This is a genomic window from Demequina litorisediminis (assembly GCF_030161615.1).
Taxonomy (GTDB): Bacteria; Actinomycetota; Actinomycetes; order Actinomycetales; family Demequinaceae; genus Demequina; species Demequina litorisediminis.
Genome location: NZ_BSUN01000001.1, coordinates 1,492,603 through 2,388,145 on the forward strand (window position 1 = coordinate 1,492,603; position 895,543 = coordinate 2,388,145).

General features: G+C 69.2%; 836 protein-coding genes, 14 tRNA genes, 1 other RNA gene, 330 pseudogenes and 2 riboswitches (2 of these 1183 running past the window's edge). Of the genes and pseudogenes, 732 read left to right on the top strand and 449 right to left on the bottom strand.

From position 1 onward, the window contains the following. From QQK48_RS09170 to QQK48_RS09190, 7 genes are all read left to right on the top strand, one after another. Window positions 1-110 carry the final stretch of an SRPBCC domain-containing protein gene (locus tag QQK48_RS09170; protein WP_284328258.1) on the top strand. 553 nt of this gene lie to the left of the window's left edge, so only the last 110 of its 663 coding nucleotides appear in the window; its start codon lies beyond the left edge, outside the window; it ends in the stop codon at window positions 108-110. Between the two features lie 129 nt (window positions 111-239). Beyond that, window positions 240-551 carry an ArsR/SmtB family transcription factor gene (locus QQK48_RS09175; protein WP_284328259.1) on the top strand — a complete coding sequence of 104 codons (312 nt, stop codon included), beginning with the start codon at window positions 240-242 and terminating at the stop codon, window positions 549-551. Between the two features lie 20 nt (window positions 552-571). Then, on the top strand, window positions 572-769 hold the full coding sequence (locus tag QQK48_RS19750; RefSeq protein ID WP_348523564.1) for an SRPBCC family protein: 198 nt from the start codon (window positions 572-574) through the stop codon (window positions 767-769). Then, the gene (locus tag QQK48_RS19755) at window positions 766-1,242 is read left to right on the top strand and encodes an SRPBCC family protein (RefSeq protein WP_348523565.1); all 477 of its coding nucleotides are present in this window, start codon (window positions 766-768) and stop codon (window positions 1,240-1,242) included. Before QQK48_RS19750 ends, QQK48_RS19755 begins: the two co-directional genes overlap by 4 nt. Then, window positions 1,181-1,531 (top strand): hypothetical protein, encoded by a 351-nt coding sequence (locus QQK48_RS19760; protein ID WP_348523566.1) that lies wholly within the window; start codon window positions 1,181-1,183, stop codon window positions 1,529-1,531. The genes QQK48_RS19755 and QQK48_RS19760 overlap by 62 nt, the downstream gene beginning before the upstream one ends. A 15-nt stretch (window positions 1,532-1,546) precedes the next feature. Then, window positions 1,547-1,669 carry a hypothetical protein gene (locus QQK48_RS09185; RefSeq protein WP_284328260.1) on the top strand — a complete coding sequence of 41 codons (123 nt, stop codon included), beginning with the start codon at window positions 1,547-1,549 and terminating at the stop codon, window positions 1,667-1,669. Next, entirely contained in the window at window positions 1,653-1,799 is a 147-nt protein-coding gene (locus tag QQK48_RS09190; RefSeq protein WP_431308322.1) for a DUF4287 domain-containing protein, read from the top strand. Before QQK48_RS09185 ends, QQK48_RS09190 begins: the two co-directional genes overlap by 17 nt. On the opposite strand, the gene QQK48_RS09195 is transcribed toward QQK48_RS09190, so the two are convergent. Next, window positions 1,796-2,011: a hypothetical protein gene (locus QQK48_RS09195; RefSeq protein ID WP_284328261.1), complete on the bottom strand. Its 216-nt coding sequence runs from the start codon at window positions 2,009-2,011 to the stop codon at window positions 1,796-1,798. The two genes, QQK48_RS09190 and QQK48_RS09195, sit on opposite strands and share 4 nt — an antisense overlap. Window positions 2,012-2,024: 13 nt before the next feature. Between QQK48_RS09195 and QQK48_RS09200 the strand changes: the two genes are divergently transcribed. The 5 genes and pseudogenes from QQK48_RS09200 (at window position 2,025) to QQK48_RS09215 (ending at window position 5,403) form a co-directional block, all read left to right on the top strand. Continuing rightward, window positions 2,025-2,261, top strand: coding sequence for a cupin domain-containing protein (locus tag QQK48_RS09200; protein WP_284328262.1), 237 nt, complete (start codon window positions 2,025-2,027; stop codon window positions 2,259-2,261). Between the two features lie 27 nt (window positions 2,262-2,288). Continuing rightward, window positions 2,289-2,615, top strand: a complete 327-nt coding sequence (locus tag QQK48_RS09205; protein ID WP_284328263.1) for a YciI family protein — start codon at window positions 2,289-2,291, stop codon at window positions 2,613-2,615. Between the two features lie 112 nt (window positions 2,616-2,727). After that, window positions 2,728-4,026 (top strand): annotated as a pseudogene (locus QQK48_RS09210) (ATP-binding cassette domain-containing protein); the annotation flags it as partial. Between the two features lie 7 nt (window positions 4,027-4,033). Beyond that, window positions 4,034-4,330 carry an AAA family ATPase gene (locus QQK48_RS21675; RefSeq protein ID WP_431308323.1) on the top strand — a complete coding sequence of 99 codons (297 nt, stop codon included), beginning with the start codon at window positions 4,034-4,036 and terminating at the stop codon, window positions 4,328-4,330. Between the two features lie 215 nt (window positions 4,331-4,545). Beyond that, on the top strand, window positions 4,546-5,403 hold the full coding sequence (locus tag QQK48_RS09215; protein ID WP_284328265.1) for a MerR family transcriptional regulator: 858 nt from the start codon (window positions 4,546-4,548) through the stop codon (window positions 5,401-5,403). Between the two features lie 3 nt (window positions 5,404-5,406). Here QQK48_RS09215 and QQK48_RS09220 read toward each other — a convergent pair whose 3' ends face one another. The 5 genes from QQK48_RS09220 to QQK48_RS09240 form a co-directional block, all read right to left on the bottom strand. Then, on the bottom strand, window positions 5,407-5,616 hold the full coding sequence (locus QQK48_RS09220) for an OST-HTH/LOTUS domain-containing protein (protein ID WP_284328266.1): 210 nt from the start codon (window positions 5,614-5,616) through the stop codon (window positions 5,407-5,409). Then, a complete protein-coding gene (locus QQK48_RS09225; protein WP_284328267.1) occupies window positions 5,591-6,136 on the bottom strand; it encodes an NYN domain-containing protein in 546 nt (181 codons plus the stop codon). Before QQK48_RS09225 ends, QQK48_RS09220 begins: the two co-directional genes overlap by 26 nt. A gap of 70 nt (window positions 6,137-6,206) precedes the next feature. Further along, a complete protein-coding gene (locus tag QQK48_RS09230) occupies window positions 6,207-6,683 on the bottom strand; it encodes a sensor histidine kinase (protein WP_284328268.1) in 477 nt (158 codons plus the stop codon). Next, on the bottom strand, window positions 6,598-6,879 hold the full coding sequence (locus tag QQK48_RS09235) for a histidine kinase dimerization/phospho-acceptor domain-containing protein (RefSeq protein ID WP_284328269.1): 282 nt from the start codon (window positions 6,877-6,879) through the stop codon (window positions 6,598-6,600). The genes QQK48_RS09230 and QQK48_RS09235 overlap by 86 nt, the downstream gene beginning before the upstream one ends. After that, window positions 6,791-7,243, bottom strand: coding sequence for a HAMP domain-containing protein (locus tag QQK48_RS09240; protein ID WP_284328270.1), 453 nt, complete (start codon window positions 7,241-7,243; stop codon window positions 6,791-6,793). Before QQK48_RS09240 ends, QQK48_RS09235 begins: the two co-directional genes overlap by 89 nt. Before the next feature lie 56 nt (window positions 7,244-7,299). Here QQK48_RS09240 and QQK48_RS09245 point away from each other — a divergent pair, with 56 nt between their 5' ends. Further along, window positions 7,300-7,488, top strand: coding sequence for a hypothetical protein (locus QQK48_RS09245; RefSeq protein ID WP_284328271.1), 189 nt, complete (start codon window positions 7,300-7,302; stop codon window positions 7,486-7,488). A 252-nt stretch (window positions 7,489-7,740) separates the two neighbouring features. On the opposite strand, the pseudogene QQK48_RS19765 reads toward QQK48_RS09245, so the two are convergent. After that, window positions 7,741-7,818: pseudogene (locus QQK48_RS19765) on the bottom strand (winged helix-turn-helix domain-containing protein); the annotation flags it as partial. 211 nt (window positions 7,819-8,029) lie between these two features. Beyond that, a pseudogene (locus QQK48_RS19770) lies at window positions 8,030-8,317 on the bottom strand (response regulator); the annotation flags it as partial. Between the two features lie 172 nt (window positions 8,318-8,489). On the opposite strand from QQK48_RS19770, the gene QQK48_RS09255 reads away from it, so the two are divergent. The 6 genes and pseudogenes from QQK48_RS09255 to QQK48_RS09280 all read left to right on the top strand — a co-directional run bounded on the left by QQK48_RS09255 (window position 8,490) and on the right by QQK48_RS09280 (window position 13,858). Beyond that, window positions 8,490-9,905, top strand: coding sequence for a DUF4956 domain-containing protein (locus tag QQK48_RS09255; RefSeq protein ID WP_284328272.1), 1,416 nt, complete (start codon window positions 8,490-8,492; stop codon window positions 9,903-9,905). Between the two features lie 14 nt (window positions 9,906-9,919). After that, window positions 9,920-10,861, top strand: coding sequence for a carbohydrate-binding domain-containing protein (locus QQK48_RS09260; RefSeq protein WP_284328273.1), 942 nt, complete (start codon window positions 9,920-9,922; stop codon window positions 10,859-10,861). An 88-nt stretch (window positions 10,862-10,949) separates the two neighbouring features. Next, window positions 10,950-11,294: a hypothetical protein gene (locus QQK48_RS09265; RefSeq protein WP_488798420.1), complete on the top strand. Its 345-nt coding sequence runs from the start codon at window positions 10,950-10,952 to the stop codon at window positions 11,292-11,294. Further along, the gene (locus QQK48_RS09270; protein ID WP_284328274.1) at window positions 11,291-11,716 is read left to right on the top strand and encodes a hypothetical protein; all 426 of its coding nucleotides are present in this window, start codon (window positions 11,291-11,293) and stop codon (window positions 11,714-11,716) included. The genes QQK48_RS09265 and QQK48_RS09270 overlap by 4 nt, the downstream gene beginning before the upstream one ends. Window positions 11,717-11,875: 159 nt before the next feature. Next, window positions 11,876-13,386, top strand: a pseudogene (locus tag QQK48_RS09275) (AlkA N-terminal domain-containing protein). Further along, a complete protein-coding gene (locus QQK48_RS09280; protein ID WP_284328275.1) occupies window positions 13,373-13,858 on the top strand; it encodes a methylated-DNA--[protein]-cysteine S-methyltransferase in 486 nt (161 codons plus the stop codon). The pseudogene QQK48_RS09275 and the gene QQK48_RS09280 overlap by 14 nt, the downstream one beginning before the upstream one ends. 3 nt (window positions 13,859-13,861) lie before the next feature. On the opposite strand, the gene QQK48_RS09285 is transcribed toward QQK48_RS09280, so the two are convergent. After that, on the bottom strand, window positions 13,862-14,734 hold the full coding sequence (locus QQK48_RS09285) for a LysR substrate-binding domain-containing protein (protein WP_284328276.1): 873 nt from the start codon (window positions 14,732-14,734) through the stop codon (window positions 13,862-13,864). 78 nt (window positions 14,735-14,812) lie between these two features. Between QQK48_RS09285 and QQK48_RS09290 the strand changes: the two genes are divergently transcribed. The 6 genes from QQK48_RS09290 (at window position 14,813) to QQK48_RS09315 (ending at window position 18,468) form a co-directional block, all read left to right on the top strand. Beyond that, on the top strand, window positions 14,813-14,959 hold the full coding sequence (locus QQK48_RS09290; RefSeq protein WP_284328277.1) for a hypothetical protein: 147 nt from the start codon (window positions 14,813-14,815) through the stop codon (window positions 14,957-14,959). Beyond that, window positions 14,928-15,827 (top strand): aminotransferase class V-fold PLP-dependent enzyme, encoded by a 900-nt coding sequence (locus QQK48_RS09295; protein WP_284328278.1) that lies wholly within the window; start codon window positions 14,928-14,930, stop codon window positions 15,825-15,827. The genes QQK48_RS09290 and QQK48_RS09295 overlap by 32 nt, the downstream gene beginning before the upstream one ends. 70 nt (window positions 15,828-15,897) lie before the next feature. Beyond that, complete coding sequence (locus QQK48_RS09300) at window positions 15,898-16,176, top strand: hypothetical protein (protein ID WP_284328279.1); 279 nt, start codon at window positions 15,898-15,900, stop codon at window positions 16,174-16,176. After that, window positions 16,122-16,472: a dienelactone hydrolase family protein gene (locus QQK48_RS09305; protein ID WP_284328280.1), complete on the top strand. Its 351-nt coding sequence runs from the start codon at window positions 16,122-16,124 to the stop codon at window positions 16,470-16,472. The genes QQK48_RS09300 and QQK48_RS09305 overlap by 55 nt, the downstream gene beginning before the upstream one ends. A 66-nt stretch (window positions 16,473-16,538) precedes the next feature. Further along, window positions 16,539-17,984, top strand: a complete 1,446-nt coding sequence (locus tag QQK48_RS09310) for a glycoside hydrolase family 6 protein (protein ID WP_284328281.1) — start codon at window positions 16,539-16,541, stop codon at window positions 17,982-17,984. Then, window positions 17,977-18,468 carry a cellulose binding domain-containing protein gene (locus QQK48_RS09315; protein WP_284328282.1) on the top strand — a complete coding sequence of 164 codons (492 nt, stop codon included), beginning with the start codon at window positions 17,977-17,979 and terminating at the stop codon, window positions 18,466-18,468. The genes QQK48_RS09310 and QQK48_RS09315 overlap by 8 nt, the downstream gene beginning before the upstream one ends. Window positions 18,469-18,535: 67 nt before the next feature. On the opposite strand, the gene QQK48_RS09320 is transcribed toward QQK48_RS09315, so the two are convergent. The 3 genes and pseudogenes from QQK48_RS09320 to QQK48_RS19780 form a co-directional block, all read right to left on the bottom strand. Further along, the gene (locus tag QQK48_RS09320; RefSeq protein ID WP_284328283.1) at window positions 18,536-19,471 is read right to left on the bottom strand and encodes an MFS transporter; all 936 of its coding nucleotides are present in this window, start codon (window positions 19,469-19,471) and stop codon (window positions 18,536-18,538) included. Window positions 19,472-19,571: 100 nt separating this feature from the next. After that, window positions 19,572-19,784 (bottom strand): annotated as a pseudogene (locus tag QQK48_RS09325) (MFS transporter); the annotation flags it as partial. Further along, window positions 19,765-20,013 (bottom strand): annotated as a pseudogene (locus tag QQK48_RS19780) (MFS transporter); the annotation flags it as partial. The pseudogenes QQK48_RS19780 and QQK48_RS09325, both read right to left, overlap by 20 nt. A gap of 61 nt (window positions 20,014-20,074) precedes the next feature. Here QQK48_RS19780 and QQK48_RS09335 point away from each other — a divergent pair. From QQK48_RS09335 to QQK48_RS09360, 6 genes and pseudogenes are all read left to right on the top strand, one after another. Next, window positions 20,075-20,383 carry a helix-turn-helix domain-containing protein gene (locus QQK48_RS09335; protein ID WP_284328284.1) on the top strand — a complete coding sequence of 103 codons (309 nt, stop codon included), beginning with the start codon at window positions 20,075-20,077 and terminating at the stop codon, window positions 20,381-20,383. Window positions 20,384-20,797: 414 nt separating this feature from the next. After that, window positions 20,798-21,178: pseudogene (locus QQK48_RS09340) on the top strand (IspD/TarI family cytidylyltransferase); the annotation flags it as partial. Next, window positions 21,135-21,455, top strand: a complete 321-nt coding sequence (locus QQK48_RS09345) for an IspD/TarI family cytidylyltransferase (RefSeq protein ID WP_284329357.1) — start codon at window positions 21,135-21,137, stop codon at window positions 21,453-21,455. The pseudogene QQK48_RS09340 and the gene QQK48_RS09345, both read left to right, overlap by 44 nt. Then, a pseudogene (locus tag QQK48_RS09350) lies at window positions 21,448-21,765 on the top strand (SDR family NAD(P)-dependent oxidoreductase); the annotation flags it as partial. The gene QQK48_RS09345 and the pseudogene QQK48_RS09350, both read left to right, overlap by 8 nt. Before the next feature lie 118 nt (window positions 21,766-21,883). Further along, window positions 21,884-22,156: an SDR family oxidoreductase gene (locus tag QQK48_RS09355; RefSeq protein WP_284329358.1), complete on the top strand. Its 273-nt coding sequence runs from the start codon at window positions 21,884-21,886 to the stop codon at window positions 22,154-22,156. Between the two features lie 7 nt (window positions 22,157-22,163). Continuing rightward, window positions 22,164-23,885 carry a hypothetical protein gene (locus QQK48_RS09360; protein WP_284328285.1) on the top strand — a complete coding sequence of 574 codons (1,722 nt, stop codon included), beginning with the start codon at window positions 22,164-22,166 and terminating at the stop codon, window positions 23,883-23,885. A 44-nt stretch (window positions 23,886-23,929) separates the two neighbouring features. On the opposite strand, the gene proC is transcribed toward QQK48_RS09360, so the two are convergent. From proC to QQK48_RS09375, 3 genes are all read right to left on the bottom strand, one after another. After that, window positions 23,930-24,769: a pyrroline-5-carboxylate reductase gene (gene proC / locus QQK48_RS09365; RefSeq protein ID WP_284328286.1), complete on the bottom strand. Its 840-nt coding sequence runs from the start codon at window positions 24,767-24,769 to the stop codon at window positions 23,930-23,932. Window positions 24,770-24,815: 46 nt separating this feature from the next. Further along, window positions 24,816-25,349 carry a hypothetical protein gene (locus QQK48_RS09370; protein WP_284328287.1) on the bottom strand — a complete coding sequence of 178 codons (534 nt, stop codon included), beginning with the start codon at window positions 25,347-25,349 and terminating at the stop codon, window positions 24,816-24,818. 126 nt (window positions 25,350-25,475) lie between these two features. Then, complete coding sequence (locus QQK48_RS09375) at window positions 25,476-26,051, bottom strand: hypothetical protein (protein WP_284328288.1); 576 nt, start codon at window positions 26,049-26,051, stop codon at window positions 25,476-25,478. 81 nt (window positions 26,052-26,132) lie between these two features. Between QQK48_RS09375 and radA the strand changes: the two are divergent. Next, window positions 26,133-27,504 (top strand): annotated as a pseudogene (gene radA, locus QQK48_RS09380) (DNA repair protein RadA). Window positions 27,505-27,516: 12 nt separating this feature from the next. On the opposite strand, the gene QQK48_RS09385 reads toward radA, so the two are convergent. Then, a complete protein-coding gene (locus QQK48_RS09385) occupies window positions 27,517-28,164 on the bottom strand; it encodes a hypothetical protein (protein WP_284328289.1) in 648 nt (215 codons plus the stop codon). 168 nt (window positions 28,165-28,332) lie between these two features. Between QQK48_RS09385 and QQK48_RS09390 the strand changes: the two genes are divergently transcribed. Further along, on the top strand, window positions 28,333-29,163 hold the full coding sequence (locus QQK48_RS09390; RefSeq protein WP_431308324.1) for an HhH-GPD family protein: 831 nt from the start codon (window positions 28,333-28,335) through the stop codon (window positions 29,161-29,163). Here the strand turns inward: QQK48_RS09390 and QQK48_RS09395 are convergent. Then, window positions 29,154-30,171 (bottom strand): annotated as a pseudogene (locus QQK48_RS09395) (aldo/keto reductase). The gene QQK48_RS09390 and the pseudogene QQK48_RS09395 overlap by 10 nt on opposite strands. Before the next feature lie 111 nt (window positions 30,172-30,282). Here QQK48_RS09395 and QQK48_RS09400 point away from each other — a divergent pair. After that, window positions 30,283-30,804 (top strand): DoxX family protein, encoded by a 522-nt coding sequence (locus QQK48_RS09400; RefSeq protein ID WP_284328290.1) that lies wholly within the window; start codon window positions 30,283-30,285, stop codon window positions 30,802-30,804. Beyond that, window positions 30,759-31,868: an acyltransferase family protein gene (locus QQK48_RS09405; protein ID WP_284328291.1), complete on the top strand. Its 1,110-nt coding sequence runs from the start codon at window positions 30,759-30,761 to the stop codon at window positions 31,866-31,868. The genes QQK48_RS09400 and QQK48_RS09405 overlap by 46 nt, the downstream gene beginning before the upstream one ends. 239 nt (window positions 31,869-32,107) lie before the next feature. On the opposite strand, the pseudogene QQK48_RS19785 reads toward QQK48_RS09405, so the two are convergent. Continuing rightward, a pseudogene (locus tag QQK48_RS19785) lies at window positions 32,108-34,564 on the bottom strand (ATP-dependent Clp protease ATP-binding subunit); the annotation flags it as partial. A 227-nt stretch (window positions 34,565-34,791) separates the two neighbouring features. On the opposite strand from QQK48_RS19785, the gene QQK48_RS09445 reads away from it, so the two are divergent. Together QQK48_RS09445 and QQK48_RS09450 are read left to right on the top strand one after the other, a co-directional pair. Further along, on the top strand, window positions 34,792-35,400 hold the full coding sequence (locus QQK48_RS09445) for a hypothetical protein (protein ID WP_284328293.1): 609 nt from the start codon (window positions 34,792-34,794) through the stop codon (window positions 35,398-35,400). Next, window positions 35,397-35,635, top strand: a pseudogene (locus tag QQK48_RS09450) (helix-turn-helix domain-containing protein). The gene QQK48_RS09445 and the pseudogene QQK48_RS09450 overlap by 4 nt, the downstream one beginning before the upstream one ends. 64 nt (window positions 35,636-35,699) lie before the next feature. On the opposite strand, the gene QQK48_RS09455 reads toward QQK48_RS09450, so the two are convergent. The 3 genes from QQK48_RS09455 to QQK48_RS09465 are packed head-to-tail and all read right to left on the bottom strand — an operon-like array spanning window position 35,700 to window position 37,566. Continuing rightward, window positions 35,700-36,380 carry a response regulator gene (locus QQK48_RS09455; protein ID WP_284328294.1) on the bottom strand — a complete coding sequence of 227 codons (681 nt, stop codon included), beginning with the start codon at window positions 36,378-36,380 and terminating at the stop codon, window positions 35,700-35,702. Further along, window positions 36,377-36,529, bottom strand: coding sequence for a hypothetical protein (locus tag QQK48_RS09460; protein WP_284328295.1), 153 nt, complete (start codon window positions 36,527-36,529; stop codon window positions 36,377-36,379). Before QQK48_RS09460 ends, QQK48_RS09455 begins: the two co-directional genes overlap by 4 nt. A gap of 38 nt (window positions 36,530-36,567) precedes the next feature. Next, a complete protein-coding gene (locus QQK48_RS09465) occupies window positions 36,568-37,566 on the bottom strand; it encodes a sensor histidine kinase (RefSeq protein WP_284328296.1) in 999 nt (332 codons plus the stop codon). 319 nt (window positions 37,567-37,885) lie between these two features. On the opposite strand from QQK48_RS09465, the gene QQK48_RS09470 reads away from it, so the two are divergent. Further along, complete coding sequence (locus tag QQK48_RS09470; protein WP_284328297.1) at window positions 37,886-38,827, top strand: hypothetical protein; 942 nt, start codon at window positions 37,886-37,888, stop codon at window positions 38,825-38,827. Window positions 38,828-38,875: 48 nt separating this feature from the next. On the opposite strand, the pseudogene dtd reads toward QQK48_RS09470, so the two are convergent. The 10 genes and pseudogenes from dtd to QQK48_RS09515 all read right to left on the bottom strand — a co-directional run bounded on the left by dtd (window position 38,876) and on the right by QQK48_RS09515 (window position 43,988). Further along, window positions 38,876-39,302 (bottom strand): annotated as a pseudogene (gene dtd / locus QQK48_RS09475) (D-aminoacyl-tRNA deacylase). 66 nt (window positions 39,303-39,368) lie between these two features. Next, window positions 39,369-39,635: pseudogene (locus QQK48_RS09480) on the bottom strand (DUF2516 family protein); the annotation flags it as partial. Window positions 39,636-39,666: 31 nt separating this feature from the next. Further along, complete coding sequence (locus QQK48_RS09485; RefSeq protein WP_284328298.1) at window positions 39,667-39,864, bottom strand: PIN domain-containing protein; 198 nt, start codon at window positions 39,862-39,864, stop codon at window positions 39,667-39,669. Window positions 39,865-40,110: 246 nt separating this feature from the next. After that, the gene (locus QQK48_RS09490) at window positions 40,111-40,341 is read right to left on the bottom strand and encodes a type II toxin-antitoxin system Phd/YefM family antitoxin (RefSeq protein WP_348523779.1); all 231 of its coding nucleotides are present in this window, start codon (window positions 40,339-40,341) and stop codon (window positions 40,111-40,113) included. A gap of 73 nt (window positions 40,342-40,414) precedes the next feature. After that, window positions 40,415-41,362 (bottom strand): CAF17-like 4Fe-4S cluster assembly/insertion protein YgfZ, encoded by a 948-nt coding sequence (gene ygfZ, locus QQK48_RS09495; RefSeq protein ID WP_348523569.1) that lies wholly within the window; start codon window positions 41,360-41,362, stop codon window positions 40,415-40,417. After that, window positions 41,310-41,627, bottom strand: a complete 318-nt coding sequence (locus tag QQK48_RS19790; protein ID WP_348523570.1) for an aminomethyltransferase family protein — start codon at window positions 41,625-41,627, stop codon at window positions 41,310-41,312. The genes ygfZ and QQK48_RS19790 overlap by 53 nt, the downstream gene beginning before the upstream one ends. A gap of 12 nt (window positions 41,628-41,639) precedes the next feature. After that, the gene (locus QQK48_RS09500; RefSeq protein WP_284328299.1) at window positions 41,640-42,167 is read right to left on the bottom strand and encodes a heme-binding beta-barrel domain-containing protein; all 528 of its coding nucleotides are present in this window, start codon (window positions 42,165-42,167) and stop codon (window positions 41,640-41,642) included. 103 nt (window positions 42,168-42,270) lie between these two features. Then, window positions 42,271-42,780 (bottom strand): DUF4395 domain-containing protein, encoded by a 510-nt coding sequence (locus QQK48_RS09505; RefSeq protein ID WP_284328300.1) that lies wholly within the window; start codon window positions 42,778-42,780, stop codon window positions 42,271-42,273. Window positions 42,781-42,799: 19 nt separating this feature from the next. After that, a complete protein-coding gene (locus QQK48_RS09510; RefSeq protein WP_284328301.1) occupies window positions 42,800-43,234 on the bottom strand; it encodes a thioredoxin family protein in 435 nt (144 codons plus the stop codon). Between the two features lie 121 nt (window positions 43,235-43,355). After that, entirely contained in the window at window positions 43,356-43,988 is a 633-nt protein-coding gene (locus tag QQK48_RS09515; RefSeq protein ID WP_284328302.1) for a hypothetical protein, read from the bottom strand. Between the two features lie 57 nt (window positions 43,989-44,045). Between QQK48_RS09515 and QQK48_RS09520 the strand changes: the two genes are divergently transcribed. The 3 genes from QQK48_RS09520 to nhaA all read left to right on the top strand — a co-directional run bounded on the left by QQK48_RS09520 (window position 44,046) and on the right by nhaA (window position 46,278). Further along, the gene (locus tag QQK48_RS09520) at window positions 44,046-44,564 is read left to right on the top strand and encodes a response regulator transcription factor family protein (RefSeq protein WP_431308325.1); all 519 of its coding nucleotides are present in this window, start codon (window positions 44,046-44,048) and stop codon (window positions 44,562-44,564) included. Then, complete coding sequence (locus tag QQK48_RS21680) at window positions 44,561-44,758, top strand: winged helix-turn-helix domain-containing protein (protein WP_431308326.1); 198 nt, start codon at window positions 44,561-44,563, stop codon at window positions 44,756-44,758. The genes QQK48_RS09520 and QQK48_RS21680 overlap by 4 nt, the downstream gene beginning before the upstream one ends. Before the next feature lie 128 nt (window positions 44,759-44,886). Next, entirely contained in the window at window positions 44,887-46,278 is a 1,392-nt protein-coding gene (gene nhaA, locus QQK48_RS09525) for a Na+/H+ antiporter NhaA (protein WP_284328303.1), read from the top strand. Between the two features lie 11 nt (window positions 46,279-46,289). Here the strand turns inward: nhaA and nth are convergent, their stop codons facing one another. Then, window positions 46,290-46,958, bottom strand: a complete 669-nt coding sequence (nth, locus tag QQK48_RS09530; RefSeq protein ID WP_284328304.1) for an endonuclease III — start codon at window positions 46,956-46,958, stop codon at window positions 46,290-46,292. Window positions 46,959-47,556: 598 nt separating this feature from the next. Here nth and QQK48_RS09535 point away from each other — a divergent pair. Beyond that, window positions 47,557-48,193: pseudogene (locus QQK48_RS09535) on the top strand (Crp/Fnr family transcriptional regulator). Window positions 48,194-48,254: 61 nt separating this feature from the next. On the opposite strand, the pseudogene QQK48_RS09540 reads toward QQK48_RS09535, so the two are convergent. Together QQK48_RS09540 and sp36 are read right to left on the bottom strand one after the other, a co-directional pair. Next, a pseudogene (locus QQK48_RS09540) lies at window positions 48,255-48,687 on the bottom strand (RidA family protein). Between the two features lie 30 nt (window positions 48,688-48,717). Continuing rightward, entirely contained in the window at window positions 48,718-48,870 is a 153-nt protein-coding gene (gene sp36, locus QQK48_RS09545) for a Sp36 family protein (RefSeq protein ID WP_143340453.1), read from the bottom strand. 77 nt (window positions 48,871-48,947) lie between these two features. Here sp36 and QQK48_RS09550 point away from each other — a divergent pair, with 77 nt between their 5' ends. From QQK48_RS09550 to QQK48_RS09595, 12 genes and pseudogenes are all read left to right on the top strand, one after another. Next, window positions 48,948-49,223 (top strand): hypothetical protein, encoded by a 276-nt coding sequence (locus QQK48_RS09550; protein ID WP_284328306.1) that lies wholly within the window; start codon window positions 48,948-48,950, stop codon window positions 49,221-49,223. Continuing rightward, window positions 49,156-49,563, top strand: coding sequence for a transglycosylase domain-containing protein (locus QQK48_RS09555; protein ID WP_284328307.1), 408 nt, complete (start codon window positions 49,156-49,158; stop codon window positions 49,561-49,563). The genes QQK48_RS09550 and QQK48_RS09555 overlap by 68 nt, the downstream gene beginning before the upstream one ends. 16 nt (window positions 49,564-49,579) lie before the next feature. Next, window positions 49,580-49,639, top strand: a pseudogene (locus QQK48_RS21685) (hypothetical protein); the annotation flags it as partial. Window positions 49,640-49,652: 13 nt separating this feature from the next. After that, on the top strand, window positions 49,653-50,231 hold the full coding sequence (locus tag QQK48_RS09560; RefSeq protein ID WP_284328308.1) for a transglycosylase domain-containing protein: 579 nt from the start codon (window positions 49,653-49,655) through the stop codon (window positions 50,229-50,231). Beyond that, window positions 50,191-50,487 (top strand): annotated as a pseudogene (locus QQK48_RS21690) (hypothetical protein); the annotation flags it as partial. The gene QQK48_RS09560 and the pseudogene QQK48_RS21690, both read left to right, overlap by 41 nt. A 79-nt stretch (window positions 50,488-50,566) precedes the next feature. Then, a complete protein-coding gene (locus QQK48_RS09565; protein WP_284328309.1) occupies window positions 50,567-50,974 on the top strand; it encodes a penicillin-binding transpeptidase domain-containing protein in 408 nt (135 codons plus the stop codon). After that, complete coding sequence (locus tag QQK48_RS09570; protein ID WP_284328310.1) at window positions 50,958-51,131, top strand: hypothetical protein; 174 nt, start codon at window positions 50,958-50,960, stop codon at window positions 51,129-51,131. Before QQK48_RS09565 ends, QQK48_RS09570 begins: the two co-directional genes overlap by 17 nt. Then, window positions 51,094-51,309 carry a hypothetical protein gene (locus QQK48_RS09575; protein WP_284328312.1) on the top strand — a complete coding sequence of 72 codons (216 nt, stop codon included), beginning with the start codon at window positions 51,094-51,096 and terminating at the stop codon, window positions 51,307-51,309. Before QQK48_RS09570 ends, QQK48_RS09575 begins: the two co-directional genes overlap by 38 nt. A 39-nt stretch (window positions 51,310-51,348) precedes the next feature. Beyond that, window positions 51,349-51,642: a hypothetical protein gene (locus QQK48_RS09580; RefSeq protein WP_284328313.1), complete on the top strand. Its 294-nt coding sequence runs from the start codon at window positions 51,349-51,351 to the stop codon at window positions 51,640-51,642. A 334-nt stretch (window positions 51,643-51,976) separates the two neighbouring features. Then, the gene (locus tag QQK48_RS09585) at window positions 51,977-52,624 is read left to right on the top strand and encodes a metallophosphoesterase (RefSeq protein ID WP_348523571.1); all 648 of its coding nucleotides are present in this window, start codon (window positions 51,977-51,979) and stop codon (window positions 52,622-52,624) included. Between the two features lie 54 nt (window positions 52,625-52,678). Next, window positions 52,679-52,753, top strand: a tRNA-Pro gene (locus QQK48_RS09590). A gap of 167 nt (window positions 52,754-52,920) precedes the next feature. Then, entirely contained in the window at window positions 52,921-53,283 is a 363-nt protein-coding gene (locus tag QQK48_RS09595) for a hypothetical protein (protein ID WP_284328314.1), read from the top strand. Window positions 53,284-53,287: 4 nt separating this feature from the next. Here the strand turns inward: QQK48_RS09595 and QQK48_RS09600 are convergent, their stop codons facing one another. From QQK48_RS09600 to xylA, 3 genes and pseudogenes are all read right to left on the bottom strand, one after another. Next, entirely contained in the window at window positions 53,288-53,839 is a 552-nt protein-coding gene (locus QQK48_RS09600) for a GNAT family N-acetyltransferase (RefSeq protein ID WP_284328315.1), read from the bottom strand. A gap of 62 nt (window positions 53,840-53,901) precedes the next feature. Continuing rightward, window positions 53,902-55,330: pseudogene (gene xylB / locus QQK48_RS09605) on the bottom strand (xylulokinase). Window positions 55,331-55,495: 165 nt separating this feature from the next. After that, a pseudogene (xylA, locus tag QQK48_RS09610) lies at window positions 55,496-56,691 on the bottom strand (xylose isomerase). Window positions 56,692-56,782: 91 nt separating this feature from the next. On the opposite strand from xylA, the gene QQK48_RS09615 reads away from it, so the two are divergent. Together QQK48_RS09615 and QQK48_RS09620 are read left to right on the top strand one after the other, a co-directional pair. Continuing rightward, entirely contained in the window at window positions 56,783-57,400 is a 618-nt protein-coding gene (locus QQK48_RS09615; RefSeq protein ID WP_284328316.1) for a MarR family transcriptional regulator, read from the top strand. Continuing rightward, a complete protein-coding gene (locus tag QQK48_RS09620; RefSeq protein WP_284328317.1) occupies window positions 57,312-57,968 on the top strand; it encodes an ROK family protein in 657 nt (218 codons plus the stop codon). Before QQK48_RS09615 ends, QQK48_RS09620 begins: the two co-directional genes overlap by 89 nt. Window positions 57,969-58,208: 240 nt before the next feature. Here the strand turns inward: QQK48_RS09620 and QQK48_RS09625 are convergent. The 3 genes and pseudogenes from QQK48_RS09625 to QQK48_RS09635 form a co-directional block, all read right to left on the bottom strand. After that, window positions 58,209-59,247, bottom strand: a pseudogene (locus QQK48_RS09625) (aspartate-semialdehyde dehydrogenase). After that, window positions 59,244-60,517: pseudogene (locus QQK48_RS09630) on the bottom strand (aspartate kinase). The pseudogenes QQK48_RS09625 and QQK48_RS09630 overlap by 4 nt, the downstream one beginning before the upstream one ends. A 190-nt stretch (window positions 60,518-60,707) precedes the next feature. Next, window positions 60,708-61,244 (bottom strand): TetR/AcrR family transcriptional regulator, encoded by a 537-nt coding sequence (locus tag QQK48_RS09635; RefSeq protein WP_284328318.1) that lies wholly within the window; start codon window positions 61,242-61,244, stop codon window positions 60,708-60,710. Between the two features lie 199 nt (window positions 61,245-61,443). Here QQK48_RS09635 and QQK48_RS19795 point away from each other — a divergent pair, with 199 nt between their 5' ends. From QQK48_RS19795 to QQK48_RS09645, 4 genes and pseudogenes are all read left to right on the top strand, one after another. Continuing rightward, window positions 61,444-61,812, top strand: coding sequence for an ATP-binding cassette domain-containing protein (locus QQK48_RS19795; protein WP_348523572.1), 369 nt, complete (start codon window positions 61,444-61,446; stop codon window positions 61,810-61,812). Next, window positions 61,781-61,981 (top strand): annotated as a pseudogene (locus QQK48_RS19800) (ATP-binding cassette domain-containing protein); the annotation flags it as partial. The gene QQK48_RS19795 and the pseudogene QQK48_RS19800, both read left to right, overlap by 32 nt. An 82-nt stretch (window positions 61,982-62,063) precedes the next feature. Beyond that, complete coding sequence (locus tag QQK48_RS19805) at window positions 62,064-62,375, top strand: hypothetical protein (RefSeq protein ID WP_348523821.1); 312 nt, start codon at window positions 62,064-62,066, stop codon at window positions 62,373-62,375. Next, the gene (locus QQK48_RS09645) at window positions 62,372-63,760 is read left to right on the top strand and encodes an ABC transporter permease (RefSeq protein ID WP_284328319.1); all 1,389 of its coding nucleotides are present in this window, start codon (window positions 62,372-62,374) and stop codon (window positions 63,758-63,760) included. The genes QQK48_RS19805 and QQK48_RS09645 overlap by 4 nt, the downstream gene beginning before the upstream one ends. On the opposite strand, the pseudogene recR reads toward QQK48_RS09645, so the two are convergent. The 5 genes and pseudogenes from recR to ffs all read right to left on the bottom strand — a co-directional run bounded on the left by recR (window position 63,717) and on the right by ffs (window position 68,053). Then, window positions 63,717-64,314 (bottom strand): annotated as a pseudogene (gene recR / locus QQK48_RS09650) (recombination mediator RecR). The gene QQK48_RS09645 and the pseudogene recR overlap by 44 nt on opposite strands. A gap of 69 nt (window positions 64,315-64,383) precedes the next feature. Continuing rightward, window positions 64,384-64,758 carry a hypothetical protein gene (locus QQK48_RS09655; protein ID WP_284328320.1) on the bottom strand — a complete coding sequence of 125 codons (375 nt, stop codon included), beginning with the start codon at window positions 64,756-64,758 and terminating at the stop codon, window positions 64,384-64,386. Between the two features lie 720 nt (window positions 64,759-65,478). Next, window positions 65,479-66,489 (bottom strand): annotated as a pseudogene (locus tag QQK48_RS09660) (DNA polymerase III subunit gamma and tau); the annotation flags it as partial. Between the two features lie 171 nt (window positions 66,490-66,660). After that, on the bottom strand, window positions 66,661-67,701 hold the full coding sequence (adhP, locus tag QQK48_RS09665) for an alcohol dehydrogenase AdhP (protein ID WP_284329362.1): 1,041 nt from the start codon (window positions 67,699-67,701) through the stop codon (window positions 66,661-66,663). 256 nt (window positions 67,702-67,957) lie between these two features. Then, an RNA gene (ffs, locus tag QQK48_RS09670) (signal recognition particle sRNA small type) lies at window positions 67,958-68,053 on the bottom strand. A 121-nt stretch (window positions 68,054-68,174) separates the two neighbouring features. On the opposite strand from ffs, the gene QQK48_RS09675 reads away from it, so the two are divergent. Continuing rightward, window positions 68,175-68,262 (top strand) — tRNA-Ser (locus QQK48_RS09675). Window positions 68,263-68,327: 65 nt separating this feature from the next. Here the strand turns inward: QQK48_RS09675 and QQK48_RS21695 are convergent. Beyond that, entirely contained in the window at window positions 68,328-68,531 is a 204-nt protein-coding gene (locus QQK48_RS21695) for a hypothetical protein (RefSeq protein WP_431308327.1), read from the bottom strand. 2 nt (window positions 68,532-68,533) lie between these two features. On the opposite strand from QQK48_RS21695, the pseudogene QQK48_RS21700 reads away from it, so the two are divergent. Beyond that, window positions 68,534-68,725: pseudogene (locus tag QQK48_RS21700) on the top strand (hypothetical protein); the annotation flags it as partial. Window positions 68,726-68,731: 6 nt separating this feature from the next. Continuing rightward, window positions 68,732-68,980, top strand: a complete 249-nt coding sequence (locus QQK48_RS09685) for a hypothetical protein (RefSeq protein ID WP_284328322.1) — start codon at window positions 68,732-68,734, stop codon at window positions 68,978-68,980. A gap of 96 nt (window positions 68,981-69,076) precedes the next feature. Here the strand turns inward: QQK48_RS09685 and arfA are convergent. The 3 genes and pseudogenes from arfA to QQK48_RS09700 all read right to left on the bottom strand — a co-directional run bounded on the left by arfA (window position 69,077) and on the right by QQK48_RS09700 (window position 72,799). Then, window positions 69,077-70,580 (bottom strand): annotated as a pseudogene (arfA, locus tag QQK48_RS09690) (arabinosylfuranosidase ArfA). Then, window positions 70,507-71,757 carry an arabinan endo-1,5-alpha-L-arabinosidase gene (locus QQK48_RS09695; RefSeq protein ID WP_284328323.1) on the bottom strand — a complete coding sequence of 417 codons (1,251 nt, stop codon included), beginning with the start codon at window positions 71,755-71,757 and terminating at the stop codon, window positions 70,507-70,509. The pseudogene arfA and the gene QQK48_RS09695 overlap by 74 nt, the downstream one beginning before the upstream one ends. Next, window positions 71,708-72,799: an alpha-galactosidase gene (locus tag QQK48_RS09700; RefSeq protein ID WP_348523573.1), complete on the bottom strand. Its 1,092-nt coding sequence runs from the start codon at window positions 72,797-72,799 to the stop codon at window positions 71,708-71,710. Before QQK48_RS09700 ends, QQK48_RS09695 begins: the two co-directional genes overlap by 50 nt. Before the next feature lie 610 nt (window positions 72,800-73,409). On the opposite strand from QQK48_RS09700, the gene QQK48_RS09705 reads away from it, so the two are divergent. The 8 genes and pseudogenes from QQK48_RS09705 to QQK48_RS09740 all read left to right on the top strand — a co-directional run bounded on the left by QQK48_RS09705 (window position 73,410) and on the right by QQK48_RS09740 (window position 78,917). Continuing rightward, window positions 73,410-73,631 carry a hypothetical protein gene (locus QQK48_RS09705; protein WP_284328324.1) on the top strand — a complete coding sequence of 74 codons (222 nt, stop codon included), beginning with the start codon at window positions 73,410-73,412 and terminating at the stop codon, window positions 73,629-73,631. An 80-nt stretch (window positions 73,632-73,711) separates the two neighbouring features. After that, window positions 73,712-73,972, top strand: a pseudogene (locus tag QQK48_RS09710) (extracellular solute-binding protein); the annotation flags it as partial. Window positions 73,973-74,072: 100 nt separating this feature from the next. Beyond that, window positions 74,073-74,525: a type 2 periplasmic-binding domain-containing protein gene (locus QQK48_RS09715; protein WP_284328325.1), complete on the top strand. Its 453-nt coding sequence runs from the start codon at window positions 74,073-74,075 to the stop codon at window positions 74,523-74,525. Then, entirely contained in the window at window positions 74,522-74,827 is a 306-nt protein-coding gene (locus QQK48_RS09720) for a hypothetical protein (RefSeq protein ID WP_284328326.1), read from the top strand. The genes QQK48_RS09715 and QQK48_RS09720 overlap by 4 nt, the downstream gene beginning before the upstream one ends. A gap of 186 nt (window positions 74,828-75,013) precedes the next feature. Then, the gene (locus tag QQK48_RS09725; protein WP_284328327.1) at window positions 75,014-75,850 is read left to right on the top strand and encodes a carbohydrate ABC transporter permease; all 837 of its coding nucleotides are present in this window, start codon (window positions 75,014-75,016) and stop codon (window positions 75,848-75,850) included. Window positions 75,851-76,338: 488 nt separating this feature from the next. Further along, window positions 76,339-76,809, top strand: coding sequence for a carbohydrate ABC transporter permease (locus QQK48_RS09730; protein WP_284328328.1), 471 nt, complete (start codon window positions 76,339-76,341; stop codon window positions 76,807-76,809). Window position 76,810: 1 nt separating this feature from the next. After that, on the top strand, window positions 76,811-77,605 hold the full coding sequence (locus QQK48_RS09735; RefSeq protein ID WP_284328329.1) for a family 43 glycosylhydrolase: 795 nt from the start codon (window positions 76,811-76,813) through the stop codon (window positions 77,603-77,605). Continuing rightward, the gene (locus tag QQK48_RS09740; protein ID WP_284328330.1) at window positions 77,547-78,917 is read left to right on the top strand and encodes a DUF624 domain-containing protein; all 1,371 of its coding nucleotides are present in this window, start codon (window positions 77,547-77,549) and stop codon (window positions 78,915-78,917) included. Before QQK48_RS09735 ends, QQK48_RS09740 begins: the two co-directional genes overlap by 59 nt. 121 nt (window positions 78,918-79,038) lie before the next feature. Here the strand turns inward: QQK48_RS09740 and QQK48_RS21705 are convergent. The 4 genes and pseudogenes from QQK48_RS21705 to QQK48_RS09760 all read right to left on the bottom strand — a co-directional run. Beyond that, a pseudogene (locus tag QQK48_RS21705) lies at window positions 79,039-80,067 on the bottom strand (LacI family DNA-binding transcriptional regulator). Window positions 80,068-80,072: 5 nt separating this feature from the next. Further along, the gene (locus QQK48_RS19820) at window positions 80,073-80,465 is read right to left on the bottom strand and encodes a hypothetical protein (RefSeq protein ID WP_348523780.1); all 393 of its coding nucleotides are present in this window, start codon (window positions 80,463-80,465) and stop codon (window positions 80,073-80,075) included. Between the two features lie 57 nt (window positions 80,466-80,522). After that, window positions 80,523-81,333 (bottom strand): annotated as a pseudogene (locus QQK48_RS19825) (beta-L-arabinofuranosidase domain-containing protein); the annotation flags it as partial. Window positions 81,334-81,442: 109 nt separating this feature from the next. Further along, a pseudogene (locus tag QQK48_RS09760) lies at window positions 81,443-82,066 on the bottom strand (beta-L-arabinofuranosidase domain-containing protein); the annotation flags it as partial. A 209-nt stretch (window positions 82,067-82,275) separates the two neighbouring features. On the opposite strand from QQK48_RS09760, the gene QQK48_RS09765 reads away from it, so the two are divergent. Next, window positions 82,276-82,587, top strand: coding sequence for a DUF4190 domain-containing protein (locus QQK48_RS09765; RefSeq protein WP_284328331.1), 312 nt, complete (start codon window positions 82,276-82,278; stop codon window positions 82,585-82,587). A 53-nt stretch (window positions 82,588-82,640) separates the two neighbouring features. On the opposite strand, the gene QQK48_RS09770 is transcribed toward QQK48_RS09765, so the two are convergent. The 9 genes and pseudogenes from QQK48_RS09770 to QQK48_RS09815 all read right to left on the bottom strand — a co-directional run bounded on the left by QQK48_RS09770 (window position 82,641) and on the right by QQK48_RS09815 (window position 88,346). Beyond that, window positions 82,641-82,781 carry a hypothetical protein gene (locus QQK48_RS09770; RefSeq protein WP_284328332.1) on the bottom strand — a complete coding sequence of 47 codons (141 nt, stop codon included), beginning with the start codon at window positions 82,779-82,781 and terminating at the stop codon, window positions 82,641-82,643. Between the two features lie 171 nt (window positions 82,782-82,952). After that, a pseudogene (locus tag QQK48_RS19830) lies at window positions 82,953-83,144 on the bottom strand (hypothetical protein); the annotation flags it as partial. Further along, window positions 83,128-83,445: pseudogene (locus QQK48_RS19835) on the bottom strand (ATP-binding cassette domain-containing protein); the annotation flags it as partial. The pseudogenes QQK48_RS19830 and QQK48_RS19835, both read right to left, overlap by 17 nt. Next, window positions 83,442-83,810 carry an iron chelate uptake ABC transporter family permease subunit gene (locus tag QQK48_RS09780; RefSeq protein ID WP_284329364.1) on the bottom strand — a complete coding sequence of 123 codons (369 nt, stop codon included), beginning with the start codon at window positions 83,808-83,810 and terminating at the stop codon, window positions 83,442-83,444. The pseudogene QQK48_RS19835 and the gene QQK48_RS09780, both read right to left, overlap by 4 nt. A 106-nt stretch (window positions 83,811-83,916) precedes the next feature. Continuing rightward, window positions 83,917-86,040, bottom strand: a pseudogene (locus tag QQK48_RS19840) (iron chelate uptake ABC transporter family permease subunit); the annotation flags it as partial. Continuing rightward, window positions 85,943-86,455, bottom strand: coding sequence for a siderophore-interacting protein (locus QQK48_RS09800; RefSeq protein ID WP_284328333.1), 513 nt, complete (start codon window positions 86,453-86,455; stop codon window positions 85,943-85,945). The gene QQK48_RS09800 and the pseudogene QQK48_RS19840, both read right to left, overlap by 98 nt. Further along, window positions 86,452-86,880, bottom strand: coding sequence for a TroA family protein (locus QQK48_RS09805; RefSeq protein WP_284328334.1), 429 nt, complete (start codon window positions 86,878-86,880; stop codon window positions 86,452-86,454). The genes QQK48_RS09800 and QQK48_RS09805 overlap by 4 nt, the downstream gene beginning before the upstream one ends. Next, window positions 86,799-87,452 carry a hypothetical protein gene (locus QQK48_RS09810; RefSeq protein WP_284328335.1) on the bottom strand — a complete coding sequence of 218 codons (654 nt, stop codon included), beginning with the start codon at window positions 87,450-87,452 and terminating at the stop codon, window positions 86,799-86,801. The genes QQK48_RS09805 and QQK48_RS09810 overlap by 82 nt, the downstream gene beginning before the upstream one ends. A 93-nt stretch (window positions 87,453-87,545) precedes the next feature. Next, a complete protein-coding gene (locus tag QQK48_RS09815) occupies window positions 87,546-88,346 on the bottom strand; it encodes a helix-turn-helix domain-containing protein (RefSeq protein WP_284328336.1) in 801 nt (266 codons plus the stop codon). A 122-nt stretch (window positions 88,347-88,468) separates the two neighbouring features. Between QQK48_RS09815 and QQK48_RS09820 the strand changes: the two genes are divergently transcribed. Continuing rightward, window positions 88,469-91,741 carry an ABC transporter transmembrane domain-containing protein gene (locus QQK48_RS09820; RefSeq protein WP_284328337.1) on the top strand — a complete coding sequence of 1,091 codons (3,273 nt, stop codon included), beginning with the start codon at window positions 88,469-88,471 and terminating at the stop codon, window positions 91,739-91,741. Between the two features lie 33 nt (window positions 91,742-91,774). On the opposite strand, the gene QQK48_RS09825 is transcribed toward QQK48_RS09820, so the two are convergent. The 3 genes and pseudogenes from QQK48_RS09825 to QQK48_RS09830 form a co-directional block, all read right to left on the bottom strand. Next, window positions 91,775-91,954 carry an FUSC family protein gene (locus QQK48_RS09825; protein WP_284328338.1) on the bottom strand — a complete coding sequence of 60 codons (180 nt, stop codon included), beginning with the start codon at window positions 91,952-91,954 and terminating at the stop codon, window positions 91,775-91,777. Between the two features lie 49 nt (window positions 91,955-92,003). Further along, a pseudogene (locus tag QQK48_RS21710) lies at window positions 92,004-92,147 on the bottom strand (hypothetical protein); the annotation flags it as partial. Next, window positions 92,083-92,850, bottom strand: coding sequence for a hypothetical protein (locus tag QQK48_RS09830; RefSeq protein ID WP_284328339.1), 768 nt, complete (start codon window positions 92,848-92,850; stop codon window positions 92,083-92,085). The gene QQK48_RS09830 and the pseudogene QQK48_RS21710, both read right to left, overlap by 65 nt. 159 nt (window positions 92,851-93,009) lie before the next feature. On the opposite strand from QQK48_RS09830, the gene QQK48_RS09835 reads away from it, so the two are divergent. Then, a complete protein-coding gene (locus QQK48_RS09835) occupies window positions 93,010-94,119 on the top strand; it encodes a hypothetical protein (protein WP_284328341.1) in 1,110 nt (369 codons plus the stop codon). A gap of 137 nt (window positions 94,120-94,256) precedes the next feature. Here QQK48_RS09835 and QQK48_RS09840 read toward each other — a convergent pair whose 3' ends face one another. The 5 genes from QQK48_RS09840 to tadA all read right to left on the bottom strand — a co-directional run bounded on the left by QQK48_RS09840 (window position 94,257) and on the right by tadA (window position 96,928). Next, a complete protein-coding gene (locus tag QQK48_RS09840) occupies window positions 94,257-94,775 on the bottom strand; it encodes a GNAT family N-acetyltransferase (RefSeq protein WP_284328342.1) in 519 nt (172 codons plus the stop codon). A gap of 9 nt (window positions 94,776-94,784) precedes the next feature. Beyond that, window positions 94,785-95,063, bottom strand: a complete 279-nt coding sequence (locus QQK48_RS09845) for a type II toxin-antitoxin system TacA family antitoxin (protein WP_284328343.1) — start codon at window positions 95,061-95,063, stop codon at window positions 94,785-94,787. 195 nt (window positions 95,064-95,258) lie between these two features. Then, window positions 95,259-95,349: transfer RNA gene (locus tag QQK48_RS09850), tRNA-Ser, on the bottom strand. A 33-nt stretch (window positions 95,350-95,382) separates the two neighbouring features. After that, window positions 95,383-95,829 carry an FUSC family protein gene (locus QQK48_RS09855; protein WP_284328344.1) on the bottom strand — a complete coding sequence of 149 codons (447 nt, stop codon included), beginning with the start codon at window positions 95,827-95,829 and terminating at the stop codon, window positions 95,383-95,385. A 667-nt stretch (window positions 95,830-96,496) separates the two neighbouring features. Beyond that, window positions 96,497-96,928 carry a tRNA adenosine(34) deaminase TadA gene (tadA, locus tag QQK48_RS09860; RefSeq protein ID WP_348523575.1) on the bottom strand — a complete coding sequence of 144 codons (432 nt, stop codon included), beginning with the start codon at window positions 96,926-96,928 and terminating at the stop codon, window positions 96,497-96,499. Between the two features lie 93 nt (window positions 96,929-97,021). Between tadA and upp the strand changes: the two are divergent. From upp to QQK48_RS09915, 12 genes and pseudogenes are all read left to right on the top strand, one after another. Beyond that, window positions 97,022-97,658: pseudogene (gene upp / locus QQK48_RS09865) on the top strand (uracil phosphoribosyltransferase). A gap of 61 nt (window positions 97,659-97,719) precedes the next feature. Then, a pseudogene (locus tag QQK48_RS09870) lies at window positions 97,720-98,733 on the top strand (LacI family DNA-binding transcriptional regulator). Between the two features lie 227 nt (window positions 98,734-98,960). Further along, window positions 98,961-100,610: pseudogene (locus tag QQK48_RS09875) on the top strand (glycoside hydrolase family 13 protein). Between the two features lie 30 nt (window positions 100,611-100,640). Further along, window positions 100,641-100,988 (top strand): hypothetical protein, encoded by a 348-nt coding sequence (locus tag QQK48_RS09880; RefSeq protein ID WP_284328346.1) that lies wholly within the window; start codon window positions 100,641-100,643, stop codon window positions 100,986-100,988. A gap of 26 nt (window positions 100,989-101,014) precedes the next feature. Beyond that, entirely contained in the window at window positions 101,015-101,404 is a 390-nt protein-coding gene (locus QQK48_RS09885; RefSeq protein WP_284328347.1) for an extracellular solute-binding protein, read from the top strand. Next, window positions 101,316-101,912 carry a type 2 periplasmic-binding domain-containing protein gene (locus QQK48_RS09890; RefSeq protein ID WP_284328348.1) on the top strand — a complete coding sequence of 199 codons (597 nt, stop codon included), beginning with the start codon at window positions 101,316-101,318 and terminating at the stop codon, window positions 101,910-101,912. The genes QQK48_RS09885 and QQK48_RS09890 overlap by 89 nt, the downstream gene beginning before the upstream one ends. Further along, window positions 101,866-102,048, top strand: a complete 183-nt coding sequence (locus tag QQK48_RS09895; protein WP_284328349.1) for a hypothetical protein — start codon at window positions 101,866-101,868, stop codon at window positions 102,046-102,048. Before QQK48_RS09890 ends, QQK48_RS09895 begins: the two co-directional genes overlap by 47 nt. A gap of 64 nt (window positions 102,049-102,112) precedes the next feature. Further along, window positions 102,113-103,047: pseudogene (locus QQK48_RS09900) on the top strand (carbohydrate ABC transporter permease). Then, a pseudogene (locus QQK48_RS09905) lies at window positions 103,044-104,049 on the top strand (carbohydrate ABC transporter permease). The pseudogenes QQK48_RS09900 and QQK48_RS09905 overlap by 4 nt, the downstream one beginning before the upstream one ends. Before the next feature lie 218 nt (window positions 104,050-104,267). Beyond that, window positions 104,268-104,450, top strand: coding sequence for a hypothetical protein (locus tag QQK48_RS19845; RefSeq protein ID WP_348523576.1), 183 nt, complete (start codon window positions 104,268-104,270; stop codon window positions 104,448-104,450). A gap of 86 nt (window positions 104,451-104,536) precedes the next feature. Beyond that, window positions 104,537-105,550, top strand: coding sequence for a Bcr/CflA family efflux MFS transporter (locus tag QQK48_RS09910; RefSeq protein WP_348523577.1), 1,014 nt, complete (start codon window positions 104,537-104,539; stop codon window positions 105,548-105,550). 31 nt (window positions 105,551-105,581) lie between these two features. After that, entirely contained in the window at window positions 105,582-106,268 is a 687-nt protein-coding gene (locus QQK48_RS09915) for a type 1 glutamine amidotransferase family protein (RefSeq protein WP_284328350.1), read from the top strand. A gap of 757 nt (window positions 106,269-107,025) precedes the next feature. Here QQK48_RS09915 and QQK48_RS09920 read toward each other — a convergent pair. Together QQK48_RS09920 and QQK48_RS09925 are read right to left on the bottom strand one after the other, a co-directional pair. Next, window positions 107,026-107,298 carry a hypothetical protein gene (locus QQK48_RS09920; RefSeq protein WP_284328351.1) on the bottom strand — a complete coding sequence of 91 codons (273 nt, stop codon included), beginning with the start codon at window positions 107,296-107,298 and terminating at the stop codon, window positions 107,026-107,028. Between the two features lie 68 nt (window positions 107,299-107,366). After that, on the bottom strand, window positions 107,367-109,133 hold the full coding sequence (locus tag QQK48_RS09925; RefSeq protein WP_284328353.1) for a sigma-70 family RNA polymerase sigma factor: 1,767 nt from the start codon (window positions 109,131-109,133) through the stop codon (window positions 107,367-107,369). 266 nt (window positions 109,134-109,399) lie between these two features. On the opposite strand from QQK48_RS09925, the gene QQK48_RS09930 reads away from it, so the two are divergent. Beyond that, entirely contained in the window at window positions 109,400-110,167 is a 768-nt protein-coding gene (locus QQK48_RS09930; protein ID WP_284328354.1) for a hypothetical protein, read from the top strand. 101 nt (window positions 110,168-110,268) lie between these two features. Here QQK48_RS09930 and QQK48_RS09935 read toward each other — a convergent pair whose 3' ends face one another. From QQK48_RS09935 to dnaK, 4 genes and pseudogenes are all read right to left on the bottom strand, one after another. After that, the gene (locus tag QQK48_RS09935; RefSeq protein WP_284328355.1) at window positions 110,269-110,682 is read right to left on the bottom strand and encodes a heat shock protein transcriptional repressor HspR; all 414 of its coding nucleotides are present in this window, start codon (window positions 110,680-110,682) and stop codon (window positions 110,269-110,271) included. A 47-nt stretch (window positions 110,683-110,729) separates the two neighbouring features. Beyond that, a complete protein-coding gene (locus QQK48_RS09940) occupies window positions 110,730-111,689 on the bottom strand; it encodes a DnaJ C-terminal domain-containing protein (RefSeq protein ID WP_284328356.1) in 960 nt (319 codons plus the stop codon). A 31-nt stretch (window positions 111,690-111,720) separates the two neighbouring features. Beyond that, entirely contained in the window at window positions 111,721-111,957 is a 237-nt protein-coding gene (locus QQK48_RS09945; RefSeq protein ID WP_284328357.1) for a nucleotide exchange factor GrpE, read from the bottom strand. 397 nt (window positions 111,958-112,354) lie between these two features. Further along, window positions 112,355-114,217, bottom strand: a pseudogene (gene dnaK / locus QQK48_RS09950) (molecular chaperone DnaK). 428 nt (window positions 114,218-114,645) lie between these two features. On the opposite strand from dnaK, the gene QQK48_RS09955 reads away from it, so the two are divergent. Then, window positions 114,646-114,876, top strand: a complete 231-nt coding sequence (locus tag QQK48_RS09955) for a rhodanese-like domain-containing protein (protein ID WP_284328358.1) — start codon at window positions 114,646-114,648, stop codon at window positions 114,874-114,876. Window position 114,877: 1 nt separating this feature from the next. Next, window positions 114,878-115,048: a hypothetical protein gene (locus QQK48_RS09960; protein ID WP_284328359.1), complete on the top strand. Its 171-nt coding sequence runs from the start codon at window positions 114,878-114,880 to the stop codon at window positions 115,046-115,048. 177 nt (window positions 115,049-115,225) lie between these two features. On the opposite strand, the gene QQK48_RS09965 is transcribed toward QQK48_RS09960, so the two are convergent. The 8 genes and pseudogenes from QQK48_RS09965 to dcd form a co-directional block, all read right to left on the bottom strand. Continuing rightward, window positions 115,226-116,020 (bottom strand): isocitrate lyase/PEP mutase family protein, encoded by a 795-nt coding sequence (locus QQK48_RS09965; protein ID WP_284328360.1) that lies wholly within the window; start codon window positions 116,018-116,020, stop codon window positions 115,226-115,228. A gap of 145 nt (window positions 116,021-116,165) precedes the next feature. Further along, complete coding sequence (locus QQK48_RS09970; RefSeq protein WP_348523781.1) at window positions 116,166-116,612, bottom strand: ATP-binding cassette domain-containing protein; 447 nt, start codon at window positions 116,610-116,612, stop codon at window positions 116,166-116,168. Further along, a pseudogene (locus QQK48_RS19850) lies at window positions 116,515-116,817 on the bottom strand (ATP-binding cassette domain-containing protein); the annotation flags it as partial. The pseudogene QQK48_RS19850 and the gene QQK48_RS09970, both read right to left, overlap by 98 nt. Before the next feature lie 58 nt (window positions 116,818-116,875). Beyond that, complete coding sequence (locus tag QQK48_RS09975) at window positions 116,876-118,450, bottom strand: ABC transporter permease (protein WP_284328361.1); 1,575 nt, start codon at window positions 118,448-118,450, stop codon at window positions 116,876-116,878. 31 nt (window positions 118,451-118,481) lie between these two features. Continuing rightward, a complete protein-coding gene (locus tag QQK48_RS09980; protein WP_284329365.1) occupies window positions 118,482-118,976 on the bottom strand; it encodes a thiamine ABC transporter substrate-binding protein in 495 nt (164 codons plus the stop codon). After that, window positions 118,898-119,218, bottom strand: a complete 321-nt coding sequence (locus QQK48_RS09985) for a hypothetical protein (protein WP_431308416.1) — start codon at window positions 119,216-119,218, stop codon at window positions 118,898-118,900. The genes QQK48_RS09980 and QQK48_RS09985 overlap by 79 nt, the downstream gene beginning before the upstream one ends. Before the next feature lie 4 nt (window positions 119,219-119,222). Further along, window positions 119,223-119,600, bottom strand: a complete 378-nt coding sequence (locus tag QQK48_RS09990; RefSeq protein WP_284328363.1) for a hypothetical protein — start codon at window positions 119,598-119,600, stop codon at window positions 119,223-119,225. 23 nt (window positions 119,601-119,623) lie between these two features. Then, a riboswitch (TPP riboswitch) is annotated at window positions 119,624-119,742 on the bottom strand. 40 nt (window positions 119,743-119,782) lie between these two features. Beyond that, a pseudogene (dcd, locus tag QQK48_RS09995) lies at window positions 119,783-120,357 on the bottom strand (dCTP deaminase). Between the two features lie 299 nt (window positions 120,358-120,656). On the opposite strand from dcd, the gene QQK48_RS10000 reads away from it, so the two are divergent. From QQK48_RS10000 to QQK48_RS10010, 3 genes are read left to right on the top strand one after another with little or no spacing between them, the layout of a single operon-like run. Continuing rightward, entirely contained in the window at window positions 120,657-121,622 is a 966-nt protein-coding gene (locus QQK48_RS10000; RefSeq protein WP_284328364.1) for a hypothetical protein, read from the top strand. Then, window positions 121,549-122,634: a GH36-type glycosyl hydrolase domain-containing protein gene (locus QQK48_RS10005; RefSeq protein ID WP_284328365.1), complete on the top strand. Its 1,086-nt coding sequence runs from the start codon at window positions 121,549-121,551 to the stop codon at window positions 122,632-122,634. Before QQK48_RS10000 ends, QQK48_RS10005 begins: the two co-directional genes overlap by 74 nt. After that, window positions 122,631-123,083 (top strand): GH36-type glycosyl hydrolase domain-containing protein, encoded by a 453-nt coding sequence (locus QQK48_RS10010; protein ID WP_284328366.1) that lies wholly within the window; start codon window positions 122,631-122,633, stop codon window positions 123,081-123,083. The genes QQK48_RS10005 and QQK48_RS10010 overlap by 4 nt, the downstream gene beginning before the upstream one ends. Before the next feature lie 73 nt (window positions 123,084-123,156). Here QQK48_RS10010 and QQK48_RS10015 read toward each other — a convergent pair whose 3' ends face one another. The 4 genes and pseudogenes from QQK48_RS10015 to QQK48_RS10030 form a co-directional block, all read right to left on the bottom strand. Beyond that, window positions 123,157-123,435, bottom strand: coding sequence for a DUF4349 domain-containing protein (locus QQK48_RS10015; RefSeq protein ID WP_348523578.1), 279 nt, complete (start codon window positions 123,433-123,435; stop codon window positions 123,157-123,159). 119 nt (window positions 123,436-123,554) lie between these two features. Then, window positions 123,555-124,166: pseudogene (locus tag QQK48_RS10020) on the bottom strand (DUF4349 domain-containing protein); the annotation flags it as partial. A 227-nt stretch (window positions 124,167-124,393) separates the two neighbouring features. Further along, window positions 124,394-125,060: pseudogene (locus tag QQK48_RS10025) on the bottom strand (potassium channel family protein). Next, on the bottom strand, window positions 125,053-126,426 hold the full coding sequence (locus tag QQK48_RS10030; protein ID WP_284328369.1) for a TrkH family potassium uptake protein: 1,374 nt from the start codon (window positions 126,424-126,426) through the stop codon (window positions 125,053-125,055). Before QQK48_RS10030 ends, QQK48_RS10025 begins: the two are co-directional and overlap by 8 nt. 183 nt (window positions 126,427-126,609) lie before the next feature. Between QQK48_RS10030 and QQK48_RS10035 the strand changes: the two are divergent. Both QQK48_RS10035 and QQK48_RS10040 read left to right on the top strand, forming a co-directional pair. Then, a pseudogene (locus QQK48_RS10035) lies at window positions 126,610-126,847 on the top strand (helix-turn-helix domain-containing protein). A 67-nt stretch (window positions 126,848-126,914) separates the two neighbouring features. Next, the gene (locus tag QQK48_RS10040; RefSeq protein WP_005504750.1) at window positions 126,915-127,013 is read left to right on the top strand and encodes a 30S ribosomal protein bS22; all 99 of its coding nucleotides are present in this window, start codon (window positions 126,915-126,917) and stop codon (window positions 127,011-127,013) included. Between the two features lie 42 nt (window positions 127,014-127,055). Here the strand turns inward: QQK48_RS10040 and QQK48_RS10045 are convergent. Beyond that, window positions 127,056-127,983: pseudogene (locus QQK48_RS10045) on the bottom strand (HAD family hydrolase). A gap of 52 nt (window positions 127,984-128,035) precedes the next feature. On the opposite strand from QQK48_RS10045, the gene QQK48_RS10050 reads away from it, so the two are divergent. The 10 genes and pseudogenes from QQK48_RS10050 (at window position 128,036) to QQK48_RS10090 (ending at window position 134,842) form a co-directional block, all read left to right on the top strand. Continuing rightward, entirely contained in the window at window positions 128,036-128,275 is a 240-nt protein-coding gene (locus QQK48_RS10050) for a glutaredoxin family protein (RefSeq protein ID WP_284328370.1), read from the top strand. Between the two features lie 44 nt (window positions 128,276-128,319). Beyond that, window positions 128,320-128,939 (top strand): annotated as a pseudogene (locus QQK48_RS10055) (histidine phosphatase family protein). Next, entirely contained in the window at window positions 128,936-129,817 is an 882-nt protein-coding gene (locus QQK48_RS19855) for a redoxin family protein (RefSeq protein WP_348523580.1), read from the top strand. The pseudogene QQK48_RS10055 and the gene QQK48_RS19855 overlap by 4 nt, the downstream one beginning before the upstream one ends. 347 nt (window positions 129,818-130,164) lie before the next feature. Next, window positions 130,165-131,037, top strand: coding sequence for a cytochrome c biogenesis ResB family protein (locus QQK48_RS10070; protein ID WP_348523581.1), 873 nt, complete (start codon window positions 130,165-130,167; stop codon window positions 131,035-131,037). A gap of 42 nt (window positions 131,038-131,079) precedes the next feature. Then, a pseudogene (locus tag QQK48_RS10075) lies at window positions 131,080-131,790 on the top strand (cytochrome c biogenesis ResB family protein); the annotation flags it as partial. Between the two features lie 170 nt (window positions 131,791-131,960). After that, entirely contained in the window at window positions 131,961-132,914 is a 954-nt protein-coding gene (gene ccsB / locus QQK48_RS10080) for a c-type cytochrome biogenesis protein CcsB (protein WP_284328371.1), read from the top strand. A gap of 5 nt (window positions 132,915-132,919) precedes the next feature. Then, a complete protein-coding gene (locus tag QQK48_RS10085) occupies window positions 132,920-134,089 on the top strand; it encodes a glycosyltransferase family 4 protein (protein WP_284328372.1) in 1,170 nt (389 codons plus the stop codon). Between the two features lie 10 nt (window positions 134,090-134,099). Next, a pseudogene (locus tag QQK48_RS21715) lies at window positions 134,100-134,357 on the top strand (SIS domain-containing protein); the annotation flags it as partial. Next, window positions 134,278-134,505 (top strand): annotated as a pseudogene (locus QQK48_RS21720) (hypothetical protein); the annotation flags it as partial. The pseudogenes QQK48_RS21715 and QQK48_RS21720, both read left to right, overlap by 80 nt. 118 nt (window positions 134,506-134,623) lie before the next feature. Next, window positions 134,624-134,842, top strand: coding sequence for a phosphoheptose isomerase family protein (locus QQK48_RS10090; RefSeq protein ID WP_284328373.1), 219 nt, complete (start codon window positions 134,624-134,626; stop codon window positions 134,840-134,842). A gap of 5 nt (window positions 134,843-134,847) precedes the next feature. Here the strand turns inward: QQK48_RS10090 and QQK48_RS10095 are convergent, their stop codons facing one another. After that, entirely contained in the window at window positions 134,848-135,123 is a 276-nt protein-coding gene (locus QQK48_RS10095; protein ID WP_284328374.1) for a PLDc N-terminal domain-containing protein, read from the bottom strand. A 96-nt stretch (window positions 135,124-135,219) separates the two neighbouring features. On the opposite strand from QQK48_RS10095, the gene QQK48_RS10100 reads away from it, so the two are divergent. Further along, window positions 135,220-135,531, top strand: a complete 312-nt coding sequence (locus tag QQK48_RS10100; RefSeq protein ID WP_284328375.1) for a DUF4229 domain-containing protein — start codon at window positions 135,220-135,222, stop codon at window positions 135,529-135,531. Here the strand turns inward: QQK48_RS10100 and QQK48_RS10105 are convergent. The 4 genes and pseudogenes from QQK48_RS10105 to QQK48_RS21725 form a co-directional block, all read right to left on the bottom strand. After that, window positions 135,522-135,797 carry a hypothetical protein gene (locus QQK48_RS10105; RefSeq protein ID WP_284328376.1) on the bottom strand — a complete coding sequence of 92 codons (276 nt, stop codon included), beginning with the start codon at window positions 135,795-135,797 and terminating at the stop codon, window positions 135,522-135,524. The genes QQK48_RS10100 and QQK48_RS10105 overlap by 10 nt on opposite strands. 5 nt (window positions 135,798-135,802) lie before the next feature. Then, the gene (locus QQK48_RS10110) at window positions 135,803-136,672 is read right to left on the bottom strand and encodes a 1,4-dihydroxy-2-naphthoate polyprenyltransferase (protein ID WP_284328377.1); all 870 of its coding nucleotides are present in this window, start codon (window positions 136,670-136,672) and stop codon (window positions 135,803-135,805) included. Next, window positions 136,669-137,106, bottom strand: a complete 438-nt coding sequence (locus QQK48_RS10115; protein WP_284328378.1) for an AMP-binding enzyme — start codon at window positions 137,104-137,106, stop codon at window positions 136,669-136,671. Before QQK48_RS10115 ends, QQK48_RS10110 begins: the two co-directional genes overlap by 4 nt. A 97-nt stretch (window positions 137,107-137,203) precedes the next feature. Continuing rightward, window positions 137,204-137,554 (bottom strand): annotated as a pseudogene (locus tag QQK48_RS21725) (AMP-dependent synthetase); the annotation flags it as partial. On the opposite strand from QQK48_RS21725, the gene QQK48_RS10120 reads away from it, so the two are divergent. Further along, window positions 137,463-137,702 (top strand): hypothetical protein, encoded by a 240-nt coding sequence (locus tag QQK48_RS10120; protein WP_284328379.1) that lies wholly within the window; start codon window positions 137,463-137,465, stop codon window positions 137,700-137,702. The pseudogene QQK48_RS21725 and the gene QQK48_RS10120 sit on opposite strands and share 92 nt — an antisense overlap. A 22-nt stretch (window positions 137,703-137,724) precedes the next feature. Further along, complete coding sequence (locus tag QQK48_RS10125) at window positions 137,725-138,813, top strand: DUF3048 domain-containing protein (RefSeq protein WP_284328380.1); 1,089 nt, start codon at window positions 137,725-137,727, stop codon at window positions 138,811-138,813. Between the two features lie 124 nt (window positions 138,814-138,937). Here the strand turns inward: QQK48_RS10125 and QQK48_RS10130 are convergent. Next, window positions 138,938-139,871 (bottom strand): annotated as a pseudogene (locus QQK48_RS10130) (1,4-dihydroxy-2-naphthoyl-CoA synthase). Window positions 139,872-140,076: 205 nt separating this feature from the next. On the opposite strand from QQK48_RS10130, the gene QQK48_RS10135 reads away from it, so the two are divergent. The 3 genes and pseudogenes from QQK48_RS10135 (at window position 140,077) to QQK48_RS19865 (ending at window position 142,628) form a co-directional block, all read left to right on the top strand. Continuing rightward, window positions 140,077-140,967, top strand: coding sequence for an o-succinylbenzoate synthase (locus QQK48_RS10135; protein ID WP_284328381.1), 891 nt, complete (start codon window positions 140,077-140,079; stop codon window positions 140,965-140,967). A 55-nt stretch (window positions 140,968-141,022) separates the two neighbouring features. Then, window positions 141,023-141,214, top strand: a pseudogene (locus QQK48_RS21730) (hypothetical protein); the annotation flags it as partial. A gap of 76 nt (window positions 141,215-141,290) precedes the next feature. Then, a complete protein-coding gene (locus tag QQK48_RS19865; protein ID WP_348523582.1) occupies window positions 141,291-142,628 on the top strand; it encodes a thiamine pyrophosphate-dependent enzyme in 1,338 nt (445 codons plus the stop codon). A 117-nt stretch (window positions 142,629-142,745) separates the two neighbouring features. Here the strand turns inward: QQK48_RS19865 and QQK48_RS10150 are convergent, their stop codons facing one another. The 7 genes and pseudogenes from QQK48_RS10150 to QQK48_RS10180 form a co-directional block, all read right to left on the bottom strand. Beyond that, complete coding sequence (locus QQK48_RS10150; RefSeq protein ID WP_284328382.1) at window positions 142,746-143,708, bottom strand: zinc-binding dehydrogenase; 963 nt, start codon at window positions 143,706-143,708, stop codon at window positions 142,746-142,748. Between the two features lie 65 nt (window positions 143,709-143,773). Then, entirely contained in the window at window positions 143,774-144,427 is a 654-nt protein-coding gene (locus QQK48_RS10155; protein WP_284328383.1) for a class I SAM-dependent methyltransferase, read from the bottom strand. A gap of 166 nt (window positions 144,428-144,593) precedes the next feature. Further along, on the bottom strand, window positions 144,594-145,745 hold the full coding sequence (locus QQK48_RS10160) for a chorismate-binding protein (RefSeq protein ID WP_431308417.1): 1,152 nt from the start codon (window positions 145,743-145,745) through the stop codon (window positions 144,594-144,596). After that, a complete protein-coding gene (locus QQK48_RS10165) occupies window positions 145,648-146,259 on the bottom strand; it encodes a chorismate-binding protein (RefSeq protein WP_431308418.1) in 612 nt (203 codons plus the stop codon). Before QQK48_RS10165 ends, QQK48_RS10160 begins: the two co-directional genes overlap by 98 nt. Beyond that, window positions 146,148-146,981 (bottom strand): annotated as a pseudogene (locus tag QQK48_RS22465) (D-arabinono-1,4-lactone oxidase); the annotation flags it as partial. The pseudogene QQK48_RS22465 and the gene QQK48_RS10165, both read right to left, overlap by 112 nt. Further along, window positions 146,950-147,642: an FAD-binding protein gene (locus tag QQK48_RS10175; RefSeq protein ID WP_284328384.1), complete on the bottom strand. Its 693-nt coding sequence runs from the start codon at window positions 147,640-147,642 to the stop codon at window positions 146,950-146,952. The pseudogene QQK48_RS22465 and the gene QQK48_RS10175, both read right to left, overlap by 32 nt. Continuing rightward, on the bottom strand, window positions 147,611-147,757 hold the full coding sequence (locus QQK48_RS10180) for a hypothetical protein (RefSeq protein ID WP_284328385.1): 147 nt from the start codon (window positions 147,755-147,757) through the stop codon (window positions 147,611-147,613). The genes QQK48_RS10175 and QQK48_RS10180 overlap by 32 nt, the downstream gene beginning before the upstream one ends. A 297-nt stretch (window positions 147,758-148,054) precedes the next feature. Between QQK48_RS10180 and QQK48_RS10185 the strand changes: the two genes are divergently transcribed. The 20 genes and pseudogenes from QQK48_RS10185 to QQK48_RS10270 form a co-directional block, all read left to right on the top strand. Then, window positions 148,055-149,338, top strand: coding sequence for a geranylgeranyl reductase family protein (locus QQK48_RS10185; protein WP_284328386.1), 1,284 nt, complete (start codon window positions 148,055-148,057; stop codon window positions 149,336-149,338). A 58-nt stretch (window positions 149,339-149,396) separates the two neighbouring features. Beyond that, window positions 149,397-149,744 (top strand): NADH-quinone oxidoreductase subunit A, encoded by a 348-nt coding sequence (gene ndhC, locus QQK48_RS10190; protein WP_284328387.1) that lies wholly within the window; start codon window positions 149,397-149,399, stop codon window positions 149,742-149,744. A gap of 6 nt (window positions 149,745-149,750) precedes the next feature. Further along, window positions 149,751-150,303, top strand: a pseudogene (locus QQK48_RS10195) (NADH-quinone oxidoreductase subunit B). 23 nt (window positions 150,304-150,326) lie between these two features. After that, a pseudogene (locus QQK48_RS10200) lies at window positions 150,327-150,997 on the top strand (NADH-quinone oxidoreductase subunit C). Then, window positions 150,994-152,338: pseudogene (locus tag QQK48_RS10205) on the top strand (NADH-quinone oxidoreductase subunit D). Before QQK48_RS10200 ends, QQK48_RS10205 begins: the two co-directional pseudogenes overlap by 4 nt. Beyond that, window positions 152,335-152,974 (top strand): annotated as a pseudogene (nuoE, locus tag QQK48_RS10210) (NADH-quinone oxidoreductase subunit NuoE); the annotation flags it as partial. The pseudogenes QQK48_RS10205 and nuoE, both read left to right, overlap by 4 nt. Before the next feature lie 11 nt (window positions 152,975-152,985). Beyond that, a pseudogene (gene nuoF, locus QQK48_RS10215) lies at window positions 152,986-154,314 on the top strand (NADH-quinone oxidoreductase subunit NuoF). Then, window positions 154,311-156,782: pseudogene (locus tag QQK48_RS10220) on the top strand (NADH-quinone oxidoreductase subunit G); the annotation flags it as partial. The pseudogenes nuoF and QQK48_RS10220, both read left to right, overlap by 4 nt. Window positions 156,783-156,828: 46 nt before the next feature. Next, window positions 156,829-158,150, top strand: a pseudogene (gene nuoH, locus QQK48_RS21735) (NADH-quinone oxidoreductase subunit NuoH). Between the two features lies 1 nt (window position 158,151). Then, window positions 158,152-158,415, top strand: a complete 264-nt coding sequence (locus QQK48_RS21740; protein ID WP_431308328.1) for a hypothetical protein — start codon at window positions 158,152-158,154, stop codon at window positions 158,413-158,415. Beyond that, entirely contained in the window at window positions 158,405-158,719 is a 315-nt protein-coding gene (locus tag QQK48_RS21745) for a 4Fe-4S binding protein (protein WP_431308419.1), read from the top strand. Before QQK48_RS21740 ends, QQK48_RS21745 begins: the two co-directional genes overlap by 11 nt. Then, entirely contained in the window at window positions 158,664-158,930 is a 267-nt protein-coding gene (locus QQK48_RS21750) for a hypothetical protein (RefSeq protein ID WP_431308329.1), read from the top strand. Before QQK48_RS21745 ends, QQK48_RS21750 begins: the two co-directional genes overlap by 56 nt. A 3-nt stretch (window positions 158,931-158,933) precedes the next feature. After that, window positions 158,934-159,428, top strand: a pseudogene (locus QQK48_RS10235) (NADH-quinone oxidoreductase subunit J); the annotation flags it as partial. A 306-nt stretch (window positions 159,429-159,734) separates the two neighbouring features. Further along, window positions 159,735-160,013, top strand: a pseudogene (gene nuoK, locus QQK48_RS10240) (NADH-quinone oxidoreductase subunit NuoK); the annotation flags it as partial. Window positions 160,014-160,042: 29 nt separating this feature from the next. Further along, window positions 160,043-161,925: pseudogene (nuoL, locus tag QQK48_RS10245) on the top strand (NADH-quinone oxidoreductase subunit L). Between the two features lie 3 nt (window positions 161,926-161,928). Further along, window positions 161,929-163,428, top strand: a complete 1,500-nt coding sequence (locus QQK48_RS10250; RefSeq protein WP_284328388.1) for an NADH-quinone oxidoreductase subunit M — start codon at window positions 161,929-161,931, stop codon at window positions 163,426-163,428. Continuing rightward, entirely contained in the window at window positions 163,425-163,664 is a 240-nt protein-coding gene (locus QQK48_RS10255) for a hypothetical protein (RefSeq protein WP_284328389.1), read from the top strand. The genes QQK48_RS10250 and QQK48_RS10255 overlap by 4 nt, the downstream gene beginning before the upstream one ends. Then, on the top strand, window positions 163,612-163,869 hold the full coding sequence (locus QQK48_RS10260) for a hypothetical protein (protein ID WP_284328390.1): 258 nt from the start codon (window positions 163,612-163,614) through the stop codon (window positions 163,867-163,869). Before QQK48_RS10255 ends, QQK48_RS10260 begins: the two co-directional genes overlap by 53 nt. Continuing rightward, a complete protein-coding gene (gene nuoN / locus QQK48_RS10265; protein WP_284328391.1) occupies window positions 163,833-165,002 on the top strand; it encodes an NADH-quinone oxidoreductase subunit NuoN in 1,170 nt (389 codons plus the stop codon). Before QQK48_RS10260 ends, nuoN begins: the two co-directional genes overlap by 37 nt. Window positions 165,003-165,050: 48 nt before the next feature. Further along, a pseudogene (locus tag QQK48_RS10270) lies at window positions 165,051-166,003 on the top strand (polyprenyl synthetase family protein); the annotation flags it as partial. 184 nt (window positions 166,004-166,187) lie between these two features. Here the strand turns inward: QQK48_RS10270 and rarD are convergent. From rarD to QQK48_RS21755, 3 genes and pseudogenes are all read right to left on the bottom strand, one after another. Continuing rightward, the gene (gene rarD / locus QQK48_RS10275) at window positions 166,188-167,120 is read right to left on the bottom strand and encodes an EamA family transporter RarD (RefSeq protein WP_284328392.1); all 933 of its coding nucleotides are present in this window, start codon (window positions 167,118-167,120) and stop codon (window positions 166,188-166,190) included. 94 nt (window positions 167,121-167,214) lie between these two features. Next, a complete protein-coding gene (locus QQK48_RS10280) occupies window positions 167,215-167,682 on the bottom strand; it encodes a hypothetical protein (RefSeq protein ID WP_284328393.1) in 468 nt (155 codons plus the stop codon). A 58-nt stretch (window positions 167,683-167,740) separates the two neighbouring features. Continuing rightward, window positions 167,741-168,136: pseudogene (locus QQK48_RS21755) on the bottom strand (glycosyl hydrolase); the annotation flags it as partial. Here QQK48_RS21755 and QQK48_RS10285 point away from each other — a divergent pair. Further along, window positions 168,072-168,590 carry a hypothetical protein gene (locus QQK48_RS10285; RefSeq protein WP_284328394.1) on the top strand — a complete coding sequence of 173 codons (519 nt, stop codon included), beginning with the start codon at window positions 168,072-168,074 and terminating at the stop codon, window positions 168,588-168,590. The pseudogene QQK48_RS21755 and the gene QQK48_RS10285 sit on opposite strands and share 65 nt — an antisense overlap. Here QQK48_RS10285 and QQK48_RS10290 read toward each other — a convergent pair. The 6 genes and pseudogenes from QQK48_RS10290 to QQK48_RS10315 form a co-directional block, all read right to left on the bottom strand. Beyond that, complete coding sequence (locus tag QQK48_RS10290) at window positions 168,541-169,266, bottom strand: hypothetical protein (protein ID WP_284328395.1); 726 nt, start codon at window positions 169,264-169,266, stop codon at window positions 168,541-168,543. The two genes, QQK48_RS10285 and QQK48_RS10290, sit on opposite strands and share 50 nt — an antisense overlap. A 146-nt stretch (window positions 169,267-169,412) precedes the next feature. Next, window positions 169,413-170,699, bottom strand: a complete 1,287-nt coding sequence (locus tag QQK48_RS10295; protein ID WP_284328396.1) for an efflux RND transporter periplasmic adaptor subunit — start codon at window positions 170,697-170,699, stop codon at window positions 169,413-169,415. A gap of 190 nt (window positions 170,700-170,889) precedes the next feature. Then, window positions 170,890-171,303, bottom strand: a pseudogene (locus tag QQK48_RS10300) (glycosyltransferase family 2 protein); the annotation flags it as partial. Continuing rightward, the gene (locus tag QQK48_RS10305; protein ID WP_284328397.1) at window positions 171,284-171,859 is read right to left on the bottom strand and encodes a glycosyltransferase family protein; all 576 of its coding nucleotides are present in this window, start codon (window positions 171,857-171,859) and stop codon (window positions 171,284-171,286) included. The pseudogene QQK48_RS10300 and the gene QQK48_RS10305, both read right to left, overlap by 20 nt. Window positions 171,860-172,059: 200 nt before the next feature. Then, window positions 172,060-172,821, bottom strand: a complete 762-nt coding sequence (locus tag QQK48_RS21760) for a phosphoadenosine phosphosulfate reductase domain-containing protein (RefSeq protein WP_431308420.1) — start codon at window positions 172,819-172,821, stop codon at window positions 172,060-172,062. Between the two features lie 9 nt (window positions 172,822-172,830). Next, a pseudogene (locus tag QQK48_RS10315) lies at window positions 172,831-174,421 on the bottom strand (nitrite/sulfite reductase); the annotation flags it as partial. A 444-nt stretch (window positions 174,422-174,865) separates the two neighbouring features. Here QQK48_RS10315 and QQK48_RS10320 point away from each other — a divergent pair. The 7 genes and pseudogenes from QQK48_RS10320 (at window position 174,866) to htpX (ending at window position 180,490) form a co-directional block, all read left to right on the top strand. After that, a complete protein-coding gene (locus tag QQK48_RS10320) occupies window positions 174,866-176,263 on the top strand; it encodes a tetratricopeptide repeat protein (RefSeq protein WP_284328398.1) in 1,398 nt (465 codons plus the stop codon). Further along, window positions 176,256-176,768, top strand: coding sequence for a DUF4037 domain-containing protein (locus QQK48_RS10325; protein WP_284328399.1), 513 nt, complete (start codon window positions 176,256-176,258; stop codon window positions 176,766-176,768). Before QQK48_RS10320 ends, QQK48_RS10325 begins: the two co-directional genes overlap by 8 nt. A gap of 15 nt (window positions 176,769-176,783) precedes the next feature. Next, window positions 176,784-176,939, top strand: coding sequence for a hypothetical protein (locus tag QQK48_RS10330; protein WP_284328400.1), 156 nt, complete (start codon window positions 176,784-176,786; stop codon window positions 176,937-176,939). Continuing rightward, window positions 176,924-177,526: pseudogene (locus QQK48_RS10335) on the top strand (DUF4125 family protein); the annotation flags it as partial. The gene QQK48_RS10330 and the pseudogene QQK48_RS10335, both read left to right, overlap by 16 nt. Beyond that, window positions 177,523-178,905: pseudogene (locus tag QQK48_RS10340) on the top strand (FAD-dependent oxidoreductase). The pseudogenes QQK48_RS10335 and QQK48_RS10340, both read left to right, overlap by 4 nt. A 75-nt stretch (window positions 178,906-178,980) precedes the next feature. After that, the gene (locus tag QQK48_RS10345; protein WP_284329369.1) at window positions 178,981-179,490 is read left to right on the top strand and encodes a GNAT family N-acetyltransferase; all 510 of its coding nucleotides are present in this window, start codon (window positions 178,981-178,983) and stop codon (window positions 179,488-179,490) included. 157 nt (window positions 179,491-179,647) lie between these two features. Further along, window positions 179,648-180,490, top strand: a pseudogene (gene htpX, locus QQK48_RS10350) (zinc metalloprotease HtpX). Here the strand turns inward: htpX and QQK48_RS10355 are convergent. Then, window positions 180,487-181,200: a YwiC-like family protein gene (locus tag QQK48_RS10355; RefSeq protein WP_284329370.1), complete on the bottom strand. Its 714-nt coding sequence runs from the start codon at window positions 181,198-181,200 to the stop codon at window positions 180,487-180,489. The pseudogene htpX and the gene QQK48_RS10355 sit on opposite strands and share 4 nt — an antisense overlap. 85 nt (window positions 181,201-181,285) lie before the next feature. Next, window positions 181,286-181,780, bottom strand: a pseudogene (locus tag QQK48_RS10360) (YajQ family cyclic di-GMP-binding protein). Between the two features lie 134 nt (window positions 181,781-181,914). On the opposite strand from QQK48_RS10360, the gene QQK48_RS10365 reads away from it, so the two are divergent. The 3 genes from QQK48_RS10365 to QQK48_RS10375 all read left to right on the top strand — a co-directional run bounded on the left by QQK48_RS10365 (window position 181,915) and on the right by QQK48_RS10375 (window position 183,356). After that, window positions 181,915-181,999 (top strand) — tRNA-Tyr (locus tag QQK48_RS10365). A 143-nt stretch (window positions 182,000-182,142) separates the two neighbouring features. Next, window positions 182,143-182,445 carry a hypothetical protein gene (locus QQK48_RS10370; protein ID WP_284328401.1) on the top strand — a complete coding sequence of 101 codons (303 nt, stop codon included), beginning with the start codon at window positions 182,143-182,145 and terminating at the stop codon, window positions 182,443-182,445. Between the two features lie 107 nt (window positions 182,446-182,552). Then, complete coding sequence (locus QQK48_RS10375) at window positions 182,553-183,356, top strand: GmrSD restriction endonuclease domain-containing protein (RefSeq protein WP_284328402.1); 804 nt, start codon at window positions 182,553-182,555, stop codon at window positions 183,354-183,356. A gap of 169 nt (window positions 183,357-183,525) precedes the next feature. Here the strand turns inward: QQK48_RS10375 and nrdG are convergent, their stop codons facing one another. From nrdG to QQK48_RS10405, 6 genes are all read right to left on the bottom strand, one after another. Further along, on the bottom strand, window positions 183,526-184,083 hold the full coding sequence (nrdG, locus tag QQK48_RS10380; RefSeq protein WP_284328403.1) for an anaerobic ribonucleoside-triphosphate reductase activating protein: 558 nt from the start codon (window positions 184,081-184,083) through the stop codon (window positions 183,526-183,528). A gap of 11 nt (window positions 184,084-184,094) precedes the next feature. After that, window positions 184,095-184,976, bottom strand: a complete 882-nt coding sequence (gene nrdD, locus QQK48_RS10385; RefSeq protein WP_284328404.1) for an anaerobic ribonucleoside-triphosphate reductase — start codon at window positions 184,974-184,976, stop codon at window positions 184,095-184,097. After that, a complete protein-coding gene (gene nrdD / locus QQK48_RS10390; protein WP_284328405.1) occupies window positions 184,879-186,387 on the bottom strand; it encodes an anaerobic ribonucleoside-triphosphate reductase in 1,509 nt (502 codons plus the stop codon). Before nrdD (QQK48_RS10390) ends, nrdD (QQK48_RS10385) begins: the two co-directional genes overlap by 98 nt. A 79-nt stretch (window positions 186,388-186,466) precedes the next feature. Further along, window positions 186,467-187,474, bottom strand: coding sequence for a tRNA-dihydrouridine synthase (locus QQK48_RS10395; RefSeq protein WP_284328406.1), 1,008 nt, complete (start codon window positions 187,472-187,474; stop codon window positions 186,467-186,469). Window positions 187,475-187,689: 215 nt separating this feature from the next. Then, entirely contained in the window at window positions 187,690-189,150 is a 1,461-nt protein-coding gene (locus QQK48_RS10400; RefSeq protein WP_284329371.1) for a sugar porter family MFS transporter, read from the bottom strand. Window positions 189,151-189,224: 74 nt separating this feature from the next. Next, entirely contained in the window at window positions 189,225-190,382 is a 1,158-nt protein-coding gene (locus tag QQK48_RS10405) for a winged helix-turn-helix domain-containing protein (protein WP_284328407.1), read from the bottom strand. A gap of 280 nt (window positions 190,383-190,662) precedes the next feature. Here QQK48_RS10405 and QQK48_RS10410 point away from each other — a divergent pair. From QQK48_RS10410 to QQK48_RS10435, 6 genes and pseudogenes are all read left to right on the top strand, one after another. Next, window positions 190,663-190,739, top strand: a tRNA-Thr gene (locus QQK48_RS10410). Between the two features lie 53 nt (window positions 190,740-190,792). Beyond that, window positions 190,793-190,867, top strand: a tRNA-Met gene (locus QQK48_RS10415). Window positions 190,868-190,935: 68 nt separating this feature from the next. Continuing rightward, window positions 190,936-191,101 (top strand): annotated as a pseudogene (rpmG, locus tag QQK48_RS10420) (50S ribosomal protein L33). Between the two features lie 217 nt (window positions 191,102-191,318). Continuing rightward, complete coding sequence (locus QQK48_RS10425; RefSeq protein WP_284328408.1) at window positions 191,319-192,779, top strand: NCS2 family permease; 1,461 nt, start codon at window positions 191,319-191,321, stop codon at window positions 192,777-192,779. Between the two features lie 220 nt (window positions 192,780-192,999). After that, window positions 193,000-193,446 (top strand): FAS1-like dehydratase domain-containing protein, encoded by a 447-nt coding sequence (locus tag QQK48_RS10430; protein WP_284328409.1) that lies wholly within the window; start codon window positions 193,000-193,002, stop codon window positions 193,444-193,446. Continuing rightward, window positions 193,443-193,874: a MaoC/PaaZ C-terminal domain-containing protein gene (locus QQK48_RS10435; protein WP_284328410.1), complete on the top strand. Its 432-nt coding sequence runs from the start codon at window positions 193,443-193,445 to the stop codon at window positions 193,872-193,874. The genes QQK48_RS10430 and QQK48_RS10435 overlap by 4 nt, the downstream gene beginning before the upstream one ends. A 21-nt stretch (window positions 193,875-193,895) precedes the next feature. Here QQK48_RS10435 and QQK48_RS10440 read toward each other — a convergent pair whose 3' ends face one another. Then, the gene (locus QQK48_RS10440; RefSeq protein WP_284328411.1) at window positions 193,896-194,987 is read right to left on the bottom strand and encodes a LacI family DNA-binding transcriptional regulator; all 1,092 of its coding nucleotides are present in this window, start codon (window positions 194,985-194,987) and stop codon (window positions 193,896-193,898) included. A 98-nt stretch (window positions 194,988-195,085) separates the two neighbouring features. Here QQK48_RS10440 and QQK48_RS10445 point away from each other — a divergent pair, with 98 nt between their 5' ends. The 7 genes from QQK48_RS10445 to QQK48_RS10475 all read left to right on the top strand — a co-directional run bounded on the left by QQK48_RS10445 (window position 195,086) and on the right by QQK48_RS10475 (window position 199,749). Continuing rightward, on the top strand, window positions 195,086-195,289 hold the full coding sequence (locus QQK48_RS10445; RefSeq protein ID WP_284328412.1) for a hypothetical protein: 204 nt from the start codon (window positions 195,086-195,088) through the stop codon (window positions 195,287-195,289). Further along, window positions 195,250-196,440: an MFS transporter gene (locus QQK48_RS10450; protein ID WP_284328413.1), complete on the top strand. Its 1,191-nt coding sequence runs from the start codon at window positions 195,250-195,252 to the stop codon at window positions 196,438-196,440. Before QQK48_RS10445 ends, QQK48_RS10450 begins: the two co-directional genes overlap by 40 nt. Window positions 196,441-196,450: 10 nt before the next feature. Further along, window positions 196,451-197,563: a UDP-N-acetylmuramate dehydrogenase gene (locus QQK48_RS10455; RefSeq protein WP_284328414.1), complete on the top strand. Its 1,113-nt coding sequence runs from the start codon at window positions 196,451-196,453 to the stop codon at window positions 197,561-197,563. A gap of 19 nt (window positions 197,564-197,582) precedes the next feature. Continuing rightward, complete coding sequence (locus QQK48_RS10460) at window positions 197,583-197,864, top strand: hypothetical protein (protein WP_284328415.1); 282 nt, start codon at window positions 197,583-197,585, stop codon at window positions 197,862-197,864. A 152-nt stretch (window positions 197,865-198,016) separates the two neighbouring features. Further along, window positions 198,017-198,358: a hypothetical protein gene (locus QQK48_RS10465; RefSeq protein ID WP_284328416.1), complete on the top strand. Its 342-nt coding sequence runs from the start codon at window positions 198,017-198,019 to the stop codon at window positions 198,356-198,358. A 126-nt stretch (window positions 198,359-198,484) separates the two neighbouring features. Beyond that, window positions 198,485-198,904, top strand: coding sequence for a hypothetical protein (locus tag QQK48_RS10470; protein WP_284328417.1), 420 nt, complete (start codon window positions 198,485-198,487; stop codon window positions 198,902-198,904). 365 nt (window positions 198,905-199,269) lie between these two features. After that, complete coding sequence (locus QQK48_RS10475; RefSeq protein WP_284328418.1) at window positions 199,270-199,749, top strand: hypothetical protein; 480 nt, start codon at window positions 199,270-199,272, stop codon at window positions 199,747-199,749. Window positions 199,750-199,847: 98 nt separating this feature from the next. Here QQK48_RS10475 and QQK48_RS10480 read toward each other — a convergent pair whose 3' ends face one another. From QQK48_RS10480 to QQK48_RS10550, 19 genes and pseudogenes are all read right to left on the bottom strand, one after another. After that, window positions 199,848-200,285, bottom strand: coding sequence for an ABC transporter permease (locus tag QQK48_RS10480; RefSeq protein ID WP_284328419.1), 438 nt, complete (start codon window positions 200,283-200,285; stop codon window positions 199,848-199,850). Window positions 200,286-200,386: 101 nt separating this feature from the next. Continuing rightward, entirely contained in the window at window positions 200,387-200,569 is a 183-nt protein-coding gene (locus QQK48_RS10485) for a hypothetical protein (protein ID WP_284328420.1), read from the bottom strand. Window positions 200,570-200,709: 140 nt separating this feature from the next. Beyond that, entirely contained in the window at window positions 200,710-200,916 is a 207-nt protein-coding gene (locus tag QQK48_RS10490) for a hypothetical protein (protein WP_284328421.1), read from the bottom strand. Beyond that, window positions 200,916-202,439 (bottom strand): FtsX-like permease family protein, encoded by a 1,524-nt coding sequence (locus QQK48_RS10495; RefSeq protein ID WP_284328422.1) that lies wholly within the window; start codon window positions 202,437-202,439, stop codon window positions 200,916-200,918. Before QQK48_RS10495 ends, QQK48_RS10490 begins: the two co-directional genes overlap by 1 nt. Continuing rightward, window positions 202,439-203,184: pseudogene (locus QQK48_RS21765) on the bottom strand (ABC transporter ATP-binding protein). The gene QQK48_RS10495 and the pseudogene QQK48_RS21765 overlap by 1 nt, the downstream one beginning before the upstream one ends. Window positions 203,185-203,359: 175 nt before the next feature. Then, a pseudogene (locus QQK48_RS10505) lies at window positions 203,360-204,026 on the bottom strand (response regulator). Then, window positions 204,023-204,532: a sensor histidine kinase gene (locus QQK48_RS10510; RefSeq protein WP_284328423.1), complete on the bottom strand. Its 510-nt coding sequence runs from the start codon at window positions 204,530-204,532 to the stop codon at window positions 204,023-204,025. Before QQK48_RS10510 ends, QQK48_RS10505 begins: the two are co-directional and overlap by 4 nt. 79 nt (window positions 204,533-204,611) lie before the next feature. Then, a pseudogene (locus tag QQK48_RS21770) lies at window positions 204,612-204,764 on the bottom strand (histidine kinase); the annotation flags it as partial. Further along, a complete protein-coding gene (locus QQK48_RS10515; RefSeq protein WP_284328424.1) occupies window positions 204,703-205,299 on the bottom strand; it encodes a hypothetical protein in 597 nt (198 codons plus the stop codon). The pseudogene QQK48_RS21770 and the gene QQK48_RS10515, both read right to left, overlap by 62 nt. 62 nt (window positions 205,300-205,361) lie before the next feature. After that, complete coding sequence (locus QQK48_RS19905; protein WP_348523586.1) at window positions 205,362-205,556, bottom strand: winged helix-turn-helix domain-containing protein; 195 nt, start codon at window positions 205,554-205,556, stop codon at window positions 205,362-205,364. A 60-nt stretch (window positions 205,557-205,616) separates the two neighbouring features. Next, a complete protein-coding gene (locus QQK48_RS19910; RefSeq protein WP_348523587.1) occupies window positions 205,617-206,003 on the bottom strand; it encodes a response regulator transcription factor in 387 nt (128 codons plus the stop codon). 21 nt (window positions 206,004-206,024) lie between these two features. Next, on the bottom strand, window positions 206,025-206,393 hold the full coding sequence (locus tag QQK48_RS10525) for a sensor histidine kinase (protein WP_284328425.1): 369 nt from the start codon (window positions 206,391-206,393) through the stop codon (window positions 206,025-206,027). A gap of 361 nt (window positions 206,394-206,754) precedes the next feature. After that, window positions 206,755-206,802: pseudogene (locus QQK48_RS21775) on the bottom strand (hypothetical protein); the annotation flags it as partial. Beyond that, a complete protein-coding gene (locus QQK48_RS10530; protein WP_284328426.1) occupies window positions 206,780-208,474 on the bottom strand; it encodes an MHYT domain-containing protein in 1,695 nt (564 codons plus the stop codon). The pseudogene QQK48_RS21775 and the gene QQK48_RS10530, both read right to left, overlap by 23 nt. Window positions 208,475-208,523: 49 nt before the next feature. Further along, window positions 208,524-209,339 (bottom strand): ABC transporter permease, encoded by an 816-nt coding sequence (locus QQK48_RS10535; RefSeq protein WP_284328427.1) that lies wholly within the window; start codon window positions 209,337-209,339, stop codon window positions 208,524-208,526. Further along, a complete protein-coding gene (locus tag QQK48_RS19915; RefSeq protein WP_348523783.1) occupies window positions 209,336-209,800 on the bottom strand; it encodes an AAA family ATPase in 465 nt (154 codons plus the stop codon). Before QQK48_RS19915 ends, QQK48_RS10535 begins: the two co-directional genes overlap by 4 nt. A 3-nt stretch (window positions 209,801-209,803) precedes the next feature. Then, a pseudogene (locus QQK48_RS19920) lies at window positions 209,804-210,224 on the bottom strand (ATP-binding cassette domain-containing protein); the annotation flags it as partial. A gap of 42 nt (window positions 210,225-210,266) precedes the next feature. Beyond that, on the bottom strand, window positions 210,267-211,718 hold the full coding sequence (locus QQK48_RS10545) for a dihydrolipoyl dehydrogenase family protein (protein ID WP_284328428.1): 1,452 nt from the start codon (window positions 211,716-211,718) through the stop codon (window positions 210,267-210,269). A 162-nt stretch (window positions 211,719-211,880) separates the two neighbouring features. After that, window positions 211,881-213,084, bottom strand: a pseudogene (locus QQK48_RS10550) (pyridoxal phosphate-dependent aminotransferase). Between the two features lie 325 nt (window positions 213,085-213,409). On the opposite strand from QQK48_RS10550, the pseudogene QQK48_RS21780 reads away from it, so the two are divergent. The 9 genes and pseudogenes from QQK48_RS21780 to rplL form a co-directional block, all read left to right on the top strand. Further along, window positions 213,410-213,544: pseudogene (locus QQK48_RS21780) on the top strand (type IV toxin-antitoxin system AbiEi family antitoxin domain-containing protein); the annotation flags it as partial. Window positions 213,545-213,964: 420 nt separating this feature from the next. Then, the gene (locus QQK48_RS10555; protein WP_284328429.1) at window positions 213,965-214,267 is read left to right on the top strand and encodes an endonuclease domain-containing protein; all 303 of its coding nucleotides are present in this window, start codon (window positions 213,965-213,967) and stop codon (window positions 214,265-214,267) included. A 294-nt stretch (window positions 214,268-214,561) separates the two neighbouring features. Next, window positions 214,562-214,634 (top strand) — tRNA-Trp (locus QQK48_RS10560). 61 nt (window positions 214,635-214,695) lie between these two features. Further along, complete coding sequence (secE, locus tag QQK48_RS10565; RefSeq protein WP_431308330.1) at window positions 214,696-214,953, top strand: preprotein translocase subunit SecE; 258 nt, start codon at window positions 214,696-214,698, stop codon at window positions 214,951-214,953. A 340-nt stretch (window positions 214,954-215,293) separates the two neighbouring features. Continuing rightward, window positions 215,294-215,950: a transcription termination/antitermination protein NusG gene (nusG, locus tag QQK48_RS10570; protein WP_348523588.1), complete on the top strand. Its 657-nt coding sequence runs from the start codon at window positions 215,294-215,296 to the stop codon at window positions 215,948-215,950. Then, window positions 215,917-216,348: pseudogene (rplK, locus tag QQK48_RS10575) on the top strand (50S ribosomal protein L11). Before nusG ends, rplK begins: the two are co-directional and overlap by 34 nt. Window positions 216,349-216,417: 69 nt before the next feature. Continuing rightward, window positions 216,418-217,119 (top strand): annotated as a pseudogene (gene rplA, locus QQK48_RS10580) (50S ribosomal protein L1). Between the two features lie 348 nt (window positions 217,120-217,467). Continuing rightward, window positions 217,468-217,993: pseudogene (gene rplJ / locus QQK48_RS10585) on the top strand (50S ribosomal protein L10). Window positions 217,994-218,053: 60 nt separating this feature from the next. Beyond that, window positions 218,054-218,437 (top strand): annotated as a pseudogene (rplL, locus tag QQK48_RS10590) (50S ribosomal protein L7/L12); the annotation flags it as partial. Between the two features lie 60 nt (window positions 218,438-218,497). Here rplL and QQK48_RS10595 read toward each other — a convergent pair. The 6 genes from QQK48_RS10595 to QQK48_RS10620 form a co-directional block, all read right to left on the bottom strand. Beyond that, window positions 218,498-218,872, bottom strand: a complete 375-nt coding sequence (locus QQK48_RS10595; protein ID WP_284328430.1) for a WXG100 family type VII secretion target — start codon at window positions 218,870-218,872, stop codon at window positions 218,498-218,500. Between the two features lie 11 nt (window positions 218,873-218,883). Next, window positions 218,884-219,282 (bottom strand): YbaB/EbfC family nucleoid-associated protein, encoded by a 399-nt coding sequence (locus QQK48_RS10600; protein WP_284328431.1) that lies wholly within the window; start codon window positions 219,280-219,282, stop codon window positions 218,884-218,886. Between the two features lie 31 nt (window positions 219,283-219,313). Continuing rightward, window positions 219,314-219,745, bottom strand: coding sequence for a hypothetical protein (locus tag QQK48_RS10605; protein WP_284328432.1), 432 nt, complete (start codon window positions 219,743-219,745; stop codon window positions 219,314-219,316). Between the two features lies 1 nt (window position 219,746). Beyond that, window positions 219,747-220,790: an alpha/beta hydrolase gene (locus tag QQK48_RS10610; RefSeq protein ID WP_284328433.1), complete on the bottom strand. Its 1,044-nt coding sequence runs from the start codon at window positions 220,788-220,790 to the stop codon at window positions 219,747-219,749. After that, complete coding sequence (locus tag QQK48_RS10615; RefSeq protein WP_284328434.1) at window positions 220,754-221,272, bottom strand: hypothetical protein; 519 nt, start codon at window positions 221,270-221,272, stop codon at window positions 220,754-220,756. The genes QQK48_RS10610 and QQK48_RS10615 overlap by 37 nt, the downstream gene beginning before the upstream one ends. Before the next feature lie 244 nt (window positions 221,273-221,516). Next, on the bottom strand, window positions 221,517-221,876 hold the full coding sequence (locus QQK48_RS10620; RefSeq protein ID WP_284328435.1) for a type VII secretion target: 360 nt from the start codon (window positions 221,874-221,876) through the stop codon (window positions 221,517-221,519). Between the two features lie 405 nt (window positions 221,877-222,281). Here QQK48_RS10620 and rpoB point away from each other — a divergent pair. Then, window positions 222,282-225,768: pseudogene (gene rpoB / locus QQK48_RS10625) on the top strand (DNA-directed RNA polymerase subunit beta). 14 nt (window positions 225,769-225,782) lie between these two features. Continuing rightward, window positions 225,783-229,667 (top strand): annotated as a pseudogene (locus QQK48_RS10630) (DNA-directed RNA polymerase subunit beta'). Between the two features lie 22 nt (window positions 229,668-229,689). On the opposite strand, the gene QQK48_RS10635 reads toward QQK48_RS10630, so the two are convergent. The 13 genes from QQK48_RS10635 to QQK48_RS10700 all read right to left on the bottom strand — a co-directional run bounded on the left by QQK48_RS10635 (window position 229,690) and on the right by QQK48_RS10700 (window position 240,943). Then, the gene (locus QQK48_RS10635; protein ID WP_284328436.1) at window positions 229,690-230,301 is read right to left on the bottom strand and encodes a hypothetical protein; all 612 of its coding nucleotides are present in this window, start codon (window positions 230,299-230,301) and stop codon (window positions 229,690-229,692) included. Between the two features lie 4 nt (window positions 230,302-230,305). Further along, a complete protein-coding gene (gene eccCb / locus QQK48_RS10640; RefSeq protein WP_284328437.1) occupies window positions 230,306-231,577 on the bottom strand; it encodes a type VII secretion protein EccCb in 1,272 nt (423 codons plus the stop codon). Between the two features lie 63 nt (window positions 231,578-231,640). Next, window positions 231,641-232,639 carry an FtsK/SpoIIIE domain-containing protein gene (locus QQK48_RS21785; RefSeq protein ID WP_431308331.1) on the bottom strand — a complete coding sequence of 333 codons (999 nt, stop codon included), beginning with the start codon at window positions 232,637-232,639 and terminating at the stop codon, window positions 231,641-231,643. Continuing rightward, window positions 232,632-233,018: a hypothetical protein gene (locus QQK48_RS10655; protein WP_284328438.1), complete on the bottom strand. Its 387-nt coding sequence runs from the start codon at window positions 233,016-233,018 to the stop codon at window positions 232,632-232,634. The genes QQK48_RS21785 and QQK48_RS10655 overlap by 8 nt, the downstream gene beginning before the upstream one ends. Beyond that, window positions 232,948-235,326: an RDD family protein gene (locus QQK48_RS10660; protein WP_284328439.1), complete on the bottom strand. Its 2,379-nt coding sequence runs from the start codon at window positions 235,324-235,326 to the stop codon at window positions 232,948-232,950. Before QQK48_RS10660 ends, QQK48_RS10655 begins: the two co-directional genes overlap by 71 nt. 93 nt (window positions 235,327-235,419) lie before the next feature. Further along, window positions 235,420-236,652: a hypothetical protein gene (locus tag QQK48_RS10665; RefSeq protein WP_284328440.1), complete on the bottom strand. Its 1,233-nt coding sequence runs from the start codon at window positions 236,650-236,652 to the stop codon at window positions 235,420-235,422. A gap of 279 nt (window positions 236,653-236,931) precedes the next feature. Next, complete coding sequence (locus QQK48_RS10670) at window positions 236,932-237,663, bottom strand: hypothetical protein (RefSeq protein WP_284328441.1); 732 nt, start codon at window positions 237,661-237,663, stop codon at window positions 236,932-236,934. After that, window positions 237,617-238,216 carry a hypothetical protein gene (locus QQK48_RS10675; RefSeq protein ID WP_284328442.1) on the bottom strand — a complete coding sequence of 200 codons (600 nt, stop codon included), beginning with the start codon at window positions 238,214-238,216 and terminating at the stop codon, window positions 237,617-237,619. Before QQK48_RS10675 ends, QQK48_RS10670 begins: the two co-directional genes overlap by 47 nt. 1 nt (window position 238,217) lies before the next feature. Then, complete coding sequence (locus QQK48_RS10680) at window positions 238,218-238,790, bottom strand: hypothetical protein (RefSeq protein ID WP_284328443.1); 573 nt, start codon at window positions 238,788-238,790, stop codon at window positions 238,218-238,220. A 22-nt stretch (window positions 238,791-238,812) separates the two neighbouring features. Further along, window positions 238,813-239,787 (bottom strand): S8 family peptidase, encoded by a 975-nt coding sequence (locus QQK48_RS10685; protein WP_284328444.1) that lies wholly within the window; start codon window positions 239,785-239,787, stop codon window positions 238,813-238,815. Then, complete coding sequence (locus QQK48_RS10690; protein WP_284328445.1) at window positions 239,784-240,257, bottom strand: hypothetical protein; 474 nt, start codon at window positions 240,255-240,257, stop codon at window positions 239,784-239,786. Before QQK48_RS10690 ends, QQK48_RS10685 begins: the two co-directional genes overlap by 4 nt. A 57-nt stretch (window positions 240,258-240,314) precedes the next feature. After that, window positions 240,315-240,779, bottom strand: a complete 465-nt coding sequence (locus tag QQK48_RS10695) for a WXG100 family type VII secretion target (protein ID WP_284328446.1) — start codon at window positions 240,777-240,779, stop codon at window positions 240,315-240,317. Then, on the bottom strand, window positions 240,773-240,943 hold the full coding sequence (locus tag QQK48_RS10700; RefSeq protein WP_284328447.1) for a hypothetical protein: 171 nt from the start codon (window positions 240,941-240,943) through the stop codon (window positions 240,773-240,775). The genes QQK48_RS10695 and QQK48_RS10700 overlap by 7 nt, the downstream gene beginning before the upstream one ends. A gap of 275 nt (window positions 240,944-241,218) precedes the next feature. On the opposite strand from QQK48_RS10700, the gene QQK48_RS10705 reads away from it, so the two are divergent. The 35 genes and pseudogenes from QQK48_RS10705 (at window position 241,219) to map (ending at window position 262,551) form a co-directional block, all read left to right on the top strand. Further along, complete coding sequence (locus QQK48_RS10705) at window positions 241,219-241,935, top strand: EsaB/YukD family protein (protein ID WP_284328448.1); 717 nt, start codon at window positions 241,219-241,221, stop codon at window positions 241,933-241,935. 132 nt (window positions 241,936-242,067) lie between these two features. After that, window positions 242,068-242,556 carry a hypothetical protein gene (locus tag QQK48_RS10710; protein ID WP_284328449.1) on the top strand — a complete coding sequence of 163 codons (489 nt, stop codon included), beginning with the start codon at window positions 242,068-242,070 and terminating at the stop codon, window positions 242,554-242,556. Window positions 242,557-242,678: 122 nt separating this feature from the next. After that, the gene (locus QQK48_RS10715; RefSeq protein ID WP_284328450.1) at window positions 242,679-243,437 is read left to right on the top strand and encodes a type VII secretion protein EccB; all 759 of its coding nucleotides are present in this window, start codon (window positions 242,679-242,681) and stop codon (window positions 243,435-243,437) included. After that, complete coding sequence (locus QQK48_RS10720) at window positions 243,382-245,451, top strand: S8 family serine peptidase (RefSeq protein WP_284328451.1); 2,070 nt, start codon at window positions 243,382-243,384, stop codon at window positions 245,449-245,451. Before QQK48_RS10715 ends, QQK48_RS10720 begins: the two co-directional genes overlap by 56 nt. Beyond that, window positions 245,451-245,826 (top strand): annotated as a pseudogene (gene rpsL / locus QQK48_RS10725) (30S ribosomal protein S12). Before QQK48_RS10720 ends, rpsL begins: the two are co-directional and overlap by 1 nt. Beyond that, window positions 245,826-246,297, top strand: a pseudogene (gene rpsG / locus QQK48_RS10730) (30S ribosomal protein S7). Before rpsL ends, rpsG begins: the two co-directional pseudogenes overlap by 1 nt. A 41-nt stretch (window positions 246,298-246,338) precedes the next feature. Continuing rightward, a pseudogene (gene fusA, locus QQK48_RS19930) lies at window positions 246,339-248,462 on the top strand (elongation factor G). Window positions 248,463-248,581: 119 nt separating this feature from the next. Beyond that, window positions 248,582-249,774: pseudogene (tuf, locus tag QQK48_RS10770) on the top strand (elongation factor Tu). Between the two features lie 321 nt (window positions 249,775-250,095). After that, the gene (rpsJ, locus tag QQK48_RS10775) at window positions 250,096-250,416 is read left to right on the top strand and encodes a 30S ribosomal protein S10 (protein WP_284328457.1); all 321 of its coding nucleotides are present in this window, start codon (window positions 250,096-250,098) and stop codon (window positions 250,414-250,416) included. Between the two features lie 14 nt (window positions 250,417-250,430). Then, a pseudogene (gene rplC / locus QQK48_RS10780) lies at window positions 250,431-251,095 on the top strand (50S ribosomal protein L3). A 4-nt stretch (window positions 251,096-251,099) separates the two neighbouring features. Then, window positions 251,100-251,789, top strand: coding sequence for a 50S ribosomal protein L4 (gene rplD, locus QQK48_RS10785; RefSeq protein WP_284328458.1), 690 nt, complete (start codon window positions 251,100-251,102; stop codon window positions 251,787-251,789). Beyond that, window positions 251,786-252,092, top strand: a pseudogene (gene rplW, locus QQK48_RS10790) (50S ribosomal protein L23). Before rplD ends, rplW begins: the two are co-directional and overlap by 4 nt. Window positions 252,093-252,111: 19 nt before the next feature. Then, window positions 252,112-252,516 carry a hypothetical protein gene (locus tag QQK48_RS22470; protein ID WP_488798421.1) on the top strand — a complete coding sequence of 135 codons (405 nt, stop codon included), beginning with the start codon at window positions 252,112-252,114 and terminating at the stop codon, window positions 252,514-252,516. Between the two features lie 83 nt (window positions 252,517-252,599). After that, on the top strand, window positions 252,600-253,076 hold the full coding sequence (locus tag QQK48_RS22475; protein WP_488798422.1) for a hypothetical protein: 477 nt from the start codon (window positions 252,600-252,602) through the stop codon (window positions 253,074-253,076). Next, complete coding sequence (gene rpsS, locus QQK48_RS10800; RefSeq protein WP_062293970.1) at window positions 252,964-253,242, top strand: 30S ribosomal protein S19; 279 nt, start codon at window positions 252,964-252,966, stop codon at window positions 253,240-253,242. The genes QQK48_RS22475 and rpsS overlap by 113 nt, the downstream gene beginning before the upstream one ends. 31 nt (window positions 253,243-253,273) lie before the next feature. Then, window positions 253,274-253,646 (top strand): annotated as a pseudogene (gene rplV, locus QQK48_RS10805) (50S ribosomal protein L22). Then, the gene (locus QQK48_RS21790; protein ID WP_431308332.1) at window positions 253,646-253,942 is read left to right on the top strand and encodes a KH domain-containing protein; all 297 of its coding nucleotides are present in this window, start codon (window positions 253,646-253,648) and stop codon (window positions 253,940-253,942) included. The pseudogene rplV and the gene QQK48_RS21790 overlap by 1 nt, the downstream one beginning before the upstream one ends. A 72-nt stretch (window positions 253,943-254,014) precedes the next feature. Further along, window positions 254,015-254,227, top strand: a pseudogene (locus QQK48_RS21795) (30S ribosomal protein S3); the annotation flags it as partial. 235 nt (window positions 254,228-254,462) lie between these two features. Continuing rightward, entirely contained in the window at window positions 254,463-254,882 is a 420-nt protein-coding gene (gene rplP, locus QQK48_RS10815; protein WP_284328459.1) for a 50S ribosomal protein L16, read from the top strand. 23 nt (window positions 254,883-254,905) lie between these two features. After that, window positions 254,906-255,073, top strand: a pseudogene (rpmC, locus tag QQK48_RS10820) (50S ribosomal protein L29); the annotation flags it as partial. A gap of 69 nt (window positions 255,074-255,142) precedes the next feature. Then, window positions 255,143-255,431 (top strand): annotated as a pseudogene (rpsQ, locus tag QQK48_RS10825) (30S ribosomal protein S17). Window positions 255,432-255,492: 61 nt separating this feature from the next. Beyond that, window positions 255,493-255,868 (top strand): annotated as a pseudogene (rplN, locus tag QQK48_RS10830) (50S ribosomal protein L14). Next, window positions 255,868-256,209, top strand: coding sequence for a 50S ribosomal protein L24 (gene rplX, locus QQK48_RS10835; protein WP_284328460.1), 342 nt, complete (start codon window positions 255,868-255,870; stop codon window positions 256,207-256,209). Before rplN ends, rplX begins: the two are co-directional and overlap by 1 nt. Beyond that, on the top strand, window positions 256,206-256,766 hold the full coding sequence (rplE, locus tag QQK48_RS10840; protein WP_431308333.1) for a 50S ribosomal protein L5: 561 nt from the start codon (window positions 256,206-256,208) through the stop codon (window positions 256,764-256,766). The genes rplX and rplE overlap by 4 nt, the downstream gene beginning before the upstream one ends. A 1-nt stretch (window position 256,767) precedes the next feature. Beyond that, a pseudogene (locus tag QQK48_RS10845) lies at window positions 256,768-256,954 on the top strand (type Z 30S ribosomal protein S14). A gap of 63 nt (window positions 256,955-257,017) precedes the next feature. Next, window positions 257,018-257,413 (top strand): 30S ribosomal protein S8, encoded by a 396-nt coding sequence (rpsH, locus tag QQK48_RS10850; protein WP_284328462.1) that lies wholly within the window; start codon window positions 257,018-257,020, stop codon window positions 257,411-257,413. Window positions 257,414-257,431: 18 nt separating this feature from the next. After that, window positions 257,432-257,968 (top strand): 50S ribosomal protein L6, encoded by a 537-nt coding sequence (gene rplF / locus QQK48_RS10855; RefSeq protein ID WP_284328463.1) that lies wholly within the window; start codon window positions 257,432-257,434, stop codon window positions 257,966-257,968. Window positions 257,969-257,970: 2 nt separating this feature from the next. Further along, on the top strand, window positions 257,971-258,342 hold the full coding sequence (rplR, locus tag QQK48_RS10860) for a 50S ribosomal protein L18 (protein ID WP_284328464.1): 372 nt from the start codon (window positions 257,971-257,973) through the stop codon (window positions 258,340-258,342). 23 nt (window positions 258,343-258,365) lie between these two features. Next, complete coding sequence (gene rpsE / locus QQK48_RS10865) at window positions 258,366-258,929, top strand: 30S ribosomal protein S5 (RefSeq protein ID WP_284328465.1); 564 nt, start codon at window positions 258,366-258,368, stop codon at window positions 258,927-258,929. Continuing rightward, complete coding sequence (gene rpmD, locus QQK48_RS10870) at window positions 258,929-259,111, top strand: 50S ribosomal protein L30 (RefSeq protein ID WP_084077270.1); 183 nt, start codon at window positions 258,929-258,931, stop codon at window positions 259,109-259,111. The genes rpsE and rpmD overlap by 1 nt, the downstream gene beginning before the upstream one ends. Then, window positions 259,111-259,795: pseudogene (gene rplO, locus QQK48_RS10875) on the top strand (50S ribosomal protein L15). Before rpmD ends, rplO begins: the two are co-directional and overlap by 1 nt. An 82-nt stretch (window positions 259,796-259,877) precedes the next feature. Further along, window positions 259,878-261,176, top strand: a pseudogene (secY, locus tag QQK48_RS10880) (preprotein translocase subunit SecY). Continuing rightward, complete coding sequence (locus QQK48_RS19935; protein ID WP_348523589.1) at window positions 261,176-261,481, top strand: nucleoside monophosphate kinase; 306 nt, start codon at window positions 261,176-261,178, stop codon at window positions 261,479-261,481. Before secY ends, QQK48_RS19935 begins: the two are co-directional and overlap by 1 nt. Further along, window positions 261,471-261,743: a nucleoside monophosphate kinase gene (locus QQK48_RS19940; RefSeq protein WP_348523590.1), complete on the top strand. Its 273-nt coding sequence runs from the start codon at window positions 261,471-261,473 to the stop codon at window positions 261,741-261,743. Before QQK48_RS19935 ends, QQK48_RS19940 begins: the two co-directional genes overlap by 11 nt. 1 nt (window position 261,744) lies before the next feature. Further along, on the top strand, window positions 261,745-262,551 hold the full coding sequence (gene map / locus QQK48_RS10890; protein WP_284328466.1) for a type I methionyl aminopeptidase: 807 nt from the start codon (window positions 261,745-261,747) through the stop codon (window positions 262,549-262,551). A gap of 133 nt (window positions 262,552-262,684) precedes the next feature. Here the strand turns inward: map and QQK48_RS10895 are convergent, their stop codons facing one another. Then, window positions 262,685-263,035: a hypothetical protein gene (locus tag QQK48_RS10895; protein ID WP_284328467.1), complete on the bottom strand. Its 351-nt coding sequence runs from the start codon at window positions 263,033-263,035 to the stop codon at window positions 262,685-262,687. 413 nt (window positions 263,036-263,448) lie between these two features. On the opposite strand from QQK48_RS10895, the gene QQK48_RS10900 reads away from it, so the two are divergent. The 10 genes and pseudogenes from QQK48_RS10900 (at window position 263,449) to QQK48_RS10945 (ending at window position 268,489) form a co-directional block, all read left to right on the top strand. Next, on the top strand, window positions 263,449-264,015 hold the full coding sequence (locus QQK48_RS10900; protein ID WP_284328469.1) for a hypothetical protein: 567 nt from the start codon (window positions 263,449-263,451) through the stop codon (window positions 264,013-264,015). A 199-nt stretch (window positions 264,016-264,214) separates the two neighbouring features. After that, on the top strand, window positions 264,215-264,445 hold the full coding sequence (locus QQK48_RS10905; RefSeq protein ID WP_284328470.1) for a hypothetical protein: 231 nt from the start codon (window positions 264,215-264,217) through the stop codon (window positions 264,443-264,445). Window positions 264,446-264,546: 101 nt separating this feature from the next. Beyond that, a complete protein-coding gene (gene infA, locus QQK48_RS10910; RefSeq protein WP_061960952.1) occupies window positions 264,547-264,768 on the top strand; it encodes a translation initiation factor IF-1 in 222 nt (73 codons plus the stop codon). 51 nt (window positions 264,769-264,819) lie between these two features. Further along, entirely contained in the window at window positions 264,820-264,933 is a 114-nt protein-coding gene (rpmJ, locus tag QQK48_RS10915; RefSeq protein ID WP_062069916.1) for a 50S ribosomal protein L36, read from the top strand. Between the two features lie 133 nt (window positions 264,934-265,066). Then, window positions 265,067-265,436 (top strand): annotated as a pseudogene (gene rpsM / locus QQK48_RS10920) (30S ribosomal protein S13). A 3-nt stretch (window positions 265,437-265,439) separates the two neighbouring features. Further along, entirely contained in the window at window positions 265,440-265,829 is a 390-nt protein-coding gene (gene rpsK, locus QQK48_RS10925; RefSeq protein ID WP_061963598.1) for a 30S ribosomal protein S11, read from the top strand. Between the two features lie 178 nt (window positions 265,830-266,007). Continuing rightward, window positions 266,008-266,604: pseudogene (locus tag QQK48_RS10930) on the top strand (DNA-directed RNA polymerase subunit alpha); the annotation flags it as partial. A 220-nt stretch (window positions 266,605-266,824) separates the two neighbouring features. Beyond that, on the top strand, window positions 266,825-267,037 hold the full coding sequence (locus QQK48_RS10935; RefSeq protein ID WP_284328471.1) for a DNA-directed RNA polymerase subunit alpha C-terminal domain-containing protein: 213 nt from the start codon (window positions 266,825-266,827) through the stop codon (window positions 267,035-267,037). Further along, window positions 267,021-267,540: pseudogene (rplQ, locus tag QQK48_RS10940) on the top strand (50S ribosomal protein L17). Before QQK48_RS10935 ends, rplQ begins: the two are co-directional and overlap by 17 nt. Window positions 267,541-267,625: 85 nt before the next feature. Then, a complete protein-coding gene (locus tag QQK48_RS10945; RefSeq protein ID WP_284328472.1) occupies window positions 267,626-268,489 on the top strand; it encodes a tRNA pseudouridine synthase A in 864 nt (287 codons plus the stop codon). On the opposite strand, the gene QQK48_RS10950 is transcribed toward QQK48_RS10945, so the two are convergent. After that, the gene (locus QQK48_RS10950; protein WP_284328474.1) at window positions 268,486-269,178 is read right to left on the bottom strand and encodes a gamma-glutamyl-gamma-aminobutyrate hydrolase family protein; all 693 of its coding nucleotides are present in this window, start codon (window positions 269,176-269,178) and stop codon (window positions 268,486-268,488) included. The genes QQK48_RS10945 and QQK48_RS10950 overlap by 4 nt on opposite strands. A gap of 213 nt (window positions 269,179-269,391) precedes the next feature. Here QQK48_RS10950 and rplM point away from each other — a divergent pair. From rplM to QQK48_RS10975, 5 genes and pseudogenes are all read left to right on the top strand, one after another. Continuing rightward, window positions 269,392-269,838: pseudogene (gene rplM, locus QQK48_RS10955) on the top strand (50S ribosomal protein L13). A 29-nt stretch (window positions 269,839-269,867) separates the two neighbouring features. Further along, window positions 269,868-270,348 (top strand): annotated as a pseudogene (gene rpsI, locus QQK48_RS10960) (30S ribosomal protein S9). Between the two features lie 12 nt (window positions 270,349-270,360). Beyond that, a pseudogene (gene glmM / locus QQK48_RS10965) lies at window positions 270,361-271,726 on the top strand (phosphoglucosamine mutase). Window positions 271,727-272,031: 305 nt separating this feature from the next. Continuing rightward, window positions 272,032-272,652: a DedA family protein gene (locus tag QQK48_RS10970; RefSeq protein WP_284328475.1), complete on the top strand. Its 621-nt coding sequence runs from the start codon at window positions 272,032-272,034 to the stop codon at window positions 272,650-272,652. A gap of 60 nt (window positions 272,653-272,712) precedes the next feature. Next, window positions 272,713-273,663 carry a class I SAM-dependent methyltransferase gene (locus QQK48_RS10975; RefSeq protein ID WP_284329376.1) on the top strand — a complete coding sequence of 317 codons (951 nt, stop codon included), beginning with the start codon at window positions 272,713-272,715 and terminating at the stop codon, window positions 273,661-273,663. Here QQK48_RS10975 and coaA read toward each other — a convergent pair. Further along, a pseudogene (coaA, locus tag QQK48_RS10980) lies at window positions 273,611-274,579 on the bottom strand (type I pantothenate kinase); the annotation flags it as partial. The gene QQK48_RS10975 and the pseudogene coaA sit on opposite strands and share 53 nt — an antisense overlap. A 70-nt stretch (window positions 274,580-274,649) precedes the next feature. On the opposite strand from coaA, the pseudogene glmS reads away from it, so the two are divergent. From glmS to QQK48_RS11015, 8 genes and pseudogenes are all read left to right on the top strand, one after another. Beyond that, window positions 274,650-276,519: pseudogene (glmS, locus tag QQK48_RS10985) on the top strand (glutamine--fructose-6-phosphate transaminase (isomerizing)). Further along, window positions 276,519-276,878 carry a holo-ACP synthase gene (locus QQK48_RS10990; protein WP_284328476.1) on the top strand — a complete coding sequence of 120 codons (360 nt, stop codon included), beginning with the start codon at window positions 276,519-276,521 and terminating at the stop codon, window positions 276,876-276,878. Before glmS ends, QQK48_RS10990 begins: the two are co-directional and overlap by 1 nt. Then, on the top strand, window positions 276,875-277,984 hold the full coding sequence (gene alr, locus QQK48_RS10995; RefSeq protein WP_284328477.1) for an alanine racemase: 1,110 nt from the start codon (window positions 276,875-276,877) through the stop codon (window positions 277,982-277,984). Before QQK48_RS10990 ends, alr begins: the two co-directional genes overlap by 4 nt. After that, entirely contained in the window at window positions 277,981-278,331 is a 351-nt protein-coding gene (gene tsaE / locus QQK48_RS11000) for a tRNA (adenosine(37)-N6)-threonylcarbamoyltransferase complex ATPase subunit type 1 TsaE (RefSeq protein ID WP_431308334.1), read from the top strand. Before alr ends, tsaE begins: the two co-directional genes overlap by 4 nt. Next, on the top strand, window positions 278,303-278,479 hold the full coding sequence (locus tag QQK48_RS21800) for a hypothetical protein (protein WP_431308335.1): 177 nt from the start codon (window positions 278,303-278,305) through the stop codon (window positions 278,477-278,479). Before tsaE ends, QQK48_RS21800 begins: the two co-directional genes overlap by 29 nt. A gap of 9 nt (window positions 278,480-278,488) precedes the next feature. After that, a complete protein-coding gene (locus tag QQK48_RS11005) occupies window positions 278,489-278,656 on the top strand; it encodes a hypothetical protein (protein WP_284328478.1) in 168 nt (55 codons plus the stop codon). Then, window positions 278,628-279,104 (top strand): tRNA (adenosine(37)-N6)-threonylcarbamoyltransferase complex dimerization subunit type 1 TsaB, encoded by a 477-nt coding sequence (gene tsaB, locus QQK48_RS11010; protein ID WP_284328479.1) that lies wholly within the window; start codon window positions 278,628-278,630, stop codon window positions 279,102-279,104. Before QQK48_RS11005 ends, tsaB begins: the two co-directional genes overlap by 29 nt. Before the next feature lie 5 nt (window positions 279,105-279,109). Further along, window positions 279,110-279,592, top strand: coding sequence for a GNAT family N-acetyltransferase (locus QQK48_RS11015; RefSeq protein WP_284328480.1), 483 nt, complete (start codon window positions 279,110-279,112; stop codon window positions 279,590-279,592). A 28-nt stretch (window positions 279,593-279,620) separates the two neighbouring features. Here QQK48_RS11015 and QQK48_RS11020 read toward each other — a convergent pair whose 3' ends face one another. Then, a complete protein-coding gene (locus QQK48_RS11020) occupies window positions 279,621-280,574 on the bottom strand; it encodes a malonic semialdehyde reductase (protein ID WP_284328481.1) in 954 nt (317 codons plus the stop codon). Between the two features lie 103 nt (window positions 280,575-280,677). Between QQK48_RS11020 and tsaD the strand changes: the two are divergent. The 3 genes and pseudogenes from tsaD to QQK48_RS11035 all read left to right on the top strand — a co-directional run bounded on the left by tsaD (window position 280,678) and on the right by QQK48_RS11035 (window position 283,405). After that, window positions 280,678-281,719 (top strand): annotated as a pseudogene (tsaD, locus tag QQK48_RS11025) (tRNA (adenosine(37)-N6)-threonylcarbamoyltransferase complex transferase subunit TsaD). Window positions 281,720-281,724: 5 nt separating this feature from the next. Beyond that, entirely contained in the window at window positions 281,725-282,474 is a 750-nt protein-coding gene (locus tag QQK48_RS11030; protein ID WP_284328482.1) for a glycoside hydrolase family 3 N-terminal domain-containing protein, read from the top strand. Further along, entirely contained in the window at window positions 282,401-283,405 is a 1,005-nt protein-coding gene (locus tag QQK48_RS11035; protein ID WP_284328483.1) for a glycoside hydrolase family 3 N-terminal domain-containing protein, read from the top strand. Before QQK48_RS11030 ends, QQK48_RS11035 begins: the two co-directional genes overlap by 74 nt. A 188-nt stretch (window positions 283,406-283,593) precedes the next feature. Here QQK48_RS11035 and QQK48_RS11040 read toward each other — a convergent pair whose 3' ends face one another. Beyond that, window positions 283,594-284,469: an ArgP/LysG family DNA-binding transcriptional regulator gene (locus tag QQK48_RS11040; protein WP_284328484.1), complete on the bottom strand. Its 876-nt coding sequence runs from the start codon at window positions 284,467-284,469 to the stop codon at window positions 283,594-283,596. Window positions 284,470-284,539: 70 nt separating this feature from the next. Here QQK48_RS11040 and QQK48_RS11045 point away from each other — a divergent pair. Both QQK48_RS11045 and QQK48_RS11050 read left to right on the top strand, forming a co-directional pair. Further along, a pseudogene (locus QQK48_RS11045) lies at window positions 284,540-285,146 on the top strand (LysE/ArgO family amino acid transporter). A gap of 39 nt (window positions 285,147-285,185) precedes the next feature. Next, window positions 285,186-285,689: a hypothetical protein gene (locus tag QQK48_RS11050; RefSeq protein ID WP_284328485.1), complete on the top strand. Its 504-nt coding sequence runs from the start codon at window positions 285,186-285,188 to the stop codon at window positions 285,687-285,689. 6 nt (window positions 285,690-285,695) lie between these two features. Here QQK48_RS11050 and QQK48_RS11055 read toward each other — a convergent pair whose 3' ends face one another. Further along, entirely contained in the window at window positions 285,696-286,865 is a 1,170-nt protein-coding gene (locus QQK48_RS11055) for a THUMP-like domain-containing protein (RefSeq protein ID WP_348523591.1), read from the bottom strand. Between the two features lie 202 nt (window positions 286,866-287,067). Between QQK48_RS11055 and groES the strand changes: the two are divergent. After that, window positions 287,068-287,362 (top strand): annotated as a pseudogene (gene groES / locus QQK48_RS11060) (co-chaperone GroES). Window positions 287,363-287,442: 80 nt separating this feature from the next. Here groES and QQK48_RS11065 read toward each other — a convergent pair. Continuing rightward, window positions 287,443-287,715: pseudogene (locus QQK48_RS11065) on the bottom strand (WhiB family transcriptional regulator); the annotation flags it as partial. A 296-nt stretch (window positions 287,716-288,011) separates the two neighbouring features. Here QQK48_RS11065 and guaB point away from each other — a divergent pair. The 3 genes and pseudogenes from guaB to QQK48_RS11075 all read left to right on the top strand — a co-directional run bounded on the left by guaB (window position 288,012) and on the right by QQK48_RS11075 (window position 290,351). Continuing rightward, window positions 288,012-289,531, top strand: a pseudogene (guaB, locus tag QQK48_RS11070) (IMP dehydrogenase). Window positions 289,532-289,537: 6 nt separating this feature from the next. Then, a pseudogene (locus tag QQK48_RS21805) lies at window positions 289,538-289,666 on the top strand (sulfite exporter TauE/SafE family protein); the annotation flags it as partial. Next, window positions 289,620-290,351: a TSUP family transporter gene (locus QQK48_RS11075; protein ID WP_284329377.1), complete on the top strand. Its 732-nt coding sequence runs from the start codon at window positions 289,620-289,622 to the stop codon at window positions 290,349-290,351. The pseudogene QQK48_RS21805 and the gene QQK48_RS11075, both read left to right, overlap by 47 nt. Before the next feature lie 118 nt (window positions 290,352-290,469). Here QQK48_RS11075 and QQK48_RS11080 read toward each other — a convergent pair whose 3' ends face one another. The 4 genes and pseudogenes from QQK48_RS11080 to QQK48_RS11095 form a co-directional block, all read right to left on the bottom strand. Beyond that, the gene (locus tag QQK48_RS11080; protein ID WP_284329378.1) at window positions 290,470-290,904 is read right to left on the bottom strand and encodes a Glu/Leu/Phe/Val family dehydrogenase; all 435 of its coding nucleotides are present in this window, start codon (window positions 290,902-290,904) and stop codon (window positions 290,470-290,472) included. Beyond that, window positions 290,819-291,256: a hypothetical protein gene (locus QQK48_RS19945; RefSeq protein WP_348523784.1), complete on the bottom strand. Its 438-nt coding sequence runs from the start codon at window positions 291,254-291,256 to the stop codon at window positions 290,819-290,821. The genes QQK48_RS11080 and QQK48_RS19945 overlap by 86 nt, the downstream gene beginning before the upstream one ends. Window positions 291,257-291,294: 38 nt before the next feature. Further along, window positions 291,295-291,630: pseudogene (locus QQK48_RS11090) on the bottom strand (Glu/Leu/Phe/Val dehydrogenase dimerization domain-containing protein); the annotation flags it as partial. Between the two features lie 174 nt (window positions 291,631-291,804). Beyond that, the gene (locus QQK48_RS11095) at window positions 291,805-292,506 is read right to left on the bottom strand and encodes an exonuclease domain-containing protein (protein WP_284328486.1); all 702 of its coding nucleotides are present in this window, start codon (window positions 292,504-292,506) and stop codon (window positions 291,805-291,807) included. 127 nt (window positions 292,507-292,633) lie between these two features. Between QQK48_RS11095 and QQK48_RS11100 the strand changes: the two are divergent. From QQK48_RS11100 to QQK48_RS11115, 4 genes and pseudogenes are all read left to right on the top strand, one after another. After that, window positions 292,634-293,740: pseudogene (locus QQK48_RS11100) on the top strand (GuaB3 family IMP dehydrogenase-related protein). Window positions 293,741-294,094: 354 nt separating this feature from the next. Beyond that, window positions 294,095-294,634 (top strand): hypothetical protein, encoded by a 540-nt coding sequence (locus QQK48_RS11105; protein ID WP_284328487.1) that lies wholly within the window; start codon window positions 294,095-294,097, stop codon window positions 294,632-294,634. A 49-nt stretch (window positions 294,635-294,683) separates the two neighbouring features. Then, window positions 294,684-295,590 (top strand): annotated as a pseudogene (locus QQK48_RS11110) (ABC transporter ATP-binding protein). 570 nt (window positions 295,591-296,160) lie between these two features. Continuing rightward, window positions 296,161-296,808, top strand: coding sequence for an ABC transporter permease (locus tag QQK48_RS11115; RefSeq protein ID WP_284329380.1), 648 nt, complete (start codon window positions 296,161-296,163; stop codon window positions 296,806-296,808). A gap of 19 nt (window positions 296,809-296,827) precedes the next feature. Here the strand turns inward: QQK48_RS11115 and QQK48_RS11120 are convergent, their stop codons facing one another. From QQK48_RS11120 to QQK48_RS11145, 6 genes and pseudogenes are all read right to left on the bottom strand, one after another. Then, window positions 296,828-298,570: a methyl-accepting chemotaxis protein gene (locus QQK48_RS11120; protein WP_284328488.1), complete on the bottom strand. Its 1,743-nt coding sequence runs from the start codon at window positions 298,568-298,570 to the stop codon at window positions 296,828-296,830. Then, entirely contained in the window at window positions 298,488-298,973 is a 486-nt protein-coding gene (locus tag QQK48_RS11125; protein ID WP_284328489.1) for a hypothetical protein, read from the bottom strand. The genes QQK48_RS11120 and QQK48_RS11125 overlap by 83 nt, the downstream gene beginning before the upstream one ends. A 101-nt stretch (window positions 298,974-299,074) precedes the next feature. Further along, window positions 299,075-301,535 (bottom strand): annotated as a pseudogene (locus QQK48_RS11130) (phosphoketolase family protein). A 123-nt stretch (window positions 301,536-301,658) separates the two neighbouring features. Continuing rightward, window positions 301,659-302,247: pseudogene (locus QQK48_RS11135) on the bottom strand (flavin reductase family protein). Next, window positions 302,240-303,309, bottom strand: a pseudogene (locus QQK48_RS11140) (methionine synthase). Before QQK48_RS11140 ends, QQK48_RS11135 begins: the two co-directional pseudogenes overlap by 8 nt. A gap of 33 nt (window positions 303,310-303,342) precedes the next feature. Continuing rightward, window positions 303,343-304,329: pseudogene (locus QQK48_RS11145) on the bottom strand (putative oxygenase MesX); the annotation flags it as partial. 116 nt (window positions 304,330-304,445) lie between these two features. On the opposite strand from QQK48_RS11145, the pseudogene QQK48_RS11150 reads away from it, so the two are divergent. After that, window positions 304,446-305,388: pseudogene (locus QQK48_RS11150) on the top strand (LysR family transcriptional regulator). A gap of 367 nt (window positions 305,389-305,755) precedes the next feature. On the opposite strand, the gene QQK48_RS11155 reads toward QQK48_RS11150, so the two are convergent. From QQK48_RS11155 to QQK48_RS11165, 3 genes and pseudogenes are all read right to left on the bottom strand, one after another. Continuing rightward, window positions 305,756-306,397 (bottom strand): hypothetical protein, encoded by a 642-nt coding sequence (locus tag QQK48_RS11155; RefSeq protein WP_284328490.1) that lies wholly within the window; start codon window positions 306,395-306,397, stop codon window positions 305,756-305,758. Further along, window positions 306,394-307,179, bottom strand: coding sequence for a hypothetical protein (locus QQK48_RS11160; RefSeq protein WP_284328491.1), 786 nt, complete (start codon window positions 307,177-307,179; stop codon window positions 306,394-306,396). Before QQK48_RS11160 ends, QQK48_RS11155 begins: the two co-directional genes overlap by 4 nt. Window positions 307,180-307,313: 134 nt before the next feature. Further along, window positions 307,314-309,143: pseudogene (locus QQK48_RS11165) on the bottom strand (ABC-F family ATP-binding cassette domain-containing protein). Window positions 309,144-309,194: 51 nt separating this feature from the next. Here QQK48_RS11165 and QQK48_RS11170 point away from each other — a divergent pair. After that, entirely contained in the window at window positions 309,195-309,581 is a 387-nt protein-coding gene (locus tag QQK48_RS11170) for a DUF3054 domain-containing protein (protein WP_284328492.1), read from the top strand. Window positions 309,582-309,615: 34 nt separating this feature from the next. Here QQK48_RS11170 and QQK48_RS11175 read toward each other — a convergent pair whose 3' ends face one another. From QQK48_RS11175 to QQK48_RS11190, 4 genes and pseudogenes are all read right to left on the bottom strand, one after another. Continuing rightward, entirely contained in the window at window positions 309,616-310,398 is a 783-nt protein-coding gene (locus tag QQK48_RS11175; RefSeq protein WP_284329469.1) for an MFS transporter, read from the bottom strand. A gap of 8 nt (window positions 310,399-310,406) precedes the next feature. After that, complete coding sequence (locus QQK48_RS11180; RefSeq protein ID WP_284328493.1) at window positions 310,407-310,808, bottom strand: MFS transporter; 402 nt, start codon at window positions 310,806-310,808, stop codon at window positions 310,407-310,409. A gap of 24 nt (window positions 310,809-310,832) precedes the next feature. Then, window positions 310,833-311,231, bottom strand: coding sequence for an FCD domain-containing protein (locus QQK48_RS11185; protein ID WP_284328494.1), 399 nt, complete (start codon window positions 311,229-311,231; stop codon window positions 310,833-310,835). A gap of 52 nt (window positions 311,232-311,283) precedes the next feature. Continuing rightward, window positions 311,284-311,547, bottom strand: a pseudogene (locus QQK48_RS11190) (GntR family transcriptional regulator); the annotation flags it as partial. Window positions 311,548-311,598: 51 nt separating this feature from the next. Between QQK48_RS11190 and QQK48_RS11195 the strand changes: the two are divergent. Then, window positions 311,599-312,264: a glutamine amidotransferase gene (locus QQK48_RS11195; protein ID WP_284328495.1), complete on the top strand. Its 666-nt coding sequence runs from the start codon at window positions 311,599-311,601 to the stop codon at window positions 312,262-312,264. On the opposite strand, the gene QQK48_RS11200 is transcribed toward QQK48_RS11195, so the two are convergent. The 7 genes and pseudogenes from QQK48_RS11200 to pta all read right to left on the bottom strand — a co-directional run bounded on the left by QQK48_RS11200 (window position 312,261) and on the right by pta (window position 316,962). Further along, window positions 312,261-312,773, bottom strand: coding sequence for a hypothetical protein (locus QQK48_RS11200; RefSeq protein ID WP_284328496.1), 513 nt, complete (start codon window positions 312,771-312,773; stop codon window positions 312,261-312,263). The two genes, QQK48_RS11195 and QQK48_RS11200, sit on opposite strands and share 4 nt — an antisense overlap. Further along, window positions 312,770-313,273 (bottom strand): phosphoketolase family protein, encoded by a 504-nt coding sequence (locus tag QQK48_RS11205; RefSeq protein WP_284328497.1) that lies wholly within the window; start codon window positions 313,271-313,273, stop codon window positions 312,770-312,772. The genes QQK48_RS11200 and QQK48_RS11205 overlap by 4 nt, the downstream gene beginning before the upstream one ends. A 17-nt stretch (window positions 313,274-313,290) precedes the next feature. Beyond that, a complete protein-coding gene (locus tag QQK48_RS11210) occupies window positions 313,291-313,581 on the bottom strand; it encodes a hypothetical protein (RefSeq protein WP_284328498.1) in 291 nt (96 codons plus the stop codon). A gap of 164 nt (window positions 313,582-313,745) precedes the next feature. Further along, the gene (locus QQK48_RS19950) at window positions 313,746-313,889 is read right to left on the bottom strand and encodes a hypothetical protein (RefSeq protein WP_348523785.1); all 144 of its coding nucleotides are present in this window, start codon (window positions 313,887-313,889) and stop codon (window positions 313,746-313,748) included. A 158-nt stretch (window positions 313,890-314,047) separates the two neighbouring features. Then, window positions 314,048-314,692 (bottom strand): annotated as a pseudogene (locus tag QQK48_RS11215) (acetate/propionate family kinase); the annotation flags it as partial. Window positions 314,693-314,747: 55 nt separating this feature from the next. Next, window positions 314,748-314,885, bottom strand: a pseudogene (locus QQK48_RS19955) (hypothetical protein); the annotation flags it as partial. Further along, window positions 314,882-316,962, bottom strand: a pseudogene (pta, locus tag QQK48_RS11220) (phosphate acetyltransferase). The pseudogenes QQK48_RS19955 and pta, both read right to left, overlap by 4 nt. 192 nt (window positions 316,963-317,154) lie before the next feature. Here pta and QQK48_RS11225 point away from each other — a divergent pair. From QQK48_RS11225 to guaA, 4 genes and pseudogenes are all read left to right on the top strand, one after another. Continuing rightward, complete coding sequence (locus QQK48_RS11225) at window positions 317,155-318,339, top strand: GGDEF domain-containing protein (protein WP_284328499.1); 1,185 nt, start codon at window positions 317,155-317,157, stop codon at window positions 318,337-318,339. Then, window positions 318,336-318,929, top strand: a pseudogene (locus QQK48_RS11230) (SURF1 family cytochrome oxidase biogenesis protein); the annotation flags it as partial. The gene QQK48_RS11225 and the pseudogene QQK48_RS11230, both read left to right, overlap by 4 nt. A gap of 385 nt (window positions 318,930-319,314) precedes the next feature. Then, window positions 319,315-319,377: pseudogene (locus tag QQK48_RS11235) on the top strand (DUF3817 domain-containing protein); the annotation flags it as partial. 96 nt (window positions 319,378-319,473) lie between these two features. Further along, window positions 319,474-321,067 (top strand): annotated as a pseudogene (gene guaA / locus QQK48_RS11240) (glutamine-hydrolyzing GMP synthase). Window positions 321,068-321,199: 132 nt separating this feature from the next. Here the strand turns inward: guaA and QQK48_RS11245 are convergent. Together QQK48_RS11245 and QQK48_RS11250 are read right to left on the bottom strand one after the other, a co-directional pair. Next, window positions 321,200-321,625: a hypothetical protein gene (locus QQK48_RS11245; RefSeq protein ID WP_284329470.1), complete on the bottom strand. Its 426-nt coding sequence runs from the start codon at window positions 321,623-321,625 to the stop codon at window positions 321,200-321,202. Further along, window positions 321,561-323,543, bottom strand: coding sequence for a PspC domain-containing protein (locus QQK48_RS11250; RefSeq protein ID WP_284328500.1), 1,983 nt, complete (start codon window positions 323,541-323,543; stop codon window positions 321,561-321,563). The genes QQK48_RS11245 and QQK48_RS11250 overlap by 65 nt, the downstream gene beginning before the upstream one ends. A gap of 242 nt (window positions 323,544-323,785) precedes the next feature. Between QQK48_RS11250 and QQK48_RS11255 the strand changes: the two genes are divergently transcribed. Next, complete coding sequence (locus QQK48_RS11255) at window positions 323,786-324,745, top strand: sensor histidine kinase (RefSeq protein WP_284328501.1); 960 nt, start codon at window positions 323,786-323,788, stop codon at window positions 324,743-324,745. Further along, window positions 324,745-325,395, top strand: a pseudogene (locus tag QQK48_RS11260) (response regulator). The gene QQK48_RS11255 and the pseudogene QQK48_RS11260 overlap by 1 nt, the downstream one beginning before the upstream one ends. 1 nt (window position 325,396) lies before the next feature. Here the strand turns inward: QQK48_RS11260 and QQK48_RS11265 are convergent. Beyond that, window positions 325,397-325,930: a hypothetical protein gene (locus QQK48_RS11265; RefSeq protein WP_284328502.1), complete on the bottom strand. Its 534-nt coding sequence runs from the start codon at window positions 325,928-325,930 to the stop codon at window positions 325,397-325,399. A 70-nt stretch (window positions 325,931-326,000) separates the two neighbouring features. Here QQK48_RS11265 and QQK48_RS11270 point away from each other — a divergent pair, with 70 nt between their 5' ends. The 6 genes and pseudogenes from QQK48_RS11270 (at window position 326,001) to QQK48_RS11280 (ending at window position 330,888) form a co-directional block, all read left to right on the top strand. Beyond that, window positions 326,001-327,104: a GGDEF domain-containing protein gene (locus QQK48_RS11270; protein WP_284328503.1), complete on the top strand. Its 1,104-nt coding sequence runs from the start codon at window positions 326,001-326,003 to the stop codon at window positions 327,102-327,104. A 45-nt stretch (window positions 327,105-327,149) separates the two neighbouring features. Continuing rightward, window positions 327,150-328,241, top strand: a complete 1,092-nt coding sequence (locus QQK48_RS19960) for an ATP-dependent helicase (RefSeq protein WP_348523593.1) — start codon at window positions 327,150-327,152, stop codon at window positions 328,239-328,241. Next, a pseudogene (locus tag QQK48_RS19965) lies at window positions 328,234-328,719 on the top strand (3'-5' exonuclease); the annotation flags it as partial. The gene QQK48_RS19960 and the pseudogene QQK48_RS19965, both read left to right, overlap by 8 nt. Before the next feature lie 463 nt (window positions 328,720-329,182). After that, window positions 329,183-329,677, top strand: a complete 495-nt coding sequence (locus QQK48_RS19970; protein ID WP_348523786.1) for a 3'-5' exonuclease — start codon at window positions 329,183-329,185, stop codon at window positions 329,675-329,677. A 41-nt stretch (window positions 329,678-329,718) separates the two neighbouring features. After that, window positions 329,719-329,808 (top strand): annotated as a pseudogene (locus QQK48_RS19975) (hypothetical protein); the annotation flags it as partial. A 126-nt stretch (window positions 329,809-329,934) separates the two neighbouring features. Further along, window positions 329,935-330,888 carry an L-lactate dehydrogenase gene (locus QQK48_RS11280; RefSeq protein WP_284328504.1) on the top strand — a complete coding sequence of 318 codons (954 nt, stop codon included), beginning with the start codon at window positions 329,935-329,937 and terminating at the stop codon, window positions 330,886-330,888. Between the two features lie 84 nt (window positions 330,889-330,972). Here QQK48_RS11280 and QQK48_RS21810 read toward each other — a convergent pair whose 3' ends face one another. Next, window positions 330,973-331,599: an MMPL family transporter gene (locus tag QQK48_RS21810; RefSeq protein WP_431308336.1), complete on the bottom strand. Its 627-nt coding sequence runs from the start codon at window positions 331,597-331,599 to the stop codon at window positions 330,973-330,975. 512 nt (window positions 331,600-332,111) lie between these two features. After that, window positions 332,112-333,369 (bottom strand): annotated as a pseudogene (locus tag QQK48_RS21815) (MMPL family transporter); the annotation flags it as partial. Between QQK48_RS21815 and QQK48_RS11295 the strand changes: the two are divergent. From QQK48_RS11295 to QQK48_RS21820, 6 genes and pseudogenes are all read left to right on the top strand, one after another. Next, window positions 333,368-334,483, top strand: coding sequence for a sensor domain-containing protein (locus QQK48_RS11295; RefSeq protein ID WP_284328505.1), 1,116 nt, complete (start codon window positions 333,368-333,370; stop codon window positions 334,481-334,483). The pseudogene QQK48_RS21815 and the gene QQK48_RS11295 overlap by 2 nt on opposite strands. After that, window positions 334,420-334,743, top strand: a complete 324-nt coding sequence (locus tag QQK48_RS11300) for an ATP-binding protein (RefSeq protein ID WP_284328506.1) — start codon at window positions 334,420-334,422, stop codon at window positions 334,741-334,743. The genes QQK48_RS11295 and QQK48_RS11300 overlap by 64 nt, the downstream gene beginning before the upstream one ends. Further along, window positions 334,740-335,387, top strand: coding sequence for a response regulator transcription factor (locus tag QQK48_RS11305; RefSeq protein ID WP_284328507.1), 648 nt, complete (start codon window positions 334,740-334,742; stop codon window positions 335,385-335,387). Before QQK48_RS11300 ends, QQK48_RS11305 begins: the two co-directional genes overlap by 4 nt. A 162-nt stretch (window positions 335,388-335,549) precedes the next feature. Then, window positions 335,550-336,719, top strand: a pseudogene (sucC, locus tag QQK48_RS11310) (ADP-forming succinate--CoA ligase subunit beta). A gap of 11 nt (window positions 336,720-336,730) precedes the next feature. After that, a pseudogene (gene sucD / locus QQK48_RS11315) lies at window positions 336,731-337,610 on the top strand (succinate--CoA ligase subunit alpha). Window positions 337,611-337,884: 274 nt separating this feature from the next. Further along, window positions 337,885-338,826, top strand: a pseudogene (locus QQK48_RS21820) (cell division protein PerM); the annotation flags it as partial. Between the two features lie 177 nt (window positions 338,827-339,003). Here QQK48_RS21820 and QQK48_RS11325 read toward each other — a convergent pair. Continuing rightward, window positions 339,004-339,432 carry a hypothetical protein gene (locus QQK48_RS11325; protein ID WP_284328509.1) on the bottom strand — a complete coding sequence of 143 codons (429 nt, stop codon included), beginning with the start codon at window positions 339,430-339,432 and terminating at the stop codon, window positions 339,004-339,006. Window positions 339,433-339,481: 49 nt separating this feature from the next. Between QQK48_RS11325 and purN the strand changes: the two genes are divergently transcribed. The 4 genes and pseudogenes from purN (at window position 339,482) to QQK48_RS11345 (ending at window position 342,022) form a co-directional block, all read left to right on the top strand. Continuing rightward, window positions 339,482-340,105 carry a phosphoribosylglycinamide formyltransferase gene (gene purN / locus QQK48_RS11330; protein WP_284328510.1) on the top strand — a complete coding sequence of 208 codons (624 nt, stop codon included), beginning with the start codon at window positions 339,482-339,484 and terminating at the stop codon, window positions 340,103-340,105. Window positions 340,106-340,129: 24 nt separating this feature from the next. Beyond that, window positions 340,130-340,711, top strand: a complete 582-nt coding sequence (locus QQK48_RS11335) for a hypothetical protein (protein ID WP_284328511.1) — start codon at window positions 340,130-340,132, stop codon at window positions 340,709-340,711. Beyond that, window positions 340,603-341,690: pseudogene (purH, locus tag QQK48_RS11340) on the top strand (bifunctional phosphoribosylaminoimidazolecarboxamide formyltransferase/IMP cyclohydrolase); the annotation flags it as partial. The gene QQK48_RS11335 and the pseudogene purH, both read left to right, overlap by 109 nt. A gap of 5 nt (window positions 341,691-341,695) precedes the next feature. Continuing rightward, window positions 341,696-342,022: a DUF3017 domain-containing protein gene (locus tag QQK48_RS11345; protein ID WP_284328512.1), complete on the top strand. Its 327-nt coding sequence runs from the start codon at window positions 341,696-341,698 to the stop codon at window positions 342,020-342,022. Between the two features lie 322 nt (window positions 342,023-342,344). Here the strand turns inward: QQK48_RS11345 and QQK48_RS21825 are convergent. The 3 genes and pseudogenes from QQK48_RS21825 to QQK48_RS11355 form a co-directional block, all read right to left on the bottom strand. Further along, a pseudogene (locus tag QQK48_RS21825) lies at window positions 342,345-342,590 on the bottom strand (aquaporin); the annotation flags it as partial. A gap of 10 nt (window positions 342,591-342,600) precedes the next feature. Continuing rightward, window positions 342,601-342,885: pseudogene (locus QQK48_RS21830) on the bottom strand (aquaporin); the annotation flags it as partial. A gap of 226 nt (window positions 342,886-343,111) precedes the next feature. Beyond that, complete coding sequence (locus QQK48_RS11355) at window positions 343,112-344,203, bottom strand: acyltransferase family protein (RefSeq protein WP_348523788.1); 1,092 nt, start codon at window positions 344,201-344,203, stop codon at window positions 343,112-343,114. Between the two features lie 99 nt (window positions 344,204-344,302). Between QQK48_RS11355 and QQK48_RS11360 the strand changes: the two are divergent. Continuing rightward, a pseudogene (locus QQK48_RS11360) lies at window positions 344,303-345,523 on the top strand (NADP-dependent isocitrate dehydrogenase). Window positions 345,524-345,563: 40 nt separating this feature from the next. Next, window positions 345,564-346,599 (top strand): annotated as a pseudogene (locus tag QQK48_RS11365) (malate dehydrogenase). Between the two features lie 140 nt (window positions 346,600-346,739). Here the strand turns inward: QQK48_RS11365 and QQK48_RS11370 are convergent. Then, window positions 346,740-347,657, bottom strand: a complete 918-nt coding sequence (locus QQK48_RS11370) for a sulfotransferase family 2 domain-containing protein (protein WP_284328514.1) — start codon at window positions 347,655-347,657, stop codon at window positions 346,740-346,742. 240 nt (window positions 347,658-347,897) lie between these two features. Between QQK48_RS11370 and QQK48_RS11375 the strand changes: the two genes are divergently transcribed. Both QQK48_RS11375 and QQK48_RS11380 read left to right on the top strand, forming a co-directional pair. Further along, window positions 347,898-348,776 (top strand): hypothetical protein, encoded by an 879-nt coding sequence (locus QQK48_RS11375; protein ID WP_284328515.1) that lies wholly within the window; start codon window positions 347,898-347,900, stop codon window positions 348,774-348,776. Continuing rightward, on the top strand, window positions 348,766-348,939 hold the full coding sequence (locus QQK48_RS11380; RefSeq protein ID WP_284328516.1) for a hypothetical protein: 174 nt from the start codon (window positions 348,766-348,768) through the stop codon (window positions 348,937-348,939). The genes QQK48_RS11375 and QQK48_RS11380 overlap by 11 nt, the downstream gene beginning before the upstream one ends. Window positions 348,940-348,976: 37 nt before the next feature. On the opposite strand, the gene QQK48_RS21835 is transcribed toward QQK48_RS11380, so the two are convergent. From QQK48_RS21835 to QQK48_RS11390, 4 genes and pseudogenes are all read right to left on the bottom strand, one after another. Continuing rightward, a complete protein-coding gene (locus QQK48_RS21835; protein ID WP_431308421.1) occupies window positions 348,977-349,828 on the bottom strand; it encodes an acyltransferase in 852 nt (283 codons plus the stop codon). Continuing rightward, window positions 349,825-350,256: a CDP-glycerol glycerophosphotransferase family protein gene (locus tag QQK48_RS21840; RefSeq protein WP_431308422.1), complete on the bottom strand. Its 432-nt coding sequence runs from the start codon at window positions 350,254-350,256 to the stop codon at window positions 349,825-349,827. The genes QQK48_RS21835 and QQK48_RS21840 overlap by 4 nt, the downstream gene beginning before the upstream one ends. Before the next feature lie 202 nt (window positions 350,257-350,458). Further along, window positions 350,459-351,592: pseudogene (locus QQK48_RS21845) on the bottom strand (CDP-glycerol glycerophosphotransferase family protein); the annotation flags it as partial. Window positions 351,593-351,667: 75 nt separating this feature from the next. Next, on the bottom strand, window positions 351,668-352,459 hold the full coding sequence (locus tag QQK48_RS11390; protein ID WP_284328518.1) for a glycosyltransferase family 2 protein: 792 nt from the start codon (window positions 352,457-352,459) through the stop codon (window positions 351,668-351,670). 259 nt (window positions 352,460-352,718) lie between these two features. Here QQK48_RS11390 and QQK48_RS21850 point away from each other — a divergent pair. From QQK48_RS21850 to QQK48_RS21855, 10 genes and pseudogenes are all read left to right on the top strand, one after another. After that, a pseudogene (locus QQK48_RS21850) lies at window positions 352,719-352,964 on the top strand (glycosyltransferase); the annotation flags it as partial. A 214-nt stretch (window positions 352,965-353,178) separates the two neighbouring features. Beyond that, window positions 353,179-353,544: a hypothetical protein gene (locus QQK48_RS11400; RefSeq protein ID WP_284328520.1), complete on the top strand. Its 366-nt coding sequence runs from the start codon at window positions 353,179-353,181 to the stop codon at window positions 353,542-353,544. Window positions 353,545-353,555: 11 nt separating this feature from the next. After that, window positions 353,556-354,005, top strand: coding sequence for a hypothetical protein (locus QQK48_RS11405; RefSeq protein WP_284328521.1), 450 nt, complete (start codon window positions 353,556-353,558; stop codon window positions 354,003-354,005). Between the two features lie 64 nt (window positions 354,006-354,069). Further along, window positions 354,070-354,426, top strand: coding sequence for a hypothetical protein (locus QQK48_RS11410; RefSeq protein WP_284328522.1), 357 nt, complete (start codon window positions 354,070-354,072; stop codon window positions 354,424-354,426). After that, on the top strand, window positions 354,407-354,817 hold the full coding sequence (locus tag QQK48_RS11415) for a hypothetical protein (protein WP_284328523.1): 411 nt from the start codon (window positions 354,407-354,409) through the stop codon (window positions 354,815-354,817). Before QQK48_RS11410 ends, QQK48_RS11415 begins: the two co-directional genes overlap by 20 nt. Next, on the top strand, window positions 354,765-355,262 hold the full coding sequence (locus tag QQK48_RS11420) for a CDP-glycerol glycerophosphotransferase family protein (RefSeq protein ID WP_284329383.1): 498 nt from the start codon (window positions 354,765-354,767) through the stop codon (window positions 355,260-355,262). The genes QQK48_RS11415 and QQK48_RS11420 overlap by 53 nt, the downstream gene beginning before the upstream one ends. A gap of 14 nt (window positions 355,263-355,276) precedes the next feature. After that, the gene (locus tag QQK48_RS11425) at window positions 355,277-355,540 is read left to right on the top strand and encodes a glycosyltransferase (RefSeq protein ID WP_284328524.1); all 264 of its coding nucleotides are present in this window, start codon (window positions 355,277-355,279) and stop codon (window positions 355,538-355,540) included. Further along, window positions 355,455-356,618: pseudogene (locus QQK48_RS11430) on the top strand (glycosyltransferase); the annotation flags it as partial. The gene QQK48_RS11425 and the pseudogene QQK48_RS11430, both read left to right, overlap by 86 nt. Before the next feature lie 40 nt (window positions 356,619-356,658). Further along, window positions 356,659-357,135 (top strand): annotated as a pseudogene (locus QQK48_RS11435) (CDP-glycerol glycerophosphotransferase family protein); the annotation flags it as partial. A 118-nt stretch (window positions 357,136-357,253) separates the two neighbouring features. Then, window positions 357,254-357,343 (top strand): annotated as a pseudogene (locus QQK48_RS21855) (hypothetical protein); the annotation flags it as partial. Window positions 357,344-357,499: 156 nt separating this feature from the next. On the opposite strand, the gene QQK48_RS11440 reads toward QQK48_RS21855, so the two are convergent. Genes QQK48_RS11440 through QQK48_RS11450 form a run of 3 tightly spaced genes read right to left on the bottom strand, consistent with a single transcriptional unit; the run spans window position 357,500 to window position 359,652 of the window. Beyond that, on the bottom strand, window positions 357,500-357,697 hold the full coding sequence (locus tag QQK48_RS11440) for a hypothetical protein (protein ID WP_284328527.1): 198 nt from the start codon (window positions 357,695-357,697) through the stop codon (window positions 357,500-357,502). Further along, window positions 357,670-358,953, bottom strand: a complete 1,284-nt coding sequence (locus QQK48_RS11445; RefSeq protein WP_284328528.1) for a polysaccharide pyruvyl transferase family protein — start codon at window positions 358,951-358,953, stop codon at window positions 357,670-357,672. The genes QQK48_RS11440 and QQK48_RS11445 overlap by 28 nt, the downstream gene beginning before the upstream one ends. A gap of 51 nt (window positions 358,954-359,004) precedes the next feature. Continuing rightward, window positions 359,005-359,652 carry a sulfotransferase family 2 domain-containing protein gene (locus QQK48_RS11450; protein WP_284328529.1) on the bottom strand — a complete coding sequence of 216 codons (648 nt, stop codon included), beginning with the start codon at window positions 359,650-359,652 and terminating at the stop codon, window positions 359,005-359,007. Window positions 359,653-359,804: 152 nt separating this feature from the next. Between QQK48_RS11450 and QQK48_RS11455 the strand changes: the two genes are divergently transcribed. The 14 genes and pseudogenes from QQK48_RS11455 (at window position 359,805) to QQK48_RS11525 (ending at window position 370,957) form a co-directional block, all read left to right on the top strand. Beyond that, window positions 359,805-360,221 carry a MarR family transcriptional regulator gene (locus QQK48_RS11455; protein ID WP_284328530.1) on the top strand — a complete coding sequence of 139 codons (417 nt, stop codon included), beginning with the start codon at window positions 359,805-359,807 and terminating at the stop codon, window positions 360,219-360,221. Window positions 360,222-360,237: 16 nt separating this feature from the next. After that, window positions 360,238-361,023: an ROK family protein gene (locus QQK48_RS11460; RefSeq protein ID WP_284328531.1), complete on the top strand. Its 786-nt coding sequence runs from the start codon at window positions 360,238-360,240 to the stop codon at window positions 361,021-361,023. Between the two features lie 68 nt (window positions 361,024-361,091). Next, on the top strand, window positions 361,092-361,532 hold the full coding sequence (locus QQK48_RS11465; protein WP_284328532.1) for a type 2 periplasmic-binding domain-containing protein: 441 nt from the start codon (window positions 361,092-361,094) through the stop codon (window positions 361,530-361,532). A gap of 10 nt (window positions 361,533-361,542) precedes the next feature. Further along, a complete protein-coding gene (locus tag QQK48_RS11470) occupies window positions 361,543-361,983 on the top strand; it encodes a type 2 periplasmic-binding domain-containing protein (RefSeq protein WP_284328533.1) in 441 nt (146 codons plus the stop codon). A 552-nt stretch (window positions 361,984-362,535) separates the two neighbouring features. Further along, complete coding sequence (locus QQK48_RS11475) at window positions 362,536-363,483, top strand: carbohydrate ABC transporter permease (protein ID WP_284328534.1); 948 nt, start codon at window positions 362,536-362,538, stop codon at window positions 363,481-363,483. A gap of 21 nt (window positions 363,484-363,504) precedes the next feature. Next, entirely contained in the window at window positions 363,505-365,790 is a 2,286-nt protein-coding gene (locus QQK48_RS19980; protein WP_348523594.1) for a glycoside hydrolase family 3 N-terminal domain-containing protein, read from the top strand. Beyond that, window positions 365,787-366,632, top strand: coding sequence for an ROK family protein (locus QQK48_RS11490; RefSeq protein ID WP_284328535.1), 846 nt, complete (start codon window positions 365,787-365,789; stop codon window positions 366,630-366,632). Before QQK48_RS19980 ends, QQK48_RS11490 begins: the two co-directional genes overlap by 4 nt. A gap of 50 nt (window positions 366,633-366,682) precedes the next feature. Further along, window positions 366,683-367,468, top strand: a pseudogene (gene nagB, locus QQK48_RS11495) (glucosamine-6-phosphate deaminase). Window positions 367,469-367,478: 10 nt separating this feature from the next. Then, window positions 367,479-367,859 carry an amidohydrolase family protein gene (locus tag QQK48_RS11500; RefSeq protein ID WP_284328536.1) on the top strand — a complete coding sequence of 127 codons (381 nt, stop codon included), beginning with the start codon at window positions 367,479-367,481 and terminating at the stop codon, window positions 367,857-367,859. A 152-nt stretch (window positions 367,860-368,011) separates the two neighbouring features. Then, window positions 368,012-368,356: a hypothetical protein gene (locus tag QQK48_RS11505; protein WP_284328537.1), complete on the top strand. Its 345-nt coding sequence runs from the start codon at window positions 368,012-368,014 to the stop codon at window positions 368,354-368,356. Between the two features lie 36 nt (window positions 368,357-368,392). Further along, window positions 368,393-369,280 carry a glycosyltransferase family 2 protein gene (locus QQK48_RS11510; protein ID WP_284328538.1) on the top strand — a complete coding sequence of 296 codons (888 nt, stop codon included), beginning with the start codon at window positions 368,393-368,395 and terminating at the stop codon, window positions 369,278-369,280. Between the two features lie 520 nt (window positions 369,281-369,800). Further along, window positions 369,801-370,172, top strand: a complete 372-nt coding sequence (locus tag QQK48_RS11515) for a hypothetical protein (RefSeq protein WP_284328539.1) — start codon at window positions 369,801-369,803, stop codon at window positions 370,170-370,172. Between the two features lie 76 nt (window positions 370,173-370,248). Further along, window positions 370,249-370,764, top strand: a complete 516-nt coding sequence (locus tag QQK48_RS11520) for a hypothetical protein (RefSeq protein WP_284328540.1) — start codon at window positions 370,249-370,251, stop codon at window positions 370,762-370,764. Between the two features lie 34 nt (window positions 370,765-370,798). After that, window positions 370,799-370,957, top strand: coding sequence for a SpoIID/LytB domain-containing protein (locus tag QQK48_RS11525; protein WP_284328541.1), 159 nt, complete (start codon window positions 370,799-370,801; stop codon window positions 370,955-370,957). A gap of 96 nt (window positions 370,958-371,053) precedes the next feature. On the opposite strand, the gene QQK48_RS11530 is transcribed toward QQK48_RS11525, so the two are convergent. Beyond that, window positions 371,054-371,353 (bottom strand): hypothetical protein, encoded by a 300-nt coding sequence (locus QQK48_RS11530; RefSeq protein ID WP_284328542.1) that lies wholly within the window; start codon window positions 371,351-371,353, stop codon window positions 371,054-371,056. Between the two features lie 67 nt (window positions 371,354-371,420). After that, window positions 371,421-372,278 (bottom strand): annotated as a pseudogene (gene purU, locus QQK48_RS11535) (formyltetrahydrofolate deformylase). Between the two features lie 159 nt (window positions 372,279-372,437). Here purU and QQK48_RS11540 point away from each other — a divergent pair. Further along, window positions 372,438-372,995 (top strand): annotated as a pseudogene (locus QQK48_RS11540) (S-layer homology domain-containing protein); the annotation flags it as partial. Window positions 372,996-373,689: 694 nt separating this feature from the next. Beyond that, window positions 373,690-374,307, top strand: a complete 618-nt coding sequence (locus QQK48_RS11545; protein WP_284328543.1) for a SpoIID/LytB domain-containing protein — start codon at window positions 373,690-373,692, stop codon at window positions 374,305-374,307. A 51-nt stretch (window positions 374,308-374,358) separates the two neighbouring features. Here QQK48_RS11545 and QQK48_RS11550 read toward each other — a convergent pair whose 3' ends face one another. Next, on the bottom strand, window positions 374,359-375,177 hold the full coding sequence (locus tag QQK48_RS11550; protein WP_284328544.1) for a CDP-alcohol phosphatidyltransferase family protein: 819 nt from the start codon (window positions 375,175-375,177) through the stop codon (window positions 374,359-374,361). 23 nt (window positions 375,178-375,200) lie between these two features. Continuing rightward, window positions 375,201-376,208, bottom strand: coding sequence for a CDP-glycerol glycerophosphotransferase family protein (locus QQK48_RS11555; protein ID WP_284328545.1), 1,008 nt, complete (start codon window positions 376,206-376,208; stop codon window positions 375,201-375,203). Window positions 376,209-376,516: 308 nt separating this feature from the next. Here QQK48_RS11555 and QQK48_RS11560 point away from each other — a divergent pair. From QQK48_RS11560 to QQK48_RS11570, 3 pseudogenes are all read left to right on the top strand, one after another. Continuing rightward, window positions 376,517-377,053, top strand: a pseudogene (locus tag QQK48_RS11560) (GNAT family N-acetyltransferase). Window positions 377,054-377,105: 52 nt separating this feature from the next. After that, window positions 377,106-377,591 (top strand): annotated as a pseudogene (locus QQK48_RS21860) (acyltransferase family protein); the annotation flags it as partial. Between the two features lie 82 nt (window positions 377,592-377,673). Then, window positions 377,674-378,159, top strand: a pseudogene (locus QQK48_RS11570) (hypothetical protein); the annotation flags it as partial. Here the strand turns inward: QQK48_RS11570 and QQK48_RS11575 are convergent. Both QQK48_RS11575 and QQK48_RS11580 read right to left on the bottom strand, forming a co-directional pair. Continuing rightward, window positions 378,156-378,839, bottom strand: coding sequence for a CDP-glycerol glycerophosphotransferase family protein (locus QQK48_RS11575; RefSeq protein WP_284329385.1), 684 nt, complete (start codon window positions 378,837-378,839; stop codon window positions 378,156-378,158). The pseudogene QQK48_RS11570 and the gene QQK48_RS11575 overlap by 4 nt on opposite strands. Next, window positions 378,800-379,816 carry a CDP-glycerol glycerophosphotransferase family protein gene (locus tag QQK48_RS11580; RefSeq protein WP_284328548.1) on the bottom strand — a complete coding sequence of 339 codons (1,017 nt, stop codon included), beginning with the start codon at window positions 379,814-379,816 and terminating at the stop codon, window positions 378,800-378,802. The genes QQK48_RS11575 and QQK48_RS11580 overlap by 40 nt, the downstream gene beginning before the upstream one ends. A 124-nt stretch (window positions 379,817-379,940) precedes the next feature. Then, window positions 379,941-380,026: riboswitch (ZMP/ZTP riboswitch) on the top strand. A gap of 45 nt (window positions 380,027-380,071) precedes the next feature. On the opposite strand from QQK48_RS11580, the pseudogene glyA reads away from it, so the two are divergent. The 3 pseudogenes from glyA to QQK48_RS11595 all read left to right on the top strand — a co-directional run bounded on the left by glyA (window position 380,072) and on the right by QQK48_RS11595 (window position 383,062). Beyond that, window positions 380,072-381,371, top strand: a pseudogene (glyA, locus tag QQK48_RS11585) (serine hydroxymethyltransferase). Further along, window positions 381,371-382,258, top strand: a pseudogene (locus QQK48_RS11590) (bifunctional methylenetetrahydrofolate dehydrogenase/methenyltetrahydrofolate cyclohydrolase). Before glyA ends, QQK48_RS11590 begins: the two co-directional pseudogenes overlap by 1 nt. After that, window positions 382,258-383,062 (top strand): annotated as a pseudogene (locus tag QQK48_RS11595) (exodeoxyribonuclease III). The pseudogenes QQK48_RS11590 and QQK48_RS11595 overlap by 1 nt, the downstream one beginning before the upstream one ends. On the opposite strand, the gene QQK48_RS11600 reads toward QQK48_RS11595, so the two are convergent. The 3 genes and pseudogenes from QQK48_RS11600 to QQK48_RS21865 all read right to left on the bottom strand — a co-directional run. Further along, entirely contained in the window at window positions 383,063-383,311 is a 249-nt protein-coding gene (locus QQK48_RS11600; RefSeq protein WP_431308337.1) for a hypothetical protein, read from the bottom strand. Window positions 383,312-383,527: 216 nt separating this feature from the next. Then, complete coding sequence (locus tag QQK48_RS11605) at window positions 383,528-383,893, bottom strand: GHMP family kinase ATP-binding protein (protein ID WP_284328550.1); 366 nt, start codon at window positions 383,891-383,893, stop codon at window positions 383,528-383,530. Window positions 383,894-384,099: 206 nt separating this feature from the next. Continuing rightward, window positions 384,100-384,327 (bottom strand): annotated as a pseudogene (locus QQK48_RS21865) (galactokinase family protein); the annotation flags it as partial. A 74-nt stretch (window positions 384,328-384,401) separates the two neighbouring features. Between QQK48_RS21865 and QQK48_RS11610 the strand changes: the two are divergent. Continuing rightward, on the top strand, window positions 384,402-384,896 hold the full coding sequence (locus QQK48_RS11610; RefSeq protein ID WP_284328551.1) for a hypothetical protein: 495 nt from the start codon (window positions 384,402-384,404) through the stop codon (window positions 384,894-384,896). A 40-nt stretch (window positions 384,897-384,936) separates the two neighbouring features. On the opposite strand, the pseudogene QQK48_RS11615 reads toward QQK48_RS11610, so the two are convergent. Further along, window positions 384,937-386,071 (bottom strand): annotated as a pseudogene (locus QQK48_RS11615) (Mrp/NBP35 family ATP-binding protein). A gap of 224 nt (window positions 386,072-386,295) precedes the next feature. On the opposite strand from QQK48_RS11615, the gene QQK48_RS11620 reads away from it, so the two are divergent. Beyond that, the gene (locus QQK48_RS11620) at window positions 386,296-386,877 is read left to right on the top strand and encodes a hypothetical protein (protein WP_284328552.1); all 582 of its coding nucleotides are present in this window, start codon (window positions 386,296-386,298) and stop codon (window positions 386,875-386,877) included. Window positions 386,878-386,880: 3 nt separating this feature from the next. Here QQK48_RS11620 and QQK48_RS11625 read toward each other — a convergent pair whose 3' ends face one another. The 4 genes from QQK48_RS11625 to QQK48_RS11635 all read right to left on the bottom strand — a co-directional run bounded on the left by QQK48_RS11625 (window position 386,881) and on the right by QQK48_RS11635 (window position 389,924). Then, window positions 386,881-387,333, bottom strand: coding sequence for a DUF1003 domain-containing protein (locus QQK48_RS11625; protein ID WP_431308338.1), 453 nt, complete (start codon window positions 387,331-387,333; stop codon window positions 386,881-386,883). A gap of 81 nt (window positions 387,334-387,414) precedes the next feature. Continuing rightward, the gene (locus QQK48_RS19985) at window positions 387,415-388,170 is read right to left on the bottom strand and encodes a magnesium transporter MgtE N-terminal domain-containing protein (protein WP_348523595.1); all 756 of its coding nucleotides are present in this window, start codon (window positions 388,168-388,170) and stop codon (window positions 387,415-387,417) included. Window positions 388,171-388,241: 71 nt separating this feature from the next. Continuing rightward, entirely contained in the window at window positions 388,242-388,688 is a 447-nt protein-coding gene (locus QQK48_RS19990; RefSeq protein WP_348523596.1) for a hypothetical protein, read from the bottom strand. Between the two features lie 81 nt (window positions 388,689-388,769). Continuing rightward, window positions 388,770-389,924, bottom strand: coding sequence for a pyridoxal phosphate-dependent decarboxylase family protein (locus tag QQK48_RS11635; protein ID WP_284328553.1), 1,155 nt, complete (start codon window positions 389,922-389,924; stop codon window positions 388,770-388,772). 352 nt (window positions 389,925-390,276) lie between these two features. On the opposite strand from QQK48_RS11635, the pseudogene QQK48_RS21870 reads away from it, so the two are divergent. Continuing rightward, window positions 390,277-390,510 (top strand): annotated as a pseudogene (locus QQK48_RS21870) (GntR family transcriptional regulator); the annotation flags it as partial. Window positions 390,511-390,994: 484 nt separating this feature from the next. After that, window positions 390,995-391,681, top strand: a complete 687-nt coding sequence (locus tag QQK48_RS11640) for an aminotransferase class I/II-fold pyridoxal phosphate-dependent enzyme (RefSeq protein WP_284328554.1) — start codon at window positions 390,995-390,997, stop codon at window positions 391,679-391,681. 53 nt (window positions 391,682-391,734) lie between these two features. On the opposite strand, the pseudogene QQK48_RS11645 reads toward QQK48_RS11640, so the two are convergent. The 5 genes and pseudogenes from QQK48_RS11645 to QQK48_RS11665 all read right to left on the bottom strand — a co-directional run bounded on the left by QQK48_RS11645 (window position 391,735) and on the right by QQK48_RS11665 (window position 395,744). Continuing rightward, a pseudogene (locus QQK48_RS11645) lies at window positions 391,735-392,715 on the bottom strand (LLM class flavin-dependent oxidoreductase). A gap of 66 nt (window positions 392,716-392,781) precedes the next feature. Beyond that, window positions 392,782-392,943, bottom strand: coding sequence for a hypothetical protein (locus QQK48_RS11650; protein WP_284328555.1), 162 nt, complete (start codon window positions 392,941-392,943; stop codon window positions 392,782-392,784). Beyond that, a complete protein-coding gene (locus QQK48_RS11655; protein WP_284328556.1) occupies window positions 392,922-393,788 on the bottom strand; it encodes a hypothetical protein in 867 nt (288 codons plus the stop codon). The genes QQK48_RS11650 and QQK48_RS11655 overlap by 22 nt, the downstream gene beginning before the upstream one ends. 58 nt (window positions 393,789-393,846) lie before the next feature. Next, window positions 393,847-394,224: a thioredoxin domain-containing protein gene (locus QQK48_RS11660; RefSeq protein WP_284328557.1), complete on the bottom strand. Its 378-nt coding sequence runs from the start codon at window positions 394,222-394,224 to the stop codon at window positions 393,847-393,849. A 144-nt stretch (window positions 394,225-394,368) separates the two neighbouring features. Continuing rightward, window positions 394,369-395,744, bottom strand: a pseudogene (locus tag QQK48_RS11665) (aminopeptidase P family protein). 169 nt (window positions 395,745-395,913) lie between these two features. Here QQK48_RS11665 and QQK48_RS11670 point away from each other — a divergent pair. The 4 genes and pseudogenes from QQK48_RS11670 to QQK48_RS11680 all read left to right on the top strand — a co-directional run bounded on the left by QQK48_RS11670 (window position 395,914) and on the right by QQK48_RS11680 (window position 398,288). Continuing rightward, on the top strand, window positions 395,914-396,927 hold the full coding sequence (locus QQK48_RS11670) for a hypothetical protein (protein WP_284328558.1): 1,014 nt from the start codon (window positions 395,914-395,916) through the stop codon (window positions 396,925-396,927). Further along, window positions 396,848-397,147 (top strand): DUF7507 domain-containing protein, encoded by a 300-nt coding sequence (locus QQK48_RS21875; RefSeq protein ID WP_431308339.1) that lies wholly within the window; start codon window positions 396,848-396,850, stop codon window positions 397,145-397,147. Before QQK48_RS11670 ends, QQK48_RS21875 begins: the two co-directional genes overlap by 80 nt. Next, window positions 397,083-397,394, top strand: a complete 312-nt coding sequence (locus QQK48_RS11675) for a hypothetical protein (RefSeq protein WP_284328559.1) — start codon at window positions 397,083-397,085, stop codon at window positions 397,392-397,394. Before QQK48_RS21875 ends, QQK48_RS11675 begins: the two co-directional genes overlap by 65 nt. A 67-nt stretch (window positions 397,395-397,461) precedes the next feature. Further along, window positions 397,462-398,288 (top strand): annotated as a pseudogene (locus tag QQK48_RS11680) (PHP domain-containing protein). 30 nt (window positions 398,289-398,318) lie between these two features. On the opposite strand, the gene QQK48_RS11685 reads toward QQK48_RS11680, so the two are convergent. Beyond that, window positions 398,319-398,738, bottom strand: a complete 420-nt coding sequence (locus tag QQK48_RS11685; protein WP_284328560.1) for a GNAT family N-acetyltransferase — start codon at window positions 398,736-398,738, stop codon at window positions 398,319-398,321. Between the two features lie 178 nt (window positions 398,739-398,916). On the opposite strand from QQK48_RS11685, the gene QQK48_RS11690 reads away from it, so the two are divergent. The 8 genes and pseudogenes from QQK48_RS11690 (at window position 398,917) to QQK48_RS11720 (ending at window position 404,712) form a co-directional block, all read left to right on the top strand. Further along, window positions 398,917-399,723 (top strand): glycoside hydrolase, encoded by an 807-nt coding sequence (locus QQK48_RS11690; protein ID WP_284328561.1) that lies wholly within the window; start codon window positions 398,917-398,919, stop codon window positions 399,721-399,723. A 1,103-nt stretch (window positions 399,724-400,826) separates the two neighbouring features. Further along, on the top strand, window positions 400,827-401,291 hold the full coding sequence (locus QQK48_RS19995; RefSeq protein WP_348523789.1) for an RICIN domain-containing protein: 465 nt from the start codon (window positions 400,827-400,829) through the stop codon (window positions 401,289-401,291). Continuing rightward, window positions 401,209-401,709 carry a glycoside hydrolase family protein gene (locus QQK48_RS11700; RefSeq protein ID WP_284328562.1) on the top strand — a complete coding sequence of 167 codons (501 nt, stop codon included), beginning with the start codon at window positions 401,209-401,211 and terminating at the stop codon, window positions 401,707-401,709. Before QQK48_RS19995 ends, QQK48_RS11700 begins: the two co-directional genes overlap by 83 nt. Beyond that, the gene (locus QQK48_RS11705) at window positions 401,706-401,876 is read left to right on the top strand and encodes a hypothetical protein (RefSeq protein ID WP_284328563.1); all 171 of its coding nucleotides are present in this window, start codon (window positions 401,706-401,708) and stop codon (window positions 401,874-401,876) included. Before QQK48_RS11700 ends, QQK48_RS11705 begins: the two co-directional genes overlap by 4 nt. A 40-nt stretch (window positions 401,877-401,916) precedes the next feature. Next, a complete protein-coding gene (locus QQK48_RS11710; protein WP_284328565.1) occupies window positions 401,917-403,452 on the top strand; it encodes an Ig-like domain-containing protein in 1,536 nt (511 codons plus the stop codon). Beyond that, on the top strand, window positions 403,421-403,753 hold the full coding sequence (locus QQK48_RS21880; protein WP_431308340.1) for a hypothetical protein: 333 nt from the start codon (window positions 403,421-403,423) through the stop codon (window positions 403,751-403,753). The genes QQK48_RS11710 and QQK48_RS21880 overlap by 32 nt, the downstream gene beginning before the upstream one ends. Then, window positions 403,750-404,130, top strand: a pseudogene (locus tag QQK48_RS21885) (Ig-like domain-containing protein); the annotation flags it as partial. The gene QQK48_RS21880 and the pseudogene QQK48_RS21885, both read left to right, overlap by 4 nt. Before the next feature lie 144 nt (window positions 404,131-404,274). Beyond that, a complete protein-coding gene (locus QQK48_RS11720) occupies window positions 404,275-404,712 on the top strand; it encodes a carbohydrate-binding protein (RefSeq protein WP_284328567.1) in 438 nt (145 codons plus the stop codon). Between the two features lie 142 nt (window positions 404,713-404,854). Here the strand turns inward: QQK48_RS11720 and QQK48_RS11725 are convergent. Next, window positions 404,855-406,464, bottom strand: a pseudogene (locus QQK48_RS11725) (DEAD/DEAH box helicase). Window positions 406,465-406,665: 201 nt separating this feature from the next. Beyond that, a complete protein-coding gene (locus tag QQK48_RS11730) occupies window positions 406,666-407,406 on the bottom strand; it encodes a TetR/AcrR family transcriptional regulator (RefSeq protein ID WP_284328568.1) in 741 nt (246 codons plus the stop codon). A 166-nt stretch (window positions 407,407-407,572) separates the two neighbouring features. Between QQK48_RS11730 and QQK48_RS11735 the strand changes: the two genes are divergently transcribed. The 12 genes and pseudogenes from QQK48_RS11735 to QQK48_RS11790 all read left to right on the top strand — a co-directional run bounded on the left by QQK48_RS11735 (window position 407,573) and on the right by QQK48_RS11790 (window position 416,696). Continuing rightward, a complete protein-coding gene (locus QQK48_RS11735; RefSeq protein WP_284328569.1) occupies window positions 407,573-409,363 on the top strand; it encodes a glycoside hydrolase family 3 protein in 1,791 nt (596 codons plus the stop codon). Beyond that, a complete protein-coding gene (locus tag QQK48_RS11740) occupies window positions 409,293-409,979 on the top strand; it encodes a glycoside hydrolase family 3 C-terminal domain-containing protein (protein ID WP_284328570.1) in 687 nt (228 codons plus the stop codon). The genes QQK48_RS11735 and QQK48_RS11740 overlap by 71 nt, the downstream gene beginning before the upstream one ends. Before the next feature lie 94 nt (window positions 409,980-410,073). Further along, window positions 410,074-410,421: a hypothetical protein gene (locus QQK48_RS11745; RefSeq protein WP_284328571.1), complete on the top strand. Its 348-nt coding sequence runs from the start codon at window positions 410,074-410,076 to the stop codon at window positions 410,419-410,421. Beyond that, window positions 410,343-410,756 (top strand): ABC transporter substrate-binding protein, encoded by a 414-nt coding sequence (locus QQK48_RS11750; RefSeq protein ID WP_284328572.1) that lies wholly within the window; start codon window positions 410,343-410,345, stop codon window positions 410,754-410,756. The genes QQK48_RS11745 and QQK48_RS11750 overlap by 79 nt, the downstream gene beginning before the upstream one ends. A 16-nt stretch (window positions 410,757-410,772) precedes the next feature. Next, window positions 410,773-411,078, top strand: coding sequence for an ABC transporter substrate-binding protein (locus tag QQK48_RS11755; RefSeq protein ID WP_284328573.1), 306 nt, complete (start codon window positions 410,773-410,775; stop codon window positions 411,076-411,078). Then, window positions 411,075-411,377 (top strand): annotated as a pseudogene (locus QQK48_RS11760) (ABC transporter substrate-binding protein); the annotation flags it as partial. The gene QQK48_RS11755 and the pseudogene QQK48_RS11760, both read left to right, overlap by 4 nt. Window positions 411,378-411,833: 456 nt before the next feature. Continuing rightward, window positions 411,834-412,734, top strand: a pseudogene (locus QQK48_RS11765) (ABC transporter ATP-binding protein). Next, window positions 412,731-413,550, top strand: a pseudogene (locus QQK48_RS11770) (ABC transporter ATP-binding protein). Before QQK48_RS11765 ends, QQK48_RS11770 begins: the two co-directional pseudogenes overlap by 4 nt. Continuing rightward, a pseudogene (locus QQK48_RS11775) lies at window positions 413,547-414,533 on the top strand (ABC transporter permease). Before QQK48_RS11770 ends, QQK48_RS11775 begins: the two co-directional pseudogenes overlap by 4 nt. Before the next feature lies 1 nt (window position 414,534). Then, window positions 414,535-415,533: an ABC transporter permease gene (locus QQK48_RS11780; RefSeq protein ID WP_431308341.1), complete on the top strand. Its 999-nt coding sequence runs from the start codon at window positions 414,535-414,537 to the stop codon at window positions 415,531-415,533. 20 nt (window positions 415,534-415,553) lie between these two features. Continuing rightward, complete coding sequence (locus QQK48_RS11785) at window positions 415,554-416,060, top strand: gluconokinase (RefSeq protein WP_284328575.1); 507 nt, start codon at window positions 415,554-415,556, stop codon at window positions 416,058-416,060. A gap of 180 nt (window positions 416,061-416,240) precedes the next feature. Then, window positions 416,241-416,696, top strand: a complete 456-nt coding sequence (locus QQK48_RS11790; protein ID WP_284328576.1) for a hypothetical protein — start codon at window positions 416,241-416,243, stop codon at window positions 416,694-416,696. A gap of 6 nt (window positions 416,697-416,702) precedes the next feature. Here QQK48_RS11790 and QQK48_RS11795 read toward each other — a convergent pair. Further along, window positions 416,703-416,922, bottom strand: a pseudogene (locus QQK48_RS11795) (DUF3107 domain-containing protein). Window positions 416,923-417,028: 106 nt separating this feature from the next. Further along, entirely contained in the window at window positions 417,029-417,190 is a 162-nt protein-coding gene (locus tag QQK48_RS11800; protein ID WP_284328577.1) for a hypothetical protein, read from the bottom strand. A gap of 257 nt (window positions 417,191-417,447) precedes the next feature. Between QQK48_RS11800 and QQK48_RS11805 the strand changes: the two genes are divergently transcribed. After that, on the top strand, window positions 417,448-417,897 hold the full coding sequence (locus QQK48_RS11805) for a DUF3152 domain-containing protein (RefSeq protein WP_284328578.1): 450 nt from the start codon (window positions 417,448-417,450) through the stop codon (window positions 417,895-417,897). 49 nt (window positions 417,898-417,946) lie between these two features. Next, complete coding sequence (locus tag QQK48_RS11810; protein ID WP_284328579.1) at window positions 417,947-419,317, top strand: UvrD-helicase domain-containing protein; 1,371 nt, start codon at window positions 417,947-417,949, stop codon at window positions 419,315-419,317. A gap of 64 nt (window positions 419,318-419,381) precedes the next feature. Here the strand turns inward: QQK48_RS11810 and QQK48_RS11815 are convergent, their stop codons facing one another. Next, the gene (locus QQK48_RS11815) at window positions 419,382-419,768 is read right to left on the bottom strand and encodes a hypothetical protein (RefSeq protein WP_284328580.1); all 387 of its coding nucleotides are present in this window, start codon (window positions 419,766-419,768) and stop codon (window positions 419,382-419,384) included. Here QQK48_RS11815 and QQK48_RS11820 point away from each other — a divergent pair. The 4 genes and pseudogenes from QQK48_RS11820 to QQK48_RS11835 form a co-directional block, all read left to right on the top strand. Beyond that, window positions 419,755-420,708, top strand: a complete 954-nt coding sequence (locus QQK48_RS11820) for a PD-(D/E)XK nuclease family protein (RefSeq protein WP_284328581.1) — start codon at window positions 419,755-419,757, stop codon at window positions 420,706-420,708. The genes QQK48_RS11815 and QQK48_RS11820 overlap by 14 nt on opposite strands. 14 nt (window positions 420,709-420,722) lie before the next feature. After that, window positions 420,723-421,106: a PD-(D/E)XK nuclease family protein gene (locus tag QQK48_RS21890; RefSeq protein WP_431308423.1), complete on the top strand. Its 384-nt coding sequence runs from the start codon at window positions 420,723-420,725 to the stop codon at window positions 421,104-421,106. An 80-nt stretch (window positions 421,107-421,186) separates the two neighbouring features. Then, a pseudogene (locus QQK48_RS20000) lies at window positions 421,187-421,582 on the top strand (UvrD-helicase domain-containing protein); the annotation flags it as partial. 268 nt (window positions 421,583-421,850) lie between these two features. Further along, window positions 421,851-422,081 (top strand): annotated as a pseudogene (locus tag QQK48_RS11835) (UvrD-helicase domain-containing protein); the annotation flags it as partial. Between the two features lie 301 nt (window positions 422,082-422,382). Here QQK48_RS11835 and QQK48_RS11840 read toward each other — a convergent pair. Then, window positions 422,383-422,562, bottom strand: coding sequence for a hypothetical protein (locus tag QQK48_RS11840; protein ID WP_284329472.1), 180 nt, complete (start codon window positions 422,560-422,562; stop codon window positions 422,383-422,385). A gap of 4 nt (window positions 422,563-422,566) precedes the next feature. Here QQK48_RS11840 and QQK48_RS11845 point away from each other — a divergent pair, with 4 nt between their 5' ends. Next, window positions 422,567-424,330: a 3'-5' exonuclease gene (locus tag QQK48_RS11845; RefSeq protein ID WP_284328584.1), complete on the top strand. Its 1,764-nt coding sequence runs from the start codon at window positions 422,567-422,569 to the stop codon at window positions 424,328-424,330. 81 nt (window positions 424,331-424,411) lie between these two features. On the opposite strand, the gene QQK48_RS11850 is transcribed toward QQK48_RS11845, so the two are convergent. Together QQK48_RS11850 and QQK48_RS11855 are read right to left on the bottom strand one after the other, a co-directional pair. After that, entirely contained in the window at window positions 424,412-424,870 is a 459-nt protein-coding gene (locus QQK48_RS11850; protein ID WP_284328585.1) for a phosphotransferase, read from the bottom strand. A gap of 130 nt (window positions 424,871-425,000) precedes the next feature. Then, the gene (locus tag QQK48_RS11855) at window positions 425,001-425,369 is read right to left on the bottom strand and encodes a protein kinase family protein (protein ID WP_284328586.1); all 369 of its coding nucleotides are present in this window, start codon (window positions 425,367-425,369) and stop codon (window positions 425,001-425,003) included. A gap of 96 nt (window positions 425,370-425,465) precedes the next feature. Here QQK48_RS11855 and nudC point away from each other — a divergent pair, with 96 nt between their 5' ends. Continuing rightward, on the top strand, window positions 425,466-426,359 hold the full coding sequence (gene nudC, locus QQK48_RS11860) for an NAD(+) diphosphatase (protein ID WP_284328587.1): 894 nt from the start codon (window positions 425,466-425,468) through the stop codon (window positions 426,357-426,359). Next, window positions 426,343-428,352 (top strand): annotated as a pseudogene (locus QQK48_RS11865) (ATP-dependent helicase). Before nudC ends, QQK48_RS11865 begins: the two are co-directional and overlap by 17 nt. 25 nt (window positions 428,353-428,377) lie before the next feature. Here the strand turns inward: QQK48_RS11865 and QQK48_RS11870 are convergent. The 4 genes and pseudogenes from QQK48_RS11870 to QQK48_RS11880 all read right to left on the bottom strand — a co-directional run. After that, window positions 428,378-428,989, bottom strand: a complete 612-nt coding sequence (locus QQK48_RS11870) for a hypothetical protein (protein ID WP_284328588.1) — start codon at window positions 428,987-428,989, stop codon at window positions 428,378-428,380. Between the two features lie 2 nt (window positions 428,990-428,991). Then, window positions 428,992-429,519 (bottom strand): DUF5679 domain-containing protein, encoded by a 528-nt coding sequence (locus tag QQK48_RS21895; RefSeq protein WP_431308424.1) that lies wholly within the window; start codon window positions 429,517-429,519, stop codon window positions 428,992-428,994. 339 nt (window positions 429,520-429,858) lie between these two features. Next, window positions 429,859-430,206, bottom strand: a pseudogene (locus tag QQK48_RS11875) (zinc-dependent metalloprotease); the annotation flags it as partial. Window positions 430,207-430,216: 10 nt separating this feature from the next. Continuing rightward, window positions 430,217-431,056, bottom strand: a pseudogene (locus QQK48_RS11880) (zinc-dependent metalloprotease); the annotation flags it as partial. A 132-nt stretch (window positions 431,057-431,188) separates the two neighbouring features. Between QQK48_RS11880 and QQK48_RS11885 the strand changes: the two are divergent. The 6 genes and pseudogenes from QQK48_RS11885 to QQK48_RS21900 all read left to right on the top strand — a co-directional run. Continuing rightward, the gene (locus tag QQK48_RS11885) at window positions 431,189-432,103 is read left to right on the top strand and encodes a PDZ domain-containing protein (RefSeq protein ID WP_284328589.1); all 915 of its coding nucleotides are present in this window, start codon (window positions 431,189-431,191) and stop codon (window positions 432,101-432,103) included. Beyond that, on the top strand, window positions 432,094-432,294 hold the full coding sequence (locus QQK48_RS11890; protein ID WP_284329388.1) for a hypothetical protein: 201 nt from the start codon (window positions 432,094-432,096) through the stop codon (window positions 432,292-432,294). The genes QQK48_RS11885 and QQK48_RS11890 overlap by 10 nt, the downstream gene beginning before the upstream one ends. A 46-nt stretch (window positions 432,295-432,340) precedes the next feature. Beyond that, window positions 432,341-432,529, top strand: a pseudogene (locus QQK48_RS11895) (hypothetical protein); the annotation flags it as partial. A gap of 19 nt (window positions 432,530-432,548) precedes the next feature. After that, window positions 432,549-433,043, top strand: coding sequence for a UPF0182 family protein (locus QQK48_RS11900; RefSeq protein ID WP_284328590.1), 495 nt, complete (start codon window positions 432,549-432,551; stop codon window positions 433,041-433,043). Beyond that, window positions 433,012-433,992: pseudogene (locus tag QQK48_RS11905) on the top strand (UPF0182 family protein); the annotation flags it as partial. The gene QQK48_RS11900 and the pseudogene QQK48_RS11905, both read left to right, overlap by 32 nt. A 115-nt stretch (window positions 433,993-434,107) precedes the next feature. Continuing rightward, window positions 434,108-434,731 (top strand): annotated as a pseudogene (locus tag QQK48_RS21900) (UPF0182 family protein); the annotation flags it as partial. A gap of 143 nt (window positions 434,732-434,874) precedes the next feature. On the opposite strand, the gene QQK48_RS11910 reads toward QQK48_RS21900, so the two are convergent. Next, window positions 434,875-435,180: a hypothetical protein gene (locus QQK48_RS11910; protein WP_284328592.1), complete on the bottom strand. Its 306-nt coding sequence runs from the start codon at window positions 435,178-435,180 to the stop codon at window positions 434,875-434,877. Between the two features lie 250 nt (window positions 435,181-435,430). On the opposite strand from QQK48_RS11910, the gene QQK48_RS11915 reads away from it, so the two are divergent. Both QQK48_RS11915 and QQK48_RS11920 read left to right on the top strand, forming a co-directional pair. Beyond that, window positions 435,431-435,505: transfer RNA gene (locus QQK48_RS11915), tRNA-Met, on the top strand. 144 nt (window positions 435,506-435,649) lie between these two features. Next, a complete protein-coding gene (locus QQK48_RS11920; protein WP_284328593.1) occupies window positions 435,650-436,951 on the top strand; it encodes an amino acid permease in 1,302 nt (433 codons plus the stop codon). Here QQK48_RS11920 and QQK48_RS11925 read toward each other — a convergent pair. Together QQK48_RS11925 and QQK48_RS11930 are read right to left on the bottom strand one after the other, a co-directional pair. Beyond that, window positions 436,941-437,294: a CrcB family protein gene (locus QQK48_RS11925; RefSeq protein ID WP_284328594.1), complete on the bottom strand. Its 354-nt coding sequence runs from the start codon at window positions 437,292-437,294 to the stop codon at window positions 436,941-436,943. The two genes, QQK48_RS11920 and QQK48_RS11925, sit on opposite strands and share 11 nt — an antisense overlap. A gap of 114 nt (window positions 437,295-437,408) precedes the next feature. Then, window positions 437,409-438,158, bottom strand: a complete 750-nt coding sequence (locus QQK48_RS11930) for a DUF2505 family protein (protein ID WP_284328595.1) — start codon at window positions 438,156-438,158, stop codon at window positions 437,409-437,411. Between the two features lie 61 nt (window positions 438,159-438,219). Here QQK48_RS11930 and QQK48_RS20005 point away from each other — a divergent pair, with 61 nt between their 5' ends. The 3 genes from QQK48_RS20005 to QQK48_RS20015 are packed head-to-tail and all read left to right on the top strand — an operon-like array spanning window position 438,220 to window position 439,667. Beyond that, window positions 438,220-439,095 (top strand): histidine kinase N-terminal domain-containing protein, encoded by an 876-nt coding sequence (locus QQK48_RS20005; RefSeq protein ID WP_348523598.1) that lies wholly within the window; start codon window positions 438,220-438,222, stop codon window positions 439,093-439,095. 34 nt (window positions 439,096-439,129) lie between these two features. Next, complete coding sequence (locus QQK48_RS20010) at window positions 439,130-439,453, top strand: histidine kinase dimerization/phosphoacceptor domain -containing protein (protein ID WP_348523599.1); 324 nt, start codon at window positions 439,130-439,132, stop codon at window positions 439,451-439,453. A 1-nt stretch (window position 439,454) separates the two neighbouring features. Further along, window positions 439,455-439,667, top strand: a complete 213-nt coding sequence (locus QQK48_RS20015; RefSeq protein WP_348523600.1) for an ATP-binding protein — start codon at window positions 439,455-439,457, stop codon at window positions 439,665-439,667. Between the two features lie 101 nt (window positions 439,668-439,768). Here QQK48_RS20015 and QQK48_RS11940 read toward each other — a convergent pair. Continuing rightward, window positions 439,769-440,024, bottom strand: a pseudogene (locus QQK48_RS11940) (WhiB family transcriptional regulator). A gap of 145 nt (window positions 440,025-440,169) precedes the next feature. Between QQK48_RS11940 and QQK48_RS11945 the strand changes: the two are divergent. Then, entirely contained in the window at window positions 440,170-440,574 is a 405-nt protein-coding gene (locus QQK48_RS11945; RefSeq protein ID WP_284328596.1) for a hypothetical protein, read from the top strand. Here the strand turns inward: QQK48_RS11945 and QQK48_RS11950 are convergent. The 3 genes from QQK48_RS11950 to QQK48_RS11960 all read right to left on the bottom strand — a co-directional run bounded on the left by QQK48_RS11950 (window position 440,494) and on the right by QQK48_RS11960 (window position 445,588). Then, entirely contained in the window at window positions 440,494-442,863 is a 2,370-nt protein-coding gene (locus QQK48_RS11950) for an FtsK/SpoIIIE domain-containing protein (RefSeq protein WP_284328597.1), read from the bottom strand. The two genes, QQK48_RS11945 and QQK48_RS11950, sit on opposite strands and share 81 nt — an antisense overlap. Before the next feature lie 73 nt (window positions 442,864-442,936). Beyond that, window positions 442,937-443,401, bottom strand: coding sequence for an FHA domain-containing protein (locus QQK48_RS11955; protein ID WP_284328598.1), 465 nt, complete (start codon window positions 443,399-443,401; stop codon window positions 442,937-442,939). A gap of 147 nt (window positions 443,402-443,548) precedes the next feature. Next, window positions 443,549-445,588, bottom strand: coding sequence for a hypothetical protein (locus tag QQK48_RS11960; RefSeq protein ID WP_284328599.1), 2,040 nt, complete (start codon window positions 445,586-445,588; stop codon window positions 443,549-443,551). A gap of 106 nt (window positions 445,589-445,694) precedes the next feature. Between QQK48_RS11960 and QQK48_RS11965 the strand changes: the two are divergent. The 3 genes and pseudogenes from QQK48_RS11965 to QQK48_RS20025 form a co-directional block, all read left to right on the top strand. Continuing rightward, window positions 445,695-446,373 (top strand): annotated as a pseudogene (locus tag QQK48_RS11965) (response regulator transcription factor). Between the two features lie 6 nt (window positions 446,374-446,379). Next, entirely contained in the window at window positions 446,380-446,721 is a 342-nt protein-coding gene (locus tag QQK48_RS20020; RefSeq protein ID WP_348523601.1) for a hypothetical protein, read from the top strand. A 336-nt stretch (window positions 446,722-447,057) separates the two neighbouring features. Further along, a pseudogene (locus QQK48_RS20025) lies at window positions 447,058-447,123 on the top strand (hypothetical protein); the annotation flags it as partial. A 226-nt stretch (window positions 447,124-447,349) separates the two neighbouring features. Here QQK48_RS20025 and QQK48_RS20030 read toward each other — a convergent pair. Beyond that, a complete protein-coding gene (locus QQK48_RS20030; protein ID WP_348523602.1) occupies window positions 447,350-448,201 on the bottom strand; it encodes a GtrA family protein in 852 nt (283 codons plus the stop codon). 56 nt (window positions 448,202-448,257) lie between these two features. On the opposite strand from QQK48_RS20030, the pseudogene QQK48_RS11980 reads away from it, so the two are divergent. Together QQK48_RS11980 and purE are read left to right on the top strand one after the other, a co-directional pair. Then, window positions 448,258-449,405 (top strand): annotated as a pseudogene (locus QQK48_RS11980) (5-(carboxyamino)imidazole ribonucleotide synthase). Next, on the top strand, window positions 449,402-449,905 hold the full coding sequence (gene purE / locus QQK48_RS11985; protein ID WP_284328600.1) for a 5-(carboxyamino)imidazole ribonucleotide mutase: 504 nt from the start codon (window positions 449,402-449,404) through the stop codon (window positions 449,903-449,905). The pseudogene QQK48_RS11980 and the gene purE overlap by 4 nt, the downstream one beginning before the upstream one ends. Before the next feature lie 87 nt (window positions 449,906-449,992). Here the strand turns inward: purE and QQK48_RS11990 are convergent, their stop codons facing one another. The 3 genes from QQK48_RS11990 to QQK48_RS12000 form a co-directional block, all read right to left on the bottom strand. After that, the gene (locus tag QQK48_RS11990; RefSeq protein WP_284328601.1) at window positions 449,993-450,289 is read right to left on the bottom strand and encodes a hypothetical protein; all 297 of its coding nucleotides are present in this window, start codon (window positions 450,287-450,289) and stop codon (window positions 449,993-449,995) included. Beyond that, window positions 450,286-451,293 carry an LCP family protein gene (locus tag QQK48_RS11995; RefSeq protein WP_284328602.1) on the bottom strand — a complete coding sequence of 336 codons (1,008 nt, stop codon included), beginning with the start codon at window positions 451,291-451,293 and terminating at the stop codon, window positions 450,286-450,288. The genes QQK48_RS11990 and QQK48_RS11995 overlap by 4 nt, the downstream gene beginning before the upstream one ends. A gap of 124 nt (window positions 451,294-451,417) precedes the next feature. Then, on the bottom strand, window positions 451,418-452,674 hold the full coding sequence (locus tag QQK48_RS12000) for an LCP family protein (RefSeq protein WP_284328603.1): 1,257 nt from the start codon (window positions 452,672-452,674) through the stop codon (window positions 451,418-451,420). Window positions 452,675-452,695: 21 nt separating this feature from the next. On the opposite strand from QQK48_RS12000, the pseudogene QQK48_RS20035 reads away from it, so the two are divergent. The 8 genes and pseudogenes from QQK48_RS20035 to QQK48_RS12035 form a co-directional block, all read left to right on the top strand. Then, window positions 452,696-453,106 (top strand): annotated as a pseudogene (locus QQK48_RS20035) (glycosyltransferase family 2 protein); the annotation flags it as partial. 70 nt (window positions 453,107-453,176) lie between these two features. Next, entirely contained in the window at window positions 453,177-453,830 is a 654-nt protein-coding gene (locus QQK48_RS12005) for a glycosyltransferase family protein (protein WP_348523603.1), read from the top strand. Between the two features lie 83 nt (window positions 453,831-453,913). Beyond that, window positions 453,914-454,234, top strand: coding sequence for a WhiB family transcriptional regulator (locus QQK48_RS12010; protein WP_284328604.1), 321 nt, complete (start codon window positions 453,914-453,916; stop codon window positions 454,232-454,234). Between the two features lie 281 nt (window positions 454,235-454,515). Then, entirely contained in the window at window positions 454,516-455,385 is an 870-nt protein-coding gene (locus QQK48_RS12015; RefSeq protein ID WP_284328605.1) for a glycosyltransferase family 2 protein, read from the top strand. Then, window positions 455,385-456,887 carry a hypothetical protein gene (locus QQK48_RS12020; RefSeq protein WP_284328606.1) on the top strand — a complete coding sequence of 501 codons (1,503 nt, stop codon included), beginning with the start codon at window positions 455,385-455,387 and terminating at the stop codon, window positions 456,885-456,887. Before QQK48_RS12015 ends, QQK48_RS12020 begins: the two co-directional genes overlap by 1 nt. Continuing rightward, window positions 456,820-457,377: a hypothetical protein gene (locus QQK48_RS12025; RefSeq protein ID WP_284328607.1), complete on the top strand. Its 558-nt coding sequence runs from the start codon at window positions 456,820-456,822 to the stop codon at window positions 457,375-457,377. The genes QQK48_RS12020 and QQK48_RS12025 overlap by 68 nt, the downstream gene beginning before the upstream one ends. Continuing rightward, window positions 457,374-458,033, top strand: a complete 660-nt coding sequence (locus tag QQK48_RS12030) for a DUF5719 family protein (RefSeq protein ID WP_284328608.1) — start codon at window positions 457,374-457,376, stop codon at window positions 458,031-458,033. Before QQK48_RS12025 ends, QQK48_RS12030 begins: the two co-directional genes overlap by 4 nt. Further along, on the top strand, window positions 458,034-458,699 hold the full coding sequence (locus tag QQK48_RS12035; protein WP_284328609.1) for a DUF5719 family protein: 666 nt from the start codon (window positions 458,034-458,036) through the stop codon (window positions 458,697-458,699). On the opposite strand, the gene QQK48_RS12040 is transcribed toward QQK48_RS12035, so the two are convergent. Further along, window positions 458,681-459,085 (bottom strand): metallopeptidase family protein, encoded by a 405-nt coding sequence (locus QQK48_RS12040; RefSeq protein ID WP_284328610.1) that lies wholly within the window; start codon window positions 459,083-459,085, stop codon window positions 458,681-458,683. The genes QQK48_RS12035 and QQK48_RS12040 overlap by 19 nt on opposite strands. Before the next feature lie 71 nt (window positions 459,086-459,156). On the opposite strand from QQK48_RS12040, the gene QQK48_RS20040 reads away from it, so the two are divergent. From QQK48_RS20040 to ahcY, 5 genes and pseudogenes are all read left to right on the top strand, one after another. Then, a complete protein-coding gene (locus QQK48_RS20040) occupies window positions 459,157-459,288 on the top strand; it encodes a DUF3499 family protein (RefSeq protein ID WP_348523604.1) in 132 nt (43 codons plus the stop codon). Between the two features lie 49 nt (window positions 459,289-459,337). Next, window positions 459,338-459,517: a DUF3499 family protein gene (locus tag QQK48_RS20045; protein WP_348523605.1), complete on the top strand. Its 180-nt coding sequence runs from the start codon at window positions 459,338-459,340 to the stop codon at window positions 459,515-459,517. Between the two features lie 17 nt (window positions 459,518-459,534). Beyond that, window positions 459,535-460,955: pseudogene (locus tag QQK48_RS12050) on the top strand (phosphomannomutase/phosphoglucomutase). Continuing rightward, window positions 460,956-461,903 (top strand): cation diffusion facilitator family transporter, encoded by a 948-nt coding sequence (locus QQK48_RS12055; protein WP_284328611.1) that lies wholly within the window; start codon window positions 460,956-460,958, stop codon window positions 461,901-461,903. Beyond that, window positions 461,900-463,344, top strand: a pseudogene (ahcY, locus tag QQK48_RS12060) (adenosylhomocysteinase). Before QQK48_RS12055 ends, ahcY begins: the two are co-directional and overlap by 4 nt. Here ahcY and QQK48_RS12065 read toward each other — a convergent pair. After that, window positions 463,338-464,231: an RDD family protein gene (locus tag QQK48_RS12065; protein WP_284328612.1), complete on the bottom strand. Its 894-nt coding sequence runs from the start codon at window positions 464,229-464,231 to the stop codon at window positions 463,338-463,340. The pseudogene ahcY and the gene QQK48_RS12065 overlap by 7 nt on opposite strands. A gap of 25 nt (window positions 464,232-464,256) precedes the next feature. On the opposite strand from QQK48_RS12065, the pseudogene QQK48_RS12070 reads away from it, so the two are divergent. The 3 genes and pseudogenes from QQK48_RS12070 to QQK48_RS12080 form a co-directional block, all read left to right on the top strand. Beyond that, window positions 464,257-464,841, top strand: a pseudogene (locus QQK48_RS12070) (stage II sporulation protein M); the annotation flags it as partial. A 77-nt stretch (window positions 464,842-464,918) separates the two neighbouring features. Further along, window positions 464,919-465,050, top strand: a pseudogene (locus tag QQK48_RS12075) (stage II sporulation protein M); the annotation flags it as partial. After that, window positions 465,051-465,272, top strand: coding sequence for a hypothetical protein (locus QQK48_RS12080; RefSeq protein ID WP_284329473.1), 222 nt, complete (start codon window positions 465,051-465,053; stop codon window positions 465,270-465,272). It abuts the pseudogene before it with no gap. A 37-nt stretch (window positions 465,273-465,309) separates the two neighbouring features. Here QQK48_RS12080 and QQK48_RS20050 read toward each other — a convergent pair whose 3' ends face one another. Continuing rightward, window positions 465,310-466,080 (bottom strand): DUF58 domain-containing protein, encoded by a 771-nt coding sequence (locus QQK48_RS20050; RefSeq protein ID WP_348523606.1) that lies wholly within the window; start codon window positions 466,078-466,080, stop codon window positions 465,310-465,312. On the opposite strand from QQK48_RS20050, the gene QQK48_RS20055 reads away from it, so the two are divergent. Next, on the top strand, window positions 466,055-466,609 hold the full coding sequence (locus tag QQK48_RS20055) for a hypothetical protein (RefSeq protein WP_348523607.1): 555 nt from the start codon (window positions 466,055-466,057) through the stop codon (window positions 466,607-466,609). The two genes, QQK48_RS20050 and QQK48_RS20055, sit on opposite strands and share 26 nt — an antisense overlap. On the opposite strand, the pseudogene QQK48_RS12090 reads toward QQK48_RS20055, so the two are convergent. The 6 genes and pseudogenes from QQK48_RS12090 to QQK48_RS12115 form a co-directional block, all read right to left on the bottom strand. Continuing rightward, window positions 466,606-467,559 (bottom strand): annotated as a pseudogene (locus QQK48_RS12090) (AAA family ATPase). The gene QQK48_RS20055 and the pseudogene QQK48_RS12090 sit on opposite strands and share 4 nt — an antisense overlap. Before the next feature lie 672 nt (window positions 467,560-468,231). After that, a pseudogene (locus QQK48_RS20060) lies at window positions 468,232-468,894 on the bottom strand (DUF4350 domain-containing protein); the annotation flags it as partial. After that, on the bottom strand, window positions 468,891-469,115 hold the full coding sequence (locus tag QQK48_RS12100) for a DUF4129 domain-containing protein (protein ID WP_284328613.1): 225 nt from the start codon (window positions 469,113-469,115) through the stop codon (window positions 468,891-468,893). The gene QQK48_RS12100 and the pseudogene QQK48_RS20060, both read right to left, overlap by 4 nt. Window positions 469,116-469,122: 7 nt before the next feature. Beyond that, complete coding sequence (locus QQK48_RS12105; protein WP_284328614.1) at window positions 469,123-469,371, bottom strand: hypothetical protein; 249 nt, start codon at window positions 469,369-469,371, stop codon at window positions 469,123-469,125. A 7-nt stretch (window positions 469,372-469,378) separates the two neighbouring features. Then, window positions 469,379-469,531, bottom strand: a complete 153-nt coding sequence (locus tag QQK48_RS12110) for a hypothetical protein (protein WP_284328615.1) — start codon at window positions 469,529-469,531, stop codon at window positions 469,379-469,381. 3 nt (window positions 469,532-469,534) lie between these two features. Continuing rightward, window positions 469,535-470,713: a hypothetical protein gene (locus QQK48_RS12115; protein ID WP_284328616.1), complete on the bottom strand. Its 1,179-nt coding sequence runs from the start codon at window positions 470,711-470,713 to the stop codon at window positions 469,535-469,537. 94 nt (window positions 470,714-470,807) lie between these two features. Here QQK48_RS12115 and mtrA point away from each other — a divergent pair. The 11 genes and pseudogenes from mtrA to QQK48_RS20065 all read left to right on the top strand — a co-directional run bounded on the left by mtrA (window position 470,808) and on the right by QQK48_RS20065 (window position 480,378). Beyond that, window positions 470,808-471,492: pseudogene (mtrA, locus tag QQK48_RS12120) on the top strand (MtrAB system response regulator MtrA). Beyond that, complete coding sequence (locus QQK48_RS12125) at window positions 471,489-471,848, top strand: hypothetical protein (RefSeq protein ID WP_284328617.1); 360 nt, start codon at window positions 471,489-471,491, stop codon at window positions 471,846-471,848. The pseudogene mtrA and the gene QQK48_RS12125 overlap by 4 nt, the downstream one beginning before the upstream one ends. A gap of 212 nt (window positions 471,849-472,060) precedes the next feature. Then, window positions 472,061-472,600 (top strand): HAMP domain-containing protein, encoded by a 540-nt coding sequence (locus QQK48_RS12130; protein WP_284328618.1) that lies wholly within the window; start codon window positions 472,061-472,063, stop codon window positions 472,598-472,600. Further along, window positions 472,590-473,291: an ATP-binding protein gene (locus QQK48_RS12135; protein ID WP_284328619.1), complete on the top strand. Its 702-nt coding sequence runs from the start codon at window positions 472,590-472,592 to the stop codon at window positions 473,289-473,291. Before QQK48_RS12130 ends, QQK48_RS12135 begins: the two co-directional genes overlap by 11 nt. Then, on the top strand, window positions 473,179-474,903 hold the full coding sequence (locus QQK48_RS12140) for an LpqB family beta-propeller domain-containing protein (protein WP_284328620.1): 1,725 nt from the start codon (window positions 473,179-473,181) through the stop codon (window positions 474,901-474,903). Before QQK48_RS12135 ends, QQK48_RS12140 begins: the two co-directional genes overlap by 113 nt. A 121-nt stretch (window positions 474,904-475,024) precedes the next feature. Next, on the top strand, window positions 475,025-475,741 hold the full coding sequence (locus QQK48_RS12145; RefSeq protein ID WP_284328621.1) for a ComF family protein: 717 nt from the start codon (window positions 475,025-475,027) through the stop codon (window positions 475,739-475,741). A 129-nt stretch (window positions 475,742-475,870) separates the two neighbouring features. Continuing rightward, window positions 475,871-476,041: an HPF/RaiA family ribosome-associated protein gene (locus QQK48_RS12150; RefSeq protein ID WP_284328622.1), complete on the top strand. Its 171-nt coding sequence runs from the start codon at window positions 475,871-475,873 to the stop codon at window positions 476,039-476,041. Window positions 476,042-476,069: 28 nt separating this feature from the next. Continuing rightward, entirely contained in the window at window positions 476,070-476,540 is a 471-nt protein-coding gene (locus QQK48_RS12155) for a sigma 54 modulation/S30EA ribosomal C-terminal domain-containing protein (RefSeq protein ID WP_284328623.1), read from the top strand. A gap of 40 nt (window positions 476,541-476,580) precedes the next feature. Next, window positions 476,581-477,513 carry a DMT family transporter gene (locus QQK48_RS12160; RefSeq protein ID WP_284328624.1) on the top strand — a complete coding sequence of 311 codons (933 nt, stop codon included), beginning with the start codon at window positions 476,581-476,583 and terminating at the stop codon, window positions 477,511-477,513. Between the two features lie 32 nt (window positions 477,514-477,545). Beyond that, window positions 477,546-479,994, top strand: a pseudogene (gene secA, locus QQK48_RS12165) (preprotein translocase subunit SecA); the annotation flags it as partial. A gap of 153 nt (window positions 479,995-480,147) precedes the next feature. Beyond that, complete coding sequence (locus QQK48_RS20065; RefSeq protein WP_348523790.1) at window positions 480,148-480,378, top strand: SEC-C metal-binding domain-containing protein; 231 nt, start codon at window positions 480,148-480,150, stop codon at window positions 480,376-480,378. Here the strand turns inward: QQK48_RS20065 and QQK48_RS12170 are convergent. Next, on the bottom strand, window positions 480,362-480,790 hold the full coding sequence (locus QQK48_RS12170; RefSeq protein ID WP_284328625.1) for an Rv3235 family protein: 429 nt from the start codon (window positions 480,788-480,790) through the stop codon (window positions 480,362-480,364). The two genes, QQK48_RS20065 and QQK48_RS12170, sit on opposite strands and share 17 nt — an antisense overlap. After that, window positions 480,787-481,608, bottom strand: coding sequence for a LysM peptidoglycan-binding domain-containing protein (locus QQK48_RS12175; protein WP_284328626.1), 822 nt, complete (start codon window positions 481,606-481,608; stop codon window positions 480,787-480,789). The genes QQK48_RS12170 and QQK48_RS12175 overlap by 4 nt, the downstream gene beginning before the upstream one ends. Window positions 481,609-481,722: 114 nt before the next feature. On the opposite strand from QQK48_RS12175, the gene QQK48_RS12180 reads away from it, so the two are divergent. Further along, on the top strand, window positions 481,723-482,235 hold the full coding sequence (locus QQK48_RS12180; RefSeq protein ID WP_284328627.1) for a hypothetical protein: 513 nt from the start codon (window positions 481,723-481,725) through the stop codon (window positions 482,233-482,235). 5 nt (window positions 482,236-482,240) lie between these two features. Here QQK48_RS12180 and QQK48_RS12185 read toward each other — a convergent pair. Then, window positions 482,241-482,448, bottom strand: a pseudogene (locus QQK48_RS12185) (helix-turn-helix domain-containing protein). A 118-nt stretch (window positions 482,449-482,566) separates the two neighbouring features. On the opposite strand from QQK48_RS12185, the gene QQK48_RS12190 reads away from it, so the two are divergent. The 4 genes from QQK48_RS12190 (at window position 482,567) to QQK48_RS12205 (ending at window position 484,899) form a co-directional block, all read left to right on the top strand. Continuing rightward, window positions 482,567-483,193, top strand: a complete 627-nt coding sequence (locus QQK48_RS12190; protein ID WP_284328628.1) for an SAF domain-containing protein — start codon at window positions 482,567-482,569, stop codon at window positions 483,191-483,193. Next, complete coding sequence (locus tag QQK48_RS12195) at window positions 483,190-483,678, top strand: hypothetical protein (RefSeq protein WP_284328629.1); 489 nt, start codon at window positions 483,190-483,192, stop codon at window positions 483,676-483,678. Before QQK48_RS12190 ends, QQK48_RS12195 begins: the two co-directional genes overlap by 4 nt. Window positions 483,679-483,911: 233 nt before the next feature. Beyond that, window positions 483,912-484,433: a MinD/ParA family ATP-binding protein gene (locus tag QQK48_RS12200; protein ID WP_284328630.1), complete on the top strand. Its 522-nt coding sequence runs from the start codon at window positions 483,912-483,914 to the stop codon at window positions 484,431-484,433. 4 nt (window positions 484,434-484,437) lie between these two features. Then, on the top strand, window positions 484,438-484,899 hold the full coding sequence (locus tag QQK48_RS12205; protein ID WP_284328631.1) for a DUF6912 family protein: 462 nt from the start codon (window positions 484,438-484,440) through the stop codon (window positions 484,897-484,899). On the opposite strand, the pseudogene QQK48_RS12210 reads toward QQK48_RS12205, so the two are convergent. After that, window positions 484,888-485,680 (bottom strand): annotated as a pseudogene (locus tag QQK48_RS12210) (inositol monophosphatase family protein). The gene QQK48_RS12205 and the pseudogene QQK48_RS12210 sit on opposite strands and share 12 nt — an antisense overlap. A 242-nt stretch (window positions 485,681-485,922) precedes the next feature. On the opposite strand from QQK48_RS12210, the gene QQK48_RS12215 reads away from it, so the two are divergent. From QQK48_RS12215 to QQK48_RS22480, 3 genes and pseudogenes are all read left to right on the top strand, one after another. Continuing rightward, complete coding sequence (locus tag QQK48_RS12215) at window positions 485,923-486,609, top strand: hypothetical protein (protein ID WP_284328632.1); 687 nt, start codon at window positions 485,923-485,925, stop codon at window positions 486,607-486,609. A 543-nt stretch (window positions 486,610-487,152) separates the two neighbouring features. Beyond that, a pseudogene (locus QQK48_RS12220) lies at window positions 487,153-488,622 on the top strand (right-handed parallel beta-helix repeat-containing protein); the annotation flags it as partial. A 37-nt stretch (window positions 488,623-488,659) separates the two neighbouring features. Next, window positions 488,660-489,628: a right-handed parallel beta-helix repeat-containing protein gene (locus tag QQK48_RS22480; RefSeq protein ID WP_488798423.1), complete on the top strand. Its 969-nt coding sequence runs from the start codon at window positions 488,660-488,662 to the stop codon at window positions 489,626-489,628. A gap of 62 nt (window positions 489,629-489,690) precedes the next feature. Here the strand turns inward: QQK48_RS22480 and QQK48_RS12230 are convergent, their stop codons facing one another. Both QQK48_RS12230 and QQK48_RS12235 read right to left on the bottom strand, forming a co-directional pair. Next, window positions 489,691-490,248 carry a substrate-binding domain-containing protein gene (locus QQK48_RS12230; RefSeq protein ID WP_284328634.1) on the bottom strand — a complete coding sequence of 186 codons (558 nt, stop codon included), beginning with the start codon at window positions 490,246-490,248 and terminating at the stop codon, window positions 489,691-489,693. Continuing rightward, a complete protein-coding gene (locus tag QQK48_RS12235; protein WP_284328635.1) occupies window positions 490,176-490,712 on the bottom strand; it encodes a LacI family DNA-binding transcriptional regulator in 537 nt (178 codons plus the stop codon). Before QQK48_RS12235 ends, QQK48_RS12230 begins: the two co-directional genes overlap by 73 nt. Window positions 490,713-490,865: 153 nt before the next feature. Here QQK48_RS12235 and QQK48_RS12240 point away from each other — a divergent pair, with 153 nt between their 5' ends. The 4 genes from QQK48_RS12240 (at window position 490,866) to QQK48_RS12255 (ending at window position 494,849) form a co-directional block, all read left to right on the top strand. After that, window positions 490,866-492,074: an ABC transporter substrate-binding protein gene (locus QQK48_RS12240; RefSeq protein WP_284328636.1), complete on the top strand. Its 1,209-nt coding sequence runs from the start codon at window positions 490,866-490,868 to the stop codon at window positions 492,072-492,074. A gap of 107 nt (window positions 492,075-492,181) precedes the next feature. Continuing rightward, window positions 492,182-493,105, top strand: coding sequence for a carbohydrate ABC transporter permease (locus QQK48_RS12245; RefSeq protein WP_284328637.1), 924 nt, complete (start codon window positions 492,182-492,184; stop codon window positions 493,103-493,105). Further along, window positions 493,102-493,932, top strand: a complete 831-nt coding sequence (locus tag QQK48_RS12250; RefSeq protein WP_284328638.1) for a carbohydrate ABC transporter permease — start codon at window positions 493,102-493,104, stop codon at window positions 493,930-493,932. Before QQK48_RS12245 ends, QQK48_RS12250 begins: the two co-directional genes overlap by 4 nt. Then, a complete protein-coding gene (locus tag QQK48_RS12255; protein ID WP_284328639.1) occupies window positions 493,929-494,849 on the top strand; it encodes a family 43 glycosylhydrolase in 921 nt (306 codons plus the stop codon). The genes QQK48_RS12250 and QQK48_RS12255 overlap by 4 nt, the downstream gene beginning before the upstream one ends. Before the next feature lie 150 nt (window positions 494,850-494,999). Here the strand turns inward: QQK48_RS12255 and aroA are convergent. The 3 genes and pseudogenes from aroA to QQK48_RS12275 form a co-directional block, all read right to left on the bottom strand. Beyond that, window positions 495,000-497,182, bottom strand: a pseudogene (aroA, locus tag QQK48_RS21905) (3-phosphoshikimate 1-carboxyvinyltransferase); the annotation flags it as partial. Then, on the bottom strand, window positions 497,179-497,448 hold the full coding sequence (locus QQK48_RS12270) for a hypothetical protein (protein ID WP_284328640.1): 270 nt from the start codon (window positions 497,446-497,448) through the stop codon (window positions 497,179-497,181). The gene QQK48_RS12270 and the pseudogene aroA, both read right to left, overlap by 4 nt. Continuing rightward, the gene (locus tag QQK48_RS12275; protein ID WP_284328641.1) at window positions 497,433-497,684 is read right to left on the bottom strand and encodes a hypothetical protein; all 252 of its coding nucleotides are present in this window, start codon (window positions 497,682-497,684) and stop codon (window positions 497,433-497,435) included. The genes QQK48_RS12270 and QQK48_RS12275 overlap by 16 nt, the downstream gene beginning before the upstream one ends. 174 nt (window positions 497,685-497,858) lie before the next feature. Between QQK48_RS12275 and QQK48_RS12280 the strand changes: the two are divergent. Beyond that, a pseudogene (locus QQK48_RS12280) lies at window positions 497,859-498,465 on the top strand (sigma-70 family RNA polymerase sigma factor). Window positions 498,466-498,850: 385 nt separating this feature from the next. On the opposite strand, the gene QQK48_RS21910 reads toward QQK48_RS12280, so the two are convergent. Further along, on the bottom strand, window positions 498,851-498,925 hold the full coding sequence (locus QQK48_RS21910; RefSeq protein ID WP_416812274.1) for a 50S ribosomal protein bL37: 75 nt from the start codon (window positions 498,923-498,925) through the stop codon (window positions 498,851-498,853). A gap of 228 nt (window positions 498,926-499,153) precedes the next feature. Here QQK48_RS21910 and QQK48_RS12285 point away from each other — a divergent pair, with 228 nt between their 5' ends. Further along, the gene (locus QQK48_RS12285; protein ID WP_284328642.1) at window positions 499,154-500,143 is read left to right on the top strand and encodes a type IV pilus twitching motility protein PilT; all 990 of its coding nucleotides are present in this window, start codon (window positions 499,154-499,156) and stop codon (window positions 500,141-500,143) included. Between the two features lie 66 nt (window positions 500,144-500,209). On the opposite strand, the gene QQK48_RS12290 is transcribed toward QQK48_RS12285, so the two are convergent. From QQK48_RS12290 to QQK48_RS22490, 6 genes and pseudogenes are all read right to left on the bottom strand, one after another. Next, window positions 500,210-500,800 carry a GDSL-type esterase/lipase family protein gene (locus QQK48_RS12290; RefSeq protein ID WP_284328643.1) on the bottom strand — a complete coding sequence of 197 codons (591 nt, stop codon included), beginning with the start codon at window positions 500,798-500,800 and terminating at the stop codon, window positions 500,210-500,212. Between the two features lie 14 nt (window positions 500,801-500,814). Then, a pseudogene (locus tag QQK48_RS12295) lies at window positions 500,815-504,546 on the bottom strand (multifunctional oxoglutarate decarboxylase/oxoglutarate dehydrogenase thiamine pyrophosphate-binding subunit/dihydrolipoyllysine-residue succinyltransferase subunit). Between the two features lie 233 nt (window positions 504,547-504,779). Continuing rightward, complete coding sequence (locus QQK48_RS12300; protein WP_284328644.1) at window positions 504,780-504,983, bottom strand: hypothetical protein; 204 nt, start codon at window positions 504,981-504,983, stop codon at window positions 504,780-504,782. A 161-nt stretch (window positions 504,984-505,144) separates the two neighbouring features. Further along, window positions 505,145-505,588, bottom strand: coding sequence for a hypothetical protein (locus tag QQK48_RS12305; protein WP_284328645.1), 444 nt, complete (start codon window positions 505,586-505,588; stop codon window positions 505,145-505,147). Next, entirely contained in the window at window positions 505,585-505,833 is a 249-nt protein-coding gene (locus QQK48_RS22485; RefSeq protein WP_488798424.1) for a DUF8746 domain-containing protein, read from the bottom strand. The genes QQK48_RS12305 and QQK48_RS22485 overlap by 4 nt, the downstream gene beginning before the upstream one ends. 148 nt (window positions 505,834-505,981) lie before the next feature. Then, window positions 505,982-506,491 (bottom strand): annotated as a pseudogene (locus tag QQK48_RS22490) (ATP-binding cassette domain-containing protein); the annotation flags it as partial. Between the two features lie 95 nt (window positions 506,492-506,586). On the opposite strand from QQK48_RS22490, the pseudogene QQK48_RS20070 reads away from it, so the two are divergent. The 5 genes and pseudogenes from QQK48_RS20070 to QQK48_RS12330 form a co-directional block, all read left to right on the top strand. Then, window positions 506,587-506,874, top strand: a pseudogene (locus QQK48_RS20070) (CNNM domain-containing protein); the annotation flags it as partial. A 55-nt stretch (window positions 506,875-506,929) separates the two neighbouring features. After that, on the top strand, window positions 506,930-507,877 hold the full coding sequence (locus tag QQK48_RS12315) for a hemolysin family protein (protein WP_348523610.1): 948 nt from the start codon (window positions 506,930-506,932) through the stop codon (window positions 507,875-507,877). Continuing rightward, the gene (locus QQK48_RS12320; protein WP_284328646.1) at window positions 507,874-508,905 is read left to right on the top strand and encodes a hemolysin family protein; all 1,032 of its coding nucleotides are present in this window, start codon (window positions 507,874-507,876) and stop codon (window positions 508,903-508,905) included. Before QQK48_RS12315 ends, QQK48_RS12320 begins: the two co-directional genes overlap by 4 nt. A gap of 164 nt (window positions 508,906-509,069) precedes the next feature. Beyond that, window positions 509,070-509,537 (top strand): hypothetical protein, encoded by a 468-nt coding sequence (locus QQK48_RS12325; protein WP_284328647.1) that lies wholly within the window; start codon window positions 509,070-509,072, stop codon window positions 509,535-509,537. 14 nt (window positions 509,538-509,551) lie between these two features. Then, window positions 509,552-510,043 (top strand): M15 family metallopeptidase, encoded by a 492-nt coding sequence (locus QQK48_RS12330; RefSeq protein WP_284328648.1) that lies wholly within the window; start codon window positions 509,552-509,554, stop codon window positions 510,041-510,043. Here the strand turns inward: QQK48_RS12330 and QQK48_RS12335 are convergent. Then, window positions 509,973-510,806, bottom strand: a complete 834-nt coding sequence (locus QQK48_RS12335; protein ID WP_284328649.1) for a class II aldolase/adducin family protein — start codon at window positions 510,804-510,806, stop codon at window positions 509,973-509,975. The genes QQK48_RS12330 and QQK48_RS12335 overlap by 71 nt on opposite strands. Before the next feature lie 314 nt (window positions 510,807-511,120). On the opposite strand from QQK48_RS12335, the gene ald reads away from it, so the two are divergent. Continuing rightward, window positions 511,121-512,233 carry an alanine dehydrogenase gene (gene ald / locus QQK48_RS12340; protein ID WP_284328650.1) on the top strand — a complete coding sequence of 371 codons (1,113 nt, stop codon included), beginning with the start codon at window positions 511,121-511,123 and terminating at the stop codon, window positions 512,231-512,233. Here the strand turns inward: ald and QQK48_RS12345 are convergent. Both QQK48_RS12345 and QQK48_RS12350 read right to left on the bottom strand, forming a co-directional pair. Then, complete coding sequence (locus QQK48_RS12345; RefSeq protein WP_284328651.1) at window positions 512,176-512,481, bottom strand: hypothetical protein; 306 nt, start codon at window positions 512,479-512,481, stop codon at window positions 512,176-512,178. The genes ald and QQK48_RS12345 overlap by 58 nt on opposite strands. Window positions 512,482-512,486: 5 nt before the next feature. Then, a complete protein-coding gene (locus QQK48_RS12350; protein ID WP_284328652.1) occupies window positions 512,487-513,095 on the bottom strand; it encodes a patatin-like phospholipase family protein in 609 nt (202 codons plus the stop codon). Here QQK48_RS12350 and QQK48_RS12355 point away from each other — a divergent pair. The 4 genes and pseudogenes from QQK48_RS12355 to QQK48_RS12370 all read left to right on the top strand — a co-directional run bounded on the left by QQK48_RS12355 (window position 513,094) and on the right by QQK48_RS12370 (window position 515,754). After that, window positions 513,094-513,456, top strand: coding sequence for a hypothetical protein (locus tag QQK48_RS12355; RefSeq protein ID WP_284328653.1), 363 nt, complete (start codon window positions 513,094-513,096; stop codon window positions 513,454-513,456). The two genes, QQK48_RS12350 and QQK48_RS12355, sit on opposite strands and share 2 nt — an antisense overlap. 72 nt (window positions 513,457-513,528) lie before the next feature. Beyond that, a pseudogene (locus tag QQK48_RS12360) lies at window positions 513,529-514,352 on the top strand (aldo/keto reductase); the annotation flags it as partial. A 53-nt stretch (window positions 514,353-514,405) separates the two neighbouring features. After that, window positions 514,406-514,654: a hypothetical protein gene (locus QQK48_RS12365; protein ID WP_284328654.1), complete on the top strand. Its 249-nt coding sequence runs from the start codon at window positions 514,406-514,408 to the stop codon at window positions 514,652-514,654. 28 nt (window positions 514,655-514,682) lie between these two features. Next, a pseudogene (locus tag QQK48_RS12370) lies at window positions 514,683-515,754 on the top strand (NAD(P)-dependent alcohol dehydrogenase). On the opposite strand, the gene QQK48_RS12375 reads toward QQK48_RS12370, so the two are convergent. From QQK48_RS12375 to QQK48_RS12385, 3 genes are all read right to left on the bottom strand, one after another. Beyond that, window positions 515,741-516,058, bottom strand: coding sequence for a DUF4190 domain-containing protein (locus QQK48_RS12375; protein ID WP_284328655.1), 318 nt, complete (start codon window positions 516,056-516,058; stop codon window positions 515,741-515,743). The pseudogene QQK48_RS12370 and the gene QQK48_RS12375 sit on opposite strands and share 14 nt — an antisense overlap. Before the next feature lie 100 nt (window positions 516,059-516,158). Continuing rightward, window positions 516,159-516,232, bottom strand: a tRNA-Arg gene (locus QQK48_RS12380). A gap of 27 nt (window positions 516,233-516,259) precedes the next feature. Continuing rightward, a complete protein-coding gene (locus tag QQK48_RS12385) occupies window positions 516,260-517,258 on the bottom strand; it encodes a LacI family DNA-binding transcriptional regulator (protein WP_284328656.1) in 999 nt (332 codons plus the stop codon). A gap of 103 nt (window positions 517,259-517,361) precedes the next feature. Here QQK48_RS12385 and QQK48_RS12390 point away from each other — a divergent pair, with 103 nt between their 5' ends. The 5 genes and pseudogenes from QQK48_RS12390 to QQK48_RS12405 form a co-directional block, all read left to right on the top strand. Continuing rightward, entirely contained in the window at window positions 517,362-518,966 is a 1,605-nt protein-coding gene (locus QQK48_RS12390) for an HAD-IA family hydrolase (RefSeq protein WP_284328657.1), read from the top strand. 38 nt (window positions 518,967-519,004) lie between these two features. Continuing rightward, window positions 519,005-520,066, top strand: a complete 1,062-nt coding sequence (locus QQK48_RS12395; protein WP_284328658.1) for a DUF8171 family membrane protein — start codon at window positions 519,005-519,007, stop codon at window positions 520,064-520,066. Next, window positions 519,969-520,844 carry an energy-coupling factor ABC transporter ATP-binding protein gene (locus QQK48_RS21915; protein ID WP_431308342.1) on the top strand — a complete coding sequence of 292 codons (876 nt, stop codon included), beginning with the start codon at window positions 519,969-519,971 and terminating at the stop codon, window positions 520,842-520,844. Before QQK48_RS12395 ends, QQK48_RS21915 begins: the two co-directional genes overlap by 98 nt. Continuing rightward, the gene (locus QQK48_RS21920) at window positions 520,771-521,685 is read left to right on the top strand and encodes an ABC transporter ATP-binding protein (protein ID WP_431308343.1); all 915 of its coding nucleotides are present in this window, start codon (window positions 520,771-520,773) and stop codon (window positions 521,683-521,685) included. The genes QQK48_RS21915 and QQK48_RS21920 overlap by 74 nt, the downstream gene beginning before the upstream one ends. Window positions 521,686-522,560: 875 nt before the next feature. Continuing rightward, window positions 522,561-523,019: pseudogene (locus QQK48_RS12405) on the top strand (asparaginase domain-containing protein); the annotation flags it as partial. 116 nt (window positions 523,020-523,135) lie between these two features. Here the strand turns inward: QQK48_RS12405 and QQK48_RS12410 are convergent. Then, the gene (locus QQK48_RS12410) at window positions 523,136-523,471 is read right to left on the bottom strand and encodes a hypothetical protein (protein ID WP_431308425.1); all 336 of its coding nucleotides are present in this window, start codon (window positions 523,469-523,471) and stop codon (window positions 523,136-523,138) included. 118 nt (window positions 523,472-523,589) lie between these two features. Further along, window positions 523,590-527,243: pseudogene (locus QQK48_RS20075) on the bottom strand (UxaA family hydrolase); the annotation flags it as partial. A gap of 488 nt (window positions 527,244-527,731) precedes the next feature. Between QQK48_RS20075 and QQK48_RS20080 the strand changes: the two are divergent. The 9 genes and pseudogenes from QQK48_RS20080 to QQK48_RS12460 all read left to right on the top strand — a co-directional run. Beyond that, window positions 527,732-528,409, top strand: a pseudogene (locus QQK48_RS20080) (glucuronate isomerase); the annotation flags it as partial. A 152-nt stretch (window positions 528,410-528,561) separates the two neighbouring features. After that, window positions 528,562-528,804 (top strand): hypothetical protein, encoded by a 243-nt coding sequence (locus QQK48_RS20085; RefSeq protein WP_348523791.1) that lies wholly within the window; start codon window positions 528,562-528,564, stop codon window positions 528,802-528,804. 96 nt (window positions 528,805-528,900) lie between these two features. Next, window positions 528,901-530,278, top strand: a pseudogene (locus QQK48_RS12435) (Gfo/Idh/MocA family protein). After that, window positions 530,275-530,913 carry a bifunctional 4-hydroxy-2-oxoglutarate aldolase/2-dehydro-3-deoxy-phosphogluconate aldolase gene (gene eda, locus QQK48_RS12440; RefSeq protein WP_284328659.1) on the top strand — a complete coding sequence of 213 codons (639 nt, stop codon included), beginning with the start codon at window positions 530,275-530,277 and terminating at the stop codon, window positions 530,911-530,913. Before QQK48_RS12435 ends, eda begins: the two are co-directional and overlap by 4 nt. Beyond that, entirely contained in the window at window positions 530,910-531,818 is a 909-nt protein-coding gene (locus QQK48_RS12445; protein ID WP_348523611.1) for a sugar kinase, read from the top strand. Before eda ends, QQK48_RS12445 begins: the two co-directional genes overlap by 4 nt. Continuing rightward, the gene (locus QQK48_RS20090) at window positions 531,712-532,179 is read left to right on the top strand and encodes a PfkB family carbohydrate kinase (RefSeq protein WP_348523612.1); all 468 of its coding nucleotides are present in this window, start codon (window positions 531,712-531,714) and stop codon (window positions 532,177-532,179) included. Before QQK48_RS12445 ends, QQK48_RS20090 begins: the two co-directional genes overlap by 107 nt. A gap of 18 nt (window positions 532,180-532,197) precedes the next feature. Further along, a pseudogene (locus tag QQK48_RS12450) lies at window positions 532,198-533,001 on the top strand (MFS transporter); the annotation flags it as partial. 124 nt (window positions 533,002-533,125) lie between these two features. Continuing rightward, complete coding sequence (locus tag QQK48_RS12455) at window positions 533,126-533,485, top strand: hypothetical protein (protein ID WP_284329391.1); 360 nt, start codon at window positions 533,126-533,128, stop codon at window positions 533,483-533,485. Window positions 533,486-533,879: 394 nt separating this feature from the next. Then, entirely contained in the window at window positions 533,880-534,257 is a 378-nt protein-coding gene (locus tag QQK48_RS12460; protein WP_284328660.1) for a hypothetical protein, read from the top strand. 9 nt (window positions 534,258-534,266) lie between these two features. Here QQK48_RS12460 and QQK48_RS12465 read toward each other — a convergent pair. From QQK48_RS12465 to rhaI, 9 genes and pseudogenes are all read right to left on the bottom strand, one after another. Then, a pseudogene (locus QQK48_RS12465) lies at window positions 534,267-535,506 on the bottom strand (alpha-hydroxy acid oxidase). Between the two features lie 2 nt (window positions 535,507-535,508). Further along, complete coding sequence (locus tag QQK48_RS12470; protein ID WP_348523613.1) at window positions 535,509-536,507, bottom strand: rhamnulokinase; 999 nt, start codon at window positions 536,505-536,507, stop codon at window positions 535,509-535,511. Window positions 536,508-536,948: 441 nt separating this feature from the next. Beyond that, the gene (locus QQK48_RS21925; RefSeq protein ID WP_488798431.1) at window positions 536,949-537,794 is read right to left on the bottom strand and encodes an SDR family oxidoreductase; all 846 of its coding nucleotides are present in this window, start codon (window positions 537,792-537,794) and stop codon (window positions 536,949-536,951) included. Then, window positions 537,774-538,025 (bottom strand): annotated as a pseudogene (locus tag QQK48_RS22495) (bifunctional rhamnulose-1-phosphate aldolase/short-chain dehydrogenase); the annotation flags it as partial. The pseudogene QQK48_RS22495 and the gene QQK48_RS21925, both read right to left, overlap by 21 nt. Then, entirely contained in the window at window positions 538,024-538,101 is a 78-nt protein-coding gene (locus QQK48_RS22500) for a hypothetical protein (protein ID WP_488798432.1), read from the bottom strand. The gene QQK48_RS22500 and the pseudogene QQK48_RS22495, both read right to left, overlap by 2 nt. 467 nt (window positions 538,102-538,568) lie before the next feature. Next, window positions 538,569-538,988 (bottom strand): annotated as a pseudogene (locus tag QQK48_RS22505) (class II aldolase/adducin family protein); the annotation flags it as partial. Between the two features lie 15 nt (window positions 538,989-539,003). After that, a complete protein-coding gene (locus tag QQK48_RS12480; protein ID WP_284328661.1) occupies window positions 539,004-539,819 on the bottom strand; it encodes an alpha/beta hydrolase in 816 nt (271 codons plus the stop codon). Further along, the gene (locus tag QQK48_RS12485) at window positions 539,816-540,163 is read right to left on the bottom strand and encodes an L-rhamnose mutarotase (protein WP_284328662.1); all 348 of its coding nucleotides are present in this window, start codon (window positions 540,161-540,163) and stop codon (window positions 539,816-539,818) included. The genes QQK48_RS12480 and QQK48_RS12485 overlap by 4 nt, the downstream gene beginning before the upstream one ends. 3 nt (window positions 540,164-540,166) lie before the next feature. After that, window positions 540,167-541,335: pseudogene (gene rhaI / locus QQK48_RS12490) on the bottom strand (L-rhamnose isomerase). 275 nt (window positions 541,336-541,610) lie between these two features. Here rhaI and QQK48_RS12495 point away from each other — a divergent pair. The 4 genes from QQK48_RS12495 (at window position 541,611) to QQK48_RS12510 (ending at window position 543,832) form a co-directional block, all read left to right on the top strand. Beyond that, window positions 541,611-541,847: a LacI family DNA-binding transcriptional regulator gene (locus QQK48_RS12495; protein WP_284328663.1), complete on the top strand. Its 237-nt coding sequence runs from the start codon at window positions 541,611-541,613 to the stop codon at window positions 541,845-541,847. Window positions 541,848-541,955: 108 nt separating this feature from the next. Then, complete coding sequence (locus QQK48_RS12500) at window positions 541,956-542,408, top strand: type 1 periplasmic-binding domain-containing protein (protein ID WP_284328664.1); 453 nt, start codon at window positions 541,956-541,958, stop codon at window positions 542,406-542,408. Next, window positions 542,317-543,069 carry a substrate-binding domain-containing protein gene (locus QQK48_RS12505; RefSeq protein ID WP_284328665.1) on the top strand — a complete coding sequence of 251 codons (753 nt, stop codon included), beginning with the start codon at window positions 542,317-542,319 and terminating at the stop codon, window positions 543,067-543,069. Before QQK48_RS12500 ends, QQK48_RS12505 begins: the two co-directional genes overlap by 92 nt. A 4-nt stretch (window positions 543,070-543,073) precedes the next feature. Next, window positions 543,074-543,832: an MBL fold metallo-hydrolase gene (locus tag QQK48_RS12510; protein ID WP_284328666.1), complete on the top strand. Its 759-nt coding sequence runs from the start codon at window positions 543,074-543,076 to the stop codon at window positions 543,830-543,832. Window positions 543,833-543,842: 10 nt separating this feature from the next. On the opposite strand, the gene QQK48_RS12515 is transcribed toward QQK48_RS12510, so the two are convergent. After that, a complete protein-coding gene (locus QQK48_RS12515; RefSeq protein ID WP_284328667.1) occupies window positions 543,843-544,802 on the bottom strand; it encodes a serine hydrolase domain-containing protein in 960 nt (319 codons plus the stop codon). A gap of 104 nt (window positions 544,803-544,906) precedes the next feature. Between QQK48_RS12515 and argS the strand changes: the two are divergent. The 4 genes and pseudogenes from argS (at window position 544,907) to QQK48_RS20105 (ending at window position 548,307) form a co-directional block, all read left to right on the top strand. Then, window positions 544,907-546,587: pseudogene (gene argS / locus QQK48_RS12520) on the top strand (arginine--tRNA ligase). A 236-nt stretch (window positions 546,588-546,823) separates the two neighbouring features. Continuing rightward, window positions 546,824-547,231 (top strand): annotated as a pseudogene (locus QQK48_RS20095) (diaminopimelate decarboxylase family protein); the annotation flags it as partial. A 22-nt stretch (window positions 547,232-547,253) separates the two neighbouring features. After that, window positions 547,254-547,697, top strand: a complete 444-nt coding sequence (locus QQK48_RS20100; RefSeq protein WP_348523792.1) for a hypothetical protein — start codon at window positions 547,254-547,256, stop codon at window positions 547,695-547,697. Then, complete coding sequence (locus QQK48_RS20105; protein ID WP_348523614.1) at window positions 547,594-548,307, top strand: hypothetical protein; 714 nt, start codon at window positions 547,594-547,596, stop codon at window positions 548,305-548,307. Before QQK48_RS20100 ends, QQK48_RS20105 begins: the two co-directional genes overlap by 104 nt. A gap of 154 nt (window positions 548,308-548,461) precedes the next feature. On the opposite strand, the pseudogene QQK48_RS12530 reads toward QQK48_RS20105, so the two are convergent. Next, a pseudogene (locus tag QQK48_RS12530) lies at window positions 548,462-548,863 on the bottom strand (NAD(P)H-binding protein); the annotation flags it as partial. Between the two features lie 191 nt (window positions 548,864-549,054). On the opposite strand from QQK48_RS12530, the gene QQK48_RS12535 reads away from it, so the two are divergent. The 3 genes from QQK48_RS12535 to QQK48_RS12545 all read left to right on the top strand — a co-directional run bounded on the left by QQK48_RS12535 (window position 549,055) and on the right by QQK48_RS12545 (window position 549,939). After that, window positions 549,055-549,339: a winged helix-turn-helix transcriptional regulator gene (locus QQK48_RS12535; RefSeq protein WP_284328669.1), complete on the top strand. Its 285-nt coding sequence runs from the start codon at window positions 549,055-549,057 to the stop codon at window positions 549,337-549,339. Between the two features lie 87 nt (window positions 549,340-549,426). Beyond that, on the top strand, window positions 549,427-549,645 hold the full coding sequence (locus QQK48_RS12540) for a hypothetical protein (RefSeq protein ID WP_284328670.1): 219 nt from the start codon (window positions 549,427-549,429) through the stop codon (window positions 549,643-549,645). Window positions 549,646-549,720: 75 nt separating this feature from the next. Continuing rightward, on the top strand, window positions 549,721-549,939 hold the full coding sequence (locus tag QQK48_RS12545; protein ID WP_284328671.1) for a hypothetical protein: 219 nt from the start codon (window positions 549,721-549,723) through the stop codon (window positions 549,937-549,939). A gap of 68 nt (window positions 549,940-550,007) precedes the next feature. On the opposite strand, the gene QQK48_RS12550 is transcribed toward QQK48_RS12545, so the two are convergent. Genes QQK48_RS12550 through QQK48_RS12560 form a run of 3 tightly spaced genes read right to left on the bottom strand, consistent with a single transcriptional unit; the run spans window position 550,008 to window position 551,431 of the window. Beyond that, on the bottom strand, window positions 550,008-550,559 hold the full coding sequence (locus tag QQK48_RS12550) for an arsenate-mycothiol transferase ArsC (protein WP_284328672.1): 552 nt from the start codon (window positions 550,557-550,559) through the stop codon (window positions 550,008-550,010). A gap of 10 nt (window positions 550,560-550,569) precedes the next feature. Then, the gene (locus QQK48_RS12555) at window positions 550,570-551,100 is read right to left on the bottom strand and encodes a DUF817 family protein (RefSeq protein ID WP_284328673.1); all 531 of its coding nucleotides are present in this window, start codon (window positions 551,098-551,100) and stop codon (window positions 550,570-550,572) included. Further along, a complete protein-coding gene (locus QQK48_RS12560; protein ID WP_284328674.1) occupies window positions 551,018-551,431 on the bottom strand; it encodes a DUF817 family protein in 414 nt (137 codons plus the stop codon). Before QQK48_RS12560 ends, QQK48_RS12555 begins: the two co-directional genes overlap by 83 nt. A gap of 85 nt (window positions 551,432-551,516) precedes the next feature. On the opposite strand from QQK48_RS12560, the pseudogene QQK48_RS12565 reads away from it, so the two are divergent. From QQK48_RS12565 to QQK48_RS12590, 6 genes and pseudogenes are all read left to right on the top strand, one after another. Next, window positions 551,517-552,803, top strand: a pseudogene (locus QQK48_RS12565) (homoserine dehydrogenase). After that, window positions 552,804-553,863, top strand: a pseudogene (gene thrC / locus QQK48_RS12570) (threonine synthase). It abuts the pseudogene before it with no gap. Window positions 553,864-553,865: 2 nt separating this feature from the next. Further along, entirely contained in the window at window positions 553,866-554,792 is a 927-nt protein-coding gene (thrB, locus tag QQK48_RS12575) for a homoserine kinase (protein WP_284328675.1), read from the top strand. Between the two features lie 83 nt (window positions 554,793-554,875). Beyond that, window positions 554,876-555,565, top strand: a complete 690-nt coding sequence (locus QQK48_RS12580; RefSeq protein ID WP_284328676.1) for a ThuA domain-containing protein — start codon at window positions 554,876-554,878, stop codon at window positions 555,563-555,565. Between the two features lie 33 nt (window positions 555,566-555,598). After that, window positions 555,599-556,180, top strand: a complete 582-nt coding sequence (locus QQK48_RS12585) for a GNAT family N-acetyltransferase (protein ID WP_284328677.1) — start codon at window positions 555,599-555,601, stop codon at window positions 556,178-556,180. Window positions 556,181-556,369: 189 nt separating this feature from the next. Beyond that, window positions 556,370-559,971: pseudogene (locus tag QQK48_RS12590) on the top strand (ABC transporter ATP-binding protein); the annotation flags it as partial. A gap of 275 nt (window positions 559,972-560,246) precedes the next feature. Here QQK48_RS12590 and QQK48_RS12595 read toward each other — a convergent pair. Both QQK48_RS12595 and QQK48_RS12605 read right to left on the bottom strand, forming a co-directional pair. Next, window positions 560,247-561,319, bottom strand: a pseudogene (locus QQK48_RS12595) (ABC transporter permease). Next, window positions 561,316-562,927: pseudogene (locus QQK48_RS12605) on the bottom strand (sugar ABC transporter ATP-binding protein). The pseudogenes QQK48_RS12595 and QQK48_RS12605 overlap by 4 nt, the downstream one beginning before the upstream one ends. Before the next feature lie 125 nt (window positions 562,928-563,052). Here QQK48_RS12605 and QQK48_RS12610 point away from each other — a divergent pair. The 4 pseudogenes from QQK48_RS12610 to QQK48_RS12625 form a co-directional block, all read left to right on the top strand. Next, window positions 563,053-563,547: pseudogene (locus QQK48_RS12610) on the top strand (substrate-binding domain-containing protein); the annotation flags it as partial. A gap of 121 nt (window positions 563,548-563,668) precedes the next feature. Next, window positions 563,669-564,217, top strand: a pseudogene (locus tag QQK48_RS12615) (substrate-binding domain-containing protein); the annotation flags it as partial. Between the two features lie 111 nt (window positions 564,218-564,328). Further along, window positions 564,329-565,476 (top strand): annotated as a pseudogene (locus QQK48_RS12620) (Gfo/Idh/MocA family protein). Between the two features lie 35 nt (window positions 565,477-565,511). Further along, window positions 565,512-566,502 (top strand): annotated as a pseudogene (locus tag QQK48_RS12625) (sugar phosphate isomerase/epimerase family protein); the annotation flags it as partial. Between the two features lie 93 nt (window positions 566,503-566,595). Here QQK48_RS12625 and QQK48_RS12630 read toward each other — a convergent pair. The 3 genes from QQK48_RS12630 to QQK48_RS12645 all read right to left on the bottom strand — a co-directional run bounded on the left by QQK48_RS12630 (window position 566,596) and on the right by QQK48_RS12645 (window position 569,520). Then, a complete protein-coding gene (locus QQK48_RS12630; RefSeq protein WP_348523793.1) occupies window positions 566,596-567,753 on the bottom strand; it encodes an ROK family transcriptional regulator in 1,158 nt (385 codons plus the stop codon). A 100-nt stretch (window positions 567,754-567,853) separates the two neighbouring features. After that, complete coding sequence (locus QQK48_RS12635) at window positions 567,854-568,828, bottom strand: TIGR00341 family protein (RefSeq protein ID WP_284328679.1); 975 nt, start codon at window positions 568,826-568,828, stop codon at window positions 567,854-567,856. Between the two features lie 392 nt (window positions 568,829-569,220). Beyond that, window positions 569,221-569,520 carry a DUF6325 family protein gene (locus QQK48_RS12645; protein WP_284328680.1) on the bottom strand — a complete coding sequence of 100 codons (300 nt, stop codon included), beginning with the start codon at window positions 569,518-569,520 and terminating at the stop codon, window positions 569,221-569,223. A gap of 580 nt (window positions 569,521-570,100) precedes the next feature. On the opposite strand from QQK48_RS12645, the pseudogene rho reads away from it, so the two are divergent. Continuing rightward, window positions 570,101-571,817 (top strand): annotated as a pseudogene (gene rho, locus QQK48_RS12650) (transcription termination factor Rho). A gap of 107 nt (window positions 571,818-571,924) precedes the next feature. On the opposite strand, the gene QQK48_RS12655 reads toward rho, so the two are convergent. Together QQK48_RS12655 and QQK48_RS12660 are read right to left on the bottom strand one after the other, a co-directional pair. Then, on the bottom strand, window positions 571,925-572,857 hold the full coding sequence (locus tag QQK48_RS12655; protein WP_284328681.1) for a type IV toxin-antitoxin system AbiEi family antitoxin domain-containing protein: 933 nt from the start codon (window positions 572,855-572,857) through the stop codon (window positions 571,925-571,927). A gap of 209 nt (window positions 572,858-573,066) precedes the next feature. After that, window positions 573,067-573,519, bottom strand: coding sequence for a hypothetical protein (locus QQK48_RS12660; RefSeq protein ID WP_284328682.1), 453 nt, complete (start codon window positions 573,517-573,519; stop codon window positions 573,067-573,069). Between the two features lie 58 nt (window positions 573,520-573,577). On the opposite strand from QQK48_RS12660, the gene QQK48_RS12665 reads away from it, so the two are divergent. The 22 genes and pseudogenes from QQK48_RS12665 to nucS all read left to right on the top strand — a co-directional run bounded on the left by QQK48_RS12665 (window position 573,578) and on the right by nucS (window position 588,451). Next, window positions 573,578-574,090, top strand: a complete 513-nt coding sequence (locus QQK48_RS12665; protein ID WP_431308345.1) for an immune inhibitor A domain-containing protein — start codon at window positions 573,578-573,580, stop codon at window positions 574,088-574,090. After that, on the top strand, window positions 573,972-575,438 hold the full coding sequence (locus QQK48_RS12670; RefSeq protein ID WP_284329392.1) for an immune inhibitor A domain-containing protein: 1,467 nt from the start codon (window positions 573,972-573,974) through the stop codon (window positions 575,436-575,438). The genes QQK48_RS12665 and QQK48_RS12670 overlap by 119 nt, the downstream gene beginning before the upstream one ends. 176 nt (window positions 575,439-575,614) lie before the next feature. Further along, window positions 575,615-576,031 carry a RodZ family helix-turn-helix domain-containing protein gene (locus QQK48_RS12675; RefSeq protein WP_284328684.1) on the top strand — a complete coding sequence of 139 codons (417 nt, stop codon included), beginning with the start codon at window positions 575,615-575,617 and terminating at the stop codon, window positions 576,029-576,031. 86 nt (window positions 576,032-576,117) lie between these two features. Continuing rightward, window positions 576,118-576,327, top strand: a complete 210-nt coding sequence (gene rpmE / locus QQK48_RS12680; RefSeq protein ID WP_084077040.1) for a 50S ribosomal protein L31 — start codon at window positions 576,118-576,120, stop codon at window positions 576,325-576,327. A gap of 23 nt (window positions 576,328-576,350) precedes the next feature. Further along, window positions 576,351-577,438: pseudogene (gene prfA / locus QQK48_RS12685) on the top strand (peptide chain release factor 1). Next, window positions 577,439-578,335, top strand: a complete 897-nt coding sequence (gene prmC, locus QQK48_RS12690; RefSeq protein ID WP_284328685.1) for a peptide chain release factor N(5)-glutamine methyltransferase — start codon at window positions 577,439-577,441, stop codon at window positions 578,333-578,335. Window positions 578,336-578,351: 16 nt separating this feature from the next. After that, window positions 578,352-579,020 (top strand): L-threonylcarbamoyladenylate synthase, encoded by a 669-nt coding sequence (locus QQK48_RS12695; protein WP_284329393.1) that lies wholly within the window; start codon window positions 578,352-578,354, stop codon window positions 579,018-579,020. Continuing rightward, window positions 579,017-579,310: an MraY family glycosyltransferase gene (locus QQK48_RS20115; protein ID WP_348523616.1), complete on the top strand. Its 294-nt coding sequence runs from the start codon at window positions 579,017-579,019 to the stop codon at window positions 579,308-579,310. The genes QQK48_RS12695 and QQK48_RS20115 overlap by 4 nt, the downstream gene beginning before the upstream one ends. A gap of 90 nt (window positions 579,311-579,400) precedes the next feature. Next, window positions 579,401-580,339: an MraY family glycosyltransferase gene (locus tag QQK48_RS20120; protein ID WP_348523617.1), complete on the top strand. Its 939-nt coding sequence runs from the start codon at window positions 579,401-579,403 to the stop codon at window positions 580,337-580,339. Further along, window positions 580,336-580,743, top strand: a complete 408-nt coding sequence (locus tag QQK48_RS12705; protein ID WP_284328686.1) for a Cg1360 family ATP-synthase-associated protein — start codon at window positions 580,336-580,338, stop codon at window positions 580,741-580,743. Before QQK48_RS20120 ends, QQK48_RS12705 begins: the two co-directional genes overlap by 4 nt. A 307-nt stretch (window positions 580,744-581,050) precedes the next feature. Then, window positions 581,051-581,707, top strand: coding sequence for a F0F1 ATP synthase subunit A (gene atpB, locus QQK48_RS12710; protein WP_284328687.1), 657 nt, complete (start codon window positions 581,051-581,053; stop codon window positions 581,705-581,707). Window positions 581,708-581,769: 62 nt separating this feature from the next. Then, window positions 581,770-581,998 (top strand): annotated as a pseudogene (locus QQK48_RS12715) (ATP synthase F0 subunit C). After that, entirely contained in the window at window positions 581,998-582,570 is a 573-nt protein-coding gene (locus QQK48_RS12720) for a F0F1 ATP synthase subunit B (RefSeq protein WP_284328688.1), read from the top strand. Before QQK48_RS12715 ends, QQK48_RS12720 begins: the two are co-directional and overlap by 1 nt. A gap of 5 nt (window positions 582,571-582,575) precedes the next feature. Beyond that, entirely contained in the window at window positions 582,576-582,794 is a 219-nt protein-coding gene (locus QQK48_RS12725; protein WP_284328689.1) for a F0F1 ATP synthase subunit delta, read from the top strand. Between the two features lie 10 nt (window positions 582,795-582,804). Further along, window positions 582,805-583,095, top strand: coding sequence for a F0F1 ATP synthase subunit delta (locus QQK48_RS12730; protein WP_284328690.1), 291 nt, complete (start codon window positions 582,805-582,807; stop codon window positions 583,093-583,095). Further along, window positions 583,092-583,292 carry a hypothetical protein gene (locus QQK48_RS12735; protein WP_284328691.1) on the top strand — a complete coding sequence of 67 codons (201 nt, stop codon included), beginning with the start codon at window positions 583,092-583,094 and terminating at the stop codon, window positions 583,290-583,292. Before QQK48_RS12730 ends, QQK48_RS12735 begins: the two co-directional genes overlap by 4 nt. Next, entirely contained in the window at window positions 583,237-583,443 is a 207-nt protein-coding gene (locus tag QQK48_RS12740; RefSeq protein ID WP_284329394.1) for a F0F1 ATP synthase subunit delta, read from the top strand. The genes QQK48_RS12735 and QQK48_RS12740 overlap by 56 nt, the downstream gene beginning before the upstream one ends. Then, a pseudogene (gene atpA, locus QQK48_RS12745) lies at window positions 583,431-584,882 on the top strand (F0F1 ATP synthase subunit alpha); the annotation flags it as partial. The gene QQK48_RS12740 and the pseudogene atpA, both read left to right, overlap by 13 nt. A 195-nt stretch (window positions 584,883-585,077) precedes the next feature. Continuing rightward, window positions 585,078-585,974: pseudogene (locus QQK48_RS12750) on the top strand (F0F1 ATP synthase subunit gamma). Between the two features lie 15 nt (window positions 585,975-585,989). Then, window positions 585,990-587,481: pseudogene (gene atpD, locus QQK48_RS12755) on the top strand (F0F1 ATP synthase subunit beta). A gap of 2 nt (window positions 587,482-587,483) precedes the next feature. Next, entirely contained in the window at window positions 587,484-587,750 is a 267-nt protein-coding gene (locus QQK48_RS12760; protein WP_284328692.1) for a F0F1 ATP synthase subunit epsilon, read from the top strand. A gap of 3 nt (window positions 587,751-587,753) precedes the next feature. Then, window positions 587,754-588,451 (top strand): annotated as a pseudogene (nucS, locus tag QQK48_RS12765) (endonuclease NucS). Window positions 588,452-588,606: 155 nt separating this feature from the next. On the opposite strand, the gene QQK48_RS12770 reads toward nucS, so the two are convergent. Next, window positions 588,607-589,062, bottom strand: a complete 456-nt coding sequence (locus tag QQK48_RS12770; RefSeq protein ID WP_284328693.1) for an alpha/beta hydrolase — start codon at window positions 589,060-589,062, stop codon at window positions 588,607-588,609. Window positions 589,063-589,607: 545 nt separating this feature from the next. Between QQK48_RS12770 and QQK48_RS12775 the strand changes: the two genes are divergently transcribed. The 7 genes and pseudogenes from QQK48_RS12775 to QQK48_RS12800 all read left to right on the top strand — a co-directional run bounded on the left by QQK48_RS12775 (window position 589,608) and on the right by QQK48_RS12800 (window position 593,012). Continuing rightward, window positions 589,608-590,174 carry a glycoside hydrolase family 1 protein gene (locus QQK48_RS12775; RefSeq protein WP_284328694.1) on the top strand — a complete coding sequence of 189 codons (567 nt, stop codon included), beginning with the start codon at window positions 589,608-589,610 and terminating at the stop codon, window positions 590,172-590,174. Further along, window positions 590,131-590,427, top strand: a complete 297-nt coding sequence (locus QQK48_RS22510; RefSeq protein WP_488798425.1) for a family 1 glycosylhydrolase — start codon at window positions 590,131-590,133, stop codon at window positions 590,425-590,427. The genes QQK48_RS12775 and QQK48_RS22510 overlap by 44 nt, the downstream gene beginning before the upstream one ends. After that, a complete protein-coding gene (locus tag QQK48_RS22515) occupies window positions 590,322-590,672 on the top strand; it encodes a family 1 glycosylhydrolase (protein ID WP_488798426.1) in 351 nt (116 codons plus the stop codon). The genes QQK48_RS22510 and QQK48_RS22515 overlap by 106 nt, the downstream gene beginning before the upstream one ends. Further along, a complete protein-coding gene (locus QQK48_RS12785; protein WP_284328695.1) occupies window positions 590,656-591,075 on the top strand; it encodes a family 1 glycosylhydrolase in 420 nt (139 codons plus the stop codon). Before QQK48_RS22515 ends, QQK48_RS12785 begins: the two co-directional genes overlap by 17 nt. 137 nt (window positions 591,076-591,212) lie before the next feature. Beyond that, window positions 591,213-591,524, top strand: coding sequence for a hypothetical protein (locus tag QQK48_RS12790; protein ID WP_284328696.1), 312 nt, complete (start codon window positions 591,213-591,215; stop codon window positions 591,522-591,524). A gap of 22 nt (window positions 591,525-591,546) precedes the next feature. Further along, window positions 591,547-592,275: pseudogene (locus QQK48_RS12795) on the top strand (alpha/beta hydrolase). Continuing rightward, window positions 592,272-593,012, top strand: coding sequence for an alpha/beta fold hydrolase (locus QQK48_RS12800; RefSeq protein ID WP_284328697.1), 741 nt, complete (start codon window positions 592,272-592,274; stop codon window positions 593,010-593,012). Before QQK48_RS12795 ends, QQK48_RS12800 begins: the two are co-directional and overlap by 4 nt. 22 nt (window positions 593,013-593,034) lie before the next feature. Here QQK48_RS12800 and QQK48_RS12805 read toward each other — a convergent pair whose 3' ends face one another. From QQK48_RS12805 to QQK48_RS12815, 3 genes are read right to left on the bottom strand one after another with little or no spacing between them, the layout of a single operon-like run. Next, window positions 593,035-593,454, bottom strand: coding sequence for a hypothetical protein (locus QQK48_RS12805; protein ID WP_284328698.1), 420 nt, complete (start codon window positions 593,452-593,454; stop codon window positions 593,035-593,037). After that, complete coding sequence (locus QQK48_RS12810) at window positions 593,373-594,287, bottom strand: ATP synthase subunit B family protein (protein ID WP_284328699.1); 915 nt, start codon at window positions 594,285-594,287, stop codon at window positions 593,373-593,375. Before QQK48_RS12810 ends, QQK48_RS12805 begins: the two co-directional genes overlap by 82 nt. Before the next feature lie 10 nt (window positions 594,288-594,297). Next, window positions 594,298-596,013, bottom strand: a complete 1,716-nt coding sequence (locus QQK48_RS12815) for a coiled-coil domain-containing protein (RefSeq protein ID WP_284328700.1) — start codon at window positions 596,011-596,013, stop codon at window positions 594,298-594,300. Window positions 596,014-596,367: 354 nt separating this feature from the next. Here QQK48_RS12815 and QQK48_RS12820 point away from each other — a divergent pair, with 354 nt between their 5' ends. From QQK48_RS12820 to QQK48_RS12835, 4 genes are read left to right on the top strand one after another with little or no spacing between them, the layout of a single operon-like run. Continuing rightward, complete coding sequence (locus QQK48_RS12820; protein WP_284328701.1) at window positions 596,368-597,042, top strand: hypothetical protein; 675 nt, start codon at window positions 596,368-596,370, stop codon at window positions 597,040-597,042. Next, complete coding sequence (locus QQK48_RS12825; protein ID WP_284328702.1) at window positions 597,033-597,371, top strand: hypothetical protein; 339 nt, start codon at window positions 597,033-597,035, stop codon at window positions 597,369-597,371. The genes QQK48_RS12820 and QQK48_RS12825 overlap by 10 nt, the downstream gene beginning before the upstream one ends. Continuing rightward, the gene (locus QQK48_RS12830; RefSeq protein ID WP_284328703.1) at window positions 597,368-598,345 is read left to right on the top strand and encodes a DUF8094 domain-containing protein; all 978 of its coding nucleotides are present in this window, start codon (window positions 597,368-597,370) and stop codon (window positions 598,343-598,345) included. Before QQK48_RS12825 ends, QQK48_RS12830 begins: the two co-directional genes overlap by 4 nt. A 6-nt stretch (window positions 598,346-598,351) precedes the next feature. Then, window positions 598,352-599,269, top strand: a complete 918-nt coding sequence (locus QQK48_RS12835; protein WP_284328704.1) for a tetratricopeptide repeat protein — start codon at window positions 598,352-598,354, stop codon at window positions 599,267-599,269. Window positions 599,270-599,383: 114 nt separating this feature from the next. Here the strand turns inward: QQK48_RS12835 and glgB are convergent. From glgB to QQK48_RS12850, 4 genes and pseudogenes are all read right to left on the bottom strand, one after another. Further along, window positions 599,384-601,533 (bottom strand): annotated as a pseudogene (glgB, locus tag QQK48_RS12840) (1,4-alpha-glucan branching protein GlgB). A 30-nt stretch (window positions 601,534-601,563) separates the two neighbouring features. Next, window positions 601,564-601,851 carry a hypothetical protein gene (locus tag QQK48_RS20125; RefSeq protein WP_348523618.1) on the bottom strand — a complete coding sequence of 96 codons (288 nt, stop codon included), beginning with the start codon at window positions 601,849-601,851 and terminating at the stop codon, window positions 601,564-601,566. Between the two features lie 766 nt (window positions 601,852-602,617). Continuing rightward, window positions 602,618-603,607: pseudogene (locus QQK48_RS20130) on the bottom strand (maltotransferase domain-containing protein); the annotation flags it as partial. A 77-nt stretch (window positions 603,608-603,684) separates the two neighbouring features. Then, window positions 603,685-604,716: a LacI family DNA-binding transcriptional regulator gene (locus QQK48_RS12850; RefSeq protein WP_431308346.1), complete on the bottom strand. Its 1,032-nt coding sequence runs from the start codon at window positions 604,714-604,716 to the stop codon at window positions 603,685-603,687. A gap of 329 nt (window positions 604,717-605,045) precedes the next feature. Here QQK48_RS12850 and QQK48_RS21935 point away from each other — a divergent pair. The 14 genes and pseudogenes from QQK48_RS21935 to QQK48_RS12885 all read left to right on the top strand — a co-directional run. Continuing rightward, window positions 605,046-605,198, top strand: a pseudogene (locus tag QQK48_RS21935) (beta-galactosidase); the annotation flags it as partial. A gap of 70 nt (window positions 605,199-605,268) precedes the next feature. After that, window positions 605,269-605,334, top strand: a pseudogene (locus QQK48_RS20135) (hypothetical protein); the annotation flags it as partial. A 118-nt stretch (window positions 605,335-605,452) separates the two neighbouring features. Then, window positions 605,453-605,641: pseudogene (locus QQK48_RS20140) on the top strand (beta-galactosidase); the annotation flags it as partial. A 131-nt stretch (window positions 605,642-605,772) separates the two neighbouring features. After that, window positions 605,773-605,883 (top strand): annotated as a pseudogene (locus tag QQK48_RS20145) (hypothetical protein); the annotation flags it as partial. Then, a complete protein-coding gene (locus QQK48_RS20150; protein WP_348523795.1) occupies window positions 605,867-607,039 on the top strand; it encodes a beta-galactosidase in 1,173 nt (390 codons plus the stop codon). The pseudogene QQK48_RS20145 and the gene QQK48_RS20150, both read left to right, overlap by 17 nt. Before the next feature lie 399 nt (window positions 607,040-607,438). After that, entirely contained in the window at window positions 607,439-607,693 is a 255-nt protein-coding gene (locus QQK48_RS20155) for an extracellular solute-binding protein (protein ID WP_348523796.1), read from the top strand. Further along, window positions 607,671-608,015, top strand: coding sequence for an extracellular solute-binding protein (locus QQK48_RS20160; RefSeq protein ID WP_348523797.1), 345 nt, complete (start codon window positions 607,671-607,673; stop codon window positions 608,013-608,015). Before QQK48_RS20155 ends, QQK48_RS20160 begins: the two co-directional genes overlap by 23 nt. A 1-nt stretch (window position 608,016) precedes the next feature. After that, complete coding sequence (locus QQK48_RS20165; RefSeq protein WP_348523619.1) at window positions 608,017-608,472, top strand: sugar ABC transporter substrate-binding protein; 456 nt, start codon at window positions 608,017-608,019, stop codon at window positions 608,470-608,472. A gap of 202 nt (window positions 608,473-608,674) precedes the next feature. Next, a complete protein-coding gene (locus QQK48_RS20170) occupies window positions 608,675-609,406 on the top strand; it encodes a hypothetical protein (RefSeq protein WP_348523620.1) in 732 nt (243 codons plus the stop codon). Then, entirely contained in the window at window positions 609,396-610,181 is a 786-nt protein-coding gene (locus QQK48_RS20175) for an ABC transporter permease subunit (protein WP_348523621.1), read from the top strand. Before QQK48_RS20170 ends, QQK48_RS20175 begins: the two co-directional genes overlap by 11 nt. Continuing rightward, a pseudogene (locus tag QQK48_RS12870) lies at window positions 610,174-611,065 on the top strand (sugar ABC transporter permease). Before QQK48_RS20175 ends, QQK48_RS12870 begins: the two are co-directional and overlap by 8 nt. 414 nt (window positions 611,066-611,479) lie before the next feature. After that, a pseudogene (locus QQK48_RS12875) lies at window positions 611,480-612,535 on the top strand (glycosyl hydrolase 53 family protein); the annotation flags it as partial. Between the two features lie 304 nt (window positions 612,536-612,839). Beyond that, a complete protein-coding gene (locus QQK48_RS12880; RefSeq protein WP_284328707.1) occupies window positions 612,840-614,177 on the top strand; it encodes an Ig-like domain-containing protein in 1,338 nt (445 codons plus the stop codon). Next, window positions 614,108-615,175 carry a hypothetical protein gene (locus tag QQK48_RS12885; protein WP_284329396.1) on the top strand — a complete coding sequence of 356 codons (1,068 nt, stop codon included), beginning with the start codon at window positions 614,108-614,110 and terminating at the stop codon, window positions 615,173-615,175. The genes QQK48_RS12880 and QQK48_RS12885 overlap by 70 nt, the downstream gene beginning before the upstream one ends. Window positions 615,176-615,237: 62 nt before the next feature. On the opposite strand, the gene QQK48_RS12890 is transcribed toward QQK48_RS12885, so the two are convergent. The 4 genes and pseudogenes from QQK48_RS12890 to QQK48_RS12900 all read right to left on the bottom strand — a co-directional run. Next, a complete protein-coding gene (locus QQK48_RS12890; protein WP_284328708.1) occupies window positions 615,238-616,692 on the bottom strand; it encodes an alpha-amylase family glycosyl hydrolase in 1,455 nt (484 codons plus the stop codon). 396 nt (window positions 616,693-617,088) lie between these two features. Continuing rightward, window positions 617,089-617,379 carry a hypothetical protein gene (locus QQK48_RS12895; protein WP_284329397.1) on the bottom strand — a complete coding sequence of 97 codons (291 nt, stop codon included), beginning with the start codon at window positions 617,377-617,379 and terminating at the stop codon, window positions 617,089-617,091. 111 nt (window positions 617,380-617,490) lie between these two features. Continuing rightward, window positions 617,491-617,613, bottom strand: a pseudogene (locus QQK48_RS20180) (hypothetical protein); the annotation flags it as partial. Continuing rightward, a pseudogene (locus tag QQK48_RS12900) lies at window positions 617,600-618,135 on the bottom strand (DUF5701 family protein); the annotation flags it as partial. The pseudogenes QQK48_RS20180 and QQK48_RS12900, both read right to left, overlap by 14 nt. A gap of 175 nt (window positions 618,136-618,310) precedes the next feature. On the opposite strand from QQK48_RS12900, the gene QQK48_RS12905 reads away from it, so the two are divergent. From QQK48_RS12905 to QQK48_RS12970, 12 genes and pseudogenes are all read left to right on the top strand, one after another. Then, on the top strand, window positions 618,311-619,765 hold the full coding sequence (locus QQK48_RS12905) for a proton-conducting transporter transmembrane domain-containing protein (protein WP_284328709.1): 1,455 nt from the start codon (window positions 618,311-618,313) through the stop codon (window positions 619,763-619,765). A gap of 385 nt (window positions 619,766-620,150) precedes the next feature. After that, window positions 620,151-620,252, top strand: a pseudogene (locus tag QQK48_RS20185) (hydrogenase subunit MbhD domain-containing protein); the annotation flags it as partial. 205 nt (window positions 620,253-620,457) lie between these two features. After that, window positions 620,458-621,289 (top strand): annotated as a pseudogene (gene mbhE, locus QQK48_RS22520) (hydrogen gas-evolving membrane-bound hydrogenase subunit E). Next, window positions 621,286-621,765 (top strand): Na(+)/H(+) antiporter subunit C, encoded by a 480-nt coding sequence (locus QQK48_RS12925; RefSeq protein ID WP_284328711.1) that lies wholly within the window; start codon window positions 621,286-621,288, stop codon window positions 621,763-621,765. The pseudogene mbhE and the gene QQK48_RS12925 overlap by 4 nt, the downstream one beginning before the upstream one ends. Further along, window positions 621,762-623,353: pseudogene (locus QQK48_RS12930) on the top strand (Na+/H+ antiporter subunit D). The gene QQK48_RS12925 and the pseudogene QQK48_RS12930 overlap by 4 nt, the downstream one beginning before the upstream one ends. Next, window positions 623,340-623,924, top strand: a complete 585-nt coding sequence (locus QQK48_RS12935; RefSeq protein WP_284328712.1) for a Na+/H+ antiporter subunit E — start codon at window positions 623,340-623,342, stop codon at window positions 623,922-623,924. Before QQK48_RS12930 ends, QQK48_RS12935 begins: the two are co-directional and overlap by 14 nt. After that, on the top strand, window positions 623,921-624,184 hold the full coding sequence (locus tag QQK48_RS12940) for an MrpF/PhaF family protein (RefSeq protein ID WP_284328713.1): 264 nt from the start codon (window positions 623,921-623,923) through the stop codon (window positions 624,182-624,184). The genes QQK48_RS12935 and QQK48_RS12940 overlap by 4 nt, the downstream gene beginning before the upstream one ends. 74 nt (window positions 624,185-624,258) lie before the next feature. After that, window positions 624,259-624,727, top strand: a pseudogene (gene mnhG / locus QQK48_RS20195) (monovalent cation/H(+) antiporter subunit G). Continuing rightward, window positions 624,655-624,912: a hypothetical protein gene (locus tag QQK48_RS12955; RefSeq protein ID WP_284329474.1), complete on the top strand. Its 258-nt coding sequence runs from the start codon at window positions 624,655-624,657 to the stop codon at window positions 624,910-624,912. Before mnhG ends, QQK48_RS12955 begins: the two are co-directional and overlap by 73 nt. Continuing rightward, window positions 624,821-625,123, top strand: coding sequence for a hypothetical protein (locus QQK48_RS12960; RefSeq protein ID WP_284328715.1), 303 nt, complete (start codon window positions 624,821-624,823; stop codon window positions 625,121-625,123). The genes QQK48_RS12955 and QQK48_RS12960 overlap by 92 nt, the downstream gene beginning before the upstream one ends. Further along, window positions 625,110-625,187: pseudogene (locus QQK48_RS12965) on the top strand (hypothetical protein); the annotation flags it as partial. The gene QQK48_RS12960 and the pseudogene QQK48_RS12965, both read left to right, overlap by 14 nt. Window positions 625,188-625,242: 55 nt before the next feature. Continuing rightward, window positions 625,243-626,394 carry an FAD-binding protein gene (locus tag QQK48_RS12970; protein ID WP_284328716.1) on the top strand — a complete coding sequence of 384 codons (1,152 nt, stop codon included), beginning with the start codon at window positions 625,243-625,245 and terminating at the stop codon, window positions 626,392-626,394. A gap of 99 nt (window positions 626,395-626,493) precedes the next feature. Here QQK48_RS12970 and QQK48_RS12975 read toward each other — a convergent pair whose 3' ends face one another. Then, a complete protein-coding gene (locus tag QQK48_RS12975; protein WP_284328717.1) occupies window positions 626,494-627,318 on the bottom strand; it encodes an SDR family NAD(P)-dependent oxidoreductase in 825 nt (274 codons plus the stop codon). A gap of 47 nt (window positions 627,319-627,365) precedes the next feature. Between QQK48_RS12975 and QQK48_RS12980 the strand changes: the two genes are divergently transcribed. The 9 genes and pseudogenes from QQK48_RS12980 (at window position 627,366) to QQK48_RS13020 (ending at window position 632,138) form a co-directional block, all read left to right on the top strand. Beyond that, window positions 627,366-628,661, top strand: a complete 1,296-nt coding sequence (locus QQK48_RS12980) for a lamin tail domain-containing protein (RefSeq protein ID WP_284328718.1) — start codon at window positions 627,366-627,368, stop codon at window positions 628,659-628,661. After that, a complete protein-coding gene (locus tag QQK48_RS12985; protein WP_284328719.1) occupies window positions 628,591-629,070 on the top strand; it encodes a hypothetical protein in 480 nt (159 codons plus the stop codon). Before QQK48_RS12980 ends, QQK48_RS12985 begins: the two co-directional genes overlap by 71 nt. A gap of 38 nt (window positions 629,071-629,108) precedes the next feature. Then, window positions 629,109-629,519, top strand: a complete 411-nt coding sequence (locus tag QQK48_RS12990; RefSeq protein ID WP_284328720.1) for a hypothetical protein — start codon at window positions 629,109-629,111, stop codon at window positions 629,517-629,519. 74 nt (window positions 629,520-629,593) lie between these two features. Next, window positions 629,594-630,115 (top strand): hypothetical protein, encoded by a 522-nt coding sequence (locus tag QQK48_RS12995; protein ID WP_284329475.1) that lies wholly within the window; start codon window positions 629,594-629,596, stop codon window positions 630,113-630,115. After that, on the top strand, window positions 630,021-630,704 hold the full coding sequence (locus tag QQK48_RS13000) for a metallophosphoesterase (RefSeq protein WP_284329399.1): 684 nt from the start codon (window positions 630,021-630,023) through the stop codon (window positions 630,702-630,704). The genes QQK48_RS12995 and QQK48_RS13000 overlap by 95 nt, the downstream gene beginning before the upstream one ends. A gap of 22 nt (window positions 630,705-630,726) precedes the next feature. Next, the gene (locus QQK48_RS13005; protein ID WP_284328721.1) at window positions 630,727-631,035 is read left to right on the top strand and encodes a hypothetical protein; all 309 of its coding nucleotides are present in this window, start codon (window positions 630,727-630,729) and stop codon (window positions 631,033-631,035) included. Then, window positions 631,032-631,683 (top strand): annotated as a pseudogene (locus tag QQK48_RS13010) (5'-nucleotidase C-terminal domain-containing protein). The gene QQK48_RS13005 and the pseudogene QQK48_RS13010 overlap by 4 nt, the downstream one beginning before the upstream one ends. Further along, the gene (locus QQK48_RS13015) at window positions 631,649-631,900 is read left to right on the top strand and encodes a hypothetical protein (RefSeq protein ID WP_284328722.1); all 252 of its coding nucleotides are present in this window, start codon (window positions 631,649-631,651) and stop codon (window positions 631,898-631,900) included. Before QQK48_RS13010 ends, QQK48_RS13015 begins: the two are co-directional and overlap by 35 nt. Then, window positions 631,836-632,138, top strand: coding sequence for a cellulose binding domain-containing protein (locus QQK48_RS13020; RefSeq protein ID WP_284328723.1), 303 nt, complete (start codon window positions 631,836-631,838; stop codon window positions 632,136-632,138). Before QQK48_RS13015 ends, QQK48_RS13020 begins: the two co-directional genes overlap by 65 nt. Window positions 632,139-632,193: 55 nt before the next feature. On the opposite strand, the gene QQK48_RS13025 is transcribed toward QQK48_RS13020, so the two are convergent. Beyond that, entirely contained in the window at window positions 632,194-632,604 is a 411-nt protein-coding gene (locus QQK48_RS13025) for a hypothetical protein (RefSeq protein ID WP_284328724.1), read from the bottom strand. 38 nt (window positions 632,605-632,642) lie between these two features. Between QQK48_RS13025 and QQK48_RS13030 the strand changes: the two genes are divergently transcribed. Then, window positions 632,643-633,806 carry a cysteine desulfurase family protein gene (locus QQK48_RS13030; protein ID WP_284328725.1) on the top strand — a complete coding sequence of 388 codons (1,164 nt, stop codon included), beginning with the start codon at window positions 632,643-632,645 and terminating at the stop codon, window positions 633,804-633,806. Window positions 633,807-633,915: 109 nt separating this feature from the next. Then, a pseudogene (locus tag QQK48_RS21940) lies at window positions 633,916-634,134 on the top strand (NAD-dependent epimerase/dehydratase family protein); the annotation flags it as partial. Between the two features lie 435 nt (window positions 634,135-634,569). On the opposite strand, the gene QQK48_RS13035 reads toward QQK48_RS21940, so the two are convergent. Further along, window positions 634,570-635,424 carry a S8 family serine peptidase gene (locus QQK48_RS13035; RefSeq protein WP_284328726.1) on the bottom strand — a complete coding sequence of 285 codons (855 nt, stop codon included), beginning with the start codon at window positions 635,422-635,424 and terminating at the stop codon, window positions 634,570-634,572. Window positions 635,425-635,569: 145 nt separating this feature from the next. Here QQK48_RS13035 and QQK48_RS21945 point away from each other — a divergent pair. Then, window positions 635,570-636,091: pseudogene (locus tag QQK48_RS21945) on the top strand (tyrosine-protein phosphatase); the annotation flags it as partial. A gap of 47 nt (window positions 636,092-636,138) precedes the next feature. Then, a complete protein-coding gene (locus QQK48_RS13040) occupies window positions 636,139-636,291 on the top strand; it encodes a hypothetical protein (RefSeq protein WP_284328727.1) in 153 nt (50 codons plus the stop codon). Window positions 636,292-636,362: 71 nt separating this feature from the next. Here QQK48_RS13040 and QQK48_RS13045 read toward each other — a convergent pair. After that, window positions 636,363-636,837, bottom strand: a pseudogene (locus tag QQK48_RS13045) (peroxiredoxin). 99 nt (window positions 636,838-636,936) lie between these two features. On the opposite strand from QQK48_RS13045, the gene QQK48_RS13050 reads away from it, so the two are divergent. The 4 genes from QQK48_RS13050 (at window position 636,937) to QQK48_RS13065 (ending at window position 638,115) form a co-directional block, all read left to right on the top strand. Beyond that, window positions 636,937-637,010, top strand: a tRNA-Lys gene (locus tag QQK48_RS13050). 215 nt (window positions 637,011-637,225) lie between these two features. Next, on the top strand, window positions 637,226-637,750 hold the full coding sequence (locus tag QQK48_RS13055; protein ID WP_284328728.1) for a hypothetical protein: 525 nt from the start codon (window positions 637,226-637,228) through the stop codon (window positions 637,748-637,750). Next, entirely contained in the window at window positions 637,737-637,901 is a 165-nt protein-coding gene (locus tag QQK48_RS13060; protein WP_284328729.1) for a hypothetical protein, read from the top strand. The genes QQK48_RS13055 and QQK48_RS13060 overlap by 14 nt, the downstream gene beginning before the upstream one ends. Next, entirely contained in the window at window positions 637,858-638,115 is a 258-nt protein-coding gene (locus QQK48_RS13065) for a hypothetical protein (protein ID WP_284328730.1), read from the top strand. Before QQK48_RS13060 ends, QQK48_RS13065 begins: the two co-directional genes overlap by 44 nt. 8 nt (window positions 638,116-638,123) lie before the next feature. On the opposite strand, the gene QQK48_RS13070 is transcribed toward QQK48_RS13065, so the two are convergent. The 4 genes and pseudogenes from QQK48_RS13070 to QQK48_RS13085 form a co-directional block, all read right to left on the bottom strand. After that, a complete protein-coding gene (locus QQK48_RS13070) occupies window positions 638,124-638,606 on the bottom strand; it encodes an RDD family protein (protein WP_284328731.1) in 483 nt (160 codons plus the stop codon). Window positions 638,607-638,773: 167 nt separating this feature from the next. Next, window positions 638,774-639,508 (bottom strand): phosphotransferase, encoded by a 735-nt coding sequence (locus QQK48_RS13075; RefSeq protein ID WP_284328732.1) that lies wholly within the window; start codon window positions 639,506-639,508, stop codon window positions 638,774-638,776. 87 nt (window positions 639,509-639,595) lie between these two features. Continuing rightward, a pseudogene (locus QQK48_RS13080) lies at window positions 639,596-640,309 on the bottom strand (alpha/beta hydrolase); the annotation flags it as partial. Next, window positions 640,296-640,460 carry a hypothetical protein gene (locus tag QQK48_RS13085; protein ID WP_284328733.1) on the bottom strand — a complete coding sequence of 55 codons (165 nt, stop codon included), beginning with the start codon at window positions 640,458-640,460 and terminating at the stop codon, window positions 640,296-640,298. The pseudogene QQK48_RS13080 and the gene QQK48_RS13085, both read right to left, overlap by 14 nt. Window positions 640,461-640,687: 227 nt before the next feature. Here QQK48_RS13085 and QQK48_RS13090 point away from each other — a divergent pair, with 227 nt between their 5' ends. Continuing rightward, window positions 640,688-641,278: a TetR/AcrR family transcriptional regulator gene (locus tag QQK48_RS13090; RefSeq protein ID WP_284328734.1), complete on the top strand. Its 591-nt coding sequence runs from the start codon at window positions 640,688-640,690 to the stop codon at window positions 641,276-641,278. A 241-nt stretch (window positions 641,279-641,519) separates the two neighbouring features. Here the strand turns inward: QQK48_RS13090 and QQK48_RS13095 are convergent, their stop codons facing one another. From QQK48_RS13095 to QQK48_RS13110, 4 genes are all read right to left on the bottom strand, one after another. Beyond that, a complete protein-coding gene (locus QQK48_RS13095; RefSeq protein WP_284328735.1) occupies window positions 641,520-642,062 on the bottom strand; it encodes a glycine betaine ABC transporter substrate-binding protein in 543 nt (180 codons plus the stop codon). A 23-nt stretch (window positions 642,063-642,085) separates the two neighbouring features. Then, window positions 642,086-642,391, bottom strand: coding sequence for a hypothetical protein (locus QQK48_RS13100; RefSeq protein WP_284328736.1), 306 nt, complete (start codon window positions 642,389-642,391; stop codon window positions 642,086-642,088). Between the two features lie 124 nt (window positions 642,392-642,515). Beyond that, window positions 642,516-643,247 (bottom strand): ABC transporter permease, encoded by a 732-nt coding sequence (locus QQK48_RS13105; protein WP_284328737.1) that lies wholly within the window; start codon window positions 643,245-643,247, stop codon window positions 642,516-642,518. Then, on the bottom strand, window positions 643,244-643,921 hold the full coding sequence (locus tag QQK48_RS13110; protein WP_284328738.1) for an ABC transporter permease: 678 nt from the start codon (window positions 643,919-643,921) through the stop codon (window positions 643,244-643,246). The genes QQK48_RS13105 and QQK48_RS13110 overlap by 4 nt, the downstream gene beginning before the upstream one ends. Before the next feature lie 56 nt (window positions 643,922-643,977). Here QQK48_RS13110 and QQK48_RS21950 point away from each other — a divergent pair. The 3 genes and pseudogenes from QQK48_RS21950 to QQK48_RS21960 form a co-directional block, all read left to right on the top strand. Then, window positions 643,978-644,310, top strand: a pseudogene (locus tag QQK48_RS21950) (ATP-binding cassette domain-containing protein); the annotation flags it as partial. A 55-nt stretch (window positions 644,311-644,365) separates the two neighbouring features. Continuing rightward, window positions 644,366-644,587 carry an ATP-binding cassette domain-containing protein gene (locus tag QQK48_RS21955; protein ID WP_431308347.1) on the top strand — a complete coding sequence of 74 codons (222 nt, stop codon included), beginning with the start codon at window positions 644,366-644,368 and terminating at the stop codon, window positions 644,585-644,587. Next, window positions 644,529-644,732, top strand: coding sequence for a hypothetical protein (locus QQK48_RS21960; RefSeq protein WP_431308446.1), 204 nt, complete (start codon window positions 644,529-644,531; stop codon window positions 644,730-644,732). Before QQK48_RS21955 ends, QQK48_RS21960 begins: the two co-directional genes overlap by 59 nt. A gap of 56 nt (window positions 644,733-644,788) precedes the next feature. On the opposite strand, the gene QQK48_RS13120 is transcribed toward QQK48_RS21960, so the two are convergent. Further along, the gene (locus tag QQK48_RS13120; protein ID WP_284328739.1) at window positions 644,789-645,574 is read right to left on the bottom strand and encodes a DUF4126 domain-containing protein; all 786 of its coding nucleotides are present in this window, start codon (window positions 645,572-645,574) and stop codon (window positions 644,789-644,791) included. A gap of 198 nt (window positions 645,575-645,772) precedes the next feature. On the opposite strand from QQK48_RS13120, the gene QQK48_RS13125 reads away from it, so the two are divergent. The 5 genes and pseudogenes from QQK48_RS13125 to QQK48_RS21970 all read left to right on the top strand — a co-directional run bounded on the left by QQK48_RS13125 (window position 645,773) and on the right by QQK48_RS21970 (window position 649,156). Then, a complete protein-coding gene (locus QQK48_RS13125; protein ID WP_284328740.1) occupies window positions 645,773-646,291 on the top strand; it encodes a PadR family transcriptional regulator in 519 nt (172 codons plus the stop codon). Window positions 646,292-646,391: 100 nt separating this feature from the next. Next, window positions 646,392-646,490, top strand: a pseudogene (locus tag QQK48_RS20200) (ATP-binding cassette domain-containing protein); the annotation flags it as partial. A gap of 16 nt (window positions 646,491-646,506) precedes the next feature. After that, on the top strand, window positions 646,507-646,968 hold the full coding sequence (locus QQK48_RS13130; RefSeq protein ID WP_348523798.1) for an ABC transporter ATP-binding protein: 462 nt from the start codon (window positions 646,507-646,509) through the stop codon (window positions 646,966-646,968). Between the two features lie 690 nt (window positions 646,969-647,658). Further along, window positions 647,659-647,850, top strand: a pseudogene (locus tag QQK48_RS21965) (hypothetical protein); the annotation flags it as partial. A gap of 940 nt (window positions 647,851-648,790) precedes the next feature. Further along, on the top strand, window positions 648,791-649,156 hold the full coding sequence (locus tag QQK48_RS21970) for an FtsX-like permease family protein (protein WP_431308427.1): 366 nt from the start codon (window positions 648,791-648,793) through the stop codon (window positions 649,154-649,156). A gap of 47 nt (window positions 649,157-649,203) precedes the next feature. On the opposite strand, the gene QQK48_RS13140 is transcribed toward QQK48_RS21970, so the two are convergent. The 3 genes and pseudogenes from QQK48_RS13140 to QQK48_RS20205 form a co-directional block, all read right to left on the bottom strand. Then, window positions 649,204-649,277: transfer RNA gene (locus QQK48_RS13140), tRNA-His, on the bottom strand. Window positions 649,278-649,307: 30 nt separating this feature from the next. Then, window positions 649,308-649,868, bottom strand: coding sequence for an oligoribonuclease (gene orn / locus QQK48_RS13145; protein WP_348523625.1), 561 nt, complete (start codon window positions 649,866-649,868; stop codon window positions 649,308-649,310). A gap of 61 nt (window positions 649,869-649,929) precedes the next feature. Continuing rightward, window positions 649,930-649,992 (bottom strand): annotated as a pseudogene (locus tag QQK48_RS20205) (oligoribonuclease); the annotation flags it as partial. Window positions 649,993-650,159: 167 nt separating this feature from the next. Here QQK48_RS20205 and QQK48_RS13150 point away from each other — a divergent pair. From QQK48_RS13150 to QQK48_RS13160, 3 genes and pseudogenes are all read left to right on the top strand, one after another. Then, complete coding sequence (locus tag QQK48_RS13150; protein ID WP_284328743.1) at window positions 650,160-650,516, top strand: GntR family transcriptional regulator; 357 nt, start codon at window positions 650,160-650,162, stop codon at window positions 650,514-650,516. Further along, a pseudogene (locus tag QQK48_RS13155) lies at window positions 650,513-651,401 on the top strand (ABC transporter ATP-binding protein). The gene QQK48_RS13150 and the pseudogene QQK48_RS13155 overlap by 4 nt, the downstream one beginning before the upstream one ends. Continuing rightward, window positions 651,398-652,159 (top strand): ABC transporter permease, encoded by a 762-nt coding sequence (locus QQK48_RS13160; protein ID WP_284328744.1) that lies wholly within the window; start codon window positions 651,398-651,400, stop codon window positions 652,157-652,159. The pseudogene QQK48_RS13155 and the gene QQK48_RS13160 overlap by 4 nt, the downstream one beginning before the upstream one ends. A 167-nt stretch (window positions 652,160-652,326) precedes the next feature. Here the strand turns inward: QQK48_RS13160 and QQK48_RS13165 are convergent, their stop codons facing one another. Together QQK48_RS13165 and QQK48_RS13170 are read right to left on the bottom strand one after the other, a co-directional pair. Beyond that, window positions 652,327-652,701, bottom strand: a complete 375-nt coding sequence (locus tag QQK48_RS13165) for a hypothetical protein (RefSeq protein WP_284328745.1) — start codon at window positions 652,699-652,701, stop codon at window positions 652,327-652,329. 105 nt (window positions 652,702-652,806) lie between these two features. Further along, window positions 652,807-653,907 (bottom strand): NADH:flavin oxidoreductase/NADH oxidase, encoded by a 1,101-nt coding sequence (locus QQK48_RS13170; protein ID WP_284328746.1) that lies wholly within the window; start codon window positions 653,905-653,907, stop codon window positions 652,807-652,809. Window positions 653,908-654,052: 145 nt separating this feature from the next. Between QQK48_RS13170 and QQK48_RS13175 the strand changes: the two genes are divergently transcribed. Then, window positions 654,053-656,338, top strand: a complete 2,286-nt coding sequence (locus QQK48_RS13175; RefSeq protein ID WP_284328747.1) for an ABC transporter ATP-binding protein — start codon at window positions 654,053-654,055, stop codon at window positions 656,336-656,338. Here the strand turns inward: QQK48_RS13175 and QQK48_RS20215 are convergent. Then, the gene (locus QQK48_RS20215) at window positions 656,335-656,688 is read right to left on the bottom strand and encodes a hypothetical protein (RefSeq protein ID WP_348523626.1); all 354 of its coding nucleotides are present in this window, start codon (window positions 656,686-656,688) and stop codon (window positions 656,335-656,337) included. The genes QQK48_RS13175 and QQK48_RS20215 overlap by 4 nt on opposite strands. A 233-nt stretch (window positions 656,689-656,921) precedes the next feature. Then, window positions 656,922-657,038 (bottom strand): annotated as a pseudogene (locus tag QQK48_RS20220) (TetR/AcrR family transcriptional regulator); the annotation flags it as partial. Between the two features lie 102 nt (window positions 657,039-657,140). Here QQK48_RS20220 and QQK48_RS13185 point away from each other — a divergent pair. The 8 genes and pseudogenes from QQK48_RS13185 to QQK48_RS13220 form a co-directional block, all read left to right on the top strand. After that, window positions 657,141-657,827, top strand: a complete 687-nt coding sequence (locus QQK48_RS13185) for a DUF4386 domain-containing protein (protein WP_284328748.1) — start codon at window positions 657,141-657,143, stop codon at window positions 657,825-657,827. Window positions 657,828-658,035: 208 nt separating this feature from the next. Next, the gene (locus tag QQK48_RS13190) at window positions 658,036-658,440 is read left to right on the top strand and encodes a hypothetical protein (protein ID WP_284328749.1); all 405 of its coding nucleotides are present in this window, start codon (window positions 658,036-658,038) and stop codon (window positions 658,438-658,440) included. Further along, on the top strand, window positions 658,337-659,047 hold the full coding sequence (locus QQK48_RS13195; RefSeq protein ID WP_284329400.1) for a substrate-binding domain-containing protein: 711 nt from the start codon (window positions 658,337-658,339) through the stop codon (window positions 659,045-659,047). Before QQK48_RS13190 ends, QQK48_RS13195 begins: the two co-directional genes overlap by 104 nt. 98 nt (window positions 659,048-659,145) lie before the next feature. Further along, a pseudogene (locus QQK48_RS13200) lies at window positions 659,146-660,694 on the top strand (sugar ABC transporter ATP-binding protein). Window positions 660,695-660,876: 182 nt separating this feature from the next. Beyond that, window positions 660,877-661,767, top strand: a pseudogene (locus tag QQK48_RS13205) (ABC transporter permease); the annotation flags it as partial. 215 nt (window positions 661,768-661,982) lie between these two features. Beyond that, window positions 661,983-662,483, top strand: a pseudogene (locus QQK48_RS13210) (ABC transporter permease subunit); the annotation flags it as partial. 367 nt (window positions 662,484-662,850) lie between these two features. Then, window positions 662,851-664,378: pseudogene (locus QQK48_RS13215) on the top strand (sugar ABC transporter ATP-binding protein). Window positions 664,379-664,645: 267 nt separating this feature from the next. Beyond that, window positions 664,646-665,284 (top strand): annotated as a pseudogene (locus tag QQK48_RS13220) (substrate-binding domain-containing protein); the annotation flags it as partial. 184 nt (window positions 665,285-665,468) lie between these two features. On the opposite strand, the gene QQK48_RS13225 reads toward QQK48_RS13220, so the two are convergent. Then, window positions 665,469-665,542 (bottom strand) — tRNA-Arg (locus QQK48_RS13225). Between the two features lie 181 nt (window positions 665,543-665,723). Between QQK48_RS13225 and QQK48_RS13230 the strand changes: the two genes are divergently transcribed. From QQK48_RS13230 to QQK48_RS13285, 12 genes and pseudogenes are all read left to right on the top strand, one after another. After that, on the top strand, window positions 665,724-665,873 hold the full coding sequence (locus tag QQK48_RS13230) for a hypothetical protein (protein ID WP_284328751.1): 150 nt from the start codon (window positions 665,724-665,726) through the stop codon (window positions 665,871-665,873). Further along, window positions 665,870-666,202, top strand: a complete 333-nt coding sequence (locus QQK48_RS13235) for a dynamin family protein (RefSeq protein WP_284328752.1) — start codon at window positions 665,870-665,872, stop codon at window positions 666,200-666,202. The genes QQK48_RS13230 and QQK48_RS13235 overlap by 4 nt, the downstream gene beginning before the upstream one ends. Before the next feature lie 12 nt (window positions 666,203-666,214). Further along, entirely contained in the window at window positions 666,215-666,409 is a 195-nt protein-coding gene (locus QQK48_RS13240; RefSeq protein ID WP_284328753.1) for a hypothetical protein, read from the top strand. Further along, window positions 666,406-667,317: a hypothetical protein gene (locus tag QQK48_RS13245; protein ID WP_284328754.1), complete on the top strand. Its 912-nt coding sequence runs from the start codon at window positions 666,406-666,408 to the stop codon at window positions 667,315-667,317. Before QQK48_RS13240 ends, QQK48_RS13245 begins: the two co-directional genes overlap by 4 nt. Beyond that, window positions 667,314-668,186 carry a GTPase gene (locus tag QQK48_RS13250; protein ID WP_284328755.1) on the top strand — a complete coding sequence of 291 codons (873 nt, stop codon included), beginning with the start codon at window positions 667,314-667,316 and terminating at the stop codon, window positions 668,184-668,186. The genes QQK48_RS13245 and QQK48_RS13250 overlap by 4 nt, the downstream gene beginning before the upstream one ends. Before the next feature lie 107 nt (window positions 668,187-668,293). Then, window positions 668,294-668,842 carry a hypothetical protein gene (locus QQK48_RS13255; protein ID WP_284328756.1) on the top strand — a complete coding sequence of 183 codons (549 nt, stop codon included), beginning with the start codon at window positions 668,294-668,296 and terminating at the stop codon, window positions 668,840-668,842. Further along, window positions 668,724-669,479 carry a pyrroline-5-carboxylate reductase family protein gene (locus QQK48_RS13260; RefSeq protein ID WP_284329401.1) on the top strand — a complete coding sequence of 252 codons (756 nt, stop codon included), beginning with the start codon at window positions 668,724-668,726 and terminating at the stop codon, window positions 669,477-669,479. Before QQK48_RS13255 ends, QQK48_RS13260 begins: the two co-directional genes overlap by 119 nt. 128 nt (window positions 669,480-669,607) lie before the next feature. Next, the gene (locus tag QQK48_RS13265; protein WP_284328757.1) at window positions 669,608-670,096 is read left to right on the top strand and encodes a single-stranded DNA-binding protein; all 489 of its coding nucleotides are present in this window, start codon (window positions 669,608-669,610) and stop codon (window positions 670,094-670,096) included. A 222-nt stretch (window positions 670,097-670,318) separates the two neighbouring features. Beyond that, window positions 670,319-670,496 (top strand): annotated as a pseudogene (locus tag QQK48_RS21975) (ATP-binding cassette domain-containing protein); the annotation flags it as partial. Between the two features lie 108 nt (window positions 670,497-670,604). Next, window positions 670,605-671,327 (top strand): annotated as a pseudogene (locus QQK48_RS13275) (ATP-binding cassette domain-containing protein); the annotation flags it as partial. Between the two features lie 91 nt (window positions 671,328-671,418). After that, window positions 671,419-672,003, top strand: coding sequence for an ATP-binding cassette domain-containing protein (locus QQK48_RS13280; RefSeq protein WP_348523627.1), 585 nt, complete (start codon window positions 671,419-671,421; stop codon window positions 672,001-672,003). Window positions 672,004-672,007: 4 nt separating this feature from the next. After that, the gene (locus QQK48_RS13285) at window positions 672,008-672,508 is read left to right on the top strand and encodes an acyl-CoA thioesterase (RefSeq protein WP_284328759.1); all 501 of its coding nucleotides are present in this window, start codon (window positions 672,008-672,010) and stop codon (window positions 672,506-672,508) included. Between the two features lie 208 nt (window positions 672,509-672,716). Here QQK48_RS13285 and QQK48_RS13290 read toward each other — a convergent pair whose 3' ends face one another. The 7 genes and pseudogenes from QQK48_RS13290 to QQK48_RS13315 form a co-directional block, all read right to left on the bottom strand. Beyond that, window positions 672,717-673,574, bottom strand: a complete 858-nt coding sequence (locus QQK48_RS13290; RefSeq protein WP_348523628.1) for a glycine betaine ABC transporter substrate-binding protein — start codon at window positions 673,572-673,574, stop codon at window positions 672,717-672,719. A 131-nt stretch (window positions 673,575-673,705) separates the two neighbouring features. Further along, window positions 673,706-674,649 (bottom strand): annotated as a pseudogene (locus QQK48_RS21980) (ABC transporter permease). Next, a pseudogene (locus tag QQK48_RS13300) lies at window positions 674,649-675,923 on the bottom strand (quaternary amine ABC transporter ATP-binding protein). The pseudogenes QQK48_RS21980 and QQK48_RS13300 overlap by 1 nt, the downstream one beginning before the upstream one ends. A gap of 375 nt (window positions 675,924-676,298) precedes the next feature. Next, the gene (locus QQK48_RS20240; protein ID WP_348523631.1) at window positions 676,299-676,799 is read right to left on the bottom strand and encodes an acyl-CoA thioesterase; all 501 of its coding nucleotides are present in this window, start codon (window positions 676,797-676,799) and stop codon (window positions 676,299-676,301) included. After that, entirely contained in the window at window positions 676,693-677,184 is a 492-nt protein-coding gene (locus QQK48_RS20245; protein ID WP_348523632.1) for an acyl-CoA thioesterase, read from the bottom strand. Before QQK48_RS20245 ends, QQK48_RS20240 begins: the two co-directional genes overlap by 107 nt. Continuing rightward, window positions 677,185-677,622, bottom strand: coding sequence for a globin (locus QQK48_RS13310; protein WP_284329402.1), 438 nt, complete (start codon window positions 677,620-677,622; stop codon window positions 677,185-677,187). A gap of 38 nt (window positions 677,623-677,660) precedes the next feature. Next, window positions 677,661-678,770, bottom strand: coding sequence for a mechanosensitive ion channel family protein (locus tag QQK48_RS13315; protein ID WP_284328760.1), 1,110 nt, complete (start codon window positions 678,768-678,770; stop codon window positions 677,661-677,663). Between the two features lie 238 nt (window positions 678,771-679,008). Between QQK48_RS13315 and malQ the strand changes: the two genes are divergently transcribed. From malQ to QQK48_RS13350, 8 genes are all read left to right on the top strand, one after another. Then, the gene (malQ, locus tag QQK48_RS13320; RefSeq protein ID WP_284328761.1) at window positions 679,009-680,841 is read left to right on the top strand and encodes a 4-alpha-glucanotransferase; all 1,833 of its coding nucleotides are present in this window, start codon (window positions 679,009-679,011) and stop codon (window positions 680,839-680,841) included. Further along, entirely contained in the window at window positions 680,735-681,001 is a 267-nt protein-coding gene (locus QQK48_RS13325) for a 4-alpha-glucanotransferase (RefSeq protein WP_284328762.1), read from the top strand. The genes malQ and QQK48_RS13325 overlap by 107 nt, the downstream gene beginning before the upstream one ends. After that, a complete protein-coding gene (locus QQK48_RS13330) occupies window positions 681,001-681,783 on the top strand; it encodes a helix-turn-helix transcriptional regulator (RefSeq protein ID WP_284329403.1) in 783 nt (260 codons plus the stop codon). The genes QQK48_RS13325 and QQK48_RS13330 overlap by 1 nt, the downstream gene beginning before the upstream one ends. 213 nt (window positions 681,784-681,996) lie before the next feature. Further along, entirely contained in the window at window positions 681,997-682,752 is a 756-nt protein-coding gene (locus tag QQK48_RS13335) for an ABC transporter substrate-binding protein (protein WP_348523633.1), read from the top strand. Window positions 682,753-682,808: 56 nt separating this feature from the next. Continuing rightward, window positions 682,809-683,036: a hypothetical protein gene (locus QQK48_RS20250; RefSeq protein WP_348523634.1), complete on the top strand. Its 228-nt coding sequence runs from the start codon at window positions 682,809-682,811 to the stop codon at window positions 683,034-683,036. After that, the gene (locus QQK48_RS13340) at window positions 683,036-684,079 is read left to right on the top strand and encodes a FecCD family ABC transporter permease (RefSeq protein WP_284328763.1); all 1,044 of its coding nucleotides are present in this window, start codon (window positions 683,036-683,038) and stop codon (window positions 684,077-684,079) included. Before QQK48_RS20250 ends, QQK48_RS13340 begins: the two co-directional genes overlap by 1 nt. Then, window positions 684,076-685,125 carry a FecCD family ABC transporter permease gene (locus QQK48_RS13345; protein ID WP_284328764.1) on the top strand — a complete coding sequence of 350 codons (1,050 nt, stop codon included), beginning with the start codon at window positions 684,076-684,078 and terminating at the stop codon, window positions 685,123-685,125. Before QQK48_RS13340 ends, QQK48_RS13345 begins: the two co-directional genes overlap by 4 nt. Next, a complete protein-coding gene (locus QQK48_RS13350; RefSeq protein WP_284328765.1) occupies window positions 685,122-685,934 on the top strand; it encodes an ABC transporter ATP-binding protein in 813 nt (270 codons plus the stop codon). Before QQK48_RS13345 ends, QQK48_RS13350 begins: the two co-directional genes overlap by 4 nt. Before the next feature lies 1 nt (window position 685,935). On the opposite strand, the gene QQK48_RS13355 is transcribed toward QQK48_RS13350, so the two are convergent. From QQK48_RS13355 to QQK48_RS13370, 9 genes and pseudogenes are all read right to left on the bottom strand, one after another. Continuing rightward, entirely contained in the window at window positions 685,936-686,481 is a 546-nt protein-coding gene (locus QQK48_RS13355; RefSeq protein ID WP_348523801.1) for an ERAP1-like C-terminal domain-containing protein, read from the bottom strand. Further along, window positions 686,387-688,483 carry a M1 family aminopeptidase gene (locus QQK48_RS13360; RefSeq protein ID WP_284328766.1) on the bottom strand — a complete coding sequence of 699 codons (2,097 nt, stop codon included), beginning with the start codon at window positions 688,481-688,483 and terminating at the stop codon, window positions 686,387-686,389. The genes QQK48_RS13355 and QQK48_RS13360 overlap by 95 nt, the downstream gene beginning before the upstream one ends. A gap of 125 nt (window positions 688,484-688,608) precedes the next feature. After that, window positions 688,609-689,076 (bottom strand): ERAP1-like C-terminal domain-containing protein, encoded by a 468-nt coding sequence (locus QQK48_RS21985; protein WP_431308348.1) that lies wholly within the window; start codon window positions 689,074-689,076, stop codon window positions 688,609-688,611. 55 nt (window positions 689,077-689,131) lie between these two features. Beyond that, a pseudogene (locus tag QQK48_RS21990) lies at window positions 689,132-689,632 on the bottom strand (ERAP1-like C-terminal domain-containing protein); the annotation flags it as partial. Then, window positions 689,598-690,077: a M1 family aminopeptidase gene (locus QQK48_RS21995; protein ID WP_431308349.1), complete on the bottom strand. Its 480-nt coding sequence runs from the start codon at window positions 690,075-690,077 to the stop codon at window positions 689,598-689,600. The pseudogene QQK48_RS21990 and the gene QQK48_RS21995, both read right to left, overlap by 35 nt. After that, window positions 689,974-690,534 (bottom strand): M1 family aminopeptidase, encoded by a 561-nt coding sequence (locus tag QQK48_RS22000; RefSeq protein ID WP_431308350.1) that lies wholly within the window; start codon window positions 690,532-690,534, stop codon window positions 689,974-689,976. The genes QQK48_RS21995 and QQK48_RS22000 overlap by 104 nt, the downstream gene beginning before the upstream one ends. A 62-nt stretch (window positions 690,535-690,596) precedes the next feature. Next, entirely contained in the window at window positions 690,597-690,896 is a 300-nt protein-coding gene (locus QQK48_RS22005) for a hypothetical protein (protein ID WP_431308351.1), read from the bottom strand. Beyond that, window positions 690,883-691,200, bottom strand: coding sequence for a hypothetical protein (locus tag QQK48_RS22010; protein WP_431308352.1), 318 nt, complete (start codon window positions 691,198-691,200; stop codon window positions 690,883-690,885). The genes QQK48_RS22005 and QQK48_RS22010 overlap by 14 nt, the downstream gene beginning before the upstream one ends. 71 nt (window positions 691,201-691,271) lie before the next feature. Next, the gene (locus QQK48_RS13370) at window positions 691,272-691,892 is read right to left on the bottom strand and encodes a hypothetical protein (protein ID WP_284328767.1); all 621 of its coding nucleotides are present in this window, start codon (window positions 691,890-691,892) and stop codon (window positions 691,272-691,274) included. A 164-nt stretch (window positions 691,893-692,056) separates the two neighbouring features. Here QQK48_RS13370 and QQK48_RS13375 point away from each other — a divergent pair, with 164 nt between their 5' ends. Then, complete coding sequence (locus QQK48_RS13375) at window positions 692,057-693,376, top strand: MFS transporter (protein WP_284328768.1); 1,320 nt, start codon at window positions 692,057-692,059, stop codon at window positions 693,374-693,376. A 21-nt stretch (window positions 693,377-693,397) separates the two neighbouring features. On the opposite strand, the gene QQK48_RS13380 is transcribed toward QQK48_RS13375, so the two are convergent. The 4 genes from QQK48_RS13380 to QQK48_RS13395 form a co-directional block, all read right to left on the bottom strand. Further along, complete coding sequence (locus QQK48_RS13380; protein ID WP_284328769.1) at window positions 693,398-693,883, bottom strand: MarR family transcriptional regulator; 486 nt, start codon at window positions 693,881-693,883, stop codon at window positions 693,398-693,400. A 97-nt stretch (window positions 693,884-693,980) separates the two neighbouring features. Next, window positions 693,981-694,424: a hypothetical protein gene (locus QQK48_RS13385; protein ID WP_284328770.1), complete on the bottom strand. Its 444-nt coding sequence runs from the start codon at window positions 694,422-694,424 to the stop codon at window positions 693,981-693,983. A 168-nt stretch (window positions 694,425-694,592) separates the two neighbouring features. Next, window positions 694,593-695,063, bottom strand: coding sequence for a tRNA (cytidine(34)-2'-O)-methyltransferase (locus QQK48_RS13390; RefSeq protein ID WP_284328771.1), 471 nt, complete (start codon window positions 695,061-695,063; stop codon window positions 694,593-694,595). A 4-nt stretch (window positions 695,064-695,067) separates the two neighbouring features. Next, window positions 695,068-695,985 (bottom strand): hypothetical protein, encoded by a 918-nt coding sequence (locus QQK48_RS13395; protein WP_284328772.1) that lies wholly within the window; start codon window positions 695,983-695,985, stop codon window positions 695,068-695,070. A 72-nt stretch (window positions 695,986-696,057) separates the two neighbouring features. On the opposite strand from QQK48_RS13395, the gene QQK48_RS13400 reads away from it, so the two are divergent. The 3 genes and pseudogenes from QQK48_RS13400 to QQK48_RS13410 all read left to right on the top strand — a co-directional run bounded on the left by QQK48_RS13400 (window position 696,058) and on the right by QQK48_RS13410 (window position 697,960). Continuing rightward, on the top strand, window positions 696,058-696,348 hold the full coding sequence (locus QQK48_RS13400) for a hypothetical protein (RefSeq protein WP_284328773.1): 291 nt from the start codon (window positions 696,058-696,060) through the stop codon (window positions 696,346-696,348). Window positions 696,349-696,425: 77 nt separating this feature from the next. Then, window positions 696,426-697,529: pseudogene (locus QQK48_RS13405) on the top strand (ABC transporter ATP-binding protein); the annotation flags it as partial. Between the two features lie 305 nt (window positions 697,530-697,834). Next, window positions 697,835-697,960 carry a hypothetical protein gene (locus tag QQK48_RS13410; protein WP_284328774.1) on the top strand — a complete coding sequence of 42 codons (126 nt, stop codon included), beginning with the start codon at window positions 697,835-697,837 and terminating at the stop codon, window positions 697,958-697,960. A 276-nt stretch (window positions 697,961-698,236) separates the two neighbouring features. On the opposite strand, the gene QQK48_RS20255 is transcribed toward QQK48_RS13410, so the two are convergent. From QQK48_RS20255 to QQK48_RS20265, 3 genes and pseudogenes are all read right to left on the bottom strand, one after another. Then, on the bottom strand, window positions 698,237-699,091 hold the full coding sequence (locus tag QQK48_RS20255) for a M13-type metalloendopeptidase (protein ID WP_431308428.1): 855 nt from the start codon (window positions 699,089-699,091) through the stop codon (window positions 698,237-698,239). Then, a pseudogene (locus tag QQK48_RS20260) lies at window positions 699,083-699,513 on the bottom strand (peptidase M13); the annotation flags it as partial. The gene QQK48_RS20255 and the pseudogene QQK48_RS20260, both read right to left, overlap by 9 nt. Beyond that, window positions 699,476-700,174: pseudogene (locus tag QQK48_RS20265) on the bottom strand (peptidase M13); the annotation flags it as partial. The pseudogenes QQK48_RS20265 and QQK48_RS20260, both read right to left, overlap by 38 nt. Before the next feature lie 78 nt (window positions 700,175-700,252). Here QQK48_RS20265 and QQK48_RS13420 point away from each other — a divergent pair. Continuing rightward, a pseudogene (locus tag QQK48_RS13420) lies at window positions 700,253-700,703 on the top strand (ribose-5-phosphate isomerase). Window positions 700,704-700,838: 135 nt separating this feature from the next. Here QQK48_RS13420 and QQK48_RS13425 read toward each other — a convergent pair. The 6 genes from QQK48_RS13425 to QQK48_RS13450 form a co-directional block, all read right to left on the bottom strand. Further along, window positions 700,839-701,357, bottom strand: a complete 519-nt coding sequence (locus tag QQK48_RS13425) for a GNAT family N-acetyltransferase (protein WP_284328775.1) — start codon at window positions 701,355-701,357, stop codon at window positions 700,839-700,841. Beyond that, a complete protein-coding gene (locus QQK48_RS13430) occupies window positions 701,336-701,887 on the bottom strand; it encodes a GNAT family N-acetyltransferase (RefSeq protein ID WP_284328776.1) in 552 nt (183 codons plus the stop codon). The genes QQK48_RS13425 and QQK48_RS13430 overlap by 22 nt, the downstream gene beginning before the upstream one ends. A 316-nt stretch (window positions 701,888-702,203) precedes the next feature. Then, entirely contained in the window at window positions 702,204-702,608 is a 405-nt protein-coding gene (locus QQK48_RS13435) for a GNAT family N-acetyltransferase (protein ID WP_284328777.1), read from the bottom strand. Next, on the bottom strand, window positions 702,577-702,837 hold the full coding sequence (locus QQK48_RS13440) for a hypothetical protein (protein ID WP_284328778.1): 261 nt from the start codon (window positions 702,835-702,837) through the stop codon (window positions 702,577-702,579). Before QQK48_RS13440 ends, QQK48_RS13435 begins: the two co-directional genes overlap by 32 nt. Window positions 702,838-702,995: 158 nt before the next feature. Continuing rightward, window positions 702,996-703,466 (bottom strand): GNAT family N-acetyltransferase, encoded by a 471-nt coding sequence (locus QQK48_RS13445; RefSeq protein ID WP_284328779.1) that lies wholly within the window; start codon window positions 703,464-703,466, stop codon window positions 702,996-702,998. A gap of 37 nt (window positions 703,467-703,503) precedes the next feature. Then, on the bottom strand, window positions 703,504-704,037 hold the full coding sequence (locus tag QQK48_RS13450; protein WP_284328780.1) for a CoA-binding protein: 534 nt from the start codon (window positions 704,035-704,037) through the stop codon (window positions 703,504-703,506). Between the two features lie 99 nt (window positions 704,038-704,136). On the opposite strand from QQK48_RS13450, the gene QQK48_RS13455 reads away from it, so the two are divergent. After that, window positions 704,137-704,619: a Dps family protein gene (locus QQK48_RS13455; protein ID WP_284328781.1), complete on the top strand. Its 483-nt coding sequence runs from the start codon at window positions 704,137-704,139 to the stop codon at window positions 704,617-704,619. Between the two features lie 188 nt (window positions 704,620-704,807). Here QQK48_RS13455 and epsC read toward each other — a convergent pair whose 3' ends face one another. Together epsC and cysK are read right to left on the bottom strand one after the other, a co-directional pair. After that, on the bottom strand, window positions 704,808-705,461 hold the full coding sequence (epsC, locus tag QQK48_RS13460; protein ID WP_284328782.1) for a serine O-acetyltransferase EpsC: 654 nt from the start codon (window positions 705,459-705,461) through the stop codon (window positions 704,808-704,810). Window positions 705,462-705,479: 18 nt separating this feature from the next. Next, window positions 705,480-706,416 (bottom strand): annotated as a pseudogene (gene cysK / locus QQK48_RS13465) (cysteine synthase A). Window positions 706,417-706,873: 457 nt separating this feature from the next. Between cysK and QQK48_RS13470 the strand changes: the two are divergent. From QQK48_RS13470 to QQK48_RS13480, 3 genes are read left to right on the top strand one after another with little or no spacing between them, the layout of a single operon-like run. Further along, window positions 706,874-707,338 carry an SRPBCC family protein gene (locus tag QQK48_RS13470; protein ID WP_284328783.1) on the top strand — a complete coding sequence of 155 codons (465 nt, stop codon included), beginning with the start codon at window positions 706,874-706,876 and terminating at the stop codon, window positions 707,336-707,338. A gap of 2 nt (window positions 707,339-707,340) precedes the next feature. Continuing rightward, window positions 707,341-707,760 carry a DUF1761 domain-containing protein gene (locus QQK48_RS13475; protein ID WP_284328784.1) on the top strand — a complete coding sequence of 140 codons (420 nt, stop codon included), beginning with the start codon at window positions 707,341-707,343 and terminating at the stop codon, window positions 707,758-707,760. Between the two features lie 60 nt (window positions 707,761-707,820). Beyond that, window positions 707,821-708,798 (top strand): aldo/keto reductase, encoded by a 978-nt coding sequence (locus QQK48_RS13480; RefSeq protein WP_348523635.1) that lies wholly within the window; start codon window positions 707,821-707,823, stop codon window positions 708,796-708,798. 105 nt (window positions 708,799-708,903) lie between these two features. On the opposite strand, the gene QQK48_RS13485 is transcribed toward QQK48_RS13480, so the two are convergent. Further along, window positions 708,904-708,978 (bottom strand) — tRNA-Gly (locus QQK48_RS13485). Between the two features lie 67 nt (window positions 708,979-709,045). Beyond that, entirely contained in the window at window positions 709,046-709,429 is a 384-nt protein-coding gene (locus tag QQK48_RS13490; protein WP_284328785.1) for a DUF1304 domain-containing protein, read from the bottom strand. A 56-nt stretch (window positions 709,430-709,485) separates the two neighbouring features. Here QQK48_RS13490 and QQK48_RS13495 point away from each other — a divergent pair. The 6 genes from QQK48_RS13495 (at window position 709,486) to QQK48_RS13520 (ending at window position 712,675) form a co-directional block, all read left to right on the top strand. Next, window positions 709,486-709,560: transfer RNA gene (locus tag QQK48_RS13495), tRNA-Pro, on the top strand. A 116-nt stretch (window positions 709,561-709,676) separates the two neighbouring features. Next, window positions 709,677-709,901, top strand: a complete 225-nt coding sequence (locus QQK48_RS13500) for a hypothetical protein (RefSeq protein ID WP_284328786.1) — start codon at window positions 709,677-709,679, stop codon at window positions 709,899-709,901. Between the two features lie 107 nt (window positions 709,902-710,008). Further along, window positions 710,009-710,230: a hypothetical protein gene (locus QQK48_RS13505; RefSeq protein WP_284328787.1), complete on the top strand. Its 222-nt coding sequence runs from the start codon at window positions 710,009-710,011 to the stop codon at window positions 710,228-710,230. Continuing rightward, window positions 710,208-710,669, top strand: coding sequence for a tyrosine-type recombinase/integrase (locus QQK48_RS13510; protein WP_284328788.1), 462 nt, complete (start codon window positions 710,208-710,210; stop codon window positions 710,667-710,669). Before QQK48_RS13505 ends, QQK48_RS13510 begins: the two co-directional genes overlap by 23 nt. 270 nt (window positions 710,670-710,939) lie before the next feature. After that, the gene (locus QQK48_RS22015) at window positions 710,940-711,635 is read left to right on the top strand and encodes a DUF7380 domain-containing protein (RefSeq protein ID WP_431308429.1); all 696 of its coding nucleotides are present in this window, start codon (window positions 710,940-710,942) and stop codon (window positions 711,633-711,635) included. A 164-nt stretch (window positions 711,636-711,799) separates the two neighbouring features. Further along, complete coding sequence (locus QQK48_RS13520; RefSeq protein WP_284328790.1) at window positions 711,800-712,675, top strand: DUF4209 domain-containing protein; 876 nt, start codon at window positions 711,800-711,802, stop codon at window positions 712,673-712,675. A 600-nt stretch (window positions 712,676-713,275) separates the two neighbouring features. Here QQK48_RS13520 and QQK48_RS22020 read toward each other — a convergent pair. From QQK48_RS22020 to QQK48_RS13545, 6 genes and pseudogenes are all read right to left on the bottom strand, one after another. Next, the gene (locus QQK48_RS22020) at window positions 713,276-713,704 is read right to left on the bottom strand and encodes an ImmA/IrrE family metallo-endopeptidase (protein ID WP_431308353.1); all 429 of its coding nucleotides are present in this window, start codon (window positions 713,702-713,704) and stop codon (window positions 713,276-713,278) included. Between the two features lie 463 nt (window positions 713,705-714,167). After that, a pseudogene (locus tag QQK48_RS22025) lies at window positions 714,168-714,356 on the bottom strand (helix-turn-helix domain-containing protein); the annotation flags it as partial. Window positions 714,357-714,374: 18 nt separating this feature from the next. After that, window positions 714,375-714,911 (bottom strand): hypothetical protein, encoded by a 537-nt coding sequence (locus QQK48_RS13530; protein ID WP_284328792.1) that lies wholly within the window; start codon window positions 714,909-714,911, stop codon window positions 714,375-714,377. 164 nt (window positions 714,912-715,075) lie between these two features. Continuing rightward, window positions 715,076-715,648: a DUF3800 domain-containing protein gene (locus tag QQK48_RS13535; protein ID WP_284328793.1), complete on the bottom strand. Its 573-nt coding sequence runs from the start codon at window positions 715,646-715,648 to the stop codon at window positions 715,076-715,078. Further along, a complete protein-coding gene (locus QQK48_RS13540) occupies window positions 715,645-715,767 on the bottom strand; it encodes a hypothetical protein (RefSeq protein WP_284328794.1) in 123 nt (40 codons plus the stop codon). Before QQK48_RS13540 ends, QQK48_RS13535 begins: the two co-directional genes overlap by 4 nt. A 184-nt stretch (window positions 715,768-715,951) precedes the next feature. Further along, the gene (locus tag QQK48_RS13545) at window positions 715,952-716,458 is read right to left on the bottom strand and encodes a hypothetical protein (protein WP_284328795.1); all 507 of its coding nucleotides are present in this window, start codon (window positions 716,456-716,458) and stop codon (window positions 715,952-715,954) included. A 1,052-nt stretch (window positions 716,459-717,510) separates the two neighbouring features. Between QQK48_RS13545 and QQK48_RS13550 the strand changes: the two genes are divergently transcribed. Next, entirely contained in the window at window positions 717,511-717,813 is a 303-nt protein-coding gene (locus QQK48_RS13550; protein ID WP_284328796.1) for a hypothetical protein, read from the top strand. A gap of 33 nt (window positions 717,814-717,846) precedes the next feature. Then, window positions 717,847-718,425 (top strand): nucleotidyl transferase AbiEii/AbiGii toxin family protein, encoded by a 579-nt coding sequence (locus tag QQK48_RS13555; protein WP_284328797.1) that lies wholly within the window; start codon window positions 717,847-717,849, stop codon window positions 718,423-718,425. Between the two features lie 570 nt (window positions 718,426-718,995). Here the strand turns inward: QQK48_RS13555 and QQK48_RS13560 are convergent. Then, a pseudogene (locus tag QQK48_RS13560) lies at window positions 718,996-719,929 on the bottom strand (aldo/keto reductase). A gap of 143 nt (window positions 719,930-720,072) precedes the next feature. Beyond that, window positions 720,073-720,291, bottom strand: coding sequence for a hypothetical protein (locus QQK48_RS13565; protein ID WP_284328798.1), 219 nt, complete (start codon window positions 720,289-720,291; stop codon window positions 720,073-720,075). A gap of 147 nt (window positions 720,292-720,438) precedes the next feature. Between QQK48_RS13565 and QQK48_RS13570 the strand changes: the two genes are divergently transcribed. From QQK48_RS13570 to QQK48_RS22035, 4 genes are all read left to right on the top strand, one after another. Beyond that, entirely contained in the window at window positions 720,439-720,606 is a 168-nt protein-coding gene (locus tag QQK48_RS13570) for an adenine nucleotide alpha hydrolase family protein (RefSeq protein WP_284328799.1), read from the top strand. Between the two features lie 132 nt (window positions 720,607-720,738). Next, on the top strand, window positions 720,739-721,563 hold the full coding sequence (locus QQK48_RS13575; protein WP_284328800.1) for a hypothetical protein: 825 nt from the start codon (window positions 720,739-720,741) through the stop codon (window positions 721,561-721,563). Continuing rightward, on the top strand, window positions 721,547-722,668 hold the full coding sequence (locus QQK48_RS22030; protein ID WP_431308430.1) for a beta propeller repeat protein: 1,122 nt from the start codon (window positions 721,547-721,549) through the stop codon (window positions 722,666-722,668). Before QQK48_RS13575 ends, QQK48_RS22030 begins: the two co-directional genes overlap by 17 nt. A gap of 418 nt (window positions 722,669-723,086) precedes the next feature. After that, window positions 723,087-723,746, top strand: a complete 660-nt coding sequence (locus QQK48_RS22035; RefSeq protein WP_431308431.1) for a carbohydrate-binding protein — start codon at window positions 723,087-723,089, stop codon at window positions 723,744-723,746. 194 nt (window positions 723,747-723,940) lie between these two features. On the opposite strand, the gene QQK48_RS13585 is transcribed toward QQK48_RS22035, so the two are convergent. From QQK48_RS13585 to QQK48_RS13595, 3 genes and pseudogenes are all read right to left on the bottom strand, one after another. Beyond that, window positions 723,941-725,005, bottom strand: coding sequence for a flavin monoamine oxidase family protein (locus tag QQK48_RS13585; RefSeq protein ID WP_348523636.1), 1,065 nt, complete (start codon window positions 725,003-725,005; stop codon window positions 723,941-723,943). A 28-nt stretch (window positions 725,006-725,033) separates the two neighbouring features. Further along, a pseudogene (locus QQK48_RS20270) lies at window positions 725,034-725,360 on the bottom strand (flavin monoamine oxidase family protein); the annotation flags it as partial. After that, window positions 725,353-726,285, bottom strand: coding sequence for an MFS transporter (locus tag QQK48_RS13595; RefSeq protein ID WP_284328803.1), 933 nt, complete (start codon window positions 726,283-726,285; stop codon window positions 725,353-725,355). The gene QQK48_RS13595 and the pseudogene QQK48_RS20270, both read right to left, overlap by 8 nt. Window positions 726,286-726,692: 407 nt before the next feature. Here QQK48_RS13595 and QQK48_RS13600 point away from each other — a divergent pair, with 407 nt between their 5' ends. Together QQK48_RS13600 and QQK48_RS13605 are read left to right on the top strand one after the other, a co-directional pair. After that, the gene (locus QQK48_RS13600) at window positions 726,693-726,878 is read left to right on the top strand and encodes a TetR family transcriptional regulator (protein ID WP_284328804.1); all 186 of its coding nucleotides are present in this window, start codon (window positions 726,693-726,695) and stop codon (window positions 726,876-726,878) included. Between the two features lie 186 nt (window positions 726,879-727,064). Next, a complete protein-coding gene (locus tag QQK48_RS13605) occupies window positions 727,065-727,292 on the top strand; it encodes a hypothetical protein (protein ID WP_284328805.1) in 228 nt (75 codons plus the stop codon). A 55-nt stretch (window positions 727,293-727,347) separates the two neighbouring features. Here QQK48_RS13605 and QQK48_RS13610 read toward each other — a convergent pair. Then, window positions 727,348-728,952, bottom strand: a pseudogene (locus QQK48_RS13610) (xylulokinase). A gap of 241 nt (window positions 728,953-729,193) precedes the next feature. On the opposite strand from QQK48_RS13610, the gene QQK48_RS20275 reads away from it, so the two are divergent. The 3 genes and pseudogenes from QQK48_RS20275 to QQK48_RS20285 form a co-directional block, all read left to right on the top strand. After that, window positions 729,194-729,586, top strand: coding sequence for a trigger factor (locus QQK48_RS20275; RefSeq protein WP_348523637.1), 393 nt, complete (start codon window positions 729,194-729,196; stop codon window positions 729,584-729,586). A 197-nt stretch (window positions 729,587-729,783) separates the two neighbouring features. After that, window positions 729,784-730,167: pseudogene (locus QQK48_RS20280) on the top strand (trigger factor); the annotation flags it as partial. 4 nt (window positions 730,168-730,171) lie between these two features. Continuing rightward, window positions 730,172-730,345, top strand: a pseudogene (locus tag QQK48_RS20285) (hypothetical protein); the annotation flags it as partial. A gap of 306 nt (window positions 730,346-730,651) precedes the next feature. Here the strand turns inward: QQK48_RS20285 and QQK48_RS13620 are convergent. The 3 genes from QQK48_RS13620 to QQK48_RS13630 form a co-directional block, all read right to left on the bottom strand. Further along, window positions 730,652-731,134, bottom strand: coding sequence for a DUF4190 domain-containing protein (locus QQK48_RS13620; RefSeq protein ID WP_284328806.1), 483 nt, complete (start codon window positions 731,132-731,134; stop codon window positions 730,652-730,654). Between the two features lie 114 nt (window positions 731,135-731,248). Next, the gene (locus tag QQK48_RS13625; protein WP_284328807.1) at window positions 731,249-731,539 is read right to left on the bottom strand and encodes a hypothetical protein; all 291 of its coding nucleotides are present in this window, start codon (window positions 731,537-731,539) and stop codon (window positions 731,249-731,251) included. A gap of 56 nt (window positions 731,540-731,595) precedes the next feature. Continuing rightward, window positions 731,596-731,859 (bottom strand): hypothetical protein, encoded by a 264-nt coding sequence (locus QQK48_RS13630; RefSeq protein WP_284328808.1) that lies wholly within the window; start codon window positions 731,857-731,859, stop codon window positions 731,596-731,598. 149 nt (window positions 731,860-732,008) lie between these two features. On the opposite strand from QQK48_RS13630, the pseudogene QQK48_RS13635 reads away from it, so the two are divergent. From QQK48_RS13635 to clpX, 3 pseudogenes are all read left to right on the top strand, one after another. After that, window positions 732,009-732,588: pseudogene (locus QQK48_RS13635) on the top strand (ATP-dependent Clp protease proteolytic subunit). Continuing rightward, window positions 732,585-733,309: pseudogene (locus QQK48_RS13640) on the top strand (ATP-dependent Clp protease proteolytic subunit). Before QQK48_RS13635 ends, QQK48_RS13640 begins: the two co-directional pseudogenes overlap by 4 nt. 209 nt (window positions 733,310-733,518) lie before the next feature. Next, window positions 733,519-734,781 (top strand): annotated as a pseudogene (gene clpX / locus QQK48_RS13645) (ATP-dependent Clp protease ATP-binding subunit ClpX). 55 nt (window positions 734,782-734,836) lie between these two features. On the opposite strand, the gene QQK48_RS13650 reads toward clpX, so the two are convergent. Both QQK48_RS13650 and valS read right to left on the bottom strand, forming a co-directional pair. Beyond that, a complete protein-coding gene (locus QQK48_RS13650) occupies window positions 734,837-735,715 on the bottom strand; it encodes a PDDEXK family nuclease (RefSeq protein WP_284328809.1) in 879 nt (292 codons plus the stop codon). A 284-nt stretch (window positions 735,716-735,999) separates the two neighbouring features. Continuing rightward, window positions 736,000-738,824, bottom strand: a pseudogene (gene valS, locus QQK48_RS13655) (valine--tRNA ligase). A 138-nt stretch (window positions 738,825-738,962) separates the two neighbouring features. Here valS and QQK48_RS22040 point away from each other — a divergent pair. Beyond that, window positions 738,963-739,142, top strand: a pseudogene (locus QQK48_RS22040) (carboxymuconolactone decarboxylase family protein); the annotation flags it as partial. A gap of 210 nt (window positions 739,143-739,352) precedes the next feature. On the opposite strand, the gene QQK48_RS13660 reads toward QQK48_RS22040, so the two are convergent. The 3 genes from QQK48_RS13660 to QQK48_RS20295 are packed head-to-tail and all read right to left on the bottom strand — an operon-like array spanning window position 739,353 to window position 740,639. Next, entirely contained in the window at window positions 739,353-739,565 is a 213-nt protein-coding gene (locus tag QQK48_RS13660) for a hypothetical protein (protein WP_284328810.1), read from the bottom strand. 2 nt (window positions 739,566-739,567) lie between these two features. Further along, window positions 739,568-740,542 carry a helix-turn-helix transcriptional regulator gene (locus tag QQK48_RS20290; RefSeq protein ID WP_348523638.1) on the bottom strand — a complete coding sequence of 325 codons (975 nt, stop codon included), beginning with the start codon at window positions 740,540-740,542 and terminating at the stop codon, window positions 739,568-739,570. Further along, on the bottom strand, window positions 740,493-740,639 hold the full coding sequence (locus QQK48_RS20295; protein WP_348523639.1) for a hypothetical protein: 147 nt from the start codon (window positions 740,637-740,639) through the stop codon (window positions 740,493-740,495). Before QQK48_RS20295 ends, QQK48_RS20290 begins: the two co-directional genes overlap by 50 nt. A 159-nt stretch (window positions 740,640-740,798) precedes the next feature. Here QQK48_RS20295 and QQK48_RS13670 point away from each other — a divergent pair, with 159 nt between their 5' ends. Further along, the gene (locus QQK48_RS13670; RefSeq protein ID WP_284328811.1) at window positions 740,799-741,179 is read left to right on the top strand and encodes a phage holin family protein; all 381 of its coding nucleotides are present in this window, start codon (window positions 740,799-740,801) and stop codon (window positions 741,177-741,179) included. 97 nt (window positions 741,180-741,276) lie between these two features. On the opposite strand, the gene QQK48_RS13675 is transcribed toward QQK48_RS13670, so the two are convergent. From QQK48_RS13675 to QQK48_RS13685, 3 genes are read right to left on the bottom strand one after another with little or no spacing between them, the layout of a single operon-like run. Continuing rightward, window positions 741,277-741,690 carry a hypothetical protein gene (locus tag QQK48_RS13675; RefSeq protein WP_284328812.1) on the bottom strand — a complete coding sequence of 138 codons (414 nt, stop codon included), beginning with the start codon at window positions 741,688-741,690 and terminating at the stop codon, window positions 741,277-741,279. A 40-nt stretch (window positions 741,691-741,730) separates the two neighbouring features. After that, window positions 741,731-742,891: a cation:proton antiporter domain-containing protein gene (locus tag QQK48_RS13680; protein WP_431308354.1), complete on the bottom strand. Its 1,161-nt coding sequence runs from the start codon at window positions 742,889-742,891 to the stop codon at window positions 741,731-741,733. Window positions 742,892-742,901: 10 nt separating this feature from the next. Continuing rightward, entirely contained in the window at window positions 742,902-743,222 is a 321-nt protein-coding gene (locus QQK48_RS13685; RefSeq protein ID WP_284328814.1) for a cation:proton antiporter domain-containing protein, read from the bottom strand. A 265-nt stretch (window positions 743,223-743,487) separates the two neighbouring features. Here QQK48_RS13685 and QQK48_RS22045 point away from each other — a divergent pair, with 265 nt between their 5' ends. The 3 genes from QQK48_RS22045 to QQK48_RS13700 all read left to right on the top strand — a co-directional run bounded on the left by QQK48_RS22045 (window position 743,488) and on the right by QQK48_RS13700 (window position 747,151). Further along, complete coding sequence (locus tag QQK48_RS22045; RefSeq protein WP_431308355.1) at window positions 743,488-746,010, top strand: iron chelate uptake ABC transporter family permease subunit; 2,523 nt, start codon at window positions 743,488-743,490, stop codon at window positions 746,008-746,010. Continuing rightward, window positions 745,943-746,374: a FecCD family ABC transporter permease gene (locus QQK48_RS22050; RefSeq protein WP_431308356.1), complete on the top strand. Its 432-nt coding sequence runs from the start codon at window positions 745,943-745,945 to the stop codon at window positions 746,372-746,374. The genes QQK48_RS22045 and QQK48_RS22050 overlap by 68 nt, the downstream gene beginning before the upstream one ends. Window positions 746,375-746,446: 72 nt before the next feature. After that, window positions 746,447-747,151 (top strand): heme ABC transporter ATP-binding protein, encoded by a 705-nt coding sequence (locus QQK48_RS13700; RefSeq protein WP_284328815.1) that lies wholly within the window; start codon window positions 746,447-746,449, stop codon window positions 747,149-747,151. Here the strand turns inward: QQK48_RS13700 and QQK48_RS13705 are convergent. Further along, window positions 747,148-747,588, bottom strand: coding sequence for a MarR family winged helix-turn-helix transcriptional regulator (locus QQK48_RS13705; RefSeq protein WP_284328816.1), 441 nt, complete (start codon window positions 747,586-747,588; stop codon window positions 747,148-747,150). The genes QQK48_RS13700 and QQK48_RS13705 overlap by 4 nt on opposite strands. 62 nt (window positions 747,589-747,650) lie before the next feature. On the opposite strand from QQK48_RS13705, the gene QQK48_RS13710 reads away from it, so the two are divergent. Continuing rightward, the gene (locus tag QQK48_RS13710) at window positions 747,651-748,019 is read left to right on the top strand and encodes a VOC family protein (RefSeq protein ID WP_284328817.1); all 369 of its coding nucleotides are present in this window, start codon (window positions 747,651-747,653) and stop codon (window positions 748,017-748,019) included. 67 nt (window positions 748,020-748,086) lie between these two features. Here the strand turns inward: QQK48_RS13710 and QQK48_RS13715 are convergent, their stop codons facing one another. The 8 genes and pseudogenes from QQK48_RS13715 to QQK48_RS13755 all read right to left on the bottom strand — a co-directional run. Next, window positions 748,087-748,251, bottom strand: coding sequence for a hypothetical protein (locus QQK48_RS13715; protein ID WP_284328818.1), 165 nt, complete (start codon window positions 748,249-748,251; stop codon window positions 748,087-748,089). A gap of 205 nt (window positions 748,252-748,456) precedes the next feature. Beyond that, window positions 748,457-749,458 (bottom strand): annotated as a pseudogene (locus tag QQK48_RS20300) (HtaA domain-containing protein); the annotation flags it as partial. Between the two features lie 76 nt (window positions 749,459-749,534). Beyond that, window positions 749,535-750,995, bottom strand: a pseudogene (locus tag QQK48_RS13730) (HtaA domain-containing protein); the annotation flags it as partial. Further along, window positions 750,992-751,447 (bottom strand): hypothetical protein, encoded by a 456-nt coding sequence (locus QQK48_RS13735; RefSeq protein WP_284328819.1) that lies wholly within the window; start codon window positions 751,445-751,447, stop codon window positions 750,992-750,994. The gene QQK48_RS13735 and the pseudogene QQK48_RS13730, both read right to left, overlap by 4 nt. Continuing rightward, the gene (locus QQK48_RS13740; protein ID WP_284328820.1) at window positions 751,444-752,739 is read right to left on the bottom strand and encodes an HtaA domain-containing protein; all 1,296 of its coding nucleotides are present in this window, start codon (window positions 752,737-752,739) and stop codon (window positions 751,444-751,446) included. The genes QQK48_RS13735 and QQK48_RS13740 overlap by 4 nt, the downstream gene beginning before the upstream one ends. A gap of 625 nt (window positions 752,740-753,364) precedes the next feature. After that, complete coding sequence (locus QQK48_RS13745; protein ID WP_284328821.1) at window positions 753,365-753,982, bottom strand: alpha/beta-hydrolase family protein; 618 nt, start codon at window positions 753,980-753,982, stop codon at window positions 753,365-753,367. Beyond that, window positions 753,982-754,383: an alpha/beta-hydrolase family protein gene (locus QQK48_RS13750; protein WP_284329407.1), complete on the bottom strand. Its 402-nt coding sequence runs from the start codon at window positions 754,381-754,383 to the stop codon at window positions 753,982-753,984. The genes QQK48_RS13745 and QQK48_RS13750 overlap by 1 nt, the downstream gene beginning before the upstream one ends. Beyond that, a pseudogene (locus QQK48_RS13755) lies at window positions 754,357-755,106 on the bottom strand (alpha/beta-hydrolase N-terminal domain-containing protein); the annotation flags it as partial. The gene QQK48_RS13750 and the pseudogene QQK48_RS13755, both read right to left, overlap by 27 nt. A 182-nt stretch (window positions 755,107-755,288) precedes the next feature. Here QQK48_RS13755 and QQK48_RS13760 point away from each other — a divergent pair. From QQK48_RS13760 to QQK48_RS13795, 8 genes and pseudogenes are all read left to right on the top strand, one after another. After that, on the top strand, window positions 755,289-755,516 hold the full coding sequence (locus QQK48_RS13760; RefSeq protein WP_284328822.1) for a hypothetical protein: 228 nt from the start codon (window positions 755,289-755,291) through the stop codon (window positions 755,514-755,516). Between the two features lie 4 nt (window positions 755,517-755,520). Continuing rightward, on the top strand, window positions 755,521-756,261 hold the full coding sequence (locus QQK48_RS13765) for an extracellular solute-binding protein (protein ID WP_284328823.1): 741 nt from the start codon (window positions 755,521-755,523) through the stop codon (window positions 756,259-756,261). Continuing rightward, window positions 756,197-756,358 carry a hypothetical protein gene (locus QQK48_RS13770; protein ID WP_284328824.1) on the top strand — a complete coding sequence of 54 codons (162 nt, stop codon included), beginning with the start codon at window positions 756,197-756,199 and terminating at the stop codon, window positions 756,356-756,358. Before QQK48_RS13765 ends, QQK48_RS13770 begins: the two co-directional genes overlap by 65 nt. Before the next feature lie 357 nt (window positions 756,359-756,715). Then, window positions 756,716-757,453 (top strand): ABC transporter permease subunit, encoded by a 738-nt coding sequence (locus tag QQK48_RS22055; protein WP_431308357.1) that lies wholly within the window; start codon window positions 756,716-756,718, stop codon window positions 757,451-757,453. After that, entirely contained in the window at window positions 757,342-758,106 is a 765-nt protein-coding gene (locus QQK48_RS13780) for a sulfate ABC transporter permease (protein ID WP_431308432.1), read from the top strand. The genes QQK48_RS22055 and QQK48_RS13780 overlap by 112 nt, the downstream gene beginning before the upstream one ends. 94 nt (window positions 758,107-758,200) lie before the next feature. Beyond that, window positions 758,201-758,431: pseudogene (locus tag QQK48_RS22060) on the top strand (ATP-binding cassette domain-containing protein); the annotation flags it as partial. Window positions 758,432-758,790: 359 nt separating this feature from the next. Next, window positions 758,791-758,937 (top strand): annotated as a pseudogene (locus QQK48_RS20310) (sulfate/molybdate ABC transporter ATP-binding protein); the annotation flags it as partial. 192 nt (window positions 758,938-759,129) lie between these two features. Further along, window positions 759,130-759,612 carry an RrF2 family transcriptional regulator gene (locus tag QQK48_RS13795; RefSeq protein WP_284328828.1) on the top strand — a complete coding sequence of 161 codons (483 nt, stop codon included), beginning with the start codon at window positions 759,130-759,132 and terminating at the stop codon, window positions 759,610-759,612. Window positions 759,613-759,641: 29 nt separating this feature from the next. Here the strand turns inward: QQK48_RS13795 and QQK48_RS13800 are convergent, their stop codons facing one another. Both QQK48_RS13800 and QQK48_RS22065 read right to left on the bottom strand, forming a co-directional pair. Further along, window positions 759,642-760,022, bottom strand: coding sequence for a VOC family protein (locus QQK48_RS13800; protein ID WP_284328829.1), 381 nt, complete (start codon window positions 760,020-760,022; stop codon window positions 759,642-759,644). 56 nt (window positions 760,023-760,078) lie between these two features. After that, window positions 760,079-761,325: pseudogene (locus QQK48_RS22065) on the bottom strand (arginine deiminase). 189 nt (window positions 761,326-761,514) lie between these two features. On the opposite strand from QQK48_RS22065, the gene QQK48_RS13810 reads away from it, so the two are divergent. The 7 genes from QQK48_RS13810 to QQK48_RS13840 all read left to right on the top strand — a co-directional run bounded on the left by QQK48_RS13810 (window position 761,515) and on the right by QQK48_RS13840 (window position 766,283). Continuing rightward, window positions 761,515-761,715, top strand: a complete 201-nt coding sequence (locus QQK48_RS13810; protein WP_284328830.1) for a hypothetical protein — start codon at window positions 761,515-761,517, stop codon at window positions 761,713-761,715. Further along, on the top strand, window positions 761,663-762,331 hold the full coding sequence (locus QQK48_RS13815) for a pyridoxal-phosphate dependent enzyme (protein ID WP_284328831.1): 669 nt from the start codon (window positions 761,663-761,665) through the stop codon (window positions 762,329-762,331). Before QQK48_RS13810 ends, QQK48_RS13815 begins: the two co-directional genes overlap by 53 nt. 87 nt (window positions 762,332-762,418) lie before the next feature. Beyond that, window positions 762,419-764,167, top strand: coding sequence for an FAD/NAD(P)-binding protein (locus tag QQK48_RS13820; protein ID WP_284328832.1), 1,749 nt, complete (start codon window positions 762,419-762,421; stop codon window positions 764,165-764,167). Then, entirely contained in the window at window positions 764,160-764,579 is a 420-nt protein-coding gene (locus QQK48_RS13825) for a hypothetical protein (protein ID WP_284328833.1), read from the top strand. The genes QQK48_RS13820 and QQK48_RS13825 overlap by 8 nt, the downstream gene beginning before the upstream one ends. Beyond that, window positions 764,476-765,585 carry a type III PLP-dependent enzyme domain-containing protein gene (locus QQK48_RS13830; protein WP_284328834.1) on the top strand — a complete coding sequence of 370 codons (1,110 nt, stop codon included), beginning with the start codon at window positions 764,476-764,478 and terminating at the stop codon, window positions 765,583-765,585. The genes QQK48_RS13825 and QQK48_RS13830 overlap by 104 nt, the downstream gene beginning before the upstream one ends. 251 nt (window positions 765,586-765,836) lie before the next feature. Further along, complete coding sequence (locus QQK48_RS13835) at window positions 765,837-765,989, top strand: hypothetical protein (protein WP_284328835.1); 153 nt, start codon at window positions 765,837-765,839, stop codon at window positions 765,987-765,989. Between the two features lie 84 nt (window positions 765,990-766,073). Continuing rightward, on the top strand, window positions 766,074-766,283 hold the full coding sequence (locus QQK48_RS13840) for a hypothetical protein (RefSeq protein ID WP_284328836.1): 210 nt from the start codon (window positions 766,074-766,076) through the stop codon (window positions 766,281-766,283). Window positions 766,284-766,384: 101 nt separating this feature from the next. On the opposite strand, the gene QQK48_RS22525 is transcribed toward QQK48_RS13840, so the two are convergent. The 9 genes and pseudogenes from QQK48_RS22525 to QQK48_RS20330 all read right to left on the bottom strand — a co-directional run bounded on the left by QQK48_RS22525 (window position 766,385) and on the right by QQK48_RS20330 (window position 771,896). After that, window positions 766,385-766,504, bottom strand: a complete 120-nt coding sequence (locus tag QQK48_RS22525) for a hypothetical protein (RefSeq protein ID WP_488798427.1) — start codon at window positions 766,502-766,504, stop codon at window positions 766,385-766,387. A 19-nt stretch (window positions 766,505-766,523) separates the two neighbouring features. Beyond that, window positions 766,524-766,757, bottom strand: a complete 234-nt coding sequence (locus QQK48_RS13845) for a TM2 domain-containing protein (RefSeq protein WP_284328837.1) — start codon at window positions 766,755-766,757, stop codon at window positions 766,524-766,526. Between the two features lie 41 nt (window positions 766,758-766,798). Continuing rightward, window positions 766,799-768,178, bottom strand: a pseudogene (locus QQK48_RS13850) (MFS transporter). 93 nt (window positions 768,179-768,271) lie between these two features. After that, window positions 768,272-768,784, bottom strand: a complete 513-nt coding sequence (locus tag QQK48_RS13855; RefSeq protein ID WP_284328838.1) for a short chain dehydrogenase — start codon at window positions 768,782-768,784, stop codon at window positions 768,272-768,274. 64 nt (window positions 768,785-768,848) lie between these two features. Beyond that, window positions 768,849-769,478 (bottom strand): hypothetical protein, encoded by a 630-nt coding sequence (locus tag QQK48_RS13860; protein ID WP_284328839.1) that lies wholly within the window; start codon window positions 769,476-769,478, stop codon window positions 768,849-768,851. A gap of 4 nt (window positions 769,479-769,482) precedes the next feature. After that, complete coding sequence (locus tag QQK48_RS13865; RefSeq protein ID WP_284328840.1) at window positions 769,483-770,121, bottom strand: hypothetical protein; 639 nt, start codon at window positions 770,119-770,121, stop codon at window positions 769,483-769,485. A 58-nt stretch (window positions 770,122-770,179) separates the two neighbouring features. Then, window positions 770,180-770,473, bottom strand: a complete 294-nt coding sequence (locus tag QQK48_RS13870; protein ID WP_284328841.1) for a hypothetical protein — start codon at window positions 770,471-770,473, stop codon at window positions 770,180-770,182. Next, window positions 770,466-770,717, bottom strand: coding sequence for a hypothetical protein (locus QQK48_RS13875; RefSeq protein WP_284328842.1), 252 nt, complete (start codon window positions 770,715-770,717; stop codon window positions 770,466-770,468). The genes QQK48_RS13870 and QQK48_RS13875 overlap by 8 nt, the downstream gene beginning before the upstream one ends. A gap of 597 nt (window positions 770,718-771,314) precedes the next feature. After that, a complete protein-coding gene (locus QQK48_RS20330; protein WP_348523641.1) occupies window positions 771,315-771,896 on the bottom strand; it encodes a hypothetical protein in 582 nt (193 codons plus the stop codon). A 90-nt stretch (window positions 771,897-771,986) separates the two neighbouring features. Here QQK48_RS20330 and QQK48_RS13885 point away from each other — a divergent pair, with 90 nt between their 5' ends. Beyond that, on the top strand, window positions 771,987-772,595 hold the full coding sequence (locus tag QQK48_RS13885) for a hypothetical protein (RefSeq protein WP_284328843.1): 609 nt from the start codon (window positions 771,987-771,989) through the stop codon (window positions 772,593-772,595). Here the strand turns inward: QQK48_RS13885 and QQK48_RS13890 are convergent. Beyond that, the gene (locus tag QQK48_RS13890; protein WP_284328844.1) at window positions 772,592-773,065 is read right to left on the bottom strand and encodes a MarR family winged helix-turn-helix transcriptional regulator; all 474 of its coding nucleotides are present in this window, start codon (window positions 773,063-773,065) and stop codon (window positions 772,592-772,594) included. The two genes, QQK48_RS13885 and QQK48_RS13890, sit on opposite strands and share 4 nt — an antisense overlap. 231 nt (window positions 773,066-773,296) lie before the next feature. On the opposite strand from QQK48_RS13890, the gene QQK48_RS13895 reads away from it, so the two are divergent. Then, on the top strand, window positions 773,297-774,391 hold the full coding sequence (locus QQK48_RS13895) for a Bcr/CflA family efflux MFS transporter (protein ID WP_284328845.1): 1,095 nt from the start codon (window positions 773,297-773,299) through the stop codon (window positions 774,389-774,391). An 83-nt stretch (window positions 774,392-774,474) separates the two neighbouring features. On the opposite strand, the gene QQK48_RS13900 is transcribed toward QQK48_RS13895, so the two are convergent. Then, window positions 774,475-775,347 carry a zinc-binding dehydrogenase gene (locus QQK48_RS13900; RefSeq protein WP_348523642.1) on the bottom strand — a complete coding sequence of 291 codons (873 nt, stop codon included), beginning with the start codon at window positions 775,345-775,347 and terminating at the stop codon, window positions 774,475-774,477. 296 nt (window positions 775,348-775,643) lie between these two features. On the opposite strand from QQK48_RS13900, the gene QQK48_RS13905 reads away from it, so the two are divergent. Together QQK48_RS13905 and QQK48_RS13910 are read left to right on the top strand one after the other, a co-directional pair. Next, a complete protein-coding gene (locus QQK48_RS13905; protein ID WP_284328846.1) occupies window positions 775,644-775,838 on the top strand; it encodes a hypothetical protein in 195 nt (64 codons plus the stop codon). Between the two features lie 101 nt (window positions 775,839-775,939). Beyond that, on the top strand, window positions 775,940-776,770 hold the full coding sequence (locus QQK48_RS13910; RefSeq protein ID WP_284328847.1) for an endo alpha-1,4 polygalactosaminidase: 831 nt from the start codon (window positions 775,940-775,942) through the stop codon (window positions 776,768-776,770). A 3-nt stretch (window positions 776,771-776,773) separates the two neighbouring features. Here the strand turns inward: QQK48_RS13910 and QQK48_RS13915 are convergent, their stop codons facing one another. After that, complete coding sequence (locus QQK48_RS13915) at window positions 776,774-777,301, bottom strand: SDR family NAD(P)-dependent oxidoreductase (protein ID WP_284328848.1); 528 nt, start codon at window positions 777,299-777,301, stop codon at window positions 776,774-776,776. Between the two features lie 73 nt (window positions 777,302-777,374). After that, a pseudogene (locus QQK48_RS13920) lies at window positions 777,375-777,668 on the bottom strand (SDR family NAD(P)-dependent oxidoreductase); the annotation flags it as partial. 87 nt (window positions 777,669-777,755) lie between these two features. On the opposite strand from QQK48_RS13920, the gene QQK48_RS13925 reads away from it, so the two are divergent. From QQK48_RS13925 to QQK48_RS13960, 8 genes and pseudogenes are all read left to right on the top strand, one after another. Then, window positions 777,756-779,003 (top strand): ATP-dependent helicase, encoded by a 1,248-nt coding sequence (locus tag QQK48_RS13925; protein WP_284328849.1) that lies wholly within the window; start codon window positions 777,756-777,758, stop codon window positions 779,001-779,003. Further along, complete coding sequence (locus QQK48_RS13930) at window positions 778,964-779,359, top strand: hypothetical protein (protein WP_284328850.1); 396 nt, start codon at window positions 778,964-778,966, stop codon at window positions 779,357-779,359. The genes QQK48_RS13925 and QQK48_RS13930 overlap by 40 nt, the downstream gene beginning before the upstream one ends. After that, entirely contained in the window at window positions 779,356-779,589 is a 234-nt protein-coding gene (locus QQK48_RS13935; RefSeq protein ID WP_284328851.1) for a 3'-5' exonuclease, read from the top strand. Before QQK48_RS13930 ends, QQK48_RS13935 begins: the two co-directional genes overlap by 4 nt. Beyond that, a complete protein-coding gene (locus tag QQK48_RS13940; protein WP_284328852.1) occupies window positions 779,577-779,744 on the top strand; it encodes a hypothetical protein in 168 nt (55 codons plus the stop codon). Before QQK48_RS13935 ends, QQK48_RS13940 begins: the two co-directional genes overlap by 13 nt. 37 nt (window positions 779,745-779,781) lie before the next feature. Further along, entirely contained in the window at window positions 779,782-780,381 is a 600-nt protein-coding gene (locus QQK48_RS13945) for a hypothetical protein (RefSeq protein WP_348523643.1), read from the top strand. A 72-nt stretch (window positions 780,382-780,453) separates the two neighbouring features. Beyond that, window positions 780,454-781,257: pseudogene (locus QQK48_RS13950) on the top strand (beta-galactosidase); the annotation flags it as partial. Window positions 781,258-781,448: 191 nt separating this feature from the next. Next, window positions 781,449-781,550 (top strand): annotated as a pseudogene (locus QQK48_RS13955) (hypothetical protein); the annotation flags it as partial. 196 nt (window positions 781,551-781,746) lie between these two features. Continuing rightward, window positions 781,747-782,565 carry a beta-galactosidase trimerization domain-containing protein gene (locus tag QQK48_RS13960; RefSeq protein ID WP_284329408.1) on the top strand — a complete coding sequence of 273 codons (819 nt, stop codon included), beginning with the start codon at window positions 781,747-781,749 and terminating at the stop codon, window positions 782,563-782,565. Between the two features lie 94 nt (window positions 782,566-782,659). On the opposite strand, the gene QQK48_RS13965 is transcribed toward QQK48_RS13960, so the two are convergent. From QQK48_RS13965 to QQK48_RS13995, 7 genes and pseudogenes are all read right to left on the bottom strand, one after another. Then, the gene (locus QQK48_RS13965) at window positions 782,660-783,397 is read right to left on the bottom strand and encodes a hypothetical protein (protein ID WP_284328853.1); all 738 of its coding nucleotides are present in this window, start codon (window positions 783,395-783,397) and stop codon (window positions 782,660-782,662) included. Window positions 783,398-783,408: 11 nt separating this feature from the next. Then, the gene (locus tag QQK48_RS13970) at window positions 783,409-784,533 is read right to left on the bottom strand and encodes a hypothetical protein (RefSeq protein WP_284328854.1); all 1,125 of its coding nucleotides are present in this window, start codon (window positions 784,531-784,533) and stop codon (window positions 783,409-783,411) included. Between the two features lie 10 nt (window positions 784,534-784,543). Further along, a complete protein-coding gene (locus QQK48_RS13975; protein WP_284328855.1) occupies window positions 784,544-785,098 on the bottom strand; it encodes a hypothetical protein in 555 nt (184 codons plus the stop codon). Between the two features lie 416 nt (window positions 785,099-785,514). Continuing rightward, window positions 785,515-785,682, bottom strand: a complete 168-nt coding sequence (locus tag QQK48_RS13980) for a hypothetical protein (protein WP_284328856.1) — start codon at window positions 785,680-785,682, stop codon at window positions 785,515-785,517. Window positions 785,683-785,697: 15 nt separating this feature from the next. Next, entirely contained in the window at window positions 785,698-786,177 is a 480-nt protein-coding gene (locus QQK48_RS13985) for an NAD(P)/FAD-dependent oxidoreductase (protein ID WP_284328857.1), read from the bottom strand. 6 nt (window positions 786,178-786,183) lie between these two features. Beyond that, a pseudogene (locus QQK48_RS13990) lies at window positions 786,184-786,288 on the bottom strand (hypothetical protein); the annotation flags it as partial. 13 nt (window positions 786,289-786,301) lie between these two features. After that, window positions 786,302-787,093, bottom strand: a complete 792-nt coding sequence (locus QQK48_RS13995) for a flavin-containing monooxygenase (RefSeq protein ID WP_284328858.1) — start codon at window positions 787,091-787,093, stop codon at window positions 786,302-786,304. A gap of 204 nt (window positions 787,094-787,297) precedes the next feature. Between QQK48_RS13995 and QQK48_RS14000 the strand changes: the two genes are divergently transcribed. From QQK48_RS14000 to QQK48_RS14015, 5 genes and pseudogenes are all read left to right on the top strand, one after another. Continuing rightward, a complete protein-coding gene (locus QQK48_RS14000) occupies window positions 787,298-788,482 on the top strand; it encodes an N-acetyltransferase DgcN family protein (protein ID WP_284328859.1) in 1,185 nt (394 codons plus the stop codon). Further along, complete coding sequence (locus tag QQK48_RS14005) at window positions 788,479-789,564, top strand: alanine/ornithine racemase family PLP-dependent enzyme (RefSeq protein WP_284328860.1); 1,086 nt, start codon at window positions 788,479-788,481, stop codon at window positions 789,562-789,564. The genes QQK48_RS14000 and QQK48_RS14005 overlap by 4 nt, the downstream gene beginning before the upstream one ends. A gap of 137 nt (window positions 789,565-789,701) precedes the next feature. Then, window positions 789,702-790,397, top strand: a complete 696-nt coding sequence (locus QQK48_RS14010) for a DUF2252 family protein (protein ID WP_284328861.1) — start codon at window positions 789,702-789,704, stop codon at window positions 790,395-790,397. Then, window positions 790,339-790,626: pseudogene (locus tag QQK48_RS22070) on the top strand (DUF2252 family protein); the annotation flags it as partial. The gene QQK48_RS14010 and the pseudogene QQK48_RS22070, both read left to right, overlap by 59 nt. An 82-nt stretch (window positions 790,627-790,708) precedes the next feature. Continuing rightward, window positions 790,709-791,125, top strand: a complete 417-nt coding sequence (locus QQK48_RS14015) for a DUF2252 family protein (RefSeq protein WP_284328862.1) — start codon at window positions 790,709-790,711, stop codon at window positions 791,123-791,125. A 347-nt stretch (window positions 791,126-791,472) separates the two neighbouring features. Here QQK48_RS14015 and QQK48_RS14020 read toward each other — a convergent pair whose 3' ends face one another. The 5 genes from QQK48_RS14020 to QQK48_RS14040 form a co-directional block, all read right to left on the bottom strand. Then, window positions 791,473-791,727, bottom strand: coding sequence for a hypothetical protein (locus QQK48_RS14020; protein ID WP_284328863.1), 255 nt, complete (start codon window positions 791,725-791,727; stop codon window positions 791,473-791,475). Window positions 791,728-792,559: 832 nt separating this feature from the next. Further along, window positions 792,560-793,081, bottom strand: a complete 522-nt coding sequence (locus QQK48_RS14025) for a DDE-type integrase/transposase/recombinase (protein WP_284328864.1) — start codon at window positions 793,079-793,081, stop codon at window positions 792,560-792,562. Then, window positions 793,069-793,374 carry an IS3 family transposase gene (locus tag QQK48_RS14030; protein ID WP_284328865.1) on the bottom strand — a complete coding sequence of 102 codons (306 nt, stop codon included), beginning with the start codon at window positions 793,372-793,374 and terminating at the stop codon, window positions 793,069-793,071. Before QQK48_RS14030 ends, QQK48_RS14025 begins: the two co-directional genes overlap by 13 nt. Window positions 793,375-793,401: 27 nt before the next feature. After that, window positions 793,402-793,677, bottom strand: coding sequence for a transposase (locus QQK48_RS14035; RefSeq protein WP_284328866.1), 276 nt, complete (start codon window positions 793,675-793,677; stop codon window positions 793,402-793,404). Between the two features lie 194 nt (window positions 793,678-793,871). Further along, entirely contained in the window at window positions 793,872-794,105 is a 234-nt protein-coding gene (locus QQK48_RS14040; RefSeq protein ID WP_284328867.1) for a MazG-like family protein, read from the bottom strand. A gap of 254 nt (window positions 794,106-794,359) precedes the next feature. Here QQK48_RS14040 and QQK48_RS14045 point away from each other — a divergent pair, with 254 nt between their 5' ends. The 4 genes from QQK48_RS14045 (at window position 794,360) to QQK48_RS14060 (ending at window position 797,310) form a co-directional block, all read left to right on the top strand. Beyond that, window positions 794,360-795,082, top strand: a complete 723-nt coding sequence (locus tag QQK48_RS14045) for a hypothetical protein (RefSeq protein ID WP_284328868.1) — start codon at window positions 794,360-794,362, stop codon at window positions 795,080-795,082. Then, window positions 794,970-796,241, top strand: a complete 1,272-nt coding sequence (locus QQK48_RS14050; protein ID WP_284328869.1) for a DUF2075 domain-containing protein — start codon at window positions 794,970-794,972, stop codon at window positions 796,239-796,241. Before QQK48_RS14045 ends, QQK48_RS14050 begins: the two co-directional genes overlap by 113 nt. Window positions 796,242-796,316: 75 nt before the next feature. Next, a complete protein-coding gene (locus tag QQK48_RS14055; protein WP_284328870.1) occupies window positions 796,317-796,826 on the top strand; it encodes a heme-degrading domain-containing protein in 510 nt (169 codons plus the stop codon). A 4-nt stretch (window positions 796,827-796,830) separates the two neighbouring features. Then, window positions 796,831-797,310 carry a GNAT family N-acetyltransferase gene (locus QQK48_RS14060; protein ID WP_284328871.1) on the top strand — a complete coding sequence of 160 codons (480 nt, stop codon included), beginning with the start codon at window positions 796,831-796,833 and terminating at the stop codon, window positions 797,308-797,310. 79 nt (window positions 797,311-797,389) lie between these two features. Here QQK48_RS14060 and QQK48_RS14065 read toward each other — a convergent pair whose 3' ends face one another. Then, window positions 797,390-797,575 carry a hypothetical protein gene (locus QQK48_RS14065; RefSeq protein WP_284328872.1) on the bottom strand — a complete coding sequence of 62 codons (186 nt, stop codon included), beginning with the start codon at window positions 797,573-797,575 and terminating at the stop codon, window positions 797,390-797,392. A gap of 202 nt (window positions 797,576-797,777) precedes the next feature. Then, on the bottom strand, window positions 797,778-798,161 hold the full coding sequence (locus QQK48_RS14070) for a hypothetical protein (protein WP_284328873.1): 384 nt from the start codon (window positions 798,159-798,161) through the stop codon (window positions 797,778-797,780). Between the two features lie 4 nt (window positions 798,162-798,165). Between QQK48_RS14070 and QQK48_RS14075 the strand changes: the two genes are divergently transcribed. The 6 genes and pseudogenes from QQK48_RS14075 (at window position 798,166) to QQK48_RS14100 (ending at window position 801,954) form a co-directional block, all read left to right on the top strand. Continuing rightward, window positions 798,166-799,500 (top strand): HNH endonuclease signature motif containing protein, encoded by a 1,335-nt coding sequence (locus QQK48_RS14075; protein WP_284328874.1) that lies wholly within the window; start codon window positions 798,166-798,168, stop codon window positions 799,498-799,500. 64 nt (window positions 799,501-799,564) lie between these two features. Beyond that, on the top strand, window positions 799,565-800,140 hold the full coding sequence (locus tag QQK48_RS14080) for a hypothetical protein (protein WP_284328875.1): 576 nt from the start codon (window positions 799,565-799,567) through the stop codon (window positions 800,138-800,140). After that, a pseudogene (locus QQK48_RS14085) lies at window positions 800,137-800,409 on the top strand (DUF2130 domain-containing protein); the annotation flags it as partial. The gene QQK48_RS14080 and the pseudogene QQK48_RS14085, both read left to right, overlap by 4 nt. Before the next feature lie 49 nt (window positions 800,410-800,458). Continuing rightward, window positions 800,459-800,908 (top strand): DUF2130 domain-containing protein, encoded by a 450-nt coding sequence (locus QQK48_RS14090; RefSeq protein ID WP_284329409.1) that lies wholly within the window; start codon window positions 800,459-800,461, stop codon window positions 800,906-800,908. A gap of 129 nt (window positions 800,909-801,037) precedes the next feature. Continuing rightward, entirely contained in the window at window positions 801,038-801,472 is a 435-nt protein-coding gene (locus tag QQK48_RS14095; RefSeq protein WP_284328876.1) for a hypothetical protein, read from the top strand. Then, complete coding sequence (locus QQK48_RS14100; RefSeq protein WP_284328877.1) at window positions 801,469-801,954, top strand: aminoacyl-tRNA deacylase; 486 nt, start codon at window positions 801,469-801,471, stop codon at window positions 801,952-801,954. The genes QQK48_RS14095 and QQK48_RS14100 overlap by 4 nt, the downstream gene beginning before the upstream one ends. Window positions 801,955-802,042: 88 nt before the next feature. Here QQK48_RS14100 and QQK48_RS14105 read toward each other — a convergent pair whose 3' ends face one another. The 8 genes and pseudogenes from QQK48_RS14105 to QQK48_RS14140 form a co-directional block, all read right to left on the bottom strand. Continuing rightward, a complete protein-coding gene (locus QQK48_RS14105; protein WP_284328878.1) occupies window positions 802,043-802,762 on the bottom strand; it encodes a Kelch repeat-containing protein in 720 nt (239 codons plus the stop codon). Between the two features lie 70 nt (window positions 802,763-802,832). Then, window positions 802,833-803,072, bottom strand: a pseudogene (locus tag QQK48_RS22080) (hypothetical protein); the annotation flags it as partial. A gap of 1,077 nt (window positions 803,073-804,149) precedes the next feature. Further along, window positions 804,150-804,374: a hypothetical protein gene (locus QQK48_RS14115; protein WP_284328880.1), complete on the bottom strand. Its 225-nt coding sequence runs from the start codon at window positions 804,372-804,374 to the stop codon at window positions 804,150-804,152. After that, a complete protein-coding gene (locus QQK48_RS14120) occupies window positions 804,364-804,756 on the bottom strand; it encodes a hypothetical protein (protein WP_284328881.1) in 393 nt (130 codons plus the stop codon). Before QQK48_RS14120 ends, QQK48_RS14115 begins: the two co-directional genes overlap by 11 nt. Next, on the bottom strand, window positions 804,668-806,683 hold the full coding sequence (locus QQK48_RS14125; RefSeq protein WP_284328882.1) for a BACON domain-containing protein: 2,016 nt from the start codon (window positions 806,681-806,683) through the stop codon (window positions 804,668-804,670). The genes QQK48_RS14120 and QQK48_RS14125 overlap by 89 nt, the downstream gene beginning before the upstream one ends. Beyond that, window positions 806,619-807,347 (bottom strand): hypothetical protein, encoded by a 729-nt coding sequence (locus QQK48_RS14130; RefSeq protein ID WP_284328883.1) that lies wholly within the window; start codon window positions 807,345-807,347, stop codon window positions 806,619-806,621. Before QQK48_RS14130 ends, QQK48_RS14125 begins: the two co-directional genes overlap by 65 nt. A gap of 68 nt (window positions 807,348-807,415) precedes the next feature. Then, on the bottom strand, window positions 807,416-808,618 hold the full coding sequence (locus tag QQK48_RS14135; RefSeq protein ID WP_284328884.1) for an ASH domain-containing protein: 1,203 nt from the start codon (window positions 808,616-808,618) through the stop codon (window positions 807,416-807,418). A gap of 266 nt (window positions 808,619-808,884) precedes the next feature. Next, window positions 808,885-809,478 carry a dienelactone hydrolase family protein gene (locus tag QQK48_RS14140; RefSeq protein WP_284328885.1) on the bottom strand — a complete coding sequence of 198 codons (594 nt, stop codon included), beginning with the start codon at window positions 809,476-809,478 and terminating at the stop codon, window positions 808,885-808,887. 205 nt (window positions 809,479-809,683) lie between these two features. Between QQK48_RS14140 and QQK48_RS14145 the strand changes: the two genes are divergently transcribed. Then, the gene (locus QQK48_RS14145) at window positions 809,684-810,175 is read left to right on the top strand and encodes a hypothetical protein (protein WP_284328886.1); all 492 of its coding nucleotides are present in this window, start codon (window positions 809,684-809,686) and stop codon (window positions 810,173-810,175) included. 255 nt (window positions 810,176-810,430) lie between these two features. Here QQK48_RS14145 and QQK48_RS14150 read toward each other — a convergent pair whose 3' ends face one another. Continuing rightward, the gene (locus tag QQK48_RS14150; RefSeq protein WP_284328887.1) at window positions 810,431-810,586 is read right to left on the bottom strand and encodes a hypothetical protein; all 156 of its coding nucleotides are present in this window, start codon (window positions 810,584-810,586) and stop codon (window positions 810,431-810,433) included. Between the two features lie 7 nt (window positions 810,587-810,593). Between QQK48_RS14150 and QQK48_RS14155 the strand changes: the two genes are divergently transcribed. After that, entirely contained in the window at window positions 810,594-811,736 is a 1,143-nt protein-coding gene (locus QQK48_RS14155; RefSeq protein ID WP_284328888.1) for a hypothetical protein, read from the top strand. Between the two features lie 135 nt (window positions 811,737-811,871). Here the strand turns inward: QQK48_RS14155 and QQK48_RS14160 are convergent, their stop codons facing one another. From QQK48_RS14160 to QQK48_RS14170, 3 genes are read right to left on the bottom strand one after another with little or no spacing between them, the layout of a single operon-like run. Next, a complete protein-coding gene (locus QQK48_RS14160) occupies window positions 811,872-812,258 on the bottom strand; it encodes an anti-sigma factor (RefSeq protein WP_284328889.1) in 387 nt (128 codons plus the stop codon). 39 nt (window positions 812,259-812,297) lie between these two features. After that, window positions 812,298-812,717 carry a zf-HC2 domain-containing protein gene (locus tag QQK48_RS14165; protein WP_284328890.1) on the bottom strand — a complete coding sequence of 140 codons (420 nt, stop codon included), beginning with the start codon at window positions 812,715-812,717 and terminating at the stop codon, window positions 812,298-812,300. Further along, window positions 812,714-813,349 (bottom strand): sigma-70 family RNA polymerase sigma factor, encoded by a 636-nt coding sequence (locus tag QQK48_RS14170; protein ID WP_284328891.1) that lies wholly within the window; start codon window positions 813,347-813,349, stop codon window positions 812,714-812,716. The genes QQK48_RS14165 and QQK48_RS14170 overlap by 4 nt, the downstream gene beginning before the upstream one ends. 185 nt (window positions 813,350-813,534) lie before the next feature. On the opposite strand from QQK48_RS14170, the gene QQK48_RS14175 reads away from it, so the two are divergent. From QQK48_RS14175 to QQK48_RS14190, 5 genes and pseudogenes are all read left to right on the top strand, one after another. Continuing rightward, on the top strand, window positions 813,535-814,365 hold the full coding sequence (locus QQK48_RS14175; protein ID WP_284328892.1) for a patatin-like phospholipase family protein: 831 nt from the start codon (window positions 813,535-813,537) through the stop codon (window positions 814,363-814,365). Then, complete coding sequence (locus QQK48_RS14180) at window positions 814,365-815,438, top strand: 1-acyl-sn-glycerol-3-phosphate acyltransferase (RefSeq protein WP_284328893.1); 1,074 nt, start codon at window positions 814,365-814,367, stop codon at window positions 815,436-815,438. The genes QQK48_RS14175 and QQK48_RS14180 overlap by 1 nt, the downstream gene beginning before the upstream one ends. Before the next feature lie 56 nt (window positions 815,439-815,494). After that, window positions 815,495-815,950: a methyltransferase family protein gene (locus tag QQK48_RS14185; RefSeq protein WP_284328894.1), complete on the top strand. Its 456-nt coding sequence runs from the start codon at window positions 815,495-815,497 to the stop codon at window positions 815,948-815,950. A gap of 52 nt (window positions 815,951-816,002) precedes the next feature. Continuing rightward, a pseudogene (locus QQK48_RS22085) lies at window positions 816,003-816,167 on the top strand (helix-turn-helix domain-containing protein); the annotation flags it as partial. 34 nt (window positions 816,168-816,201) lie between these two features. Beyond that, window positions 816,202-816,483, top strand: a complete 282-nt coding sequence (locus QQK48_RS14190; protein WP_284328895.1) for a hypothetical protein — start codon at window positions 816,202-816,204, stop codon at window positions 816,481-816,483. 131 nt (window positions 816,484-816,614) lie between these two features. Here QQK48_RS14190 and QQK48_RS14195 read toward each other — a convergent pair whose 3' ends face one another. Together QQK48_RS14195 and QQK48_RS14200 are read right to left on the bottom strand one after the other, a co-directional pair. Next, window positions 816,615-818,447 (bottom strand): MFS transporter, encoded by a 1,833-nt coding sequence (locus QQK48_RS14195; protein WP_284328896.1) that lies wholly within the window; start codon window positions 818,445-818,447, stop codon window positions 816,615-816,617. Window positions 818,448-818,626: 179 nt separating this feature from the next. Further along, a complete protein-coding gene (locus QQK48_RS14200; protein WP_284328897.1) occupies window positions 818,627-819,004 on the bottom strand; it encodes a VOC family protein in 378 nt (125 codons plus the stop codon). A gap of 98 nt (window positions 819,005-819,102) precedes the next feature. Here QQK48_RS14200 and QQK48_RS14205 point away from each other — a divergent pair, with 98 nt between their 5' ends. The 4 genes and pseudogenes from QQK48_RS14205 (at window position 819,103) to QQK48_RS14240 (ending at window position 825,430) form a co-directional block, all read left to right on the top strand. Beyond that, complete coding sequence (locus QQK48_RS14205) at window positions 819,103-820,269, top strand: SLC13 family permease (RefSeq protein ID WP_284328898.1); 1,167 nt, start codon at window positions 819,103-819,105, stop codon at window positions 820,267-820,269. Between the two features lie 265 nt (window positions 820,270-820,534). Beyond that, window positions 820,535-823,737: pseudogene (gene ileS / locus QQK48_RS20335) on the top strand (isoleucine--tRNA ligase). Then, window positions 823,737-824,565 (top strand): annotated as a pseudogene (locus QQK48_RS14235) (sulfurtransferase). Before ileS ends, QQK48_RS14235 begins: the two co-directional pseudogenes overlap by 1 nt. Window positions 824,566-824,590: 25 nt before the next feature. Continuing rightward, window positions 824,591-825,430, top strand: coding sequence for an alpha/beta hydrolase family protein (locus QQK48_RS14240; protein ID WP_284328900.1), 840 nt, complete (start codon window positions 824,591-824,593; stop codon window positions 825,428-825,430). Here the strand turns inward: QQK48_RS14240 and QQK48_RS14245 are convergent. Next, window positions 825,417-825,599, bottom strand: coding sequence for a hypothetical protein (locus QQK48_RS14245; RefSeq protein ID WP_284328901.1), 183 nt, complete (start codon window positions 825,597-825,599; stop codon window positions 825,417-825,419). The genes QQK48_RS14240 and QQK48_RS14245 overlap by 14 nt on opposite strands. A gap of 280 nt (window positions 825,600-825,879) precedes the next feature. Here QQK48_RS14245 and QQK48_RS14250 point away from each other — a divergent pair, with 280 nt between their 5' ends. From QQK48_RS14250 to QQK48_RS14270, 7 genes and pseudogenes are all read left to right on the top strand, one after another. Next, complete coding sequence (locus QQK48_RS14250) at window positions 825,880-826,608, top strand: bifunctional folylpolyglutamate synthase/dihydrofolate synthase (protein ID WP_284328902.1); 729 nt, start codon at window positions 825,880-825,882, stop codon at window positions 826,606-826,608. Next, entirely contained in the window at window positions 826,583-827,329 is a 747-nt protein-coding gene (locus QQK48_RS14255; RefSeq protein ID WP_284328903.1) for a glutamate ligase domain-containing protein, read from the top strand. Before QQK48_RS14250 ends, QQK48_RS14255 begins: the two co-directional genes overlap by 26 nt. Window positions 827,330-827,499: 170 nt before the next feature. Continuing rightward, the gene (locus QQK48_RS20340) at window positions 827,500-827,670 is read left to right on the top strand and encodes a hypothetical protein (protein WP_348523644.1); all 171 of its coding nucleotides are present in this window, start codon (window positions 827,500-827,502) and stop codon (window positions 827,668-827,670) included. Continuing rightward, window positions 827,667-828,179 (top strand): annotated as a pseudogene (locus QQK48_RS20345) (bifunctional folylpolyglutamate synthase/dihydrofolate synthase); the annotation flags it as partial. The gene QQK48_RS20340 and the pseudogene QQK48_RS20345, both read left to right, overlap by 4 nt. Window positions 828,180-828,484: 305 nt before the next feature. Further along, window positions 828,485-828,904 carry a glutamate ligase domain-containing protein gene (locus tag QQK48_RS20350; RefSeq protein WP_348523645.1) on the top strand — a complete coding sequence of 140 codons (420 nt, stop codon included), beginning with the start codon at window positions 828,485-828,487 and terminating at the stop codon, window positions 828,902-828,904. After that, the gene (locus tag QQK48_RS14265; protein ID WP_284328904.1) at window positions 828,901-829,374 is read left to right on the top strand and encodes a DUF4233 domain-containing protein; all 474 of its coding nucleotides are present in this window, start codon (window positions 828,901-828,903) and stop codon (window positions 829,372-829,374) included. The genes QQK48_RS20350 and QQK48_RS14265 overlap by 4 nt, the downstream gene beginning before the upstream one ends. Then, the gene (locus QQK48_RS14270) at window positions 829,371-829,844 is read left to right on the top strand and encodes a hypothetical protein (protein WP_284328905.1); all 474 of its coding nucleotides are present in this window, start codon (window positions 829,371-829,373) and stop codon (window positions 829,842-829,844) included. The genes QQK48_RS14265 and QQK48_RS14270 overlap by 4 nt, the downstream gene beginning before the upstream one ends. On the opposite strand, the gene QQK48_RS14275 is transcribed toward QQK48_RS14270, so the two are convergent. Continuing rightward, window positions 829,820-830,362, bottom strand: a complete 543-nt coding sequence (locus tag QQK48_RS14275) for a type I phosphoribosyltransferase (RefSeq protein ID WP_284328906.1) — start codon at window positions 830,360-830,362, stop codon at window positions 829,820-829,822. The two genes, QQK48_RS14270 and QQK48_RS14275, sit on opposite strands and share 25 nt — an antisense overlap. A gap of 84 nt (window positions 830,363-830,446) precedes the next feature. Here QQK48_RS14275 and ndk point away from each other — a divergent pair. The 18 genes and pseudogenes from ndk to QQK48_RS14360 all read left to right on the top strand — a co-directional run bounded on the left by ndk (window position 830,447) and on the right by QQK48_RS14360 (window position 847,739). Continuing rightward, window positions 830,447-830,877, top strand: a pseudogene (gene ndk / locus QQK48_RS14280) (nucleoside-diphosphate kinase). Window positions 830,878-831,003: 126 nt separating this feature from the next. After that, window positions 831,004-831,492, top strand: coding sequence for a YqhA family protein (locus tag QQK48_RS14285; RefSeq protein WP_284329411.1), 489 nt, complete (start codon window positions 831,004-831,006; stop codon window positions 831,490-831,492). Window positions 831,493-831,552: 60 nt separating this feature from the next. Continuing rightward, window positions 831,553-835,133: pseudogene (smc, locus tag QQK48_RS22090) on the top strand (chromosome segregation protein SMC). 244 nt (window positions 835,134-835,377) lie between these two features. Beyond that, entirely contained in the window at window positions 835,378-835,749 is a 372-nt protein-coding gene (locus tag QQK48_RS14295) for a hypothetical protein (protein ID WP_284328907.1), read from the top strand. 103 nt (window positions 835,750-835,852) lie between these two features. Then, window positions 835,853-837,006 (top strand): annotated as a pseudogene (gene ftsY, locus QQK48_RS14300) (signal recognition particle-docking protein FtsY). A gap of 250 nt (window positions 837,007-837,256) precedes the next feature. Then, window positions 837,257-838,486 carry an ammonium transporter gene (locus QQK48_RS14305; protein ID WP_284328908.1) on the top strand — a complete coding sequence of 410 codons (1,230 nt, stop codon included), beginning with the start codon at window positions 837,257-837,259 and terminating at the stop codon, window positions 838,484-838,486. Between the two features lie 9 nt (window positions 838,487-838,495). Further along, the gene (locus tag QQK48_RS14310) at window positions 838,496-838,828 is read left to right on the top strand and encodes a P-II family nitrogen regulator (protein ID WP_284329412.1); all 333 of its coding nucleotides are present in this window, start codon (window positions 838,496-838,498) and stop codon (window positions 838,826-838,828) included. 342 nt (window positions 838,829-839,170) lie between these two features. Further along, the gene (locus tag QQK48_RS20380) at window positions 839,171-840,037 is read left to right on the top strand and encodes a [protein-PII] uridylyltransferase family protein (RefSeq protein ID WP_348523651.1); all 867 of its coding nucleotides are present in this window, start codon (window positions 839,171-839,173) and stop codon (window positions 840,035-840,037) included. Next, window positions 840,030-840,611, top strand: a complete 582-nt coding sequence (locus QQK48_RS20385; protein WP_348523652.1) for an HD domain-containing protein — start codon at window positions 840,030-840,032, stop codon at window positions 840,609-840,611. Before QQK48_RS20380 ends, QQK48_RS20385 begins: the two co-directional genes overlap by 8 nt. A gap of 106 nt (window positions 840,612-840,717) precedes the next feature. Then, window positions 840,718-842,323: pseudogene (ffh, locus tag QQK48_RS14320) on the top strand (signal recognition particle protein). 5 nt (window positions 842,324-842,328) lie between these two features. Continuing rightward, on the top strand, window positions 842,329-843,426 hold the full coding sequence (locus QQK48_RS14325) for an amidohydrolase family protein (RefSeq protein ID WP_284328909.1): 1,098 nt from the start codon (window positions 842,329-842,331) through the stop codon (window positions 843,424-843,426). Between the two features lie 84 nt (window positions 843,427-843,510). Continuing rightward, window positions 843,511-844,737: a ferredoxin reductase family protein gene (locus QQK48_RS14330; protein WP_284328910.1), complete on the top strand. Its 1,227-nt coding sequence runs from the start codon at window positions 843,511-843,513 to the stop codon at window positions 844,735-844,737. Further along, window positions 844,724-844,870 (top strand): hypothetical protein, encoded by a 147-nt coding sequence (locus tag QQK48_RS14335; protein ID WP_284328911.1) that lies wholly within the window; start codon window positions 844,724-844,726, stop codon window positions 844,868-844,870. Before QQK48_RS14330 ends, QQK48_RS14335 begins: the two co-directional genes overlap by 14 nt. Before the next feature lie 638 nt (window positions 844,871-845,508). Next, window positions 845,509-846,162 carry an FAD:protein FMN transferase gene (locus tag QQK48_RS14340; RefSeq protein WP_284328912.1) on the top strand — a complete coding sequence of 218 codons (654 nt, stop codon included), beginning with the start codon at window positions 845,509-845,511 and terminating at the stop codon, window positions 846,160-846,162. A 57-nt stretch (window positions 846,163-846,219) separates the two neighbouring features. Then, the gene (locus QQK48_RS14345; RefSeq protein ID WP_284328913.1) at window positions 846,220-846,405 is read left to right on the top strand and encodes a hypothetical protein; all 186 of its coding nucleotides are present in this window, start codon (window positions 846,220-846,222) and stop codon (window positions 846,403-846,405) included. Further along, window positions 846,402-846,866 (top strand): hypothetical protein, encoded by a 465-nt coding sequence (locus QQK48_RS14350; RefSeq protein ID WP_284328914.1) that lies wholly within the window; start codon window positions 846,402-846,404, stop codon window positions 846,864-846,866. The genes QQK48_RS14345 and QQK48_RS14350 overlap by 4 nt, the downstream gene beginning before the upstream one ends. 148 nt (window positions 846,867-847,014) lie before the next feature. After that, window positions 847,015-847,506: a 30S ribosomal protein S16 gene (gene rpsP, locus QQK48_RS14355; RefSeq protein ID WP_284328915.1), complete on the top strand. Its 492-nt coding sequence runs from the start codon at window positions 847,015-847,017 to the stop codon at window positions 847,504-847,506. Between the two features lie 2 nt (window positions 847,507-847,508). Next, window positions 847,509-847,739, top strand: coding sequence for a KH domain-containing protein (locus QQK48_RS14360; protein WP_284328916.1), 231 nt, complete (start codon window positions 847,509-847,511; stop codon window positions 847,737-847,739). Between the two features lie 73 nt (window positions 847,740-847,812). Here the strand turns inward: QQK48_RS14360 and QQK48_RS14365 are convergent, their stop codons facing one another. Beyond that, a complete protein-coding gene (locus tag QQK48_RS14365; protein ID WP_284328917.1) occupies window positions 847,813-849,015 on the bottom strand; it encodes a carbohydrate-binding domain-containing protein in 1,203 nt (400 codons plus the stop codon). A 184-nt stretch (window positions 849,016-849,199) separates the two neighbouring features. On the opposite strand from QQK48_RS14365, the pseudogene QQK48_RS20390 reads away from it, so the two are divergent. From QQK48_RS20390 to QQK48_RS14450, 19 genes and pseudogenes are all read left to right on the top strand, one after another. Then, window positions 849,200-849,331 (top strand): annotated as a pseudogene (locus QQK48_RS20390) (ribosome maturation factor RimM); the annotation flags it as partial. Between the two features lie 13 nt (window positions 849,332-849,344). Further along, complete coding sequence (locus tag QQK48_RS20395) at window positions 849,345-849,671, top strand: ribosome maturation factor RimM (RefSeq protein WP_348523653.1); 327 nt, start codon at window positions 849,345-849,347, stop codon at window positions 849,669-849,671. Further along, window positions 849,668-850,373: pseudogene (trmD, locus tag QQK48_RS14375) on the top strand (tRNA (guanosine(37)-N1)-methyltransferase TrmD). Before QQK48_RS20395 ends, trmD begins: the two are co-directional and overlap by 4 nt. A gap of 129 nt (window positions 850,374-850,502) precedes the next feature. Then, window positions 850,503-850,852 (top strand): annotated as a pseudogene (gene rplS, locus QQK48_RS14380) (50S ribosomal protein L19). A 1-nt stretch (window position 850,853) separates the two neighbouring features. Then, window positions 850,854-851,570 carry a signal peptidase I gene (gene lepB, locus QQK48_RS14385; protein ID WP_348523804.1) on the top strand — a complete coding sequence of 239 codons (717 nt, stop codon included), beginning with the start codon at window positions 850,854-850,856 and terminating at the stop codon, window positions 851,568-851,570. 28 nt (window positions 851,571-851,598) lie between these two features. Continuing rightward, a complete protein-coding gene (locus tag QQK48_RS14390; protein WP_284328918.1) occupies window positions 851,599-852,021 on the top strand; it encodes a ribonuclease HII in 423 nt (140 codons plus the stop codon). Beyond that, window positions 852,021-852,251 carry a ribonuclease HII gene (locus QQK48_RS14395; protein WP_284328919.1) on the top strand — a complete coding sequence of 77 codons (231 nt, stop codon included), beginning with the start codon at window positions 852,021-852,023 and terminating at the stop codon, window positions 852,249-852,251. The genes QQK48_RS14390 and QQK48_RS14395 overlap by 1 nt, the downstream gene beginning before the upstream one ends. 51 nt (window positions 852,252-852,302) lie before the next feature. Further along, the gene (locus tag QQK48_RS14400; RefSeq protein ID WP_284328920.1) at window positions 852,303-852,629 is read left to right on the top strand and encodes a DUF2469 domain-containing protein; all 327 of its coding nucleotides are present in this window, start codon (window positions 852,303-852,305) and stop codon (window positions 852,627-852,629) included. Window positions 852,630-852,738: 109 nt separating this feature from the next. Then, a complete protein-coding gene (locus QQK48_RS14405) occupies window positions 852,739-853,398 on the top strand; it encodes a TetR/AcrR family transcriptional regulator (RefSeq protein ID WP_284328921.1) in 660 nt (219 codons plus the stop codon). A 322-nt stretch (window positions 853,399-853,720) separates the two neighbouring features. Further along, a pseudogene (locus QQK48_RS14410) lies at window positions 853,721-853,999 on the top strand (MFS transporter); the annotation flags it as partial. Further along, on the top strand, window positions 853,987-854,193 hold the full coding sequence (locus QQK48_RS14415) for a hypothetical protein (RefSeq protein WP_284329476.1): 207 nt from the start codon (window positions 853,987-853,989) through the stop codon (window positions 854,191-854,193). The pseudogene QQK48_RS14410 and the gene QQK48_RS14415, both read left to right, overlap by 13 nt. Further along, window positions 854,190-855,041 carry an MFS transporter gene (locus QQK48_RS14420; protein ID WP_284329414.1) on the top strand — a complete coding sequence of 284 codons (852 nt, stop codon included), beginning with the start codon at window positions 854,190-854,192 and terminating at the stop codon, window positions 855,039-855,041. Before QQK48_RS14415 ends, QQK48_RS14420 begins: the two co-directional genes overlap by 4 nt. A 233-nt stretch (window positions 855,042-855,274) precedes the next feature. Beyond that, complete coding sequence (locus QQK48_RS14425) at window positions 855,275-855,631, top strand: YraN family protein (protein ID WP_284328922.1); 357 nt, start codon at window positions 855,275-855,277, stop codon at window positions 855,629-855,631. Continuing rightward, a complete protein-coding gene (locus QQK48_RS14430) occupies window positions 855,628-857,157 on the top strand; it encodes a YifB family Mg chelatase-like AAA ATPase (RefSeq protein ID WP_284328923.1) in 1,530 nt (509 codons plus the stop codon). The genes QQK48_RS14425 and QQK48_RS14430 overlap by 4 nt, the downstream gene beginning before the upstream one ends. Continuing rightward, on the top strand, window positions 857,154-858,401 hold the full coding sequence (locus tag QQK48_RS14435; protein ID WP_284328924.1) for a DNA-processing protein DprA: 1,248 nt from the start codon (window positions 857,154-857,156) through the stop codon (window positions 858,399-858,401). The genes QQK48_RS14430 and QQK48_RS14435 overlap by 4 nt, the downstream gene beginning before the upstream one ends. Window positions 858,402-858,497: 96 nt before the next feature. Further along, window positions 858,498-858,749: pseudogene (locus QQK48_RS20400) on the top strand (site-specific integrase); the annotation flags it as partial. A gap of 245 nt (window positions 858,750-858,994) precedes the next feature. After that, complete coding sequence (locus QQK48_RS20405) at window positions 858,995-859,474, top strand: tyrosine-type recombinase/integrase (RefSeq protein WP_348523805.1); 480 nt, start codon at window positions 858,995-858,997, stop codon at window positions 859,472-859,474. 1 nt (window position 859,475) lies between these two features. Next, a complete protein-coding gene (locus tag QQK48_RS14445) occupies window positions 859,476-859,763 on the top strand; it encodes a hypothetical protein (protein WP_284328925.1) in 288 nt (95 codons plus the stop codon). Continuing rightward, on the top strand, window positions 859,714-860,274 hold the full coding sequence (locus QQK48_RS14450; protein ID WP_284328926.1) for a sigma-70 family RNA polymerase sigma factor: 561 nt from the start codon (window positions 859,714-859,716) through the stop codon (window positions 860,272-860,274). Before QQK48_RS14445 ends, QQK48_RS14450 begins: the two co-directional genes overlap by 50 nt. A 28-nt stretch (window positions 860,275-860,302) precedes the next feature. Here QQK48_RS14450 and QQK48_RS14455 read toward each other — a convergent pair whose 3' ends face one another. Next, window positions 860,303-860,860, bottom strand: coding sequence for a peptidoglycan DD-metalloendopeptidase family protein (locus QQK48_RS14455; protein ID WP_284328927.1), 558 nt, complete (start codon window positions 860,858-860,860; stop codon window positions 860,303-860,305). Between the two features lie 366 nt (window positions 860,861-861,226). Between QQK48_RS14455 and rpsB the strand changes: the two are divergent. From rpsB to QQK48_RS14525, 16 genes and pseudogenes are all read left to right on the top strand, one after another. Further along, window positions 861,227-862,103: pseudogene (gene rpsB / locus QQK48_RS14460) on the top strand (30S ribosomal protein S2). Between the two features lie 13 nt (window positions 862,104-862,116). Then, window positions 862,117-862,957, top strand: a pseudogene (tsf, locus tag QQK48_RS14465) (translation elongation factor Ts). A gap of 71 nt (window positions 862,958-863,028) precedes the next feature. Next, window positions 863,029-863,762: pseudogene (gene pyrH, locus QQK48_RS14470) on the top strand (UMP kinase). A 34-nt stretch (window positions 863,763-863,796) separates the two neighbouring features. Next, a pseudogene (frr, locus tag QQK48_RS14475) lies at window positions 863,797-864,340 on the top strand (ribosome recycling factor); the annotation flags it as partial. A 39-nt stretch (window positions 864,341-864,379) separates the two neighbouring features. Continuing rightward, the gene (locus QQK48_RS22095) at window positions 864,380-865,111 is read left to right on the top strand and encodes a phosphatidate cytidylyltransferase (RefSeq protein ID WP_431308433.1); all 732 of its coding nucleotides are present in this window, start codon (window positions 864,380-864,382) and stop codon (window positions 865,109-865,111) included. Continuing rightward, window positions 865,089-865,328, top strand: a complete 240-nt coding sequence (locus QQK48_RS22100; protein WP_431308359.1) for a phosphatidate cytidylyltransferase — start codon at window positions 865,089-865,091, stop codon at window positions 865,326-865,328. The genes QQK48_RS22095 and QQK48_RS22100 overlap by 23 nt, the downstream gene beginning before the upstream one ends. Next, a pseudogene (gene rlmN / locus QQK48_RS14485) lies at window positions 865,325-866,440 on the top strand (dual-specificity RNA methyltransferase RlmN). Before QQK48_RS22100 ends, rlmN begins: the two are co-directional and overlap by 4 nt. Before the next feature lie 34 nt (window positions 866,441-866,474). Next, on the top strand, window positions 866,475-866,999 hold the full coding sequence (locus QQK48_RS14490; protein WP_284328928.1) for a DivIVA domain-containing protein: 525 nt from the start codon (window positions 866,475-866,477) through the stop codon (window positions 866,997-866,999). After that, a pseudogene (gene dxr, locus QQK48_RS14495) lies at window positions 866,996-868,148 on the top strand (1-deoxy-D-xylulose-5-phosphate reductoisomerase). Before QQK48_RS14490 ends, dxr begins: the two are co-directional and overlap by 4 nt. A 15-nt stretch (window positions 868,149-868,163) precedes the next feature. After that, window positions 868,164-869,474 carry a M50 family metallopeptidase gene (locus QQK48_RS14500; protein ID WP_284328929.1) on the top strand — a complete coding sequence of 437 codons (1,311 nt, stop codon included), beginning with the start codon at window positions 868,164-868,166 and terminating at the stop codon, window positions 869,472-869,474. 55 nt (window positions 869,475-869,529) lie between these two features. Continuing rightward, window positions 869,530-870,661 (top strand): annotated as a pseudogene (gene ispG / locus QQK48_RS14505) (flavodoxin-dependent (E)-4-hydroxy-3-methylbut-2-enyl-diphosphate synthase). 113 nt (window positions 870,662-870,774) lie between these two features. Next, window positions 870,775-871,125 (top strand): annotated as a pseudogene (locus tag QQK48_RS22105) (DUF4081 domain-containing protein); the annotation flags it as partial. Between the two features lie 172 nt (window positions 871,126-871,297). Beyond that, window positions 871,298-871,582 carry a GNAT family N-acetyltransferase gene (locus QQK48_RS22110; protein WP_431308434.1) on the top strand — a complete coding sequence of 95 codons (285 nt, stop codon included), beginning with the start codon at window positions 871,298-871,300 and terminating at the stop codon, window positions 871,580-871,582. 48 nt (window positions 871,583-871,630) lie between these two features. Then, window positions 871,631-872,848, top strand: a pseudogene (gene proS, locus QQK48_RS14515) (proline--tRNA ligase); the annotation flags it as partial. A gap of 43 nt (window positions 872,849-872,891) precedes the next feature. Further along, window positions 872,892-873,017: pseudogene (locus tag QQK48_RS14520) on the top strand (hypothetical protein); the annotation flags it as partial. A 117-nt stretch (window positions 873,018-873,134) separates the two neighbouring features. Next, entirely contained in the window at window positions 873,135-873,425 is a 291-nt protein-coding gene (locus QQK48_RS14525; RefSeq protein WP_284329415.1) for a His/Gly/Thr/Pro-type tRNA ligase C-terminal domain-containing protein, read from the top strand. Window positions 873,426-873,474: 49 nt separating this feature from the next. On the opposite strand, the gene QQK48_RS14530 is transcribed toward QQK48_RS14525, so the two are convergent. After that, window positions 873,475-874,431 carry a hypothetical protein gene (locus tag QQK48_RS14530; protein ID WP_284328931.1) on the bottom strand — a complete coding sequence of 319 codons (957 nt, stop codon included), beginning with the start codon at window positions 874,429-874,431 and terminating at the stop codon, window positions 873,475-873,477. A 127-nt stretch (window positions 874,432-874,558) separates the two neighbouring features. On the opposite strand from QQK48_RS14530, the gene rimP reads away from it, so the two are divergent. From rimP to QQK48_RS14655, 28 genes and pseudogenes are all read left to right on the top strand, one after another. Beyond that, the gene (gene rimP / locus QQK48_RS14535) at window positions 874,559-875,020 is read left to right on the top strand and encodes a ribosome maturation factor RimP (RefSeq protein ID WP_284328932.1); all 462 of its coding nucleotides are present in this window, start codon (window positions 874,559-874,561) and stop codon (window positions 875,018-875,020) included. Between the two features lie 20 nt (window positions 875,021-875,040). Beyond that, a pseudogene (gene nusA, locus QQK48_RS14540) lies at window positions 875,041-876,082 on the top strand (transcription termination factor NusA). A 113-nt stretch (window positions 876,083-876,195) separates the two neighbouring features. Next, complete coding sequence (locus QQK48_RS14545; protein WP_284328933.1) at window positions 876,196-876,393, top strand: YlxR family protein; 198 nt, start codon at window positions 876,196-876,198, stop codon at window positions 876,391-876,393. 116 nt (window positions 876,394-876,509) lie between these two features. Then, window positions 876,510-879,218 (top strand): annotated as a pseudogene (gene infB, locus QQK48_RS14550) (translation initiation factor IF-2). Beyond that, a pseudogene (gene rbfA, locus QQK48_RS14555) lies at window positions 879,218-879,656 on the top strand (30S ribosome-binding factor RbfA). Before infB ends, rbfA begins: the two co-directional pseudogenes overlap by 1 nt. Beyond that, window positions 879,640-880,573, top strand: a pseudogene (gene truB / locus QQK48_RS14560) (tRNA pseudouridine(55) synthase TruB). The pseudogenes rbfA and truB overlap by 17 nt, the downstream one beginning before the upstream one ends. Window positions 880,574-880,581: 8 nt before the next feature. Beyond that, window positions 880,582-880,686 (top strand): annotated as a pseudogene (locus tag QQK48_RS20410) (bifunctional riboflavin kinase/FAD synthetase); the annotation flags it as partial. A 106-nt stretch (window positions 880,687-880,792) separates the two neighbouring features. Further along, window positions 880,793-881,245, top strand: coding sequence for a hypothetical protein (locus QQK48_RS20415; RefSeq protein WP_348523806.1), 453 nt, complete (start codon window positions 880,793-880,795; stop codon window positions 881,243-881,245). Then, the gene (locus QQK48_RS20420) at window positions 881,242-881,559 is read left to right on the top strand and encodes a riboflavin kinase (RefSeq protein ID WP_348523654.1); all 318 of its coding nucleotides are present in this window, start codon (window positions 881,242-881,244) and stop codon (window positions 881,557-881,559) included. The genes QQK48_RS20415 and QQK48_RS20420 overlap by 4 nt, the downstream gene beginning before the upstream one ends. A 39-nt stretch (window positions 881,560-881,598) precedes the next feature. Next, window positions 881,599-882,363, top strand: a pseudogene (locus tag QQK48_RS14570) (amino acid ABC transporter ATP-binding protein). 49 nt (window positions 882,364-882,412) lie between these two features. Next, window positions 882,413-883,408 (top strand): glutamate ABC transporter substrate-binding protein, encoded by a 996-nt coding sequence (locus QQK48_RS14575; protein ID WP_284328934.1) that lies wholly within the window; start codon window positions 882,413-882,415, stop codon window positions 883,406-883,408. Continuing rightward, window positions 883,372-884,025 carry an amino acid ABC transporter permease gene (locus QQK48_RS14580; protein ID WP_284328935.1) on the top strand — a complete coding sequence of 218 codons (654 nt, stop codon included), beginning with the start codon at window positions 883,372-883,374 and terminating at the stop codon, window positions 884,023-884,025. The genes QQK48_RS14575 and QQK48_RS14580 overlap by 37 nt, the downstream gene beginning before the upstream one ends. Continuing rightward, on the top strand, window positions 884,022-884,732 hold the full coding sequence (locus tag QQK48_RS14585) for an amino acid ABC transporter permease (protein WP_284328936.1): 711 nt from the start codon (window positions 884,022-884,024) through the stop codon (window positions 884,730-884,732). The genes QQK48_RS14580 and QQK48_RS14585 overlap by 4 nt, the downstream gene beginning before the upstream one ends. 20 nt (window positions 884,733-884,752) lie before the next feature. Then, window positions 884,753-885,007: a hypothetical protein gene (locus tag QQK48_RS14590; protein WP_284328937.1), complete on the top strand. Its 255-nt coding sequence runs from the start codon at window positions 884,753-884,755 to the stop codon at window positions 885,005-885,007. Window positions 885,008-885,029: 22 nt separating this feature from the next. Continuing rightward, window positions 885,030-885,884 (top strand): glutamate ABC transporter substrate-binding protein, encoded by an 855-nt coding sequence (locus QQK48_RS14595; RefSeq protein WP_284328938.1) that lies wholly within the window; start codon window positions 885,030-885,032, stop codon window positions 885,882-885,884. Window positions 885,885-886,119: 235 nt separating this feature from the next. Beyond that, window positions 886,120-886,386: pseudogene (locus QQK48_RS22115) on the top strand (alcohol dehydrogenase catalytic domain-containing protein); the annotation flags it as partial. A 13-nt stretch (window positions 886,387-886,399) separates the two neighbouring features. Then, on the top strand, window positions 886,400-887,125 hold the full coding sequence (locus tag QQK48_RS14600) for a zinc-binding dehydrogenase (RefSeq protein WP_284328939.1): 726 nt from the start codon (window positions 886,400-886,402) through the stop codon (window positions 887,123-887,125). Window positions 887,126-887,252: 127 nt separating this feature from the next. After that, window positions 887,253-887,522, top strand: coding sequence for a 30S ribosomal protein S15 (gene rpsO, locus QQK48_RS14605; RefSeq protein WP_084076792.1), 270 nt, complete (start codon window positions 887,253-887,255; stop codon window positions 887,520-887,522). 309 nt (window positions 887,523-887,831) lie between these two features. Then, window positions 887,832-890,045 (top strand): annotated as a pseudogene (locus QQK48_RS14610) (polyribonucleotide nucleotidyltransferase). A 277-nt stretch (window positions 890,046-890,322) separates the two neighbouring features. Further along, window positions 890,323-891,644: pseudogene (locus tag QQK48_RS14615) on the top strand (M16 family metallopeptidase). 107 nt (window positions 891,645-891,751) lie between these two features. Further along, window positions 891,752-892,174, top strand: coding sequence for a biotin/lipoyl-containing protein (locus QQK48_RS14620; RefSeq protein ID WP_284328940.1), 423 nt, complete (start codon window positions 891,752-891,754; stop codon window positions 892,172-892,174). Continuing rightward, complete coding sequence (locus QQK48_RS14625) at window positions 892,092-893,024, top strand: efflux RND transporter periplasmic adaptor subunit (protein WP_284328941.1); 933 nt, start codon at window positions 892,092-892,094, stop codon at window positions 893,022-893,024. The genes QQK48_RS14620 and QQK48_RS14625 overlap by 83 nt, the downstream gene beginning before the upstream one ends. Before the next feature lie 32 nt (window positions 893,025-893,056). After that, window positions 893,057-893,546: pseudogene (locus QQK48_RS14630) on the top strand (ABC transporter ATP-binding protein); the annotation flags it as partial. 39 nt (window positions 893,547-893,585) lie between these two features. Beyond that, window positions 893,586-893,783 carry a P-loop NTPase family protein gene (locus QQK48_RS14635; protein WP_284329477.1) on the top strand — a complete coding sequence of 66 codons (198 nt, stop codon included), beginning with the start codon at window positions 893,586-893,588 and terminating at the stop codon, window positions 893,781-893,783. 51 nt (window positions 893,784-893,834) lie between these two features. Then, the gene (locus QQK48_RS14640; protein WP_284328942.1) at window positions 893,835-894,227 is read left to right on the top strand and encodes an ABC transporter permease; all 393 of its coding nucleotides are present in this window, start codon (window positions 893,835-893,837) and stop codon (window positions 894,225-894,227) included. Next, a pseudogene (locus QQK48_RS14645) lies at window positions 894,127-894,468 on the top strand (ABC transporter permease); the annotation flags it as partial. The gene QQK48_RS14640 and the pseudogene QQK48_RS14645, both read left to right, overlap by 101 nt. Window positions 894,469-894,622: 154 nt before the next feature. After that, on the top strand, window positions 894,623-895,015 hold the full coding sequence (locus QQK48_RS14650; protein WP_284329416.1) for an ABC transporter permease: 393 nt from the start codon (window positions 894,623-894,625) through the stop codon (window positions 895,013-895,015). A gap of 26 nt (window positions 895,016-895,041) precedes the next feature. Next, on the top strand, window positions 895,042-895,543 hold the 5' end (the start) of the coding sequence (locus QQK48_RS14655; RefSeq protein ID WP_284329417.1) for an efflux RND transporter periplasmic adaptor subunit. Its footprint extends 1,781 nt past the window's final position; the window shows 502 of its 2,283 coding nt (coding positions 1-502); the start codon lies at window positions 895,042-895,044; the stop codon falls past the right edge of the window.

Here is an 895,543-nt window from a genome sequence, read left to right on the forward strand (position 1 = left end):
GGCGGCGAGGGTTAGCGGCCCGGACTCGCCCGCAGTCGCCCCCGCCTCCTGCCCGACTGCCTCCGGCGCGCCTCCGCCCCCTGCCCGACTGGTTGATTCTGGTCGAATAAGGGCCCTTCACTGACCAAAATCCACCAGTCGGGAAGGGGGCGGATGTATCTGTTGACGAACCCCACCCGGGCGCGTAACGTACAACCACATGGTTGTAAATACGCCAGTCGAGCCTAACCGACGACGAGGTGGACCGCATCTTCCGGGCCCTCGCCGACGCCACACGCCGCGACATCGTCCGCCGCACCCTCGCCACCGAGGCATCGGTCTCCGACCTCGCCGGTGCGTACGACATGTCCTTCGCGGCGGTGCAAAAGCACGTCGCAGTCCTGGAGGGAGCCGGTCTGGTGACCAAGCGACCCCACGGCCGTGAACGCATCGTTCGCGGCAACCCCGACGCCATCCGTCGCGCCCAGCGCCTGCTGGACGCCTACGAGCAGATCTGGCGCGACCGCATCGGCCGCCTGGACGCCCTGCTCAACGAACCCCCGCAGAAGTAACCGCGCAGAGAGGCAACACCATGCCCATCACCGAAGTGCTCAAGGACCCCGAGGCCCTCACGATGACCGTGATCGCCGACTTCACCGCCACCCGCCAGCGTCTCTGGGAGGCCTACACCGACCCCCGCCAGATCGAAAAGTTCTGGGGCCCCGAAGGCTGGCCCGCCACCTTCACCAGGCACGATGTGTTCCCCGGCGGCCGCTCCATTACTTCATGAGCGGCCCTGACGGCGAGCACTCCGGAGGCTTCTGGGAGTTCCTCGCCGTTGACCCCGGCCGCTCCTTCGAGGTCCGCGACGGCTTCGCCACCGAGGACGGCAACGAGAACGCCGAGATGCCCAGCATGCGCATGACGTTCCAGTTCGAGGAGACCGAGAACGGCTCCCGGCTCGTCACCACCACCCACTTCAACTCCGCGGAAGAACTCGAGCAGGCTGCTCGGCATGGGCATGGAGGAAGGCATGACGTCTGCCATGGGCCAGATCGACGCCGTGCTCGCCGACCTCACCTCCTTCGCCGCAGGCCAGGGCACGGAATTGCAGATCCTGTCGGACACGCAGATTCGTGTGTCGCGCGTGATCCGGGGCTCCGTGGAGCAGGTGTGGCGGGCCCACCACGAGCCCGAGCTCATGAAGCGCTGGCTGCTGGGCCCCGACGGGTGGACCATGACCGTGGCCGAGCCCGCGCTTGAGGTGGGCGACACCTTCCGTCAGGAGTGGGCACCCAACGAGGGCACCCCGGGCGAGCCGTTCGGCTTCACGGGCGAGCCTGCTGGAGTCCGACTCCCCGTTCCGAGAGGTCACGACCGAGTCGATGGTCGGCGTGCCCGGGGAGCCCAACGTCAACGAACTCACGCTCACCCCCCACGAGGACGGCACCCTGCTGACCCTCGTGATCACGTACGCGAACGCGGAGATGCGCGACATGATCATCGGCACCGGCATGGTGGACGGCATGGAAGCCTCCTACGCGCGCCTTGAGGCGGAGGTGCTCTCGTGACCGCCGCGCACCCCGTGCCCGCCCCGGTCCTCGAGCCCGGCCAGAAGGCTCGCGGGCCCCGTCTCCTACTTCCCGTCTATCGAAAAGAAGTACGGCAGGCCGATGCAGGAGTGGCTTGACCTCGCGGCCGCCGGGTTGCAGGAGGGCAAGGCTCACATGGAGGTGGTGTCCGTGCTGAAGGACGAGCACGGCATCGGCCACGGGCACGCGAACGCCATCGTCGCCTATGTGAAGCAGAAACTCGCCTAGCGACGGTCGCCGGCATCGGCAACACTGGCGGCATGAGCGATTACCAGCGCATCGAGATCGGCAGCGTCGACGAGTGGCGAGACTTCCACGGCGGCTTCGCCGAGAACACGATGCGGGATGGGCGCCGTGTTCTCGATCACGAGTTGCCCATGCAATTTGTGGGGGTCACGGCGAATGCCCTGGTCCCAGGCGAGGAGGCCGGCTACTGGCACGCACACTCGTCGGATGAGGAGCCTATACCTCTTTTTGGCGGGCAAGGGTCAGATGGGGCTCGATGACGATGTGGTGGACGTCGCCGCTGGCACCACCATTCGGGTGGGCCAGGGCGTGATGCGGACCTGGCGCTGCGTGCCCGAGTCGCCCGAGCCGCTGCGGTGGCTGTGCATTCGCGGCGACGGTGGGCCGCTGCCGCACCATCCCGATGACGCCCACCGCATCACCGATATCCCGATGCCGTGGTGACAGGAGCGTGACGCAATGAAATACCTGATGCTGGTCCTCACCGAGCCCGTGGACGATCCCGCCGGGGGCCCGGACGACATCGACCGTTGGGTGTCGACCCACGACGCCTCGGGTGCGAGGGTGTTTGGCGACCGGCTTGCCGATGCCGCCGAGGCCAGGATCGTCCGCGTGCGCGGGGCGGGCCTGACGGTCTCGCCGGGACCGTTCCACCCGTCGCATGGCGACATCGCGGGCATCGACCTGTTGGAATGCGATTCGCTTGACGAGGCGGTGGCCATCGCGGCCGACCACCCGATGGCCCGCCTCGGCGCCATCGAGGTGCGCCCCTTTTACGACTGGGACTCGGAGGGTTAAGGTAGGTCCCGTCGCATTCCCGACCCCAAGGACGCTCCGTTGAAGATCTAGGTTCGCCAGACGCTCAGTCTGGCTACGCGCATCCCTGCCACCAGACGCATTGCGAGAACCTATGCCTTCCCTGTCCTTCTCCCACCTTTCCTTTTCCTGGTCCGACGGCACCCGCGTCCTCGAGGACGTGACCGGCGCGGTCGACTCCGGCCTGTCCGCGCTCGTGGGCACCAACGGCGTCGGCAAGTCCACGCTGCTACGCCTCCTTTCCGGCTCCCTCACGCCCCAGGCGGGGGCCGTGCAGCGTCCGCCACGCCTCGCGTACGTCCCTCAGGACGTGGCCCTCGACCCGGCTCAGGCGGCCGATGCCGTGATGGGCTTGGCGCAGGTGCGCGCCGCCATCCGCGCCGTCGAGTCGGGTGACGTGGACCCCGCCCACTTCGATGTCATCGGCGATGATTGGGACGCCGAGGAACGCGCTGCGGCCACGCTGGCGTCCCTCGGCCTGCCCTCTGACACGCTCGACCGTGCCGTCGGAGCGCTCTCCGGTGGCGAGATCACGCGGCTCGCGCTCGCGGCCGCGCTGCACGAACGGCCGGACGTCCTGCTGCTCGACGAGCCCACCAACAACCTTGATTCCGAGGCGACAGCCCAGGTCATCGATGCGCTCGTGGCCCGTCGTGGGGCGACGCTTGTGGTGTCACACGACCGGCGGGTGTTGGAGCGCGTCGAGGCGATCGGCGAACTGCGCAGGCGGTCGTTGCGCTGGTTCGGCGGTTCCATCGATGCCTACGAGGAGGCGCTCGCCGTCGAGCGTGCGGCGGCCGAGCAGGAGGTGCGGTCGGCCAAGGCCGATGCGTCCCGCCAGCATCGTGAACTGCGCTCGTATGTCGAGGGAGCGGCCAGGCGCGCCAAGGTGGGCGCCGTGAAGGCCGAGAACATGCCCAAGATCCTCGCGAGTGCCAAGAAGCGGCAGGCGCAGGCCACGCTCGCGCGCGTCACCGGGATCCACGAGGACCGGTTGGCCGATGCGAAGGACCGGCTCCAGCGAGCGGAGGATGCCGCCGACAGGGATCGCGAGATCAAGGTCGAACTCCCCGGCACCGACGTGCCTGCCAGGCGTGACGTCCTGATGCTCGAGGCATGCCAACTGGCGACCGGCGCCGAGGTGAGCGCGCGGGTCCAGGGCCCCGAGCGCATCGTCCTCGCGGGCCGCAACGGGGCGGGCAAGACCACGCTGCTGCGGACCCTGCTCGGCGAGGTGGAGTCGCGCGGCGGCACGGTCGACGTGCGCGTTCCGGTCGGCTACCTTCCGCAACGTCTTGACGTGCTTGACCCGTCGCTATCCGTGGTGGAGAACGTGCGGCGACGCGCCCCTGGCGCGAGTCCGCACGAGGTGCGCGAGGCGCTCGCACGGTTCCTGTTCCGTGGGGCGGCCGGGGACGCGCTGGCCGCGCAGGCTGTCGGGAGGGGAACGACTGCGCGCGGCGCTCGCGGCGGTCCTGCTCGCGAGGCCCGCGCCTCAACTCCTGCTGCTCGACGAGCCCACCAACAACCTCGACTTCGCGTCGCGCGCACACCTCTTGGAGGCGCTGACCGGGTACCGCGGGGCGCTCATCGTGGTGAGCCACGACGAGGGCTTCGTGGACGAGCCTCGGCGTGACGCGGCGCTGGGAGGTCTCGCGCGAGGGGATGGGCGACCAGGCGCTGTGACTCGCGGCTGAGATGGGGGATCGAGTGGCATGTGCGGTGCGCGATGCCACTCGATCCCCCACTTCGATGACGTCCCCACCGCCCCCACCCCAGCCCCCGCCTCGCGCCGCAAATGGCCGCATTTGCGGCGTGAAGGGTGCGTGGGTGCCGCATTCTGGGCCACCAGGGGCGTGCTGGCGAGAGAATGGCGGCGAGGGCTTGACCCTCCTCCAGGGGAGGTCCCACGATGGCGAGCATGAACGGAAGCCAGTACGGCATCGGCGAATTCGCGGAGGCGACGCGCCTGTCTATCAAGGCGTTACGGCACTACGACGAGCACGGCCTCCTGGCGCCCGCTCATGTCGACCCGGCCACGAGCCTACCGGCGGTACTCGCCGGACCAGATCGCCCGGGCGACTCTCATCGGCGACCTGCGGCGCATGAACGTGCCGCTCGCGGTGGTGGCGGAAATTCTTCGCGCCGCCCCGGAGGACGCGCTCGCGATCTACCAGGAATGGTGGGTGCGCGAGGAGCGTCATCACTCCGGCCGCCGCGGCATCGGCCGCTACGTCACCGCGCGCCTGCGCAGAGAGGGGCAACCACCCATGGAGATCACCACCCGCACCGTGCCACGCCGCAAGGCTCGCGGTCATCGGCCGAGAGCCTGTTCCAACCCGAACTCGAGCAGTTCATCATGTCCGGATTCCACTCACTCTTCGGCTGGGCCGAGCGGCACCCCGGCCTCCGTGACGTGACGACCACCGAGCAGTGGCCCACATACGTCGTGTTCCACGGCCCGGTCACGCCCGACCACAGTGCCTACGTCGAGGTGTGCATCGTCATCGACGGGCCCGCCGAACCCGAGGGGGCCATCGTGCTGAAGGTCGAGGAAGAGCACGAGGAGGCGTACACCGACGTCACCCGTGCGGGACTGGAGTTCCCCGACATTCTCGCCGCCTACGATGCCGTCGCCATGTGGGTCACGCAGCATGGTGCGCCCCACCCGGACATGCCATCCCGCGAGGTCTATGTGGCCGATGTCATCCAGGCAGGCATGGACGAGATCGTCGCGTCGGTGGCGTTTCCGTACGTCGCGCGGACGTAGGGGTCACGCACCCTTGCGTCGCGTGAGCACGACCTTCTGCTTGCCGTCGCCGGGTGACTCGTACTTGATGTCGAAGGCGGGGTGCGCGATCAGAAGGTCCTTGAGCTTGCTATAGCCCCAGGTTCGCGAGTCGAAGTCGGACGCCAGCCGAGCGAGGTTGCTGCCGACGGCGCCCAGGTGGGCCCAGTCATCGTCGCGGGCGGCGGTGGACACGGCTTCGTTCAGTAAGGCGTTGAGCCTTCTGGTCCTGATGCCATGCGGCCGATGTCGTGGTTGCCTTGCGTGTGGTGGGTACCAGATTCTCGACATAGATGAAGGTGTCGCACGCCGCGACGAAGGGCTGCGGTGTCTTCTTTTCGCCGAAGCCATAAGCGCGTAGCCCCTGTTCGCGAATGCGGGCAGCGAGCCGCGTGAAGTCACTGTCACTCGACACGATGCAGAAGCCGTCGACGTTGCCGGCGTGAAGGATGTCCATCGCGTCGATGATCAGCGCGCTGTCGGTGGCGTTCTTGCCTTTCGTGTAGCCGAATTGCTGAATGGGTTGAATCGAGTGCTGGAGGAGTGGCTCGCGCCACGGACCCAGTTGTGGGGTGGCCCAGTCTCCGTAGGCGCGACGCACGCTGGCGGCACCATACTTCGCGATCTCCTTGAAGAGCGCCTCGAGGTGCTTCGCTTGCGCGTTGTCGGCATCGATCAGAACGGCGAGTCTTGCCTGGTCGTCGTCGCGAGTCATGGCTAGACCTTGCCACATGGGTGCCACCGCCGTATGAGCGCTGACGTTCCTACACCACGGAGGTGGGTGCTTACGGGGAGGTTGGCGCTGAGGGGGCGCTGGCGGCTGGGGAGGAATTGGGCGCGGGCAGTGCGATCGTGATGGTGGTGCCGTCGCCTGGGGCGGATGCGACGTCCAGCGAGCCGTGGTGGGCGTCGACGATGGCCGCCGTGATGGCCAGCCCAAGGCCGGCGCCGCCGGTGGCGCGCTGACGCGACGTGTCTCCGCGCACGAAGCGCTCGGTGGCGCGAGCCGCGACCTCCGGCGCCATGCCAGGGCCGTCGTCGTGCACCGTGAGCAGGGCGCCGTCCGGCGCGGCCACGACCGTGACGGTCACGTGCGGGCCGCCGTGCACCGCCGCGTTGGCCACCACATTGAGGAGCGCCTGACGCATGCGGTCGCCGTCCACGTGGGCCACCGCGTCACCCCCGCCAAACGTGAACTCCGTCGCCGGGTACGCGACCGTGGCGTTCGCGACGATCTCGGTGGCGAGGGTCGCGAGGGACACGTCGCGCAGGCTCGAGGTCGGGCTCCGCGTCGTACTTCGCGAGAGTCAGCATGTCCTCGACGAGCCTGCGCATGCGCGCCGCCTCGGCCTCGGTGCGGCTCCAGGCGTCATCCTGGGCGTCCGTGCCCGCGAGGGCGCCGCGGCGGTGGAGCTCGGCGTAGCCGAGAACCGTCGTGAGCGGCGTGCGGAGGCTCATGCGAGGCATCGGCGACGAACTCACGCAGCCTCGCCTCGGACCGCTCGCGCTCGGCGAGGGACGCGGTCAACGTCCCGATCATCGTATTAAGTGAGTGGGCTAACTCATCGGTCTCGGTGGAGCCGGCGCCCGTGTCGAGGCGGACATCGAGGTCACCCTCGGCCACCTGAGCCGATGCGGACACCATGCGTCGCATCGGCGCGATGCCCAGGCGGTTCACCCACCACGCGGCGGCCGCGAGGCCTGCGCCCATGAGCGCGATACCGATGCCTTCGATGAGGACAAGACGGGCGGTCGCGGAGTCGACATCGTCCATAGGCAGGGCGGTGATGTCCCAACCGTTGCCGAAGGGACGCACCAGCACGCGGAAGTCGCCCGAGCCGTCGGACGAGGCCGTCGTGAGGTAGGCTGCTCGAGTCGGTGAGGTCGTCGTACGTCAGCACGGGTGTCGCATCGGTGGCACCCTCGACGGTGGGCGAGGACACCTGGTGCAGCATGCCGTCGGAGTCGACCCAGCCCCGCCAGGCCTCCGAGCGGCGTGAGTCGTCGCTGTCCTCGGTCTCGAACAGGGGCCGGATCTGCTGCTCGATGATGGCGGGACCCGCATAGGAGTCCAGTCGTCCGTCGAGCCTGCGACACCAGGTACGAGCGCGTCGTCAACGTGACGATGACCGCGACCGCAACCGCGACGAGTCCCACCACGGCGAGACCGGCAAAGAGCCGGTCGCGCAGCGACAGGGTACGGCGAGAGGTCACGGCGCCCTCAGCGTGTAGCCGGCACCGCGGATGGTGTGGATCAGGCTTGGGCTCGATCGCGTCGACCTTGCGGCGCACGTACCCGATGTACGTCTCCACCACCGAGGGGTCGTCGTCGGGCGAATAGCCCCAGACGGCCTCGAGGAGTTGGCCGCGCGAGAGGACCCTGCCCACGTTGCGCATGAGGTGCTGCAGGAGGCGGTACTCGGTGGGCGAGAGCCTGGATCTCCTCGCCTGCGCGGGTGACGCGATGCGAAATGTCGTCGAGCACGAGGTCCGCCACCGTGTAGGTCGCCGAGGCGCTGGGGGCGTGCTCGAACCGGCGCGAGACGGCCTCGACACGGGCCACCAACTCGTCAAGGTTGAAGGGCTTGTCGAGGTAGTCGTCGCCGCCGATGCCGAGGCCCTCGACCTTGTCGGTCGACGAGTCGCGCGCGGTGAGGAAGATGACGGGGGTGCGGTCGCCGGATTCACGCATGCGCCGGCACATCTGGAAGCCGTCGACGTGCGGCATCATCACGTCGAGCACCACCAGGTCGGGACGGTGCTCGCGCACGGCCTTGAGTCCCTCGGCGCCGTCGGCGGATTGGATCACGTCGTAACCCTCGTAGCGCAGGGCAGCGACGAGCATGGTGCGGAGGTTCTCCTCGTCGTCAACCACGAGGATGCGTCGTTCAGGCATGACCCCAGTCAAGCACTCGTGCCTGGGAGATCGCTGGGAGCACGCTGGTAGATGCTGCCAGGAACGTCCCAGGCGGTTGTGTCGCGGTTCCCAGCCGGCTCTGAGGTTGCGGCGGTGTGATGGAGGACATCAACCGCTCCCCGGAGCCCCGACCCGACCCCGAGGTGACCCCGTGTCCGTCTTCCTTCTCATCGCCGCCGACCTTGTCGCCATCTGTGTGCTCGTGTTCGGCCTGTACTTCCCCCGTCATCGCCGCCGCGACATGATCGTCGCCTTCCTCGCGATCAACGTGGGCGTCATGGGCGTCACCTACGCGATGGCGACGGCGGACGTGTCGCTCGGGTTCGGCCTGGGCATCTTTGCGGTGCTCTCGATCATCCGCCTACGCTCCACCGAGATGGGCCACGAGGAGATCGCCTACTACTTCACGTCGATTGCCCTGGGTCTCCTCGGCGGCTTCCCCGGCATTCACGCGGGTGTGGGCCTGGCGCTCATGGGTGTGATGCTCGTGATGATGACGCTCGGCGACTCGCCCCGCATCCTTGGCCGCTACCGCACCCAGCAGATCATGTTGGATCGCGCGATCACGTCCGAGGTCGAGGCGGCCCACGAGCTCGAGGACCTGCTTGGGGCGCGCGTGCACCGCGTCCGTCTCATCAAGACGGACCTGGTGCAGCAGACCACCCTGTGCGACGTCCGCTACGCCATGGACCCCGCGGCGCCTCGCCGCACGGCCAGCGGCGCCTCAGTGCCGTCAGTGGAGCAGGCTGCAGGTGCCGGCGGGAGCGGCCCGATGACCGCCGCGGCGTGGGAGGACATCGCGTCTGGCCTCGAGCCGGTGAGCCTCACGGCCCTGGATGCCGCGGCATCGCTCCAGCGTCGCGTGGACCGCAAGTACCTCGTGACGCCGGAGGTGTGGGCGGCTGTCCTGCGGGACCTGCCCGAGAGCCCACGCATCCTCGAGATGGATGGCCTGCGTCGCTTCCGCTACTCGTCGGTGTATTACGACACCCCTGACCTGGCGGCGTACCGCGCCGCCGCGCATCGCAGGCCGCGCCGCTTCAAGGTGCGCACGCGTCGCTACGTGGATACGGGCGGAGCCGCCGTCGAGGTGAAGCTGCGCTCCCGCACGGGTGACACGGTGAAGCATCGGCTGTGGTTGCCCGAGGACGAGGTGCTCGACCCCGCTCCCCGTGCCGCCCTGCCGGCCCGCGCACGCCAGTTCGTGTCCGCCTTCCCCGACGTGTCCGATGCGCTTCCCACTCTCGGCGCGACGCTCACCACGACCTACGACCGCACCACCTTGTTGACGGCCGATGCCCGGGTCACCGTGGATTCCCACGTCACCGGGATGGATCAGTACGGCGCGGCGGTGGGCTTCACCAGGACCCTCATCGTCGAAACCAAGTCCCCGTCCCGCGCGGGCGATGTGGACCGGGCACTGTGGCGCCACGGTGCCCGCCCTCAGAAGGTGTCGAAGTACTGCACGTCGCTCGCGGCGCTCGAACCCACGCTGCCCTCCAACCGATGGTCGCGCACCCTGCGCGGCCACGTCTCCCTCGTCCAGCCGGCCCTCGCCGGCGCTTGAGAAAGGTCCCCGCCATGCGACGCTCCACCGCGAATGCCCTGGCCGGCATCGGCCTCGGCGCGCTCCTCCTCACCGGCTGCTCGGTGACAGACGGCGACGCCGATGCCACCGGCACCGTCACCGACCAGACCACCGAATCCTCCGACACCGCGACCGACGCGACCACCACGGAGGAGACCCAGATCGACGTCACCGCGATCACCGAGGCCACGTCCATCGACGACTTCGGCATCGAGGAGGTGGACCTTTCCTATGACACGGCCGATGCCACCACCATCACCCTCGCGGACGGCGCCTCCAGCGTGGACGGCGCCGGCGCGAGCGTCGATGGCGACACCGTCACCATCACCGAGTCGGGCACCTACGTGCTGAGCGGTTCGCTCAGTGCCGGACAGGTGGTCGTCGACGGCGACAAGGCGGATGTCACGCTTGTCTTGGACGGCGTGGACATCACGGCGGCCGATGTCGCAGGCATCAACGTGGTGGACGCCGACTGGGTGGTTCTCGCCCTCGCGGACGGCTCCACCAACGCCGTGTCTGACGCCGCCGGCGCCACGGAGTCCGACGAGGAGGACGCGCCCAACGCCGCGATCTACTCGACCGCGGACCTGTGGATCACGGGAGGCGGCTCGCTCAGCGTCACCGGGGTGGCGGCCGACGGCATCACGTCCAAGGACTCGCTCGTGGTCGACTCCGGCACCGTCACGGTGACCGCGACGGACGACGGCATCCGGGGCAAGGACCACCTGGTGATTCAGGGCGGCGACCTTGCGGTCGACTCGGGCGGCGACTCCCTGAAGTCGGACAACGAGGCCGATGCCGATGACGCATCGGCCCTGGTGGGTCGCCTGTGGATCGCGGGCGGCACGCTCACGCTCACGTCTGAGGCCGACGCGATGGACGCCTACAACCAGGCTCACCATCTCGGGTGGCGACATCTCGATTTCTGCGGGTGACGATGCGGTCCACGCGGACGGCATCCTGCGCATCACCGACGGCACCATCGATGTCAGCACCTCGAACGAGGGCCTCGAAGGTGGCCTCATGTACCTCGACGGCGGCACGGGCACCATCGTCTCGACCGACGACGGCCTGAACGCGTCGGACGGCTCCGGTTCCTCCAGTGGCATGGGCGGCGGCATGGGTGGCGAGATGCCGTCCGACGGCCAGCAGCCCTCAGGTGCGGACGACGCCCAGAGTTCCGCCACCACCGACTCCTCCTCCGACGCGGCGTCGACCACCGCGTCGGCCACCGTGCAGGGCGCTACCGTCCAGACCGCGGCCATGCCGGGCGAGGAGGCGACCGACGCCTACCTCGAGATCACCGGGGGTCATGGTTCATCAACGCGGGAGGCGACGGCGTCGACTCGAACGGTTCCGTGCTCATGACGGGTGGCACCGTGGTGGTGGCTGGCCCCACCAACTCGGGTAACGGCGCCGTGGACTACGCGGGAACCTTCGAGATCGACGGAGGCACGTTCGTCGCGACCGGTGCCTCCGGCATGGCGCAGGAACCCGATGAGGGGTCGCAGGCGGTCATCGGCATCTCGCTCGGTGACACCATCTCCGCGGGCACCGCGATCACCGTGACGGACGCCGCCGGCACCGTTGTCGCCTCGATCGACCCCGCCAAGGAGACGCAGACCCTGGTGGTCTCCACCCCCGACCTCGTCGAGGGCGACACCTACACCGTCACCTTCGGTGGTGAGGTGACCGGAACGGACACGTTCGGCCTCATCACCGAGGGCACGCTGACCGGCGGCGAGTCCGCCGGCACCATCGAGGCGAGCCTAAGCCCGCTCGCCCCGTGACACGGGGGCAGAGCCCGCCCCCACATCCCCGACGCCGCCACCGGCTATCCCCCTTGCCCGGTGGCGGCGTCGTCACGTCTGCGTGAGTGCGCCGCACCCACCCACAGCCGTGTCTGAAAACCGCCAGCGCAGGGTCCCAGGGCGAGGCATTCTTGAGCCATGGACGCCCCAACTGACTTCGCCGCACGCTATGCGGCTGTCCACGGCAGGGACGCTCGCTTCGACGGCCAGTTCTTCACCGCGGTCCGCTCCACGGGTATTTACTGCCGGCCCTCCTGCCCGGCCCGCACGCCTAAGGCCGAGAACTGCACGTTCTATCTGACGGCCGCCGCGGCTCACCAGGCCGGCTACCGCGCCTGCCGCCGATGCCTGCCCGAAGCCACGCCGGGCTCCCCGGCATGGAATCTGCGTCAGGATGTCGCCGCCCGCGCCATGCGCCTCATCTCCGACGGCGTCGTGGACCGCGAGGGCGTCCCGGGGCTGGCTTCCCGGCTCGGCTACTCCGAGCGCCACCTCGGCCGCGTGCTCCATGAAGAGCCGGGGGCGGGCCCGCTGGCGCTCGCGCGGGCTCAGCGCGCGCAGACCGCGCGGCAGGCTCCTGGTGGCCACGGCGCTTCCCGTCGCGGAGGTGGCGCACGCGGCAGGCTTCGCGTCGCTGCGACAGTTCAACGACACGGTGCGTGAGGTCTTCGCGATGACGCCGAGTGAGGTGCGGGCGCGCGCCAGGTCCGGCGAGCGGTCGCTCACCGAGCGGGCCGATGCGGTCGCGCCAGGGGCGCTGAGTCTTCGCCTCGCCGTGCGGCCGCCCTTCGACGGCGCGGGGGTGATCGACTGGCTCGCCAGGCGCGCCGTCCCCGGGGTGGAACACGTCGCCGACGGCGCGTACACGCGCAGCCTCCGCCTGGCCCATGGCCCCGCCGTCGTGACGCTGCGGCCCGCCGCTGCGGACGTGATGCTGACCGCCAGGCTCACCGATCTGGCCGACCTACCCGAGGCGCTCGCGAGGGTGCGCCGCCTGCTGGACCTCGATGCCGACCCCGAGGCGATCGACGCCGCCCTGGCGGCGGACGCGCGGCTCGCGCACTCCGTGTCCGCGACCCCGGGGATCCGCCTGCCGGGCTCGGTGGACGCCGCGGAGATGGTGACCCGGGCCATCGTGGGTCAACAGGTGACCGTGGCCGCCGCGACTACGGCGGTCGGGCGCCTCGCGGGCCAGGCTCGGCGAGCCGTTGCCCCCGGCCCTCGCCACGCCCAAGGTGTCGTCGATGTTCCCCGATGCGGCGGCCCTTGCCGCTGGCGTCGAGGAGGCCCTGGGCGGCCCGCGGGCGAGGCGACGCGCGCTTGCGAACGCGATGGCGGCGATTGCCGATGGCTCGCTCGTCCTGGATGCGGGCAGGACCGTCGCCCAGGCGACGGCGGACCTGGAAGCGCTGCCCGGCATCGGCCCCTGGACGTCGCACTACGTGGCGCTACGGGTGCTGGGAGCCACCGACATCCTGCTGACAGGCGATGTCGCCGTGCGCGCGGGCGCACGCGCCCTCGGCATCCCCGACGCCCCCCGCGACCTCGTCGCCGCCACCGTCGCTGCCGCGCCATGGCGCAGCTACCTGATGATGCACCTGTGGCGCGCCGCGTCACCGAATCGAGGAGGCGCTGATGCGCATTCATGAGTCCCTCACCACGCCTGACGGCCCCTTCGTCGTGATCGAGGAGGACGGCGAGGTGATCGCCGCGGGCTGGACCGGCGATCCGGCCGCCCTTGCGGCCCGCTCGCGGCTGACGGGTGGTCCGGGAGCGCAAGGCTCCGTGGCATCGGCCGATGCGGTGGCGGCGTACTACGCCGGTGACCCGACCGCGGTGACGCGGGTGGCGGTCGCGGCACCCGGCACGGCGTTCCGGGCGCGGGTCTGGGAGGCGCTCCGCGCCATCTCCGCGGGCCAGGTGCGCACCTACGGAGCGGTCGCCGCCGAGGTCGGCTCTCCTGGCGCGAGCCGTGCGGTGGGCGCCGCCTGTGGGGCCAACCCCGTCGCGCTGTTCGTGCCGTGCCACCGCGTCACCGGCGCCTCGGGCGCCCTCACCGGATTCGCGTGGGGTGTCGACGTCAAGCGCGCGCTGCTGGAGCGCGAGGCCGTGGCCGCCTGAGTCCTACGGGGCGAGCAGCGCCGCGAATGCCGTGGCCGCCGCAGAGGCGTCGCGAGGCAGTGCGAGGAACACCTCGCGATACGAGGTGGGCGACGTGGGCGCCGTGACGATTCCCGCGACGTCAGGGCTGGCGGCGAGCGCCATGCGCGGCAGCAGCGCCACCCCGAGCCCCTCCGCGACCAGGCGCTGGACCGTGACGTAGTCCTCGGTCTGGAAGGCGATCTGGGGGACGAAGTCGCCCGCGTGGGCGAGCGCGTGGAGGTGCGCGCGGCAGCGCTGACATCCCGAGATCCACGTGTCCTCGGCGAGCGCGCCAATCTCGACGGTGCGTCCGCGGGCCGCGGCGTGACCCGCCGGAAGGACGGCGAGGTACTCGTCGGACTCGAGCATGCGCACGGGGAGGTCCGCTGGCGCGGGCGTGGCGTCGTCCGCGAAGCCGATGACGAGGTCCACCTCGCCGGCGTCGAGCAGCGCGAGGGCGTCGTCCGTCTCGGTTTCGACGAGCCCCACGTCCACGCCGGGATAGCGGCGCGCGAACTGTGCGAGCGGGCTGGGCAGCGCGACCGCGCAGAACGACGTGAACGCCGCGATCCTGAGGCGGCCTCCGGAGAGGTCCGCGTGCTGGGCCAGGGCGCGTTCGGCGCTCGCGAGCGATGCCGCGATGGCGTCGGCGTGTTCGAGGAGCGCCTCCCCTGCGGGGGTAAGGCGAGTCACGCGGCCGATGCGCGTCGTCAGCGGCACTCCTGCCCGCCGCTCGAGCGCCTTGAGGTGATGCGCGACGGTGGGCTCGGCGAGGCTCAGGGCGCGCGCGGCCGCGGCCTTGGAGCCGTGGCGCGCGACCTCGCGTAGCAAGAGGAGGCGGTCGACGTCGATCATGAGACCTCAGTTTTCTTGAGGGGATGACAACAAATATGCCCTCTTGTTGTGGTCCGCGCGGGCCCGGACCATGGAGGCATGCTTTCCGAGACCCTCACGCGCGCCTTCGGCGCAGGCCGCGGCTACCTCGACACCGCGAGCCTACGGCCTGCCCGCGCAGGCGACGGCGCGCGCCCTACGCGCCGCGACGCGGGTGTGGGAGAGCGCCGACCTCGACCCGCGTGACGCGGACGCCGCCGTGGAGCGATGCCGCCGCGCGTTCGGGGTGCTCGTGGGTTCGCCCGCCGCGGATGTCACCCTGGCCGGCTCAACGTCCCAGGTGGTAGGCATGGTGGCCGCGTCCCTGCCGCGCGGCGCGCGCGTGCTGGTAGCCGAAGGCGACTTCGGATCGGTGCTTCGCCCCTTCGCGAGCGATCCGGATCTGAGCGTCGAAAGCGTCCCGCTCGAGGCACTGGTGGACCGCGTGCGGCCGGGCATCGACCTGGTGGCAGTCTCCGCGGTGCAGTCGCGCGACGGACGCATCCTCGATCTCGATGCGCTCGCGGCCGCCGCCGACGCGGCGGGGGCGCGCACTCTCATCGACGTCACTCAGGCGTGCCCGTGGCTGCGCATCGATGCTGCGCGCTTCGACGTGGTGGTCGCGTCCGCTTACAAGTGGCTCAATGCCCCGCGCGGCATCACCTTGGCCGCGGTGCGCCCGGCCGCGCTGGCGTGGGTAAGGCCCGTCGCGGCATCCTGGTACGGCTCCGACGACCCCTGGGCGAGCCTGTATGCGGTCGAGGGGCTTTCGGCATCGGCCCGCAGGCTGGATACCTCGCCGCCGTGGCAACTGTGCGAGGCCGCCGCAGTCGCGCTGGAACTGCACGCCGCCGAGGACCTCGCGGCGCTCCACCAGCACGGGCCTTCGCTCGCGGACGCGTTCCGCGCCGAGGTGGGCATGGCGCCCACGGGCAGCGCCATCGTGTCGCTGATCGCGGAGCCATGTGACCTCGCCGCGGCGGGGATTCGGGCCGCCTCGCGTGCCGGGCGCGTGCGCCTCGGCTTCCACGTGCACAACGATGCGATCGATGTGCAGCGGGCGCTGCGGTCCTGAGGCCGATGCTGATGGCGGCGTAGGCGCTTTCGCCCTGCGGGTGTCGGTGGCTCGTGTGACCATGAATCACATGGCAACCGTCATCCTTCTGCATTCCGCCCTCGGCCTCACGTCGCAGGTGCGTGACTGGGCCGAGTCCCTCGAGACCGAGGGGCACACCGTGCACACGCCCGATCTTTTCGCGGGCCGCACCTTCACCGATGTGGACTCCGCCGTTGACTTCGCCGATGGCGAGGGGGAGCCGCCGCGTTCGTTCCTGCGGCTCTCGCGGCACTCAACCAGGTGCGAGGCCCCGTGGTGCTTGCGGGATTCTCGCTTGGCGCGGCCGTGGCCCAGTTGGTCGCGGTGAAGGAGGAGCGGGTGCGAGCCCTAGTGCTGATGCATTCCGTCCTCGCGCCCGCCCGGCTGGAGGTGGATTCGTGGCCCGAGCGACTCTTTGCGCAGGCGCACTTCTCCGAGGGTGATGAATGGGTAGAGGCCGATGAGGTCGCCGCCCTCGTCGAGTTCGCCGGTGACGCCCTGGAGGTGTTCACCTATCCCGGCGACGGCCACCTGTTCGCCTTCGACGGCTGGCACGAATACGACGAGGACTCCTCGCACCGCATGTACGAACGGGTGTCCGACTTCCTCGGCTCGCTCGACTGAAAACACCGGGCTCAATCCGGTCCGCTCGCTCGTTGAGCCTGACTGTAGGGCGACGAAAGGGATCACATGACGCACCAGGACGACGCACCGGCTCGCACCGCTGGCCCCGAACGGGCAACGTGGTGGCGCGTGGGCATGGGCGCCGTCGCACTACTGGTGGTGCTGGTGCTGATCCTCTCCTCGTGCGGCGGTGACAACGACGATGCGCCGTCCGCCACCGCCTCGCCAAGCACCTCCGGCAGTGACGACGGCGGCTCGGATGGCTCGGGCGAGACCGCCTCACCCGGCGTGGACGACGGCGAGCACGTCGACAACGCGTACGCCGACGCCAAGATGTACGTGGACGGCGTGTGGGCGCAGCAGGTGCGTGACACGGCAGACGCCACCACGGACACCGCCCTGGCCTCCAAGATGCGGGACGTCGCCAACCAGCCCACCGGCGTGTGGATGGACGCCATCAGTGCCATCGCGGGCAACGCCGACGGCCCCGGCCTGCGTCATCACCTCGACGCCGCCCTGGAGCAGTCGGAGTCCGCCAGCAAGCCCGTGGTCGTCACCGTCGTGATCTACGACCTGCCCGGCCGCGATTGCTATGCGCTCGCCTCCAACGGCGAACTGCCTGCCACCGACGCGGGCCTCGCCGCCTACAAGAGCGACTACATCGACGTGATCGCGTCGATGCTCGGCGAGGACCAGTACCGCGACCTCAGGATCGTCACCATCATCGAGCCGGACTCGCTGCCCAACCTCGTGACCAACACCAGCGAGCCCGCGTGCCAGGAAGCAGACCCGTACTACCGCGAGGGCGTCGCGTACGCGCTCGACGCCTTCGCCCCGATGTCCCACGTGTACTCCTACCTCGATGCGGCTCACGCGGGCTGGCTGGGGTGGGAGAACAACGCCAGCGCGGCCGCGACGCTCTTTGCCGAGGTGGTGGAGTCCACCGATGCGGGCTTCGACGGCGTGGATGGATTCATCACCAATACCGCGAACTACACGCCGCTCGAGGAGCCGTACCTGACGGACCCCGACCTCGACGTCGACGGCCAGCCGGTGAAGGCGGCCGCGTTCTACGACAACAACGCCGATTTCGACGAGGCGGACTGGACGGCGGACCTGTACTCGCGCCTCATCGACGAGGGCTTCCCCGAGTCCATCGGGATGCTGATCGACACGTCCCGCAACGGTTGGGGTGGCACGTCGCGCCCCATCTCCGCCGCGGGCACGCACGCGCTCGACTCCTACGTGGAGGCCTCCAAGGTTGACCGCCGCGGTCACCGTGGTGCCTGGTGCAACCAGAAGGGCGCCGGCCTCGGCCGCCTCCCGCAGGCGTGGCCAGCCGGCTATCCCGAGTCGCACCTCGACGCGCTGATCTGGGCCAAGCCGCCGGGCCAGTCCGACGGCTCGAGCCTCAGAGATCGAGAACGATCAGGGCAAGAGCTTCGACCGCATGTGCGACCCGCGCTATGTCTCGGATCGCCTGGCGAACGGTCCCACCAACGCCATGGGTGACGCGCCCCTGTCCGGCCAGTGGTTCGCGGCGCAGTTCACGGAACTCGTGCAGAACGCGTACCCGGCCATCGGCTCGGCACAGCCCAAGCCGCGTGACCCGAGCGAGGACGGCGCGACGCCGAGCCCCGATCCCACCGCCTCCACCGTCCCGGCGGCGGGGGAGTGCAGCGCCAACCTGGTGCTGCGCGACGAGTGGTCCACTGGCTTTGTGGCCGATGTGACGGTCACCGCTGGCGGTTCGATCGCCGGATGGTCGGTGGTGGTGCCGCTTCCCGATGGCACCAGCATCGTGGACCAGTGGACGGGCGAGTTCTCCGGCACCTCTGGCACCGTGTCGGTGGGCGACGCCGGCTGGAACGGCCCGCTCGAAGGCTGGGGCGACCGCCACCTTCGGGTTCACCGGGTCGGGAGACGCGATCCCGGCCGGGGCGCTCGCCTGCACGGCCCGCTAACACCCACGCACCCGTCACTCACGCACCAGTGACCCACGCACCCGTCACCCCCACGCGCCGGCGCGTGGGGGTGACGGGTGTCAGGTGCGCGTGCCCGCGCTAGGCGCCAGCGGGAATCGACGCCGGCGCGGCTACGGCATCGGCCGCCGGTGCAGTAGCCGTGTCACGACCGCTACCCCTAGCGCGTGAGTGGCGTGGCAGTGCGAGCCCCACGACCGTGGCGAGCGCCAGGAATCCGGCCCCCACGCTGACGGCGGTGACCGCCGCGTCGGTGTAGCCGGTGGGTGTGAACTCGCCTCCGGCTCCCGTGAACACGGCCGTCAGCACGGCAATGCCGAGCGCCACACCGATCTCACGGAGCGTGGAGTTGGTGCCGGACGCCTTCGCGTGATCCTCCTCGCGCATGTGCGCGAGGACGGCCGTCGCCGAGGGGGCGAACACAAGCGCCATGCCCACGCCGCTGAGGACAAACGCGGGCACGAACGTCGCGTACGCGGTGGTGGGCGTCATGACGAGCGCGATCCAGGCGAGGCCAACGGCCTGCGCCGCGAGGCCCCACACGATGAGGACGCGGGTGCCAAGGCGGGGCATCAGCATGCCGGTGATGGGGGCGACCACGAGCGGCGCCATGGTCCACGGCATCGTCATCACTCCCGCGCGCAACGGCGAGTAGCCCTGCACCACCTGGAGGTACTGAATGAGGATGAAGATGGAGCCGAACATCCCGAGGCTGAAGATGAGGCCCACCGCGTTCGCGACCGTGAAGGAGCGGTCCCGGAACAGGCCCAGCGGTAGCAGCGGCGCGCTGACGCGGCGCTCCCACGCGAGGAACGCTGCCATGAGGACCGTGCCGCCCACCAAGCCGGTCAGCACCTGCGGCGACGTCCAGCCGGCCTCGTTGCCTCGCACAATGCCGAAGACGAGGCCGAACACGCCAGCCATGCCCAGCGCGAGCCCGAGCAGGTCGAGCCGGACGCGGTCGCCGCGCGACTCGTGCAGAACGCCAAGGATGAGCGGGATGGCGATGAGGCCCACGGGAACGTTGAGCCAGAAGATGCCGTGCCAGGCTCATGCCGTCCACGACCGCGCCGCCGATGACGGGTCCGAGTGCCACGCCGAGGCCGCTGATGCCGCCCCAGATGCCGATGGCGAGCGGGCGTTGCTTGGGGCTGACATTCGCGGCGAGGATCGCGAGGGACAGGGGCAGGAGCGCGGCGGCTCCGATGCCTTGGACGGCGCGCGCTGCGATGAGCCTGGGTGGGGGTGTCTGCCAGCGCGCACAACACCGAGGCCACCGTGAAGAGCACCACGCCCGAGGTGAAGATGCGCCTGCGGCCAAACCGGTCACCGAGTGCGACGGCCATCAGGATGAAGGACGCGAAGGCCAGCGAGTAGGCGTTGACGAACCACTGGAGTTCCTCCAGCGACGCGTTGAGGTCCGTGGCGAGCGCCGGCAGGGCGTTGGTGACGACGAGGTTGTCGAGCATGCCCATGAACATGGGCAGCGAGGCTGCGGCGACCACGAGCCCGAGGGGGCGGTTGCGTGAAGAGGGTGGCATCGGGGACTCCTTTGACATGTAGTAATCAGTTGATTACCACTGGTAGCCACGCTAGTTATCGGTTGATAACCTTGTCAACATGGGCACCGAAGATTCACGTCGCCTCAGCGCCGACGACCGCCGCGAGCAGATCCTCGCCGCGGCCTCCGTCGTGTTCGGCGAACGCGGCTACGCCGGCGGGACCACCGACGCGATCGCCCGCGAGGCGGGGATCTCGCAGGCGTACGTGGTGAGGATGTTCGGCTCCAAGGAGCGGCTCTTCCGTGCGACGGCCGAGCGCGCTGCGCTCAAGGTCCGCGAGGCGTTCATCAGGAGCTCGACGCCCTGGGTGACGGCGCAAGCCTCGAGGACACCCAGCGGGCGCTCGGAGGCGCGTATGCAGGGCTGATGGCCGACCGTGGCCTCCTCCTGAGCCTTCTTCACCTGTTCTCCCAGGGCCACGACGAGACCCTGGCGCCTGTCGCGCGAGGCTGTTTCCTCGACATCTACCGGCTGGTGCGGGAACGCGGCGGCATGAGCGGTGAACAGGCGACAGCATTCTTTGCGCAGGGCATGCTCATGACCGTGCTGTTCGCCATGCGGATGCCCGATGCCGCCGCGGACGCAGACGCCCAGGAACTGATGGCGTGCGCCTTCGGCGACAAGCGCGACGAACTCATCCAGGCCTGGGTCTCCTCCACGAGCCCCTGGACCGCGCTTCCCGCTCCTGACCCGCCTGGGGCGCCCGGCCAACTAGACTGTGGGCGACCTGTCCCGATATTTCGGAGTGAACGTGATCTCCCTACTTCTGCTGAATGGCGGCGTGGGTGCCCGGGCGAAGACGGCCGGACCCAAGCAGTTCGTCAAGATCAATGGTGTGCCGATCCTGGTGTACTCGCTCAAAGAGGCCGACGAGGTGGAGGCGATCACCCAGATCGTCGTCAACTACCCCGCCGGGCACCGCGACACCGTCGAGCAGATCGTCAAGGACTACGCGATCGCGACTCCCGTGGTGTACGCCGAGGCCGGCACCACCCGCCAGGAGTCGGTGGCGCGTCTGCTCGACGAGGCCACCAACGACGTGGTGATGATCCACGAGTCCGCCCGCCCGCTCGTGCGTGCCGCCGACTTCCGTGCGCTCGCCGAGTCGGCCCACGCCAATGTGGGCTTCATGCGCGAGATCTCCTTCACGGTCGCCCCCGTGGACCCCGAGACGCAGCGCGTCACGGGCTCGCTTGAGCGCGCCCGCCTGCGCAACGTCCAGGCTTCCTCAGAAGTTCTCGAAGGCGGACCTGCGCGCCGGCCACGAGTTCGCCATCTCGAGCGGCCTCACCTTCACCGAGGACGCCACCATGTGTGCCGACGCCGGCATCGACGTGTTCTTCGTCGAGGGCGACGAGCGCAACCTCAAGGTGACGACCCCTGGTGACGTGAACCTCGCCACCCACCTCCTGCGTCACGAGGGGGAAGAGGATGTCTAAGACCGCTCTCGTCACCGGGGCGTCGAAGGGCATCGGCCTGGAGACCGTGCGTCGCCTGGCGGCGTCCGACCTCGGCATCACCACCATCGTCCTCATGGCCCGTGCCTCGCAGGCGTACGACGACAACGTCGCCGCGCTGCAGGCGGACGTCCCCGAGGGCGTCGCGCTGGTCAAGGAAACCGTCGACGTCGGCGACCGCGAGGCGCTCATCGGCGCCATCGCCCGCGTGCACGCTCAGGTGGGCAACATCGACTTCCTGGTCAACAACGCCGGGTACACCAACCCCGTGCCGATCCACCAGGTCGACTTCGCGGACTTCGAGCGCACCATCGCGGTCAACGTCTACGGCCCGTTCACCCTGGTCCAGGAGCCTGCTACACCTGGGCAACCGCTTCGAGGTCATCGTCAACATCGCGTCGACGGCTGGCATGAACGGTCGCTCCGGCTGGCTCACCTACTCGGCCTCCAAGGCCGCGGTCATCAACATGTCCGAGGTGATGCGCGAGGAGCTCAAGATCTACGGCACCCGCGTGGTGTGCCTGTCGCCCGGCCGCACGGCGACCGATCTGCGCAAGGTCCTGGCCCCCGACGAGGACCCGACCACCATCATGCAGCCGCAGCACGTGGCTCAGGTGATCGAGACGATGCTCGGCCCCACCGGCCAGTACGTCGACCAGCAGAACGTCATCGTCCGCCAGTAAGGCCTCCATGCTGTCCACGTTGAAGGGGCTGATCAAGCCCCGTCGTCTTGTCGCGCTCGCGCTTGCCGGGCTCGTCGCCGTCGCGGTGGCCCTCGAGGCCTCCTGGCTCGTGCCCGTCGTGATCGCGCTCGTGGTCGCCCTCATCGTGGTGCCCCTGAACCAGCGGGTGGGGCCCACGATGAAGGCGCGGCTGCCGTCCGCCGGCTACCTTGCGCGCTTCGTGGCGGGCGCGGGGCGTTCGGCCGCCGCCATCTGGCTCTCGCTGGGGGCGCTCGGCACCTACGCAGCGCTGCGCGAAGACGGCCGCGACTGGGCCGTGGGCCTCGTATTCCTCATCGGCGCAGGCTCGACCGCCATGTCGACCCTCGCCTCGCGGCCCGCGCTGCGCGGTGACCTGCGGCTGTCCACCATCGCTCAGGCGCAGGCCCGCACCATCCCGTGGGCGATCGCCTCGGTGTACCTGGCGGCGATCCTGACGCTGCCGGCGCTGGCCCTGTGGCCAGGCGTGGTGGCGACCACTCTGTCCATCCTCGCCGCGATCCTCGCCTTCGCGGGCATCGTCATGGTGTTGCGCAGGATCACGATGCGTGGACGCATCCGCGAGCAGGTACTGGGTCAGATCTCCGGCTCGAGCCCGCGTTCGTGGTCTACCAGTCCGGCCCGTACGGCTCCGCGTACCAGGCTCAAGATGTGGCTCCCGTTCCTCGAAGAGGCGGGGCTTCCCTACGTGGTGGTGGCGCGCCAGGAGGCGCTGTTCACCGAGCCTGCGCTCCATCACGGACCGCCCCGTCATCTACGCGGGCTCGCTGCGTGCCGTGGACGAGGTGCTGGCGCACTGCGGTGGCACCGTGATCTACGTCAACAACGCCGCGGCGAACACCCACGCGGTGCGCCGCTACCAGCCTGCACCACGTGCAGATTCTTCACGGCGACTCCGACAAGGCGTCGAGCCGCAACCCCATCAGCGCCATGTATGACGAGCCTGTGGGTCGCCGGCCAGGCAGCCATCGACCGCTACTGGGATCACGGCATCGGCATCCCCGCCGAGCGCTTCCGCATCGTGGGCCGCCCCCAGGTCTCGGGCATCGAAGGGCCGCGCGAGGCCGTCGAGGGTGGCAAGGTCGCCCTCTACGCCCCCACGTGGAACGGCTTCTTCGGGGACGCGAACTACTCGTCGCTGCCGCACGGCGTCGAGATCGTCCAAGCCCTGCTCGACCTGGGACTCACCGTCATCTTCCGCGAGCACCCGTACTCGTCGAAGTCGGCGGCGCTACGTGCCGCCATCGCGGACATTCACGCCCTGCTCGCCGAGGACGCCCGTGCCACGGGCCGCCAGCACCGCTTTGGACCGACGCTGTTCGAGGAACTGGACCTCATCGGCTGCTTCAACGCGTGCGACATGGCCGTGACCGACATCTCGGCCGTGACCAACGACTTCCTCTTCAGCGGCAAGCCGTTCGCCATCATGGAGATGCAGCCCGACACGCTGGTGCGTGCGGAGGGTCGCCCCACGCTCGCGTCGGCGGCCTACACCGCCGTTCCGGGCGACGACGTGGCCGCGTGGATCGGCGAACTCGTCCACGACCACGGCAAGGCCGATGCCCGTGAGGCCGCCCGCGAGCACTACCTGGGCGCCTTCGACCGCGAGGGCTATACCGACGTATTCGTCAACGCAGTGCGTGACACCGTCGCGACCCACCGGCTCGAAGGCGAACTCGACACCGAGTAGGACGGACGCGGGGCGTGCATCCGCGCCGCGACCGCCTCGGTCGGTTAGCCGAGCTCCTCGGCGAGCCGACGCGACCGCCTGGCGGCCGCATCGGCCCCCGCGGCGACCACGCCGTCAAGGCCCGCATCGGACAGCGCCTTGAGCGCCTCGATGGTGGTGCCGCCCGGCGAGGAGACACGCTTGCGTAGGACGTCAGGGGTGTCGCCGGAGTCGACGAGCAGTCGGGCGGCTCCCAGGAACGTCTGCGCGGCCAGCGAGGTGGCGAGGTCGCGGTCAAGGCCCTGGCCCACGCCGGCCTCCGTCAGCGCCTCCACGAAGGCGTAGAAGTAGGCGGGGCCGGAGCCCGCGATCGCGGTGACGGCATCCATCTGGCTTTCGTCCACCGTCACCACCAGGCCGGTGGCCTTCAGCATGTCGATGGTGAGGGCCATGTGCTGCTCGTCGGCGTAGGCGCCGCTCGCGATAGCGGTGGCGCCGTGGCCGATGATCGACGGCGTGTTGGGCATGGAACGCACCACGGGCGCTCCCTGGGGAAGCCGCTCCTCGTAGTACGCGGTGGTGAGCCCCGCCACCACGGTCAGGACCAGGGCGCCCGGCTTGTAGACGGGGGCGATCTGCGCGAGCGCATCGGACGTGTCGTAGACCTTGACCGCGATGACGATGACGTCCGCATCCATGACGGCGGCGGGGATGTCGGACCCCACCTCGATGCCGTGGCCCTCGCGCAGCCCGCTCGCGCGAGCCACGTCCCGTTCCACCACCGCAATCCGATCGGTGGGCCACCCCGCCACGCGCAGCGCGGTGACGAGCGTGCCGCCCATCACCCCTCCTCCGACGATGGCGACGCGAGGGGCAGTGGACGGTGACACGGTCGGCTCGGTCATGGCGCCAGGGTAGTACGGTCCTGGCGCCGGAAGCAGGAATAAAGGTCTACAGCGGGAACTGAATCCAGAACCCCTCGAGCGCCTCCGCGGGTCCGCGCAGCACGAACACCGCGGTGCCGTTGCGCCACACGTACTTGGTGGGGTCGCCCTCGATGGTGACGCGCTGACCCACCTTCTTGTCTCCCACCGTCACCGGCTGTGGGTCCGTGCCGTCCTTGGCGAGCCTTCTTGTACTGAGCCTTGGCATCGGCCACGTCATAGTGCTGGATGGCACGCAGGCGAGGGTGGTGGTGCCGTCCGAGTACGTGAGGTCGTCCACCTCCGCCGCGCGGGTGGTGAGCGTGGTCTTCTCCGGATCGAGCGTGGCGGCCTTGGTCATCGAGTACGGGCCCACCGTGGGCGGCATGGCGGCCAGGAACGCGGACGGGTCCTTGAGGGTGACGGGCTCGAGCGTCGGCTCCGCCTGCACCTCCACCACCTCGGGCGCGGCGACGGCGACGTTCTCGGGCTTGTCCAGCGCGCGGACAACCCCGTACGCGATGCCTCCGAGCACCAGGAGGCCCACGATGGTGAGGAACACGGCGCCGCGGTACCAGGGGTGCCGGCGGCCGACGACTCGTCGCGTGACGCGGGCGGCTCGTCGCCGCCACCGTCCGACTCGGTGTCGGGGGCCTCGGGAGCAGGGGTGGAGGCCTCGAGCGGGGCGTCAGTATCCGTGGCCGATGCCTCGGTTGCCGTCGCGTCCTCGGCGCCGTCGGCGTCGGGCTTGGGGTCCGCACCTTCGCCCGCGGCGGTGCCGGGGGCGGCCGCGGCGGATCCTGCGGCGACGGCCGGAACGTAGTCGGGAATGGATGCGGCCCACTGGGCGGTGTCCTGTGGCGCGTCGGCGCGCGGGTCGCCCGCGATCCAGGCCGGCCGCACGCTGGTGTCCTCCTCGGGAAGGAACGACTGCGGCGACGGCGCCGTCACCACGGGGGTGGCGCCGGAAGCCGCGAGCGACGCCTGGCGCACGGCGGATGCACCCAGGCTCGTGTACCGGGTCGTCCAGGGCGGCGGGCGCGGTGTCATCGGCGGTGAGGACCGGAGCCGCGGTGGGCAGAATCTCCTCGCTGTCGGGCTGAGCGACGGGCGCAATGATGTCACCGTCCTCACCCGCGAGTGCATGCGGCACCGTGGGAAGCGACCCGGTGGTCGGGAAGGCAGGCTTGGAGGGAGCAACGGGCTCGCGCGTCAGCGCTGAGGTGGCCGCCTGGTCATCACCGGTCAATCTGTCCTGTGCCATGGCCACAGACTACGGCCGCCAATCTGAGCGCGGCGGGTCAGACGGACGAGGCGTGTCGGACCCAGCGGCTAGCGTGGCCCCATGCCCGCGACCCGCACCAGCCGCCCCGCCTATCGCTGCACCGAGTGCGGCTGGACCGCCGCGAAGTGGGTGGGCCGGTGCGGCGAGTGCCAGTCATGGGGAACCGTTGAGGAGGCGGGTGCCGCGCCAGCGGGTCCCGCCACCAAGGCGACGGCCGCCACCCAGGCCGCCACCCCCATCTCGGAGGTCTCCGCCACGGCGTCGGCCCGCCGTGGCACTGGTGTGCCGGAGTTCGACCGCGTGCTCGGCGGCGGAGTGGTCCCCGGAGCGGTGATCCTCCTGGCGGGCGAGCCGGGGGTGGGAAAGTCGACCCTCCTGCTCGACGTGGCGGCCCGCGCCGCGCGCGAGGGCCAGCGCGTGCTCTACGTCACCGGTGAGGAGTCCGCGGGACAGGTGCGGCTGCGCGCCGAGCGCATCGACGCGCTCGAGCCGGGGCTGCTCCTCGCCGCGGAGACCGATCTGGGAGCGGTCCTCGCGCAGATCGAGGACACGCAGCCGCAACTCCTGATGGTCGATTCCATTCAGACCATCGCATCGGCCTCGGTCGACGGTGCTCCCGGCGGCGTGAGCCAGGTCCGCGAGGTGTCCTCCGCGCTGATCCAGGCCGCCAAGACCAAGGGCTTCCCCATGGTCATCGTGGGGCACGTCACCAAGGACGGGTCCATCGCCGGTCCCCGCATCGTCGAACATCTGGTGGACGTTGTGTGTCAGTTCGAGGGCGAGCAACACTCCCAGGCTCCGCCTGCTGCGCGCCATCAAGAACCGATTCGGGTCGGTGGACGAGGTGGGGTGCTTCCAACTTCACGACACCGGCATCGAGGGCGTCGCCGACCCCTCGGGCCTGTTCCTCTCGCGCGAGGGGACGCCCGTGCCGGGAACCTGCGCGACCATCACCATCGACGGCAAGCGACCGCTCCCCGCGGAGATCCAGGCCCTCGTGGCTCCCAGTGCGCTGTCCAATCCACGCCGTGCCACCAGCGGCATCGATTCCGCGCGCGTCTCGATGATCCTCGCGGTGCTCCACCGACGCGTGGGCCTCGCCGTCGCGGCCGATGACGTCTACGTGTCCACCATCGGCGGCGCGCGCGTCACCGAACCGGGCGCCGACGTGGCCCTCGCCCTCGCCCTCGCGTCCGCACGGGCGGACCTGCCGGTGCGTGAGGGCTTCGCGGCCATCGGCGAGGTAGCGCTCTCCGGAGCGGTGCGGCCCGTCAACGCGATGGCACATCGGGTGGCGGAGGCCGCGCGGCTGGGCTTCACCGATGTGGTGGTCCCGGAGGCGGGCGGAGCGGTCAAGGACCCCGCCGGAATCCGGGTCCATCGCGTGGCGACCCTGAGAGACGCCGTGCGGGTCGCGCTGCCGCGCGACTGAGTGCGGAGTTCGTCAGGAAGACTCGCGGTCACAGATAGCCGCGCCCGCGCCGCGGCTCAGGCGGTGAGCCTGGAACTGCACCTCGTCGGCGGCGACTCCGCCGATCGCGACGGCCACCCAGTAGGTTCCCGCGTCCCAATCGCTGATGACCTCGCACGACTTGTCGAAGCGCTCGCCCGACCACGTCAACTGCAGCGACTTGCGGTCGCCCGGCTGGAGAATCCACTCGGTCTCCCCGAACCCGGGGTCCTCCTCGCACCACGTCGAGGAGTAGTACTGCTCGTTGCCGGAGCGGATCACGAGCTCGGTTCCCTCGCCTGTCGTCGACAGGGTGCAGGCCGATGAGCCCACGTCCTCGATGCTGACCTCAAAGCCGGGCGTGCTGCCCGCGGCCACCGACGTAGGTGTCGCCGCCACGGCGAGCGTCACGTCATCGGCCACACAGGCGCGGCTCGGGTCAGGGGCCGCATCGGTGGTGGCGTCGGGGGAGGTGCTCGTGCCGGTCTCCGGCGCCTCGGCCTCGTCTCCGGCGCCCAGGAGCGAACTCACGATGAACCACAGCGCCACCACCACGACGGCGATGACGACGAGCGCCAGGATGCGGCGCACCCAGTAGACCCCCGCCGGCTGGTCGCCGACCGGCTTGCGCAGCCCGTCCATGGGTTCTCCTCACTCCCTCACCGTCACGGTAGACCCCACGAGCGCTGGAATGATGGAGGGCATGCCGCCCGCCGCCCCCATCGACCCCCGTGTGGAGCACGTGATCGAGTGGTTTGGCGAGCAGGCGCGTGATCTTCCCTGGCGACACGCCGACTGCAGCGCCTGGGGGTGCTGGTCTCGGAGGTCATGCTCCAGCAGACGCCCGTGGTGCGCGTCGAACCCGTCTGGCGCGAATGGTTGGCGCGATGGCCCACGCCCGCTGACCTTGCCGCCGCCACCCAGGCGGACGCCGTGCGCGCGTGGGGGCGCCTCGGCTACCCCCGCCGCGCCAAGCGGCTGTGGGAGTGTGCGGCCGCCCTCGTCGAACGGCACGGTGGCGACATCCCTCGCGGTGAGGACGACCTGCTTGCCTTGCCCGGCATCGGCTCCTACACGGCGGCCGCCGTGCGAGCCTTCGCCTTCGGCGAGCGCGACGTGGTGCTCGATACGAATGTTCGCCGGGTCATCGGCCGCGCGTGGCAAGCCCAGCCGCTGCCGCCCGCGCACCTGACCAGGGGTGAGCGTGAGCATGCGGCGACCCTCGTGCCCCGTGACGCCGCCGCGTCGGTGGCATGGAACGCGGGCTCCATGGAGCTCGGCGCACTCGTGTGCACCGCGCGGGCGCCCCGGTGCGACGCGTGCGTCATCGCGGGTGACTGCGCGTGGCTCGCCGCGGGTTCGCCTGGCCTCGATGCCGCGCCACGCAGGACCCAGGCATGGCACGGCACCGACCGGCAGGTGCGAGGCCGCATCATGGCGCTGCTGCGCGCGGCCCACGCACCCCTTCATGTCACCGGTCAGGCCGCGCTCGAGGACATCGAGCCCGGTCAGGCTCGATGCGTGCCTCGCCTCGCTCGTCACCGACGGCCTGGTCACTGTCGCCGACGAGTCACGCGGCCTGTACTCCCTCTAGCCCCCGTAGGAACATCAGCGCTTATTGCTGACGGGCATCATCCCTGACGGTGCGTGCCGTCCACCGCGTGAGGTTCGATGGCAGCGATCTCGTCGGCGGTGAGGGCAGGGAAATCAAGCGACGCCACGGTGGTGCGCAACTGGGCGGCGGACGACGCCCCCACCAGCGCCGAGGTCACGTGATCGCCGCGCAACACCCACTGGACCGCGAGCCTGCGCGAGGCTCTGCCCACGCCCGGCGGCGATGTCGTTGAGCGCCCGCGTCCGCTCGAGGTACGTGTCGGTGATCTGGTTCTCCGACAGGAACCGGGAGTGCGTCGCACGCGAACCCTCGGGCACGCCGTTGAGGTAGCGGTCCGTCAACATGCCCTGCGCGAGCGGGGAGAACACGATCGAGCCGACGCCCTCGTCCTCCAGCGTGGGGATGAGGGCCTCCTCCGGCCCGCGCTGGTACATCGAGTACGCGAACTGGTGAATCAGCAGGGGGTGCCGAGTTCGCGGAGGATGCGCGCGGCTTCGCGCGTGGCCTCGGGACCGTAGTTCGAGATGCCTGCGTACAGCGCCTTGCCCGAGCGAACCGCCTGATCGAGCGCCATCATCGACTCCTCGATGGGCGTCTCGGGGTCCGGACGGTGGTGGTAGAAGATGTCGACGTAGTCGAGACCCATGCGCGCAAGGGACTGGTCCAGCGACGAGAGCAGGTACTTGCGCGAGCCGAAGTCGCCGTACGGGCCGGGCCACATGTCGTAGCCGGCCTTGGTGGAGACCAGGATCTCGTCGCGGTACGGCTTCAGGTCCTGTGCGAAGATGCGGCCAAAGTTCGCCTCCGCCGACCCGGGCGGCGGGCCGTAGTTGTTGGCCAGGTCGTAGTGCGTCACGCCCAGGTCGAACGCGGTGCGGATGATGTCCCGCATGGTGTCGTCATCGTTGGCGCCACCAAAGTTGTGCCACAGGCCAAGGCTCACGCCGGGGAGCCTTCAGCCCCGAGCGGCCGGAGCGGCGGTACTGCATGGTGTCGTAGCGGGCATCGTTGGCCACAAAGGGGTCGTGAGTCATGGGTCCAGCGTAGGGCCGATGCGGCGGCACCCTCTCGGTGCGACGCACCGCCTGTCCTAGGGTGGAGTCACGGGTCGCGTGGGGCGGCCCGCCGTCAGCAGGAGGTTCGGCATGGATGCAGCGCTCTGGGTCGCCGTGATTGCGCTTGCCGCGGTCTTCATCCCGTCAGGGTTGGTGCACGCCGTGAAGGGCAAGAAGGGTGCCCTGGCCGTGGGCCAGGAGTGGGCGAACGACTTCGAGGACAAGCACATTCGCCTCATCGGAGCCGCCGAGATCGTCGGCTCGCTCGCCGTTCTCGTGTTCCCCATGGTCGGCTTCATCCCGTGGGTGGTGCCCGTGGCGGCCCTTGGCCTCATGGTGATCGGCTTCGGCGCCGCCTTTGTGCACATCCGCCGCGGTGACGAGCCTCGCCAATATCACCGTGCCCGCGCTGCTGGCCGTCATCGCGCTGATCGTCTTCGTGGGTCGCATCGGGGAGTTCAAGGCTGGGCGGCTGAGCGCCTGGCCCTCGAATTCATCCAACGTTCATCCCGTGCGGTTGCTCTCGGCGGTTGTCTGAGAGCCCGCGTCACTAGCGTGGTCTCACCATGCCAGCGCAGCACTCCGGGCGGCTCGTCGCGCCCGACTATCTGAAGTCGTTTCTTCTCGCACTCGTCATCTTTGGCCATACGTACAGCGATGGAGTGACGGACGATGCGGTGAAGTACGCCGTCTACGGCGTCCACATGCCCGCGTTCCTTTTCCTGTCCGGCTACCTGCTTCCGGTGGAACGCCTCGCGGGCGAAAGCATCGGCGCCGTGTTCCAGAAGTACTGGCGCCGCATGCTGTGGCAGTGGGCGGTCGTCACGGTCCTGTACACCGCGTGGGTAACGGGGCCGCGGGGCTCGTCGCCCGCCGAGTCGCTGGTCCTCGACATCACGAATCCGCGCTTCCACCTCTGGTACGTCCCCGTACTGCTGTGGGCCATCGTGCTGCTGTGGGCGGTGGCGCCCTTCCGCCGCGCGCGCCTTGCCGCGGGAGCGGTGGCGTTGGCCGCGACGGTGATCTACACGTCGCCGCTTGCGGGGATGTGGGGCATCGTTCCCGCCTTCGACGAGCGTTACCTCACCTGCGTGTTGTACGTCTGGCTGGGAGTGGCGCTGCGCCAGGGATGGCTGCCTGCGCCGCGCGGGCTCGTCCTGCCTTCGGTGGCCGTGGTCGCCGGTGCGGCCGTGTACCTGTACGGCTTCCTTGCGGGCAGTTGGTGGACGGCGGGCGGACGCCTGGTGCTGACGGTGGGGCTGTGTCTGGCGCTGCCGGCGGTCCTGCGGTTGATGGAACGCCCCGTGCGCGGGCTGGTGCCGGTCACGAACATCATCGGCACGTATTCGCTGTGGATCTACCTGCTCCATCCGTTCATCACGAACGGCTGGGTCGGCGCCGGAAGTCGCGCACATGAGGTGCTCGGCGGGGCGGCCCTGACCGTAGGGGTGCTCGCCGCATCGGTGGTCCTCGGCTGGGGCTGGCAGTCGCTCACTTCGCGCAGCGCGGCGCGCGCCGCGCTGTCCGGCGGGCCGATGCCCGTTGCGGCAGGAGCGCCGGCCGTCACGTCCCCCGCGGGTCCGGCGGCCGTGCCACCGGCGGCCACGGTAGCAGCGCCCACGGCACCGGCGGCCGCGACGTCCCCGGCTCCGGCATCGACCCTCGCGCCCCGATGACGCACGAGGGCCCGGTCACCGTGCGGTGACCGGGCCCTCGTGAAGGACGTGCGGTGGCTTACTGGCCGGCGGCCTGGGCGTCGCCACCCTGGCCATCCGTGCCGGTGGCACGCGGGACGTCGGCGCCCTCGGCGAGCCTCCGAGTCGGGACGGCCGCCCACGCGGACCTCATCCGAGTCGGAGCCGGCCGGACGCTCGGCGGGCTCCACGGCCTCGCCCAGGAGCGAGTCGCGGTCCACGCCCTCGAACGTGAACTCGCCGAGGATGCCCTCGCCGTGCGCGTCCACGCGGACAATCTGGCCCGAGGTGACCTCGCCGAAGAGGATCTTCTCCGACAGCGGGTCCTCGATCTCGCGCTGGAGTGCGCGGCGCAGCGGTCGCGCACCGAGCACGGGGTCGTAACCCTTCTCGGCGAGCAGGCTTCTTGGCCGCATCCGACAGGCTCGATCGCCATGTCCTTGTCGCGCATGCGCTCGTCAAGGCGGGCCACCATGAGGTCGACGATCTGGATGATCTCGTCCTGGGTGAGCCTGCGGGAACACCACCACGTTGTCGACGCGGTTGAGGAACTCCGGCTTGAAGTGCTCCTTGAGCCTTGCCGTTGACCAACTTGACCATCTCGTCGTAGGTGTGGCCGGTCTCGGACTGGACCGAGAAGCCGGTGGCCTGACGACGCGAGATGGTGTCAGCACCGAGGTTGGTGGTCATGATGATGATGGTGTTCTTGAAGTTCACCTCACGGCCCTGGGCATCGGTCAGGCTTGCCGTCTTCCAGGATCTGGAGCAGCGAGTTGAAGATGTCCGGGTGGGCCTTCTCGACCTCGTCGAACAGCACCACGGAGAACGGCTTGCGGCGCACCTTCTCGGTGAGTGGCCGCCCTCCTCGAAGCCCACGTAGCCGGGGGCGCTCCGAAGAGGCGGGCGACGGTGTGCTTCTCGCCGTACTCGGACATGTCGAGCGAGATCAGCGAGTCCTCGTCGCCGAACAGGAACTCGGCGAGGGCCTTGGCCGGCTCGGTCTTTCCGACACCCGTGGGGCCGGCGAAGATGAACGAACCACCGGGGCGCTTGGGGTCCTTCAGGCCGGCACGGGTACGGCGCATCGACTGGGAGAGGACCTTGATGGCCTGCTCCTGACCGATGACGCGCTTGTGCAGGCTCGGACTCCATGGACAGCAGTCGCGAGGACTCGTCGGAGGAGACGCGGGTGACGGGCACGCCGGTCGACATCGCGAGGACTTCAGCGATCAGGTCCTCGTCCACCACGGCGGCGACGTCGAGGTCGCCCGACTTCCAGGCTTCCTCCTTCGACGCACGCTCCTCGGAGAGGCGGCGCTCGACGTCGCGAAGGTTGGCGGCCTTCTCGAAGTCCTGCTCGTCGATGGCCGACTCCTTGTCGCGGCGCACCTCGGCGATCTTGTCGTCGAGGTCACGCAGGCTCGGGCGGCGAGGTCATGCGGCGGATGCGCAGGCGCGCGCCCGCCTCGTCGATGAGGTCGATGGCCTTGTCCGGCAGGAAGCGGTCCGAGATGTAGCGGTCCGCCATCTGCGCGGCGGCCACGATTGCGTCGTCCGTGATGGTGACGCGGTGGAACGCCTCGTAGCGGTCGCGCAGGCCCTTGAGGATCTCGATGGCGTGGGCGAGCTCCGGCTCCGGCACCTGGATGGGCTGGAAGCGACGCTCCAGCGCGGGGTCCTTCTCGACGTGCTTGCGGTACTCGTCGAGCGTGGTGGCGCCGATGGTCTGCAGGCTCGCCTCGCGCCAGCATGGGCTTGAGGATCGACGCGGCGTCGATGGCGCCCTCGGCGGCACCCGCACCCACGAGGGTGTGGATCTCGTCGATGAACAGGATGATGTCGCCGCGGGTGCGGATCTCCTTGAGGACCTTCTTCAGGCGCTCCTCGAAGTCACCGCGGTAGCGCGAGCCGGCGACGAGTGAGCCCAGGTCAAGCGTGTAGAGGTGCTTGTCCTTGAGGGTCTCGGGCACGTCGCCGCGCACGATCGCCTGGGCGAGGCCTTCGACGACGGCAGTCTTGCCGACGCCGGGCTCGCCGATCAGCACGGGGTTGTTCTTGGTGCGGCGGCTCAGCACCTGCATCACGCGCTCCATGATGAGCTCGCGGCCCACGACGGGGTCGAGTTTGCCCTCGCGCGCGGCCTGCGTGTAGTTGCGGCCGAACTGGTCGAGGACGGTGGAGCCGGCGGGCGTGCCCTCCTGGGGGCCGCCGCCACCAGCGGTCGCGGGCTCCTTGCCCTCGTAGCCGCTGAGGAGCCTGGATGACCTGCTGGCGCACGCCGCCGAGGTCGGCGCCAAGGCTTGCCGAGCACCTGGGCGGCAACGCCTTCACCCTCGCGGATGAGGCCCAGCAGGATGTGCTCGGTGCCGATGTAGTTGTGGCCCAGGCTGGAGCGCCTCGCGCAGCGACAGTTCGAGGACCTTCTTGGCGCGCGGGGTGAAGGGAATGTGGCCGGACGGGGCGTGCGAGCCCTCGCCGATGATCTCCTGGACCTGCTCGCGCACGCCGTTGAGGGAGATGTCCATGGCCTCGAGTGCCTTCGCGGCGACACCCTCGCCCTCCCGGACAAGGCCGAGGAGGATGTGCTCCGTCCCGATGTAGTTGTGGTTGAGCATGCGCGCTTCTTCCTGCGCGAGCACGACCACTCGACGGGCCCGATCGGTGAACCGTTCGAACATGGTTTCCTCCTCACTTCGTCCGGCGTGGTGCCGGGGTCGCCGCAGTCTCCTGTGGCATTGCACCCAGGCTAACGAGCGGGAGGGGGTCGATATTGCCGTGTTCGCTAGGGGCATGAACGGGTGGCCGATGCGGTGGCGGGCTCGGCATCGGTCCTTCCTGGGGTTGCGCGCCATCGGACTGTTGCATATCGTTTTTCGATAACAACGAAAAACGATATGGGGCCATCATGAACGACACTCGCCAACTCGACCGATCCGACCGCATCGGCATGTACCTGTCCACGGCCATGCTGGTCCTGGTGGGCGCCACCTTCATCTGGCTGTCGATCCAGCGCGTCATTGAGGTCGCGCGTGGCGGCGGCATCCCGGTGGACGTCCCGCTCGACTCCGAGCCTGTCACCGTGCCGCTGGGTCCCGGCGGCGCGGCCGTCGACGCCGTGGCGACGACCGCCACGGTGGAGGTCACCGACCCCGCCGCCGCGACCTTGTTCGCGCTGTACGCCCAGCCGATCTGGCTGGCCCTCACCGTGTGCGCTGGCCTTGCCGTGACCGGCGCATTCTTCCTGCGGCTCGCCCGCGGCCGTGCCTTCGAGAAGGGCACCGCGGGCCTGGCCTACGCCGGCGCGTCGATCCTGCTGGCCGGATGGCTCGGCGGCTCCATCCTCACCAACATGACCACCAACGGGGCCCTGTCCGCCATCAGCGACTACACCTACGAGGCCGTCACGTTCGAAACGAACCTCTTCCCCGTGGTGGCGACCCTTGTCATCGGCGGTGTCGCGGCCGCGCTGCAGATCGGAGAGAAGGCGCAGCGCGAGACGGACGGCCTCGTATGAGCCCCGCCGACACGCACGAGGACTCCGGCATCCACTGCCGCCTCGACGAACTCCTGGCGGCCAGGGGATGACCCTCACCGCGCTTAGCGAGGCGGTGGGGGTGTCGGTGGTGAACCTCAGCGTGCTGAAGAATGACCGCGCGAAGGCCATCCGCTACTCGACGCTCGCCGCGATCTGCGACGTACTCGACTGCGAGGTGGGCGACCTCCTCACCCGCCAGCGACTCCCAAGGTAGTCCGTGACGGACGGGACTCATGAGGCCCCGGCTGGACGTCAGCGCGTCCCACGAGTCCCATGGGTCACGTCATACCTTGGGAATCGTCGCGGGCACGCTCCACGAGCACCGCGATCTCCTCGCGACTCGAGACGTCGAGCTTGGCGCGAATCGACTCCAACTGCGTCTTGACGGTCGATTCGGACACGTGCAGGGCACGCGCGATGTCGACGGTTCTCGCACCCGTGGCGACAAGATCCGCGACCGCGCGCTCGCGGGGAGACAACCCGCCAAGGCGCCGCACCGCCTCGTCCTTCGCGGCGCCACCCCGCGGCATCGTGAGAAGCCGGAACAGCGCGGGCTGGCAGTACGGCGACACGTAGCCCTCGCCCCGAGCGACGCGCACCACCGCCGTGGCGAGGTCCTCGCCCGCATACTCCTTGGGGACGAAGCCCAATGCCCCGGCCTCCAGCATGGCGACCACCACGTCATCGGCGTCCATCGCGGTGAGGGCGATGACGGCAGTGCGGCTCGAACGGGCCCTGAGCGCCTTGGCGGCGTCGATGCCTGACATCACGGGCATCGATACGTCCATGAGGGTGACGTCGGGGTCCAGGAGCGCCACCTGCTCGAGGGCCGCCTGGCCGGTAGACGCCTCGCCGATCACCTCGATGCCGTCCTCGAGGCTGAGCACCAGGCGCACCTGTTGCCGCACCAGCGGGTCGTCGTCGACCAGGAGCACGGTCACGGGTGGTGGGGCGGTCATGGGGTCACCGTAGTGGCGGAGGCCGCGGACTCGTCGCCAGCCACCACCCACGGCAACGTGACGTCCACGATGAACTCGCCGCCGTGCGCCCCTGTCCATGCGGTCCCTCCAAGGGCGGACGCGCGTTCGCCGATGCCGACGAGGCCCATGCCGCCACCGCCCAGGTCGTGAGCTTTCGCCCTGACCGCTAGGGGTTCGTGACGCGCAGGCGCACGCCGGAGGACGGCGCGGCCTCGAGATAGAAGGAGACGGGCGCGCCATGCGCGTGCTTCATCGCGTTGGTCAGGCTCTCCTGAGCCATGCGATGAACGGCCGAGTCCAGTGCGGCGTTGGCTGTCGAGATGCCGTCGAGGACCACGGTGGCGGAGACCGAGGTGCCCGCCGCGCGCGCATCGGCAATCAGGGCGGGCACCGCGCGCATGGTGCCGCGTGGCGCCTGCTGCGCCGAGGGGCCCTCGCGAAGGTCATGCACCAGGCCGCGCAGGTCGCCCAGCGCCTCACGCGATTGCGCCTGTAACGAGCGGGCGAGATCCGCGGCGGAGGGGTCTCCCCGCTCTACGGCCTTGGTGACATTGCCGCCCATCATCGACAACAGCGCCAGCCGATTGGTCAGGCCATCGTGGATCTCCCGCGCGAGGTCCTGTCTCTCCGCCTGGCGGGCAAGCTCGTCGCCAAGGGTGGTCGCACGCGTGTGTTCCACCTCCGCCCTGCGGCGTTCCTCGGCGGTGGTGCGCAGGCTCACGCTCAGGGCGACGGAGCCCGCAGTGATGACCAGGCTCGTGGCGGCGATCGCGACGGTGGCCATGGTGGGAGAGACGCCGCTGCCGTCATCCAACGTGAACACGTCCGCGCCCCATGGTGTCGTGAGATCGCGCACCACCCACAGCGCGACCACGGCGAAGGTGCCGCATCCGAAGAGCACCCTGCGCCGCGCATCGGCCCTCACCAGCACGTGAAAGGCGCCCAAGAGAAAGAGTAGGTAATCGACGCCAATGAGGGCGACCACTAGGCCGGCGATGAGGGTGACCCAGGGGAATCGGCGACGGAGGAAGACCGTGCCCCAGGCGACGAGGGCTATCAGCCACACGCCTAGCCCGAGGTCCGTCATCCCCGTCGCGGTCTCGGCCCCCGGCACGTTGGCAAGGCCCAACACCGTCACAAAGAGGCTGAAGACGAACAGCACCACATCCCACACGTAGCGAAGCCACCGCGGTGGGGCCGCTCGTGGTGTGGGGGAGGCGTCATGACGGTCACCCTAGGGCCAGCCGCCCACACCCGTCATCGTCGGCCCGCCGGAGTGTTCTGGCCGATCGGCCATCGGTCCTGGCGCATCGGCCGATGCGTCCGCGGCGCCCGGAGCGGGAGCGTGGTGCCAGCCGCCGAAGCACCGGCGCCCGCGGCAATCGCCGCGACCGAAGAGACGAGGACACCATGACGCACGACCTTCCGCCCGAGGCCCCCGTGGGCGCTCCCCCACCCCCGCAGCCGTCGCGACCACCAACACCGTGGGCCGCATCGCCCTCGGCGTCGCCATCGCAGGCTTCATCTTCGCGTGCATCCCCGGCGCCCTCATCATCGGCTGGGTGTTGCTCCCGGTCGCCTTCATCCTGGGCATCGTGGGAGCCACCCGCACCGGTCAGCGCAAGGGAGGCTCCATCGCCGCCATCATCATCTCGATCGTCGGCGTCATCGTGGGAGTGGTCGTGTTCCTCGCGGTGGTCGCGGGCGCCGTGGACGAGGCCTTCGACGCGGCGACCGGCGGGGAGACGACGGCCATCGACGGCGACGAGGCTGCTCCCGATGCCGCCGCCGACGAAGACGGCGCCACTGACGATGCGGCCAACGCCGCCGACGAGGCCGCAGACGACGAGACGGCCGACGACGCCGCGGCCGGACCGGCCGGCACCCGCGAGGATCCCTTCCCGTTCGACTCGGTGATCGCCAACAACGAGTGGTCCGTGGAGCTCAGCGGCTTCGATGCCGATGCCGACGAGGAGATCGCCGCCGCGAGCCAGGTCAACGACGCGCCGGGCGAGGGCTACCGCTGGGTCACGGTCGATGCGGCGGCCACCTACGTGGGCGCGGCATCGGGCAACGTGCTCGAGGTGTCCGTCGACTACGTGGCGGCGGACGGCACCGTCATCAGCGCTCACGACGAGTTCGTGATGGGCCTCGAGCCCGAGTTCGACTCCCTCGCGGAGCCTCTACGAAGGCGCCACCGAGGATGGCAAGGCTCGCCTTCCTCGTGCCCGATGCCGTGGACGGCGAGTTCCGCGTCACGCTCGGCATCCTCGCCGACGAGGTGTTCGTCGCGCTTCCCGCGCAGTAGCGGCCAGGCGCCCGACGGACACGGGGCTGGGAGGTGCGCTGAGGGCGCCTCCCAGCCCCATCGCGTACCTAGGGTTGGGAGTCGCCTTCCTTGCGAGCGCGGCGTCTGTCACTACTGAACATGCCGAGCACGGTGTCGACAAGGCTGGCGAGCCACTCGAAGATCATCAGGCCTCCACGAGGATGGTCATGGGCCCGTCGTTGACGAGTTCAACATCCATCATGGCGCCGAAGACGCCGGTGCCGACGGTCAGGCCGCGCGCTCGCAGTGCCTGCACCACAGCGTCGACGAGGGGCTCCGCCACCGGACCAGGGGCGGCACCGTTCCACGACGGCCTCCTGCCCTTGCGCACGTCGGCATACAGCGTGAACTGGGAGACCACGATCACCGGTGCGTCCGCATCGGCCACCGACGTCTCGTCATCGAGGATGCGCAGGCTCGGCGATCTTGCGTGCGATGGTCTCGGCCTCGGTGGGGCCGTCGTCGTGGGTCACGCCCACGAGCGCCACGATGCCCTGGCGGTCAAACGAGGAGACCACCGTCCCGTCCACGGTGACCGAGGCGCGCGACGCGCGCTGGAGAACGGCCCTCATCGGACGGCGGTCACCAGCCGCCGGACTGCTGGCGGGGGCGCGCCGCCCACGGCCGCCGGACTGCTCCAGCCTGGGCTTCACGTCCACGAAGTACAGCAGCACCACCACCACCGAAGCGATGCCGAAGAGGCTCATGATGCCGCCGCCGAGCAGGAGGAACGAGACGAGCGTGGCGGCGCCGAGCAGGGCCGCCCACAGTATCCGCGACTGCTTTCCTGCGGCCCGGTACGAGTCATCGGGGTAGCGCAGAGCATCGACGAGCCCCCACACCGCCGCCACGAACAGCAGGAACGACAGGGTGACGAGGATGAGGTACTGAAGGTTGTCGAGCACGGTGGCCTCCGCGAGCGGGCTGGGGTCGGGCTCAGGCCAGTGTAGGGGGCAAGACCGTCAGCCCCTCGGCACGGGCAGCGGCGGCCAGACGCCGATCCCACACCCCCATCACGGGGTTGGCGGGGGCCAGCAGCAGCGCGCTGGCGAGGTGGGTGGCATCGCCGGCGCGCAGCGGTCGCCTGTCCGCCAGGGCCGCCGCGTGATCCATGAGCGTGGCCGTGATCTCCACCTTGGCCAGCGATGGCCACAGGCTCGTCCCAGCGCTCGCGGGCCCACGCCGCGGGAGCGGCGTCAATCCGGCCGATGCGCTCGGCGGCCGCCAGGATCGACCTCACCTCGGCATCGGCGATGCGGGAGGTGACGACGGCATCGGCCCCGCTCCACAGGGCCACCGCCAGCGGAGACCCCGTCTCCAGGGCGCACAGTTTCACGAGGGCGGAGGTGTCGAGGTAGACAAGCGACACGGGTCACCTCCTCAGGCGACCGAGCAGGCTCGACAGCGCGTCCTTCGCGGCCTCCGCCTGCGGCAGACGCGGGACCGCGCGGGCTTGGGCGGGGGCTCCAGGAGGCCATCGGCCTCGAGTCGCTCGAGCAGCGATGTCGCCTCAACGCCGCCCAGGCGGGCCACCGGCACGCCCCGCTCGGTGATGATTACGTCCTCGCCCGCCTTGGCGGCCGCGAGCGCCTCGCTCAGCCGCTTGCGCAGGCTCCGTCACTGTCGGCTCCACGCTGTCACGGTAGCGCGCGCGGCACTTCTTGGCCCGGAGGGCGGGGCCGCGTCACCTGTAGCCCGGCGCGCGGCGCCGATGCGTGACGAGGGTCAGGCGGGCATGTCGCCGCCGTCCGCGGCGCATCCCTTGCCCATGAGCAGGCCCTTCATGGTGGGCCCTGGCTTGGGTGGGCGGTCCGCCGAGAAGCCGTCGGCGTTCACGATGAGGCTCCTGGCTGGCGGCGAGCACGCCACCGTCGGACGGGACGGCAAGCGTGGCGGCGGGGTCGGTCGATCGCTTGAGGACGGCCAGCGCGATGGGGCCGTACTCGTGGTGGCGTGCCACGGACGTGATGTGGCCCACCTCCTTGGCGTCGTCGCCCTCGCCGAGCGTGACGGTGGCGCCGCGCTCGGGCAACGTGTGGGCGGATCCGTCGAGGTGCAGCAGCGTGAGGCGGCGCGGAGGCCGTCCCACGTTGTGGACCTTGGCGACGGTCTCCTGGCCGCGATAGCAGCCCTTGTGCAGGTGCACGGCGGTGCGGAGCCAGTCGAGTTCGTGAGGAAGCGTGGTCGCGTCGACCTCGTAGACGGCGCGGGGACGGTATGCCGCGATGCGCTCCGCCTCGGCTGCCCACGTGCCTGCCAGCGTCCAGCCGGCCTCCAGGCGCTCGTCGATCTGTGCGTCCAGCGTGGAGCGCGGCACGATCACCAGGCGCCAGGCCCGTTCGACGCCGGGGTGCGCGGAGGGGTCGGCTGCATAGGTGGTGCCGCCCTCGACGATGCCGGGCCACGGGTCTACCCATGTGACGGGCTCGCCCTCGGCGGCCGGCGCGCGGACGGCCTCGCCCAGCGCCGCCCACTCGGCCGTGACATCGGCCACCTCGACCCGCAGCATGAACCGCATGCGGTCAAGGAAGGTGGCCAGGCCCTCGGCGGTCTCGGTGATGAGCCACACGGTCTCGCCGTCATCGACGGCGCCTGCCACGTGCTCGATGCGCCCCTGCGGAGAGAGGATCATCAGGCTCGCTCGACTGGCCCGGAGCCAGTCGCCCCACCGCCTGCGTGGACAGCGAATCGAGCCACGACAACCGGTCGGGGCCGGTGACGGTCACGATGCCAAGGTGCGATTGGTCCACCACCGCGCGGCCCGCCTGCAGCGCGCGCTGCTCGGCCGTGGGATCGCCGTAGTGCCACGCCACCGCAGCATCCGCAGCGGCATCGGGCACCGCGCCGTGGCGCGCAAGAACAGGGGAGGTCATGACCTCGGAACGCGCGGACTCCACCGGAGATTCCTCCTAGGCGCGCGTGAGGCGGGCGCTGAGGTACGACTGCAGGTCGTGACCGAAGGCCGCGAGATCCCACGCCCACATCAGTTCGCCCTCGACGAGGCCGTACATGCGGGTACCTCCCCGCACCTCGGGGCCCGTCTCGGTGGCCGCTGCGAAGCGGGTCGCGAGGTCGATGCGTCCGTTACCGACGGCGCCCATGTAGCAGGTCAGCACGCCGGAAGCCTCGGTCATGACGATCTCGAGCGGGTGCTGGAAGTCCTGCAGCGTGACGCCCTCGGGGGCGGACGGCGCGACGCGCCAGAATCCCGACTCCACCGACCACACCTGGCCCGGCTCGTCGTCGGTGCCACGCAGGCGAGTGGTGCACGTATACGTCAGGTACGGGCCGCCGTCGTGATCGAAGACGATGTCCTGGACGATCTCCGCCTTGGGGATGCCGGGGTACTCGATCTCGCCGTGGCCGGACCAGCGGCCCACGAGCCACGCGAGCGGATATGCCTCGGGAGCGAGGTCATCGGGAATGACGAAACTCAACGCTGCGGGCTCTTCAGGAGACGCCAGCCCACGACGCCGCACGTCCATGCGGCTCCGCCGAAGGCCAGCACGGCCAGTGCCGTGAAGACGGCTTCCAGTGCGGTCATGCCGCCCATAGTAATACGGGCGGTGCGGCGCTCGGGCCGAGGGTCCCGAGCCTTCGCCGGGCCGTCAGGCCGCGCGCGAGGTGAGCCTTCTTGAATCCCAGGTAGATCTCGCAACCCAGGCAGAAACCGAACACCGCGTTGAGGAACGAGGCGATGAGCACGAGGACGCCGAAGACGTAGAAGCCAGCCGCGACGTCGAGCAGCCCGAACACGAGCGCGAGGGCCGCCATGGCGAGTCCCATCTGCTGGGCGAAACGCGGGGCGCGGAACGACTCGGTCTCCGCGGGGGCGCCGAGGCGCGGGCGGATGAGGCGCTTGAACAGCCATGACTGGACGGAGGCCTGCGGCCCGATGAACCCGGCGGGGATGAACAGGACCACCAGGATCGCCATCGGCACCAGCCCGGCATCGGAGCCGAGCAACACCGCCGCCACGGCGAAGGCGAGCGTGATGGCCGCGCCGAAGCGGTAGCCGCGCGGGTCAATCTGAATGTCGGTGCTGGTCATGTGTCCTCCTGGCCGGAGTCTAGATCGTGTATTCGGTGCCGCTGGTGTGCACTTTTGCTAGGGCCTCGCGTGCCTGCTGTGCCGTGGGGGCGCCGTCCATGCGCGCCACGATGGTGCCGTCGCCGTCGAGCACCAGGGTGGTGGGCGTGCGCATGATCGAGAGGTCGCGGGCAAGATCAAGCCGCACCGAGGCGTCGACTTCGACATGCGTGACGTGGTCCTGCTCCGAGGCCACCGTCTGCAGCAGCCGCGCGGTGCCGGGGCACTTGGCACACATGGGAGTCGAGAACTGCACAAAGGTCGCGTAGTAGCCGCGCTGAGCGCCGATCTGTTCGCTGGTCAGAGCGCCCGCACGCTCAACCTCCCGCACCGCGCCCTGGCGACGCTGCCACCACAGATACGCCACGCTTACGAGCGCGAGCAGGCTCACCAGAGCCACGATCTTGAGGAGCACGACCAGTCCTAGGGAAGTCAGCCGACGAGGAGCCTTGCCGCCCAGGTACACCAGGGCGCCAATGGCAAGAACAGGCGTGATGCCGGAGGCTATTCCCGCCCACGCGGAGGTGGCGGGCGGCTCACGGCGCGCGAGGCTCGTTCATGAGGACCACCGATGCGGCGCCGATGCCACCGACCACGGCCCCGCCGTACCAGGGCAGCGTCTCGAACACGGCGCCCAGCGCCGCTCCCGTGCCGATGCCGAGCGCAAAGGCGATGATCGCGTTGATGGTGCCGTTACGTGTGAGGACGGAACCCACGGCGCCCAGGGCCACGGCGGCGGCCGATGCGACCACGAGGTCCTCGGCGCCCACGGTGCGTCCGGCGGCGAGCCAGGCGGCGCCCGTCGCGGCGATGGTGCCTCCCGCTGCGGTCGCGGCCACCGCGCCGGCGGCGCGGCCGGGCGGGCTCGGGACGAAGATCTCGGTGGCGAGCGAGGCGATGACAATCGCGGCGATGGCGATCACCATGTAGCGCAGATAGGGCTCGGAGCGGCCGATGACGACGGTGCCGAGGGCCAGCAGACCGCCGAGCCCGACCACCGCGGCACTCACCTTGCGGTGCGGAACCCTGAGCAGTTCGGGCCACCCCGCGGCAAACAACACCATGCACAACGCGAGCCCAAGACCGAGCCAGCGCACCCCTAGAAAACCGGTAGCAGCGATGACCGCTGCACAGACAGCGGTGATCGACGCACGGGTCGTGGGATTCATGGGGGTTAGTGTCTCAGAGAATGCGCCGCTAGAGTGATGGCCGAACGGAGGTGGCGTGTGGCAGACCTGCTGGTGCTTACCCCGTCTCCGGACGGGGCTACCGAGGTGTTGCCTGCGCTCGGGCTCCTGTCGCATCGGACGCGTGCTTTGCCGCCCGACCCGCAGGCCATGCTCGACGCTTTCGACGCGGACGTCATCATCATCGATGGCCGCCACGACCTGGCGGAGGCGCGCAACAACTGCAAGTTGGTCCAGGTCACGGGCGTGTCCGTGCCGCTACTGCTCGTGCTGCGCGAGGGCGGACTGTCGATCGTCAACGCCGACTGGGGTGCCGACGATGTGGTGCTCGCCGATGCCGTGCCCGCCGAGGTCGAGGCCCGCATCCGCCTCCTCGTGGGCCGTGCCAACCAGCAGGACCCGCTCGAGAAGGCGGCCGAGTTCTCCTCCGGCGACCTCACGGTCGACGTGGGCGGCTACACCGCCCGTCTCAAGGGCGTTCCGCTCGATCTCACGTACAAGGAGTTCGAGGCTCCTCAAGTACCTGATGCAGCACCCCGGCCGCGTCTACACGCGTGACCAGGCTGCTGCAGGAGGTGTGGGGCTTCGACTACTACGGCGGCACCCGCACCGTCGACGTGCACGTGCGACGCCTGCGCGCAAAGCTCGGCGCGGAGCACGAACAGCTCATCGGCACCGTCCGCAACGTGGGCTACCGATTCGACCCGCCGTCGCCCAAGCAGGCCGCAGCGGCCGAGGCCGCCGGAGCGTAAGCCGCCCGGCATCGGCCGGATGCCATCACTCCGTCGCGGGGACTACTCCCCGCGGGCGATCTCATCGACGCATGCCGCTCGGTAACCTAGACAGAGCACTGTGACCGTGACCCGAACGGACTGACTCGATGGCCAAAGACCCCGCGGCCCGCCTTTTCTCTCGCCTGACCCCTTCGACCGAGCGCACGCTCGCCGACGTCCTGCGCACCGAACGCGCGGGCGGGCTCCTGCTGCTGCTCGGGACCGTGGTGGCCCTCGTGTGGGCGAACTCCGCGTGGTCGGGAGGCTACGAGGCGCTGCGTGACTTCCACTTTGGCCCCGAGTCGCTGCACCTGAACCTCTCGGTGGGCGACTGGGCCAAGGACGGCCTGCTGGCGATCTTCTTCTTCGTGGTCGGTCTCGAACTTAAGCGCGAGATCGTCGCAGGCGAGTTGCGGCGCCCGGCGACGGCCATCGTCCCGATCGTCGCGGCCGTGGGCGGCATGGCCGTTCCTGCCGTCATCTACGTGGCCACCAACGTCCTGCAGGATGGCGGCTCCACCTCTGGGTGGGCGGTCCCGACGGCCACCGACATCGCGTTCGCCGTGGCGGTGCTCGCGGTGGTGGGCCGCTGGCTCCCCAACGCCCTGCGCGCCTTCCTCTTGACGCTCGCGGTGGTCGATGACCTGCTCGCGATCATCATCATCGCGGTGTTCTTCACGGAGGAGGTCCACTTCCAGTGGCTCATCGCCTCTGCGCTGTGCATCGCGCTGTTCGGATACCTGGCCCGCAAGCGCATCACGTTCTGGTGGATCCTCATTCCGCTCGGCGTCGCGTCGTGGGCGTTCATGCATGCCTCGGGCGTGCACGCCACCATCGCGGGTGTCGCGCTCGGCATGGTGGTCCCCGCGTTGGCCGCCAAGGGTGAAAAGCACGCGCTCGCGGAGCACTGGGAGCACAAGTGGCGTCCCATCTCGGCGGGCATCGCCGTGCCCGTGTTCGCGCTGTTCGCGGCGGGCATCACCATCTCCACCGAGTCGTTGGCAACCGCCGCAGGCGACCCCGTGGCCCAGGGCGTGTTCCTTGGCCTCGTGCTCGGCAAGCCGCTGGGCATCGTGCTGGCGACCGTCATCGTGGCGTCGATCTCGCGTTCGGGTCTTGACCGAGGGCTGTCCTGGTGGGACGTCATCGGGGTCGGATTCCTCGCCGGCATCGGCTTCACGGTGTCGCTACTGATTGGCGAGTTGTCCTTCGCGGGCGAACGGGTTGCCGAGGTCAAGATGGCCGTCCTGCTGGCATCCGTGGCCGCGGCGGCGATCGGGTCGTCGATCCTCATGTGGCGCGATCGGCACTATCAGCGCCTGTACGAGCAGCGCTCCACCTCGACGGAGATCAATCAACAGGTCGCCAAGGCTCACGGCGCGCGTGCCGAGCACGTCCACCCCGACGAGCCTGCCTCACCCCGACGAGGAGTCGCGGCAGTCGTCCTGACCCGCCCCCGCTCCGTCAAATGGATCCATTTGACTCGTCTAAGGCCGTAAAAGCACCAAAATCAACCGCTAGCGGGGCGGGAGCGGGCCCCGGGGGCGCTGGGGCACAGGTCCGCGATCTCGCAAGCGCCGCACTCGGGCTTGCGGGCCTTGCAGCGCCGCCGGCCGTGGAAGATCACCCGGTGCGACCACAACGTCCACTCCTTGCGCTCGATGAGCGCCATGAGTTCGCGCTCCACGACCACCGGGTCCTCGTTCACGGTCAGCCCCAGGCGCCTCGCGAGCCTGCCCATGTGGGTGTCCACCGTGATCCCCGGCACCCCAAACGCGTTGCCGAGGACCACGTTGGCCGTCTTGCGGCCCACCCCGCGCAGCGTCACCAGATCCTTCAGCCGTCCGGGCACCTCGCCCTCGTAGCGTTCGACGATGTCGCGGCTGAGCCCCAGCAGTGACTCGGCCTTCGCCCGGTAGAACCCCGTGGGCTTGATGAGCGCCTCGAGGCGGTCGCGGTCGGCGCCGGCAAGGGCCTGTGCGTCCGGGTAGACGGCGAAGAGGCCCGGCGTCACCTGGTTGACGCGGACATCCGTGCATTGGGCGCTGAGCACCGTCGCGACGAGCAACTGGAACGGCGTCGTGTAGTCGAGTTCGCAGTGCGCGTCCGGGTACACCTCCGCGAGGGCGCGGTTCACGGCCCTGGCGCGGCGCGTCAGCGACACGGGTGGGGCCTGCATCGCGGCATCGGCCACGGTGAGGGGGTGCGACTGCTCATGACGTCACCATAAGCGATCCTTAAGCACCGCCTTGAGCCCGCCGATAAGCCGAATGTCAGGCGTGCCAACCGCGCCTGCGCGACGGCACGGGATGGAGGTGACATGCGAGCAACAGAGGACGCGGCCTTGATCGCGGACCTGCGGCACCGGCGGCGTGAGATGCGTCGCGAACTGGCCCGCGTGCGCTGGTGGCGTCGCCTCGTCACCGCTCGTCGCGACCTGGCCATCGCGCAACTGATGGACGGCGAAGAGCCTCGGCCGTCTGGGCCTGTCCGATGCCTGGGAGGCGCTCGCTGCCGACGCCCCGACCGTCTCGGAGTTGTCCGATGCGGTGTGGCCGGAGGAGCTCAAGTCGTCACCCACCAGCGTGGAAGCCCTTGCGGCGCTCGATGCCCGGCTAGAGTCTTACGAGACACGCGTCGCAGACAACCTCGAGTCGGTGACCGCACAGATGGTGAGAGCGTTGGGACAGGCGCATCGCGGACAGTAAGAAGGAGGTGGCGATGCCACAGTCGCCCCGAGAGGTGCGCCTGCTGCGATCGTCCCCCTGTTCGGCGGGATGGATGCCGACAGCGCTCGGTCGCTCATTGAGCAGATGACGCGCATCGAGTTGGCGCGCGGCGAGGTGCTGTTCAACGAAGGCGATGAGGGTCAGGCGATGTTCATCATCGTCAAGGGCAAGATCGGCTCGCCCGTACCGCGCGTGATGGCCGCGAAAACCTCCTGGGCCTTCTGGGCGTGGGAGACATGACGGGCGAGCCTGTCCGTGTTCGACCCCGGCCCGCGCGTGTCGCGTGCCCACGCCGTCGAGGACTCCGTGGTCTACGAGCCTTCCCAAGGATGTGCTCGACCGCTGGCTTGACGACCACCTCGAGATGTCGCGCCACCTGTTGCGCGCGCTGGCGCAGCGCATTCGGCGCCTGTCGAACTCGATGGCGGACCTGGTCTTCTCGGACGTGCCCGGCCGTGTGGCGAAGGCGATCCTTGACCTTGGACACCGCTTTGGGCGCATGGAGCGCGGCCACATCACGGTGCGCCACGGGCTGACGCAGGAGGAACTTGCTCAGTTGGTGGGGGCGTCGCGCGAGACCGTCAACAAGGCGCTCGCGGAGTTTGCCTCACGCGGCTGGATCGACGTGCACATCGGCGCGGTCGACGTGTACGAGCCCGAGCGTCTGCGCGCTCGCTCGCGCTGATTTTCGGCCGATGCGGTGGCGCCCCTGGCGAGGGGCGTCGCCACCGCATCGGCGACAGTGACTAGCGGGTCGCGACGATCAGTTCGATCTCGACCGGCGCACCGAGCGGCAGCGCCGCGACACCCACCGCAGACCTGGCGTGACGGCCGGGCTCGCCGAAGACATCCGCCAGGATGCCGGAGGCGCCGTTGATGACGGCCGGCTGGGCCGTGAAGCCGGGGGCCGAGGCCACGAAGCCCGTGAGCCGACGATCCCGGCGATCGAGTCGATGCCTCCCGCGACGGCAGCGGCCGCCGCGATCGCGTTGAGCACCGCGGCCCGCGCGCACTCGTTGGCGCGCTCGGGCGTCACGTCGCCCTCGCGCTGACCCACCACGCCGGTGGCCAGCAGTGCACCCTCGACGAGGGAAGGCGGCCGGACGTGTAGATCAGGTCGCCGTGACGCAGCGCGGGCACGTAGGTGCCGACGGGCGTCGCAACCTCGGGAAGCGCCAGGCCGAGCCTCGGCGAGGCGAGCGGACGCGCTCACGCCTTCTCGCGCTTCATGTAGGCGACAAGGCCGCCGGTGGGGCCGGTCACGACCTGGACGAGTTCCCAGCCGTCGTCGCCCCACTGGTCGAGGATCTGCTTGGTGACATGGTCGATGAGCGGCACGGTCGAGTATTCCCACTTGGTCATGCCCCCGAGCGTAGCCCTCGCCCTCGGGAAACTCTCAGGGTTCGTGGCGCGTTGTGTCAGCAACGTAAGGTTGGTGTATGGCTTCAAGGTCCTCTGGTTCCGCGCGCCCTGGTGGGCGGGTGACCGCCGTTCAGTTGGTGAGCGCCCTGTTCACGTTCGTGGCGTTCTCCGTCATCGGCGGATTCCTGCTCGCAGGCATCGCCCTGCCCGCGGCAACGGTGGGTGCGTCGGCAGCATCGGGCACCTCCGATCTGTTTGAGGACCTTCCCGACGAGCCTCCAGGACGTGTCCCTGTCGCAGCAGTCGAACATTTACGCGCGCGACGGCAAGACGCTGCTCGCCACCTTCTATAGCCAGAACCGCGTGGTGGTGCCCCTCGAGGAAATCTCCCCGTGGATGCAGAAGGCCATCGTGGCCGTCGAGGACCGCCGCTTCTGGGACCACCACGGCGTGGATGGTGAGGGACTCCTCAGCGCGGCGTACACCAACCTCACTTCCGACTCGTCGCCGGGTGCGTCGACCCTGACGCAGCAGCTCGTGAAGAACACCCTGCTCCAGGCGGCCGAGAACGAAGGCGACGACGAGGCGATCGAGGACGCGACCGAGGTGTCGCTGCCGCGCAAGATCCGTGAGTGGCGCCTCGCGCTCGCCCTTGAGCAGAACCTTGACGAGCAGGCTCGGCGACACGTGTGACGCGAGCGACCCGGCCGTGGACTGCGGCAAGGAAGAGATTCTCCAGCAGTACCTGAACATCGCTCAGTTCGGCGGCAACAGCCTCTACGGTGTCGAGGCTGCCGCCCAGTACTACTTCTCGAAGCCGGCCGCGGAGGCTCACCGCCGTCGAGGCCGCGACCATCGCAGGCATCACGCAGAACCCCACCAAGTGGGACCCCACCCGCACCTTCGAGGACGGCGAAACCAACTACGAGGCTGCGGAGAAGCGTCGCGACACGGTCCTGGGCACCATGTACGAAGAGGGCATGATCACCAAGGCGGAGTTCGACGAGTGGGAGAAGATTCCCGTCGAGGACACCCTCAACGTGTCGAAGCCCCTCGTGTCCTGCGCCGCATCGGACATCGCTCCGTTCTTCTGTGACTACGTCACCAAGGTGATCGCGAAGGACGAGGTCTTCAACTCGGACGGCCTCAACGGCACCGACCTGCTGTACAAGGGTGGCCTCGACATCGTCACCACCCTCGACGTCGACAAGCAGAAGATCGCCACCGAAGAGCCTGTACGAGACCGTTCCCGCGGACGACGCCAACGGCTTCGCGATGGCGATGGTGGCGCTCGACCCCGCGACGGGCGAGATTCTGTCGATGACGCAGAACCGTACGTACGATCCGGCGGCCGAGGCTGAGAACTCGACGTCGGTCAACTACTCCGTGGACCAGGAATGGGGCGGCTCGAAGGGCTTCTCCGTCGGCTCGACGTTCAAGACCATCGTGCTGGCCGACTGGCTCCAGGAAGGCCACTCCCTCAAGGAGTATGTCTCTGGCCGCCAGGTCGAGTGGACCAGTGAGAACTGGCAGGAGACCTGTGAGGGCCCCGTCCTCACCAGCGGCTCCTGGGAGCCCGGCAACGTGGGTGAGGACAACCAGGGCTACATGACGGTGCTCGACGCGACCGCGCACTCGATCAACACCGCGTTCGCCGACATGGCGAGCCAGCCTGGACCTGTGCGACATCCGCGACGTGGGCGAGGCGATGGGCTATCAGAACGCCGATGGCTCCGACTTCCTCCTGTACCCCTCGTCGATCATCGGCTCGCAGAACGGCTCGCCGCTGACCATGGCGAGCGTCTACCAGACCTACGCGAACGGCGGCGTGCACTGCGAGCCGCTCGCGATCCTCTCGATCACCGATGCCGATGGCAACGACATCGCGGTGCCGCAGAAGGACTGCCGCCAGGCGATCTCGAAGGAGGTCGCGGACGGTGTGACCTACGCCATGGAGGGCGTACTGGAGACCACCTCTGGGTCGCGGTCGGCGCTCGATGACGGCCGTCCCGCCGCGGGCAAGACCGGTACGTCGCAGAACAACAAGCACACGTGGTTCGCGGGCTTCACGCCGCAGGCTGGTGTCCGTGTTCTGGCTGGGTAACCCCGACACCGACACCGAGCAGCAGAACGTCACCATCAATGGCCAGTGGTACGACTACGTCTACGGCTCCACCATCGCCGGCCCCACCTGGTCCGACTTCATGAGCCGCGCCCTTGAAGATGAGGAGCAGGCTCGACTTCGACGAGCCCACCGATGAGATCCTCAACGGCGTGCCCGTGCGGGTACCGAACGTGATCGGTATGGACCAGTGGCAGGCGCGTGACGAGCTCGCGGAGCCTGGGCTTCCGGGTCTACTTCTCCGACTCCCCGGTCTACTCGGACACGGTGGGCTCGGGCGATGTGGCCGCGCAGAGCCTGGGGCTCCGGTGCGATGATCACGCCGGGAACCTCGATCACGCTGACGCTCGCCACCGATGAGCCTTCCCGACTGGTGGTACAACTGGCCGCAGGGTTGGGACCAGGAGACGGCACCCGAGGACTACTGGGGTTCGTCCTGGCCGCCGGCCGAGTTCGAGACCAACCCGCCCAACGGCTGGGTCACGGACGAGCCAGCGCAGTGCGAGGACCCCAACGACTGGTGGAACGAGGACGAGAACCAGGCGTGCCCCGGCTTCTCTGACGACGGCACCGCCAATGGTGGCAACGGAAATGGGAATGGCAACGGGAACGGGAACGGGAACGGCAGGGGAGACGAAGACGATGACTGACACGTCGCAGCCTCGCCTGACCGGAGCATCGGCCGGCGCTTCGGTCATCGCCGCTGCGCGCGGGACCGCCGCGTGAAGCGCGTTCTCGGGGCGGCCGTGGCCGCCGGTGCCGGAGTGCTCGCGTGGAGCCTCATCGAGGCGCAGTCGTTCACGGTGCGCCAGATCTCCGCGCCGGTCCTGGCGCCCGGGTCCAAGCCCCTGCGCATCCTGCACCTGTCCGACCTCCACCTCACGCCGTCGCAGCGCCGCAAGGTGGCCTGGATCCGGCACCTCGCGAGCCTTCCGGCCCGACCTCGTGGTCGACACGGGCGACAACCTCGCCCACGTGGACGCCGTGCCCACCGCGCTCGAGGCGCTCGAACCCCTGATGGCGTTCCCCGGCGTCTTCGTGCACGGGTCGAACGACTACTACGCGCCCACGCCGCGCAACCCGTTGAAGTACCTCAAGGAGCCCACGCAGGCGCGTGAAGGCAAGACATCGCTCGACACGGAGGCGCTCACCGCTGGCCTCGAGGCGGGCGGCTGGGTGAATCTCAACAACGTCCGCGCCTCGCTCGAGATCGCGGGCACCGAGATCGCCTTCGTGGGCCTCGACGACCCGCACATCGGCCGCGACAGGCTTCCCGCCCAGGACGGCGGTGCGGCCGATGCTGCGCTGCGCATCGGCGTGGTGCACGCCCCGTATCTGCGGGCGCTTGGGCAGTTGCGCGAGGACGGCGCTCAGGTGATTCTCGCGGGTCACACGCACGGCGGACAGGTGAACGTCCCCGGCAAGGGTGCGCTCGTCACTAACTGCGATCTCGACACTTCGCGGGCCAGCGGCCTGCACGGCTGGCCTGGGCCGCGTCCGGACGAACAGGGCGGCTCGGAGAGCGCCTGGCTGCACGTCTCCGCGGGCCTCGGAACGTCGCCGTATACGCCGGTAAGGCTGGCCTGTAGGCCCGAGGCGACGATGCTCACCTTGCTGCCGCGTCGCGCGTAGGGGCCGGTTAGGTTCCCAGGCCCTTCATCGGGTATCCTGACACGGCTGTTTTCACGGGGTGTGGCGCAGGCTTGGTAGCGCGCGTCGTTCGGGACGACGAGGTCGCAGGTTCAAATCCTGTCACCCCGACTGCAGTGAAGGGCCGGTCCGCAAGGACCGGCCCTTGTCACGTTTCTGAGTCCCTCGCGCGCCCCAGTGGACACCCACGGCGCGCTCTGGCACCGTCGTGTCTCACAGTGGACCGTGAGGGCGGTTCCGGAGGAGGCCAAGATGCAACCTGCGGCAAGGAAGTGCCTGTGGTGGGCCGGGGTGAGCGCAGTTGCCGCCGTGGGGCTCCACTGGTGATGACGTACGTGCCGTGGTTGTGGAGCGGAAGTTTCGACTCGTACCTCCTCCCCACGTGGTACACGGTCGTGAACTTGCTGGCCGCCCTTGTCAGTGGAGTGCTGTTCCCGCTCGCCGCCGTCTTGATCGGTGCCGCGATCCTGATCAACGTCCTCGTGCCGCGCATCGATGCGCGGCACGCGTCCACGTCCGCGCCGGCGTCGGCCTCCGCCCCGGTGTTGGCCTCCGCCCCTGTATCTGCGCCCGCGGATGGCGCGCGCCGCGACGCGGTCGGGCTGGCCGACACTTCGCGCTACGAACCGCCGGCAGGCTAGCGGCCTACTTCACGACCTCCGCCAGCGTGTAGCGGTCGAGGTTGCGATCGGCGAAGACCAGCCGGACGGCGGCCGGATCGGGGTTGCCGGCATCGGCTGCACGATGCACCTCGACGAGTCCTGCGCGCCGCGCCACCGCCGCGGACGCGGTGTTGTGCTCGAGGAGATACGCGACGACCGGGACGCCTGGCCGCAGGCGCCGTGCGGACGCGATGCCCGCCCGTGCTACCTCGGTCGCGTAACCGCGCCCCTGAGCCTCGGGTCGCAGCCGATAGCCCACGTTCCAAAACGTGTCCCGGCGCAGGTCACATCCTCCGTATCCAAGGAAGGCGCCGTCGTGATCGCGCACCACCCACACCCCCAGGCCGTGCTCGCGCCACGACTCCTCCCAGCGCTCGATCACGGCCTCCGTGGTCGCACCATCGCGATGAACGAGGCTCGGATAGTGCGTCCAGACTGCGGGATCGGACAGCAGTGCGTGCAACTCGTCGAGATCCGAGGCGGCGGGTCGGTGAAGGGCGAGACGGTCGGTAGCGGAGACGGTGTCGATCACCACGCCACCATAGGGCGACCCTCTGACATCACGTCCGGGACCTCACGGGCGGGGGAGACTTCTCCTCAGGCTCCGTACGCCGATGCCGCCGCCCGGTACGCCGCACGGATCTCCGGCCGTGTGTCCACCGCCGGCGCGGCCACCATCGCGACGTCCCAGGTGGGCCGCGACCCGGTCAGCGCCCACGCCGCCTGGACAGCGCCGCCGAAGGCCACATACTCGGCGGGCTCGGGAACCTCGACGGGCGCATCGAACACCTGGGCGGCGATGGTTTGCACGGCGGGGTTCTGCGCCGCCCCACCGACCAGGAGCAGGCGCCGCGGCACGATGCCCTGAGCGCGCACGGCGTCCAGGCCATCAGCGAGCGCGCACAGCATGCCCTCGATCGCAACCCGCGCGAGGTTCTCACGCGTCGTCGACGCGAGGGTCAGCCCCGTCAGCGACGCGGTTGCCTCGGGAAGGTTCGGCGTCCGTTCCCCCTCGAAGTACGGCACCAGCACCGCGCCGCCGGCGCCAGGCTCGGCGTCGAGTGCCAGGCGACCCAATTCGTCGTGCGTGACTCCAAGGACGCGAGCGAAGGAGTCGAGCACCCGCGCGGCGTTGAGGGTCGCGACGAGCGGCAGAAACTCGCCCGAGGCATCGGCGAAACCGGCGACGGCCCCGGACACGTCACGTGCCGCCACCGGTGACACCCCAAACACCGTGCCCGACGTCCCGATGGAAATCACCACGTCGCCCTCGCCGGCGCCAAGGCCGAGCGCCGCACCGGCGTTGTCGCCGGCGCCGGGGCCCACCACCACATCGGCCCACCGGGCATCGACACCAAGGGCGCCGCGCCCCGCCACCTCGCCCGGCCCCAGGACGCGCGGAAGGATCGCGTCGTGGCCGAGCGAGGCGACAAGTAGTTCGCGGTCGTACTCGCCGGTGGCGGGGTTCCAGTAGCCCGTCCCCGACGCGTCCGAGCGGTCCGTGACCAGGCTCGTCGAGCACGGCGCCCAGCGGCGAGCCGTCCGGGCCGTAGCCGCGCAGGCGCCAGGTCAGCCAGTCGTGTGGCAGCGCCACGGCTGCCACCCGTGCGGCGTTGTCCGGCTCGGCGTCGCGCAGCCAGCGGACCTTGGTGCTGGTGAAGGAGGGCACCGGCACCAAGCCCGTGCGATCGGCGAGGGCGGCGGCCCCGAACTCGTCGATGAGGTCGTTGGCGGCGCCCGCCGAGCGCGTGTCATTCCACAGCAAGGCGTCGCGGATGACACGACCGGCCGAGTCCAGCACCACCATGCCGTGCTGTTGGCCGCCGATGGAGATCGCCGCCACGTCTGCGAGGCCCCCGCGGCGTCGACGGCCGCGAGCAGCGCCTCCCACCACGCGGCAGGGTCCACGGACGTGCCCTCCGGGTGAGGGGCCTTGCCCGCACGCACCACCGCGCCTGTCTCGAGGTCGCGCACGACCACCTTGCAGGCTCTGAGTCGAGGAGTCGACTCCGGCGACGAGCGTCATCGCGCGTCCTTTCTGATGTCTCCCACTGGTGGATTTTGGTCGATAAAGGGCCGCTAACTGACCAAAATCCACCAGTGCGGGGTACGGCTGGCGGGGTATGGGGGTGGGCCGATGCTGGGGCCGGCTCCCGTACGGAAGCCGGCCCCAGCATCGGCTGAGTGAAAACTAGCCGCGGGCACCCATCAGGTGCTCCGAGGCGAGCCTGCTGGAGCCGGACGAAGCCGAAGCCCTTGCCGCCAAAGTACGCGGAGGCGTCGAAGTCCTCGAACGCCGAGCGGTCGGCGAGGAGGTCGTCGTAGGACTCGCCCTCGCCCAGCGTGGGCTGGCCGAGCTCGAACACGCGCGCCGCCTCAAGCGCCTCCTGGACCTCGGGGTCCGCGCGGAACGCCTGCGCGCGCTCCTTCAGCAGCAGGTACATCGCCATGTTGGCGCGCACGGACTCCCAGACGCCGTTGATGTCCTCGGTGCGCGACGGCTTGTAGTCGAAGTGGCGCGGACCGTCGTACGTGGGACCGCCGTTGGGGCCGCCGTGCTCGAGCAGGTCCACCAGCGAGAACGCGTTGTGCAGGTCGCCGTGGCCGAACACCAGGTCCTGGTCGTACTTGATGCCGCGCTGGCCGTTGAGGTCGATGTGGAAGAGCCTTGCCGTGGAACAGCGCCTGCGCGATGCCTGCGGTGAAGTTGAGGCCCGCCATCTGCTCGTGGCCCGTCTCCGGGTTGAGGCCCACCAACTCGGGGCGTTCGAGCGAGTTGATGAAGGCAAGGGCGTGGCCGACGGTGGGCAGCAGGATGTCGCCGCGGGGCTCGTTGGGCTTGGGCTCGATGGCGAACTTGATGTCGTAACCCTTGTCGGTGACGTAGTCGCCCAGCAGGTTCACGGCCTCGCGGTAGCGCTCGAGGGCTGCACCCACGTCCTTGGCGGAGTCGTACTCGGCGCCCTCACGCCCACCCCACATGACGAACGTGGTGGCGCCCAGTTCCGCGGCGAGGTCGATGTTGCGCAGCACCTTGCGCAGGGCGAACCGGCGCACGGAGCGATCGTTGGAGGTGAAGCCGCCGTCCTTGAAGACGGGGTGGCTGAAGAGGTTGGTGGTGACCATCTCGACCACGATGCCCGTGTCGTCGCACGCACCCTTGAGGGCGTCGATGGCGCGCTGGCGCTCGGCGTCGGTGGCGTCGAAGTCGAACACGTCGTTGTCGTGGAACGTGATGCCCCACGCGCCTGCGTCGGCGAGGCCGTGGATGGCCTCCACAGTGTCGAGTCGGGGGCGGGTGGCGGAGCCGAACGGGTCCTGCGCCTCCCATCCCAGGGTCCACAGTCCGAACGAGAACTTGTCCTCGCGGGTGGGCGTCGGTGCCATACGGGTCTCCTTTGTCGTCAGCATTGACGGATTAGGTTGTAGGTAACAACATAATTGGAGCGAGCGGTAGTGTCAACGCAAGGAGGCGCACATGACAGCACCGGTGGGAACGGCACGTGCAGGCACCGCGCTGGGGAGCCGCAACGAAGCCACGCGCCGGCACAATCTCGCCGCCCTCATGACCCTCGTCCACCGCGCCGACGGCCTCTCCCGCTCCGAACTCACCCGCGCCACCGGCCTCAACCGCTCGACCATCGGCGCCCTCGTCGGCGACCTCGTGGACGCGGGCCTCGTCACCGAGGAACACCCCGAGACGACCACTGTGGGCCGTCCCAGCCCCATGGTCCGCCCCCACCGCGACGTGGTCGCGCTCGCCATCAACCCCGACGTCGACGCCGTCTCCCTCGCCCTCGTGGGACTCGGGCACCGCGTCCTCGAGCGCCGCCGCATCCCCGTGGCACAGGCGCCGTCACCCGAAGACGTCGCGCGCCTCGCGGCCGAGGCCTGGGGCGCCTGGTCCGCGGACTTGGGCGTGCGCTGCGTCGGCGCAGGCATCGCCGTGCCCGGACTCGTCCGGATGGCCGACGCCGTGGTCGCCAGGGCGCCCCACCTGCTGTGGCGTGACGCGCCCGTGGGCGAGCCTCGTGGAGCGGGCGGTTGCATTGCCGACGGCAGTCGACAACGACGCCAACGCAGGCCTACTCGCTGAACAACTCTTCGGCGCCGCCGCTGGAGAGACCGACGTCATCTACCTCAACGGTTCCACCTCGGGCATCGGCGGCGCGGTGGGCGTGGGTGGCATGGTGCTGCGCGGTGCCGATGGCTTCGCCGCAGAACTGGGCCACACCTTGGCCGACCGCGATGGTCCCCCGTGCCACTGCGGGCGCCGCGGCTGCCTCGAGACGGAAGTCAACCTGCAGCGCCTCGAGGCCGCCGCGGGAGGCCCGCTCGAGCATGCGGACCTCGCCGGATCCCTGCGGTCCCTGGCCTCACCAGCGCTGGAGGCGGAGATCGATCGCCAGGCGGACGTCCTCGCTCGAGGCATCGCCAACCTGGTGTCCGCCTTCAATCCGCGCGCGGTCATCCTGGGCGGTTTCCTCAGCGCGCTCCTGAGCCTGCGCGAGGGAGCGATTCGCGAGCGAGTCGCTGCTCACACCTTCGCGCCGCTGGCCGATGCGCTGAGGATCGAGAGCGCCGCGCTGGTCGACGATCAGGTCCTCGTCGGCGCGGCCGAACTGGCCTTCGCCGGGCTGCTCGCCGATCCGCTCGGGGTGTAGGTCAGTCCCTCGCTGGGTTCTGGCTCGCGCCGCCCGCCCGCTGCCGTCCGCCGTCCGCACCACAATTCTGTGCGGCACACCCTCCGCTGAGCGTGCACGCGGCACTGTGAGGGCGGGAGGGGGCGAGATTGTGGTGCGCACGGCGGCCATCCGCGCGAGCCGCGACGGGAACATGCCCCACACGCGACAGCGGCCGCCCTCCCGAAGGGGAGAGCGGCCGCTGGTGAGGCGTCTAGGGGATCAGTCGGTGATCTTCGCGGCGACCAGTTCCGCGACCTGGATCGCGTTGAGCGCGGCGCCCTTGCGCAGGTTGTCACCCACGATGAACAGGGCGAGGCCACGTCCGTCGTCCACGCCCGTGTCCTGACGGATGCGGCCCACGTAGGTGGGATCCTGGCCGGCGCCCTTGAGCGGCGTGGGGATCTCGTCCACCACGACGCCCTCGGCTTCGGCGAGGATCTCGTAGGCGCGCTGCGGCGACAGAGGACGCTCGAACTCCGCGTTGACGGACAACGAGTGGCCCGAGAAGACGGGCACGCGCACGCACGTGCCAGAGACGCGCAGGTCGGGAAGGCCGAGGATCTTGCGCGACTCATCGATGAGCCTTGCGCTCCTCGACGGTCTCGTTGGAGTCATCGCCCACCAGGTCGCCCGCGAAGGGCAACACGTTGAAGGCGATGGGCTCGACGTACACGCCGGGCTCGGGGTAGGTGGCGGCGCCACCGTTCAGGGCGAGGCCCTCGGCATCGTCGATGACCGCGCGGGCCTGCGAGGCGAGTTCCGCGACGCCCGCGACGCCCGAGCCGGAGACGGCCTGGTAGGTCGAGACGATGACGCGCTTCAGGCCCGCCTCGGCGTGGAGCGCCTTGAGGGTCGGCATGGCGGCCATGGTGGTGCAGTTGGGGTTCGCGACGATGCCCTTGGGGATGTCGTTCAGCGCGTCCGGGTTGACCTCGCTCACCACGAGCGGGACCTCGGGGTCCATGCGCCACGCGCTCGAGTTGTCGACCACCACGGCGCCCGCCGCGGCGAACTTCGGCGCGAACTCCTTGGAGGGGCCACCGCCGGCGGAGAAGATGGCGATGTCGATGCCGGCATAGTCACCGGAGGCGATGTCCTCGACCGTGATGTCGCGGGCCAGGTGCGGCAGCACCTTGCCTGCGGAACGGGCTGAGGCGAAGAAGCGCACCTCGGCCTCGGGGAAGCGCTGGCCCACGAGCTCGCGCATGACGGTGCCGACCTGTCCGGTCGCACCCACGACGGCGATGGTCAGTGTCATCGTCCGGTTCCTCCGTACACGACGGCCTCGCCGCCCTCAATGTCTAGGTCGAACGCGGTGTGCACGGCGCGTACCGCATCGTCCAGGCTTGTCCGCCCGGGTCACGCAGGAGATGCGGATGTCCGAGGTGGAGATCATCTCGATGTTGACGCCCGCGTCGCGCAGCGCGGAGAAGAACCGAGCCGAGACGCCGGAGTTGGCGCGCATGCCGGCGCCGACCAGGGAGATCTTGCCGATCGCCTCGTCGGTACGCAGTTCCTTGTAGCCGATGCCCTCGTGGTCGGCCTCGATCGACTCGATGGCGCGCGGCACGGAGTCCGAGGGGAGCGTGAAGGAGATGTCCGTGTAGCCCGTGACCACCGCGGAGACGTTCTGCACGATCATGTCGATGTTGACGTCAGACTTCGCGACGGCCTCGAACAGGCGAGCGGCGGAGCCGGGCACGTCAGGAACGCCGATGACCGTGATCTTGGCCTCGGAGCGGTCGTGCGCGACGCCGGCGATGATCGGGTCTTCCATGTCTTCTCCTTCTTGAGTGTCGCCCGTGACCCAGGTTCCTTCAAGACCTGAGAAAGACGAGCGCACGTGGATCGGCACGTCGAAGCGGCGCGCGTACTCGACGCAGCGCGGCATCAGGACCTTGGCGCCGGAGGCGGCCAGGTCGAGCATCTCCTCGTAGGAGACGCGGTCGAGCTTGCGGGCGGTGGGGACGATGCGCGGGTCGGCCGTGAAGACGCCGTCCACGTCGGTGTAGATCTCGCACACGTCGGCCTGCAGTGCGGCGGCGAGCGCGACGGCCGTGGTGTCGGATCCGCCGCGGCCGAGCGTCGTGACGTCCTGAGTCTCGGGGTGGAGCCCCTGGAAGCCAGCGACGATGGCGACGTCACCGTCCGCGACGGCCTTCTGGAGGCGGCCGGGCGCGACGTCGATGATGCGGGCGCGGCCGTGGTGCTCGGTGGTGATGACGCCTGCCTGCGGGCCGGTGAAGGCCTGGGCGCCCACGCCGAGTTCGCGGATGGCCATCGCGAGCAGGGCCATCGAGATGCGCTCGCCCGCGGTGAGGAGGATGTCCATCTCGCGCGGTGCGGGATCGCTGGTCACCGCGTTGGCGAGGTCGATGAGGCTCGTCCGTCGTGTCACCCATGGCGGACACGGCGACGACGACATCGTTGCCGGCGCGCTTCGTCTCGACGATCCTGCGCGCGACGCGCTGGATCGCCTCGGCATCGGAGACTGACGAGCCTCCGTATTTCTGCACCACGAGTGGCATGCGGGTACTCCCGAGAAAGCGGCGGATGGGGCGCCCTGCGGCGGACGCGTGCCCATTCTAGTGGTGTCGCGCCCGTTCACCTATTCACACCTTGGACACTTGTGTCCACATAGTGGACCTCCTTTCCGTCGAATGGATCCATTTGGTTCTTCTACGGGCTTAGGCGAACCAAATGGATCCATTTGACGGATTAGGTGCCGGCGTTGGCGACCCAGCGCTCGAGGTGTGCCACCTCGCGCTCCAGCGGCTCGGCCTCGCCAAGGGCCCGGGCGAGTGCCGCGCCTCCCTCGACTCCCGCGAGCAGGTGAAGCGCGCGCGCCCGCGCCGCCGCAGCGGTGAAGCCCAGGTCTTCGAACCTCTCCTGGAGCCATGCCAGTGCCGCGCGGTGCGCGTCGCCACTTCCCACGGCCGATGCCGTGGCGAGCAGGGTGCCGTCGGTCACCGTCGCCTCAATCTCCGTGAGGTAGGAGCGCAGGAAGCCCGTGAGCGCCTCGCGGGCGTCGCCAGGCAGATCGGCGCGCGACTCGGCGAGGCGATGGCCGATGCCCGTGGCGACTGCCGCGGCCACGTCGTCCTTGGTTTTGAAGTAGTAGTAGACGCTGCCGGACGGCACTTGGGCGGCGTCGGCGATGCGGGCGATGGTGGCGGCGTCGAAGCCGCCCGTGCGGGTGAGGTCGATCGCCGCTGCCGTGAGCCGTGCGCGCTTGTCTGAGGCCGGACGGGGCATGTGTGCTCCTCGGAGATCGTGAAGGCGTATAACAGTTGGTTGACTCACTATGCCTTGGTGATACCAGGGCATGACAGCGACACGCCCCAAGATCAGGGGATTACCTCATGGGCAGGGAGCGACGCCAATGCCAGGGTGGGGGTGCCGGGGGCGCTCACGTCCTCCCCGCCCACACGAGGGAGTGACATGACGACCACCATTGAGCCCGAGGCACCGCCGCGGGCCGCCATCGTTGCGCAGGGGGTGGCGCGGAGCCTTCGGCGATGTGCGCGCCGTCGATAACGCGACCCTGACCGTGCAGGCGGGCAGCGTGACCGCGCTCATCGGCCCCAACGGCTGTGGCAAGACCACACTCATGCTGATGCTTGCGGGTCTCCTGCGCCCCAACGAGGGAACCATCTCCGTGGGAGGCAACGACCCGCGCACCGATGCGGCCGCCGTGCGCGGCTCCATCGGCTGGATGCCCGACCAGGCTGGGCTCGTGGGACAACCTCACCTGCCTGCAGACGCTGACCCTGATCGGCCAGGCGTACCGCATCCCCAAGGCCGAGTCCCGCGCCCGGGGTGAGGCGCTGCTCGCCAGGGTCCACCTCGAGGAGTTCGCGCAGCGGCCGGCCCGAGTGCTGTCGCGCGGCCAGAAGCAGCGTCTCTCGCTCGCTCGCGCGCTCATGCACGACCCGGAGGTGCTGCTGCTCGACGAGCCCGCCAACGGGCTCGACCCTCGCTCGCGCATCGAACTGCGCGACCTGGTGCGCGAACTCGCGGCCGAGGGCCGTGCCGTCCTCATCTCCAGTCACGTCCTCGCCGAGGCTCGACGAGATGGTCGACGACGCGATCTTCATGTCGAAGGGCCGCACGCTCGGCGACGAGGCCAGCGCCATGGTGGCCGAGGCCAAGACCAAGTACCGCATCGACGCGCTGGACCGCGACCTCCTCATCAGCACTCTGCGCGGATCCTCCGTGCCCGTCGAGGAGACCCCCACGGGCGTGGTGGTCCGCATCGACGGGGACACCAACGCGGCCGAGGCACTCGCCTGGCTCGTGAGCAAGGGCGTGCGCGTGCACCGGTTCGGCCCCGTGGGTTCGGCCCTCGAGCAGACGTACATGGCGATGAACGAGGAGCGACGATGAGCACCGACACCACTGAGGGACGCGTCACCACCGGCGCGGCCCACCACCCGCCCGCGCGCCGCGGTAACCCGTGGGCCCCCACGTTCCACGGCGTCGGGCTCGTCACCTCCATCGAACTGCGCCGCCGACGCCCCACCACCAAGGGCTACATCTTCTACGGGCTCTTGTTCGCGTTCGTGGCGACCATCTGCGTCCTCGCGGCAGTCTTCACGGAGGCGGACAGGTCATCGTCCAACTTCGAACTCGTGCTCATCATGGTGTTGGGCGTGGGCATGCTGATCGCCCCGTCCCTCTCCGCCACCTCGATCAACGGCGACTCCGGCGAGGGTGTCCTCGCGCCACTCCAGATGTCTCACCTCACCGCAGGGGACATTGCGTTTGGCAAGGTCATCGCGTCGTGGCTGGTCTCGGTCATCGCGCTCGTGGCGCTCTCGCCGTTCCTGATCTACACGTACCTGTCCTCGGGCTGGACTCTCGTGGAGGTACTCGCCACCGTCGCGGCCATCCTCTTCGTGGTGCTGGCGTTCACCGCGGTGGGCCTCGCCTGGTCCTCGCTTGCGGCACGCGCCGTGGGGTCCGTGTCGCTGGCGCACCTCACCACCGGCTTCTTCCTCATCGGCACCCTGGTGGCCTTCGCCATCGGCGGTGTTTTGGTCACCGAGGACACGGGGGTGCGGGACCGCTACATCGACTACGAGAACCTGAGCGCCGACGCCCAGTCGGCCCTCGAGGACGCCTGGGAGACCGGCGACTACTCCGCTCTCGACCCCGCCGACTACCCCTGCGTCGACGCCGAGTGGGGCTACTCGGTGACGCACACCGACAAGATCGCGTGGATTCTGCTGCTCAACCCCGCCGTCATGGTCATTGAGACGGCCCCTATCGTCGATCCCGAGACGTGGGAGAAGGACGGCCGCGCCGCACCCGGAACCTTCGCCCTGCTGCACCAGCAGATCTCGAGCGCACGCCTCGGACCCCAGGAGGGTGAGGCCACGCAATGGGTGTACGACGAGTGTGCCGAGACCTTCGGTACCACGGCCCAGGAAGAGATGACCGACGAGGAGATGGAGGCGCAGTGGGCCGCCGAGGAGGCCGCGGCTGCCGAGCGTGAGCAGGAGTTCGCGAACCTTCCGCGCGCCCCCTGGCCCGCGCTTGCCCTCCTCGCGGTGTTGTTCGTTGGCTCCATGACCATCGTGGTCCGCCGCCTCCGCGTGCCCTACAAGAAGCCTGCGCACCGGCACGCGCGTGGCGTAACGCCGGCATCGGCCTCCTGCTCGCCGTCCGCCGCCTCACGGCAGCTGGACCCACGGCGGACAGGGGGCCGATGCTGCGTGTGGGGCCTTAGGAGACCTTGCGGCGTCCCTCGAAGGCGCGGCCGAGCGTGACCTCATCGGCGTATTCCAGGTCGCCTCCCACGGGCAGGCCGGATGCCAGCCGCGACACGGTCACGCCCATGGGCGCGAGCATGCGGGTGAGGTAGGTCGCGGTGGCCTCGCCCTCGATGTTGGGGTCGGTCGCGATGATGACCTCTTCGATCTTCCCGTCGCCGAGCCGCGTGAGGAGCTCGCGGATGCGCAGGTCATCGGGCCCCACGCCGTTCATGGGGTCGATGGCGCCGCCCAGCACGTGATACCTGCCCCGATACTCGCGGGTGCGCTCAATCACCACCACGTCCTTGGGCTCTTCCACGACGCACAGCACGTCCTCGAGCCTGCGCGGGTCCGCGCAGATGCGGCACTGGGCGGACTCGGCGACGTTGCCGCACGTATCGCAGAAGCGGACCTTCTCCTTCACGGTGGTGATCGCGTCCGCGAGGCGGCGCACGTCCGTGGGGTCTGCTGCCAACAGGTGGAAGGCGATGCGCTGGGCGCTCTTGGGGCCCACGCCGGGAAGGTGTCCCAGGCTCGTCGATCAGATCCTGCACCGCGCCGTCATACATGGGGCTAAGCGTAGGCGGGCGCACCCACATCGCCGCACCGGGCGCGCGACGGCACCCCGTGCGAGGACGCTAGTTGTCGATGATGGTGCCGCCAAGCATCTTCGCGACCACGTCGGCGCCGCTCAACTGGGCGTCGGGTGCGCGCTCGTCATCGTCGGAGATGACCTCGTCGTCGTACTCGGGCGGCGGGGGAGCGTCGTCGTAGGGGGCGGACACCGTGGCCGATGCCGCCGCGGCGGGCGTGGCGCCGCGGACGGCCGATGCCGGCGCGGTGCCCACCGTCGCCTCCACCCGTACCTGGAGACCCAGCGTCTCGCGCACGGCGAGAGCGACGTTCTCGGCATGCGAGGAACCTGTGAAGCGTCCCGCGAGTGCCGAGTTGTCGAAGGCAAGGGTGAGGACGCCGCCCTCGACGGACGCCACCTGCGCGCTCTGGCTCACCATGGACCACGTCACGCGACGCCGTTCCAACGTGCCGAGCACCTCGGGCCAGCGACGGCGGAGGAGTTCCGCATCCGCGGCTCCCCCGCTTGGCTACCGGCCGGTGCCTCGGCGGGCGCGGCTGCGGGCGCGGTGGAGGGTGTCGTTGCGGTTGCCGAGGGCTGCTGCACCACGGGTGTCGCCTGGGTGGGGGGACCCCAGTCCGGCTCCGGTTCCGGCTCGGGGGCAGGCACTCGCTCAGGCGCAGGCGCGCGCTCGGGTGCGGGCGCGGCTGGGGCCGCGGGTGCCTGGGGCTGCTCGGGCTCGGGGCGGACCTGAGGCTCGGGATGGGCCTCGGGAAGCGGCGGCTCGATCTCCTCGGGCTCCTCCCACGGCGCGGGACCTCCCTGCGAAGGCGCGGACGCGGAAGTAGAGGGCGCGGCGGAGGCCGGAGCAGGCGCAGACGAGGACGGGCGGGACGCGGAGGGAGCGGAAGGTGCGGGCCCGCCCGCGGCCGGGGCACCGCCGCGCGAGGCGGCCAGTGCGGCGCGTGCTGCCTCGATCGCTCCGCGGGCATCGGACGCACCGGATCCGGACTGAGGCTCCGCCCACGGCGGCCGTGGAGGGGCTGCCCACGCCGACCGAACCGGCGCTCGGCGCGTTGCCGCCGGAGCCGCCTCCAGCACCGCCAGCCGCACCAGCACCGGCCTGTGGTGCAGCGGCCACGACAGGGACCTCCGCAGCAAGCAGCCGGGCGCACAGCAGTTCGAGGTGGAGGCGCGGCGACGTGGCGCCCACCATGGACGTCAGGGCGTCGTTGATGAGGTCGCCGGCACGCGAAGCGCGCGGCAGCGTCATGCGTCGAGCCTGATCGGTCATGCGCTCCAACTGGTCCTGCGGCACCTCGCCGAGCGCCTTGGCGCCCGCGCCTCCCGAGGCGGCGATGACGAGAAGGTCGCGCACACGCTCAAGGAGGTCCTCGACGAAGCGTCGCGGCTCGTGGCCCGTCTGGATGACACGGCCCACGACGTCGAACAGGGAAGCGCCGTCCGAGGCGGCGATGGCGTCCACGGCGTCATCCAGCAGGGTCGCATCGGTGAAGCCCAGGAGCGCGATGGCGCGGTCATACGTCACGCCGCCCGCATCGGACCCGGCGATGAGCCTGGTCGAGGACGGACAGCGAGTCACGGACGGAACCGCCACCTGCGCGCACCACAAGAGGCAGCACGCCCGACTCGACTTGCACGGACTCGGCCTCACACAGGTGGCCCAGGTAGTCGCCCAGCACGGGCGGGGGCACCAGCCGGAACGGATAGTGGTGGGTGCGCGAACGGATGGTGCCGATGACCTTGTCAGGCTCGGTCGTGGCGAAGATGAAGCGAATGTGGGGCGGCGGCTCCTCGACGAGCTTCAGCAGCGCGTTGAAGCCCTGCGGCGTCACCATGTGCGCCTCGTCGAGGATGAAGATCTTGTACCGGTCGCGCGCGGGGGCAAAGGCGGCGCGCTCGCGTAGGCTCGCGGGCATCGTCCACACCGTTGTGCGAGGCCGCGTCGATCTCCACGACGTCGACGGACCCGGAGCCGCCACGGGCGAGGCTCCACGCACGATTCGCACACGCCGCACGGGGTGTCGGTGGGCCCCTCGGCGCAGTTGAGGCAGCGGGCGAGAATGCGGGCGGACGTGGTCTTGCCGCAGCCGCGCGGTCCGGAGAACAGGTACGCGTGGTTGACCTTGTCGGCACGCAGGGCCTGCATGAGCGGCGTCGTCACATGCTCCTGACCCACGACATCGGCAAACGAGTCGGGGCGGTAGCGGCGGTACAAGGCTTGGCTCACGGGAGTGAGCCTAACCGCCACCGCCGACACGTGCATCGGCCCTCCTCAGCGGGTGCCGAGGAGGGCCGATGCGTGTGCCGTGGGACGGTGTCAGGCGGTGTGGCCGAGGTCCATCACGATGCGGCCGTCGATCTTGCCCGCGTGCATGCGAGCGAAGATGTCGTTGATGTTGTCGAGCGGCTCGACGGCGTAGGTCGGAGTGATCTTGCCGCGCGCGAAGAAGTCGATGGCCTCCTCCATGTCACGACGCGTGCCGACGATCGAACCACGCACGGTCCAGCCGTTCAGCACCACCGAGAAGATGTCGAGCGGGAACTGCTCCGGGGGCAGGCCCACGAGCGACACGGTGCCGCCGCGACGCAGCGAGCCCACAGCCTGCGGGAACGCCTTGCCGTTGACGGCGGTCACGAGCGCACCCTGCACGCCTCCGCCGGTCGCGGCCTGGATGGCTGCGAGCGCATCGGTCTCGGTGGCGGCATTGATGGTGACCTCGGCGCCGTGCTTGGTGGCCAGCGCGAGCCTGGAGTCGTCCACGTCCACCGCGACCACGCGGCGACCCATGGCGACCGCGTACTGGACGGCGATGTGGCCCAGGCCGCCGATGCCGGAGATGAGGACCCAGTCGCCGGGCTTGGTTTCGGTCTGCTTGAGGCCCTTGTAGACGGTCACGCCTGCGCACAGGATGGGGGCGGCGGCCGCGAGGTCAACGCCCTCGGGCAGCACGGGGCAGTAGCGGGAGTCGACCAGCATGTACTGACCGAAGGAGCCGTCGACGGAGTAGCCGCCGTTCTCCTGGGCCAGGCACAGGGTTTCCCAGCCGGCCTCGCAGAACTCGCACTCGCCACAGGCGTTCCAGAGCCAGGCGTTGCCGACGGTGTCGCCGACCTTGACGCGCTTCACGGAGTCGCCGACGGCGACGACGGTGCCGACGCCCTCGTGGCCGGGGATGAAAGGCGGGTTGGGCTTGACGGGCCAGTCGCCCTCAGCCGCGTGGAGATCGGTGTGGCACACGCCCGAGTACAGCACCTTGACGAGCGCCTCGAACGGTCCAGGGGTGGGCAACTCGACCTCGGAGACATCAAGCGGTTCGCCGAAAGTACGCACTACTGCTGCGCGGAAAGTGTCGGCCATGATGGTTCCCTTCTGTAGAGCCTTGCAGTCGTCGGGGGGCGTCTGCATTACCTTCACTTTACGTTCGGTTCGCGGCGTTTGCCGGGGATGAAGGTCCTCGCTCGTCTAGGGCCATATGCCCAGGTATGAGAACGGTTATCGTGGCCTCGGAGGGGGTCGCGCGCCCGCGCACGCGTAAGAGATCTGGGTGGCGGCGTGGGGGTTCCGGGGGCCGCTGCGGAGGGCTCCGGGGGCCGATGCGGCACGCACCCGGGCATGAAAGGACCCCCACGCACCCGAAAGAGCCCGCTTACCCTTGCTGCATTCCTGCCCTGGGGGAGTTGGGCGAGATATCGCCACGTGAGGGGTCGCCGTCCAGTGTAGCCGCACCCGGCCGATGCAGGGGTCGCCGGCTGCCGTCCCCGCGCCTGGCGAGGCCGTGGCCGTGCGGCGGTTAGGAGTTCGGGCCGCGCTCAGGTAGCATCTACGCGCCTGGAGGATTCGCCTAGTGGCCTATGGCGCACGCTTGGAAAGCGTGTTGGGTGCAAGCCCTCAGGGGTTCGAATCCCCTATCCTCCGCCAGAGAAGTCCGTGACCCCCGTGCGAGGTGACTGCGTGAGTGTGACGCGACGACGGCGCCGCGAGCGTCAGATCATCGTCTTCGGCGTGATCGCCATCATCCTCGCCGCGATCGCCGTGGCGTCCGCCGCCGTGTTCCGCGGCGACGCCGATGGCCCCTTCAGCGCGGCGTTTACGACGCCCGCCGGTGAATTCGAATCCGACGTCACCCTGGTGTGCCCGCCCGCCGACGCTATGCCGCTCGAATACGACCAGGTGGTGGTGCGCGTCAACAATGGCACCGACACCTCTGGCCTCGCGAGCACCGCGGCCAACCAGGCTCGGATCGCGCGGCTTCTTGGTGACCGGGTCCACCAACTGGGCGCGCGGCTACGGCGACTACGTGCAGATCCTGTTCGGCGCCGAAGGCGTGCAGCAGGCGTACACGCTCGCCACCCAGTTCGACGCGACCTCCGAGCAGAAGGTTGATCTGGTGCTCGACAATCGCGAGGGCACCACGGTGGACCTTGTCCTCGGCACCCAGTACGCGGAGAACCCGAAGGCTCCGCGACGCCCTCGCGCCGGAGCTCGACATGGACCTGGTGCTCACGGCCCAGGCCGAATGCCTGCCCGCCAACCTGGTGAACGCGCGCCCTGCACCCAAGACGCTCCCGGACAACCCGTTGGCCACCGCGAGCCCCGAGCCGTCGGCCTCCCCGAAGGCGAGACGGACGGCGAGTAGCGCGCCGCGCAGACGCGAACGCGGGGACCTGCCCGTCGGCTGATCCCCGCGTCCTTGTGCCGCCCACGGTGGCGATGGAGCCCCTGGAGGAGAGGTTCAGAGCTCCATTGCTCCGTGGAACGCTGTCCACGACTCCGGTGCGAGGCGGAGCGTGATGGTTCCCTCACCCTGTTCGACCGGCAGGGCGTCCACGGGGGCGTAGGCCTCCGCGTGTTCCTGAGTCTCGCGGGCTCCTTCGTGATCGGCAAGTACCGCGGTGCCGCCGTCGATGCGTGCCGTCACTCCGGGGTGGCGCAGCGTGACCGTGCGCTCCTGGTCGGAGCGGTTGGTGACGAACAGCGCGAGCGCGCCCGTGTCAGGATCAACGGTCGCGGCAGCGGTGATGGCGGGAACGTCGCCGTGCTTCGCGGTAGCGATCGTGTCGGTGTCGACCTTGACCTGCAACGCTTCACCGGTGGCCAGGCGGGCGGCCGTAGCGAAGGGGTGGAACGTGGTCTGACGCCAGGCAGCACCCTCGGGGTCGGTCATGATGGGTGCGATCACGTTCACCAGTTGTGCCAGGCAGCCAATCGCGACGCGGTCCGCATGGCGCAGCAGGGTCACGATGAGGTCACCGACCACGACGGCATCGAGGCCCGAGTAGCGGTCCTCGATGATGCGTGGAGCGTCACGCTGAATAGGCAGGTTCTGTTCACCCCCGAAGCGGCTCTGCTGATACCAGACGTTCCACTCATCGAACGAGATGGTGATGCGCTTGTCCGAGCGCTTCTGGGCTCCGATCGCGTCGGCCGAGGCGACCACACGCTCCACGAAACGCTCCATCGCCGTTCCCGAACCCAGGAACGAGGCACGGTCGCCATCCAGTTCCTCGTAGTAGGCGTGCATCGAGATGTGATCGACGATGTCGTACGTGTACGACAACACGGTGCGTTCCCACAACCCGAACGTGTCCATCTGCATCGACGAGGAGCCACAGGCCACCAGTTCAATGCTGGGGTCGGTCGCCTTCATCGCCTTGCCGGCCTCGGCCGCGAGCCTTGCCGTACTCGTGGGCGTCCTTGTGGCCAATCTGCCACGGCCCATCCATCTCGTTACCCAGGCACCACAATTTCACGCCGTAGGGTTCCTCGCGGCCGTTGGCGATACGCATATCCGCCCACTTGGTGCCTGCCTCACCGTTGCAATACTCCAACAGCGCGACCGCCTCGGCCACACCACGCGTACCAAGGTTCACGGCCATCATCGGCTCGAGTCCCTCACGCTCGCAGTACTGCAAGAACTCGTCAGTGCCCACCACGTTGGGCTCCACGGTGCGCCACGCCAAATCAAGGAACGGCTTGCGGTCCTCCACGGGACCCACGCCGTCTTCCCACACGTAGTTGGAGACGAAGTTGCCGCCCGGGTAGCGCACCAGCGTGACCCCGAGCTCCTTCGTCAACTCCGCGACATCGCCACGGAAGCCGTGCTCGTCCGCCGTGGCATGCCCTGGCTCGTACACGCCCGTATACACACACCTACCCAGGTGCTCAACGAACGACCCAAACACCCGCCGGTCCACAGGACCGACACGGAAATCGGGATGCAGGGTAATGATGGTCATGATGCTCCTTTGCGTATGGCCTGCTGTGGTCGGGACTAGTCGCTGAGCCTCGTCCTGGGTCCAGGCGACGGGCCAGCCGTCGTCCGTCCAGCCCAGGCTCACGAATGTCGAGGCGGAAGGCGCCGCCGTTGGCTCCGTCATAGAAGTGCGTGGCGAGGTAGCCGTGCGAGACGGACTGGCCGCCGGGGCCGATCATGTCGCCGCGGGTCGAGAGGAGTTCGTCGCCGCCGTTGTAGCGCATGTCGTTGCCCCACGAGTCGAGGTACGGGCCGGTCACGGACTGCGAGCGGCCCACCGCCACGGAGTAGGTCGAGTCGACGCCGGAGCAGCACTTGTCGCGGGACACGAACAGGTAGTACCAGCCGTCGCGTTCCACGACGTAGGGCGCCTCGATGGCGTTGGTGGGGGTGTTGCGGCTGGCCAGCAGCGTGGGTTCCGTGCCGTCCGCGGCGAGCCCCGACGGCCACTCGAGTTCGATCATCTGGATGCCGCCCCAAAATGAGCCGAACGCCATCCAGGGCGTGCCGTCGGCGTCCTCGACGATGCCGGGGTCGATGGCGTTGTAGGTCGAGGTGGCGGGGTCGGACGCCCACACCTGGCCCTGGTCTGTCCACCCGTAGTCCGCCGCGTCCATGTCGAGCGTGGGCGAGGTCATCAGTCCGATGACGGAGCGATTGGAGCCAAAGGTGGATGCCGCGTAGTACAGGTACCAGGTGCCATCGTGTTCATAGAGTTCCGGCGCCCAGAAGTTCTCGACCCCTGGAACCGCCTCGTAGACCCACTCGGGACGGGTCTGGGCGTCCCAGGCGGTGCCGACCATCTCCCAGGTCTCGCCGCCATCGGCAGAGCGACGAATCTGAGGCGCACCGAGACCCACGCGCACGTCGCCCGTCGAGTAGACGTACCAGTCCTCGCCCTCGTCGCCCACCACGAGCGCGGGGTCGTGAGTCGCGATCTCCCCTGCGATGTCGAGCCGCGTCGCGGCGGGTTCGCCCGCTCCCCATGGCGCCCACACCAGGAGGCCCGCTGCGACAAGCGCCAGGCCCACCACCCCCACGCCGCCGATGACCCAGCCGCGCCTGCGCGGCGGGGCCCTGCATCGGCCGCCTTCACATCGGTCTCGGTACTCATGCCGCCACCTCGTCCAGCGCGACCCACACCACGCCGTGCGCGGCAACGGTGGCCACCAGGTCGGTGCCGTCGACGCTCACCGTCGCGTCAGGCCACAGGCTGGTCACGGCGTGTGGCCGATGCGGCAGCCCGGTAAGGCTCGCCAGCGGCACCCTGGCGGCGTGGTCGCTCTCGCCGGTCCAGAACAGTGCCGCGTAGCGACGCCCGGAGTCCGCGGCTCGCGCGCTCCAGCCGATGAGTTCGCCGCCGTCGAGCGGCTCGCGGATCACCTCGCGCCCGTCCGTGGAGCCCTGGATGACCTCGGGGATCGCGGGGTTGGCGATCAGCGCGAGAGTGTCCTTGCGGGAGGTGGGAAGGTCGCCGCCGAGCATCAGCGGCGAGCGGGCCATCGACCACAGGGTGAGCAACGTGCGCTGCTCGTCGAGCGTGAGGCGGCTATCGCGCGGCTCGCCGCGCTCCGCGCGCAGGCCGATGCGTCCCAGGGGAATCATGTCGGCATCGGCCCAGGCTCCCGGCCGCTGGAACGGTGCCCAGCGGGCGAGGCGCGCGAACTGAGCGTGGATGTCCTCCCAGCGGTCCCACAGGTCGTCCGAGATGCGCCACATCTGGGCGTGCTCGCCGAGGTGCGGCACGTGCTGCGTCGACAGATGCGTGCCGGGCGACAGGGAGACGACAATCTCGCGGCCCGAGCGTGCGATGGCGATGGCGAGGGCCTCGATCGCGTCGTCGTGATACGGCGCGAGCATGTCGTCGACCTTGATGAAGTCGAGGCCCCAGGAGGCAAACAGGGCGATCTGTCCGTCCATGTACGCCTGCGCGGCGGGGTGAGTGAAGTCGAGGCCGTAGTTGTCGGGGTTCCACGCGCAGGTGTCGGTGGTGTCGGCGGCGTCGCGGGCGGTCCACGAGGTGCCCTCGATGGGGAGGTCTCGTTCCACCGCGAGGCGCGGAATGCCGCGCATGAGGTGGAGGCCGAACTTCAAGCCGAGTGCGTGCACCTGCGCCGCGAGCGGAGCAAAGCCTGTGCCGCCAGCAGCCGAGGGGAAGCGGTTCGTGGCGGGCTGTTGGCGGCCGTAGGCGTCGAGCCTCATGCGGGGCGTCCGCGTTGTACCCGTGAGCCTTGGCGGTGGGGTCGTACCAGGCGATATCCACCACGACGGTGTCCCAGCCGTGGGGGAGGAGGTGGTGGGCGAGGTGGCGCGCGTTCGCGAGCACCTCATCCTCGGTGACCGTGGTGCCGTAGCAGTCCCAGCCTATTCCACCCCATGGGTGGTGTGGTCGCGCGCATCGTTGAGCATCCTCGTCTGCGTTCAGTGTCTACATCGTTGTAAGCAAAATGGTGCCAATCGGTCACCGCTTTCGTCAAGGTTAGCGGGGTTCTGAGGGTCGATGCGACAGGCTACGGGTGCGCGTCGCGACGGCTTCCGGAGCGGACTCGCGGCCAGTCATGGCACTATCCTCCCTGGTAAACCACGTAAGCGGCGGCCCTTGTCCGAATCGTGACCAAGCCCGGCTTGACCCTGAGGGCGGCGCTGTGTCAAAGTTCCATCGTTGTAAAGGAGCCGGCGCGGTGCCGGATCCGAGCCTGGGGTCAAGGAGGACCGGGCGGTGCGACGGGTAGCGGATTCGTAGAATTGACGACCCGGAGGACCGGCGGGCGGGACCTCACTCATCAACGATGATCAGAGAGAGGCAGGCATCATGCGAAGGAAGGGACTCACGGCGGCGGCCGTGACCGTGGCGGGCGCTTTGCTGCTCGCCGCGTGCTCGTCGGACGGCTCCGGCGGTAACGCGAGCGAGGACCCCGATACCTCGGGCGGCGACTCCCCCAACGAGCCTCACGTTCATGTACCGCGGCTCGGACGCGGACAAGGCGGCCTACGAGACCGCGATCGCGGCGTTCGAGGAGGAGACCGGCGCTGAGGTGACGATGATCATCACCGACGCCGACCAGTACGCCACCAAGCCTTCAGGCAGCCATCGCGGGCAACAAGGTTCCGGACGTGTTCTACGTCGAGCCCGGCCGCATCCAGGGCTACGTCTACGCCAACGTCATCGCCGACCTCACCGAGTACGTGGACCAGGCCGTGGTCGACAACCTGTGGGACTTCGGTGTCGACGCGTACCGCTTCGACAAGGAGTCGGGCGCTCGCGGCCAGGACGGCGACCCGTTCTACGCACTGCCCAAGGACGTGGGTCCCTTCGGCTTCGGCTACAACAAGGCGCTGTTCGACAAGTACGACCTTGAGTACCCCTCGGCCGATGAGCCGCTGACCTTCGACGAGTTCCTCGAGGCTCGCCAAGGCACTCACCCAGGACAGCGACGGCGACGGCGAACTCGACACGTGGGGCACCGGCCTGAACGTGACCTGGAACTCGCAGGCCTTCATCTGGGGCAACGGCGCCGACTGGATCTCCGAGGACCAGAAGACGGTCACCGTGGACGACCCGGCCTTCGCCGAGGCGCTGCAGTGGTTCGCCGACCTTGGCCTCGTCGAGGGCGTGACCCCCTCCGCGGAGCAGGCGCAGACCCTCGACACCTACCAGCGGTGGATGGCCGGCGAGATCGGCTTCTTCCCCGTCGCCCCGTGGGACATCGCGACCTACTCGGCGCTCGCCGAAGAGGACCCCGAGACCTTCGACTACGACGTGATCCCCTACCCCGTGGCCGAGGAGGGTGACGACTGGTCCACCTGGATCGGTTCGCTCGGCATCGCGGTGTCGGAGAACTCCGCCAACAAGGAGGCTCGCGGCCCAGGCTCGCGACCTACCTGTCTACCGACCTCGAGGCCCAGAAGACCCTCGCGGCAGGCATGATCCAGATCCCGACCCTCAAGGACTACGCCCTTGGCGAGTGGATCGAGACCGACGCCGCCGCGGCCGGGTGGCCCGAGAACACCAAGGTGTTCCTCGAGATCGCTGAGGAGAAGGGCCGCCCGCTGCCGGGCACCTGGACCTACACCCCGGAGTGGTACGACAACTTCTGGATCGGCATCGAGAACGTGGTCGACAACGGCTCGCAGACCGCGGCCGACTACCTCGCAGCCAAGCAGCCCGAGATGCAGTCTCTGCTCGACCAGTCCTGGGTCTCCGCTGACCAGGCCAAGGCCGCAGGCTGACAGACGGACGGAATGGGGGCCGGCGCCTGAGCGCCGGCCCCCGGACCGCCCTCGAGGAAGGATCGAGGATGAGCATCACGGCACCACCCACGTCGCAGACGACGTGGACCAAGGAGGACGCCAAGGCTTCCCGCAAGGCCAATCGCAAGGCTCCATCGCAAGGAGTACATCTGGGCGGGCGCCTTCATGGCAGCCCCCGTCATTGGTTGGCTCGCGTTCCTGTTGTTCCCGCTCGCGTTCTCCGTGTACGCGTCGCTGACCAACTGGAACGGCCTGGGGAACATGACGTTCATCGGGTTCGACAACTACGTGATGCTGGTCCAGGATCCGTATTTCTGGAAGGCGCTGGGCAACACCGTCTTCTACATGATCGGCATCCCGATCGGGCTCGCGCTGTCGCTGGGACTGGCGTTGGCGCTGAGCCGCCGGATTCCCGGTCGCACCTTCTTCCGCACCGTCTACTACATCCCGGTGATCTCGTCCCTCGCGGCGATCGCGATCCTGTGGCAGTGGGCGTACAACGGTGACTTCGGCCTCGTCAACCAGTTCCTGTCGATCTTCGGCATCGAGGGCCCCAACTGGCTGATGGACCCGGCCTGGGCCAAGCCCGCGCTCATCATCATGGCGATCTGGAAGGGCCTGGGCTACTCCACGATCCTGTACTTGGCCGCCGTTCAGGCCGTGCCCCGCTCGCTGTACGAGGCGGCCGCACTCGACGGCGCTGGCGGCTGGCGCCGCTTCCGCACCATCACCCTTCCCATGGTGCGCCCGGTGACGTTCTTCCTGGTGGTGACCAACATCATCGGCGGCTCCATGATCTTCACCGAGATCAACATCATGACCCCCACCGGCGGCCCCTCGTGGTCCACCGCGTCCCTCGTTTGGTACATCTGGAACAAGGCGTTCAAGAACCTCCAGATGGGCTACGCGACCTCGATGGCGCTCGTGCTCGGAATCCTGGTCCTCATCGTCACGGTGATCCAGTTCCGCATGAACAAGCGCAACGACTTCTCGATCGAGTAAGGCGGAGATACCCATGAGCCTCACTACCAACACCGCCGCTGCGGCCGTCACGGCCGCTCAGGCCAACGAGACCGAGAAGCGCGCCCCCAAGATCTCGCGCAACCCGTTCGCGGGCCGCTCGGGCACCGAGGAGAACAAGGCCGTCAACTGGACCCTGTTCGGCATCCTGTCGCTCGGCGCCGTGTTCATGGCGGCCCCGCTGCTATGGATGCTGTCGACGTCGCTGAAGACCAAGGAAGCCGTCTACTCGCTTCCCCCGCAGTGGATCCCCGACCCGTTCGTGTGGGACAACTACGTGCGCGTCTTCGACGACACCTACGTCCTGTCCGGCATCAAGAACTCGCTTATCGTGGCGGGAACCGTCACGATCATCGGCACCGTCTTCTCTGCGCTCGCGGCCTTCGCGCTCGCCAAGCCTGCGCCTGCCGGGAAAGAACGCCATCTTCATCGCGCTGCTCAGCGGCATGATGGTGCCGTTCCCCACGCTGATGATTCCCCAGTTCGTGCTGTTCTCGAACCTGGGCTGGGTGGACACGCTGCTGCCCCTGATCGTCCCCGTGATCCTGGGCAACGTCATCATGATCTTCTTCCTGCGCCAGTACCTGCACAACGTGCCTGACGGACTGGTGGAGGCCGCGAAGATCGACGGCGCCTCGTACCTGAGGATCTTCTGGACCATCATCGTCCCGCTGATCCGCCCCGCCATCGCGGCGCAGTTCATCTTGTGGTTCATGGCGGTCTGGAACGACTACCTCGCGCCCATCATCTACTTGAACTCGCCCGAGAAGCAGACCCTTCAGGTGGTCATCGCGAACATGAACGTCCAGTACGCGACGCAGCGGGATTACCCGCTGATCATGACTGCGTCGGTCATCTCGGTGCTGCCCATCCTGATCGTGTTCCTCATCTTCCAGCGACAGATCATCGAGTCCGTCGCCCTGACGGGATCCAAGGTCTGACATGACTGACCTCGACGAGGCCCCGCGCGCCGCGCGCGGGGCCGGGGCAGAGCCACGCCTCCACACGGACGCCTCGGGCGTCACGGCCGGCTGGGGAGCGCGCCACGCGCACGACCCGACCGCCGTGCGCGACGACGACGGCACCTACTGGCTGTTCTCGACGGACGCGCATGCCGACGGCCCGCTGCCCGGCGCCGGCGCGCAGGTGCGCCGCTCCCACGACCTGGTGACGTGGGAGTTCGCAGGGTGGGCGCTCGACGGCGTCCCCGGACCCGCACGCGAATGGTCCGGCGCCGACGGGCTGTGGGCCCCCGACGTGGTCCGCGTCGCCCCTGACGAGTGGCGCATGTACTACTCGGCGTCGACCTTCGGCTCGCGCACGTCGGCCATCGGCCTCGCCGTCGCGCCGCATCCCGCCGGGCCATGGGAGGACCGCGGCATCGTGGTCGCCACCCAGCACGCGCGTGACGGTCACAACGCCATCGACGCCCAGCCTGGTCATCGATGGCGATCGCCAGCACCTGGTCTACGGCTCCTTCTTTGGCGGGCTGCATGTGCTGGAGATCGACCCCGTCACGGGCTTTTCCCTCGATGCGCCCGCGCCCGGCGCTCCGGCAGCGGACCTTGGCACCCTCATCGCGCGGCGCAACACCACGGTGGACACCGCCATCGAGGGCCCCTATGTGATCCCTCGCCCCGGCGGTGGATGGGCGCTCATCGTGTCCTACGACTCCCTGGTGAGCACCTATCACGTGCGGGTCGCGGTGGCCGATGCCATCGACGGCCCCTACGTTGACGCCGCCGGCCGCTCGATGACGGACCTCGAGGGTGACGCCGAGGGCATCGGCCTCACGGTGCTCGCGAGCCACCGGCTCGAGGGCGCCCCAGGCCTGCTCGCTCCCGGCCACGCGGCCGTGCTGACCGAGCCGGGACGCCAACTCCTTGTCCACCACACTCGCCTGCCCGACGAGCCGCGCCAGCACGAGGTTCAGGTGCGTCGACTCGTGTGGACCCAGCAGGGCTGGCCCTTGATCGCCATCCAGCCCTGGGCGGGCGCACGGGAGCGCGACGACGAGTCGTCGTGGCCGGCCGACGCGTCGGAGCCTGGTGGGCGAGTGGGAAATTATCGACTACTCGCAGCCCACCCAGGAGGTCCAGGCCTCGCGGCGCTTCACGGTGACGGCCGATGCCGTGGCCGGGCTCACGCCCCACGGCCGCGGGCGCTTCACTCGCGGCGGCGACGAACCCGTGGACGCGGTGGTGTTCCCCGCCTGGGACACCGTGCGTGGTGCCCTCACACTGAGTTTTGCCGCCCGCGCGCCTCACGGGGCCGTGGTGGTGGGCACCAAGGTCCCCGAAGGCCCGGTGGGATGATGGCAGTCATGGCTGCACAGGATCGAGACGAGCGCCGCGACCAGCGGCGCAGGCGCGTGGCGCCCGTCGAGGGCTCGCCGGCAGACCTCCAGGAGGTTCCCGGCTGGTCGGGGCGCATCATGGTGTGGCTGCGATGGATCGCGCAGATCATCGGCATCCAGATCTTCATGGTGCTGGGCACCCTCGCAGGGTTGGTGATCGCCGGGCTGGGCCCCGCCCTCACCTCCGGCGGCGCCTTGCTTGCGCGCCTCGTCGAGGGGGACGCCTCGGATCAGTTGTGGAAGGACTTCTGGGCCGGCTACCGCGCGCAGTTCCGGCGAGCGGCCCTCGTGACCGCACCGGCCCTGCTGGTGGTGGCCCTCGCCTGGTACGAGATGCTGGTGCTCCAGGCGCACGGCACCGGCGCAGTCAGCGCCATCCTCACCGGCACCACCGCGGCGCTTGCGCTTGCCGCCACCGCCTACCTGGGCTACGCGCCCGCGGTGTTGCGCCGCTACACCGACGGCCCGGCCCGCACCTCGCGCTTCCTCCTGGTGGCCCCGCTCGTCTCGCCGCTGACGGCGCTCGGCTGCATGGTCACCGTCGTCGCGTTCGTCGTGATCGGGCTGCGCTGGCCGTACCTGCTGGTGCTCGGCGGCGTCTCCGTGCCCCTGCTGCTCACGGGAACCCTGGTCGACCGCTTCCTCGACAAGGTGGACGCGCGCGACGAGGAAACCCCGGCATCGGCCACCTGACCGCCTACCCTCGCGCCACCACGTCCCGTCCCGTCTCGTCCCGCGCTGGTTGATTGTGGTCAATCAAGGGCCCTTAGTCGACCAAAACCAACCAGGCTGGGGCTGGGGCTGAGGGTGAGGGTCAGGCGGCGGTCGACTCCCGCTCCACGAGGGAGAAGTCCGCGATGACCCTGCGGTACGGATCCTGGGAGCCGCCGATGCGCTCCATCAGCACATCGATCGCGGTGGCGGCAATCTGCTCGCGACCCGGCGCGATCGAGGTCAGTGTGGGGGCCGCGTAGGCGGCGTCCTCAATGTTGTCGAAGCCCGCCACGGCGATCGTGCCCGGCACGTCGATGCGACGCGCATGGAGGGCGTGCAGCGCTCCGAGCGCGAGCGCGTCGTTCAGCCCGAACACCGCGTCGACCTCGATCCCCGCATCGAGGAGGCCGTTCACACAGGCCGCACCGGTAGCGCGATGCCAGAGGCCACCTTCGACCACCAGGTCGGGGTCGAACGGAATGCCGTTCGCCGCCAGCGCGGTCTGGTAGCCCAGGACGCGCAGGGCCGCGGAGCCCATCGTCTCCCCGGCGTGCGCGCCGATGACCGCGATGCGCCGCCTGCCGCGATCGATCAGGTGCTGCGTGGCCGCCCGAGCGCCATCCACGTTGTTCATGGTGACGTGGTCCCAGTCGCCGCCGAAGATGCGCTCACCCAGCACCACCAGGGGGTACGAGACGTCGAGGGCAGCGGCGTCATCGGGGCCAAGCGCGAGCGGCGAGAAGATGAGGCCGTCGGTCACCTGCCGACGCTCGGAGGTGAGGACGTCGAGCCTCGTGCTGCCGGTCCGCGCCGGTCTGCTCGATGAGCACCGTCAGGCCGCGCTCCTCGGCGGCCCTGATGACGGAGTCGGCAAGGCTCGGCGAAGTACGGCAGGGACAACTCGGGCAGCGCGAGGCCGATGATCCCCGTACGGCCCTGACGCAGATTGCGCGCCGAGAGGTTCAGCCGGTAGCCCAGGCTCGTCGATGGCACGCTGCACTTTCTCGCGGGTCGCCGGCCGAATGTGGGGATAGTCGTTGACCACGTTGGAGACGGTCTTGACGGACACGCCAGCCTTGGCCGCGACGTCATGCATCGTCACGGCCCCTCGCGTTCCGGTGCCCGCCATCCGCGTCACTCCTGTCCGGTCAGGGGAATCCAGACCCTCATCGCCCCTGACGCACGGTTCGCCCAGCGGGCGTACGGGATCGCGCGCAGGGGGATCCTGCCCGGAAGCATGCCAGATCGCTCGTCGTGGTGCGAGGACCGGGGGTGTGCCGTGCCGAGCGGCAGGCCCTCGCTGGGACGCACCACCGCCTCGGCCAGGATGGTCGCGCCCACGCGCAGCGATGACACGGCGGGGCCGATGCGTGGGCTGGCGGAGAGGTCGATCGACACGTCCTCGAGGGTCACGCCGGGCGGAAGGTCGGCCTGCTCGATGCAGTGGACCACCGGGCCGCGACGCAGTGCCACACAGCCGCGCACGGCGTCGACGCGAGGATCGGGGTCGAGGACGTCGACCGGCATCGGCAGGTCGAGCACCACCGTGACGCCGTCGGCGACCTGGACGCGGGCGTAGCCGTCGGCATCGGCGCTCGCGGCCGTGACCTCGCCATCGACCGTGATGGTGGCGTCACGCGACCAGGCCGGGATGCGCAGCGCGAGGGTTTCGAGCGGGCCATCGACCGTGACCGTCACGCGGCCGTCCCACGGGTAGTCGGTGGCGACGGTCAGCGTGGTGGCGCCCAGGCGCACCCGGCCCTCGCCGTAGAGATGCAGACGCGCGGACGTCTCCGTGCCGGTGGCGACGTACGCGCCGAGCGACGCGACCAGGCGCGCCAGGTTGGGCGGGCAGCAGGCGCAGGCGAACCAGTCGAGGCGCTCCGAGGGCTGATACTCGCTGGTGCCGTCGTGGCCCGTGCGCAGTTGCAGGGGGTTCGAGTAGAAGAAGCGCACTCCATCCACGCCCGTGGAGGACGCGATGCCGTTGTAGAGGGCGCGCTCCATGGCGTCGGCGTGCCGCGCGTCCCCGCTCGCGAGCAGCGCGCGCCAGTTCCACTGGAATGCCGCGATGGCGGCGCAGGTCTCGGCGTAGGACCGGTCCGGCGGCAGTTCATACGGGTCGCCGAAGGACTCGTCCTTGTGCCGCGATCCCATGCCGCCGGTGACGTACTCCTTGGTGCCGTGGGCCGAGCGCCACTGGGCGTCGAGCGCCTGGGTGAGGGCGCCATCGGCCGTCTCCGCCGCGAGGTCCGCGAGGCCCGCGTTGAGGTAGAGCCTGGCGGACGGCGTGGCCGGTGGCCTCGGTCGCCTGACGGACGGGCAGGTGGTCCTGGTGGTACGCGGACTCGAACGGGCCGATGCCCAGGGCGCCGGTGCCGCGACGCTCCACCATCGCGGTGACGGTGTCGAGGTAGGCCTGCTCGCCCGTGTGCCGGTACAGGCTCGACGAGGGCGGTCTCGATCTCGGGGTGGCCGCAGTAGCCGTCGGTGCGCGTGGAGTCGGGGCCGAACTCCTTCACGGCGAGGTCGGCGAAGCGGCGGGCGACGGCCAGGAGGTCGTCTGTGCCGGCGGCGCGGGAGCGGGCGACCGCGGCCTGGACCAGGTGGCCCAGCACGTACAGTTCGTGGCCCCAGCGCATGTCCCGCCACGGCTCCTGATCGTTGTGGCCCTGCACGTGCGAGTACAGGTAGCCGTCCTCGCGCTGCACGCGGGCGAGCAGCGCGGTGGCGTCGGCGGCGAACGATTCCCAGCGCTGGTCCTCGGGCACGCGCGCTGCCTCCCACGCGATGGCCTCGAGGGTCTTGTGGAGGTCGGAATCGGCGAAGTTGAAGCCCCGGTAGGGCGCTTCGGAGTCGCCAGTGAGGCGGCGCAGGTTGTCCATGACGCCGCTGGACTCGAGCCGCGCGACCACATGGGGGATGGTGCGCTCGCGGTTGAGGCGCTGCCATGCGCCCAGTTCTCCGGTGCCGTCGAGCGTGACTGCGGTGAGGGGCAGGGGCGTGAGGTCGGGGGTGGACGCGGTGCGCGCCGCGGGCGTGCAGGTGGTCCTTGCTGAGCGGGTCATGTGTCCTCGTCGTCGAGTGCTCGTCACGGTCGCTGCCGCATTTCTAACGTTGTAAATCATAGGGGAGGACCGGGGTGTGCCACCACCCCCGCATCGGGCGACTCCCAAGGTATGGCGTGACTGGTGGGAGCCATGTGACGAGGTGAGGGCGGCATCGGCCCCCACCCGTCACCTCCGTCACGTCTTACCTTGGGAATCGATGACAGCCGGCCGATGCTGGGGTTGGGGCCCGCGCCTCGGCGCGCCCCGGGCGCGGCTACGCTCGTGTCATGAGCAGCGAGCCCGACGAGTACCGCCCCGCCCAGCCCGCCTCGGACTTCGTGGCCCCGCGGATGAACCCGCTCGCGGTGGTGGCGATCGTGTTCGCAGCCATCGGCCTCGTGGGCCTTCCGCCCGTGATCTCGTCGGTGGTCGGCATCATCTGTGGGTCGATCGCGAAGAAGCAGATCGCGGCCAGCGGTGACGACGGCATCGGCATGGCGAAGGCCGCCGTGCTCGTGGGGTGGATCGGCCTCGCGCTTGTGCTGCTCGTGTTCCTCTTTGTCTTCGTGCTGATCGCCACCTCGGCGGCGCCGCAGTAGTCACGCCGTAGCAGCGCGGCCGCCGCTACCGCCGCGGGTACATGCGCCTGCGACTACAGCGGCAGGACCAGCGGCGAGCCGGCGTGCGGGTCAACGCCCACGGTGCACGGGAGGCCGAAGACCTCCTCCACGCGCTCGGCGGTCACCACGTCATGCGGATCGCCCGCCGCCACCACCTCGCCGTCGCGCATCATCACGATGGTGTCGGCGAAACGGGTGGCCTGATTCAGATCGTGCAGCACGGCCACCACGGTGCGGCCCTCGCGGTGAAGCGTCCCAAAGAGCCGCAGAAGGTCGTACTGGTGGGCGATGTCGAGGAACGTGGTCGGCTCGTCGAGGAGCATCGTGGGGCTTTCCTGCGCCAGGAGCATCGCGACCCACACGCGCTGACGCTGCCCTCCCGACAACTCGTCGACCAGCCGGCCCGCGAGGCTCCGTGGTCCCGGTGGCCTCGAGGGCGGCGGCGACGGCTTCCCTGTCCGCCGCCGACCACTGGCGCAACAGGGTCTGGTGGGGATGCCTGCCGCGGGCGACAAGGTCCACCACGCGGATCCCATCGGGGGCGATGGAGGTCTGCGGCAGGAGCCCCATGCGCCTCGCGACCTCGCGTGTGGGCACCGTCGAGATGTCCTTACCGTCGAGCGTCACGATGCCCTCCGCCGGCTTCAAGAGCCGCGCGAGAGCACGCAGAAGGGTGGACTTGCCGCACGCGTTGGGGCCCACGATGACCGTGAACGAGCCGGGCTCGATGGCCACCGAAAGCCCTTGAGCCACGGTCACCCCCTCGTAGCCGAGGGTGGCGTCGATGGTGGCGAGCCGGGGGTGGTCCACGGCGATCCTCTCGTCGAGATCGGTCATGACTTCCGTGCCTCCCTGATGAGCAGCCAGATGAGATAGGCGCCACCGACGGCCACCGTCACGATGCCGACGGGCAACTGGGTGGGCGCGAACAGGCGCTGGGCGACGATGTCGCTTGCCAGCAGCAGCACCGCGCCCACGGCCGCGGACGTGGAGATGGCGACGCCGGGGCTGGCGGACAGGCGGCGTGCGATCTGAGGCGCGGCCAGGGCGATGAACGCGATGGGACCGCAGATCGAGGTGACGACGGCGGTGAAGCCGACGCCCACCACCACCATGACGACCCGCACGCGATTGCGCCGCACTCCCAGCGCCGCGGCGGCATCGTCCCCCATCTCGAGCAGGTGGAGGCGGTCCGCGAACATCGCGCACAGCACCGCAAGCGGGGCAAGGATCGCGAGCCCCGGGCCCAGCCTGTTCCCAGCCCACCGCGTTGAGCGAGCCCATGCCCCAGGCGGCCGCGATCATCGCCACCGCGAGGTCGGCGTTGAGGATGAGCCACGTGTTGAAGGACGCGAGCATGGCGCCCACGCCGATGCCCACGATGATGAGGCGGAAGCCCTGGAAGCCGCGGCGGTATGCCAGCAGGTACACCACCGCGGCGGCGGCAAGGCCGCCAAGGTAGGCGCCTCCGGCGACGCCCGCGAAGCCGAACGAGCCGGCCAGCATCACCACCAGGGCGCCGGTGTACGCGCCCATGTCGAAGCCGACGATGTCGGGGCTTCCCAGCGGGTTACGGGTGAGGGACTGGAAGATGGCACCTCCCGCGCCGAGCGCCGCTCCCAAGAGGAGCGCGGCGGTGACGCGCGGCAGACGCCATTCGAGAACCACGAGGCGCGAGCGATCCTCGCCGCCTCCCGTCAAAGCGGCCAGCACCTCGCCGGGAGAGACTACGAAGTCGCCGAGCGACAGGGCGAGCACGGCCAGCGCGAGGGCGACCACCAGGGCGCCGACGGTGACCGTGAAACCTCGAACACTGACGCGCCTGGTGAGGGGGCCGCGGGCCAGCGTGAGCATCGGCCGCCCGGAATCGAGGACGGTATCGGTCGTGGCGCGTGTCATAGCCCGCTCGCATTCTTGCGCCGCACCAGCGCGATCAGGACCGGGGCGCCCACGAACGCGGTGACCACGCCCACGGGCAGGCTCGCCGGAGGACAGGACAAGGCGCGAGACCACGTCGGCGCTGAGCAGCAGCAGGGGCGCGGCGAACGCGGTGCCCAGCAGGATCCAGCCCTGGTGGGGCCCGACCAGCCAGCGCACCGCATGCGGCACCATGAGGCCCACGAAGCCGATGGGCCCGGCGGCCGCCGTGGCCGCGCCGCATAGGAGGGTGACGGAGACGACCGCGAGGATGCGGGTGCGCAGGACGTGCGAACCCAGCGCCGTGGCGAGGTCGTCGCCAAGGGCCAGCGCGTTCATGCCCGGTGCGAGCGTGAACGCCAACACGGCGCCGATGCCGATGAACGGCAGGACCGCCATCACATCGGGCGAGAGCGACTGGAGCGAGCCGGCGCTCCACTGGCGCACGGAGTCGAACACCTCGGAGCGCAGCAGCGTGATGCCGGAGGTGATGCCGCCGAGCACCGCGCCGATGGCCACGCCGGTCAGGGTCATGCGGATGGGGTCGGCGCCCCCGCGGCCCAGCGAGCCGATCACGAGCACCATCACCGTCGCGACCACGGCGCCTGCGAACGCAAACCACATGTAGCCGGACGTGCTCGACACCCCAAAGAAGGCGACGGCGCAGACGATGCCGGTGGAGGCGCCCGCGTTGACGCCGAGGATGCCCGGGTCGGCCAGCGGGTTGCGGCTGAAGCCCTGGATGAGGGCGCCGGCGAGGCCGAGTGCCAGGCCTACGCAGACGCCGACGATGGTGCGAGGGATCCTGAGGTCCCGCACCACGGTGGCGGCCTTCGCGTCGGTGCCCTGGAGGCCGGCCCAGACCTCCCCGAGCGACAGGTCTTGTGAGCCCAGCACGATCGAGGCAACGCACGCGAGGACGAGGCCCACGGCGAGGGCCGTGATGGCAAGCCCTCGCCGTGGCGGCGCTTCGTCGTGACGACGCCCGCGCATCGGCGCGGTATCGGTGCGCGCCTCGATCGTGCCGGTCATGCGGTCACAGCCCCGGCCTTCTCCAGGCTCGGCGTGATACTCGTCTTGGATCTCTTCCTCGTCGCGGCCCGAGTCGTCCCACATGGCCGCGAGACGGGCGTGGACGTCCTCGGGGAGGCTGTCGTAGCGCTCGCGCCACGCCTCCGCGTTCTCGGTCCAGTAGCCCACCACCTTGTAGGCGGTGGCGGGGAGGCCGAGCTCGTGACGCAGGTACTTGCGCACGCCGCGGGTCGCCTTGGTCTCGCCTGCGACCCACACGTATCCGGCCGATGCCGGGAAGTCGGCCGAGCGCACGATCTCCTCGATGCGGGTGGGGCCTTGGCCATTGCCGCCGTGGATCCAGTGCAGGTCCACACCGGCGGGAGCGTCGATGCGCTGCTCGTCCTCACCGTCCGCGACCTCGAGGACCACGCGAGTGCGCACGCCGGGGCGCGCGTTCTCGGCAAGCCTCAGCGCGGCCGGGAGGCCGGTCGCATCGGCCACCAGGAGCCTGCCACTCGATGTCCTCGGGGGCGGCGTACAGCGCGGTGGGGGTGTTCACTCCCACCACGTCGCCGGGACGGGCGGCAAGCGCCCACGCGGCCGCGACGCCGCCCTGGTGCACCACGAAGTCGACGGTCAAGATGCCGGAGGCCTCGTCCCATGCACGCACCGTGTAGGTGCGCAGCGGCGCGGGGTCGACGTCCTCGGGGTACTCCCAGTAGCCGTCGTCGGTGGGGGTGGGCAGCGCGGGCTCGGTCTCGCCCTCGTGCGGGAAGAACAGGCGGAAGTACTCGTCGCCCACGCCCGATGAGGTGAAGTCGGCGAGGCCTTCGCCGCCGAAGGCGACCCGCATCATGCCGGGGGTGAGGCGCTCGACGCCGGTGACGACGGCGCGGTGGATGCGGTTGACCCTCATCCGAGCAGCGCCTTCTCAACGACCTCGAGGAATGCCATCTGACCGCTGGGCGAGCCGTAGGCCATCTCGTAGTTGTAGCCGTAGATCTCGCCGTCCTTGACGAAGCCGAGGTCCTTCCACAGGGCGTTCGCGGACAGCGTCTCGTCGTCGGCCATGTTGCCGGAGCCGTCCTCGTTCACGCCGGTGAACACCACGTCGATCGAGTCGAGGTCGCCCAGTTGCTCGTTGGAGAACACCGTGGAGTCGCCGGCCGGGAGGCCGGCCTCATCCGCGTTCATCAGGGGGGACAGGGTGAGGCCAAGGTCGGCGAGCACCAGGCACGGGACGCCGTAGCATCCGGCGCTCACCTCGCCGTTCCAGTAGGCGACGTCCGCGACCACGGGGTCGATGCCCGCCTCGTCGATGCCGGCGCGCACCTCGGCCACCTTGGCCTCGTAGGCGTCGTTCCAGGCCTGCCACTGCTCGGTGCGGCCGAGGTCGGCCGCGAGCCTTCTCGAAACTGTCGCGCCAGTCGGCGCCGTCGAAGGCGTTGTACGTGTACGTGGGGGCGATCGCCTGGAGGTCGCCGTCGAGCGTCTCCTCGTAGCCAAGGCCGTTGAGGATGAAGTCCGGACCCACCTGGAGGATCTTCTCCAGGTTGTACTCGGGGAAGTTCGCGAAGCCGGTGATGCCCTCCAGGCTCCTCCTGGGGGAAGAACGAGGGGAAGGTCGTGAAGTCTTCGCGGATGGGCTGCTCGTCGGCAAGCGAGAAGCCGAGCGTGATGAGCATGTCGATGTCGGTGGTGTAGAAGCCGAGCGCAGACTCGGGCTCGGTGGGCATCTCGATGGTGGAGCCCGCGGGGCTCGTGACGGTCAGCGTGGTGGGTTCCACGGCGGCGGTGGCAGCAGAGGCGCTACCGGAGGCTTCCGGCGCAGAGGCGTCGTCCGAGGAGCAGGCGGTCAGGACGATGCCGGAGGCGGCGACGAGCGCGGCGATGGCGAGGGGCTGGGTGCGCATGGCGAACCTTCACTGTCGAGGGCAGGGGGAATTACGTAAGGCAAGCGTTGCCTAACTCCCGACAGTATGGTGCCCCGGCGTATAGGGCAGCCGTCAAGCGATGTCGCGTGCAGGCCGAGTATCCCGGTCCCCCGCACGAGGCCGGGCCGCCACGTACTCTCCCGGCGTGCGCCCCAACTCCCGGCGGAACGCCTGGACGAAGGCGCTGGGCGAGGCGTAGCCCACGCGTGCCGCCACGGACGTCACGGAGTGGTCGGCCGCCAGGAGCTCGACGGCGCGTCGCATCCGCGCCCGCGTGCGCCACTGGGCGAAACTCAGCCCCGTATCCGCGACGAAGAGCCGCGAGAGGTTGCGGGCGCTCGATCCCACGGCGTAGCCCCAGTCCTCGATGGACTGGTCGTCCGCGGGGTTGGCGAGGATGCGTTCGGCGACGGCCTTGGTGCGCACGTCGCGCGGCATGCGGAGGTCAACGGAGGCGACCTCCGCGGGCTCCAGCAGCGAGGTCACGAGGTTCTCCGCGTGCGTGCGTGGCGTGGGGGCGAGGTACGGCGGGTCCGCCAGGCGCTCCAGCAGCGACTGGACCAGTTCGGGCATCGCGATGGCGGTGGCGTGCGGCGAGGGGCCGGGCAGGGCCGAGTCGATGTACGTGCAGCGAAAGCGGGTGCCGGAGGCGGCCGTGACCTGGTGATGGACGCCCGCGGGGATCCACAGCGCGAGCGCATGAGGCACCGCGAAGAAACCGTCGTCCGTCGCGGCGGTCAGCGTGCCGCGGCAACCCCAGAGGATCTCGTGTGCGTGTTCATGGGCGTGGCGCTCCCATTCCACGGTCTGTGCGACCGCGAAGTCGGTGGTGTCGATGCGCCACTTCTCGTCGTCGCCATCCTGTCCGATCATGGACACATCCTGTCCGACTATCGCGTTGTCGCCAAGGGGTGCGAAACCTAGACTCGCCAACCATGCCCCGATCTCGCCCGCGTTCCTCCGCCTCGCCATGGCAGCCCGGCAGGCGTCTACGCATGGTGGCCGCCGCCTGCGGATTCTCCATTCATCAGGCCTGTGAGGCGCTGGTGCCCATCGTGGTGGGCATCGCCATCGACCACGCTCTTGGCGACTCGTCGCCGTGGCGACTCCTGGGTTCGCTCGGCCTGCTGGCCGCGGTCTTTATGGTCCTGATCCTCGGCTGGCGGTGGGGTGAACTCACCGCGATCGGCCTGTACGTCGACACCGGCTACGACGTGCGCCGTGACCTCGTGGCCCGCCTCATCACGCCAGGTGCTCGCTTCCGCGGCAGACCGGCGGAGGCCATCTCGATCATCGATGCCGACGTCGACGAGGCCGCTGGGGCGCCGTGGCCGCTCGGCTCGGGCGTCGCCTACCTGGTCGCCATCCTCACCGCCGCGGTCGCGCTGGTGCAGATTTCGTGGCCCGTGGCGCTCGCGGTCCTTGTCGGCACGCCCCTCCTGGTGCTGGTGATGCAGGCAGTCTCGCGGCCTTTGCAGCGGCGCAGCGCGTCCGAGCAGGAAGCGCTCGCCCAGTCATCGGCCATGATCGGCGACCTCCTCGGAGGCATGCGTACCCTGACCGGCCTGCGCGCGCAGGGCGAGGGAGTCGCGCGCTTCGAGCGCGTCAACCGCACCTCGCTCACCGCGGCCTTGAGGGCGGCCGATGCCGAGGGCGTCCACGCGGGTCTGTCGACGCTGCTGTCGGGTGCCTTCATCATCGCCCTCGCCGCGCTCGGCGCCCACTTTGTGTTGACCGGCGACATCACCGTGGGTGGCCTGGTAACGATGCTGGGGCTCGCCCAGGTGCTGCAGTGGCCCATCACGGGGCTCGGTTTCGTGGTGGCAGGCATGGCCCGCCTCAGGGCATCGGCCGACCGTGTCGCCACGCTCGAGGTGGACCCGGAGCGTTCCGGCCCGGCGGCTTCCGCCCGGCTGGGTGAACTCTCTCTGCGCTCGGGCGCGATCGCCTTCCGGGCCGAGGCGGGCGAGGTCCTTGGCGTGCGTGCGGGGCCCGCGGAGCGCGCGGCGATCATGGCCGCCCTCGCCGGGCCCGCCTCAGACGGCGCTGCGGCAGCGGCGGTGAGCGTCGACGGTCATGCCTACGTGCCCATCGCGCCCGATGGCGTCGTGCCCACGGTGGTGGCGCCCCCGCACGAGGACCTGCTGCTGCGCGGGTCAGTCGCCTCCAACGTTGACCTCGCCGGGCGCGGCCTCGACGACGGCGACCGCGAACGCCTCGCCGCGGCTGCAGCACTCGGTGACGTCCTCGCCGATGGCGGCTGGGAACGCGAGGTTGGCGAACGTGGCCGCCTGCTGTCCGGCGGCCAGCGTCAGCGTGTGGCGTTGGCCAGGGCCTATGCCGCCCGCGCGCCCGTCGTGGTGCTCGACGACCCGACCTCAGCGCTCGACGCCGTGACCGAGGCGCGCGTGGCCGCGGAGCCTTCCGCGCGCACGACGCGGGCAGACCACCGTGGTGCTCACCGAGAGCCCCGTGATGCTTGCGGCGTGCGACAGGACCGTCACGGTCGCTGCCGTGCCCGCCGATGCTGCCGTGAAGGATGTTCCTGTGGAGGTGGCGCCGTGAGTGCTGGATTCGCAACCGCCGCGCCCCGCGACACGTGGCGCGCTCTGGGCCGACTGGTGCGCCGCCACGCGGTGCGGTTCACCGTCGCGGTGGCCGCGCTCGCGGCGGTGGCCGCCCTCGCGGTCCTCACCCCAATGTTGCTGGGCGATGTGGTGGACGCGGTGATCGCCTCCGACGCCGCACAGTTGCGGACGCTGTTCATGGCGCTCGCGGTCGTGGTGATCGCTCATGCCGCCGCGACCGCGTGGTCGCGGGTGGCGGTGGCGCGCGTGGGCGAGCGGCTCCTCGCCGGCCTGCGCGCCGATGTGGTGAGCCATGTCCTGCGCCTGCCGAGCCGCCGCGTCGAGGCCGCCGGCCGCGGCGAGGTGGTCTCACGCGTCACGAGCGACGTGGCCATCGTGGGCGAGACCCTGTCGAACGTGTTGCCGGGGTCGGCGGCATCGCTGCTGACGATTGGTGCCACCGCGGTGGGTCTCGCGTCCATCGACTGGCGTCTCATGGTCGGCGCGGCCGTCACCGTGCCCATTCAACTCGTGGCATTGCGCCTCTACATCCGTGTCTCCCAGCCGCTCTACCGCGCGTCGCGCGCCGCCGCTGGCGAGCGCACGCAGCGCATCCTCGAGGCGCTTGACGCGCGTGAGTCGTTGGCGGCCGCCGGGGCATCGGCCACCGCCCGAGCCCACATCGATGGGTCCGCTCGCGAGGCCGCCGATCTCACTCGCCAGGCGGCGCGCGTGGGTGCGCGCTTCTGGGGGCGGCTGAACCTCGCCGAGCCTCGCGGGCCTATCCGCGATCCTGGTGGTCACTGGCTCCTGGTGTCGTCCGGCAGCGCCACGGTGGGTCAGGCCACCGCCGCTGCGCTGCTGTTCATGAGGCTATTTGGTCCCATGGGCGCGCTCGTGGCAGGGATGGATGACCTGCAGCGGGCCGCTGCGAGCCTCGCGCGCATCGTGGGCATGCTCGACGAGCCCGGGGAGCGGTCGTTGCCCACCGGCGCCTCGCGCAGGCATCGGGACGCGACGGTGACGGTGCGCGACCTCTCGTTCGCGTACGGGGAGCGCCTGGTGCTGGAAGGCGTCTCGCTGGCCGTCGCTCCGGGCACCACGGTCGCGGTCGTCGGTGCCAGCGGCGCCGGCAAGACCACCCTTGGCGCACTCCTCAGCGGCGACCTCGACGCGCCCCTCGCCGCCCTCGCCTTTTCTCCGGCCGATGCCGTGGTGGGCTTGGTCACGCAGGAGCCCTGGGTGTTCTCCGGCACGGTGCGCGAGGACTTGCGCATTGCCCGCCCCGACGCGTCCGATGATGACGTGCACCAGGCGCTGATGGACGTGGGGGCGTGGGAGTGGGTCGATGCCCTGCCCGAAGGCTGGGACACGGTGGTGGGAGCCGGGGGTCACGTCCTTGGCGATCGCGAGCGGCAACATCTCGCGCTCGCGCGGATGGGGCTGTTGGACCCGGACGTGCTGGTGCTCGACGAGGCAACGTCAGGCGACGGGCGTGACGCGGGCGCGCTCGATGCCGCGGCGGCCAGGCTCGCGAACGGCCGCACCACCATCGTGATCGCGCATCGGCTGAGCCAGGCGGTGACGGCAGATCAGGTGGTGGTGATGGACGCGGGCCGTGTGGTGGAGCAGGGCAGGCATGAGGACCTCGCGCACGCGCAGGGTCCGTACTCGCGGCTGTGGGCGGCGTGGTCGGCCTGAGACCGCGTGGGCGGGACGCGGAGTGATGCCGGTCTACGAGGAAGGACGCCTGGTGTGCAGAAGTCCGGTAAGGCCTGCGATGCTCGCGCCCACCACGGTGTCGATGACGCGTTCCGCGACCGTGGTCAGTGAGTCGGCCGTGCCGGTCGCCGCCGAGGTGAGGATGAGGACGAGCGGCGTGATGAGGGTCAGTGCCAACGCGTAGTGGCGCACGACGATGAGCCTCGACCGTGAACTGGAGTGCGCCGAGGACCAGTGCGACGGCGGCGGCGGGAAGCGGAATCCAGGCGATGCCCAGGTAGATGAAGGCACCGGCGATGGTGCCGACGATGCGGTGGAGGCTACGCGACGCGGCGACGCCACGGCCGGGCCGCGCGCCGATGACCGCGATGCCCGCGCCCACCACCCAGTAGGCACGGGTGGGGTCGACCGCGAGCATGGCGACCGCGGTGCCCGCAAGCGACACGATCGCGATGCGCGCCAGCATCTCGCGGGCGGTGCGGTCGAGGCTCGGGCCGGGGAGGATCTCGCCGAGCGGGCGGGCTCCGCCGCGGTTCGCTCGCCTCAGCAGCGGTGTGAGGGCCACCAGGTAAGCAAACGTGCACCCGCACGCCATGGCCGCCACCATGGTCGCGGGGCTCACGTGCGCGACGCCGTCGACCGGTGCCGTCACGTGCGCCGCGAGCCCGTAGACGAGGGTGACGAAGAGTGATCCGGGTGGGCCCACACGAAAGGCCAGGTAGGCGGCGGCGGTCACGATGCTGACGACCGCGAGGCCGATGCCCGTGGCCACCGGCGAGCCTTGACAGCGAGGAGCCGAGAGCCGCGGCAAGCACCAGTGCCAGCCCGAACATCGGCAGCACCTTGGCGCGTTCTGCGACCGGCAGCATTCCCACGTGGAGCACCGTGAAGGCGCCCGATGATGCGAGGAGGCCGAGGCTTTCGTTACCGGTCAGGACGCCCACGAGCACCGGGGTTGAGATGGCGATGCCCGCCTGGAGCGCGAGTGGCCAGCGCTTGCCCGGCGGCGGCTGGACCGTGCGGAGCGAACCGACGGCGCGGCGTGCGCCTCCCGACCAGCCTGCGACGGGCTGACGGCGAGCACTCACGGGGCCTCCGGGGATGGGGTGAATTCTCCCAATCTACGCCGCCGCGAGGATTGCGGGGGCCGAGCGGAAGCCGCGGGTACATTTGTGGCGATCTGTCCGTATTGTGATGCGGGGCGAGACGTGTCGGGGCATGGCCCGTGACGCGAGGGGAGGGTTGAATTGCGGCTGTACAAGGACGGCTCCGCTCTGGATCTTGTGCTTCGGGGCTTCCATGGGATCGCGCTTGCGGCGCGGACCGCCGGATCGGGGGCCTGGGCTCTTTCGGCGAGCGAGGATGAGGCGCTCGAGTATCAGCGGGCCCACGTCGCCCGACGTCTTGATCCTTTACGGGTGCGAGGAGCGCAGAGTGCGTTGGAGGACGGCGCCCGCGGCGCGAGCGTGTTGACGGTCCTGGGTCTGGGAGATCGCTACGGATTTCGTGCTCGGGACGTGCTCCGTGGCGTGCTGCCCCGAGGGGGCGCGAGCATGGCGGGCCGGATGGACGGGGGTCACGTGGACGCCGGCGCTGCCCTTCAGGGGCGCAGGAGCCACGCGACCGGTCTGTTCTCCCAAGGCTCTGCACTCGACCTCGCCGCACGCGGGTTTGGCCGGTCCGGGATCCGCCTGTGCGTGGGAGTCGACATCGGCGAGAACGGCGCGTTGTCGCGCGGCGCCCTGAGGGGCATCGACCTCATGAAGTACAAGGCTCTCCACGTGTCGCGACGGGTCGCTCCACGCATGTACTCGTTCGCGCTGGAGGAGTTCGCGCGGGGGCGGTGGGAGCGCGGCGACCTGTTGGAGGCGTTGGGCCTCAACCCGCATCTGACGGAGAACGGATGTAGGTTCGATGTGCTGTTCGGGGAACTCGGCTTGCGGGGAGACCTTGCGCGCGCCGTGCGTGCGCGGCGAGATCTGGCGGCCGCCTGCCAGGAGCGTGACGTTTCTCAGGACGGACCAGCGCGTCGGGACGCTGACAAGAGGAGGCTACTGAACGTGATCACCACTATTCTCGCGGCCTGTGCCTTGGGCCTGGCGGGGTTGGCGCTCTCGCTCGTCGAGGGCACCGACAGGCGGGGATCGCGCTCGCGCGCCGCGCCTGTGGTGGCGGCGCGTGTGGCACAGAGTGCACTGCCACTCGCCTTGCTCGCCGCCGCTATCTGGGGCGACCACCAGGACTTTGCCTTCGCACTCGCGGTGGGATGGGTCGTTGGCGCGCTGATCGGGACCCTCTGGGCCGTAGTGAGATCGGGTAGCGAGTTGCCTGCGACCGGTGCAGCCGGGGCCGAGTAGCGTTCCTGGCCGTCACGAGGCGTTCGAGTTTGAGTCGTCGCGCGCGCAGAGGCGCGTAGGGCCGCCGCCAACCGACGAATGTGTCAGTGTCAGCGGCGCTGGGTGAAGCGACGAGCGCCGTGCTTCGTGGTGTCCGGTCAGGCGCCCGTGAGATGCCTCTTGATGTCCTTCATCAGGAGAGTCAGGGTCATGGGTTCGCTGGGCATCTCGCGGAACCCCGGGATCATGCTCCGGTAAAACGCCTTGGCGCCGGCGTCTTTGCAGTGGACGACGACGGCTCGGGCGCCGACTTGGTCGGAGGCCGCGAGGGCCCTGTGAAGTGCGTCGAGCAGCAGTGCGCCGCCCAGGCCCCGTCCGCTGTGGCGTTCATCGACGGCGAGGCGTGCCAGGACGACGACTGGCACAGGGTGTGAGCCACCGCCTTGCTTGAGGCGAGCATCTGCGTCCGAAGCTCGCACGCTCCCGACGGCGATGGCGTAATACGCGACGACGGTGTCGCTATTGATGGGTGTGGTGACGGCGACGCGGGTGTGGCGCCCGTTGTGGGATCCAAGGGCGTGCGTCTTGAGCCACGTCGTGAGTTCGCCGCTGGAACAACGGAAACTCTCGACGTCGTGGTTCGGGGTGATGTGGACAGGGGTGGTGTAGTCGCTCAAGAGCGGGGGTCACCGGTCTGAGAACGGCGACGGACGCTCGAGCAGGGCGTCGAGGCCGGGGATCTTCTGCGCGGGTGCGTCAAGGCTCGCCATGAACTCGGCATAGTCCTCGTCCGACAGCGTGAAGGTCCAGCGCTCGGCGAGTACCTCCTCGGCCGCCTCCTTGGCGTGCTGGAGCACGAAGGTTGATAGGTCCTGACCAGAGGCTTCCGCGGCGCGACGGATGAACTCCTTGTCGGCGCTGGAAACGCGCACCTGGATCTGGGTGTCTCGGGAAATGGTGGCCATCGTCTCCTCCAAGAGGCGGAGTTCAAGCGTACGTCCGCCGTCATGACAACGTCAATACATCACTCCGTGACGCTCATGACGCGGCACACTCCGTGGGCGAGTTCTGCCGCTGGTCAGGCGCTGTGCGGCCTTCGCTCAACAATGGAAAAAGGGCCCGTTCCCCTGGATCTACCAGGAGGAACAGGCCCTCTTCAGTGGCGGTGACGGTGGGATTTGAACCCACGGTACGGGGTTACCGTACACAGCATTTCGAGTGCTGCACCTTCGGCCGCTCGGACACGTCACCGCGGAAAAGATTACAGGTTGGTGGCCGCAGAACCTAATCGGCCTCGTGCGGGGGAGCGTGCCGGTGCGAGGGGTCCGCAGGCGCGGGCGGGTGGAGGAGCGCGGTGGCCACCGCGATGCCCGCGCCCACCAGCGTGTCGGTGATCCGCTCACCCGTGATCGCCGTCTGCCCGAAGGTGCCCGAGGCGACGGTCACGATGACGAGCGCCATAGGTGTCACCGCCGCCACCGCGATCGCGTAGTGCCTCGTAATGGTGAACTCGGTGATGAACTGCAGTGCACCGAGGGTGAGGGCAAGCACCACCTCGGGCATGCCCGCGTGCGCGATCGCCAGGTAGATCCCCACACCCGCCACGGTGCCGACGGCGCGGTGAAGGCCGCGCGTCACCGCGGGACCTCGACCGGGCACCACGCCGATGACCACCACGCCGGCGGCAACCGCCCAGTACGCACGGTCCGCGTCGAAGAACACCAGGCTCACCGTGGTGGCAAGGATGGCAACCAGCGCAGTCCTCGCGACGAGGCTCCTTGGCGCCGTGATCCCATACCGGTCGCGCCAGCAGCACCTTGAGGGGGCGCGGAGTGATCTGCCAATGCTTGCGGCGGATGAGCGGCGCGATGGAGGCCACCACCGCCCAGGTACACCCCGCTGCGACGGTCGCAACGACAGCGACCGGGCTCATCCCGCCGTTCACTGCATGGCCGGACAGTCCGTAGATGAGGATGGGAAACAGCGGGCCTGGCGGGCCGAGCCGAAGGCCGTGGACCGCGACGCCCAGCACGCTGGTGACGACCATGAGGCCGATGGCCGTGAGCACGGGAGACGGGGCGAGGGTGGCACCCACGATGCTCGTGGCAACCATGACCAATCCCGCGAGGGGACGCAGCCGCAGCCGCTCGAGGCGTGGCAGGGCCGCGAAGTAGGGCACGGTGAACGCGCCGGTTCCGGCGATGAGGCCAAGGTCGATGCGGCCGAAAGCGATGCCGACCAGCACCGGCACCGTGAGCACGATGGCGGCCTGCAGGGCGATGGGCCAGCGCGGCTGCCCCTTGGGAGCGACCGTGCCGAGGCTCACCACGGCACGCTTCACGCCGCCCAGCCACGCTTCGCGATTCCACGCGTCGCGGCGGCGGAGTTCCTCCGCCATCTAGCGCCTCGCCTCGAAGAACTCCGTCAGCACGGCGGCGCAGGCGTCCGCTCGCACGCCGGCGATGACCTCAACCTTGGAGCCGATGCGGGCATCGCGCACCACGTCCCACTGCGAACCGGTCGCGCCCGCCTTCTCGTCCCAGGCGCCGATCACGAGGCGCGGGATGCGCGCCGCGAGTAGCGCGCCGGCACACATGACGCACGGCTCCAGCGTGACCACGAGCGTGCAGTCGTCGAGCCGCCACCTTCCCAGGGCCGATGCCGCGGCACGCAGCGCGAGCACCTCGGCGTGGGCGGTGGGGTCGCCGTCGGCCTCGCGGCGGTTGCGTCCCGAGCCGACGATGCGGCCATCGGGACCGACCACGACGGCTCCCACGGGGACGTCATGGTGTGCGGCCGCCTCGCGCGCGAGCGCGAGCGCGTCATCCATCGCCTGGTCCCACATGCCCACCCCACAAGGCTACCGGCGGCCGGAGGTCCCCTCCCGGGACGGGCGCAAGCCCGTAGAGTTGAGGCATGGAGCCTGCACGTCGCCGATCACCCGCTCATCCGCCACAAGGTCACCGTCCTGCGTAACAAGGAGACCCCGTCGCCGACGTTCCGTCGGCTCGTCGACGAGCTCGTCACCCTGCTCGCCTACGAGGCGACGCGTGAGGTGCGGGTCGAGCCTCACGTGGTCGAGACGCCGCTGACGTCCGCCACCGGCACCCGTATTGCCGACCCGGCCCCGATCATCGTCCCGATTCTGCGCGCCGGACTCGGCATGCTCGATGGCATGACGCGCCTCATTCCGAGCGCAGAGGTCGGCTTCCTCGGTCTCAAGCGCGACGAGGAGACGCTCGAGGCCGTCACCTACGCGAACCGTCTTCCCGAGGACCTCACCGGCCGCCAGGTCTTCCTCATCGACCCGATGCTCGCCACCGGCGGGTCGCTCATCATGGCTATCGACTACGTGCTCCAGCGCGGCGCCACCGACGTCACGTGTGTGTGCCTGCTGGCTGCGCCCGAAGGCATCGAGAACGTCCAGAACGCGGTGGGGGAGCGCGCCGACGTCAAGGTGGTCGTAGCCCAGGTCGACGAGAAGCCTCAACGAGCAGGGCTACATCGTTCCCGGCCTCGGCGACGCCGGAGACCGTCTGTACGGTGTGATCGGCGACTAGCACTTTCGTCGGCTGTCGCAAGGCTTGCAGAATCCTGCAAGTTCTTGCATAGTCTTGTCGCATGTCGAAGCGTCTGGCCGAGGTGGCCCGCAAGGTCGGTGTGTCCGAGGCGACCGTGTCGCGCGTCCTCAACGAAAAGCCGGGTGTCTCCGACTCCACCCGTGAGGCGGTGCTGACCGCGCTCGACGTGCTTGGCTACGAACGCCCCACCAGCCTGCGCGGCGAACGCGCGCGGCTCGTGGGCCTGGTGCTGCCCGAGCCTGCAGAACCCCATCTTCCCTGCGCTCGCCGAGATCATCGGGGGCACGCTCGCGCAGAATGGCTACACGCCGCTGCTGTGCACCCAGAACGCCGGCGGTATCACGGAGTCCGACTATGTGGACCTGCTGCTCGCTCAGCAGGTCAGCGGCGTCATCTTCCTCGGCGGTCACTACACGGAGGCCGATGCTCCTCACGGCCACTATGAGCGCCTGCGACGGGTGAAGCCTGCCCACCGTCCTGGTGAGCGCGCCGGTCGATTCCGTGGGCTTCGCGACCGTCTCCACCGACGACGGATCGGCCGCTGAACAGGCCATTCAGCACCTCCATCAGTTGGGGCACCGTAAGATCGGCCTGCTCCTGGGGCCCGCTGGACACCAGCCCTCCGTGCGCAAACTGGCCTCGGCGCAGCGCGTCTTCGCGCGGCTCGGCCTCGACCTTGATCCCGCGTTGGTGGTCAACGGCCTGTACTCGATCGAGTCGGGCCAGGCGGGGGCAACGCGATTGCTGCAGGCGGGCGCCACAGGCATCGTGTGCGCGTCCGACCCGCTGGCGCTGGGAGCCATTCGTGCGGCCAAGCGAGCGGGCCTCGTGGTCCCCGCCGACGTCTCGGTGGTGGGCTTCGACGACTCCGCGCTCATGAGCCTTCACGGAGCCCCCGCTCACCACCGTGCGTCAGCCCATCGATGCGATGGGGCGCGCGGTGATCGACATGCTGCTGGGCCAGATCGCGGGCACCATGGGCGCGGGTGACGAGCTGCTGTTCGAACCCGAACTGGTGCTGAGGGCCTCCACGGGCCCCGTCGCCGCGCGCTGAGCGCGACCCTCTCCTTCCGCTAGCCCTGGAACTCCCTTGCGGAGTCCCGGGGCTGTGTCGCGCCCGCCGACGTCCGTGATGAAATCGTGATCTTCCTATGTAGTGTCAAATTCTTGCGTAAGACAATGAAGAAAGTTACTGTCGCTCGTATTCAATCGTGACAACGAAGGAGCGACGTGGACAGCGACGTCCTGATCTCAACGACGCAGGGGAGTACCCCGACGGTCGTGGCGATCGACCCCGTGCTCGACGGTGACTGGTGGCGTACCGCCGTCATCTACCAGGTGTACGTGCGGTCGTTCGCGGACGGCTCCGGCGACGGCACCGGCGACCTGGCCGGAGTGCGATCCCGGCTGCCGTACCTCGCGCAGGCGGGGGTCGATGCGCTCTGGTTCAACCCGTGGTACCCCAGCCCGCTCGCCGACGGCGGCTACGACGTGGAGGACTACCGCGCCATCCACCCCATGTTCGGCTCGCTTGCCGAGGCGGAGGCGCTCATCGGTGAGGCCCGCGCCCTCGGGATCAGGACCATCATCGACGTGGTTCCCAACCACATCAGCCACCAGCACCCCTGGTTCCAGGAGGCGTTGGCCGCCGGCCCCGGCAGCCCCGAGCGTGAGCGCTTCTGGTTCCACGACGGCAGGGGCGCCCACGGCGAGACGATGCCCACCGACTGGGTCTCGAGCTTCCAAGGCCCCACCTGGACCCGGGTCACCGAACCCGACGGCACCCCCGGCCAGTGGTACCTCCACCTGTTCACCCCCGAACAGCCCGACCTCAACTGGAACCACCCCGACGTGCGCTCCGAGCACGAGGACGTCTTGCGTTTCTGGTTCGACCGCGGCGTCGCGGGCGTCCGCATCGACTCGGCCGCGCTCCCCATCAAGGACCCCACCCTCCCGCAGGCTCCCGCTCGATCCAGGCCCGGGCGAACACCCGCACGTGGACCGCGACGAGATCCACGACATCTACCGCTCGTGGCGGGCCGTCGCGGACTCGTACGAGGAGCCGCGCGTCCTGGTGGGTGAGGTCTGGCTCGAGGACTCCGCGCGCTTCGCGCGCTACCTCCGGCCCGATGAGATGCACACCGCCTTCAACTTCGCGCTCATGACCCAGCCATGGAACGCCGCGGCCATGAAGGCCTCCATCACCCGCACGCTCGCCGAACACGCGCCGGTCGGAGCACCCGCCACCTGGGTGCTGTCCAACCACGACATCACGCGCCCGGTGACCAGGTACGGCCGCGAGGACACCGGCTTCGCCTTTGAGCGCAAGCGCTTCGGCACCCCCACCGACCTCGACCTCGGCACGCGCCGTGCCCGCGCAGCCGCGCTGCTCACCGCGGCGCTGCCCGGCTCGCTCTACGTCTACCAGGGAGATGAGCTCGGGCTGCCGGAGGTCGAGCTTCCCTCGACGCGATCGAGGACCCGATGCACTTCCGTTCGGGTGGAGTTGACCCCGGGCGTGATGGCTGTCGCGTGCCGCTGCCGTGGACTAAGGACGGCGCGTCCCACGGCTTCGGCGACGGGGACGCGCTGCCATGGCTGCCCCAACCCCATGGGTGGGGCGACCTCGCGGTGAGCGAGCAGGCCGACCGGCCGGACTCCATGCTCACGCTGTACCGCGCCGCCCTGGCGCGGCGCCGCACCGACCCCGACCTGCGCATCGGCCGCCTGCAGTGGGTCGAGGCGGGCGAGCACGTCATCGCCTTCAGGCGAGGCGACCGGCTCTTGTCCCTGACCAACCTCGGCAGCGAGCCCATGGCGCTGCCCGACCACCACGGCATCGTCCTCTCCAGCACCCCGCTGGTGCACGGGGCGTTGCCATCCGATTGCACCGTCTGGCTCGACGTTGAGCCCGGCGCCCACAGCGCCTGAGGGCGCACACCAACCCCAAGGAGAATGACAATGATGTCGATCGGCCGCAGGACCGCCGCGGTGGGTGCCACACTCGCCGCGAGCGCCATGCTCGTCACCGCCTGCTCTTCGGACGGCGACCCAGACGCCACGCCCACCTCGGGAGGCTCCGCTGAAGCCGCCTCGGGCACCATCGAACTGCGCGTGGCGACCTTCCCACCCGGCGCGGACGAGGCGGCCTACGAGGCCTTCGCCACGCAGGAGGCGCAATTCGAGGAGGCGAACCCGGACATCGACGTCATTGGCGTCGAATACGAATGGACTGGCCCCACCTTCGCCGTGCAGGCTCGCGGGAGGAAGCCTCCCCGACGTCTTCACCGTCCCCTTCACCGACTCTAAGACGCTGCTGGAGAACGGCCAGGCTCATGGACGTGACCGCAGAGGTGGACGCGCTGGGCTACTCCGACAAGTTCAACCCGATCATCCTCGACGGCGTCACCGACGCCGAAGGCAACATCTTCGGCTTCCCGCGCCAGGCCTACGCCATGGGCCTTCACTACAACCGGGACCTGTTCGAAGAGGCCGGATTGGACCCCGACAACCCGCCCGCCACCTGGGATGAGGTCCGCGAGGCCGCCAAGGCCATCTCGGATAAGACCGGCAAGGCCGGCTACTCCCAGATGGCGATCAACAACACGGGTGGCTGGCAGGCTCACCGCACAGACCGTGTCGCGTGGCGGCCGCACCCAGGTCGACAACGGCGACGGCACCTACACGTCGAGCATCAGCAACGCCGGCACCAAGGCCACCCTTGAGTTCCTCCACGACGTCAAGTGGGAGGACAACGCGTTCGGCGCCAAGGTGGACCTCGACTGGGGCACCATCAACCAGGAGTTCGCCGCGGGCAACCTCGGCATGTTCACGTCCGGCTCCGACGTCTACACCGCTCTGGTGCGTGACTTCGGCATGGACCCCGACCAGTACGGACTGACCGTCATGCCCCTGGAGGGCGAGGACCCCGGCACGCTCGGCGGCGGCGACATCGCCGTGGTCAGCCCCACCGTCGACGAGACCACCAAGGCTGCCGCCGTGAAGTGGATCGACTGGTACTACATGCAGAAGGCTCATGAACGAGGACGCCGCCAAGGCCGATGCGCAGGCGCTCGCGGACTCCGGGCAGGCCGTGGGCACCCCCGTCCTTCCGGTCCTGTCCCGCGATCTCTACGACGAGTCGCAGCAGTGGATCGCCGAGTTCGTCAACGTGCCCCAGGACCAGATGACCCCGTTCACCGAGAACATCTGGGACCAGACCCCCGCGGGTGAGCCCAAGGGCAAGACCCAGGAGATCTACGCGCTGCTCGACCCCGTGGTGCAGGCGGTCCTGACCGACGAGTCGGCGGACATCGACGCCCTCCTGACCCAGGCCGACCAGGACGCCCAGGCACTGCTCGACCAGTAACGCCGCACGGACGGCCGGGGCGCACCCTCGCCCCGGCCGTCCGAGCCTCACCTCAAGGAGTGGCATGACCACCACGCAGGCACCCGCCGCGACGGCGCGACGGCGCCGCACCCCGCGCACCTGGGTCAAGGGCGGAGGGCTGACGGCCCTCGCCTTCGCGCTGCCGATGATCCTCATCTTCACCGTGTTCAGCCTGGGGGCCCATCGTGCGGTCCGTCGTCATGAGCCTTCCAGAAGACCAACCTTCTCCAGCCCGCGGAGTTCGTGGGCTTCGACAACTTCATCGCCGTCCTGAACGACCCCCTGCTCGGCACCGCGGTACTCAACACGATCTACTTCGCGGTGCTCGCGCTCGTCATGGGCTTCCCGATCCCGATCCTCATGGCCGTCCTCATGAGCGAGGTGCGGCGCGGCAAGGGGATCTACTCCGCCCTCGCCTACCTGCCCGTGGTGGTGCCGCCCGTCGTCGCGGTGCTGCTGTGGAAGGTGTTCTACGACGCCTCGCCCAACGGTGTGTTCAACACCGTGCTGGGGTGGGTGGGCATCGGCCCTCAGCCGTGGCTCCAGAGCCAGGCCCAGGCCATGCCGTCACTCGTCATCGAGGCCACCTGGGCCGCCGCGGGCGGCTCGATCATCATCTATCTCGCGGCGCTCCTCGCCGTCCCCCGGAGCTCTACGACGCGGCGGAGGTCGACGGCGCCAGCATCTGGCGCAAGGCCTGGCACGTGACGCTGCCGCAGGCGCGGAGTGATCTTCGTGATGCTGATCCTGCAGATTCTCGCCACCGCGCAGATCTTCCTTGAGCCCTTCCTCTTCACCGGCGGTGGACCCGTCAACTCCACCACCACGGTGCTGCTGCTCATCTACCGCTATGCCTTCCAGAACTCGCTCGGCGGCAACTACGGCATGGCCACGGCGCTGTCCGTGATGCTCGCCATCTTCCTTGCGCTGCTGTCCTGGATCTACTTCCGCCTCACCGCCCGTTGGAGCACCTCATGACCACCGAAACGACTACCCCTGCGGCGCAGCGCGCCGCCACGGCGGCACTCGCAGGAGGCGTCGACACGCGGCGCTCGCGGCCACTGCGGTGGCGCAAGCGTCGCGGCCCGATGATCGAGGACTCGCGCGGCATCGTGTCCGATGCGGACCTCCGCCAGCCGCGCGTGCGTCGCGGGATGCGAGTGGTGCACGTGTTCCTGTCCGTGACGCTGGTGCTCGCGGGGCTCGGACCCCTGCTCTGGCTCGCCAAGGCGGCCGTGACCCCCACCCAGGACACGCTGCGGGAGCCGTTCGCGCTGTGGCCGAACGGCATCGACTGGGCGAACCTCTCGACCGCGTGGAATGACATCCACATCGACCAGTACTTCTTCAACACGGTCGTCATCGCGTTGGGCGCGTGGGTGTTCCAGATGCTGGTGGCCACCACCGGTGCCTACACGCTGTCCATCCTCAAGCCTCGCTACCACCGCGTGCTGGGTTCGCTGGTGCTCGCGACCCTGTTCATCCCGTCGGTCGTGCTGCTGGTGCCGCTCTACCTCACCGTGGTGAGCCCACCGTTCCTGGGGCGCGACTACTCGCTCTTGAACAACTATCTTGCGGTGTGGCTGCCGATGGCGGCGAACGCCTTCAACATCCTGTTGGTCAAGCGATTCTTCGACAATCTGCCGCGCGAGGTGATCGAGGCCGCGCAGACCGATGGCGCGGGCCCCTTCCGCTTGTTCTGGTCGATCGTGTTGCCGATGTCGAAGCCGATCCTCGGCGTGGTGTCCGTCTTCGCGGTCATCGCGGCGTGGAGGGACTTCCTCTGGCCGCTCCTGGTCCTGCCCGATCCGGCGGTCCAGCCGTTGTCTGTCCGCCTGCCGGCCGTGCAGTCCCAGACGGAGGCTCGATGTGTTCTTGGCGGCGCTCGCGATCGCGACCATCATCCCCGTGGTCATGTTCCTGGCGTTCCAGCGGGTGTTCCTGCGCTCGGCGGGCCTGGGAGGTGCCGTCAAGGGGTGACGAGGCTGCCGTCCCATGGCGCGGGTCCCGCCCATGGTGCGGCTCCCGTCCCAACGGGAGGCAAAGCCCAGCCCAGGGTGTTTTTTACCGGCTGGTAGGGAATAGACTGCTGGTGTCGGAGTTGCATACGAGTGGCGCCCAATCCGGAGCCTGCCTTCGCAGACTGCCCCGACGCCGCCACCGCAGAAACCCTCCTAGCCTGGAAAGTACCTCCCGCTGTGTCTTCCGACATCCACGCCAGCAACGCTGTCCCTCCCACGATTCCCGTCGACGCCACCGTCGCGCAGAGCCTCGGCCAGACGCTCACGCGCCGCGAGAAGCCTGAAGTACATCCTCATCCTCGGTGCCCTGGTGGCGCTCGGCCCGTTCACGGTGGACCTGTACCTGCCCGCCTTCCCTGAGGTCGCGGCCGAGCTCCAGGCGAACGACTCGGCGATCCAGTTGACCCTGACGGCGACGATGGTGGGATTCGCGCTCGGTCAGGCTCGTGGTGGGCCCCCTGTCCGACGCACTCGGCCGTCGCAAGCCTCTGCTGATCGCCACGGCGATCCACATCGGCGCGTCCATCGCCGTCGCGTTCGCCCCCACGGTCGAACTCGTGATGGCCGGTCGCGTGCTGCAGGGCATCGGCGCCGCGGGTGCCGGAGTGGTGGCCATGGCCATGGTGCGTGACCTGTTCGCCGGCCAGCGTCTCATCCGCATGCTCGCGCATATGGCGCTGGTGAGCGGACTCGCGCCCGTTGTCGCTCCCGTGATCGGCTCGCGGCTCCTTGCCATCATGCCGTGGCGAGGCATCTTCTACGTGCTCGCCGCCTACGGACTCGCGATGATCATCGTCGCCGCGTTCCTGATGGTGGAGACGATGCCCGCGCAGAAGCGCGGAAAGTTCGAGGCCGCCACTGTGGCGCGCCGCTACGGTCACCTGTTCCGCGACCGCGCCTTCGTGGGCATCGCGCTCGTCGGTGCGATGTCCTTCACCGCGCTGTTCTCCTACCTCTCCGCGTCGTCGTTCGTCCTCCAGGACATCTTCGGCCTGAGCGCGCAGCAGTACGGACTCGTGTTCGCCATGAACTCCATCGGCCTCGTGCTGTGCAACCAGACCTCGGCACGCCTCATGCGGGTGCTGCCTCCCCGCACGGTCACTACCGCTGGACTGGCGGTGCAGACGCTTGGCGCGTTCGCACTGCTCGCCTCCGGAATGGCCGATGCCGGCATCGGCTGGGTCCTCGTATCCCTGTTCTTCGTGGTGGCACCGCTCGGCCTCATCATGCCGACGGTGCAGGTGACGGCTCTCGCCGGTCACCCCGAGGAGGCGGGCACTGCCGCGTCGCTCATCGGTGCCCTCAACATGGGCGTCGCCGGTTTGGCCACGCCGTTGATCGGCTTGGGCGGCATCTCGGTGACGTCGATGGCGGTCGTGGCCGTGGGTGCGATGCTCCTCGCGCAGGCGGCCTTCTGGCTGATCGTGTTCCCCCGCGCGTCGACCGAGGTCGTCAAGTAATTCGCTGCCGCCTGCCCCTAGGGTGGGCGGCATGACGAGCATCGGCATCCTGGTCTACGACGGCTTCGACCTCATCGACGCCGGCGGACCCTACGAGGTCTTCCTGACGGCCGCACGCCTCCAGCGGCGTGCCGGCGAGGCGCCGGGCTTCGACGTCACGATGGTGAGCCCCGGCGGGGCCGACGTGGTGGCATTCGGCGGCATGACGCTCACCTCGCTTGTGTCCCCCGAGGATGCGGGCCCGTTTGATGTGGTGGTGGTGCCGGGCACGGTCGACGTAGGCTGCCGCGACTGCCGACACCGGCCTTGCGTCTGCGGTGGAGGCGCTCGTCGAGGGAGCGGGCGTCACGACGGCGGTCTGCACCGGCTCGTTCCTGTTGGCGAGGGCGGGCGTGCTCGACGGCCTACCCGCCACGACGCATTGGGAGGACGTGGCGGACCTCGCCCGCGAGCGGGTGGCCGATGCGGTGGCAGGCGTGCGCTGGGTGGACACCGGGTCGGTGGTCACCAGCGGTGGCCTCACCTCAGGGATCCACATGGCGCTGCATGTGGTGGCGCGTGTGGCGGGCGAGGACCTCGCGCACGCGACCGCGCGTCGCCTCGACATGGACTGGAGCGCCACGCCCGAGCGGTGAGCGCTCGAGCCTACCGCGTAATAGTGACGGCGATGGTACCGATGAGGAAGTCGTCGCCCGCTGAGGTGACCTTCAACTGGTGAATTCCACTGGTCGCGATGGTTTGGTCTCGAACGGCTTCGCATCGGTCCCGAAAGTGTTGGCATATGCCGAACCGAACGCGTGTGAGTCGCCCGCATTCTCTGACGCACCTTGTCCGGACTGCCGCTTGGGCGTAAAGGCGTCTCCATCGAAACTGATGCGGTCGCCAGCGAGACTCCTGTCGGTCTCGAATGCGGTCCACTCAGAACGACGTCGGATTGCTCCGGGAGCGCCACCTGACGAGTCACCGGTGCGTCGGAGGACACCCAGTGCGGGCCTTCGAGGAGCGTGACCATTGACTCGCCGGAGAGAGACGGGTTCTCGTAGACGATGGTCAAGGTGAACCCTGCGTAGAGGTTGCGTCCCCAGCCCAACAGCGGGTCGGCGTAGGCGATGTCCGCGAGGGAATACTGTCCTGCACCGGCGGCTGCTACGACGTGCGTGACGTCGGCGCGCGCAAGGTAATAGGTCCACACTCCGTCGGTGACCGAATCAACGGAGTCCGCCTCGACGGTGATGTCGTCACCGTCCGGCGTGCCGAGTGTCGCACCATCGCGGTCGGCGGTCCACTTGTCGAGCAGGCCCCGATTCGCTGACCACTCAAGAGTGGCGCTCTTGACCACCACGCCCTCGGGGAGGCTCACGGTGGTCGAACCGGAAATCGAGGTGCCACCGGCTTCGTTGAGCGGGACCATCGAGTAGTCATTGTTGTTGGAATCGAACTGGCCCGTGCCGGTGGTGAATCCTGATTGGCGCGCCTCAGTGCAGCCGCTGCTTCGCGTGTCGCAACTCATGAGCGGCGCGCCGAACTGCGCTGCGGCGAGCCTTTCCATAGCCCGAATAGCCATACTCCACGTCGTCCGTGGTCTCCGCCGCGAGGCCGGTCGCCACGCTGTAGGTCACGTGCTGGTCGCCTGCGTCGACGGTGAACGTGGTGGTGGCGCCGTCGTTGAGCGTCCCTGACGTCACTGTCACGTCGAGGTCCAGCCCGGCACCGGCTCCGGCGCCCACGCTGGCGGTGTCGCAGGTCAAGACCCGTGCATCGGTGGACAGAGCGCAGAGCCAGCCATCGAGCGCGAAGGGTTCCGCGCTGCTCGGTGCTAGGCGAATCGCGAGGGCGTCCGCGGCTGGTGAGGCGAAGCGCGCTGCGGAGCCCGCTGAGGTAAACGCGAGGCCCTCGGGAAGGGCGATCGTCGCGGTGACGTCCTCGGCATCCGCATCGCCCGCGTTGAGGATGTCCATCGCGACAGTGGGGTTGGTGCGCGCCACGGTGAGGTAGTTGAGCGGCGACCTCGCGATGGACAATGCGACGTGCGAGTGCCGCCGGTCGAACCGCCATCGTCGGTCGAGCCACCGTCGTCCGTGGAGCCACCACCGTCAGTGGAGCCACCGTCGTCCGTGGAGCCACCGTCGGTCGAGCCACCGTCGTCCGTCGAGCCACCATCGTCCGTGGAGCCGCCATCGTCGGTCGAGCCACCGTCGTCGGTCGAACCACCATCGTCCGTCGAACCACCACCGTCCGTGGAGCCGCCATCGGTCGAGCCACCGTCGTCGGTCGAGCCACCATCGTCCGTCGAACCACCACCGTCAGTGGAGCCACCGTCGTCCGTGGAGCCACCGTCGTCCGTGGAGCCGCCATCGTCGGTCGAACCGGAGCCTTCGCCGTCATTGACCTGTGCACGCGGCGGAACATTGACGGACCCGGGTGAGCCGAACGGCACGCTCCCGCCGAACGCCCCAGCCGTGGCATCGTCCGCAGCGCCACTCAACGACGGGGCAGAGTCATCGGCGGCATCGTCCGGCGCGGCCGAAGGCTCCACGCCGGAACCGACGGCACCAGACTCGTCTCCAGGGGTCACCCCGGCCGAGCGGTCCGTGCCGCCATGCGAGGCATCATCGTCGCCACCGGGCAGCAGCGCCCCCAGGAAGCCGGCGCCATTGATCGCCAGCGCGAGGGCGCCTACGGCTGCCGCGGCGGGAAGCGCCACCTTCGTCAGGGCACCCACCACACCGAGAGTGCCAAGGCCGCCGAGGAAGCCCGAGCTCGCCGCACCGCCGGCCGCTCCGCCACCGGCGCCGGCAGCGCCGCCCGCGGCGCTACCGCCGGCCGAGGTCGCACCGGCGCCACCGGGGCCGTAGTAGCCGCCAATCGGAAGGCCGCCCTCGAGAGCGCCCACCCCAAGAATGCCCATGAACAGCGGCGCCACCACCGCACGCAGGCCCCGGTTGACGTCCTCAAGTTCCGCCACGAGGGCGCTACAGCGCTGGCACTCGCGTACATGGCCGTCGATGCGCCCGTGCTCGCGCTTGGACAGGCCGCCACGCACATACGCACCGAGTTGGGTGTTGGCCTCGAGGCAACTGACCTCTACCGAGGTGCTGAGGTGCTGCTGGAGGTACGCCTGGCGCAGGGCCTCGCGGGCCCTGTAGGCCAAGGCCGCCACGCCGTTCGCGCTGAGGCCCAGGAGCGGAGCAATCTCCTTGGGGCTCTTCTTCTCGACCTCGGTGTACCAGAGCACCGCCTGCCAACGCTCGGGGAGGGAACGGTAGGCATCGGCCACCATGGACTGCTCGAACCCGGCGAGAGCGGGCTCGTCCGAGGCGGCCTCATAGCCAAGCGCCGCCTCGTAGTGGCCCATGTCATCGCGGGGGCGCGTGCGCTTGCCCTTCTCGATGAGGTCCATGCCCGTGCGGCGCACAATCGTGAAGAGATATGCGCGAAAGGCCAGGTCAGGGCCGTCGCCGCGCTGCAACGCGCGCAGCACGCGGGAGAAGGCCTCGGAGACCACGTCATCCACGTCAGAAGGGGAGTTGGTGTACTGCGCCGCGACCCTGCGCGCCGCGTCATGGTGGCGCTCGTAGAGCACCCCAAAGGCCGCCGCATCCCCAGCGCGAACGCCGGCGATGAGCCTCAGGATCGCTGGACGTCTCCGTCCACAGCGCGATCGCCTCGGCGCTCATGTTCCCTCAGGTCTCCCCACCCATGGTGACAATCGCCACCTATCGTGTCGTTGACCACTGGTCAAAATCAAGACTCAAGGTGACGGATTCGTCACATTCTGCCCGAAGCGCGTGCAAAAAACTTCCTCGAAAACTCGCGTCATAGGTCCGGAGGCCATCCCTCTCATGGGGTATGACGGACATCGGAACCCACAGGGCACCCACCGCGGCCCTGCTGCGCTCGTGGCACTCCACGAGCGTGCAGAGCGTGTGGCGCCGCCCGGGGGACTGGTACACGCCCGCCGCCGAGGCCCTCGCCGAGGCACTCGAAGCCCGTCTCGACACCGCCCCCGCCGCCTACCGGCTGGGCCAGGCTCGCTCGTCGGCCGGCGTCGGTATCACCGAGGCGATCGACGATATGGCGGTGTTGTTCAAGGCGGCAGGCTTCGCGTCGGCGCCGATCCGTTCCGTCCGCGCACTGTGCGAAGGATGGACCGAGGGCGCGACCGTGGTCGCCGCTCAGCCTCCCGTCGTCGACGCCGAATCGGGCCTGGGAACGGTCGACTATCTCAAGCAGCGCCTGGCGGAGGTGTACGGCACCGCACAACGTCGCGGCGAGCGGGTCCCTGCCACGCATGCGCTCGTGATGGTCGACGTCTCCGTCGACAGCGCGGACCCGTGGCAGCGGATGGCGCGCAACGCGACCATCGGCGAGGCACTGCGCACCGCCTACGGCGACGGGCACCCCATCGCCCGCCTGGGCGACGGCCTCTACGGCGTGCTCATTGTCCGCGACGAGTCGCTGGGCGAGTCGCTCGCCATGCTGCGCGACCACATCGTCCTACGGTCGGCATCGGCCCAGGTAGGAAACCTCACCCGTCAGCCCGCCCGCCTCTGGGTCGAGCCGCTGCCGGAGACCCACGCGTACGCCAGCCAGTTGGTGGATTCCCTTCAGCGCTAGGCGAGTTGGGGGCAGTGGCCCGGTACCGAGCCGAGGGCGGTACCGGGCCATCGCTCTGTCTGGGCCGGGTGCGTCTCTTTTCGTGAGGCCGATGCGCCGGCTTAGGCGTCGTAGCCGCGCCACACCACGAGCGAGCGGCCCTCGTCGCGGTCCGCGCGGCGTCCGCGCTCGACGATGACCACGCGTCCCGTGGGGCCGGTGGTGAAGATGCGCGAGCCCACATCGGCCCGCGGGCGCAACTTCTCGACCTCCGCCTCGAGGCGGTCGACCTGATGCTGCAGGGTGAGGATGCGCTTGATGCCCGCGAGGTTGATGCCCTCGTCCTGGCTCATGCGCTGAATCTCGCGCAGGGTGGCGACGTCGCGAAGCGAATAGCGGCGGCCGCCGCCGGGACGGCGGCGTGGCACCACCAGGCCAAGGCGGTCGTACTGGCGCAGCGTCTGGGCATGCATGCCCGCCAGTTCCGCTGCGGCAGAGATGAGGAAGACGGGTTCATCCACATCGGGGCGTTCCATGTCTTCTCCTTCCCTGGGGCGTGACGCGCGTTGCGGTCAGCGTGTCACTACTTGGCGGCGTCCTCGTAGAGGTGCTCGCGCGGGTCGTGCTTCGCGTCGGCAAGGGCGTAGGCCTGGAGGGCCTCCTTGGCCTGACGGCTCGCCTTGTTCGGCACCGCAATCTGCACCGTGACCAGGAGATCGCCGGTGCCCTGCTTGGTGGTGAGACCCCTGCCCTTGACGCGCAGCGTGGTGCCGAGCCTGGTGCCCGAGGGCACCTTGACCTTCACGCGGTCGCCCTCGAGCGTGGGGACCTCGACGGTGGCGCCAAGCGCGGCCTCGTCAAAGGCGACGGGGAGGGACATGCGGAGGTTCTTGCCGTCGACGGTGAACACCGGGTGCTTGCTCACCCGCACGGTGAGGATGAGGTCGCCGGGCGGGCCGCCGTGGGTGCCCGGCCTGCCCTTGCCCGCGATGCGGATCTTCTGACCGTCGGTGACGCCCACGGGCAGTCGTGTCTTGACCGTGCCGGTCGAGGTGCGCAGCGTGACCGTCTCGCCCACCGCGGCCTGACGGAACGACACCTCGGTGGCCGCCGCCACATCGGACCCCTTCTGGGGGCCACGCTGGCCGCCGCCGAACATGTTGGACAGCACGTCCTCGAAGCCCTGCGCGCGGTACTGCTGCTGGCCGCCGCCGCCGCGACCGCCGCCGCCGAACATCGACGAGAAGACGTCTTCGAAGCCGCCGTTGCCGGTGCCACCGGAGCCCGCCTGAAAGCGCGGGCCGCCTCCGCCCATCGCCCGAATCGCGTCGTACTGCTGGCGCTGCTCCTTGTCGGACAGCACGCCGTAGGCCTCGCCCACGTCCTTGAACCGTTGCTCGGAACTCGCGTCACCGGGGTTGCGGTCGGGGTGGAGGTCGCGGGCGAGGCGACGGTACGCCTTCTTGACGTCCTCCTGCGAGGCGTCCTTGGAGACGCCCAGCGTCGCGTAGAAGTCCTTCGTGAACCAATCCTGGCTAGACATGGGCGTCTCCTTTCTGGGTGACGGCGGTGGGTTACTCGGGCTGCGCGACGATCACGCGGGCGGGACGTACCACGCGATCTCCGACGCGGTGGCCCGGCTGGGCGACCAGGCGAACCGTGGGAACGGTGACCTCGGTCGAGGCCTGCGAGGTGAGGGCCTCATGGATCTGCGGATCGAACTCGTCGCCCACGGCGCCGTAGGACGACCAGCCGAGACGGCCGAGCGTGTCCTCCAGGCTTGGTGGCGATGGAGGCGAACGGGCCGCCATCGAGTTCGCCGTGCTCGCGTGCCGCGGCGATGTCGTCGAGCACAGGGATGAGCCTGCTCGACGACCTTGGCGGTGGTGGCGCCTGCGGCGGCCTCACGGTCGCGCTCCACGCGCTTGCGGTAGTTCACGAACTCCGCCTGGAGACGCTGCAGGTCGGCGAAGTGCTCTGCGGCCTTCGCCTCGGCAGCCGAGAGATCCGAGTCGAGCGCGTCGCCCTCGGTGTCGCCCGCCTCGGCCTGCGCGCGCGCCGCCTCGTCGTTGATGATCGACTCGGCCTCGGCGAGCGGGTCGCGGTCGTCGGGCTCGGGGGTAGGGGTGGTGTCAGTCATGTCACGCCTTCCGTGAGCGGCCGAGGCGGGCGACCGGCATTGATGCCGGTCGCCCGCCCGCGGGTGCGCTACTTCTTGTCGTTCTCGTCGTCGACGATCTCGGCGTCCACCACGTCGTCGTCAGACGATGCGGTGTCCTCGGCAGGGGCGTCGCCAGCGGCGGCATCGGCCTGCTGGGCCGCGTAGACGGCCTCGCCGATCTTCTGCGCCTTCTCGACCAGCACGTCGTGCTTGGCCTTGATGTCGTCGACGTCCTCGCCCTCGAGCGCGGTCTTGACGTCCGCGATCGCGGCCTTCACGTCGTCGGCCACCTCGGCGGGAACCTTGTCCTCGTTCTCCGAGAGGATCTTCTCGGTCGAGTAGGCGAAGGTCTCCGCGTTGTTGCGGGTGTCCTGGTCGTCGCGACGCTTCTTGTCCTCGGCCTCGTGCTCCTCGGCGTCCTTGACCATGCGCTCGATGTCCTCCTTGGACAGTGCCGAGCCGCCGGTCACGGTGATGGACTGCTCCTTGCCGGTGCCGCGGTCCTTGGCGTTCACGTGGACGATGCCGTTGGCGTCGATGTCGAACGTGACCTCGATCTGCGGCACGCCGCGCGGGGCGGGCGCGATGCCGCCCAGGCTCGAAGGTGCCAAGCAGGCTTGTTGTCGCGGGCGAACTGGCGCTCACCCTGGTAGACCTGCACCAGCACGGAGGGCTGGTTGTCGTCGGCGGTCGAGAAGACCTCCGAGGACTTGGTCGGGATCGCGGTGTTGCGCTCGATCAGGGTGGTCATGACGCCGCCCTTGGTCTCGATGCCGAGGCTCAGCGGGGTGACGTCGATGAGCAGCACGTCCTTGCGCTCACCGGAGATGACGCCGGCCTGGAGGGCGGCGCCCACGGCGACGACCTCATCCGGGTTCACACCCTTGTTGGGCTCGCGGCCGCCGGTGAGGCTCCTTGACGACGTCCGTCACCGCGGGCATGCGGGTCGAACCGCCGACGAGGACCACGTGGTCGATCTCGGACAGGCTGGATGCCGGCGTCCTTGATGACCTGGTGGAACGGCGCCTTGGTGCGCTCGATGAGGTCCGACGTCGCCTGCTGGAACTGGGCGCGCGTGAGGCGGGTGTCCAGGTGGACGGGGCCGTTCTCGCCGATCGACAGGTACTGGAGCGAGATGTTGGTGCTGGTCGCGCTCGAGAGTTCCTTCTTGGCCTGCTCGGAAGCCTCACGCAGACGCTGGACGGCGGCCTTGTCCTTGGACAGGTCCACGCCCTCCGTGTTCTTGACCTCCTTGATGAGGTGGTCGACGATGCGCTGGTCCCAGTCGTCGCCGCCCAGGCGGTTGTCACCGGCGGTGGCGCGCACCTGGATGGTGGAGAAGTCGTCCTCGTCCTTGCCGACCTCGAGGAGCGAGACGTCGAACGTGCCGCCACCCAGGTCGAACACCAGGATGAGGCTCGTCTTCCTTGCCCTTGTCGAGGCCGTAGGCGAGGGCCGCGGCGGTGGGCTCGTTGACGATGCGCTGCACCTTGAGGCCAGCGATCTCACCGGCGTCCTTGGTGGCCTGACGCTCGGCGTCGTTGAAGTACGCGGGGACCGTGATGACGGCCTCGGTGACCTTCTCGCCCAGGTACTCCTCGGCGTCGCGCTTGAGCCTTGCCGAGCACGCGGGCGGAGATCTCCTGCGCCGTGTACTTCTTGTCGTCAATCTCGGTGGTCCAGTCCGTGCCCATGTGGCGCTTCACCGAGGTGATGGTGCGGTCCACGTTGGTGACGGCCTGACGCTTGGCGATCTCGCCGACCAGCACCTCGCCGGTCTTGGAGAACGCGACCACCGACGGGGTGGTGCGGGCGCCCTCGGCGTTCGCGATGACGGTGGGCTCGCCGCCCTCCAGGACGGTCACCACCGAGTTGGTGGTACCGAGGTCGATTCCGACTGCTCGTGCCATGAGATGTCCTCCTTGAGATGCGGCCGGGACCGGGGCCCTGGCCTGAGTTGTCGCCGGCTCCGATGAAGTTGAGCCGCCTACGCTCAAGTATGCGCGCTGTCTCGGCGATGTCGTTTGAAACGACAAAAGTTGAGCGAACTCTGCTCAACTTCTGCACATCGACTCCCAAGGTGCGATGTGACTGGAGTGACACGTGAGGCGGACTACGGCCCGGCTGCCGTCACATCGGCCCCATGCATCCCTCCGTACCTTGGGAGTCGTCGGTGCTTGGGGAGTCGTCCGCGTGGCAGGGCCGATGCCGGAGCCGGTTTCTCGCTGACAGGCACCGTGCGGCGGGGCTAGGTTGGCGCCATGACCGATGCGCCCGATATTGCCGCTGCCGCCGCGCACTTCCGCGCCAGCTCGCGTTCGAGACGGATCCGTCCGATGTGGCGGCTGCGCTCGCCGACGGTGGCGCGGACTTCGTCCTGATCGATACGCGCGACGAGCGTGCCTGGCGCCAGGGCCACGCCCGAGGCGCGGTACACATTCCCAAGCCAGACATGCCAGCGCGCATCCCCGAGTACCCCGCGGGCACACGGTTTGTCGTCTACTGCTGGGGTCCGGGCTGCAACGGCGCCACCCGAGCGGGCCTGATCGTCTCCGAGCCTGGGCTATGAGGTGAAGGAGATGATCGGCGGCTTCGAGTACTGGGCGCGCGAGGGCCTCCCGGTCGCCGCCCTCACCGTCGACGTCGACGGTCGCGAGGTAACGGTCGACGCGACCAGGGCGCCGGACCCGCTGACCGCACCGCTCGCATCGGCCGGCGGGGCCATCGCCTGCGTCTGCTGACGGCCCCCACCCAAGGCCCAGTCCCACGCCCCAGTCCCACCTCCCACTGGTTGATTTTGGTCAACGAACGGGCCTTATCTGACCAAAATCAACCAGTCGAGATGTGGGGGAGGAGGTCCGATGCGGGGGACGGTCGCCGGGCGACGGCGATCTACCGAGCGGCGCTCATGAGGTCGTTCAGCCAGGTGTAGTCGGCGCGGTCCCTGACTGAGGCGTAGGTGCCCTGCTCGACCAGGCTCGGTGGCGGCCCGACGGGCAACCTCGTACGCGGCCTGAGCCACCGAGGAGCCCAGGCTGACGCGCGCGACCCCCGCGGCGCCAAGGCTCAGCGATGGTGGGCGAGCCGTCGGCGACCATGATGTTCAGCGGTAGCGGCACCGCCGGCGCCGGCTCGGTGATGAGGCCCATGTCCGCGAGGCCGGGCACAAAGACCCCATCCGCCCCGGCATCGGCGTAGCGCTCGGCGCGTGCCACGGTCTCGGCGAGCAACCCATCCTCAGGCACGAGGCCGCGGAGGAACACGTCCGTGCGGGCATTCACGAAGAGCCCGATGCCCGCAGCGTCGGCAGCCTTGCGTGCCTGGGCGATGCGCGCGGCCGTCTCGACGGGATCGCGGTCGCCGTCTTCGATGTTGATGCCCACGGCACCCGCGTCGATCACCGCGGCAACAGTGTCGTACACGCCCGCGCCGTCGCGCGCGTGGCCACCCTCAATGTCCGCCGTGACCGGGACGGACACCGCGGCCGCAATGGCGCGAATGGCGTCGATGAGGCCGTCGCGATCCAGGCCCTCTCCGTCGCTGCGGCCGCGAGACCACGCGATGCCCGCACTCGTGGTGGCGATGGCCGATGCGCCACAGTGCTCCGCAATGATGGCGCTGCCCACGTCCCAGGCATTGGGGAGCGCGAGCGGTCGGGTCTGGTGGTGAAGGGCGCGGAAGTCTGCGGCGTTGGCCGTGCTGTTCGAGGTCATGGGGCCATCGTGTCGGACGGTGCTCCGGCGTGCTGGCGGGAATCGGACGATGCGGTGACTCCGTTGCGCTGGAGGGACATGGTGGTCACTTCTTGGCCCTTTCTGGCACTCATGTCCCGCCAGGGCGCGTGCTCGGGCACCAGGGCTACTGCAGGACTCCGGCGCTCATCCTCAGCACGCGGGAGGCCATCACCTCGGCCTCGCGGGCATCGTGCGTCACCACGATCGCCGCCGTGCCTGCCGCTGCAAGGATTTCCCTTACCTCGACGGCCAGCCTCGCCCTCAGGTCCGCGTCGAGCGACGAGAGAGGCTCGTCGAGCGCCAGCAGCCGTGGCCGCGGCGCGAGCGACCTCGCAAGCGCCACGCGCTGGCGCTGACCGCCCGAGAGTTCGGTCACGGCACGCTCGCCGTAGCCGGTGAGCCCCACCACCTCGAGGAGCCTCGTCCACGCGTTCGCGGCGCGCATCCCGTGCCATCCCCGACATTTCCAGGCCGAAAGCAATGTTGCGAGCCACGGTGCGGTGCGGGAACAGGCGGCCGTCCTGGAACACCAGGCCAAAGCCGCGCCGATGCACCGGCGACTCGGTGACATCCTCGTCGTCCCAGCGCACGGTCCCCGCCGCGGGCTCCACGATTCCCACGATGGCGCCCAGCAGTGAGGACTTGCCGCAGCCCGAGGGGCCCAGCAGGGCCACCGTCTCGCCCGGTGCCACCGTCAGCGACGCATTGTCGACGGCCAGCACCGGGGGACGGCCGGGGTACTCGACACGCAGTCCTTCGACCGTCAGCCCGCTCACAGATCGCCTCCCACCGTGGTGCGCATGCGCTCCGCCACCATCATGACGGCGGCCGTCATCACCGCGAGCACCACCGCGGCGGCGAAGGCCATGCCGATGCTCTCGATTCCTGGCCGCCCGAGCAGCCGGTAGATCGCCGTGGGCAACGTGGGACGGTCCGGCCTCGCCACGAAGGACGTCGCCCCAAACTCACCCAGCGCGATCGCGAAGGCGAAACCCACCGCCAGTCCGAAGGCTCGTCGCAGCAGCGGCCAGTCGACCGCCACCCACACGCGCCACGGCGCGGCGCCAAGCGTCGCGGCCGCGGACCGCAGACGCGGGTCGATGGCGCGTGCGGGGGCACGAGCGTGCGCACCACGAGCGGCAACGCGACAACGGCCTGCGCCACCGCCACCAGCCACCACGACCCTCGCAGATCGATGCCCAGCAGGGGGCGGTTCAGGGTGAGCAACATCCCGAGACCCACCACCACGGCGGACACCCCGAGCGGCAGCATCACCACCGCGTCCAGCGCGCCCGCGCGTCGCGACCGGCGCGTCAGAAGCGTGGCGACCAGTTGGCCGATGACACACGCGAGGGCCGCGGCGATCGCCGCCGTCACCAGCGAGTTCACGGCCGCCTGTGCGACCGACACGGGCAGCACGGTGCGTCCCGGTGTACTGAACAGGGCCGCGTAGTTGTCGAGGCCGATGCCGTCCGCGGTGCGGAGCGAGCGCCCCACCAGCGAAGACAGCGGGAGGGCGAGCAACACGCCAAGGGTGAGAAGCGTCGGCACCGCCACCCACGCATCGGCCCTGCGGAAGGGGCGTGTACCGTCCAGGCTGCGGCCGCCACTCACGCGCTCGCGGCGGCGCCGTGCGACCGCCGACAGCCACAGCACCAGGGCGACCACCAGCATCTGAAGGATGGACAGCACCGCCGCCGCACGCAGGTCCAGGAACTGGTTGACCTGCAGGTAGATCTCCGTCTCGAGGGTCCGCACCCTGGTGCCTCCCAGCACCAGCACCACCCCGAACGACGTGGCACAGAACAGGAACACCACAGATGCCGCCGACGCGATCGACGGCATCAGCGCGGGCACCGTGACGTGCGCGAACACGCGCCGCCTGTCCGCCCCGAGCGTGCGCGCGGCCGCGGCGGTGGCGGGGTCGAGCCCCGCCCACGTGCCGCCGACCATGCGGACCACCACGGAGACGTTGTAGAACACCAGCGCCGCAGCAATCGCGATGACCGACTGATCGAGGCCGAGGAAACCCAGGAGCCCCGAGCGGCCCAGCAGGGCCGAGAACGCGGAGGCGACCACGATCGTCGGCAGCACGAACGGCACCCCCACGATGGCGCGCACCGTGCGCTGGCCGCGCCACCGCAGCCGGTACAGCACGTACGCGCCCGGAATGCCCAGCACCAGCGACCCCACCGTGCCCGCGGCGGCGAGGCCAAGGGTGGTGACCACGGCATCGGCCGACCGGGAATCCGCGAGCACCGCCCAGGTTCCCGCCGCGTCGAAGCCGCCATCCAGGAGACCGTGCGCGATGACCGAGGCGAGCGGCCACAAGAAGAACAGGCCGAGGAACGCGAGGGGCACGGAGGCCAGCAGCCACCAGGCGAGGGTCCGGTGCGCGGCCCTGCTCATCACGTTCCTCGGCCTGAGTCGTCGCGGACGGTCAGTCGATGACGACCGACGTCCACTCGTCGATCCACGCGTCACGGTTCGCCGAGATCTCGGACGGGTCCAGCGTGTGGGGGGCGTCGGACAGGGGTGCGTACTCGGCCCAGGCCTCGGGAACGTCCACCGACGTCGACACGGGGTACACGTACATGTTGTCCGGGACCGATGCCTGGAACTCGTCCGAGAGCAGCCAGTCGATCACTGCCTGGCCGGCGGTGGGGTTCGCGGCGCCCTCGAGGACGCCGGCGTACTCCACCTGGCGGAAGCACGTGTCGAGCAGGGCCGCGGACGTGGGCTCGCCGTCGATGACCTCCGAGGGAGGCGAGGATGCGTACGAGAGCACCAGCGGATAATCGCCGCCATAGTTGGGCACCGAGAAGTCGGTGAAGTACGTGTCCGACCACGAGGCCGTCACGCGAACATCGTTCTCGCGCAGCACTTGCCAGTAGTGCTGCCAGCCGTCGGCGCCCCACTCGTCGACCGTCGCCAGGAGGAAGGCGAGGCCGGGGAGGAGGTGGCGGGGTTCGTGATGGACAGCAGGCCCGCGTACTGGGGGTCCGTGAGGTCGCCGATCTCCTGCGGGACCTCCAGGCCGTTGTCCTCGAAGTACGCGATGTCGTAGTTCAGACACACGTCCGAGTAGTCGATCGCGGTCAAGGCGGCGGAGCCGTCGATCGCGTACTGCGCGGCGTCGCCCGCAGCCGGGGCGGTGGACTCGTAGTCCGCGAACACGCCCTCATCGATGGCGCGCGATGCGAACGTGTTGTCGACACCGAACACGACGTCGCCGAGCGGCGCGTCCTTGGTGAGGATGAGCCTGGTTGACCAGCGCGCCGGCGTCTCCGGGCGCCGTGAACTCGACGGTCAGTCCCGTCGACTCCTCGAACGCCGCGAGCACGTCGTCCGGCACCGCGAACGAGTCATGGGTGACGACCGTGACGGTCTGGCCGGTGAAGTCGGTGGTGGACTCAGTGCTTGCGCCGGTGCTGGCCGATGCCGACGGTGCCGCTGCACTGGCGCTCGCCTCGGCATCGGCGTCCTCTGCGGAGCAGGCGGCGAGGGTCAACGTGGTCAGGGCGATGGCCCCGAAGGTGGTGGCGTGCGCGATGCGCATGCGTGTGCCTCCCATTGCTAGGAGGGGATCGAGTCTCGACTCCCTACGCCGGTATCACCCGGATCAGGTTCGAGGGTCTGCGGCGGTTCCGCACTCTCAGCGCTCTGATTCCCTTGCGGGAAGCGCTCCCCTGTCGTGTCCGGCCAGCATAGCGCCGGGCGCTCCAGCCAGGAAACTCCCTGCTAGACGTCGATGCGGTGGAAGTTCTGGAAGCCTGCGCGATGCCGTGGGGCCACGCTGGCCGCGGTAGCGCGAGCCGTACTTCTCCGAGCCGTAGGGGTGCTCGGCGGGGGAGGACAGGCGGAAGAAGCACAGTTGGCCGATCTTCATGCCGGGCCACAGGTTGATGGGCAGCGTCGCGGTGTTGGACAGGCTCGAGGGTGACATTTCCCTCGAAGCCCGGGTCGATGAAGCCCGCGGTCGAGTGCGTCAGCAGGCCGAGGCGGCCCAGCGAGGACTTGCCCTCCAGGCGCGCTGCGACGTCGTCGGGGAGCGTGACGGACTCGTACGTGGAGCCGAGCACGAACTCGCCGGGGTGGAGGACGAAGGGGCCCTCGGTGATGTCCACCAGGCGGGTGAGCTCGGGCTGGTCGATCGAGGGGTCGATCGACGCGTACTTGTGGTTGTCGAAGACGCGGAAGTACCGGTCCAGCCGCACATCGATCGACGACGGCTGAATCATCTCGGGGTCCCACGGGTCGAGGGCCACGCGGCCAGCCTCGATCTCGGCGCGGATGTCTCGGTCGCTGAGCAGCATGGCGCCCAATGTACTGGGCTGCGCTCGGTGCCGGTACTGGGTGATCGCTGCCGCTGCGGATCGAGGCCGCCGTGCGCACCACATTTCCCGTGCGTCCGCGTTGGCAATGGCCGGCTCGGCGCGGCCAGAACCCCGAGTCAGGGGGTGTGCGAGGAAAACTGTGGTGCGCACGGCGGCAACCCGGCCAGTCGCCCGCCGTTGGTCACAAAATCGAAACGTTTCGTCGCCGGGGTCGCAACGTTTCGATTCCCGCACTACGATGGGCGCGGATCACCCTGCTTATCGGAAGGCCTGCCCCCATGCAGTTCGGACACTTCGACGACGAGGCGCGCGAGTACGTCATCACGACTCCGCACACCCCGTACCCCTGGATCAACTACCTCGGCGCGCAGGACTTCTTTGGTCTCGTCTCGCACACCGGCGGCGGCTACTCCTTCTACCGCGACGCGAAGCTTCGCCGCCTCACGCGCTACCGGTACAACAACGTGCCGGTGGACGACGGCGGCCGCTACTTCACCATCAACGACGGTGGCGACGTGTGGAGCCCCGGCTTCCGTCCGTACAAGACGGAGCTCGACCGCTTCGAGACCCGCCATGGCATGGGCTACACGCGCATCACCGGCGAGCGCGGCGGCCTCGAGGCCTCGGTGCTGTTCTTCGTGCCCGTGGACACCAACGCGGAGATCCACCAGGTCACGCTGACGAACACCTCGGACGCCGACAAGTCCGTCTCGCTGTTCGCCTTCCTCGAGTTCTGCCTCTGGAACGCCGAGGACGATCAGACCAACTACCAGCGCAATCTCTCCATCGGCGAGGTTGAGGTGGTCGACGGCGCGATCTACCACAAGACCGAGTACCGCGAGCGTCGTGACCACTACGCCGTCTACGGCGTGAACGCCCCCATCGAGGGCTTCGACACCGACCGCGACACCTTCCTTGGCTTCGGCAATGGCTTCGACGAGGCCGCCGTGCCGCACGCCGCCAAGTCCGGCGACTCGATCGTCTCCGGCTGGTACCCGATCGCCTCGCACCACCTCAAGGCCGACCTTGAGCCCGGCGAGTCCCGCACCTTCACGTTCGTCCTCGGCTACCTCGAGAACGACCGCGACAACAAGTGGGAGGCGCCCGGCATCATCAACAAGTCGGGTGCGCGCGAACTGCTCGCCCGCTTCGCGACCAACGAGGCGGCCGATGCCGCGTTCGCCCAGGCTCAACGACTACTGGGACGGCCTGCTCGGCTCGTACACCGTCACCTCGGGCGATGACCGCCTGGACCGCTCGGTGAACATCTGGAACCAGTACCAGTGCATGGTGACCTACAACATGTCCCGCTCGGCTTCGTACTTCGAGACCGGCATGGGCCGTGGCATGGGCTTCCGCGACTCGTCGCAGGACCTGCTGGGCTTTGTCCACCTGGTGCCCGAGCGCGCTCGCGAGCGCATCATCGACATCGCCTCGACCCAGTTCGAGGACGGCTCGGCCTACCACCAGTACCAGCCGCTCACCAAGCGCGGTAACCACACGCTGGGCTCTGGCTTCAACGACGACCCGCTGTGGCTCATCCTCGGTGTGGCCGCCTACGTCAAGGAGACCGGCGACTTCGGCATCCTTGACGAGCAGGTCCCGTTCGACAACGACGAGTCGAAGGCAGCCTCCCTCATGGAGCACCTGCGCCGCTCGTTCAACCACCCGCTCGACAAGGCCGGCCCGCACGGCCTGCCCCTCATCGGCCGCGCGGACTGGAACGACTGCCTCAACCTCAACTGCTTCTCGACGGAGCCCGGCGAGTCCTTCCAGACCACCGGCAACAAGTCCGGCGGCGTCGCGGAGTCGATCTTCATCGCAGGCATGTTCTGCGCGATCGGCCCGGAGTATGCCGCGCTGGCGCGCCGCCGCGGCGACGTGGCCGAGGCCGAGCGTGCCGAGAAGGCCGTGGCGGATATGCGCGCCGCGGTCACCGAGCATGGCTGGGACGGCGAGTGGTTCCTGCGCGCCTACGACTACTACGGCAACAAGGTCGGCACCCACGAGACCCAGGACGGCCAGATCTGGATCGAGCCCCAGGGCTACTGCATCATGGGTGGCGTGGGCGTCGAGGACGGCAAGGCCGTCCAGGCCCTTGACTCGGTGCGCGAGCGCCTCAACACCCCGCATGGCATCGTGCTGCTGAACCCCGCCTACACGGAGTACCACGTGGAGCCTGGGCGAGGTCACGAGCCTACCCGCCGGGCTACAAGGAGAACGCGGGCATCTTCTGCCACAACAACCCCTGGGTGATCATCGCCGAGACCGTCGTGGGTCGCGCCGAGTACGCCTGGGAGTACTGGAAGCAGATTGCCCCCGCCTACCGCGAGGAGCAGTCCGAGGTACACCGCCTCGAGCCGTACGTGTACGCGCAGATGATCGCCGGTAAGGACGCTGCCCGTCACGGCGAAGCCAAGAACTCGTGGCTGACCGGCACGGCCTCGTGGAACTTCGTGGCCGTGTCCCAGCACCTGCTGGGCGTGCGCCCTGGCTACGACGGCCTGATCGTCGACCCGTGCATCGGCGCCGAGATCTCCGAGTACACGGTGCGCCGTGTCATCCGTGGCGCGACCTACGTCATCACGGTGACCAACTCGGGCGGCAAGGGCGCGACCCTCACGGTCGACGGTCAGCCGATCGAGGGCAACGAGGTCCCGTACGCCGAGCCCGGCGCGACCGTCGAGGTCACCGCGACCGTCTAGGCTCCATCCGTCATTTGGATCCATTTGGTTCGTCTAAGCCCTGAGGTGAACCAAATGGATCCATTTGACGTTTCTAGGGGCGGGTTTCGTCGTCGTCGGCCGATGCTGGCGTAGGCACCATCGGCTGCGGCGTCTGCGCGGCACTGGCGACGCCGCCGGGGCGGCGCGGGTGACGCTTGCGACGTGCCCGGACGGCGAGGGCCACCACGACGGCGACAACGCCCGCGACGACCGCCCACGGCAGCAGGACTCCGACCACGACCAGCGCGCCCGCAAGGAAGTTCACGAGCCCATTCCAGCCCGACTCGAGGCCGTCGAGGAACGACGCAGGTGAGTCGTCCACCTCGACCACGGGTTCCGTGGTGAGCGACAGGCTCGATGGTGGACATCGCCACTTGGTCGTTCAGGCCACGTTGGCGAGCCTCGAGGCTCTCGAGCTCGGCCTGACGGCCGTCGAGCCTCGTTCTCCAACGTGATGATGTCCTTGATGGCTTCCGCCTCGAGCAGCAATGCCTCGATGCGCTCGGTGGAGTTCTTGAGCGTCGAGATCTGCGCCTCGAGGTCGGTGACCTCGTTGGTGACGTCGGCGGAGTCGGTCGAGTACTCGTCGACCGTGCCGAGCCCGCGCAGGTTGGTGACGACGCCGTCCAGGTCTCCCGCGGGGATGCGCAGGGTCATCCATGCGGAGCCGCCGTCGTACTCACTCGGGGCAATCTCGTTGCGCGCATCGACGCGCCCGCCGGCGGCTCTCACGATCGTCTCGGCCTTGGTGGCGGCCGCGACCGGGTCGTCCACGGTCATGAACATGGACCCGGTGATGATCACGGCGCGGTCCGTGTCTGCGGCGTAACCCTCGGCGGCATCGGCATCCTGTGCGGATCCGCTCATGACGTCCTCGGACTCGCCCCCGCCATCCGCCATGTCTGCCTCGGAGTACGACATGGCGGACGCGCTGTCCCCGGCGCCGCCGTCGCTCGAGGAGCAGCCTGCGAGGAGCCAGGCGAGGGCGGCAAGGGCGACGACCGCGACCCCCGTGCGAAGGGGTCGCGACCCCGCGTCAGTGCGAGTGATCATGGCGCTCATGCTAGGGAGACGCCTGGGCGCGCGGAAGCGTTGGGGGGTTGCGGTTGAGTCACGGTTGGGTCACGGCATCGTCGCAGGTCAGCGCCCGTCCGGTACCGGGAATCCACCCCCTCCACGATCTGTTTGGCCCCCGCTGGGGACGGATGCGGACAGATGAGGCACATGAGGCCTACCCAAGGGCCACACCTGCATCACGCGTCACATGTGGGGGCCAAACGGAAGCGACGTTAGGGGCGCTGCGCGAACCGCTCGACGAGGTCGCCGTCTCCGCCGACCACCAGCAGGTCGTCGGCGTGGATCACGGTGGTCTTGGAGCCGTATTCGAACTCGCCTCCGGGGGACATGACGCCGATGACCTGGATGCCGTACTTGCCGCGCAGGTTGAGGTCCGCGAGCGAGAAGTTGTGCGTCTCCTGCGGCGGCGTCATCTTGACGATGGTGAAGCCCTCGTCGATCTCGATGTAGTCGAGCATCTTGCCGCCCACGGAGTGGGCCACGCGAACGCCGGACTGCGACTCGGGAAGCACCACGTGGTGCGCGCCGATGCGCCTCAGGATGCGTGCGTGCTCCTCGGAGATGGCCTTCGCCCAGATCTCCTGCATGCCCATGTCCACGAGGTTGCCGGTGATGAGGACCGAGGCCTCCAGCGACGTGCCCACGCCCACCACGGCTGCGGAGAAGTCCTTGGCTCCCAGCCTGCTCGAGCGCGCGGGGGTCGGCGGCATCGGCCTGCACCACGGGAAGGCGCTTGGAGACGCGCTCCACGAGCGCGGCGTCGCGCTCGACGGCGAGCACCTCGACGTCCATCGAGTCGAGGGTGTCGGCCAGCGCCGTCCCGAACCGGCCAAGGCCGATGACGAGCACGCCCGATGCGGTGGACAGGTTGCTAGCCAATGAGGGGCCTTTCTGACGGGTAGCGGATCACACGCCGCTGCTTGTTCAACGCTAGCGCCGCGGCGATCGTCATGGATCCCACACGCCCGACGTACATCATGACGATGAGCGTGATCTTCGCGTCGTCGGGCAGGTCGCTCGTAATGCCGGTGGTGAGCCCGCAGGTGGCGTAGGCGGAGATGACCTCGTACAGCGAGCGGTCAAGGGGGATGTCGGTCTGCGCCATAAACACGGTGGTGCCGACCACGATGATGGCGATACCGATCATCGTGACCGCGACCGCTCCGCGCAGCACCTCGGTGCCCACACGCTTGCCGAAGGCCTCCATGTCGCGGCGGCCGCGCGCCTCCGCCATGATCGCGAGCAGCAACACCGCGACGGTGGTGACGCGGATGCCGCCCGCTGTCGACCCCGAGCCGCCACCGATGAACATCAGCACGTCTTCGAGGAGCCAGGTCTGCTCGCGCGCGTCGCCAATGTCGAAGGACGCGAAGCCGCCCGAGCGTTGGTTGATGGACTGGAAGAAGATGTTGCCGATGGTGTCGGCCGTGGAGTGCGCGCCGAGCGTCGCCGGGTTGGACCACTCAAAGATGGCCAGCAGCACGGCGGAGATCACCATGAGTGCGCCGACCATGACGAGGGTGAGCCTGGTGTGCAGCGACCAGGTGCGGGGCCGGCGCCAGTTGCGGACCAGGTTGAGGTAGACGGGGTAGCCGAGCGCGCCGACGAGGACGCCGAGACCCAGCGGGACCAGGATCCAGAAGTCGTGGGAGTACGGGTAGAGGCCCACGGGGTCTGGCGAGAAGCCCGCGTTGTTGAAGGCGGAGACGCCGTAGAACACCGAGTAGCCGATGGAGCGTCCCCACCCGTAGTCGAGGGTGAGGAAGCGGGGGATCAGGATGAGCGCGATCGCGATCTCGACGGAGAAGGAGACCACGAGCACCGTGCGCAGCAGCGAGCGCAGGTCGCCAAGGCCGCTCGCACGGGCCTCGCCGGCTGCGAGGAGGCGCTGGGTGAGGCCCAGGCGCCTGGACACGGCGAGGCCGATGAGTGACGCGAGGGTCATGATGCCGAGGCCGCCGACCTTGATGCCGGTGGCGATGATCGCGAGGCCCCATCCCGACCAGTACGTGCCGGTGTCGACGGTGGTGAGGCCCGTCACGCAGACGGCGGAGGTGGCGGTGAAGAGGGCGTCGATGAAGGGTGCCCTGTGGCCGTCTGCGGTGGCGAACGGCAGTGACAGGAGGCCCGCGAACAGGAGGATGACCAGGGCAAACGATCCCAGCGCGAGCCGGGCGGGGGAGCGAAGCGCGCTACGGGAGAAGATCTCTCCCAGGGCGGCCTTGACTCCGCGCAGCCTCTCCATGGATCCCCTTCGTCGCGGCCGTCCCTGCGGGGCGGCGTCACGCGGGCGCGAGCGTGCTCGCGGCCCTCACCCCTCATCATCGGCCGTTTTCACTTACTTCACAACTGTCACTTCAGCCCCTACAGTAGAGCCAGGGTTCGGCCGATATAGCAGCCGGAGATCCTTCGAGGGGAGCAAGACTGCATGGCTGACAATGGCGCCGCACGGACCACCTTCCTCACTGTGGCCGAGGTGGCTGAGCCTGCTGCGCGTTTCGCGCATGACGGTCTACCGCTGGGTTCACGCCGGCGAGATCCCTGCCGTGCAGTTCGGACGTTCGTACCGCGTGCCCCGCGCAGCCGTCGAGCAGTTCATGGAGCAGGCCGGCTACGAGGGCTTTTCACACCAGAGTGACGACCGCCGCTCCGGCACGGTAGGCTAAGTCCTCGTCTGTCGCGTCCAGCGCGCACTGGACGCCGTAGCACTGTCAACGATTCGAGGTAGGTTCCGTGGGATCCGTCATCAAGAAGCGTCGCAAGCGCATGTCGAAGAAGAAGCACCGCAAGCTGCTTCGTAAGACGCGCCACCAGCGCCGCAACAAGAAGTAACGTCCCGCCGGGTCACGCCCGGCCGCACGTCACGCGCCCGTGTCACCTTCGGTGACGCGGGCGTTTGTGCATCCGGCCGATGCCGCCGTGGCGCCAGCGCGCCCCACCCTTAGAGCCTTGTGCGCCCGATCGTCGGCGACCACCTCGGGGTCGCGCCTGGACAGCCCGATCGCGGCCCTGCCCGCCGCGCGCGCGCCGCGTCCCACGGCCATGGTCGTCCACACCGCCCCGGCACCGGTGGCGCGCACGATGCCGCGCCTGCCGTCGCCTCTCCTGCCGCGGAAGTCCTCGGTGGCCCAGCCGCGTTCCTTCGCGAGGCGGCGCAGGCTTCGCATCGGGGTTGATGGCACACGGGTGACCGACGGCGGCGAGCATCGGCCCGTCGTGGATCGAGTCGCCATAGGCGGCGCTCGCGGACAGGTCGAGCCCGCGCTCCTCGGCCAGGACCTGGATGGCATCGGCCTTCGCCTGATCGTGGAGCATCGAGCCCACGAGCCTTGCCGGTGTAGAACCCGTCGACGTTCTCCGCGACGGTGCCCAGCGCGCCGGTGACGCCCAGGCGGGAGGCAATGATCGAGCCCACCTCCTGTGGGGTGGCGGTGACGAACCAGACCTCGTGGCCCTGCTCCAGGTGCGAGTCGATCAGCGCGCGCGTCCCGGGGAAGATTCTGAGGGCGAGGATCTCGTCGTAGACCTCCTCGCCGATGGCGATCATCTCCGCCACCGACCAGCCCTTGATGATCCCGAGCGCCTCATCGCGCACGTCGTCAATCTGCTGCTTGGACTCGCCGAGCATCGTGTACTTGGCCTGTTCCCACGCGAAGTGCAGGACGTCGCGCTTGCGGAAGAAGCCGTGCCGTTTGAGGCCGCGGGCGATGTGATAGGCGGAGGCGCCTCTGATCACGGTGTTATCGACGTCGAAGAATGCGGCCGCCGTGGCGGCGCGCGGAGTCGGCGTCTGTGGGGCCATCACCGTCCCACTCTAGCGAGGCCCCGCTTCGGCGCACCCGTATCCTGGCCAGATGCCCGCGCGCGTCGTCCTCTACACCCGCCCCGGCTGCCACCTGTGTGACGAGGCCCGGCCCGTGGTGGCGTCCGTGTGCGGCCGCTCCGTGGCCTGGGAGGAGGTCGATATTTCGGCCGATGCCGCCCTCACCGAGCGCTACGGAGAACAGATCCCGGTGGTCACCGTCGATGAGGCGGTGGTGGGGTTCTGGCGTATCGACCCCGCGCGGGTCAAGGCGGCGCTGAAGCGCCGCTGATGGGGGTTTTCGCGCACGCGTGCGGGTAAGCGACAATAGGCCCCATGCCCGTCGTTCATCTTCTGCGCCACGGCCATGTCCACAACCCGGACAAGGTGCTCTACGGGCGCCTGCCCGACTTCCGGCTGTCCGATGCCGGTCAGGCCATGGCACGGGCCGTCGCCGATGACCTGACGGCCCGTAGTGTGCCGGTGACGCGCGTGGTCGCTTCGCCCCTCCTGCGCGCCCAGCAGACGGCGCAGCCCATCGCCGACGCGTACGGGCTGGAGATCGCCACGGATGAGCGCCTCATCGAGGCACTCAACGCCTACGAGGGCACGGTGCTGCAGTCCGGCGCGAAGGACTTCCTGCACCCCCGCAACTGGTGGCTGCTGCGCAACCCTGGAAGCCGTCGTGGGGTGAGCCGTATACCGAGCAGCGGGACCGCATGTGGGCCGCGATCCGCGATGCGGCCGCCGCCAACCCCGACGGCGACACCGTCATGGTCAGCCACCAGCTGCCCATCTGGGTGGCGCGCATGGAGTTCGAGAAGCGCCGCTTCCTGCACGACCCGCGCTCGCGCCAGTGTGGCCTTGCCTCCCTGACGAGCTTCGATTTCCGTGACGGCGAGCCCGTCGCCATGTCCTACGCGGAACCGGCCGCGCACATCGAGGTGCCCAAGTGAAGCGGTCCGCGCGCTACGTGGTGATCGCCGCCATCCTCATCGCCGTGGTCCTGTGGCTCGCGGGCTGCGCCCCCGGTGACGCGACCGAGTCGCCCGGTTACGTCTCCGGCGACGGCACCGTCACCGAGTGGGCCGCTGGAGAGCGTGGCGAGCCCATGGCGCTGACCGGCACGTCGTTTGAGGGCGACGCCGTGGACCTCGAGGACTTCCGCGGCCAGGTGGTCCTCATCAACACCTGGTACGCCTCGTGCCCGCCGTGCCGCGCGGAGGCGCCCGAACTCGTGACCCTCGACGAGCGCGATGACGTGCAACTCATCGGCGTGAACTCCAGGGACGATGCCGCCACCGCCGAGGCCTTCCAGCGCACCTTCTCGGTGGCGTACCCCAGCATCGACGACTCCGACGGCAAGGCCACCGCCCAGGCTCCAGGGCCTTGTGGCCATCAATGCCGTCCCCACCACCCTGGTGGTCGACACCGAGGGTCGCGTCGCCGCGCGCGTGGTGGGCCGCGTCGAGCCCTCGACCTTGGAGTCGCTCGTGGATGCGGCGGCAGCCGAGGCCGCTTCGTGATCGTCGCCTCGAGCCTTGCGGGCCAGGTCCTGACCGGTTCGCTGCTGGCGGCGATCCCCATCGCCATCCTCGCGGGACTCGTGAGTTTCGCGTCCCCCTGTGTGGTCCCTCTCGTGCCCGGTTACCTGGGCTACGTCTCGGGCATGGCGGGAACCGGCGGCACGGGGAAGGCGAACAAGCCCAAGGCTCATCCTTGGCGTGCTGCTCTTCATCGCCGGGTTCACGGCGGTGTTCGTCCTGTTCGGCATCGTGTTCTCCGCGGCCGGAGCCCAGTTCAAGGAACAGGCTCGACATCATCACGCGCGTGATGGGAGTGCTCGTCATCCTGCTGGGACTCGCATTCATGGGCGCCGTCCCTTTCCTGCAAAACGAGCGTCGCCTCCACGTCAGCCCCCGCGCTGGCCTCGCCGGCGCCCCCTGCTCGGTTTCGCGTTCGGCCTGGGCTGGACCCCGTGCATCGGCCCCACGCTGTCCACGGTGCTCGCCCTCAGCCTCAACGAGGGCACCGCCGCCAGGGGCGCCCTGCTCGCCGTCGCCTACTGCATCGGGTTGGGGCTGCCGTTCCTTGCGCTCGCCATCTGGTTTGAGCGCTCTGGGAAGATCCTGGGTTGGCTGCGGCGCCACCGCCGCGCGCTGCAGGCTCATCGGCGGCTCCATGCTTGTGATTCTCGGCGTCATGCTCGTCACGGGCCTGTGGGCCAACCTCACTTCCCAGGCTCCAGGGCTGGATCGACGGATTCTGGGTGGCGATCTGATGGCCCGCGTGAAGCTCGACAACTACGCGTACCGCGACGTGCCGCGCCTGGGATTCACCGGGTGGTTGCGGTGGATCTGGCGTCAGGTGACGTCGATGCGGGTGGCGTTGATCCTGCTGCTTCTGCTGGCGATCGCCGCGATCCCCGGATCCGTGCTGCCGCAGTGGCCGCAGAGCGCGACTGACACCCAGGCGTTCATCAACGACAACTCGTTCTGGGGCCCGCTGCTCGACAGCCTCGGCTTTCTCGACGTGTTCGGGTCCGCCTGGTTCACGGCCATTTACCTGCTGCTGTTCGCGTCGCTGATCGGCTGCATCATCCCGCGCGTCGCCGTCTACTGGCGTGAGCCTGCGCGCCGAGGTGCCGCCCACCCCCAGCCGTCTCGACCGCTACGCGCCCGTGAGCGAGTCCAGCCCCTGAGCCCGGCCGATGCCGTCGCCGCCGCCCGTACCGAACTCACCGGCCGTGGTCCCGCGCCGTGGCGGTGGCTGGTGGGGCATCGGGTGCGCGTCGACGAGCGCACGGAGGCAGATGGCACCGCCGTCCTGGCGCTGTCCGCGCACCGCGGTCACCTTCGCGAGCCTCGGCAACCTCATTTTTCACCTGTCGCTCGTGGGCATCCTGCTGTCCGTCGCGGCCGGTTCGCTCCTCACGTATCGCGGCCAGGCCCTCATCGTCGAGGGTGGCGAGCTTCACCAACGCGGTCGTGGCGTATGACACGTACTCGGCGGGGCCGCTGTTCAGCGAGGATGACCTCGAGCCGTGGATTCTGACGCTCGACGAGTTGGACGCGCAGTTCGACGAGGCGACGGGGCGCCCCACGAGCCTTCACGGCGTTCGCGACGCTCACCGAGCCGGGTCGGGAACCCCGTCAGGTTGAGGCGCAGGTGAACCGGCCCATCCAGGTCGAGGGAGCCAAGATCTACCTGCAGGGCAACGGTTACGCGCCGTCGTTCACCATCACCGACTCGGCGGGCAACGTGGCCTTCGAGGGTGCGGTCCCATTTATCCCGCAGGACGACGTGTACACCTCGACCGGTGTGATCAAGGTTCCCGACGTCACCGACGGCGAGCAATTCGGCTTCAAGGGCACGTTGCTGCCCAGCGCGGTGGGCGAGGGGGCGGACGCCGTCTCGGTGTTCCCCGATGCCACGAACCCCGTGCTGCTGCTGCAGATGTACACCGGCGACCTTGGCCTCGACGACGGCGTGCCGCAGAACGTCTACACGCTCGATGAAAGCCAGGCTCAGCCCGGTGCGTGACGACAACGGCGACGTGGCGCTGATCGAGATCACCCCCGGTCAGACGGTCGAGCACCGAACGACCTGGGCACGCTGACGTGGAACGACCTTCCGCGCTACGCGGCGTTCGACCTTCGCCGCGACCCGTCGCTGCCGTGGCTGTTCGCGTTCGCGGTCGCATCGCTGATCGGGCTGGGCACCAGCCTCTTCGCCCCGCGCAGGCGCGTGTGGGTCACGGTTCCCGTGGCCGATGCCGCGGGCGGCGCGGCTACAGTGGTGACGGCGGCCGTGTGGTCGCCCCCGCACGACACGGGGGCGCGTTTCGAGCGAGCGCGCGCTCGCCGCAGCGACGGGGAGGCCCCGTCCCGCCTCGATCCCCCCGGAGGACGACGAATGAACGCCCAGTCACTGAGTGGCTCGCGCTGTGGGGCGCTACCGCGCTCTACGCGATCGCCATGGTTGCCTCGTCGATGCATCTGGCGAAGGTGGCCGACGCGAAACTGGCCGCGAAGAAGCAGCGCGCGCTGGTGGCTGCGGGAGCCGGCTCGGATGGCGCCGACGCGGCGCCCGCGCCTGCCTTCCGGCGAGCGGACGTGCATTCGAAGGCGCGCGGCATTGCCCGCGCCACGATGATCATGGGTGCGCTTTTCCAGGGCGTCGGCGTCGTGGCCCGTGGCATCGAGGCCGGGCACGTGCCGTGGTCCACGATGTACGAGTACACGATCACCGGTACCTGGGTGGCCGTCATGGTCTTCCTCATCGTCCAGTCGCGTCGCGACGTGTCGTATCTCGCGCCGGGTGTGACGGGCTTCGCCACGCTCGGTCTCGGCCTCGCGATGACGGTCCTGTACAACCAGTCCACCGGGCTGATGCCCGCCCTCCAGTCGTTCTGGCTGGTCATCCACGTGTCCATCGCGATCATCGCCACCGGCATCCTGACGGTCGGCGCGATCGCGACCGCGCTCCAACTGATGCGCGACTACCGTGACGAAAACATCGCAGCGGTACCCCCTCGCGGCATGCGCCGGGCCACCGTGCGCTGGCGCAACGCGAACGTGCGCATGCTCAAGCGTTGGACGTGGCTCGAGGCCGTGCCCGCGCCCGCGCGCCTGGAGGCCCTCGCGTTCCGCCTTCACGCCGTCGGCTTCGTGCTGTGGACCTTTACCGTGATGGCGGGCGCCGTGTGGGCCGAGCACGCGTGGGGCCGCTACTGGGGTTGGGACCCCAAGGAGGTCTGGTCGTTCGTCATCTGGGTGATCTACGCCGCCTACCTTCACGCCCGCACCACGCAGGGGTGGGCCGGACGCCGCAGCGCGGTGGTCGCCCTCATCGGCTTCGTGGCGCTGATCATGAACTTCACGGTGGTGAACCTGGTCTTCCAGGGCCTGCACACCTACTCGGGGACGTGACCTGAGTGAAGGTTGCGCTGGTCCTCGATGACTCGATCGACCGCCCGGACGGTGTGCAGCAGTACGTGCTGACGCTGGGCGCGTTCCTGGAGCGTGCCGGTCACGAGGTGCACTACGTGTGCTCGGACGCGACGCGCACCGACGTGACGGTGCACTCGCTGGCCCGCAACGTCGGCGTCACCTTCAACGGCAATGGGCTGCGCATCCCGTTGCCCACCTCGCGCGCCATGCTGCGGGAGTTTCTTGAGCGCGAACGCTACGACGTCATCCACGTCCAGATCCCGCATTCGCCGCTGTTCGCTGCGCGTGTGGTAGACGAGGCGCGGCGCGTGCAGGCACGCACGGTGCGCATTGTGGGGACGTTCCACATCCTCCCCGACGGTGCGGTGAGCGAGCACGGCACGCGTCTGCTCGGCCGATGGCTGCGCCGCAACCTGGCGAAGTTCGACGCGTTCTGCGCAGTCTCGCCGCCCGCGCGCGAGTTCGCCGGCCGCGCCTTCAGCATCGACCCGCGGGTCATTCCGTGCCCCGTGGATGTCACCCGCTTCGCACGCGAGGCGGCCGCTGCGACGCGCGCCCCGGGCGCCGATGGCCGCCTGGTGGTGGCCTTCCTTGGCCGCCTGGTGGAGCGCAAGGGGGCGGTCGAACTGATTGCCGCGCTCGCCGCGCTCGACCCGGTGGTGCTCGCGCGCATCGAGGTGCGCATCGGCGGCAAGGGACCGCTCATGGGGTCGCTCACCGAGACCGTCGCCCGCCACGGCCTGGATGACACGGTCACCTTCGCGGGCTTTGTGGCGGAGGAGGACAAGGCCGGCTTCTATGCCGACGCCGACATTGCCGTGTTCCCCGCCACGGGAGGCGAGAGCCTTCGGCATCGTCCTGGTGGAGGCGATGGCCTCCGGAGCAGGCGTGGTGCTCGCCGGCGCGAATCCCGGCTACCTGTCCGTCATCGGCGACCAGCCCCAGGTGAGCGTGGACGCCCGCAACGTGCGTGCATTCGCCGAGGCGCTCACGCTGCTCATCCAGTCGCCCGGGCTGCGAGCCTGATCTGCACGCTGAACAGGCGCAGCGGGTGCAGCGCTTCGACGTGGAGACCGTCGGCGCGCAGATTCTGGACCTGTACGGGATGTAGCGCGCCGTCGTCTGACGCGCGCGCTCGCGGCGCCCGCCGCTAGGGTCGAAGGCATGGACGCCTCCGACGCCGCTGCTGCCGCCTCACTCTCCGCCGATGGGGCGGGAGGACGGTATCTCTCGACCGTGGTGCGCACCCTGGAGGACGCGATCCGTGAGGAATCCGTGCGCCTGTCGCTGGCAGCCGAGGCCATCGCGGAGGCACTAGTCGCGGGCCGCACGCTGCACACGTTTGGCTCGGGGCACTCCAACCTGCTCAGCGAGGAGTTGTTCTACCGCGCGGGCGGCCTCAAGTCCGTGCGGCCCTTGTTCTTCGAGGGCCTCATGCTGCACGGCTCGAATCGCCTGGCCACGCAGGCGGAGCGGCTGCCAGGGCTCGCGGAGCAGCCTGCTCGACGACCACGGGCTGGAGGCGGGGGACGTCCTCATCGTCGGCTCGAACTCGGGCGGCAACGCCGTCTCGGTGGAGGCGGTACAAGTGGCGCGCGCCCGCGGCGTCCTCACCATCGCGGTCACGTCGGTGGCACACGCCACGTCGCCCGATGCCCGGCCCACACCCCATCCCAAGGCTTCACGAGGTGGCGGACATCGTGCTCGACAACCACGGGACCGTGGGCGACGCAGCCGTGCCCGTGGAGGCCGCGGGGACGCGCCTGGGCCCCACCTCGACCGTGGTGGGAACGGCGCTGCTCAACGCCGTGGTGGCCGAGGCGATCGAGAGGGCCGCACAGCGTGGCTGGACGCCCGACCTGTGGGTCTCGAGCGGCCTCGCCATCGGTGACGCCGCGAACGGGTAGGTCGCCTACCGCTGATCGCGACGGCGTCCCTGGTCACGCAGCCAGCGCAGGTAGTCGGGATCGTCGTCCGGGGCCCGCTGCGCCGGGGGAGCCGACGTGCCGTTGCCGCGCATCTGCAGCCCGATCCAGATCAGGGCGCCGATGTACGGGGCGAGGATGATGATCGCGATCCAGGCCGCGCGGTGCAGGCCCGCGTACGACTCCTGGCCCTTGTTGAGCACGTCGGTGACCGCGTAGGCGGTGAGGCCGACGTACAGGGCTGCCAGGACGAGGTACTTCATGTCTCTACTGTAGGCACGCGCGGCCCTGCCGTGGCATCGGCCGCAAGCACGATCGCGCGGCGCGAGGCGCCGCGAGGCCCGCGTACCCTAGTCCGCATGAAGATCCTTGCCTATTGGGGCGCCCGCACGGGCATTTTTCTCGCCGTGCTCGGAGTGCTGTACCTGGTGGGCTGGTTCGACGTGATCGCCTTCATCGCCGCCTTCATCGTGGCGTGGCTCATCTCCTACCTGGTGCTGCCGGGCATGCGCTACGAGGCGGGCAAGCAGATGGAGGGCGTGATCGACCGCTCCCAGAAGGGTCTGCGCAGCCTCGACGCGGAGGAGGACGCCGAGGCGGACACCGCCGCGACCACGAAGGAGGGCAAGGGCAACTGGCCCTACCCCGACAGCACCATCCGTCAGGACTGACGGGGCCGCTTCGCCTGCTCGCGCGCGACACGGCGCGCGAAGTGCGCGTCGGTGAACTGGTGCCACGCGCACGCCGTGAGTGCCAGCGTGAAGGCGCCGTAGAGCCACGGGTTGCCCTGGCCCGTCTGAATCGCCGCCAGCGTGAACAGCGCCTCGAAGGCCGTGAGCAGGACAAACACCGCGCCGAACACCACGTGACGTACGGGCTTGCCGTCGCGACCCCACCGCAGCCGGGCCCACACGATGCCCTCGTAGCGGACGGGCATCCCGCTCACAGCGCCAGCCCCAGACCGAGCAGGAGGCCGTAGGCCAGGCCGATGCCCGAGATGCCCTTGAAGATCAGCGGCATCGAGATCTTCTCCGCGCCCACGCGCATCGCAAACGCGATGAGGAGGCTGGGCAGCGCCACCACCGTGGCGATCAGCGCCCACGGGTGGACGAAGGCGACCACGACGGCGCAGACGACGGGCAGCAGGACCACGGACATGAACATGCGCCGCGCGCGCGCCTCGCCCACCCGCACCGGCAGCGTGCGCTTGCCCGCCACCGTGTCGGTCTCGATGTCTCGGATGTTGTTCACGAGCATGAGGGCCACGGAGTACAGGCCCACGCCCACGGAGGCCACCACGGCCCACCAGGTGATGCGCCCGGTCTGCGTGTACAGCGTGCCGAGCGTGGCGACGGGGCCGAAGAACACAAACGCGACCACCTCTCCCCATCCGGAGTAGCCGTATGGACGTGACGTCCCCGTGTAGCCCCACGCCGCGACGATGGCGATGGCGCCGACGATGAGTAGCCACCACGTGTCGGTCACCGCGACCAGGGCGAGGCCCGCGATCGCGGCCACGCCGAAGGCGAGGAACGCGGCGTTGCGCACCGCCGTGGGGGTGGCCTTGCCGGTCGCCACGAGGCGGTCGGGGCCCACGCGGTCCATATCGGTGCCGCGCACCCCGTCCGAATAGTCGTTCGCGTAGTTCACGGCGATCTGGATGGCGAGGCCGACGGCGAGGGCGAGCAGCGCGGGCAGGAAGCGGAAGCCGTCGAGCAGGACCGCCGCTCCCGTGCCGACCGCGACCGGGGAGATGGCGGTCCACAGGGTCCGCGGCCGGGCGCCTGCGACCCAATCCTGGGCGGTGGTCATGCGTGCTCCTCGAGGTCCGATGCCGCGGCGAGGTCTCGCGCGGCGCTCCGATCGATTTTGCCAGCCTCGGTGCGGGGCAGGGTGCGTACGCGCGCGAGGGCGCGCGGCAAGGCGTAGCGGGGAAGGGCGAGGCGGCCGCGCAGGGTGTCCAGCGCATCGGCGCCCTCGGGCACGAGCGCGACCAGCCGCTGTCCCCACTCGGGGTCGGGCAGCCCCACCACGATGGACTCGGCCACCCCCGCATCGGCCAAGGCGCGCTCGACGGCGGCCGGGTGGACGTTGTGGCCGCCGGTGATGATGACGTGGTCGGCGCGCCCGTGCACCGTGAGCCGCGCTCCGTCCCACTCGCCCAGGTCCGAGGTGCGGAACCAGCGGCCGGTGGCGTCCGTCACAAAGGCGGAGTTGTCGCCGTCGCGGTAGCCGTCCGCGAGCATCGGCCCCGCCAGGCTCGATGCGCCCGTCCTGGCCGATGCGCACCGCGACGCCGCTGAGCGGCATACCGTCGTAGACGCAGCCCCCGGACGTCTCCGTCATCCCGTACGTCTCCACCGCGTTGGCGGGCAGCACCATCCCCGGGGGTGCACCACCCACGAGGACCGCGTCGAACGACGCGAGGGCGTCCGCGGCCCGCGGATCGGCGAGGACCCGACGCACCTGCGTGGGTACCAGGGACACATAGCGGCGCCCCGGCGGGAGGGCCGACACGGCCGCGGCAAAGCCTGCCGCCGCGAAGGCGCCTGGTGGCATCGAGGCGACCTCGGCATCGGCCACCCGTGCCCTCGCCAGCACCATGGCGCCCGCGATCCTGTCGGCGGGCACCGCGAGCAGCCAGTGCCCACCACCGCCAAGGCGATCGAGGGTGGCGACGGCCGAGGCGCGCATCGCCGCCCCGCTGACCAACACCTCGCGGGGCTCGCCCGTGGAACCCGAGGTGCGCGCCGCGATGCCGGGCGCGGCGCCGTCGAGGGCATCGGCCACCGCCCGCCACGGGTCGTCGACGAGCCGCGCGAAGTTCATGCCCTCAGCCTAGGTGCCCCCCTACACTGGGCCGCATGAGGACCAGCCGCGCCCTGTCGCTTTCCGCCCTCGCCGTCGTCACCTCCCTGGTGGCGGCCGCGTGCTCCTCGCCCGATGTCGAGGAAGCGCCCGCCGTCACCGCGACGGCATCCCCCACACCCGTGGAGCGCACCGCAGTCCCCGCCGCCCCCGACGACGGCATCCCGGACGTGGTGTGGCCGCTCACCGGCGCGGACGCGACCAAGGCCGACGAGGCGGACCTCGCCCGCGCCGCGCTGTCCATCAAGATCGAGAACTCCGCCGACGCTCGCCCGCAGCAGAACGTCCAGAACGCGGACATCGTGTTCGAGGAGTACGTCGAGGCAGGCATCTCGCGCCTCATCGCGGTGTACCAGTCCGACGTCCCCGAGACGCTGGGCCCGGTCCGCTCCATGCGCCCGATGGACAAGAACATCATGGGCTCGATGGGTGGACCGCTGATCTTCTCCGGCGCTCAGGGCCGGTTCATCAACGCCACGCGCGACACCGGTCAGGAGATGATCGCGCAGGACACCGGCGGCTACGGCTTCTTCCGCACCTCGGACCGCAGCGCGCCGCACAACCTGTACGGGACGCCCGCCGACTTCTACGAGCAGACCGACGCGACCGCCCCCGACCAGCAGTTCGCCTACGCCTACGAGGGACAGACCTCCAACGTGGTGGACGAAGGCAAGAAGGTCTCCGCGATCGACATCTCGATGTCGCAGTACTCGCACCCGGGCTGGCGCTGGGACGCGGATGAGGCCTCGTGGATGCGTATCGAGGGTGGCGAGCCCCACACCCAGGACGACGGCACCCAGGTGAACGCCGAGAACGTGGTCATGCTGTGGGTCACCGTGAAGTACACCTCGTCGAGCGGCGGCTCGTCCGTTCCCGAGACGCTGGTCGCGGGCGAGTCCGGCACGGGCTATGTGGCCGCCGGTGACTCGATGGTCGAGGTCGAGTGGTCCAAGGCCGGACAGTTCGACCCGTTCGTCATCACCACGCCCGCTGGCGAGGATGTGGAACTGGTCCCCGGCAACACCTGGGTCGAGCTCATCCCCAACAAGGGCATCAGCAACGACACCTCAATCGACATCTCCTAATCCGTCAAATGGATCCATTTGGTGCGCCTAAGGCCCCAGATGAGACAAAATCCACCGCGGGGAGCGTGACGAGGGCCGATGCCCGGGGCGAGCGCCGTACGCGGCGCCGCCACGGCATCGGCCGTCAGAAGGCGTAGGGGAACCGCGTCCAGTCCGGGTCGCGGCGCTCCAGGAACGCGTCGCGACCCTCCTGGGCCTCGTCCGTCATGTACGCCATGCGGGTCGCCTCGCCAGCGAACACCTGCTGCCCGGCGAGGCCGTCGTCCGCGAGGTTAAACGCGAACTTCAACATCCGAATCGCCTGCGGTGACTTGGTCGCGATGACCTTGGCGTACTCCAGCGCAGTGGACTCGAGGTCCGCGTGCGGGACGGCCTCGTTGACGGCGCCCCAGCGCTCCGCATCCGCGGCCGAGTACTCGCGCGCCAGGAAGAAGATCTCGCGCGCTCGCTTGTCGCCCACCTGGCGCGCCAACAGCGCCGAGCCGTAGCCCGCGTCGAACGAGCCCACGTTCGCGTCCGTCTGCTTGAACCGGGCGTGCTCGAGCGACGCGATCGACAGGTCCGCGACCACGTGCAGCGAGTGCCCGCCGCCCGCCGCCCAGCCGTTCACGGCGGCGATGGTGACCTTAGGCATCGTCCGCATGAGGCGCTGCACCTCGAGGATGTGGAGGCGGCCGCCATGGGCGGGGGCGTCTGCTGCGGAGCCCTCGTACAGGTAGCCGTCACGGCCGCGAATGCGCTGGTCGCCGCCCGAGCAGAACGCCCACACGTCGTCCTTGGGGGCCGGGCCGTTGCCCGTGAGGATGACGGCGGCGACGTCGGCGGTCATGCGTGCATGGTCGAGAGCGCGGTACAGGCTCGTCGACGGTCTGCGGGCGGAAGGCGTTGCGCACCTCGGGGCGGTTGAACGCGATGCGCACCGCGGGCAGGTCGCGCTCCGTGTCGCCGTCGCGCGCCACCCAGCGGTGATACGTGATGTCGCCGTCGGGGAAACCGTCGATGGCCCGCCACTGCTGGGCGTCGAAGGTCGTGGAGACGGAGGCGGGAACGGAACTCATACGGTCAGCGTATCCGTGCGCCCCTCCGCATTTTGAACCGATCTGGGACCCGACACGCCGGCTGTGACGGGTGACAAGGGCCGATGCCCCGGCGCGTCGAGCGCGGAGTGGTTCAAACTGCGGGGGTGGCGGGGGCTGCGGGGCTGCGGGGGCTGGGGCGGTTGCAGCGGGAGAGAGCGGGGCGGACCGGCCGTAGGCTGAGCCCATGGAGTTCCGACCCTTCGCCGTCGAACTCTCCACCCGTTTCCGCTCCACCTCGCGCCGCAGCGGCGTGCTGATCCGCACCCGCGACGAGGCCGGCCGCGACCACTGGGGTGAGTACTCGCCGTTTCCCGATTACGACGCCGAGCGCTCCTCGCGCTGGTGGCGCGCCTCGCTCGAGGCGGCCCGAGGCGAGTGGCCTGCACTCCTCCGTGACAGCGTGGCGGTCAACGCCATCGTCCCGCTGGTGGACCCCGAGGCCGCGCGCGACTACGCCACCCGCAACGGCTGCACCACGGCCAAGATCAAGGTGGGCGGCGGCTCGGATCTTGCCGCGGACATCGCCCGTGTCGAGGCGGTGGCCGATGCCCTGGGACCCGTCGGTGCTCTGCGCGTCGACGTCAACGGCGGTTGGGATCTCGACGAGGCCGCACGGTGCCTGCCGCTGCTAGACCGCGCCGCACGCACGGGCGGCGCGGCGGGGCTTCAGTATGCGGAGCAGCCCGTCGCGTCGGTCGCCGACATGGCGGCGCTGCGCAGGCGAGTGGACGTGCCGATCGCCGCGGACGAGTCCATCCGCATCCCCGGCAGCGCCGACGCCGTGATCGCGGCCGATGCCGCCGACGTCATCATCCTGAAGGCGCAACCGCTGGGCGGGGTGCGTCGTGCCCTCGAGATCGCCGACAGCGTGGGTGAACTGCCGTTGGTCGTCTCCAGCGCGATGGAGTCGTCGGTGGGCCTCGCCGCAGGGGTCGCGCTGGCGCTGGCACTCCCGCGTGAGCCGCTCGCCTGCGGCCTGGGCACCGGTGCGTTGCTCGCCACCGACACCGTGGCGAAGACCTGGCTTCCCGTCGACGGACGCATGGGCGTCCAGGACCTTGAGGTGATCGTGTGAGCCATCCGTCCGCCGAGTTTGCCCGCGAGTAGTGGCATCCCTGGTGCACAGCGGGGTGCGAGAGTTCGTCTTGTGCCCCGGCTCGCGGTCGGGTCCGCTCGCGCATGCGCTCGCGGAGGCCGGCGCCGACAATCCGCCGCTGGGAGCACCAGGCGTCGACCTGCACGTGCGGATCGACGAGCGTTCCGCCGCGTTCTTGGCGCTGGGACTCGCCCGCGGAGCCGCCGCATCTGGCCAGCCGCGCGCCGTCGCCATCGTCACCACGTCGGGCACCGCCGTGGGCAATCTGCTGCCTGCGGTGATGGAAGGCTCACCATGCGGGTGTGCCGCTGGTGCTTCTCACCGCGGACAGGCCGGGCGAGTTGCGCGGTGTGGGCGCGAACCAGACCACGGACCAGGTGGGCATCTTCGGCACGTTTGTCAGGTGGAGCGCCGATGCGGCCGCCCCCGCCGCGGGGGACGAGCCCGGGCGTGCGGCCAGGTTGGCGATGCGGGCCGTCGCCGTCGCGCTCGGCGACCCCGCGCGCGACGACATGACGGGGACGCCTGGCCCCGTGCACCTGAACCTCGAGTTCCGTGACCCCCTCGGCCCCGACAACGGCGTGTGGGACGACGTCCCGCTGGTGGAGCCGCACCCGTCGAGCGGCGCATACGGTATCCCGGTGGCGGACTCGCCCGCGCCGCTGCCCGAGGTCGAGCGCGGCATCGTGATCGCGGGCGATGGTGCGGGAGACGTGGCGCGTCGCGTCGCGGAAGCTCACGGGTGGCCGCTCCTGGCTGAACCCACGTCAGGCGCGCGGTCGGGCGACGCATGCGTACCCGGCTACCTTGACCTTCTGGCGTCCGATGCAGGCGCCGCGTTGGCGCGCCAGGTTCACCAGGTGGTGGTCATCGGCCGCCCCACCCTGACCCGTCAGGTGCAGCGCCTCATCGCCGATGCCCCGGCGCTCATGGTCGCAGGCCACGGTGCCCGCTGGCGCGAGGCGCCGCGCCATGCGGAGCGCGTGCTGCGGACGGTGCCCGCGGTGTGGACGAGCCGTGCGGACGGCACTTTGTCGCTGGGGGATTCGCAGTGGCTCGGAAGGTGGCATGCCGCGGCGGCGCAGGTGGCTCCGCGTGAGCGCGGGTGGGATCGCGACGCGATTGCGGAGGCGTTCCTCGCGGCGCTCGCTCCCGGCGACCTCGCGTTCGTGGGCTCATCGGGAGCCGTCCGCGCCGTGGATCGGGTGGCGCCCGCCTGGCGGCCTGGCGACGCGCCGGTGCTGGTGGCGAACCGCGGCCTCGCGGGGATTGACGGCACCGTATCGACGGCGGCGGGCATGGCGCTCGCGGCCGGGCGGCCCGTCCTGGCGCTCATGGGAGACGTGACGTTCCTGCATGACGTGGGAGGGCTGCTGGTGGGTCCGCGTGAGCGCAGGCCGCGCCTGAGGGTCATCGTGATCGACGACGGGGGCGGCAGCATCTTTGGTGGTCTCGAGCACGCGGCTGCGCCCGCCGCCAATGTGGAGCGCGTGTTCACGACCCCGCATGGCGCGGATCTGGGTGCGCTGTGTGCGGGTTACGGCGTGAAGCACACCCGCGTCACCAACGCCGATGCCCTGGCGAAGGCGCTGACGGCGCCGCCGACGGGCATCGAGGTGGTCCAGGCGAAGCTGCGCTGAGCGCTCCGCGCACCCCTCTCGGCTGCCGCACATGGCCCCATTTGCGGCACTTTAGGCCCGAACGTGCCGCAAATGAGGCCATGTGCGGCACGGGGAGGACGGGGTGGAGCCCAGGCGTCAGTCGACGCTGAGGACCACCTTGCGCTGGCCAGGACGAGGCTGGCATGCGGCCGCGAAGGCGTCCTGCACCCGGTCGATGGGCACCACGTCGGTGACGATCCGCGGCGCAAACTCCGGGTTGGCGATGAGGTAGTCCTGGGCGCGTTCGAGCATGGCGCGGTGATGGGTCGTGACGCCCGTGACGAGCGTCCCGCCGCGGCGGAAGAACGCTCGCATCGGCAGCGCGTACCAGTCGTCGTCAGGCACCCCGAATGCCACCACGGTGCCGCCGGGCGCGACGGCGTTCATGGCATCGGCCACGGTCGCGGACTGGTGGCCCACCATCTCGATGATGATGTCGGGCCGGTCGGCATCGGCGATGCCCGCGGCCCAGACGCGGGAGTTTTGCTGCACCAGGGCGTCGAACGGGAGTCCCTCGGCGTCTGCCCGGCGGTCAAGGGGGTCGATGCCGGTGATGCGGCCCGCGCCCAAGTCATGCGCCAGCACGGACGTCATCAGGCCGAACGGCCCCACGCCCACAATGCCCACCGAGCGGCCGTCGAGCGGCCCCAGGCGGTCAAAGACCGTGAAGAGGCAGGCGACGGACTGCGCGACGGTGGCGAGCGCATCGGACGTCTCCATCCGCACCTTCGAGACCTGATCGCCGCGGGTGACGAACACCCCGCGCAACGCGTCCCAGTTGGACGCCCAGCCCACCACGCGGTCGCCCGGCGCGAAGTCCATATGCGCGCTGGCGAGGACCACGCCCACGACCTCGTGCATCGGCCTTCCGGGCTGACCGGGACCGCCAGCAGGGACGAGAGCCCCGCGGGCAAACGGCAGGTCGGAACCGCACACCGCCCCCGCGGTCAATCGCACGATCAACTCGCCGGGCTCGGGCGACGTGGGCACGGGCACCTCGACTCGCTCAAAGCGGTACGGCGCGGTCAGACGGTAGGCCCAGGTGGTGTCGACGCTCATGCTCGGACGGTAATCGTCGCTCCCCGCGTGCGCATGGGACCGAAGGCCGGGGTCGAGGGCGCGCCTCAGCCGTGGCGCCTGGCCACCAACACGGAGTCCCGCCACAGCCGCTCGTGGCCACCCTCGCCCCACGTGACGCGCTCGCGCACGGACGCGGAGACCTCCCACAGATCGCGGTCGAGGACATCGGCCACGTCCTCCGCGGCGAAGGCGGCGTCGGCGAGGTCGGGGTGATCGACGGCGTGCGGATCGGTCGGATGGTGGCCCACCACCAGCAACCTGCCGCCTGGCGCGACCGCGGCAGCAAGGGTCTCCACCAGCCACCGCCCGCCCTGAGCGGGGTGGGTGTACATCGAGGACACGAGCTCCCACGGGCCGTGGTGGCCGATGACCTCGTCGAGCGGGGCATCGGTGAACGTCACATGCGCCGCGACGCCCGACGACTCCGCATGCACCTGTGCGCGCGCCAGCGCCGTCGCGGACAGGTCCACCCCGGTGACGTGCCATCCCTGGGTGGCGAGCCACACGGCATCGGCGCCCTCGCCGCACCCCACCTCCAGGGCCGATGCCGGGGCCAGGTTTTCCGCCTCGTCCACCAGGGGGGCGTTGGGCTGGCCCGACCACAGCGCCTCGCGCTCGCGGTACTTCTTCTCCCACGACGCGCGGGAGAAATCCGCCATGGGTTCGGCGTGCGTGTGTGCGTGCTCCGTGTGGGTCATGGTGCCTCCCGTGCGCATGCGCCGTCGCGGCGTTCCCCTCATTGTGCCCATCGGGCGCCCGCCTCGCGAGAGAGAGACAGGCTTGGGTACGTTCGATGACATGAGAATCTCGGGGGCTCGTGGAGTCGTGTTGGCGGTCGTGGCGGGCCTGGTGCTCGCCGGATGTTCAGGGGACGGCGGCGATGAGGTGGACGCCACCGGCGCGCCGACGTCGAGTGCCGCGGCGACCGCCGCGCCGTCCCAGGAGGAGCAGGAGCCCGATGCGGGGGAGTCGTCCACCGACGCGGACGCGGGTGACGACGGCGCCTCCGGCACTGATGGAGGCTCCGGTGCCGACGCGGGCGACTTCTGTGCGCAGTACAACGAGGTCAGGGACTTCGGGATGTCCGCGGACAGCATGGATACGAGCGACATCGACGGTGCGCTCGCGTCGCTCGATGAGGCGCGCGCGACGCTGACTGGCCTCGACGTCGACGGCGAGGTGGCCGATGCTCGCGACACGATCGTCGCATCGCTGGACTCCGTGGCCGGAGCCATGGAGGACCTCCAGGAAGCGATCCCGGAGGGTGTCGACATCACCGACCCCGACTACACGGACCTCACCGAGGAGGAGATCGAGGCGCTCGCGAGCTTCGACTTCACCGGCTACATGGAGGCGATTACCCAAGCCACGGGCGAGGACTTCATTGCCGCGGCAGGAGTGCTCGAGCAGTACGCCTCCGAGGAGTGCGCGTAGCGCCGGTTCCAGTGACGGGCCGGCTGGCGTTACATCTGGCCGAGCGCGCGGCGCATGGGCTCGAGCGGCCTCCGACTCGGCCCACTCGGCGCCCGCCTCGCTCGCTGCGACGATCCCGCAACCAGCAAAGAGCCGTAGGCGGGTGGGGTCGTCGGCGGAGATCTCCGCCGAGCGCAGCCCGATGCACCACTCGCCGTCCCCGGCGGCGTTGATCCAGCCCACGGGGCCCGCGTAGCGCGCCCGGTCCAGGCCCTCGAGTTCGTCGATGACTCGCGCCGCCGTCAGCGTCGGCGTCCCACACACGGCGGCCGAGGGGTGCAGTTCACGAATGAGTTCCAGCGCGGACGCGTTGTGGCTGAGCACGCCGGTGACGTCGGTGGCGAGGTGCATGACGTTGGGAAGGTGCAGGACCGAGGGCTCCTCGGGCACGTTGACCGAACCGCAGTGCGCCTCGAGGACGTCGCGCACGGAGCGCACCGCGTACTCATGTTCCTCGCGGTCCTTGGACGAGCGTGCGAGCGCGGCGGCATGCGCGAGGTCGGCGGTCTCGTCGCCCGTGGGGCGAATCGTGCCCGCCAGCACACGCGACGTGACGAGACCATGGTCCACGCGAGCCAGCAGGCTCGGGCGTCGCGCCCACCAGTCCGTCGACGGCGAACGTCCAGCAACTCGGATAGTCCTCGGCGAGGCGCGCCAGGATGGCACGCGTATCGAGCGGGGCCGATGCCGTGGCCTCCACGGCCCGCGCCAGCACCACCTTGTCGAGTTCACCCGCGCCGATGCGCGCGACAGCCTGGGTGACGGCGGCCTCCCAGGCCGAGCGGTCGCCAAGGTCGACGGTGACCGCGGGCAAGGGGTGACGGGCAGCGGGTCCGCGGTGGCGTCCTCGAGGTCGGGCATCGCGGTCGCGCCGTCCTCCGAGATGACGGTGAGCCAGGCACTGTCGCCGCGCAGCCCCAGCACGTAGCGCGGGACGATCAGCACGCCGCCCGCCGCCGAGGAGTCGGCGAAGGCGAACGATCCGAAGGCGATCAGGCCGGTGCCGGGCTGGTGGACGTCGTCGCGCACCACCGCGTGCCGGGTGACGCGACGCCACCAGGCATCGGCCTCATCGATGCGATGCGTGCCGGCGGTGTCGAGGCGCGCGACCTCGCCCCAGGCCACCATGCCCTCGCCGCGACGCACCCATGAAATACCTGGTTGTGGCAGGCGAGAGAGGAGGTCGCCGGGGTGCTCGATCTCGACCGTGCGGACCGTCAGCGGACCGGGGGTTCCTGCTTGGACACTCACCCGACGAGGGTACGCCGCGTCGTGGCCTGTGCCCGACCCGGGGGCTACGAGCGGATCCCGAGCCGCCTGAGGTGCGCGTTCGCGAACCTGCCGTCGACGTCGAGGGCGTCGAACAGCAGCCGCGCCTGGGCGAGCCTGCGGGTGAGCGGCTGCCACGGCATCGGCCGTCATGGTGTGCACCTTGCCCCAGTGCGGCCGCGCGCCAAACGGCGCGAGCGCCTCCTCGATGCGGGGCGTGAGCGCCGCCACCTCGGCGGGACGGTTCCGCCACGTGAAGTGGATGGCAAGCGTGTCGCGTCCGAACGCCCCCGACAGCCACAGACGGTCCGCGGCCAGCGTGCGCAGGTCGGTCACGAGCAGGTGCGGCGCGATGTCGCCGGCCATCGCGCGGACGGCGAGAAGCGCATCGGCGCCATCCTCGAGCGCCACGAAGTACTCGGTCTGAATCTCATCGCCATTGGACGGCGTGTGGTCCAGGCGGAAGTGGGGCAGTCGCTCAAGCCAGGGGCCCTCGACTCCGCCGCGCACGGTGAGCCTGGGCAGGGTCGGCGCCCACGAGTCCTGACTCCTCGGGGTGCTCGAGCCGCGAGCCGAGCCACTGCGGCCCCGGCGCGTCCCCGGCACCGATCCTGGTCTTGCGCCATACCTGCTGGACGGTGTCCTCGTCCCACGTCGTGAACGCGCTCACGGAGTAGCCGGCACCCATCACGCCAGGAAGGTCATCGAGGAGCGCCTTCCACGGCAGGCCGCGGTAAACGTCCTGACGCACCGCGTACGTCGGCTGGATGTCGAGCGTCACACGCACCACGACGCCGTACGCGCCGAGCCCCACCGGCAACGCGTCGAAGCCGTCCTGGCCCCGCTCCATCGTGCGTAGCGCGCCCCGTGAGCCGACGTACGTGAGACCCGCGACGGCATCGGACAGGCAGCCGTGGGTGACGCCGGAACCGTGCGTGCCGGTCGCGATGGCGCCGCCGACCGAGATGTGGGGCAGTGACCCCATGTTGTGGAGCGCCCAGCCTCGTTCGTGGAGCCATGCGGCAAGCACGCCGTAGCGCACCCCCGCGCCCACGGTGACGGTGCGTGCGTGCTCATCGATGACAGGGTCGGCGGGGATGCCCGTGACGGTGATGAGGGTGCCGGGGGTGTCCGCGAGGTCATTGAAGGCTGTGCCGGGTGCCGAGCGCACGGACGGGGCCGGTGGTGCTACCCAGCACGTCCTCGACCTGGGCGATGCTCGTCGCCTCGATGATGTCCTTCGCGCCGAAGGTGTGCGTGCCAGCCCATGTCGCGCCGATGCTCATGCGGCCAGCCTAGGCGGCACCCGGCATCGGCTGGCCATGCCTGCGCCCCGCTGCACCCCAGGCGACATGCGACGACGGCATGAGCGCTGACGTTCCTACGGGGAGGAGCGGAACCGGGCGAGGGAACAGCGGCGAGGGCCGAGGCGTTGGCTCGGAAACGGTGCGGCACGAAGGGCCTGGGACCAGGGTCCTTGGGACGAAGGTCCCGATTTACGCAACGCGTCAGTTGCGTTTTATGTGCGGGAACCAGGGCATTTATGTGCACGGGCACCCCTTGACACCGCGTAGGCTGTGTGCGTGAAATCCACAGCCGATGTCATCGTGGTGGGCGCTGGGCCCGGAGGCTCCGCCGCCGCGTACTACCTGGCATCCGAGGGATTCAACGTCATCGCCCTGGAGAAGTCCCGCTTCCCCCGCGAGAAGGTCTGCGGCGACGGCCTCACGCCACGCGCCGTGCGCGAGATTGATCTGATCGGCCTGCCCACGCCACGCGAGGAAGGCTGGATCCCCAACTGGGGTCTGCGCATGGTCGGCGGCGGCCACCGCCTCGAGTTCCCCTGGCACGAGCAGGACTCCTTCCCGAACTACGGGCTCTCGCTCGCCCGTGCGAGCCTTGACCACCGCCTCGCCGAGCACGCCCGCTCCGCCGGAGCCGATGTCCGCGAGGGCTGGTTCGTCACCGGCGCCGTGCGTGACGAGCGCACCGGGCGCGTCATTGGCGTCACGGCCAAGGAGACCGACGAGAAGGGCCGCAAGATCGGCGACGAGGTGACCTTCACGGCCCCCGTCGTCATCGCTGCGGACGGCGTCAGCGCGCGCATCGCGCTCGGCCTTGGCATGGAGCGCAAGGACGACCGCCCCATGGGCGTCGCCGTGCGCACCTACTTCGAGACCCCCCGCCACGACGAGGAGTGGATGGAGGGTCACCTCACCATCTGGGATGGCGAGCCCGGCAAGTCCAACCTCCTCCCCGGCTATGGCTGGATCTTCCCGCTGGGCGATGGCACCGCGAACATCGGTCTCGGCACGCTCAGCCCCCACGGTCAGCCCTCGGGCCTCGACCACCGTGCGCTGTTCGATGGCTGGATCCGCAACGGCATCACCGACTGGGAGATCGACCCCGACGCCCCCACCGCCAAGGTGCAGGGCGCGGCCATCCCCATGGCGTTCAACCGTCAGCCCCACTACGTCCCCGGACTCCTCCTGGTGGGCGACTCGGGCGGCATGGTGAACCCGTTCAACGGTGAGGGCATCGCCTACGCCATGCAGGCGGCACGCCGCGCGACCGAGGCCATCGTGGGCTGGCGGGACGCCACCGATGACGTCGCAGCGGAGGCGGCACTTGCCGGCTATGCGCGCCAGATGAAGGACGACCTCGGCGGGTACTACTCGCTGGGCCGGGTCTTCGCCGAACTCGTCTCTCACCCGCAGGTGATGAAGGTGTGCACCCGCTACGGATTGCCCCAGCCGGTGATCATGCGCTTTACGCATAAACTGCTCGCGGACGTCTACGAACCGCGCGGAGGGGACTGGGCCGACAGGCTCCTGTCCACCCTGACCAAGATCGCGCCGGCCGCATGAGGCACGCGCAACCACCCATGGACCTGACAAGCGAGGGAGTCGACCAGTGAATCCGTACGTGCCGATCGTGGTGATGATCGTCATCGCGGGACTCATGGCAGCGGCCGGCCTCATGGCCAGCAACCTGATCGGTCCCAAGCGTTACAACGCGGCGAAGGTCGACCAGTATGAGTCTGGCCTGCAGCCCACCCCGGGAGCCGCCGGCGGCGGACGCATCCCGATTAAGTACTACCTCGTCGCGATGAGCTTCATCGTCTTCGACATCGAGGTGGTGTTCCTCTACCCCTGGGCCATCGCGCACGATGCCCTGGGCTGGTTTGGGCTCATCGCCACTATGACGTTCCTCGCCCTCATCACGATTCCTTTCGTGTACGAGTGGCGACGCGGCGGATTCGACTGGGAGTGATCTGACATGGCACACGACGACAGCGCACCTCCGTTCCTGCTGGGGACGGTCGAGAACTTTGTGGGCTGGGCGCGTTCCGGCTCGCTGTGGCCGGCCACCTTCGGCCTCGCCTGCTGCGCGATCGAGATGATGGGCACGGGAACGTCCCGCTTCGACATCGCACGCTTTGGCGCCGAGGTGTTCCGTGCCTCGCCGCGCCAGGCCGACATGATGATCGTCGCCGGCCGCGTGTCGCAGAAGATGGCCCCCATCGTGCGTCAGGTCTACGACCAGATGCCCGAACCCAAGTGGGTCATCTCGATGGGCGTGTGTGCGTCGTCGGGCGGCATGTTCAACAACTACGCGATCGTGCCTGGCGTGGACCACGTGATCCCCGTGGACATCTACCTGCCCGGCTGTCCCCCGCGCCCCGAGATGCTGCTGAACGCCCTCATCGAGGCTCCAGGAGCAGGTCAAGAAGTACCCGATGCTGTCCCACCGCAAGGAGATCGCGCGCAAGGCCGAGGCGGCCGCGCTCGCCGCGACCCCCACCTCCGAGATGAAGGGGCTGCTGCGGTGACCGACGACAAGAACCTCGAGACCGTGGCTCCTGCGGGCCGCGAGCCGCTCACTCTCATCAACGTCCGCGAGGGCCTGTTCGGCGCCAAGGGCGACACCTCGGGCTTCGACGGCCTGATCAAGGCCGTCCAGATGCCGGGCGCCTCCGAGCGCCCCTACGGCGAGTGGTTCGACGGCGTCGTCGACATCCTCACGGAGCCTGCTGGGTGACGATGCCGATGCGGCCATCGAGTACGTCGTGGTCGACCGCGGCGAGCTCACGCTGTACATCGCCCGCGAGCACCTGCTGGCCGTGGCGCAGCACCTGCGCGACGACCAGGACCTGCGTTTCGAGATGTGCCTCGGCGTGTCCGGCGTGCACTACCCGGCGGACACGGGCCGCGAGCCTTCACGCCGTGTACCCGATGCAGTCGATCACGCACAACCGTCGCCTGCGCCTCGAGGTTGCCGTTCCCGACGGCGACTCGCATATCCCGTCCATCACGTCGGTCTACCCGATGAACAACTGGCACGAGCGCGAGACCTGGGACTTCTTCGGCATCATCTTCGACGGCCACCCCTCGCTCGCTCGCATCGAGATGCCGGACGACTGGGTAGGCCACCCGCAGCGCAAGGACTACCCGCTCGGCGGCATCCCCGTCGAGTACAAGGGCGCCGAGGTTCCGTCGCCCGACGAGCGGAGGCAGTACCGATGAGCACCGACACGAAGGCCACCGGGCCTATCGTCGAGGACCCCGACGTCCCCGAGTACACCGTCTACGGTTCCGACTGGTCCGAGGTGGCCGACGAGGCTGTTCGCCTTGGCCAGCAGCGCATCGTGATGAACATGGGTCCTCAGCACCCGTCGACCCACGGCGTGCTGCGCGTCATGCTCGAGATCGAGGGCGAGACCGTCACGGAGGCCCGCGCCGGCATCGGCTACCTCCACACCGGCATCGAGAAGAACATGGAGTTCCGCACCTGGACCCAGGGCGTGACGTTCTGCACGCGCATGGACTACGTGGCCTCGATGACCCAGGAGCTCGCGTACTGCCTTGGCGTCGAGAAGTTGCTGGGCATCACCGATGACGTTCCGGAGCGCGCCTCCGTGCTGCGCGTCCTCATGGCGGAGCTCACCCGCATCGGCTCGCACCTCGTCGCGGTCGGCACCGGCGGTAACGAGCCTGGGCGCGACCACGATCATGACCACGGCCTTCGTGGCGCGCGAGGAGACCTTCCGCGTCATCGAGGCCATCTCGGGTCTGCGCACCAACAACGCGTACATCCGTCCCGGTGGCGTGGCCCAGGGCCTGCCCGAGGGTGGCGTCGAGATGATCCGCGCGATGATCCCCAAGGTGAAGGAGGGCCTCGACGAGCCTGGCCCTGCTCCAGATGGAGAACCCGATCCTCAAGGGCCGCCTCAAGAACGTCGCGACCATGAACCTTTCGGCGTGCATGTCGCTGGGCATCACCGGCCCCATCCTGCGCTCGACGGGTCTGCCGTACGACCTGCGCAAGGCCGAGCCGTACTGCGGCTATGAGACTTACGACTTCCAGGTCCCCACCGCCACCACGGACGATGCCTGGGCTCGCATGGTGATTCGCATGGAGGAGTGCTACGAGTCGCTCAAGATCGTCGCGCAGTGCGCCGACCGTCTGGAGAAGGCTCGGCGACGGGCCCGTCATGGTCGAGGACAAGAAGATCGCCTGGCCTGCTCGGCTCTCGATCGGCTCCGATGGCCAGGGCAACTCGCCCGAGCACATCAAGCACATCATGGGCGAGTCCATGGAGGCGCTGATCCACCACTTCAAGCCTGGTCACCGAGGGCTTCGACGTCCCGGCTGGCCAGGTTTACCAGGCCATCGAGGGACCCAAGGGCGTGCTCGGCGTGCACCTGGTGTCCGATGGCGGCACCAAGCCGTGGCGCGCGCACTTCCGCGACCCGGGATTCAACAACCTGCAGGCGCTGTCGATCATGGCGCAGGGCGGTCAGGTGGCCGATGTCGTGGTCGCCATCGCGTCGATCGACATGGTGCTGGGAGGCGTGGACCGATGACCTACGACGCAGACACCCTCGCGCAGGCTCGAGAAGGATGCCGCCGACATCATCGGCCGCTACCCCGTCAAGCGTTCGGCGCTGCTGCCGCTGCTGCACCTGGTGCAGTCGGTGGACGGCTACGTGAGCCCCGATGGCATCGCGTTCTGCGCGAAGACCGTTGACCTGACCTCCGCCGAGGTCAGCGCGGTCGCGACGTTCTACACGCAGTACAAGCGCCGTCCCAACGGCGAGTATCAGGTGGGCGTGTGCACCACCGCGCTGTGCGCTGTTATGGGCGGCGACGAGATCTGGCGACAGGTTTCCGAGAAGTGCGGCGTGGGCCACGACGAGACCACCGGCGACGGCAAGATCACGCTCGAGCGCATCGAGTGCAACGCGGCTTGCGACTACGCGCCCGTGATGATGGTCAACTGGGAGTTCTTCGACAACATGACGCCCGATCGTGCGCTGCGCGTGGTGGACGACATCCTCGAGGGACGCGACGTGAAGCCCACCCGAGGCTCGTCGAAGGTCGGCACGTTCAAGGAGACCGAGCGCGTGCTCGCGGGCTTCGAGGATGGCCGCGCCAACGAGGATCAGGGCCTGGGCGACCCCACTCTCGCGGGATTGAAGATCGCGCGCGAGCAGGGCTGGGAGGAGAAGCGATGACCGACCTGACCCCCGTCCTCACCGCCACCTGGGACGCCGAAGACTCGTGGAAGGCTCAGCACCTATGAGCAGCACGGCGGCTACGGAGCGCTGAAGAAGGCGCTCGGCATGGAGCCCGGCGACATCATCCAGATGGTCAAGGACTCCGGCCTGCGCGGCCGTGGCGGCGCTGGCTTCCCGACCGGCATGAAGTGGGGCTTCCTGCCCCCGGACGATGGCGGCCCCCGCTACCTCGTTGTCAACGCCGATGAGTCGGAGCCCGGCACCTGCAAGGACATCCCGACCATGCTGTCGGCTCCGCAGATCCTGGTCGAGGGCGTGGCGATCACGTCCTACGCCATCGGCTGCAACCACGCCTTCATCTACGTGCGCGGCGAGGTCACCCACGTGTACCGCCGCCTGCTGCAGGCCGTGCGCGAGGCCTACGAGGCCGGCCACCTTGGCAAGAACATCCACGGCTCGGGCTTCGACCTCGACGTGACCGTTCACGCGGGCGCAGGCGCCTACATCTGCGGTGAGGAGACCGCGCTCCTCGACTCGCTCGAGGGCCGCCGCGGTCAGCCGCGCCTGAAGCCTCCGTTCCCGGCCGTCGCGGGCCTATACGCCCGCCCCACGGTCGTTAACAACGTCGAGTCGGTCTCGTCCGTCCCCGCGATCATCGACCGTGGTGTCGAGTGGTTCACGGCGATGGGCACGGAGCGCTCGAAGGGCATGGGCATCTTCTCGCTGTCCGGCCACGTCAACCGCCCCGGACAGTACGAGGCGCCGCTCGGCATCACGCTGCGCGAGCCTGATCGACATGGCCGGCGGCATGCGTGACGGCAAGAAGGCGAAGTTCTGGACCCCCGGCGGCTCGTCGACCCCGATCTTCACCGATGAGCACCTCGACACCCCGCTCGATTACGAGTCGGTGGGTGCGGCGGGCTCCATGCTCGGCACGCGCGCGCTGCAGATTTTCGACGAAACCACCTGCGTGGTGCGCGTCGTCACCCGCTGGACGGAGTTCTACAAGCACGAGTCGTGCGGCAAGTGCACGCCGTGCCGTGAGGGCACCTACTGGCTCACGCAGATCCTGAAGCGTGTGGAGGGTGGCCGCGGCACCGACGCGGACATCCAGCAGCCTGCTGGACACCTGCGAGTCGATCCTTGGCCGCGCGTTCTGTGCGCTGGGCGACGGCGCCACCAGGCTCCATCTCGAGGCTCGGTGAAGGCTGTTCCGCGACGAGTATGAGCGTCACGTGACCGAGGGCTGCTGCCCGTTCGACCACGCCGCATCGGCGCTGTTCGACTACGAGACGAAGGCCATCGAGGAGGCCCACGCATGACCGCCACCCCCGAGAAGGCCGCGGCCGTCGACACCGTCTCGCTGACGATCGACGGCAAGGAGGTGAGCGTCGCCAAGGGCACGCTCATCATCCGTGCCGCCGAGCAGGTGGGCATCGACATCCCGCGCTTCTGCGACCACCCGGCGCTGAAGCCCGCCGGTGCGTGCCGTCAGTGTCTCGTGGACGTGGCGAGCCCCGGCCCCGACGGCAACCTGCGCGCGTTCCCCAAGCCGCAGCCGTCGTGCGCCATGACCGTGTCCGAGGGCATGGTCGTCAACACGCAGCACACCTCCGAGGCCGCGGACAAGGCGCAGAAGGGTGTGATGGAGCTCCTGCTCATCAACCACCCGCTCGACTGCCCCGTGTGCGACAAGGGTGGCGAGTGCCCCCTGCAGAACCAGGCGCTGAGCAACGGCCGCGTCGAGTCGCGCTTCATCGACGTGAAGCGCGTCTTCGAGAAGCCGCTCGCGCTGAGCTCGAGATCCTCCTCGACCGTGAGCGCTGCATCCTGTGCCAGCGCTGCACGCGTTTCTCGAAGGAGATCGCGGGCGACGCCTTCATCGACTTGCAGAACCGCGGTGCGATGCAGCAGATCGGTACCTTCAACGAGGAGGTGCTGGAGTTCGACGGCTACGAGCCCATCGGCGTCGCGGCCGAGGACGAGTCCGGCAAGGCGTTCTCCTCATACTTCTCCGGCAACACGGTGCAGATCTGCCCCGTGGGCGCGCTGACCAGCGCCGCCTATCGCTTCCGCTCGCGCCCGTTCGACCTCATCTCGAGCCCCGGCATCGGTGAGCACGATTCGTCGGGCGCCGCGATCCGCGTGGACCACCGCCGCGGCAAGATCCTGCGCCGCCTGGCCGACCAGGACATGGTCGTCAACGAGGACTGGGTTACGGACAAGGACCGCTTCGCGTTCGCCTGGCAGAACCTTGCAGACCGCATCACGCGCCCGCTGCTGCGCGGCGAAGACGGCGAACTGCACGAGGCCTCGTGGCCCGATGCGCTTGCCGCTGCCGCCGCAGGCCTCAAGGCCGCCATCACCGGTGACGAGGCTCTCGGAGCCGCCGTCCTGCCGGGTGGCCGCGTCACCCTTGAGGACGCCTACGCGTACGGCAAGTTTGCCCGCGTGGCGCTCGGCACCAACGACGTCGACGCGCGCACGCGCATTGCGTCGGACGAGGAGCAGGCGTTCCTCGGCTCGACCGTCGCCGGTACCGGGATGGGCGTGACCTTCGGTGACCTCGAGAAGGCCCCCGCGGTCCTTCTCGCCGGTTTCGAGGCCGAGGACGAGGGCGGCGTGGTGTTCCTGCGCCTGCGCAAGTCGCTGGGCCGCCAGCAGGTCTTCACCATCGCACCGTTCCGCACCCGTGGCGCCGAGAAGTTGAACGCGACGCTGATCCCCACCGCCCCTGGCGGCGAGGGCAAGGCGCTGGCAGCGATCAAGGCCTCGACGGACGCCGCCGAGGCCCTCAAGGCCGAGGGTTCCGTCATTGTGGTCGGCGAGCGACTCGCCGGATCGCCGGGTGCCTTCACGCAGGCTCTCGCGCTCGCCAAGCGCACCGGTGCCCGCCTGGCGTGGATCCCGCGCCGTGCGGGTGAGCGCGGTGCGCTCGAGGCGGGCGCTCTGCCCGGCCTGCTGCCCGGCGGCCGCGACGTCACCAGTGCATCGGCCCGCCAGACGGTGGCCGAGGCATGGGGCGTTGACTCGCTTCCCGAGGCCGCGGGCCGCGATGCGGCGGCGATCATCGCCGACGCCGCGGCAGGCAAGGTGGGTGCGCTCGTGCTGGGTGGTGTCACGCCGTCCGACCTCACTGGTCCGATGTCCGAGGCGCTCTCGCGCACGCCGTTCGTGATCTCGCTCGAGGTCCGTCGCGGCGAGGTCGCCGAGTTCGCCGATGTGGTGTTCCCCGTGGCGCCCCCGTCGGAGAAGTCCGGCACCTTCGTGAACTGGGAAGGCCGCCTGCGCGGCTTCGCGACGGCCATCAAGACCGACGCGATGGGCGACCACCGTGTGCTCGACCTGCTCGCCCGCGAGGCTCGGCGTCGACCTGCGCACGGCCACGATCGCCGATGCGAACGAGCAGGCGGCCGCGCTGGGTGCACCCGCCAAGGGTGAGCGCCTGGCCGCCCCCAAGGTTGATGCCGCCAAGGTGGACGCGAAGGCGGGTGCCTCCGTGGTGCTCGCCTCGTGGCACCAGTTGGTGGACGAGGGTGCTCTCCAGGACGGTGAGCCTTACCTCGCCGGCACCGGTCGCACCGCGGTGGCGCGCCTTTCGGCCGCGACTGCCGCGGCGGCGGGAGCCACCGACGGCGTCATCACGGTTGCCTCGGATAACGGTTCCCTTGAGTTGCCTGTCGCGGTCACCGATGACATGGCCGATGGTGTGGTCTGGGTTCCCACCAAGTCGCCCGGCTCGTGGGTGGCACAGGAGCTCGGCGTGGAGCCGGGCGCGCTCGTCACCGTGAAGGGGGAGTGGCGTGATCGCTCTCGAGACTGTCGACCCGGCGACGCTGTCCAACGCCGAGGCGTTGGCCAACGACCCGCTGTGGCTCGTCATCGTCAAGGCCGTCATCATCCTCGTGTTCCTCCTCACGAGCGTGCTGTTCGCCGTGTGGTTCGAGCGCCGAGTGATCGGTCGCCTGCAGCGCCGTCCCGGCCCCAACCGCAAGGGCCCGTTCGGCCTTCTGCAGTCGGTCGCGGACGCGGTGAAGGCTCCTCACCAAGGAGGACATCACCGTGCGCGCCTCCGACAAGGTGCTCTACATCGTCGCCCCGGCGATCTCGGTGTTCTGCGCGTTCCTCATCTTCGCGGTGATCCCGTTCGGCCCGGTGACGCACATCCCCGGCACGGACATCTACACGCCGCTGCAGGCTCACCGACTTCCCGGTCGCCGTGCTGTTCATCCTCGCGTGCGCCGCGCTCGGCGTGTACGGCATCGTGCTCGGTGGCTGGGCCTCTGGCTCGGTCTACCCGCTCATGGGTGCCGTCCGCTCGACCGCCCAGGTGATCTCCTACGAGGCTCGCCATGGGTCTGTCGCTCGTGACGGTGTTCCTGCTCTCGGGCACGATGTCCACCTCGGGGATCGTCGAGGCGCAGGCCGACCGCTGGTGGGCCTGGCCGCTGTTCCCCGCCTTCATCCTGTACGTCATCTCCATGGTCGGTGAGACCAACCGTCTGCCGTTCGACCTCCCCGAGGCCGAGGGTGAGCCTGGTCGCGGGCTTCATGACCGAGTACTCGTCGATGAAGTTCGCCTGGTACTTTCTCGCGGAGTACATGAACATGGTGAACGTCTCCGCCGTGGCCGCGACCCTCTTCCTGGGTGGCTGGCACGCGCCGTGGCCCGCATCGTGGGCCGGAGCCGACTTCCTCAACTCCGGGATCTTCCCGCCCATCTGGCTGATCATCAAGATCTGGCTGCTGATGTTCGTGTTCGTGTGGATCCGTGGCTCGCTGCTGCGCTTCCGCTACGACCAGTTCATGCGCTTCGGCTGGAAGGTCCTCATCCCCGTCGGCCTCGCCTGGGTGGTGTTCTTCTCCGTGGGCCGCGAGGCGTTTGACGCGTGGGGTCGTGACCTCAACGTGTACGACGCCGTCGCGGGCCTTGTCGGCATCCTGCTCACCATCTCGGTGATCAGTTTCCTCACCGACTCGAAGGAAGGCTCGAGCCGCGCGAGAGGCTGCCACAGAGGAGCCCGAGCCCGAGGTGCTCGACGCCTTCGCGGGCGGCTACCCGGTGCCGCCGCTGCCCCATCAGACCCTGCCCCCGTCGCCCCGGTCCGGACGGACCGTCGAGGCGAGCGCCACCCGAACCCCGGAAGGAGGCGAGTGACATGACCGAATCGGATGACGTCTGGAAGGTCAACCGCGAGCGCGACGGTAAGTCCGAGCCCTTCGTGTCGAACCTGCCCCAGGCTGGCCCCGTCGGCAAGGTTTTTGCCCCCGTCGCCGGCTTCGGCGTGACGCTGCGCAACTTCTTCAAGCCCACCGTGACGGAGCAGTACCCGGAGAAGAAGGTCGCGCCGATGCCGCGCTACCACGGCCGGCACCAGGCTCAACCGCTACGCGGATGGTCTCGAGAAGTGCATCGGCTGTGAACTGTGCGCGTGGGCCTGCCCCGCGGACGCGATCTACGTCGAGGCTGACTCCAACACGCCCGATGCGCAGTTCTCGCCCGGCGAGCGCTACGGCCGCGTCTACCAGATCAACTACCTGCGCTGCATCTTCTGCGGCCTGTGCATCGAGGCATGCCCCACGCGCGCGCTCACGATGACCAACGAGTACGAGCCTGGCGGGCCCCACCCGCGAGGGCCTCATCTACGAGAAGCAGGACCTGCTGGCGCCCATGGGCGAGGCGATGCTCGCGGCCCCGCACCCGATGGTGCCCGGCACCGTGGATGACGACTACTACCGCGGTGACGTCCTCAAGGTCGTCGAGGAGCAGACGGACTGGGTGCGCGAGAACCGCCCCGAGGACCCCACGCTCCCCGAGAACCGCGGCATGCGCGAGGAGAACCCCGAGCACCGCAAGACCGAGCACTCGGACGCCCGCCTGAACGTGGCGCGTCACCAAACGGCGGCGACTTCCTCCTGGCGCGGCGGGAGCATCTGACCCATGGTGAATGAAGCCCTCTTCTGGATCGTCGCCATCATCACGGTGACCGGATCGTTGTCGCTGCTGTTCGCCCGCAAGGGCGCGCACATCGCGATGAGCATCGTCACGGTGATGTGTGGCCTCGCCGCCGCCTACGTGGGACTCGGTGCCCCGTTCCTCGGCGTGGTGCAGATCGTCGTCTACACGGGCGCGGTCATGATGCTGTTCCTGTTCGTCCTCATGCTGGTCGGCGTCGACCAGCGCGAGTCGCTCAAGGAGACCATCAAGGGCCAGCGCTGGATCGCGCTCGCCGGCGCCGGTGGCATGGCGCTGCTGCTGATCTCGGTCATCGGCCGGGTCGAGCCGACGTCCTCCGACCAGTTCACCGACGGCAACCCCGAGGAGATCGCACTGGTGCTGTTCTCCCAGTACGTCCTCGTCATGGAGGTGCTGGGCGCGCTGCTCATCACCGCCGCGGTGGGCGCCCTGGTCCTGACGCACACGCCTCGCTTGAAGCCGCGCCACAGCCAGGTGGAGCGCAGGCGGCGCGCATCCTCGCCGGTGCCGACCCCGTCAACAAGCCGATGCCCGGTGTGTACGCGCGCCACAACGCGCTCGACGTGCCTGCGCTCGACCCCGAGGGCAAGCCCATCGACCACTCGATCTCGCGTGTGCTCAAGGCGCGTCACCAGACGCAGGAGGGCGCCGAGTTCCGCCACCAGTTGGCGGACCCGGACAACCCTGACCACGAGGCGCAGCCGGCCGATGCGCCGCCGCGCGACTCGCACGACCGCAACCCGCGCCAGGGTGAGGGGAGTCCCGATGAACCCCATGAACTACGTGATCCTCGCGGCCATCCTGTTCTCGATCGGTGCCGCGGCGGTGCTACTGCGCCGCAACGCCATCGTCGCGTTCATGGGCGTCGAGTGATGCTGAACGCCGCCAACCTCGCGCTCGTCGCCTTCTCCCGCATTCACGGAGAGGCTCGACGGCCAGGTCATGGCGTTCTTCGTCATGGTCGTCGCCGCTGCTGAGGTCGTGGTGGGCCTCGCGATCATCGTCGCGGTGTTCCGCGCCCGCCAGACCATCTCGCTTGACGAGCCGGCAGAGCCTGAAGGGATAAGCAACCAATGCAGTCACTCATCTGGCTCGCCATCGCCCTGCCGCTGGCCAGCGCAGCCGTGCTCCTGTGCCTCGGGCGCAGGGCCGATGCGTGGGGTCACTGGCTGGGGGTCGCCGCCTCGGGCGGTGCCTTCCTCGTGGGCCTCGGCGCTCTCATCGAGATGCTCGGCAAGCCCGCCGAGGAACGTGCGCTCGACACGACGCTCTACACGTTCATCCCCGGCGGAGACCTGCACGTGGACGTCGGCCTGCTCGCCGACCCGTTGTCGATCACGTTCGTGCTGCTCATCACGTTCGTCGGCACGCTGATCCACGTCTACTCCGTGGCGTACATGGAGCACGACAAGGACCGCCGCAGGTTCTTCGCGTACCTCAACCTCTTCGTCGCCGCCATGCTGCTGCTGGTGCTCGCGGACTCCTACCTCCTGCTGTTCGTCGGCTGGGAGGGCGTGGGTGTCGCGTCGTACCTGCTCATCGGCTTCTGGAACTACAAGCCCGAGTACGCCACCGCCGCGAACAAGGCGTTCGTCGTGAACCGCATCGGTGACATCGGCCTCATCATCGCGATGGGCATCATGTTCACCACCTTCGGTGCGCTCGACTTCGCGACCATCGGCGAACTCGCGGGCAACGCCTCGACCGCCACGCTGACCGCCGCGGGCCTCGCCCTGCTGCTGGCCGCGTGCGGTAAGTCGGCGCAGTTCCCGCTGCAGTCCTGGCTGGGTGACGCGATGGCGGGCCCCACCCCCGTATCCGCGCTCATCCACGCCGCGACCATGGTCACGGCGGGCGTCTACCTCATCGTGCGCTCCGCGCCCATCTTCGAGGGGGCGCCCAACGCCCAGGCTCGTCGTCGCGGTCGTGGGTGCCATCACCCTGACGCTCGGCGCACTGATCGGCATGGCGAAGGACGACATCAAGAAGGCGCTCGCCGCCTCGACGATGTCGCAGATCGGCTACATGATGCTCGCCGCGGGTCTCGGCCCCGTCGGGTACGCCTTCGCGATCTTCCACCTCGTCACGCACGGCTTCTTCAAGGCGGGCATGTTCCTGGGCGCTGGCTCGGTCATGCACGCCATGAACGACCAGGTCGATATGCGCCGCTTCGGTGCCCTCAAGGGCGCGATGGTCGTCACCTGGGTGACGTTCGGCCTCGGCTGGCTCGCCATCCTCGGTGTCCCGCCGTTCTCGGGCTACTGGTCCAAGGACAAGATCATCGAGTCCGCCTTCGTGGGCGAGGGATGGCAGCCGTGGGTCTTCGGCCTCACCGCGCTCATCGGCGCGGGCCTCACGGCCTTCTACATGTCGCGTCTGTTCTTCATGACCTTCCACGGCAAGGCCCGCTGGACCGACGAGGTTCACCCGCACGAGAGCCCCGCGCTCATGACCGTGCCGATGATCATCCTCGCGGTCGGCTCGGCCTTCCTCGGCCTCATCCTCGCCACCGGCGACCGCTTCTCGCACTGGCTCGAGCCGGTGACAGGTCATGTCGAGCACCACGAGCCCGTGCTGCCCGTCCCCGTCATCGTCGCGGCCACGCTCATCCTGGTGGCGCTCGGCGCCATCGGAGCCTGGCTGAAGTACGGCCGCGCCGAGGTCCCGCAGGAGGCGCCGTCGGCGTCGCTCGCGACCATCACTGCGCGCAACGACTTCTTCCAGGACTCGGTTAACCGCGCCGTGTTCCAGCGTCCCGGCCAGCACGTCACGCGCACCCTCGTCTACGCCGATGCGGCGATTGTCGACGGTGCCGTGAACAAGCAGGCGCGCGGCTGGAACAACCTCGGCGAGGCCTCTCGCAAGGCTCCAGACCGGTCAGGTCCGCTCCTACGCGGCGACGATGCTCATCGGTCTCGTTATCGTCGTCGCCGTCATCGTGGTGGGGGGTCTGTAAACCGTGTTCCCATTCCTGACCGTTCTCGTGGCGCTTCCCGCGCTCGGTGCAGCGCTGCTGTGGGCCCTGCCCGCATCGGCCCTGAGCCGGGTGAGGGAGATCGCCCTCGGCATCACCGTCGTCGAGGCCGTGCTGTTCGTCATCATGGCGCTGCAGTTCGACAAGTGCGACGCCGGTGCGTTCCAGTTCTCCGAGACCTACGCGTGGATCCCGCAGATCGGTACCAGGCGGGCGCTCGGCGTCAACGGCATCGGCCTGCTGATGATCGCCCTTGCCGTCATCCTGGTGCCGTTGGCGATCCTCGCCGCCTGGCGTGAGGACAAGGTCCCCGCGCGCCGCCGCCACTACCTCGCACTCGTGCTGCTCAGCCAGGCGTTCATGGTCGGCATCTTCGCCGCCCGCGACGTCTTCCTGTTCTACGTGATGTTCGAGGCGATGCTGATCCCGCTGTACTTCCTGATTGGCTCGTTCGGTGGCGCCCAGCGCCGCTACGCCGCAGTGAAGTTCCTGCTGTACTCGCTGGTCGGTGGCCTCATCATGCTGGTCGCCGTGGTGGCGCTGTACTTCGTGGGCCCCGGTGGCGAGCAGGCGTTCCTCACCGACAACCTCACGGGCACGCTCGACCTCACGACCACGCAGGAACGCCTCATGTTCCTCGCGTTCTTCCTGGCGTTCGCTATCAAGGCGCCCATGGTGCCCGTGCACACATGGCTGCCCGATGTCGCGGAGAATGCCCGTCCCGGCACCACCGCGCTGCTGGTCGCCGTGCTCGACAAGATCGGCACGTTCGGCATGCTGACGCTGTGCATCACGCTGTTCCCCGCGGCGGCCGACTGGGCCGCACCGGTGATCATCGTGTTCGCCGTCATCTCGGTCATCTACGGTGCGCTGCTCGCGATCGGCCAGAAGGACATGATGCGCCTGGTGGCGTTCACCTCGGTGAGCCACTTCGGCATCATGGTGCTCGGCATCTTCGCGTTCCAGCAGACCTCCGTCGAGGGCGCCGCGCTGTACATGTTCAACCACGGCCTCTCGACCGGCGCGCTGTTCCTGCTGGTGGGCTTCCTCATTGCCCGCACGGGCACCGCGGACGTCAACGCGTACGGCGGGCTCCAGCGGATCATCCCGGTGTTCGCTGGCACGTTCCTGGTGGTGGGTCTCTCGGCGCTGTCGCTGCCGGGCCTGTCGCCGTTCGTCTCGGAGATCATGGTCCTCGTGGGCGCCTACCCGGTCGCCTCCGTGGCGGTCATCATCTCCGCGGTGTCGGTGGTGCTGGCCGCCCTGTACATCCTGCTGACCTACAAGAAGGTCTTCACCGGTCCCGCCCCCGAGGCGGAGCCGGCGACGGCCCGCGACCTCACCCTGCGCGAGCGCCTGGTGGCATGGCCCCTCGTGGGCCTCATGCTGCTGCTGGGCTTCGTGCCGGCGATCGCGATCGACTACCTGCGCGAGCCGTCGGCTGACATCGTCGCGCACGTCACTGCCGAGGAGGCGAACGCGTGAGCTTCACCACCCCCACGATCGACTGGGCGGCGTTCGCCCCCATCATCATCGTGCTCGGTGCGGGTGCCGCAGGCATCCTGATCGAGGCGTTCATCAAGACCCCGGCGACGCGCCGCACCGTGCAGGCTCGCGCTGTCGCTGGTCGCCCTGGCCTCCGCGCTCGGCGTCATCATCGCCCAGTGGGTGGCGCTCGACGGCGCCGGCACCGTGGTGATGAGCGGCATGGTGACCGTTGACCGTCAGGCGCTCGCCTGGATGGCGATCCTGCTCGTCTTCGGCCTGCTGTCGATGCTGCTGTTCGCCTCCCGCGACGGTGGCGGCCCGTTCACCGAGATCGGTGCCACCGCGCCGGGCTCCATCGAGGAGAAGGCTCGCGCGCCGGGCCGGCCTCCAGGCTCACCGAGGTGTACCCCCTCGCGCTGTTCGCCGTCGGCGGCATGATGCTGTTCACCTGCGTCACGGACCTGGTGTTCCTGTTCGTCGCCCTCGAGGTGTTCTCGCTGCCGCTGTACCTGCTGGTCGCGATCGCTCGCCGCCGCCGCTACCTGTCGCACGAGGCCGCGCTGAAGTACTTCATTCTTGGCGCCTTCTCGTCGGCTATCTACCTGTTCGGCGTGGCGCTCATCTACGGCGCCACCACCGTGACCGACGTCAACATGATCGCCACGGCCATCGTCAACATCTCCGACGCCGACCCGCTCCTGCTGGCCGGCGCCGTGATGATCGTCGTGGGCCTGATGTTCAAGATCGGCGCCGTGCCGTTCCACTCGTGGGTGCCCGATGCCTACCAGGGTGCTCCCACGGCCGTCACCGCCTTCATGGGTGCCGCCACCAAGGCCGCCGCGACCGCGGCGCTGGTGCGCGTCATGTTCGTCGCGTTCGCGCCGCTCGAGTGGGAGCTCTCGTGGCTGATCTGGGCCGTCGCCATCGCATCGATGGTCTACGGCACCGTGGTCGCGCTCGTCCAGACCGACGTGAAGCGCATGCTCGCCTACTCCGGTGTGGCACACGCGGGCTTCATCCTCGTCGCCTTCGCGGGCCTCGAGGGCGAGGCTCTCGCCGCCCTGCCGTTCTACCTGCTCGCCTACGGCCTCGCGACGATCGGCGCCTTCGCCGTGGTGTCGCAGGTGCGTGAGCGTGCCGAGGACGGCGGCGTGGGCGCCGAGGCCGTGCGCCTGGGCCAGTGGGCCGGACTCGGTAAGCGTTCCCCGCTGCTCGCCGGATCGATGGCGCTGTTCCTGCTGTCGTTCGCCGGTATCCCGCTGACGGCTGGCTTCATCGGAAAGTTCGAGGCGTTCTCCGCCGCCGTCGCCGGTGGCGCGTGGCCGCTGGTGCTGATTGCCGTCCTGGCATCGGCCGTGGCGGCGTTCTTCTACGTGCGCCTCATTGTGTTGATGTTCTTCACCGACGCCCCCGAGGGCTCGGAGGAGACGATCGCGATCGAGGATTCCGCTCTCACCCGCGTGGTCATCTACGTGACCGCCGCGGCGGTGCTGGTGCTTGGCATCCTGCCGTCCGGCGTGCTCAACGTCTTCGCTGACGCATCGGTGCTGCTGGTGGGCGTGGGAGGCTAATCCCCATGACGCAGGCTTCCCTTCGGCAGTGCCGAGCTCGAGGAGCGGCTGCTGCCGCGCCTGGCCGTGGTGGAGGAGCGCCTGCGCGACGCTGTCGCGCAGTCCGACTCCCTTGCGGATGCGACCTCGAAGCACCTGGTGAACGCCGGAGGGAAGAGGCTGCGGCCGATGCTGACGCTGCTGGCAGCGCAGGCCGGTGACGGCAACCGGCCCGAGGTGGTCGAGGCTGCCGTGGTGGTGGAGCTCACGCACCTCGCCACGCTGTATCACGACGACGTCATGGACTCCGCGCCCACCAGGCGTGGAGCGCCCTCCGCCCACTCGGTGTGGGGCAACTCGGTCGCGATCCTGACGGGTGATCTGCTGTTCGCCCGTGCGTCACGGGTGGTCGCGGGCCTGGGCCCGGAGGCCGTGCGCCTGCAGGCTCAGACCTTCGAGCGGCTCTGCCTTGGCCAGGCTCCACGAGACCGTGGGGCCCGAGGACAGCGAGGACCCCGTCGCGCACTACATCCAGGTGCTCGCCGATAAGACGGGCTCGCTCATCGCGACCTCCGCGCGCTTCGGTGCGCTCATGGCCGGGTGCGACCCGGCCACCGTCGAGCGAGTCACGCGCTACGGCGAGGCTCGCCGGTGTCGCGTTCCAGTTGGCCGATGACGTCATCGACCTCCGCTCCGACGCCGCGACCACCGGCAAGACGCCTGGCACGGACCTGCGCGAGGGCGTTCCCACCATGCCCGTGCTGCTGTTGCGCGCCCGCGTTGCCGCCGGCGGCTCCGATGATGAGCGCCAGTTGTTGGCCGACATCGACGGAGACCTGTCGGACGACGCCGTGCTCGCCGACGTGGTCGCGCGGCTCGCGGCACACTCGGTGGTCGACGAGACCAGCGCGAAGGCCCGTGAATGGGCGGTCCGTGCCGAGGAGTCGGTGGCGGGCCTGCCCGACGGTGTCGTCAAGGACGCGTTCCGCGCCTTCTCCGACGCCCTCGTCGCCCGCGCCAGCCTAAGACACAGACCGCCCTCCCGGCCCGCGTCGCCGAAAACGCCCGCGCCCCGCCCCGCGTCCGTTTGGCCCACGGATGTGACCCGTGTGGCGCGTGTGACGCATGCACTTGTCACACGGGCACCTCTCATCACATCCGTCACAGGTGGGGGCCAAACGGATGCTGGAGGCGGGGCCCGGCGCGCTAGACAGGCTCTGCGGCCTCCACCTGCGCCACCCCGCGCCGCGGGCGTGCGCGCCAGGCGTCCCACGAGATGACGCCGAGCGCCAACCACACCAGCACGAATCCCGCCCACCGTGACGCGGGCATCGGCTCACCGAAGTGCCACACCGCGAGGGCGAACATGAGCGTGGGCGCGATGTACTGCAGCATCCCCATGACGAACAACGGCAGGCGGCGCGCACCGGCGGCGAACAGTAGCAGCGCACCGGCGGTAAAGATCCCGGTGGACATCATGAGGAGGTCATGACTGAGACCAAGGCCGTCCTCGCCCCGTGCTCCAAACGTCCCCGAGCCCCCGATGACCATGATCGCGATCAGGCCCAGCGGTGCGAGCACCATCGTCTCGACGGTGAGCCCTGTGATCGCGTCCACCGCGGCGCCAGCGCGCTTCTTCACGAGCCCGTACAGGCCGAACGTGCACGCCAGCGCCAGCGAGATCCACGGGAACTCGCCCATGCCGACGCCAATGACCAGTACGGCCGCCGCCGCGATGCCCAACGCGACCACCTGGAGGCGGCGTAGCCGTTCGCCCAACACCAGCACACCGAGCAACACGGTGAACAGCGGGTTGATGTAGTAGCCGAGCGACGCGGAGTTCACATGCCCCGAGCCGACCGCGTAGACGTAGATCAGCCAGTTGGCGCCCACGAGGAGCGCTGCCAGCGCGAACGCCGCCAGCAGGCGAGGATCGCGCAGCACCGCGCCGAGCGCTCGCCAGCCCCGCACCACCACCACCAGTGCCACGCACACCACCAGCGACCACACGGCACGGTGCGCCGTGATCTCGACGGCGCCCGCAGGCGCGAGCGCAGCCATGAGGAGGGGAAAAAGCCCCCACATCAGGTACGCGCCGCCGCCGTAGGCGAGACCGGGACGGGACGCGGAGGGTGGCATACGGGTCAGTCAACCACCGGCCTATGCCCCCGAGGCGCCATCACGCCCGGCACCGGGATTCAGGTGCCAGCGAGCCACGCGCTGGCACCGGGCGTCACCCCATTTGGGCCGCGATAAACGCCAGCATCGCCGCCCGGGTGTTGCCGTTGTCGATGGCGGCGTCGTCGAGCGCGACCGCTTGTTCCCAGGCATCGGCGGCGTCCTCGGGACCCGCCAGCGCCAGGTACATCAGGAGGTAGTCGCCGAACCCTGCCTCGCCGGCATCGGCCAGCGCCCCGGCGACGGTGTCGCGGATGATCTGCGCATCCTCGTCGGAGCGCGAGGCCAGAGAGACTCCTGAATGGGTGCCATGGGGATGAGTTCGATGCCCAGGCTTCGCCGCCTCAGCGTCGGAGAACCAGGTCGCGTGCTCGCGCTTTCCGCCCCATTCCAGCGAGATGAACTGGTGTGCATAGTCGGGGAACTCGGACAGGTCGGGGCGTACCCACCTGGTGAGAGCGGCGTGGGATTCGGCGGACAGGAGCCAGGTGGCGGTGTCCACCATGGCCTGGTCGCCGCGCACGGTGGCCCAGGCGGCGAGGCCGTTCCACGCGATGACGGCCTCCGAGGCTCGACTCCTGGTTGTTGCCGTCGCCGAACGGCGCCATGCCGGACGCCCAGGCGTGACCGTCGACGGGGTCGAACGACCTGAGTTGGGGGAACCGTTCCGTGGCCGCGGGGCTGGCGATGTCCGCGGCGAGGAGGTCGATCACGGGGCCGATGTCCTCCGCGAGAGAGGGGTCGTGTTCCACGGCGATGGCTGCCGCGGAAAGGAAATAGCCGTAGTGGAAGTGGTGGTCGTTGAACTCCTCGGACCCGAACGAAGGCTCGAGGCCTGTGACACCCCTGAACCCCGGGTCGTAGATGAAGCAGCGAGTGTCGCGTGCCTCGCAGCCGTCTGTCTCGGTCCAGGTGCGCAGGGCGTCGGCGAGGGGCTTCGCGAGCCTGCTCGGCCAGCGTGGTCTCGCCCAGTGCATCGGCCGTGGAGACGAGCATGGCCTGCCGATGCAGTGCCTTACCGCCGAAGTAGGTGTCGGCCGGGAGGTCTGGCTCGACGGCGGCCGCCGCCTGGAGCGCCTCGACGATGGCGGCGCGCTGGGTGGCGCCGATCCCGCTGAGGTCCAGCGTGGTGGTCGCCTGAGTGCGTGGCACCTCCCAGGTGACGGTCTCGGCGGTGCAGGCCAGCAGGGTGCCGTTGATGGTGGCGTAGGTTCCCAGCGTGCAGTCCAGGCCCGCGGCGCGGTCCTCGGGCACCGCCACGATGGTGCCGCCCGCGGCGTACGTGATCGAGGTGCTCGCGGAGTCGCCGTCGACGTTCATCGCGAGGGTGGTGGCCGTCACGGGCTCGCCCAGCGCGGCGGCAAACGCGACCGGGTCGCCGTCATCGGGCACCACCGCCAGGCTGTGCCGTCGCCCCCTCGGGAAGAGTGAGGGTGGTGCCGTCGACCGTGCCTCCGTCGGTGACGAGGACGTAGGTGGTGGCGCCGATGACGAGGGTGGCGGTGCCGTCGGAGGCGACGGTCGCGGGGGAGGACAGCGTCACACTCGCGTCCGCAGGGGCCGTGAGCGTGATCGCGGGCCAGCCCTTCGCGATGCTTGCCTGGAGCACCGTGGAGCCCTCGCCGCCGCGGAAGTCGAGGGTGGCACCCACGGGGTCCGCGGCCGATGCCGCGGGCAGCCCGACCGCGCCGTCCACCTGGAGTGTGATGTCCCGCGCGGCGGCGCCCGCGATGAGGTCCGCCGTCACCTGGACGCGTGGCAGGCCCAGCGCGATTCCGCCTTCGACGGCCGTCAACGACAGAGGGTCGGCGAAGGCAGAGTACGGCCCGGGCCCGAACACGAGGCCCGAGTACCACCGGTTGGTCGGAGCCGGCAGGTCTCCCACCACGCGCGCGAGGTCGGCGGGGGCGAGCGAGCGCTCGGGGAGGTCCGCGACGGACGATGCCGAGGACGCGGCCACGGCGTCGCTCGATGGTGTGGTGGCCGCGGCATCCCCGTCACAGGCGGCGAGCGTGACCATACCGGCGACCGCCGCCGCGGCGAGGAGCACGTGGGGGCGGCGCCTTCTCGCGGCTGAGGGCAGGAGGCGGGGGGACGATGCTGGCATGGGGCTCTCCTTGATCACGTGAGGCCGGAGGCCTGGGTGGCGGGATGGGCCGCGGACGTCGCCACGGTAGGCGGGTCACGCTCACAGAATCGCGGGTGTGGCTCTCAGAGTCCGGGGTGGCGGGAGGGCCCCGCCACCCCGGCGGCTCACGAGAGGCCGATGCGCTCGGACAGGTCTCGCAACGCATCTTCGACGCCCGCGAGGGGGCCGTCGTCACGCAGGTGCAGGGTCGCGTTCAGGGGAGTGCCCGCCTGGATGAGGCCGCCGTCCTCCGCCACCAGAGCATCCGAGTCGACCCGCATGGTCACGTGCGCGGTGCCGTCGATGGTCTCGACGGACATGTCGCTGACGGTTCCCGTCAACGTGCGCTCGTCCGGCAGCCTGAGGTCCACGGTCGCGCCCTGTTCCACGAGTCCAAAGTCGCGGGGCGTCAGCACGAACTCGAGGTCCGCGTACAGGGTGTTGGCCTGGTCGATGGTGGCGATGACGGTACCCGGCGCGGCGTAGGAGCCCTTGCCGACCGCCACCTCGGCGACCGTGCCCTCGGCACCCGCACGCACCAGCAGGCTGCCGTCCGACTGAATCGAGGCATCGGCCGCAGAGACCGCACCGGTGGAGACATCCTGTTCGAGCCTCAGGCTGGAGACGAGGAACAACTCGTCGCCCGGTGCGACGGTGTCGCCCTTGCTGACGTAGGCCTCCGTGACGAGGCCGCCGTAGTCGGTGCCCACCGCGAGTTCGGCAGCGCTGATCTCTCCCGAGGTACTGGCGACCTCGGTACGCCGTTGGTTGAACAGGAGGGTCGCCGCGGCGGCAATGACGAGCACCGCGATGATCCCGACGAGCAACTTGAAGCGATTGGCCCAGGTCATGGCACCAGGCTCCTTTCTTCTGGCGGCGCGGCGGCGTGGAAGCGCCACCTCGTCGTCATCGATGGGGTCAGGGGTGGGCGCCCCGGGCCGCGCCACGATGGTGCGTGGTGCCACCTTCACCGGCGCCTCGGGCAGCGGGGAGGGGCTGAGCGGCTTGCCGCGGCGAAGGGCGCGCGCCTCGCGGGACGCGGTCCAGACGAAGGCGCCAAGGATGAGCGTGTTCGTGATGTTCCACGCCGTGGCGAGAGTCAACACGCCGTTATCCATGTCCCGCCAGATCGCCACGGCGGAGGTGAGCGACAGGAACAGGAAGAAAAGGATCTGCGGAATGATGAAGTTGTACGGCGAATGGCCCTTCGCGGTGCCCGTCGACTGCCAGCCGACGTCGCGCCCGGTGAAGGCGTTGACGAACGCCTTCGTGTAGATGGGGAACGACACGGTGGCCAGGGTCAACGTCTCCCACCGGAAGGATCCGAGGGTGTACCAGGCCAGCAGCACCTGCATGAGGTAGAAGCCCGCGTAGTACAGGAACCACGTCATGACCGTGATGGACAGGTTCATGGGGCGCAGGTCGAAGTAGATCTCGAGGGGCGGCACCAGGATCAGCAGCAGCGGGCAGATGCCCGTGAGGTAGAACGATGCCGTGACGAAGTACTGCACGCGCTGATCCACCGTGAGCCTTGCGACTGAGCAGCGGCATGTGGGTCATGAGGATTTCGAAGCCGCCCGTGGCCCACCGCAGTTGCTGCTTCGAGTAGGCCTCGATGGTCTCGGGCGCCTCGCCCACGGCCAACACCTCGGGGATGAACACCGAACGCCAGCCGCGCTCATGAAGGTTGAGGCTGGTCCACACGTCTTCCGACTTCGAGTCGGTGCAGATGCCGCCCACGTCGTCGATGGCCGCGCGACGGAACAGCACATTGGTGCCCACGCAGAATGCCGCGTTGAAGCGGTTGCGGCCCGGCTGAATGAACCGGTAGAAGACGGCCTGCATGTAGGCCGCCCCGCGGGCCACGGTGGTGTGCAGGTTGCCGTACGCCTGGGGCGTCTGCACAAAGGCCACCTGCTCGTCGACCATGAAGGGCACGGTCTCCTCGAGGAAACTGGGGTCCGGCACGAAGTCGGCGTCGAAGATCGCGAAGCAGTCACCCTTGGCGATCGTCAGCGCGTGGTTGACGTTGCCCGCCTTCGCGCCGCCTGAGGCTCAGCCTGCGCACGTAGCGCGCGCCGATCTGAGCCGCCATGTCGCGGACTTCATCGGAGCGGCCGTCGTCGAGGATCCACGTGCGGTGCTCGCCCCGCAGAGCGAGCGCCGCCTCTGCTGTGCGCCGGATCACGGCGAGGTCCTCGCCGTAGACGGTGATGAAGACGTCGATGGTGAGGCGCTTGCCCGCGATCGTCACGGGCCACGTGCGCGGATCGCCATGAGGATCGGGGCCAAACATCGCGTCGCGCGCCTGGTGATAGGCGAACGAGCGGGGGTCTTGGCCGCCGGAGAGGATGGTCCACATGGCGAGGAGCGCGTGAAACACGAGCACCGACTCGGCCGCGATCACCATGAGCCACGGGATCATGTCGCCGCGGTTGTCTGGGTCGAGGAGGAACAGGGAATAGACGAGGATGCCGAACGTGCTGACGAGCACGATCAGGATCATCACGGGGGACTGACCAGCGAGGCGTTGACGGGTCGCCGCGTCGCGGCTGGTGGTGGACGAGGTCATGCGAGCCTCCGGACGCGGCGGCGTCCAGTGGGGGCAAAGGATTCCGGCAGGAGCCGGATTCGACCTCGTTGGCGGTGACGCGCCGGCCGCCTGCCGATGCATCCTGACGTGCGCCGGGGGTAGCCACCTCTCCCCGGTGCTGGTCAGGCTACGACATACAGGTGTGATGCACCAGACATCAACCGTGAATTTCGTGTGACCTACGCCTCACGCCGGCGTGTCATGCGCCTCACGTGTGAATGCCGCACTCCGTCTTGCCCTGGCCGGTCCAGCGGCCGGAGCGCGGGTCCTCGCCGGGAGCAACCTTGTTGGTGCACGGCAGGCAGCCGATGGACGGATAGCCCTGGGCCACGAGCGGGTTGCGGGGAAGGTCGTGGCGCACCTGGTAGTCCTCCACGGCGTCGTCGTCCCACAGCGCGATCGGATTGATCTTCACGAGGCCGTGCTTGGCGTCCCAGGCTCACCACGGGCATCTCGGAGCGCGTCAGGGCGTCCACCCGGCGTGCGCCGGTCACCCAGGCGCGATAGTTGCCGAGAGCGCGCTTCAGGGGCTCGACCTTGCGCATCTGGCAGCACAGGTTCGGGTCGCGCGCAAACAGGTCCTTGCCGTACTGCTCGTCTTGCTGCGCGACCGTGAGCTCGGGCTCCACGTTGATGATGGTGACGGGGAAGGCGGCGGCCGCGGCGTCGCGCGTCGCGATGGTCTCCGCGAAGTGATAGCCCGTCTCGAGGAACAGGATGTCGACGCCCTCGAGGCGGGTGCCGAAGAGGTGGGGCAGGATCGTGTCCTGCATCGACCCCGCGACCACCAAGTCGTGACCGAAGGTCGCGACCGCCCAGTCGGCGATGTGGCTGGCGGAGGCGTGCTCGAGGCGTGCGTTGACTTCCGCGCACGTCTCGGCGTTCCACTCCTTGGGGTTGAGCAGGGTCAGCGTGGCCGCGCCCGGCAGGATTGCTGTCATTTGATCAGGCTCCTCCTCCGCCCGGAAGGCCCAGTCCGCGAAGGACTCGGCCGGGCTGGTGCGGTGCGCCAGGTAGTTGGTGGTGACGCGCTCCACGTATTCGGGCATGCCCTTCTCGGTGACCTTGTGGGCGCGGATCTTGCGACCGAAGTCGTTGTCCTCGCCGCGGCCAAGCCTGCCGCCAAGGTGCACCTGGAAGCCCGGCACCTGCTCGCCCGACTCCTCGTCCAGCACCAGGCGGCCCTTGAAGCCGATGTCCGCGATCTGCACGCGGGCACACGAGTTGGGGCAACCGTTGACATGCACGGTGATGGGGTTGTCGAGCGTGGGGAACTTCTCGTCGAGAACCTTGACCACCTCGCGCGCCGTGGCCTTGGTCTCCACGATGGCGAGCCTTGCAGTACTCGATGCCGGTGCAGGCAATGACGTTGCGGTGGAACTCGCCGGGGTCCGACTCGAGCTCCAGGGCACGCAGCCCGTTGACGACGTCGTTGACCTTGTCCTCGGGCACGTCGAGCACGAGGATTTTCTGCAGCGGCGTGAGGCGAATGCGGTCGGAGCCCGCGGCCTCCGCGATGTCCGCGATACGGCTGAGGCTTCTCGCCGGAGACGCGGCCCGCCACGGGGGCGACGCCCACGTAGAACTTGCCGTCCTTCTGCGGGTGGATTCCCACGTGGTCGCCACGGTCGCCGGGCTTGGCGAGCCTGCGGGCCGGGGCCCTTCGGCAGGCTCGTAGCCCAGGTAGTCGTCCTGAAGCACCTGCAGGAACTTCTCGGGTCCCCAGGCCTTGAGGACGAACTTGAGGCGGGCGCGCGTGCGCAGGCGGCGGTAGCCGTGGTCGCGGAAGATCGACGCCACGCCCTTCCACACCTCGTGCACAATCTCCGGCTTCACGAACACGCCGAGACGGTGGCCCAGCATCGGGTTCACCGAGAGGCCTCCGCCCACCCACAGGTCATAGCCGATGCCCAGGCTCGGGATGCTCGACCGCGCAGAAGGCGATGTCCTGGACCTCGTGCAGGATGTCCGGCACGGGCATGCCGGTGAAGGCCGTCTTGAACTTGCGCGGCAGGTTCGAGAACTCGGGGTTGCCGATGTAGCGATCCATGATGTCGCGGATCTGCGGCGTGGGGTCGATTAGGCTCGTCCTGGGACACGCCCGCGACGGGAGAGCCAAGGATGACGCGGGGCACGTCACCGCACGCCTCGGTGCACAGCAGGCCCACCTCTTCGACGCGACGGAAGATTTCCGGGACGTCCTCGATGCGGATCCAGTGGAGCCTGGATGTTCTGACGGTCCGACACGTCGGCGGTGTCGCGGGCCATGGTGGTGGAGATGTCCGCGATGGTGCGAGTCTGCGCCACGTTGAGTGGCCGCCGTCGGAACGCACGCGCAGCATGAAGAACTCGTCGTCGAGCCTCGTGCGGCTCAAGGATGGCGGTCTTGCCGCCGTCGATGCCCTGGCGGCGCTGCGTGTACAGGCCCCACCAGCGGAAGCGGCCGCGCAGGTCGCCCGGAGGAATGGACCAGAAGCCCCACTTGGAGTAGAGGTTCTCGATGCGGCCGCGCACCTCGAGCGGGTCGCCTGCGGCCTTCATCTCCTCGTTCGGGTTCAGGGGCGTGCGGTCTCCTGCCGCCCATTGGCCGTCCTTCGACGCGGTGTTCTTGCGTGCGGCGGCCTCGCGGGTGCGAATGAGGCGCGCCTCTTCGCGGTGGCGGCGGCGCTCCTCCGCCTCAGCGGCGGCGGCATCGGGTGCAGGCTGGGTGGTGTCGGTGTCGGTCACCGAGACTCCTCGACTCGTTCATTTCTGGGAGCGAGGCCTTCGTCAGCGCGTCTGGTTCACGCTCGGAAGGCCGAGCGCCCAGGGCTACAGGGACTGTATCCGCGGGCGGTCAGGCCGACAGACACATGGCACAGCAGCAGCGGCACATCATGGATGCGCGAACGATCTGCTTCTGGGACATGAGGCCAAGTGTGCCATACGGCCCAGGTGATGTGAAGAGGCGGTCCTACGCTGGAAGTGACGTCAAGGAGGGGCCGTATGAGTGACACCGGACGGGTCGATGTGGCGAGTGTTCTGGCCGACCTCGACCGGGTCCACGCCTTGGGCGGCGGCCCCGACGAGGCCCGGTTGATCCTGTCGGAGGCACTCGGCCGGGCCGAGGCGGCCGGTGATGCCCATGCGCTCCTGACCCTGAGTAACGAGGCTGCGGGATTCCATCGGTCGGTGTCGGAGCATGACGCGGCCCTCGAGGCGGCGCAACGTGCCCTCGACCTCGTCGATCGGCTGGGTCTCCACGGCAGCGAGGCGGAAGCGACGACCTTGATCAACGCCGCGACCGCGTTGCGGGCTGCGGGACGGACGGACGATGCCCGTGACACGTATGCGCAGGCCCTCGCCGTAGGCGAGCGGCTCTGGAGGGATGACGATCGTCGCCGCGCGGCACTGCACAACAATCTTTCGCTCGCGCTGGTAGACGCGGGCGAGTACTCCTCTGCACTGACTGAGCAGTCGAAGGCGCTCGCGGTGCTCGAGCGTGGGTCAGTAGACCCAGGGCGTGACATCGACATCGCGATGACTCACGTCAATCTCGCGACCACGGCGTCGATGGCTGGCGACCTGGGCGCGCAGGAGACGCACGCGGCGCGGGCCATCGAGATTCTGTCGGCAGCGGGTGCGGACGAGGACCCGCATGCGGCCGCGGCCCACGCGGCGTACGCCGAGGTCCTTCTCCGGCAGGGGCGGGCCCACGAGGCCGCCGCGTCGCTCGACCATGCGCTGAGCGTGGTGGCCAGGGCATATGGCACCTCGTCAGACGCCTATCGGATCACCGCCGAGAATCTGGCGGCGGCCCGTGCGGAAGCGGAATCAGAGCCCGTGCCAGGCGAGCCAACCGAGCCCATCGAGGTCAGCGCGCACGACGCGGCGGGTGCAGCGCGCGAACCGCATGTGCCGGGCCTCATCCTCGCCCGCCAACTCTGGGTGGACCGCGTGCGGCCGATGTTGGCGGAGCGCTACCCCGATCATGTGGGCCGGATCGCCGCAGGGCTCGTGGGGCACGGCTCGGAGGCGTATGGCTTCGATGACGCGGTCAGTGTCGACCATGATTTCGGAGCGAGCCTGTGCTTATGGCTGACGCAGGAGGACGAGCAAGAGATCGGCGAGGCATTGCGGCGTGACTACGACGCGCTGCTGGCCATCGACGGTGCTGCGCGTTCCGCGATCTCGGCCGGTGGCCAGCGTCGTCATGGGGTGTTCTCGGTCGCCGAGTTCTTCACATCGTTGACGGGCATGGCGCAGGCGCCCGCGGCCGGCGAACCGCACCTCTGGCTCAGCCTGGACGAGCCAACGCTGGCCGCCGCAACCAACGGCGAGGTCTTCGCGGACCCGGTCGGAGCCTTCGGAGCCTGCGAGGGGATCGTTTCTGCGCATGCCTGAGGACGTGCGACTGGCCCACCTGTCGCGGCGCCTGGGGATGATGGCGCAAGCCGGCCAGTACAACGTCCCTCGGATGCTCGGGCGCGGGGATGGGGAAGCCGCGTTCCTGAGCATCGGTGAGTTTGTGCGCGCGTCCGCGTCCGCTGTCTTTCTCCTCAACAGGCCCACGGTGGTCGGATACCTGCCCTACTACAAGTGGCAGTTTGCGGCGCTGCGCCGGCTGGCTGAGCGGCCGCTCTCGCGTCTACCCGAAGTCCATGGCGACCTCACCGGTGTGATGCGGGTGGCCTCTGCTGCCTGCTGGGGTGGCGAGGGTTTTGGCGAGGGAGGAAAGGGTGCGGGCCCCGCACGTATCGCGCTGATGGACCGCATCGAGGCGGTGTGCGCGGCCGTCGCGGCCGAGGTGCGCGCCCAGCGCCTGTCTGACGAGCCCTCCGGCTTCCTTGAGCATCATCGAGCGGCGATCGCCGCCCGTATCACCGACCCCTGGCTCAGACAGCAGTAGAAGGAGTTCCATCCCATGGAAGACACCGACCTTGCCGTACGGCTCGACGCCGCCGAGGCTGTCGTGCGCCATGAGTTCACGCAGTTTGATCGCGTCGAGAACGAGGGGGACGGGCCGCGTGCCAAGACAATTGGCCCACCTTCAGGGCGCAGCGTCTCAGCCAGTTTCTGACGTGGCCCAGCCCTCTCCTCGCCTCGTACGCGGCCGACCTCCGCGCGGCCGACGCGGCAGGCCGCAATCTGCTGACCGAGAAGTACGCGCGGATGATGGAATCAACCGAACCCGAGCGGTACTACAGCGACCTTGCCCCGTACCTCCCGGCACTGACGGCCGACCGGGTGGCGCTCCAGGAGCGCATCATCGCCACTCAGGTGCGCTGGGCCGATGCGTTTCACGTGCGTTACCCACGCTTGGGTGAGGGCATGCGGTTGTTGCGCACCGCTCAGGACACCGTCACCGACACATCTTTCGAGACGTATCTGCGCGGTGAGTTGTCGTCGTACTCGGACCAGACGGTGGCGTTGTATGGCGAGATGATCGACGCGATGGCGGCTCGCCGCGAGAACCTCACGGAGGCTCACCGTGACGCTGACGGTGCGACTTTCGGGCTTCGCCGGGCTGAAGGACGCGGAAGCCGCTCAGGCATCCGGATGACGAGAGGCTGCTCGCGGCGCGTGGCCAAGCCGTGTCTATACTCGGTCCCTAGTGCCGTTCGAGAGCGCCCTCGCGGCCTGCTTCCCTGCCGCCAAGGAATGTGAGTCCCGTGACCACCGAACGTCCCCTGCGCGTCGCCGTGATCGGCGCCGGCCCCGCCGGAACCTACGCGTCCGACATCCTGTCCAAGTCTGGCCTCGACGTGTCGATCGACATCATCGAGCGCCTGCCCGCCCCCTTTGGTCTGGTCCGCTACGGCGTGGCCCCTGACCACCCCCGTATCAAGCAGATCATCGTGGCTCTCGCCAACGTGCTGAGCCGCGGCGACATCCGTCTGCTGGCCAACGTCAACATCGGTACCGACCTCACCCTCGAGGATCTGCGCGCCCACTACGACGCCGTCATCTTCGCCACCGGAGCCTTCAAGGACTCCGACCTCAACATCCCTGGTATTGACCTGGATGGGTCGTATGGTGCCGCGGACTTCGTCTCGTGGTTCGACGGCCACCCCGACGTGCCGCGCGAGTGGCCGCTCGAGGCCAAGGAGATCGCCATCCTCGGCGTCGGCAACGTCGCGCTCGACGTGGCCCGCGTCCTGGCCAAGCACCCCCAGGACATCAAGGTCACCGAGATCCCCGACAACGTGTACGAGGGCCTCGCGTCCTCGCCCGTCACGGACGTGCACGTGTTCGGCCGCCGTGGCCCCGCGCAGGTGAAGTTCTCGCCGCTCGAGCTGCGTGAGTGGGCCACGTGCCGGACGTCGACATCGTGGTGTACCCCGAGACCGACTACGAGTTCGACGAGGCTTCCATGGAGGTCGCCGAGAACAACAAGCAGCAGAAGCAGGTCGTCAAGACGCTGACCGACTACGCGCTCAAGGAGCCCGGCACCGCGTCGCGTCGCATCCACCTGCACTTCCTGCAGTCGCCCCACGAGGTCCTCGGCGAGGACGGCAAGGTCACCGGCATCCGCATGGAGCGCACCGCGCTGCAGGGTGACGGCAACGTCAAGGGCACGGGCGAATTCATCGACTACCCGGTTCAGGCCGTGTACCGCGCAGTGGGCTACTACGGCACCGCGATCGAGGGTCTCCCGTTCGACGACTCGAAGGGCACCATCGCCAACGAGGGTGGCCGCGTGGTCGACGGCGGTGACGTCGTTCCCGGCATGTACACCACCGGGTGGATCAAGCGCGGACCCGTGGGTCTCATCGGCCACACCAAGTCCGACGCCCAGGAAACCATCGCGAACCTCGTCGAGGACGCCGAGCGTCTCTACGCCGAGTCGCAGGCCGGTGCGCAGCAGGCTCAGCCCCGACAACGTCCTGCACCTGCTCAAGGAGCGCGGTGTCGACGTGGTGCAGTGGCACGACTGGGAGCTTCTCGACGCGCACGAGCGTGCGCTGGGCGAGGCCGACGGCCGCGAGCGCATCAAGGTCGTTCCCCGCGACGAGATGACGGACATCGCGCTCGGTCGCAAGTAACGCATGACCCCTCACGAGGCCGGCGCCGACACTCCTGTGGCGCCGGCCTTTGTGCGTCCAGGGGCGGCCGTTCGCGTGGCGATCCTTGACGCGCCGGAGGACCGGGCGGCCGTGAGCGCGATGCTCGCGGACTACCTGACCGTCACCGAACGCGAGAAGGGCGCGCGGGTGCTCGACGCATCGGCCCTACCCGAGCGCTACCGGCGCGAGATCGACGACCCAGCCGCCGCGCTCGCGGACGCCACGGTGCTGATCGCCGAGGTCGACGGCACGCCCCTGGGCATGGTGGTGCTCACCGCAGCCCGTGAGGGCCGATGCGAGATCAAGCGGCTCTGGACGTTGCCCCCGGCGCGTGGCCGGGGTGTGGGCGCGGCGCTGATCGAGGCCGCATGTGCCATGGCATCCGCGCGAGGCGACACCGTGGCGGCGCTGACCGTGTGGCGCTGGCGCGAGGGCGCGCGGCGACTGTACGGGCGCCTCGGATTCGTCGAGGTGGACTCGTGGGAGGAACGGGCCGACCTCGTCTGTTACCGGCGCGCACTCACGCCCACGGATCCGGCAACGGCTGGGCGCGAGCGCTCGTAGAATCCTTCCAGCACGGTGATCGTGCGATCGGTGGGCGCGAGTGCCGCCGAGAGGCGGCGACGAGGGAACCTGGCCGTCGCATCGGCCGTTTCCTCGCTGAGACTCACGTGAGGAAAGAGGAAGCGTGGCAGGCAAGTACTTCAACGGCGTGAAGACCATGGGGCTGTTCGTCCTGATGTGGGTCGTGCTGCTGGGGATCGGGTCGTTCGTGGGCAACGGCCAATACATCTGGCTGTTCGCGGCCTTCGGCCTCTTCGGCACCTTCTACGGGTACTGGAACTCCGACAAGGCTCGCGATCCGCGCGATGCATGCCCGGCCCGTCACCGAGGTCGAGCAGCCCGCGATGTACCGCATCGTCCGTGAACTGTCCGCCCAGGCAAACCAGCCGATGCCGCAGGCTGTACGTCTCGCCTACCGAGGCGCCCAACGCGTTCGCCACGGGCCGCAACCCGCAGAACGCCGCCGTGTGCTGCACGGAGGGAATCCTTCGCCTGCTTGACGAGCGCGAATTGCGCGGCGTGCTCGGCCATGAACTCCAGCACGTCTACAACCGCGACATCCTCATCGGCTCCGTGGCCGCGGCCTTCGCGGGACTCATCACGGCCGTCGCTCAGATGCTGTTCTTCCTTGGCGGTGGCGGCAATAACCGCGACAACCCGCTCGGCCCCATCGCGATGCTCGCCATGCTGTTCCTCGCACCCATCGCGGCGACGCTGATCCGCATGGCGATCTCCCGCACCCGCGAGTACGACGCGGACGAGGATGGCGCCACCCTCACCGGCGACCCGCTGGCGCTGGCCAGCGCGCTACGCAGGCGAGCGCGGCACCGCCGCGAGGCCGCTGCCCGCCGACCCGAAGCTCGAGAACGTCTCGCACATGATGATCGCGAACCCGTTCAAGGCCGAGGGCCTCGCCAACCTGTTCGCCACTCACCCGCCGATGGACCAGCGCATCGGCCGCCTGGAAGAGATGGCGCGCCGCAACGGCCAGCACTTCTAAGCCGCTGCCGCTCCCAGCGGCACCGTCAGCAGGAATCCCAGCAGGATGAGGGTCAGGACGACCTCGACGATGCCGATGACCGGCGCCCTCATGCGCGGCCGTCGCGGCATCACGACGGTGCGTGCCAGCATCAAGGAAAAGGGCACCGCGAACCACGGCTGCAGGGCCGTCGCCGCCGCCAGCGCCACCGCGTGATAGGTCACGGAGATGACCTGCTGGCGGCGTGACCCGTACTCACGGATCATCGCCTTCACGTGCACCACGGTGCCCGTCAGGTACAGCCATGTGGCGGTGGCGATGGGCACGCCCGTGGTCCATGGCAGGCCCGCGGTCACGGGGACGATCATCGCCATCATGGAGGCCATCGTCACGGAGGCGACCCCGTTCAGGGTCGCGCGCTCGTTGCCCCACCGGCAGAAGGCCGCATTGACCCCCATGAACACGGCGAAGGCCGGGGCGAACCAGGCCAGCGCGGGCCGGATCGCCACTACGGGAACGAGGCACGCGGCGCAGACCGCGCCAAAGGCGAGGACCTGCGAGCGCACCCGTCGCCATCGGCCCGTCTTGACCGCCAGGAGCGCGTGGTGCGACATCAGCAAACCCGAGAGCCAGCCGATCAGCAGCGGCACATCGAGCCACACCGCGCCGTAGCGCAGGCCCGCAAGGTACGGCAGCAGAAGCATGGCCCACACCCCGTGCTGCGGCGGGATCCATGCGCGAACGGAACGGCGCGAGCGCGCGCGGGCGGTCCGGGGCGGTCCGCGGTGGCTCCGCCCATGACGGCGGAGCCCACGATTAGCGGTAGTTGACGAACTGCAGCGCGGTGTCCACGTCCGCGTTCTTCAGCAACTGGATGGCCTCCTGCAGGTCATCGCGGCTCTTGGAGGCGACGCGCAGGCTCGTCGCCCTGGATGAGCGCCTTCACCGACTTGGGGCCCTCGTCACGGATGAGCCTTGGTGAGCCTTCTTGGCGACGTCGGTGGCGATGCCCTCCTTGATGGAGGCACTCAGGCGGAACTCCTTGCCCGACTGTGCGGGCTCGCCCTGGTCGATGGCCTTCAGCGAGATGCCGCGCTTGATGACCTTTGACTGGAAGACGTCGAGGATGGCGAGCACGCGCTCCTCGGAGTTGGCCTTCATCACGATGGAGTCGCCGGACCACTCGATCGAGGCGCCCACGCCCTTGAAGTCGTAGCGCTGCTGGATCTCCTTGGACGCCTGGTTGAGGGCGTTGTCGACCTCCTGGCGGTCCACCTTGCTCACTACGTCGAAGCTGCTGTCGGAAGCCATGTCATCCTCCTTGAGGGGCCGCCCGGTAGGCGGCCGATGCGTCTGAATCGGCTGCGGCGGCGACGGATTCGCGTCGGAGCCGCTTTCGTTGCTATCCTTCCATGCGCGCCAGGTTCCTCGTGGACCGGGAGCAAGGCAGGTTGCCCGAGCGGCCAAAGGGAGCCGACTGTAAATCAGCCGTCACAGACTTCGGGGGTTCGAATCCCTCACCTGCCACCACAGAAGGCCCCGCCACGGCGGGGCCTTCGCCGTTCCCGGGCATGAGAAAAGAGTCACAGCGGTTCGTGTCGGTGCGGCTGCTCGGGCTACTGTTCCCGTCAGTCAGACGCTGAGGGAGCACCATGACACCGCGAGGCTCACGCATGTCCGAAACCGTGCCCGTGCGCGCACGCGGCGCCCGCAACCCGTGGTGGTTGTCCTGGCCCGTCATCGTCGTGGGTTTCATGCTGTGCCTGCTGCCGGGGCTCATCCTGCTGTGGCTGCGCCGTGGACCGCGCCTCATCGCCAAGGTCATCGCCACCGCCGTGGTGATCGCGTTCTACGCGCTCGCGGCCGTCGCGGGGGCTCCGGAGCGGACGAACCCGGCGCTGACGAGCCCGGCGGGGCCCTCAGCGCCTCGCCTCCGGCCGAGGAGGCGGCATCGGCCGTACCCGAGAGCAGCGTGACGGCCACGGCGGCCGCAAGCCCCAGCGCGACCCCGTCCCCGACGCGGCCGGCGGCTTCTCCCAGCCCGTCCACCACGGCGTCCGCGGCAGCTCCCGCCGGTGACGCGATGGCAGCGCTGATGGCCCTCGACGTGCGCGACGCGGCCTCCAGCGACGGGTACGCCCGCGAGCAGTTCGGCGACGGCTGGGTGGACGTGGACCGCAACGGCTGTGGCACGCGAGACGACATGCTCGCGTTGCGCCTCGACAACACCGAGACGTCCGGATCCTGCGCCATCACCTCTGGAGACCTCGCCGACCCGTTCACGGGGGAGTGGATCCACTTTGAGCGCGGCGGGTCAAGCGAGGTGGACATCGATCACCTGGTGGCGCTGTCCGCCGCGTGGACCACGGGTGCGCAGGACCTGACGTACTCGGAGCGGGTGACCTTCGCCAACGACCCCCTCAACCTCGAGCCAGTCGACGCGGGCGAGAACCGCTCCAAGGGCGATGACGACGCCGCTGAGTGGCTACCGCCCGCCGAGGAGTTCCGCTGCGAGTACGTCGCGCGACAGGTCGCCGTCAAGACCAAGTACGGGCTGTGGGTGACTCCCGCGGAGCGCGCCGCCATGGTCGACGTGCTCGAGAGGTGCCCCGGTCAAGAGTTGCCCGCCGCGGGGGATCAGCCCGTGATCGCCAGCGGACTCGGCGAGGCGCCAGAGCACGTCGAGGCCGCCGAGCCTGCGCAGACCAGCAAGCCCAAGTCCACCGAGGAGTCCGCGGCCGGCTCGGGTGCGTCCGAGGGCGACCTGGACCCGCGCTACGAGTACTGCAACCGGCTGCCCGCGGGCCTCGGCCCGTACGTCAAGGGCGTGGACCCCGAGTACGACTGGTACACGGATCGCGACGGCGACGGGGTGGTGTGCGAGTAGGGCTCACCACCATGGCGCCGCCGTCCGCACCACAGTTGTCGCGCGGAGCGTGAGGGCGGGGTCGTGTCACACGGGCCACCACTGCGCGCGGCGAGGTCACCGGCGGAATTGTGGTGCGGACGCCGCGGTCCGGGCGCGCCCCCATGCTCAGGCCGGACTCAGGCCGGACTCAGCCTTGGCCCCAGGCCACCGCGTGGCCGGCCGCGACGGTGGCGCACGCATCGAGCACGCGCTGATTGCGCGAGCCGCGGAAGGCGAGCGAGAGGTCCCGCTGCTCCTCCTCGTAGGTGCCGTCCACGAGGACGTCGATGAGGCCGAGGAGTTCGCGCTTGTCCTCGGTGTCGATCATGAGCCGCTCGACCGTGTATCCGGTCCAGCACCACACGTCGCGCTCGTCGCCGAACTCCTCCCGGAGCCGGCGCACCGCTGACAGCGCCACCTGGGTGTTGAGGAAGGGCTCGCCGCCGAGCAGGGACAGTCCCTGCACCGCGGGGTGAGCGAGGTCCGCCATGACGCGGTCCTCGAGGTCGCGCGAGTACGGCTTTCCATAGCGGAATGACCATGCGGCCTCGTTGTAGCAGCCGACGCACTTGAAGAGGCAGCCGGCGACGTACAGCGAGCAGCGCACGCCCTCGCCATCGACGAAGGCGAACGGCTTGTAGTCCGCGACGTAACTGTGGGAGACCTTCTCGGCCCTCCACGTGCGGACGTCCGGCTCAAGTGCCACCGCGGGTCCCCCTAGCCGCCTGCGGCGACGCCCGAGCCGGACGCCGAAGGGTTCGACCCGGCCGCGTCCGCCGCACCGGTGGGTGCCGCGGGGTCCACGCGCACGGAGCCGGGCAGGTGCTTGACCCGCGCCGCGATCTCCTCGTGCCGTCCGTGGACCATCGGGCGCGCCTGGGGGTTGCCCAGGTACCCGCACGTGCGCTTGACGACGTCGCAGGTGCGCGGGTCGTCATTGCCGCATTCGGGGCACGCGAAGCCGCGCGCGGTCGGGTCGAAGTCTCCTGTGTAACCGCATGCATAGCAGCGGTCGATGGGCGTGTTCGTGCCCAGGTAGCCCACGCGGTCGTAGGCGTAGTCCCACACGGCCTCGAGGGCGGCGGGGTTGGTGCGCAGCACGGGGTACTCCACGTAGTGGATGAATCCGCCGGAGGCGAGCGCGGGGTACGGCGCCTCGAAGTCGAGCTTCTCGAACGGCGTGGGGTTCTTGCGCACGTCGTAGTGGAAAGAGTTGGTGTAGTAGTCCTTGTCGGTGATGTCCGTGACTGCGCCAAAGCGCTCGCGGTCGAGCCGGCAGAACCGGTCCGTCAGTGACTCCGACGGGGTCGAGTACACCGAGAAGTGGTAGCCGGACTCGGCCTTCCATGCGGCGGTGGCACCCTGGAGGCGGCGCAGGACCGCCAGGGTGAGGTCCTTGGCTTCGTCGTTGCCCTCCCAGGCGCCGCCGAAGAACGCCGCCGCCACCTCGTACAGTCCGATGTACCCGAGCGAGACCGTGGCGCGCCCGTTGCGGAACAGGTCATCCACATCGTCCTCGACCGCGAGGCGCTGACCGAAGGCTCCGTGCACGTACAGGATGGGCGCGTTGGCCGGGACGGCCTCCTTGCAGCGCTCCACGCGGAACACCAGGGCGTCGTGCGCCACCTCGAGTCGCTGGTCCAGGAGCCTTCCAGAACGCGTCGAGGTCACCCTCGGCCTCGAGGGCGATCCTGGGCAGGTTGAGCGTGACGACGCCGAGGTTCATGCGCCCGTTGACCACGTCGTTTCCATCGGCGTCCGTCCATCCCTGCAGGAAGGACCGGCAGCCCATCGGTGCTTTGAAGGAGCCGGTGAGTTCCACGATCTTGTCGTAGGACAGCACGTCCGGGTACATGCGCTCGGTGGCGCAGCGCACGGCGAGTTGCTTGATGTCGTGGTTGGGGTCGCCGGCCTCGAGATTGACGCCGCGACGCAGGGTGAACAGCAGGCAGGGGAAGATGGCGGTGCGGCCCTCTTTGCCCAGACCGCGGCGCCTGATCTCCAGGATCGCGGTCTGAATCTCGCGCTCGTACCAGGACGTTCCGAGCCCGAAGCCCACCGACGTGAACGGTGTCTGGCCGTTGGATGTAAACAGCGTGTTGATCTCGTATTCGAGCGACTGCATCGCGTCGTAGATGTCCTTGCGCGTGCGTTCTTCGGCATACGGCCGATGCTGGCTCGGGTCGGGAATCCAGGCGGCGGCCTCGGCGAGGTGCTTGTCGAAGTTCAGGGCGGCGTAGGGCGCGAGGACCTCGTCGATGCGGTCGACGGTGCAGCCGCCGTACTGGCTCGAGGACACGTTCGCGATGATCTGGGAGATCTGTGCGGTGGCGGTCTGGATGGAGCGCGGCGGCTCAATCTCGGCGTTGCCCATGCGGAACCCGTGGGAAAACATCTCGGGGATGTCGATGAGGCAGCAGTTCGTCATGGGGGCGTACGGCTGGTAGTCGAGGTCGTGGAAGTGCAGGTCGCCCTTGGTGTGGGCGTTGGCGACGTGTGGCGGTAGGAGACGCAGGCCGATGGCCTTGCCCACCAGCCCGGCGGTGAGGTCGCGCTGGGTGTTGAAGACGTCGGCGTCTTTGTTGGCGTTCTCGTTGACCACGCTGGAGTCCTTCTCCAGCAGGGTGTTCACGGTGTGGTTGAGGTCGGTCGCCTTGGCGCGGCGAAAGTCGCGTGCGACGCGGTAGTCGATGTACGCGCGGGCCACCTCGTATTCGCCGGCCTCGAGCAGTTCGTGTTCGACGGCACCCTGGATCTCGTAGATCTTGACGTCGCCAAGGTGGCTGTGACGCAGTTCGGCGACCACGCGGGCGGTGAGCGATGCCAGCCGCGACTCGTGGACCGGCGTCAGCGGGACGTAGACCTCGACGAAGGCCTTGCGCAGCGCGGCGTGGATGCGGCTCGCGTCGAACTCCAGCGTACGACCGTCGCGTTTGACGACGCGCAGGGCGGACTCGCCTTCGTGGGGCGTCGAGGCCGTGGCGGCGTGGTCAAGGTCGGTGATGCTCATGGTGTCCTCCCGCGACAGTGGTGCGTGTCCCCCGGGCTACCGAACCACTACATGTAGTGGTGGTGCCTGCGGAATGACACTAGATCTGCCGATGGCGGAGTTCTGGGCCCTTGGTCCCGGTTCGCGGCGTGTCGGGCGTCAGCGAGGCCACGACACGGACGCGACACGCCGGCCGAGCCTGCGGGTCGATCATCGCCCCGGTGGCACTCATGACGGCATCGGCACCCGCGGCGACGTGCGCCGCCACGTCCTCGACATTCATGACGCCACCCACGCCCACGAGGGCCACGTCGGCGCCCGCACCGGCCCGCCACCGCGCGATGCGACGGACCATGCCCAGCGCCGCGGGAAGGATCGCCTCGCCGCACACTCCGCCTACCTCCCGGCCGGCGCCGGGAAGTGCCGGGGCGCCCGAGGCGTCGACGAGGCGCGCGGGCACGGTGTTGATGGCCGCATAGCCGTCGACGATGGTGGCCGTCGCCGCGAGGAACTCCGTGAGCGCCTCGTCGGTGCGGAAATGAGCCACCTTGAGCAGGAGCGGAACGTCGCCCACGGCCTCCTTCACGGCGGCGGCGATGCGTGCCACGAGCGCCGTGTCGAAGCACAACAGATTGCCGGTGCCCTCGTTGGGGCACGAGAGGTTCATCTCGAGCACCGGTGCCCCGGCCTCGACACACAGTGTCGCCGCACGCACGTGGTCGGCGACGTATGCGTCCTCGCCGGTACCAGTCCGGGTTCCCTGGAACGAGCCGACGAGCACCTGGCCGGGAGCCGCGGCACGGACCGCAGCGGCCATGTCGCGCTGCCACGCATCGGGGTCGCGCGAGGGCACCCCGAACGAGTTGGTGATGGATCGCGCGGTGTCGACGTCCGCGTCCGCGCACAGGGTGTCGAGGCGGTCAGGGTCGAGGGGTCCGTTCACGCGCACGGCCAGGCAGTTGGGAAAGGGGTGCGACGCGTGCGCGGCGGTGCGGACCGTCTTGTACACGGCAATGTCGAAGTACTGAGTGAAGGCCGCGGCGCAGAAGGAGGCGTTGACCAGGGGGCCGGCGGGTATCCCGAAGGGCCGATGCACCGGCTGGCCCACGAAGGTGTGGCGAGGGTGCGACTGCCTGGTATTCGTGGCATCGGCCGCGGCATCGGGAGCCTGCGTCCTGCGCGAATGCCCCGAACGGCCCGTGGGCGAGGTTGTCCTCGTACGTGGCGCGCGGGTCGTAGAACCAGGTCACTTCTCCACGGTAGGTGCCGGAACGCACGGAGGGCCGGGACCCATGGCCCCGGCCCTCCGTCGCCGCGAGGCGGTTAGGAGATGACCTTCTTTTCGCCGTCCTCGATCGTCACGAACTTGCCGCCTCGGATCTCGACGCTGTCCATGTCCTCGAGTTCCATGCCCTTGGTCTCGGGGACCTTGAAGATCACGAAGAAGAGCGACAGGAGCGCCATCGTGGCGTAGAAGCCGTAGGCGAACGTGAGGCCGATGTCCGCGAACAGGGGGAACGTCATCGTGATGGTCCAGTTGGCGAGCCACTGCGCGGCGGCGGCAACGGCCAGCGCCACGGCGCGGATGCGGTTGGGGAAGATCTCGCCCAGCAGCACCCACACCACGGGACCCCACGTGGCCGCGAAGAAGGCGGTGAACAGGTTGGCGCCTGCCAGCGCGACGCCGCCCCAGGCGCCGTCGAGCACGGCGTTGCCCCTGTCGTCGAGTGTCGCCGTGGAAAAAGCGATCGCCATCGCCAGTAGCGACACGAACATGCCCGACGAGCCCACGAGCAGCAGCAGGCGCCGGCCGATGCGGTCGACGAAGATGATCGCGACGATGGTGAACACGATGTTGGTGACCGACGTGATGGTCGAGGTCAGGAACGCCTGCGACTCCTCGAACCCGACCGACTGCCACAGCGAGTTGGAGTAGTAGAAGATGACGTTGATGCCGACGAATTGCTGGAAGATGCTCAGCAGGATGCCGATCCACACGATCGGCATGAGGCCAAAGCGCTGACCGCGCAGGTCGCGGATCGACTGGTTCTCGTCGTGGCCGATCGAGCGCTCAATCTCGGCGATGCGGTGGTCGACGTCCGTCTCGCCGGAGAAGGTGCGGAGCACCTCGGCGGCCTCATCCTTGCGCCTGCGGTAGACAAGGTAGCGCGGCGACTCCGGAAGACGCAGCGCCGCGATGCCGTAGATCACCGCAGGGATCGCGCAGGCCATGAACATCCAGCGCCAGGCCTCGAGCCCGAACCACAGCACCTCGTCGGCGCCGCCGGCGACCTCGGCGAGGACCTGGTCCGACAGCAGCGCGGCGAAGATGCCGAGCACGATGGCCATCTGCTGGAGCGAACCCAGCCGGCCGCGGAACTTCGCGGGCGCGACCTCGGCGATGTAGGCGGGGGCTATGACGGAAGCCGCGCCGATGGCGACGCCGCCGACGATCCGCCACAGCATCAGGTCCCACACCGCGAACGCGAGTCCCGTGCCGATCGCGGATGCCAAGAAGAGTGCGGCGGAGATCACCATGACGCGAATGCGGCCGAACCGGTTGGCGATGCCGCCGGCGAACCAGGCACCGACGGCGCAACCGAGCAGCGCGGACGCCACGACGAAGCCCGAGAATGCTGCGGACAGCGAGAAGTCCTTTTCGATCGACTCGACGGCCCCGTTGATGACGGAGGAGTCGAAGCCGAAGAGGAATCCTCCCAGGGCGGCTCCGATGGTGATGCCGAGAACGCGGCGATTCAGGCTTCGCGTCGGCGATCGGAGCAGGGGACGGTGTGCTCACAGGGAGGCTCTCGCTTTCTCGTCAGCCGCGGCGGCCATCGCCGCGGGTGTCGCTCCGCTCACCCTAACGCGGCATCGGCGGCCCCGCCCGTGCGAGGGACCAGGGCTGATGCTACGTCGGGCGCGAGGTCGCCCCTGGGGGCGACGCTGACCGACTCCAGTCCTAACCACCGCGCCATCGTCGTCAATTCCCGCACGGCCGCGCGGGCGACCGCCGCCTGAGGAAGACGGCGGGCTCCGGGGGCACGGCCGGGTTCGCGCCATGCGGCTTGGACCAGCAGCGCGCCGGCCTTGCGATCCGCCTTGAGGTCGAATCGCGCCGGGATCTGGTCACCCACCAGCAGCGGGAGGCAGTAGTAGCCGTACTGGCGCTGCGGCGCGGGCGTGTAGATCTCGATGCGGTACTCGACGTCGAACATTCGCTTCAGGCGTGGACGGAACCAGCACACGGGGTCAAAGGGACTGAGGAGGGCCGTGGCGGTGGCGCGGCCGGGGTCCACGGCGCCGGTGGCGAGGAGCGCTCGTTCGGCCCATCCCTCGACCGTGACCCAGGAGGCGAGCCCGCGCTCGACGGCTGACTCGGCCCAGTCGAGTGCGCCGCGGCCCTCGGCGCTACCCGTGTACGGCAGGCGGAAGTGATCCGCGAGGTCGCGCGGCGTGCCGATACCCACGGCGACGAGCGCTCGATCGAACAGCGCCTGCCGCGCCTCCTCGGTGGGCAGGCCCCAGTCGGAGGTGGCGTCGGCGGCAGACAGGCCCCAGGCACGGGAGGCGGCATCGTACGTCCGGGCGAAGTGCCTGCCACGGGACGCCGCCACGCCTCCAGTGATGAAGAGGTACTCGAGGGCGCGTTTGACGTCGCTGCGGTCCCACCAGTCACCGCGCGGCCCCTGGGGCGGTGCGAGATGCTCGAGGTCGCGTGCAATGACGGGACCCTCCGCCTCAACGGCGCGCGTCACCCGTTCCAGCAGGCCGGGATGCCGCTCCTCGAGCTCGTCCCGCGTGCGCGCCTTCCATGACGTGCCTCCCACCATGCGGTGATGCATCAGGGGAAGGAGGTCATGCGGCATCACGGAGGCCTCGTGTCCCCAGTGTTCGAAGGCCTCGGCGGCATGGCCACGCTCGTGTCCCCACAGGACGTGGTCCGCCATCGCCGTGTCGTAGGGGCCGAGTCGGGAGTACAGCGGCATGTAGTGCGCGCGGGTCAGGACGTTCACGGTGTCGAGCCTGCAGGACTCCCTGACGCTCCAGGTACGCCGTCACATCGATGGGCCGGGCACGGCGCCGTGGGCGCGGTGCGGAAAGCGACTGAGCGTGCAAGAAGATACGCCGCGCCTCGCGCGCGCCGAGGTCTGCTGGGGCCGCTGCCACACCGGTATCCGCGCTCATGCCGACACCCTATTCAGGGGCGCTGACACGGGGGCCTGACGCGCGCATCAGCGCCCCGAAAGGCCGATTTCACTTTCTGGTCCCAGGGCGTGTACCCTAGTCCGGCTGGCCCCGATAGGCTCAGTCGGCAGAGCGTTTCCATGGTAAGGAAAAGGTCCAGGGTTCGATTCCCTGTCGGGGCTCCAAGGATGGCTCGCCGTCGTCTCTTTCTCAAGAGCGGCGGCGGTCCCATTCTCGCGGCGGGGTAGGCTCAGTTGGTTAGAGCACACGACTCATAATCGTGGGGTCGCGGGTTCAAGTCCCGCCCTCGCTACGACGCGGACGTTCCGTCTGCGCACCGCGCTTTCGTCAAGCGCGTCCTCACAAGGCTGGGAGAGAACCATGGCCAAGAACGACGTTCGTCCGAAGATCACGCTCGCGTGCACCGAGTGCAAGGACCGCAACTACATCACGCGCAAGAACCGCCGCAACAACCCTGACCGTGTGGAGCCTCTCCAAGTTCTGCCGGAAGTGCGGCAAGCACACCGCGCACCGCGAGACGCGCTGATCTTCTGATCTGCCAGGCCCGTTCCTCCGCAAGGAGGGGCGGGCCTTTCGCTTTGCCCTGGCGTGGCGCCCGCCGTGACGTTCCCGTGTGTGAGAAGGGGGCTCGCCGAAGGGGTACGCTAACGCCGCATCCCCACCCGGAAACGCGCCGTCCCCGCGCGCGCCGGGTGGATTCATTTTGGGAACTCAGCACCCATTAAGTCACTGAGGAGACACACATGTCCGCGCCTGCGCGCACTGGCCTGCTCGGCCGCGTCGACGGCTACTTCGAGATCACGGAGCGGGGTTCTACCTTCGCCCAGGAGATCCGCGGTGGCCTCACCACCTTCTTCACGATGGCCTACATCGTGGTCCTTAACCCCCTGATCATCGGCACCGTCGCCGACGGCCAGGGCAACTTCCTCGGCGGCGTGAGCTCGCCCAAGGAGGCCATCCCCCTGGTGGCCGCGGCCACCGCCCTGATCGCGGGTCTGCTGTCGATCCTGATGGGTGTGTGGGCACGCTTCCCGCTCGCCATGGCGGCCGGCCTCGGCATCAACGCCTTCCTCGCGTACGGCATCGCCTCGCGTGAGGGCATGACCTGGCCCGAGGCGATGGGCTTCGTGGTGATCGAGGGCATCGTCATTACGGTGCTGGTCCTCAGCGGCTTCCGCAAGGCGGTCTTCGCGGCCGTCCCGGCGTTCCTCAAGCAGGCGATCGCCGTCGGCATCGGCCTGTTCCTGGCCTTCCTGGGTCTGGCCGATGCGGGCATCGTCACCGCCGGCTCCGGCACCTTGGTGCAGTTCGGCCAGGGTGGCTACATCGCGACGTGGCCCATGGTCGTGTTCTTCATCGGCCTCATCACGGCCATCGTGTTGATGGTGAAGAAGGTGCGCGGCGCACTGCTCATCTCGATCGTGGTCGCGACCGTGGCGGCCGTCGTCGTCGAGGCCGTTGCTGGGCTTGGCCGTGCCGGTGCCGAGAACCCCGGCGGCTGGGCAAATATGGTCCCGACCCTCGGTGACGAGGTCGTGTCGGTGCCCGACTTCAGCCTCATCGGCCAGGTCGACATCTTCGGCGGCTTCACGTCGCTGCCGGTGCTCACCGCGCTGCTGCTGATCTTCTCGCTCCTCATCACCGACTTCTTCGACACCATGGGCACCATGACCGCCGTCGGTGCCGAGGCTGGTCTGAACGACAAGGACGGCAACCCGCCGCGCGCGCAGCAGGTGCTGCTCGTCGACTCGATCGGTGCCGCCGCCGGTGGTCTCGGATCGGTGTCCTCGAACACCTCGTATGTCGAGTCCGCCGCCGGTGTGGGTGACGGTGCGCGCACCGGTCTCGCCCCCGTGGTGACCGGTATCGCGTTCCTGCTGTCGACCTTCCTGACGCCGCTGTACGCCCTGGTGCCGTTCGAGGCCGCCGGTCCCGTGCTCGTCGTGGTCGGCTTCCTGATGGTGTCGCAGATCGCGGGCCTTGACTGGAAGGACTACCGGATCGCGATCCCCGCGTTCCTGACCTTCATCGTGATGCCGTTCGGCTACTCGATTTCCGCCGGTATCGGCGTGGGCTTCATCTCGTTCGTGATCATCCAGATCGCCACCGGTGGCGCGCGCAAGGTCCACCCGCTGATGTGGGGTGCGGCCGCGGCCTTCGTCGTGTACTTCGCGCTTGGCCCCATCATGGATGCCGTCGCGTAAGTCATCGCTTGACGCCGCGCCCCCGTCTCCCCGCTGAGGAGACGGGGGCGCGGTCGTTTCCGCGCCGGCTCCCAGTCCTTGCCGCCCCCGGTTGTCCCCACCTCCTTCCTCGTGCCGCAAATGCGGCCATTTGCGGCTCGACGAGGCGTGAAGTGCCGCAAATGCGGCCATGTGCGGCAGCCGGAGGGGTGGGGTGGGGCCGTTCGCTAGGCTTGAGGACGTGCCAGTGAATCCCGATGCCGTGGGCCGCGAATACGGCCCCTTCGAGCCGTACGAGGTGACTCGCGTGAAGATCCGCGAGTTCGCCGACGCCGTGGACGCCCGCTCGGGCGCCCACCAGGATGTCGCGGTCGCGCGTGCCGAGGGCTACGCCGACCTGGTCGCCCCGAGCACCTTCGCCGTGATCATCGCGCAGAAGGCCGAGTTCCACGTGGTGGTGGACCCCGAGGTGGGCGTCGACTTCTCGCGCGTGGTGCACGCCGAAGAGCGCTTCACCCACGTGCGACCGCTCGTGGCAGGCGACGTCATCTCGACCACCATCCACATCGACGCGATCAAACAGCGCGCAGGCATCGCCATGGTGACGACCCGCGCGGAGTTGGCCGACGCCGACGGCGCCCCCGTTGCCACGGTGGTCTCGACCCTGGCCGTGAGGGAGGACGCATGACCGAGTCGACCAGCCCCAGTTTTGCGGGACTTGAGGTGGGCCTGGTGGTCGCCGAACGTGAGGTCGCCCTCACGCGCGACGCCCTCGTGCGCTACGCAGGTGCCTCCGGAGACTTCAACCCCATCCACTACAACGACGTGTTCGCCGTCGAGGTGGGTCTGCCCGGCGTGATCGCGCACGGCATGCTCACCATGGGCGTGGGCGCCTCGGTGGTCGAGGAGTGGGCCGGCGCGGGAAACGTCGCCGACTACCAGGTGCGCTTCACCCGTCCCATCCCTGTGCCGAACCCCGGCGAGGCGGTGGTCTCCGTCCGCGCGGTTATTGGCGCACTGGACGAGGAACGCCGCACCGCGCGCGTGGACCTGACCGTGGAGCACGACGGGGCCAGGGTCTTGGGCAAAGCCCAGGCCGTCGTCGACTGCGAATAGTCCCGCCGCACCGCCGGGGCCTCAACCTCGCGCGTTGGCCCGGGGCTCAGCGCCCCGAGCCTCACCGGGGCCGTCGAGGTGCCGATGCGTAGGCTCGAGCGGGGTGAGCACGGATGCAGGCTCCTCGCCCGCGAGCAGGTCCTTGACGGCCTTCGCGAGCGCATGACCCTTCTCGACGCCGTCCTGGTAGACCGTCGTAAGTTCGAGTGGGGCGAGCCAGGGCAGGTCGAGTCCGTCGAACCCGGTGATCGAGACGTCGCCGGGGACCGAGAGATCGAGCTCACGCGCCGCGAGCACCACGCCCGCCGCGAGCAGGTCGGACTGCACCACCAGCGCCGTCGGCTGCGACTCGTGAGCCAGCGCCAGGTGACCGGCGGCGATGCCCTCCGCCACCATCGACTCGCGTGACTCGACCACCACACAGGGACGCACTCCGGCGAGTCGGAACGCCTCGAGGCGGTGGTGCATCGGCGCCCAGGACGTCTCCGGCCAGTAGTCGGCGGGACGCAGCGACGTCTCAAGGCCCGGGGCGTGCGGCAACGTGATGGTGCCGATGCGCTCGTGCCCGAGCGACACCAGGTGCTCGATGAGTTCGACCGTGGCCGATGTGTCGTCGATGGTGACCTGGCCGCCACCGGCGGGCGGTTCGGCGTCCATGACCACCACGGGCAGGCCGCGCTTGCGCAGGATGGCGAGGGCGGGGTCATCGTGGTCGCGGACGCGCAGCACGACGGCGGCGTCCATGGGGGCGGACTCGAGGAGCGACGTCTCTCCCTCGTCGCCGCGGGGCGCCGGGATGAGCAGGGCTCCAAGGCCCATCTCTCCGAGGTCGGAGATGAGGCCGTCCATGACGTTGAGGATGAGGGGGCGCGGAAGGCGAGCGTGAGCGAGTCGTGGATCACCACGCCGATGACCCCTGAACGGCCCGAGCGCAACGCCCGCGCCTGGGCGGACGGACCGGTGTAACCCAGGCTCGTCGGCGGCGCGCACCACCTTTGCCTTCATTTCGGGGGAGATGGGGCCGGCGCCCGAGTAGGCAAGCGACACCGTCGACAGGGACACCTTTGCCTTGGCGGCAACATCGGCCATCGTGGGTCGTCGGGTCCTGGCCACAGCGCCTCCTGTTCGTGGGTGCTCCTACACTAGTGCCGCCCCATTTTCCCTCGCGCCGCATGGATCCTTGCGACGGCGATGCGTCAGGAGTCCTGCCAGTGCCAAGCGCCCGCTTTGCCCCCACCACGACTCCCGATGCCCGGCGCGTCGCTCAGGCACGGCTCGGGGTCCTCGCGCTCTTTGCGCTGATGGGCGCCTGCATGGCGACCTTCTTGTCGCGCGTGCCCACCATCCGCGACCTGCTCGGGGTGAGCTCGGGTGAGTGGCGCTGCTCATCGCGCTGGGCGCCATCGGCTCGCTGATCGCGCTGCTGGTGACCGGGTGGGCGGCGGCCCGCTTCGGGACTCGTGCCCTGCTCGTGTGGTCAAGCGTGGGCTGGGCCGTGGCGATCATTCTGGTGGGGCTCTCGACGGCGATGTCGGCGACGTGGCTGTTCTCGCTCGGCTACTTCCTGGTGACGTTCTCGATGGCGTTTACCAACGTGGCCATCAACGCCGAGGCCGCGACGGTGGAGCGCTTCATGGGCCGGGCGATCATGAGCCAGTTCCACGGCACGTTCTCCCTGGGCGTGGCGATCAGCCTTGGCGTGGGCGCAGCGCTGAGTCATGTGGGCGTCAACCCCGTGTGGCATTTCCTCGGCGCCGCCGCTGTCATCACCGCCGTCCGCCTCGCGATCGTGCCGGTCTCCTGCCTCGACGGCAGCGCCCAGCCTGTCAGCGCATCGGCCACGCTGGGAGGCCCCTTCGCCACCGCGAAGGCCGAGTACCGCGAGCGACGCGTCATCCTCATCGGCCTCATCGTGTTCGCTGCCTCGATGACCGAGATGACGGCGGCCCAGTGGATGGCCCTCACCATCGTCGACGACTTCGACCGTCCGGAGGCCATGGGCGACGTCATCTACTGGGTGTTCGTGGTGGCCATGGTGACGGTCCGATGGTTTGGCGCGCCTATCATCGCCCGCCTGGGCCGCGTGGTGTCACTGCGCATCTCGGCGGTGCTGGTGGTGGCAGGCCTGCTGGTCTTCGCCTTCGCGCCGGCATTCTCGTGGATTCCGTTCGGTGCCGTGCTGTGGGGCATGGGAGCCGCCCTCGGTGTCCCGATCGCGTTCACGGCCGCCGCCGACGACCCCACGCGCGCCGCCGCCCGCGTCGCCGCGGTGGCGTCCTTCTCCACGGTGGCGGGCCTGCTGGTGCCGCAACTCATCGGCTTCCTCGGCGAGGTGGTGCCGCTGCGCGACGCGCTGCTGGTGGTTGCCGCGGCATCGGCCACGTCCTTCGCTCTGGCCCGCGCGGTGCGCACGGAGGGTGCCCTGTTCGGTTCGCAGCGTGCCGCGAGGCGCCGCGCCGAGCGTGCCGCCCTCGAGGCCGACGAGGCCGGGGCCGGCGGTGCGGGCTACATCGACGACGACGATCAGGGTCCGTCGTCGAGCTCTTCCACCCCTCACACCTCCTAGGCTGAGAGACATGACCACCCTCGCCGATCTCACCACCCTGCGCGTCGGCGGCCCGGCACGGAACGTTGTCGAGGCGCGCTCCGAGCGCGACCTGATCGACGCCGTGCGAGAGGCCGATGCCACTGGCACGCCCCTCCTGATGCTGGGCGGCGGCTCCAACCTGCTCGTGGGGGACCAGGGGTTTGATGGCGTGGTGGTGCGCGACGCCCGGTCCGAGATTTCGCTCCAGAACGATGGCGCATGCGGCGGAGTCTCGATCACCGCGACAGCGGGCACGCCGTGGGATCACCTGGTGGAGACCGCCGTCGCCGAGGACTGGATGGGGCTCGAGGCGCTGTCCGGTATCCCCGGCTCTACGGGCGCCACTCCGGTGCAGAACGTGGGCGCGTACGGTCAGGAAGTAGGCGACACCATCGCGCTCGTGCGCACCTGGGACCGCACCGAGGAGCGCGTGCGGTCGTTCCCGCTGGTGGCACTCCAGTTCGGGTATCGCGACTCGCTGCTCAAGCGGTCGATGCGCGGGGAGGCGCCGGACGGCGGCGTCTGGCATCCCACCCCGCGGTACATCGTCCTCGACGTCACGTTCCACACCCGGATGGCGACGCTGTCTGCCCCCATCCGCTACGCCCAACTGGCGGCCGCGCTCGACGTGGCCGAGGGGGAGCGTGCGCCGTTGACCGAGGTGCGCGAGGCCGTGCTCGCGCTGCGCCGCTCCAAGGGGATGGTGCTCGACTCGGGTGACCACGACACGTGGTCCGCAGGGTCGTTCTTTACCAATCCCCTTCTCGACGAGGCATCGGCGGCCGCACTGCCGCAGGACGCGCCGCGCTACGCCGCCGCCGGCGGCAAGGTCAAGACGTCGGCGGCCTGGCTGATCGAGCACGCCGGCTTCTCCCGCGGCTTCGCCGTCGCGGCCGATGCGCGCGCGTCCCTGTCGACCAAGCACACCCTTGCGCTGACCAACCGCGGAGGCGCCACGGCGGCCGATGTGGTGGCGCTGGCGCGCGCCGTGCAGGCAGGCGTTGCCGAGCGCTTCGGCATCGCGCTGGTGCCCGAGCCCGTGACCGTCGGCGTCACGCTCGAGGTCTCCGGTTCGCACGGCCGGAGTGTGCCACGGGTGTGAACCTGCATACGCTGTGCCCATGACTGAATCCGCACCGTCCGTAGACCCTGCACTGCCCGGAGGCCGCATTCGCTTTCCCGGCGTGGGTATCGCCTTGGTGGCCGTCGCCGTGGTGCTGCTGCCGATCGGTGTGTTGACGCTTCTCGGCACCTCCAGTCGGGGCTTCTTCGAGAACGCCCCCACCCAAGCGAGCATCGGCGCCCTCATGATCCTCATCGGTGCCGTCGCCCTCATCGGTGCCGCCGTCATCGCAGGTGTGCGCGCGATCGCGCAGCAGTACCGAGCGGCGGAGCGTCGCTAGCGCGCATCACGCGTATCTGAGAAGAGTTCTTGCTAGGGTCGCCGGTGACGCGCAGGCGTCGAGACACATCCGGGGGTTCATACAGCATGGTTGATTACGACGACCTCCCCACGATTGTGGGGCAGATGAAGCGCGCGGCCATCGATTGTTGGATGGCTGATCAAGGTTTCTACCCCAATTGGGGTAACGACATGATCTACGCCAAGTGGGGCTGGATGCTCAACTTCTACAACCGCCCCGCTGCAGACGGCTCGGGCGGCGGTGACGGCAATGGCGTCAAGGATTCGGTGGCCGAGGAGTTTGACGCGATTCGGGGAGTGATCGATTCCCGCGTTGCCAAGTGGCAGGGGCTCCCGGACGGCGCAGCGTGTGCCACCCCACGGAGCGCGGCCAACTCCACCACGGCTGTACTCGGGGGTCCTCCGCAACGGCGACCGTCCAGGGCGGCGGTGAGATCGCGACGGCGAACGGGACCATCGAGGCCGTCATCGTGAACAACCTGCGCGGGAGCTTTCCGGACGCCCTTCCTGGACAAGTACTACACCCAGTTCTCGAAGGTCACGCATGGCCTTGCGGACGCGTGCGTCATCCTCGAGGCGAACTATGCGGCGGAGCAGGCGATGTGGCCTGCCGCGCGCAAGGACGTGGCTGTCATCTGTGACGCCGCACGTGCAGCGTGGGAGAAGCAAGCGGGCGACTCCGCCGCCGCCAACGGCACTTTCGCCTTGACGGTGGTTGCCGCCGTGGCGGGCGTCGTGTCATCGGTGGTGACCGCTGGAGCCGGAACCGTTGCGGCGGTCTCGGTCCTTGGCGGCATTGCGACGCTCGCGAGTACCGGCGTGGCAGCCATTGCCCACGAAACGGCGGTCTCGGGAAGTTCCTACCTCGAGATCCTGGAGTCACTGACGGACTCGCTTGGCGATCTGGACGAGGCGCTCACGGCCCAGGAGAGTGCGCTCGTCACCATGCTGAACGATGCCGCATCGGCCATCCGCGATGAGCCTCGCGAGCTTCAACCTCGACGCGTTCGTACTGGGTGAGTACGAAACTCGCGACGACGCGATGATCCTGGATCGTTCAGACACGTCCATGGTGTCAACGAACATGGGCAGGGTCGAGACGGCGCTCGCCTCCGCAGCGACCACTCTCGGTAGTTCGCCCGTGACAAATCCGACCCCTCGCGAGCCAGGTGTCGGTCTCAGCACCGCAGGCTCCCACTATGCGGCGACCGACTTGTTCGATGTCGCGGCTCGGTGTCTCGAGCTCACGGCCGCTGAGTACACGCGTGGCCGGGAACTCTTCGATGCGATCGTCGACGACTACTTCGGCACGGATGCCGACGCGCGCGCGACGGTCAACCGGTTGCAGGCGGACGAGGCGCTGCAGTCTGAGTGGGGGTGTGACCGTGGAGAGCCAGTACCTCGGCGACATTCTCCTCGACGGAGGACCCGGCGGCGGCGCGATGGAAGCCGTGGTCACCGTGGACGGTCAGAGCCTCAACGTGCGGTTGGAGATCGACTACCCCGGGCGTTTGTCCGCAGCGGTCGTGCGGGACATCGACATGGTCTTTGACCAGTTCGCTTTCGTCGACAACCTCGGTCGCGAGACGGTCGCTCGCGGGCTCGCCCAGGAGGATTCGGCGCCCGCTCGCCTCCGCCGAGCGTGGGAGGACGCTCGCGGTGGTGAGGGGGACGCCGAGGAGTTCCTTCGGGACCTGGCGCCCCAGCGCATCGTCATCACTCCTGATGGGGGCTCCGCCAACCGGGACAGGGTCGTGTTGTCGTATGCCGTCGCGGGGTCCCGCGTGCCTGGCACGGTGACCGTTCGCTTTGTGGAACCCACGGGGCCCGAGCTCGTTCCGGCACCATCACGTTCCTTCGGCTGAGGCGTGGAGGCGCGGTGCCTGCGCCCGCCTCCACCGCCGTCACCATGCGAAAGGCCCGGCCACCCTTGCGGATGACCGGGCCTTTGGCGTGGTGAGGGTTAGCCGTCGGCGGCGATCGCCTGCAGGATGTCCAGGCGCGAGGCGCGGTAGGCCGGCCAGATGGCCGCCAGCACACCCGCGATGGCGGCGAGCACCGTGTAGACCACGAGCCAGACCCACGGAATCGTCACCCCGTCGAAGCCGAAGTCGGCGAGCGACAGCACCAGCGCGGAGCCGAGTGCGACACCCAGCACCATGCCCAGCACGGTGCCGAAGACCGCCATGATCATCGACTCGATGGTGATCATGCGCCACACCGCGCGGCGCTTCATGCCCACGGCACGCAGGAGGCCGATCTCGCGGGTGCGTTCCGTCACCGACAGCAGTAGGGTGTTCGCCACGCCCAACAGGGCGATGACGAGCGCCGAGCCGAGCAGCGCGGAGATGACACCCAGCAACAGGTCGATGAACTGGTTGGCGAGCCTGCTCGAGTTCACCCGGCTGCGCCAGCATGACGAGCGGATAGTCCTCGCTCAGCGCCTCCTGGATTCGCTCGGTCTGCTCGGTGAAGGTGACCTGGCCGGAGCCGGCCTCCTCGTCATCGGGCACCACCGAGTCGTCGAACACCACGAGCGTCTGCACGGCCTCGACGTCGCCGAACAGGCTCGTCGCCCGTGGGGAACGTGACGAAGAAGTCGCCCTCGTTCTCGTTGAGGTAGCGACCCGTGACCTCGAGGCTCACGTCGCCCTCCGAGCCGGTCAGCGTGATCTCGTCGCCCACCTCGACTCCGAGGCTCCTCGATCGCCGGGTTGATGAAGACCTCGCCGTCGGACAGTTCGTCGATCGCGGGATCCGTGGCGTACTCGTACGTCTCGGAGGCCGTCTCGGGCTCGATCACACCGACGGCGAACTGCGCGCCGTCAAACTCGGCGGTGCCGAAGCCGATCGAGCCTGGTGAAGGCCACGCCGTCCACGCCCTCGATGACATCGACCGCCCCATCGGGGATGGGGCCCTGCGTGGAGGTGGCGAAGAGGTCGGCCTTGGTCGACGCGAACTCCGACGTCACCACCGTCTTGAGCGACTCCGTGAAGGTCGCCACCAGCGCCAGCAGCATGACGCCGATCATCAGTGCCGCAGCGGTGTTGGCACTGCGCCGCGGCTCGCGTCGGATGTTATTGGCGGCAAGCCTTGCCGTCCACCCGGAACCAGGAGGTCAGCGGCTTGCGCATCAGGCTTGCGAGCGGCGACAGGAGCCTGGGCCGCGAGCAGGGTCACGCCGATCACGAGGATTGCCGCCCCCGCGCCCACGTAGATGTAGGGCCTGTCGAGGTCGACGTAGAGGCCCAGCGTCACGAGCCCAGCGCCGATCAGCGCCAGGGCTCCGCCCACGATGTTGCGCACCTTGAGCGGCTTCTTGCCGCCCGTGGCGGACTCGCGCAGGGCCTCCATCGGAGCCACGCGCGAGGCGTGGAGTGCGGGAAGCAACGCGGAGACCAGCGTGACCGCACCACCCATGACGTACGCCCACAGCACCGCGTCGAGCGGCAGCGACATGGTGCCAAAGATGTCCCCGGCGAAGAGCGAGACGAGTCCCGCAAAGCCGAGCGCGAGCAGGTATCCAAGGATGATGCCGAGGGTGGAGGCGAGCACGGCGACCACCAGCGCCTCGAGCAGGATCATGGACCGGATCTGCTTGCCCGTGACGCCGATGGCGCGCATGAGGCCAAACTCTCGCGTGCGCTGCGTCACGATGATGCGGAACGTGTTGACGATGATGTACGCGCCCACAAACAACGAGATGCCCGCGAACGCGATCGCGAAGATGTCGACGTACTGCAGCACGTCGTCGAGCGCCGCGGTCTGTTCGGCGGCCTTGTCTTCACCGGTGATGGCGCGGGTGCCGTCCGGGATGACCGCGTCGATGTCGGCCACGACCGAGTCGAGGTTGGCACCTTCAGCCGTGATGACGCTGACGGTGGCGTAGTTCGGGTCGTCCGCAAGGGTGTGCGAATCGGCATCCGAAATGTACGCGAGGGTGGCGCCCTGGAGATTGTTGTCCTCACCAAAGCGCACCGTGCCCACGAGCGTGAAGTCGGTGACGCCCGCCTCCGTCGCGATGCCGACGGTGTCGCCGATGGCGTAGCCCAGCGTCTCGATTGAGTCGACGTCAAGCACGATCTCGCCATCTGCCTCCACGCCCCGGCCGTCGACGATGGTCGACTGGTCGATGGTGGAGTCGCCGTACCAGTTGAAGATCTGGCTGGGGGCTCCCGAACCGGCGAGCGGGTCCGTGGTGCCCTCGCCCGTGTCGGCGGGCAGCACGGAGCCGGTGACCTGCACGCCACCCGCGGCGATCTCGACGCCGTCGACCTCGGAGATCGCGGCGACGTCGTCGGGCGAGAACACACCCGCGCCAACGCTGAACGGGTCGCCGCCCTGGTCGGACTCCTCGGCGGCGTTCGGGTCAGCCTCCACCACGATGTCCGTGCCGGAGTAGATGTCGTCGAAGAGGTCGGAGAACCCCGACGACAAGGCGTTCGTGAAGGTCTGCGTTGCCGCCACCAGCGAGACGCCGAGAGCCACCGCGACGGCGGTGAGGATCAGCCGTTTCGGATTGTGCTTGACGGACTTCAGTGCGAGGCGAAACATCAGTGCCCCATCTGCTTCATGCGGTCGAGCACGCGGTCGGCCGTGGGCTCACGCATCTCGTCAACGATCTGCCCGTCCTCGAGGAAGAGGATGCGGTCGGCGTAGGACGCGGCGGTCGGGTCGTGGGTGACCATGACGATGGTCTGGCCGAACTCCTTGACCGCGCGCCGCATGAAGGCGAGGAGCCCGGCACCAGACTTCGAGTCGAGGTTGCCGGAGGGCTCGTCGGCGAAGATGATCTCGGGCCGCGACACGAGCGCGCGCGCCACCGCGACGCGCTGCTGCTGGCCACCGGAGAGCTCCGCGGGAAGGTGCGTGAGGCGCTGGCCAAGGCCAAGGATGCCGATGATCTCGTCGAACCACGCCTTGTCGACCTTGGTGCCCGAGATGTCGAGCGGAAGCGTGATGTTCTCGCGCGCCGTCAGCGAGGGAATCAGGTTGAACGACTGGAAGACGAACCCGATGTACTTGCGGCGTACCTCGGTGATCTGCGCCTCGGACAGGCTGGGTGATGGTCGTTTCGGCGATGGTCGAGGACCCGGCCGAGAGCCTTGTCGAGGCCGGCAAGGGTGTGCAGGAGCGTCGACTTGCCCGATCCCGAGGGGCCCATGATGGCGGTGAACTCGCTGCGGGCGATGTCCACGTTGACGCCGTCAAGGGCGCGGACCGCCGCCTCTCCGGTGCCGTAGTCCTTGTAGCCGTCTCGCATGGACGCCGCGAGGGCGGGTGCGGCGGTAGAGGTCATGGTGGTGCCTTTCGTTGGGCAGGAAGGGGTGCAGACGTCAGCGTCGACGCGCCCAGTGTGGCAAAAACTCTGGCCCGCCGCCCATCCCCCACGCGGACGGTTCCACCTGAGTTCTCTCAGGGTTCACCCCTGGGACGTGCTGGGGCCGATGCTCGGCGACGGCCGCGGATCGGCGCTATCCGCGCGGAATGACGATGCCGGACTCGTAGGCCTCGACCACAGCCTGAACCCTGTCGCGCACCCCCAGGCTTGGTGAGGATGTGGCTCACGTGAGTCTTCACGGTGGTGGAGGAGACCCAGAGTTCCTGCGCGATCTCCTGGTTGGACATGCCGCGAGCGATGAGCCTCAGGACCTCCACCTCGCGGTCCGACAGGTCGCCGATGGCCTCCGGGGACGGGACGTGCTCGACGGCGTCGACGGTGCCGTGGGCGAAGCGTTCGATGACGCGGCGGGTGACCTCTGGCGCCAGCAGTGCCTCGCCCGCCGCGACCACGCGCACGGCGTTGACGAGGGTGTCGCCGTCGGCGCTCTTCAGGAGGAACCCGGAGGCGCCGACGCGGAGCGCCTCGTACACGTACTCGTCGTCGTCGAAGGTGGTGAGGATGACCACCTTGGTCTCGGGACTCGCCTCGATCACCGTGGACGTGGCGGCGAGGCCGTCCATGCCTGGCATGCGGATGTCCATGAGCACCACGTCGGGGGTGAACTGGCGTGCCATCGCAGCCGCCTCGGCGCCGTCGGCCGCCTCGGCCGCCACGGCGATGTCGTCCTCCGCCTCGAGGATCATGCGGAGGCCTACGCGCACCATCGCCTGGTCGTCCACTAGCGCTACCCGGATCATCGGTCCTCGTTTCCTTCAGCCTGAGCGGCTTCCTTCACCTGATCGTCACCCGAGGGCAGCACGGCGTGCACCTCGAAGCCACCGCCTCGTCGCGGCCCGTGCGACAGTGCGCCGCCGAGTGCGTGGACGCGCTCCGCCATGCCAGCGAGTCCGTGGCCGCCGCTGACCCTGGCACCCTCGGTGCCCACCCCGCGGCCGTCGTCCTCCACCGAGATGTGCACCGCATCGGCCGTGCGGTTCACGGTGACCTTGGCGCTGGCGCCGGGGCCCGCGTGCTTCATGGCGTTGGTGAGGGCTTCCTGGATGATGCGGTAGGCGCTCACCTCGACGCCAGCGGGCACGTGGGCGGAGCCGGACACGTCGAGCGTGACGGGGAAGCCTGCCTCGCGCACGTGGCGCGCGAGCGAGGGCAGCGCGGCGAGCGAGGGCATGGGCGCGAGGCTCGTCGCGTGCGGGTGCGCGGTCCGCGTTCCTGCCGCCAGCGAGCGCGCGGTCCACGCCTGCACGCTCCGCGGCCTCCTGCTCGGAGGCGCGCAGCACGCGGATCATGCGCTGCATCTCCTCGAGGCCCTTGCGGCCGGAGGCCGAGATGGTGGCGAGGGTGTCCGTGAGTTCGGGCGAGGCGTCGCGGGCGCGTCGCCTCGCACCCTCCGCCTGCAGGGTCATGACCGTGATCTCATGCGCCACCACGTCGTGGAGGCTCTCGTGCAATGCGGGCGCGTTCGGCGCGCACGGCATCGGCCGCGATCTCGTAGCCGGCCTGCTCACGCCGGGCGTGCGCGACCTCGCCTCCGAGACGCGCTCGCGGAGCCGACGGTCGTTCATGCCCAGTAGCAGCGGGATGGCGATACCGAGAGGCTCCATGAGTAGCGAGTAGCCCTCCACAGAGTCGAGCGTCACCACGCCTACCCCCGTCCAGGCCAGCATGATGGCCAGCAGGACCGCGCAGTGCTTGAGCGTGGTCGCGCGGGGAATGGACGATGCCACCGTGTAGACAGCGAGGAACAGCCCCAGCATGGCGGGCGTGGGTTCGTAACCGAGTCCCGCGACCACGAGCCACAGGGCGAAGGTGACCCACATGACCGCGCGCGGGTAGGCTCTGGCGCCAAATGAGCGGCAACACCAGGGCGGCCATGAGGGTCCACCCGAGCGGGTCCATGAGGCGGTAGGTCTCGATGGGGACGTCGGTGATCTGGAGCGTCCAAGCGATCGAGACGACCATCAGCCCTGCGGCGATGGCGGCGTCGATCCAGCGCGGTGCTCTCACGTCCATCCGCCCAGCGTAGGGCAGGGGCGCGGCCTGGCTTCGGCACCGATGGCCGATGCCGCGGCGGCTTAGCCGACGAACCGGTAGCCGATGCCGCGGATGGTTTCGATCGAGTCTGACCCGAGGTGCGAGCGCAGGTAGCGGATGTAGACATCGAGCACGTTGTCGCGCGCGGCCGAGCCCCACACGTGTTCGAGGGCCTCGGCGCGTGGCACCACATCCCCGCCATGGGTCATGAGGAGGTGTGCGAGCCTGGAACTCACGGGGGCTCAGTGGGATCTGCACGCCGTCGCAGGTGAGGAGCCGCGCCATCGGGTCCAGGCTCACAGCGGCCCACCACGATCACACCGTCGGGCGGTGGGGTGTCCTCGCTGGGCTTGCGAGCCCGCAGGCGGATACGTGCCACCAGGCTCGTCAAACACGAAGGGCTTGGCCATGTAGTCGTCGGCGCCGCGCTCGAGGCCCCGCACCGTGTCCTCGGCGGACGTGCGTGCCGTGAGGATGATCACGGGGAGGTCGGAGCCAGACGATCGTAGGCGGCGCAGCACCGTGAAGCCCTCCTGATCGGGGAGCCCGATGTCGAGCAGCATGATGTCGTGGTTGCCGTTGATGGCGCGCTCGAGGCCCTCGCGTCCGGTCCGCACCGCCTCGACCTCGATGTCGGCGGTGCGGAGTCCCTTGATGAGCGACGCGACGAGCCTTGTCTTCATCCTCGACGAGCAGCAAGCGAATCATGCGAGGGCTCCGTTCCGGGGAAGGATCATGGTGAAGGTGGAACCGCGGCCTGGCTCCGAGAACACGTCGAGGCGCCCACCGTGTGCACCGACGATAGCGGCGACGATGGTCAGTCCGAGACCGGAGCCCTCTACCTCAGGGTCGAGTCGCGTGAAGCGCCCGACGATTTCCTTGTGCTTGCTCGGGGCGATGCCGAGGCCCTCGTCGCTCACCCACATGCGGACCTGGGTGGGGGTGACGGCGGAGCCGACGAGGATGCGCGAGCCGGGCGCGGAGAACTTCACGGCGTTGGCGGCCAGTTGGAGCCACGCCTGGGTGATGCGCTGGGGGTCGACGATGACCGTGCCGTGGGCGAGGCCGTCCAAGTGCCAGTCGCGTTCGCCGAGCGCGCTCGCACGCGCGTAGGCGGACTCGGTGAGCCTCCGCCAGATCGGTGGGGGTGCGGTGCACGAACTCGGGACGGTCGGACTTCGCTAGCGTCACGAGGTCGTCGACGAGGCGCGCCATCATCGATACCTCGTCCAGCAGGCTCCTTCTGGGAGCGCTCCACCTCTTCCGCGTCGCGGGGCTCGAGGACCTCGAGGTTGGTGCGCATGATCGCCAGCGGCGTGCGAAGGCTCGTGCGAGGCGTCGTCGAGGAGCCTGGCGCTGGTCCTCGAAGGCGCGCTCGATGCGGTCGAGCATGGCGTTGACCGTGCTGGTGAGCCGGGCGAGATCGTCGTGCCCCTCCACCGGTACCCGCTCGGAGAGGTCATGCTCGGAGATGCGGCGCACGCGAGCCTCGAGCGTGGCGATGGGCTGCAGGGTGCGTCCCACGGTGGTCCAGGCCACGACGCCGATCATCGCCAGCGCGATCAGGGCCACCAGCGCGTAGAGCCTGGAACGTCTCGGCGAGATTCGCCTGCAGGGCGCCGCGATCGGTGGCGAACGAGAACACGCCCACCACGGTGCCGTCGGGTTCGACGATCGGTACGGCGGCATAGCGATAGTCCGCCGTGTCGGTCGTGACGGAACGGACCACGACCGTCTCCGACGCGTGGTCCGAGGCTTCTTCGAGGAACTGCTCGTCGTCCTCGAGCCGCAGGCGCGACGGAGCGGAGGGGACGTAGCGAGCCACCGTGCCGACGTGTGCGACGGCAGATTCTGTGGGGCTCGCGACCACACGGAGCATCGCCTCACGCATGAGGGCCTGCGACGACGCGTACGGCTCGCCGGTGGTGGGGTCCACGTCGGTCGCCAGTTCGGTGAAGGCCTGGGCACGGAGCGCGATGTCTTCGGTGATCTGGCTGTCAATGCGGCCGCGCTCGATGACCCACGCCGTGAGGCCCGCGATGACGAGGGCCGTGGCGGTCAGCGCAATGAGGTACGCCAGCAGGCGCGAACGCACGCTGGTGCGTTGCGCGGCAGCGGCCGCCTTGTCGAAGAATCGCGCGATGATGCCCTCCAGGCCCTTGCCGCTCACGGTAGCGCGCCTGGGGCGTGGTTCACGGACATGCGACGACGGCCCCGGCAGGTGCCAGGGCCGTCGTCGAGGCGTGGTGGTGGAGGTCAGCGGCGGCCGTCCCACGACCCACCATCGTGGTCGTGGTCTCCGCGCCGCGTGTCCTCCACGCCCCAGCCATCGTTGTCGCGCGAGCCTGTCCCGCTCGTCGTCGTGCGCGTCCCGCTGTGCGTCGTCGCGGCCGAGGTCCCCATCGGTGCTGCGCTCATCGCCGCCCCACGCGTCGTCGCTCTCCCCGTGGTCGCCGCGCTCGCGGTCGGGACTGTCCGCTTGCGTGCGTGCGTCACCACGGTCGGCTCGCGCCTCACGCGCGCCGCGCTCCTCGCCCCAGGCCTTGACGAGGCGGTCGCAGCCCTTGTCGTCGGCGAGGTCAGCGGCCGCAAGGTCGACGCCACACCCGTGTGCGGCCTCGACGATGTCCGCCTTCCACGCCCGGAGGGCATCCGTGCGTTGCTGGTGTGTTCCACCGGTCAGGTCCGGCTTTGACGGAAGGTCACATGCGGCGAGGGCCGCCCCTGCCGCCGCGAGATCGCGGGTCTTGCCCGCGGCATCGTCCTTAGTGGCGGAGCCTTCGCTCGTGGCGTCCGAGCCGGCGGCGGCCGCATCGGCCCCATCAGTGGTGACCACTGCGGTCGAGACCTCCGCCGCCTCGCTGTCGTCGCGCGAGGCCTTGCCCTTCTTCTTGTCGCCGCACGCGCCGTCCGCGTCGCACTCCAACAGAGGGTCCGCGCCCACCTCGATGGGTACCCCAGGCAGCAGGGCGGTGCCCGTGTGGGTCGGAGTGGGCTCGGGGGTGGCGCCGTCGGCCTGCTGCAGCGTGATGCCGGTGCCGATGGGTTCATCCGTGGGCACGCCCGCCATGGCGGTCGCCGTGCCCGCCACGATCATTGACAGCCCCAGGAACCCGGCGGCCACCGTGACGGTGCGAAGGCTCGGTGCGTTCATGGCCACCACTGTCCCGCGGTGCCCCTGAGGAATCACTCAGGTGATCGGGTCACCGATCGTCGAGGCGCAGCCACCTAAAGGTCTTCGCGGAGATCACGAGCCCGGCCACCAGCCACACCGACAGCACGATGGCGATCAGCGGCAGTTGCCACGAGCCGGCGGCCTCCGCCGCCGCGAACTCGTCGGGCAGGAACACGGCGCGCATGCCCTGTGCCAGCCACTTCAGGGGGAACACCTCGGCGAAGTGCTGAAGCCACGAGGGCAACTCCGTGAACACGAAGAACACGCCGGACGTGAACTGCAGGACCAGCACCACGGGCGTGAGGATGGCCGATGCCGCCTTGCCATTGCGCAGCAGCGACGAGGTGGCGATGCCCCACGCGGTCGAGCACGCGAGGCCCAGGACGAACACCCACGCAAACGTGACCCAGTGCCACGCGTCGGCGGGCAGCGACACGTCGAACAGGAGCGCGCCCATCGCGATGAGAAGCGCCACCTGGACGACCGACACGACGAGGACCTGAAGGATCTTGCCGAAGAAGTACGCGGTCGGCGGCAGGGGAGTGGCGTGGATGCGCTTGAGGGCGTCCTCGGAGCGGTCGATCGAGATCGAGATCGCCAACGACTGGAACCCCGTGTTGAGCATGCCGGACGCGATCATGCCCGCCAGGAAGTATTGCCCGAAGGAGACGCCGGTGCCGTACAGATCATCGGTGTTGAAGATCGCCCCGAACAGCGCGAGGAAGATCATCGGGAAGAAGAAGATGAAGATCATCTGCTCGCGCGAGCGAGTGAACTCCTTCACCTCGACCACAAACCGGTCCGCCGTCATGGACCACCACGAGGGTGCGGTGCGCGCGCTCATGACTGGACCTGCGCATCGGCCGCATCGGCCGCACCGGCAGCTGCCGCAGCGTCGCCGATGAGGTCGAGGTAGACGTCCTCGAGGCTCGGATGCACCACCTCAAGGCCCGGCACTTCGCCGTCGTGGCGCGCGAGAAGGTCGCGCAGCAGGGCCGTGGGCCGTGCGGTCGTCTCGGTGTGCGCCGCCCCCGCCTCCTCCCACGTCACGCGGGCGCCGCTGGCCAGCGAACGCAGGCCCGCCGGAGTGTCGAGCGCCACCAGGCGACCGGCGGCCAGGATGCCGATGCGATCGGCAAGGTGATCGGCCTCGTCCAGGTAGTGGGTGGTGAGGACCACCGTGGTGCCGTCGTCGGTGAGAGACTCGATGAGTCGCCAGAACTGGCGGCGTGCCTCGGGGTCGAAGCCGGTGGTGGGCTCGTCGAGGAAGATCAGTTCGGGGCGGCCGATGACCGCGAGCGCCACGTCGAGGCGTCGCCGTTGTCCGCCCGAGAGCCTCCTGAGGCTTCTCGTCGGCCTTGTCGGTGAGGCCCACCGCGGCCAGAGTCTCGTCGACGTCGCGAGGATTCGAGTACAGCGCGGTCGCGTGGGCAAGGGCCTCGCGAGCGGTCAGGAACGAACGCGGCGACGTGGACTGCAGCATCAGCCCCACGCGTTCGCGCCACGAGCGGGTCGCCATGATGGGGTCGAGCCCGAGCACCGCTACCTCGCCGGCATCGCGCGTGCGGAAACCCTCGAGGATCTCGACGGTGGTGGACTTTCCCGCGCCGTTCGGTCCGAGCAGCGCGAACACCTCGCCGCGCTCGATGGTGAGGTCGAGGTCGTCGACCGCCCTCACTCCGCCATAGGACTTCACAAGGCCACGGACCTGGACCACCGCATCGGACATGGCTACGAGGCTAACGGGCGGTTGGGCCCGGCGCCTCCACCGTCACAGGCCGTACGCCTCGGCAAGTCGCAGCCACGCCTCGCTCACCGTCGGGAACGCGGGGACGGCGTGCCACAGGCGATCCATGGGCACCTCGCCCACGACCGCGATGGTTGCGGCGTGAAGCATCTCGCCCGCGTCGGGTCCCACGAAGGTGGCGCCCACGATGACTCGGCGCTCGCGGTCCACCAGGACCAGCGCACGGCCCGCATAGTCGGGGTGCGTGACGCCCGCGCCCGCGACGCCGCCAAGGTCGACCGCGACTTCATCGACGGCGAGGTCCGCGGCGTCGCATGCGGCTCGGGTCAGTCCCACCCAGGCGACCTGAGGCCGGGTGAACACCACCTGCGTCTGGGCCCCGTGGTCGGCGGTGGCGCGCAGCGGGCTCCACGGGTGCTCGGCATCTTCGTTGCCAGCGGCCCGCGCCGCGATCACGTCGCCGCACACCCGTGCCTGGTACTTGCCCTGGTGAGTGGTTGCCACGCGTCCGGTGACGTCGCCGCACGCGTAGAGCCACGGATCGCCGTCGCCCACGGCGGCGATCACCGCGGTGGAGTCGTCGATCGCCAGGGGCGCCTCGGGGTCGAGGCCGATGCTGCCGAGCCCCACGTCGCCCGTCCTCGGCGTGCGTCCGGTGGCGACCAGGATCTCGGTGCCGGCCACCTCCCGCTCGGTGCCCGAGGCATCGGCGATCGTGACCGCGACGTCGGCATCGCGCGCTGCCCGTGCGACCCGCACCACCGAGGATCCCGTGTGCACGTCGACGCCCAGTTCCCTCAGGGACTGCTCGACGGCGGCGCCTGCAAACGGTTCCGCCGCACCGAGCAGACCCCCGCGAGCCACCAGCGTGACCCGCGACCCGAGGTCGGCGTACGCCGTGGCCATCTCACAGCCCACCACACCACCACCGAGGATGACGAGAGAGTCGGGGACGGCATCGGCGGCCGTGGCGTCACGCGACGTCCACGGATCGGCCTCGACGAGGCCAGGGATATCAGGCAACACCGGCACCGAACCGGTGGCGACCACCACGGCATGGGTAGCGGTCAGCGTGCGCGGGGCCTGCGCGCCGTCGCCGCGCTCACCCGCGGTCACCTCGACGGTCCTCACGCCGGCGATGCGGCCGTGGCCGCGCACCAGGGTGATCCCCGCCGAGTCGAGCCATTCCTCCTGGCCGGAGTCGTCGCCCTCGCCCGTCACGGAGTCGCGCCACGCGAGTACCGCCGCCGCATCAAGCGGGCCGACCTGGGGGACGCCGGGCACCCCCGTCGCCGCGGCACGAGCCGCGCCGGGACGCAACAGCGTCTTCGACGGCATGCATGCCCAGTACGAACACTCACCCCCCACGAGCTCCGCCTCCACGATGGCGACGCTGAGGCCGCCTCGCTTGGCGCGGTCCGCCGCGTTCTCGCCCACGGGTCCTGCGCCGATCACGATGACATCGAAGGTGTCCATCTCTGCATCGTCACCCGAGCCCGCCGCATGACGCAAGGGCAGCGGGGAGTGGGGGCCGCGATCCGCTCGCACGGGAGCCTGAGCGCGGCCGATGCTGGGGCGGACAGACGCGAAGGGCGGCCCCGGCCGGAGCCGGGGCCGCCCTGACGACGGAAGTGGTGCCTACTCGGCGAGCAGCGCCTGGATGCGACCCACACCCTCGGCGAGGTCGGCATCGGCCAGTGCATAGGACAGGCGCACGTAGCCCGAGGGGCCGAACGCCTCACCGGGCACCACGGCGACCTCTGCCTCATCGAGGATGATCGCGGCGAGCTCGGCCGACGTCGAGGCGACCTTGCCGCGGATCTCGCGCCCGAGCACACCCTCGACCGAGGGGTAGGCGTAGAACGCGCCCTGGGGCACGGGCACCTGGAAACCGTCGATCGCCGAGAGCATCTCGACCATCGTCTTGCGGCGGCGGTCGAAGGCGACGCGCATCGCCTCGACCTCGTCCATGGGGCCGGTGAGCGCCGCGATCGCGGCACGCTGGCTCACGTTGGCGACGTTGCTCGTCAGGTGCGACTGGAAGTTGGTGGCGGCCTTGATGACGTCCGCGGGGCCCTGCATCCAGCCCACGCGCCATCCGGTCATCGCGAAGGTCTTGGCGACGCCGTTGAGGACCAGCGTGGTGTCGGCGAGGGCGGGCACCTCACGCAGGATGGGCGTGAACTGCGCGCCGTCGTACAGGAGGTGCTCGTAGATCTCGTCGGTGATGACCCAGATGCCGTGCTCCAGCGCCCACTCGCCGATGGCCTTGGTCTGCTCCGGGGAGTAGACGGCGCCGGTCGGGTTGGACGGCGAGCAGAACAGCAGCGCCTTGGTCTTGTCGGTGCGCGCGGCCTCGAGCCTGCTCGACGGTGACGAGGTAGCCCTGGTCGGCGCCAGCGAACACCTCGACCGAGGAGGCGCCGGTGAGCGCGATCGCCTCGGGGTAGGTGGTCCAGTAGGGCGCGGGGAGGATGACCTCGTCGCCCGGGTCGAGGATTGCGGCGAAGGCCTGGAACACGGCCTGCTTGCCACCGTTGGTGACGAGCACCGTCGCGGGGTCCACCTCGTAGCCGGAGTCGCGCAGCGTCTTGTCGGCGATGGCCTGCTTCAGTTCGGGAAGGCCCGCCGCAGGCGTGTACCGGTGGTTCTTGGGGTCGCGCGCGGCCTCGACCGCGGCCTCGACGATGTGCTGCGGCGTGGGGAAATCGGGCTCACCCGCTCCAAAACCGATCACCGGACGGCCGGCGGCCTTGAGGGCCTTGGCCTTGGCGTCGACGGCGAGAGTGGCGGAGGGCGCGATGGCGCCGAGGCGGGCGGAGACGCGGCTCGAGGAGGTCATGGGGGCATTGTTCCACGCGAGCGCGCGAGCGAGGGCCGCCGAGGGTCCCACGCGGCGCTCCCCGCGGCGGGGGAGGTTCTCACTACCCCCGGGACGATTCCCAAGGTAGGAAGTGACTGGTGTGGTGCGTGGGACCCGGCGCGCGCCACGATAGGCGACTTGGGCATCGTCCATCACTTTGTACCTTGGGAATCGCTATGGCGAGCGTGGGTGTCACACCCCGTGCGGTTCTCGCGTTGTCCCCAGGCCGCGGGGATAAGGCACCGAGTCCACGGTGGGCGTCCCGCGCACCTGTCCTGAGGATCCGTCGCCGGAGAGTGGCGGGATGGATCTTCTCGCCGCTCTTGCCTCATTCGGTGGCGTGGCTCGTCGTCACCAGTTGCTCCGACTCGGGTTCTGCGATTCACAACTGCTTGACGCGGTTCGAAGAGGTGAGGTGTCGCGGCCACATCGTGGCTGCTATGCGTTGCCCGATGCCCCCGCGGAGGCAGTCCTTGCCCGCGTGCTCTCGGCGCAACTCACCTGCGTCTCGGCCCTGCGACACCTTGGTTTACCGAACCTCGCTGCGCCGATGGGGACCCACCTTGCGATACCCGTGCATCGGGGGGTCGCGCCGGAGGACCCTCGACTGCGCAATGGCTTGCGCTGGCATCGCGCCGATGACGCCGGAACCTCCTTGTGCGTCCGCCCACTCCGCGTCATCGATCACCTGGGAATGTGCACGGACTTCCGTGCTCAGTTGGCCGCCGCGGATGCGGCACTACGTGCCCGGCTCGTGCGCAAGGACGACCTCAGACACATGACCGCCACTGGAACTTTGCGCGCGAGGCGCCTGGCGAGGCGAGCGGACGGAAGGTCGCAATCGCCTGGCGAGACGGTGGTGCGCGACGCGCTCATGGATCGGGGACTGGTGGTGGAGCCGCAACGACTCATTGAGTTCGTCGGCCATGTGGACCTATGGGTCGAGGAACGCATGGTGGTGGAGATCGACGGATATGCATTCCACTCGTCGCGCGAAGCGCTTGGCGAGGACAGCCGCCGCAACAATGCGCTGACCCTTTCCGGCATCCCCTTCCTCAGATTTCCGGCGGTCGATGCGCTCCGCGACCCAGATCTCGTGGCGGCTCGGATCGAGGCGGCGTTGCGGGGGCGGACGAACCTCCAAAGACGACACCCAAGGTAAAAAGTGACGCACGTGACGGGAGTGTCCGGTGGTGACCGACAAATCGGCCACGCGGCCACTCCCGTCACTTCTTACCTTGGGAGTCGAGACTGAAGGCCACCCGATGCGAGAATGGCGGGGCACGAACGCAGGTCACGAGGCCGGGCAGTGCCGCCCGCCAGCACGGGTTCGCTTTTTGGCCTCGGACCCCGTACCATTGCAGTTCGGCGATTGACGATCGTCATGATGACCTGCGCCCTGGCGCCGGAACGCATGACGAGAATCAAGAAGCCACGGAGGTCCCAACGCCTCCGAAGGGTAGTGGCGCAATTGGTAGCGCATCGGTCTCCAAAACCGACGGTTGGGGGTTCGAGTCCCTCCTACCCTGCTGGGTGCGGCCCAGGTCGCGCGCACGAACACACCCCGATTCCGAGCAAAGGACCTACCTGGTGAGCGAATCTGCCGTGACGGATTCCGGAGAGAAGGACCCGCGGCACGAGAACCGCGAGGGTCTGAGCATCTTCGGGCGTATCGCGCTGTTCGTCCGTCAGGTCATCTCCGAACTCAAGCGCGTCGTGACTCCTACGCGCGAGGAACTGATCCAGTACATCTGGATTGTCCTCGGCTTCGTCGCGGTCATGATGCTGCTCGTCTTCGTTCTTGACGTGGGCTTCGGGTGGCTATCGGCATGGGTGTTCGGCGGCTGACAGCCGCACAACGAATCTAGGAAGTGGTGACTCGTGAGTGACGACAAGGCTCGACGCGGCCGGCGACAAGCCTGGACGCCCTCGTAGCCGACATCGCCGAGGCGACCGACCGCGCACAGGCAGCGGTGGACGCCCCGGAGGATGAGGTGACCCCTGCGGTCGACGAGGCTCAGCCTGTCCGATGCTCCCGCGGACACTGTGGTCGACGGCGACGATGACGCCATTGACGGTGAAGACCTGATCGAGGCGGCCGAAGAGGCTGCGCTTGAGGTTGACGACGAGGCCGCCGAGGCGGCAGCGCCGGTCGACCCGATCGAGGAGTTCAAGGCCCAGGTTGCGCATGCAGGAGGGCGACTGGTACGTGATTCACGCCTACTCGGGTCACGAGAAGCGCGTGAAGCAGTCGATCGAGCACCGCCGCGAGAGCCTTCACCAGGAAGACTTCATCTTCCAGGTCGAGGTTCCGATGGAAGAGGTCGCCGAGATCAAGAACGGCCAGCGCAAGCTGGTCACCCGCGTCCGGATGCCCGGATACGTCCTGGTACGCATGTACCTCACGGACGAGTCCTGGGGCACCGTGCGCAACACGCCTGGCGTCACCGGCTTCGTGGGCCACGCCCACCAGCCCGTGCCGCTGACCCCCGACGAGGTCTACGCCATGCTCGCCACCAAGGAGAGCGCGGACGGCACGTCGGAGGAGTCGCAGCAGCAGTCCGCGACGCCCGTCGAGGTCGACTTTGTGGTGGGCGAGTCCATCACGGTCATCGACGGCCCGTTCGCGACCCTGCCCGGCACCATCTCCGAGATCTCCGTGGAGTCCCAGAAGGCTCCAGGTTCTCGTCTCCATCTTCGGCCGGGAGACCCCGGTCGAGCCTGGCGTTCACTCAGGTCCAGAAGATCTGACTCTGACGCCAGCAATCACGGCGGCAGCCAGCCGCCCCCAGCAACAGAAGGACCCGAAACATGGCAGCCCCTAAGAAGAAGGTCGCTGGTCTGATCGCCTTCAGATCCAGGCCGGCGCCGCGAACCCCGCTCCGCCCGTTGGACCCGCGCTGGGTCAGCACGGCGTGAACATCATGGAGTTCTGCAAGGCCTACAACGCGGCCACCGAGTCGCAGCGTGGCAACGTGATTCCCGTGGAGATCACGGTCTACGAAGACCGTTCCTTCACGTTCATCACGAAGACCCCGCCGGCCGCAGAGGCTCATCAAGAAGGCCGCAGGCGTCCCCAAGGGCTCCGGCACTCCGCACACCACCAAGGTTGGTTCGCTGACCGAGGCTCAGGTGCGCGAGATCGCCGAGCAGAAGATGGCCGACCTCAACGCCAACGACATCGACGCCGCCGCGAAGATCATCGCCGGTACCGCCCGCTCCATGGGCATCACGGTCTCCTAAGACCACCCCTGAATTACCAGTGGGAGGGGTCGCGCTGACCCGCCACCACGACTGCAAAGGAAGAAGCAGATGACCAAGCGCTCCAAGGCTTACCGCGACGCAGGCTCACTCGTCGACCGCAGCCAGGCTCTACACCCCGCTCGAGGCCGTGCGTCTCGCGCAGAAGACCGCCTCGAAGAACACCGACTCGACCATCGACGTCGTGTTCAAGCTCGGCGTTGACCCCCGTCACGCGGACCAGGCTGTCCGTTCCACCACCATCCTGCCCCACGGCACCGGCAAGACCGCTCGGGTCCTGGTCTTCGCCAATGGTGACAAGGCAGAGGCTGCTCGCGAAGCGGGCGCCGACATCGTTGGTGGCGACGAGGCTCATCGAAGAGGTGGTCAACGGCCGCCAGGACTTCGACTCCGTGGTCGCGACCCCGGACCTCATGGGCAAGGTCGGTCGCCTCGGCCGCGTGCTCGGTCCCCGTGGCCTCATGCCGAACCCCAAGACCGGCACCGTGACGATGGATGTGGCCAAGGCCGTGTCCGACATCAAGGGCGGAAAGATCGAGTTCCGTGTCGACAAGCACGCCAACCTTCACTCGGTGATCGGTAAGGCGTCGTTCGGCGACGAGAAGGCTCCTCGAGAACTTCCAGGCCGTGCTCGATGAGGTCCAGCGCGTGAAGCCGTCGGCTTCGAAGGGTCGCTACATCATCAAGGCCTCGATCTCGGCCACGCAGGGCCCCGGTATCCCCGTGGACGCCCTCGCCAAGATCGAGAAGTAGAGCAGGCTTTACTCTCGCACGGTGGCCCGTCGTCCCTGAGGGGACGGCGGGCCATTGTCATGCGTGGCCGATGTCCGGGTGAGCCTGGCGCATCGGCCTCCGATCCGGGTGCGACACCCGGGCAAAACTCGTGTACGATAGACGACGCCCAAGACCGCCGGTCGTCAGGGCCGGTCATCCGGTCCAGATCGAAGTCCCGCAGCAGCGGAGGCCAGCGCAGGTGAACTGAGAAGCATGCACGTGAATCGTGCGCGCAACCCAGCCCCGCCTGCGCGGGGCTTTTCTGTTCTTCGGGGCGGGCCGTCTCCGCAAGGAGGCGCCGACGGTCACCCAAAGGAAGGACACCCCATGGCGACGCCAGACAAGGTGGCAGCAGTCAAGGAGCCTCGCGGACCAGTTCCGTGCCTCTGACGCTGTGGTCGTCACCGAGTACCGCGGACTGTCGGTGCCCCAGGCTCGCTGAGCCGCGCACCAGGCTCCGTGGCGCCGCGACCTACGTGGTCGCGAAGAACACTCTGACGGCGCTCGCGGCCAAGGATGCCGGCGTGGAAGGTCTTGACGACCTCTTCGTTGGCCCCACGGCCATTGCATTCGTCACCGGTGACCCGGTGGAGGCTGCAAAGGGTCTGAAGGGTTTTGCCAAGGAGAACGACAAGGCTCGTCATTAAGGGCGGCGTTCTCGAAGGCAACGTGCTCTCCGCTGAGGAGATCAACAAGGCTCGCAGACCTCGAGTCCCGTGAAGTGCTGCTCGCGAAGGCGGCGGGTGCCATTCAGGCCTCGCTCGTCAACGCCGCATACATGTTCCAGGCACCGCTGTCCAAGGCAGCGCGCGCCGTCGACGCCCTGCGTGCCAAGCAGGAAGACGCGGCCTAAGAGCCGCCACCCCCATCGCAAGAACCTGCGTCACGCAGTCATAACGTTAGGAAACCATCATGGCTAAGGCTCACCACCGAAGAGGCTCATCGAGCAGTTCAAGGAGCTTTCGCTCATCGAGCCTGTCGGAGTTCGTGAAGGCGTTCGAGGAGACCTTCGACGTCACCGCTGCCGCCCCCGCCGCTGTTGCCGTTGCCGCCGCCCCCGCGGGCGAGGCCGAGGCTGCTGAGGAGAAGGACGAGTTCGACGTCATCCTCACCGCCGTTGGCGACAAGAAGATCCAGGTCATCAAGGAGGTGCGCGCGCTCACGTCGCTCGGCCTCGGTGAGGCCAAGGCGCTCGTGGACGAGGCCCCCAAGGCCGTCCTCGAGGGCGCGAAGAAGGAAGACGCTGAGAAGGCCAAGGAGCAGGCTCGAGGCTGCCGGCGCCACCGTCGAGCCTCAAGTAAGGCTCGCCGATTTCGGCTTGAGGGCCGGGTCTCCCTTCGGGGAGGCCCGGCTTTCGTCATGTGCGGCCGATGCGTGTGCGGCCGATGCGTCGTGGGCGGGCGGACGCCTGGCGCTTCGGCGTGGGCTTGCCTAGTCGTCGCCTCCAAAGAGCCGCGCAAGGCTCGACATCGGCCGCTTCGTAGAGCGTGCCGATGCCTTCGGCGAGGGTGGCGCATGAGAGTAGTTGGAGCCGCTCGGCGGCCAGGTCCTGGCGCATGGTGCGGTAGCGCGCCGTGAAGGCGTCGGCGGCCTCGCCCTCCCACCCGGCGACCATGGTGGCGGCGGCGCTGTCGAGATCGGTGATCTCGTCAGCGATGGCGGTCGCGGCGTCCCGTAGTGACGCGCCGAGCAGCCCCAGGTGAGCTGTCTGGATGGAGATCTCGCCGTCCATCGCTTCCCTTCCTACTCGTAGCCCCAGGTGCGCTGCTCGCTGGTGAAGCGTTGCGCGGATTGCCTCAGTTCGGCGACCAAGGGGTGGCCTTCGCCCCAGCGTTCGGCCGATGCCGCCACCGCGTTCTCGAGCGCGCGGCGCTGTGCGGCGGCCACGGTCGCCGTCAGGGTTCGACTGGCCTGCGCGGGCGTGTCGTCGAGCGCAGACTCCGTGACGGTCACGTCGGTGACCGCTCCGTCGGCCGATGCGGTGACGCTGACGGTGCCGTCGCTGGACCGGACTGTCGCATGGGCGGCGTGGATCGCGGCGGCGGTCTCGCGGAGGGCTTCACGGCGCTCGCGGGCCTCGGCAGCCTGCGCGCGCAGCCGGAGTCGGGCCTCGTCGAAGGTCTCGGGCATGGGTGTCGTCATGAATGGCTCCTCGCGGGATGCGGTGGGCGGGTCACGATGTGCCGCCGAACTGTTCGATGAGCACGTCGGCGCCGAGACCCACGCGGGTGCCGTCGTCGGAGACCGCGACGCCAAGCGCGTCGCCGGGCTCCTGCAGGTTCACCAGGGGGTCACTGACCTCATCGCCGTCGATCACCCGAAGGGTAATGGAGTCGTAGCCTTCGGCATGGTCTGCCGTGATTGCCAGGACGGCGGCGAGATCCTCGGAGGACATGTCGGCGCCGTCCTGATAGATCAGGGTGCCAAGATCGATGCCCTGGAGGACGTCGCCGTCGCTGTCGACGGAGACCCCTGTGAACCCCAGTCCACTGTCCATGAGGGCCTGTTCGAGTTCAGCGGGAGCATCCTGGCGCGCGCTTGCGCCGCATGCAGAGGTCGCGAGCATGGCGAGCCCGATGGCGCCCACGGCGAGTACCCGTCTCATCTCACTCCTCGAACCGATAGACCTGGTGGTCCACTACGGTGCCGCCCATGAGGTCCAGATAGGTCTGGGCCTGCGCCTCATTCTCGCTCTCCCACTGAGCAACGGTGCCCGAGTAGCCCGCGGAACTGTGGACGGCGGCGGCCGCGCCCGTGGCGGGATCCTGATGCGTGGGGTCGGGCAGCGCGATGGTCTGTTCGTCGCCGTTGCCTTGGAGGAGCCTGTGAACCGATGACGACCCCGAGAGGGTTGCCGGTGGCGGCGCCACCCTGATCAGACTCCGTCCGGCTGCATCCATGAAGTCATCGATCTTGACCACGGGATCGCTTGCGTGGCCGAAGGCCGCGACGGTGACGCTCTCGGGGATGTCGAAGCGATCGACGGGGGCTCCGGTGGTGACGATCCCGATGGTGGAGTAGGGGCTCGAGCGGTCCGCGGCAAGGTTCGCCGCCATGATGCCGCCCTGACTGAAGCCGGTGTACACCACGGGGGCATCGGCGGGAGTGCCGGCCTGGCGCATCGCCTCGTATACGCCGCGTTGGTACTGCGTGGCGAGTTCCGGGTGGTCGGCGAGCATGAGGGCCACATTGGTGTCGAGGTCGTTCGTGGCGGGGTAGTCCGCGAGGGTGTCTTCCCACGCGTCGCCCATGACCCCCTTCAGCGAGTTCCATTCCTGGGTCGACGGCAATGACACCACGTAGTGCTCTTCGCCGTCGGCGCCCACCACCTTCTTGATGTCGACGACGGTGCGTTCGCTCTTGCCCATCGCATCGGTGTACCCATTGTTGACGACGAAGTCCTCGAGCGAGGTGAGCTCTCGCGTCCCCATGGCGTCGCGGAATGCCAACTGCTGCTCGAGGGTCTCCTGGTCCGTCGCGCCGGTGAGGTCGCTGATATCGACCTCGTCGACCGCCGGGGTCTCGGACAGGAAGTCGGACAAGAGACCGCCTAGGGTGTCGCCAAGAACGAGGCCGAAACCGCCCCCGCCCACCGAGCCAATGCCGCCGCCGATCAGCGCGCCAAGAGGCCCACCGATGAGGAAGCCCAACACTGTGCCTCCTGCGCCACCGACCCCAGACCCAAGAAGCAAGCCCAGCGGAGCGCCCGCGGCGTCAACGATGCGTGAGGCCAGGCTCCCGCAGGGCATCCATCGCTTCGTCGATCAGGGGGCCGAGCGCGTTGATGAGGCGCTGCAGGCTCTCCAAAGGAGTCGAGCATCCGCTCCATCAGCGTCTCGATGACATCGACGTAGGCGCCCACGTGGTCGGCAAGGTCGCTCGGCTTGCGCCACTTGTCGAGGGGATTGAGCGAGGCGAGGCCGATGTCGAACAGCGATCCGATAATGCCGGCCAGTTCGCTGAGGGCACCCACCACTGCCTCGCGAACCGCCACCACGATCTCGGACGCGAGCGTCAGCGAGGCGGCCGTCGCCTCCGTCCACTCGGAGGCATCTCGAGCGGTCGCGGCGAGCCTGTTCGCATGCCCGCGTGAGCGCGCGGATGGACTTGCCTTCCATGGCGGCGACCGCACGCGCCGCGTCATCGATCCGGCTTTCCATCGTGGTCAGTGCGCCGCTCGCGGTGTTCCAGTCGCGAGCGAACGCGGCGATCTGGTGCTCGTCGCCGAGGAGGCCGTCGAGCCATTGGGGCAAGGGGTAGACGTAGTCGAGCGCCCAGCCCACGATGCTCGCCGCCGTGTCGCCCGAGCCTACGGAACGATGTGTCGAAGGAGCCGGCGCCGCCCGGGCACCACGCGGCGGGGCTGAGCGCCGCGGTCACGGAGTCACCCCATCGACCTCGGTCAGCGCCTCGGCGAGTCGAGTCGCGCCTACCTGCGCCTCGTCCTCCACCTCGCGCCAGGACCTCGCCAGGGTGGCCGTGTTGCCTGCCACGGCATTGGCGACATCGTCGAGTCCGGTGACGAGGGCATCGGCCCTGCGTGCCATCGCGGCGACCGCGGCCCCCAGCGGCGCGTTGATCACGCCGAGTGACGTCGTGGACACGGTGGCACCATCGATCGCTCGCTGCGCGCTCGCGGCCGCCCGCGCACCGGCGGCCATCTGCTGGGCACTGCGGTCAAGACCCTCGAAGACCACCGCAATCTCGGTAGGCCCTGCCACCGTCTCGCCTGTCATACGTGTGCCCCCCGGGTCCTGGTATGTGGTGCCCGGAATGCTAGCGGACCGTGGCCGAGCGTGCCGAGCGAGGCCACGGTCGAGCGGTGATGACGGTGCCAGACGCGGCTCGTTCCCGCCTCCGTGGCGGGCCGATGTCTCCCATCGCGCCTTGTCGTTGGTACTCTCGTTCCCAGCGAACGATGCCCCCGGCGATGACGATGTGGTCACTGCCCGGCGAGTCGACTTGCGCCGTTGGACTTTCGGCGCGTTGGCGAGTAGGCTCTTGCTTTGCGCTGTCTATTGCCTTGCCCTCAGATGCCTACCCGGCGCGCCTCCGCTCCATAGCGGTTTGGCCCCGGGATCCGGTGGAGCCGCGGCTGAAGACTCGCGACACGCACGCTACAAAAAGGGAAGGACCCGCCCTTGGCTGCTTCGCGCACCCCCTCGGCTACCGCCATCGCCAACCGTTCCGCGTCACCCCGCATCTCCTTCGCCTCGATCGCTGAGCCGATCGAGGTCCCGAACCTCCTGGGGATCCAGACCGAGAGCCTTCGACTGGCTGATCGGCAACGACACGTGGAAGGGCCGCGTGGCAGCGGCCCAGAAGGACGGACGCGACGACGTCCCCGAGATCGCCGGTCTGCAGGAGGTCTTCGAGGAGATCTCGCCGATCGAGGACTTCGGCCAGACCATGGCCCTCAGTTTCTCGGACCCGTACTTCGAGGAGCCCCGCAGCACTCCCGAGGAGTGCAAGGAAAAGGACTTCACGTACGCCGCTCGCCTGTTCGTCACCGCTGAGTTCATGAACCACACCACGGGCGAGATCAAGTCGCAGACGGTGTTCATGGGCGACTTCCCGCTTATGACCCCCAAGGGCACGTTCATCGTCAACGGCACCGAGCGCGTCGTCGTGTCGCAGTTGGTGCGTTCGCCCGGTGTCTACTTCGAGCGCACTGCTGACAAGACGTCCGACAAGGACATCTTCACCGCGAAGGTCATCCCCTCGCGTGGCGCGTGGCTCGAGTTCGAGATCGACAAGCGCGACGCCGTCGGCGTGCGTGTCGACCGCAAGCGCAAGCAGCCCGTGACGCTGTTCCTCAAGGCACTCGGCATGTCCGACGAGGCCATCGCTTCGGAGTTCAAGGACTTCCCCGCGCTCCTCGACACCCTCGAGAAGGACACCGTGCACTCGCAGGAAGAGGCGCTCGTCGACCTCTACCGCAAGGCTCCGCCCGGGCGAGCCGCCCACGGTTGAGGCCGGCCAGAACCTGCTCGACAACTTCTACTTCAACTCCAAGCGCTACGACCTCGCGAAGGTCGGCCGCTTCAAGGCGAACAAGAAGGCTCAAGGTCGGCAAGGCCCTCGGTGACTCGGTGCTCACGCTCGACGACATTGTCGCGACCGTGAAGTACACCCTCGCCGCCCACGCTGGCCACGCGACCTTCGAGTCGCTCGCCGGCGAGGTCGAGGTGGAGACCGACGACATCGACCACTTCGGCAACCGTCGCATCCGCGCCGTGGGTGAGCCTGGTCCAGAACCAGATCCGCACCGGCCTTTCGCGCATGGAGCGCGTGGTGCGCGAGCGCATGACCACGCAGGACGTCGAGGCGATCACGCCCCAGACGCTCATCAACACGCGCCCGGTCGTCGCCGCGATTCGCGAGTTCTTCGGTACGTCGCAGCTGTCGCAGTTCATGGACCAGAACAACCCGCTTGCCGGTCTGACGAACAAGCGTCGTCTGTCCGCGCTGGGCCCGGGTGGTCTGTCCCGTGACCGCGCCGGCATGGAGGTCCGTGACGTTCACCCGTCGCACTACGGACGTATGTGCCCCATCGAGACCCCTGAAGGCCCGAACATCGGCCTGATCGGCGCCCTCGCGACCTACGGCCGCGTGAACCCGCTGGGCTTCGTGGAGACCCCCTACCGCAAGGTCGTCAAGGGCAAGGTCTCGGACCAGATTGACTACCTGACCGCCGACGACGAAGACCACTTCGTGATCGCCCAGGCCAACGCCGAGCCGACGGACGACAACACGTTCGCCGACGAGCGCGTCCTGGTTCGCTCGAAGGGCGGCGAGGTCGAGTTCGTCCCCCGCGACGCCGTGGACTACATGGACGTCTCGCCGCGCCAGATGGTGTCGGTCGCGACCGCCCTCATCCCCTTCCTCGAGCACGACGACGCGAACCGCGCCCTCATGGGTGCGAACATGCAGCGCCAGGCGGTACCGCTGGTCCGCGCCGACGCCCCGCTCGTGGGTACCGGCATGGAGCGTCGCGCAGCCGTCGACGCCGGTGACGTCATCGTCGCCACCAAGGCGGGCGTGGTGACCGAGGTCGGCTCTGACCTCATCACCGTCGCCAACGACGACGGCACCACCGGTTCGTACAAGGTGGCGAAGTTCCAGCGCTCCAACCAGGGCACCAACTACAACCAGCGCGTCCTGGTGGACGAGGGTCAGGCCATCGTGCCCGGCTCCGTCCTCGCGGACGGTCCGTCGACGGACGAGGGCGAGCTCTCGCTCGGCCGCAACCTGCTGGTCGCCTTCATGTGCTGGGAGGGTCACAACTACGAGGACGCGATCATCCTGTCGCAGCGCATCGTGCAGGACGACGACCTCACCTCGATTCACATCGAGGAGCACGAGGTTGACGCCCGCGACACGAAGCTTGCCCCGAGGAGATCACCCGCGACATCCCCAACGCCTCCGAGGAGGTGCTGGCAGACCTCGACGAGCGCGGCATCATCCGCATCGGCGCCGAGGTCCGTGCGGGCGACATCCTGGTCGGCAAGGTCACCCCGAAGGGTGAGACCGAGCCGACCCCCGAGGAGCGCCTGCTGCGTGCCATCTTCGGTGAGAAGGCCCGCGAGGTTCGCGACACGTCCCTCAAGGTTCCCCACGGCGAGTCCGGCACCGTCATCGGTGTCCGCGTCTTCTCCGACGAGGACGACGACGACCTGCCCGCAGGCGTGAACCAGGCTGGTTCGCGTCTACATCGCGCAGCGTCGCAAGATCTCGGAGGGTGACAAGGCTCGCCGGTCGTCACGGCAACAAGGGCGTCATCTCGACGATCCTGCCCGTCGAGGACATGCCGTTCCTCGAGGACGGCACGCCCGTCGACGTCATCCTCAACCCGCTGGGTGTTCCCGGCCGCATGAACGTCGGCCAGGTCCTCGAGACCCACGCCGGCTGGGTGGCCAAGAACGGCTGGGACGCGACCGAGTCGACCGAGGAGTGGGTCAAGAAGGCTCCCCGAGTCGGCACGCAAGTCCGAGCCCGGCACCCCCATCGCGACCCCGGTGTTCGATGGCCTGGAGGAGGACACCCTCGTCAACCTCCGCACCGTCATCAACCCCAACCGCGACGGCGACCGCCTGGTCGACGAGAACGGCAAGGCGCGACTGTTCGACGGTCGCACCGGTGAGCCGTTCCCCGAGCCCGTGGCCGTGGGTTACAAGTACATCCTGAAGGCTCCACCACCTGGTCGACGACAAGATTCACGCCCGTTCGACCGGCCCCTACTCGATGATCACCCAGCAGCCGCTCGGCGGTAAGGCCCAGTTCGGTGGCCAGCGCTTCGGTGAGATGGAGGTGTGGGCCCTCGAGGCATACGGCGCCGCATACGCGCTCCAGGAGCTCCTGACCATCAAGTCGGACGACGTCGTCGGCCGTGTGAAGGTCTACGAGGCCATCGTCAAGGGCCAGAACATCCCCGACCCGGGCCTGCCCGAGTCGTTCCGGGTGCTCATGAAGGAGATGCAGTCGCTCTGCCTGAACGTCGAGGTCCTGAACCAGGAGGGTCAGGTCATCGAGATGCGCGAGTCGGAGGACGACGCGTACCAGGCAGCCGAGTCGCTCGGTATCTCCCTGTCCAGCCGCCCGGACGCCTCCAGCGTCGACGAGATCTGAGAAGAGGAACCTGAATGTTCGATGTGAACGAATTCGGTGACCTGCGCATCGGCCTGGCGACCGCGGACGAGATCCGCAACTGGTCGCACGGCGAGGTGAAGAAGCCCGAGACGATCAACTACCGCACGCTCAAGCCCGAGAAGGACGGCCTGTTCTGCGAGAAGATCTTCGGCCCCACCCGTGACTGGGAGTGTGGCTGCGGCAAGTACAAGCGTGTCCGCTACCGCGGCATCGTCTGTGAGCGCTGTGGCGTCGAGGTGACCCGTTCGCGCGTGCGTCGCGAGCGTATGGGCCACATCGAGCCTCGCCGCTCCCGTGACCCACATCTGGTACTTCAAGGGCGTCCCGTCGCGACTGGGCTACCTGCTGGACCTCGCGCCGAAGGACCTCGAGAAGGTCATCTACTTCGCCGCGTACATGGTCACCGAGGTGGACGAGGAGGCGCGTCACCGCGACCTCCCCGAGCCTTCGCAACGAGATCGAGAACGAGAAGAAGTACCTCGCGAACCAGCGCGACGTGGACATCAACAACCGCGCCGAGAAGTTGGAGAAGGACCTCGCCGAGGCTCGAGGCCGAGGGTGCCAAGGCCGATGTGAAGCGCAAGGTCAAGGACGGCGCCGAGCGCGAGATGGCGAACCTGCGCAAGCGCGCGGACGCCGAGATCGAGCGCCTCGACGCGGTGTTCGACCGCTTCACGAGCCTCAAGGTCCAGGACCTCGAGGGCGACGAGCCTGCTCTACCGCGAGGCTCCAGCGCCGCTACGGCCCCTACTTCAAGGGCTCGATGGGTGCCGAGGCGATCAAGAAGCGTCTCGAGGACTTTGACCTCGAGGCCGAGGCCGAGCCTGCTGCGCGACATTATCGCCAACGGCAAGGGACAGCGGAAGACCCGTGCGCTCAAGCGCCTCAAGGTCGTCATGGCGTTCCTCACGACCTCGAACTCGCCCACCGGCATGGTGCTGGGTGCGGTCCCGGTCATCCCGCCGGACCTTCGCCCGATGGTGCAGCTGGATGGTGGCCGCTTCGCGACCTCCGACCTCAACGACCTGTACCGCCGCGTGATCAACCGCAACAACCGCCTCAAGCGACTGATGGACCTGGGTGCGCCCGACATCATCGTGAACAACGAGAAGCGCATGCTTCAGGAGGCCGTCGACGCGCTGTTCGACAACGGCCGTCGTGGTCGTCCCGTCACGGGACCCGGCAACCGTCCCCTCAAGTCCATCTCGGACATGCTCAAGGGCAAGCAGGGTCGTTTCCGTCAGAACCTGCTGGGCAAGCGCGTCGACTACTCGGGCCGTTCGGTCATCGTGGTCGGCCCCCAGAAGCCTGCACCAGTGCGGTCTGCCCAAGCAGATGGCGCTCGAGCCTGTTCAAGCCGTTCGTGATGAAGCGCCTCGTCGAGCCTCAACCACGCGCAGAACATCAAGTCTGCGAAGCGCATGGTGGAGCGTTCGCGTCCCGAGGTGTGGGACGTCCTCGAAGAGGTCATCACCGAGCACCCCGTGCTGCTGAACCGTGCGCCCACGCTGCACCGTCTCGGCATCCAGGCGTTCGAGCCCCAGGTCGAGGGCAAGGCCATCCACCTGCACCCGCTCGTCTGTGGCGCGTTCAACGCCGACTTCGACGGTGACCAGATGGCCGTGCACCTGCCGCTGTCGGCAGAGGCGCAGGCCGAGGCCCGCGTGCTGATGCTCTCAAGCAACAACATCCTGAAGCCGTCGGACGGCCGTCCGGTGACCATGCCCTCGCAGGACATGATCATCGGTCTGTACCACCTGTCGCTCCTCAAGGACGACGTCAAGGGCGAGGGCCTTGCCTTCACCTCGGCGTCCGAGGCACGCATGGCGTTCGACGCGGGCGAAATCGACCTCAACGCGCTCATCAAGCCTGCGCGTCGACGGCGACACCGTCCCGCCGGTGGACTTCGAGCCTGCCCGAGTCCTACGTCGAGGGCGAGCCCTTCGTGCTCGAGACGACGCTGGGTCGCGCGCTGTTCAACGAGACCCTGCCGGTGTCGTACCCCTACGTGAACCGCAACGTCGACAAGAAGGTGCTGGGCGACATCGTCAACACCCTCGCCGAGCGTTACCCCAAGGTCGAGGTTGCCGAGTCGCTGGACGCCCTCAAGGCTGCTGGCTTCCACTGGGCCACCCGCTCGGGCGTCACGATCGGTATCGGCGACGTGGCGATGCCCGCGCAGAAGCAGGAGATCCTGGAGCGCTACGAGGCCCTGGCCGAGAAGGTCCAGGTTCAGTACGAGACCGGTCTGATCACCGACGACGAGCGCCGTCAGGAGGCTCATCGAGATCTGGACCCAGGCCACTAACGAGGTCGACCGCGCGATGCGTGAGTCGTTCCCCAAGCACAACACCGTCCACACCATGGTCGGTTCCGGTGCGCGTGGTAACTGGATGCAGGTCCGTCAGATCGCCGGTATGCGTGGCCTGGTGGCAAACCCCAAGGGTGAGATCATCCCGCGTCCGATCAAGTCGAACTACCGCGAGGGCCTGTCCGTCCTCGAGTACTTCATCGCGACCCACGGTGCCCGTAAGGGTCTGGCCGACACCGCGCTGCGTACCGCCGACTCGGGTTACCTGACCCGTCGTCTGGTGGACGTCTCGCAGGACGTCATCGTGCGCGAAGAGGACTGTGGCACCGAGCGTGGCCTGACGATGCCCATCGTCGAGACCACCGCCGCAGGTGAGACCGTCAAGCACGAGCGCGTGGAGACCTCGGTCTTCGCTCGCACGCTCGCGACGGCCGTGACCGCCGAGGACGGCACCGTCCTCGGAGAGCCCGGCCAGGACATCGGCGACGTGCTGATCGACAACCTGATCGAGCACGGCATCGCCGAGGTCAAGGTCCGCTCCGTGCTCACCTGTGAGTCCGCTGTCGGTACCTGCGCCAAGTGCTACGGCCGTTCGCTCGCCACGCGTGAGCCTCGTCGACATCGGCGAGGCCGTCGGTATCGTCGCCGCTCAGTCGATCGGTGAGCCCGGTACCCAGGCGACGATGCGTACGTTCCACACCGGTGGTGTGGCGTCCGCAGACGACATCACGCAGGGTCTGCCGCGTGTCCAGGAGCTCTTCGAGGCCCGTACCCCCAAGGGTGAGGCCCCGATCTCCGAGGCCGCCGGAACCCTGAAGGTCGACGACTCGGAGGCCACGCGCCGCCTGGTCATCACCCCCGACAACGGCGACGAGCCGTTCGAGTACCCCGTGACCAAGCGTGCGCGTCTCCTGGTTCAGGACGGCGAGCACGTCGAGGTGGGCCAGCAGCCTGGTCGCTGGTGCCGTGGACCCGAAGAGCGTCCTGCGCATCCTCGGCCCGCGTGCCACGCAGAAGCACCTGGTCGACGAGGTTCAGAACGTCTACCGCTCGCAGGGTGTGGAGATCCACGACAAGCACATCGAGGTCATCGTGCGCCAGATGCTGCGCCGCGTGACTGTGCTTGACTCGGGCGACACCTCGCTGCTGCCCGGTGAGCTCGCGGAGCGTTCGCGCTTCGAGAACGCCAACCGTGAGACCGTGACGAAGGGCGGCAAGCCGGCATCGGCCCGCCCCGAGCCTCATGGGTATCACCAAGGCGTCGCTCGCGACCGAGTCGTGGCTGTCGGCCGCGTCGTTCCAGGAGACGACTCGCGTCCTCACCGAGGCCGCGATGTCCGGCAAGTCGGACCCGCTGCTCGGTCTGAAGGAGAACGTCATCCTCGGAAAGCTCATCCCCGCCGGTACTGGTCTGCACCAGTACCGCACGGCGACGGTGGAGCCCACCGAGGAGGCCAAGGCCAACCTCTTCCCGTCCTTCGGGTACGAGGAGTGGGACGGCCAGTTCTTCTCCGAGGGCACCGGCGAGGCTGTGCCGCTGGAGGAGTTCGACCTCCCGCGCGACTAAGCGCTTCTCTCACGAGGCCCGGTCACCCTTCGGGGTGGCCGGGCCTTCGTGCGTCATGAGCCGCACCGCGCCTGCCTCGGTACGCAGGCGGAAGGCCCAGGCTCGCGTCGGTTTGCGGACGTCTCGCCGATGCCGTGACTGGCCCGGGCGAGGCGTGCGCCACCGGGCACGGACGCGCTGGGAGGCATGGACGCGCCAGCAGGCGCGTGCGGGTGTGCAGACGCCAGACCGCTGGGGAACGCCCCCCGACCGTGAAGGTGGGGCCTAGAAGCGCGACGGCTGGAATGCCAGGCTGGGCCGTGAACACACCCCTGTCGCGGGACACGACCTGTGCCCGGCCCGCGGGGGCCTGCTGCGGACGCACCTTGCCGATCACGGGCCCCTCATCGGGGTTCCCACTGAGCACCATGCCGGTGGCGCCGATGTCCGTGAGCCGCTGGATGATGGGGTCGTAGGCGGCGCGGCCTGCACCGCCGGCACGCCTCGTGAGGATCAGGTGAAGGCCCAGGTCCGCAGCCTGGGGCAACAGCGCCGCGAGCGGTGCCAGCGGATTGCCCTGTGACGTGGCTACGAGGTCGTAATCGTCGACGAGGATGAAGCCTTCTGCGCCGGTCCACCATGAACGCGACCGCAACTGCTCAGGGGTGACGTCCTTGCCGGGAACGCGCGTCTGGAAGAACTGGACCAGGCTCCTGGACGCCGCTCGTGGCCTCCTCGTGCGAGCCGAGCGAGGCCCCGAGGTGTGCCTCGGGCAGGTCGCCCAGCAGCGAACGGCGATAGTCGATCACGAAGATCTTCGCCTGCTGCGGCGTGTACAGGCGCGCGATCTCGTGGGCGATGCCGCGCAGGAACGACGTCTTGCCCGAGTCCGAGTCGCCGTACAGATATAGGGCAGGCTCCGCAAGCGGGTTGAATCCGAACGGCGCGAGCGCCTGTTCGTCGACGCCCAGCAGAATCTCGCGGGTGTGCTGCGGTGCGATCTCGCGCACGCGCTGCAGCGTGATCTGTTGAGGCAGCAGACGCAACTTCGGGCCCGCGGGACCCTGGTAGGCCTCGGTGATGCGCGCAATCATGCTGTCGATGCCATCGGCCAGCGAGGCCGCCGCGGACATACCGTCGATGCGAGGCAGCGCCGTGAGCATCTGCAGCTTTGCGGGGCTGAGGCCGCGGCCAGCCGCTCCGGCGGTGACGTTGATCGCCGCCTTGCGGTCGATCTCGGAGTCAGAGGGGTCTCCCAGCCTCAGTTCGAGCCGGGTGCCGATGAGGTCCTTCACGTTGGTGCGGATCTCCAGCCAACGCGACGCGGTGACCACCAGGTGGACGCCGAAGGTGAGGCCACGCGCGGCGATCGCCTGCACCATCGGCTCGAGCGTCTCGAACTCGCTGCGTAGGGTTCCCCAGCCGTCGATCACCAGAAAGATGTCACCGTAGCCGTCGTCGACCGTGCCTGCGGCGCGGCGCTGACGGTAGGTCTCGATGGAGTCGATTCCGTGATCGCGGAAGTAGCGCTCTCGGGTATTGATGAGCGACAGCACCTCGGAGACGGTGCGGCGCACCACGTCCGGCTCGGAGCGTGTCGCGAGGCCCGCCAGGTGCGGCAGGGCGCGCATGCCAGCAAACGAGCCGCCGCCGAAGTCGAGCACGTAGAACTGGACTTCCCGGGGCGTGTGGGTCAGGGACAACGCGGCCACGGTGGTGCGGAGGAGCGTCGACTTGCCCGCGAGGGGACCGCCCACCACGGCCATGTGGCCGGCGGCGCCGCCCAGCGAGATGGTGAGGCTTTCGCGGCGCTGCTCGAGGGGGACGTCGACGATGCCGAGGGGTACCGTCAGCGCGCCGCGGCCGCGCCAGCCGGGGGAGATGAGGCCCAAGGCGGGGTCGACGGCGAGGTCCGGCATGAGCCTGGTCAAGCGTCGCCGGAGTCTCGAGCGGCGGGAGCCACACCTGGTGAGCCTGGGGCCCTGCAGTACTCATCATGTCGATCGCCAGATCGAACGTGGAACGCTTGTCGTCCGGCGTCGTCTCGAGGCTCGGTGACCGCGGGCTGGTCGGGGGAGACGTCTGTCTGCCGCACCGCCACTGCGGCGGCGGTGAACAGGCTCGACCACGGCATCGGCCCTGCCTGCGCCGCTGACGCCCTCGCGCGCCTTCGCCCGGCGCTGGGGCGGCCCCGACACGTAGGCGGCCCGGAACTGGGTCATGGTCTCGGTGTCGGACTTGAGGATTCCCACGCCCGGCTGTTGCGGCAACGTGTACGCATCGGGGACGCCCAGGATGGTGCGGGACTCCGCGGCGGAGAAGGTGCGCAGGCCGATGCGGTACGACAGGAACGTGTCCAGGCCACGCAGGCTTGCCTTCCTCAAGTCGCTGTGAGGCGAGGAGTAGGTGCACCTCGAGGGAACGGCCCACGCGGCCGATGTTGATGAAGGCTCTCGATGAACTCGGGCTTGGCGGCCAGCAGTTCGGAGAACTCGTCGGCCACGATCATGAGCGCGGGCAACGGTTCGAGTTCGGCACGGCCGCCCAGGCGCGCCTTCTCGTACTCGCGGACGTTGACGAAGTTGCCGGCCCGTCGCAGGAGTTCCTGGCGGCGGGTCACCTCGCCCTGCAGGGCGTCCTGGAAGCGGTCGACGAGCGCGAGTTCGGCTCCGAGGTTCGTGATCACCGCGCTGACGTGCGGCATGCCGGACATGCCTGCGAACGTTGCTCCACCCTTGAAGTCCACGAGGACAAAGTTCAGCCTGCTCGGGAGAGTGGGTCAGCGCGAGCGCGAGCACGAGCGTGCGCAGCACCTCGGACTTGCCCGAGCCCGTGGCGCCAATCATGACGCCGTGCGGCCCCATGCCTTGCTGAGCGGCCTCCTTGAGGTCCACGATGATGGGGGCGCCGTCGGTGGTCTGACCGATCGGCACGCGCAGGCGGTCGCGAGCGGGCCGGCTGCGCCACACGTGCGAGAAGTCGATGTCACGCACGTCGGGCAGTCCCAGCAGGTCGACAAGGCTCCTGCTGCTCGGCCGATGCGGTGGTGCCGGGCTCCACGTCCGCCGTCACCGGAATGTGTAGCGGCAGCAGGCGACGCGCCGTGGCCTCCGCCTCGGCCTGCGACATCGTGTCCGCTTCGACTGCGACGGGGGCGTGGGCGTGGCTGAGGATTTCCGCGGTGTCCGAGCCATCGGGCGCGAAAGCGATGCGGGTGGTCGCGGCCGACTCGAGGTCGCCCCAACGCGCGGGCATGTCGATGACGGTGACACCCTGGATGCCATCGGCAGTGACGATGGGGTCAGTGGGCGAGGCAACGACGCCGTCGGTGACGACGATGACGTGTGGAAGGCGCGGTTCGCCCGGTCCCAAGCGCGGGCGTTCGAGGACCTCCGGGGGAAGCATGGAGGCGAGGACGTCGAGGCGAGAACCGATCATGCGTGCCGCTCCGGCGCCGTCCCGTGCGGTCCGAGAGTGGGTGTGCGGAAGCCACTTGGCCCACTCCCAGTGGTGCAATGAACCCGCATCCGCCGCGATCACAATCTGGACGGCATCGGAGCCGTGCAGCGTGGCGATGGAGGCGACCATTGCCCGCACCAGCGCGCGGACGCGCTCCTCCTCGCCGGTGACCTCGACGCGGGCCAGGCCGCCGAGCGCCAGCGCGTAGGGGAGGTGGTGCTGGACCTCGTGGGTCAGCATGAAACGGTGGGCGGCCGATGCCGCGACAGGGTCGAGCCTGCGCAAGGGACGGCAGCTCGGGGGCCTCGAGTGAGACGCACAGGGGCTGGTCGTTACGCCCCACGCGCACCACGAGGAAGTCGTCGTCGCCGGGGGATCGCTCCCACGCGCGGGTGCGCTCCTCGGCGAGGTAAGGCAGCGCGGAGGGGGCCGGATTGGCCCAGTTGGCGGCCCGGCGCTGCTGCTTCGCGGCCACCCGCACGGTGGCCCGGAGGTCGGTGAGGTAGGCGAGGTACTCGCGTCGAGACGTGCGGACCTGGGCGTTGCGCTGGGAGCGCTGGCGCCAACCGTTGACGGCCACGAATCCCAGCGACGACAGGAGGAACATGCCTCCCGTGAGCAGGCCCGTCAACCCCTGGTTCGTCGCGGTCACCATGACGATGGCGCCCACAGACCCCAGCATCGGCAGCATCGACATGAGGATGCCGGAGCCCTCGGCGGGCGCGATCTCCGGAGGCGCTTGGACGGGGATGCGTCCCGTGGGGACGCGGGGAGGGGCGAGGCGCGGGCCGGTCATGATGCTCCCTCCTGGCGGGGCGGGGTGTCGAGCAGGACGCTCACGGTGAAGGCACGGTTGCCGATGCGCAGCCGGACGCCGTCGGGGACAAGAGTGCGTTTCCCGATGCCCAGAGGGACGATGCCGTCCTCGTCCAGGAGCCTCGGTGCCGTTGGTGGAGCCGAGGTCGGTGACCCACGTGGCACCGTCATCGTGCTCGAGGCGCGCGTGGGTCTTGGAGACCGTGCGGTCGGGGTCGTCGACCGCCACCAGGGTGTCGCCCGTCGCGTGGGGATCGGGCTGACGGCCGAGGTTGACGTGGGCGGGCAGCGTGATGGTCTCCCGCTGGCCGGTGTCGAAGACGAGGAGGAGCGCGCCCTCATGCTGCGGCGCGGCCGCCAGCGGCGCTGCCTGCGCGGCCGTGGGGGCGATGGGTGCGGACTGCGGCTCGTTGGCCTGCTGTGCGCTCGCGACTGCCGGGGCCGGAGTCGTTGCGGTGACAGGCGCGGTGCTGGAGACTGCCGCTCCGGTCGCCGGGGCCGTCGGCGCGGTTTCCGCCACCGGCGCGGCAGGCGCGACCGGCGCGGGAGCCGGGGTCGGTGCCACCGGTGCGGCCGGTGCCACTGGTGAGGGCGATGCGCCGGGCTCGACCCGCGCGGCCGGTGCTGGAGCCGGGGCCGCATGCGGGGACTGACGCGTGGCGACGGGCTCCTGCCGTGGCGGGACAGGCGCGGCGGCGTGAGCATCGGCGGCCTGAGCGACGGTGGTGGAAGCCTGCACGGGAGCCGAGCGTGCCGCCTCGTCGGGAACAACGCGAAGCGGCGCCGACTGCGTCACCACGCGCTCGGGAACACGGGACGCCACCGCGCCCGTGGTGCTCGCGGGCGATACACCTGCGCCCGGTGCGGTGGTGCGCACCGGCGGTCGCACGGTGACGGTGCCGCTGGCCCTGGCAGCCAGGCTGCGGGAGCGTCCTGAGGGATCCCACAGCCCCGAGGCGGCAATGACCCATGCGCCCACGACGGCCGCGAGGAAGCCGGCGCCGGTGATGACCAGGCGAATCAGCGAGCGGCCGGCGCCGGGGGAGTAGGCCGCATCGGACCTGCTGGTACGCAGGCCGAGCGCGGCGTTGCCAGCGGTGAGACCCGTGCGTGCCTCGAGGACCCACAGGGCCACGATCATCTCGACGGCGGCGAGCGCGCCGAGCGCGGCGCTCGACGTGAGTAGCGTGACGGCGGCGGACACGACGGCGACGGCAACCACATCGACGGTGAAGGCTGCCACCTGCCTGCCCACGCTCGCTGGGTTGCCCGCGATGGCGGAGCCCTTGGTGGTGCGAGGTCGCTGATGCGGCGCCGGAACCTGCGGCAGCGCGGCACCCGGCTGTACAGCGGGGGCAACCGTCTGAGCGGGCGGAAGCACCGACGGGATTTGGCGCGCGTTCACGGGGACTCCGCACCACAGGCAGGCAACGGCACTGGCCTGGACGGGCTCGCCGCAGGCTCCAGCAGGTGGTCGCCACCGCGGGTTCAGTCGCACTCATCCGGACACCATCGCTCGCACGAACTCGAGGGTACCGGCGGCCAGGAACCCGGCGGGAAGGGCGAGCACGACGCTGGCGGACTCGACCAGGTCGCCGAGGCGCGACCAACCCAGGGCGGCGCGACGCGCGGCGACGGGCGCAATCAGCATCGCGGCCACGGTGCCGATCACCAGGCCGGCCACCGCCAGCCCGAGCCGGGACGGCTCGGCCGTGTCGAGTGCCACTTGGGCGAGGACCACCACGACGATGGCGGCGGCGCTGAGCCTCGGCGTCCAGCGCAGCACCGGTCGCGAGGTCCTGCGCGGCCACAAGGTCAGCCCCATCACGGTGGCGACCAGCAGCACCATCGCCCCGATGCGCGGGATGAGTGAGTCGGAGCGGGTCAGGGGCGCCACGAAGGGGGCACAGGCGGCGGCCATCACGCTCAGCGTCACGATGCCGGCGTGCAGCCGCGCCTGCGCGGCATCCACATACGTGCGCACGGTGGGCATGGAGACGGCGCCTGGGTCGTCGGGGATGGCGCCGCGCACACTCCAGCGGTTGCCAAGAAAGTGGCGGTACTCGATGGCGTACCCCTCGGGCACGCGGAGCAGGAGTGCCGGTACGAGCCTGAGGCCGGGGGCGACAAGCCCCATGGTGATCGCCGCGGCGGACGCCACGGGCGCATTCACCATGAGCGTGATGCCCCAGACTGCCGCCACCACCAGCAGAGTGATCGCGAGCGCGCTCGCAGTCGCCCGTGCGCGTGGGTCGCGGGTCAGTGCGGCCGCCGTGGCGGCGACGAGAGCCGCGGCCACAAGGCCGGCAGTCACGGCCATGTGGGCACCGCGGAAAACCACGGGCGTGCCGACGGCGGCAGCGGCGAAGGCGAGGGTGAGAGGGGCGCCGATGGCAAGGTCAGGCAAGCGTCGGGGGAGCGGGTACGCCCACGCGCCGATCGACACGAGCGCACCGAGCGCTAGCACGCCTGCCGCTGCGGCCCTCGCCGTCGGGGTCGCGATCGAGCCGCCCTGCGCCAAGGCCAGGACGGCACTGGCAAGGAGAACTGCACCGATGGCCACCAGCAGAACCCATGGCCCTCCGTGGTCGGCGCGGCCCTGGGGTGCCACGGCATCGGACGGCTCGGAGCCGGTCGTGACGGCGTCGAACCCTACCCAGGTGAGGAGGGCGCCGTCGGGAAGGTCCGCGAGCGGCGTTGCCGCGTCGACGACGACGCCGGTCTCGGTCACGAGCGCATGCTGAGAGTGATCAACCCGGATCCCTACCGTGGCCAGTGCGTCCCCAATCGAGTGGTCGATGGGGGCGGCCACATCCGTCCTACCCTCGTGGCCGAGGAGCACGAAGCGGTGACGTTCAACGTCGGCGGTGGCGCTCATCGGGCGAGCCCCGGCCACGGCATACGTGAGCCGCTCGTCGCCTATCCCCCACCGTCTCCGGTCCCTTCTCTCACCCGGCGTGCGGACGCACCGCCGTTAGCGGGCACCCTAGCGCGGGTGTCCGCGTGTTCGTCAGTCCTGAAAGCGCTCACCTGCGCGCGCGGACTGAGACTGAGGGGTGAACTCGTCGTCGTCATCCAGCGTCGGAGCGACATGACCTGCAAGGCCGGGTGCCGTCTTCTTGCGGTCCTTGCCGCCGCCGGAGCCGCCCATGCCCGCACCGGCACCGGCACCGGCACCGCGGCCGCCAGCGGCGCCGCGCGCGCCAGACCCGCTGCCGCGTCCGGCGGCTCCACCCTGGCCCGTGCCTGCGCCCACGCCTGCGCCACCGGGAGCTCCGGAGGCGGACGTGCTGAGGCCACGTGCGAGTCCCCGGGCTCCCGAGGCCCCCGTGTTGCCGACGGCGCCGGCAGTCCGGCCGGCTCCCGCGAGTCCACCTGCCGGCGAGGCGCCGGTGGCACCGGCGCCGAGGAGGCCGCCGCTCGTCATACCACCGGGCGAGGTACCGTTGATGGCTGCCCGTGCGGCGCGGCCCGCAAGACCGATGCCCGCGAGCCCCGCCACCGAGCCGGTGGCGAGGGCGCCGACGCCAAGACCGGTGCCGGGAGCGGAGCCCGCGCTGCCGGAGTCGACGTCTGGCGAGCCGTACGTCCAGTCCTCGGGATCGTAGTCGGGGCCGTCCACTCCGGGCGTCGACGTCTGCCAGTCGCCGGGCACGGTGGTGCCGTCGGGCCACTCGCCGGGACCGGGGGTGTCGTCAGGGACGTAGCCGTCCGGATGGGTGCCGTCCGGAACGGTCGTCACCAAGTCCTCGGGGTTGGGCTCGACACCAGTGTCGATCCACTCTTGGAGGTGGTGACCGCCGTCCGACGGAGGGTTGCCCACGTACGGGCCGGGAACCGCGGTCACCGGCGGCACGGCGTAGGGACCCGAGCCGCCAGGAGTCCAGCCGTCCGACGTCGTGTCGTCCTTGCCGTGCTCCTTGGACCCGTCGTCGAGGTTGACGTCGAAATCGGCGCCGAGCCACCCGCGAGCGGTGCCGAGATCGGCCGTGGGCTTCACCAGGCTCGGACTGCAGCGTCTCGAGCGCCTGGCGAGCCTTCTCCTCGCGGTTGTTACCCAGCCATCCTTCGAAGATGCCTACGGCCTTGTCGGCGACATAGGCGTAGCCATCGATGATGACGTTGACCTCGCCAGCCGCCTGCGCGACATCCACGGCGGTGTGAATCCATGAGGGGACCGTGGCATCGGGAAGTTCCCCACCGCCGTGCGCGCGGTCGCGCGCGTCATTCGCAGTGGTGACCGCGGCGCGAACGTCGGCGAGTGCGTCCTTGAACTTGCCGTAGGTGGTCGCCATCTCACTGAAGCGCGCGGCGGCGCTGCGCGCGGCCTCGCCCGACCACTTCGCGGGGTCGACCTGTCCGAGGTCGTTGAGGGCCCGCTCGAGAGCACCGAGCGAGGTCTCCAGGTTCTTGAGCCTCGGGCGCATCCCAATCGGGCGCGCTCAAGATGGCGTTGAGGGCGTCTTCGTTACTCCCATGGGGTCCTCCTGAGCGACGGGTACGGGTCATGGTGATGATGACGGTCACGACTACGGCGGCCACGACCAGGACGGCGATGATGACGGGCAACATCCAGGACGGGGTGCCCGAGGCCTCGGATTCCGGCTCCGCGTTCGCGGAAGAATCCGCGGAAGTCTCCGCTGGGGCTGGCGCGGGCGTGCTGGCGGCGTCACTCGCGGAGGGTTGGGCGGCGGGGACTGTGGGCGTGTACCAGGGCAGTGGCCGCTGTCCCTCCGAGTAGACCGTGGGATCCGGCAGGCCCGGCCAGATATCGCTGACCCACGGCATCACGTCGGCAAAGTCCGCGACGAACGGATTGACATCCGGGTACGCCGTGGGGTCGGAGTCGAGGAGGCTCTGCGGCACCACGGTGCCGTATCCGAACTCGTCGTCATACGCGAGGTCGTGGGCCTCGAAGCCGGTGTTGCGGATGAGTGCCTGTTGGAGCCTGGTTCGGCGTCGCAGACGGAAAGGCCTGCATGGCGAGGGCGAGGGTCGCGGAGACGAAGGGTGTCGCCTCCGACGTGCCGTCCGCAAGTCCGTGTTGCTCCCAGTCTCCATCGATGCCCTGGTGGAGGATGTCCACGCCGGGCGCGACCACGTCAAGGAACTCGTCGTGGTGGGGCGCGGTGCCATCCCGGTCGCCCAGCGTGACGGACACGACTCCGTTCATGTCCGATGGCGAGGCGCCGCCGAACTGGACCCCGAAGTCGGAGTTCGGGACGGCCGCGACGAGGATGACTCCCTCGCGGACCGCCCGCGCCACGGCGTTGTTGAGCCCGAGGCTGCTCGAGATTCCCATGGACATCGAGATGATGTCGGCGCCGGCGTCGATGGCTGCCTCGATGCTGAGTGACGCCGCGCCTTCGTGGCCGTTCGTGTCGTCCGGATTGCGCGCCTCGGAGCCTGGGCACTCGTCCGCGATGTCGTCGGGCGGGTTGTCGAAGTCGAAGGGGTAGGTCAGCACGGTCGCGTCGGGTGCGATGCCCTTGACGCCCTGCTGGCCGTCGTACCCCTCGCCCGTACCCACCAGGAGTGACACGATTTGCGTGCCGTGCTGGGCCACGTCGTAGTCCGTGGACGTGCTCGCGATGCGCGGCTCACCATCGTCCAGGAGACAGGGACTCGTCTGGGGCTGTATGTCCGCCCCCGCGAGCGTCGGCACCTCGAGATTGATAGGGGAATCGATCACCGCGATGGTGACGCCTTCGCCCGTGATGCCGGAGTCGTGGATGGCGCCGATGTTCGCGAGGTCGTAGTACCACAGGCCCTCGTCCGCGATGTCGGCGACCGCAGGCACGGAACCCGCCCACGCCACGACCCCCGTGGCCGCAAGCGTCCCACACACGCGCCAAATAGGCTTCACGCGTTGTCCTCGCCGGAGCCCCAGGCATTGCCGCCTGTGGACTCGCTCCCGGTGGTGTCGACGGCGCTCCCCGGGTCTGCCGCGGAGCCCGCACCGATGGAGGTCGATGCGACGCGGGTGCTGCCGCCGTCGCTCGCGGCGCCGGTGTACTCATCCGACGAGTCAAGGAAGGACTCGAGTCGAGCCGCCGTTTGGGCCACGGCGGCGTCCTCGGCCACGAGGTCGTCGAGGGCCGCGCGGACCGTCGAGTCCATATCGGCCAACTGCTGCATCACCTTTTTTGCCGCCGTGGCAGCGGTTGCTGCGACATTTCCCAGCCCTTGGCGGAAGGGGCGAGTCACGGAGACGGCGGTGCCCTCGGTGCGTGCGATGGTGCTTGGCTCGGGGAACTCGTCAAGATGCTTGATCAGGCGCGCCAACTCGTCGTGAACATCGGAGATACGGGCGAAGATCTGCTGGGGCACGACCACGAGCCGGTCCTTTCACGTGGTCCGGCCGGCCCCCGCTCGGGGGCCGGCCGGGAACGTTCAAATGCTGAAGCGCTTGGCAGCCTGGTTGTCGGTCGAGACGTAGGAGTTCGAGATCTCGTCCGTCTTGTTCGCGATCTGGGCCAGCAACTGCTGGAGGTCGCTGATCGACTTGTTCCACTGGCGCTCGGCCTCGTCATACGAGGCCTGCGCCTGGCCGTTCCAGGACGCCTTCAGGGTGGCAACCTTCTTGTCGAGCCTCGTCGAGGCTCGGTGCGGATACCGGTCGCTCCAGTGCGAATGGACCCCGCCAGTTCGGTGACCTGCTCGGGGCGGACACTCATCGATTCCATCATGGGTTCGCTTCCTTACGATCCGGACATCATCGAGCCGAGGCCCGAGATCGTCTGCTGGTACTGGGCCTCGGACTCCGCCTGGTCCTTCTCGGTGCCCGAGAGGGCCTCCTCGAGAGTGACGAGCACGTTGTTGAGCCTTCTTGGACTCCTGGTCCCACCGGGTCAGCAACTGGGTGAAGGACGTCGCCGCCGCACCCGTCCAGTAGCCGCGCAGGCTGCTCGATCTCGTTGCGCACGTTGGTGAGCCTGCGTGTCGATGTTGCCCTTGGCGGTGTTCACTGCCACCGCGCCCTGGCGAAGCGCACCTTCTTCAGCGGAAATGTGCTGAGCCATGCCTGAACCTCCTTCAGGTCTGTCGTGGGACGGGACCAGCCGGAAGGCCTGCCGGGCGGCAATCAGCGCACTCGCCCCCAGCGCGCCGACCTTCGGACTGTAGCGTGTCTCGTTCTCAGACTCCACAGGAAAGCCGCATATCGCCTGGGTACGGGCCGACGTCCGCGCGGACGAGCCGTGACCATGTGCACCTGAGAGGCGGGCGGTTACACTCCGGTGAGTCCGACACGGCTGGGCGACCCGCCGTGAGTCCACCGCTCCCGGGGAGGAGTCACGTGAGCCAGCCCGTAGCCGCGCCGATGTCATTGGTGCGTGTCAGCATCGTGAGCGAGGACCGACGCCTTGATGTCGGAATCCCGAGCTCGGTTCCGCTGGTGGAGGTGATCCCGGGGTTTGCCAGGAGTCTTGGCATTCTCGACCCGACGCTGGTGCATGGGGGGTACGCCCTTCGACGTGCTGACGGCGGCGAACTCGATGCGAGTCTCAGCGCGACGGCGCAGGGTGTGCACGATGGCGACGTCCTGACCCTTGCCCGCGGCGGGCTCTTGGCCGAGCCACGGGTGTACGACGATGTGACCGAGGCGGTCCTCGATGCCACGGCGGATCAGCACCGGCCGTGGTCGGCCCTCGACAGTTCGCGCACGGCACTCACCGTGAGCCTGACGTTCCTCGCCGTCTGCGCCGTCCTCATCTTCATGCTCGGCCCCGCCGTCGCCCTGGCGCCCGTCCTTGCGGGCGGTGGTGCGGTGGTGCTGCTGGTCGCGTCCGCGGTCCTGGCGCGACTGGGGCAGCCGGAGAGTGGACATGCGTTTGGTCTCGCAGCCGTCGTCTATGCCTCCCTCGGGGGCTTCTCGCGACCGACGCGTCCGACCGGTGGGGCTGGCCGCTCGCGCTCGCGGGTGGTGCGGCTGTGCTCGCCGGGGCGGTCGCGCTGCTGGCGAACCCTGCGCGTCGGGAGATTCACCTCACGGGCATCGTCGGCGGCGTCGTGATCGCCGTCCCCGCATGCGTGACCGGCGTGAATCCCGATGCTGCGGTGCCGGCCTATGCCCTCACCGTTGCCGTCGCCGCCGCGTTGGGCAACCTGCTGCCGTGGCTCGCGTTCAGGCTCGACCCGCATCAAGGTGGTCTCTCCTCAGAGCGACCACGAGATCTTTGCGGAGCCCGCACCCATCGATGCCGATCAGGTCAGGGCACGTGCCGTCGCGGGAGCCCGCGTGCTGGTGGCATTGCGCCTTGGCATCGGCGCTGCGGTCATGGTCGCCACCCCCGTCGTCGCGGCCAGCGGGGTGGCGGGGGCACTGCTCGCCACGCTCGCGTTCCTGGGCATGATGTTCCAGTCCCGGCAGTCGTATGCCCGCTCCGCCGTCGCAGCCGTCATGAGCGTGGGCGCGGTGGGACTGGTGGTGACGGCGTTGACCGTCGCCGTGTCCCAGGCACAGCGCCAGGGTGCGCTTCTCGTGGTGCTGCTGGCGGCCACCGTGATCCTGGTGACGGTGACGCTGATTAACCCCCGGGCCCGCATCGGCCTGGCGCGCGCCGCCGACACGGTCGAGGTCGTGATTCTTGCGCTCCTCCTCCCGCTCGGGGTCCTCGCGGCGGGCTGGGCCTAGCCCATGGCGACCAAGAAAGACCTGATTGACGCGCAGACCTATAGCCGCCGGCGGCTGCTCGCGGCGTTCACGTCCGGCGCGCCGGGGGCAAAGAGGTCGAGCCCACTTCGCCGCTGAAGGCAGTGATCGGCGGCGTCGTCCTCGCGGCAATGGTCATCCTCGCGGGCGTCTTCTACGGGCTGATCAAGCCCGGTCTGCCCGCAGGCTGGGAGTCCAACAGCGTGCTCCTGGTCAAGGATTCGGGCGCGAGGTACGTCGCGAAGGAGGGCACGCTGTACCCGGTGCTCAACGCGACGAGCGCTCGGCTCGTTATCCCGGCCGACGAGTACGAGGTACTGGCGACAGACGCCGCGGCACTCGCGGAGGCCCCGCTTGGGCCGAGCATCGGCATCGTGGGAGCACCCGACGACGTGCCAGACGCCGATGCGTTGGTGGCCACGGGGTGGACCGCGTGCGTCTCACCAGGCGCCACGGACGTGAGCCTTCCTGGCGCTTCCGGTGTTTCCGCGACCTCGGGTGCCGCCGTCGCCACGAGTGACGGGCACACCTTCGTGGTCTTCGGCAGCACGCGGTACGCCGTTCCGGATGCCGATGCCGACGCGGTGCTGCGTGCCAGCGGCCTTGCTGACGTTGCTGCGCTTGAGGTCGACTCGCGGTGGCTCAATCTTTTTGACGAGGGCACGCCGCTGGCGCCCATTGACGTCAAGGGGGCCGGGCGTGCGGTGGGCGACAGCGGACTTGCGGTGGGAGCCGTGGTGCGGGCCGAGGGCACCACGAGTCGCTTCATGGTCACGGCCGATGGCGAACTTGCGCCGATGAGCGATCTTGCCTTCCAGGCTCTACATGCTGGGCACGGGGGCATCGCTCGGCGGCGAGCGTGAGGTCTCGGCGGCAGACACCGCGGCGATGCCCAATGCGGCGCAGCCTGCCGGAGGGGCCGACTGGCCCGACGCGGTCATGCAGGGGATTCCCGCGGATGCGGCTCCGTGCGCCAGCCTGGCGCATGGCGAAGGCGGCGATGCCGTGACGACGCTGACCGTGGGCGAACCGAACGATGTGGTGGGCGGAGTCCATGTCGCCACTCGCGGTGGTGCCTTGGTGCTGGCGGGCGGACGCGGTGCCGATGCTCCGGCGCAGTATGTGTTGGTCGACGAGTCCGGCACGGCATACGCGATGCCGGGTGCGGACGCCGCGGTGTTGGCGCGTCTGGGGTACGCCGAAGACGATGCCTCTCGCGTGCCCGATGTCTGGCTGCAGTTCTTCGCGGCCGGGCCCGCTCTCACTGTGGAGGCCGCAGGCGCGACTCCGCAGGGTGACGCCGCTCTCGGTGCGGAGACGTCGCCGTCATCAAGCGCCGAGCCGTCACTCGCGGTCGATGCGGCAGGAGGCACGTGCGAGCGCGGCGACGTGCAGTACTCCTCGGAGACGCCACCGGCGCTGACGATGCTGCAAAGCGACGGAGCATGGGAGAAGTCGACGGGGCAGGGCACCGTGGTCGCGGTGGTGGATTCCGGCATCGACACCGGCAATGCGCACTTGACGGATGCGGTGATCGGCGGGGTCAACCTCGTAGGCGACGGCGCCGACTGGAAGACCGACGCCGAGGGGCACGGCACAGCCATCGCGGGCCTCATCGCTGGGCGAAACGTCGAGGGGTCCGGGGTCGTGGGCCTCGCTCCCGAGGCCGACCTGCTCTCGGTGCGCGTCTTCCGCGCGACGGATGACCGGACCGTCGAGGAGGGCTTCGGTCCTGACACCCAGATTCTTGCCGAGGGCATCCGCTGGTCCGTCGACAACGGCGCGGACGTGGTGAGCGTGTCCCTGAGTGACGATGAGGACGTGCCAGCGTTGCGCGAGGCCGTGGCCTATGCGGTCGAGCACGACGTGCTCGTAGTCGCCAGCGCGGGTAACCGCACCACCGCGACAGTGAAGACCGACGGGCCCCGCTACCCGGCCGCTTACGAAGGTGTCGTGGCGGTCGCGGCGGCCGACCGCGACGGCTACGTGACGGAGGACTCGATCCATGGGCCTCACGTCGACATTGCCGCCCCAGGGCAGGACGTTCTGAGCGCGGCGGCCGAGGCGGGCGACTGCATCTTCTCCGAGGGTGAGGCGTCCTCGAGCCTACTCGACGGGCTACGCGGCAGCCGCGGCGGCACTCGTCACCTCGGCGTACCCCGACGACAGTCCCGACGAGGTGACCTACCGCCTCGTGGCGAGCGCCCTGCGGACCGACGCGGACCATCGGGACGATGTGAGCGGCTGGGGCCTCGTACAGCCGCTCGACGCGCTCTCGCTGGTGCCAGGCACCGAAGTCCGGGGTCCGGCGAATCCGTTCACCGGCACCGCCGCGGTCGCTGTCGATCCCGGCAGCGTCGCGTTGGCGCCGGAGGCGGCCGCGGACCCGTTCGCGCGCACCCTCACCCTGATGGCCGGCGGTGTGCTCGTGGGCACGCTCGCGCTTGCAGGGGTTGGCGCCGTCGTGGTGGCCAGACGCAGGGCCGATGCCCCTGCGTCGCCTTCCGAGCCGCGCGTCGGCATGCTCGACGACGCACGCGACGACGCGACCAGGATGTTGCGCTGAGAGCATCGCCTGCGGTGCGTGGAGACAGGCGCCGCGATCTGGCGGGGCCTAGCCATGCTTGCCAGACGCATGAGAACATGGTCCGCGAGCAGCGTCTTACCAGGCTCGCGGCCGCCATCCGTGGCGGCTCGCCAGGGTCGCGGCGCTCTGCTTTGACGGAGCCGCGCCCGCCGGGTATTGTTGATATTCGTGCCCGCGACGTCGGGCCCCTATGCGTGCCCTCCAGGGCAGGCCAAAAAGAAGGTGCGACACGCCCGGGCGCGGGGGTCGGACCACCACGAGTTTCGTCCACCGATCAAACGGAGAAGTAGTGCCTACGATTCAGCAAACTGGTTCGAAAGGGCCGGCACCCCAAGGCCAGCAAGACCAAGACGCCGGCCCTGAAGTCCAGCCCCCAGCGTCGTGGTGTGTGCACTCGCGTGTACACCACCACCCCCAAGAAGCCGAACTCGGCACTGCGCAAGGTTGCACGTGTGCGCCTGTCCAGCGGCATCGAGGTCACCGCGTACATCCCCGGTGAGGGCCACAACCTCCAGGAGCACTCGATCGTGCTCGTCCGCGGTGGTCGTGTGAAGGACCTCCCCGGCGTTCGCTACAAGATCGTCCGCGGCTCGCTCGACACCCAGGGTGTCAAGGGCCGTCAGCAGGCTCGTAGCCGTTATGGCGCGAAGAGGGAGAAGAAGTAATGCCTCGCAAGGGACCGGCCCCTAAGCGGCCCATCATCAACGACCCCGTCTACGGCGCTCCGATCGTCACGCAGGCTCATCAACAAGGTGCTGCTCGACGGCAAGAAGTCGACCGCCGAGGCGATCGTCTACGGCGCCCTCGAGGGTGTCGCCGAGAAGTCCGGCCAGGACGCCGTGACCGTGCTCAAGCGTGCGCTCGACAACATCCGTCCCGCCCTTGAGGTCCGCAGCCGCCGTGTCGGTGGCGCGACCTACCAGGTGCCGGTCGACGTGCGTCCGACCCGCTCGACCACGCTCGCGCTGCGCTGGCTCACCGACTTCTCGCGCGCTCGTCGCGAGAAGACGATGACCGAGCGTCTCATGAACGAGATCCTCGACGCCTCGAACGGCCTCGGCGCCGCTGTCAAGCGTCGCGAGGACATGCACAAGATGGCCGAGTCGAACAAGGCGTTCGCGCACTACCGCTGGTAGTCGCTGCCCTGTTCTGACGGACAACCCAAGGAGAACCACTCGTGGCACAGGACGTGCTCACGGACCTCACCAAGGTCCGCAACATCGGCATCATGGCGCACATCGACGCCGGCAAGACCACCACCACCGAGCGCATCCTGTTCTACACGGGTGTGAACCACAAGATCGGTGAGACCCACGAAGGTGCGTCGACGACTGACTGGATGGAGCAGGAGCAGGAGCGCGGCATCACCATCACCTCCGCCGCGGTGACCTGCTTCTGGGACAAGCACCAGATCAACATCATCGACACCCCTGGTCACGTGGACTTCACGGTTGAGGTGGAGCGCTCGCTGCGCGTCCTCGACGGCGCTGTCGCGGTCTTCGACGCGAAGGAGGGCGTGGAGCCCCAGTCGGAGAACGTCTGGCGTCAGGCGGACAAGTACGACGTCCCCCGCATCTGCTTCGTCAACAAGATGGACAAGCCTGGGCGCGGACTTCTACTTCACCATCGACACGATCGTGAAGCGTCTGGGCGCCAAGCCGCTCGTCATCCAGCCTGCCCATCGGCTCGGAGAACGACTTCGTCGGCATCGTCGACCTCGTCGAGATGAACGCCAAGGTGTGGCCCGGCGACGCCAAGGGCGACGTGACCATGGGTGCGACCTACGAGACCACCGAGATCCCCGCGGACCTCAAGGACAAGGCCGAGCAGTACCGTGCCGAGGCTCCTCGAGACCGTCGCGGAGTCGGACGAGGCTCTCCTGGAGAAGTACCTGGGTGGCGAGGACCTCACCACCGCAGAGATCAAGGCCGCCATCCGCAAGATGACGGTTGCCTCGGAGCCTGTACCCGGTCCTGTGTGGCTCGGCGTACAAGAACCGTGGTGTGCAGCCCATGCTCGACGCGGTCATCGACTACCTGCCCGGTCCGGCCGACGTGCCCGCCATCAAGGGTGTCGACGCCAAGGACGAGTCCATTGAGATCGAGCGCCACGCGGACGCGAACGAGCCCTTCGCGGCGCTCGCGTTCAAGGTCGTGTCGCACCCGTTCTTCGGTCGCCTCACGTATGTGCGCGTCTACTCCGGTCACCTCGAGACCGGTGCCCAGGTCATCAACTCGACCAAGGGCAAGAAGGAGCGCATCGGCAAGGCTCTTCCAGATGCACGCCAACAAGGAGAACCCTGTTGACAGCATCTCGGCCGGGCACATCTACGCCGTGATCGGCCTCAAGGACACCACCACGGGTGACACCCTGTGCAACCCGGACCACCAGGTTGTCCTCGAGTCGATGACCTTCCCCGAGCCCGTGATCGATGTGGCCATCGAGCCCAAGACCAAGGGTGACCAGGAGAAGCTGTCGACGGCTATCCAGAAGGCTCGCCGAGGAGGACCCGACCTTCCGCGTCCGCCTCGACGAGGAAACCGGCCAGACCGTCATCGGCGGTATGGGCGAGCCTGCACCTCGACATCCTCGTGGACCGCATGCGTCGCGAGTTCAAGGTTGACGCCAACGTGGGTAAGCCCCAGGTGGCGTACCGCGAGACCATTCGCAAGACGGTCGAGAAGTACGACTACACGCACAAGAAGCAGACCGGTGGTTCCGGCCAGTTCGCGAAGGTGCAGATCCGTCTCGAGCCTCTTGAGGCCGACGCCGAGGTCCTGTACGAGTTCGAGAACGCCGTGACCGGTGGCCGCGTGCCGCGTGAGTACATCCCGTCCGTTGACGCCGGTATCCAGTCCGCGATGGAGCCTGGGTATCCAGGCCGGTTACCCGGTCGTGGGCGTCAAGGCCACGCTGCTTGATGGCGCCTACCACGACGTCGACTCCTCGGAGATGGCGTTCAAGATCGCCGGCTCGATGGCCTTCAAGGAGGCTGCACGCCTCGCGAAGCCCGTCCTGCTCGAGCCGATGTTTGCCGTTGAGGTCCGTACTCCGGAGGAGTACATGGGTGACGTCATCGGTGACATCAACTCGCGTCGCGGTCAGATCCGCCAGATGTCGGACGCTTCCGGCGTCAAGGTGGTCGACGCGCTCGTGCCGCTGTCGGAGATGTTCGGCTACGTCGGCGACCTGCGGTCGAAGACGTCCGGTCGCGCCGTCTACTCGATGGTGTTCGACAGCCTACGCGGAGGTCCCGAAGGCTGTGGCCGACGAGATCATCGCGAAGACCCGGGGCGAGTAACCCCACCGGTTGAAAATCAGGAACAATAACGACCAGTAGGGATGGCCCCCCGGATGGCTTCGAGCCACATCAGGGATTAGCATCTTTACCCAAGTCTCACTAATCAGGAGGAATACCTCATGGCTAAGGCCAAGTTCGAGCGGACCAAGGACCACGTCAACATCGGCACCATTGGTCACGTTGACCACGGTAAGACGACGCTGACCGCCGCGATCTCGAAGGTGCTGCACGACAAGTACCCCGACCTCAACCCCTTCACGCCGTTCGAGGACATCGACAAGGCTCCTGAGGAGCGCGAGCGCGGTATCACGATCAACATCGCGCACATCGAGTACGAGACCGCCAAGCGTCACTACGCCCACGTGGACGCCCCCGGTCACGCTGACTACATCAAGAACATGATCACCGGTGCCGCCCAGATGGACGGCGCGATCCTCGTGGTTGCCGCGACCGACGGTCCGATGGCGCAGACCCGCGAGCACGTGCTCCTCGCCAAGCAGGTGGGTGTTCCTTACCTCCTCGTGGCGCTGAACAAGTCCGACATGGTCGACGACGAGGAGATCCTCGAGCTCGTCGAGGTCGAGGTCCGTGACCTCCTGTCCTCGCAGGGCTTCGACGGTGACAACGCTCCCGTCATCCAGGTCTCGGCGCTGAAGGCCCTTGAGGGCGAGCCCGAGTGGGTTGCCAAGGTTGAGGCGCTCATGGACGCGGTGGACGAGAACGTCCCCACCCCCGAGCGTGACATGGACAAGCCCTTCCTGATGCCGATCGAGGACGTCTTCACGATCACCGGTCGTGGCACCGTCGTCACCGGTAAGGTCGAGCGCGGCAAGGCTCGCGATCAACTCGGAGGTCGAGATCCTCGGCATCCGCGACCCGCAGAAGACCACCGTCACCGGTATCGAGATGTTCCACAAGCAGATGGACGAGGCCTGGGCCGGCGAGAACTGCGGTCTGCTGCTTCGTGGCACCAAGCGCGAGGACGTCGAGCGCGGCCAGGTTGTGGTCCAGCCCGGCACCACCACGCCGCACACCTCGTTCGAGGGTCGCTGCTACATCCTGAACAAGGACGAGGGTGGCCGCCACAACCCGTTCTACACGAACTACCGCCCGCAGTTCTACATCCGTACCACCGATGTGACCGGCGTCATCTCGCTGCCCGAGGGCACCGAGATGGTGATGCCCGGTGACACCACCGACATGACGGTTGAGGCTCATCCAGCCCATCGCGCTGGAAGAGGGCCAGGGCTTCGCGATCCGTGAGGGTGGCCGCACCGTCGGCTCCGGCACGGTGACCAAGATCCTGAAGTAAGTAGTTTCCTACTTCGCGTGAGCGGGGTTCGGCTTCGGCCGGGCCCCCGCTTTCGTCTGCATGGGCCGGCCGATGCCGCGCCGCCCAGGTCATTACCACGCTAGACTCGACGGTCGCGGGATCGGCGACCGCCGTGTTGCAACGGCCGTACGAATCTGGCACAATATTCAGGTTGCCTATTGCGGGCAGCCGCACACCTCACCCATGTGACCCTCGGGATATCGAGAGCGCACGAGTATGTCGAAGATAAGCGACACGCCCGAGCGCGGGGGTCGGTGGCTGGGGAGACCAAGTCGTCCGAGAGAAAAGGCAGACAACGCCATGGCGGGACAGAAGATCCGCATTCGGCTGAAGAGCCATGACCACGAGGTCATCGACTCCTCGGCCCGCAAGATCGTGGAGACGGTCACGCGCGCCGGCGCCTCGGTGGTGGGCCCCGTGCCGCTGCCGACGGAGAAGAACGTGTTCTGTGTGATCCGTTCGCCGCACAAGTACAAGGACTCCCGCGAGCACTTCGAGATGCGCACCCACAAGCGCCTCATCGACATCGTGGACCCGACGCCCAAGGCTGTCGACTCGCTCATGCGCCTCGACCTGCCCGCGGACGTCAACATCGAGATCGCCTTTAACCCCGAGATTTAAGGACACAAAGCACCATGACTACGACTTCCAATGCCCAGCGCACCACCCGTGCGCTTCTGGGTACGAAGCCGGGCATGACGCAGGTGTGGGACGACGAGGGCCGGGTTGTTCCCGTCACCGTCGTTCAGGTTGACACCAACGTCGTGACCCAGGTGCGCAACGTCGAGTGCGATGGCTACGAGGCCGTCCAGGCTCGCGTTCGGCACCGTCGACCCCCGTCGCGTCACGAACCCGCTGAAGGGTCACTTCGAGGCTGCCGGCGTCACGCCGCGTCGCCACGTGGCCGAGGTTCGGACCGCTGACGCCGCCGACTACTCGCTGGGCCAGGAGCCTCACTGCCGAGGTGTTCGAGGCTGGCCAGAAGGTCGACGTCACCGGCACCACCAAGGGAAAGGGCACCGCTGGTGTCATGAAGCGCCACGGCTTTGCCGGTGTGGGCGCCTCCCACGGTGCGCACCGCAACCACCGCAAGCCCGGTTCGATCGGTGGCGCTTCGACGCCGTCGCGAGTCTTCCGTGGCCTGAAGATGGCCGGTCGCATGGGTAATGACCGCAAGACCGTCCAGAACCTGACCGTTCACTCGGTCGACGCCGAGAAGGGTCTGCTGCTCGTCAAGGGCGCGGTTCCCGGTAACAAGGGCGGCGTCGTCCTCATCCGCTCCGCTGTGAAGGGTGCGTGACACCATGGCTGAGACCCAGACCGTCGACGTTCTCGACGCCGCAGGCAAGAAGGCCGGCACTGCTGACCTTCCCGCCGAGGTGTTCGACGTCGTCACTAACGTCCCCCTGATCCACCAGGTCGTCGTCGCCCAGCGCGCCGCCGCCCGTCAGGGCACTCACGCCACCAAGACCCGCGGTGAAGTCGCGGGTGGTGGCAAGAAGCCCTACAAGCAGAAGGGCACCGGTCGTGCCCGTCAGGGCTCGATCCGCGCACCCCAGTTCGCTGGCGGTGGCGTGGTGCACGGCCCCCAGCCGCGCGACTACTCGCAGCGCACCCCCAAGAAGATGAAGGCCGCCGCCCTCCGCGGTGCCCTCTCTGACCGGGCCCGTGCCGGCCGCGTGCACGTCCTCCAGGGCGTCATCGCGGGCGAGACCCCTCGACCAAGCAGGCCCTCGAAGCCGTCTCGAACCTCACCAACGGCCGCAGCGCCCTGGTGGTCCTCGAGCGCGGAGACGAGCCTTGCGTTCAAGTCGCTGCGTAACGCGGCGTGGATCCACGTCATCGCGGTCGACCAGATCAACACCTACGACGTCCTGGTGAACGACGACACCGTCTTCACTGCTGGCGCGCTCGAGGCGTTCCTGGCCGGCCCTGCCACGGGTAAGTCGGCGACTGCTGTCGCCACCGAGTCCGAGGCGGAGGAGACCAAGTGAGCACCCTGAACAAGAACCCCCGCGACATCCTCATCCGTCCGATCGTGTCGGAGAAGAGCCTACTCGCTCATGGACGAGGGTAAGTACACCTTCGAGGTCGACCCCCGGGCGAACAAGACCGAGATCAAGATCGCCGTTGAGCAGATCTTCAACGTCAAGGTCGTCTCGGTGAACACCATCAACCGCAAGGGCAAGACGCGCCGCACCCGCTTCGGGATGGGCAAGCGTAAGGACGTCAAGCGCGCGATCGTCACCGTCGGTGGCGGCGAGGCACTCGACATCTTCTCGGGCCACGTGGGCTAGGTAAAGGACTCAAGCAACCATGGCTATTCGCAAGTACAAGCCGACGACGCCGGGCCGCCGTGGCTCGTCGGTCGCCGACTTCGTCGAGGTGACCCGTTCGACCCCCGAGAAGTCGCTGACCCGTCCTCTGCACAAGAAGGGCGGCCGTAACAACACCGGCCGTATCACCACCCGTCACCAGGGTGGCGGTCACAAGCGCGCCTACCGCGTGATCGACTTCCGTCGTCACGACAAGGACGGCGTCCCCGCGACCGTCGCGCACATCGAGTACGACCCCAACCGCACGGCGCGCATCGCGCTGCTGCACTACGCGGACGGCGAGAAGCGCTACATCATCGCGCCGGACAAGCCTGTCGCAGGGCACCGTTGTCGAAGCCGGTCCCGGCGCCGACATCAAGCCCGGCAACAACCTGCCGCTGCGTAACATCCCGGTCGGTACGGTCATCCACGCCATCGAGCCTCAAGCCCGGTGGCGGCGCCAAGATCGCCCGTTCCGCGGGTGCCAAGGTGCGGCTCGTTGCCAAGGAGGGCCGCTTCGCGCAGTTGCGCATGCCCTCCGGCGAGATCCGCAACGTCGACGCGCGTTGCCGCGCGACCATCGGCGAGGTGGGTAACGCCGAGCAGTCCAACATCAACTGGGGTAAGGCCGGCCGTATGCGCTGGAAGGGCAAGCGCCCGACCGTGCGTGGTGTCGTCATGAACCCGGTCGACCACCCGCACGGTGGTGGTGAGGGCAAGACGTCCGGTGGTCGCCACCCCGTCTCGCCGTGGGGCAAGCCCGAGGGCCGTACCCGCAAGCCGGGCAAGGAGTCCGACAAGGCTCATCGTCCGCCGCCGTCGTACTGGCAAGAAGCGCTAAGGAGCCTGAAGAATGCCACGCAGTCTCAAGAAGGGCCCCTTCGTCGACGACCACCTGCAGAAGAAGGTGGACGCCCAGAACGATGCGGGTACCAAGAACGTCATCAAGACCTGGTCGCGCCGTAGCGTCATCACGCCGGACTTCCTGGGTCACACCTTTGCCGTGCACGACGGCCGGAAGCACGTCCCGGTGTTCGTCACCGAGTCGATGGTCGGTCACAAGTTGGGCGAGTTCGCGCCCACCCGCACGTTCAAGGGCCACGTGAAGGACGACCGCAAGGGCCGCCGCTAAGGCGCCCGAGCGTAGGTAAGAGGAGTTACTGATGGAAGCCAAGGCGCAGACGCGATACCTTCGCGTGACCGCCCAGAAGGCTCGCCGCGTCGTGAACCTGGTCCGCGGGCAGAACGCTGTCGAGGCCGCCGCCTCGCTGAAGTTCCAGCCCCAGGCCGTCGCCGAGGATGTGCGCAAGGCTCATCGAATCGGCGATCGCCAACGCGCGGGTCAAGGCCGACGCTGCTGGTGAGCGTTTCGACGAGCGCGAGCTCGTTATCCAGTCGATCACGGTGGACGAGGGTCCGACCATGAAGCGCATTCAGCCGCGCGCTCAGGGTCGTGCCAACCGGATCCTGAAGCGCACGAGCCACATCACCGTGGTCGTCGCTCAGCCCGCCGCCGTCAAGGAAGGGGCCAAGTAATGGGTCAGAAGATCAACCCGCACGGCTACCGCCTGGGGATCACCACCGACCACCGCTCGCGCTGGTTCGCGGACTCGACCAAGAAGGGCGAGCGCTACCGCGACTACGTGGACGAGGATGTCAAGATCCGCAAGCCGATGTCGCAGGGCCTCGAGCGCGCTGGCGTGTCCAAGGTCGAGATCGAGCGCACCCGTGAGCGTGTGCGCGTCGACCTGCACACCGCGCGTCCCGGCATCGTCATCGGTCGCCGCGGCGCCGAGGCCGACAAGCCTGCGCGCCAACCTCGAGAAGCCTGACCGGCAAGCAGGTTCACCAACATCCTCGAGGTCAAGAACGCCGAGGTCGACGCTCACTCGTCGCCCAGGGCATTGCCGAGCAGGCTCGCTTCGCGTGTCGCGTTCCGTCGCGCCATGCGTAAGGGCATCCAGTCCGCGCTCCGCGCCGGTGCCAAGGGCATCCGTGTGCAGTGCTCGGGCCGTCTTGGTGGCGCCGAGATGTCGCGTTCGGAGTTCTACCGCGAGGGCCGTGTGCCCCTGCACACCCTCCGTGCCAACATCGACTACGGCTTCTTCGAGGCGCGTACGACCTTCGGTCAGATCGGTGTCAAGGTCTGGATCTACAAGGGCGACATGACGGAGAAGGAGTGGGCCGCCGAGCAGGCGAAGGCCCCCGTCCCCAGCGTGGCGGCCGCCGTGACGGCCGTGGCCCGCGTCGCGAGGGTGGCCCCCGCGACCGCCAGCAGCAGTCCGCCTCCGGTTCGGCCGAGGCTCCCGCAGCCGAGGCTCCGGCCGAGGCCAAGAAGGAGGCTTAAGCATCATGCTTATTCCCCGTCGTGTGAAGTACCGCAAGCAGCACCACCCGAAGCGTTCGGGTATGTCGACTGGCGGTACCCAGGTGACGTTCGGCGACTACGGCATCCAGGCTCTCGAGCCCGCGTATGTCACGAACCGCCAGATCGAGGCGGCTCGTATCGCCATGACGCGTCACATCAAGCGTGGTGGAAAGGTGTGGATCAACATCTACCCCGACCGCCCGCTGACCAAGAAGCCCGCCGAGGTCCGCATGGGTTCCGGTAAGGGTTCGCCCGAGTGGTGGGTCTCCAACGTCAAGCCCGGACGCGTGATGTTCGAGCTCGCCGGTGTGCCCGAGGAGTTGGCCCGTGAGGCCCTCCGCCGCGCGCAGCACAAGCCGCCCATGAAGACCCGTTTTGTGACCCGTGAGGGTGGTGACATCTGATGGCTATCGGTACCAAGAACCTGATGCCCGCCGAGCCTCGACGCCATGGAGGACGAGCGCCTCGTGGAGGAGCCTCCGCAAGGCCAAGGAGGAGCCTGTTCAACCTCCGCTTCCAGTCGGCCACCGGCCGCCTGGAGAACCACGGCCGTCTCAAGGCCGTCAAGCGCGACATCGCTCGTATCTACACGATCCTGCGCGAGCGTGAGCCGGCATCCGCACCGCTCCGTCGGCGTCGGCCGAGTAAGGAATTTCGAGGAGTCATGGCAACCAAGAAGCAGAGCACGGCGACCGCCGAGCACCGCGCGTACCGCAAGACGCGTCGTGGCTACGTCGTCAGCGACAAGATGGACAAGACCATCACCGTTGAGGTTGAGGACCGCGTCAAGCACCCCCTCTACGGCAAGGTCCTCCGTCGTAACAGCAAGATCAAGGCTCACGACGAGCCTGAACACCGCCGGCATCGGCGACCTCGTCGTCGTGATGGAGACCCGTCCGCTGTCCGCTTCCAAGCGGTGGCGTCTGGTCGAAATCGTCGAGAAGGCCAAGTAACTAACGTTCGACCAGGCTCGGCGGGTGAGACCCGTCGAGAACCAGACGACAGGAGACAGACATGATTCAGCAGGAGTCGCGGCTGCGAGTCGCCGACAACACGGGTGCCAAGGAGATTCTTGTCATCCGCGTGCTCGGTGGCTCGAAGCGCCGCTACGCCGGCATCGGTGACACCATCGTCGCCACCGTCAAGGACGCCATCCCCGGCGGCAACGTCAAGAAGGGCGATGTCGTCAAGGCCGTGGTCGTGCGCACCGCTAAGGAGCGCCGCCGTCCGGACGGTTCGTACATCAAGTTCGACGAGAACGCCGCAGTGATCCTCAAGAACGCCGACTCGGGCGAGCCCCGCGGCACGCGCATCTTCGGCCCCGTGGGTCGCGAGCCTGCGTGACAAGAAGTTCATGAAGATCATCTCGCTGGCACCGGAGGTCATCTGATGGCGAAGATCAAGAAGGGCGACCTCGTGGTCGTCATCACGGGACGTGACCGTGGCCAGCAGGGCCGCGTGCTTTCGGTGAACCCCGAGACCGACCGTGTGGTCGTCGAGGGCATCAACCGCGTCACCAAGCACATCAAGCCGGGCACCCGCCGCGACCAGCAGTCGGGCGGCATCATCACCACCGAGGCTGCCATGCACGTCTCGAACGTGATGCTCGTCGACCCGGAGTCCAAGAAGGGCACCCGTGTGGGCTTCCGCACGGAGGAGGTCGAGCAGGACGGTCGCACCCGCACCAAGCGTGTGCGCGTGGCCAAGCGCTCGGGTAAGGACGTCGAATGACCACCGCCACGACCCAGCCGCGTCTCAAGGAGAAGTACCGCTCCGAGATCATCGCTGCGCTCCGCGAGGAGTTCGGTCACGAGAACATCAACCAGGTTGCTGGCCTCACCAAGGTCGTCGTCAACATGGGCGTCGGCGAGGCCGCCAAGGACTCGAAGCCTGATCGAGGGCGCGATTGCCGACCTCACCGCGATCACCGGCCAGAAGCCGACCGTGACCGCCGCCCGCAAGTCCATCGCGCAGTTCGCCTGCGTGAGGGACAGGCGATCGGTGCTCACGTGACGCTCCGCGGCGACCGCATGTGGGAGTTCCTCGACCGTCTTCTGTCGATCGCCCTTCCCCGTATCCGCGACTTCCGTGGGCTCAGCCCCAAGCAGTTCGACGGCCACGGCAACTACACGTTCGGCCTCACGGAGCAGTCGATGTTCCACGAGATCGATCAGGACAAGATCGACCGCGTCCGCGGCATGGACATCACTGTGGTGACCTCCGCGACGACCGACGCCGAGGGCCGCTCGCTGCTGAAGCAGCTGGGCTTCCCGTTCAAGGAGAAGTGACATGGCGAAGACTGCCCTGAAGAACAAGGCCGCCGGCAAGCAGAAGTTCGCCGTCCGCGCCTACACCCGGTGCCAGAAGTGCGGTCGTCCGCACTCGGTGTACCGCAAGTTCGGCCTCTGCCGTGTGTGCTTCCGTGAGATGGCACACGCTGGTGAGCCTTCCCGGCATCACCAAGAGCAACTGGTAAAACCACTACGCCACAGGTCCGCTGAGATCAGCGGAAACCACGGCGAGGAAGAGTTCAACACTCATGACGATGACTGACCCCATCGCAGACATGCTGACGCGTCTGCGTAACGCGAACGCGGCGTACCACGAGACCGTGTCGATGCCGCACCTGCTCAAGGCGAACATCGCCACGATCCTGGAGCAGGAGGGCTACATCACCGGCTCGGAAACTGCCGACGCCGAGGTGGGCAAGACCCTCACCCTGACCCTGAAGTACGGCCCCAACCGTGAGCGTTCGCTCGCGGGCGTGCGCCGCGTGTCCAAGCCGGGCCTGCGTGTGTACGCGAAGTCGACGAACCTGCCCAAGGTTCTCGGCGGACTTGGCGTCGTGATTCTGTCCACCTCCTCCGGTCTGCTGACTGACCGCGAGGCCGAAAAGAAGGGCGTCGGCGGCGAGGTCGTCGCGTTCGTCTGGTAACCGGAAAGGAAGAGCACTATGTCGCGTATTGGCAAGTACCCCGTTCCGGTTCCCGCCGGAGTGGACATCACCATCGATGGCGCGGTTGTGACCGTCAAGGGCCCCAAGGGTTCCCTGTCGCACACCGTTGCCGCGCCGATCACCGTGTCGCACGGTGACGAGGGCGTCGAGGTCAAGCGCCCGGATGACGAGCGCCTCTCGAAGTCCCTGCACGGCCTGACCCGCACGCTGATCGCCAACATGGTCGAGGGCGTCACCAACGGGTACGAGAAGAAGCTCGAGATTGTCGGCACGGGTTACCGTGTCGCCCTCAAGGGTTCGGACCTCGAGTTCGCACTCGGCTTCTCGCACCCCGTCGTGATCGCGCCGCCGCAGGGCATCACGTTCACCGTCGAGGGCCCGACCAAGTTCTCGGTCGCGGGCATCGACAAGCAGCAGGTCGGCGAGGTCGCCGCCAACATCCGCAAGATTCGCAAGCCCGAGCCGTACAAGGGCAAGGGTGTGCGTTACGCCGGCGAGCAGGTTCGCCGCAAGGCTGGAAAGACGGGTAAGTAGCCATGGCTATCACTATCAAGGGCAAGGGGAAGCAGGTTCAGCGCAAGCGCCGCCACTTCCGCCTGCGCAAGAAGATCTCGGGCACGACTGCTCGTCCCCGTCTGGTCGTCACCCGCTCCTCGCGTCACATGGTGGCGCAGGTGGTGGACGACACGATCGGCAAGACCCTCGTGTCGGCATCGACCCTCGAGGCCGATGTCCGCGCACTCGAGGGCGACAAGACTGCCAAGGCCTCGAAGGTTGGGCGCCTTGTTGCCGAGCGTGCGAAGGCTGCCGGTATCGACACCGTGGTGTTCGACCGCGGAGGCAACAAGTACCACGGTCGCGTTGCCGCGGTCGCGGACGGCGCACGAGAGGGCGGCCTGGCCCTGTAGGGCCCGGCCGAGGAGGTATTCGTATGGCTGACAACAGCAACCGTCGCGACAACCGTCGCGGCAACGAGCCTGACAACAAGTTCATCGAGCGTGTCGTCACGATCAACCGCGTGTCGAAGGTCGTGAAGGGTGGTCGTCGCTTCGCCTTCACCGCTCTCGTGATCGTCGGCGACGGCGAAGGCAACGTGGGCGTGGGCTACGGCAAGGCCAAGGAGGTGCCCGCGGCAATCTCCAAGGGCGTCGAAGAGGCCAAGCGCAGCTTCTTCCGCGTTCCGCGCATCCAGGGCACCATCCCGCACGCCGTGCAGGGTGAGGCCGCAGCGGGTGTCGTGTTCCTTCGCCCCGCGTCCCCCGGTACCGGTGTGATCGCGGGTGGTCCCGTGCGCGCCGTGCTGGAGTGCGCCGGCGTTCACGACATCCTGTCCAAGTCGCTCGGTTCGTCGAACGCGATCAACATCGTGCACGCAACCGTCGCGGCCCTGAAGTCGCTCGAGCAGCCCGAGGCGGTGGCCGCACGTCGCGGCAAGGCCGTCGAGGATGTGGCCCCGGCCGCGATGCTCCGTGCACAGGCAGCGGGAGTGAAGTGATGGCACGCCTCAAGGTTCAGCAGAAGAAGTCGACGATTGGCGTGAAGCCTCAGCACCGCGAGACCGTTCGGTCGCTCGGCCTGAAGCGCATCGGCGACATCGTCGTCAAGGAGGACCGTCCCGAGATCCGCGGGATGGTCAAGGCTGTCGCCCACCTGGTGACGGTCGAGGAGGTTGAGTGATGGCTGAGGAGAAGAACGCTCCTGCCGAGGCCGCTGCGGAGAAGAAGCCCGCAGCCAAGAAGCCGGCTGCTAAGAAGCCTGCCGCTTCGAAGGCTGCCGCCGAGAAGAAGCCGGCTGCTAAGAAGCCTGCCGCTTCGAAGGCGACCGCTTCCAAGGCTGCTGCCGAGGACAAGCCGGCCGTGAAGGCGACTGCCAAGAAGGCTGCGGCCAAGAAGGCCGACGAGCCCGTTGCCAAGGTGACGACCCTGAAGATGCACCACCTGCGCCCCGCCGAGGGTGCGCACACCAAGAAGACCCGCGTGGGTCGTGGTGAGGCATCGAAGGGTAAGACCGCTGGTCGCGGTACCAAGGGCACCGGTGCTCGTTACCAGGTTCCCGAGCGCTTCGAGGGTGGTCAGACGCCCATCCACATGCGCATTCCGAAGCCTGCCCGGCTTCAAGAACCGCAACAAGGTCGTCTTCCAGGTCGTGAACGTCGGCCAGATCGGTGAACTCTTCCCCCAGGGTGGAGAGATCACCAAGGCCGACCTCGTCGCCAAGGGTGCCGTCCGTCGCAACCAGCCCGTCAAGGTGCTGGGCGAGGGCGAAATCTCGGTCAAGGTGACGGTCGTGGACGCGGACAAGGTTTCGCAGTCCGCGAAGACCAAGATCGAGGCCGCAGGCGGCTCGGTCAACGAGGGCTAGAGTCTAGGGCGGGCCGCACCACGGTGCGGCCCGCCCTATGCTTTTCTCCGGCACACTGCCGGAACCCACTAGTGGAGGATCAATGCTGAGAGGCTTCGCCAACGCGTTCCGTACCCCGGATCTGCGCAAGAAGGCTCCTGTTGACGCTGGGCATCATCGCGGTCTACCGCATGGGCGTGGCTATCCCGACGCCGGGAGTCGCCTTCGAGAACGTCGAGTTGTGTGCGAACACGGCTTCGTCCAATAGCGCCTTCCAGATCCTCAACATGTTCTCCGGTGGCGCGCTGCTGCAGTTGTCGGTCTTCGCGCTCGGCATCATGCCGTATATCACCGCGTCGATCATGGTGCGCTGCTGCGCGTGCTGATCCCTCGCTTCGAGACCCTCTACAAGGAGGGCCCGGAGGGCCAGGCCAAGCGACGCAGTACACGCGCTACATCACGCTTGGCTTCGCCGCCCTGCAGTCGGCGTCCTACGTGACGCTTGCTCGCAACGACGTGTTCTTCCCCGGCTGCTCCTACCCGATCATCCCGAATGACTCGTGGTACGTGATCGCGATCATGATCCTCACGATGACGACCGGTACGGTCCTCGTCATGTGGCTCGGCGAGCGCATCACCGAGCGCGGAGTGGGCAACGGCATGTCGCTCCTCATCTTCACGTCGATTGCCGCGTCGTTCCCCGGCGCCGCCTCGACGATCTGGAACTCGTCGGACGGTGTGCGTAACACCATCCTGGTCGCGCTCCTCGTGCTGGTCATCATCGCGGCCGTCGTTTTCGTCGAGCAGTCCCAGCGCCGTATCCCGGTGCAGTACGCCAAGCGCGTCGTGGGCCGCCGCACCCTGGGCGGGTCCTCCACCTACATTCCGATGAAGATCAACATGGCCGGCATCATCCCGGTGATCTTCGCGTCGTCGTTGCTGACGCTGCCGACCGTGATTGTCCAGTTCTCGGGCAACAACCCCGCCGACTGGGTGATCTGGCTGCAGAACCATGTCGCGGACCCCGGCGCACCGCTCAACATCGCGTTGTACGTGCTGCTGATCATCTTCTTCGCGTACTTCTACACCGCCATCACGTTCAACCCGAACGATGTCGCGGACAACATGAAGAAGTACGGCGGCTTCATCCCCGGCATCCGTCCGGGACAGCCGACCGCCGACTTCCTGTCCTATGTGCTGTCGCGTATCACCGCGGCGGGCTCGCTGTACCTCGCGGTCGTGGCCCTGGTGCCCACCGTTGCCTTCGTCGCCCTCGGTCTTGGCACGTCGATTCCCTTCGGAGGGTCGTCGATCCTGATCCTTGTGGGTGTGGGTCTTGACACCGTGAAGCGCATCCAGTCGCGGCTCGAGCAGCACAGCCTACGAAGGGTTCCTCCGATAATGCGTACCGTTCTCCTCGGCCCTCCCGGCGCCGGCAAGGGCACTCAGGCCGCACTCCTCGCCGAGCGCTACGGCGTTCCCGCGATCTCGACGGGCGACATCTTCCGCGCCAACGTCAAGGGTGAAACCGCCCTCGGCCGTCAGGCACAGGAGTACATGTCTGCGGGCGCGCTCGTGCCCGACGAGGTGACGAACGCCATGGTGCGCGACCGCCTTGCGCAGGACGACGTCGCCGACGGCTTCCTGCTGGACGGCTACCCGCGCAACCCCGAGCAGGCTGTCGAGCCTCGACGGCATGCTCGGTGACCTCGGTGTCACGCTTGACGTGGCCATCGAGATCACGGCCGATGCCGATGCGGTGACCGCTCGCCTCCTGAAGCGTGCGGAGATCGAGGGCCGTGCCGACGACACCGAGCCGGTGATCCGCAAGCGCCTCGAGGTGTACGCGACCCAGACCGCGCCGCTGACCGCCTTCTACGAGGGCCGCGGGCTTCTCGTCCAGGTCGACGGCCTTGGTGAGGTTGCCGAGGTGACCGACCGCATCGTCGGCGCCGTCGAGTCTCGCTAACGTGAGCCGCGGCATCGAGTACAAGACCCGCGAGGAGATGCGGGTCATGGCTCGCGCCGGCGTCATCGTCGAGCGGGCCCTCGCTGCCGCACGCGCGACCGCTGCGGTCGGTGTGACGACCCGTGAGGTCGACGCCGCCGCGCGCGCCGTGATCGAGGAGGCGGGCGCCACGTCCAACTTCCTCGGCTATCACGGCTTTCCCGCGGTCGCTTGCATCTCCGTGAACGAGGAAATCGTTCACGGCATCCCTGGCGACCGGGTGTTGCGAGACGGGGACGTGGTCTCCGTCGACTGTGGCGCCATCGTGGACGGCTGGCACGGCGACTCGGCGGTGTCATTCGCCATCGGCGAGATCTCGGGAGCGCACCAGCGGCTCATCGACGCGACCAAGCGGTCACTGTGGGCAGGCATCGCCGCACTCGCCACCGCTCAGCGGTTCGATGATGTCTCGGCCGCCATCGAGGATGTGGCCGATGCCGCGGGTCTCCACCCGCTCGAGGGTTACGTGGGGCACGGTATCGGCACCGCGATGCACCAGGCGCCCGATGTGATGAACTACCGGACCCGTGGCAGGCATCCGCGCGTCAAGCCAGGCATGTGCGTCGCGATCGAGCCCATGCTGGTGATCGGTACGGGTGACTCGCGCGTCCTCGACGACCACTGGACGGTCGTTTCGGCCGACGGCTCGCGCGGTGCGCACTGGGAGCACTCCATCGCGATCCACGAGGACGGCATCTGGGTGCTGACGGCCACCGACGGCGGTCGCTCCCAACTGGAGCCCCTCGGCGTCATCCCTGTCGCGCCCTAACTCGCGTCCCCGCTCCGGCGAGGTGTGATGCACCCGACGGCGCGAAACGTAGGTTTCACGTGGGGGCCACGCCGTCGCAACGCCCGGCTCCTAGCGTGAGCCATGAGGGCCACGTGCACCCCGTGCGGGGTTCTCACGTGGAGGGGTCGTGGCACGAGGGTTCAACTACGCACCGGGAGCAAGCGCCGAGGTCGAACAGGCGGCGCAACCGGACCTGCATCGCACGCAGGTAGCGGTGCTCGCCACCAGCAAGAACGTGCTGGTGCGCGAGGCGATCGCCGCTCGGCATGATCTCCCGCTGGGCCTGATGGTGACGTTGGCGCATGACCGAAGCACCGAAGTCAGGGCGGCGATTGCCGCCAACCCCACGTCGACGGTGCCGATCATGGAACACCTGGTGGGGGACAAGCACGTCCCCGTCCTCGAGGCCCTCCTGCGCAACCCTGCGCTGGCGCCCGTCTTGGTCGAGCGCCTCGCGTTCCACCGCCGCGGGGAGGTGCGCTCGGCGGCGGCCGCTCGGCTGAACGACGCGGGACCTACGCCCGCACCCCCGTGCATATGCCCGCCGCGCCGGAGATCCAGGACCGTGTGGTCATCGGCTTCCCTGGAGCCGCGATCCCGTCGGCCGCACCCGCGTCAACAGAGCAGGTGCACCCGACGCGCACGGCACCCATACGGGGATTCCGCATCCCTGGGGCGTAGCGCGGCAGAGGCATCGGTGACACCGCGAACTGAACCGTCATCAGAGGTTCATGTCGCGCGGGCCGTCCGGCCATGTTTTCGACACGTGCAGTCCGTATCTTCGGTTCACTACAGGCCGAGGAGGACGCATGAGCACGCGGGACGACGATGGGTCATGGTCTCGCGCCTATATGGCGAGTTCCGGGCTCGCACTGAGTGGCCGAGGGCGCGCCGAATCTCCTGAGCCTTCACCTTGCTAGCGGCGCGGAACTGTCGCGCGAGAAGGTCGCCGCGCTCTCTCAGCACCGTGACACCGCGGTGCGGGAGGCCGTCGCTCGGCGCCTGGATTGCCCCTTCGGCGTGCTTGCTGCCCTCGCCCACGACTCCCGACCCCTCGTGCGCATCGCGGTCGCCTCTCATCCGCGCGCGGGCCGCACGGTCCTCGAACACCTCGCTGGCGATCGCGATCCGCACGTGGTGAAGGCGGTAGCGCGCAACGAGCACACCCCGCTCGATCTCGTGGAGCGTCTGCTGGGCCATCGACGCGAGGAGGTGCGCCACATCGCGAGCAGGATGGTGCACGAGCGCGCGGCCGCGATCGTCGAGGGGACGGCGGAGGACATCGGCGCTCCGTTTGCCCGCGGCACCGCCGCGGCGCTGACGCTTCACGCCGAGGCCGCCGTCCCCGCGCAGGGCCCAGACGATGGCGCGCGCCCCGCCCGGCGCCACGCACCGCATACCCTTGCCCCGCGCCCGTCGATCGGCCGCACTCGTCCGGCGTGATCCGTCCGATGCGCGCGGCACGGCGCGGCCCGCCGTGTCGGCTTGCTCACAACCAGGGGCGCGACGGGGCACCACGGATTACCATGTGTCCACAACGAGGTCGTAGGGAGGGACGCTGGCGTGAGCATGTCACCGATGCGCCAAAGCGCTGATGAGGTCCTGGCCGCGCGCGCTGAGGACCTCCCCCACGAGGAGCCTATTGCGGTTCGCGGTCCATCGCGACCCCCAAGTACGCGCCACTGTTGCCGGCCGCGCAGACACCCCGGCGGGCGCGCTGATCTCTCTCGGGTACGATTCTTCCCCGGACGTGCTGATGGCTCTGCTGGCCAACCCTCGCACCCCGTCGTCCGTCGTGCGCAAGCTTTCGGACCACCGCTTGTCGCTGATTGCGGAGGCTGCCGTGCAGCGCCTCCGCAACAACTACCGCTGAGTTCGGCACTCGCGGTTGAGTCAAGCGCGACACTCGCGTATAGTAGATCGTCGGGCGTTTTAGCGCGCCCTCACACCAGTCAACCAACGTGAGTGGAGTCCATGGCCAAGAAAGACGGAGTCATCGAGGTCGAAGGCACCGTGGTCGAGGCGCTGCCCAATGCGTCGTTCCGAGTGGAACTGACCAACGGGCACCTCGTCCTCGCGCACATCTCGGGCAAGATGCGACAGCACTACATCAGGATCCTCCCTGAGGACCGTGTAGTCGTCGAGTTGAGCCCGTATGACCTGTCCCGCGGCCGCATCGTCTACCGCTACAAGTGATCGTCGTCCGATGCGTCCGCGTCAGGACGTCTCGAGGCGAATGAAGGAATCATGAAGGTTAAGCCCAGCGTCAAGCCCATCTGCGACAAGTGCAAGGTGATCCGTCGCAATGGCCGTGTCATGGTCATTTGCGAGAACCTGCGCCACAAGCAGCGTCAGGGCTAGACACACCCAGAACAGACCGCGCTCATACAGCCCTCAGGGGCAATCCCCCGGCTCGGAGGCCGGGGCCCGCACCAGAACTCGCGGGACGTATGAGCGTCAGACCTCCGACTACTGAGGAGTAGAAGCAAGACATATGGCACGCATTGTCGGTGTCGACATCCCGCGCGAAAAGCGCATGGTGATCGCACTCACGTACATCTACGGCGTCGGCCGTACCCGCGCTCAGCAGATTCTCGCCGCCACCGGCATCAGCGAGGATCTGCGTGTCAAGGACGCGAGCGACGAGCAGGCTCGTCGCCCTCCGTGACTACATCGAGGCCAACTTCACCGTCGAGGGCGACCTGCGCCGCGAGGTGCAGGCCGACATCCGCCGCAAGGTGGAGATCGGTAACTACCAGGGTCTGCGCCACCGTCGTGGCATGCCTGTCCGTGGACAGCGCACCAAGACCAATGCGCGTACCCGCAAGGGCCGCAAGAAGACCGTCGCCGGAAAGAAGAAGTAACCCATGGCCGCTCCCACTCGTAAGCCGCGCAAGAAGATCAAGAAGACCGTCGCGCACGGTCAGGCGCACATCAAGTCGACGTTCAACAACACGATCATCTCGATCACGGACCCCTCGGGCGCCGTGGTGTCGTGGTCGTCCTCCGGTCAGGTGGGCTTCAAGGGTTCGCGTAAGTCGACCCCCTACGCCGCGCAGATGGCCGCCGAGGCCGCCGCTCGCCGTGCGCAGGACGCCGGTATGAGCAAGGTTGACGTCTTCGTCAAGGGCCCGGGCTCTGGTCGCGACACCGCGATCCGCTCGCTGACCGCCGCTGGCCTCGAGGTGACCTCCATCAAGGACGTCACCCCGCAGGCGCACAACGGCTGCCGCCCGCCCAAGCGTCGCCGCAACTAGCGAACAGGGGCCGCGAGTCCGCAAGGGCACCCCGCGACCCCGCCTACTCGTCGGCGGCCGGTGCCACGTGCATCGGCCGCGGACGGGATCCTTTCAACTGAAGAACCTCCACCCTGGCGGACCAATTCGTCAGGACTTGCGAGCATCAAATAGCGGGTGCTCGGAAAGGAAATGAACAGTGCTGATCGCACAGCGTCCCACCTTGACCGAGACGGTCATTTCGGACAACCGTTCGCAGTTCTCCCTCAAGCCGCTTGAGCCGGGCTTCGGCTACACGCTCGGCAACTCGCTGCGCCGTACGCTGCTGTCGTCCATCCCGGGCGCGGCCGTGACCTCGGTGCGTTTCGAGGGTGTTCTCCACGAGTTCTCGACCATCGAGGGCGTCAAGGAGGATGTCACCGAGATCCTGCTGAACCTCAAGAACCTGGTCGTCTCCTCGGAGCACGACGAGCCCGTCGTCATGTACCTGCGCAAGTCGGGTGCCGGTGCCGTCACCGCCGCCGACATTGCGCCGCCGGCCGGTGTGGAGATCCACAACCCCGACCTGCACATCGCGACGCTCAACGCCAAGGCGCGCTTCGAGGTCGAGCCTGACCGTCGAGCGCGGCCGTGGCTACGTGCCCGCCTCGATGAACAAGAGCCTACGACGCGGAGATCGGTCAGATCCCCGTCGACTCGATCTACTCGCCGGTGCTCAAGGTCACCTACAAGGTCCAGGCGACCCGTGTGGCTCAGCGCACCGACTTTGACGAGCCTGATCATCGACGTCGAGACCAAGAACTCGATCTCGGCCCGTGACGCGCTCGCGTCGGCCGGTTCGACCCTGGTCGAGCTCTTCTCGCTCGCCCGTGGCCTCAACGAGGCCGCCGAGGGCATCGAGATCGGCCCGTCGGACACCGACGAGTCGCTCGAAGAGGACTACAACCAGCCCATCGAGGAGCCTGAACCTCACGCAGCGTTCGTACAACTGCCTCAAGCGCGAGGGCATCCACACCGTGGGCGAGCCGACCGCCCGCTCGGAGGCGGACCTGATGGACATCCGCAACTTCGGGCAGAAGTCGATCACCGAGGTCAAGGAGAAGCTCGCGGAGCCTGGGCTTCTCGCTCAAGGACGGCGGCGTCGAGTACGGCGGCGCGTCCCAGGGCGTGTACTTCTCGGGCAGCGACGAGTAACTAGGAGAACGAATCACCATGCCTACCCCCACTAAGGGAGCCCGTCTCGGCGGTGGCCCCGCGCACGAGCGTCAGATCCTGGCGAACCTCGCGCAGAGCCTCTTCGAGCACGGTCGCATCACCACCACCGTCACCAAGGCCAAGCGCCTGCGCCCCTACGCCGAGCGCCTCGTGACCTTCGCGAAGCGTGGCGACCTCGCCTCGCGCCGCAAGGTCCTCGGCATCATCTCGGACAAGGGCGTGGTCCACACGCTCTTCACCGAGATCGGCCCCGGCTTCGCTGAGCGCGAGGGTGGCTACACCCGCATCACGAAGATCGGCAACCGCAAGGGTGACAACGCCCCCATGGCCGTGATCGAGCCTCGTCGAGTTCGGTGCGCCCGCCAAGAAGGCCGTCAAGGCCGAGGCGGAGAAGGCCACCAAGAAGGCTGCCCCCAAGAAGGCTGCGAAGGCCGAGAAGGTCGAGGAGCCCGCCGTTGAGGCCGAGGCCACCGAGGCCGTCGAGACCGAGGCTGCCGCCGAGGGCGACGACAAGTAATTCAGAAGGCCGATGCGTGGAGGCGACTCCTCGCTGACGCCGACGACGAGACGGGCCCGCATGACCGAGCCTTTCCAGCCAGGTCGTGCGGGCCCGTCTCGTTTTCTCGTATGACGGCACGGACTTCGCCGGATGGGCCACCCAACCGGGCCTGAGGACCGTGCAGGGGGTGCTGGAGGAGGCGCTGGGGCGCATCGTCCGCGAACCCTCAACCGGCGAGCCCGGCGTGCATCGGCTCACCGTCGCGGGCCGTACCGACGCCGGGGTGCACGCGCGTCACCAGGTGGCGCACGTCGACCTTCCCGCCGAGGCGTGGGAGCGGATGCCGGGGCGGTCGGACCGTAGCCCTGCTCAGGGGCTGCGTGATCGTCTCCAGGGCACCACGCCGGACGACGTCGTGATCGTTGAGGCGTCGGTGGCCCCGGAGGGTTTCGACGCCCGTTTCTCCGCCACCCAGCGCCGCTACGCGTACCGCGTCTGCGACCAGCGGGAGTTGCGGGATCCGCTGACCCGCAGGCACGTCCTGTGGCATGACCACGGATTGGACGTCTCGGCGCTGAATGAGGCTTCGGCCACGCTGACCGGGCTGCGCGACTTCGCGGCCTTCTGCAAGGCGCGCGAGGGCGCCACCACCATTCGGGATCTCGTGGAGTTCTCGTGGGAGCGCAGGCTCGACGGCCCCGACCAGGGCCTCGTCGTCGCCACCGTGCGCGCCGACGCGTTCTGCCACTCGATGGTCCGGTCGCTGGTGGGAGCGGTGCTGCCGGTCGGCCAGGGCAGGCGGGACCTGAACTGGCTCGCCGCCGCTGCGGCTCTCGACGCGCGCGCGCAGGGTGTCGCGGTGGCCCCAGCACACGGCCTCACCCTGGAGCAGGTCTCCTACCCGGCCGACGCGGATCTCGCCTCGCGCGCCGAACTCACCCGGGCGCGCAGAGAACCCGTCGACTAGACCGTCGCGCGCGCGGTGACCCGCTCGAGAAGGGCGGGGACTTGGACGGCCGCGACGGCGGGATGCTCGGGGTGCCACTGCACGCCCAACACCGGGGCGTCGGCGTGCTCGAGCGCCTCGACCACGCCGTCGGCGGCGCGTGCCACCACCGTGAGGCCCTCGCCGACGTCCCCGACAGCCTGATGATGTGTGCACCAGACGGGCGCGCCGGGCGTGACGGTCGCGTCCTCACCGAGCTCCGTGAGCACCCAGGCGTCCGCGCCCTGCCGGACGTGATCCTCCATGTGTTGCACCAGGGTGCCGCCACACGCCACGTTGAGCAGTTGGTGGCCCCGGCAGATCCCGAGCAGTGGTGAGCGTCGGGCGATGGCGTCGCGGATGACCGCCAGCAGTACCTCGTCGGAGTGCAGGACGTGGTGGCCGCCGCCGGGATAGTCCTCCGTGGCGCCATAGAGCGCGGGCGTGACGTCCTCGCCTCCCATGACGACCACAGCATCGGCCTTCCGGGCGACTGCCACGACCTCCTCCATATCCGCGTGAGCCGTCGCAACGAGCGTGGGCTCCCAACCCGCCCCGGTCACCGCGGCGAGCGTCGCGGCGTTCAGTTCGTCGAGCAGTTGCTGATAGCCGGGGGCGTGCGGCCGGGCATCGCTGACGTGCAGCACGAGCAGGGGACGCGTGGACGTCATGGGCACCTCCGGGGGATGATGATGGGGCGACAGTACAGTTCGGCAGACAACAAGCACATCCGAATTGACCGTCAAGGCACCACGCCGGTAGAATCATCTGTCGTTGTGCGTTCCGGCTGGAAGTGTCTCCCACTCGCCTCCGCAGGACCCGCCGACCGAAACTTCAGCGGTGCATTCGCGCCGCCCACCGTTCACGAGTAAGAAGGCTTCACAGTGCGTACGTATTCTCCCAAGCCGGGTGACGTCACCAAGAACTGGTACGTCATCGACGCTACTGACGTGGTTCTCGGTCGTCTGGCCTCTCAGGCCGCTTCGCTGCTCCGCGGCAAGCACAAGGCGACCTTCGCGCCCCACGTCGACGGCGGCGACTTCGTCATCGTCATCAACGCGGACAAGATCTCCCTGTCGGGCTCCAAGCCTGACCGACAAGATGGTCTACCGCCACTCCGGCCACCCGGGCGGTCTGAAGGCCGTTCCGATCGGCGAGCCTGCTCGAGAAGAACCCGCAGCGCGTCATCGAGAACGCGGTGAAGGGCATGCTGCCCCGCACCAAGCTCGGCCGTGCCCAGGCTGTCCAGGCTCAAGGTCTACGCGGGCTCTGAGCACCCCCACGCCGCGCAGCAGCCGCAGGCGTTCGAGATCACCCAGGTCGCGCAGTAAAGCGCGTACGGACACAAGGACTGATTGAAGTGGCAGACGTGACTGACACCGTCGAGAACGACACCCCTACCGAGTACACCTCCGAGTCCGCTCCTGAGCGTGGCAAGGGCACCTCGGCCATCGCCCCCGGCGCCGGCCTCGGTCGCCGCAAGGAGGCCATCGCCCGCGTGCGCCTGGTTCCCGGCTCCGGCCAGTGGAAGATCAACGGCCGCACCCTCGAGGACTACTTCCCCAACAAGGTGCACCAGCAGGCTCGTGAACTCGCCGTTCGCCCTGCTCGACATCGAGGGCAAGTTCGACGTCCACGCTCGCATCACCGGTGGTGGCCCCTCGGGTCAGGCCGGCGCGCTGCGTCTCGGCGTTTCCCGCGCTCTCAACGAGATCGACGAGGAGACCAACCGTCCCACGCTGAAGAAGGCTGGCTTCCTCACGCGTGACGCCCGCGTCGTCGAGCGCAAGAAGGCAGGTCTCAAGAAGGCCCGCCGCGCTCCTCAGTACTCGAAGCGCTAACCAGAAGAGCGCATGGCGCGACTTTTCGGCACGGACGGGGTCCGCGGCCTGGCTAACCGTGTTGTCACGGCAGAGCCTGGCCGTGGACCTCGCCGTGTCTGCGGCCCGTGTCCTCGCCGAACGTGGCGAATTTTCGGGACACCGGCCCAAGGCGGTACTGGGCCGTGACACACGCGTGTCCGGCCAGTTCCTCTCGCACGCCGTCGCCGCGGGCCTCGCGTCCGCGGGGGTCGACGTGCTCGACGTCGGCGTGGTCCCCACGCCTGGCGTCGCCTACTTGACCGATGCCGTCGAGGCCGACCTTGGGGTCGTGATCTCCGCATCGCACAACCCGATGCCCGACAACGGCATCAAGTTCTTCGCCCGCGGCGGACACAAACTTGATGACGCGGTGGAGGATCTCATCGAGGAGGGGCTGCGCTCGCCGTGGCAGCGCCCCACTGGCGCCGCGGTGGGCACCATCACCGACGCCGCTCCGCTGGCCGCCGACTACGTCGAGCACGCCGTCGCAGCCGTCCGATCCTTCGCCGGAGCGGAGGAGCCGCTGACCGGCCTCACCATCGTGGTGGACACCGCCTATGGTGCGGCCTCGTCCGTGGGTCCGCAGGCCCTTGAGGCCGCGGGCGCGACCGTGATTGCCCTCCATGACGCCCCCGATGGCTTCAACATCAACGACCAGGCGGGCTCGACCCACATGGGAGCGCTCCAGGACCGGGTGGTGGCCGAGGGCGCAGACTTCGGCATCGCCTATGACGGTGACGCCGACCGCTGCCTCGCCGTCGACCACACGGGTGCCCTCGTCAACGGAGACCAGATCATGGGGCTCCTTGCGATCGCCATGAAGGACGCAGGCAGCCTGTACCACGACACCCTCGTCGCCACGGTGATGAGCAACCTCGGACTCCACCGCGCGATGGACGCCGCAGGCATCACCATCATCGAATCCGCCGTGGGCGACCGCTACGTGCTCGAGGCGATGCGCGAGGGCGGCTACAGCCTCGGGGGAGAGCAGTCGGGCCATGTGATCGTCGCGGAGTACGCCACGACTGGCGACGGCGTCCTCACCTCGCTCCTGATCGGCGCGCGGGTGCGCGAGGCTGGACCCCTGCGAGACCAGTGCGCCGCCATCGAGACGCTGCCCCAGATCCTCGTCAACGTTGCAGGCGTGGACCGCAGTCGCGTCCACACGGACGCCGGCGTACAGCAGGCCGTCGCCGCCTCCCGCAGGGAACTGGGGAAATCCGGACGAGTGCTGCTGCGCCCGTCGGGCACCGAGCCGCTGGTGCGGGTCATGGTCGAGGCCTCGACCGCTGCCGATGCCCAGCGTCACGCCGACGCCCTGGCCGCGGTGGTGACCGAACGCCTGGCACTGTCCTGATCGCGGCGCAGGTCGTCCTGATGGAGGCCCCGGATCAGGGGATCTCCCCATCGCGTCGCGGTGCACAGACTGGAACACTGAAGCGGTGACCGACCACCCCTTCACCGATTGGATCCTGCACTTCTCGTCGATGGTGGAGGAGTTCATCCTCGCCCTCACCGAGTCTCTGTGGATCTACCCCGGCGTGCTGACGCTGTCTCTCATCGACGGCGTCTTCCCCGTGGTCCCCAGCGAGTCCGTCGTCATCGCGACGGCAACGGCCTCGCTTCAGACCGGCTCGCCCATCCTTATCATCGTCTTCTTGTGTGCCGCGGTGGGCGCCTGGTTGGGCGACCAGGCTCGCCTATCTCATCGGAGCACGGGCGGACGTGCGCCGCTGGCGCATCTTCAAGCGCGGCCGCTGGTTGCACGCCCTGAATTGGGCCGAGTCGCAGGTGGAAAAGCGCGGCACCACCTTCATCATCGCCGCGCGCTTCATCCCCATGGGCCGCGTGGTCGTCAACCTCACCGCCGGGGCGCTGCGCTTCCCGCACCGGCGGTTCATGGGCGTGGACGCGGTGGCCGTCACCATCTGGGCCCTGTGGAGCATCCTGCTGGGCACCATCGCCGGCGCCATCTTCCCCGAGGACAACCTGCTGATGTCCATCGCGGTGGGAGTCGCGGCAGGCATCCTGCTGGGCTTCTTCGTGGACAGGATCCTTGGCTGGTTCGGCCTGAGCCAGCCGGAACTTCCCGACCTTGCGAGCGACATCGAGGAGTCCCTCACTCCGGAGGAGCGGGCGCGCCAGGAGGAACTCGAGCGTCACCGCGAGGAGCGCAAGGAACATCGCGCGGAGCGCCGGGAGGCGATCACGGGCCAGTTGCCCATCACGCGTCGGCGCCGCGACGGCGAGCCGCACGACGACGACCCCGGAGACGACAACTAGGCACTGGGCGTGCTCCAAGGCGCCCCCGCGCACTAGCGTCGCCTCATGAGCGACGCACAGATGGGCATCGGCTGGGACGAGGCACGGGCCGTCAACCTCGCGAACTGGGAGGCGCGTGTCCCGCTCCACGTGGCGGCGTACGGTCTCGACGCACTCCGAGACGACCCGAGCCATCTCAGCCAGGTGGTGCGGACCGACCTGGCGGCGCTTGGACCCTTCCTGGCCGATGGCGTGGCCGGGCTCGACGTCTGCCACCTCCAGTGCCACATCGGCACGGACACGCTGTCGCTGGCCCGCGCGGGGGCGCGCGTGACGGGCGTCGATTTCTCGCCCTCCGCGCTCGCGGCGGCTGCGGACCTCGCGGAGGGACTGGGCCTCGCGGCCACCTGGGTCCAGACCGACGTGCTCGACGCCCGTGCCGCGGTGAAGGGCGACTTTGACCTGGTCTACACGTCGATCGGCACCATTACGTGGTTGGCGGACCTGGACCGCTGGGCCGCGCAGGTGCACGCACTACTGCGGCCAGGCGCGCTGTTCTACCTCCGGGACGGACACCCCGCCCTCTACGCCCTCGACGAGAGCGCCGACGGCCTCGTCACCGGCTACCGGTACTTCCCCAACGGCGAGCCGCTCGAATGGGTCGAAGAGTCGACCTACGTGGGCGACGGTGTCGTCTCCAGCCCTCGCACCCTCGAGTACCCGCACTCCCTCGCGGAGGTCATGACCGCCCTCCTTGCGGCGGGGCTCGCCATCGAAGCCTTCGACGAGGGAGACACCCTTCCGTGGCGCTTCAGCCCGCTCATGGAGGAGCCTTCCGGACGGAGACTTCGCCTATCCGGCGCCACTGCGAGAGCGAATCCCCACCACGTTCACCGTGGTCGCGCGTCGCCCCGCCTGAGCGGCAGGCCCGGCAGGGGCGCTTCGCGCCCTGCCAGCACCGGCATCGGCCGCCTACAGCCTTGCGCATGTGGACCGATTCGATCTGGTGGTCGCTGCCCTTGGACAGGATGATCGTGGCCCGTGAGCGGGTGGGGGCGATGTTGCGCGCCAGGTTGGGCGCGTTGATCGCATCCCAAATTTGGCCCGCGCGCTCGGTCGCCTCCTCGTCGGACAGGCTCCGCGTAGTTGATGAAGTACGAGTCGGGACGCGAGAACGCTGTGGAGCGCAGGGCGAGGAAGCGGTCGATGTACCAGCGACGCACGTCCGTGGGCTCGGCATCCACGTAGATCGACACGTCGAAGTAGTCGGACACGGCCAGTGCGGTCTCGTCCAGGTCGCGAGGGCTCGCGGGCTGCAGCACGTTGAGGCCCTCGACGATGAGGATGTCGGGGCTCCTCACCACGGCGCGCTCACCGGGGACGATGTCGTAGGTGATGTGCGAGTACACCGGCGCGCTGACCTCTTCCACGCCCGATTTCACGTCGGCAATGAACTGGCGCAGCGCACGACGGTCATAGGACTCAGGGAAGCCCTTGCGCTGCAGCAGGCCGCGTTCGGCGAGCACCGCGTTGGAGTGCAGGAAGCCGTCCGTGGTGATGAGGCTCGACGCGAGGGGAGTGCGGCCACCTGGCCATCACCACGCAGGACACGCGCCGTGGTTGACTTGCCCACCGCGACGGAACCGGCGATGCCGATCACGTACGGGGTGCGCCGCGCGGACTCACCCAGGAAGGCGCTGGTGGCCGAGTGAAGGGTGCCCACCGCGCCCGAATACAGGTCGAGCAGGCGCGACAGCGGACGGTAGATGCGGTCCACCTCGGTGAGGTCGATCGGGTCACCAAGGCCGCGCACCCTGCGAATGTCGCCATGCGTCAACGGCAGCGGTGTCGAGTCCGCGAGCGCGGCCCACTGGTCGCGCGAGAACGTGGTGAACGGACCGTCAGCGGTCACAGGGGGGACAGAGCTCACGCCACCATTGTTCCGCATCGGACGGCCCGCCACGGCGGCAGGGCGAGGCAGGAGGGTGTGAGCGTGACGCCACCGTAGACTCCTGCCTATGTGTGGAATCGTCGGATACGTGGGCGCCGGCGCGGCGGATGAGCGCGCGCAGGGCGTTGTCATGGGCGGCCTCGCCCGACTTGAGTACCGGGGTTACGACTCGGCGGGTATTGCGCTCGTCGCCGACGACCTCGAACGCGTCGCCACCGCGAAGAAGGCGGGCAAGCTCGAACGCCTCGCCACCGCGATCGCCGAAACGCCGCTGCCCGCCGCATCGGCCGCCATCGGGCACACGCGGTGGGCGACGCACGGCGCGCCCACGGACGCGAACGCACACCCCCACCTCGCGCTCGGTGGCCGCATCGCGATCATCCACAACGGCATCATCGAAAACCATGGCGAACTGCGTAACGAGCCTCGCGGCTCAGGGGATCGACTTCATCTCCGACACCGACACCGAGGTAGCCGGCCACCTGCTGGGTTCGCTCGTCGCCTCGGGGCTGAGCCTCGCGGACGCGATGCGGGCCGCCGCCCGTCGCCTCGAGGGCGCCTTCACGCTCCTTGCCGTGGACTCCGAGCAGCCTCACGTCGTGGTCGGAGCGCGCCGCAACTCCCCGCTCGTCGTGGGACTGGGGGAGGGGAGAACTTCCTCGGCTCCGACGTGGTGGCGTTCATCGAGCACACCCGCACCGCGCTCGAGCCTGGGCCAGGACGAGGTCGTCGAGATCACCCCCGAGGCGGTCATCGTCACCGACGCTCACGGCGCCGTGATCGAGCGCGAGCCGTACCACGTGGACTGGGACGCGGCCGCTGCCGAAAAGGGCGGTTTCGCCACCTTCATGGAGAAGGAGATCTACGACCAGCCCGCGGCGGTGGCCGACACGTTGCGCGGCCGCCTCGACGACCGTGGTCGCCTCAAGCTCGACGAGGGCATGGTGGACGAGTACATCCTCAAGTCCATCGACAAGATCATCATCATCGCGTGCGGCACCGCCTCCTACGCGGGCCAGGTGGCGCGCTACGCGATCGAGCACTGGACCCGCATCCCCGTCGAGGTCGAGCTCTCGCACGAGTTCCGCTACCGCGACCCGATCGTGTCCGTGAAGACCCTCGTGGTCGCCGTGAGCCAGTCGGGCGAGACGATGGATACGATCATGGCGGTCCGCCACGCGCAGCAGCAGGGCGCCACCGTCATCGGCATCGTCAACGCGCAGGGCTCCACCATCGCGCGCGAGGCCGATGCGGTGCTGTACACCCGCGCCGGCCCCGAGATCGCGGTGGCCTCCACCAAGGCATTCCTCGCGCAGATCACCGCCGGGTACCTGCTCGGCATCTACCTTGCCGAGCCTGCGGGGCAACAAGTTCCCCGACGAGATCGACGCACTCCTGGCGGAGCTCGACGCCATCCCCGCCAAGATTCAGCGGGTCCTCGACACCTCGGAGCCCATCCGTGAGGTGGCGCGCTCGATGGCGAATGAGCGGACCGTCCTGTTCCTCGGCAGGCACGTGGGCTTCCCCGTGGCACTGGAAGGCGCGCTGAAGCTCAAGGAACTCGCGTACATCCACGCCGAGGGCTTCGCGGCAGGCGAGCCTCAAGCACGGCCCCATCGCCCTGGTGGAGCAGGACCAGCCCGTCTTCGTCGTGGTGCCGAGCCCGCGTGGACGCGAGTCGCTGCACTCGAAGGTGCTGTCCAACGTGCAGGAGGTGCGTGCGCGCGGTGCGAGGACCCTCGTCATCGCCGAGGAGGGCGACGTCGTCGCCGCCGACCACGCCGCCCACACGTTCTTTGTGCCGAGCGCACCCGTGCTCATGACGCCGCTGTTGTCCGTCATCCCGCTGCAGATCTTCGCTCACGAGCCTGGCGAGCGCCAAGGGCTACGACGTCGACCAGCCCCGCAACCTGGCAAAGTCCGTCACGGTCGAGTGATGGCCGTCCTGGGGCTCGGCATCGACGTGGTCGAGATCGCGCGCTTCGAGGCCACCATCGAGCGCTCGCCATCCTTCGTGGAGCGAGTGTTCACCCCCGGCGAGCGCACGCTCGGCACGCGGTCGCTGGCGGCACGCTGGGCCGCCAAGGAGGCGCTCGCGAAGGCTCTCGGCGCCCCCGCGGGACTCCACTGGCATGACGCGGAGGTGCTGCGTGAGGAGTCCGGGCGGCCCGTGATGACGATGCGTGGCACAGTCGCGGCGCGCGCACACGAGTTGGGCATCACGCACCTCCACCTGTCCCTGTCGCACGATGCGGGTATCGCCTCCGCGGTGGTGGTCGCGGAAGGAGAACGATGAGCGCCCTGGAGATCACCGTCGACTACGACGCGATCACCCATAACGTTGAGGTCCTGCGTGGCATGGCCGAGGGGGCAGCCGTGATGGCTGTCGTCAAGGCCGACGCCTATGGGCACGGGCTGGTGCCCGCCGCCGCTGCTGCGCGTGCGGGGGTGCGGCCTGGCTCGGCGTTGCCCAGCCGGGCGAGGCGCTCGAGCCTGCGAGCGGCTGGCGACTCAGGGCGCATCTTCACCTGGTTGTTCGGCACCGAGGTCCCCGCGAGGGCCCTCATCGCCGCAGACGTCGACATGTCGGTGTCGTCGCCTGAGGTCCTGGGCGCGATCATCGCCGCCGCCCGCGACCTCACACTTCCCGCGCGGGTTCACCTGGCGATCGACACCGGTCTGGGACGCGAGGGCGTCACCCTTCCCGCGCTGCCGGGCCTCGTGGATCTCGCGCTCGCGGCCCAGGCCGAGGGACTCGTCCGGATCGTCGGCGCGTGGACGCACCTCGCGTGGGCCGACCAGCCGGGGCACGAGACCATCGACGTCCAGGCCGACAACTTCCGCAGCGCGCTGATGCTCCTCGGGGAGCGCGGCGTGGAACTCGAGGTGCGCCACATCGCCAACTCCGCGTGCACCCTCACGCGCCCCGAGCCTGCACTTCGACCTGGTGCGCCCCGGCATCGCGATGTACGGGCTCCCTCCCATTCCCGATCCCGACGGGCACGACTTTGGCCTGCGCCCCGCGATGGCGGTGCGCTCGCGGGTGGTGCTCGTGAAGGACGTGCCCGCCGGCCAGGGGTGAGTTACGCCCACCAGTACGTGACGCCGTACCCGACCACGCTGGGACTCATCAGCGCCGGGTATGCGGACGGCGTCTACCGAGCGGCGGGCAACCGTGCCGAGGTGGAGATCCGTGGGCGCCGCTACACGATCGCCGGGCGCGTCTGCATGGACCAGTTCGTCGTTGATCTTGGCCCTGCGACGGAGGTGCGCGAGGGAGATGTGGCGACCCTCATCGGCCCCGACGGCCCCACCGCGACGCACTGGGCCGAGGCCGCCGACACCATCAACTACGAGGTCGTGTGCCGCTTCGGTGGGCTGCGACCCAAGGAGAGCGCATGATTGACGCGACCGTCACGATTCCCGATGCCGAGGCGATGCGCGCCTTCGCCGCCAGGCAGGTCGCACCGCTCCTTCGCCCCGGCGACCTGCTCATCCTGAGCGGTGACCTCGGCGCGGGAAAGACCACGTTCACGCAGGGCCTCGGCGAGGCCATCGGCGTGCGCGGCCCTGTCGCTAGCCCCACGTTTATCATCGCGCGGACCCATCCGTCCGAGGTGGGCGGGCCCGGACTGATCCACGTCGATGCGTATCGCCTTGGCTCGCTCGCCGAGGCTCGACGACCTCGACCTCGACTCGACCCTGGAGGACTCCATCACCGTGGTCGAGTGGGGCGAGGACAAGGCTGAGCAGCTTGCCGAGGATCGCCTCCACCTGACCCTCACGCGCGAGCGCGGGGGCGACGTCGACCTGGCGAACCCCGACGTGGGCGTGCGTGAGGTTCGCGTCATCGGGCATGGTCCGCGCTGGTCGGACGTCACGCTTGACGCGAACTAGGCTTTTGCCGTGATCCTTGCCATCGACACCTCCGCCTCCGTGTCCGTCGCGCTGACCGACGAGACCGCAGACACTGTCCTCGCCGAGCGAGCGGAGTTCGCCCCGCGCGGCCACGCCGAGCCTGCTCAGCGGCTTCGTGGAGCACGTGATGGCCGATGCAGGGGCCACCGGTGCTGACGTGTCGCGGATTGTGGTGGGGACGGGTCCCGCACCCTTTACGGGCCTGCGTGTGGGCCTTGTCACCGCTCGCACCCTCGGCTTCGCCTGGGGCGTGCCCGTGCATGGCGTCTGCTCGCTCGATGCACTGGCAGCGGCGCACGGCTCGGAGGTGACTGTGGTCGCCGATGCTCGCCGCAAGGAGGTCTACTGGGCCACCTACCGTGACGGCGTGCGGCTCGACGGCCCGCAGGTCACGGCGCCCGCCGACGTCGTTGCTTCCGGCGCGGTCATCGGCCGTGGAGCCCTGCTGTACCCCGAGGTGTTCCCCGCCGCCGAGGGTGGAGACGTCGACCCCACGTGGCTGGCACGCTGCGCGGTCCGTGCCCTCGCCGCAGGCGACGCGAACCTCCCGGTGGAGCCGATGTACCTGCGCCGCCCCGACGTCCACGGCGTCCCCGGCGCCTGAGCACCATGTTTGACGCGGACACCACGCCCGAGGATGCGGGCCTGGTGTCCCTGCGTGACCTCACCGAGGCGGATCTGGATTGGGTGGCGCAGCGAGAGATCGAGATCTTCGGCCTCTCGGCCTGGTCGCCGTCCCTCATTCGCGAGGACTTCCTCCACGGCTTTTCGCGATGGCGAGGGGTGGAGGTGGACGGGGTGCTTGCGGGCTATGCCGTGTACGGGTTCGAGGGCGACGCGTTCCACCTCATGAACCTCGCGATCGCCCCGGAGGCACGCAGGCGCGGACTCGCGCGCGTCGTCATGGGCGACTTTCTCGCCGAGGCGAGGCGGCTGAGCGCGCCCGATGCGTGGCTGGAGGTCGCGACGACCAATGCCGCCGCGCTCGCTCTGTATCGCGACCACGGCTTCGAGGATGTGCGTGTGCGGCCCCGGTATTACCAGCCCGAGGGGCTTGACGCCCTCGTCATGCGGCTCAGGCTGCGCGACTAGCGGGAGAGCGGGTCGGCTGATCCGCGCATCAGCGGGGCGCGAGCCGTCCGGTGCGGCGCAGCCACATCTCCATGGGAAGGGTGGTGAGCGGCGGGACGGCGGCCACGAGCGCAAGGAGCGTCACGCCGAGACCCCAGCGCAGGCGCACGGCGGCGATCACCGTCACCGCGGCGTAAGCCAGGAAGGCGATGCCGTGCAGCGGGCCGAAGACGGTGACACCGATCTCGGTGGTCTGGGGCCCGTACTTGACTCCCATACCGATGAGTAGCCCGGTCCAGGTGATCGCCTCCACGAGGGCGAGGATCGCGTACGCGCGGCCGATGCCCGTGAGGCGCGCGCGGGCGGTGTCGCCCGGCGCGGTGGCGCCGGCCGTCATGCCTCGCGCACCGCGGCATCGGCGCCGATGCGGCCCTTGCGCTCGCCCGCACCGTGCTCCTGCGCGGGGTGACCCACCAGCAGAAGCAGGCTCCGAGCGCCATGAAGCGTCGGCAAAGAGTGCCGCATCGAGCGCGGCGCGGTCGAACCCTCCGACGGGGCGCACCGCGAGCCCCGCGGCACGGAGCCCCAGGATGAGGTAGCCCGTCTGCAGCATGGTGTTGGTGTGCGAGAACCGGGTGCGAGTCTCGGGGTCCGCCTCGAAGCGCGCCGCGGCCGTCTCGGAACCACCCGTGATGCCGAAGGTCTCGTGGAAGCGCTCGTCGCGCGCGGCCACCAGCACCAGCGGGGCAGCGGCGATCTTGTCGCGGTTGCCCGCGGCGGCGGCGTCGAGGACGGCGGCCCGCGCGGTGTCGGAGGTGGCGGCGAGGACGCGCAGCGGCACCGTATTGTTCGCGGTGGGTCCCCATTTGATGAGGTCCCAGACGTCGCGCACGGTCTCCATGGCGACCGGCCGGTCCGCGAACACCAGGTTCGAGCGGGCATCGGTGAAGAGGATCGCGCGCGCGGCGGCATCGATCGCAAAGTTGGTGGACATGTCAACCATCTTCTCATCGTCATGCGGATCCCTGTGACTCGCGTCAGGCGGTACACGACGAGAATCCCGCCGCGGGGGTCCGGGGTGACGGGCGGCAACTAGACTCCATGACGTGGATCCGTTGGTACTGGGCATCGAGAGCACGTGCGACGAGACGGGCGTAGCGCTCGTCCAAGGCACCGATCTGTTGGTTGACGTCACCGCGTCGTCGATGGATGAGCATGCGCGCTTCGGCGGCATCGTCCCCGAGGTCGCCTCGCGCGCACACCTTGAAGCCTTCGTTCCCACGCTCGAGGAGGCGCTCAGCCGCGCGGGCAAGACCCTGAGCGACGTCGACGCGATCGCCGTGGCCGCAGGCCCCGGGCTGGTCGGCTCCCTCACCGTGGGCAACGCCGCCGCCAAGTCCCTCGCCGTCGCGCTAGGCAAGCCGCTGCACGGGGTCAACCACGTCATCGGCCACGCCGCCGTCGACGAACTGGTCCACGGCGAGTTTCCCGAGAAGGTCATGGCGCTCGTGGTCTCCGGGGGTCACACGTCGCTGCTGAAGATCGACGACGTTGCCACCCAGGTCACCGAACTGGGCCACACCCTCGACGACGCCGCTGGCGAGGCCTTCGACAAGGTGGGCCGCCTGCTCGAGCTTCCGTACCCCGGCGGCCCGCACATTGACCGCCTTGCCCGCGAAGGTGACCCCACCGCCATCCCGTTCCCTCGCGCGCTCACGGCCCCCAAGTTCCAGGAGAAGCACGCCTACGACTTCTCGTTCTCGGGCCTCAAGACCGCGGTGGCCAGGTGGGTCGAGCGCGAGCGCGACGCCGGCCGCGAGATTCCCGTCAACGATGTCGCCGCGTCCTTTGCCGATGCGGTGGCTGATGTCCTCGTGATGAAGACCCTGAATGCGTGCCGCGAACACGGGATCGACACCCTCGTCGTCGGCGGCGGTTTCTCCGCCAACTCGCAGCCTGCGCGAGATGGCGACCAGGCGTGGTGAGGAGGCCGGGATCGACGTGCGCATCCCGCCCATCCGTTACTGCACGGACAACGGCGCCATGATTGCGGCCCTCGGCTCCGCCGCGGTACGCCGTGGCCTCGCGCCGTCGAGCCTCGGCTACGGCGTCGACTCGTCGATGCCGCTGACGCGAGTGGTGGCCTAGGGGGCGTGCGCTCCCTGCTTGGGCCCGTCGCGGCCCTCGGCGCAGCCACGCTTGCCTGGTGGGGCATCGGCTCGCTCGGGCCTGTCGTCGACCCCGCGCAGACCCTGGTGGCCGATGCCGTCGCGGCCGTCGCTTCCGCCTCGCCCACTGCGACCCCACAGGCGGCCGATGCTCCTGTCGCGGACGGCGCCGACGTCATCGGCGCCGTGAACGCGCCGACGGCGGTCGCCGCCGCGGCCCCTGGTGAGCCCCTGGTCACGGTGACCCCTCATCGGCCCGCCTGGAACCCCACCCGTGCGGAGCGTGAGGCGGCGCTCGCCGAGGCGCGCGCGCTGCCGCTCGAGGAAGCGGCCGGGCGGGTCATCGTCGCGTCCTGGTCATCCACGGATGAGGCGGCGCTTGGCGCGCTCGTGAGCGACCTCAGCCTCGGCGGAGTCATCCTCATGGAAGGTCACGGCGACGCCGACGCCGTCGCCCGCCTCACCGCCGCCGCGAACGCCGCGATGCCCCGCGACTGGGGCGCGATGATCGGCGTCGACGAGGAAGGCGGCATCGTGTCGCGCCTCGGCGGCGTCATCCCGACGCTGCCGGGCTTCATGGCGGCAGGGGCGGCAGCGTCCGCGGACGTCACCGCCGCCTACGAGCACCAGGCCGCGGGCCTCGCGGAGCCTGGGGTTCACGATGGACTTCGCCCCCGTCGCGGACGTCACCACCGGAGTGACCGACCCCACGATTCGTTCCCGATCCGCAGGTGACTCGGCCACCCGCGTTGCCGACACCGTCATCGCGGCCGTCGACGGCTATCTCGCCTCAGGAATCGTTCCCGTCGTCAAACACTTCCCTGGGCACGGCTCGGTCTCCACCGACTCCCATGCCGCAATCCCCACGCAGTCGGCGTCGATCGCGGCTCTCAGTGCGCGTGACCTGGTGCCCTTCCAGGAGGCCATCGACGCGGGCGCGCCGGCCGTGATGATGGGGCACATCGCCGTCGAAGCATGGGGCAATCTGCCAGCGACGCTTGACCCGCAGGCCTATGCCTACCTGCGCGACGAGATGGGGTTCACGGGGCTCGCTGTCACGGACGCGCTCAACATGGGTGCGGTGGCCTCGGTGCCGGGCGACGCGGCCGTCGCCGCGCTCGCGGCCGGAGCCGACGTCCTCCTCATGCCTGCGGACCCGCGAGCGGCGCGGGATGCCATCGTGGACGCCATCCGCGATGGTGACGTGCCGCGCTCCCGGCTCGACGACGCGCTCAGTCGCGTCATCCTCGCCGGACGCTGGCAGGGTTCGTTGGACGGCGCCGGCTCGGGAGGCAAGGCCGCTGGCGGTGGCGTGGCGGCTGGCGGCACGGCGTCCGGTGGCGCGGCGAGGCTCTGCGCGAGACTTCGCCGTGGCCGGGGCCAGCCTGGCCGCGAAGCACTGCGGCGCGGTGCTGGTGGGCGACTCCGTGACACTCGCGGGAGGCACGGACGGGGATCGCGCGCGGCTCGCGGCGGCGCTGACCCAGCGTGGCGTCACCGTCGGCAGCGGTGGCACCAGGGTGATGCTCCTGGGGACGGACACCGGTACGGGCGTGGGCGACGTGGTGGTCGCGCTGGCGGGACCCTGGGGTCTCGAGGGCTCGAAGGCGGACGCCTACCTGGGGCTTTACGGGCGTTCCGCTCCCGCGATGGCTGCGCTCGCTGACATTCTCACTGGCGCGGCGTCGGCGCGGGGGGACTGGCCGGTGTCGCTGGACTTACCCGCACCCGACTGCCGGTAGCGACGAGCAGGGCGCCGTCCGCACCACAATCTTGTTGCGCAACGCCGCGGGCGGTCGACCGGCAACGGGCCGCCAGTGACGTGGGCAGGATTTTGTGGTGCGCGCGGCGGCCCTACGTGGCTGGCTCGAGGGCGGTGCGGGCCGCGGCCGCCACCTCGGCTGCAATGTCTGCGAGCGTCGCCGAGTGCGTGCGCCATTGCTGCCAGTACAGCGTCACCGCGACGGGCTCCCCGCCAAGGTCCACCAGGTCCAGACCCTGGCGTTGGGCATCGGGCAACATGGCCCACCCCAGGCCGAGCGCGATAGCGCGTGCAAACTCCGTCGAGGACGGCACGTAATGCCGCGGGGGCGCGCTGGGCTCAATGCCGCGGCCGTCGAGATAGCGGCTTTGGAGGGTGTCGCGCCTGTCGAAGTCGAGGACGGGGGCGGCACGCAGCGCCTCGGCCGTCGCCCCGTCGGGGAACCACCGCGCGGCGAACTCGGGTGCCGCCACCGCACGGTAGCGCAGCCGTCCCAACGCGGTGACGGTGCAGCCGGGGACCGGCGCGGCGACCGTGGTGACCGCGGCGGTCACGGTGCCATCAGCAAGCAGGGCGGTGGTGTGTCCCTCATCCTCGCGGTGCAGGTCGAGGAGCACGCCGTGGCGGGTAGCCACGGTCGCGAGGGCGGGCAGGATCCAGGTGGCGAGGGAGTCCGCGTTGACGGCGAGGGCCACCGTGGGGTGCCCCGCTTCGACGCCGATGCGGCCCGCGAGGTCCGCGTCGAGGTGCGCCACCTGCCGCGCGTAGCGCACCACCTGTTCGCCCGCGGCGGTCGCTCGCACCGGGCGTGAGCGGACGAGCAACACCTGGCCCGTGAGCCGCTCGAGGGTCGCAAGCCGCTGGCTCACCGCGGACTGGGTCAGGTGGAGCCTGCGCGCAGCGGCGTCGAGGGTGCCTTCCTCGACCGCGACGGCGAGCGTGTGGGCAAGGTCGACGGGAACCTTCATGAAGTCAGGCTAAGGCAACTCAAGAAATCCTTGGTGGTGCTTATGAGTCCGCGCCATTAGCGTCGCGGTCATGACCTTCCTCGCGGGCCTGGGGCTCGGGCTCTCGCTGATCGCGGCCATCGGCGCTCAGAACGTCTTTGTGTTGCGTCAGGGGATGCGGCGCGAGCACGTGGTGGTCGTGGTGCTCGTCTGCGCGCTGTCCGACGCGATTCTCATCACGGCAGGGACGGCAGGGCTCGGCGCGCTGATCTCGGCCCACTCCTGGATCGAGACCGTCGCACGTCTGGGGGAGCCGCCTTCCTCGCCACGTACGGACTGCTCGCGGCGCGCCGCGCCTGGGTGGGCGGTGAGGAGGGGCTCGATGCCGACGCGGCCCGCCGGGGTGGCGTGGGGCCTCGCGCCGTCGCGCTCACCACGCTTGCGATCACCTGGCTCAACCCGCACGTCTATCTGGACACGGTGGTGCTGCTGGGCTCCGTGGCCGGCACCTACGGCGACGCGCGGTGGCTCTTCGCGGCGGGCGCCATCGTTGGCTCGTTCGTGTGGTTCACGGCGCTTGGCTATGGTGCACGTCTCCTGTCGGGCGTGCTGTCGCGTCCGGGGCCTGGCGGGTGCTGGATGCGGGTGTCGCGGTCGTGATGCTGGCGCTGGCCGTCGCGCTCCTGTGGGGTGCCTGACCCGGCGCTGCGACGGCAGGCGCCCCTAGCATGGGGCCCATGACACGGCTCAGCGACGACGACGTGGCGCGGCTGCGCGAGCGCTACGCGACCGGAGAGCGTCAGGCCGACCTCGCGGTCGCGTTCGGCGTGTCCCAGACCTCCGTCTCCGCGCTCGTGACGGGCAGGACACGGGCCGATGCAGGCGGCCCGCTCGCGCAGGCTCCGGCCAAGCCGCCTCGCGCGTCGCGGAGCACGCAGGCGTCGCCACGCGTCAGGCTCACGGACGAGGTGGTGGCGCAGGTGCGCCGGCGCGTGGGTGAGGGGGAGGCGCGAGCCGAGGTGGCATCGGGCCTGGGCATCTCGAAGGCGAGCGTCGATTCGATCATGGCCGGGCGTCGCGGTGGCTCGACGGCTGGGCGGGCCGGTGCGCTCGATGTCGCCGCCAGGGCGCGCGTTCGCGCCGCGCACGCCGCCGGGCAGTCGCAGAGCTCCATCGCGCGGGAGATGGGCACCAGCCAGCAGATGGTGAGCAAGGTGCTGCGCGCCGCCCAGGAGCGCTAACGTTCCTCAAGCGGGTGGGCGAGGAGTGCGAGGCGCCGGCCCGCCACGCGCGTGAGAATGACCGTCAGGCGCTCGTCGCCCTTGAGCCTTCAACTGCGGTCGCAGTTGCTCCGGCGTGATGTCGACTCCGCGCTTCTTGATATCGACGGTGCCCACACCACGAGCTCGCAGTGCCGAGGCGATCGCCTTGGCCTTGAGGGGAACCGTGTCGAGCACCCGGTAGCCGCGCGCGAAGGGCGTCTCCGCCGCTGCATCGGTGGTGAGGTAGGCGATCGTCGGGTCCACCAGATGGCCGCCGATGCGCGCCGCGACCTCGGCGACGAGACCCGCCCTGATGACGGCGCCGTCGGGCTCGTAGAGGTACTCGCCGAGGTTGCCGGCCTCGGCCTGGGCGGTCGAGCCCGTCAGGCGATGCGCGTCGCCCGAGCGAAGCACCAGCGCCGCGTGACCAGGCGCCGATGCGAGCGGGCCGTGCCACAGCGCCGCCTCCACCACCGCGCCGTCGACGGAGACCCACTCGGCCTCGGCATCGGCAGGCACGGCGTCGTGGGGGATCGCGGGCCCCACCTTGATGCCAAGCGCCGGGTGAGTCGCCCTGAGCGCCAGCACGTCATCGAGCGCGGGGGAGTAGTCCTTCGGGTCGTGGCGGCGCCCGCGCGCGGTCCGTCTGGCGGGGTCGGCGAACAGGGCGTCGACGTCGAGGCGCGCGGCGATCTCCATGGAGTCGGCGTGCACCACGCGAGCATGGTCCCAGTGGCGGAGGTTGTGGTCGGCCAGGAGGGCGGTCGCCTCGTCGCGTTCGATGGCGGTGACATCGATGCCGAGGGCCGCGAACGCCATCGCATCGGCGCCGATACCCGACGTCAGGTCGGCGACCGACCCCAGCCCCGCGTCACGAAAGCGCGCAGCGTGGCGGGCGGCCACCTCCAGGCGCGTGGCCTGCTCCAGCCCATCCTGGGTGAGGAGCATGCCTCCGGCAAAGTCCCCGAACTTGGCCCGAGCAGCCGTCCTGAGTCGCGACTGAGTGAGGGCCGCGGCAACGAGTGCAGGCTCCACGCCCTGGGCCCGCATCGACTCGCCGATGCCGAGCGAGAGCCGCTCGTCGTAGGGCGGTAGTGCATCGACCAGCGCGATACCGTCCGGAGACGTCAGCAAGCGGGCGGTGGCGGTATCCATGCCCCGATCCTTCCACGCCCCGGTTCGCGGGCGGTGAACACCCGGAGAACGGTTAGCACTCGAGGGGGTGAGTGCTAAATTGGGATCGTTCCGGCAACGGGACACGTGGCCTCCATCGGCCGTTCTGACCCCCGCGACGGCAGGTCGGACGAGGAGCCGCGATACACACATCTGTCATGGATCATGGAAGGTGAGGTCCGCTGTGTCGGTCTCTATCAAGCCTCTTGAGGACAAGGTCGTGGTGAAGCCCTCTGCCGCCGAGCAGACCACCGCGTCCGGCCTCGTCATCCCCGACACCGCCAAGGAGAAGCCCCAGGAGGGCGTCGTCCTTGCGGTGGGACCCGGTCGCGTCGACGACAACGGCAACCGCATCCCGGTTGACGTCGCGGTGGGTGACAAGGTCATCTACTCGAAGTACGGCGGCACCGAGGTGAAGTACGGCGGCGAGGAGCCTGCTGATCCTCTCGGCGCGCGACCTGCTCGGCGTCGTGCAGTAATCGCACTCGCGCACGCGAAGGGCCCCGGACCACTGGTCCGGGGCCCTTCCTGCTGTACGGGCTAGGCTTGCCTGCTTGAGACGGCCGGCGAGCATGGCGTGACGCTCGTCCTCGCTCATGCCTCCCCACACGCCGAACGGCTCGCGCGCGTCGAGCGAGCGCTCGCGGCACATATCGAGGACCGGGCAACGTGCGCAGTACTGCTTGGCGGCCTCCGCGCGACGCCTTCGCGCCGCACCTCGCTCGCCCTCAGGGTGAAAGAAAAGGTCCGGGTCGGCCTCGCGGCACGCACCCTCGTACTGCCATTCCCACTGGTCCTGCGTCGGCGCAGGCAGCCTTGCAATCGATTCCATGGCGCGCTCCTATCTCCCATCGAGACTGGCCGCGACTCGTCGTTGAGTCACAGTCCGTCGGTGTTCACACAGACCGGCCCAGAGGCCACCACCGGGGTGGGGGCCTCGGCCCGACAACGCCATCTAGACACATTCATACCTGGAAGAACACTGTTTGGCTAGCCCCTTTTGTCCAGTTCACCGAGTGTTTCTCCGGGCGCCCCACGTCGGTGTCCGGGGCGGTGTCGAGGGCGATCCCGGGGTGGCGGAATAGGGCGCCTGGGAGCCGTTCGCTCACGTCGGCGCACCCACGTAGAATCTGGCCATGGCGCCCGAGGCTCAACGATCCTTTCGCCTTCACTGGCCTGACCTACGACGACGTCCTCCTCCTCCCCGGACAGAGCGACGTCATTCCCTCCGAGGTCGACACCTCGACCCGCCTCACCCGCGACATCCGCATCGCCACCCCGCTTCTGAGCGCGGCGATGGACACCGTCACCGAGGCCAGGATGGCCATCGCCATGGCCCGCCAGGGTGGCATCGGCGTACTGCACCGCAACCTGTCCATTGAGGACCAGGCGCACCAGGTCGAGATCGTGAAGCGCTCGGAGTCCGGCATGATCACCGACCCCGTCACCGTGGGTCCCGAGGCGACACTCACCGAGCCTCGACGCCCTGTGCGGCAAGTACCGCGTCTCCGGCCTCCCCGTGGTCGACGAGGACCGGCGCCTGCTCGGCATCATCACCAACCGCGACCTTCGCTTCGTCGACCACGCCGAGTACGACTCGCTCAAGGTCCGCGAGGCCATGACACCCATGCCGCTCATCACGGCCACCGAGGGCATTTCGAATGACGAGGCTGCCGACCTTCTCGCCAAGCACAAGGTCGAGAAGGCTTCCGCTGGTGGACGCCGATGGCCGCCTCACGGGCCTCATCACCGTCAAGGACTTCGTCAAAACCGAGCGCTATCCCAAGGCCACCAAGGACGAGCAGGGACGTCTGCGCGTCGCGGCCGCCGTCGGCTTCTTCGGTGACGCCTGGGAACGCGCCGTTGCGCTGGTCGAGGCAGGGGTTGACGCCCTGGTCGTCGACACCGCTCACGGTCACGCGCAGGCCATGATCGACATGATCAAGCGCCTGAAGTCCGACCCGGCGACCAGCCACGTGCAGGTCATCGGCGGCAACGTCGCGACCCGCGAGGGCGCGCAGGCTCTCGTCGACGCGGGCGTCGACGCCGTCAAGGTGGGCGTGGGCCCCGGCTCGATCTGCACCACTCGCGTGGTGGCAGGCGTGGGTGTTCCCCAGATCACCGCCGTGTGGCAGGCCTACCAGGCCGCCGGTCCCGCGGGCGTGCCCGTCATCGCCGATGGTGGACTTCAGTACTCGGGCGACATCGCCAAGGCGATGGTCGCCGGTGCGGAGTCCGTCATGATCGGTTCGCTGTTCGCAGGCTGTGCCGAGGCGCCCGGTGACCTGGTGCTCGTGGGCGGCAAGCAGTACAAGTCGTACCGCGGCATGGGATCGCTCGGCGCGATGGCGTCGCGTGGACGCGTCTCGTACTCCAAGGACCGCTACTTCCAGGCCGATGCCCCGAGCGACGACGACATCATCCCCGAGGGCATCGAGGGTCGCGTGCCGTTCAAGGGTTCGCTGCACAACGTCGCCCGCCGCCTGGTGGGTGGCCTGGGGCAGTCGATGTTCTACGTCGGGGCGCGGACCATCGACGAACTGCGTTCGCGTGGCAAGTTTGTGCGCATCACGGCGGCGGGCCTCAAGGAGAGCCACCCGCACGACATCCAGATGACGGTCGAGGCGCCTAACTACCAGGGACGGTAACCCCGGGTGGAGACCACCTGGCGCCTGCTCGCGGTTCTCGGAATCGTCGCGCTGCTCGCCGGGTGCCTCGACACCCTCGCCGGTGGGGGTGGGCTCATCACCGTGCCCGCACTGTTGCTCGCGGGGGTGCCGCCGTTGCAGGCGCTCGGCACCAACAAGCCTGCAGGGCACTGCGGGGACGTTCATGGCGACCACGCAGGTGATTCGGCGTCACGGGGTGCGCCTTGCCGATGTCAGGCGGCCCATGCTGTGGGCATTCCTCGGGTCTGCGGCAGGGTCGGTGGCGATCCTGTTCGTCTCGACGGATGCGCTCGAGGTGGTCATCCCCGTGGTGCTCGCGCTCATCGCCGCGTACTTCCTGTTCGTGCCCAAGTCGCATGAGCCGCCGCCCGCACCTCGCATCGAGGACCGCACCTACGAGGCGGCGGTGGTACCGGTGATCGGCGCCTACGACGGCGCGTTTGGACCAGGCACCGGTTCGCTCTTCGCCCTGTCTGGAGTGGCGCTGCGTGCGCTGCCGCTGAGGCGCGCGACTGCGGTGGCGAAGACCCTCAACTTCGCGACCAACGTCGCCTCGCTGCTGGTGTTCGCGCTCGCGGGCAAGATGATCTGGGCGATCGGCGCCGTGATGATCGTCGGCCAGGCTCATCGGCGCGTACATCGGCTCGCACATCCTGTTGCGCGTGAACCCGCTGGTGCTGCGCGTGCTGATCGTCGTGGTCTCGGTGGGCATGCTGATCCGCGTCCTGGCCTCCTGAACCGCCCACACTCCCTCCTGGAGATCCGTTTGGCCCACACCTGTGACGGGTGTGCTCGGTGAGGTCGGTGTGACGTGCTCATTGTGCACACCGTGCACATGGGTCACAGGCGTGGGCCAATCGAACGGGAGCCAACAGATGTCTTCGGGCGGAGCGGGGAAGAGCAGGGACGGGCGCGGGTCAGGGGTAGAGGCCGCGGAGGTCGTGTGCCTCGATGACGCGCCTCACCGCCAACGCCGTGGCCGCCTCGCGATAGGTGATGCGGTGCGCGCCCGCATGCTCGACGACGGCGTGCCAGGCGTTCGTCATGCGCTCCGCGAGCCTGTCGTTTACCTCGGATTCGCGCCACTGGTACGCCTGATTCGACTGGACCCACTCGAAGTAGGACACGATCACACCGCCCGCATTCGCAAGGATGTCGGGCACCACCAGCACGTCCCTGTCGGTGAGGATCTCGTCGGCCGCCTGCGTGGTGGGACCGTTGGCGCCCTCCACCACGATGCTCGCCCTGACCTGCGCGGCGTTGTCTTCAGTGATGACGCCCTCCAGGGCCGCGGGCACCAACACGTCCACGTCGAGCGTGAGCAGCGCGTCGCGGTCCAGGCTCGTCGGCACGCTCGAATCCGCGCACGGATCCCGTGGCGTCGACGTGGGCCGCGAGGCCCGTGACGTCGAGGCCTCGCTCATTGATGACGGCCCCGTCGACATCGGACACGGCGACCACCGTGACGCCCGCCTCCTGCAGGAAGCGAGCGGCGTCGCGGCCCACCTTGCCGAACCCCTGGACGGCGGCCGATGTCCTCGCAGGGTCGAGCCCCTGCTCGCCATGGCGAGCAGGGCCACGTGCGCGACGCCGCGGGAGGTGGCGCTGGCGCGGCCGAGTGAGCCGCCGAGCGCAATCGGCTTGCCCGTCACGACGCCGGGCACGGTGTGGCCCTTCGACGCCGAGTAGGTGTCCATGATCCACGCCATCGTCCGCTCGTCGGTGCCGATGTCCGGCGCCGGGATGTCCATGTCGGGCCCGATGATGGGCAGGATCTCGGAGGTGTAGCGGCGGGTGACGCGTTCGAGTTCGCCGAGCGAGTGCTCGCGCGGCTCGATGGCCACACCGCCCTTGGCACCGCCGTAGGGGACGTCGACGAGTGCGCACTTCCAGGTCATCCACATCGCAAGCGCGCGCACTTCGTCGAGGTCCACGGCGGTGGAGAAGCGCAGGCCGCCCTTGGCGGGACCGCGCGAGAAGTTGTGTTGGACGCGAAATCCCTCGTAGACGGCGATCGAGCCGTCGTCGCGGCGCAGCGGTACGGCCACCGCCATCTCCCGCCGGGATGTGGCGAGCATGCGGTGCACGCCCTCGCTGACGTCGAGCCTGCGCCACTGCTTGGGCGAGCCTGTGCCTTCGCGTCGTCGAGCGGGCCCCGGGTCAGGGTCGCCTCGGCGCTGATGGATGGGTTCATCCGGGCCTCCTCGTTGAGTCCCTTCCGACTCTAGCCCCGGGAAGAACCCGTCAGACGCTCACCGGCCACTCGGGTCGCGGAAGGTCGTCCGTGCGTCCCTTGGAGCGCAGCCACGACGCGAACTCCGTCGCCCACACGCGATGAGCCTCGACCTGCTGGCCCTGGAGGTCAGCGAGCTCCACCTCGCCCAGCGCGCGGTGCTTCGCGGCCATGGCGGGCAAAAGATCAAGGGTGGCGGCCACGTCTGCATCAGCGGCGTGAAGGTCGTCGGCGACCACCGCGACGCCGTAGTGCTCGCACATGTTGAGGAGCCTTGCGGGGGCCACGTCGGTAGCGGTCGAGGTGGCGATCGAGCACCAGCGGATCGACCACCGGTGCCACTTCGCCGCCGGGCAGGCGCGAGGCGAGCGACGGCAGGCCGTGGCGAGCGAGCCTCGCTTTCCAGGATGGACAGGTCGAACTGTGCGTTGAACGCGACGAGCGGGAACCCGGCACCCATGGCGGCGGCGAGGATCGACGCGATCTCCTCGAGCGCGGTGGACGGCTGCACGCCGTGCTTGCGGGCATGTGCGGTGGTGATGCCATGCACCTCGGTGGCGCGCGCGGGAATCTCGACGCCGGGGTCGATCAGCCACGTGCGCGCGGTGGTCTCGCCGCCGGTGCGCGTGAGGATCGCGGCGGTCACGATGCGGTCATGCGCCGTGGACACTCCGGTCGTTTCGGTGTCGAAGCCCACCATGGTCTCGTCGAGCCAAGTCATGGTAACACTCTCCCACGCGGTGCCGACATCGCCTGGCGACTCCACGCATCGGCCCGCCGCAGGCCGATGCCAGGCACGCGGGGCTCCCGCGCCCGATAGGCTGGGGCGGTGAGCCTACGAGACCGAAATCGGACGCGGCAAGCGGGGGCGCCGCGCCTACTCCTTCGACGACATCGCGGTGGTGCCCTCGCGCCGTACCCGCGACCCGCAGCAGGTGTCGCTGAACTGGCAGATCGATGCCTTCCAGTTCGACATCCCCGTGATCGCCGCACCTATGGACTCCGTGATGAGTCCCGCGACCGCGATCGCGCTGGGTCGCTTCGGCGGGCTCGGCGTCCTCGACCTCGAGGGGCTGTGGACGCGCTACGAGGACCCGACGCCGCTGCTTGAGGAGATTGCGCAGGCTCGACGGCATCGCCGCCACGGCCCGCATGCAGGAGATCTACCGCGAGCCGGTCAAGGGCGAGCTCATCGCAGAGCGCCTGCGCGAGATCCGCGCCGCCGACGTCACCGTCGCTGGCGCGCTCAGCCCTCAGCGCACCCAGGAACACTACGAGACGGTCCTGAAGGCGGGCGTCGACCTGTTCGTGATCCGCGGCACCACGGTGTCCGCCGAGCATGTCTCGCCCGAGGTGGAGCCACTCAACCTCAAGAAGTTCATCTACGACCTCGACGTGCCCGTCATCGTCGGTGGAGCCTCGACCTACCAGGCGGGCCTGCACCTCATGCGGACCGGTGCCGCGGGTGTGCTCGTGGGCTTCGGTGGCGGTTCGGCGCAGCGGACCCGCGCCACGCTCGGCATCCACGCGCCGATGGCGACCGCGGTGTCCGACGTCGCCGCCGCGCGTCGCGACTACCTCGACGAGTCAGGTGGCCGCTACGTGCACGTCATCGCCGACGGCGGCCTCGGTCGCTCGGGTGACCTGGTCAAGGCCTTCGCCTGTGGCGCCGATGCCGTCATGCTCGGCGCCGCCCTCGCGCGTTCCGAGGAGGCCCCCGGCCGCGGGTACCACTGGGGCCAGGAGGCTTACCACTCCGAGCGCCTCGCGGCGAGCGTGTCGAGGTCGGCACCGTGGCGCCTCTCGAGGAGATCCTCCACGGACCCGGCCACCTCGCCGACGGCACCACCAACATCATGGGTGCCCTGCGGCGTTCGATGGCCACCACGGGCTACTCGGACCTCAAGGAATTCCAGCGCATCGACGTGGTGGTGTCGCCCTACCACCCCTCCTGATCGCTGCGCTCAGGCGTGTGGCCGATGCGGTGTCAACCACCGCATCGGCCACACGCCTTTGCTGTGCCTACACCCCGCTGACAGGTCATTCGCGCAGGAGATGCTGTCCTCGCGACAGGTCGTGCGACGTCGCGGCCGCGGCGCAGCGCGCGACCATACGCTGACGGCCGCACCCTCGTGACGCCCCGCAGGCATCCCGCCGCGGGGTGAGGCGAGGCCTGATCAAGGCGGCCACCATGTTCCGAAAGATTCTTCGTCCGTGGAAGCGGTTCGCCGAGCGCCGGCCCGAGACCGCACAGTTCATCGTCTTCATGGGCGTGAACACGGCGATGACGGTCCTGCAGGCTCGTGCTGATGCCGGTGCTGAAGGCCGGGTTCAACGGCACCGATCTTGTCGACGTCAACATGCAGGTCATGCCGATCGGCGACACGTTCGTGTTCGACTACCCGGCGGGGGCGCTGCCCGATGGTGGCGGCGGGCTCGCGTACTTCCTGGCCGTCCAGGTCACGATCGCCGTCGCCCAGACCATCAACTTCTTCCTGCAGCGCAACGTCACCTTCAAGTCGAACACCAACCCGTGGCGCGCCGCCGCCTGGTACGTGGTGGCGTACGTGGTGATCACGTTTGTCGCCGCGGTCGCCCAGGGCTTCTACAAGACCCCCATCTACGACCTGTTCATCGACACGTGGGGGCTGGGGGCGACGGGCGAGACCCTTGGTGACCTCACCACGATGCTCATCAACGCCGGCATCTCGGTCCTCGTCTTCTACCCGATCTTCAAGGTCATCTTCCGGCGTGAGCCCGAGGACGGCGACGATGACGGTCACGCCATCGGGCCAGGCGGCGCCGCGCAGGGCACATCGTCCGCGGGGATGACGACAGCCAGCATTTGACCTGGCTAGGCTCGTTCGGTCCCCTCGCCACCCTCACCAGGAGACCCCTGTGCCCGATCTTCACCTGGAACATCTCTCCAAGTCGTACGGCGACTTGCGCGCCCTCGACGACGTCTCGTTTAGCGTCGCCGGAGGCGAACTCTTCGGCTTCGTTGGCTCGAATGGCGCCGGCAAGACCACCACGATGCGCATCATCCTTGGCGTGCTGCGGCCCGATGCGGGCGTCGTCACGTGGAATGGCAAGCCCGTCGATCTCGAGGTGCGCCGCCACATCGGCTACATGCCGGAGGAGCGCGGCCTCTACCCTCGCATGAAGGTGGGGGAGCAGCCTACTTATCTGGCCCGGCTGCACGGCCTGAGCGAGCGCGACGCGACCTCCGCCATGGAGCACTGGACCGAGGTGCTCGGGGTCGAGCAGCGTCGCGGCGATGAGGTGGACAAGTTGTCGCTGGGCAACCAGCAGCGCGTGCAGGCTCGCCTCCGCGCTGGTGCACGGGCCGGAGATTCTGGTCCTCGACGAGCCGTTCTCGGGTCTCGACCCGGTCGCCGTCGGCGTCATGAGCGAGGTGCTGCGCGACCGCGCGGCGGCGGGGGTGCCCGTCATCTTCTCCTCGCACCAGTTGGAGCTCGTGGAGCGGCTGTGCGACCGCGTGGGCATCGTCCGCTCGGGGCGGCTCGTGGCCCAGGGCACCATCGACGAGTTGCGCGCCACCGACCGGCCCCTGTGGGAGATTTCCGGTTCCCTGCCTGCTGGATGGGAGGCGGGCGTCGCTGCGGTCACCGTGACGCAGGAAGGACCCGGCGCGTGGCGCGTTGAGGCGGCGTCGGCCGAGGCAGCCCAGGCGGGCCTCGCCGCGGCCATGAAGTCCGGCACCGTCACATCGTTCGCCCCCGTGCGGCCCAGCCTCACGGAACTGTTCCAGGATGTGGTGAGCGCTCCGGAGGAGGCAGCATGAACACCGTGTGGCTGATCGCGCGGCGCGAGTTCCGCGTCCGCACCCTGTCCAAGGCGAGCATCATCTCGTCCGCCATCATGATCGCGGTGATCGTGATCGGCGCCATCGTCGCCAAGCCCTTCCTCGCCGATGACGGTGAGCCCGCCGTGGTGCAGGTGGACACCGCCACGGCCGCGGCGCTCGTGCCGTACCTGGACGCCACCGCCCAGGCGCAGGACGCGGACTACGTCTTCGAGGAGGCCAACGCGCCGGCGGAGCCCGCACTGGGCGAGGATGTCTCCGCGCTGGTGGTGGGCCCCGTCGAGTCGCCCACGCTGTACGTCGAGGACGGGGACGACACTCTCGCAGGCATCCTGCAGGCGGCGACCCAGGCCGCCGTGCTCGACGCTCAGGTCACCGCGCTTGGCGGCGACCCGGCCGCGGTATCGACGGCGCTCGCGGCGTCCGTCCCCACCGTCGAGCTCCTGGGCGACGGCAGCAGCAGCTTCGACTCCGGCGAGTTCTTCGCGGGCTTCGTGGTGATCCTGATCCTGTTCTTTGTGCTGATTCAGAGCCTCGTCGGTCATCATGATGGGCGTGGTCGAGGAGAAGTCCTCGCGGGTCGTGGAGATCCTGCTGGCCACCGTGCGCCCCGCGATCCTGCTCGGCGGCAAGGTGCTTGGCGTGGGGCTGTACGCGCTGGTTCAGGCGGCCGCGATGATCGTGCCGCTGCTGTTTGCGTCCTGGTACCTGGGGCTCCTGGGTGATCTGTCGATCGGCGTGGGCGCGCTCCTGACGAACTTCAGCATCTGGTTCGTGCTCGGTTTCGCGCTGTTCACCGTGTTCTTCGGCGGACTCGCGGCTCTCGTGTCACGCCAGGAGGACATCGGCGCGGTCACCACGCCCATGATGCTGCTGATGATGGTGCCGCTGTACCTCGCGATCTACCTGGTCCCCAGCGATCCCGACGGCCCGCTTACCTCGGTCTTGACGCAGGTGCCTTTCTTCGCGCCCTTCATGGTGCCGATGCGGGCTGCGTTCGGCGCCATCGCCCCGTGGGAGACCGCGCTCGCGATCGGCCTGTGCGTCATCGCGATCCCCGTTCTGGTGTGGGTGGCCGGCCGCGTCTACGCGGGCGCGGTCCTCAACACCGGAGGACGCATGAAGCCTGCGCGACGCGTTCGCGCGAGGTTAGGCGGCGCTAGGCGCCACACGAGCGAGGGGCCGATGCCGTGGTGACCACGGCATCGGCCCCTCGCTATGTGCGCGACAGACCTAGGCGAGACGGAAGGTGTCGACCCCGGCGGCCAGATCGGTCGCGATCGTGGTGAGGCTCGGCGACGGCAACGCCCACGTCGCTTGCGCCCCGCTGGGCGTCCTGCGCGGACAGTGCCAGTTCGTGCGCCGCGTCGGAGATGTCGTTGGCGCCTCCGGCGGCGACGATGAGGTTGCGCTCGATCTCCGAGGTGGTCGCGGTCTGCTCCTCGATGACGGCCGAAATTGACGTCTGGTGCTCGTTGACCAGCGCGATCGATGCCGCCACCCGCTCCACGGCGTCCCTCACCTCGGCGGAGTCGGACGCCACCTCTTCGAGGACGGGCCTGATCGTGTCAATCGCCACCGCAGTCTGTTGCGCGAGATCCTTGACCTCGCCCGCCACCACGGCGAATCCCTTGCCCGCCTCGCCCGCCCTGGCGGCCTCGATCGTGGCATTCAGCGCAAGCAGGTTGGTCTGCGCCGCGATCGCCGTGATGGCCTTGAGGACCTCGGCGATGCGGGACGAGGAGTCACCCAGCCGGCCCGTGAGTGCCGCGGCCTCGTCGGTGGTGTCGACTGCGGTGCGGGTCTCACCAGACGCCGCCTGGACGTCGCGGGCCACGGATTCGATGGAGGCACGCATCTCGGTCATGGCCGCGGTGACGGCCTGGACCTCTGCGCTCATAGAGGCCGATGTCTCGGCTGTGCCTCCCGCGTGGGAAGCAGTGCCCGCGGCCACCTGCTGGAGGCTGGTGCTCGAGCCGCCCAGTTGCAGGGCCGTGCCGTGGACCGCGGAGGCGCCGTCGCGCAGGCTGCTCACCGTGGTGCGCATGCTGACGATGGTGGCGCCGAGCGCGTCGCCCATCCGCCCGATCTCGTCGGTGCCTTCGCCGGTCACCTCGCGTGAGAGGTCATGGTCGGCTACGCGGCGCAGCGCCTCGGTGAGATGCCCGATGCGGCGCACGATGCGGCCGGACGCCACCACGATGAAGGCCACGGCGAGTGCGGTGACCGCGAGCCCGGCGCCGATCAGGCGCCAGGTGAGAGAGGCGATGCCCGCCTCCAGCCCGTCCGGCACTGCGCGCAGGTCCGAGTCGAACCCCCACGCCCCGATGGTCCAGCCCCACGGCGCGAACGACGCCACCTTGACCTGGGCGGGGCCCGCCGTCCCGGTCAGCCGCACCGAGGCAGCCTCCGACTGGGCGGCCTCGGTCATGGCTGACGCCATCTCGGCATCGACCGCGTCGCCGGCTGCTGCGCCAGGCGGCGGGACCGCCCACGTGCCGTCGGAGGCGAGGACGGTCACGTAGCCGTCGGCGCCTACCGTCACGTGCGCGAGCGACTCCCGCAGCGGCGCGTCCACCTCGCTTTGCGGCAGGCCAACGAAGAGGGCGCCCACCACCTCGTCGCCCACGGTGAGCGGCGCATACGCCGTCACGTACTGCTGGCCGACGACGGTGGCGGTGCCGTAGTACGACTGGCCCGCGAGCAGGGCGCCCACGACGGCGTTCGGGGTGCCGTCCGCGTTGGTGGCCCCGATCGACGTGCCGATGGCGCGCCCGCCGTCCGCACCGGTGACGGTGGTGGCGACACGAAGCATGTCGCCCTCGTCGTTCATGCGCTGGAAGAGGGTCGCCGACGCGCCGAGCAGTGCGGTGATCTCATCGACAGCGACGGCGGGGTCGTCGAACGACGCGACCTGGCCGACGGGCACGCCGCCCACCTCCATGCCTGGAAGCGTCACGGACGCGACGTCGCCGGTGGACTGGTCGGCGGCCTCCCAGGAGACGGGGTCGCCGGTGCCGAGAGCCGAGGGAGTCCAGCGTGGCGAGAGCCACGGCCAACTCCGACTCCATGCGGTCGGTCACGGTCTCCACCTGCGTGGAGACCAGGTCAAGCGCTGTCGACGTGGTCTGGGAGAGGTTCTCGTCGGTCAGTCGCTCCACGTCGGCGGTGGCCTGGGCGGCGAACTGGGATGCCTGGTGTGAGGCGATGACGGTGAGGGTTCCTGAGGTGGCGAGGACGGCGAGGGCGCCGAACGTGACCAGTTGAAGCCTCAGGCTCGAACGGATACGGAAGGGGGCATGGGTACCTCGGTCTGGATGGGGTGTTCCTGACCGTTGCCCCATCGGCCACGCACCCAGCAAGTGAGAGTTTCGTCACGTTCTGGGCGTGTCGCCGCACAGGCGAGGGGCCGATGCCGTGGTGACCCACGGCATCGGCCCCTCGCTGTCAGCGGTGGCGGGTGCTACTCGTTGTCGCCGCCCGTGTCCTGCGTTCCGGCCATGGCGGCGCGCGCCTCGGGACCGGCATCGGGCCACACCCAGTCGGCCACCTCGGGCAGGTCCGCTCCGTGTTCGCGGGCGTAGCGGCGGGCCTCGAGGCGCTTGTCCTCGAGGTTCTGGCGCAGTTGCGCCGCCCGGGTGCCCAGCCTCGGTACCCGGTCGATGACGTCCATGGCGAGGTGGAAGCGGTCGATGTCGTTGAGCATCGCCATGTCGAACGGTGTGGTGGTGGTGCCCTCCTCCTTGAAGCCGCGCACGTGAAGGTTCGCGTGGCCGTTGCGGCGGTAGGTGAGGCGGTGGATGAGCCACGGGTAGCCGTGGTAGTTGAAGATGATCGGCTTGTCCGTGGTGAACAGCCTGGTCGAAGTCGCGGTCCGACATGCCGTGCGGGTGCTCCTTCTCGGGCTGCAGGCGCATGAGGTCGACCACGTTGACCATGCGGATCTTGAGGTCGGGAATCTCACGACGCAGGATGTCGATCGCGGCGAGGATTTCCAACGTGGGGACGTCGCCGGCCGCGGCCATGACCACGTCGGGCTCCTCGCCGAGCGGCACGTTGGAGGCGAACTCCCAAATGCCAAGACCCCTGGTGCAGTGGTCAATCGCCTGGTCCATCGTGAGCCACTGCGGCGCCGGCTGCTTACCCGCGACAACGACGTTGATGTAGTCGCGCGAGCGCAAGCAGTGGTCGTAGGTGCTGAGCAGAGTGTTGGCATCGGCGGGCAGGTACACGCGCACCACCTCCGCCTTCTTGTTGACCACGTGGTCGATGAAGCCGGGGTCCTGGTGAGAGAAGCCGTTGTGGTCCTGACGCCACACGTGGCTCGACAACAAGTAGTTCAGCGAGGCGATGGGACGGCGCCACGGCAGGCTCCTGAGACACCTTCAGCCACTTGGCGTGCTGGTTGAACATCGAGTCGACGATGTGGATGAACGCCTCATAGGACGTGAACAGGCCGTGGCGGCCGGTCAGGAGGTAGCCCTCCAGCCAGCCCTGGCACTGGTGCTCGGACAGCATCTCGATGACGCGGCCCGACGGTCCGGTGTGCGCGCCATCGTCCTCACGCCTGCCCTGCCACACCTTGTCGGTGACGTCGAGCACGGCCTGAATGCGGTTCGAGGCGAGGCTCGTCGGGCGCGAAGATGCGGAAGTTATCATCATTCGCGGCCATGATCGCCTTGAGGAAGTTGCCCAGTTCGCGCGTCGCCTCCACCTGGCCGGCCCCCGGGTTGGGGACGTCGACGGCGAAGTCGCGGAAGTCGGGCATGCGCAGGTCCCGCAGGACCAGGCCGCCATTCGCCTCGGGGCGCGCGGACATGCGCAGATCGCCTTCGGGGGCCATCGCCCTGGTCGCGGCCTTGGGGGCGCCGGCCTCGTCGAAGAGGTCGTCGGGCCCGTAGGCCTGCATCCACGACTCGAGCGTGCGCAGGTGCTCCTCGGTGTCGCGTGCGCTGGACAGCGGCACCTGGTGCGAGCGCCACGAACCCTCGGTCACGTTGCCGTCGATCGCGTCGGGGCACGTCCAACCCTTGGGGGTGCGGAACACGATCATCGGCCACATGGGGCGGTCCATGGCAGGGTTCTCGGCCGCCTCCGCCTTGATCGCCGCGATCTCATCCATGACCTCATCCAGCAGGGTGGCGAAGCGAGCGTGGATCGACTCGTGGCTCTCGTCGTCGAAGCCCGCGACAAAGACGTGGGGCTTGTGGCCGTAGCCGCGCATGAGGGCGTCGAGTTCGTCGTCGCCGATGCGCGCGAGCACCGTGGGGTTCGCGATCTTGTAGCCGTTGAGATGCAGGATGGGCAGCACCACGCCGTCGGTGGCGGGGTTGATGAACTTGTTCGAGTGCCAACTCGTGGCGAGCGGGCCCGTCTCGGCCTCGCCGTCGCCGACGATGGCGGCCACGAGCAGGTCGGGGTTGTCGAAGGCGGCGCCGTATGCGTGGCTGAGGGCGTAGCCCAGTTCGCCGCCCTCGTGGATAGAACCGGGGGTCTCGGGAGCGACGTGCGAGGGGATGCCGCCGGGGAACGAGAACTGCTTGAACAGGCGGCGAAGGCCCGCCTCGTCTTCCGAGATGTCCGGGTACGTCTCGGTGTAGGTGCCGTCCAGGAAGCCTGGAGGCGACCAGGCCGGGGCCGCCGTGCCCGGGGCCGATGATGTACATAGTGGGCTGCTGGCGCGCCTTGATCATGCGGTTGAGGTGCGCGTAGAGGAAGTTGAGGCCGGGCGTGGTGCCCCAGTGCCCCACGAGGCGCGGCTTCACGTCGTCGCGCTGCAGTCCACCGCGCAACAGCGGGTTGTCGAGCAGGTAGATCTGTCCGACCGACAGGTAGTTGGTGGCGCGCCACCATCGGTCAATGCCGTCGATCTCCTCCGCGGATGCGGCGTCGGAAGTGCGGGTCTGCCAGGGATGCTGTGTCATGTGGACCTCCGTGTCGTGGGCCTTCATGCCCAGCATTCCACCGCGACCCCCGTTGCGCGAGGGCGAAAGTCCTATGGCGTATGTCGGTTGGGTGACGCCCCGATGACGGTCCCGCGTGCCCGCTCAGATGCGGGAGTGATCGCCCAGCCGGTGCCACGTGCGGTCGTGGTACACCAGGGCTCCCTCGCCATCGCTCACGTCGACATCGCGCTCGATGTGTGACTCCAGCGCCTGCGCGGCAAAGATGGTGGACGAGCCGGCGTTGAGGCGATCGATCACCGCGCACCGCACCCACGCACGCACGTCGTGATACACGGGCTCACCCGTCGCGAGCCGCGTCCACTGGTGGGTCGAGGCGAACCGATCGATGCCTCGCGCGGCGCCCAGGCTTTGCGAGCTCGAGGTCGCGGGCATCCAGCAGGTGCACCACGACCGTCTCGGCGCGCGACAGGACATCGGAGGCGGACGACGACGCAGAGATGGAGAACACCAAGAGCGGCGGGTCCGCGCTGACCGATGACACCGACGAGGCGGTCAGGGCGACCGGGCCGTCGCCCGCATCGGCCGTGATCACCGCAACGCCGCCGGGGTGGCCGCGGAAGACAGCCTTGAAGTCGTCCGCCGGAAGGGACGGCGACAGGTCGTGCGGCGGTGCCGCGAGCTCGGAGGCGGCGCGTGGGGGACGGCGAGCCAAGGTGTCGCTCCTAGTCATGGACCGAGGCGGAAGACGCGCTCGCCACGGTGCCTGCGAGTTCGTCCCGCACGATGCTGGCGCCAGCGCTGAGGGCGCTGAGCCTTGGCCAGGGCGATGTCCCGGGGGAACGGCGCGAGCCCGCAGTTGGTGCTGGGGATGAGGTTCTCGGCGTCCACGAACGCGAGGGCCTTGCGGAGCGTGTCCGCGACCTCGTCGGGCGTCTCGATGGCGTGGTTGGCCACGTCGATGGCGCCGAGCATGACCTTCTTGCCGCGCAGGATCTCGATGAGGTCCATCGGCACGTGGGAGTTCTGCGACTCCAGCGAGACGATGTCCAGCGACGAACGCTGCAGCAGCGGGAACGACTCCTCGTACTGCCGCCACTGCGACCCGAGGGTCGCCTTCCAGTCGGTGTTCGCCTTGATCCCGTAGCCGTAGCAAATGTGAACGGCGGTCTGTGCCTTGAGCCCCTCGGTCGCGCGCTCCAGCGCCGCCACGCCCCAATCCTTGAGCCTCGTCAAAGAAGACGTTGAACGCGGGCTCGTCGAACTGGATGATGTCGACGCCTGCCGCCTCGAGTTCCTTCGCCTCCTGGTTGAGGATCCCGGCAAACTCCCACGCCAACTGCTCGCGGCTGCGGTAGTGAGCGTCAAAAAGCGTGTCGACCATGGTCATCGGCCCGGGCAGTGCCCATTTGATGGGACGGTCCGTGGTGGCACGCAGGAACGCGGCATCCTCGACGAACACGGGGCGCTCGCGGGTCACTGCACCCACCACCGTGGGCACGCTGGCGTCGTAGCGGTCGCGGATGCGCACGGTCTCGCGGCGCTCGAAGTCGACGCCGCTCAGGTGCTCGATGAAGGTCGTGACGAAGTGCTGGCGGGTCTGCTCGCCGTCGCTGACGATGTCGATGCCGCGGCGAGTCTGCTCGTGGACCGCGATGCGCAGGGCGTCCTGCTTGCCCTCGACGAGGGCGTTGCCCTCGAGCGTCCACGGCGACCAGAGGGTCTCGGGTGCGGCGAGCCAGGAGGGCTTGGGCAGGCTACCGACGATGGACGTCGGCAAGAGCGTGTGAGTCATGAAGGATCCCTGACCGGTCACGCGACGGGGGCGAGGTAGGCTCGCGGACCACTCGTCGAGGATCTCGCGGTGAGGCTCGATGAAGTGCTCCTGCGTGTACTTGCCCTGCAGGGCGCCCAGTTCGCTGCGCTCGACACGGTCGTAGTCGATCTGCGTGCGCGAGAAGTCGCCGCTGTCCAGGCTGGGGCGGTATTCGACGGGGGCGGCGGAGTTCGCGTTGTAGATCTCGGGGCGGTAGATCTTTTGGAACGTCTCCATGGTCGCGATGGTCCCCGCGAGCCTGGAGATCCGTGTAGTCGCTCACCAGGTCGCCGCGGAAGTAGAACGCGAGGGGCGCGACGCTGCCGGCAGGCATGAAGTAGCGCACCTTCAGGCCCATCTTCCCGAAGTACGCGTCGGTCAGCGAGACGCCGTCCTCCTCGAGGATGTACTCGACGCCAAGCACCGGGTGGATGTTCGCGGTGCGCACGTACGTCTTGCTCGTCGAGACGCTGATGCAGATCACCGGCGCCTGCGGGAAGCGCTCGCGATAAGCCTCGGAGTCAACGAAGTGCTGGAACAGGCTTGCCGTGAAGGTCGCCGAAGTCCTCGGGGAGCACGGGCTTGCCCGCGCCTGCGCTGGCCGCGGGCAGCCGCACGCTGAAGTCGTAGTCACGCACGTACGAGGAGAAGTTGTTGCCGACGATGCCGTGGTGGCGTGCGCCGGAGTGCTGGTCGACGATGTGGATGTCGAGGACCTCCAGCAGGGGAAGGCTCTGCTCCTCGCCGTCGGCCTCGAACCGCAGGCTCGGCGGACACGATGTCCAGGTCGAGCGAGTAGCGGTCGCCGCGGGGGTTGTCCCAGCGGGCGAGGTCGTTGACGCGGCGGTTGATCATCGTCAGCGCGGACCGCAGGTTCTGCTCGCGCTGCTCGCCGCGGGCGAGGTTGGCGAAGTTGGTGGTCGCGCGGGTGTTCGCGGACGGGGTGTAGTCCTCGTCGAAGCGCGTGGTGGCAAGGCTGAACGTGAAGGCGTGCGTCATGGTGATCCGATCAGGGGTGGCCGGGGTCGGCCCTGGTGGATGGATGTCTCTATGGTGAGGCAATCGGCAGATATCGTGTAACTCGACTGATCTATGCCTTTGTATAGGATTTGCCTATGGCGCATGGAACGAGCGGTCTGACCCTCCAGCAGTTGCGGTACTTCATCGAGGTGGCCGCCGAGGGATCGATCTCCGCGGCGGCCGACGTCCTCTACGTGGCGCAGCCCACCATGTCGGCGGCGATGAAGGACCTCGAGTCTCGGGTGGGGCGCGCCCTGCTGGTGCGCTCGACGAGGGGCATCAGCCTCACCGACGACGGCGCGGAGTTCCTGGGCTACGCCCGGCAGGTCGTGGAGCAGGTGGCGCTCCTCGAGCAACGGTACCTCGGGCGACCGCCGTCGCGGCGGCTCCTGGGAGTCTCCACTCAGCACTACTCGTTTGCGGTCGATGCGTTCGTGCGCATGGTCAAGGCCAGCGAGGCAGCGGAGTACGAGTTTGCGCTGCGAGAGACGCGCACGTGGGACATCATCGAGGACGTCAGGACGCTGCGGAGCGAGCTCGGCATCCTGTACCGCAATGACTTCAACCGCAAGGTCATCGACAAGCTGTTGCGTGACTCGGGCCTCGCGTTCCGGACACTTTTCCTCGCGCGGCCCCACATCTTCGTGGCTCGCAGCAACCCGCTCGCGCGCCGCGCAAGTGCGACGCTTGCCGACCTCGAGGGTCTGCCGCGGCTCACGTTCGATCAGGGTGCCAACAACTCGTTCTATTTTGCCGAGGAGATTCTGTCGACGCTGTCCTCGGAGCAGGAGATCCGGGTCTCTGACCGCGCGACCATCTTCAACCTCATGATCGGACTCGGCGGCTACACCATCTCGACAGGCATCGTCAGTGGCGAGCCTGGACCCAGAGATTGTCGCGATCCCGCTCGACGTCGACGATCACATCGAGATCGGGTGGATTGGCCATGCCGCGATCCCGCTGACCCAGCAGGCGGAGCGCTACCTCGCGGAGGTGCGTGCCGTGGTCTCGGAGTTCGGGGTCGAGGTGCTCGGGTAGCGCTGCTGGTGCGCCGCATCCGCCAGCCCTCCCTCCCCCACTTTGAACCGGTGGCGGCGGCGCCACGCCGGTGCGAGTGGCCGATGCGTGGGTTCCGCCGGCGTGTCGGCCTGCCGTCTGGTTCAAACTGTCGGGCGGGGCGGGGTCGAGCAGGTGCGGGTGGACGGGGCTCAGTGGGGCGGGGCCCATACCAAGCGCGGCGCCCACGCCAAGCACGGGGCCCGGGGCGCGCGCCTGCGCTCCCCGGGCCCCGATGGCGGCCCCCGACTACTGCAGCGTCTTGTAGGTGTAGACGGCCTTGATGGTCTTGGCCTGGGCCGAGGCGTACTCGCCCAGACCGTAGGTGACGTGGACGGTCCGCGAGGTCTCAGGGAGCCTTGAGCGCGCCGAGGGCTTGCGTTCCCTTCTTGGCGAAGGCGCTCTTGGCGGTGCCCATTTCCTTGGTGTCGTATGCCCACAATGTGTCGCCATACAGGTAGCCCCACGTGGTGGTGAGTTTCACCGTGGTGCCACCGAACTTCTGTGCGGCAACGACGTCGGCGGGCACCGTGATCTTGCCCTGGCTGATCAGCGCGAGCGAGTCGTAGTCGTAGGCGTCGTACGCGTCGCAGAAGACGTCGCCGGCAACGCCCCAGTTGCGGTAGCAGGCACCGTCGTAGGAGTAGTCGAAGGCCGTGTACGTCTTCATGACCGCGGAGGCCTTGTACTGACGCGTCGCCGTCTTCGTGACGAGCTTCTTGGAGCCGACCGTGAGCGACTTGCTGGCGGTCTTGGTGGTGCCCTCGGGCCCCTTGATCGAGACGGTGACGACGTAGGTCCCCGGCTTGATGCTGCCGTTGTTGCGCCCGCCCCAGGTGAAGGTTCGCTTGGCCGTCGAGGTGAGCTTCCACGACGTCACCGTCTTGCCGCCGTGGGTGATCTTGACGGTGCCCGTCGCGGGAACGGAGCCGCTGACGCTCGATGTGGGCGTGACGGTCGCCTTGACGGAGTCGCGGTAGCCGTCCTTCACCGGGAACACGGACGTCGCGCTCGCGGCGAGCCTTCACCCCGGTCACGGTCGTGTGGACCACCTTGAGGGTGCGGCCCGCGCTCGACGCCTGAGCGCTGCCGGCTCCCTTCACGGTCGCTTTGACGGTGCCGGTTCCTGCCTTCAGCGCCGATGCCTTGATGACGGCCTTCGCCGAAGCCACCGTGCCGGTCGCAGGGTTGCCCTTCGCGGTGACGGGAAGCGAGACCGTGGTGCCTCCGACCGTCGCCTTGACGCTGCCGGTGAAGGCGACCTTGAGGCCGGTCTCGTCCGTAGCGGTGACGGTCGCGGTCGAGGTGTTCGGCGACTTCTTGGTCCAGGAGTAGATGGTCGGGGCGGACAGTGCGAGAGCGACCGAGGTGGGCTTGCCCGACCCCACCGTGAACTCGGTCACGGTGGGGCTGCCCACCTCGGGCGTGACGACGAGGCTCGTAGATTCCCGGCACGTAGGTGTCGAGCGTGGGGACCGTGATCGCGTACTCCACCCCGGGTTCCGCGAGGTAGAGCGAGGCGAGGTCGAAGACGCTCTCCTCGGTGCCCGCCTGACGCACGTAGGCCGTGGCGCGCGTCGTGGCATCGGTGGTGGCGTTGACGGTGATGGTGTCGCGCACGTTGTCGGACGCGGGCAGCGTCAGCGTGCCGCCCTTGCCCAAGGTGATGGTGGTCTCAGGCACGTCCGCGGACGCGGTGGTACCGAAGGCTCCGAGCAGGAGCACGGAGGTGATGGCGGCCGCGAGCGTGCGCGCGCCGGTGGACAGATGCATGGTGAATCCCCCAGTCGAAATGTTCTGACGGGCGGAGCGTATCGACAGCCACCGACACTTGTCGCGGGAACGTGAGGAACACCGCCGCGGCGCGCGGGACATACCGGTCGATACCGGGACGAACCGCGGCGCGACTACCTTCCCGCCTGCTCGCTGAGGTCCAACCAGCGCTCTTCGAGGTCCGAGTTCTCGGCCTCGAGTTCGCCGATCTGCTTGGTGAGCGCGGCGAGCCCTGCGAAGTCCGACTGGTCGTGCATCACCATCTCGTGGTGAACGCCCTCGGTGAGTTCGCCGATCTTCGCCATGCGGCGCTCGACCGACTGCAACTCCTTCTCGAGCGCACGCTGCTCGGATCCGCTCAGTTGGACCGCCCGGGGTGCGGGGGCGGCCGTCGCGGAGGAGGAGCCGCCTCCAAAGGTGCCCACGCCATCGGCCGCTGCTCGGCGAGTCCTGGTGAGTTCGACGTACTCGTCAACGCCGCCCGGCAGGTGGCGCAGCCCGCCGTCGAGGACGGCGTACTGGTCGTCGGTGACACGCTCGAGGAGGTAGCGGTCGTGGCTGACGACTACGAGCGTGCCCGGCCACGAGTCGAGCAGATCCTCCATGGCGGCCAGCACATCCGTGTCGAGGTCGTTGGTGGGTTCGTCGAGCACGAGCACGTTCGGCTCGCTCAGCAGCACCAGCAAGAGTTGCAGGCGGCGCCGCTGCCCTCCCGAGAGGCGCTTGACCTGGGTCTTCAACTGAGCGGAGGTGAAGCCCAGCCGCTCGAGCAACTGAGTGGGGCTCATCTCGGAGCCATCGGCGAGAGCAATCGAGGTGAACTGCTTGACGACGCCCGAGACGCGTTCCTCCGCGTGCTCGTCGAGGCTCGGCGAGTTGCTGGCTGGCCTGCGCGACGCGGACGGTCATGCCGGTCTTCACGCGGCCGCTCGTGGGTTCCTGGTCTCCGGTGATGAGCCGCAGCAGCGTGGACTTGCCTGCCCCGTTCTCGCCGAGCAGCCCCACGCGTTCGCCGGGTCCGATGTTCCAGTCGATCTCGTGCAGGACCTCGCGCGTGCCGCCTTCGGCGGTGGGGTACGAGACCGAGCAGCGCACCAACTCGACCACGTCCTTGCCGAGACGTGCCGTGGCCATGCGGTTGAGCCTGGACGGAGTCGCGGATGGGGGGCACATCCGCGATGAGGGCGTTGGCGGCGTCGATGCGGAACTTGGGCTTGGAGGTGCGGGCAGGGGCGCCGCGGCGCAGCCATGCGAGGCTCCTTGCGCATGAGGTTCTGGCGCTTGGTTTCGGTGGCGGCGGCGATCCGGTCGCGCTCGACCCGCTGGAGCACGTACGCGGCGTATCCGCCCTCGTACATGTCCACGATGCCGTCGTGCACCTCCCAGGTGCGTTCGGTCACCGCATCGAGGAACCAGCGGTCGTGCGTCACCACGGCGAGCGCGCCACGGCCGCGGGCCCAACGACGATTGAGGTGATCGGCGAGCCACGCCACGCCCTCGACGTCGAGGTGGTTGGTGGGCTCATCGAGGAAGACCACGTCGTAGTCGCCCGTGAGGACCGCGGCCAGGGCGACACGGCGCTGCTGGCCACCGGAGAGGGTGCCGACCTTGGCGTCGGCAGGGAGGTCGGGCACCAGCCCCGACATGATGTCGCGGATGCGCGGGTCGGAGGCCCACTCGTGAGTGTCGGCATCGCCCACGATCGCCTCGAGGACGCTCAGCGACTCGTCGACGTGGTCCGACTGGTCGAGCACCCCCACGCGAGTGCCGCGGGTGGTGGTGACCTGGCCGCTGTGAGGTGCGAGGCGGCCCGCGAGGATCGCCATCAGCGATGACTTGCCCGCGCCGTTGGAGCCGACGATGCCGATGCGGTCGCCGTCCTCGAGGCCGACGGTGACGCCGTCGAGGACGGTGCCGGTGCCGAAATCTAGGCCGATGGACTGCGCGCCGAGGAGATGTGCCACCCGACAAGGGTAGTTGCGGCCGGCCGGGCCGGATGCGCCACACTGGCAGGCATGAACATCAGGCAGGCGGCGCTGGGCGCCGCGGGGATCGATGTCGCGGCCATCGGGGTCTTCGCGGCGATCGGCAGGGCAAGCCACGACGAGGGGATCCTGGGCGAGAACGGCCTGGGCTATCTCACGACGGTGTGGCCGTTCCTCGTGGGCGCTGGCATCGGCTGGCTGCTCGTGCGTGGGTGGACGAGGCCGTGCTCGTGGCGGCCCACGGGCCTCGTGGTGTGGGCGTCCACGCTGGTGGGCGGCATGCTGTTGCGCGCCGTCACGGGTCAGGGGGTGCAGGTGTCGTTCGTCATCGTTGCCGGCCTGTTCCTCGCGTTGTTCCTCGTCGGATGGCGCGTGATCTCCGGCGCGGTGGCACGCCGCCGAGGCCTCAAGGGCTGACGGCGCGCCACCGTAGCGGCTGGCCTGCCTGACGTCACCCGTCGGATTTGGCCGCGGGTGACCAGGTCCAGGGGCGTACGCGGATCACCACGGTTGCGAAGCACAGGGCGCAGATCGCCGCCACCACGGTCAGGGTGAGCGCGTAGGGCGCTGCGGAGAGGGTGGCCGCCAGCACGGTGGGCAGCAGGAAGCCCGTGTACGACAGGGCGTAGTAGATGCCCGTGAGGCCCGCGAGGTCGTCTGCCGTGGCGATGGCCATGACGTGCGTCAGGCCCGCGACCACCGTGATGCCGTAGGCGGCGCCCAGGGTCGCCGCCACGCCCATCGCAAGCCAGGGGTCGCCGGCGCGGGCCGCGAGCGCGGCCAACACCATGCCCGCCGTCATGAGGGCCAGCCCCACCGGGAGCGCGCGCCCGCCGGTGCGCCGGTCCAGCGTGGCAACGAACGGCTGCACGGCCGCGCCAATACCCAGCGTGATGACTGTCAGCACGGTCGCGTAGAGGGTTGACCAGTCGCCGAGTGCCTTGTCGGCGATCGCGGGCATGACGGCGTACGCCACCCCGGCGGCCGCGAATACCCACGGTGCTGCGGGCAGCACCACGCCCACAAACCTCTTGTGGCCCGCGGCGGGCACATGGAGGTCGCGCCACCAGGCGCCGGACGCCCGATGCTCGGGGCCCACGGTCTCCGTCGCGCCGATCACGAGGACGGTGGCGACGAGGGTGCCCGCGAGGTGCGCGGCATAGGGCCACACCACCGGCGAGCCGCTCCACTGCGCAAGGGCTCCGGAAACGGCGGCACCGGTCGCGAATCCCAACGTGAGGGTCAGGGCGCCGCGCCTGGCGCGCGCACCAGCGCCGGCATCGGGGTCGTAGCGCGGCGAAGACAGGCTCCGCGATCCAGGCTCGCACCGACCGACATGGCGATGCCCACGCCGATGCCCGCGAAGGCGCGTCCCAGCGCGAGCAGCGCGAGGTGGTGGAGTCCTGCGGCCAAGATCAGCGAGCCGATGGTTCCTGCCGCCAGTCCCGCCAGCATCAGCGGCTTGCGGCCGAGCCGATCGGACAGCGCCGCGGCGACGAGCAGGCCAGGGACGAGGCCGATGACGTAGAGCCCCAGCAGCAGGTTCGCCTGCCATGGCGCGTACGGACCGAGGCTCCTCGTAAACGTGGAGCAGGGGAGTGAAGTGATTACCGCCCCACGCCAGCATGAAGACGGCGGGGGCAACGAGGCGCCAGTCGGCGCGCCCCGTCATCGCACGGCGCCGGTAGGGCGGCTGCCTGCGATGTGGGTGTGGACGGAGCCGGCGAAGGCGTCGCCGTCTCCCGAGCCGATGACGGTGGCCAGGTCGCGGTGCTCCTCCAGGAAGCGGCTCGCGGCCTTGAGGTCTCCCGCGACGGCCATATACGTGACGCGTGCGAGACGCGGGCCGAGGAGGTCCACCACCTGTTGCACCACCTCGTTGCCGTCGATCGCGATGATCTGGAGGTGGAAGGTCACGCACAGACCCGCGAAGGCCAGGGCATCCTCGCGGCCGATGGCCTCCTCCTGTTGCGTACAGAGGTCTCCGAGCCGGTCCCCGAGTTCGCGAGCCAGGTCTGGGTCGGCGGTGATGACGTCGCCCGCGCGCTGCTCGAGCGAGGCGCGCACGTCGAGGAGGCTCGTCGCGCTCGCGGTCGCTCATGACGCGGACTACGGCGCCCTTCTTGGGCATGAGGCGCACGAGACCCCAGGTCTGAAGCTGCACCATGGCCTCGCGTGCGGGGGTGCGGCTGACGCCACCCTCATCGGCGAGTGCGGACTCGGTGAGGACGGTGCCTGCGGGGATGGAGCCGTCCACGATGCCGCGGGCGGCATTCGCGGCGAGGCGCCAGGAGATGGAACGGAGGTCGGAATACTCCCACGGGAGCGCTGCGGTAGGGGACATAGGTCCCAGATTACACCTTGCATGCGTTGATGTATGCATCAACGCCTGGGTTCGGCACCCGCCTAGACTCGCCGCATGAGATGCGTCGCGGTGCGTCACGTGAGGTTTGAGGACCTGGGGGTGTGGGAGGCGGAGATCCGCGCGCACGGCTACGAGGTGATCTACCTCGACGCGGGCGTTGACGATCTCGCCCCTGCGGCGAACGCGGACCTCGCCGTGTTCCTTGGTGGCCCCATCGGCGTGGGCGATCGCTCCACCTATCCCGTCCTCGACGAGGAGATCTCCCTGCTCCGTGCCCGGCTCGACGCCGGGCTGCCCACCATCGGCGTGTGCCTCGGAGCCCAACTTCTCGCGTCCGCGCTCGGGGCGGAGGTCAGGCCAGGCGCGGTCGAGATCGGCTGGGGAGCCGTTGACCTCACGCTCGAGGGACGTGCGGGGCCGCTCTCGGTCCTTGCCGATGCGCCGGTGCTGCATTGGCACGGCGACACGTTCGCTCTGCCCGACGGGGCAACCTTGCTTGCCTCCACGGCGGCGACGCCCCACCAGGCCTTCAGGCGGGGGTCCGCGCTCGCGCTCCAATTCCACGCGGAGGCGGACGGCGAAGCGATAGAGACCTGGCTCATGGGTCACGCGGTCGAACTCGCTCAGCGCGGCATCGACCCCGTGGCATTGCGGCGCCGCACCGCCGTGGTGGCCGATGACGCGGCCGTCGCAGGAATCGTGCTCCTGCGGTCCTGGCTACGTGAACTGACCTAGGTGCCCGCGGGCGCCGCGCCCCGCGGTCGCACCACGTCCACCACAAGGGCGACCACCGCAAGCGCGCTCACGGCCAGGAGTGCCAAGGGCCACCAGGTGGCCGAGCCGCCCGCGACGCCGAACGCGTCTGCGACGTCCATCGAGGCCGAGAAGCCTCCCAGCACCAGGGCACCCGCATTGGCACCGAGCAGCGCGAGGATGACGCGCCGGCCGGCCGCGGCGGAAATCCGGCGCAAGGACACCAATGTGGCGGCCGCCACGGCACCGAGCGTCGCGAGACCGCCCCACACGGCCAACAGCGCGCCCTCACCCGCGAGGCTCAGGCCCGCCTCCTCGACGCCCGCGAGGACATCGGCGTACGGCAAGCCTTCGACAGCCGCGACCGGTTCCTTCACCAGCACCACCCAGGCCGTCGCGATCGCCACCAGAGCCACCGCGAGCACGCCCAGCCACACTCCCGCGGCGCCACGGGAGCGCGCGGGGGACTGAGATGCGGCGTGCGACGTCATCGACGCGCCACTCTTACGGAAGGCTCGCGGCGCGCACCCGCTCCGTCGCGCGCGTCGTCGGCGCTCAGGTGACGTTCAGGGTCCCAGGTCTCTGGGGCGCGTACCGTGACGAGCGGCCACAGCGGGGCGCCGAGCAGAACGCGTGCCGCGGCATCGGCCTTGTTTTGCGCGATCTCGCCGCACAGGTCCTCCAGCAACACCGCGAGGTGGCGGTGGACGTCGAGAGCGTCGTCCGTCGAGAAGTCCACGTCGACGGTGTACGTGCCGTACCCGGAGGCGCGCAGGAGGTCCTCGCGCTCGATGGTCTCGTCAAAGGGCTCCGACAGGGGCGCATACATGAAGGGCAGCACCACACCGTGATACTCGGGGCGCAGGAGCGAGGCCGAGTGGGCGTCGAAGACGTCGATGTCCGCGAACTGGCGCTCGGTGAGCACCGGCACCACCAGGACGTGAGGATCGGTCTTGGCGAGGCTCGAGCGCGGCCGCGAGCGGTGAGCCATCCCCGCAGTGGAGCACCTCAAGCCTGCTGGGGGCCGAACATGTCGCCGGGCACCAGATCGGACATTGGCGTGAAGCCGTGGTCGCCGTCGTGATCAGCCCCGGGCATCACGAACACGGCGCGCAGGCGGCGCTTGTGCGCGGCTCTGTCGACGTGGGAGATGACGAACGACCGGAGCGGGTCGGTCAGGGGAGCGCACGTCGCGGAACCGTCGGTCACGGCGCTGCGCCACCGGCGGTCAAACGCGGTGAGGAAGTCGTCGCTGGGCTCGCGGGTGGCATGGGTGACCCATGCGGAGACGTCGATCATTGGTGGAACTCCCAACCGGCCTTCCGCGAGGGAGGGAGGGCCGTGAAACTCCACTGTAGGCGCCCGGAATGCCCTGATAGTGCCCGTGTGGAGTGGGATAGGTCACAACGATGCAAAGGGGTGTCGGCAAACGCCGACACCCCTTCTTCATCGTTGCGAGGGCGCTACGACACCGCCGCGATGGACTGCAGCGCGATCTCGCGCTCTTCGTTGGTCGGCACTACCCAGACCTGGACCCGCGAAGCATCGGTGCTGATCAGGGTGGCCTCCTTCTTGCGGCCAGCGTTGCGCTCGGGGTCGACCTCGATGCCGAGGCTCCTCGAGGCCGGCGAGCGCGCCGGCGCGGACCACGGGGTCGTTCTCGCCCACGCCCGCAGTGAACGTGATCGCGTCGAGGTGGCCGAGCCTGCGCGTAGTAGTTGCCCACGTAGCCGCGGATGCGGCGGCAGTAGACGTCCATGCCGACCTTCGCCTCGTGGCTGCCGGCCTCGATTGCCGCGTTGACGTCGCGCATGTCGGAGTAGCCGGTGAGGCCCATCATGCCGGAGTGGCGGTTCAACAGGGTGTCGACCTCATCGGGAGTCATGCCAGCGGTGCGCGCGAGGTGAAGCGTGACGGCCGGGTCGACGTCGCCCGAGCGGGTGCCCATCACCAGGCCCTCGAGAGGCGTCAACCCCATCGAGGTATCCACCGACAGGCCACCCTTGACGGCGCACGCGGAGGCGCCATTGCCGAGGTGGAGGACGATGGTGTTGACCTCGTTCGTGGGGCGGCCCATCAGGCGCGCGGTCTCGCGGGAGACGTACGCGTGCGAGGTGCCGTGGAAGCCGTAGCGGCGCACCCCGTGCTCGGCGGCCACGCGGCGGTCCACCGCGTAGGTGTACGCCTCTTCCGGGAGCGTCGAGTGGAACGCGGTGTCGAAGATCGCGACGTGGGGCAGGTTCGGGAAGGCCTCGCGAGCGGCGGAGATGCCGGCGAGGTTGGCAGGAATGTGCAGGGGTCCCAACGGTGCCGCCTGCGCGATCGTGCGCTCGACCGCATCGTCGATGATGGTGGGCGCGGAGAACTCCTCGCCGCCGTGAAGGACGCGGTGGCCGACGACCGTGAGCATGCTGAGGTTCACGCCGGAATCCGGCTCGGACAGCCTGCGCGATGATCTCGCGAATGGCCTCCGAGTGGTGCGTCACACGCTCCACCAGACCGACGGCAAGCGGCTCGTCCTGGGTGGTGTCCACCACCTGGTACTTCACCGAACTCGAACCGCAGTTGAGGACCAGCGCGAGCCCCACGTAGTTGACGCTCATGCGTTGTCCTCCTTGGCCTTCAGGCCCTGTGCTTGGATCGCGGTAATCGCGACAGTGTTGACGATGTCCTGGACCAGCGCACCGCGCGACAGGTCGTTCACGGGCTTGCGCAGGCCCTGCAGGACGGGGCCGACCGCGACGGCGCCAGCCGAACGCTGCACGGCCTTGTACGTGTTGTTACCCGTGTTGAGGTCGGGGAACACCAGCACCGTGGCGCGACCCGCGACCTGCGAGTGCGGGGCCTTCGACGCGGCCACCGACGGCTCCACGGCCGCGTCGTACTGCATCGGCCCGTCGACCAGGAGGTCGGGGCGACGCTCGCGCACGAGGCGTGTGGCCTCGCGCACCTTGTCGACGTCCTGACCCGAGCCGGACTCGCCGGTCGAGTAGGACAGCATGGCGATCCGCGGCTCGATGTGGAACTGGGCGGCCGTCTCCGCCGAGGAGATCGCGATGTCAGCGAGCCTGCTCCGCGGTCGGGTCGGGGTTCACGGCGCAGTCGCCGTACACCAGGACCTTGTCCGGCAGACACATGAAGAACACGGACGACACGATGGAGACGCCCGGGGGAGTCTTGATGACCTGGAACGCAGGCATGATCGTGTGCGCCGTGGTGTGGGCAGCGCCGGACACCATGCCGTCGGCGAGGCCCTGGCGCACCATCATCGTGCCGAACATCGACACGTCCTGGACGGTGTCGCGAGCCTGGTCGAGGGTGACGCCCTTGGCTTTGCGCACCTCGGCGTAGTCCGCGGCGAAGCGCTCCACCAGGCTCCGGGTCCGAAGGCGAGACGATGCGTGCGGCCCCCAGGTCCAGCCCGAGTTCTCCGGCGCGGGCTCGGATGGAGGTCTCGGTGCCCAGCACCGTGATGTCGACCACGTCGCGGGTCATCAGGGTCGAGGCGGCGCGCAGGATGCGGTCGTCGCTGCCCTCGGGAAGCACGATGTGCTGGCGCTCGGACCGGGCGCGGTCCAGCAGGTCGTGCTCGAACATCAGCGGCGTCACCACGTCGGTGCGTGCGACGTCGAGCAGGGCGAGCATCGCCTCGGCGTCGACGTGACGCTCGAACATGCTGAGGGCCGTGTCCACCTTGACCGCCGACTCACTCGACACGCGGCCACGGGTGTTCCAGCATCGGCGCGCCGTGCCGTACGTGCCGATCTCCGTCGTGATGACCGGCAGCGACGACCCGAGGCCCTCGATGAGGCGGGCGATCGACGGTTCGGGCGAGAACCCGCCGTTGAGGATGATGCCCGTCAGCGACGGGAAGCCCTCGGCGGCGTGAGCCGACAGCAGCGCCAGCAGGGTGTCCGAACGGTCGCCGGGCGTGATGACCACGGTGCCCTCGTCGATGCGCTCCAACAGGTGCGCGGCCGTCATCGCTCCGATGTTGACGGAGCGCACCTCGCGATTGAGCAGCGCGGGGTCACCGGAGATGAGCGTGCCGTCGACGGCCTCCACCAGGGCACTCAGCAGAGGTGCCGTGAGGATGGGGTCCTCCGGCAGCGCGCCCATGCCGATGTCGGCAGGCAGCGACTCCCGGATCGCCTGGAGGCGCGACGGCTCGCAGCGGTTAGCGAAGACCGCGGCCACGCGGGCGTGATCTTCCTCAAGTTCCGCGCGGGTTTGCCCCACCACGCGAGCGATCTCCGCCGGTGTGCGGTCGCGGCCATGGACCACGAGCGCCACGGGCGAGCCGAGGTTCGCGGCGATGCGCGCGTTGAACGCGAACTCCGCGGCGCCTGACACGTCCGTGTAGTCGGTGCCGACGATCACGACCACCTCGGCATGCCGTGCGACCTCGTGATAGCGCGCGACCACCGTCGCGAGCGCCGTCTCGGGGTCGGCGTGCACATCCTCATAGGTGACGCCGATCGCGTCGTCATAGGAGGTCACTACGCCGTCCTGCCCGATGAGCAGGTCGAGGACGTAGTCGGATCCGTCGGCCACGCGCGCGACGGGTCGGAAGATCCCCACACGGCCGACCGTTCGGGTCAGCAGGCGGGTGATCCCGAGGGCGATGGTGGACTTACCGGTATCGCCCTCGGCCGATGCGATGTAGATGCTTCGAGCCACGCGACCATCCTTACACGTCTCGCGGGCATGCATGCCATGACGATAGGCCCGGTAGAACGGCCCACGGGGGCGTAAGGGATGAGCCGCTCCCGTTGGCAGCCTGACGCGAGCGGAACTAGGCTGGAGCGCGCTGAGGCGGCGGGCCCCGCAAAGCGCCTGTCGCATCGCGGTCCGCCAGAGATGGGGCACGCGATGACGACTACCCCCGCACGCGCGCGAGGGACGCTGACCGGCATCGCCGTGCGCGTTCTCGACCGCCGCGTGGGGGCCCTCACGGGGGCCGCGGGCCGCGCCGTCAGCACCACCCACTCGTTCCTCGTGTTCGCGCTGGTGCTCACGTTGTCCTACGCCGCGTTCTTCCTGACGTACGACATCATCGGGCTCGGCTCCCTCATCGTGGCCCACATCTTCTGGGTGGCCGGCTACGTGGCCGGAATTCTGCTGGCACGGCTCGGCCGTCAACTCGCGGCCGCCGTCATCGCGTTCGCCGTGCCCGCCGTGCAGATGGTGACCGCCACCGCGTTCGTCGGCTGGGAGGCAGGCATGCACCTCTACCTCCTGACCGGAGGTCGCCTGGTGTACGTGATGCTCACCGAGAGGCAACGGTGGTGGCGGTGGGCGACGCTCATCGTCGCGCTGATCGCCTTCCTGCTGTGCCAGGTGGTCTTGCCCGCCGACGGCGCCATCTACGCGATGCCCGATGCCCTCCTGCAGACGCTGTTCTCGATCAACGCCCTGCTGACGGCGTTCATCCTGTTCATGGCGGCGGCGCTCGCGCACTACCGGGTGGAGCAGGCGCGCGCGCTCGCGGACCTCAACGCCCGCCGAGCGGAGTTCCTTGCCAATACGGACGCGCTGACGGGGCTGGCGACGCGCAGGCCCGTCCTCGACCGCCTCGCGGTGCTTGCCAGCCCCGACGGCGAGGACTTTTGCCTCGCCATTGGTGACCTCGACCGGTTCAAGGCGCTCAACGACGAGCACGGGCACTCGTGCGGAGACACCGTGCTGGAGCACCTGGGTGCGCGTCTGCGCACGCACCTGAGGCTCACGGATTCCGTGGGACGATGGGGCGGCGAGGAGTTCATCTTCGTGTTGCCCGAGTTGTCGCTTGAGGACGCCGTGGGAACGATGAAGCGCATCCGAGCCGCCGTAAGTGATGCGCCCATTGCCTGCGACGGCCATACACACCACGTGACGATGTCGGTGGGACTGACGGTGGGCGACCACTCCGGGACCGCGCACCACGCGCTGATCCGGGCGGACGATGCGTTGTACGACGCGAAGCGGAAGGGACGTGACCAGGTGTCCACCACCATGCCGGACTCACCCGTCGACGCGGAGACTTCCGGGCGCCATCGCGCACGTGACGGCGCATGAGTGACCGCGTGGGCGGCGTCCGCTGGGGCGTCGTCGCCGGCACGTGCGCCGTGCTGGCCGTGGTCCTTGCGGTCTGTGTCTCGCTGGGCACGTGGCAGTGGCGCGTGGGGACCGAGGAGGGCACCGAGGTGGCACCGGCCGCCGCAGTCCCGTTGGCCGATGCCCTCGCTCCCGCCAGCGCATCGGAGCCGGGCGTGGGTAAGTCCGTCACCGTCACCGGAGAATTTGCTGAGGACGACGCCGCCCTGGTGGGCGGAGGCCGTGTGATCGATGGAGTCGAGGCGGTGCTCGTGGTGCGGCCCTTCACGGTGGCGGCCGATGCGACGGGCACCGGCGAGGAGGCGACGCTCCCCGTCGTGGTCGGCTGGCTTCCCGCGGATAAGGTCGACTCGCTCGGCGGCCCGAGCACGGCCACGGACCTGAGCGGCTACCTGCGCGGCGCCGAGGGCGCCTCCGTCCTCGTCGAGGAGGGTGCGCCCGCCGGCACGTTCTGGGCGGACACACTGTCGCCTGCCGTGTTCGCACAGGCCTGGGAAAGCCCCCTGTACTCCGCGCTCCTGGTCACGGACGAGCCGGAGGCGGGACTGAACCCCATCCCGGAACCGACCCCCGAGCATGAGGCTCAACTTCCGCTCGATCGTCTACGCCCTCGAGTGGTGGCTGTTCGGCGCGTTCTTCCTGTTCGTCGGCGTGCGCTGGATACGGGACAATGGCCGGGTGCAGCCGGACGCGGACGCCTCCGCGCCGCCCGCATCGGAAAGCGTCAAGGAAGGATCCCCGTGACCTCGCCCGCCACCCGCCCCGCCGTCACCCCCGGTGCCGTCACCCGCTACAAGGTGATGGCAATCATCACCGGAACGCTACTCATCCTGGTGTTCCTGGGGATGCTCCGCTACCTGCCGGGGCTCGACAGCCTCGAAGAGCAGGCTCGACCCCACGATGTTCGCTCTCGCCCAGATCCACGGCTTTGTCTACATGGTCTATCTGGTGACCGTGCTGCAACTGTGGCTGCAGGCCAAGTGGGACTACGGCCGCCTGTTCACCATGTTCCTCGGCGGCATCGTTCCGTTCCTGTCCTTCGTCGTCGAGCGCCGCATCTCCGACGAGCCTCACCCCCGCCAAGGAGGCCACCGCATGACTGCAGCCGAGACCGCAGCCGAGACCCAGCATCGGCCCGTCCTGGTCGTCGACTTCGGCGCCCAGTACGCGCAGGCTCATCGCGCGCCGCGTGCGCGAGGCCAGCGTGTACTCCGAGGTAGTGCCGCACACCATGAGCGCCGAGCGCATGCTCGCGAAGAACCCCGCCGGCATCATCCTGTCCGGCGGCCCCTCGTCCGTGTACGAGGAAGGTGCCCCGAGCATCGACCCCGCCATCTTCACCGCAGGCGTGCCGATCATGGGTATCTGCTACGGCTTCCAGGCCATGGCGCAGGCCATGGGTGGCACCGTCGCGCAGACCGGTCGCCGCGAGTATGGCCGCACCGTCGCCACGGTGGCCGATGCCGGCACGGCCCTCGCCGGTTCCGGCGCCGAGCAGACGGTGTGGATGAGCCACGGTGACTCCGTCCAGGAGGCCCCCGAGGGCTTCACCGTCCTCGCCACCACCGAGGGCGCCCCCGTGGCCGCCTTCGAAAACCTCGACGTGAAGATGTGCGGCGTGCAGTGGCACCCCGAGGTCAAGCACTCGCCCGAGGGCCAGGCCGCCATCGAAAACTTCCTGTACAACGTCGCGGGCATCGCCCCCGACTGGACCAGCGCCAACGTCATCGACGAGCAGGTCGAGCGCATCCGTGCCCAGGTGGGCTCCAAGCGCGTCATCTGCGCGCTGTCCGGCGGCGTCGACTCCGCCGTCGCCGCGGCGCTCGTCCAGAAGGCCGTGGGTGACCAGGCTCACCTGCATCCACGTGGATCACGGCCTGATGCGTGCGGGCGAGGTGGAGCAGATCGAGAAGGACTTCGTCGCCTCCACCGGCGTGCGCCTCATCATTCGCGACGAGAAGCAGCGCTTCCTCGACGCGCTCGCGGGCGTCAGCGACCCGGAGACCAAGCGCAAGATCATCGGCCGCGAGTTCATCCGTGTGTTCGAGGACTCCGCGCGCCAGGTGGTCGAGGAGGCCGGCGCGCACGGCGAGGACGTCGAGTTCCTGGTGCAGGGCACCCTGTACCCGGACGTCGTCGAGTCCGGCGGCGGCGAGGGCGCGGCGAACATCAAGAGCCACCACAACGTGGGCGGCCTTCCCGATGACCTGCAGTTCTCCCTGGTGGAGCCGCTGCGTGCCCTGTTCAAGGACGAGGTCCGTGCCGTGGGCCGCGAGCCTGGGTATCCCCGAGGAGATCGTGGGCCGTCAGCCCTTCCCCGGCCCCGGGCTCGGCATCCGCATCATCGGCGAGGTGACCGAGGAGCGCCTGGACATCCTGCGTGCCGCGGACGCGATCGCGCGCGAGGAGCCTCACCAAGGCGGGCCTCGATCAGGAGATCTGGCAGTGCCCCGTGGTGCTGCTCGCCGACGTCCGCTCGGTGGGCGTCCAGGGTGACGGCCGCACCTACGGCCATCCCATCGTGCTGCGCCCCGTGTCGTCCGAGGACGCCATGACGGCCGACTGGTCGCGCCTGCCGTACGACGTGATCGCCCACATCTCGAACCGCATCACCAACGAGGTGCGCGAGGTCAACCGCGTCGTGATCGACGTCACCTCGAAGCCGCCGGGCACCATCGAGTGGGAGTAATCCCCACGCCCGTCCGCCGTCGGTTTGGCCCACGGATGTGACGGCTGAAACGCCTGAGGCGCGTGTGACAGTGCAGAACTGTCACACGCGCCTCAGGCGTTTCACGTGGGGGCCAAACCGACGGTGGGGCGTCTAGTCGCGCTTGGCCTCGGGCTCGTCGTCCTCATCGTCACCCACACTTTGAACCAGATCCGTGTCCGCCACGCCGTTCTCGCTGGCCGATGCGTCGGTGTCCTCGGCGTGTCGCGGCCCGTTCTGGTTCAAAGTGTCGGGGGCCGAAGCGGCTGACGAGGCCGCGGCCTCGGTGAAGATCACCTCGGTGGGGGTGGCCTGCGACGGCGCCGTGGGCAGGGGCTCGGTGGGGGCGACTGCGGGGACGGGCTCGGTGACGCCAGCATCCGTGGCGTCGTCCGCCTCGGAGCCGTCGGCCTCCGTGGCGTCAGATGCGCTCTGGCCGTGCACCAGGGGCTCCTCGACCACGGGGGCGGTCGCCTCACGGATTTCCCTCGACCGGCCGATGCTGGACAGAGCCGCGGAGAGCACCAGCCAGCCGCCCACGGCGGCCAGGGCGATGATGGCCGCAAGGCTCGAGATCGATGTCCGTCCCGGAGAACGCGACGGCGAGCATGACGCCAGCGCCAATGACGAGCAGCGCCCACAGGGCGGAGGCGATGCGCTGGCCCGCGCGACGGCGGGGAGTGGCGGTGGTGATCACGGGGTGACCTCCTCGATGATGGAGATGGTGGAGGACTCGGCGGCCGCGAGGGTGAGTACCGGGGCTCCCGAGTCGGTCAGGTCGAGCACTGTCGCGTTGGACGCGCCGTCGTTCCAGAGATCGCACCAGAGGTCGCGATCGGGGAAGTCGACCGTGACGGAGTCGGCCGCGGTGACGGAGAGCGACGTGCCCGCGGGCATCACGACCTCCGAGGTCGTCCCGCGCAGGCTTGATGGACGTGTCCTCGTCAACGCTGTCCAACTGCACGTAGGAGTCGGAGGGGCCAAAGAGGTCCTCGTCGCCGGAGTCCGCGTAGTAGTAGCAGGCGCCCGCGGCGAAGATGGTGGAGTAGTCATCCCCGAAGGCTTCGCGGATGCTGATCTCGGCGGGTCCTTCGTCGATGGTGTCCTCGGTGGTTCCGTACTCCTCCTCGTAGGTGACGGTGCCGTCGATCCAGTCCCAGCCGTCGGCGTAGCGCTCACGCAGTTCGTCGGCGTTGGCCACCAGCGGGATGGAGATGAGGACGGCGCACACCGACAGGAAACCGAGGAAGCCGAGCCTGCGGCCCGACAAGGCGACCACCAGGAGCACCGCTCCCAGGCCGATGGTGATGGCCGAGCCCCATGCGAGCACCGGGTTGATGACGAGCCTGGTCCGAGCGGTCGATCGCGAAGACGACCGCGACGGCGATGATGAGGACACCCAGGAAGGCGAGCCAGGCGGCCTTGCCCGGGCCGGGCACACGCGCCGGCTTGGGGGCCGGGGCGGCGCGTAGGCGGGCGGCACGGGGGCCTGCCGGCCGGTGGTGGAGTTCCACGAGTACGCGGAGCCGCCGGAGCCGGTCCAGGCGCCGGCCTGGTGCTGGGGCTGCGGCTCACCGTGGCGCGGGTTCGGGCGGCCCTGGTGGGCGCCGCCCGGCACGCTCGCGCGGGGGTCGCCCGGCAGGAGTGCGTGCTCCCAGGGCTGTGGCTGGCCGGTCGCGGTGGCCGATGCAGTGGCCGCCGTGGCGGCCGCCGCCGCAGCGCTGGCGGCAGGCGAGGCAGGGGACTCGCCTGACTCACTGGCGGCGTTCCTGGGCTCCTCGTCGCCTGAATCGTCGGCGGTCTCGGTGGACTGAGCCGAGGCATCGGCTGGTGTGGGCGTGTCGCTCGACGCCTCACCCGTGGAAGCGGCGCCCGCGTACGGCGGCGGCGTCGCGCCATGCGGCGCGGAGGCCTGGCTGGTCCAGTACGTGCCGCCGGGGCCCGTGTGGACCGAGCCGGCCTTGTTGCGTCGCACCAGGTACACGATGAGGAACACCAAGCCGCCCAGAATGGCGAGCGGAATCATGACGCCGAAGAACGCCGCGACGAACTCGAAGGGGCCAAAGTTGCTGAGGCTGTCCCACGGGAAGACGTCCCCGCCCAACACGCCCCCGAAAAGTCCGCCGTTGTCGAGCGTCACGAAGCCGAGGACGCCCATGACGGCGATGCCGATGAGCGCGCCCACGTTGGTCACGCCGCGGCCGAAGTCCTGGATGACAATCGCCCCGCGGCGGTCGGGAAGAAGGGCCCAGGCCGCGGCGTAGGCGAGGAGTACCAGGCCATTGAGGAGGATGCCGGCGAGCACCATAAGGAGCCGCGCGGGAACCGGGGCCATCCCGACGCGTGCGCCGAGGCCCGAGGCGACGCCGCCGAGGATCCCGTCTCCGCGCTGAATGTTCCAGCCACGGATGGCGCTGAAGAACGCGGCCTCCTGTGGCGGCTGCGGTGTCTCGCTCATGTCACTCCTGATGATCCTGAGGCCACGAGGGGTCTCGTGACGATGCCTCCACTGTCGCAATCCTGCGGCCCTGCCCGCTATGAGGGAACGCCCTGATCGTCACCCTGATCTTCAGGAGGACCCACCCCTGATATCGGGCGAAAGGCCTGCTCGGGAGCCTCGCACTATGTGACGATGGGTGCCGTGACCACCACTCAGGCCCCCGGGTCGCCCGCCCGCTTCAACGGCGCCGCGGCGCGCCCGTGTGGTGGCGTGCGCTCGGAGGCGTGGCGCTGCTCGCGATCGCCGGGGTCCTGGCGTTCGACCGGTGGGGAGGTGAGGACCTCCCCGGCTGGATGATTCCGCTCATCCTGTTCCTGGTGTCGCTTGCGCTCACCTGGAGTCCCCTCGACGGCGCGTTCGGTCAGGATCCGTGGCGCCTGGACGTCCCCGGCCTGTTCCGACGCGACGACTGGTGGCGTCTGCTGGTGGGGCTTGCGCTGGGCATTACCGCGCTGTGGTGGTTCGCGCTGTGGGACTACACGGATCGCATGTGGGTGCGTTCCATCGTCACGACCATCGTCGTGATCATCGGGCTCGGACTGATGCTCGCCCCCTGGTGGATGCGCGCCATTCGTCAGGTGTCCATCGAACGCCAGGCGCGCATCCGCGAGCACGAGCGTGCCGAGATTGCCGCGCACCTTCACGACTCGGTGTTGCAGACCCTCACCCTCATCCGTGCCCGCGCCACCGATCCCGATGCTGTGGCGCGACTCGCGCGTGCCCAGGAGCGGGACCTGCGCGCCTACCTCTACGGCGAGCGCCGCGACCCCGATGCCTCCGTCGCGACCGCCGTCGCCGAGGCCATCGGCGAGGTGGAAGACGCGCACTCGGTGGTGGTCGACACGGTGACGGTGGGCGACGCGCCCCTGACCGAGGACTTGCGCGCGGCCGTGGCCGCGACGCGCGAGGCGACGAAGAACGCCGCTCGCCACGGCATCGGCCCTATCTCGGTGTATGCCGAACTCACGGCCGATGCGTTTGAGGTCTTTGTGCGTGACGCCGGCCCCGGTTTCGATCCCGGCGCGATCCCGGATGACCGCCTGGGCATCCGCCAGTCAATCATTGGCCGCGTGGCCCGTCACGGCGGTCACGCGGAGATCCACTCGTCCGAGGGCGGCCGCACCGAGGTCGCCATCTCCATTCCCCGAAGGGAGTCCTGATGTCTGTCTCTGTGGTGATCGTCGACGACCACGACGTGATTCGGGTCGGCGTGCGCGAGTCGCTCGACGACCAGATCGAGGTGGTGGGGGAGGCCCGTGACGTGGAGTCGGCGATCGCCGAGATCCTCGACAAGCGCCCCGAGGTGGTCATTCTTGACGTGCATCTGCCTGGGGGAACGGGTGGCGGGGCGCTCGATGTCCTCGCCGAGATCAAGGGCCGCGTGGAGGGCACGCGGACCCTCGCGCTGAGCGTCTCCGATGCCGCCGAGGACGTAGTCTCGGTGATCCGGGCCGGCGCGCGCGGCTACGTGACCAAGTCCATCTCTGGCGCCGAGGCTCTCCGATGCCGTGCGCAGGGTCGCGGGTGGCGATGCCGTCTTCTCGCCGCGCCTGGCGGGCTTTGTGCTCGATGCGTTCGGCGCCGCCGGCGGCGAGGTCGCCATCGAGGACGATGAGCTCGATCAGGCTCACGGCCAGGGAGCAGGAGGTCATGCGGCTCATCGCACGTGGCTACACCTACCGCGAGGTGGGGAGAAGGCTCTTCATCTCGATCAAGACGGTCGAGACGCACGTGGGCAAGGTGCTGCACAAGGCGTTGTCCAACCGCCACGAGCCTGGCGCACTGGGCGGCGCAGCGGCGGATCGTGTAGTTCAGTTCGCGATCGGTGAGTGATACAGCGCGAAGTCGTCGGGGTCCGCGACAGCGGCGTCGTCGGTGATCCACACGGTGAGTTCGTGTCGTAGAGGGGTGTCCGCCTCGATGTCGATTCCGTCCTCGGCCGCTTCCTCCAACGAGTGGAGGGTGATGCCTGCGTTGACCACCACGTACTCGTCGTCGTCCTCCCACACTGAACGGCAGGAGGTGGCGCGCCCCGTTGCAGCGCCCTCCATGCAACTCGGCCCCAACACAGGGTCGGCACCGAGGGTGTCGCTCGACTGGGCTGTCAGTGTCAGGAAACGATCCGCGAGTCCCGCGCCCTCTTCGAAGGTCCAGCAGGCCTCGGGAGCGTCGCCGGTAGCCCAGTCCTCAAACACCTCCGCACAGTCGAGGCTGGTGAGCCCCGGCGTGTCCGGCTCCCACGCCGCGATCGCCTCGGCGCCACGTCCCTCGGACGATGAGCAGGCCGCAAGGGCGACCACAGGCGGGGCGATGCTGATGAACGCGAGTGCTCGGCGCGGAGTCATGGCCAGACTGTAGCGAGTGGCCCACACGATCGCGCGACGGGTGGGCGCCGGGGACCTACGATGTGCGTTCATGGGGCGGATTGATGTGGGGGCGGCGGCGCGCGTCGTGAGGGCGGGCTATGACCGCCGGGGAGAGCCGAGCACGACCGTGGTGATCGTGCTGGCGCTCGCGTGCATCGGGTTCAGCCTGGCGTTCATGGCGGCGTTCCTCTGGTGGCAGCCGCCGCGCTACGCCTTCTTCATCACCCTGGGTGTGCTGGGCCTGCCCGCGTACGCGGGTGCCGCCTTCGGCGCGTGGCGCGGCCACGTCATCGGCGCTGCGATCACGGCCGTCGTCACCACCTACGTGTCGCTCCTGCCGTTTGCGGCGACGTTCTCGATCGCCTCCGGGGTGCAGTTCCAGTTTCTCGCAGCCGGCTTTCTCACCCTCGTCATGGTGCCCGAACGGTTCGTGGCGACGCGCATCGTGTTCTGTGGTGTCATCATCCTCACGATGATCGGGGTGGAGGTCTTCGCCCAGCCGTCAGTGGCGGTGGTCCCCATCGATGACCCGGTGTTCCGTGTCATGGCCTCGGTCACGCGGCTCGGTGGCATCGCCATCGTGCTGACGTCGCTCGCGCTGATCCTGATGCGCACCGCGCGAGCGGAGCGCGAACTGACACGCCTCGCGGCCATCGGCGAGCAGCGCGCCAACACCGATGACCTCACCGGCATCGCCAACCGGCGTCCCGCCATGCGGGCGCTTGCCGAGATCGATGCCGAACCCGCACGCACCGCGTGCCTGGCGCTCATCGACATCGATCACTTCAAGGACATTAACGACGCGCGCGGTCACGCCGTCGGCGACGACGTGATCCGTGAGATCGCACGGCGGCTTGACCGCGACCTCGGTGCGCGGTGCGTTGTCGCGCGCTGGGGAGGTGACGAGTTCTTGGTGATCTCCCGTGACGCAGGGCTTGCCGTGGCCGATGCGCTGAAGCAGGTGCGCGCCGACCTCGCCTACGAGGAGGTCGCCATCGAGGGCGACATCGTCACGTTGACGCTGTCCGTGGGACTTGCCTACCGCGCGCCAGGCGAGGGAACCGGCGCGGTGCTTGCTGCGGCGGACCGGGCGCTGTATGAAGCCAAGACGTCGGGACGCGACAGGATCTCCGTGGCGGGTCCCCGCCGCTGACTTTCGGCCCCCGGTGTCAGCGTCAGCACCTAGACTTTTCGGGTCATGGATGCGCTCTTCGAACTCGACGGCCCGGACCCCCTCACGCCCGCAGCGAAGGGCGGTCGCACGTCGGCTGCCCGGCCCGCGGCCGATGCCTCGACGGCGGCAGACGCCCCGCGCGCGCAGGCCCCCGAGGCGATGCCCGCCTACGAGCCCGCGCCGTGGCCCGACGAGGAGCCGGACTGGGAGCCTGGCCCCGAGCCTGCACCGGAGCCAGCCGACGAGGCCATGCCCGAGGAAGCCTGGACGCCACCCTCGACCCCGGCGGTACCGGCATCGGCCGCACCCACGGGTGGCGGCTGGGGCGCCCCGCTGCCCGACGCATCGGCGCTGGTCGAGGGCCTCAACCCGTCCCAGGCCGAGGCAGTCGAGCACGCAGGTGAGGCCCTGCTCATCATGGCGGGCGCGGGCTCGGGCAAGACCCGAGTCCTCACCCACCGCATCGCCTACCTGCTCGCGACAGGACGCGCCCGGCCCCACCAGATCCTCGCGATCACCTTCACCAACAAGGCCGCGGGTGAGATGCGCGAGCGAGTCGAGAACCTCGTGGGGCCCGATGCCAGGCGCATGTGGGTCTCGACGTTCCACTCGGCGTGCGTGCGCATCCTGCGCGCTGACCACGCCGCCGCGGGCCTGAAGTCCACGTTCTCGATCTACGACCAGACCGACTCCGCGAACCTCATGAAGCTCGTGGCCAAGGAACTGGACATTGATCCCAAGAAGTTCACCCCCAAGGCGTTGCTGAACCGCATCGGCAAGTTCAAGGACGAACTCATCAGCCCGATGGAGGCGCTGGCCGCCACGGAGAAGGCGTCGAAGTTCTCCATCGACTACGCCGCTGGCCGCGCCTATGCGGAGTACCAGCGCCGCCTCGACGCCGCCAACGCCGTGGACTTCGACGACATCATCGTGCGCACTGTGCGGCTGCTGCAGCAGAACCCGCAGGTGGCGCGCGCCTACCGCGAACGCTTCCGCCACGTCCTCGTCGACGAGTACCAGGACACCAACCACGCGCAGTACATCCTGGTGCGCGAACTCATCGGCAAGGCGGGTGACCCGGAGCCGCCGCCCGGTGAGCCTCACAGTCGTGGGTGACGCGGACCAGTCCATCTACGCGTTCCGTGGCGCCACCATCAGGAACATCCTGGAGTTCGAGGCGGACTACCCCGCCGCGCACATCGTCCGCCTCGAGCAGAACTACCGGTCGACGCAGAACATCCTGAGCGCCGCCAACGCGGTCATCAAGAACAATGAGGGTCGCCGCCCCAAGAACCTGTGGACCGACTCGGGTGCGGGCGCCAAGATCGAGGGCTATGCGGGCGAGTCCGAGCAGGACGAGGCCCAGTACATCGCGGGCGAGATTCGTCGCCTGATCGACGCCGGTGACTACGCCGCAGGCGACATCGCCATCATGTACCGCGCCAACGCGCAGTCGCGCGCGCTGGAGGAGCGGTTCATGCGTGCCGAGATCCCTTACAAGGTCATCGGAGGCACGCGCTTCTACGACCGCAAGGAGATCAAGGACATGCTCGCCTACCTCTCGGCGATCGTGAACGAGGATGACGACATCGCGATGCGTCGCATCATCAACACCCCGCGCCGCGCCATCGGCGATACCGCCGTCGAGGGGATCGACGGGCTGCGCCGCTCGCTCACGACGCCCGAGGCGTCCGTCGCTTCGGCGACGCCCTGCGCCGCGCGGATGAGGCGGGCCTGCAGACGCGCGCGGTGCGTGCGATCGGCGATTTCGTGTCTCTCATGGACGACCTCCGCGCCATCGCTGCCGACAACGGCCCCGCCGGCGTGCTCGACGCCATCGCGGACCGCTCCGGCATGCTCACCGCGTACCGCGCCTCGGATGACCCCCAGGATGCGAGCCGGGTCGAGAACATCATGGAGGCTCGTGGCCGTGGGCCGCGAGTTCACCGAGGAGAACCCTGAGGGCACGCTCGAGGACTTCCTCGAGAAGGTGGCGCTGGTGGCCGATGCCGATCAGGCTTCCCGACGAGGACGGCTCCGGGGGCGTGGTCACCATGATGACGCTGCACACCGCCAAGGGCCTCGAGTTCCCCGTGGTGTTCCTCACCGGCATGGAGGACGGCACGTTCCCGCACATGCGCTCCATCGAGTCCGGCGAGACCAAGGACATGGAAGAGGAGCGCCGCCTCGCCTACGTGGGCCTCACCCGCGCCCGCGAGAAGGCTCTACCTCACGCGCGCGCAGGTGCGCTCCAGGCGGGGAGCACCCCAGTACTTTGGTGCGTCTCGCTTCACCGAGGAGATCCCGGCGGAGCCTCATCGAGTGGAAGATCGCGCAGGCCTCCATGGCGGCGCTTCGCGCGCGGTCCGATCGTGGCACCAGCCGCGCCGGGTCCTGGGGCGACTCCGGAGGCTACGGCGGGAACCAGGACCGCGCGGACGGCAACGCGTACTCGCGGGCGGGCGCGGTCACGTCGCGCTATGTGCCTCCCAGCCCTCCCGGCGGTGGCGTCGGGGGCGATGTCGGCTTCGAGGTGGGCGACCGTGTCATGAGCGACAAGTTCGGCATGGGCAAAGTGGTGGGCACCGAGGGTGCGGGCCGCAACGCGGTGGCCAAGGTCGACTTCGGCACCGAGGGCGTGAAGCGCCTGGTGCTGCGCTTCAACGCGCTCGAGAAGGCGTAGGCAGCCGGGTCCACCACGCGCTCACGTCGCGTACGGGAGGACCCTCGCCACCTGGTCGCGCAGAGGCTCCGCGGCGCCGCCAGCCCGATAGGCTGGCGGCGGAACCGATCCCTCAAGGAGGACCGCGTGGAAAGCAAGACCTCGAAGGTGTCGATTGTCGGTGCGGGAGCGGTCGGTGCGACCCTCGCGTATGCGGGCCTGATGCGCGGATTCGCGCGCACGGTGGCGCTGTACGACATCAATAAGGCAAAGGTGGAGGCCGAGGCGCTCGACCTCGCCCAGGGCATTCAGTTCATGCCTGAGGCGACCGTGATCGGCTCGGACGATGTGGATGTCGTGTCCGGCTCGGACGTGGTCGTCATCACCGCAGGCGCCAAGCAGCAGCCGGGCCAGTCCCGCATGGACCTGGCCGGTGCCACCATCTCGCTGATGGACAAGGTGTTGCCGCCGCTGCTGAAGGTGGCGCCCGACGCCATCTACATCCTCGTCACCAACCCCGTCGACGTGGTGACCTATGCCGCCATCAAGAAGTCCGGCATGGACCCCGCGCAGATGTTTGGCTCCGGCACCGCGCTGGACACGTCGCGCCTGCGTCACCAGATCGCGGCCACCTGCGACGTCGCTGTGGGCAACGTCCACGCGTACATCGCTGGTGAGCACGGCGACTCCGAGGTCGCGTTGTGGTCCTCGGCCTCCATCGGCGGCCAGTTGCTGACGGAGTGGCGTGACCGCGATGGCAACATCGTGATGACGCCCGAGAAGCGTGAGCAGATCCACCACGACGTCATGCGCTCCGCGTACACGATCATCGAGGGCAAGGGCGCGACCAACTACGCCGTCGGTGCCGCGGGCGCGCGCATCGTCGAGGCCGTCCTCGGCGACCAGCGCCGCATCATGCCGGTCTCGACGCTGATCGACTACCCCGGCGTCGGCGAGGTCTGCATGTCGCTGCCCGCGGTGGTGGGCCGTCACGGCATCGAGCACCACGCCACGGTGCCGATGAACGAGGCAGAGACCGCCGGCCTCCTTGCGTCGGCACAGTCCATCAAGGACGTCGCCAACAGGTTCGGGGTCGCCTAACCCCGCACCCCTAGACGCGTCGAATGGATCCATTTGGCTCGCCTAAGGCGATAAAAGAACCAAATGGATCCATTTGACGGGGGGTTAGGGCAGCAGGGCCGGCTCGGGCTCACGCTCGACTCGGGCGGCCGATGCTGCGGCCGGGGCGCCCTCGATGCTCACCCGGGGAAGCCACTGAAGCCAGCGCGGCAGGTACCAGTTGCGCTCGCCCAGCAAGGTCATGACGGCGGGCACGAGGATGGAGCGCACCACGGTGGCGTCGATGATGACGGCCGCCGCGAGACCAAAGCCCATCTGAGCGAACTCGGCCAGGTCGCCCAGGGCGAAGCCCGCAAACACCGCCACCATGATGAGCGCCGCGCCCGTGATGAGGGACCCGGTCCTCGACAGCCCGAAGGCGACCGCCTCACGCGTGCCGTACCCGGCATCGTGCCGCTCCTTGATGCGGCTCAGCAGGAACACGTGGTAGTCCATCGATAGTCCGAACAAGACCGCGAACAAGAACAGCGGAATCCACGGCGCGATGCCGTCCACCTGCGGGAAACCCAGCAGATTGTTGCCCCAGCCCCACTGGAAGACCGCGACGACGAGGCCGAAAGCCGCGGCGGTTGACAGCAGGTTGAGGCCGATGGCCACGGTGGGCACCACGATCGACCTGAAGGACACCAGCAGCAGGACAAAGTGGCCCCCAACACCGTGAGCAGCACCCACGGTGCGGCGCCGGCGATGACCGCGGAGAAGTCGACGGCCTCTGCCTGATCGCCTCCCACGTGAGCCACCGCATCGGTCGCGGCCACGGCATCGGGGATGATGACGTCGCGCACGCGCTCGATCGCGGCTGCCGCCTCGGGATCGGCGCCGTCCAGCAGGTCGGTGGTGGTGATCATCGCGTCGGCACCGAGGTACTCGACGATGGCCTCGCCGAAGGCCGGGTCGGCGCTCACCCGCGACGCGATCTCCTCGACCGCCACTCGCGCGTCCGCCCCGCCCTCGACGGCCACCGTGGTGGTCGCCTGCCCCACGCTGTAGTCCGCGGTGAGGGTCTCCACGGCGATGCGGAGGTCGTTGTCCTGGGGCAGGGATTCCGTGCCCGGGAACGCGAGGCGCATCGACGCGGCAGGGATGGCCGCAAGGCCGAGCACCGCGAATCCCGTGATCGCCCAGGCGACAGGCCGGCCACTCACGGTGCGAGCGATCGCGCGCCAGGCCCGCGGTTCGGCATCGGGGTGGCGCAGCGGCAGACGCCCGGCGTTGACGCGGTGGCCCAGGAGTCGCAGGATCGCGGGCAGCAGGGTCAGCGACGCGGCGACCGCCATGACGGCAACCACGATCGCCCCCGTGCCGAGCGAGCGCATCACCGTGGAAGGCACCAGCAGCAGGCCAAGGAGCGAGATCACGACCGTGATGCCGGAGAAGAGCACCGCGCGGTTGGCGGTGCCGCCCGCAATGGTGACGGCGTCGAGCACGGAGTGGCCGTGGGTCAGTTCCTCGCGGAAGCGCTGCACCATGACAAGCGAGTAGTCGATGCCGAGCGCGAGCCCCATCATCGTGATCATGTTGACGACGAAGAAGGACACCAAACGCCTGACCCACGAGCGCCGTCGCTCCCACCGCCATGATGATGGACGCGATCGCTATGACGAGCGGGATGCCCGCGGCCATGAGTGCGCCGAACACCACGACAAGGATGATGAGCGCGACGCCGATGCCGATGGCCTCGCCGCGCACCAGCCCCTCCTCGGCGAGCGTGTCAAACATCACCTCTCCCGTGGCGTCTCCCACGGAGCGCGCCTCGAAGCCCTCAGGAGTCGCCTCCTCGAGGGCGGCGAGGTAGTCCTCGACCACCACGCCGTCCTCATCTGGGGTGACCTGGGCGGCCAGGAGGGCCGATGCTTCGGCGGCGTTCGCGGGGGACTGTGCCCCGGTGGTCGACACGTTGGCGACCCCGTCGACGGCGTCGAGCGCGCGCATGATGGCGGCGATGGCCGCGTCGAATGCGCTGCTGCCGACGGCGTGTTCGCTGGAGGACACGATGACGGTCTCCGTGGAGGGCCCCTCGGTGTCGGTGTCCTGGTGAGAGGCCACCAGATCTTCGGCGGTGTCGGACTCGGTGGCGATCTGCACCGAGTCTTCCTGGGTGAGGGCGTCGCCGAGCCCGGTGGCGGCGTACGCGGCCGCAGCGAGCGCGAGGACCCAGACGGCGATCGTGAGCCACGGCCTGGTGGCCGCGGTGCGGGCGAGGCGCCCGGTCAATCCCTGGGGATTCATGTTTTTCTCCTTGCCTCGGGAACACCTCGACGCTAGGAAGCCGACCCGTGGTCGGTCAGCCCGCCTGGGAGCCATTCGTGGCCGGTGCGCGGGGGAATCGGCCTCACCGCAAGAGGGGCAGTTGCCAGGGCGGTCTCCCTCGCGTGGGGGAGGAGAGAAACGTCCGCGCGAGCGTGGGCAGAAGGGGCTTTGACCGGGCACGATGGTGCCCATGAAGGCTCTGCGCACCTACTTTGGCGCCACCTGGTCCGCCAGGACATGGCGCGAAGTGGGCTATCTGCTCGCGGGCCTGCCTCTTGGCATCGTGTGGTTCACCTACGCGATCACCATGTATGCGGTGGGCATCGCGCTCGTGGTCGTGTGGGTCGGCGTGCTCATCCTCGCGGTGGTGCAGTTCTCGCTGCGCCCGCTGGGGGCGGTGGAACGCCGGCTCGCGAATGCCGCACTGGACGCCGGTATCGAGGAGGTCGAGCCGCGCGGCTATCGGCTCCACCCGCGGGGCGAGAGCCTGACTCTTGCGGGAGCGGGCCGCTGGGGACATGCGCTCCTCCACGACGGCACCTCGTGGAGGGTGCTCGCATGGGTCTTCATGCGGGTGATTCTCGGACCCGTCGGCTTTGTGCTCGCGATCCTCACCATCGTGGTGCCGGTCTCACTCGTGGCCGCGTGGCTGATTGCCGTGGGCTACGCCGTCGGCCTCGTGCCAGGGGCGGGGGCGGACGAGCCCCAGGCGCAGGCGATCGTCGACACGGTGACGTTCTGGGTTCTCGTCGGGACCCCCGTGGTGGCATTCGCGGTGCCGATGTTCGCGTGGATCTCCCACCACTTCGCATGCCTTCACCAGCCGCTCGCGCGCTGGGCGCTCGGCCCCTGCGCCGACGAGCGCGTCGCCCGCGCGACGGCGCGAGCCGAACTCGCCGAGACGCAGGTACGGATCGACCAGGAACTTCACGACTCCATCGGTCACATGATCACCATGAACATCGTCCAGGCGGGCGCGGGGGCGCACGTGTTCGACACGGACCCCGAGTTCGCTCGCCAGGCCCTGCGCAACATCGAGGAGCGCGGCCGTGCCGCCATGGGCGAACTCGACAGGATCATCGCCGCGTTGCGTGGCGACGAATGCGAGCCCCGCACCCCGCTTCCCGGCCTCGCGCAGGCCCGAGGCTCGTCGCCGCTGCCAGGGCCGCCGGGCTCAGCATGGAGGCGGTGCTGGAGGCACAGGGCGCGCCACGGCCCGTGTCGAGGACCGCGTACGCGATCGTGCGCGAAGCCGTCACCAACGCGGCCAAGCATGCGCCCGGCGCCGAGATTTCGCTGCTGGTGACGGAAACGGTCGATGCCGTCGGTATCAGGGTGACCAACGCGCCGGGCCACCGGGCAGGACAGGCCCCCGCGCGGGCATCGGCCGGCCGTGGCCTCGCGGGGATCAGGGACCGCGCCGTGCTCCTCGGCGGGGTGAGTCGTGCCGCGAGCACCGCGGACGGCGGGTTCGAAGTGCTCGCCCTGCTTCCGCTGGGGACGGCGCTCGCGGACGCTGCGTATGGTGCGCCGTGGGACGTGCTGAGGGAAAAGGTGGACGCGTGAGGATCCTGATCGTCGACGACGATCCGCTGGTGAGGATGGGATTGCGCGCCATCCTCAGTTCCGTGGACGGCTGGGACGTGGTGGCCGAGGCAGGCGACGGCGAGGCGGCGATTGGTGCCGCCCTGACGCATCGGCCCGATGTGGTCCTCATGGACGTACGGATGCCCGGCCTCGATGGGCTGGCGGCGACCCGGCGCATCGTCGACGAGGGGTGCGATGCCAACGTCCTGGTCCTCACCACGTTCGAAGTGGACGAGTACGTCTTCGAGGCGATGCGGTCGGGTGCCTCGGGGTTTGTATTGAAACGGGTGCCGCCCACGGAACTGATCGAGGCAGTGCGGATCGTGGCCTCGGGCGAGTCGCTACTGTTCCCGTCCTCGACCCGCGCGGTCATCGAGCGCTTCGCAACCCCCGCCGAACGCGCGATGCCCGACCTCACCGAGCGCGAGCAAGACGTGCTGCGGCTGCTGGCGCGGGGCCGGTCTAACCAGGAAATCGCTGGCGGGCTGTTCGTCTCGCTGGAAACGGTGAAGTCGCATGTCGCGTCCATCCTCACCAAGTTGGGGGTGCGGGACAGGACGCAGGCCGTGATCGTGGCCTACGAGGCGGGGTTCGTGCGCCCGGGGGACGCCGCGGATCTGTAGCCCTTGCGGTGGATTTTGTCTCATTGGTGCCCTTAACCGAGTCACATGGATCCATTCGACCCAGAAGGGGAGTGTCACCTCGGCGCAACACGAAGCCGGTATCGTGACCCCCACGTACTGGCGCGCGAGACCCGCGTGGCTTTCACGACAGCAAGGACGCACATGGACCTGTACGAGTACCAGGCTCGTGACATGTTCGAGAAGCACGGAGTCCCCGTGCTGCCCGGCATCGTCGCCGAGACCCCCGCGGAGGCCAAGGCCGCCGCCGAAAAGCCTGGGTGGCGGCGTGGTCGTCGTCAAGGCCCAGGTGAAGACCGGAGGACGTGGCAAGGCTGGCGGCGTGAAGGCTCGCCCGCTCGCCCGAGGAGGCCGAAGCGGCCGCCCAGCAGATCCTCGGCATGGACATCAAGGGCCACACCGTGCATCGCGTGATGATCGCGGCAGGCGCGGCCATCGCGGAGGAGTTCTACTTCTCGGTCCTGCTCGACCGCGCGCAGCGTCGCTACCTTGCGATGTGCTCCGTCGAGGGCGGCATGGAGATCGAACAGGCTCGCCGTTGAGCGCCCCGAGGCGCTCGCGCGCGTGGCGGTGGACCCGCTCGTGGGCATCGACGCCGCCAAGGCCGCCGAGATCGTCGACGCCGCGAACTTCCCCGAGGACCTGAAGGCCCCCGTGGCCGAGGTCATCCAGAAGGCGTGGGGCGTGTACGCCAACGAGGACGCGACGCTCGTCGAGGTCAACCCTCTGGTGCGCACCGAGGACGGCTCGATCATCGCGTTGGACGGCAAGGTCACCCTTGACGAGAACGCCGGCTTCCGTCACGAGGACCACGAGGCGCTCGAGGACAAGGCCGCCGCGGACCCGCTCGAGGCGAAGGCCAAGACGCTCGACCTCAACTACGTGAAGGCGACGGCTCCGTGGGCATCATCGGCAACGGCGCAGGTCTCGTGATGTCGACCCTCGACGTGGTCGCCTACGCAGGCGAGGCGCATGGCGGCGTGAAGCCCGCCAACTTCCTCGACATCGGCGGCGGCGCCTCGGCGGCCGTGATGGCCAACGGCCTCGACGTCATCCTGAATGACCCGCAGGTGAAGAGCGTGTTCGTCAACGTGTTCGGCGGCATTACCAGCCTGCATCGAGGTTGCCAACGGCATCGTGGGCGCCCTCGAGACGCTCGGCGACGCGGCCACCAAGCCCCTCGTGGTGCGCCTCGATGGCAACTCCGTCGACGAGGGCCGCGAGATCCTCGCCGCCGCGAACCACCCGCTCGTGACCATCGTCGACACCATGGACGGCGCCGCGGCCAAGGCCGCCGAGCCGGCCAACGCGTAAGGGAGCCTCACATGTCGATCTTCATCAACAAGGACTCCAAGGTCATCGTCCAGGGCATGACGGGCTCCGAGGGCTCGAAGCACACCGCCCGCATGCTCGCCTCCGGCACGAACATCGTCGGTGGCGTGAACCCCCGCAAGGCGGGGACGTCCGTCGACTTCGACGGCACCGAGATCCCCGTGTTCGGCTCCGTGGCCGATGCGATGGAGGCCACCGGTGCCGACGTCACCGTGCTGTTCGTGCCCCCGGCCTTCACCAAGGCGGCGGTCATCGAGGCCGTGGACGCTGGCATTGGCCTCGCGGTCATCATCACCGAGGGCGTGCCCGTCGCGGACACCGCTGAGTTCTTCGCGTACGCGCAGTCCAAGGGCGTCCGTCTCATCGGCCCCAACTGCCCCGGCCTCATCACGCCGGGCGAGTCGAACGTGGGTATCACCCCCGCGAACATCACCGGTCCCGGCCGCATCGGCCTCGTGTCGAAGTCGGGCACGCTGACCTACCAGATGATGTTCGAGCCTGCGCGACATCGGCTTCTCGACCGCGGTGGGCATCGGCGGCGACCCCGTCATCGGCACCACGCACATCGACTGCCTCGAGGCGTTCGAGAACGACCCCGACACGGATGCGATCGTCATGATCGGTGAGATCGGCGGCGACGCCGAGGAGCGTGCCGCGGCCTACATCAAGGAGCACGTCACGAAGCCCGTCGTGGGCTACGTCGCGGGCTTCGAGGCTCCCGAGGGCAAGACGATGGGCCACGCCGGCGCCATCGTCTCCGGCTCCGCGGGTACCGCGCAGGCCAAGAAGGAGGCCCTCGAGGCCGCGGGCGTGAAGGTGGGCAAGACGCCCACCGAGACCGCCGAGCTCATGCGGGCCATCCTCACGAAGTAGGCTCCCAGGCGCCCTGGGAGTCACTGGGTGCGCGGAATCCCACGATTCCGGGCACTCCGTGACTCCTGGGGCGCTGGCATGCGCGCGCCGATGCCCGGATTCGGTTCGCGCGCGGGTGACCATAGGAACCATGCGTCGCCCGTCCACCGCCCCGCTGAGGTCCGCCTGGGCCTGGCTCAAGCACTGGTTCTCGGGCTACCCCGGCTGGGTGGGCGGAGTGCTTGCGGGCCTCCAGGCCGCGCTCGGCCCGTACCTCGCGGTCAGCATCCTCGCCATGGCGGTCATCGCCGCAGACCCCGGCCCCGCGACGGGTGACGGGACCCCGTGGGGCTCGGCCTTCACCGTGGCCACCACGGTGTTCCTGATGGCTCACGGCGTGCCTGCCGTGACGAGCATCGGCACCATCACGCTGCTGCCCCTCGGGCTCACGCTGCTCAGCGCGGCGGCCATGGTGGGACTCGCCCGTCGGTTCGCGACCCGCACCTGGACCAGTTGGTCGCTCGCGGTCGTCGCCTATGTGGCCATCGTGGGCATCATCGGTGCCATTGCCCTTGGCGGGCAGCCGGACGGTGGCAGCCTGATCGTGCGCGCCTGCACCGTCGCCGCGCTGATCGCCGGTCCGGCCGCAGCCGCCGGAATCTGGCGCGCCCATGGGGCCGAGTTCTCCTGGATGACCCAACTGCCCGCCTGGAGCCTTCGTGGCGTCAGGCGCGGCACCGCTGCCCTTGCCGTGGCATTCGCGCTCGCCTCCGTGGTGGCCCTGGTGTTCGTGGTCGTGGGCCGCGCCTCGGTGGCCGATGCGGCGACCGGCCTTGGGGTCGACGGCGTGGGCGGCATCGTGCTCGCCATCGGCGAACTGGCGTATGCGCCCACGTTCATCGTGTGGATGCTGGCCTGGCTGACGGGTCAGGGATTCTCCGTGGGGGTGGGCTCCGCGTACGCGCCCGGCGAACTCGCGCAGGCGGCGCTTCCCGAGATTCCCCTGCTCGGAGCGCTCCCCGCCCACGCGGGCGGCTGGCTGGTGTGGGCGCCGTGGAGCCTCGTGGTCATCGGCGTCCTGGTGCGCGTGGCGACTCGCAGGCGCGGGGCCCTGGGCTGGGACGAGGCGAAGGCCGATGCGCTGGCGCTGGCCGTGGTGACGGGTGGCGGCATCGCGGCCTTCGCCATGGCGTCCGGCGCGATGGGCCCTGGCCGCCTCGCCTCCGCCGTCGGAGTGGACCTGGTGCCTGCGGTGACCGCGCTCGCTGGCCTCGTGCTCGCGGGGCTGCTGCTCGGTACGGGCGCGATCGCCCTCAAGGATGTGGTGGTTCGGCGTCGGTCGGGCGCCACTGAGCCCCCGGGGCGCGCGAACGCCCCTCATCGGACGCGTCGACGTCCGTGGAGCCCGAGGGCGTTACGACCCGGTCGTGACGCCGAAGCGCTCGTAGATGTCCTCGACCACGTCGTTCAGCGCGTCCTGGTAGTCGGCCTCGCACTGGTCGACGGCGGAGCGAGTCACCGCACGGTCCATGCAGTCGGAGAGGTCTGTCACGATCCCGTTGAACACCACGAGGCTGAGTCCGGTGACGGTCATGAAGCCCGCCACGATGATCCCGAACGTCATCGACAGGCGGAAGTAGGCGAGCGCCTTGTCCTTGCGCGTCACCCACAGGGCGCGCAGACCCACGATCGCGGCGGCGGGGCCCGTCAGGAGCATGCCGTAGGCCAGCGGGATCGAGAACAGGTACAGCAGCAACGTCAGGCCGAGCAGCACCATGAACGGCACCGAGTAACGGCGCACGGCAGGGGACAACTGCGGGGTGGGGGTCTCGGTGTCGGGCACGGTGCTCCTGGGATCGAAGGTGACCCCAGCATGCCGATAGGCTCGCCCCGTGACAAACCGGCACGCCCCCGCCCGGCTCGTGGTCCTCGCCTCTGGCGCCGGATCGACCATGAGCGCCGTGCTCGACGCGACGGCCGATGCCGCCTACGGCGCCGCCATCGTGGCCGTCATCACCGACAAGGCCGGCGTGGGCGCGCTCGACATCGCGGCCGATGCCGGGATTCCGAGTGCCGTGGTCTCGCCGCGCGACTTCGCGGACAGGGCCGCGTGGGACCTGGCGCTGGCGGACGCGATCGCCGCGCACGAGCCCGACCTCGTGCTGTGCCTTGGCTTCATGCGCATCATCGGCGCTCCCACCCTGGACCGCTGGGGCGGCAGGCTCGTCAACACACATCCCGCGCTGCTGCCCTCGTTCCCGGGCGCGCACGGAGTCCGGGACGCGTTGGCGCACGGAGTCAGGGTCACGGGATGCACCGTGATGCTCGTGGACGCCGGCGTCGATACGGGTCCGATTCTCGCCCAGGCCACCGTCGAGGTCTGGGATGATGACACCGAGTCCTCCCTTCACGAACGCATCAAGATTGCGGAGCGTGCCCTGGTCACCGAGACGGTGGGCCGGATGGCGCGCGAGGGGTGGACCGTCGACGGAAGACGTGCGCGCATCGGCGCGTGAACCAAGCACAACGGAGGGCGCAGCATGGCTGAGCGGCAGGCAGTGGCACGGGCACTGATCTCGGTATACGACAAGACGGGAATCGAGGACCTCGCGCGCGGACTTGCGGCAGCGGGCGTCGAGATTGTCTCCACGGGGTCCACGGCCTCCCGCATCGCCGATGCGGGCGTGGCGGTCACGCGTGTCGAGGAACTGACCGGCTTCCCCGAGTGCCTCGACGGCAGGGTCAAGACGTTGCACCCTCGCGTGCACGCAGGCATCCTGGCCGACCGTCGCCTCGAGTCGCACCGAGCACAGGCTCGACGAGGCTCGGGGTCGCGCCCTTCGACCTCGTGGTCGTCAACCTCTACCCGTTCACGCAGACCGTGGCCTCCGGCGCCGCGCAGGATGACGTCATCGAGCAGATCGACATCGGTGGGCCGTCCATGGTGCGCGCCGCCGCGAAGAACCACCCGTCCGTCGCGGTCGTGGTGGACCCCGCGCGCTACGCCGAGGTCCTTGCGGCCGTCGCCGACGGTGGCTTCACCCTGGCCGAGCGTCAGGCGCTTGCCGCCGCGGCTTTCCGCCACACCGCGGACTACGACATCGCGGTCGCCTCCTGGATGACCTCCGTGGTGGCGCCCGAAGAGGGTGCCACGCTCCCGCAGTGGGTCGCCGCGTCGTTCGACCGCTCGGCCACGCTGCGCTACGGCGAGAACCCCCACCAGGCGGCCGCCGTGTACACGGACCCCGCTGTTGCCGGCGGACTCGCCCAGGCACGCCAGGCTCCACGGCAAGGAGATGAGCCTTCAACAACTACGTCGACGCCGATGCCGCGCTGCGCGCCGCCTTCGACTTCGACGCGCCTGCCGTGGCCGTGATCAAGCACGCTAACCCGTGCGGCATCGCGGTAGCGGACACCATCGCGGAGGCTCACGCCAAGGCCCACGCGACCGACCCGATCTCCGCGTTCGGCGGTGTGATCGCTGCCAACCGGCCCATCTCCGTTGCTGCCGCCGAGCAGATCAAGGACATCTTCACCGAGGTGGTTGTGGCGCCCGGCTTTGAGGACGGTGCCGCCGAGGTGCTCATGGCCAAGAAGAACATTCGCCTGCTCGTGGTGGAGCCGCGCGCGCAGGTGGCCGAGTGGCGCCGCATCACGGGTGGACTGCTGGTGCAGGCCGCGGACGCGATCGACGCCCCCGGCGACCCGGTCGACACCTGGGAACTTGTCGCAGGCGAGGGCGCCGACGAGGCGACGCTTGCCGACCTCGACTTCGCTTGGCGTGCCTGCCGCGCCGTGAAGTCGAACGCCATCCTGCTGGCCAAGGACGGCGCCGCCGTCGGTGTCGGCATGGGACAGGTCAATCGCGTCGACTCGTGCGGACTCGCGGTGACGCGTGCAGGCGAGGAGCGGGCACGCGGTGCGGTCGCCGCATCGGACGCCTTCTTCCCGTTCGCGGATGGCCTCCAGGTCCTCATCGACGCCGGCGTGAAGGCCGTGGTCTCGCCCGGTGGATCCGTGCGCGACGCCGAGGTCATCGAGGCCGCCGCTGCGGCAGGAATCACCCTGTACCACACCGGTACCAGGCACTTCTTCCACTAGGACGCATGATGGCCGACCCCCACGAGGACACGGTGGAGCCTTCGGCTCCCGCCGAGGAGTTGCCGGCGCGGGACAACACCACCCAGTCGAGTCTGGTGACGGCGCTGGTGGCCCTCGGCGCCGTGGCGGTGTGCGTGCTGGTCGGCTCGCTGGTCGACGCCCAAACGGGCACGCTGATGCTCGCGGGCGTCGCCTATGGCGGCGCGGCGGTGCGGATGGCGCTGCCCGCCGGTCGGTCGTTCTCGGTGCGTCGGCGCGCCATCGACGTGACGCTGATGGTGGGCTTCGGCGTGGCCCTGACGGTGCTCGGGCTCGCCGTGCCGCTCGACTAAAGACCGGCATCGGCCGCCTGGAACCCGAGCCCTGATCTCGGACCGAGGCGAACGCCGGGTCACACGCGGAAGGCCCCCAGCCACATGGCTGGGGGCCTTCTGCGGTGCAGGCGAGGGTTAGTCCTCGATGACCTCGACGGTCTCCTCGATGCGCTCGACGGAGATGAGGTCCTCCTCCGGCCCGAAGGCACGGAACAGGAGGCCCGCGATCGCCGCACCGATGATCGGCGCGACCCAGAACAGCCACAGCCTGCTCGATCGCCCACGAGTCCGACCACACAGCGGTACCGGTGGCGCGAGCGGGGTTCAGGGCGCCGTTGGTGAAGGGGATGGCGACCATCACCAGGAAGCCGACCGTGAGGCCGATCGCGAAGGGGGCCGAGGACGCCGCAGCCTTGTTGCGCACGGACGTCACAGCGAGGACCACGGACACCAGCAGGGCCGCGATGATGATCTCGACGATGCCCCCGGCCAACCAGTCGAACTGGGTGGGGAGTGCTCGCCGTAGCCGTTCGAGGCCGTGCCGATGAACTCCTTGGTGGTACCGAGCCTGGTCGTACAGGCTCATTGGTCGAGACCAGGAACGCGAACAGGCCGGAGGCCAGCACCGCACCGATCACCTGGGACACGATGTAGGGCGCAACGTCGCGGCCGGGGAAGCGGCCGCCCAGCCAGGCGCCGATGGTCACAGCGGGGTTGAGGTGGGCTCCGGAGACACCGCCGAAAATCAGCGCGGCGATGATGACACCCAGCGCGAAGCCGAAGGCCACCGCGAGGAGCCCCCATCCCATCACGGACGAGAACAGCGCGGCGCCCACACCCATGAGGACCAGGATGAACGTGCCAGCGCCCTCGGCGAGCATCCTCGCCACCAGGCCGGGACCGCTCGTGTCCTCAATCCACTCCTCGACCTCGAACTGCTCCTCGACAACCTCTTCGGTCGTGTCGAGCCTCGGGGGTCACATCCTCCGGTCGGCTCTCCGACATCTCCTGCACCTTTCGTCTGGGTAGCGCGGGACGCGCACAGTGGCATCGTGGCACGTCCCCGCTGGTATCGCTCTCCAGCCGGGCCGGATTCTGCGCTAATCCTCAGGATTGCGCGGGGGCGCCCTCGGCAGCGTCGGGGCGCGCGAGCCTCGCCTCGATACGCACGCGGGCGCGTTCGGTGACGGCGTGCGTCGCCCTGAAGACGGTGGGTTGGAGGGCGAAGATCACCAGGGAGCATGCGACGTAGATCGCGAGGGTCCACGCGACCGCGTGAAGGGGCAGCCACCATTGGCCCGCGGCCGCCGAGGTGTCGACGAACCGATCCCACACAAAACGCCGCACCAGGGGGTTGTCGTGGATCAGGTAGACGCCAAACGCGGCCGCCGCCCAGTAGTTCACCACGCCCGATGCCCATGGTCGCGCCTTAGTGGCCCACACCACGATGGCGAGCGCCGAGGCCACGGCCAGCGGGGATTCGGCGGAGGCGTAGACGTCCATGGCCCACCCCACCGTCGCCGGAGCACTTCCGCGCGCGATGAGCGCCGAGGCGAGTAGCGGGGGCAGCGTGGCCAGCAGGACCGCCGAGGCGATGGTCACGGTGCCCCACAGGCGGGCGTCCCCCGGCAGCGGGTACCTGCGCACGTAGGCGGCCATGAGGTACAGCAGCGCGAACCAGGCGAGGTTGGAGATCTCGAGGCGCACGCCATCGGTCAGGGTCAGCACGCTCCACAGGGCGATTCCCGCCAGGAGGAGGCGCCGATGCTGACGCCCAGTGAGCGCGTCCGCGACCATCGAGAGGTAGGGGGCGATGAGGACGAGCACCACGAAGGACGTGACGAACCAGTACTCGCCAAACACCACGGGGAAGAGCCCCTTCTGGATGTCGCGCGGCGAGAGGTGAATGCCCACGATGGCCGCCGTGAGCAGGATGAGCCACGAGACCGGCAGCACCTGGGAGTACACGGACGACAACGACTTGCCGCGGCGCGGGGTGCGATCCATGAAGAAGGCGCTGACAAGGACAAAGACGTCGACACCCCACTTGCCGAACGCGCCGATGCTCGACAGCACGATCGCGGTGCCCGCGGACGCCGTGTGGTCCTGCACGCCGCCGTGGACCGTGTAGTGGTGCGCGACGATCGCGATCATCGCGACAATCCGCAGAGCCTTCGATCCTCGAATTCCGCGTGGCAGGCATAGCGGGCATGCTACGCGCGCACGGTCGGCCCGGTCGCATGGACTAGCCTGGGTGCGGAATCTGCTCCCCGAAACCCACCTGTGTGAGGCACCTCAATGGCGAAGATCAAGGTCGAAGGCAAGGTCGTCGAGCCTCGACGGCGACGAGATGACGAGGATCATCTGGCAGTTCATCAAGGACCGCCTGATCCACCCCTACCTGGACGTGGACCTCGAGTACTACGACCTCGGCATCGAGTCACGCGACGCGACCGATGACCAGATCACCATCGACGCCGCGAACGCGATCAAGAAGCACAACGTCGGCGTGAAGTGCGCGACCATCACGCCCGACGAGGCGCGCGTGGAGGAGTTCGGTCTCAAGAAGATGTGGGTGTCGCCCAACGGCACCATCCGCAACATCCTCGGCGGCGTCGTGTTCCGCGAGCCCATCATCATCTCGAACATCCCGCGTCTGGTCCCCGGCTGGACCAAGCCGATCATCATCGGCCGTCACGCGCACGGCGACCAGTACAAGGCCACCAACTTCAAGGTGCCCGGCGCCGGCCAGGCTCACCGTGACCTTCACGCCCGAGGACGGCTCGGCCCCCATCGAGCACGTGGTCGCGAACTACGGCCCCGACGGCGGCGTCGCGATGGGCATGTACAACTTCAACAAGTCCATCGAGGACTTCGCTCGCGCCTCGTTCTCGTACGGTCTGCTGCGCGACTACCCCGTGTACATGTCGACCAAGAACACCATCCTCAAGGCCTACGACGGTGCCTTCAAGGACATCTTCCAGCACATCTTCGACACGGAGTTCAAGGCCGAGTTCGAGGCCAAGGGCCTCATCTACGAGCACCGCCTGATCGACGACATGGTCGCCTCCGCGATGAAGTGGGAGGGTGGCTACGTCTGGGCGTGCAAGAACTACGACGGCGACGTCCAGTCCGACACCGTCGCGCAGGGCTTCGGCTCGCTCGGCCTCATGACGTCCGTCCTGATGACGCCCGACGGCCAGACTGTCGAAGCCGAGGCAGCGCACGGCACCGTGACCCGTCACTACCGTCAGCACCAGCAGGGCAAGCCCACCTCCACCAACCCGATCGCGTCGATCTTCGCGTGGACCGGCGGCCTCAAGCACCGCGGCAAGGCTCGACGGCACCCCCGAGGTCACCGGCTTCGCCGAGACCCTCGAGGACGTGGTCATCAAGTCGGTGGAGTCCGGCAAGATGACCAAGGACCTCGCCCTCCTCGTCGGCCCCGACCAGGAGTGGCAGACCACCGAGGCCTTCCTCGCCACGCTGGACGAGAACCTCTCGGCCCGCCTGGCGTGATCGCAGGGCCCGCAGGCAGACCGCCTGCGGGCCCTCTTTCATGCAGTCCCCTCAAGTCCCCACCCAGACAAGGAGCCACACAGACGTGAGCACCACTCCCGTGACCGTCACCGTCACCGGCGCCGCTGGCCAGATCGGCTACGCGCTTCTCTTCCGCATCGCCTCAGGGCAGATGCTCGGCGCCGACACGCCGGTCAAGCCGAACCTGCTGGAGATCCCCCAGGGCCTCAAGGCCGCCGAGGGCACCGCCATGGAGCTCGACGACTGCGCCTTCCCGCTGCTCGCGGGCGTCGACATCTACGACGATGCCAAGGCGGCGTTCGACGGCGTCAACGTGGGCCTCCTCGTGGGCGCCCGTCCGCGTGGCGCGGGCATGGAGCGCGGCGACCTCCTCGCCGCCAACGGCGGCATCTTCGGTCCGCAGGGCGAGGCGATCAACGCGGGCGCGGCCGATGACGTGCGCGTTCTCGTGGTGGGTAACCCCGCCAACACCAACGCCCTCATCGCATCGGCCCACGCGCCGGACGTCCCCGCGGAGCGCTTCAACGCCATGATGCGCCTCGACCACAACCGCGCGCTCGCGCAGCCTGGCCGCCAAGACGGGCACCACCGTCGCGGACGTCAAGCGCGTCGCCATCTGGGGCAACCACTCAGCGAAGCAGTACCCGGACATCGCCCACGCCGAGATCGCCGGCCGTTCGGCGACCGAGGTCATCGGTGACGACGCCTGGGTGGCCGACACGTTCGTGCCCACCGTCGCCAAGCGTGGCGCCGCCATCATCGAGGCGCGCGGCGCATCGTCCGCAGCCTCTGCGGCCAACGCCGCGATCGACCACGTGCGCGACTGGGTGCACGGCACCGCCGAGGGCGACTGGACCTCGGTGGCGCTGCCCTCCGACGGCTCCTACGGCGTTCCCGAGGGCCTGGTCTCGTCGTTCCCCGCCGTCTCGCGCGGTGGTGCTTGGGAGATCGTCCAGGGCCTGTCGATCGACCCCGTGGGTCGCGACAAGATCGACGCCTCGGTGGCCGAGTTGGTCGAGGAGCGCGACGCCGTCAAGGAGTTGGGTCTCCTCTAGGTCGCTCACCCGCAACGCAAGGGGCGCCCGGCCATTGGCCGGGCGCCCCTTGCGTTGTCTGGGTGGGCGGGTGCCGCGCTAGACTGCGGTCACCTCGCCGCCAAGGCTCACCACCTGCGCCTCGAGGCTCCGCGACGCGATCACGCAGCGTGTTCCCGCGCTTGCGGTGGAACAGCGCCATCTTGTGGAGGTCCGCGATGCGGCGACCCAGGCTCGGACTCGTGCTCACCCGCCGCCGCCTGCGCGGGCGTCCACGGGTCACGCATCTTGACCTTCGAGAAGTCCCACAGGTGTCCAAAGCGTTCGAAGTCCGCCGCATAGATGCGTTCGATCGCCTCTTTCACACCGTTGCCGAACACCTCTGCCGTCACCGGCAGGGGAGTGGGGTTGGCACGCGGCATGTAGAGATCCTGGTTCTGACCGCGGGCCTCGAGGTGGGCGTGGAGGTCCTGCTTGAGGTCAGCCATCTCCGACAACTCGTAAATGCGCGAGTAGGGGACGACGTCTTCCGCGAGCATCTCGACCTGGTCCCGGAAGTGCGGGTCCTTGGCGCGCAGCCACATCTCCGGGTCGTTCTCCATGTGGAACACGAACGTGGCGAAGTCCTCGATGACCGTATCGCGGGTCATGGGATGGCGGGGGAACCACGGCTCGTCACGCCACCGCTGGCTGTTGGGGATCTCCAGGAGGATGCGGTTCTGCCACGCCGAGAAAAGGCGCAGGCGGGGGTCACGAATGACGGCGAAGATGAACCAGCCGTCCTCAGGGGAGATCGTGGCGCGCTCCTCGGCCGACAAGCGATCGAGCTTGGGCGACTGCACCCACAGATCGCGGTGGTGGACCGCCTCCGTGTCGTCAATGAAGGGCTGCGCGCCCGCGCGGAACGTGGAGAGGTCCTCGCCTGCGAGGTCGGCCATCATCCACTTCAGGCTGGTGCAGGCGTTCTTGTTGATGGCTTCGTAGATCACCTTGACGTCGGGCGCGATGTAGGTGCGCCAGACCCCGCCGGGTACCTTGCGGAGTCCCTCGAGCAGGGCGTCGTCGGTCGTCTCAGTCATGCTGTGATTCTACGGAGTTCGTGCGGGCACTCGTGCGCGTGTCGACGGTGCAGCGCGCCGTCTGCTTGACTGTGTCACCAATACCGTCCCCCACAGAACCTTGAGGTCCTGACGTGTCGAACCCCGTCGCCGCGCTGCCCGCCAACGCCGTCCTCGTCCACATCGGTCCTCACAAGACCGGTACGACGGCGATCCAGATGATCCTTGGCCAGTCGCGCAAGGCTCCTGAAAGAGCACGGTGTGCTCTACCCCGGCGGGCGCGGTCAGTGGCACCACCACAGCGAGGCGAAGGCGCTGCGAGGCTTCACCGACGGATGGTCGGGCGATGCGGACGCCAAGGCGGACGAGTCCCACTGGCTCGCCGTGGTGGAGGCTGTGCGCGCCCACCCGGGGCGCGTGGTGATCTCCAGTGAGTACTTCGCCCAGGCCGATGAGGCGTCGCGGCTGCGCCTCCTGCGCGACCTGGGCGAGGACCGCGTCTTCGTCATCTTCGGCACCCGCAACCCCGTCGCCATTGGGCTCTCCACGTGGCAGCAGGGCATGCGCATGGGCTATGCGGGAGCGCTTGACGAGTGGCTGGAGCGCACCTACCGTCGCGAGGTGGGTGGCCCGGTCAACAAGTTCTGGACACAGGCAGACCCGGCGGAACTTGCCGCGACGTGGTCCCAGCAGGTGGCGCCCGAGCGCGTCATCGCGCTGGTCATTGACGAGAAGGACCGGCTGCTCCTGCCGACCACGTTTGAGCAGTTGCTCGACCTGCCTGCAGGGTCGCTCGCGTCCCAGAAGCCTCGCCAGTCCAACCGCAGTCTCACCGCCGTCGAGGCCGAACTCCTACGCCAGGTGATCGCCACCGTGCGGCCGCACGTGTCATGGGACGAGTTCTCCCGAATGATTCGGGGAGGCACCACGCTGCGCCTGCTGCAGAGCAGGACCCCGGCACCCGGTGAGGCGAAGACCGTCTTGCCTCCGTGGGCGCTCGACCAGGCGGCCGTGGTGGCGGCCCACTCCATGGCGAGGTTGGAGGCCTCCGATCACGTGATCGCGGGCTCCCTGAGGCTCGTTGGCGGACATCCCTGCGCCGGTGGAACAGCCGGGACCCTTCACCGAGGTGCCGATTGACCTCGCCGTCGAGATGGTTGCCGGTGCGATCGGGGTGGCGACGCGAGGGCACTGGTCGTTCGACGAGAAGCGCAAGCCCAAGGGCTCGCCCGCACCTGCCGTTAAGTCCTCCCCCAGCCGAAGCCCGTGGCAGCAGCCAAGAAGCCCGCGGCAACGTCCGTGAAGGCCATCGAGGAGTACCGCACCGGGGAGCTGCTGCGTTACTCGGCCTCCCGCGTGCGTCGTGCGGCGTCGTCACGCGTGCGGCGACTGGTGTCGCGCCCCGCGGGGAAGTGACCACGGGCACCCGGCGCGTCAGCGCCGGGTGAAGAAGCGCCGCAGGCGCTCGCGCAGGCCCTCGGACGTGCGGGGGCCTCCGGAGCCTCGGTGAGGTCCCAGTAGGGCGATAGGTCGCCGAGGGAGGCCGCATCGGGCTTGTAGTACGGGGGCTTCAGCGTGAGGTGGGTGCGCTCCCACGCGATGTCGCGGCGCACCACGCGTGCGGGCGCGCCGACGGCGACGCAGTTGTTCGGCACGTGACCGGTCACCACAGACCCGAGACCGATCACGGAACCGCGCTCGATGCGTGCGCCGCCCAGCACCACGGAGCGCATGCCAAGCCAGACATGCTCCCCGATCTCGATGTCCTTGACGGGGTTGACGCGCTTGCCGGTGCGGATGCTGAAAATCGGGTGCGCGTCGTCCGCGCGGATCTGGCATTCCGCGGCCACCATCACGCCCGCGGCGAGGCGAATCGTGCCGCCCTCGGCAACGGACATCGCCAGCCGGCCCGTGGTGCTGAGGTCGTCGCCAAGGTCGATGGTGGAGTCCTCGCCGATGCGGGCCGTGACGGTGATCTTGCGGCCGCGAGGGTTGTTGCCGATGCGCATGGTGCCGTTGTTGCAGTCGAAGGACACGTCAAGGCCCTCCAGGCTGGCGCCAGGGTGAACGACGAGCCGGTTGCCCGAGCCGGAGAATGCGACCCTGATCTTCCCCTGCGGCTTGGTGCCGCGGTACTCAACCACGTTGCCGTCGGCGTCCTCGAACGACTCCAGCACCGTGATGACCGTCATCCCTGCTCCGCGGAATCTGCCTGCGGATTGAACTCCGCGAGGGGAGAGGGCACCGCCTGACGCATCGCGAGGATCGCCTGCGTGACGCGCTCGGAGGCCCCCGCGTCGCGGAAGGCGAAGGTTGCATCGGCCCTGGCGGCGTACTCCGCCGTGGCCTCGTCTCCCTCTTCGAGCGCGGCCTTGACCGAAGCGATCACCTCGTCGACCTCGTCCACCACGGGGCCGAAGCCATCGCTCTCGTAGGAGAAGTAGCCGGGTCGCGAGGTGTGTCCGCCGTTCATGAAGCGCTCGGCGTCGAACTGGAAGTAGACCACCGGGCGGCGCAGAAACGCCGCGTTGAACGCCATCGACGAGTAGTCGGTGATGAGGGCGGCTGAATCGACGAAGTTTGCCTGCGCCTTGCCGTCCTCGAAGTCCAGCAGCGTCACGTGCGCGGGGACTCCGAGCGCCTCGAGAGCCTGACGGAGGTTCGGGTGGGGCAGGAGGGCGAGCGAAAGGCCGGCACGCTCCGCGACGGAGCGCAGGCTCGTCGGAGCGCAGCAGCGCCAGCCAGTGCTGGGCGTAGTCCGAGGCCTCGAACGCCGCGAGAGACGCCGGCGTGATGCCGTGCTTCACGGTGCCCTCAAGCCAGTGGCGCCAGGTGGGTGCGAGGGTGATGTACTTCCCGCTCGAACCCTGGGCGGCGTCGTCGAGCCGACGGAGCGCATCGAAGCGCGGCAGGCCCGCAAGCACCACCTCGCGCGACGAGTACACGTAGTTGTTCCCGTCGCCCACGATGGACTCGTGCTCCGGCAGGGTGCTCGTGATGAAGAGGTCGATCTCCTTGGGGTTCACGTAGCGCGACAGGTCATCCTTGATGACGCCGTGCTGCAAGAAGACGAACCGCCACGGCTGACGGCCCACCACCTCGCGGTAGCGCAGCGGCTTCATCACGGAGTCGTCGGCGTGCGAGGAGATGAGGAACTCGGTATTCATCAGCAGCATCAGCCACAGGCGGCTTCCGTAGCGCACCACCTTGCGGTTGCCGCGACGCAGGCGCTTCCACGCGGGCGCCGAGCCGTTGATGACGAACCACGAGTTGATGCCGGGGTGGTGCGCACGCACGTGGCGGTACATGACCTCGGCGCTGTCCTCGGCATCGGCCGGCCGGTCCATGAACACCCACGCGCGGCGCAGGAAGTGCTTGGCCACACGGCTGCGGCCAATGGCGATGGTCGCGCTATCCAGGAGAGGCATGCGCATGCGCCGGGGCTTGGCGCCGATGGGTGCCTTGGGGAATCCGAACTTGCGCTCCACGTCGCGCGGCGCGTACTCGGTGCGGGTGCTGCGGGGCCAGTCGGCGCCCAACGGATAGCGGTGGCCGTCGAGCCAGGCCGAGACGTTGTGGCGCGCCGACAACCAGACCAGGCGTTCGTAGACCATGGGGGCGCCAAAGATGTCGTGCGAGCGCACCTTGGTGTGGAGGGGCTCCACGACCTCGCCCGACGACTGGAAGACAAACTGAGGCTCGGCGCCCACAAAGCGGTAGGCCAAACGCACCAGGCTTGCGCTTGTCGTCGTAGCGGTCGAGCACGACCTCGGAGGAGACCCACTGCTCGTCACGCAGGCCGTGCTTGAGGGCCGCACGCCACGGGCCGTCGAACCGGCGGATGGAGAAGGCGTCGATCGCCGAGGGCTCGAGGTGCGCCGCGATGTCCTTGAGGTGAGCGCGGAAGATGGCGAGGGTCTCGGGCGGCACCGAGGTTCCCGAGTTGAACGACACATCCTGCTGGAAGTACCAGGACAGTTCGTAAAGGATGACGTTCTGCAGCCAGACCGGAGGAGTCTTGTTGCCCAGGCTCAGCGCTCAGGCGCAGCGCACCGAGGAAGCCGTGCTCCGCGGTGGTGGTGAAGCGGTGCTCGCTCGAGTTCGTGGACTGCAGCGTCGACGAGTTGTCCGCGCGCTTGCGGTAGAAGTACTCGGCGGACTTGAGGAAGGCGATCGACGGGTCCTCGCAGTGCAGCAGATAGGCTCGCGTTGAACAGTCCGTCCTCGAAGTTGGCGCGGATGCGCGTATCGAACTCGAGGCCGTGTTCGCGCAACAGGTCCAGCGGCATGAAGGCGGAGTTGGACCCGCCGTGGAAGTAGTCGGGCCTGCGCTCCAGGCGGACTACGTGATCGCGGTAGAAGAACTTCGCGAGCGGGTGGTTGTAGGCGATCTCGTTCTCGGCCTCGTGGAACATCACACGGTTGGTGGCGATCATCGACACCGAAGGCGTCTCATCGAGTTGTTTGGCCACGCGCTTGAGATACGTGTCGCCCACCCAGTCGTCGGGGTCGGGGAAGGTGATCCACTCGGCCGTGGCGGCGCGCATGCCGGTGTTGCGCGCGGCGCCCTGCCCGGCGTTGGGCTGGCTCAGCACGGTGGCGTGAAGCGGCGTGCGCTCGGCCCACGCGTCGAGCCACGCGCGGGTGTCGTCAGTCGAGCCATCATCGACGAAGATGACCTCGAACGTGGACGGGTCGACCTTCTGACGCTCGAGCGACCGGGTGAAGTCGTCCAGGTAGCGACGGACGTTGTAGGCCGCGATAACGAGCGCAAAGCGCTTCCTGGGAGTGCCGGTGGGGCTCTGATCGTCAGTGTTGACCACGCGTAGCGCCTTCGATGGGGGGCAGTATCTCGGGGGATTTTAGCGGAGACGTGTGTCACGCAGCGCATTGTGGGCCTGGCGTCGGGAGCGTTCCAGTCGCCGTGGGCTAGCCTTGGCCGTGAACAGCGGGGGCCGCCCTCTTCATGACACCGCGACCACATGACGGCGGTGCCGACGGGGAGAGCGAGGAGACCACTTGTGACACGCGAGCGCCTGATCACCTTCGTGGTGCCCTGTTACAACGTCGCTCGCTACCTGCCTGACTTCCTGGTGTCGCTCGAGAGCCAAGGAGACGCGCTCGCGCAGGTGGAGCCTCGTTTTTGTCGACGACGGCTCGACAGATGGCACCAGCGACGCCCTCACCGCCTGGCTCGATGTCCACCCAGGCGCCGGCCGCCTGGTGACGCAGGTCAACGCCGGGGCGGCCGAGGCTCGCAACACCGGCCTGGCGCTGGTGGAGACGCCGTGGGTGAGTTTCCCCGACCCGGACGATGTCCTCGCAGACGGCTACCTGGACGCCGCGATTGCCCTGCTCACGTCCCCACGGGCCGATGCCGTCGTCGCCGTCGAGACCAACATCGTCTTCCTCGACGACGCGACCGGGGCGCTCAGCGACTCCCACCCCCTGCGCGGAAAGTTCTCGCACGGCGTCCGCACCGTGAGCCTCGACGACGACCCGCGGCTCATCCAGGCTCTCCGCCGCCACCTGTTTTCTGCGCATGGACGCGATCCGTGCCGCGGGCGCCTCGTTCAACCCCGACATCCGGCCCAACTTCGAGGACGCGGAGTTCCTCGCCCGGGTCTTCCTCGCCGCGCCGCAGCCCGTGGTCGCGACGCTGCCCGCTGCCCGGTATCACTACCGCAGGCGCGCAGACCAGTCCTCGCTCGTTCAAGGGAGTTGGGCCAATCCCGTCAAGTACGACGCGGTGCTGCGCCGTGGCGTTCTTGCCCTGTTGGTCGATGCGGCTGCCGCCAGGGGAGCGGCGCCACGGTGGCTCGAGTACCTCGCGCTGTACGAGGTGCAGTTCTATCTGCGCAACGACGAGAAGACGCAGTCGGGCACCGCGGCGCTGAGCCCGAGGTGAAGCGCACATTCGTGGAGAACCTCGCTGCCATCCTTGAGTACGTCAGCGTCGAGGCAATCGAGGAGTTCGACGCGTCAGGCATGCAGCGCTGGATCCGGGTGTCGTTGATGGCCCGCAAGACCGGCACCGTGCCGAGGGAGCCGGTGCTCGTGGGTCCTCGCGACCCCGCCCGCGGCCTGGTGCGCGTGCGGTATGAGTTCGCGGGCGCGCGGCCGTCCGAGCGGTTCACGGTCGCAGGCCGCGAGGTGGAGCCCGTGCACGCGAAGGACCGCGCGCTGGTGCACTTCGACACCGTGTCGTACACGGAACGCATCGTGTGGCTTCCCGAGGGCCGCGACCTCGCCGTCACCCTGGACGGCGCCGAGCGCGATCACCAAGGCTCGGTGGTACACGTGGAAGCCGCGCCGGAAGCCGGCGGGGGCATCGGCCGCGAAGGCGAGCGCGAAGGCCACGCTGCGTGACCGCGCCGCGCGGCGTGCCGCGAACGCGCGGGCCGCGGCGGTGGCGCGTGCGGAGACGTGGGCGGTGCGTGTGGCGCGTCGTAGCCCGGTCGGCGCGCGGTACCGCGACGCGTGGGTGCTGTGCGACAGGGATGTTCAGGCTCACGACAACGCCGAACACCTGTACCGCTACCTCGCCGCAGAGCGCCCTGACATCAACGCGTGGTTTGCGCTGTCGCGGCGCTCGCCCGACTATGCGCGGCTCAAGCGCGAGGGCTTCCGTCTGCTGGATTACGGCTCGTGGCGCCACCAGCCTGGCGCTGCTGAGCGTCACCGACTTAATCTCGTCGCAGATCGATCACTACATCGTGTCGCCGCTGCCGAAGCGATGGAAGCGTTTCGGTCGGTGGCGCCTGACCTTTTTGCAGCACGGGGTCACTAAGGACGACCTGTCGCGGTGGCTCAACAGCAAGGACATTGCGCTGTGCATCACCACCACGCCTGCGGAACACGCCTCGATCGTGGGAGACGGCACGTCCTACAAGGCGACGAGCCGCGAGACCGCGCTCACCGGCCAGCCGCGCCACGACCGGTTGGTCCGCCTCGCGAAGGCGCCCGGCGAACGCCAGCCCACCATCCTGGTGATGCCCACGTGGCGGCGCGAACTGATGGGCAAGAACGTCGACGGCGGGAATCTGCGAGAGCCTGTCCGAGGCGTTCTGGTCGAGCGAGTACTTCACCCGGTGGAATGCCCTGCTCGCGTCGGAAAGCCTCGCGACGATCGCTCGGGACGCGGGTGCCGAGATCGTGGTGCTACCCCACCCGAACCTTGAGGCCTACCTCGACGAGAAGGCTTTTCCCGCGCATGTCCGGCTGGCCTCGTACGCGCGTGACGACTTCCAGGAACTGGTCGCCGAGGCGGGCATGGTGATCACCGACTACTCGTCCAACGCCTTCGAGGCAGCGATCGCGGGGCGGGCCGTTCTGTACTATCAGTTCGACCGGGACAACTTCTATGCGGGCGGGCACGTCTACCGCAAGGGCTACTTCGACTACGAGGCCGATGGTTTCGGTCCCGTGGCGACCGACCTCGACGGCGCGCTCGCTGAGATCGCGGCCCTGGCGGCCACGGGCTTTTCCAGGCCCGATCTGTACGAGGAGCGTGCCCGTGCGGCCTTTGCCGCCTGTGACGGCACGTCCTGTGCGAAGGTCGTGGAAGCGATCGAGGCCGGCATCGTGGGACGGGCTGGCCGCCGCACATCGACCAACGACAAATGAGAGTGGGTTCACGAGTGACTATCCCGTTGACGGTGGTGATCCCGGCATACAACGTGTCGGCATACCTGCGCCAAGCGGTGGCCTCGGTCGCCTCGGACCACACTCAGGTGCTCATCGTCGATGACCGCTCGACCGATTCGACCTCGGTCATCGCCGACGAGGCTCGCCGCGGCGCACGACTCCGTGACGGTGGTGCGGCCCGAGACCAACGGCGGCCTCGGCCGCGCCAGGAACCTCGGGCTCAGCCACGCCACCGGCGAGTACGTGCTGTTCCTTGACGGCGACGACTACCTGGTGCCTGGTGCGCTCGACGTGGTCCGCGAGGCGGCCGATGCCACGCGGCCAGACATCGTGATCTTTGGGTACGCGCGGCTCCACCCCAACGGGCGTGCCGACGAGGGCGTCAAGCGTGCGCCGCTCCAGGTGGAGGGCCCGTACACCGCGGCGGAGGTTCCCGAGGTCTACGAGGTGCTGAACGTCGCATGGAACAAGGCGTATCGCCGCGAGTTCCTGACCGCGACGGGGCTTGAGTTCCCCGTGGGCTACTACGAAGACATCCCGTGGACGTACCCGGCGCTGGCCCAGGCACAGTCCATCGTGGGGGTAGACCAGCCCCTTTACATGTACCGTCAGCGCGGCTCGGGGTCGATCCTGCGCTCCACGGACGCTCGGCACCTCGAGATCCTCGACCAGTTCGAGCGCCTGATGGCGACGCTGGACCGGCTCGAGGTGCACGGCGAGGCGCGCGCGCAGATCTTCACCTGCGCGTTCCGTAACCTCGCCACCCTGCTCACCACCCAGCAGCAGCGCATCCCCGCCGAGGCTCGCGAGGGGTTCTACCGGGACGTCCGCGCCGCTGTGCGTGCGCACGCTCCCGCCGGATGGACGCCGCCGAGCACGGGCGACAAGGCCAAGGCGATGCGCACCATCTGGACGAGCGCGTACCCGGTGTTCCGGGCCGATCTCGCCGCGCGTGAGGCATACCGAGCGGGACGCACGAAGCCCGCGCGAGCCATGGACATCGCCAAGCGCCTCGCGAGGGTGGGTTATCACCACCGACGGGCCTACGACGTCCTGCGCCGCACCACGTCGGTGGATAAGGACCTCGTGATCTTCGAGGCCCTGTGGGGCCTGTCCCCCCGGTTGAACTGCCTCGCGGTGGCCGCCGAGGTGGAGCGGGCACACCCCGGCAAGCGCATCATGTGGCTGGTCAAGGCCAGTGAAGTCCCTGGGGTGCCCGAGGGAGTCGACTACGCCGTCAAGGGCACCCACAAGTACTACCGCGCGTGGGCGACCGCGAAGTTTGCGTTCGTGGATGCCAACCCGCCCGAGTGGTGGCGTAAGCGTGACGGCCAGGTGCTCGCCCAGGCTCTTCCACGGCACGCCGCTGAAGTACATGGGAGTCGAGGAACGGGGCAAGACCCCGCAGTGGAAGGACTCGCTTCTGCGTCGCTGTGCGCAGTGGGACTTCGCGGTGGCCTCCAACTCGTACTCGGCGGAGGTGTGGAAGCACAGTTACCCCGTGCGCTGCGAGATGCTCGAGGTGGGCTACCCCCGTAACGACGTGCTCGTCAGCGCGGGCGCCGCGCAGACGCAGGCCGCACGCGAGGTGCTGGGCATCTCGCCCGAGGCAAGGGTGTTTCTCTACGCGCCCACGTTCCGCGACGGCGGCATGGGGGCAGCAGCGGGTCTCGACCTGCGGGCGCTCCAGGAGTATCTCGCGCCCGACGACGTGTTCCTGGTGCGTGGCCACTACTTCCACGGGCGACAGGCGTCGATCCCGGGTCAGGGCCAGATTGTGGACGTCTCCGATCACCCGTCGGTCGAGGACCTGTACCTCGCCGCCGACGTGCTGATCACCGACTACTCATCGGTGATGTTCGACTACGCCAACCTTCGCAGGCCGATGGTGATCTTCCCGTACGACTGGGAGCCTGTATTCACAGGTGCGAGGCACGTACTTCGACATCACGGAGGACGCTCCCGGCGCGGTGGTCTGGACCACGGCGGAACTGGGCGACCTCATCGGCTCGGGCGCCTATGCCTCGGCGGAGAACCAGGCGCGCCTGGAGCGCTTCGCGGAGATCTTCACTGACTTCGAGACCGGCCACGCCGCGAGCGACGTGGTGGCGAGGATCATCGACGGCGTCGAGTTGCCGGCGCGTGAGCCTCGCGCAGTGCCGCCGCTGCGATCGTGGAGCATGGAGCGCTCCGCCTGACCGCAGCGACGGCGGCGGTCAGCGTCCCAGTTTGTCGAGCAGCCGGACGGCCTTGCGGTTCTTGTAGCGCTTGAGCCTGCGCCGCGGTGGAGGACCCCTGTTCGCGCGCCGCGGCAAGGGCCTCACGGGTAGCGCCAGTTCCTCGGTGGCCGCGGTGAGGTCCTCCTGGGCCTGGACGAACCGGTCGGTCAGTGGCTTGCGGTCCTCATTGCGCACCGACCACGTTCCCGTGGGGGTGTACGGAGCGACCTCGAGCGTCGCGGTGAACTCCACGGGCGTGCCCGCGGTGATGGACGCGGCGAGAGCATCCCACCACGCCGACTGGAAGGCGACGGCCGCGGGGCCTGCGGTCGCGAGGTGGGCGGTGAGACCGTTGGAGCGCTCCGTGGCTTCGCGCACGGCGTCGAGCAGGAGGTCGAGCGAGGCGGCGGGGACCACAAACCCGCCCAGCCCCACGTTGCCAAGGGAGCCGCCCATGCGAATGGACGAGTAGTACGACGGTGCGATGGCGACGGCGGGCGTGAGGGCGGGCGCCGCGAACACCGTGGGGTGATAGCGGGTCGAGAGCGATGCTGCGGCACCCTCGATGAGTGCGACGTCCTCACGGGCGGTGACCATGCGGGTGGCGCGTACTCGCGGGTGCGCCGCCAGCGCGACGATGGCATCGTTGCTGAGTGGTCGCGGTTGGCGTTGTCGGCGTGGAACGACCCGGCATGGGGTGCGAGGAGCACGTCGAGGTCGAGGCGCTCCGCGATGTCGGCGCAGACGGTCGCCATGGCGGCGTGATACTCCTCGACGGTTGGCCACGCTGCGCCTGCGTGCCAGGTGAACGAGGCGACCACGTACGGTGCGCCCGCCGAGAGCTCGCGGGCCGCCTCACGAGCGGCATCGTCTGCCGTCAGGAGCACGGCGTCGTCGAGGGTCTGGAACACGGTCGTGGGGTCGGGAGCGAGGTCCTTGAGCAGCGCGTACGTGGTCTGCTCGCGAGCGCCGAAGGCGCGGGCGTACGTCAGGAGCTCGACGATGAGCGCGCGATCGGGCTCGTCGAGCATCGGCCCCACCGTCTGCGACGTGATGTACAGCGGCACGCCGAAGTGCTCGGCGATGCGCTTGGCGGCTACGCGCTCGAACAGCAGGTGATAGTCGCGCGAGTTCATGTTGCCGCCGCCGGCGATGATGACCGCATCCGCGTCGCGGATGGCGGGATAGATGGGGTGGTCGTCCCAGTCTTGCTCGGCGAGCACGCGCGCGACGTCGGCGAGGCGCCACTCGTTGCGGCCCCTGCTCCAGTCGCCGCGGAAGCGCACGCGCCGCACCGCCGGAAGGCCGTAGAACTCCTCCGCCACCCCGGGGTTGCCCGCGACGAGCGTGATGTCGTCGAAGCCGCGCGCGCGCAGCATGTCAATGGCCGCCTCCGTCATCGCCTCGTCGCCGAGGTGGTAGAGGTCGGGCCACGAGATGTCGCCGATCAAGACTGCTTTCATGGTGTCCTTCGCGAGGGCAGAGGCGGCGCCGTGAGGGCGTCAGGCCGATGCGTCTGTGGGGGAGTAGCCGAGGCGACGGTAGTCCTCGGCGTAGAAATCCGCGACAAGGGAGCGTGCCTTGTCGGTGATGGTCACGTCTGACGGCTTGACGGCCGAGACGTCCGCGCCGGAATGGCGACGCGGTGCCGAGGTGGGCACGGACAGCCCCGTGACATTGGCGAGGCGGGCAAGCCCCTCGTCAATGCCGTCCTCGACACGGAGCGTGAGTCCGCCGCGCACCAGGAAGTCGACCTGGGGGCGGATGTGGTTGTCGTACAGCCACGGGTTCTTCATCTGCTTTCGGAAGGTGGAGCGCAGCCAGCGCTCGAACGCCCGGCCCGAGGTGTCGATGCGGTCGTCGTCACGGTGCCGCCAGAGGTACTCCGAGCGCAGGCGGGGCAGCGGGTCGCGCACAAAGGTGAAGATGCCGTCGAAGCGTTCAAGACGGAATGTCGCCTCGATATGGGAGGCGTCGGCGTGCTGGGGGCTGTGGCGGCGGAGGTGGTTCATCGAGTCGGGGCCACTGGTGCCGTCGAAGTGGTTGACCTTCCACCCGCCCTTGCGGAAGGCGGTCTCGACCGAGCCGCCGCCCGTCTTGGGGATGTGCACGAACAGCAGTGCCACCCCGTCCTTGCGTAGGACCGGCATGCGGTCTCCTTACTCGTCAGGGTGGATCGATTTTACCCGCACCGCGCCGATGTTTCGGCACGTTTCGGGGTGGTCACGGATCGGTAACTTTCCGCATCGAAACGATCCGACCCCTTGCGCTGACATTGGTTAGTAATCTTTACTAACTAACTATGACGACCAAGGGAGCGCAGCGAGGCGCCGTGACCGAGGGGGCCGCAACGGCCACCCGGACCGGACGCCCCACCGCCACGAGTGCCCGCCCCGTGAAGGCGGCCACCGCACGACCCACGTCGCGCCTGCGCCCCGAGCACGCCCGCCGCCACAACCGCGCGCTGGTCATGCAGGCGCTCTACCGCGCCGAGGGTCTATCGAGGGCGGACCTCGCCCGCGAAGTGGGCCTCACCCGCGTCACGATCTCCGACCTCGTCGCCGACCTCATCGCCGAGGACCTCGTCATCGAGCCTCGGCCTGCGCCCCGACTCGCGCCCCGGAAAGCCCGCCACCCTGCTGGACCTCAACCGCCAGGGCTTCTCCATCATCGGCCTCGACCTGTCGAACAACTCCGCGTTCCGCGGCGTCGTCACTGACCTCGACGGCACCGTCGTGGGACGCGCCGAGGTCCCGGTGCGGGGCATCACCGGGATGGAGGCCGTCGACGCTACCTACCGTCTGCTCGATGAGCCTGTTGGCGAGCGCCACCGCATCCGTCATCGGCATCGGCATCGGCAGCCCCGGCCTCGTCGACCTCGACGGCACCGTCGTCTCGGCGCCCAACTTGGTGGCACAACGTCCCGCTCCAGCAGGCTCGTCGCCGAGCGCTACGACCTCCCCACCCAGGTGGCCAACGACGCCAACATGGCGGCCCAGGGCGAACGCACCTTCGGCGGTGCGAGCGCCGACACGATGCTCATTCGCGTGGGCCGCGGTGTCGGTTCGGGCCTCATCGTGGGCGGACACCTGGTACACGGCTCCGGTTTCGCCGCAGGCGAGATCGGCCACGTCGTCGTCGGCACGGATGGTGGTGCCGACTGCGCATGCGGCAAGGCAGGTTGCCTGGAGACCTGGCTCGCGTCGCCGCGGCTCGAAGCGCACCTCGCCGACGCCGCCGATGACGCGAGCCGGGTCGCCGTGTTGCGCGAGGCGGGGGAGAGGCTGGGCATCGCGCTCGGCCCCGTCGTCGCCGCCCTCAACCTCGGCGAGGTCATCCTCGCCGGACCCCATGATCTTCTCGCCGGGGACCTCCTCGAGGCCACCGCCGAGACGCTCCGCAGCCGCACCATGGGAGAGCTCCACGGAGACCTCTCGCTGCGGATGACCGCACTCGGGCGCGACATCGTCGTGCTCGGAGCGGTGGTCACAGTCCTCACCGGACAGGCGGGGATCTCCTGATCCCCGACCCACAACGACGTGGCTTCCATAAGTCACGGACGGCACACACAACAGAAGGAAGTATCACCATGAAGAAGATGACGCAGGGAGCGGTGGCCTTCGCCGCCGCCTCGGCCATCGTCCTCGCCGGATGCTCGTCGTCCGGATCCGATGACGACGCGACCACGGAGCCCACGGGCTCCGCGGCTCCGAGCACCGAGGAGACCTCGGCAGCGGAGGACATCACCCTGTGGCTGATGGGCGAGCAGGACACGCCCGAGGCTCTGGTCGACTACCTCAAGGAGACCTACACCGCTGAGAACGGTGGCGCGCTGACCGTCGAGCGCATCGGCTGGGGCGACGCCATCACGTCGCTCACCACCGCCCTGCCCGACAAGGCGAACACCCCCGACGTCGCCGAGGTGGGCAACACCCAGTCCTCGACGTTCACCACCGTGGGTGCGTACCTCGACATCACCGACATGTACGAGGAGCCTCGGCGGCGACTCGCTGCTCCCCGGCTTCGTTGACGCCGGCAAGGTGGGCGAGCAGAACTTCACCCTCCCCTACTACTTCGGTTCGCGCCTCGCCTGGTACCGCAAGGACATCTACGCCGCTGGCGGCGTTGAGGTCCCCACGACCCTTGCCGACGTGACCACGATCAACGCTGACCTCAAGGAACAGGGCATCGGCGGCTTCTACATGGGTGGTCGCGACTGGCGCAACGGCGTCTCGTGGATCTTCGCCAACGGCGGAGACCTCGCGACGTATGACGGCTCCGCATGGGCAGGCGCACTGTCCACCCCCGAGGCCATCGAGGGCATGACCCAGTGGCAGGAGCCTCTTCACCACCGCCTCGGTCGCGAAGTCGACCGACACGGACGAGATCTACCAGGCCATCAACGACGACATGCTCGCCGGCACCCCCGCCGCGACCGAGATGGCGCCGAGCCTGGGCAGCCTGCTGCCTCGGTGACGTGAACGACGACGAGACGTTCACCTGGAACGACGAGAAGTTCGGCTACTTCGCACTGCCGGGTGCCGACGGTGGCTTCGCCCCCGTCTTCGCCGGTGGCTCGAACATCGGTATCTCCGCAGCCTCGCAGCACGTCGAGGGCGCCAAGGACCTGATGCGCATCATCTTCTCCGAGGACTACCAGGCTCCTGCTGTCGGAGAACGGCCTCGGCCCCGCCAACCTCGACTACTCCGACGCGTACGTCGAGCCTGGCCCCGCAGAACCAGGCCGCGCTGGACGCCGCCTCGAACGCCAGGCGACCCCGGCCGCGCCGGGTTGGGCCGCGATCGAAGAGGCTCAGATCCTGGAGGACTACTTCCAGGCCGTGTCCGAGGGTGGCGACGTCACCAAGGCTCGCCGCTGAGTACGACGCCAAGGCTCAACGAGGCTCATCAACGGCTAACACTCTCGCGACGGCTCTGCCGTCCCCGCGTGGGCCCGGGTGCCGCCCCGGCGCCCGGGCCCACGCCATGCCACCCCATCGCGTCCCCTCTTTCAACCCCGCGAGGCACCCCTCATGACTTCCCCAGCGCCCGCGCCGTCGACCCTCGACGCGCCGCCGCCCGTGGCCGACGAGCCACGGACCCCCTCGAAGCGCCCGCTACGTCGGCGCCTCATCCCCTACTTCCTTGTCATCCCGGCGATCATCACCCTGCTCATCGGCATGGGTTACCCGGTCGGATGGCAGATCCTCAACTCCTTCCGCGAGTACGGACTGGCCCAGCAGTTCGGGCGGCCGCCGGCGTGGGTGGGACTCGAGAACTACATCGGCCTGCTCACCGGCAGCGAGTTCTGGACCGTCCTGATCCGCTCCGTCGTGTTCATGGGTGTCACCGCGCTCGCGACGATGGTGCTCGGCATCGGACTCGCGCTGCTGATGAAGTCCATCCCTACGGTGCCTCGCATCTGCCTGCAGATCTCTCTGCTGCTGGCGTGGGCCATGCCCATCGTGGCCCAGATGACCGTGTGGAACTGGCTGATCGACGACCGCAACGGTCTGGTCAACTACCTCCTCAGCCTGCTACCAGGTGTCGACTTCATCGGCCATGACTGGCTCCAGAACCCCCTGAGCTTCTTCGCCATTGCGTCGATCATCATCACCTGGGCATCGGTGCCCTTCGTGGCGTTGTCCGTGTATGCGGGCCTCACCCAGGTCTCCGACGAGGTCGTCGAGGCAGCCCAGGCTCGACGGCGCACACGGCCTGTCGATGCTGCGCCGCATCACCCTGCCGATTATTCGCCCCGTGCTTGTGATCCTCCTGCTGCTGCAGATGATCTGGGACCTGCGTGTGTACGCGCAGATCCAGTTGCTCCAGGGCTTCGGCGCCGCGGGCATCCGCTACGACCTGCTCGGCACGTACGTGTACGGGCTCGGCGTGGGCCAGGGCAAGTTTGGTGTCGCGGCCGCCGCCGCGATGATCGTCATGATCTTCACCATCGCTCTGTCCTGGTTCTACGTGCGTGAACTCCTCAAGGAGGACGACTGATGAAGACCAAGGCCTCCACCGGGCGCCGCATCGGCGGCACCGTTGCCATCGTTCTCGCTCTCCTGTGGGCGTTCCCCGTCTACTGGATGATCAACTCGTCCTTCCAGCCGGCCTCCAAGATCACGGCCCTCACGCCGACCTGGCTGCCGTTCGGCGGCTCGCTCAACAACTACAAGGCAGTGTTGGACGGCTCGACGGGGTTCGGCGCCGCCATGCGGATCTCGCTGTCGGTGACGGCCATTGCGCTCGTCATCTGCATCGTGGTCGCGTTCCTGGGCGCGCTGGCCGTGTCCCGCTTCAAGTTCAAGGGCCGCAAGTCGTTTGTGCTCGCGGTCATCCTTGTCCAGATGCTGCCCGCCGAGGCGATGTTCATCGCGCAGTACAAGATGATCGCGAGCCTCAACCTGCTCAACACCATTGCCGGTTTGTCCATCATCTACGTCGCCATGGTGGTGCCGTTCACGCTGTGGATGCTGCGCGGCTTCGTTGCCGGTGTCCCCGCAGACCTCGAAGAGGCTGCCATGATCGACGGCTGCACGCGCTTCCAGGCCTTCATGCGGATCACGTTCCCGCTGCTGGCTCCCGGCCTGGTGGCCTCCGGTGTGTACGCGTTCCTGCAGGTATGGAACGAGTTTGCGCTCGCCTCCGTGCTGATGACGTCGGAGAGCCTCCGAGACCCTGCCGCTGTGGCTGCGAGGCTTCTCCGAGCCCACCCAGTTCGGCGCCGTCGAGTGGGGCCAGGTCATGGCGGGCTCCGTGCTAGTGGCTGTCCCCGTGATCGTGTTCTTCATGATCGTCCAGAACCGCATGACCTCCGGCATGGTGGGCGGGGCGGTGAAGGGATGAGTACCTCTGTCACCCCTCTCGCCGTGCTGATGCCCGGTTTCGAGGGCACCACGCTTCCCGAGTGGGTGGAGCGCCGCCTGCGCGAGGGCATGGGAGGCGTGTGCCTGTTCGCCACGAACGTGTCGACGCCCGCCCAGGCTCAAGGAGCCTCACGTCCGCGATCCTTGCGGCCAACCCCGACGCGGTCATCTCGATCGACGAGGAGGGCGGCGACGTCTCCCGCCTGTACCAGGCGCAGGGGTCTCCGTTCCCCGGCAACGCCCTGCTGGGCAGGCTCAACGACCTGGAACTCACCCGTGCGGTGGGTGCTCAGGTGGGCTGGGAGCCTACGGGACGTGGGCGTGAACCTCACGTTGGCTCCCGACGTCGACGTCAACTCCAACGCCTCTAACCCCGTGATCGGCGTGCGTTCCTTCGGGGCGAGCCCCGCGCTCGTGGGCGAGCACGGCGTGGCCTGGACGCAGGGTGTCCAGTCGACCGGAGTCGCGGCCAACGCGAAGCACTTCCCCGGCCACGGGGACACGGCGCAGGACTCGCATGTCTCGCTTCCCACCGTGGACGTCGACGCCGAGACCCTCGCGTCGCGGGAACTCGCCCCCTTCGCCGCGGCCATCGCGGGTGGCGTCGCGAGCATCATGAGCTCGCACATCATGGTGCCTGCGATCGACCCCGTGAATCCCGCCACGTTCTCGCACGCCATCCTTGATGGACTGCTGCGGGGCCAGATGGGCTTCGAAGGCGCCATCGTGTCGGATGCCCTCGACATGGTGGGCGCCTCCGGCGAGCTCGGCATTCCCGCCGCCGCTGCGCGTGCCCTCGCGGCCGGCTGCGATCTGTTGTGCATCGGCACCGCCAACACCGATGCCCAGATGGACCAGATCGTGGCCGCTATCGAGGGGGCCATGGCCTCCGGGGACGTGACCGAGGAACGCCTGGCCGATGCTGCGGCACGCATCGGCCGCCTGGTGGCGAGCACGCGCGAGGCTCCTGCCGCTCCCGCGGACCTCGTCCGTGGAGAGGTGCCGGGTCTCACCTCCGCGCGCATCCGCGACTCCTTCTACGTGTCCGAGGCCGCCCTCAGTGGCCTTGAGGCGCGGGAGGGGGCGCCGGTCGCCTGGGTGTGCCTCGAGCCCGCCGCGAACATTGCGGTTGGCCCGTCGCCGTGGGGCCCGTTCGCCTCGGCCGTTGAGGCCGATGCGGTGGTCACCCCCGAGCACGGCCTGGGTGACTGGGCGCCGCGAGAGGGTCGGCTCGTGGTGGTGGTAGGCAAGGACAACCACCGTCACGCGTGGGCCCGCGAGGCCATTGACGCGCTCCGCGTCCACGGCGCGATCGTCGTGGACATGGGGTGGCCCTCCCTCGAGGACGGCTACGCGGACATCGCCACCTACGGTGCCTCGCGTGCCGTGGGCGCCGCGCTCCTGGAGCTCCTCCAGTGACCGGCGTGAGGATCGGCGTCGACATCGGCGGCACCAAGATTGATGCCGTCGCTGTCGACGAGCGGCTGCAGATCCTCCAGCGCCACCGCGTCCCCGTGGAGCGCGGACCCGAGGGCGTGGTGCGATCGGCGCAGGCCGCCGTCGAGGTCGTCACCCGCAAGTGCGCCGTCGACGTGCGTGACGCCCTCAGCGTCGGCGTCGGCATCCCCGGCGCGGTGCGGGGCGGCGTGGTCCGTCACGCCCTCAACCTCGACCTCGTCGAACTCGACCTCGCGCGTGCCCTTGGCGACGCCTGGGGCAGGCCGGTGCAGGTCGAGAACGACGTCAATGCCGCCGCGGTGGGCGCGTGGCGCCTGGTCGGTACCGACGCACGTTCCGTCGCGTACCTCAACCTCGGCACGGGCCTGGCCGCGGGCATCATCCTCGACGGGCAACTGTGGAGGGGATCGCGCGGCACGTCCGGCGAGGTGGGTCAGATCTCGGTCGACCCGAGGGGGCCGGTGGACGCCGAGGGCAATCCCGGCGGCCTGGAGACGTACGCGTCGGGTTCCGGCATCGTGCGCCAGTGGGGCGACCCGACGGCCGATGCCAGAGACATCCTGGCGCTCGCCGCCAAGGGCGACCCGCGTGCCGTTGAGATCAGGGAGCGGCTGTTCGTTGGCGTGGCTCATTCGATCCGTGTGCTCGTGCTCGCCTACGACGTCGAGGAGGTCATCGTCGGCGGTGGCCTCACCGGACTCGGTGACGTGCTGCTCGATGGGACCGCCAAGGTCCTGAAGGACTGGGCGGATGGCTCCCGGTTCATCGCATCGCTTGGTGGCGCGCCGCACCCGCATTCTTGAAGGACATCGACCCGTCGCGGCCATGGGCGCGGCGCTGCTGGGAGTGACCAATGGCTGAAGTGCTGATTGTCGAGACCAAGGAGGCCGCCGGCGCGGTGGTCGCCGACCACATTGCCGCACAGGTCGCCGCGAATCCCGCCTTCACGCTTGGTGTGGCCACGGGCTCGACCCCGCTGCCCGTCTATCAGGCCCTCGCGGCGCATGCGGCGGCCGGGGTGGACTTCAGCGCGGTGACGGCGTTCGCGCTCGACGAGTACGTGGGGATCGCGGAGGACCACCCGGAGAGCCTACCACTCGGTCATCGCACGGGAGGTGACGGGACCGCTGGGCCTCGACCCGGCTCGGGTTCACGTGCCCGATGGCACTGGCAGTGACGTCGCCACGGCGGGCTCGCGCTATGAGGCGGCCCTCACGGCACACGGCGGCGTCGACCTCCAGGCTCCTCGGCATCGGTACCGATGGGCACCTTGCCTTCAACGAGCCCGGGTCCTCCTTCGGTTCGCTCACCCGCGTCAAGACGCTCACGGAGCAGACCCGCGAGGACAACGCGCGGTTCTTCGACTCGCTCGACGAGGTGCCCATTCACTGCGTGACGCAGGGCCTTGGCACCATCCTGCGCGCCGGACACTTGGTGATGCTGGCCTTCGGCGAGGGCAAGGCTGAGGCGGTCGCCGCGGCCGTCGAGGGCCCCGTCAGCGCAGGCATGCCCGGCTCCGCGATCCAGGCTCCACGCGCACGTGACGGTAGTGGTGGACGAGGCCGCAGCGTCCCGCCTGGCGCATGCCGACTACTACCGCTATTCGCAGGCCCACAAGCCGGCGTGGCAGGGTCTGTAAGGCTTGCATCATGAGTGTCCTGACTGACATCCACGGCCACGGCGGTGGGGGCCACGCCTTCGGCGACTCCGTCGAGGGCACCCTCGCCGCAGCCGCGGCGCATCGCGCGCACGGCACCGGTGCCATGGTGGCGTCGCTGGTCTCGCTTCCGTTGGAGGTGACCCGCCGCCAGATGGACGTGGTGCGTGAGGCGATGGCCGACGACTCGGCGATCATCGGTGTGCACCTCGAGGGCCCGTTCCTGTCTCCCGAGCGCAAGGGCGCGCACGCGCTGGGCAACCTCGTCGCCCCCACGCCAGAGGCGGTCGACGGACTCATTGCCGCGGGTGACGGGCTGATCCGTCAGATCACGATCGCGCCGGAGCCTTCCCGGAGCGCTCGACGCGATTGAGCGGTGTGTGGACGCGGGCATCGTGGTCGCGGTCGGACATACCGACGCCGATGCCGCGCTCGCCAGGCAGGCGTTTGACAGGGGAGCGACGCTGCTGACGCATGGCTTCAACGCGATGCGAGGGATCGTGGGCCGGGAGATTGGGCCCGTCGGTGCGGCGCTGGACGACGATCGCGTGTCGATCGAGCCTCATCGCGGACGGCATCCACCTGGACCCCGCGCTGATCGCGGCGGTCTTCCGCGCCGCGCCCGGTCGCGTTGTCCTGGTGACCGATGCGATGGCCGCCGCCGCGGCATCGGACGGCGACTATGTCCTGGGTGACCTGGCGGTCGAGGTGCGGGACGGCAAGGCGGTGTTGGCAGGCACCGACACGATCGCTGGGTCGACCCTGACGCTTGCCCGCGCGATCGAGGTGTGCGTCGCCGCAGGCGTGCCCCACGCGCAGGCCGTGGCCGCCGCCTCAGACGTGCCGCGGGCCGTCCTCGGGCTCGCCTGACCGGGGGCGCGGGCGGCGCCTCGTAGGATTCTCCTTATGCCCACACCCGTGCAGCCGGATTTCGGCGTCGTGATCCTCACCATGGGCAAGCGGCGCAAGCGTCTCGTCATGGCCATCGAATCGGTGCTGAAGCAGCGCGATGTGACCACGGACATCCTGGTGGTCGGCAATGGCTGGGACCCCGCCTCGTTCGAGGCGCTGCCCCCGCAGGCGCGCACGCTCGCCCTTCCTGAGAACCTTGGCATTCCCGCGGGACGCAACGCGGGGATCGGCCACGTGACCGGCGACTTGGTGTTCTTCCTCGATGACGATGCCGAAGTGGTGGACGACGACTTCCTGTCCGAGGTCAAGGAGCGGTTCGAGGATGATCCGGGCCTCGGCGCGCTGCAGGGACGCGTGTTCGATCCCAAGGGGAAGGGCTCGCCGTCGCGATGGGTGCCCAAGCTGGGCTCGGGCGAGGTCGAGAAGCCGTTCGCCGCGTTCTCGCTGTGGGAGGGCGCGGTGGCGATTCGCCGCGACGTGCTCCTCGCGGCCGGAAGGTGGCCCGGTGACTTCTTCTACGCGCACGAGGGCATCGAGCTCGCGTGGCGCGTGTGGGAGCAGCGCAAGAAGGTGATCTACGACCCCGACCTGCGCATCTACCACCCGGTCAAGAAGCCCACGCGCCACGCCGACTACTACCGGCTGTCCGCGCGCAACCGCGTGTGGGTGGCACGCAGGAACCTCCCCGCGCCCCTGTCGGTGGTGTACGCCACCTCGTGGGCGGTGCTCCAGGTGCTGCGTTCGCTGAGGTCTCCGCGGGGCCTGAGGCCGTGGTTCGGCGGCTTCCGCGAGGGGTGGCGTGAGTGCCCGCGTGACCAGCGCAAGATGTCGTGGGGCACGGTCGCCTACATCGCCCGCAAGGGCCGCCTGCTGGTGGTCTAGCGGGGGCGCTTCTGCGGGGCAGATGCGTCCTCGTGCGAGTGCGCAGTCGCGAGGCCGAAGGCGAACTTTTGGTGACGTGGCCTGTTGTCACCCCAGTCACATCTGTAACATCAGTACACAATGATTGTCACGGGTCACCGCCAGAGCAGGGCGCGCCGCTTGCTGCGCGTCGTACCAGGCGTTGCCTTTGCGGCTGTGCTGGCGCTCGCGCTGCCCGTCCTCGCCTCGGTTCCCGATTGGCTCGAGGAGCCCCAGCCCACGGCCGTGTCCGTGGGCCCCTCGCGGGTGGCGGAGGAGGACGTGCCGTTTGGTGCTGACGACCTCTCTGCCGACGACCCTGAGGCCGAGGCCACGCCCGAGCCTTCGCCCTCCGCCACGGCCACCGCGGATCCCACGGCGGAACCCGCGCCCGAGGTGAGCGTGGACGCCGCGCCCGTTGACGACGTGGTGGGTGCCGTGGTCGAGGAGGCCGATACCGAATCCGCGAGTGGCCCCGGCGGTGGCGCGTCGGGCTCCGGAGGTGAGCCTTCCCGACGGCGTGACGCCCGTGGACCCCGGCGATCTGCCGAGCCCGGAACCCGAGGCGACCGAGCCGGAAGCCTCCCGCCCCCGAGACGCCAGCACCCGAGGAGACGGAACCCGCGGACCCCGAGCCCCAGCCCGAGCCCAGCGCGACGCAGACCCCTCAGCCAGAGACCCCGCCGACGTCGACCCCCACGCCGGACACGTCGACCACGCCAGAGACGTCGCCGACGCCGCGGCCGACCGACTCGGGAGAGCCGAGCGACCCTGGCACCCCCGATCCCGAGACGCCCGGCACCGAGACGCCCGCCCCGGAGCCGACGGAGCCCGAGGAGCCTCAGACGCCGGATCCGGAGCCGACGGAGCCTGAGACTCCCGACCCCGAGCCCACGGGAATCCCGGCCTCCTTCACCCTTGCAGGCTCCGGCTGGGGCCACGGCATCGGCATGTCGCAGTACGGTGCGCAGGGCATGGCGCTCGAGGGAGCATCGGCATCCGAGATCCTCACCCACTACTACACGGGCACCTCCGTGAAGAGTGCGTCGACGTCCCGGGACATCCGCGTGGAGGTGTTCGGGTCCGGCTCCGACAGCCGGGACACGGTGACGTTTGTGGTGCGCTCGCCCGGCTCGGGCGACGGCCAATGGGCGATGCTCTTCTACCCCTCGGGGTCCTCGACCGCGACCACCACGTGGACCGGCAAGGAGGACGAGAAGCCTTCGCATCACGCGCTCGGGGACGTCGATCACGGTCACCCGGCCATCCGGGGCAAGTGCGACCGCGACGGGCACCGTGGAACTGCGGTGGGAGGGAACGTCGTACTACCAGTCGGGCTCGTCGGAGTCGGCCTACGCGGACATCCTGACCTCGTCGGGAAGCGCGGCGACCCACGGCGACTACCGCCACGGCCGCCTCCTCGTCACCGTTCCCGGGACGCGCCTCATCGTCGCCAATCGCCTTGACCTCGAGACGGAGTACCTGCGCGGTATCGCCGAGATGCCGTCCTCGTGGGACTCCGCCGCCCTGCAGGCGCAGGCCATCACCGCGCGTGGCTACGCGCTACGTCAGCTCGCGACGTACAAGACCAGCCTGCAACTGCAACCTCTACGACGACGCGCGCAGCCAGAACTTCACGGGTTGGATCAAGGAGTCTGAGGGCACCAACGCGTACTACGGCAAGCGATGGACGAGCGCGGTCTCGGCCACGGCTGGGAAGGTCCTCTACACGGGCTCCTCGATCGCCACGACGTACTACTTCTCGTCGTCCGGTGGGCAGACGGAGAACTCCGAGGACATCTGGACGTCGCGCCTCAGCCACTTGCGTTCCGTGGATGACCGCTGGTCGCTCAATGCCCGCAACCCCATGCGTGCCTGGACGCGGACCATCACGCAGGCGCAGGCGCAGAGCATGTTCGGCCTCGACGACGTGGTGAGCATCAAGGTCACCAAGCGCACGGCAGGTGGAAGCGACGCTGCCGCGACCCAGGTGACGGCGACATCGGCCTCGGGGGAGACCGCGACCATCACGGGCGCTGACCGGATCCGCAACACCGTCGCGGGCGGTGTCTCGCCGTGGCTGTGGAGCCTTTACTCCCCGCTACTGACGCCCGGGACCCGCCTAGCGGAAGACGATGGTGCGGTGCCCGTCGAGGAGGACGCGGTGCTCGGCATGCCAGCGCACGGCGCGGGCGAGCGCGCGTCGCTCCACGTCCGCGCCCACGGCGGTGAGGCTTTCGGGCGTGTGGGTGTGATCCACGCGCTCGACCTCCTGCTCGATGATGGGGCCCTCGTCGAGGTCGCTTGTGACGTAGTGCGCGGTGGCGCCGATGAGCCTTGACGCCACGGTCGTGTGCCTGGAAGTAGGGGCGGGCGCCCTTGAAGGACGGCAGGAACGAGTGGTGAATGTTGATGGCGCGCCCGCGCAGGGCCTCCGAGAGCTCGGGGGAGAGGATCTGCATGTAGCGAGCGAGGACCACGAGCTCCACGTCCAGGCTCGTCGACGAGCCTCCAGGAGGCGCGCCTCGGCCGCCGGCTTGGTCTCGGCCGTGACCGGCACGTGGTGGAACTCCTTGCCGTAGAACGCCGCGAGCGGGGCGAGCGTCGCGTGATTACCCGCGACGGCAACGATGTCGATGGGGAGGGTGCGGGCGCGCTCGCGGAACAGCAGGTCATTCACGCAGTGCGCGGACTTCGAGACCAGCACCAGCGTGCGCATCGCGCGTCCGGCGACGTCGAGCTTCCAGTCCATGCCGAAGCGCGCGGCAAGCGGCACCACGGCGGCCTCGATCTGGTCTCGCGGCGCAGGGCTCGTCACCTCGACGCGCATGAAGAACAGGCCCGTGTCCGGGTCGCCGAACTGCTGAGACTCGGTGATGTTGCCGTCGAGGCTTGCGAGGGCGCCCGAGACGGCGTGGACGATGCCGGGGCCGTCGGGGCAGGACAGGCTGAGCACGTAGCGGGTGTCCGTGGCGGTCATGGCGCCCAGCGTACTGACAGTGTGAGGCGCCGCCGTCGCGTCGACTTTGTCACGTCCCCTTGACCCTGTTGTCACATGTGTCACACTGGCCACTCTGGTCACAGGATGGGGAAGCGGATGGCAGTAGGGACGGCTCGGCGCGGCTCGGCGCGAACGCTCATGGCGGCATGGAGTGTGATCGCGGCGCTCGCGGTGACCGTCCTGACCGCGGGGCCCTCCGCGGCGGCGACCCGCTTCACGGACGTGCCGGCGAGTCACCAGTTCAACACCGAGATCACCTGGCTCGCGGGCAAGGGCATCACCACCGGCTACGCCGACGGATCCTTCAAGCCCAAGGCCGAGGTCTCCCGTGAGGCCTTTGCGGCCTTCCTGTACCGCCTCGCGGGTTCGCCCAAGGTGTCCCTTCCCTCCACCTCGCCGTTCAAGGACGTGCCCACGAGCGCGCAGTTCTACCGCGAGATCGTGTGGCTGTCGAAGCAAGGCATCACCACCGGCTGGCCCGACGGTACGTTCCGTCCCAAGAACACCATCGACCGCGACGCGATGGCCGCCTTCCTGTACCGCTACAAGGGCAGCCCGTCGTTCTCCGCCCCCAGCTCGTCCCCCTTTAAGGACATGTCGACGTCGTCGAAGTTCTTCAAGGAGGTGACCTGGCTACGCAGCACCAAGATCACCACCGGGTACGCCGACGGCACCTACCGCCCCCGCTCGGGAGTCTCGCGCGAGGCCACGGCCGCCTTCCTGTACCGGCTGAGCGGAAGCCCGACCGTCAAGCCCACCGTTCCCACGAGTTTCACCGTCAAGGGCGCCGGCTACGGCCACGGCGTGGGCATGTCGCAGTACGGCGCGCAGGCGATGGCGCTGGAGGGGTACAGCGCGGGGTCGATCCTGCAGAAGTACTACCAGGGCACGTCGGTCTCCTCCGTGGAGGCGGACAAGAAGATCAGGGTCGAGGTCTACGGCTCGGGCTCGGACTGGCGCGACTCGGCCACGGTGGTGGTGCGTTCCATCGGCGATGACAAGACCGACGACGGCCAGTGGCGCCTGCGCTTCTACAACAAGGGCAGGCTCGACGCCGCACACCACCTGGTACGGCAAGAACAACGAGAAGGCTCCACATCACCCGCTCGGGCAACTCCGTCACCGTCGAGCGCGACGGGGGCAAGAAGGCGACCGCCACCAAGGATGTGGCGCTCCACTGGGAGGGCACCAGCAACTACCAGTCCGGCTCGAACGAGGACCCGTACGTCGACATCTACAACGGCAACGGTGCCTCGGAGATCCGCGGCACCCACGGCAAGTACCGCCACGGCAAGCCTGCTCATCAGCGTGCCGTCGACCACCTCGCCGCGCATCATCATCGCCAACGAACTGAAGGCTCAACACCGAGTACCTATACGGTATTGCCGAGATGCCTTCCTCATGGGACACCGACGCCCTCCAGGCGCAGGCCATCGTGGCGCGCGGCTACGCGCTGCGTCAGATGAACAACTACTCGGCGAACTGCAACTGCCACATCTACGACGACACCCGCGATCAGAACTTCACCGGGTGGAACAAGGAGAACGAAGGCACCAACGCCTACTACGGCAAGCGCTGGGTCGACGCCGTCAACCGCACCACCAGCGGCTCCAAGGGCAAGGTCCTCACCTATGGCGGCTCGATCGCCCAGACCTACTACTTCTCCTCGTCCGGCGGCCAAACCGAGAGCAGCAAGGACATCTGGGGCGGAACGTTCGCGTACCTGACGTCGGTCGATGATCCCTGGTCGGAGTCGAGCATCAATCCCATGCGCTCGTGGTCGCAGACGCTGACCCAGGCGAAGGCCCGCAGCGTGTTCGGCCTGAGTGACGTCGTGTCCATCAAGGTCACCGGACGCACCGCCGGCGGGTCCGATGCCGCCGCCACCAAGGTGACGGCCACCTCGTCGACCGGCAAGACCTCCTCCATCACCGGAGCCGAGCGGATCCGCAGCAACCTCGCGGCGGGCACGTCGCCCTGGATCTGGTCCTTCACCGCCAAGTACTGAGTCGCCCAGTACTTGGCGGTCGGCCCTGACGCGTGAGGCGGCCGATGCGGGTCAGGACTCGGGGGTCGCGGGCACCTTGAGTTGGGACGAGGTGAGGATCGCGAGGGTGTGACCCGCGATGACGAAGGGCGCGGCCACCAGGAGGATGACGACGGCCACGGCGACGCCGTTGAAGCCCGCCACGAGCCCCACGGTCGCGAGCGCCAGCATCACCAGCGTCTGCTCGACCGAGTGGTAGGCGCGGTGGATGGGGACCAGGTTCGCGGCGCGGCGCGCGCGTGCCACCCAGCCCACGGTCGGCACCTTGATCCCGGTGTCCTCCTTGGCCAGCGGCATGCCGCCCTGAACGCGGGCGAGGCGCGAGCCGTCGTTGAGCGACTTGTTCCACAGCACGAGCATGCCGAGCAGCGTGCCCGCGAACGCCCAGCGCCAGTCGATCGGGTCCGCCTCGAGCGCGATCCTGAAGCCCGCCGCCATCGGCACCAGGGATTCGGTGGTGGTGTGCGCGATGCGGTCGAGGAAGATCCCGCGCGGCCCCATCTTGCGGGTCCACCTGGCGACCTCCCCGTCGGAGGCGTCGAGCAGCATCTGGCCCATCGCCAGCACGGCCGCGAGAAGCGGCCCCCACCAACCAGGAATGAGCAGCGCAGCAGCCGCCGCCCAACCGCACAGGATCATGCCGACCGTGACGGCATTCGCGCTCAGGCCCGCGCGCACAAAGGCGCGGGTGAGGTAGGGCGACAGCGACCGCGTGAAGACGTCGCCGGTCCAGTGCTCGGAGTTCTTCCGGCCACGAATCTCGGGCGGCTGGCAGACCTCGCGGATCTGCTCGATGGTGGGATGGGCGGGACGGTCCTCAGGACGGTGCATGACCGGATTGTTTCACGGCACGCTCACGGTCCCGCTCGGCGGCGATCTCGCGGCATGCCGTCACGAACGCCTCCGTGGCCTGCGCCGCATCGAGTCCACCCAGGTAGTGCTCGGCCAGGGTGCGAATGCGAGGTAGGTGAGCGGGGTCGGCGACCGTCTCCCTGACCAGCGCCCCGGCATCGGCCGCCTGCTCCACCGTGATGCGAGGCACCTGGGCGTGCAGCAGCGACGGTCCCGCCGGCCGCGCCTGCGGCACCGTGGGGACCGTGACGAGCAGCGGCTTGAGCCTGGGACAGCCAGTCCGAACTCATCGCCGAGACGTCGGTGATGAGGACATCGGCTTCCTGCATGGCGGGGCCGGGGTCCGCGGAGGTGTCGACGCGGCCACGTTCGCCCGCGGCGGTCACCAGGGCACGCACCGCCTGATCGGCGGCCCGGAAGCGCTTGTCCGAGACCCCCAGGCGCGGGTGGGGCCGGTAGAGAACGGTGTAGCCGGCGTCGAGGAGCGAGCCCACCAGCGGCTCGCCGTGGGAGACGGCGGAACTGTAGGCGTTCGTCTCCTGCGAACCCTCCCACGTGGGCGCGTACAGCACCACGATGGCCCCGTCGCGAGACACCCGCGCGGGCAACTGCGGCCGGCCGATGACGCGCAAGTGACGGTCAGCGTCGAAGAACAGCACCTCGGCGGCGTAGCGGTCCACCGCCGCCTGTCCCGCCACGAGCGTGTAGTCGAAGCCCTTCACCTGGTTCGAGACGGACACGGACTTATCCGAGTCGCCGTGCGCGAGGAAGATGTGGGCGAGCCCCGTGGCGCGCAGGCCCACCAGGTTGTTGTTTGCGTGGCCCACGTAGATGGCGATCTTCGCGTTTCCGCGGTCGACGAGCCCCGCAAAGGTGCGATTGCGCGCGACCACCAGCACCTCGAAGTCGGTCTCTTCCCGCACGGCCCGCGCGGTGCGGCTGTCCTGCGTGATGACGCTGACGCCGCCGAACTTGTCGAGCTCGCCCAGCGCGCCGTACCACTGGCGCAATTGGTACAGGTTCTCCGGGGGTCGGGGAAGAACACCAGCGATTCGGAGCGGATCACGTGAGCGCCGAGAGTGTCGTCGTCGCCGAGCCCGTCCGGCACTCCGCCGGGGAGAAGGCCGAGGCGGCGGATGGCCAAGCCCGCGTACGAACGCAGGCGCCCTAGCATCGGGCACCTCGTTCATCGGCGAACGGACGGGCGGGCGCCAGGGAAAGGTCTCGCACCCGGTTAGCCTACCCGGCGCCGGGCAGCCGCGAACCGGTGCGCGCGTCTCGCTTGGGCGCTCGATGGGGAACATGCCAGGATGGTCGTATGGCTGAGACCGAGAGTGTGCGCATCGACGTGGTGGGGATCGATCACGCGGGGGAGTTGCTCACCGTGAGGCGTGCCGCGTTCGTGACGGAGGCGCAGGCTGTACGGCGACCCGCACATCCCCGCGCTGACGCAGACGCTCGAGGAGCCTCATCGTCGACCTTGAATCCGATGACGTGGTCACCCTCGGCGCTTGGGAAGGGCACCGCCTCATCGGTTCCATCCGGGTGGGCCTGGAGGGGGACAAGGCCACCATCGGACGCCTCGCCGTCGTGCCTGACCAGCAGGGTCACGGCATCGGCACCCAGGCTCCTGTTCGCCGTGCTCGGCTACCTGCCGGAGACCACCCGCGAGGTGTGGGTCTTCACCGGGCAGAACTCGAAGCACAACATCTCGATGTACAACAAGGCCGGCTACGAGCACCAGTTCGACCAGATCAACGGCGATCTCACGTACGCCTACCTGCGCAAGGTGCTGGAGTCGGGAGCCATCGTGGACGACGACGCCGACCTTCCCGCGGTGCGCGGCGACAACTAGTGCCACGCCTTCCTGAGTAAACGCTCAGGAGGAGGCGACGCACAATGAAGAAATGGTGAACACCGATGCTTCCGCGCGCCCGGACGTCGCCAAGCGTCCGCGCACTCGTGACCGCTCGATCGACACCGCCGTGGGACTCCTCATCGTGCTGGTGGTCTGGGGGCACGCGATCGCGCCGCTCTCGGGGCCCATCGCAGAGACGTTCGAGCAGTGGCTGTACATGTTCCACATGCCCGCGTTTGTGTTCCTCTCGGGGTACCTGACACGCAAGGCGTCGCACTGGTCTCCTGCCAAGATCGCGACCCGGCTCCTGTTCCCGTACGCGGTGTTCCAAGTGCTCCACTCTGTGGTGCTCTCCCTCACCGTCGGTGACCTCCACCCGCCGCAGTTGCTGGTGCCCGCGTGGACCACCTGGTACCTGTTGTCCCTCTTCGCGTGGCGGATGGCCGCGCCGTGGATCCAGCGGATCCCGTACGCGGTGCCCGTCACCTTCGCGGTCGCGCTCGGCGCGGGCACCATCGCCGTCATCGGTCCCGACCTGTCGTTGGCTCGCACGCTGGGCTTCCTGCCGTTCTTCGCGCTCGGCCTGGTGTGGCGCGAGGAGTGGTTCGCGAAGGCTCAGGCTTCTCCCGGTGCGGATGCTGGCATTCGCGGCCTTTGTCGCCGCTGGAGTGTTCTCATTTCTCACCCACGACGGCCTGAGCCGGCGCATCTTCTTCCTTCACGAGGACTACGCCGACCTGCACTACACCGACGTCGATGGCATCGCGGTGCGTGCTGGCGTCCTGCTCGCCGGCTTCGTCCTGACCCTCGCGTTCGTCTCACTGACCGGCTGGACGCGTCGCTGGCTGGCGCAGGCCGGCGCCGCGTCCCTCGCGATCTACCTGCTTCACCCGCTGTTCCTGTACCCGGGCCGCGAGAACGGCTACAGCACCGCCATCGGCGAAGGCGCGTGGATGGGGTTGATGGCGGTAGCCGCCGTGGGGTTTGCGTTCCTGGCGTCGCGCCCGATCGTGATCCGCGTGACCCGCCCGCTCATGGACCTGAACTGGTGGATGTCGCTGGTGCGCGAGCGCCGGGCGCGTGCGAAGGGTGCGGCCTCCTAGAGCCACTCGCGGACGATGCCCGCAAGCCGTGCGGTCGCGGCTCCATCGTCGAGGTGGTTGAAGCGGGTCCGCCACGCCGCGTACCTGGTCGACGTGTCCGCGCGGCCCTCCCACGCACGGCGCACCGCCGCGGGAAGGCGGTCCTCCGCTGAGACGACCGGCCCGGGGGCATGCGCGGCGAGGTCGAAGTACACGCCCCGTCCGTCCTGCGCGTAGGCGTCCATGTCCGGCGTGAAGAACACCACGGGCCGGCGGGTGGCGGTGAAATCGAACATCACCGAGGAGTAGTCGGTGATGAGGACATCCGCGACGGCGAGCATGTGCGAGGACTCGGGGTAGGAACTCACGTCGAGGACCCGCGAGGTGCCGTGGTGGGTACCGAACTTCGAGGCAGCGCTGTGGCCCCGGACGAGGAGCCGATAGCCCGGGCCAAGCCGCCGAGCCAGCGCCTCGACGTCGCAGAACACGCTGCGCCCCTGGTCGGCCTCGCGGAAGGTGGGGGCGTAGAGCACGCACACGGTCCCTGCGGGAATGCCGAGCGCGGCGCGCACCCGGTCGCGCATGCCGTCGTCCGCCACCAGGACGTCATTGCGGGGGTAACCCGTCTCGGCGATGGCGCCGTCATACGCATAGGCGCGGCTCAGGATCTCCGTCGAGTAGGCGTTGGGCGAGACGAGCAGATCCCATTTTGAGCCTGCCCCACCGAAAACTCTGTGGAGTCGCGGTGCGGCCCTCGTGCTGCGAGCGGTCGTACCCCAGCCTTCTTCAGAGGCGTGCCATGCCAGGTCTGCACGACCTTCTGGCCGGGTCGGCGCTTGAACTCCTTGGGCGTCCAACTGTTGTCCACCACGACGCGTGACGAGGTGATGGCCTCCCACCATGCCTGCGTGCCGATGACGACGGGTGTCATGTTGTCCGGGACCTCGACCGAATAGTCCCTCACGCCGACGATGACCTCGCGGCAATCGTCGCGCAGAGCCTCGGCGAGCCGCGCAGGGCTATCGGAGAAGGACTTGCCGAACCAGGACTGCACGTAGACCGCGTCCGCGACCATCGGGGTGGGCCGCTTCACGGCGGTCACGGCGGCGTAGCCTGCGGGCCCCGCCTCGCTGGCGAGCAACGGCGGCGCGACCGTGACGGTGATCTGGCCGCGTGCCGTGCAGGTGACCCGGACGTGGGCGTGGGTCTCACGCTCCTCGTGGGGCAGCGTTGAGCGCAGTGCCGCTGGCGCGAGGAGGACCCGGGGCTCGCCTGTGGCGAAGTGGGCCTCGAGGAGGTAGGTGTCCGGGGGGACGATGCGGTGCTGGCCCTGCCAGCCGAGTGCTCGCAGGGGCAGTTCACACTCGAATGCCTCCGGTCCCGCGACGGTCACCTCGCCGCGTGCGGCGACGCGCGAGCCTGCGGAGCGCCACGGCGGCCGGGGTGCTCCCCGATATGTGCCGCGGACCAGCACGCCGCGCCCGCCGTCGGTCACAGTGACGGATGCCACGGCGCAACGTCGTTCGATGCGCACCACGTGGAGCGCGCCGCTGGCGCCTGCGGCGAGGATGAGGTCGGTGCCGGGCAGGGGCCTGGTGGGGCTGCTGGCGAGCCTGGTGGCGCGCGCCGCCTCGCGGCTGACGATGCGCCTGCGCGCACGGACGTGCAACGTCGTCATGCCCGACGGCAGTGTTCCCATGCCCTGTTCGCCCCCAGCGGTCCTCGGCACACCCGTGCCTCATGAGACACCGTGTGGCAGGCATCGTACTGGGCCTGGCGCGCGGCATCCGCGTTGGTAGACTGGCGCGCGTCGCGACTGGCGCAGTGGGTCACCACGAGGGAGCGGCACGCATTCGCCGACTGTTGGTCGTACGCCTGGGCCAAGGTCACCGGACAACCGGCGGCCCCGTGCCGCCAGCCAGAAGGGGATGACATGACCACCGACTCCAGCGCCACGCACGAGGTAATGAACGCCTCGCTGCAGGACTTCGACCCCGAGATCGCTCAGGTCCTCGACCGCGAACTGGGACGCCAGCGCACCTACCTCGAGATGATCGCCTCGGAGAACTTTGTTCCCCGTGCCGTGCTGCAGGCTCAGGGCTCCGTCCTGACCAACAAGTACGCCGAGGGCTACCCCGGCCGCCGCTACTACGGCGGCTGCGAGGAAGTCGATGTTGCCGAGACCATTGCCATCGAGCGTGCCAAGAGCCTGTTCGGCGCCGAATACGCCAACGTCCAGCCCCACTCTGGTGCGACCGCCAACGCGGCGGTGCTGCACGCGCTTATCAGCGCGGGCGACAAGATCATGGGCCTCTCGCTGGCGCACGGCGGCCACCTCACCCACGGCATGAAGGCTCAACTTCTCGGGCAAGCTGTACGAGGTCGCGGCCTACGGCCTCGACGAGACTACCCACCGCATCGAGATGGACCAGGTGCGCGAGCAGGCGCTCGCCGAGCGCCCCGACGTCATCATCGCCGGCTGGTCGGCCTACCCGCGCCACCTCGACTTCGAGGCGTTCCGCTCGATCGCCGACGAGGTGGGCGCCAAGCGTGGACCGACATGGCGCACTTCGCGGGACTCGTGGCCGCGGGCCTGCACCCCAGCCCCGTGCCGCACTCCGACGTGGTCTCGACCACCATCCACAAGACCATCGGCGGCCCGCGCTCGGGCATGATCCTGTCGCGCGACACGGCCCTCGCCAAAAGGCTCAACTCCGCGGTCTTCCCCGGCCAGCAGGGTGGCCCCCTCATGCACGTCATCGCCGCGAAGGCGGTGGCGCTGAAGGCAGCCGCGCAGGACGAGTTCAAGGAGCGCCAGGCGCGCGTCCTTGAGGGCGCACGCATCATCGCGGAGCGCCTCACGGCGGCCGACGCGATCGAGGCGGGCGTGAACGTCGTCACCGGCGGCACCGACGTCCACCTGGTGCTGGCGGACCTGCGCCACTCGGAGGCTCACCGGCCAGGACGCCGAGGACCTGCTTCACGAGGTCGGCATCACCGTCAACCGCAACGCCGTGCCGTTCGACCCCCGTCCCCCGATGGTCACGTCAGGCCTGCGCATCGGCACCCCCGCGCTCGCGAGCCGCGGCTTTGGCGCCGAGGAGTTCACCGAGGTTGCCGAGGTCATCGCCCAGGCGCTCATCGGCGGCAAGGCGGCCGACATCGACGGCCTGCGTGCGCGCGTGAAGCGCCTCGCGGACGACTTCCCGCTGTACGAGGGCCTCCAGCAGTAATGGCTCCGCAGAAGCTCGACGGCACCGCCACCGCGGCGGCGATCAAGGCCGAGCCGACCGAGCGAGTCGGCGTGCTGAGGGACCGGGGGTCACCCCCGGCCTTGGCACGCTGCTCGTCGGCGCGGATCCCGGCTCGACGTGGTACGTGGCGGGCAAGCACCGCGACTGTGCGGAGGTCGGCATCGCATCGATCCGCGAGGACCTGCCCGAGTCCGCCACGCAGGAGGAGATCGAGGCGGCGGTGGCCCGCCTCAACGAAGACCCTGCCTGCACCGGCTTCATTGTCCAGCCTGCCGCTTCCCCGGGGGATCGACACGCACCGCGTGCTCGAACTCATCGACCCCGACAAGGATGCGGACGGCTTGCACCCGACCAACCTTGGCCGCCTGGTGCTGCGCATCGCCGAGCCGGTCGAGTCGAGCCTGCCGTGCACGCCCAAGGGCATCATCGAACTCATCGAGCGCCACGGTGTCGACCTTGCTGGCAAGCATGTGGTCGTGGTGGGTCGCGGCACCACGGTGGGCCGGAGCATCGGCCTGCTGCTCACCCGCAAGGACGTCAACGCGACCGTCACCCTGTGCCACACCGGCACCGCCGACCTTGCGTCGCACACCCGCACGGCTGACGTCATCGTCGCCGCGGCGGGCGTGCCCGGCATCATCACTGGCGACATGGTCAAGGACGGCGCCGTGTTGGTCGACGTGGGTGTGTCCCGTGTGACGGACCCCGAGACGGGCAAGTCCAAGGTTGCGGGCGACATCGCGGCCGATGCCGTGGAGCGTTCGTCCTGGTACTCGCCCAATCCTGGGGGAGTGGGCCCGATGACGAGGGCGATGCTGTTGGCGAACGTCGTCGAAGCATGTGAGAGGAAGGCGGGGATTCGCTGATGCGCATTGTGTCGGTCAACGTCAACGGGGTGCGAGCCGCCCTGCGTAAGGGCATGCTGCCGTGGCTCGACGAGGTCGGAGCCGATGTGGTGTGCCTCCAGGAGGTGCGCGCGCCCGAGGACCTGCTGGTCGCCGAGCCTGGGCACCACCTGGAACGTGGCCGACCACATCAGCGAGCAGAAGGGCCGCAATGGCGTCGCGATCCTTTCCCGCGGCACGCTCACTAACGTGCACGTGGGCGCCGAGGCGCTCGGAGAGACCGCGACGGCGGCGACCCACACGGGCCGCTGGGTTGAGGGCACCGTCGAGTCCGCCTCGGGACCCGTGCGCATCGTCAGCGTCTACGTCCACTCCGGCAACGCCGAGGACGAGGTCAAGATGGCCGACAAGTACGCCTTCCTTGAGGCTCATGACCGCTCGCCTGGAGGCGCTCGCTGCCGCCCACGAGCGCGTGGTGGTGATGGGCGACATCAACATCGCCCACACCAACAACGACATCAAGAACTGGAAGGGCAACCTCAAGTCCGCCGGCTTCCTGCCCGCCGAGCGTGCCTACGTTGACCGCTGGCTCGAGGCGGGCTGGGTGGATGTCCACCGCGTTCACGCGGGGGACACCCCGGCCCGTACACGTGGTGGTCGCAGCGCGGCAAGGCGTTCGACAACGACTCGGGCTGGCGCATCGACTACCAGTTGACGTCGCCGGCGCTGGCAGCGGCTGTCACGGACGTCCGAGTCGACCGAGCGCCGTCCTACGACACGCGCTGGTCCGACCACGCGCCCCTCGTCGTCGACTACGCGCTGTAACTACACGAGCACGAAGCCTGGCCGCGGGTCGCCCGCGGCCAGGAGGTCTTCCTGGATCAGGCGTGCGGTGCGCTCGGCCTCGGTGCGGCGTACTAGCGCCATCGCCGAGCCGCCGCGTCCCGCCCCAAACATGCGCGCCCCGAGCGCGCCGGACCGGTAGGCCGCGTCGACGGTGCGGTTGAGGGCGGGAGACGACACCTCGAAGTCCAGGCTCAAGCGAGGCGTGAGACCGGTAGAGCAGGCGGCCAATCTCAGTGAACCGTTCGTGGGCGGGTCCCATCCCGGTCGCCTCGCGTTCGATGGCTCTCACCCGCGCGATCTCGGTCACGAGGTGCCTGGCGCGACGGCGCAGCACGGGGTCGTCGAGGGCCGCGACCCTGGCGACCGCATCGGGCTGCTCCGCGATCTGACCCACCCAGGTCACCCCGAGCGTGGCGGCAGCGGCGGCACACTGAGCCTGGCGGGTCAGGAACAGCGGGTCCGCCATCGGGTACTATCCGCGGTGTTGATGATGAGGAGCCCCAGCCCGTACTCGCGGAAGGGCAGGGGAAAGCGCTGCGCCGGGGGAGGGATCAGCGCGCCAGGACCCCGCGGCTGCGAGAAGTCCAGCGAGAGAGCCTCGCCGTCGCGACAGCGCAACGCGGTGTGCTGATCGGTGCCGCCGAATGGCGAGCCCACGAATCGCAACTCCCCGTCGTAGCAGACCTCGGCCAGTTCCAGTCTCCCCGCGCCCGTATCGGCGAGGGCGAGACCCCAGAGGGCATCGGCCGCCTGGGCGGTGGCGGCCTCGAGCGCGGCCCACCCGGCGAGCCCTCCCCCACGGGAAGGCAACTGGTCGCCGCGATGTCCAGTCCCGGACCGTCATAGCCGCGCTCAAGGAGCGCCCACAGTGCGGCCGCCACGTAGCGCGGCCATCCGTCCACGGTGCCGGGCACCAGATCCCGCAGGTCGCTCTCCCAGACTCCGTCTGGCCCGGGCAGCGCGCTCGCCTGGCCCTCGACGACCCGGATGCGGGCATCGGGACGAGGGCTTGCCGCGAGGTACAAGCGGTGCGGAGTCGCGGTGGCGAGAGTGATCCCCGCGTTGTAGTCCGCGTGCTCGCCGATGATCATGACGCGGCCCGGTGCGGACCACACCCCGTGGGGTGGCGCTCCGAAGGTCGCGGCGAACAGTTCGCGCGCCTGGTGCTCTCCCTGACCGCGGGTCCAGGCCGGGGTCCAGTCGAGCGCGGAGGACGCGTCGGGAGCCTGGCATGGCCCCAGTATCGGACACTGTTACCCCTGGTGCGCAAGCCGTACGATGGGCGAAGCACGGTGACACGGCAGCGAGGAGCCTGAACATGACTGAGCAGTCCGGTGAGCAGGCGCCCGCAGCGCCTTCACCTTCGGTTCTCGAGCGGGTGCGTCGTACGCCGATGGCGCCCCTCACGGCCGCTCTCGCGGTGGGTCTGGTCCTCGGCCTCCTGCTGTCGCCCCTGGTGCCCGACGACCCCGGAGCCCTCGCCCTGACCGTTCTCGGTGCGGCGATCGCGGCCGCGGTCGGATTCACGATGCGCACCCTGAGCCGCGATGCCTCGTGGAGCACCCTCGGTGCCGCCGCGGTGGCCGCAGGTCTCGGCGTCCACCTCATGGCAGTCGCTGGAGTGGTCGGCGGCCAGAACGAGGCTCCTCGACATGATCGGCGCCGCGGGCCCAAGTTTCAACGACGCGGTGCTTGCCGCTCTCGCCACGCCTCCGCTCAGCGCGGGGACGTTGCTGGCCGCACTCGTGGCTGGCATCGTGGCGGGGTGGGGGCGTCCCAGGGCTTGAGCGTCCCTGAGGCTGAGTGTCCCTAAGCCTGAGCGTACCTAGGCCCGAACCCGCGTCGGCGACCCGTCAGCGCTTGACGGGAGTGACGCCAAGGGAGCGGCCCGCCAGCCCGCGCTGCCGGCCAGCGAGGGCGCGAGCCACGGCCGTGATCGCCTGCGCGGCGCTCGACTCCGGGTCCGAGATGACCACTGGCGTCCCCGCGTCGCCTGCCTCGCGCGCGGTGATGTCGAGGGGCACCTGACCCAGCACAGGCACCGCGGTACCGAGCGTCTTGGTGAGGCGGTCGGCGACCACCGGCCGCCGCCCTCGCCGAAGATGTGCAGGCGCGAGCCGTCGGGCTGATCCATCCACGCCATGTTCTCGACTACGCCGACGACGTTCTGCGAGGTCTGCGTCGCGATCGAGCCCGCGCGCTCGGCAACGCCCGCGGCCGCGGACTGCGGCGTCGTGACGACCACCAGTTCGGCGTGGGGAAGCAGGCTGTGCCACCGAAATGGCGATGTCGCCGGTGCCGGGCGGGAGGTCAAGCAGCAGTACGTCGAGGTCGCCCCAGTAGACGTCCGCGAGGAACTGTTCGATGGCGCGGTGCAGCATCGGGCCACGCCACACGACCGGCTGGCCCTCGGGGACGAACATGCCGATAGAGACGGCCTTCACCTCATGTGCGATGGGAGGTAGCAGCATGTCGTCAAGGCGCGTGGGCTGACCCGTGACGCCCAGCATGCCGGGGATGGAGAAGCCGAAGATGTCGGCGTCGAGGATGCCCACCTTGAGGCCATCCTTGGCCATCGCGGCGCCAAGGTTGGCGGTGACGGTGGACTTGCCCACCCCGCCCTTGCCGGAGGCGATCGCGTAGATGCGCGTCATGTTGCCCGGCTGGGTGAACTGGATGACGGGCTCGGGCTTGCCCCGCGCAGCCTTCGAGCGCAGGTTGAGGCGCTGCTCCTCGTCCATCACTCCCAGGCTCGATGCGCACCTCGGTCACCCCCGTGACCTTGGCGGCGGCGTCGGTGACGTCGCCCGTGATGCGCTCCTTCATCGGACACCCCTGGGTGGTGAGGTCGATGCCGATGACGGCGATTCCTGCGTCGTCGACCTCCACGGAACGAACCATGCCGATTTCGGTGATGGGACGGCGGATCTCGGGGTCGATGACCTTGCTGAGGGCGTCGCGGACGAGGCTCGACGGTAGGCATGGCATCCATCGTAGGCGCTCGCGCTCGGCGTCCCCGACGAGCGGATGGTCCGCAGTGCCCCGGTTTGCGCTGTGGTGTGCGCCACAGCGCGAGCGGGTTTCGTTGCCCTGTGCACGCGGCGATGGAAGCGTGAGGCTTGTCGGTTCCGGGGCTGAGTACGAACCCAGAACCGTGAGGTGCGACGGGGGCGCCGCACACGGGCAGTTTCGCCATGAGGGGGCGGGTTGCGGTGAGCACTGACGACGATGATGGCGGAGGCCGGGGGTACGGGCCATCCGTGTACCGGCCAGACGAGGCAACGGTGGGCGGGTGGCGTGCCGCGCCCGCATGGATGCGGGCGTTGCCGCCGCCGCCCCTGTCGCCCGACGTGGAGCCGATGCCGCCGACGGTGCGCCGACGCTGGCTTCCATCCGTCGCGGCGGGGCTGGGCTTCGGCGCAATGGGCGCCGTGATGTACACGTCGCTGTACATCTTGGTAGGCCAAGAGGTGATGGCGGCCGCCGTCGTGGTGGGGGTCCTCGTGGGGGCAGGGCTACGCCTTGGCGGACGTGCCGAGGGGTGGGCCACGGGCGTGGTCGCCGCGGGGATCGCGGTGCTCTCGCTCCTGGCAGGGGCGGTGGTGGGCCAGGCGTGCCTTGACGCCATCACGCTCCCTGCACCTCTCGCGACCACAGTCTCCGCCGCCATCGAGGCTCCAGTGACGGCGGTAGCGGCCTATCTCAGCGAGCCGTGGGGCGCGACGGTGGCAGTGGTCCTCGCGGTGTGCGGGGCGCTGGTGGCGACGCTGACGTTCCGTGCAGCGCGGGAGTGAGGGTCAGTCGCGCCTGCGGTGGTGGCGGTCGTCGCGCTTGTCATCGCGGCGTTCGTCGTCTTCGCGCTGAAGGCTCCTCAAGCAGCGCGCGCAGGCCGAGCGCACAAAGTCGCGTGTGGCGGTCTCATTGACGGCGTGGCGCAGCGCGGCCACCTCGCGGGCGAGGTACTCCGTGTCGGCAAGTGAGCGCTCGGACCGCTGACGGTCCTGCTCAGCGGCCACGCGGTCGCGGTCGTCCTGACGATTCTGCGCGAGCAGGATCAGCGGGGCGGCGTAGGAGGCCTGAAGCGACAGCACCAGGGTGAGTGCGGTGTACCCGTTGGAGGCCGAGTCGAAGCGCAGGGACTCCGGCGCCCAGGTGTTCCACACCAGCCACACGATGCAGAACACGGTGAGATAGATCAGGAACCGTGTGGTGCCAAGGAAGCGGGCGATGCCCTCGGTGGCGGCGCCCATGCGGTCCGGGTCCGAGCCGAGACTTGCGCGGCAGGAAGCCGAACCGGCGCTGCTCCGCCTTGGGGCGGTCGAGGCGCTCGCTCATGAGATCGCCTCCTCGTCGTCATCCAGGTGCTCGCGCCAGTCGCTGGGCAGCAGGTGGTCGAGCACATCATCGATGGACACGGCGCCGAGGAGCCGGTGCGCGTCGTCGACCACGGGCATCGCGAGGATGTCGTATGCCGCCATGCGCCGCGACACCTCCTGCAGCGAGTCTTCTGCCTCCAGTGGTTCGATGGCGGCGTCGGTGTAGTTGCCGACGGGCTCGTGGGGAGCCTCACGCAGCAGGCGCTGGATGTGCACCAGACCGATGTAGCGGCCGGTGGGAGTCTCGGTGGGCGGGCGCACCACGAACACCATGGACGCCAACGCGGGCGGGAGCTTCTCTTTGCGCACCATCGCGAGACAGGTCGCGACAGAGGTCTCTGGGCTCACGATGACCGGTTCGGTGGTCATCAGACCGCCGGCCGTGTCGTCCTCGTAGTGCAGGAGCCGACGCACCTGGTCGGCGTCGTCGGGCTCCATCAACTCGAGTAGTGCTTGAGCCTGCTCGTCGGGGAGATCGCCCAGGAGGTCGGCGGCGTCATCGGGGTCCATGGCCTCGAGGACGTCGGCCGCGCGGTCGGAGCGCAGGGTGCCCAGCAACTCGATCTGGTCCTCTTCGGGCATCTCCTCGAGCACGTCCGCGAGACGCTCGTCGTCGAGCGCGGCGGCGATCTCCGCCGAGCGTGACGGCGACATTTCCATGAGGGCGGCAGCAAGGTCGGCGGGCTTGTGGTCCGCGAATGACTGGATCACGAGCCTGAGCGCCCTGAAGCTCGTCGCGCTTCCACACGCCGGTGACGTCGTCGAGCCGGACCACCACGGCCTCACCGCGGCGCGAGAAGCCGAGGACGCCCTTGCGACGCTCGGCCTTGCGCACGTAGAGCCTTGGTGACCTCCCACGTGCCGTCCCGGGTGGGCTCGATGGCCAGGTCCTCGATGAACGCGGGCTCGCGGCCCGCCTTGATCGTGACGGAGCGCTCGAGGAGTTCGGCGATGGCCAAGGTCTCCGAGGTGCGGGCCTTGAAGCGGCGAAGGTTCAACACACCGGTGCAGATGACCTGGCCAGGGGCGATGGAGGTGACGCGGGTGAGGGGGAGGAAGACTCGGCGTCTCCCTGGAACCTCCACCACGAGGCCCACAGCGACGGGGGCGTTGCCCCGACGCATGAGCAGCACGACATCGCGCACGCGGCCCACCGCATCGCCCAGGGGGTCGAAGACGGTGGTTCCCGCGAGGCGCGCGACATACACCCTCTCCGCTGCCTGGCTCATGCGCTCAGCCTAGCCCCGCACCTGGGCGTTTCCCTGCGGCGCGGCCCGAGGGTTCCACCTCGCAGGCCGTGCCGCAGGGGGTTACCTGGTCACGGCGGCGGCCTCGAGAATCGCGGCGGCCGCCGCGCGAACATCGTCGACGGTGGTGGCGGTGTCCGAGACGGATAGACGCATGGCGTGCCTGCCGCGCCACACCGTGCCGCCAGCCCAGGTGGTGCCTTCGGCCTGGACGGCCGCGATCACCGTCTGGGTCGCAGCGTCGTCACCGAACCTCACCAGAACCTGGTTGAGTGCCACGGGTGCGATGATCTCGGCGCCGCCATCGGCGAGCAACTGCGCAAGGAGCGCGGCGTGAGCGCACGAGCGGTCGACGATGTCTGCCAGGCCGGAGCGACCGTGCGACGCGAGCATCGCCCAGGCCTCGACACCGCGTGCCCGCTGGGAGATCTGGATGCCACGGTTGCGCATCGCCCTGGGGTCTGCCGGGAGGTAGTCGGCGTCCGAGTGCATCGCCCGATGCAGGTCGGCGCCGTCTCGGACGGCCACCACGCCGCTGTCGTAGGGAAGATTGAGCCATTTGTGGCCGTCGGTCGCCCACGAGTCGGCGAGGTCGACACCTGCGACGAGGTGGCGCAGCCGGGGTGACGCGGCCGTCCACAGTCCAAAGGCTCCGTCGACATGGACCCAGCCTCCGCGCTCGCGGACGCCCGGAATGATCGCGGCGAACGGATCGGACGCGCCGGTGTTGACATTGCCCGCCTGCAGGACCACCAGGGTGAGCGCGTCGGTGTCCTCGGGGAACTGGGTCGCATCGATGGCCCCGGTGGCATCCGTGGGCACGCGTTCGATGTGCGCCTGGCCGAATCCGGCGAGACGTAGTGCCTTCAGGACGGAGACGTGTGCCTCCTCGCCCACGATGACTCGCAGCGTGGGGGCACCCGCGAGTCCGCGCTCCGCGACATCCCAGCCGTGGCGTGCGAGCAACGCGTCCCTGCCCGCGATGATGCCGGTGAGGTTGGCGATGGTGGCGCCGCCGTTGAACGCGGCGACCGTGGTGGACGGCAGGCCGAGCGCATCGACGATCCACGCGCACGCGACCTCGTCGATCGCCTCGGCCACCGGAGAATACGCTCCGGGGTTCTGATCCCATGCCCCGGCGAGGATGGCCGCGGCGCCCGCGGCCGGATCGGTGCCGCCCGTGACGAAGCCGAAGTGGCGTCCGTGGGTGGTCACCACCGTCGCGGGGGAGCCGAAGGCGTCGAGGCTCCTCGAGGACTTCCCGTGCCGGGCGGGGGTTCTCGGGCAGGGAGGTGCGGAACGCGCCCAGCCCGGCGACGGCATCGTCCGTGGGGGCGACGGCGCGAGAGCCTGCGCCTGCGACGTAGGCGCCGGCGCGCCGTGCAGCCTCGGTGATGAGGCCGATGCGCTCGCGGGTACGCGCGAGCGAGGCAGGGTTGGTGTGGACCCTCTCGAGCGGTGTGAGTGCGTTCATAGACCGAGCCTCGCCTGACTGGCTCCTTCCTGAAAGGTCCAGATGGGCGCATACTGGCCCTTGCTGTGAGGGGCCAGTTGCGACTTGGATGGCACCATGCGCACCACCGCCGACCAGGCTCCGCGACGTCCTCGACCACTGGCAGTCGGGCACTGGCCCGTTGTACCAGCAGGCTCGCCGACGCGATCGTGCAGGCTCGCGGAGGCGGGCTCGCTCGAACACGGAACCCGGCTGCCGTCGGAGCGCGCGCTCGCCACCAGCCTCCACCTGTCGCGCAACACCGTGACCGCCGCGTACCAGCGGCTCCGTGACGACGAGTGGCTCGACGTGCGTCCCGGCGCGGCGCCGCGGCTCGGCTCCCGGGCGCGCGGGCTCGATGGCATGAGCCATCAGGAGCGCTTCTCCAAGATCTTGCCTGGCGCCCAGGTCCCGCTCGTCGGGCTCTCCTCCGCCTGCCCTGGCCCCGCCCCGGTGGTGTCCGAGGCCTTCGCGGACCCAGGGCTGCTGCTCGACGGCGCTCCCACCGTGGGTACCGGCTATGCCGCGCTCGGCGACCCCGATCTGGTCGCCGCGATCGTGGAGCGCCTGGGGCTCCAGGGCATTCCCGCGCGGCCCGAGGAAGTGGTGGTCACCTCCGGCGGCCAGCAGGCACTTTGGCTCGCGGTGACCGGGGTCGCGAGCGCGGGAGGGCCCGTGGCCATGGAATCGGTGACATATCCGGGGGTGTTCGATGCCGTCGCGTCTGCGGGAGCGCGCACCCTCGCGCTACCGATGGGTCCCGATGGTCTCGACGTCGCCGCCGCCGTGAAGGCTCTTGCGCGCGGCGCGCCCCGGCGCCGCCTACGTGACGACGTTCCACAACCCCACCGGCACCGCGATCACGGAAGTCGACGCCGTGAGGCTCGCCGAGATGGCATCGGCCTGCGGCACCACCCTGATCGACGACAGGATCACGGGCGAACTCGCACTGACCGGACGCCCGTCGCGGCCACTTGCCTCGCTCGGGACGGGCGCGTCGGTGGTGACCATCGGGGGGCTGTCGAAGATCTTCTGGGGTGGCATGCGCATCGGCTGGCTGCACGCCAATGCCACGCTGGCGGCGCAACTGCGCCAGCGCAAGGCGGCGATGGACCTGGGCAGCCCGGCCTTCCTGCAGCGACTCGCTCGCGTCTTCCTCGAGGACCACTACGACGCCACGCTCGCGTGGCGCGTCGCGTCGATGCGCGAGTCGCTGGACGCGACCGTGGAGGCCCTCAAGGAGTTCGCGCCCGAGTGGGAGTTCCGCATGCCCGACGGTGGGCCTTGCCTGTGGGTCAAGGTGCCAGGAGCCAACGCCGACAGGTTTGCCGCCAGGGCGGCCGATGCCGGCGTGCCGGTGGCGCCAGGCTCGGCCTTCGAGGTGGTTCCCGGCGGCGGTGCGTCTCGGTTCAGGCTGCCGTTTTACCTGCCACCCGAGGAGATGCGGGTAGGGGTCAAGGTCCTGGCTGAACAGGCCCCGTGAGGCTGCGCCCCCGAGGGTGAGGCTGATGACTCGGTCTCGGGAGTGACGGCGCCTTAGCCCGCCGCCGTGAGACGCACAGAGTTGACCCGCGCCGCAGGCTCGAGCGCGCCGTGCGCCGTGATGACCTCGTCCGCTCCCAGCGAGGTGGCGAAGGTCTCTAGCCAAGCGCGGGTCTGCGCGCCCGTGCCGACGGCCGTGATGCGCATCATGTCCGCGAGCCTGTGCACCCTGCTCCGACGCGAGGAAGGCGTCGATCTCGGCATCCGAGTACGACGGCGCGGACACGCCTCGCTGAATCATCATGCGCACGCGCGAGCGCCTGGCGGCGACGAACTGCTCGTGCGCCTCCTCGCTGGAGGCGGCGGCGAACACGTTGGCGCCCACGATGACGTACGGCTCGGCGAGCCTGCTCGGACGGCTGGAAGCCCGCCCGGTAGGCGGCGACGGCCTGCTCGAGCGCTGCGGGGGCAAAGTGCGAGGCAAAGGCGTACGGCAGCCCCAACTGCGCGGCGAGCCTGCGCACCGAAGAGTGACGACCCCAGGATGTACAGGGGAACGTGGGTGCCCTTGCCGGGGGTGGCCTCCACGCCGTGGACGCGTGACTCGTCGCCAAGGTACGCCTGGAGCTCAAGGACGTCCTGGGGGAAGGCATCGGACGCCGTGGGGTCGCGGCGCAGTGCGGCGAAGACCGCGCGGTCGCCGCCGGGGGCGCGTCCCAGCCCCAGGTCGATGCGGCCGGGGTGCAACGTCGCGAGGGTGCCGAACTGCTCGGCAATGGTCAGCGGCGAGTGGTTGGGAAGCATGACCCCGCCTGCGCCCAGGCGGATGGACGCGGTGTGCGCCGCCACGTGCGCGATGAGCACCGAGGTGGCAGACGAGGCGATGCGTGCCATGTTGTGATGTTCGGCGTACCAGACCCGCGTGTAACCCGATTCCTCCGCCGCCCTCGCCAGGTCCACGGAGTGGGCGAGCGCCTGGGCAGGCGTCTCATCGGCGGCGATCGGTGCGAGGTCAAGGACAGACAGGATGGTCATGCGTCTCCAAGGTTGAGGGGCCTGAGACACAACGCTCGCGGGCCGCGCTCTATGCCCCTCGCTGGGTCACTGCCGTGCGCGCTCCTGGCGGCGCGGCTCGATGACGCGCGAGTACAGCACGTGGATGCCTGCGGCGAGGACGAAGGCACCGGCGAACAGGCCGAGCGCCATGAGTGGGCTCTCCATCAGCGTGGGGTTGATCGCCATCACCGCGGCGAGCACCAGCATGGTGACGCCCGCGAACAGGCGAGCAGTTCGCCGTGCTTGTCCTGCATCTTGGTGGCCTTCATGGTGGCGACAGCGATGCCAAAGATGATGAACTCGTCGAGGAGGAACGGCACCATGTACGCGATGAAGAGCAGGCCCGTCTCCGCCAGCCCCACATCGTTGGCGTGCAGCATGCCGGTCCACAGCACCGGGAAGCCCGCGGTACACGGGGTCTCCAGGAGCGAGACGCCGATGGCGAGCACGATGGTCGCCCCGAGCGCCGGAATGAGTGCCTTCTTGCCGGCCGCGGCGCGCATCTTCGAGTAGATGCCCGGTTTGTCCTCCTTGCGGATGGTGAAGGACACCCCCTTGCCGAGCGCGAAGTAGTCCTTGATCGACACCACGCCGAACACGCCCGCGACGAGCGCGACCACCGCCTGGATCCAGCCCAGCATGCCCACCACGGCCAGCGCGGAGTAGAAGGCCGCCATGTACAGGGCGTACATGATGGCGGTGACCGCGAGGAAGACCGAGCCGATGGCGATGACCCGCCTGCGCGAGTTGGTGCGCAACACGATGGTCAGCAGCACCGACAGCACCCACAGGGAGCACGGGTTGATGCCGTCCACGAAGCCGATGACGATGGTCGACATCAGCAGGGAGTCGGCAGAGACCGTGACCTCGCCGAACAACGGCACGTCGACCACGGTTTCGGGAGCATCGCCCGAGCACACCTCGCCGTCCTCGGCGCACGTGCCAGCACCCTCGGTGCCAAAGATCCCGGGCGCGGGGTCCTCACCGCGTTCCACCAGGGAGATCGCGCCCGCCATGTCCTGCTCGATGGCGTCGGTCCAGCCGATCCACACGCGCTCGCCGATGATGGTCGTGGGAACCGATCCCGCGGTAAAGCCCAGGCGCTCAGCCTCAACCTCGAACAGGCTCGCGGTTGGCTTCGTCGTTCCACACCTCGTACTGCGCGATCTCGAGGTCCGGATAGTCGCTCTCGACGGTCTCGAGCCAGGCCCGTTCCTTCTCGCAGTTGGGGCAGCCGTCGCCCCAGAACAGCACCAGGTCGGCATCGGGGTCGATGCCATCGGTCACGGCCGATGCCGCGGCGCCTGTGGAGGCGGGTTCGACCTCCGCGGTGAGAGCGGCGGAGGAGCCGGAGGCGTTCGCGGAGCCGTCGACCGAGAGCCACGCGGAGATCGCGTTGCCTGCGCTGGCAAGCAGCAGCACCAGGGCCAGCAGGGTTCCCGCGAGGCCCGCAAGCACGCGCTGGCTCCTGGAGGCGGGTGCGTGCATCGGTGCTCCTCGAGTGGTCGCGACGCGCACAGCCATGCCCTGCGCGGAGGTTGCCGCCAGGCTACGAAACGTCACAGGCCCGGGCTCGGGCCGATGGTCCTGGAAAGCAGGCCATCGACCCGAGCCCGGGCCTGAGGAGGGTGGTTACGCGCGGCCGTGCTTGACCATCCACGCTTCGATCGCGTCGGGATCGCGAGGGAGCGCCGCCGAGAGGTTCTCGACTCCGGTCGCGGTCACCAGGACGTCATCCTCGATGCGGATGCCGATGCCGCGCAGGCTCGGCGGGCACCGCGAGGTCGTCCGCCTTGAAGTAGAGGCCCGGTTCGATGGTGAACACCATGCCGGGCTCCAGGGGGCCGTCCATGTAGGTGTCGCGCTTCGCGGCGGCACAGTCGTGCACGTCGAGGCCAAGGTGATGCGAGGTCGAGTGCACCATCCAACGGCGGAACAACTTGGACTCCTCCGCCTCGGCCTCGGGCACGATGCCCCACTCGGTGAGGCGTGCCTCGATGACGTCCATCGCGGCCTCGTGCACGTCGCGCAGCGTGGCGCCGGGGCGCGCGACCGCGAAGGCAGCGTCGGCGGCCTCGAGGACCACGTCGTAGACCTTGCGCTGGGCAGGCGAGAACTCGCCGTTGATGGGCATGGTGCGAGTGACATCGGCCGTGTAAAGCGACTCGACCTCGACGCCTGCGTCCAGCAGCAGGAGGTCGCCCGAGCGGACCTGGCCGTGGTTGGTGATCCAGTGCAGGGTGGTGGCGTGCTCGCCCGCAGCGGCAATCGTCTCGTACCCGACGGCGTTGCCCTCCTCGCGGGCGTGGCCGTCGAAGGTGGCCTCGATGACGCGCTCGCCGCGTTTGTGGGCCACCGCACGGGGCAGCTCGCCCACCACGCGCTCGAAGCCCGCGATGGTGGCGTCCACGGCGTCACGCAGGCTGCTGGACCTCCCACTCGTCCTTGACGAGGCGCATCTGGTGAAGCGCCGCGCGCACCTTCTTCTTGGGGTGCTTGGCGAGGTCGATGCCCCCGGGCAGGTCGGCCAGCGGCGCGGTCGGGATGCCGGTCAGCGCCGCGAACTCCGCGAGGCCGGGGCGACGGCCAATCCAGAACTCGCCGGTGCGCGGGTCCGTGTAGAAGCCGTCGTCGTCCTTGCCTGCCGGCGGCTCCAGGTAGAGGGTCGCTTCGTGACCATCGGCGGTGGGCTCCATCACGAGCACGGCGCCGGGCTCACGGTCCGTCCCAAGGCCCGTGAGATACGCGAAGTCGCGGTCGGGGGAGAAGCGGTAGTCGGTGTCGTTGGAGCGCACCTTGAGGTCTCCCGCCGGCGCGACGATGCGCTTGCCGGGGAACTGGGCGGACAGGCGCGCGCGACGCTCGGCCGCGAAGGGTGCGGAGGCCGATGCCGTGGTCTCGAGGTCATCTGGCTCGGCCCACTGGGAACCAATCCACGTCTTGAACTCGTCGTTGTCGGGGCGCAGGGCGCGCGCCTTGTTGGTCTTCTCGGTGGTCTCGTCGCTCACCTGCCTATGGTCGCACGGTGCCACGGAGGTGATGCGCGGCGCTCGTCCCGTGTGGCGGCATCGTCCCTGATGCAAGGACACGTGACGAGCCTCATCTTTGTTGTCGGCGTGCCGATAAAGGATGACGCAGGTTCACGGTTTGCTGCCACCCTTCGAGAAAGAGTCTCCCGTGCTCGCACGCGTTCTTCCCGCCGCCGCCGCGTCGCTCGCGGCGGTGGTGCTCGTCGCCGCCCCCGCTGGCGCCGATGCCTACCGCGACTTCCTCACCGAGGCGCAGGCGCCCACGGCCGCCGCCCGGGACGCCCAGGCCGCCGCGTACCGAGCGTACGTCGACCGCGACTTCGCGGCGATCGCCGGCCTCGACGTCACGGTCGCCGCATCCGCCGACGCCGTCGAGGGCCTTCGGGACGAGGCGCAGGACGTGCTCGACGCGGCCGAGTCGCGTGTCGCAGCAGCGCAGCGTCAGGTGGAGGAGGCGCGGGACGTGGTCGACGCGTATGCCGCCCAGGTGGCCGTGGTCGACCAGGCGCAGCGCACGGTCGATGCCGCACAGGCCGATCTCGACGCGAAGGTCCCGGCAACCGCGGCCGCGTTGGCGACGCTTCAGGGCACGTCGCAGACCCTGCCGACCCAGGAGTTCTGCACTCCGGGAGCCCCCGTCCCCGACCCCATCACCGGTGAGTCCGTGCCGGGGCCTCAGAATTGCACCTGGACGGGAGGCGGGCCAAACCCCGCCTATGCCACGGCGCAGACGATCTACACGAACGCTCAGGCCGCCGAGTCCATCGCGCGCACCGCGCTGACGAACGCGCAGACGAATCGCGACAACCAGCAGGGCGTCCTCGACGGCATGGACGACGGCATCGTCCGCCTCGCCGGCGCCGAGGAATCGCTTGGCTACCAGCAGTCCAGCCGTGACGACGCCGCCGACCAGGTCGACGGTCTCGACTCGCTCCTGTCCGAGTTCGGGCTCATCGCGTCCACCCTCGTGGGCATCGAGGACGCCGCCGACGAGGTCGTGGCGTTCGAGCACCGGGAACTGGACCGGTTCGGCCGGCGCGTCGGTCGTCAAGGCGGGCGACAAGGTGAAGCGGACCTACACCGTGGTCAACGCGTCCGCGTACGACCTCGCTGGCGCGGTGGTCACCGCGACGCCGGCAGGCGCCACCACCGCATCGTGTGACATCGTCAACGGCGCTGTCGCCGCCGGCGCGACCGTGACCTGCCAGGTCACGTACGTCGTCACCGCCGAGGACATCGACAATGGCTCGTTCGACGTCGGTCTGACGCTGTCAGGCACGCTGCCCGTCGGTCCGGCGAGCAGGCTCCGCCCGCGCCATGCCCAGCACCGAGGTGTCGGTCACGCGCACGTTCTCCGTCGCAGTCGCGGCGCCCGTCGCTGACGACGAGCCGGCCGGCAACGATGACGAGCAGGTCGCCAACGAGACGCCCGCCGAGTCCGAGTCGTCCGCTCCTGCGGACACCACCGAGACGGCCGTCGAGTCCGAGTCGTCCGCCCAGACGGACACCACCACCGATGCCGCGGTGTTGTCGGACACCGGCGCGGATTCCGCACCGCTTGCCGCGACGGCGGTGCTCCTCGTGCTCGTGGGCGCCGCCCTCGTGCTGCGTCGCCGCGCCGAGGCGTAATCACCCCATCGTCCACGAAGGCCGGGCTCCCGCGGGGTCCGGCCTTCGGCGTGCCTAGGCTGGGAACATGCGCATCGACCTCCACACGCACTCGACCGTCTCTGACGGCACCGGCTCACCCGCCCAGGTGATGCGTGAGGCCGCCGATGCGGGCCTCGATGTGGTCGCGCTGACCGACCACGACAGCATCAGGGGCTGGGACGAGGCGACTGCGGCGGCGCACGATGCCGGGGTGCGATTCGTCCCCGGCATCGAGGTCTCGTGCCGTCATCGCGGCACCTCGATTCACCTGCTCGCCTACTGGCACGATCGCACCGACGCCGACGTGCGGGACATGCTGGCGCTGACCCGAGAGGCGCGTGTGCACCGGGCGCAGGCGATCGTGGGGGTGCTGGCCGACGACTTCCCCCTCACCTGGGATGCCGTCGCGGAGAGGGCCGCGGGCGGCACGGTGGGACGGCCGCATATCGCCGATGCGCTCGTCGACCTGGGTGTGGTGCCTACACGCGATGCCGCATTCGACCGCATCCTGGCGCCGGGTTCGCGCTACTACGTGCCGCATTTCGCCCCGGAGGTCACCGCGGCCGTCGCGACGATGAGGCGAGCCTGGCGGCGTGACGGTCTTCGCACACCCGGCCGCGAGCGCTCGCGGCAAGGTGGTCCCCGACCGCGTCATCAAGAGCATGGCCGATGCGGGCCTGGTCGGCATCGAGATCGATCACCGAGACCACGATGCTGCGGCGAGGGACCGGCTGGTCGCGGTCGCCGATGCGTGGGGGCTGGTGCGCACCGGTGCCAGCGACTATCACGGCACAGGCAAGGCTCAATCGGCTCGGGGAGCACCTCACGAGCCCGGAGGCGTTCGCCGCGCTCGAGGCGGCGCGGGGGCGGTAGCGAGCACCGGCATCGGCGCACCGCATGTCACTACGCCTGCTTGCGCATCTTGACCGTAGTGATGTCGTAGCCGACCGAGGTATAGAGGCGTCGTGCGGCGTCGTTGTGCCCGAAGACGCTCAGCCCCAACGTTCGTGCGCCGTTGTCGCGGGCGTGGTCTTCGGCGAGCAGCATGGCCGCTCGTCCATAGCCCTTTCCGCGATGCTCGGGCTCGACGAGGACATCCCACACCCACCATGAGGAGGGGTCCCCGGAGTTGTCGCGGCCGATCCAGAGGTACCCGACAGTTTCGCCATCGTCCACGAGGTCGAACGCCGCGTGGTCCGCCGTGTCGGCGCCTCCGGGGAAGGCTTGTTCGAGGGCATCTCTGGCACTGCCTCGGCGGAGGCCCGGTCTTGCCCGGCCGCGATGAGATCCGCTGTGTAGGCGGCGTGGCAGCGCTCTTGCCATGCGGGAAAACTGTCCATGCCCATGGGGGCCAGGGAGATTGTCATGGCCCCAGTGTCGCAGCCACCCTTGTCACGGTGTCCGAAACGTCCCTATGATTGCTCTCGCCGAATGTTAACGTCAACATTCGACGCCCGACCACCGCCGCAATGACGCGGCCACCGCCAACGGAAAGACGACGATGTCTCGACGAGCGATCACCAGCGCGACCCTCATTGCCGCGCTTCTCGGCACCACCATGGTGGCGATTCCCACCGCCGCGCACGCGGCCGAGCAGGTCACGATCACGCCCAACCCCGCATACGCCGGCGACGAGTTCGAGGGCTGGGGCACCAGCCTCGTGTGGTTCGCGAACGCCACAGGCGGCTACCCGGCGGATGTCCGCCAAGACCTCTTCGACAAGGTGTTTGGTGACGACGGCCTTAATCTCAACATCGCCCGATACAACATCGGCGGCGGCAACGCGACGGACGTTCCGTCGTACCTGCGCCCCGGGGGCGCCGTGGAGGGGTGGTGGAACCCGGACCTCGAGGCCGAGGATGACGAGGGCACGGTGACCGCGACGTACGCCGATCGCGACCGCTACGCGGCAGTGTGGGACGGCGACGACCCTGCCTCGTACAACCTCGACGCCGACGCGACGCAGCGCTGGTGGCTCGATGCGCTCGCGGGCACCATCACGACGTGGGAGGCATTCTCGAACTCCCCGCCCTACTTCCTCACCGAGAGTGGCTTCGTCTCCGGTGGCATCAACAACGGCTCCTCTGAGCAGGCTCGCGGCCGAAGACATGGACGCGTTCGCCGACTACCTCGTGACCGTTGTGGAGGAGCCTCGAGAGCGCACACGGCATCGATTTCGATTCTTTGGAGCCGTTCAACGAGCCCAACACCAACTACTGGTCCACGCGGCTCGGTGCCGACGGCTGGCCCACCACGGCGAGCCGACAGGAGGGCGCCCACATCGGCCCCGCGGCCCAGGACGCCATGATTCAGGCGCTCGCGTCTCGTCTTGCGGAGCCGGGTACGGCGACGGACGTGCCGATTGCCGCCATGGACGAGACCAACCCCAGCACCTTTGTCACGAACTGGAATGGGTGGAGCGGTCAGTCGCGCGATGCCGTGGCGCGCCTCAACGTCCACACCTATGGCACGGGCGACCGGATGGTGGCCCGTGACGTGGCAAAGTCTAGCGACAAGCCACTATGGATGAGCGAGGTGGGCGGCGACTGGGATGGCACCGGATTCAACCTCACCAACATCGACAACGGGCTGGGCCTTGCCACGCGGATCGTGGATGACCTGCGTGAGCTCGAGCCTTCCGCATGGGTCTTCTGGCAGCCCGTCGAGGACCTGTACAACATGGAGAAGGTCGAGAACCTCAACTGGGGAAGCGTCTTCATCGACTTTGACTGCAATGCCGATGGCGACTCGGAGCGGCGTCTTGCCGATGGCGACGCGGACCCCTCATGTGGCGTCTCGACCAACGCGACCTACAACACCGCACGGAACTTTACGCACTACATCGAGCCGGGCGACCGCCTGATTCCCACGAATGACGGCCAGACCACCGCGGCCGTCGCCGCGGAAGGTGACGGTGCCGCGATCGTTCACGTCAACGACGGCGACGAGGAACGCGCTGTGACGCTCGACCTGTCGCTGTTCGGCAACATCGAGGCCGGTGCCACGGTGACTCCCATCGTCACCACCGAGTCGCCCGCCTCCGACACCACAGCGAACGCCCTGGTCAGCGGCGCCGCCGTCGCAGTGGATCCCTCCACCGGTTCCGCGACCCTGACCGTCCCGGCCAAGTCCGTGACTACCTTCGTGGTGAACGGCGTCTCGGGGGTTGCCGCCGAGGCGCCCGCGTTCCGCGACGGCGACAGCGTGCAGCTTCAAGGCATCCAGAGCGGGAAGCCGCTCACGGTGGACGGCGACGCCGTCGTGATCGACTCGGTCGACACCAGCACAGCGGGCGTCGCCGCGCAGTCGTGGACCGTTCACGGCGTCTCGGGTGAGGGCTCGCAACGCCAGCACGTGGCGCTCGAATCGGGCGATAGTACCTTCCTCGCGCTCGATGGCACGTCGGTGGTGATGGCTGATGCGACGCTCGCCGAGGCGCTCGCCGACGAGTCCCTTCAGTGGATTCCGACGACCACGGACGGCTCGACCTTCGCGCTCGTGTCGGCCGCGGACGCGCGGGTGCTTGACGTCAACGGGCAGTCGAGCGCCGATGGTGCAGGAGTGGGCTCGTGGACGTCGAACGGCGGAGGCAATCAGCGGTGGAGCCTCGAGGCGGTCCCCGAGGTCGAGGACCCCGGCACGGACCCTGAGCCTGAGCCAAGCGACGGGGTCCCCTCCACCGACGACCCGCCCATCTACAGCCGATTCGAGCCGCTCGCGGATCCGGGCGCGAGCGCCGCGAACTACTTCCAGCCGTACTGGTTTGATTCGGACGGCCGGCACATTCAGGCGCATGGCGGGCAGATCGTCAGCGTCACCGCAGAGCAGGCTGGGCGTCGACTCGGAGGACGTCGTCGCCGCCGAGGAGGGCGGTGAGAGCGTCTACTACTGGTACGGCGAGGACCGTAGCAACGGCTACTGGGGTAGCCCCGGCGTTGCCGTGTACCGCTCGACGGACCTCATGAACTGGACCAACAAGGGCACCGCGATGCGCGCGGTCGCCTCGGACTCCGAACTCACGGAGCCCTACTTCGACGCCCTCTACGACACCGTGGGCGACGACGGCAGCGTGGACCAGGCACGGGTCGACGAGGTGGGTTACTACCTCAACACCACCCAGGCCGACGACCAGACCGCGATCTTCGAGCGTCCCAAGGTGCTCTACAACGAGCGGGACGACACGTGGGTCATGTGGTGGCACGCCGACGGGCGGATGACGCCAGGGGGAGCACCTACGCCCGCTCGCTTGCCGCGGTCGCGGTGGCCGACAGCCCCACCGGGCCGTTCCGCATGACGGGCGCCTACCGCATGTACAACCGCGAGAACTATCAGGCCTGCACCGCCTCTGCGGTGCCGGGTCAGGCGCGCGACATGACCGTGTTCCAGGACGATGGCGGGACCGCGTACCTCGTGTACTCGTCCGAGGAGAACAACTCTCTGTACATCGCGAAGGCTCAATGACTCGTACACGAACGTCGAGCGCACCACGACAGAGGACGCGGTGGGCATCCAGTACTCCGAGGACGGTACCTACCCGTATCTGTTTGCCGACGGCAGCGCAGATGCTCCCGTGCGCGGCGTCGACTTCCAGATCGTCAAGGAATGCGGCCACCTGGAGGCGCCTGCGCTCTTCACCGAGGGCGGGAAGTACTACGTGATCGCCTCCGGCGCGACCGGCTGGGCCCCGAACCCGCAGACCTACCATTCGGCCGACGAGATCCTCGGCACGTGGATCCGCGGTGTCGAGGCGGACGACGCCTACGAGAACGTCTCCTACAACTCCATCCCGGAGGGCGGCGACGGGCTCCTGTCGGTCGGGGACACGCGACGCACGACGTTCGGTTCGCAGTCGACCAACGTCGTGACGCTTGCCCCAGGCAAGCACGTCTACATGGGCGACCGCTGGAACGCTGGCGCGTCGGACTCTACGTACGTGTGGCTGCCCATCACCATCGGCGAGGGTGGGCGTCTCGAGATGCGAAACCCCGCGGTCGAGGACCCCGAACGCTGGGGTGACGGCTGGGACGAGAGTTACTGGGACGACAAGGGTGCTGGCGAGGGCGTCTGGACAGTGGCAGACGACAGCCTGCCCGAGACAGTGAGGCGAGGCGCGGACCCCGCGGAGGTCCTGCCCGACGCGGTCGAGGTCACCACGGATGGCGTCGCGTCCACCGTAGGCGTGACCTGGGAGGACGCCGACCTGTCGAGGCTGGGGGTCGTGACCCTGACGGGCACGCTTGACGCAGACGGTTCCTTCGGGGCCGGCCGCGCCTTCACCCGCGAGGTGCGGGTATGGGACTACGGCATGGTGAACCTCGCCGGTGCGTCGACGGTGACGGTGTCGAGCCGCACATCGCTCGCCGCGACGCTCACCGACGGTGATACCGCCGCCAAGGGGTGGGACGACTGGACCGGATCCGGCTACCCGCTTGCCTCGACCCTGGCGTTCGCCTGGGCCTCGCCTCAGCGGGCCGATGAGGTAGTCGTGCACACCTATGCCGACGGTGGCGCGACGTGGCCATCCCGCATCGCCGTGGAGTACCGCGACGCTGCAGGCGCCTGGGCGGCATCGGATGTCGCGGTGGATGTCTCTCAGGAGCCTGGGCGACGGTGCACCGGTGGTGACGCTCGACACCTCCGGTCTGCCCACGACGAGCGGCCTGCGCCTGAGACTCACCACCGAGACGAACACCTGGCAGTCGATCGCCGAGGTGCAGATCTGGGGCACGCCGGGTGCGACCGATCTGTGCCGTGCGAGCGGCGCGACCGTGACCGGCTCGTTCCACCAGACGGAGTACGAGACGCTACCTGCCGCAAACGCCTGCGACGCCTCGACTTCGACGGCGTGGTCCACGTGGACCTCGGGGACCAAGCGCGACACCGCGGTCCTGACGGTGACAACGCCGCTCACCTACGACGTCGACGGCGCCACCTTTACCAACGCGGAGGGCGTCATCCGGTCTGTCGCCGTCGAGTACCGCACCCCGGCGGGGGAGTGGGCGCCCGTGAGCAACCCGGCTGTGGCGCTGGGCGCTAATGGCACGGTCAGCACCGTGAGCCTTCGATGGGGTGGGGGCGAGCGGGCTGCGTCTGACCTTCTCGACGCCAGGCTCGTACGTGAAGATCACGAATGTCACGATTCCCGGCGACGGGCCGGTGAGCCTGTGCCAGGGAGGCGAGGTGAGCGCGAGTTTCCACCAGACGGAGTACTCGACGCTGCCCGCGACGCTCGCGTGCGACGGCTCAGCATCAACCGCGTGGTCGACGTGGACGCAGCAGGGCTGGCGCGACGCGGTCGACTTCACCATCCAGGCGGCGACTGCACTGCGCCTGGATGAGGTGTCGTTCACGGCGAGCGAGGGCGAGATTGACTCCGTCAGCGTCGTCTACCAAGGCACGGACGGCGCCTGGCACGGCACCACCGCACAGGACGCCGCGGTGTCGCCTGCGGGCTCTGCCAGCGTGGTGGCGTTCGACCCCGTCGTCGCGATCGGCCTGCGGATCACGTTCGCGACCCCGGGCTCCTACCTCAAGATCCCCGAGGCTCGTCGCCGCGGGTACCGTCGTGGCCGCACCGGACGGTATCGCCGTCGAGGGCCCGGCGAGCGTCGTGGCCGCCGAGTCGATCCCGCTGTCGGCAACGGCTACGCCCGCGGGAGCCGATGCGACGGTCACCTGGGCCACATCCGACGCCTCGATCGCGACGGTGAGCGCGTCCGGCGTGGTGTTGGGCGTCGCGCCGGGAGTGGTCACGATCACGGCGACCTCGGGAGCCGATGCGGCGCTCGCCGACGCTGTCGTGGTGACGGTCCTGCCGTTCGCGTGGGACCCTTCCGCCACCTATGTGAAGGGCGACCAGGTGACATTTGAGGGCGCGGTCTACACGGCCCAGTGGTGGACCAGGGGCGAGGTCCCTGGTTCCGTCGCGGCGGGTGCGTGGGCGCGAGTCGGAGCCCTCGAGACGTGCACGGCGGGCGACGTGACGCAGTGGACGGCGAGCGCGGTGTACGTCGCGGGTGACCGCGTCGTCTACGACGGACGCGTCTATGAGGCCGCCTGGTGGACCCGTGGCACCGTGCCGGGTGGTGCGAGCGGCCCATGGCAGGACCGTGGCGCGTGTGTCGACAGTGGTGAGTCCACGGTCGAGACGTGGGCGTCAAGCACGGTGTACGTCGCGGGTGATCAGGTCGCCTTCGATGGTCACCTCTGGCAGGCGCGGTGGTGGACCCGAGGCACCGAGCCCGGCGGCCAGTGGGGTCCGTGGCAGGACCTGGGGGCACTGCCCGCCGCCTCGTAAACTCACCCGAGCGGTCTCGGTTCCGCGTGGAGCCGAGACCGCTTGCGCGGAACTCGACGACGGCATCGGCCTCTTCCCCTCCGGAGATACGCCGAGGGGCGGTACCGTCCTTCGACGATGCCGCCCCTCGGTCTACTGAGGTCTAGCCCTCCTGGGCGGGCGCTGCCTGGCTCGCGCCGCCCTGGCCGCCGGAACGGCGACGACGACGGTTGCGGTTGCGGCGGGGTGCGCCGTCGCCCTCAGTGGTGGCGCCGCCCTCGGAGCGAGGCGCCTTGGGCTCGTGGCTTGCTGCCGATGCCTCACCTGAGCCGCCCGAGCGGCTGCGGTTGCGGTTGCCGCCCGAACGGCCGCCGGAGCGGTCTCCGCCCTGGCCACCGCGACCACCACGGCCACCCTCGCGGTTGCCGTCACGGCCGCCACGGCTTCCGCCGGACGGCTTCTTGCCGGTCTCGCCGAGGTCCTCGAGCGTCTCGCCCTCGAGTCCCTCGAGCGTGCGCTTGTCGCGCGGCAGGCGGCCCTTGGTGCCCTCGGGGATCTCGAGGTCGGTGTAGAGGTGCGCGGACGACGAGTAGGTCTCGACGGGCTCGGGGAAACCGAGGTCGAGCGCCTTGTTGATGAGGCTCCAGCGCGGCACGTCGTCCCAGTCGACGAACGTCACGGCGGTGCCGGTCTTGCCCGCGCGGCCCGTGCGGCCGATGCGGTGCAGGTACGTCTTCTCGTCCTCGGGGCACTGGTAGTTGACCACGTGGGTCACGTCCTCGACGTCGATGCCTCGCGCCGCGACATCGGTGGCGACGAGCACGTCGATCTTGGAGTGGCGGAACGCGCGCAGAGCCTGTTCGCGAGCACCCTGACCCAGGTCGCCGTGAATGGCGCCCGCCGCGAAGCCGCGGTCGCGCAGGCTCGTCAGAGACCTTGGCTGCGGTGCGCTTGGTGCGTGCGAACACCACCGTGCGGCCGCGGCCGTTGGCCTGCAGGATGCGGGCGAGGACCTCGATCTTGTCGAGCGCGTGGGCACGGTAGACGACCTGCTTGATGGCCTTGACGGTGGCGCCGTCATCGTCGGGGTCCGCCGCGCGGATGTGGGTGGGCTGCGTCATGTAGCGCCGAGCCAGCGCCACGACGGCGCCGGGCATGGTGGCCGAGAACAGCATGGTGTGACGCGACGCGGGGGTCGCGGCGAGCAGCCTCTCGACGTCGGGGAGGAAGCCGAGGTCGAGCATCTCGTCGGCCTCGTCGAGGACGACGGTGCGCACGAACCGCAGGTCGAGGTGACCCTGGTTGAGCAGGTCGATCATGCGGCCGGGGGTGCCGACCACGACCTCGGCACCCTTGACGAGTGCCTCGATCTGGGGCTCGTAGGCACGGCCGCCGTAGATCTGAACGATGCGGGTCGAGCGGTTCTTGGAAGCCGTCTCCAGGTCGCCCGCGACCTGCACGGCAAGCTCACGCGTGGGGGCGACCACGAGGGCCTGCGGCTTTCCGGGCTCGGCGAGGCTCATCGAAGCCGTCCTCGCCGGGGGAGACGGTGCGGTGCAGCAGCGGCACGCCGAAGCCGAGCGTCTTGCCGGTTCCGGTCTTGGCCTGGCCGATGATGTCGTGCCCCGAGAGCGCGACAGGCAGAGTCATGGCCTGGATGGGGAACGGCGCGACGATGCCGGCGGACGCGAGAGCCTCCACGATGGCGGGGTTGACGTTGAAATCGCCGAAAGTCTGATCGGGCGTATGCACGCTGGCATGCGTGTCTGTCATGTGGTCCTCTTTGGATGTGCGTGCGCGAGGGGTCGCGCGGGATCGGCGGGCAGCCGATCGCGAACCATCCAACGCATACGGCCTTCGCTGTCTGCAGCGGCGCCGCGCTTCACATGACGACCGGTCAGCCCCGGGTCGTGGACCATTCTACGCGTAGGACGCGCGAGCAGGCCATGGTCGTGCGTGAAGCCGCCTGAGACGTCACGCTTCCGAGTCGAACGGCGAGGGGCGGGGGTCGAGCGCCTGGAGCGCGATGGCCTCGATGGCAAAGGCGCTGGATGCGGCGAGTTCTACCTGCGTGGGATCCAGCAGCCACTGGACCTGAAGCCCGTCCATGACGGCGAGGATGGACGCCGCGGCGCGCTCGACCTGCACGGGGTCCTCGAGGCCGCGCTCGGCGCACATGGCGCGGAAGGCGTTCACTACCTCGCCGCGGAGGACGCGGTAGCGGTCCTCGAAGTACTCGCGGCCGGGGTTGGCGTCGGTGACGGATTCCGCGGACAAGACGGCATACGCCTGGACGATGCCGGGGCGGTCCTGGTTGGCAAAGGCGGTGCGGATGAGGTGGCGGAAGAGTTCGGTGCCGTCGGGAATGTGCTGACCCTCGATGCCCTCGACGTCCGACTCGTCGCGGTAGCGCAGCACCTCGACAAGGAGGCGGTCCTTCGAGCCGAAGTGGTGCAGGATCCCGGCGTGGGTCATCCCCACTTGCTCCGCGATCTCCGCGAGGGGGCCGTTGTTGTAGCCCTTCGCGCCGAAGATCTCCAGTGCCGCGGCGAGGATCTCTCGACGCCGCGCGGCCGTCTCGGGACGCGGGGGAGTTGTCGTCTGGTGGTCGCCATCGTGATCCTCGTTGCGGTGGTCGTCGCGGCCGGCGCGGGTGCGTCGAGCGGTCAGGCCGAGTCTAGGGCGGTGTCTCGCGGGCCGTTCCCGCGGTGTCATGAGGTCACGAAACGGTATCGATGCCCGCCTCGTGCTTGTTACTTACTGACAGCATTGTAAGTTAGTCGCAACGAGGCCGCCAGGCCCTGATCCCCGACGACGAGGAGCCTTGCCGTGACGACGACGTCCGAGCCGACGAGCATGACGCTCAAGGGTTGCCGCGACCGTGCCGAGCAACTTCCGCTCGAGCGCAAGGTCGAGCCTGCTGACCGGTGCCACCATGTGGCGGCTCATCGCGTTGCCCGAGATCGGCATGCGGTCCATCTCGTTCTCCGACGGCCCCGTGGGAGTGCGCGGACTCGGAGAGACCGAGGGCGAGACGTCCATCCTGATGCCCACCCCGTCAGGCATCGCTGCCGCATGGGATCTCGACCTCGCGACCGCTGTCGGCGAGGCCTTCGCGCAGGAGGCGCGGGAGCACGGCGTGGACGTGGTGCTCGCCCCTCAGGTCAACATTCAGCGCACACCCGTCGGCGGCCGTCACTTCGAGTGCTTCTCCGAGGACCCCGCGCTGACATCGGCCATCGGCGCTGCGCTCGTGCAGGGCATCCAGAGCCAGGGCGTCGCCGCCTGCATGAAGCACTATGTAGCGAACGACTCCGAAACCGAGCGGACCTCGATGGTCTCCCGCGTCGACGCCCAGACGCTTCGCGAGGTTTACCTCGCCCCGTTCGCAGCCGCGATCGACGCCGGCGTCTGGTCCCTGATGGCCGCCTACAACGGCGTCGATGACGGTGTCGAGACGTCCCCGATGACCGAGCACCGCCGCCTCAACGTCGACCTCCTCAAGGGCGATCTCGGCTTCGACGGGGTCCTGGTCTCCGACTGGGAGGCGACCCGTCGCACGGTGCTGGCGGCTACGGGCGGGCTCGACCTCGTCATGCCGGGCCCCGGTGGACCGTGGGCCGAAGGCCTCCTCTCCGCTGTCCGCGACGGCGCGGTTTCGGTTGCAGAGATCGACGACAAGGTGGCGCGGGTGCTGCTGCTCGCCCACCGCGTGGGCGCCTTCGCGCCCGCGCCGCACCCCACCGTGCAGCGCGACCTGCCGGCGCTTGCCCGCGCCGCGGCCGCCGCGGGCACCGTGGTCCTTCGTGCACCCGAGACCGACGCGCCGTGGGACCGCCCCGCGCCCTCGACGATCGCGCTGATCGGCGCCAACGCCGAACGCCCCCACGTCCTGGGAGGCGGTTCATCGACCGTGCACCCCGAGCATGTGGTGACGCCGCTCGAGGGCCTCGCCGCGCGCTGGCCCCACGCCACCATCGTCTCCGAGCGCGGAGGCGACCCTCGTGTGTTCGCCCCGCGGCTCGATGTCGCCGCGCGGACCGCCGATGGCCTCACCGCCCGGTGGCTCGATGCCCAGGGCTCCACGGTCCGCGAGGACCGGATCACCGACCACGACGGTTGGGTCCGCGACATCCCCGACACCGCGGTCGAGGTGGTCCTCACTGCCGACGTGGCGGTGGAGGAGCCCGGCGTCCATGTCCTGTCCGTCGGCACGGTGGGGATCCACGAGACGCGCATCGACGGCGTCCTTGCCTCCACTGGCACCCGACGCGTCGGCGTGGACTGCGTGCTCGACTCGTCGGTGAACACCCCCGATGGGGTGCCCGTCGAGGTGGAGATCGTGGCCGCGCGGACCGCGCGCATCGAGAGCCGCCACCAGGTCATCGACGCCGCGGGCTACGGCCGCATGGTGCGCGCCGAGATTCGCCACGCCCTTCCCCGGCGCACGGACGAGCAGGAAATCGCCGATGCGGTGGCCGCCGCTCGCGCGGCCGACCTCGCCGTGGTGGTCGTCGGCACCAACGAGGAGTGCGAATCCGAGGGCTGGGACCGCGAGACGCTCGCACTGCCCGGACGCCAGGACGAGCCTCGTCACCCGAGTGCTCGCCGAGGTCCCCAACGCCGTCATCGTCGTCAACGCAGGTGCACCGGTTCTCCTGCCGTGGCTTGAGCAGGCCACGACCGTGCTCTGGGCGTGGTTCCCCGGCCAGGAGGCGGGACACGCGCTCGCCGACATCCTCGCGGGCGTCGTTGAGCCCGCGGGGCGACTGCCGTGGACACTGCCCGCTCGGACGGACGATGTCCCCGTTCCCCACGCGGTGCCCATCGACGGCGTCGTCGAGTACCGCGAGGGCGTCCACGTCGGTTACCGCGCGTGGGAACGCTCGGGTGCCACACCTGCCGCGCCCTTTGGCCACGGCCTCGGCTGGACCCGCTGGGAGTACACGCTCGGCGAGGCACGAGTCACCGACGCGGGCGTCGAGGTCGATGTCGTCGTCCGTAACACCGGCGCCCGTGCGGGGCGCGAGGTCGTTCAGGTCTACGTCGAGGCGCCCGCAAGCGACCACGACCGCCCCGTCCGATGGCTCGGTGGCCACGCCGCCGCGACCGTGGCACCGGGCGACGAGGCGAGCGTGACGGTGCGGATCCCGCGCCGCGTGCTCGAGACATGGGATGTGCGGCAGGACGCATGGGTCCTGCCGGAGGGCGAGTATCGCCTGCACACGGGGCGGTCGGTGCGAGACATTCGAGGGGTGGTCTGCGTACCCCTCGGTGCCACGCCCTGATCCGTTCTCAGAGGTTCAGCCAGCACGGCTCACCGACGGTGAGTCACCACACCACGGCTCCGGCGCCGCCGGGCCGCTCTTCAAGGAGGAAGACATGAGGATGAGGAAGTCCTCGATCGTGGCGCTCAGCATGGCCACCGCGCTGACGCTCACCGCGTGCAGCGGCAACGACAACCCCGACACCGACCCGAGCGCAAGCGGCTCCGGCGGCGACGGCGGCACCGCATCGGGCGCCGCCCTGACGATCGCCAAGCCGGACGGCGCCATCACCACGGAGTCCAACAACCCGTGGATTGGTGACTCGTCCGCCCTCGCCTGGGCTACATCAACGCCCTGTACGAGCCCCTGGCGATCGTCAACCTCGTGGACCCCTCCGCCGAGGTCGAGCCGTGGCTCGCGGACACCATCGAGTGGTCCGCCGACTACACGTCGCTCACCCTGACGGCGAAGGACGGCGTCACGTGGTCCGACGGTGAGCCCTTCACCGTCGAGGACATCGCCTTCACCTTCCAGCAGTTCATCGACTTCCCCGAGCTCGACGCGGCCGCCATCGGCCTCGACTCGGTGGCCGTCGAGGGCGACGCGGTGACCCTGAGCTTCCAGGCGCCGATGTACGTCAAGCAGGACAAGGTGCTGCACAAGCTCATCGTCCCGAAGCACATCTGGGAGGGCGTCGCCGACCCGACCGCCGAGGTCAACCTTGACCCCGTAGGCACCGGACCGTACTCCCTCACCCAGTTCACCTCGCAGTCGGTGCAGGCTCGACGCCCGCGATGACTACTGGGGTGGCGAGGTGGCCGTCCCGACGCTGTTCTACGTGTCGTACAACGACAACACCGCGCTCACCACCGCGCTCGCGAACGGCGACGCCGACTGGGCACAGGCGTTCATCCCCAACGTGCAGTCCGCGTACCTCGACAAGGACGAGAACAACGTCTACTGGGCGCCCGCTGGCCTCGGCATCGACACGATGTTCGTGAACACCACCACCGCTCCGTTCGACGACCTGGCCTTCCGCAAGGCCGTGAACATGGTCGTCGACCGCACTCAGCACCAGGCGATCGCTCGTGAGGGCGGCGTGCCCGAGCCACGTCGGTGACCGGACTGCCCACTCCCGCAGGTGACGCCTTCATCAACCAGGAGTACCAGGGCGTCAACTACGAGGTCGACGTCGACGGAGCCAGGGCCGTTCTCGAAGAGGCCGGCTACGCGTGGGAGGGCGACGCCCTCATGAACCCCGACGGCGAGGCCGTCACGTTCACCATCCAGGTGCCGCAGGGCTGGAACGACTACGTGACGGGCATCTCGCTCATCGCGGACTCGGTCGCGGCGCTCGGCGTCGAGGCCACCGTCGCCACGCCTGACGTCGACACCTGGTGGGCCGACCGCTCCAACGGTGACTTCCAGGCCGTCCTCAACTGGACGGACACGGGTGCTACGCCCTACGACATCTACAGCAACATCATGGATGGCCGCTGGCTGATGCCTGTGGGCGAGGCCGCGAACTACAACTTCGGCCGCTACGACAACCCGAAAGCGACCGAGGCGCTGAACGCCTACGCGACGGCCACCGACGACGCCTCGCGCGCCACGGCACTCGAGGAGGTCCAGCAGATCTTCGTCGAGGACGTGCCGGCGATCCCGATCGGCACCCGCCCGTTCATCAGCGAGTTCAACACCCGCAACTACGTGGGGTGGCCCTCGGACGCTGACCCGTACGTCAACGCCGACCCGACCCAGCCCACCACCGTCAAGATCCTCACGAGCCTCACGCCCGCGAGCGACAGACGCCCCCTGCGGTGGGGCCGGGGATGGCACCCGGCCCCACCGCCCGCACAATTCAAGGAGACCTGCGTGACCTCCGACCCTCTGCTCACGATTGACGGCTTCAGCGTCGTGTACGACGTGGAGCCTCCCGTGGAAGCCGTGCGAGACGTCTCGCTCGAACTCGCCCGCGGTGAGATTCTTGGCCTCGCCGGTGAGTCCGGCTGTGGCAAGACCACCCTCGCCTACGGCGTGCAGCGACTGCTCAAGGCGCCCGCCGTCATCACCGGCGGCTCCGTCGTGTTCCACGACGCTTCCGGGGACGACGTCGAGATCAACGCCCTCGATGAGGACCAGATGCGGGCCTTCCGCTGGGACAAGGTCTCGATGGTCTTCCAGGGCGCGATGAACGCCCTCAACCCTGTGCTCGCCATCGGCAGCCAGGCTCGACGACGTCTTCACGACGCATCGGCCGCGCATGTCGAAGGCCGAGCGCCGTGAAGAGTGCGGAAGGCTGCTCGACGTCGTGGGCGTCGGCCGTGACCGTCTGCGGTCCTACCCGCACGAACTTTCGGGCGGTATGCGCCAGCGCGTCATGATCGCCATGGCGATGGCCCTGCGGCCCCAACTCATGATCATGGACGAGCCCACCACGGCACTCGATGTGTTGGTGCAGCGCGAAATCCTCCAGCAGATCAGCGCGCTGCGACACGAGTTGGGGTTCTCCGTCATCTTCATCACCCACGACCTTCCGCTGCTGCTGGAGATCTCCGACCGCATCGCCGTGATGAAGGACGGACAGATCGTCGAGATCGACTCCGCGCAGCAGATCTACCGCGACCCGCAGCATCCCTACACGAAGCGCCTGCTGGGGTCCTTCCCCAGCCTCACCGGCGACCGTGGCGACTTCGTGCGTGGCACCGACAAGGCGCCCGACGCGGCCCAGGCATCGGCCGTCGATGCCGGCGCCACCGAGGAGGACCCCTCATGACCACGCTTGAGTTCCAGGGCGTCTCCAAGCGCTACCACGTGCGCGGTGCGGGCGACATGCTCGCGCTTGACGACGTGAGCTTCACCCTCACCTCGGGCCAGACCATCGCGCTCGTGGGCCAGTCGGGCTCGGGGAAGTCGACCATCGCCAAGATCCTGACGCAGGCGGAGCGCGCTACGAGCGGAGACGTCCTCCTCGACGGCGAGCCGATCCCGCGCCGCGGGAGTGGGCTCCGTCGCTACCGCCAGCGCGTGCGCATGGTCTTTCAGGACCCCTTTGCGTCGCTGAATCCGTATCACACCATCCGTCACCACCTGGCGCGCCCGCTCGCACTTGACCACGTGGTGCCCAAGGACCAGATCGAGGACGAGGTGCGCAGCCTGCTCACCCGCGTGCGGCTCGATCCCGACGCCACCATCGACAGGCGTCCGCACGAGGCTCTCCGGCGGTCAGCGTCAGCGCGTGGCTATCGCCCGCGCGCTTGCCTCGCGCCCCGAGTTGCTGATCGCGGACGAACCGGTGTCCATGCTAGACGTGTCGATCCGCCTGGGCGTCCTGAACCTCCTGGCGGACCTCCAGCGCGAGTCGAACCTCGGCGTCCTCTACATCACCCACGACCTCGCCACCGCGCGCCACTTTTCTGACCAGATCATGGTGCTTCACCACGGTGTCGTGGTGGAGCGCGGCCCCGCCGATGACGTGATCCTGAATCCCCAACACGAGTACACGAGGGCGCTACGTGACGCGTCGCCCGATCCCGACAAGCACTTCGCCGGTCCCGCTGGCGAGGCGACCACGAGGAGCGATGCGTCGTGAGATTCCTCCTGCGCCGCCTGGCGTTCTACCTGTTCACCGCCTGGGCGGCGATCACCATCAACTTCTTCCTGCCGCGCATGCTCAAGGGCGACCCGGTCACGGCCTACCTGCAGAAGAATCAGGGAAAGGTCAGCCCCGAGGCGATCGACTCCCTGCGCACGCTCTTCGGGCTCGACTCCGACGCCTCCCTGTGGCAGCAGTACCTCGACTACTGGGGCCAGGCTCCTGCGCGGCGACCTGGGAGTGTCCTTCTCCAACGGCCTCGCCCCTGTGTCTGAGGTCATCGCCTCGGCCATCCCGTGGACCGTGGGTCTCGTGGGACTCGCCACCGTGGTGAGCCTTCCTCCTGGGCACCACGCTCGGGTCCGTGGTCGGCTGGCGTCGCGGATCCCGAGCCGATTGGGTGGTGCCGTTCGCCACCTTCTTCTCGACGGTGCCGTACTTCTGGATGGCGCTCGTGGTGATCGCGATCTTCTCCACCACCCTGGGCTGGCTGCCCGCCTCGCACGCCTATGACAAGGGTTCGGTGCCCGCGTTGTCGTGGGACTTCATCGGCGAGGTCATCGCGCACGGCACCCTCCCCGCGCTGACCATCATCGTGTCCTCGCTGGGTGGCTGGATCCTCGGCATGCGCAACATGATGGTCACCGTCCTCGACGAGGACTACGTGACCGTCGCGCAAGCCAAGGGCCTTCGACAGCGTCGCGTCCTCACCCAGTACGCGTCGCGCAACGCCGTGCTGCCGCAGTTGCAGTCGTTCGCGCTGTCGCTCGGCTTCATCGTGGGCGGCACGCTCGTCATGGAGATGGTGTTCTCCTACCCGGGCCTCGGCAAGGCTCCTGCTCGACGCGACCAACGCGAAGGACTACCCCCTGATGCAGGGACTGTTCCTCGTCATCACCCTCGCGGTGCTCTTGGCCAACATCCTCGCGGACGTCGCCTACGCGATTCTCGATCCCCGCACCCGGCAGATGGAGTCCTGACATGACCTTCACCTCCATTCCCGACGCCTCCGACGGCGCCCTCCCCACCGAGCCCAAGCGCCCCACCGCGGCCAGTCGCGTCAGCGCCTCGTTCGCGATGTTCCGCAATGGCAAGTCCATCGCGGGTCTCGTCATCGTGGGCTTCTTCGTGGTCCTCGCGGTCTTCGCCGAGTGGATCGCCCCCTACGACCCGCTCGAGAAGGACTTCCAGGCGCTGCGGCAGGGACCCTCCGCGCAGCATTGGCTCGGCACCACCCACATGGGCGAGGACGTCTTCAGTCAGATCGTCTACGGCACCAGAGGCGTCCTCATCGTGGGGCTCGTGGCCGGTGTCCTCGCGACGCTGGTCGCCGTCATCGTGGGAGTCACCGCGGGCTACGTCTCCGGCTGGAAGTCGGAGTCGCTGTCCGCCCTCACCAATGTGTTCCTCGTGATCCCGGGGCTGCCGCTCATCATCATCGTCGCGTCGCAGTACGAAGACCCGTCGATTGTGTTGATCTCCGCGGTCATCGCCATCACCGGCTGGGCGTGGGGAGCGCGCGTGCTGCGCGCCCAGACCATGTCGCTGCGGCATCGGGACTTTGTCCAGGCAGCCAAGGCCAACGGCGAGAGACTGCACCGCATCATCGCGGTGGAGATGCTGCCCAACCTCACGGCCATCATCGCGTCGAGCTTCGTGGGCACGGTCACCGCGGCCGTCCTCGGATTGACCACGCTGGCGTTCATCGGGGTGATCCCCATCACCAACCTCAACTGGGGCACCATCCTGTTCTGGGCGCAGCAGAACGGAGCCTTTCCGGACTATTGGTGGTGGTACATCCCCGCCGGAGTCTGCATTGCGCTGCTCGGCATGGCGCTGTCGCTGATCAACTTTGGTATCGATGAGTACGTCAACCCCCGCCTGCGGTCCGCGGGCGAGAGGGCGCGTGCGATGCGCAAGAAGGGGCTGTCGACCTCGTCGGGAGTCACCGCCGTGCGGACTGCACCCACGGACGAGTGAGCGCCGCTACGGTGACACCCATGCGTGTTGTGGTCATGGGTGTCACCGGTTGCGGCAAGACGACGGTGGGCATGCGCCTCGCCGATGCGCTCAAGGCGGAGTTCATGGACGCGGACGACCTTCATGCGGCCGATGCGGTGGCACAGATGGCGGCGGGTGTGCCCCTGACGGACGAGGACCGCTGGCCGTGGCTCGCCCGCGTGGGGGAGTGGCTGGAGGGCCGCGACCGTGCAGTCATCGCCTGCTCGGCGCTGCGGCGGGTCTATCGCGACTGCATCAGGGACATCGCTGGTGAGGACGTGGTGTTCGTCCATCTCGCCGCGCCGCAAAGCGTGCTGGAACCGCGCGTGCGCCTGCGCGCCAAGCGCGACGGCCACTTCGCCGGTGCCGGGCTGCTGGACTCGCAGTACGCGACCCTCGAGGCGCTGGAGGCTGAGGAGATCGGTGGCACCGTCCGCGTCGAAAACTACGACCCCGCGGGCGCCGCGCTGGTGGCGCGCTCGATTGTGGAGTCCGCGGGGCGATGAACGACTGGTGGCCGGTCACGGGTGCGGTGCGCGGCCACGCCGCGAGCCTCGGGCCGGTCGACGCGGAGTCCATGACGCGGGTGTTCCTGCCCATCGAGGGGAGGGCGACACGCTGCTCACGTGGCGCGATGTCGCGCGCGTCGACGAGGCTCGACGCCGACGCGCGGTTTCAGGAGCCTGGTGCCGGATCACGAGAGACGAGACCTGTTCCCGTGCTCGGCCGCTGTGCCGGTTGACGTCGTCGAGCGACTGCTTGCCGCGCTCGCGGAGACGGGGCTGGGCGGGAACGTCGACCTCGTGAGTTGGGACGTCTATGCGGAGGATCGGCTGTGGCGTTCGCTTGGCGCGCGGCCGATCGCATTCGCGTACGGCGCTACGCGCTGGCACGATGGCGAACATGTGCGGCTGGCAGACCAACCACTGGAAAGCCTGCTGACGTGGGCGGGAGACGCGCTGTTCTTTCCCGTCGCCGTCATACCGGCGTCGCGCGACTGGATGATCGGCGCGCCCGGCTATTCGGACTCGCTGTACGTCTCGGGACCGTGGGCCCTCTGCCGTGCGCTCGAGGAGCACGGTCTCGAGGTGGCGACGGTCGACCGCCGATCGACCGTCTACCTGCCCTCCGACCAGGACTGACGGGGGTTAGGCCCCGAAGCCCACGCGGCGCTTAGCCTCTTCGCCGATCTCTACGTAGCCGAGCGAGCCAGCGGGAACCACCACGCGGCGGCCCTTCGCGTCGGTGAGGTCGAGCGTGGCGCCGGCCACCGCATCGGCCACCTTGGCGGCGACCTCGTCGCCGGACAGGCTCCGTCTCGATGACAATCTCTCGCGCCACGTTCTGCACGCCGATGCGAATCTCCACGGTGTCCTCCCAAGGTCGGGGTGTTGAGGTCTGGCAACTATCGTAGGGGGTGATGGACGAGGAGAAGCGACTGTTCGCGGGCAGGGGAATCACGCCCCGAGGCGCCCTAGTGGTCGCAGGCATCGTGGTGGGCGCCTTCGCGCTCGGCATCGGCGTCGGATGGGGGACCAGCCTCGTCGGAGACCAGGCTCGCTGCGCCCGATCCGTCCGTCACGGCCTCACCGTCGCCCTCCGACACTCCGGCTCCGGACGTGTCGGTCGCGCCCATGGAACCCATCGAGCGTGACCTCGACGAGGCCGATGCCACGGCTGGGCTGGTGTCCCTCACCGTGCCCGAAACCGCGGACGGCACTTTTCACACGGTCACGACCGATGCCGAGCCCACCGGAGACGCGAAGTCGGTGAAGTGGGTGCGGGTCGAGACCGAGGACGGCCTCACGATGGACGGCGACGCGTTGTCGACCTTCGTCCTCGACACGCTCAACGACCCCCGCAGGCTGGGGCGCCAAGGGCCTATACGAGTTCGTGCCCACCACCGGAGCGCCCGACCTCCGCATCGTGATCGCGAGCCCCTACACGGCGGCGCTGAGGTGCCCCACGCCGCACGCGGCCGCGCGCATCGGCGCCGCGACGGAGGCCACGACCTCGCCATCGCCGACCCCGAGCCCTGAGGTCAGCGCGGCCTCGACCTGTGCCGACGAGGGACTCGTGATCGTGTCGCAATACGACTGGGCCGCAGGGCTTGCCGCGTTCTCAGAGGACCGCACGGCCGCTCGGGAGTACCTCGTCAACCATGGCGTGGGACACGTGCTCGGTGAGGAAGACGCGGTGTGCTCATCCGGCAGGGCAGCCGTCATGGTGGACCAGACCGACCTGTCCGACGAGTGCGACGCCAACCCGTGGCCGTGGCCGGACGAGCCGGTAGCGAGCGACGAGCCATCCGTCGCACCCAGCGCTAGCACCGAGGACGAGTAGCGCGCGTGCCACGCCCGGCGATGTCGGCGGCGTGTGGTGAGGTAGGGCCATGTCGCTGATCGCACTCGTGCAGCCCACCCGTCGGGGTGCGGCCATCGTGCTCGATGCCGACCAGGACGCGGCCGTGACCAGCATCGTGGAGGGGCCGGGCAACGTGGTTGTGGTGGGTCCGCCCGGCTCGGGCAAGACCAGCGTTGTTGCCGCGGCAGCCGCACGGGCGGTGGCCGCGGGCGTGCGCCCGGACCGACTCCTCGTCCTCGCCCCCACCCGTGCGGCAGCCGCCTCGCTCCGCGACGTCGTCTCCGCGGCCGTCGACAAGGCCACCGGCGTGCCCGTGGTGCGCACGGCTGCCTCGGTGGCTCACGCGATCCTCGCCGCGCGCGCCGAGAGTGAGGGCGAGCCCCCTCCCAGCCTCATCACTGGTGCGGACCAGGATGCGATCCTGCGCGACCTCCTCGCCGGTCACGCCCGCGGCGAGGGCTCGCGCCCTGACTGGCGCGACGTCGTCCCCGACGAGGCGACGCTGCTGCCTGGCTTTCGCGCGGAACTGCGTGACCTCATCATGCGTGCCACCGAGGCGGGCCTCGACCCCGAGGGGCTGAGCGATCTCGCTGCACGTACCGGGCGCCGCGAGTGGGCCGCCGCGGCCGAAGTGCTCGGCGAGTACCTCGACAACGTCATGTGGCGCACCCTACTCGAGGGTCAGGGTCTGCGCTACGACCCGGCGGGGGTGGCGCGGGAGGCCGCAGTGGCGCTCGATACGTGGGAGCCCGCATGGGGGCCGGCGCCCGAGTGGGACCTGGTCATCGTCGACGACTACCAGGACGCGACCGCAGCGGTGATTGCGCTCGTGGAGGCCATGGCGCACGTCGGAGCCCGCGTGGCGCTCGTCGGGAACGCCGACGAATCCGTCCAGGGCTACCGAGGCGCCGTTCCCTCGGCCCTCGGCGAGGCGACGAAGGCAGCGGGGAGGCACGCGTTTGATGCCTCGCTGGTTCGGCTCACCACGAATCACCGCCAGCCCGAGGCCCTTGCGAAGGCCGTCGACGACATCGTGGCGCGGATTGGGACGCAGTCGGTGGGCTCGGCGCGCAGGCCGTCGAGCGACCTGATGCCCGAGCACGACGGCGCAGACGCCGGAGCCTCCCGCCGAAATTCTCGTGGCCCCTCACCGGTATGCGCAGTCGCGTGCGATCGCCGCGGCGCTCAGGCGCTCGAGGCACGGGCTCGACTCGGAGCCGGTCCCGTGGCATCGCATGGTGGTCATCGCGCGCTCCAATGGTCAACTGCGGGCGCTCCGCGAGGACCTCCTGTCTGCGGACGTGCCGTGCGAGTCGCTCGGCGACGGAGTCGCGCTTCACGAACAGGCGGTCATCGAGCCGCTTCTTGGCATGATGCTCGTCGCGGCTGGCGCGCGTGAATGGGACGAGCACCTCGCGACCGCGGTCTTGGCATCCCGCCTGGTGGGCCTCGACCCCGTGGCGCTACGCCGCCTGCGCCGCGCACTGGTGCGCGAGGATCGCGAGGCCGGCGGGCTGCGACCGGCGGGCGACCTCCTCGCCGAGGCCATGAGTGACCCCGCGCGTTTCGCGAGTGTTGGCGGACCTGAAGCCCGGGCGGCACAGCGCGCGGCGGCAGCGGTCGCGGCCGCGCGGGACGCGGTGGCCGAGGGGCAGGCGGCACCCCGGCGCGTGATCTGGACGCTGTGGCAGACGCTCGACCTTGCCGACCGGTGGAAGGCCGCCGCGCTCGCGGGCTCGGCGCGCGACGATGCCGACCTCGACGCCGTGATCGCGCTCCTGCGCGAGGCCCAGAACGTCGAGGAGCGCATGCGAGGCGCCACGGCGCAGAGCCTTCGTGGACCACCTCACCTCGCAGGAATTCGCCGTCGACAGCCTGGGGGCGAGGGCTCAGGGCACCGATGCCGTCTCCTTCGCCACGCCAGCATCGGCCGCGGGCCGCGAGTGGGACGTGGTGGTGATCGCCGGAGTCGAGGAAGGGGTGTGGCCCAACCTGCGACTGCGCGACTCCGTGCTGGGGGCCCAGCACCTGTCCGAGATCCTCGCGTACCGGGCGGACCCAGAACCGCTCGACGCCGAGCGCCGGTCGCAACTGGCCCGTGCCGCACGCCGTACCGTCCTCGACGACGAGGCTCGGGCCTTCGCCGTCGCCGTGTCCCGCGCGCGCCGAAGCGTCGTCGTCGCCTGCGTCGAGGATGAGGACACGCGCCCGTCGCGCTTCGTCGACTGGTTGTCCACCGCGGTGGGTGTGGAGCCACAGGCGACCGGCACCGTGCCGCGCGTGTCCGACCTGCGACACGCCGTCGCGACCCTGCGCGCCCATGGTGCGAGCGCGGAGTCCGAGGCTCGCTCCGGGTATGCCGCCGCGCTGGCGCTGCTCGCTCAGCGGGATGTCTCCGGCGCACACCCGCGGTCGTGGAGTGGCGTCGCCGAGCCGTCGACCGCTGAGGGCTACTTTGCCCCAGATGAGCCCGTGAGGGTGTCTCCCTCCCGCGTCGAAGCGGTCGAGCGGTGTGCGTTGCGCTGGGCGCTGGAAAGCGCGGGTGGCGTGGGCCAGGACAGCGAGAAGCAGCAACTCGGCACGCTGATTCACGAACTCGCGCAGCAGCATCCCGCGGGCACCTACGACGAGTTGATGGAAGCGCTCGACGCCCGCTGGCACGAACTCGCGGGCACCGAGACCCTCCCCGACAAGATGCTCCGCGAGAAGGCGGAGGCGATGGTGTGGCGCCTCGCCAGTTACCTGGGATCGAGTCCCGTGGATGCCGTGGAGGCTCGAGGCACGATTTGAGGTGACCATCGATGATGCGCTGCTCACGGGCAGCGCCGACCGTGTCGAACACCGGGGCGAAGCCTACGCGCATCGTCGACCTCAAGACCGGCAGTGCGGCCTACGCGGGAGACCCCGCGACGCATGCCCAGCTTGCGATGTACCAGGCGGCCGCCGCCCACGCGGCCTTCACCGGCGTCGATCATGCCGACGGTGCCGCACTCGTGTTCGTCGGGGGCTCCACCAAGGGTCACTCGGTGCGCGAGCAGTACCCATCGACGTGGAGGAGCAGCGCGCCAGGCTCGGCGACGTGGTGTCCACCATGCGATCATCCGCCTACGTGGCCACCGCCAACGACATGTGCGAGCACTGTCCCGTGCGCCGCGCCTGCCCCGTCCAAGCCGAGGGGCGCCAGGTGAGCGAATCATGATGACAGAGGACCTGGAGACGGGGCGCGTCGCGGGCCAGGCGCGGTCGGTGGCGGAGCCTGTCCGCGCTCATCGACCCGGACACGACTCCCACCCCCGAGCAGGCACAGATCATCGGCGCGGGGCTTGAGCCAACGCTCATCGTCGCCGGAGCGGGGTCCGGAAAGACCGAAACCCTGTCGATGCGCATGGTCTACCTCCTCGACCACGCGCACGACCTCTTTGGTCGCGCGCTCAGCCCCGACGAAATCCTGTGCCTCACGTTCACCCGCAAGGCCGCCGCCGAGATCGCCGAGCGCGCCGGGGCCCGCATCGCCGCCGTCTTCGGCGAGGACCCCGCTCGCCCTCCCGTCAGCGTGGCGACGTATAACGGCTACGCGGCCTCGCTGGTCGCCGAACACGGCCTCCGGCTCGGCGTCGACCCCGACGCCGCCACCGTCACGGACGCGGCGCTGTGGCAGATCGCAGACGACATCGTCACTCACTGGGAGAGCCCCGTCGCCTCGGGGGCGGCAGTGAGTACGCTCACGGGCGCCGTGAGTCGGTTCGCCGCGCAGACCCGCGAGCATCTCACTGACCCGGCCGCCGTGCGTGACTGGGCCGAGCGAACCCTGACGAGTCTTCAAGGCCTCCCCGGGGCTAGAGGCGGCACCGCGCTGGTGAACGCGAACGGCAACCCCACCGAAGAGGCGAAGCAGGCTCAAGCAACTCGCGACGCTCATCGACCTTGCGCCCATGGCGCAAGAATTCCTGCGCCGCAAGCGCGACGGGTCCTTGCTGGACTTCTCCGACCAGGTGGCATACGGCGTCGCCCTCGCCGACCTCGCACCCGTCCAGGCCATCGAACGCAGCCGGTTCCGTGTGGTGCTGCTCGACGAGTTTCAGGACACCTCGCCCGCGCAACTGCGGCTGTTTGCACGCATGTTCGGCCCGGGCCACCCCGTCATGGCGGTCGGTGACCCGAACCAGGCCATCTACGGCTTCAGGGGTGCCTCGGCGAGTGCGCTGTCCTCTTTTGTCGCCGAGTTCGGTGGGGACGATGCGGTGGTGAGCCGCACGTTGTCCGTCTCGTGGCGTAACGAGGCCTCGATCCTCGCCGCCGCGAACTCCGTCGCGAAGGCGCTTCCTCTTCATCCCTCGGTGCGTGTGGAGCCCCTGCGGTCCACCGGTCAGTACCTGGGCCGTGACGAACCGCGTCGTGCCGCTCCCGGCGTCGCCGCACACATGGCGATGGACCTCGCGGCGGAGGCCGATGCCATCGCAGCCTTCATCGTCGCTCGCCGCAGCGAGGCTCGCTCGGCGCGGAAACATCCCCTCTGCGGCGGTCCTGTGCCGACGGCGCGTGCAGTTCGGCCCGCTCGTCGAGGCGTTCACCCGCGCCGGCATCGACTTCGAGGTCGTGGGTCTCGGGGGCCTGGTGGATACCCCCGAGGTGGCGGAGGCTCATCGCCTTGCTCCAGGTCGCTCACGACCCCTCACGCGGCGACTCCCTCATGCGACTCCTGGCCGGCGAGCGGCTCGCGCTCGGACCCGCAGACCTCATGGCACTCAAGGACTGGAGCGATCGCGACCGCGACCGCAGGGATCCGCGCGAACACGCCCCCACGATCGTGGACGGGATCGACACGCTGCCCGCACCGGGCTGGGAGTCTCATGCGGGCCGAGTGTTGTCCGCGGCCGCGCACGCGCGGCTCGGTGATCTTCGTGCCGTCATCAGGGCAATTCGCGAGCACACCTACCTGTCGCTGACGGAACTCATCGTGTTCGCCGAACGAGCCTGGGGGCTCGACATCGAGGCGGAGGTAGCGCGGCCGGATGGCCGGGCCGCCAGGAACGTGGACGCCTTCCTGGACGCCGCACGCTCCTTCGCGGCTGGTGCGGAGCGCGCCACCCTCGGAGCGTTCCTGACGTGGCTCGAGGCCGCCCGCCGCGAGGAACGGGGGCTCAGCGCGCCGGTCAAGGAACCCGAACCCGGCGCGGTGCAGATCCTCACCGCCCACAGCGCCAAGGGCCTCGAATGGGACATCGTCGCCATTCCCGGCATGACCCACGGCACGGGGAGCGGCGCCAAGAGCCAGTTCCCCTCGGGGTCTGTGCCCAAGGTCTCTCACATCGACGGCGAGCGCCGCATCCTTGTCAACGACAGCGCATGGCTGTCGGAGGCGGGCGCGCTCCCGTATCCGCTGCGCCTCGACCGCGACGACCTCCCCGCATGGGACCTCGGCGACGTCGCCGACAGGGACACTCTCAAGGAAGCCATCGCGGCCTTCAAGGCGGAGGCGGGCGAACACAGCATCGACGAGGAACGCCGACTGTTCTACGTCGCCGTGACCAGGGCGCGCTCCCACGTCCTTCTCACCGGCTCGTGGTGGACCACGTCCGTCTCGCCCTCCGCCCCGTCTTTGTTCCTGCGGGACCTCCTGGACGCAGGCATCGTCAACGACGCCGGCTGGGCGCCGCCCCCCGCAGCCGACGACAATCGACCCGTCGCGCCTCCCGCCACCGGAGTTTGGCCTCGCCCCGCGACCCCGGAGCAGAGCCGTCGCCGAGCCTTCGCCGCGGACGTGGTGGCGGCGATGCCCGCCGTTGCGGCCGAGCCGCCACCGTGGTCCACGCTGCCGTGGGGCCGAGACATCGAAGCCATGCTCGCAGAGAGGGCGTCCCGCTCGGACGGCCGCGGCACGGTCGCACTTCCCGGGCACCTGACCACCTCGCAGTTGGTGTGGATGCACCGCGACCGCGCGGGCTTCGCCGACCACCTCCGCAGGCCGCTACCCCAGGAGCCCACCCTCGCCTCGGCCCGAGGCACCGCACTGCACGGCTGGATCGAGTCTCACTTCGGGCACCCCACGCTGCTCGGCGCGGAAGACCTGCTCCCCGAGGACGCCGTCGAGGACGGCGAGGTCGCGGCGCTGCGCGCCACCTTCGAAGCCTCGCCGTGGGCGCGCAGGACGCCGTCTGACATCGAGGTGCGCGTCGAGCCGCCCGTCGACGGCATCACCCTTCGCTCGCGCATCGACGCGGTCTTCCCCGCAGGCCACGGGCTCGAACGCGTCACGGTGGTCGACTGGAAGTCCGGCAGGCCCCCGCGCGACGAAGCAGAACGCGCCGCGCGCGAGGTGCAGGCTCGCCGTCTATCGCCTCGCCTGGGCGGAGTGGAAGGGACTGGCGTTGGAGGACGTCGACGCGGCCTTCTACTACGTGGCTGCGGATGAGACCGTCTGGCCGGAGCGACTGCTGGGACGCGCGGAGATCGTCTCGCTACTACGCGGCGACACGACCGCGTAGCAGCCGCGTCAGCGCCGCTGGCGACTGCGGTAGCCGTCGCCCTGGTCGTCGAACAACATGGTCTCGAGGTCGGCAAGCATGCCCTCGCCATCAGAGACCACATCGGCGTTGTCGGTCCGGACGCCGTACATCAACCAGCGCAGCAGGGCCATCTCCGACGAGAGGCGGGCGCGGTCGATGAGGTGCGGGTCGCGCATCTCGCGGCGGCGCATGCGGTAGGCCTCGAGGATGGATTCCAGGATGTCGTCCGGTGCGGCGGCGACGAGCCACGCGAGGTCATCGGCCGGATCCGCCACCCGTGCGTCCATCCAGTCGACCACTCCGCGCACGCTGTCACCGGCCACCATGACCTGGTGCTCGCCGAGGTCGCCGTGCACCACGGTGGGCTCGAAGCGCCACCACGCGACGTTCTCGAGTTGCTGCTCCCAGCGGTCCGCGAGGCGAGGGGGCACCTTGCCGGTCTGCATGCCGCTGTCCAGGCTCCGAGAGGCGCCGCTGGCGATACTCCTCGGCGTCGTAGGCGGGAAGGCCCTCGTCTTCGACGAGCGACGGGGGCAGGCTCATGGATCTCGCCCAGCGCGCGGCCGAGCGCCGCGGTCAGGCCGGGGCCGGGCTCAAGGCGAGACAGCACCAGGGGGCGCCGGGAACCTCGCTGTAGACGATCGCCCTGCCGTCGCCTGCGGGCTCCATCTGTGCCGCGCCGCGGGGGCGCGGGACGTCAAAGGAGAGGAGGCCGGTGTCATGCGCGCGGCCCAGAGCCTTCAGGAGTGACCGCTCGGCCTCGAGGGCAGCGCCGGCGGCGGCGCGGCGCGGTGCGCGAACGATCCACCGGGTGCCGGTCGAGTCCTTGACCACCACGACGTCGAAGTCGGCGTCCGAGTGGGGGCTGCGCAGCACGTCGTAGACATCGAGGCCGGGAACGGCTGCCGATGCGAGCGCTGCCAGCGCGAGAGGAGAACGAGGCACGCCCTCACGCTAGAGCAACCAGGCCCCACGCCGCCACGCTCCACGCCGTCATCGGGCGTTCACCGGTGCCGTAGCGTGGGGCGAGTGAGTGCGCCCGTGTTTCTTGATGCCCCGTTGCTTGTCGACCGTGCGGCCGAGTGCCGTGATTCCGTCGACCTCGCCGCGGCCCACGCGGTGGTGGTCGTCGACGGCGCGGTGCTGGTGCGCGACGGCCAGGTGGTGAGGCTCGCGCCAGGCTCCCACCCGCAGGCGGCGCTCGTGGCGTTCCTCGGGCAGGCACAGGGTCAGGACCTCGCCCTCGTCGTGCCCGAGGACGGTGCACAGGGAGTCGCGGACGTCCTCGCGGCCGGCGCCGAACTCGTCGCCCTTCGACCGCTGCTTGCCACCCTCGACGCGCGTCACGATGGCGCACTCGACCGCGAACTTGCCACCACCGCCGTGGCGCTAGCGCGCTGGCACGGCAACCACCCTCGCTGCGCCCACTGCGGCGAGCCGACGGTGCCGACCAGCGGAGGGTGGGTGCGACGGTGCGAGGCGGAGGAGCGCGACCACTATCCGCGCACCGATCCCGCGATCATCGTGGCCGTCACAGATGCCGACGACCGCCTCCTCGTGGCGCACGCGTCGACCTTCTCCGCGGGCCGCTACTCGCACCTCGCGGGCTACGTCGAGCCGGGCGAGAGCTTTGAGCAAGCCGTCCACCGAGAGGTGGCGGAGGAGGTGGGTCTTGCGGTCGCGGACATCGAGTACGTCGGGTCCCAGCCGTGGCCCTTTCCGGCCTCAGTGATGGTGGGGTTCCGTGCCACGGCGGTGTCGCTGGCGCTGAGCCCCGATGGCGTGGAGATCACCGACGCGCTGTGGGTGACGCGCGCGGAGTTGGACGCGGCGACCGAGGCCGGGCGCATGGTGCTGCCGCCAGCAGGGTCGATCGCGCGCAGTCTGCTAGAGCAGTGGCGCCAGGGCGCAGCGGCCGATGTCGGCGCCGCCTGACACGATGTCCGCGATGTCAGCAGATCAGATCCTCGAAGCCCTCGACCCCGAGCAGCGCCAGGTCGCCACGGCGCTGCACGGGCCCGTCTGCGTGCTCGCAGGTGCGGGTACGGGCAAGACCAGGGCCATCACTCACCGCATCGCGTACGGCGTGCGGGTCAATGCCTACAACCCTCAGTCGGTGCTCGCCGTAACGTTCACGGCGCGAGCCGCGGGCGAGATGCGTCAGCGTCTACGCGCACTGGGCGCCCCCGGTGTGCAGGCCCGTACGTTCCACGCCGCGGCGCTGCGCCACCAGGTACTTCTGGCCCCAGGTCGTCGGCGGTCAGATCCCGGGACTGGTGGAGCACAAGGCGCCCCTCGTGGGCAGGGCCGCGCGCGTGGCGGGGCTACAGCCCGACCGCCTGACGGTGCGCGATCTCGCGAGCGAGATCGAGTGGGCCAAGGTGTCGCTCGTCTCGCCCGATGACTACGTCAGGGTCGCGGCCGATGCCGGACGGCCGGCGCCCGCAGGTGTCGAGCGCCGCCAGGTCGTTGACGTCATGCGCGCGTACGAGGAGGCAAAGACGGAGTCGGTGGTCCTCGACTTCGAGGACATCCTGTTGCTGCTGGCGGACATCATCGGCCGCCATGGCGAGGTCGGTGAGCAGATTCGCCGCCAGTACCGGCACTTCGTCGTCGACGAGTACCAGGACGTCTCCCCGCTGCAGCAGTTCCTGCTGGAGCAGTGGATGGGGGACCGCAACGAACTGTGCGTGGTGGGCGACCCGGCGCAGACCATCTATTCCTTCGCGGGCGCCAGCCCTCAGCACCTGCTCGGCTTCACCCGCACCCATCCGAACGCGACCGTGGTGCGCCTGGTGCGTGACTACCGCTCGACGCCTCAGGTGGTCAACCTAGCCAACGGCCTCATGGCCCAGCGTGGCGCGGCGGGCATGGGTGTCGAGCTCGTGTCACAGCGCCCGTCGGGCCCAGATCCGGCGTATCTCACCTATGAGGACGACGCGGCGGAGGCCGCGGGGGTGGCGGAGCGCATCTCGCGGCTTGTCGCCGCGGGGACGTCGGCGTCCGAGATTGCCGTCCTGTACCGGATGAACACTCAATCGGAGGCAATCGAGGAGGCGCTGAGTTCGCGCGGCATCGGGTACCTGGTGCGGGGCGGCCAGCGCTTCTTCGACCGCGAAGAGGTACGCAAGGCCATGGTGCTGCTGCGCGGGGCCGCAGTCGCGCCGTCCGACGAGCCGCTCGGGTCGCAGGTGCGCTCGGCGCTCGCGGACGCGGGCTGGACCGAGGAGCCTCCCGCCGCGCGAGGCGCGGTCCGCGAACGCTGGGATTCTCTCCAATCGCTTGTCCAGGCTCGCCGACGACGTCGACGAAGATGCCGGGGGAGGTGCCACCATGCGCGAGTTCGTCGAGCACATGGTGGAGAGGGCCCAGGCACAGCACGCGCCCGCCGTCGACGGCGTGACGCTGACCACCATGCACGCGGCCAAGGGCCTCGAGTGGGATGCGGTCTTCATCATCGGCTGCTCGGAGGGCCTCCTGCCGGTCAAGATGGCGGAGACGCCCGAAGCCGTAGAGGAGGAACGCCGCCTGCTCTACGTGGGGATCACCCGTGCGCGCGAGCACCTCCACCTCGCCTCGCTCGCGCGCGCAAGGAGGGCGGTCGTGCCACTCGCAAGCGCACGCGCTTCCTGGACCGATGGTGGCCCGATGCGACCCGGCCGCGTCCGCGCCGTGCCACCACGACCGACTCGCTGCGGGATCTCGATGCCGACCAGTTGCGCCTCTACGAGGCGCTCAAGGCCTGGCGCCTGGCGATTGCTCAGCGCGACGCCAAGCCTGCCTTCACGGTCTTCGTCGATTCGACACTCGTCGAGATCGCTCAGCGCCGGCCGGGCACGAGGGGGAGCTCGCGCAGGTGCGCGGAGTGGGCGCCTCCAAACTCGAGGCGTACGGCCAGCAAGTGCTGGACGTGGTCGCCGAGACCTGAGCGACACCCGAGCGTGCCCGCACCGTCATGGCCAGCGGGCTCGCTCGGCCGCCTCGACATCGCCGACAGGACCCGCGGCGCCGCATCCGCAGGCGGGGTGCGCGGTCACATCGGCCCTGGTGATTTCGCCGACGAGAGGCACCCGCCACGCCATGCCAGCGGGCACCCCGGAGGTGACGCACGCGTGTGCGGCGAGCATCGCCGCGACGGCGAGGGGAGCATCGGCCATCAGCGGAGCCCGCGTCGAGCACTGGGCGGCGAGCCAGGCGTGATCGGGATCGGCATCGACCTTGGCGAGGTCGGCGCAGGTGCCACAGGCGCCCTCACCCGGCACCACCAGGGGGCCGACGGTGAGCCCCGCATCGTCGGTGGTGACCACCAGATGCGTGCGGTCGCACGCCATGAGCCGGTGGGCGACCGGCGGAGTGACGCCGACCCCGATGAGCACGTCGAGGTCCGTCGCGGCGTGGGAGCCGAGCGCGACGGCGCGTGGCGCGATGCGCTGCAACTGCCCGAGCGCGCGCGTCAGCGAGGCTCCGGCTCTCTCGCCGGGCTCATCGCAGGCGAATCCCGCGCTGCCGCCCAGGCGAATGATCGCCGCCACGATGGCGGCGCCGAGCGGACCCGGATCGTGCACCCTCACCCTGACGGCGGGCGGCGCCGCGTCTGCGACAAGCGCACCGTGCTCCGCGAGGCGCTGCCAGATGAGCGCGTGCCTGCTGACGTCAGCGGGGGATGGGGGCACACCCGATTCGAGGGACTGGACAAACGCGACCTGCTGAGGGTCGAGGTCACGAAGCACCAGTGGCGAAGCCAGCCCGATCTGCAGGCTGCCGTCGGATCGCACCAGCACCGGTACCGAGGGTCGAAGTCGCATGGACCGAGACTTGCATCCTGGGCCGCGCGCAGCGCGTTATCCACAGCCCGTGATCGACGCGCGGAAACGACGACGGCGGGCCGCCCCTGAAGGGGCGACCCGCCGTGACGCGTAGTTCGCGGTAAGGCGATTACGCCTTGCCGAGAATGCGGTTCAGGCTTGGTGCCGCACTCGGGGCAGACAGCCTTCGCCATACGGCGGCCGTTCTCCGAGACAACAACGTCACCCTCGGTGGTGCGCTTGTCCTTGCACTTCACGCAGTAGAACTCGCCCTGGTACTTGTCGGCCATGTGCCTTCTCCTTCTCTTCGTCGCATGACGCGTGAACGCCCTGCAGTCTGGTGGCCCAGCGGGCCGATCAGGACCCAGCGTAGACGGGGACGGTGCATTTGCAGCACAAGCGCCCCGCCCCGTGTCGCGCTGAATCACACCTGGGGGGTGGCGGCACCGTCCTCGTCGTCGCCGGACGCGTCGCCCGACCCGTCGCCGGATTCGCCCTGCGCCGCGCCCCGGAGCAGGCTCCTCGAGCGCGCGATCCACGTCATCGGCCTCGCCGCCGCCATCGACCCACCGCGTCACCCAAGCGGCGCGGTCGTCGAGGTCGCTACTGGTAGGCAGCATGTCGGGGTGGGCCCACACCGCGTCGCGGGATTCGGTGCCCGCACGCGCGGTCACCTCGCGCCACAGCGCCGCGGCCTCGCGCATGCGTCGGGGCCGCAACTCGAGGCCGAGAAGTGTCTTGAAGGCGTCCTCGGCGGGACCGCCTGCGGCGCGACGACGTCGCAGCATCTCGCTCAGCGCGCCGATGGACCCGAGGTGCGGTGCAGCCGCGCGGAGCGTCACCTCGTCGACCCAACCCTCGATGAGGGCGAGCAGGGTCTCGATCGACGCGAGCGTCTCCTCCTGCTCCTCCGAGTGGCGCGGGTTGAAGATTCCCTCGGTCAGCGCTGCCTGCAGGCTTTGCGGGATCGGTGACACCGATCTCGGACACGGCGCTATCCAACGCCTCGAGATCGATGCGGATGCCGGCGGCGTAGCGCTCGATGAGGTTGTGCACGTGGCCCGTGAGCCATGGCGTGGCGGCGAATAGCCGCACGTGCGCGGCCTCACGCAGTGCGAGGAACGTGAGGACCTCGTCGTCGGGGATGTCGAGCCCCGCCGAGAACTCGCGGATCACGCTGGGCACGAGCGTCACGCGGGGCTCCGCCAGCAGCGGGAAGCCAAGGTCGGTGACGCCGAAGGTCTCGCGGGACATCTGGCCCGCTGCCTGGCCCATGTGCATTCCACATACGGTGGGGCTCACGGACTGCACCAGAGCGCCAGCCTCCTCGCCGCCGAGGCCCATGGCCTCCATGGCGGATCCGGACCCGTCCTCGCCCTTCAGGATCTGGCTCAGTGCCTGGGAGACGCTCACCGCGACCGGTCCCGCGATCACGCGCCACGTCGGCAGCGTCGCCTCGACCCATTCCGCGCGGCTCATCACGCGCGGCTCCAGGACGGCGGGATCGAAGTCGGTGGCGGCATCGAGCCACAGTTCCGCACGCGACACGGCGGCCCGATGCTGTTGCGCGACGGCCGCGGTGACGGACGGGTCGCCGCTTTGCGCGGCAACCCCGCGGGCGACGTCGTGCGCGAGGGTCCAGTTGACGTCCTCGCCCTGCGACTGCGTGATGAGCGAACGGATCTGGCCGAGGACGTGATCCATCATCGCCGGGTTGCCGAGCATGCCCGAGGCCTGCGCGAGAGCACTCGGGTCCATCCCCATGCGCTCAAGTTCTGCGAGGGCGGCCTCGGCGTCGTCGCCGAAAAGCTCTCGCAGGAGGCGCATCCAGGGGGTGTTGTCGTCGGTCACGCGGGCTCCCGGGGTCGTGCCGCCCGCGCGGTTCGCGGGCGTCGGGTCAACGGTAACGCGGGCAGGCGCGAGTTGGGCTGGTCGTTCGCTATGAGCAATGATGGAGCGGTGACGAACGAGCCGGACCCCTTCGCCCCCGTCGAAGATGTCGTCGAGCCCACCGCCCGCAAGGACCTGGTGCTCGCCATCACCGGCCTCGGCGCGGCACTCATCCTGGCGCTGCTGTCGGTCCTTCCCGCCCAGTTCGCCGTCGGGTCACCGGGCCCCACGTTCAACACCCTCGGCGAGGATGAGGACGGCACGCCCGTGGTCGAGATCTCCGGCGCTCCCACGTATCCCGCCTCGGGAGAGTTGCGCCTGACCACCGTGTCAGTGGGGAGTGCCTCCAGCGGGTGGTTCACGCTCGGGCAGGTGCTGCGCGGCTGGGTCTCCGACGCCCGCTATGTGCAGCCCGAGGAGGCAGTGCTGGGCGATCCCGATGAGCGCGACGCCGTCGAGCAGCAGTCGCAGGAGCAGTGGATCACGTCTCAGCAGTCGGCCACCGTCGCGGCGCTGGGGGCGCTGGGCCAGGAGGTCCCCGCCACCATCACGGTCGCGGAGTTCACCGACGAGTCGAACGCTCAGGGCCTCCTCGAGGAAGACGACGTCATCACGGCGATGAACGGCACTCTGATCGACTCCTACACCGACGTGTTCGACGTGCTGGGCACGCTCGACGCCGGCGATGACGTGACGGTGACTGTGACCCGTGGCGACGAGACTTTCGATGAGACGTTTGCGACGCTCGACGATGGCAGTGGTGGCGCGGTCATGGGCATCTACGTGCAGCCCGAATTCGACATGCCCATCGACGTGACGGTGAACGTCGAGCAGGTGGGTGGTCCGTCCGCTGGCCTCATGTTTGCGTTGTCGATCATGGACCAGGCTCACCGAGGCCGACGAGCCTGCGTGACGCCCACGTCGCGGGCACCGGCGCCATCAGCGCCGATGGCGATGTCGAGCCCATCGGCGGCATCCGCATGAAGCTTCACGGTGCCCGCGATGCGGGCGCGACCTACTTCCTGGCACCCGTCGAGAACTGCGACGAGGTCGTTGGGAACATTCCGGACGGCTTGTCCGTCTTTGCCGTCGACGACCTCGACGACGGCTACACGGCCATCCAGGCGATCGGCGCGGGGGACACCTCCGGGCTGGCCACCTGCGAGGCCTCCTGATTACGCTGGACCCCATCGCTTCCGCTGACGACCAAGGACACTTTCCGTGACGTTCGACGACAGACCTGACCGCCCGCAGCGACCTGCGGCGCCGGTCCCGCCCAAGCGCCGTTCTCCGCTCCTGATCGCCGGCATCGCCATCGCGATCCTGGTGGTGTTGACGGTGATCGCCGCCAACGTGTGGACCGAAGTCGCCTGGTATCAGCAGGTCGGCTACACCGGCGTGTTCTGGACCCAGTGGATCGCGAAGGCTGGTGGTGTTCGCCGTCTTCGGCATCGTCGCCGCCGCGGCCGTGTTCTTCACGTTGTGGATCGCGAAGCGTGTGCGCCCCGCAGCCGGGGGTCGCCGAGGCGCCTTCGACCAGTACCGCGAGCAGATCGAGCCCGTGGAGCGCGGCATCATGGTCGCGCTGCCGCTGTTCGTCGGCGTCATCGCGGGCTTTGCCATGGCCGCGAGGTGGCAGGACGTCCTCGCCTGGCTGAACCACACGTCGTTCGGAGAGGTTGACCCCGAATACGGGCTCGACCTATCGTTCTTCGTCTTCACGCTGCCCGTGCTGCAGGCGATCGTGGGCTTCTGGCTCGTGATCACCATCCTGTGCACCCTGCTCGCCGCGTTCGTGCACCTGCTGTACGGAGGCATCTCCGGCGGCGGTCGCGAGTTCGTCGCCTCGGGTGGCGCACGCATCCAGGCTCGCCGTCTCGGGCATGCTCGTCATGTTCGGCATCGCCGCGAACTACTGGCTTGACCGCTACGCGCTGCTCAACAACGCGTCGGGGAACTACTACGGCGCGTCCTACACCGACATCAACGCGATCCAGCCTGCCAAGGGGATTCTGTTCGGTATCGCCATCGTGGTGGGGCTGCTGTTCCTCGCCGTCATTTGGCGCGGAGACTGGCGTATCCCCACCGTGGGTGTCGCGATGATGGTGCTTTCGGCGCTGGTCATCGGCGGCGTCTACCCGGCCATTGTGCAGAACTTCCAGGTGGACCCGAACGCGCAGGACTACGAGTCGGAGTACATCCAGCGCAACATCGACGCCACCTTGGCGGCCTATGGGCTCGAAGACATCGAGACGACGTCGTACGACGCCACCACCGAGGCCTCGGCGGAGGCGCTGCGTGCCGATGCGGAGACCACCGCACAGATTCGCCTGCTCGACCCGAACATCGTGTCCCCTGCCTTCCAGCAACGCAGCAGAACAAGCAGTACTACAACTTCCCCGAGAAGGCTCGCGGTGGACCGCTACGAGGTCGACGGCGAACTGAGCGACACCGTGATCGCGGTGCGCGAGCTCGACCTCGAGGGCCTGGGTGCTGAGAACCGCACGTGGGTCAACGACCACACGGTCTACACCCACGGCTTCGGAGTGGTCGCCGCCTACGGCAACCGCACCACGTCCGACGGCCAGCCCGCGTTCTTCCAGGGCGGGATCCCGTCCGTGGGTGAGCTCGGTAACTACGAGCCCCGCATCTACTTCGGCACGACCCTGCCGGACTACTCGGTGGTCGGCGCGCCGGAGGGCACCACGTCGTGGGAGGCGACTACCCCACGGACGAGGGCGAGACGGGCCAGGTCAACACGACCTACACGGGCGACGGCGGACCGTCGATCAGCAACCTGTTCGAGAAGGCTCATGTACGCCATCAAGTTCGGCGAAGAGCAGATCATGTTCTCGGACCGCGTGACGAGCGAGTCGCAGATCCTCTACCACCGTGACCCGCTCGACCGTGTGGGACGCGTGGCGCCCTACCTCGAGGCTCGACTCGACCACGTACCCCGCGGTCGTGGACGGTCGCGTGGTGTGGGTGGTGGACGGCTACACGACGACCGACAAGTACCCCTACGCGGCCTCGCTGCAGTCGACCGCGCTGTTCGCCGGATCCGAGGACTCGCCGCTGCCGACCACGCTGAACTACATGCGCAACTCGGTCAAGGCGACCGTGGACGCCTACGACGGCACGGTGACGCTCTACGCGTGGGATACCGAGGACCCGCTGCTGCAGACGTGGGAGAACGTCTACCCCACCAACATTCAGCCGATGTCGGAGATCTCCGGCGAGCCTGATGAGTCACCTGCGCTACCCCGAGGAGCCTCTTCGAGGTCCAGCGCTACCAGGCTGCAGCGCTACCACGTCACCGACGCGGCATCGTTCTATTCCGGTCAGGACACCTGGACGCTTCCCGATGACCCGACCGTGGGCGAGACCACCACGCAGCCGCCGTACTACCTGACCCTGCAAATGCCGGGCCAGGACGAGCCCTCGTTCTCGCTGTACAGGCTCGTACATCCCCGGTGGAGAGACCGACCGCAACATCCTCACGGGCTACCTCGCGGTGGATTCCGAGACGGGGAGCGCGGACGGCGAGGTCGCGGAGAGTTACGGACAGGCTCAGGCTTCTCGAGCCTGCCGCGCAACACGACCATTCCCGGCCCCGGCCAGGTGCAGAACAACTTCAACGCGGACTCCGATGCGCAGACCACGCTGAACCTGCTGCGCCAGGGTGACTCCGACGTGGTCAACGGCAACCTCTTGACCCTGCCCGTGGGCGGCGGATTGCTCTACGTTCAGCCCGTCTATGTGCAGTCGTCCGAGGGAACCCGCGTGCCACTGCTGGAGAAGGTGTTCGTGTCGTTCGGCGAGGAGATCGGCTTCGCCGACACCCTCCAGGAGGCGCTCGACGACGTGTTCGGCGCCGGTGCTGCTCCCGAGGTCGAGGACACCGAGACCATCACGGACGACGGTGAGGTCACCGACGAGGGCGATGTCGAGACCCCGGTCGACGGCGGCACCTCGGCCACGCCGACGCCGGAGCCGTCGTCTTCCGAGACCACCGAGCCCACGGAGACGACGTCGCCCGAGACGACGCCCACTAGTGGCACGGACGACCGCGACCTCGCGACGGCTCAGGCCGACCTCGATGCCGCTCTCGCCGACGCCCAGACGGCGCTCGAAGAGGGCCAGGCCGCGCTCGCGGACGGCGACTTCGCCGCCTACGGCGAAGCCCAGGATCGCCTCGCCGAGGCCCTCGACGCCGCGGTGTCCGCCGACAACCGTGTGAGCGAGGCTCGAAGGGTAACGCCAGGGGCGATTTGGTTCCTGTCCCCGCGTCGGGTAGAGTTATCAGGCCGACGCGGGGTGGAGCAGTTCGGTAGGCTCGCCGGGCTCATAACCCGGAGGTCGCAGGTTCAAATCCTGTCCCCGCTACGAGATACGAAGGCCCGGACCATTTGGTCCGGGCCTTCGTCGTATCCCGGCTTCGTGGTGCCTCACCGTGTCGCGTGTCAGTGGCGCCCGGCGTTACCGGCCGTTCACTGGCGCGGTCTCCCCGCGGCCGCTAGCGTCGCGCTCGTGACCGACTCTCGCCGCATCGGCCCTCTGTCTGCCACCGGCATTGGCGTCGGCTCGATGCTGGGCGCGGGCGTGTTCTCCGACATGTGGGTCGACGTCCTCGCCGTGGGCCGGTGGGCCATCGCCGCCGTGGTGTGCGCGGGACTCGTCGCTCTCCTCAACGCCTTGTCCACGGCGCAGGCTTGCCGCCCGCTACCCGGTCGCGGGAGGTGCGTACGCCTACGGGCGTGCGGAGCTCGGGCAATTCGCCGGGCATCTCGCCGGCGCGGCGTTCGTGGTGGGCAAGACCGTCTCGGTGGCGGTCGGCGCGACGGTGTTGGGCGCCTACGTCCTGCCAGGGCACGCGCAGGGCATCGGGACGGCGGGGATCGTGGCGGCCTGGGCCCTCAATGCGCGGGGGGTGACGCGCACGGCGCGGGGGCCACGCTGATCGCGCTCATCGTCGTCACGGCGCTGGCCGTCATTGTCGCCCTGTCATGGCGGGGTGACCCGAGTGCCCTGGGTCCGGCGGTGCCTGTCCAGGCGGCCGATTCGTCTGCAGGGACAGCCTTCCTTGTCGCCGTGGCAGCGTGCTTCTTTGCCTTCGCGGGCTACGCGCGTATCGCGACGCTTGGCGAAGAGGTGCGGGACCCCTCGCGCACCATTGTCCGCGCCATCCTCGGCGCGCTCGCGGTGGTGGTCGTGCTGTATGTCGGCGTCGCCGCGGCTCTGGTGCGTCTGGGTCCAGAGCGGCTCACGCCCACCGCTGGCGCCGACGGCGAGGTGGTGAAGCACGACGCAGCCCTCGCTCCCATCGCGCAGTTGGCGCGCCTTGGCGGAGTCCCGGTGTGGCTGGTGACCGTGGTGGCAGCGCTCAGTGTGGGCGGCGCGATGCTCGCCGTCATGGCGGGTGCCGGGCGCACCGCGATGGCGATGGCCCGGGAAGGGGATCTCCCTCGCGGCCTCGCACGGCAGGGGTCCAGCGGGGCGCCCTGGAGGGCGGAGGCGGCGATCGCGCTCGGCGCCGTCGCCCTGGTGTGGACCAGCGGTACGAGCCTGGTGTTGGTCTCTGCCGCGACCATCCTCACGTACTACGCGGTCGCCAACCTCGCCGCCGCGCGGCAGTCGCGTGCGGGACGCACGGCCGGCATGACACTGCCGTGGCTGTTGCCGCTGCTGGGCCTCGTGGCCTCGCTCACGCTTGCCGTCGTGGCGCTGGCGCAGGCCTCCGACGGGTGGTGGGCTGCGGCACTCGTCATGGTCGTGGTGGTCGGCTGGCCCGTGGCGGCCGCCGTGGTGCGTCGTCGCGGCGCTACGAAGTGAGGAGCCAGCCGCACCAGGCCGCGAGTATCCCGAGCGTGCCCGTGAGGGCGAGGTAGAGCGTCGCCCGCCGGCGCTCGGACGCCTCCCACATGCGCGCGGCGTCCACCGCGAGCGTCGAGAACGTCGACAGGCCGCCGCCGATGCCGGAGCCGAGCACCAGGAGCATGGCGGGATGCGCATCGGCCACTCCCGCGGCGGCACCCACGACGGCCGCGGCGAGCGTGTTGGCGACGATGGTGTGCCACGCCAGGCCGGTGACGGGTAGCGAGCGGGCGAGCAGGTGGCGCCCCAAGGCGCCGATGCCGCATGCAAGGATCGCCGCGGCGTAGGCCCAGGCGCTCATGCGCGGGCCGCCGCGATGGCCGCTCTGCGTGCGGCGACGGCGACGATGACGGTCACCACGAGTGTGACGGCAAGGACGGAGAGCGCGAGGAGGAGTCCGCATCGGCAGTCCAGGTCAGTGCCGCGATCGACGAGAAGGTGGTGAAGCCCCCAGCATCCCCGTGCCCACGAGCGGCTGCCACCACACGGCGCCGCGCACCTCGATCCGACCGTCAAGCCAGCCGAGCATCGCGGAACCCGCCACGTTGATGAGCAACAGGTCCCAGGGCACTCCGTGGGACGTCGGTGGGAACGCCACGTCGATCCCGATGCGCAGCGCGCCACCGAGCATGCCGCCCAGGAGTACGAGCAGCGCAGGGGAGCGCATCGTTAGTGGGCGGCGAGCCAGGCGTCGGCCTCCGCGAGCCTCCGCCTCGAGGCCGCGCAAGACCGCCTTCGACACCGCTTGGGCGATCATGGCGCCGAACAAGGGCACCTTGACACTCACGGTGCCGTCCACCTGGAACACGCTGCCGTCGCCGTCGGGAGTGACGGACAGGCGGCCTGAGGCGTGGCCGGGCGCACCCATGATCTCGACGGAGAAGGTGGCGTGCCTCCCGTCCTCGGCCGGACCCTGCCAGGCCTCGGTGTACTTCACCGTCAGCGACGACCCCACGAACGAGCGGAACTCTTGCGGGATGGTGGTCGACGGCATGGTGCGCCTGATCGACACGTGGAACGGGCCATCGGCGGTGCCACTGACCACGGCATCACCGTCTTCGGCGTCGCCGGTCGCACCTCGCACATGAGCGAACGACTCGTCGGCGAGCATGGACATGACGTCCTCGACGCTCGCGTGGAAACGGTGCGTATGGGTGATCTGCATGGCTGCCCTTCGACGGTGGCACCAGGCTACCGCGCACCCGCGCGCCGCTTAGGCTAGGGGCGTGGCCACCCTGAGAGAGACTGCCGAAAAGTATGCCCCGCTCACTGACGCGGAGGCGGAGTGGCTTGCGCTGCTCACCGCTGACTGGCAGATCATCGCCGACCTTTCGTTCGCTGACCTCGTCATGTGGCACGCGGTTGACGACGGGTTCGTGGCCATTGCGCAGTGTCGGCCCTCGACGGGTCCCACGGTCCATCAGGACGATGTGGTGGGCACGATGGCGGCGCCAGGGCGCGTGGCGCACCTGCAGCGCGCCCTCGACGAAGGCGGCATCACCGCCTCGCGTGAGCCCCGATGGGATGAGACCTATGCGGTCCGTGAGGACGCGCTTCCCATCGTCATGGACGGGCGCCGCATCGCGGTGCTGACGCGTGAGGTTTCGCAGGCGGTGTCACGGTCATCGAGCCGCCTGGAACTGAACTACAAGGGGGCCGCCGACGACCTCCTGCACATGATCACCCGCGGAGAGTTCCCCACGCAGATGTCGGTCACGGGTTCGCGCCGCGGCGCGCCCCGCGTGGGAGACGGCGTGGTGCGCCTCGACGCCGCGGGACACGTCACGTACGCCAGCCCCAATGCGCTGTCGTGCTTCCACCGCCTTGGCGTGACCGGCTCGCTCATGAATCGGTCACTTCCGCGCGTCACGAGTGAGCCTCATTACCGACAAGGGACACATCGACGAGACGCTCGCGATGGTGGTGATGGGGCGCGCGCCCTGGCGCGCCGACATCGAGGCCAACGGTGCGACGCTGTCCATGCGGGCCATCCCCGTGACCGAGCACGGCGAGCGCATCGGCGCCGTGCTGCTGTGCCGCGACGTCTCGGAGCCTTCGTAGGCGCGAGCGTGAGCCATCACGAAGGACGCGACGATTCGTGAGATCCACCACCGCGTCAAGAACAACCTCCAGACGGTGGCCGCGCTGTTGCGCCTGCAGTCCAGGCGCGTCGAGGCGCCCGAGGCGAAGGAGGCTCTCGCCGAGGCGATGCGTCGCGTCTCGACCATCGCGTTAGTGCACGAGACGCTTTCGGGCACGCTCGACGAGTTGGTGAACTTCGACGACCTCGCCGCACGGTCGATGCGCATGGCGGCCGATGTGGCCTCGTCAGGGGTGCAGGTCAAGCTGCTGCGCGAGGGCGACTTCGGTTTGATCCCGGCGCAGTACGCGTCGTCGCTGGCGCTCGTGATGACCGAGCCTGGTCACGAACGCCGTCGAGCACGGCTTCGAAGGGCGTGAGTTGGGCACGATCACCGTGACCGCGCGCCGCGACGACGAGGCGCACCTTCACGTGGTGATTGCCGATGACGGCGTGGGTCTCAGCACCGAGCCCTCCGGTCTCGGGTCGCAGATTGTGCGCACGCTCGTGGAGAACGAACTGGGCGGTGCCATCGTGTGGCGTCGGACCGAGACGGGCTCCGAGGTGGATGTGCGCGCGCAGGTGGGGGACTAGCGCCGCAGTCGCCTGACCCGCTGGTGCGCGACAGCATGAGGGGCGGGGCACCACACGGTGCCCCGCCCCTCATGCTTCGGCCGCAAGGGCGGCCGGACGGATTACTTCGACGCGCGGCGAGCGCGAGCGGCGCGGCGCTTCAGCGAGCGGCGCTCATCCTCGGAGAGGCCGCCCCAGACGCCAGAGTCCTGGTTGTGCTCCATGGCCCACTGCAGGCACGTGTCACGCACCTCGCACGTGGTGCAGACAGCCTTCGCCTTCTCGATCTGTACGAGGGCGGGGCCGGTGTTACCGACCGGGAAGAACAGGCTCCGGGTCGTCGACGTCAAGACAGGCAGCGCGGTCACGCCAGTCCATGAGGACCTCCTAGGGTTTGGAGGCGCGGCGAAGCCCAGTGGGGGTGAAGGGGGTCATGCCGCTGCCATCGCGAAATGTCACTCCCACAAGGTTCTCATTGTTAACAACAGATGACAAGACCCCTTTTTTGTGGGATGGATCACGTGTGGCGTCGACTATTTTGGGGGCCATGAACTCCGTTGTTGCCTCATCGGGTCGGTGGGCGCGCCCCGTCGCCGTCACGCTCCTGTGGGTGGAGACCGCGGTCCTGGCGGTCGCGGCCGTGGCGTACGCGATTCACGGAGTCGCGGGCAGTTCCGACGTGGAGTTGAGCTTCGCCCTTGCCGCCATGGTCGCGGTGCTCGCCGTGCCGCTCGGTGCCGCCGGTCGCGCCGTCGCGACGGGCAAACGTTGGGGGCGTTCCTACGGACTCATGTGGCAGGTGCTCCAGGTGGCGGTCGGTTGGTACGTCATGAGCGCATCGCCCCTGCTAGGCATCGGTGTCATGGCGTTGGCGATCGCCGCGGCCGCCGCTATCGTTCTCGACACCCGGCTCGACCCCCAGATCTGACCGCAACTGGACCGCCACCGCGGCGCCGGCGGCGATGACGACCACGCGATGGGGCACAGGCGCGGGGTCCACGATGCCCGCATGGTCAAGGGGAGCCGCGAGCCTGACCGCGCGCGCCGTCGGCTGAATCAAGACGACCGAGGCTTCGGACGGCGCGAGTGCTCCTGTCTCCGACTCGGTGGCATGAGCGCCGATGGAAGCGGCAACGGCGCTGCGCCAGCGACCCGCGGGCCCCACGACGACGGTGGGACCACTGGGCGGCGACCACGGGCAAGCGTCGTCTCCGCCCACTCCCCACGCCGGCCCTTCGTGGCGGCGGGGCAGGGGCGTGACCAGGGGCCGCGACTCGGCGGCGGGAGCATGGGCGAGTTGCGCCTCCACGGCGCGGCCTTGTCCCATGGCCCATGCGCGGCCCGGCGCCTCGGGAAGGGTGGCGTCGCGGGTGGCGCCCCACGTGGTCGCGGCCGCCGGCGCGATGGGGCCAAGGAGGAGGACCAGTCCCGCCCCGCGCGCCAACCGTGAGGGTGCGGCCGCGGTGCAGGCGATGACCGTCGGTAGCCCGCGCGCGAGGCGCTCCTGCCAGGCGTCCGCCGCGGCTCCGTCATCGGCCGCTCCGAGGGCGGCGAGGACGGTGTCCGCCTCATCCATCACCACCAGCACGTCGCGACGCCCGGCGAGGGCGAGGGTGCGAGCCGCCTCGCGCGGGTCCTGGGGAACCACCACCGTGGCGAGGCCGTCTCGCGCGGCCTGGGCGGCCACCGCACGCCACACGCCGGCGCGGTCGTCACGCCTCGGACCCACCACCACGAGTGCTCCATCGCGCGGGTCCCACGTCAGCGTCTCCTGACGGCGCTCGCGGGGGAGATCGACGAGAGCCGCCACCCACGGTTCGCCCTGCTGTGTTCGGGGGACCTCAAAGTGCGGCGGCAGCGGCGGAAGCCACAGCGGTTGGGGTGGGTTGTTGTGCGCCCAGCGCTGACGGACGCGATGCGACAGGAGGCGCGGGGTCGCGGGCGGCGTCCCCACGGGAGCCACCGCAGGTGTGGTGTGCGCGTGTGGCGACGCGGTCTGAAGCGGCGTCAGGGTGCCGCCTGTGAGGAGGACGGCGCGGCCGGGACAGTCACGCGGGATCTCGGCGGCATCGGCCGTGCCGAGGAGGTCGCGTGACTCGCCCTCGGAGGCCACCCGCAGAGCGAGGGTGGCGCCGATGTTGGCACGGACCGCGGGCGTGACGGCCCCCGCGGGACGTTGGGTGGCCATGACGAGGTGGAGCCCGAGCGAACGCCCCTGTGCCGCGAGCCGCGCCATCTCGGGGATGAAGTCGGGAAGGAGCGCGGTGATCTCCTGGTACTCGTCGATGACGATGAGGAGGCGCGGCGGTGCTCCTCCGCGCTCCTCCCACGCGTGCATCGACGTGAGGTCCTGCTCGGCCAGCGCCTGTTTGCGCGCACGGAGTTCGGCGGCCACGCCCTCCAGGGCGCGTCCGGCGAGCGAGCCGTCGAGGTCGCTCAGGGTGCCGCACACGTGAGGGAGGTCGCGGCAGCCCGCGAGCCCTGCGCCTCCCTTGAAGTCGATCAGCGCGATCGCGAGATCCTCGGGACCGCTGTCGTGGGCGAGCGACATGATGAGGGTCTCGAGCGCGACCGACTTGCCCGCGCCGGTGGTACCCGCGACGAGGACGTGCGGGCCGTCATCGTCGAGATCGAGCAGCACCGGGCCGTCCTTGCCCATGCCAAGGGTTGCGCGCACCGTGCGCCTGCGGCGCGACGGCGGAGGCGGAGCGGGAGAAGGGAGGTCCGCCCACGTCACCGCACGAGGGAGGGCGGGCGGGGTGTGCGCGCCCGCGAGGCGCCGTGCGGCCGTCTCGGCGCGTGCGCGCGTCAGGCGCAGTGGGCCCGCCATGTGCGTCACCCCCGCGGCCGTCACGGACACGCCCGTCGCGCCCACGTCGACCGTGGCGGTGCACCACGACGGAACGTCGTCACCATCGGCGAGCAGCGCCACGCGGTCGTCGTCCCCCGCCGCATCGAGCCAGCGCATCCACGGCTCAGCGGCGACGCCGTCCAGTCGCCTGCCCCGGTCGATGGCGACGGCCCTCGCGTAGCCGCGGGCCCACGAGCCGTCCCCGCGGATGGCGAGTGGTCCCGCAGGAGTCCGCGGCGCGGGGTCCTCCTCGCGTGGGTGACGCGCCCGAAGCAGGGGCGCGAGTGCCACCGCTGCTCCAAGGCCCACCACGACGAGCGCGAGCCACCACCGCCCCGTGATCGCCGCGAGCATGACGGCGCTCACCCCGCTGCCCGCGAGGGTGGCCCACCGGGGCCGCGGAGCGGGATGCGGTGCGGCGGCATCGGCCCGCGCGGGGTCATGCCATCTGAGCCTCGGTCCTGCCCAGGGTCAGGGTGTGGTCGGAGCGGAATCGGCGCCGCCAGGTGCCGGGGCCGTTCGTAGACCCCGCATCGGTGACGGCCCTGCGCGCGCGGAGCCAGACCCGGGCATGGCGCGCGGACACCGCGGGATCGTCGACCACGAGGTCGCACGCGGAATCGCGCCCCACCAGGATGCCGTTCGACGGCACCGTGAGGCAGGCACCCGCATCGGGACCTCGGACTACCTCGAGCCATGCCCCCACGGGAGTGCACTGGGCCTCTCCGGGGCCGGAGGAGAGCCGCGCCCCGTGGAGCAGGGGCGCATGCCCGGCGCGGTGCAAGGGGTCCAGCCGTATGTCGCCACACCACAGCGGGTCGATGCCGAGGGCGTCGGCAATGACCGCCGCGGGGGTGCCATGACGGACTTCAAGGTCGGTGCCGGAGGGGTCGGTGACAATCACCGTGCCACGCTCTCAAGCGAGAGTGCAGGCCGCGAGGGGACCGCGGCTGCCTGTGGACAGCGCGGCTACGGCGCTGTGGCTGTGGGAACCGCGGCGACCGGCTCGACCGCCCCCAGTTCCGTGGCCACGCCCGCGTACCAGGTGTAGTCACGGTCCATCAGCGTGCGAGGAAGGCGTTGCAGCGTGTACGCCGAATGCTGGACCGTGGCCGTCAGCACCGGCGACGGGGCCGTGCTCCACGGCACGTCGCCGACCTGACGGGTGAGGATCAGCGGAGCCTCGCCCCACGCCTCGGTCATCTCGACGATCTGCTCCTGCGTGGGCGCGGCCAGGGCCAGGACCACCGGCTCGTCGCACATCACCCTCAGACCGCCATACAGTTCCGAGGTCCCCACCAACACGATGGGCCTGCCCTCGTCGAGCCCGCAGAGGCCGTCGATCATGTCGCGCGCGCCGATCATCTCTCTGGTGGTGACGTTGACCGCCGACGAGAGCGGGTACTCGGCGCTGGGCAGGATGGAAACCCAGGTGGTGAGCGGAAGGGCCACGATGCCGATGCCCGCGACGCGCCGCGCGACGGCCCGCGCCGAGCCGCGCGGCAGCAGACTGGCGAGCCACCACGCGGCGGCGCCAGCCATCAGCAGCATGCCGGGCAGGGTGATGGGCTCGAAGCGGCGAATCGCCCAGAGTTGGTCCGGGACGATGGCGGGCTTGACCAAGTACAGCAGGGTGGGGGCGAGCATCGACCCGAGCATCACGGCCCACGCGGCGTCGCGGCGCACCATGCGCATCGCGGCCCAGCCCAGGCCGATGATGCCCAGAATGATCAGCGGCCACGTCAGGTAGTACGAGAGCCACGTCACGGTCGACTCCGCATAGGTGCGGGTGCCGTCCACCGGGAGGCCCTGGGCGTTCTGGAAGGCTCTCCACGACGCCGTTGGTGAACTCTTCGCGCGACGTCTCGGTCCCGCGGTGCGCGGTGGTCCACAGTGGCCGCGACGCGAGCACGGTCATGACGGCGATGACCCCGCCTCCGACCCACCAGGCGCCGCGCGCTCCCAGACGCTCGGCCAGGCCCGGGAGCCAGGCGTCGCCTCGCAGGCGCTCGGTCCACGTCGCCGCCCAGACAAGGATGATGGCGACCAGGACGCCATACGCGGCGAGCAGGAGATAGGCCTCGGAGGATAGGCGCTCGAAGTACTCGGTGCTCCACCGATGAAGCGAGGCGTAGCCTGCGACGAGGACGGCGGCCTCGATGAGGGCGAACGTGACCAGCGCGCGTCGTCGCCACGCCCGCGGGGCATCGACGATGGCGAGGGCGACCGCCAGGCCCACGAGCGTGCCGATGGCTCCAGAGGCACCGTCGATGCGCACAAAGGTCGTGGCGCCGGTCGCCACCGCCCCGGCCACGATCAACCCGGTGGAGCGCCGTTCCACACCTCGCCAGAGGTACAGGATCCCCGCGACGGCAAGGAGGAGAGCGAGCGGCTCCGTGTAGGCGGGGCGCGACAGCCCGATGTGCGAGACGGTCAGCGCCAGCGCCCCGGCAGGCGCGAGAGCGGCCAGGGGCGTGAGGAACCTCCGAGCCAACGCATATGTGGCGAGGATGCCCGCGGCCCCGATGACGACGTTGGCGGCGAGTACGCCCGTGTCACCCGCAAACCATCCGCCGACGGCGATCGTCGCGGGCAGCATCTTGGCGCCCTGGGGTTGGATGACGTCGCCTGCAAGGTTCCACGCCTCGGAGGCATCGGCGAGGAAGCTCGCGCTCGCGGCGGCGGCCTCCACGGCGCCATTTGCGGGGATATCCGTGGAGGGGTGGTCCACGAGCCACATGCCGGAGAGCGTCAGGAATCCCGGGTCGCGTACCACCAGGAGGTACTCGGCGGCCATGGCGATGTTCACCACGGTCCACAGGGCCGTACCCGCGACCGCGACGATGCCCGCCACGGCGCTCGCGGCTGCCTCGCGCGCGCGCGGCGCCTCGGGGGCCAGGGGGCGCCACGCGAGGGCCACGAGGATGGCGGCCAGCGGGAGCACCGTCCACCAGTAGTGAAGGCCAACGGACACCATGGCTCCGGCGGCGATGGCCACGGCGACGACCACGAGGACGATGCGTTCGGGGGCCGCGGCTGCGATGGCGCCGAGGCGGCCTTCGAGGCGACGGGGCGCGACGGGCGTGCTCACGGTCGCCCAGCGTACCGGTGGGGCGCGGACGAACCCCAGCACGGGCATCGGCCACGGGCGCGTCGCGCGTCGTTGCAAAGCCCAGCACCACCGGTATCGTTGCCTCATGACGCGAATTGTCTTGGTCGAAGATGACCCGACCATTTCAGAACCCTTGACCCGCGCTTTGGGTCGCGAGGGTTACGACGTGGAATGGCACGGGACAGGCATGGGAGGAGTGGGCGCGGCGGATGACGCCGACCTGGTGATCCTTGACCTTGGCCTGCCCGACATCGACGGCGTCGACGTTGCTCGCCGCATCCGCGACAAGGGCCTGCAGGTGCCGATCCTCATGCTCACCGCGCGTGCCGACGAGGTCGACCTGGTGGTGGGCCTCGACGCCGGTGCCGACGACTACGTGACGAAGCCCTTCCGCCTTGCCGAGTTGCTGGCGCGCGTGCGCGCGCTCCTGCGCCGTCGCCTGGTGGGCGACGCCAACGGCGAGCTCTCGGTCGCGGGCATCCGAGTCGACGTGGCGGGCCACCGCGCCTTCCTTGACGACCGCGAGTTGCAGTTGTCCGGGAAGGAGTTCGACCTCCTGCACCTGCTGGTGGCGAACGCAGGCTCCGTGGTGTCGCGTGACACCCTCATGCGTGAGGTGTGGGACGCCGACTCGTCGGCCCCGTCCAAGACGCTCGACATGCACGTGTCGTGGTTGCGCCGCAAGGCTCGGAGACGATGCCACGTCGCCGCGGTTCATCACCACGGTCAGGGGCATGGGCTTCCGCTTCGAGAACGACGAGTAGCGGCCGATGCGCCGCCGGGTGCTGCGCGCGACGATTTCGGCCCTCGCGGTCGCGGTGATCCTGCTCGGAATTCCCCTCGCCGTGCTGGCGGCGCAGATCGTCAAGCAGGACGCCCTGCGCGACCTTGACCTGCGCACCACGACGGCGGCGCGTGCGCTCGAGGTGCGTTACCGCGCGGGCGAAACCATCACCGAGGACGTCCTGAACTCGTACGTCTCGGAGAGCCAGGCTCGCTCCCACCTACATCTATGTTCAGTTGCCCGACGGCACGGAGCCTCACGGCAGGTGAGGAGCCGCGGCCCGCGTTCTCGGATAGCCATGTCACAGACGACGGCCTGGTGGTCGTGATGTACATGGACTGGTGGGACGTGTTCTGGCTCGGCGCCCAGTTCGTGGGGCTCGTCCTCGGCCTCGGCATCATCGCCGTGGCCGCGGGGCTCGCGATGGCCCGCTGGCAGGCGAACCGCCTCACGGCTCCGCTCGTGTACCTCGCCGCCTCCGCCGAACAGGCTCGGCACGGGGCAGGTGCGCCCGCGACTGGACCGTACGGGCATCGAGGAGATCGACCTGGTGGCGGACGAGTTGTCGCGTTCGGCGGACCGCATGGCGGCCCGTCTGGCCACGGAGCGCCAGTTCGCGGCCGATGCCTCACACCAGTTGCGTACGCCCCTGACGGCGCTGACGATGCGCCTGGAGGAGATCGCCGCGCTGTCGACGCAGGACGATGTGCGCGAGGAAGCGGAGAAGTCGCTGGAGCAGGTGGAGCGGCTCGTGGGAGTGGTCGATGAACTCCTGGGACGGTCCCGGCGTGCGCTGGGCGCCGGCACGGAACTCGTCATGCTGGCGGAGCTTTTCGAGCAGCAGCGGGAGGAATGGTCGCAGGCCTTCCGCGCGGCTGGCCGTCACCTCGAGATCCACGACACCGACGCGACGGTGTTCGCCACTCCAGGCGGCCTGGCGCAGGTGCTGGCGACGCTCATCGAGAACTCGCTGCACCACGGCGGCGGCACCACGTCGGTGCTGGCGCGCGAGTCGGGCACCAATCACGCCATCGTGATCGAGGTGCGTGACGAGGGAGAGGGGGTCCCGGAGGAGCCTTGCCCCGCGGGTCTTTGAACGTGAGGTGACCTCCGGTCGTGGCACGGGCCTTGGCCTCGCGCTCGCTCGTGACCTCGTCACCGCCGACGGCGGACGGCTCGAGTTGGCGCAACGCGCGCCCGCGGCATTCGCGGTGTTCCTGCAGGGCGTGCCCCGCATGGTGGACCTTGGCACGGTGGTGCCGCACGGCCGCTCCGGGGGACGCAAGCGCCGCTGACGCGCGGGACCTACTCGTCGTGGATGCGGTCCAGGGGGCCGCGGGGTCCGCGGCGACCTCAACCGCGCTGACGTGGGGAGCCTCGGCCTCCGAGGAGAAGACGAACAGTGAGAAGCCGGCATACCGGGCGATGGTGCCGAGCCCGATGCCGACCACGGACGCGAGGTTGTCGGCCGCGAGCGACGTGTAGCCCAGCCCGTGGTGGCTGATGGCAACCGCGCCGGCCTCGATGAGCAGCGCGATGGCGTTGATGAGCCCGAAGAGTGCCAACTCCGCGAGGGGGCGGTGCCTGCTGGGCCCTCGGAACGTCCACCCTCGGTGAGCGATCCAGGCGAACAGGATCGACACCAGGGTCGCGATGATCTTGGCGGTGACCACGCGGTCGTCGTCGCCTGCCACGTGGGCGTCGGGCGCGAGGGGCCCGAGGCGCAACAGGTTGAAGACGCCGAGGTTGACGACGATGCCCGCTAACCCCACGGCGCCAAAGCGCAGCAGGCTCGCCGGCGCGCGCACGGACTCGGTCGAGGATCGTCACGAGTGACGAGCGTAGTCGCGGGTAGGGTTCAGCCATGACTTCCCCCATCGTCGCCGTGATCGGCGGAGGCCAACTTGCACGCATGATGGCGCCGGCCGCGACGGCCCTCGGAGTGACGCTCAGGGTCCTCGTCGAGTCGGACTCGGCCCCGGCCGCCGCTCCCGCCCACGAGACGGTGGTGGGACTTCCCACCGATCCCGAGGCGATTGCCCGGCTGCTCGCGGCACCGCGCCCCGCGGCGGTCACGTTCGAGCACGAGCACATTCCTGCGGAGGTGTTCGCGGCGTGTGACGCGGCGGGCGTTCCCGTGCGTCCTGGTCTTGCGGCGCTGACCTTTGCTCAGGACAAGATCGAGATGCGAGCGCGCATGGACCAGGCTGGGCCTGCCGAACCCCGCGTGGGCCGAGGCTCGCTCGGAGGCGGACGTCGCCCAGTTCCTCGCGGAGCACGGCGGCGAGGCGATCCTCAAGACCGCACGCGGCGGCTACGACGGCAAGGGCGTCATGGTGCTCAGGGACGTGGCCGATGCACGGCCGTGGCTGGACGCCGCGGCCGCAGGCGGGCCGCGGCTCCTGCTGGAGCAGAAGGTGCCGTTCGTGAGGGAGCCTCGCGGTGCAGATCGCACGGCGGCCCTCTGGTGAGGCGAGGACGTGGCCCGTGGTCGAGTCCCTGCAGCGCGACGGTGTCTGTTCGGAAGTCACGGCGCCCGCGCCCGACCTTGACCCGCAGCGCGCGGCCGAGGCCGAGGAGATCGCGCGCACCGTCGCCGAGGCGCTGGACGTCACGGGCGCGCTCGCCGTGGAACTGTTCGAGACCGCGGACGGCATCCTCATCAACGAACTGGCCATGCGCCCCCACAACTCGGGGCATTGGAGCATGGATGGTGCGGTGACGGGCCAATTCGAGCAGCATTTGCGCGCCGTCCTCGACCTGCCGCTCGGGGACACCACGCCCACGGCGCCGTGGACCGTGATGGCGAACGTGCTGGGTGGCGCGCGCACCGATCTGGAGTCCGCGCTCGGCGACGTGACGGATGCCGCGGCGAAGATTCACCTGTATGGCAAGGATGTGCGCCCCGGCCGCAAGGTCGGTCACGTCAACCTGTCCGGCACGGACCGTGCCGAGACCTACGAACGCGCGGTGGCTGCGGCCGCCGTCGTGAGGGATGGAGCACCCGCATGAGCGACGCAGTCGTCGGAATCGTCATGGGATCCGACTCGGATTGGCCGACGATGGCCGCCGCGGCCGAGGCCCTCGATGAGTTCGGCATCCCCTACGAGAAAGACGTGGTGTCCGCCCACCGCATGCCCGACGAGATGATTGCCTACGGCCGGGACGCCGAGGCCCGCGGCCTCCGCGTCATCATCGCCGGAGCCGGGGGAGCGGCGCACCTGCCGGGCATGTTGGCCGCCGTCACCACGCTGCCCGTGGTGGGCGTGCCCGTGCCGTTGAAGCACCTGGACGGCATGGACTCGCTCCTCAGCATCGTGCAGATGCCCGCTGGCGTCCCGGTGGCGACGGTGTCGATCGGTGGTGCACGCAACGCTGGCCTGCTGGCGGCCAGAATCCTCGGCACCGCCGACAGCGCCAGTGGGGCGGCCGTCCGCGAGCGGATGCGTCACTTCCAGGCGCGCCTGCGCGATGTCGCCTACGCCAAGGGCGAGGCGCTGCGCAGGCTGTAGGACACACAGAGCGAGGGCCCCGACGCGAGTGCGTCGGGGCCCCTATGCGTGCTGGCGCATCGGCTCGGTGGCCGATGCGGCGCCGGCTTACTCGTCGATCACGCAGCCGGCGAGGATCTCGTCCTCGGTCTCGCGCAGCGGCGAGGGGCTGACGGATGGGGTGGGCTCGGTCGCGTCGGGCGTCGCGGTGGCGCTCGCCGTGGCGATGGCGTCCGGCTCCTCGGTGGCCGACGCGTCCGCGCTCGGCTCGGCGGAGCCTGCTGGGCTCCGGCGTGGCGTCCTCGACGTTCTCCTCGGCGGACTCGATGGGCTCGTCGTTGACGATCGCTTCCCACATCTCGGTCGCGGCGGGCTCGGACCACACGACGTCTCCGCTTCCGTCACCGGCGTACTGCCACGGCACGGTGTAGAAGTTCAGGTTGTCGGTGTCGAAGGCTCCGCAGGCTGTAGGCGAGGCCGATGATGTTGTTCAGCGAACCGAGGTCGGAGTCCATGGTGAGGGACTCGGCGCCCGCGCGCACGAACTGCGTGAGGTCGGCGACGTCGGTGAGGTAGTTGAGGCCCAGCACCTTGCGTGCCGTGTTGGTCAGCAACTCCTGCTGGCGCTCGATGCGGGCGAGGTCGGTGCCGTCGCCGCCGAGGCCGCTTCCGGTGCGGGCGCGAGCGAAGGCGAGAGCGGTCTCGCCGTCGAGGACCTGGGCACCCGCGGTGAGATCGCCGGCCTTCTTGGAGGACATGTCCTGGGTGATGCACATGGGCACGCCACCGATGGCGTCCACCATGTCCTCGAAGCCGGAGAAGTCGACCATCACGAAGTGGCCGCCAAGGTCGACGCCGGTGAGGTCCTGAATGGTCTGCATGACGCATGCGGCGCCCTCGCCGCGGTCGCCGTTCTTGCCGCCGTTGGCGAGCGCGATGTTGAACTTCCCGGTCCAGCCGGTGACGGTCGAGCCGTCGTACATCTTGCAGTCGGAGATGCGCACGCGGGAGTCACGGGGGATGGAGACCACGTCGATGCGGGAGCGGTCCGCGCTGATGTGCATGACCATGGTGGTGTCACCGCGCATGCCGGACGCGACGTCGCCTCCGATCTCCGCGTTCTCGCCGTTGCGCTCGTCGGTACCGATGAGGACGATGTTGAGGTCCTCGCCAGCCGCGAAGTCCTCGGGTCCAGCGGCGGCGGCCACCGTGTCATCGTCGCCGCTTGCCAGCAGGCTCGTGACGTCGTGCGTCTCGAACGAGTTCTGGAGCAGGAGCGCGTTGGTCGCGCCATACACGACGGCGAAGCCGGTGACAGCGGCGACGCCGCTCATGATGCCGACCAGGACACGGCGGTGCGCGGCGCGCGCTCCGTGGCGGGCGCGGGGCCGCGTAGGGGCTGGGCTCACGTGCTGGTCCTCCTCAAGGATGGGCGCGAGGGCGCTCGCGAGCCTAACGTGCGGTATCCGAGGCGAGTTCCCTCACCACCCGGGCGTCCGGCTCCACGCCGTCGACGCGCGTGCTACGCCCCCATTATCGGCATCGGCGCGCCAGTCCTTGACCACCGCGCTCTGGCGACACCCCGCTACTCGATCGCGCAGGACTCCAGAATGTCCTCTTCGGTCTCGCGCAGCGGCGTGGGCGAAGCCGAGGAAGTGGGGGTGTCGGATGCCGTGGCGTTCGGGGTGGTGCCGGGCTCCGTCGCGGTGGCCGAGGGCTCGGACGAAGCGCTGGGTTCAGGGGAGGCGTCGTCGTCCGCGAGGTCGATGGGCTCGTCGGCGACGATGGACGCCCACATCTCGCTCGCGTCCGGCTCGGTCCACAGCACGTCGCTGGTGTCGTCGCCGGGGTAGTGCCACGGCACGGTGTAGAAGGCGAGGTTGTCGGTGTCGAAGCCTGCGCAGGCTGTAGGCGAGGCCCGCGATGTTGCGCGGGTCCGCCAGTTCCGTGTCGAGCGTGACGGAGTCGAGGGCGGCACGCAGGAAGCCGTTGAGCCTGGGTGACGTCCGTCAGGAGATTCATGCCCAGGATCTTGCGTGCCATGTTGGTCAGCAACTCCTGCTGACGCTCGATGCGAGCCAGGTCCGTGCCGTCGCCCCCGAGGCCGGTTCCGGTGCGTGCTCGCGCGAACGCGAGAGCCTCCTCACCATCGAGGACCTGGGCGCCCGCCTCGAGGTCGAGGTTCGCCTTGGAGGACTTCATGTCCTCGGTGATGCACATGGGCACGCCACCGATGGCGTCGACCATGTCCTCGAAGCCTGCGAAGTCGATGAGGGCGAAGTGGCCGTTGAAGTTCACGCCCGTGAGTTCGCTGATGGTCTTCATGACGCACGCGGCGCCCTCGCCGCGATCTCCGTAGCGGCCGCCGCTGGAGAGTGCCTCGTTGAACTTGCCGGTCCATCCGGGCTCGGTGGTTCCGTCGTAGAACTCACAGTCCGCGATCTGCACGCGGGAGTCGCGGGGGATGGAGACCACGTCGATGCGGGCGCGGTCGGCGCTGATGTGCATGACCATGGTGGTATCGCCTCGCATGCCGCTGACGTCGTCGGTCGCGATCTCGCCGTTGTCACCCTCGCGTGAGTCGATGCCGATGAGGGCGATGTTCAGCGCCTCACCGCCGGCAAAGTTGGTGGGAGTGGACTGGCCGTCACCCGCCGAGTCGCCGTCGGCTGCGGAGATGTCCCGCACATCGGCCTTGTCCGCACTCGCATAGGCCAAGGCGCCGTAGGTGACGGGCCCGATGATGACGAGGCCGAGCACGGCGGCGGCGCCGGTCGCGATCCACGTCAACGCCCCCGGCGCGCGCCATGCATGCTGTGCTGCGGGGCTCCACCGGACGTCGAACTCACGGCCACTCCTTCTTGCGCGGCACCGCTGCCCCGCCTTCACCGCACACTATCGGGTGGGGGTCAGCGGGACCACGGTGAGCGCGCCGTTACCCTGGTGCACGTGACCTCTCTTCCGCCCCTGCCGGCTCGCCCGCCGGTCAGCGTGGTCCTTCCCGTCCGTGACGAGGCTGCTCATCTCAGGGACGCCGTTCGCGCCGTGTTGTCGACCGGCTACCGCGGCGAGGTGGAGGTCGTGATCGCGGTGGGGCCGTCGGGAGACGGCACCGAGCGGGTTGCGGCGGCCCTGGCGGACGACCCCCGCGTGACGGTGGTCGACAATCCCTCCGGCCGCACCCCGGATGCCTTGAATGTCGCGATCGCTGCCGCGCGTCACGACGTCATTGTCCGCATGGATGGCCACGCGATGATGCCCCGCGGCTACATCGAGCCTTGCCGTAGATGCGTTGCGCACCACCGGTGCGGGCAACGTGGGCGGCCGCATGGTGCCCGAAGGCACGACCCCCTTCCAGAAGGCGGTCGCCGTCGCCATGTCCTCCGTGTGGGGCCTCGGTGGAGCGGGGCACCGTCAGGGTGGCGTCGCGGGCCGAGCGGACTCCGTTTACCTCGGTTCCTTCCGGCGCGAAGCGCTCGAAGACGTGGGCGGATACGACTCCCACTTTGTGCGAGCGCAGGACTGGGAACTGAACCTGCGCCTGCGCCACGCGGGCTACACCGTGTGGTTTGTGCCACAGATGCAGGTGCCGTACTTCCCGCGCGCCTCGTGGCGCGACCTCGCTCGCCAGTTCTTCAAAACCGGTCAGTGGCGCCGTGAGGTGGTGCGTTTGCACCCCGACACGGGCTCGCCACGCTACCTCGCCGCGCCGATGATGACGGTGGCGGTGGCCGCCGGACTCGTGCTCGGCCTGCTCGGCATCGTCGCTGGTGCGGCCTGGCTTTCGTGGCTGCTGATACTGCCGCTTGGCTACCTCGCGGGAGTGCTGGGGGCCTCGGCCCTGCTCGCGTCACGCGCGGGGAGCGATGCCACGCTCCGGATGCCGCTGGTGCTAATTACCATGCACCTGGCCTGGGGAGCGGGATTCTTGCGGGGCGTCCGCTGATCTCGACTTGACGCAGGCGGATTACACAGGTGTAATTCCTACATCGCAGGTCCTCGTTCTGCGGTGAAATCGGAGGGAAGCCTATGTGGAATATCTACGAAGGCGCAGTGCCCTCGGACGCGGGCAGGCCATCCCCGACACTGGCGTCGGTGGTGGACATCTTCGACGGCGTCGAGGATGACGGCCCCCTGGCATGGCAGGAACGCGCGCTATGCGCTCAGACCGATCCCGAGGCCTTCTTCCCTGAGAAGGGCGGCTCCACTCGTGAGGCAAAGAAGGTGTGTGCCTCCTGCGACGTGCGATCCGAGTGCCTCGAATACGCACTTGCTCACGATGAGCGGTTCGGGATCTGGGGTGGGCTGTCGGAGCGCGAGCGGCGCAGGCTCAAGCGCCGCGCCGTCTAGCCGGTCAGTCCGCGTGGGAAGGGTATGAGTCCGGCGCGCCTGGTGGTGCGTGCCGTAGTGGTCAGCGACGGGCAGTCCCCGCGCCTGGCCGCGGTCCTCGACGCCCTGACCCAACAGGACCCCGTCCCCGACAGCATCGACCTGGTGCTCGTGGGAGGGGCCAACCCTCCCGAACCTCCGGACCACCCCGACGCCACCCTCATCCGTAGCGCGGCGCCGCACTTCGGCTCCGCCGTCGATGCTGCGCTCGCCGCGCACCCCGCCCAGCCGGGCGAGATGCTGTGGATCCTTCACGACGATTCCGCCCCCTGCCGGGCGCACTCGCGGCCCTCACGGCGACCGCGCGCAAGCGTGGCAGGGCCGCGGTCATCGGCGCAGTGCAGGTGCGCTGGGACGACCCCTCGCGTCTCGTCAGCCTCGGCACCACCACCACGCGCACCGGTGCGCGGCGCGTCACGCTCGTGGACGAGGACGACGTCAACCAGGGCCAGTACGACGCCCGTGACGACGTCCTCGCCGTCTCCCTCGCGGGCGCCCTGGTGCGCCGCGACACATGGGAGCGCCTCGAGGGACTCGACCCCGCGTATGACGGTTGGGGCGACAGCCTGGACTTCTGCCGCCGCGTCTGGCGCTCCGGCGGTGACGTCGTCGTCGTCCCCCAGGCCCGCGTCCGTCACGCGCAGGAAAGCCTCTACGCACGCCGCGGCGAGCACGATGGTTCGCGCCGCGACACCTATGGCGCCCGCCGCGCGGCCGAGTGGTTCCACGCGCTCGCGTATGCGTCATGGTGGGCGATCCTTCCGCTGCTGATCGCGCCCTTCGTCTCCGCCGCGTGGCGCGCCGTCATCCGCGTGGTGCAGAACGACGCGCGCCTGCTGGCCGCCGATCTCGCCGTTCCCGTGCGCGTCCTGGCGCGGCTGCCTCGGCTGAGGAGTTCCCGCGCGCTCGTCACCCGCACCGCGGGCCGCGGACGCCGCGCGCGCGCCGCCGAACAGGCGCTTCTCGCCACGGGCCGGCAGGTGCGCCACGACATCCGCGTGCGCGAATGGGGTGACTACGAGACCTGGCGGGCGGCATCGGCCCCCTCGGACGTCGCCCGCACCGAGCCGACCTCGCACGCCGTCGCCGCCGTCAGGTCTGGGTCGGCCTGATGATCGCGGTCACCGCCGTCGCGGCCTTGCTGCACGGCGCGTGGCTGCTGGCCGTGGTGCGCGGAGACATGCTGGTGGGGGATGCGCTCGGCGTGACCGACGTGTCGCTCGGCGACCTGTGGGATCGCGGACTCGGCGGCTGGACCGAGCAGTCGCTCGGCGCGCCATCGATCGACGGTGGCCTCGCGCCCCTGCTCTTGCCCCTCGCCCTCGTGCCGGGTGGACTGGCCGTGGGCATCGGCCTGCTGTTGTCCCTCGCTCCGCTGTGGGCCGCCATGTCGGCATGGGGCGCGGTGGGCGCCTTCACCCGCTCGCTGTGGATTCGCGCGCTGACCGCCGGGGCCTACGCGCTGATGCCGGCGTTCCTCATCTCGATCGACGAGGGGCGGCTCGGGGCCGTCATGGTGCACGTCCTGCTTCCCGTCGTGGCGCTTGGCGTAGCGCGAGGCGGAGGCTGGCACCGTGGCGAGCGCCTGGGCGACGGCGAGGAGTATCCCGCTGTCCGCCTGCCCTCGTCGTCCGCCGCGATGGCCGGCGCCCTGGCGCTCGGTGGCTGTGTGATCGCCGCACCGGCGCTGCTGGCTCCCGCGGTGGTTTTCCTGGTGGTGCTCGGCCTGCTGGCGCGCGGTTCACGCTGGCGCATCATGTCGATGGCGTTGCCCGCGCTTGTCATCGGTCTACCCGGACTGATCGCGGCCGTCGAGCAGGGGATTGGCACCGCGGACGCGGTCAGCATCCTTGCCCGCGAGCCGGGGCCTTCCGCCGCATCGGACGCGTCCGTCCTCGACCTTCTCCTTGACCCCTTCGGCACTGTCGGCGGCGTGCCCGCGATCCTCGCAGTCGCCTCAGGCGCGATGGTCGCCGTGGTGCTGGTGGCCGTCGCCGTGGCGGCGCTCGGCGGCCGGCGCTGGCGCGCCGTGACGGGTGGCCTGGTCCTCATGGGGCTCGGCGTGGGCACCGCCGCGGTGTCGGCGGCCACGGTCGTGTCGCCCGATGCCGGGGCGGGCACGTCTGCCGTCAACGGCTGGGCCGGGGCGGGCCTCAGCGTGGTCGCGGTGGGCGCGATGGTCGCCGCTGCGGCGGGCCTCGACTCCGTCACCATGGTGGGGCGCGGCTGGCAGCGCATCGTGGTGCGCAGCGGGGCAGCGCTCGGCACCGCCGTCATCCTGGTGTCCGTGGCCGGACACGCGCTCGCCGTCGCCTGGCCGCCCCGCGACGACGCCTCCACGGTTCGGGCAACCTCCCGCGACGTGATCCCGCTCGTGGCAGCGCTCGAGGAGGACCAGTCCACCCGGGCACGAGTCTTGTTGGTCGGCGAATCGGGCGACACCGTGACCGCCACCGTGGTCGCGGGCGACGGCACGGAGGTGATCTCCACCGCTGGCGAGCCTGTTGGCCGATGGTCGCTCCGCCGTCCGCACCGACGGCCTCACCGTGGTGGGCGCCGACGTCCTCGCCGAGGCGACCGCCGACCTACTCGGCGCCGTCGCAGGGGCCGGTGACGCACTCGCCGAGTGGGGCATCGGCGTCGTGGTCGCGGAGCCCGGGGCGGACACCGTCGCGGACTCTCTTGCGCAGGCCCCGGACCTCACCCTGCTCGGTTCGTCGGATCGCGGCACCTCGTGGCGCGTGAACCGCACCGAGGGTGTGCCGGTGTCACGGGCCTGGGTGGAGACCGACGAGGGAGACGTGACTGTCCTCGACATGGGCCGCTCGGCCGGACGCGGCGACGTCACCGCGGCGGGCACCTTGGTGGTCGCGGCCGCGGAAGATGCCGCGTGGACCGCAACGCTCGATGGGGTGGCGCTGGAACGGGTCGAGGACCCACTGGGCCGCGTCGCCTTCGCCGTGCCCGCCGATGGCCGGGTGGCCGTCGCGTTCGACGACACCTCGCATCGACTCTGGTGGTGGCTGGGAGCCGCCGCGCTCGCGTGGGCGGCGTTGGGTGCGATCCCGCTGCGAACGCGCACGTTCAAGGAGGTCCGGGTATGAGAGCCTCCCGTTTTGCGCGCCTGGTGCCGCTCGGCGTGGGCGCGGGCCTGGTGGCGGCGGCGTCCCTCGTGAACCTGCCGGAAGCGGCGGAGCCGGTGGCGGCAGAGGTCCAGGAGATCGCGGTGACACCCACCGCGCTGCCGCTGGCGTGTCCCGGCCCCCTCGAGGTGCCCGTGGGCGCCATCGAATCGGGTGACGCGGACCTTGACGCGGGCTCTGACGACCGCACCTTCACCGTGTCTCCCGACGGCGTCGACATGGGGGAGGGGACCGCGGTCGATTCCGCCGTCGCCTCGCAGATTGAACGCGTGGGCGGTGGAGACATCGCGGGTCTCGCCGGGGCATCGTGTACCGCGGCGAGTCAGGATCAGTGGATCGTGGCGGGCTCAACCTCGCTCGGCTCGAGCGCGCGCCTGGTGCTGTCGAACTCGTCGGAGGCTTCCGTGCGCGCCAGGGTGACGCTCCATGGGCCCACCGGCCAGGCTCGCAGACCCCACATCCATCACGCTCGGACCGGGCTCACAGCAGTCCATCCTCCTCGAGGGTGTCGAGGCCGAGGTGCCCGCGCTGGCCATCCAGGTCGAGTCGGGTGGCGTGGGCGTGAGCGCCGCGCTTCAGGACTCGCGCCTGACGGGCTTCGTCGCGGCGGGCACTGAGTGGTCCACAGGCACCAGCACCTTCACCGATCAGATCGTGCCCATCGCCGCGCCCGTCACGGGCGAGGCTTCAGGCTCCCTGCGGGTGGTCGCACCCGAGGGGCGGACCTCACGCTGACGCTGCTGGGCGAGGACGGCACCGAGTCGTGGCTTTCGGGAACCACGGTGACGGTGGACGAGGGGGCGGTCACCGACATCGCCATCCCCGAAGGCGGGGTCGCCGCCGTCCGCGTCGAATCCACCACGCCTGTCGCCGCCGCCGCCATGGTGTCGGTCGCGCGCGAGGCCCCCGCCGACTCCGGTGCGGACAACGCGCTGGACCTGGCCTGGACCGAGGGTCAAGAACCGACGGAGGTCGAGCGCGGATTGGTGGTGCCGGAAGGTGCCACCACCATCGTCGTTGCCGGTACCTCGGGAGGCCACCTCACGCTCACCGACGAGGCGGGCGAGACGGTGGTGGACGAGGACATCGCGGCGGGCCACACGGTGCAGATCCCCGTCGACGTCGACGCAGGGACCGTGGTGACGAGCAGCGACCCGGTTGCCTGGACCCTGCGAGTGGACGATGCCGACGCGGGCTATGTCACGACGCTGTCGCCGCAGCCCACCACCGTCCCCGACCGGGTGGTGCGTGTGGTGCCAGGGCCCTACGTGGGCAACCCGTAGTCGGGATCCACGTCCTCGGGGTCACGGTTCACCAGGTGAGCCACGTGCTCCGCCACGAGGTCTCGCACCAGCGCGGCGCGCTCGGGACCGTCCGCGCGCAGTTCGACGGGGCGGCGATACAGCACGACCCGGGCGGGCTGCCCGAGGTCTGCGGGGAACAGCCTGCCGAGCGGCACCCCCGTCTCCCACGGCGTGGGGTCCGACGGCGGAATGTCCTCTGTCCCGAACTCGACCCGGCCCCACTCACCCGCCCAGCGGCCCTCCAGGCGTTCGACGGCATCGCGGACCAGGTCATCGAACTGCTCGGCGCGAGACGTCCACGCGGGCACGTCATAGGGAAGGAGCGGGGAGCGCAGCCCCCTGTCGTGACGATCGCGCCTGCCCATGCACCCGAGGCTACCCGCAGCCCCGGCGTGGCAGTGGCCACCACTCGCTCGCCGGGGGTAGCGTCCCGTGTGTGAAGTCCACCCGTCAGTGCTCCCGCACGTCGTGCTCCCGCGCCGCGGCCGCGACGCTCACGTACGTCTATCAAGACTCGACGGTCGTGGTGGGCCGCCTGTCCGCTCAGGCGGAGCCGCACAGCCTATGACCTCTGCGCCCTGCATGCCGACCGCCTGACCGCGCCGCGCGGGTGGGACGTGGTGCACATTCACCAGGACCTCATCGACGCCGGCCCCACGCCCGATGACCTTGACGCCCTGGCACGGGCGGTGCGCGAGGCGGGCCGCCCGGCCCCCGCGCCGTTGGCTCCCGTCGCCGCACCGGTGGCCTCCGAGCCGCGCCGTGGACACCTCCGCGTGGTCGCCTCCGACGGCTAGGCGTTAGCCTTGCAGGCGTGAACCACGCACCCGATCTCACCGGCCTCATCAAGTCTTACGACGTCCGCGGCATCGTGGGCGACGACCTGACCGACGAGGTCGCTCGCGCTATCGGCGCCGCCTTTGCCGATGCCGTGGTGCTGCCCGAGGGCGGTACCAGGGTCGTCATCGGCCACGACATGCGCGACTCGGGGCCGGGGCTGGTCGCCGCCGTCGGAACGGGGCTGCGCGACCGCGGCGTCGACGTCACCGAGATCGGGCTGTGCTCGACGGATGGCCTGTACCACGCATCCGGTGTCCTGGAGCCTGCCCGGCATCATGGTGACGGCGTCGCACAACCCCGCGGCGTACAACGGGATGAAGATGTGCCGCCCGCTCGCGCGTGCCGTCGGCGAGACCACCGGACTTGGCGCGGTCCGTGACCTCACGGCGCGCTACCTCGTCGACGGCATCCCCGTCGCCGAGCGCCGCGGTGACGCCACCGGTCAGGACATGCTCGCCGAGTACGGCGCGTTCCTGCGCACCCTCGTGGACCTCACGGCCATTCGTCCGCTGAAGGTGGTGGTCGACGCCGCGAACGCGATGGCGGGCCACACCGTGCCCGCCGTGCTCGGCACCGCCGCGGGCCTCGCCGAGCCTGCCGCTCGACATCGTCCCCCTGTACTTCGAGGCTCGACGGCACGTTCCCGAACCACGAGGCCAACCCCCTCGACCCGGCCAACCTGGTGGACCTCCAGGCCGCGGTGCTGGAGCACGGCGCCGACCTCGGCCTCGCCTTCGATGGCGACGCGGACCGCTGCTTCGTGGTCGACGAGCGCGGCCAGGTGGTTCCCGCCTCGGCGATCACCGCGCTGGTGGGCCTGCGCGAGGCGGCGCGAGAGTCCGCTGCGGGCGGCCAGCCCACCGTGATCCACAACCTCATCTCGTCGCGGGCAGTGCCCGAACAACTGCCGCGGCGGGCGCCACGCCCGTGCGTTCCAAGGTGGGGCACTCGAACATCAAGGCGATGATGGCCGACCTCAACGCCGTGTTCGGTGGCGAGCACTCGGCCCACTTCTACTTCCGCGACTTCTTCTACGCGGACACCGGCATGCTGGCCGCGATGCACGTGATGGCGGCCCTCGGCGAGCAGGACGGTCCGCTCAGCGCCATGATCGCTCCCCGCGACCCCTACGTTGCCTCCGGCGAGATCAACTCGACGGTGGCGGACGCCGACGCCGCACGCGCCCGCGTGCGTGAGGCCTTCGCCGCCGAAGGCGCGGTCGAGGACGGCCTGGACGGCATGACGCTGTCGCACTGGGACGCCGAGCCCCGATGGTGGCTCAATGTCCGTGCCTCCAACACGGAGCCCCTGCTGCGCCTGAACGTCGAGGCCGCCGACGCCTCCGTCATGGAGGACATCCGGGACCGCGCGCTCGCGCTCATTCGGGAGGCCTAGGTGGCCGAGGGGGAGGGCACCAGGGCCATCATCGCGGCCCTGTCAGCCAACCTCGGCATCGGCGTCACCAAGTTCGCCGCCTGGGCCCTCACCGGCGCTTCCTCGATGCTCGCTGAGGCCATCCACTCGGTGGTCGACTCCGGCAACCAGATTCTGCTGCTCGTGGGCAAGCGCAAGGCTCTCAAGGCCGCCGACGACACCCACCCCTTCGGATACTCGAGGAACCGCTACTACTACGCGTTTCTCGTCGCGATCATGCTGTTCTCCCTCGGAGGGCTGTTTTCGCTGTTCGAGGCGTGGGAGAAGTGGCACGATCCCGAGCCGATCGAGTCGTGGGCGTGGGTGCCGCTCGTGGTCCTCCTCATCGCCATGGCAATGGAGGGGATGTCGCTGCGCACGGCCGTGCGGGAGGCGAACGAGAGCCGCGGCGACCTGGGATGGTTCGCCTACATCCGGCGCTCACGCTCCCCGGAGATCCCCGTGATCCTGCTCGAGGATTCCGCGGCCCTGGTGGGCCTCGTGTTCGCCTTCTTCGGCATCTCGATGACCCTCATCACCGGGGACGGAATCTGGGACGCGGTCGGCACCGCCCTCATCGGCCTGCTGCTCGTGACCAACGCCATCATCCTGGCGCGTGAGACGAAGTCCCTGCTCATGGGCGAGTCCGCGACGCAGGAGGACCTCGGCCGCATCCGCGCCGCGTTCGCCGACTCGGCCCTCACGGATATCATCCACCTGCGCACGATGCACCTGGGGCCGGACGACCTGATGGTGGCGGCCAAGGTGGGAGTCCGCCCCGGCACCACCATTGAGGTCCTGGCGCGCGACGTCGACGACGCCGAGCGCCGCATCCGTGAGGCGGTACCCGTCGCCCGCCTGATCTTCATCGAACCCGACCTGCGGCATGTGCTCACCGAGCCCGCGCCCGACAAGGAGAACACCCCGTGACCCACGAGCATGTTGTTGCCGACCTGGCCCTCGCCGAGGCAGGCCGCCACCAGATCCGCCTGGCCGAGCAGGAGATGCCCGGCCTGACCAGCCTCAGGGAGCAGTACGGCGACTCGCGTCCGCTCGCAGGCGCCCGCATCGCCGGATCGCTGCACATGACCACGCAGACGGCGGTGCTCATCGAGACGCTGACCGCGCTTGGCGCCGACGTGCGCTGGGCATCGTGCAACATCTACTCGACGCAGGACGATGCCGCCGCGGCCGTCGTGGTGGGCCCCGGCACGTTCTCGGCGCCCGCGGGCCCGCCCGTGTTCGCCATCAAGGGTGAGACGCTGGACGAGTACTGGGAGTACACGGACCGCATCCTCACGTGGGAGGGCTTCGACGGCCCCACGATGATCCTCGACGATGGCGGCGACGCGACTCTCCTGGTGCACGAGGGCGTCCGCTTCGAGGCCGCAGGCGAGGTGCCCGCGCCGCTCGAGGAGGAGGACCCCTCGTACAACGAGGAGGTCGAGTCGATGCGCAAGGTCCTGCGCCGCTCCCTCGCGGCGGACCCCACGCGCTTCACGCGCATGGCCGCGGGCATCCTCGGCTCCTCCGAGGAGACCACTACCGGCGTCCACCGCCTGGACCAGATGCACGCTCGCGGTGAGCCTGTTGTTCCCCGCGATCAACGTCAACGACTCGGTCACTAAGTCCAAGTTCGACAACCGCTACGGCATCCGCCACTCGCTGCCCGACGGCCTCATGCGCGCCACCGACGTCCTCATCGGCGGCAAGCTAGTGTTCGTCGCCGGATACGGCGACGTGGGTAAGGAGCCGCGGAGGCGCTGCGGGGCCAGGGTGCCCGCGTGGTCGTCGCCGAGGTGGACCCCATCTGCGCGCTGCAGGCCGCCATGGACGGCTACGAGGTGGCCCGCATCGAAGACGTGGTCGACCGCGCCGACTTCTTCGTGACGACCACCGGCAACAAGGACATCATTCGCGTCGAGCACATGGCCGCCATGAAGGACAAGGCGATCGTGGGCAACGTGGGCCACTTCGACAACGAGATCGACATGGCGGGACTCGCGCGCTCGGGAGCCAAGCACCAGCCCATCAAGCCCCAGGTCGACGAGTGGACGTTCGCCGACGGCCACTCCGTCATCATCCTGTCCGCGGGCCGCCTGCTGAACCTTGGCAACGCGACGGGCCACCCGTCCTTCGTGATGTCGACCTCCTTCGCCAACCAGGTCCTCGCGCAGGCTCGAGCCGTGGGTCAACCTCGACGCCTACCCGCTCGGCGTGCACCGTCTCCCGAAGGTGCTCGACGAGAAGGTGGCGCGTGACCACCTCGACGCACTCGGCGTGCGGCTCACGGAGGCTCTCGGTGGAGCAGGCCGACTACCTGGGCGTCCCCCAGCACGGTCCGTTCAAGCCGGACCACTACCGCTACTGACGCGTCCCGCGCGACTTGCCGGCCGCATCGGCGCTCCTCAAGGGAGTGGCCGATGCGGCCGCGCTAGTTTTCGACGTCGCGCACGCCGTAGGGCAGGGTGCTGACCCGCGCGTCCTCGGCGGCCGCCCTGGATTGGCGGCCCATTTCAAAGCCGTACTCGCGCGAGGCACGCTCGGCGAGCACCGCGGCAATGGCGTACTCGGGGTGCGTCCCCGCGGGCGGGGAGGCGACACGTGCTCGAGGACGCGTGCCCCGAGGTCGGTGCCGAGGCGGGCGCGGGAGTCGGGGCGTAGCGCGCCTGCGCGCGCGAGGAACATCCTGCTGGTGAGCGCGAGACCGTCGGGAAGCCGGCGCATGTCGGCGCTGGCGGCCCAGGGGGCCAGGTGGGCTGGCATCACGAGCGGCGGGAGCGACTTCGTGCCGCCCCTGACGCGCATCGCGTAGGTGCCCGCCAGGATGTCCCCCAGCCGCTTCCCGCGCGCCGAGAGCAACGATGACGTGATGGCGAGCATGCCGAGCGTCATGTACTCCTCGAAGAGCCCCAGGAACGCGCGGATGAAGGCGTGGCGGAAGGCGATGGGACCGCCGTCGTCGCGCACCACTCGCACGCCCACGGCGAGCCTGCCTGTGGACAGGCCGCGGGTCAGTGTCTCCACGGTCGCAGGCAAGAGCACCAGGGTCGCCACGATCGTGATGATCGCGACCGCGCGCCACGCGGCGCCATTGAGGACCCCGCCAAGGGTGTTCGCGATGGCGGTGAAGGCGAAGAAGGCCGTCGCGCCGTACACCAGCATGTCGATGATGCCGGAGAGCATGCGAAGCGTCACGGGGGCCGCGCCTGTGGACAGGGCCACGCCTTCTCCGATGAGGATCTCGTCGTCCTGCATGGTTCCTCCGCGCGTCGTCGGTGTCATGTGGCATCGTAGCGGCGTGGATGTCGATGCCCTCACCCGAGCGCGAGAGCCCCGTTGGGCGCGTCTCAAGGAACTGACGCGCCGTCGGCGCCTGACAGGTGCCGAGGCGGATGAACTGACGCGCCTGTACCAAGCCACGGCGGGCGACCTCTCGGCGGTGCGCTCGGCCGCTCCGGAGCCCGCGCTCGTCACGCGCCTGTCGATTCTGGTGGCGGGCGCGCGCGTGTGGCTGACGGGCGCACACGAGTCGTCGACCCATCCCGTGCGCCACTTCCTGCTGTACGGGCTTGCCGCGGCCCTCTACCGCGTCCGATGGTGGGGCGTCATCGTGTCGCTCGCCGTGGTCGCGCTCGCGACGCTGTCCGGCTGGTGGACGCTGAACCACCCGGAGTCGCTCGCGTTGGTGGGCGACGCCGAGGCCCGCGCCGCCATCGCCAATCACGAGTTCGCGAACTATTACGTCGAGTACGACTCGGGGTCGTTTGCCGCCTCCGTGTGGTCCAACAACTGGTTCATCGCCGCCCAGTGCATCGCCCTGGGGATCACGGGAATCTACCCGCTCATCCTGCTGTACAACACCGTCATCCAGTTGGGCGTCGCCGGTGCCGTGATGGCCGAGGCGGGCCTGCTCGACGTGTTCTTCCAGCCTGCTTGCTCCCCATGGGCTGCTGGAGCCTGTCCGCGGTGTTCGTGGCCGCGGCCGCTGGCTTGCGCCTGTTCTGGACGATGCTCGTGCCCGGACCCCGTTCGCGCGGCGAGGCCCTCGCGCAGGAGGGACGCACGGCGTTTGGTGTGGCGCTCGGCCTCGCGGTCGTCCTGCTGATCTCCGGACTCATCGAGGGCTTCATCACCGGTGCGGCGATCCCGTGGGCGATCAAGGTTCTGATCGGCGTCGCGGCGTTCGCGGCGTTCTGGATCTACGTGTTCGCGTTCGGCAAGGTGGCCGTGCGTCGCAGCGTCTCCGGGGACGTGGACGGCGACTTCGCGGTCGACACCGTCGCGGTGAGTTCCTAACGCGTGCCGTGACCCGGCGGTCGCGCCGGGCGTGAGCCTAGAGGCGTCCCGCCGCCTTGAGCGCGAGGTAGCGGTCGGCGACGGCCGGTGCGAGGTCGTCGGGAGCGGCGTGGACGACTTCTGCGCCCATCTGGCGCAGCCGCATGCCGACTCCGTCGCGCTCGATCCTGGCGCGCGCGGCGGCGGCGGCGGAGTACACCGCATGGACGTCGTCGCGGCCCTCAAGCATCGCTACCTCGTCGGGGTCGTCCACCGAGGCGACGAGCACCACATGCGAGCGCGACAGCGAGCGCACCGTGTCGAGCAACCCCGAGTCGATGGCCGAGACGTCGATCGTGGTCAGGAGCACCACGAGCGCGCGCTGGCTGAGGCGTCCCTGCACGAGGCGAGCCACGGCCGCCCAGTCCGGTTCGATCAATGCGGGCTCGACCGTGGCGAGGGCATCGGCGAGCGCTGGCATCACGGCGGGGCCGCTGGTGCCTGCGGCACGAGCCCGCTCCACACGGTCGAAGGCGGTGACCTGAACGCGGTCACCCGCGCGGGAGGCTAGCGCCGTCAGGAGCAGCGTGGCCTCGATGGACGCGTCGAGCCGAGGGGAATCGCCCACGCGGGCGGCCGACATGCGGGAGGTGTCGAGCACGGTGAGCACCCGGCGGTCGCGTTCGGGACGGTAGGTACGCACCTGGACGTCGGCGTGACGGGCAGAAGCCCGCCAGTCGATCGAGCGGACGTCGTCCCCGATGACGTACTCGCGTAGCGAGTCGAACTCGCTGCCCGCGCCCTTGAGCCTGAACGGCCGTCTGGCCATCGATCTCACGCAGGCGCGCCAGGCGCGAGGGGAGGTGGCGGCGCGAGGCGAACTCGGGCAGCACGCGCAGATGTCCGCTGGCCTCGATGGAGCGCTGCCGTCCCGCGAGGTGCAGGGGGCCCGCGACGCGGACGGTGACCTTATCCGCCTGCCGGTCACCTCGCCGGGTCGGGGTGAGACCCGTGGTGAGGCGCATCGACTCGCCGCCTGCGAGCCTGAGGCGATGACGCGTGTCGTCGGCGCCTGCCGACGGCTGCCACGCGTCACGCACCGTGAGGCGCATCCGCCGGCGGCCGAGGTTGGCGACCTCAAGGGTGGCGTGGGTGGACTCGGTGAGGCGCACGGCGCCGGGAGCCGTGCGCCTCACTCCCACCTGCGTCGCGCGCGGCGCGAGCCACGCATCGATCGCGGCGAGCGCGAGGACGCTCAGCACCCACACCCACGCGAACGTGCGGCCGGAGGACCACACCGCAGGCACCGCTCCCAGCGCCGCCAGCAGCGCCGTCCACCCCGTGATGTACATGCTTAGCGCGGTACGGGGACGGAGGCGAGCACGGAGGCCAGCACCGCGCGGGTGGTGACCGCCTCCAGGCTCAGCCTCGGCCCGCAACTGAATGCGGTGCGCGAGGGTCCACTCCACGAGGGTCTTCACGTCGTCGGGCGTCACGAAGGTCGAGCCGCGCATCCACGCCCACGCGCGAGCGGTCTTCATCAGGGCGGCTGCACCACGCGGGGACACGCCCACGGCCACCGACGCCGCCTCACGCGTCGCGCGGCACACGTCGACGATGTATCCGGCGACCTCGTCGCTCAGGGTCACGGTCGCGACCTCGGCCCTGGCGGCGGCGAGGTCATCGATGGACGCCACCGTCTGGACACCCGCGGCGTCGAGGTCACGGGGGTCGAAGCCCGCCGCGTGACGGCGCACCACCTCGACCTCCGCCTCACGGGCGGGAAGGGGCACGGGCAGCAGAGCAGGAAGCGGTCCAGTTGCGCCTCGGGCAGGGGGTAGGTGCCCTCGTACTCGATGGGGTTCTGGGTGGCGATGACCAGGAACGGGTCGGGCAGGGGGCGCGAGTCGCCGTCGACGGTGACCTGACGCTCCTCCATGGCCTCCAGCAGCGACGACTGAGTCTTCGGGGGAGTCCTGTTGATCTCATCGGCCAGCAGGAGGTTGGTGAACACCGGGCCCTCGCGGAACGAGAACGCCGCCGTGCGGGCGTCGTACACGAGCGAGCCGGTGACGTCGCCGGGCATGAGGTCGGGGGTGAATTGGACGCGCGAGGACTCGACCCCGAGCGACCGCGACAGCGTGCGCACCAGCAGCGTCTTGGCGGTTCCGGGGACGCCCTCGAGGAGCACGTGGCCGCGGCACAGAAGCGCGATGACGAGTCCCGTGACGACCTGGTCCTGGCCCACGACGGCCTTGCCGACCTCGGTGCGGACGCGGCCGAGGGCCGCGCGCGCATCGGATGTCACGGGCGCGAGTGCCGCGGGTGCCGCGGGTGCGGTGGCAGGTGCTGCTGGCGCCGCACCGGTGTCCGCGGGGGCCGGTGCAGGGGGCTCCGGCGTGGGTGCTGCGGTGTCGTGCAGGGGCTGCTCGGGGGTGTCGGTCACGGTCGGTGAACCTCGCTTTCCAAGGTGTCGAGGCTCGGCGATCAGGGACATCATGGCGGCGTCGTCGGCAGGCGGCGGGCCGTACAGCAGGTGTGCCACGTGGGCGCGGTCGCGCCCGGTGGCTCGTGCTACAGCGTCAACGAGCGCGTCGGCGCCGGCGCTGCGAGGAACACCAAGGCGGCGGCCGATGCGGGTGGCGGTGTGAGCGCGCATCGCCGCGGTGGCGCGTCCCGAGGCGCCGGCGCGGCGGTACAGCCGGGCGCGTCCACGGGTCGCCTCGGAGGCGCGCACCACGACGGGCAGCGGCTCGCGGACGAGCGGTCCGAAGCGGCGCGCCTTCCACAGCGCTGCCACGACCACGGCGAGGCCCAGGGCGAAGGCCGCCTCAAGGGTGCCAGGTGGCAAGAAGTCGGGGGAGGTCTCCACCGATGACGGGGGCTCGACGCCGTCGCCGCCGTCCCACGCGGGCACCGACGAGTCGTAGAGGTCGGCCACGTACCACTCAAGGTGGTGGTGGCGACCGAGCGTGCGCAGCGTCAGTGCCGCGTTGCCCGCCGCGTCGAGGTGCTCGTTGGTCACGATCTGCGGCGACGCCAGGATGGTGAGACGCCCCGCGTCGCGCATCACGTCCACGTACGCGTAGCCGCCGTCCGGGTGGGGGAAGCAGGCGACCACGTCGGCCCCGGCGATGCCGGTGACCAGGTCAGGTCCCACGTCGATCTGCTCGGCGGCCAGGGCGTCGGGATCGTCGCAAGCAGCGGGGGCGCGCACGCTGGCGCCCCACGAGGAATCCCAGGCAAGGCCCGTGTCCGTCTCGGTCAGCACGCGGTCATCCGCGCCCAGGAACACTAGGTCGCCGGGGTACTCCAGGAGCGCGTCGATCTGGAAGTCCTGAAGGAGGTCGGGCGTCGCCACGACCAGCGTGGTGTCCGCCGGATCGGTGACCCTGATGGACCCGAGCGTCGAGGCCTTGCGGACGTCCACACCCTGGGCGCGCAGAATCTCCGCTGCGGCCCGAGCGCCGTCGGGCGTGGCGTTGCCGGGGGACAGGGGCGTGTAGTCCTGGGGGCGCGCGGACCACACCAGCACCACCACGATCGCCACGAACAGCACCGCGGCGATCAGCGCTCCGGGGCGCTTGCGGGCGCGTGACGCGACCGAGGGGCGCTCGGTCGCGCGCGCGTAGTCCACGCTCATGCGGAGGCCTCCGAGACGGCGGCGGCCCGTCGCGCCGAGCCCAGCGCCGCGTAGGTCGACAGCGCGCGCTCCCACGCGCGGGAGGTCAGCCCGCCCGAGCCGTAGCGTGCCACATCGAAGTCGGTCGCCACCTGGGTCACCGCGAGGGCCTCGTGAGGCACCGCGGCGCCGATCGCGCGTGCCGCTTCGTCGGCTGTCATGCCGTCGGCGACGTCGACCACGCGGCGATCATCGAGCCTTGCGCACGGTGGCGCGGAAGATCTCGGTGACGGCGAGGTCCCAGTCGCCGCGGTCGGCGGCACCGCGCGCGGCGGCCTCCATCTCCTCGGCACTGCGGGCGTCGTCTTCCCACACGGGAGCCGATGCCGCGGCGGCTCGCGACCGGCGCATCGGCCCCATGACGAGCCATACCACGAGACCGATGAGCGCGGCGATGAGCACGATCACGGCGATGGTGCCGCCGGGCGAGAAGCCCACGCCGAAGTCACCGAAGCCGTTGATGAAGTCCTGAATCCAGCGGGAGATCGAGTCGAGCCACGTCGAGGGCTCCGTCTGATACTCGGACTTGGCGAGGCTCCTCGGTGGCCCAGCGACGCGCTTCGTCGGCGTCCGGCTCCACCGGAATGGTGAGGTGCATGTGTCAGGCCCGTCCGGCGGCGCGCGCCTCGGCGGCTCGCGCCAGGTCGATGTCAAATCCCTCGTGGCGCATGCGCAGATCGATGTAGATCAGCGCGAAGACCGCCCCGAGGTAGGAGTAGACCATCAGCATCGACAGCACGTAGGCGAGACCGTAGACCACGAAGAACGCGATGCCGAAGATCACATCGGACTCGGGGGCGATGGCACCGACGGCTAGCGCGCCGAACTGTCCGACGTTTTGGACCACACCCGCCGCGATGTTGATCAGCAGCAGCGTGACGAAGGCGATCAGGATCGACCACCAGAAGCGGCCCTTGATGAGGGAGAAGGTCCGCTTGAGGCCCGCCCCGATAGAGACGTCTTCCAGCACGATGAGGGCGCGCGCGATGCCCTGCAGCAGCGTGATCGCGAGGAACACGGGCACGCACAGCGCGAAGGCGACGAGGGTGAGCAGGATGCCGATGGCGATCGCTCCACCATCGCCGGTGATCAGCAGGAGGAGAGGAAGCAGCGCCAGGCCTCCGACCACACACATCGAGGCGAAGGCGGTGAGGTACAGGAGCACCAGCGACCCGAGGCGACGGCGCACCTGCCGCCAGGCGGTTCCGATGGTGATGCGCTCGCCCAGCACGGCGCGAGCGACGCCGGGGGCAATGATCGAGCTCGACAGCACATCGGCCAACAGCATGCACGCCACCGCGATCACGATGAGTCCGATGGATTCGCCCGAGATTCCCGACATGGTGGGCGCGACGGACAACAGGCCGAGCCGAGGGTCGTTGAACACGACCCACAGCGCGGTAAGGGTGAGGATGGTGGAGACGAGGGTGAACAGCAAGGGCGCGCCGAGCATGACGCCCCGGTTGTACCGGATCGCGCGGAAGGGGACGCTGAGGAAGTCCCCGAACGACATCGGCTTGAGCGCAAGGATGCCGGGCTGCCACGAACGGTAGGTGGGCGCCGCGTAGGTCGGCACGGACGCGCTCGACGTCGTGTACTGCGCGGGGCCAGGCGCGGCGTGAGGGGGGACGGGTGCGCCGGGCCCAGGGCCGGCACCCGGCTGCGCCGCGGCACCGGACTGGCCCGATGCCGGGGTCACCCATGCGGGCACTCCGGAGTCGGGTGTTGCGCCCGGCCACTGGGGCGGCGCGGTGGGGTCCTGCGGTTCGACGTTCGACACGTGCATCCTCCCTGACCGGCCCTATCCTGCCACGCGGGTGCGACGCGGCGCGGGGTCCTGGGGGCCGGGACGTGTCGCATGGCAAGATGGCGGCATGACGGCACGTATCTTGGTGGTCGATGACGATCCCGCTGTCGCAGAGATGATCGGCATCGTCCTGCGCGGCGACGGCTTCGATCCGATTTTCTGTGACCATGGCGACCGCGCGGTGGACGTGTTCCGCGCGGAACAGCCGGACGTGATCCTGCTCGACCTCATGCTGCCCGGACGGTCGGGCATCGACATCTGCCGTGAGATCCGCGGCGAGTCCGGCGTCCCCATCATCATGTTGACCGCGAAGTCGGACACCGTGGATGTGGTGCTTGGCCTGGAGTCCGGCGCGGACGACTACATCCCTAAGCCGTTCAAGCCGCGAGAGCCTGATCGCGCGTGTGCGCGCTCGCCTCAGGCGCCACGACTCGGCCGCGGCGCCGGTGCTGCGCATCGGCGACCTCGAGATCGACGTCACCGGTCACCGTGTCACCCGCGACGGCGACCTGATCCCGCTGACGCCGCTCGAGTTTGACGTGCTCACCACGCTCGCCCGCGCGCCTGGCCAGGTGTTTACTCGCGAGGTGCTCCTCGAGGACGTCTGGGGGTATCGCCACGCGGCGGACACCCGCCTCGTCAACGTCCACATCCAGCGACTGCGCGCCAAGATCGAGCGTGATCCCGAGAACCCGGAGATCATCCAGACCGTGCGCGGCGTCGGGTACAAGGCAGGCAGCCACACGCCGTGAGAGTTTCGGCGCGCGCCATCGGCGCCGCGCTCGTCGCCCCGGTGAGGTCAGCGACTCGCCGGTGGTCGCGGTCGATGTCGTTGCGCATCGTCACGACCACGCTCGTGATCGGCATCGGCACGGTCATGCTGCTGGGGGCGTATGCCACCACCCAGATCCGCGACGGACTCGTCGAGGACCGCGTCGACCGTGTGCTGGCGGAGTCCGCCCGCGACGCGGCGACCGCGCAGGACCTCGCGTCGTCGACCACCGCGGCCAACGCCGCCGACATGCAGCAGTTCGTGCTTGACCTCCTGATCGAGCCTGCGGTCCGTGGGCGGGTCGCAGCGCGGCATCGTGGTCCTGCGTTCTCCTGACAACACCTCGCAACTTCCACTGCTGGTGGGTGCGCTCCCGACCGGTATCGGTCCCGCCGTCTCCACCGACATGCGCGCGGCGGTGGCGGATGGTCAGTCCCTGTCGTGGCAGTTCGTCGCACTTCCCGAGTCGGAAGTGCCCGGCGTGGTGGTCGGCACCCCGCTCGATCTGGGGGTGGCGGGCCCCTACGAGCCTGTACTTCGTCTATTCGTTGTCCGACGAGCAGGACACCCTCGCGCTTATCCAGCAGGTGCTCGCGATCGGCGCCGTGGTGCTCGTGGGGCTGGTGGTCGTGATGACCTGGTACGTCACGAACCAGGCGGTGCGGCCCGTCCGGCAGGCGGCGAGGGTGGCCTCCCGCCTGGCCGAGGGGCGCCTGTCCGAGCGCATGAAGGTCCGTGGTCACGACGAGATGGCCACCCTCGCGCAGACGTTCAACGACATGGCCGAGTCGCTCCAACGCCAGATCACCCGCATGGAGCACCTGTCGCGGCTTCAGCGTCGCTTCGTCTCCGACGTCTCGCACGAGCTCCGCACCCCGCTGACGACTATTCGCATGGCTTCCGACGTGTTGCACGACGCACGCGAGGACTTCGATCCCGCCGCGGCGCGCTCGGCCGAACTGCTCAGCACCCAGGCTCGACAGGTTCGAGGCGCTGCTGGCGGACCTGCTGGAGATCTCCCGCATCGACGCGGGCGCGGCGCAGGCGGAGTTCGAGGCGATGGATGTGGGCGACTTGGTGCGCGATGAGGTCGAGGCGATGATTCCGGTCGCGGGTGGGCTCGGTATCACGCTCACCATGCGCATGGGGCCAGGGCCACATACGGCCTCCATCGATCGCCCGCGCGTGGGGCGCATCGTCCGCAACTTGTTGTCGAACGCGGTGGAACACGCGTCGCAGGCAGGCGTCGAGGTGGCCGTCGCGTCGAACCGACGCGGCGTGGCGGTGCTGGTGCGTGACTACGGCGTCGGCCTCACCACGCAGCAGGTGGATCGTGTCTTCGACCGCTTCTGGAGGGCCGATGCCGCCAGGGCGAGGACTCTCGGCGGCACCGGGTTGGGGCTGTCGATTGCGCGCGAGGATGCGCTTTTGCACGACGGCGCTCTCGAGGTCTGGGGCGCCCCGGGCCAGGGGGCGAGCTTCCGGTTGCTGCTGCCGCGCACCTCGGAGGGCCTTGGCAAGAACCCACCGCTGCCGCTGGTGCTGCGACAGGGGGCTTCGCGAACGTCGGCGAGCCTCGTGGAGTTCTCGGCCGCCGTCACGGCAGCGGCGCCGCACACGACCAGGCGCAGGCGTCGCCCGCGTCACCGCTCGAGGAGGAGGCACCGTGAGGCATGCGATGCGATACGTCGCGCTGGGGACGGCAGCGGCGCTCGTCCTGGGGGCGTGTTCCTCGATTCCGACGGACGGTCCCGTGCAGGAGGGCGACGCCGACGTTGACCCCGTCGAGCCCTTCGAGCCCATCGTCCAGGGGCCGGGCGCGACCGACGGCCCCGCGGCCATCGTGACGGGCTTCCTCACGGCCGCCGCGGGCGGCGTCGCTTCGGACTTCACGGTGGCGCGCGAGTTCCTCACTCCCGAGGCTGCGGCCACGTGGGACCCGTCCGCGCGCACGCTCGTCTACGACTCGGGTGCTGTCGCTCCCGAGTGGGACGAGAACGCGGGCACCGTCACCTATGAGGTGCCGCTTGCCGCGTCGGTGGACGACTCCGGACGCCTCACCGACGCCGCCGACGAGACGGTCGAGCGTGTCGAGTTCGAGATGGAGCAGGACGATGACGGCCAGTGGCGCATCGCCTCGCTCGCCGACGGGGTCGTGGTCTCCGAGGCGAACTTCACGGGATTCTTCCGGGCCGTGCAGTTGGTCTTCGCGACGCCAGACCTGACCACCGCCGCCCCGGAGCCGAGGTGGCTCCCGCGCGTGAATGCCGCCACGGCCGCGGCACGCGAACTCATCGAGGGGCCATCGCCATGGCTGGCCGATGCGGTGGTCACTGGCTTCCCCGCCACCGCCGCGCTCGCGGTGGAGTCGGTGCTGGTCGAGGGTGGCGTCGCGACGGTCGACCTCACGGCCCAGTCAGCGGGCACGCCCCAGGAGCGTGCGCTTGCTGAAGAGCAGTTGACCATGACGCTTGGCTCGCTGCCAGACGTCACCGACGTCGACGTGCGCATTGGCGGTCTTCCCATCGCGGCAGACGACGAGGTGGAACTGGAACAGCCGCCCGTGCCCGAGGCGACGGCGGCGGTGCTCGTGAATGACCGACTCGGTCTGTGGGACGGCGACGACCTGGTGGTGCCGGATGGGACGGGTGCCGTGGCCGCCGACGCCTACGGCCTTGCGTTGTCCTACGACGGCACCGAGGCGGCGTTCGTCACGGACGGTGTCGGAGTGCAGACCACCACGGTGTTGAGTGTGGGATTCGACGCGATGGTGCCGGTGGAACAGGCGGGTGACCTCACGGCACCCGTGGACGCCGCCACCGTGATTGAAGGCTCGAACCTCTTGCCGCCCAGTTATGACCGGTACGGCGACCTGTGGACGGTGGAGCGTGCCGGTGGCCCGCTCCTCGTGGACACGGGCCAGGGCGAACCCCTGAGCCTTGGCGACACCTGGCTCACGGGTCGCTCGGTGCTGTCGCTGGCCGTCTCTCGTGACGGCAGCCGCATCGCTGTGTTGTCGAAGGCGGGAGGGCAGGCGTCCCTCGAGGTGGCCGCGATTGTGCGCGATGCCGAGGGTGTGCCGACCGGCATCGGCGAGCCGCTCGGTGTCGGCGCAGGCATTGGGTCAGGCGTGGACATCGCGTGGACCGATGCGTTGACGGTCGCCGTGCTCGGGGAGCCGGTCGATGGCACCGCGTCGCCGTTGTGGTTGGCGAGCGTGGGCGGATTCACCACCGCGCTCGTCACCCTGCGCAACGGGAACACGGTGACCGCGAGGTCCGGAGAATCGTCGCTCGTCGTGGTGGGCGAGGACGGGACCGTCGAGGAGCGCGCCGGTACCTCGTGGGCGACGGTCCTCGAGGGCGTGGAGGACGTCGCCTACGCGGGCTGAGCGCGTCGTCCCCAGCCGCGGCCCGCATCGGCCGTTGTCAACGTCTCGCTGCGCATGCCGTGAGAACGTGCGCACGCCGTGGCACCGTCGCCCCATGGCTGGAACGCGCAGGGCCATCGAGGTGGCGACCACGGCGGTCAGGGACGTGGTGCGCGCCGTCGTGCCCGTCGAATGCCCCGGCTGTGGCGCCCTCGACGTTCGGTGGTGTGACACGTGCGCGGCCGTGTGGTGGGAGCCGCCGCTGCGTTCCGAACAACTCGCCCCGCGCCTCGACGTGGAAGGCAGGGCGCCGTTTCCCGTGTGGGCACCCGCCACGCTGGCGGGCCCCGCGCATGGCTTCATCGCCGCCTGGAAGGACGCGGGCCGCCGCGACCTTGACGCCGTGCTGGCCGATGCGATGCGCAGGTCCGCAGCCGCCGTCGCCCCCGCGCTCGCGGCGATCCCCACGCGCCTCACCGTGGTGGACGTGCCTTCGCGTCCCGGCGCCAGGCGGCGGCGAGGGCGAGACCTGGCAGCCCTCCTCGCCTCCGCCGCGGTCGAGGGGCTAGGGGACGGCGGTCTTCCGGGTGTGAAACATCGGCGTGTGGTCCGGCTCGCACACGGCGAACAGCGCGGAGGATCCGCGCGCAGGCGCTGGTCAGGCATGAGCGCGGCCGTGACCTCGGCACCCGTTCCCCAGGGTGAAGCCGTGGTGCTCGTCGACGACGTGATGACCACGGGGGCCACCCTCGCGGCCTGCCTCAGGTCGCTCGAGGGCAGGGGAGTGCCCGTCGTGGGAGCGATCGTCCTCGCCGTCGCCGATGCTGGTCGCGCGACGGCTACTTCGGGGCTAGGGTGAGAGACCACCGGCCACGTGGGCCGGCACCTTCGAGTATGGGGAGGTGATGCCGCAGGCGCGAGAGGCGCCGCAGTCACCCAAGCCCCAGGCCGCCTGGCCGCATTCAGAACTGCGAAGGAGCCTGCACCCATGGACATCGCGATTGTCGGACGTCACACCAAGGTCTCCGAGGACGTGCGAGAGAAGATCTTCGAAAAGATGGACAAGATCTCCGGTCTCGCCACCCGCGCGACCCGTGCCGAGGTCACCGTCGTCCACGAACGCAACCCCAAGGCTCTCCGGCGATCGAGAGCGCGTTGAAATCACCCTCCATGGCAAGGGAGGGGTGATGCGTGCCGAAGCCTCGGCCGACGACCGACTGGTCGCGCTGGAGAAGGCATCGATCCGCATCACCGAGCAGTTGCGCAGGCTCCACGAGCGCCGCGCCAAGCGCCACGTCGGAAAGCCATCGCTGCACGAGGTGGTGACGGACCTGCAGACCAAGGACGACCCCGCCGTCACGGCAGGCGAGGGCGCGGTCGAATCCGTCGAGTCATGGGAGGGCGCGCCCGACGACGCCACGCGTGAGGTCGCGATCGATGGCACCCCCATCGTCATCCGCTCCAAGACCCACGCCGCCGCCCCGATGACGGTGGCAGAGGCGATCGACCAGATGGAACTCGTGGGCCATGACTTCTTCCTGTTCCACGACGCCGACTCCGACCTCCCCTCGGCGGTCTACCGCCGTCGCGGATGGACCTACGGAGTGCTGCACCTTGAGGCGGCACCGGTGCACGACGAGGCACTCGAAACCGTCTAAGCGTTGACGCGCCAGGAGCGCACGCCGGTACTGTGCCGGCGTGCGCTCCTCTCATTTTGGCCTCGTGGTGCTCGCGGCTGTGCTGTGGGGCACGGGAGGCGTGGCGGGGGCCCTGCTCGCCGACCACTCGGACGTGCCTGCTGTCTCCGTCGCGATGTGGCGCATGGTCATCGCCGGCGTTGCCCTGACCCTTCTGCTCGCCGTCACACGGCGCCTCTCTCCGCGCTCGCTCAGCGCGCCCATGGTGCGGCGCATCCTCCTCACCGGTGCGCTCACCGCACTGTTTGAGGTCCTCTACTTTGGTGCCGTCGCGCTCGCGGGAGTGTCGCTCGCGACCCTCGCGACCATCGGCTCCGCGCCCCTTTGGGTCGCCGTGGCCGATGCCGTGGTGGGCCGCACCCGACCCGCCCCTCGCACCGTCGCGGCCCTCGCGCTCGCGCTTGCGGGACTCGTCGCGCTGCTTGGCGGGTCGATCGACGCGGGCAACGCCGCGCTCGCGGGCGTGGGCGTCGCGCTGGCCGCGGGCGCCGCATTCGCATCGCTGACCTTCGCCAACCGCCGTCCCGTGCCTGGACTCGGTGCGGTCAGGCTCACCGCGCTGTCGTTCTCCGCTGGCGGCGTGATGCTGGTGCCCGTGGCGCTCATCGGCGGCTGGGGTGTGCCCCACGGCGTCGGGGGATGGGGCTACGCGCTGGCGTTGGGCATCGTCTCGACGGCCTGTGCGTACGTCGCCTACCTCACGGGCCTGGTGACCGTGCCACCGTTCGTCGCCACGATCGTCACGCTGCTCGAGCCGCTGGTTGCCGCCGTGCTTGGTGCGCTCGTCCTCAGCGAGAGCATCGGCCCGTGGGGCATCGCCGGTGGAGCGGCACTTGCCTGCGCCATCATCCTGTTGCGCCCACAGCGAGACGGGGCCGAGGCCCCCGCCGTGACGCCCTACGATGGTTCAGGATTCCCGAGTCGTCAGGAGTAGTGACTGTGTCCGTACTTGATCGCGTCATCCGCATGGGCGAGGGCCGGACGCTGCGCCGCCTGCAGAAGATGGTCACCCTGACGAACGCCATGGAGAGCGTCTACGAAGAGCTCTCCGACGCCGAAATCCGTGCGCTCACCGACGAGTTCAAGCAGCGCTACGCCGACGGTGAGAGCCTCGACTCGATGCTCCCCGAGGCGTTTGCGGCCGTCCGCGAGGCCTCGCGTCGCACGCTCGGCCTGCGTCACTTCGACGTCCAGATCATGGGTGGCGCCGCCCTTCACGGCGGCGACATCGCCGAGATGAAGACCGGTGAAGGTAAGACGCTCGTCGCGACCCTCCCCGCGTACCTCAACGCGCTGACCGGTGAAGGCGTCCACGTCGTCACCGTGAACGACTACCTCGCGTCGTACCAGTCCGACCTCATGGGCCGCGTGTTCCGCTTCCTCGGCATGGAGACGGGCTGCATCCTCTCCGGCATGTCGTCCGAGCAGCGCCGCGAGCAGTACGCCGCCGACGTCACGTATGGCACCAACAACGAGTTCGGCTTCGACCACCTGCGGGACAACATGGCGCTCGACGTCAAGGGCCTCGTCCACCGCGGCTACCACTACGCAATCGTGGATGAGGTGGACTCGATCCTCATCGACGAGGCGCGTACGCCGCTCATCATCTCCGGACCCGCCTCGGGCGACAACGGCCGCTGGTACACCGAGTTCGCGCGCATCGCCCGCGAGCCTGGTGCTGGACGAGGACTACGAGGTCGAGGAGAAGAAGCGTGCCGTGGGCATGCTGGAGCCCGGCATCGAGAAGGTCGAGCGCGCGCTCGGCATCGAGAACCTCTACGAGCCCCAGAACACCCCGTTGATCGGCTTCCTCAACAACGCCGTCAAGGCGAAGGAACTGTTCCGCCGCGACCGCGATTACGTGGTGCAGGCAGGCGAGGTCGACATCGTCGACGAGCACACCGGCCGCCTCCTCAAGGGCCGCCGTTACTCCGAGGGCCTCCACCAGGCGATCGAGGCCAAGGAAGGTGTGCCGATCAAGGCAGAGAACCAGACCTACGCCTCGATCACCCTGCAGAACTACTTCCGCCAGTACGACAAGGCTCGCGGGCATGACCGGTACCGCACAGACCGAGGCGGCCGAGCCTTCACTCGACGTACGGCCTTGGCGTGGTGCCGATTCCGACGAACAAGCCGATGCAGCGCGTGGACCAGGCGGATCTCCTGTACAAGACCGAGGCCGCCAAGTTCGACGCCGTGATCGACGACATCACCGAGCGTCACCAGGCGGGCCAGCCCGTCCTCGTGGGCACCGTGTCCGTCGAGAAGTCGGAGAAGGCGTCGAAGGAGCCTGCGTAAGCGCGGCATCCGCCACTCCGTCCTGAACGCCAAGCAGCACGAGCGCGAGGCCAACATCGTGGCCGATGCGGGCCGCAAGGGTGCCGTGACCGTCGCCACCAACATGGCGGGCCGAGGCACGGACATCATGCTGGGCGGTAACCCCGAGTTCCGCGCCGTGCAGGAGATGGCGGAGCGCGGGCTCGACCCGAACGAGAACCCCGAAGAGTACGAGCGCGTGTGGGACGACGTCCTCGCACAGGCGCAGGCGGACGTCGCCACGGAGCACGACGAGGTTCTCGCCGCGGGCGGACTGTACGTGCTGGGTACCGAGCGCCACGAGTCTCGCCGCATCGACAACCAGCCTGCGTGGTCGTTCGGGACGTCAGGGCGACCCCGGTGAGTCGCGCTTCTACCTGTCGCTCGAGGATGACCTCATGCGCATGTTCCAGTCGGGCATGGCGGCGACGATGATGAACTCGTCGGCCATCCCCGATGACATGCCGATCGAATCCAAGGTCCTGACGCGCGGCGTGCGCTCTGCCCAGGCACAGATCGAGGGCCGCAACGCCGAGATTCGCCGCAACATCCTGAAGTACGACGACGTGATGAGCCTCGCAGCGCACCGTGCTGTACGGCCGTCGCCGCGAGGTGCTCTCTGGCGAGGACTTCTCCGAAGAGGTCAACACCTTCATCGATGATGTGGTTGCCGCGTACGTCAAGGGCACCACGGTCGTCGGCTCCGCGGAGGACTGGGACCTCGAGGCGCTGTGGAAGGACCTCCACACCATCTACCCGGTGTCCGTGACGGTTGACGAGATCCTCGATGAGGCCGGTGGCGTCGAGCGCATCAACACGGCGTTCCTCGAGCGCGAGCTCAAGGCCGACGCCCACGTGCAGTACGAGGCCGTGGAGGAGCGCATCGGCACCGACCTGATGCGTACCGTCGAACGCCAGGTGGTGCTCCAGGTGCTGGACGCCAAGTGGCGCGAGCACCTGTACGAGATGGACTACCTCAAGGAGGGCATCGGCCTGCGCGCGATGGGTCAGCGCGACCCGCTGACCGAGTACCAGCGCGAGGGCTACCAGGCTCTTCGAGGCGATGAGCGATGGCATCAAGGAGCAGTCGCTCAAGGTGCTGTTCCGGGTCGAAAAGCGTGAGAAGCAGGCCGAGGCTGCCCCCGCGGCACCGTCCGCTCCTGGCGCCTCGCGTGGCACCCAGGGTGCCGCGCAGACCCGTTCGCAGTTCACCGCGTCGTCCACGACCCCCGGCGCCCTCATGCAGGCATCGATGGGTGCGCTGACGTATTCGGGTCCGTCCGAGGACGGCTCGGCGACGGTGCGTCGCGGCGATGGTGCGGCCACGGCGCCCGGTGGTTCGGGTGCGGCGGCGAAGCCCGAGGCCGATGGCTCCACCTTCCCCGGCACCGCGAAGAACTCGCCGTGCCCCTGTGGTTCGGGCAAGAAGTACAAGGCTCTGCCACGGCAAGAACGAGGACTAAGCGCTAGAGGACTTCGATGACGGTCGCGAGCCAGCGGCCGTGATGGTCCTCGAACCGCATCGCCACCGCAACGGTGCGCGTGCCGTCGTCGACGATCGCGCACACCTCGGCGGCATCGGCGGCGGTGCGGCACACGCGTGCCCGCTTGACCCTCGCTGTGGCGGGCGCCGACACGTCCTGTTCGTGAGCGGCGCGGCGACGGGCGATCGTCCTTTGGCGTGTCAGGGCCGCACGCACCTCCGGCGCGATCCAGCGAGCGAGCGTGGTGAGGTCCTCGCCACCGCGCAGCGACTCCACCACCGCCTTCGCGAGCGTGCAGGCCAAGGGTGCGGGGTCGCCCAGCGGCTTACGGTGGCGTGCATAGGCTCCACGCTGTGGATGCCTGATGGCCGGGGTGGGGGTGGACGGGGTCGACACCGTCGCGGCGCTCATCGGTCCCACTCCGGCGGCAGGGAGAGCACGGTGCCGGGATGGATGAGCGACGGATCGTCGCCGATGGCCTCGCGGTTGTCCTCGTAGAGGAGGGGCCACGAAGCCGCGACCACCGCGGCGTCCTCGGTGCCCAGGGCGTCGGCAGTGAGGGTCCAGAGGCTGTCGCCGGTGCGTACGGTGACGGTCGACGACGGTGCCGGAGACGATGGTGCCGGAGCGGAGCGCCGCGGCTCTGCAGAGGCGACCGCCGGTGCCTCCTGGGGCGCGGCCGACCCACCGTCGGGGCCACCGCCGCGCAGCGCCACTCCCGCCAGAACCGTAGTGCGGTGGGCATCGGCGACCTCCAGCGCGGCGCGTCCCGGCACGGGTGCTGCCGCCGCGACCCATCCAGCGGACGGTGCGGGAGGCTCCACCCAGCCGGCGCCCGTGTGGACGTCGGCGGTCGCTGGCAAGGCGACAGCGGCGGCGGCCGAGGCGCCCACGGCGATGGTCACCAGTCTGCGCAGCGCGGCCGGCGTGCCCCGTGCGACCCGATGGCGCCGGTGGGCGGGGGACAGGGCGATGGTGAGGCACGCGAGGGTGAGCCAGGCGCAAGCAGCCGCACCGCACGTCGCGATGGCCGCGACGATGACGACGTCGATGCTGGGCAGCCCCGTGACCGCATGGGCCCACCACTTCCATGCGAGGACCGCGAGCCCCATCCCCACGATAGGCAGCGCGAGAAGCGCGCTTGCGGCCGCGAGGCGTGCCTTGAGGCACGGAGCCGAGGAGATGTCCCCGCTGTCGGTCGTGGGTGGCAATGCCGAGGTGGACCCCATGTGAACTCCTTTGATGCTGTTTGACCACATTTGATGTCACTAGATCTACCTTGCTGGGCGGGCGCTGTCCACCGGAGCCGGAAGCCTGTGGACGGGGCGCGCTAGCGTGTGGGCATGCGCTGGGATGCCTTGTTCGCCGACATGGCGGCTCGTGTCGACGCCGACGAGGCCGAGGGTTTTCGGGCGGAGGTCGCCGCTCGTGAACGTTCCGAGCGCGCGAGCGTACGCCTGACCGACAGGCTTGCCGCGTCCCGTGGCGTGACCCTGACCATTCACCTCAACGACGACAGTTGGTGCGCGGGCACGGTGGCCGATGGTGCCGATGAGTGGGTGCTCATCGAGGGAGACGACGGCAGGCAGCATGTGATCCCGGTACGCGCGATCGCCACCGTGGAGGGGCTTGCCGGTGCGGGTGTGGTGCGCGGGCGGGTGGAGCGCGGGCTCACGCTCGCCCACGCGTTGCGCGCCCTCGCGCGAGACCGAGCGCGGGTGGTTGCCGTGACGGCGTCAGGTCAAACGTCGGGCCTGGTGGTGGCCGTCGCTGCCGACCACGTGGACGTGGCTGAGAGGGGCGCCGCACCGGTGACGGTGGCGCTGGCCGCGCTTGTGCGGGTCACCGCCCTGTAACGGAGTCAGGCGTCGCGGGAGGCGCGCTCGCGCGACGCCGCATACTGACGCTCGATGTACGCCTCGAGGCTCGCTTGCCTCCACGCGCCAGACGCCGCGACCGCCCACCTGGATGGCGGGCAGTTCGCCGCTACGCACCAGGGCATATGCCTGTTGCGATGAGACGTTGAGGATTTCCTGAACGTCCTCGATCTTCAGGAAGCGCGGTGCCATGGCGTCATTGTGGCACGGCCGCACGCGGCGTTGGTCGAGTTTTCCACAGCGGTTGCCCGCCGTGGCGTGAGCGGGCATTCTTACCAGGCATCGGACGCAAAAGACTCGGGGGCCAGTCATGAACGTTGCCGGACCGACGGTGGGACGCCTGCGTCGACCCACCTGGCGTGATCCGCGCCTTCTCATCGGCGTGGTGCTCATCGCGCTATCCGTGGCGGCCGTCGCGATGATCGTGAGATCCGCCGATGCGACCGCGCCGTACTACGCGGCAAAGGACACCCTCGCCCCCGGCACGGTGCTGACCGCAGACGACCTCGTGGTCGCTCACGTCAAGGTCGCGTCGGACACCTATGTGGGCGCCATGGCCGAGCCTCCCGTGGGAGACGTCGTCACACGCACGGTGGGAGCAGGCGAGCTCCTCCCGGCATCGGCCCTGGCCGCCGAGGACGAGGCGGCCGTGCGCTCCATCGCCGTCTCGACGTCGCTGCCCCTCGAGGAGTCGATCGGTACCGGCTCGGTGGTCGACGTGTGGCTCACGACGGTCAACGACGCGGGGGAGGCCACCACGGTGTTGTTGGGGGACAGCCTCGTGGTCGCGGCCGTGGCGCAGGCGGACGGCGCCTTCGCCGTCGACGCGGACCAGATCGTGCACGTCTCCGTCCCCTCCGCCGACGTCGCCGCCTTTTTGCAGGCGATTGCGTCCGGTGGTGACGTGACGGTGCTCGGTTCGGGTGCGCCGTCGTGAGCGTTCCGGGCGTCATCCTAGCCGTCGCCGCGGGGCGCGAGGCCGCCATCGCGGAGGCCCTTGCCCGGCGCCGCGACCTTGAGGTGGTGCGCCGATGCGCCGACCTCGCCGAGGCCGTGGCCGCCGCACGCGCGGGCGTGGGTTCCCTGGTGGTGGTCTCCGATCATCCGCGTCTCACGCGCGACGTCGTGGCGGATCTTCGCTCTCACGCGGTCGCGGTCGTGGGCCTCCCGAGCACCCCCGAGGCGGGGGAGCAGTTGCGGCGTCTCGGCATCTCCGTCGTCGCCGCCCACGATGCCGATGCCGCCGCGGTGGCCGACGCCGTCGCGCTGGCCCTCCACGATGACAGCCCGGCGGCTGCTCCGGCGCCGGAAGAGGTGCCGCTGGCCGCGGGCGGGCGGATGATCGCCGTGTGGGGTCCCACGGGGGCGCCCGGCCGGACCACGCTCGCGCTGACCTTGGGCGCCGAGGCTCGCCTCGCGTGAGGTTCAAACTCTCGTCGTGGACGCGGACACCCACGGTGGTGCGATGGCACAAGCGTGCGGGCTGCTCGACGAATCTCCTGGTATTGCCGCGCTCGCCCGCATTGCGCAGCACGGCAGTGTGACGGCGGCCGACATCGCCGTGCATGCCCAGCGCATCGGCGACCACCTCGCCGTCGTGACGGGAATCTCTCGACCCACGCGGTGGGTAGAGCCCGGGAGCGGCGCTCGACGAGGTGTGGAATGCGGCCAGGGACGCGGCGCACGCGACGGTGGTCGATTGCGGCTTCGGTCTCGAACGCGACGAGGAACTGACCTACGACACGCGCGCGCCCCAGCGGCACGCCGCCACCCTGTCCGCGCTCGAGGCGGCGGATGTGGTGGTGGCGGTCGGAAGCGCCGAGCCGCTCGGTATCCAGCGCCTCATCCACGGTCTCGCGGACCTGCGCGAGGCGGGGATCACACAGCCCGTCGTGGTCGTGAATCGTGTGCGGGCCGATGTCGCGGGTTCGCGCCCCGACGAGGCGGTGGCGGACGCCCTCACGCGCTACGCGGGTGTCGAGCGCGTCTGGACGTTGCCGTGGGACCCCACGGCCGCCGATGCGGCCACGCTGGCAGGCAGGACACTCGTGGAGCGGGCTCCCCGTTCGCGCCTGCGCAGGGCCATCGCTGGCCTCGCGCAGTTCCTGAGCGACGACCCGACCTGGCCGGCATCGGCGCGGACGGTGCCCGCGCCACCCGCGGCGCTGTCACACTGACGTCATGCGCGTGTACGTACCGGCAACCTTTGCGGACCTGGAGACCATCTCCCGGGGCCTGTTCGAGCCCGCGCGGGGCTACGCGCTCACGCATCGGATGCTCGAGATCTCGTCGCTCGATGACGAGGAGGAGATCGCGGAGCAGGTGCGGGACGCCGCCGCCTGGGCGTCGGTCAAGGACCTCGGATCGCCCGTGCGCGTCGTTATCGTCGTCGACCACCCGCGTGCAGACGTCGAGGAACTCGCGGGTGAACACCCTGCCGCGGTCGCCCTCCAGGGGCGCATCGGGGTGGCCGAGATCGCCTGCGCGTTCATCGACGAGCCCGATGCTGTGGCCGATGTGCGGTCGGCGCTCGACGGCGGCGAGGACGCCCGCGAAGCCCTCGAGGCGAGAGACCTGCTGTGGTGGGGTCCGGGTGAGTTGGGGTCGGTGCCCGCCCCGGACGCGTCCTCGTCAGGGGCGTAGGGCCTCGACCATCGCCGCGTGAAGGATGCCGTTGGAGGCGATGGCATCGCCCCCGTGCGGGCCGGGTACTCCGTCGAGTGACGTGAAGGTGCCGCCTGCCTCGGTCACGATCGGCACGAGCGCCGCCATGTCGTGCAACGCGAGTTCCGGCTCAAAGGCGGCGTCGACGGCACCCTCCGCCACCATCATGTACGACCAGAAGTCGCCGAAGGCGCGCGTGCGCCATACGGTGCGCGACAGGCTCGAGGAACGCCTCGAGGCGGCCCCGCTCCTCCCAGCCCGTCAGCGACGAGTACGAGACGCTCGCCGCCGCCAGGGTGTCCGTGCTCGACACCCGCAGCGCCACGGCATCGGCCGGGCCCAGGCCCCGCCACGCGCCCTCCCCGATGGCGGCGAACCAGCGCCGACCGAGCGCCGGGGCGCTCACCACCCCCACGACCGGCTGGCCGTCCACGAGCAGCGCGATGAGGGTGGCCCACGCGGGGACGCCGCGGATGAAGTTCTTGGTGCCGTCGATGGGGTCCACCACCCACTGACGCGGGCTGTTGCCACTGGCGCCGAACTCCTCGCCAAGAATCGCATCTCCGGGACGGGCGGCCTCGAGGTGCTCGCGGACGATGCGCTCGGCGGCGCGGTCGATTGCCGTCACCGGGGTCTCGTCGGCCTTGAGTTCTACGGTGAGCGACGCTGGGTCGGCGTTCGCCATGGTGAGGTCGTCGACCTCGTCCGCGATGGCGAGCGCAAGCAGGAGGTCGTCGGCGTGGACTCCGGAGGGCTGCATGGCGCCAGGCTACCGGTGTCCTCCGCTCCACCCGCAGCCCAGCCTCCCCTCCCTCTTCCGTCACATGGATCCCTGTGGTGCGCCTCAGGCCTGAGACGAGACAAATGGATCCATTTGACCCGGGGGGCGGGGCGGTCGCCCTTGACGCGCGAGAAGGAATGCGCTTACCGTATGAGAAACCGGTTTCCGACCGTCCTCAACGACGAGGGCGCGGCCGTTCGAGATTCTCAATGGGGAGATTCATGACACCGACCGTCGCACGATTCCGCACGCCGATCGCCGTCCTCACGGCGGCGGCACTGAGCCTCCTGGGCGTGACCTCCGCCGCGGCGGCCGGGCCCGACGGGGCGCTCGACGCCTCCGACCTCGGCCCGGGCGCGTACGCCTTCGACACCGTGGTGGGGGACTTCACGCTCCGCGCCACCGCGGCCAAGGGCGTGACCGTCGACGCAAGCGACAGGCTCTCGGACCGCGGCGACGTGTACACCCAGCGCGTCAAGCTCAACGGCTCGGGCGACGCCGCCCAGCGCTCCGTCGCGTTCACCGCCGACGGCCCCGCCGAGGTCATCGTCCACGCGCGCAGGCTCGAGCGGCACCGCGGACCGCGCCCTCGCGCTGTTCGACGAGGCGGGCACGGAGGTAGACCGCGTCCCCGCGCTCGCCGACGACGACGGCGCCCCGATCGTGACCGAGACCCTCGACGTTCCCGCCGCGGGCGAGTACTGGATCGCCTCGCCCTCGTCCGGCGTCAACGTGTACTACCTGCAGGCTCGGCGCCGATGCGCCGGTGGACCGCGCCGCGTGGGCCGACGTCGTTGCACCGGTTGTCGACTCCGTCGTGCTCGACCCCGACGACCCGTCCCGCCTGCTCGTCACCGCCACGGGCCTCGTCGGCACCGACGGCGCCGACCTCGCCCGCGCCACCCTGATGGACGCGGCGGGCACCGTCGTTGACCGTGCCCTCAACGCGACCGACGGGGCATCGTCCAGCCTCGCCCTCACGCCCCCGGCCTCGGGCGCCTACACGGTGCAAGTGGCACTCACCCGCGCGGGGGAGCCAGACTCGCTCGTGTCCGATGCGGTGGCCGCGCCCGCGTTCTCCCTGCCCCTGGCGGCCCCCGAGGTCACCGGCGCGCTCACCACGGCGGTCGCAGCCGGCGGCGCCACGGTGACCCTCGACTGGACCGCAGTGAAGGAGGCCGAGACCTACTCCGTCGAGGTCGACGGGGGAGGAGGCTTCGTCGAGGCCGTTGCCGGCGTGGCGGGCACTAGTGCCGACCTCACCGGTCTGACCCCCGGCGCTTCCTACCAGGCGCGCGTCGTCGCCCACCGAGGCGAAGACTCGGCGACGGGGCCCGCGGCCCAGGTCGACGTGGCCGTCGCCGTCGAGCGCTGGCTCAGCGCGGACATCGGGTCCAACGCCGGCACCGGCGGCTCGATCACCGACAACGGCGACGGCACCATCACGTTTGATGCGCGCGCCAGGCTCCACCAAGTTCGCCTCCTCCGAGGACGGCTTCCAATACTTCTACACCGCCGTCGACCCGGCCACCGAGAACTTCACCCTGACCGCGACCTTCCGCGTCGACGACGCCGCGGCCAAGGACAACCAGTCAGGATTCGGCGTGATCGCAGTCGACGACCTCGTGGCCGGATCCTCGCCCGACCGCTACTTCAACTCTGCCGGCGCCCTCGTGACCCGCTACGGCGAGGGCACCGTGAGCGTCGTCGACGGCATGCCCGGCGCCCGCTTCGTCAACGGCTATACCGGCGCGACCGACGACAACACCGCGGGCGCGCGCGACGCGAGCGGCTCCGCGGTCTTCGACCCTGCCTACCGGGCCGAGGCATCGGGCCCCAAGTTCGCCACGGGCGACACGTACACGCTCTCCCTGCGCCGCTCCAACACCGGTTTCCACGCCGTGTGGGACCGCAGCGCGGACGGCGGCGAGGTGCACGAGGTCATCGAGTACGACCCCGACGCGCTGCTGGTGCAGGACGGCGGCGCGTTTTATGTCGGCATGGCCGTGGCTCGAAAGATCGCCGTCACGGTCACCGATTGGGAGTTCACCACCATCGACCCGTCCGATGACGAGCCCGCCCAGCCACGGCCCATTGAGCAGGTATCGACGTCGCTCAAGGTCGACGTCACCTCGACCACCCCCGAGCGCGAGCCTGGACATCCCGCTCGTGGCCGACTTCTACGGCACCGGCCAAATCCTCGATGCCGACGGCGACGTGGTGGTCGACGGACTCGCCCTCGTCCCCGGGGAGCGGGCGCTCGGCACCGTCGCACTCGAGCCGGGCGACAACCGCTTCACGGCCCGCGCCATCCCCGACGTCGACCAGCCGCAGGCTGGACGAGTTCGAGGAGCCTCGCGTCGATGGACCCTGTCGACGAGGAGGTCACGGTGACCGTGCGCTCCTACGGCGAGCCCGGCCAGTCGCTGTGGGTCGCCCCCGACGGCACCGCCGACGGCGACGGCACCCGCGCCCGTCCCCTCGACCTCCACACGGCCGTGGCCTTCGCGCAGGCCGGGCAGCAGGCCGTGCTCGAGGGCGGCACCTACACGCCCAGGAGCGCGATCGTCGCCGACCGCGGCCACGACGGCACCGAGGCCGCCCCCATCGTGCTGATGTCCGAGCCCGGCGAGCGCGCGGTGCTCGACCTTTCGGGCTCGTCGGGCGGCGGCATCAACCTGCGCGCCGACTGGTGGCACGTGTACAACCTCGAGATCACGGGCTCGCGGGACAAAGCGAAGCCGATGCTCGTGCAGGGCCACCACAACATCGTCGAGCGCGTGGAGTCCCACCACAACCAGGACACCGGCATCCAGATCTCCGGGTTGTCGGCAGAGCCTCCGTCGATGTGGCCCTCGGACAACCTGGTGGTGTCCTCGATCGCGCACCACAACGCCGATGCCGGCGGCAACGACGCGGACGGCTTCGCCGCGAAGGCTCACCGTGGGCGAGGGAAACGTGTTCCGCTACAACATCGCTCACCACAACATCGACGACGGCTGGGATCTCTACGCCAAGTCCACCACCGGGCCCATCGGCACCGTGGTGGTCGAAGAGTCTGTTGCGTACAACAACGGCTGGCTCACCGAGGACCCGAGCCGGACCGGTGAGGGCAATGGCTTCAAACTCGGTGGCGAGTCCATGCCGGGCGATCACCTGCTGCGCAACGCCGTCAGTTACGGCAACCTCGCGACGGGGGTGACCTCCAACTCGGGCCCCGACGTGCGGCTCGAGGACGTCACCTCCGCCGACAACGACCGCGGCATTCGCCTCGAGACCAACGCCAAGGTCACGGACTACCGCGCGAGCGGCGTCATTTCCTGGGCCAACCCGCAGGCGGACGTGCTCGGCCTCCTCCAGGACGACGCGTCGCTCCTGACCGACCCCAGCAACCACTTCGACGGCGCGGGGGTCACCGCCGCCTGGTTTGAATCGACCGACACGGGGACCGTGACGCCCGAGATTGCCGCCGACGGGTCGATTGAGATGCATGGGCTGTACGAGCTCACCGACGAGGCGGCTGCCGATGCCGGCGCACGCCTGACCCCGAACCCCTCACCCACTGTCATCGAGCTCCTTCCCGAGGTCGCCGGCGCGGAGCCCGGTCCTGACGCCTGGTACCCGTCGACGATCTACGTCGCCGGCGACACGGTGCAGCACGAAGGCGCGGTGTACGAGGCGCGCTGGTGGACTAGGGCGCAGGAGCCCGGCGCAAGCGCCTGGGGCCCGTGGGTGCTGGTGGGCACGGCCGATGCCCCCGCTGCCTTGGGCGAGTGCGCCGCCGCGTGGGATGCGGGCGCCGTGTACCTCCCGGGGGACGCCGTCAGCATCGACGGGGTGACCTACGACGCCCAGTGGTGGACGCGGGGTCAGGAGCCCGGAGCGAGCCCGTGGGGCCCGTGGACCGCCGTGGAGGCGTGCGAGTAACAGTGCCTCATTCGCGGAGTCCAGTGCGGCCGGGCAAGCGGGAGGCCTTCGGTCGCGCGGCGCTACGGGGCCGACAGGGCGGTGGACTCGCGCTCGACGAGCGTGAACTCGGCAACCTCTCGCCTGCCGGGTGTCGGATCGTCGGGGTTCTCGATGCGCTGCATGAGCATGCCGACGGCCGATGCTGCCAGTGCACTCACCCCGAGATCGATGGTCGACAGCGACGGCACCGACAGTTGGCCCTCGAGCACGCCATCGAAGCCCATGACCTTGACCTCTCGGGGGCAGTTCACGGACCGGTCCGCGAGGCCGCGCAGCGCGCCAAGGGCCACGGAGTCCGTCATGGCGAAGACGCCGTCGAACCCGATCCCTGCGTCGATGGCTTCGACGACCGCGCGCCTGGCGTCGAGGGAGTTCCAGTCGCATGGCAGGGGGATGCCCTCGACGTGGGGGTTGGCGGTCACGGCGCCGAGGGCGCCAAGCCAGCGAGTATCGGCGGTCATCGGGGAGACGTGGGGTTCGTCGACGCCCTCGCGCGTGCCCAGGATCAGGATCCGGCGGCACCCGCGATCGATGAGGTGCTGGCATGCGGCGGCCGCGCCGGCCTCGTTGGGGAGCACACGATGTCGAGCATCGTGTCCGTAATGTGTTCGTCGAACAGCACCACCTTGGAGTGCTGAATCTCCTGCTCCACTTCGTGGATATCGAGGCCGAGGGCGCACATGATGACGCCGTCCACGATGCTGCCCGGCAGGTCGTGAAGGATGGTGCGCTCGACCTCTGGGCGTGACTGCGTCTGCTGGACGACCACCCTCACGCCCTGCCGGGCGGCGGCGGTGGTGACCTCTGCCGCAAAGTGGGCGGGGAACGGCATGTCGAGTTCGGGAACGGCGAGCGCGATGACCCCCGTGCGCCCCGAACGCAGGCCCTTGGCAAGCACGTTCACGCGGTAGCCGAGTTCGGAAGCGGCGCGCAGGACCCGGTCGCGCGTGGGCGGGGCGACATTGTCCTTGCCGCGCAGGGCGTTCGACGCGGTCATGGTCGAGACGTTCGCCGCTCGAGCGACGTCGGCGAGAGTGACCACGGCATCCTCCTCAGATGGGGCGGGTGGCCCCGCGGCGAACCTACTACGAGAGACCCTTGCGAGAGCGATTGTATCGATATAGTGTATCGTTAAAATCGCGACTCATCAGGGAGCCGCACACACGGGGACTGCAAGGGAGCACTCACCATGACCATGATTCGCACCTCCACGCGCGTCACCACGGCAGCCGCCGTGACCGCGCTCGCGACATTGGGCCTCGCCGCATGCACCGGCGCCACGGACGAGGCCGACACCACCACCATCTCGTACCTCTCGTGGAACAGCGAGGCCGACGCACAGCCCGTGATCGACGCGTTCGAGGCCGAGCACCCGGACATCACCGTCGACCTCGCCTACTCGCCGCCCGTCGCCGAGTACATCCAGACCCTCCAGACCCGCATCGCGGGCGGCCAGGCCCCCGATGTCTTCCGCATCGCACCCGAGAACCGTGCCACGCTCATCTCGGAGAACCTGGTCGCCGACCTCTCCGACCTCTCGTTCGTCGACACCCTTGCGGACGCCAACCGCACGGCGTACACCTCCGATGACAAGGCTTTACGGCGCCTCGTTCGGGGCCTGGGTCGCGGGAGTGGTCTACAACAAGGACCTGCTCGCCCAGGTGGGCGTCGACGAGGTACCTACCGACTGGGACGGCTTCCTCGAGCCTGTGCCACACCCTCCAGGATGCGGGAATCACCCCCTACCTCGAGTCCGCCTCCGAGCCTGTCGCGCATCTTCCAGGGCTTCCTGGGAGACGGCTACGCGGCCGACGGCAACGCCGTGGGGGAGGCCATCATCTTCGACGGCGAGTCCACCTTCGCCGAGGAGTGGCCCGAGCCAATGACCCAGTGGATGCGCATCTACGACGAGGGCATCGTGGGCGCCGAGACCATCAGCCTCACCGGAGACCAGGTCCGCGACGAGTTCGTCGCAGGCAACGTCGCGATGTACATCACCGGACCCTGGGACCTCGCCACCCTTGACGAGAGCGGCATCGACTACGGGATGACCTTCCAGCCGGGCATCGGCGGCGAGAACGTCGGCGCAGGCGCGAGCGACCCCGGCTTCGCCATCTCGTCGTCCGCCGAGGGTGCCGAGCTCGAGGCCGCCAAGGAGTTCGTCGAGTGGCTCGCGACCCCCGAGGCGCTTGCGCTGCAGTCCGAGCATTGGGGAAGCATGAGCACCTCGACCGCCTACGACACCGAGGTCAACCCCGCCTACACCCAGGCTCTACACCGAGTCGCTCAAGACCTCGCAGTTCTACCTGTCGATGGAGCACTGGCTCGCTGGCGCCGAGCCGCTGCAGGTCGAGGCACAGGCGCAGCAGCAGTTGCTGATCCAGGGCAGCGTGACCGCGGATGAGGTCGCCGCGGCCATGGACACGAAGCTCGGCAACCTCTGATTCCAGCGTGTGACGGGCCGGCTTGGTGCCCCGTGACCGAGCCGGCCCTCACCGCGAGGTGACCCCTATGGACAGCACTACCGATGCCTGGCTGCGCAATCGACGCCGCCTTCGCCTGACGCAGACCGCCACCAGCGGAGCCTTCTTGCTCCCCATCATGGCCGTGTTCGTCATCCTGTTCGCCGTGCCCTTCGCACAGACGATCTACTACGCCTTCACCGACTTCTCCGGCTACTCCACGGACGTCTCCTTCGTGGGTTTCGCGAACTACGCGAAGGTGTTCGCCGACCCCGCCCTCATGCAGGGCCTCGCCTTTACGCTCTTGTACGCGATCGCCACCACCGTGCTCATCACCGTGTGCGCGATCCCGCTCGCGATCGCGCTCAATCAGCGGTTCGTGGGACGCAACGCCGTGCGGTCGGTCTTCTTCTTCCTGTCCGTGCCGTCGATGGCCATCCTCGGCATCGTCTGGCAGTACATCTTTTCCCCGCTCGACAGCGGCGTGCTCAACACCATCGTCCGCAGCCTCTTCGGCGCCGATGCCGTGCTGTGGCTGTCCGAATCGTCGCTCGCCAGGGGCTGCGTGATCTTCGTCGGCGTGTGGGCCGGTGTCGGCTGGCACGCCACGCTGTACCTCGCCTACCTCCAGGCCGTGCCGCGTGACCTCTATGAGCAGGCGGAGGTCGACGGGGCCAATGCCTGGCAGAAGTTCGTGGCGATCACGCTGCCTCAACTCATTCCGTGCATCGTGGTCTCGACCTTCCTGCTGATGACCGCCGGACTCAAGGTCTACGACCTGCCGTACACGCTGACCAAAGGCGGGCCAGGCTTCGCCACCAACACCTTGACGCAATCGATCATCGTCCAGGGCATCGCGCAGGGACGCGCCGACCTTGGCTCGGCGCTCGCGGTGATCTTCACCGTCGCCGTCGCGGCTGTGGTGCTCGCGCAACTGGCGCTCGCCAACCGTCTCGAAAGGACGTTGTCATGAACGGGCGCAAGGGCCGGCTTGGCCCCGTCCTCCTGTCGGTCGGGCTGCTCACGCTCGCGGCCATCGCCGCGGTGCCGCTGTACTACATCGTCGTCAGCACCTTTAAGACACCTGTCGAGATGTCGCAGTCGCCGCTTGGCCTGCCGCTGTCGCCCACGCTCGACGCCTACAAGGACGTGTTTGCCACGACACCCGTGGTCCAGTCCTTCGTCAACACCGCCATCGTGACGGCGTTCGGCGTGGGCATCCAGGTGGTGGTCGGCTCGCTCGCCGCCTACGGAATGATTCTGCGCCGCGGACGCTTCACGGCGATCGTGGGATCGCTGCTCATGGTGGCGTTCGTCATCCCCGCTCAGGCCACCCTCATCCCGCTGTACCAAATGGAGGCGAAGGTGGGCCTGGTCGATACCCTCGCCGGCCTTGTCGTGATGTACCTCGGCGGTGCGGTGTTCTGCTACTTCCTCATCGTGGGATACATGCGAAAGCCGCCTCAGGAGCTCTTCGAGGCCGCGCGCATCGACGGCTCGGGCCCGCTGCGGACCTACTGGACCATCGTTCTGCCGCTGGTGCGCCCCATCATGGCGACCGTGGTGGTGTTCCAGACCATGTGGGTGTGGAACGACTTCCTTTACCCCAACGTGTTCATCTCGTCGAGCGACAACCGCACCATCGTGCTGCAGGTCTACAACGCGGTGGGGCAGTTCACCACGAACTGGCCGGCGTTCATGACGCTGACGGTGATCGCACTGATCCCCGTGGTGGTGTTCTTCATCTTCTGCCAACGCTGGATCGTGGCAGGGCTCGCCGCCGGGAGCGTGAAGGGATGACGGCGTCCAAGACCTCGCACGGCTCGCCGATCGACCGGCTGTTGGGCGACCCCGACCTGACGTACTTCGATGGCCGCTACTGGCTGTACGCGACCAATGACGGCGTCGAAGGCTGGGTGAACTCGACGATCAACGCCTTCTCGTCGACGGACCTGGTGACGTGGGTGGACCACGGTGTCGCCCTCGATTCGGTCGCCACGGTCTCGTGGGAGCGAGTGAAGGCACGGACGTGGGCCCCGGCGGTCCTCCACCTGGCCGACCGCCACGTGATCTACACGGCGGAGGATGGCAACATTGCCGCCGCGGTCTCGGCGTCCCCCGCGGGCCCGTTCGTTGACGTGGGGGCGCCCCTGGTTCCCGCAGGATCATTGCCCGGCTATCAGATCGACCCCGCCGTGCTGCGGTTCGCCGATGAGTGGTGGCTCCTGTGGGGAAACGGCGTCGCGCATATGGCTCCTCTGGGCGCCGATGGCGTGACGCTCGACCTCGGCAGGCTCCACTCGTGGACTCCCACGGGCTTTACGGAGGCAATCGACATCAAGGAGCGTGACGGCATCTTTCATGCCACGTGGTCGGTGGGTGACACCCGCAAGCCCGACTATCGCGTGGCGTATGCGACGGCCCCGTCACCGTTTGGCCCGTGGAGCGACCGCGGCCTGTTGCTCGAGGCGAGGCCAGAGGCAGGAATCCTGTCGACGGGTCATCACTCCATCCTTCAGGTGCCTCACACCGACGAGTGGATCATCGCCTACCACCGGTGGGCGGGCGAGGACGGAGCGGGGTGGCGCCGCGAGTCGATGTTCGCGGAGGTGACCTTCGTTGACGGGGTGATGCAGCCCGTCGTCCCGAGCCACGACTGGTATCGGCTCGAACTCCCAGAGTGGCAGGCCCCGTTCGAGGAGCGGACGGGTCAGTAGGCGTCGGCCTCGGCGCGGGCCGTGAGAAGGCGGCGGATGGAATCCACCCTCGCCTCGCGGTCCGCGTCGCCCGCGGCCCACGCGTCGAGCCTCGCAACCTGACTCGGCGGATTCGTGCTGGCAGCCGCGCGGGCACCGCTCCGCCGCAGCCTCGGCCACGTCAGGGAAGGCCTCGACAAAGTGCTGCGGGTCCACATGGGCGAGACCGAAGGTCCGCACGCCGGGGGTGTCGATGATGCGGCCGCCGTCGGGCAGGTCGAGGGCCACCGCGGAGGTCGAGGTGTGGCGCCCGCGTCCCGTGACGTCGTTGACATGCCCCGTGGCGCGTCGAGCGTCCGGCACCAGGGCATTCACGAGGGTGGACTTGCCCACGCCCGAGTAGCCGACCAGGACCGTCGAGCGGTCGGTCAGGCGTGCGCGCAGGTCCTCGATGCCCGCGATCTGACGTTCGCCGTCGGCTCCGTCGGTGACGGTCGTGACGAGGACGGTCACGCCCAGCGGCTCATACGCGGCGCGCAGCGCGTCGCCCGAGGCGAGGTCGCCCTTCGTGAGCACCAGCAGCGCGTCCATGCCCGCGTCGAGAGCGGCGACAAGGCAGCGGTCGATCATGCGGGGGTTGGGCTCGGGGTCGGCTAACGCGGTGACGATGCCGAGTTGGTGCGCGTTGGCGACGATGACGCGCTCGGTGGGGTCGGTGTCGTCCGCGGTGCGACGCAACTCCGTCGCGCGCGTCTCGCGCTTCACGATGCGTCCGAGCGTTCCCTCGGCCCCGGAAACGTCGCCCACGACGCCCACCCTGTCGCCCACCACGAGTCCGCGGCGGCCCAGTTCGCGGGCCTTGACGCACGTCAGCGCGGTGGCGTCATCGAGCTCGACCGAGAATCGACCTCGGTCGACTCCGACCACGGTGCCGGGCACCGCATCGGCGTGCGCGGGTCGCTTCTTCGAGCGGGGCCGAGAACCCTTGCCCGGGCGGACCTTGGCGTCGGACTCGTCGTAGCGGCTCCAGTCGCTCACGCGCCGAGCATCCCCGTCCACATGGCCGGGAAGTCGGGCATGGTCTTGGCGGTGGTGCCGACGTGGATCACCTCGGTTCCGGGCACCGCGAGTCCGACGATGGCGGCAAAGGTCGCCATCCGGTGGTCGTGGTAGGCTCTCCATGGCGGCGGGCGTGAGACCCGCCTCCGGATGCCCCGCGAACGTCAACGAGTCGTCATCGGCGACGCAGCGTCCGCCGACTCGCTCCACCTCGGTGGCGATGGCGGCAAGACGGTCCGTCTCGTGGCCCCTCAGGTGGCCGATGCCTCGGATCACCGAGGGGAGGTGGCCAGGGCGCACAGCGCCGCGATGGTCGGCGTGATCTCGCCAGCGGGAGACAGGTCCGCGTCGATGCCGCGGATGCCGCCGCCGGCAAGCCCCGGCGCGCTCACCGTCAGAACGCCGTCCTCCAGCGTGCAGGTGGCGCCCATGCGCTCGAGAATCTGCGGGAACAGAGCCCCTGGCTGCGTGGTCCGTGCGGGCCATCCCGGGATGCGCACCGTGCCGCCAGCGACCAGGGGCGCCGCGATGAACGGTCCCGCATTCGACAGGTCGGGCTCGACGCGCACCTCGCCAAGCGACAGAGGACCGGGGTGCACCACCCACGTGCGCTCGTCGGGCTGATCGACCCGCACCCCCGCCTGGCGCAGCGTCTCGCACGTCATATCGATGTGGGGGAGGCTGGGAAGACGTTCTCCCGTGTGCCGCACGGTGAGCCCGTGCGGAAGGCGCGCGGCGACCAGCAGCAAGCCGGTCACAAACTGCGAGGAAGCCGACGAGTCGACGTCCACCTCGGCCGGAATCGACGCCGGGGGAGTCACCGTAAACGGGAGCGTTCCACGCCCCTCATCGTCCACGGTGGCGCCCAGTGCCCGCAGCGCGTCCAGCAGCGGGCCCATGGGGCGTACGCGCGCCTCGGGATCGCCGTCGAAGGACACGGGGCCGTCGGCGAGCAGCACCAGCGGCGGAACAAACCGCATCACGGTGCCGGCAAGGCCGCAAAAGACGTCCACGCCACCACGCACTGGTCCGGGGGTGACGGCCCACGCCTCACCCGAGTCGTCCACCTCCTGACCGAGCGCGCGCAGGGCGGCGATCATCAGTTCGGAGTCGCGCGAGGTGAGGCCGCCGCGAATCGTCACGGGCGCATCGGCCATCGCGGCGAGCACGAGGAAGCGGTTGGTGAGCGACTTGGAGCCGGGGACCTCGACGGTGGCGTCGAGCGGACCGGTTGCTGCTGGGGCGGGCCAGACCTGGCCCGGGCCGGTGCCGCGGGGCAGATCCACGGCGGTCACTTCTTCTTGGCAGTCAGTTCAGCGCCCTTGCGGCCCTTCTTCGCCACGACCTTGGCCTTCTTGGTCTCCAGCCTTGGCCTTCTTGGCCTTGGCCTTCGCCTTGCGCTTGGGGCTGTGGCCGGCGGTGGCGGCGAGCAGCGTGCCGCCGAGTAGCGACACGTTCTTGAGGAACAGGCTCCAGCCTGCTCCTCCTTCTTCGCCTCGTCCGTCTCCAGCCAGAACGGCCGCCCCACGGCAACGGTCGCGGCTGTCAGGCCGGCGAGCACCAGGCCCGCGGTACGGGGGTGCGCGACAGCGCGAGCACGGAGGCCGCCGCGATCGTGACGGCGCCGTGGACCTTGACGAGGTCGGTGGTCTTGACGTCCTCGACGCCCGCCTGCTCAAGCAGAGGCTCGACGACTGGCGCGGCACGCTCCGCGCGCTTCTCGGGCTCGAGGACGGACTGCACTCCTCCGTACACGAACCAGGTGGCCAGCAGCGGTCGGGCGAGATGACGCAACATGCCCCTACGCTACCAACCTGCCAGCGCATGCGGGAGGGCGGCCGTCGCATCGGCTCCGGGTGTGCAGGGAATGGGGACCGGTGCGCGAGCGTTGCCTCACGCATGACAGCGACCATGACTCCGGAGCGGAGCGCCGCTTACGGCGAGCCAGCGCCTAGCGTAGGCTCGCGATTCATGAGCGACACAGTGCAGGATTTCGACTTCGAGACCGACGCGCTGTCATACATGGACCAGGCTCTACGCCGCGGCCCTGCGCATGACGCGCAACGGTGCCGATGCCGAGGACCTGGTCCAGGAGACGTACGCGAAGGCGTTCGCGGCGCAGGACAAGTTCACGCCGGGCACCAACCTCAAGGCGTGGCTGTACCGCATTCAGACCAACGCCTTCATCAACACGTACCGCAAGAAGCAGCGCGAGCCCAAGCGATCCGATGCCGAGAACATCGAGGACTGGCGGCTCGCGGCTGCGGCCGAGCACACCAGCACCGGCCTGGTCTCCGCGGAGCAGCAAGCCCTCGAGATGATCGGCGACGACGACATCAAGCAGGCGCTCGACGAGCCTCAGCGAGGACTTCAGGATGGCGGTCTACCTCTCCGACGTCGAGGGGTTCGCCTACAAGGAGATCGCGGAGATCATGGACACCCCTGTGGGGACCGTGATGTCTCGACTCCATCGCGGCAGGAAGGCTCCTGCGCGAGAAGGCTCAGGGAGTATGCGGCCGAGCGCGGGTTTAGTGACAAGCGACCGGTCGCCCAGAAGGACAGTAAGGGAGGTGCGTGATGCCGGGTAGGGAGTGTGAAGAGGCGCTGGATCGTCTTTTCGAGTACATCGACGACGAGCCTTCCCAGGACGAGCCTGCAGCGCATCGGCGCACACTTGAAGACGTGTCCGCCGTGTGAAGCGGAGCACCAAATCAAGGAACGGATCAAGAATCTGACGTCCCGCGCGGGCGGCCAGACGGCACCCGAGGAGATGCGCGCGCGCATCCTCGAGTCGATCCGCTCCGCCAGCGCATAGGGCAGGGCGCGGCGGCCGCGTCGCGCACCGCGACGCTCGCGGCGGGCGCCGCCTCACGCGGCGGCAACGCCCCGATCGACGTCCCCACGAAACGACGAAGCCCGCATCGGTTCCCCGATGCGGGCTCGTGCGTGCGTGCTACCAGGACTTAGGCGTTGGGACGCTTGCCGTGGTTGGCTCCGCCCTTGGCGCGCGACTTACGCTTGCGGCCTCGCTTGCTCATCGGGTTCCCCCTTTCTCACACGGGCTGACGATTCGACCCCCGATTATCTCACACTCGTGTTCGAGGCTGAACAGCGGGGTCTAGGCTCTCTCAAGAAGTGTCCCGTTCCTGCCGATGGAGGTCCCGTGAGCGACCAGCAGCCCGTATCCGTGATCCCCTTCCTCCACGCCCTGGCGTCGACCGGCGGATCGGACCTCCACTGCAAGGTGGGCTCGGCTCCCCGCATCCGTGTGGACGGACGACTGCGCAAGCCTTCAGGTGCCGGTGCTGACCCCCGAGGACACGCGCAACATGGTGGCGCAGGTGCTTCCGGAAGACCTGGTCGCCCAGTTCCGTGACACCCACGAGGCGGACTTCGCGTTCTCGCTATCGGGCGTGGGGCGCTTCCGCGTCAACACCTACGTGGCGCGCGGCACCGACTGCCTCGTGTTCCGTCGCGTCGCCGTGGGCGCCACGCCGTGGGAGGAACTGGGCCTGCCCCAGGTCATCGCCGACCTCGCGCTCGAGCCCCGCGGGCTCGTCCTGGTGACCGGCCCCACGGGTTCCGGAAAGACCACCACCCTGGCGTCGATGATCGACCTCATCAACACGCTGCGTGAGGTCAACATCATCACCATCGAGGACCCCATCGAGGTGCTCCACAAGGACAAGAAGGCGATCATCTCGCAGCGCGAGGTGCGCTCCGACACCCTCGACTTCACCTCGGCGCTGCGTGGCGCCATGCGTCAGGACCCCGACGTCATCCTGATCGGTGAGATGCGTGACATCGAGACGGTGCGCGCGGCGTTGTCCGCGGCGGAAACCGGCCACCTGGTGCTCGCGACGCTGCACACGGTTGACGCGCAGGACACCATCAACCGCATCATCGACTTCTTCACCCCGCACGAGCAGGGCCAGGTGCGCACGGCGCTGGCAGAGACGCTGCGCGGCATCGTGTCCCAGCGACTCATCCGCAAGGCCGACAACTCCGGCCGCACCGTCGCCGTCGAGGTCATGGTCAACCACGGCCGCATCGCCGAGGCCATCGTCGACCCCTCGAGCCAGCCGCCCATCATGGACCTCATCGCCGAGGGCGAGTACTACAAGATGCAGACCTTCGACCAGCACCTGTTCCGCCTGGTCGCGGACGGCACCGTCACGCTCGACGAGGCCGTCTCGATCGCGTCGCGTCCGCACGACCTCACGGTCACGTTGAAGAACGAAGGTGTCATCGCCTGACCCGCACCAAGGACGGGCCGATGCGGTGGTCACCCGCGGCATCGGCCGCGCGCCGAGAGATGCGGCCTACGCCTCCGTGCGCACGGGCTCGACGCCCAGCCACGAGTGCCACGTCGAGTGCAGCACCAGCCACGCCATGAGGCCGTAGCCGGCCTGCAGGGGCACCGTGCCGCCCGAGGCGTCCATGTCCGTTGCCCACTGCTCGTGACGAGCCAGGGGGCCGTACATGTCGATGAAGGGCACGTCGCGACGGGCGGCGGCCTCCTCGACCAGCGCGGCGTACTCGGCGATCGCACGCTTGTCCGCGGCGGCGATGGGCGGCGGTCCCGCCACCATGGCGCGGAAGCCGAGCGCTGACGCGCGATCGAGCGTGTTGGCCATGTGCAGGCGCGTCATCGTGGGGGACACCCCGCGTTCGACGTCGTGGCGACCGAGCGCGAACAAGACGTAGTTCTGCGAGCCGGCGACGCCATCGGGCCCCACACGACGCAGCGCTTCCTCGTCCCACCGGCTCGACAACTCGGCGGTGTTCTCACCGGGAACGGCGAGCGTGTGGAAGCGGAGGTCCTCCGCGAGCGGCATGGTCCTGGCAGCCACGCGTCCGGTCCAGCCGAGCGCCTTGGGGTCGCCGTGGCCCGCGACGAGCTCGTCGCCCACGAAGAACACATTTCTCATCGAGTGAGGGCCCTTTCCACGAGGTCCGCCTGCTCGGCCTGGTGGCGCGAGCCGAGGCCCGATGCCGGCGAGGCCGATGCGGGACGGGTCACGCCGCGGACGTCACGTCCGATGACGTGCGGCAGTGCGTGCGCAAGATACGTCCAGGCGCCCTGGTTGCGAGGCTCCTCCTGTACCCACACGAGCTCCGCGTCGCCGTACGGGGCGAGGGCCGCGTTGATCGCGTCGTGGTCGAGCGGGTAGAGCCTGCTCCAAGCGCAGAATCGCCGTGGCGGTGTCGCCGTCCTTGTCGCGCTTGGCGGCGAGGTCGTAGTAGACCTTGCCAGCGCACAGCAGGACGCGCGTCACGCCGGCGGGATCAAGCGTGTCCCCGATGACGGGCTCGAAGGTTCCGGTCGTGAAGTCCTGAACCTCCGGCCGGCGGCACGCAGGCGCAGCATCGACTTCGGGGTGAAGACAATGAGCGGGCGGCGCGGGCGCTGGTACGCCTGACGGCGCAGCAGGTGGAAGTACGAGGCAGGGGTCGACGGCATCGCCGCGGTCATGTTCTCCTCAGCACACAGCCTGCAGGAAACGCTCGGGACGGGCCGACGAGTGGTCGGGACCCTGGCCCTCGTAGCCGTGAGGCAGCAGGAGCACCACCGAGGACGACTGGCCCCACTTCTGCTCTGCCGAGGAGATGAACTCGTCGATGATGGTCTGCGCGCCGTTGACGAAGTCGCCGAACTGCGCCTCCCACAGCGTCAGCGCATCGGGACGCTCCACGGAGTAGCCGTACTCGAAGCCGAGGCACGCGTACTCCGACAGCGACGAGTCGTAGATGTGGAGGCGGGCCTGATCGGACGCGAGGTACTGAAGCGGGGTCCACTCGGCGCCGGTGGCACGGTCGTGGAACACCGCGTGACGTTGCACGAAGGTGCCGCGGCGTGCGTCCTGGCCGGCGATGCGCACGGGCACGCCTTCCTGCAGCAGCGAGCCGAACGCGAGAATCTCTCCGTAGCCCCAGTCGATGCCGCCCTCGCGGCTCATCGCCTCGCGACGCTCCAGTAGGCTTGGCGAGCCTTGGGGTGAACGGCGAAACCCTCGGGCGGGCGCGTGTGCGCACGGCCGATGCGCTCGACCTGGCTTTGCGAGACGGCCGTCTGCCACCCCACCATCACCCCGGCATCGGACGACTGGGAGCCTGGGCAGTTCGAGGCCCGAGATCGACTCGGTGTCGGTGCCGGTGAAGCCCTCGCGGGTCTCGAGGAACACGCGCTCCAACTGGGCGAGGTAGTCCTGCGAGACGGCCTCCGCCTCGGCCTCGGTGATGTCACCGCGGCGGATGAGCGCCTCGGTGTAGAGGTGGCGGACCGAACGCTTTGCCTCGATGAGGTCGTACATGCGCGGCTGAGTCATCGAGGGGTCATCGCCCTCGTTGTGGCCGCGGCGGCGGTAGCAGACCATGTCGACGATGACGTCGCGGCCGAACGCCTCGCGGTACTCGAAGGCGAGCCTGCGCGGCACGCACGACGGACTCCGGGTCGTCACCGTTCACGTGGAAGATGGGGACTTGGTAGCCCTTGGCGAGGTCCGTGCAGTAGCGCGTGGAGCGCGAGTCGCCGGGGCCGGTCGTGAAGCCCACCTGGTTGTTGATGATGACGTGGACGGTGCCGCCGGTCTTGTAGCCGCGCAGGCCCGAAAGGTTGATGGTCTCCATGACCACGCCCTGGCCCGCGAACGCCGCGTCTCCGTGCACGAGGACGGGCAGGACCGGGTAGCCGTCCGTGGCGGGGTCGGCACCCGCCTGGTCCAGCTTGGCGCGCACGATGCCCTCAAGGACGGGGTTGACCGCCTCAAGGTGCGACGGGTTCGCCGCGAGGTACACGTTGGTGGTGGCACCGGACTCGGCGGTGAAGGTGCCCTCGGTGCCGAGGTGGTACTTCACGTCACCGGAGCCCTGGACGGATCCGGGCACGGCGGTGCCGTCGAACTCCGAGAAGATCTGCGAGTACGACTTGCCTGCGAGGTTGGCCAGCACGTTGAGGCGGCCACGGTGGGCCATGCCGATGCAGACCTCCTGGATGCCCGCCTCGGCGGCCGAGGACATGACGGCGTCCAGCAGCGGGATCAGCGACTCGCCTCCCTCGAGGGAGAAGCGCTTCTGGCCCACGTACTTGGTCTGCAGGAACGCCTCGAAGGCCTCCGCGGCGTTGAGCCGACGCAGGATCCGCAGGTGCTCTTCGGGGAGGGCTTGGTGTAGCCGACCTCGAGACGGTCCTGCAACCATGCGCGCTGGGTGCGGTCCGCGATGTGCATGTACTCGACGCCGATGGTGCGGCAGTACGCGTCACGAAGGCGCCCAAGCACCTCGCGCATCTTCCACCGGTCCTTGCCGCCGAAGTCGCCGGTGGCGTAGGTGCGGTCGAGGTCCCACAGCGTGAGGCCGTGGGTCTGCACGTCGAGGTCGGGGTGCTTGCGGATACGCGTCGACAGGGGGTCGACATCGGCCATGAGGTGGCCGCGGGAGCGGTAGGCGTGGATGAGGCTCCGCGATGCGCGCGGGCTTCGCGGCCTCCGCGGTCTCGTTGGTGGCGGCGTCCTGGACCCAGCGCACCGGCTCGTAGGGCACGCGCAGGGCGGTGAACACGCGGTCAAAGAAGCCGTCGAGACCCAGCAGCCTTCTTGTGCACGGCTGCGAGGAACTCTCCGGACTGTGCGCCCTGAATGACGCGGTGGTCGTAGGTCGACGTCAGCGTCATGACCTTGGACACGCCGAGGCGGGTCACGGTGTCGATCGACGCGCCCTGGAACTCCGCGGGATAGTCCATGGCACCGACGCCGATGATGGTGCCCTGGCCCTGCATGAGGCGCGGCACGGAGTGCACGGTGCCGATGGTGCCGGGGTTGGTCAGCGTGATCGTGGTGCCCTGGAAGTCGGCGGCCTGGAGGGCGCCAGCGCGGGCGCGCTTGACCACGTCCTCGTACGCGCTCCAGAACTGTGCGAAGTCCATGGAGTCCGCGTCCTTGACGTTCGGCACCAGGAGCCGACGAGAGCCGTCCGGCTTCGCGAGGTCGATCGCGAGTCCAAAGTTGACGTGCTCGGGGGTCACGACGGCGGGCTTGCCGTCCTCGATTGCGTAGGCGGCGTTCATGGCGGGAAGTTCCGCAAGCGCCTCCACGATGGCAAACCCGATGAGGTGCGTGAAGGACACCTTGCCGCCGCGGGTGCGCGACAGGTGGTTGTTGATCACGATGCGGTTGTCCATGATCGCCTTCGCGGGCACCGAACGCACCGAGGTGGCCGTCGGCACCTGGAGCGACGCCTCCATGTTGGTGACGACCTTCGCGGCGGGGCCACGCAGGCGCTCCACACCACTCTTGACGTCCTTGGCGCTGAGCATCTGGTGCTCATCGCGCTGGAGGTACGCGGCGAACGGCGCCTGGGCGGTCGCGATCGGCTGCGTGGGAGGGTTGTCGCCGTCCTCATCGGGGGAGGCCACCGGCTGGACGGCGGCGGCAGGCACCACGGGAGATGCGGCGGCGGGCGACGGGGTCGCGGGCTGCGCCACGGGGGCAGGCGTGACGGCGGCAGCGGCGGGGCGCGCGGAGGAGGCGTCCGTGGACGCCGGGGCGATGACGACCTTGCGGGCCGTCTCATGGCTCGCCGGGGACGGGGCCGACGCCTCGGCCTTCGCGGGCGGCTCGTCACCCGCGGTTACCCGCTCGCCGGCATCGGCCGCGGGCACCTCGGACGGCTTGGGGGAGCGACGCTCGGCTCACTCGTCCGGCCCACGATCAACGATGCGACAGAAGGCGCATCGGCGGGGCGAGAGACGGTGGTGCGTTCGATGTCAGGCGAGGAAGTGTCGGTAGACACAGCGGGACCGCTCGCTTTCTTGGCGCTGTAGCGTCAGATACGTCAGTGTGATCGGGTCCAAGCCTAGTCGCACCGCCGGGGTGGTCGGCACCTTACGCGCGGTCACGACAGGTCCCGCCGGAAGGTCACGAGCCACCCCACCACTGCAGCGATGGCGCCGTACGCGAGGAGCACGCCAAAGCCCGCCCATGGCGACAGCAGCCCCGCGCTACCGGTGCTGGAGTAGAACGACGCGCCCACCATGGCATCTCCCGCGGCTCCAGGCAGGTAGGCCGCCACGCCCGCCAGCGGCTCGATGAGGCTCAAGACGAGACGCAGGACGGGCTCGACAAGCCTGGGTCCAGCCGATGAGGGCCACGATGACGACGACCTGGTGGGGCACGGCTGCTCCCAGCCCCACGCCCACGAGGCCCCACGTGGTCAGGGCCACCACGCCCATCCCGATGGAGCCCCACGTCGCCGGGTCGTCAAGGTAAGTGGGGGAGTCTGCGAGCGCCAGGCCCGCAGCGCCGGTCGCCACGGCCGCCGCCATCCCCGCGATGCCGAACAGCGCCGCGAACGGTGCGACAGCAGCGAGCCTTGGCGCCGATGACGCGGCCGCGGCGAGGATCGGCCAGCAGTGTGGTGTCGATGGTGCGGTGGCGCATCTCGCCCGTGACCGCGAGCGCGCCAAGGATGGCGGGGAACACGTAGCCGAAGGACACCGCGAGGCCATAGATGGTCATCGCCATGGCGCGGGGATCCATGCCCGCGGGCACCGCCGCCTCGCCGCCGAGGTCATCGGCGAATGCGAACGAGAAGGCCACCACCCCGGCCATGAAGCCGGCGCCGGCGATCATGCAGATCAGCAACACCCACCACAGGCGAGTGGTGGCGATCTTGCGGTACTCCGAGACGAATGCCGCGGTCATCGGGCTACCTCCATCGTGGCGGTGAGCCTGAGGAACAGGTCCTCAAGGCTCTCGCCCTCCTCCGTCAATCCGTGCACTTCAAGCCCATCGGCGAAGGCGGCGCCGCCCACCTCGGCGGCCGTGACCCCCGCGATGCGCGCGCGGTTGGCGGTCTCGACGGTGGCAGCCTCGCCGAAACGGCCGCGGACAAAGGACGCGAGGGCCGCCGCGTCGGGCGAGCGCAGCACCACCCCGGGGCGTGTCATCGCCCGCAGGCTCGTCAAGCGACGACTCGTGCCGCAGGCGGCCTTCCGCGATGATCACCACGTCGTCGACCGTCTGCTCGACCTCGCTCAGCAGGTGGGAACTGAGCAGGACGGTACCGCCGCCGTCCGCGAACTCCCTGAGGAAAGACCGCAGCCACCGGATGCCTGCCGGGTCGAGGCCGTTGGCCGATTCGTCGAGCACGAGGACGCGAGGATCGCCCAGCAGCGCCGTCGCGAGCCCAAGCCGCTGGCGCATGCCGAGCGAGAAGCCGCCCACGCGGCGGCCGGCGGCCTCCGTCATCCCCACCATCGCGAGCACGGCGTCGCAGCGTGCGTCGTCGACGCCCACCACGGGCGCGTACACCCTGAGATGGTCGCGCGCGGTGCGGCCGGGGTGGAAGGCGCCTTCGAAATGCGCGCCCACGGTCGCCGCCGGACGCGCCAGCGATGCGTAGGCATCGGCGCCGAAACGGGCCTGACCCGCGGTGGGGGCGACGAGGCCCACGAGAATGCGAAGCGTGGTCGACTTGCCTGCGCCGTTGGGCCCGAGGAAACCGGTGACGCGACCAGGCTGTGCCGTAAACGTCAGGTCGTCGACCGCGGTGACGGCCCCAAATCTCTTGGTGAGGCCTCGCACCTCGATGGCCTGCTGCTCCACAACGGTCCCTTCCTTCGGCGGCGGCGGACCCTGCCGATGGTAGCCGTGGCTCGGTATGCTGGCCGGATCATGGACTTATCGAGGCGTCGCCTGAGATGACCGCATGGCTCCTGGTGGGGGTCGGCATCCTCCTCACGGCCGGTACCGCCGTCTTTGTTGCCGCCGAGTTCTCCCTTGTCGCGCTCGACCCGGCCCACGTCGATGATTCAGGCAAGAACCGGCGCGTGCGTCGTGCCCTGAAGAGCCTGTCGACGCAACTGTCCGGCGCCCAGGTAGGCATCACCCTCACCACGATTCTGTTGGGCTACACCGCACAGCCCGCGCTCGTGGAACTCCTCAGCCTGCCGCTCGAGTCCACGGCGCTGGGCCGAGGCGCCGTCGCTGGCCTCGCCGGGGCGCTGTCGCTCGTCATCGTGAACGCGTTCTCCATGGTGTTCGGTGAGCCTGGTGCCCAAGAACGCCGCGCTCGCCGACCCTTCGCGCACGGCGCGCTGGGTGTCGCCGGCGATGATGGCCTTCACCACCGCGCTGAAGCCCCTGATCGCGGCACTCAACGGCAGCGCCAACGCGATCCTGCGCCTCATGGGCATCGAGCCACGCGAGGAACTCTCCGGCGGCCGCTCCCCGCAGGAACTCGCGGCGCTGGTGCGGCGCTCGGCGGAGGCGGGGACACTCGCGCCCTCGACGGCGCTCCTGCTGAAGAACACCATCGAACTCGACCAACTCACCGCCATCGACGTGATGACGGACCGGACGAGGCTCGCCACCCTGCCCAAGGACGCGACCGCCGCCGACGTCCTGTCGCTCGCCCGCGCGAGCGGACACTCGCGCTTTCCCGTGCTCGGCGAGGGACTCGACGACGTCATCGGGCTCGTGCACCTGCGCGCCGCCGTGGGCGTGCCATTCCATGACCGCGACCACACCGCCGTCACCGACCTCATGGTGGACGCCCCGCGGGTTCCCGAGACGCTGCAGATGCGTCCCCTGCTCCTCGAACTGCGCGGCCTCGGTCACCAGGTCGCGATGGTCGTGGACGAGTACGGCGGCACCGCGGGACTGGTGACGCTCGAGGACGTCGTCGAGGAACTCGTGGGGGACGTCGCCGACGAGCACGATCGCCGGCGCAGCGCCGCCCACCGGATGCCCTCCGGCGACTGGGTGATTCCCGGCGTGCTGCGGCCCGACGAGGTGGTCGAGGCTGTCGGCGTACACCTGCCCGAATCCCCGGCATACGAGACCGTCGGCGGCTACATCATGGCGGAGCTCGGCCGGGTCGCAGAGGTGGGCGACGAGGTCGAAGCGGAGGAAGCCGTGCTGCGGGTGGAGCGCATGGTCGGCCGTCGCATCGACCGTGTGCGCCTTCGCCCCAGGGGTGGTCGCCGATGAGCGTGCAGATGGTTCTCCTGGTCCTCGGGCTGCTGCTTGCCAACGCGTTCTTCGTGGGCGCGGAGTTTGCCGTGATCTCCGTGCGCCGCTCCTCGATCGAGCCGCTCGCCGAGGAGGGGTCGCGTGCCGCGCGCACGGTGTTGTGGGCGCTCGAGCACGTCTCCCTGATGCTTGCCGCAGCGCAGTTGGGAGTCACCGTGTGCTCGGTGTCCCTCGGTGTGGTGGCCGAGCCGGCCGTCGCGCACGCCCTCGAGGGACCGCTGCACGCGCTCGGGATTCCTTCCGAGGCGTCGCACGTGGTCGCGGTCATCATCGCGCTTGCCATCGTGGTGGGACTGCACGTGGTGGTGGGGGAGATGGTGCCCAAGAACTCCGCCGTCTCCAACCCCGAACGCGCGGCGCTCCTGCTTGGCCCGCCGCTGGTGTGGGTGGCGCGGGCCCTGGGCCCCATCATCGCCGCGCTCAACTGGCTGGCGAACGGCGTGCTGCGCATGGTGGGGATCGAGCCGCGCGACGAGGTCACCAGCGCCTTCACCGCCGACGAGGTGCATTCGATCGTCGAGCGCTCCAGCGAGGAGGGAACCCTCCAAGACGCCGAGGGCCTGCTGGCGGGGGCGATCGAATTCTCCGACCGCACCGCCGTCGAGGTCATGGTGCCGCTTGCCGAGGTCGAATCGGTCGACGCGGGGGTGTCCGTCGACGAGTTCGAGGCCGTGGTCGCGCGCACCGGATTCTCGCGACTGCCCGTCCGTGACGAGGGGCGCCTGACGGGGTACCTCCACATCAAGGACACGCTCTATGCACGCCCCGGCGAGCGGGAGGAGCCCATCCAGGAGTGGCGCGTGCGCGCCCTGCCTCAGGTAGGGGCCGATGCGGGGGTGGAGTCCGTGCTTGCCCTGATGCGCGCCCAGGCGGCGCACCTGGCGCAGGTGGTCAAGGATGACGAGACCGTGGGCATCGTGCACCTCGAAGACATCATCGAAGAACTCGTGGGAGAGGTGCGTGACTCGATGTCGCGCGAACAGTGACCTGTGCGGGAGCGCGACGAGTTTCTCAAGCGTTGGGCTCCCCGTGACGATGACTACTGCGACCGAGGGGTGGCAATCGTCGTTACCGTTTGGTTACAATCGACGGCATCCAGGGCCAGGGGACGGTCCGGATGCGATGGCAATCGACTTGTGTGGAGGCTTGTGTGAGCAAGCGTGAGGACGCGTCTGTGACGCACCCCCGCTCGCGTCGCCTGCGACGCCTCCAGGAGACTCAGGATCTCCAGGTCCGCACCACCCACCGACGCCGCCGTCTGTTGACGCGCTCGGGAGTGCTGGCCGGCTTCGCCGTCGCGATGGTCGTCTACCCCATGGTGGGCACCATCACCCCCTACGCCGAGGCCGACGACGCCGCGGAGGCGATGGCCACCGCGGGCGTCTCCACCGCATCGGCCGCCTCCACTCTTCTCAGCGGTGGCGCGGCTCTCGACAGCCCGAGCCTGCCGCTGCCGAGTGTCGACGAGTCCTCCTCGGCGCTCGCGGCCTCCGCGGAATACATCGTCGCGACGAGCCTCGAGGGCTGCGACCCGTCGCAGGGCTGGGCCGGACGCAACGGCCGTCTCGAGGACGGCTCCCTGTGCGACCTGTGGAACGGCGTGGAGCCTGCGCAGTGACGCGGCGGTGGCGCTTGCAGAGCCTGAACGAGCAGTTCAAGGCTGCCTTCGGGCGTGACCTGTGCGTGGGCAATGGCTACCGCACGCTCGCCGCCCAGTACGCCACCAAGCGCAGCCAGGGCTACCTTGCCGCGACCCCCGGCACCTCGGTGCACGGTTGGGGCCTTGCGATCGACCTGTGTGGCTCGGACGACACGGGCTCCGCCAAGCGGTGGCTCGAGGCCAACGGCCCCATCTGGGGTTGGGAGAACCCGTCGTGGGCCAAGTCCAGCAAGTGGGAGCCGTGGCACTGGGAGTACGTTCCCGGCACTGACGACCTGGGCGTCTATGAGAGCTCGTACTGGTCCAGGCTCCGACGCGTACTTCTCCTCCGACGACTAAACGACGTCGATCACCGGGCCCGGACAGCCGCATGGCTGGCCGGGCCTTCGTGCGTTAGCCCTCGGTCAGCCACCGCGAAGCGATCGAGAAGGTGGAGCCGACGGCGGCGATCTCCGCGCGCGTGAGCCCCTCGGCCAGCCCGCCGGCCACGATGTCCATGTACTCGTATTTCGCCGCGGTCTCCGCGTACTCGACGCGGTCGACGGCCCGGTACACCGAGACATCGGACCGCGACATGGTGCCGTGCTTGGACCACAACACGATCTCGTGCTCGCGCAGCCCCTCCACGTTGGCGGCGCCCATCTGTGCCGAGCCGGGGATGAAGAAGGGCAGGACGCCGATGCCTGCGGACAGCGACACGATGGTCTCCGGTTCCCAGCGGAGGATCGCACGGTTCATGGCCTCGGTGGTGCGGTAGGCGGGGATGTGCGACAGGTAGGTCAGGTGCGGGGGCTGGGCGTGGACCACCGCCTGGAAGTCGATGCCGCGTGAGGCGACCTGGTCCTCGTGCACGGCCAGATGTGAGTTGAGTTCTGAGGTCAGCCGGACAAATCGCCGCGCAGGCGAGGTGTGGAGGGTCGCGCTGCGGCCATCCGCGTGGATGCGCAGGGCGCCGATGGCGGACAGGGGATCCGTGGAGATCTGGCGGAGCCTCCGGCCGGAGCCGGTCGCGAGCACGGCGCCGCCGGCGAGGTGAGGCGCGGGGTCGGGCAAGTCGACCTGCTCGGTGTGGGGGAAGTGGTGGCGCAGTTCGACGTCCCAGCCGAGGAAGACGGAGATGTTGCCTGCGCCCGCCTCCGAGGCGTCGATGTCGCAGATGCGTGCGCCTGCCTCGCCCATCTGCTCGATGAGGGCATCGAGGGTGGGGCGGGGTGCGTCGGTAGTCATGGGTCCTCCTGGAGCGACGGTGCTGGGTCAAGGCTCGAATGAAACGATTCAAATCTAGTGGTGCTCTCGCGGACACGCGCGGGACGAAGGTCCGCCGCCGCCCCTTCCCGCTGCCGCACATGGCCCCATTTGCGGCACGTCGCGGCGCTTCGAGCCGCAAATGGGGCCATGTGCGCCAGGTAGGGGCGGTGCTCGAGATGCGCGAGAACCCGGCATAGACCAGGCTGGACGGTGAGGCGAACCGCCATCCATGGCTCGCCCACGGGTGCGTCCACCCGGCCACCAGCCGGGTGGACGCCAGACCAGGAGGCGACATGCGCATCGGCGTACCCACCGAGGTGAAGAACCGCGAAACAAGGGTCGCCCTCACACCCGAGGGAGCGAGGCGGCTCGTGGCCGCCGGGCACGATGTGGTGGTCCAAGAAGGTGCCGGGGCCGGGTCCTTCCTGACGGACGACGCCTACCGGGCCGCGGGTGCCCGCATCGGCTCGCGCGACGATGCCTGGGGCGCCGCGCTGGTGCTGAAGGTCAAGGAGCCCGTGCCCGAGGAATACGCGCTCCTGTCCGACAACCTCCTCTTCACGTTCTTGCATCTCGCCGCCAACGAGCCCCTCGCGCGGGCGCTGATCGCCGCGGGCACCACGGCGGTGTCGTACGACACGGTGCAAGAGGACGACGGCTCGCTGCCCATCCTCGCGCCGATGAGTGCCATCGCGGGTGCGCTCGCCGTGATCGAGGGCGGTCACCACTTGCTCTCGCCCTACGGTGGACGCGGCGTCCTGCTCGGGGGAGCGCCTGGGGTCGCGGGCGCACGGGTGGTGGTGATCGGCGCTGGCGTCGCCGGGACGGCCGCGCTACATCAGGCCGTCGTCGCGGGGGCCGATGCCGTGGTGCTCGACCTCGACGCCGCGCGGCTCGATGCGGCCGCGCAGCGCTACGGTGATCGGGTCCGGGCGGTGGCCTCGAGCCCCGACGCGATCGAGACGGAACTCGCCGATGCCGACCTCGTCATCGGCGCCGTCCTGGTGCCGGGGCGACCGGCTCCGATGGTGGTGCCGCACCGGCTCGTCGAGCGCATGCGCCCCGGCTCGGTGCTCGTCGACATAGCGATCGACCAGGGCGGATGCTTCGAAGACTCCCGGCCGACCACCCATGATGACCCGGTCTACGTCGTCGCCGGCTCCCTCATGTATGCCGTGGCCAACATGCCGGGCGCCGTGGGGGCGACCGCCACCGCCGCGCTCGCCCACGCCGCCGCGGGCTACGTCGACGCTCTGGCCGCCCGCGGACGGTCGGCGCTGGAGAACCTCCCCGCATTGGGGCGCGGACTCAACGTCGATGCAGGAACCCTGCGATGCCGTGCGGTCGCTCAGGCCCATCCGCATCTGCCGTCCCTTCCGCCGCTGCGGGAGGCTGCGGGTCGGTGATACGGCCGATGTGGTGGTCGTCGGCCGTGGGATGCGGCGGACGTGCGTTGATGACCGGATAGTCGTCGAACTCCTCCTCGGCCGCATCGCGGCCGAGCCTGCACGAGGGCCGCGAGGTCCTTCACCTCCCACGCGGTGTGACCCACCAGCCGTGGCGTGATCACCGTGACATCGGCGCGGATCTCCCACTCGTGGACCCTGACCGTCGACTCGAAACCGGGGAAGTCCCACTCCGGTTGGAGGCGCACGCCGATCACATGCTCCGCGCCCAGGCCGAAGCACGCCTCCAGGGGAGGTTCTGGACCAGTCCGCCGTCCAACAGATGACGTCCCTGGTGAGGGACCGGACGGAATACTCCTGGCACCGCGATGGATGCCGCGACCGCGAGCGAGAGCGAGCCGTGGTCGAGCACCACGGCCTCCCTCGTGTTCACGTCGGTCGCGACAGCGGCGAACCGTGTGGGAAGGTCCTCGATCTGCGGGTCGCCGCCGGTGACCTCGGCGAGTCCGTCGAGGAGGGCATCGGCCGTGAGAATCCCCAGGCCGGGCCGCGGCGTCCAGCGCCCAAACGTGCTCCACGACCAATGCACCACGCGGTCGGCAAGGTCGTACGGGTCGATGCCGAGCGCATACGCGCCGCCCGCAATCGAGCCGGCGGACGTTCCCGTGATGATGGACGGCACGATGCCGCGCTCGTGGAGCACCTGCAGGACCCCCACATGGGCGGCGCCGAGCGCGCCGCCACCGCCGAGTGCAAGCCCGAGCCGTGGCATGTAGCGCAAGTCGTCGGTGGCGGCCATGGCCCCCATCGTAGGAAGGGCTGTGCCGGGGCGCTCGGCGGCGCGCCTATCCTTGGTGGCCATGAGCGACTCCTCCTCCGAAGCCCCGCGTAGGCGGGTGCCCGTCGCCGCGGCAGGCGGTGTGGCCCTCGTGGTGCTGATCGGCGCCGTTATCTGGTGGATTGCGGGCGCAGGGGTGTCCGACGATCAGCAGGTGGGCATCGCGGCATGTGAGCGGCTCGCGGTCGACGCGGGGCTGCCGGACATCGCCCGCGGCGATGTTGAGGGCCCCTCGGGAGACGGCACCGTGACCGTCTCGTGGGAGTTCTCGGACGGCACTTATGGCGGCTGCGAGGTCGTGGTGACTGACGCGGCAGCGGGGGAGCCGGTGCTCGTGGGTGACGCCGCGCCGTCGCCGAGCCCCTCGGCGTCACCGTCTGAGTAGCGCTCGCCTGCGCGCTTGAGGCTGCGCGCCAGCCCCGCTACGTTCGAAGGGGACCCGGACGTGAGGAGAGGCATGGACCAGCGCAGGATCGGCACCGCGAGCGTGAGCACGATCGGACTGGGCGGCATGCCCATGTCGATCGAGGGCAGACCCGACGAGGCGCGCTCCCTTGCCACCGTGCATGCCGCGCTCGATGCGGGAGTCACCCTCTTCGATACTGCCGACGCCTACCTCCTCAACCCCGGCGAGACCGGTCACAACGAGCCTACTCATAGCGAGGGGCGTCGACACCTATCCCGGCGAGACCGACAACGTCCTCATCGCCACCAAGGCCGGGACCCTGCGCCCCGGTGACGGCACGTGGTATCAGAACGGCGACCCGGCGTACCTCAAACAGGCGGCCAAGGCCTCGGCGCTACGCATCGGTGTCGACAGCATCGGCCTGTTGCAGTTCCACCGTCCCGACCCGCGGGTGCCGTTCGCCGACTCGTTGGGTGCCTTCGCAGAACTGCTCGATGAGGGAGTGATCCGTCAAGCGGGCGTCTCGAACGTCAACCCGGACCAGATCCGGGAGGCCAACGAGGTGCTCGGCGGGCGTCTCGCGAGTGTGCAGAACCAGTTCTCACCCGCCTTCGTCAGTTCGTACCCCGAACTCGAGGTGTGCGTCGAGCCTGGGCATTGCCTTCCTTCCCTGGAGTCCACTGGGTGGGATGGGGAGGGCAGGGGACATCGGCTCCCACGTTGCCCCCTTCCAGCAGGTGGCCGATGCGCGCGGCGTCTCGGCTCAGCAGGTGGTCCTGGCCTGGGAGTTGGGGCTTGCTGACGTAGTCATCCCGATCCCCGGCGCCTCACGTCCCAGTTCGATTCTTGACTCGGCGGGCGCGGCCGAACTGAAGGCTCAGCGAAGATGACCTGGCGCTCCTAGCCCCAGTGCTGGGAGACTCATGACATGGCTGGACAGCGACTGATCACGAGCGCCTCGCGGACCGCGGGCCTTGCCCTCCTCGCCGACGGCGTGGTGGGTCTCGCCGTCCCCGGGCAGCGCGCCAAGGACTGGGCAGCCCCGCGCGCCCTGTGGCGCCGCTCAGTGCGCCGTGTGGTGGGCGAGGCCACCGGGACGCGGGGTTTCGCGGTGGCAGAGGTAGCGGTGGGGTTGGCGCTCGTCGCAGTGGTGCCGCGCCTGCTGACGCGCCGCTGACGACGCGCAGCACTTCTAGGATGGCGCCATGACCCGCACTGTTGCTGCCATCGTTGCCCGCACTCCCGACGGTCCCCTCGAGCCCGGTGTGGTCGAGCGACGTGAGGTAGGGCCCCGGGATGTGCGCATCGACGTGGTGTGGGCCGGGATCTGCCACTCCGACATCCACACCGTCCGCGGTGACTGGGGTGCCCAAACCTATCCGCTCGCGGTGGGTCATGAGATTGCGGGCGTGGTGGCCGAGGTCGGTGCCCAGGTCGAGGGGCTGGCGGTGGGTCAGCGCGTGGGGGTGGGCTGCATGGTCGGCTCGTGCCGCGACTGCGCGAACTGCCGCGCGGGCCGCGAGCAATACTGCGAGCGAGGTTTCACGGACACGTATGGTGCGCGCGACGCGGACGGCACCATCACGCAGGGCGGCTATACGGCGTCGATCGTGGTGGACGAGCACTTTGTGCTGTCGCTGCCGGATGTCCTGCCGTTCGAGAAGGTCGCGCCCCTGCTGTGTGCGGGGATCACCACCTATTCGCCGCTCCGGCGCTGGGGTGCGGGACCAGGGGTGCGGGTCGCGGTGGTCGGCATGGGCGGGCTCGGCCACATGGCCGTCAAGGCTCGCGGTCGCCATGGGAGCCGACGTCACCGTGCTGTCACAGACGTCCTCGAAGCGGGCCGACGCGCTGGGCTTTGGTGCCGTCGCCCATCATGCGACGAGTGACCCCGCCGTCTTCGATCGCCTGGCGCGTTCCTTCGACCTCATCGTCAACACGGTCTCGGCGTCGCTGGACTTCGATGCCTACCTCGGGCTGCTCGACTTCGGCGGCACGATGGTCAATGTGGGGGCGCCGCCCGAGCCGGCGCCCGTGACGCTGTTCACCCTGTTCACCAATCAGCGTTCGTTCGCCGGCTCGACCATCGGCGGGATTGCCGAGACGCAGGAGATGCTGAACTTCTGTGCCGAGCACGGCATTGTGCCCGAGGTGGAGACTATCCGCGCCGACCAGGTGAACGATGCCTGGGAGCGGGTGCTGAAGTCGGACGTGCGCTACCGGTTCGTGATCGACGCCTCGACCCTGAAGGGTCCGAGCGGCGCTACACCTGCGTGAGCAGCAGGATCCACGCCACCCCGAACGCGATGCCTGCGTAGCCGAGCGCGGTGCCTGTGAGCGCCATGCCGCGCCCGGGAAGGCAGTGGGGGTGCTGGTCGATCTGCCTGAGCGCGCCGTGGCCCAGCACCGTCGCGATCGCGCCGAGCACGATGCCGAGGTAGGGTACGAATCCCAGGCCGATGGATAGACCGCCAAGCGCCAGCGAGATCACGGCCCACAGCGGGCGCTGCAACTCTTCGCGCGGCGGCACCTGAGGCGCGGGGCCGTCGAGGTCGTCCATCGGGTCGCGGGGAGTGCTCATGGGGTCGATCTTCTCAGGTGAAGGTCCCGGAGACGACAAAGCCGCAGGAGTCCGCGCCTTTCAGCGCGCCCTGCGGCTCTTGTGTCGCGAGCATACGACGCGCCCCCGACAGGAATCGAACCTGCGACCTTCGGTACCGGAAACCGGCGCTCTATCCGCTGAGCCTACGGGGGCATGCGGGGTGACCCGCGAGGGTCAAGACTAGCAGGGGGCGGCGGTGGTGCCCCGCACCGTGAGGCTGGGCTCAAGGGTCACCTCGACGGTGTCCTTGTCGCCGTCGATCCTGGCCAGCAGGAGGCGGGCGGCCTCGCGCCCAATCGCCTCGCGCGGTTGCGCCACGGTGGTGAGGCCGGGGCGCACCTGGCGCGCGATCTGGGCGTCGTCGTAGCCCACGATGCTGAACGCCGCGGGCACGTCTAGCCCCGCGTCGAGGGCGTCGTGGAGGAGGGCGGCCGCCGTGCGGTCGTTGCCTGCGAAGCATGCGGTGGGACCTGCGGACCCCACGGCCCCCGCGATGAGGGTCTCGACGCCGCCCTCGTCGACCCAGAGCGTGGTCGAGGGCAGGCCGGCCCTCGTCATCGCCTCGCCGTAGGCGAGCCTGCGCGCCGATGCCGCGGCGCGGTGGGACGAGGCGAGGTGCACGATGCCGTGGTGGCCCAGGTCCTGGAGGTGAGCAACCGCAAGCGCGGCCCCGCGTTCATCGTGGTTGCGCACCACGCTGACGCGGCGCGGCTGCTCGAAGGGGCGGCCCACCATGACGACGGGGCGCCGCGCGGCGGCCGTGTCGAGTGCCTCGGCAGGGAGCATGGCGGAGACGACGATCACGCCGTCGACGCCGAGGTCGAGCATCTGGTCGAGCCTGGCGGCAAGGACCGCGGGATCGCCCTGGCCGTGGCCGATGACGGTGCCGAGCCCGGCGCCTTCCGCGCGAGCCTCGATGCCCGCGACGACGTCCGAGTGGTACGGGTTCGACAGGTCTGACACGAGGACGCCGAGGACCTGGGTGCGTCCCCTCGCGAGGCCCCTGGCGAGCACATTCGAGCGATAGCCCAGCGTGTCGGCGACGGCGAGGATCCGGGTCCGCGTCGCCTCGGACACTCCGGCGTCGCCCCTGATGGCGAGCGAGACGAGCGACTTCGAGACTCCGGCGGCGCGCGCCACATCCACGATGGTGGGCGCCGCGTGATCGGTGGAGTGCACAGCCCGATTCAAGCAGAGATGGAGGTGAACATCCGGAGAACGAAAACGAACATCAGGCAACGCTACTGGAACGCTCCAGACGGGTCTCGTTAGCGTCGCCGTCGTGACCGAGAACCAGCCCATGAACACCCTGCCCACGCCGAGCGCCCTCCTGCTCGACTTTGGGGGTGTCATCATCACCACCGCGAAGCGCCCCACGGGCCTCGAGGACGCCACTGCCCACGTGACTGACCTGCTTGCGCGAGGCCTCATTGACGTGCCCGCCGCTCGGGTGCGGGCCTCCCTTGAGGCGGGGCTTGCCGCGCTGACCCACTGGAAGCACGCCTCAAGCCGCCGCCGGCAGCCACGGGAACTCACGCATCGGGAGATCGTGGGCGACTTCCTCGCCGCCGACCTCCCCGAGGACGCCCGCGCGCTCCTGGTCGCGGAGGCCGCCGAGCTTCTCGACGCCTTGCAGACCCTCATCACCGACCACCACCTGCGCCCCGGCATCCGCCGCTTGCTCGACACAGCCGCGAGCCACGGCATCCCGGTGGGCATCGTCTCCAACGCCCACTCGGGCCGCTCGCATCGCCGCATCCTCGCGGAGTTGGGGCTCTACGACGCGTTCGCGGTCCAGGTGTACTCCGACGAGGTGGGCATCCGTAAGCCTCACCCCGGGATCCTCACGCTCGCCGCCGACGGCCTCGGCGCGCACCCGTCGGCCTGCTGGTACGTGGGCGACACACTCGACCGCGATGTGGTCGCGGGACGCAGGGCGGGCATCGGCCAGGTACTCATCACTCGCGACAAGCACACCGACCACCCGCCTTTCGCGGTCGCGCACACCGCCGATGCCACGTTCGACACCCCCGAAGGCCTCGCCGACGCCCTCGCTGCCTCGCTCGCGTCTGGCACCCGTGCCACGGTGAGCACCGGACCCGACCGGACCGGCGCATCGGCCCGCCGTGGTGCCTTGCTCGTGGACCACGGCGGCGTGATCTCGCTGTCGGAGAAGAACCCCGACGCGATGATGCGGCTGGGGGAGCGGCTCGCGTTCCTGCTGTCGACCCCCGAACATCCCCTCGACCCCGGCGACGCCATCGCGGGCATCGCCACCGCGCGCGAGCGCCGGGCGGCCGCCAAGGGCGACTCGCTCGCGGAGACCAGCCCCCACGAGTTCTGGATGGATCACTTCGGCCGCAACCTCGATAGCCGTGCGCGAGCCGTCCTGGCCGCCGAGGCCGTGGACCTGATGCACCGCTACGGGCGCGCCAAGAGCCGCCGCGTCCTCAGGGACGGCGTGCGCGAGGCGTTCGAGGAGTGCCGCGCTCAGGGGATGCCCGTCATCGTGGTGTCCAACACGTTGTCAGGGCGCGCGGTGCGCGACGCATGCCGGGAGCACGGCCTCGCCGAACTCATCGGCGCGTACGTCTGCTCCGACGAGGTGGGTGTGCGCAAGCCCGATGCCGACATCGTTCGCGAGGCCCTCGCGATCGCCGATGCCGACCCCACCGCCACCTGGTTCTACGGCGACAAGCCGCATGCCGACGCCGCGGGAGCACTCGCGGCAGGCATCAGTCGCCGTGTCATCGTCCGCGGCGGAGCCGTCGCGGACGCCCCCATCGACGAGGCGCTCCGCTCGGGCCTCGCCACCGACGTCGTCGACGACGCCACCGGGCTCACCGCCCTGTTGCGCGACGCCGTCAGCATCTCCCTTCAGTCCTGACCCCACCATCCAGCAGCATCCCTTCCCAAGGAGCAGACATGTCCCAGACCACCGTTCCCGATGAGCGGGCCGGCCGTCTTCGAGGCACCGCCGCAGGAATCCGCCGCGACCTGAGCGGGTCGCAGAAACTCATGATCTTTGTCCTCTCGATGGCGCTCTCGGGCGTCGCGAACATCGTCATCGAGGTCATCCCCGAGGTATCGATCGGACCCGTCGACGTGTCCGTCGCCTACTTCGTCTTTGTGCCGCTGACGCTCGTGGCCCTCCTCAACCCGTTCTGGGCCGCTCTCGGCGCCCCCGTGGGAGAGGTCATCTTCGTCGACCTCCTCATGGGCGACTTCTCCGGCCTCGCCGAGATCGAGGGCATCATCCAGATGTTCCTCGCGCTGTTCATCGCGGGCTCGATGATCCGCAACCCCAAGAACCGCCTGCAGATCGCGCTGGCCGCCGTCACCGTCGTCGTCATCGACAAGGCACTGTCTGCCATCGTGGACCTGTCCAAGGTATGGATCGGCGTCGAGGACGCAGAGTTCGTCGAGGGTCTGCCCGAGTCGATCCTGCTGCTGGAGGGCATCGGTTTCGCCGTCGACATCCTCATGACGGGTGTCCTGTTCGGTGTGATCCCCGCCATCTGGCTCATCCCCGCCCTCCACGGCCGCATCGAGCCGCTGCTCGGCATGCGTCCCCGCGTCCCCGGCGAGCCGATCCAGGGCTCGGCGCCGCGCACAGGACTGTTCGTGGGTGTCGCCCTTGCGCTGGCCGTCGCATCCTTCTTCTTCGCCTTCCTTGAGGCCTGGGACGTGACGCTCGGCACGGTCGACACCGACTGGCTGGGCGAATACGGCTCCGGCTGGCTGTGGGTCGGCGTCGGCGCGGCCGCGATCGCCTTCCTCGTGGGCGTCGCGCTCGTCGGCTCAGCCGCAACAAGACCGAGGACTAGCGTCCACGCCGCGGGCGCCCGCTCAGGGCGCCCGCGGCCCCTCTGCACTGGAGTGCCCCCGCATGAACCCCATCATCGAGATCGATCGCCTGAGCTTCCGCTATCCGGGCGCCGAGCGCGACAGCCTGCGCAACGTGTGCCTGACCATCAACGAAGGTGACTTCGTCGCCGTCATCGGCGGCAACGGCTCCGGCAAGACCACGCTGTGCAAGACCTTCAACGGACTCGTCCCCCACTACTGGGAGGGCGACTTCGCCGGCGAGGTGCGCGTGGACGGCATCGACACGTACGAGTCGTCGGTCGCCGTACTGTCGTCGACGGTGGGCTACGTCTACCAGGACTTTCAGAATCAACTCGTGCGTCCCCGGGTGCGTGACGAGGTCGAGTTCGGTCCCACCAACTTCGGGATGCCCGACTATGCCGAGCGCGCCACCGAGGCGATGGAGATGCTCGGAATCTCCCACCTCGCAGACCGCTTCGTCTGGCAGCTGTCCGGCGGCCAGGCACACCTCACGGCACTGGCCTCCGTGCTGGCGATGCGCCCGCGGATCATTGTGGTCGACGAGCCCGTGGCGGAGGTCGACCCCGCCGGCGCCCACGCGCTGTACGAGCGTCTGACTGAACTCAACCAGATCCACGGCATCACCGTCATCGTGATCGAACACCACGCCGAGTTCATCGCCCAGTACGCCAAGTCGGTGGTGCTCATGCACGACGGCGCTCCCGTCTGGCACCTCCCGGCCCCCAAGCGGCCGCCCGTGCCGCCGAACTCGCCGCTCACGGCATCCCCGCGCCGCAGATCGTGGCCGCGTGCGAGGGCTCGAGCTCGCGGCCGCGCCCCGTACCGTCGAGGAGGCGGCCGCCGTGCTGCGCACCGCAGGCGCACACCAGCGCGCGTCGTGGACGGCCGATGCCGTCGCAGGCGCCGAGAGCCATGACCCCACCGTCGGTGACGAGCGCCGCCCGGTCGCGGTGGCATCGGCCGTCTCACACGGCTACCGGTCGGTGGCGGGCGATCTCATGCCCGTCCTCACCGACGTCGACCTCACCATCCGCGCGGGCGACCGGGTGGCGCTGGTCGGAGGCAACGGCGCCGGCAAGTCGACCCTCATGCGCTTGCTGTGCGGGCTCCAGGTGCCGCGCGGTGGCTCGGTCACGCTGGACGGCATCGACACCAAGAAGTCGTCGGCGACCAGGCTCGCTGAGCACGCCGCCTACCTGTTCCAGCGGCCCGAGCAGATGTTCCTCAAGGACTCGATCCGCGCCGATGTGCGACTCTTTCCCGCGGGACGCAAGCGCGCCGACGCCGACGCCCTCGTGGATCGCGTCCTCGACCGCGTGCGCCTGAGCGACTTCGCCGACCGCGACGGGCGCACCCTGTCGGGCGGCCAGCAGCGCAGGGCGACCCTCGCCATCGGCCTTGCGATGACGCCGTCACTGCTCCTTGCCGACGAGCCCACCGCGTCGCTCGACGTGGCGAGCCGCGACTCGGTCATCGCGATGCTCGACGAACTCTCCGGGGCCATCGCCGCCGCAGTGGTCGCGACCCATGACATGCACCTGGTCGCCGAATGGGCCACCCGCGTGATCGTGCTGGGTGGCGGGGAGTGTTGGCCGACGTCACGCCGTCGGAACTGTTCGCCTCGGACGCCCTGCTCAAGGGCGCTCACGTGGTGCCGCCGCAGATCACCGCGCTCGGATGCGCCCTGGGTATCGACCCGGCGCCGCTGTCGGTGGAGCAATGGAACCGGGCCGTCGCGCTCGCGGAATCGGAGGTGACGGCATGAGCCGCAAAACCCGGGACTTCTTCTCCGTCGAATGGGTCAAGCCTGGAACTGATTCGTACCGCGTATGCGACCCGCGGCGGACTGTTCGCCAAGATGGACCCGCGCATGGTGATCAGTTGGTACCTGATCCTCGCGGTGGTGCCGTGGCTCACCCATGACCTCGTGACGATCATCGCACTGTTTGGCATCACGGCGGCGTCCGCGGCGCTGGCTCGGGTGGGGCCACTGGTGCTGGGGCTGTTCCTCATCGGCTTCATCACGGACTTCGCCTACGCGTTCGGTGCCGCCTGGGTGTTCGGTGGTGATCACGAGACCGCGCTCGCGCTCGTGGAGATCACGCTGAAGGCTCGCGACAGTGTCGCTTGCCTCGATCGCGGCGTTCGTCTCGCTCGACCCCGAGGAGCCTCAGCACCGGCCTGCTCGCGTGGAAGGCGCCAGAGCCTGCTTGCCTTCGGCGTCTCCTACGGCTACCGCATGATGCCCATCCTGTTCGAGGAGTTCGGCACGGTGTTTACCGGTCTGCGCCTGCGCAGCCCGCAGGGCAAGAAGGGCTTCCTCGGGCTACGAGCCCTGTGGCGCTGGGGCACGTGGGCGGTCCAGGCGTTCTATCCGATCTTCCTCAACACCGCGAAGTCGGTGCGCACCACCGTCGAGTCGCTCGAGACCAGGGGCTTCACCGCCGCGCAGGGCAGGGACCTCCGCATCGCGCGCCTGAGCATCGGCGCGCTGGACGTGGCCGTGGTCGCTGTGACTCTCGTGGCGGTGGTGGGGGCGTTCCAGGCCTGGGAGCGCTGTTCACGATCGCGTGAGCGGTGGGGGCGCGGCTTATCCTTGTCCGTCGGTAGTCGGCGGCACAGGAGGAGACACATGAGCCACGCAGCGGACGTCACGGTCATCGCCACCGGCGGCACCATCGACAAGGAATACCTGCTCTCGGGTGACCTCGCGGTGGGAGAGCCGGCGGTGACGCGCATCCTGCACACCATGGTGCCGTCGGTGACGGTGCGCGTGGTGGGAGTGCTGGCGATCGACAGTCGTGACATGACGGATGCGGACCGCGACGTGCTCGCGCGCGAGATCGGCGCCGCCGAGACCAGGGCGATCGTCGTGACCCACGGCACCGACACCATGGCGGATACGGCGGAGTATCTCGCCGCGCGAGTGGCGGACGGCGTGACCGTGGTGCTGACAGGGGCGCTGCGTCCCGAGTCCGTCGCCGGGAGTGACGCGCACGTCAATGTGGGCTTTGCGCTCGCGGCGGCGCAGGTGGCGAGTCCGGGCGTCTACGTCGCGATGGGCGCGCGGCTGTTTGCCGCCGGGGCGGTGCGCAAGGACCTCGCGACCGGTGCGTTCGTGGACAGCCCCGTGCGCCCCGCGAGTCACTACCGCCCGGTTTTCGCCTCAAGCGGGCACTTAGCGACTCGCAGGGCAACAGTGACGGCCTACGTCACCGTCCCCGCCTGCCAGGGCACGAACTCGTCGGCGCCGAGGTCCAGTTCCTCGGACACCGTCTGCTTGCCCGAGGCGACGGCGAGGATCGTCTCGAAGATCTCCCGCCCCACCTCCTCGAGCGTCGCGGTGCCGTCGACGATGCGGCCGGCGTTGAGGTCCATGTCCTCACGCATGCGCTCGAAGGTCTCGGTGTTGGTCGCGACCTTGATCGACGGCGAGGGCTTGCACCCCAGCACCGACCCGCGGCCCGTCGTGAACACCACGACCGTCGCGCCGCCGGCCACCAGCCCGGTGACGGACACCGGGTCGTAGCCGGGGGTATCCATGAAGGTCAGGCCCGGCAGGTCGATCTTCTCGGCGTACTCGCGCACCGCGACCAGGCTCCGACGTGCCCGACTTCGCGACCGCCCCGAGTGACTTTTCCAGGATGGTCGTCAGCCCGCCTGCCTTGTTGCCTGGTGACGGGTTGTTGTCCAGGGTGCCGCCGCCTGCCTCCGCGTATTTCTCCCACCAGTGCAGCCGGGCGACCAGGGCATCGGCCACGTCCTGTGACACCGCGCGGCGCAGCAGCAGGTGCTCGGCGCCGTAAACCTCGGGCGTCTCGGCCAGCGCCGAGCGCCCACCTTGCGCGATGAGCAGGTCGCTCGCGAAGCCGAGCGCCGGATTGGCGGTGATGCCGCTGTACCCGTCGGAGCCACCGCAGTTGGTACCCAGGACCAGGGCCGATGCCGGGGCCGTCTCGCGTCGGAGCGCCTCGACGCCGGGGAGCATCGACTCGATGGCGGCGACCCCCGCACGCACGGTGGCGCGGATGCCGCCCGTCTCCTGAATGGTGAGCGTCGTGACCGGCAGGTCCTCGCGCAGGGCCACCCCGTCCAGGATGGTCGCCGCCGGCAGCATCTCGCAGCCGAGCCCGAGCACCAGCAGGCCCGCCATGTTGGGGTGCGAGGCGTAGCCCTGCAGGGTGCGCCGGGTGACCTGCGCGCCTTCGCTCGTGGGGACCAGCCCACAGCCCGTGTCATGCGTGAGGGCCACCACTCCGTCGACGTGCGGGAAGGCGTCCAAGACAGGCCCGCGGAACTGGTCGGCGATCATGCGTGCCGTCGACGCGGAGCAGTTCACCGACGTGACGATGCCGATGTAGTTGCGCGTCCCCCACGTGCCGTCCGAGCGCCGGTAGCCCTCGAACGTGCGGTGCTCGGTCGCCGGCACCGTGGGGCGGCGGTCGACCCCCACCGCGATCTCGCGCTCGCCGTCGTCCATGCCGAGGTTATGGGCGTGGACGTGGGCGCCGGCGTGAATAGGCGCGGTGGCGCGGCCGATGACCTGGCCGTACTTGCGCACGGGAGCGCCCTCGGCGATGGCCCGCAGCGCCACCTTGTGTCCGCGCGCGACGTTCGAGCCGACCGTCAGGTCGCCGTCGGGAGTCCCGCGCAGCATGGTGCCACCGGGCAGGTCGCGCGTCGCCACGGCGACGTCATCGCCTTTGGCGAGCACGATGGTGACGTCGGCGAAGTCCACCGCCGATGCCGTGGACGGCGCGGTCATACCGTCACCGCCCGGAGGTCCGCCACCGCGGAGCGCACCGCGCCACGGAAGCGGTCGTTGCCAGCCAGGGCGGCGGGGAAGATGCCGCTGCCGTCGATGAGCCGATCGGCCAGCCCCTCCATCGGCCCCACGGCGAGGCCTCCCAGGCGTGCCGCGAGAGGGTCGTCCAGTTCGACGCGCCGGCCGGAGACCTCGAGGCTCGCCCGAGGTGGTCGCCCGCACATAGAGCATCCACGCCGCGACGGCGCGGGCGACCGCATGGGGCACGGCGCCGGCGGCAAGCCGGTCCTGGGCGGTGGCAAGGAACCGGATGGGGAGCTTCTGCGACCCGTCCATCGCGATCTGCACGGTCGTGTGGCCGATGGCCGCGTTCGCGAACCGTGCGAGTACCGACTCCCGGTATGCGGCCAGGTCGATCTCCTCGACGCGACCCAGCGACGGGATGGCGTCCTCGTCGATGAGTGCCCGAGCGTAGGCGTGCAGGTCGGGGTCGGCCACCGCATCGGCGATGAGCGCGTGGCCTCGCAGCGCGCCGAGGTACGCCAGCGCCGAATGCGTCCCGTTGAGCACGCGCAACTTGGCGTGCTCGTATGGGCTCACGTCGTCGGTGGGCGCCCCGGCCTCCTCCCACGCGGGCCGCGGCCCGGCGAAGCGGTCTTGGATCACCCATTGCATGAACGGCTCGGCGACGACGAGCCCCGCGTCACTCGCGCCCAGCAGGGCCGATGCGGTGGTCCGGTGGGCGTCGGTCGTCGCGGGCACGATGCGGTCCACCATGGTGGCGGGGAAGGTCGCCGAGGAGCGCAGCCAGTCGCCGAACGCGGCTGCGCCCGCCGCCGGGCAGGCGTCCACGATGGCGTGCACGAGGGCCTCCACCTGCGGGCCGTTGTCTATCAGGTTGTCGCACACCAGGACCGTGACGGGCTGGCCGCCCGCATGCCAACGGTGCGCGAGGCCGCGCAGGAGAAGTCCCACCGCACTACGAGAGGTGACGGAGGCATCGGCCGCACCGTCGATCTCGCGGGTGAGGACCTCGAGGTCGAAGGCGAGCGCCGCGTCGGCGAGGTCGGGGCCGCCGCCTGCCGCGCGCCGGTAGCCCTTCTCGGTCACGGTGAGTGACACGAGGTGCGTGGCGGGGGCCGCGATGGCGGCGAGCACGTCGCCCGTCTGTTCGGCAGGGAACAGGACGTCCCGCACCTGGCCGATGATGTCGAGACGAGTGCCGACGTCGGACAGGCCGAGTACCCCGTACAGGCCGTCCTGCGGTGCGAGCCTGCTCGCGGACCCCTGCGCTGCGCTGGGTGACGCCCACGATGCCCCAGCGGTCGTCGTCGGTCGCGGCCGCGGCGGCCTGGGTGAAGACCGCCTGGTGCGCACGGTGGAACGCGCCGATGCCAAGGTGGACGATGCCCGGGGCCGCGGTGCGGTCCAGGTCGGCAGGGGGTGGACGCCGTCGGGAAGCCCTGCCGCTGTCAGGGCGGCGAGGGAGGCGGCGTTCAGGCGGGGCAGAGACGTCATTGTCATCCTTCCGAGGGTCAGGGGCGCGCGGGTCCCGTCGAGTCCCGCACCACGAGGCTCGACGGGCAGGCGGATGGTGGGCGGCTCGACGGCGTCGTCGAGTCCCTCCAAGAGAGTGGTGGCCTCGTGGCCGGCGCGGGTGAGGGGCAGGGCGACGGTGGTGAGGGCGGGCGAGACGTAGGACGCGGCGGGAATGTCGTCGAATCCCACCACGGACACGTCCTCGGGAACGCTGAGGCCGCGTGTCCGCAGGCGGCTCATCACGCCGAGCGCCACCAGATCGTTGTAGGCGAGCACCGCTGTCGCCCCCGCCGCGACCACCAGGTCAGCGGCGGCGACCCCGCCCTGGTGGACCGGGCGTTGTCCGCCGATGTCGACGATGTCGAGCCCGGTGACCTCGCCCAGCGCGGCGCGGCGTCGGCCGTCTGACCACGACGTCGCGGGCCCCCCGACGTACGCGATACGCCGGTGCCCTAGCGCGCGCAGGTGCTCGAGCGCGGCGTGCACTCCGCTCGCGACGTCGAAACTCACGGACGCCAGGCCGTCCACCTCGCGATTCACGATGACGACCGGGCCGTGCGAGGCGATGGCGCGGATTTCGTCCTCGCCGATGCGCGGCGAGCACAGCAGGAGTCCGTCGACCCCCGGCTGGAGATCTTCGACGACCTCGCGCTCGGCGCGCACGTCCTCGTCGGTGTCGGCCACGAGGACGGAGCGGCGCGTGCCGCGCGCCTGGGCTTGCACCCCCTTGGCGACCGTGGCGAAGAAGGGGTTGGCGAGGTCGGGAAGGACAAGGCCGAGATGCCTGCTGCGGCCCGAGGCGAGCGCCTGGGCGGAACGGTTGGGGCGGTAGCCCAGGCGATCGGCTGCCTCCAGCACCCGGTGGCGTCGTTCGATCGAGACCGATGCGGGGGCGCTCAGCGCGCGCGATGCCGTGGCGGGGGACACGCCTGCGGCGAGCGCGACGTCCTGCAGTGTGGCCATGCTTCGCTCCTTTCCGCGTGGCGCAAGAACCCTCCCATCATGGCACATGAGTTTTCATCTTGGTAAGCGCTTGCCGTTTTGGTTTGTGCGTGAGACAGTGGTCGGAGCGCCGTGAAAGCGCATTCAAAGTTTTCACGTGGCGCGCCGCCGCAACCAGGACGAGGAGGTCCAGGTGACCGCCACCACCACGCCGCTCAGCACCCTTCACGACGACAGGCTGCTGCCCGCCCAGCCCGAGGAGCGCGCGATCGCCCGCGAACTCTTCGCCGCCACGCGGTCGCTTCCGCTCGTGTCGATGCACGGGCACGTCGACGCGGCGATGCTGGCCCAGAACGCGGCGTTCCCCGACCCCGCCTCGCTGCTCGTGATCCCCGACCACTACCTGGTGCGCATGTTGATTTCGCAGGGCGTCTCCCACGACTCGCTCGGCGTCTCGCGCCGCGACGGCGGGCCGGTGGAATCCGATGCGCGCGAGATCTGGCGCGCCTTCGCCTCGCGCTGGAAGGCTGTTCCGCGGCACCCCCACCAGGCTGTGGATGGAGCACGTGCTCGAGGAGGTGCTCGGCGTCACCTCGCGCCTGAGCGCCGAGAACGCCGACCAGACCTTCGACGCCATCGCCGAACGCCTCGCCGAGCCCGGCTTCCGCCCCCTCGCGCTGCTCGACAGCCTCCACATCGAGATTCTCGCCACCACCGATGCCGCCGACGATCCGCTCGCGTCGCACGCCCGGCTTGCCGCGGACGGCTACGGCGAGCGCGTGGTGCCCACCTTCCGGCCCGATGCCGTGGTGAACCTCGACCGGCCCGACTGGCTCGCGAGCGTGCGCGCCATGGGGGAGCGTGCAGGCGTCGACATCGTCAACTACGCGACCTACATCGAAGCCATCGAGTCCCGCCGGGCGGCTTTTGTGGCCGCCGGTGCCCGCGCCACCGACCACGGCCACCTGTACGCCGAGACCGCTCCGCTCAGCCCCACCCAGGCCGACCGCATGCTCCAGGCCGCGCTCGCGGGCAAGGTCGATGCGGCATCGGCCAGGATCTTTGCGGGCCACATGCTCACCGAGATGGCGCGCATGTCCTGCGAGGACGGCCTCGTGATGCAACTCCACCCGGGGGTGCTGCGGGACTATGACGCCAGGGTGTTCGCCGAGCGCGGCCCCGACGTGGGCTACGACATCCCGATCCCCATCGACCACGCCAAGGCGCTGCGCCCGCTGCTCAATCTGTATGGCCACGATCCGCGCCTCACCCTGGTGCTGTTCACCGTCGACGAGGACGTGTTCGGCCGCGAGCTCGCGCCGCTCGCGGGGTCTACCCCGCGGTGCGCCTCGGTGCCCCATGGTGGTTCCTCGATACGCCCGATGCGATGCGCCGCTTCCGTGACACCGTCACCGACACCGCCGGCTTCTACAACACGGCCGGGTTCGTCGACGACACCAGGGCGTTCCTGTCGATCCCCGCCCGTCACGACGTGGCCAGGCGCATCGACGCGGGCCACCTGGCGCGGCTGGTCGCCGAGCATCGGCTGTCCCTCGAGGAGGCGGCCGAGACGGCCATCGACCTTGCCTACGAGATCCCCCGCGCCGTCTACCCGGCCATCTCCCGCTGACCCCGATTGGAAGAGCGCACCGTGACTCAGGTTGCCGACCAGAACCCCACCGCCCCGCCGCGCTATGAGAGCGCCGACGGACCCAGTCCGCTCGTGATGCCGGTCTTCGAGACGCCTGCGGCCGACCGGCCGCGTACCCGCTACGCGGTGATCGGCACCGGTCACCGGGCGGGGATGTACGTCGACGCCATCACCGGTGACCATGCCGATGTCGCCCAGATCGTCGCGTGGCTGGACCGCAACCCTGGCCGCATCGACTACTACGACGCGGTGGTGGGGGAGCGGTCGGGCTCCAACGGACCCGCGGGGCTGCCGCGCTACGACGCCGACGGCCTCGAGGCGATGATCGCCGAGCAGTCGGTGGACACCGTCATCGTGACCACCATCGACGCGACGCACGCCGAGATGGTGGACCGCGCCATGAGGGCGGGCGCCAACGTGGTCGTGGAGAAGCCTCTCACCACCACCGCGGAGGGCTGCCGCACCATCACGCGCGCCGTCGCGGAGACGGGGCGCGACCTCGTGATGACGTTCAACTACCGGTACGCGCCGCGCAACTCGACGCTGCGGGAAGTGATCGCCTCGGGGCGCATCGGCCGCGTGACCGCCGTCCACTTCGAGTGGGCGCTCGACACGGTGCATGGCGCCGACTACTTCCGCCGCTGGCACCGTCATAAGGAGAACTCGGGGGGCTGCTGATCCACAAGTCCTCGCATCACTTCGACCTCGTCAACTGGTGGCTCGGCGACGTCCCCGAGCGTGTCTACGCGCGCGGCGGCCTCAAGTTCTACGGCGGCGACAACGCCCGCGCTCGCGGCCTTGGCGAGCGCCCCACGCGTGGCACCGGCGTCGAGGGCGATCCGTTCACGCTTGATTTGCGGAACGACCCGCGGCTCGAGGAGCCTCTATCTCAAGTCCGAGCACCACGACGGCTACCTTCGCGACCGGGACGTTTTCGACGACGGCATCGACATCGAGGACAACCTTGCGCTGGTGGTCGACTATCGCTCGGGCGCCGTCATGACGTATTCGCTGAACGCCCACGCCCCGTGGGAGGGCTACCGCGTCACGGTGAACGGCACCGAGGGTCGCGCGGAGTTGGAGGTCGTCGAACGGGGTGCGGTCATCGCCGACGAGGACGGCCGCGTGACGCTCGACCCGTCCGCCACGCCCGAGGGGCTGGCCGCCGATGCGCTGCGCCCGCACGGCGAGAAGGCTGGTGGTGCAGCGTCACTGGGAGGCGCCCGTCGAGGTGGACATCCCGGCGGGCATCGGCGGTCACGGGGGCGGCGACGCGATCCTGCTGATGGAGGTGTTCCGTCGCGACCTGCTGGTGGGTGAGGACCCGCTGAGGCGCGCGGCGGGATACCGCGATGGCCTGCGTGCCGTCTCGGTGGGCATCGCGGGCAACGCCTCCCTCGTGTCTGGCGAGCCGGTGGACATCGCGCGCCTCGACCTGGGGGAGTCGCTGTGAGCGACGTGCTGGCGGGCCTCGGACGGCACCGGCTGGTGCCGGTGGTGGTACTGGATTCTGCAGCGGATGCTTCGGGTTTGGCCGATGCTCTCGTGGCCGGAGGCTTGCCGGTGGCAGAGGTGACCTTTCGCACGGCCGCGGCCGTGGAGTCGATCCGCGTCATGGCCAAGCGTGGGGACATGCTCGTGGGCGCCGGCACGGTGCTGACACCTGAGCAGGTGGATCAGGCGGCCGACGCCGGAGCGTCGTACATCGTCTCGCCCGGATTCAGCCGCGAGGTGGTGTTGCGGTGCGCCGAGCGCGGCGTGCTGGCGCTTCCTGGCGCGGTGACGGCCTCCGAGGTGATGGCCGCCGTTGATCTTGGCGTGACGACCGTGAAGTTCTTCCCCGCAGAGACCTCGGGTGGTGCCGCGGCGGTGAAGGCGCTCGCGGCGCCGTTCAAGGACGTGAGGTTTGTGCCCACGGGCGGCGTTGGGCCGAAGAATGTGCGGGACTACCTGGCCATTCCGTCGGTCCACGCGGTGGGTGGGTCGTGGATGGTCCCCAGGGAACTCATCGCGTCCGGTGACTTTGATCAAGTGCGGCGTTTGACGGCCGATGCCGTGGCGCTGGTGGGCAGGGAGGCCCTGGTATGACCGTGCTGAACGTGAAGCCCGCTTCCGAGTGCCGTTTCGATGCGGTGTCCCTTGGCGAGGTGATGCTTCGCCTGGACCCCGGCGAGGGCCGCATCCGCACCGCGAGGAATTTCACCGCCTGGGAAGGCGGCGGTGAGTACAACGTGTCTCGCGGCCTCGCGCGGGCGTTCGGCTACCGCACCGGCGTGGTCACCGCGCTGGCCGACAACGAGGTGGGCCACCTGGTGGAGAGCCTCATCCTCGCCGGCGGGGTGGACGTCTCGCACCTGGTGTGGAAGGCCTACGACGGCATCGGCCGGTCGGTGCGCAACGGCCTGAACTTCACCGAGCGTGGCTTCGGCGTGCGCGGCGCCGTGGGCGTGTCCGACCGCGGCCACACCGCCGCCTCGCAACTCAGCGCCGACGATGTCGACTTCGACCACCTGTTCGGGGAACTCGGCGTGCGCTGGCTTCACACCGGTGGCATCTATGCGGCGCTGTCCGACACGGCCGCCGAGACCGTGATCGCGGCCGTCGAGGCCGCCCACCGTCACGGCACCGTCGTGTCCTATGACCTGAACTACAGGCCGAGCCTGTGGAAGGCCATCGGGGGCAAGGAACGGGCGCAGGAGGTGAACCGGGCCATCGCCCCGCACGTGGATGTGATGATCGGAAACGAGGAGGACTTCACTGCTTCGCTCGGCTTCGAGGTCCCGGGCGTCGACGAGGACCTCGCCGAGGCTCGACGTCGCGGGCTTCGCGTCGATGATCGGCGCGGCTGCGCAGGCGTTCCCGAACTTCCACGTCATCGCGACCACGATGCGCGGCGTGAGGTCCGCGACCGTGAACGACTGGGGCGCGTTGGCCTGGTCGCGCGACACCGGAGTGGTGCGTGCCACCCAGCGGGACGGGTTGGAGATTCTTGACCGCGTGGGTGGGGGAGACTCCTTCGCGAGCGGCCTGATTCACGGCCTCCTCGAGGGCGAATCCTTGGAGCGCGCCGTCAGCCTCGGTGCCGCCCACGGGGCCCTGGCCATGACCACCCCGGGCGACACCACCATGGCCACCAAGGCCGAGGTGCACAAGGCTCGCCGCCGGGGGAGGCGCGCGCGTCGACCGCTAAGCCACAGCATCGGCCGCCTGGCCCGCCGCATGCGTGCGGGCGGGACATGGAGGTCACTTTTGCGCGAGATGTGGCACTCATGTCCCGCCAGGGCGACGTCGGGGCGTGAGCCCGAGCGGGTTGCCGCTTGGTCGTGTTACTGTACCGACCAGACGGTTAAGTAATTCGAAGGGACTTCACTCATGTCTGTGGCACGTCGTTGGGCCGCGCTCTCGGTGCTCGTGGGTGCCGTGCTGCTGCTCGCCATCGACAGCACGGTGCTGTACCTCGCGGTGCCGGCGCTCTCCGCTGACCTCGGCGCCACCTCCACGCAGGTGCTGTGGGTGGGAGACATCTACTCGCTCGCCATCGCGGGCCTTCTTGTCACGATGGGCAACCTCGCCGACCGCATCGGCCGCAAGCGCCTCCTGCTGATCGGTGCCACGGGCTTCGGCGCCGCCTCTATCCTCGCCGCGACCGCGTCCAGCCCCGAGATGCTCATCGCTGCTCGGCTGCTCCTGGGCGTCGCGGGCGCGACCCTGATGCCCTCGACCCTGTCGCTGATCCGCAACGTCTTCCCCGACCCCACGGAACGCACGCGCGCGATCGCCATCTGGTCGGCGGCCGCGGCCAGCGGACTTGCCGTCGGCCCTCTGGTGGGTGGCGCACTGCTGGAGCACTTCTGGTGGGGTTCCGTGTTCCTCATCAACGTGCCCGTGGTCGTCATCCTCGTCATCGCCGGCGCATGGCTGCTGCCCGAGTCGCGCGGCCCCGCGGACGGAGGATTCGACCTCGTGTCGAGCGCGTTGTCGATGGCCGCGATCATTCCCTTCGTCTATGTGGTGAAGAAGGCGTTCGGAGGAGACCTCGGTGGTGCCACCCTCGTCGCGGCGCTCATCGCCGTGGCGGCCGGCTTCGCCTTCGTGCGCCGCCAGCGCACCTCGCAAGCGCCGATGGTCGACGTGCACCTGTTCCGCGTCCCGGAGTTCGCCGGAGCCGTGGCGGTCAACTTCATCACGGTGTTCGCGCTCAGCGGTGTCCTGTTCTTCTTCTCGCAGTACCTGCAGGCTCGCACGTGGCATGAGTCCGCTCCAGGCGGGTGTGGCGCAGTTGCCGATCGCCGTCGCAGGCATGGCGGTCGCGCTCGTCGTCGCCGTAGCGCTGCGCGCCTATGGCAGGGGACCGGCCATCGCCGGTGCCCTCGCCCTGGCCGCCGCGGGGCTGGTGCTCTTGGCCATGGTGGAAGGCGCATCGTCCTACTGGTGGGTGGCGCTCGCGCTGATTCCCGTGGGACTGGGCATCGGGATGTCCGAGACGCTCAGCGTCGACGCCGTCGTCTCGGCGGTGGAGCCGCAGAAGGCAGGTGCCGCGTCGTCGATTTCCGAGACCGCCTACGAGCCTGGGCGTGGCCATGGGAATCGCGGTGCTGGGATCGCTCGCCTCGCTCGCGTACCGCCTCCACCTCGACGTGCCCGCCGGCACGTCTCCTGAGGCCTCAGCGGCCGTCGAGGACTCGCTGGCGACGGCATCGGCCGTCCTGGAACCCGGCGACCCGCTCCTGGTGCAGGCGCAGCAGGCCTTTACCGACGGCATGCAGATCACCACGGTCGTGGCGGCCGCTGTTCTCCTCGTGGGTGCCGCGGTGGCGTGGCGTAAGATCCCGGCCAACCGCACGGCGGTTCTGGTGGAGCACGGAGGGTGATGGCATGGGGCGCGTCGAGGGACGGACGGCCGAGGACACCAAGCGCTTGATCCTCGAGGCGGCGAGCCGGGTCGTGTTGCGTGATGGGCTCGCCGCGAGCCTCGCCGCCGTCGCCGCCGAGGCGGGCGTCTCCAAGGGGGCTGCTCTATCACTACGCCTCTAAGGCGGCGCTGACCGAGGCGCTTGCGGTGGAGCCTGTACGAGTCCTTCCGCCGCTCGGTTCACGACGCCGTTGCCGACGGCGACGACCGGCCCGGAAAGCTGCTGCGCGCTTACGTCCGGGTCTCCATGGCCGATGCCCGCGACGCGGCCGGCCTGCGTGACAGCGTCGCGCTGGCCGCCCACGTCATGGGAGAGCCCGCGCTCCAGCACATCGCCGACGCGGATGCGCGGCGCTGGCGCGAGGAGCTCGCGGACGACGGCCTTCCGCCGCGCGTGGTGCGCCTGGTGGTCGCCGCGAGCGACGGGGTGAGCGTGGCGCCCCTGTGGGGGACGTCGCTTGCCCACGAGGACATCCACGCGCTCGAGGAGGAGCTCCTCGAACTGACTCGGCTTCCGTAACTCCTGCGCCTACGCGGGGCTCCAGGGGGCGAGTGCGCGTAGGCGAGTGACGTGGCCGGGGTTCAGGTCGGCCACCGACGCGACTCCCAGGAGTTTCATGGTCCGCACGATCTCGGTGCGGAGGATCTCGATGGTGCGGTCGACGCCCTCGCGCCCGCCCGCCATCAGCCCGTAGAGGTACGCGCGGCCCACCAGCGTGAAGTCAGCGCCCATCGCCAGAGCCGCCACCACGTCGGCCCCCGACATGATGCCGGTGTCGAGGAGGATGGTCGCCTCGGGCCCGAGCGCGCGGCGCACGGTCGGGAGCAGGTGGAACGGCACGGGGGCGCGGTCCAACTGGCGGCCGCCATGGTTGGACAGCACGATGCCGTCCACGCCCAGGTCCCACACGCGCCTGGCGTCGTCGACGGTCTGGATGCCCTTCACGACCACCTTGCCCGGCCACTGGTCGCGAATCCATGCGAGATCGTCGAAGTCGACGGTGGGGTCGAAGAGTGCATCGAGCAGGCTCGCCGATGGTCCCATTCCACTCCGAGAGCGAGGCGAACGCGAGCGGCTCGGTGGTGAGGAAGTTCCACCACCACTCGGGCCGCGGGATCGCGTTGAGCACCGTCCGCGGCGTGAGCCTGCGGCGGGATGGTGAAGCCGTTGTAGGAGTCCCGCAGGCGCGCGCCGGCGACCGGCACATCGACGGTGACGAGGAGGGTGTCGAAGCCGGCATCGGCGGCGCGGGAGACGAGCCCCATCGATTTGTCGCGGTCCTTCTGCATGTACAGGCTGGAACCAGTTGCGGCCCTCGGGGTTGGCGTCGCGCACCCCCTCGGGGGAGGTGGTGCCCACGGTGGACAGCGAGAACGGAATCCCTGCCGCGCCCGCCGCGGAGGCGCCCGCGCGCTCGCCCTCGGCGTGCATCATGCGCGTAAAGCCGGTGGGGGCGATACCGAAGGGCAGCGCCGACGGCCCGCCCAGGATGTCCACCGAGGTGTCCACGGCGGACACGTCGCGCAGGATCGCGGGGTGGAACTCGATGTCGCGGAACGCCTGGCGGGCGCGCCCGAGCGACAGGCTCGAACTCCGCCGCGCCGTCGGTGTAGTCGAATGCGCCTCGGGGCGTGCGACGCTTCGCGATCGCGCGCAGGTCCTCGATGCGGTGCGCCTTGGCCAGGCGTCGCCTGCGACCGTTCGGGTCGAAGCCCTTGAACCGCATCAGCGGGGCCAGGTCGGCGGGACGCGGGACGCGTCGCTCCATCTTCATCGGGTGCCTCCTCGAGGCTGATACGTGCGGACGTGCTGCGTGCGGGCCACGAGGTCCCGCAGCGACTCGATGCTCTCACCCGTGGCGCCGAGCGCGCGTGCCTGCACCAGCACGTTGCCGAGCGCGGTCGCCTCGACCGGCCCCGCGACGACCGGGAGCCCGGCGCGGTCGGCGGTGCGCTGGCACAGCAGAGTGTTCAACGACCCGCCGCCGGTCAGGTGGATCGTGTCGACCGCCTGACCGGACAGGCGCGAGGCCTCGGCGACGGCATCGGAGAAAGCGACGGCGAGCGACTCGACGATGCAGCGGGTGATCTCCGCGCGCGTGGCCGGGACGGGAAGCCCGTGCTCCGTGAGCCACTGGGAGATTCGCGCGGGCATGTCGCCGGGTGCGAGAAACGCTTCGTCGTTCGCGTCGAACACGGAGACGTCGCCGCCCACGGCCGCGGCCTCGGCGAGCAGGCGTTCCAGGTCGACCGTCTCGCCCGCGCGTTCCCAGGTGCGGATCGTCTCGCTCAGCAGCCACAGGCCCATGACGTTGTGCAGGAATCGCGTGCGGCCGTCGACTCCGCCCTCGTTGGTGAAGTTCGCCTCGCGCGCGGCATCGGTGAGCACCGGCGTCTCCGTCTCGACGCCCACGAGGCCCCACGTGCCGCAGGAGATGTAGGCGCCACCGGCCTCCCGCATGGGGGTCGCCAGGACGGCCGATGCCGTGTCGTGGCTTCCCACGGCCGTCACCGGGGTGGACGGCGCCAGGCTTGTCGCCTCGGCGACGGACGGCAGGAGGTGGCCGATGCGGTCGCCGGGGGAGACGAGGCCCGGCAGCAGGGAGGGGCGCAGGCCGAGCGCCTCGACCAGGGACAAGTCCCACTCGCGCGTTGCCACGTCGAGCAGCCCGGTGGTCGAGGCATTGGTGCGCTCGGCGACCTCGGCGCCGGTCAGCCAGAACGCCAGCAGGTCCGGTACCAGGAGCATCCGGTCGGCGATTCCGAGCACCGCGGGGTCCTCCGCCGCGAGCCTGGTACGCGGTGTTGAAGGGGAGGTACTGCAGGCCGTTGCGCGCGTAGAGCGCCGGGAAGCCCACGCGAGCGTGTACCGTCTCGACCCCCGCATCGCAGCGCGCATCCCGATAGTGGAACGGTTCGCCCAGCAGGCGGCCAGAGCGCAACAGTGCATAGTCCACGGCCCACGAGTCGATGCCGACGGAGGCGATGCCGGGCTCCCAGGCCTGCGCGTCCCGCAGTCCCGCCAGGGCGGCGCGGAACAGCGCCTGAGAGTCCCAGTGAAGACCATCGGGTAGGGCCACGGGACCGTTGGGGAACCGCGCCGCCTGGTGCAGGCGCAGTTCCCCGTCGCCGACGTGGCCCACCATGACCCGGCCGCTCGTGGCGCCCAGGTCGACGGCGGCGACGGCGAGGGTCCCCGTGGTGGTTGCGCTCATCGCAGGAATGCCGCCGCGACACCCGCGTCCACCGGCACGTGAAGGCCGGTCGTGTGGGTCATGTCGGGACCCGTGAGGACCGCGGCCGCATTCGCCACATGCTCGGGGAGCACCTCGCGCTTCAGGATGGTGCGCTGGGCATAGAACTCGCCGAGGTTCTCCTCGTCGATGCCATAGGTCTTGGCGCGGTTGGCGCCCCAGCCGCCGGCGAAGATGCCGGAGCCGCGCACCACTCCGTCGGGATTGATGCCGTTGACCTTGATGCCGAACTGTCCCAGTTCCACGGCCAGCAGGCGCACCTGGTGGGCCTGATCCGCCTTCGTGGCGGAATAGGCGATGTTATTCGGGCCCGCGAACACGGAGTTCTTGGAGGCGATGTAGAGGACGTCGCCGCCCATGTCCTGGTCGATCATCACGCGCGCGCCGGCCTGGGAGACCAGGAACGATCCCTTCGCCATCACGTCGTGCTGCAGGTCCCAGTCCCTCTCCGTGGTCTCCAGCAGAGGCTTAGACAGCGACAGGCCCGCGTTGTTGACGACCAGGTCGACGCCGCCAAACGCGAGGACGGCCTCGTCGATGGCGGCGGCCACGGCATCGGCCCTGCTCACGTCGATCTGCACGCCCACGGCGACGTCCGTGGAGCCCAACTCCGCGGCGGCCTCCTGAGCCTTGGCGAGGTCCAGGTCGGCGATGACGACGCACGCGCCCTCGGCCGCGAGGCGGGTCGCGATGGCCTTGCCGATGCCCGAGGCGGCGCCGGTGACGAACGCGACGCGGGTGGCGTGGCTCTTGGGCTGGGGCAGGCGCTGGAGCCTGGCTTCCTCGAGCGCCCAATACTCGATGCGGAACTTCTCCGCGTCCGAGATGGGCGTGTAGGTGGACAGCGACTCGGCGCCGCGCATCACGTTGATGGCGTTGATGTAGAACTCGCCGGCCACGCGCGCGGTCTGCTTGTTCGCACCGAACGAGAACATGCCGACGCCGGGCACCAAGACGATGAGCGGGTCGGCGCCGCGGATCGCAGGCGACTCCTCGGTCGCGTGCGCCTCGTAATAGGCCTGGTAGTCGGCCCTATACGCACCGTGGAGGCTCCTTCAGCCTGGCCTTGGCGTCGTCGATGGAGGCGTCGGCGGGCAGGTCCAGCACCATGGGCTTGACCTTGGTGCGCAGGAAGTGGTCGGGGCAGGCTCGTGCCGAGCGCGGCGAGGCGCGGATGCTCGGCGCGGCTCAGGAAGTCGAGCACCACGTCGGCGTCGGTGAAGTGGCCGACCATCGGTCGGTCGGTCGAGGCGATGCCCCGGATCGTCGGGGCGAGCGCGGCGGCCTTCTCCCGGCGCTCGTCGGCCGCGAGGGCGCCGTAGCCGTCCAGCGCGGGGCCGAAGGGCTCGGCCTTGCCGTGCCGCTCGATGTACGCGGCCGCCGTGTCGATGATGTGCTGCGAGCGCTCCTCGCACACGGCGGAGGTGTCGCCCCACGCGGTGATGCCGTGGCCGCCGAGGATGCAGCCGATCGCCTGCGGGTTCGCCTCCTTGATCGCCGCGATGTCGAGGCCAAGGCGGAAGCCGGGGCGGCGCCACGGCACCCACACCACGGCGTCGCCGAAGATGGTGCGGGTGAGGCTCCTCGCCGTCGACGGCGGTCGCGATGGCGATGCCGGAGTCGGGGTGGAGGTGGTCCACGTGGTTGGCGTCCACCAGGCCGTGCATGGCGGTATCGATCGAGGGGGCCGCGCCACCCTTGCCGTGCAGGCAGTAGTCGAACGCCGCGACCATCTCGTCCTCGCGCTCGACGCCGGGGTACACGTCCACCAGCGCACGCATGCGGTCCAGGCGCAGCACGGCGAGGCCGGACTCCGTCAGGGTGCCCAGGTCTCCGCCCGAGCCCTTGACCCACAGCAGGTCCGTCGCCTCGCCGGTGACCGGGTCGATCTCGGAGCCCTTCGCAGACGTGTTGCCGCCGGCGAAGTTGGTGTTCTTGGGGTTCGCGCCCAGGCGGTTCGAGCGGTTGATGAGGTCGGTGACGGCGGGGTTCGTCATGGTGATCCTTTGGTGTCAGGGACGCAGGCCGGCATCGAGCCAGGCCAGCGCAGCGGTGAGGGTGCGCTCCGCGTGGGGAGGCTCAGGGCGGTTGAGATGTCCGTGGGTGGTGCCGGGCTCGACGGCATAGGTGACGTCGACGCCAGCCGCCGCGAGTTCGGAGGCGAAGGCCTCGCCCATGGCCCGCAGATCGTCGGCCTCTCCGTCGACGATGAGGGTGCGCGGCATCCCGGCAAGGTCATGCCCGCCCGGGAATGCGTAGGGCTCACTCAGCAGCACGGCGTCGCCCACGTAGTGCAGGTTCATCGCGGCGACCTTGGCGGGCCGGAAGCGGCTGGCCTCCGGGGCCGTGGCGACGGCCGATGCCGCCTCGGGGCTCGCGGTCGGCAGGCTCGCGTGGGTGACGGGGTAGGCAAGAAAGAGGTGGGTAGGCGCGGTGGGTGCTCCCTCGCGGACGAGGCGCAGGGCGACGCCCGCGGCGATGTTGCCGCCAGCGCTCGCGCCGCCAAGGATCAGCGCCCCGGGATCCACGCCCAGGTCCTCGGCGCTCGCGGCCATCCAGGCGAACGCGGCGCGGACGTCGTCATGCGCCGCGGGGAAGCGGTGCTTCCCGCCGCCGCTGACCAGGCGGTAATCCACGGACAGGGCCACGTGGCCCGCGTCGGCAAAGCGCCTGGCCACCGCATCGGCCTCCGGCATGTCCAGGTCGCCGTGGACAAAGCCGCCGCCGTGGCACCAGACGATGCCGAGCGAGCCAGCCGTGGCATCGGCCGGGCGGTAGAGCCGCGCCGGGACCGTGCCGTCGATGAGGACGTCAGCCACCTCGGTCATGCGCGGCCCGCTTCGCGCAGTTGGGTCTCGAGGTGGAAGACCTCGGGTAACTGCGGCGCGCCCTGGTCGGGCCGGTCACCGTCGAGCGAGACGAAGAAGGGGGCCATGGTGGCCTCCCAGCGCGCGGTGCGCGGGTCGGCGGCGAGCGCCGCCGCGGAGGCGGCGTCGTCATCGGTCTCGTAGACGCCGACCAGCAGGCCGGTGGGGGACAGGAACAGCGAGTAGTCGCGCCGTCCCGCGTCACGGATCGCCTCTAGCATCTCGGGCCAGACGGCCCGGTGGGCTTCGACGTACTCGTCGAGCCGCGTCGGGTCCACCTGGAGCGTGAAGCAGATGCGCGGCATGGCCTACGCGCCCCAGCCGGCCTGGGTGCCACCCACGCGCTCCTGCGCGGCGCGGGCCAAGTAGCCCGAGTCGGCGAAGGCCTGCATCGGGTCGGCGGGGAGGCCGCGCGACTCGCGCCAGGCGGCGAGGTCGGGGCGCACGTCCGTATAGAAGGCGTCCATGAGGATGCCGTTGGCGGTCAGGACGTCGCCGTCGATCTGGGCGGCCGTGAGTGCCTCGCGGTCCACCAGCAGCGCCCGAGCCGTCATCTCCTGGACGTTCAGCACGGAGCGGATCTGGCCGGGGATCTTGTCCTCGATGTTGTGGCACTGGTCGAGCATGAAGGCCGTGTCGCCGTCCTTGCCGTAGCCGCCTCCGCGGATCACCTCGACGATGATGCGGAACAGTTGGAAGGGGTCGGCGGCGCCCACGATGAGGTCGTCGTCGGCGTAGTTGCGCGAGTTGAAGTCGAACGAGCCGAGCCTTGCCCAGGCGCAGGAGCCGCATCACGATGAACTCGATGTTGGTGCTCGGGGCGTGGTGGCCGGTGTCGAGGCACACCGTGGCGCGGTCGCCGAGGGCGGCCACCTGCGCGTAGGCTGGTACCCCAGTCCGGCACGTCCATGTGATAGAACGCCGGCTCGAAGATCTTGTACTCGAGAACCAGGCGCTGGTGCTCGCCGATGCGGGCGTAAATCTCCTGGAGAGCCTCGTGCATGCGGTCCTGGCGGCCGCGCATGTCGTCCTGTCCCGCGTAGTTGGTGCCGTCGGCGAGCCAGATCTTCAGGTCGCGCGAGCCGGTGGCGTCCATGATGTCGATGCACTCGAGGTGGTGATCGATGGCCTTGCGGCGGATGCGGTCATCGCGGTGGGCGAGGAGCCGAGCCTTGTAGTCGGCGTCCTGGAAGGTGTTCGAGTTGATGGTCCCGAGCGCGACGCCGTGGTCCTTGGCGTGGGTCGCGAGTGGCCGTAGTCGTCGACCTTGTCCCACGGGATGTGGAGCGCGACGGTGGGGGCGAGGCCGGTGAACCTGTGCACCTGGGCGGCGTCGGCGATCTTCTCGAACGGATCGCGCGCGGTGCCGGGCGTGGTGAAAACCCGGAAGCGGGTACCGGAGTTGCCGAAGGCCCACGAGGGCAGGCTCGATGGCCTGCTCCTCAAGGCGGTGCGCGATGCTCGCGAAGTCCGTCATGACGTCGTTGTCCTTAGTCGGTGGGGCGGGAGCGCGGGTTTTAGGTCCCGATGCCTCCGCTATGAATCGTTTCAACTCTGTCGAGGCTAGGTCTCGGGTGACGTGTTGTCAAGGCCGGTCGCGGCAGTGCGCTGCACGGTGCATGGGGTCATCGTGGCACACTTGGGAAGCGCTTTCCAGCGGCGCGCCAGGAGAGGCGCCGCAGCGCATCGGCGCAGGTGTGTCACGATTCAACGCATGAACCACGACGGAGGGACCGGGGCATGGCGGTGAGCGTGCGCGAGGTCGCGCGGCTGGCGGGAGTGTCCGTCGGCACCGTCTCCAACGTCCTGAACCGGCCCGACCAGGTCAAGGACGCCACGGTGGAACGCGTGCGCGAGGCGATCGCGGAGCCTGGGCTACGTTCCGAACGCCGCCGCGCGCCAACTCCGCGCTGGCCAGTCCACCACGGTGGCGCTCGTCGTGCTCGATGTCTCGAACCCGTTCTTCACCGACGTGGCACGTGGCGCTGAGGCGCGCGCCGAGGAGGCCGGGCTTACCATCACGCTGGCAAACTCGGACGAGTCCTCGGAGAGGAGCGCAAGCACCTGGAGCAGTTCGAGACCCAACGCGTCGCGGGCGTGCTGCTGGTGCCCACGGCCGATGCGGCGGACGCGGTCGCCGGTCTGCGCGAGCAGGGCATCCCCGTGGTGCTCGTGGACCGCGGCGCCGCCGACGCAACTGTCGCCTCGGTCGCCGTGGACGACGTGGTGGGAGGTCGCCTCGCCGCCGCCCACCTCCTTGACGGCGGCCGTCGCAGGCTCGCCTTCGTGGGAGGGCCGCGCGGGATCCATCAGGTCGCGGATCGCTTCGAGGGTGCCGCCCAGGCGGTCGAGGCCGTCGACGGGGCCACGCTGATCCGCATCGAGACCGAGGCGTTGACGCTCGAGGAGGGGATGCGCATCGGCGCTGTGGTACGCGAGCCTGGTACGGGCCGGGGAGGTGGACGCGGTCTTCGCGGCCAACGACCTGCTGGCGATCGGCGTGCAGCAGGCGCTCCTGTCTGGTGCGGAGCCGGTGAAGATTCCCGGTGATGTGGCGCTCGTGGGGTACGACGACATCTCGTTCGCCGCGGCCGCTGTGGTCCCAATCTCGTCAGTTCGCCAGCCTCGCCGCCAGATCGGATCGACCGCAGTGGACCTCCTTCTTGCCGAGCGCGACAAGAGGCCCGATGCCACCAGGGAGCACGTGCTCTTCCAGCCGGAGGCTCGTGACCCGCGCGTCGTCCCTGATGCCCTGACGCCCCACACTTTGAACCGGATCGGCGCCCGACACCCCGGTGGGACCGCCGGACACGAGGCGACACGCCGGGCCGCGGGCTCGCGACTGGTTCACACTGTGGGGATGAAGCGAGTGCTCGCCGTTCCCGCCGTCGTGGTTGCCGTCGCCGCCTCCCTGGCACTCGCGGGCTGCTCCGGCGGCGCCGCCCTGCCCGAGCGGGAGCCCGAGGCAGTCGGCACGGCCGATGCGGTGGTCACCGAAGGCGACCAGACCCGCGTGAGTTTCGTACCGGACGCCGGGTACGAGTACTTCGATGGCACCACGTTCGTCCTGACGGACGATATCCCCGTGACGGGGGCGGTGGAAGATGCGGCGGACATCGCCGAGGGGGACAGCATTCAGGTCTGGTCGGAGGCGTGCGCCGAGTCCTTCCCGGTGCAATGCCAGGTAGAAGCGGTCGAGGTGCTTGACTAGCGCCATGACGGCGCAGGCCACGTTCACGCTCATCGGCGGTCCCACGGTGCTCATCGAGTATGCGGGGCTGCGCTTCCTCACGGACCCGACCTTCGATGCCCCTGGCCCGGTGGGCAACCTCACCAGGCTTGCGGGGCCCGCCGTCTCGAGGGTCGAGGTGGGCCACATCGATGTGGTGTTGCTCAGCCACGACGAGCACGAGGACAACCTCGACGTCTCGGGCCGCGCCATGCTCGACGACGTCCGCCACATCCTCACCACCCCCGAGGGCGGCGACCGGGTGCCTCGCGCGCAGGGCATGCGCCGCTGGGATCAGGCGATCATCCCCGGCGGCGCTACGGCGGTCACGGTGACGGCGGTGCCCGCCAGGCACGGTCCCTCGGTGGTGAAGCAACTCGCCGGTCAGGTCACAGGCTTCGTTCTCGAGGCCGAGGGGTGGCCGACCGTCTACGTGTCGGGCGACAACTCGTCGGTACGCAAGGCAGGCAGGGTGGCCGACCGGTTCCCTGGCGTGGACGTCGCGGTGATCTTCGCCGGGGCCGCGCGCTCGCCGCGCCTGAACGACATGATGCTGACGGCCGATGCCGAACGCGCCCTGGAGATCGCGGCACGGTGGCCTGAGGCCACCGTCGTCCCCGCGCACATTGACGACTGGGCGCACTTCTCCCAGCCGCGCGCCGCGTTCGTCGCAGCGGTGGCCGATGCGGGCCAGACGGACCGCGTGACCCTGCTGGAGCGCGGCGAGACGCGACAGGCGCCCTGAGGCTCGCGCCTTAGTCCAGGACGGCGCGCGCGAGCGCGATCGGGTCCATCCCCTCGCCCTCAGCACCCGCCACGTTGGTGAGCCACACGAACGCGATACCGCGCTCGGGGTGGACCCAGAACTCGGTGCCCGCCCAGCCGGCGTGCCCGAATCCGTCGGTGGTGCTCAGTCCCGGCACGGCGCGCCGCAGGCAGAAGGTGACGCCCCACGCGCACCCGCGCTCGGGCGGGTACGGGTCGAGGAGCCGGGCGCCGTCCACGAGCGACGTGCGCATCAGGGCGAGCGTCTGGGACGGCACGAGCGCGCCGTCATCGGCGAGCAGCGACCGTCCCACGGACAGGAGGTCCTCGGCGGTCGCGACCGCTCCCGCGCCGGGGTGGCGCAGCGCGGCGAAGGCCTGCCAGTCGAGCGCGGCGTCGCCGCGCAACACGGGCCGGTGCTCGGTCGCGGCGGTGTCCAGCGTCACGCCTGTGGCGCCCACGGCCGCGAGGTCGGCGGCCAACACGTCCTCCCACGCGCTGCCCGTGGCGTGCTCGATCATGCGGACGATGCCCTGGTATCCGATCGAGGAGTACCGCGACGCGGTTCCGGCCGCGAAGTCACGGCCTGGCGCGAGGAGGGCGTCGTCGAGGTCGCCCACAAAGTCGAGCGCAGGTTCGGGGATGCCGGCCGAGTGCGACACGAGGTGGCGCAGCAGCACGTCGTCGTCGCGATCGGCGCCGAAGCCCGGCACCGCTTCGGCCAGGCGGGAGTCGAGCGACAGGTCGCCTGCAGCGAGCAGTCGGCCCACCGACACCCCCACGAGGGCCTTCGTGATGGAGAACAGGGGATAGGGGTCTTCGGGACGGGCATCGCCCACGGCGTCCAACTCCACGGCGCCGTCGGCCGTCACGACACCCAAGACTCCTCCGGGCACCATCCCCGTCTCGACCTGCGTGCGCGCCCAACCGAGCGCCTCCTCGAAACCCATCGCGACCCCTTCGTCTCCTACGGAACCCGGCCCGAGCATCGGCCGCCTGCAGTGGACCCTACCGACGACGGACAGCACCGTGCGCGCGCCGATAGACTCGCCGGGTGACTCCCGAGGAACTTGCCGCACAGATCCGCGCCGCCCTGCTTCAGGGCATCGACGACAGTGACTTCCAGGCTGTCCCCGTTCGATGTCCCGGAGGACATTCGCGTGGAGCGACCGCGCCAGCGCGAGCATGGCGACTGGTCCACCAACATCGCGATGCAGTTGGCCAAGAAGGCCGGCACCAACCCCCGCGAGTTTGCGGACACGCTCGTGGAGCGCCTCGCGGAGATCGACGGCATCGACGCCGCCGACGTCGCGGGCCCCGGCTTCATCAACATTCGCCTCGCCGCGGGTGCTGCTGGCGAGCCTTGCACGCGGCATCGTCGAGTACGGCGCCGACTACGGCCGCGGCGAGTCCCTGACCGGCAAGACCGTGAACGTCGAGTTCGTGTCCGCCAACCCCACCGGCCCCATCCACCTGGGTGGCACCCGATGGGCGGCCGTGGGTGACTCGCTCGCACGCCTGCTCGAGTTCCACGGCGCCATGGTGACCCGTGAGTACTACTTCAACGACCACGGCAGCCAGATCGACAACTTCGCGGCCTCGCTGTTCGCCGTGGTGGCGGGCGAGGATGCTCCCGAGAACGGCTACGGCGGCCAGTACATCCAGGACATCGCCAACGAGGTGATGGTCGAGGCGATGGAGAATGGCGACCGCGACCCGCTCGAGCCTGCCCCGTGACGAGGCCATCGAGTTCTTCCGCCAGCGCGGCGTGCGCCTCATGTTCAACGAGATCAAGCAGTCGCTCAAGGACTTCGGCGTCGAGTTCGACGTGTACTTCCACGAGGACTCCCTGCACGAGTCGGGCAAGGTGGAGCGTGCGCTCGAGGAACTCAAGGCCTCCGGCGCGCTCTACGAGGCTGAGGGCGCCTGGTGGCTGCGCAGCACCGACCACGGTGACGAGAAGGACCGTGTGGTCATCAAGTCCGATGGCAACGCCGCGTACATTGCGGGCGACATCGCGTACATCCGTGACAAGGCCGAGCGCGGTGCGGACCTCTGCATCTACCTGCTCGGCGCCGACCACCACGGCTACATCGCGCGCCTCAAGGCCGCCGCGGCGGCCCTGGGCTACTCGCCCGAGATCATCGAGGTCATCATTGGCCAGATGGTGAACCTGGTGAAGGACGGCCAGCCCGTGCGCATGTCCAAGCGTGCCGGCACCGTCGTCACCATGGAGGACCTCGTGGACGCCGTGGGCGTGGACGCCGCGCGCTACTCGCTGGCGCGCTCGAGCGCGGACTCGTCGATCGACATCGACCTTGACCTGCTCGCCTCCAAGACCAACGCGAACCCCGTCTTCTACGTCCAGTACGCCCACGCCCGCACCTGCGGCGTGCAGCGCAACGCCGCCGAGTACGGCATCGGCCGCGAGGACGGCTTCGACGCCTCGCTGCTGGAGCACGAGTGGGACGCGAAACTGCTGGGCGTGCTCGGCGAGTTCCCGCGCGTGGTGACGCAGGCGGTGGAGTTCCGCGAGCAGCATCGCGTGGCGCGCTACCTCGAGGAGCCTCGCGTCGACGTATCACGGCTGGTACGACCGCACTCGCGTGACCCCGCAGGGCGACGAGGAGGTCACCGACCTGCACCGCACTCGCCTGTGGCTGAACGATGCCGCCCAGCAGGTGCTGCGCAATGGCCTGCACCTCATCGGCGTGTCCGCGCCCGAGCGGATGTAACCGGAATGGGCGTCTGGTCGCGCACGGTCGTGCGCGATGAGCACGGCGTGCTGACGGTCGGCGGGATGGACGTCCGCACGCTCGCCGCCGAGCACGGCACCCCGCTGTATGTGGTGGATGAGGACGACTTCCGCGCTCGCGCGGCCGGCTTCCGCGACCACTTCACGGCGGCCTTCGGTCGCCACCGCGCCAAGGTCGACGTGTTCTACGCGGGCAAGGCGTTCCTCGCGTCGCAGGTCGCCGGCTGGATGCGCGAGGAGGACCTGTGCCTCGACGTCGCCTCGCGTGGTGAGCTCGAGATCGCGCTGCGTGGCGGAATGCCGCCCGAGCGCATCGGCCTGCATGGCAACAACAAGGCCGAGGATGAACTGCGCCGTGCCCTGTCCGTGGGCGTGGGACGCATCATCGTCGACTCATTCACCGAGATCGAGGTGCTGGACGCGCTCGCGCGGGAGATGGGCGTCACCGCCCCCGTCCTGGTGCGCGTGACGACCGGCGTCCACGCGGGCGGTCACGAGTACATCGCCACGAGCCACGAGGACCAGAAGTTCGGCCTCTCGCTCGCCTCCGGCGCCGCCTACGACGCGATGCTCGCGTGCCACGATGCCGTGGGGCTGAACCTGCTGGGGATTCACACCCATATCGGCAGCCAGATTCTGTCGATCGATGCTTTCCGTGAGTCGGCGGACCGCATGCTGCGTCTGCGCGCGGCGTTCATGGCGGACACGGGTGCCGAGCCTTCCCGAGGTGGACCTGGGCGGCGGCTACGCGATCGCCTACACCGAGGACGCCGAGGCGCTCGAACCCGCCGTCGCGGCCTACGAGATCGCCGATGCCGTGGCCTCGGTCATGGATCCCATCGGCGGTCAGTGGCCCCGCTTCTCCATCGAGCCGGGCCGTGCGATCGCCGGCCCCGCAGGCCTCACTCTGTATTCGGTGGGCGTGACCAAGGATGTGAAGGCTCGACGAGGGTGGCTCCCGCCAGTACGTCGCGGTGGACGGCGGCATGAGCGACAACCCGCGCACCATCATGTATGGCGCGCAGTATCACGCCGAGGTGGCCTCCCGGGTGTCCGATGCCCCCGCGACCCTGTCACGCGTGGTGGGTAAGCACTGCGAAAGCGGCGACATCATCGTGCGCGACGTGCAACTGCCCGAGGACACGCGCCGCGGCGACCTGCTCGCCGTGGCCGCCACGGGCGCGTATGGACGCTCGATGGCCTCGACGTACAACGCCGCGCTGCGTCCCGCCGTGGTCGCCGTGCGTGACGGCGCCTCGAAGGTGCTGGTGCGCCGCGACACCCTCGAGGACCTGCTGAGCCTGGGACGTCGCGGGGGACTAGGCCCGGCATCGGCCAGACGTGAAGCGGCCCGGCACTCCCTCCGGAGTGCCGGGCCGCTTGCTGCCGGTGAGGCGGTCGCGTTAGAGCGCCGTGCGCACCGCGTCCTCGAGCGAGGTGGGCTCGTGGCCGATGAGGTCCGCGAGGTCGGTCGACTCGGTCACCAGGTCGCCCTTGGCGATGGAGGCATCGACGCCCGCCCAGAAGCGTGCGGTGCCCTCGTCGAGGCCCGCCTGGACCATGCCGCCCACGAGTTCGTCAACCGAGACCGCGTGGTGGCGGACGTCGGTGTTGGTGACGCTCGTGAGGACCTCGGCGAGGTTGGTCATGGTGAACGGGGCGGCGCCGAGGCTCGTAGACCTTGCCCTCGACGTCGCTGATCGCCGCGGCGGCGGCGGCCTCCGCGTAGTCGCTGCGGGTGGCCGCGGAGATGCGCGCGTTGTTGGTGGCGGTGGTGATGGCGCCGTCGGCAAGGTACTGGGGGATCTGTGCCGTGTAGTTCTCGAAGTACCAGGAGTTACGCAGGATCGTGGCGGGAATGGGTGAGGCGGCAAGCGCCTCCTCGGTCGCGACGTGCTCGCCCGCGAGCGGGTTCGTGGTGGTGTCTGCCGCCAGCAGCGACGTGTAGAGGATGCGGCTCACGCCTGCCTTCTGGGCAGCGGTGATGACGGCCTGGTGCTGGGGCAGGCGCTTGCCGGGCTCGGAGGCCGAGACGAGGACCAGGCGGTCGACGCCCTCAAGCGCGGTGTCGAGCGAGGCGGCATCGTCGTAATCGCCGTGGCGGACGGTCACGCCGCGCTCGCCGAGGTCGGCAACCTTGGACTCGGTGCGGGCGATCGCGACCACGTCCGCGGGGGCGATGCCGCGGGCGAGGAGGTGCTCGACGATGAGGTGGCCGGTTCGTCCGCTGGCGCCGGTGACTGCGTAGGTGGTCATGAGGGTGTCCTTTCGAAGCGGGTGATGCCTTGACGTCGATGCTAACGAATCGTAAGCCACTATCTATTCCGAAGTTTCGAGAGTATTCTTGACCACATGGAATCGAGCGTCGCGCCCAGTCAGGCCATGGTGGCCGACGTCTTCGCGCGCGCTTGCACCTCCCGCTCCACCTTCGAGGATATCGCGGGCAAGTGGCCCTCCTCATCCTCATCGCGCTCGGCGAGGGCCCTCAGCGGTTCGGTGCCCTGCGCGACCGCGTCGACGGGGTGAGCGAACGCATGCTGTCGCAGTCGCTGCGCACGCTCGAGCGCGACGGCATGATCACGCGCACGGTCCACGCCGAGGTTCCCCCGCGCGTCGACTACGCACTGACCGAGTTGGGTGGCCAGGTCGCCACCCGCCTGCGCGACCTCGCGGACGTGCTCGAGGCCGCCGTGCCCGAAGTGACTGAGGCGCGCGCCCGCTACGACGCCTGACCCGCGCACCGGCCGGAAGGTCTGCGGTCCCTGGGGCGTTGACCTAGGCACGGCGGCGACCAGCCGCCCGCGACGGAAGGAAAGGTCATGGACGACCCCACCGACAAGGACATTCACGAGGGCACCGCTGCCCTGCAGGAGCTCGCGGAAGAGGTCGAGGCTGAGCGCGCCAGCGGAAACGCGGTCGCCATGCCGAACGACAGCACCCCAGAGGACGACGGGGACACGCGCGAGGACCACGAGGGCGAAGACACCCCGTTGCCCACGGTGCCCCCGGGCGCCGTCTACCCCAACGGCCGGACCTGAGAAGTATCTGAGAGGGTCCCAGACGTTCCCTCTACGTGGCCGGGACAGCGGCCTCACGAGTGGAAGGAGAAGGCCATGAGCCTCCATGACCACGAGGGTACCGACGCCCTGACCCGCCTCGCCGATGAGGTCGAGGAGGAACGTCGCACCAAGGGCCACACGGCCTTTGATGCGCAAGACGAGTCAGAAGACCGTCAGACCGGCGAGACGCGAAGTGACGAGGACACTGTCAACGAGAGCAGCGTTGACTCACGCGGCGACACCCTGCCGCCGCTGCAGTCCTTCGGCCACTGACGCGCCGCCCGGCGGCGACCCGAGGAGTCCCCTCAGCACTCGGGTCGCCGCCTTTGACGTGTCTGGCGTCAGGCGTCGTTGAGGCCCGCCCAGGAGGTGAGGATGGCGATGTCGTCGATGATCTCGTCCATCACCCGGTTGTAGGTCGCCTGATCAAGCGACCACGGATCGTCGAGGCTCCGCAGCGGGGCCGGGACCTGCTGGCGCGCGGCATCGAGCGCGGCCGCGGCGTTGACGAGGCGCTCCGCGGCGGTGTCGCCATGGGGGCTGTCGGCACGGCCGGCCAGTGCGGCCGCCTCCTTGATGCCGAACACGTGCGGGGCGACGCCACCCCACTCCGCCTCGATCCAGCGGGCGTGCTGCTGGGTGGCGACCAACACCAGATCCGCCTGACTAAGGATGCGCCGATCGTGGGTGGGCCGATGCCGGGGGATGGTGAGGTGGTGGCGCGCGGCCGCGCGACGCATCGGCTGGGGCACGTCCAGCCCGATCTCCGCATAGATGCCTGCGCTCGTCACCTCGGCCGCGTCGCCCCATTGCTGGCGAGCAAGGTAGTGCATCGCGGGGGAGCGGCAGATGTTGCCGGTGCAGACCATGGTCACGCGTGCGGGTCGTGTCATGGCACGCAGGCTACGGCAGGGTGCGCCTCATGCCGACCGCCGGCGCGTGACCGTCGCGACGTCGCCGGGGTGACCGTAGAAGGTGCCCTCGAACTGCTTCAGGGTGGCGACGATGACGAAGGCTCAGCGTCACCAGCAAGGCCCACGAGCCGAGTTTGCCCATGTGGACCGCCTGCCAGAACGCCTCCTGGTCGGGGTAGCGCCAGGCCCCGAGGAACGTCCCCATGTTCTCGGCCACCCACAGGAAGAAGCCGATGAGGACGAACGCGATCGCGAGCGGCATCCTCAGGCGTGTGGCGCCAAGGCTGTAGTGCACCCATGTGCCCCACATGGCCGCCACGAAGAGCAGCGCGATGAGCCACCGCAGGTCCCAGATCCAGTGGTGGGTGAAGAAGTTCGCGTAGGCGGCGACGGCAAGGATTGCCATGGGGATGGCTCGGTAGCCGGTGATGCGAAGGTCAAAGCGCCGCCAGGCCTGGCACAGGTACGAGCCCACGGCGGCGTACATAAAGCCCGAGTACAGCGGAACGCCCGCGATCATCGTGACCCCGGCATCGGGATACGTCCACGACCCCTGACTGACCTTGAAGAGCCTCGAGTCCCAGCCCCAGCAGATGGAAGGCGAAGATCACGGCGACCTCGCGGCCGGTCTCGTACCCCGTCCACCACAGCACCGCCGTGATCGCGAGCCCCGCGATGAGCAACGCGTCGTAGCGGCCGATCCCCACGTCGACTACCTCGGTGACGCTCATCGCCGCGAAGATGAGGATCGCAAACACCAGGCATCGCACCTGGGTGGCGACGAACACCCACAGCAGGCGCAGGCTCGCGCGGATGCGTGCGCCCGGCAGACGCGGCCTCGTGGTGGTCACCGAGCCATTGAGCCCGAACCGACGCGTCTGCGCGGGGAGGCGCACCGCTTCTGGGCCATGGCGGCACCCGTATAGAGTTGGGGCCGTGCCCACCGCCGTTAGCCCCGTCAAGATCGCCATCCTCGGATGCGGGACCGTCGGCACCCAGGTGGTGCGACTCCTGACCGAACAGCGCGAGGACCTTTCCGCGCGCGTTGGCGCGCCCGTCGACATCGCAGGAATCTACGTCCGCGATACGTCTGTGCCGCGCGACGAGGTGGTGCCGGTCAGCCTGCTGACCTCGGACGCCGAGGCCCTCGTGGACTCCGCTGACGTGGTGGTCGAGGTCATGGGCGGAGACGAGCCGGCGCGCACCCTCATCCTGCGCGCGCTCGCCGCCGGTACCGGCGTGGTGACCGCGAACAAGGCCCTGCTCGCCACGCGCGGTGCGGAGCCTGTACGAGGCTGCGGACGAGGCGGGGGCCGATCTGTACTTCGAGGCCGCCGTCGCCGGCGCCATTCCGCTGGTCCGTCCGGTGCGAGAGTCGCTGGCCGGGGACCACGTGACCCGCATCCTCGGCATCGTCAACGGCACCACCAACTATGTGCTCGATGAGATGACGTCCAAGGGGCTGGACTATGCGGACGTGGTGGCCGAGGCGCAGCGCCTGGGCTACGCGGAGGCCGACCCCACCGCGGACGTGGGCGGCCACGATGCCGCGGCGAAGGCCGCGATCCTCGCGTCTCTCGCCTTCCACCAGCGCGTTCACCTCGACGACGTCTACTGCGAGGGCATCACCGAGGTCTCCTCGGATGACATCGCCGCCGCGAAGGAGACGGACCGCGTCATCGCCTTCTCGCGATCGCCGAGCGCGCCGAGGGAGGCGTGAGCGTGCGCGTGCACCCCACGCTGCTGCCCTCGTCGCACCCGCTTGCGAACGTGCGCGGTGCCTTCAACGCGGTGTTCGTCGAGGCCGATGCGGCCGGCGAGTTGATGTTCTACGGCCAGGGCGCAGGCGGCGCCCCCACGGCATCGGCCGTCCTGGGTGACGTCGTGTCCGTGGCTCGCCACGTCGCCACCGGCGGCAGGGGGCCGCGCGAATCGAACTACGCGCGCCACCACGTGCTGCCGATGGATGCGGCACAGACGCGCTACGCGGTACGCATGAGCGTGCCCGACCGCCCCGGCGTGCTGGCGTCCGTGGCCCAGATGTTCGCCAACCACGGCGTGGGCATCGAGTCGGTGAGGCAGATGGCAGGCAAGGGGCACGCGGGACTCATTCTGTCCTCGCACCGCGCATCCGAGGCCGCGCTCGCGGCCACCGTCGAGGACCTGCGGGCCTCCGATGCCGTCAACGATGTCTGGTCCGTCCTGAGGATTGAGGGAGAGTAAGTGGCACACGTGTGGCGCGGAGCCATCCGCGAGTACCTGGAGCACATGCCGTTCGACGAGGGCGATCGGCTCATCTCGCTGGGCGAGGGCGGCACGCCGCTCGTCCACGCGCCGTCCATCTCCGCCGAGGTGGGTGCCGAGGTCTTCGTCAAGGTGGAGGGCATGAACCCCACCGGGTCCTTCAAGGACCGCGGCATGACGAGCGCTATCACGCAGGTCGTGAAGGAGGGTGACCACACCGTCGTCTGCGCTTCGACGGGCAACACGTCGGCATCGGCCGCCGCCTATGCCGCCCACGCCGGACTGAACTGCGTTGTGATGATCCCCCAGGGCAAGATCGCGGCGGGCAAGATGGCCCAGGCCATCGTTCACGGAGCGAAGCCTGGTCCAGGTGGACGGCAACTTTGACGAGTGCCTCGACATCGTCCGCTCGCTGTCCGAGGACTACCCGGTGGCCCTCGTGAACTCGGTCAACCCCTACCGCCTCCAGGGTCAGAAGACCGCCGCGTTCGAGATCATCGACCAGTTGGGCGACGCGCCCGACATTCACATGCTTCCCGTGGGTAACGCAGGCAACATCTCGGCGTACTGGATGGGCTTCAACGAGTTCGCCGACGCGGGCCGAGCCACCAAGCGACCCAAGATTTGGGGCGTGCAGGCCGCTGGAGCCGCGCCGTTCGTTCAGGGCCACCCCATCAAGGACCCCGAGACCGTCGCCACCGCGATCCGCATCGGCAAGCCCGCCTCGTGGGACCTCGCTGTCGCCGCGCGGGACGAATCCGGCGGCTGGATCCGGGCCGTCTCCGACGCGCAGATTCTGAACGCGCAGGCGCGCCTGGCCGCCGATGTGGGCGTGTTCGTGGAGCCCGCGTCCGCGGCGCCCATCGCCGGCCTGCTGGCCGCGGCCGCGCTGGGCGAGGTTCCCCGAGGCGCCACCATCACCTGCACGGTGACCGGTAACGGACTCAAGGACACCGCCACCGCGCTGTCCGGCCGCGAGGTCGAGCCCACCGTCATCCCCGTCGACGTCGCCGCGGCGGCTGAAGTCCTGGGGCTGTAGCGATGCGTCTTGGCGCCGATCATGTGGTGGTGACCGTTCCGGCCACCGCGGGAAACCTCGGGTCCGGGTTCGACTCCCTGGGGCTCGCGCTCGGTCTGACCGACGAGATCGAGGTACGTGCTGTCGCGTCCGCCTCCGTCGAGTTGGAGATCGAGGGCGAGGGTGCCGAGACGCTGCCCCGTGATGAATCGCACCTGGTGGTGCGGGCATTGCGGGCCGCCCTGGACCACGTCAACGCGTCGCAGACGGGCCTCGCCATCCGTGCCATCAACCGCATTCCGCACGGCCGCGGGCTGGGGTCATCCGCCGCCGCCGTGGTCGCTGGTATCTCCGCGGCGCGCGGACTGATCGCCGAGCCAGAGGCGCTGTCCGCCGAAGTTGCGCTCGAGATCGCCACGCAGTTTGAGGGCCACCCCGACAACGCCGCGCCCGCCATCTACGGTGGCGCCACCGTCGCCTGGATGGCTCCGGGCGGTGCCAAGGCTGCCAGCGTCCCCGTCGTCGATGGCATTGAGGCCGCGGTCCTCATCCCCGGTTCCGTCCTGCCCACCGAGCAGGCGCGCTCGGTGCTGCCGGCGATGGTGCCGCACCGCGACGCCGCGTTCAATGTGGGCCGAGCGGCGCTCCTCGTGGCCGCGCTCGGCGGTCAGCCCGAGCTCCTCTTCGAGGGCACGGAGGACCGCCTTCACCAGACGTATCGCGCCGAGGTCATGCCGTCCGCGATGGCGATGCTTGATCACCTTCGAGCTCAGGGCCTGGCCGCCGTCGTCTCGGGAGCCGGGCCCTCGGTGTTGGTGCTGGGGACCGATCTCGCGGCTCGTGGACTCGCGTCGGGCATGCCCCAGTGGGCGCGCGGCATCGGCGGCGAGAACTGGCGCGTGGTCCACACCGTCGAGCAGGTTCCCGGCGCAACCACGCACCGGCTGTAGCAGGCACCGGCTGTAGCGCGCCCCTGGCCCGCGTGGGCGGCTCGTCCTAGGATGGCCGCACGCGAAGGAGCGAGGGGAGACGCATGTCCAGGCAGTGCTTGATTGTCCGCGGAGGGTGGCCTGGCCACGACCCCGTGGGGTCCACCGACCTCTTCCTTCCGGCCCTTGAGGAGCAGGGCTTCGTGGTCGACATCGAGGAAACGCCTGAGGTGTACGCCGATGCCCATGCGATGGCTCGCTACGACCTCATCGTGCAGTCGGTCACCATGGGCAGTGCCACCGTGGACGAGGTCGCTGGTCTGCGTGCGGCCGTCGCCGCAGGAGCGGGTCTCGCCGGGTGGCACGGCGGGATCATCGACTCCTTCCGTAGCGCCACCGACTTCCTGCAGGCGACGGGCGCCCAGTTCGCTGCGCATCCCCATGCGCCCGAGGACCGGGGCAGCACCGATGTCGAGGCATACCGCCGGTACACCGTGCGCTTCACCGACGCCGCCGCCGACCACCCCATCACCGCTGGCCTTACCGATTTTGAGGTGCACACCGAGCAGTACTGGGTGCTCGCCGACGGGCTGAACGAGGTCCTCGCCGACTGCGAGTTGGTCGCGGGTGAAGGAGATGAGTGGACGCGTGCCGTCACCATGCCCGTCGCGTGGACGCGGCACTGGGGCGAGGGACGCATCTTCGCGACCACGTTGGGGCACACGCTCGATGTGCTTCGCCTTCCTCCCGTCACCGCCATGATCGAACGCGGCATGGCCTGGGCGGCGCGCTGACGCTGGTCGGTGCGCCCCGTAGTCTCGAGTGTCATGACCATCCGCGCGGCGACGCCTGCCGACCACGACGAGATCGCACGGATCTGCCTCCTGACCGGCAACGCGGGTGGCGACGACACCGGGCGTCATGGCGACGACGCACTGCTGGCCGATGTCTATGCGATCCCCTACCTGCACGGCCCTGCCGGCTTTGCGTTGGTGTGGGATGAGGGCGACGGTGCCATCGGCTACGTCATGGGGACCGCGGACACCCGTGCCTTCCAGGGGTGGTTCAGCGATAGTTGGTGGCCCTCGGTGGCTCACCGTCATCCGCTGCGCGTCGAGGCCGATGAGAGCGTGCTGCGCAGCGCCGCAGACCCCGAGCGCCTCCTGACCGCCGTCGTGGACGACTACCCGGCGCATCTGCACATTGACCTGCTGCCCCAGGCGCAGGGCAAGGGCGCCGGCCGAGCGCTCATCGAGGCGGCGTGCGCGCTGCTGACCGAGCGTGGCGTGGCAGGCGTCCACCTCGACATCGACCCACGCAACGACGCCGCCCGCCAGTTCTATCCGCGAGTGGGGTTCTCGACCCTGGCCGGCCAGCCTGCCGAACTGTTCGTCCGCTCACTCGGGTAGCCGATGGCGGTGACCAGAACCGGACGCCAGCGTCACGCCTAGCGCGAACGCGCGCGCGCTTGGGACGGTGCGTGTCCCCGGTGAGTTCTACTGTGGGTCTATGACCAAGACTCCTCAGCCGCGGGATGCGGCGTGACGGCCGTCGCGGAGCGCACGGGCGCAACGACGGGGGATAAGGCCAAGGGCGCGCTGTGGCCGCTGCTGGTCGAATCCGTGAAGCCCTACTGGAAACTGCTCCTCGGAGTGGTCGTGTTCCAGGGGGCGCAGGCCGTCTGCAACCTGTACCTTCCCAGCCTCAACGCCGACATCATCGACAACGGCGTCGCAACCGGCGACATCCCCTACATCTGGCAGGTGGGCGGCATCATGCTGGCCCTGTCGCTGCTGCAGATCGTGTGCGCCATCATCGCCGTGTACTTCGGCGCCAAGGTGGCGATGGCCGTCGGCCGTGACCTGCGCGGACGCATCTTCACCCGCGTCGGATCGTTCAGCGAGAACGAGGTGCAGAAGTTCGGGGCGCCCAGCCTCATCACCCGTTCCACCAACGACGTGCAGCAGGTGCAGATGCTGGTCCTCATGGCCTGCACCCTGCTGGTCACCGCGCCGTTCATGGCCATTGGTGGCGTGTTCATGGCGCTGCACCAGGACGTCGCGCTGTCGTGGATCTTCGTGATCGCGATTCCTCTGCTGCTGATCGCGGTGATCGCGATCATCTCGCGGATGGTGCCGCACTTCCAGCGCATGCAGAAGCGCATCGACGTCGTGAACCGCGTGATGCGCGAGCAGGCTCACCGGTATCCGTGTGGTGCGCGCCTTCGTGCGAGAGCGCGAGGAGGTGGACCGCTTCGCCGATGCGAACGCGAAGGTCACGGAGTCCGCCTACAAGGCCGGGCGCCTGATGGCGGCGATGTTCCCCATCGTGATGCTCGTCATGAACCTGTCCTCGGTGGCGGTCCTGTGGTTTGGCGCCGACCGCGTGGAGAGCGGCCAGATGGAGGTCGGTGCGCTCACCGCGTTCCTCACCTACCTCATTCAGATCCTCATGTCCGTGATGATGGCGACCTTCCTCTTCGTCCTCTTGCCGCGCGCCTCGGTCTCCGCCGACCGCATCGGCGAGGTCTTGGGCACGTCCAGGCTCCGTCGTAGAGGCGGCCGATGCCACGGCCGGCTTCACCGAAAAGGGCACCGTGGTCTTTGACGACGTGACGTTCGCCTACCCCGGCGCCGAGGAACCCGTGCTTCAGCACATCGCCTTCACGGCGCGCCCCGGCACCACCACCGCGATCATCGGCTCGACCGGTGCGGGCAAGTCCACCCTGGTGGGGTTGGTGCCGCGCCTGTATGACGCGACGAGCGGCACCGTGCGCATCGACGGCCTCGACATCCGCGAGGCGGGGCTCGAGGACCTGTGGAAGCGCATCGGCCTCGTGCCTCAGCGGCCCTACCTCTTCTCCGGCACCGTGGGCTCGAACCTCCGTTACGGCAATGAGTCCGCCACGGATGAGGAGATCTGGGAGGCGCTGAAGGTCGCGCAGGGAGCCGACTTCGTGAAGGCGATGCCCGAGGGCCTCGACACCCCGATGGCCCAGGGGGCACCACGGTCTCGGGAGGCCAGCGCCAGCGCCTGTCGATCGCCCGTGCGCTCGTGCGCCAGCCCGAGATCCTGCTGTTCGACGACTCGTTCAGCGCCCTCGACACGGCCACCGACGCGCGGCTGCGTGCGGCGCTGAAGGAGGCGGCGGCCGATGCAACCGTCATCGTGGTGGCACAGCGCGTCGGCTCGATCGTGGACGCCGATCAGATCCTGGTGATCGAGGACGGCGTGATCGTCGATCGCGGCACGCATCGCGAGTTGCTCGAGACGTCGCCCACCTACCAGGAAATTGTCAGTACCCAGCCTGCGGGCGGAGGAGGCGTGATGGCCGAGCAGACCGAGACCAAGCCCGCCCAGGACGCAGACACCAAGGCGGCCGCTCGCAGCCGTCGCCCCGGCGGCGGCCCCGGCCCCATGGGCGGCGCGGGCATGCCCACGGAGAAGGCGATGGACTTCGGCGCCTCGCTCAAGCGCCTCTTCGGCCAACTGCGCCCCGAGCGCACCCTCGTGGGCGTCGTCATCCTGCTCGGTGCCGCCTCGGTCGCACTCGCGGTCATCGGCCCCAAGATCCTCGGCAACGCCACAACCGTCATCTTCGAGGGCCTCATCAGCGGCACGGGCATCGACTTCGGTCATCTTCACACCATCCTGTGGTGGGTGGTCGTGATCTACGTCGCGTCCTCGATCCTGTCGCTGATCCAGGGCTGGATCCTCAACGGCGTCACGCAGCGCACGGTGTATCGCCTGCGCGAGGACGTCGAACACAAGGTGCATCGCCTGCCGCTCGGTACTTCGACAAGCACCCGCGCGGCGAGGCTCCTCAGCCGCGTCACGAACGACATCGACAACGTGTCGCAGACGCTTCAGCAGACGCTGAGTCGCCTGTTCACGTCGGTCCTGACGGTCATCGGTGTGCTCGTCATGATGGTGGTGATCTCGCCGCTGCTGGCGCTCATCGCCGTGGTCTCCATCCCGCTGACCCTCGTGATCGTGACTCAGGTGGCGAAGCGCTCGCAGACCAAGTTCGTCGCGCAGTGGAAGCACACCGGCGAACTGAACGGCCAGATCGAGGAGACCTACACGGGCCACTCGCTGGTCAAGGTCTTCGGACGCCAGGCGCGCACGCAGGAGGAGTTCGACGCGAAGAACGAGGAGCTCTATCAGGCCTCGTTCGGTGCCCAGTTCATCTCCGGCATCATCATGCCCGCGACGATGTTCATCGGAAACCTCGTGTACGTCGCGGTAGCCGTCGTGGGTGGAGTCATGGTCGCCAACGGCGCACTTCCGCTGGGCGACATTCAGGCGTTCATTCAGTACTCACGCCAGTTCCAGCAGCCGCTGAGCCAGTTGGGTTCGATGTTCAACCTGCTGCAGTCGGGCGTCGCCTCGGCCGAGCGTGTCTTTGAGTTCCTCGATGCCGATGACCAGAGTGATGACCCGGACCCGGCGGACACCCCGGAGCAATTCCGTGGCCGCCTCGAGTTCGAGGACGTGAAGTTCTCGTACGACCAGGACAAGCCGCTCATCACGGGACTGTCGATGGTTGCCGAGCCGGGCAAGACGGTCGCGATCGTGGGCCCCACCGGTGCGGGCAAGACCACGCTGGTGAACCTGATCATGCGCTTCTACGAGGCTCGACGGAGGACGCATCACGCTCGACGGCACGGACATCGCGCACATGACCCGTGACGACCTGCGCAGCCGCACCGGCATGGTGCTGCAGGATGCGTGGCTCTTCGGCGGCACCATCCGCGAGAACATCGCGTATGGCCGTCCCGACGCGAGCGAGCAGGACATCCTGGACGCGGCGAAGGCGGCGTACGTGGATAGGTTCGTGCACTCGCTGCCCGACGGCTACGACACCGTCCTCGACGACGATGCCACGAACGTGTCGGTCGGTGAACGCCAGGCGATCACCATTGCGCGTGCGTTTGTGGCGCGCCCGAGCGTGTTGATCCTCGACGAGGCCACGAGGCTCGGTGGACACCCGCACCGAACTACTGGTGCAGCAGGCGATGGCTGACCTGCGCAAGGACCGCACCAGCCTTCGTCATCGCTCACCGACTCTCGACGATCCGTGACGCGGACGTGATTCTCGTCATGCAGCACGGCGACATCGTCGAACAGGGCAACCACGAGGAACTGATCGCCGCAGGCGGCGCGTATGCGGCGCTGTACGAGGCGCAGTTCTCGGCGCCTGTCGACGCTGTCGACGACCCCCTGACGGGCGGCGCGGTGACCGAGGAGCAGGCTCGTCGTGCGCGATGCAGGCGTCGAGGTGGCCCCGATCCCGCCGGCGCCGGTCGAGGAGGGCGTGGTTCCCGAGGCCGTGCTCCCTCACGAGGTCGACCCAGCCACGGCATCGGCCGCGCAGGAGGACCCGACGGAAGGCGACGCCAAGGCCTAGCCGCCACACACGAAGGCCGCCGGACCCGTGAGGGACCGGCGGCCTTCGTCATGGGTGCGAGGGCGTCAAGGAGAGGGAGAACCGCCCTCGCGGTTGGCGAAGCGCTGCTGGAGCATCACGGCGCCCACGATGATGACGCCCTTCGCGACCAGGCTGCACCGAGGTGGACAGGTTGTTCTGGGTGAACACGTTGGTGAGCGTCGAGAACAGCAGCACACCAAGGACGGTGCCGCCGATGGTGCCGCGTCCGCCCACCAAGAGCGTGCCGCCCACCACGACTGCCGCGATGGCATCGAGCCTCGTACAACTGGCCATGCGTGGACGTGCCCGCCGTGGTGCGCGACAGCAGCATGGTGGCCGCGATGCCCGCGCAGGCGCCGGCAAGCATGTACAGGTACACGGTGTGCCTACGGACGTTGACACCCGCGAGCCGCGCGGCGGTGGCGTTGCCGCCGATCGCGACCGTGCGGCGTCCGAACGTGGTGCGGTTGAGGAGGAACCACCCGCCGACCGCGACCAGGACGAAGATCCACACCACCCAGGAGACGCCCAGGAGGTCCCCGCGGAAGAAGTCGAGGAAGCCGTCGTTGCTCACCACCTGCGTCTGACGCTGGGAGATAAGTTCGGCGAGGCCCCGCGCCGCGACCAGCATGGCGAGCGTGGCCATGAACGCGACCACCTTGCCGTACGCGATGATGAAGCCATTGGTCAGTCCGGCGAGGGTGCCCACCGCGACCGCAACAAAGACCATGAGCGGCCAGAAGCCGTCGGCGGCGGTCTGGATTGCTCCGAGGCTCGCCACCACGGAGGATAGCCCGAGCACCGATCCCACGGAGAGGTCGATGCCGCCTGCGGTGATGACGAAGGTGACTCCGACGGCCACCACGCCGATCACCGACGCGAGGCGCGCGATGACCAGGAAGTTGTCGTAGTTCATGAAGTTCTCGCCTGCGGTGACGGCGCCCACCACAACGAGTAGCGCCAGCGCGATCACCAGGCCGATGTTGCGGCCAGCGGTGGAGGAGAACATCCGTGCCAGCGCCGGGCGGTCATCGCCTGGAGGCGCTGCGGCGGCGGTGCCGGGAGCATCGGGGGTACCCGATGCCGGCGCGGACGGGGTGGTGGTCGGCTCGCTCACGCGGCACTTCCCTTCATGACGAGGTCGAGCACGCCGTGCTCGTCGATCTCGGTGGCGGGACGGACGTCGAGGATGCGTCCGTCGGCGATCACGTGGACGCGGTCGGCGAGGCCGAGCACCTCCTCGATCTCGCTCGACACGACGAGGATCGCCGTGCCGGCCGCCGCGAGGCGGCGGATGAGGGTGTAGATCTCCACGCGCGCGCCCACGTCGACGCCGCGGGTGGGTTCGTCGAGCAGCAGCACGCGGGTGCCGTGGATCAGCCACCGCGCGAGCATGATCTTCTGCTGGTTGCCGCCCGAGAGCGTGCGGGTGATGCGGTCGGGCTCCGCGGGGCGCAGGTCGAGGTCCCGCATCTGCTCGGCGGTGGCGCGGCGTTCGGCCGCCTCGTCGAGCAGCCCTCCTTCGCGAAGCGCGAGAAGGTGGACAGGGTGGCATTGCGGTAGATCGGCTCTTCGAGGATGAGCCCCTGGCTCTTGCGTTCCTCGGGGGCGAGGCCCATGTCGGCTGCCACCGCGTCCCGCACGGAGCCGGGACGCAGGACTTTGCCGCTGACCCTCACCGTTCCGTTGGATGCCTTGCGGTGCCCCGCGATGGTTTCGAGGATTTCGGAGCGCCCGGAGCCCACCAGGCCAGCCAGACCCACGATCTCGCCTGCCCGAATGGTGAGGGACACGTCCTCGAAGCGGCCGGCGAGTGCGAGCGAGTCCACCTCCAGCACCACCGGGGCGTCGGCTGCCACCGGCACGCGCGGAGGGAACACGTTCTCCACGTCGCGCCCCGTCATGAGGGAGATGAGCTCGCGAGTCGGGGTGGAGGCGACGGGGAGGTTGGAGGCCTCAGAGCGGCCGTCCTTGAGCACGGTGATGCGGTCGCCGATGCGCTCGATCTCCTCGAGGCGGTGCGAAATGTAGATGACGGCGATGCCCTGGTGGGTGAGGCTCCTCGACCACGCGGAAGAGGTTGTCGACCTCCTCCGAGTCCAGCACCGCGGACGGCTCGTCCATGATCATGAGGCGAATGTCGTGGGACAGCGCGCGTGCCATGGACACGATCTGCTGATTGGCGGGGGAGAGGGTCCCCACCTCGCGGGTGGGCGACAAGTGTGCGTGTCCCAGGCGCGTCATGATCTCGCGCGTGCGCCGGTTGGCCTCTCTCCTGCGCAGCACCCCGGCCTTGTCGAGCCTCGTGGCCCAGGAAGATGTTCTCGGCGATGGTGAGGCCCTCGACAACATCGAGTTCCTGGTACATGGTCGCGATGCCGAGTTCGAGCGCGGCGACGGGGCTGTCGATGGTGACGGGCTGGCCGTTCCAGACAATCTCGCCCTCGTCGGGCTGGTGGGCGCCGGACAGGGTCTTGATGAGGGTGGATTTGCCGGCGCCGTTTTGGCCCAGCACACAGTGGACCTCGCCTGGGCTCACCTGGAGGTCGACTCCTTTGAGCGCGCGGGCGCTGCCGAAGGTCTTCACGAGGCCCCGGACCTCGAGTAATGACACGGGGTGGTCGTCTTCGATCACGCGACGAACATAACATGCACGTCCGGCGCCGTCGCAAGGGGCGGCGCAGCGCGCGAGACGGCGCGTCGTGTGTGGCTGAGGTGGTCGCATCGGCCATTTACCTGGTATTTCGTCTCCATGGCAGCGTGAATCGGCATCGCGACCGTTGCCAAACCGTTATGACGAAGAACAAGCAAAAGTTGCGCGTTGGCCGCAAAACGCTGCTAGCGTGACGAATGTCAGTGTGGACATCAACCGCCCGAACCCGCGAGGGGAGGGGCCCTGGGTGCACCGCATCGCTGGCAACGACGACAGTGATCCACATCAGGAGGAATCCATGTACGCATCCCGCTCGACGCGCAGGCGGATGCTCGCGGCCGGCACCATGGCGATCGCCACGGTCGCCCTGCTCGCGGGCTGTAGGCTCCGACGACACCGACGGCTCCACCGACGACGCCTCGACCGACACCACCGCAGAGGCGGCCGCCGAGGAGGGCGACTCGGGAGAGACGGTCGTGATCGGCTTCTCCGGTCCCGCTGCCGACCACGGCTGGCTCGGTGCCATCAACTCCGCGGCCATCGCCGAGGGTGAAAGCTACGACGACGTCGAACTCAAGGTCGCGGAAGGCACCAACGACGCGAACCTTCAGATCAGCCAGGTGGAGACGTTCGTCAACGACGGCGTCGACGCCATCGTGCTCCTGCCCACCGACGGTGCGGCACTCACCGAGGCCGCCATCAACGCCATGAACGCCGGCATCCCCGTCGTGAACGTGGACCGCGAGTTCTCCTCCACGGAGGCGGCGCGCGTCACCATCCTCGGCGACAACTACGGCATGGGCGTCAGCGCAGGCGAGTACATCTGCGGCAAGGCTCGGCGACCAGCCCGACGCGGTGGTGGCAGAGATTGCAGGCATCGACTCGCTGCCGCTGACCCAGGACCGCACGGCAGGCTTCAACGACGCGCTCGCCGAGTGCGGCTTGTCCGTGTCCGCCCGCGTCGCGGCCGACTTCACCATCGCCGGTGGCCAGGAGGTCACCGCACAACTGCTGTCCGCCAACCCCCAGATCGATGCGATCTGGAACCACGACGACGACCAGGGCATCGGCGTCCTGGCCGCCATCGACGAGGCGGGCCGCGACGAATTCTTCATGGTGGGCGGTGCCGGTTCCGCCAACGCCATGAACGACATCAAGGAGGGTGACACGGTCCTCGAGGCCACCGTCATCTATCCCTCGACCCAGGCGGCGGACGGCATTGCGCTCGCCCGCCTGCTTGCTCAGGGCAAGTCCATGGGTGACCTGGTGTCGCCCGGAGTTCCGCACCGCATCGTGCTCGACGCCCCCGTGGTGACCGCGGAAAACGTCGACGAGTACCTCGAATACGGGTTCGAGTCCTGACCTCCCGGTCGGGGCGGGGGAGCCATCGCCCCCGCCCCGACCGGTGTCGCCGCCCGCACCCCCATCTGACAGGAAGAGACTCACACGATGACCGACACCCTTCGCGTCGCCATGATCGGCAACGGCTTCATGGGGGCAGGCTCATTCGCAAGGCTGGCGGGTCGCCCCGCGGTTCTTTGACCTCCCGGCACGGCCGCAGATGGCGGTGCTGGTGGGGCGTGACCCGGAGAAGAACGCACGGCTCGCGGATCAATGGGGGTGGGAATCCGCGTCCGAGGACTTCGCCGCCGTGATCGCGCGCGATGACATCGACGTGGTCGACATCGTGACGCCAGGCGACCTGCACTGCGAAATGGCCATCGCGGCACTCGAGGCGGGAAAGCACGTCCTGTGTGAGAAGCCGCTCGCCAACACGGTCGACGAGGCACGACGTATGGCCGATGCCGCCGCAGCGGCCGCCGCGCGTGGGGTGTTCGCGATGGTCGGCTTCACCTACCGCCGCGTGCCAGCCGCCGCCTTTGCTCGCGAGCCTGGTAGCCCGCGGCACGGTGGGAACGGTGCGCCAGGTGCGCGCCCAATATCTCCAGGACTGGCTCGCCGATCCCCAGGCGCCGCTGACGTGGCGCATGGACAAGGCGAAGGCGGGGTCGGGGGCGCTTGGCGACATCGGCGCCCACGCCGTGGACCTCGCACAGTTCATCACGGGGGACGTCGTGACCGACGTCTCCGGCGTCATGGAGACGTTTGTGAAGGAGCGGCCGATGCTCGGGGCAGGCCAGGGCCTGTCGGGTTCGGTCGGTGAGGGGACAGGTCCCGTCACCGTGGACGACTACGCCTCGTTCTCCGGACGGTTCGCGTCCGGCGCGCTCGGCGTCTTCGAGGCGACTCGCTTCGCGACGGGGCACAAGAACGGACTGAGGATCGAGGTCGCGGGGGACAAGGGGGCCGTCCTCTTCGACCTGGAGGACCTCAACGCGTTGCAGGTCTACGACGCGACGGCTCCGGCGGGACAGCAGGGCTTCACGCGGATCCTCGTGACCGAGCCCGAACACCCCTACGTTGACGCGTGGTGGCCGGCGGGCCACATGCTCGGCTATGAGCACGGCTTCGTGCACCAGGCGAAGGACCTCGTCGAGGCGCTGGCAGCAGGCGTGCAGCCGCGGCCCTCTTTCGAGGACGGATACCAGGTGCAACGGGTGCTCGACGCTGTCGAGCGGTCCGCCGGCGCGGGCTCCGCCTGGCAGGCCACGGCGGCCTGAGACTACTGAAGAGAACTCAAGGAAGAGGACTGACGATGACCCGACCCATCTCCCTGTTCACCGGCCAGTGGGCCGATCTCCCGCTCGAGGAGGTCGCCGCGCTCGCGGCTCGCTGGGGCTTCGATGGCCTCGAGCCTTGCGTGCTGGGGCGACCACCTCGACGTCAGCCGCTGGGACGATAAGGCCTACGTCCAGGGCAGGCTCGACCTCATGGAGCGTCACGGGCTGCGCATCGTGGCGATCTCGAACCACCTCACCGGCCAGGCGGTGTGCGACGACCCCATCGACCGGCGCCATCAGGAGATCCTGCCGGCGGCGGTCTGGGGTGACGGCGACGCCGAGGGTGTGCGTCGGCGCGCCGCTGAGGCGATGATGGACACTGCCAGGATGGCTGCGCGGCTCGGCGTGCGCACCGTGGTCGGCTTCTCGGGCTCCAAGATCTGGAAGACGGTCGCGATGTTCCCGCCGGTGCCCGCCGACATGATCGACGAGGGGTATCAGGACTTCGCGGACCGGTGGAACCCCATCATGGACGTGTTCGAGGCCGAGGGGGTCCGGTTCGCTCTCGAGGTGCACCCCAGCGAGATCGCGTACGACTATTGGACCGCCAAGCGCACCCTCGAGGCCATCGGCCATCGCGAGTCGTTTGGTCTCAACTGGGACCCGAGCCACATGGTGTGGCAGGACGTGGACCCGGTGGGGTTCCTGTGGGACTTCCAGGACCGGATCTATCACGTGCACTGCAAAGACACCCGTCGCCGTCTCAACGGTCGCAACGGCCGTCTGTCCTCGCACCTCGCGTGGGCGGATCCGCGGCGCGGCTGGGACTTCATCTCCACCGGGCACGGCGACGTGCCGTGGGAGGACGCCTTCCGCATGCTCAACGCCATCGGCTACGACGGCCCGCTCTCCATCGAGTGGGAGGACGCGGGGATGGACCGTCTCAAGGGTGCGCCCGAGGGCCTCGCGTTCGTGCGCGAGCACGCCTTCGATGCCCCCGATGCGGCCTTCGACTCGGCCTTTACTCGACCGACTGATTGCCTGGCGCGCGGCGGGACCGGAGCATCGGCCCGCCGCGTCGTCTATGCGGTGACGTCGCGGACGAGCGTCTCGACGCTGTCAGCGGACAGCGCGAGCCTGAATCGCCATCGACGAGGCGCCCGAGACGGCGGCCTTGTCGGTGCCGCGGGACCGGACAATCTGGAGATTTCCCGATGCCAGCGGCGTGGACCGGGCATACACGGCTTCCCGTGCACCCGCCAGGAGGTGGTCCCCGGCATTCGCGACGGGCCCACCGAGGACGATGACGGCAGGGTTGATGAGGCTCACGCACGTCGTGAGCACGCGGCCGATGATGCGGCCGGCTTCGCGCACGGCACGAATCGCGTCGATGTCGCCCTGGTTGACGGCCGCGGCGACGTCCTGGGGGCCGTGAACGTCGAGCCCGCCTTCGCGGAGGTGGGCCGCGATGGCGGGACCGGCGGCGATGGCCTCGAGGCAACCGGTGGACCCACAGCGGCAGGGGACTTCGTCGGCCTCCGGCACCCAGACGTGCCCGATGTCGCCCGCGATGCCCATGGCTCCGCGGTGGACACGGCCTCCGGCGATGACGCCCGCGCCGATCCCGGTGGACACCTTGATGAACAGCAGGTCGTCCACCTCGGGCCAGTGGTCGTTGTGCTCGCCCAGCGCCATGACGTTGACGTCGTTGTCCACCAGGGTGGGTACGCCGAACGCGCCGGTGAGGGTGGCTGGCACGTCGAAGCGGTCCCAGCCGGGCATGATCGGCGGGTCAACGGGACGGCCAGTGGTGTGCTCGACGGGACCGGGAAGGCCGACGCCGACGGCCCTGAGGAACCCGGGACGGTCGAGTCGTGCGAGCAGTTCCTGCCCGTGCTCCACCACCCAGGCGAGAACCACATCGGGCCCCTCGGCGACGGCAAGTGATTCCTTGAGGTCGACCAGCAGCGTGCCTTCGAGGTCGCTTACCCCGATGTGGACGTGGGTCGCGCCGATGTCCACGCCCAGCACTCCGTACGACGTGCCGTCGAACGCGAACTGACGGGAGGGGCGCCCTCCGGTGGAGGCGGCATCGGCCACCGACCGGATGAGCCCGGTGCGCAGAAGGGCGTCGACGCGGGCTGCCACGGTGGAGCGCGCGAGGCCGGTGAGGGTCGCGAGCTCGGAGCGCGTGCGGGGCTGGCCGTCGCGCAGCAGTTGGAAGATCTCCGACTGCGCGGAGCCGCTGAGGGTCTCTTGTCCGCGCGGGTCGAGCATGGGTGAATGCTACCGGACTAAGGAATCCAGAGGCGTCTTGCTGGGGCCCTCCTCGCCGACTTATGGACTGTGGTCGTCATAAGTCGGCGAGGGGAGCCTGTCAGAAGTTGTCCCGCTCGCCGTTGATGTCGAAGGTGTACGACGGGATGAACTCGATGACGATGTGGTCAGCGTCGAGCCCCGCCTCCTCCATGCCGGCGTAGATCGCCTCGGTATCCGGCAGCGGCGGCGTGCCCTTGGCCACCACGTAGATGACGTCGTCCTCGCGCGGGGTGACGGACACGATGGACCACTGGGTGTCCGCCGTGAGGTCATTGAGGTAGTTCTGGACCGACGAGATTCGACCGCTGTTCTCGATCGCGTGGGCCGTGGACCACGCGAGCGGACCGGACACCAGCAGGATCAGCGCAGCGGTGGTCAGGTAGACCCGCGCGCGCCGTCGTCGCTCGGCCTCCTTGTCCTCCACCTCGAGGAGCCGCAGTTTCGAGTATCCGTACACCGCCATCACGATCGCGCCGGTCGCGAGGATCGCGGCAACGTTGGTGACGAACAATAGGAGCGCGCCGAGCGCCTGTGCCCACGCGCCCGATTCGAGGGTCAAGCCCACGACGCACAGCGGTGGAACCAAGGAGATCGCGATGGCGACGCCGGGCAGCGTGTCCGAGATGTCGGACCGTACCAGCGCGATGGACCCCACCACTCCCGTCGCGAGCGCCGCAAAGAGATCGATCAGGCCGGGGGAGACGCGCCCTGCGACCTGAGCGTTGGTGGAAGCCACCATCGGCTGGACCAGGAGCAACCCCAGCAGAAAGCCCACCGCGACGGCCGCAGCGGCGCCGGCGCACATGATGATGATCGATCGGACCAGTTGCTTGCGATCGCCCAGCACGGTGGCGAGCATCGTGCCCTGAATGGGCCGCATCAGGGGCGCCACAATCATGGCGCCGATGACCGTGGCGGTCGAGTCTGCCGCCACACCCGCCGTCGCGATCGCCGCCGCAAGGGTCAGGAGAAGCCAGAAGCGCGTGTGCTGTGAGCGCACGGTGGGGCCTTCGAAGAAGACCGCGTCGCGCATGTACTCGACGCTGTTGAGCCTTTCCTGACCAGCGAGTCTCCCGCGTCTGGGAGGCCCACGTCGTCATCCGAGAAGCCTTCGCCTTCGCCGCAGCGAACTCGGCCTCGGACAGAATGCCGGCGTTCTTCATCTCCGCCGCCTTGCTCAACTGGGACATCAGGTCATCGCCCACCGAGACCGCCGGCGCGGCCTGCACGGGTGCCGCCTGAACCTGGGCCGCCTGCGGCTGTTCGACGTATGCCTGCTGCGCGTATGCCTGCTGCTGGCGCGCCTGGGCGCGGCCAGCCTGACGCCTCGCAACGCTGCCCGAGACGGCCGTGGCCGTGCCGGAGATCACTGCGGTGCGCGCCATTGTTCCCAGAAGGCCGGGGCGGCCAATCCTGCGGGGCATGTCAGTTCTCCTCGTTCTCGAGGGCCTCGATCTCGGCGAGAACCTCGCTGACGACCGGGCCAGGGACACGGATAGATTCGGCGAGTTCGCCTCCGGCGGCCGCGACGGCGTCGCGCAGGGGCTTCACCCAGGTGTGCTCGAATACCAAGATGGCGGCGGCTCCGCCCACGGGAAGATCGGCGGCGAGCTCGTCAACATCGTCCGAAGACACCAGACCATCGATGCGGTCCGCGAGGGCGGCAAGGCGGCCCACCTCGGTGCCGTCTGCGACCTGATCCAACTCCACGAAATCCAGGCTCATCCTCGCCCGTGCGACGCACAAAGAGGCCATCCACGATGCTGATGGTGCCGGCCTCGACCAGCCTTCCGAGCTCGCTCACAATGCTGCCGTCGAAGGTGCCGGACTCGAAGCCGATCACCACGATCTCAATGGGTCCCAACGTCATGGGTTGGTCCTTCCCGTGAAGATGCGGGCGCCGCGTCGACCCCCGTCACGGCGAGGCTATTCCTGGTGGCACGGCACGGCAACATAGACACGCGTGTGGGAGGCGCCACGCCGTGGGCGAACGGCGGTTGAGCCCGCGCAGGCGCGAGTGCTAACCTGGCCGTGTTCCTCCCGGCAGACACCAGGTCGCGGGTGAGGAGCGATCCCCAGACTTCCAGGCGTCAGCGGACGACGGCGTACGCGCCTACCCGGACGCCACCAGGGGATGACTCGCATTCACATTTCTCCAGAGCCGCCCCGGCTCGTGCGAGGGAAGGATCAGTGTGACCGACACCACCGTGGCCAGCGCGGACAACAGCGCGGCCCTCAGCGCCATGAAGGCTTCCTCGCCTTCAGGCACTCGCCTCCGAGCCTCGGCGTTTCTGGCGTGAAGAAGATGCGCAAGGGCGACCTCGTCGAGGCCATCAAGAATGGGGGCGTTGTGCCCGCCAAGGCCGCTCCCAAGAGGGCGCAGGCGCCCAAGACCGAGGCCCCGAAGCAGGATGCTCCCGCCGTGAAGGCAGACGCGCCGCAGGTCGATGCTGCGAAGGCGGACGCCGCGCCGCAGACCGACGCCGCACCGCAGCGCTCGCGCCGGAGCCAGTCGCAGGGCGGCCAGCCGCAGCAGGGCCGTCAGACCGCGCAGGGCGACGCACCGCAACGCTCCGCCGGAGACGAGGACCGCTCCGAGCGTGCCCGTCGTGCTGCCGAGGCGCTGCAACTGCCCGGCACCGAGCAGGCAGAGAAGGACGCTCAGGACGAGCGTCAGGGCGGCAACCGCGGCGAGAACCGCAACAACGCGGCCAACGATGACGACGACGAGCGCGGCGGTCGCCGTCGCCGTGGCCGTGGCCGTGGCCGTGGACGTGGCCGCGACCGGGACGACGTCGTCGTCGCAGGCGGCCCGCAGGGCCGTCAGGACGAGGACGACTTCCGCGACGACGAGGAACTGACTCCCGTCGGCGGCATCGTCGACATTCTCGACAACTACGCGTTCGTGCGGACCACGGGCTACCTTTCCGGGAAGTCGGACGTGTATGTCTCGATGAACCAGATCAAGAAGTACGGCCTGCGCAAGGGTGACGCGATCACCGGTTCGGTCCGTCCTCCCCGTCCGGGTGAGCGCGGCCAGCGCCAGAAGTTCAACGCCCTCGCCACGGTCGACACCGTCAACGGCGTCTCGCCCGAGGAGGCGAAGGGTCGCAAGGAGTTCGGCGACCTCACGCCGCTGTACCCGCAGGAGCGCCTGCACCTCGAGACCGAGTCGCGCCTCCTGTCGACCCGGGTGATCGACATCGTCGCTCCCATCGGTAAGGGCCAGCGTGGCCTCATCGTGTCGCCGCCCAAGGCCGGTAAGACGCTCATCATGCAGAACATCGCGAACGCGATCGTGGCGAACAACCCCGAGGTTCACCTCATGGTGGTGCTCGTCGACGAGCGTCCCGAGGAGGTCACCGACTTCCAGCGCTCCGTCAAGGGTGAGGTCATCGCCTCGACGTTCGACCGTCCCGCAGGCGACCACACCCAGGTTGCGGAGCCTCGCGATCGAGCGCGCCAAGCGCCTCGTCGAGCCTGGGCCAGGACGTCGTGGTGCTGCTCGACGGCATCACTCGCCTGGGCCGTGCCTACAACCTGGCCGCCCCGGCATCGGGCCGCATCCTGTCCGGTGGTGTCGACTCTGCCGCGCTGTACCCGCCCAAGAAGTTCTTCGGCGCCGCGCGCAACATCGAGAACGGCGGCTCGCTGACCATCCTCGCGACCGCGCTTGTCGACACCGGTTCCAAGATGGACGAGGTGATCTTCGAGGAGTTCAAGGGCACCGGCAACATGGAGCCTGCGCCTGTCGCGTCAGGCTCGCCGACCGTCGCATCTTCCCGGCCGTGGACGTCAACGCGTCCGGCACGCGCCGCGAGGAGATCCTCGTGTCGCCCGAAGAGCCTCAAGGTCATGTGGAAGCCTGCGTCGCGTGCTCACCGCGCTCGAGCCGCAGGCCGCGACCGAGCTCCTGCTGGGCAAGCCTGCGTGAGAACAAGACGAACGCCGAGTTCCTCATGCAGGTCGCGAAGACCACTCCTGGCAAGGACGACGTCGACAACGAGTTGACCTCCAAGTAGCTCGTACGCCACAGGGCCCCGGAACCGCCATCAGGTGGTCCGGGGCCCTGTGCTGTTCTTTGAGCGCTGGCGGGACATGGCGGTCACAATGTGGCGAAATCTGGTCCTCATGTCCCGCTAGGAAGCGCGAGCCGCGTCGCGACCGTCGCGAGCACGAGTTCGCGGCACCAGTCCGGTCGCCGCACAATGTCGTTCCACCCGAAGCGCAGCACTGTGTAGCCCGCGGCGGCCAACTCCGCCTGGCGCGCGCGGTCGGCGTCGCGGGCGTCGCGCGTCGAGTGGTAGCGGTCGCCGTCGAGTTCGACAGCAACCTTGGCGCGCATGTGGAGCATGTCGACCACGGCTCGGCGTTCCCGCAGGATGAGTGGCACCTGCCACGCGAAGTCTCGAAACCGCGCGTCCGCAAAGGTCTCGTGCTTCGCTCGTACCTCTAGCGGTGACGTGGCGCCATCGGCGAACCATGCGAGGACGCGCTGAAGGTCGCGGCGGGCGGGGATGCGGGGCGTCCGAGTCAGGGCAGCACTCAGCGCGTTCGCCGCACACACCTTGGCCCACAGGGCGCGCCACAGCAGATCCAGCCTTTCTGCGGGCGCTGCGGCGCGCCACATGTCGAGGACGGCGATCTCGGCCACGGCACACGCGACGCCGTGCGCGTAGCCCCATGCGCTCTGGCGGTCGCCCTGGACCACATGCACCCACTCGGGCGCTCGGGGCCGGTGACCATTCGGTACCCGGATCTGCGCGTCGTGTCCTGGCGCGAGTGACGCGTCGTAGAGATGCACTGCCAGGCGCCCCGTGACGAGCGCTCCCGGTTGCCAGAGATTGAGTGCTTCGCCTCTCACACGGGGTGTGCCGGCGTACCGTGCGCCCGCGTACACGCCGGGCAGTATGCGGATGGCGTCGCCGCGACGCAGGGCGCTCTCCAGGGAGCGTCTGGACCAGCCAGAGATCACGTCCGCCCGGGTGAACGCGTGCTCGTTGGACGCGAGGAACTCCCCGAGCGAGCGGTCGCGAGCAGCGAGGTTGGGGAGGGGGCGCATGACCGCCATCCGATCACGCGGGCCGGCGGCGGTGGGACGGGCGGGACGATCTGTGGACAGCGGCGTCGCGCAACGGGACATGAGAGTCACTTCTGGGCAATATCTGGCCCCCATGTCCCGCCAGGAGACACCGTTGCATTTCTACGAATCTGAGAGCGCAAGTCAGATGTCGAGAACTCCACAAACCAGGACAAACGTCACAATGAGTGCTACCCCTGGTCCTCAGGTCGTGACGAAGCGACCTGAGGCCCCGGCACAACCGTCGGGACCGCAGGCGTCACGTACCGGGAGGGCCGGACCGGCCTTTCCAGCATGACGTCGCGGCCGCCCCCGCGTCCGCGGCGTCCTTCACGCACGGAGGACTGGATGCGCAAGACCATGCTGGCAGCGACCACAGCAGCGCTTCTTGGGGGAGCATGCTCGCGGGGCCCGCCGCGACGGCGGCACCGCCCGAGGAAGACGACGTGGCGCAGGCGCCACCATCGGACAACATGCCCAACCCGCTCGACGAGAAGCGCTCGGCGCTGCGCGAGGCGGCCATCACCGGCGTGCTGGACGGCGAGTTGGAGACCGAGGAACGCGACGGCAGCACCGTCGTCAAGGTCGGCGAAACCACCGAGGCAGCGACCAACGCGAATGCCCGCGGCGGCAAGGGAAAGCACTGGAACACCAAGGACCAGTACGTCGAGGCTCTCCCGCGAGGCGACGGACAGGATCTTTGTGGTCCTCGCGGAGTTCGGCGACACCCCGTCGCCCACGGGCACCGCGGAGGACGCGCAGCGATCGGAGGGTCCGCTTCACAACGAGATCCCCCAGCCCAACCGCAAGGTCGACAACTCGACCGTGTGGCAGGCGGACTACAACCAGGAGCACTACCAGGACCTGTACTTCGACGGCGACGAGTCGCTACGCGACTACTACGAGACGCAGTCCTCAGGCCGGTACAGCGTTGACGGAGAGGTCACCGACTGGGTCAAGGTCGGCTACACCCAGGGTGCCTACGGCAACGATGCGTGCGGCTCGAACGTCTGCTCGGACGTCTGGGACCTCGTGAAGGACGCCGCGAACGTCTGGTACCAGGACCAGGCTGGACCAGGGCCGCTCGGTGGACGAGGTGAACGCCGACCTCGCGTCGTTCGACGTCTGGGACCGCTACGACTACGACGGCGATGGCGACTTCAACGAGCCCGACGGCTACATCGACCATTTCCAGATTGTTCACGCGGGCGGTGACCAGGCGGACGGGGACCCCATCTACGGTTCAGATGCCATCTGGTCGCACCGCTGGTACGCGTACTACACGTCGGCCGGCTCGACGGGTCCGGACACCAACAGGCTCGGCGGTACCGAGATCGGTGACTCCGGCGTGTGGATCGGTGACTACACGATGCAGCCGGAGAACGGCGGCCGGAGCGTCTTCTATCACGAGTACGGTCACGACCTCGGGCTTCCGGACGACTACAACGTGCAGTCCGGTGGAGACAACAACAACGAGCACTGGACGCTCATGGCGCAGAGCCGACTGAACGCCAAGAAGGACGGCGGACTCGGCGAGCGCGGCGGCGATCTGGGCGCCTGGAACAAGCTCCAGTTGGGCTGGCTCGACTACGAATACGTCGAGTCGGGGACCAAGAAGATCGTGAACCTCGGCCCCTCGGAGTACAACACCAAGAAGCCGCAGGCCGTGATCGTTGGCCTTCCCGAGAAGACGGTCACCACGGATCTCGGCGCGCCCGCCGAGGGTGATCTGCAGTGGTACAGCGGCACGGGTGATGACCTCACCAGCACGTTGACCAGGGACGTTTCGGTTCCGGCCGATGGCGCGGCGCTCACGTTCCAGGCTCGCTATGACATCGAGTCGGGCTACGACTACTTCTACGTCGAGGTGGATTCCGGCTCGGGTTACGTCCCGATCCAGGGCAGCCTCACCACGACGGAGGACATCTTCGCGACCGATGGCACCGAGGCGGACTGGGTGGATGCCACGTATGACCTGAGCGCCTTCGCGGGCCAGGACGTCTCGCTGCGGTTGCGGTACACGACCGATGGCGGCGTCGCAGGCAATGACCCCGACGTGGCGGACGGCATCTTCCTTGACTCGATCGCGGTGGATGGGGTGTTCGCGGACGGTGCCGAGGACGGTGACAACGGCTGGACGGTCGATGGCTTCACGGCCGTGGGCACGGAGAGCACGGAGTCATACCCGAACTACTACATCGCCGCGAACCGCACTTACACCTCGTACGACAAGTACCTCAAGACCGGCCCGTACTTCTTCGGGTACGCCAGCGCCAAGCCGGACTTCGTGGACCACTATTCGTACCAGGAGGGATTGCTCATCTCGTATTGGGACCTCTCGTACTCGGACAACGACACGTTTGCCCACCCGGGTAGCGGTAGGAACCTGTACATCGATGCTCACCCCAAGCCGCTGAAGGACGTCAACGGCAACCTGTGGCGCTCGCGCGTGCAGGTCTATGACGCCCCGTTTGGCCTGACGCGCACGGACACCGTGAAGGCTCCATGTCGACGGCAAGAAGAGCACCATCAAGGGCACGTGGGGCAACCCGGTCTTCGATGACACGGATCAGTACTGGTACGAGGAGCCTGCCGAACCACGGCGTCGCCTCCCGGCGACCGGTACCGAGATCCGGGTGCTGTGGCAGCACGGCACGTCGATGACGGTGAAGGTCTCCTAACCCTCGGGGTGGCGGCCCGGGCACCCGGGCCGCCACCCTCCCTCATGAAGGCGGGCCGATGCGCAGGCTTGCTCCCGTAGCGCTCGCGGCGGTAGCCGCCGCGCTTCTCGCCGCGTGCGGCGGGGGAGAGGACGATGCCGTGACAACCAGCAGCGCTCCCGAGCCGACCGAGGCATCGGCCGCGTCGACGCCGAGCCCCACCGCGCTCCCGACCCTTGCCGGTGCCACGGCCCCGCCCACGTCGCCCACCGACGTCACCCCCGCCGCCGTGGTGGCGGGCAGGGTGACGGCCGTGTCCGCGGGATGCGTGGAGGTGACGACGGACGATGCGGTGGTGTGGTCCTTGTCGGGGGAGGCCCATGCCGTGGTCGGCGACACCGTGCTCGCCAAGGTGGCGCCGCTTGCCGAAGGCGTCGCATCGTGTGGTCCCGGCCGCGGTGCGCGACTGGAGTCGCTGGAGGTGGCCGGGGGTTGACGCCCGTGGCACAATAGAGGGCTGGCCGTCCGGTTCACCGACCGCGAAGTACGCGCAAGGACCCGGAGGCACTCTTAAGGGAGATCATGAAGAAGGACATTCACCCCGAGTACGTGGCCACCACTGTCACGTGCACCTGCGGCAACACGTTCGAGACCAACTCGACCGTCAAGAGCGGCGAGATCTCGGTCGAGGTCTGCTCCGCTTGCCACCCGTTCTACACGGGCAAGCAGAAGATCATGGACACCGGTGGCCGCGTCGCGCGCTTCCAGAAGCGCTACGGCAACCAGAAGTAACCCGAAGCCTTACCGACGACGACGTGGCCGAAGCCTTCGCAGCCGTCCAGCCTCTGCTGGACGAGTATTCCGACATTGAGCGTCGCTCGCCGACCCTGCCATCCATGCGGATGCCGGGAGATCGCGCACGCTGGGCCGTCGGTTCGCGGAGCCTCGGCCGCGTCGTCGCCGCGCATCGGGCCTGGGAGTCCGCCCAGGATGACCTCGCCGCCGCTCGGGAGATGGCCGATGCCGACCCCGAGTTTGCGGCCGAGGTGCCTGCCCTGGAGCAGGCAGCCGAGGGCGCGACGGAGACTCTCCGCCGCATCCTCATCCCTCGCGACCCGGACGATTCCCGCGACGTGATCCTGGAGATCAAGTCGGGCGAGGGTGGCGAGGAGTCCGCGCTGTTCGCGGGCGACCTGCTGAAGATGTACTTGAAGTACGCCGAGTCCAAGGGCTGGAAGGCCGAGGTCCTCGAGTCCACCGAGACGGACATGGGCGGCTACAAGGACATCTCCGTGGCCGTGAAGGCCAAGGGTTCCGTGGAGCCCGAGGACGGCGTGTGGGCGCACCTCAAGTACGAGGGCGGCGTCCACCGCGTCCAGCGCGTGCCCGCGACCGAGTCGCAGGGCCGCATTCACACCTCCGCTGCCGGCGTGCTCGTGTACCCGGAGGCCGAGGAGGTCGAGGACCTCGAACTCGACATGAACGACGTCCGCGTCGACGTCTACCGCTCGTCTGGCCCCGGCGGTCAGTCCGTCAACACCACGGACTCCGCAGTGCGCCTGACTCACCTGCCCACGGGCATCGTGGTGAGCCTGCCAGAACGAGAAGAGCCAGGCTCCAGAACAAGGAGTCGGCCATGCGGATCCTGCGTGCCCGCCTGCTCGCCGCCCAGAAGGAGGCGGCAGAGGCCGAGGCTCAGGACATGCGTAAGTCGCAGGTGCGCACGGTGGACCGCTCCGAGCGCATCCGCACCTACAACTTCCCCGAGAACCGCATCGCGGATCACCGCACGGGGTACAAGGCGTACAACCTTGACCACGTCCTCTCGGGCGACCTCCAGCCGGTCATTCAGTCCGCGATCGATGCCGACGAGGCCGCGCGCCTTGCGGCGCACGAGGCGTAGTTGCCTACCGTCGGGGCGCGTCTGAAGGACATCACGCGCCGCCTTGCCGATGCAGGCGTGCCGTCGCCGGAGACCGATGCCGTGGCGCTGATGGCGCACACGTTCAAGTGGGAGCCCGGCCAGGTGCGTACCGCCGCGCTGCGGGATGACTGCTGGCCCCTCGATCCGCTGGACCACGACCTCCTTGAGGCCCGTGTCGCGCGCCGCGCGATGCGCGAGCCGCTGCAGCACATCACGGGCAAGGCCTACTTCCGCAACCTCGACCTCCAGGTGGGCGCTGGCGTCTTCGTGCCGCGCCCCGAGACGGAAGTGGTGGCGCAGGCCGCCATCGATGCGGCACGCGCCGCGACGCCGGGGCGCGACGGCAAGGTCCGCGTGACGGACCTGTGCGCGGGCTCGGGCGCCATCGGCCTGTCCATCGCCGACGAGGTCCCGCACGCCGAAGTGTCCATGGTGGAGGCCTCCGAGGGAGCCCTCGTCTATCTGCGCCTCAACGCCCGCGGCCAGCGCGCGGACGTGCGCGAGCGCACGCGCACCCTCCTGGGCGACGCCAAGCGCTGCCTGCACCTGTTCGAGGGCTGCGCCGACGTCGTGGTGTCCAACCCGCCGTACATCCCGCCCGACGGGGTGCCGCGCGACCCCGAGGTGCGCGACTACGACCCGCCTGTGGCGTTGTACGGCATGGGCGAGGACGGGCTCGACCTGCCGCGCGCGATCATCGACGAGGCGGCCCGACTGCTACGCGTGGGCGGCACGCTCATCATGGAGCACGCCGAGAATCAGGGCCCAGCGCTGCGTTCCTACTGCGAGCGCTCGGAATTCTGGGCGGGTGCGCGCACGGAGCAGGACCTCACGGGACGCGACCGGATGCTCATCGTGACGCGCGTGGGAGTCTGAGACACTACTTGTCGTGATCTTCCCCTGCTCTGACCCTGCGACGTGGGGTCCCAGCCTCGACGCCGCCGTCGACGCGGTGAGCCGCGGCGCTGTGATCGTTCTTCCTACCGACACCGTGTACGGGGTCGGGGCCGATGCCTTCAACGCCGATGCGGTGGCGGCAGTCCTCGCGGCCAAGGGCCGCGGACGCCAGATGCCACCGCCCGTGCTGATTCCCGACGCCCGCACCGTCGATGGCCTCGGCTACGACGTCCCCGCCGCCGCGAAGGCCCTGATGGAGGCCTGCTGGCCGGGGGCGCTCACCGTCATCGTCCACGCCCAGCCGTCGCTTGCGTGGGACCTGGGCGAGACCCACGGCACCGTGGCGCTGCGCGTTCCCGACCACCCGGCGGCGCTCGCGCTACTGAAGCGCACGGGCCCCCTCGCGGTCACGAGCGCGAACAAGACGGGGCAGCCTGCGGCGACCACCGCATCGGACGCGCAGGCGCAACTGGGCGACGCGGTCGCCGTCTACCTGGACGGCGGCGACAGCCCGCTCGGCACCGCGTCCACCATCGTCGATGCGACCGACCCCGCGGGCCTGCGCGTCGTGCGGGATGGCGGCATCTCGCGGGAGCGTCTGGTGGAGATCGTCGGCGTCGAGGCCTTCGCGCCCGAGGCAGACGCGCAGGAGGCCGACGGGTGAAGGTCTACCTCACGCTCCTGGTGATCGCGGCGCTCGTCACGTACGCCGCGACGCCCGCGATGAGGCATCTCGCGTTCAAGGTGGGTGCCGTCACCGCGGTGCGCGACCGAGACGTTCACAAGGTCGCGACGGCACGCCTCGGCGGTGTCGCCATCTTCTCCGGCCTGGCGGCCGCCATCGCCTTCTCGAGCAACATTCCGTTCCTCGAGCCGGTGTTCGAGACCAGGCTCGGCGGCGTGGAGCGTCGTCGCGGGGGCCGGTCTCGTATGCCTGCTCGGGCTCGCGGATGACATCTGGGACCTGGACTGGATGGCGAAGCCTTGGCGGTCAGGTGTTGGCCGCGCTCGTGATGGCCTGGGGCGGCGTCCAGGCTGGTGTCGGTGCCGATCTTTGGCCTCACCATCGGCAGTTCGTACCTCTCGCTCGCCGCGACCGTCATCGTGGTCGTCGTGGCCATGAACGCCGTGAACTTTGTGGACGGCCTTGATGGGCTCGCGGCAGGCGTGATCGCCATTGGAGGCGCCGCCTTCTTCACGTACACGTATGTGCTGGCCCGGTCCGCGTCGCCGGGCGACTACTCGTCGCTTGCCTCGCTCATCCTTGCGGTCCTCGTGGGGGCGTGCCTGGGATTCCTGCCGCACAACCTGCATCCCGCCCGCATCTTCATGGGTGACTCGGGGTCGATGGTGCTCGGTCTCACCATCGCGGGTGCGGCGATCATCGTCACGGGACAGATTGATCCCGAGGTGGTTTCGCAGCGCGAACGCATCCCCGCGTTCATCCCCATCGTGCTGCCACTCATGGTCGTCGCAGTGCCGCTGATCGACATGACGGCGGCGGTGATCCGGCGCACGCTCAAGGGTCAGAGTCCCTTCATGCCCGATGCGCACCACCTGCACCACGTGCTGCTGCGCGTGGGTCACTCTCACCGCTGGGCCGTCTCTGTCCTGTACCTGTGGACCGCGGTGCTGTCGTTCGGCACGGTGTCGTTGGTCTTCCTGCCGCTCGGCGCGGCGCTAGTGCTTGCCGGGACGGGCCTCACCGTGGCGGCGCTGTTCACGTTCTCCCCGCCGCTCAGGCGCCGGCTATCACGCGGATGGCGAGCCGCGGGCAGGGGAGTCAAGCCGCTGCAGCGCCTCACGCCCGAGGGCCGCAGGGAAGACGACGAGCCCGACGCCGACGCCGCCACTGACGCCGACGCCGCCACTGACGCCGACGCCGCCACGGCATCGGCCCCTGTTCTGAACTCCGGCGACGACGCCGCCCCCGCCGGGGGCGTCGCCACTCGCCATCGCCCCGCAACCGAGGAGGAGACGTGACCGAGGAGTCGCGCACCTACCGACGCGCGCTTCGCGTCACCATCATCGTCATCGTCGCCCTGGCGGTGATTGCCGTGCCTGTGGGCCTCCTGGTCGCGGGCGGCGCGGGCCTGCTCGCCGCGGAGATCGGCGTCGCGGTCGCGGCGCTGGCGGGCCTCACCACGCAGATCGCGATGCTCGTGGCTCACCAGAAGCCGCCTCACCTCATGGCCGCCTACATCGGCGGATCGTGGCTCGCGAAAATGCTCATCATCATCGTCGCGCTGCTCGTCCTGCAGGGCGTCGAGGGCTTCGAAAAAGAGATCTTCGCTGGTTTCGCCGTGGCGGGAGTCCTCGCGACCCTCGCCGTGGACTTCTCTGTCATCCGCAAGGCTCGCATTCCGTACGTGGATGGCGGTTCCTAGGAACGCCCCACATGCGTTAGGCTTCCTACGCATCACGGCCCCCGGCGTGCTCGGCAGCCCCGCCCGCGCGTGCTCACAACACCAGGAGAAACTTCTGTGGCGAATTTGGCCCTGGTTTCGGCGATGACCGCCGCGACCGAGACCGCGTCCGACGCCGAGTCCTCGACCGGCTTCTTCGGATGGCTCTTCGGATCTGACGGCTTCCATGCCCCCACGGTGGATGAGTTCTTCCCGCCGGCACTCCTCTTCGAGGGCACCATCTTCGAGTTCAACCGCATCGAGCCTGGCCCGCGTCATCGCGGCGATCGTGCTCATCGGTCTCGTCTGGCTCGTTGTCCGCAACGCGAAGCTCGTTCCCGGGCGCGGCCAGAGCGCCTTCGAGATGGTCCTCGACTTCGTGCGCTTCCAGATCGTCGAGCAGGTGATGAGCCCGGCAAACGCCAAGCGCTTCCTGCCGTTCCTCACCACCCTGTTCCTCGCGATTCTCGCGTTCAACATCACTGGCGTGGTGCCTCTGATCAACATGGCGGGCACCTCGCTGATCGGCCTGCCGATCATCATGGCGATCTGGGTCTACGTCCTTTACCTCGGCGTCGGCATCAAGCAGCACGGTCTTGGTGGCTATCTCAAGATGAGCCTCTTCCCGGCCGGCGTGCCCAAGGGCATCTACGTCCTGCTGACCCCCATCGAGTTCCTGCAGGTGTTCATCCTGCGTCCGGCCACCCTTGCGCTGCGACTGTGCGCGAACATGATGGCCGGCCACCTGCTGCTGGTGCTGTGCTTCGCCGCCACCCAGTTCTTCTTCTTCGAGGCTGCCGGGTTCATGAAGTCCATGGGCGCCGTCACCTTCGTCGCAGGCTTCGCCTTCACGCTCTTCGAGATCTTCGTCGCAGCGCTGCAGGCCTACGTGTTCGTCATGCTGTCGTCCGTGTACATCAACATGGCGATCGAGGAAGAGCACTAAACCCTCACCCCAAAGACGTGCGACGCCGCCCCGGCGTTCGCATCCAACGGAAGGAACCCCACGTGGACACCACCACTCTCGCCGAGGTCTCCGGCAACGTCGCGACCATCGGTTACGGCCTCGCCGCCATCGGCCCCGGCATCGGCCTCGGCATCCTGATCGGTAAGACCGTCGAGGGCATGGCACGTCAGCCCGAGGTCGCCGGCCAGGCTCCGCGCCACCATGTTCATCGGTGTGGCATTCGTCGAGGTGCTCGCGCTCCTCGGTCTGGTCACCGGCTTCCTCTTCTGATGACCGCACTCAGCCTGGTCGTTGCGGCCGAGGAGCACGGGGAGTCGTCCGCGAACCCCCTGATCCCGGCCCCGTACGACATCCTGTGGTCGGCGATCATCTTCGTGATCATCATCGTCGTGTTCATGAAGGTCCTCCTGCCCAAGATGCAGGCGGTCCTGGATGAGCGGGCCGAGAAGATCGAGGGTGGTCTGAAGAAGGCTGAGGAGGCACAGTCCGAGGCGGCAGCGGCACTCGAGGAGTACACCGCGCAGGCGACCGAGGCCCGCGCCGAGGCGGCGCGCATCCGCGAGGACGCGCGCTCCGAGGCGACGGCAATTGTCTCCGATAGCCGTACCGCGGCCTCCGACGACGCCAAGCGCATCGTCGAGACCGCGCACAAGCAGATCGAGGCGGAGCGCCAGCAGGCGATCGTGTCGCTGCGTGCCGAGGTCGGTTCGCTCGCGACCGAGCTCGCATCGCGCATCGTGGGCGAGTCTCTCGCCGACGACGCTCGTCAGCAGCGCATCATCGACGGCTTCCTGGACTCCCTTGAGGCCTCGGTGAACGACAAGCAGAAGGCGGAGGGATAGGCCCGATGCGCGGAACCAGTCAGGCCTCGCACGACGCGGTGATTCGGGAAGCAGACCCGATCCTCACTGCGGCGGGCAAGGACGGCATCACGATCGCTGAGCACCTCTTCGTGGTGGTGGACGCCCTCGATTCGTCGGGCTCGCTTCGCCGTGCGCTCACCGATCCGGCCCGTCCTGGCAAGGACAAGGCCTCGCTGGTGAAGCAGGCTCTTCGGCGCCCTTGACTCGCGGGCGGTGGACATCGTCTGTGCGTTCGTCGAGTCGCGTTGGTCCGCCGAGGCCGATCTCTCCGAGTCCATCGAGGACGCCGGCGAGATGGCGATCTTCGCGTATGCGGAGAGCCAGGGCACCCTGCCCGCCGTCGAAGAGGAGTTGTTCCGGGTGGAGCGACTGCTCGTCGCCAACCGTGAACTGCTCATCGCCGGCTCCAACCGTTCAGCGACCAAGGAGCAGCGTCTTCGCCTGCTCGAGGACACGCTGGGCGGAAAGCGTACCCGACGACTCACGCGCTCCTTCAGCGCGTGATCGGGGTGCCGCGTGGACGGCGCCTGATCCCCGCGATCAACGCCCTTCTCGAGCAGGCCGCGGCCCGCCGTGAGCGTCTGGTCGCGTCGGTGACGGCCGCCGTGGAGCCTGTCCGCAGCGCAGCGGGAGCGCCTCGCCGGCATCCTCAAGGACGCCTACGGCCGCGACATCCAGATCAACGTCGCCGTGGACCCTGAGGTCCTCGGCGGCATCCGAGTTCAGGTCGGCTCTGAGGTGGTGGACGGCACCATCATCAGCAAGCTCGACGACGCACGACGACGACTCGTCGGCTACCAAGACGACAACCGCTCACGCGGTAGTGACAGGAGAGAAACATGGCTGAGTTGACGATCAGTCCGGACGAGATCCGGAGTGCGCTCGACAGCCTACGTGAAGTCGTACGAGCCGTCCGGCGTCGTGCGCGAGGAGGTGGGCCGCGTCACGCTGGCCGCCGACGGCATTGCAAACGTTGAGGGCCTTCCCGGCTGCATGGCGAACGAGCCTGCTGCGTTTCGAGGACGGAACCCTGGGCCTCGCCCTGAACCTCGACGTCCGCGAGATCGGCGTCGTCGTCCTCGGTGAGTTCACGGGCATCGAAGAGGGCCAGAAGGTCCACCGCACCGGAGAGGTGCTGTCCGTCGCCGTGGGCGATGGCTACCTCGGCCGTGTCGTTGACCCGCTGGGTAACCCCATCGACGGCCTTGGCGAGCCTGGAGACCACCGGCCGCCGTGCCCTCGAGCTCCAGGCGCCCGGCGTCATGGCGCGTAAGTCGGTTCACGAGCCGCTGCAGACCGGCCTCAAGTCGATCGACGCGATGATCCCGATCGGCCGTGGCCAGCGCCAGCCTGATCATCGGTGACCGCCAGACCGGCAAGACCGCGATCGCGATCGACACGATCATCAACCAGAAGGCCAACTGGGAGTCGGGCGACCCGACCAAGCAGGTCCGCTGCATCTACGTAGCCATCGGTCAGAAGGGCTCGACCATCGCCTCCGTGCGTGGCGCCCTCGAGGAGGCTGGCGCGCTGGAGTACACGACGATTGTCGCCGCTCCCGCCTCGGACCCCGCAGGCTTCAAGTACCTCGCCCCCTACACCGGCTCGGCCATCGGTCAGCACTGGATGTACGACGGCAAGCACGTCCTGATCGTCTTCGATGACCTGTCGAAGCAGGCCGAGGCCTACCGTGCCGTGTCCCTCCTCCTGCGCCGCCCGCCGGGCCGCGAGGCGTACCCCGGCGACGTGTTCTACCTGCACTCCCGCCTTCTCGAGCGTTGCGCAAAGGCTCTCCGACGAGCCTGGGCGCGGGCTCGATGACCGGTCTTCCCGTCATCGAGACCAAGGCGAACGACGTCTCGGCGTACATTCCGACCAACGTCATCTCGATCACGGACGGCCAGATCTTCCTGCAGTCCGACCTGTTCAACGCGAACCAGCGCCCCGCGATCGACGTCGGTATCTCGGTGTCCCGCGTGGGTGGTTCGGCGCAGGTCAAGGCGATGAAGAAGGTCTCCGGCACGCTGAAGATCGACCTCGCCCAGTACCGTTCGCTTGAGGCGTTCGCGATGTTCGCGTCCGACCTCGACGCCGCGTCCCGCCAGCAGGCTCACGCGAGGCGCACGCCTCATGGAGCCTGCTCAAGCAGGCCCAGTACACCCCGTACCCGGTGGAGGAGCAGGTCGTCTCGATCTGGGCCGGCACCAAGGGCAAGCTCGACAAGATCCCCGTGGCCGATGTCCTGCGCTTCGAGCGCGAGATGATCGATCACCTCCGCCGCGGCACCTCGGTGCTGTCGGACATCGCCTCGACCGGCCAGGCTCTCGGACGAGAACGAGGAGACCCTCCACACCGAGGTCGACTCGTTCGTGTCCACGTTCCTCGAGACCGAGGGCACCGAGCCGACGACCTCCACCTCCATTGAGGGTGGCGGCGAGGCGCAGGTCGAGCAGGAGCAGATCGTCGCGAAGAAGAAGAAGTAGCCGATGGGTGGACAGCAGCGCGTCTACCGGCAGCGGATCCGGTCGACACAGTCGCTGAAGAAGATCTTCCGTGCGATGGAGCTCATTGCGGCTTCACGTATCGGCAAGGCTCGCGACCGTGTCACCGCCGCCGCCCCGTATTCGCGTGCCATCACGCGCGCGATCAGCGCCGTGGCGACCCACTCGAACGTCGATCACCCTCTGACCACCGAGCGCACGGACACCAATCGCGTAGCCGTGCTCGTCATCACCGCGGACCGCGGTATGGCGGGCGCGTACTCCGCGAACGTCCTGCGTGAGGGGGAGCGCCTCGCCGAGCGCCTGCGCGGCGAGGGCAAGGAGATCGTGCCGTTCGCGTTCGGCCGTCGTGGCGTGGGCTACTTCAAGTTCCGCAAGCGCGAGGCTCGCTGGCGAGTGGCAGGGAGAGTCGGACTCGCCGACTCTCGCCACCGCCCAGGAGATCGCTCGGGCGCTGTACGGCGCGTTCACGGCATCGCCCGAGGAGGGCGGCGTGAGCGAACTTCACATCGTCTACACGCACTTCTCGTCCATGGTGTCGCAGGAGCCTCGCGTCATCCGTCTGCTGCCGATCGAGCCTGGTCTCGGGCGTCGCGGAGCCGGGTGAGGACGTCGAGCCCCTGTACGAGTTCGAGCCCAGCGCCGAGCAGGTGCTGGACGCGCTCCTGCCGCGCTACATCGAGTCCCGTATCCACGCGTGCATGCTCCAGGGCGCCGCGTCCGAGCCTGGCCAACCGCCAGCGCGCGATGCACACCGCTGTGGAGAACGCGGAGGACATCATTCGCCAGTACACCAGGCTCGCCAACTCGGCGCGCCAGGCCGAGATCACCCAGGAAATCAGCGAGATCGTCTCGGGCGCCGATGCGCTCGCGGCCTCGTGACCGGAAGGCACATCCATGACCCCCACCGCTAAGACCGACGCCCCGGCGTCGCAGGAGGCCGCGAACACGCCGGTGATCGGTCGCGTCGCGCGCGTTATCGGCCCTGTCGTCGACATCGAGTTCCCCGCGGACGCGATTCCCGACGTCTACAACGCTCTGACCGTCGACATCGACCTGTCGGCCCAGGGCGAGGACGAGGGCGTCCTCCACATGACCCTCGAGGTTGCTCAGCACCTCGGTGACAACATGATCCGCGCCATCGCGCTGAAGCCCACCGATGGCCTCGTCCGTGGCGCCGAGGTGACCGACACCGGTGCCCCCATCTCCGTCCCCGTGGGTGACATCACCAAGGGCCACGTGTTCAACGTGACCGGTGAGGTCCTCAACGCGGAGGAGGGCGAGACGATCGAGATCACCGAGCGCTGGCCCATCCACCGCAAGCCCCCGGCCTTCGACCAGGCTCGAGTCCAAGACTCAGATGTTCGAGACCGGCATCAAGTCGATCGACCTCCTCACGCCGTACGTGCAGGGTGGAAAGATCGGTCTGTTCGGTGGTGCAGGTGTCGGTAAGACCGTCCTCATCCAGGAGATGATCTACCGCGTGGCGAACAACCACGACGGTGTGTCGGTGTTCGCCGGTGTGGGTGAGCGCACCCGTGAGGGCAACGACCTCATCGACGAGATGACCGAGTCGGGCGTCATCAAGCAGACCGCCCTGGTCTTCGGCCAGATGGACGAGCCGCCGGGCACGCGTCTTCGCGTGGCCCTCTCGGCCCTGACGATGGCGGAGTACTTCCGCGACGTTCAGGCCCAGGACGTGCTGCTGTTCATCGATAACATCTTCCGTTTCACCCAGGCCGGTTCGGAGGTGTCGACCCTGCTGGGCCGCATGCCTTCGGCGGTGGGTTACCAGCCCAACCTGGCGGACGAGATGGGTCAGGCTCCAGGAGCGCATCACCTCGACCCGCGGTCACTCGATCACCTCGCTGCAGGCGATCTACGTCCCCGCGGACGACTACACCGACCCCGCGCCTGCGACCACGTTCGCGCACCTCGACGCCACCACCGAGCCTGTCGCGTGAGATCGCTTCGCGCGGTCTGTACCCGGCCATCGACCCGCTGACGTCGTCCTCGCGCATCCTGGACCCGCGTTACGTGGGCGCCGACCACTACTCGGTCGCGTCGGACGTCAAGGCGATCCTTCAGCGCAACAAGGAACTTCAGGACATCATCGCGATCCTGGGTGTCGACGAGCCTCTCCGAAGAGGACAAGATCATCGTCGCCCGTGCGCGCAAGATCCAGCAGTTCCTGTCGCAGAACACGTACATGGCGACGCAGTTCACCGGTGTGGCCGGCTCGACCGTTCCGCTTGCCGAGACCATCGAGGCCTTCGGCGGCATCGTGAACGGCAAGTACGACCACATCTCGGAGCAGGCCTTCTTCAACATCGGTGGTCTTGAGGACCTCGACAAGGCCTGGAACCGCATCCAGAAGGAGATCGGCTGATCATGGCCGATGCCCTGACCGTCGACATCGTCGCGCCGGACCATGTCATGTGGTCCGGCACGGCGAGCCGCGTCATCGCGCCGTCCGTCGAGGGTGAGATTGGACTGCTCGCGAGTCACGAGCCCATCCTGTCCATCCTCAAGGCCGGCACGATCCGCGTGACGTCCGAGAGTGAGAACCGCGAGTTCGCCGTCACCGGCGGGTTCGTGTCGTTCGACCACGACACCATCACCATCGTTGCGGACCCCGTCGTTACCGACGAGGACTAATCCGTGCGCGTGGTTATCGCGCGCTGCGCCGCCCGGTACTCCGGGCGGCTCAGCGCGCATCTTCCTTTGGCGACCAGAGCGATCATGCTCAAGGCCGACGGCTCGGTGCTGCTGCACTCCGACGGTGGGTCGTACAAGCCGCTGAATTGGATGAGCCCGCCGTGCACCACGCGCGAGGTCGCACCGTCCGAGGCGCAGACGGAGGCTGGCGTCACCCAGGTGTGGACCGTCCAGCACGACAAGACCGACGACCGTCTCGAGATCGAGATCTACGAGGTCATGTCGGACGCCGAGCACGAACTCGGCACGGACCCCGGCCTCATCAAGGACGGGGTCGAGGCTCATCTGCAGGAGCCTGCTCGCGGAGCAGATTGCGTTGCTCGGTGACGGCCACACGCTGGTGCGCCGCGAGTACATGACGGCGATCGGGCCCGTGGACATCCTCGCCAAGTCGCCGTCGGGTGGCTCCGTGGCCGTGGAGATCAAGCGCCGCGGCGAGATCGACGGCGTGGAGCAGGCTCACGCGCTACCTCGAACTCATGAACCGCGACCCCCTGCTGAGCCCCGTGGAGGGTGTGTTCGCCGCGCAGGAGATCAAGCCGCAGGCGCGAGTCCTTGCCGAGGACAGGGGCATCCGCTGCCTCCTGCTTGACTACGACGCGATGCGGGGCGCAGAGGACCCCACCACGCGCCTGTTCTAGGCCCCGTCGGGGTGCCAGCCGGTCCGGCGCTGCCGCACAGCGGGATGCCGATGACCGTGCGTGAGCGCCGAAATCTGCACTGCCGCACAGTGATCCGGCAACGGGTGGGCTGCCGTGCACGCCCCATGCGGGATAGTGCGAGGACGGGTGCTCCCTCAGGTGCCCCGGACGCTGTCGATCCAGTCGAGGACGCGCGGGATCTGTGCGTCCCACGCCGGCCAGTCGTGCGAGCCCGGGGACTCCGAGTACTCGAGCCCCAGGCCCGCCTCGTCGCATGCTCGCGCGAACGTGCGGCTCTCCTCAAGCAGGAAATCCTCGGTGCCGCACCACGCCCACAGGCGTGGCACCGCGGCCGGGTCCGCCGCCCTGGCGAGGGCCACCACGTCCTCGCCGGCCTCGCGCGCGGCCTCGGGAGAGCCGAACGTCCGGCGCCACTCCTCGGGAGCGAGGTTGGGCTTGGCCGTCACGTCGAGGCCGCCGGACAGGCTGGCGGCTGCTCCATACCGCTCGGGGCGCGTGAGCGCGGCCTTCATCGCGCCGTAGCCGCCCATGGAGAGCCCCGCGATGAAGGTGTCCTCGCGGCGGCGCGAGAGCGGGAAGAAAGCCCCCATGATCTGCGGAAGGCTCGTCGACCAGGTGGTCGCGGTAGCGGTAGCCGTCCGCCTGGTTCGCGTAGTACGACCGATGCACGGCGGGCATCACCACGGCGATCCGCCGATGAGCCACGTAGCGCTCCAGCGACGTGTAGCGGGTCCACGAGGCATCGTCCTGAGACAGGCCGTGCAGGAGGTAGAGCACCGGAAGCGCAGCGCCCTGGACCGCTGGCGCAGCGGGTACCCCGGCCTCTGTCGCGGGCTCGGGAAGTAGGACCGTCGCGGTCGTGGACAACCCCAGGACGGGGGAAAAGTATCGGCAGGTGAGCAGCGCCATCGGTGACCTCCTGGCCGGAAGTCTGCCAGGAGCATCGGCCGACCGCACCACTCGTCGCCCGCGATTTCCAAGGTACGGCGTGAACAGAGTGGCGGGTGGAGCCGATGCCATGGCGCCATGGGGCACATGCGCCACATCAGTCGCGGCTTACCTTGGGAGTCGCTGGGCCGGTATTGGCCTTACCGACTGGTAGAAAACCGCGAAACGTTTCGCTTATACTGGGCGCATGACAACGACGCCTGCGAAGTTCCCCGACGGCTTCCTGCTCGGAGCCGCGACCGCCTCCTACCAGATTGAGGGCGGTGCCCACGAGGGAGGCCGCGGCACCTCGATCTGGGACACGTTCAGCGCCACGGACGGCAAGGTGGTGGGAGGCGACAACGGCGACGTCGCCTGCGACCACTTCCACCGCTGGGAAGAGGACATCGACATGATGTCCGAGCCTGGGCCTCGAGGCCTACCGCTTCTCGATCGCCTGGCCGCGCGTGCAGCCGGGCGGCTCGGGGAGTTCAACCCGGAGGGCATCGCGTTCTACCGCGGGCTCATCGACCGCCTCCGCGAGAAGGGCATCCGCCCGCTCATCACGCTGTACCACTGGGACCTCCCGCAGGAACTCGAGGACCAGGGTGGGTGGCTCAGCCGCGACACCGTCGACGCGTTCGTCACCTATGCCGTGCGCATGGTCGAAGAGTTTGGTACGGACGTGGAGACGTGGACCACGTTCAACGAGCCGTGGGTCAGGCTCGTTCGTGGGCTACGGCGCTGGGGCCCACGCCCCGGGTCACGCCGATGACGTCGAGGCCCTCATCGCCGCGCATCACCTGAACCTCGCTCACGGTCGCGCCTACCGCGCCATGAAGGCCGTGAACGCCGACCTGCAGATTGGTCTGGTCAACAACTGCCACACCCCCGCCCGTGGGACCCGTCCAACCCCAAGGACGTGTGGGCCTCGCAGCACATTGACTCGCTCGCGAACACCATGTTCCACGAGCCGTTCACGCACGGCACGTATCCCGCGAACCTCAAGCCCAATACGGCGCACCTGACCGACTGGTCGTTTGTCCACGAGGGTGATCTGGCTGAGATGCACGGCGCGGTGGACTGGTTCGGCGTGAACTACTACGCCTCGCACCTGGTGCGCCACAACGCGAACAAGGGCGCGGCCACCTCGGAGCTCGCCACGCTGGCCGACGGGCACAAGGCAGGCGCGAACTCGCCCTGGCCCGGCGACGAGGAAATCGAGTTCATGCCCCTGACGGGCAAGGCTCACGGCGATGGGCTGGAACATTGACCCGTCCGCGTTGCACGCCCACCTGCTGAAGATTCACCGTGAGACGGGCAAGCCCATCTACGTCACCGAGAACGGTTCGGCCTGGGATGACGTGGTGGACGCCGATGGTCGCGTGCGCGACACGGACCGCGTCGAGTACTTCGAGGGCCACCTGAAGGCAGTGCTGGACGCGGTCTCCGAGGGCGCCGACGTGCGCGGCTACATGGCGTGGTCGCTCATGGACAACTTCGAATGGGCGCAGGGCTACGCCAAGCGTTTCGGCATCGTGCGGGTCGACTACGATACCCTCGAGCGCCGCTGGAAGGACTCCGCGTACTGGTACCGCGAGGTGCTGCGCCGCCGCGAGGTGGTGCCTGCGGGCGAGGTCGACACCTTCGCCGACACCCCCGCGCGTCACTTCTGAGGTCACTCGCCCCCACCATGTGAACCGGATCGGCGGCCGCCACGCCGCGTCGAGGCCCGCGTCACGCCCACTTCACGGCGTGTCGCGGGCCGCGCCGGTTCAAAGCGCGGGGGTGGTGGCGCCCGTAGACTGGCGTCATGCCGAAGTCCCGCCGCTCGCGCAAGCGCCCGTACGGGCAGCCGCACGAGGAACTGGACGTCGAGCGCCTCTCTGGCAGCCTCGGGGGACGCCGCGAGAGCGGGCCAGGGGGCGAGGAGTACCTCGTCGCCACCCCGCGGCCCAGCGAGAAGACCTACACGTGCCCCGGCTGCTCGCAGGAGATCGACGGGCAGACCGTCCACGTGGTGGCGTGGCCCGCGGACGGGCTCTTTGGGCCCGAGGCCGCCGCCGCGCAGCGCCGCCACTGGCATACCCATTGCTGGAACACCTTCGGGAGGACCCGTGGCTGACGCCGCAAGCGAGACCCCAGGCATGGAGGAGATCCGTGCCATGACCGTGCTGCCCGCCCAGCGCGAGGAGATCACCCTGACCACGGAGGACGGGCTGACTCTCGTGGGAGAGCCTCGCCCTGCCACCCGATGGCAGGCCCCCGTCGCGACGCTCATCACGCTGCACCCGCTTCCCACGCACGGCGGCTTCATGGACTCGCATGTGTACCGCAAAGCCGCCTGGCGCCTTCCGTACCTCGCGGATATCGCTGTGCTGAGGTTCAACACTCGCGGCACGTCATCGCCGCGGGGTACCTCCGAGGGCGAGTTCGGTGAGGGGATCACCGAGGGGGCCGATGTGCGGGCCGCCGTCGCGTTCGCCGTGGAGCGGGGTCTTCCTCGCCGGTGGTTCGTGGGGTGGTCGTTTGGCACCGAGCCTGACCCTCATGCACGGCGCCGACCAGGACGTCGAGGGCGCGATCCTGCTGTCGCCGCCGCTGCACCGCGCGAAGGACGCCGACCTGGAACGCTGGGCGGCCACCGGTCGGCCCGTGACCGCGCTGGTGCCGGAACTCGACGACTTTCTCCAGCCCGAGGAGGCACGCGAGCGCTTCGCGCCCCTGACGCAGTGAATCTCGTGGCGGTCGAGGGCGCCAAACACCTGTGGGTCGGGGAGAAGTACGTCAAACTGGTACTGGACGCCATTGTCGACACCGTCGCCCCTGGTGCCGCGCCGCTGCCCACCGCCGTCCCTCACGAGGTGCTCGCATGACCGGAACTCCCATCGTCCTTCTCAATGCCTTTCCCGTGGACCGAGCGCAGTGGGAGGGTCTGCTGTCTGTGCTCGGTAGCGATGTCCGCGGCGACGTCATCACCTTCGACATGCCTGGCATCGGCGAGATGCCCCTGCCCGACGAGGAGCCGGGGCTCGAACTGATCGCCGATGCCGCCGTGCTCGCCATGCGTGAGGCGACGGGCGCCGACGCCGCGCACTGGATCGGGTGTTCCATGGGCGGCTACGTCGCCATGGCCGTCGCCGAGCGCCACCCGGACGCCGTGGCGGGACTGGGGCTTATCGCCACCAAGGCCGCCGCCGACACCGAGGAGGCGGCCGCGAAGCGCCGTGCCACGGCCGATGCGGTGGAGAACCGCGATGGCGTCGAGGATGCGGCCGCGTTGGCCGAGGGATTGGTGGGCACGCGCGGCCCGCGCCGCGAGGAACTCGTCGAGTGGGTGACGCGCAACATCGCCCGTCACCGAGGCGACGGCGTCGCGTGGGGGCAGCGTGCGATGGCCTCACGCCCCGACCGCCTCGAGGTCCTGCGGGGCGTCGATGGCCCTGCTGTGGTGATCGCGGGGGAGTGGGACTCCATCACGCCCCGTGAGCAGGTGGATGCCATGGCCGATGCCCTGGGCGTCACCACGACCGTGATCGCAGGCGTGGGACATCTGGCTGCGTTCGAGGACCCCGCGGCCGTCGCACGCGCCCTCGCGCCCCTGCTGCGGTAGCGCCACGGCCGGGTCACCAGGCTCAGCCCCACGCGTTGCCCGCCTCGAGGCGCTGGTCGAGCGCCTGACGCATTGGCATGGACTCGCCGTCGCGCCCGCCCTTGCCGAGTTCGAGCGGGGGCTCGGCCGGGGGAACGGAGGCACCGGCGATCCTCCCGCGCAGGCTCGCGGGCACCGAGAGCACGTAGAACTCGCCGTCCGTGCCCACCGCGACCGAACGGTCGTGCTTGAGGTACCAGCCCTCCAACGCCGTGCGGTAGCGCGCCTTGCCGTCGTACGTCCTGGCCGTCAGCCGCGTGGGTGTGAGGCCCGCGGACACGGCGTCATCACGAAACTGACGCACGAGCGTGGCCGCCTGCGCTACCTCCGCGAGGCGCCGGCGCTCCAGCGCATCGGCCTGCGCGAGGCGCCGTGCGGTGTCCTCGTCCCTGTTGCCGTCCATGGATCGGTGGCCTTTGAGCCCGTCAGTCCTTGGCGCCGGCGGCGGCTTCGGCGGCCTCCACCTCGGCGCGCAGGGCGCTCGCCTTCGCCAGCCCTGCGACGGGGTCCGCGCCCAGGAGGTTGCGCAGGCTCGTCGAGGTAGCCGGTGATGGACTCGCGCTGGCGGTTCAGTTCGTCCACCTCGCGCGCCGCCATCGTGCGCTCGCGCTCGGCGTCGCTCACGGCCTCGGAGATGATGGCCTCGGCGTGCTCGCGGGCGTCCGAGACGATCTCGTCGGCGTTGTTGCGCGCGTTGGTCAACAGGGTCTGGGCGTGGACCTCGGCGTCGCGACGGGTCACCTCGGCACGCTCCAGCGCACCCGAGAGCCGCTCCTCGGCCTCGTCGGCGCGAACGCGGGCGTCCTCGACCATCGCGGCCGTCTCGGCCTTGGCCTCCTCGTGGCGGGCGGTGAGTTCCTTCTCGGCGTTCTCGCGGCGCTGCGCGATCTCGATCTGCAGGTCCTCCCGCGCGCGGCGGGCTTCCTCGCGGGCGGCGTCGGCATCCGAGGTGCCCTCGGCTCGCGCCTGATCGGCGTCGCGCTGCGCGATGCCCATCATGTGCTTGGCCTCCTGCTGTGCCGCGGTGACCCGCTGCTCGGCCTCGTCGGCGGCGTCCTGCAGGGACTTGGCGGCGTCGCGGTCGGCGCCCTCACGCGTGGACTGCGCGTAGGCGTCGGCCTCACGGCGGGTGACCTCGTCATAGGTGCGAGTCTCGCTGCGCGTGGCGGCGTCGTAGTCGTCCGCGTCACGGCGCACCGCTGCCGAGTCGTCGTCGGCGGCCGTGCGTGTGGCCACGTCGTAGTCGTCAGCGGCCTTGCGCGTGGACTGGTCGTAGAGGTCGGCCTCCTTGCGCAGCCTGCCTGCTCGCGGTCTCTGCCGCGGCGCGCGTGGCGTCGGCATAGGCGTCCGCGCCGCTGCGGATCGACGCGTCGTACTCGTCGGCGGTGCCGTGGGTGTCCGCGGAGTACGTGTCGGCCTCCGCACGGGTCACCGCGCTGTAGTCGTCTGCCTCGGCGCGGATGGTGTCGCGGTACTTGTCCGCCTCGGCCCGCGTCTGGCCGGCGTAGTCGTCTGCGTCCGCACGCGTCGCCGCGTCGTACTCGTCGGCCGCGCCGCGCGTATCGGCGGAGTAGGTGTCTGCCTCGGCGCGGGTGGTGTCGCGGTACTGGTCCGCCTCGGTCCGTGTCTGGCCGGCGTACTGGTCTGCTTCGGTGCGGGTCGTGTCCGAGTAGCGGTCGGCGTCCGAGCGCGTCAGGCGCGAGTAGGCGTCGGCCTCGTCCGTCAGCGTGGTGAGGTAGCCCACCGCCTCGGCACGGGTCACGTTGCTGTACTCGTCTGCCTCGGCGCGGACGGCCTCGAGGTGCGCGGCGGCGTCGGCACGGACCTGCGCCTCGTAGGCGGAGGCGGCATCACGCACGTTCGTCGCGTCGTCGTCCGCCTCGGCTCGCGTCTGGGCCGCGTACTCGTCGGCACCCGTGCGGGTGGTCGCGTCGTACTCGTTGGCTGCGGCCTCGGTTTCGGCGCGGTGCGCTGCAGCGGCGGCGATCACCTCGTCACGGTGCGCTGTGGCTTCCGCGCGCACCTGGGCGCCATCCTCGTCGGCCGATGCGCGGGCGGCGTCCGCGTACTCGTCCGCCTCGGCGCGGGCCGCGGCGGAGTACTCGTCCGCCTGGGAGCGCGTGTCACGGTCGTACTTGTCGGCTTCGGTGCGGGTACCCGTGGCGTAGAGCTCCGCGTCGGCCCGCATGGCCTCGTCGTACTCGTCGGTGTCGGCGCGGAGGGACGCCACCTCGGCGGCGACGGCGGCGCGCAGATCGCGGGCGTCGGTCTCGGCGGCGGCGCGGGTGGCGTCGGCCTCCCGGTTGGCCTGAGTGAGGAACGAGTGCGCCTCGTTGCGGAGGTTGGCGGCGTCGGCCTCGGCGGTGGTCCTGATGTCCGATGCCTCGGCGTCAGCAGCGCCGCGCGTCTCACGCGCCTCGCCCTCGAGTCGCTTGGCCTCGGCGCGCGCGTCGGCGAGAGCCTGCTCGGCCTCGGCGGCCACTCGCTCGGCCTCGGCGACGGCAGCGGCGGAGACGGAGTCGGCCTCGGCCTTGGCCGCCTCGGTGAGCTCCTGCGCCTCGCGCTGGGCGGCGACTCGGATCTCGGTGGCCTCACGCTCGGCTGTGGCACGCAGCGCGTGCGCTTCACGGTCGGCGCCTGCCTTCAGTTCTGCGACCTCGGCGTCGATGCCTGCCTTCACGCGTTCGGCGTCGCGGCGAGCCTTCTCGACCGTCTCGGCCGCGGCGCGCTGGGCTGCCTCCTTGACGCCGGTGGCCTCGTGCTCGCTGGCGGTACGGATCTCCTCCGCCTCGCGACGGCTCTGCGCGAGGATCTCGGCGACCTCGTTGTCCGCGCGGGCGCGCAACTGCTGGGCGGCGACCTGGGCGCGTGCCACGGTGTCCTGCGCGTGGGTGTTGGCGCGCGCGACCACATCGGACGACTGCTCCTCGGCGGAGCGCAACAGCCTGCTCCACGCGGGCACCAAGTCCCTTGTAGGTGGGCTGCTCCGCCTCACGCAGGGTGCGCTGTGCCTCGTCGAGCGAGGAGCGGGTGCTGTCCGCGTCCTGGCGTGCCTGCTGGGCGGCGTCCTGCGCCTCCCGCACCGCATCCTCGAGCCGTGCCACGTGGGCGGCGACGGCCTCCCGGTCGTAGCCGCGCATGGCAACGGGGAAGGGCAGGTTGTCCTCTGGCATCACTCAACTCCTTGGGCGCGGCCGCTGGGATGGCGTGCGCAATCCGCTCCAGAGTAATGGCCCCCCACAGGTGGCACAAAGCCGCGAACTGGGACGTTGGGCCGTCTGTCTCCTAGAGTGGACGGGAATGAAGGAGGTCCGACGTGACTGTGAGGACGACCGCGCTGATCGCGGGCGTGATTGGCGTGCTGCTTCTAGCAGCGGGTCTGATCGCCGACGCGCAGCGGCCGCCGACGGAAGTCAGTGCTGAGGCGACGCTCACCACATCCGTGGTGGTGTACGAACCCGCGATGATTGCGTTCGCAGAAGACAGCACCATCGGTTTTGAGGGTGACGGTGACCTGGTGGCCGTCACCGCGCGACCCGTCGACGCTGACGCCTGGCTCGCCGAGCATGAGGCGACAGAAGTGACGGGCCTGCCCGAGTGGGAGGTGCTGTCGGTGGAGGACTACGCCAGCGCCGCCGCCTCGACGGCGAGCCCCAGCCCCTCGGCCTCCGCTTCACCCAGTGACGAGGCATCGGACGCGGCTTCGGCATCGGCCAGCCCCTCGCCCTCTGCCTCCGCGAGCCCCGCGCCTGAGATTGACCTCCTCGCCGACACTTCGGCGGACCACTGGCGCGACCAGTGGGAGGGCGCTGACCGGCTTGAGATCACGGCATCGGACATCGCCGATGGCGAGACGCTCGTGGTGATGGACCGGGACGGTTCGCCCCTGGCCAGCACGGACGTGGGCTTCGAACGCGAAGTCAACGACGGCTGGATCACCCCCTCATCTGGTGGGGCGCCGTCCTCACCCTCGTCGGCCTGGTGGCGCTGATCCTGCGCTTCATCGACCTGCGTCCCGCACAGGCCCGCTACGAGGAGTGGACGGCGAAGCGTCAGCGCACCGGTGACCCCGACGTGGAGCCCGGCACGCGCCGCGCCCGCCGCGCCGCAGGGGAGCACCTGCCCGCGACGTCGCTGGAGGAGCCCGAGCAGGGCGTCGTGGCACCCAGCCCCGGCACCCCCGCTTTCCCCGCCACAGGCGCCACGCCCGTGACCCCGACGACTGGCTCGACCCCGGCCACCGGCTCGACCCCGACGACGCCCGCATCGGAGCCCACCCCCGAGCCGGGCGACGGCACCGACGAGGAGGGACGCTCATGAACCGCCTGATCGCCGCCTCCGGGCTTGCGACCGCATCGGCCCTCCTCCTCACCGGCTGTGTGGCCGATGTCCCGGCCCCGGTCACCTCGCCGCCGCCGCTGACCGAGTCGGCGGCGCTGCTGGACGACCAGTCCGCACGCGTCATCGAGGCGACGATGGAAGAGCTCGCCGCCGCGGACGAGGAACAGGACGCCGAACTGCTCACCGATCGGGTGGGCGGCGACGCCGTCACTATCCGCGAGGCCCAGTACACCAAGGCCACCGGCGACGAGACCCCCGTGGCGCTGCCGCCGGGTCAGCAGGCGGTCTATGCGTCCGCCGCCGAGACGTGGCCGCGCACCCTCGCCACCGTCTCCGAGCAGGCGTCCGAGGACGAGACCCCGGTCATCTATCTGTGGGTCCAGGACTCCATCGACGACGACTACCGCCTGCGTGGCTGGGCACACATGATTCCCGGCGCCACGGTGCCAGCCATGCCCGGCACCACCACGGGAGCGCAGCAGTTCAGCCTCGACGATGAGTCGCTCGACCCCACCGCCCAGGCGGTGCTCGACGACTACCTCGACCTCCTCAGGGAGGGGTCGGACTCCGACCTCGAGGACGCCTTTGAGGCGGACTCGTACCGCGAGCAGCTTTTCACCGCGCGTGACACCCTGACCGATGCCGCCACAGAGCAGGACGGCGAGTACATGGACACGATCGAGTCCAAGACCGACTCGACGTATGTCATGGGCACCGCCGACGGAGGAGCGCTGCTGTTCGCGCCGATCGAGATCACCTCGTCGTTCACGGTCGAGGACGCGACCGTGTCGATTCCCGAGGCGGATGAGCCACTGCTCGATGGCGAGCTCGACGACACGGTGACACACCACTACCTCGACATGATCGTGATGGCGATCCCTGGCCCCGACGCGGACGCCAAGCCCGCGGTCGTCGCTGCCGACCACAACCTGATCCAGGTCTCTGGAGAGTAAGGAACCATGACGCAGAATCCCGACGTGCCGCTGCGCGGCGCGCCCGACCTGTCCCAGTTCGCCCAGGCCGCACCCGTCGCCGCCGCAGGAAACGAGGCACCGGCATCGGCCGTTGTCCCCGTCATCGAGGTCACCGAGGCGAACCTCAACGACCTCGCCCAGCAGTCGACGCAGGTGCCGATCGTCATCGTGTTCCTCTCGTCCGCGTCGCCCGCCTCGCGGGAACTGGTCGAGACCGTGCGCACGGTCGCCGGCGGCTTTGACGGACGCTTCGTGGTGGGTCGCTGCGACATCGACGTGCACGGCAGCATCGCCCAGGCACTGCAGATCAACGCCGTCCCCACCGTAGTCGCGCTCATCGCGGGCCGCCCGGCCCCGCTGTTCCAGGGCAGCGCGGACCAGGCCCAGATCAAGGAGATCCTCGACCAGGTCCTCGAGGTAGCGCAGCAGCACGGCGTGACCGGACGCGTGGACACCGCAGCGCAGGCGGCCGAGCCTGTGCCCGAACCGCTGCCGCCGCTGCACCAGGAGGCTTACGACGCCGTCGAGCGTGAGGACTACGACGCCGCCATCGCTGCGTACGACCAGGCGCTCCGTGAGAACCCCAAGGACCACGAGGCAAAGGCGGGACGTGCCCAGGTGGCGCTGATGAGCCGCACGCGGACAGCCGACCTTGCGGCGGTACGCAAGGCCGCGGCCGATGCCCCCGGCGACGTGGACGCGCAGATGGACGTGGCGGACCTGGACATCATGGGCGGTCAGGTCGAGGACGCGTTCGCCCGCCTGCTCGACGCCGTGAGGGGTTCGCAGGGAGACGACCGCGAGAAGGTGCGCCTGCGCCTCATCGAGCTCTTCGATGTGGTCGGTGCTGCGGACCCCCGCGTGGCAGACGCCCGCAGGGCGCTGTCGACCGCGCTGTTCTAGGAGCGACACCCGTCACACGACAACGAGGGCCCGCTCGCCATCTGGCGAGCGGGCCCTCCTTCGTGATGCCGCACGCGGCGCCCCCGTCAGCGGCGGCGCCGCAGCGCGGTGATGTCAGTCGCGGTGCGGGCGGAGGAACACTGCGCCCAGCGGAGGTAGGCGCACGAGGGCACTGTGGTCCCAGGTGCCCTGGCGGACGTCCTCGGCCTCGACCCTGCCGAGGTTGCCCACGCCGGAGCCGCCATACAGTTCGGAATCGGTGTTGAGCACCTCGTCCCACGGGCCGCCGGCGGGCAGGCCAAGACGGTAGCCCTCGTGAGGGTTGCCCGCGAAGTTCACCACGACGGCCATGGGCTCGCCGCGCGAGTCCCAGCGCAGGAACGCGAGGACGTTGTGGCTCGCGTCGTCGGCGTCGATCCAGGTGAAGCCCTGGGGGTCGGTGTCTCGCTCCCACAACGCAGGCGTGGCGGTGTACAGGGCGTTAAGGTCGCGCACGAGGTCTTGGACGCCCTGGTGCAGCGGGTCGTCGAGGTGCCACCAGTCGAGCGAACGGCCCTCGGACCACTCGGCCTCCTGGCCGAGCCTCGGCCCCCATGAAGACCAGCGCTTGCCCGGGTGCGCCCACTGGTACGCCAGGAGCGCCCTCACGCCTGCCGCCTTCTGCCAGTGGTCTCCCGGCATCCGTGTGACGAGTGACCCCTTGCCGTGCACCACCTCGTCATGGCTGAGCGGCAGCATGAACTGCTCGGAGAACGCATACATGAGCGAGAAGGTCGCGGTGTGGTGGTGGTAGTGGCGGTTGACGGGCTCCTCCGCGAGGTAGCGGAGCGTGTCGTTCATCCAGCCCATGTTCCACTTGAGCCCGAACCCGAGGCCGCCGCCGTTGGTGGGGGCGGTGACGCCCGGCCAAGCGGTGGATTCCTCCGCGATCATCACGATGCCCGCGTTGGTGCGGTACGCGGTGGCGTTCGCCTCCTGCAGGAACGCGATCGCGTCAAGATTCTCGCGACCGCCGTGGACGTTCGGACGCCACTGTCCGGCCTGGCGGGAGTAGTCGAGATAGAGCATCGACGCGACCGCATCGACCCTGAGCCCGTCGGCATGGAACTCGCTGAGCCAGTACACCGCGTTGGCGACGAGGAAGTTGCGGACCTCGGGGCGGCCGAAGTCGAAAATAAAGGTGCCCCAGTCGGGCTGTTCGCCGCGTAGGGGGTCCGGGTGCTCGTACAGCGGGGTGCCGTCGAAGCGGCCGAGGGCCCACTCGTCCTTGGGGAAGTGCCCCGGCACCCAGTCGAGGATGACGCCGATGCCCGCGCGGTGCAGGACGTCGACGAGGTAACGGAACTCGTCGGGCGACCCAAAGCGCGACGTGGGCGCGTAATAGGACGTCACCTGATAGCCCCAGGAACCTCCGAAGGGGTGCTCCATGACGGGCAGGAACTCCACGTGAGTGAAGCCGAGCCTGCGTCACGTACTCGACGAGCCTGGTCGGCGAGGTCAAGATAGGCTCAGGCCCTGGCGCCACGAACCGAGGTGGATCTCGTAGACGCTCATCGGTGCCCGATGCGCCTCGGACTGGCCCCGGCGCGTCATCCAGTCCTCGTCGCCCCACGTGTAGGTGGAGGCGGCGACAATCGAGGCGGTCTGCGGCGGAACCTCGGCCGAGCGCGCCATCGGGTCGGCCTTCTGACGCCACGTGCCGTCCTTGCCCAGCACCTCGTACTTGTAGATGGTGCCGTCGCCGATGCCGGGGATGAACAGGCTCCCAGACGCCGGACGACCCGAGTGAGCGCATCGCGTGAGCGACGCCGTCCCAGTGGTTGAAGTCGCCGACGACTCGGACGGCCCGCGCGTTGGGGGCCCACACGGCGAAAGAGACACCGTCGACGTCGCCAAGGACCGACGGGAAGTGGCGCACGTTGGCGCCCAGCGCGTCCCACAGACGCTCGTGGCGGCCCTCGCGGATGAGGTGAAGGTCGAGGCTCGCCGATGGTCGGCAGGAAGCGGTACGGGTCGTCCTGGCGCATCGGCTCACCGTCGTAGGCGACGTGAACGCGGTAGTCGGGCGCCTCGTCGCCGGGGACCTCGGCACGCCAGATGCCGGCGTCCTCGTGGATGGCGTCGAAGGTGCCCTCGAGGGTCTCGATCGACACGGTGCGTGCCAGGGGTCGCAGCACCCGAATCGACACCCCCGCGTCGTGGACGTGCGGGCCGAGCACCGCGTGGGGCTCGTGGTGGGTGCCCGAGGCGATCTCGTGGAGCACCGAGGGGTCGATGGCCTTGTCAGCCATGCGTCACCGCCTTCCGTTCGTCGTGTGGGGGGCCGATGCGTGCCTCACGGGGTGCGTACCTCCGCGATATGCGCCATGGTCACTGCCGGGTCGAGCCTTCACGTAGAACTCGCGGGCCCACGTGTAGGTCGCGTCGGTCAGGGCGTCGTCGACCACCAGGCGTGCGTCGCTCGTGAGGCCGATGGCCTCCATGTCGAGCCGGATGATCGCGTCGTGGGTGACGGCGGGTTCGAAACTGACGACCACGATGACCGTGTCGGCCTTGCCGGTGGGGGACTGGTCGGCGGGCACATGGCGCGAGTAGCAGAGGATGTGCGGGTTGGAGGCTCTCGTGGAGGGTCAGACCGCGCAGGCGACGCAACGCCACGTGGCGCTTGCGGGCGGCGTTGACGCGGGTGATGACGTCACGCACGCCGTACTTGTCCGCGGCCGTCCAATCGCGCTGCTTGAACTCGTACTTCTCGTTGTCGATCTGTTCCTCGACGCCGGGACGCGGGACGTTCTCGACGAGCTCGTAACCGGTGTAGATGCCGTAGGACGGCGCACCGGTACCGGCGAGCACGGCGCGGGCGCGGTAGAGCGGGGCACCGCCCGCCTGCATGTCGGGAGTCAGGATGTCGTGGGTGGTGGGCCAGAAGTTGGGCCGCATGTAGAAGGCGGCGTCACCGGAGACTTCCTCGAGGTACTCACCCATCTCCTCGGCGGTGGGGCGCCACGTGAAGTATGAGTACGACTGGTGGAAGCCGATCTTGGCGAGGGTGTGCATCATCGCGGGCCTCGTGAAGGCCTCCGCGAGGAAGATGACCTCGGGGTGGGTGCGGGCCACGTCCGCGAGCAGGCGCTCCCAGAAGGTCAGCGGCTTGGTGTGGGGATTGTCGACCCGGAACAGCGTCACACCCGCATCGATCCACACCTGCAACATGTCGCGAATGGCGTGATAGATGCCCTCGGGGTCGTTGTCGAAGTTGAGGGGATAGATGTCCTGGTACTTCTTGGGCGGGTTCTCCGCGTAGGCGATGGTGCCGTCGAGACGCTGCGTGAACCACTCCGGGTGCTCGGTGACCCATGGGTGGTCGGGGGAGCACTGGAGCGCGACGTCCAGCGCCACCTCGAGCCCGTTGTCGGCCGCAGCCTTGACGAAGTTCCTGAACTGGCGCATGGTGCCCAGTTCGGGGTGGATCGCGTCGTGCCCGCCCTCGTCGGAGCCGATGGCGTAGGGGCTTCCGGGGTCGCCTGGCTCGGCGGTGAGCGAGTTGTTGCGGCCCTTGCGGTGCGTGACGCCGATGGGGTGAATGGGCGTGAGGTACACCACGTCGAAGCCCATCTCCGCGATGGCGGGCAGCCGCTTCGCGGCGGTGGCGAAGGTGCCCGAACGCCACTCGCCCGTACGTGAGTTGAAGCGGGCACCTTCCGAGCGCGGGAAGATCTCGTACCAGGCGGAGACGAGCGCCTTTTCGCGCTGAACCAGCAGGGGGTACTCGCGGGAGGGGCTGACCCAGTCGCGCAGCGGCCTTTCCGTCGGCTCGGCTCGGACATCGTCGGCGAGCGAGGGTGCCAGCCTCAGGCCGGGGGAGAGGGACTTGTCCTGCAGGGAGGCGATCGCTGCAGCAATCAGGTCCTTGCGTGCCGCCTTGCGGCGCACCTCCGTCAGCGCCCTGGTGAGGACAAGGACGCCTTCGTCAAGCATGAGTTGGACGTCCACGCCAGCGGCGACCTTGACCTCGGCTGCGTGCGCCCACGTGCCATACGGGTCCGACCATCCCTCGACGCGGAAGGTGTGCATGCCCTCGAGATGTGGGATGTAGACGCCTTCGTACAGCGAGATGCCCCATTCCTTCACGGGCATCGGCCGGATGTCGCGCTTGCCGTCGGGACGCGTCACGACGATGGTGGCGCCTTCGGCGTCGTGCCCCTCGCGGAAGATCGTCGCGCTGATCGGGACGGCCTCGCCCACCACCGCGCGCACGGGCCATCGCCCTTCCTCGAGCGTGGGCTCCACGCCCACGACCGGGATTCGTCCAACAGACAGTTCACCAGGGAAGGCCATAGGGCGAACCTACCGGGAACTCGCGCCGGGCAACACCCGCCCACGAGGGGCGGGAACCAGGCCGGACGTGCGCGCCCTCACGCGCTGGCGCGGGTGACGAGGGAGGCGGGCAGGGTGACCGACGCGGGGTCTTTCCCCGCGATGGCGTCGAGCAGGAGGCGCACCATTTCCGCCGAGATCTCATCGAACGGCTGGTGCATGGTGGTCAGCGGCGGATCGACGGAGGCGGCGAGCCCCGAGTCGTCGAATCCGACCACCGCGACGTCGTCCGGCACGGAGCGACCTGCGGCCCGCAGCGTCGCGATCGCGCCTGCGGCCATGCGGTCCGATGCGGCGAACACCGCGTCGATGTCGGGATCGCGTGCGAGGAGCGCGGCCATCGCGGCTGCGCCGGACTCGTGGGAGTAGTCGCCGCGCTCGACCCTGTCCGCGTCGAACCGCTCGCCGAGTTCTTCCTGGAAGCCGACCACGCGGAAGCGGCCGCCGGGGGTGTCTTCCGGGCCGGCGATCATCGCGATGCGCTCGCGGCCAAGCCCCGCGAGATGGCGGGCTGCGGTGCGAGCGGAGCCCACCTCGTCGATCGACACCGTGATCACGTCATCTTGGTGACCCAGGGGGACACCACAGGCAACGGTGGGAACGCCTGCGGCGATGAGGCTGTCGAGGAGAGGGTCCTTCTCGTGCGACGAGATCAGCAGGACTCCGTCGACGTGACCCGCTCCCACGAAGTGAGAGACGTTCTCGCGTTCTTCGGGCGTGCCTGCCACCAGGAGGACAAGCGTCTTGCGGCGCGCGGCAAGTGCCTCGGCGGCGCCACGCAGCAGGAGCGCGAATGTCGGGTCCGCGAAGAGCAGGTGCTGCGGTTCGGTCAACAGGAACGCGACCGAGTCGGAGCGCCCCGTGGCGAGCGAACGCGCGTGGGTGTTGGCGTAGTAGCCCGTGGTCTCGATGGCCTTGTCGACCTTTTCGCGGGCCTCGGGGGATACCCAGTGGCCGCCATTGATGACGCGCGAGACGGTTCCTCGAGACACGCCAGAAGCCGCCGCGACATCTCGGATGGTCGGCTTGCGCCGTTGCTGGCGCCCCGCGGGTGCATCGATGGGTTCCACGAGCACAGAGCCTAGCGGGACGTGTGGCGGCCTTGACCGATGCGGAATGCAAGCGGTTACAATTAGGTCACGAACTGAGCGAAACGAAGGCATCGGCCTGAATGGCGAGGCACAATGTAAGCGATTCCAATCGACGCCCACGGTGACGGTCACAGTGAAGTCACAGTTTCGTCACGATGACGTCGACGGTTTGCGAACCGCTCCGGTGGTGAGTAAGACTGGGACCGGTCACAGTCCCCCGACAGGGTGACCGAAGATGTTGCGACCCTCGTGGTCGCCCGATCCAATGGAGTGTCATGTCGATGAATCCCTGGCCCGCTCTCGACGGGATGGCCTACGGCGGGGACTACAACCCCGAGCAGTGGTCCCGTGAGGTGTGGGACGAGGACGTCGCGCTCATGCGCGAGGCCGGAGTCAACCTGGTTTCCGTCGGCATCTTCTCGTGGGCCATGCTCGAGCCCAAGGAGGGTCTGTACGACTTCTCCTGGATGGACGAGCCTGCTCGACCTCCTCCACACCAACGGCATCGCCGTCGACCTCGGCACACCGTCCGTGTCGCCGCCAGCGTGGTTCTTCCACGCGTACCCCGAGTCGCGGGTCATCACCAAGGACGGCACCGTCATGGGCTTCGGCTCGCGCGGTATGGCGTCCCACGCCTCGACCGAGTACCGCGAGGCGATCGCGCGCATGGCCACCGAGCCTGGCGCGCCACTACGCCGACCACCCGGCCGTCGTGATGTGGCACATCCACAACGAGTACGGCGTGCCCGTGGGCGAGGACTTTGGCCCCCGCGCCGTCGCCAACTGGCGCCTATGGCTCCAGCAGCGCTACAGCACGCTCGAGGCCCTCAATGACGCCTGGGGCACCGCGTTCTGGGGTCAGCGCTACGGCGACTGGGAGCACGTTGTTGCCCCCGCCGCGACGCCCACCATCGCCAACCCGGCCATGAAGCTCGACTGGGCGCGCTTCACCGACGACCAGGCTCCGCGAGTGCTTCCGCATCGAACGCGACGCCATCCGCCAGGCTCTCGGACAAGCCCGTCACCACCAACTTCATGGCGCACCAGTCGTGGAACACTGACCTGTGGAAGTGGGCCAAGGAGGTTGACGTCGTCTCGGACGACCACTACCTGTGGGCCCCTGACCCCGATGCGCACGTGGGCCTCGCGCTCTCCGCTGACCTCACGCGCTCCGTGGGTGGTGGCGCCCCGTGGATCCTCATGGAGCACTCGAGGCTCTGCCGTGAACTGGCAGGGCCGCAACGTCGCCAAGCGTCCCGGCGAGGAGCGCCGCAACGCTCTGACGCACGTGGGCCGCGGTGCCGACGGCATCCTGTTCTTCCAGTGGCGCGCCTCGCGCTCCGGCGCCGAGAAGTTCCACTCCGCGATGCTTCCTCACGCCGGCAAGGACTCACGCGTGTTCCGTGAGGTCACGCAGCTGGGCCAGCACATGAAGGACCTCGCCGAGGTGCGCGGCTCCCGCGTGGTCGCCGACGTCGCGGTGCTGTACGACTGGGAATCGCTGTGGGCGCACGACCTCGAGTGGCGTCCCAGCGACGACATGCAGTTCCGCGAGCGGATGCGCGCTTACTACGAGCGCCTGTGGCTCGATGACGTGACCGTGGACTTCGCCCACCCCGAGGCGGACCTGTCCGGCTACCGCCTCGTCGTGGCCCCCTCGTCCTACCTCCTCACCTCGGCAGCGGGGGAGAACCTCTCCGCGTACGTCGCCGGCGGTGGCACGCTCCTGGTCGGTGCCTTCTCCGGCATCGTCGATGAGCACGACGCCGTCCACGTGGGCGGCTTCGGCGCCCCGCTGAAGGACGCGCTCGGCCTCACGGTCGAGGAGTTCCTGCCGCTGCGTGAAGGCGAGACCTGCGAGGTCGTCTTCGACGGCACGGCGCTGACCGTCGACGCATGGGCCGAGGACATCGCTCTCGCCGGCGCCGAGGTGCGCGGGTCGTTCGCCGGGGGCCCCGGCGACGCGCTCCCCGCTGTCACCCGTCACCAGCACGGCGAGGGCACCGGCTGGTACGTGGGTGCACGCCTGACGCCCGAGGCGCTGGCCCCCGTCATCGCCCAGGTCTACGCCGATGCGGGAATCACGCCTGAGGGTGTGGCCGAGGGCCTCGAGACCATCACGCGCCGCGGCGCACATCACGATTTCGTCATTGCGGTGAACCACCGCGAGGACGCCGTAAGCCTGTCGATCACGGGTACCGAGCCTGCTGAGCGGTACCGAGATCGACGGAACGCTCGACCTCAAGGGCGGGGACGCAGCCGTCGTCCGCATCGCGAGGGCGCAGCAGGGGGTGGTGCTTGAACCGACCACCCACGAAGCGGTGACGCAGACGCACCGCACCGACCCGAACCCGCACTACCGAGCGGGGGCCGACCGGCCCTCGTGAGCACCACGGTCGTCGGCAGAGCCTCAAGGCAGAGAAGCTCGGCGACCTGACTTCGGAAGGAAACATCATGCGCAAGCAGATCGGAATGGGAGCCGCCGTCCTGGCGACCGCGTCGCTCCTGGCCGCGTGCAGGCTCGGACCCTGAGCCCGCGGAGACCACCAGCACCGAGCCCGCCGCTTCGGCCTCGGCCTCCGAGGCCCCCGCGATCGACGCCTCGGGCCAGACCCTCACCATCTGGACCGACGCCGAGCGCGAGGGAGCGATCCAGACTGTCGCCGACACGTTCGAGGCCGAGACCGGTGCCACCGTCGAGATCGTCCAGAAGAACTTCGAGGACCTTCGCAACGACTTCATCGCGCAGGTTCCCACCGGCGAGGGCCCCGACATCACCGTCGGTGCGCACGACTGGCTGGGCGCCCTCGTGGCGGCCGGTGTGGTCAACACCGTTGACCTCGGCGAGACCGCGGACGACTTCGAGCAGGTCGCGGTGGACGCGTTCACCTACGACGGCCAGGCTCTACGGCCTTCCCTACGCCACCGAGGCGATCGCCCTCATCCAGAACGCTGACCTCGTTGGCGACACTGCCCCCACTACGTGGGACGAGATGATTTCGATGGCCGAGGAGGCGGGCTTCGAGGACCGTCCGTTCCTGCTGTACACGAACGGCACCGCGGGTGACGGCTACTCGTCGTACCCCCTGCAGACCTCGTTCGGCGCTCCGGTCTTCGTCCAGGACGAGTCGGGCTCCTACACCACCGAGGTGGGCATGGGCGGCGAGGCAGGCGAGGCGTACGCGCAGTTCCTGTACGACAACGGCCAGGCCGGTACCGGCTACTTCTCCGACACCATCGACTACGACACCTCGAACGAGCCTGTTCGCGTCGGGTGAGGTGCCCTTCATCCTGCAGGGCCCCTGGATGCCGTTCTTCGACGATGACTCGATGAACATCGTGGTGTCGCCGATGGTCTCCGCCGGTGGCGAGACCGCCGCTCCGTTCGTGGGCGTTCAGGGCTTCTACGTCTCCGCGCAGTCCGAGAACACGCTGCTCGCCAACCAGTTCCTCACCAACTACATGGCCACCGAGGACGCTCAGCGTGCCCTGTACGAGGCTGACCCCCGTCTCCCCGCGCTGACCTCGCTCGCCGAGGAGTTCTCGGCCGACCCGATCACCGCTGGCTTCGTCGCCTCTGCCTCGCAGGGTGTGCCGATGCCGTCGATCCCCGAGATGGGCAACGTCTGGGACCTCTGGAACGCCGCTGAGATCCAGATCATCACGGGCGCTACCGACGACCCGGCCGGCACCTGGTCCGACATGGTCGCCGAGCTCGAGGCCTCGATCGGCTAATGTCGAAAGTGAGGCGGGCCGGTGCGCCGGCCCGCCTCACTCTCCACCCGGGCGCGAGCCCGGCCAGTTAACGAAGACGAAGCAGGAGAGATGATGGCGAACGATGACGCGGTCGCGTTGAAGGAGCCCAAGGCTCCGCAGGAGTCGCACGCGCGGCGCTGGAGCGGGCTCGGGTGGGGGTTCATCGCGAAGGCTCCTGATGATGGCCCTGGTCAATGCGCTGGGTCTCTCCATCGTCTTGTCGGCCTGGAACGCGGAGGCCTGGGCGATCCTGGTCGCCTCGGTGGTTCTGCTCATCGCGGCAGACATCATCTACTTCGCGAAGAAGACGCTCCCGCTGAAGTACCTCTTCCCCGGACTGATCTTCCTCGCCATCTTCCAGATCTTTACCCTGGGCTACACCGGCTATGTGGCCTTCACCAACTACGGCACGGGCCACGCGGGCTCCCAGGAGCAGGCGGTCGATGCGACCCTGATCCAGAATGAGCGCCGCGTCGACGGCTCGCCCACGTACCCCCTCGCCATCGTTCGCGACGGCGACACCATCGGCTTTGCGGTCAACGAGGACGGCATCGTCTCCGTCGGCACCGAGGAAGAGGTCCTTGCCCCCGTCGACGGCGCGACCGTCGACGGCAGCGGAAAGCCCACCGAGGTGCCCGGCTGGGAGGTCGTCTCCCAGAACGCACTGTTCTCCGACCAGGACCTGCAGCAGGCGGTTGTCGACCTGCGCGTCCCGGTCTCCGACGACGCCGAGGAAGGGTCGATGCGCACGCGCGACGGCTCGTCCGGCGCTGTCTACCAATCGTCGCTTGAGTGGGACGACGAGGCGCAGACCTTCACCGACAAGGAGACGGGCACCGTCTACTACGCGGACCAGGAGACCGGCAACTTCGTGGCCGACGACGGTTCGCAGCGCCCACCGGTTGGTATGTGACCGTCGGCTTCGACAACTTCGTCAAGGCCGTCACCGACAAGGCCCTTGCGGGCCCGCTGCTCAAGGTCACCGGCTGGACGTTCGCCTTCGCCATCCTCACGGTGTTGACGAGCCCGGGCTCGGCCTTCTCTTTGCGCTCATCTACAACGACCCGCGGATCCGCGGACGCAAGTGGATGCGCACCGTCTTCATCCTCCCGTACGCGTTCCCCGCGTTCATGTCCGCGCTGCTGTGGCGAGGCATGTTGAACCGCGAGTTCGGCATCATCAACGACTGGTTCTTCTTCGGCGCGGACATCAACTGGTTGGGCGACCCGTTCCTCGCCAAGGTAGCGATCCTGTGGGTCAACCTGTGGCTGTCGTACCCGTACTGGTTCCTGGTGTGCACGGGCGCCCTGCAGGCGCTGCCCAGCGAGACCATGGAGGCCTCGCGCATGGACGGCGCCGGACGCTGGCGCCAGTTCCGCTCCATCACGCTGCCCTTGTTGATGGTCTCGACCGCTCCGCTCGCGATCTCCTCGTTCGCGTTCAACTTCAACAACTTCACGATCATCTACATGCTGACGGAGGGTGGGCCGCCGTTCCCGGGCACCTCAGGGCTCGGCTCGACGGACATCCTGATCTCGGCCATTTACCAGATCTCCGGTGTGTCCGGCGGCTCCGCGGACTACGGTCTTGCGGCGGCCCTGTCGATCATCGTGTTCATCTTCGTCGGCATCGTCTCGGCGATCGCCTTCCGCCAGACCCGCAAGGCGAGGAGATCTAGCCATGGCTGACGTGACCACTCAGGCACCCGCCCGTCGCAGCCCGACTCGCCGCACGCGGTGGTTCGCGGAGGTGGGCTGGAAGTACCCCGTCGCCGCGATCATCATCTTCTACGCGGCCTTCCCGCTGGTCTACGTGCTCTCGGCGTCGCTGTCCTCCTCGGGCACGCTCGCGAGCACCTCGGCGATGTTCTCGGACATCTCGTTCAGCAACTACGCGGCCCTGTCCGACACGTCCTACTGGACGTGGGTGGGCAACACCCTGATCGTGGGTGCCGCATCGGCTCTGGGGGCCGTCTTCATGGGTGCGTGCGCCGCCTACGCGTTCTCGCGCTTCCGCTTCAAGGGCCGCCGTGGCGGCCTCACCACGCTGCTGATCATCCAGATGTTCCCCCAGACGGTGGCGTTCGTCTCGGTGTTCCTGCTGCTGACGGCGCTGGGCAACGTGGTGCCGGCCCTCGGTATCAACTCGAAGATCGCGCTGATCTGCGTCTATCTCGGTGGAGCGCTCGGCGCGAACACCTTCCTGATGTACGGGTTCTTCAACACGATTCCGAACGACATCGACGAGTCCGCCAAGGTCGACGGCGCCACGCACGCACAAATCTTCTGGAAGGCTGATCATGCCGCTCGTGACGCCGATCCTCGCGGTGGTGGGCCTACTGGCCTTCATCTCCGCCTTCGGTGACTTCATCCTCGCAAAGATCGTCCTGGTATCGCAGGACCAGTGGACGCTCGCCGTGGGCATGTACCAGTGGGTCTCGAACCAGTTGAGTGCCAACTGGGGCCTGTTCTCCGCCGGCGCGGTGCTCGCGTCCATCCCGGTGCTCATCATCTTCCTGTCGCTCCAGAAGTACATCGTGGGCGGCCTCACCGCAGGCTCGGTCAAGGGATAACCCAGGGCCGATGCTCTCTCACCCTCGACGTAGCGCGGCGTTCTCACCGCTGGGACCGGTCCCAGCGGTGAGAACGTTCGTGTGCGCCGAGGGTTCTGTTGTCGCGGGGGTGGCTCGCGCCGCCGCCCGTGAGTCGCGTCACACGCAGCGACATCCGCGAGCCTGAGCTCGTTCTCTCACTACCCGCTCGGCGCACCTCGCGCCTCTCCCTCCACTTGCAGTACCCCGGATCAAGGACGATCGAAAGGAAGATCGATGGCAAAGTTGCGATCAAGACTGGGAGCGGTCACAGCCACGGCTGCGATCAGCGCCCTCACGGTAGGAGGGTTGTCGAGCGCAGCCCTTGCCGCCGTGGACGAGCCGGTGGACGCCGGCATCACGGTGCCCAAGGTTGACGGGCTCGCCGACGACTTCATGAACGGCGTGGATGCCTCGTCGATCCTCTCGCTCGAGGAGTCTGGCGTCACGTTCAAGGACTTCGAAGGCAACGAGGCGGACGTCTTCGACGTCATGGCGGACGCCGGCGTGAACTACTCGCGCATCCGCGTGTGGAACGACCCCTTCACGGCGGAGGGCGAGGGCTACGGCGGAGGCAACGTCGATGCGGAGCGCGCCACCGAGATCGGCCTGCGATCGACCGAAGGCGGCATGAAGGTCTTCCTCGACTTCCACTACTCCGACTTCTGGGCCCACCCCGGACAGCAGCAGGAGCCCAAGGCCTGGTCCGAGATGTCGGCCGCTGAGAAGGCTGACGCGCTCTACGACTACACCTACGAAACCGTGTCCGACATGAAGAACGCGGGCGTCGATATCGGCATGGTTCAGATCGGTAACGAGACCACCAACCTGGAGGCGGCAGGGGAGTCCTGGCCCGCTTCCGGGGCGCTATTCAAGGCAGGCGCGGACGCCGTGCGCGACGCGCTTGGCGACGACGCCAAGGTCGCGATCCACTTCACCAACCCCGAGCGCGGCACCTACATGGGCTACGCCGAGAAGCTCGACAAGGGCCCCGACGGCAACGCCAACACGGGTGACGAGATCGACTACGACGTGTTCGCCTCCTCGTACTACGCGTACTGGCACGGGACGCTGACGAATCTGACCTCGCAGTTGTCAAACGTCGCCACCACGTACGACAAGGACGTCATCGTCGCTGAGACCTCGTGGAACTACACCCTCGAGGACGGCGACGGTCACGAGAACACCATCCGCAAGTCGACGCAGAGTGACAAGTACTCCTCCTCCGTCCAGGGCCAGGCCCTTGCGGTGCGCGACGTGATCGACGCGGTGGCGAAGGTGGGCGACGCCGGCCTGGGTGTCTTCTACTGGGAGCCCGCGTGGCTACCCGTCGGCACGGCCGATGACGTCGAGAGTAACAAGCTGCTGTGGGAGGAGTTCGGCTCCGGCTGGGCGTCGTCCTATGCGGGCGAGTACAGCACGGATGCAGGCAAGAACTATGGCGGTTCGGCGTGGGACAACCAGGCGATGTTCGACTTCGAGGGCAACCCGCTTGAGTCCCTGCGCGTCTTCGACTACGTGAAGACCGGCTCAGTCGCACCCCGCGAACTCGACTCGATTCAGCAACCGGCCATCACTGTGACCGAGGGCGACGCCATCACGTTGCCCAGGCTCCGTGGAGGTGTCCTACACGGACGGCACCACGGAAACCGAGACCGTGACCTGGAACGGCAAGGCCTCGTGGATCGACGGACGTGGTGTCTACGAGATCAATGGCACGACGGAGAGCGGCTACGACACCGTCGCGACGATTACCGTGCTCGACGCCTCCGGCGCGGGCGAGAACCTCGTGGTCAACCCCGGCTTCGAGGACGGCAAGTCCCCGTGGGAGACCACGGGTAGCGGCATCACCATTCCGTCGACCTCCGATGTCATCACGGGTTCCTACACGGCCCACTTCTACAAGGCCACGGACTACACGTTCACCGTGTCACAGACACTCACCGATGTGCCCGCGGGCGACTACCGCCTTTCCGCGACGGTTCACGGCGTCGCGAATGGTGACGCTGACAGCGCCTACACCACGGTGGCGTCCGGAATCGCTTCCAACAGCGCGGACTTGTCGCTCGATGGGTGGCAAAACTACGACACCGCGACTACCGATGTGATCAGCATCGTCGAGGGCGCCGACGTACAGGTGCAGGCGACCTTCAAGCTCACGGCTGGCTCGTGGGGAGCGATCGACGACTTCCAGTTGGTCGCGGAGAACCCGATGCCAGTGGCCGACACGGCTGCGCTGGAGTCGCTGCTCGACGAGGCTGCGGCCTACAGTGCCGACGACTACTCGGTGGCGTCCTACGCGGCTCTCACCAGGGCCGTTGCTCGCGGCGAGTGGGCCCTCGGCGCGTCCGCTCCGAGCCAGGCCACGGTCGACAACGCCGCAGAGGCGCTGCAGTCCGCCATCGACGGGCTCGTGCCAGGCGACGGCACCATCCCGGACCCGACGGTGGAGCCCGTCGCGATCACGGTGGTCGACGGCGAGGACATCGTCCTGCCCTCGACGGTCACGGTGACGTCGTACGACGAGACCACCACGACTGAGTCGGTCACGTGGAACGACTCGGTCTCATGGATCGACGGTCCCGGTGTTTACACCGTGACCGGCACCACCGCGAACGGCTGGACCGCGACCGCGACCATCACCGTGACCGAGTCCGCGCTGCTGCTCAACGGTGGCTTCGAGAACGGCTTCGAGGACGTGTCCCCCTGGGACATCACCGCGTCGCCGTGGCCGGATGCCGCGGCCGGGACCTTCTGGGTCTCGGGCGACGACAAGCGCTCGGGCGACTACTCGCTCAACTTCTGGAACGGCACGGGGGCGGAGTTCTCCGGCGCCGCCACCCAGAACGTCACCGGCCTCGAGCCGGGTGCCTACACGCTCAGCGCGTGGCTCACGGGTGGCGAGACCGCCGACGTCACGCTCACCGCGACCACGTCCGAGGGCTTCGAAGCGACAACATGGTGCTGCCCGGCTGGGGCAACTGGGCCGAGTACACCACCACCGCGGTGGTCGGCGACGACGGCGTGCTCACTGCTGAGATCGGCGGGACGTTCCAGGACGGCGCTTGGGGCTACGTCGATGACGTCACCCTGACCGCCGACGACGAGCCGGTTGCGGCAGACACCGCCGCTCTCGAGGGAGCCATCGCGGACGCGGCGGCGATTGACCGCAGCGGTTACACCCCCGGGTCGCTCAAGGTGCTCGACCTCGCGGTCGAGAAGGCCAACGTGGTGCTCGGTGCCACCGCTCCCTCGCAGGAGAAGGTGGACGCTGCCACCGTGGGCATCGAGTCCGCGCTCGACGCGCTCGTGGAGAAGGCCGACACCTCGGCCCTTGCCGCGATCATTGACGAGGCGCTCGCGATCGACACCTCCGGCTACACGGATGAGTCGGTCGAGGCACTCGAGGCCGCGATTGCCGCGGGTGACACGGTTCTCGCTGACGCGAATGCCACCCAGTCCGAGGTGGACGGTGCAGCGGCGGCGATCAGCGACGCGATCGACGGCCTCGTGAAGGTCACCGGTCCGGTCACACCGACCCCGGAGCCCACGGTCGACCCGACCACGGACCCGGAGCCGACCACCGACCCGGAGCCCACGACGGACCCGGAGCCGACGGTCGACCCGACCAGTGACCCCGAGCCCTCGGCGACCCCGTCGGAGACCCCGAACGCCACGGATGACCCGACGATTCAGATCGGCGGGTTCGAGGACGGCGAGGTGCCCACCCTGCACCCCGGTGACTCGATCACCCTGCGCCTCACCGGGATGCCGGGAGACCAGGTCGAGGTGGGTATCGCGTCGACGTACCAGCGTCTCGCGACCGTCGACCTCGTCGACGGAGCCGCGACGGTGACGGTGACCATCCCGCTCGACATGGAGCCTGGTACTCACCACCTCCAGGTCCGTGACGCGGACGGCAACATCCTGGTGCAGTACGAGGTCACCGTGGTGGCGGAAGCCGCGTCGGAGGGCGACCTGTCCACGACCGGCATCGATGGTGCCGCCTCCGTGGCGTTCCTCGTGCTCGCGCTGGGGCTGATGGCGGCAGGTGGCGTGGCGATCGCCCGCTCGCGCCGCTCGGACGCCTAGTCAAGAAACACGAGGGGGCGGCACCCGCGCGGGTGCCGCCCCCTCGTCGTGTCTGGCGGCTTCTACTCGATCGACAGGAGGAGGCGGACAGTCCTCGCCTCGAGCACCTGGTCCTCACCGGGCTCCACGGTCTCGAGTGGAACGCCGACCGGGGACTCCCATGCGGAGTCCCAGACGATCTGCCAGGCGCTGCCGTCATCGGCGGGAGTGACCACCGTGGCCGCATCGTCCGAGCCGTTGACGATGAGGAGTGCGTCGCGCTCGCCCTCGTCAGACAGGGAGCGCATGAACTGCAGGACCCTCGTCGCGGGGTCCTCCCACCAGTCCTCATGCTCCGGCTGGCCGTCGGCGGTAAACCAGGCCGAGTCGGCGCGGCGGCTCTCATCCTCGGGGTGCGGGTCCCGGCCCTCATAGAACTCCGCGGGGCGGAGCACCCGGTTCTCGCGCCTGAGCGCGATGACGTGCTGCACGGAGGCTCGAAGGTCCGCCTGCCACGGGTGCCATGCCCAGTCGAGCCAGGAGATCTCGTTGTCCTGGCAGTAGGCGTTGTTGTTGCCGCCTTGGGTGTTCCCCATCTCGTCGCCCGCGAGCAGCATCGGAGTGCCGGCACTCAGCAGGGTGGTGCCCAACAGGTTGCGCACGGCACGCCTGCGCATCGCGTTGATATCGGCGTCGCTCGTCTCGCCCTCGAAGCCGTGGTTCCACGAGCGGTTATTGTCCGTGCCGTCGCGGTTGTCCTCGCCGTTGGCCTCGTTGTGTTTGCCGTTGTACGCCGTGAGGTCGTAGGACGTGAAGCCGTCGTGGCAGGCCACGAAGTTGACCGATGCCATGGGCCCGCGCATCAGGGGGGATCGGTGTGGCCGAACAGGTCCGATGACCCTGCCAGCCGGGTGGCGAGTTCCGGCGCCGTGGGGTGCTGACGGCTGCCGCGCGCCATGTCCTGGAGCCAGAACGAGCGCACCTTGTCGCGGAAGCGGTCGTTCCACTCCGCCATCGGCGCGGGGAAGTTGCCCACCTGCCAACCGCCGAGGCCCGTGTCCCACGGCTCGGCGATGAGCCTTCGAACCGCCGATGAGGGAATCCATGGTGATACCCACCAGGAAGGGGTGGCGCGTCGAGAACCCGTGGCCGGTGCGGCCGAGGGTCGCCGCGAGGTCAAAGCGGAAGCCGTCGACCCCGACCTCTTCGACCCAGTAGCGCAGCGAATCCATCGCCATCTGGACCACGCGCGGGTGGGCGAAGTCGAGCGTGTTGCCCGTTCCCGTGGTGTCGTCGTAGTGGCCGGGGGAGTGCGGCTGGCGGCGGTAGTAGTCGTGATTGTCGAGGCCCCTCCAGGCGAGGGTCCTGTCGCCCCAGCCTGCCTCGGCCGTGTGGTTGTAGACCACGTCGAGGATGACCTCGAGTCCCGCCTGATGGAGGAGATCGACCATGCCCACAAACTCGTCGAGAACGCCCTGCGCTCCCTTCGCGCGCGCCTCCTCGGTGGCGTACGCCGCGTGAGGTGCGAAGAAGCCCATCGTCGAGTAGCCCCAGTAGTTGGTGAGGCCGCTGTTCTCGAGGTGCGGCTCGGAGGCGAAGGCGTGGACCGGCAGGAGCCTCCACGGTCGTCACGCCAAGCGACGTGAGGTACTCGATGGACGAGGGGTGCGCGAGCCCCGCGTAGGTGCCGCGCAGATGCTCGGGCACGTCCCGCATCTGCTGCGTGAAGCCCTTGACGTGGAGCCTCGTAGACGACCGTGTCCTCCCACGGGATCTGCGGGCGCGGGGTCTGCCACGAGCCGCCCGGCTCCGCCGTCACCACCGAGCGAGGCATGAGTGGCGCAGTGTCGGTCGCGTCCTTGTTCGACAGCAGCGCATGCGCACGCGGGTCGTTCATCGGAGTGAGGGTGCCCTCGATCCCGCGGCCGTACGGGTCAAGGAGCAGGCTTCGCGGGGTTGTACCGGTGGCCCTTCTTTGGCGCCCAGGGGCCGTGCGCCCTGAAGCCGTACCGCTGGCCCTCGCCGATGCCGGGGACGAAGGCGTGCCACACCCCGGCGGTGGGACCAAACAGCGGCAGCCGTACCTCGGCATCGGCCTCATCAAAGAGGCACAGGTCAACCTGGGTGGCGTGCCCGGCGTACACCCCGACCACGGCTCCGCCGTCGACGAGGTGAACGCCCAGGCGGTGCGGCGTAGGGGACGGTGTCGCGCCATCGATACTCATACGTTCATTGTGCCTGGCAGTCGTTGCGGCGCCATGTCTTGGGCGTGTCGTTCCGGGAGCGGTCTCAGTGGCGGGCCTCGCCGAGGCCACCCCGAGCCATGTGTGCGGCACCTTGTCGAAGCACCAGCCGAGCCTTGGGGCGCGCTCCGAGATCCACAGAGCCTGGGACGCGCTTGTCGCCCCGTGTCGAGCCGTCGAGCATGAAGCAGTGATTCTTGACGAGCATCTGCGGATACGCGGCTACCAGGGACAAGCCCTCGGCGATCGTCAAGGGGTGCGGCCGCGCTCGGCGAGTACCGTGCGGGTGCCCAGCGGCGCTACCGAACGGAACTCGTCACCACGGTCGATGCCGGTCAGGAGATACACCGGCGCCTCGGGTACCTCCAGTTCCGCACGGACCCGGTACGGGGCCAGGCCCTCGTTGCCGTGATTGCGGTCGAGGATGCCCTCCTTCGTGGAGGACGGCAGACGCAGCAACGGGACGCGTGCCTCCGGCGCGATCAGGGTATCCGCCACGACGGCGAGATAGGGGAGTGTGCCCGCCTCGGCATCGGCCTCCTGGGGCAGGGCCGATGCCGCAGGCTCGAGCGGCGTGAAGAGGTCACGGAACTCGGCTTCCGTGAGGCCGGCAAGAGCGGGGTATCCCGCGGTCACGTAGGTGTCGATCTGAGCGGCAAGAGCGGTGGCGGTCAAGGCGTCTCCTCGTCGTCGGCGGCGTGCTGCGTGCCAACGCTCGGCATGCCCCGGCTGTTCCACCGTGCGGCGCGTTCACTGCCCGCGAAGTGGCAAAACCCGGGCAAAAAGTTGACTAGACTCGTGGCACGTCAGGACTTCGGTCCCGACCATGTGTGCGCCCCTAGGTGGGCGAGCGCAGCCGTCTCGGAGGCGAGCTTCTCGTCCCGTCCACCGTCCCGGCCCGCGAGGAGTAGATGTGATCGTCCTACTCGCGATGTTTGGAGCCCTGGCGCTGGCGACGCCGCTCCTCGTCAAGGTCATGGGCCGCTGGGCCTTCGCCGTCCTTGCCGCCATGCCTGGCGCGGCCGCGGTCTGGACTGCATTGCAGGCCCCTGCCGCCCTGGGGGACCATCCGCCGACCGTGAGCGTCGAGTGGATCCCGGTCTTGGGCATGGACCTGTCCTTCCGCATGGATGCGCTCGCGTGGGTGATGGCGATGCTCGTGCTCATCGTCGGCGCGCTCGTCTTGCTGTACTGCACCTGGTACTTCTCCGACGACGAGCCGGGTCTGGGGCGGTTCGCCGCCTTCCTGTTGGCCTTCGCCGGCGTGATGTTTGGCCTCGTGACCGCCGACGACATCATCGTGATGTTCATCTTCTGGGAAGCGACCAGCGTCCTGTCGTATCTGCTCATCGGGCACTACACCGCACGGCGTGAGAGCCGCGGAGCCGCGCTCCAGGCGCTCCTCGTGACCACCACCGGCGGACTCGCGATGTTCGTCGGCATCGTCATCCTCGTCGCACAGACCGGCACCACGTCGCTCACGCAGATCGTCGCCTCTCCGCCGTCGCTGACCGACCCGCTGACCATCTCTGCCGTGATGCTCGTGCTTGCGGGCGCCGTGTCCAAGAGCGCCCTGGTGCCCTTCCACTTCTGGCTGCCCGCGGCGATGGCCGCTCCGACCCCGGTCAGCGCGTACCTGCACGCAGCGGCCATGGTGAAGGCAGGCATCTACCTCATCGCGAGGTTCGCGCCCGGGTTCGCGGACGTCCCGGGGTGGCGCGGCGTGCTGGTAACGCTCGGTGTCGCCACCATGCTCGTGGGCGGCTGGCGTTCCCTGCGCCAGACCGACCTCAAACTGCTGCTCGCCTACGGCACCATCAGCCAGTTGGGCTTCCTCACTCTGGTGCTCGCCTTCGGCGAGCCCAACATCGCCCTCGCGGGGCTCACCCTGCTGGTGGGCCACGCCGCGTTCAAGGCGACCCTGTTCCTGACCGTCGGCATCATCGACCACGATGCCGGCACTCGAGACCTCCGTGAGCCTGTCCGGCATCGGACGTGCGCGCCCCGCGCTCGCGGTCATTGCCATCCTGGCCGCGGCGTCGATGGCGGGCATCCCCCGCTGCTGGGTTTCGTGGCCAAGGAGGCCGTGCTGACCTCGCTCATCGAGCAGCCTTGCGCTCACCCCGCTGTGGGGCTGGGTGGCGCTCGTGGGCGCGGTGGTCGGATCGATCTTCACGGTCGCGTACTCGGCACGTTTCGTCTGGGGAGCCTTCGCTTCCAAGCCCAAGGTTGCCTCCACGAAGATTCACCGCTCCAGCGCCGCCATCCTGGTGGCGCCGGCGCTGCTCAGTGTGTTCGGCGTCGCCACTGGTCTGGCGCCGCGCATCCTCGAGCCCTACCTCGAGCCGTACGCGGAGTCCTACGGTGAGGAGCCGACGTACCACCTGGCGCTGTGGCACGGCTTCGAGCCCGCGCTGTGGCTCACCATCGCGGTCATCGTGGTCGGTACCGCGATGTTCGTCTGGCGCGGTCCACTGCTGAGGATGCAGGGGCGCCTGCCGCGAGTGCCCGATGCGTCACGTGGGTACACCGCCTCGATCAGGGCGATCAACTGGGCCGGCCTCGTCACCTCGCGCGCGCTGCAGCGCCGCGGTCTGCCCGGCTACCTCGCGATGATCCTGGGCGTCTTCGTGTTCTCCGTGGTGGCATCGGCCATCGCCGGAGCGGACCTGGTGGGCTCCATCGTGCCGTGGGATTACCCCACGCAGGCCGTGGTCGCGGCCTTCATGATCGTCGCGGCCATCGCCTCCGCCATGGTCCGTCAGCGGTTCACCGCCGTGCTCCTCGTGGGCATGGTCGGCTACGGCATGGTGGCGCTGTTCGGCATGCACGGGGCCCCCGACCTGGCGCTTACGCAGGCTCTCGTCGAGACCGTCACGCTCGTGGTCTTCGTGCTCGTCCTGCGGCGTCTGCCGCACCGCATCGCGGAACGCAACGTGCCGCGACGCCGCCTCCTGCGTGCGGGCATCGGCATCGCCGTCGGCCTCGCCATGGCGCTCGTGGCGGTGGTCGCGCTCGGTTCGCGCACCGCGGACTCGATCTCCGCGGAGCCTGCCCGAGATGGCCCTGAACGAGGGCCACGGCCAGAACGTGGTCAACGTGCTTCTCGTGGACATCCGGGCTTGGGACACCATGGGCGAGATCTCCATGCTCGTCGCCGTCGCCACCGGCGTGGCAAGCCTCCTGTTCGTCACCGGACGCGAGGGCTCCGAGGAGCGCCTGGCGCGTCCCGGGTCAGGCATCTCGCTGCGCAGGCGCGCCGCCACCGCCGAGGTCGTCACCGAGCCAGCCGTCCCGGACGCCGTCACCAGCATCGAGACCGCCTCGTTCTCCGTGGTGGACGAGTCGCCGTCTGACTTCTCCGCTGGCGAGAACAAGGCGCCCACGCGGCGGTCGTGGCTCCTGGCGGGCCGCACCCTGTCGGCGTCGAACCGGTCAATTCTGCTCGAAGTCCTGGTGCGCTTCCTGTTCCACCCCGCCATGGTGGTGTCCGTGTACCTGCTGTTTGCCGGGCACAACTCGCCAGGCGGCGGCTTCGCGGGCGGACTGCTCGCGGGACTCGCCCTCCTCGCGCGCTACCTTGCGGGTGGCCGCTACGAGCTCGGGGAGGCCGCACCCATCGACGCCGGCAAGCCTGCTCGGCACCGGCATCCTGTTCGCCGCAGGCACCGCCGCGGGGGCGCTCGCATTCGGCATGGAGGTCCTCGAGTCGACCTGGTTCGAGTACTCGTGGGGCCCCCTCCACCTCAGTGCGGGAACCTCGACGCTGTTCGACATAGGCGTCTACCTGGTGGTGCTCGGCGTCTCCCTCGACATCCTGCGAAGCCTGGGGGCCCAGGTGGATCGCCACCAGCAGGACCGTGACTCGACCGAAGAGGAGGCCCGCGCATGAGCGCCTCGCTGTCCCTCGTCGTCGTGATGGCCGTGCTGTACGCCGCGGGCGTCTACGTACTGCTCGAGCGCTCGCTGACCCGCGTGCTGATCGGCTTCCTGCTCATCGGCAACGCCACCAACCTGCTCATCCTCATCATGAGTGGCAGGGCTGGCGACGCGCCGTTCATGACAGACGATGCCGACCCGTCCACCTTCGCCGACCCGTTGCCGCAGGCGCTGATCCTCACGGCGATCGTCATCAACTTCGGCGTCACGGCGTTCCTGCTGGCCCTGATCTACCGCTCGTGGTGGCTGGCCCGCCTGGGTGACAGCGGTGACTCGCTCGTCACGGAGCACGATGACGACGACGCGCTCGTCGACGAGGTCTTCGAGTCCTCGTCCGACGATGACGATGCGGTGGCGCAGGCGCTCGGCGCCGGCGAGGAGACCCTTCCCGAGCCCGCCCCCAAGACGCCAGGGGAGGACCGCGCATGACGCACGTGCTCGTCCCGCTCGTGGTGCTGCTCCCGCTGCTCGGCGCCGCCCTTGCGCTCGTCACCGGGCGCTTCCCGCGCCTTCAGATCCTCATCAGCACCGGCACGCTCGCCCTCGTCACGATCGTGTCGATCGTGTTGCTCGTCATGGTGGACGCCGACGGTCCCGCCGTGATCGAGGTTGGAGCATGGCCGGCGCCGTGGGGCATCGTGCTCATGGTCGACCGCCTCAGCGCGATCATGCTCGTGATCTCGTCCGTGGTGCTCCTGGCGGTGCTCCTATATGCGATCGGCCAGGGTATCGCCGACGGCGACCGTGAGACCCCCGTCTCGATCTTCCACCCCACGTATCTGATGCTCGCGGCGGGCCTCGCGGTGGCGTTCGTCGCCGGTGACCTCTTCAACCTGTACGTGGGCTTCGAGATCCTGTTGGGCGCGAGTATGTGCTGCTCACGCTCGGCGGCACCGGCGTGCGCATCAGGGCGGGCGTCACGTACATCGTGGTGTCGCTCGTGTCGTCGGTGTTCTTCCTCGCGGCCATCGGCCTTGTGTACGGCGCCACCGGCACCGTGAACATGGCTCACGTGGCCGAGCGCCTTGAGACCATCCCCGAGAGCACCGCGCTGATGCTGCACGTGATGCTCCTGCTCGCCTTTGGCATCAAGGCCGCGTTGTTCCCGATGTCGTTCTGGCTGCCGGATTCCTACCCCACGGCGCCAGCACCCGTCACCGCCGTCTTCGCGGGCTTGCTGACCAAGGTCGGTGTCTACGCGATCATCCGACTCGAGACCCTGCTGTTCCCCGACGAGGGGCCAGGCGGTGACCTCACCACACCGCTGCTGTGGATAGGCCTGCTCACGATGGTCGTGGGCATCCTCGGTGCCGCCGTCCAGGCGGATATCAAGCGACTGCTGTCCTTCACCCTGGTGAGCCACATCGGCTACATGATCTTCGGCATCGGCCTCGGCTCCCAGTTGGGACTGGCGGCGACCGTCTACTACATCGTCCACCACATCACCGTGCAGACCACACTGTTCCTTGCGGTGGGCCTGGTGGAACGCGTGGGCGACTCCACCTCGATCTCGCGCCTGTCCGGGCTGATGAAGGCGGCGCCCGCCATCGCCGTGCTGTTCCTCATCCCCGCGCTCAACCTCGGCGGCATCCCGCCGTTCTCTGGCTTCCTCGGAAAGACGGGCCTGCTGCTCGCCGGTGCCGAGGAGGGCGGTTGGGTGGTGTGGGTCGTCATCGGCGGTGCCGTCTCGACGTCGCTCATCACGCTCTACGCGCTGATGCGGGTGTGGAACCTCGCGTTCTGGCGCTCCACGGTCGAGGTGGAGGCGGGCTACCGGTCGCACCTCATCACCGACCTGGTGGAGAGCCCCGAGATCGACGTCGCGTCGAACACGGCGTCCGCCACCCCGCGCCTCATGGTCGGAGTCACCACCGCCATGGTCGCGATCACCGTGGCGCTCACCGTGTTCGCAGGCCCACTCTTCGCGCTCGCGGACCGCACCGCGCAGGAGATCGGTGAACGTGATGTGCTGATCTCCACCGTGCTGCCGCGGGAGGTGACCGATGCCGAAGCGTGACAAGATCCGCGCCGCGCGCCGGGTGCGCCGCCAGCAGATCCCGCTGCGGCTCTCGCTCGTGGTCCTGTGGGTGTTCCTGTGGGGCACCTTCGACGCGACCACGATCGTGTCGGGGATCGTCGTCGCGGCGCTCGCGCCGCTCGTGTTCTACCTGCCCCCGATCGAGACCAGCGGGCGGCTGCACGTGGGCTGGCTCCTGTGGTTCGTCGTGGTGCTCATGTGGGACATCGCGCGCTCGTCGATCACGGTCGCGGGGCAGGCGTTCGGCATCGGCTACTCGCCCAAGGAAGCGATCATCGGCGTCAAGATGCGCTCGTCGAGCGACCTCATCCTCACCGCTACCGCCGAGGCGTCGTCGCTGGTGCCCGGCACCCTCGTGGTCGACGTGGACCGTGCCGGCGGCGAACTGTTCATCCACATTCTGTGCGTGAAGGACGCCGCGCACATCGAGCGTGCCCGCCAGGAGGTCCTCGCGACCGAGGCTCGACTCATCCGCGCCGTCGGCTCCGCCGCCGACGTGCGGCGTGTCACCGGCGGCGTGCCGGGACAGCGGAAGGGGGCCACCCGATGACCGTGGTGTTGCTGGCGGCAGGAGCGATGTTCTCGTTCGCGGTGTTCGCCGCGCTCGTGCGAATCGTGCGCGGACCTTCCATTCTCGACAGGGTGATCGCGGCTGACGTGCTGACCGCCACTCTCGTGTGCTGGCTTGGAGTGTGGATGGTCGCCAACCGCGACACCACCCTGATGCCGGTGCTCATCGCCCTCGCCCTCTTCGCCGTGGTGGGCTCCGTCAGCACCGCGCGCTTCATGGTGGGTAAGGAGGAGGACTGATGCTTGTCTGGACGCCTGGCGCCCACCCGCTCGCCGATATCCTCGCCGCGGTCCTCGTGCTGCTCACTGGGGTGATGTCCCTGGCCGCAGGAGTGGGCCTCTTGCGCTTCCCCGACACCCTCCAACGGCTGCATGCGGGCGCCAAGCCACAGGTGCTCGGTGTCATCGTCATCTGCATCGCGATCGTGCTGCGTTCCCCGAGCCTGGCCCACCCTCGCGTTGGCCTCCCTGGTGGTGGTCTTCCAGATGCTCACGCAGCCCATCGCGGCCCACATGGTGGGGCGCGCCGCCTACCGCGACGAGCACCTGGACCGCGCCTGCTGGTGGTCGACGAACTGGCCGATGACGTTCGCGCCGCGGATCGTGCCGCCGACCGTGCGGCGAACCGCGCGGCGGGCCATCCGCAGGGCAAGCGCCACGGCAGGGACCAGCGCCGCTGACACCCGTCCCGTGCTACTAGGCTGGCCCTCATGCGCATTCTGGTCACGGTCAAGCACGTCCCCGACCTTCAGTCGCAGCGGTCCTTCACCGAGGGCCGCGTGACCCGCAACGGGGACGACGGCACGATGAACGAACTGGACGAGAACGCCGTCGAGGCGGCCCTCCAGGCTCGTCGAGGCGGCAGGCGAAGGCGAGGTGTACGCCCTCACGGTGGGCGGCCCCGATGCCGTCGCCGCGGTCCGCAAGGCGCTCCAGTTGGGCGTCCACCACGCGATCCACGTCTGTGACGAGGCGATCGCCGATTCCGATGTGTTCGGCACCGCGAAGGTCATCGCCGCAGCGGTCCGCAAGGTTCACGACGAGGCTCCGCTCGACCTGGTGATCACCGGCATGGCGGCACTGGACGGACTGACTTCCATGCTGCCCACGGCGCTGGCGGCCGAGCCTGGACTGGTCGCAGGCGACCCTCGCATCGGCCCTGTCGGTGTCCGACGGTGAGGTCACCATCGAGCGCCACCTGCCTGATGCCCACGAGACGCTCGTCGCGCCCCTGCCCGCGGTGGTCTCCGTGACCGACGAGGCGAACAAGCCGCGCTACCCCAACTTCAAGGCTCATCATGGCGGCCCGCAAGGCGCCCGTCACGCAGTGGTCGCTCGCCGACCTCGGCGTGGACGCCGCGACCGTCGGCAAGGCCGCGGCGCGCACGGTCGTGGTCGATGCGTCGCCGCGCCCGCCGCGAGCGAACCGCGTGAAGATCACCGATACCGGGGACGCTGGCACCCAGGCTCGCCGACTTCCTCATCGAGAAGGGACTCGCATGACCACCGTTGCCGTCCTCGTCGACCACCGCGACGGCGTGGTCACCCGCCCCTCGCTGGAGGCCCTGACGCTCGCGCGTTCGCTCGGCACGCCCGTCGCCGTGTGGCTCGGTGCGGTTCCCGCGGCCGATGCCGTGGCGCTCCTGGGCGAGTACGGCGCCGCCGAGGTGCGCGTCGTGGACGCCGCCGATGCTCGCATCGCCTCTCAGGCGGCGGCCGCCCTCGGCGCGGCGTCCGCAGACGCTGACGTGGTGCTCGTTATTTCCACGTTCGTCACCAAGGAGATCGCGACGCGCCTAGCGCTCGCCACGGGAGCCGGCGTGGTGGTCGATGCCGCCGGAGCCAACCTGGTGGACGGCAAGGTTGAGGCGTTCCAGACGGTGTTTGCCGCCACCTGGGATGTGCGCACCCGCATCGAGTCCGACAAGGCCATCGTCGGCATTCGCCCGAACACCACGCTCGCGGTGCCCGCGGACGCTCCCGCGGCTGCGACCGTGGTGGAGGTGGCGGTCGAGCTTCCGACCACCCGCGAGCGCATCTCGCACGTGGAGCCCGTGGCCCAGGCCGAGGGCGTGCCGCTCGCCGAGGCGCCCGTGGTGGTGTCCGGCGGTCGCGGCACCGGCGGTGACTACGCGCTCGTATCGGAGCTCGCCGACCTGCTCGGTGGAGCGGTGGGCGCGTCCCGCGACGCTACCGACGAGGGCTGGATCAGCCACGAGCACATGGTGGGCCAGACCGGTACCACGGTCACCCCCGCGCTCTACGTGGCAGCCGGCATTTCCGGCGCCGTGCACCACCGTGGTGGCATGCAGGCGTCCGGCACCATCGTGTGCATCAACATGGACCCCGAGGCGCCCATCTTCGAGATCTCCGACTTCGGTGTGGTGGGGTCGCTGTTCGACGTGCTCCCGCAGGCCATCGCGCGGATCAAGGAACACCGCGGGGCCTAACCCCGCTGAGAACTCGGCCCCGGCCACCCGCGAGGGTGACCGGGGCCGAGGTGCGTCTGGACGCGGGTCTGGCTGCTACCGGGTGTGCCTGGCACGGCGCTACGCGCGCGTGTCGATGGACAGGCCGAGCTCTTCCCAGCGCTCGACCTCGTCGGCGAGCGCCGCAGCCTTCGCCGCACCCTGCGTGAGCGCGTGCCTGCCCGCCAGCAGGTGCAGCGGGGGAGCGTCGAGGTCCGCGATGTGCACCATCACCCGTGCGAGCGCGTCCGGGTCGCCCGGCTGGTTGCCCGGCAGGTGGTCGATGCGCTCCCAGTACGGCTGCATCACCTCGGCGTAGTCGGGGTGAATCTCGCGCTGCTTGGCTCCCGAAGGGATCCACTGCGACAGCACGGGGCCTGGCTCAAGGATCGAGACCTTGATGCCCAGGTGCGCGACCTCCTTGGCAAGTGACTCCATGAAGCCGGAGATGGCCCACTTGGAGGCGCAGTAGTAGCCCATGCCCGCCGAGCCGCGCACTCCCGCGATCGAGGACACCGTGATGATGTGGCCCGCGCGGCGTTCGCGCAAATGAGGCAGCAGCGCGGTGGTCAGATCCGCGGCACCCCAGAAGTTGGTGTCCATCACTCGCCGCGCCTCGGCGGGGTCGGATTCCTCGATGGTGGAGAAGTAGCCGATGCCCGCGTTGTTCACCAGCACGTCGATGGGCCCCGCGTCGGTGGCGGCCGCGACGGCGGAGGCGATCGACGCCGGCGAGGTGACATCGAGGGCGAGCGCCGTGACCGTCTCGGGATGCGCCGCGACAAGGTCGTCGAGCGTGTCGGGACGCCGCGCGGTCGCGATCACCGTGTGCCCAGCCGAGGCGGCAGCCTCGACGGTCGCGCGGCCGATGCCGGTGGAGCAGCCGGAGATAAACCAGGTGGCCATGATGTCCTTCCGTCGGTCTGTGTCACCAGCCTACGGCGCTGGGCAACATGGGTGACATCGACTGTTTACGGAGATTTATCCGATTCGCCAGGCATCTGAGAACCCGCGTCGCTAACGTGAAGGGCACGTCTACTGCCAGGGAGTTTTCTATGCGTCTTCGCGTTCCCGCCGTTGCTGCACTGTCGCTGATCGGGGTGAGCGCGTTCGTCGCTGCCCCCGCTCAGGCAGCCGATGGCACAGTCTTTGCCGACGACCTTTTCATCTCCGAGTACGTCGAGGGAGGGGGCTTTAACAAGGCCCTCGAGATCTACAACGGCACCGATGCCGAGGTTGACCTCTCCGCCTACTCGATCGAGCCGTATCAGAACGGCACCACCACCCGCTCCGCGAGCATCGGTCTCGACGGCACGCTGGCGGCGGGCGACACGTACGTGGTGGCGAGCAATAACACCACGAGCACCAACGACGTGGCCGCGCTCGCGGACCTCACGTCCGGCTCCATCCAGTGGAACGGCGACGACGCCGTCACGCTGGTCAAGGCGGGCCAGATCATCGACGTCATGGGCATCATCGGCGAGCGGCCCTCGTGGGGCACCGACGTCACTCTGGTGCGTGACGCCGCCGTCTGCGCAGGCGTCACCACCTACGACGCATCGCAGTGGGACAGCCTTGCCAAGGACACCGTGACGGGCCTCGGCACGCACGAGTCGGTCTGCGGTCCCGCGGGTACCACCGGCCCCGGCGACGGTGACGGTGATGGCGATGGCGACGGAGACGGCGAGGTCACTCCCATCGGCGCCGTGCAGGGCGCTACCGACACCTCGCCGAGCGCGGGCCAGGAGGTCACCGTGGAGGGCGTCGTGGTCGGCGACTACCAGGGTGCCTCGAGCGCGGGAGCGCTGCGCGGCTTCTACGTGCAGAGCCGCGATGGCGAGCACGATGACGACCCGGCGACCTCGGAGGCGATCTTCGTCTTCAACGCGGGCGCCGACGAGGTCGACCTCGGTGACGAGGTGTCCGTGACGGGGGCTGTCGCCGAGTACCAGGGCCAGACCCAGATTGCGAACGCCGCCGTCGAGACGCTGTCCACGGGCGCCGAGGTGACGCCCACCGAGGTGTCGCTGCCGTTCACGGATGCCGCCGAGGCCGAGCGCTACGAGGGCATGCTTGTCACGTTCCCTGGTGAACTCACTGTGACCGAGATCTACCTGTTGGGTCGCTTCAACGAGGTGACGCTGTCCGGCATCGGCAAGGCTCGACCAGCCCACCGCCGTGGTGGAGCCGGGAGCCGAGGCCGCCGCGCTGCAGGCCAGCAACAACCTCGCCAAGATCAAGGTCGATGACGCCGTCAACCTCCAGAACGTGGACCCGATGGGCCGCGGCGGGGAGGCGCTCAGCGCCGAGAACACGCTCCGTGGTGGCGACACCGTCACCGGACTAACGGGTGTCATGACGTACACCTGGTCGGGCAACTCCGCCTCGGGCAACGCGTGGCGCGTGCGCCCCGTGAGCGCCGAGGCGGCAACGCCGGACTTCCAGGTGACCAACGCGCGACCGACCGCCGCGCCCGAGGTGGGCGGCGACATCAAGGTGGCAGCCTTCAACGTCCTCAACTACTTCCTCACCACGGACAGCGGCACCGTCTGCGGCCCCGAGGGCTTCAAGCAGGAGTGCCGCGGCGCGGACAGCGCCGAGGAACTCGACCGTCAGACGACCAAGGCTCGTCGAGGCGCTGGTGGCCCTCGACGCTGACGTGATCGGCATGGCCGAGCCTCGAGAACACCACCGGAGTGGAGCCGCTGGCGGCGCTGGCCGAGGCGATGAATGCCGCGACCGACACCGACTCGTGGTCCTACGTCGACACCGGCATCGTCGGCACCGACACGATCAGGGTGGGTTTCCTGTACGACTCGGCGGCGGTCAGCGAGGTCGGCGACTTCGCCGTCCTCGACAACTCGGTGGACCCGTCGTTCGATGACGACAACAACCGCCCGTCCGTGGCTCAGACGTTTGAGGACGAGGCGGGGGAGACCTTCACGGTGGTCGCCAACCACTGGAAGTCGAAGGGCTCCTGCCCGAGCTCCGGCGTGAACGCCGATGCGGGTGATGGCGCGAGCCTGCTGGAACGGTGCCCGGACCGCGGCCGCCGAGTCGCTCGTGGCCTGGCTCGACACGCACCCGACGGGCGTGGAGGACGATGACTACATCGTCACCGGCGACCTGAACTCGTACGGCCAGGAAGACCCGATCCAGGTGCTGCGCGACGCAGGCTACGTTGAGCCTCGGCGAGGACTACTCGTACGTGTTCGACGGCCAGTGGGGCTCGCTCGACTACGCCTTCGCCTCGGCGTCGATGTCCGCCCAGGTGACGGGCGCCGAGCACGTCCACATCAACGCGGACGAGCCGAGCGTTCTCGACTACAACACCGACTTCAAGTCGGCGTCGCAGATCGAGTCGCTGTACGCACCGGACATGTACCGTACGTCCGACCACGACCCGGCGCTCATCGGCCTGTCTCTCGGTGACGGGGAAACGCCAGCCGAGACCACGACCGTCCAAGTGTTGGGCACCAACGACTTCCACGGCCGCATCCTGCCCAACTTCGCCTCGGGCGAGGCGGGCGCCGCGGTCATGGCGGGCGCGGTCGACCAGGCTCCAGTCCGAGGACCCCAACTCGGTATTCGCCGCGGCTGGCGACCTCATTGGCGCCTCGTCCTTCGCGAGCTCCGTGGCACAGGACAAGCCCACCATCGACGTGCTGAACGCCATGGGCCTCGACGTGTCCGCGGTGGGTAACCACGAGTTCGACCAGGGCTACGACGACCTCACCGAGCGGGTCATGAACCCGGACGCGGAGATGGGCGGCGCCACCTGGGAGTACCTCGGTGCCAATGTCCGTCTCCCGGATGGTTCGGCGGCGCTGCCCGAGACGTGGATGGCGACGTTCGACAACGGCACCGCGGACGAGTCGGACGATGTCCGCATCGGCTTCACCGGCGTCGTCACCGACGAGACCCCCACCTTGGTGTCGCCTGCTGGCATCGAGGGCCTCACCTTCGAGTCCGAGGCGGTGGCGGCCAACCGCTCCGCCGCGGTCCTTCAGGAGGAGGGCGCCGACGCGATCGTGCTGCTGGTTCACGAGGGCGCTCCCTCGTCGGAGTACGCGGACGCCGTCGATACGAGCAACGACTTTGGCGCGATGCTCGCAGACCTCGACGACTCCATCGACGCGGTCATCTCCGGCCACACCCACATGCTGTACGACCACGAGGTTCCCGTGGCCGGCTGGACGGACCGAGACTTCGGCCGCCCCGTAGTCTCCTCGGGCCAGTACGGCATGAACCTCAACGAGCCTGGTCTTCGAGTTCGACAACACCACCGGTGAACTCGCGGGCATCGACACCCGCGTGGTCGACCTCACCGAGACCCGCCAGGTGGACCCGGAATGCGAGGCCAAGGAGTCGGAGCCCTGCGCCACCGAACCCGTGTTCGCCGCCGACCCCGAGGTTCAGGCCATCGTGGACGCCGCCTCCGAGGCCTCTGAGGAGCCTCGGTGCGCGCGTCATCGGCGAGGTCAGCGAGCCGCTGTACCGGGCCCGCACGGCCACCGGCGTCCCCGGGTCCAGCCGTGGCGCCGAGTCGACCCTCGGCAACGCCGTGGCCGACGTCCAGGCTCTGGGCCACCCGTGACAACGGCGCGCAGATCGCGTTCATGAACCCCGGCGGCCTGCGCGCCGATCTGCTCGGGACCGCCGCTGGCACGGGTACCTACCCGTCGCCCGTGACCTACCGACAGGCGTACGACGTGCAGCCGTTCGGCAACACCCTGACGACGATGACCCTCACGGGCCAGCAGATCGCCAGCGTGCTCGAGGAGCAGTGGCAGCCGGGCGAGACCCGGCCGTTCCTCGCTCGGTGTGTCCGAGGGCTTCGAGTACACCTATGACCCCGACGCCGCCGAGGGCGAGCACGTCCTTCAGATGTGGCTTGACGGCGAGCGGGTGGATCTCGACGCGGAGTACACGATCGTCACCAACTCGTTCCTCGCGAGCGGCGGCGACGGCTTCTCCACCTTCGCGGACGGTGCCAACGCCACCGATACGGCGCGTGTGGACTCCGACATCATGGTGGGCTACCTCGCCGCGAACGGATCGCTGGGCACCTTGTACGACCAGCGCGCCATCGGCGTCAACACGGAGTCGCTGACGGTCGGCGCGGGCGACGAGCCTCACGTTCGACCTGTCCTCGCTGATGTTCACCGGTGCGCCCGACAAGGTGGACCAGAACGTCGTCGTGTCCCTCGACGGCACCGAGTTGGGGACCTTCCCGGTGACCAACACGCTGCCCACCGACCTGTTCGATGAGCAGGGCACCGCGACGGCAACCGTCACGATCCCGGCCGATGCCGAGGGCGAGACGGTCCTCACCGTCGAGGGCGACGTGACGGGAACCTCCTTCCCGATCGCGCTCACCGTCGAGGGTGCCGAGCCCGTCGAGCGGGTCTGCAAGGTCTCGTATGACATTCACGGTCAGTGGCCCGGCGGGTTCATCTCGCAGGCTGTGGATCACCAACACCGGTGAGGAGACCATCAACGGCTGGGAGTTGGGCTGGGAGTTCACGGCGGGCGAGAAGGTCGGCAACGGCTGGTCCGGCGTGTGGAGCCAGGACGGCGCGGCCGTCACGGTCGACTCGATGCCGTGGAATGGCACCCTGCGTCCCGGCCAGTCGGTGACGATCGGCTTCGTGGGTCAGTCCTCGGTCAACGCCACGGACGTCACGGAGTTCACGCTCAACGGCGAGGCCTGCACGGCCTCCTAACCACGCACGGAGGGCCGATGCGGATGGCGACATCCGCATCGGCCCTCCGTCGTGTCTAGGGCTTGTACAGCGGGTCCGATGGCCCGCCGTAGCCGGGGTTGCCGAGCGTCGTGAAGCCGCCCTCGTGGTCGGACGGCTGGTAGCGCTGGAAGAACGACTGCGAGTGCTCCATGCCGCGCTGCTGTGCCATCACCCAGACCGCGTCGAAGCGTCCCTCCTCGAGGGTGACGAAGCCGTCGAAGCAGACGGCGATGAGTTCGGCACTGGACTCGCGCAGGTGGGCGCGTGCATGGATGAGGCTGTCCTCAAGCGTGTCGGAGGCGAACCGTGCCATGGTGCGTTTGCCGTCGGCTGCCTCCTCGACCGCGAACGCGACCACGGGGCCGTCGGGGGCCGACGCAATGCCGTGATCGAGGGTGAGGAGGGCCAGTTGGTGCAGGCGCTGGCTGCCGGGAATCTCGGTCATGCGGCCACGGTATCGCGGCGCTTCCTACACTGGACGCCGTGACCTACCTCGACCACGCCGCCACCACGCCGATGCTGCCCGCGGCACGCGAGGCGTGGCTCGAGGCGTCCGCGCAGGTGGGCAACGCCTCAGCCCTGCACGGCGCGGGGCGCAGGGCACGCGCGATCGTCGAGGAGGCGCGCGAGCGGCTGGCCCTCGCGCTCGGCGCCCATCCCACCGAGGTGATCTGGACCTCGGGAGGCACGGAGGCGGACAACCTCGCCCTCAAGGGTCTGTACTGGGCGCGGCGAGACCACGATGCGGCGCTCACGCGGGTCGTGACGAGCGCGATCGAACACCACGCCGGCCTCGATCCCGTGCGCTGGCTCGCGGCACACGAGGGTGCCGATGCCGTCGAGGTCGGGGTGGACGCGGCGGGCGTCGTCGACGTCGCGGGCGTCGCCGCGGCGCTCGCGGACGCTCCCACCGCGCTCGTGAGCGTCATGTGGGCAAACAACGAGGTGGGCACCGTGCAGCCCGTGGCCGAGGTGGTGGCAGCCGCCGCACGCCACGGTGTTCCCGTGCACTCGGACGCGATCCAGGCGGTGGGGCACCTTCCCCTCCATTTCGCGGACTCCGGGCTCGCGACGCTCGCGCTGTCCGCACACAAGGTGGGCGGCCCCGTGGGGGTGGGGGCGCTGCTGGTGCGCCGCGACGCGCGCCTGACGCCCGTGGTGCACGGCGGGGGACAGGAACGCTCCGTCCGGTCGGGCACCCTCGACCCCGCAGGCGCGATCGCGGCGGCCGTCGCCGTCGAGGAAGCGGTGGCGGCGATGGAAGGCGAGGCCGCGCGCCTGCGCGCCCTGCAAGCGGACCTCGAGGCGCGCATCGGCTCCGCCGTCGACCGGGTGACCGTCTCCGGGCCGCCGCCGGGGCCAGGGCGGCTGCCAGGCATCGTGCACCTGGTGGCGCCGGGAGCGGCGGGTGAGGCGATGCTGTACGTCCTCGACAGTCATGGCGTCGAGGTCTCGAACGGTTCCGCATGCGTGGCGGGAGTGGTGCAAGCCAGTCATGTGGTCGCGGCCATGGGCAGATCGGACGCGGACGCAGCGTCGACCTTACGTATCTCGATGGGAGCCACCACCACGGCGGACGACCTCGACGCCCTGATGGCGGTGCTGCCCGACGCCGTCGCTCGGGCGCGAAGGGTCGCGAACCGATAACATCCCTGGTTCTCGCCGTGCACTGCGGCTGACGCCGTCGTACGTTGAAACCATGAGGATCCTGCTGGCGGGAGCGACGGGCGTCATCGGCGCGCGGCTCGTGCCGCTCATGATCGGGGCCGGCCACGAGGTCGTGGGCATCACTCGCACCCCGTCCAAGGCTGCGCTCCTCGCGGCGGCGGGGGCCACTCCCATCGTCGCGGATGTGATGGACAGGGCGGCCATGCTCACCCTCGCCCATGAACACCACCCCGACCTGGTCATGCATCAGGCCACCAACCTGCCCGACCGGAAGTCGGCGTTGTTGCTCAAGGCTCGAGGCCTCGGTCGCGTGCGGACCGTGGGAACCGATGCGCTCGTCGCCGCCGCATCGGCCGTCGACGCTCGGGTGATGGCCCAGTCGGTGGCCTTTCCCCTGCCGGGGCTCGCGCAGCGGGCCGTGGACTACCTCGAGGCGGCCGTCGATTCCGTGGACGGGCTCACCATCCGGTACGGGCTGTTCTACGGGCCCGGCACGTGGACGGAACAGGCTCCGCGAAGCGACCACCGCGTGCACATCGACACCGCTGCGGCCGCCACCATGGAGGCTTCTCGACGCGCCCGGAGGGGTGGTCGAGGTGCGCGACGAGGGTGTTACTCGGCTGAGATGAGGCCCCGGTCGACGGCCTCGATGAGCGCGGCCTTCGCGTTCACGATGCCGTTGCCGAGACCGGCGCGCCCGTCCGGGTTGTCGGCGGTCTCGGTGATGAGGTCGATGACTTCCTCACTCGGGACGCCTGCCGAGATGAGCCTGGGCCGCCACGCCCGCCACGAGAGGGGCGGCCATCGACGTGCCTGCCATCGTGGCGTAGCCGTCCGAGCCCTCGGGGAACATTGTGGTGGGGTAGGTGGGCACCGTCGAGAGGATGTCGACCCCCGGCGCCGCGACCGCGCGCGCGTCGCCCACGTTCGAGAAGTACGCGGCCGCGCCCGCCTTGTTCGACGCATTGACCACGAGGACGTGCACGCCGAAGCGGTACTGCTGACCCACCTCGCCCGCGTTGCCCGAGGCGGCGACCACCACCACGCCCGCCTCGTCGGCACGGGTGATCGCGTCGTTGACGGGGCCGCCCTTCTCGATGCGGCCCAGCAAGCCCGTCTCGTCGAGCGACAGGTTGATGACGTCCGCGCCGTGCTCGACGGCCCAGTCGATGCCTTCGGCGATCGACTCGTTCGAGCCGGCGCCGTCGGCGTTCAACGCGCGGATGGGCATGATCTTGGCCAGCGGCGCTGCGCCGATGGTGCCGTAGTCGTTGGCCGCGGCGGCAGCGATGCCCGCAACGTGCGTGCCGTGGCCGTTCTCGTCCTTGGCCTTACGGTCGCCATCGACGAGGTCGATGCCGCGCACCATCTGGCGGCGGAGGTCCCGGTGGCCGTCGTCCACACCCGTGTCGACGATCGCGATGACCACGCCGTCGCCCGTCGCGTACTCCCACGAATCACGTGACCCCACGGCGTCCAGACCCCACTGTTCGTCGACGCGCGGATCCTGCGCGTTGACGGGGTCGGACGATGCCGCGCACGAAGACAACAGGACGGCGCCGAGAATGACGGCGGTAGCAGGCAGGATGCGACGCATGGCGGATATTGTTCCACGCCTGGGTGACCTGCGGGGGGCTATCGGGTGCCGCGTGGCGGTTTCGCGCGAGCGTCTTCGCACCGTGGCCGCGACAGTGGCATCCCTCTGGCAGGGTAGAAGCATCCCGCGCGCCCAGGAGGCCACCATGCTTGATGCCCTTCCCGACCCCCAGTCACATCTCGCGAATGCGCGGGACCTGGCCGACGCCTCCGCCAGGCTGAGCCCTGGCATCGTGTATCGCTCGGACGCCCCGGCCGAGGGAGACGAGCCGCCCGCAGGGATCGCACCCTGGCCCCCGGCCACGGTGCTCGACCTGCGTGGCACGGCGGAGAAGGCGCGCGCTCACGCGCTCGCGGACGTGGCCCGCGTCGTCGACCTGCCCGTGCTTGACGAGGCCGACCTGACGGGTGAACGCGCGCGCGAGACCACGATGTCGCTCGAGTCGCTCTACGCGCGGATGACCGAGGGTGCCTCCGCGGCCGCCCTCACGCGCGCCGTCGAGGTGATCTCCCGCTCCGATGGTCCGGTGCTCGTGCACTGCTCGGCTGGCAAGGACCGCACCGGAGTCCTCTCCGCGCTGGTGTTGGTGCTACTTGGGGTGGAACGGCAGGACATCGTCGACGACTACACGCGGACCGCCGCGCACATGCCCGCTGTCCTTGCCCGCATGCTGCGCGGCGTTCCCCGGAGTTTGCCGCCGCCGCGACGGGGCAGATGCCGAGCGAGGTTCTCGATGCGCCCCGCTACGCCATGCAGTTCGTGCTGGATAGGTGGGAGCACGAGGGTGGCGTCGAGGCCTGGTACCTCGCCCATGGTGGCGACCGTGCCACCCTTGCCAGGCTCAGGGCGAGGCTACTGGCCGCCTGAACCGCGGCATCGGCCACCTATGCGAAAGGCCCGGCACCCCGCCAGGGGAGCCGGGCCTTTCGCGAGCGTGGCTACGCGTCGACGCCGAGCCTCGCGGCGGACGCGCGCGACGTGGCCGGTGGCCTTGACGTTGTACAGGGCCAGTTCGACCTTGCCCTCGGGGTCGACGACGATGGTCGAGCGGATCGAGCCCACGATGGTCTTGCCGTAGTTCATCTTCTCGCCCCAGGCGCCGTACGTCTCCTGGATGGAGGTTTCCGGGTCCGAGACCAGGGAGAAGGTCAGGCCCTCGGCCTCGCGGAACTGTGCGAGCTTCTCCGGCGAGTCCTTCGAGATGCCCACCACCTCGTAACCCTTCGCCTGCAGCGCGTCCAGGGAGTCGCGGAAGTCGCAGGCTTCGGTGGTGCAGCCGGGGGTCATCGCGGCCGGGTAGAAGTACAAGATGACGTGCTTGCCGCGCTGCTCTGACAGGGTGAAAGTGCCCTGGTCGGTGGTGGCGGTGAAGTCGGGGGCGGTGTCGCCGATGCTCAGCCGGGTGTCGCTCATGGGTCCACGGTATCGTCGCTCCAGTGGCGGCTGAGGCCGATTTCGCGCTGGTCGAAACTGGTGCTACAGTTGATTCTCGCACCGCACAGAAGCGCGCATGCACCTCTACTCAATTGGCAGAGCAACTGACTCTTAATCAGTGGGTTCTGGGTTCAAGTCCCAGGGGTGTACCAGTGAAGGCCCGGTTCCAGATGGAACCGGGCCTTCGTCGTTTCCGGGCGGCCGATGCGCCGGTACGGGCCGTTGCCGTCTCACCGTGGCGGGGCGTGCGCCACCGTGTCTTAGGGTGTCGGAGGCGAACGCATCGGCGTGGGTCCGACGTCGCCTGAAGGAGCGCCGCGACACCATGGAACGTGAAGGGCACAGTCGAGCGCTGAGGCGGGGCGCGATGGTGGGCGGAGTCGGCGTGCTCGCGGTGATCGTCGCGATCGGAGTGCTGCTGTGGAGTCCCGCCGACGCTCCGCCGAGCGCGACCGGGGCCATTCCCGACAGCAAGATCAGCGCGCAGTTGTTCGACTACTTCTACTACATCGGGTTCGGAGAAGACGACGAGACGCGCGCCCGGCAGGATGAGGTGCTCGCGTCCCTGGCAGACGCCGGATACCGCTCAGTGGAGGTGGTGGACTACGCCGGATTCCACGGCCTCGACGCCCAGCAGTACCGCGACGTGCTCGACGGTCATGGACTGGAAGCCAGTGCGCTCCATACGTCGGTGACGATGGGCACGAGCGACGAGCAGTGGGCCCAGAAGGTCGACACGGCCCTCATCCTTGGCGCCGACTTCGTCGGGGCGGGTGAGACTCCGCGCGACTTCACCGCCAGGGGCGAATGGGTGGAGTTCGCGCAGAGGATCGACGAGCCTGGGCCGGCAGGCCCGCGAGCAAGGGCTGTAGTTCCTCGTGCACCTCCATGACTGGGAGTTCGCCAGCGTGGACGGAGAAGAGACCGCGTTTGACATCCTCGTCGAGCACACGACTCGGGACAACGTGGTGTTCGAGGCTCGACCTGTATTGGGCGGCCGTGGCGGGTGTCGACTCCCGGTCGCTCGTCGCCGAGCATCGTGATCGCATCGGGCTCCTCCACGTCAAGGACATGGGTCCGGAAGGGGAGATCGCCACCGTGGGTGAGGGCACGATCGACTTCCCTGCGATCTTCGCCGCTGCCGGGGACGCGGTGCACTGGTATGCCGTGGAGCGTGATCCGATCGACGATCCTGGCTACGACCCCTTCGGCCCGTCCGCGGCCGGGCTGGCGTACCTGCAGTCCGTGGACTTCTGAGCAGACTGTCAGCGTCCGCGGCCTACCGCCTCGCGAATCACCAGCGTGCGCGCGAGCGAGTCCGCGAACGTGCGCCGTTCCCGGTGCCACAGGGGGCGGAGGTAGCCGATGAGAAGCAGGCTGTCGATCAGGTGCAGGAACTCGCGCACCAGTGTCAGCACGAATCCCGGCGGCCGGCCCGACGAGTCGGACACGAGGCGAATGCCCAGCAACGCCTTGCCCGCCGTGTAGCCGGTGAACGCCTGGACGGTGAGCATCGCCAGGGAGGCGCCGAGGTACCACCACGTCGCTGGCGTCGTGAGGCTTTCGCCGCTGCTGTCGCCCACGCCCGTGATCCACAGGGCATTGCCCCATTGACCCGTGACGGCGCCCACCAGGGTATTGATGACGAGGGAGTCGATGATGACGGCCAGCACACGCACGATCCAGGGCGCCGTGCTGAGTTGCGGGACGATGCGCGCCGGTGACCCCTCGACGCTCGCGAGTTCCATGGCGCCAACGTAACGGCGTCTCGCTCCCGGCGCACGCACTGCGGCACGCTGATCTGCATCCTGGGGTGCCTGGGCGCAGAAATCTGCGCACCGTACCCGTGATCGAGCGAAGGCTGGGCGTGATCGCCGTCCGCAGGGCCGATGCTGCCGTGGGCGCCGAGCCGCGGCTACGGCAGCGCGCCGCCGTCGAGCGCCGCGGCGTCGCGCCGGTACAACGCCGCATGTGCGGCGAGCTCCGGGCGCCTTTGCGTGACGGACTGGGCGTCGGAGAACTCTGCCAGTGCGCGCAGTCGCTCGGCCGCGACCCGGATGACCTCGCCGGCGGAGGCGTCGCTCCCGTAGGCCGCGAGGAGCAGGTCGAGCCGCGTCGCCCGCTCGCGCGGACCGAATCCGTCTCCCACGTCCTCGGTCGTGAGCGGCACGATGCGATAGGCGAGATACGCGAGATCCCACACGCGTGGTCCCGGCGCGGCGAAGTCCCAGTCGATCGCCCCCACCGCAATGCCATCGGCGTACACAAGGTTGTAGGGCGCCGCATCGTGGTGGCAGATCACCTCCGCGGGTTCACGCGCGGGGGAGCGCCACGGTCCGTCGTGGGCGACGTCTACCGTCGCGTCATGCAGCCGCCTCAACAGCGCGGCAGACGAGGTGAGCGCGGGTTCGCCCCACACCCACGCGGGCATCGGGTATGCGGGGACCTCGCCATCGACGTACGTCACCGTCTCGCGTGACCCGTCGGGACTGATCGCCACGGGCAAGGGGATGCCCGTCACGCCCGCGTCCGCGAGGTGGTGGAGGAGGCGGTGCACGGCGGGAGTCCAGGGGCCCGCCGGCCGGGTGACCGTGCCGCCGGCACGGCGAACGTCACCCATGTTGCCGCCGCTCATCCGTTCGCCATCCATGAGGTCACCCTAGGGCGCGCCAAGGCCCGGCCGCCGAGAGAAGGGCGGCCGGGCCTCGGAGGGTGGGGCTGTGGGAGTGCGGGTCGGTTAGGCGGCGGCGCGTGTGCCGCTGTGGTGGCCTGCGAAGGTGATTGCCGTCTGGGCAACCTCCTCCCAGCCGGAGTCGATGGTGAGTGAGTGGCCGCGGCCGTCGAGTTCCACGAACTCGGTGGGGCTCGAGTTGCGCGACTGGAGGCGGTAGGCGGCGTGGGCGATGGCCCGGGGGACGATGGTGTCCTTCTCTCCCGAGATCACCAGCAGTGGTCCGCGCTCGGGGTTCGTGACGTCGAGGGCCGTGGCGGCCTTGGGGTTGAGGTTCGCGGTCGCCGCCTGGAACAGGGGGCGCCCCGGGGCGGCGATGTGGTGTGTCTCGTACAGTGCGCGAGCCTCGTCCTCGGTGACGGCGTTGGCGAAGCCGTAGCGGAACTGGTCGAAGGTGAGGGTGACGGTGCGCTTGCGGTTGGCCGGGTTTCCCAGGACGGGGAACGAGGCCTTGAGGGTGGAGGCCGGCAGCGGCAGGACACCCTTGAACGGTGCCGGGTCGATGGCGACGGTGGCGCTGGCGAGGCCGCGGTCGGCCACGCGCTGCACCAGCAGGCCGCCGAATGAGTGGCCGATGAGTAGGGGCTTGCGCGACAGCGCTGCGGCCACCTCGGCGACGTGATCGGTCACCTCGCCGACGCCGACGCCGGCGAAGAAGGACGGGTCGCGGCGGGCGGTGGCGACGTCCTCGACCTCGGCGGGCCATTCAGCGACGACGACGGCGTAGCCGGCGTCCTCGAGAGGCGCCTTCCAGGAGTCCCAGGCTCTCGGCGAGCAGCCACAGCCCGTGCACCAGGAGCGCGGTGGGGCGGCCGGAGGCGTTGGCGGCGGAGATCTGACGGGCTTCGCGGGGGGTGATCGTGGTGGTCATGATGGTGTCCTTTGTGCGAGGGACTTCCGGTCCCGGGTGGGCTGTGTGGCCCGTGGCATCCGGGTCGGTTGGCTCGGACATGAGGGAGAACGTTCGTTCTCGTTTGTTTCATTCCGCATGTGCCGAGATTCTCTGTCGAGGTTTTGAGAATGGCTTGTTATCTGGGGTAATGTCGCACAGCCTTCGATGCCTGGGCATGCCTGGGGCAGAACGAGCGTTCCCGTATCATGACGACCATGACCTCATCGCGACCCGCCTCCGCAGCCGATGGGCCCCGCGATCGCCTGCTGGCGACCGCATCGGCCCTGTTTTATGAGGAAGGCATCCACGCGATCGGCATCGACCGCATCGTGAGCGAGGCGGGAGTGCCTCGCGCGACCCTCTACCGCCACTTCGCGGGCAAGGAGGGCCTGGTGCTCGCCTACCTGCGCGGCGAGGACGCCGCCATCCGTGGCCTGGCCGCTGCCGCGGCGGCCGCGCCTGCGCACGAACAGGCTCGGGCTCGCCATCCAGGCCATCGCCGCCGACATCGCCGAGCGCCACACTCGCGGCTGCCCCTTTATCAACGCCGCCGCCGAGTACCCGGACCCCGCGTCGGATGTGCGTGTGCTCATCGACTCCCACCGCTCCTGGTTCCGCGGCACGCTTGCCGCCGCGGCCGCCGCCGCGGGCGTCGACGACGCGGAGGGTGCCGCCGCGCAGTTGGTCATGCTGCGCGATGCGGCGCTCGTGGGGGATACCTCGACGGCGCCGATAGCGTCGCGCGCACGTTTGCCCGCGCCGCCCGCGCTGTCACCGGCACGGGGCCGTCCGCCTGAGCCCGGCGACGGGGCCGCGGGGTGCGTCGGCCCTCGTGGCCCGCGCATGACAGAGCCCCGGCCACCTCTCAGCGGTGGCCGGGGCTCCGGGCTCTGTGGCCCCGTCTCGGCGGTGGCGAGCGCCCCGTCGGAGGAGAACACCAGGCCCAGCGCGATCTCGCCGGTGGTGATCGCGTTCTTGGTCAGCGGACCTCCCGCATCGAGCGAGCGGAACTCGGCCACCTCGATGCCGTACGTGTCCTCAAGTCCCGGCTGGCAGAAGGGCCGCTCGGGGCACTCCGGCGGGCCGCCGAGCACGATGCCGCCGCACGAAGCGGCAAGGCTCGGACAGCGTGGTGACCCCGTACTGGTCCACGAAGCCCTGGGTGACGGCGAACGCGTTCTGATCCTGCGCATCGGCCGGCTCTCCTACGACCAGGCCGCGGGCCTCGGCCAGCGGCGTGAGAGCCGCCACCGTCTCCGCGATGTCGCCCGAGGCGACAGTGTTCTCGACGTCGCCGTCGAGGAACTCCGCGAACGTGGCAGCATACTCGGGCACGATGTCGATCTCGCCGCTCTCGAGTGCGGGCAGGTAGGTCTCCCTGTTGCCGATCTCGCGCACGTCGGTCTCGTAGCCGGCGGCATCGAGCGCGTCGGCATAGATCTCGGCAAGCGTGATGTTCTCCGAGAAGTTCGCGGCGCCCACCACGATGGTGCTGTCGTCGCCGGTCTCGGCGATGCCGAGCGCAGCCTGGTCGAGCCACGCCTCCGCCACCTCCTCGGAGGTCTGGCGGTCGATGTCCACGGACTTGTTGAGGCTCGATCAGGCTAGGCGTGTCGAGCGCGCCCGAGACGGCCGCAAGCACGTCGAGGACGTCCTGAGTCGCCACGTCCTTGTTGAGGGCGGGGATGATGTTGTCGCTGTTCTGGAGCGCCATGTCGTCCTCGAGGACGACCAGGCTGGTCGCCGGGGACCGGCAGGCACTCCTGCGCGGCAGCGGCGCTCTGGCTCGCGGAAGGACTGGAGGCTCCCGTGGCGGAGGGAGACGCGTCCCCGTCGCTGCCGGAACTACACGCTGTCAGGGCAAGGGACGCGACGGCCGCGGCCGCCACCAGGTAAGAACGGGTGTGCATCGGTGCTCCTCGTGTCAGGGTCGGTCACCGGGGCAACCAAGGCGGCGCCTCATCTGTTCCCACCAGGACGTTTCCACTGTAGGCGCGTGTCGCGTCGGGCGCTGAGTTGGGGCCGATGCCGCCGTCAGGCAGGTGCCGCTGCGGCCTCGCGGAGGGGAGCGGGGGTGGCGGTCCGCTGAAGCCGCGCCATGGCGGCGTCAACGGTGAGGGCGAGCGCCGCGATGATGACGGCGCCCGCAAGGACCTGTCCGTAGCGCTGCGTCGCCAATCCCGTGTTGACGATCACGCCCAGCCCACCGCCAGCGACCAGCGCGGCCAGGGGCACCGTCGCGACCGTCTGGACGGTTGACGTCCTGAGCCCCGCCGCGACCAAGCCGATGGCGAGCGGGAGCTCGACCTTGAGCGCCACCTGCCACGGCGTGAGACCCTGGCCGACCGCCGCGTCACGGATGTCGCGGTCCACGTCCGCCATGCCCGTGTAGGCGTTGGTGAGGATGGGAGGGAACGCGAAGATGGCGGCGGCGAGGATGACGGCGGTGTTTCCGTAGCCGATGGCCGATGCGGCAAAGAGTGTCAGCAGCGCGAGCGTCGGCATGGCACGGGTGACGTTGGCGACCACGACCGTGGTGCCGCCGCCGCGGCGCACGTGGCCGAGGAAGAGCCCCAGCGGCAGCGCGACGATGACGGCGAGGGTGACCGCCGCGAACGAGAGCCACAGGTGCTCGAGTCCGAGCGCCAGGATCGAGTCTTGGGCGAAGCGCCACCCGCCGTCATACGTGGGGGTGGTGAGACCGTTCGCGCCCGTCCAGTTCTGTGCGGTGGTGAGGTAATCCCACGCGTCGCCGATGGTGCTCACGATGCCCGTCCCCTCAGCCACGGCGTCGCCCACCGCCCCGCCAGGGCGAGGACGAGATCCAGGAGCAGCGCGAGGGCGAGGCACAGCAGGGTGGCGGTCATGATCTGTGCGCGGTAGTCCGACTGCAGCCCACGGAACATGAGTTGGCCGAGCCCTCCGTAGCCCACCACGACGCCCACGGTGACGAGGGCCACCGTTGACACCGTCGCAATCCTCAGCCCGGCGATGATGGACGGCAGAGCGTTGGGAAGGCTCGACGGTGAAGAGCATTCGCAAGGGGAATAGCCCACGCCGCGCGCGGCGTCGATCACGTCGCGGTCCACGCCCTGGAGCCCCACGAGGATGTTCCTCACCAGCACCAGGAGGGCGTAGGCGACCAGGCCGATCAGCACCGTGGTGCGGCCGATGCCCGTGAACGGAGCCAGGAGGCCAAACAGCGCGAAAGACGGGATGGTGTACAGCACCCCCGAGACGCCCGTGATGGGTCCGGCCAGCCGGGGGATGCGGCGAGCGAGCACCGCGAGGGGGAACGCGATAGCGAGCGCGATCAGGACGGCCTGGAGTGTCAGCGTGGTGTGGATCACGAGCCGATCGGAGACCTCATCCCAGTTGCGTTCCACGTAGTCCCACGAAAACCACGGGTTGGGGGCGGCATCCATCCCTTGACCGTACATGCCATGTCCACGGGCGCGCTGGGGTGCTGCGGGGCGCGGCGCGATAGCGTGGCCGGATGGACCACGCAGGCATCGTCTTCGACCATGTACGCAAGGAGTACCAGGACGGCACCGTCGCGGTGGGTGACCTCTCGCTCACCGTCACCCCCGGTGAGGTGCTGTGTCTGGTGGGGCCGTCGGGATGCGGCAAGTCCACGACCCTGCGCATGGTCAACCGGCTGGTCGAACCCACCTCAGGCACGATCACCGTCGACGGGACCGACGTGCTGGGTCAGGACCCGGTGCGCCTGCGCCGCTCCATCGGGTATGTCATCCAGCACGTGGGGCTGTTCCCGCATCGGACTGTCGCGCAGAACGTCGCCACCGTGCCGGGCCTGCTGAAGTGGGACAAGGCACGCATCGCCGAGCGCGTCGAGCAGTTGCTTGACCTCGTCGGGTTGCCGCATGCGACGTACGGCAAGAGGTATCCGCACGAGCCTGTCGGGAGGCGAGCGTCAGCGCGTCGGAGTGGCGCGGGCGCTCGCAGTGGAGCCGCCCGTCATGCTCATGGACGAGCCGTTTGGAGCGGTGGACCCCCAGGGCAGGCGACGGCTCCAGCAGGAGTTTCTTGAGCCTGCAGCGGTCGCTGGGGCTCACGGTCATGATGGTGACGCACGACATGCGTGAGGCCGTCATCCTCGCCGACAGGATCGCCGTGCTGTCCAAGGGCGGCGTCCTCGAGCAGGTGGGGACCCCCGCGGAGGTCACCGGGGAACCGGCCAACGCGTTCGTTGCCGACTTCCTCGCGGACTTCGGGGCCGTCGCCGACTAGGGCCACCGCGCCACGGCGCGGTCAGGGGGCCATCGCACTACGCCCCCAGCGGGGGCTTACGGGCGAGCCGCGTCCTCGTCGGGGGTCGCGGCGCTCGCGGGTGTCCCCGCGCTCGGGGCGGTGCGGGGCGAGACGTCGGAGTCGACCGGCTCGGGGCGGCGGGAAAGGAGCCGGGGTTCGCGCCACTTGGAGCGCCACCAGGCGACCATGCCGCCTTCGGCCTCCTGCGCCTCCCGCTCGAGGCGTTCCTGCGCCTGCCGCATCTCGCGATGCCTGCGGCGCCTGCGACCCGAGGTGACGATGCGGTAGATCGCGATCGCGATGACGATGAACACTGCGATGACGAGGACGGGCACGAAGATCGCGACCATGCACAGGGTGAGCGAAATGGCGTCCTCGGCGAACGAGGCGAGCGGGGCACCCGTGCCGCCAGTGGTCGCGTTGACGGCCGGACGCGAGGCGGCTTTGCCCACGTGGACCGCGAGCGTGAGGACGGCGCCCACGAGGCCCGCGATCAAGGGGTTGTCCTGCCAGAACGTGGACGAGTCCACGGCGGTCGCGGCGGCGGTGGCGGCGAAGATCACGCCACCGACGAGCGGACGGATGGCGGTCTGAATGAGGTCGTTGACGTGGTCCACTCCGGGAATCTTGTCCACCACCAGTTCCAGGGCGAGCAGTACCGCGGAGACGATGATCATGGGCCACGACTCGAGCCACAGGAGGTGGTCCGGCAACACGATGTAGTCGGTGAAGCGGGCGAACAGCCCCACCACGAGCAGGGGGATGAAGGCGTTCAGGCCGGCGGCAGCCGACAATCCGGCACCGGTAAGCGCTGCAAGCATCCTGGTCCTCCTGGTCAATCCTGGACTCGACGGTCAAGGGTACCCGCGCCCGCGGCCGTGGCGGGAGCCCCGGGTGGTCGTGGGTCGACGATGGGGGAAACCCCTGGCGCCACGGGGTGTGCGGTGGGTGGAGATATCAGGGGCTTACCCCATGGAAACCAGGGTATACACCCAACGTATAGTCGAAACATGGACAAGATGCCGGCCCTTCTGGGGCTCATGACAGAGGGGCCGACGCACGGCTACGACCTCAAGCGCCGCTACGACGGCGTGTTCGGCCACGACCGTCCGCTCGCCTACGGCCAGATCTACGCGACGCTGGGACGGATGATCCGTGACGGGCTCATCGTCGCGCTGGGAGCACAGGCGGGCGACGGCCCCGATCGCAAGCGCTACGAGGTGACCGAGCGCGGACGCGATCATCTGCGCGCCTGGCTACACACCGCGGACACTCCCGCCCCCACGCTGCAGGAAAACCTCTTCGCCAAGACGGTCATCTCCCTCCTCCTCGACGACGACGCGGACGCCCTCCTGGACATCCAGCGCGGCTCGCACCTGGCGCGCATGCGCGAACTCACGATTGCCAAGGCCTCCGCGCCGCTGCTGGAGCGCCTCGCCATCGACCACGCCCTTTTCCAGATCGAGGCCGATCTGCGCTGGATCGACCTGACCTCCGCACGCCTCACCGATATCCGCAAGGAGCTTCGCCATGCCTGAACCCCTCATTCGTGCCACGGGACTGCACAAGTCCTTTGGGCCCACCCATGCGCTCCGTGGAGTCGACCTCGACGTCGCGAGAGGAGAGGTGCTCGCCGTCATGGGCCCGTCCGGGTCCGGAAAGTCCACCCTGATCCACTGCCTCGCGGGGGTCCTCGCCCCCGACGAGGGCACGGTGGCCATCGGTGACACCGATCTGACGGGATTGACGGCCGATGAGCGGGCGCGCTTCCGCCTGGAGCGCATCGGCTTCGTCTTCCAGTTCGGTCAGGCTCCTGCCCGACCTCAGTGCCGCGGACAATGTGGCGCTCCCGCTGCTGATGGGCGGCATGCGTCGCAGGGCCGCCACCGCCAAGGCGACGGCGTGGCTCGACCTTCTGGGACTCGCCGACCAGGCCGCGAAGTCGCCGGGCGACATGTCCGGTGGCCAGGCGCAGCGCGTCGCCATCGCGCGTGCGCTGGTGACCGAGCCCAGCGTGGTGTTCGCCGACGAGCCGACAGGCTCGCTCGATTCCCTCTCGGCCGAGCATGTCCTGAACGCCATGCTGGGCGCGACGCGCAATCTCGGCACCACCGTGGTGCTCATCACGCACGACGCCAGGACCGCCGCGTACGCCGACCGCGAGGTCATCGTTCGCGACGGCCGGCTCAGCGGCGTCGCCGAGGCCGTGCGATGAAGCCCGCAGCGGCGCGGCTCCTGCTGCTGGGCACCGCGGGGGCTACGCGCAGGCTCCTGGGCATCGTCGCGGGCGTCGCCGTGGGTGTCGCCATGCTGCTGGTGCTGCTCGGCGCCTACCTCCACATGCCCGAGCGCGACGCGCGGTCGGCATGGCAGGTGGGCGTGGGTGAACGCATCGCACTCGATGAGGAGGGCAACACCCTCCCGCCCGCCCCGTCCGACGACGTCCTGCTGCACGGCTCGCGTCAGGACTACTTCGACGGCCAGGTGATCTCCGTGACCTCGGTCGCGGTCACCGACTCCACCTCCGTCGCATTCCCCGCCGGTCTCGACGTGCTCGCGCCGGGAGAGTTCTACGCCTCGCCTGCCGTGATGGACCTGGTCGCGACCACGCCTGCAGACGAGTTCAAGAACCGCTACGGCACCCTCAAGGGAGTGATCCCCGAGGAGGCGCTGCGCGGGCCAGACGAGTTGGCCGTGCTGGCAGGCGCGGACTGGGACACGCTCGCCTCCGATTCCAGCACCCGCGTGCAGGAAGAGTTCGACACGGTCGGTCAGCGTTACAACGCCACGACCTATCGCACCATCTTGGCCATCGGCTCGGTGGCGCTCCTGGTGCCCATCGTGCTGCTGATCGGCGTGGTGGCGCAGGCTCGGCGCCGCCCAGCGCCGGGAGCGACTGGCCACCGTGAGGCTCATCGGCGCGGGCAGGCGTGCCGTGGCGGCGCTGTCCGCCCTCGAAATGGGCGTGGCAACGCTCGCCGGTGGCCTTCTCGGCATCGCCCTCGCGATCCCGTTGCGCAACGCGGCCGCGACCCTCGCGATCAACGGCACGCAGTCATTCGTCGCGGACCTCGCTCCGTCGACGCTGTGGACGCTGGCGGCCGTGGCCGTCGTGACCGTCCTCGGTGCAGGCATGGCGTGGTGGCAGGCGTTTCGCGATGACACGGGAGCCCTCGGCGCAAGCCGGGAGCGTGCGGAGAAGCCCGTGACAGCGTGGCGCGCCACCACCCTGGTGGTGGGCCTCGTGATCTTCGCCGGCTCGGCGTGGCTCGCGATGTCCGTGCCTGAGGCGGCCAACATCGCCGGCTTGACGCTCATCGCGGGGTTCGCGCTCGTGGCCTTTGGCGTGGTCATCGCCGGGCCGTGGCTGACCCGCGCCGCCGCGCAGGTCTTCGGAAGGCTCACGGCAAGCGCGTCCGGAGTGGTCGCAGCGGGGCGCCTGCGCAGGCACCCGCGCTCGACGTTCCGCTCGGTGGCGGGGCTGGTGGTGGCGGTCTTCCTCGTCAGTGCGCTCGCGGGCGTCGTCAGTTCGATCACGCGGCTGTCCACGGCCGAGGAGTCCCAGGGCATGCTCTCGCTCGACGCGGTCCTGGCCTACACCGACGCCGACCATGCGCAGGCCATGGAGGAGGCGGCGCGGGCGACCGACGGCGTCCAGCATGTGTCCGTGGGCTACACGCCTGCCGACATGGAGACCATCGGCGTCGTGATGAGCCGGGAGGACGCCGCCGCGATCGGCGCCTCGGACCTGCCCGACGCGGACTATGTCACGGTGAACCTGTACGCGATGCTGGAGGCGACCACCTTCAGCGCTGATGCGGAGGCCCCCGTGCCCGTCGCGGCCGACGGGATCGACGGGCTCGAGCCCGCCACGGTGCTCGCGGTGACGGACGGCTCTCAGCCGTCGATCGAGCGTGCCCGCACCTCGCTGGACGTCGCTGGAGACAGGTCCATCTCGCCCACGACACGGCGTGATTTTGCCGCGGCAGGCGCGACGGACATCATGCAGGAGCCTGTCCGTGCTGGCCTACGTGGGCATGGCCATCGCCGTGGCGATCTCGGCGCTGTCGCTCGCGGTGGCGACCATCTCGGCGGCGCTGGAACGCAGGCGGACGTTCGGATTGCTGCGGCTGGCGGGCATGCCCGTGGCGCGTCTGCGGGCCATGGTGGCCACCGAGGCCGCGGTGCCGCTGGGATCGACGCTGCTGGCCTCCGCGGGGCTGGGCTTCTTGGTGGCCTGGATCCTGGTCACCGTGCTCGGCAACGGGCTGGAGTTCGTGTGGCCCGATGGCCGGTACTGGGTGACGCTGCTGGCCTCCGCGGCGTTGGCGGCGGCGGCCGTGGCGGGCTCGTTTGGGGTGGTGCGCCGCTCCACGGAGATCGAGTCCACGCGTTTCGAGTAGGAGCGGGAACGACGAAGGCCCCCGGCGTGAGCCGGGGCCTTCGTGCTTGGGGTGGCTAACGGGACTTGAACCCGCGGCCCCCGCGACCACAACGCGGTGCTCTACCAGGCGGTATAGCCACCATGCGGCCCTGAATCAGGACCGACGACGATCATACCGTGTCGATACGGGTGCTCGCGACGTGCCCGCACGCGGCGCGGAGCCTACGGCTGCGCCGGCTCCGCGGATTCAACGCTCTGGCGCTCGGTGACCTTGGCGGCGGCCGCTGCGGCGGTGTCCGAGTCGGGACCGGGAAGGGGGTGAGGATGACCTCTCGGTAGTACCGCAGGCTCCGTGATGGAGTCGCGGATGTCTCCGAGCGCGCGGTGCCCCCGGTCTTGGCGGGGGCGTTGAAGAACACGCGCGGGTACCAGCGGCGGACCAGTTCCTTGAAGGACGACACGTCGACCACGCGGTAGTGGAGGTGGCCCATGACCTCGGGCATGTCGCGCTCAAGGAAGATCTTGTCCATGCCGACGGTGTTGCCCGCCAGCGGCGACTTGCCTGCCGTGGGGACGTGCTCGCGGATGTACGCGAGCACCTGCGCCTGCGCCTCCTCCATGGTGGTGCCGTGCTCGAGCTCGGGGAGCAGGCCCGAGGTGGTGTGCATGTCGCGCACGAAGTCGTTCATGCCATCCACTGCTTCCTGGGACGGTTTGATGACGACCTGCACCCCCTCGCCAAGGATGTTGAGGCTCGGAGTCGGTGACCAGGCAGGCCACCTCCACGAGGGCGTCGTTGACCGTGTCGAGGCCGGTCATCTCGCAGTCGATCCATACGAGGGGTGTGTCTGACATGTCACCCACTGTAGGGCCAGGCTCCGACGTCAACGCCCTGCGTCTCGCACTCCAGCGGCATCGCACCTGGTCAGAGGCCTATCTCGGGCCCGCCGTTGACAGGCCGTCGCGTACATGGTTGGTTAGTTACACAAGTAATTAACCGATGAACCGAGGGGTGTGGCGAGATGGATGACGGTCGGCCGATCTTCCTGCAGGTTGCTCAGCAACTTGAGGGGCAGATCCTCGAGGGCGCGCTGGGGGAGGAGTCCCAGGTGCCGTCCATCAACGAGCTCGCGGCCTTCCATCGCATCAACCCCGCCACCGCCCTCAAAGGTGTGAACCTCCTGGTCGATGCCGGCGTGCTGTACAAGCGCCGCGGCATCGGGATGTTCGTCGCCGACGGCGCCAGGGCCCGGCTGCTCGACGAGCGCCGTGCCGAGTTCCGGGATGCCCATGTGCGTCCCCTCGCCGACCGCGCGCGCGGCCTCGGCCTCACCACCGCACAACTGCAAGACATGATCGCCAAGGAGATGAACCGATGACCGCCATCGTCGAGGCCGCGGGCCTCACCAAGCGCTTCGGCAAGGTCACCGCCGTGGATGACGTGTCGTTCTCCCTCGAGGAGGGCGGCATCCACGGCCTGCTGGGCCGCAATGGCGCAGGGAAGACCACCCTCATGCAACTGCTGACCGGCCAGGATTTTGCCTCGGCGGGCCGCGCCCGCATCTTCGGCGAGAATCCCGTCGAGAACGCCGGAGCCGTGGGCCGCACCTGCTTCATCAAGGAGTCGCAGGTGTATCCGGATGACTTCAAGGGGCGTCACGTCCTCGCCGTCGCCCCGCGATTCTTCCCCCACTGGGAGGCCGATCTCGCGGCGCGCCTCGTGGAAGCCTTCCAGGTGCCCCTCGATCGCCGCATCAAGAAGGCTGTCGCGAGGCCAGCGCAGCGCCATCGGAGTGGTGGTGGGCATCGCCTCACGCGCCGAACTCACGCTGCTCGACGAGCCCTACGCGGGTCTCGACGCGGTGGCCAGGCGCCGCTTCTACGACCTGCTCCTCGAGGACTATGCGGAGCACCCGCGCACCATCCTGCTGTCGACACACCTCATCGACGAGGCGGCGGCGCTCCTGCAGCGGGTCCTCGTCATCGACAAGGGCCGCTTGGTGATCGACGCCGATGCGGAGGACCTGCGCGGCTCGGCGACCACCCTCGTGGGACGCGCGGCGGACGTGGATGCGTTTGCGGCGCGGCACGAGGTCCTCGAGCGCACCGCGATCGGCGCCATCGCGTCCGTCACCCTCGCCGGTCTCTCGGCAGAAGACAAGCGAGCCGCGACATCGGCCGGACTCGAGGCGACCGCCGTGTCGCTCCAGGAACTCATCGTGCGTCGCACCGGCGGCGCCGTCACCGAGGAGGTGTCCGCATGACCGCCGTGGCTCTCGAGCACAGCGTGCCCGCCGCGCCCAAGCGCATCTGGAACGTGGTGCGGCTCCACGTCGCCAATCCCCTCGCCACGCTGGTGGTGCCGTGGGCGATCACCGCCGCGATCTTCATCCTCAACATGGCGATCTTCCTCATCGTGGTCCAGGCCGCGGGCGGCGCGGAGAACCTGGAGCCCGACGCCTTCCAGTACAGCGGCGGCATCACCTGGATCGTCTGGTTCATGACCGTCGTCGCGGTGCAGGCCATGAACCTCACCTTCTCCTTCGCGCTCGGCTTCGCGGTCACGCGCAGGGACTTCTACCTCGGCTCCGCGCTGTACTTCGTGCTCCTGTCGGTGATGTACGCCACCGGACTGACGCTCATGGCGGCCATCGAGAAGGCCACGGGTGGCTGGGGGATCGACGCGGCGTTCTTCGCGCCCTGGGGTCTCCAGGACGAGTCCGTCCTCACCCTCTGGTTCCTGTACCTGTGCACAATGCTCCTGTTCTTCTTCCTGGGAGCTGCCGTGGCCACGGTGTGGGTGCGGTGGAAGGCCTACGGGCTGTACGCGTTCTTCGTGGGGCTCGCCGCCATCCTGGTGGTCGCCGCCTGGCTCATCACCACCACCGAGTCGTGGGGCGATGTGGGCGAGTTCCTCACCACCACACCCCTGCCGTGGCTTGCCGCGGCGACCTTGCCGCTGACCGCGGTGTGCGGCGTGGCAGGGTACGTCTTCCTGCGCAGGGCGACGCCCAAGTCCTGACGGACATGCCAAGGGCCGATGCGGTGGCCGGGTGGCCACCGCATCGGCCCTTGGTGCGTCTTAGGAGGTCGAGCCGGTGCCCGTCGGGGCGACCACGACGGTGATGAGGCCTGAGTCGCCGCCCGGCTCCGCCGCCCATGCCGTGGTCACGGAGTGCGTACCGTCGCTCAGGTGGTGCGTGCTGGCGGCGTCGCCGACGGCGCCGGAGGCGCTCGCGGTGAACCCCGCGTCCTCGAGCCTGCTCGACATAGTCGGTCAGGGTCAGCGACGGCGCGGTGGCCGCGATGGTCCAGCCCTCGCCGGTGACGGCAGCGGCCGCGAGGCTCGCCCTCGGGGACGGGGATGGAGTCTGGCCAGTCGGCAGGCAGGGTGGCGCCGTCGCCGAAGTTCAGCGAGATGTCGCCGCCCGTGGCGTCCTCGACGGCCTGCTGGGCTGAGTCGCGCGCGAAGGTGCCGACGGCGTCGCCGAGGCCCTCCGCGCTGCACCCGGCGAGCATGGTGGCGGACAGGGTGGTCACTGCTGCGGTGGCGGCGAGTCTCATGGTGGCTCCTCGGTGAGTCGTCATCTGCACGACCAACGACTCGGGTGTCGATCGAGTTCCTGTGACCGGTCCCAGCCTACGGGTTGACGGTCGACGAGGCGATGCTCACAGCGCCGCGGGGCGCGCGGCCCACGTCCCGCGGCGGTACTGCGCCGGCCAGTAGTCGAGATCGGCGCCGAGGTCGTGCGCCGCGCGCAGCGCGAAGTGGGGGTCGCGGAGGAACTCGCGGCCGGCCATCACCGAGTCGGCCTCGCCCTTGGCAACGATGTCCTCGGCCTGCGCCGGCTCCACGATGAGGCCCACGGCGCTGACGGGCACCCCGGCACGCTCACGCACGGCGCGCGCGAAGGGCACCTGATAGCCCGGTCCCACCGTGATGGTCGCGTCCGCCACGTTGCCACCGGTCGAGACGTCGATGAGGTCCGCGCCCGCATCGTGAGCCCACTGGGAGACGGTCACGGTGTCGTCGAGCGTCCAGCCCTCGGGCTCCTTCCAGTCCGTGGCGGACAGGCGCACGAACACGGGAACCTCGTCTCCCGCCACGCGCCGCACCTCGCGCACCACCTCAAGGAGGAAGCGCGCACGGTTCTCGAGCGAGCCGCCGTAGTCGTCGGTGCGGTCGTTGCTCAGCGGAGACAGGAACTCGTGAAGCAGGTAGCCGTGGGCGGCGTGCACCTCCAACACGTCAAAGCCCGCCTCGAGGGCGCGGCGCGCGGCCGCGCCAAACGCCACCACCGCATCGGCGATCTGCTCCTGGCTCATGGGCGTGGGGTCCGCGAGCCCGTCGAATGCGAGGGTGGACGGAGCCAGCGGCGTCCAGCCGCCATCGGCGTGCCCCACCACTCCGCGGCCCGACCAGTCGCGGTAGACCGACGCCTTGCGTCCGGCATGCGCGAGTTGAATGCCGGACGCGGCGCCCTGGGAGCGGATGAACGCGGTGACGCGCTTCCACGCGTCCCGTTGCGCGTCATCCCAGATCCCCGTGTCCCACGGCGAGATGCGCCCCTCGGGCACCACGGCCGTCGCCTCCGCCACGACCAAGCCCGCCCCACCCCGCGCGATCCCGCCCAGGTGGACCAGGTGCCAGTCGGTGGGCACGCCGTCGCGCTTCTCCACGGAGTACTGACACATCGGCGCGGTCCACAGGCGGTTGCGGAAGGTGGTGCCGCGCAGCGTCAGCGGCTCAAACAGTGCGGGAGTGGTCATGGAGACAGCCTTTCGTGGACGATGACGAAACACCAACACTCGCCACCGGCGTGGCGATTCCCCTGACGGGTGATCCACCCCGTGCGAGGTGGCGGTAGCGTGGCTCGCAGTGGCCGATGCCGGCCGCGTCACCCGGGGGAGTGTCATGACCGACGACGCCGCGATCAGCGTGCGAGGGCTCTACAAGGACTTTGGGCACGTGCGGGCCGTCAACGGCCTCACCTTCGAGGTGCCCCGCGGCGCCTTCTACGGCATCGCCGGCCCCAACGGCGCGGGCAAGACCACCGCGCTGAGGATGGTCATCGGCGCGCTGGAGCCCCTCCAGGGCGAGATCGCGGTCGACGGCGTCTCGGTCTGGCCGGACCCGCTCGAGGCGAAGCGCCGCATGGGGTTCGTCGCTGACAACCCCGCCCTCTTCGACCGCCTGACGGGGCGCGAGATGTGCGAGTACGCGGGCCTGCTGCGCGGCATGGCGCCAGACGAGATCGCGCGCCGCACCGGGGAGTTGCTGCGCATCCTCGACATGGACGAGGCCGCCGGACGCATGGTGGCCGACTACTCCCTCGGCATGACCAAGCGCATCGGCCTCGCCGTCGCCTTGCTGCACTCGCCCCGCGTGCTGATCCTCGACGAGCCGTTCGGCTCCCTGGACCCCGTCAACACCCAGGTGATGGTCTCGATGCTTGAGCGGTATCGCTCAGGAGGCGGCACGGTGGTGTTCTCCAGCCATGTGATGGACGTCGTGGAACGGTTGTGCGACCGCGTGCTGGTGGTTGCCGAGGGAGCAGTGCGCGCCGAGGGCACGGTCGCTGAGGTGCGCGGCCTGCACGCGAACCTCCAGGACGCCTTCATCGCGCTCGTGGGGGGCCGCGACCTTGGTGATGAGGAGGCTCTCGTGGCTCTCGTCCTCCTGAGGCTTCGCCTCGCGATCTCGCGACGTGCGTACACCCGCTGGGGCGGGCAGTTCCTGTGGGTCGCCGTGTGGTGGGCTCTGGGGCTCGTGGGCCTCGTCGTGGGTGCCGGGCTGGTCCTCATCTCGACGCTCGACGGCGGCCTGGCGGCGGTGGTGACTTCCGTGGCGGCCTGGTGGTTCGGCTGGTTGCTGCTGCCGATGACCTCGCCCTCGCTGCAGGCCCAGTCGGTGGATCCCGAGCGACTCGAGCCGTATCCGCTGACGGTGCGTCAGAAGGTCACCGGGATGCTGTGGGGTGGGCTGGTCGCCCCCACCACGCTGATGACGCTGGCGTTCGCCGCCACCCTCGCCGCGCTCCCGGCGCTTCGCTGGTACGCGCGCCCGGCCATGGTGCTGGGGGCTGTGCTGTTCACGCTGTCCTGCGTCATCACGTCCAAGGTGGTGCAGGCGGCGCTAGCGCGCATGGCGCATACCCGCCGCGGACGCGACCTCTCGTTGATCCTCGCGGCCGTGCTGAGCGCGGGCTCCTACGGCGGCTACATGTACGTGCTGAACACGAGCGGGTCCGCGAGCCTCGGAGCGCTTGATCCCGCGGCGGAGGTGGCGTCATGGAGCCCGCCGGGAGCGACGGTGGCGTGGGTGCTTGACGTGTCCGCAGGCCGCGGCGGCCTCGCACTCGCGCATCTGGCGATCGCCGTGGGCTGGGTGGCACTCATGTACGTCGCCTGGGTGGCGGTCCTCGCGCGGCGTGCCAAGGGAACCGGTCAGTGGCGACGCACGCGCACCGTGCGAGCCGCAGCAGGGCTTGCGCTCGTGCGCGGGCGCCGCGCCGCGGGGCGCGGTGCCGTGGCGGCATCGGCCGCTCAGATGAGGCGCTACCTGGTCTTTCGTCATCCGCGGGCGGCGCAGCAGGTGGTCATGACCGTCGTGATCGCGGCGTTTGTCACGCTGTCGCCAGGCGTGCAGTTCGACCTCGAATCGTCGACCGCTGTGTTCGCGGGATTCTCCACGGCCATTCTCGCGGTCGGCCTGCTCAACTATGACGGCCGTGCCTTCGAGTTCCTGGTCATCGCGGGCGCGCCCCTGCGCTCGGTGCTGGTCGGCAAGGCGCTCGCGGTCGCGGGCATCACTGGCGCGGCCACGGTGGCCTTCGCCGTCGCGACCGCCGCCTGGCACGGGCAGGGCGAGCGACTTCCCGCGGCCTTGCTCAACGGTGCAGGTGCGCTGGCGTATGCGTTGGGGGTCGGGGCCGTCGCGAGCGTCATGGCGCCGATGGATGCCTCACGCAGGTCCGGCGGGCGCATCGAGCCGGTCGTCGCCGTCTTCGTTGCGATGTTTGCGGCACCGGGCGGCATCGTCGTCGCCGCGAGCCTCATGAGCCTCGCCGGGATTCCCGCGCTCGCAGGCGGCGTGATCGCGCTGGTGGTGGGCGGCGGGCTCGGCGCGGCGCTGCTCCACCGAGCCGGTGGGCGGCTCGCGGCGCGCCAGTTGACAGTGGCGCGGGTACTCCTCGACTAGGACCCGGGCGTCGCCGTTGTGGGAGGCAGTGGGGGCGACCAGCCGGCATCGGCCAGCCGTACGGCTCCCTCGAGGATGAGGTCGAGCGCGAACGCGAACTCCGCGTCGTCGTCGCACCCGGGACCCACCGTGCTGCCCACCTGGTGACGGGCCGATGCCGCGGAGGCGAGCACGCCCGGCCACCTTGCCGCCAGCATCGCCAGCGTCGCCTCGTCGGGAACGCGGCCGGCGTCCGCCGCGGGCGACGCGAAGACCTCCTGGCTGAAGCCCCACAGGCGAGAGCCGAGGGCGTGCATCGTGTGATGGGCGAGGTCGACGCTGAGACCGCCATCGCCGAGGATCTGGAGCATGGCCTCCATGTGGTCGAGGACCGGGGGCTGGGGGCCTCGCGAGTCTCGATCGCCCTCCACGCCCACGGGTGGCGGAGCATCTCGTGACGTGCGGCGCCGATGAGCGCGCGGGCGCGCGTGAGCCAGTCGCCGCCGGTGGGTGCGGGGCCGATCGCCGTCACCACCGCATCGACCATCGCGTCGAGCAGTTCTTCCTTGTTGCGCACGTGCTTGTACAGCGCCATCGGCACCACGCCGAGGCGATCGGCCAGGGTGCGCATGCTCAGCGCCTCGAGCCCCGAGGTGTCTGCCAGGGCCATCGCCTCGGAGACCACGCGCTCGCGGCTCAGCGGCGGCCGGTCGTGGGTCATCGTTTACCTCGCGAGCTCTTGACGGTGTACGCCATACACCTTACAGTCGACGCGTCAGGTGTACGCCGTACACCTCGAACACGTCGAGGGTGAGGAATGGATATGGCGAACGATCGGACGCTCGGGGTGTTGGCGGGGGTGAGTTACCTGGTGACCCACGTGACGTCGGTAGGAGCGGTGACGCTGTACGGCGCGATGCTCACCGACGACGGCTGGGCCGGTGCCAGCGACGGCGACGCGCGATACCTGGCGGGCGCAATGCTCGACGTGGTGCTTGCCGTCGCGGTGGTGGCGACCGCGGCCTTCCTGTGGCCACTGCTCAGGCGGCGCAGTGCGGTGGGCCCCGTCGCGTACCTGGCGCTACGCGTGACGGAGGCGGCGACGATCCTCGCCGGGGCATCGGCCGTCGTGGCGGGAGTGGCGCTGCGTGGAGCAGGCGAGGCCGCGAGTGCGGGCGCGATGGTGGAGCTCTACCGGGCGGCGTTCCTGGTGGGGCCCGGGCTCGTGGTGCCGTTCCACACCGTGGTGCTCGCCGCGGTCCTGTGGCGTCACCGGCTCGCGCCGCGCTGGATCCCGCTGCTCGGGTTCGTGGGCGGGCCGCTGGTGCTCGTCTCGAACCTCACGGTGTTGTTGGGGCTGCAGGAGCAGGTTTCCGCGCTCGTCATGGCGGCCGCCGTCCCCGTGTTTGCGTGGGAGATCTCGCTGGCCGTATGGCTCATCACGCGGGGCATCGGCGCGGGTGCGGCCACGCCTCGCGCGGCGCAGGCGACCGCGTATGTGAGCGCGTGAGCCTTCACATTTGACTGGCCGATGCCGCCTGGTGGCGAGCGGCATCGGCCAGTCGACGCGGAGCCTCGTTACGTAATTGTGATGTGAAACCCCTTGTGAACGCTCACAATGTGAGCGCTATCATCCAACTGCGGCACACTGTGGTGTCGCAAGGAGAGAACAAGGCTTCCCGGCACCGACGCCGGGGGTGAACGAGGAGGTTCACGGCATGAAGAAGCGTTTCCTGACCACCATCGCCTTCGCGGGGGTCGCTGCCTTCGCCCTGGCGGGCTGCACCACCGAGAGCGGCACCACCACCGAGGAGTCCTCGACCGCCGACGGCGGCTCGGCAGACGCCGCCTCGGAGGTCATCACCGTGGGCTTCGCCCAGACCGGCGCCGAGTCCGGCTGGCGCAGCGCCAACACCGAATCCATGAAGGCCGCTTTCTCCGAGGACAACGGCTTCGAGCCTGATCTTCAACGCCGCGGACAACGACCCGGCCGCGCAGATCTCCGCCGTCCGCAACTTCATCAACCAGGGCGTCGACGCCATCGTCATCGCGCCCGTGGTCGAAGACGGTTGGGACGACGTGCTGCAGGAGGCGAAGGACGCGGGCATCCCCGTCATCCTTGAGGACCGCACCGTGTCCGCCTCCGAGGACCTCTACGACACCTGGGTGGGGCTCGACTTCCACGCCGAGGGCGTCCAGGCGGGCGAATGGGCCGCCACAGAGTTCGGCGACGCCGAGACCAACATGGTCGTCCTCGAGGGCACCACCGGCTCCGCGCCCGCCAACGAGCGCGCCGCCGGTTTCGACGAGGCCATTGCGGGCACCGGCATCACCGCCATCGACTCGCAGACCGGGGACTTCACCCGCGACGGCGGCAAGTCCGTCATGGAGGGCTACATCGCCAACTACGGCCTCGACGGCATCGACCTGGTGTATGCGCACAACGACGACATGGGCCTGGGAGCCATCGAGGCCATCGAGTCGGCGGGCGGCGTGCCCGGCGAGGACATCAAGATCGTGACCATCGACGCGGTCAAGGACGGCATGCAGGCGCTCGTCGACGGCAAGATCAACTTCATCGTCGAGTGCAACCCGCTCCTCGGCGAGAAGGCCGCCGAGCTGGTGAAGTCCGTGCTCGCCGGTGAGACCGTCGACAAGGCCTACTACGTTGAGGACCAGTCCTTCACGCAGGAGCAGGCGGCCGAGGTCATCGACTCCCGCGCCTACTGATCCCTCGCGGGACAGCACCACCGGTTCCATCGCGTCCGCCGGGAGCCACGCTCCCGGCGGACGCGCCACCGCATGCATGACAAAGAGGTCACTCACCCATGACTGTGGACACTGACGTCCCGCCGCTCGTTTCGATGCGCGGCATCACCATCTCCTTCCCCGGCGTGCTCGCGCTCGACGGCGTCGACTTCTTCCTCCGGCCCGGCGAAGTGCACTCGCTCATGGGGGAGAACGGTGCCGGAAAGTCGACGCTCATTAAGGCCCTCACGGGCGTGTACGCCATCGATGCGGGAACCATCGAGATCGCGGGCGAGCAGCGCCGTCTCGATTCGACGGCCGATGCCCAGGCGGCCGGCATCTCCACTGTGTACCAGGAGGTGAACCTGTGTGCGAACCTCTCGGTGGGCGAGAACGTGATGCTCGGCCACGAGCCGCGGGGCGTGTTCGGCATCGACTGGAGCGCCGCGCATCGCGAGGCCGCCGAGTACCTCGCGAGCCTCGGACTCGACCTTGACACCAGGTCGCCACTGGCCAGCCACTCCATCGCGATCCAGCAGGCTCGTCGCCATCAGCAGGGCCATGGTGCTCGATGCGAAGGTCCTCATCCTCGACGAGCCCACGTCAAGCCTTGACCGCGGCGAGGTGGAGCAGGCTCTTCGCCGTCATCCGCGACCTCAAGGCTCGCGGCGTCGCCATCCTCTTCGTCAGCCACTTCCTCGACCAGGTCTACGAGATCTCGGATCGCATCACGGTGCTGCGCAACGGACGTCTCATCGGCGAGCATCTCGTGGGCGACCTGCCGCGCGAGGCCCTGGTCACCGAGATGATTGGCCGCGCCCTCGACGAGGCTCTCGGCGCTGTCCGACGCCGCCGAGCGAGAGATCGACCGCACCGGCACGCCCGTGCTGAGTGCGTCGGGCATCGGCCGCAAGGGCATTCTCGAGCCGGCTGACCTCGACATCTTCGAAGGGGAGGTCGTCGGCCTCGCCGGGCTCCTCGGGTCGGGACGCACCGAACTGGTGCGCCTCCTGTACGGCGCAGACAAGGCCGATGCGGGCGAGATCACCGTCCGCGGCCAGCGCGCCAAGATTCACGCGCCGCGCCACGCCATCGACCGGCGCGTGGCCTTCTCCTCGGAGAACCGCCGTGCCGAGGGCGTGATCGCCGACCTCACGGTCGCCGAGAACATGGTGCTCGGCGTGCAGGCGCAGCGCGGCTGGTTGCGCCGCCTCAGCAAGGCCGAGCAGGACGCGATCGTCGCCGAATACATGGAGGCCCTCGGCGTGCGGCCAGCGGACCCGCATGTGCCGATCGGCACGCTGTCCGGCGGCAACCAGCAGAAGGTGCTGCTGGCCCGCTGGCTCGCCATGCAGCCCGAACTGCTGATCCTCGACGAGCCCACCCGCGGCATCGACGTGGGCGCCAAGGCCGACATCCAGCGCAAGGTGGCCGAACTCGCCGCCAAGGGGCTGTCCGTGGTCTTCATCTCCTCCGAGGCTCGAGGAGGTCCTGCGCATCACCCAGCGCGTCGCAGTCCTGAGAGACCGTCGCAAGATCGGCGAACTCGACCCCACCGCGGTGGACCTCGACGGGCTCGTCGACTTCATCGCCCATGCCGAGCACGACGAGAGGAGCGTGTCCCGATGACACTGCTCAAGCATCACCTGTTCTGGCCCTCCGCGGCGCTCGTCACGCTCATCGTGGTCAACGTCATCGCGAACCCCAACTTCGCGAAGATCACGCTGCGGGACGGCGACCTGTACGGCAACCCCGTCACCATCCTGCGCGAGAGCGCGCCGCTCATGCTGGTCGCGCTGGGCATGACGCTCGTCATCGCCACCCGCGGCATCGACCTGTCCGTGGGAGCGGTGATGGCGGTCTCGGGTGCCGTGTCGCTGACGATCATCGCGGACGCGCCGGACCCCGGCAGCCTTGGCATCGTCGTCACGGCCATCGTGACCGCCGTGCTCGTCGCGCTCGTCCTCGGCGCGTGGAACGGCTTCCTGGTCTCGGTGCTCGGCATCCAGCCGATCATCGCCACCCTGGTGCTCATGCTCGCCGGACGAGGGGTCGCGCTGCTGATCACGGGAGGCGCCATCACCACGGTGACGAGCGCGCCATACAAGTTCATCTCCAACGGCTATCTGATCCTGCTGCCGGTGGCCTTCTTCGTCTGGGTCGCGGTGGTCGCGGCCGTGGCGCTGCTGGAACGCCGCACCGCCCTGGGCATGCTCACGGAGGCCGTGGGCATCAACCCCGAGTCCTCCCGCCTGGCGGGGGTGCGCTCTCGCGGCATCATCTGGGGCGCCTACATCGCCTCCGGCGTCCTCGCAGGCGTGGCGGGCATCATCAACGCCTCCAACACCATGGCGGCAGATGCCAACAACGCCGGCTATCTCATCGAGCTTTACGCGATCCTCGCGGTGGTCCTCGGCGGCACGTCGCTCATGGGCGGCAAGTTCTCGATCGCGGGCACCGTCATCGGTGTGCTGACCGTCACCACCCTCGACAAGACCATCCAGTTCCTCGGCGTCCCGCCGGCACAGAGCCCCGTGTTCTTCGCCGTGGTGGTCGTGATCGTGGTGCTCGTCCAGTCGCCGCGGGTCCACCAGTGGGGCCGCTCACTGTCCAGGCGCCGCGCCGCCACCGACCGGGGTGACGGCGGCGGAAACGCTGCCGCCGCATCGGCCGCCCCCACCCGTAAGGAGGTCGGCGTATGAGCGCCACCGTCGTCGACGCCCCCGCCCCCACGGCCATGGACAGGGTGCGCACGTTCACCGCGCGCCGCGCCTCCGTGCTGCCCACGTTGGCGGCGGTCGTCATCCTCGTGATCGTGCTGATCGGTGCGCAGGCGGAGTTTGGCAACTTCCTCAGCCCGCGCAACCTCTCGGCGCTGCTGCTCGACCACGCGTACCTCATGGTGCTCGCGGTCGGGATGACCTTTGTCATCGTCACGGGCGGCATCGACCTGTCCGTCGGCTCGGTCATGGCGTTCACGGGCATTCTCGGCTCGTCGATGCTCGCGTCGGGCACGCCCGTGTGGCTCGTGATCCCGATCATGCTCGCGGGCGGCGCTGCGATCGGCACGCTCATCGGCGTGCTGGTCCAGTACTTCAACGTGCAGCCCTTCATCGCGTCGCTCGCGGGGTTGTTCCTGGGGCGCGGTCTCGCGTACGTGGTGAGCCTGTCGTCGATTCGGGTCGAGAACGAGCCCATCCTGTGGCTGCAGCAGACCCGCTTCCTCATCGGCGACTGGTACATCACTCCCACGGGCATCATCGCGCTGCTCGTGGTGGCCGCGGGTGCCGTCGTGATGGCGCTGACGCGCTTCGGTCGCACGGTGTACGCCATCGGCGGTTCCGAGCAGTCGGCCCGCCTCATGGGGCTCTCGGTGGCCCGCACGAAGGTGCTCGTGTACGTCATCTCGGGCCTGTGCGGCGGACTCGCGGGCCTCCTGCTGACCGCCTACTCGGGGGCCGGCTACCCGCGCAACGGCATCGGCACCGAGCCTGGACGTCATCGCCTGCGTGGTCATCGGCGGCACCCTGCTGACCGGCGGCCGCGGCTACGTGCTCGGCTCCATGATCGGCGTGTTCGTGTTCGCCACCATCAACACGATCATCTCGTTCATGGGCGCCGAGCAGTCGTGGACGCACATCATCATCGGCGCCCTGTTGCTGCTGTTCATCGTGGTGCAGCGGGCGATCGTGGCGCGCTCCGACCGGCGCACGTGAGCCCTGGCTCGAGCGCCGCGGCGCCTCGTCCACCTCGCTCCTCGAAGGTGCGGCCGATGCCGTGCCAAGATGGCCCGGTGGACGAGGCGCAGGCGCTGGTGCAGGCTCGAGGGAGCGACGGTGCGCTTCGGCGCGTTCACCGCCCTCGACGGCGTCGACTTCCGCATGTTTCCCGGCGAGGTGCACTCGCTCATGGGCGAGAACGGTGCGGGCAAGTCGACCCTCATCAAGGCCCTCACGGGAGTGCTGAGCCTCGACGACGGCCGCCTGACCCTCGCCGGCGAGGAGTGCGAGTTCGCCGGCCCACGCGACGCGCAGGAAGCCGGGGTCTCGACCGTCTACCAGGAGGTTGACCTCTTGGAGAACCTGTCGGTCGCGGAGAACGTGTTCCTGGGGCGCGAGCCGCGGCGGTTCGGCCTCATCGACCACGCCGCGATGCGCCGCGACGCCGCCGCCGTGCTGCACGACCTCGGCCTCGATCTCGACCCCGCGTCGCCGCTCGGCCAACACTCGCTCGCGGTGCAGCAACTCGTGGCCATCGCGCGAGCCATCTCGACCGACGTGAAGGTGCTCGTTCTCGACGAGCCCACGTCGAGCCTCGACCTCGACGAGGTCGCCGAACTGTTCCGCGTGATCCGCGAACTGAAGGACCGCGGCGTCGCCATCCTGTTCGTCAGCCACTTCCTCGACCAGGTGTACGAGATGAGCGACCGCATCACGGTCCTGCGCGACGGCCACCTGGTGGGGGAGTACCTCACGACCGAGTTGCTGCGCATCGACCTCGTGAAGAAGATGCTCGGGCGCGACGTGGCCGAGATCGCGCCGCGCGAGCATGTCGTCGACGCCGAGCAGGAGATCGACCCCATCCTGTCGGCGCGCGGGCTCACCAGGGCGCCGGGCATTCGGGACGCCGACATTTCCGTGGCGGAGGGCGAGGTGCTGGGGGTCGCGGGCCTGCTCGGCTCGGGCCGGACCGAGTTGGCGCGGCTGCTCACCGGAATCGACCGAGCCCAGGCGGGCATCATCCGCATCGAGGACCGCGAACACCGGCTCGATTCTCCCCGACGCGCCATGCAACTGGGGGTGGTCTATTCGTCGGAGAACCGCCGCACCGAGGGCCTCATCGGCGACCTATCGATCGAGGAGAACATCGTCCTGGCACTCCAGGCCCAGCAGGGTGCACTGCGTCCCATCGGAGCCGCGCGCAGGCGCGAACTCGCCGTGAGCCTGGATCGAGGCGCTCAACATCAAGCCCGCCGACCCCGAGCGGCCGGTGCGCACCCTCTCGGGCGGCAACCAGCAGAAGGTGCTGTTGGCCCGCCTGCTGGCACTCAGCCCGCGCGTGATCGTGTTGGACGAGCCCACCAGGGGTATCGATGTGGGCGCCAAGGTGGAGATCCAGCGGCTCGTGGGTGAGCTCGCGGACAACGGGTTGTCGGTGGTGTTCATCTCCGCCGAGCTCGAGGAGGTCCTGCGCGTGGGCGACCGCGTCGCGATCCTTCGCGCGGGGGAGGTCGCCCAGACGCTCCCCGCGGCTAGCCTGAACCCCGACACCCTGATGGCGCTGGTCGCGCAACCCGACCTCCCGGAAGCGTGAGGAAGGAAGCAGTGGCCAAGGACAAGCCGGCGCGCGCCGCGAACATCTTCGATGTCGCGCGCCTCGCGGGCGTGTCCCACCAGACGGTGTCGCGCGTCATCAACGGCATGCCCAACGTCCGTCCCGCCACCAAGGAGCGGGTCGAGCAGGCGATGAAGCAGGCGCTACTCGCCGTCTCCCGCGGCGCGTGCGCTGGTGACGCGGCGCACCCGCACCATCGGCCTCGTCAATCCGGCCGTGGCCGACTTCGGCCCCACCTCGATCGCGATGCACTTCACCATCGCCGCGCGCGCCTCGCGCTACAGCGTCGACGCCGCCCAGACGGCCGATGCCGCCCCGGCCACGGTGCGTGCGACCGTCGAGGGGCTGCTGAGGCAGCGCGTGGATGCCGTGGTGCTCATCCTCACCGATGCCGCGGCGCTCGAGGCGGTCCAGGCGCTTGACCTGACGGTGCCGCTCGTCGCGGTTGCGGCGTCGGCGCGGCGCTCGCCTCACGTGGTGTCCATCGACCAGTACCGGGGTGCGCGGGCCGCGGTGCGCCACCTTGCGGAGTTGGGGCACGAGCGGGTGCTGCATCTTGCAGGGCCGGCCCAGGCATCGGACGCCACGGAGCGTGAGCGCGGGTGGCGAGACGAACTCGCCGAGCGGCGCCTGGAGGCGGTCGAGCCGCTGCGCGGTGACTGGTCGGCACGCTCGGGCTACGAGGTGGGGGAGCGCCTCGACGTGGCCGCGGGCGACGCCGTGTTCGTCGCGAACGATCAGATGGCGATCGGGCTGATGTCCGCGCTGCGCCATCGGGGACTCGAGGTGCCGCGCGACGTGTCGCTCGTAGGGTTCGACGACATTCCCGAGGCCGCGTACCTGTACCCGCCGCTCACCACGGTGCGCCAGGACTTCGCGGCGCTGGGCACCATGATGATGCAGAAGGTGCTGGTGGCCCTCGAGGAGGGCGGCGAGCCCACCGTGGACACTCCGATGCCCGCTCAGGCTCATCGAGCGCGAGTCCGCCGCGCGCCCCGCGAGTCGTTGAGTGCGCGTTCTCGCGCGAAACCGGGCAGGAGACGACTCGCAGGACGCCCGAGGTCGGCGGCGCCCCCGGCAGGACTCGAACCTGCAACCTACGGATTAGAAGGCCGTTGCTCTATCCATTGAGCCTACGAGGGCAGCGGACCGGGGCGACAACCGGCCACACGCCTCAGGGTAATGGGCGCGGAACCTCACCCCGGCATCGGCCGTTGACAGATCACCTCACTCCTGGGAATGCGTACCCTCGCATGCCCGGGATAATGGTGGGGATTCCAGGCACGGTAGCCTATTCGGAGCCTGAGGACGGAGGGAACGCGGGATGTCGATCCGCCCCATCAAGACGTGGTCGTACCCTGGCGCCCTGCTCGACGCGCTCGTGGACACCCGCCGCGTGGTCGGGGGCGTCGAGTTGCCGATCCCGCTGGGAGATGCCGAGGCCACGCGCGAGGCTCGTGGCCCACATGGTTGATCAGGCTCGATCACCACCTCATCCCGCGCGTGCGCGAGGAGGCTTCGCCCGCCGTGGTGGTCGTCGCCGGCTCCACGGGCGCGGGGAAGTCGACGGTGGTCAACGCGCTGCTCGGCGAACCGCTGACCCCCGCAGGAGTGCTGCGCCCCACCACGCGCGTGCCCCATGTTTTCCACCATCCGCTCGACGCTGACGTCCTCACCTCGGTGGCCGACGGCTCCGAGGTGATCGCGACCGATGCCGTCCCGCGCGGACTCGCGATCGTCGACTCGCCTGATCTTGATTCCGTGCGCGGCGAGAATCGTGACGTGGCGGAGAAGGCTGCTTGAGGCGGCCGACCTGTGGATCTTCGTGACGACCGCCGCGCGCTACGGCGACGCGGTCCCGTGGGAGGCGCTGCGCAGGGGAGCCGAGCGGGGGCCTCCATCGCGATGGTCCTGAACCGCGTGACGGCCGATGTTGCCGCCCAGGTGCGCTCCGAGGCTCGTCGAGCGTCTGGCCACCGAGCAGGCTCGAGGCGCTGCCGCTGTTCGTGATCCCCGAGGACGAGGTGGGCGGAGCGGAGCCGCCGCGCGACGTGGTCGACGGCCTCGGCCGCTGGCTCGAGGGTGTCGCCGCCGCCTCGGCAGCCACCATTGTCGAACGCACCATGCACGGTGCCACGGAGTCCCTCAAGGAATGGCTCGAGACGCTCGCCGAGCGCATGGACGACCAGACCGCCGCCGCACGCGAGGTCCGCGCCGAGGTACGCCGCTGCGCCGCGCACGCCGAGGCCAAGGGCGGCCCCGACTGGTATCTGCAGATCCCCACGGGCTCGCTCGCGGCACGCTGGGAGGCGGCGTCCGCGGAGGGTGGCCCGCTGCACAAGCTGCGCCACTCGTCCTGGGCGAAGCGTCGCTCGGCGCGCGAGAAGCGCGACGCCGTGGTCCGCGAGATCCACAAGGACCTCCTCGACTCCGTCGAGGCCGTGCTGGCGCTCGCGGCGGCCGATGCCGCGCAGTCCATGGTCGACACCCTGACCGACGGCGAGGAGTCGCCCGGCATGTGGCTCGCGACCAGGCAAGATGCGCGCGACTCGCGCGTCATCCGTGAACGACGGGCGGCCGATGCCGCACGGGCATGGGTGACCAAGTGCGGCGAACAGGTGATGCGCCTTCCCGGCGCGCCCCGCGGCGCGGAAATTGTGGGCGAGGACGGTCTCGCGGTCGCGATGGCCTGCGCCGCGCTCGGCGTCGAACAGGCGCGAACCGTGCTGGGTGTCCTGGTCGCCCCGAGCCTGTCCGACCCCATTCATCACGCCCGCGCTGAACTCACCGGCGCCCGCCGGTACTGCATCAACCGTGAGGCGCTCGACATGATGAAGCCCACGGATGTGCCCAGCCTCACTGCCGAGGCTTCGTCGACGGTGCGCCTGCGACGCGCCGAACTGCGAGGCCTCCTGTGAACCTCCAGTTCGTTTCCCAGGACGAGCCCAGCGAGGCCGCCGCGCTGAGCCGCAGGGTGGCGCGCCTGCGTTCCTCGATGGAGTGGGCATCGGACGCCATCCCGCAGGCCGTGCGCGAGGAGGTCGCCGCGACCATCCAGCGTTGCGACGAGCGCCTCGCGCTCGGGGTCGAGCACACCGTGGTGGCGCTCGCCGGCGGCACCGGCTCGGGCAAGTCGAGCCTGTTCAACGCGATTCTTGGCCGCGAGTTCGCCGTCGCGGGCGTCGCGCGCCCCACCACGTCGCAGGTGAGCGCCGCCGTCTGGGGCGGTCGTGGCATCGCGCTGCTGGACTGGATTGGCGTCGACCCGCAGCGCAGGCTGGCGCGCGGCATCGATTCGCTCGACGCCGCCGACGAGTCGCAGGCTGCGCGGCATGGTGCTCCTCGATCTTCCCGACCACGACTCCATCAACCCGGAGAACCGCGCCGTCGTGGACCGCGTGGTGCCCATGGCGGACCTATTGCTGTGGGTGGTGGACCCGCAGAAGTATGCGGATCACGCCCTGCACTCGGCGTATCTCGAGGCGGCCTCGCGCCACGGCAGCCCGTCGTTGGTGGTCCTCAACCACGTGGATCGCCTCACCACGGCCGATGCGTGGGCCGTGGCGCGCGACCTACAGCGCTTGCTCGCCGCCGACGGCATGACGCAGGTGCCGGTGATGCCCGTGAGCGCCAAGACGGGGCAGGGTCTCGACATTCTGCGAGCCGAACTGGCCGGCGCCGTGGCGGCGCGGTCGGTGGCGGCGGAGGCGGTCCGCGCGGACCTGGTGTCCGCGGGACGCGCCCTGGCGGGGGCGCTGACCAAGGGCGCAGAGCCGCAGGCGCCTGACGTCGAGGAGCCTCGTTCACGCGCTCGCTCGTGCCGCGGGCGTCGACTCGCGGGCCGAGCGCGCCGCCGCGATCGCGCGCGGAGCACACCCCGGCGAGCGCAAGCCGATGCGCCTGTCGGTCGCCACCGTGGAGCGCGAGCGTCTGGACTGGGTCGACGCCGCCACCGACGGGCTGCCGCCGCGCTGGCGCCAGGTCGTCGCCGACACGGTCGAGGACGCCGAGAGCCTCGGACACGAGATCGAGCAGTCGCTCGAGGAGGCCGCCTGGCCGTCGGTCGAGCCGCCTCAGGGGTGGCGCGCGCTCTTCGCCAAGGCGACCCTCGCATCGTCCGCTCGCAAGAAGACGCTCGAGGCGGGGCGTGCCGCCGTGCGTGCCGTCGTGTTGCCTCGCGTCGTGGAACCCACGGAGACCATTCACCAGGCGTATCGCGCGATGGACGAGCCTCACCGAGGCTCGACTCCGCGGCCAAGGAGGACCAGTGACCGCCACCATCCGTACCGTCGCCGTGCTCGGCGCGGGCAACATGGCGGGGGCGATCGCCCAGTCGCTCGCCGATGCCGGGACGGTCGACGCGATCCGGCTCACCACGCGCACGAGGCAGCCCGCGTGGGCCGAGCGGCATGGCCATGTGGTCCACCGCGCGCTGGCGGCTGACGAGGGCGCGACCGCGTGGGCGCTGGAGGGGGCCGATGCGGTCATCCTTGGCGTCAAGCCGTATGACATCGTCGCGCTGTGCCGTGAGATCGGCCCGCTGCTGGCCCCCGGAGCGCTCGTCATTTCGGTGGCCGCGGGCGTGACGCTCGACGCCATGAGGACGGCACTCGGCGACGGAGTGCGGGTGGTGCGCACCATGCCGAACACCCCGACGGCGATCGGCCGCGGTGTGACGGCGCTGACGGGCGAACCCGCCGACTGCGGGGCCGCCTCCACGCTCCTGGCGCCCACGGGCATGCGGGAAATCGTCGACGAGTCGCTCATCAACGCGTTCTCGTCGGTCGCGGGCTCCGGCCCCGCGTACGCGTACGCGTTCGTGGAGGCGCTCGAGGCCGCCGCCGTGGGACTCGGGATTCCCGCCGAGCAGGCCGCGCGGATTGTCCCCGCGATGATGCTGGGATCGCTGGCGTACCTGGAATCGTCGGAGCATGATGCGGCCGAACTTCGCCGCCAGGTCACCAGCCCCGGTGGCTCCACTGCCGAGGCGCTCCGGGTGTTCGGCGAGCGCGACCTCGACGGGCTCGTGGCCGATGCCCTCGCCGCGGCCCTCGCGCGCAATGCGGAGATGGGCAAGTAGCCGGCCTCGTCCCCAGGCCAGCCGTGGCATCGGCCACGTCCACCGTTTCTCGGTGACCCCCGACGCGTCCGCGCGCCCCGCCCCAGGCTGAGCGGGAGGCCGCACGGTGCGGCCCATGGGAGGACACGATGAGTGATCTTGACGTTACGGTGACCGGATGGGTCGCCACCAAGCCCGTGGTCAGGGAACTGGCCGAGGGCAAGCAGATGTGCGCGTTCCGCATGGCGCACTCGTCCCGCTACCGCGACGCGGCGGGCCAGTGGAAGGACGGTGCCACCGAGTGGATCAGCGTGCGGATGTTCCGTGCCGGAGCGCAGCGCGTGGGCCAGTCCATCAACGTCGGCGAGCCCGTGATCGTGAGCGGCAGGCTTAAGACCAACACCTGGATCGACAAGGACGACGCCGAGCGGCACGAGCTCCAGATCGACGCTCGGGTGGTGGGGCATGACCTGACGTGGGGCACCGCGTCGTTCGTGCGGCACATCGACCCCAAGGCAAGCGACGCGGACGAGGAGTCGCGCGACGAGCCGGCGGGCATGCCCGACTCGTTCGAGCAGCCCGACGACGAGACCCCCGATGGGGTGGAGGAGGACGACGCCGCCCGCCTGGCGGTGTGACAGGCCCTGCCCCGCGCGTCCGTCCCCTCAGGCGCGCGGGGCGGCTCGGCACCACCGCATCGGCCGGATGCTCCGTGACCGCGTAGGCTGGTACGCGGTTCAAGCGGGCGCCGTCGCGGCGCCACCCCACGAGTTCACGGAGCAGCAGTGGCAGAGTTCATCTACACGATGCACAAGGCGCGCAAGGCGCACGGTGACAAGGTCATCCTCGATGACGTCACCATGGCGTTCTACCCGGGCGCGAAGATCGGCGTCGTCGGTCCCAACGGTGCAGGTAAGTCGACCATTCTGAAGATCATGGCCGGCCTCGAAGAGCCGTCCAACGGCGAGGCACGCCTCAGCCCCGGCTACACGGTGGGCATCCTTCTCCAGGAGCCGCCGCTCAACGAGGAGAAGACGGTCCTCGGCAACGTCGAAGAGGGCGTGGCCGAGATCAAGGGCAAGCTCGACCGTTTCAACCAGATCTCCGAGGAGATGGCGAACCCCGACGCCGACTACGACTCCCTGCTTGCGGAGATGGGCACGCTCCAGGAGGAGCTCGACCACGCCGACGCCTGGGACCTCGACGCCCAGGCTCGAGCAGGCCATGGAGGCACTGCGTTGCCCGCCGGCCGACGCCGACGTCTCGGTGTTGTCCGGTGGTGAGCGCCGCCGCGTCGCGCTGTGCAAGCTGCTGCTGGAGAAGCCCGACCTGCTGCTGCTCGACGAGCCCACCAACCACCTCGACGCCGAGTCGGTCCTGTGGCTCGAGCAGCACCTGTCGAAGTACGCCGGTGCCGTGATGGCCGTCACCCACGACCGCTACTTCCTCGACCATGTCGCGGAGTGGATCTGTGAGGTCGACCGCGGCCGCCTGTACCCCTACGAGGGCAACTACTCGACGTACCTCGAGAAGAAGCAGGAGCGCCTGCAGGTGCAGGGCAAGAAGGACGCCAAGGCTCGCCAAGCGCCTCAAGGAGGAGGCTGGAGTGGGTCCGCTCGAACGCCAAGGGTCGCCAGACCAAGTCGAAGGCCCGCCTCGCGCGCTACGAGGAGATGGCTGCTGAGGCGGAGAAGACCAGGAAGGCTCGATTTCGAGGAGATTCAGATCCCGCCGGGCCCGCGTCTGGGCAACGTCGTGATCGAGGCCAAGGATCTCAAGAAGGGCTTCGACGAGCGCGTCCTCATCGACGGCCTGTCGTTCTCGCTGCCCCGCAACGGCATCGTCGGCGTCATCGGCCCGAACGGTGTGGGTAAGACCACGCTGTTCAAGACCATCGTGGGTCTCGAGCCCCTCGACGACGGCGAGCCTCAAGGTCGGCGAGACCGTGCAGGTGTCCTACGTGGACCAGTCGCGCGGCGGCATCGACCCGAACAAGTCGCTGTGGGAGGTCGTGTCCGACGGCCTCGACTACATCAACGTCGGCAAGGTCGAGATGCCCTCGCGTGCCTACATCTCCGCATTCGGCTTCAAGGGCCCAGACCAGCAGAAGCCCGCAGGCGTCCTGTCCGGTGGCGAGCGCAACCGCCTCAACCTGGCACTGACGCTCAAGGAGGGCGGCAACGTCCTGCTGCTTGACGAGCCCACCAACGACCTCGACGTCGAGACCCTCGGTTCGCTCGAGAATGCGCTGCTGGAGTTCCCCGGCTGCGCCGTGGTGGTCAGCCACGACCGCTGGTTCCTCGACCGCGTCGCGACCCACATCCTCGCGTACGAGGGCACCGAGGAGAACCCCGCGAACTGGTACTGGTTCGAGGGCAACTTCGAGTCCTACGAGAAGAACAAGGTCGAGCGCCTCGGCGCCGATGCGGCTCGTCCGAGCCGTCAGACCTACCGCAAGGCTCACGCGCGACTAACGTCCGCCGGTTCCTCAGGAGCCCTCGCCGTCCGCGGCGGGGGCTCCTGTGCGTGTCCGGCGCTAGCGTGAGGGCATGAGCCGCCTTCACGTCCCCATCTCGCTGCGCTGGTCCGACATCGACGCCTACGGCCACGTCAACAACGCGGAGATGCTGAGGCTGCTCGAGGAGGCCCGCATCCGCGTGTTCTGGGCGGACGACGCGGGGGCCGAGGAGTCGGCCGACCCCGAGGCGAAGACGGACTCGCCCGCCGCGGTCCTCGCGGGCGGGCCCGGCGCCGAGACTCATACCCTCATCGCGAGCCAGCAGATCGAGTACCTGGCTCCCGCGCCGTTCCAGCGGCGGCCACTCGATGTCCAGGCGTGGATCGGGCGCCTCGGGGGCGCGAGCCTGGAGATTTGCTACGAGGTGCGGTCGCCGCGAACGGGAGAGGGTGAGCAGACGGTTTACGCGCGGGCCGCGACCACGCTGGTGCTGGTCGACGCCGCATCGGGCAGGCCCAGGCGACTTTCGGACGAGCAGAAGGCGGCATGGCTGCCCTATGTCGACGAGCCGGTGCAATTTCGGCGCCGCTGACCGGGCGCCATGCGTGCTGGCGGGACATGGGCGTCACATCTGCGCGAAAAGTGACCCTCATGTCCCGTTGGGAGACTCCGAGAACGCGACTGCGCCGGCCGCCCCGAGAGGGGACGGCCGGCGCGAAATGCCAGGGAAGACTTACGCGGTGAGCGAGTCGACCCACTCCTGGTTGGCGGCAACCCAGTCGGTCACGACCTGCTCGTAGTCACCCTCGGACGCCTCGTTGAGCCTTGTTCTCGAGGTCGTAGAGGTGCTCGGCGTCCATCGTGAATCCGGAGAACCACTCGGCGACCTGGGGGAACTCCTCGGTCAGCCCGGTGCGACCGTAGGTCACGATCTCCTCGGCCTCGCCCATGATGCCCTGGGGGTCTTCAAGGTTCTTGAGGTCGTAGGCGCCATAGGCCCAGTGCGGCTCCCACAGCGTGACGACGATGTTCTCGCCCTTCGACGTGGCCGAGTCGAGCTCGGACAGCATCGCCGGGGTCGACGAGGTGACGAAGTTGAAGTCTGACAGGCCGTAGGCCTCAATGGCGTTCTCGGTGGCGGCGGTGAGGCCGGCCCCGGGCTCGATGCCGACGATCTGGCCCCCCATCTCGTCGAGGTACTCGGGGAGATCCTCAAGCGAGTCGACCGGGGCGTCGGCGTTCACCGCAATGGTGAGCGCGGCGGAGTCGAACCAGGCGCCGAGCTCCTCCATGTCGTCGCCGTACTGCTCGATGTACTCGGCGTGGGTGAGCGGCAGCCACACGTCGGTGACCACGTCATAGTCACCGTCGGCGACGCCCTGGAAGGCGACGGCGGCGTCGGCGTACTCGAGCGAGACGTCGTAGCCCTGACCCTCGAGGACGTGCTGCCACAGCAGCGACGAGGCGAGCGACTCGTCCCAGCCGTTGAAGACGGCGAGGGTGAGCTCACCGCCCGCCGTGGTCTCCTCCGAGGACTCTGCCCCGGCGGTGGTGCCGCTCGTGGCCTCGTCAGTGGTGTCGTCCGAGGACGAGCAGCCGGCGAGCGCGAGGCCCGCGACAGCAGTCACCGCGAGGGCGGTGCCAGTGCGCTTGAACATATGTCTTTCCTTTCTCGGCATGGGGATCTCCTCACGCCGGGGAAGCACCCCGCCGCTGTCGGGCGGTGTGCCCGCGGCCGGCAGGCCGCGAAGTTCTTGGGGTATCGGCGATGGCCGATGCCGTGGTGGGGTTAGGCGACGCCGCCCGGCGACCGCAGGGGGTGGCCGATCTCGAGGTTCTCGGCGTCGATGCGCGCCTGCTCCACATCGGACTTCCTGGAGCGGCGCTTCTTGGCCCAGGTGGCGTACAGACCGAGGCCCTGGCCGAAGGAGGCGGTGAAGCGGTCCAGCAGGATCGCGAGGATCACCACGGAGATACCGGCCTCCGCGCCAATCGCGATGTCGAGGGCAGAGACCGCACGGGTGACCTGGCCGCCCAGGCCGCCGGCGCCGACCATTCCCGCGATGACGACCATCGACAGCGACAGCATGATGACCTGGTTGACACCGGCCATGATGGACGGCATCGCGAGCGGGAGCTGAATCTGGCGCAGGATGCGTCGGGGTGAAGCGCCGAATGCCTGGCCGGCCTCGACCACCTCCTGGTCGACGCTACGGATGCCGAGGCTCCGTCAGGCGCACTCCAGGAGCGATGGCGAACAGGACCGTCGCGAAGATGCCGGGGGCGACGCCGACGCCGAAGAACGCGATCGCTGGGATCAGATAGACGAAGGCGGGCATCGTCTGCAGGAAGTCCATGACGGGCTTCACGATGGCGGAGACGTGCTGGTTGCGCGCGCTCCAGATACCAAGCGGTATGCCCAGCAGCAGGGCGAGGAAGGCTGCTACGAGGACGAGGAGAGGAGTCCATCGAGTTCTCCCACTGGTCGACGCCGATGATGAACACGAGGCCAACCACCGCGCCGACCGCGAACTTCCAGCCGCGAGCGAGGAGGGCGGCGAGTGCGAGGGCGATGATGACGGCGATCGCGGGCGGCGTCGCAACGATCCAGTTCACCGCGTCGTACAGCCCGGTCCACAGGTCACCGAGGAAGGTCAGCAGCCAATCGAGGTTGTCCTCGATCCAGTCCTTGCCGGTCTCCACCCAGTCGCCGAACGGGATACGGAAATCCATTACAGGTCTCCTTTCGTCGCGGCGGCATCAAGCACCTTGTCCACGATCTCGGTCGGTAGAGGCTCGATGACGGGCTCGGCAGACGTGGCGGCGTCGGGCTCGCCTCCCAGCGCAGCCAGCAAAGTGACGCGGGGGACGACTCCCACGAGGCGACCGCGATCATCGGTCACGGCGAGCGCGAGGGCTGCCTCGAGGGAAGGGATGAAGAGGTCGATGAGGGACGTGTCCTTCGACACGGCGCCGTGATCGGTCTGGATGGCGGAGGTGAGCGACCGCTCGCCGCGCCGTACGAGGTTCATCACGTCGCGGTCGCGCACCCATCCCACGATGGTCCGGTCGCGCTTGGTGACGTACAACGCGGAGATCTCGTTCTCGCGCATGGCACTCAGGGCGGCGTGGGGGCCCGAGCCTTCGTGAACCACGGCGCGCGGCTTGCGCATGACCGACTCGGCGGTGAGCACCCTCGCACGGTCCACATCCTGGACGAACTGCTCGACGTAGTCATTGGCCGGGCTCGTGAGGATGTCCTCCGGTGAGCCAATCTGGACAATGCGGCCGTCGCGCATGACGGCGATCCGGTCACCCAGGTACATCGCCTCGTTGAGGTCATGCGTGATGAAGATGATGGTCTTGCCGAGCCTCGGCTTGGAGTTCGAGAAGTTGGTCCTGCATCTCGCGGCGGATCAGGGGATCGAGCGCGGAGAACGCCTCGTCCATCAACAGGACATCGGTGTCGGCGGCGAGGGCGCGGGCGAGGCCCACACGCTGCTGCATGCCGCCCGACAACTCGGAGGGGAACTTCTCCTCCCACCCGGCGAGGCCCACGATCTCGGTGACCTTGGCGGCGCGCTGGAGGCGGTCGGTCTTGCTCATGCCCTGGATCTCGAGTCCGTACGCAACGTTGTCGATCACGGTGCGGTGCGGCAGGAGGGCGAAGTGCTGGAAGACCATCGAGACGCGCTTGCGGCGAATGTCGCGGAGCCTTGGCGGGTGAGACCCCGGTGATGGAGTCGCCGCCCACTTCCACGGTGCCCGCCGTCTGGGGGTGGAGGCCGTTGAGCATGCGGATGAGGGTCGATTTGCCGGAGCCGGACAGGCCCATGACGACGAAGATCTCACCCTTCTTGACCTCGAACGAGGCGTCGATGACGGCCGCGGTGGCGCCGTCGAGTGCGGCGCGGGAGAAGCCCTCGCGCAGGCTTTCTGACGGCGTCATCCGCGTGGCGGCCGAAGACCTTGTACAGGCCTTCCGCCTTCAAGGCGATGTCATTCACTGAAATCCTCAGTCGCCCCCGCGTCGGTGGGGCTCAGTTGCGGCCTCGATCAGGCGAGGGGGCTCGCAGCCGTCGGACGGCAGTCACGGGCCCTCGGGAATCCTCATCGGGAGGACGCCGCGCTCGCCCGGGGCGCTGCCGATACACGGCGCAGCCACGAGGCCTGGGCTGGTCTTTGACGACTCGGTCGTGACTGACGCGGACCCCGAGGCGGCCTGTCGACGCTATCGACCTCGGGGGAGCACTTCAAGCGAGCAGGCGGGAATAACGTCCTGACACGCCCGGATGGACACGCTGACATGCCTGGTAGATTGCCGACATCGGAAACCGTGTCACGATTCGGTAAAGAAAGGGTCTGGAGTTGTCCTCGAGGCCCTAGTCGTCGAGGGGGAGGCGGAACATGCCCTCCTGCGCGGCGGAAGCGACCAGGCGCCCGTCCTCCGAGAAGATCCACGTGCCGCCGAGGCCGCGACCACCCTGGGCGGTGGGGGCGTCCTGGAGGTACAGCAACCACTCGTCGGCCCGCGCGGGACGGTGCCACCACATCGCGTGGTCGAGGCTCGCGAAATTCAGCCCCGGCGTCATCCACGAGGCCCCGTGGCGACGCAGCAACGGCTCCAGCATCACCTGGTCGCAGCCGAAGGCGAGCAGCGCGCGATGCGTGAGGTCCGAGGCCTCGATGGGCTGACGCAGCCGCACCCAGGTGGTCTGGTACTGCTTGGGGGAGCGGTCGGGCTTGAACAGCAGCGAGCCCTCGATGTGACGCAGGTCAAAAGGCGTGCGCTTCAGCCAGTAGTCGGCGCGAGCGTCGCCCTCGAACGGCGCGAGGATGTCGAGCGCCGAGACCACCTCGTCGGGCCTCGGAACCTCGGGCATCGTGACCTGATGGTCGGGGCCCTCCTGCGGCAGGCTGGAACGACGCGATCATCGACAAGATGGGCTGGCCGTCCTGGAATGCGTGCGTGCGCCGCGCCGAGAACGACCGTCCGTCGCGTAGCACCTCCACCTCGAAGGTGATGGGCCGCGACGCGTCGCCTGGGCGCAGGAAGTAACCGTGCATCGAGTGCATCAGCCGCTCCGCCTCGACGGTGTGACCCGCAGCGAGCAGGGCCTGCGCGAGCACCTGTCCGCCGTAGGCGCGGCCGCCGGGCATCGGCAGCGAGTCGGCCTCGAACGAGGTGTCCCCCAGGCGGCGGAGGTCAAGGACCTGCATGCCCGATGCGACGGCCTCGCCCGCCCAGATGTCCTCGGCGTGCGGCATTTAGGCCTCCTCGGCGGCGGAGCCCGGCGTGGGCTCGAAAGTGTTGATCATGGAGTGCGCTGCGCGCTCGAGATAGTCCATCAGGGTGACGGCGTGCAGGGGAGACAGGTTCTCCTCGGCGACTGCCTCGCGCATGAGATCCACCCAGTGGTCGCGGGCCTCGGGGTTCACGTGGAATCCGTGGTGGCGCTTCCTCAGGCGCGGGTGGCCGCGCTGGTCCGAGTACGTGGTGGGTCCGCCCCAGTACTGCTCGAGGAACGCCGTGAGACGCCACTCGGCGCCCTCCATGTCGTGGCTCGGGTACATGGGGCCGAGGATCGGGTCGCTCGCGACCCCCTGGTAGAAGCGGTGGACGATGCGCGCGAAGGTGTCGTGGCCGCCGATCGCCTCGAAGAAGGACTGGCCCTCGTCCTGGGTAGGGCCGGAGCCCACGTTCATGCCGGGCTGGGTCACGTCAGTCGGACTCTCCGTCTCCATCAAGGTCTCCCGAGTCGGGAGGAAGGGGCTTGCCATCGGCGTCCTTGGGCTGTTCGTCGCCGTGGCGACGCGGCGAGTCCGGGGCGATGAGGCTCGTCCGTGTCCCGTGCGTGGCTATCCACCACCATCGCATCTCCAGGCACCGCGAGTCGAATCCCGCGTTCCGCAAAGATGCGTCGCATCTCGCGACGCACCTCGCGCTGCACGTCCCACTGCATCGCCGGGTTGACCTGGCACATGAGGCGCAGCATGACGGCGTTGTACTCGAGCGATTCGATGCCCGCGACTTCGGCGTCGCCGAGGAGTGCGGAGGCCACGGACTCGGACTCCTGCGCGGCGGCGGTGACGGCATCGATCATGGCGCCCTTGGCCGCCTCGACATCGGTGTCGTAGGCGAACCGCACCTCGATCATCACGCGGCTCCACAGGCGCGTCATGTTGCCCACCCTGGTGATCTCACCGTTCGGGATGTACCAGACGGTGCCGTCGAGCGCGCGCAGTCGGGTGCAGCGCAGGCCCACCTCCTCCACGGAACCGGAGGCCTCGCCGAGGTCCACCACGTCGCCCACGCCGTACTGGTCCTCGATGAGCATGAAGACGCCTGCCAGGACGTCCTTGACGAGCGACTGGGCGCCAAAGCCGAGGGCGACACCGAGGATTCCGGCCGAGGCAAGCATCGGCCCCACCGGGACTCCCAGCACGTTCAACACCGTCATGAGAAGGAGGATGACGATGAGAATGGCGAGCGCCGAGTCGAGGACGCGTTTGATGGTGTGCGCGCGCTGACGGCGGCGCTCCGCCTCCAGGCGCGCCTCCGTCTCATCGGTCTCGGGGACCCGGATGCGTGCCTTACGCAGCGCCGCCAGCGTCTTCGGGTCCGCAATCTGGGCACCTCGCTCGATGGACGCAGCGAACGCCTTGATGAGGAAGTGGCCGATGAGCCACACCACCAACGCGACCACGCCGGCGGCAAGGAGGCCCGATGCGCGTGCCTCCACGCCCTCGAACCACTCGGCGACCTGGTCGGGGTCGACATCGAAAGTTTCGGCCGTGGGCTCGACGGTGGGTTCCGGTGACGTGGACGCGAAGATGAGGTTCAAAACAGTCACGCCTCCCAGCGTAACCACGTCGTGCCCTCCCCAAGCGGCACCGGGACCTCAGGCACCGTTGAAAATGGCCCCGAACCTGGCAGGATGGGCGTCGTGGAGACGAACGCTGAGGACGCCGCCCCGAGCGAGGCGCTTGCCGCGCTCGCGCGCGCCTGCGGCGTGGCGCTGACCTATACCGGCTGGGACGGCACGCCTCGGGCGAGGCTCGACGTCCGCGGTGCGGGCCGCGCTGACCGCCATGGGGGTCGCCGCAGGCGACGACGACGTGTGCCGCGGATCCCTCGCCGCGCTCGCCGACCTCCCGTGGGTGAGGGTGGTGCCGCCGGTGACGGTGGTGCGCGCAGGCCAGTCCGCACAGCCTGCCCGTCCACGTCGCCCATGGCGACCCTGCCGCCGCCACGGTGACCCTCGAGGACGGCTCGGTCCGGGCGCTGACGCAGGCTCGACGTGCTGGTGGAGCCTCGCCAGGTCGGCGCCAAGGCTCGTCGGCCGCGCGACCTTCGAAATTCCGGGCGACCTGCCGCTCGGGTGGCACCGCGTGGAGGCCGCGACGACCGGCCTGCGTGCGCGCGGCTACGTGGTCGTGACGCCCGAACGCGCGCCCCTTCCGGCGCGCATCAGGGCGCGTCGACCCTGGGGACTCGCGGCCCAGTTGTACTCGGTGCGCTCGGAGCGCTCCTGGGGCATCGGCGACTTCGCCGACCTCGCGGACTTGGGGGCGCTCTCCGCCGCGGCGGGCGCCGACTTCCTCCAGGTCAACCCCCTGCACGCGACGGAGCCGGTGCCGCCCATCGAGCCGTCCCCGTACCTGCCCACGTCCCGGCGATTCCTCTCGCCGTTGTACATCCGCGTCGAGGACATCCCCGAAGTGGCATACCTTCCGTCGCAGCAGCGCGCCGTGCTCGAGTGGGAGGCGGAGAAGCCTCGCCGCATGAACGCGTCGACGGACCGCATCGACCGCGACACCGTGTGGCGGCTGAAGTCCGCCGCCCTCGAAAAGATCTACGAGGCCCCACGCCCGGCCGGCCGGCAGGCGGCCTTCGAGGCGTTCTGCCTGCGCGAGGGCCACGCGCTCGAGGACTTCGCCACGTGGTCATCGATCGCGGAGGCGCACCGGGGCGTGCCGTGGCCCGACGAGCTCGCATCGCGGCTGCCCGCAGCGGTGGAAGCGTGGCGCGAGGAGCACGCCGACCGCGTGCTCTATCACGCGTGGCTTCAGTGGATCTGCGACGAGCAGGTGGGCCGTGCGCAGCACGCCGCCACCGCATCCGGCATGGACATCGGCCTGATGACGGACCTCGCGGTGGGAGTGCACCCTCAGGGGGCCGATGCCTGGTCGCTGGGTCGGGTCCTCGCCTCGGGCATCGCGGTGGGAGCCCCACCGGACATGTACAACCAGCACGGCCAATCCTGGTCGCAGCCGCCATGGCAGCCGCGCGCGCTGGAGCAGGCGGCCTACCTGCCGTTCCGAGACGTGGTGCGCGCCGCCGTGCGCCACGCGGGTGCCCTGCGCATCGACCACATCCTCGGACTGTTCCGGCAATGGTGGGTGCCCGAGGGGCACTCGCCCGCCGACGGCGTGTACGTGCACTTTGACCACGAGGCCCTGATCGGGATCTTGGCCCTGGAGGCCGAACGCGCCGGGACCATCGTCATCGGTGAGGACCTCGGCACCCTCGAGCCGTGGGTCTCGGACTACCTGAACGCCAGGGGGCTGCTGGGCACGGTCGTGGCGCTGTTCGAGAAGCAGCACGACGGCTCGCCCACGCCGCCGGAGCACTACCGCGCCGATGCACTCGTGTCCGTGACCGTGCACGACCTGCCGCCGACTGCGGCCTACCTCGCTGGCGAGCACATCCCGGTCCGCAAGGAGCCTGGGGCTGATCGACGACGTCGCCGCCGAGACCGCCACGTCCGAGGCGGAGCGTGCAGCGATGGTCGCCTACCTGCGCGAGCGAGACTGGATGATCGAGGACTGGGAAGAGGAGGACCTCGTGGCCGGGGTCCACCGCCTCGCCATGCACACGCCGGCTCTGCTGACCGCGGTGGCCCTCACGGACGCGGTCGGTGAACGCCGCTCCCAGAACCACCCCGGCACGCACACGGAGTACCCCAACTGGCAGGTGCCGCTCGCGGATGCGAACGGCGTGCCAGTGCTGTTGGACGACATGTTCGATCACCCGCGCCTGAACCGGCTGCTCGAGGCGGTGCGCACCGCGCGTCAGTCGTGATGCGCGCGCTCTCGCACGACGTCCGTCGGCGCGCCACCACCGGGACGGACGCCGTTCCTCCTCATCACCGCATCCGCGGCATGGACGAGCGGCTTGCGCGAGACACGGTGTGGGAGGAGCACGCCCACGCGTGGGGGAGGCTCGCGTGGAACGAGCACGGGGCCTCGACGGCCACCCTCGGGGTGCGTCGGTTCACCATCACTCCGGCCGTGGGGCTGTGGATCCCCGCCGGCGCGCCGCACTCGGCGACCGCACGCGCCGGCACGTGGTTTCGCGCCGCACAGTTCACCGGAACGCCTGCGACGTTCGGCACACAGCCGGTCGCGGTCGACATCACGCCGCTGCTGCGCCTGCTGCTCGTGCGCCTCGACGAGGATCTCGCACCGTCGTCAAGGGCCCTCACGGAGGCCCTCATTCTTGATGTTCTGAGTCCGTCGCCGCGCGAGAACGAGGTGCGATTGCCCGGCAGTGGCCTCCTCGAGCCCATTGCCACGGCCTACGCACGCGCGCCCCACGATGCGCGGACGCTCGCCGACTGGGCGGACCGGCTCGGGGTCAGTACGCGCACGATTACTCGCGCGTTTGAGCGCGAGACCGGCATGACCTTTGCGCGCTGGGTTGCGGCCGTGCGAGCCGAGCGAGCAATCGCCATGTTGGCGGCAGGGGAGGACACGGAGGACGTGGCGAGCGCCGTCGGCTATGCGTCGGTCAGCGCCTTTGGGGCAGCCTTCCGCCGCGTGACGGGAGTGACGCCAGGGTCTTACCGGCCCGCGGCTGAGTGACACGCCAGGTCCACGAGGTGCCGGTGGTGTCCGAATCGCGACACATTGCGTCACAATTGCGTGATTGACGCGTTGCGTAAATAGGTCCTAGGGTCATCGCCTGGGCCACGCATCGATCGCGTGGACGAGTGGCGCAGGGCGCCTGCGCCACGGGCACGCCGTGAGTTGCGGACGCGCGCCACAGCCCCCACCCCCACCCGAGGAGAGATACCCATGGCGAAGACGCGACTTCTGACCGCTGGCGCCACCGTGGCGGCGCTCGCCGCCCTCACCGCATGCTCCGGCGGCGCCGACGAGCCCACCGCATCGGCTTCCGCGTCGGCGACCACCGCGGCGACGGCGACGGCCAACGCGGACGGATCCGTGACCATCGAGCACGCCTTCGGGACCACCACTATCGAGGGCACTCCCGAAAACGTCGCCACCGTGCAGTGGGCGAACCACGAGGTGCCGCTCTCGCTGGGCGTGGTGCCAGTGGGAATGGCGAAGGCGAACTTCGGTGGATCCGACGTCCTGCCGTGGGTCGATGAGGCGCTGACCGAACTCGGTGGCGAGCCCGTGCTGTTTGACGAGACCGACGGTATCGACTTCGAAGCCGTCGCGAACACCGACCCCGACGTGATTCTGGCCGCCTACTCCGGCATCAGCCAGGAGGACTACGACACCCTGAGCGCGATTGCGCCCACCGTCGCCTTCCCGACCGAGGCATGGGCGACCACCTGGCGCGACATGATCACCTACAACGCGATGGGCATGAACAAGGCTTGCCGAGGGGGAGGCGCTCATCGCCGACCTCGAGGAGCAGATGGCGGATGCCATGGCCGGATATCCCGAGCTCGAGGGCAAGACCGCCATGTTCATGACGCACGTCGACACGGCCGACCTGTCGACCGTGAACTTCTACACGACCAACGATCCCCGCGGTGCATTCTTCGCGGACCTTGGCCTTGGCGTTCCTGCCGCCGTTGAGGAGGTCTCGGCCTCCGGCGAGTTCTCCGGATCGGTCTCGGCCGAGCAGGCTGGACATGTTCGACGACGTCGACATCATCGTCACCTACGGCGACGACACGCTGCTCGACACGCTTCAGGGCGACCCCCTGATCAACCAGATCCCTGCGGTCGCCGCAGGCGCCGTCGTCGCGTTGGACGGCACCACGCCGCTCGGCACCGCCGCGAACCCGACCCCGCTGGCCATCCCGTACGTGCTTGACGACTACGTCGGTCTGCTCGCGGAGGCAGCGGCGAAGGGCTAATGAGCGCTGTCATCAGCGCACCCGGGTCGAGCGTCGTCGTGAGACGGCGCTCGACCCGCGTCCGCGCACTGTGGCTCGTCGCCGCGATCGTCGTCCTCGTCGGGCTCGCCTGCCTTTCCGTTGCCGTCGGGTCACGTGCGGTGACGTGGGAAGAGATCGGCCTCGGTGTGACGGGCCACGTCGACACCATCGGCCAGGCGGCGGTATACAAGCGCGTGCCGCGCACCATTCTGGCGATCGTGGTCGGGGCCGCGCTCGCCGTCTCCGGAGCCGTCATGCAAGGCGTGACAAGGAACCCGCTCGCCGACCCCGGCATCCTTGGCGTCACCATGGGAGCCTCGCTCGCCGTCGTGACCGGCATCGCGTGGTTCGGGTTGTTCTCGGTGCAGGGCTACATCTGGACCGCGATCGTGGGCGCCGGCGTCACGGCCGTGGCGGTCTACGCCGTGGGCTCGCTGGGGCGCGGGGGCGCGACGCCGTTGAAGCTCGCGCTCGCGGGTGCCGCGACCTCCGCCGCCTTGACGTCCCTGATCTCCGCCGTCGTGCTGCCGCGAGGCGACATCGTGGAGATCGTCCAGTCCTGGCAGGTGGGCGGCGTCGGCGGCGCCACCTACGAGCCGCTCGCGACCGTGGCGCCCTTCCTCGTCGTCGGGTTCGTCATGAGTTGGGGCTGTTCCCGGTGGCTCAACTCGATGGCTCTCGGCGATGAGGTCGCTGCCGGTCTCGGCGTCAAGGTCGCGGGAGCGCGCGCGTGCGCCGCGCTGGGGGCGGTGATTCTCGCCGGTGCGGCCACCGCCGTCGCCGGGCCGATCGCCTTCGTGGGCCTGGTGGTGCCGCACGTGTGCCGGCTCCTCGTCGGCGTCGACCATCGCTGGCTCATCCCCTTTTCCGCCGTGGTGGGTGCGTGCCTGGTGACGACCGCCGACGTCGTGGGCAGGCTGATCGCTCAACCGGCAGAGATCCAGGTGGGGATCGTGACGGCCATCGTGGGGGCCCCCGTCTTCATCGCCATCGTGCGTCGGACCAAGGTGCGTGAACTATGAGGGCAGCGACGACGACCCCCGCGCTCGCGGACCTGCTGTCCCGCGCACGGTCGCGCCGCGCGCTCAGGCGCCGCATCGTGATGACCGCGCTCGGTCTCGGCATCGTCGCGGCTTTCCTCGTGTCTCTCATGGTGGGGCACACCTTCTATGGCCTCGACGATGTCTGGAACGTGATCCTTGGCCATGAGGTTGAGGGGGCCACCTTCACGGTGGGGACGCTGCGCCTGCCTCGTGCGACCCTCGCGGTGGCGGCGGGCGCCGCGTTCGGCATCGCGGGCGTCACCTTCCAGACCCTTCTGCGCAACCCCCTCGCGAGCCCGGACATCGTCGGCATCTCGTCCGGAGCCTCCGCAGCAGCCGTGTTCGCGATCGTGGTGCTCGGGCTTTCGGGTGCCGCCGTCTCCGTGATCGCCGTGGTGGCGGGCCTCGCCGTGGCGCTCCTGGTGTACCTCCTGGCCTATCGGCACGGAGTCGCGGGCACCAGGCTCATCCTGATCGGCATCGGCATCGCCGCGATGCTGAACGCCGTGGTCTCCTACCTTCTCGAGCGTTCGAGCCAGGGGGAGTACCAGGAAGCCTTGCGGTGGCTTGCGGGATCGCTGAACGGCGCATCGTGGACGGCGACGGTTCCGGTCGTGCTCGCCTTGGGTGTTCTCGTACCGGTGTTGATGTCTCACTCGCGTCACCTTGGCCTTATGCAGATGGGCGATGACGTGGCGGCGGCTCTGGGTGTGCGCGTCGAGGTGGCACGCATCGTGCTGGTCGTGGCGGCGGTCGCCTTGGTCGCGATCGCCACGTCTGCCGCGGGGCCCATCGCATTCGTGGCGTTCCTCTCGGGTCCCATCGCGGCTCGCCTCGTCGGCCCGCACGGGTCCCTGCTGGTCCCCTCCGCGCTCACGGGAGCACTGCTCGTCGTCGTCGCCGATTTTGCGGCGCAGTGGCTGTTCGGCACGCGGTACCCCGTCGGCGTCGTCACGGGAGTCCTCGGCGCCCCGTTCCTGATCTATCTCCTCGTCAGCATCAATAGGAAGGGCGGTTCCCTGTGACCGCGTCTCACGACCTCGCCGCACGCGCCCTCGCCGTGGGCTACGGCGAGCGCACCGTCATCGACGACCTCGATCTTCAGGTCCCCGGCGGCAAGATGACGGCCATCGTCGGCGCCAATGCCTGCGGCAAGTCGACACTGCTGCGAGCGATGTCGAGGCTGCTCAAGCCGCAACGCGGACAGGTGTTGCTCGATGGCAGGGAAGTGCACTCGATGCGCTCCAAGGAACTCGCGCGCACCCTGGGTCTCCTCCCGCAGTCCCCGCTCGCGCCAGAGGGGATCACCGTGGCGGACCTGGTGGGACGCGGCCGCCATCCTCACCAGAAGTTGATGGCGCGGTGGTCACGCGATGATGACAAGGCGGTGGCCGATGCGCTCGAGGCCACGGACACGGTCGCGCTCGCCGAGCGACCCATCGACGAGCTCTCGGGAGGTCAGCGTCAGCGGGTCTGGATCGTCATGGCGCTCGCGCAGGACACCGATGTGCTGCTGCTCGACGAGCCCACCACGTTCCTCGACGTCGCGCACCAAGTCGAGGTGCTCGACCTGTTGACAGATCTCAACCGTGATCGTGGCACCACCATCGTCATGGTGCTCCATGACCTGAACATGGCGGCGCGCTACGCGCACCACCTGGTGGCCATGGTCGAGGGGAGGATCCACGCGTCGGGGACGCCAGCGGACGTCCTCAACGCTCAAACCGTGCGAGCGGTGTTCGGCATGGACGCCGTGATCATCGACGACCCGACCTCGGGGGCGCCTCTCATGCTCCCGCTCGGACGGCATCACGTCGCCGAGCGGGAGCACTAAGTCAGCGCGCCTGCTGGGCGCGCAGGGAGCGGCGAATCTCGTCGAGCCCCTCGGTGACCACCTTGATCAGGGTCGATGGGGCGTCGGCGTTGGCCTCGAGCCACGCCTCGACGCGCGCGTCGAGGCCATCGACGCGGCCCGCCAGCGCCGTGGGGAACACGTAGTTCGCGGTGCGCAGTGCCATGAACGAGGACATCGACTCGTACATGGGGCGAAGGCTCGCCAGGATGTCGTCGAGCAGCGGCTCCAGGTCTTCGGGACGGTGGGACCGCCCCAGCCCCAGAGCGGTCGCAAACGCGATCGCGTTCGGCGGCACGGCGCCGTCGGGGTGGGCGATGGAGTCCCACGCGCGACGCTTGGCGTCTGCCCCCGCGATCGCGGCCCTCGCGCCTGCCGCGCGACGCTGGCCCGCCGTCGAATTGTCCTGCGCGAGGCGATCGTCGATGCCCGCGTCATCGATGCGGCCCGCCTGTGCGAGAGCGGTGACCAGGTCCCATGCGAGTTCGGAGTCGATCTCGCGGCCGCTGATCGCCGTGGTGCCGTCCAGGAGCCTCGGCCGCGATCTGCGCCTGCTCGTCGGTGGTCACCAGCGACGCGAAACCCCGCAGCAGGTGCAGTTGGGCATCCGAACCGGGCTTCGCCTCGCCGAGCAGGTTGCCACAGGCGCTGCGCGGTCTGCCCTGCGAGGCTCCTCCCTGGTGGCCGGGGGAGCGTAGCGGCGGATCGCCGTCGCGATGGTGGTGAGATGGGCACCCAGGACCTCGGAGTTGGTGATGGTGCCCGCGGCCTCGAGAACCACGCCCACGTAGCGGTGCGCGGGCAGAACGCCGTCGCGGCACGCGTGCCACATCGAGTCCAACACCAGGTGCTGAGCCATCGGGTCGGCGAGGCTCGGCGATGTGGGCCTCGACGGTGGCGAGGGAGCGCGCGTCGAGGCGCACCTTGGCGTACGTGAGGTCGCCGTCGTTGACCAGCAAGAGGTCGGGCGCCACCTTGCCGACGGCTTCCGAGATGGGGGTCGACGCACCCGCCACGTCCGCGGCGACCTTCCATGCCCGCGTGAGGCCGTCGTCGCCCAGGGTGTAGGCGCCGATGACGAGCCGATGCGGGTGGTGGATGGCGCCCTCGGGCACCTCCTCGTCCACGATGAGCGATGTCACGGCCTCGGCATTGTCCGTGGTGACCTGTGCCGAGAGCGTGGTGACGCCCGGCGTCTCCAGCCATGCCCGCGACCAGCCCGAGAGGTCCCGGCCCGAGGCGGACTCGAGGCTCCGCGAAGAGGTCCGCCAATGTCGCATTGCCGTGGTGGTGCGCGTGCACGTAGGCGGCCACGCCCGCGAAGAACACCGGCAGGTCGAGCGTCGCGGCGAGCGACGCAGCGCGGACGCTCCCTTGGCGTACGTGATCATGTCGAACGTGCCGGTGACCGCCTCGACGGTGGGCACGTCTCCCAGCACCGGATGGGTCGTGGGCAGGCGATCCTGGACGTACCCCACGGACTTGCGGCCGGCGCCGAAACTCACCCAGGCATCGGCGTACTCGGTGACCTGGGTCGCGGCGTGCGTGGCGACAAAGTCGGCGAACGACTCGTTCAGCCACAGGTCGTCCCACCAGCGCATGGTGACAAGGTCGCCGAACCACATGTGCGCGAGCTCGTGCAGCACGGTCACGGTTCGTCCCTCGAGCTCTGACTCCGACACCTCGGTGCGGAAGAGGAGGCGGTCTTCGGAGATGGTGACGCAGCCGGCGTTCTCCATGGCGCCCCAGTTGTACTGCGGCACGTAGATCTGGTCGTACGAGTCGTAGGGGAACTCCGTGGCGAAGATGCGCTCGAACAGTTCGATGCCTGCCTGCACATCCGCGAAGAGGCGCGCTGCGGCGAGGTGGTCGCGCACCTCGGAGCGGCCGTAGACGCGTGCCGGGATCGGCCCCTTCGCCGACTGGAGGACCGTCTCCTCGTAGACGTACGGCCCCGCGACCACGGCGGCCGCGTAGCACGGCAGCGGCACGGTGGGGGAGAACTCCCAGGTGAGGGCGCCGTCGCCGGCCTGCACCGGCTGCGGCTGCACCGTGTTGGAGATGACCTGCCACGCCGAGGGGGCGGTCACCGTGAACTGGAAGGTGCCCTTGATGTCGGGCTGGTCGAAGACGGCGAAGGCGGCGCGGGCATCGTCGGTCGCGAACTGGCTGTAGAGGTACCACTCGTCCGTGACGGGGTCGATGAAGCGGTGGATGCCCTGGCCGGTGGTGCGGTAGTCGCACTCGGCCTCGACGGTCACCTCGGTGGGCCCGTGCAGGCCGCTCAAGTGGATGCGGTCGTCCACGTGAACGATGGAGGGATCATGCTCCTCGCCGTTGACCGTGATGCGGTGGGCGCGTCCCACGAGGTCGAGGAACGTCGAGGACTCGCGCGCTGCGTCGAAGATCACCGTCGACGTCGAACGAAACGTGTCACCTCCGCCCGTGAAGTTGAAGGTGACGCGGTACTCGGCGGACGAGAGTACGGCGGCCCGCGCCGTCGCCTCGTCCCTCGTAAGGGTGGTGGCCATGCGTGCCAGTCTTCCACGCCGCGCAGGGTCGCGCCGCGCGTGTGCGGCCGATGGATCGGCCCGAAACGCGTGATGGGGGCGGCCCGGGTGGGCCGCCCCCATCACGCGGTGGGTGAGACGCGGACTTAGTAGTCGCGCTCCTGGTTCTTGAGGGCGCGACGCACGCCGTCGCGGCCCTCGATGATGAGGCGCTTCAGTGCGTCATGCGCTTCGGCGTTCTCGGCGAGCCACGCATCGGCCTTGTCCTGGAGGTCAGCGACGCGGCCGGCGAGCTCGGCGGGGTACAGGCCCTCGATCAGGTTGGTGGCCATCTCGTTGGTCTTGTCCGCATAGATGCGGCGCACCGACGCGAAGTACTCGTCGACGTACGGCTCGAGCAGGGCGGTGTCGTGCACGTGTCCGAACCCGGCGGTCGCCTCGAACTGCAGGGCGTTCGGGAGGTCCTTCTCGGCGTTGACGAGCGAGTCCCACGCGGCGCGCTTGCCCTCGACCGTGGGGATCGCGGCCGTGGCGTGTGCGGCGCGGCGCTGGCCCGAGGCCGAGCCGTCCTTGGCGAGCCTGCGGCTCGATCGCCACGTCGCCCGCACGGCCACCGGCGACCAGGCCGATGAGCAGGTCCCACTGCAGGTCCTTGTCGATCTCGAGACCCTCGAGGTGGAGCTTCTCGTCGATGAGGCCCTGGAGGTTGTCCAGGTGAAGGTCGGACTGGGCGTGGGCGGCGAAGGCGCGCACGAACTGGAGCGGCTGTCCGAGCCCGGCTCCGCCTCGATGGCGAGCTTCCACAGCCTGTTCCGCGACGTGCTGGGCGGCGTCGCCCTCGTGCACCGGGTGCACGTACAACGCGAGGGCCGTCGCCAGGCGGCGCAGCAGCACCATGATGGTGGTCGACTCGGACTCGCGGCCGATGTTCTTCAGCACCAGGTCGATGTACTGGCGGGCGGGCATTTCGCCGTCGCGGGTCATGTCCCACGCTGCCGTCAGCACCATCGAGCGAGCCAGCGGGTCGGCGAAGGCGCCCACGTGCTCGACCGCGGTCGCGAGCGACTGCTCGTCGAGGCGAACCTTCGCGTAGGCGAGGTCGCCATCGTTGATGAGGAGAAGGGCGGGGCGGTGCTTACCGACCAGGCTCCGACACGTCGGTGCGCTCACCGCTGACGTCGATCTCCACGTACATCGAGCGCTCGAGGCGGGTCACGCCGGTGTCGTCGACCACCACGTCGTAGCCGCCGATGCCGAGGCGGTGAGGGCGCTGCGTGGGCCACTCGGCGGGCACCTCCTGCAGCACCGCGAAGGCCGCGATGTCGTCGTTCGAGTCCACCTCGATGGCCGGGCGCAGGGTCGTGATGCCTGCCTTCTCCAGCCACACCTGGGACCAGCCGGACAGGTCGCGTCCCGAGGTCTCTTCGAGTTCGACCAGGAGGTCCTTGAGCGTGGTGTTGGAGTGGTGGTGCTTGCGGAAGTACTCGGCCACTCCGGCGAAGAACTGGTCCTCACCGACCCATGCGGCGAGTTGTCGGAGCACCGAGGCGCCCTTGGCGTAGGTGATGCCGTCGAAGTTGACCTCGACATCCTCGAGGTCCTTGATGTCCGCCATGATCGGGTGTGTGGACGGCAGGCTGGTCCTGGCGCGCGGCCCACGTCTTCTCGAGCGCGTTGAACGTGACCCAGTTGTTCTTCCACTTCGTGGTCTCCACGGTGGCGACCGTCGAGGCGTACTCGGCGAAGGACTCGTTGAGCCACAGGTCGTTCCACCACTTCATGGTGACAAGGTCGCCGAACCACATGTGGGCGAGCTCGTGCAGCACGGTGACCGTGCGGCGCTCGACGCGTGCCTGAGCGGGCTTGGAGCGGAACACGTAATCCTCGAGGAAGGTCACGCAACCCGCGTTCTCCATGGCGCCCGCATTGAACTCGGGGACGAAGATCTGGTCGTACTTCTCGAAGGGGTAGTCGTACTGGAACTTGTCCTCGTAGAACGTGAAGCCCTGCTGGGTGTCGTCGAGGATGACGTCAGCGTCCAGGTAGGGCGCGAGGGCCTTGCGGCAATACACGTTCGCGCGCAGTTCGCCCTTGCGGGACGTGACGGTGCCCTCGACCTCGTGGTAGGGGCCGGCTACGAGCGCCGTGACGTAGCAGGGGAGCGACCGTCTCGGTGAAGTCCCAGCGCAGGCTTGCCGCGCTCGGTGCCCGCGATCTCGATGGTGCCGTCGACGGGCGTCGAGGTGCCGGGGTTGTTGGACAGCACGTGCCAGTGGTCGGGGGCGGTCACGGTGAAGGTGAACGCCGCCTTGAGATCGGGCTGCTCGAAAACGGCATACATGCGGCGCGTGTCGGCGACCTCGAACTGGCTGTAGAGGTACACCTCGCCGTCCTCGGGGTCCACGAAGCGGTGCAGGCCCTCACCGGTGTTCATGTACGCGCACTCGGCCTCGACGATGAGCCTCGTTCGACTCGGCGAGGTTCGGCAGCAAGATGCGGCTGTCCACGAAGTGCTCCGCGGGGTCCAGTTCGGTGCCGTTAAGGACGATCCGGTGGACGGTGGGCGCGATGAGGTCGATGAAGGTCGACTCTCCGGCAGTGGCGGAGAAGCGGGCCGTCGTCGTCGAGTGGAACGTCTCCTCGGAGGTGGTGAGGTCGAGCTCGACGGTGTACGTCTCGGTGGAGACGATGGCGGCGCGGGCCTCGGCCTCGGCGCGCGTGAGGTTGGTACCAGGCATGAGGGGATCTTCTCACGGGGGCCATGAATGGTGCGCATCGGAGCGTCGGCTCTCGGCGAACGAGACAGGCGTCAGGGAGCGACCGCGGCCACCACGGACTGCGCGAGTGCCAGCGCTGACCCGAGCCTGTCGGGGTGACGAGGCGCGATGTAGATGACCTGGTGGACCACGCCATCGATAACCACGGCCACGGCCGCAAAGTCGTCGTTCTCGCCGCCAAAGGCGAGGTCCGCACCGTTCACATCGAGACGTGAGACGGGCTGGCCCGCTGCGGCGGCATCGGCGCTTGCCTGGAGAAAGAAGTCATCGATGTCGGTGATGGTCGGGTCGATGAGTACCGAGACCTCGTGTCCGTCGTCGTCGGTCCACCGGCACCCGAGCACTTCGGCAGCATGCGCGTCGCCGGTGGGGATGGCGACCGGTGCGGGCTGGAGGACCTCGCCCGTGGCGTCCGCGATGACCTCGGGTGTCAGTAGCGAGCACGGCTCGAGATCGACGGTGGCGGGCTCCACGAAGCCTTCGGGTGGGGCGGTGGTGACGGTCGGAGGCGGCGGAGGGGGCGACGGGATGAACTCACCTGGGCCGTGCAAGCAGCCCGTCAGGCACAGCGCGGCCACCGCGGGCACGACGATGCCCGCGACGCACACGCGCCACCGAGCCCCTCGCATCGGCACCTCCCCTCCGGCCATCATCGGCCGGTGCCTTCACGCGTCAGGCTAGTTCCGGTTGTCCGTTCTGTCTCGCTTTGGGGCACAGGGCGTGGCGTGTGAGCCTCGTGCGGCTCGCCTAGACTGCGGCGGTGACACCCGACGAGCCGCAGGCCACGGGGTCTCCATCTCCCGCGAGGAAGCGTCGATTGGTTGACCTCGCGCCGTTGAAGCATTCACCCGCGTTTGCGCGCCTGTGGATCGGCGGCACCGTGTCTGGCATCGGGGCCCAGATGACTGTCGTGGCCGTGGGTCTGCAGATCTACGAGATCACGGACTCGACCTTTGCGGTGGGCCTGGTGGGTGGCTTTGCGCTGGTGCCGATGATCGTGGCAGGCCTGTGGGGCGGCATGCTGGCCGATGTCTTTGACCGGCGCCGTCTCGCGGTTGCCTCGTCGTTGGTGGCGTGGGCATCAACCTTTGCTCTCGTGCTGCTCGCCGTATGGGATGCCGCCGCGCACGCTCACGGTGGACACGCGCCGGTGTGGCCGTTCTACGTCGTCACCACCGTCAACGCCGTCGCCGCCACCATCTCGAGCACGACGCGTGGGTCGGTGGTGGCACGGATCCTGCCGCCTCACCTGGTGTCGAGGGCGACGGCGCTGAACGGCATTGCGTTTGGGGCTGCGCTGACGCTCGGCCCCGCGGCGGCGGGGATCCTTGCGTCCTCGGCGGGGCTGGCATGGACGTTCGCGGTCGATGCGGTGCTGTTCACGGCAGGGTTCTTGGGAGTGTGGTCGTTGCCGGCACTGCCGCGACTCGGTGAACAGGCGCAGGCGGGCTGGGGCATGCTGCGCGAGGGCGCTGCATTCTTAGGGCGCAGCCCCAACATTCGGATGTCGTTCATCGTGGACGTGATTGCGATGACGTTTGGGCGCCCTTACGTGCTTTTCCCTGCGCTGGGCGCGACGGTGGTCGGTGGTGGGTCGCTGACGGTCGGGGCACTGACGGCGGCGGGTGCTGTGGGCACCATCCTGGTCTCGTTGTTCTCGGGGCCAGTGGCGCACGTGCACCGGCACGGTGTGGCGATCGCGAGGGCGATCACCGTCTTCGGGTGCTTTGCGGTCGTGTTTGGTGTGGTGGTGCTCGTGATGGGACTCGTTGACCACGACGCTGCGCCCGGATGGGCAGGGATCTACTGGCCGGCGATGGTGTTGCTGGGAGTCGCGATGGCGGGTCTCGGCGCGGCCGATGAGGTCAGTTCGATCTTCCGCCAGACGATGATCATTCAGGCGTCGCCGGATGAGATGCGCGGTCGCTTGCAGGGCATCTTCGTGGTGGTCGTGACGGGCGGCCCGCGCATCGGCGACATGTATGCCGGTGTGCTCGCGACGGCGGTGGGTCTGTGGTGCCCGCCGCTGCTTGGCGGATTGGTGATAGTGGTCCTGATCGCGGTGGTGACTCGTGTGCGCCGTGCCAGTACCGGCGTGAGTTTCCGCGACTACGACGACCGCCACCCGGTGGCGTAGGAGCGCTCGAGTAGCGGAGCGCTACCGCATCGGAACGCGGCGGCGTTCCCACCGCCACAGTGCCATGCCGGAGGCGACGTAGTCGTCGATGCTAGGGGCTTCGTCGGCGCTCCGGGCGGTGGCGAGCCGCCATCGTTGGTCGTGGCGTGTTGCCGCACCGATGGCCCAGTCGTAGTCGCGGTACCCGCGGTCGGTGGGGACGACGAGTTTGCAGCGCCCGTCCCTGGGGTGCTGCTCGACGTCGACCAGGCCCTTGCGCGCCATGCGGTCCACCATCTGGGACACGGCTGCGGCGCTCGTCTGGAGCCGTTCGACGAGCGTGGCGAGCGGCAGCCCGCCGGGTGCCCGCGCGATGTGCTGGAACAGGAACGCCTGGTACAGGGTCATGAACGAGATCGGGTCGGGCGCCACGGCCGCTGCGGCGTCCCTCATCTGCGTCTGCAGCAGTCGCACGGCCTCAAGAAGTGGCGCGCGGGAGCTCAGGGCGGGGGTGTTCTCGTCGTACATAGTGAAGACGTTAAGTAATCGCGACGAGGCAACCGTCCCCCTACCAGGGGAGGTGGAGATGGCCGATGCAGGCGTGAGCCTGGGGACGACGCCGCGGCTACGACGCGGACGCAGCCAGGGATGGGTCCAGCGAGGGAACGAGGCCAGGGAAGTACTCGTCGACAGCCTCGCCCGAGACGGTGAATTGATCGAGCGACAGCACCGAGAACTTCAGGCCATCGTCTGCGAGGCCGGCGACCAGCGTGACGCTGACCTGGACCGATCCGGACTCGTCCTGGCCGATCGCGAAGGGATCCCTGTCCGCGCCCTGGGTGCCGTTCATCTGCACTGTCGTCAGGTCAACCAACCCAGCGGCTTCCATCGCGGACTCAAGGCTGGACTGGGCTGGCAGTGGACCCACGAACTTGCCGTCGACCTCGAAGGCAAATGTCGGGGCAGCGCCCTCCAAGCCGCCGCCGGTGGCCGGGTCCGCCCGGGCGTCGGCGATGGTGAGGTCCAGGTGGGCCGCGATCGCCGGCACTACCTGCTCGGCGATCGCCACCACACGTTCCCCCTCGGCGACCATCTCATCGGTGCCCTTGGCGCCCGCCGTGCAGCCGGCCAGGACGACGATCCCCGCCGCACCGGCGGAAACGACACGCACGGTAGGAGCAAGGCGCGGGGGAGTCATGTGTGGACGTTAGCAAGGCGCGAGTCGGTGCGCGCGGGGTCAGTCGGCCGCGAAGCCCGCCTGACGCCACGCCTCGTAGACGACCAATGCCGACGAGTTCGACAGGTTCAGCGAACGCCGGCCGGGCAGCATCGGAATGCGCACACGGTCCGTGACGCGGGGATGAGCCATCGCGTCCTCTGGAAGGCCCGTGGGCTCGGGGCCAAACAGGAGAACGTCGTCCGGCCGGTATGCGATGTCGGAGTAGACGGTCGTCGCGCTCGCGGTGAAGGCGAACACGCGGGAGTCAGGCATCGACGCCAGGAACGCTTCGAACGAGGGATGCACCGTGACCGTCGCGAGGTCGTGGTAGTCGAGGCCTGCACGCTTGAGCTTGGGCTCGCTCAGGTCAAACCCGAGCGGCTCAATGAGGTGGAGCGGCGACCCGGTCACGGCCGACTGACGAATCGCTGCGCCCGTGTTCTCCGGAATGCGAGGCTCGAAGTACGCGATGTGAGGTGCGGCAGACATGCCCCTAGTGTCCCGCACGCCGCGCCAAGGTCCGGCGCACCGCCCACGTCGTGACGCCCACCGCGACAGCGATGAGGACGCGCTGGGGAGCGCCGCCATTGGGTCCGAGTGCCATGCCCAGCACCTGCAGGCCGGCCGGCACCAGTTCCGCAGGATTCTGGAGGTAGATGCGCGAGCCCACCGCATACGACAGCGCCGTCGCCAGCGCGGGAAGGGCCCACAGCGCCAGCAGCGATGTCGCCGCGCCCACGGCACGGCGCACCGTCGCCACCCCGCAGACGCCGAGGGCGACTCCGACGATGACGCTGGGAAGCCATGTCGCGAGTCCGTACAGCCACGAGGGCGGCGTTCCTGCGATCCCCCACGTCGCCGCGACCAACGCGGAGATCCACATGCCGAGTGCCAATGCTCCCGCCGTCGCGCCGAGCATGACGGCGGCGGGTCCCCGGCCCGCGAGCCCGCGCTGCACGAGGACCGACGTAGCGACGCTCACGAGCGCAGCGAGAACGAGCCCTGCGAGATACACCGAGGCGCGCGACGAGTCCTCGAGCCCACCGCCCGTCACGACCGCCGCCTGCGCCACACACACCACCTGGGTCGCGGCGAGTCCAGTGGTGACGAGGTTTCGCCGACCCGCGCCCCAACGGTCCAACAGCCACCGCTGAGCGGCTCCCGCGACCGCTCCGCCCATGACGAGCATCGCCGCGATGGTTGTCACGTAGTACTGGCTGAACGGCAACAGGGCGAGCGGCATGGCACCGGGCATCGTCTCGGTGGCCCAGATGTTCTGGAGCGGAAGTGTGATCCCTTCCACCCACCATGGCAGCAGGCCGATGCCAGCGGCCACCACCCCGCATAGCACCGAGGCCAGGGCAGAGGTGGCGGCGCTCGGCTCGCTGGGGGAGGAGGCGGGATCGGTCACCTCGGCAGGCTAGCCGGGTGGCACGCATCGCGCAGGGGAAGGGGTGGGCCGCTGGCGAACTAGGCTCTGCGCATGAGCACTCCCGCCCCTCCCGGATCGCGCCGCGCAGCGCTTGGGGGCGGGGGACCCCGAGGCATCTCCGGGCGCGACGAGGCTGCCCAACGCGCCGCCAACGCCGATGCCCCCGAGATCCCGAATCTGTGGGGCCGGGTCCTTGCTCTTTTTCGGCCGTACCGAGCCGCGCTCGCGCTGACGGCCGTCCTGGTGGTCGTGACGGCATCGGCCGCCGTGGTGCCTCCGCTGCTCATCGAGCGCATCTTTGACGACGCGCTGTTTCCCCTGGCGCGGCCGGCCCGCGCCTAGGACTGCTCGCGGAACTCGTGGGCGTCGTCATCGTCATCTTCGTCGCAACCGCGTCGCTCGGCGTGTGGCAGACGTACGTGACCGCGTCGGTCGGCAACCGCGTCACGGGTGACCTGCGCACACGCCTGTTCGACAAGCCTGCAGTCCATGGATCTCGCGTTCTTCACTCGTACCAAGACGGGCGTCATTCAGTCGCGGCTGCAGAACGACGTGGGGGAGTCTCGGGGGTGCTCACCACGTTCGTGTCGTCGATCATCGGCAACACCGTGACCGTGCTCGCCTCCCTCGTGGCGATGATCCTGCTCGACTGGCGACTCACGTTGGTGGCGGTCATCCTCATGCCTGCACTCGTGACGGTCCAGCGACGCGTGGGACAGGTGCGTGCGCGGCTCGCGTCGCGCACGCAGGAGTCGCTCTCCGAGATGACGGCCATCACACAGGAAACGCTGTCCGTGAGCGGCATCCTGCTGTCGAAGGTCTACAACCGTCAGCGGCTCGAGTCGGAGCGCTACCGCGCGGAGAACGACAACCAGATCGACCTGCAGGTGCGGCTGTCGATGTCGGGGCAGTGGTTCTTCGGCCTCGTCACGGTCATCATGAGTTCTGTTCCGGCGGTCATCTACCTCGTCGCGGGCCTCTTGATCGCCGATGCCTCGGGCCGTGGCATGGAGCCGACGATCACCGCTGGCACCGTGGTGGCGTTCACCGCGATTCAGGGCAGGCTGCTGTTCCCGCTGATGGCGCTGATGCGCGTCGCGCTCGAGGTCCAGACGTCGAAGGCGCTGTTTGCCCGCATCTTCGAGTACCTCGACCTGACTCCGGCCATCCAGGATGCGGCCGATGCCCACGACGCCTCCGTCGCGCCGGGACCCATGGGTCGCATCGAGTTCCGCGACGTGACGTTCCGCTATCCCGACTCCGGTGAGGAGCGCCCCGCGACTTTGGACGGGGTGAGCTTCACGGCCGAGCCGGGCAGCACGGTCGCGTTTGTGGGGCCGTCCGGTGCGGGCAAGACCACCGTCGTCTATCTCGCCGCAAGGCTCCACGAGGCAACGTCCGGCGCGGTGCTGTTCGCGGGCGAGGACGTGCGCCACCTCACCCACGAGTCGATCGTCGAGCGCATCGGCGTCGTCAGCCAAGAGACCTATCTGTTCCACTCCACCATCGCGGAGAACCTGCGCTACGCGCGCCCCGACGCGACCGACGCCGAGCTCGTCGACGCCTGCCGCGCGGCTAACATCCACGACCAGATCATGTCCTTCGAGGCGGGCTATGAGACGGTCGTGGGGAGCGCGGCTACCGGCTCTCGGGTGGTGAGAAGCAACGCATCGCGATCGCCAGGGTGCTGCTCAAGGACCCGCCGGTCCTGCTGCTCGACGAGGCGACCAGCGCACTCGATACGGTCTCGGAGCGCGTGGTCCAGGCCGCGCTCGACCGCGCCTCCCAGGGGCGTACCACCTTGGTCGTGGCGCATCGCCTGTCCACGGTGGCCGATGCCGACGTGATCCACGTGGTCGATGGTGGGCGCATCGTCGCCTCGGGCACGCATGCGTCACTCGTGGCGCAGGATGGCCTCTACTCGCGGCTCGCCGCCCAGCAGGGCGCCTCGTAATCAGCGGCCCGGTTGCGGCCGAGCGGAAGGAGCCGGAAACGCCGAAAGGCGGGGCCGGATCTCCTGGATCCAGCCCCGCCTTCCGGGTCTCGAAGGTTGCGGGTCGACTAGTTGCCGCAGCCGCAGCCGAGCCGCAGCAGCCGCCGGTCTTCTCGGCGGCCGCGTCATCCGCGGTCACGTCGATCAGGTCGATGTTCGTCTTCTCAGCCATAGGTGGCCTCCCGTCTCGCGGCAACAGCCCCACCGCGGGGCCTGGCACCACTGTAAACCTGGTCGCTACCAGATGGACACCCGCTCCTCGGGGGCGAGGTACAACTCGTCGCCCTCGGTGACGCCGAAGGCGTCGTACCAGGCATTCATGTTGCGCACGATGCCGTTGACGCGGAACTCGCTGGGGGAGTGCGGGTCCATCGCGATGCGCGTGATGAGGGCCTCGGAACGCACCACCATGCGCTCGGTGAGTGCGTAGCCGATGAAGAAGCGCTGCTTGGCGGTCAGCCCGTCGACCTCCGGCGCCTCGTCGATGGGGTGTCCCAGGCGATCTCGTATGCCTTGAGCGCGATCTCGACGCCCGCGAGGTCGCCGATGTTCTCGCCGACCGTGAGGGCGCCATTGACGTGGTGCGAGCCGTTCAGCCTGCTTCGGCGAGTAGCCGTCGTACTGGGCGATGAGGGCGTTCGCGCGCTCCATGAACGCGGTGCGGTCGTCCTCGGTCCACCAGTCCTCGAGTGCGCCGCGGCCGTTGTACTTGGAGCCCTGGTCGTCGAAGCCGTGGCCGATCTCGTGGCCGATCACGGAGCCGATGCCGCCGTAGTTGATCGCGTCGTCGGCCTCGGGGTGGAAGAACGGAGGCTGCAGGATGGCGGCGGGGAACACGATCTCGTTCGCCATCGGCAGGTAGTACGCGTTCACGGTCTGGGGCGTCATCAGCCACTCGGTGCGGTCGACGGGCTGGCCGATCTTCGACCACTCCCAGTCCTCCTCAAATGCCGAGGACGCGCGCACGTTGCCGACCAGGTCCGTGGGGTTGGCCGACAGTCCCGAGTAGTCGCGCCACTTCTCGGGATAACCGATCTTCGGCGTGAACTGCTCGAGCTTCTCGAGGGCGCGCTCCCGGGTGGCGGGCGTCATCCATTCCAGGGACTGGATGGACACGCGGTAGGCCTCGATGAGGTTCGCGACCAGCACGTCCATGTGCCGCTTGTGGTCCGGGGGAAGTGCTCCTTGACGTACTCCTGGCCCACGACCTCGCCTGCGACGGCCTCGACGAAGCCCACGCCGCGCTTCCACCGGTCGCGCTGGGTCAGCGCGCCCGAGAGCACGGTGCCGTAGAACTCGAAGTTTGCCTTCGAGATCTCCTCCGTGAGGTAGGCGGCGCGCGAGTTGACGATGCGCCACGCGAGGTAGCGCTTCCAGGTGTCGAGGTCCGTCGCTCCCCACAGGCGGCCGATGGCCTCGACGTAGCTGGGCTCGCCGACCACGAGGAGCCTCGTGCGCGGCCTCGGGCATCTGAATCGCGTCGGCCCACGCCGCCCAGGGGAAGCCGGGCGCATCGGCCGTGAGGCCGCTGAGGGTGGTGGGGTTGTGCGTGAGCTCGGCCTCGCGCGACTTCACCACGTCCCAATGGTGCTTCGCGATGGCGGTCTCGAGCGCGAGCACGTCGGCGCCCGCAAACGACTGACCGGTGAGCTCCGCCATGCGGTCGATGTGCGCGACGTACTTGTCGCGGACCTCCGCGTAGGAGTCCTCGCGGTAGTACGCCTCGTCCGGCAGGCCGATGCCGGACTGGCCCAGGTAGACCACGTTGCGGTCAGGGTCGATCTTGTCGGCGAACACGTAGTAGCCCACCAGGCCGGAGACGCCGGAGCGCTGGAGGCGGCCGATGGCGGCGGCGAGCGCGTCGTGGTTTGTGGCTGCCGAGACCTCGTTGAGGTCGGCCGTGAGCGGCTGCGTGCCAAGCGCGCCGAGGCGGCCGACGTCCATAAACGAGGCGTACAGCGCGCCGAGGAGCGAGTCCTCAGGCGCGGCCTCGATGATCGCCCTCGTGTGCTTCTCCGCCTCATCGCGCAGCGTGTAGAAGCTGCCGTCGGCCGAGCGGTCGTCGGGAATGACGTGCGCCTCCTCCCACGGGCCGGAGACGTAGCGGAAGAAGTCGTCGCCCGGACGGACCGTCGGCGAGAACTCGTCAGTATCGATGCCGGAATGCAGTGCCATGACCTCACCCTAGGGGCGGGGCCCGACGCCGGCGGGGTCGTTTCGCTCTGGGCGTGTGCGGTGCGGCATGATGGGCGCATGCGCATCCACATCGCCGCGGACCACGCCGGGTACGAGCTCAAGGAGCACCTGAAGAAGCACTTCGCCGACGGAGGCTATGAAGTGGTCGACCACGGCGCCCACGAATACGACGCCCTCGACGACTACCCCTCCTTCTGCATCGATGCCGCGGAGGCGGTCCTTGCTTCGGCTGGTGACCTTGGCATCGTCATCGGCGGTTCCGGCAATGGCGAGCAGGCTCGCCGCCAACCGTGTGGCGGGCATCCGCGCCGCGCTGGTGTGGTCCGAGGAGACCGCGCGCCTCGCGCGCCAGCACAACGACGCGCAGGTCGGCTCGATCGGCGCCCGCATGCACTCGCTAGCGGAGGCGACCGCGATCGCCGATGCATTCATCCACGAACCCTTCAGCGAGGACGCGCGCCACCAGCGTCGCATCGACGAGATGATGGCGTACCGCCCGCAGGGCTGACGCCGCCGCTGACGCGTCTCGCGCGGCGACTCCCAAGGTATGCCGCGACAGTTGTGGCCCATGTGAACGATCCCGCTCTCGCGGGCGTCACATGGGCCACATGCGTCTCCCTCTACCTTGGGAGTCGCTGGAGGGCTAGAAGTCCCAGTTGGTCAGCGGCGCGACGGGGGAGAGCATCGCGACCGCGAGTTCACGCGCCTGACCCGGTGTGTGCTCGTGGACGAGCCCGGCCGCGGTGAGCGCCTCCACTGACGTGCCGCCCAGGTAGATCGTGGACAGGTGACGGGCGTCCATCGAGAGGTCGGCCGCACCGTGGGGGTCGTTGGACACCTTCGTCACCTCGGCGTCACCGCCGCGCACGTCGATGCGCCACACGCCCGCGTTGGCGGGCACGTGCTTGTCGGTGAGGGCGAAGGTCACGGCGCAGTCGTGGAAGTACTCGCGCGCCTCCAGGGCGGCCTTCACGTCCAGCAGGCGCACCCACAGGTTGTCGATGACCTTGGAGCGGATGCCGCGCGAGTCCTTCAGTTGATACAGCAGCGGGTCGTCGGTGGCGAGGTTTTCGGTGTGCGTGGTGCCCACCAGGTCGAAGTCCGTGAGGGTTGCCCACAGCCGCTGCGAAGCGGCCGGCGTCAGGGAGCCGTGCTCGCGCACCTGGCAGACGCCGTCGTGAATGCCGAGGCTCGGAGTCCGGCTTGCGACGGAAGAACGCGTACGCGACGGGCTCGCCCGCGTCCTCCACGATGGCGATGCGCCACTTCTCGTAGCCGTGGCGGTTGCCGACAGGGTCGGTGAAGCGCGCGTTGCGCCCCGAACCCACCGGGTTCAGGATGGTCGCCGGGCGGGTGAGCCTTCGCCTGCAGGTCCGCCACCAGGCGATCGTGCGCGTCGAAGTCGGCGCGCTCCAGGCGCACCGTCAGCGCGTCCGCGCCCGCGACGGGCCACATCCGCGAGCCGCGGGGGATCGAGGCCTTGACGGTCTGCGACGCCATGCCGTAGCCGAAGCGCGAGTAGATCTCCGCCTCCATCGCGTACAGGGCGCTCACGGCTTCGCCGCGCTCGAGGCACCGCGTGAAGTGGTCGTGCATCATCGTCGTCATGAGGCCGCGGCGACGATGCGCGGGGTGGACGCTCAGCCACGACAGGCCCGCGGTGCGCACGCGGCGGCCGCCCGGCGTGATCATGTCGGTGCCGAAGCCTTGCGTGGACGGCGGCGAGTTCGCCCTCGGTGCCGCGACGCGCGTCCGTGACCTCAAGTGCGCGGGCGCGGTCGCCGGGGATCGCGTCGACGTAATCCTGTCGATCCTCGCGCAACCATTCGCCGACAAAGGCCCACTGGACCACCTGGAAGAGATCGTCGAGTCGGTCCTCGGGGACGGAGATGGACTGGTAACCCTCTGCCTTCTTCATGCGTTCCACCCTTTCAGGTTTTGGCTCGGTAAAGAAATCGTGAGGGTTGTGCAGTGCCTGCCCGGTGGGCCGATGCGGGTCGCCGCGCGCCTAGAAGCCGAGGTTGGAGACGGGGTCCTGGTCGCCGCGCATCGCGGCGGACAAGGCGGCCACCGCCGTAGGCGTGTGTGCCGTCACGAGGCCGATGCGCGCCAGGGCAGCGATGGACGTGCCGCCGAGGTAGGCGGCGCCGAGTTCCTGGATGTTGAGGCTCAGGTCCGCGGCGCTGTCCGTGCGCGTGACCGCGGCCTCGCCCCCGGCGACGACGATGCGCCAGGTCCCGGCGTTGTCCGGCACCTGGGAGTCGGTCAGCGCGATGGTCACGTCACAGTCGGCGGCATAGCCTCGCCCCTCCAGCGCGGCCTTGACGTCGAGAATCCTCACCCAGACGTTGTCGATGAGGCTGGGGCGGGCGGCGCGCGGGTCACTCGCGAGCAGGAGCGTCTCGTCGTCCATCGCGAAGCGACCGAGCCTGGGTCTTGGCCATGAGGTCGAAATCGGTCAGCACACGCATGAGCCGCACCGTCGCGCGCGGCTCGAGCGAACCCCAGGCGCGCACCTGGACCACGCCATCGGGCGTGCCGATGTTCCACACCTCCTTGCGGCTGAGCAGCGCCCACGCGAGAGGAGCCTCGCCGTCGCGGACCACGACCACGCGCAGTTCCTCGGCCCCACCGCGCTCCACCTCCGAGTCCAGGAACTTGTCGGCGAGCAGGCTCGTCGCCGAACTCGACGATCGAACCAGGGCGCGTCATCCGCTCCTGCACTGCGCGAATCACCGGTGCGTGACGCTCGAGCGAGGCCGAGTCGATCTCCACGATGAGGTCATCGGCCCCTGCCACGTCACGCAGCCTTGGTGCCGCGCCCGAGTTCGGCGATCGCCTCGCGGGCAGCGAGGCCGTAGCCGAAGCGCTGGTAGATCTCCGCCTCGGCGGCGTACAGGACGCTGACGGACTCGCCGCGCTGGAGGGACCGCGCGAAGTGGTCGTCGATCATCGCCCTGAGTAGGCCGCGCCTGCGGTGCCCGGGGTGGACGCCCACCCAGGTGAGCCCCGCGACCGCGAGCGAGCGCTGGCCGGGCACGGCCATGCGGAAGCGGAAGGACGCGTGGGCCGCGGAGAGGGAGCCGGGGGTTCCCCTGGTCGCGTCGACCACCTCGATGCCGCGTCCCGCGTCCCACGGGTAGGTCGCGTCGATGAACCCGGCGTCCTGGGCGTGCGGCGTGAAGCCAAAGGCAAAACCAGTGACGTGCAGCACCTCGCGGGCGCGCGAGATGTCGGTGGAGACCAGGCGATAGCCCTCAGGGATGCTCATGCGGCGATTCTTCCACCGCGGAGCGATCGGCGGCGGGTCAGCCCGCCATCGTCTGCTCGATGGGGTCACGCAGACGGTCGTACTCGACCTTGAGGCAGTGGTTCTGGACCACGGTGAGGCCGGCGTCGCGTGCGACGCTTGCCGCCTCGTCGTTGACTACGCCCAACTGGAGCCACAGCACCGATGCCTGGGCGGCCACCGCATCGGCCGCCACGGGGCCCACGTGCTCGGAACGGCGGAACACGTCGACGATGTCGGGGCGCACCGGAAGGTCGTCGAGCGAGGCGTAGAACGCATGCCCACGAATCTCCTCACCCACGGCGACAGGGTTCACGAGGAACACCTCGTACGGGGTGTTCTCCATGAGCCACACTGCGATCGCATAGGACGTGCGGTGATCGCTGGGGGAGGCGCCCACCACGGCGACCGTCCTCGCGGCCGCGAGCGCGGTCACCAACACGTCGTCGGCGGGCAGATGTCCTGGGGCGGGGGCGGGGCACGTGGAGGCGCCCTCGAAGGACACGGGTTCGATGCCAAAGGTGCTCATAAGGACGAAACCGTACCGGGGCATCGGCCATTCCCCGCGCTGGGCCGCGCCGTCGGAATATCCGGCCCCGTACTCATCGTTATGCCGCGTGACAGTGCCAGTGACGGAAGAAGGAGATCTGACATGAGCAACGAGCCCACCACCCCCGCGATCGGTATCGACGAGAAGGCGCTGAAGGACATCAACGCCGGTCTTGCGCAGACCCTCGCCGACACCTTCACCCTGTACCTCAAGACGCACGGGTACCACTGGAACGTCACCGGGCCCCACTTCCGCTCCCTTCACCTGATGCTGGAGGAGCAGTACCAGGCGCTGTTCGCGGCGACGGATGAGCTCGCCGAGCGCATGCGCGCCCTGGGCGACACCGCGCCCGGCTCGATGGCCGAGATGCTGGAACTGGCGACCCTCAAGGACCACGAGCCCACCGACGACGCCCTGCAGATGGTGAAGAACCTTCAGCGCGACCACGAGAAGGTGGCCGCCACCATCAGGCCGCTCGCGGAGGCGGCCGATGCCGCAGGTGACGGCGCCACGGGCGACCTGTACAACGCGCGCCTGAACTTCCACGAGCAGACGGCGTGGATGCTGAGGGCATTCGCGTCCTAAGCCCTCACCCGAGACGACAATGGGCCCCCCGCCGCGAAGGCGAGGGGCCCGTTGTCGTTGGCGCGGCTGAGGGGGCGCGCCACGGGGGTGAGCCGAGGCTCTGCGCTCACCCTAGCGACTGAACCCCTGTTCTGTCAGGCACGACGCAGCCGCGTGTGGCACATCCGGCTGGCCGGCGTGGCGGCCGACTAGATGTAGTACATGGCGGGTTCGCGCTGTTCAAACGCGATCGGCACGGCGTCGGGATCGGGGTGCACGTGCGAGTCGCCCGCGTCGATGGAGGACGCGGCGGTGCCCGCCTCGCGCTCGCTGGGGTGCTCCCGGATCTTCGCCGGGATGCCCACTGCGGTGGCGCCGTCGGGGATGTCCTTGACGACCACGGCGTTCGCGCCGATGCGGGCATCGCAGCCCACATGGACCGGGCCGAGGACCTTGGCGCCCGCGCCCACCACCACACGGTCACCGACGGTGGGGTGGCGCTTGCCGGGGCTCATAGTGGTGCCGCCGAGAGTTACCCCGTGGAACAGCAACACGTCGTTGCCGACCACGGCGGTTTCACCGATGACCACACCCATGCCGTGGTCGATGAACAGGCGGCGGCCCAGCGTCGCACCGGGGTGAATCTCGATCCCGGTGCGACGCCTGGCGTGCTGCGACCACAGGCGGCCATAGGTCTTCAGGCCGTGCGTCCAGAGCCAGTGGGCGATGCGGTGATGCCACACTGCGTGGACGCCCTGGTAGGACAGCGCGATGACGAGACGAGAGCGCGCCGCGGGGTCGCGGTAGTGCGCGGTCGTCACATCCTCGATTGCCCTCGCCAGGGGGCCGATGCGGTCAGTCATGCGGGGACGGTGCTCCTCTTAGTCCATCAGGTCGGCGTACAGCACCGACGACAGGTAGCGCTCACCGAACGAGGGGATGATCGCGACGATGGTCTTGCCCTTGTTCTCGGGACGCTTCGCAACCTCGATGGCGGCGTGGATGGCGGCACCGGACGAGATGCCGACCAGCAGGCCCTCCTTGCGGGCCGTGGCACGCGCGGTGGCGATGGCGGTCTCCGAGTCCACGTCGAACACCTCGTCGTAGATCTCGGTGTTGAGGACCTCGGGCACAAAGTTCGCGCCGATGCCCTGGATCTTGTGGGGACCGGGCTCGCCGCCGTTGAGGATTGCCGACTCCTTGGGCTCCACGGCGATGATCTGGACCTCGGGCTTCTTGGCCTTCAGGACCTCGCCGACACCCGTGATGGTGCCGCCGGTGCCGATGCCGGCGACCACGATGTCGACCTCACCGTCGGTGTCGGCCCAGATCTCCTCGGCCGTGGTCTTGCGGTGGATCTCGGGGTTGGCCTCGTTGGCGAACTGGCGGGCGAGGATCGAGCCGGGGCGCTCCTCGGCGATCTTGTTGGCGGCCTCGACGGCGCCCTTCATGCCCTCGGGGCCGGGGGTGAGGATGAGGCTCCGCGCCGAAGGCACGCAGCAGGGCGCGGCGCTCCTTGGACATGGTCTCCGGCATGGCGAGCACAACGTTGTAGCCACGGGCGGCACCCACCATCGCCAGCGCGATGCCGGTGTTACCGGAGGTTGCCTCGACGATGGTGCCGCCGGGCTTGAGGGAGCCGTCGGCCTCGGCGGCGTCGACGATGGCCACACCCAGACGGTCCTTAACGGAGTTGGCGGGGTTGTAGAACTCGAGCTTGCCGAGCACGGTCGCCTCGACGCCCTCGGTCAGGGTGTTGATCTTGACGAGCGGAGTGTTGCCGATGAGGGCGGTGGCGTCCTCGTAGATCTTGGCCATGGATCTCTCTTCCTAGTGATGTGGCAGGCCCCACAGCGGGGCGGGCACAGGGTGGGAACGCGGCCGACAATGTGTCGATTCCGCGCGGGGCGAGCGCTGGCGGCTTGGTGGCGTCCGGGACCTTGTGGCCCTCGGCGCTGATGCCAGCGCTCTACAGACAGCAGCCCTCGCAGCACATGCGGCAGCACATGCTCGAGGGCTGGGGGCACATCGGGGCGGCAGAGAACAGCGTCGTGGCGACGCCGCTGCCGTTGCTCATGGTGAGGTCCCTCCGAGTGCGTGTGCGGCCAGGCTAGCGCCGATGCTGGCGCGGCGGCAAGGTCGAGTCGCGCATCGGCCGATGGAGGGCCCGAATACGCGTGCCGCGCGTCGTGCGGCAGCGAGCGCTGGGCCGAGGAGCGCCACGCTAGTGTGAGCCTGACGACAACGGCGTCGCCGGCTAGAGGGGAGCCCAGTCATGAATGACGAGAAGATCGAGGTATCTAAGGAGATCCTCGCCGCCCCGGAGGCGGTGTGGCGGGTGATCACCGACCTCGACCGCGCGGCAGAGGTGATGCGCAACATCGTCTCCGTGGAGCGGCTTGAGGGCGAGGGCTACACGGTGGGCGTGCGGTGGCGCGAGACGCGGCGCATGTTCGGCAAGGACGAGACCGAGGAGATGTGGGTCTCCGACATCGACGAGCCGCGTTCCACGACGGTGCAGTCGCGCGCAGGCGGCGCGCTGTATACGACCGTCTTCACCCTGGAGCCCTCGGATCTCGGGGCGACGCTGGCGGTGCAATTCTCGGCTGCGACCGAGGACCCGGGGTTCGGCCAACGCCTCATGCTGGCCGTGTTCGGCAAGACCGCGATGAAGGCCACGAGCAAGGCGCTGGTCGAGGACCTCGATGACATCGCCACAGCGGCGGAGGGAAGGAACTGAGCATGGACTGGCTGACCTTTGAGGGAGTGCCCTGGTGGGGCGTGCTGGTCGCGTTCCTCGTGACCTTCATCTTCGGATGGTTCTACTACTCGCCCGCCGGCCAGTTTCCGCTGTGGAGCAGGCTCGCGCGCGTCAAGAACACGGACGTCGAGAACGCGTCGATGGGTGTGGCGTTCGGCGGGACCATCCTCGCCAACGTCCTCGGGGTGATCCTCCTGGCGGTGCTCATGGTGGGTCTCGGAATCGATGACTGGGGCTCGGGCCTGGCCTTCGGTGCCGTGGTGGGCCTCGTCTTCCGTGGGGGAGCGCACGCGCTTCACAACGGCTTCGCCGTCCGCCACCCCGGCGTCACGGCGCTCGACACCCTGCACGACACGGTGGCGCTTGGACTGTCAGGACTGGTGCTGGCGCTGTTCATGTGACGTTGGTGCCGGGAAGCCGTGGCCGGGAATCCGCGCGGCACTCCGGCCGTTGGGACGGGCATGACTGCGATTCCCGATACCTCGACCACGCTTGGCTCACTCGACCTGGCAGACGCACCCCTCGCGCTGGGCGGCAACGTCCTCGGCTGGACCGCCGGGCAGGATGACTCGTTCGCCGTCCTCGGCGGCTTTGCCGACGCGGGCGGGCGCCTCATTGACACCGCGGATGTCTACTCCGCGTGGGCTCCCGGGCACGCGGGAGGTGAGTCGGAGGAGATGATCGGGCGCTGGCTGGCCGCGACCGGCCGCCGCGAGGACGTCCTGATCGCGACCAAGGTCAGTCAGCACGCCGACTTCCCGGGGCTGTCCGCAGCAAACATCCGCGCCGCGGCCGAGGCCTCGCTGCAGCGCCTCGGTACCGACCGCATCGACCTGTACTACGCGCACTTCGACCACGACGAGCCCATCGAGGAGACCGCCGCCGCGTTCTCGGCCCTCGTGGACCAGGGGCTCGTCCGCGAGATCGGCATCTCCAACTTCTCCGCCGAGCGGATCGACGCCTGGATGGACGCGGTCGCCGCGAACGGGCTGCACCGTCCCGTCGCCCTCCAGCCGCACTACAACCTGGTTGAGCGCGGCTTCGAGGGACAACTTCGCGACGCCGCCGAGCGCCACGGACTGGGCGTCCTGCCGTACTGGGCCCTTGCGAGCGGATTCCTCACGGGCAAGTACCGCGATGCGGATCAGGACACCCACAGCCCGCGCGCGCCCGAGGCGCTCAAGTACCTGGATGAGCGCGGCCAGCGCGCGCTCGCGGTGCTCGACGAGGTCGCGGCCGCTCACGAGGTGCCGGTCGCGTCGGTCGCGCTCGCGTGGCTGGTGGCTCAGCCGACCGTCGCGGCTCCCATCGCGTCCGCGCGCCACGCAGGCCAGGCTCGAGGCGCTCCTGGCAGGCATGCGGCTCACCCTCGCCGCCGACGAGGTGCAGGCGCTCACCGACGCATCGGCCTAGGTTGCCGGCGCCCTGGCGGGACATGACGGTCACTTTCGCGTGATTGCTGACCCTCATGTCCCGCCAGGGAGCACGCGCCCGAAAAGCGAAGAGCGCCGGCCCCTGGTGGGGGACCGGCGCTCTTCGCGTGGTGGAGCGGGTGACGGGAATCGAACCCGCGTAATCAGTTTGGAAGACTGAGGCTCTACCATTGAGCCTACACCCGCATCGCTGGCTGACCAGCGCACTTAGCGTAGCCGAGACGAGGGCCGATGCGTTAACCGGCCCGCCGCCCTACAGTGCAGAGACCGCGAGTGCGACGAGCGCCAGAGCGGGAAGCGTGCCCTGCTTGAGGGCGGCCGGCACGTACTTCTTGTCGGAGATGATCAGGACCACGGCGGCGGCGGCCATCGACCCGCAGCCCGCGATCAGCAGCGCCGCGCCCACGGCGCCGGACCCCTGTGCCGATGCCACGATGCCTGCGATGGTGACGAGCGCGAGGAACAGGTTGTAAAAGCCCTGGTTGTAGGCCATGCCGCGGGTGGCGGCCGCCTCCTCCTCGGTGGTGCTGAACGTCGCACGCGTGGCTGGGCGAGTCCAGGCCACGGACTCGAGGTAGAAGATGTAGACGTGAATGGCCGCCGCGAGGCCAGCAAGGATGAGCGCGAGAGTCAGCATGGCTCTGAGCCTAGCGCCGCGCATACTAGAGTGGGCGGGCCCCGATGGGGCAGTCGCGGGGTGTAGCGCAGCCTTGGTAGCGCATCTGCTTTGGGAGCAGAGGGTCGCAGGTTCAAATCCTGTCACCCCGACGGTGAATGTCCTGGTAACTCGCGGGTTTCCACGACCTTCATTGGACGTGAAACATGACTAAGTCATCGTTTACCCATCTTTGTGACGACTGCCGCAGCCCTGCTGGCATGCCTGCATGACCCCATGGCTGACAGCAGACGACAACTTCCCGCGGTCCCTCCCCGCAGGGTTGACTCCCGCGGACATCGCACGGATCGACGCAGCGGTCGCGGCCCACCACGCGCCCTCGACGCTCGAGACATATGCCTCTGCGTGGCGAGGATTCGAGACCTGGTGCACCGCGCGCGGCTTCACGGCGCTGCCCGCGGCACTCGAGGTCATCTGCGCCTACATCACATAGCAAGCCGAACGCGGACTGACGATGGGGATGGTCACCTGCACGCTTGCCGCCATCTCCCACCGCCATTCAGCCTGCCGGCCTGGACAGCCCGACCGACAGCGAGCCTGGTGACACGCGTCCGCCGAGGATTGCGCCGCATCCTCGGGGTCGCACCCCGCCGACGGGCACGCCCGCTGCTGGTCGAGGACATCCGGGAGGTCCTTGCCGCTATCGACCGCGCCGCCGCGATCGGCAAGCGCGACGCCGCGACCATCCTCCTGGGCTTCGCCTCAGCCATGCGCCGATGCGAGGCTCGCCGCACTCGAGGTGGGGGACATCGCCCGTGCTGAGGGTGGTCTGCTGGTCACCGTGCGCCGGTCAAAAGGCGACCCCCACGGCGCCGGCCAGACCATCGCGATCGCCCGCGGCCGGTCGCCCGAGACGGATCCAGTTGAAGCGCTGGACGCATGGCTGCGCACTCGCCCGCGCGGGGCCGGGCCCGTCTTCACCCAAGTCCGCACCAACGGCGCAGTCTCGAGCCACCCGATCAACGCCGCCTCCGTCGTGCGGATCGTCAAGACCCGAGCCCACGCGATCGGATTCACGGGGGAGATGATCACCGCCCACTCGCTACGCGCCGGCCACGCCACCGCAGCCGCCATGGCCGGCGTGCCACTCGACCGCATCGCCGCCCAGACCCGCCACCGCGACCTCGCGATGCTGGTGAACTCCTACATCCGACCCGCCGCGTCGATGCAGGTGACGTCGAGCCGCTACCTGGGTTTGTGAGCCAGGTAGCCGCTCGACCCAAGACGTGCCGTCCATCTGCGGGAGCAGCAGTCTTCGCCGAGCCGGGCACATGGAACGCAATGAATGGGCTTGGTTCTCGTTGCGCCCCGGTGCGCGACGCGGAAGGACGCCGCGCCAATGCAGTCGATATCCCTGCTAACCAATAGCCTATGGCCCATGAGTGAGGCTCACGGATCGCGTTGGCAGTCCGCTGTGTGCGACGCCGATTTACAGGCCGCCTTGGCCGATGCCGTTACAGGCACACTTCTCATGGGCGGTCCGCTCCGTGCCATAGCAGACGACGCCAATGCTGGTGGCGACGTCCGGTACGTCGCAGGCCTACTTGCGACGGTGGCGTGGTTCATGCCGAACGGGAGCGACTGGACCAACCCCTACGGACCATTCGCCACCTTCGGTGATCGACGAAGCCCGATTCCCGGAGATTTCACGGAGGCGGACCTAGCGGCACTCGCCGAGATCGCCGACTCCATACCCAGTCTCGTGCTTCGCAGTCGAGTCTTTGACGTTCTGGCAATAGCGGGCGACCCGGGCCTGCGTCCGAGCAGACACACTGCGCAACTTCAGGCTCTGGCCGATCACGGCGTGACGAGCGACGCGATGACGCACGCCGGCGAGCAGTGGGACCGTGCTCTTGCGGTTGGCGTTCGTTTTCGAGGAGTTGCTGCCGCCCCATTCGGCGACATCGAGCGTCAGGCTGGTCGAGGCTGCCTCAACTTCGTCCGATGGCGGGATGTCGGTGCGGGCCGCGCGAATGCTCGGCGACCACGGACTCGGGAGCGAGCATGCCTCCACGATCGCCGCACACCTCGCCGGTCATGCCGTCGGAGTCGAGTCGATCGCGGCTCAGAACACGCTCGAGGTCGCATCCCAGTGGTACCGGCGTGCAGGAGAAATCGAGGCCGCCGAGGATGCGACGTATGCAATCGTCCGGCGCCTCATTGCTGAGGCCGACCGGAATGAGCCTTTCCGTGCGTCCATCCACCTTGAGATGGCGCTTAAGACCCTCCGGACACTGCCCCGCCGGTCCCGGGCACGCCTCGGAGCGGAGAGTTTGCCGGCGGAGCCTTGCCCGTCGCATCCGGGAGAGCGGCGCGGCCGCGCTCGGCGAGATGCAGGTGTTCACCATGGAGACCAGCGACATTGGGGAGCATGTCGTCGACTTGCTCGCGAGTATTCGCAGTGACGACCCCGTCGAATCACTTCGGCGTTTCGCGGGCATCCAGCGCCTGGCGAGCCTCTCCGAGGCGAGGTCGGAAGCGGAACAGCGCCAGCGCGACTCCCCACTGCTCGCCTCGATCGGGCGGCGGACACTTGCCGCCGACGGCCGCACGATCTACCGCTCGCCCACCAGCGACACGGCTCAGATCTACGGCGAACCCGCGGCAGCCTGGGAACGGATGATCCAGCACTACCAGATTCGCGTCAGCATTCTTGGGGGAACCGTGTTGCCGAGGGCCTGGCAACAGATCTCTACCGAACACCGATTTCATATCGGTGACTTCCAGGCACTTGCTACGGGGAGCGCCACTGTCCCGAGCACGCACGAAGGCGCATTCGCGCGCGGACTGCACTACGGGTACAGCGGGGACTTTGGAACTGCGGTGCACCTCCTCGTGCCAGTATCGAAGCCCTCGTGCGGCTGCACTTGGCGAATGCCGGCGAACGCACGAGCACGATGGGGGCGGATGGGAATGAAAACGAGCCTTGGCCTGTCCGCGCTCATGGAGAACGAGCGAGTTGTAGACATCTTCGGCGAGGACTTGGCGTTTGAGCTTCGTGCGCTCATGTGCGGGCCCATCGGACCCAACCTTCGCAATGAAGTTGCGCATGGACTCGTTGGCGACAGCACTTTCTCCTCGGGTGTGAGCGTCTACCTGTGGTGGTTGACTCTCAAGATTGTCTTCATGCCGTACTGGAACGCGTTGCACAATTCCGAGGCGGCTGAGGCGCGCGAGCCAGACGCGCCGCACAAACCATCGGAGTAGCACTGCTGTGCGGGCGGCTGCGACGCTTGGGGTCGCTCGTCGTCGGCGGCGAAACAGCATGGCCGCTGGCGCGGGCAAGCCGCCCTCCACGTTGGGTGTCAGCGTGGCGTCGATGAACGTGTGGGCGAGGCTCGCTGGTCTGGGCCCCATGCCTGGCCGGTGCGCTCCCCGCCGCCGGCGTCGCGAAGGCCATCGAACAGCGGCCAGGTCTGCCATTCGCGATCGGAGAGCGCGCCTTGGGTGCGCATCTGCTCCGCGCGGACAAGGGCCTTGCGCCGCTGATTCATGAGGACAAGGCGGGCGAGCCTCAAGACTGCTGTAGTGAATCGCGGGGCCCCACGGGTTGAGGCTCGCGCCGGTACTCGCGCTGTCGATTCAGCCGCAAGAGCGCTAGCCACCCATTGACCTGTGAGCGCCTCCCGCCTGGTACCGAGCGACTGTGCCGGGGCCTCGCACGTCACCTCTGGGATGCGGCGTGACGGAGATGAGCATGTCGTTGTGTTGATCCTGAGCGAAGTGCTCACCGCCTCGCACTAGCGTCGGTACGAACTGAGCGGGACAATGTTCGACCTGTTGCTGACCTTGTTGTCGGATGCGGTTTCAGTTCTCGGAGCGGGTGCGATCGCGGCGAGTATGGCACGCCCAATTCCCAGAGATTCCGCGCCCTCGCTGTATGGCTGGTTTGGCCATGCGGCTGAGAGTGCTCTGTAAATGAGCAGCGGGTTCTCGTGCGGAACGTCGACGGGTTCGCTCTTGCGCCAACCGCGCTGACTGATCTGGCGGAACAGCGAAGCTTTGCGGTCGGCATCGATGATGTCGAGCCTGTGCAGCGCGGTAGATCGATGCCTGAATAGAAACGCCGAATAGCGCCTTAACGCGAGCGAAGTTGTCGAGGGTGGTGCGTGCGTCTACGAGCGTGTCGACGCGGCTCGCCGGCAGGAGCAAGGCTCCGGCAAACTGGTTGGCTTCTTTCTCCGCGTCGTCGCCCGGGTCGCGGAATGAGTGCAAAACAACGTGGCCCAGGCTCATGGGCGAGAGTGAAACGGTCGCGGTCTCCCGAGGCAGACGAGTAGGCAATCGCGGTCCGCGACGCTGGAGCAGCGCTTGCGGACACTCCGTAATGACCTTTGCCGACGACGTGCCCTTCCTCGATGCCTGGGAGTGTGAGTCGGAACACTGGTACACCGGTACGTTCGATTGCACGGGTGAGGTTGCCAATCGGCGCGTCCGCCTCGATCCCTAGCGCCAGGCGCGTCTTCGCGGCGTAGTCCTCGATGGCCACTGCAGTCATGGTCGAAAGCCTGGCATCGGCGAAGGGAAGCGAGCCGATGGGGTATTCGATTCGGTCAAGTGCGGCACCTGCGACGCGCCGACCCTCACTGAAGTAGGCCTTGACCTGCCGTCCTATCTTCACTGAAGCGCTCTTGTTGCGTCGGAAGTGAAGTGAGTCGGACGGTGCGTCCGACCCGGTCACCTCAAAGAAGGAGAACGGGGTATCCGCTGCGTTTGCGATCGCGCGAAGGGTCTCGTCGGACGCGTCGCGCCGGAGGTTCTCGATGCTTGACAGGAGCGGCTGAGACACGCCAGAGGCACCGGCCAACTCCGCCTGAGTCCAGCCGTTGAGTTCGCGCAGCGTCCGGATCCGCTCGGCGGCGTTACGCGAGTCGACCACGACGTGCATCCTGCTCTGCAGGTGCGATCACGATGTCCTCGTCCGTGCCAACGAACGCCAGGCTCGCGAGCCCTGCCGAGGTCCGGGGAGGATGAAGTCGAGGTCGGCCTTGCCTGCCTCGCCGTGGCGCCAGGTGCCGGTCGGGCGAACAATGCGGATTTCTACCTCGCTTCGGTGATCCAGCGACCAGAGCGCCAGGAGGTTGTCCGAGGGCGGCAACATCTCGTCGTCCAGCGTGGGGTTGAGGTAGAAGTTCTGGCGCGCCAAGTTGCGCCCAGGCGAGGGGATCGCGCCGCCGGAGGAGCCATGGAGTACGCGCATTACGAGGCCGTCGTGCCGCAACGTGATTCCGGAGTTGTGGGTGACCGTGACGCTCCAGGGATCAATATCGCGGCGCTCCAACTGGTACGCGACCAGGCCGCGGACGGCGTGGGTGCGCGACGGGCCCGTCGCCAGAGTCTCCGACAGTTCGGGCACCTTGACATCCAACACGGACTCGGCATCGGCGATGCTGCCGTAAAGCGGCTCGACGAGGGGGCCCAGTGCGTCGAGAATGCGCTGCATGTGATCCACGGGGGTAATAATATCACAGCGAAAAGTTCCATCAAGCGCGTGGCCGTGACTCCCGCCCCGGGTTGTGCCGGGAGTGTTGCGGCAAGTCTCTGGATGAGGCATACTTGCTCCTGCGGACCCGCCCCACTCTCGTGGACAAGCGGGTCTTGCTGTATCTACAGCAACAACGGGCCGCCGTTGACGTCGCTTGGCTGGATGTAGCGCTCGTACCAGTCCCAGCCGAACTCGTTGTTCGGGTGACGATTCAGGTGGGTGAAGACGCTGTACGCGACCAGGTCCGCCATCTGGACCCACTGCGAACTCTTTGAGTCGTGCATCATCGGGTCCTCAATGACGTGCCGCGTGTCCAGCGGGAGCGACCTGTGGGCGTTGAGGTAGGTCGCGTCGCTGCCGTCTCCGTCCATGCTGACGAGCGCGTAGGTATCCGCGGCGCGATGCTCCGCGTCCCAGCGGTGGACTAGGTTGCGGTAGACATCTCCACGTTCGCGGTGGTAGTCGCGGCCCTTGGCTTCGGTGCGCCGGTAGACGGCGCCCGTGGAGATTGCGGGTTGCGAGGCGAGGGTCTCGAGGCAACGTTCCGCGATCGCTCGCCCGAGCGCCTTGCGCTCTTCGAGGTCGTCGCTGAACGCGGTGGTGATGCTCGTGCGGCCGTTGACGTACTTGGTGGCATGCAGTTCGGCGGATGGGGGGACCTGGTGATCACGATAGAACTCCTTGCGAAGGCTCAAGGAGGGTGCGCAAGGCGCCGCGCCAGTGCTCGGGAGCAACCTCGATCCAGGCTGTAGACGATCAGCCCCTGGTCGACCGTGCCGGAGTCGTCGACGTAGACCATTCGTGAGATGCTCACGATCCCTCCTTAACGCGCGCCAGACGGGTTTCGCGCCGCAGACGCGCGCGTCGTTCGCGGGCGGCTCGTTTCTGAAGGGCCGCACGCGACTTGTGGGAGTAGACGCCGGTCAGCGAGTACCAGGTCCGGGTCGTGTAGCCAGGTGCTGCGAGCGGCGCCTTGATGCGTTCGCGCCGTCGGTGGATCAGGCCAAGGCTCGTCGAGCGCCTCCACGCCGTTCTGGTGACTTGCGCTTGATGCCGTACCAGTCCTCCAGGCCGTCGTAGGTGAACCAGACCTCCTCTTTGCTGTTGGTTTCCTTGGCGATCACGAGGAGCATGACCAGTGCAGGCAGGAGAGCCTTCGCGAAGAGTTCGTCCTTCCAGAACTCGTCCGGCAGCGCGAAGTAGGTGTTGAACCGATCGCGCCTGCCTCCGGGGAACTCGTAGTCGGCGGCTGCGTCCTCCCGACGAGGTGCGGGGCGGATCAGGCGCCCCTCACGCTTGGCACCCTTGGTCACTAGCCCGAGTTCGGCCAGATCCGCCCACGAGCGCGACAGGGTCGAGGCGGACCATGTGGGCGCTCCCTTGGCGGTGAGGGCCCGGATCCACACGTCGCCCTCAAGCGGGCGCTTGCGGTCGTGCAGCCAGGGCCAGCACGTCAGCAGGAGGAGGTACAGCAGGAGCGCGCGGTGCTTGCGCTGGTGAAGCATGCGTGCGAGGGTCGAGTCTCGGGGGCCTGTGGGGTCGGGAAGGCTGTACGAGGACATGGCGCAACTGGGTATAGCCGCGCGCCGACAGTCGCGTAAGGTCGGCCCTCGTGTCTTCCGGTGTGGCGTTCGCCAGTTCGTCGTTCATGGTCGACATCAAACCAGAACCACGTGGTGACCAGCCCAGAACTGGTGGGTCCTGACTTGCCGTCTGACGCCACCCAATGGGATACCGTTTCGATTCTCCGATGCGACACTTCGTTCGACGCTTCGGATACCCCTCACGCGGATTGCGCGCGAGTGTCTTTCAACTTCTCTCTAAAGTCTGCCACCGTACGAATCTCAGGTTCTTGAGCGGTTCAGGCCCGATGTGAGGCGCCGAACCGGTTTCCGGGCCGCCGGCGCCGCGCTCTGGTTCGGCTGGCGCGGGAGGACGACCGAGCAGAAGCTCGCGAGTTCGAGCGACGAGCTCGGACGCGACTGCCGAGAGAACCCGGTCGCGGCGCCGGCGGCCACCGTGTGGGTGCGGGCGTGGCTGTCGATTCCGATGACATATTGCGCCCCGGGCTTCGTGGAGACCGTGGCGTGACGGGTGCCGAAGGTGCGCGGGCGTCGTTGCCTGCATCGCCGTGAGCGGCATCTCGGTCGGTTGCGCGTCGAAGCGGCGGCGCCGGCCGCTCAGGGGTCGAGGTGTGCACGTTCTTGATCGACGGAAATAGTGACAGGTATGATTTATCTGTTCATGTTTTCGTCGGCGTGGCTGGGAGGGCGCGGGCATGGCTTCATCTGCAGATCCCATGATGCTCCGCTACGAGTCGCTCGCGGATGATGGCCTGACCAGGCATCGGCTCCGGGCCTTGCTAAGCGCGGGGAGTACGAGCGCATCGCGCCCGGCCTGTTCCTGCGTGCCGGTGCGGCTGACGACACGACCGCGGCATGGATGACCATCGCCGCCAAACGTCCGCAAGCGACGCTGTGCCTGCTCTCGGCGCTCGCCTTGCACGAGCCTGACCGACGAGATCCCCACTCGCTCGCACATCGCGATCCCGCGCGGGATGCAGCCGATCGAAGCGCCGACGGCTCCCATCGCGTGGCACCGATTCGACGCAGCGACATATGACATCGGGCGAGGCGAGTACCGGCTGCCGGGCGGACTGACTATCGGCCTGTACTCCGCGGAGCGGACGATCGTCGACCTGTTCCGACTGCGCCACGACTGGGGCAGCGACCTCGCGATCGGGGCGCTGAAGCGATGGCGGCGCGCTCGCGAGAGCAGCCCGTCTGCGCTGCTCTCGATGGCCGCATCGTTCCCCAAGGCCCAGCCTGCGATCCGGACTGCATTGGAGATCCTGTTGTGAGTCCGAACCCTCAGCGCGGCACGCCCGCCGGTGATGCGGTCCTCGCGATCCGTGGTCTCGCGCGGGCAACCGGCGGGGACGTCCAGGAGCCTGCAGGCGCTGTATGTTCTCGAGGCGTTCCTCGTTCGGATCGCTGCGAGCGACCATCGCGATGACTTCGTGCTCAAGGGCGGCGTCCTTCTCGCGGCTTTCGCGCTGCGCCGGCCGACGAAGGACATCGAACTACAAGCGACGGGGCTTGCGAACGATGCGGCCGACGTCGCCGAGCGAATACGTGCGATCGCTTCGATCGATATCGAGGACGGCGTCGTCTTCGACGTTGACAGCGTGGCGGCAACCGCGATCCGCGACGCGGATGAGTACGCCGGGGTCCGCGTGCGACTCGCCGGACATCTCGGCCGCTCGCGGGTGACGATCGGTATCGACGCCAACTTCGGCGATCCCATTTGGCCTGCCCCCACTCTCGTGGAGGTGCCCGGACTGCTCGAGCCTGGGCAGGAGGGGATCAGGCTGCTCGGCTATCCGCTGACGATGGTGCTCTCCCAGAAGATCGTCACCATGGTCGACCGCGGCGAGGCGAACACCCGCTGGCGAGACTTCGCCGATGTTTAAACGCTCACTCGCTCACCGCCTGTGGACGCGGGGAGCCTCCGCGCATCGTCTGAGACCGTCGCCCGCTACCGCGGCGTCGAGCTCATGCCGCTTCTGCCCGGGATTGCCGGCATGCCGGCATTCGCACAGGCGAAGTGGGCCGCGTGGCGACGCCGCACCGGCAGGCTTGGCGAGCCTCCCTGAGGCCTTCGGCGAGGTGCTGGCGGCAGTCTCCGTGTTCGCCGACCCTGTCCTCGGATCACGGGTCGTGCGCGTCTGGGATCCGGTCGCGCGGCGCTGGGGCTGAGCGCGGCCGATGGGGCTCTGCAGCGCGCGAGCCTCATCAAGAACCCATCAGATTCAGCCGTGACCAACCTGAGGCATCCGGGTACAGTCGGAATGAGCGAACCGCCGCCTTCCTTCGCATCGCCAGGGAACTCGCGTATTCCCTGGACAACCGTGAAGGTCCGGAAAGTCGCCGGATCCTCCAGAGGGTCGCAGGTTCAAATCCTGTCACCCCGACTTGTTGCCGGGGCCGCGTGGTAATGCGCCCCGCGCGCCACCACGCAGCCCCAAACCAGGCTCCGCGCCTTACGGAACGGTGTGGCCCGCAGCGCGGAACATCTCGTACCACTCGGCCCTGGTGAGGACCACATCGGCGCCCTGGGCTGCCGCCTCCACGCGCGACGGCGTCGTGGTGCCCACGACCACCTGCATCTGCGCGGGGTGACGGGTGAGCCACGCGACGGCGATGCCCTCGGGCGGCACGTCGTACTGGGCCGCGAGACGATCCACGACGGCGTTGAGTTCGCCGTACTTGGGGTTGCCGAGGAACGGGCCGTCGAAGAAGCGTGCCTGGAACGGTGACCATGCCTGCAGGGTGATGTCGTTCAGGCGGCAGTAGTCGACCACGCCGTTGTCGCGGTCGATCGACTGGTCAAGGTCGCCCATGTTGGCGGCGATCCCGCTGGCGATCGCCGGGGCGTGGGTCACTGACAGGCTGGATCTGGTTGGCGACGAGCGGCTGCTCGACGCTGCGCTTCAGGAGTTCGATCTGGCCGGGCGTGTGGTTCGAGACGCCGAAGTGGCGGACCTTGCCTGCGGCGTGGAGGTCGGCGAACGCGCGCGCTACCTCGTCGGGCTCCATGAGCGCGTCGGGGCGGTGCAGCAGCAGAATGTCGAGGTAGTCGGTGTCCAGCGCCGCCAGCGACGCGTTCGCCGACTCGACGATGTGCTCGTACGAGAAGTCGAAGTACGGTCCCGGATGGCGGATGCCGCACTTGGTCTGAATGGTCAGCGCCTCACGCTGCGCGGGGCTGAGCCGCAGCGCCTCCGAGAACCGCTGCTCGCAGCCGTGATACGGCGGGCCGTAAAGGTCGGCGTGGTCCATGAAGTCGATGCCTGCGTCGAGGGCCGTGCGCACGAGGGTGCGGATCTCCTCGTCGGACTTGTCCTTGATCCGCATGAGTCCCAACACCACGGCGGGCGCGGTGATGTCGGTACCAGGCAGCGTGAACGTCTTCATGGATGGGCTCCTCGTTGGGCTCAGGGGACGACCACCACGGTAGTCCCGTCCCGCAGTCCTCAGGTTCAGCGAAGAGCCGGGCGCTCGTGATGCGCCCCCGCCCGGTGCGCGCCACACTGGAGGTGGGCGCGGACGCGCCGCGCTCACGCGTCGAAGGAGTCCGCCATGGCCACCACCGCCCACATCGTCGTCGGGGTCGTGCCCGGCCAGCCCGATGCCGTCGTCGCCACCGCGGCGCACTTCGCCCGCCTGCTGGGCGCCGACGTGGTCTGCGCCTGGGTGGACTCCGTGCGCCTGCCGATCGAGCGTCGCCTGGATGGCTCCGTGGTGTCCGTGTCGATGAGCGTGGAAGTCGCCGACACCCTCGTCGAGGTGATGGATCCCGAGCGAGGCGCGCCTCGGCGCGGTGCTGAACGACGCCGGCGTTCAGTGGAGCACGCGCGCGCTCGCGGGCCTGCCGTCGCAGCAGGCTCGCGGACGTCGCCGATGAGGTCGATGCCGCGCTCATCGTGGTCGGCACGCGTGAGCCAGGCCTTCGCGGCACGCTTCACGAGTTTTTCTCCGGCTCGGTGGCGGCACAACTGTCGCACCGGCAGCATCGTCCGGTCCTGGTGGTGCCGCTCGCGCCCGTGGGGCCCGAGGGTGAGTTGCCGTGGGAGGACGGCGCGGGGGCCTGATCACCGCATTCGTGCGGACCGTCAACATATCTGTTGCGAGTGTCGAATCGCTTCGATAGCGTCGCAGGTGGCGTCCCTCAGCGCCGCCGTGGCGATGTAGCCACGGAGCACCGACACAAAGGAGTGTTGACCGTGAGATTCCTGACCGTGGCCGCGTCCCTCGCCGCCACCGGCACCGCGCTTGTCGCCGCGGTGCCCGCCCTCGCCGCGCCGCAGGGCGCCACGGGCGGCGCCCACCGAGCCGAGGCATCGGCCGCATCCCACCTGGCCGAGGCATCGGCCACGCCCGAGGCCGCCACCTACGACTGGTCCAACGCCGCCATCTCCGGCGGCGGCTATGTCCCCGGCATCATCTACAGCCAGACTGAGCCTGGCCTCGTCTACGCCCGCACGGACATCGGCGGCGCCTACCGGCTCGACCGCGCCACGGACACCTGGGTGCCGCTCCTGGACCACGTGGGCTGGGACGACTGGAACCGGCTCGGCGTCCTGAGCCTCGCCACCGATCCCGTCGACACCCACCGCGTCTACGCCGCGACCGGCATGTACACGAACGAGTGGGACCCGGACAACGGCGCGATCCTGCGCTCCGACGACTACGGCGAGACATGGGAGGCGACCGAGCCTGCCGTTCAAGGTGGGCGGCAATATGCCTGGGCGTGGCATCGGCGAGCGACTCGTGGTGGACCCCGGCGACAACGACGTCCTCTACTACGGCGCCGAGACCGGAAACGGGCTGTGGCGATCGACGGATGCGGGCGTCACCTTCTCGCAGGTCGAGTCCTTCCCGAACGTCGGCGACTTCATCCCCGACGCGGGCTCGGGCAACTCCTACCTCGAACAGAACCTGGGGGTCCTTTGGACCGCCTTCGACGCGGACTCGGCCGAGGCGGGCCCCTCGCAGACCCTCATCACGGCGGTCGCCGACGTCGACGACCCGCTGTACCGCTCCGATGACGGCGGCGAGACCTGGACGCCGATCGCCAACGCGCCCACGGGCTACATCGCCCACCACGGTGTCATCGACCAGGCGAGCCGCTCGCTCTACCTCACCACCTCGAACACGTCCGGCCCCTACGACGGGTCCGACGGAGAGGTGTGGCGCTACGACCTCGACTCGGGCGCCTGGACCGACATCACGCCGCAGGGGCGTCCCGTGGGTGGCGACTTCGGCTTCGGCGGCCTCACCGTGGATCGCTCCGACCCCGACACCCTGATGGTCGTCTCGCAGATCCAGTGGTGGCCGGACGTGCTGATCTTCCGCTCCACCGATCGCGGCGAGACCTGGAGCGCCATCTGGGACTACGACTACAGCAACGGGGGAGAGTTCTCCTCCCGTTACGACCAGGACATCTCGGCCGTGCCGTGGCTCCGGTTCGGCAAGGAGGTGGGGGAGCCGCGAATGTGGGCCGAGCCCACGCCCAAGGCTCGGCTGGATGGTATCGGCCCTGGAAATCGACCCGTTCAACTCCGACGAACTGATGTACGGCACGGGAGCCACCATCTATCGCAGCGGCAACCTCACCGACTGGGATCTGGACGGAGGCGTGATCGATATCGCGCCCGCCGCCCAAGGGATCGAGGAGACCGCCATTCAGGATCTGGTGGCGCCCACGGGCGACGTGGCTCTCGTGTCGGCGATGCTCGACCTCGGGGGCTTTGTCCACGAGGACATCGCGACCGTCAGCGATGCGTTCCAGGGGCCCTACTTTGGCGGCGGCACCAGCGTCGATGCCGCCGGACGCGACGGCGCGACCGTGGCGCGAGCGGGCACCGACGGGTCCGGCGCGCACCTCGCTGCCGTGTCGCACGATGGGGGTGGCACCTGGGTTGCGTCGCCCGCGGCCGCAGACGCGAGTGGTCCGGGGACGGTCGCCGTGGGCGCGGAGGGAAGCGCCGTCGTGTGGTCGCCCGCGGGGGCCGATGCCCTCTTCAGCACGGACGGCGGAGACACCTGGGAGACGGCGGCAGGGCTGCCCGCAGGCGCCAGGATCGAAGCCGACCGGGTGGATCCGCATGCCTTCTACGGCTTCCTCGGCGGCGACTTCTTCGTCTCCGCTGACGGCGGGGCCACCTTCGTGGCGACGCCCGCACAGGGCCTGCCGGTCGAGGGCAACGTCCGCTTCGCCGCGGTGCCCGGCGCCCCGGGCGCGCTCTGGCTTGCCGGAGGCGAGGAGGACGGCACATACGGCCTGTGGCGCACGGCCGATGCTGGCAGCACCTGGCAGCGCGTCGACGGCTTCGACGAGGCGGACACCGTGGGGTTCGGCAAGGCGGCCCCCGGTGCGACATCGCCCGCGATCTATGTCGCCGCCAAGCGCGACGGCGTGCGCGGTGTGTGGCGCTCGATCGACGGTGGCGACACCTGGGTCCGCATCAACGACGACGAGCACCAGTGGGGCTGGATTGGCGCCGACATCGAAGGAGACCCGGACGTGTTCGGCCGGGTCTACATCGCCACCAATGGACGCGGCATCGTGGTGGGAGATGACTCGACCGCCGCGGCTGCGGACCCGTGGTCGCCCGCGGCGACCTACGGCGCAGGTGATGTTGTCACCTACGACGATGCGACCTGGGTCGCTTCGTGGTGGACTCGAGGCCAGGCGCCTGGCGGCGTCTCTGGGCCGTGGCAGGAGGTCGCCGCGGAGGACTCGGGGATCGCCGTGTGGACTGCGTCGCGGACGTTCACGCGCGGCGACGTGGTGACGCACGGCGGCGAGCCTGTGGCGCGCGAAATGGTACGCGCGGGGCAGCGAGCCGGGGGCCTCGGAGTACGGCCCGTGGGAGGCGCTTCAGTACTGAGTTGCGTCGAGGCTGAGGCGCCGTGCCGAGGGGGATCCGGATCCGTGCACGATGGTGCGGATCCGGACCCCTCGGTCAGCCGTCAGGCGTCGACGCTCTCGGCGAGGGCATTGCCGACCACGAAGCCCATGACCTCGGGAAGGCCGGCGGCAATCTTGCGTCCCGCGACGAGCCAGTACAGCCAGCCGAGCGGACCAGTGCCCTGCACGCCGTGGCGCACGCGCAGCCCCTCGGCCGAGGGGGCCATGTGGTGCGGGAAGCGCAGCGACCCGAGCGGCAGCACGATCTCGAATGTCATCTCCTCGCACTCCTTGAGTTCCAAGAAGCGGATGCGCTGAGCACCTCCGGACACAAGGGTGCCGCGTGTGCCCACCGCGGGCGGGGTGGCGAAGTCGCAGGCGTCCACGCCGGGATCGTCCGTCACCCAGTCGGCGGGCGTGGTCCAGCGCTTCCACACGGCATCGGCCGATGCGGTGGTGAGGACGGTATGGGAGCGGCCAAGAGGCATGGGGGTCTCCTTCGAGGGTGCGGGTCAGGCGGGAATGGCGACGGCGGATGCGGGGGATACGGGCCGAGCTTCCAGCGTGCGGCGTGCCTCGCGGGCGGCGCGCTGGCCGGCGCGGACGGCGCCGTCCATGAAGCCGGTCATGGTCTGGGCGGTCTCGGTGCCCGCCCAGTGCAGCGGGCCGACCGGTGTCGCGACGCCCGCGCCCACCGCGGTCCATGCGCCCGGCCCTGGGACGGCGGTGGGTCCGCCGAGCACCCAGTCCTCGTGTGCCCACCGCTGTTCGGTGTAGTCCAGCGGGGCGAGCGCGTCGGGCCCGAAGATCTCCGCGAACGATCCGAGGGCGCGGGCGCGTCGCTCCGCTGCGGGCAACGCATCCCACGCGCGGGCGTCATCGCCGCCGATGAACCCGAGGAGGACGCCGCGCTCGCCGTCCGCCGGACTCGCGTCAAACGTGGCGCAGACCGGCCCGGACGATGACTGTGACTGGCCAGACAGTTCGCTGCGCAGTCCCGTGCCGGAGCCGTCGCGCCAGAAGGGGCGCTCGTAGACGGCGTAGGCCTTCGACAGCGTTCCCTGCGGCCAGCGCGACGGCAGCGACGCCCACGGTTCAGGCAGGGCGGGGGAGAAGGCGAGCCGCCCTCGAGCGGCGGGCGGGACCGCAATGATGGCGGCCTTGGCCTGCACCGTGGCGCCATCGGCGACCACGCTCACACCGTCGTCGGCCCACGCTACCGAGCGCACGGGCGAGGACAGCCTCACCCTGGCGCCGAGGGCATCGGCCATCCGTTCACTGATGGCCGCGGCGCCCTCGTGGAAGTGGCGTTCCTGAAGCCCGCCGGTGGTGCCCAGCAGCGGCCACAGGCCACCCGCCTGGCGCGCGTAGTGCAGGACGTGCAGGAACGAGATCTCGCGAGGCTCGCAGCCCCACGAGGTACGCGTGACGAACGAGAACAGCGTGACCAGCAGGTCGCCGCCGCCGCGCGAACGCAGCCAGTCCTCGAGGGTCAGCGCGTCCCATTCGCTGGCGCGGGGCGCCCTCCATGGTGCCCCGCTCGGGACGGTGGCGGCGAGCCTGTCGATGGTCGCCATCACCGTCCCGAGCCTGAGCCAGGCGCAGCGGACCGATCGGAAACGTGGATCCTTGGTACTCGCGCCTGCGGGCGCCCACCGCCATCACCTGGGCGCCCTGGTCATAGGTGGGGAAGGTGGTCAGGCCCAGTTCGGTGGCGAGCGCGACCACGTGATCCTGGCCGGGACCCACGAACGTTCCGCCCAGGTCAACGGTGAGGCCACCGACTTCCTGGTTGCGGGTGCGGCCGCCCACGCGATCGCTTGCCTCCAGCACGACGACGTCGACGCCACTGGCCGTGAGATGGCGGGCGGCGGTGAGGCCGGAAAGGCCGGCGCCGATGATGACGACGTCGGTGGTGAGGGTGTCAGGCATGGTCTCCTCCTGGGGACGTGGGGATGGGACGCGGGGTGCGATACGCGCGCACGGCGAAGAGAGCGGCGGCGACGAGTACGGCGGGCATGACGATCGCGGCGCGCAGCCCGAGGCCGTCGGCGATCATTCCGGTGGCGCCCGAGCCGACCACGACGCCGGCGTAGTTGAAGAGGTTGAGGCGCGAGACGACCTCGTCCTGGTGATCGGGGGCCAGGTCGCCCGCGGCGGAGAAGGACAGCGGTGCCATGAGGCCGATGCCAAGTCCGGCGGCGCCGAAGGCGGCCACCGCGATCCACGGTTCGGGTGCCGCGGCGGCCACGAGCAGCGAGCCTGCGGCGAGGATGGTCGCTCCGGTGAGGACGCGCGCCCGGCCAAGGCGGGTGACAAGGCGGTCACCCGCGAGCCGGCTCGCCAGTGAACAGGCCTGGTAGGCGGCGTAGCCGAGCGGTACCACGACCGCGATGGCCGCGAGTTCCTTGTCGAGGAAGACCGAGCTCCAGGTGCCGATGACGGAGTCGCCCACGTAGGACACCGCCACCACGATGCCGAACACGATGATCCCCGACCACGGCAGTGCGGCACGCTCGGACGAGGGGGCGGCGGCCTCGGGGTCCGGAACCAGTCGGCCCCGCACCGCGACGGCGATCGCGAGACCCACGGCCGCCGCGACGGCGAAGGTGACCTCGAAGGGCGCCTCGAGCGCGGCGATCCCCGACACCAGGAGTGCCCCCGCGATCGCCGCCGTGGTCTGGACAGCGTAGAACGACGAGATCAGGGACCTGCCCGCCTGGCGCTGCAGGGTGAGTGCCTGCATGTTGTTGCCGGCATCCGCGAGCCCGACGCCGAGCCCGAAGACGGCGAAGATGGGGAACAGCAGCGCCAGCGGCGCGTCGAGCATGACGAGGGCGACGGCGATCGACTGCAACGCGAAGGCCGGTGGCAGAAGGGCGGCGGAACCCCAGCGCGTGGCGAGGAGCCGGCCCAGACCGAGCCCGCGCCGGCGAACAGGACGGTGCCGAGGATGACGAGCGACACCTCGGTCTCGCCGATGCTCGTGCGTTCCTCGATGCCGGGCAGGCTGGTGAGCACGGCGGCCATGAGGAGGCCCTGGGCGAAGAAACCCGCGGCGACCCAGGGGCGCGCGGAGGTGGTGACGGGGACGGTCATGCGTACCTCTCCTGAGGCGGCGGGGACGAGCATCAGGTTATGGAGCAACTGATCTAAAAAGGTTGCCGCCAGGTAAAACCTGTGTTTCGCGTCTCCGGGCCTCGTCCGTGGTGACCCGCCTCATTGCGGGTGACTCGGATACCATCCTGGCCTCAGGGAGGTGTCATGCCGCGCATCGTCGATCACGCCGCGCGCCGCGCTACGGTGCACGAGGCGTTGTGGCGCGTCATCGGCCGCGTGGGACTCGAAAACGCTTCCACGCGTGAGATCGCACGGGAGGCCGGGCTCTCGCTCGGAGCGCTCAACCATTACTTCGCGAACAAGGACGAGCCTGCTCATCTCCGCTCATGAGCCTCGGCTTCCGGCGGGCGCGCGACAGGATCCTCGCCACGGGCCGCGGAAAGCGAGGGCTCGAGGCGTTACGCCACGCGCTATTTGAGTCGCTCCCGCTGGACGAGGAACGGCTCCTGGAGGCGCACGTCGACATCTCGTTCTGCGCGCATGCGGTGACGAGTCCGCGCTTGGCGCAGGCACGGCGTGAGTCGCACATCGAGCCTTCGCAGGCTGCTCTACGGAGTCCTCGCGGAGGCGCGCGAAGACGGGGACCTCGCTGCCGGGCTCGTCGACTCGGCGATCGTGGACGACTGGGTGACGCTCGTCGACGGCGCCTCCGTTCAGGCGCTGATGGAAGGGCCGAGCGAGGGGCTCAAGGCGCGTCAGGAGGCCCAGGCCGAGCGATTCCTCGAGGGGCTCCGCGCGACCTGAGTCGCCGCGGACCTGCGCGCCGCGCAGTGGGTGAGCCCCTCGAGGAAGAGGTGCTCTAGTGAATGGCCTCGACCGCCGCGCGCTCGATGGCGAGTCCTGCGCTGTAGGTCTCCAGCCACGCCGCGTAGCCAGCGACGTCGCCGGAGTCCGGCTCGGCGACCGTGAGGTCAGCCCCGGCGAAGACGCGCTGCGCCAGATACGCATCGAGCGCCTGGCCCTGACCGGAACGCACCTGCTCGGCGAGCACCGCGATGCCCCACGCGCCGCCTTCCGAGGCGGTGTCGCCCACCGTGACGGGGGCGTCGATGGCCGCCGCGAGCAGGCGCTGCGCCACCCCGGCGGTGCGGAACATGCCGCCGTGCGCGAACATCGAGTCGAGCACCACTCCTTCGCCGTGGAGCACCTTCATGCCCAGGCTCAGGGTGCCGAAGGCCGCGTAGAGCCTGGGTGCGCATGAAGTTGGCGAGCGTGAGGCGGCTGCCGGGAGTGCGGACCACCAGAGGGCGGCCCTCCTCAAGCCCGGTGATGGGTTCGCCCGAAAGATAGTTGTAGGCGAGAAGGCCGCCGCCGTCGGCCTCGCCTTCGAGTGCCGCCGCGAAGAGAGCGCCGAACACCGCGCCCGAGTCGTCCTTGCCGCCCACCGCGGTGGCGAACTCCGTGAAGACCTGCGCCCACGTGCCCAGTTCCGAGGCGCCGTTGTTGCAGTGCACCATCGCGACCAGGTCGCCTGCGGGAGTCGTGACGATGTCGAGTTCCTCATGCACGGACTCGAGCGGCTTCTCCAACACCACCATCGCGAAGATGGACGTGCCAGCAGAGATGTTGCCCGTGCGCGGCGCGACGGCGTTGGTCGCGACCATGCCCGTACCCGCGTCGCCCTCCGCGGGAGCCAGGGGAGTGCCCGCCTGGAGCGCGCCGCTCGGGTCGAGCAGCGCCGCGCCCTCGGCGGTCAGCGTGCCCGCCTCTTGGCCGGCGACCAGCACCCGCGGCAGCAGGCCTGCGACGTCGAGCCCGGGGTGACGGGCGTCGACGAGTCCCTGAAAACGCGCCAGCATCGCGGCGTCATAGTCCCGCGTGGCGGGGTCGATGGGGAACATGCCGGAGGCATCGCCCACACCAAGGACCTTCTGGCCGGACACCTTCCAGTGGACGTAGCCCGCGAGCGTGGTCACGAACGCGAGATCCTTCACGTGGGACTCGCCGTCGAGAATGGCCTGGTAAAGGTGCGAGGCCGACCAGCGCAGCGGGAAGGCTGAAGCCCAGTTCCTCCGTCAAACGCGAGGCCGCGGCACCCGTGTTGGTGTTGCGCCACGTCCGGAACGGCACCAGGAGGCGACCGTCGGCGTCGAACGCGAGGTAGCCGTGCATCATCGCCGAGAAGCCCAGCGCTCCCACCGAGGCGAGGCTGACACCGTGGCGCTCGGCGGCATCGGCCTTGAGGGCGGCGATGGCGCCCTGAAGTCCTTCCCAGATGGCCTCCTCGGAGTAGGTCCAGAGGCGGTCGACGAACTGGTTCTCCCAGGCGTGCGAGCCCGTGGCGAGGACCTCGTGGTCCGGGCCGATCAGGCAGGCCTTGATATTGGTGGATCCCAGGCTCGATGCCGAGAGAGGTGTGGCCTGCGGCGATGGCCGCGGCGGCGTCAGTGGTCTGCTCCGTCACCGGTGCTCAACTCCCTTGCGATGGTGGGTCCGCGCCGATGCGGACACCGTCATGTGAACGTTCACCCACGAGTCTAGGCGGTGCCCTCCGCCGCCCGCGACCCCTAAGGTCCCGACCCGGCGCATCGGCCCTGAGCGAACTGATTGGGCACACGGGGCGCGCCGGACTAGACTCGTGGGGTTGCCCGACTGCGGTTCCTCCGCACACGGCGCGGCCAGAACCCCAATCCAGGAGCACATCAGTGACCAGCGCCCTCGAGAAGATCGACGCCACGACCGTCAAGGCGACGGTCACCCTCACCGAGGAGGACCTCAAGCCCTCCATGGATCACGCCTACGAGCACATCGCTCAGGAGGTTCAGATCCCCGGCTTCCGCAAGGGCAAGGTGCCGCCGCGCATCCTCGAGACCCGCGTGGGCAAGGGCGCCATCATCGAGCACGCCGTCAACGACGGCCTGCCCGGCTGGTACGCCGAGGCTGTCGAGGAGCAGGGCATCCGTCCCTTCGGCCAGCCCGAGGTCGAGGTCGTCAAGATCCCCGGCTCCGAGGAGGGCTTCGAGGGCCTGGAGTTCACCGCTGAGGTGGAGATCCGCCCCGAGGTCGAGCCTGCCCGCCGCCGAGTCGCTGACCCTTGAGGTCGACCCCATCGAGGTCTCCGACGAGGACGTCCAGCAGCGCCTGGACAACCTCCGTGAGCGCTTCGGCTCGCTGAAGACCGTTGACCGCCCCGTCGCGGACGGCGACTTCACCACGATCGACCTCGCCGCCAAGGCTCGACGGCGCGGACATCGACAACGTCCAGGGCACCTCCTACCAGGTGGGTTCGGGCAACATGCTCGAGGGCCTCGACGACGCTCTCGTGGGCCTGTCCGCCGACGAGGAGACCACCTTCGAGGCGCCGCTCGCCGCGGGCGACAACGCCGGCCAGGTCGCGCAGATCACCGTCAAGGTGACCGCGGTCAAGGAGCGCGAGGCTCCCCGAGGTGGACGACGACTTCGCCCAGGCTCGCGAGCGAGTTCGACACCGTCGACGAGGCTCAAGGAGGACCTGAAGGCTCAGGTCTCCAAGATCAAGACCAACAACCAGGCCGTCCAGGCCCGCGAGAAGCCGATCGACGCCCTGCGGGACGCGACCGACTTCGAGCTCCCCAAGAAGGTCATCGAGAACGAGGTGCACTCGCACCTCGAGAACGAGAACCGCCTGGAGGACGACGAGCACCGTGCCGAGGTCACCGAGGAGGCGCACAACGCGCTGCGCGCGCAGATCCTCCTCGACCAGGCTCGCCGAGGACCTCGACATCGAGGTCCAGCAGAACGAGCTCCTCGACTACCTGCTGAACCAGTCGCGCCAGTACGGCATGGACCCCAACACCTTCATCCAGCAGGTGGAGCAGGCCGGCCAGATCCCCGCGATCGTTGCCGAGGTTGCCCGCTCGAAGGCCACCGCCTTCGCGCTGCGCCGCACCACCGTGAAGGACACCGCTGGTAACGCCGTGGACCTGTCCCCGGTGATCGGTTCGGTCGAGGACGAGAAGACTGAGGAGGAGGCCGCCGAGTAAGGCGCCTCACCCACGACGAAGGCCCCGTCTCCCGTGAGGGAGGCGGGGCCTTCGCGTTGGCTCGGCGGATGATGGCGGTCGGCCGATGCCGGGGGTGGCTCTCGCAGCGGGGTACGGCCGATGCGAGAGCCAGGTCTGGGGTTAGAGGCCGCCTCCCGTGACGGCTGCCCACGCGTTGACGGCCGTGGAGTCGGAGCACCACTCGGCGGGCGAACTGCCACCGCAGTCCTCCACCACGCCGGTGACGAGCGTCGCGAAGAGCACGGTGGCGACAACGAGTCCGATGACGATCAGCGCGAGCATCACGTAGCCAATGATCAGTCCGGCGAGACCGAGCCCGCGGTTATCGGCCTCGCCACGCTTGGCGGCGCTGAGCCCGAGGTGCCCGAACACGATGCCGGGGATGAAGGTCACTCCCGTGACGAACCCGCCGAGCGACAGCGCGAGCGAGGTGATGTTCATCCAGTTCTTCTCGGTGCCGGGGCGCGGACCGACGGGGTAGCCGGGCTGGCTGTACTGGGGCGCGCCGTAGTGAGGAGTCCCGTACGGAGTGGAGCCCTGCGGCGGGACTGCGTACTGCGGCTGCGACGGCTGCTGCGGGTCCTGCTGAGGCTGCTCGGTCATGGCGGATCTCCCCTCGGATGCCTGATGACTTGAGCCTAGGGACGAGGCGTCTCAGGGGGCATCGGCCGTGGGGGCGAACCTGCCCCAGGGGAGTCCCCGAGTCGCCTCTCAGGGTCAGCCAGTGATCCCTGCGGTCACGGTGGCGGCGAGGATCGGGATGGCGAGCCCGCCCACCACGCCAAGGGCGAGGCCCACGCCGCCGATGCGGCGGTCCGACGCGCGCTCGCATCGCGCGATGGCGATGGAACCGGAAGCGACCGCCACGAGGTCGAGCACGAGGAGCAGCGGCCACACCAGCGTGGCGCCCAGGCCGATCACCACCGTGCCGGCGACACCCAGGGCACCGGTCACCAGCGCGACGGAGGCCCACCTGGCCACCTTCATGCGCTCCTGAGCCGTGCTCATGGCGCGAATCTAGCGGCCACGCGCGCCTCCGGCGGCAGCCCGCGCCTGGAGCGGCATCAGTCCATGCCTGACATGGCGCTGGACCAGGCGACCGTCACCAGCGCCCACAGCACCAGCGCGACCACTCCGAGTCCGATGGCGCCCCAGGCGGCCCCGCGCGCCGCACCCCGAGGACGAGCGGTCAAGGCCACGGAGGCAAGAATGAAAGGCAGTGGCACCACGAAGGGCACCACGACGGCAACCACAGCCGTTGCCATAGCCACATAGGCGAGCCAGGAGCGGTCGGTGGGAGGGGCATCGGCCACGGACCCTGCGGTCATGCGCCGAGCGTACGCGGGCGGTGTTCACCCCGTAGCGAAACGAGGCCACAAACGGCAATGACGCGCGGGTCGAGGGCGTTAGGGTCATGCAAGACGTTCGATCAGGAGGAAACGTGAACGACATCACGGCACGAGCCGACGGGCCCGGCATGGGACTGAGCGACTCGATCTTCAACCGGCTGCTGCGCGAGCGCATCATCTGGCTGGGCGACGAGGTTCGCGACGACAACGCCAACGCCATCTGCGCGCAGATGATGCTGCTGGCCGCCGAGGACCCGGACAAGGACATCTACCTGTACATCAACTCGCCCGGCGGCTCCATCACCGCGGGCATGGCGATCTACGACACGATGCAGTACATCAAGCCCGACGTCGCCACCGTGGCGATGGGCATGGCTGCCTCGATGGGACAGTTCCTGCTGTCCTCGGGCGCCAAGGGCAAGCGTTTCGCGACGCCGCACGCCCGCGTCATGATGCACCAGCCCTCGGGCGGCATCTACGGCACCACCACGGACATCCGCATTAACGCCGAGCCTCATCATGCACATGAAGAAGACGCTCGCGAACCTCACCGCGGAGCAGACCGGGAAGACGCCCGAGCAGATCAACAAGGACGCCGACCGCGACCGGTGGTTCACGGCCGACGAGGCGCTCGAGTACGGGTTCGTCGACAAGGTCATCACTCACGCCGCCGAGACCGGCGACGCGTCGCAGGGAGGCAAGGCATGAGCGAGATCTACCAGGCCATTCAGGCTGGCGGACGCACCGCAGGCTTCGGCGGAGCGGCGCCTACGGGACCCGCGTCGCGCTACATCCTGCCCTCCTTCGAGGAGCGCACCGCTTACGGCTTCAAGCGCCAGGACCCCTACGCGAAGCCTATTCGAGGACCGCATCATCTTCCTCGGTGTGCAGATCGATGACGCCTCGGCCGATGACGTGATGGCCCAGCCTGCTCGTGCTCGAGTCGCAGGACCCCGACCGCGACATCACGCTGTACATCAACTCGCCCGGAGGCTCGCAGACCGCGCTGACCGCGATCTACGACACCATGCAGTACATCAAGCCGCAGGTGCAGACCGTGTGCCTCGGCCAGGCAGCCTCCGCGGCCGCCGTACTGCTCGCGGCCGGCTCGCCAGGCAAGCGCCTCGCACTGCCCAACGCGCGTGTCATGATCCACCAGCCCCGCATCGAGCAGGGCGCCCGCGCGCAGGCCTCGGACATCGAGATCTACGCCGAGGAAATGATCCGCATGCGTGAGTGGCTCGAGTACACGCTCGCCAAGCACACGGGCCAGACGGCGGAGAAGGTGCGCGAAGACATCGAGCGCGACCGCTTCCTCTCGGCACAGGAATCCAAGGAGTACGGCCTGGTAGACCAGGTGCTCGCATCGCGCAAGGGTGTCGACACCGTGGCCCCCGAGGACCGCGCCCTGGGCAAGGCCGAAGGCTAAGCACCCACGTCACACGGCGGCCGTCTCCCGATGCGGGAGGCGGCCGCTGTGCTGTCTCAGGGCCCGCATCGGCCTCCGTGACACCGGACACGACGCTCCGCCGTGAGCGGACGCGGCGGAGTGTCGCTCTGCGCGTGTCACAGGGCCTGGGTAGCCTGAATGAGTACGGCCCGCACAGATGGCGTGAGGGTGCGTGGAGGGAGAACTCGATGACTCGACCGGCAGACAGCGGCGACCTGCTGAAGTGCTCGTTCTGCGGCAAGACGCAGAAGCAGGTGCGCAAGGCTCATCGCCGGGCCAGGCGTCTACATCTGCGACGAGTGCATCGAGCCTGTGCAACGAGATCATCGAAGAGGAGTTCGCAGAGGCGGCCGAGGCCGAACTCACCGAACTTCCCCGCCCGCGAGAGATCTTCGACTTCCTCGGCCAGTACATCGTGGGCCAGGACTCCGCCAAGCGTGCGCTCGCCGTCGCCGTGTACAACCACTACAAGCGCGTGCGCGCCGGCGATGCCTCGCCCAAGGCTGGCGAGGACCAGGTCGACATCGCGAAGTCGAACGTCCTGTTCATCGGTCCCACGGGAACCGGCAAGACCTACCTCGCGCAGACCCTCGCCCGCATGCTCAACGTGCCGTTCGCGATCGCCGACGCCACCGCGCTCACCGAGGCCGGCTACGTGGGCGAGGACGTCGAGAACATCCTGCTGAAGCCTGCTGCAGGCCGCCGACTACGACGTCGAGAAGGCCCAGCGCGGCATCATCTACATCGACGAGATCGACAAGGTGGCCCGCAAGGCCGAGAACCCGTCGATCACGCGCGACGTCTCCGGCGAGGGCGTGCAGCAGGCGCTGCTGAAGATCCTCGAGGGCGCGCAGGCGTCGGTGCCCCCTCAGGGTGGCCGCAAGCACCCTCACCAAGAGTTCATTCAGATCGACACCACCAACGTGCTGTTCATCCTCGGTGGAGCCTTCGCGGGCCTGGAGGAGATCATCTCCTCGCGCGTGGGTCGCAAGGGGATCGGCTTCGGCGCTCACTCAAGGAGGCCGACAACTCGGACCTCTTCGCGCAGGTGACGCCGTCCGACCTTCACAAGTTTGGTCTGATCCCCGAGTTCATCGGCCGTATGCCGGTGATCGCGACCGTGTCGCCGCTTGACGTGGACGCCATGGTGTCGATCCTCACGGAGCCCAAGAACGCCCTGGTGAAGCAGTACCAGCGCATGTTCCAGATCGACGGCGTGGAGCCTCGAGTTCGAGCAGGACGCGGTGGAGGCGATCGCGACTCAGGCGCTTGACCGTGGCACGGGCGCCCGCGGCCTGCGCGCCATCATGGAGGAAGTCCTCCAGGAGACCATGTTCGATGTGCCTGGCCGTGAGGACATCGGCCGCGTGATCGTGACCCGGGGGACGGTCCTCGACCGGGTGCTCCCCGCGTACGTGGAGCGCGAGGAGCGTCAGGAAGGCGCTGCGTAGCCCTAGCCTGTCGGCGCGTGCCTCGTCGTGCGCCCCGATGCGCCATGGTGGACTGTCAGGGCGTGATCCGGGACGTCAGCGCACCCCAGCGGACTCTCAGGGCGTGTGTGAGCGTGACCGCACCGCGAGAACGTGCCGCACCACCTCGCGGCACCACTGGGGACGCTCCACCATGTCCTCGTAGGCCGAACCGCACGGTCTGAATGCCCACGCTCGCGAGCGCCGCGTCGCGCCCGATGTCCGCCTGGCGCTGAGCCGGACTCCCGTGTGTCGCGGCGCCGTCGAGTTCGATCGCGGTCCGGCTCGCGGGGTCGTACAAGTCCAGGCGCCACCGCCGCCCTGCGCACACCACGGTGTGCTGACGGATGAGGCCGGAGAACTCCGCCGTGCCAAACACCTCCGTCAGGCCCAATTCCTCGAGCCGGCTCTCGGCGCCACTCATGGCTGCCGAAGCAATACGCGTCAGGCGGCGGCGCTCGGCCACCCGAGGCATCGTGGCGAGCGCCAGGCACAAATCCTCCACGTGCCCCGGGCCCCTGCGCAATACCCCGTACGCGGTCTCGGTGCGCGTGCCCGGCGCGAGCGTGCCGAACGCCTGCGCCAGCGCGAAGCCGGCGGTGGCCACCTGCATCCCCGAGACGCGGGCCGTCGAAACGTCATAGGAAATCCGCGTGAGTGAGATCCAGGCGGGAGGCCGTCGACGCCTTTCGCGTGGCACGGTCAGCGTGATGCGCGTCGGCGGTGACGTGGTAGCCCGATGCAGGAACAGCGCCGCCATCCCGCCGACGGCCGCACCGTCGCCCGCCCAGGCGAGGGCGGCATCGGCCCGTGCCCAGAACGACGCGGAGTGTTGGGCGGCGACGTAGCAGTCCGGCAGGAGCCTCACCACCTCGCCGCGGTCGATCGCGCGTCGAAGGCGATCGCGGGAGGACATGGCGACGAGCCTCACGCGACGTGAACGCTCGTGGGCGCGCGGCCACCACCTCGTGGAGTGAGGAGTCCTTCCCGGAAGGGAGCGCGCGAAGCGGTCGCATGGCATCGATGCAACCGCCGTGGGCGGGTCGAGGCACAGGCGACCCGGTCGTGGGGGATACGGACGCTTAGCCGCCGAGGCTGGGGACGAGGCGAGCACCTGCTTGACCGTCCGCTGCGAGACGCCCGGGAACGAAAACGCGCCCTGAGCGTCCACTAGGGAGGCTCAGGGCGCGTTCGTGAGGCTTAGGCCTCGGCGAGGACCACGTTCTCCGTGCGCATGACCGTGGGATCGGCGATCTCGGTCGCCGAGCCGTCGGAGTCGCCGCCATCGACCGACGAGTCGAGCGCGGCCACCGCGTCGACAATCTGCATCGCGCGCACACGGCCCGCGGACATCACGTCGGTCTTCGCCGCGTGCACCGCAGCAACCTTGGCCTCGGGAACCAGCAGGTCAACGGAGACGATCTCGGTGCGCTGCGACACCTTGGCCTCCGACTTGATCTTGCGGATCACGGCCAGTGCTTCGCCTGCATCGGCCACCAGGGATGCGTCAGCACCTGCGGCCGCAACGCGCAGCGGCTCCGCCGACGGCCACGCGGCGCGGTGCACCGTGCCGGGACGGAACCACGACCACACCTCCTCGGTGGCGAAGGGGAGGAACGGCGCGAACAGGCGCAGGAACGTGTCGAGGGCGATCACGAGCGTGGCGCGCGCGGACGCGGCACCGGGGGAGCACGGCGCGAGCGGGTCGATGTCCTCGCCGGGGGCCGCGCCGTCGTAGGCGCGAGCCTTCACGAGCTCCACGTAGTCGTCACAGAAGGTCCAGAACAGCGTCTCCGCCTGCTCGAGAGCACGCGTGTGATCGTAGGAGGAGAACGCCTTGGTGGCGGTGTCCACGACCTCGGCGAGCGCCGCGAGCAGGGCGCGGTCAAGCGGGTCCGTCACCACCGAGCCGGAGGCGTCCATGGCCGCGGGGTGTGCGTCATTCGCCGCGCTTGCCCCCAAGCCGTCGAGCACGCCGCCCGTGACGTGGGCTGCGGCCGCGATGCCTGCCTCGAGTGACTCGTTGGCCGCGGTGCCGATGCCCGTGGCGCCCAGCGCGAACTTCGAGGCGTTGAGCACCTTGTTGGCGAGGCGGCGGCCAATCTTCATCTGGCCCTCGTCGAAGGCGGCGTCAGTGCCCAGGCGCGCCGATGCCGCCCAGTAGCGCACCGCATCGGAGCCGTGCTGTTCGAGCAGCCCCAGGGGCGTCACCACGTTGCCCTTGGACTTCGACATCTTCTTGCGGTCAGGGTCAAGGATCCAGCCGGAGATCGCGGCATGCTTCCAGGGCAGGGCGTCGTGCTCGAGGTGCGAGCGCACCACAGTGGAGAACAGCCAGGTGCGGATGATGTCCTGGCCCTGGGGGCGCAGGTCCATCGGGAAGGTCTTTGCGAACAGTTCGGCGTCATCGCGCCAGCCACACACAATCTGGGGCGTGAGCGACGAGGTCGCCCAGGTGTCCATGATGTCCTTCTCGCCCGTGAAGCCGCCGGGGACGTCGCGCTGCGACTCGTCGTAGCCAGGGGCGGCGTCGGCGGACGGGTCCACCGGCAGCGACTCCTCGGAGGGCACGATGGGGGAGTCCCACACCACCTCGCCCGCCTCGTCGAGCGGGTACCACACGGGGATCGGCACGCCGAAGAAGCGCTGGCGCGAGATCAGCCAGTCACCGGTGAGGCCGTTGACCCAGTTCTCGTAGCGCTTGCCCATGTGAGCGGGCACAAACTCGAGGTCATCTCCGCGGCCCAGCAGAGCAGTGCGGAGGTCGGCGTCGCGGCCACCGTTGGAGATGTACCACTGGCGCGAGGTGACGATCTCGAGCGGCTTGTCGCCCTTCTCGAAGAACTTCACCGGGTGCTGGATGGGCTTGGGGTCGCCGTCCATGAGGTCCGCCTCGCGCAGCATCTCGACGATGCGCTTCTGGGCAGAGAACACGGTCATGCCGGCAATCTCGGCGTACGCGGCCTGCGCGGCGTCGGATTCGAGTCCCGCGGGAGCCTCGGGGAGCACGCGGCCGTCGCGGCCCAGGATCGAGCGCATCGGCAAGCCGAGCTCTCGCCACCAGATCACGTCGGTGACATCACCGAACGTACAGATCATCGCGATGCCGGAGCCCTTGTCGGGCGACGCGAGGCGGTGCGGGACCACGGGCACCTCGACGCCGAAGAGCGGGGTGCGGACATGCGTGCCGAAGAGCGGCTGGTAGCGCTCGTCGTCGGGGTGGGCCACGAGCGCCACACAGGCCGCCAGCAGGCTCGGGGCGGGTGGTCTCGATCCACACCGACTCGAACGAGCCGGTCACGGCCTCCATATCGGCGCAGGGCTCGAACGCGAGGCGGTGGTAGGCGCCGGGGCGCTCGCGGTCTTCGAGCCTCGGCCTGGGCGACGGCGGTGCGGAAGGTGACGTCCCACAGCGTGGGAGCCTCAGCCTGGTAGGCCTCGCCACGGCCAAGCGAGCGCAGGAACGCCTGCTGGGCGACTGCCTGCGAGGACGGCGAGATGGTCTGGTAGGTGCGCGACCAGTCCACGGACAGGCCGAGGCGGCGCCACAGGTGCTCGAACTGCTGCTCGTCCTCGGCGGTGAGGCGCTCGCACAGGCTCGATGAAGTTGCGACGCGAGATGGGCTGCTGGTCCGCGGCCTTCGACGACTTTCCATCGCCACCGACGAACGGCGGCTCGTAGCCCTCGACGTACGGCAGGGTCGGGTCGCACCGCACCCCGAAGTAGTTCTGGACGCGGCGCTCGGTGGGCAGCCCGTTGTCGTCCCAACCCATCGGGTAGAAGACCTCGCGGCCGCTCATGCGCTGGAAGCGCGCCACCACGTCGGTGTGGGTGTACGAGAAGACGTGGCCCACGTGCAGCGAGCCCGAGACCGTGGGGGAGGGGTGTCGATCGAGTACACCTGCTCACGCTCGACGGAGGCGTCGAAGCGGTAGGTTTCGTCGTTCTCCCAGACCTCGTTCCAGCGGTCCTCAAGTCCGTCGACGGTGGCCTTGTCTGGGATGCGCGCAGTCATGCCGCTCATTCTTCCAGACCACACGGGTCCCGCCCCAATCCGTCGTCCGGCCGATGCCTCGGCGAGTTGCGTCTCGCCCCTAGCCGGGGTAGGAGGCCGCTTGATAGCGTCGCTGGGGTGAGTGAGGCGAGGGTGCGTCCGGAGTTCATGAAGGCGCTTGAAGATTGTGATGCCGAGGTGGGGGCATCGTTGAAGCCGCGCCTGCGCGACATGATCCGCCTGCGATGCTCACACCTGAACGGCTGCACCTTCTCCGTGCGGCTGCATTCCGAGTCGCTGACGGCATTGGGGGCACGCCCTGAGGTGATCTCCGCTCTCGCGCGGCCGGTCAGGGCGATGCGCGAGGGGTTGGTGAGCGAAGGGGACGAGGCAGCGCTTCGATTCGCGGAAATCCTGACCGACCCGCCGCGCGGGCTCGAGACCGAGGCGCGCGACACCGCGGCAACGTACTTCACGCGGCAGCAGGCTCGGGGCGATCGTCGAAACCGTCGCCGTCGTCAATGCGTGGAATCGGGTGCTGCGCGGCGTCGAGTAGCACTAGGAGGCTCGCCGCGCCCTGCGGTAAGAGCCGACGACGTCCCATACGGCGATCGCGGCGACGATCACCAGGATTCCCCACTCGAGGTTGGCGATCGTCAGGTCGGTCGCGGCATCGGGCCAGCCGATCTCGGCAAAGAGCGCCCTGTTGAGCAGTTCGCCTTCGACGACGGGGATCGCGACGAGGGCTACGGCGACGACGTTGACCGCCACGTTCAGCCACCAGTCGCGCATGGTCCAGTGGCCCCGCATATGACGCGCGATGGCGGCCGCGAGCTCGATGCCCATCGCGACCAGCAGTGCGGGCAGCACGAACGTCCACAGCGAGGGGTCGAGCAGCGGCAGGCCCTCGCCGTCGGCTGTGCGGGCCCACGGCCACGCTGTTGCCACACGAGCGCCACCGTGGTGAGCGCGATGACCACCACGGTGCCGGCGGTGTCGCCCCACGTGACAGTGGCGTCCCGCTCCTCGGGCAGCCGGTCCACCGTCCATGGTTCCGTGACCTCGCTTGCCTTCACGCGCCCCCGCTCGATCGCAGCGAACACGAGCGTCACCCAGAACACCAGGTGCACGCCGACGGTAAGGGTCCCGCCCACGGTGGTGCCGATGATGGCGCCCACGCCATCGCCGTCGATCCACCCGCCGAGCGGGATCAGCACCGCCATGATGGGCAGCACGATCCACAACAGCAGGGTGGTGAGGCGTTTCCAGGCGAGGAAGTACTCGGGGCCGATGAGGAACAGCGAGCGGTCGGCGTAGGACGCCGCGAGCCGCTCGGGATCGCCCATCTCGTTCAACGTGTCCCGTTCGGCCTGACCGGCGGTAAGCCCCGCGCCGATGCGGGCGTCGATGGCGTCGCCGATGGCCTCCCTGAGTTGGGCTTCAACATCGGAGCGCTGGTCCTCGGCGAGGCGCGCAAGTGTCGCGGCGACGTAGCGGTCGGTGAGCGTCATGGTCGGTCCATCCGGTCGAGTGCCTCGGAGAGGCGGTTCCAGTCGGCGCGCAGCAGCGAGACGAGGCTCGATGCCCGCGGGGGAGGTCGCATAGATCTTTCGTGGGCGGGCCTCGGAGGTATCCCAATCGAAGGTGAGCAAACCCTGCTTGTCGAGGCGGCGCAAGAGCGGATACAGGGTGTTGGCCTCAACGTTCAGGCCCAGGCTCTGCGAGGCGGCCGATGAGGCGATAGCCATAGTCGGGCGTCGCGGCGAGCAGTGCGAGGCACGCGAGCGACGTGGTGCCGCGGCGCAGTTCCTGGCGGTGTTGCGCGATGAGGTCGGGATGCAACATGACGAACACGATAGTGTGTGTCGCACACTATAGCAATTCCGCACATCGATAGTCCGCACGGTACATTCGTCGATGCACCGCACCGCCGTGCGGGCCATTGCCGCGTGTCGCAGGGGTTTTACCGCGCGAGTGGGTGCCCCACGGAGTAGCGTCTGCCCCATGGTGCGATTCCTGTGGAACCTGGTGGTCACGCTCATCGCTGCGGCAGTGGGCCTGTGGTTGACCTACTTCATTCTCGGTGCGGACGACTTTGACATGAACGTCGGCGGCTTCCTGCTGGCGCTGGTGATCTTCGTCGTAGCGCAGGCGATCCTGTCGCCGTTCATTCTCAAGATCTCGGTGCGGTACGCGAGCGCACTCACCGGCGGTGTGGCACTGATCTCCACGTTCGTGGCGCTGCTGCTCGCGAACATCTTCTCCGACGGTCTCGACATCAAGACGGCCACCGGCTGGCTGGTGGGCACGGTGCTGGTGTGGCTCCTCAGCGCGCTCGCCGGATGGCTCGTCGGCGCCTTCGTCCTGAAGAACAAGGCTCAGTAAGGACTGACTCTCGACGACACGCGGGGCCCGGCACGGTGACGTGCCGGGCCCCGCGTGTCGTCTGTCGCCGGGACAGCCGGCCGATGCCTGGGTTGCGTCAGGCGCTGAGGTTGTCGATCATGCGGCCCAGGACCGCGGCAGCCGTCGCGTAGTCGGCGTCGCCGATTCCCGCCACCGTTGCATCGTGCAGCCTTGTCACCTCTGCCTCGATCTGCGCGTAGGCGTCGTGGCCGGAGTCGGTCGCGACGCGACCGCCGTCCTCGACCGCCACCCATCCTCCCGCTGCCAGCCCCTCCCAGGCGGAGGCGAGCGCCGCGGGCGAGGCGTGACCGGGCGTGCGTGCCTCCAGGGTCTCCCACGACATCGGCCCATCCGCATGGACGAGCCGCGAGAGCATCAGGAACTCGTCTTCGGTGGTGGAGCGATCGGCGAGGACATCGCGGAAGGCCGCACGCAGCGTCGCGTCGAGAATCCTGGCGAGGGCATCGATCCTGGTGGCGGCGTCGCTCATGCTCGCCACCCTACGCTCGCGCACGCACCCGGCGCTGGAGTTAGTGGGTTCCGGTGCTCTCGTCGAGCACGTCCGCGGCCATCAGGTCCGCGATCTCGTGGACCCCGACCAGGACCCGGTCGGCACCCATCTCGGTGAGGTACTCGACGTCGGCATCGTTCTGGCCGCGCGCGAGGACCCGCACGTGGGGTGAGAGGCGGGTGATCTTGGCGGTGATGGCGCCCGCGTTGAGGGGATCCGGGATGGCGATGACCACCGTGGTGGCGTGGTCGAGGCCCGCGGCCTGCAGGACCTTGGAGCGCACCGCCGAGCCGAGGATCGCCTCGCGGCCGTCGTCACGCAGCGCGCGCACCTTGTTCTCGTCGTCGTCGATGATCACGGTAGGGACATCGGCGTGCCAGAGCGCCATTGCGGTGCGGGTGCCCACCCTGCCGAACCCGACCACGATGACGTGTTCGGTGCCCGCGTAGGCCACGCGTGCATCGTCGATCTCGGCGCCCGGCTCCTCGGCGCCGTCGCGATAGAAGCGTGCGACGAGCGTGAACAGGAACGGGTTGATGAGGATCGACAGGATGGCGGCGCCGAGCACCAGGTCCTGCGCTTCCTGCGACAGGATCTCGAGGTCACCGCCGAGCGTCACGAGGATGAAGGAGAACTCACCGATCTGCGCCAGCGCTGCCGCCACCACGAGCGACATGCGCTTCGAGTAGCGCAGCGCGCGCACCAGGCCGAACGCGACCACCGACTTGCCGAACACGATGACGAGGGTGGTGACGAGCAGCGCCAGCGGGGCCTCGATGACCACGTGCCAGTCCACGAGCATGCCCACCGAGACGAAGAACAGGACCGAGAAGGCGTCGCGGAGCGGCAGCGAGTCCTCAGCCGCCCGGTGCGAGAGGTCGGATTCGCGCATGATCATGCCCGCGAAGAACGCCCCGAGCGCAAACGACACATCGAACAGGTAGGCCGCTCCCACCGCGACGCCCATGGCGATCGCGAGAATGCTGAGCGTAAACAGTTCGCGCGAGCCGGTATCCGCGACCTTGGCGAGCAGCCAAGGGATGACGCGCTTGCCCACCACCAGCATGAGGGCCACAAAGACTGCGACGCGCAGGATGGTCCATGCCAACTCTCCGGCGAGGGCGCCAGCGCCGCCCGCATCGGCCGCGAGGACGGGAACCACGACGAGGGCGAGCACCATCGCCAGATCCTCAACGATGAGCCAGCCCACGGCGATGTGGCCCGCGCGGGTATCGAGCAGCCTGCTTGTCCTCGAGGGCGCGCAACATGACGACCGTCGACGCCACGGACAGAGCAAGGCCAAAGAGCATGGCGGCGCCAAGGGACCAGTCGAGCCAGAGTCCCACGAGCGTGCCGAGCGCCGTGGCGGCCACCATCTGGAGCACGGCTCCTGGAAGCGCCACCTTCTTGACGGCCAGCAGGTCGCGAATAGAGAAGTGCAGACCCACGCCGAACATCAGCAGGATGACGCCAATCTCGCTGAGCCTGGTAGGCGACTTCGGTATCGGCATCGAACCCAGGGGTGAACGGGCCGATGATGAGTCCGGCCGCGAGATAGCCCACGATGGGTGAGAGGCGCAGGCTTCTGAGCGACGAACCCGAGGATGAAGCCCAGCACGAGTCCCGCCGCCATCGTGGTGAGCAGGGGAGCGTGGTGCAGCATTGCCACATTCTACGTGGCGGTATGTGTCCAACAGATGGCCGAGCATCGTCCCCGCGGGCGGCGACGCAGAAATTTGTGTGACAGGGCTCTTGCGTAATTGGTAGGCTCGCCGCATGACTCACGCTGAGGACACCCCGGGCCTCGCAGCGCGACTGCGCGATGCGACCGCCGTGGAGCACAAGGACACCGAGAACCGCTCCTTCATCACGCGCCTCATGGGCGGGGAGCTCGACCTCGAGGCGTACACGCGCTACCTCGCGCAGTACGCCTACGTCTACCGGGCACTCGAGGCCCGCGAGCCCCAGCCCGGCGACCCGGAGTTCCTCGCCGACCCCGCGCTGCCGCGCTTTGCTTCCATCGTCTCCGACCTCGAGAACCTTGGTGCCGCTGACTGGGAGGCGACTCACCCGGCACGCCCCGCCACGCTCGACTACGTCCAGCACCTCGAGTCCATCCCCGCCAGCGACGTGGCCCGCTACCTCGCGCACCACTACACGCGCTACCTCGGTGACCTCTCGGGCGGCCAGGCGATCGCCGCCCTCGTGGCGCGTCACTATGGAGCCTCGGACGCCCAGGCGGCGTTCTACCGCTTCGAGGACATCGACTCGCCCGTGCGTTACAAGCGCTCCTACCGTGACCAGGCTCGACGCGCTCGACTTCACCGAGGAGCAGGAGCAGGCGCTGTTCTCCGAGGCCAAGGGTGCATTCCACTTCAACGCCGCGATCTTCGAGGCGCTGGGCGAGTCCGAGCCTGCGCCTGTGGCGTCCTGACCGTGATGCGACGTGGCGCCTGGGCGGGCGCCGCGTCGCTCCTGGCGGCGCTCGCGCTGAGCGCATGCGTGCCGCTGACGCCCGAGGCGGACTCGTCGTCCCAGGCCGTCGCCACCGGCAACGCTGAGGCCGCGGTCCAGGCCAGCGCCACCCCGGCATCGGCCGCACCGACGCCGCTGGCCGAACTGGACCTGCTCGCCGACCCCCACGCGTACGAGGGCCCGTCGACGGCCGTCCTTGCGGACGCCGCGGTCGCCACGCTCGACCCGGCGCCGACGCCTCGCCTGCCCGTCACCGTGACGTCGCACACCCGGGACGGGGACGTGGACGTCGAGGTGGCCGATGCCTCGCGTGTGGTGGTGTTCGACATGTCTGGCTCCATCGCCGCCACCGTGTGGGCGCTGGGACAGGGTGACGCGCTCGTGGGGCGTGACGTCGCCGCCGAGTTCCCCGGCACCGAAGACCTCCCCGTCGTCACGGGGTCATCGCACACCATCAACCCCGAGGCCGTCCTCGCGCTCGAGCCCACGCTCGTGATCACGGACGGGTCGATCGGCCCCACGGACTCGGTGCAGCAGTTGGCCGATGCGGGGGTGACGGTCGTCGTCGTCGAGAACGAGTCGTCGTTCACCGGCGCAGGCGAGTTGGCGCGCCAGGTGGGCGCCGCCTTGGGTGTGGCCGATGCGGGCGAAAGGCTCGCCGACCGCATCGCCTCCGAGGTGGCCGCCACTCAGGCGGAGATCGCCGACGTGGCGCCCGACGAGGGCCTGCGCATCATGATGCTCTACCTGCGCGGGGCCTCGGGGATCTACTACATGTTTGGCGAGGAGTCGGGCGCCGATCGGCTCGTCAACGGCCTGGGCGGCGTGGACGTGGCGGCCGAGATCGGCCTCGACGGGATGAAGCCGCTGACGGATGAGGCCATGCTCGCAGCCGATCCTGAGCCTCATCTTGGTGATGAGCCACGGCATCGAGTCGGTCGGAGGCGTCGACGGGCTCCTCGAGGCCAAGCCCGCGATCGCGCTGACCGCAGCGGGACAGCACCGCCGCATCGTCGATATGGCCGACAACCAGCCTGCTCGCCTTCGGGCCCCGCTCGGCAGACATCCTCGACGCGCTCGCACGGGCCGTCTACGCGCCGGAGTCGTGATGTCGGCAGTGGTGTCGGCGCCCGCGCGGGCGTCCGTGCGGCGGCCGCGGCTGCGCGCCACGCTGTTGTTCTGCGCGCTCGCAATCCTGCTCGTCGCGGGGGTGATCGCCTCGGCGGGCATCGGCCAACTCACCGTGTCCGTGACCGAGGTCATCGGCGCGCTGCTGCGGGGGTCGGGATCGACACGTCGTGGGCGCCGGCATCGGACGTGACCTACGAGGCGCTGTGGCAGATCCGCTTCCCCCGCGTGGCGATGAGCCTTCTGGTGGGCGCCGCGCTCGCCGTCGCTGGCGCGGTCATGCAGGCGATCTTCGGTAATCCCTTGGCAGAGCCTGGCGTGGTGGGCGTTTCCTCGGGTGCTGCCTTGGGTGCGGCGCTCGGCATCGTGTCCGGAGGCGTGCTCGCCGGAGTGCTCGGCACGGCATCGATGGCGTTCATCGGCGGCGTGGGTGCGACCCTGCTCGTGTACTTCATGGCGCGGGCGGGCGGTCGCACCGAGGTAGTGACGCTGCTGCTGACCGGTATTGCCGTGAACGCCTTCGCAGGTGCCGGACTGGCCCTCGTCATTTTCGTGGGCGACTCCGCGGCACGCGAGCAGATCGTGTTCTGGCAGGCTGGGCTCGCTCAACGGCTCGCGGTGGATGGAGGTGGCCGTCGTTGCCGCCTTCACCGCCGTCGCGTGCGTGGTGGCCTTCTCCTACGCGCGCCGTTATGACCTGCTGGCGCTGGGGGAGCGCACCGCCGGGCATCTTGGCCTCAGGGTCGAGCGACTGCGGGTGGTCTCGATCATCCTGGTCGCGGTCCTCACGGGTGCTGCCGTTGCCTTCGCGGGCATCATCTCCTTCGTGGGCCTGGTGGTGCCGCACGCCGTCCGCATGGTCCTTGGCCCCGCGCATCGGCTCCTGCTGACGGGCTCACTGCTGGGCGGCGCGACGCTGCTGGTCTGGGCAGATCTCTTCGCGCGGACGGTCGTCACCGGTGCCGAAATGCCGATCGGTCTGCTCACGTCGCTCATCGGCGGACCGTTCTTCTTCTACCTGTTGCGGCGCGCGCGGTCGCGTCAGGGAGGCTGGGCATGAGCGATGCGCTGACTCCCGCGTTCCACGCGGAGCACGTCACGGTACGCGTTGGCGCCGCCACGCTCGTCGTCGATGCCTCACTGGACGTGGCGCACGGCGAGCCTGGTGGCGCTGGTGGGCCCCAACGGCGCTGGCAAGTCCACGCTTCTGGGCGTCTTGGCGGGCGACCGCACGCCCTCCTCCGGTGCGGTCGCCTTCGATTCCAGGGATGTGCGCGAGTGGTCACCCGGCGACCTGGCGCGCCGCCGCGCGGTGCTCGCCCAGGACAACCAGGTGGCGTTCCCCTTCCGGGTGCGCGAGGTGGTCGAGATGGGACGCGCCCCGTGGCAAGGACGTGCGGAGCAGGACGACGACGATGCCGCGGTCGACGAGGCGCTCGCGACGTGCGACGTCGCGCACCTGGCGGACCGCACCTTCACGTCGCTGTCGGGTGGCGAGCGTGCGCGCGTGTCGCTCGCTCGCGTCCTTGCCCAGCGCACGTCCGCGGTCCTGCTCGATGAGCCCACAGCGGCACTCGACCTGCGCCATCAGGAGGACGTGCTGCGGGTGGCTCGCTCACTCGCGCGCGCGGGGACGGCGGTGGCGGTGGTGTTGCATGACCTGTCGCTGGCGGCGGCCTACGCGGACCGGATCGCGGTCATGCAGCGGGGGAGTGTCGCGGCGGTGGGCTCACCTGCCGATGTGGTCACGCCAGCCTTGATCGAGGACGTGTACGGCGTCGCGGTGCACGTCCTGCCCGGCCCCGACGGGACGCCGCTGGTGGTTCCTCGCCGCTAGGTCAGTGCCCGCGTCATGCGCGAGAGCAGTGCAAAGGCGGCGCCGCGCTCGCTGTCCGAAAGCCCGCTCGTCATGCGTGCCTCGACGGTGCGCACCGCCGCGCTCGCGCGTGCGCGCTCGGCGCGGCCATAGTCGGTCAGGGACGTGGGGATGGCGCGGCCGGTCGAGGCGTGCGCCGCGCGTGTGACGTAGCCATCGCGCTCGAGGGCGTGGAGGAGGACGTTCATCGATTGCCGAGTCACGAAGGTGCCCCGCGCGAGTTCTGAGTTGCTCAGCCCGGGGCGCTGCGCGAGCAACTCCAGGCAGGAGTAGTGGGTGACCGTCATGCCCAGAGGCTTCAGTGCCTCTTCCATCGCGGCGCGCAGCGCACTGGAGGCTTCCTTGAGGAGGTAGCCGAGTGAAGATGAGAGCTCGATCTCATCGGGCGTTTGCGTCATGTCAGTATTCTGACATACAGTGATGAATGTCAGATAACTGACACTCATCGCGAGGAGCCCCCATGCCCGTCATCGGACCCGATTTCGTCTCCCTCCAAGTGCGTGACCTCGATGCGTCACGCGCCTTCTACGAGAACTACCTCGGCGTGGAGCGCTCGCCCGCTGGACCGCCGCACGCGGTGGTGTTCGCGACGCAGCCCATCGCGTTTGCACTACGCGACGTCGTCGAGGGCTTCGACATCGACGTGGTGCCGCTGCGGGGCGCGGGGGTGGCCTTGTGGATGTATGCCACGGGAGTTCAGGAGATCCACGACGCGCTGGTCGCTGACGGCCACAGCATCGTGACGCCGCCGTACGAGGGGCCATTCGGCCTGACCTTCACGTTCGCGGATCCCGACGGCTATCACGTGACGCTTCACGACCGGCCGTGAATGCCATCTGAAACGCCACGGGGCGGCCGACCCGAAGGTCGACCGCCCCGTGGCGTGTGTCCGGGCGTTAGCGGCGGCGGATCACCACCACGGCGGCGCCCGCGGCACCGACGACGGCCACCGCGAGGACGATCCACACCCAGGCGTTGCTCGAGGACTCCTCAGCGGGAGCCTCGGCCTCCGTGGTGACGGCCTCTGCGCTGGGCTCCTCGGAGGGCTCCTCGGCGGCCACGGTGGACTCGCCCGCGAGGGCGGCGATGCAGCCATCCTCGGAGGTCAGTGCCACGGTCAGCGAGTCGAGCGCCTCGCCCGCAGGGTAGGTGCCGAACGCGCTCGCGCCGGCGTCGGTGAGCGTCGCGGGCAGCGCGGTGATGGTCACCACCTCGCCCTCGGACGTGATCTCGGCGGCAGCAAGGTCCAGGCTCCGCGAATCGGATTCCCGTCTGCTCGACCGTCTCGCCTGCCTGGGTCTCGCCAGAGACGTCGAGCAGCAGGTAGGTGCCGTCTGCCGAGAGTTCGATCACTGGGTTGGCGATGGTGGTGTCCAGCGCTCCGTCGTGTCCGGTGAAGTCCACGGCACCCTCGAACGCGACCGTGCCGGTCGTCGTGGCGGCATCGATCACGGCCTCACCGGCCGACCAGGTGAATAGGCCGCCTTCCTCGGTGACGCCGTCCAGGGTCCACTCACCGTTGGCGATGGTGGATTCGATGTACGAGCGGAACGACTCCTTGAAGCCCCACGTGAGGGTCGCATCGGCCACACACATGCCCTCGGTCGAAGCCGGGATGTCGAGGACGATGCCCACGTTCTGCGAACCCTGGAAGGTGAGCGTGTGCTCGCCGGTCAGGGAGGCGGGAAGCGCTCCGGTCCACGTCGCGACGCCGTCGGCATCGGCCGAGATCTCGGCGAGCAGCGTGGGAGTCGAGTACACGACCACCTTGATGCCCTCCTCGTTCGGCTCGAAGCCAGGAACCGAGATCGTGACAACCTCGCCGGCGAGCAGGGCGGCGAGAGTCTCGCCGTCCAGGCTCGATGCCGGTGGTGGCCGGGGAGTGGCGGGGATCTCGTTGTCGTTTTCGACCACAGCGGCCGTCTGCACCACGCGGGTGCCGCCGGACGATGCCGTCGAGGCTGCCGCGCCGAAGGTCACGGTGACGGGGTCAACGCCCATGCTCTGTCCGCCGGGGCCGGTCAGCACGTTGCGTCCGGCCGAGGTCAGCGTCGCGGGGACGCCCTCGAACCGCACGGCGTTGTCGAGCGTGGTCCGCGTGCCGAACGCCAGGTTCAGCGTCGCGAAGTCCATGCGCGAGCCGTTGACCGAGACGCTCAGCGTCGCGGTGCTCGGCGACGTGAGGGTGACCTGCGGGTTGGCGAACGTGTAGTTCAGGGCGCCGTGGTGGCCGGTGAAGGTCACCGAACCGCCGTAGGACGCCGTACCGGTGCCCGCAGAGGCATCGGCCGATCCGCCCGACTGAAGGAACGTGAACGTGGAGCCGTTCGAGCCTGCCCGAGACGGCGATCTGGCCCTGAGCGATCGGTCCGGTCACGTAGGACCGGAAGCCGGAGGCGATGCCCCAGGTCAGTCGGCCGACGACCGCGGTGCTGGTCTCGGGCTCGTCGACGACGATCACGCCGCCGTCCGTGGAACCGCCATCGTTGCCGTTGTCCGTGCCGCCGTCCGTGCCGTTGTCGGTACCGCCGTCGGTTCCGTCGCCGTCACCGGTGGAGGGCTGCGAGGCCCCCAGGGTGACCTTGACCGAGTCGAGGGCGGTGCCGGCGACGTAGAAGCCGCCGAAGGCCTTCGAGCCGGTCTCGGTGATGGTGGCGGGGACCGACGTCAGGGTGACGGAACCCTTGCCTGCGGTGCGCGGTGAGGCGCCGAGGTTGAGGTCGGCGAGGTTGACGCGCTTGCCGTCCACCACGACGCTCAGGACCGCCTTGGTGGAGGAGGTCAGGCGGATCTGCGGGTCGGCGAACTTCATGTCGATGCCGTGCGAGGGGTACTGGAATCGCACGGAACCCTTGAACTTTGCGGTGCCGCTACCGGTGGTGATGTTGGCGTCGCCGCCGTTCGTCTTGAAGGTGAACGCCGAGCCGTTGTTGACGGCGCCTCCGCCGACGGAGATGCCGCTGGCGCCGATGTAGTTGCGCCACGACTCCTTGACGCCCCACACGAGGTCACCGCTCTTGGGGTCGACCGGCGTCGTCGGGTCGGTGGGGTCGGTCGGGTCGGTGGGGTCCGTCGGGTCTACCGGCTCGGTCGGCTTCGAGGCGCCGAGGGTCACCTTGACGGGGTCGAGCGCGGTGCCCTCGTCGTAGGTGATGAGCGCGGAACCCGCGGCCGTCAACTTCGCGGGAACCTTGGTGAGGGTCACCGACGCGTCGCCGGGGGTGCGAGGTGAGGCGCCGAGGTTCAGGTCCGCGAAGGCGATGCGCTTGCCGTCGACCAGCACCGTCAGGTTTGCCTTGGTGGTCGACGAGAGCGTGATCTGCGGGTCGCTGATGGTGATGTCGAGTCCGCCGTGGTGGCCGGTGAAGCGCACGGAACCGGAGAACTTCGCCGTGCCGGTGCCCTTGGTGAGGTCGGAGTTTCCGCCTGCCGCAGCAAACGCAAACAGGTCGCCGGTCTTGATAGCACCGTCGCTAGCGGTCACCGTGCCCTGCGCAATGGATCCCGTGACGTAGGAGATGAACTCCTTGTCGATGCCCCACACCAGGTCGCCGCTCTTGGGTTCCACCGGAGGCTCGTCTTCGGTGAAGGTGATGGGGGTGTAGGTCTCGAAGTCGGCGTTCTTGGCGCCGGATCCGGAGTAGGTGTAGATGCCGTAGTTGCCGGTGGCGTCGGGTGCGAAGTCGGTGATGTTGAGTTCGGCGGTGAAGGTGCCGTCCTCGGTCAGTTCGATCGCTCCGGCGGCGGAGCCTCCGACGGTGGCGTGGGCGGACACGGGCAGTGCCCACTTGGTGGTGTTGTTCACGCGGGCGCTTGAGGGGGCGTTCGCGGAGGGCTGCCAGGTGTCGGCGTACTTTCCGAATGCGATGTAGGCGCCTGCGAACTGGCCTGCCAGCGGGGGCGGGTGCCGTTGGTGGAGCCGTCTTCGGCGGGCAGGAAGCCGGTGCCGGTGATGGTGACGGTCTCGCCCTCACCGTCGAGGTCCTCGGTCTTGGACACCGTCACGGTCGGCGTGACCGGCTCGGGCTCGTCTTCGGTGAAGGTGATGGGGGTGTAGGTCTCGAAGTCGGCGTTCTTGGCGCCGGATCCGGAGTAGGTGTAGATGCCGTAGTTGCCGGTGGCGTCGGGTGCGAAGTCGGTGATGTTGAGTTCGGCGGTGAAGGTGCCGTCCTCGGTCAGTTCGATCGCTCCGGCGGCGGAGCCTCCGACGGTGGCGTGGGCGGACACGGGCAGTGCCCACTTGGTGGTGTTGTTCACGCGGGCGCTTGAGGGGGCGTTCGCGGAGGGCTGCCAGGTGTCGGCGTACTTTCCGAATGCGATGTAGGCGCCTGCGAACTGGCCTGCCAGCGGGGGCGGGTGCCGTTGGTGGAGCCGTCTTCGGCGGGCAGGAAGCCGGTGCCGGTGATGGTGACGGTCTCGCCCTCACCGTCGAGGTCCTCGGTCTTGGACACCGTCACGGTCGGCGTGACCGGCTCGGGCTCGTCTTCGGTGAAGGTGACGGGGGTGTAGGTCTCGAAGTCGGCGTTCTTGGCGCCGGATCCGGAGTAGGTGTAGATGCCGTAGTTGCCGGTGGCGTCGGGTGCGAAGTCGGAGACCGTGATGTCGACGGTGAAGGTGCCGTCGGTTTCGATGGGCAGGTAGCCGGTGGTGTCGGTCATCGCGTCGTAGTCGGCGCGGCTGATGGCCCAGTAGGTCACGTTGCCGGTGCGGGCGTCGCGGGAGGCGCCTTCGGAGGGCTTCCAGGTGTCGGCAAACTTGCCGAAGACGACGTAGGCGCCTGCGAAGGCGCCGCCCAGGGGTGCCGGGTAGTAGTTCGGCAGCGTCGTGGTGCCGTCGTCTGCGGGAAGGAAGCCGGAGCCCGTGACGGTGACGGTCTCGCCCTCGGGGTCGAGGTCGTCGGTCTTGGACACCTTCACGGCCGGAGCGGCGGGCTCGGGCTCGGTCGACGGTTCTTCGGTCGAGGTGACGGACGGCTCGGGCGTCGGCTCGGTCGACGGCTCTTCGGTCGAGGTCACGGACGGCTCAGGCGTGGGCTCGACGACGACTGGCGCCGGGTAGGTGAACGTGGCGGGGTCGATGGCGATGCCCTCGTAGTTGCCAGTCGCGGCGGCAAGGCCCGCGCCACCCTTCGTGGGTGTGGTGACGGTGAAAACGCCGTCCGCCTCGGTGCGTGAGCCGGAGCCGTCGAACGTGCCGATGACCTGGTGGGCAGAGTTGCCACCCGGCGATACGACGGCGGAGATGGTCCCCGAGCCGTCGGCGGCCACGGCCACGATGAAGTCGCTGAACGTGATGTCGATGGTGTGCGCTTCCTTGAGGTAGCGCACGGACCCGCTGTAGGTCAGCGTTCCAGCGCCCGTCTCATCCACATCGGCCGAGGCGAGGGGGAAGGTGGCGATCCCGGCCGCGTCGACGGTCGCGCCGTCTCCGGTGATCGAGCCGCCCGCGCCCGGGTACTGAGCCGTCGCGACATAGTTTCGCCAGTTCGCGTGAACGCCCCACGTCAGTGCCCCAGAAGGTGCCTCGGCTGCGACCGCAGCGGGTGCCACCAGGAGAGAACCTGAGAGTAAGAACAAGAGGGCTGCCGCTACCCAAGCGGCGGGACGCACAGGTGTGCTTCGCAATGTCACGGGGGACTCCATCGTGGTGGTGGCGCGAGTGAAAAGACTCGGCGGGCGCCTCAGGCGGCGAACCTACGGTGGAGACTATCGAGCAATCGTCGATTTACGCAATTACGGTGTTGCGTTGTTACGAAAATGCGATTGTCGGGTGAAACACCAACGGGAAGCGGCCCATGTCCCGTAGGCCGCTTCCCGTTGAGCGATGGGGGTCAAGGTGACTCCCTGGAATCCCGCCATGCCGGAACGTGACGACGAGCCGGAGTGCGAGGCGGGCCGCAAGGAGCGGCCCGTGGACAGCCTAGAGCGGCGCCTCGTTTAACGCAAGACTTGTGTTGCGTAATCTCTCCGACGGCCAGGCGAGGCCCCGGTGGCCACAAGAAAGCCGGGCCGCGACGGCTCCCTCAGTGCGGCGTCGCGGCCCGGCAGTGCGCGCTCAGCGGCGCGGTCGCGATGGCGGCGATCGCGCGCTTGCTGCGCGTGATTTTGAGCATACCTCCGGCTCCGGCCGGGGCGGACTCTTGTGACCGTTTTGTGACTCTACGTGGGCAGGTGCCTACGACTCGGCAGCCTCAAGCGCTGCCTCTGCAGCATCGGCCCTGTCCTCAAGCACCTGTGCCATGGCGTCGGCTTCTGCCTCATCCAGCGGTGACCCCGTCACCGCATTCCACGAGGTGAGGTTGGCCGTCACGGAGTAAAGGTGCCCAAAGCCCTCGGGGACCGAACCGGCGGCGGGCATATCCAGGAGGACTTGCCACATCGTGACGAGGGGGTACCAGGCCATGGTGCTGGAGACATCGGGCGCACGCTCGCCGTCACGCAACCACGCCGGTGACTCGAATGCCAACTGCTGGTTGAACCACACCACAGGATCCGAGCCGTGCTGCAGGTACAGGAGGCGAGTCGAACCCCACGGCGCCGAGTTTCCCGGCGCGATGCCCGATTCGTCGGCGAAGCGGACCGTTCGCCCCGCATTGTGCACGGGGAGTGCTGCCGTCGAGCCGTCGTCGCGCGCCCTGGTGATCTCGTAGTGCATTTCGTTGAGGAACGGCGGTCCCGTCATCAGGGCGCCGTTGATGGGTTCGTTCAGGATGTCGACGCTGGAGAGCACCGCCTCGACGCCGGTGGTGCCGAGCGACAGTCCGTACAGGTAGAGCCTGCGGACGCGAATCATCAGGAAGCGTCGACCAATAGTCGTGGATGGTCCGGAAGGTGACCCTGCTGGTCTCCTCGACCTCGGCCTGGTCCGCCAGGAGCGAGATCCAGGCTCGGCAGGTAGGAGTACTGCATGCCCGCGATGGCCGTGTCGCCATTCCAGAGGTACTCAAGGGAGTCGACGCCGTGGGGGTCTAAGTAGCCTGTGCCCGTGGTGGTGGCGACGACCAGGATCTCGCGGTCGAACGCGTCGGTGCGGATGAGTTCGTCGAGCAGCAGTTGCGCGCGCTCCTCAAGGGAATCGGCGCTGCGCAGTCCTACGTACGCGCGGACGGGCTCGAGTGCCCCTCCGGCACTGGTCGCATCAATCTCCGATGCCGTGGGGCCCGTCGAGACAAAGGAGCGCCCCTGGCGGCCCAGGTCGTCCCACTGCACCAAGGAGGCAGGGGAGCCGGACTTCTCGGCCAGAGACGGCTCGACCGCGCCCGCGTTGGTCTGCAGGTCGCGCCCGGAGAACGTCCAGTTCGAGAACGAGAAGAAGGCGTTGACGAACGCGCCGGACGCCACCCACCAGATCAGGGCGGTCAGCACCACTGCGACCACCGTCACCGCGAGCCGCTGAGGCAGGAACCGCGTGGCGATGCCGTCTCCCCAGCGAAAGAGGCGCCGAAGGAGCCTGGCGATGATGAGCAGCAACGCCGCGGTGGCGGCCGCGGTGATGACAATCACGGGCCATACCAGGGGAGACAGCGGTTCCATCGCGAAGCCTGAGTCGGGTGGCGTTCTGCCAGCCCACGTAGGCCCACACGGCGAACACCGTCTGCAGGGCGATGAGCCCGAGCGACGCGATCAGCAGGACCGCGCGAAGACGGCCGCGGGCGGGGGCACCGTGAGGAACCGAGCGACCGCAAAGAGGCTCGCGCCGATGCCGTAACCCACCATGAAGGTCACGCCGGACTCGATGCCCTGCACCCAGCCCTCGCGCGGCAGGAGTGAGGGTGTCAGTGAGATCGAGAAGAACCACAGGCCCACCACGAGGCCCACCGCGGAGAAGGACATCTCCAGGATGCCGGGTGCGCGCCGACGCGGCGGCCGGGGCTCATACAGCCGGTCGCGAGCGCGGTCCAGCAGTCCGGCGGTCATCTTCCCTACTTCCCTCGGAGCCGTGCTCCCCAACTCTGAGGCTATCCGACGTGGTGGTGCCCGGCTCGCGGCCGAAAGTCGCGACAACTCTTGACAGCGCAGGCGCCGTCTCCCTAATCTCTATCAAGTCGATAGGAAATGGGGCCGACGATCGGCACGGCCCACCAACACAAGGAGAAGACATGACCAGGACGACGTGGCTGAAGGCGGGTGGAGCGGTGATCGTGGCGATGGTGGTGGCCGCCTGCGCGCCCGCCGAAACGGCGTCCTCGCCGACCGCTACCTCGGCAGCAGGCAATGGAGAAGCCGCCGCGGTGGAGGAAACGAACCTCTCGCTGGTGGGCTTCGCGGTTCCCAAGGCCGCCAACAACGCTATCCAGGAGCCTGTGGTCGCAGACGCCCGAGGGTGAGGGCGTGACCTGGACCGAGTCCTACGGAGCATCGGGCGACCAGAGCCGCGCGGTCGAGTCCGGGCTTGACGCCGACTACGTGCACTTCTCGCTCGAGGGCGACGTGACACGCTTGGTGGACGCGGGGCTCGTCTCCGAGGACTGGAACGCAGGCGAGCACGCAGGCATCGTGTCCCAGTCCATCGTGGTGTTCGCGGTCCGCCCCGGCAACCCCAAGGGCATCGAGGATTGGGACGACCTCATCGCGGACGACGTGGAGATCGTGACCCCCAACCCCGGCTCGTCGGGCTCGGCTCGCTGGAACATTCTCGCCGGCTGGGGTCAGGTCATCGCGGACGGTGGCTCTGAGGAGGACGCGAAGGAGTACACCACCCAGTTGTTCGAGAACGTCGTGGCGCTGCCCGGATCGGGCCGCGACGCGACCAGTGCGTTCCTCTCGGGCACCGGCGATGTGTTGCTGTCCTACGAGAACGAGGCCATCCTCGCCAAGCAGGAAGGTGAGGAGCTCGACTACGTGGTGCCGGACACGACGCTGCGCATCGACAACCCCGGCGCCGTCCTCAAGGACGCGGACCCCAAGGCCGCAGCATGGCTCGAATTCCTCTACACCCCCGAGGCGCAGGGCGAGTTCGCGAAGGCTGGGCTTCCGTCCCGTGATCGACGGCGTCGAGGTGGGCGAGGTGGAGGGGGCCAACGACCCCAGCGACCCGTTCCCTGCCCCCGGCACGCTGCTCAACATCGATGACGACTTCGGCGGCTGGGACGAGGCCAACCCCACGTTCTTCGACACCGAGAACGGCATCATTACGCAGATCCAGGTTGATACGGGCAAGTCGTCATGACATCGCCCGCCCCGACGGCCGCTCCGTCGCCCCTTCGGGGGCGGCGGGCGGTCGCCCGCGTTCCGCGGCCTCGCTCCACCCTCACCCGAGGCTCGGGCATCGCGCTCGGCGCATCGGTCTTGTGGCTCTCGATACTCGTCCTCATCCCGCTCGGCGCCGTGGTGGCGGCCGCAGCATCGGGCGGCTGGGCGGGCTTCTGGGCCGTTCTCACCAACCCCCAGACCGTCGCGGCCATCACCCTGACCGTGACCCAGGCCGCGCTCGTCACGCTGCTGAACATCGTCATCGGCACCGCCATCGCGTGGGTGCTGGTGCGGGACTCGTTCCCAGGGAAGCGTGCCATCGAGGTCATCATCGATGTGCCGTTCGCGCTTCCGACGATCGTGGCGGGCCTGGTGCTGCTCGGCCTGTACGGCCCCCGCAGCCCCGTGGGCGTCGACGTCGCCAACACCAAGGCCGCGGTGTTCCTTGCGTTCGCCTTCGTCACGCTGCCGTTCGTGGTGCGTGCCGTGCAGCCGGTCCTGGAACAGGCTCGACCCGGATGTGGAGCGCGCCGCGCGCAGCCTCGGTGCATCGGGCACCCAGACCTGGACCCGGGTGCTGCTGCCCGCGCTCGCTCCCGCCATCGCCGCGGGAGCGGCGATGTCCTTCGCCCGAGCCGTCTCGGAGTACGGCGCGCTCGTGCTCATCTCCGGCAACCTGGCGCTGCGCACCGAGGTCACCAGCGTGCGCATCCTTACGTACGTCGAGAACGGCCAGGCTCGCTCAAGCCGCCGTCGTGGCGACCGTCCTGCTCGTGATCGCGTTCCTCGTGCTCGTCACGCTCGACATCATTCAGCGAAGGGTGGCCCGCCGTGGTTGACATCGCCTCCGTGCCCCAGGCGACCAGGCCGAGCAGCACACGGCGCGCCAGCAGCAACCTCGGTCGCCCGGCCGGCCCGCGCATCGGCCGCGTGGCGCTGCGCGTCGTCGTCATCGGCTACGTGGGACTCCTCGTGGCCTGGCCAGTGTCGCTCGTGTTCTGGAACACGTTCGCCGATGGCCTCGCGCCCGTCATCGAGACGTTCACCGACCCGCTGGTGCTCGCTTCGTTGAGGCTGACCGCGATCGCCGCCGCCTGGTCCGTGGTGCTCAACGTCGTGTTCGGTGTCACCGTGTCGCTGGTGCTGGTGCGCTACGAGTTCCCTGGCAAGCGGCTGCTCAACGCGGTGCTTGACCTGCCACTTTCCGTATCGCCCGTGGTGGTCGGACTGTCGATCGTGCTCGTCTACGAGTCGACGCGCGGCATCTTCGGAGTGCCGCTCGCCGCCGCGGGCATCCAGGTCCTGTTCTCCACGCCGGGCATCATCCTCGCCACCACCTTCATCGCGATGCCCCTGGTCATCCGCGAGATCGTCCCCGTCTTGACGGAGGTCGGCACCGAGCAAGAGCAGGCCGCGCGCTCGCTCGGCGCGAGCGGCCCGCAGACCTTCTGGCGCATCACCATTCCCGCGATCCGCTGGGGCCTTACCTACGGAGTGGTGCTGTGCCTTGCGCGCTCCATCGGCGAGTTCGGTGCCGTCAAGGTGGTCTCCGGCAACCTCATCGGCCAGACCCAGACCGCCACCTTGATGGTCGAACAGATGTACTTCGACTTCGACCAAGAGCAGGCCTTCGCCGTCGCAGGGCTGCTGGCCTCTATCTCCATCATCGCCATCGTCGTGGTGAGCGTGCTGCGCTCCCGCGCCGAGAAGAAGGGCATCTCATGAGCATCGATATTCAGGGTGTTGGCAAGCGCTTCGGAAGCCTTCGTCGCCCTCGACGACGTCAACCTCTCTCCCCACGGGCCAACTCACCGCGCTCCTGGGGCCGTCCGGAGGCGGCAAGTCCACGCTGCTGCGCATCATCGCCGGACTCGAAACCGCCGACGAGGGGAACATCCGTATCGAGGGCAAGGACGCGACGCACCTGCCTGCGCAGAAGCGCGGCGTCGGCTTCGTGTTCCAGCACTACGCGGCGTTCGCGCACATGAGCGTGGCGAAGAACGTCGCTTTCGGTCTCGAAGTGCGTCACCGCCCCAAGGCGGAGGTGCGCGACCGGGTCGACGAACTGCTGCGCCTGGTGCACCTTGAGCAGTTCGGGCACCGCCTGCCGTCCCAGGCTCTCGGGTGGGCAGCGTCAGCGCATGGCGCTGGCTCGCGCGCTCGCCGTCGAGCCCACCGTGCTGCTCCTCGACGAACCCTTCGGTGCCCTCGACGCGCAGGTGCGCAAGGAACTGCGCCAGTGGCTGCGCCGCCTGCACGACGAGGTCCATGTCACCACCGTGTTCGTCACCCACGACCAGGAGGAGGCGCTGGAGGTGGCGGATCAGATTGTGGTCATCAACGAGGGGCGCGTGGAACAGATCGGCACCCCCGACGAGGCTCTACGACGCCCCCGCCAACGACTTCGTCATGAGGTTCCTCGGGCCGACGACCACACTCGCGGGACTCGTGGTGAGGCCCCACGACATCGGCGTGCTGACGCTGCCCGTGGCAGGTGCCATCCCCGGCACCGTGCGGGCCGTCCAGCGGGTGGGCTTCGAGGTGCGGCTCACCGTGCAGACCAGCGAGGGGCGTGAACCGGCGACGGTCACGTTGCCACGCTCGCGGTTCCTCGAGCCGGGGTGGACGTGTCAGACCCCGTCTGGCTGCGCCTCCCGGCCGATGCGGTCCGCACCGCGGCCGCGGCGGCTGGCGACGCATCGGCCCGGCTCGAGGGGGCAGCGACCGGCGCGCACTAGCATGACCACCATGCATGTCTCTGCCAAGGGTGACTACGCGGCCAGGGCCGTCACGGCTCTGGCCGCGTGCTACCCCGAGCGGGCCTCGGCCCAATCCCTCGCGGATGCACACGACCTCCCGCGCAAGTTCCTCGAAGCCGTTCTCGCGGACCTCAAGCGAGCCGCGATCGTCTCGTCAACCCGCGGAGCCGACGGCGGGTACGCGCTGCGCAGGCCACCCTCGGAGATCACGCTCGGCGAAGTGCTGCGGGCCATCGATGGGCCTCTCGCGGACGTGCACGGTCTTCGCCCCGACGAGGTGACGTACCCGGACGCGTTCCAGCACCTTCAGGAGGTGTGGGTTGCGGCGCGTGCCTCGGTTCGCCTGGTGTTCGACGAGGTCACGCTGGACCAGTTGGTCTCGGGCAAGTTTCACGCAGACGTGTCACGGATGCTCGCCATCACCGATGCGTGGGATCCCCGCACCGGGCCCCAGGCGCCGCGGACCCGCTGAGTCTCGGAGGCCGATTCGCCTGCCAGCCCTCACGCGCGTGGCGGCTCGATGAGGTCCCACGGCGCGCCGTACAGGTCCTCGAAGATCGCGACGATGCCGTACGGCTCGTGGCGCGGCTCCTCGCGGAAGCGCACGCCATGGGCGAGCATCCGGGAGTGCGCCTGGGCAAAGTCATCGGTCTCCAGGAAGAACGCGACATCCGCGCCCGCCTGCGCCCCCACCGGAGCATCGGCCGCGCCGACGGCGAGGACCAAGCCCGTGCCGCCTTCCGCGGGGCCCACCACGACGCGCCGCCAGCCGCCGTCAAAGGTCTGGTCTTGACGCACCTCGAACCCGAGGGCGTCGACGAAGAACCGCAGTGCCTCGTCTTGGTCGCGTACGAGGTACGTCACGTTCTGGAGCCGGAGCATGAGGGCAACGCTAGCGGCCGGCGCGGGGGACAGGCCGATGCCGGCAACGGCTCGCGCTACGCGTCGCGCCTGAGCGGCTGGGTCATGCAATGCGCGCCACCGCGGCCGCGGCCCAGTTCAGCGCCCACGATCTCGAGGACCTCGATGCCGGCGGTGCGTAGCGCGGCGTTGGTGGTGGTGTTGCGGTCGTACGCCACGACGACGCCAGGCTCGAGGGCGAGCACATTGTTGGCGTCGTCCCACTGCTGGCGCTCTGCCGCGTACCTGTCGCCGCCGGTCTCGATGAGGCGCAGGGCTTCGAGACCCATGGCCCGGGCGACCACCTCTGTAAAGGGTCGCGTCTCGCGGCGAACATCGAGCCCCAGGGGCTGCGGTGCCTCGTAGATGGAGAACGTCTCGATGTCGTCGACGATCGCGGGGAAGATGGTCGCCGTGTCCCGGTCCGCGAGCGTGAAGACCGTGTCGAGATGCATCGCCGAGCGGAGCCTTGGGCAGCCTCGCCACGATGACGCGGTGCGCCGCGCCCGCCGCGAAGAGCTCCGCCGCGAGTTGCGAGATGGCCTGACGGCTCGAGCGCTCAGACATCCCCACGAGCACCACACCATTGCCCAGCGGCATCACGTCGCCGCCCTCGAGCGTGGCGAGGCCGTGATCCAATTCGGGGTCGCCCCACCAGGTGGTGACCTCGCCGGCAAAGCGAGGGTGGAACGCGTAGACGCATTTCATGACGAGGGTCTCCGCGTGGCGTGCGGGCCAGTACAGCGGGTTCAGCGTGACGCCGCCGTAGATCCAACTTGTCGTGTCGCGGGTGTAGAGGGTGTTGGGCAGGGGAGGCATGAGGTAGTCGCGCATGCCCGACTCCTCACGAATGAGGTCCACCGTGGGCGGAGCGAAGTCCCGCGGCAGGTCCGCGACGGCGAGGCCTCCCAACACATCGCGGGCCAAGAGGGCGGGCGAGAGTGACTCCAGGTAGGCGCGGACGTCGTCCACCAGCCCGAGCCCCACCTCGTCGGGCGTGATCTTGCGGTCGAGGAGCCATGCGCGCGCCTCGGGGATCTCGAGCGTGTCGGTCAGCAGCGCGGTGAGCCTCGAGGACCTCGATGCCTCGCGCCTCCATGAGGGCCACGAACTCCGCATGGTCGCGCCTGGCGTTGTCCACCCACATCACGTCGTCGAAAAGCAAAGCCTCGGCGTTGGACGGGGTGAGCCTGTTGTGGGCGAGACCGGGGGAGCAGACGAGCACCGAGCGCAGGTGTCCCACCTCGGAATGCACGCCGAAGCGGTGCGGTTCCGTGTCGATCAGGGTCTTGCTCACCGATGCCTCCTCGTGCCGGGTGAGTCGACGCTATCAAGCCAGCCGCCGCATCGGCCGCTGTGAAATCGCCGGAATGAGAAGGCGCGCCGCGGGGTTTGTCTCGACGTCGAGGGCGCCACCGCGCCCCAGACCGCGGCGGGCGCGAGGCTCGCCGGCGGCGACCAAGGGAGGTGCGCAGTGACGACGACGAACCACGACGCTCGGATCCACACCATGCCGGGCCTGAGCGTGCATGAGGGCTATCTGCCGACGCCGATGACCCGGCTCACACGGCTGTTCCCCGACAGTGACGTGGGCCTGTACGCCAAACTCGACCAGCCTGCAGGTGTCCGGCAGCACCAAGGAGCGCACCGCAAAATTCCTGCTCGACGACCTTGAGCGCACGGGGGCCTTGCTGCCCGGCGGCGCCGTGGTGGAGTCGACCTCGGGAAATCTCGGCATGGCACTGGCCCGTCAGTGCGCGCTGCGCGGGTACACCTTCGTCGCGGTCGTGGATGAGCGCGCCAACGCGGCCGCCGTGCAGACGATGGCCGCGTTCGGGGCACGCGTGGACCGCGTGCCCACCCCCGCGGACGGCAATCGGCTGCGCGCCCGCGTGGAACGTGTCGCCGAGCCTGCTCGCGTCTCTCCCGGGCGCGGTGACGACCCACCAGTACGGCAACGGCGCCAACCCCGACGCCCACGCGAGCACCACGATGCCCGAGCCTTCGCGTCCCTGGGTGCGCCGCCCGACCGCCTCTACGTGGCGATGAGTACCACCGGCACCCTGCTCGGATGCCAGCGCGCGATCAAGAAGCACGGCTGGCGCACGCGGCTGGTGGGGGTCGACTCCGCCGGCTCCGCGCTCTTCGGCGGCGAGGTGGGCGAGCGCAAGGCTGCCGGGCCTCGGCGCCGGGTTCGAGACCGAACTGTCCGAGGAGGCGCGCCCCGATGCCGTGGTGCGCGTGGCAGAGGCAGACATGGTCCGCGGCTGCCGGCTTCTGGCGCGCCGTGAGGGCATGCTCACGGGGGCATCGACGGGGGCGATCGTCGCGGCCATCGGCGTCGACCTCGCGTCGATGCGACCGGGGAGACCGTCGCCATGCTGGTGCACGACGGCGGCGGTGCCTACCTGCCCACGGTGTACGACGACGCGTGGGTGGAGCGTGAGTTGGACGGCGGCGCCGAGGCGCTGAGCCCTCGACGACGCCAACCCGTTGGCAGGCGGCCGCGCGTGAACGTCGCGAGGGTCGCACCCGCCACGAAGCGGGACGACGCTGACCTCATCGTCGTGGGCGCCGGGCCGCGTGCCCTCTACGCGCTCGCCGACCTCGAGGAGGCGCTCTCAGACCGTGGCCGCGACAGGGGCGGGCCGGCGAGGCCGATGCGCGTGTTGGTCGTGGATCCCGCAGCGCCGGGCGCCGGCGCGGTGTGGGACCCGGCCCAGGGTGAGCACCTGCTCATGAACGTTTCCTCGCACATCGTCGACGCCTCGAGCCCGTCGGTGCCGTGGACCTTCACGCAATGGCAGGAGGACGACGGCCAGGTCGAGACCTTCCCGGCGCGCGCCCGTGCCGGGCGCTACCTGTCGTGGGCTTTCGAGCGCCTGTCGGACTCGCCGTGGGTCGAGGTGCGCCACGTAGTCGGCTCCGTCACCCACGTGACGCGTGACAGTGAGGCGTGGGTGTGCGCGGTGCGGGGCGAGGCACCGGTCACCCTTCGTGCCTCGCGCGTGCTGCTCGCGACGGGTCACGCGGGCGGCGCCGGCCTCGACCACGCAGCGATCGCCGATGCATCGAGCGGTCCGGCGCCCGGCGAGCCCGTGACGGTGCACGGCGCCGCGCTCACCGCCTTCGACGTCGTCATGGACCTCACCGCTGCGCGCGGCGGCACCTGGGGCGAGGACGGCACCTATGCGCCGAGCGGGCGCGAGCCGTCGCTCATCACGCTCGTGAGTCGCACTGGCGAGCCAATGCTTCCCAAGCCCGTCTCCACGCCCACGTCCGTCATCGCCGCCGTGCGCGCGCGCACCGCGCGCTGGCTTCCCGACGCCGTCCCCGATGACGCGTGGTGGCAGGCCCTGGCCGATGCCGCCGTGGCCGCGGCGCTCGAGGCCGGGGTGCGTGTGACCCACGAGGCGTTGTGGGAACGGCTCGACTCGCCGACGCTCGACGGTGACCCGTCCGCGCGGTGGATGCGCGACATCGGCCGCGCCGAGGGCGACGTCGACGCCGATCCCGCCTGGTGGTGGGGTCGCGCCTGGTCGGCAGGGTACGCGGACGTGGTGCGCTCGCTCGAGCGCGGTCCTCGCGACGCCGACACCTGGCCTCGCTGGCGCCGGCGCGCCGCGATGCTGGAGCGATGGGCCTTCGGGCCGCCGCTCGTCACGCATCGGCGCCTGGTCGCGCTGCGCGACGCCGGTCTGCTGCGCGTGGTGACGGCGGCCGATGCCGTCGCCGGTGAGTCGGCCATCGACGCCTTCACGCGTGGCCCCGGCGTGCTCGAGGCGCCCCACCCGTGGGAGGGCGAGGCAGCCGCCCAGGCGACCGGGGCATCGGCCGACCGTGCGCCGTGGCAGGGGCTCATCGAGGCCGGCGACGTGACCGTGCGTGCGGGCGAACGCGGCGTGCTCACCCGCGTCGACGGCGCGTGCCTGCGGCGAGACGGGAGCGTGGCGCCCGGCCTTGCGGCGCTCGGGCGTCCTACGGAGGATCCGGTGATCGGCCACGACTCACTGCAGCGCGGGCTCCACGACGATTCTCGTCGGTGGGCGCGGGCGCTCGCATGCGCGTGGGGAGAGGATGGGGACACAAGCGAGCCGGCATGCGAGGAGGTACTCGCCCATGGCTGAGGTACACGGTGTCTCGCCTCTCACCGGTCGCACGGAGCCGTGGATGGAGGACCTTCTCGCGGACGCCGACGCCTGCGCCGCGCTGGTCGCCGAGTACGGGTCTCCGGTGAACGTGCTCGACTTCGGACCGCTCACGAGGAACACCTCCGAACTTGTCGACGCGGCCGCCTCGGAGGGCGTGCGGCTCGGCGTGTTCGTGGCGCGCAAGGCGAATAAGGCGCTGGGGTTGGTGCACGCCGCGCGCGAGGCGGGGCTCGGCGTCGACGTCGCCTCGCTCGCCGAGCCTTGCCCAAAGCCTCGACGCGGGGATGCCGGGAGAGCGGGTCATCGTCACTGCCGCCGTGAAGTCCCGGGCGCTCCTCGAGGCCGCCGTCCGCGCCGGGGCGACCGTGAGCCTCGACAACGCGGATGAACTTGCCGACGTGGTGACGGTTGCCGCGTCCGTGGGCTCTCGAGCACACGTGGCGCTGCGCCTTGCCTCGAGCGACCCGGCGATCCCCCCAACCCGCTTCGGGATGGTGAGCCGGCAGTGGGACTCGGCCCTGGCATCGGCCAGCCTCACGGACGTCTCGATCGAGGGGATCCACTTCCACCTCAACGCCTACAGCGCTGAGGAGCGCGCTGCAACGCTGCGCGAGGCGCTGCCGTGGGCCGATGCCCTGCGTGAGGCGGGCCACGACGTCGGCTTCATCGACATCGGCGGCGGGATCCCCATGAGCCTACCTCGAGGATCGTGCCCAGTGGCGGGCGTTCTGGGAGAGGCTCGCGCAGGACGCGCACGGGACGCTCACGTGGCGCGGCGACCGGCTGGGTCTGGTGGATCCGTCGGCGTCCAGACCCTCACCCTCGGTATATCCGTATTGGCAGCGCAAGGTCCGCGGACGGTGGATGCTCGACGTGTTGCGAGCCCACGGCCTGGAGCGCAGGACCCTCGCGGAGGAGATCGCGGCGCGCGGGCTGGAGCCACGGTGCGAGCCGGGCAGGTCGGTGCTCGACGGCTGCGGGATGACGCTCGCGGGGGTGGCGTTCCGCAAAGCGACGAGCGACGGGATTGCGCTCGTGGGGCTGCACATGAACCGCACGCAGGTGAGGTCGACGTCGGCCGATTTCATGGTCGACCCGCGCTGGGTGCGGCCGTCCGGGGCGGGGAGGCGAGCCCCGCCTTCGACGGGTTCCTCGTGGGCGCGTATTGCGTGGAGGACGAGGCTCATCCTGCGCAGGCGCTTGCGTTTCCCCGACGGCGTGGCGCGCGGCGATATCGCTGCATTCGTCAACACGGGCGGCTACCTGATGCACATCCTCGAAAGCGCCTCCCACCAACTGCCGCTCGCTGCCACCGTGGTGCGCGAGGGAGGCGACTGGGTGCGGGACGGGATCGACGGCGCGGTCGGGGCGGCCCCGGCGAGCGACTAGCGTGAGCCCCATGGGCCTGTTCTCACGCCGCCCGAAGAGGGTCGAGCCGTACCAACTGTTCTCCGACGATCAGGAGCAGGCTCGAGACATTCCTCGCGCGAGGGGCCGATGTCGCTGCGTCGCGCGAGCCTGGAGGTGTCCCTGACCTTCACGCGCCAAGCGTCGGCGGAGGCCGCGGTCGAGACGCTCAAGGCGCGGCGCGCGTGGAGCGAGCCTCAGCGCGCCCAGTCACGACGTCCCCGAGTGGACCATCGTCGTGACGTCCCGTGGCGCGCTCGTGCCCGACCTGCTGAGGACCGCGATCGATCTTGGCCACGAGGTGGCCGACGAGCACGGCGGCGAGTTCGAGGCCTGGACCGCGATGTACACGGCCGAGGAGAAGGCCGCTTGGGGAGTCGAGCCGCTCTAAGCGCGCCCCGACCCTGCACCGGTCCGCCTGCGTCGGTAGTCCGATGCCGACACGCCCATCCTCGAGGCCGCCAACTGGACCGAGATGATGGCGCTGCTGGCCGGGCCCGCGGATGCTTCGCCTGGGGCCACCAGCGTGCGCGCCAAACACCCCGCGTGCCCACTGGGGCGCGCTCAGGTGCGAGAAGGCGCCCTCATGGTCCACTGGGGCGCGCTCGCGAAGCGGCGTCTCCCAGTGGGCGTTCAGGGCGCGATCCTGCACGCGCGTGCCTGCCAGTGGACGTTCAGGGTGTGAGAGCGCGGTGAGGGTCCCAACCCTTGCCGGCATCGGCCGTCACCAGGACGAACGCCGTCCGTTCGGTGTCGCACTCGCCGACGCGCACGGCGACCATCAGGTCAGCGCTCGCAGGTGCAGCGGTTCTCGGTGGAGACGCCCGCGAGGGCCTCGTCGACGTGGAGGCCGCAGCCGGTCCAGGTGGTCTTGCCGCAGGAGGAGCACGCGATGGGGGAGCACATGGCTGTCAGTCTCTCACTTTCAGCGGATGCCGACGGCACGCTGTGCGTTCACGGTGCGGGTCTGGGAGGGCAAGGTGAACAGGTCGACCAGGAGGCCGATGCCGAACACGCCGGCCGTGAACAGGTACAGCAGGCCGCGGCCAATCTTGCCCAGGTAGAAGTGGTGGATACCCAAGACGCCGAGGAAGAACCACAGCAGGTAGGCCACGAGTAGTGACTTGGGCGTGTACACGTACACCGGTCCGTTGGTCATAGGCTCACAGCGTATGCCCGATGCGGTGGTTGCCGTACGCGTTATTGAGCAGGGTGCGGCGCCGGGTTGCGGATGCCGAGCCAGGCGACGATTCCGCCGGCGGCCATGAGGATGGCGGTAGCCCACATCGCGCGGTGGAAGCCGTCGAGGTCGAGCGCCCCGCCCACGATGCTGCCCACCAGGGCGATCGCGACCAGCCCCGCCACCCGACTGATGGCGTTGTTGGTGGCGCTGGCGATGCCCGAACGCTCGGGTTCGATGGCGCCGAGGATGGCACTCGTCAGCGGCGACACGGTGACGGTGAGGCCCAGCCCGAACACCACAATGCCCGGTAGCAGGCGAGTCCAGTAGGAGAAGTCCTCGCTGACGGCCAACATCATGGCCGACCCTCCCGCCATCGCCAGCGGGCCCGCCGTCATGAACAGGCGTGGGCCGAGGCGGCCAGCGAGGGTGCCCACCGCGGAGCCTCAGCGCGATCATGATGAGGGTGATGGGGAGGCTCGCGAGACCCGCGGCGGTGGCGCTGAGGCCGGCAGTCTCCTGCAGGTAGACGGTGATGACGAAGCCGTTGAGCGACAGCGCGCCGTACACCAGGAACGTGGAGAGGTTGCCCCACGCGAAGTTGCGGGCGCGGAACAAGGCTCAGCGGAAGCATCGGCCGCTCGACCACGACTTGGCGCCACACAAAGGCGACCAAAGCCGCGGTGCCGGCCAGGCCCGGCAGCCACACCTGCGGATGCGACCAGCCAAGGTGGGGTTGCTCGATGAGGGCGTAGACCGCGCCGCCGAGCCCCGCTGCGCACAGTGCGGCGGAGACGACGTCGATGTGAGCGTCGGGCAGGCGGACGTCGCGTTGCGCGAGGCGACCGAGCAGCACCAGCGTGATCGCAATGGGGAGGACATTGATGAGGAACACCAAGCGCCACGACCACAGGTCGATGAAGATGCCGCCGATAACGGGTCCAGCCACCATCGCGCCGCTCGTCGCGGCCGTCCAGGTGCCGATCGCCTTGCCCTGAGCCTTGTCGCGGAAGTTGGCGGTGATGAGGGCAAGGGAGCCGGGAACGAGTAGCGCGCCCGCGACTCCCTGGAGCAGGCGCGCCACGATCAACACTCCGGCTGTGGGCGCGGCGGCGATCGCCACGGACGTGACGCCGAAGCCGATGAGGCCCCACCGGATGACGCGGAGGCGGCCGTAGGTGTCGGAGACCGACCCGGCGACCAGCATCAGCGCCCCGAGAGTGATCAGGTACGCGTCGACGGTCCACTGCTGGGTGGTGATACCTCCGCCGAGTTCCCCCACGATGGCGGGCAGCGCGACGTTCACCACCGTCCCGTCGAGGAAGGCTCACAAGGCTCGCGAGGATCGCGATCCACAGGACGGTGCGCTGCTCGGGGGTGCTGGGCGCTGCCGTGCTCACTCGGTCAGAGTACGACTCAGTCGACGAGGTGCGTGCGGCCCGTCTGAATGCCTTCTACTGCGCGGCGGTAGGCGTGGCCGACGGCTGCGTCGCTCACCGGGGGAAGCCCGCGAACGCGGCGTGATGCTGGGGCGACGAGGCCAGTACCGACGGGCTGACCGCGTTAAGCCGGATGCCGCGGGGCATCTCGGGGGCGGCGGCCATCACGTAAGTCTCGAGCGCCCCGTTGGCCATCGAGGCGGCGGCGCTGGTGCGGATGGGTTCGCGGGCGAGGACGCCGCTGGTGACGGTGAAGGAGCCGCCATCGGTGACGTACGGCAGGCCGATGCGCACCACGTCGATCTGGGAGAGCACCTTGCCCGCGAGCCCCGCTTCAAGGTCGTCACGCGTGAGGTCTGCCAGTGGCTTGAAGGGGACCTTGCCGACGGTGGTGACGACCGCGTCTACCGTGCCGACGGTCTCGAACAGGGCCTGGATCGACGCCTGGTCGGTGATGTCGACCGCGGGTGTGGTTGACCGGCTCGCGACGATCACGTCGTGGCTTGCTTCGAGTGCGGCGCGCGCGGCGCTTCCGACGTGTCCGGTGCCGATGATCAGAATCCTCATGCGCCCAGCGTGGCACACGCGCCCTCGTGGACGCTCACGGTGCGTGTTCGCACCTCGCTGCTTCCTAGTGGACGCTCAGCGGGCGTCGAGCCAGAAGGCTCCAGAACGCCTTCCACGGTTCGCATGCGTGGAGCGAGGGCAACTTCTCGTGGGTCACCGTGAGGCGCTGGCCGGTCTTCGTGGCATCGACGGTGAAGGTGACCTGGCCCAGGCGGGTCGCGCTCGCGGCCTCGGTGAGCGTGAACCGAGGAGTTTTGACTCCCGGCTTGGATGTGCGGGTGACGTGGGCCTGGGGGAGGGACGCCTTGAGGCGGGCCGGGTCTTCGTAAGTGAGGGACGCATCGGCCGCTTGAAGTGTGCGGGACCGCGAGACAGTGAAGGTGCCGTCCTTCATCTGGCCGGGCAGGCGCAGCCCGGTGATGCGTTCGTATCCGACGGTGACGTTCTGCGCCCACCACCAGGCGACGATGTCGGTCTCGGCCTTGACCCAGTCGGCGATCTCGGTGTGTGACTGGCCGCGCGCGGGCCCCGCGTCGATGATCGCCACCCAGTCGGCCCAGCCGCGGCCTGTGGCCTCGCGCAGGGTGTCGTCGCTCGTTTCGGGCACGGCGACCCAGCCACTGGGACTGGCCGATGCGACGGCTGGGTCGGGTGTGATGGTCGCGGCGACGGCGGCGCGCCAGATGTCTGTCATGGCTTCATTGTCGCTGGGCCAAGTAGGCGTCGATCTCGTTGTCGGGGACGGTGTAGTTGTCGGTGCCGTCGGCGTCCGGGTCGAGGAAGTTGGGGGTCGTGGCGTTAGTGGCTTGCTGGCTCGAAGTGCAGGTGCCGTTGAGGTCGCAGTCGACGAGGCGTGCGCGGGGGCTATAGAGGTGGATGCTGGTGGACGGTGAGGTGGTGGTGGCGGTGCCGGGGGCGTCGATCCAGGTGTTGCCGTTGTTGAGGGAGAACTGTCCGGTCCAGGTGGTGGTGAGGCCCAGGTGGATGCGGCGTTCGCCTGCGTCGAAGGTGAGAGGGGTGCCGCCGTTGGCGTGGGTGGTGCCTGGATCGGTGGTGGTCCAGGTGTCGCCGTCGGCGCTCCAGGTGAAGTCGGTCGGGGTGGCGCGGAGGTGGACGCTGGTGCCCAGGAGGGTGACCGTGCGGGTGCGGGGGCTGTCATCGGCGATGGGGATGATGCCGAGCGTGGTGATCGCGTAGCCGGTGTCGGGCTGGGTCTCGTAGTTGGTGGGAGTGATCTCCATCGAGCGCCACGCATTGATCGCGGCCTCGTACAGAGGATCCGTGGCACAGGTGTAGTGCTCTATCAACTGCCACGCGCCGTACGAACCGTCACCCAAGGACTCACTCCTCCATAGCGGCAACACCGTTGACATGCCGGCGGGGCAGAACTCGACCTCAGTGGAAGCCTAATCCTTGGATGCAGTCGGGTATGGATCCCACGAACGAAAGGTTTGTGATGCGGATCGAACCGTGAATTTCGATCCAATCGAGGCAGAGGTCGTGGCGTATGAACCTATCCTCCGTTCCGCTCGCCGTTGCCATCGAAGTGTCGCCGGATGTGCTAGATATCGCACCATCTACGGTGACCGAGGAATCGCCGGTTTGGCCTCGGGTGCCGCCCAAGTAATCCTCATCGGTGTCGGTGGCGACCACGAGCGCCAGAACAATTGCCATGACGACGTCAATCATCGTCGTACCTAAAATTCACGCCGAGCACCGTCCACCCCGTTTCGAGCCACTGGAGTTTTGCTGTTACGGCGCCCGTACCGCCTTCGACGGTTCCCGCGAGCACATCGGACGATGTGTACGTAGTCGTATCTTCCGCCTCGAACCGTTGCTCGACGTACCAGAAGCCGTCGTCCTTCTGGCCTCCGCGCGCGAAAGCCGCCAGATCGTCCTTGTCGGGCCACGTGAGGCTCGCCGCCCGTGGCATAGGCGCCGCGTGCTGCAGCGTTGTGGGCTGTCTCCAGTGCGTCCGCGCAGAACTCACAACTCTCGCCACTAAGCGCGTTGAATAGTGCCGTCTCATGGTCAGCGGAGAACATCGGTTGATACAGATCCAAGAAGTGGCGCATGAAGGCCGCTGCACCGGGGAGATTCTCTGCACGCGCATCCTCAGGTATCGCGGCGAGCACTTCTTCCTCGGTGAGTGCCGTGGCGCTGGGCGAGGGAGTCGCCGAAGGCGAAGGGCTCACCGACGGATCAACCGCCGCGACCGACGAGGACGGTGACGGCGTCGACGTGACAATCGGATCTGCATCGCCCGTGCATCCGCCGAGCAGCAAGACCGCGACACACATGCCGCCAGCGATCGTCCCGATTCGTCGCATACTGCCCCCTTTGCTGGCCCCCATGCCTTGCGACCCTACCGACGCGCCACCGGACTCGCCTGGCGAATGCCGCTTCTGTGGATAGTCGCGCTCGCCCACGATGCACGCGCCACCCGCGCGGCCCGCCACAAGCCCTCCCCACGTGCCACAGCCGCAGAACCAGCCGGGGAACGCATCGGCACGCGCAGGCGTTCGCCTCCTTATCCAGCGTCGACCTTGCGAGGGAGAACCATGTTTGAAAACTGGTGGCACCACGGCCTCACCGCCGGCACCGCTGTGATCGTGGCGGTCATCGTCGCGGTGGCGGTCGAGATCATCGTGCGCATCGTGGCCCGGCGCAAAGCCTGGGCGGCAGACATCATGGCGCGCGTGCGCAATCCGTTCTGGCTGCTGTTCCTGCTCCTCGGGCTATGGATCGGAGTGCAGACCGCCGCAGCCGAAAGCGATTGGCTCCCTGCCTTGTCGCGCCTCGTGTCCATCGCGGCGATTGGCGCGCTCGCGTGGCTCCTCATCGGCCTGGTGCAGTTCACGGCGGATCTGGCGCTGGCCCGCAACCCCATCGACATGCGCGACAACCGCCTCGCCCGCAAACTCCAGACGCAGACCCAGATCATGCGCCGCCTTGCGATCGCGCTGATCGTTGTCGTGGCCATTGGTGCCGCCTTGCTCACCTTCGATTCGGTGCGTGCGATCGGCGCGTCTGTCCTGGCATCGGCCGGTATCGCGTCGATCGTCGCGGGCCTCGCGGCCCAGTCGGTGCTCGCCAACATGTTCGCCGGCATCCAGTTGGTGTTCTCGGATGCGCTGCGCGTTGACGACGTCATCGTTGCCGAGGGGAGTGGGGCAAGGTCGGCGAGATCACGCTCGCCTACGTGGTCCTCGACCTGTGGGATGACCGTCGGCTGGTCCTCCCGTGCACGTACTTCACCACGACGCCGTACCAAAACTGGACCCGTCACGGCTCGGAACTGTTGGGCTCGGTGGAGTTGGACCTCGACTGGCGCGTCTCGCCGCAACAGATGCGCGAGCACCTCGCCGCCATCCTCGAGGACACCCCGCTCTACGACGGCCGGGCGAACGTCCTCCAGGTCACTGAGGCGACGGGTGGCTACGTGCGCGTGCGCATCCTCGTCACGGCGGCCGATGCCCCCACGTTGTTCGATCTTCGGTGCTACGTCCGCGAGGCCATGGTGTTGTGGATTCAGTCGGTGCTGCCCGATGCGGCGCCTACCCAGCGCGTCCTCGTCACCGAGCAGGGTGCGCCTGGACGCAAGCGCAAGGCGGAACAGGCAGGCGAGGGAGGTCTCTTCTCTGGATCCGCCGAGGCCGAGGAGCGAGCGAGCCACTTCACGCAGGCCATTCCGCGCGTCGACGCGGCCGATGCCGATGCGGAGCCCGAAGTCGATGCGGAGCCCGATGCCGACGCCGAGTCAGCGACAGCGGAAAGGCGGCGCGCGGATCAGGATGCGCCTCGACCCTAGCGGCGCTTGCACTCCGGATCGAGCGATCCGTGGGAGCCCACGTGCCGGTTGAGGGCGTCGTCGAGGTCGACGAGGAGTCGCGCGAGGCGTACTGCGTCGTCGTCGGCCGCGATCAGGGGGTCCAAGAGGTCGGCCCAGGCCCGCCGCACTCGCGCCGTGACGCTCTCGCCGAGGTCGGTCGTGTGGAGGCGGACGGCGCGCTTGTCGGCAGGGTCCTTCGTCTTGTCGACCATGCCTTTGGCGGTGAGCGACCGGATCGCGGTGGAGGCGTTGGACGGCTGGAGTCCCAGGTCTGCGGCGAGGGCCGAGGGGTGGATGCCCGGGTAGCGGTGGATGTGGCGCAGGACGATGCGGTCGAGGTGTACGAGCGGGATGATCTCGGGATCGTCGAAGGGCTCGCCCTGGATCTTGCGTGCTACCGAGATGGCGGCGGTCGCGATGTCGGCCAAGTGGTCGGCGCGCTGGGGCATCGATGCGGTCCTTTCGCGGGGTGACAGTTATCGTACTATAGTTATGAATTCATAACTAAAGGAGTGGCATGACTGTCCCCACCAACCCTTCGGCGAAGCCAAGCCCCGGCATCACCACCGCGCTGATCGTGGCCGCGGGCCTCCTCGCCGCCGCGGCGCCCTTCGCTACCGATCTCTACCTCCCGGCATTTCCCGTGATGACGCAGGAGCCTGGAGGCTTCGACGGCGGCGGTGCAGTTGTCGCTCACGGCCTTTCTCGTGGGCGCGGGCGTGGGGCAACTGATCTTTGGTCCGGTATCCGACCGGCTCGGCAGAAGGGGCCCGCTGATCGCAGGGGCAACGCTCTTTGTGCTCTCGTCTGCCGCTGCCGCCGCAGCGCCGTCGATCGCTCTCCTCGTCGTCGCCCGCCTCATCCAAGGACTGAGCGGTGCGGCGGGCATGGTGATTGGCCGCACGGTCATCGCGGACCTCGCCCGCGGGCCGCAAGGCGCCAGGGCGTTCAGTGCTCTCATGATTGTCGGTGGCGCTGCGCCCGTGGTCGCGCCCGTCGCGGGCAGCCTGCTGGTCGAGCCGCTGGGGTGGCGCGGCCTCCTGTGGATCGTCGCCGGCCTCGGAATCGTGTCGCTCATCGCGGTCCTGGTGGTGGTGCCAGAGACGCATCCCCGTTCCGTACGCGTCGCCGCAGGGCAGTCTTCCGTGCGTGCCGGCCTGCGTGAGCTCGCCACGCGCCAATACATGGGGGCGGCCGTCGCGTTCACGTTCGCCTTCGCGACGATGATGGCGTACATCTCCGCCTCGCCCTTTCTCTACCAGGGCCTGATGGGTCTCGGCACCGTCGCCTACGGCATCCTCTTCGGCGTCAACGCGCTGGTACTGATGATGGTCAGTGGTGTAGCGATGAGTCTCACGGGCCGCTTCGGGGTGCGTCGCCTTGCTCGGCTTGGACTCACGCTGAACCTCGCGGCCATTCTTGTGTTGGCCGCGATGGTGGTCGCGCATGTGTCGGCGCTGTGGCTCATCGCCCCCATCGTTGTCGCCGTGGGCTCGCTCGGCTTCGTGTTCGGCACGGTAACGGCCATGGCGATGGATGCGGTGCCCGATGCCGGCGGTGCAGCCTCCGCTTTCCTCGGCTTCCTGCAATTTGCGCTCGCGGGCCTGGTGGCGCCGCTGGTGGGTCTCGGGGGTGAGTCCAACGCGGTGCCGCTCGCGATCACGATGCTCGTGGCGAGCATCGTCGCCTCCGCGGCGTTCTCGCTGACCGCCGAGACGGCCACGCCGGCGGCGGATGCGTCGTCGGCCCCACCTGTCGACGCGGCTCGCGTCTGACACACGAAGGCCCGCGTGCGCCCGCCCCCACCATCTCGGGGCGGCCGTACGCGGGCCTTGGCGGTGCGAGAGCCGTTACGGCTTCAACAGCACCTTGCCGGCGCGACCGGGCGTGAAGTGCGCGGCCACGGCATCGGCGATCTGGGACAGCGAGAAGGTCGCCTCGACGGGCAGGGTGATGGTGCCATCGGCGAGGCGGGCGAACAGTTCGCCCATGAGTCGGGCGCGGTCCTCGGGTGCCATGGTGGCGGAGACGCGCGAGCCCCAGAACCCGCGCACGGTCGCCTGCTTGAAGATGATCTGCCCGGAGCGGAGGTTGAGCCGGGCGACGCCATCGCGCCGAAGATCACGAGGGTGCTGTTCTCGCCGAGCAGGTCGAGCATGTCGCCGGCGGCCTGACCGCCCACCTGCTCCACGCCCACGCGGATGGGGGCGCCGCCGGTGATCTCGGCCACGGCTTCCTTCCAGCCCTCGGCGTCGGTGGCGACCACGCGGCCGATGCCCTGGTCGGCAGGCTCCTGTACGCCCTCCGCGCGCCGTACCAGGCTGACGACGTTGATGCCGCGGCCCTTCGCGAGTTGCGCGACCAGGCGGCCGACGGCGCCATTGGCGGCATTCTGAATGATCCAGTCGCCCTCGCTCAGGTCGAGCGAGTCGAGCAGGCTGATCGCCGAGAAGGGCATGGACACCAACTGTGCGGCGACCTCGTCGGGGATCTCGTCGGCGACCGGGATCAGGGCGGCGGCGTCCGCGACGAACTCCTCCGACCACACGCCGAACGTGCCGGCGCTGGCGACGCGCTGGCCCACCTGAAGGTGCGTCACGCCCTCGCCGAGCGCGTCCACGACGCCCACAGCCTCGGTGCCTGCCTGCGCGGGCATCTCCGGCTTGAAACCGTAGTTGCCGGTCACGGTCCACAGGTCGTGGTTGTGGATGGGGGACAGGAGCAGGCGCACGCGCGCCTGGCCGGGGCCGGGCTCGGGGGTATCGAGCCTGCTCGACGGCGAGGACCGTGGTGGGGTCTCCGAACTCCTGCTGGACGAGGGCGTGCATGGTGAAGCCTTTCTGAAGGGGTACGTGAAGTGTCAACTATTGGTGGGGTCTCGCTATTCCATGCGTGCTGGCATTCCTCCAGCGCGCAGGGTGCGCCAAAAATGAGTGCTGATGTTCCTACGCGGGAGGGATGGGCGGCCGATGGTGTGGTGGGATGGCTTTCGCCACATGCCTGGAAAGGACGGCCGATGCTGACAAAGTGGGCGCGCACGTGCGCCGTTGCCGTGGTGGCGGCGGTGGTGCTTGCCGGATGCACGGGGGACGCCTCCCCGTCTCCGTCGCCGAGTGCTGTGGCTTCCGAGACCTTGACTCCCGAGGCGACCGCGAGCGCGACTTCGAGTGCGCTGCCGAGCACCACGCCGTCACCGTCCGCCAGCGTCTCGGCGTCAGGTGAGGCGGCTGTCTCACCGTCACCCGAGTCGTCCTCTCGCGATGGCGCGTCCACGTCTTCCGGCTCTTCCGGCGCCTCGTCCTCGAGCGGCGGGCACGCAACTGGTGGCTCCGACGCTGGACCCTCCGCAGGCGACGGTTCGGCGCACGGAACGGGGCAGGGCTCTGGCCAGGACTCCGTGGCGCCCGTGGTCACGCTGCCTCCCACCACCGGCACCTTCGACTACCAGGCTGGGCGGCACCTACGACCGGCTGCCCTCGGGGGCAACTCCCGCCGTGGTGGTGCGCGACGCCACGGCCGCCGTGCTGCCGGGTGCCTACAACGTCTGTTACGTCAACGGCTTCCAAACCCAGCCGGGCGAAGCGAACATCTGGAAGGCGTCGCCAGGGCTCCTGCTGCGGGACGCGAGCGGCGCGCTCGTCGTCGACCCGGACTGGCCCGACGAGTACATCCTCGACCCCTCGACCGCGCGCCAGCGCGAGCGCATCCTCGCCTTCATGGCACCCGTCATCGAGGGATGTGCCGCCTCAGGCTTCGACGCCGTCGAGATCGACAACCTCGACACCTGGACGCGGTTCGACGCGATCGACGCCGACGGCGCCGCGGCCCTGGCCCGCGCCTACGTGGAGACGGCCCACGCCGCCGGCCTGGCCATCGCCCAGAAGAACGCGGCGGAGATCACCCGCACCGCGCACGAGGAGTGGGGCTTCGACTTCGCGGTGACCGAGGAGTGCGCGGCCTGGGACGAATGCGCCGCCTACACGGACGTCTACGGCGACCACGTGCTCCAGATCGAGTACCCGCAGGCGCTCGCGGAGGCGGGGCTCACGTTTGCCCAGGTGTGCGCCCGCGACGACCGTGCGCCGCTGACGATTCTGCGTGACCTCGACCTGGTCGCCAAGGGCAATCCGGGCTATCGCTACAAGTCCTGCTGAGTCCTAGTCGACCAACTCGCCGCGTTCGTCGATGAGGCCCCGCTCGCGCAGTTGCCTGAGGTACTTCGCCTGCCCGCGCTCGCCCTTGCCGCGGAACATCGGCATGACGCGCGGTAGCAGGTTCGGGGCCAGTAGCGCGGCGCGCACCAGCCAGGATTCGCTCGGCTTGGGGTAGGCCTCGAGGCGCGGCTTGTCGAGGAGCCCGGCCATGCATCGGGCCACCGTCTCAGGCGCCTGCGGCGGGTCCTGGAACTGGAACGCGTTGCCCCCGTCGATGGCCTCCTGGCGCAGCATGCGCGTGTCAGTCGCAGACGGCAGCACCGATGAGACTCGGATGCCCTTGGGTGCGAGGTCCAGCGCGATGGACAGCATGGCGCCTCGTAGGCCGTACTTCGATGCGGTGTAGATGGGGGTTTCGCCCAGCGGGAAGATCGCGCCGAGCGACACCACGGTGATGATGCGCGGGTCGGGTGCCGCCTTCAACAGCGGGATGGCGAGGTTCGTGAGCATGAGCGGGGCATTGAGGTTCACGCGCAGGCTCGTGGTCGATGGAGTCGGGATCGCGTTCGTCGAACCGTTCCGCGCTCGTCATCCCCATGCAATTCACCAGCACGTCGATGCGTCCGTGCTCCGCCTCGACGCAGTCGAGGACGTGCTCAACGTTGCCGCGGGACGTGAGGTCGCCGGTGAGCACGCTGTGACCCGAGCCGGGGAGGGAGGCGGCGACGGCATCGGCCGCCTCGGGGCGGAGGTCGACGAGGACCACGGTGGCGCCGCGCGCCGCGACAAGGTGGGCGAACGCGGAGCCGATGCCCCCGCCGCCGCCCGTGATGACGACGACGCGGTCGTGGCCGGACCAGCCCTTGCGGGCGTGGGATGCGGATGGCGCCTTTGCCATGGGATCTCCTCGCTGAGACGTGACAGGTCCGATGCTAGTGATCCCGGCCGCGCGGGCGTGTCAGGGCGCGCGCCTAGAGTGGTGCGCATGGCTGAGACCGACGGATTGAACGCTGCCCAGGCGGCCGCCGTCGAGACGGGGGCGAGCCACAACCTGATTCTCGCGGGGGCCGGGACGGGTAAGACGACCACGATCGTGGCGCGCATCCGCCACCTCATCCGCAACGGGACGGCGCCCGAGCGCATCCTCGCATTGACGTTCACGCGCCGCGCGGCCGCAGAGATTCGCTCGCGGGTGCAGACGGACTTGTCGCAGCGGGCCGGGTCTGTCGCGGCGATGACCTTCCACGCGTGGGCCATGCGCGAGGTGCGGACCAGCCCCGACGTGTTCGGCTACGACGGCTGGAGCGTGCTGGATCAAGACGACACCACTCAGGTCATGCGCGGCGTACTCGGGCGAGGCAAGCGGGTGGAGGGGCTCAAGGCGGCGCAGATCCTTGACGTGTTGTCGTTTGCGCTCAATACGCGCCGCACGCTCGCCGAGGCGATCCGCGTCAAGTTCCCGGACGATGCGATCGACGCCAAGGCCGTCGGTGCCGCCGTGCGTGCGTTCGAGGAGCGCAAGCAGGAACGCAAGTACCTCACGTATGACGACATTCTGCGCGTCTTCGCCGCGCGTCTGAGGGACGATGCTGTGGCGGCCTGGGTGGGTAGCCACTACGACGAGGTCCTCATCGACGAGATGCAGGACACCAATCCGCTGCAGTGGCAGATCATCGACCCGCTGGTGCCTCACACGCGGTTCTACTGCGTGGGCGACGACGCGCAGTCGATCTACGGCTTCCGCGGGGCGGACTTCGCGTCCATTCACAGTTTTGGCGACCGCGTGCCCGGCGCGAGCGTGCTGCGGCTCGAGGACAACTACCGGTCCACGCAGGAGATCCTGGACCTCGCGAACTGGCTGCTCGCCGAGTCGCCGCTCGACTACCAGAAGCGGCTACGCGCCGTGCGGGGGCGCGGGCTCAAGCCGGAGTTGCACTCTTTTGAGACTCCGCAAGACGAGGCGGGGTGGATCGTCTCCGAAATGCTCCGCGCCCGCGCCGACGAGCCCGTGGTCGACCCACCTCATCCTGGTGCGCTCGAACTACTCGGGCCGTGCCATCGAGGCGCGGCTGGTCGAGAACGAGATCCCCTACGTGTTCTTCGGCGGCGTGAAGGCTGCTGGAGTCGGCGCATGTGCGCGACGTGCTGTCCGCGCTGCGCGTGGTCGCGAACCCCGACGACGAGGTGGCCTGGTTGCGGCTTCTCACCCTGGTGCCGCGCGTGGGTGACGTGACGGCCGCCAGAGCGTTCGATGCGTTCCTGACCGCGCGTGATGGCGGGGCCACGGCGCGTGAGGCGCGGGCATCGGCCCTGAAGGGCATGCCGAGTTGGCTGCGTGACGGGCTCGACGCGATCGAGGAGGCCGCGCAGCGCGTGGGGGATGCTGTGGGGCGTGCGGCGGCGATGCTGCAACCGACGCTGGCGCACAAGTACCGCAACGAGAACTGGGAAGCCCGCGCCCGCGACCTGGCCCACGTGGAGCGCCTTGCGGCGACGCGGCGGTCCATCCTGGAGTTCATCGAGGAGTACATCCTGTCGCCCGTGTTCGCGTCGGAACTGACGCCAGAGCAGGGGAGAGTGACCACGTGATCGTCTCAACCGTGCACTCCGCCAAGGGGCTGGAGCGGGACTGGGCCTTTGTGGCCGGGGCGTCGGCGGGCACGTATCCGTCACCTCGCTCGCTCGGCGACGAGGACGAGATGGAGGAGGAGCGTCGCGTGTTGTACGTGGCGCTGACGCGTGCGCGCGACAGGCTGGCCATCACGCGCTCCGTGGTCCACACGCCGATGCGCGCGTGGGTGGGGGAGTGGGCGGGCTGACCGCCGAGGACGCGTACTTCCTTGCGGCGGTGCCCGAGCGGCTCGCCGAGGAGATCGTGCACGTTCAGGGCCGCGCCGAGCGGCCAACGCTGCCGAGCGGGATGAGTGCGCCGGGCGAGATTGACCTTGGTGTTGAACTGGGGGATCTGGAGTAACCGTTAGGGTCGTCGAGAACTTCACGAGGGGGACTCCTTGATTCTTGCGGCCATCATCGCCTGCGAGATCGCCTTTTGGGTGGCGATCATCGCCGGACTCGTCACGCGATACGCGCTCAAGAGGCCTCGGCTCGGCGCTGCGTTCCTCATCGCGGCGCCCGTCGTCGACGTGATCCTGCTCACCTTGGTGTGCGTCGACCTGCTGGGCGGCGGCACGGCATCGTGGCATCACGGGCTCGCTGCGATCTACCTTGGAATCTCCGTGGCTTACGGGCACCGCATGGTCGCGTGGGTCGACGTGAAGTACACGCAGTGGTTCCGCGGTGGACCAGCGCCGAAGAAACTCTACGGCGCGGCGTACATGCGCAAGTGCTGGGCCGATGCGGCGCGGACCGTAGTGGCGATGCTCATCGCGCTCGGCATAGTCCAAGTGCTGATCTGGGTGGTGGGCAACGCCGAGCAGACGGCGGCGCTCGCCGATTTCCGTATGGTCATCGGGATCGTCGCGGCGGCCGACATCCTGTGGGCGCTGAGCCTACACGGTGTGGCCCAAGACGCCGCGGTTCGCTCTGAAGTAGGGAGTGCTCGGCACAGCACTACCGCGCTTACCGACCGCCTGGCAGAATTCTTGTCATGACGCAGCCGCAGGCTTCAGACAACGACGTCCCGCCTACACCTCGGTGCCGCCTACTACTACGAGTACCCCGCGATCGGTGAGCAGCCGAGCCCCGAGCGGCTCGCGACGGACATGCGCCAGATGCGCGACGCCGGTCTCACCCTCATCCGCGTGGGCGAGTCCGTGTGGTCCACCTGGGAGCCGCGCGATGGTGAGTTCGACCTCGACTGGCTCGAGCCCGTCCTCGACGCCGCGCACGCCAACGGCATCGACGTCATCCTTGGCACGCCCACCTACGCGCTACCCATGTGGCTCGCGAAGAAGTACCCCGAGATCAACGGCGACAGCGCGACGGGCCAGCCCATCGGCTGGGGCGCCCGCCAGGAGATGGATTTCACGCACCCCGCGTTCCGCACGCATGCCGGGCGCGTGATCCGCGAGGTGGTGGGGCGCTACGCCGGCCACCCGAGCATCGTCGGCTACCAGGTCGACAACGAGCCCGGGCTGCGTCACCTGTTCAACGAGGGCATCTTCGCCGCGTTCAAGGTGTGGTTGCAGGCCCGCTACGGCGACGTGCAGACCCTGAACGAGGAGTGGGGCCTCGTGTACTGGTCGCACCGCCTCACGTCGTGGGACGAACTGTGGCGGCCCGACAGCAACTTCCAGCCCCAGTACCACCTGGCGTGGCGCCGCTTCCAGGCGTCCCTGGTGGACGACTACATCGCATGGCAAGCCGACCTGGTGCGCGAGATCGTCGCGGAGGCGACTCCGGCATCGGCCGGCCGTAAGCCGTTTGTCACCACCTGCATCGCCTACGAGCAGGCGGGAGTCGAGGACGCGTCGCTCAGCCGCGCGCTCGACGTGGCGAGCTGCAACGTCTACTACACGGTCCAGGACGGGCTCGCGCATCCGTCGGACGCGGAGCCTCACGCCCGACTGGATCGCCAACGGCACCTGGGGTCTGTACGAACTCGCGGACCTCGCATGGTCGTCGAAGCAGACCGGGTTCTGGGTGACGGAGACGACCGCGGGCGGCATCGGCCAGTCGGCCTACAACCTGCCGCCCTACGACGGGCAGGCTGCGCCAGGTGGCCTGGGCGCTCGTCTCACGCGGCGCGCAGGCGATCGAGTATTGGCACTGGCACACCCTGCATTACGGCGCCGAGACGTACTGGATTGGCGTGGTGCCGCACGACCGCGAGCCCGGGCGCATCCACGCCGAGGTGGCGCAGATCGGCGCGGACTTTGAAGGCGTGGGTGGGCTGTTCGAGGGCGCGACGCCCGATGCCGACGTCGCCTTCTTGTACTCGTCCGATGCGAAGTGGGCACTGTCGGCGTTCACGCTTGGTCAGCCGCTCGGGGATGCGCGCATGGGGGCGAACCCGGATGCGTACCGCCAGCCTGGCGCTGCCGTTCTATCGCGCGGCGTTCGATGCTGGGCTGCAGGTGAACCTGGTGCGGCCCGAGCAGGTGGTGGGGGCCGATGCCGTGTTCGGATCGGCGTCGGAGTTCGCCGCGGTGCGGCCCGTGCTCGTGGTGGCGGCCGACTTCACCGCGTCCGATGCGATGCTCGACTGGCTGGGCGACTACGCCCGCGCAGGTGGTCACCTGGTGCTCGGGCCGCGCGCGGCGTACGGGGACGAGGAGGCACGGGCTCGGCTGGACGTCAAGCCCGCGCGGCTCGCGACCCTCGCGGGCGTGAGTTACCAGGAGTTTCAGTCGCTGGCCTCGCCCGTGGGCCTGGTGGCCGATGGCGGGCCGCTTGCTGTGGGTGCTGGGGGTGCCGGTGGTGCCGGCACGCACTGGGCCGAGTACCTGCGCCCCGAGGGTGCCGAGGTGCTCGCCCGCTACGACCACCCGCACCTCGAGGGATACGCCGCGATCACCACCATGCCCGTGGGCGAGGGCCGCATCACCGTCGCCGGCACCGTCCCGGACCAGGCGACCGCGGCTGCCTTGATGGGCTGGGCTGCGGGCTCTCCTGTGGCGGGGGCGTGGGAGGGCGTACCGGAGAGCGTACGAGTGACGTCGTCGTCTTTGGCGGATGGCCGACGCGCCTGGTTCCTGCATCACTGGGCGTGGGGTTCTGCTTCCGTGACGGTGCCCCTTGACGTGGTCGATGCCGTGACGGGTGAGGCTGTTGCTGCCGGTGGCTCGATTGAACTCGGTGACTGGGACGTGCGGGTGGTGGTGTCCGGCGCGTAGGGGCGCCGTGGGAGTCCACTAGCGCACACTCAAGTGCGGGATCGCGCCCTGACGGTCCACTGGGGCGTTGGAGGGTGTGTGGAGGTGCGGGAGGTCAGCCTGGCTGGGCGTCCTCGACCACGCGCAGTGCCTCGCGAGGGGTCGCCAACAGCGGGCGGTCCTCGGGGTGCATGCGGAAGTGCTCGATCACCGCCGCGATCACCGCGGGATCCGACCCGAGCCGGGAGCCATTGATGGTCACGGCGGTAGACCCTGCGATGACAAGGACCCCGTCCTTGCCTGAGGCGCGAGCGGACGCCCCCTCCACCTGTTCCCAGGTCAGGTCCACGGAGGCTGCGCCCCGAACGCCGCGGAGGCCTGCATCGGCCAACTCCAACCCCACGGGTGTACGCCGTGCGAGAGCCTGCTGTACCAACCACGCAAACCCTGCGAGAGTGAAGATTCCCAGCCAGATCGAGCCCTGGTCCGAGAACTGGCTCGCATCGATCGCGAGCGCTGTTGCCGCGGGGAGGAGGGCCACGGCCGCAAGGAGCAGCGGCCAGCGATCCAATGACGTGGGCGGCACGAAGGTCAGGGGTCCCTGAGTCCGCACACGGACCCGGCCGCTCGAGGTCGCGTGCATCAGCGCACGCAGGTACCCCAGAGCGAGCGCCAGCGCCAGAGCAACGCCAGCCGCAGTGAGGCGCTGTGCGAGAAGGTCGCCACCCATGGCAATGCCGCCCGCGACGGCGGCGGCCACACCCACTGCGCCGTACAGGAGTGCAGGCGAGCCCGCACCCGTGGCCGTTGCCGGCGTCGAACGCACACGCACGGTGGTCACGAAATCTGTCATCGCTGTCCGTCTCAGTCGAAGGGGTTGAGCCAGCCGCCAAAGTCGCGCAGGCCGTCATCGATCGCTTCACGGGTGTCGAGCGGCACCCAGGCCTCCCACGCCCACTGTGCGCCTTCTCCCAATGCCCAGGCTCCACCCGCGACGAGCAGAGCAACACCGAGGGGCGGGACGGCAACACCCGCGGCCGCGATTCCGCCAGCCACGGCGCTGCCACCCGCGATGCCGCCGACGAGGCCGATGCCCACGCTCGAGGGTGACTCGCCCGACGCGATCTCGGCGCCGGCGCTCACCACCTCGATGACTCCGCCCGCGATCGGAATGATGCGTGCCGACTTCGAGACGCCGGCAATGGTCTCGTTCAGGACTCCGATACCCGCGCGCATGCCGCGTGGATCAGCGGCCTCGGCGGCGGCACGCACGGCGGGATTGCCCGACCGCAAGCCGCGCTGGAAGTCGTCCGCTTGGGTCTGCAGGTCGCTCACGTGGGTACGGAATTCCGCCAGGTTCCGGGCGGTCCGTGCGCTGGCGTACTCGAAGGCGAGTCCCACCACCTCTTCGTTGCCTTGGGTCAGGCCATCGAGTGCGGTTGCGCCCTCCTGCAACTCACTGACGCGTTGCACCAGAGGGCCGAAATGCTCGGCGATCCAGGCATCGAGTTCGCCCCACCACGTGCCGACGTCGCTCGCGATGTCCTGGTAGGCCTCGACGCGGCGCGTGTAGCGGTTCCACTCGCGCAGTTCGGCGGAGTCGGGTCCGCTCGGGTCGGGGCAGTACTTGAGCCAGGTGGTCGGGGCCGCGATGGCGTTGCCTGTCACGGTGAGGGCCTCGTCGCGGGCGCGTGACGCATATTCGGTGAAGTCCTCGGCGCCGCGCTCCAGGCGGCCCGCGTAGGCGCGCATCACCTCGGCAACATCTGCGGCGTAACCCGGCACCTGGTGGTTGGAACGGCGTACCGCCTGCGCCGCGGAGTTGAATGCGTAGCCCGACTGCCCGGTCCAGAGATATTGCGCGTCCGTGATGGTCGACACGAGTTCGATGTCCGCGGTGCTGATCGAGCCCTTGAGCGTGGGATCGAGCCACTCGGCCGCGGTGCGGATAGCGGCGGGATCGCCCGGGATCTCAAGCGAGATGCTCATCGTGGCCCGCTCACTCGTCGCCCTCCACGGCGCGTTCGAGGTTGGCGAGTTCGGTCACGGCATTCTGCTCATGGTGCGCAAAATCGACGAGCACGTCGCGAGCGACGGCGATGAGGGCACGGTAGCCGTCGGCGGTGGTCGCGGCGCCGTCGACGGCTGCGGCCATTGCGAAGCCGATGATCTCTGAGGCGATGCCGCCATCGGGAGCATCCGGCACCCCCGCGATGGTGCGGTCGAGTGCGTCGAGCCCGAGATGACCGTGTCGAAGCGCTCGTCGAGCGCCGCCTTGCTGACCTGAATGTCGTCGCTCACGCGATCCTGCCGCCCGTGAGCATATGCGGGGGAAGGCGTAGATCGAACGCGACCACGTCAAAGGGCTGCTGCTGCTTGATCTCGTCGAGCCTGCGACGTATGCATCAGCGCCCAGGGTTGGTTGTCGCCGCAGGCGTCCGCGAGACGGTCGAGAGCCTGTGTAGGCGAGCAGTGCTGAACGCCCGTCCTTGAGTGTCCGTACCTCGGGAAACGAGCCACCCTCGGGATGCGCGCGCACTGGCAGGTACAGCACTGGCGGCACGATCGTGGGACTTCGACCTTCCACAGGGAACCTCCGTGTTTCGACTGCCGGCCAGCCTTGCCACATCGTAACCGCAGGGGTAGGGAGCGCATCAGGGACGGCGCCGGCTGACGTGGCCGCCGTGGTGCGCGGGGAGGCTCTTGTGGTGGATGGCGCGTGGGAGCGCGGAGGCCGCGACATGGGCGTGGTGATGGGACAGCGCTAAACGTGCGACTCTTAGCCCTATGACCGATACCCCCCTGATCACGCTCGATGAGGCGATGGAGCAGTTCAACATCGCTCACGAGAACCGTCCGATGGTGAGGGATATCGCATCGCGGATCGACCTCGTCGGCTATGACGTGAAGTCGAGCCTACATCAAAGGGATCAGGGCCGACGGCCTACACGCACTGCATTTCTGCAAGGGCTACACCGAGTACTTCGCCTCGGAGGCGGAGGCCGGTGCCGCATCGGGCCGCCCCGAGCGCGTCTGGGGAGCCAGGTTGAAGTCTGGCGGCGAGGTGTGGGGTGTGAGCCACCCGATGGTGGGCAGGGGCGGCGGCCGTGCCGGGTCCCGTGTGATGATCTCGCGCAACTCTGAGCCGCGCGATTACGGCGTGTGCTCGACGTGCTGGCAGGCGCACACCCCTTCTGGCTCGTGCGGGTGCGACGATTGACCCTCGATCAGGCTCGCGGCGCCTAGGCTTCTGAGCGTCCACCCCATGCGCTTCGACACGGACTTGAGGTACTTCCGGATAGTCGGCGAGTCCACATATCCCGTGTGGCGCGGCGAGTCGACGAAACGGATCCCACCCGAGAGGTCCGGTCGGTCATTCGCGACGTGCTTCTCGAACGCCTCCCAGGCGCCGGGCCGCCGCATGCGGTCGGCGATGTGCTGCGCGACCATCTGACTGAGCATGTCCATGAGGATGTACGCGCCCGAGTTGGTCTCGACGAACCCGATGCCGTACAGCCCTGGTGTGCGCGCGAAGGCCGTGAGGTACATGTCGGGGTGCTGCTCGTCGCCGAACAGGGCCTGCGCGTACGGCAAGGTGTGCCGGTAGCCCGTGGCGAGCAGCACCAGGTCCACGTCCTCGGTGGTGCCGTCGGTGAAGGTGATGACTGTGCCATCGGCCGATGCGATCCCTGGCCGCGCGGCGATGTCGCCGTGCTGGAGGTGGTGGAGAAGTTGGTCGTTCAGTAGCGGGTGGGTCTCAAAGAGCCTTGTGGTCGGGCTTCTGGAGGCCCAGGCGGGTCGGGTCGCCGTTGATGACGCGCAGCAGGCGGCCGAAGACGGCCTGCTCGAGCCACATCGGCATGGTGGGGCCGTTCTTCGCGAAGACGTCGACCGGCTGGCCGAAGATGTGCTTGGGGATGAACCAGTAGCCGCGGCGCATGGAGATGGCGGCGTGATCGGCGCTGCGGGCCGCGTCGCATGCGATGTCGCAGCCCGAGTTGCCTGCGCCGACGATCAGCACACGCCTACCCGCGAACTCGCTGGCGTCGCGGTACGTGACGCTGTGGCGGATCTCCCCGGTGTAGCCAGGGATGTCGATGATGTTGGGGTCCCACTGGACGCCCGATGCCGCGATCACCTGCGCGTAGCGCGTGGTCTCCGTGGCGCCGTCGGCGGCGCGGGTGGTGACGGTGAAGGCTCCGTCGCCCTCTCGCTCGATGGCGACCACCTCGGTACTGAAGGTGATGGTATCGGTGAGTCCGGCATCGGCCGCGAACGAGCGCAGATAACTCAGGATCTGGCGGTGGTTCGGGTAGTCGGGGTAGTCCTCGGGCATCGGGAAGCCGGGGAAGCCGGACAGGGTGCGCGAACTGATGAAGTGGGCCGACTCGTACATGGGAGTGCCGGGGGAGTCGATGTCCCACAGGCCGCCGACGGCGCTGTGGCGCTCGACGTGGTCGTAGGGGAGTCCCTGCTCCTTGAGTGCGCGGGCGGCGGCAAGGCCCGCGGGCCCGGCGCCAATGATGAGGGTGCGCTCGGTTGGCTCCATGTGTCGTCCTCTCAACGCTGAGACTGAGCGACATCGTACGGCGTGACGGCGCGCACGGGCCCCAGCGCCACCGGTGAAGGGGTGCGGGCGCGCGGGCGTATGCTGAGGCCTCACCCTTCTTAGTGGGGACCACTCGTTGAACCCGGCCTCCTGGCCGGAACGATCCCGTCGCCTCCTCTGAGCACTGACTCGAGGACGTTCCCCATGTCTGGCTTCACCTCACCTGTTTCTGACCTGCCTGCGACCACGCGCGTCGACGCGAGGCCCACGGCGGTCGTGTACTGCGAGGGCAACTTCGCCCGCATCGACGGCAAGACCGCGAACGGCCTGGTGCGCTCGAGCGAGCGCTACCGCATCGTCGCCGTGATCGACAGCACGTGCGATACGGCCGATGCCGGGGTCGCCCTGGGCGGCGAGAACGCCGGCATTCCGGTGGTCGCCACGCTCAACGCCGCGCTCGCCGTCGTCGCGCAGGACCCCGCGCACATCTTCGCCGCCCCTGCGCGACCCGACGTGTTCATCTTTGGCCTCGCGCCGCTGTCCGGGCTGATGTCCGACGATGACCGCGCCGCGGTGCTCGAGGCGATCGACGAGGGGCTCGACATCGTGTCCGGATTGCACGAGTTCCTCGCCGACGACGTGGAGATCGCGCTCGCGGCGGATGTGGCGGGCGTGACGCTCCACGACGTGCGTCGACCGCGCCCCACCAAGGACCTGCGGATGTTCGACGGCGCGATCGAGACCGTGGACTGCGTGCGCATCGCGGTGCTGGGCACCGACGGCGCGATCGGTAAGCGGACTACCTGCACCCTCCTCACCGAGGCGCTCAACGCCGCGGGCATCCCCACCGTCATGGTCGGGACGGGACAGACCGGGCTCATGCAGGGCGCGGCCTACGGCGTGGCGCTCGACGCTATCCCCGCGCAGTTCGGGGTCGGCGAGCTCGAGGGGGCAGTCGTGGCGGCGTGGGAGGGCGAGAGGCCGCGGGTGATCGTGGTCGAGGGTCAGGGCGCGCTGAGCCACCCCGCGTACTTGAGCTCGACTGTGGTGCTACGTGCATCCCGGCCCCACGGAGTGATCCTGCAGCACGCCCCAGCGCGCCAGGTGCTGTCCGACTACCCGGAGGTCGCGATGCCGACCGCCGGCAGTGAAGTCGCGCTGATCGAGATGTTCGGCCGCACCCGCGTGGTGGGAATGACGATCAACCACGAGGGCATGTCCGACTCCGAGGTGGACACGGCCGCCGTCGTCCACGCGGCAAACCTGGGCGTGCCGGTCACCGACCCGCTGTGGAGGGACCCGAGCGAATTGGTCGCGATGGTCACCGACGCGTTCCCCGAGTTGATGGACCAGCCTCTCGTGGCCGGTCCCGTCGTGGCGACCGCGTGATCTCGCCGCGGATCGAGGTCGACCTCGGCGCGATCGAGCACAACGCACGGGTGCTGGTGAAGCGCCTCGCGCGCCGCGGCATCGCGGTCACCGGCGTGACGAAGGCGACGCTCGGCTCGCCCGACGTCGCCAAGGCGATGATCCGTGGAGGAGTGACACGGATCGGCGACTCGCGCATCGAGAATCTCGAGGCGCTGCGAGACGCGGGCATCCGCGTGCCGCTGACGCTGCTGCGCTCGCCCGCCCCGCAGTGGGCGGACCGTGCGGTTGCAACGGCGGCGTCGAGCCTGGTGTCGGACGCCGATGTCGTCGACGCACTGTCCGCGGCGGCGGGCCGGCGTGCCCTGACTCACGGCATCGTCCTCATGGTCGAACTCGGTGACCTGCGCGAGGGCGTGATGGTCGCCGACATCGGCGACCTGGCGCGGCGCATCTCGCGCACGCGCCACGTGTCGTTGGCAGGCATCGGCACCAACCTCGCATGCCGCAGCGGTGTGATCCCCGGCGACGATCAGATGAAGCAGTTGTCCGCGCTCGCGACCGCCATCAGCGGACGGTTTGGCGTGGGTGCGCCCGTCGTGAGCGGCGGCAACTCCGCGAACCTGGGCTGGGCGCTCGGCCGCGGCAGCGTCGGCAACGTCAACGACCTGCGGCTGGGCGAGGCGATCCTGCTAGGCATGGACCCGCTGACTCGCACGCCGATCGAGGGGCTGCGCCGGGACGCGTTCTGCGTGGTCGCGCCCGTGATCGAGTCGCTCGACAAGCCCACTGAGGCGTGGGGCCTGCGAGGTCAGGGCGCCTTCGGGAAAGTCGCCGCGACGCGCTCGCGCGGCACCATCGTGCAAACGCTCGTCGCCCTGGGACGCCAAGACGTGGACCCCGACGGCGTGACGCCGCCCGTGGGCTTTCACGTGCTGGGCGCCAGCAGCGACCACCTGGTCCTCGAGACGCCCAGGCGGGTGGCCGCGGGCACCGAGGTGAGGTTCGGGGTGGACTACTCGGCGCTGTTGCGGGCGATGACGTCGCCCTTCGTGGCGGAGCGTCTGGTGCAGGCGCCGGTGGGGCACGGTTCGGCGGCGTAGGGCCTCAGCCGTGCCGGGACAGTCGACGTCGTGAGTTCAGATATCTGACTGCCGGTTTTTTCGCTGCGAACGTGCAACGATGATGCCCTGCCCGCCGACGGCGCAGGGCGGAGGGGACGTGGCGCGTGGTCAACGAGGTGTCTGAGGGCCATCCCATGCTTGCGGGCGCCAACGCCGACGCCGAGCCGCGCGTGTTTGAGTCGCTGCGCAAGCGCCCACGGCCTCGCGCCGAGCGCTACGAGATCGGCCGCTCGCTGCGTAAGGAGGTGCCGCGCCGGACGCTCGGCGACTGGAAAGTCGACAGCGACAGCCGCGACCCCATCGCCCTGATCGAGCGCAGCCACGAGGGCCGAGTCCCCGGGCTGGTGCCGGTGCGCGTAGCGCGCATGGCGGCCTCACCGTATGGGTTCCTGCGCGGATCGGCGGTGGTGATGGCCGATGACGTAGCCGGCTTGCCGTCGACCGGCATCACTCCCGTGGTGTGTGGTGACGCGCACCTGGGCAACGTGGGCTTCTACGCCTCGCCCGAGCGCGACCTGGTGCTGGACCTCAACGACTTTGACGAGGCACACCCGGGCGCGTGGGAGTGGGACCTGCGCCGCTTGGTCGCGAGCACATGGGTTGCCGGACGCGAGACCGGCGCCTCGGAGGACAAGTGCCGCGATGCGGTCCTCACGTGCGCGCGGGCGTACCGCGATGAACTCCGCCACCTGGCTCAGGAGCCGCTCTTTGCGCGGTCGTTCGAGCGCATCGATATGCGCAGCATCGAGAAGCATGGAACGGAGTCGTCGCTGTCCAAGGAGCCTGGCGCGGGCGGCCAAGCGGGCGCGTAAGCGCACCTCGGACCGCGCCCTGCCGCGCTTCACCAAGCAGGACGGCGACGCCAGGCGCATCGTCGAGGAGCCGCCGCTGATTACCCGCTTGCCCGATGCCGAGGCCGACGCGCTCGCGGAGGGCCTCGACGAGTACATGCGGACCCTCGACCCGCACTGGGCCCGGATGCTGGGCGGCTACACGTTGGTCGATGTGGCTCACAAGGTGGTCGGCGTGGGCTCCGTGGGCCTGCGCGCCTACGTGGCGCTGCTCGAGGGCTCGAGCCAGAAGGATGTGATCTTCCTGCAGGCTGAAGCAGGCGAGGCGCTCCGTGATCGCGGAGCACGTGCACGGCAAGGACGCGTGGCACCGCCACCAGGGCCAGCGCGTGGTCGAGTACCAGCAGGCCTTGCAGACCGTGAGCGACCCGCTTCTGGGGTGGACCACGGTGGATGGGCGCCAGTTCTACGTGCGCCAGTTCAGAAACATGAAGGGCTCGGTGTCGCTGGACCGGATCTCGGCAAAGGCGCTGGCAAATTACGCGGGCATCGCTGGACGGCTACTCGCGAAGGGACATGCGCGCACGAGTGGGGCGTCGATGATCGCCGGGTACCTGGGTCGCGGTGCCAACGTGGACGAGGCAATGGCGACGTTCGCGCGAGCGTATGCCGACCAGACAGAGGCCGACCACGAGGCGCTGCTCAAGGCCGTGAAGAGTGGGCGGTTGGAGATGGCTGAGGGGGAGTGACTGGCGCGTGTGTAGGCGCGCGGCGTGAGTTCCAGTGCGTGTGGAGGGAGCAATCGTGACTGCTACATGGGTTCGCGCGATCAGTCCATCGAGGACCGCACGCTCCAGTCGCGGAACCTTGGCATGTCCGAGGAAGAAATCGCCGAGTACGACTTCGACGCAGACTTGGAGCAGGAACCGGTCGAAGACACTGAGCCGCAGGAAACGCCGCCGAGCGTGCGTCAGGGGGAGGGGAGCCTGGAGACTGGGCCTCCAGTTAGCCGATGGCGGGCACGTGGTCGGAGATCCGCGTCCACCTATGTCACTCGCGTTGCGGAAAACCTGAGAGCGGGTAGGCTCGCGTTCGGTCAGGCCTCGGGCTGCCATTGCTCGGGTTCGTAGGTGCCGCCGGCGGGCCACCACACGATCTCAAACGCAGAATCCTCGTCGCTGAGCACGAGCTCATCTGCATCGATACCGCCCGAGAACCACGCGACCCAATGGGACTCCTCCTTTGGGAGAATCACCTCGTTGAAGTAGTCAGCGTCGTGGGATTCCATGAAGTCGGCGATGGTCGAGTTGGATTCAGCCTCAATGATCTCTGGGTCACTGACGATTTGCACGATGATGTGGTCACTGGCGACTTGGTGAGCGATGTCGGTGATGATGGCCTTGACGCCCTCGCGGTATGCGTCGGAGCCGGTGTCGACAGGATCGATGAGAACCCAATACTGGTCGATCTCGCCAAGGCCAGTGAATAGTCGAGGGTCACGATTTCGTACTCGGGACCTGCGTAGGAGTATTCCTGCGTCTCATCAGCCGGCGGGCTCGGCTCATCGCTCGCCACGGGCTTCGCTGAATCTGAGGCCGAAGCGCTCACCGACGGCTCAGGCGTTGCTGATTCGGTTTCTGATGGGTCGAGGCTTTCGGAGGACTCGTCCCCGCACTCGCGTTCAACGGATAGCGTCGGGACCGAGTCTCCGGGCTCCCCAGCGGCTGGTACCTGTTCGCACACGACCCAGTTCGACTCGTCGACCACTCCGAAGAGACCGCCGCCCTCGACCTCGGGTTCACCGTCGATCCCTGCGTTGCCGATCTCAATCAGAGCGGCATCAAGTTTCATGCCCACGGTGTCAGGCATGGTCGGAGGCACATCTTCGCTACACGCCGACAGCACGAGAGCAAGTGAAAGTACAAGAGCAGAACGCTTCAAGATGTCGTGATCCCCCTCAGGATGTTTGACTTACGAGCAGGATAGCCACAGCCGAAGGGCTCCTTTCACCCCCAAAGCCAACGCTCGTCTCGGCGTGGGAGGTGGTGGCCAGGATCGCGGTGGCACTCTGATGCGCCTCGGGTTTCGTGGAGGCCCTGGTGTGTCCCGGGTTTCGCGTAGTCGGGCTGGCTGGAGTTCTCATGCCACGGTGATGATGCTGTTGCGTTCGAATTCTATCGGGGTCAGCCATCCAAGTTGGCTGTGGCGGCGCTGACGGTTGTGCCAGATCTCGAGGTACTCGAACATCGCGGTGCTGAGGCTCGATGCGGGTGTTCCATTTCTTGCGGTCGAGGAGTTCGACCTGCATGCGGGACCAGAAGGCTCTCGATCATGGAGTTGTCGTAGCAGTCGCCGATGCTGCCCATCGACGCCAGCAGCCCCGACTCCTTGGCGCGGCGCGTGAAGGCCCAGGAACCGAACTGCACGCCTCTGTCCGAGTGGATGATCGTGCCCGCGCCGCCCGCGCGGCCGAGCCTGGTGTCGATCGCCATGCCGAGGGCGTTGGTGACCAGCGTGGCCGTGGGTGACGCGTCGATCGACCAGCCCACGACGCGGCGTGAGTAGGCGTCCAGGACCACACAGCAGTAGACCTTGCCCTCACGGGTGGGATGCTCGGTGATATCGGTCACCCATAACTGGTTGGGGCAGGTTGCGGGTGAAGTCGCGTTCCACCAGGTCGGTCGCGATCGTGTCAGGCTTGGCACGGCGCCACTTCCGGCGCCCCGTCACACCCTGCAAGCCGGCGCGCTTCATCAGCAGGCTCGACCTGCCCGTGTCCGACCGCGATACCGCGTCCGATAGTGAGCTCGGCATGAACCCGTCGAGCTCCGTAGATACCGTGGCAGTCCTGGTGGATGTCGGAGATGAGGTCGGTCAGCAGCGCGTGCCGGATCGACCGCTCCGATGGTGCCCGCTTCCTGGCCTCGTAGAAGCCTGCTTCGGACACGGCCAGCACCCGGCAGGCGACCTGAACCGGCAGGCCCTCTGCGGCGATCACCTCGACCGCCGCGCGCCGCCTTTTGGGTCAATCTGCTCCTTGAGTACATCTACGGCGCGGCGAGCAACTGCGAGGCTCAGTTTCGAGTTCCGCAATCCGTCTCTTCGCGGACGTGATCTCGTCCTTCTCCGCCGTCGTCAAGCCGGCCTCGATGCCCCGGTCGATACGACCTTGGCGCAGCCAGTTGTAGATCGTCTGCTCGCTGACTTCGAGATCGTGCGAGACGCTGGCCACACCTCTGCCATTGGCAACGAGGTCGAGCACTCGACGTCGAAACTCACTTGGATAGCCTGGTCGTCCCATCGGAGCCTCCCTGTTTCAGGCATCAGACTCCAATAAACCGAACTCCGTCGAACCCGGGACACACCAGAGCCTCCACGAAACCCGGGGCGGTTCACCATGGGTATTGGCGCCGACGGATTCATTGGCACCGAGTGTCATCGGCTACCGTCGGAGCCCGTCGCGCCGCCGGACGATGGACCACTCGAGGTTCCGAGTCATTTGTTGGGCGCGATGCCTCGTACCGCCTCAGTTGCGAATCGCACGCGCGAGTTCTCGAGTTTTGAGACAGTGGCCTCTGCGATGTCGATATCCAAGACGTCGGCCAGGCGTAGGAGGTATGTGAGCACGTCGGCGATCTCGTCCTTTGCTCGCTGTTTTCGTTCCGGACCGGAAAACACTATGGCAGCGTCAGCGGCCGGGACCCACTGAAAGAGCCTCAGCCAGTTCACCGACCTCGCCCACGAGTGCCAGAAGCAATGATTTGGGATCGTGGAACTGCTCCCAATCCCGCTCCCGCGCGAACTCTCGAATCTCTGCCGTCAGCGCGGCGAGCGAATCAGAAGTCTCTGTCACGTGACGACTCTCCCACGAGACGACAGATTGCGTCACCGCCGGGCGATAGTGTTCCCCAGGTAAGCGCACCGACAGGCTTCCATCATGGATATGCCTCCCGCGCAGTATTCGTACTGCCCAGGGGGTCTCCATGGAGGTCGTGCGCCAAAGCGCCCGGTCACTCGCCGCGTACTCGCGGTCCAACTTCTCCGTCGTCGAGGATGCGCTTGCCGACATGTTCCTGTTCCACGGACTCGGGATCCCTGGCGCTCGCGAGCGTCAGTCGTGGCGAAACTCCATCCCGCAGGTGGCGTCGGTCCTCGACGATGCAGGCCTGGGCGATGTGGACGTGCTCCTCGAGCATCGCTTGCCGTTGACGAGCAAGCGAGCCGACGTGGTCCTCGCTGGAGTGCATCCGGCGAGCGGGGATCCGTCGTATGTGGTGGTGGAACTCAAGCAGTGGACGCGTGCACGTAGACACGAGGAATCAGAAACGCTGGTCGATGTCGACGGCGTCGCCTACAACCCTGTGCTCCATCCTGCGCTGCAAGTAGGCGCGTACACGCGGTACTACCGCGACTTCCTCCGAGCACTTGAAGGCAAGCCCGATGCGCTCGTGGGCGCCGCATACCTTCACAACGCTAGCGACGAGGGCGTCGCGGACCTCTGGTCCGTGGCACCAAGTAGCGACGGCAGAATGTTCACCGGGCAGCGGCGCGGCGAGTTTGCGGAGTTCCTCGGTTCGAGACTTGCTCCTGCAAGTGGTGCTCGTGCTGCGGACGCGTTTCTATCGTCGGCCATTGCGCCCTCCAAACAGGCTCCTCAAGGTTGCCGCGGCGGAGATTCGAGACCGCGAGCAGTTTGTCCTCCTTGACGAGCAGCGTGTGGCGTACGAACTGGTCTTGAGGGCCGTTGAGTCGGCACGCTCCGCAGACTCCAAAGAGGTCGTGATCGTGACGGGCGGTCCCGGATCGGGAAAGAGTGTGATTGCGCTGTCGCTCCTCGGTGAGCTCGCGCGCCAGGGCCGTACCGCGCTTCACGCGACGGGCTCGCGTTCCTTCACACAGACGGTGCGCCAGGTGGCGGGACATAGGTCGCCGGCGACCAAGGAACTGTTCAAGTACTTCAACAGCTTCATGGAGGCTGAGCGGAACGGCCTAGACGTGCTGGTGCTCGACGAAGCGCATCGTATTCGCGAGAAGTCGGTCAACCGATTCACGCCAAAGCGGCTGCGGGAGGATGCTCGTCCCCAGGTTGACGAACTGATGGATGCGGCGCGTGTGCCGGTCTTCCTTCTGGACGAGCACCAGGTCGTGAAGCCAGGCGAACTCGGTACGGTCGCAGACATTCGTGCGCATGCGGCTCTTAGGGGCCTACCGGTTACGCAGATCGACCTCAACGCGCAGTACCGCGCCGGCGGCAGCGCGGCGTATATCGACTGGGTGCTGAGACTTCTGGGCCTTGCGGGCGATGCCCCCATCCGGTGGAACGACGAAGACACGTTTGCCGTCGAAGTCGTCGACGCGGTCGAGGATCTCGAGGCGCGGATGTACCAGGCGCGAGCGCAAGGCTACGGCGCGCGCATGACAGCCGGGTATTGCTGGCCGTGGTCTGACGCACGAAACGGCCAGGCGATCGAAGATGTCGTCGTCGGCTCGTGGAGACGCCCTTGGAACTCGAAGCTCGAGCGGAAACTCGGTGACATCCCGCCGTCTGCATTGTGGGCGACGGAGCCCGGAGGCTTCGGTCAAGTGGGCTGCGTGTACACGGCTCAAGGCTTCGAGTACGACTGGAATGGCGTGATCCTGGGGCCCGACCTTGTCGCGCGGGACGGACGGTTCGTCAGTCGGCGCGAGTTCAACAAGGATCCCTCGTTCAAAAGTCTCAAGAATGTGAGCGATGAGGCCTTTGATCGCAACGTGCGCAACATCTATAAGGTGTTGCTTACCCGAGGGATGGTCGGGACGGTGCTGTACTCGACTGACGCGGAGACGCGGGAATTCTTGCGCTCCGTTGTGCCGAGCGGCCACTAGCGTGAAGCCAGAGTGCCCGGTCAGTCGATAGGCGATCGTGCTCTGGAACCGTACCGGCTACGGAAGGACCCTCACATGTTCACCGGCATCAACCCCGCCATCTGTGCCCAAGCCTGGGACGTCATCACCCCCGCGATCGCGCGTGGGCACGACGTTGGCCTGCTCAACGGCTACAAGGGCGGCGTCGTCGTGCTCGACCCGGCCGACGCATCGGCCGATCCCTTGTTTACCGCCTACCTGGGCGACGACCCCGAGAAGTTCGTCGAGTGGGCCACCGCCAAGGCCCGCGTCGCCGCGCGCACCGGCATGGACACCTCGCGCCTGCGCGACCACTCGCCGCACCTGTACCGCGCTGGCGACATCAAGTGGCCAGGCGGCATTGTGCGCGAGGGGCTCGTCGTCGCGTTCAGCGGCGTGCAGGGAGAGTACGACGAGATGATCGCCGAGTGGCTTGTCAGTGCCATCCGTGCCATCTGCCGCCTGGAGTTCCGCGCGCCCGACGGCCCCCGCGACAACGGCGGGCCGTTCCTGGGGAGTAGCGCTGCTACGCCAGTCACGGCATCGGCCGCACCACCGCTAGCGTGACCCCATGACCCCCTCCTGGCTCCCCGCGGACTTCGCGCACCCGCTGCGCGCCACCCTGAATGAGCAAGCGCACCTGCGCCCCATTCACCCCGAGGACACGGACATCGATATGGTCGCCGTCATGGGCAATCAGCCGATGCTGTGGGCCAAGTACGGCGACGCGTGGGGCTGGCCGCCGGCGGACATGACCGCCGAAGCCGACCGCGCCGACCTTGACCGCCACGCCCGTGAGATGGTCACGCACGAGTCCTTCAACTACGCGATCCTCGACCCGGACGAGACGCGCATCTACGGATGCGTCTACATCGACCCGCCGGAGGACTCGGCCGAGAAAGCGCGCGGTCCCGTCGCCGACGTCTCATGGTGGGTCGTGGCCGATGCCCCGGCCGGGTTGGCCGATGCAGTGGCCGCTTTCGTGCCGCGCTGGCTTGCCGACGCGTGGCCGTTCGTCGCGGTGCGGTACCCGTTTGGTGAGCGCGAGTGACGTCAGTCCGCTGAGAGCGGCCCTGAGGGCTCGTAGGGATCCTGCGGCGGGCCAGACACGGCGCGACGCTGCTCGTACATCAGGCTCGGTCTGGGTGCGCACCACCTCGTGAAGGCTCACGGAGCTCGCGCCGCATCTTCGAGATGTTGATCGCCATCGAGAAGAACGAGACCACCACCATCACCCAGAACACGATGCCGGCCACCACCAGCAGCATCGCTACGCCCGGGCCCGAGAAATAGTTGTCGATCAACGGTTCAAACACGCCGCACCCCCTTCGTTGGCGCAAACGCTAGCGCACCTGTCTCCGCGCGCGCCGCAATGTCAGACCCCTCTGATGTGATGGGTTCATGACCGAGACCATGGCGCAGGCGGCTCCTCCGGGAGCCCGTCCGAGTGCCCATGCGTCCGAGCACTGGGACGCACGGGTGCGTTCCGCGCTGTCTGATCGCCGACCGCTCACCCACTCAGGGGTCAGTTCCATGCCCGACGACGATCTGGTGGCACTCGCGGTCGCCGTCGGAGCGGTGCGCAAGGACGCGGATCGCATGATGGCCGTCGTTGCCGCCGAGCAGGCTGCCCGGTCTCGCGCAAAGGCGGGCCAGGTGGGTCTCGCGCGCCGCCGCGGCAAGGGGGACGAACGTGGTCTCGTCTCCTCTCAGACCGGCGCCTCCGCGGCCGATGCCAGCCGCCTCATCGAACTCGGCGAGACTCTGCGCGACGCAGAAAACGTGGGGCGTGGAGAGGCCGCCGTCGACGGCGCCTCCGACCGGCCGATGCCCGTGTTCCCCGAGGTCGCACGCGCCGCGAACGCGGGCGAGCCTCAGCGTCGATGCTTCCACGATGATCACGCGGATGCTGCGCCGCGTAGGCAAGCGGGTCGGGGCGTCCGCGCTCGCCGCCGCCGAACGCGACCTCGTCTCCGCCGCGCGCTATCTGAGGCTCGAACGTCTCGCGGGGCTCGTCACCCGGACCGAAGAGCGGCTCGACGCCGAGCATCGCGACGCTCTCGCACAGGAGCGCCGCGAGCGGCGCTTCCTTCGCATCGGCGAGTCGGCCGATGGCATGGTCACCATCAACGGCCGCCTTGACCCCGAAAACGGCGCACCGCTCGTCGCCGCGATGCAGGCGATGGTCAACCAGAACTTCCGCCTACGAAAGCGCATGCAAGACGCGGCGAAGGCGGGGGAGTCCGTCATCGTCGACGCGCGCACCCCGGAACAGGTCAGGGCCGATGCGATGGGTGACTTCGCGCGCCACCTCCTGGGCTGTGAGGTGTCGGTCTTGCCACGGACCGGCGTGACGTTGGTGGTGCGGACAGGGCTCAAGGAACTGCGCGAGGGGCTTGGTGGGGCATCCGTCGACGGCCACGCGGCGAGCCTCGATGCTGGCGCGCTGCGTCGTACGGCGGCCTCCGCGGGTGTGATCCCGCAGGTCCTCGGCGGCAAGTCGGAGGTCCTTGACCAGGGGGTGCGGGCGAGGCTGTTCACCACCGAGCAGAAGGCGGCACTCGTCGAGCGGGACGGTGGGTGCGCCATGTGCGGAGCGCCGCCGTCCTGGTGCGACGCCCACCACATCGTCCACTGGGCTAGGGGAGGCGCGACGGATCTGGCAAACGGCGTGATGTTGTGCGTGCGGTGCCATCACGACGTGCACCGCGCGGGATGGCAGATCCATGCCACCGCGAGCGAGGTCTGGTTCACGCCGCCCGCAGAGGTCGATCCCACCCGTCGGCGGCGCCCCGGAGGCAGGCGACTCTTCGACGCCTACCCACTGGAACCGGAGATTCCGCTGGAACGCGAGGTTCCGCTGGGAGAGCCGCCGCCAGGCAGCACCAGTCGGCGCGGCGGGGCGTGTCCCTTGGTGAGCCGTGACGCATGCGTGTCGATGCGGGTCGACAACCTTGACGATGACCGACTGAGGGACACCCCTGATGGCGACCCGATGGGCGCCGGGGGTGACTGGGACGGGATGGGTGCTCACGACGCGGTCACGCCAAAGCCGCGTCTACTCGTTCCTCGGGATCGGCGTTCCGCCAATCCCCGGAGTGCCTCGCCACCGCAGCGGACCCCGACGCGGCGCGGGAGGAGCCCGGCAGGGCGCTGGACCGCAACACGCTGGGGGAGTAGCCCGGCACAGCGCCGCGCGCCTGCACGGCGTCGTGCTCGCGTACTGCGTGGCCGCACATGAGCCGACGGGGCCGCCCGGTCGGCGCGCCCGCCTACACTCGCAGGCAACGAGGAGGAGCCTAGGCATGCACGAGATCACCTGCCCGCACTGCGGCAAGGCCTTCACCGTCGACGAGGCGGGCTACGCGGACATCGTGAACCAGGTCCGCACCAAGGAGTTCGATGCCGAACTCGAGAAGCGCCTCCACCTCGCCGCGGCCGAGAAGAAGGCAGCCGTCGACCTCGCCACCTCCGAGGCCGCCGCCGCATCGCAGAAGGTCGCCTCCGAGAAGGACGCCGAGATCCAGGCCCTCAAGTCGCAGGCTCGAGGCCTCCGGGACCCGCCAGGAACTCGCCGTGGCCGACGCCCTCAGGGCCGTCGAGAAGGAGCGCGACACCCTCGCCGCCCAGGTCGAGCAGGCAAAGGTGACGAGCGCATCGGCCGCCGAACTGGCCGAGGCCAAACTCGCCGCCGAACTCCAGAAGGCCGCCGCCGCCCAGTCCGCGCAGATCTCCGAGCTCCAGCACTCGCTCGAGAAATCAGCGCTCGAGAAGTCGCACGCCGAGGCAGCCCTCAAGGAGAAGCACGCCGCCGAGCCTCGCCGCGCGAGAGATTCAGATCAAGGACCGCGACGACGCCATCGAGCGCCTCAAGGACATGAAGGCGCGCCTGTCCACCAAAATGGTCGGCGAAACCCTCGAACAGCACTGCGAGTACGAGTTCAACCGCATGCGTCCCATGGGCTTTCAGAACGCCTACTTCGAGAAGGACAACGACGCCTCCACCGGTTCCAAGGGCGACTACATCTTCCGCGAGGCCGACCCCCAGGGCACCGAGATCGTCTCCATCATGTTCGAGATGAAGAACGAGTCCGACACCACGGCCACCAAGCACAAGAACGAGGACTTCTTCAAGGAACTCGACAAGGACCGCAACGAGAAGGGCTGCGAGTACGCCGTCCTCGTCACGCTCCTCGAACCTGAGAACGAGGCTCTACAACTCGGGCATCGTCGACGTCTCCCACCGCTACCCCAAGATGTACGTGGTGCGCCCACAGTTCTTCATCCCCATCATCACCTTGCTGCGCAACGCCGCCCAAAGCGCGTTGGCCTACAAGCAGGAACTCGCCCTCGTGCGCGCCCAGAACATCGACATCACCAACTTCGAGACCGAACTCGAGGACTTCAAGGATCGTTTCGGCCGCAACTGGCGCCTCGCTTCCGACGGCTTCGAGGAGGCAGTCAAGCGCATCGACGAAGCCATCAAGGACCTTGAGAAGACCAAGCAGGCCCTGCACAAGTCCGCCAACAACTTGCGCCTCGCCAATGACAAGGCCGAGGACCTGACCATCAAGAAACTCACCCGCGGCAACCCCACCATGGCCGCCAAGTTCGCCGAACTGGAAGCGGGGGACAGCCGCCTGGATTAGTGCCCACGGGCCCGGCACCACCGCTGGCCCCAGAAATACATCACGATTTCGCAACCGACCCAGCGGAATCTCGTGCGCACTGGAAGAGTTGACGGTGATGGCACGCAGTCCCCACACCTTGGAGGAAACGTGACTGTCCCCGAGTTCTCACTGGGCGCTCTCAGGCCAGGTCGCGTGGGGCGCAACCCCGCGCACACATCGGCCGCTCGCGCCTCGGCTACCGAACCCGCCGCAACCGCGCCGCACCTGTGGCTCGACGACGTCGCCGAAGCCGAGGCGCACGCCGAGCACCCCGCCCCCGCGCACGCTGCCGGTGCCCACGCGACCCCGCTCGAGCACTTCGATACCCGTGCCGGAGTCTCGCTGGCCGCGGTGCTACTTAAGGTGGCAGCCATCGCCGCCATGCTCGCCCTCGTGTACGTCGCCATCACCGACGGCTGGATTGCCTCTGCCACGGCATCGCTGTCGAGTTGGTGGGCGAGTGACATCGCGCCCTACGTCGCAATCGACATCGTCCCTTCGCCCCACGAGGGCGGTGGCTCCTTCACCGCGGGCGTCGGGTGAGCGACACTCCCGCGCTGCGTGCGCTCGCCGACCTGGGCATCGACTACGACGTCACCGAACACGGCCCCGTGCGCTCCCTCCAAGAGGCGGCCGATGCCCGGGGCATCGACCCGTACCAAATCCTCAAGACCCTCGTGGTGCGCCGAGGCGACGACGACTTCCTATTCGTCCTCGTCCCCGGCGATCGCCAGATCGCCTGGCCAAAACTCCGCGAGCACCTCGGCGTGAGCCGCCTGTCCATGCCCGACAAGGACGTGGCGCGCGACGTCACCGGATACGAACGGGGCACCATCACACCGTTCGGGTCGCGCGTCTCGCCCGCCGGAACTCCGTGGCCCGTGATCGCCGACCGCCTCGTCGTCTCGCGGGAGGGCCCGGTGTCGATCGGCGGGGGAGCGCACGGCGTCGCCGCCTCTCTCCATCCCGCCGTCCTCGTTGAGGTGCTCGACGCCACCGTGGCGGACGTCACCGAGCAAGCCTGAGGCCGCGCCGCGCGAGACCCGCACGCGCGGCGCGAGCCCCTCCGCTCACGCCGCGCGCGCTTCCCCTCAGCGGCCCTCGAACACCTGTCTAGGCGGCCGGGTCGTACCAGAATGTGGAGTGCAGGCTCGTGAACGAGTCGCCACCCGTGATGCCTCCACCCATGAGGTGGATGGTGTCGCCGATGGTCGCCGCGGCCGCCCCGTGACGTCCCGTCGGCAGCGGCGCCAGCGTCCGCCACGTCAGCGTCAGCGGATCCCATTCCTCCACCACCGTGTAGCCACCACCACCCGGCGCGCTCTCACCGCCGATGACCTGCACCTTGCCGTGGAGCATGCCCACCGAAGCGTTGCGTCGTGCCGTCGGGAGGGATGAGCCCACCGTCCAGTTACCGGTGGACAGGTTCCAGACCTCGGTGTTCGACATCTGGGCATTTACGGCCGCCCCGCCCCCGCTCGTGGTGCGACCGCCGAACACGAACAGCCTGTTGTTGGTCGCCGCCATCGCGAACGCGTCGCGCGGGGTGTTGAGCGAGTTCATCGTGGCCCACGTGCCGGTGGCCGGGTCGAACCGCTCCACGGCACCCGAGGACACGCCGCTGGCCAGCATGCCGCCCGCGACGTAGAGCAGGCCGCCAAGTTCGGCGACGCCGCCTCCGCCGCGTGCCGTCGGCATGTCGGGTAGCGCCGTCCAGGTATCCGTGGACGGGTCGTACACGGCGGCGTTGTTCACGGCCCCACCCGTGGCGGTCGTCTGGCCGCCGAAGGCGTAGAGCCTTGCCGTCGTAGGCCACCACCATCGGCGCCTCAACCGCCTCGCCGGGCAGCGGGGCGACCTCGGTCCAGGTGCCTGCCTCGGAGTCGTACGCGAGCACCTCGTTGGACGGGCCGGAGTCGTCCTTGCCGCCCACCACGTAGGCGGTGTCGCCGATCGCGGCGCCTCCCGCCTCGAGCTTCGCGCCCGGCAGCGGCTCCGCGCTCTCCCAGCACCCCGGTCCCTGCGGGATGACGGTCGTGACCTGCGAGCCGCCAAACTCGCCCACGAAGAACACGCCATTCGGTCCCTGGGCGATCGGCAGCGGGTCGTCGAACCCGGTGACCAGGTTGTCGGCATGGACCACCGAGCGCCCATCCTCGGAGAGCCTGAACTCGGGTCACCGAGTCGCCCACCGAGTAGTTGGTGATCAGCAGGTCGCCGTCGAGCGCCCCACAGGCCACGTCGCCGTCGTACTCGATGATGCCGTCCGCGGACCGGTTGAGCCCCAGGTCCCAGATGGCAGGCGTGTAGTTGGGCAGCGGATCAACGCCCTGGAACGTCCCGTCCCCGAACACGCACTCATCACGGTAGGGGTTCGGGTGTCCGTAGTAGTTGCCCTCCTCGAGGAGGTACAGGCTGTCGCCCTGCGCCCCGGGGTTGTCCGTTTCGAGGTCCGCGAGGCCCGTGCAGGGCGCCTCGGCAGACGGAGGCACGGTGCCCTCGACTCCCAGCCCGTTGTTGGGGCCGTACAGGTAGCCGTTCGAGTGAACCGTGAAGTCGTACATGTTGCGCAGGCCCGACGAGAACACGGAGACATCGCACGCCTCGGGGATGCCGAACTCGTACAGCGGCGTGGCGCATTCGCCCTGGAAGGTGGGCGACTTCACGTCGGCCACCAGCAGAGCCGCTGACAAGGGCTGCTCGGGCCGGTCGCCGAACTCGCCCGTGGTGCCGTGCGGGGCGCCCGTGCCGGTGTTCGACCCCACCGCGATGTACAGCCGCCCGTCGGTGCCGAAGTGGATGCCGTTGATCGCGTGGTTCGCGTTGGCGCGTGGCAGGCCCGTGATGATGTCCTCTCGCACCGAATGGTTCGGGCCCGAGAGCCGGGTGATGACGGACGAGTTGATCTGCCCGCCGTACACATGCGGCGAACTATGCGAGATCCACAAAATCACGTTGTCCGGAGTGGACTCGGGATCGTAGGTGATGCCGAGCGTCAGGCCCTCGTCCAGGGTCTCGATGACCTCGTCCTCCACCACGTTCCAGTCCTCGTCGAACGTGAGTGCGTGGATGGTGCCCATGAGCCTCCGTCACGTAGAGCCGGTCGTCGGGGCCCCACACCATCGCGGTCGGCATCGAGATGTCGGTGGAGGTTCGGGTGAACTCGAACGACGTGTCACCCTGCTCCGCGGCGAAGTCCGAGACCACGAAGTCGGCGAATTTATACGTCAGCGGCGCCGCCCCGTTGCGGTGGGTGGCCATGATGCCGCCCCACGACCGGGTGCCGATCTCGGGGTCGAGTCCTGCCGCGTCGAAGGCTGAACCACGCCCCGGGCACGATGGTCGACATCAGCAGGTTGGTGGGCCCGTCGGCGATCGAGTAGCGCGCCGAGATGGTGCGCGTGTAGGGATCGGTCAGCAACTCGAGGTAGACGTCATTGCCCACGATGAGCGAACTCGACTGAGTCTGGCCCGCTCCGCGCACCCCGTTCTGCTCCACCAGGAACTCGATGAGCGTCTGGGTGGGCGTCGACTCCACCACGAGCCTTGACGTAGTTGTCCTCGTCGATGCCGAAGTACAGGCCGGCCTGCTCGTAGTTGCCGGTGCCCGCAGGCACATCCTCGATGGTGGTGCCGATGGACGTGATCTGGCTGGGCGCGTCGATGCCGACACCGAGCGCGTTGTCCAGCGAGTTCACGCCGAGCGACTGGATGCCGGCCGTGGTCGTGACATTGAGGTCACCGCCCACCAGGTCGAGCTCGATGTTGTCCGGTAGGTAGCGCTGGCCGTGGGTGGTGGGTTGCACGTACGTGAAGCCCGTGCCCACGCCGTTCTTGTCGGGGATGCCTCCAAAGTTTTCGGAGAAGTCCAGGCCATAGGGCAGGTCCACCAGCAGGCTCGGAGCACTCGAGCGGATAGCACTCGGCAGGCGCCCCCTCCACCTCGAAGCCGACCTCGACGGTGAGGTTCACGTAGCCGGCCGCGGCCACCGTGATGGCGGCGGTGTAGTTGCCGGACAGCAGGCCCTCGGGGTCTGCCGTGGCGGTCAGGGTGCCGCCGGCGCTGGCCGATGCCGGAGTCACCGTCAGCCAGTCGGCCGTGTCAGTGATGCTGAGGACGGGTGTGGCGCCGTCGGAAGCCGTCACCGTAAAGGTAGTCGCCACGGCGCCCTCGCCCTCACCCGCCTCCAGCGCGAGCCTGCGGGGAGAGGCCGCGAGCGTCGGGGCGCTGTTGACGACCTCAAACTCAGCGTGGGCGATCTCCTCGACCCCGTTCGCGATGATGCGTGCCGTGATGGTGTGCGGGCCGTCGGGCAGCGCCGTGGTGTCGAACGGCGCGGCCACGGAGTTGGTGCCGCCGTTGAAGTCGTGCGGCGCCGTGTTTTCGATGTGTGTCGCCGCCCCCGACATGGCGGGGTCGTCGAGGAAGAACTGCACCTGGGTGACGTTCGTGGTGGGCGAGGTGAACGCGAAGAGGTCGCCCGCCACCTGCGCGCCGTCGAGGTCCGTCGGGTTGGCCCTGCTCGCCGTCGCCGAGTGCTGAATCGAGTAGGTGCCGGACAGGTCCACCACGGCAAGCGTGACGGGGACCACGAGGACCGCGCCGCCTCCCTCGATGGTGACGGAGCCGGTGTACGTGCCGGTGGCGAGCCCCTCGGGGTCGAGCGTCACGGTGACGCCGCCCGTGCTGAGCCCGGTGGGCGCGGAGGCCGTCAGCCAGTCCTCGCCGCTGGTGGTGACACTGATGGGTAGCGTGCCCGCCCCGCCTGTGCCGATGACGAGGTTCGAGACCACGGGTGCGTCGTCCGAGGACGCATTCACGGTCAGCGGGTTGGGCGAAGCCGAGAGCACCGCCGCGTCGTTCTCCACCGAGAAGGTGGCCTGCGCCACCTCCGTGCCGGACGCCGTCGTGATCAGCGCCGTCAGCGTGTGGAGGCCATCGGGAAGTGCGGTCGTGTCGAAGGGGTTCGCCGCGGACGTGGTGCCGCCCTCGAGGTCATGGGGCGCGATGAGTTCCGAGTGGTATACGCCGCCGCTCATGTCCGTGTCGTCCACGAAGAAGTCGACGCGGGTGACGCCGGTGGTCGGCGACGTGAAGGCGTAGATATCGCCCACGACGCTCGCGCCGTCCAACGCCGCAGCGGCCCCGCGTCCCGGCGACGTCGAGTACAGCAACGAGTAGGTCGCGCTGGCGGGAGTGACGGTGAGCGCCACGGGAATGGCCAGCGGATCCGAGCCGTCGGTCGTGATCGTCACGCTCGCCGTGTAGGTTCCGGCCGCGAGACCCGCCGGGTCGGCGGTCACCTGCAGCGTGGTCGGGGTGGTGAGGTCCACGGCCGATGCCGTGAGCCAGTCCGCGTCGGGGGACACCTCCACCGCGATGCCTGCGTTGTCGCCCGTGGTCAGGGTGACGTCGACCGTCTTGGTGACCGGGGCATCGGCCGGGCGCAGTGAGTACGACAGTGAGGACGGCGTGGCAACCACGCCGATGACGTCGTTCGCGACCGCGAAGGTCGCCGTGGAGACTTCGGCGCCGCCCGCGGTGAGTGCGATGCGCGCCGTGAGGGTGTGGGTGCCGTCGGCGAGGGTGGTGGTGTCGAAGGGCAGCGCGGCGGTCGCGGTGCCGCCACGGAAGTCGAACGGCGAGTAGTTTTCCGTCTGCAGCGGCGCCCCGGTCATGCCCGGGTCGTCAAGGTAGAACAACACCTGCGAGGCGCCCGCCGCGGGTGTCGTGAAAGCGTAGATGTCTCCCACGACGCTCGCGCCATCGAGCGGCCCGGCGCCCGCGCGGCTCGGCTGGCTCGAGACGTTGATGGAGTAGGTGGACGAGGCCTCGGGCGTCACGACGAGGGTGACCTGCGTGGCGGTGCCGTTGTAGCCATCCTGCTCGAACTGGACCGTGCCCTGGTAGACGCCCGAGGCAAGCCCTGAAGGATCGGCCGTGACCGTGAACTGGGTGCCTACGCCGCCGCCGAGGCTCCGTGGCCGTGAGCCACGCCGCGGTCGAGGTCGCGGTGGCGCTCGCCGTGCTCGCATCGCTCGTGGTGACGGTCGCGATCTGCGAGGCGGGGTCGGCCGAAGCCGCCAGCGTGAACGACATCGCCGACGGCGTCGCGTTGAGGTTCGGGGTGGCGGCGTCGCCCACCGTGAAGGTGGAGGTGACCACGACCTCGTCGCCGTCGACCCCGATGATGCGAGCCGTGACGGTGTGCTCGCCGAGGCCTAGGGCATCGACGTTGTACGGGTCGGCGGCGTTCCATGCGCCACCGCCGAGGTCGAACGGGCCGTAGCCCTCGTTGCGGGTGGGCGTTCCCGTCATCGCGGTGTTGTCCACCCAGAACATCACCCGCGCCACCTCCGTGGTGGGCGTGGTGAACGCGAAGATGTCGCCCATGACCGTGGCACCGTCGAGGGCCACGGGCGCCGCACGGTTCGGGCTGAGGCTGTAGACAATGCTGTACTCCGATGCCGGGGCCAGCAGCGGGGCTACCGCGGGCTCGTCATCCGGCTCGTCGCTGGGCTCAGCAGTAGCGCTGGGTTCGGCGGAGGCGCTGGGCTCGGCCGATGCCTCGCCGAGGCCGTGGCGCTCGGCGCCGATGATGTGGTCGGATCGGGCGCGCTCGTCGGCTCGGGGTCCGTGCTGGGCTCAGGAGAGTCATCGCTGGGCTCGGGTGTCGCGACTGCGGAGCCGGAGGGCTCCGAGGATGGCTCCGGTGAGGCACTCGCGGACGGGGTCGGTTCGGGCTCTTCCTCGACGGCGACACCGACGCCCGAGACGCCGATCACGGTGGTCGCATCGCCTGCGGCAAGCGTCACGGTACCCGAGAACGTGCCCGCCTCGGTGGGGGAGAAGGCGAGGTCGACGCTGACGGTACCGTCGGCGGACAGTGCGCTCGCGGACGGCGTCGCCGTGAAGCCATCGCTGACGTCGGTCACCTCGAGCGCGGCGCCTTCCGTGGCGCCGACCAGGCTCACGTCGACCGAGGCCGTGCCTGTCGAGCCCACGTCGACTTGGCCGAAGCCCAGCGCCGCCGGTGCCGCGGCCAGCGCGTGGGCGTCGAGCGCCAGGACCTCGACGGCGGAGACAGCAACCGATCCGGCGAGGGTGCCGACGGCCACGTCAATCGTCCCGTCCGAGGTGACGGCGGTCGAGGCGAGATAGCCCGCGGCGGGACCTGCTGCGGCCACCACGTCGAGGCCGGAGACAAACGCCTTGCCCTCGGCGGTCGCCTCGATCACGCTGGCTCCCACGGCGGCATCGGCCTCAAGCGAGGCGAGGTAGAGGCGCACCTCGTAGGACCCGGCTGCGGCGGGAATCGACCACGCCATCGGCTCGCTTCCTCCGCCGGAGCGAGCCGTCTGGAAGACCTCGGCGGGCGCGTCGCCCACGGGCGTGACCGCGGTGGCCGCCTCGACCGCGTCGTAGCCGAGCGCGGCACCGTTGGTCCAGGTGGCGCCGTCATCGGCCGCCCAATCCGGACCCGCGTCGGTGGCGGCCACCGTGCCGCCGCCCGCATTGATCCGCACCACCGGAGTGGGAGCCGCGCTGGCGGGCGCCGCGGTGACAAGCACCGACGCCGCGAAACCCAGCACGAGCGCGGCTGCGAGAGTGCGGGCCCGGGGCAGTCCCGCAAACCTGCGCCTGCGCGCCTGAGATGACGTGAAGATGGACCCGCTGCTACCGCTCACGACCTGCCCCCTTGTGCGAGTGTGAGTGCTCCGACGTGGATGTCCTGCAACTCGGTGCGTCACTCGCCTCGGCGGCCTTGCCTGCTGGTGCATGGGTCCGTTCCCTCGAACGGCCGACCCCTCAGCGTTCACGCACTGCGCCCGACGCTACACCGATTCGCCGCGCCGCGCGAGAGATTTGTCACACTAGCCCGCGTGCCGCCAAGGAGGTTCTAGACAGGTATTTTCAGCAGGTGTATGTTTCGCGCCGCGACGTCCCGCGAGCGCTATACGCGGCGCGGCACTGCCTCGCCGGCGTCCACGAGCGCCAGCCAGCCCGTGACGCGCTCCTCAAAGGCATCGGCCGCATCGGCGTCGTAGTCCGGGAGCGAGGGGTCAACGAACATGTGCTCGCGGCCCGCGTAGGTGAAGACCTCCGCGTGCGGGGCCGAGCGTCGGAGCGCCTCGACCTCGTCGCTGGTGCACCAATCGTCGGGATCGGCGACATGGACCTGGACCGGAAGGTGAGCGGGCCACGGTCCCCCCAGGTGCTCCGGGGGAATGGCGCCACCGATGAGGACGCAACCGCGCATGCCGCGCCGATGCTGTGCCAGGACCTGTGCCTGCATCGACCCCAGCGAGAATCCGATGGTGACGTCCGCGTCCGGGTGCTTGCGCGCCGCCCGCATGGCGACATGCGCCACCGCGTCGCGCCCGATGGACTCGGCGTGAGCCACGCCGTCGTCGAGGCTGGTGAACGTCAGGCCCGCGTAGGTGTCCGGTGTGTGGACGGTGTGGCCCTCGGCCCGCAAGCGCTCGGCAAGAGCGCACAGGCCCTCAGTGAGGCCGTGCGCGTGGTGGAAGAGCAGGATCTCCGCCATAGGTTCAGTCTCACCCCGTTTGCCCGCTCGCGCACGTCGGAGGAGTCGCGCCGTCGGGACGCGTGTGGGTGGTCCGGAGTACGTTCAGTTCCCATGGAGGGGATCGAGGACCTGCGTCCCATACACGTGCCGCCTGGGGTGATCGAGTTGCGAGTGCACGGGGTCTCCGGCACGCCGCCAGAGGAGCCTCCTGCGTGACGTTCCCGTGCGCGTCGCGGGCGACGACCACGTGGGGTTCTACCGTTCGCGTCACGCCGCGCTCGAGCACGGGATCGTTGAGGCTTTCAGTTGGGGTGGTTTGACCTCCGGGCGACGCTCCACCGCGCTGTGGCTGTTCCTGGCGCCCTTCGCGCTGGTCAATGTCGCCGGCTGGATGCTGCCGCGCGAGCAGCAGGATGACTCCGGCTATGAGCGTGCGGCGCGTGGTCGGGCCGAGCGCTGGCGCAACGGCGGCGTGCGAGTCGTGACGCTGATGATGACGGGCCTGCTCGCGCTTGCCGGACTCCAAAGCGCCCTCGCCCTCCTCGGACTCCTCGACGCGACCCGCGCCTCCGGACCTCCATTGCTGGCCACGGCCGTCCTGGTGGGGGACTCCTTCCCGTGGCTCTGCACCTCATCACGCGCGCGGGTTCGCACGAGCGCAAGCCCGGTGAGGCTCGCCACTGGGACGATCCATGGGGCCACGCCGAGTACGTGAAGTCCCTGGCAAGCGCACATCTGGGGGCCGCGCTGGGAGCCGTGGCGATGATGGCAGGTGCGCTCGCGGTCGCGACCAGCGCGTCCACGTGGGCCGTCGTCGGCGCCGTCCTGGGGGCGGCCGCCACGGGAATCGCCGCCGTGGTTGCCATCGCCATCAGCATGGACAGGCTCGACGCGGTTCGGCGTCATGGGGACGGCCGCCGCTGCAGGCGGCGCCGTGGCCTGGTTGGTGACGGTGGTGGCCATCGGCACGTCAGGGGGCGCCGAACGACGCATGGCCGATGCCGTGGGCGGCTCGATGACGTACGGCTTCATCGTGCTCGCGGTCCTGGGCGTCGGGGGAGCGCTCGCGATGTGTGGCGCCGAACTCCGTCTTCCCGTGAGGAGCCTCGCGGTGGTTTTCCGCCACCTTCGCGGTGTGGGGCCTGTTCGTCCTGCTGACGGCCTGCGGCGCTCTGCTGTATCTGGTGCTGGGCTGGCGGTCCGGGGTGGGCCTGTGGGAGTTCGCCCGCAGTCCGGAGCCGGCGGCGCTGTTCGCCTGGGCGCGCGCCGTGGCGGTGCTGTTGGCCGTCGCGCTGCTGTACGTCGTCGCCCGGTTCGTGTGGGCTCAACGCCCCCTTGCGGCCCGCGCCCCCGACCACGCCAGCGCGGGATTCGACTTGAGGCGCGCCATCGACGAGGCGCCGAGCGTGCTGCGCCAGGCCGCGGCGGGGCTGGCCGTGGGCGCCCTCGTCACCCTCGTCGCGTGGTGGGTCGACACGGGGGCCGACTCGCGCGTCGCGCCCACCTGGTCGGACCCGGCGGCGGGCTGGGGACTGCTCGGGTGGGTCGCGCTTGCGGCCGTGCTCGTCGCGGTGGCGTGGCACGTGGCATGGACGTGGATCAAGGCGGCGGTCGTGGTTGCCGCGGGGCTGGGGCTCGTGGGTCTGCACGAGCCTACTCGATGCGGCGGGCGTGCTGCCGGGGGACACCATCGTGCCCGCCGCCGGCGCCTCTGGCCTCGTCGCGGTCGCGGGCACCTTGTTCACCGACGTCGCGGTCATCACGGCATTGCTGGTGCCCTGGGCGGCCGCGGCGTGGTTCGTGCTGCGTGCCTCAGACTCGCGCCGCGCCCGCCGCTCCGTGGGGGTGCTGTGGGACCTCACCAACTACTGGCCCCGCATGTATCACCCGTGGGCTCCTCCCGCCTACAACGAGCGCGCCGTGCCTGCACTCGAACGGCGCGTGCGGACCCTGCTGCGAGACCCGGCGTCGCCCATCGTGATCGTGTCCGCCCACTCCCAGGGAGCGGTGATCGCGTTCGCGGTCATGAACCGGCTGCTGGCCGACCCCGACCTCCCGCACGAGCGTCTGAGGTTCCTCACCTATGGGCAGGCTCCTCGACCGCCACTACCGGGTGCTCTTCCCCCACATGTTCAACGCCGACCAGCACGCGCGCGTCAGCCGTGGACTACCGCGCCGATGGATCTCGCTGTACCGAGAGACCGACCCCCTGGGTTACCCCGTGCGGGCTCTCGGCGAGTTTTCGCGTCGCGCAAGCCACCTCATGCCGGACCTAGCAGTCACCGCCTACGGGCACTCGTCGTACCCGTACAGCCCGCAGTTTCAGGCTCGCCATCGACTACCTCGGCAGGCCTGGCCCGCACCCGTTGCCGGGCGAGGAGGCGCCGTTCATCGAGCCTCCCGCCTGACCGCTAGGCCTGCGCCGGCATCTCGGAGACGGAGAACGGATCCGTGGTGGGTGCCTCCGAGCCGCCAGACGGCTCCACCGTGAGCGCCACGGCGGCAAGGGCGTCGATGTCGCCCTCGGCCACGGCAACGTACGTCCCGTCGTCATGCGGAACAAACGTCGGCCCCGGTAGCACGCTGCCATCGGCCATTACGAGCCACACCTGGTACTCCGTGCCGTCGTCGGGCAATGGCGCCGCGCTTCCCAGGAGCGCCACCGAGCCCTGCTCGGCACTGACCATCACCTTGCCGCTGCCAAGGCTCGACGACCATGGATTCCATGTCCGCAGCGGCGGCGACCTCGAGTGCCTCGCGCTCGAGAGCGACAGTGGCAGAGCGGTCCGCGCGGGCATCGGCGATCATGACGCCACCCACCACCAGCACAGTGACCGTCACCGCGGCGACGGGTGCGGCGATCCACCACCGTCGCGATGCGCCGGAGCGTGATGGGCGCGAGGAGCGGGATCCCCGCGCGAAACGGGTGTCGCGCACGTCGCTGGCAGCCGCGGTGCCCGCGGGCGCTGCAGCGGACGTAGGCGACGGCGCGCTCTGCGTGGCAGGCGCGGCCGGGGAGTAAGGAGCGGAGGCACCTGCGCCGTGCGCTCAATCTGAGCCATCACGGACGAACGGAGTGACGTGGGCGGCATGACCTCGTGGGATGCCGCGAGTTCCTCGACCGCAAGCGCGAGCGATGCGACCTCGTCGCGGCACTCCGCGCAGTCGGCAAGATGCGCCTCAAACGCGTCGCGGTCCGCAGGGTCGAGCGCGTCGATCGCGTACGACGCGGCCAGCGTGTGCAGATTCTCGTTCATCGCTCTCCTCCCCATCCATCTCGCAGTTTGATCAGGGCGTCTCTGATTCTTGCCTTCGCGGTGCCCAACGGTATCCCTAACGCCTGCGCCGCCTCGCGGTGCGTGAACCCCTTGTAGAAACACAGATCGAGCGCCTCGCGCTGTCGTTCAGTGAGCGTCGCCAGGCCGGCCCTCACGCGGGCCGCCTGCCACTCACCGTGCATCTCCTCGATCACGTCCTCTGGTCCCTCATGGTCGACCTCTGCCGGCGCACCATGCGCCTGCAGCCGGGTCGAGTGGGCCTGCTCGGAGCGGACGCGGTCCACGGCCCGGCGGTGCGCGATGGTGAGGATCCATGCCCGCGCAGTTCCCGCCGAGCGGTCGTATCTCGCGGCACGTCGCCACACCTCGACCAACGCCTCCTGGGCGACGTCCTCGGCCATGTCACGATCGCGCACAATCCTGAGCGCGAGCCCGAACACCGCTCCCGCCACCAGGTCGTAGAGCTCCTCGTAGGCGGCGGTGTCGCCCAGGGCTGTGCGTTCCAGCAGCGCGCTCATCGCCGCCGCATCGCCGGTGGCCGCCGGGGCGGCGGCCGGGGCCGGCACAGCGCGGAGGTGTCGCTCCATGCCGTCCTCCTCGTCCCTCGTCATGCGGCTCCATTCCGTCGTCCCTGGTGGGCACGTCGAGGCCCATCTTTCATCATCGGTCTCCGACGCCGGGGAGGCGATCCGTGGCCGTGCCGGAATCACTCACTGTTCGGAACCCACCGGCCTATGGATGGGTCAGCGATCGGGATGGCCCCTGTCCGGAAGGGTGCCACCACTAGCCTGGATGCATGACGGTCGGTTTCGTACTGGGCGGCGGCGGAGTGCGTGGCGCCGTCGAGGTCGGCATGTTGCGTGCCCTGTTCGACGCGGGAGTGGCGCCGGACCTCATCGTCGGCACCAGCATCGGCGCCCTGAACGGTGCGGCCGTGGCTCACGACCCCACGCCGGGCGTCATCGAAACTCTGGAGAAGGCGTGGAACGCGCCCACGGCATCGGCCATCTATGGCGAATGGTGGCCGCGCCGGCTCCGACGCCTCGCCAAGTCCCGCACCCACCTGTCAAACCCGGCACCCTTGCGGGACATGATCGTGGACCTGGTGGGCCAGGACGCCACCTTCGAGGACCTCGCCGTGCCGCTGGCGGTGTGCGCGGCCTCCATCGAGCGTGCCGCGGAGACCTGGTTCGATGCGGGTCCGGTGGTCGATGCCGTCCTCGCCTCGGCCTCGGTGCCGGCCGCCCTGCCTCCCACCGTCATCGGCGGCGAGCACTACATCGACGGCGGCGTGGTGAACTCGATTCCGCTTGGCGAGGCGATCAGGCGCGGAGCCGACGAGGTCTTCGTCCTCCAGGTGGGGCGCATTGAGGAGCCGTTGCGCGCGCCGCAGAAGCCCTCCGATGTGGCCAAGGTGGCCTTCGAGATTTCTCGGCGTCACCGCTTTGCGCGCGACCTTGCCGATGTTCCCGATGGCGTGCGCGTCCACGTCCTGCCGTATGGGGGAGCCCAGGACGGTGACGAAAAACTCGGCTCTTTCCGCCGCCTCGACACCGTCAGCGCACGCATGGAGGCCGCGCACGCGGCCACCGCCGCCTACCTTGCCGAGGCGGGGGTCGGCGCCTGATGTCGCGCTACTGGAGGCTGCCGCCGGTGTGGGTGCGCCGATGCGTGCTCGCGCCTCTCGTGGTCGCGTTGGCTTTCGTGTGGCTGCCGATGACCGCGTGGCTTGTGGTGGTGGTCGCTGGGGTGGTGGCGTGGGCTCTGCCAGGGCGCGTGCGTATCCTGCGCGTCGTCTTCATGGCTGGCCTGTACCTCTTGTGGGACGCCGTCGCGCTCGTGTGGATGCTGGGCCTGTGGGTCATCTCCGGGTTCGGCTGGAAGGTGCGCGAGCCGTGGTTCCAGCGCCAGCACTACGCCCTCGCGGGGACCATGCTGCGCTCGCTGTTTCAGGCCGCGCGCTGGACGCTGCGCCTGGAGATCGACACGCGCGAATGGGACATCGACGCCGTGGCGGAGGGACGTCCGCTCATCGTGGTGTCGCGCCACGCGGGTCCGGGCGACTCTTTCATCATCGTCGAGTCGCTCATCAATCGGTTTAGGCGCGAGCCCGCCATCGTCCTGAAGGACACCCTCCAGTGGGATCCCGCCGTCGATGTCCTGCTGAACCGTGTCCCCACGCGCTTTGTGGCGCCGCGCCGCTCGCGCAAGGCTGGCGCACCCGGCGGTGCGCTGTCCATCGCCACCATGGCGAGTGAGTTGCAGCCTGAGGACGCCTTGCTCATCTTCCCTGAGGGCGCCAACGCGACGCCGGGACGGCGCGCGAAGCGCATCGCCCGCCTACGCACGGCTGGACGGGCTGCGCTCGCCGACAGGGCGGAGGCGATGCCACACGTCATGCCGCCCCACCCTGGAGGCGTGCTCGCCGCCATCGAGGCGTGCCCCGAGGCTGCCGTCATGGTGGTGGCGCACACCGGACTCGAGCGACTGTCGACCGTGCGAGATGTGTGGCGCGAACTGCCGGTCGACAAGCGCATCAGGCTGCAGGGATGGACCGCGATGCCGGATGAGATTCCCGCTGGCCGCGCCGAGCGCGAAGCGTGGCTCTATGACTGGTGGGAGACAGTGGACGCGTGGATTGACACACACCAACCCGAGGCCTCGGGCCTAGGGCGTAGCGGCGGACGGATACGTCGATGATGGCGGAACCCGCGCCGCGTCGATGGCGTGCCCTCTTGCGTGATGGCCGCTGGGGCATGGTCGCCCTCCAGGGATTTCTGTTCCTTGCCGTGGCGATCACCGCCATCCTGCCCGCTCCCGGCGGCACCTGGCCTACGTCGCTGGCGATCTCACTCGCGCTCGTGCTGGTGGGCGCAGCGGGTGTGCTGTGGACCGGTAGGTCGCTCGGCGGCTCGCTCACGCCCTCGCCCGTGCCCAACGGCGAGGGGATGGTGGCCGCCGGGCTTTACCGGTGGATGCGGCATCCGATGTACACCGCGCTCGACCTCATCTGTCTTGGCGTCGCGGTCGGCTCAGGAAAGTGGACGTGCTACGTGGCGGTCGCGGCACTGTGCGCCTTCTTCGAGGTGAAGACGCGGGCCGAGGAGGGCTACCTTCGCGAGGCGTACCCCGGCTATGCGCAGTACGCGGCGCGCACGGGCAAGTTCCTGCCCGGGATCGGCCGCGCGCGGGCCTCGACGCGCCTCCGCTGAGCCATGTCCGAGATGCCCCTCGACGGGGCGTTTGCCCCGGTAGAGTGACGCCATGGGAACCGACCGCGCGCGTCTGCTACTCCACCCCGTGCGCATGCGAGTGGTCATCGCGCTCAGCGCAGATGCCCTCACCACGCGTGATCTCCAGCGCATGATGCCGGAGGTGCCGCAGGCGTCTCTGTACCGCGCGATCGCGCAACTCAAGGACGCGGGCGTCATCGAGATCGTCACCAGAGCGACGTGGTGGCGCCATGGAGCGCACGTATCGCACCGTCGCTCAGGCGGCCATGATGACCAACGAGGAGTTCACCTCGGGCACGCCCGAAGAGTTCCTCGCCACCTTGCAGGCCTTCGCGGACCACCTGGTCGCCACGTCGTCCCGCTTCGTCGGTTCCCGCGAAGACGGCTCGTGGCGGGACGAGTTCCTGTCGGTACGCAACGGCGGCACGTGGTTGACCGCCGCGGAGTGCGACGAGCCTCGGCGAGGACCTCGCGGCCCTGTACGCCAAGTACGAGGACAAGCCGCGGCGTGACGGTACGCAGCCGTACTCGCTCAACGTCGCCATGATTCCCGATGCCCCGGTGGCGCGCGACGGCCAGGAGACCGAGGGAGCGCGCGAGTCGAGGTAGCGCGCGTCGCGAGCGAGCGCGCTGCTGACGCCCGCTAGCGAATGTGGAGCGACCGCTCGAGCGCGATCTCGCGCGGCACGGGCTCGCGCATGCGCCGCTGCGCCTCGATCCGGTACAGGACCGCCTCCTCGCGGTCGGCCCGCGCAAACTCGCGGCGCTGGACGCGCCACTCGCGGCGACGGTGCTGCACCTCCACGAGGTTGCGTCGCGCCATCCTGACCTGCCGCGGCACGGCGAGCATCGCGAGCGTGTGACGGTCCACCGTGGCGATGACCACGCCCGCCACGGCGGTGAGGGCCAGCGACACCCAGGGAAGCACCGCGGTGGAGAATGTTCCCGCGACGGCCGCGCCCAGAACCGGTCCCAGCGCGGAGCCCGCGTTAGCGGTCGAGGTGTAGACGCCGCCCGCAATCTCGGTACGCCATGGCGCGTGCCGCATCGCCCAGTTGAGCAGGGCGGCCACCAGCACCGCCCACCCGACGGACAGGCAGATCTGGCCAGCGATCGCTGACCACTGCGTGCCAATGGTGAACGCGACCCAGCCCAGGCCCACGATCGCGCCACCCACGGCGACGGTCCGCACCGCGTGGCGGCCGAGCACATTGCCGATCGCGAAGGTGGCGGCCACCGCGAGGGAGCCGCCCAGCGCGAAGAGCACGGGCACCATCGCCATGGAGACTCCAGAGACCTCGGTGTAGAACGGCACCACGTAGGTCCAGGTGGTGGACATCGCCACGGACACCAGGAAGGCGACCACGAGCACGCGGGCAAACGCCTTGCGGTCGGGAAGGTCACCCCTGACCGTTGCCGTCGCCGAGCCTCCGCGTGACGCGGGGAGTGCCACCGCCATGGCAATGGTGAGGCCCACTCCGAGCGCGGCGAGGGCGTAGAAGGGCACCTGCCAGCCCAGTTGAGTCCCGAGCGTGGTCACGACGGGCGTTCCTGCGACTCCCGCGGCCGCCGAGCCCATCATGATGCCCGTCACGGACCTGGCGCGCAGGTGCGGCGCGAAGAGACTGGCCGCCATGGGTGCCACCATCGCCCAGAACAGGGCGTGCGCGCCGGCGGTGATGACACGGCCCACCGCCAGCATCTCGATGCTTCCAGCGGTGGCGGCGACCGTCACGCCCGCGGTCCACACGCCGAGCGCGGTGGTCAGCGCCACCTTGCGGCTCATGCGCTTGGTGGCGAGGGTCAGCGGCACGGCCGTGATGACGACGGTGAGGGCAAACGCGGTGGCGAGCAGGCCCACGGCCTCGACGGAAACCGACAGTCCCGAGGCGATGGCGGAGGTGAGCGCCACGATGGCGCCCTCGTTGACTCCCGCGGCGAAGGCAGCGACGGCGAGGACCGTCAGCGCCACCTTGGCGCGCCGCGGGGTCAGCGTGAGCGCTGCCTCGTCGCGGGTGCCCGGCACGGGCTCGTCGAGGACGACCGCCTCGGTGGTTCCACCGACGATCGGCACGGTCACCGTGGTGGGCTCGGCCTCGTACTGCGGCACGGGGTCGAGCACGGGCAGCGGCTGTGTCGCCGTCGCGGTCGTCGCCTCGGCGGTGTCAGCGGCGGCCGGCGCGGTCTCGTCCGCGGCCGCCTCGGCGTCGAGGATCTCGCTGACGGCAAGAGCATCGGCCTGGGTGAAAGCCGTGGGTGCGAAAAGCGATGCCGTGTCGCCCCCGGGCTCGTCCTGAAGGCCGTCGTCGTCCACCGCAGATCCGCCAGCAGGCGTCTCGTCGCGCCCCGAGTCCGCGGAAGGTTCCTCAGCGAGCGCCTGCGCCAGATCCACGATCGACATCTCGAGGGTGTCGGTCATGGAGTGTCCCGTCAGGGGCGAGGTGCGCTCCTGATCGGGGTACGGCGGGGTGCTCACGGGGACCTCCTTCGGGGACAGCGGTAGGGCACGCAAGGAAACCGCGGCTCAAAGAGCCACGGTTCCGGGGATGGTGGGTGGTGGAGGACAGCGGATGTCCACTGCCAGGTTAACTCTCGCGCGGGCGCGCGAGTTCCTGCCCCAAGGGTGAAGTGATGGACTCCACTCGCGGGCCCCCGTCACTGCGCGGCGATGATGCCGATCCAGTTGCCCGCAGGGTCCTTGAACCAGGCCGTATCAGGCATCTCGGGTGCACGGGCGATGCCGTCGTCATCGGTCCAGCCGAGCCGTTCGAGCGCGACGCCTGCCCGGCCAAGTGTCTGCGCGATGGCGGTCACGTCGGCGACCTCAAACATGAGTACGGTATGGGTCGCCGGGGCGTGGTCATTCTTCTCGTAGATCAGGGTGCGTCCGCCGCCGGGAAGGTGAAGCGTCAGCATGGGACCCATCGAGTCGAACGCCTCGACCTCGAGCCCCAGGACGTCGCGGTAGAACTCCGTGGCAGCCGCCACCGAGTCCGTCGAGAAGGTGCTGAACGCGCTGCTGTCGCCGAGCATGGCGAGGTCCTTTCGTCGCGGGAAGTCCGTCCCGGCCAGTGTGCTCCTCGTGCGCCGTCTCCGCATGGCGCGCGCCGCGGGCCGCCGCCCGTGCCACCATGTGCGCTGTGATTCTCCGCCTTGGCGTCGCGCTCAGTGTCGCGACGGTCCTTGCCCGCGCTGGCGGCGTCCTCACGGCCGATGCGGTGGCGGCGACCGTGGAGCGCACCGCCCCCGTGCTGGGCTTCGCGGCGGCCATCACCGTCGTGGCGGACGTCGCCGCCCGTGCAGGGGTCTTCGAGTCCGCCGCGCACGCGGTGACGCGTGCAGCGCGGGGCAGTAGGAGGCGGCTGCTTGCGCTCGTCATCGCTGTCGCGGTCCTGTGCACCGCCTTCTTGTCGCTCGACACCACGGCGGTGCTCCTCACCCCCGTGGTCGTGGTGATGGCACGGCGGACCGCGTCCCCGGTGCTGCCGTTCGCGCTCGCCACGGTGTGGCTCGCGAACACCGCATCGCTCACGCTTCCGGTCGCGAACCTCACGAACCTGCTGGCGGCGCATCGGCTGGGCGACCCCAGCCCCGTCACGTGGCTCACCACCATTGCCCCCGCGGGCCTCGCGACCATCGCCGTCACCGTGGTCGCCCTCGCATGGGTCTCCCGTGGGTCGCTGCAGGGGAGTTTCGCGCAGCCGCCTCTTGCCCCGCCCGCCGATCCGGTCCTGTGGCGCGCGAGCGTCGCGGTCCTCGCCGTCGCGCTGCCCGCGCTGCTGCTTCCCGTCGAGCCATGGGTGCCCTCGACGCTCGCGGCGATCGCGCTCAGTGCGCTGGCGTGGGCGCGCCGCAACCACGGCGCGCCGTACCGGGCCTGGTGGCGAGACGTGCCGTGGGCAGTGCTGCTGTTCGCCGCCGGGCTCTTCGGGACGGCCGCGGCCCTCCTCGCCGCGCTCGCCGACCACCTCAGCGTGCCGGATCTCGGCGGGGGAGCGGGCGCCGTGTTCGCCACCGCGGGCGCGGGTCTGGTGGGCGCCAATCTCATCGACAACCTGCCCGCCTACCTGCTGCTGGAGCCGCTCGGGCAGACCCCTTCGCTGCTCGCCGCGCTGCTGGTCGGCGTCAACGCGGGCCCCCTCATCACCCCGTGGGCGTCGCTCGCCACGCTGCTGTGGCACCGGCAGTTGGTCGCCGCAGGCGTCGAGGTCCCTTGGCGCCGCTACGCCCTCTACGGAGCGGTGCTCGCTCCACTCGCCGTCCTCGCAGGCGCCGCCGTGGTGGCGCTGATGGCCTGACCCGGCCGTGGCATCGGCCGTCTGTCGTACACTGGGCGTACCAGCGTCGACCCGGTTATCACCGGTGAGCCTTGCGGAAGAACGGGCCTCGGCCTCAGTAGAACCGCACGGGCAGCCCGTCATAGCGGCGTTTCCGTGGAAGCGGAGGCATGAGCGGCACCCTCGGGTGCAAGCGGGGTGGTACCGCGCTAGGTGCGTGCGAGAGGCACGCGCGAGGCGTCCTCGCACGGCAGCAACGACCACCCAGTGAAGGACGCGCACCGCGATGAGCACGTACCCCCAGCATCGGCCCGACGCCGAGGTTCCCGCCTCCCCGAGCCTTTCCCTCTGTTGAGGAGGACGTGCTCGCGTACTGGAAGCAGGACGGGACGTTCCAGGCGTCCATCGACAACCGTGCCGACGCGGAGGAGTTCGTCTTCTACGACGGTCCTCCGTTCGCCAACGGCCTGCCGCACTACGGCCACCTCCTCACCGGTTACGCCAAGGACGTGGTGCCGCGCTTCGAGACCATGCGCGGCAAGAAGGTCGAGCGCCGCTTCGGCTGGGACACCCACGGTCTGCCTGCCGGGCTCGAGGCGGAGCGCATCCTGGGCATCACCGACAAGTCGCAGATCGAGGAGATGGGCATCGCCGCCTTCAACAAGGCGTGCCGTGACTCCGTGCTGCGTTACACCGATGAGTGGCAGGACTACGTCACCCGTCAGGCGCGCTGGGTGGACTTCGAGAACGACTACAAGACGCTCGATCCCACCTTCATGGAGTCCGTGATCTGGGCCTTCAAGTCGCTGTACGACAAGGGCCTCGCGTACGAGGGCCATCGCGTGCTGCCGTACTGCTGGCGCGATGAGACGCCGCTGTCCAACCACGAGCCTGCGCATGGACGACGACGTTTACGCGTCCCGCCAGGACCCCGCGCTCACGGTGACCTTCCCGCTCGTGGACGGCCCCGGCGACCTCGCGGGCGCGGAGATCCTGATCTGGACCACCACGCCGTGGACGCTGCCCAGCAACCTCGCCGTGGCCGTCGGCCCCGAGATCGAGTACTCCGTGGTGGCTCCCGGCGCCGAGTCGGCGTTCGCCGGCCGCCGCCTCATCATCGGCTCCGCACGCCTGGCCGCCTACTCCCGCGAGTTGGGTGAGGACGCGACGGTCGTCGCGACCGTCACCGGCGCCGCGCTGGGCGGGCTCGCCTACACGCCGCCCTTCGCGTACTTCGCAGGTTTCGAGAACGCCCACCGGGTGCTCGTGGCGGACTTCGTGTCCGTCGAGGACGGCACCGGAATCGTCCACATGGCCCCCGGCTTCGGTGAGGACGACGCGGCCGTGTGTGCGGCCAACGGCATCGGCACCGTGGTGCCCGTGGACTCCAAGGGCCGCTTCACCGCGGAGATCACGGACTACGTGGGTGAGCAGGTCTTCGACGCCAACCCCGGCATCATCAAGGACCTCAAGGCCCGCGACCTGGTGCTGCGCCACGAGACCTACGACCACAGCCTATCCGCACTGCTGGCGCTGCCGCAACCCTGATCTACCGTGCCATCTCCTCGTGGTTCATCAAGGTCACCGACTTCCGCGCCCGTATGGTCGAGCCTGAACGAGGACATCACCTGGGTGCCCGAGCACATCAAGGAGGGCCAGTTCGGCAAGTGGCTCGAGGGGGCGCGCGACTGGTCCATCAGCCGCAACCGCTACTTCGGCACCCCCATCCCGGTGTGGGTCAGCGACAACCCCGCCTACCCGCGCACCGACGTCTACGGGTCCTTCGAGGAGCCTGGAGCGCGACTTCGGCCGCCTGCCGCTGAACGAGGAGGGGCAGCCCGACCTGCACCGCCCGTACATCGACGACCTCACGCGCCCCAACCCCGACGACCCTACGGGGCAGTCGACGATGCGCCGCATCTCCGACGTGTTCGACGTGTGGTTCGACAGCGGCTCCATGCCGTTCGCGCAGGTGCACTACCCGTTCGAGAACCAGGACTGGTTCGACACCCACAACCCGGCGGATTTCATCGTCGAGTACATCGGCCAGACCCGCGGCTGGTTCTACGTCATGCACGTCCTCGCGACCGCGCTGTTTGACCGCCCCGCGTTCTCGACGTGCATCTCGCACGGCATCGTGCTCGGTTCCGACGGCCGCAAGATGTCGAAGTCGCTGCGCAACTACCCGGACGTCAACGAGGTGTTCCACCGCGACGGCTCGGACGCGATGCGCTGGTTCCTCATGAGTTCGCCCATCCTGCGCGGAGGCAACCTCATCGTCACCGAGGAGGGCATCCGCGAGGGCGTCCGCGAGGTGATGCTGCCGCTGTGGAGCCTCGTATTACTTCTTCACGCTGTACGCCGGTGCCGCCAACGGCGCCACCGGCTACACGGCCAAGCCCCTTGCGGCCGATGCCGTGGCTGGGCTTCCGGTGATGGATCGCTACGTGCTGGCCAAGACGGCCGAGGCTCACCGAGGCGATGGCGTCGCAGTTGGAGGCGTACGACGTCCCGGGTGCCTCCGACTCGCTCACGCAGTTTATGGATCTGCTGACCAACTGGTACATCCGCACGCAGCGCGATCGGTTCTGGGATGAAGACGCCGCGGCGTTCGACACCCTATGGACCGTGCTGACGACGGTGACGCGCCTGGCGGCACCCTGCTGCCGCTGGAGACCGAGGAGATCTATCGGGGCCTCACCGGCGAGCGCTCGGTGCACCTGACGGACTATCCGACGGTCGAGGCCGCGTGGGTCGACTCGTCGCTCGGCGGCGTCATGGACCAGGTGCGCGAGGTCGTCTCGGCTGCCCACGCCCTGCGCAAGGCGGAGAAGATTCGCGTCCGTCAGCCGCTCGCGGCCCTCGAGGTTGCGGTGGCCGAGCCGCACGCGCTCGCTCCGTACGCCGATCTGATCGCGTCCGAGGCTCAACGTCAAGGCCGTGCGCGTCGTCACCGCCGAGGACTTCACCGCGGCCCACCCCGTCGAGCAGCGCCTCGCCGTCAACGCCCGCGCGGCCGGCCCGCGCATCGGCAAGGACGTCCAGGCCGCCATCAAGGGCGCCAAGACCGGCGACTGGTCGGTCACTGACGGACAGGTGGTGTCCGGCGGTATCGCGCTGGAGGAGGGCGAATACGAACTCGCCACCGTCATCGGCGGCTCGGACGACGCCGCGGACGAGGCCGCTGCGGTGCTCGGCTCCGGCGGCTTCGTGCTCCTGGAGACCGCACTGACCCCCGAACTCGAGGCAGAGGGCTACGCCCGCGACGTGATCCGCGTGATCCAGGACACCCGCAAGGCCGAGGGTCTTCAGGTCAGCGATCGCATCGTGCTGACGCTGACCGTCCCCGCCGACCGCGTCGATGCCGTGACCACGTGGACCGAGGCTCATCGCGGGGAGACCCTTGCGGTGGACCCCGCCACGGGTGCCGCGCGCGTCACCGTCTCCGGCGATGGCGACCTTGCGGCCGTCGTCAGCGTCGCCAACTGATGCCCCTGGTGACCGTCGCCGAGCTCCGTGAGGAGCTCGGCGACGCGCACGCCGGCGCCGTCCGCCTCCTGGACGTGCGCTGGTCGCTCGCGCAGCCCGACGGCAAGCCTGCGTACCTCGACGCCCACCTCCCGGGGGCCGTCTACGTCGACCTCGACACCGAGCCTCGCGGCGCACGGTGAACCCTCCGACGGTAGGCATCCGTTGCCGGACCATGCCGCCTTGCAGGCCGCTGCGCGGCGCTGGGGGTTGAACGACGGCGACACCGTCGTGGTCTACGACGACGGGCCGTCGCTGGCCGCCGCCAGGGCCTGGTGGTTGCTGCGCCACGCCGGCGTGGATGCGCGCATCCTCGACGGCGGGCTCGCCGCCTGGATGGCGGACGGCGGTGCGGTGGAATCCGGCGCCGTCGACGTCGCCGCAGGCGCCACGTCGCTCGCGTGGGGCCTCATGCCGGTCATCGACCTCACCGAGGCCGCCACGTGGCCCGCGCACGGCGTCCTGATGGACGCGCGAGCGCCCGAGCGCTTCCACGGCGACGTCGAGCCCGTCGACCCCCGTGCGGGCCACATCCCCGGCGCCGTCAACGTCCCCACCGCGGGCAACGTGGGTGAAGACGGGTGCTTCCTGCCCAGCGCGGTCCTCGCGGCGCGCTTCGCCGACGCGGGCGTGGGTCACGATTCCGAGGTCGCCGTGTACTGCGGTTCCGGCGTCACCGCTGCGCACGAGATCGCGGCGCTCGAGGTCGCGGGCGTGCGCGCGGCCCTCTACCCGGGGTCGTGGTCGCAGTGGTCGAACACTCCGGGGGCCGAGGTCGCGACGCGCTGACCCTGCGGCTGGTTGACTGGGGCGCGTGCGCACCCTCGTCATCGAAGACCGCAGCCGTCGCTCCTGGGCAGATCCGGTGTCCCCGCGTCCGCTGCGCCTGACCGTCTGGGAGCCCACCAACGGTGAGGGCGAGGCTCCCCTCACGCTCCTGTCACACGGCACTGGGGGACAGGTGGCCCAGCTCGGATGGCTCGCCCAGGCGCTGGTCGCGGCCGGTCACGTGGTGGTGGGCGTCGATCACCACGGAAACACGTCGGCCGAGGCCTATCTGCCGGAAGGGTTCGCGTGCCCGTGGGAGCGTCCTCGAGACGTCAGCCTGGCGCTCGACTGGGCGCTTGCCGCGTTTGCCGTCGACGCGACCCGGGTGAGCGTCGCGGGTTTTTCGCTGGGCGGCTACACGGCCGCGGCGCTCGCCGGGGCTCGGCTCGACCCACGGGTGGTGGAGGCGGTGCTGTCGGGTGAAGCGCCGCTGCCTCCGCTTCCAGAGATGCCTGACCTTCTGGAGCGACTGGCCTCACGCTACGACGGCGCCTCGCTCGCAGCGCTCGTCGCCGCATCGGCCGCCGACGTCGCCGATGCCAGGGTGAGCCGCGCCGTGATGCTCGCCCCGAGCATCGGCTCGCTGGTCGATGACGCGTCGCTCGGCGAGATCCGCACGCCTGCGTTGGTCCTGTGGGGAGATGCCGATGCCGAGGCGGAGCCCGGCGAGAATGCTCGGCGCTACCTCGCCTCGATGCCGCACGCCGAGGGGTGGTCGATGGGGCGTGCGGTGGCGCACTACGACTGGATCGCGGACGGTGAGGCGGGCGACAATCTGCGCCGGAACGCGTTGCCTGCGATCGTGGAGTTTCTTACGCGTCGGTGATGGCGATCGCCGCGTTCGCGGTAGGGCTTTCGGTGGGCTCGGTGCCGCCAAGTCCGCCCGCGAGCCACAGGATGCCGATGACGATTCCCATGCCGACGAGTGCCGCGACGCCCGCCATGACGAGCGACCAGCCGGTCGACAGTTGGCGGTGGCCGTACTGATCTCTCACGCTCGCATCATCTCATCGTCAGGGGTTCGGGCGTTGTCAGACGGGGCCCGCCAACCGCCCCGAACGGCAGTGAACGGGGTCGCCGGGGCGGCTTCCGGCGCGACGTGGCGTGCGTGCGTTCTCGCGGCATCGGCGTGCCGTCATCGGTGTGTCGCGCGCCACCCTCATCAGGAGGCGCGATTCGGAGCAAAATGCCTGGTAAATCCGGTAAAGAGAGGGTCAAGAAAATTCGTGGTCGAAACGGTCATTCTCACGGCTTGGCGTGCCGCACAATATCTCCGTGAACCACCCCTCCATCGCAGGCCTCAGCCCTGCCGACGCCGAGCGTGAGATCGACGCTCTGATCTTCTCCCGTAGCCCCGAGTCGGACCATGCCGCAAAGTTGCGTCGCGTGTCCGCCGCCCTCGCGCGCCTGGGTGATCCCCATCGCATGCTGCGCATCGTCCACGTCACCGGCACCAACGGCAAGACGTCCACGAGCCGCATGATCGAATCACTGCTGCGCGCTCATGGCCTCACCACAGGCCTGTTCACCTCGCCCCACCTGACCACCTTCCGCGAGCGCATCCAGATCGACGGACAGCCGCTGGCGCAGGAGGCCCTCGTGCGCCTCTGGGATCGCGTCTCCCCGGTCATTCAGGCGATCGACAACGACTCGCTGGCCGCGGGCGGCCCGCGCATGTCGTTCTTCGAGATCCTCACGGTCTTGGGCTTCACGGCCTATGCCGACGCCGGCGTCGACGTCGCCGTCATCGAGGTGGGCATCGGCGGTTCGCGCGACGCCACCAACGTGGGCGACGGCGAGGTCGCGGTCCTTACCCCCATGGCGGAAGACCACTCGAACTACTTCGTGGGCGGGATCACCGGTGTGGCCTCGGAGAAGTCGGGGATCATCAAGGAGGGCGCCACGGTGGTGTCCGCCATGCAGCCCGAGGTGGCCGAGGACATCATCCGCGCCGCAGCCTGCGAGCGCGGGTGCCGTCATGCGCTGGGAGGGCGTGCACCATGAGGTGCTCGGGCGCGTCGCCGACCCCGCCGGTCAGGTGGTGCGGATGCGCAGCATGGGCGCCGTCTCGGAGGCCCTCGTGCCGCTGCACGGCGACTTCCAGGCGCAGAACGCGATGATCGCGCTGGCGGCCGTCGAGGCGTTCCTCGAGCGTTTCCACGAGGTGCCGGCCGCCGAGGCGCTGGACTCCGACGCGGTGGCTCGAGGCTTTGCGGGAGCCACCTCGCCAGGGCGTCTCGAGGTCATCTCGGACCAGCCGACCATCGTCGTCGATGCCGCCCACAACCCTCACGGCGTTGAGGCCCTCGCCGCCACCCTTCCCGAGGCCTTTGGCTTCTCCTCCACCGTCGGCGTGGTCGCGGTGCTTGCGGACAAGGACGGGGACGGCATCCTCGCCGGCCTCGAGCGCGTGGTCGATCACGTGGTGGTGACCCAGACCACCTCGCCTCGGGCCACGCCTGTCGACGAGCCGGCCGCCGCCGCGCGCGAGGTGTGGGGAGCAGAGCGGGTCACCGTGGCGCCCACGGTGGCCGAGGCTCTCGATGTCGCGACCCAGATGGCGCTCGGCTCCGGTCCGGACGCGGGCGTTCTGGTCGCGGGCTCGATCACCCTGGTCGCCGCGGCGCGCATGGTGGTCCAGCGTGAGCACCTCGCGCAGGTCAAGATTGTCCCGGAGCGCCTGGCAGACGCGGGCGAGTCCTCCACGGAGACCATCTCCGCGTAAGCCACCACGAGCGATTCCCAAGGGTGAACGTGACGGATGAGGCCGACGGGACGGCCGGCCGGGTCGCATCGGCCCCATCTGTCTCACCCGTCACGGGATACCTTGGGAGTCGCCGCGCGGGGGAGGGCGGTGGCGCGGGCGGCGAGCGTCGGGCGTGGAAGACTGTCCCCATGCCTGACACATCCGACTTGGTACTCGGCGGCCTCACCCCGGACGAGGCCGAGCGCGAGATCTACCAGCACATCCTGTCCCGCAACCCGGAGCATGACTTTGAGCCCACGCTCGACCGCGTGCGCGAGGCCTGCGAACTCCTGGGCGACCCCCAGAGCCCTTCAAGGTGATTCACCTCACCGGCACCAACGGCAAGACCTCGACCGCCCGGATGGCGGAGTCGCTGGTACGCGAGCACGGGCTGCGCACGGGACTGTTCACCTCCCCGCACCTCACGAGCGTGCGCGAGCGCATCCAGATCGACGGAGAACCCATCGGGCAGGACGACTTCATCCGCCTGTGGGGCGAGGTCGCGCCCATCATCCACCTGGTCGACGCCCGGTCCGTGGAGACGGGCGGCCCGCGCCTGTCGTTCTTCGAGGTCCTCGTGGTGCTCGCGTACGCGGCGTTTGCGGATGCCCCCGTGGACGTCGCGGTGATCGAGGTGGGTATGGGCGGCGTGTGGGACGCCACCAACGTTGCCGATGGCGACGTGGCCGTCATCTCGCCCATCTCGATGGACCACGCCCAGTGGCTCGGCGACACCCTGCAGGCGATCGCGACCGAGAAGTCCGGCATCATCAAGGACGGTGCCGCGGCGGTGATCTCGGCTCAGCCCGAGGTGGTGCTGCCCGTGCTGATCGATGCCGTCGCCGCGCGGGGCGCAAAGGCCCGCTGGGAGGACAACGACCTCGAGGTCGTGGACCGCCAGCCCGGCGTGGGAGGGCGCTCGTCACGCTGCGCACCACCGCCGCCACGTACGCCGAGATCTTCGTGCCGCTGTACGGCGCGCACCAGGCCCACAACGCGCTCTTGGCGCTCGCGGCGGTGGAGGCGCTCCTGGCCGATGGTGCGGAGCCCCAGGCTCTCGCGGCCGATGCCGTGGAGGCTGGCTTTGGTGCCGTCACCTCGCCGGGACGGCTTGAGGCCGTGCGGACGTCGCCGATGGTGCTGGTCGACGCGGCACACAACCCCGCGGGCATTGACGCCCTCGTGGAGGCACTCGAGGAGTCGTTTACGTTCCAGACGCTCGTGGGCGTGGTGGGCGTGCTCGCCGACAAGGATGCCGAGGGCATCCTCGCCGGGCTCGAGCCGGTGCTCGACCACGTGGTGGTGACGTCGTCGCAGTCGCCGCGTGCCATCCCGGCCGATGACCTGGCCGAGATCGCGATCGACCTGTTCGGCGAGGACCGGGTCACTGTGGCCGCGTCGCTTCCCGACGCGATCGACGAGGCGGTCCAGCGCGCGGAGCGGGATCATGACATGGGGGCCGGCGTCATCGCCGTCGGCTCCGTCACAGTCGTGGCAGAAACCCGCATCCTCATGCGGGCCGACGAGCGTAAGGGAACGGGACAGGCACGATGACGGACCAGACCTCGGAACCGGCCGTCGCATCGGCCCCGCGCAAGCCCCTGCGCTCGGCGCAACTGACGTTCCGCCAGACCGTCCTCCTGTGCGAGGCATTCACCATGTTCTTTGCGACCCTGCTCGGCTTCGGCCTGGTGCAGGGCGGATCGCTCGACGCACCCGCAGGGCTCATCATCGGCGGCGGCCTCGCACTGACGGTGCTGATGGGTTGGTCGGCGGGCGCGCAGTCGAAGTCGTGGGGCGTGTGGCTCGGCTGGGGCATGCAGGTCCCGCTGCTCGCCGCGGGCGTCGTGGACACCGCCATCACCATCATGGGAGCCGTGTTCCTGGTGCTGTGGATCGCGGCGCTGCGCATCGGCGGCCGTATCGACCGTGAGCGCGCGGAGCGAGACGTGGCCTTTGAGGAGCGTCTGGCGGCCCAGGAGCGTGAGGCCGCTCAGCCCGAGGTGGGGGAGAGCCCCGCATGAGCCGCATGGCGTGGCGACTGTTCGCCGATGCCGTGGTGGGCGTCACCGGTCTCGTCATGCTGTTTTGGGCGTTGGAGACCGTCTACCTGGTGAGCGCGGAGGCGACGAGGGAGGGCATCGAGGCCAGCCTCGAAACCTCGACCTACGTGCTGTTGTTCCTCGGCCTCATCCTCGGCGCGAGCGCCATGTATGACGCCCTGCGCCAGTGGTCGATTCACCTGCGCTTCCACCCGCGCGAGTCGCAGGCGCCGGCCTGGCTCCTGACCATCGTCATCGTGCTCGGAGCCGTGGCGCTGCTCGTGGGTCTCGTGGTCCACACGGCATATGTCGCGGACCTCGCCACGGTGCCGGCGCGGCCCAGCCAGGGTTACGTGCTCTTCCAGGTCACGGCCGCGCTATTCATGCTCGTGCCGCTCGTGCCCCTGTCGGTGCGCTGGGCTCCCGGCTACCGCCGCGCCCGGTTGGGCTGACGCCCTAGTCGACCGTCACCACGGACTCGACGGCGTACTCGGCGAGGCGTTCGCGGCCGGGCAGGCCAGCGATCTCCATGAGGAACGCGAAGCGCACGCTCGCCGCGCCCGCACGCTCCAGCATGTCGGCGACCGCACGCGCGGTGCCTCCCGTGGCCAGCACGTCGTCGATCACGAGGACCCGCTTGCCCGCGAGGCCGTTGGGGCTCACCACGAGCCTCCGAGGCGCCGTACTCGATGGTGGCGTCGGCCTCCAGGAGTTCCCCTGGCATCTTGCCCTTCTTGCGCACCATCGACATGCCGATGCCCATCGCCTGCGCCACCACGGGCGCGAAGATGAACCCGCGCGCGTCCACGCCCACCACCACGTCGATCTCGGCGTCCGGCGTCAGCGCGTCACACGCCTCCTTGAACCGCACGGGGTCCGCGAGGATGGGGGAGATGTCGTAGAAGAGGATGCCCTCGACGGGGAAGTCGGGGTAGGTGTCGAAATCGGCGAGCGTGATCACGTGCCCCATGGTCCCACGCCCGCACGCGTGCCGTGCCCGCGACAGCATCGGCCGTTCGCTTGAGCGCTACCCGCGGCATGTATTCTCGCGGCCATGACCGTCCCCACCGAACGCACCCTGATTCTCGTCAAGCCCGACGGCGTGGAGCGCGCCCTGGCGGGCGAGATCCTGCGCCGTATCGAGGCCAAGGGCTACACGCTTGCCGCCGTTCAGGCTCGTCACCCCCACGGTGGAGCCTGCTCGAGCGTCACTACGAGGAGCACGTGGGCAAGCCCTTCTACCAGCCGCTCGTCGACTTCATGCTGTCCGGCCCGGTGCTCGCCATCGTGGCGGAGGGCGACCGCGTCATCGAGGGCTTCCGTTCGCTGGCAGGCGCCACGGACCCCACCACGGCAGCCCCCGGCACCATCCGAGGCGACCTGGGCCGCCAGTGGCCCACCGCCGTGATCCAGAACCTCGTCCACGGCTCGGACTCCACCGAGTCCGCCGCGCGCGAGATCTCGATCTGGTTCCCCTCGCTGTGAGCGGCCTGAAGCCCGTCGAGACGGGCCTCGAGAAGACCATCTTTGCCACGCGATGGCTGCTGGCGCCCATGTATCTGGGCCTGGTGGTCGGCATCGTGATGGTCGCCATCATGTTCTTCAGCGAGCCTGTGGCACCTCATCACCGAGTTCACCATCACCGGAGACGAGCCCACCGAGGCCGACGAGCCGACGGTGCAGATCCTGTCGCTCATCGACATCGCACTGCTGGGCAACCTCATCCTCATCGTGATCTTCGCTGGCTACGAGAACTTCGTGTCGAAGATCTCGGCCGCCGAGGAGTCCGAGGACCGCCCGTCGTGGATGGGTCACGTCGACTTCTCCGGCCTGAAGATGAAGCTCATCGGCTCGCTGGTCGCGATCTCCGTGATCCTGCTCCTGAAGGACTTCGTCGCAGCCTCCGACCCGGAGAAGGCGTTGGACTACGAGGCCGTGGCGTGGCGCATCGGCCTCCACTTCACCTTCGTCATCTCGGGGCTCCTGTTCGCGATCATGGATTATTGGGGCGCGAAGCGCCTGAAGATCATGCATGACATGCACGCGGCTGATGGCGTCAAGGCCGACGACCTCGAGCCGTACGACCCTGCCGCGCAGTAAGCGGGGCGCCGGTGGCGCGCCCCGTGCTTCCAGGCGTGGCGCGCCACTAGGCTGACCCCCGTGCATCTCAAGACGCTGACGCTCCGGGGCTTCAAGTCCTTCGCGTCCGCCACCACCCTCGAGTTCGAGCCAGGCGTGACCTGCGTGGTGGGGCCCAACGGCTCCGGCAAGTCGAACGTCGTCGACGCGCTCGCGTGGGTCATGGGCGAGCAGGGCGCGAAAACCCTGCGCGGCGGCAAGATGGACGACGTCATCTTCGCGGGCACGTCCGGGCGCGCGCCCTTGGGTCGTGCGGAGGTGTCGCTCACCATCGACAACTCGGACGGCGCCCTGCCCATCGACTACACCGAGGTGACGATCTCCCGCACGCTGTTCAGGACAGGCGGCTCGGAGTACGCGATCAACGGCTCGCAGTGCCGCCTGCTCGACATTCAGGACCTACTGTCCGATTCGGGCCTTGGCCGCGAGATGCACGTCATCGTGGGCCAGGGACAGGCTCGATGCCGTCCTGCGTGCCACCCCGGAGGAGCGCCGCCACTTCATTGAGGAAGCCGCGGGCATCCTCAAGCACCGTAAGCGCAAGGACAAGGCCCTGCGCAAGCTCGACGCGATGCAGGGCAACCTGACGCGCGTCACCGACCTCACGGCGGAGATTCGCCGCCGCCTGGGTCCGCTCGGCAAGCAGGCGGAGGTCGCGAGGCGTGCCCAGTTCATTCAGGTCGACGTGCGCGACGCCAAGTCGCGACTGCTGGCCGATGACCTGGCTCAGATGCAGGCGCGGCTCACCCAGGAGAAGGCCGACGAGTCCGCGCTGATCGAGCGTCGCGAGGAGATCGAGAAGGCGCTCGGCGAGGCGCGAGCACGGCTCGCCGCACTCGAGCAGGCCGCCGCCGAGGCGACTCCCGCGCTGACTAGGGCGAACGACACGTACTACCGGCTCTCGGCGCTGCGCGAACGCCTGCGCAACCTTGAGTCGCTCGCGCAGGAGCGCCTGCGCATGCTCGGCACGCACACCGATGCCGCTCCGCCCACCGATCTTGTTGACCTCGATGAGCAGCCTGGACCGTGCGCGTGACGCCAAGGCGGAACTCGACTCCGAGGTCGCCGCGGCAGCCGTAAGTCTCGAGGCTGCGGAGGTTGCGCGCCGCGAGGCGGAGGACCTCGCTGAGCGATCCGAACGTCACCTGGCGAACCTGTTGCGGTCGGTCGCCGACCGTCGCGAAGGCGTGGCGCGCCTCGCGGGAGACGTCGCCGCACGGCGCTCGCGCGTGGAGGCCGCCGAGGCCGAGATTGGCCGCCTACGTGAGTCGAAGGACGCCGCCTTGAAGCGCGCCCATGAGGCCACCACCGAATTCCAGCACCTCGAGACCACGGTGGCATCGGTCGAGGACGGGGAGGAAGACCTCGACACGGCTCACGAGGCCGCGACGGCCGAGTGGGACGCGGCCAAGGCTGCGCTCGACACCCTCAAGGAGGCGGTGCACACGGCCACGCGCGAGCGTGACACGCATGCGGCGCGCGCCGAGGCTCTCGAGTTGTCGTTGGCACGCAAGGACGGGGCGGGGGAGTTGCTCGCCTCGGGCTCGACCGCGGTGCGTGGCACCGTCGCAGCGCTGATCGAGGTGGAGGCCGACGCCGAGGACGCGATCGCGGCTGCGCTTGGCCCGCTGGCCGATGCGCTCGCCGTCGACTCCGTCGAGCAGGCCGTCGATGCGATCCGGTGGCTGCGCGACGAGGACGCTGGCCGCGCTCGGTTCCTCGTGGCCGATGCGGCGGCCAGGGCGGACAACCCGCAGGCGTCGCTTCCCGCGGGCGCCGCTTGGGCGAGCGACCTCGTCTCCGGCGCGGGAGGCATCGTCGACACGGTGCGTTCGCTCGTGTCAGGTGTCGCGGTGGTGGACGACCTCGCTGCGGCGCGGGCGCTTGTCACGGCGGTGCCGGAGGTAACGGCCGTGACCCGCAGGGGTGACGTGCTGGGTGCACGCTCGGCCTTTGGCGGGGCGGGGGACGCCCCTTCGGTCCTGCACATGCAGGCCGCTCTCGATGAGGCACGTGCCAAGCGCGACGTTGCGGCGGCAGAGGTGGAGCGCACCACGTTCGCGCTGCGCGAGGCTGAGGAGCGTGCGTCGCAGGCGCGCGTCCGCCACGAGTCGACGCTGGAGCGCCTGAACGAGTCCGACGCCCGCATGGCCGCGGTGGCTGAGCAGGCTCGGGCACCTCGGCGCGACCGCGCGCGCGGCGAAGGACGATTCCGAGCGCCTCGACGGTCAGATCGCCGCTGCGCAGGAGCGGATGGCAGTCCAGGCTCACGAGCTCGAGTCGCTCGCGGAGCGCCTCGCGGCCGCACAGGCCGAGCCCGAACAGACCGAGTCGGATACCGCCGAGGCTCAGACGCAGCGGGACGAGGATGCGCAGGCCGCCGTGGCGGCGCGCGCCAAGGAGACCGAGTCGCGCCTGCAACTGCGGACGTCCGAGGAACGCGCCAGGGCGCTTCAGGCACGTGCCGAGTCGCTCGAACGCGCAGTGATCGCCGAGCGTGACGCGCGTGCGCGCGCCGAGGAGGCCGCCAAGCGCCGTGCCCGTCAGGCGCTCGCCGCCCGCGAGGTCATCGCCGGTTGCGCCGATGCGTTGGTCGCGATGGACAGGTCCGTGGCGCAAGCAGATGACAACCGCGCCGCCGCCGAGGCGGCACGGGCGGAGCGCTCGGGCGAACTGGGCGACGTACGTCGACTCGTGGAGGCTCACGCCGAGGAGCACCGCAAACTGACGGACGACGCGCACCGCGACGAGGTGGCCCGTGCCCAGGCTCGCCGTGCGCCTCGAGCAGGCTCGAGCAGCGCGCGGTGGACGAGCCTCGGGATGGACCCGGCTCAGGCTCGTCGAGGAGTTCGGCCCCCACCTCGCGGTGCCCGTGCGCGACCACTCCGCGGACGCATCGGACGACGACGCGGCCGAGCCCCGCACCGAGCCGTACGTGCGCGAGATCCAGGAGAAACGGCTGCGTGCCGCCGAGCGCGCCATGAACCAGGCCTAGGACGCGTGAACCCGCTCGCGCTGGAGGAGTTCGCCGCCCTCGAAGAGCGACACAAGTTCCTCCAGGACCAGGCTCACGGATATCAAGAAGTCGCGCGAGGACCTCATGGAGATCGTGCGCGAGATCGACGAGCGCGTCGAGCAGATCTTCGCCGAGGCATTCGCCGACACGAAGGCGCAGTTTGACCGGGTCTTCCCGCGGTTGTTCCCCGGCGGCGAGGGCCGCTTGGTGCTGACCGACCCCGGCAACATGCTGACCACAGGCATTGAGGTCGAGGCCCGGCCCGCGGGCAAGAAGGTGAAGCGGCTTTCGCTGCTCTCGGGCGGCGAGCGGTCCCTCACGGCGGTGGCAATGCTGGTGTCGATCTTCAAGGCGCGTCCCAGCCCGTTCTATGTGATGGATGAGGTCGAGGCCGCGCTCGATGACGTGAACCTGGGGCGCCTGCTGGAGATCTTCCGCGAACTGCAGGAGGACTCGCAGGCTCATCGTCATCACCCACCAGAAGCGGACCATGGAGATCGCGGACGCGCTGTACGGCGTAACGATGCGCGGTGACGGTGTCACCACGGTGATCTCGCAGCGTCTGCGCGACGGCGACGCCGCGTAGCGAGCCCCCGCCGGACGTCTCAGGGACCTGAGGGCGGCGTTCGTTACACTTGTCGGTGGCAGCGCCGCCACCGTCAGCGCGGGCCTCACGGCTCGCGGATTCGACGGTGCCCTCCCTTCTCCCTTTACGGCGTCAGCGTGCCCGTGGGCCCGGGGCTGAGGGAATCGCCGCCTGAATCCTGGTGTTGGCGTCACCGTTGGTTCACGCTGAATGTCCGAATTGTCCACTCGTCAGGAGTTCCCCGATGCCGTCCTCGCTCGTCTCCGGTCTGACCGTCGCCGTCCTCCTGTCGGTCGCGGTGTTTGTGATCGCGGCATTTGCTGAGGGCCGGGCGCAGCACCTGCTGCGCATCGTGTTGCGTGTGGACGAGCGTCGCGGCATGGACCACATGTACGACGAGGTCGAGCGCGAGGAGTCCGCTTGGGACCTCCTCAACCAGATCGACTCGGAGCCGGAGACTGAATCCGGCAAGGAGCGCGCGGTGGTCTGGGCGCGGGAAGCGGCCCATGAGGCCAAGGAGGTCGCGCTTCACGCCCGCGACCGCGTGCAGGCGATGCGCGGCGCCGAGCCCGAGCCGGCTGCGACGACCGGCGAGATTGTGCTGCGCCGCCAGTAGGCGGGTGCTCGACGTGACACGCGCGGCCGCGCTCGTCGTCTGCGCGCTCGTTGCTGCCGCACCTCCTGTCCTGGTGCGCGCGCGTTCCTGACACACTGGTGCCATGGACGTGACCTGGATCCCCGGAGACGCCGACCTCGTCGTCGTCATCATTGCCGCCCTCGCCGTCATCGGTGGTGCCGTCGCCGCGGTGCGTCGTGGAGGCAAGACGCCGCCCGCGTCGCCGGACACGGCACAGCGCCCGGCCGATGCGCCACGCGCCACGGTCGATGACGCGACCGATACCGCGGCACCAGTGGCCACGAGGACGCTCCCCGCCGAGGCGGCGGTGGTGACCGAGGCGCCGGAGGCGGCCGAGACTCGCCTCGCCCGCCTGCGCTCACGCCTAGGCGGTGGGCTGGGTCAGAGCCTGCTCGCGATCTTCTCGCGGGGCACGCTCGGAGAAGACGACTGGGACGAGCGAGGAGACGCTTCTGCTCGCCGACGTGGGCGCCGCGGCGACCGATGACATCCTCGACGCGCTGCGCGCTCGGCTCAAGAACTACCCCGACGCGGATCCGCGCGCGACGCTCCGTGAGGTGCTGCTCGAGATCGTCGATCCTCACCTTGACCGCGACCTGAACCTTGCGGCGCCGGGCTCCGGTGCCTATGAGCCGATCGTCGTGGTCGGCGTCAATGGCGTGGGCAAGACCACCTCGGTGGGCAAGATCGCGCGCGTCCTGGTGGCCGAGGGGCGCACGGTGGTGCTCGGCGCCGCGGACACGTTCCGCGCGGCTGCCGCCGACCAGGCTCGAGACCTGGGGGCGCGCGTCGGCGTGCCCGTGGTCCGCTCAGAGATCGACGGTGCCGACCCGGCATCGGTCGCGTTCGATGCCGCGGCGCGGGCGCGCGACGACGCCGCCGACGTGGTGCTGATCGACACGGCGGGCCGCCTGCAGAACAAGGCCGGCCTCATGGATCAGGTAGGCAAGATCATCCGCGTCTCGTCCAAGGTGGCCGCCCCCGTCGAGGTGCTGCTGGTACTGGATGCCACCACGGGTCAGAACGGCATGACCCAGGCCAAGGTCTTCGCGGAGGTCGCACCCATCACGGGCATCGTGCTGACGAAGATGGACGGCACTGCCAAGGGCGGCATCGTGGTCGCGGTTCAGCGCGAGCTCGGAGTGCCGGTCAAGGCTCATCGGGCTTGGCGAAGGTGCCGATGATCTGGCTCCGTTCGACGCCGAGCAGTTCGTCGACGGGCTCCTCGGCGCCTGACGCGCCACCGGATCGGCGCCTCACACGCGCCCCGCTCGACGCCGCAGGCCGCCCGCGCGCCACGGCGTGCCTGGGCCATCAGAACGGGCATTTCGCGGCGCCGGTTCCCGCTTTTCCTCCCTCGCAACACACGTTTTACCTCCGCGCACGCCTTGTAACGGTGCGGAAACATGACGGTGTTTCAGGGGCAACACTTCTTCGCCAGGCTGACCTGTGACTCGCCGAGGGGCGAGAACAAAGGAGAAGCAGAATGGACAGCGGCAACATTGCCTGGCTCCTGACCTCTGCATCGCTCGTGCTCCTGATGACGCCCGGTCTGGCGTTCTTCTACGGTGGCATGTCGCGTGGCAAGTCGGTGCTGAACATGATGATGATGAGCTTCGGCGCCCTGGCGGTCGGCGCCGTGGCGTGGGTGCTCGTGGCCAACAGCATCTCGGTCGGCGACTCGATCGGCGGCCTGTTCGGAGACCCCACCTCGGACTTCCTTCTCGGCTCGTCGTTCGCTTCGGGGGATGGTGAGGCCCTCATCTCGACCGGCTTCGGTGCAACCTTCGCGATCATCACCGTCGCGCTGATCTCCGGTTCCGTCGCGGACCGCATGAAGTTCAGCGCCTGGATGGTCTTTGCCTTCGTGTGGGTCATCCTTGTCTACTCGCCCGTCTCGCACTGGGTCTGGGGCGGCGGCATTCTCGCCGAGGGCGGCGGTATCTTCAACGCTGACTGGTTCCCGCAGGACTTCGCGGGTGGCACCGTAGTCCACATCAACGCCGGTGTCGCGGGCCTCGTGATGGCCCTCCTGCTCGGCGTCCGCAAGGGCTTCGGCAAGGAGCCCATGCGTCCGCACAACCTGCCGTTCGTGATGCTGGGCGCCGCGCTCCTGTGGTTCGGCTGGTTCGGCTTCAACGCCGGTTCCGCCTTCGCCGCGGACGATTACGCCGCTGCCGCGTGGGTCAACACCACCACCGCCACCGCTGCCGCGATCCTCGGCTGGCTTCTCACGGAGAAGATCCGCGACGGCAAGGCCACCTCGCTCGGTGCCGCCTCCGGTGTGGTCGCCGGTCTGGTCGCGATCACGCCTGCCGCGGTCGCCGTTGACCCGTGGGGCGCTCTGCTGATCGGTGTCTTCGCCGGTATCTTCTCGGCGCTTGCCGTGGGTCTCAAGTACAAGTTGGGCTACGACGACTCGCTCGACGTCGTGGGCGTCCACCTCGTCGCCGGTCTCTGGGGCACCGTGGCCATCGGCCTCTTCGGTACCACCACCTTCGGCGCCTGGGAGGGTCTGTTCACCGGCGGTGGCCTCGGCGGCCTCTGGGCACAGATCGTCGCGGCTGGCGTCACCATCGTCTACTCCGCGATCGCTACGCTGATCATCGGACTGGCCATCAAGTACACCATCGGTCTGCGCGTGAGCGAGGAGGTCGAGGTTTCTGGAATCGACCTCGCCGAGCACGGTGAGACCGCCTACGAGGAGGCGAAGTAGCAATGAAGCCTGGTCACTGCGATCATCCAGCCCCACCGCACGGACGAGGTCCGGGCCGCTCTCGAGGCCGCAGGCGTCAAGGGCGTCACGGTCTCCGAGGCTGCCGGCTACGGCCGCCAGAAGGGCCACACCGAGGTCTACCGCGGTGCCGAGTACACCGTTGACCTGGTGCCCAAGACTCGTCTTGAGGTGCTAGTCGACGACGCCGACGCCGCCACCGTGACCGAGGCCATCGTCTCGGCCGCGCAGACCGGCAAGATCGGCGACGGCAAGGTCTGGACGGTTCCGGTCGACGACGTGGCCCGTGTCCGCACGGGTGAGCACGGCGCCGACGCTCTCTAAGGAGTCACCGCACACACATGGAGCACAACCCCAGCGCTGCTGAGGGCTCCGACGCTGAGGTCCCGCACCCTTCCGGGGTGCGGGACCTCAAGCGTCTGAGGGCCGATGCAGCGGCGCAGATGTTCGCCGCAGGAACCCCCGGCCCGGAACGCAGGCGGCGCCTCACGGCGCTCGTGCGCGAGGCACTCGTGGCCCACTGGGCCGACGCCTCGGGACCTCACGAAGGCGTCGCGCTTGGCGCGGTCGGTTCGCTGGGCCGCGCCGATGCGGGGCCGTGGTCCGATCTCGACCTGGTCCTGTTGCACGACGGTCGCACGTTGGGCAAGGACGAGCCTCGCCGATTTGGCGCAGTCTCTGTGGTACCCCATCTGGGACGCAGGGCTCGAGCTCGACTACTCGATGAGATCGCTCACCGAGTGCCGCCAGGTGGCCTCGAAGGACCTCGCCGCCGCGGCCGGGCTGCTCGACATTCAGCCGCTGGCGGGCGACGACACGCTCGTCGCGCAGGCTCGTGCGGCGATCTATCAGGACTGGCGCGCTGCGTCGCGCAAGCGGCTACCCGAACTGCTCGCGGCGTCGCGAGCACGCGCGGAGCGCCACGGCGAGATTGCCTACCTGATCGAGCCGCACCTGAAGGAATCGCGTGGGGGGCTGCGCGACTACATGAGTTTGTCCGCGCTGAGCGCGACCTGGCTGACTGACCGCCCGCACGGCGCGGTCGACGCCGCGGGGGAGCACCTGCGTGACGTGCGCGATGCGTTGCACCACGTCTCGGGCCGCCCCGTCAACGTTCTTGGCCGTCACGTGGCCGACGAGGTCGCCGACCTCATGGGCTTCGGTGACCCCGACGACCTGCTGGCCTCGCTTGCCGATGCCGGCCGCACCGTCGCCTATGCGCTCGACCAGACCGAGCGCGGGGCCCGCGGCTCGCTGGAGCGCTCGGGCATCGGCTCCGTGGCATGGAAGGCGCGGCGCATGGCGCGAGCGCCGCGCCACGTCACCGTGTCCGAGGGGCTCATCGATGTGGACGGCGAGCCTCGCGCTCGCGCCGTCGGTCGACCCGCAGCGGGACCCGCTGCTCGCCCTGCGGGCAGCGGGCGTGGGCGCCATCACGGGGCTACCCTTCACGCCCGGCCTCCTCGAGGCGATGCAGGCCGTTCCCGCGATCGAGGAGCCATGGCCCGAGCAGGCCAGGATTCACTTGCGTGATCTCCTGCGGGGCTCGCACCACCTGGTGGCCGTGTGGGAGGCGCTCGACCTCCACGGCCTCGCGGTGCGCTGGCTGCCCGAATGGGAGGGCGTGCGCAACAGGCCTCAGCGCAGCCCCATCCATCGGTACACCGTGGACCGTCACATGATCGAGACGGTGGTACTTGCGTCCAAGCACAAGCGGGACGTCCCCGATCACGACCTGCTGCTGATCACGGCGTGGCTGCACGACATCGGCAAGCGCCAGGGCGCGACGGACCATTCGGTGGACGGCGCGGCGCTGATCCCCGGCATCGGCGCCCGCCTGGGGTGGACTCCTGGCTTTGCCGCTGACGTCGAAACCCTGGTGCGTCACCACCTGCTGCTGTCGGTGCTGTCCACCACCAAGGACCCCGACGACCCGGCGACGGTGAAGGAACTGCTCGAGCCACTGGGGCATCGGCGTGACCTGCTGGTGACCCTGCGCGCCCTCACCGAGTCCGATGCCCAGGCGGCCGGGCCCAAGGTGTGGACGCCGTGGCGCGCGACGCTCGCGGACGCGCTCACGGCGAAAGCGATGCCGCTGACCCGCTAGCCCTCTCACCCGTCTTCCTGCCGTACATGCGACCATCTGCGGCAGGCGGGTGGGTGATGCGGAGCCCAGGTAGTCTTGAGCCCGCACGTTTTTCGAAGGGACACCTGTGTTCGCCAACCTCTCCGACCGCCTCACGTCGACGTTCCGCAACCTGCGGGGCAAGGGCCGCCTGTCCGAGGCGGACATCGACGCCACCATCCGCGAGATCCGCCGCGCCCTGCTCGACGCCGACGTCGCGGTGCCCGTGGTCCGCACGTTCACCGGCAACATCCGGGAGCGCGCGCTCGGCGAGGAGGTCTCGGGTGCACTGAACCCCGGCCAGCAGGTGGTCAAGATCGTCAACGAGGAACTCGTGGCGATCCTCGGTGGCGAGGCTCGTCGCCTCAACTTCGCGAAGTCCGGCCCCACGGTCATCATGCTCGCCGGCCTCCAGGGTGCCGGTAAGACCACCCTCGCAGGCAAGGCTCGCGCACCACCTCAAGGAAAACGGCCAGACCCCACTGCTGGTCGCCGCCGACCTGCAGCGCCCCAACGCCGTCAACCAGGCTTCAGGTGGTCGGCGAGCGCGCGGGCGTGCCCGTGTTCGCTCCCGAGGCGGGCGTCACCCGTGAGGGCGAGCGCGTCAAGGGCAACCCCGTCAAGGTGGCGAAGAAGGGCCTCAAGGAGGCCGAACAGCGTCAGCACAGCGTCGTCATCGTCGACACCGCCGGCCGCCTGGGCATCGACCAGGAGCCTGATGAAGCAGGCCGCGGACATCCGCAAGGCCATCGATCCCGACGAGGTCCTGTTCGTCATCGACGCGATGATTGGTCAGGACGCCGTCGCGACCGCGCAGGCGTTCGACCAGGGCGTCGACATCACCGGTGTGGTGCTGACCAAGGCTCGACGGCGACACCCGCGGTGGTGCGGCGCTGTCGGTGCGTGAGGTCACGGGCAAGCCGATCCTCTTCGCGTCCACGGGTGAAAAGCTCGACGAGTTCGAGGTCTTCCACCCGGACCGCATGGCGAGCCGCATCCTCGACATGGGCGACATCATGACGCTCATCGAGCAGGCCGAGAAGAAGTTCGACCAGGCCGAAGCCGAGCGTATGGCCGCCAAGGTCACCAAGGGCGAGGACTTCACGTTCACGGACTTCCTGTCGCAGATGCAGCAGTTGAAGAACATGGGCTCGATGAAGAAGATGCTCACCATGCTTCCCGGCATGGGCCGCCTGCGCGACCAGATCGAGAACTTTGACGAGCGCGAGCCTGGTGCGCACCGAGGCCATCGTGCAGTCGATGACCCCGCTCGAGCGCGACAACCCCAAGGTCCTCAACGGTTCGCGCCGCGCGCGTATCGCACGAGGCTCCGGCGTCACGGTCGCGGATGTCAATTCGCTCGTCAAGCGCTTCGAGCAGGCTCAGCAGATGATGCGCGCCATGGCCAGGGGTGGCGGTATGCCGCAGGCTTCTCGGTCAGAGCGGTGGCGCCCCCGGTGCATGGGGTGGAATGCCAGGCGGCAAGAAGTCCAAGGGCAAGCAGGCACCCCAGAAGAAGGTCAAGGGCAAGTCCGGCAACCCCGCCAAGCGCGCGCAGCAGGAGGCGGCGGCACGCAACAAGGCCGCAGGCTCCGCAGGCGCCCGCGGGGAGCGCGTTCGGCCTGAACCAGCAGCCCGAGGACTTCGACGCCTCGAAGCTCGAGTCGGATCTCGGCAAGTACCTGGGTCGGTAGGGCCGATGCCGGGGGAGAGCGGGCAGGACGTCCTGCACCTCACCGGCCCGGTCCTCGTCGATGACGAGACGGTCCGCGCCGAGGCGTGGGTCGTTGGCGGGCGCATCACGTTCGAGCGCCCTCGCCACGGCGGTGCCGTCACCACGCTTGCGGGCGTGGTGTTGCCTGGCCTGGTGGATGTGCACTGCCACATCGGCCTCGACTCCGGCGGCGCGACCGACCGGGACCTCGCCGTCAAGCAGGCGACGGTCGACCGGGACGCCGGGACGCTGCTCATTCGCGATGCGGGCAGTCCGCTCGACACCGCGTTTGTGCACGGCCGCGAGGATCTGCCGCGCCTGATCCGTTCCGCCCGCTTCATCGCGCGCCCCAAGCGCTACCTGCGCCACTACGCGCGTGAGATCGACGCCGTCGACCTTCCCGCGGTTGCAGAGGACGAGGCCCGCAAGGGTGATGGCTGGGTCAAGTTGATCGCCGACTGGATTGACCGCGAGGTCGGCGACCTCACGCCGCTGTGGGAGCCACGTCATCTGGCCGATGCCATGGCGAGGGTCCATGCCGCAGGCGCCAGGGCCACGGCGCATACGTTCTCGACGGAGGCGATTGGTCCGCTCCTTGACGCGGGCATCGACTGCCTCGAACACGGCACCGGCATGACGGACGCCCACATGACTACGGCCGCGGCGCGCGGCGTGCCGGTGGTCCCGACGCTGTTGCAGGTCGACAACTTCGCGGGCTTCGCCGACCAGGGTGCGGCGCGTTTTCCCGCGTACGCGGCACGGATGCGGCGGATGCACGCGCGTCGCTATGACCACGTGCGTGACCTACATGACGCAGGGGTGCCGCTCCTTGTGGGCACCGACGCGGGAGGAACGCTCGGCCACGGCCTGCTTCCGCGTGAGGCGGCGGAGATGGCCAAGGCCATCCCCGCATCGGCCGTGATTGCCGCCGCCACCTGGCGCGCCCGCGCCTTCCTCGGCGTCGACACCCTCACCGAGGGGGCCAGCGCCGACCTGGTGGTCTACGACTCCGACCCGTGCGACGACATCGCGGTGCTCGCGACACCCCGCGCCGTGGTCCTGCGCGGCGCCAGGGTCGCCTAGGAGTTCCCTGGGGATCGGCCCAGGTTCGTCGCTTCGCGTACCTGCGGCCAGCGATACTGGTGGCACCCCGGACCGAGGAGGACCATGACTGCGGTCGACACCGCCGCCCGCGCCCGAGCGACGGCCTGGCGTTCCTGGTGGGCAGATGGCCTCGAGGCCGCCGTCTGGCTCGCCGCCGTGACCGGCATTGCGTTCATGATCGCAGGCGGGTCACTCGCCTACGCGAGCAGCGCCGCCGACTGGACCTACGCGTTCGGACGTGCGCTCGGCATCGTCGCGGCGGTCCTGATGATGGCGCAGGTGCTGCTCGCGTCGCGAGCGCCGTGGGTGGAACGAGTGCTCGGCCACGACCGCGCCATCGCCCTGCACACCCGGTGGGGCAAGGTCGCGATCGTCCTGATGCTGGTGCACCTGACGATCATGACCACGGTGACCGCCTCCTACGATGGCCGTTCCGTGGTGTCCCAGGCGCTCACGTGGCCGCAGTACGGCTGGTGGATGCTTGCGGCGTTGGTGGCGGGCGTCGCGTTTCTGGTGGTGCTCGTGACATCACTGACGGCGGTGCGCCTGCGCTGGCCGTACGAGCGCTGGCACGCCGTCCACCTGCTCGTCTACGTGGGCGTCGCGTTCGCCGTGCCTCATCAGTTCCTCGAGGGATCGACGTTCCGTTCCGGGGGAGTGGCGTGGTGGTTCTGGGCCGTGCTGTGGGTGGTGTCGCTTGGGTCGTTCGTCATCTTCCGCATCGCACGCCCGCTGGTGTTGCTCGAGCACCACGACGTCCGGGTTGAGTCGGTGACGCCGCTTCCCGACGGTTCGACGACCGTCACCATGACGGGCCGCTACCTGGATCACCTGCATGCCCGGCCGGGACAGTTCTTCCTGTGGCGCTTCCTCACCCCAGGGCTCGCGTGGCAGCACCACCCGTACTCGCTGTCCGCGGCCCCCGGAGACCGTCTGCGCATCACCGTCAAGCCCTCGGGTGACGGCTCCCGAGCGCTCGCGGGCCTCACGCCAGGCACTCGCGTCATCGCCGACGGGCCGCTCGGCGTCTTCCACCACGGCACCCGTACCGGTCATGGCCTGGTGCTGGTCGCCGCGGGCATCGGCGTTACGCCGGTGCGAGCGATGCTTGAGGAGTGTGGCCCGGAGGACGAGGTGACAGTCGTGATCCGTGCACGCTCGCGCGACGAGGCGCCCCTGCTCGAGGAGGTCGAGACACTCGCCGTCGAGCGCGGCGCCAAGGCTCATCGTGGTACTCGGGCCTCGCGGCGACTCGTGGGGATCGGTGGACCAGCCGATGGCCGTCCGTGACCTCGTCGACGAGCCCGCGACGACCGATCTGTACGTGTGCGGCCCGAGCCCCTGGGCGCAACAGGTCGCCGACGACGCTCGCGCCTCGGGGCTGAAGCCCGACGCGATCCACCTCGAGAAGTTTGGATGGTGACACCATGAGGACCGAACGAGCAGCCATCGTGGTGGGCGCCTCGGCGGTGATCCTGACCGCGGGCGTCATCGCGGCCCCCGACGTCGCCGACCAGGACGTCACAGGCGGCGCGACAGCCGAGCCAGAGGCGAGCACCTCCACCGAGGGATCGGCGACTGACTCCAGCGCGGAGTCGACCACCGAGGACGCGACCACGGACTCCGGCTCCAACGGAGGCGTCACCGGCACCTTCGATGGCCCCGTGGTCTCCAACATCCGCGGGGACTACCAGGTGAGTCTGACGTTCGAGGACGGGGTGCTGGTCGACGTCACCTTCCCCGTGGCGGGGACCTCGGCGCCCGAGTCGACCAGGATTAACGACAACGCCCTGCCGCTGTTGGAGGAAGAGTTCCTCGAGGCGCAAGGCCTGGGACGTCGAATATGTCTCCGGAGCCAGCTTCACGTCTCCTGCCATGGTCGAATCCGCCCAGGCCGCCTTCGAGGACGCGGGCCTGTGACCCTCACCCGCACCGTCACGGCTATGGCCATGGACGTCACGCTCACCGTGGTGGGCGACGTCGCCGAGGACACGGCCGATGCCGTTGTCGGCTATGTGTTGAGTGACCTGACCTGGGTCGACGAGGTGTTCTCGACGTTCCGTGACGACAACCTGGATCAGCAGGCTCAGTCGGGGCGAGGCGAGCGTCGGCGAAGCGCCACCTGCGGTCGCAGAGGTCCTCGACCTGTGCGAGGCGTTCCGCGACGAGACGGACGGACTGTTCGACGCCCGCACGCCCGCAGGGGGAATCGACCCCACGGGCATCGTCAAGACCTGGGCCCTCGAGCGCTCGCGGTGGCGTCTGGGCCTGCTGGGGGCCGAGGGCTGGAGCCTCGGTTGCGCAGGCGACGTCACGGTCAGCGGCAAGGCGCCCACGGAAGCGGGCTGGCGCATCGGCATCGCGGACCCGCGAGAGGCGCCCGGATCCGACGCCGTACTGGTGGGAGTCGTGACGCTCGGCGTGGGAGGCGACGGGGCAACCGGTCGCCATGCCCTCGCCACGTCCGGCCTCGCCCACCGCTCGGGCCACATCTGGGACCCGCGCACGGGAACGGCCGCCACGCAGGTGGCACAGGCGACCGTCGTGGGCGACGACCTGGTGCGGTGCGACGCCTGGGCGACGGCGGTGGTGGTCGGAGGCAAGGCAGCCGCGAAGGCCGCTCAGCGCCAGGGCCTGGAGGTGCAGGCACTCACTGTCAAGGACGGCCGAGTGGCGGCGTCGCGGACGGCCGGGTGGCGCTCGAAAGGTGCCTGAGGCCGGTCCCAGGGGTGGTGCTAGGGTGACGGGCACAGGACCTGGCGAGAGGGAACGATGGCACAGCGCATCCTCTCCGTCCCGGCACTGGCGCTGGGGGGCGCGGCGCTGATGCTGGGCGGATGCAGGCTCAATGGTGAGCGACACGACCTTGTCGGCGACCGTGGTGGCGACAGCCTCCCCGCCCGCCGAAGACCTCGACGTGCCCGCCTCGGGTACCGCCGCCATCGGCCTCGCCGATGACACGCAATCGGATCTCGCGGGCCTCATCAAGGCTCAATGCGCCCCTGAATGCCGACGGCACCATGGGTTCGGGCTGCGATGTCCAGGAGGATGCGGTCCTGCCCGACGGCATGTGGTTCGGGTTTGTCTCGGCGATGGAGGACGGCAGCGTGACCGTCGACGTCGCCTGCATGTTCGGCGAGGGCTCCGAGCAGTGGACGGTTCATCGCGAGACGGTGGGTGAGACCCAGGCCTGGAGCAACCATGTCGTCACCAATGACGTCGTGAACCGCATCGAGGTGCCGGTGGGCGACGACGTGGTGATCTACGCCTCTGTGTTCGACTGGGAGCCTGTGGGCGCCGATGAGGCGCTCGCTGAGGTCGACATGCCTGGCGCCAAGACCAGCATGGGACTCTGGATCGAGGTCGAGGCGGGGGCGATCGTCACCGTCGTCGAGCCCTCGAGCCCCACCGCCGCCTGACGCATTTCCGTGCGGGCCCCGCGTCTGGCACAATAGTGCGTTGGTTGCCGCGGCCCTCTACCCGCGCAGTATTCGTCTTGCCAGTGACGCGTCCCGATTTCCCCGGGTCGCCGAGCCGGCTCACACCGAATGAACAAGGAGAACAGCCATGGCTGTCAAGATTCGCCTCAAGCGCTTCGGCAAGAAGCGCGCCCCGTTCTACCGCGTCGTGGTGATGGACTCGCGCACCAAGCGTGACGGCCGTGCCATCGAGGAGATCGGCAAGTACCACCCCACCGAGGAGCCCTCGGTCATCGAGATCGACTCGGAGCGCGCGCAGTACTGGCTCTCCGTGGGCGCCCAGCCCACCGAGCAGGTCACCGCGCTGCTGAAGCTCACCGGCGACTGGGGCACCTTCAAGGGTGACAAGGACGCGAAGAGCACCGTCAAGGTTGCCGCGGCCAAGGCCTCCGCTGAGGACCAGATCAAGGCGACGGCTGACGCCGCCGAGAAGGCGAAGGCCGACAAGGCCGCCGCCGCGGAGAAGGCCAAGAAGGAGGCCGAGGAGGCCGCCAAGGCTGAGGCCGAGGCTGCTGAGGCTCCCGCCGAGGAGGCCACCGAGGCTGCCGCCGACGAGGCCGCTGAGTCCGAGGAGAAGTAATCGTGGTCGTCGACGCCCTGGAGTTCCTGGTCAAGAGCATCGTCCGCAACCCGGACGACGTCACTGTGACCGAGCGCTCGGGCCGTCGCGGCACCACCCTCAACGTGGTGGTGCACCCCGATGACCTTCCTCGCGTGATCGGTCGTCGTGGCCGTACCGCGACGTCGATCCGTACCGTCATCGACGCCATCGCGCGTGACGACGTGCGGGTCAACATCGTGGACGTCGCCTGACGCCTACGCGCAGACGAGGCCCCCGTCACCCTTCTGGGTGGCGGGGGCATCGTCGTTCGTGGCCGGGATGGTTCTAGCGGGGACCGCCGCCCCCGCCGCCCATCATCTGCCCGGTGAGTTCCGTCACCTGCTCGCCGTTCACGGTGATGTCGCCTCCTGAGAGGGTGCCGGAGCCGTCGTAGTCGAACGCCGACTGCGCGGTGATGTCGAGGGTGCCTCCCGAGATAGTGAGGTCACCGTTGGAGTCGATCGCGTCGGTGTCGCCCGAGCCCATGACGATCGCCAGGGTGCCGCCGCTGATGGTCACCCCGATCCCGCTCGTCACGATGTCCGATGCCGCGGCGTTGACGCCGTCGTCGGACGCATTGATGGAGATATCGCCGCCCTCGAGTGCCACGACCGGCGCCTCGATGCCCTCGGCGGAGGCGTCGACGGTGATGGTGCCGCCGGAGACGACGACCTGCTGCTCCGCCTTGATGGCGTCGTCGCCCGAGGTCACCGTGACGCTGCCGCCCGAGATGGCGAGGACTCCCTTGCCGAGGTCGGTGCTGTTGCTGGCCTTGAGCCCGTCGCCTGCTGCGTCGACCGTGATGTCGCCGCCGGTCACGGTGAGGGAGTCCTTGCCGCGGATGCCATCGTCGACACTCGTGACGGTCACGGTGCCGTCCGAGATGGTGAGGTCGTCCTTTCCGACGATGCCATCGGCGAACGTGGCGTTCACGGTCAGGCTGCCGGTGCCCGTGATGACCAGGTCGTCGGCCGAGTAGATGGCGCCGTCGATCTCCTCGTCGGCCCGGGTCGCCGCATCGGTCACGGTGTTGGTGGTGCCGTCGGCGAGTTCGATCACCGCGACCTCGGCGCTGTCGACCTGAATCGCCGCACCCTCGGTGCTGGCGATGGTGACACCGTCGAGGATGAGGCGCACGGGACCGTCCGAGTTCACCACGACCTGACCGGTGGTGCTCCCGCTGAGCACGTACGTGCCGGCCTCGGTGATGGTGAGGCCATCGTCAGTCAGGGTGGCCTCGGTGGTGGAGAGGGCGTCCCAGTCGACGTCGTCGGCGGCCGTGTCGGTGGTGCCCGTCGACGTGGACTCTGTTGACGTGGACTCTGCCGAGGTTTCCTCGGTTGAGCCTGTGGTGTCGGTCGCCTCGGTCACTGTGGTGGTGGTCGTGCGTGCGGCGTCGGTACCGTCCGAGGCGTCCGCGACGGAGCAGCCGGTGAGGATGAGTGCGCCGGCCAGGAGACTGGCGGTGATGGTGACGGGGAGTTTCATGACGATCCTTCCATGGGGGCTATGACCTCCCACTTCACCAGGGGCGGCTGGGAGCCGGCTGGGAGAGCGCGGGGTGTTCCCGGGGAGCCGCGCGGGCCCGCAGGCCCCGTACCCTGGACACCATGAAGTGACCGTCGCGCGCATCGGACGCGCCCACGGGCTCAAGGGCGAGGTGAGCGTCGAGGTGCGCACCGACATCCCCGACGAGCGCCTGATCCCCGGCGAGACCTACGAGACCCAGCCCTCCACGGCGGGGCCGCTGACCATCACGAACGTGCGCACCCAGGCGGGCCGCTGGTACCTCCGCTTCGACGAGATCGCGGACCGCGATGCGGCCGAGGCCGCGCGCGGCGTCGAACTCGTCATCGACGGGGACGAGTCCGACGAGGACGACGCCTGGTACGTCCACGAGCCTGGTCGGTCTCGCGGCGGTGCGCCCCGACGGCACGCCGGTCGGCGACGTCGTCGACCTGCTCAGCATGCCCGCTCAAGATGTGCTGGTCGTCAAGGAGCCGGGCGGGCACCGCGCCATGATCCCGTTCGTTGAGGACTTCGTGCCCGAGGTTGACCTCGACGCACGCCGCGTCATCGTCACCCCGCCCTACGGCCTGCTCGCAGGCGAGACTCCGGAGGAGACGGGGGAGACGCACGGATGAGGCTTGACGTCGTCACCATCTTCCCGGAGTTCTTCTCCGTGCTCGATCTGTCGTTGCTCGGCAAGGCGCGCGCGAAGGAACTCGTGGACGCCCGCGTGCACGACCTTCGCGACTGGACCCACGACGTCCACGGCACCGTCGACGACGCCCCCTTTGGGGGAGGCGCAGGCATGGTCATGAAGCCCGATGTCTGGGGCGCGGCGCTCGATGATGTCATGCAGCCCGGCGCTCACCTGGTGATTCCTACCCCCGCTGGCATCCCGTTCACGCAGGCGCGCGCCGCCGAACTCGCCGCCGAGGACCAGTTGGTGTTCGCGTGTGGAAGGTACGAGGGGATCGACGCGCGCGTGGCAGCGCACTATGCGGCGGCGGGGCATCGGGTATCCGAGATCTCGCTCGGGGACTACGTCCTGAATGGGGGAGAGGTCGCCGTGGTCGCGATGATCGAGGCCATCACGCGCCTCATTCCCGGCTTCATGGGCAACGCCCACTCGATCGTCGAGGAATCGCACTCCGACGGTCTGCTTGAGTACCCCAGCCTACACGCGCCCGGCATCGTGGCGCGGCCTCGATGTCCCCGAGGTGCTGCTCAGCGGCCACCACGGGCGGATCGCTGAGTGGCGTCACGCACAGCAACTCGAGCGCACCCGCGAACGCCGCCCAGATCTCCTGGCAGACGGCCCGACGGGTATGGCAGAATAGATCCTCGGTGCGCGCGGTGCTCACGTCTGCCACAGGGGGCCGAGCAACGACCGTGACGCGCTGACACTTACCGAGTGCCGTAAGGCAAGAACCACACAGGACCTGTGGCGTGTGTGCGGAGAAACAGTCATGCAGAAGGCGACAGCATCACCGCGGGCCAGGCTCCGCGACAACGTCCCGGACTTCCGTCCGGGTGACACCGTGAAGGTGCACGTGAAGGTCGTCGAGGGCAACCGCTCGCGTATCCAGGTCTTCCAGGGCTTCGTGCTCGGCCGTCAGGGCCAGGGCATCGGCGAGACCTTCACCGTCCGCAAGATCTCGTTCGGCGTGGGCGTCGAGCGCACCTTCCCGGTGCACGCTCCCACGATCGACCACATCGAGCCTGGTCAGCCGTGGCGACGTCCGTCGCGCCAAGGCTGTACTACATGCGGGAGCGTCGCGGCAAGGCCGCTCGCATCCGCGAGAAGCGCGAGAACTAAGATCAGCGACACCGCTGACGCACCGGCGGAGGGGCACGCCCCCTCCGCCGGTCGTCGTCTGTGGGGGTGGACCAAAGAGGTCCTCATCATTGTCTTCAGCGCGCTCGCGCTCTCGCTGATCCTGAAGACCTTCTTCTTCCAGTCCTTCTGGATTCCCTCGGGTTCGATGATCCCGACGCTCCAGGAGGGCGACCGCATCCTGGTCTCGAAGTGGCGTCCCGCGCCGCTCGACTTGCGACGCGGAGACATCGTGGTGTTCCACGACACGTTCAAGTGGCTCGGCGAGCCCGAACCCGAGAACGACACCGCGCTCCAGGCGGCGGGCAAGAACATCCTCACCTTCACCGGGCTTCTGCCGGAGGACGCCGGCGAGCACCTCGTCAAGCGCGTCGTGGGGCTCCCGGGTGAGACGGTGGTGTGCTGCGACGTCGACGGCAACATCACGATCGACGGCGAGCCGCTCGACGAGACCTACCTACCTGAGGACGTGGAGCCGTCGCTGACGGAGTTCACCACCACCGTCCCCGAGGGCTACGTGTGGGTGATGGGGGACAACCGTGCGCACAGCGCGGACTCCCGGGCACACATGGGTGACCCCGGCGGCGGCTCGATCCCGATCTCCTCGATCGTCGGCACCGCGTTCGTGACGGTGTGGCCCTTCCAGAACTTCCACACCCTTACCAACCCGTACGACGACCCCGCCGTCGCGCAGTACTAGACCGCGCCGATGCCCGTCTCGCTCGACTATGAGCCTTGCCCTGTGGAATGCGGGCGCGCGCGTGGTCGCCGGTATCGACGAGGTGGGGCGTGGAGCTCTCGCGGGCCCCGTGACCGTGGGCGTCTGCGCGGTATCGCGCTGTGACACCTGGCCCGAGGGGCTCGCGGACTCCAAGCGCCTCAGCCCAGGGCGGCGCGAGAAGATGGCCGATGCTCTCGCCGAGTTTGGAGTTGCGCGCGCCGTCGCTCACGCGAGCGCCGCCGAGATCGATGCTCTCGGCATCGTGGGAGCGTTGCGACTGGCGGGCACCCGCGCGCTGGAAGCGATCGCGGCCGGGGGCATCGTGGTCGACGCGGTGTTGCTCGACGGCAAGCACGACTGGCTGACGCCTCCGGCGACTACCTGTTCGACGAGCCGTACGAGGCGTCGGCCGCGTCCACGCCGCCGGTGATGATGGTGATCAAGGGCGACGATGCGTGCGCGTCGATCGCCGCCGGGTCGGTGCTTGCCAAGGTGGAGCGCGACGCGATCATGGTCGCCGCGCACGAGGCTCACCCGCATTTCGGCTGGGCGGGCAACAAGGGCTACGGCGCGGCCGTGCACCTCGACGCGATTCGCGAGCACGGTCCCAGCGACCTGCATCGGCGGTCCTGGGCCCTGCCCACCGCCGACGCCCCGTAGCGACGGCGCGCCGGATTCGCCCCGGCGGGGCGAACGGACCATGATGGTCCGGTGAGCAGTGACGACCTGGAGAACTACGAAACCGCGGCCGAATTGGCCCTCTACCGCGAGTACCGCGACGTGGTGGGCCTGTTCCAGTACGTGGTCGAGACCGAGCGCCGCTTCTACCTGTGCAACAAGGTGGATCTTCAGGTGCGTGCCTCGGGTGGCGACGTGTACTTCGAGGTCACCATGACCGATGCGTGGGTGTGGGACGTGTACCGCTCGGCGCGACTGGTGAAGTCGGTGCGAGTCGTCACGTTCAAGGACGTCAATATCGAGGAACTCTCCGACAACGAGGACGCGATCCCCGACATCCGCCAGTTGCGGGGCCGCTAGCCAGGGTCTTCGCCCCGTGCCCAGGCCGCCCGGGGACAGGCGGGGACGGGCGGCCGCATCCAGCCACCGAAATGGTTGCAGGTTGTGCAAACTTGCAGATCGTGTAAAAATGCATGACGTGCAACAATCAGAGGAGTGCGTCCCCACCGAGGGTCGCCGCGAACGCAAACTGCGCGAGGCGAAGGCCGCTACGCAGCGCGCGGGCCTCGAACTCTGCCTCGAGCACGGCTACGGTGCGGTCACCGTCGAGATGATCGCGGACCGTGCAGGTATCTCGCCACGGACGTTCTACAACTACTTCTCGTCGCGTGAGGCGGCGTTGCTGGGCGACGGCAAGCCCCGCCCGGACGAGGCGATGATCGCGACGTTCATCGAACGCGACGACGTCTCCGACGTCGAAGCCTTCGCCGTCATGATGGCGGAGGCGTGGGCCAAGAGTGAACCCGACAAGGCGCTGTTTCGGCTGCGCAGGCGCGTGATCGACTCCGCCCCCGAACTCGCCGCAGTCAACATCGGCCGTATCGCCGAGGACAGGGCCGACTACGCCGCCATCGTCGCGAGGCGACTCGCCGCTCGGTATCCCGACCTCACCGACGCTGAACGCGAACTCGAGGGAACGCTCACCGTCGCGATCGCCATGGGTGCGATTCAGGCCGTTGCCAAGGAATGGATGCGCGGCGACGACGACCAGACCGGTCCGCTCAAGGCCCTCGTCCACGACCTCTTTCCGCGAGTGCGCCGCCTCACCCAGGCCGCGCCCGCCTCCTAACAGCCTCGCCCGTCCCACCGGACGGGCCGCAACACCCGAGGAGTCCCCCTCTTGTCAGAATCCGCTATGCCGTCCGCCGCGACGGCCCCCACCGAGCCCGACCGCAGGCACATCCTGCTGATGTTCGTCGGCCTCATGACCGCGATGTTGCTCTCGGCGCTTGACCAGACCATCTTCGCGACCGCTCTGCCCACCGTGGTCGGCGACCTCAACGGCGTGGACCACATGCTGTGGGTCACGACCGCCTACATCCTTGCCGCGACCATCATGATGCCGATCTACGGCAAGGCTCGGCGACCTCATCGGCCGCAAATCGCTGTTCATGATCGCGATCTCGCTGTTCATCGTCGGTTCGGTGATCGGCGCGCTCGCACAGGGCATGACCGAACTCATCGCGGGCCGCGCCGTGCAGGGGCTCGGCGGCGGTGGCCTCATGATTCTGTCGCAGGCGATCATCGCCGACGTGGTGCCCGCGCGTGAGCGCGGCCGCTACATGGGCATCATGGGCGGCGTGTTCGCGCTCGCCTCGGTCGCGGGCCCGCTGCTGGGCGGCTGGTTCACCGAGTCCATCGGCTGGCAGTGGTGCATGTGGATCAACGTGCCGCTGGGCATCCTGGCGCTCGTGTCCGCATCGCTGTTCCTCGCCTGCCCAAGCCCGAGGCGTCCACCGCGAAGGTCGACGTCGCAGGCATGGTCACGCTCGCCATCGCGTCCGCCGCCCTTGTCCTCGCCACCTCCTGGGAGGCAACACCTACGCCTGGGGCTCGTGGCAGATCCTGGGGCTGTTCGGGCTGACCGTCGTCATGGGTGTCGCGTTCGTGATGATCGAGCGGCGCGCGTCCGAGCCCGTGATGCCGCTGTCGCTGTTCAAGGAGCGCAACTTCGTCCTCACCACCGGCGCAGGACTGCTGACCGGCATCGCCATGTTCGGCACCCTCGCGTACATGCCGACCTACCTCCAGATGGTCGCAGGCGTGAGCGCCACCAAGGCCGGCCTCCTGATGATCCCCATGATGGGCTGCATGCTCATCACCTCGGTAGTCAGCGGTCGCATGGTGACGAAGACCGGACGCTACAAGCACCTGCCGATCATCGGCGCGGTGTTCCTGGGTGCCGCGCTCTACCTGTTGTCGACCATGACGTGGGACCACGCGGTGTGGATCACGTGCGTCTATCTGGGCCTCATGGGCATTGGGCTTGGCCTGACGATGCAGATCCTCGTGCTGGTGGTGCAGAACACGTTCCCCATCCGCATGGTGGGTACGGCGACCGCGTCGAACAACTACTTCCGCCAGATCGGCGCCTCGCTGGGCGCTGCCGTGGTCGGCTCGGTGTTCACGAACCGCCTCATCGACCTCCTTGGTGAGCGACTTCCCGCCGGGGCCGCGGGTGCCACCGGCGACATGAACTCGCTGACGCCGGAAGCCGTGAGCCGCCTTCCCCAGCAGATTCACGACGTGATCGTGAGCTCGTACAACGACGCCTTGACGCCCATCTACCTGTGGATGGTGCCGCTGGCGATCGGTTCGCTGATCCTGCTGACCTTCGTCAAGGAGGCGCCGCTCGCGACGCGCATCGACCGTTCCGAAGGTGCCTCAGATGCCGCCACGGTCGAGGCGTCGGTCGAGGCCGTCGCTCACTAGGCCACCAGCCCGTCACGGCGCCCCCTCCCGCTTCAGGGAGGGGGCGCCGTTGCGTTCCCGGGGCCGATGCGGCGGCGGCTGGAGGTGCCTGGCTCTGATGCGCCGATGCTCCGCGGTGCGATTCCGGGCCGGCTCGTCCCCAGGCCCGCGGCGGCATGGGCCGCCTCCCCAGCCGGGGCCTGGCCCGTGGCCACGCCTTGTCCAGCGCGTCAGGGTGGGCCACGGAGGTGGTCATGAACGCAACACGCGAGGTGGGGCGGCACGGGGAAGAGGTCGCGGCCCGGTGGGCGAGTGAGCAGGGTTGGGCAGTGCTGGCCAGGAACTGGCGGTGCCCGCATGGCGAGGTCGACATTGTGGCGCGTGACGGCCGCGACCTGGTGATCGTCGAGGTCAAGACCCGGCGCTCCGTGCGGTGCGGCATCCCCCAGGAGGCCGTCACACGCGCCAAACTTGCTCGGCTGCGCAGGCTGGCCGCGGCGTGGCTCGCCGAGGACGACGCCCGCTATCGCGACATTCGCGTGGACGTGATCGCGGTCTCGTTGCCGCCAGCGGGGGCCGCCGTCGTGGAGCACCTGCGGGGTGTGTCGTGATCGGCCGCTCCCGCGCCGTGGTGCTGACGGGACTGACGGGGCATGTGATCGATGTCGAGGCCCACGTGGCGCCGGGCCTGCCGTCGTTCACGCTGGTGGGGCTACCCGATGCCGCGCTGAGCGAGGCGCGCGACCGCGTCCGTGCGGCCGTCGCATCGTCGCGGCTCACGTGGCCCGCGCGTCGCGTCACCGTCAACCTGTCTCCCGCATCGCTTCCCAAGTCGGGTGCAGGAACGGATTTAGCCATTGCCCTGGCCGTGTTGGCCGCCGCAGGAGAGGTGCCGCCCGAGGCGGTCACCGGTATCCATCTGGGCGAGCTTGGGCTCGATGGCAGGGTGCGTGACGTCAGGGGAGTCCTCCCGGCAGTGGCCGCCGCAGCAGCGTCCGGAGCGCAGTCGGTCGTGGTGCCATCGGACAGTGCCGCCGAGGCCGCACTGGTGCCGGGGATCGAGGTGCGTGCCGCGGCGACGCTCGCGGCCCTGCTGCGTGCGTATGGCAACGGCGAAGCAGAGGAACTTGCCGGGCTGCCTGTCCCTTCCGCGCGCGTGGTGCAGGCTCCAGGGATCGAGGCCACCAGTGGTCCTGTGCCCGACCTGGCCGACGTCCGCGGCCAGGCCGAGGCGCGAGCGGCCCTCGAGGTCGCGGCGGCCGGAGGTCACCACATGTTGATGTCCGGGCCTCCGGGGGTGGGCAAGACCATGCTCGCCACACGGCTGCCCGGCCTGCTTCCCGATCTCTCGCCCGCGGAGGCGGTCGAGGTGACCTCGGTCCACTCGCTCTCGGGCGGTTTCGACGCCTCAGGCGGACTCCTGGTCCGGCCGCCCTTTGAAGCGCCCCATCATTCCGCCTCGGCGGCGGCCATCGTCGGTGGCGGCGCCGCCCTCGCGCGTCCGGGCGCGATCAGCAGGGCCCACGGTGGCGTGCTTTTTCTCGATGAGGCCCCCGAGTTTCCTGCACGGGTCCTGCAGACGTTGCGCCAGCCGCTGGAAAGCGGCGAGGTGGTGCTGCATCGAGCCCTGGGCGCGACCCGCTATCCGGCGCGGTTCCAACTGGTCATGGCGGCCAACCCGTGCCCCTGTGGCAAGTACTACGGGCGCGAGCCGACGTGTACCTGTAGCCCGCACCAGCGTCGCACCTATGCGCATCGGCTCTCCGGGCCGCTCCTCGACAGGGTCGATCTGCAGGTCGAGGTCACCCCGGTGCGGGCAGGGCTCGACGAGCCGGGCGAGTCCACTGCGGTGGTCGCCGCGCGCGTGGCGCAGGCGCGTGACAGGGCGAGGGCGCGGCTGTCCGGTCTGGGGTGGAGCGCCAACGCGCACGTAGGCGGCAGGTGGCTACGCGAGCACACCCCGTCGGCAGCGTGCATGGACCTCTGGGCGGCCCTGGACAGGGGAGTGGTGAGCGCGCGCGGAGCGGATCGCGCCCTGCGGGTGGCGTGGACCCTCGCGGACCTCGCAGGCGTTGACGCGCCATCGGCAGCGCACGTCGCGCAGGCCCTCGCATTGCGCACCCGGGACGTCCCATGAGTGCGGTCGTCGAACCCGGTAGCCCGGAGAGCGCGATGCTGCTGCGGTGGAGCGTGCTCGCGGAGGCGGGGGACAGCCCCGCCGCGTGGCTCGTCGCGGGCCTCGGGCCGTGTGGCGCCTGGGACTGGGCTGCGCAAGCCGTCGACGATCCGGTGAGCGCGACCGCGGTGCTCGCGCCCACGGTGCCCGCCCGCACTATCGCGGCCGCCATCGCCGCAGCGCCGCGCTGGGCGGTCCGCTGGGACGAAAGCGATCCCGCCACGCTACGAGAGAGAACCGCGGCGTGCGGTGCTCAGGTGATGGTCCGCGGTCAGCCGGGGTGGCCCCGTGCGTTCGACTCGCTCGGCGCGGCCGCGCCATTCGCCCTGTGGTGGAGGGGGCCGGCTGACCTGGAAAGAGCGTTCGGCGGCGGAATCGCGGTGGTGGGAGCGCGCTCGGCGACGGCGTATGGAGAACATGTGGCCGCGGGCATCGCGGCCGACGTAGCCCGCGGCGGCGCTACCGGCGCTACAGCGGCGAACGGTGCCAGGGCGGTCATCTCGGGAGGCGCCTACGGCGTGGATGCCGCAGCACACCGCGCAGCGCTCGCGGCCGGAGGCACCACCGTCGCCGTGCTCGCGGGCGGCATCGACCAGGTGTACCCAGCCGGTAATGCCGACCTGCTTGGTCGGGTCGCCGAGACCGGAGCACTCGTCGCGGAGGCGCCGCCCGGCCGGGCGCCTTACCGTGCCCGCTTTCTCCTGCGTAATCGGCTCATCGCCACCGCCGCCGCCACCGTCGTGGTCGAGGCGGCGGTGCGCTCGGGCGCATTGTCCACGGCCAGACACGCCGCCTCGATCGGCAGGCCGGTGGGCGCAGTCCCCGGGCCGGTGACCTCGGCGGTCTCTGGAGGCTGCCACGAACTCCTGCGGGAGGGTGCGGCGGTGCTCGTGCGTGACGCGTCGGACGCCCGGGAGTTGGCCGCGCCCATCGGCGACACTCTTGCGACGACCCGGGGTGCGGGGGAGCTGGTGGCCGGTGGCGATGCGCCACGCCAGGAGTTTGCCTCGCCGGCTGACCGGGCCGCCTATGACGCCTGCGGGGGCAGGGGAGGTGACCTCGACGAGATCTCGCGCCGCGCGGGTCTCACCGCGGCCCAGGCGCTCGCGAGCCTGGGCCGGCTTGAACTCGCGGGGGCGGTGGTCAAGGACCGTGGCGTGTGGCGCCGGCCCATGGACAAGCGCCCCAGAGCATCTCCATCGTGACAAATCCGGACAAAAACCCTCGCGCGGATGATAACGATGTGACAAATGTTACTGAAGGGGTTGATTTGACAGATGTGACAGTGCCAAGGTGTCGTCATGCCTGGCACGGACGCGGTTGACGTGAGCGGTTTGCTCACACGCTTCGAGGGGTACCTGCGCCACGAGCGCGGCCTCTCGGAGAACACCGTGCGCGCGTATCGCGGAGACCTCCTTCACCTGGCCACCCGTCAGTTGGGGGTCGAGCATCCCGATGACGCCGGGGCGCCGGAACTCGATGACGCTTTGGTGACCGTCACCATCGCGGACCTGCGCGCATGGCTCGCGGCCATGGCGACGGACGGCCTCAGCCGGACCACGCTGGCGCGCCGCGGTGCCGCGGCACGGGCGTTCTTCTCGTGGGCCAGACGCATCGGCGCCCTGACCGAGGACCCTGCGGCACGCCTCGGGTCCGCGCGCCCGGCCTCGCGGTTGCCCGAGGTGCTTGGCCCCGCCGACGTGGTTGCCATGCTGGACATCGCCAAGGAGCGTTGCGACGACGGCGACCCCTCCACCTGCGCGACTGGGCTGCGGCAGAACTGCTGTACGCGACCGGAATGCGCGTCGGTGAATTGGTGGGCGTTGATGTCCACGACATCGACACCCACGAACGCTTGGTGCGCGTTCTTGGCAAGGGAGGCAAGGAGCGGGTGGTGCCATTTGGCGTGCCCGCCGCCGATGCCGTTCGTCGTTGGCTTGCCGACGGACGTCCCGCGCTCGTCGCGGCGGACACCGACGGTGCGCTGTTGCTTGGGAGGCGCGGTCATCGTGCCGACCAACGCCAGGTGCGCGACGCGATCCACGTGCTGTGCCGTGCCGCAGGTATTGCGGACGTGGCGCCCCATGCGCTGCGCCACACGGCCGCCACTCATCTTCTGACCGGAGGGTCAGATCTGCGTTCGGTGCAGGAGGTGCTCGGTCACGCGAGCCTCACCACCACCCAGCGCTACACGCATGTGTCCGCAGAGCGACTGCGGGCCACGTATCAGGCTCGCCCATCCGCGAGCATGAGGGGAAACCATGCCCGATCAGACTGACATGCTGAGGCAGTCCGAGCCGGTCACCGTCGCCGCCACCGCTGTGGTGGACGAGGCGGACAGGGTCGCGTCCTGGTGGCGCGTGCTCGCGACCACCGACGGAGACGTGCGGCGCGCTGCTCGCGACGCCCTCATCACCCACCACGCACCCCTGGTGACCCACGTGGCTACCAGGATGATCGGTCGGCTTCCCGATCAGGTTGAGGCTCGCGGACCTGGTCTCTTACGGCACCTTCGGATTGATCGACGCCGTCGAGAAGTTCCAGGTGGAACGCGGGTTCAAGTTTGAGACCTATGCTGCACAGCGCATCCGCGGTGCGATCATCGACGAGCTTCGCGCCGCGGACTGGGTTCCCCGCTCGGTGCGTTCCAAGGCGCGGTCGGTCGATCAGGCGACCCGCGCCCTCGAACAGCGCCTGATGCGTCCCGTCACCGACGATGACGTGGCCGAGCACCTCGGATGGAGTACTGCCGATGTGCGCACCGTGCGTGCCCAGGTCGCGATGTCGCACATCGCCGCCCTCGATGGCATGCCAACCACCGGCGAGATCAACGCCCTCGACACCAGCGCGTCGCTCGCCATGCCGGAGGCGTCGTCGCCTGTGGAGGCACGCGAGACACGCTCGCTGCTTGCCGCCGCGATCCAATCGGTACGCGACCGCGAGCAGGAGGTCCTGCGGCTGTATTACTTCGACAGCCTCACGCTGGCGCAGATCGGCCAGATCCTCGGCGTCACCGAGTCGCGGGTGTCGCAAATTCATTCGGGAGCCGTCAAGAAGGCTGCGCGAGAAGGCTCCTGACCACGGGGGCGTTCGGCTAGGTCGACTGTCACTCCACCTCGAGCAGGATGACGGGGCCAAACCCCGCGAGCAGATCGAGCGGGTCAAGGTAGGTGTCACCGTCGCGCACTCCCCAGTGCACGCAGGTGTCGGGCTCGCAATGACTCGGGCTGTCGGCGACGACGCCCACCGACGACCCCGCGCTCACGGCGTCCCCGAGGGCGACGGTGGCCGTCACCGGCTCAAGGCTGCTGCGGAGACCGTCGTCGTGGGTGACCGTGACCACCGGACGGTCGACGACGACGCCGGCAAACGTGATGATGCCGGGGCCAGGCGACGTCACGTTGTCGCCAGGCGCGGCAGCGAGATCGATGCCGCGGTGCCCCGGCAGCCAGGGCTGGGCGGGCAGCACGGCAGGTGACACCAGCCGCATCGGCGTCAGGGGACTCGCGAGCGGCGCGTGTTCACCGGACGCTGCCGTCGCCGTCGCCGTCGCCGTCGCCGCCGTGACGGCACGAGGCATCGCCGCCCCTGGGGTGGCCGCCGCCACGGCGAGCAACATGCCCGCGGCCACCAGCCCGAACCAGCGCAAAGACAAAAAGGTCATGGCTCCAGTCCACCCGGGTGAGGGCGCGCCCGGCGCGACCGCCGCGAGGCCGGGGAGAACCACGCGAGCAACGCACGCCTGGGGACGAGCCGCAGCGCGGTCGGCGACGCCGCCAGCCGTCGGGTACGATAGTGACTCGCATCCGGCATGCCCGGATGACGTCGCGTGCCATTCGCGCCCGCTGCGGGAACTTCTCCCGTGACGGACGCGCCGGGACGGCTGGGTCCGAGTCCATGACTCGGTGCCGGACCGCGTTGGCACCAGGGATGATGCTCCGCCTGGAGCATTCATCGTCAACCGCAACCGCGGGGAGAAGTCCCCGCCCAGAAGCAAGGCACGCGTGTGCGCGTGCGGAATAGGACAGCCATGGCCGTCGTGACCATGCGCCAGCCTGCTCGACTCGGGCGTCCACTTCGGACACCAGACCAGCCGCTGGAACCCCAAGATGAAGCGCTTCATTTTCACCGAGCGCAACGGCATCTACATCATTGACCTGCAGCAGTCGCTCGCCAAGATCGATGCCGCCTACTCGTTCGTGCGCGACACCGTTGCCCACGGCGGCACGGTGCTCTTCGTTGGCACCAAGCGCCAGGCGCAGGAGACCATCGCCGAGCAGGCCACCCGCGTGGGCATGCCCTACGTGAACGAGCGCTGGCTGGGCGGCATGCTCACCAACTTCCAGACCGTCTCCAAGCGCATTGCGCGCCTCAAGGAGCTCGAGGAGATCGACTTCGACGACGTGGCCGGTTCCGGTCGCACCAAGAAGGAGCTCCTCGGCCTGCGCCGCGAGAAGGAGAAGGCTGGACAAGGTTCTCGGCGGCATCCGCGACATGGGCAAGGTCCCCTCGGTCGTGTGGATCGTCGACACCAACAAGGAGCACCTCGCGGTGGACGAGGCCCGCAAGCCTGGGCGTCCCCGTCGTCGGCATCCTCGACTCGAACTGCGACCCCGACCAGGTGTCGTATGGCATCCCGGGTAACGACGACGCGATCCGCGCCGTGGGTCTGCTGACCCGTGTCATCGCCGATGCTTGCGCCGAGGGCCTCCGTATCCGCCACACCCCCAAGGGTGACGAGGCGGCCGCCGAGGGCACCGAGGAGCCGCTGGCCGAGTGGGAGACCGAGCCTGCTCGACGGCAAGGACGACAAGGCCGCCGACGCCGACAAGGCCGCCGACGCCGACAAGGCCGCCGACGCTGCCGAGAAGACCGAGGCCGTCGCGGCCTCGACCGACGAGAAGTAAGGGAACCACACACATGGCGAACTACACCGTCGCTGACATCCAGGCGCTCCGCGAGCGCACCGGTGCCGGCATGCTCGATGTCAAGAAGGCGCTCGACGAGGCCGACGGCAACATCGACAAGGCCGTGGACATCCTGCGCGTCAAGGGCCTGAAGGGCGTGGCGAAGCGTGAAGGCCGTTCGGCTTCCGAGGGCCTCGTCATCACGTCGATCACCGACGTCGATGGCGGCCAGGTCGGCACGCTGCTCGAGCCTCAACTCCGAGACGGACTTCGTCGCGAAGAACGACAAGTTCATCACCCTCGCCAACGACGTGCTTGCTGCGGTTGCCGCTGCCGGTGCTGCCGACGCGGAGGCCGCTCTCGCGGCCCCCATCGAGGACACCACGGTGGGTGCGTACATCGACGCCGCCGCCGGCACGCTCGGCGAGAAGGTCGTGCTGCGTCGCGTCGCTCGCATCGAGGCCCCGGTCGTCACCGACTACCTCCACCGCACCAACAAGGACCTGCCCGCGCAGGTGGGTGTGCTCGTGGGCTCGGACGCCAAGGCCGGCGAGGTTGCGCGTGACATCGCGATGCACATCGCCGCCTACTCGCCGCTGTACCTGGTGCGTGAGGACGTCCCCGCGGACGTCGTCGCGAACGAGCGTCGTGTAGCCGAGGAGACCGCCAAGGGTGAGGGCAAGCCGGAGGCCGCCCTTCCCAAGATCGTGGAGGGCCGCCTGAACGGCTTCTTCAAGGAGAACACCCTGGTGGACCAGGCGTTCGCGAAGGACCCCAAGACCACGGTTGGCAAGGTCATCGAGAACTCGGGCGGTGAGGTCTCGGCCTTCGCCCGCTTCCGTGTGGGAGCCTGATTTCCACACCCCATTCAGACAGCAACGCGCCGCTACGCCAAGGAGGATCCCCGATGCCCGACGACAGTGACATGACGACGGGACCGGGAGACTCCCAGGCGCAGCGGCGCGTTCTGCTGAAGCTCTCCGGCGAGATGTTCGGCGGAGGCAAGGCTCGGCCTCGACCCTGATGTGGTCAGCCGAGTGTCGCGCGAGATCGCCGCGGCCGTCCGCCAGGGCGTGCAGATCGCGGTGGTCGTCGGTGGCGGCAACTTCTTCCGGGGAGCCGAGGCTCTCCGAGCGCGGCATGGAACGTGCCCGCGCCGACTACATGGGCATGCTGGGCACCGTCATGAACGCCCTCGCCCTGCAGGACTTCCTCGAGCAGGCCGGTGTCACCACCCGTGTGCAGACCGCCATCACGATGGGGCAGGTCGCCGAGTCCTACCTTCCTTTGCGCGCGATCCGTCACATGGAGAAGGGGCGCGTGGTGATCTTCGCCGCTGGCGCGGGCCTGCCGTACTTCTCGACCGACACCGTATCGCTGCAGCGAGCCCTGGAGACCGGCTGCTCCGAGGTCCTGATGGGCAAGAACGGTGTGGACGCGGTGTACTCCGCTGACCCCCGCAAGGACCCGAATGCCGAGCGCCTCGATCACGTGACCTACGCCGATGCGCTCGTGAAGCGCCTTGCGGTGATGGACGCCGCGGCCTTCTCGCTCGCTATGGACAACCGCATGCCGATGCAGGTCTTCGGACTCGACACGCCAGGGAACGTGACCCGTGCGCTCCTGGGTGAAAGAATCGGCACCCTGGTCACCGCCTAAGCGGCGCAACTTTTACCACCGTAAGGAGACACACGTGATCGACGAGATCCTCCTCGAGGCCGAGGAGAACATGGACCGCGCCATCGCGGTCGCGAAGGACAACTTCGCCACCATTCGTTCCGGCCAGGCGTCCGCGGCGATGTTCGCGAACATCACGGTCGACTACTACGGTGCGCCCACGCCTTTGCAGCAGATCGCGTCGATCTCGGTGCCCGAGGCGCGCATGGTGCTGATTGCGCCCTACGACGCCTCCGCGAAGAAGGACATCGAGTCCGCCCTGCGCAACTCGGACCTGGGCGTGAACCCCTCGGACGACGGCACGGTGCTGCGCATCGTCATGCCTCAGGTGACCGAGGAGCGTCGCCGCGACTACGTAAAGGCTCGCCAAGTCCAAGGCGGAGGATGCTCGCGTGACCGTGCGCAACATGCGTCGCAAGGCGAAGGACCAGATCGACGGCGCTGTCAAGGACGGCGAGGTCGGTGAGGACGAGGGTGCGCGCGCAGAGAAGGAGCTCGACGGCCTCACCAAGAAGCACGTCGACGTGATCGACGCGCTCCTGTCGTCGAAGGAAAGCGAGCCTGCTCGAGGTCTGACCTCGAGCGGCCTTCGGGTCGACATGAGCATCTTCCGCCGCCGGCCCTCCGCCGTTCCCGCATCCCAGGCTTCCACGCCGGCTGAACCTGCCGCCGTGGGCCTGGCCGATGCGCCCCTGGTGGCGCGCGTCGAGGCGCCCGTGGAGCAGGTGGCGCCCGTGTCCCGCTCGGGCCGCAACATGCCCATCGCGACCGCGGTGGGTCTGTTCATTCTGATCGCGGCGCTGGTGCTCGCGTGGTGGGATGCCGAGGTCTTCTCGGTGCTCTTGATGCTGGTGTGTGTCGCCGCCGTCCTCGAGTGGCGCTCTGCTCTGCGTCATCACGACCGCAGGCTCGCGGTGGTGCCCACCATCGTCGCGACGCTCGGGATGGGTATCGCGACTTACTTCGGCGGCGCCGAGGGGCTCGTCGTGGCCCTGATGGTCGCGTGCGGTGGCGTGGTCGCGTGGCGGGTGGGCGACGAGCGCATCGAGAACACGATGGCCGATGCGATGGCATCGGTCCTGACCCTGCTGTGGATCCCGTTCCTCGCGAGTTTCCTGATCCTGATGGAGACCGCAGGCAATGGTTGGACGCGTGTCCTGATTCTGGTCCTCGCCGTGGTGGGCAACGACACCGGCGGATTGTTCGCAGGGATGGTGTTTGGCAAGCACCCCATGGCCAAGCGCGTGAGCCCCAAGAAGACCTGGGAAGGCTTCGCCGGGGGTGGTGCTTGGTACCGTCGCCGCGACCGTGGCCGCGTGGTTCCTGTATGACGGCCGCTGGTGGATCGGCACCGTGGCGGGCGTGGCGTGTTGCCTGGCCGCCGTGCTCGGTGACCTGGTGGAGTCCGCGCTGAAGCGCGACCTCCAGGTGAAGGACATGTCAAGCCTCATCCCCGGCCACGGTGGCATCCTGGACAGGCTTGACTCCATTCTTGTGGCCGCTCCCGCCGGCTACGTCGTTTTCGCTTTCTTTCTGGGGGTCTCATGACCGACCGTCCCGTCCTGCAGATGGCCGCTCCGCGGCGTGGCAAGCCGCCGCAGCACTTCGCCGATCTCAACCACGACGAGCGCGCCGCGCTGATGCGTGAACACGGTCTGCCGTCGTTCCGCGCGAAGCAGTTGGCGAACCACTACTACGCGCACCTCACGGTGGATCCGGACGACATGACGGACCTACCAGGCGATGCGAAGGGCCCGCTCACCGAGGCTGTCTTCCCGCCGCTGATGAAGAAGGTCACGCAGGCGGAGGCCGACGGCGGCGCGACGCTCAAGACGCTGTGGGCGCTGCACGACAACGTCAAGGTCGAGTCGGTGCTCATGAAGTACCCCGAGCGCGCGACGCTGTGCGTCACCAGCCAGGCCGGCTGCGGCATGGCGTGCCCGTTCTGTGCGACCGGCCAGATGGGCCTCACTCGTAACCTCTCCGCCGCGGAGATCATCGAGCAGGTGCGGCTCGCTGCGCGTGCTGCCCGCGACGGTGACCTGGGTGGCGACCCGGTTCGACTGTCCAACGTGGTGTTCATGGGCATGGGTGAGCCGCTGGCCAACTACAAGGCCGTCATCGCGACCGTCCGCGCGTTGGTCGCGCCCGCTCCCGAGGGTTTCGGGCTTTCGACCCGTCACGTGACGGTGTCGACCGTGGGTCTGGTGCCCGCGATCGACAAGGCGGCGAAGGAGGGGATCCCCGTCACCCTCGCGCTGAGCCTTCACGCCCCCGATGACGAGGCTCCGCAATGAGCCTTGTGCCGATCAACACGCGCTGGAGCGTCGACGAGGCGCTGGATGCCGCGCGCCGCTACTTCGATGCGACGGGCCGCCGCGTGTCGATCGAGTACGCGCTGATTCGTGACATGAACGATCACGCCCATCGCGCTGACCTCCTGGGCAAGAAGGCTGCGTGCCAGGGGAGACGGGTGGGTGCACGTCAACCCCATCCCACTGAATCCCACCCCGGGCTCGAAGTGGACCGCTTCGGACCCCGCGGTCGAGGAAGAATTCGTTCGCACGCTGCGTGCTCACGGAATTCCGACGACTATCCGCGATACTCGAGGCAGTGATATCGACGGCGCCTGCGGTCAGGCGGCGATCAAGGAGGCATAGGTGGCGGAGCCTGCTGTTCCCGAAGGTGGGCGCCATGCGTCTGGGCTACGACAGGTCGGACGTGGACGAGTTCTTCGGCCGCGCGCGCACCGCGTACGAGCAGCCGGGGATTCCCGACGACTTCGCTCCCTTTGACGTGCGGCGCGCAAGTTTTGACCTCAAGCACGGCGGTTACTCGACGGCGGCCGTTGACGCCGCACTCGACCGCCTCGAGACCGCCTTTGCCACGCGTATTCGCGAGCGATTCGGCAAGGAGCACGGCCCCGATGCGTGGATGCGGGATCTTGCGGACCGCGCCCAGGGTCTGTATCCGCGCTTGCGCCGTCCCTCCGGTGAGCGATTCGACCACCCGTCGGGCCTGCACAAGGGCTACGACGCGAAGGACGTGGACGCCATCCTTGACCGTCTCGTCGCCTTCTTCGACCAGGGTTCGCCCCTGACGGCCGACGAGGTCCGGTCCGTGACGTTCGGCCGTCGCCGTGGCAAGAAGGCCTATTCGGAGCGCGTGGTGGACGTCTACCTCGCTCGGGCCGTCGACATTCTGCTCGGCGCCCAGTGACCCGCTCGGTCGCGCTCCTGGGGTCGACCGGATCGATTGGTACCCAGGCGATCGATGTCATCGCGCGCAACGCCGCTGATTTCGATGTCATCGCTCTTGCCGCGGGCGGCTCCGACCCCGCGCTCGTGATCGAGCAGGCGCGTGCGCTGCGGCCCCGGTACGTCGCCGTGGCGACGCCCGCGGCCGCCGACGCGGTCGCCGAAGGCTCTTCCCGGCATCGAGGTTGCGGGCGGCGCCGATGCGGTGGTCGAGGCCGCGCGCCGCGGCGCCGACGTGGTGCTCAACGGCATCACGGGCTCGGTGGGCCTTCGCCCCACCCTGGCGGCGCTGGAGGCTGGAAGCACGCTCGCGCTCGCCAACAAGGAATCCCTGGTCGCGGGCGGAGCCCTCGTCAAGGCGGCGGTGCAACGGCCGGGACAGATCGTGCCGGTCGATTCGGAGCATTCCGCGCTCGCGCAGTGCCTGCGTGGAGGAGCGTCTGCCGAGGTGCGTCGGCTCGTCGTGACCGCCTCGGGTGGCGCCTTCCGTGGTCGAGACAGGGCTTCGCTGGCCGATGTCACGGCCGCGGACGCTCTGCGCCACCCGACGTGGGACATGGGGGCCGTCGTCACGATCAACTCTGCGTCGATGGTGAACAAGGCGCTCGAGGTCATCGAGGCGCACCTGTTGTTCGACATCCCGATGGACCGTATCGACGTCGTGGTGCATGCCCAGTCCATCGTTCACTCCATGGTGGAGTTCGTCGACGGTTCCACGCTGGCGCAGGTGTCGCCGCCTGACATGCGCCTGCCCATCGCCCTCGGTCTCGCGTGGCCGGCGCGCATCCCCGACGCGGCGCCCGCGATGGACTGGACTCAGGCGGGCACCTGGACGTTTGAGCCGCTCGATGAGGACGCGTTCCCCGCGGTGCAGGTGGCCCGCGACGCCGTCGCGGCGTCGGCGCTGCACCCCGCGGTGTTCAACGCGGCCAACGAGCAGTGTGTCGCGGCGTTCATCGACGGGCGCTTGCCCTTCCTCGGGATCGTCGAGACGGTCCGGCGCGTTGTGGAGGCGTATGAAGCCCCCGGCGACCTGTCGCTGGAGGCTGTGGACGCGGCCGAACTCTGGGCGCGCGAGACGGCTCGCGCGGCCATCGTCGGCGCGCGCTGAACCTAGGGTAGGGATATGGCAACCGTCATCGGCGTCGTCGTACTCATCGTCGGCCTGCTGATCTCGATCGCGCTGCACGAGCCTGGGACACATGATCCCCGCCAAGCGTTTCGGGGTGCGCGTGTCCGAGTACTTCGTGGGCTTTGGCCCCAGGCGTGGTCCAGGCGCGGCAAGGAGACCGAGTACGGCATCAAGGCCATCCCGCTGGGCGGCTACGTGCGGCTCGTCGGCATGATTCCGCCCGCGGAGGCGGTGAAGCCGGTCCGTGGCACCGGTTGGGCTTCGCGACTCATCACCGAGTCGCGTGAGGCCGCCGTCGAGGAGATTCAGCCGGGCGAGGATCATCGCGCCTTCTACCGCCTCACGTGGTGGCGAAAGGTCATCGTGATGATGGGCGGTCCGCTCGTCAACCTCGTGATCGCGGTGGTGTTGTTCACCGGTGTGCTGTCGACCATCGGTACCCCCACGGCGACCCTCACGGTCGACTCCCTGGTGCCCTGCGTGCCGGCGGTGGGCTCGACCGAGTGCACCGAGGACGACCCTGCCTCACCGGCGGTGGCCGCTGGCCTCGAGCCGGGTGACACGCTGACTGCCGTCGACGGTCAAGCGGTCAGCACCTGGGACGAGGCGACCGCGATTATCGCCGGTGCCGCCGATGAGACCATCGAGGTCGCCATCGTGCGGGACGGCGAGCCCATGACGCTGGAGGTCACGCCCGCGGCGCGCGAGCGCGTCGTGACCGACGACGCGGGACAGCCGGTCGTCGACGCCGAAGGCAACGCCGTGACCGAAACGGTTGGCTACCTCGGTATGTACTCCGAGGTCGAGGTGCAGCGCCAGCCGTTGACGGCTGGAGCCGCACTCACGTGGGACTACCTGGGCCAGACCGTTCAGGTCGTCGCCACCCTGCCGCAGCAACTGTGGCACACGGCGCGTGCCGCCGTGGGGCTCGAGGAGCGTGACGCGACCTCGGTCATCGGCGTGGTGGGCGTGGGCCAGGTGGCGGGGGAGATCGCTTCCGCCGACGTCGATGGCTACACGCTCACGCAGCGCATCGGCGACATGCTGATGCTGCTCGGGGGACTGAACCTGGCCCTTTTCGTGTTCAACATGATCCCGCTCGTGCCGCTTGACGGAGGCCACGTCGCCTCGGCCCTGTGGCAGGGAATCAAGAACGGTGTGGCGCGCGTGCGTGGGGCGGCAAAGCCCGCCCCCGTCGACGTCGCACGCATGATGCCCCTCGCCTATGGAATGTTCGCATTCCTGCTGGTGATGGGCGCGGTGCTGATCTACGCCGACATCGTGGCACCCGTCACGGTCGCTTGAGTCGCACCGCATCGCATAAGGAGATAATGAGACTGTGACCACCATCGGACTCGGAATGCCCGCCATGCCCGCCCCCACCATCTCGCCGCGTCGCAAGACGCGCAAGATCAAGGTGGGAGACCTGTACGTGGGTGGTGATGCGCCGGTCTCGGTTCAGTCGATGACGACGACCAAGACGCACGACATCAACGCGACGCTTCAGCAGATCGCGGAACTGACCGCCGCTGGCTGCGACATCGTCCGGGTGGCTTGCCCCACGCAGGATGATGCCGACGCGCTTCCCGCGATCGCGAAGAAGTCCCAGATCCCCGTCATCGCTGACATCCACTTCCAGCCCAAGTACGTGTTCGCCGCCATCGAGGCGGGCTGCGCCGCGGTGCGCGTGAACCCCGGCAACATCAAGCGGTTTGACGACCAGGTCAAGGAGATCGCCCAGGCGGCCAAGGACCACGGGACCAGCCTGCGCATCGGCGTCAATGCCGGCAGCCTCGACAAGCGCCTGCTCGAGAAGTACGGCAAGCCCACGCCCGAGGCACTCGTCGAGTCCGCGGTGTGGGAAGCAAGCCTGTTCGAGGAGCACGACTTCCACGACTTCAAGATCTCGGTCAAGCACAACGACCCCGTCGTCATGGTGCGCGCCTACGAGATGCTGAGCGAGCGCGGCGACTGGCCGCTGCACCTCGGTGTCACCGAGGCGGGCCCGGCGTTCCAGGGCACCATCAAGTCAGCCACCGCGTTCGGCGCACTGCTGAGCCGCGGCATCGGCGACACCATTCGCGTGTCCCTCTCGGCGCCTCCTGTTGAGGAGGTCAAGGTGGGCATCCAGATCCTGCAGGCGCTGAACCTGCGCGAGCGCAAGGCTCGAGATCGTGTCCTGCCCGTCGTGCGGCCGCGCCCAGGTGGACGTGTACGAGCCGGCGGAGAAGGTCACCGCAGGGCTCGAGGGCATGGAGGTGCCTCTGCGCGTCGCCGTCATGGGCTGCGTCGTCAACGGCCCCGGTGAGGCCCGCGAGGCCGATCTTGGCGTCGCCTCCGGCAACGGCAAGGGGCAGATCTTCGTCAAGGGTGAGGTCATCAAGACGGTGCCCGAGTCGCAGATCGTCGAGACGCTGATTGAAGAGGCCATGCGGATCGCGGAGTCGATGGAGCCCGTCGAGGGCGCCTCGCCCGTCGTCATTCCGTCATGACCGATTCGCTGCTCCGGCGCGCTCAGCACACGCTGACGCCGGCGCAGCGACGCGACCTGCCGTCGCTCATCGCGCTGACGGAGCGAGACCCTGTGACGCACGTGGTCGCACGCATGCATCTGGACGCCGCCCAGGCGTCGGGGGTCGTCCCCGGTGGGCTGTGGGCGGTGCGCAGGCGCGCGGGACTCGGCCGTGAGGTCTGCGGGCTGGTGTGGGCGGGAGCGAACCTCACGGCGACGCTTGCTCCCACCCAGGACGACGACGCCGACGATGACCTGCGCGCGGATGTCGCGGCCGCGATGGTGGGGCGGCTGAGCCGTCCCGCCGCGATCGTGGGGGATGCCGGGCTGACCCTCGATCTGTGGGGCCGGGTGGAGCCCTGGTGGGGGCCCGCCCGTGAGGTCCGTGAGCACCAGGTGTCGATGACGTTGGATCATGCCGCCGCCATGGCGCCGATGCACGAGGTCGACGACCTCTCGCTTGAAGGCGTGCGGCTCGCCACCCTCGATGACTACGACCTGCTGTTGCCCGCCTGCGTGCACATGTTCATCGGCGAGGTGGGCTATGACCCGATGCGCCACGGCCGCGCCGCGTACGAGGAGAGGCTTCGCTACCTCATCAGGGCGGGACGGGCGTATGTGCGGATGGGGATCGTGGACGGCAGGCGCCAGGTGGTGTTCAAGGCGGAGGTCGGCGCGCTCGGAGGATCCGTGGCGCAGGCTCCAGGGGGTGTGGGTGCATCCCGCCGTGCGCGGTCGGGGCATCGCGCGCGTGGGCCTTGCGCGGGTGGCCGACGCGATCAGGGCCACCACCGCGCCCACCGTGTCGCTGTACGTCAACGACTTCAACGTCGCCGCGATCGCGGCCTACCGTGCCGTCGGCTTTCGCGAGGTCGGCGCCTTCGCCACCGTGATGTTCTGACGGCGAGCACACCGGCGCCCCACCAGTAGGCTAGAAACCATGCTTCGCATGTCCACTCTCTTCCTGCGCACGCTGCGCGAGGACCCTGCCGACGCCGAGGTCGCGTCGCACAAACTGCTCGTTCGGGCCGGATACATCCGCCGTGCGGCTCCCGGCATCTACACGTGGTTGCCCCTCGGACTCAAGGTGCTCGCGAAGGTCGAGCAGATCGTCCGCGAGGAGATGGACGCCGCAGGCGGCCAGGAAGTGCATTTCCCCGCACTGCTGCCGCGCGAGCCGTACGAGGCCACCGACCGCTGGACGGAATACGGGCCCAACCTGTTCCGTCTCCAGGACCGCAAGGGCGGCGACTACCTGCTCGCGCCCACCCACGAGGAGATGTTCACGCTCCTGGTCAAGGACCTGTACTCGTCGTACAAGGACCTGCCGCTCACGATCTACCAAATCCAGACCAAGTACCGCGACGAAGCCCGTCCGCGGGCGGGTCTCCTGCGCGGCCGCGAGTTCATCATGAAGGACTCGTACTCGTTTGACGTGGACGATGCGGGGCTCGACGCCTCGTACGCCGCCCAGCGTGCCGCCTACATTCGCATCTTCGAGCGACTGGGCCTCGAGTACGTGATCGTCCAGGCGCAGTCGGGCGCCATGGGTGGTTCCAAGTCCGAGGAGTTCCTGTCGCCCACCGAGGTGGGGGAGGACACGTTCGTGCGCTCGCCCGGAGGCTACGCGGCGAACGTCGAGGCCGTGACGACCCCCGCTCCCGCGCCCCTGCCGCTGGCCGATGCACCTGCGGCCCACGTCGAGGACACCCCCGACACACCCACGATCGACTCGCTCGTGGACGCGGCGAATGCCGCACACCCCCGTGCCGACCGGGCGTGGGTTGCCGCCGACACGCTGAAGAACGTGGTGCTGGCCGTGACGAGCCCCGCGGGCGAGCGCTCGCTGCTCGTCGTCGGCATCCCGGGTGACCGCGACGCGGACATGTCGCGGGTTGAGGCCGCGCTGTCCCCGGCAGACGTCGAGCCCGCCACCGAGGCCGACTTTGCGCGCCACCCCGAGCCGTCAAGGGCTACATCGGCCCTGGCGCGCTGGGGCCGCAGGCGCGCGCCGAGGGCGTGGCCCGTGGCGACGAGGGCGATACCGCCATCCCGTATCTCGTGGACCCGCGAGTCGTCGACGGCACCCGGTGGATCACCGGCGCCGATGTGGCGGGCAAGCACGTTTTTGAGGCTCACGATGGGCCGCGACTTCGTGGCCGATGGAGTGATCGAGGCGGCGACGGTGCGTGCCGGAGACGACGCGCCCGATGGCTCCGGTCCGCTCGAGGCTCGCCCGTGGAGTCGAGATTGGCCACATCTTCCAGTTGGGCCGCAAGTACGCGCAGGCGCTCGGCCTGCAGGTGCTCGACGTCAACGGCAAGCAGCAGACCGTCACCATGGGCTCGTACGGCATCGGCGTGACGCGCGCGGTGGCACTCCTGGCCGAGAACTACCACGACGAGTTGGGCCTCGCGTGGCCCATTCAGGTGGCGCCGTTCCACGTGCACGTGGTGGCGACGGGCAAGGACCAGCAGGTCTTCGACGCCGCCCAGGCCCTCGCCGATGCCCTTGAGGCCGCCGGCATCGAGGTGCTGTTCGACGACCGCCCCAAGGTCTCGCCCGGCGTGAAGTTCAAGGACGCCGAACTGCTCGGCGCGCCGTACATCCTGGTGGTGGGCCGTGGCCTCGCCGAGGGTGAGGTCGAACTCAAGACGCGTGCGACCGGCGAGAGTGAGGCGCTGCCGGTGGCCGATGCCGCCGCGGACGTGACGCGCCGCGTGCGCGACGCCCTCGCAGGCTAGGCCAGCGAACGCGTGAGGCGCCCCCGGGAGACCGGGGGCGCCTCACGCGTTACTGGGACGAGGAGGCGTCGACCGTGAGCCCCGGCAGGGCGGGAATCATCGCATCGTGCGCGCTGGGGTCGGCGTAGGCGGCCGCCTGCGCGTACGCGTCGAAGGCCGCGCCGATGAGCCAGGGGATCTCGGAAGGCTCGGCGCCGTTCATCAGCGCCGCGTACGCCTCGCCGAGGTCGGTCTCGGTGGCCTGCGCTGTGGCGGTGCGCGTCTCGGCGTCGGCCACCGTGGCGTTGTCGACCACGTAGACCGCCTGGCGGGCGTCTTCGACGTCAGGAAGGGCCGCGAGGAGGTCCGCGCGCGCGGCCTGAATGTCCCGCCGCGCGAGCCACTGCTCTCGCTCCTCATCCGCGGACTTGGCCGCCATGACTTCGTACAGGTACCTGGCCCTGTCGTGCTCCACCACGAGGGTGGACAGCGTCGACGTCTCGACCGCGGTGGAAGCAGGGACGACGGCCACCCCCTCGAGCGCGGGCGAATCCAGTACTCGCTCCGCGACCACGGGGGTCTCGGCGTCGAGGAACGCCTCGCCGGCCCAGTCGGCGTACCAGGCCGTGAGCCCGTGCGAGAGGCCAGCGGAGTTGAGCAGGAACGCGAGGTCGGCGTCGGTCGTGGTGACGGCGGCCGCGAAGGCGCCATCGCGCGCCGCCGCGACCGCGTCGGCCGCCGACGGCGTGGGCTCGGGGGACACGGTCGGTGCGGCCGAGGAATCCGGATAGGCGACGTAGACGCCGCCCAACGCGGCGAGGCGTTCGGGGGCCGCCGTGGTCTCGAACGAGACGATGACCGCATCGGCCGTTGTGTCGTCCGGGCTGGCGATGGCATCGATGACGGTCTGCTCGCGCTGGGCCGCCTCATCTCGAGCGACCGTGACGGCATCGGGGGAGGGCCACACGGGTTGTTCGGTCTCCAGGCGCCACGAGCACGCCGTGAGAGCCATCGCGGTGATCGCCACCGCGGCCGTCGTTCGTGCCGCTCGCATCACCCGCATGGCGGTCATCATCCCATGCGAGGCGGCTAGAATGTCTGCGACCGAACTTCAGCAACGGAACGCGTGTCATACGCGTGGGGAAGGCGATGCCATGGACATCTCAGACCGGATTGCCGACCTTGCCGCACCGGCGGCGCAGGAGGCCGGGCTTGTGCTCGACTCCGTCACGGTGTCGCCAGCGGGCAAGCGCTCGCGCGTGACCGTGACCGTTGATCTGCCCGAGACCGAGGTGGGTTCGGCCGACCTCGACCGCGTGGCAGACGCCTCGCGTGCCATCGGTGCAGCCCTCGACGCGGCCAACGTTCCCTCGACGCCCTACGTGCTTGAGGTGTCGACCCCCGGCACCGACCGTCCCCTGACGGAGCGCCGCCACTTCCTGCGTGCGCGCACTCGCCTCGTCGAACTCGCCGTCGATGGCGAAGCCGTCACCGGGCGTCTGATCGACGTCGACGGGGATTCCCTCGTGCTCGACGTCGACGGCGAGCGCCGCGAGGTAGCACTGGGCAGCGTCACGGCCGCGAGCATCGTGGTCGAGCCGAAGCGTCTCGACTGACACTCGTCGCAGGAGGAATCATGGATATCGACATGCTGGCCCTGAGGGGTCTTGAACGCGAGAAGGAGATCTCGCTCGACGTGCTCGTCGACGCGATCGAGCAGGCCCTGCTCTCGGCCTACCACAAGACCCCCGGTGCCTACCGTCACGCTCGCGCCCACGTCGACCGCACCAGCGGCCGGGTCGCAATCTTCGCCCGCGAGGACGTCGGCCCCGAGTCCGAAGAACTGATCGAGGATCAGCCGGAGTTCGAGGACACCCCGAAGGACTTCGGCCGCATCGCCACGGCAACCGCGCGCCAGATCATCGTCCAGCGCATGCGCCAGGTCGGTGACGATGCGGTGCTCGGCTCCTACGCCGACCGCGCCGGCCACCTCGTGTCCGGCATCATTCAGCAGGCCGCAGACCCGCGTCAGGTCCACGTGGACATTGGCGACGTGGAGGCGATCCTTCCCCAGCACGAGCAGGTCCCCACCGAGACCTACGTCCACGGCGAGCGCCTGCGCGGCTACGTGCTTGACGTGTCGCGCGGCAACAAGGGTCCGTCCATCACCATCTCGCGCACCCACCCCAACCTGGTGCGTCGCCTGTTCGAGATGGAGGTTCCCGAGATCGCCGACGGCACCGTCGAGATCATGTCGCTGGCGCGCGAAGGCGGCCACCGCACCAAGATGGCGGTCCGTGCCACGGTCGCGGGAGTCAACGCGAAGGGCGCCTGCATCGGCCCGATGGGCGCGCGTGTGCGCGCCGTGATGAGCGAGCCTGCGCGGCGAGAAGATCGACATCGTCGACTGGGACGAGGACCCGGCAACCTTCGTGGGCAACGCCCTGAGCCCCTCTCGCGTGGTGTCCGTCACCGTGATTGATGAGGACGCCCGCGCCGCCCGCGTAGTGGTGCCCGACTTCCACCTCTCGCTCGCGATCGGCAAGGAAGGCCAGAACGCTCGCCTCGCCGCCCGCCTCACCGGATGGCGTATCGACATCCGCTCCGACGAGGCCCCCGACACTCCCGCGGCGCGGCGCGCCGCGGGGAGTGAACCGGCCCGCCGCGAGGCGCGCTAGACTGTCAAGGCCGAGAAGACGTGTCCGGTGACCTCCCCTCGCCCGTGCCTGGCTCTCCCGAGCCCGTGCGGACGTGCGTCGGTTGCCGTGGCAAAGACTCTCGGTCGGCCCTGATGCGGCTGGTCCTCGCGGGCGATCACGTGATCGTCGACGAGGCCGCCACTAGGCCGGGGAGGGGTGCGTGGCTGCATCCCGATCCGGACTGCCTGGCACTCGCGATCCGTCGCAAGGCCTTGGGGCGAGCACTGCGCTCGCCTGGGGCCGATGCGTCCGGTGTCGCAGTGCCGGACCGCGTCAAGGCTGTCGACTAGCCCACCATTGAAGACAAGGGATGAAAACCCATGGTCGTCCGATGAGCACCTCGAGATGAGCACCCGCACGTAACAATGGTTCGACCCTGCCTTGGTCGGACCAAGACAGGAGAATTGTGGCTAAGCCCCGCGTTCACGAGATCGCGAAGGAGCCGGAGTACCGAGCAAGGAACTGATTGCCAAGGCTCAACGAGCTCGGCGAATACGTCAAGGGTCCGTCGTCGACCCTGGAGGCGCCCGTCATCCGCAAGGCCCGCGAGGCCTTCCCCGGTGGCGCCTCGGCACCCAAGGAGCAGGCGCAGCCTGCCGCATCGGCCCCGAAGAAGGCCGCACCCAAGCCCGGCCCCAAGCCTGGCCCGAAGGCCGTCGAGCCCGAGCCGGCCCCCGTTGTCGAGGCTCCGGCCGCGGCGAAGCCTGCCGCGCCTGCGCCCGCCGCGCCCGCACCTCAGGCGCCCGCGGCATCGGCCGAGGCGAAGGCAGGCGCGGCCACCCCGTCGCCTGCGGACATGCCCAAGCCGCGCCCGCGCCCCGGTGGCAATAACCCGTTCTCGGAGCGCACCGCCGGTCCGCGTCCTCGCCCCCGTCCCGGTGGCAACAACCCGTTCCAGACCAACCGTCCCGGGCCGCGTCCCGGTGGCGCTGGTCGCCCCGGCGCCCCCGGCGCTGGAGCAGGTGCTGGTACCGGTGCTCCCGGGCGCGGTCCGCGTCCCACGCCCGGCCAGATGCCTCAGCGCGCGCCCAGCGGCCTCGGCCGTCCCGGCGCTCCCGCAGGTGGTCGCGGCGGCGGCCGTCCCGGTGCTCCCGGTGCCGGTGGCGCCGGTGCGCGCCCCGGCTTCGGTGGTGGCCCCGGTGGCCGTCCCGGCCCCGGCGGACGCGGTCGTGGCAGCACGGCAGGTGCGTTCGGCCGTCAGGGCGGCAAGCCTGCCCGCTCGCGTAAGTCGAAGCGTGCCAAGCGCGCCGAGTACGAGCAGCAGCAGGCGCCCGCGATCGGTGGCGTCAACATTCCTCGGGGTGACGGTACGACCGTCATCCGCCTGCGTCGCGGTGCGACGCTGACGGACTTCGCCGAGCGCATTGAGGTCAACCCCGCGTCGCTGGTGACGGTGCTGTTCCACCTTGGTGAGATGGCCACCGCCACGCAGTCGCTCGATGAGGGCACGTTCGAGGCCCTCGGTGTCGAGCCTGGGCTACAAGATCCAGATCGTGTCGCCCGAGGAAGAGGACCGTGAGGCTCCTCGGAGACTTCGGACTCGACCTCGAGGCCGAGCTTGCCGCGGAGACCGACGAAGAGCCTTGAGGCTCGCCCGCCGGTCGTCACGGTCATGGGTCACGTCGACCACGGAAAGACCCGCCTGCTTGACGCGATCCGCCACGCGGACGTGATCTCGGGCGAGGCCGGCGGCATCACCCAGCACATCGGTGCCTACCAGGTCCACCACACCCACGAGGGTGTGGACCGTGCCATCACGTTCATCGATACCCCGGGTCACGAGGCGTTCACCGCCATGCGTGCCCGTGGTGCAGAGGTCACCGACATCGCGATCCTCGTGGTCGCGGCGGATGACGGCGTGATGCCCCAGACCATTGAGGCTCTCAACCACGCCCAGGCCGCCAACGTGCCGATCGTGGTCGCGATCAACAAGATCGACAAGGAGGGCGCGAACCCGGACAAGATCCGTCAGCAGGCTCACCGAGTACAACCTGGTCTCGGAGGAGTGGGGCGGCGACACGATGTTCGTCGAGGTCTCCGCTCGCGAGAACCTGCACATCGACAAGCCTGCTCGAGGCTGTCCTGTTGACCGCGGACGCAGGTCTCGACCTGCGCGCCAACCCCAACAAGGACGCCCGCGGTGTCGCAGTCGAGGCTCACCTCGACAAGGGCCGCGGTGCGGTGGCGACGGTGCTGGTCAACTCGGGAACGCTGCGCGTCGGAGACTCGATCGTTGCCGGTACGGCCCACGGCCGTGTGCGTGCGATGTTCGACGAGCACGACAACCAGGTGGAGGAGGCAACCCCTGCCCGCCCGGTGCTCGTGATCGGTCTGACGTCGGTGCCCGGTGCAGGTGACACCTTCCTGGTGGCCGAGGACGACCGTACGGCTCGTCAGATCGCTGAGAAGCGCGAGGCAGCCGCCCGTGCCGCTCAGGCTCGCGAAGCGTCGCAAGCGCATCTCGCTCGAGGACCTCAACAAGGCGCTCGAAGAGGGCAAGATCGACACCCTCAACCTCATTATCAAGGGTGACGTGTCGGGTGCCGTGGAGGCACTCGAGGACGCGCTGCTCCAGATCGATGTGGGCGACGAGGTCGACCTGCGCATCATCCACCGCGGTGTGGGTGCGGTGACGCAGAACGACGTGAACCTCGCGACGGTCGACAACGCGATCATCCTGGGCTTCAACGTCCGTCCCGCCGAGCGTGTGCAGGACCTCGCGGACCGCGAGGGCGTGGACATGCGCTTCTACTCGGTCATCTACCGTGCCATCGAGGACGTCGAGGCGTCGCTCAAGGGCATGCTCAAGCCCGAGTTCGAAGAGAAGCAGATCGGTGCTGCGGAGATCCAGGAGATCTTCCGTTCGTCCAAGTTCGGCAACATCGCGGGCTGCCTTGTCCGCGACGGTGTCATCAAGCGCAACGCCAAGGCGAAGGTGGTCCGCGAGGGCGTCGTCATCGGCGAGCCCACGATCGACACCCTGCGCCGCTTCAAGGATGACGCCACCGAGGTCCGCGAGGGCTTCGAGTGCGGTATCGGCCTGGGCAAGTTCAACGACATCCAGGTCGGTGACATCATCGAGACGTTCGAGATGGTCGAGATCCCGAGGGACTGATGGTCGACAACGCACGTGCGATGAGGGTCGCGGGCACCATCAAGAAGGTGGTGGCCCGCGCCCTCGAGACCGAGATCAAGGACCCGCGTCTGGGGTTCGTCACCGTGACCGATGTTCGCGTCACCGGCGATCTTCAGCAGGCGTCCGTGTTCTACACGGTGTACGGCGGGGACGAGGAGCGTGCGGCTACGGCCGCCGCCCTCGCCTCGGCGAAGGGACGGCTGCGCACCCTCGTGGGGCGCGAGCCTGTCGATTCGCCTCACCCCGTCTCTCGAGTTCCACCTCGATGCGGTGCCGGAGACGGCCGCCACGCTCGACAAGGCGCTCCACGAGGCGCACCAGCGTGACGAGGAGCTCCGCCGCCTGCGCGAGAGCGCCACGTACGCCGGTGACGAAGACCCCTACCGTCGCAAGGACGAGGATGGCGAGAGCGCCTAAGCCTGAACCGGCCCCCGGGCTGGTACTGGTCGACAAGCCTGCGGGCTGGACCTCGCACGACGTCGTGGGACGCATGCGCCGCCTTGCGGGCACTCGCAAGGTGGGGCATGCGGGCACGCTCGACCCCATGGCGACGGGCCTGCTGGTGCTCGGCATCGGCAAGGCCACCAAGGCTCCTCACCTACGTGGTGGGGCACGACAAGGTGTACGAGGCCACGATTCGCCTGGGTCAGTCGACGGTGACCGACGACGCCGAGGGTGACGTGACGGCATCGGCCGATGCCTCTGGCGTCACCGCCGCTCAGGTCGCCGACGCGATCGCGGCGTTGACCGGCGACATTCAGCAGGTTCCCAGTGCCGTGAGTGCCATCAAGATCGATGGCCAGCGCGCCTACAAGCGCGTGCGTGACGGCGAGGAGGTCGAGATCCCCGCCCGTCCCGTGACGGTGCACGAGTTCGCTGTCCTTGCGGTGCGTCGGGAGGGCAGCCTGCTTGATCTCGACGTGCGCGTGGACGTGTCGTCGGGTACGTACGTGCGGGCGCTCGCGCGCGATCTTGGTGCCGCACTGGGTGTGGGGGGCCACCTCACGGCGCTACGACGCACGAGCGTGGGCGACCTTGAGGTCAAGGACGCCGCGACGCTCGACGAGTTGGGGGCGCTCGTCGATTCTGGTGTCGAGGTGCCGCGCCTTGCGCTGGGTGCCGCCGCTGCCGACATCCTTCCTGTGCGTGCGCTGACGGAGGCCGAGGTGCGCACGCTGGGCTTTGGTCAGTGGCTGGACGCCGACGCGACGCTCGCGTACGACGGCCCAATGGCCGCGCTCGACGCCGACGGCGACCTGGTCGCCATCGTGAGCCCCCACGGCGGCAAACTCAAGCCCGAGATCGTCTTCCGGACCGCCGCACCTCAGGCATGATGGGCGCCATGCAGATCTGGCGTTCCCTTGCCGAGGTGCCTTCCGACCTGGGCGCCACCGCGGTGACCATCGGGAACTTTGACGGGGTCCACCGCGGCCACCAGGCCGTCCTGACGCGCATGGTGGCGGACGCCAAGGCGCGCGGACAGCGCGCCGTCGCGATGACCTTCGAACCCCATCCCAAGGCAGTCCACGACCCGGCCCACCCACCGGAGGCTCATCACGGGGCTTGCCGACAAACTGGACAGGCTCGCCGCCACCGGTCTCGATGGCGTCCTGGTCGTGGAGTACACCCTGGAGTTTGCGCAGCAAACCCCACAGGAGTTTGTGCACACGTGGCTCGTCGACGGGCTCGGCGCCGCCACGGTGGTCGTCGGCCGAGACACCAAGTTCGGGCGCGGCAACGCGGGCGATGTGGACACCATGCGTGCTCTCGGCATCGCGATGGGCTTCGAGCTCGACGTCATCGATGACGCCTGCGCCATCTCCGAGTCGGGCCGACGCTGGTCGTCGACGTGGGTCCGTGAACTGCTCGAAGACGGCCGCATGCTGGACGCCGCAGGTGTCCTCGGCAGACCGCATCGGCTGCGCGGCACCGTGGTGCACGGAGACAAGGCCTGGGACGCGAGATCGGATTCCCGACCGCCAACCTCGAGGTCACCGGCGGCATGATCCCGCGTCACGGGGTGTTCGCCGCCTGGATGACGGTGGTTGACGCCCGTGACAACGCGGCCGCGGCGGCGCTCGTGGGGGAGCCGATGGCGACCGCAGTGAGCCTCGGATTCAACTACACCGTGGGGTCCGTGGGGCTGCGCGTCGAGGGCTTCGCGATCGACCGCAGCGGCCTTGATCTGTACGGTGCCGAGGTGGCGCTCGACCTCGTCCAGTGGCGCCGGCCCATGCTCGATTTCGGGTCCGTGGAGGCCCTCATCGACGCCCTCCACGGTGACGTCGCCTGGTGTCGCGACGTGTTACATCTTGATTAAGCCAGGGACTTTACCGTCCGTTGAGGCTATGGTCGATAAATGGATGGAAGCCCAGAAGCGACCGCTGGTAGCCCGCTCGTCGTCCTTGACCAGGTCAACAAGCATTACGGCGACCTGCATGTCCTGAACGACATCAACCTGACGGTCGACCGCGGCGAGGTGGTCATCGTCATCGGTCCCTCGGGCTCGGGAAAGTCGACCCTGTGTCGCTCGATCAACCGCCTGGAGACCATCGACGACGGCACCATCACCATCGACGGCAAGGCGCTGCCGGACGAGGGCGCCCCCTGGCGCGGCTGCGCGCCGACGTGGGCATGGTGTTCCAGTCCTTCAACCTGTTCGCGCACAAGACCATCCTCGAAAACGTCACCCTTGGCCCCATGAAGGTGAGGGGTATCGCAAAGGCGACCGCGCGCGAGGAGGCCATGGCGCTGCTGGAGCGCGTGGGCGTCGCGAATCAGGCCGACAAGTACCCCGCGCAGGCTCTCCGGCGGGCAGCAGCAGCGCGTCGCCATCGCACGATCGCTCGCCATGCATCCCAAGGTGATGCTTTTCGACGAGCCCACGTCCGCGCTGGACCCCGAGATGATCAATGAGGTCCTGGACGTGATGGCGAACCTCGCGAAGGAAGGCATGACGATGATCGTCGTGACCCACGAGATGGGCTTTGCGCGCAAGGCCGCCAACCGCGTCGTGTTCATGGCCGATGGTCGCATTGTGGAGCAGGCCACACCGGAGGAGTTCTTCACGAACCCACAGACGGATCGCGCCAAGGACTTCTTGTCGAAAATCTTGACGCACTAGCGGCGTCGTGACTCCGGGGTCCACCCCGGGGCAAGCAAGGGAGGAAAGCATGTTCACGAAGACCAAGGTGGCGGCGCTCGGCGCCGTCGCGGCCATCGCGCTCACCGCCTGCGCGTCCGATGACTCGGGCGAGGAGTCGACCACCGGTACCTCCGGCGGAACAGAGACCGCCACGGGAGATTTCCCCGAAGGTTCGACCATGGCGGCACTCGCCGAGGCGGGCAAAATCACCATCGGCACCAAGTTCGACCAGCCCCTGTTCGGCCTCGTGGGCCCCGACGGTGTGCCCGTCGGTTTCGACGTCGAGATCGGCAAGATGATCGCCGCGGAACTCGGCATCGACGAGGGCAACATCACGTGGACCGAGACGGTGTCCGCGAACCGCGAGCCCTACATCGAGGGCGGTCAGGTCGACATCGTGGTCGCGACCTACACCATCAACGACGAGCGCAAGGAGATCGTCTCCTTCGCCGGCCCGTACTACAACGCGGGCCAGGCACTCATGGTGCTGAGCGACAACGAGGACATCGCGGGCCCCGATGACCTCGCGGGCAAGGTGGTGTGTTCCGTCGAGGGCTCGACGCCCGCCGCCAACATCGCGGAGAACTACCCCGACGCCGAGCTCAAGTTGTTCGGTGCTTACACCGACTGCCTCGAGCCTCTGCGCAATGGCCAGGTCGATGTGGTCACCACGGACAACGTCATCCTTGCCGGCTACGTTGACGAGTCCGACGGCGACTTCAAGATCGCCGGCGACCCGTTCACCGAGGAGCCCTACGGCATCGGCCTGGCGCACGACGACGACGAGTTCCGCAACTGGATCAACGATGTCCTCGAAGCCTCGTTCGACGACGGCCGCTGGATGGAAGCGTGGAACGCGACCGCAGGCACGGTGCTGCCCGAGCCTGAGCCGCCGACCGTCGACCGCTACGAGAACAGGCGATCCGTCTCACCATGGTGCGTCCCGGCGCTTGAGCGCCGGGACGCACCCTTCACCGGAAGAGGGCCATGGGCGCACTCATCGACAACTACGACCTGGTGCTGAAGGGCTTTGGCGCCACGCTGTGGGTCGCCGTTGCCTCCGGCGTGCTCGCGTTCGCGTGGGGCCTCACCCTTGCGGCCTTCCGGGTTTCGCCCGTGGGGCCGCTGCGCACATTCGCGAGCGGCTACGTGAACGTGGTGCGCAACACTCCGCTGACGCTGATGTTTGTCTTCCTGGTCTCCGCGGCACCGTCGTTGCTGGGTCTCACCGTCCCCCTGGGGATGCCCATGGCGATTCTTGCCCTCACGCTCTACACGGCGACCTTCATTTGCGAGGCGATCCGCTCGGGCATCAACTCGGTGGGGGTGGGCCAGGCCGAGGCGGCGCGCAGCGTGGGCCTCACGTTCGTCCAGACGCTCACGCAGGTGGTGCTGCCGCAGGCCTTCCGTTCGGTGTTGCCGCCGATGATCAACGTCTACATCGCGCACATCAAGAACACCTCGGTGGCCGCGGCGTTCGCCGTCACCGACCTCGTCGCGGTCGCGAACCGCTTGTCCAACGGCAATCCGGGCGACGTCGTGGGCATCTTCGCTGGCATCGGACTGTGTTACCTCGTCATCACGGTGCCGCTATCCGTCACGGCTGAGAACCTCGAGCGGAGGGTGGCGGTGGCGCGATGAGCGACAAGCAGCAGGTGCTGTACGACGTACCAGGCCCCAAGGCCGTGCGCAGGGACCGCCTCTACAACGTGATCTTCACGGTCGCGATCATCGCCCTCGTGGCGTGGATCGTGCAGGCCGCATGGGCGCGCGGCGTCCTCGACGACCGGTGGCAGGTGCTCTTCCAGGGTGCCAAGGGCTTCGACGGCTGGGACGTGTGGAAGCGTCTCCTGTGGGATGGCCTCGTCATGGGCACCCTCAAGGCCGTGGTCATCGCGGTGCCCATCGTGGCCGTGCTCGCGCTCGTGCTGACCATTGCGCGCCAGGCCCCCATGCGGATCGTGCGCTGGACTGCCTACGGGTTCACCCACGTGTTCCGCGGCATCCCCGTGCTGCTGCTCATGTACTTCGGCGTGATCGCCCTCGACTGGGCGCTGCTGCCGTCCGTGGTCTTCGGCCTCGTGGTCTACAACACCGCCGTGGTGGCCGAGATCCTCAGGGCGGGCATCGCCGCACTGCCGAAGGGTCAGAAGGAGGCCGGGCTCAGCATCGGCCTTTCGCCGCTGGCCACGATGCTGCGCATCCAACTTCCGCAGGCCATCCGGATCATGCTTCCCGCCCTCATCAGCCAGATTGTCGTCCTGCTGAAGGACACCTCGCTGGGCTTCATCATCGGCTACGTCGAGCCTGTTGGCGGTCACCAAGAACCTCTACAACTTCTTTGGTAGGCTCGTCGATCGCGCCGCTGGTGCTCGCCTCCGCCGTCATCTACATCTCGGTGAACATGTTGGTGGCTCGCCTGGCCACCTGGCTCGAGGGCCGCATGCGGCGCTCGCCGCACATCGCGCAGCCGGCGGACGGCGGCGACGTCGCGGCGCCAGACCTTGCCGCCCGGGCCGCTTTCGGCGCAGGCGGGGAGGCGGCGGCGCCCGCTGACGGCCGCGACCCACATCCTGACCGACGGTCAGACGGAACCTTTCGCAAACCCGAGGATGACGTGTAGCCTCGGGCGGCAGAGGGGACGGATGATGGCACTCAACACTTCTCGAGGTCGCATCGGCGCGGCCACAATAGCCCTGCTGGGGGCGGTTTCCGTGACGGCCTGCAGCCCGGGAGGCCTGCCGGCGGACTCGACGATGGCGAGGCTTGCCGATGCCGGCGAGATCACCATCGGGATCAAGTACGACCAGCCGCTGTTTGGCGAGATGGGCACCGACGGCGTCCCCGAGGGGTTCGACGTCGAGGTGGGACGCATCGTTGCCGACGAACTCGGCATCGACGAGGACGGGATCACCTGGGTCGAGGCGCCGTCGGGCCAGCGCGAAGACCTCTTGTCCAGCGGCGCCGTCGACATCGTGGTCGCGACCTACACGATCTCTGATGAACGCAAGGAGCGGGTCGGATTCGCGGGCCCGTACTACGTGGCGGGACAGTCGCTCATGACGCGAACGTCCGATGCCGAGATCGCGTCCGCCCTCGATCTCGCGGGCAAGCAGGTGTGCTCCGTCGAGGGCGCGACGGCGGCAGACACCATCGCGCGCGTCGCTCCAGAGGCGTCGCTCGTGCTCTACGACGACTACTCGGACTGCATCGAACCGTTGCGCACTGGCCAGGTGGACGTCGTGACGACGGACGACGTGATACTGGCCGCATATGCCGCCGACGCGGAGGGCCAGTTCAAGATCGTCGGAGGAGCGTTCACGGCCGAGCCCTACGGCATCGGCGTGGCGCTCGAGGACGACGACTTCCGGCTGTGGATCGACGACGTCCTTGAGGAGGCCATGGAGGATGGGCGGTGGCTCGACGCCTGGTCCGCCACTGCGGGCGCCATCCTTCCCGAGCCGCAGGTACCGCACCTCGACAGGTACGAGGCCGAGTAACGCTCACCCTCCGTTCGTCACCGGGAGGCTCCGGCGATGACGGACCGGTGAACCTTCGCTGAACAACGCGCGGACGGCGGCGCCGCGTGCTTGTGCCGAGGCGGGCGCGCGCGAGAGGGTCGCGCACGTGCCGCCTGTCATCGCCCCCGCCTCCTCCGCCCGTGTGGCGCTGTGGGAAGGCGCCGGGGGCATCGGAGTGACCTCGATTCCATGCCCGTCGCCCCGTGCGGGTGAGGTGCTCATTCGGGTGAGCGTCGCGACCGTCTGCGGCTGTGTCCGCGACGCCATCCGCGAGCGGCGACTCGGATCGTGGCCCACCGTGCTGGGGCACGAGGGCGTGGGCGTCGTTGAGGCAGTCGGCAGGGGAGCAGAGGCGCTGACCGTCGACGGGATCTCGCTCGCCCCCGGCATGCGCGTGGTGTGGGCGCGAGACGTGGGCTGTGGGACCTGTGGTGCGTGCGCTGCGGGGGCGACCGCCGCATGTGCCGAGCCGCGCGAGCCTGGGACGCCAGGCCATGACCGATGCCTGGGCGCTCACGGGCAGCCTCGCCAGCCACATGCTTCTTCCCGCAGGCGCCGCCCTTGCCCTGGTGCCTGCCGGCGTGCCGGACGCGGTCGCGGCACCCGCGGGCTGCGCGCTCGCGGTGGCAGCCGCGGCCATCGACCGCGCGGGCGCCATCGCGGGCCGCAGGGTGGTGGTGCTCGGCGCTGGCATGATCGGGCTGGCCGCGCTCGCGATGGCGGTGGAAGCCGGCGCTGCGTCGACCACGGCGGTGGATCCGCGCGCCAAGCGCCGCCGACGCGCGCTGGCGTTCGGCGCCGACGCGGCGCTCGATGTGGACGCGCGCGTGCCCGCCTGCGACGTGGTGATCGACGCCGCTGGGGGAGCGGACACCTTCGTCAGGGTCAGCGGTTCGCTGGCACGTGGGGGCGTCGCCGTGGTGGCGGGTGCCAGGGCCCAGGTGCCCGATGCGGTGGTCGACGTGGAGCGCCTCAGCCGCGACGGGCTCGCACTGCTCGGGCTCGGCCGTCCCTCGCCGCGACACGTGTTGGACGCCGTCACGTTCCTTGCCGCGACACACGCGATGAGGCCGTGGGCGGACATCGTCTCCCCGCCGCGCGGCCTTGAGGCGGTCGTGGAGGCCGTGGCACACTCGGGCGGATCCATCGCTCGCGTGGCGATCGCCCCGGGAACGCCCGCGGCCGCGGCCGTACGTGGCGCGCCGGCGCATCGGCCCTGAGAAGGCGTGGCGCGCGAAGCCGTCGCGCGTGTATGATTGACCGTCGCCGTGAAACGGCCGCGGATTCCAGTGCCCCCGGAGAACAAGCCCGGGAGCTCCGCGCAACGAGACGAAAAAGGAGTGAGCCGTGCCTCTTGACGCAGCCACCAAGAAGTCCATCATGACCGAGTACGCCACCGTCGAGGGTGACACCGGTTCGCCCGAGGTCCAGGTCGCGCTCCTCACGCAGCGCATCACCGACCTCACCGAGCACCTCAAGGAGCACAAGCACGACCACCACTCGCGTCGTGGCCTCCTCCTGCTCGTCGGTAAGCGCCGCAACCTGCTGAACTACCTCTCGCGTGTCGACATCGAGCGTTACCGCTCGCTGATTGAGCGCCTGGGCCTGCGCCGCTAAGGCACACCCGGTCGCGCTCGGCCCGGTCGCTCCCTCCGTCACGGAGGTCGAGCGGCCGGGTCTTTCGCATGTCAGGGGCGTCCCCAGCGGGTGCCCTGCTAGCATGGACCTTGCCCGGTGCGTGAGCATCGGCGCTCAATTTCACACACCTGGCAGGACAGCCGGACGCTGATCCTCGGTGGAGATGAGCAGAATCCCCGCGCCAACGACGCGGACGTGAGTCTGAGCATGTCGACTGACGATCAGTGAGGCCACACGGCCCCTTGAGTTCGCTTGGCCTGCCTCGATCAGAACGGAGAGACTTCCCTCATGGAAGGTCCCGAGATCAAGGCCGCAGAAGCGGTCATCGATAACGGCAAGTTCGGTACCCGTACCGTCCGCTTCGAGACGGGTCGCCTTGCTCAGCAGGCCGCCGGTACCGTCGCCGCCTACCTCGACAACGACACGATGCTGCTCTCGGCCACCACGGCCGGCAAGCACCCCCGCGACGGCTTCGACTTCTTCCCCCTGACGGTGGATGTCGAGGAGCGCTCGTACGCCGCAGGCAAGATCCCCGGCTCGTTCTTCCGTCGCGAGGGCCGCCCCTCGACGGACGCGATCCTCACCTGCCGTCTCATCGACCGCCCGCTGCGCCCCACCTTCGTGTCGGGTCTGCGCAACGAGGTCCAGGTCGTCGTGACGGTCCTCGCGATCAACCCCGACGACGCCTACGACACCCTCGCCATCAACGCCGCCTCGGCGTCGACGCAGCTGTCCGGCCTGCCCTTCACCGGCCCCGTTGCCGGTGTGCGCATCGCGCTCATCGACGGCCAGTGGGTCGCTTTCCCGCGCTACTCCGAGAAGGAGCGCGCGGTGTTCGACATGGTCGTGGCCGGCCGCATCGCCGGTGACGACGTCGCCATCATGATGGTCGAGGCAGAGGCCACCGACGACGCGTTCAACCTCGTCGCCGAGGGCGCCACCGCCCCCACCGAGGCCGTCGTGGCCGAGGGCCTCGAGGCCGCCAAGCCCTTCCTGCGCGCGCTGTGCGAGGCGCAGATTGAGCCTCGCGAACGCCGCCGCGAAGGAGACGCAGGAGTTCCCGCGCTTCCTCGACTACGAGGACGACGTGTTCGCCGCCGTCTCCGCTGCGACCGAGGCCGACCTCACCGAGGCCCTCCAGATCGCCGACAAGCAGACCCGTGAGAACCGCCTCGACGAGATCAAGGCTGCAGCCCTGGACTGGCTCAGCGCCCAGTTCGAGGGCCGCGAGAAGGAAATCTCCGCTGCGGTGCGCTCCGTCACCAAGAAGACGGTGCGCCAGCGCATCCTCAAGGACGGCGTCCGCATCGACGGCCGTGGCCTGCGCGACATTCGTCCGCTCTCGGCCGAGGTGGGCCCCATCCCGCGCGTGCACGGCTCCGCGATCTTCGAGCGTGGAGAGACCCAGATCATGGGCATCACCACCCTGAACATGCTCAAGATGGAGCAGCAGATCGACTCCTTTAACCCGGAGACGAAGAAGCGCTACATGCACCACTACAACTTCCCGCCCTTCTCCACGGGCGAGACTGGTCGTGTGGGCTCGCCCAAGCGTCGCGAGATCGGCCACGGTGCGCTCGCCGAGCGTGCCCTGGTGCCGGTGCTGCCGTCGCGTGAGGACTTCCCCTACGCCATCCGTCAGGTGTCCGAGGCTCTCGGCTCGAACGGCTCGACCTCGATGGGCTCCGTGTGTGCCTCGACGCTCGCGCTGCTCAACGCAGGTGTGCCGCTGAAGGCCCCCGTCGCCGGTATCGCCATGGGCCTCGTGTCCGACACGGTTGACGGTGAGACCCGCTACGCGGCACTGACCGACATCCTGGGTGCCGAGGACGCGTTCGGCGACATGGACTTCAAGGTCGCCGGTACCTCCGAGTTCGTCACCGCGATCCAGGCTCGACACCAAGGCTCGACGGCATCCCCGCGTCGGTGCTCGCTGGCGCGCTCGACCAGGCCAAGGAGGCCCGCCTCCACATCCTGGACGTGATGGCTGGCGCCATCACCGAGCCCGACGAGATGAGCCCCTTCGCGCCGCGCATCATCACCGTGCGCGTGCCCGTCGACAAGATCGGCGAGGTCATTGGCCCCAAGGGCAAGATGATCAACCAGATCCAGGACGACACGGGCGCCGACATCTCCATCGAGGACGACGGCACCGTGTTCATCGGCGCGGCCGACGGCCCGTCGGCGGAGGCGGCGCGTGCCGCGATCAACGCGATCGCGAACCCGCACGTCCCCGAGGTCGGCGAGCGTTTCGTCGGCACCGTCGTGAAGACCGTCGCCTTCGGCGCCTTCATCTCGCTTTCGCCCGGCAAGGACGGTCTGCTGCACATCTCGCAGATCCGCAAGGCTGGTGGGTGGCAAGCGTGTGGAGAACGTCGAGGACGTGCTGTCCATCGGCCAGAAGATCCAGGTCGAGATCACCGAGGTCGACCCGCGCGGCAGTTGTCGCTCGGCGTCGTCGAGGACAAGTCCGACGAGGCGTCCGAGGAGGCCGGCGAGTAATCGCCCCTTCGCGCGTCTTCCACGAGGGCGGTCCCGGGTATCCGGGGCCGCCCTCGTGGCATGTCTGGGTCCGGACCCTGTGCGGACGCCCTGCGGGGCCCGCGCGGCTCGGCGACGGATGCCGTTCCGGCATCGGCTCCCCCACGCGATTCCCAAGGTATGCCGGGGCGCAGGAGGTTCATGTGGCCGATGCGGTGGCTTCCCGTGTCACGCGCGTCACAAGGGTCACTCCATACCTTGGGAGTCGCCAGGCGGCGGTCGCGTTAGGCTCACCGGTATGCCTCATGCCCTCCCGCTCGTCGCGGCCGCGTCCACCGGAAGCCACCTCACCGTCGAGCAGGACGCCGGCGCCGTGATCCGCCGCTCCGTGCTTCCCGGGGGAGTGCGTGTCCTCACCGAACACATCCCCGGCATGCGTTCCGCGACGTTCGGGGCCTGGGTGGGTGTGGGCAGCAGGGACGAGACTCCCGAGCACGCGGGATCCACGCACTTCCTTGAGCACCTGTTGTTCAAGGGCACCGCCCGGCGCACCGCGCAGGACATCGCGGTCGAGTTTGACCGGGTGGGTGGCGAGTCCAACGCGATGACGGGCAAGGAGTTCACCTGCTATTACGCGCGGGTGATCGACAGGGATCTGCCCACGGCCATCGACGTCATTCTCGACATGGTGACCTCCGCGTCGCTGACGGAGGACGACTTCGAGATGGAGCGCGGTGTCATCCTCGAAGAACTCGCGATGAACGACGACGATCCCGGCGACGTCGCGCATGAGCGCTTCACCGAGGCGGTGCTCACGGGCCACGCGCTGGGACGCCCGATCGGTGGTACGCCCGCCATCATCAAGTCGGTGACGCGCGACGCGGTCGCCGAGCACTACCGCCAGCACTACACGCCGGACGGACTCATCGTGTCCGCCGCAGGCAACGTGGATCACGACACGGTATGCGGGATGGTCACCGCGGCCCTCACGCTCGGTGGCTGGGACCTTTCAGGCGACGTCGCTCCCGTCGGCAGGCGTGACCCGCTGGCCGCCGTTGACGCGACGCTGACGCCCGAGGTGCGCATCACCCGTGACCTCGAGCAGGCTCACGTCCTGCTGGGCTCGCGCGGCTTCCGCGCCACCGACGAGCGCCGTTCCACGCTCGCGGTGATGAACGCCATCCTCGGCGGCGGCATGTCCTCGCGGCTCTTCCAGGAAATCCGCGAGAAGCGCGGCCTGTCCTACTCCGTGTACTCGTTTGGTGCGCCCAGCGCGGAGACGGGCATCTGGGGCATGTATGGCGCCTGCAATCCCGCGAACGCCGACGAGGTCGAGCGCCTGCTTGGCGCCGAGCCTCGAGCGACTCACCGAGGGCATCACCGACGAGGAACTCGAACGCGCCAAGGGCCAGATCGCCGGTACCACGGTGTTGCGCCTCGAGGACTCGTATTCGCGCATGTCCCGCCTGGGCAAGGCGGAGTTGGTGTTCGGCGAGCCTGTGGAGCATCGAGGAGTCGTTGGCTCAGGTGCGTGCGGTGACGGCCGATGCCGTGGTGGCGTTGGCCGCCGATCTCGCCTCCCGCGAGCGGGCCTCCGTGCGCGTGGGTCCCGCCCGCTAAACCACGTCTTTCCAGGCGAGACGGAAGTCTCAGCCCGTTCCCAGCGTTCTCCCAGGTTGCGTCCATAGCCTCATCGCGACAGCAGGTCTCGATGGACAGGACGGAACATGCCCCAGATCTCCTTCAACCGGGCTCGCCTGCGCGCGTGGGGTATCCCCACGGTTGCGCTCGTGGCGGGTGCCGGGCTCGGCGTCGGCGCGATGGCCCTGTGGGGGCCCGATGCCTCCGGCAGCGCCGATGCGATGGCGCGCGACGCGATGGTCGCCGAGTCCGGCGGCGAGCAGACCGTGACCGTGGGGCTCGAGACGCTCGAGGAGTCCATCGACGCCTCCGGCACTCTTGCGGCTGTGTCGAGCTCCGATCTTTCCTTCGAGGCATCGGGCGCCGTGACCAAGGTCAACGTGGAGGAAGGCGACACCGTCGAGAAGGGCGATGTCATCGCCGTGATTGACACGTTGCAGGCTCACGGCGTCGCTGCGCTCGGCGGAGGCGGACCTCGCGAAGGCCGAGGCAGACCTGTCCAACCTTGAGGACGAGGCGGACGGCTCCGACTCCTCGGACGCGCAGATCGAGGCCGCCCAGTCGCAGGTCGCTGTATTGCAGGAGAACGTCGACGACGCCGAGGATGCGATGGACGACGCGAAGGCTCGTCGCCGACATCTCGGGCCTCGTCACGAGCCAGCCCTACGAGGTGGGCGACGTGGTCTCGGGCGGATCGAGGCTCGGGATCGGGCTCCGGCGACGCCAGCGGCATGGGCGGCGGGTCCACGACGGCCGCCACCACCACGGAGTCCAGGCTCCGTGACCATCGTGGGTCAGGACGAGTGGACCGTGTCGGTCAGCCTGTCGGAGGCCGATGTCGCGGACATCGCCGAGGGCGACCAGGTGACCTTCACCTCGGAGGACCTGGACGACGAGTTCTTCGGCGTCGTCTCCGACATCGCCAACCTGCCCACGACCACCGGCGGATCCGCCACCTATGCCGTCGAGTTGACGGTCACCGGCACCGTCGAGGGCCTGTACGAGGGCACCTCGGTAGAGGCGAGCATCGTGACGCTCAGGGAGACCGACGTCCTCGCCGTCCCCGCGAACGCGATCACCACCACCGACGGCGTATCGACGGTCACGGTCGTGGCCGATGACGGCACCACCGAGGAACGCGAGGTCACCACCGGCGAGACCATCGGCGAGTACACCACGATCACCGATGGCCTCAGCGAGGGCGAGCAGATCCAGATGACCGTCATGCAGTCAGGCGGCACGGGCACCGGCGACGCCGAGGACATGATGCAGCAGTTTGGTGGCGAGATGCCGACGGGTGGCGAGATGCCCGACGGCATGACCTTCCCCGGTGGCGGGCAGATGCCCGGCGGCCAGTGACGCCCGGCCGCGAAAGGGACAAGGACCGCCACATGACTGACAGCACTACCGCGGTACGTGACCGCACGGCGCCCGTGATCGAACTCACCGCCGCCCGCAAGACCTACCTCACCGGCGACATCGAGTTCGAGGCGTTGCGTGGAATCGATTGCAGGATCTTCCCCGGCGAGTATGTCGCCATCGTGGGGCCCTCGGGCTCGGGCAAGTCGACGCTCATGAACATCCTGGGATGCCTTGATGTGCTCACCAGCGGCAGGTATGTCCTGGCGGGGGAGAACGTCTCCCACATGGACGAGGTGGCGCTCGCCTCGGCGCGCAACCGGCGCATCGGATTCGTGTTCCAGCAGTTCCATCTGCTGCCCAGCCTGACCGCCCTCGGCAACGTCGAGCTCCCGCTCGTGTACGCCGGGGTCGCTCCCGCGGAGCGCCGCGAGCGTGCGCTAGCCGCACTGGCCCGCGTGGGACTCGACGGCAAGGCACGCAACCACCCTGGCCAGGCTCTCGGGCGGCCAGCAGCAGCGCGTCGCCATCGCGCGTGCCCTCGTCACCGAACCCGCCATCGTGTTGGCGGACGAACCCACCGGAAACCTTGACTCCCGCTCCACCGCGGACGTCCTTGGCATGATCGACGACCTCCACGCGGAGGGCACCACCATCGTGCTCATCACCCACGAGGGCGACGTTGCCGCGCGCGCTCAGACCGTCTACAACGTCACCGACGGGCAGTTCGTCGGCGCGGGAACGGAGATCGCGAAGTGAGGACCGCCGACCTCCTTGGCAGGCTCGTGGAGCGCCATTCGCAGCCACAAGATGAGATCCCTCCTCACGATGCTCGGCATCGTGGTGGGCATCGCCTCGGTGGTACTGACCGTCGGCCTAGGGCTGGGAACCCAGAAGGACGTCTCGGAGCAGATCGCCTCCCTGGGATCCGATCTACTCATCGTCTCCCCGGGCTCGTCCACCGATGACTCTGGCATGCGCGGTGGGTTCGGCAGCGCCGAGACCCTCACCCTGAGCGACGCGGAGGCCTTGGCCTCCGATGTGGCGGTGCCCGATGCCATCGGTGTGGCCGCGGAGAAGACGTCGGAGTTGTCGCTCGAGTATGGAGAGAGCAACTGGACGACCACCGTCACCGGTACCACCACCAGCCTGGACCGATGTCCGCTCGCGCGAACTGCTCTACGGAGACTTCTTCACGGATGAGGATCAGAGCTCCGCCGCGCATGTGATCGTGCTGGGCTCGGAGACCGCGCAAGAACTGTTCGGCTCGACAGCAGTGGTGGGCCAGGAGGTCACCATCGATGGCGACGCCTTCGAGATCGTGGGTGTGCTCGCCGAGGCAGGGTCCTCGGGTGACACGTCGCTCGATGACATCGCCGTGGTGCCCATGAACACCATGGTCGACACGCTCGACGATTCGGGGTCGAGCGAGTCGGTGCAGACCATCTACATCAAGGCGGCGTCCTCCGAGGTGTTGGGGGCGGCGTCGCAGGAGGCGCAGAACCTGCTGCTGAACCTGCATGGCCTCGCCAGCGTGGACGATGCGGACTTCACGATCGACGTGCAGGACTCGCTGATCGACGCGGCCACGTCGGTCTATGAGCAGGCTCACCATCCTGCTCACCGGTATTGCGGCGCTTGCGCTCCTGGTGGGAGGCATCGGCGTCATGAACATCATGCTGGTGTCGGTCACCGAGCGGACCCGCGAGATCGGCCTGCGCAAGGCACTGGGCGCGGCACCGGCCACCATCCGGAACCAGTTCCTGATCGAGGCCATGATTCTTGGCCTCAGCGGCGGCGCGATCGGCGTGGTCATGGGCGTGGGCCTCGCGCTGGTGCTCCCGAGCGTGCTCGGATCCACCATCGTCATCTCGGGCCTCGCGCTCGTGGTGTCCGTGGCCGTTGCCGTGGGAATCGGCGCCGTGTTCGGCGTCTACCCGGCCGCCCGCGCCGCCCGCCTTGCCCCCATCGACGCTCTCCGAGACCAGTAAACGTGAACCCCGAGAGGACACTCGCTATGACGAAGACCCGTACCTACCAGGCCCTTGCCGGCATCGGCATCGGCGCCATCCTGCTCGCCGGCTGTTCGGCTGGGGATGAGACGGCCGATGCTTCGGCGTCGGCAGACACCGCCACTTCCGCCGCGCCCGAGGCCAGCGGCCAGCCGCAGGCAGGCGGCGACCAGGGCGACTTCCAGCCCTCCGGCGTGAGCGGCGAGGTCGCGTACGTCGCGGACGGCACTGCGCAGGTGCAGGATGACGACTCGCAGACCGCGGTGCGCTTCACCGATGACACGACCGTTACCACCGAGGTCGATGTCGCCTTCGCGGACATCGTGACGGGTCAGTGCGTGGTCGCGGTCATCGGCGACGACGACATCGCCACGTCGGTGTCGGTGTCCGAAGCCGACGAGGACGGCACGTGCTCCACCGGGTTCGGCGGCATGGGCGGCGAGCGTCCTGAGGGCATGGAGATGCCCGACGGTGAGGTGCCCTCCGACATGCCGACCGCGATGCCCG

Coding starts and splice junctions, on each gene's coding strand:
- QQK48_RS11690 (WP_284328561.1), top strand. CDS start 398,917: ATGTCTCGACGAGCGATCACCAGCGCGACCCTCATTGCCGCGCTTCTC.
- rplR (WP_284328464.1), top strand. CDS start 257,971: ATGGCTATCACTATCAAGGGCAAGGGGAAGCAGGTTCAGCGCAAGCGC.
- QQK48_RS13445 (WP_284328779.1), bottom strand. CDS start 703,466: ATGAGCATCCCTGAGGGCTATCGCCTGGTCTCCACCGACATCTCGCGC.
- QQK48_RS13630 (WP_284328808.1), bottom strand. CDS start 731,859: ATGACCGCAGGGTCCGTGGCCGATGCCCCTCCCACCGACCGCTCCTGG.
- QQK48_RS14390 (WP_284328918.1), top strand. CDS start 851,599: ATGAGCCTTGCCCTGTGGAATGCGGGCGCGCGCGTGGTCGCCGGTATC.
- QQK48_RS12655 (WP_284328681.1), bottom strand. CDS start 572,857: ATGCGCCCCCTCCCCAACCTCGCTGCTCGCGACCGCTCGCTCGGGGAG.
- QQK48_RS10975 (WP_284329376.1), top strand. CDS start 272,713: ATGGGCATCGGCTGGGACGAGGCACGGGCCGTCAACCTCGCGAACTGG.
- QQK48_RS09730 (WP_284328328.1), top strand. CDS start 76,339: ATGATTCCCCAGTTCGTGCTGTTCTCGAACCTGGGCTGGGTGGACACG.
- QQK48_RS10990 (WP_284328476.1), top strand. CDS start 276,519: ATGGCCGTCCTGGGGCTCGGCATCGACGTGGTCGAGATCGCGCGCTTC.
- QQK48_RS12805 (WP_284328698.1), bottom strand. CDS start 593,454: ATGGACGGCAACAGGGACGAGGACACCGCACGGCGCCTCGCGCAGGCC.
- QQK48_RS11475 (WP_284328534.1), top strand. CDS start 362,536: ATGACTTCCCCAGCGCCCGCGCCGTCGACCCTCGACGCGCCGCCGCCC.
- QQK48_RS13685 (WP_284328814.1), bottom strand. CDS start 743,222: ATGCCGATACCGAAGTCGCCTACCAGGCTCAGCGAGATTGGCGTCATC.
- QQK48_RS10110 (WP_284328377.1), bottom strand. CDS start 136,672: ATGACCACCGCCCAGGATTGGGTCGCAGGCGCCCGGCCGCGGACCCTG.
- QQK48_RS12040 (WP_284328610.1), bottom strand. CDS start 459,085: ATGGGCAGGCGCGATCGTCACGACAGGGGGCTGCGCTCCCCGCTCCTT.
- nusG (WP_348523588.1), top strand. CDS start 215,294: ATGCAGGAGGGCGACTGGTACGTGATTCACGCCTACTCGGGTCACGAG.
- QQK48_RS12630 (WP_348523793.1), bottom strand. CDS start 567,753: ATGCTCGACCCGCGCGGACAAGAGACCCTCAGCGGCTCCGCGCAGTCG.
- QQK48_RS12205 (WP_284328631.1), top strand. CDS start 484,438: ATGCGCGTGTACGTACCGGCAACCTTTGCGGACCTGGAGACCATCTCC.
- QQK48_RS20085 (WP_348523791.1), top strand. CDS start 528,562: ATGCGCCGCTTCCGTGACACCGTCACCGACACCGCCGGCTTCTACAAC.
- QQK48_RS22525 (WP_488798427.1), bottom strand. CDS start 766,504: ATGTGCTCCCCCATCGCGTGCTCCTCCTGCGGCAAGACCACCTGGACC.
- QQK48_RS09280 (WP_284328275.1), top strand. CDS start 13,373: ATGCGCATTCATGAGTCCCTCACCACGCCTGACGGCCCCTTCGTCGTG.
- QQK48_RS13035 (WP_284328726.1), bottom strand. CDS start 635,424: ATGCGTCGCATCCTGCCTGCTACCGCCGTCATTCTCGGCGCCGTCCTG.
- QQK48_RS09800 (WP_284328333.1), bottom strand. CDS start 86,455: ATGAGGGTCAACCGCATCCACCGCGCCGTCGTCACCGGCGTCGAGCGC.
- QQK48_RS14455 (WP_284328927.1), bottom strand. CDS start 860,860: ATGACCTTTTTGTCTTTGCGCTGGTTCGGGCTGGTGGCCGCGGGCATG.
- QQK48_RS20420 (WP_348523654.1), top strand. CDS start 881,242: ATGATCCCGCGTCACGGGGTGTTCGCCGCCTGGATGACGGTGGTTGAC.
- QQK48_RS14075 (WP_284328874.1), top strand. CDS start 798,166: ATGCTGCGCCGCGTAGGCAAGCGGGTCGGGGCGTCCGCGCTCGCCGCC.
- QQK48_RS10095 (WP_284328374.1), bottom strand. CDS start 135,123: ATGAAGTACCTCGTCCTGGCAGCCCTGTACGTCGGCCTCACCGCCTAC.
- QQK48_RS12790 (WP_284328696.1), top strand. CDS start 591,213: ATGCCGAAGTCCCGCCGCTCGCGCAAGCGCCCGTACGGGCAGCCGCAC.
- QQK48_RS12155 (WP_284328623.1), top strand. CDS start 476,070: ATGCGTGCCGAAGCCTCGGCCGACGACCGACTGGTCGCGCTGGAGAAG.
- QQK48_RS12925 (WP_284328711.1), top strand. CDS start 621,286: ATGAGCGCCTCGCTGTCCCTCGTCGTCGTGATGGCCGTGCTGTACGCC.
- QQK48_RS13970 (WP_284328854.1), bottom strand. CDS start 784,533: ATGAGCATCTCGCTTGAGATCCCGGGCGATCCCGCCGCTATCCGCACC.
- QQK48_RS09975 (WP_284328361.1), bottom strand. CDS start 118,450: ATGAGCAGGGCCGCGCACCGGACCCTCGCCTGGTGGCTGCTGGCCTCC.
- rplX (WP_284328460.1), top strand. CDS start 255,868: ATGGCGAAGATCAAGAAGGGCGACCTCGTGGTCGTCATCACGGGACGT.
- QQK48_RS13700 (WP_284328815.1), top strand. CDS start 746,447: ATGCCTCACTGGACGTGGCGCACGGCGAGCCTGGTGGCGCTGGTGGGC.
- QQK48_RS13165 (WP_284328745.1), bottom strand. CDS start 652,701: ATGAGACTCGCCGCCACCGCAGCAGTGACCACCCTGTCCGCCACCATG.
- QQK48_RS14200 (WP_284328897.1), bottom strand. CDS start 819,004: ATGCTCGGCGACAGCAGCGCGTTCAGCACCTTCTCGACGGACTCGGTG.
- QQK48_RS13745 (WP_284328821.1), bottom strand. CDS start 753,982: ATGATTCGCGTCCGCAGGCTCTACCTGTACGGACTGTCGCTCGGCACC.
- QQK48_RS12940 (WP_284328713.1), top strand. CDS start 623,921: ATGACCGTGGTGTTGCTGGCGGCAGGAGCGATGTTCTCGTTCGCGGTG.
- QQK48_RS09990 (WP_284328363.1), bottom strand. CDS start 119,600: ATGCGCATCGCGCACGCCACCACCTTCGGGGCCATCGCCCTGACCACG.
- adhP (WP_284329362.1), bottom strand. CDS start 67,701: ATGGCCGACACTTTCCGCGCAGCAGTAGTGCGTACTTTCGGCGAACCG.
- QQK48_RS12555 (WP_284328673.1), bottom strand. CDS start 551,100: ATGATCGCGGGCGTTCCGCTGTACTCGGGCTTTATGTACGCCGCCGTG.
- QQK48_RS20255 (WP_431308428.1), bottom strand. CDS start 699,091: ATGACGCCCGCCACCCGGGAGCGCGCCCTCGAGAAGCTCGAGCAGTTC.
- QQK48_RS21995 (WP_431308349.1), bottom strand. CDS start 690,077: ATGGCGGACATCAAGGACCTCGAGGATGTCGAGGTCAACTTCGACGGC.
- QQK48_RS11700 (WP_284328562.1), top strand. CDS start 401,209: ATGGCGGGCAGATCGTCAGCGTCACCGCAGAGCAGGCTGGGCGTCGAC.
- QQK48_RS11370 (WP_284328514.1), bottom strand. CDS start 347,657: ATGACTGAGACGACCGACGACGCCCTGCTCGAGGGACTCCGCAAGGTA.
- QQK48_RS10950 (WP_284328474.1), bottom strand. CDS start 269,178: ATGACGTCCACGCGTCCCCTGCTCGTGCTGCACGTCAGCGATGCCCGG.
- QQK48_RS11685 (WP_284328560.1), bottom strand. CDS start 398,738: ATGGCAAGAGCGCTGCCACGCCGCCTACACAGCGGATCTCATCGCGGC.
- QQK48_RS09310 (WP_284328281.1), top strand. CDS start 16,539: ATGACGCACCAGGACGACGCACCGGCTCGCACCGCTGGCCCCGAACGG.
- QQK48_RS13500 (WP_284328786.1), top strand. CDS start 709,677: ATGACCCCATGGCTGACAGCAGACGACAACTTCCCGCGGTCCCTCCCC.
- rplP (WP_284328459.1), top strand. CDS start 254,463: ATGCTTATTCCCCGTCGTGTGAAGTACCGCAAGCAGCACCACCCGAAG.
- QQK48_RS11210 (WP_284328498.1), bottom strand. CDS start 313,581: ATGATCGACGTCTCCGCATGGGTCACCCATGCCACCCGCGAGCCCAGC.
- QQK48_RS10115 (WP_284328378.1), bottom strand. CDS start 137,106: ATGCTCGCGGACGGCTACCGCGACGGCGACAACTCCGCCTTTGTGACG.
- QQK48_RS13870 (WP_284328841.1), bottom strand. CDS start 770,473: ATGATTGACGTCGTCATGGCAATTGTTCTGGCGCTCGTGGTCGCCACC.
- QQK48_RS11730 (WP_284328568.1), bottom strand. CDS start 407,406: ATGACACCGCGGGAACGGCCCGCGAGACACCGCCCTAGACTCGGCCTG.
- QQK48_RS20250 (WP_348523634.1), top strand. CDS start 682,809: ATGTTCGACGACGTCGACATCATCGTCACCTACGGCGACGACACGCTG.
- QQK48_RS13480 (WP_348523635.1), top strand. CDS start 707,821: ATGACTGCGATTCCCGATACCTCGACCACGCTTGGCTCACTCGACCTG.
- QQK48_RS20050 (WP_348523606.1), bottom strand. CDS start 466,080: ATGGCCAGACGGCCGTTCAGGCTCAAGGGCGCGGGCAGCGAGTTCGAC.
- QQK48_RS12515 (WP_284328667.1), bottom strand. CDS start 544,802: ATGGGTTTCGAGGAGGCGCTCGGTTGGGCGCGCACGCAGGTCGAGACG.
- QQK48_RS14060 (WP_284328871.1), top strand. CDS start 796,831: ATGACCCCCTCCTGGCTCCCCGCGGACTTCGCGCACCCGCTGCGCGCC.
- QQK48_RS09205 (WP_284328263.1), top strand. CDS start 2,289: ATGCTGGTCCTCACCGAGCCCGTGGACGATCCCGCCGGGGGCCCGGAC.
- QQK48_RS13960 (WP_284329408.1), top strand. CDS start 781,747: ATGCGTACCGCCAGCCTGGCGCTGCCGTTCTATCGCGCGGCGTTCGAT.
- QQK48_RS14500 (WP_284328929.1), top strand. CDS start 868,164: ATGGCAACCGTCATCGGCGTCGTCGTACTCATCGTCGGCCTGCTGATC.
- QQK48_RS12215 (WP_284328632.1), top strand. CDS start 485,923: ATGACACCGACCGTCGCACGATTCCGCACGCCGATCGCCGTCCTCACG.
- rimP (WP_284328932.1), top strand. CDS start 874,559: ATGGACATCTCAGACCGGATTGCCGACCTTGCCGCACCGGCGGCGCAG.
- QQK48_RS21890 (WP_431308423.1), top strand. CDS start 420,723: ATGCGCTGCTCACGGGCAGCGCCGACCGTGTCGAACACCGGGGCGAAG.
- QQK48_RS13265 (WP_284328757.1), top strand. CDS start 669,608: ATGAGTGATCTTGACGTTACGGTGACCGGATGGGTCGCCACCAAGCCC.
- QQK48_RS13160 (WP_284328744.1), top strand. CDS start 651,398: ATGACCGCCGTGGCTCTCGAGCACAGCGTGCCCGCCGCGCCCAAGCGC.
- QQK48_RS14545 (WP_284328933.1), top strand. CDS start 876,196: ATGCGGCTGGTCCTCGCGGGCGATCACGTGATCGTCGACGAGGCCGCC.
- QQK48_RS12455 (WP_284329391.1), top strand. CDS start 533,126: ATGGCGGTCGCGCTCGTCGTCGCCGTAGCGCTGCGCGCCTATGGCAGG.
- QQK48_RS19750 (WP_348523564.1), top strand. CDS start 572: ATGCCCATCACCGAAGTGCTCAAGGACCCCGAGGCCCTCACGATGACC.
- QQK48_RS10295 (WP_284328396.1), bottom strand. CDS start 170,699: ATGAACCTGTCCATCACGGTCATGACGTGGTTCCTGTACTACGCGGGC.
- QQK48_RS14275 (WP_284328906.1), bottom strand. CDS start 830,362: ATGGGGCACGTGATCACGCTCGCCGATTTCGACACCTACCCCGACTTC.
- QQK48_RS12645 (WP_284328680.1), bottom strand. CDS start 569,520: ATGAGCCTGGATTTCGTGGAGTTGGATCAGGTCGCAGACGGCACCGAG.
- QQK48_RS20150 (WP_348523795.1), top strand. CDS start 605,867: ATGCGCACGTGGGCCTCGCGCTCTCCGCTGACCTCACGCGCTCCGTGG.
- QQK48_RS12245 (WP_284328637.1), top strand. CDS start 492,182: ATGGACAGCACTACCGATGCCTGGCTGCGCAATCGACGCCGCCTTCGC.
- QQK48_RS09300 (WP_284328279.1), top strand. CDS start 15,898: ATGGCAACCGTCATCCTTCTGCATTCCGCCCTCGGCCTCACGTCGCAG.
- QQK48_RS12410 (WP_431308425.1), bottom strand. CDS start 523,471: ATGGATACCCCCGGCTACGACCCGGTGTCCGTCACCGGGCTGGTGGCC.
- QQK48_RS13325 (WP_284328762.1), top strand. CDS start 680,735: ATGATCGAGGACTGGGAAGAGGAGGACCTCGTGGCCGGGGTCCACCGC.
- QQK48_RS12320 (WP_284328646.1), top strand. CDS start 507,874: ATGAGCGTGCAGATGGTTCTCCTGGTCCTCGGGCTGCTGCTTGCCAAC.
- QQK48_RS14165 (WP_284328890.1), bottom strand. CDS start 812,717: ATGAACGAGAATCTGCACACGCTGGCCGCGTCGTACGCGATCGACGCG.
- QQK48_RS21970 (WP_431308427.1), top strand. CDS start 648,791: ATGGCCATCGCCGTGGCGATCTCGGCGCTGTCGCTCGCGGTGGCGACC.
- QQK48_RS13800 (WP_284328829.1), bottom strand. CDS start 760,022: ATGCTCCGGCTCCAGAACGTGACGTACCTCGTACGCGACCAAGACGAG.
- QQK48_RS09915 (WP_284328350.1), top strand. CDS start 105,582: ATGACGAGCATCGGCATCCTGGTCTACGACGGCTTCGACCTCATCGAC.
- QQK48_RS09845 (WP_284328343.1), bottom strand. CDS start 95,063: ATGGCCACCATTTCCCGAGACACCCAGATCCAGGTGCGCGTTTCCAGC.
- QQK48_RS13470 (WP_284328783.1), top strand. CDS start 706,874: ATGAATGACGAGAAGATCGAGGTATCTAAGGAGATCCTCGCCGCCCCG.
- QQK48_RS10305 (WP_284328397.1), bottom strand. CDS start 171,859: ATGACCTCGTCCACCACCAGCCGCGACGCGGCGACCCGTCAACGCCTC.
- QQK48_RS09895 (WP_284328349.1), top strand. CDS start 101,866: ATGACCCCGTTCACCGAGAACATCTGGGACCAGACCCCCGCGGGTGAG.
- QQK48_RS14160 (WP_284328889.1), bottom strand. CDS start 812,258: ATGCCCGCGCGGACCGCTCTGCCACTGTCGCTCTCGAGCGCGAGGCAC.
- QQK48_RS12010 (WP_284328604.1), top strand. CDS start 453,914: ATGTGGAATATCTACGAAGGCGCAGTGCCCTCGGACGCGGGCAGGCCA.
- QQK48_RS10320 (WP_284328398.1), top strand. CDS start 174,866: ATGAGTGACACCGGACGGGTCGATGTGGCGAGTGTTCTGGCCGACCTC.
- QQK48_RS09225 (WP_284328267.1), bottom strand. CDS start 6,136: ATGACTCGCGACGACGACCAGGCAAGACTCGCCGTTCTGATCGATGCC.
- QQK48_RS22010 (WP_431308352.1), bottom strand. CDS start 691,200: ATGCCTGGTACCAACCTCACGCGCGCCGAGGCCGAGGCCCGCGCCGCC.
- QQK48_RS14325 (WP_284328909.1), top strand. CDS start 842,329: ATGCCGGGGGAGAGCGGGCAGGACGTCCTGCACCTCACCGGCCCGGTC.
- QQK48_RS12975 (WP_284328717.1), bottom strand. CDS start 627,318: ATGGCCACCTGGTTTATCTCCGGCTGCTCCACCGGCATCGGCCGCGCG.
- epsC (WP_284328782.1), bottom strand. CDS start 705,461: ATGACTGACCGCATCGGCCCCCTGGCGAGGGCAATCGAGGATGTGACG.
- QQK48_RS20065 (WP_348523790.1), top strand. CDS start 480,148: ATGGGTGCGCTGACGTATTCGGGTCCGTCCGAGGACGGCTCGGCGACG.
- QQK48_RS14620 (WP_284328940.1), top strand. CDS start 891,752: ATGCCCCAGATCTCCTTCAACCGGGCTCGCCTGCGCGCGTGGGGTATC.
- QQK48_RS14425 (WP_284328922.1), top strand. CDS start 855,275: ATGAACGCAACACGCGAGGTGGGGCGGCACGGGGAAGAGGTCGCGGCC.
- QQK48_RS20105 (WP_348523614.1), top strand. CDS start 547,594: ATGAGCGACAACCCGCGCACCATCATGTATGGCGCGCAGTATCACGCC.
- QQK48_RS14435 (WP_284328924.1), top strand. CDS start 857,154: ATGAGTGCGGTCGTCGAACCCGGTAGCCCGGAGAGCGCGATGCTGCTG.
- QQK48_RS14350 (WP_284328914.1), top strand. CDS start 846,402: ATGACACGCAATCGGATCTCGCGGGCCTCATCAAGGCTCAATGCGCCC.
- rarD (WP_284328392.1), bottom strand. CDS start 167,120: ATGCCACCCTCCGCGTCCCGTCCCGGTCTCGCCTACGGCGGCGGCGCG.
- QQK48_RS10070 (WP_348523581.1), top strand. CDS start 130,165: ATGCTTGTGATTCTCGGCGTCATGCTCGTCACGGGCCTGTGGGCCAAC.
- QQK48_RS12580 (WP_284328676.1), top strand. CDS start 554,876: ATGTCCAGGCAGTGCTTGATTGTCCGCGGAGGGTGGCCTGGCCACGAC.
- QQK48_RS10150 (WP_284328382.1), bottom strand. CDS start 143,708: ATGAGCGTCGACACCACCTGGGCCTACCGTCTGACCGCGCCGTACCGC.
- QQK48_RS20100 (WP_348523792.1), top strand. CDS start 547,254: ATGCTTTCCGTGAGTCGGCGGACCGCATGCTGCGTCTGCGCGCGGCGT.
- QQK48_RS10605 (WP_284328432.1), bottom strand. CDS start 219,745: ATGAGACGGGTACTCGCCGTGGGCGCCATCGGGCTCGCCATGCTCGCG.
- QQK48_RS14640 (WP_284328942.1), top strand. CDS start 893,835: ATGAGATCCCTCCTCACGATGCTCGGCATCGTGGTGGGCATCGCCTCG.
- QQK48_RS09460 (WP_284328295.1), bottom strand. CDS start 36,529: ATGGGCCTCGTCGGCATCGGCGAACGCGCGTCCGCCCTTGGAGGGACC.
- QQK48_RS09405 (WP_284328291.1), top strand. CDS start 30,759: ATGCCAGCGCAGCACTCCGGGCGGCTCGTCGCGCCCGACTATCTGAAG.
- QQK48_RS13795 (WP_284328828.1), top strand. CDS start 759,130: ATGCATGTCTCTGCCAAGGGTGACTACGCGGCCAGGGCCGTCACGGCT.
- QQK48_RS10535 (WP_284328427.1), bottom strand. CDS start 209,339: ATGAGCGCGCGCACCGCACCCTCGTGGTGGTCCATGACGGCGGACCGG.
- QQK48_RS19755 (WP_348523565.1), top strand. CDS start 766: ATGAGCGGCCCTGACGGCGAGCACTCCGGAGGCTTCTGGGAGTTCCTC.
- QQK48_RS14585 (WP_284328936.1), top strand. CDS start 884,022: ATGAGCGACAAGCAGCAGGTGCTGTACGACGTACCAGGCCCCAAGGCC.
- QQK48_RS20290 (WP_348523638.1), bottom strand. CDS start 740,542: ATGGCTATCGCCTCATCGGCCGCCTCGCAGAGCCTGGGCCTGAACGTT.
- QQK48_RS21740 (WP_431308328.1), top strand. CDS start 158,152: ATGACCGAATCGGATGACGTCTGGAAGGTCAACCGCGAGCGCGACGGT.
- QQK48_RS13110 (WP_284328738.1), bottom strand. CDS start 643,921: ATGTACGGTCAAGGGATGGATGCCGCCCCCAACCCGTGGTTTTCGTGG.
- QQK48_RS13965 (WP_284328853.1), bottom strand. CDS start 783,397: ATGACAGATTTCGTGACCACCGTGCGTGTGCGTTCGACGCCGGCAACG.
- QQK48_RS12020 (WP_284328606.1), top strand. CDS start 455,385: ATGATCGCGGTCACCGCCGTCGCGGCCTTGCTGCACGGCGCGTGGCTG.
- QQK48_RS12540 (WP_284328670.1), top strand. CDS start 549,427: ATGGACGACCCCACCGACAAGGACATTCACGAGGGCACCGCTGCCCTG.
- tsaB (WP_284328479.1), top strand. CDS start 278,628: ATGGCCGATGCAGGGGCCACCGGTGCTGACGTGTCGCGGATTGTGGTG.
- QQK48_RS11930 (WP_284328595.1), bottom strand. CDS start 438,158: ATGCAGATCACCCATACGCACCGTTTCCACGCGAGCGTCGAGGACGTC.
- QQK48_RS10120 (WP_284328379.1), top strand. CDS start 137,463: ATGGCGCCCGCGATCCTGTCGGCGGGCACCGCGAGCAGCCAGTGCCCA.
- QQK48_RS22005 (WP_431308351.1), bottom strand. CDS start 690,896: ATGAACACCGGTGAGGGCCTGCACCGCTTCGTGGACCCCGAGGACGGC.
- QQK48_RS13450 (WP_284328780.1), bottom strand. CDS start 704,037: ATGCCCCGGTACGGTTTCGTCCTTATGAGCACCTTTGGCATCGAACCC.
- QQK48_RS11840 (WP_284329472.1), bottom strand. CDS start 422,562: ATGAGCCTCCGCCACCTCGGGGGTATCCACCAGGCCCCCGAGACCCAC.
- QQK48_RS11705 (WP_284328563.1), top strand. CDS start 401,706: ATGACGGGCGCCTACCGCATGTACAACCGCGAGAACTATCAGGCCTGC.
- QQK48_RS19935 (WP_348523589.1), top strand. CDS start 261,176: ATGCGTACCGTTCTCCTCGGCCCTCCCGGCGCCGGCAAGGGCACTCAG.
- QQK48_RS20405 (WP_348523805.1), top strand. CDS start 858,995: ATGCGCGTCGGTGAATTGGTGGGCGTTGATGTCCACGACATCGACACC.
- QQK48_RS13585 (WP_348523636.1), bottom strand. CDS start 725,005: ATGGCGACCATCGACAGGCTCGCCGCCACCGTCCCGAGCGGGGCACCA.
- QQK48_RS10700 (WP_284328447.1), bottom strand. CDS start 240,943: ATGGCTCAGCACATTTCCGCTGAAGAAGGTGCGCTTCGCCAGGGCGCG.
- QQK48_RS09770 (WP_284328332.1), bottom strand. CDS start 82,781: ATGATGCGCGACGGCGAGGTGGTGGCGGCGGGCGATCCGCATGACGTG.
- QQK48_RS10005 (WP_284328365.1), top strand. CDS start 121,549: ATGCCGCGTTCGCCCAGGCTCAACGACTACTGGGACGGCCTGCTCGGC.
- QQK48_RS14600 (WP_284328939.1), top strand. CDS start 886,400: ATGACCGATGCCTGGGCGCTCACGGGCAGCCTCGCCAGCCACATGCTT.
- QQK48_RS09400 (WP_284328290.1), top strand. CDS start 30,283: ATGGATGCAGCGCTCTGGGTCGCCGTGATTGCGCTTGCCGCGGTCTTC.
- QQK48_RS10620 (WP_284328435.1), bottom strand. CDS start 221,876: ATGACAGGCGAGACGGTGGCAGGGCCTACCGAGATTGCGGTGGTCTTC.
- QQK48_RS12190 (WP_284328628.1), top strand. CDS start 482,567: ATGAACGTTGCCGGACCGACGGTGGGACGCCTGCGTCGACCCACCTGG.
- QQK48_RS13550 (WP_284328796.1), top strand. CDS start 717,511: ATGCAGCCGATCGAAGCGCCGACGGCTCCCATCGCGTGGCACCGATTC.
- QQK48_RS09360 (WP_284328285.1), top strand. CDS start 22,164: ATGCTGTCCACGTTGAAGGGGCTGATCAAGCCCCGTCGTCTTGTCGCG.
- QQK48_RS20295 (WP_348523639.1), bottom strand. CDS start 740,639: ATGTTGCATCCCGACCTCATCGCGCAACACCGCCAGGAACTGCGCCGC.
- QQK48_RS22045 (WP_431308355.1), top strand. CDS start 743,488: ATGACTCACGCTGAGGACACCCCGGGCCTCGCAGCGCGACTGCGCGAT.
- QQK48_RS14035 (WP_284328866.1), bottom strand. CDS start 793,677: ATGGGACGACCAGGCTATCCAAGTGAGTTTCGACGTCGAGTGCTCGAC.
- QQK48_RS19910 (WP_348523587.1), bottom strand. CDS start 206,003: ATGAAGACAAGGCTCGTCGCGTCGCTCATCAAGGGACTCCGCACCGCC.
- QQK48_RS13890 (WP_284328844.1), bottom strand. CDS start 773,065: ATGCCCCAGCGCGCCGACCACTTGGCCGACATCGCGACCGCCGCCATC.
- QQK48_RS14305 (WP_284328908.1), top strand. CDS start 837,257: ATGGACAGCGGCAACATTGCCTGGCTCCTGACCTCTGCATCGCTCGTG.
- QQK48_RS09290 (WP_284328277.1), top strand. CDS start 14,813: ATGCTTTCCGAGACCCTCACGCGCGCCTTCGGCGCAGGCCGCGGCTAC.
- QQK48_RS13490 (WP_284328785.1), bottom strand. CDS start 709,429: ATGCTGACTCTCGCGCTCATCCTTGCTGGCCTCGCGGCGGCCATTCAC.
- QQK48_RS09505 (WP_284328300.1), bottom strand. CDS start 42,780: ATGACCAGCACCGACATTCAGATTGACCCGCGCGGCTACCGCTTCGGC.
- QQK48_RS12830 (WP_284328703.1), top strand. CDS start 597,368: ATGAACCGCCTGATCGCCGCCTCCGGGCTTGCGACCGCATCGGCCCTC.
- QQK48_RS12550 (WP_284328672.1), bottom strand. CDS start 550,559: ATGACACGACCCGCACGCGTGACCATGGTCTGCACCGGCAACATCTGC.
- QQK48_RS11225 (WP_284328499.1), top strand. CDS start 317,155: ATGACGACTACCCCCGCACGCGCGCGAGGGACGCTGACCGGCATCGCC.
- QQK48_RS14445 (WP_284328925.1), top strand. CDS start 859,476: ATGCTGAGGCAGTCCGAGCCGGTCACCGTCGCCGCCACCGCTGTGGTG.
- QQK48_RS12720 (WP_284328688.1), top strand. CDS start 581,998: ATGACCGCACTCAGCCTGGTCGTTGCGGCCGAGGAGCACGGGGAGTCG.
- QQK48_RS09550 (WP_284328306.1), top strand. CDS start 48,948: ATGGCTTCAAGGTCCTCTGGTTCCGCGCGCCCTGGTGGGCGGGTGACC.
- QQK48_RS09355 (WP_284329358.1), top strand. CDS start 21,884: ATGAACGGTCGCTCCGGCTGGCTCACCTACTCGGCCTCCAAGGCCGCG.
- QQK48_RS12305 (WP_284328645.1), bottom strand. CDS start 505,588: ATGACCGCGGCATTCGTCTCGGAGTACCGCAAGATCGCCACCACTCGC.
- rpmD (WP_084077270.1), top strand. CDS start 258,929: ATGGCACGCCTCAAGGTTCAGCAGAAGAAGTCGACGATTGGCGTGAAG.
- QQK48_RS13310 (WP_284329402.1), bottom strand. CDS start 677,622: ATGAACGTGGGCTCCGGCCCTACCCAGGACGAGGGCCAGTCCTTCTTC.
- QQK48_RS12355 (WP_284328653.1), top strand. CDS start 513,094: ATGAGCGACTCCTCCTCCGAAGCCCCGCGTAGGCGGGTGCCCGTCGCC.
- QQK48_RS10125 (WP_284328380.1), top strand. CDS start 137,725: ATGAGGACCAGCCGCGCCCTGTCGCTTTCCGCCCTCGCCGTCGTCACC.
- QQK48_RS09945 (WP_284328357.1), bottom strand. CDS start 111,957: ATGGCGGCCCGTTCGCCTCCATCGCCACCAAGCCTGGAGGACACGCTC.
- rpsP (WP_284328915.1), top strand. CDS start 847,015: ATGGCTGTCAAGATTCGCCTCAAGCGCTTCGGCAAGAAGCGCGCCCCG.
- QQK48_RS10595 (WP_284328430.1), bottom strand. CDS start 218,872: ATGGACGGCGAGATCTCCATCCAGACAGCTCACCTGGGGCTGCTCGGC.
- QQK48_RS11510 (WP_284328538.1), top strand. CDS start 368,393: ATGCCCACACCCGTGCAGCCGGATTTCGGCGTCGTGATCCTCACCATG.
- QQK48_RS14265 (WP_284328904.1), top strand. CDS start 828,901: ATGACGGACCAGACCTCGGAACCGGCCGTCGCATCGGCCCCGCGCAAG.
- QQK48_RS22015 (WP_431308429.1), top strand. CDS start 710,940: ATGGGCGGTCCGCTCCGTGCCATAGCAGACGACGCCAATGCTGGTGGC.
- QQK48_RS13120 (WP_284328739.1), bottom strand. CDS start 645,574: ATGCTTGCAGCGCTTACCGGTGCCGGATTGTCGGCTGCCGCCGGCCTG.
- QQK48_RS12030 (WP_284328608.1), top strand. CDS start 457,374: ATGAGAGCCTCCCGTTTTGCGCGCCTGGTGCCGCTCGGCGTGGGCGCG.
- QQK48_RS13545 (WP_284328795.1), bottom strand. CDS start 716,458: ATGCTTCACCAGCGCAAGCACCGCGCGCTCCTGCTGTACCTCCTCCTG.
- QQK48_RS14575 (WP_284328934.1), top strand. CDS start 882,413: ATGTTCACGAAGACCAAGGTGGCGGCGCTCGGCGCCGTCGCGGCCATC.
- rplD (WP_284328458.1), top strand. CDS start 251,100: ATGGCTGAGACCCAGACCGTCGACGTTCTCGACGCCGCAGGCAAGAAG.
- QQK48_RS13075 (WP_284328732.1), bottom strand. CDS start 639,508: ATGGATGGCGAACGGATGAGCGGCGGCAACATGGGTGACGTTCGCCGT.
- QQK48_RS09820 (WP_284328337.1), top strand. CDS start 88,469: ATGGTGGCCGCCGCCTGCGGATTCTCCATTCATCAGGCCTGTGAGGCG.
- QQK48_RS10600 (WP_284328431.1), bottom strand. CDS start 219,282: ATGACGACACCCATGCCCGAGACCTTCGACGAGGCCCGACTCCGGCTG.
- QQK48_RS09940 (WP_284328356.1), bottom strand. CDS start 111,689: ATGTCTAGCCAGGATTGGTTCACGAAGGACTTCTACGCGACGCTGGGC.
- QQK48_RS20330 (WP_348523641.1), bottom strand. CDS start 771,896: ATGCCGGCGAACATGTTGGCGAGCACCGACTGGGCCGCGAGGCCCGCG.
- QQK48_RS12970 (WP_284328716.1), top strand. CDS start 625,243: ATGGCGGCCCGCAAGGCGCCCGTCACGCAGTGGTCGCTCGCCGACCTC.
- QQK48_RS09880 (WP_284328346.1), top strand. CDS start 100,641: ATGATGTCGATCGGCCGCAGGACCGCCGCGGTGGGTGCCACACTCGCC.
- QQK48_RS09810 (WP_284328335.1), bottom strand. CDS start 87,452: ATGCGCACCCAGCCCCTCGCCATCGCCGCGCTCGTCGCCGCCTCCGGC.
- QQK48_RS22485 (WP_488798424.1), bottom strand. CDS start 505,833: ATGACACGCCCCGGGGTGGTGCTGCGCTCGCCCGACGCGGCGGCCCTC.
- QQK48_RS12110 (WP_284328615.1), bottom strand. CDS start 469,531: ATGCACCTCACCATTCCGGTGGAGCCGGACGCCGACGAAGCGCGTCGC.
- QQK48_RS12240 (WP_284328636.1), top strand. CDS start 490,866: ATGATTCGCACCTCCACGCGCGTCACCACGGCAGCCGCCGTGACCGCG.
- QQK48_RS09705 (WP_284328324.1), top strand. CDS start 73,410: ATGCGAAGGAAGGGACTCACGGCGGCGGCCGTGACCGTGGCGGGCGCT.
- QQK48_RS11465 (WP_284328532.1), top strand. CDS start 361,092: ATGAAGAAGATGACGCAGGGAGCGGTGGCCTTCGCCGCCGCCTCGGCC.
- QQK48_RS13995 (WP_284328858.1), bottom strand. CDS start 787,093: ATGGAGCCAACCGAGCGCACCCTCATCATTGGCGCCGGGCCCGCGGGC.
- QQK48_RS12760 (WP_284328692.1), top strand. CDS start 587,484: ATGGCCGATGCCCTGACCGTCGACATCGTCGCGCCGGACCATGTCATG.
- QQK48_RS10490 (WP_284328421.1), bottom strand. CDS start 200,916: ATGATCGGCGTCATGCTGCTGGCGCTGGTGGCGACCTTCACGGAGTCG.
- QQK48_RS12675 (WP_284328684.1), top strand. CDS start 575,615: ATGCGCAGGCTTGCTCCCGTAGCGCTCGCGGCGGTAGCCGCCGCGCTT.
- QQK48_RS12255 (WP_284328639.1), top strand. CDS start 493,929: ATGACGGCGTCCAAGACCTCGCACGGCTCGCCGATCGACCGGCTGTTG.
- QQK48_RS11675 (WP_284328559.1), top strand. CDS start 397,083: ATGCCCAGCACCGAGGTGTCGGTCACGCGCACGTTCTCCGTCGCAGTC.
- QQK48_RS09780 (WP_284329364.1), bottom strand. CDS start 83,810: ATGTTCGCGGACCGCCTCCACCTGCTCGAGATGGGGGACGATGCCGCC.
- QQK48_RS19760 (WP_348523566.1), top strand. CDS start 1,181: ATGAAGCGCTGGCTGCTGGGCCCCGACGGGTGGACCATGACCGTGGCC.
- QQK48_RS12585 (WP_284328677.1), top strand. CDS start 555,599: ATGACCATCCGCGCGGCGACGCCTGCCGACCACGACGAGATCGCACGG.
- QQK48_RS09725 (WP_284328327.1), top strand. CDS start 75,014: ATGGCAGCCCCCGTCATTGGTTGGCTCGCGTTCCTGTTGTTCCCGCTC.
- QQK48_RS13840 (WP_284328836.1), top strand. CDS start 766,074: ATGATGGCGCTGCTGGCCGGGCCCGCGGATGCTTCGCCTGGGGCCACC.
- QQK48_RS10370 (WP_284328401.1), top strand. CDS start 182,143: ATGTCCGAAACCGTGCCCGTGCGCGCACGCGGCGCCCGCAACCCGTGG.
- QQK48_RS13455 (WP_284328781.1), top strand. CDS start 704,137: ATGAGCAACGAGCCCACCACCCCCGCGATCGGTATCGACGAGAAGGCG.
- QQK48_RS13130 (WP_348523798.1), top strand. CDS start 646,507: ATGAGCGGGCGCGCTTCCGCCTGGAGCGCATCGGCTTCGTCTTCCAGT.
- QQK48_RS11205 (WP_284328497.1), bottom strand. CDS start 313,273: ATGGCTCACCGCTCGCGGCCGCGCTCGAGCCTCGCCAAGACCGATCCT.
- QQK48_RS13175 (WP_284328747.1), top strand. CDS start 654,053: ATGACCGACGACGCCGCGATCAGCGTGCGAGGGCTCTACAAGGACTTT.
- QQK48_RS12800 (WP_284328697.1), top strand. CDS start 592,272: ATGACCGGAACTCCCATCGTCCTTCTCAATGCCTTTCCCGTGGACCGA.
- QQK48_RS20215 (WP_348523626.1), bottom strand. CDS start 656,688: ATGCTCCAGATCCTCGGCGATGGCGGTCTCAGCGTCGACCTCGCCCAT.
- QQK48_RS13040 (WP_284328727.1), top strand. CDS start 636,139: ATGCCGAGCGAGGTTCTCGATGCGCCCCGCTACGCCATGCAGTTCGTG.
- QQK48_RS12065 (WP_284328612.1), bottom strand. CDS start 464,231: ATGCAGGACGACGAGATCCTCATCGGAGAAGGCGTGGCCCTGTCCACA.
- QQK48_RS09515 (WP_284328302.1), bottom strand. CDS start 43,988: ATGAATCCCACGACCCGTGCGTCGATCACCGCTGTCTGTGCAGCGGTC.
- QQK48_RS13825 (WP_284328833.1), top strand. CDS start 764,160: ATGGCTGAGGTACACGGTGTCTCGCCTCTCACCGGTCGCACGGAGCCG.
- QQK48_RS09930 (WP_284328354.1), top strand. CDS start 109,400: ATGACGGACATCGGAACCCACAGGGCACCCACCGCGGCCCTGCTGCGC.
- QQK48_RS09455 (WP_284328294.1), bottom strand. CDS start 36,380: ATGACCGCCCCACCACCCGTGACCGTGCTCCTGGTCGACGACGACCCG.
- QQK48_RS09265 (WP_488798420.1), top strand. CDS start 10,950: ATGTACCTCGACGGCGGCACGGGCACCATCGTCTCGACCGACGACGGC.
- QQK48_RS09270 (WP_284328274.1), top strand. CDS start 11,291: ATGACGGGTGGCACCGTGGTGGTGGCTGGCCCCACCAACTCGGGTAAC.
- QQK48_RS14055 (WP_284328870.1), top strand. CDS start 796,317: ATGTTCACCGGCATCAACCCCGCCATCTGTGCCCAAGCCTGGGACGTC.
- QQK48_RS09885 (WP_284328347.1), top strand. CDS start 101,015: ATGGACGTGACCGCAGAGGTGGACGCGCTGGGCTACTCCGACAAGTTC.
- QQK48_RS13705 (WP_284328816.1), bottom strand. CDS start 747,588: ATGACGCAAACGCCCGATGAGATCGAGCTCTCATCTTCACTCGGCTAC.
- QQK48_RS14140 (WP_284328885.1), bottom strand. CDS start 809,478: ATGGCGGAGATCCTGCTCTTCCACCACGCGCACGGCCTCACTGAGGGC.
- QQK48_RS09385 (WP_284328289.1), bottom strand. CDS start 28,164: ATGGACGGGCTGCGCAAGCCGGTCGGCGACCAGCCGGCGGGGGTCTAC.
- QQK48_RS12895 (WP_284329397.1), bottom strand. CDS start 617,379: ATGAGTATCGATGGCGCGACACCGTCCCCTACGCCGCACCGCCTGGGC.
- purE (WP_284328600.1), top strand. CDS start 449,402: ATGAGCGACGCAGTCGTCGGAATCGTCATGGGATCCGACTCGGATTGG.
- QQK48_RS10515 (WP_284328424.1), bottom strand. CDS start 205,299: ATGGACGTGAGAGCACCGCGCTGGATCGACGCCGCCATCGCCGCAGGG.
- rplF (WP_284328463.1), top strand. CDS start 257,432: ATGTCGCGTATTGGCAAGTACCCCGTTCCGGTTCCCGCCGGAGTGGAC.
- QQK48_RS10675 (WP_284328442.1), bottom strand. CDS start 238,216: ATGGCGACCACCTACGGCAAGTTCAAGGACGCACTCGCCGACGTTCGC.
- QQK48_RS13650 (WP_284328809.1), bottom strand. CDS start 735,715: ATGTCCTCCCGCGATCGCCTTCGACGCGCGATCGACCGCGGCGAGGTG.
- QQK48_RS20020 (WP_348523601.1), top strand. CDS start 446,380: ATGCGCCGCCGGGTGCTGCGCGCGACGATTTCGGCCCTCGCGGTCGCG.
- QQK48_RS21760 (WP_431308420.1), bottom strand. CDS start 172,821: ATGACAGCAATCCTGCCGGGCGCGGCCACGCTGACCCTGCTCAACCCC.
- QQK48_RS19820 (WP_348523780.1), bottom strand. CDS start 80,465: ATGCCGGTCGACGTCCTCGACCCCGATCCTCGCGTCGACGCCGTGCGC.
- QQK48_RS12365 (WP_284328654.1), top strand. CDS start 514,406: ATGGCTGGACAGCGACTGATCACGAGCGCCTCGCGGACCGCGGGCCTT.
- QQK48_RS14080 (WP_284328875.1), top strand. CDS start 799,565: ATGCACGAGATCACCTGCCCGCACTGCGGCAAGGCCTTCACCGTCGAC.
- QQK48_RS09445 (WP_284328293.1), top strand. CDS start 34,792: ATGAACGACACTCGCCAACTCGACCGATCCGACCGCATCGGCATGTAC.
- QQK48_RS14170 (WP_284328891.1), bottom strand. CDS start 813,349: ATGACGAGGGACGAGGAGGACGGCATGGAGCGACACCTCCGCGCTGTG.
- ygfZ (WP_348523569.1), bottom strand. CDS start 41,362: ATGATCCTCTCTCCGCAGGGGCGCATCGAGCACGTGGCAGGCGCCGTC.
- QQK48_RS10530 (WP_284328426.1), bottom strand. CDS start 208,474: ATGAACGCACCGAGCCTTCGCACCGTCACGGTGGCCGCCGGGTTCCTG.
- QQK48_RS10050 (WP_284328370.1), top strand. CDS start 128,036: ATGCCCGCGCGCGTCGTCCTCTACACCCGCCCCGGCTGCCACCTGTGT.
- QQK48_RS11650 (WP_284328555.1), bottom strand. CDS start 392,943: ATGCTGGTGCTCGCCGCGGTGATGGCGATCAACCCCACGCTGATGGAG.
- QQK48_RS11660 (WP_284328557.1), bottom strand. CDS start 394,224: ATGCACGCACCCGCCTCCAGGAGCCAGCGCGTGCTTGCGGGCCTCGCG.
- QQK48_RS12635 (WP_284328679.1), bottom strand. CDS start 568,828: ATGCGCGACGCGGTCTTCTTCGAAGGCCCCACCGTGCGCTCACAGCAC.
- QQK48_RS09575 (WP_284328312.1), top strand. CDS start 51,094: ATGAGGAGCAGGCTCGACTTCGACGAGCCCACCGATGAGATCCTCAAC.
- sp36 (WP_143340453.1), bottom strand. CDS start 48,870: ATGACCAAGTGGGAATACTCGACCGTGCCGCTCATCGACCATGTCACC.
- QQK48_RS09935 (WP_284328355.1), bottom strand. CDS start 110,682: ATGGAACGCCCCGATGTGGATGAACCCGTCTTCCTCATCTCTGCCGCA.
- QQK48_RS11250 (WP_284328500.1), bottom strand. CDS start 323,543: ATGAGCGAGACACCGCAGCCGCCACAGGAGGCCGCGTTCTTCAGCGCC.
- QQK48_RS12725 (WP_284328689.1), top strand. CDS start 582,576: ATGCGCGGAACCAGTCAGGCCTCGCACGACGCGGTGATTCGGGAAGCA.
- QQK48_RS13845 (WP_284328837.1), bottom strand. CDS start 766,757: ATGACCAACGGACCGGTGTACGTGTACACGCCCAAGTCACTACTCGTG.
- QQK48_RS14175 (WP_284328892.1), top strand. CDS start 813,535: ATGACGGTCGGTTTCGTACTGGGCGGCGGCGGAGTGCGTGGCGCCGTC.
- QQK48_RS12485 (WP_284328662.1), bottom strand. CDS start 540,163: ATGCCGCGCATCTGCTTCACGCTCCAGGTGGACCCGACGCGGCTCGAC.
- QQK48_RS09580 (WP_284328313.1), top strand. CDS start 51,349: ATGAGCCTTCCCGACTGGTGGTACAACTGGCCGCAGGGTTGGGACCAG.
- QQK48_RS13600 (WP_284328804.1), top strand. CDS start 726,693: ATGCCGCGCATCGTCGATCACGCCGCGCGCCGCGCTACGGTGCACGAG.
- QQK48_RS20090 (WP_348523612.1), top strand. CDS start 531,712: ATGCGCGGCGTGAGGTCCGCGACCGTGAACGACTGGGGCGCGTTGGCC.
- tsaE (WP_431308334.1), top strand. CDS start 277,981: ATGATTGACGCGACCGTCACGATTCCCGATGCCGAGGCGATGCGCGCC.
- QQK48_RS20395 (WP_348523653.1), top strand. CDS start 849,345: ATGCGGCCGAGGCCGCGCGCGGCGTCGAACTCGTCATCGACGGGGACG.
- QQK48_RS10155 (WP_284328383.1), bottom strand. CDS start 144,427: ATGACCCACACGGAGCACGCACACACGCACGCCGAACCCATGGCGGAT.
- QQK48_RS10435 (WP_284328410.1), top strand. CDS start 193,443: ATGACCGAGTCGACCAGCCCCAGTTTTGCGGGACTTGAGGTGGGCCTG.
- QQK48_RS14335 (WP_284328911.1), top strand. CDS start 844,724: ATGGCCGTCCGTGACCTCGTCGACGAGCCCGCGACGACCGATCTGTAC.
- QQK48_RS13390 (WP_284328771.1), bottom strand. CDS start 695,063: ATGTCTGCCGCACCTCACATCGCGTACTTCGAGCCTCGCATTCCGGAG.
- QQK48_RS13255 (WP_284328756.1), top strand. CDS start 668,294: ATGCGCCTGTCGGTCGCCACCGTGGAGCGCGAGCGTCTGGACTGGGTC.
- QQK48_RS22500 (WP_488798432.1), bottom strand. CDS start 538,101: ATGGTGCTGGACCTGCCCGCCGACGCCTCCATCGACGACGCCAAGGCC.
- QQK48_RS14270 (WP_284328905.1), top strand. CDS start 829,371: ATGAGCCGCATGGCGTGGCGACTGTTCGCCGATGCCGTGGTGGGCGTC.
- QQK48_RS19980 (WP_348523594.1), top strand. CDS start 363,505: ATGAAGACCAAGGCCTCCACCGGGCGCCGCATCGGCGGCACCGTTGCC.
- QQK48_RS09285 (WP_284328276.1), bottom strand. CDS start 14,734: ATGATCGACGTCGACCGCCTCCTCTTGCTACGCGAGGTCGCGCGCCAC.
- QQK48_RS13370 (WP_284328767.1), bottom strand. CDS start 691,892: ATGATGGCCGGAGGGGAGGTGCCGATGCGAGGGGCTCGGTGGCGCGTG.
- QQK48_RS13435 (WP_284328777.1), bottom strand. CDS start 702,608: ATGGACGACGAGACGCTCCTGCTCGCGAGTGACCCGCGCGCCGCCCGC.
- QQK48_RS13875 (WP_284328842.1), bottom strand. CDS start 770,717: ATGCCACGGGCGGCGAGCCTCACGTGGCCCGACAAGGACGATCTGGCG.
- QQK48_RS13400 (WP_284328773.1), top strand. CDS start 696,058: ATGAGCACTCCCGCCCCTCCCGGATCGCGCCGCGCAGCGCTTGGGGGC.
- QQK48_RS10465 (WP_284328416.1), top strand. CDS start 198,017: ATGGCTGATCAAGGTTTCTACCCCAATTGGGGTAACGACATGATCTAC.
- QQK48_RS11035 (WP_284328483.1), top strand. CDS start 282,401: ATGGACTTCGCCCCCGTCGCGGACGTCACCACCGGAGTGACCGACCCC.
- nth (WP_284328304.1), bottom strand. CDS start 46,958: ATGCAGGCCCCACCCGTGTCGCTGACGCGCCGCGCCAGGGCCGTGAAC.
- QQK48_RS20240 (WP_348523631.1), bottom strand. CDS start 676,799: ATGCCCGAGGTTCCGAGGCCCGACGAGGTGGTCTCGGCGCTCGACATC.
- QQK48_RS11500 (WP_284328536.1), top strand. CDS start 367,479: ATGAGTGTCCTGACTGACATCCACGGCCACGGCGGTGGGGGCCACGCC.
- QQK48_RS13100 (WP_284328736.1), bottom strand. CDS start 642,391: ATGCACACCCGTTCTTACCTGGTGGCGGCCGCGGCCGTCGCGTCCCTT.
- QQK48_RS10425 (WP_284328408.1), top strand. CDS start 191,319: ATGTCCGCGCCTGCGCGCACTGGCCTGCTCGGCCGCGTCGACGGCTAC.
- QQK48_RS20245 (WP_348523632.1), bottom strand. CDS start 677,184: ATGCCGCACGCCGAGGACATCTGGGCGGGCGAGGCCGTCGCATCGGGC.
- QQK48_RS12955 (WP_284329474.1), top strand. CDS start 624,655: ATGCGCATTCTGGTCACGGTCAAGCACGTCCCCGACCTTCAGTCGCAG.
- QQK48_RS10105 (WP_284328376.1), bottom strand. CDS start 135,797: ATGCCCGTCCGCTACGAGGGCATCGTGTGGGCCCGGCTGCGGTGGGGT.
- QQK48_RS11015 (WP_284328480.1), top strand. CDS start 279,110: ATGTTTGACGCGGACACCACGCCCGAGGATGCGGGCCTGGTGTCCCTG.
- QQK48_RS11200 (WP_284328496.1), bottom strand. CDS start 312,773: ATGACGTCGCACGCCGCATCTCAGTCCCCCGCGCGCTCCCGTGGCGCC.
- QQK48_RS11800 (WP_284328577.1), bottom strand. CDS start 417,190: ATGGGCGCGACCGACACGTCCGGAGCCGGAGTGTCGGAGGGCGACGGT.
- QQK48_RS13530 (WP_284328792.1), bottom strand. CDS start 714,911: ATGCAGCGCATTCTCGACGCACTGGGCCCCCTCGTCGAGCCGCTTTAC.
- QQK48_RS13290 (WP_348523628.1), bottom strand. CDS start 673,574: ATGTTCAAGCGCACTGGCACCGCCCTCGCGGTGACTGCTGTCGCGGGC.
- QQK48_RS13830 (WP_284328834.1), top strand. CDS start 764,476: ATGCCGGGAGAGCGGGTCATCGTCACTGCCGCCGTGAAGTCCCGGGCG.
- QQK48_RS11170 (WP_284328492.1), top strand. CDS start 309,195: ATGAACATCAGGCAGGCGGCGCTGGGCGCCGCGGGGATCGATGTCGCG.
- QQK48_RS21750 (WP_431308329.1), top strand. CDS start 158,664: ATGGGCGAGGCGATGCTCGCGGCCCCGCACCCGATGGTGCCCGGCACC.
- QQK48_RS13680 (WP_431308354.1), bottom strand. CDS start 742,891: ATGGTGCTCGCCCTCGTCGTGGTTCCCGTCCTCGCGGCCGATGCGGGC.
- QQK48_RS10000 (WP_284328364.1), top strand. CDS start 120,657: ATGCAGTTCGGACACTTCGACGACGAGGCGCGCGAGTACGTCATCACG.
- QQK48_RS19805 (WP_348523821.1), top strand. CDS start 62,064: ATGGTCGACGACGCGATCTTCATGTCGAAGGGCCGCACGCTCGGCGAC.
- rpsH (WP_284328462.1), top strand. CDS start 257,018: ATGACGATGACTGACCCCATCGCAGACATGCTGACGCGTCTGCGTAAC.
- QQK48_RS19995 (WP_348523789.1), top strand. CDS start 400,827: ATGGCTGATGCGACGCTCGCCGAGGCGCTCGCCGACGAGTCCCTTCAG.
- QQK48_RS13230 (WP_284328751.1), top strand. CDS start 665,724: ATGTCGATCCGCCCCATCAAGACGTGGTCGTACCCTGGCGCCCTGCTC.
- QQK48_RS13285 (WP_284328759.1), top strand. CDS start 672,008: ATGAGCCGCCTTCACGTCCCCATCTCGCTGCGCTGGTCCGACATCGAC.
- QQK48_RS12935 (WP_284328712.1), top strand. CDS start 623,340: ATGCCGAAGCGTGACAAGATCCGCGCCGCGCGCCGGGTGCGCCGCCAG.
- QQK48_RS10495 (WP_284328422.1), bottom strand. CDS start 202,439: ATGTTTCGCCTCGCACTGAAGTCCGTCAAGCACAATCCGAAACGGCTG.
- nrdD (WP_284328405.1), bottom strand. CDS start 186,387: ATGAGCATCACCGACCTTGACCACGCCGCCACGGCCTCGACGCCCCAC.
- QQK48_RS22020 (WP_431308353.1), bottom strand. CDS start 713,704: ATGAGCCTGGGCCACGTTGTTTTGCACTCATTCCGCGACCCGGGCGAC.
- QQK48_RS12250 (WP_284328638.1), top strand. CDS start 493,102: ATGAACGGGCGCAAGGGCCGGCTTGGCCCCGTCCTCCTGTCGGTCGGG.
- QQK48_RS20170 (WP_348523620.1), top strand. CDS start 608,675: ATGGCCCTGGTCAATGCGCTGGGTCTCTCCATCGTCTTGTCGGCCTGG.
- QQK48_RS14345 (WP_284328913.1), top strand. CDS start 846,220: ATGGCACAGCGCATCCTCTCCGTCCCGGCACTGGCGCTGGGGGGCGCG.
- QQK48_RS14365 (WP_284328917.1), bottom strand. CDS start 849,015: ATGAAACTCCCCGTCACCATCACCGCCAGTCTCCTGGCCGGCGCACTC.
- QQK48_RS20350 (WP_348523645.1), top strand. CDS start 828,485: ATGGTGCTGGTCGACGCGGCACACAACCCCGCGGGCATTGACGCCCTC.
- QQK48_RS12395 (WP_284328658.1), top strand. CDS start 519,005: ATGTCCCAGACCACCGTTCCCGATGAGCGGGCCGGCCGTCTTCGAGGC.
- QQK48_RS11160 (WP_284328491.1), bottom strand. CDS start 307,179: ATGCATCTGTCCACCGGCGCGCGCACGCTCGCGGCCGCCATCACCTCC.
- QQK48_RS13125 (WP_284328740.1), top strand. CDS start 645,773: ATGCCGGCCCTTCTGGGGCTCATGACAGAGGGGCCGACGCACGGCTAC.
- QQK48_RS10545 (WP_284328428.1), bottom strand. CDS start 211,718: ATGGACACCTTCGATGTCATCGTGATCGGCGCAGGACCCGTGGGCGAG.
- QQK48_RS11850 (WP_284328585.1), bottom strand. CDS start 424,870: ATGCAGACCGGCAAGGTGCCCCCTCGCCTCGCGGACCGCTGGGAGCAG.
- QQK48_RS11525 (WP_284328541.1), top strand. CDS start 370,799: ATGCCGTCCTCGTGGGACTCCGCCGCCCTGCAGGCGCAGGCCATCACC.
- QQK48_RS14185 (WP_284328894.1), top strand. CDS start 815,495: ATGGTCGCCCTCCAGGGATTTCTGTTCCTTGCCGTGGCGATCACCGCC.
- QQK48_RS12480 (WP_284328661.1), bottom strand. CDS start 539,819: ATGACCGAGGTGGCTGACGTCCTCATCGACGGCACGGTCCCGGCGCGG.
- QQK48_RS09735 (WP_284328329.1), top strand. CDS start 76,811: ATGACTGACCTCGACGAGGCCCCGCGCGCCGCGCGCGGGGCCGGGGCA.
- QQK48_RS10290 (WP_284328395.1), bottom strand. CDS start 169,266: ATGCCAGCATCGTCCCCCCGCCTCCTGCCCTCAGCCGCGAGAAGGCGC.
- QQK48_RS13520 (WP_284328790.1), top strand. CDS start 711,800: ATGCAGGTGTTCACCATGGAGACCAGCGACATTGGGGAGCATGTCGTC.
- QQK48_RS10325 (WP_284328399.1), top strand. CDS start 176,256: ATGCCTGAGGACGTGCGACTGGCCCACCTGTCGCGGCGCCTGGGGATG.
- QQK48_RS11625 (WP_431308338.1), bottom strand. CDS start 387,333: ATGGGCGCCGCCACCGAGGGCATCGCCCGCTTCCTTGGCACCACACGG.
- QQK48_RS12775 (WP_284328694.1), top strand. CDS start 589,608: ATGACAACGACGCCTGCGAAGTTCCCCGACGGCTTCCTGCTCGGAGCC.
- QQK48_RS09965 (WP_284328360.1), bottom strand. CDS start 116,020: ATGACCTCGAACAGCACGGCCAACGCCGCAGACTTCCGCGCCCTTCAC.
- QQK48_RS12545 (WP_284328671.1), top strand. CDS start 549,721: ATGAGCCTCCATGACCACGAGGGTACCGACGCCCTGACCCGCCTCGCC.
- QQK48_RS10470 (WP_284328417.1), top strand. CDS start 198,485: ATGTGGCCTGCCGCGCGCAAGGACGTGGCTGTCATCTGTGACGCCGCA.
- QQK48_RS14330 (WP_284328910.1), top strand. CDS start 843,511: ATGACTGCGGTCGACACCGCCGCCCGCGCCCGAGCGACGGCCTGGCGT.
- QQK48_RS11095 (WP_284328486.1), bottom strand. CDS start 292,506: ATGACTTGGCTCGACGAGACCATGGTGGGCTTCGACACCGAAACGACC.
- alr (WP_284328477.1), top strand. CDS start 276,875: ATGAGCGCCCTGGAGATCACCGTCGACTACGACGCGATCACCCATAAC.
- QQK48_RS21835 (WP_431308421.1), bottom strand. CDS start 349,828: ATGACGGTCATCACGGTGCTGGAGTCGTTCGAGGACGCCGACGGCAAC.
- QQK48_RS12335 (WP_284328649.1), bottom strand. CDS start 510,806: ATGACTACCGACGCACCCCGCCCCACCCTCGATGCCCTCATCGAGCAG.
- rpmJ (WP_062069916.1), top strand. CDS start 264,820: ATGAAGGTTAAGCCCAGCGTCAAGCCCATCTGCGACAAGTGCAAGGTG.
- QQK48_RS09375 (WP_284328288.1), bottom strand. CDS start 26,051: ATGGCACAGGACAGATTGACCGGTGATGACCAGGCGGCCACCTCAGCG.
- QQK48_RS13860 (WP_284328839.1), bottom strand. CDS start 769,478: ATGACAGACATCTGGCGCGCCGCCGTCGCCGCGACCATCACACCCGAC.
- QQK48_RS11925 (WP_284328594.1), bottom strand. CDS start 437,294: ATGAGCGCCTGGGCCTACGCCGCGGCGATCCTTGCATGCGGCATCGGC.
- QQK48_RS11400 (WP_284328520.1), top strand. CDS start 353,179: ATGGACGCGATCCGTGCCGCGGGCGCCTCGTTCAACCCCGACATCCGG.
- QQK48_RS12150 (WP_284328622.1), top strand. CDS start 475,871: ATGGACATCGCGATTGTCGGACGTCACACCAAGGTCTCCGAGGACGTG.
- QQK48_RS13055 (WP_284328728.1), top strand. CDS start 637,226: ATGGTGGGCGGAGTCGGCGTGCTCGCGGTGATCGTCGCGATCGGAGTG.
- QQK48_RS10030 (WP_284328369.1), bottom strand. CDS start 126,426: ATGGAGAGGCTGCGCGGAGTCAAGGCCGCCCTGGGAGAGATCTTCTCC.
- QQK48_RS19940 (WP_348523590.1), top strand. CDS start 261,471: ATGCTCGGTGACCTCGGTGTCACGCTTGACGTGGCCATCGAGATCACG.
- QQK48_RS09765 (WP_284328331.1), top strand. CDS start 82,276: ATGAGCAGCGAGCCCGACGAGTACCGCCCCGCCCAGCCCGCCTCGGAC.
- QQK48_RS12770 (WP_284328693.1), bottom strand. CDS start 589,062: ATGGGGGCTTTCTTCCCGCTCTCGCGCCGCCGCGAGGACACCTTCATC.
- QQK48_RS09215 (WP_284328265.1), top strand. CDS start 4,546: ATGGCGAGCATGAACGGAAGCCAGTACGGCATCGGCGAATTCGCGGAG.
- QQK48_RS11265 (WP_284328502.1), bottom strand. CDS start 325,930: ATGACTCCGCGCCGAGCACTCGCGTTCATCAGCATCGCCCCGCCTGTG.
- QQK48_RS09335 (WP_284328284.1), top strand. CDS start 20,075: ATGGGCACCGAAGATTCACGTCGCCTCAGCGCCGACGACCGCCGCGAG.
- QQK48_RS09615 (WP_284328316.1), top strand. CDS start 56,783: ATGACAGCACCGGTGGGAACGGCACGTGCAGGCACCGCGCTGGGGAGC.
- QQK48_RS11810 (WP_284328579.1), top strand. CDS start 417,947: ATGTCGCTGATCGCACTCGTGCAGCCCACCCGTCGGGGTGCGGCCATC.
- QQK48_RS09260 (WP_284328273.1), top strand. CDS start 9,920: ATGCGACGCTCCACCGCGAATGCCCTGGCCGGCATCGGCCTCGGCGCG.
- QQK48_RS12785 (WP_284328695.1), top strand. CDS start 590,656: ATGGGCTGGAACATTGACCCGTCCGCGTTGCACGCCCACCTGCTGAAG.
- QQK48_RS10375 (WP_284328402.1), top strand. CDS start 182,553: ATGGCAGCGCTGATGGCCCTCGACGTGCGCGACGCGGCCTCCAGCGAC.
- QQK48_RS11580 (WP_284328548.1), bottom strand. CDS start 379,816: ATGACGACGTTGCACGTCCGTGCGCGCAGGCGCATCGTCAGCCGCGAG.
- QQK48_RS10135 (WP_284328381.1), top strand. CDS start 140,077: ATGGAGTTCCGACCCTTCGCCGTCGAACTCTCCACCCGTTTCCGCTCC.
- QQK48_RS12350 (WP_284328652.1), bottom strand. CDS start 513,095: ATGGCCACCAAGGATAGGCGCGCCGCCGAGCGCCCCGGCACAGCCCTT.
- rpsE (WP_284328465.1), top strand. CDS start 258,366: ATGGCTGACAACAGCAACCGTCGCGACAACCGTCGCGGCAACGAGCCT.
- QQK48_RS09655 (WP_284328320.1), bottom strand. CDS start 64,758: ATGGTGAGCCAGAGCGCGCAGGTGGCGTCCGTCGAGGGCGGCGTCCTC.
- QQK48_RS11345 (WP_284328512.1), top strand. CDS start 341,696: ATGATGGCCGACCCCCACGAGGACACGGTGGAGCCTTCGGCTCCCGCC.
- tadA (WP_348523575.1), bottom strand. CDS start 96,928: ATGGATGACGCGCTCGCGCTCGCGCGCGAGGCGGCCGCACACCATGAC.
- QQK48_RS13430 (WP_284328776.1), bottom strand. CDS start 701,887: ATGATCACGCCGGGCGGCCGCCGCGTGCGCACCGCGGGCCTGTCGTGG.
- QQK48_RS13340 (WP_284328763.1), top strand. CDS start 683,036: ATGAGCGCTGTCATCAGCGCACCCGGGTCGAGCGTCGTCGTGAGACGG.
- QQK48_RS12180 (WP_284328627.1), top strand. CDS start 481,723: ATGCGCTGGGATGCCTTGTTCGCCGACATGGCGGCTCGTGTCGACGCC.
- rplE (WP_431308333.1), top strand. CDS start 256,206: ATGACCACCGCCACGACCCAGCCGCGTCTCAAGGAGAAGTACCGCTCC.
- QQK48_RS10330 (WP_284328400.1), top strand. CDS start 176,784: ATGGAAGACACCGACCTTGCCGTACGGCTCGACGCCGCCGAGGCTGTC.
- QQK48_RS12175 (WP_284328626.1), bottom strand. CDS start 481,608: ATGGGGTCCACCTCGGCATTGCCACCCACGACCGACAGCGGGGACATC.
- QQK48_RS14190 (WP_284328895.1), top strand. CDS start 816,202: ATGGAGCGCACGTATCGCACCGTCGCTCAGGCGGCCATGATGACCAAC.
- QQK48_RS13185 (WP_284328748.1), top strand. CDS start 657,141: ATGGCGAACGATCGGACGCTCGGGGTGTTGGCGGGGGTGAGTTACCTG.
- QQK48_RS10460 (WP_284328415.1), top strand. CDS start 197,583: ATGACTGAATCCGCACCGTCCGTAGACCCTGCACTGCCCGGAGGCCGC.
- rpsK (WP_061963598.1), top strand. CDS start 265,440: ATGGCCGCTCCCACTCGTAAGCCGCGCAAGAAGATCAAGAAGACCGTC.
- QQK48_RS13760 (WP_284328822.1), top strand. CDS start 755,289: ATGACCAGGACGACGTGGCTGAAGGCGGGTGGAGCGGTGATCGTGGCG.
- QQK48_RS22095 (WP_431308433.1), top strand. CDS start 864,380: ATGAGCATCTTCCGCCGCCGGCCCTCCGCCGTTCCCGCATCCCAGGCT.
- QQK48_RS13025 (WP_284328724.1), bottom strand. CDS start 632,604: ATGACCGAGATTCCCGGCAGCCAGCGCCTGCACCAACTGGCCCTCCTC.
- QQK48_RS09700 (WP_348523573.1), bottom strand. CDS start 72,799: ATGAGGCTCGACGCCTACGGCCGCCAACAGCCCGCCACGAACCGCTTC.
- QQK48_RS12980 (WP_284328718.1), top strand. CDS start 627,366: ATGGGTGACATCGACTGTTTACGGAGATTTATCCGATTCGCCAGGCAT.
- QQK48_RS13070 (WP_284328731.1), bottom strand. CDS start 638,606: ATGGAACTCGCGAGCGTCGAGGGGTCACCGGCGCGCATCGTCCCGCAA.
- QQK48_RS13925 (WP_284328849.1), top strand. CDS start 777,756: ATGGCTGAGACCGACGGATTGAACGCTGCCCAGGCGGCCGCCGTCGAG.
- QQK48_RS21895 (WP_431308424.1), bottom strand. CDS start 429,519: ATGGCCGACAAGTACCAGGGCGAGTTCTACTGCGTGAAGTGCAAGGAC.
- QQK48_RS12375 (WP_284328655.1), bottom strand. CDS start 516,058: ATGAGCACTCCCCGCGACCCGATGGACGACCTCGACGGCCCCGCGCCT.
- QQK48_RS10180 (WP_284328385.1), bottom strand. CDS start 147,757: ATGAGCATCGGCGCGACATGGGCTGGCACGCACACCTTCGGCGCGAAG.
- QQK48_RS12890 (WP_284328708.1), bottom strand. CDS start 616,692: ATGGGCTTCTTCGCACCTCACGCGGCGTACGCCACCGAGGAGGCGCGC.
- QQK48_RS22055 (WP_431308357.1), top strand. CDS start 756,716: ATGTGCCGTTCGCGCTTCCGACGATCGTGGCGGGCCTGGTGCTGCTCG.
- QQK48_RS22470 (WP_488798421.1), top strand. CDS start 252,112: ATGGCTATTCGCAAGTACAAGCCGACGACGCCGGGCCGCCGTGGCTCG.
- QQK48_RS14000 (WP_284328859.1), top strand. CDS start 787,298: ATGTCTGGCTTCACCTCACCTGTTTCTGACCTGCCTGCGACCACGCGC.
- QQK48_RS20340 (WP_348523644.1), top strand. CDS start 827,500: ATGCCTGACACATCCGACTTGGTACTCGGCGGCCTCACCCCGGACGAG.
- QQK48_RS11020 (WP_284328481.1), bottom strand. CDS start 280,574: ATGGTTGACATGTCCACCAACTTTGCGATCGATGCCGCCGCGCGCGCG.
- rpmE (WP_084077040.1), top strand. CDS start 576,118: ATGAAGAAGGACATTCACCCCGAGTACGTGGCCACCACTGTCACGTGC.
- QQK48_RS13150 (WP_284328743.1), top strand. CDS start 650,160: ATGGATGACGGTCGGCCGATCTTCCTGCAGGTTGCTCAGCAACTTGAG.
- QQK48_RS13625 (WP_284328807.1), bottom strand. CDS start 731,539: ATGAGCACGGCTCAGGAGCGCATGAAGGTGGCCAGGTGGGCCTCCGTC.
- QQK48_RS14205 (WP_284328898.1), top strand. CDS start 819,103: ATGTGCGCTGTGATTCTCCGCCTTGGCGTCGCGCTCAGTGTCGCGACG.
- QQK48_RS19970 (WP_348523786.1), top strand. CDS start 329,183: ATGACGCTGCACACCGCCAAGGGCCTCGAGTTCCCCGTGGTGTTCCTC.
- QQK48_RS11105 (WP_284328487.1), top strand. CDS start 294,095: ATGCCGGTGCTGAAGGCCGGGTTCAACGGCACCGATCTTGTCGACGTC.
- QQK48_RS09635 (WP_284328318.1), bottom strand. CDS start 61,244: ATGCCCCGTCCGGCCTCAGACAAGCGCGCACGGCTCACGGCAGCGGCG.
- QQK48_RS14490 (WP_284328928.1), top strand. CDS start 866,475: ATGCGTCTGGGCTACGACAGGTCGGACGTGGACGAGTTCTTCGGCCGC.
- QQK48_RS13670 (WP_284328811.1), top strand. CDS start 740,799: ATGGTGCGATTCCTGTGGAACCTGGTGGTCACGCTCATCGCTGCGGCA.
- QQK48_RS11040 (WP_284328484.1), bottom strand. CDS start 284,469: ATGAAGGTTCCCGTCGACCTTGCCCACACGCTCGCCGTCGCGGTCGAG.
- QQK48_RS11295 (WP_284328505.1), top strand. CDS start 333,368: ATGAAGGCTCTGCGCACCTACTTTGGCGCCACCTGGTCCGCCAGGACA.
- QQK48_RS11115 (WP_284329380.1), top strand. CDS start 296,161: ATGGGCGTGGTCGAGGAGAAGTCCTCGCGGGTCGTGGAGATCCTGCTG.
- QQK48_RS09200 (WP_284328262.1), top strand. CDS start 2,025: ATGAGGAGCCTATACCTCTTTTTGGCGGGCAAGGGTCAGATGGGGCTC.
- QQK48_RS11335 (WP_284328511.1), top strand. CDS start 340,130: ATGGCTGAGCGGCAGGCAGTGGCACGGGCACTGATCTCGGTATACGAC.
- QQK48_RS11455 (WP_284328530.1), top strand. CDS start 359,805: ATGACGACCAAGGGAGCGCAGCGAGGCGCCGTGACCGAGGGGGCCGCA.
- QQK48_RS11050 (WP_284328485.1), top strand. CDS start 285,186: ATGACACGGCTCAGCGACGACGACGTGGCGCGGCTGCGCGAGCGCTAC.
- QQK48_RS11610 (WP_284328551.1), top strand. CDS start 384,402: ATGACTGAGCAGTCCGGTGAGCAGGCGCCCGCAGCGCCTTCACCTTCG.
- QQK48_RS12445 (WP_348523611.1), top strand. CDS start 530,910: ATGACCGTGCTGAACGTGAAGCCCGCTTCCGAGTGCCGTTTCGATGCG.
- QQK48_RS13085 (WP_284328733.1), bottom strand. CDS start 640,460: ATGACCACCACGATCACCCCCCGCGAAGCCCGTCAGATCTCCGCCGCC.
- QQK48_RS09970 (WP_348523781.1), bottom strand. CDS start 116,612: ATGTCACCGAGTCGCCGGTGCATCGGCGCGGCTTTGGCCTGGTGTTCC.
- QQK48_RS19960 (WP_348523593.1), top strand. CDS start 327,150: ATGGATGCGCTCTTCGAACTCGACGGCCCGGACCCCCTCACGCCCGCA.
- rpsJ (WP_284328457.1), top strand. CDS start 250,096: ATGGCGGGACAGAAGATCCGCATTCGGCTGAAGAGCCATGACCACGAG.
- ccsB (WP_284328371.1), top strand. CDS start 131,961: ATGGTTGCCTCGTCGATGCATCTGGCGAAGGTGGCCGACGCGAAACTG.
- QQK48_RS11270 (WP_284328503.1), top strand. CDS start 326,001: ATGGGGCGGATTGATGTGGGGGCGGCGGCGCGCGTCGTGAGGGCGGGC.
- QQK48_RS22110 (WP_431308434.1), top strand. CDS start 871,298: ATGTGCGGATGGGGATCGTGGACGGCAGGCGCCAGGTGGTGTTCAAGG.
- QQK48_RS09190 (WP_431308322.1), top strand. CDS start 1,653: ATGCAGGAGTGGCTTGACCTCGCGGCCGCCGGGTTGCAGGAGGGCAAG.
- QQK48_RS19990 (WP_348523596.1), bottom strand. CDS start 388,688: ATGAGCCAGGCAGCGGAGAGGGTGTATGTCGCGCGCCTCGCGGGAACC.
- QQK48_RS11545 (WP_284328543.1), top strand. CDS start 373,690: ATGCCTTCCTCATGGGACACCGACGCCCTCCAGGCGCAGGCCATCGTG.
- QQK48_RS21915 (WP_431308342.1), top strand. CDS start 519,969: ATGAACCCCATCATCGAGATCGATCGCCTGAGCTTCCGCTATCCGGGC.
- ald (WP_284328650.1), top strand. CDS start 511,121: ATGCGCATCGGCGTACCCACCGAGGTGAAGAACCGCGAAACAAGGGTC.
- QQK48_RS09815 (WP_284328336.1), bottom strand. CDS start 88,346: ATGATCGGACAGGATGGCGACGACGAGAAGTGGCGCATCGACACCACC.
- QQK48_RS11550 (WP_284328544.1), bottom strand. CDS start 375,177: ATGCACCGTCCTGAGGACCGTCCCGCCCATCCCACCATCGAGCAGATC.
- QQK48_RS13710 (WP_284328817.1), top strand. CDS start 747,651: ATGCCCGTCATCGGACCCGATTTCGTCTCCCTCCAAGTGCGTGACCTC.
- QQK48_RS09645 (WP_284328319.1), top strand. CDS start 62,372: ATGAGCACCGACACCACTGAGGGACGCGTCACCACCGGCGCGGCCCAC.
- QQK48_RS13855 (WP_284328838.1), bottom strand. CDS start 768,784: ATGAGGATTCTGATCATCGGCACCGGACACGTCGGAAGCGCCGCGCGC.
- QQK48_RS11055 (WP_348523591.1), bottom strand. CDS start 286,865: ATGGATACCGCCACCGCCCGCTTGCTGACGTCTCCGGACGGTATCGCG.
- QQK48_RS13360 (WP_284328766.1), bottom strand. CDS start 688,483: ATGGCCACCACCCTTACGAGGGACGAGGCGACGGCGCGGGCCGCCGTA.
- QQK48_RS10100 (WP_284328375.1), top strand. CDS start 135,220: ATGAAGATCCTTGCCTATTGGGGCGCCCGCACGGGCATTTTTCTCGCC.
- QQK48_RS14580 (WP_284328935.1), top strand. CDS start 883,372: ATGGGCGCACTCATCGACAACTACGACCTGGTGCTGAAGGGCTTTGGC.
- QQK48_RS11745 (WP_284328571.1), top strand. CDS start 410,074: ATGAGGATGAGGAAGTCCTCGATCGTGGCGCTCAGCATGGCCACCGCG.
- QQK48_RS14395 (WP_284328919.1), top strand. CDS start 852,021: ATGATGGTGATCAAGGGCGACGATGCGTGCGCGTCGATCGCCGCCGGG.
- QQK48_RS14045 (WP_284328868.1), top strand. CDS start 794,360: ATGGAGGTCGTGCGCCAAAGCGCCCGGTCACTCGCCGCGTACTCGCGG.
- QQK48_RS09345 (WP_284329357.1), top strand. CDS start 21,135: ATGTGGGCTTCATGCGCGAGATCTCCTTCACGGTCGCCCCCGTGGACC.
- QQK48_RS13020 (WP_284328723.1), top strand. CDS start 631,836: ATGACATTCACGGTCAGTGGCCCGGCGGGTTCATCTCGCAGGCTGTGG.
- QQK48_RS11785 (WP_284328575.1), top strand. CDS start 415,554: ATGCGTGTTGTGGTCATGGGTGTCACCGGTTGCGGCAAGACGACGGTG.
- QQK48_RS13820 (WP_284328832.1), top strand. CDS start 762,419: ATGCTGGTGCACGACGGCGGCGGTGCCTACCTGCCCACGGTGTACGAC.
- proC (WP_284328286.1), bottom strand. CDS start 24,769: ATGACCGAGCCGACCGTGTCACCGTCCACTGCCCCTCGCGTCGCCATC.
- QQK48_RS21790 (WP_431308332.1), top strand. CDS start 253,646: ATGGGTCAGAAGATCAACCCGCACGGCTACCGCCTGGGGATCACCACC.
- QQK48_RS13555 (WP_284328797.1), top strand. CDS start 717,847: ATGCGGTCCTCGCGATCCGTGGTCTCGCGCGGGCAACCGGCGGGGACG.
- QQK48_RS14405 (WP_284328921.1), top strand. CDS start 852,739: ATGCATGACGTGCAACAATCAGAGGAGTGCGTCCCCACCGAGGGTCGC.
- QQK48_RS13090 (WP_284328734.1), top strand. CDS start 640,688: ATGACGACCATGACCTCATCGCGACCCGCCTCCGCAGCCGATGGGCCC.
- QQK48_RS13380 (WP_284328769.1), bottom strand. CDS start 693,883: ATGTACGACGAGAACACCCCCGCCCTGAGCTCCCGCGCGCCACTTCTT.
- QQK48_RS09235 (WP_284328269.1), bottom strand. CDS start 6,879: ATGAGCCTCCGCACGCCGCTCACGACGGTTCTCGGCTACGCCGAGCTC.
- QQK48_RS13335 (WP_348523633.1), top strand. CDS start 681,997: ATGGCGAAGACGCGACTTCTGACCGCTGGCGCCACCGTGGCGGCGCTC.
- QQK48_RS11780 (WP_431308341.1), top strand. CDS start 414,535: ATGACCTTCACCTCCATTCCCGACGCCTCCGACGGCGCCCTCCCCACC.
- QQK48_RS13170 (WP_284328746.1), bottom strand. CDS start 653,907: ATGACCACTCCCGCACTGTTTGAGCCGCTGACGCTGCGCGGCACCACC.
- QQK48_RS11450 (WP_284328529.1), bottom strand. CDS start 359,652: ATGCCGGTCCTACGCAAGGACGGGGTGGCACTGCTGTTCGTGCACATC.
- QQK48_RS14180 (WP_284328893.1), top strand. CDS start 814,365: ATGTCGCGCTACTGGAGGCTGCCGCCGGTGTGGGTGCGCCGATGCGTG.
- QQK48_RS12275 (WP_284328641.1), bottom strand. CDS start 497,684: ATGTTGCGTCATCTCGCCCGACCGCTGCTGGCCACCTGGTTCGTGTAC.
- QQK48_RS21955 (WP_431308347.1), top strand. CDS start 644,366: ATGCGACGTACGGCAAGAGGTATCCGCACGAGCCTGTCGGGAGGCGAG.
- rpsS (WP_062293970.1), top strand. CDS start 252,964: ATGCCACGCAGTCTCAAGAAGGGCCCCTTCGTCGACGACCACCTGCAG.
- QQK48_RS13345 (WP_284328764.1), top strand. CDS start 684,076: ATGAGGGCAGCGACGACGACCCCCGCGCTCGCGGACCTGCTGTCCCGC.
- QQK48_RS14650 (WP_284329416.1), top strand. CDS start 894,623: ATGAGCAGGCTCACCATCCTGCTCACCGGTATTGCGGCGCTTGCGCTC.
- thrB (WP_284328675.1), top strand. CDS start 553,866: ATGCGTCTTGGCGCCGATCATGTGGTGGTGACCGTTCCGGCCACCGCG.
- QQK48_RS12170 (WP_284328625.1), bottom strand. CDS start 480,790: ATGAGCGCCGCGACGGTGTCGACCCCGTCCACCCCCACCCCGGCCATC.
- QQK48_RS14255 (WP_284328903.1), top strand. CDS start 826,583: ATGCGCTGGGAGGGCGTGCACCATGAGGTGCTCGGGCGCGTCGCCGAC.
- QQK48_RS13190 (WP_284328749.1), top strand. CDS start 658,036: ATGAAGAAGCGTTTCCTGACCACCATCGCCTTCGCGGGGGTCGCTGCC.
- QQK48_RS12510 (WP_284328666.1), top strand. CDS start 543,074: ATGACGGCGCAGGCCACGTTCACGCTCATCGGCGGTCCCACGGTGCTC.
- QQK48_RS13620 (WP_284328806.1), bottom strand. CDS start 731,134: ATGACCGAGCAGCCTCAGCAGGACCCGCAGCAGCCGTCGCAGCCGCAG.
- QQK48_RS10455 (WP_284328414.1), top strand. CDS start 196,451: ATGACCACCCTCGCCGATCTCACCACCCTGCGCGTCGGCGGCCCGGCA.
- QQK48_RS12835 (WP_284328704.1), top strand. CDS start 598,352: ATGACGCAGAATCCCGACGTGCCGCTGCGCGGCGCGCCCGACCTGTCC.
- QQK48_RS14295 (WP_284328907.1), top strand. CDS start 835,378: ATGCCGTCCTCGCTCGTCTCCGGTCTGACCGTCGCCGTCCTCCTGTCG.
- malQ (WP_284328761.1), top strand. CDS start 679,009: ATGGGGGTCGCCGCAGGCGACGACGACGTGTGCCGCGGATCCCTCGCC.
- QQK48_RS13330 (WP_284329403.1), top strand. CDS start 681,001: ATGCGCGCGCTCTCGCACGACGTCCGTCGGCGCGCCACCACCGGGACG.
- QQK48_RS11520 (WP_284328540.1), top strand. CDS start 370,249: ATGTCGCAGTACGGTGCGCAGGGCATGGCGCTCGAGGGAGCATCGGCA.
- QQK48_RS09315 (WP_284328282.1), top strand. CDS start 17,977: ATGGGTGACGCGCCCCTGTCCGGCCAGTGGTTCGCGGCGCAGTTCACG.
- QQK48_RS13475 (WP_284328784.1), top strand. CDS start 707,341: ATGGACTGGCTGACCTTTGAGGGAGTGCCCTGGTGGGGCGTGCTGGTC.
- QQK48_RS09720 (WP_284328326.1), top strand. CDS start 74,522: ATGATCCAGATCCCGACCCTCAAGGACTACGCCCTTGGCGAGTGGATC.
- infA (WP_061960952.1), top strand. CDS start 264,547: ATGGCCAAGAAAGACGGAGTCATCGAGGTCGAAGGCACCGTGGTCGAG.
- nhaA (WP_284328303.1), top strand. CDS start 44,887: ATGGCCAAAGACCCCGCGGCCCGCCTTTTCTCTCGCCTGACCCCTTCG.
- QQK48_RS13675 (WP_284328812.1), bottom strand. CDS start 741,690: ATGAGCGACGCCGCCACCAGGATCGATGCCCTCGCCAGGATTCTCGAC.
- QQK48_RS14595 (WP_284328938.1), top strand. CDS start 885,030: ATGATGGCACTCAACACTTCTCGAGGTCGCATCGGCGCGGCCACAATA.